We start from the raw sequence: 922,746 nt of genomic DNA on the forward strand, positions 1-922,746 counted from the left end.
AAGATTGCCGAAATTAAAGATGAAACTATTTAAGTTTGGTGGGAAAGAATCTAAAAGTAAAATGCCAGAAAAGATCCATGAGTATAAGTACGAAGAACCAGTTGCAACATATGAAATGACAGAGCAAATAGATCCATACAAAGAAAATGCAGTTCAAGGTCAAACAAGGATGGAACGCCGAAGAAATAGGTATAATGCATAATGAGGTTTAATAACCCCGTAATGACTTATCTTAATATTGATAAATCATTACGGTTTTTTTTATGTAATTAAATGAAGGTTGCTAATGAAAGGGGAATAGCATATTTTATAGATGAGAAGTTAAATAAAATAAGGGGAGGATAAAATGCTTATTATTACATATATATCTGTTTGTATATTATTCTTAGTTAGCTTTTTACATGTATATTGGGCTTTCGGAGGTAATTGGGGGACAAATAGTGTTATTCCAACTACAGCAGGGGAAAAGGCGTTTACACCTCGTGCCGGAATGACATTGGTCATTGCATTATTATTAAGTATGGCAGCAATAATTTTGTTGCAACAAGCAAAAATTGTTCATTTTGCAGTTCCTAATGTTATTATTCAAGTCGGTTCCTGGATTTGTATGATCGTCTTTTCTATTAGAGTAATTGGTGAGTTCAATTATTTTGGTATCTTTAAACGACAAAAAGATACGCACTTTGCTAGAATGGATAACGGTTTATATATTCCACTTTGTGCATTGTTATCTTTAACTTTCTTATTAACAATAATTTTGTGAGTAAATAATAGTAGTTTCTTTTCTCAAAATACATGTAAACGTGAGAAATCTAAGAGTAAATAAAAAGGATGTAAGCGCATTCTTGTCGAAATGTAAATTATTATGAAAGGCGGTGACACTATGAAGTATGTAAAAGTTAGTATGAATGGTGGAAGTGAACACAAATTCTCAATGACTTTAGATCGATTTGAAAAACTTATTACTACAGAGAATGGGATGTTAGAAAATAAATTAGTATGTATTGAAAATGTAATGATTAATCCTACTAATATATCTTCTGTAGTTGAAAAAATTGGTGTACCGGCTAAGTTTATGGAAGCTTAAAATCGTTAGATAAAAAACATCCATTGGGGATGTTTTTTAATTTATAAATATGATAATCGTACAGTAAATATTTGAGTAAATTTTATAGCAATGACTATGCATATATTAAGTACCTGAACATGGTGCTTAATACATGCACGAAATAATAAGTACAAGCATATATTATGTAGTAGGACAAGATCTTCGTGTCCTACTTAATACTCAGAAAAAACCTCTAATCACATAAGAGCATCCAATTGCAGGGTGCTCTTATTTTTTATGAAAATCTACTACGAGCCTTATTTTATAGTAGGATGCAATAATAAAGGGCTATTTTGAAATAGTGTTTTTTAGCCTTTAATTTTAAATTTATCTTTAACGTTAATAAATATTAAAAATAATATGATAGCAGAAATTAAGTTAGATAAGTAGAAATCTTGATGAAACAGTAGTTCGAAGATGACATAGAAAGTAACGAATAAGGCGATAGCAGGTAGTATGCAAATAAATATAAATCTCCAATTTTTTAAGTAATGTTTATAATTTGTAAGTACTTTATCCATAAATATAGCTCCTATATTTTTGTTTTTATATAATTATACATTTAGATACAAGGATTTTAAAAGTAAAAATATTTAGCAATTGAAAAATATAAGAAGAGCTTTTGTTAAAAATCCAGATTGCTGTAGTAATCTGGATTTGACTTTAAAGAACTATACTAAAATGATACACTATAATCTACGTTATTTTTGAAATGAATAGAGGGATTTGTGTGATAGATAAAATTAAAAATGCTGTAGAGGATATGTACGAAGATGAGGCTAAAGGTTTACTTCAAAGTATTCTCATACAGTTAAACTTATTAGAAGAAAACTATAGTGAAGATACAATTAAAAATTTGATGGATATTCCGAAACAATTAACAATTAATCCTACTTATAAAAGGAATGTAAAAGAAAGTACGCACGTACATATTGCTTTTGATGATTCAACGGCTGGTTGCTTGAAATATATGTTAAGTCAAGAAGAATTATTTGAAGAGAGTGTTGTTGCTTTTTCGGAATTCTTTTCAATTGGACCGATATATAAGTTGCATACGAATAAGGGGCAACTAGCAAGACAGAAGTGGTTAATAAATAACTTAACTGCATATGATAGTTATTTTGAAGAAGAATATTTATTAAGATTTATAGCAACTATAGAAGAACTACATACTATTCCTGTTGAAACGCCTATTACAATTTGGAGGGCTGATAATGCACATGAACATGTAGGTCTAAGTTTTGTAATAGCACAATTAAAGGATAAGAAAAACATTCGAATAATTAATACGTCTGAAGCAAGCAGAGAAATATTAAAACAAGAGTATGATATTCGTGGAACGGGAGAATTACCACCTGAAAGTTTAGCTCTATTCCAAAAAAGTTTTATAAAGTTACCTTATTTAACTGAAGAGAAGCGCATGAAGTTTGAACATGAGTGGAATAGATTATCGGAAAGCATAGAATGTTTAAGAGTGTGGAAAGAAAATGAAGTGCATTCTGTACAGGAAGATTATTTTGATCAATTTATAATTGAATGCGCGAAAAGTGTGGGTGCTGATCGAGAGTTCCTCAAAGCTCCTAGAGTAATTGGTGAAGCACTTGGTCTTGTTGAACAATTGGTTGGAGATACTTTCTTAGAATATCGCTTGAAACAATTAATTAAACAAGAAGTATTTGAATTTGAAGGTTCGTTAGATGAAATGCGTTTTTATAGTGTGAAGTTAAGGAGATGATAAAAATATTCTATTTTTGAAAAACTCGTATTTTTAATAATACGAGTTTTTTAAGTTGAATTTGGGCTATACATAAGCTTCCCAGAGAGGGCATATCACATATGAATGATAAAGGTAATGAATGAAAAGAAGGTGATTTGTTAATATGTATAACCAACAAAATTATCCATATGATCAAGCGATGTATTATAATCCACAAAACTACGGGTATGAACCTACAAATGAAGTGAGAGATATTGAACAAGAAGACTATAGACCAGATGATGCGGAGGATGCTCCAACGTCACCACCACCGTCACAAGCGCCGTCGTTACCGTCTACATTTGCTTCTCCGGCACAACCAAGCAATATGAAATCATGGATGTGTAACTGTTTAGGAAGATGGGGCTATTTACGTTTACATCGTCCTGGGCCTTTTGGAAGAGATTTATGGTTCTTTCCGACTGAAGTGAGAAGAAACGGAGTATCAGGTTACACTTGGCAAGGTGGTCGTCGTCGTAAAGTAAGTTATCGCTATCAACAAATTAGTAATTTTATGTGCTTCGCATAAAGAGAAGTGGGAGAGTAAAACGATTGTACTCTCTCACTTTTTTATTTTTCAATATACGAAGTAAGATTTCGATTAAAAATTTACAATTTTCACGTTTTTATTAGAGTATAATGCATATGTTGGTTGGTTTTCAAAAACAAATGAGAGTGAGGGAATACAATGTCAATGAAAAACAAAGTTGGACTAAAAATAGAGGATGGCATTAATTTAGCTTCAGCTCAATTTAAAGAAGATGCGTATGAAATTTATAAAGAATCGCGAAGAAAACAACCTATATTATTTGTAAACCAAGTTGAAATCGGTAAAGAATGGCTCATTACTAGATATGAAGATGCTCTGCCACTTTTAAAAGATAATCGTTTAAAAAAAGATTGGACAAATGTGTTTTCTCAAGATACAAAGAACATGTATCTTTCCGTTGATAATAGTGACCACTTAACAACACATATGCTAAATTCAGATCCACCTAACCACAGTCGTTTACGATCTTTAGTTCAAAAAGCATTTACACCGAAGATGATTGCACAATTAGACGGAAGAATTCAGAGAATAGCAGATGATTTGATAAGTGATATAGAGCGAAAAGGTACATTAAATCTTGTGGATGATTATTCATTTCCATTACCAATCATTGTGATAAGTGAGATGCTTGGTATTCCAAAAGAAGATCAAGCGAAATTTAGAATTTGGTCTCATGCTGTTATTGCATCACCAGAAACACCTGAAGAAATAAAAGAGACCGAAAAACAACTATCTGAATTTATTACATATCTTCAATATTTAGTTGATATTAAACGAAAAGAGCCAAAAGAAGACTTGGTGAGTGCTTTAATACTTGCAGAGAGTGAAGGGCATAAACTTAGCGCTCGGGAACTATATTCAATGATAATGCTATTAATTGTCGCAGGACATGAGACGACAGTGAATTTAATTACAAATACGGTATTAGCACTTCTTGAAAATCCAAATCAATTACAGTTATTAAAAGATAATCCAAAACTAATTGATTCGGCTATTGAGGAAGGATTGCGTTATTATTCTCCAGTTGAGGTTACAACTGCAAGATGGGCAGCGGAACCTTTTCAAATTCACCATCAAACAATACAGAAAGGAGATATGGTTATTATTGCATTGGCTTCAGCGAACCGTGATGAAACAGTATTTGAAAATCCAGAAATATTTGATATTACACGGGAGAACAACCGTCACATTGCCTTTGGTCATGGTAGCCATTTCTGCTTAGGAGCTCCACTTGCGAGGTTAGAAGCAAAGATTGCTATTACTACTTTGTTTAATCGAATGCCTGAACTAAAAATAAAAGGGAATCGTGAAGAAATTAAATGGCAAGGTAATTATTTAATGCGTTCTTTAGAGGAATTGCCTTTAACTTTCTAGAATAGTTAAAAGTAGACATGCATACATCGAAAATGATTTACATAGAGTATGTATGTGTTATTTAAATTCGAAACGGAAGGGTGAAGACATCCCAATGATCAACTAATTCTATTTGTAAGAGATCTTCGTTAAAAAACGAAATATTCTTCTGAATAGGGTTAGTCTGTACATTTATAGAAAAGGGATGTATTTCGCTCTGCGAATATATAGTCTTTTTATATGATTTGTGCTGCCTCCTGTTCAGAACATGAAATAGGAGGCTTTTTTATGTCGACAAATGTAGTAACGAAACAAAACAATGGGGTATCACAAGTATTAAAAAATCGGTTTGTACAAGGGATTTTAGCATCAGCATTATTTTTACAAATAGGAATATGGGTTCGAAACTTTGCGGTATTACTATATGTAATGGAAATGACAAAAGGTGATGCTTTTGCTATTTCCATGATTTCAGTTGCTGAATTCGCTCCAATTTTTATTTTTTCATTTATTGGCGGTACCTTTGCTGATAGGTGGAAGCCAAAGAAGACAATGATATGGTGTGAAACGTTAAGTTCCATTTCAGTATTCGCTGTCTTAATTACGCTTATGTTTGGAACGTGGAAAATTGTGTTTTTTGTGACACTCATCTCTGCAATCCTTTCACAGTTTTCACAACCATCTGGAATGAAGTTGTTTAAACAACATTTATCAACGGAACAAATTCAATTAGCGATGTCTATATATCAAACGATATTTGCAATATTTATGGTATTAGGACCAATTCTAGGGACATTTATCTTTCATAGTTTTGGAATTTATATTTCAATCATCATAACAGGTATCTCGTTTTTACTTGCGGCAGTTGTATTGTTATTTCTTCCGAAAGATCTTGAAAACGACGTAGAAAAGAAAGATATCACTCTGCTGCAGGAGATGAAGGATGGTATTAAGTATGTCAAAAAGAAAAAAGCATTAACTTTGCTAGGGCTTTGCTTTATGGCTGCAGGACTAGGTATAGGATTAATTCAACCATTAGGTATATTTATTGTGACTGAGCAGCTAGGATTATCAAAAGAGAGTTTACAGTGGCTACTAACAGTAAATGGTGCGGGAATGATTGTTGGCGGAGCATTAGCAATGGTATTTGCGAAAAACGTTGCTCCGCAAAAGATGTTAATTATCGGTATGCTTGGTCAAGCAATTGGTATTGGCATTATAGGATATTCTACAAATTTATGGGTGACACTTACAGCGCAGCTTTTTAGTGGTTTAGCTCTTCCTTGTATCCAAATTGGTATTAATACGCTTATTATTCAAAATAGCGATACCGATTTTATAGGTCGTGTAAATGGTATTTTAAGTCCGCTATTTACCGGTTCAATGGTAGTAACGATGAGTATAGCTGGCTCATTAAAAGATATGTTTTCATTAAGTATGATGTATGAAGGGACGGCTTTACTTTTTATAATTGGATTATTGTTTATTTTACCTATATACAATTTAAAGCCAGTAATAGCGGTAGAAAGTGAAATAAGTGGTAAAGGAAGTGCTGTACAAAATGAATCCTAATCCAAATGTTAAATACCCTATTGAAGGAAATCAAAACGTTCAATTTATAAAAAATACAATAACAAAGCCTAATATAATTGTTGGTGACTATTCTTATTATGATGCGAAAGATGGAGAAACATTTGAAAATCGAGTATTACATCATTATGAATTTCTTGGGGATCGCCTTACTATTGGAAAGTTTTGTTGTATTGCATCTGGAGTTAACTTTATTATGAACGGAGCGAATCATCGGATGGATGGATTTTCGGCATATCCATTTAATATCTTTGGAAATGGGTGGGAGAAGTATACACCTAGTTTGTCTGATTTACCTTACAAAGGCGATACGGTTATAGGAAATGACGTTTGGATTGGTATGGACACAACTATTATGCCCGGAATAAAAATAGGAGATGGTGCAATTATTGCAGCTAAATCTGTTGTGACTAGAGACGTCGCACCATATACAATTGTTGGTGGAAATCCAGCAAATAAAATAAAAGAGAGATTTTCAAATGAAATAATAGAAGAATTATTACAAATTCAATGGTGGCATTTTGACATTGAAAAAATAACTGAAAATATAGATGTGATTGTACGAGGAGATATTGAACCATTAAGAAAGCTAAAAAGGGAATAAAAATGCATGACAAAGAGTATCATACCTCCGAATTTTGTTAATGATAATAGAACAAGGAGGTGTGATACTATGGCACAAGACGTTTTATGTGAAGTAAATAACTGTAAATTTTGGGCGAACGGTAATAAATGTAGTGCAGAGGCAATTTACGTAGTAAGTCATAAAGGTAAACATGCATCTACAACGGAAGAAACAGATTGCAAAACTTTCGATCCAGAAGTGTAAATGTTTGAAGGGTAGCCAAATCGTGGTTGCCCTTTTATTAATTATAGTATTGATAATAAATATCATTTTCATTCATTGTTTTTAACTTTTCTTGTTATTTTTTCATATTTTTTTCATAAGTGATGTAATCCAACTCAATTCATGTTCAATTCGTGATTTACTAAATTCAATGACTTCAGTAATAAAAGATGAGGTAACATCTAGAGACTGAATAGCAGTAAGCTGATTATGTAGTACGTTTTGACGTACAGTCAAAATCTCTTTTCTATCCTCATAGTCAAGTTTTTCAAATAGCGCAATACGAACAAGAAATTCTGTATTGTTTGTCGCAAGTTTTTCGGGAAACTCTCGTAACATTTCAGAAAAAATTTCTTCTCCTGTTTCTGTTATATCGTACATATTTCGGTTTGGTTTTCCGACTTGTTTATGTATTTTTTTCGTTATAGCACCCATATTTTCAAAGCGCCGAAGGGCTGGATAAAGCATGTTGTGATTTAATTCGAAATTTTCACCTAAACGATTTTGAACATTTTTTTTAATTTCATATCCATGTTTTGGTCCTGTCGTTAATTCTGCTAGTAGTAAAATGTCAACGTACATAAAAATCCCCCTTATATATTTCTCAAGTTCTCTAATGAAAAATTCCCTTTGGTATATGTTAAAATAACATATGATAGTTTATACAACTTTGGACTGCCGACCTATCACTTTTATTGTAAAAGAAAAGGGAGGAAAGAACTATGGCTTCACCTGAAAATGTTATTTTAGTTCATGAAATTTCAAAGCTAAAAACAAAAGAAGAATTATGGAATCCATATGAATGGTATCGTTTGATGAGGGATAACCACCCAGTTCATTATGATGAAGAGCAGGATGTATGGAATGTTTTTTTATATGATGATGTAAATCGTGTTTTATCAGATTATCGCTTATTTTCAAGTAGAAGGGAGCGCAGACAATTCTCAATCCCTCCTTTAGAAACTAGAATAAATATAAACTCTACAGATCCACCAGAACATCGTAATGTACGTTCCATTGTTTCTAAGGCATTTACTCCAAGAAGTTTAGAACAGTGGAAACCTCGAATACAGGCTATCGCAGATGAACTTGTACAACATATCGAAAAATGTAGTGAAGTTAATATCGTTGAACAGTTTGCTGCACCTTTACCTGTTACCGTTATTTCCGATTTATTAGGAGTCCCAACAACAGATCGTAAAAAAATTAAAGAATGGTCTGATATTTTATTTATGCCGTATAGTAAAGAAAAGTTTAATGATCTGGATGCCGAGAAAGGGATAGCATTACATGAATTCAAAGCATACCTTTTACCGATTGTTCAGGAAAAGAGATATCATTTAACCGATGATATCATTTCTGATTTAATTCGAGCTGAATATGAAGGCGAAAGATTAACCGATGAAGAAATTGTAACCTTTTCATTAGGTTTACTAGCGGCTGGGAATGAAACCACTACAAATTTAATTATTAATAGCTTTTATTGCTTTTTAGTAGATTCACCTGGAATTTATGAAGAGTTAAGAAAAGAACCTAACTTAATTTTAAAAGCGATTGAGGAAGTATTACGCTATCGCTTTCCTGTTACATTGGCCCGGAGGATTACAGAGGATACAAATATATTTGGTCCTTTCATGAAAAAGAATCAGATGATTGTTGCGTGGGTTAGTGCAGCGAATTTAGATGAGAAAAAATTTTCACAAGCCTCTCAATTTAATGTACATCGAACAGGAAATGAAAAGCATTTAACCTTTGGGAAAGGTCCTCACTTTTGCTTAGGAGCACCACTTGCACGTTTAGAAGCTGAGATTGCATTAACTACCTTTATAAATGCTTTTGAAAAAATAGAGCTATCTCCATCTTTCTGTTTAGAAAAATGTATATTGGAAAATGAACAAACATTAAAATACTTACCTATTCGATTGAAAGTCAAATAAAAATCTTAACAAGGTGCATACATTTGCATCTTGTTTTTTTTGTTTCTCAATTGTGAGTTTTCGGCAATTACCTTAATATGGAATTGTATAAAACGTAGAGGAGGATTCTTATGTTGACTTGTAATGGAAGTAAATCATTTCAAAAGTTTATTAAAGGTGTTACAGATCTTATGGAAAACGGTTTATTTGAAGAAGAAATAGTGTGTGGCATTGAAAAATTACTAGAAGAACTTTTAGAAAAGAAAACATGGCTTCCGTTAGAAAAACAGAAGGCCAATTTGACCCAATATGCAAGACATTTATTGTATGAAGATCCGCTCAAACGTTTTGAAGTACTAGCTCTCGTATGGAAAGATGGACAATCTACACCTTTACATGATCATGACGGCACATGGGGAGTAGAAGGCGTTTTTTCAGGAAGGATAATGGTGCAGAACTTTATACAAACGAAACAACTTGGAAATTCACTTGTTTATTTAACACATACAGGAAATCTTTATTTGGGAGAAGGAGAAACTGATAAAGTAATTCCACCAGCAGATTGTCATATTCTTGAAATTAGCAAAAATGAAAGCGTTATTACGATTCATATCTATGGAAAACGATTAGAAAAGTTTAAAGTATATATCCCAACTGAAGAAAAAAACGTGTACATGTGTGAGACAAAATACATTAGTTATAATTCATAGTTTAAAATCCAAAGCTTTTTTAAAAAGAAAAGCTTTGGATTTTATTTTTAATTATTTCTTGACCTGAAACGCTTTTCATAAATTATAAATAAGAAGTACCTCACGAGGATTGTATGGAAACGATACCTAATAATTAGTTAGAACTCGTGTATTTATAGAAAGTGGTGAAGAAATAATGAAATTAATCGCAATTGATTTAGATGGAACTCTTCTTTCGGGGAATAAAATGATAAGTAAAGAAAATGCAGAAGCAATTCGAACATGTCAAGAAGCTGGCCATGTTGTAGCAATTTGTACAGGACGTTCTATTGTTGACATTGAGCGATTATTGTTAGAAGTTAATTTAGAGTGTCCAATCATTGCGGAAAATGGGGCTCTTATATATAAAGATAAAAAAATGATGAAGAGATATCCAATTCAAAATATGCAGGCACTTGAAATTGTAGAATATCTTGAAGAGAATGGTTTATATTATCAGCTTTATACTGATAAAGGTGTGTATGTACCAGATTATGGAGTAGAGAGTGTACGTAATGAAATTGAGTATGTGAAGAATTCAAAAGAAAATTTCGACTTGAAAGAGTTAGAAACAATCGCAGCATTATATCTTGAGCATACAGCGTTTCATAGTGCGGAAAGTTGTAAACCAATTGTAGAAACAGATATACATGTGCATAAACTATTACCATTTTCTTATGATATTGAGAAATTAAAAAAACTAAAAGGAACATTTCTTCATAATACAGATTTAGCAATTACATCTTCATATTGGCACAATTTAGAGATTAATCATCGAGATGCTCAAAAAGGGAATGGATTATATACTTTAGCAGAACATCTTAATATTCCGGTTGAAAACACTGTAGCGATAGGTGATGGACTAAACGATGTTTCTATGATGGAAAAAGCGAATATATCAATTGCAATGGGAAATGCAGTTGAAGAAATAAAAGCAATGTGTAAATACGAAACGTTATCAAATGAAGAACATGGTGTGGCACATGCTTTATATAAATATGTAATGTAATTAAAAAAAGAAAAAAGAATCCAAATGGATTCTTTTTTCTTTTTTATTAGGGGTAAGGTATTCTATGAGATTCATAGAAGCCTTATTACATTTTATTATATAGAATATATTGGAATAAATGTGTATATTTTTCATAAAAATTGTGAATATTTTATGAACTTTATACTTATTGCATGTTTATACCGCTATTAGTGACGCGTATGACTCTCAAGTGAAAATTCAGTGAATGTAAGGAGGAATTCAAGTTAGCTAGACAATAAATGAGGAATGGACGAAATATATTCTTTTCTTGTTTTAATTGAAAAATAAAATTTGTTCGAATAATTATTCTACAGCTATATACCTACACTAGCTTTCTTCGTATAATGGAGAAGTATGAATTTTAGATTTGTATTAATTTTACATATTGAGGTGAACAAAGAATGAATTCGCGGCTAATGGAACTTATTGATGTGAGTACAATAGAAACCATGGCAGAACAATTTTATAAATTAACTAACATATCACATCAACTTCTTGATGCTGAAAAAGAGTGTGTTTTTTCATTCGGAATGAATGAAATAAAAAAGAGTAAACTTCCAAAGATTGAAATCCCCATTTTCTTATACAATCAACATTTAGGATCTTTTGTTGTATGGTCCAAAAAAAGTGAAATTTTCAGTTGTCAAAAATACTTTGAAATGCTCTCAAGTTTAATTTTAGATGGTGCAATAAAAGTATTTCAAAGTAAAAATACAACGTTGCTTTCTCGGAAAGAGGAGGAACTACATACGATTTTACAAAACATGCCTGTTATGGTCGATGCGCTTGATTATAATGGAGATTTTGTTTTGTGGAACCGAGAATGCGAAATCGTAACAGGTTATACCGCTGAAGAAATAATTGGAAATCCAAATGCACTGCAATTATTGTATCCTGATCATAATTATCGCCATCAAATACAAAAGAAATTTTTAACTTGTGGAAAAAATTTCAGAGATTGGGAAATGCACTTAACATGTAAAAATGGTGAAATCAAAACAATAATGTGGTCGAATATATCAGAACAGTTTCCTGTAACAGGATATAGTTATTGGGCTGTTGGTGTAGATATTACGCATTTAAAAGCGATAGAAGAGCAGTTAAAACAACAAACATCTGAACTGGAATTAATTTTTAAAGCTTTACCAGATTTATGTTTCTTAACAGAAGATGATGGCACGATTATTGATTACAAGGCAGGATCTCCTACGAAGTTTTACGTACCCGCAGAAGCTTTTATGGGAAAAAAGTTTTACGAAGTATTACCATCTTCAGTAGCACAGCAGTTTCAGGAAGCCATTAATCAAGTGAAGGAAAAAGGAACGAATGTAATTGTAGAATATCCACTCACACTTAATGGAAGTATTGATTTCTTTGAAGCTAGGTGCTTACCATTGTTACGTGATAAAATTATGATTATTGTACGCGACATTACAGAGCGAAAAAAGACAGAAGAATTGTTAAACAAATCAGATACGCTTGCAGCAATTGGTCAATTAGCAGCTGGCGTGGCTCATGAAGTAAGAAATCCTTTAACTGTAATTAAAGGTTTTATACAGTTATTCCAAATTAATAAAGAAGATCAAGAAAGATATTTTGATCTTATGCTTTCTGAAATTGAAAGGATAGAAGCAATCCTACAAGAATTTCTATCAATCGCTAAAACAGATGAGATAAATACAGAAAAGAAAAATATTTATCAAATTTTTAAAAATGTCGTATCGTTAATGAATACAAAAGCAATTATGACAAATATTCAAGTTGAACTTTTTACGGGTGACAAAGATATAATTATTGAATGCTCAGAAAATCAATTGAAACAAGTATTTATTAATATTTTGCAAAATTCAATCGAAGCTATGCCAAATGGTGGGGGAATTTCAATTCACATAAAAGAAATAAATGATGATGGTGTCATTATTCATGTAATAGATGAAGGAATAGGAATACCTGAAGAAAGAATTAAGAGATTAGGTGAACCTTTTTATAGTACGAAAGAAAAAGGGACTGGTATTGGATTAATGTTAAGTTATAAAATTATTGAAAGTCATCAAGGGACAATTAGTATCATGAGCGAGGTTGGGGTCGGGACAACAGTAACTATTTACTTACCGAAAGTACTAAATAAACAATCTCTTTCTAATTGTGACGACAAATGTATAGCGATACGCACTAGTAGTAATTCTTAAATCAATTAATACCCAATAACAAAGCGATTAGTGAAAACTAAGCTTTTTGTTATTGGGTATTTTTTATATTTAATTTAGTAAACTTTACCTTTTCTTTACCTTTGTTTTAATTTCTATTAAGTTTTAAACATTATATTAATATTTGTACAAAGCAATGTATAGAAATTGTACATTACTTTTAATATAGAAATGTGATTATTATTTGGAATATTGTAAGGAGGAGATTATGACAAGGTGAAAAAGCAAGAGAAGAAAAGTGGTAGAGTAGTACCTCTCCGGTTAAATATTTTATTCCTTTGTGTATTTTTATTATTTTCTGGCATTATTATTCAGTTAGGGAAAGTGCAAATTTTTGATGGAGAAACATATAAAAATGAAGTAGAGAAGAGAGAAAATGCAACCGTGGGCCTTTCTGTACCACGTGGGAAAATATTTGATCGTGAAGGAAATCCAGTAGTTGATAATAAGTCTTTACGTACGATTACATATACAAAGGTGAAAGGTGTAAAACAAGAAGAAATATTAAAATCAGCAAGACAACTTGCAGACATTATTGAAATGCCACAAGAAGATATTGATAAGTTAACTGAGACTGATAAGAAAGACTTTTGGATGCAATTAAATCCAGAACTTGCTCAAGACTTAGTATCCAAAAAAGAAATAGATAAGTTCCGAAATAAGGATATTACCGGAAAAGAGCTAGACAAGAAAATAGAAGATTTAAAAAGAAAGCGCGTTACAGATAAAAATCTTCAAGAACTAACAGCTAAAGATATAGAAGTGTTAGCTATTAAAAGTAAAATGACCTCAGGTTTTCAAATGGCACCTCAAATTATTAAAAAGGACGTTAGTGAACAGGAATATGCGGTGATTAGTGAAAATTTAGCGAACCTCCCAGGGGTAGATGCATCAGTTGATTGGGAGAGAATCTATGTAAATGATGGTCTATTCCGTTCTGTCCTTGGTAACGTTTCAAATGCTGATGAAGGATTGCCACGTGAAAGATTAGATTATTATTTAGTGCGTGATTATAGTCGAAATGATAGGGTCGGCAAAAGTTATATCGAACAGCAATACGAAGATGTACTTCATGGTACAAAAAAAGAAGTAAGAAGCATTGCTGATAAACAAGGAAATACTATTAGAACGGAAACTGTTACTGAAGGGAAAAGCGGTAAAAATTTAACTTTAACAATAGATATGGAATTGCAAAAAAAAGTAGAGGAGAGCATAGAAAAAATATTAAAACAATATAAAGGATCAGAATCAATGTTAGACCGTGCTTTCGTAGTAATGATGAATCCCAAAAATGGTCAAGTATTATCAATGGCTGGGAAAAAGCTTGTAGAAAAAGATGGGAAAATGGAAGTAGAAGATTACGCTTTAGGCACGCTGACTAGTTCTTATGAGCTTGGATCAACGGTTAAAGGTGCGACAGTGTTAACAGGGTTTGAAACAAATGCAATAACTCCTGGAACACATTTTTATGATGCACCTATGAAGTTTAAAGGAACTAAGGAGAAGAAGTCTTGGAAAAATTTTGGTGATATAGACGATCTAAGAGCGTTACAAGTATCTTCAAACGTTTATATGTTTAATATAGCATTAAAAATTGCTGGAGTGGATTATGTGAAAAATAGTTCACTAGATATTAAACAAGAATATTTTGATAAAATGAGGTATTATTTCAGGCAATTTGGATTAGGCGTACAAACTGGTATTGATTTACCAAATGAAACTGCAGGACAAATTGGAAGAAAAGATAATCAGCCTGGTTTCTTATTAGATTATTCTATTGGACAATATGATACGTATACACCACTTCAGCTTGCACAATATATTTCGACTATCGCAAATGGAGGGTATCGAATGAAACCGCAAATTGTTCAAGAAATTAGAGAACAAACCGTTCAAAAAGATGAGGTTGGTAAAGTAGTACAATCAATAGAACCCGTTGTTTTAAATAGAATCGATATGAAACAAGAATATATTAATCAAGTAAAAGAAGGATTTAGAAAAGTATTTCAAGAAGGAGATGGAACGGGAGTAAGAGCGTTCCAAAAAGCACCATATAAACCAGCTGGTAAAACAGGGACCGCACAAACTGTATATGGTGGAGAAAATGAAGTTGGGCGAAATGCGAAAGGTGATCGTAGAGAATGTTATAACTTAACATTGGCTGGATATGCGCCATATGATGATCCAGAAGTAGCATTTTCTGTTGTAGTACCGTGGGTTGAAAATGATAAATCGGGCATTAACTCCGATATTGGAAAAGAAGTTTTAGATGCTTATTTTGATTTGAAAAATAAGCGATTAACTGGTGAAGCGCCAAAAACAGATAACTCTAAAGAGAATTAAAATGGACGAAACGTCTCTAGCATTCATGTGAACTAGAGGCGTTTTTATCTGGGAATAGATTGGAAATGAGGTATATATGAAGCTGTTTATTCTAAAATATTGGAGGAACATATGTAGCTACATCTTAATTATAATAGGGGTTATTTTTATTAATAAGTCATTTTTATTTTGTATGGTAGAAGGAATTTCGATGCAACCTACTTTAAATGAAAAAGATTATATACTTGTTAATAAGGTAAACGTCTGTTTATCGTCTTTTCATCATGGGGATGTTGTCATCATAAAAAAAGAAGACGAGCCTACTTACTATGTGAAACGAATTATTGGATTATCGGGGGATAATATACAATTAAAAGAGGCTGAGGTATATATTAACGGTAAAAAGCGTGATGAGTCGTATATACATTTAGATATGTTACAAGTATCCAATCGTTTTTCAAATTTTAGAGAAATAAAAGTTCCTACGCATAAATTATTTGTGTTAGGTGATAATAGTAATCATAGTAAAGATAGTAGGAATACACTTGGACTTATTGATGAGTCAAATATAATAGGTAAGGTAGAAATGGTATTTTATCCATTTGATCATATAAAATGGATAAAATAATTCTATTAACGATTCACATTTTATAAAATAAATCATATATTGATAGCATAGGACAAGCAGAAAAGCTTGTTCTAACCTCACAGAACACTCCTTATCACGGTTAGGCATCTACATAGGTAGATGCTTTTTTTATGTTGATGACTGAAAATTATTTATCAACATAATGTAACAAGCACTTTAGGACTATTAGGGGACGATTACATGTACAAATAACAGTATGCTTAATTAAAACAGTGAAATATAAGGAGTGAGGAATAAGTGCTAAATATTTTAGTGGTTAATTTTCCAGCAGAGGGACATGTAAACCCTACATTAAATTTAGTAAAAGCCTTTACTGAACGAGGGGATCACGTACATTATATTACAACGGCAAACTTTAAGGATAGAATTGAAGATTTAGGAGCTACTGTACATACTCATCCAGATCTATTAAAGGAGATTTCTATTGATGCTGAAACTTCATCTGGATTAAATGCTTTCTTTCATGTGCATGTTCAAACTTCTTTATATATATTAGAAATTACGAAACAATTATGTGAAAGTATAAATTTTGATTTCGTAATTTATGATATATTTGGCGCAGGAGAGTTAGTAAAGGAGTATTTACAAGTTCCAGGTGTAGTGTCCTCACCTATATTTTTAATTCCGCCAGAATTTTTGAAGACATTACCTTTTCATCCAAATGCAGATATGCCATTCCAACCAGAGGAAATCTCTGAAAAATTACTAAATCAGATGGAACATAAATTTGGAGTAAAACCAAAGAATAATCTTCAATTTATGAATAATAAGGGTGATGTTTGTCTCGTATACACAAGTCGTTATTTTCAACCTAATAGCGAATCGTTCGGGGAAAATAACATTTTTATTGGACCGAGTATTTCAAAGCGTAAAACAAATATAAAGTTTCCACTGGAATCACTTAAAGAAAAGAAAGTTATTTACATTTCAATGGGAACACTGCTTGAAGGACTCGAACCATTCTTTAATACTTGTATTGATACTTTTTCAGATTTTGATGGGATAGTTGTAATGGCAATTGGTGATAGAAATGATATTTCTAAAATTAAGAAAGCACCAGATAATTTTATAATTGCTCCATACGTACCTCAATCAGAAATATTAAATGAAGCAGATGTTTTTATTACACATGGCGGTATGAATAGCGTACACGATGCAATTCATTATAATGTCCCATTTGTAATAATACCGCATGATAAAGACCAGCCAATGATAGCGCAAAGATTAACTGAGCTTGAAGCGGCACATAGACTATTGAAAGAGCATGTTAATGTACACACTTTAAAAGAGGCCGTAACAGATGTTCTTTCAAATGAAAAGTATAAACATGGTATAAGAAAACTGAATGATAGCTTTTTAGAATGTGGTGGTTCAAAAGAAGCAATTGCAGTTATTGAATCTCTTTTAAATAAAGTAAAACTTTAATCGGAAGGGGTTTTACTGCCCATAAATAGTGGGATAAATAGTCGTAACTGTATACAAGCATAGAGGTTCTCACCTTTATGCTTGTATATTCTTATCCAGCAAATTGCACAGCAGTATTTGCATGTAAAAAAGCAGTATCAAAAACGGGAACAGTAAGATCATTTTGGGAGATGAGTAAAGGTATTTCAGTGCAGCCTAATAATATACCTTCAGCACCATTTTGAATTAATGATTTTGTAATTTGTAATAACTCTTCTTTAGATGTTTCTGAAATGATCCCTCTACTTAATTCATCTAATATGACATGGTGGATAAAAGTTCTTTCCTCGTCATTGGGGATAATTGTCTCAATGTTATATTTCGCTAATCGTGATTTATAGAAATCTTGCTCCATCGTTTGTTTTGTTCCTAATAGTCCGATACGTTTTATATTCTGTTCTACCATTTTTTTAGCACTTACATCACCAATGTGAAGAAGCGGGATAGATATTGCTTGTTCTACCTCCTCAGCAAATAGATGTACAGTATTTGAACACATTAATAAACATTCAGCCCCAGATTTTTCAACTTTCTTTGCAACTGTAACTAGTTCATTTTTCACTTCTTCATATTGATGGTTTTGTAATAAAGTAGTTACTTCACCAAAGTCCATACTATATAAAATTAGCTTCGCATTTTGATCGTATTGAGAGAGTGTAAGCGTATTAATATGTTTATAGTATAATGATGTAGATTCCCAACTTAATCCTCCAATCAAACCAATCACTTTCATAATGCATTCCTCCCGAAACGATTTTGAATTCATTATTTCACAATTCCGATAAGAATACAATGATTTAAATGCGCCATTTAACAAAAAATAAAAATAGTAAGAAAAGTGTTGAAATTTACATTCTTTAGTGCCATAATACGAATTACAAATTAATACTTATCCAGAGAGGTGGAGGGAACGGCCCTAAGAAACCTCAGCAACCCCTATGTAATTTTATAGGAAGGTGCTAATTCCGCAGAGGACACGTTGTGTTTTTTGAAAGATAAGAGGATTCTTGAACGTGAAAGAAAATGACCTCTTATATAAGAGGTCATTTTTTGTTGTATAGAAAGGGAGTGTAGATGCATAATTCATTTTTAAATTAAATATAGAGTAATAAAAGTTGACTAATATGAGAGGGGAATTGTAATGAACAAATTATCAACAAAGTTAGTAGTAGCAATCGGTATTGGAGCAGCATTATACGGGATATTAGGACTTTGGGGATTTTCTATTGCACCGAATACATTTATTAAACCAGCATTAGCTATATTAACTGTTTTTGGAGCATTATTTGGTCCAGTGGCAGGACTCTTAATCGGACTTATCGGTCATACCGTAACAGATACGATTGCTGGATGGGGGATTTGGTGGGGCTGGGTTATTAGTTCAGGGATTATTGGTTTTTCGATGGGTCTTATTCAAAAAAGAGTTGGTTTTAGTGTGAAAAACGGGTCGTTTAACAAGGGGCATATTTCTTATTTAGCAATTACTGGGTTAGTTGGTATTGTCATTGCTATTATATTTGCTGGGGCATTTGATATTATTGTGATGGGAGAACCATTTGACAAAATTGTTATACAAGTATTAGGAGCAACAATTTCCGATGTTATCGTTTTCTTAGTAGTTGGATTGCCACTTACAATTGGCTTGACAAAATCTAATAAGAAACATACACATTTAAAAATTGAAAAGTAGGGATGTTAACATGAAACCAATTATTTCGTTTGAACAATTCACCTTTCAATATGGGCATGCTGCGCAGCCTACTTTAAGTGATATTACCTTTCATATATACCCTGGGGAAAAAGTACTAATTGCTGGACGAAGTGGTTCAGGAAAGTCGACATTAGCTCATTGTATAAATGGGCTAATCCCATTTTCTTACGAAGGGACTAGTACAGGTAACGTTTTAATTGCCGGTAAAGACCCGAGGGAAGGAAGTATTTTTGAACAAAGTAAGCAGGTAGGAACAATTTTGCAAGATCAAGATGCTCAATTTATTGGTCTGACAGTAGAAGAAGATGTAGCTTTTTATTTAGAAAATGAATGTGTAAAGCAAGATGATATGAAAAAGATTGTTTCGGACTCATTAAGAAAGGTGAAGATGCATACGTTTCATAAACAAAGTCCACATGAATTATCAGGAGGTCAAAAGCAAACAGTTTCTCTAGCTGGTTTATTAACAACAAATGCGGATATATTATTGTTCGATGAACCGTTAGCGAACTTAGATCCACTAAGCGCCGTACATACGATAGAACTTATGAAAGATATACATGAGCAATATAATAAAACGATTGTTATTATCGAACATAGGATAGAAGAAATTTTAAAGCTGGATTTAGACAAAGTTATATTAATTGATGAAGGTAAAGTCATTGCAATAGGAACACCAAAAGAAATCTTAGCGTCAAATATATTGCCACGTATTGGCTTAAGAGAGCCTATTTACATCGAAGCATTAAAGAGATTACATTTTGATCGTAATAATGACGTAATATATCCAATGGAAAACCTTCAAAAAGAAAAGGTAGGTAACGTTCTAAAAGAGTGGATGGAGAAACAAGTCATATTAAAAGGTAATACTAAAAACAAGGAATTACTTAAAGTGGAGAATTTATCATTTTCATACCCTAATAAACAAAAAGTATTAGAAAATGTAAACCTTTCAATATATGAAGGAGAAATTGTGGCACTGTTGGGACATAATGGAGCAGGGAAATCCACATTAGCTCATAGTCTTATAGGCATAAACAAAATGAAAAATGGGAAAATCTTGTTAGAAGGTGAAAATATTAGTTCTTGGTCTATTCGTAAACGTGGGGAAATCATATCTTACGTGATGCAAAATCCAAATCATATGATTACACAGCCTACTGTTTTTGAAGAAGTTTCATTTACATTAACATTACATAATTTTTCTAAGGAAGAAATTAAGAATAGAGTAGAAGGAACTTTAAAAATTTGTGGTTTATATCCATTTCGTAATTGGCCAATTCAAGCACTAAGCTATGGGCAAAAAAAGAGATTAACAATCGCATCTGTATTAACAACAAATCCTAAGCTTATCATATTAGATGAACCGACAGCGGGACAAGATTATTATCATTATAAACAATTTATGTCGTTTATTAAAAAACTAGCTAAGAAGGGTATTTCATTTATTTTTATCACTCACGATATGAATCTCGCACTAGAATATGCAGACCGTGCAGTAGTTCTACATGAAGGGAAAATTATTGCGGATAATACAGTGTCTAATGTATTTGGTGATCAAGAAACGTTACAAATAGCTAACTTAAGAGAGAGTTCTTTAACCAAGCTTGTTAAATTTAGTGGGATTGCATGTCCGGAAAAATTTATGGAACTTTATTTAGATAGTAATAGGAGGGAGGAAGGTGCATAGTACATATTTTCAACGTATGGATGGGGTAGTGAAATTGTTTTTATTTATTTTTTGTATGACGCTTACTTTTTTGTTTTTTGATTTTCGGGTGTTGCTAATACTATTTATCATCGGGTGTATCGGACTCAGCATTGCTAAAATTCCATTTCATAAAATTTTAATTGTTTTTAGTGTCATATTTACATTTAGTTTATTAAACTCTGTCATGATTTTATTTATTACACCAACTCATGGATCTGAATTAACTGAATCATATACCTCGTTTTTACATATTGGATATGCAACGATTACATATGAAACATTATTTTATGCAGCTACACTTTCATTAAAGTATTTTACGTTATTACCATTTACACTTCTTTTTATATACACGACAGATCCAAGCGAATTTGTAAGTAGTTTAAGTAAACTTGGTATCCATTATAAGATTACATATGCAATAAATATTGCACTACGTTATATTCCTGACATCCAGTCTGAGTATAAAATTATTAAACACGCGCAAGAAGCGAGAGGAGTGGCTTTTGAAAAAGGAGAAGCAAGTTTATGGGTTCGTATGAAGAACCGTGTTTTAATTTTCTGGCCACTAATCATTCATTCTCTAGAAAGAATAGATACGGTTTCAAATGCAATGGATTTAAGAGGATTTGGAAAGAAGGATAAACGTACATGGTTTTATACAAGTAAGGCGAAACGTGAAGATTTCATCGCTTTATTTGCCGGTGTTTTCATATTCATTGTTGCGGTATATTTAAAATTAAACGTATTTCAAAACTTTTGGTATCCATTTTAAAGCACTCTTTAAACGAGTGCTTTTACTTATTTTTATGTAGACATGCTCAAAAAAGGGATATACACATAATGTATAATACGAACCAGTTAAAATGATCAACTACCTATTAGTTTTCAAACCAAAAGGAGGAGAAAATATGAGTTACGGTGGTTCTTGTGGTTTTGGTGGAGGTTTCGCTTTATTAGTTGTGTTATTCATTCTATTAATAATTGTAGGATGCAGCTGCTGGGGCGGAGGATACTAATTTTTAATTAGTCTTAACAAATGTAAACTAAAAAAACATTGAAGATACTTATGTATCGAAACAAATAAAAAAGGAGCAACTATGCTCCTTTTTTATTTGTTTAAATGCGTATGCTTACTATATTTCGGGAACGTAATCGTTAAAGTCGTTCCTTTACTAACGATACTTCGGATTTTTAAACTTCCATGCATCGTCTCAATAATCTTAACAGCAACCATCGTACCTAAACCAGTTCCTTTTGTTTTTGTACTAAAATACGGTTCACCGAATCGATGTATTTGCTCCTGTGACATTCCAACTCCGCTATCTTCAATTCGTATTTCAACTTTACTATTATTGATAGATGAGGAAATATTTAAGGTACCACCATTAGGCATTGCTTCAATACTGTTTTTTATTAAGTTTAAAAAACATTGTTGAAAGTGCTGTTTATTACCAACAATGGTTGCCTCAGAAAAATCCTGTGTAATATGTATCGTATTCATATTACACAATGGCAATATCATATTAATAACTCGATTTAACTCTTGTTTTACTGAAATTTGATCTGATTTTTCTGGAGCAGGTTTGGCAAACGTTAAGTAATCATCGATAATTTCTTGGGCACGATTTAACTCTTCAAGTATATGTTTAATATATTCGTCTCTTGATTCAGGAGTTAAATTTGGTGTTTTTAAAAGCTGTGTAAATCCTTTTACAACCGTTAAAGGATTCCTTACTTCGTGCGATATACTTGCAGCGAGTTGGCTAACAATCTCCATTTTTTCCATTTTAATTAATTTTGAGCGCATTAATACAGCATCTTTTATAACTTCATTTATATAAACAATAAATAACATTAAAGTAGTCGGTAATACCATGAAATAAATAATATACAAATTATTCACTTCAAAATCTGATAAAGTTAATACAATTACAGTTGTAAATATTGCTAGGAAAAAGGTTAAAAACATGGAAAAAGCTACTTTAAGCTTTCTATTATATGTATTAAATTTTGAAGATGCGAGTGCTGTAATGATGAACATTATTCCGTAAACAACGACTGTCAGCATATTAAAGCCATAAAATATAAATCTTGTAATTAATAAAATTGTAAACAATATGATACCGACAGGGAATCCACCATAAAGCGTACCTATTATGACCGGAATTTGTCTTAAATCATGAATACAACTTTCATCCATATAGATAGGGTATCGCATACATAAAATAAGCGGGATACTAGAACAAAGGGTAATCAGTAATATTTTGTATTTTTTCAAATAATGCCTGCTATCATATATGAAATAAAAAACAAATATACTACATAAAATGTATAGAAGATTATTTAATACGTTTTGATTAATATAAACAAAGTCCATAATATTTGCCTCGTTATTCAAAATTTACTTAACATATGTATTATACATGATAACATATGTTAAAGTGAATAAACCTTGTTAATACAAGATTTGTTTGGCTTTTTGTTATAAAATACAAACAGTTTGCAAACGTTAACTATCCAATGATACTTTTACCAAAATTTTTTACTCCTTCTTCCTGTATGTTCGGTAAAACATGAGAATAAATACTAAGAGTTAATGAAATGTCAGTATGACCTAATCTCTCACTGATAATTTTAGGGTTAACTCCTTGTTTCAATAGTATAGTTGCGTGTGTATGTCTTAAATTATGAGTTTTAATTTTTTTCACTGCTGCATTTTTTATTTCCTTATAAAATTTTTCCTTGAAAGCATTTCTGCATAACCCCCCACCTGATTTATTACAATTAATTAAATCTAAATCTTGATAAGCAGAACTGATTGGTAATAAGAAACGTTTGCATGAGATTCTAAATAAATATAAAAATACTAAAGGAAAGTAAGGTATGAAAAAACAGGTGTTTCAAGAAAAGTGGACGAGCTAGGTCGTGTAGTAATTCCAGTAAGAGTTTATTTGGGAAGTGGCTTTTAAAACTGATGTTGTTGAGTACATGTGGTAGTAAAAGGTAGATGGACATATGAAAAAAGTAGAAATTGATGTTAGTAGCAACAAACTTTTAATAGTTTAGGACGAAAATGTAACAGTAGTCAATCCACCAATGAGCGGATTTGGTGAGCAAGTCGCGGTTTAGATAAACGGTAAGGTTGATCGTGTAGATACTAAGTTTACTGAAAAGATAAAATGATTATTTTTAGAAAGATACCCAGACGGATTTAGTCGAGAAGCTAGTCAAAATCGCGTAGATGTGAAGTGAAAATCGTAAAAAAAAGAGTCATGAGTGGAAGGGCTCATAGCTCTTTGTATAAGGGTAATGGTTTTATAGGTGAATATTATTATTATTAAATTCTAAAAAATTCAATGTTAGTAAATTAATTGGTATGTGATTTGGGTTTTATAGAAAGAGATCAGCTAACAACAGCTAGCACTTCTTTATTTTATTCACAAATAGTTCCAGTAGCTATTCCGGTTGGAGCGACACCTACTGGGACATTAGTGATAACAGTATTCGTAGCAATATCAATAACAGAAACAGTATTACTAGCTTGATTTGTAACATATGCTCGAGTGCCATCAGGTATGATGGTTACTTGATCAGGGGATAAACCAACAGAAATTGTATCAATCACAGTATTTGTCGCCACATTTATTACAGATACATTATTGCTAACTTTATTTACAACGTAAATAAGGTTTCCACCCGGTGTAATATCTATGCCAACAGGTTCGGTACCTACGTTAATTGTATTAATAACTGCATTGGTAGCGGTGTTAATAACAGAAACCGTATTGCTGTTTTGATTTGTGACATACGCACGAGTACCATCTAGTGTAAACACGATTATTCTAGGACGAATACCAACAGGGATGGTAGCAATAACTGTGTTGGTAGCAGTATTAATGACAGAAATTGTGTTGCTTAATTCGTTTGCAACATATGCAAAGGCACCATTTGGGGAAACAGTAATCCCTTGTGGAGCGATGCCAACAGGAATAGTATTAATAACTGTGTTTGTTGCCGCATTAATGACAGAAACCGTATTATTACCATGATTTCCAACATAAACAGTTGTGTTATTTGGAGAAACAGCTACACCTATTGGATTAGTTCCAACAGGAATGGTAGCGATAACAGTATTCGTAGCAGTATCAATAACGGAAACGGTATTAGAAAAAATATTAGTAACATAAGCACGAGCTCCATTTGGTGAAACTGTTACTTCAAGTGGTGCATTACCTACAGTAATTGTATCAACTACTATATTTGTTCCGGTGTTAATTACAGATACTGTATCATTTGTAGGGTCATCTATGAGTCCTGCATTTGTAGCATATACTAGGAAATTACATGCAGGTCCGGTTGGCCCGGTCGGTCCGGTCGGTCCAGTAGGTCCAGTAGGTCCCGGTGGACAATCACAATCTCCAGTAGGTCCTGGTGGTCCTTCAGGTCCTTGAATACCTTGCACACCTTGAGGTCCAGTAGGTCCCGGTGGTCCTTCCGGCCCTTGAATTCCTGGCACACCCTGAAGTCCAGTGGCTCCTTCCGGTCCTTCCGGCCCTTGAATTCCTTGTACACCCTGAGGTCCAGTGGGCCCTTCCGGTCCTGGTGGTCCTTGAATCCCTTGGATACCCTGAGGCCCAGTAGGTCCCGGTGGTCCAGGAATTCCCATTCCGGTCCCTGAACCAGTAGGCCCAGGTGGTCCTGGTGGTCCTTGAATCCCTTGTACACCTTGAGGTCCTTCCGGTCCTTCTGGTCCTTCAGGCCCCTGAATTCCTTCTACACCTTGAGGTCCTTGAGGCCCTTCAGGCCCTTCCGGTCCCTGAATCCCTTGCACACCTTGAGGTCCTTCCGGTCCTTCTGGTCCTTCAGGCCCCTGAATTCCTTGCACACCTTGAGAACCCTGAGCGCCTCTAGGTCCAGGAAATCCTCTAGGTCCAGTGGCTCCAGTCGGCCCCGGTGTTCCGATGTTACTTAATAGCGAACTATTTAAGATTCCTTGTAAAATTAAGTTGAATGTTTGCTGTAATAAGGGGTCCGATATATTTGAACAACTTATAAGTGAAGACAAGCTTTGGAATAGAAATTGGAATAATGCTGAGATTTGAGTGAGAGATGCGGTAGGTAAAGAATTAATTAATTGATTTATAGTTCTTATAACTAAATTTCTATTTGGTGTATTTGGTTGTACTGCTATTAATAAATCATTTAATGCCTGTAATGCTGATTGGAGTATTTGTATAGTTGTTGGATTTGGTGTTGTGAAAAAAGAAAGGATGGCTTGATTTAATTGATTTATTATTTGCAATAATTCTTGTTGTTGAGCATTCGAGAAAAAAACAGGTGTACAGCAATTACTTTGATCACAAGGGGATATAGAAACAAAGCAGGGTTGCTGAAATTTATCACACGAATTTGATTTTCGATTATATCTCATAAATACCTCCTTTAAAAAATTAAATGTTAAGTAATTTTTGGTAAATTATTAGCAACTGAATTTGTAGGTATATGTTTAATTGAAATGTTTTTTCCTTCAAAGTATATGCCAATAAAATTGAGGTGTTCATATGGGGGATATAGCCAATACTTGGTTGCTAGGAGGAAATTGTAATCATAGGAAAGGAAATGAAGGTTACAAAGTTTATAGAAAAACGATTGTATTTTAAAAAAGCGTTATTGTAATAAAAGTTGAAGTTTATTAAAAAGAAGGAATGAAGGAAGTTGTAAAAGATTTTGAAAGATCCATAAAAAAAGAATTCAGTGAAACTCTGAATTCTTCTACACGTATTTTTATTTGTTAATCCATTTAGAAATAATAGGATAATGAAAGTCTTTTTCTTGTAGCACATATAAAATTCCTTTTATAGGTCCAAAAATTAACAAGAGAAACAGTATTAGATATAAAGGAGCTACCCCGAAAATAATTAAAGTGTTATTTGAAGCCAAGTCTAAATTAGACCAAAATAGCATTAAGATTCTTATTATGAAAAGATTCCAAATTACTGTAATTATCCAAATGAATAGTTGGTAAAAAACAGCTTCAACGATATTTTTCCGAATGTTTTGTGATTTGCATACAAAATAGAAAACCAAAGGTATATAAAAAATTGTGACACTAAAGAAAATAAGAATAAAAAAAGATAATAATGTAAGAAAATGCATAATTAATTTTATGTTCTTTTCTTGAGTTAGGATCATTAAGGTCCTCCTATATTTATGAGATTTGTTGTGCCTATTAAAATATGTACTGTTGGTAATTATAACATGAAAATGGATTGTAATAGAATAATGCATAAAAAAGAACAAGTAATAAATTAAACAAAAGCTTTATTTTATTATAGATAAATAGGTGACTCAGCAATTGTGCTAGCCGAGTCACCTAGTACTATGGAACCAAATAATGTTCTTTTTCTGTATGTAGTTATGTGGAGTTCTTAGAGGCTAGCCCAATAGACAGTTAAGGGATAAATAAAATCATTTTAGAGAGTTTTCCATTTTATTATGTTAATGCTACAACAGCAAGAGTTAAGCCCAATGTATTTAATGTATTAGAATATGGTCCTACATTAACAGTAAGAGTACTTGTTATACCTAAAGGTGTAGTGAAAATAGCGGGTGCTGATACAGAAGTGAATCCTGCAGTATATCCCAGAGAAGTACCAGAGCCAATGATTGGATTATTATTAAGATACATAGTGATACCTGCCGAATTACCTCCTGGTTGAATGATAACTTGCACTTCATAGATTGCCAAATAGGTTCTTCCACCTTCAAGTAAAACAGTTGTTGGTGGTGTAAATGAGATTGCCGTACCATTAGAATTTACCACGGTATCTAGTGGAATCGCAGAATTTACCGAGACTATTGATGGGGTAGTTTGAACAACATTTAAACTGTTAGCCGTGGGGGATGGACAAGTGCAAGGTTTGTGAATGTTAGAGTTATTATCATTTTGGTAATTCACAAATAATCAAGCTCCTTTGCGTAAGATAATTTTTTATCCTATATAAAACGTAGCTTTTTTGTATCTAAGTGATTTTTAATAAGTTTTTAAAGATAAGTCGAATATTGTTGGTCAGTTAACTTTTAAAAGTATTTGATACTCTGGAATTTAAAAGTGCATCTGATAAATATATATGAATGTTTTTTAAGGACATTACTGTAAGTTAGGAAACATAATAAAATAGTTATTTTGTTAAATAAAAAAACATGCACAAAAATTGTGCATGTTTAAAAAAGTTATGTCTTGTCTATGTAAATATATGCTTAACTAATATATACCGTGTGTATGTTTGAACAAAATGGTTATTTATTAACAAATATAAAGAGCGCTTTTTAAGATGCTCCATGACCAAGATGTGTATCGAGAAGGATACCAAAAGATTAATAATGAGATGATCATGATTATTGTATGTACATTTCTAATGAATGTGAAATCTTTAAATGCAATCAAAAAGAGCACGCATATAAGCATGCTCTTGGACAAGAAAGGTAGATTTCTATGAGTGGATATCTCCATACAATACTATATGCTTGTCCAGTTAAAAGGTGAAAAGTTTTAATGAAATCTTTATTTTATTAATTTGTAGGTTGATACAGTTCCCCAAACGAAAAGAACCAAGTAAAAAAGTCTTTGTAGTAGACCTGCAGGTAAGGGGAAAAGAAAAACAAGTGAGATAATGATTGTTATTACTATTAAGTTTAGTAAGCAGAAATATGTCCATTTTCTAGTTTTTTTAAGATTCTTTGCAAAAATAAATAGTCCTGGAAATACAGTAAGCATACCTATCCAAACTAGAATAGAATGTCCAATTAGGTTTACATCTGCAGGAATTAATCCTGAGACTATAGTGGAAACTCCTATTATAATTATAAAAATGTTGCTATTTTATTAATTTTTGTTTTTTCTAGATGTTGTGAAATATATAGTACTCCAATACAAAATGTTATTCCATTAAGAATAAAGAGTAAATTCATCCAAAAGTGATTAGGGGAGCATATTTCATAAGGAGCTATTTCGTAGGTGAATTCTCCACAGGTTGTTACACCTAGATCACTCATTGCATGATGCAAATAGTTATAAGATGCTGTAGAAGTGAAAATAAAGAAAGGTTCAATTAAAAAGTATAGGCAAGTTGCAATCCAACTAAATAAGCCAATCCTATTTGATATATACATTAGATGCCTCCTTTGAAAAAGGTATATTTCCGTTGTAGGTGGTTGCATTATCAAAAGTGAAAAATTTCAAGTTGAGAGTCGATAACCATTTTTAATAATATAGGGTTTTCTAGACAAATGTGTTTAGCGGAAAGACGTATGAAAAATGGATGGGGTATAACTTAACAAAATCGTTATTTGAGAAAAAGGGATTAGTTTAGTTTTGATGCTGCTAATCCTCAACCAATTATAAAAAGCAGGCCGAATATGAGAGGGTAAAAAATACACGAAATTATTATACTAGTTATAACGACTTTTTTTGATGTACCTTTTGGAGCGAAAATAATTAAAACCAGTGATACAAATATTAAATAAATTAAATTACTATCACTATAAAAGGTAAAAAATACGATAATAGTTAACAAATTTGAAATGAAACCGAATTATTTTCTCATTACTTTAGCCTTTCTTGGAAAAATAAATAATCCAGATTATACCATGAATGAATAAGGTTTAAGTAAAATTTTAACAAAAACGTTATTTAAATAAAAAGAAGTTAGATAAGGATGAAGAATAGTCATCTCTTATGCTGGGGAGCTTAACGGATATCTAAATGAATTAAGGATGAGTATATGTTGAAAAGAAAAGTGGTTAGTTTGTTTTTGGGAATTATTATGGTAGTTTTATTTTTAAATCCGTTAGATACCAAAGCGTTTAATATTGATAATCAAGAGTTTTATGATTCTTATAATACTTTATTAGCACCATATGCAAGTCAAGTTATCAGAAGGAAGCTTGGACCAGATCATCAGTATAGTTTGACGGACACAAAAATTATAAAAATTGAACGTTTCCCAGAAGAAAACTTTAATTTTATTGTTACAGTTCAATATAAAACTTATATAGGAGCTCATAACCCTCCGAATGGCATAGAAACTATTACTTTTAATATAAATCCAAGTGGAGTAAAGGTTATAAATTTTGTTCATAAAGATGCTTAAAGAAGAAGTAATATTGTTCGTACATTGATGGAAAGGATATTTGAACTAAAAAATGTTATAAAAATTTCATTTTGTAGAAATAAAGAAATTAAAAAAAGAGCACCATGCATCAGTGCCCTTTCAGATAGGAGGTAACACTTTGAGTTGGATACTTAAAAAGTATATGGTATAGAAGAGAAATACGACCTAAAATTTATTATCAACTTAATACAAAAGAGCAGTTAACGAAGGTTAACCGCTCAGTCCTCAGAGAAAGGAAAAAGAACATTACAGATGTCAATGTGAATTCAAGCTGTATCAGCCCATTTATAGTATCGTACATAATTAAAAATTTTATTTGGATAAACTAAAAAAAGACAGCTAGCAAAAGCTAACTATCCTGGTGAATAAGAAGAACGAAATGGTCATTCGTATTCAACCTTGGTGTACTTATATTGTTAACACTTTTTAGAAATTTATTCAATAAAAGAGCGGTTAGCCCAGCCTAACTGCTCCATACAGAGGTAATAATCTAGATGCATAGATATTATATGCCAAATTATTTATTTTATTCGAGACGGATTAAAGAATTTGTCCTTATTAGTTAAATATAGTTAAAGAATCTCTTTAAGAAACAGAAGCAGTAACCAAATAAAAGAGCAGCTAGCAAGAGCCAACTGCTCAACCCTCGACCAAGAGAGCTAGAGTGGGAAGAATTTAAAGCTGACTTTTTACAGTCCTATATAGTATCGGTGAAATATAGAATTTTATTCGTGTGAAACATAAAAAGAGCAGCTAGTAAAAACTAGCTACTCAGCCTTCGGGTATGAAGGGAAATCAGAAACTGTATATACATTATTAACGGAATATTGGGTTTTATTCAAGAGTTAGAGGAAAATGAATAAATTTAGACTGTTCCAACTTGGTTTTGGTCTGCAACATCAGAATCAAATGTGTTTGTTGCACTAACACCGTTAAATGTATTGAGAACAAAAGCAACGTTAGATGAACCTGAACCATTATAAGCTTTTGTATTTTCTTTTGGAGAAACGTTATAAAAATCACCTAAGTTGAAAGAACCGTTACTATTTTGCACAACCATATTTCCGACAATAGATGGCATAGCTTTCACCTTCTTTCCTAGGAAGCATTTAAATTAGTATATGGTGTATGCGTCTAGTGGTTCATCTGAAACTGAGAATTTTGAAATGAGGTTTAATTGAAAATCTAATAAAATAATCCTTTTGAAATTATATAGGTACAATTCACATTTGAGCCGCTTTTTGAATGTAAGAAGGTATTAAATTAATGAAAACGCCTGGAATGGAAAAAACTGTTTTATAAGAAGGAGTGAGAGGATTGGATAATTTAAAGAAAAAGAAACTAAAAAAAGCAATTGCTCGTTGGACAAAGGTTATACAAAAATATGAGAAAGACAGAATAGATAAAGCTTGGAGGAATCTTTTTATACAGACAAGTATAATGAAATAAATATAGTCCGGCTAGAAAACTAGAGGACACCAATTCATTAAAGCAGCAATTCAAGTTGTTTTAATGAATTGGTGTCCTTTTTATTTTGGAAGGGGGAGATAGGAAAATATGAGGGCACTACAAGACTAATTACGTGAGTGGCAAAAGCAATTGAATCAAACAAGAAAGAAAAAAAGATATAGAGTTCAAGTAATTGTGAGATAAATTGAAAATAGAAATTGATAAGTAAAAAGATAAATAATTAAACATACGGATGTATTGAATGCAAATGAAATAAAAATTAAATAGGTATATTTTTAATTTTTAAGTTAAGTATAGAGAAGAAATGAATTATCTAGATATTAAGAAAGGATGGATTTTTACAATGAGTTCAAATGAATCAAATTTCAGTTTTACCAGTAACAAAGATATTGTAAAGTACCTTAATGTAAGAAAAGACCCTGTTGATTTAAGAGACAAAATGTTTCGGAGTTACTTGTTTAGTAATGAGGCGGATTTGCCAACGCAAGTCGATCTTCGTCCTAAAATGTCAGGTATAGTAAACCAATGGAATATAGGTTCTTGTACGGCAAATGCAATTGTTTCAGGGTTACGAGAATATCTATTATTACAATCAGGTCGTCCATTTACTTGCTTATCTCGTTTGTTTTTATATTATCATGAACGAGAAATAGAAGGACATATTCAGGAAGATAGTGGAGCGAATGTTCGTGATGGTATGGGGGTTCTTAAAAATATTGGAGTATGCCCTGAAGAGGATTTTCCTTATACCGAGAATTTTAGAGATAAGCCATCACCAAAGGCTGAATCAGATGCTGCACTTTATAAAATTGGAACCTACCATCGTATTCAAGATTTATCGGGATTAAAGGCTGCACTTGCTCATGGATTAGTTGCTGTACTTGGATTTGCTGTACCAAAATCTTTTATGTCAGAAGAAGTGAAAAAGACTGGTATAGTTCCAGTATCAGGAACAGATGATGTAATTGTTGAAGATGGTCAGCCAGCAGGACATGCTGTTTGTGCTGTTGGATATGATGATGATAAGCAAACGGTTATTATTCGCAACAGCTGGGGAGAAGACTGGGGAGATAAAGGATATTGTTATTTCCCATATGAATTATTTAAAAATGGAATTGTGCAAGATATGTGGACAGGTCGTTAATTAGAAAAGCGATGGAAGTATGGAAACTACAAAACACGTTATACGTGTTACGGGTAGCATAAAAGAGCGTGAAAAAGATGTAGAAATAAAAGATGTAATGCATTATCATCTATTAATTAATGATATATCAGTTTTACATACAAGTGGTGTAGAGGTATCGTATAAAGGTTATGTACAAGCTATGAAGCAGCATGTGATTTCTTTTGGTAAATATGCATTCCGTCGTTTCTGAAAATGATGCACGCGTAGAAGCCCGTGATTTTTGGAACTGTGGTGACAAGAGTGCAACAGTTTGGGTGGCTGATGTAGAAGTGAAAATAATGGATGATATGCGAGCAGGTACACAGGCTTTTATCGATGAATTATGTCAATTATGTGCTAAGAAAGTCGGTTTATATGGTGATTATCATATGTATGCACCTTTTGGGTGTGAAATATTTAAACAAAAAAGTGTTAGCAAGTTTGCAAACGAACTTGCTAACACTTATACAAAATAGACATAAATTATCACTAATATGTCTTCCTCAATAATAGCCATAATCAATTAGAACACACTAGTACGAAACGCTCATAAAACTATTTTTAATATACATGACAATAGTATAAACTCTTTATTTCTTTTAATAATTTAGGGTTATATCTTTTCTGCATTAGCCGCTTTTAACCACGCTTCGTAGAATTCTGTAACTGATGCATATCGTTCTGCTCGATTGTTATTTACAGCACGATACGCTACCTCATATAATTCCTTACTTGCTTCCCATTTTATAAAGGAACGATCTTTTTCACCGCCTAAAAGTGAGAAAGCCATTGCTCCCATATTAAATACATTTGTTCTTTCATCAATTGTTGCATTTAGTTCAAATTCCTCTGGTGACATAAAACGGGAGGAACCCCATAGCCGGCCCATTTTATTTATGTAAGGTTTCTTACTGTATAAATCTATATCACAAATTTTTGTTTCGTTTGTATTAAAATTATATAAAATACTACCGTCATAAAAATCTATCGCTACATAGTTTTTCTTTTCTACATAAGTATGGAAAGAAAAAAGGGAATGTAAGGAATGAATTCGTTCTATAGCAGATAAATGCCTAAATTTATAAAATGGTGAGTTTGGATTTTTATATTTTTCAGGAGGTGGGAAACTCCAATGCGAATGAAGACATTCACCATCAAACCAATCGAAAATTAATACATATCCAGATTGAACTGGAAAATGATCAATTAGTCTTATGAGCGATTCATGCTTTAAATCTTTATAGATAGTAACTGAATTTTTTAGCCTTTTAATAGCATCACCCGTTGTTCCTTCAAATGCAATTGTTTGTGCTCCTGCGTATTTGATAAATTTCTTATGCCCATCTTTTTCTACACCAAAACTTATATTACCTGAGTCTTGCTGGTCAAAAACTGCAAATACGGTCCCTAATTTAATAAGCCAATCAAAATTATGATATTCTTTTAATTGGAATGTTACGTTATTTAACTGAATTTCCACGGAATTATCTTTCATAGATTACCTCACATTTAATATAATTAAGTTGTACATTCCACTATTCGACATATTTTATAGAAATCCTATGCTAATAATATAAAATTTTATAAATATAATGATAAACACTTATAAAGAGGTGAATACTATGGACAAACAAATTGTTATTAAAGCATATCAAAAAGACTGGGTTGCAGAGTATATAAAAGAACAAGAGAAATTCTGTTCCTTGTTAGGACAAGAAATAATTGCTGTTGAACATATAGGAAGCACTGCAGTAGAAGGATTAGGAGCTAAACCTCTTATTGATATGATGATTGGCGTAACAGACTTGCAAATTACTGAAAACTGGATTGAAATTCTATCGGAAATTGGATATGAGTTTGTTCCAAAAGAAGCTACGAATTGGCGTTTTTTTAGAAAGGGAAAATGGAGAGCGGGTACTCATCATTTGCATGTTTATATTTATAATAGTGACGAATGGAGAAACAATATTTTATTTCGTGACTTTCTAATAAGCCATGAATGGGCACGTAAAGAATATAGAGAATTAAAAGAGATGCTTGCTATTACATATGCTTTTGATCGTGTCTCATATACAAAGGCGAAAGCGCCGTTTATTCAAAATATAATAAAGTTAGCTAAAAAAAATCAATAGTAATTGATATTCTCATTTTATTTTAATCTTTTTCTCATGTTCTTTTCTTTTTTATTTGATAGACTGCTTGTTACAAAGCCTTTATTAGTAAGGGGATTAAATAAAATGGAGAAGATATTAAGAAATAAATATTTGCATGTGTGTGTTAAAATTATAAGCATTACTATTATTATTTGTAGTGTAGAATTGCTATTTATTAATGTTATGTACGGCAATGCACTGAATGTAAAAGGATTAAATAAAAAATTAGGCTCTTTTGGTGAATATGGGGCGATTATCGCTGCTTCACTATGGTTTTTACGGCATATATGGTTGTTTTTAAAGAATAAAAATATACAAGGATTTAAAAAAGTTAAAGAAATATATCTATTCGCCAAAAAGTTTCATGTATTAATTGGTTACGCTGTAATAGCTGTTACGATTACTCACGGTGTTTATTTTTTAATAAAAGGGAGTCGTCATATTTTACTCATATACAGTGGTATATTTTCTCTATTAGCTATAATTGTACTAGGGATTGTTGGGTTTTATTTACAGCGAATAAATAATAAAGAAAAATTTGTGATGTATAAAAAAGTGCATCAAATCATTGTAATTATTTTTGGAATAGGATTATTTATTCATTTAATCGTCTAGGAGGAACTACTGTTGCAACACATTTTAATTATTGAGGATGAGGAAAGTTTAGCAGATTTTTTAGAATTAGAACTAAAATATGAAGGGTATCAAGTAGATATACAACTTGATGGGAGAAAAGGATTAAGCGCAGCACTTGAAAAGGATTACGATCTCATATTGCTGGATTTAATGCTGCCTGGATTAAATGGACTAGAGGTATGTCGTCGACTAAGAGCTACTAAAAATACACCTATTATTATGCTGACTGCTCGTGATAGTATTATGGACCGTGTGACAGGTTTAGATAGTGGAGCTGATGATTATCTTCCGAAACCATTTGCAATTGAAGAACTGTTAGCACGTATGAGAGTGATATTTAGACGAGAAGAACATAATGAAAACAAGCAGGTTTCATTTCTTACATTCAAAGATTTGCAACTTCAGATTGAATCTCGAACTATAACTAAAGGAAATGAAGAAATTGAACTTACAAATAAAGAATTCGAGTTATTGCTTATGTTTATGAAAAATATTAATCGCGTACTTACTCGTGATATTTTATTGGACCAAGTATGGGGATATGGTGCAATTGTTGAGACAAATATCGTTGATGTATATGTTCGTTATTTGCGAAACAAGTTACATAGTGTAGATAAGGAGGAGTATATCCAAACAGTCCGTGGTGCGGGATATATAATGAAATGATAAAAAATATTGTGTTTCGAATTCGAAATCTACCTATAAAGTGGAAACTAACACTTTGGTCCACTACACTAGTATTTATTTTATTCATTTTATATAGTGCATTGCAGTTTATTGTAATTAATAAGTGGACTATAGATTATGAACAGAAACAAATAAATAGGCAAGTGACGGAAATAGCGGCATATTTCCAAGATAAAAATGATACCCTTTCGAGTAAAACATTTGAAAATAGTAAAGAGTTTCTAAACAATATGATTGATAAGCATCAAATGATTCGTATTATTGACATGAATGGGGAGCCGATTATTACTGTTTCACGAGATTTTAATGAAACGTGGGTAAAACCGAAGCAGGTTATAAAAGATGAGTCATTTATAAAAAGGCATTTAGAAGATCGAATATTAGTTAAGCGCATACCAATTAAAACGAAAGACTTTACTGGCACTATTGAACTTACGAAAAACCTAGAGATATTTGATCATTTATTAAAAATTATTTTAGTGGTAATGGTTATTGCTGGAATATTCGGATTGATATTTAGTTTTTTAGGCGGGATACTTATAACGAAGAAACTATTATCAAGTGTCCAAAGTATAACAGATACGATGAAACGTATTAAGAAAAATGGACTAAATGAACGAGTTCCAGTACGAGAAAATAACGATGAGCTTGCAAAATTAGCACTTCTTTTTAACGAGATGATGGATGAAGTAGAAACTTCTTTTACACAACAGAAACAGTTTGTTGAAGACGCATCTCATGAATTAAGAACACCGTTAACAATTATTCATGGGCACTTAGCGATGTTAAATCGATGGGGGAAAAGTGATCCAGCAGTATTAGATAAATCTCTTCAATCTAGTTTAAAGGAAGTAGATCGTTTAAATAAATTAGTTTCAGAATTGCTAGAACTATCAAGAGCTGAATCTGAACAATTGCATCCAATAGCAGCTGAGCCAGTACATGTAAATAGCGTATTAAAACATGTTACACAAAACTTTGTAGTACTTCAAAGTGATTTTCAATTTGATATGAAATTTGGGGATGATGCAGCTTTTGTGTCAATGCCATCATCTTACTTAGAACAAATTATTATTATCATAATGGATAATGCAGTTAAGTATACAAAAGAGATTAATAAATATATTTGCATAGAATCTAGTTTACAATCAGGGAAAGTTAAAATTTGTGTAATAGATCATGGAGCCGGAATACCTGAATCCGATTTACCATTTGTTCTTAATCGGTTTTACCGAGTTGACAAAGCGAGAAGTCGAAAACAAGGTGGTAACGGGCTAGGCTTGTCTATTGCCAAACGACTTGTAGAAAAATATAACGGAGCTATTCAAATAGAGAGTAAAGAAAATGAAGGAACAATCGTTACGATTACATTACCGTGTATAATAAAATAAGTAATCAAAGAAGGGATGCTTTTTGCATTCCTTCTTTTTTTACGATCAAATCATTTTGTTTATTTCGAAATTTCTAGTACATTAAAATTATTAAGGGGGAATAATAATGAAAGCTATCGTACATCAATATAAAACTGGATTTGACGGTGTAGAATATAAAATATCACCTGGGAGAACACTTAATGATGGGGAAGTTAAAGTAAAATTAAAATCAGCAGGTTTAAATCATCGGGATTTATTTATTATGAATAATAGAAAAGAAATGCAATTACCTTTAATCTTAGGATCAGATGGTGCAGGTATTGTTACGGAAATTGGAAATGGTGTTTCTGATAACATACTACATACAGAAGTTATTATTAATCCTAGTATTGGATGGGAACATGCTACTGAAGTACCGGAGTTACCGGAAGTGCTAGGTGGACCAAAAGATGGAACGTTTGCTGAATATGTAATTGTACCAGCTGAAAATGTAGTAGAAAAGCCTTCATATCTTACTTGGGAAGAATCAGGTGTTTTATCTTTATCCGCATTAACTGCATATAGAGCGCTTTTTACAAAAGGTAGATTGAAGTGCGGCGAACACGTTTTAATTCCGGGAATAGGCGGTGGTGTTGCTACTTTTTCCATGTTATTCGCGAAAGCAATCGGCGCAAAAGTGAGTGTTACTTCAAGGGTAGAGAATAAAATGGAACTTGCTGAAAAATATGGTGCAGATATTTCGTTTCATAGTGCCGGAAATTGGGGAGAGAGCTTACAAGGTGAAAAAGTAGATTTAATAATAGATAGTATAGGTCCGGCAACTTTTTTGAAATATTTTGATGTATTAAAACCAAATGGAAGAATCGTGAATTTTGGTGCAAGCTCAGGAGATAAAATTGAATTACCATTACGCGCATTATTTTATAATCAAATTGATATTATGGGAACATCCATGGGTAGCCGTGAGGAATTTAATGAGATGATAAAGTTTATAGAAAAACATCAAATTAAACCAATTATTGATAAAGTTTACTCGTTAGAAGAAGCAATTATTGCGCTAAGCCGTATGGAGATTGGAGAACAATTCGGAAATATTGTACTTCAAATGAATTAAAAAATATGATTTTGCAATTAGTATATTTAAATGAATATGTTATGTATCCAAAACAAGAAAAAATACGAACCGCCTTATTATAAAGGCTTACCGGCTTTATACATAAATAGCGTATAAAATTTGTTTTATAATTGTCACATGAGTAATAGTAAAATGAGAATTAGATGAAAAAAGTTTAAGCCTATTTTCATAATGGTATTGTATACTGTGTAAATCAAGAACACTTGTATGTAAGGAGAGAGTTTAATGAATTACACAGTATTTCAGTGGTTTAATAATTTTGCTGGTTCATCCAAACTATTAGATACGCTAATGGTTGCTATTACAAATAGCGCTGCATACGTAGCCATTCTATTTATGCTTATCTTATGGTTTAATAATGGAAAGAAAGAGAAAGCAATTAGAAAACAATATACAGTTTTATATACGACGCTTTCGGTTATTATTGCATTATTAGTAAATGTTCTTATACACGTGGTATATTACCATCCGCGTCCGTTCGTATCACATGATGTACATCAATTAGTACCACATGCAGCAGATTCATCATTCGTTAGTGATCATTCTGTACTTGTATTTTCAATCGCCTTCGTATTTATTCTTAGAGGAGAAAAACTGAAATACATCGCGCTATTATGGGCAGTGTTAGTCGGTATATCACGTATGTACGTAGGTGTTCATTATCCTTTAGATATACTTGGTGCAGCATTCTTAACACTTATTACGAGCGCTTTAGTAATGCAAAGTACACGTATGTTTGAACCAATAGCGAAACTTGTATTCAAAATGTATGCATTAGTAGCGAGACGAATTCCTTTCTTAGCGAAATATAATCATATCGCGTAATTTTCTTATAAAAAGTTCCCCTTTGGACATCCGGAGGGGAACTTTTTTATAGTAAATACGAAAAGAGTGTAGAGTGCTATACATTCAAGTTTCATTGATGAATATTCAGAAATTTCACGCACCGTATTTTAAATAAAAAAATAAAGACACAAAATAACAATAGTCAGTTTCGCATTGTTTTAAAGGAATTAAAAAGAAAACTTCGAAACATATAGTATTGCAAACAAAAACTACAAATTTCAAACCATATCTTCGTATAAATCAATCCAAAAAGAAAGGAGATAAATATGCAAAAACTTCAAACGAATAAAGGCGCTCGATATATGATGATTGCTTTTATTGTTTTGTTTCTTATTATGATTTTGCGTATATTCTATATCCAGGCAGTAGGAGTCGTGCATAATGTGAATGTAAAGGATCTTGCGGATGAACAACATAATAAAAAAGGTGTTTTAGAAGCGAATCGTGGCACTATCTATGATCAAACCGGAAAGGTGTTAGTACAAGATTCTACAACGTATCGAGTTGTTGTGAATTTAAAAGGAAAAGATAAAGTGAAAAATAAAGATGAAACCGCACAACAATTAGCCGATGCGCTTGAAATTGATAAAGAAGAAGTATTAAAAAACTTTCATGAAGGACGTACGCAAGTTGAAATTGGAAAAATCGGTCGGAACTTATCTAGGGAAATGAAAGAAAAAATTAATAATTTAAAAATACCAGGTGTATCTTTTATGTCGGAAAAAGCAAGAGTGTATCCAAATGAAGACTTTGCATCCTATATACTTGGTTTTGCTAGACCAGATGATAAAGGGAATACGGAAGGGAAATTTGGACTTGAAAAGAGTTTGGATAAATATTTGCGCTCTACAAACGGGAAAATAGAATATGTGGGTACACGAAGGGGGATTCCGCTTACGAATGATATAGGTAAAGTAGAACCTGCTAAAAATGGGAATAACGTATATTTAACGCTTGATAAACAAATTAATAGCTTTTTAGAAGAAGCGATGAACAAAACACAAGAGCATTATGATCCTTCTATGTTAATTGGAATTATTGCTGATCCAAAAACAGGAAAGGTTTTAGCGATGTCTAGTAAACCTAGTTACAATCCTAATGTAGGTGATATCGAATACTTTTTAAATGATCCGATTGCAAATGCATATGAACCAGGTTCAACAATGAAAGTTTTTACGTTAGCAGCTGCCATTAATGAAGGTGTATATAACGGAAAAGAATATTTTCAATCTGGAAAATATTCCGTTGGTTCATCTGATATAAAAGACCATAATGGTGGATTTGGATGGGGATCAATTACATTTGATGAAGGTTTTGAAAGGTCATCAAACGTAGCTTTTTCTATTTTAGAAGATCAGTTACTGAAACCAAATAAATTTAAGCAATATATAAATAAATTTGGATTCAATCAAAAAACAGGAATAGATTTACCTGGTGAAAGTAAAAATACTTTATTATTAAATACACAAATTCAACAAGTTACAACTTCTTTCGGTCAAGGTTCTACAGTTACTCCGATTCAATTAGTCCAAGCGGCTACTGCTATAGCAAATGACGGGAAAATGATGCAACCATATATCGTTGATAAAGTTGTAAATCCAACAAACAAAGAAGTTATTATGGAAAATCAACCGAAAGAAATTGGGAATCCGATAAAAAAAGAAACAGCGGACAAAGTTAGAAGCTTAATGGAGCGTGTCATAACATCTTCAAAAGGAACTGGTACAATGTATAAAGTGGATGGTTATCCAATTGGAGGTAAAACAGGAACAGCACAAATCCCGAATCCTGAAAACGGCCGATATATGGAAGGGAAAGAGAATTACATTTTCTCCTTTTTAGGAATGGCTCCAATTGATGATCCGGAGTTAATCGTATACTTAGCTATTAAGCAGCCAAAGTTAAAAGGAGATGAGTATGGAGCTCAGCCTCTTGCTGAAATATTTAAACCTGTTATAAAAAACAGCCTTGAATATTTAAAGGTGAAACCGTATACAGAAAAACAAATAGCTGATGCAACGAAGCAATCTCAATTAAAAGTACAAAATTATGTAAATCAATCGATGGGTACAGCAGAGAAAAGTGTAGAAAAAGAGAAGCTACAGCCAATAATTTTAGGAGAAGGAAAAATAATAAAACAATATCCACAGTCTGGCGAGGTCATGAGTGAAGGGAATCGTATATTTTTATTAGGGAATAACGCACAAATGCCAAATATAAAAGGTTGGTCCATGCGTGATGTTATGTATTTCTCTAAGCTTTTGAAATTAGATTTGAAAACTTCTGGTACAGGTTATGTAACGAGCCAAAGTATTGAAAAAGGACAAAATTTACAAGAAGGAGATACACTGGAACTAGAATTAGAACCGCCGTTACAACCGTTAACAGAGGCGAATACGAATTAATCCAGGCATTTGGAAGGAGCTATATGCAAATAGCTCTTTCTTTAGAGTTGCGAGTAATTTCACGCACCGTAATTTTTAGAAAAAATAATAAATAAAATACTTAACAGTTACTAAAACAAAAAAACTTACATATATTGAAATTAGAACGATTGTTCAATTTTTGTATTAAACGATGGAAGGAGTCTACATTGAATAAAAGACGATATGATAGTGATTTAGCCAAAGAAATAATAGGAGAAAAAGCGATAGAGTTATTTTCCTTAAAAGGGTATACAAGAACCTCCATTGATAACATTGCTAAAGCCTCTGGTTATAGTAAAGGACATATATATTATCATTATAAAAATAAAGAAGAATTATTTGTTTATTTAGCTAAAGACAGTATGAAAAACTGGCATGATAAATGGAAAATGGCAGAAAAAAAGTATACAAACGCAACTGAAAAATTATATGGAATGGCTAAATTTGTACTTTATAATTACAAAACGCCGTTATTAAGAGCGGGGCAAGAACTTGCCTCTGATCCGAGCACGAATCCTTCTACAGTTCAACAACTTTATGGTTTAGCTGTTGTCCCTTTAAAGGTGTATCAACAAATTTTAGATGAAGGTATAAAAAGTGGTGAGTTTTATATGAAAAATGTTGAGGGTTCATGCCTTTTATTAGGTTCATGGCTAGGTGGATTATGTCAATTCATTCATTCAATTGAAATGGAGAAATTAGAAGTTTTATTTGAAGAAGCTATTAAAATTTTTTTACTCTCTATTTCAAACAAATATATGTAGCGTGACAAGCGAATTAGAACGATTGTTCAAATCCTTACACTCGTCCGTTTTCATTATATGTATAAACAACAGGAGGTTATTTATATGGATGAGCAAAGAGTCGCAATTATAACTGGCGGCGCTTCTGGTATTGGTAAAGCTTTAGCCATTCAATTAGCAAATAAAGATATATTTGTAATTATCGCTGATATTAATGAAACTTGTGGCCAAGACCTTGTGGATAATATAAAAAATAATAATCAACTAGCTAGGTTCGAATATTTAGATGTTACTAACGCTGGATCCGTAGAAGAACTTATTATAAAAATAGTTAATGAGTTTGGTAGAATTGATTATATGTTTAATAATGCAGGAATTGCTATGTATGGAGAAGTATTCGATATGTCTTTGGATGATTGGAAACATATTATTGAAATAAATTTATTAGGAGTAATTTACGGAACACAATTGGCTTACCAATTCATGAAAAAACAAGGATTTGGTCATATCATTAATACTGCTTCTGCAACTGGTTTAGGACCAGCTCCCCTTTGTACCGCGTATGCAACAACCAAACATGCTATCGTAGGTTTAACAACTTCATTACATTATGAGGCGGAAGAATACGGTGTAAATGTAAGTGTGCTTTGTCCAACTTTTGTAGATACACCCATATTTGAAAAATCAATTGCAATTAATATGAATAAGAATCAAATTATAAAACAACTAAAAACAAATAAGCCAATTTCAGCTGACAAGTTTGCTGAAATTGCACTGAAAGCTATTCATAAAAATAAATTAGTAATTTGTCCAATGCCATTAAAAAAAACGATGGACGTATTCTTTACTTTATTTCCTTATCTTCATAAAAAGCTAATGCGTTTCGTATGTCGAATTGGTCGTAAAGCAAAAATGACGAAAATATAAATGTCTGATTATTTTTTATTTACAGTTAAATGGATATGTGATAATATGGAAAAAATTAAATGCAGTGAAGAGAAGAGTAAATAAAATGAATTTTTCACAGAGAGCTCCATTTAGCTGAAAAGGAGTAAAAATTTTTTATTGAACCAAGCCTCTGAGCAGCGCATCGGAACCTATTATTAGGGGATGGTGTGACGGGAGCTCCCGTTATAGAGCTATGGTATAAGCATGAATGAGAATGCAGTACCTGATAAGGTTAGTATGGTGACATATTAACAAACTAGGGTGGCACCGCGATGATAAATTTCGTCCCTAAGATTAAAAGTCTTGGGGGTGGGATTTTTTTATTGTTGTAAAACAATTTGGAAAGCGGGGGCCAAAAAATGAAAAACTTACTTAAAGATTGGAAATATCCTTTATTACTATTGTCCGGAGTTGGTATTGCGAATTTAGGGGCATGGATTTACTTAATAGCACTGAATGTACTTGTCTATAATATGGGTGGCTCAGCCTTAGCGGTTGCTACTTTATATGTAATAAAACCATTAGCCACTTTATTTACAAACGCTTGGTCTGGGAGTATGATTGATCGTTTAAATAAACGGAAATTAATGATTCACCTCGATATATATCGTGCGTTATTTATCGCTATTTTACCTTTACTTCCGTCACTTTGGATTGTTTATGTATTCGTATTCTTTATAAGTGTGGCCAGTGCAATTTATGAGCCAACTGCTATGACGTATATGACGAAATTAATTCCAGTAGAGCAAAGACAACGTTTCAACTCATTACGTACTTTAATAGGATCTGGTGCATCATTAATTGGACCAGCAGTAGCGGGGGGATTATTAATTGCAGGTACACCAGAGTTTGCTATATATATGAATGCTATAGCATTTCTCTTATCAGGATTCATTACATTACTTTTACCTAATCTTGATAAGAAAGAAGCTTCGGATACAACAAGTAATACATTATCTCTTACAGTATTAAAAAAAGATTGGAACACTGTTATAAATTTTAGTAGAAAACATGTGTATGTCGTATGCGTGTACTTCTTATTTCAAAGTATGTTCGTATTAGCAACCGCTACTGATTCACTTGAACTATCGTTTGCGAAAGAGGTATTACTACTAACAGATAGTGAATATGGTTTTCTAGTTAGTATAGCTGGTGCAGGATTTATTTTAGGTGCCATAACAAATACAATTTTGTCAAAGAAATTAGCACCTTCACTTCTAATTGGAATAGGATCATTATTCATTGCAATTGGTTATTTAATTTATGCTTTTTCAAATGTATTTTTAATAGCTGCTATTGGATTCTTTATTTTATCTTTCTCTATGGCATATGCAAATACAGGATTTTATACGTTTTACCAAAATAACGTTCCCGTTCATATAATGGGACGGATCGGAAGTATATATGGACTTGTTATTGCGTTAGTAACAATCTTTATTACAATATTATCTGGTGTTGCGACTCAGTTCATTTCTATACAACTTGTAGTTATTGTAGGTTCATTGATCATGTTATTTATTACTATCGTCTTGTGTGTGTTTACGTTATTCCCATCACAATCTAAGTTGTATTCTACTGAGTCAATAAATTCGAAATGAACTTTGTGTTCTCATTAACAATTTATCGTATTCAATAAGAGGTTTCTTTCCCCTTTATATGGAAAATTTAATAAGGGGAAAGAACAATACCGAAAGACAAGGGTGGTTGTCGCGATAAAAACAAAAGATTAAATTGATGAAATTGTAAAAAAATACAAAAGAAAATAGATTTCTCTGGAGTAGTTTTAGTAAAAAAAGAAAAAGACTTAGTCTATGAAAAAGCATTGGGTTACGCAAACCAGATTGTTTCTGTTTTGAAAAATATTTTAGTTAACGAGGAACCCTTTATTTATTAAATAAGGGTTTGTTTTCCATCTTACACTTGAAAGTAGCTAACGTATTTCAAGTATGGAATGAAAAGGGGAGAATATAATTTTTAAAGATAAACAAGTTTATGGGAGGATTCTAAATGGATATTTTACTTGTTACTCTTATTATTGTTTTGATGCAAAGTAAAGAACGAAAAGTGAAAATAAACCGTATTTGGCTCATTCCGGCTTTGTTGTGCTTTGTAACAATCCAGTCCATTATTCATGCGGGACAAATAACTTTGTTGCAAGGACTACTGTTTGTTGTAATGCTTGGAATCGGTTTAGGTCTTGGAATTATACGAGGAAGAGCTTTAACATTTCGAGTAGATAGTGAAACAGGTCATGTACTACGAAAAGGAAATTGGGTAAGTACAATAATCCTTCTTGTTATTTTAGGAGCAAAAATTATAATTAAACAAAGTATGTTTTCTGGTAGTACACACCATACATTAATGGTTGTAACAAACGCCTTTTTATCTATTACATTAGGCACCATGATTAGTAGACGTTATTATATTTGGAAAAAATATAATGAATTAACACAAAAAGCGTAAATACATGCATCCCTTGTTTAACATTGCTAAGAACGGTAATACTAATTAACATTGAACTTTTATAACAAGGGATGATAACATGATATACATTTACACAGACTTCGGCGGCACACATACAACTTCACTAGCTGCAGCGTATCATTTAAATAAATTACCAACGGATCGTAAGTTAACGAAAGAAGAAATTTTGAATGTAGATTACTTTAATAAATTGAAAACAGAAGATATGGGGAAAATTATTTTTCATGGAATTGATGAACATGGTCATCCTGTATATACGATTGGATGTGGCGCATCAAAAGTTGTTGTACCTGCGATGAAGCATTTAGGAGAAATCTTGCAAAAACATTATCAAAGTCATGAAAAAATTATTTTTTCTAATACATCACCAACCGTACCTTTACCAATGACTTTTGGTGGGCTGTTTTCTAGAAGGTTCCATATCGATTTTATTGGCGTACCGTTACTCGTATGGGGAGCAAAAATTTGCTGTGATAATATACAAAGGCTTGTTAGTTATACAAAAGAAGCTGGCCGATTAACGAATGATTATGTTGTAATTTTAGATAATGAAACTTTTAAATAGTATATGATAAGAAGAAAATCGAGCAAATTCCTTGATTTTCTTTTTTATTTGTGAAATAGACAAGAAATAGTCACATTTAATATGCATCTACTATAGCCAAAACAATAAAGTCCTGTTACTATTACAGGGATATTCTCTTTTCATAACATAAATATATAGAAAAATTAGAAAAGAGGAATTGAATTAAGGGAGGAACAACATGAAGCGTGTTGCTTGGATTACTGATAGTACAACTGCGGATTTTAAAACAGAAGGAGATAACTTTGTTATCCCAATCGAAGTTATTATTGATGGAATGTCGTACAAAGATTGTGAAGAAGGTGTACGTGAACGTGTTTATAATGCGTTAAACGAAGGTAAAACAGTCACTACTTCACAACCTAATATTGGGGAAATGGTAGAGTTATTTACGAAATGCAAAGAAGAATATGAAGAAGGATTTGCAGTTGCTATTAGCGGAAAAGTAAGTGGAACCTATCAAAATATGAAGCTAGCTGCAGAAATGGCAGGTTTTCCATTAACGGTATTAGACAGTGAAACAACAAGTTATCCAATGGATGAACTAATTAGAAAAGCGAAATCGTTATACAATGATGGTATGACTTTACAAGATATACACAAAACATTAGTAGATGAAAAAAGAAGACCTTTCCACGTATTCCCGAAAAGTTTAAAAGGCCTTTATGCAAGTGGTCGTGTAAAGGGCATTCAATTTTTACTTGGAAGTTTATTAAGTGTTAACTTAATATTAGAAGTAAAAGGTGGAGAGCTTTTACTTGAAAAGAAAGTTCGTAAAATCCAAAAATGTCGAGAATATATTAAAAATGAACTTGAAAAAGAATTACCAAAAGTACTTCACATGTTCCATGCTAATGATAAAGATGGAGCCGAGGAATGGATTGCAGATATTAGACAAGCATTCCCTGAAATGGATTTCAAATTATATCCATTACCAATTTCATTTGCGGTTCATGCAGGTGAAGGTACAATAGCAATTAGTTATTAAAGTAAAACCCGTGAATTATTCACGGGTTTTTTATTTAATTAAAACAAAATGGGATCTCGACATATCTCCATCGAACTTAGTAATATTGCATTTTTAAACCATTGCTCAGCTAACCCTATGCAAATTTACAATTTTTAATGTCAACACTTCAAACTTGACATACTTATTGAGAAAGAGTGAGAATGAAAATATAACACTTATTCGATACATTCAGGGGTTATTAGTATTGGATTTATTTTTAAGGGGGATGTTTAATGAAACCAGAAATAATTATCAGAAATTTCTTTAAAGAAGTGCGTTCAGGGAGTAATCCGGATTTTTCAAATCGATATATGGCAGATAAAGTATTGGCACATCAAGTTATATCTGAAGAGGAACAAACAGTATATAGATCGCCAAAAGATTACGCTGAGCATGTAAGAGAGATGGTTGAAGTATATGGGAATTTCTCTTTAGAAATTCAAGAATTATTAGTACAAGATAGTAAAGTATATGTACGCTGGAAACAAGTAGGTACACACATAGGAGAAATAGATGGGTATGAACCTACAGGTCTCCCTATAATTCAAATAGCAAGTGCAGTGTATAGAATAGAAAACGGGAAAATTTCAGAGTATTGGATTCAAATTGATAGATCAGGAATTCAAAATCAATTAGAATCCAATAAAAATATTCAATAAATTATCTTTAAGAATAATAGGAAAAAGCATAAAAACAAGATTTTTAAAATGATTATTTCTGTTACATAAAGGATACAAATCAATGTACTTTTTTACTGAAAGATTCATTCAAATTAATAAAAAGAGAGCTTGTTTTAATAAATCTTTTAAAATATGCTCTCTTTTATTGTTTCTATGTGTACTGACATCAGTTTGATGTAACATTATTATACAGTAACAAGAAATATAGGCATCTGTTTATGAACCAAAAAAAATAGCGACAATGGTTCATATGGTTTAAATTCGGTATACGCTAGTTAATAATGAAAATAATAGAATCAATTTGTAATGTCTATTTCGTTTTGCACTGTAAATCATTCATATTGAGTAATAGAATTGTAGAAATATATAATAGAATATTCGCACTAATATTTATACAGCTACAATCTATTTACATATAAGGTTATTAGGATTATATTGAAAATGAAAGAGAAAACAATAGATGGAAGGGGATGTTTTTTATGTTTAAAAAAGCAGCACTAGGGATTTCATCGTTAGCAATCACAGCGTTCGTCGGATTAGGAATGGCAACAGAAGCTTCAGCTGGACCAGCAGCACCACTTACTTCACTAAACGTCGTACAAGTAGAGTCTGAGCTAGGCGGGGTAGAAACAATTAATCAGAACAGCTTCAGCACATCGCGTAACCACGGGGGAAAATACTTATATATTACAACGAAAGAAATGGGCTATGGCCAAAACCCATTTGCTAAAATGAATGGTTCTAATGTAAAAAGTATTGATTCCACTATAATTGGCGGAAGACCAATCGTTGGCTGGTATTATAAATGGGATGCTTCTGGACACCAACAAGGAACTTTTGAGTACCAAAAGACATCTATAAATGCACCATTTAATACAATGCGTACATCAATTTATATCCAATAATTTTGAAAGCGTTCGCACATATAGAATAGTAAAAAAGGTACTTCTAGGAGTACCTTTTTTGATTTGAATCACGTTCATCTATATTTACAATCCTGATTTCACAGCAAGAATACTATCCATAAAACAAAATCCTTAAACGTCTATAAAATTAATATGAACGCGTAGTACAAGTCCACTACAGTTAAAGTACGTAACTTTACATATTTCAACTCAATGAAGAAGGAAGAAACTGTAGTACTTACGCCGCAGTTTTTAAGTCACCCATGAACTCACAGTTTTTAGATATATAAACATAAACGTACTACCTGCTCCTCTTTTTTAAATTTAAAATTAAAAAAGAGGAGCTAAACTTATATAAGCTTAGCTTGATGGGTATGTGGCGTAACTTTAAAATTAATTACATCTTTTTCATAGCATAAATAATTTTGTATAGGGAGATGAAAGGATTTTTTAAAGTAATAAAGAAGTATGTATAAACAAATATATAAATGGTAGTGATTAGGATGAAAATCAGTAAGTTTGCAGAAGTAAATAATGTAAGTGTAGATACGATTAGACATTATATGGATCTCGGACTCGTTATTCCCGAGAAAAAAGGAAGTCACTATTTTTTTGACGAGTATTGTCAAAAGGATATAGAACTTATATTAGAGTACAAATGGCTAGGGTTTAGCCTGTATGAAATTAAAGAACTGTTTCTTTATAAAAATTTAGGGAAATCCTTAGACTATGAAAAGGATAATTTTTATCAATCTTTATTTAAAGTAAAATATGAAAAGATTGAACAAGAAATAAAAACCTTAGAGGAACGAAAATACAAATTAAAGGAAGCGTTACATAATTTATCTATAGAAACTGAAATTTCGAGTTCAAATTTAGGAATAGATTTAAAAGTACTTCGTTTATTTAAATGTGTTAAGTGTAACGGAAATTTAATTCTTGAAGATGGCATTATTAATAAGAATCAAATTATTGAGGGAAAGTTAATTTGTAATTGTGATGAAGAATACGCGATTATTTCAGGGGTTTTAACAGCGGGTAACTCATTGAAAGCGTATGAAAAGAAATCACTTGAAGATTCTATTTCGGATTATATTCATGAAACTGATACTGCTTTTTTGGAAAATGTTCAAAGAGGAGGGGAATGGGCGAAAAAGAAACTAATGCAATTAGATTTAAATGAAAAAATACTACTTGATTTAGGGTCTGGTATTGGGTTCTTTTTACGAAATATTTATGAAGAACTACCGGAAGAGTGTTTATATATTGCTGTTGATCGAGATTTGAATAAACTTTTACTTTTAAAAGATGTAATTGAGAGAAGAAATGTGAAAAGAAATATGTTATTTATCTGTGCCGACTTTCTAAACATACCTATTCAGAATAATTCTGTTGATATTGTAATCGATCAATCAGGTACAAGTAATTATAGTTTTGAACATGAGGAGTTCTTATTGTGCGAATTAAATTCCCTTTTTAAACACAATTGTTATTTATTAAGTTCATTTATTTTATTTAATAAATTTAGTATAAATAGCCAAATTGCACCTAGACTCAGAGAAAATTTTACATCTGCAAAAGTAACAAAAGAAATCGAAAATTTACAGTTTCAATCTATTGATGAAAGTACTTCAAATTATTTGATACGAGGGGGAAGGTACGAAGATTTCTTTGTTCAAGGAGAAGAAATTTATACATATTCATTTTTCGGAAAAAGATGGGGTTAACCCCATCTTTTATTTATTTCCCCTTAAAAATTTTCAAATAGTACATATTGCTATTGGGTTGACCCAAGAACTTACAATGTACGTAACACAAAGTTAGGTAGGGGGAAAAGTGATGGGAAGTTTACGATTACATATAGAAAATAAAAAAAGAAACCAAGAACTAAGAAATATTTGTTTATATTCAATTGCAAAAACAGTATCACTATTTGGTAGCTCTATTTATAGTTTTGCATTAGGATTGTATGTTTTACAAATAACCGGATCTGCGTTAAATTTTGCAATTTCGCTCATATTAGGAACGATTCCAATGATTGTTATGAATCCATTTGCCGGTGTCATTGCTGATAAGGTTGATAAAAAGAAACTGGTTATTTGTATGGATTTACTAAGCGGATGCTTATTAATAACTGTTTATATATTAAGCAGCTATTATGGATTAAACTTATTCATCATTTATACTACTACCTTTCTTATGACAGTATTTACAACTTTTTTTGGAATAGGTTTAGAGGCCGTAAAACCGAATATGGTCACTAAAGAGCGGTTAATGAGTATTAATTCTATAAGTAAAATTATCGATTCTATATCTTTAATTCTAGGGCCTATGTTAGGGGGGATTGTTTTTGCAGTCTTTGATATTAAAATTTTTATAATTATAAATGGTATTTCATTTATCCTTTCGGCTATTTCCATATTGTTTATTAACTTTAAATTGTTTGAGCAAAACATAAATGAGGAATGTTCAATTGGAGAAATCAATTTTATTGAAGATATAAAGGAGGGATACTCTTATTTATTGGAGCGGAAAAGCTTAAAAAATACTTTTAGTATTTTAATTTCTCTTAATTTCTTTTTAGGCTTTGCTGTAACTGTTCCGTTGCCATACATTATTAACACAGTTCTCAATCTTAGTTCTAAGCAATTTGGTATGGTTCAAGGGACTTTCCCGATAGGTATGATAGTTGGTGCAATACTAGTAAAAAAGATAACTGATTGTTTTTCTTATTCTTATCTATTGAAAAAAATAAGTTTTATGTTGGCGATTTTTATGATAGTTTCAGGAATACCTGTTTTATTTAAACCTATTGTAGTAAATAATTTGGTATATGTTACTACGTATTGCATGATTATGTTCTTTTTAGGATTTATGATAGCACAAATTGATATTCCTTTAATGTATTTCATGCAAAATGAGATTCCTGAAGAATATAGAGGAAGAGTTCTTAGTATTGGATTAAGCTTAGGTAAAATAATGCAGCCAATAGCACTTGCAATATCAGGACTATTATTAAATTTCATTCCAGCCTACACGCTTCCCATTGCAGGGGGGATTGTATTTTTTACTTTGAATAAAATTTTAGCAAATAAGTTAAATTTAGAAATTCATTCAAAAGATTATAGTGTTTAACGTAACTTAAAAAGCGCAGGATCAGCATCCTGCGCTTTTTTATCGTAATTCAGCGGTTTTTCTAATGACAATCTTATCAATATCATCTTCTTCATCACCAATAAATAATCCGCGTTCTTTTAAATATGCTTCAAAATATAAATCTGCTTCAGCGCGTTCGTCATATGGCTTTACAGAGAGAACGAAACCTAATTTGTTTTGTTCTTCTAAGTGAGAAGTGGAGATGTAAGCCGGTACATTATGGCGTAAAAAGAGTTCTTTAACTGGAATAATCATATCTTTCATTAATTTCGTTAGCATACCCATTTCAAACTCGAAATTAAAGCGATCTATACTAGATAAATCAGCGAATACTACACCGATAAAACCTGTATTAAATACTTCTTGATATTCTACATCTTCATCATGGCCGCCATAAAAATTCTTTTCGATTAAATAATTTACAAAATAAGCAATGCCATCACTTTGTTCAAATGGTTTCGTTGAAAGAACAAAACCAATTTTCTTTTGTTTATGTAAATACACACATGACATGTATGCTGAAATGTTATGTTCTTTAAATAAAGCACTTGTTGCTCCAGAGAGACCATCTAGTACGTGATGAACAATTTGAAGTTTTTTACGAGCGAAATAATAGGATTTCTTTTGTAACTCCAATGTATCAATAAAGACAGAGCCGATAAAGCCTGTATTTGAAATAATAGGTGCTTGCTTTTTTCTTCCTCTGCGCTTTAATGGAGCCATTGTTAAAATCATCCCTTCATGTACGTTTAAAATAAAAAAGAACGTTTGTTCGTATATTTATATTTTACTATTAAAACGCTATAAAGTAAAGGGTTTTTGATGAAAATATAACAAAAAAGACACCTTATAAAAGGTGCCTTAAACGCTGTAAGGGATAGGGTTTACCCTAACTATTTATATTATGATACAGAAACAATCTCTTCTGTATCTTCTACATCTAAATGACAGTCCATAGTACGAACATCTTGATCTTCATGACTTCCGAAATAAATAGTAATTTTCATATGTATCGCTCCTTTATTCTAGGAATACCTAAAATAATTACTAGTAATGTTAATATTTATTATATACCACTTTTTTCATTCCGACAACGTTATATCATTTTTAATTATTTTAAACTATAGAGCACAATTTAAAGAGGTACTTTTTATAGAAAATGGTAAATTTCTAATATGTTATATTTAATATAGAAAAATTCGAGTGTTACTTTTTATGAAAAGGAGAACAATTGATGAATTATAAACAACTACTACTAGATAACTTTGCATTTAAAACTTCATATGTTGCACAATTTGTGCCCGGAATGAGTATAAAAAAAACGAAAGATTATATTGCTGTTGATTGTGGATTACCTGCCGATACATTTAATATCATCACTCTACTAAACAATAATTTAACGGAAGGGATCGAGAAATTATATAAAGAGGTAGAATACTATTATCAAAGAAATTTTCCAATGAGTGTTTGGTTATGGGATGAGGAGCAAGAGCGGGATATAAAAAGTGAGTTAATTAAAATCGGTTTAAAAGAAGTGGAACAGAATATTGCGATGGTAGCAGACTTAAAAACAATTTCCCCAACAATAAACATGCCAGTAAGTTTTACTATTCAACAAGCATCTTCACCTGGACAAATAAATAAATTTGGAGAAACGTTAGCTGATCTATTCGGCACATCAGAAGAAGGTATACATGTACAAGCATTCTATAATCAAATTTCTAATCTTGATATATGTAACAGTGAGAATATGAAATTATTTTTAGGGTTTTATGAAGGTGAAATCGTAACTGTTGGTTCATTGATATGTTCAAAAGATAGTATTGGTATTTATGACATAGCAACGAAAGAAGGAATGAGAGGACGAGGGTTCGGATCTGCTATGTTCAATTTCCTGCTGCAAGAAGCACATAAATTTAAAAATACGTATTGTGTATTACAAGCTTCACCCGATGGAATCAATATTTATAAAAAATCGGGATTTCAAGCTATCGGCAAAATGACTGTATTGGAAAATCGACATTTAATTGAGTAAATCATTCAAGTTAAATCGTCTTTATATAGGAGCTTATAAATCGTTATGAAAAAGATATATCTCGTTACAATATTTTGTGCCTTTATAGTAATAAGTATCTTTGTTTTTCAGAAAATAAATGAACATAAGTATACTAAAGCTATTAATCAATCAAATCATATAAAAAATATCGCACATAGAGGTGCTTCTGCATATGCGCCAGAACATACAATAGCAGCATATCAATTAGGACAAAAAATAAATGGAGATTATATAGAAATTGATCTCCAAATGACAAAAGATGGGCATTTAGTGGCAATGCATGACGAAACCTTAAACCGTACAACAAATGGTACTGGGCTAGTGAAAGAGCATACATTAGAAGAAATAAAGCAACTAAATGCTGGTTCTTTTTTTAATGAAAAATATCCGAACTTAGCAAAGAAAGAATTTGAAAATGTTAAAGTCCCAACATTAACAGAAATTATTAAAACGTTTGGGCATAATGCGAACTATTATATTGAAACAAAATCACCTAATGAATATTCAGGAATGGAAGAAAAATTATTAGAAATTATTAATCATTATGAAATACAGGATAAAGTTATTATTCAATCGTTTAGTGAAGAAAGTCTACAAAAGATTCATGGCTTAAATAGTAATATATCCTTAGTACAATTATTACCTTATAAAAAAGCAGTTCAATTAACAGAATTAGAGATAGAAAAGTATAAAACGTACTGCATAGGTCTTGGTATGAATTACAAATATATTGATTCAGATTATGTAAAGAAAATAAAGAAAAGCGGATTAGAAGTTCATCCATTTACAGTAGATAATGAAAAAGATATGAAAAAGTTACTTTTATGGGGAGTCGATGGGATGTTTACTAATTATCCGGATCGTTTACATTCAATATTATTGGATTTGAAAAGTCATGAATAAGAAGTGTTATTCATAAAGGAAAAATTTACAAAACCTGCATATTAGGATTATCAATGCAAGAAGGCATGTAGCATATAAAAAGAAAATACCAAAAACCGCAACTTGAAGACTTAGGTTGTGGTTTTTTTATTGCTTCGATTTCAACTTACAAAGTTTGAAGCTAGAAGTGAAAACCTTTTTAGCTGAATTGGCTTCCTATGTATTTGTACTTCGTATCGTTCTAGGTATATGTACAACCCGTGAGACGAGTTTTGCATATGATAATAGAAAAGGAGATGTTGCATATTGAAATACCACAATAGAAATGTAAGTAATCTGAATAAATTAGCGGATAATACGAAAGCTGCAGCTTTTAAGTGGTATCAGTACTGTATCGACAATGGAATTGAAGTATTAATTTATGAAACAATCCGTACAGTCGAGCAACAACGTGAATATGTTCGTAAAGGAGCATCACAAACGATGCGCTCATATCACTTAGTAGGACAGGCATTAGATTTTGTTCCAATTCAGTCGAATGGTACAGAAGATTGGAATGGCTATAATAAAGAACCGTGGGCTTCAGCAATTCGTTATGCTAAACAAATTGGTTTCGAATGGGGCGGTGACTGGAAAGGATTTGTGGATAGCCCGCATTTGCAATATAACTACAAAGGGTATGGAACGGATACTTTTGGAAAAGGTGCTCAAAACGTAGTGACTCCTCCCACGTCGAATGATAATGTAGGGGTTGCTTATATTAACGGTAGTAATGTAAATTTACGAAAAGGACCTGGTACTGGATATGGCGTTATTCGTCAATTAGGGAAAGGAGAGTCCTACAAAGTATTTGGACAAACAAATGGTTGGTTAAATCTAGGTGGCGATCAGTGGGTTTATAACGATCCATCATACATCCGTTATACGGGAGGAAATGTACCAGCAACTTCACAATCATCAAACGATGGTGTAGGTGTAGTTACTATAATCGCTGATGTATTGCGTGTTCGTACCGGCCCTGGAACAAATTACGGCATTGTGAAAAACGTGTATCAAGGTGAAAAATATCAATCGTTTGGATATAAAGATGGTTGGTATAATGTTGGTGGAAATCAATGGGTTTCTGGTGAATATGTTACGTTTGTAAAGTAAAAATAAGAGCCGTCCTGTTGGGCGGCATTTTATTTTAAATATTCATAGGACGAGCATTCATAATATTATTTGTAATACATAGAGTATAATTTTTCATTCTAATAATCAGAAAGTAATCAAAATGTAATTAATTTCAACTACGCTTTTTATATTTTTTTGATACACTGGCTACGAGGGGGATACCAATTAAAGTGGGTAAAAACCAAAACCATATTGGCGGAAGTAAATTTAAAATGGGAATATGGATGCCGATATTTACTAAAAGTGCGGTGACTGCACCAATATAAGAACCTAGCATACCTCTAATGTGGTGATGGAGCCAATTTTTCCAACGTTTTTTTCGTGCAAGGTATCCATAAATCGCAAATGAATAAGAGAAGATTGCTACATAAAATAAATATGCGATTTTATCCCAGTTGATAATGGATAATATTATTGCCGTAAGGGTAATGACAACATAGGATGCATGATATATTTCGCCCCATTCGGTATGTTTTCCTTTCTTCTTTTGGGCAACCATCGCTACAATACCAGTGATTAAGCATATTGTTCCAAATAGGATGTGTATGGTTAAAAGAATGTTAAAAATGCTCATAATAATTCCTCCTTTTTTATTTTTATAGTATTGCAGTATAGGAGAAAAGTTGAAAAATATAGTTAGTTCGGCTTAATATATTGAAATAAAGGTATTCCTAGAACAAAACCCAATGATTTAAATATTTAGTGAGATGATTATTATGTTAAATGAAGGAGAGACTTCTATGTTTACATCTATTACATATTTACAATCAGGCAATGACAAGCAACAAAAAATATATGATGTTTTGAATAGCCTAAACATAATGGAGGATTTAGCTTTATATAATCCCGTTCTTTGCGGGACAATCCCTATAAGAATTGATACTCCTCAATCTGACTTAGATATTGTAATGGAAGTATATAACTTTGATGTTTTTGAGCAGGAAATGAGATCTTTATATGGCTCTTATGGAGGGTTCAACATAAAAAAGAAAAAAATTAAAGGTACTGAATCGATAAAGGTGAATTTTAAATTCGAAGGTTTTGAATTTGAATTATTTGCTCAACCGAAGCCAGTGCGTAATCAAAATGCATATAGACATATGATAGTGGAACACATGTTATTAATGCAACATCCCCATATAAGGGAAGAAGTTATTCGCTTAAAGGAACAAGGTTTAAAAACAGAACCTGCTTTTGCTCAAGTATTAAATATTGACGGAGATCCTTATGAAAAACTTATTTTATTAGGGCAGGAAATGAAATTGTGGTAAATAAGATACGTAAAAAAATCCTCCAAAAACAAAAGAGGATTTTTTTATGCCGTTAACTTTCGAATTAATTCACTGAGCAATTTAATCCCGTAAGTCATTTGTTCTGGTGAAGCATATCCATATGATAAACGAATGTACTGATCTGATTCTTCTTCATAAATACGTCCTGGGTTTAAAAGAATTCCTTTTGATAGAGCCTCTGAAAATAGTTTTTTCATCGGAATGTTATGTACAACCTTTAGCCATATAAAAAATCCACCACTAGGAATATCCCACGATGCAATATCTGTACAATATTTATTTAAAGCTCGTATCATTATTTGTCTTCGCTCTTTCAGGTGCATTCTTACGTTTGCTACATGTTCTTCATAAAAACCTTCATTTATCCATTCAGCAGCTACTCTTTGAGATAAAGAGCTGGATCCATAGTCTGTTTGCATTTTTATATCTGACAATCTATCAATAACAGGTTCTGGTCCGATTATCCATCCAATTCTAAGTCCTGGGCTAAGTGTTTTAGAGAGACTACCAATATATAATACATGTCCATGTTTATCCATCGACTTTAAAGGAGCTGGAGGTGATTCATCAATCCATAACTCTCGGTAAATATCATCCTCGATGATAGGCAACTGCTCTTTTTCACATATTTTTAATATTTCTTTTCTTCGCTCTTTGGACATCAATATCCCCGTTGGATTTTGAAAACAAGGGATTGAATATAAAATATTATTCTTTTGACTATATTTAATTCGTTTTAATAAGTCGTTAGGTAAAATACCGTGATGGTCCATTGATATACCGGATAAATTTATATTTGCTGATTGAAAAACATGAAGTGAATATAAGTAAGAAGGTTGTTCAAGTAAAACAGTTGATTTTCTATGTAAAAGACCAATCGATATTAATTGTAATGCTTGGAGTGCACCAGAGACTATTAATATAGAATCCGGTGATGCATGTATTCCAAATGATCTTACATATTTGCTTATTGCTTCACGTAACGGATAAAAACCTTTTTGTTCTTCGTATCCGAAATAATCTAATTCCTCACTGACGTTTTTTATTATAGATTGCATAGTTTCGAGCGGGAAAAGATGAGGTGCAAGTTCACCTTTACTAAGATGGATAAGCGTTTTATTTGCTTCTGCTTCATTTATTTCTCGCACCATTAACTTACTTGGTTTATGAATACCGGCTTTTACATATTCACTCCAATCGGGCGGAGGATTAGTTGCTAATAATGACCATGTATTATTCATTACAATTGTTCCTGCTCCGATTTGTCCTTGAATTAAACCATCTGCTATAAGTTCATCTAGCGCAGTAATTACAGTACTTCGATTTACATGAAATAATTTTGCTAACTGCCGCTGACTAGGGATTTTACTTCCAATTGGCCATTCTCCGTTTTCAATTTTTTCTTTCATATAGTCTATTATCTGCTGATATTTGGGCACTTTTTTATCGGTCGTCATATAAAAAACTCCTTCGTTTATTTAAAAGATTCAAAGTGGTTGGTTTTTCCGATAAATAACTGGTTGAAGACATTGTATCAACTATTAAATATGATGAAAAGAAATAATTGGTAATTTAAAAATGGTTGGTTTTTTAGGGAAGGAGAGAAAATATGCATAATAAAAAATGGGATTTACGCATTATATGTGCTCACGCTTTTACAATTCTTATATGGGGAACTGCCTTTCCAGCAATTCGTATGGGGCTTGAATCTTATACGCCTGAACACCTTACTTTACTACGCTTATTAATCGCCTCATTTATACTTTTGTTATTTTCATTTATATACAAACTACGACTACCGGATTTAAAGGATATCCCAGCAATTTTTATATTTGGTGCTCTAGGATTTACTATTTATCACATCGCATTAAACTACGGCGAAAAAACAGTAAATGCTGGATCTGCAAGTTTAATCATTTCAGTCACTCCAATAGTAACGGCAATTCTTGCTTCTGTTTTTTTGAATGAAAAAATGAAATTAAATGGCTGGATCGGTGGTGTAATGAGTTTTGCAGGAATTGCCTTAATTTCATTTAGCCAAGGCGACGCTATTCAATTGAATAGCGGGGGATTATTTATATTATTAGCGGCGATTTCAGAAAGTCTATTTTTCGTTTTCCAAACATCTTACTTAAAAAAATACGGCTTCTTACCATTTACCATATATACAATTTTGTCTAGTACTGTATGTATGCTTATTTTCTTACCCGGAGTTTATCAAAAAATACTAGCAGCTCCTCTTGAAGTTAACTTGAGCGTTATATATTTAGGTGTCTTTCCAACAGTACTCCCGTATATTGCATTGGCCTATATTATATCTCGTGCTGGTGCTTCTGAAGCAACAAGTTCTCTATATTTAACGCCAATAACTGCGTGTTTCATTGCTTGGATATGGTTAGGAGAAGTGCCAACTTTAGTTTCGATAATTGGCGGAGGAATTACTATACTTGGAATTGTGATTGCTCATATACCAGTATTAAGAAAAGAAAAACATAGGAATTTAGCAAATAATCAATCCGTATAATGTAATTCAATAATGATTTTATGATACTTTTTTATATAGTTTCTTTCTTATGTTGATAAATATAATATTTTGTATTTCAGTTAAATATTGTATGTTACATTTTATGTAGTAAGCAATTTAAAAGGAGCTGACAACATAATGAATGGAAAAAGAAAAATTTTCACATGTATTTCTATTGTAGGAATCGGACTAGCTAGTTTTTCTAATTCTAGTTTCGCAGCAAGTGTAACGGACAATTCAATACAAAATTCTATTCCCGTAGTTAATCAACAAGTAGCTGCTGCAAAGGAAATGAAACCATTTCCCCAGCAAGTTAATTATGCAGGTGTTATAAAACCGAATCATGTTACACAGGAAAGTTTAAATGCTTCTGTAAGAAGTTACTACGATAATTGGAAAAAGAAATATTTGAAAAATGATTTATCTTCTTTACCTGGTGGTTATTACGTAAAAGGAGAGATTACAGGTGATGCGGATGGGTTTAAGCCACTTGGAACTTCAGAAGGTCAAGGGTATGGGATGATAATTACAGTATTAATGGCTGGTTATGATTCGAATGCTCAAAAAATCTATGACGGTTTATTTAAAACAGCAAGAACTTTTAAAAGCTCTCAAAATCCTAATTTAATGGGATGGGTTGTCGCAGATAGTAAAAAAGCACAAGGTCATTTTGATTCTGCTACTGATGGAGATTTAGATATTGCGTATTCTCTTCTTCTTGCTCATAAGCAGTGGGGATCTAATGGAACAGTTAATTATTTGAAAGAAGCACAAGACATGATTACAAAAGGTATTAAAGCTAGTAATGTTACAAATAATAACCGACTAAATTTAGGAGATTGGGATTCTAAAAGTTCACTTGATACGAGACCATCTGATTGGATGATGTCACACCTTAGAGCATTTTATGAATTTACAGGTGATAAAACTTGGCTTACTGTTATTAATAATTTGTACGATGTTTATACGCAATTTAGTAATAAGTACTCTCCAAATACAGGACTTATTTCAGATTTCGTTGTAAAAAACCCACCACAACCTGCACCTAAAGACTTCTTAGATGAGTCAGAATATACAAATGCCTATTATTACAATGCTAGTCGGGTACCATTGAGAATTGTAATGGACTATGCGATGTACGGTGAGAAAAGAAGTAAAGTCATTTCTGATAAAGTCTCTTCATGGATTCAAAATAAAACGAATGGAAATCCTTCTAAAATTGTGGATGGTTATCAATTAAACGGATCCAATATTGGGAGTTATCCAACTGCTGTATTCGTTTCACCATTTATTGCTGCAAGTATAACGGATAGCGATAATCAAAAGTGGGTAAATAGCGGTTGGGATTGGATGAAGAATAAGAGAGAAAGTTATTTTAGCGATAGTTATAATTTATTAACTATGTTATTTATTACAGGAAACTGGTGGAAGCCTGTACCTGATGATAAAAAAACACAAAATCTAATAAATGATGGAATTTATGAAGGATACGATAATTAATTAAATTTGAGAATGGTTACTGAAGAAAGGAATTAGCATACGCTAGTTCCTTTTTAATATTTTGTAAAACATTATCCATTCTAAAATTCGCATAGATATACTTGCTTTTTTCATATACATAGTTATTGATGACTCTATGTTTTTATGAGGGGAGAGTATTTCTTGGAAAAAGTATTATTTTTCGGAGACCCAGGTATTGATGACTCATTTGCCATTATGTATGGTTTACTGCATCCCGAAATTGAAATTGTCGGTATTGTAACCGGATACGGAAATGTTGAGCATATACATGCTGCACATAATGCAGCGTATATTTTACAGTTAGCAAATAGACAAGACATTCCTGTCATTAGTGGTGCAACAAAACCACTGACAGAAGAAATCACTACGTACTATCCTGAAATTCACGGAGCAGAAGGATTAGGGCCCATCCATGTTCCGGAAAATGTATTATCTATTCCAATATACAATTTTGGTAGTATTGCTGCGATTCTTATAAAGCACGGAAAAGATTTAACGATTGTTGATGTAGGAAGATCTACCTCGTTAGCAATTGCGTTTAATTTATGGAATGATTTAATGCTAAATGTAAAAGGAATCTATTTCATGGGTGGTGTTTTTTTAGAAGTCGGAAACGTTACGCCATTAGCGGAGGCAAACGTGTATGGGGATCCTATAGCAAGTAAAATTGTTTTCCATCAAGCAAAGAATTTATTCATATTCCCTTTAAATGTAACAAACAAAGCTGTGTTAACACCAAATGTATTTAACTATATTCAAGCTAATACAAAGAATCCATTTCATATGATAATGAAACCAATGTATGATTACTATCTATCCGCATACCAAAAACTTAATCCATCTATGGAAGGGCCTTTGCTACATGATGTGGTTGCAATAAGTGGATTAGTAAATCCAAGTTTTTTTGAATTTGTGCATCGTACAGTAAATGTAGATACATACGGAGATACGAAAGGACAAACATTTGCTGATTTTCGCCCTAGCTCTATATCTGAAGGAGCCCATATAGCACTAGAAATAGATGAACAAAAATTCATTCAAGATTTTATAAAAATCATGTTATAAGTTGCTGTCGAAAAAGGGAATTATTTCAATGCGTTGAATATAAAAATACATCCTCTAGATAAAGGAGCTTACAATATTGAATGTCCAGTTAAAGGTTGTTACGAGAGACAATTGGGAAGATGCATTAAAGTTACAAGTTAAAAAAGATCAAAGAAAATTTGTCCCCGCTGTATCAGTTTCACTTGCTAAAGTATATATAAAACCAGATGGTGACAATGTAGAGTACATACCATTCGCTATATACGATGGTGACCTTATGGTTGGTTTTGTTATGCATGCTGTTGTAATAGAGACATCGGATATGTATTGGATTAACGGATTTATTATTGATCAATCGCAGCAAGGTAATGGTTATGGAAAAGCAGCATTACAAGAAAGTATTGATATAATAAAAAATACTTTTAAATCGTGTAAAGAAATAAGATTAACCGTACATAAAGATAATGTCTCTGCAAAGAAATTATATGAACGATATGGTTTCATATCATTAGGACAGGAGTATGATGGTGAGCAAGTATACCGTTTATTTGTTTAACTATTAAAAAGTAAAGGTGTGAAATGAAATATGCAATTTACTGAAGTGAAAATGGTCAAATATGCGAAGGGCAAGAATGTAAAGTTGAAATAAAGTGTAAACGAGAACTTGTAAAAAGTGCTCTTGAAGTTATTAATGAAATTCATCCATATGAAACACCAATGATTTATATAATCCCGATATTAAATGATTATTTTGAACAAGTGTAGATTGAATGACTAGGAGGAATATCAATTGAAAAGTAAATTCCATCATATTGTACGAGCAGTCATGATAAAAGATGAAAAATTATTAGTTGCTGAATATATCGGCCATCATTATTTTTTACCTGGTGGCCATGTTGAAATTGGAGAATCAGCAGAGAATGCATTAAAAAGAGAATTAAGAGAAGAACTTGGAGTAAACTGCAGTATAAAACGATTTTTAGGAGTTATAGAAAATCAATGGCAAGATAAAGAAGTGCTTCATCATGAAATTAATCACATTTTTGAAGTAGAGTCACAAGATTTACATACGGACTTAACACCGAAATCTAGCGAGTCTCATTTAGCATTTCACTGGATAGATTATAATAAAGAAGCCTTAAATCATTATGAAATCATGCCAATGCCTTTAGTAAAGGAATTACTAGAAAGAAAGTTAAATGATGAACTACTAAATTGTTGGATTAGTAATTTTTAAATCACTTTATTTATAGTAAATACGTCCATCGAATGAATATAAAGAAAATAGGCTGAAAAACAAGGTACATCACCTAGTGTAAGTTCATATTTTGTTGATGTACGCATTTAGTCTATAGTCTTGTTTCTACTTTGTTTAAAAGAATTTATTAACTTTAATATTTGGACGGAATTTACATTTATAAATGGAGGGTTTCATAATGAATCAGTTTCAACAAGAACTACAATCATTAAACCTTAATGATTATCAAACGGGCAATGTTGTGTATTGGGATCAACAACAAAGTCAATATCCATACTTTTACATTCAAGACGATGCACGTCGTTGCGGCGGTTGTGGAGGTTGTGGTGGACGTTGCGGCGGATGCGGCGGTAGATGTGGAGGTTGTGCAGGTCGTTGCGGCGGATGCATAGGATGCGCAGGATGTTTCAGTTGCTTTAATTGCTGGAACTGGTGGATTATTTAAGTGTAGAAAATCCAAGCTATTTTATATGAAAGAAAGGTGTAAAAACTATTTTGCACTTTTCTTTCATGTTGTAATTCCCGAACGTATTAAGGAGGATTCATTTGTATACATATGATAAGTTGATTTCTTGGGTAGAGAATATAAAAGAAAAAAATCATAGTTCTGCTACAGCACTTTGTATTATAAAAGATAATAAAATCGTACTAGAGCATTATAGTGGTTATCACTCAAATACATCTACAACCAAGAGAGTAACAGCATCTTCACAATTTAACGTTGCTTCTGCTAGAAAAAGTTATTTAGGATTAATGATAGCGTATGCGCTTTACGAGGGGAAAATAAACTCTATCGATGATGAAGCGATAAAATATTTTAAAGACTTTGATCCTGTATTGCTTGGTAAAACGACGATAAGACATTTAGTAACACATTCGCACGGATTAGAAGAAACGAATGACGGGACAATTTTTCGTGAATTTGAACCGGGACAATCATGGGCGTATAGAGATATTAATGTAAGAATGATCACACGTCTTATTTATCAGCTATATAACAAAAGTTTTCCTGAATTGTTAAAGGAGCGTGTGTTTAAACCTGCTAATTTTCAAGAAACAGGTTGGAGAGTTCAACGAGATGAAAATTTAGTTGACGTTGTTAATAATCCAAATGAAGACGCAATTAGTGAAATTGGTACGGTAGATGACGGTACTGAAAAAAATTTATTTGTCTCAGCTAGAGAATTTGTGCAGTGGGGGAATCTTCATTTAAATCAAGGTATGATAGATGATAAACAAATTGTTCCAAAAGAAGTTATAAAAATCGCTACGAGTTTGCAGAGCCCAACATTTATAAACAAAGAGCTACCACAAAATGGGGTGTTTTGGTTCATCCAAAATGAGCCTGCACAATTAAGCGAACTTGGTGAACGTATTCCAAAAGGATCGTATCAAATATTAGGGATTACTGGACCGACTATTTTAGTAATACCTGAATATAATGTAGTTGTTGCAAAAATGTATAACAAAAGATATAACTACGGCGGTGATAATTACTTATATTATTTACGTGAATTTAGTAATTTAGTCGCTGATACATTTAGTAACGGTAATAGGGCATAATTACTCCTATAACAAAAAGGAGTGATTGAAAGTGAAAGATAAAGTGAACAAAAATAAAAAACAAAATATAAAAGATGTAAATACAGAGCAAAATGCGATTTATAGCGATCCTAAAGATGCAGCTAATATGCAAACTGTACCGCAGCCGAAGGATTTTGATGAAATCGAATATTAATTTTTCATCCGACTATATGATGAATGAAAAATACGTCTTAAGTCTCATCACATATAAGAAATTATTTGATAACATATATACATAAGCATTTGAAAATGGCTTATCTTAACAAAGCTTTCTTTAGAAACATCTGATATAACCTGCAAAAGACACTTCTTTATGAAGTGTCTTTTTGTGTATATGAACTTAATTACCATTTTCCGTACAGTATCTTGCAATTTATGATGGATATACTAACTGTGAAAATTCATGTCAAGATAAAAGAAGGGGACAGTTAGTATGAAGCAAACTTCTATAAATCCGTTACTAATTGTTCTAGGTACAATCATTGTTCAAATTGGACTTGGAACAATTTATACATGGAGTTTATTTAATCAACCCCTTGTAAGTAAGTTTGGATGGAATCTTAATGCAGTAGCGATAACTTTCTCTATAACAAGTTTTTCTTTATCATTCTCAACTTTATTTGCAGCAAAGTTACAGAAAAAATTAGGACTTCGGAAACTTATTGCTACTGCAGGAATTGTTTTAGGACTCGGCTTAATACTTAGTTCACAAGTTTCTTCCTTACCACTATTATATTTATTAGCTGGTGTCGTTGTTGGTTATGCGGATGGAACAGCTTATATTACATCACTATCTAATTTAATTAAATGGTTTCCAAATCGGAAAGGGCTTATTTCAGGTATATCTGTATCAGCGTATGGAATGGGCAGCTTAATCTTTAGATATATAAACGGAAATCTTATCGATAACCTTGGTGTATCACAAGCATTCTTATATTGGGGTATTATCGTGTTACTTTTAGTATTAATCGGATCGTTCTTCTTACGTGAGGCAATTGTAAGTAATACTGTAACTGAAACATTACACAATGACTATACTCCGCGTGAAATGATGCGAACGAAACAAGTATATCTGCTATTTTTTATGTTATTCACCTCGTGTATGGGTGGTTTGTATTTAATCAGTATGGTAAAAGATATCGGCGTACAACTTGTTGGACTTAGCGCAGCAACCGCTGCAAACGCCGTTGCTATGATTGCAATCTTTAATACAGTAGGTAGAATCATTCTTGGGACGTTATCAGATAAAATTGGGCGAATGAAAATTGTCTCTGCAACGTTTATTATTATAGGATTGTCAGTCTTTACTTTAAGTTTTATTCCGCTAAATTACGGAATCTATTTTGCTTGTGTAGCAAGTGTCGCCTTTTGCTTCGGCGGTAATATAACTATATTCCCAGCTATTGTCGGAGATTTCTTTGGATTAAAAAACCATAGTACAAATTACGGGATTGTCTACCAAGGTTTCGGATTTGGTGCGCTTGCAGGATCATTCATTGGAGCGATACTTGGAGGATTTCAACCAACTTTCATTATAATTGGTGTTTTAAGTGTTATTTCCTTCATTATTTCAATATTAATCCGTCCACCAAATGTAGAAAAGAAAAAGGAACTAAAACATCTACATCGGAAAGTAGCTTAATTTTAAAAAGAGTCCTCATACTAGGGCTCTTTTTTATTCCATTAACTTTGCTTCTTTACTAACTCATTAAAGACAGGACAATATCATTTTAAAATTGAATAGATAAGTAAAAAGGAGCGTGATACTTAAAATGAAAATAGTACAGCAGTGGGTACAAGAAGATAGTGATTACATAAGAGAGAAAGTAATTGAATATAATCAAAAATATCGCGCAGATAAAGAAAAAACACCTTCAGAAAAGGTTAGTTTCATAGTAAGAAATGAAAAAGAAGAAATAGTAGGTGGGGTAACAGCGATAACTTTTTGGCACCATATACACGTTGACTTTCTATGGGTTTCTGAAGAATATAGACATGAAGGTTACGGAACCAAGTTAATAAAACTTATTGAAGAATTTGCAATTGAAAAAGAGTGCAGGTTAATCAATTTAGATACTTTTAGTTTTCAGGCACCTGATTTTTATAAGAAGCATGGATATAAAGTAATCGGAGTAAGTGAAGATCATCCGAAAGGACATAATCATTATTATTTAGAAAAACGGCTAAAAAGTATATAGAATTTGTTAACATTAGTATTTGGAATACAAATGCAATAAGGGCGAGGTTATTATTAATTTCAGTATTAATTGAATCAATTTTCATACTAAAACTGTAAGAACGTACTTTGGATAATCTTCCTAAGGTACGTTCTTTTTTATATCAGTAGCCTATTTTTATTAACTCCATCAATAGCGGTAAAGGCAAGACTTTACTAACTTATATATATTAAAAGGAGTTAATGGTAGAATGGATAGAAGACAGAAAATTCCTTTTATTAAAAATAGAGGAGGTACATATGAAAAAAGTTAATGTTACATACGCGATTTTGTACGATAAAACAAACGAAAAGATCTTAATGGTAAAAAACAAAGGGGAAAATGGTTCTTATTATACATTACCAGGTGGCGCAGTTAAATTAGGAGAAACGTTAGAAGAAGCAGTAATTCGAGAAGTAAAAGAAGAAACAGGGTTACATATAAATGTAAACGGGATTTGTTCTATCAGCGAAGCCTTTTTTGAGGAAAGAGATCATCATGCAATTTTCTTTAATTTTCTAGGCGAAATAATCGGCGGGGAGACATATATATCAAGGCCAAAAGAAATCGAAGAGATTACTTGGATGGAATTACATATAGCAGCACCGTATTTACGCATACCAGAACATTTACTAGATTTATTACAAAGGAAAGAAACAGTACCGTACTTTTTTAACGGAACAATCGTTCATCAATCTTCATAAAAATATTATCTCATGTAAGGCGGGGAAAACATGGAGTTCATCGTTAATCACAAACAATTTATTCAAGCACTTTCAGAAGTTAACAAAGCGATATCAACAAAATCTTTAATTCCTATATTATCTGGTATAAAAATAACTGCAGATCAATCTGGAATTACTTTAATCGCAAGTAACTCGAATATTTTTATCGAAAAATTCATTCCTGTTTCAATTGAAGACGAAAAGATTGCAACTATTTTAAAGGCAGGAACTATTGTTGTACCTGCAAAGTATTTCATTGAAATAATAAAGAAAATGCCAAGTGATATAGCAATAAAAAGTAAGAATGAGCAATTAATTACGATACAATCAGAAGAAATCACATTAAGTTTAAATGGATTTCCTGCAGATGAGTTTCCGAATGTACCGCTTATAGACAATCATGCAGAAATCAAAGTAGAGACAGAGCAATTGATTGAAGTATTTAAACAAACAGTCTTTGCGGTAGCGAAAAATGAATCTAGACCTGTTCTTACTGGGGTGCATATAGAGTTATCTAATAATAAGTTAATTTGTGCTGCAACTGACTCACATAGACTAGCGATACGTGAAACATTGCTTTCCTCAGATGTAAAAGCAAATTGTATTGTACCAAGCGCAACCATTAGTGAACTTCTAAAATTAATGAACAGCAATTCAGAATTCGTATATATCTATCTTTCAGAGAGTCATATTATATTTACGCTCGGAACAACTACATTATATTCAAGACTAATCGAAGGGAAATATCCTAATATTTCCAATCTTATTCCGAACGACTTTAAAACAATTATTAACATAGATAGAAAAAAGATATTACAAGGTGTAGACCGATCAAGTTTATTAGCAAGTGAATGGGCCAATAACAATGTTAACTTAGAAATCATAAACGAATCTACAATTAAAATTTCTTCAAACGCTTCTCAAATTGGGCAAATATCCGAAACGCAACAAATAGATGCGATTCAAGGCGAAAAACAATTAAATATATCTTTCGATGGGCGTTTTATGGTTGATGCTTTAAGAGCAATAAAAGAAGAAACGATTACTTTAAGCTTTGGCGGTTCTATGAGACCGATATTGATTGAAGCAGGAAAGCAATCTGCAGCAGTACATCTTATATCACCAGTAAGAGCTTATTAGGGATAGAGGAAGGAATTACATTATGTACAAGCAGACTTTTGTTTTATGAAATCATAAATTAATACATTATAAGAATGATGTATTAGTATAGCAAACAGTTTACTAATTCCTACATAATATAATTCATAGACAAAGCAGCAATGGTAATCTGAAATACAAAGCAAAATAATAATAACCTAAATATAAAAGCATAGATTAATCGATATGGGGTGAGTACGATGAAGAAAGTAATTGTTTTACTCATTGGTATAGTTTTAATTATTTTTGCTTTTTATCAATACAACAAAAAAGACTATGCAGCTAAAAATACTAACTTGTATGTAGAAGACTTTAAAGGGGCAAATGATTCAATAAAAATACAATCTGCTATTAATAAAGCAGCGTCTAGTAAAATAAAAACCGTATTGCTTGATGATAAAAAGTATAAAATCACGTCACCAATCACTGTTAAAAAAGGTGTGAAATTATTATTTGGTTATGGATCACAATTTGTGGTTGAGGGAAACTTTAGAGTTCTAGAACTAGAGAAAAACGCATCCATTGAAGGAGCGTATATAGCTATTGACGATCCTAAATTTAACTCTGAAGTTATTTATTTAGACGGTAAAAATAAATATTATAACACTTGGAACAAAACGCAAATAAAAGATATAAATATTATTAATTGGACGGAAATGAATAAAGGTACCGGAATTTCTTTATACTCTGCTGGAAAAGAAAATGAAATTTCGTTTGTTAACTTCGAAAACATTAAAATTGTAGGAATGGAAACCGGACTAAAATTAGTAGCAAAAAAACCGAGCACCGGACAAGCTTGGATAAATGCCAATCGTTTTATGAACTTTTCTTTAGAAGACTGTGTAAATATGATTTATATGGATAGTCAAGTAACTACGCCAAATGAAATTAGTGGGAATCAATTTACAAATCTTCAAATACAGCCTTCAAATAAAACAAAAAGCATTATACAGGTAAGTGGTCAGCATAATGAATTTCATGGGATGGTGTGGGATTTAAATAAAATAAAACATGAAAACGAACTCATTGAACTGACTGATAAGAGTATGAATACAGTGGTTGAAATGTCCAGTGTACCAGCCAATAGAGTTTTAGATAGTGGGAAATCCAATATTGTGAAATAAGTTTAAATACAGAAAAAAGAGCGAATTCTTTATAAGAGGATTCGCTCTTTTTATATTTTAAAATTAAATTTCCTTCCACCAAGCGGATGAAGGATAATTTGTAGATTTCAACGTAATAGATTCGCCAATTTGAGGCGTTGTAATTTTAACTCCTAAACGGTTAGCTTCTTTCGTAACACGTTCTATCGGGTCACTCCATTCGTGTAATGCTAACGTAAAGGCACCCCAATGAATCGGAAGAAGTAATTCTCCTTTAACATCAATATGAGCTTGTACCGTTTCTTCAGGCAACATATGAATAGCAGACCACCTCGGATCATATTGCCCGCATTCCATTAATGTAAGATCGAATGGACCGTATTTCTCACCAATTTCCTTAAAGTGAGGGGCATAACCGCTATCACCACTAAAGAAAATTTTAGTCTCTTGACCAAGAATAAGCCATGAACACCATAATGAACGATCTCTATCTGTCATACCACGTCCCGAGAAATGCCTTGCAGGCGCACATACTAACTTAATATTATCAAACGTAATTTCGTCCCACCAATTATGTTCACTAATTTTACTAGACGAAACACCCCATTTAATAAGATATTGTGCAACTCCAGTTGGAACATAAAAGTGCTTTGCGCGATCTTTTAACTGCATAATACTTTTGTAATTCAAATGATCATAGTGATTATGAGAAATGATAATCGCATCAATTTCTTGAAGGTCATCACGTTCTAAAGAAAAAGTACCACTATAGCGTTTACTATTAAACAAAGGAAATGGGGAAGAGGCATCTCCAAACATAGGGTCTAATAATAGTTTTTTACCTTCTATTTTCAAAAGAGAAGCAGAATGGCCAAACCATGTAACACTCTCTAACGATTCATTATCTTTATTTGATAAAACGATAGGCAAATCCTTTATAGGACGCAGCTTTGATTTTATTTTAAAGTAATCCGTCATTAAACTTATAATATCTTTCGGTTTAAAACTCATATCAGTATGAATTTGATTTGTATATTTCTTATTCATTCGTTCTCCTTTTTACGATTAACAATTTACGTATGTTGTTTTTGTAGCTATTTGTAGTTTAAACTATATTATTTTACCTTTCATCTAAAATGCCTTGTATTTCATAAATCCGTCAAATTCATTATTTGTATCTATAAAGTACAAATCGCACAGCAGCAGCTAAGACAAATATTAAGTACATGTAAATTGTTTTTATTTAGTAAATTCCTTCTTATACGCAACAAAGAACATATGTTCCGTTGTATGTTATAGAAGAAAATATGTCTCTAATAAAAGAAAGGAAGGAGAGGATGTAAGTGCACATAGAACGAAAAAAGAAATCAAAATGTAAACTATCAAAATCTGAAATAACGCAGCTATATGCAGAGGGGAAGAGTACCTCAGAGATCGCTACACTTGCTAATGTATCTGCAAGGTATATTCGTATGGTTTTATCAGACAGCAACGTTCCAAGGCGCGCTATAGGGAGTTGGAAGAGAAAGTATGACATAACAGAAAATTATTTTAAAACGTGGTCAAATAACATGGCTTATATTTTAGGGTTTATAGCAGCAGACGGTGCTATACCAAAAGAAAATCAATGTGTCAGTATATCACAAAAAGAAAGTTATATTTTAGAAAATATAAAAAAAGAACTAAAAACAAACCAGCCACTTTATCAAAACAAAAAAACAGGCGTATACATGCTAAATATTAATAGCAAAACAATAAAAGACGACCTTATGAACATACATGGAATTATGCCATGTAAATCATTTAACATCGAATTTCCTTTTGTACCAGAAGAATATTTGCATCATTTTGTTCGTGGATATTTTGATGGGGATGGTTACGTCAAGTATGAAACTTATACAGTAAGCTTTGTAGGAGGATCATATAACTTTATGAATTCTTTACATCAAATTCTTCAAAATCGCAATTTACGAGCCGATTTACTAAATCAAAACAAACATTATCGCGTTATTTTATCTGGAAGGAAATCAATACAACTATTTTCAAATTGGATTTATAAAGACAAAGATATTTATTTGCATAGAAAATATGAAGTGTTTCAGAAAGAAAGTCTGAGTTTAGATCAATTACAAGATCGAAAATTAAAACAAACTCAAACTGCCGTTAAACAAAGAAAACAAAATTTCCTTGAAGAATATATGAAAAATAAATGTAATGCTACAACTTGTTCAAATTTAGAAATAAGCGAATCGGCTTTCAAACGTTGGCTAAAAAATGATAATCAATTTAAAAGAGATTATGAAAAGATTAATTTAACAATATCCACTAGCGATAACTAAATATAAAATCCTAAAAAACCTTAGAATAGGTATGAAGATAGCTATTCTAAGGTTTTTTATTTTTAAATCATAAAGGATTCTTAATTTTGTTGATTGAATATAGTAAATACATAGATTTTACAATTGTCTTGATAAAAGCCACCTTGCAAAAGAAATTTATCAATCCAGAAACGATGCCACCAACTTTTGGATATTCACATGTAGTGGAAGTTAGTAACGCTAAACGAACAATTTACATATCTGGACAAGTAGCGATTAACACTGATGGTCAAATAGTTGGCATTGGTGATTTAGCTACACAAACGCGACAAGTTTTCGAAAATATTAAAAGTGCATTAGAAACTTCGGAATTAAGATTTAATGATGTAGTAAAATTAACATTTTTCCTAACAGATATTTCTCAAATGGCCATTGTTAGAGATATACGAGATCAATACGTTGACACTAACAATCCACCAGCAAGTTCAGCTGTCGAAGTTGGAAAGTTAATTAACGATAACTTATTAATTGAAATTGAAGCAATTGCTGTAGCAAACTAATTTTAAGAACTTATTCGTAATCATATCAATGCAATTCGTTTAATGCGTTCAGTTAAAACGAATTGCATTTTTTATTGTCTTAAATATAATTTATATCTGGAGACATTTCCATCAACAACTTATAAAACAAACAACTAAACAATCCATCACACAGAATGATTAAAAAGAACGAGGGGAGGATAATCACAAAAACTAACTTATCTATAATAAGTTTATTATTTAAAGTTAGTTAACATAATATATATTATAGGCAGTTATAGAAACAAAGCAATATCAGGTATCAAAACCCAAGTAAACTATACTTAATGAGACAAAGCAGAGATTTTTAGTGAGATTCACATGAAATCTTATCTAAACAAATTTTTTCAGTTTTTATCGTTTTTATTTGTTATAAATTCATCACAGCAAATCTTAATCAATAATCGCTTAAGATTTAACGAATTAAAAACATTTTTGATTGGCAAGAAATTTTTATACAGAAAAATTATTTCTATACAAAATATAAATTAGTAATTTTATTTTATGTTTTACTTAATGAATTTATTGCTATTTGCACATGTTTTACAACTTTACATTATTTGTTGTTATTTCTGTTATTTAGGCTTGACTTTCATTACACTCATTGTTTTTTATTCTAGTTAACATAACGCTTATTTTTAACATAAAAAAATCCTCCTCACCTTCAGGAAGATTTTTTGTTTGCTATTATTTTATTTGTATCTTCTAGTAACAATCCCAATTGTAAAGGACGTTGGAAAAATCTAGATTTAACAGCTCTTCCTTACGTATAAAGAAATTAGCAACCCCAGAATCGCCCCACATAATATTTAATGAATCGTCTGTATCGATTTGCAACAATAATATGTCATGTTGCTGGTATTTTTCTTCCCATTCTCTCGGATCTGTCTGTGTGAAAAATGGATATCCACCAATTTTATGTCCTTGATCTTTACATAAATCATCATACAGTTCGCCTAATTCTGTATTATTTTCTTCATCAACAATTTCTTCCCAATCAATGTTATCACTAAAAATCATTTCAAATCGATAATCTCTTGGTGTTACTGGTTGATATGCCAACTCAAACTTTAGTTTTGCTGCTTTGGGTATGATAAAATTCTCTAAATCTAAAGTGTTTAAATAACTAAAATCAGTAATCACCTTAGTTAAATCCGCTGTGATTGTAGAATGATAAACAATTCGAAAGTCTTTTTGGCTTGTGGGATGATCAAAATCTGCTCCAAAAAGATCTTCTTCAGCACTTATGAAAAACTGTAACATTCCATGTTGAGGCATATGTTCAATGTTTGGTATTTCTTCAAGGTTTAACTGCGCAAGTAGCATCATAGGTTGTCCGTTTGAGTCTTTAGGATGCTCTTGATCTATAGGTAAATACGGATATCCACCAAACTTACTTTCAAAAAGCGTTGTCTCTGCTAATGTTCCAGACACTTTAACATACGGTTTCACACTTTCTTCTAAAATACTACGATACTGTTCTAGTTCTTTCGGAATTTGAAGTTGATACGTATTCTTCACTACATTTGCCTCCTTTTAGTAATGAATTGAAAATGCCTAACTTAATTATATAGTAAGCGATAGCTTAATTGAAAATCGTTAAAAATCCATTTTCACCCTCATTTTTTGCGCGCTTGGTGGACAAAGTAGATTATGTTCTAAAACCTTTTTATTAATAGTTCGAATTAAATCCGCTGCTTCTGCAGTATTTGTATTTTCTTTTAGCTTTTCTTTTAAATCATCAATTTCTTTTGAAAGCTCAATCCACCTAGGTAAAACATGATTATTTGCTAAAGTTCTATAAAGTTGCTTTTCAGGATTGTAAGAAAGATCTTTATCAAGATTAAGAGGTTTCCCTTTACCAGGTAAATTATCAAAAGCTCCTTTTTGTTCTGCTTGTTTAACGATAGAACTAATATGATCCTCATACGTATAGGACCAAACTTTCTCATCTTTTACTAAAATCTCTTGTTTTTTTAGTTTTTTATCTAGTTCTTCTTGATTCATAGATTTTCTCTCCTTTTTATTTTATAGTGTGGTTTTTATCTATTTCAAAGCTTTCAATCCATCTAACAACTTTTTTCACCCTCACACGCTATCATGACCGTCTCGAAACTCTTCATAAGTGGTTTTGTACCCTTTATCTTTTAAAGCTCTATACAAGTGATTATTGGCCGTTAAAAGAGGTTTGTTTTCAAGTTGTCCTGCTACCATATAAAAGTGAAGTTGAGTTGCAATAGAATTTATAGATGAAATTTGATTTTCAATCCAAGGAATATCGTTTTCAAAAGTTAGTTCTTCTAGCTGATTAACATGATCTACAGCAATACATGGCGGTATTCCATTTTCGTAAATTAAATAATTGAGTGTTTTTGCGGTTGAAGATTACTTAATGCATGGATTTTTATTAAAGACAATGAAATGTTCTTGAAGATGTGAAGTTTGAGAATAATTATGAGGTAGATCAAGATGTTTTGCCCTTGCTGCAATGTGGCAGTAAGGATATTTAATTTTGATAGAATGATATAAGAGCCTTGCTACACTTTTGTAATAAGACTCTTTAAATGAGTTATTTACTAGAATAATTGTCTATTGCTTGAATAGAAAGTTCCAACGATTTTATTCTTCTTTCTAAAAGCGTTCTTTGAGGACTCCCAAGCTTTGGCTTAACGTAAATCTTTTCAATTGATGGAAGCAAACCAATCAGAACATTACGAGCTTCTGCTAAATCTTCCTGAGTATAATGATGAGTTTCTTGCTTCCAAACACTTTCTAACATAGCTAAGCCGATAATAGCTGCTTTGAGTCTTTTTTTCACTAAAGTAGTATTTGATCCTTTTTGAGTCATCTGTGATAAGGCATTTTCAAGTTTACTAATTGTTGACTGTAAAGATTTTATTGATTCTACTTTATCTATATTTGATACGTTTTTCATGTTAATGTTATCCCTTCTACGTTGCTAACTTGTTTTGTTTAATGTTTAATGAAATCCTTAAAAGCTTGATTTCACTCGAAATATTTTAACATAAATAACTAACTGTATTCGAGTTGGACAATAACTTAAAGTAAAACAGCTATTCCTCTCTCCTCCCCTGTAGCATTCTATTATATGTACTTCTTTCTTCTCATTAGAATTCCTATATAAACTAGTTGTTAATATTGAATGTTTTATGAACAAAAAAACGTACAAGTAATGTAACCTGTACGTTTTCGCTTTTATTCAGTAAGGTAATAAAGTAATAGCTTCCTGGTCTTCTCATAACTTATGAAATCTCTATACAAAATGGGATAATTCACAATTTCTGTTTCTAGAAAACGATATTGCGGAAACCACTCGAAAAACGATTTTCTTAACCACTTTATTTGTTGAAACGTAATGTTCTGTTCGTTTCCATTTAGTACAGAATTTAAAGTAGCTGCTGTATGCATCCAATAATGATTAAAATCAGCGTTTATACAGTCATCTTCGGTAAATTTACTTTTTAAGTCTCGCTGCAATTTTGCAGTAGCACGATAAGGAAACGGTTTATGAAGTGGACTATGCATTTTCTGCAATTCCTTAAAAATAATTCGTTTTCCTAACTTCAACTTTCCACCACTTTATTTCTCTATCCAATTTAATAAGTTTTCATAATGATATTGAGCATCGATATACCCAAGATTATATAGATTAACGAGCTTTTCCTTATTTCTTTCTATTCCGCTTATAGGAAGCTGTACACTTGGTTGAATTACATAAAAATTATCTTTTTGTTCTTCTCGATTCATATAAGATATCGTCTCATTATAAAAACGATAATGGTCTACTAAATTCTCTGCGATTTTCGGATATTTTCTATATAAAATTTTAGCCAGGCCTGAAAATTTATTTCGCTGCTTCTCATATCCTTCTGGCTTTGTCATAATGACAACGTTCTTTTCATAACCATCCTTTTGGGCTTTCAAAACTGGTATAGGGTCTATAATCCCTCCATCTAATAATTTTCGATTATTATATTCTACAGCAGGTGCTATAAACGGTACAGAGCTTGAGGCGCGAATGATTTTTAAAATATCATTTCCGTGTTCTGCTTTATTATAATAAATGGCTTGTCCTGATTCGCAATCAGTCGTCCCTATAACAAACTGTTCATTACATTTTAAGAAAGTTTGAAAATCAAATGGTACAATTTTATTAGGTACTTCATCAAATAAAAAATCCATTCCGAATAATTCACGTTTTCGAATTAAGTTTCGATAAGATATATACCTGTAATCTGATACTAGCTCTGTATTTACTTTCTTATTTCTACCTTTTTGACGTGACAAATAGGTTGCTCCCATACAGGCTCCAGCTGATACGCCGACTACATACGGAAAGAATAAGTTCTTTTCCATGAAATATTCGAGTACACCTGCAGTATATAAACCTTTCATTCCTCCGCCCTCTAATACTAAACCAATATTCTTCATGCTATATCCCTCTGCTTCTTTTTTCTTAATTTCATATTAGCATAAGATTTTAAGATGAGGTTATATAAACTAATTACAACAATAACCAGAAACTACTAAAGTAATGTCATAATATCTTTGTGAGTAACATGTTACAATATAAGTAATTCATTCCACATATATTAAAGGAGGAATTTAATATGGGTTTATTTAGCGGTATTTTAGGAAATGCATCAAATACGAGTTCTGAAAGTGTAGAACGTGATTTAGAGAAGATTATGCTAGACGATGAAAAAGTAGAGCATGCTTATAAATTAATTCGTGATCTAATCGTATTTACAAATCGTCGTCTTATTTTAGTAGATAAACAAGGAGTAACTGGCAAAAAAACAGAATACCATTCTATTCCTTATAAAAGTATTACACAATATAGCATCGAAACGGCTGGGCATTTTGATTTAGATGCAGAACTTAAAATTTGGGTGTCTAGTATGGAGGATCCAATTACGAAAGAATTTAAAGGTGACGATAGTATTTTAAGCATTCAAAAAGCGTTAGTAACCTTTACGACTAAGTAGTTGTTTTTGTATTTTTATTCATTTTTAAAATTACTAACCCGAGTATTTTGGAAGAAAATACATTATTTTTGTATATTTAATCTAAAATAACATAAAAAGGTAAAGCGTATTTTATATGCTTTACCTTTCTTTTTTGTAATAAATAAGTGTAGTTTCATCATTTAATTTCTTTATAACTTCTGTTCTTTTATAACCCATCTTTTCGTATAAAAAGCAATTTTTCTCTTCTTCTAAAATAGTAGCAAGTTCCCAGCTCGTTGCTTCAGGAAACATTTCCTCAATTAATGTAAGTACCTTTTGGGCAATTCCTTTTCCTTGATAACTCGGGTGAATAAACATTGGACTGATCCAAAATTTAGAGGGTGTTTCTTTTGGTGAAATGCATATCGCTCCAACAAGATTCATTGCCACTATTATTTTATAGAAGCCACCGTCTACATGATTTATTCTACAAATAGTTTTTTCGATAGTTTCATTTGCTGGATTTGTTTCATAGTCTTTATATTTATGTAATAAAGGGCTAAATGAGTCTATTTGCATTTGAAATATAACTTCTGCATCACTTTCTGTCGCCTTCTCTAATGTAATCTCCATGTTACCAATTAAGTCGCTTTCTTAACGAGGTAATATGAGCGGTATGATGACGACCATGCCATGCGTATAGTCCTATTGCAACAGCAAGTTTTGTTTCACCAGTTTCAGGATGGTTAAATGTCTTTTCTAAATCTTCAATTTCTAGAGAATATAAAAGGTTAACCCATCTTTTATGTAATGAATCTAGCATTACTAGTGAAACATCTACCGGTAATTTTGAATCGGGTAACTCTGCCCACTTCTCTTCTTTATACGGCTTAATAGTGGGATTCTTTTCTGTCAGTGCTAATTTAAAGCGTATGTAGCTATTCATATGACTATCAACGACGTGATGAACTACTTGACGTACAGTCCAACCTCCAACGCGATATGGTGTATCTAACTGCTTCTGATCTAAATCTTTAATTGCCTTTGTTAGTTCATTTGGTAAATCTTCAATTTCTTGAATCCATGTATCAATCATTTCTTCAGTTATAGGACGTTTGTATGTAAATTGGCCAATTGGATAACGTAAATCATTCATGAATAAGTCCTCCTTATTATAAGCGTGAAGTATTTCTCCAAATATAGTGTACAAACTTCACATGTTCTCCATTTAATTCTACAGAAGTTGTATCTGATTCGTTTTGATAAGAAGAAAATCCGCTTTTTTCTAGTACAATTTGTGATGCGAGATTATTAGTAGTTGTTTTAGCATGAACTTCAGTAATTTCATTATTTTTCGCTACATCTAAAATTAATTTTACGGCTGCTGTAGCAACTCCTTTTTTAGTAAATTTTTCTCCGACCCGATACCCTAGCGAACTAATTTGAGTTTCCGTATCTATATCTACTAAATTAATTCGCCCTACAATTTCTTTTTCTTCATTACGAATTAAATAAAAATAAGAATCTCCATCTGCTTGTTCTATTAATAAATCGTCTAGTAGTTTTTGGAAATATTCAAATTCAAAATATTTTGAGCCACGATTTGGCACCATTGTTTCAAAAAAAGATTTATTCGTAAGTTCAAACGTAAATAAATCCTTAGCATCTTGTTTCTTTAGTTGCTCTATGTATATTTCCATCCCGTATTCTCCTTCTAGATTTACTAACTGTTATACATTCTTTTTTAATCAATTATATTCCTGCTATTACTTTCGATTAAGTAATACAGATAGTAGTACTTTCGGATGAAAAAGATGAAATGGACTACGAATTAAATTCATCACTCGTACTAACCGAATATAAACATCAGAATTACTTGCGGATAGTCGATATATTTGTTTCGTATACCATAGCTGAAATTTTTGTTTTGTAGTTAATTCTCTCTTTAGTTGCGGATGACGTGATATTTCCGTTGTTGTCATATCCCATGGGGTTTCTATTATATTAGCTGCCTTTTTATAAAATTGTTGTGTAAATGTTTTATCAAGTTGTTTTCTACCTTGCAGAAGTAATTGCAACTGGTGAGCCTCCATAGCAGCAACTGATACGCCTTGGCCGAAAACGGGATCAAAACGACATTGCGCATCTCCAACAACTAATAAGCCTTCTGGTACATTATTCACTAAATCAAATCGCCGGCGTACTTGATAGGGAATTTTGTATGTCTTTATATCAGTAATTCCCTCAGCCTTGTTTAGGAAGTCTGTAACATTAGAAATTGATAGGTTTTCAGCAAAATCATAAAACTCATCATCTGTTTGTGGTGCTTTCTCGTTTGCGTATCCACTGAAAGTAACAAAATAACGATTATCTTCTATCGTTTGAATAAGAACGCCATAAGGGTTATCAGGGAAACTCGGAGACATTAGCACATTGCAACAGTCTAATTTCTCATTTTCTTTAAGTTTGAACATTTTCGTTGCGTAAAATAAATCAATACGAACTTTCTCTTCTTGTACTTCAATTTCGTATTCTCGTAACCACTCTATACTTTTTGAGCCAAATCCACTCGCATCAACTACAAGGTCTGCATGAACTTCTTCTTGTATGTCTGTCTCTAAATATTTAACTTTTACTCCACACACTTTGTTAAGCTTTTCATCTACCAATAACCCTTTAACCAATGTTTCATATTTAATAGTAATATTTGAAATCTGATGTATTCGTTTTTGAATATGCCATTCTAGTAAAGGACGACTTTGTTGAATCATATGTACTTCCCCTACGAACGGTTGTTTCCATAGACCGAATTGATGCCATTTTAAATCACGTGTAAAGTTGTTTATAATACTACCCGCTTCTATTAATTCATTCGTAATAGTAGGAAACAATTCTTCAATTGCTTTTTCTCCACCTTTTAATAACACGTGAGGATGATTACTTTGTGGAACTCTTTTTCTTGAAGCTTTTCCATCCCATTTTTCACCGACTTCTAAAATGATTACTTCTTTAAAAAAAGTTGATAAAGCTTTTGCTGCAAACTTTCCTGCCATACTTCCACCAATAACGATAGCCTTATTAAACATATTTTCCCCCTTAATAAAAAGAGATCCTGCCTTGTATGAATGAAACAGGATCTTAAACTAATTAACTTCTTTATCATTATACTTAAAATACATCAGTAAATTGCAACGTTAAAATTAAAATACCTAATCCCCATACGTAATACGCGAATACTTTTAAGGAGTGACGTTTTAAATATTGAATCATCCATGAAACGGCTATGTATCCAAAAAACGCTGCTGATAACGTTCCGACAATTAAAGATGTACTAGAAATAGATTCTGCTTTCCCTTGAAAAACGTCTGCAAATTGCAAAATGATAGCTCCAACAATAGCTGGTGTCGACAGTAAAAAAGAAAAGTAAGCAGCAGTTTCACGGTCTAATTTTCTCCATAATGCAGCGACAATTGTCATTCCAGAACGGGAAATGGCTGGAAAAATAGCAGCAGCTTGAAATGAACCGATAATTAATGCGTCTTTATATGTTATGTCATCCATTTTTTTACGACCATTCTTTTGTTTATCTGCCATGTAGAGAAAGAATCCGGTCACTAAAAACTCCCAACCGATCGTGATTCCTGTTTTTGAAATATCTTCAAAGAAGTCTTTAAACAATAAACCAATAACAACTGCAGGTATCGTCCCAACAATAAGTAATAACATGAGCTTTGAAAATGGGTTTTTAATTAAATATATAAATTCTTTTTTGTAATAAATAAACACTGCAAGTAAAGTCCCAATATGCAACATCGTATCTAAAAATAAGCCTGCTTCATCTAATTGAAATAAATGCCTTCCTAAATAAAGATGTCCGGTACTACTGATTGGTAAAAATTCTGTTAAACCTTGAATTATACCTAATATGAAAGCTTCTAACCAATTCATGATGGTCTCCTTTCTCTTTTGCTTGTACCAATATATGAGGGTTAAATTTTTGATATGAAAAAAACTATATTTCTCTATGAATTTACTTTTAGTTTATGGATATATATGTAAAGAGAATTAAGGAGGGTTATTATGTGGAAGTACACAAAATTCGGTAATGTATTACTTTGGATGGGCCCTATCCTTGTATTTTTAGGACTATGTATGACAAATGTTATTTCAGATATTCCTTTCTTTGAGGGAAACCATAAAACGCTTGGTATTGTACTTATATTTATAGGGATATTCTGTTTTATTGTGGCTAATCATTTGAAAAAAGGAGAAAGATATGAAGAATAAATCTAAATAAAAAACAATCCTGGCATATTAGCTAGGATTGTTTTTTTATTAATGTTGATTATTTGTAGAATACTTTATCAACGTTATATTTCGCTTTGTATTCATTAATGATATATGTTTCGTAAATTTCTCTTTCTGTTGGATCTTCTACGATACATGCATCAATGCGGTATACTTCATCACGGTGATTTTTAATTGGTGAAACATTATCTTCAAAATGCTTCTTAATACGTTGTCTAATTTTACGAGCTTTACCTACGAAAAGTAGTTCGTCATTAATATTGTAAAACATAAAAATGCCGCCTTTATCTCTAGGGAACAAGTGGAAATCGATAAATCCATTAATTGGAGTAATGATTGGCTCGTCTCCTTTAATAACTTGTTTACGTTCAGTAATTGTAACATCAACTTCAGGGATACTAATTTTAATCAAGTTCATTCACGTCCTCTTTTATTATAAAGATAAATAATAGCATACATATGTAAGAAAAGCTACGTTCATAGGTATATTTCATTTTATAATTCAAATATTATAGGTGTATCATGTAAACTCTTCTTCCAAATCATATGATCACTTGATTCTCCCCAATAATCTTTCAGTACATAACTAGGCTCTCCAAACTTCTTTGTCCATATACTTTGCGCTTTTCTGTATCCACTATCTAAACAGAATTCTGTTATTCCTCTGCTAAGTAACGTAAGAAACATTGTATGTAGCAGTAAACTCCCGATACCCTTTCTTTGATACTCTGGAAGTATAAATACAGTTCCTATTTCATACAAATCCTTAAGTACACCACCTGTACAACTATTAATCAATGTACTTGCTGGACCAACTTCAATTGTTCCAATGATTTTATTGTTATTTGTATCAATTGCTAATAAAAAGTAACGTTTTTCTCCATTACTATCAAAATCTGTTTTCAAATATTGCTTTTTCATGTTAATTTCATTTTCTATGTCATCCAATAGTTGTGATAATCCTTCATTTTTATATGTATTCGTAATAACGATACGGAAAAATAAATATAGTTCATCTACATCATTCAAATTCGGTCTTCTAACTGCAACGTTAGTCATGAATACATTCTCCAATCTTCATTATGCCATTGTCAATACAACACTTTACATAATCTATTCATCATTATTCTGCAAAAACCTGCATAAATCCAGCAATATAGAAAGCTCAGTATAAATATTAATAAAATAATTTTCATGTCCATAGTTGTATGAACAGTAGGACCAAGTACCGGAAAACGGAAAACATCGAGAACGATCATAATACCTATAAGTAGACACGTTGCTGAAAAAGAAACTATCCAAATTCTCCTCTTAAATTTTAAAAAGGCTAGTCCTAAGGCTAGACCTAATAAGCCTGTAGTAAAAGGAAAGATAATTAGTTCACTTGGCTCAATAATAAATAATAGAAAAATAGTAAGAATATAAGAAAGTATTCCCTCACGAATAGAATAGAAAATAGCAAAAAAAATCGGTAATGTCGAAAATGGACTAATGAGCAAACCTATACCAGGAACTAAGTTACCCGCTGCTTGAAACATGGTGGCTAATGCACTCATCAAAGCTGTAAGTACTAACTTATTCGCAAGGGACAATTTTCTTTTATGAACAAAGCTTATATCATGCTCTATCATCAGTTGATACCAATAACGTACAAACCGATTCATTAAAATCCCCCCTAAAGACACCTCATTCATTACTTTCTATATTATTCGTACACATACGGTTTATGAGTTACTTTCTGCAAGTTAATAGATGCTCATACATTGAAGATTTTTAGGGGGATAAGTTAAGTCGTGCGTTTTGGGAACAGAATGAATTCCTTATATTATATTTTTAGACTGATAATTTGTATCGTATTAAGGGATAATTTCAAAAATGGTACCTTTATTAAAATCAGTTACTTTCATAGAACCGTAAACTCCTAAATATAATTTAGTTTGATTCAAATTTGTTCCTAAACTCATATAATAAGCTGCTTGCGTACCAAAATCATAATTGGTTTCAATAGCATGAAAGTCAGCATGTTTACCGTCTGTACCTGCTCTAGTATAGGCTAAAACACCTTTAACTGGCGGTCGAGAATCTTCTTTCTTAGCAAGGTCAGTAAACACTACGCTACCTGTTAAATTTGGAATTGCATTTCCCATATATGGCTGAACTCCTGTAAGGGAAGTTCCTCCAAACTTATCTGTTCTAGAATCTTTATGAAAATAACTAAGTAGAGGTAGAATGCGCTTCACTGAAGTTTGTATTGTTTCATCATAATAAGTCATTGTTCTTTCATCCAAAGTCTGATTTTCGGAACAATGCCGTATAAAAGAAGTAGGTAAATCCCCTTCCCATCCTCTCCAACCAAAATTGATAAACCCATCTTGATTGGGAGTGAGCCTCATAAAATGCATTTGAACAAGTTCTGTAACCGGTATAGGTTTATATTGAACAAATGAAAAAATAGACTCTACAATATCTTGTCCGACATTTCCGGCGTATTTGATATATTGATTATAAAACCTTTGAAATGAAATGCCGGTTATATTACGTACTCCTTTTGCAATTACTGTAAGTGTTTCTTGTATAGAGAAAGGGAGTTCATTAAAGCGTGTAACTACAGGAGGGTTATTTATAAATGTATTTTTACTTACATCGATTTCAATTATTTTACCTGCTATTTCTAAATCATCTTGGCTTAAATTAAATGGATCATAACCTGATCCGCCATCTCCATTTGTAAAAACAAGTTTTCCAGTCTCAGGTGAAAAGTTTAAACTATTGACTCCGTTATGATTAAAAAATGGTCTTCTTACATTCAGTAATGTTCGTCGCTTTTGAGCTTGACCATTAGGTTGTAAAGTCCATTCTTCCACAGTATCAATGTGATCATATTGCGTATTTCTATTAACCCACTTTAAATTTAATGTTTTAGGGTCACAAGGATTCGGTTTAAATTGTTCAGAAAGTGCACCTGGCCCTTGAGTTCCGGCTACTGAATAATGTAGATAAAATAACCTATTTTGATAAAATTGTGGATGGAACGCAAGTCCTAGCAATCCGCGTTCATCATAACCGCTACTAGAAACACCTTCTTCAAATGTACCTAATTTAATAATTAGGTGACGAATATCTAAAAATATCTTTATAACTCCATTCCCTATGTAAAAAATCTCTCCTAATTGGGTTGCGATAAATAGTCTTTCGGTCGATTCGCCTGGAAGTATTGTTGTTTTCAATACGGTTGGTAAATTTATATTATGAACAATGGGTCGTAAACTAACTTTAACTTTTGTCAATTAACTGTACACCCCTTTTTCTTCTTTTTATAGAAGAATATGATTAGAGTAGTTCTGTTAGTATCAAATAAGTCGCATTCCTTTTTATTACAATTTTGTATATAATATAATTATAAATAATATGGGGGACGAACTATGATAATCGTACTACAAATCATCTTACCACTAATTTTCGCAGTCTATTTATTTACCCTCTATCATAACGGGACGTATGGATCAGCTTCATTCATTTTAGCAGTCATGATAGGAATTTTCGGTTTAGAGAATATTTTTCAATATGCTAGTCTAACAGATCATGCTATTTATCCATATTGGGGAAGTTTGAAGGCTGTTGTTATCGTTTTATCAGTCGTATTTCTATTTAAAAAAGGTGGTTTAACAGGAAAATATTGATTTGTAATGCGTTACATATTTTCTTGTTAAATTGCTTTTATTTTATAAAAGAAGAAATATTTATGTGAAAACAAGAAGGGATGTGTTACATATGTCTATAGATATTATTTCAATAATCTCTATCATAATATGGATTGTGTTAATTACAGAACTTATAAAACCTTCAAAAGAACAGAATGGACGAAAAATAGTAACTTTAGTAACTGCTGGTTCCGTATCAACACTTATTTTGACGGTTTCATTTATTCAAAATATCCCGTTTTGGAATTGATAGTGATATTCATAACAAAAATATGTATAAATAAAAAGATTAGGATTCACTCCTAATCTTTTTATATTTTGAGGTAGCACCATATGCCCAGCAAGCTAAGGTCTTGAAGTAGCCCCTAAACAAAATTTTAAATTTTTCTAAAGTTATTTATGTGAATTCAAATCGTTTTCAGGAACATATGTGATCCTTTTATAATTTGAAGTTCTTTTTAAGCTTCTTATATTTTCTGTACGAACGTCTAACAATGTTTAACATAAAATACGGTATTTTAACGGGGAAAGGCAATTTATAAATGAAAGGAAAATAAAAGGTGAAATATGCCTTTTCTAGGTCTCTCCACTTACTATCTTCTTTTGTTTTTAAGAAATCAGATACATCGACTACATATCCCCTTCCTTTTTCCATCATCACATTTTTCCCGTGAACATCACAAGGAGTTAACCCTTGCTCCCTCGCATACTCTAAAGCCTCATTAATATCAAGTATTACTTGCTTAGGAATTTTAATCCCCTTATGAATAGCATCGTATAAGGTAATTTCTTTTAAACGTTTCAATACTATGAAATTTTCTCCTTTATATATAAGCTTTGAATAAGAAGGATGATCTCCAATTCTTCGGTATACTTCTGACTCTTTTTCAATTCCTTCTCCTTCTCGCACGTAAACTTTCACTACCCAATCTTTGTATTCTTTGTGCATGAATACTGCGGCATAATTACCTGTTCCTAAACACTTCCAAAGTCTAGGAATATCTTTAACTACTACAGGCTCGAATTCATCCTCACTTCTTATACTTACCTCTTTTAATAATTCGTCCTTTATCAATCCCACAAAACTATTTATACTCATCATTCCCACTCCGGTTTTGCTAAAAGGGGGCCCACCCACATTTTAACGAAAATATACACTAAGCGAATTTTAGCATAAAACGAGTCATCTTTCTTCTTAAAATAAAAAGCTAACTCATTTTATTTAAACTGTTGAATACTTAATATTTATTCCGTTATTCATAGCCAAAAACCGTACGATATAAAAATATTTCTAACTATTTTCATTTTTTCAGAGTCAACTGTATAGGGCTTTTCTTAGTACAAGTTCTCTTAGTAAATTACCTATACAAAATCTATATTACTCTATTTTATAATCTAAAACATTGTTTAGAAGTGTAGCAAAGGTTTGTTAATGGTTCAATTCTTGTTCCACTACTATCTTTGTTAGCTAAAACTTTTATTGTTTTAATAGTCTTTTGTTTAATTCCCACAATGCTGTTTTGTTGCTATCCCATTTCAAAAACGTTACTGCTTCCTCAAAGCATAACCATTTATAATTGAAGTGTTCTTTAGATAATGATATGTTTTTTGTAGGGACTTTAACTCCAAAAGAAAATTCTTTTATTACATAAACCTCTTCTCCCCAAAGGAATCCTCCAACTACATCTTCTACTGATAGTGAAGACACAGAATCTAATTGTATATATGGACATTCTCTTGTAATACCAGCCTCTTCAAATGCTTCCCGTTTTGCTGATTCAATAGGAATCTCACCGTCTTCTCCGCCACCAGCTATTCCTTGCCAATAACCATAATCACTTCGGTTAAAAATGGCATATTGAATAGAATCGGCAGTTTTTATATAAGGAAATATCAATACTTGATATGGCGCTCTCATTACTTAACCTCCTCTCGAAAATAAGTTTTAAATCAATATGAATAAAGAGCCGACATCACAATTCTACATTATTAATGCAGGTTTATAATGTCGGCCCTCTATTTTTAAATAATTTTATTTTTCATAAACAGGCTTACTCTTAACAGAGGAAAAACTACTTATTCTCTGTCGAATTTGTTTAGCATGGTTTTTCATAAATGTTAGCAGTACTCCATATTATTCAATTGCGCCAGCAACGTCATAATCATTTAAATCTAATTCAATCGGTTGTCCGAGCGCTAGTTTAGCAAGTTCCGCTCCTAAGTATGGACCAGCTGTTAAACCCGAAGCCCCTAATCCATTCGCAACGAGAATTCCTTCAAAGTTAGGTAGTGGCCCGATAACAGGTAAGAATCCTGGTGTGAATGGTCTGAATCCAACTCTCGTTTCAAGCATTGTAGCATTTTCTAAGCCAGGTGCAACTGCTAATGCCTTATGGAATACTTCATGTAAACCACCTGCTGTTACACGATGATCGAAACCAGTATCATTCTCATGTGTTGCACCAATTACGACATGACCATTGTCAAACGTTAAAATATATTGATCGTTCGGTGGCATAACAACTGGCATATTTTCTGTTGCTGTATTTTCAATATGCAGATGAACAATTTGTCCTTTTTGGAATGTAACTAAGAAATTAATTCCTAATGGGTTCAAGATTTCATTCGCCCATGCGCCTGCAGTTACAATAACCTTTTCTGCTAAAATTGTTTCATCGTTTACTGTAACTCCAGTAATATGATTTCCTTCACGGACTAATATGGCATCGCCTTTTATAAAAGTTGCACCATGTTTTTTCGCAGCACTTATTAATGCATTGCGTAATAATCTTCCATTCACTCGTGCAGCACCACTAATATGAACAGAACTATATTCGTCTGATAATGCTGGGAATAATTTTTTTGTTTCTTCAGCTGATAAGCGAGTTATTTCACCAATCTCTGGGGCATCTTCACGTCGTTTATAAGCTCGCTCTTCCATTTGATCTAACTTTTTCTCGTCAGTATGTAAACTAATTGCACCTACACGATTATATCCTGTGTCAGTTTCACCGTCTTCTTCTAATTGCTGAATTAACGAAGAATAGTAACGTGCACCGCCTTTAACGATTTTATACCATGCTTTATTACGACGCTGTGATAGCCATGGACATACAATACCTGCTCCTGCATCAGTTGCTTGCCCTAATTGTTGGCGATCCACGATAGTAACATTCGCACCTGCCTTAGCAAGATGATAAGCAGTAGACGCTCCTAAAATTCCAGATCCAACTACAATATACGATTTCATTTCAAACACCTTTTCTCTTTTGCTAATTATATAAATATACGAACATTCCTTAGTATAATGGAAGGAATGCTTTTTTCAATGTACTCATCACAATTAATTGTTGCAGCATTGTGACTTTCTTAATCATTATTTTTTCTTCTTACGGAATAATTCAATTGTTTTATAGCCTTGTGAAAGGATCTCTATCATTTTCTCTAGACGTTTTTCACGTGTTTTTTCTTGTTTTACAGAAAAAAGATTACGTGCCCAATCTTTCTGATATCCAGGCGTTAAACTTTGATAAAACTTAAGTTCATTCGGATGATTAGCTAATAATGCTTCAACATCTTTAATTCGATCTGCATAATCGGCAACACATTGACTCATAGCAGATGTTTTTGTTGTTTTTTTCTTTTCACGTTTTAAACCAACAACAGTAAAGACTTCATCCATACTTACCATTCGTGCAAATTTAATATCGCTTTCTCCCACATAACCATCTTCTCCAACGTTTAATGCCGGAAACATCTCATCACGGTGAATAAACGTACTATAACGAGCATTACCTTTTTTCGGATATGCGAAGAATACGTAACCTTTTTCAATTAGTAATTCTTCATTACTAATAATAAAATTCGTTTGTTTCACCATTTCATCAAGCGTTTCTACAAATATAAAGATAGCATCGTGTTCTTTTGAGAATGCAGTTTCTTTACCTGTAAAAATGTCATAATCACTTGGTTCGTTAATAACGACCATATTTGTATACTTATTAAGTTTCAATTTATCAATAACTGACATAATAATCTTCCTTTACATTCAAAATTCATTGTACATACTTTTTCGTACTGTTCTAGTGTATTATATGTATTAAGAAAATCAAACTTTAAATCGTATTATTCTGCTGCAAAAGAACATAATTCTTTACTAGATGGGGTGGTTTTATGCCATATGTAATCCGAGATGAAGGGCTAGTTTTACAAGGGGATGATGGAAAAGAACCAATTTTTCATACATATGAAGAAGCTGAGGAAACATTAAAAACATTAACTATACCGCAGTTTCCGAAACATATTAGAAGAAAACCATTTACACCAAAAATAATAAAGATAGCCGCTTCTGAATAAGAACCGGCTATCTTTATTATTCATAACTTAATAGCAAATAAAGTATATAAAAACTCTTTATATTGATCTTCTGTAATTTCACGCTTAGTTTTTTCCCCATGAATAATTTCGGTTAAACTTGTATTCGTTAATGAAATATGGCCAGAGTTCGTCAACTTTACTGCAATTGGTCCTTTATTAAAAATAGACTTCTCATCTTCTATCACTCTTCTTTGAACATCATTTACTACTATCTCATCAATATTATGTTTATAAAAAGCATGACAAACTTTCCATTCTCCATCAGTATCTATTCTTTCTAAAACATAATTTCCTTTACTCGTATCTTTTCGTCTCACCCGGTACGAACCATTTTTTGAAGAAACAGACTTACCAGTAAAAGGTACAGGAACAAGAGGTACTAACGAAGCTATACCTACATCAATTAAATACTGTACATTATCATAAGTTAAAATAATTGTTATATGGCCATCCTCAAGTGCCCATGCATTTATATCGTTTTTATAAACCGTACCTAATGCCAGTTGTACATCATAGCCACAGTCTCTTAAAAAATAGTAAAAAAGAGTGTTTAATTCGTAGCAAAGTCCACCACGGGAACTAGTTAAAATTTTCTCTCGCAAGTTTTCCGGAGAGATTTGATTCGTATTACACGCTATAACATCTAAATTCTCAAATGGTATAGTCTGTGCAAACGAAAAGAGTATGGTAGGTAATTCTTCAAACGTTACATCATTACGTTTTTTAAGATTTAATCTTGTGAAAAGCTGATCTTGTAAACTTGTCATATTTAGCACCCCTTAAAAATTTATAAGTTAAAATAATATATGCTGATTGTAAATTTTAAGGGGCACTGTAACAATGTACATTTCATTTAACTGTACCGGTACAAAAATTACGATTCACGAGGTAAATTAATAGAAGGCGTCATTACAAATGTCTTTTCTGTAATTACTTCTTTTTGGGGCAAATCAAAAGCTACGAATATAAATTTAATAGTTTATCTATATGCAAATTATTAATATCACTTAAATCAACAAAATATTGAAGTTGCCACGTTTGGCTCTTTTTAGCTTGATTGCTAACAGTGGTATCCCAAACAGGATAAATTCTCATTGCCATTTTCCCTGTTTGACTTTGTGTTCTCAATATTTTTTCTTTAAGAAGAATCTCTTTAGGAAAAATGAATTGCCCTAGTTTATTATCAGCAATACAAGTGATTACTAATAAATCAGGAGCAGCTTCATAAGAGAAAGCTCTATTTCGCATATTTTCATCTTTCTCCCAAAAAGAAACAAATTGCCCAATTTTATTAGGAGTAACTTTTGATTTTCTAAAACGAATGGTTTTGTTATTTAAGTGGAATAAACATCCTGCATATTCTGCGTTTTGCTTTTCTTCTTTTAGATTCGTAATCATTAAATTGTTAGGTTTGTAAACTATATTGTTTAAATTTCGGATCGTATCATTAAAATTGTTCAAAAAAACTCCCCCTTTATTCATCTCTTAGTTTACCACAAACATCAGTTCTTCTATATCGTATATAATTATGAACTAAGTGAAATGGGGGAATTTAGCAGGATATAATTATTACTTTAATGTACTTAGTTTTTCAATTGCTTGTTGTTCAGTTGCTAAGTAAAAAATGTCATTCCCTTTATTACATTCATAAATAAAATCCTTTAAGCTTTTACTAGTATACATAGAGAAATCTCCAACAATAGCAATCTTTACCTTGTAGTTTATAAACTTTTGAAGGATATCACCCGCAAGCCGTGTTTTTAGGTCAAAGAAATCTTCACTTATTAAAGATTTATGGATAATAATATGTTTCGCATCTACCTCATATTGAACTGTTGCCATAGTATCTAATGCAGACTGAACATCCGATATTAATACCTTATCGTTTCTAATGACCGCAATATTGATTCCATCGATTACTACTTTCTTTATTTCCATAGTCCCACCCCTTTATAATTTACACAGTATGAGTAAAATTGTTTTACAAAACTTTGTATTAATCATAGATTAAATTAGCCACAGCTATTAAAATCGCCCCTATTTTTTATTGTAAGTATATATTTTTTATTGTAAGTATATATTTTTTATTACTAATACGGTCAATGAAATTAATGATAGTTTCTCTTTTTTTATATTTTTGAATATATATATGGAATTGCCTTTACTTGTTATAAAAATATTGTGGAGTAACATAACTTAACAAACTATCCAAAGTGTTAATCTCGGCATACGGTTGTATTTTGGTAGTATTCTTGATCTTCTGAGGGTTAAACCACACACCTTTTATATTTACATTTTGAGGACCAGCAATATCCTTTTCTAAGTCATCACCAACAAATAAAGTATTTTCCGGCTGTAAATTTAGCTTATTTAATGCTAGTTCGAATATACGTTTATCAGGTTTACTAAATCCCACTTCTTCAGAAATAATGATTGTTTCAAAATACCTATTTAAATTCGTGTTAAATATTTTAGCTTTTTGCCTCTGAGTTGAGCCATTTGTTATAATTCCAACTTTAAAGTGCTTCTTTATTTGATTTAAGAAATGAATAGTATTTTGGTCTATTGAAAAACATCTAGGGAAATTATTATTCCAAAAATCTTGGATGTAATTGCGTGGCAATCTATACTTCGGCGTGAATTCATCAAACAATGATTCTAAAACTGTCGTTTTATTACTTATGCCATATTCTCTTTTATCGTATTCTTTGAATTTCTGTAACATGTTGCTTTTAGCCGCACCATCTACATTTTCATAACACTTTTCTAAAACAATTAAAAATAATGCCTCTACTGCTTTATCCCTATCAAGTAATGTATCATCTAAATCAAACAGCATCGCTTTATAACCCATCAAATCATTTCACAACCTTTCTAGCATTATATAAATCTTTCCAAGTTTGTACCTTTAAACTTTTGGTTTAGCAAGAACATTGTTATGTAGTGAGTAACGATTAAATAAAAACTAGATGAAAGAAATCCATAGTTCTTGGCACACACTCTAGTATTACAGTAGCTTCTTCTATATTGAAATTCCTTTTCCTCTTTTGGTAAAGAAGCAAAAGTATATTTTCGAGAATTTTAAGAAACTACATACAATTCACGTTATTATACATTAGTTTTTCGTAAATATTAATCGTACATCAATTCATACGATAAGTTTTTTTAAGCAATTATTTCTCCATAAAAAAGGAATATAGCTAATAATACTTTTTGGTAGTAAACGTCCTATGAAGTTTACTACTGTATCTCCACATAAACTCCAGATTGTACGGCTATAATGACTACCAGAGGTGATATTATGAAAAATTATCATATCCTCGTGGTTGAGGACGATCAAGAAATTCAGGAATTAATTAAACAATTTTTAATGACACAGCATTATACAGTGGTAGTCGCTTCAGATGGACTAGAGGGTATGACACAATTTAATAAGCAATCCTTTGATTTAATTCTTCTAGATGTCATGATGCCCAATCTTAATGGATTTGAAGTTTCTAAAATGATCCGAAGTCAGTCGAACGTACCAATTATTATGCTAACTGCGTTGGAAGAAGAGGAAGATCAAATGAAAGGATTCGATCTTGGGATCGATGATTATATAACAAAACCCTTTTCATTTCATGTTTTGATTAGACGAGTCGAAGCTGTACTTAGAAGAAGTTATGATAAAAATGTAAATAATCATTTGATATTTAAAGAAGTTCGTATCGATGTGGATGCATATAGAGTGTATGTAAATGACGTTGAAATTATATTAACGACAAAAGAGTTTGAAATTCTACAACTACTATTTCAAAATGAGAGAAAAGTACTTACAAGAGAAAATATCGTAGAGAAAGTTTGGGGGTACGATTATTTTGGAGAAACACGAATAATTGATACACATATTAAAAATCTACGTAAAAAATTAGCTATCCCTTATATTAAAACAATAAAGGGTATTGGTTATAAAATTGATGAATAGTATTGTGAAACTTATGAAGATGAAGCAAATTACTTATAAACTCTTTATGACTACATCTCTCATTTTGTTATCCTTTGCAGTATTGATTTATTTAACTTTATACTTCTTTCTCCCTACATTTTATGAGCAATACAAAACAGATCAACTTCAAACAGGCATAAAAGAAATCATTGATAAGTCTAAAGATCTTACGTTTCAAGATGCGATACCACTTTTTGATGAATATGGAAAAAAAAATAATGCGATGCTTTATCTTCAAAATAATGAGGGAATAATTAAATACTCTCCTTCATTTTCTTTTACTCAAAGTGGTTCGCAAACAACAGTAGTTACTAGAGCAACACGGTTCGAGAATGTAGGTACCCTTAGCAATTCATATAACGTTACGAAACCAATTCAATTCCAAGATGGTAGTTTAACGCTTATAGTCTTTGCTACATTTCAACCGATTGATGAAGCTTCACAGGTTTTAGTACGCTTTCTCCCCTATATTAGTATCATTGTACTCGTAATTGGTATAGGGAGTGCTTATTTTTATTCCAGGTTTATTACAAAGCCACTTATTTATATTAATGAAGGTGCACAAAAGATGGCAAATTTAGATTTCTCCGAAAAAATTGAGGTTCGCTCTACAGATGAGTTGGGAGAATTGTCTAATAGTTTGAATGACATGTCTATTAACTTACAACAAGCTATGTTTGATTTAAAAAAAGCAAATGAACAATTAAAAAATGATATTGAAAAAGAAAGAGAAATAGAAACAAAACGCAGAGAGTTTTTTGCGATTGTAGCACATGAATTAAAGTCCCCTCTTACTGTAATGAAAGGCTACTTAGAAGGGATGATTTATAATATTGGCCCTTATCAAAATCGCGATCAATATTTAAAGAAAAATCATCAAATTATTGAAAGTATGGAACAATTAGTTCGTGAAATTTTAAGCGTATCGAAATTAGAACAACACACCTTCAAACTAAAAGTAGAGAAAGTTAATCCTTCAAAGTTAATAGGTACAATCACAAAAGATCTCGAATTTTTTGCTTCTCAAAAGAGCATCGAAATAATAAAAGAAATTGATTCTGATCTTTCTATTTATACAGATTGTGCTCTTTTAGAAAAAGCATGTAAAAATATTATTCACAATGCGGTTATGTATTCACCACATAATGAAAAAGTCTATATAAAGTTAAGTGAGGATTCGAAACAAGGTCAAATCGAAATGCAAATTATAAATACAGGTGTCAATATTAAAGATGAAGATTTACAACAAATTTTCAAACCATTTTATCGAATTGAAAAATCAAGAAATCGAAATACTGGAGGAAGTGGTTTGGGGTTATATATTGTTAAACAAATTCTTGAAACGCTAGATATAAAGTATTCAATAAAAAATATGGAACATAGTGTGCAATTTCGCATGAGGATTCCATTATTTAAACACAAAAACAAACAAACTCTCCTTTAAATAGGACGAGTTTGTTTGTTTTTGTAGTAAATATAAACTTATTAACAGGTTTTTCACTTAATGGACAAATGCTGCTTCTTAAATGGCGATTATCATAAGTAGTGACAAACTGTATTCAATTTACATATTTATCTTCTACTTTTCAGATTAATTTGGAATTCTTTTATGATAAGCTATATGTAACGATTAAACATAAAACAAAAAGGATGATTCGTATGCAAATAAGACCAAAGGTAAGTGAATATAACTCCTATTATGCAACGTATACCAACTTAGTATTAGACGGAAATATCATACATATTCTAGAACAACAAATGAAGGAAACGAATCTTTTATTAAAGGGAATTTCTAATAGTGAGGGGCTTTTCCGGTATGCTCCTACTAAATGGAGTATAAAAGAAGTAATCGGTCATATAACAGATACAGAACGGATTATGGCGTATCGATTGCTATCAATCGCTCGAGGCGAGACAGCAGAACTTCCAGGCTATAATGATGATATGTATGTTCTTAGAGCTGCTTTTGATAAGCAATCTATGCAAGATCTTCTTGAGAATTTAATAGTTGTTCGCCAATCTACCCTGTATTTACTTAGAAGCTTAGATAAAGAAGCTTGGTCACAAAGAGGAAATGCGAATAATTCTGAAGTTACAGTTCGTGCATTAGCATACATCATTGCTGGTCATGAACTTCATCATCTTCAAATTATAAAAGAACGTTACCTTGGTTCTGATTTATATCCAGCAACTTAACATTTGAAGAAAATGAGTCCTATTTATGTAGGGCTCTTTTTCAGTATTTATAACGGATTAGTGCTTAGAACCATGGTGATTAAATGCATTTATTTATAAAGTCCACCACATAATATATATGCTATCCCCTTTTATTCTGTACATGAATTTCTTTAGGTTGATATACTACAAACTCAATATATCTGGAAAGGTGATGATATTATGTATGAACAGCAAAATAATAGAGATAGAGATCAAAAAATGATGTTTTCTATGCAGGGAGTTCCCTCAAATAAAATTAACATGAATCAATTACCTAAATGGATTAGAATTTTTGGCTATTGTGCGTTTGGTTGGATAATAGTAGTTAGTTTAATTATGATTGTAGGTTTAATTCTGCAATAACTATGTGTGATTATCCCATGATATAGGTAACCAATTATAATAAAAAGAACTTGTAGAATATCATACAAGTTCTTTTTCAAATATTATTAAAACGGGAACAACAAACTATTTTAACATTCAGTACAGGGAGACCATTTTGGTTATGGCTTGATATTATTATAAATCAAATATAAACTTTTGAAAGGAATGGATTTTGAAAATTATGTGAATTTAATAACTACGATATTTATATTAAATTTCATTTACGACCAACTTCTTCTTACTTAAATACACCGCACGATCTGATTTTTTTGCAACCTCCTGTGAGTGAGTCACAACAATAATGCATTTATTCTCTTTATGTGCAAGTTCTTGAAACAGTTCTATTATATCCATTGCGGTTTCTTCGTCGAGGTTTCCTGTCGGCTCATCTGCAATTAGTAAATCAACATTACAAGATAGTGCTCGAGCGATTGCTACACGCTGTTGTTGCCCGCCACTTAGTTGCAATACGTTTCGTTTCGCTTCAAGTTCTGTGAGTCCTACCCTCTCTAATAATTCTAATGCTCTTGCTGTTTTATTTTGCACTTTAACACCTGTAATTTCCATTGCTGTTAAGACGTTTTGAAGAGCGGTCATATAGGTAATTAAGTTATAAGATTGGAAAATTACAGATACATTTTGATTACGGTATCGATCCAAACCAATTTTTCTAATATCTTTGCCATTATACAGTACATAACCATTTTTAGGGACATCTAGTCCACAACCTAAGCTCAGAGTTGTAGTTTTACCAGATCCAGATGGTCCTAAAATCGTGTAGAAATGTCCTTTTTGAAAAGAAAAGTTAACATTATCTAGTATCGCTACATTTTTTCCGTTACTTTCATAATAATAATCCAAATTTTTAAACTGTAAAATCGTCTCCATATCGAGCCTCCTCATTCATCTTTTAAAAGAATTTGTTTTGGGTTTAAACGTAGAATAGATAATGCTGGAAGAAGCGTTGCTATTATAGCAATAGCTAGTCCAATCCCACCCATTTTTCCTACATCTTCTCCTGTTACACTTACATCAATTTTATCAATTGGATCTTCTTTTTGATTTTGTAGAGTACCACCGGGTCCAGCCATCATTACAGTACCATGTTGCGAGGTATCTGTTTCTTCGCTTGCAGTAGCAATTTCATTCGAAAGTAAATTATCCCCGATATATTGAGAAACTTTAGCTCCTGTTGTTATGGATAATCCAAATGCTAAAATAGCGACACACACTACTTCTACTACGAATTGCGCCATCAGTTTCCACTTTTTCTCTCCAATAGACAATAGAATTCCCATTTCTTTACGACGCCCTTTAATTGATAGCATAATGATTAATCCTAAAATGATCGCACCTGCAATCGATACAATATAAATGATCATTTGAGAAGTCGAAGAGATATTTTCGATAGGACCAATCATTTGCTTGTACAATGAATCATGCGCATCTAATTTATAATAATTAAAATCAATATTAGATTTTTTTGCTTCTTTTTTAAATGCATCAATATATTGTGGATCATTCAAGAAATACACGACTTGAACACTACTTATACCTTGGTCTACTTCTAATTTTTTCATAGTTGAATGCGGCATATATAGTTTATTAGCTGGATCCATAATAGGAGGAGCCTGTTGACCCATTGCTTGCTCATTTGTTTCGTAAATACCGATAATTTCAACCTCAAGGGTTTCCTTCTTATCCCCTGATTGCACTTTAACTTTGTCTCCTACTTTCAAATTGTTTAATTCCGCTAATCGTTTTTCCATTAAAGCTACATTCTGATCCTTCATTTGCTCTGTAATTGGTTTTCCATCAATGATTTTACTTTTTCCGTTTTTAAAGCTTTCTTGTAATGCAGTCTTGCGAACTCCCTCAATCATAAAAGAAGCATTCATATCTATTTCTGTACCAGAGCTTGAACCGCCTCGCACAGCCGCCATTCCGGCTTTACCTTTTCCTTCTTCTTCTGAAGCTCCTACTAGTTTAAGTCCATCAGAAATACCAAAAGTGTTAGCTATGTAATTATAGTCTTTTACATACTTGGATTTCGCTAATTGATCTGTTTCTTTTGTATCGAGCTGCGGTGGATTTGGCATTTCTCCAGTTTCCTTAGCTTTTTGACCTAATTTGTCGAAATCAAGACCTAAAGTAACATCTGCACCAAGTTTTTTTCTCGCAGCATCCGCTGCTTTTTTTGACGCATTTTGGATTGTGAAACCTGAAAGAACCAAATTTGTAACAATCAGAAAAACTGCCATCAAAATTAATGATGTTCCTATCCTTTTTTTCATACTGAGAATTGCTCGTTTCATAAAATTCATTTTTTCTTACCTCCTTGATATCTTGTATTCTATATAGGTTATCTAGAGTTTATATGGAGCTAATCGGTAGTTTAACTAGAGAAATAAGGAGTTTATGTGTAGTTATTTACCTGTTCCAAAAAAGCTAGAACACAAATTCAAAAACGCAGCCGTTTTTGAATATTGGTAAGGAGTTATTCCGTTTAATAAATTTATATAAAGGTTAAGATTAATTTAATGTATGTAGCACAAAAAATATTTACTGTGTAATTTCTATACAATAAATATAGAGAAACTTATTTGGATATCTATAATATAGGGATTTTAATATAGTTACTGTATCTCATACAAATCACGTCGCTTTAAAAGGTGCATCTTTTAATACGAAAATAAGCAAGTTAATATTCTCTTATATGAATAAGAATATTAACTTACTTTTTAGATTTTAGTATAATTTATTTATAGTTTTATTTTATTGCAAGCTTTATAATATGATATACAAATTTATCACCTACTATTAGGAAAAGAGAATATTTTATAATTAATTTACAACATAAATTTTGTCCATGTTTTAAACAATATGTATTTTGGAGGAGGTTAATTTGATTTTTTCAAAACTCATTGATCGTTACACCTTATATGATTTACACAAAAAAAGAAGTGTAGCGTTTCAGTATACTTCCCTTTCTAACACTTCATTAAATATAAAGGACATAGAATCTTTTTATAAAGTAAAACCATCCTATATTCATTTTGACATTAAGCATTCAAAACAGGAAAAGGAATACATGGTTGGGCAATTCAAATATAAAAGCTCGGTTCAATCCGGTGATTCACGCAACGACTCTGTAACTGGGGAATTATTCTTACATAAAAATGAAAATGCACCTCATGTTATCTTTGTTCACGGTTGGAGAATGGATTCTAACGAACGTGTGAAAAAAATATTCCACGATCATATGACCAGCCTGAAGTGGAATATGTATTATTTCACTCTACCCTATCATTTTGAAAGAAAACCCGATCAATCCTTTTTCAGTGGAGAGTATATGGTAAGTGCAAATATTGAACGAACAGTACAAGCAACTAGACAAGCGGTAGCTGATTTACGAGCTTTGATTAAATGGATTAAAGCAAATAAAAATGGTCCCCTGATTCTAATAGGAATTAGTTTAGGTGGATTTATTACTAACTTAACCTCTCTTGTTGAAGAAGAAATTGATGTGTTAGCATCCATTTTCTATGCAAATCGAATCTCTTATTCAATTTGGAATACAACTCCAGGTAAATTTATTAGAGAAGACTTGGAACATCATGGTGTAACGTATGATGATTTAATAGATTATTGGAAAATCACTGAACCGAGTCAAGCATTACCAAAAGTAAAAAAAGAAAATATTTTATTAATTTCAGGTAAGCATGATCTATATGTGCATTCTGAGGATACAGACTACTTGTGGGAATCTTGGGAAAGGCCTACACGATATATTTATACATGTGGGCATGCCGGGATAGTTCTTAAACGTAAAAAAATTGCAACTGATACTATCAATTTTATTCAAAATCGATTGAACTCCCTGCACTTATCCAATGACAGGTCTTAAATTGTGAGATTACTAAGTAGGGGTAGTACCAACATTCGTACACTAAGATTCTTTCAACATAAAGATTGTTGATAACTTGTACGTGTCAGTAATGCTGGTGTTACTTTAAATACAAAGAGCATGTTTTAAAAAATGATAATAACATGCTCTAAACTTATCTATTTATTTTTATTCCTTACAGATATCTATAGATAATATTGAAACATCCCATGTATTAAAACGTGTTCCCTGCAGTGCATTTATGTATCGATCTGCTGACTTCTGAACAGCAAGGTCCACATGCTTTGACACGACTCGATGAAAAGCATTATAAATACGGTTGAATGGTAGCCCTTTTACTATATCCGTCAGCAATTTTACTTTACTAGCAGTGGATGTAGATAACTGTACATGAAACTCACTCACTGACAGTTGGCAATCACTTGAAAAATATCACCTGTTAGCAAAATGCCTTAATATAATTTCCAACTTTCCAGTGTAAAACAGTTCTTCCTTTAAAATGACCTCCAAGACGATTTAATGTAATGCCATTTGGTTATTCAAAAGACTCACATACTTGTATACTCAAAATCCCTTTGATTTGTTTTTTGATGGTAAAACATGTTTCTCTACTCTTCCATATAGAGTAAGCAACTTGTTGATAAAAGAAAATTTCGGTATAAACCAATACGAAAATAACGCTGAAACACATCCTATTAAAGCCCCTATTACTACATCAAAAGGATAATGAACTCCTACCCAAATACGAGAGATTGCCACACAAAATGCAAGTATAAGCCATAACCATCCAGTCTTCTTACGAACAAGCCAAAATGAAAAACAAATCGAAAAAAAGAGAATCGTATGGTCGCTAGGAAATGAATTATCTATAGCATGATTGACAAGTTTATTAACATCAGGTAATACTGCAAACGGTTGATAATTCAAATGAAATTTCCCTGCTATTTTCCCGATTACCTCGGCAATTACAAAAGCAACCAGCGCTTGAATAACCATCATTCTACTTTTTCTGGACCCAGTAAACCAATAAGCTAAAATAATTAAAGCAAAAATATATACCATATATTCTGCCAAAAATACCATGGCTGAGTTTAGGAATGAATATTGTTTACCTAAATCATTAATTGCTCGAAAAACATCAATATTGAATTGAGAAAAAGACATTTCAAATCCCTCCTTTTTAGTAAGGTGTTTTACTGATTTCCATATACTTTCATTACATAAATAGTTTTGGTTATTGTATCTATCTAAAAATATCAACCTCTTATGACATCACTTTCTTCTTTTTCACTTTAATAAAAAAAGAAAAAGGAAAACATCGAACTTTCTTACAAACATTCATGCATTCTTACAGTTTTGTCATTTTCTTGTCATTTTGTAAATAGGTTCATCGTCTTGCCTTTTGATATTTTCAAGAACTCTTATATCTACAATTATGGAAACCCTAATTTCACATGAAAAAGAGAAGAACCTTGGTGAGTTCTTCTCTTTTTGTTTATTAAATTGTAATATAATTACAGTATGTGAAATTATATTATTTTAACTTTAAAACAAATGAACTTAATGCAGGAACTTTAATTTTATTGTCATGGACAACATAAAGTGGTTTACTTCCCGCCTGCTTCCCGTCTACTAGTACTTTCCAAGGCCCTTTCGATGGAAGTGTTATTTCAACCGCTTCTCTATTTGCATTGTGAGCCACCGTAAAGTATTCATTTTTATTCCCCTCTATTGTATAAGCTACCGTATTTTTCGGGGCACCTATAAATGAAACTTGTGTTTTTATTTGCTCTGCAGATGTCATTCGAAAAGCTGAGTACTTTTTGCGTAATTCTATTAAGCCCTTCATATAATCTACTTCATTATTAAACGTTGCACGGCGCAGCCAATCCATCTGGTTAATTGAATCTGGAGATTTGTAACTATTATGATCACCATATTTCGTCCGCATAAACTCTTGCCCTGCATGTAAAAATGGAATTCCTTGTGATGTTAATAAAATCGAAGAAGACAATTTGTGCATTTGTTTTCGCACTTCATCGTTGTCACCTGGATTAGTTAACTCAAGTTTATCCCATAATGTATGATTGTCATGTGCTTCCACATAAGTTAGCACCTGCTCTGGATCTTGATAGGTAGACGAATTTGTATCGTAGTCAATACCTGCCGTAATACCTTTTTTAATACGATCTTCCATGTTTTCCTTTCCATTTATAAAACCATTTTCCTTCTCTTCAAATACACTACCTTTCAATCCATCACGTATATTATCATTAAAATGAGCAATCCCTTTCATTTTCTCTGCATTTTTTTGATTTGCTTTCAGCTCAGCTGCAAGAGGTGTATTTAAATCCCATCCTTCTCCGTGTAGTATAATAGAAGGGTCAATTTGATTAACAGCTTTACGTATTTCATTCATCGTTTCATAATCATGAATACCCATTAAATCAAAACGGAATCCATCTAAATTGTATTCTTTTGCCCAATATGTGACGGAATCCATCATAAATTTCCTCATCATTTTTCTTTCTGAAGCAGTATCGTTTCCTACTCCAGTTCCATTTGCAAATGTTCCATCTTCATTGTAACGATAATAATAACCTGGAACTAACTTATGAAAATTAGACTCAGCAGCGTTATACATATGGTTATATACTACATCCATCACCACACGAAGATTATTATCATGCAGTGTTTGAACCATTTGCTTTAATTCAGTTATTCGAACAGTCGGCTCATAAGGATTTGTAGAATAGGAGCCTTCTGGAACGTTGAAATTTTTAGGATCATATCCCCAGTTATATTGCGGTTCATTTAAAGTCTCTTCATTTACAGAAGCATAATCAAATATTGGTAAAAACTGAACGTGAGTAACACCAAGATCCTTTATATGATCAAGTCCTGTTTTTACACCTTCTGGCCCTTTTGTTCCTTTTTCTGTTACACCTAAATACTTCCCTTTCTGTTTAATACCACTTTCAGATTGGATGGAAAGATCGCGTACATGTAACTCATAAATAATAGCATCTTCCGGATTTTTAAATTTTGGCTTTTTGTTTGCTTTCCATTTTTTCGGATTTGTTTCTTCTAAATTAACGACTGCACCTTTATCCCCATTTACAGAAGCAGCACGCACATATGGATCAACTGCTTCAGTCCACTTATCACCAATTTTGACCTTATACGTATAAAAGAGCCCTTTTTGGTTCCCTTTTAGTTCTGCAGTCCAAGTTCCTTTTACACTTTGCTGCATGTTTATTTCAGTACCTATTTTATCGTTCCATTTTTTATATGTAACTAACTTCGCTTCACTTGCAGTAGGAGCCCATACACGGAACTTTGTATGTTGCGCGGTATATGTATTCCCTAAATCGTTACCACTATAATAAAATAAATTATCAAATTCCTCGCTACGAATGACTTTACCAATTTCAGTATTCGTATCAGCTAAGTTTTCTATTTTAAGTTTGTATGTTTGTTTTAAATCAATTTTCTGTTCCGTAATTATTTTAACCTTATTAGTAATATCTCCACTGTTTATATCATAAGGACTAATATTCTTAATTTTAATGCCTTCAATTTCAATTTTCTTTTCCCTAATATTAAAGGGGACATTAGTCGTTACAGTAATTTCATGGAAACTATCAATAGTTGCTTTTTGAATTGAGAGATCCGATGAAGGCTTAGAGTTATATACTTTTTCATCACCCGAAAGAATCCATACTTCAGCACGACCGTCCTTTATATTTTCAATCCAACGATCTCCACCATCTTTTTCCCATTCATTTGTTCGAACTATAAATCCTACACGATTATAGTCACCGTCTATTTTTATCTTAGCGTATTTTCCAAATTCATCTTCACCAGTAAATTCATAAGATGTACCATTTGCATTTTCACCCCATAACCAAAGATTCCAGTCTTTTGTATTTCCAAGCTTCTCTTTGTAATGAATGATAATTTCAGTTGTTTTCGAATTTGAAATTGCCTTCACACTCTGAAAGGAGAAAACAGATGATAACATAACGATTATGGTAAGTAATAAGAATGATTTGTTAATTAACCTTTTTGTAATTTGCACCACATACACCCTTTCTTCAAATATTACTAGCGATTTATTATGCTTACACTGAATAACACTGCTTAAATTAATCTAGAAATCTCTTTTAATTCACCTCCATATTGGCTATTTTCACGTATGTATTTCAATGACCTTTTAATACGAAAACGTTTGCATTAATTGCTTAAAAAAATAGATTTGTGTATGCCCTCATATATTTGTAAATGCTAAAAGGTCAGGGAAATCATTTTAAAGCAATCGTTTGTTATCGCTTTCATTTTATAGACTTTCTATCAAGAGGTCAATATATTATTAATTTTCTGTTTTTACACACTTTAAACCTTATTTATTTGTCGCAACTTCTTACAGATAACGCACCTAATTATTGCTTAGTCAGTTTATTTCCAACAATACATTGCTAAGTAAAAAAACAGCTAATATCCTTAAAATGATATTAGCTGTTTTTCATAATGTATTAATATATGAATGATAACTATATTTCTAAATTACTTAATTTTTGCTGCATCAAATGCCTTTTGAACTGCTTGAACTTCAGCTGTATTTGCACCATATTTATTAGTTGCCACTCGAATACATGCTGATCTCAATTCTTTGAAATTAGAAGTCATGTTTAACTCATCAGTATTTGCATAATAGAAAATATCAAACATTTTATCTTCACCAATTCCTTTAACAGTCACTCCGTTATGAGTTCCGCCTTTTGCAATGAGATACGCAACTTTATTAATAATACTTGAATTAAAATGAACACCGCCTTGATCCCATCCATTAAAATCGTTAAATTCACTGTAATCATCTGGATAAGGTACTCCAAGTGAAGATGGAACAGAAGCTGGGTTTTCCATATCACGGAAAACAGATCCCGTTTGTTCTCCCATTGTCCAGTTAAAGTTGCCATTATTTACGTATTTCTCAATAGATGTTCCCATTATATCAGATAGTGCCTCATTAATTGCACCGGATTCCCCGTAATATTCAAGATTAGATTCGCTAGAAGTAACAGCATGTGTAAATTCATGTCCAGCTACGTCATATGCTTTAACAATAGGATCACCATATACAAGCATACTTCCATTATTAGCACTTAATGCATTCTGCCAATTCTTCGGATCATTCGTCTCTTCAGAATCCCAAGCGTGTACAACTGAAACTACCTTTTGTCCCTTATTATCAAAGCTATTACGCTTGTATTTATCTTTATAAAAATCAAATACTTTTGTTGCTAAGTAATGAGCACTTACTGCTTTTGGATCGTTAAATGTTGCCGAAGTACTAGTCGCTAATGTACCAGGATAATAGCTTTCTTCTTTAGTAATATCTCTGTAATTCACATCATATGTTTCAATTCCTTGCCCTCTTGTATAATCAGCAAGAGCATATTTGCCATTACTTTGTTTAGAGATACCAAATGAACGATTAATACCTAAATCATCTTTTCCTGTTCCGGTTAATGATGTAAGACTGCTTTGTTTACTTTTCTTTAAAGCGCCAACTAGTTTGTCACTGGCTTTTAAGTTAGATTCTTGTACCATATTTTTTAACATATCACCATTTTGTGCATTTACTAAATAAGTACCAGAAACATAGTTTGGTGTTGCAGCTTCAAATTTAACTTGGTATGCATTTTTAGCTTGTCCATTATTTTCATCAACAAAAATAACCTCTTTAACTTCTGGCTCAGTAATAAACTTGATATCGTTCCCGTACTTCGTATAAATAAATTGTTTTGCTTCATCTTTTGATAGATTAATAGGTTTTTTCAATTCTTCTTGTTTTAAATTTTGCGCGCTATCACCTGAAACACTTTTAATAACACCATTATTATCTACGTGTGCAGTTAATTGATGACCATATACTTCTTTTCCTTCGTATGTTTGCTGCATACGTACAAGTGTAGTTCCATCATACGAACCACGTTTTTGAAGGACTTTATAATCTACTCCTGCTTCTCCATTGACTTGTTTTTGGGAGAGAGCTTGCTCTGTTTTCTCCTTAAGTGCATCCTTTACTACATTTTCTGGTGTCTTTTGTGACGGTTGTGTCAGTTCACCCGAACGGAACGATTCTTCCTGAATTTGAACTTGTAGTTGATCTGTTTCCTCTGCATGACCTACCCCATATGGTGCCACAGCTGTTAAAGCTAATCCTGTTGTTAATGCTACCTTAGTTAATGTCTTTTTGTTTTTCATTATTTCACCTCGTATAATTTTTGAAATAGAAAGCTTGTACAAAGTATACTGTCTATTCCTGTCGGAAAAAAGAGAAAATACAAAATTTATGTAACATTATGCAAAATTACATAAATTGTGGTCAATATTATAAATAATGAACGGAACACATATGTACATTAATTTGAATAAAAGAGAGTCCTTATAGGCGCTCATCCAATTGGTTAGCTATTAATTATCTATATTCATTGTAATAAAAGTATACTTACCTCTAAATAACAACATAAAAACCCACTCTTTACTATTTTAAGAGTGGGTTTAATGTTATTAAAATAACAATTACTATAAGAAACCTTATAATTTATATTTTTTTAGTAATCCTACTAAGTTTTTTGTAAAATTCACCTTTCGTTTTTATATGCTTAAACTGATTTGGATTAATATTTGCTTTTTGTGAGAGTGCTACAATCTCTTCTTTTGAAATTGAGTCTTTCGTATTTATAGATGCTATATTTGTGTATTTTCCGTCTTCTGTTTTTGGAATTTCTAAAATCCCTTTATTCACAAGATCAACTACAGCCTTATGCTCTGAAGAATGTAAATCTACACCAGTAATTTTCCAATTACGCATAACTTTTGGTGTGTATACACCGTTCTTTACCTCTTTTAAATATGTAATAGCAAGGTTACGAATGGTTCCACCTGTTTCTCCAAATGCATTCTCTTGTTTAGATGACCAAATTTGTTCAAACTTACGCCCCTCTAAAGCTCCTCCTTTTGCCTGAAGAGCCTCCATTCTATATGCATTCATTCCCAGCGTCATAACATCGCTCATTTTGATTGGTTTGTTTGTACGAATAGAGCGTAAATTTGTAATTCTACTTCCGTATGGTTTTGTTAAGTCAATTTCGTATTTTACGCCTCCAAAGAAATCGTTCGTACTGTATTTAGATGCACGGCGGGTTTTATCAAAGCTAACGGTTACATCTCCGGCACGAGATGAGTTAAAATATCCTGCTGCCCATTCCATATAGTCTTTTAAATCTTTTCCAGAAATCTTATATACTGTAATTTCTCCCAAGGCATATTGGTAATTATACGCAATATCTTTTTTCTTAATAGGACCTGTATCCAAACGGGCATAATCATTATCAATTTGATGGGCTACTACATCTGCTTTACTGTAGTAGAGCATGACTTCATGAAAGAAATCTGATAAAGGTGTTTCTTGAACCTGAACACTTGGGATACCCTTTATTTCATTTTCAGGAACAAGATTTCTACCCTTTAATTGAGCGACTACAACATTTGCATCTCCTCTCGCATATTCGTGAAAAGGTGTTAGTGTTTCTTCAAGTGTAGGATCAGATAATATCGTTGTTCCATCAGCATTTTTTACAGGTATAGCGGTAGCAGTTTTATCTTTTAAAACCAACTTCCCATCTTGCTTTGTAAAAGTAAGGTCAATACGTGAAATATGTGTTCCATATTTATCTGGTTCTGTAATAATTACGCCATTTACAACTTCTTTTTTTACAAGTTTATGCATATGAGCCGCAAAAATAGCACTTAGTTCCGGACAAGCATTTGCAATATCTTGAACACCAGTACCAGGGATACCATTCTCATTTTCTAGTCCCATATGCATAACTCCTACCATTACATCTACTTTACCTTCTAATTCCTTAATTGCCTTTTTCGTCTCTTCTACCGGATTTTTCACCACTAAACCATTTAAGTGATCTGTCCCTTTTTCAAAATCACTAATCATTGGTGTATTCATACCAATAATCCCAACTTTAATTCCACCTTTCTCTACAATTGTATATGCAGGAAGAAAGCTCTCTCCATTTTCCTTGTAAATATTTCCTGCTAACGTTTTTCCCTTATATTGCTCACTAACTTTTTTCAATGTATCTAATCCAAAGTTGAATTCATGATTTCCAAATGCCCAGGCGTCATATCCCATTGTATTCATCGCTACCATCATTGGCGATTGTGGCTTATCGTTGAATAATTCTACTGAGTTTCCTTGAATTGTATCCCCGGCATCTACTAATATGGTATTTGGATTTTCTTGACGGACCTTCTTTATAACCGTATAAAGCTGCGTCAAACTTCCACTCATATTTGCTCCATCAAGCGCATAATCCCAAGGCATAAATCTACCATGAATATCTGCAGTACCTAACAATGTGATATTAACTTCAGATTCCTCAGCCTTAGAGATAGATGGTTTGACTATTACTGCCGTTCCAAGCAGTAATAGAATTACAAAGTAACATACATAGTTCTTCCATTTCATTTTTTGCATAATAATAATAATATTTCTCCCCTTTTTGTACTTTCATAAAGTTGCTTGAACTTTAAAAATGTAACTTATTATTCAGGAAACTTCAACTACAAAAGATAATTTTGAAGGTGGTTCTGTTGCAAAAATAAAGAGAATAAATTGCATACATCCCTAACAGAATTGTATTTTATCGTTTTCTGACAGAATCCCCCTTCCTTAAGGGTGTGAAGTGTACTTTCAAAATAAGGACATATCATTTATCATCATTTCAATTTATTAAAACGGGCATATACAATATGTTATGATGATTAATTTTTTGAGTTTCGTTGCTGATTTATCTCCTTCTAAATAAATACATTTTCAAAAAAATAACCCCGCTCTTCATTTAAGACGGGGTTACACTTATACAGAAAATCGGATAGTTTCATATTTTCTTAAGCTTATTGGTCACTTTCAACTAATTTCATTATATTTTTGTTTTCTTCTGAATCAATATGAATCAACCGTTTCCCCTGTTTATAATACGTATCAATAAATAGGGAATAATTTTTACTTTTCAATTTCACAAAGCAATTTTATTTCTTTAATTTGTGAAATATGACGCTGTTCATGCAAATAGATCAGTTCTATCCACTGATCAAGGGGCAATTCTCCAAGAGCTGGATGCATCACTGATTTTTTCGCTAATACAGACTCATCTTCTATTGTACTCAGGAAATGCATCAATTCTTTTCTTGATTTGCTTAGCATATTGAGCATTTGCTGCACTTCAAATGGTTCTATACTCGGTTCAATCATTTCTGGAGCTATAAACTTTTTCGTTCTATCTAATAATATAGTGTGAATTTCTTTACGCTCATTTTGGGCACTATCTAACTTTTTTAATCCTGACAAAATAACTGTTATCACTCTCTCATCTAATAAAACTAAATGATGACAAACTTGTGCAATACTCCATTTATCCTTTTCTGGTTTCCTATTAAATTGAGTATCACTCAACAAAGAAATTTCCTCAACTAATTGATTTCTCGTTTCATAAAACTTGTTATTTACAAATTTGTCCATGCGGATTCTCCTTTCATTGCAACTTACATACTTAAATTTCTACGCTAAAAATATTATTTTCGAAAAAAGATTTTCTTTCACTACTATTCCAATTTCATTTTAAAGCCACAAATGAAGTTATTTGTTTTTTTTGGTATGTTTTTAATTGGCACAAATAAATCAACCTTTAACTTTCCTTCTAGATCTTCAGCAACATTATTTAAGCAAAACTCTAAATTATCTCTATCATAATCTGCATCATACTCACTATTTGGTAGCCACTCCGCATACATGTATTGATACGCTTCACTTAATTTATAAGGTTCATCATAAAACTGGTATAGACCATATGTACCTCCATCTAATCTTTTAAATTGCACATCATGATACTTTGCTTTATCGAAGTTTTCAGGAATCGTAACACATGCATCATGCCGGCACTTATGACTTGCAACAAGTTCAGGATTATCTAATGATATTCCGATAAATGATTGCTCTGGTGGATACAGTTTATTTTCAATTGACCAGTTCAGTAACTTTCCCCAATGATCTTGCGGTTCAAAGTAGCTACCAGTTCGTCTTATATACGCTACTTCTAATGGTGGTAATTTTTTTATAACAACTTTCATTTACATCTTCTCCTCTATAAATACGTACACTGTTTATTTAGCTTTCTTTAATATTTATTCCTTCTTAAACAAAAAGAATTTTCTAATCACATAAAGTGAAACTTTAATCAGCGATGGTTTTGTTCATCCCCACTGATTATTAGTTGAACCAATTGGGCTACCAGTTAATGCGGGATAAACTTTAATTGATAACATGTATAACAATCTTGAATAATAATCTCCTATCAATTTATCATTAAATAAATGTAAAAAATGGCCCTATTTATTCATTTTTAATGCGTATGTATGTACATTTGTTAATTTATTCGATATATTATGGGTATTGAATGATTACGTAAAGTGTAAAGGTCGCTTATATAACACCTTATATTTTTATATCCGTGAAAACTACAAAGTGTATGAAAATCCATTTGTCAAATGAATTTAGTGCGGAAGGAGGTTTGTGGTTACTTCATAGGGTATAATAATCAGTTTTTTACTGATAAAAATATAGGAGGCGACATAATGTTTCGTACGATTTCAAATTTCATGAGAGTAGCTGAGATAAGAAGGAAAATCCTTTTTACACTAGCGATGTTAATCGTTTTTCGAATTGGCACGTTTATTCCAGTTCCTCATACTAACGCAGAGGTATTAAAAGTACAAGATCAAGCTAACGTTCTAGGTATGTTAAACGTATTTGGTGGAGGAGCATTGCAACATTTCTCAATCTTTGCTGTAGGTATTACACCATATATTACAGCTTCCATCATAGTACAATTACTACAAATGGATGTTATACCTAAGTTTTCGGAATGGGCAAAGCAAGGAGAAATGGGCCGTAAGAAATCAGCTCAATTCACTCGATACTTTACAAACATTCTCGCATTCATACAGGCCATCGGAATGTCTTATGGCTTTAATAATATAGCAGGTGGACAATTAATAACAGATCAAAGCTGGACTACATACTTATTTATTGCGACAGTTTTAACTGCAGGTACTGCATTTTTACTTTGGTTAGGCGAACAAATTACCGCTAACGGAGTTGGTAATGGTATTTCGATGATTATCTTCGCAGGTCTCGTTGCCGCGATTCCAAATGTTGCAAATCAAATTTATTTACAACAATTCCAAAATGCTGGCGATCAGCTATTTATGCACATAATAAAAATTGTTTTAATTGGACTCGTAATTTTAGCGATAGTTGTTGGTGTTATTTACATTCAACAAGCTGTACGTAAAATACCGATCCAATATGCAAAAGCTGTTTCAGGAAACAATCAATATCAAGGAGCAAAAAACACTCATTTACCGCTTAAAGTAAATAGTGCTGGTGTTATACCAGTTATCTTTGCTTCTGCATTTTTAATGACGCCGCGTACAATTGCGCAGCTCTTCCCTGATTCAAGCGTATCAAAATGGTTAGTTGCAAATCTTGATTTCGCACATCCAATTGGAATGACACTTTATGTCGGTCTTATCGTTGCTTTCACATACTTCTACGCATTTATTCAAGTAAATCCTGAACAAATGGCTGAGAATTTGAAAAAGCAAAATGGATATGTTCCTGGTATTCGTCCTGGTAAAGCAACTGAACAATATGTAACTAAAATTTTATACCGTTTAACATTTATTGGTGCAATTTTCTTAGGTGCAATTTCTATATTACCGCTCGTATTCACGAAAATTGCTACGTTACCACCTTCTGCTCAAATTGGTGGTACAAGCTTACTTATCATTGTCGGTGTAGCACTAGAAACTATGAAGACGTTAGAAAGCCAGCTTGTAAAACGTCATTATAAAGGCTTTATTAAAAAAGTGAATTAATTATAAAAAACACACTATATTTTAAAGACATAGTGTGTTTTTTATTTTATATAAATATCGCCATTAATTCTCGATTTTAAAATCCTTATTATTGTGCATGTAAAATACCTTGAAGTACAACTTCTAATCCCCAGCGGAACCTTTCTTCTCCACCAGACAACATATCATCTTTTAAGCTTACAATCATCGGATACTTTACTACATCTAATGTTTCGTACGAAGCACGAATTGCGTCAAGTGTAGTTCCCTTTTCTTTACGTGCTGTTTGTTCAAAGGCGACTGAAGCAGCATATAACAGTAGAATATCTACTCCCCATGCTGATGATTTCGCATTTACTCCTCCTAGGTGTAATTGGTGCAAAATCTGTTCGGTAAGAGCTAACGAATTTGGTCCAATTGGAATTGTCATTAAAGCCAATTCTGCCATTCCAGGGGAATTGAACAAAATTCTGAAATATGAATATACAAGTTCAAATAATTCTTTTTTCCATGTTTCATTTTTGACATCTATTTCTTCAATCTTTCCTAGACCATAATCTAATACAAACGCTCTTAATTCATCAGCATTTTTAACATAAACATATAAAGAAGATGGTCCTGTATCTAGCACTTTTGCAATTTTTCTCATACTAAGACCTGATATTCCTTCAGACTCCAGGAGGTTATATGCGGTTTTCACAATGATTTCTTTACTCAATGGTTCTTTTGCTGGTCGCGAACGACGGCTATTCGTTGTATTTGTTTTCTCTTCCATAGTTCTCCTTCATTACATCCAGTTTTATTGTTGTCCATGAAGTTGATTCATAAGATTGTACATTTTAATAGCAGCATCTTCTGAAAAACAAATTTCAAGGTTATCATTTGAGATAGCAGCAGATTGTGAAGAATAATCGTACATTTTTCCTTCATAAGTTTTGATTGCTTCGTTCAAATCGTCATACTTTACAATAGCTAGTGCAAGTTCTGCTGCATCACGCATAGCTAGGTTCACACCTTCTCCAGCAAATGGAGACATTAAATGAGCAGCATCACCAATTAAAGTAACACCAGGTGTACTATTCCAAGTTAGCCCCACAGGTAACATATAAATTCGTCTAGGAAAAATTGCACCATCTGCACATCTAATATAATTTTTAAGAGTTTCATCCCAGTCCTCAAAATATTGTAGAAGTTGACTCTTTGCTTCTTCTACATTTTCAAATGGAATCCCACAATTATCAAGCCATTCTTTATTAGTTCTAAAACTTAAGTATACTCGAATACTGTCATCTCCATTTAACTGTGCCAAAATACCTTTTTGATCCGAAAGTGCAAAGACTTTACCACGTCGATTAAACTCCGCTATTCCCGGATGATTTTCCGTGACATTTTGCAAATTCAATTCAATCATACTAATTCCAGTATATTGCGGTGCCGAATCTGTGACAAGTTGGCGAATTTGTGAAAAAGCACCATCTGCCGCTACAACTAAATCCACAATATCTACATGTCCATTTTCAAAATGAAGTTTATGCATACCATTTTCTAGAGAAACGGCTTTTATTAAATTATATCCCCAATGTATACATTCTGAATCAACAGAGTTTAAAAGCAACTCACGCAAAGTACCACGATCAATTTCAGGACGATCTCCGCCAGCTGAATCTGCTTCTTCATCTAAATATATTTTTCCACTTTTATCAAATAAGCGAAAATCTTCTCCCTCATATCTAGCAAATTCATAAAATTTCTCTAACAATCCTGCTTCTTTTAGCGCTTCTTGACCAGAATCATGATGGATATCTAATGAACCTCCTTGTTGACGACTCATTGGGGATGTTTCTCTTTCATACACCACACTTTTTAAACCATGTTGTTGTAATATACGAGCTAATGTTAATCCTCCTGGTCCAGCGCCTATAATGGCAATTCTTTTTTTCGTATTTTTCGTTCTTTCCATCATTAATCACACCTTACATGTTTTTGAATTACTTGTTCTATTTATAACACAACGAACACTGTTCGTAAAGTACAGTGTTCGTTATTATCCAGGAAAATTACGGTAACGGCTCCAATAAGAAAAACATGCTACAAATTAGTAATAGCATGTTTTTTGTGTCATCTATTTATTTAAGTTCTCAAAACACTTTAGTCGTTTCTATTTAAAGCTCCTTCTTTAATAGCTTCCCTTGCTTAAAATAAGCTCCAATTGTTGTACGGTTTGCTAAAAATACACCTATCAAAATGAAACAAGCCCCCATTCCCATTTTAGGATTTAAGGGTTCTCCTAATACGATATACCCTACGATAATTGCTATTAATGGTGATACATACAACCACGTCGATGGAAATACTGGGTTTGTTTTTGATAAGAGCCAGTAATATAATCCGTGTCCACCGATCGATCCGATAAATATGAGATATAAAATAGGCCATTGTACACTCCATGAAGTTAATACAGTTACATTTGGTTGTTCTACAATAATAGATGCGATTAGTAGTAAAATCCCTCCATAAAACATTTGAATTCCGTTAATAAGAAATGGTGATACATTTGATAAATCTGAAAGTATTTCTTTTGAACGAATAGAGCCTATTCCGTAAAATAACTCTCCTATAACTAAAACAATACAAGCAATACTCCATATGAAACTTACTTGTTGATGCATTCCTGGTAAAGAAACAAATATAACACCTATTAGTGCAATAACTAAAGCAACGAGTTGTTCCTTTTGTAATTTCTCCCTATTCCTCTTTGCTTGTATTAATAAAATCATCATTGGTCCCGTAGCAGAAAGAACAGCAGCTAATCCCGAAGAAATATATTGTTCTGACCAATATAAACTTGCGAATGTCATAAATGTTAAACAAAATCCAGCATACATAATGCGTTTTGAAAATATATGTGGCATAATTTCTTTTCGCTTGAATTTAAAAAGAATCATAAGGATTATGCCCGCTAAAAAGAAACGAATTCCTGCTGAAAACAACGGTGGCGCCCCTGCTTCAATTCCAATTTTTATCGTTAAAAATGTTGTCCCGAAAATAATACATACTAAAATGTAATTAAAAATGACCATTTTGCTTCCTCCTTTTTACTCTTAAAATGAGTATAGAGGCTATGGTGTATAACAGTGTATCGGTACATATAACAGTTACTTCAAGTTGTAGTTGATTCCCTATATATTTTTCGCTTTAATTAAGTTAAAAAGAAAAATAGGTGAACCTATGAAAATTGTATTGCGTAAAGAAACAAACATACCGTATTACAAGCAAATATATATGCAAATTGTTGACAGAATACAAAGTGGTATGCTTTCACATGGTGAATCTCTTCCTTCTTTACGTTGTATGGCCACAGATTTACAAATCAATGTATTAACAGTTCGTAAAGCGTATAAACAATTAGAAACGAAAGGGTATATACGCATCGAACAAGGAAAAGGTGCTTACATATATAAACGGGTAAAGAAAGATTTCAAACCAATTCCGTATAAATGGCAACAAACGAAAACGATTAATGTTATGCGTTCTCAATATGCAATGAATAAGCACCGTAAATATTATAATTTTTCACAAGCAATTCTGTATCCTCGTCTGTTACCAAATCCATTTTTGGCAGATGAAATGCATAAATCGCTGGATAAAAATCCGATGTTGTTAGCAACTTATGGGCCAGTTCAAGGCGATTATGAATTGCGAGTTGAAATAGCAAATTACTTAAATGAACACCAGAAATTAGTGACGGACCCATCTCAATTATTAATTACAAGCGGAGCACAACAAGCAATTGATTTAATTGCTCAAACATTATTAAAACCTGGAGATACTGTATTAGTAGAAAGTCCATGTTACAGTGCCGCGCTTGATGTTTTCATCAATAAAGGTGTTCAAATCATTCCCGTTTCTCTTGATAATCATGGAGTTCGCTCCGACTTAATTGATGATATTTGTCAAAGTAAAAATCCCGTTTTATTGTATACGAATCCGACCTTCCAAAACCCGACAGGTACAGTAATGAGTAAAGAACGAAGAATGGAACTTATAGAACTAGCGGAGCTATATCAATTTTTTATCATTGAAGATGATTCTTTCGGAGAAATATATTTTGAGGATGCTATAGTCCCGCCCCCAATCAAAAATTTTGATAAAGATGGTCACGTAATATATATAAAAGGATTTAGTAAAACGTTAGCACCAGGACTGCGTATCGCAGCACTTATTGCCGATGGCCCTATTTTTGAATGGCTATATGCAGTGAAAGGTTCAATGGATATCGGTAGTCCTTTATTAACACAAAAGGCACTTCTACCGTTTTTACGTGCAGAGCGTATGAAAAACCATTTAGAAAAATTACGTACAGCTTTACAAATGAGACGTGATTTAACAATTGATATATTATCGCCATTAAAAGAACTACACTTTGAAATACCAAATGGAGGTTTTAATTTATGGGTGACACTACCTGATTCGATAGATCCCTTTACCTTATTACAAAAAGCAAATGAAGTAGATGTCTCTTTTTTACCAGGAACAGCTTGTCTATTAAACTACGAAACAAATGATAACCAATTAAGAATTAGCTATTCAATGTTAAACGAGAAAGATATGGAAATTGGATTAGAGAAATTACATGATACAATACGAAAAAGTATTTGTTAGAAGCAATATCACATTAGCCAACAATAAATAATACCTGCAAATGAAAATGTATAGTATGGGATATTATTTATTGTTGAGCTTTTTCGTTATTCAAATCTAGTTACTCTATAAGCTGTAATCTTTATTATCATTCCACTTTAACTACAATCTTTCCTCTAACATGTTGTCCTTCACTCAAAATATGAGCTTCTCGAACTCCTGCTTCATTAAATGGCACCACTTTACTTATGATTGGTTTGATTTTTCCGTTTACAATTAAAGCTGATAATTCTTCTAATTGTTTTCCATTTGGTTTTAGCCATAAAAATCCTGATTTTATTCCTTCTACTTTTTGTAGTGGTTCATGAACAATGGAAATTAGAACACCACCAGGTTTAATAATTCGAAAACTTTTTTCTTGCACTTCGCCACCTATTGTATCTAACACAATATCAAAATCTGATACTAGTTCTTCAAATTTATCTTTTTTATAATCAATAACGAGATCCGCTCCTAAAGACTGTAAAAATTCTTTATTTTTTCTACTAGCAGTCGTTGCAACAAAAGCTCCAAATGATTTTGCGATTTGGATTGCCAAACTTCCAACGCCACCAGCTCCGGCATGAATGAATACACGGTCATTTTCTTTTATTTTTGCGTAATCTACAAGACTTTGCCACGCTGTAAGTCCTGCAAGAGGAATAGAAGCTGCTTCTTCGTAACTAATATTATTAGGCATATGTGATACTAAATCTAATTGTACTGCAATGAATTCAGCATAAGAGCCGCTTCCTATATTTTCAGGTTTCGTAAACACTTTATCTCCTATATTGAAACACTCTACATCTTCTCCAACTTCTTCAATAACTCCAGCTACATCTAATCCTAAAGTGATTGGAAATGAAAAGCGTAACTGTTCTTGTAAGTCACCTTTTCTTATTTTCCAATCAACTGGATTAACAGATGTTGCATGAATACGTATTAATACCTCATTATTCTTAACAACCGGTTTTAAAACTTGTCTTTCTTTTAATTCTTCAACACTGCCATATCGATCAATAACAATTGCTTTCATTTCCTCTCCTCCTTACTGTTTATTTTAATAACATACAATTATTTCTCAAAATTTTTTGCCTTGAATTACCATATACTTATTTTTGGGGGTAATTATGCAAAAAGCATTATAAAGTAAAACTTTAATCATTCCTCACCAATCGGGCTCTTACTGCCCGGCAAATAGCGGGATGAATTTCAAAAAGAATCTTACACACATCTTAGAATTATTCAAAACTGTATTATTAATTAAATTCAAAAGAAATGGGGCTAACTTTATGAGTGAAAAGATATTTAAAATAAACGGTATTGATATATGTACAGAAAGCTTCGGTAACTCTAATGATCCCGCTATTTTATTAATTATGGGAGCTACTTGTTCAATGATATATTGGGATGAAGAATTTTGTGAACAGTTGGCGAACACAGGAAAATTTGTTATTCGCTTTGATAATCGCGATGTTGGACGCTCTGTTACATATGAACCTGGCACTTCAAATTATTCAGTAACAGATATGGCTGAAGATGCAATCGGGGTATTAGACGCTTATCATATTGATAAAGCCCATTTTTTTGGTATGTCATTAGGTGGTATGATTGCTCAAATTGCCGCTGTAAAACATCCCGAAAGAATTTTGACGCTATCTTTACTAGCGACTAGTGTAATAGGATCTGATAATAATACTCGCGATTTACCCCCAATGGATGAAAGGATTTTAACACATCATGTAAAGAGCGCAAGTATTGATTGGACAAATAAAAATGATGTGGCAGAGTATTTAGTTTCAGGATCTCGTCTATTATGTGGATCAGAACGAATATTTGATGAAAATAGAGTTTATACACAAGTAAAACAAGAAATAGAACGCGCAAACAATTTATTAAGTATGTTTAATCACGCTTTACTTCAAGGTGATGATGCATATGAAGGTGTACTTCACTCCATACAAGCACCAACATTGGTTATTCATGGAACAGACGATACAGCACTCCCATTTGAACATGGCCTCGCACTAATTGATGAAATTCCAAGCTCAGTACTATTAACTCTTAAAGGGGCAGGTCATGAAAATCATCCAAATGATTGGGAAAGCATAATTACTGCGGTTTCTAAACATACATCTGAAATTTAGACAAACAAATAATTAACAGAAGGGGGCACAAATTGTATTGTGCCCCCTTCCATTTACAAACAAAAACCCATCACTGTATTCGTATGTATAGTGATGGGACTTCTTATATTTTTCTATGTTTAAAAAAATGGACAATCTAATTGATCAACAGATTCCCATAATTTTTTTTTTGCATTTTCGGTGGATGTATTTGCTTCTAGTGTCATGTTTTTAAAAGGGTTTACTTCGACTTTTAATAAGGATGAAGGCTCCACATATAATGAGAAAACATGGCTACTTGGTAAAGCTTTTGAAACGTCAATATCTCCTACTTGTTTAAATAATTGCTGCGCAGCAAAAAAGAAGAAATTAGTTGGATTTGATTGTTTATTCAGCCACGCAAGCATTTCAGGTGATACCGATTTATGAATATTGATTTTTACTCGATCACCACGTTTATATCGCCTAGATCGCATACTTCCACCAACTAACTTATCGTTAAGTTTGTAAATCCTAACTCTTTTTGCTTATGCTCTCTATATTTTGGCGAACAAGTATAAACTAATAATCCTCGTGCATTTGTAAATAACGGATTATCTACAAAGATTACATTTTTGAGTCGTCCTTTTTGCTTTAAAATCATTTTTAAACTGTTTTTAATAATTACTGCACCCCCGCCATAAATAAACACGTATGGATCGTCTTTCATATCATCAATTTTATTTATAATATCTGTTGCAACACGTGCTGCTAAACCTAATAGCGCTGGCTGTGATTCCTCAACTAATAAGGTATTTCTCGGATGCTTATCATTTAAATAAATTTGATTGAATTCTGTAATACTATCAATCGTCTTAGTTGGATACTTCCGGTTCCATCTCGTAATGATTTGTAGTAACGTCTCTTTTACACCATAAGATAAACCTTTACTTAGTTGCGGACGGAAATTTACCCCTAATGAAACGACTTCTTCTGTCGTCCCTGCACCAATATCAAAAGAGAGTAGAGTTTTATCTACAAAATCAATTTCAGAAACTTGATTTTGCTCACATTCTATTTTATGTTTCACAACATTTCCTTCTTCATCGTATACAATGCCCCACGTCCCAGAAGCACCCTCAGGCAGGCATTTACAATACTCAATTGAAACATTAATTGTCACATCGCGTCCGTTCGGATAATGGAAAATAACCTTATGATTTCCCATATAACGTTTTGCATTTTCAGCAGCTATTTCTTGTGTAATAAGCTGCATAGGAAGAGCGACAGATAAATCATATCGAATATTAATATGGCTAGAAGTTGGACTTTGACGCATAGCGCTTACCGCCAAACCTGATAGTATTGTAATAACCATTAACTCATCCGTTGACTTATTCGATTTCTTCTCTACCTCAGTACCTTTTAATTGATCTTGAATGACTTTTTCTCCAACGATGTATCGTACATTATTTAGCATTAACGATGGCGAACTTATAGTCACATCAATGTGGTTTTCTAATTCAGATAATGAAACATCTACCTCATCTAAGAGTCCTGTCGGCTCACCTATATATAAAGAATAAATACTCGGAATAAAAATAGGGTCTTGCCCTTTCACCATTAACTTCAAACCGTTGTTTCCTGCATCTGCACCAGCTTTTAAAAGTATAGACATAACTACCCCCTAAATTAATCTGACATCCCTTCCAAATATATGCGAGCCCATTCTTTTACATTCAAATGTATTGTAATTTTTTATTTATCATAAAACCAAAATATTACATACTTACATATTATATGTAAAAAGTATTTGACATGATACTTTTCCAATTTTATACTTATATTTGTAAAGAGTTTTTTACAATCGAGGGGGGCAATTATTTATTGAATACTAAAAAAACTATTTTTATAATCATTGTTTTAGCATTAATTGCAATACTAGTACATGGCACATATAAATACATCACTGAAGGTTCTATTTTGGGTGGTACGATTTTTGCTATCTCGTTAATACTTAGTAATTTAATTAATCACATTACTTGGGGAGATCCCCACGGTGTATCAGAAGAAAGTCAAGATGAAATGGGCCAACAAATTACATATAAAAGCTTTAAAATTGCGTATTTTGTGCTTGTAGTTGTAATGTTCCTTTTATTAATCTTCTCCGAAGGATTTTCTATGGGGGCTAATTTAGATGGCGTTAAAAACCTCCCTCTGTTCATCGCAATTTGCTCTTCATTCTTTATTTATCCTATTGTCGAACTCATAGTTGCAAAACAATATAAGTAAAAAGATGAGGTTTTCTACATGTAGAAAACCTCATCTTTTTATATTTACATACTCTCTACAATTGCTTTTAATTTATTCACAGTACGCCAATTCCTAACTGTAGCTGGTGTATGTAACTTCTGAAACTGGTTCATTAATTTAGAATTTCGAATGCTATTTTTGAAAAACAAATATGCAACCTTCTCATCTATATAGCAATCTTCAAGTTCACTTTTAAATGTAAGCAATTGACTACTTTCCTCTTCAGAAAGTACATTAGCTAAAAAAGCAACATGAACACTTTCTCCTTCTAACAATGAATGAACTTCATACGGACATTGTTTAATAATATTTATAAATTCACCATATGTTCTTAGCATGACTGGAACATCGAAATCAAATTCTTTTTTTAGTTCAGATTGTATTCGGTCCTTTAGAAAGTTTATACCTTCCTCAGATTCGAACACGATATTACCACTTTGTATATATGTTTTCACTTGTTTTAACCCTATTGATTCAAACACTCGTTTTAAATCAGCCATTTTGATTATTTTATGGCCACCGACATTGATTCCTCTTAGTAATGCAATATAAAGTGTCATATTATCCCCCCCACAGTAAAATGAACTTATCAATTGAATCGATTTTCCAACTCATATTTCTCGGATATTTGTTTTAATTCTTCTAACATATCATGAATAGATAATACCTCAAATAAAATAATAGATTCACTTAAAAAATGGTGATGATAATGATTTGGTTTATAATCTTTTAAATCATTTTTATAACTCCAAAATTGCTTATCTAATTCAGCAATAAGTTTGAAATGTTCCTCATCAATTTCATTACAATGGTTTCTCAATATAGCAATTATAGAATGAATTGTTCGTTGTAATATTTCTCTTTCACTTTGTGACCAGTCACAAGTCTCAATTGATACCCGAGCTAAATTATCTATATGGTAAATGATTTGCTGTAATATATGAAGTTGCTTCTGCATCATTAAAAAGCTTCTCATTTCCTTCTTTGTATGTTGATGATATTTCCAATCTTTCTGCTCATATTGAACAAATTGTATCGCCTTATGCAATAATACAGTCAATTTAGATAAATCCTGAGCAGTCTCCTTTTTCATACCTTTTCCTGCAACTAATGCATAAGAAATTGCTTGGTGACCTAGGAAAAATGTGAAAGTCATAGCATATGCCGATCCAATTGTTGAGGCCGGAAAGCGAATAAGTCCTTTTTTTATTGAGTCTGTTGCAGTTGGTTCAATTGTAACAATTGCTGTTATTACAGCAAAAATAGTTGGGATGTCGAAAAATTCACAAACTAACACTGTAAGAAAAACTGCAATCCCAGTTTTAATTACTCTTCCCCCAACGATATTCCATTTTCTATCTTGATTCATTTTTTATATCCTTCATTTCTATTTCATTTTATATACATATATTATATATTGTTAAAATAAAAAAACCTACTACATGAATATTCAAGAGTAAGTTTTCTATCTCATTATTTCATTATAGGTAAATGCATTATTATTTGTTGGCCAATTGGTCCCATTCTTCTAAAACCTTTATCTTCGAAGCCCACTTTTGCATATAAATTTTGTGCAGGAATATTTCTTTCATTCACAGCAAGTACAACTTCATTTTTTATTGGAAAATAGAATTTTACAAAATCTTCTAATAATAACAATGACTTTTTAGCGAATCCTTTTCTTTGTCTATTGTGATTAATAGAAAATGACGTTAAAAGTAAAGCATCCTCATTATCTGTGAATTCCTTTACTCTATCTCCCGTTTCCAATGCGAAAAGACCCACCGGTACCCCATTGTAATCTAAAATAACAATCACATTTTTTGTACGATCACTTTTTGCTTTTTCCAGTAATGCGCTTGGATCTGCTGTAAACTGAACTTGTTCACTTGGTAAAGTAAATGTTTGTATAAGTTCTTTATATTTCTCCTTATACGGAACTAATTGAATTTCCCCTATGTGTATGTTCATGCTAAACTCTCCCATTTTTTAGCTTATTAACTTATACCTTGCTGTGCTTTTGAATGCACTCTTCCATCTAAAAAGGTAATTTCAACAAATGAATTTGGATCGTTTCCTTTCCAAGCAAAAATTTGTTTAATTTGTGTAGAATGTTCTACCCCTTCTTCTATAAGTAAATCCCCTTCAAAACCAATTAAATCTTTCACTTCTGTATAAGTCATTCCTTCATTTATGTTCGAGAAATGATTTATATTGATAGATTCTTTTTGTTGCCTTTCCATCACAGTAGAAGAAGTTGCTGTTTGATTTTTCACTTCTTTTCTCTTTTCACACGCTGTCATACTGAAACCTAAGCATAAACTAAACAATATACATGCGCTTTTTTTCATCATAACAGTTGTCCCTCCCATCATAATTAAACCATATATTCCCTTAAAAATAAACTGAATATTTAATATTATACTTAAAAACCTCGCACAATTAAGTACGAGGCTAATTTCATTTATTCAAATGATTATTTGATTGATCATCCTGTTCTTTTCTTAACTCTTGTTCTTCATCTTTTGGTAATTGTTTATCATTATCTTTAATTGGATTCGTTTCTCGATTTTCAATCATATCATGTGGAACTTGTGGCATTACTCGTCCCACAATAGCCGCTAATTCATCTAGTATACCTTCACCTGTTTTTCCTTTTTTAATTTGCTTTCCGATTTGTTTGAGGCGTTCATACGTATCAACATCTGCTACAACGACTGCATTAGCACCGTCAGGGTCATTTTTTAAACTTTCTGCAACAGAATATTTAATTGATTCAACACGAGTTCGATCAAGTTTTGCTTTTACGTCTATACCTACAATAGCATATTTTCCAACAACGACCGCTGTCGCATCATTCACACCTGGCACACTTGCTGCTAAAGATGCTAAATGATCTGCCGCTTTTTCATTTGGCTTATTGGATTTATTCGTATAATTAACATTTTTCATTGAAACATTTTTTTGTTCCGGCTTTTCGTTTGGGTTTTCTTTTGTTCCAATACTGCATCCAGTTATAACGAAGCAAAGCATTAATATATATATTAGAGTTTTCATTATTTTCACCACTTCACTTTTAAGGTTTAATCATAAATTTTTTCAACAGCTTGCATTTTCTTTACCTTTTCCTCGACCCCGCTATTAGCATTAATGAATATTTGGTACGTATCTTTTCCTAAAGTACCTACAAATTCATAGCAAAGTACTTCATTATGCAAATCATTAACTACTACAGCTTTACGTTCTTCCATTACTTTTACATCCGGATTGATTTTCTTTCTTGCTTCTGCTGCAGTTAGCTTTGCCGATGGAACTGTTCGTTTTTGATGTGACGCTAAATATTCTTTTGCGGAGAACCCTACGATAGAACCGTCATCTAAAGCAATTTTCATTTGGATTGCTTCTGGATAAATTCGTACTCCATTTTCATTTACTACATACGTAAATACACCAACATTATCATATTGTGAGCTATCATAAAGCTCCATATTATTAAACTTATGGTCCTTTAAAAATTTTAAACCTTTACTACCTGCATCGTTTAAACTAACTTTCTGTTCTTTAATTTCGCGGTTATTCATAACCCAAATTGGATATCCGCCTTTTCCGGTAATATCCATATAGAACTCATTGTTCGTTGCTTCATCTTTAATTTTCACACTATAGAAGGATTCTTTCGCACCTTTTCCACTTTTCTCTACATCTACTTTTTCATTTCCTTTTAAATTCAAAAACGATTTGGCAATTTTCGCCGCTTCATCTTTAGAAATTGCCTTTCCTTCCGCTTCAAATCCGCCTTTTTTATTTTTTTGCGCACTTGTAAAGGTCGGTCCGAAGTTTGTAGAAGAATATGATGTTACGTTTTTCTCTACAGTTTTCAATCCATCAATAATTGTGTTATCTGCTGGATCACGATTTGATGCAAGTGCCATTTCTACATCCATCCAGCGTAAATTATTTTTCAAAACAAGATGTTGTACTTTTCTTAGCTCATCTTGTATATTTCCTGCATTTGAATATAAAGTTTGTAGCGTTTTATATTCTTGCTCATTTAACGGCTCTTTTTCTAAATCACGAATGGCTGCACGGTAACTGAAATCACCGATATTCGCTAAAAATTCTTCCGTTTTATTAAATGGCATTAATGTTAAAGGAAGTTGTCCTACATCTGAGCGAGCTTCAGATGTTAAACGCCATACATCCGCTAATGCAGGTGATAAAGATGATCGTGAATTCATCGCAAGTGTTGTGCCAATTTTATCGTGTAATAAATCGACTTCGTATGCTAAATCATGGAATGCACGTTGATAGCTATTTTCCGCTCGAATTAAAACCGCATTTTTCTCTTGGTGCTCTTTATAGCCCCAATAGCCTGTTCCTACTACACCGACTGTTAATAATACAATGATAATACCTCGTAACATTGTCCCACCTCCGCTCTATTTACAGAAAATATGTTTACCGATTTTTTTAATTTGTGGACGAGTCCAAATCCATTTACTAGTCGCAGTATCTGGATTGAAATAATATAAAGCATTTCCTGTTGGATCCCATCCGTTAATCGCATCTAAAACTGCTTTTTTTGCTGTTTCATTTGGCGTTAAATATATTTGTCCATCGGCTACTGCTGTAAATGCTCTAGGCTCAAAGATTACACCTGAAACAGTATTTGGGAATGACGCACTTGTAACACGATTCAAAATAACGGCAGCTACCGCAACTTGTCCTAAATACGGTTCACCACGTGATTCTCCGTATACTGCGTTTGCCATAAGCTGAATATCATTTTGAGAATAACCGTTCGGAACATTTGTCCCTTTATTTTGAGGTGGTTTATTCTCTTGTGCAGTTCCGCCGCTATTTCCTTTATTCGTTGTTGTCCCTTTATTAGCAGTTGACTTGTCATACTTCGTTGCCTTCACGAGCATTTGCTTCGTTTTAGCTCCAGCTAAACCATCAACGGGTAATCCGAATTTCTCTTGAAAATTCCGAAGTGCCCAGTATGTACCCCATCCGAAAACACCATCCACTTTTCCCGTATAAAATCCGTTATATTTCAAACGAGATTGCAGTTCAATGACATCTTCGCCAGATGCTCCTCTTTGAATAACTTGATTAGAAAAAGCTTCTACATTCTTTAGTTGTATACTACTGACCATTAAAGACAGTCCTATGAACGCAAGTAAAACTGCTATTTTAAAAATAGCTTTTTGGCGCATAATTTTCCCTCCTTAATTACGGAAATGATTTCTTGGTTATGTTTTGTAAAAGCCTCGCTTTTATGTAAAGAAGACAAAAAAATCCAAACTAATATCGTTGAAAAAATATGTAAACAATATAAAAAAAGGATGAAAGGAGTTCATCATGAAGAAATCGTTAAAACGTGTCGCACTCGTCATTCTGTTCCTAACAACATGTTCAAATATATATACAGGCTCATCAATTGTTCATGCGCAGCCGCCGTATGCCAAATGGGGTAAACTTGCCGTAGAAAAGACGAAAGAACAATACCCAAAAGCAGAAATTATTGACTATCTTCATATAGGTAGAAAACCAAAAACAGTTCAAATAACTGTTGAAAAATTTAAATTGTGGTTACGTGAAGATGGAAAAGAATATGGTGTTTTTGTTGATGTAGAATTTGAAACGAAGACGGAGAAATTTATAAAGTTGTCGTTTCAGAAGACGAGTAGATAAAGTGAAACTTTAATCAGCCCTCACCAATCGGGCTGCCCGTTAATGGGGGATAAAATGAAACCCCACTGTTAAAAATGGAAACAGTGGGGTTCCTTGCATTTCTAAAATTTTTCCCTAAAGTTTCGATTCCCTAAAAATCTTACCAATATACAAATAGCGCCAATTACTACAGCTATCCCTATGCTATATAAAAGTACTTTACCATATCCACCTATTCTCGGATCTAAAAACGGATATGGATACCAATTCACGATTGGACCACGTATTAAGCTATATACAACGTAAAAACACGGGAATAAGAGCCAACTTGCAGCTTGTTTCCAAGTGATTTTCTTAATAGGTGGATTTAAAATCCAATCTAAAAGCATTGCAATCGGCATGATATAATGTAGCACAGTATTTACCCATGGTATTGCCGTTTGAAGTGACTCTTCTAACCCTCTTAGTAACAAAAAATAAACGAGTCCTGTCGTAAGTATGTATACCGTTGCCGCACCACGAAGTATACTAAACTGTTCTGAGCGACCAAATGTAGCTGTTCCGATACTGCTTAAAAGGAGAATACATGCAACTAAAATGTTACTTTCAATGGTGAAGAAACTAAAAAAGTTAACTGGATTAAACGGCTTCACTTGTGCCCTAATTATGAATTGCGTAACAATGGCGCTACACACTAGAAGACTTAAACATAATCTAAATAAAGATAAAATTTTTTCATCCTTCATACATTCCCTCCTTTTCTTATATATAATTAGAATTTCCCTGTACATGCTCAATAAATAGTTTTAATGGAACAAGCCCACGTTTTGGCATATGACTACTTATAATTGCTACTATTTCTAACTGAGGAATGATAACGATGTATTGTCCGCCGTATCCCATAGCAAAATATATACAATACGGTATGTGAAATCTTCCGTTATGTAATACCCACCAGTGATATCCATATGCACCGACATGTTCATATGTTTCAAATAGAGCCCTACTTGACTCTTCTAACCATTTCGCTGATACAATTTCTTTTTCATTCCAATATCCATTTTGCAAACATAACTTTCCTAATTTTAATAAATCGGTAGATTTCATTTTCATACCGAAGCCGCCGACATATATACCTTGCGGATCTTGTTGCCACTCGTATTCGTTAATTTCTAATGGATCAAATAAATATTTCTTTGCAAACCGCTCTGTCGACATTCCAGTAGCTTCTTGAATAATATAGCTCAGTAAATGAGAAGAACCTGAATTATAATTCATTTTTGTAGCGGGTTCTTCAATTATTGGCTTTTCTAATATGTACTGCACCCAGTTCTCTGATTCTACAAAGTCATTTGGGAATACTACTCCATTTCCAAACTCTTTCCAATCCTCACCAGTAGTCATTGTTAATAAGTGATAAAGCGTCAAATCATGTTTTTCTCCAGGTACATTTTCAATCCACTCTGTAATCGGTGTATGTATATCATTTATATAGCTCTTATCAAGAGCAATACCAATTAATAAAGATACAATACTTTTTGTAATCGAATTTATTTTATATAAGTTATTTGCACATTCAGGTGTTTTATAGTACTCAGTTGTTAATTCCCCTTTTTGATAAACAAGAAATGTATTCACTTTTTTCTTTTCGAATTTATTTTCTAGTTGCTTGAAATCCAAAAACTTTACCTCCATTTAAATAGTTACTCCATTTATTATATCTTGTTCCTTCATTTTAAACATAATTGTGCTCAAATAAAAATAAACCTGTCAGCCATAATGAACTGACAGGTTTATTTTTATAATTTCGTACGAACATTCCAAAGCTCTGGGAAGAATTGTTGATCAAGTACTCGTTTTAAATAAGAAACACCGGAGGATCCACCTGTTCCCATTTTATGTCCAATAATTCTTTCTACTGTTTTCATATGACGGAAACGCCATTGTTGTAGCCAGTCTTCAATATCAATCAATTTTTCAGCAAGCTGATATAAATTCCAATATTTTTTCACATCCGCATACACTTCCAACCATGCTGCTTCTACTGTTGCATCTTCTTCATAAGGTTGCGTAATATCACGGTTTAACACATCTTTATGAATAGGGAATCCTTCTTTTACTAATGCTTGAATCGCGACATCATATAGACTTGGTGCATGTAGCGCTTTATGAAGTCGTGCATGTAATTCTGGATCCTTTTCATAAATTTTTAATGCGTGTGGCGTTTTATAGCCAAGTGCATACTCAATCATACGATATTGATACGATTGAAAACCTGAAGCTTGACCGAGTGAATCACGAAACTCAATATATTCTGATGGTGTTAATGTCGCAAGAATATCCCAAGATTGAATAATTTGAGACTGAATTTTTGATACACGTGCTAACATTTTAAAAGCTGGTTGTAATTTATCTTGTTTAATAGATTCAATCGCCGCATTTAGCTCATGTAAAATGAGCTTCATCCAAAGCTCACTTGCTTGGTGAATAACGATAAATAACATTTCATCATGATGGTCCGATAATCTTTTTTGAGAAGATAGTAAACTATCTAATTGTAAATACTCCCCATACGTCATATTCTCTTTAAAATCCGTATGAATCCCTTTTTCCATAATTACTTTTTCATTTTCTTTCATATTAGCCAAACGCCCCTTTTATATGATTCTACTTATATTGGTCTAATAACGGCTCGAACTGGACTTCCATCTGCATCAGTTAATGCAAGTGGTAATGCAATAAGTTCATAATCACCGTCTGCTACATGATCTAGTACGACATTTTCTAAAATATGAATTCCATGTTTAAATAATTGATGATGCGCTGCTAATTCTTTATCATCTAGCGGATCAACTGATGGTACATCTACTCCGATTAAACGAATACCTTTCTCTGAAAGAAACGACGCTATGTCTGCACGTAAATGAGGGATCACCTCTGGAAATTCTTCAGCTTTTCCATGTGAAGATGTACGTAATAATAATCGTTCTACACCTTCTAAATGAAAGCTTTCTAATTCCTTTTTCCCGATGCTTTCAAGATTAGAAACGTCAATAATCCGTGCTGGGCCAACATAAACTTGAACATCTAAATCTAATACTTTCTTTCCATCATTATCAAAATGAAATGGTGCATCAATATGAGTGCCTGTATGAATACTCATCGTTAACTTTCCGACATTTACTGAGCCACTTTCTTCTTTTGACCATGAAACTTCATACGAGAACGGTGTGTCTCCTGGCCACGTTGCAATATTATTATTTAGCGGTTGTGAAATATCAATCCACTCTGATGTTTTCATATTTATGCCACAACCTCTCGCTTATTTTCAAACTGCTTATACTCTTCATTTTTCATAATTTTCTTTAATATTTGTACAGATTTCCACACTTCTTCGTATGTGTTATATAAAGCGACCGGCGCAAGTCTCACCCCATTTGGCGCCCTAAAATCTGGAATTACTCCATTTGCTTTTAGTGCTTTACATATACGTGCTGCTTCTGCATGCTCTAAATAAATGTGCCCACCTCGTTTTTCATCCTCTAATGGATTTCCAATTGTAAATTCGAAATCTTTTAATTCATGTCCAATTAAATTCAGCATGTATCTCGTAATATGTAAAGATTTCTCACGTAAACGTTCAATACCAGCATCTTTGAAAATTTCAAGTGAACCAATTAATGGTGCTGTACTTAATACGTGCGGTGTACCAATTTGATAAGCACCTGCATGATCAGCAGCTGTTAATGTATGCTCCATATCAAACTGTTTATCTTTTCTAGAACTAAACCATCCAGACAATCCTGGCAGTCTATTAAAATGTTTACTATTTACATAAAGGCCTGCAACACTACCTGGTCCTGCATTTAAATATTTATAATTGCACCAAACAGCAAAATCGACATCCCAATCTTTGAAATGATGCGGAATAGATCCTATTGAATGGCATAAATCAAATCCGATATGAATGCCGCGTTTATGAGCTTCCGTTGTTAAACGTTTCATATCCAGAATTTGACCACTTCTATATAAAACAGAAGGTAATAAAATTAAAGCGATATCATCTTCCATCGCATAAATAATATCTTCTTCAGAAAGTGTTCTACCATCTCGGCTTTTCACTCTTACTAGATGTTCATTTGGGTCTAATCCTTTTAGACGAATTTGACTTTGAAGTGCATAAATATCTGACGGGAAAGTTAATTCATCCGCAAGTATTTTTGTACGTATTCCTTTTGGTTCATAAAACGTCGCAATAACTTGGTGTATATTCGTAGTCGTAGAACCGGTTACAATAGTTTCTTCGGGTAAAGCTCCAATAAGAGGGGCTGTAAGTTTACCTAATTTCTCTGAAAGGAAAAACCACGGGTGCTCACCTTCTGTCCAGCCGTCAATGCCATACTCTTTCCAAGATTCTAGCAACGTAAGTAATGATTTCTCTGCTCTTTTTGAAAGTAGCCCTAATGAGTTTCCATCTAAATATATAGTACCTTCTTTTTTATAGAATTCAGTTTGAAAATCTTTCAGTTCATCATGTTTATCACATTCAAGCGCATACTCATAAGTTGGTTGAAATGGTTCTTTATACATGGTGTCACCTTCTCTTAATTTTCTTTTTATTCTAACTAATTGAAATATATCACCTTAATTGATACAACGTCAATGATATTGTGTCAGTTGACTTTATATATGAACTTCTTTTACAATACAGTTATATTTTCAGATATTTCAGTATAAAGAGGTGGTTCTTTGAAAAACTCTTCTCTTTCATCAAGAAAACACCGCTCCTTAGAAACGAAGAAGAAACTATTACACTCTGGTTACACTATTTTTATAAATAATGGATTTCAAAAAACGACAATTACACAAATTATTAAACATGCAGAAACTGGTTATGGAACAGCATATGTATACTTCAAAAACAAAGATGATCTCCTAATTAGTTTAATGGAAGATGTTATGAATCAATTTTATAATATTGCTGAGCGCTCTTTTTCTCCACAAACAAAAGAGGAAGCACGTATAATGATCCAAAATCAAGTTAGAGCATTCCTGCAATTAGCAGATGAAGAACGCGCTATTTTGCAAGTTGTAGAGGAAGCGATAGGATTATCAAGAGAAATACGGCAAAAATGGGATGAGATTCGGGAACGTTTTATAACAAGTATTAAACAAGATATTACTTACTCTCAAGAAAGTGGATTAGCACAACCTAATTTAAATAAAGAGATTGTAGCACGCGGTTGGTTCGCGATGAATGAATCGTTTCTTTGGACTATTACGCAAAATGATAAAAAGATTAACTTAGAGGAAATTGTGTATACGTTAACGGAGATGTATACGACCGGGTTATATAAATAACACACCTTCAATAAGTAAGGTGTGTTATTTTACATCTATAAAAATATATTATCTGGGTATGGTAGCGCTAAAGTAGGCTTTTCAGAAAATGAGAAATATTGTAGTTTTAAAGATTCACCATCTATCGATTTCAGTTTTCCACTAGTAATTTCACATTCAAACACAACAACAATATATTCTACTTGATCGCCATTCGGATATATATGACGGAACCTTTCCCCTCCAAATACCCCTTTTTGTTTTTTTACTTGCACTTTCAAACCCGTTTCTTCCCACACTTCACGAACTACCGCTTCTTCTGGAGTTTCTCCAGGCTCAATTGCTCCAGCTGGCAAACTCCAGTATTCTCCACCAGGATATTGAAATAAGATTTTCCCTTGCTCATTTTTAATAACAGCAGCTACACTCGGTATTAGAATTAGTTCACGGCCTAATTGCTCACGGATTTTTTTATAATATAGCGACATCGACATATAATTCTCTCCCACTCCAATAATAAACAACTGTATTTTCTGACACCTATTGTATAATAATACCAATAGCAATTTCTATATAGAAAGGATAAGAAAATGACCCAAGTACAACTAGTAAATAGCTTTCTATCATTTTTAGGTACGACAAAACAGCCTACTAGCTTAAAGTTTTTAAATGAGCTTATTAAAGCTCATCAAGAAAAAATAAAATGGGAAACCCTTACTAAAATAATTGACTGGGAAAAGGGTAATGAAACAGGTAATTATTTTCCTTCCATTGAGACATACATAAACCGTATTACAACAAAAGGTCTCGGGGGTACTTGTTGGACGCACTCAATTGGATTCCATTGGTTATTATCAAATCTTGGTTTTAATGTTCATTATATGTATATGGATCCCGGACATTTATGCTTACGGGTTAACTTAGACCAACCTTATTATGTTGATGTTGGTTATTGTGCACCTTTATTCCAAGCTTACCCACTTTATGAATCATTTCAAGTAAGTAATGTAAGAGAAACTTTCACTTATGAAGTCTCAAATAATAGGATTAAAATTGCTAGAAATCCAGGTCCAGCAAAAATCTTACATACAGATCCAATACATTTATCAAGTATGAAAGAACTCATTAAAAAGTCTAACGATTGGCATACATCTCCTGTATTAAAGAAAATTCAGATTTTCGGTTATATCGATGGTATTCCAACTTCTATTAATGATAATGTTTTAAAACGATATTTCCAAGGTAAGAAAATAGAACAAAGCCTTACATCTTCTGAACTTAATTATTGGATAACAGAAAGATTTTGTATTAATCAAGAAATATGTGAAAGAGCTATTGAGATTTTCAATGAAAAATCTTCAAATAGAATGTGGCCATAAAGCATACTCCTTATGATCTACATAACTAACAACACCCCATTTTAACTTTTCATTAATTTCACTCATAAGTTCGGGTATTACTACTTCACCATATTTTTTAAAACATTCATGAGTTTCTTCGTAATTTTAAAATAAAGTTTGATTAAAAATATCGTGTTAACCCGTATTCTATGGTAAATAAAAAGAATCCATTTTGAAAAAGATTGATCAAAATGGATTCTTATCCAGCAGGTTTATGTTTTGGTTTTATAAAAAAGTTTGATCATTTTCTATCAATGAAAACAATTAATTGACTATTTTTATTATGAAAAGGTCGGAGCAGGAAATTCATCAATTTTGATACGAAGTAAACTATAAGGTTTCTGTCGTAAGTCTTTTCCATAATGAAATCTAGGCTGTCGATGTAATTGGTTCACAATGACATACAAATATTGATCCGGACCAATTGAAAAAGTATCCGGCCACAAAATTCTCGGATCATGTGCAATAGTTTCCATTATGCCATTTGGAAATATCTTACGGATACTGTTATTTTCATAATCTCCAGCATAAACAGTTCCTTTTGCATCAGTGATCATTCCATCAGACGCACCTTTTTCTCCCCAATACTCCACATGATAAGGTAAATTCATGTCCGATATCGTTCTGTCTCTCAGGGCTTCTGTTGAGATCGAGAACAAATGCCGACTGGTTAGTGGAGCAAAAAATAATATCTTTCCATCAGGAGAAATCGCAAGACTATCAGACGCCAATCTAAATGGAGAAGTTGAACCGTCTTTGTTTCGATTCATTAAAATTTGACCTTCTACTTTCGGTAAAAAATAGGGATCGGGTGAAGTTGAATTTGCTCCATTTAACCGTCTAAACGCGTTTCCATTTGATAAATCTACGACGATAATAGCTCCTGGTCCTCTTGAAGAAGAATCCGTTATATAGGCATAACCTGCTTTTCCAACACGAAAATCAAAACGGACATCATTCAGATAAGTTGTAGGCAGGACAACATCTTCTGTAAAGGTATATACTTTTCTTATTGTATTGGTTTCTAAATCAACAGCGACTAATTTTGCCCCCCCTTTAATAGGTTCAGAAAAATTTGGTGCCGCTGTATCTAATATCCAAAGCGTTCCCCTTCCATCAGCAACTACACTTTGGACACTGATGAAAGTCATTGGGATATTCTCGGGGTTAACCAAATTGGTTTGTAAATTAGGATAAGGCTGCAATTTATCCTCAAAAATTTCCGCCACAGTAAATTTAACATCGTCTCCCCATTTCGGAAAGCAAATGAAAATACGACCGGTTTCTGAAACAGTAACACCTGTAGGCATAGCCCCATAAAATGCATAAACTAGTTCTAAATTACCGAAATATTTTTCACTAGGTAACATAGGTTTCATAATATCCTCCTCAAGCATTCAAACGGGATATCTCCTATATATGATTTATATTTTTTCTAGTGCATGTTTCTTAATAAGTTTTTCTATACGAAAAGATGATTGAATTGATTGTTTTCGAAATTTAATAAGTCTGTCAGAAGAAAGGAAACATTTTAATTTAAAGGTCTCCAGATGAAGTAGAATTCAATTAGCAGGTAGCGAAGTTCAATATTCCCGAATCAACGTTAAGCTGGTATAAAAAATGGGGAAATTTCCCCCTTTAAATTTGTGAAAAAATGTACTTAAGCTAAACTGCCCGTTAGTTTAAGTGTAACACTTCACAAACAATCTTTTGAGTATTCTTATTATTCCTGTTTCCTCAACAATCTGGCCCTTTAATTGAACAATACAACTGAAATTTAAGGGGCAAAAAAAAACCTTATATTAATACAGGGTTTTATCAATCTTTTTTATAAATTATCAAACTTTATTTTAAATCAATACCACACTTTATTCCATGTTCCATGAGTGACTAACGGGTGCTTTGAACAAGAAAATAAAGGTGAGTACATATTATACATGACTAATATGCGCTCACCTTTATTTTTAAAAGATTTTTAGCTTTTAGGTCTTGATAATAATTTTTAGTGGTTGTATTAACAATTTATATTTAGTAAAATTGCTTTTTATGAATTTGATATAAGTCAAAAGAATTTCCTGTCCAATATAACTACGCATGTTAGCCCACTTCTTCTTTATCCAGTCTACTTACAATTCCAACTATAAATTTATATTCAATCCTCCTCTTCTTAACCTTTTTAAACCTTTCTTTCGTATCAAAAATTAAACACGTTTTCCGAAACCACACTCGTACATATAAAGACTCAAAATAAATAGGTTTTATAATTCCTCGTTCTTCAAATTCAGTTCCATCTTTATTTTCAGTTTCTGTTCGAACGAACCACCTATTTCCGAAGCCAATTTCAATATACTTCACACACTAACCCCCATTAGGAAATTTCCTTTCTAACAATTCTATTATTTCCCCGGTAAGCGCACATTCCGACAGAACATGAGCCCACAAAGAAAAAGTAGATTACAAAAATCTACTTTATAACTTATATTTTTGCATTCGTTTATAAAATGTACTACGGGGTACATCTAATAGTTTTGCAGCTAATGAAACATTTCCGTTTGTCTTTTGTAATGCTTCAATCATGCTATCACGCTGTATTTTTTCGCGAAAATTCAATGTATGTTCGGTTTTATTTTCAACTTGTAACTCAAGTTGTTGTTGATTTCCCATCATTGTTTGTATCAAAAAAGCGACTTGTTTTTCGCATATTTCCCGTCCTTGCGACAAAATGTAAATGCGTTCTAATGCATTTACTAGTTCTCGAATATTTCCGGGCCATGTATGTTGTAAAAATTGATTACAAATACTCTTCGGAAATACAACATTCCAATTCTTCCGTTCGCAAAAGTGTTGTATAAAATATGGAATATCCTCTTTTCTTTCTATTAACGATGGAACATATAGTGGATAAACATGTAAACGATAATATAAATCTTGACGGAATTTCCCTTCTTCTACTAACCTTAGTAAATCTTTATGTGTGGCAGTAATAATACGAATATTTACTGGTACCTCTTTTGAACTTCCTATTGGAGTTATTGTGCGTTCTTGTAAAACACGCAATAAGGCTACTTGCATCTCTGGTGGTACTTCACCAATTTCATCTAAAAATAATGTTCCTCCATTCGCTTGTTCAAATTTCCCTTTATACCCTTGACGTCGCGCACCTGTAAACGCACCTTCAGCATAACCGAACAATTCACTTTCCATTAATTCTTTAGGCAAAGAACCACAATTAACAGCTATAAAGGGCCCGTCTTTTCTTGGACTATTTTCATGAATCGCTCTCGCGACATATTCCTTTCCTACTCCTGTCTCACCACATACATACACACTAGCATCAGTCGGTGAAACAAGCTTAATTTCTTCTAGTGTGTGTTGAAATGCTTTGCTTGTCCCGGTAACTCCTGGAAAAGTAATTCCTTTTATAAATGTGAAAGCAGAATATGTATTCATTTGTTTGTTTTCCTTTAAATACATACATTTCCCGATCATTCTTTCATTACTATATACCGGTATCTCTAATTTAGTTTCCAATCCATGGTGCACTAAATCTTCAAGTTTCATTCTTGACCAATTAGTTACTCGTTCCCGAACGCTCTTACTCGCAGAAACGATAACATCACGATGATTACAAATAACTACTTGTTCATCACTATCAATGACATCTAAAAAACGATGGATTAAGTGTAATTCATTTTGATGAACTCTTATGCTACATTCACGTTCAATCGCATGTGCAATTGAAGTTACCATACCGAGCATATATGGATGTGAAAATTCAATTGGACAGGAGAAATCTAGAATACCAATTAATTTCCCGTCATCGTTATGAATGGGAGCAGCCGCACAACTCCAGCTATGAGATGCCACGGAGTAATGTTCAGTACCACTTATCATAATAGCTTCTTCAATTTCTAGCGCTGTTCCTATTGCGTTTGTCCCCACAGCTGCTTCCGTCCATTTTACACCTTCAATAAAATTAATATGTTTCGCTCGCTTTAACGTTTGTTTATTTCCACTTAAGGATAGAACATAACCATCTGGATCGATTAATAATGCCATCATTTGTAGTTCATCAATGGTTTTTCTCAAATTTTGTATTTGGGGTAATGCTATATCAAGGAAAATTTCACTCTTTTTCTTTTGTTCTCGAAAAATATTAGAAGACAAAACTTTCTGACCTTTATTCATGTGAGGATTAACATTAGCCTGTTTACATCGATGCCACGATTCTGAAATTCTTTGATTTATGCGATTTGAATCAAGAACACCTTCATTAACAAACTTTTTCCATGCATGTAAGTAAAACGGTGAAGCTAACATTGTATCATCTCCCTTTTAATTGTTTTGGAGATTTATAAAACATACTTTTATTATAAAACTGAATAAAAGCGTTTTCAATACAACTAGCAATACGACACAAATATGTTAATAATTTGAATATCCTAATGCACTTCTTTATTCTTTTTTAGTAGCACTATATTTTGTATAATGGACGCAAACAAAATACATAACCAAAACCACTTTTGTGGATTACCATTTATAAAGAAAACAATCACGGCTATTGCAAATAAAATAGCGGATGCTAAACTAAAATATAATTTTGTTTTAATTTCTATTATCCCTCACCCCTCTGTTACTTTACAGTACATACTAACTCTTCATTTTTCATCTCTACTATGTACTCCTGTAAAACATATTCTTTCCCGCCATGGTTTTCATACCATTCATGTATTCCTTTAATATGCCTCTCGTCACTTCTAATTTTCGATTCTATTTCATTATACTGTTCATAACTATCATATTCCCATATGGCAAATACTTCAGACGTACCATTCTTATTATCTTTCATCCAGCGTCCTATTAGCCTAGAACCATGCTTTAATTGATTAGGTAAGTTCGTATTATTGAAATGATCATTAAATACTTCTATGAATTCATTTTTCACTACATAGTACTTCCTTCTGTAAAACATACTTCTTCACCTCTTTCATGAAAAGTATTAGTAAATCTTCCCATCAATACCGTATTATAATACTTTCCATCCGATAGTCTTTTGTCATTTTTCAAAATGCCTTCTACTTCAAAACCTAATTTTTTATACAGATGAATAGCTTTCTCGTTTGTCTCTAATACTTGTAAAGATATTTTATTTACTGCATTTTCGTCAGCCCATTTAATAGATTGTTGTAATAGGCTCTTACCCATTTTATATCCCCAAAACTCTTTTAAAATGCAAACGCCAAACTCCACTTTATGAGATAATCTCTTAAAATTTGATCCTTCACACCTTGAAAATCCAACGATTCGATTGTGCACTTCTGCAACTAAAAAGAGATTCTTCGTCTCTTCACTATCTGTTTTTATTATTTTTTGAAATCCTAGATTATCTATAAATCCCTCTCCAGCATCTCTATCCATATTTTCAGTTTCTCCATCAATCTGAACTCTAATTTTCGATAACTGGTCAGCATCTTTCTCAGCTGCAGAACGAATTGTATAAGTTAATCCATTTATATGAAACTCTTGCTCTTTTACAATCATGTCAAACTCCTTTCAAATGAATATAATGGCGCTATTACAACTTGTTTACCTTGTTTCTCAAAGTCCTGAACAGTTTCTTTACTAGCCTCTTCGTCAGTTATAATAATGTCAATTTTTTTTAGAGACTCTCCTCTTATAAAACAATCTATTCCAAGTTTATTATGCGGAACTAAACAAATATTTCTTCTAGCAATTTCACTTACTCTTTTACTAAAATAAGCAACTTCAGGTGTTGCGGTACTAATACCTTGTAATGAAATACCTCCACCCGTAGAGAAATACAGATCAATAGAAAATCTACTTATCAATTCAGAGGCAAGTGTATCAGTAATATTCCCTGAAGGTTTTACTTTTCCGCCAATTAAATACGTATCAATATTCTTATATTCTCGTAGATAGCCAGCTATTTCTATAGAATTCGTAATAACCGTAAATGATACTTCCGGTAAATATTTCAGCATCGCATTATGAACGGGAGCCCCACCAATAAAAATTGAATCACCTTCTTGTATATAAGATGCTGCAACTCTTGCAATTGTGTCCTCATATATTGAGCTATCACTATAACGTTTAGTTGGTTCCGCAGCTAAGTTTCTCACTCGCGTAAGTTCAATTGCACCTCCGTGCGTTCTTTTTAATAAACCATCCTTTTCCATAATAGACAAATCTCTTCTTATAGAATCAATAGACATATCAAATCTTTCCGCAAGATCCTTTGCTATTACTCTTCCATCTGTATTGAGTAGTTCTAAAATTTTCTCTCGACGTTCTTCAGTAAACATGTTATCACCACCGTTATTGAAGGTTCAGAAACTTAAACTTTATTTTAATTATATGCATGCCTCTTCCGTTTTACAATATTTTCAATTCTTATTTATTCCGTTTTATACAGTCTTCTCCCTCTTTCTATCCTGTTAACTTGACAACCAAATAAATGTATATCTGTATATTACGCAAAAATACTTCCATTTACCTTCCTATTGATGTAAAATTATTCCTATGTTTTACTTTTTAATACAGAAAGGGATTACTATGAAATCATTAATCAAAACGACATGTACAGCATTATTATTTACTGGAATATTAACAGGATGTAATAGCAATACTACATCAAAACAAGAAAAGAGCGCTCTCGAAAAGAATGCAATGCACTATGGAGAAATAGTTAAAAATGAATACTATAGAGCGACAGTTGAGAATGCAAAGTTTGAAAAAATAGACAAAGAGCGGCGCCTTACTACTCGTGTTATGATTAATAATGTTCGAGACGATGGACAAACTATTGATCTTTCGGAAATAAAATATTTCATACAAGATGAAAAAACTGGTGAGAAATATGAAGGTGAAGCTCATCCGATAGATGACGAGCACTATAAAAATGTTCCACACGAATTCTCTTTAACTACTGACGTTGTATTTGAACTGAAAACTTCACCAAAAGATTTAAATAATATGTATTTATACATAGATAGCAAAGCTGCGCCGTTAACAAATACATATTGGAAGCTTGATAATTTAGTATCTAAATAGAAAGACCAGTCTTATACGACTGGTCTTTTTACATTCATACATTTAACACTTTCATTAACACTTATATTAATTTTCTAATAACAACTTGAATAACATCAGCTAAACCAGTGTGCCCTTTCCCTTCAACTCGCTCTTGTTCTCCATTAAAGAAATGAATTACCTTATGTTCTTCACACCAAGTAAGGATATCAATTGGATCATACAGCATATCAACATCTTTTGGTCCACCAGTACAATTGTTTATTTGTTTTTTTTGAGTAAACTTCAAACATAATTAATCCACCAGGTTTTATCGTTTGTATCATTTTATCTAATATCATTTTTTTATAATCATCATGAAAATGTCCAAATACCATAATTGCCGCATCATATTCATTTTCTGGCAAACTATCAGCTAATAAATCTACTTTTTTTGTATGCACGTTTACGTTATGCTTCTCTGCCAATTTTTTTGTCTTTTCTAATCCATCTTCCGAATAATCAATAGCTGTTACTTCGTTCCCTTGTCTTGCTAGAAATACAGCATTTCTACCTTCTCCCTCCGCAAATGCTATTACTTTATTGTGATTTGCTAAACGAAATGCTTGTTCTTTAATAAATGTATTAGGTTCTTCCCCGTAAAAATATTCATCTGATTTATATCGATCATTCCAAAAATTATTCATCATCTTCTCTCCTTCTTCATATCATTTTCTAACTACAATCAAAGATATTAAAGAGCCTTTTTATCCTTAATTAATTTAAAAATAAAAGCAGATTAAAAATCCACTTTTATTTTTTTCGCAAGATCTACGATTTTTTGATTTCTTAACTCTTCTTCCATTTTCTCTTCTGCTGCGAGCATTGCCTCATTAATTAAACATCCAGGTTTGTCATGTAAACAACAGTCAAACAATGATGTTTTGCCTTCAATTGCATGTATAATATCTAAAAATGAAATATCTTCCCAATTCTTACTAAGCGAGTAACCGCCCTTTGGACCAGATGATGAGTGTATCATCCCTTCCTTCGTCAACTTAGTTAGTATTTTAGACAAGTACGTTGGTGAAACATTTTGCATTTCTGCTAATTGGTGAACACTAACTAACTTATTTGGTGTGGCCTTTGCCAGAAAAAGCATTGTATGAAGAGCATAATTTGTAGCTTTAGAATATTTCATAGTACAGCTCCTATTGTAGACTTCATGTATCTACAATAACTTTATTTTTTTATTATGTCAAACGTTTGTAATACTCCATACAACATTATTTCTTCACAAGTAATACATCTGCTGCGCAAATCGTCACTTCTCTAAACGGAGAGTCAAATAAAACGCCAAGTTCAAAACCATCTTCAGTAAGAGCTATTTCATGATATAACCACCAAGCATTTTCAAAGTTTTCCGGCATAGAACACTTTGTTACTCCTATAAAGGTTACTTCAAGTTTATCAAATTCACTAAAAGTACCACTGCAATCTAATACGATAGACAAAGTATCTTCTGATTCTCTCTTTATTACTTTAATTACACTATCGTGTAGTGATGTCTTGTGTAACTGAGCGACATTTGACGGAAGTTTTTTCTCAATGGAATTAAAATATTCTACGTATGATTGATCTAATTGTGCCATTCTTTTCTCATAATCTGTTGTCCACTCTTGCATAAGTTTTTTCAGTTCACCTGATGGGTATTCTGAATTAATTGTTATGTTTTGTATAATTAAGTATATCGATTCAGGAAGGAATTTTAATAAATCTATTTTCCTTTCCTCTATTTCTTCCTTTAAACTTTGTATATCCATTTCCGACCATTCTTTTATAGACTCTATAAAACTTATAAATTCTAAAACTTGCATTTTTTTATACCATTCTCTTGTAAAATATTTCAATGACACCTCTCCTAAAATATCTTTACATCCAGTAAAAGCAATACATCCACTTATTATATCATTCCAATAACCATTTTTTCTAAAGAAATAATGTAAAAATGTAAATATTCCGCCTATTATTTCTAAAACTTCAGAATATTTACAAAAATATAAAATTAGAATACATTTTAGCTGTACAAGATTCACCTGTACAAAAATTCAAACAAAAAGGGATGGTTATATGTTGAAGAAATTAGTAGCAGGGACATTAGTAGCAGGTTTTGCATTAACTGGAGGACTAGGTGCAGTAAGTGCTGAGGAAAAAAGTAACACAATTAAGTCATTTGATTATTTAAAAGTGGATGAACAAAATGTTAATTCATTTGCAAAATTAAGTGATCAGGATAAGAAAGATATCCAAATTACTATGGTATTACCAGAGCAAAATGAAAATGGAGATTGGCTAGCTTATGGTTTTACTAACCGTGAAACATTGGATGCGTATATTGCAAAGGATAAAAAAGCAATTAAAAATAATATTAATCCTTTAGGTAGCGGTGCTGGTAGTACTGATTTTTACGAACATAAAGATAAAGGTGGTCAATATATTTACTGGAGCAGCGGCTTTAAAAACTTACCATCTAGCTGGAATGACAGAATTTCTTCTGTAAGTACAGCCTCACCTTCTGCAAGTTATTCAACGACACTTTGGGAGCACACTTCAACACAAGGATATGGAAAAGGTGTTATATTTAAACACGCTGATTGGTATGGTAAAACTGCTAATTTAGCTCCTGATTGGAACGATATTACTTCAGCGATTGAAATTAAAAAATAATAAGATATTCTATTAATAAAAAATCAAACCACTATTCTCTTATTTGTTTAGAGAATAGTGGTTTATTATATTTCCATTTAAGCATGTACAGCATGTCCTACCGCTTGCATTAACGCTTCATGAATTGCTTCTGATAAAGTAGGGTGTGCTGCAATATAATCTCTCATTATATCAGCGGTAACTTCTGTATGAATCATTATGGTTCCTTGACCAATAAGTTCAGTTGCATGAGGACCGATAATAGAAATCCCTACAATTTCTTGGTATTTAGGTTCTACAATGACTTTTACTTTACCTACTTGTTCTCCTAAAATAAGAGCTTTTCCGTTCGCTGTAAAAGGAAATTCTCCGATGAGAATATCACCATATTGTACTCTTGCACCTTTTTCACTTAACCCGACACTAGCTATTTCTGGAGCTGTGTATATACAACGGGGCACAGCGTGATAATTTACTTTCACGTCTTCTCCGCTTGCGTGTAATGCTGCTGTCGTTCCTTCATGGAAGGCAACATGAGCAAGCTGAATTCCACCGATCACATCACCAGCTGCGTAAATATGCGATACGTTCGTTTGCATATGTTCATTCACAGCAATCCCTTTATTTGAAAACTGAACCCCTGCCTTTTCTAATCCTAATTGTTGCACTCGTGGTTTTCTTCCTACAGAAACAAGAACAAATTCTGGAGTTACTTCATGAGTAATTCCCTCGTATTCAAATGAAGCTTGCTTCTTATAGTTATTTAAACCTTTTAAAACTGCTCCCGTAAAAATTTTCACCCCATCTTTTTCTAATTTCTCTCTTAAAGTATTCGCGATATCTTCATCTTCACCAGGTATTAATTGCGGTGCCATTTCAACTATCGATACTTTTGTGCCAAGTCTACTATAAATGCTTGCAAACTCGCATCCTATTACACCACCACCAACGATTAACAATGAAGATGGTACACTCTCAAGAGACATGGCATGGCTACTATTTAAAATCCATTTTCCATCAAACGGAGCGAATGGTAATTCTGTAGGTTCGGAACCAGCTGCGATAATAAAGCTCTCTCCATCAACTACTTCTTCTTTATTTCCTTGTACAACTCGCATACGATGATCCGTTTCGAATTTCGCTTTTCCTTTTACAACTTTAATTTTATTTTTCTTCATTAAATATTGTATTCCTTGGACGAGTTGCATTACGATTTGTGATTTCCTCCCCTGTATTTGATCCCAATCAATTGATATACTTCCCGTATTAAGCGTAACCCCATAATCATTCGCTTTTCTCACAATGTCATGTACTTCAGCACTTTCTAACAGTGATTTCGTCGGCATACACCCAACATTTAAACATGTTCCGCCAAGGTCAGCTTCATCAATAAGAGTGACATCTTTGCCCTTTTGAGCCGCGGTAATTGCTGCTACATAGCCAGCAGGTCCGCCCCCAATAACAACTAATTTACTCATTCTCTCACCTTCTCTTTATAAAAGAATTGTTATAGGTTCTTCTAAATAATGTTTAATTGTGCGTAAAAATGCAGCTGCTGGTGCACCGTCTAATACACGATGATCGAATGTCAAACTTAAAGGTAACATACTTCCTTTTCTTAATTTTTTCCCTTTAAATACAGGAACATGTTCAATTGCACCTACACCTAAAATACCAGTTTCAGGTGTATTTAATACCGGTGTGAAATATTCAATACCAAAGCTACCTAAATTACTAATTGTAAATGTCGTTCCGTGCATATCATCACTACTTAAGCTACCTGCTCGTGCCTTTTGTGCCACATTCTTAATCTCTTTAGACAACTCTACTAAAGATAAATTATTTGCAAAGCGAATAGCTGGAACGACTAACCCTTTTTCTAATGCGACTGCCATGCCTAAATGCACATGTTCAAATTGATGAATTGCATCATCTATATAAGCGCTGTTCATTTCTTTATGCTCTCCAAGTGCTAATACAACAGCATGCGAGACGAAATCCGTAATAGTTAATTTATTATCATATCTTTTTTGTACAACTTCCGCTATTTCTTTATGTAAAGCAACTAAATCTGTTACATCTACTTTCATCGTTAACGTTAATTGTGCGCTATTTTGTAAGCTTGCGTGCATACGATTTGCGATTGCTTTACGCATACCAGTAACAGGAATCGCTTTACTTTTTTCTCGTTCAGATATTTCCGGAACGTTTACTCTTACCTCAAGTACTTTTAATACATCTGCCTTTGTAATCCTTCCTCCAGGACCTGTACCAACTAATGCCTTGATATCCAGATTTTCAGACTTTGCAATTTTCTTGGCTACAGGTGAAATTTTAATTCTTTGCTTCGATACTTCTTTCCCATTTGCTTCTTGATTTTGTACATTTTGTACTTCTATATTAGATGTTTTTTCTTCTACAACATGTGTGCTTTCCTGCATTTCTACCTTTTCATTCGGTTTACCGATGTAGCAAATTACAGTACCAGGCGGCACTCCTTCATCTTCACTTACAGCTATATCAAGTACCGTACCATCAGCTGGCGCTTCAATTTCCGTTTCAATTTTTTCTGAATTAATACTAGCAATTAGTTCTCCTTTTGCTACATTATCGCCTGCTTTAATATTCCAGCTCGTAATAATACCTTCTTTCATCGCCATACCTAACTTCGGCATTACAACTTCTACAGCCATGTCTCTCTCTCCCTTCTCATCGTTTTATTACACATGTAATAAAGATTGGTCTCCGATCATTTCTGATACAGTTTCAATTACTTTTTCTGGTGTTGGCAAATACAACTTTTCAAGTGGTGGTGAGAACGGAACAGGTGTATGTGGTGCTGTAATTCGTTTAATAGGTGCATCTAACAAATCAAAACCTTTATCCGCTACAATTGCCGCAATATCTGTTGCAATACTACATCTAGGATTCGCTTCGTCAATGACGATAAGACGATTTGTTTTTTCAACAGATGATAAAATAGTATCTTCATCAAGTGGTGATAAAGATCGTGGATCAATTACTTCTACTTCAAGCCCCTTTTTCGATAATTGCTTTGCAGCTGCAAGCGCTGTATGAACTTGCTTTCCGATTGCGACAATTGTTACATCAGAACCTTCCCGTTTAATATCTGCTTTTCCTAATGGAATTGTATAGTATCCTTCTGGCACTTCACCTTTCATATTGTAAAGTGTTTTATCCTCAAAGAAGATTACTGGATCATCATCTTCAATTGCCGCTAATAATAAGCCTTTTGCATCATACGGTGTGGAAGGAACAACAACTTTAATACCTGGTATGCTCGTAAATAATGCGTACAAACTTTGTGAATGTTGAGCTGCTGCACTAAAACCAGCGCCATGCATCGTACGTACTGTAACGGGTACTTTTGCTTTACCTCCAAACATATAACGGAATTTCGCACCTTGGTTTAATACTTGGTCAAGACAACTACCGATAAAATCATTAAACATTAACTCAGCTATCGGACGTAACCCAGTTGCAGCAGCGGCCATCGCAGCTCCCATATAACACGCTTCAGAAATTGGTGTATCCAATATACGATTTCGGCCAAACTCTTGTACAAGTCCTTTCGTAACACCAAGCACACCGCCCCAAGCTTCATCATCTTGCAGGTGATCAACTTGTGCACCGCCTGCAACGTCTTCACCTATTAAAATTACATTTTCATCACGACGCATTGAGATTTTCATTGCTTCATTAATTGCAGTTGACATACTTACTGTTCTAGTCATAATTTTTCACCCTCCTCTTATTTGTAAGAAACGTATACATCTTTTAATAATTCTTCATCGTCTGGGTATGGACTATTTTCACTAAATTCAATGGATCTTTGTACTGCATCATCTACTGCTTTTTCCATATCAACAAGTTCAGATTCCGTTAATAAACCTTCATGAATTAAATGCTTACGGAAATTCACAATTGCATCTCTTTCGTTTAAATGTTCTTCTTTTTCTTCTGATGTTTTATATGTTTGTGCTTCACCTTCGAAATGACCATAATTACGATATGTCATACATTCAATAATTGTTGGACCATCACCATTACGTGCACGTTCCACTGCTTCTGCAGCAGCTTTATATACAGCTAGAAGATCTTTTCCATCTACTTGAACACCTGGAATATTATAAGCTTTTGCACGATCAGCAATAGAATCACAACTTGAAGCATATTCAAATGTAGTTGCTTCACCGTAACCGTTATTTTCTGCGATAAAAATAACTGGTAACTTCCAAATCGCCGCTAAATTAACCCCTTCATGAAATGTCCCTTCATTATTTGCTCCGTCACCGAAGAAGCAAACACTTACATCTTTTGTTCCTTTATATTTAGCTGTTAATGCTGAACCGCAAGCAAGTGGGAAACCGCCGCCTACAATGCCATTCGCACCTAGCATTCCTTTATCTAAATCGGCAATATGCATGGAACCGCCTTTTCCTTTACATAATCCTGTCGCTTTCCCGAAAAGTTCAGCCATCATACCATTTAAATCACAACCTTTTGCGATACAATGTCCATGACCTCTATGTGTACTTGTAATACTGTCACTATCCGTTAAGTGGGCACATACACCAACTGCTACCGCTTCTTCACCTGCGTATAAATGAACGAAACCTGGCAAAACGCCTTGCGCGAACAATTCATGCACCTTATCTTCAAACTTACGAATTTCTAACATTTTTTCGTACATCCAACGAGCTTGTTCTTTCGTAATTTCATTCCCTTTACTTTCAGTTGTTTTTAACATGTCCAGCCCTCCTATTTTCTTGTTCGTCTTTTATATTGCAAGTATTGCGCCAATTTCGAATCCTTGTTTTAATAGGTTTTCTCTATCTTTAAACAATAAAAAAGTGGACAAAATGAGACGTTTGTCTCGTTTTGTCCACTTTTGTTCCCTTAATAAGAGAATTGTTACTTTATTCATTATCAAAGCTCTTCTGTAATTTTCGGATGTAAATAATTTGACCAATATGATATGCATTATGAGTTGTTACATTCGCTAGCACTTCCCACCACTTTGCAGAAACAGGAAATCCCACTACATCACTTTCAACCTTTTCTTCATTTATGAGATTTTGCCATTGTAACAGTTTTTCTAGTAGTTTTTCCCGTAATTCATCGAAAGTTTGATTATCTGAGAGCATAAAACTTTTGTTATTATCTCCTATAGCGGGTACTGCATTCACATTTGATTCTTTATACCTAGTTTGCCACGTAGAGTTCCAATACAGTAAATGTTGTACGATTTCAGCTATACTATTACTCTCTTCATTCGGTTTCCAGAAAGCTTCCCTCTCAGATAAATCCTTAACTGCATCTGAAAATGGCATATACCAACTGGGATCATTTGCATTCGCTAATAGCTGATCTGCTAATACAGCTTTTACATGGACCATTTTTCTTCCCTCATTTCATTATCATATTAATATACACTACTCTATATACGCTGATTCCCTATAATCTCCTTTTTTACATACAAATTCATTTCATACTGAATGTAAGAATAATAGATTTTCTTATCATAACTCGTTATGATAAAAGAAAAAGAAAGCTGGCGAAAAATGAATAAAAAAATCGCAATAATTACTGGAGCCTCAAGTGGATTTGGACTATTAACTACACTCGAACTCGCAAAAAAAGATTATTTAGTTATCGCTACAATGCGAAACCTTGAAAAACAAGGAACCTTACTATCCCAAGTTACTCAACTTAACTTACAGCACAATATAAAAGTTCAACAATTAGATGTAACAGATCAAAATTCTATACATAATTTCCAATTGTTTTTAAAAGAAATTAATAGAATAGATCTCCTTATAAATAATGCAGGATATGCAAATGGGGGCTTTGTAGAAGAAATCCCAGTAGACGAATATCGAAAGCAATTTGAAACGAACCTTTTTGGAGCTATATCAATCACTCAGCTTGTTTTACCATATATGAGAGAACAAAGAAGCGGAAAAATCATTAATATAAGCAGCATTAGCGGCCAAGTTGGATTTCCTGGTTTATCTCCTTATGTATCTTCAAAATATGCATTAGAAGGCTGGAGTGAATCGCTTCGCTTAGAATTAAAACCTTTCGGAATAGATGTCGCTTTAATTGAACCTGGTTCTTACAACACAAATATATGGGAGGTTGGTAAACAACTAGCTGAAAACCAATCTGATACAACATCTCCTTACAAAGAATATATGGATAAAATACAAAAACATATTAATAGCGGTAGTGATACATTTGGTAATCCGATAGATGTTGCTAATAAAATCGTTGAAATTGCTGAAAAAAAGCGTACTACTTTACGATATCCTATTGGAAAAGGTGTAAAATTTATGATCTTTACGAAGAAGATTCTTCCTTGGAGATTGTGGGAATACCTTGTTTTGAGAAGCTTTAAGAAGATGTAATAAACTTTTTGAAAACTATTTTGAAAGAGGTGCTAATTAAATGTTAGGTTTACCGTATGGGGAAGTGTTTTTAGTGCCGTGGACTGAAGAATGGGAAATTGAGTTTATGAAAGAGAAACAAATCATTGAGGAACAAATTGGCGAACATATTTTAGCGATACACCATATTGGTAGTACTTCTATTCCATATTTAAGTGCAAAGCCAATTATTGATATAGCAATTGAATTAGAAAATTATACGGACGGTATACATTGTATTAAAAAGTTAGAACTACTAAACTATAAATATAGAAAAGAAGTATTACCCGAAAGATACTATTTTAATAAAGGTGAACCAAGAACTCATCAAATTCATATGTATGAACAAGGGAATACATATTTAATAGAACAATTACAATTTCGTGATTACTTAATAGACAATAAAACTGCACGCATGCAGTATGAACAGTTAAAGATTCAACTTTCACAAGCTAATCCTACTGATAAACATAAGTATGCAGAAGATAAAACTAATTTCATTACATCTATATTAACTAAAATAAATGCTTAAATAAACAAGAAACCATTTAGTAGTAAATGGTTTCTTGCTTATTAGTTATTTCATTATTTGCACTATCAAATTTTTATTATACAGCAGGTGGAAAGAAGTAAAATAGTATCGAAGTCATAAAAATAAACGTGAATACCCCAATTACCGAAAATATATATTCTTTCGATTCTTTATCATACTTCCATTCCATCAATGCTCTTAAGATTAACGTCCCACCTAAATAAGAAAAAATGACATAAGCGATATTAACACTTTCAAATTTAAAGATAAATATAAAGCTAGTTATTAAATAAATAAAAAGTAGTCCTATTCCCAATTTTTTATGTAAACTATTTACATGTTTCTTATATCCCCAAAAACCACCCTTGGGCATATTCAATTTTTTTCTTAAAAACTTATCGAGAAAGTAGACAGCTATACAAAAAACAATAGTTATAATCCAAAAAGTAGAAGCTCCCATTTTCACCCCTCCTATTATTTCATTTAATTACTTGAAATAAATTGGACTATATTACGGTTATCCCCTTCTAAATAACTAATGATGCCTTCAGGATATGTCGGCTTCTCCTGTAATTCCTCTAGACTTTTCCAAATTAATATAATATCCTCATGCTCTTTATGCCTTATTTCATTTGTAATGATTTTTTCAACAGTCCCCCAATGTATCAATGTACAATGATGACCATTTTCGTTGCCCCACTCAAAAATATGTTCATTTACAATTGCTAACTCTTGAACATCAACTTTCAAATCGTATTCTTCTATTAACTCTCGAATTATTGCTTCTTTTGACGTTTCACCAAATTCAATAGAGCCACCTGGAAAACGATAAAATGATTCATTCTCATCACATTGTACTAGTACTTTTGAATGTTCGTCGTTTACAATCATTACTTCAGCACGTAATTTAGGTATTTTCATTTTGTCACTCCGTTCATTCCACATATGATTAAATCCAATAACTATAAAAGAAGAGATTAAACATAATTCCTGTTATTATTAATAATGGAACTGTCCCTAAAGAAATGACATATTCCCTCGATTCTTTATTAAATTTCCACTCCATAAATGATTGAAAGCAGTATAAAGTTATTAAAAATAAAATGGGTAAATTACTAATATAAACGGGATTTAAAGTAGCACATATCATCGTAACAATTATATAAGAAATAATAAGAGCCCTAGTGCCCCATTTATGAAAGTTGTTTACATATTTACTATTCCAGGCAGTTTGTTTCGGTATATTTAATTTTTTTCTCACTACTTTTTCCAAAATAACTACAAATATGATCCATAATACTAATAAAATTACTTTAACTAAAAACAGTGATGTCTCCTCCTTTACCTTTTATCCGGCTGATCACTCGGATACGTAGCATTCTCTTTGTTTTCAACGTCCCAACTAATAATTGTTGCACTATCCCGTCCGAATTGATGATGAACGTGCTCTAATACATGATGAACACTTTCTTCAAGCTCTATTATATTTCTATTCATATCATTATACAGATTTAATGGTGTTTCATAGTGTCGTTCCCCGCACTCTAATATTCCATCTGTAACCATTACAATTCGGTTCTTTCCAGTACGTAATTCACGAATACCTGATGAATAACAAGGAACAGGTAAATCAAATGTGTTTACATTTCCAATCCATTCGTAAAAATGACGTTGATTTAATGCATATTGTCCTAACTTATGTAACTCTTCGTGAAATACATAAACTAAACAATCACCAATAGAAAGCCACCATATATAATTTTCTTTTCTTACACATAGTAAGCAAGCTGTTTCACCTTGTATTCTTTTGCACTTTTCCTTAAATGAAGATGACTGAAAAATTGTAAGTATATGATTTTCAACAGACTGAAATACTGTATCAATTGGTTCATTCAAAATTACGCTTATATTTTCATATTCTTTTTCGATTGTATTTACTACTAAATCAACACTTTCTGCACTATTATGTCCATCTAATATAGCTGCAAATTCCCATTCACCATTTGACCAAACTAATGCACCATCTTCATTCTTTTTCGCTCCAGCACTTATATTCCCGCCATATTTACCAAGTACAATATCACCATATTGCTTAACTGAAATTTCTCCTAAACACATTTCTATATTTCCAACCCATGAATATTGTGTATTATTTGTTGTATGCATACTCATTTACCATATACTTACGTATTCTTTCGCATAGTTTTTTTATTTTCTCTTCATCACCATATGGTGCACCAGTCCATTTCGCTACTTCGGTTGGTGACCAAAATTCTTTTGGTGTATTGGGATAACGTGGAATAATGTGCATATGCATATGTGGTACACCATTTCCTGAAACAAAAGTGTAAATATGCTCTGCACCTTCGCTTTCTTTTAGCGCTTTACTTACTCTACTTGTTATAAGTCCGAACGCTTTCGCTTCTTCATCTGTTAGTTCAGCAAGTCCAGGTACATGTCTTTTTATATCTATCATTACATAACCTAGGTATGTTTCTTCACTATCCCAGTGGACATGTCCAACGTAAACGAGTTCATCTTCGTAAATAGCTCCACCTGGAACTATAATATTTCCTTTATGTTTTTTGCAAATGAAACAGTTTTGTTCTATTTGATTGTTTGTTGACATATCTATCACCTTCCTTTTCATATATAATATCACAAAAAAAGGAAAAACAGGTTTCGTATTCCGAATCTTCATTCTTTTAATACAATAATTTTTGAAATGAATTTACATCATTATTTCTTCAAAAACGCAATCCCAATTATAATCCCAATCACAATTCCGATTACTAAATTATTTGTAAAGTGCCCTTGAAATACACCGATTACAACCCCTATACCGACACCTATTGCCAAAGCATCATTTCTTTTTTTATTTTTAGCCAAAATTGCATCTCCTCCTACCATTTCTCGCTAAATAACATACATTTACATGAATGTATTAATATACGAACTATCTCGCTTAAATATTTCTAAAAAATGTACTGTAACTTCACATATAATATTTTCCATTTTCTGTACATACTCCTTTTATATTGAAAAATTTTCAAGTAACCATTAATTATACATAGGCATTTACTATAAGAAAGCTTCGTAATTTATTGAAGGAGGAACGATTCAAATGTATCCTCATTGGAATCCAAATATAAATCAACAGTATGTTTATTCCCCCCATCCCGCAAGGAATACATTGCATCATGATTCACAATATATGATGCAATGTATCGCAAGTCTTGAAAATCAATTAACTAAATTAATCTCATTAATCGAGGAAAATAATCAATTCATTAAATCAATGGAACAACAATAAAACCAAGTTTGCGCACCAGCTGGAGGTTCTGTTATCGTTCGTATGTAAACTGGATGCAATAAAAAACACACTTTGTAGTATAAAAGTGTGTTTTTTGGTCATTATTTTCTTTTCGTATGGAACCCTTGTGTAATTCGGTCTAATATAATTGCGATTACTACGATAGCTAATCCAGCTTCAAATCCCATTCCGATATTAACTTGTGTTACCGAGCGATATACATCAACTCCAAGTCCAGGAGCTCCTACAAGTGATGCTGTTACAACCATCGATAACGAAAGCATAATACTTTGGTTCACACCAGCCATAATCGTTCCGGTTGCAAGTGGTAATTGTACTTTAAATAGTTTTTGTGATGCAGTGGATCCAAATGCATTCGCTGCTTCAATTAAATCTTCTGGAACTTGTCTAATTCCTAAGTCAGTAAAACGAATTGTCGGTGGCATTGCAAAGATTACTGATGCAATAATTCCAGGTACTACACCTACTCCGAAAAATGTGATCGCTGGAATAAGGTATACGAATGCAGGCATTGTTTGCATAAAATCTAATGTTGGTTTTAAAAATTTTGAGAAACGTTCATTTTGAGATGCTAATATACCAATTGGAATTCCGACAATAATTGAAATAATAACTGACGTAAGTACGAGTGCCAATGTTTGCATCGTTTGTGCCCAGTAGTTAATATTCAAAATAAATAATAATCCAATAAGCGTAAAAATGACTAAAGATAGTTTTCTCGTTGTGTACCAAATGAGGAAACATAAGATAATAATCATCAATATGGCAGGAATTATTATTAAAAAATTAGTGAGTAAATCAACGAATCCACCAATAATATAAGAGAATCCTCGGAATAAGCCTTCAAAGTGCTCATATAAACTTGCAACAAATGAGTCTACCCATTCCCCTAATGGAATACGCGGTATACTATTCATCGTCTTTCACCTCTTCCTCAATGTTTCCTGCAAGAGCTTGAATGACACTTTCACGTTTAATAATTCCTCTTAGCCTTTTCTTCTCATCGATTACTGGTAACGGATATTTCATCTCCGCCATTTTTGCATACGTCTCTTCCAGTAAAGTATCTAAATACACATGCGGAATATCATTAAGTAATAAATCAGCAATCGGCCACTGTTTTTGTACTGCCTTACTCGCATCATCCGCAGTTAATATACCTAAAAACTCATACTTTTTGTTTACAACATATACAGTTGAAACACCAGCATTCCTCATAATTTGAAGGGCTACACGAGGTCCACGATCAATTAATAAAGTTTCTGGTCGTTTTAAAATAGACTCCGCCGTAATTACTTTTCCTAAATTCACGTCCGCAACAAACTTTTCTACAAATTCATTAGCGGGGCTCATCATAATTTCTTCTGGCGTTCCAATTTGAACGATTTCTCCATCTTTCATTAATGCGATACGATCTCCAATTCGAAGCGCTTCATCTAAATCATGCGTAATAAATATAATCGTTTTTTCCATTTTATCTTGCAACTCTAACAATTCATCTTGCATTTCTTTTCGAATAAGTGGATCTAATGCACTGAATGACTCGTCCATTAGTAATACATCTGGATTATTCGTTAGCGCCCTTGCGATTCCAACGCGCTGCTGCATACCACCACTAAGTTGACTTGGATAATTATCTTTATGATGATCGAGTCCTACTAACTGTAGCGATTCTAACGCTTTTTTCTCTCGCTCTTCAACTGGAACTCCTTGTATTTCTAAACCATATGCAACATTTTGTATAACTGTACGATGCGGAAATAGAGCGAATTTCTGAAATACCATACTCATTTTCGTTCTTCTTACTCTCCGTAACTCTTCTTTTCCCATCGTTGCGATGTCTTCACCATCTATGTATATATGACCTGCAGTTGGTTTAATCAATTGATTTAACATACGAACTAGCGTAGATTTCCCGCTACCAGACAAACCCATAATAACGAAAATTTCTCCAGAATATACTTCAAACGTTGCTTTTTTCACCCCAACGTTCATTCCTGTCTCTGTTAAAATTTCCGATTTACTTTTTCCTTCTTTTAATAAGGAAAGGGCTCTTTGCGGATGTTTCCCGAATACTTTTGTTACGTTTTCAACACGCACCTTTGTATTATCCATGTCACTACTCCTTTTCTACCCATCTATTCACATAGTGTTGCGATTTTACAAAGAAATATTACATAAAAATGACATTCATAAGATTTCTTTAAAATTCTCTTTTCCGTTCATAATAAGAATGCTTACTTATACATTTATTTTATAAGGCAAACGTTACTTAGGAGGTTTTCGATGCGAAAGAAAATTTGGTTTATATGCCTTGCATTATTTATTACTATGATTTTCACTTCATGTAATGCAACAAATGCAAATTCGAAAGGAAAAATTAAACTTGGTGTAACAAGTTGGAAAGAAAATATTGCAACTGCAAACATGTGGAAAGTTTTATTAGAAGAAAAAGGCTACAAAGTTGAGCTCATGTATTTAGAAAAAGCCGCAATTTGGACTGGTGTTGCTCGTGGCGATGTTGATGCGAATTTAGAAGTATGGCTACCAGTTACAGATAAACCGCTAAACGATCGTTATAAAGATGATATTGTCTTAAAATCAAAATGGTACGAAGGTACTGGACTAGGTTTAGTCGTCCCTTCTTATATGAAAAACATAAACAGTATCGAAGATTTAAATGCTCATAAAGATGAACTAGATAATAAAATTGTCGGTATCGAACCCGGTAGTAGTCTTATGAATTTAACGAATAAAGCAATGAAAGAATATGATATAAAACTAAAACTTGTCCAATCCTCTGAAGCTGCGATGATGAGTGAACTAAAGAAAGCATATACAAAAAAGAAACCAATCGCTGTTACGCTTTGGAATCCGCATTGGGGTTTTTCAGAATTTGACTTAAAATATTTAAAAGACCCTAAGAAAGTATATGGTGAAAAAGATGACATTTATTACTCCGTTCGTAAAGGTTTCGAAAAAGATCACCCAGATGTTATAAAATACTTTGATAAATGGAAAATGAACGATGAACAGCTCGGTACGTTAATGGTCATGTTAAATAAAACAAAAGATCCTGAAGAAGCTGCGCGAAAATGGATTAAAAAAAATCAAGCATTAGTTGATGAATGGGTAAAGGATTAATAAAAAGGCTAGAGAATTAATATATCCTCTAGCCTTTTTCATCTTATTTTTTCGTAACAACATCATCTACAATCCCATATTCCTTCGCTTCTTCTGCAGTCATAAAATAATCTCTTTCTGTATCATGTGCTACTCTTTCAATCGGTTGGCCTGTTTTTTCTGCAATCATTTTATTAATATCATGCTTTAACTTTAATATTCTTTTCGCAGTTATTTCAATTTCTGTTGCTTGCCCTTGTGCACCACCAAGCGGCTGATGAATCATAATTTCACTGTTAGGGAGCGCAAACCGTTTTCCTTTTGCTCCAGATAATAATAGCAATGCACCAAATGATGCCGCAAAGCCCATGCACAGCGTTTGCACATCTGGTTTAATTAAATTCATCGTATCTAATATTGCAAAACCTGCTGTCGTTGAACCGCCGGGGCTATTGATGTATAAGAATATATCTTTCTCTGCATCTTCTGCTTCTAAAAATAATAATTGAGCTACGACACTACTCGCTACTTGATCATTAATTTCTGAACCGATAATAATAATGCGGTCTTTTAATAACCTTGAATATATATCATAGGAACGTTCTCCTAATTTTGTTTGTTCTACTACATATGGAATTGCATTCATTTTAAATCCCTCCAATACTTGTTATGCTGCGCAAAGCATACAACTGTAGGAAGAAGGTTGTTTCACATTAAATAATAAGACTGGCTGTTTAGATGGTAACTTAGTAAAATCTATTGACGGAAGCAGTTTCGTTAATAATTCCGGTCTCTCTTCTCGAATAGACGTTACTACAACTTCCATATCATCTGTGAATTCGACTATCTCGACCCCTTCTTCACTTACAGTTTTCAGCCTATTTCTACTCCGAAATAAAGAAGCTTTCACTGCACCTTCTGATACAGAACACACTTTAGCAATATCAGCGATACTATATTGAAAAACATCTTTTAATAATAAAATTGCGGATTGCTGTACATTTAATGAAGACAATACTTTCCCTACCATTTCATGCAAATCTGCAATGTTCTCATGTGGTTCTTCAAAAGTGATTTGTTCTCTTATTTTTTCATGAACAGACTTAGACTTCATCTGATCTAACCAACGATTTCTTGCTATTTTATAGACGAGTGTCATACAAATATCTTTACTTCTATATTTTTGAAGCACTTTACACACTGTTTCTTGGGCGAGATCTTCCCCATCCCATTTGTTTTTCGTTAAAAAAGTACAATATCTTTTTAACTCTCCATATTGTTCAATTAAAAAGTTTATATTTGAATGATTCATATCGATACGGTTCTTTAAAACATGAGTTACTTTTGTGCACAAAATAACCACTCCTTTTCAGCGCTTACTTAATAAACGATTCAACATAAAAAAAAGTTACGGGGATATAAAAAAATAATGTTTATGTTCAATAATTCGCGGTCATAAATATGTTATGTACAATTTTACGTGAGGAGGAACAAATTTGCCAAAATTAACAATTGAAGGTGCGGGAACATTTGATGTAAAAGAAGGAACGAAGTTAGTATTAGCAATTGAAGATAGCGGTGTCAACATTCTTCATCGTTGTGGCGGGAATGCACGTTGCACAACTTGTAGAGTAGAAATACTAGCAGGTGATTTCTGTGAAGCGAGTGCGAATGAGAAACATGCAATGACGGAAAAAGGGATTGAAGACCATTTACGATTATCTTGTCAAATGCGTGTACATAAAGATATAGTCGTTCGTCCGGTACTTACAGTTGAAAATTCAGGTCTTGATGCCGGACCGCGTCCGGCGGAGTAAAACGATGAATTTAAAACAGCTCGCTGGCGAATATGCCGCTAACTTTGTAAATGATGGCATGAAGATTGGGCTTGGTACAGGTTCTACTGTATATTGGACAATACAAAAATTAGGTGAGCGTGTAAAAGAAGGATTATCATTTCAAGCTGTACCGACATCAAAAGAAACTGAAGCATTAGCACATCAACTAAATATCCCCCTAATTTCGTTAAACGACGTACAAAGTCTTGATCTTACAATTGATGGAGCGGATGAAATTGATTCAAATTTACAACTTATAAAAGGCGGTGGCGGTGCATTACTTCGCGAAAAAATCGTTGCCTCTTCCTCTAAAGAACTAATTATCATTGCTGATGAATCGAAACTTGTAACACATTTAGGTACTTTTCCATTACCTATTGAAATCATCCCTTTTTCATGGAAACAAACCGAAAATAAAATTCAGTCTTTAGGATGTCAAACAACATTACGTTTGAAAAATAATGAAACCTATATAACCGATAACAATAACATGATTATCGATTGTATATTCCCTAATCATATTTCTAATCCTGCCCATTTACACACTCAATTAAAAATGATTACTGGTGTAGTTGAAACAGGGTTGTTTATAAGTATGACGAGTAAAGTAATTATCGGCGCTAAAAATGGGATAAAGGAATTGTAATAAAAGCTAACTTTTTAAAGTTGGCTTTTTAGTATGTTCTCCTCTTAATAGCGCTTTATTATGATATACTATGAAAACACAAGCTGATTACACTAGAAAGGACTGAACATTTTGCAATCCAAACTTATAACAGAACTTGCTGATTTAGAAACTGCCTTTCATATTCGAAAAGAAGTATTTGTAAAAGAACAAGGTGTCCCTCTTTCAGATGAATTCGATACATTCGATGAAATCGGAGAGCAATGTAAACATATTTTAGTTTATTATAATGAGCTTCCTGTAGGTACAGGGCGTATACGATTTGTTGATGGCGTCGGAAAATTAGAACGTATTTGCATTTTAAAAGATTATCGTACATACGGATTAGGTAAAGTTATCATTCAAACGTTAGAAGAAATTGCTCGTAACGAACAAGCTACAAAAGTGAAACTACACGGGCAAACACAAGCTGAAGGATTTTATAAAAAATTAGGTTATGAAACTTCTTCTGATATATTTATGGAAGATGGCATTCCGCATATACTTATGACGAAAATGTTATCATAATAAAAAGGGTAGTGTATGAATCTTATGTATTCATACACTACCCTTTTTTATTAATAGAAAAGTGAATTCTCAAGATTCCCTTTTTCATCAAAGCCCATCATCTCTTAGTTCATATCTAGGTAAAGCTTACACTGTTTTCCATAATGATAATGCATAAATCCAGTTCGGATCACCATTTCCTTGATAACTCTGGACTGCTTCATATACTTTTCCTTCGTGTAGAACTCTATCTCCCTTTTTATATGCTTTTTTTGCATCCCACGCTTCATATGAAGCGCTTTCGGTTTTTGTAGTAATTGTGAATATATCACTCTGTACGGATTCATTTCCAGCTACATCAACAGCTTTTACTACATATTTATAAGTAGTATTAGCGAGCAGATTTTTATCCATATAAGAAGTTGTATTGGATGTTGCAATCTTTTTCATTGATCCTTCTGTTTCTCTATAAATATCGTAATGGTCTACACCAATATTATCGTCAGATGGACTCCACATTAAATCCACACTTGACGCTGTCGTTCCCATACTATGTAATCCTTTTGGTTGTGTTGGTGCTTCTGTATCAGGAATCTCATCTGTTGTTTTTACTGTAAGCGCTGTACTTTCTTTCGATACATTTCCAGCTGAGTCAATTGCTTTTACAGTATAAGAGTATTCTGTGCTTGGTTGTAATTTCTTATCAATAAAATGAGTGCCTAGTACTGTATCAATCATCTCTCCGTTACGGAAGATTTGATATCCTTTTACCCCTACATTATCCGTAGAAGCGTTCCATGTTAGTTCTACACTATTTGCTGTTACTTTTTGCGTCTGAAGTCCATTTGGAATACTTGGCGCTTCTATGTCTGGTTTCACATCATTAATAAGATTAACATCAATTACATTATAGAATGCATTTGCTGTATCAGCTACATCCCATACTGCTAAAATCACATGATATCCACTACGATCAGTAGGTACATTGATTTTATGAGTTAAATTATTTGAAGCTGCAGAACCATCATGTTGTACAGTTCCAATTGGTTCAAAATCTGCTCTTGTTAGCGCTTTATTTGGATTCCATCCTTTTTTGGTAATATAGTAATGCCACTTACTCGTTAAGTGAGGCGCAGTATACTTCCAAGTAAATGTATTTTCCCCACCAGTAATTGTATTTTTAAACCAACGATTTGCTGTTTGTTGATCTAAAATACCACCAAATTTTCCGCCTGCTGAAGCAATTTGTCCATCTACTGGACCACCTTGTGGGAAACCTTTTGGAGCTTCTAAACTTTGTGGTTCATACATAACACTTCCACAGTTTACATTTAGCGCACCATAAGTTGAACTACATAAAGCGGATCGGCTACCGGGCTTTTCAACAAAACCGTGCGCATAAGCATTTTGAGGAATAAGTGTCGTACTAATAATTCCAGCTGTTAATGCTACAGCTCCTAAACTTTTTTTGTTCATTTTCATATTTTGTAGTTGTTTTAAAAATCGATTATTCATGTTCATGTCTCCTTCTTGTTATACTTTGTAGTGGAATGTGGGCTTTGATGTAAAAGAATAACAAGAGACAAACTTGTACCGATGTATGTGTTAATTATGCATACACCGCAGTAAAATTATATTTTTCTTGTGAAATATTTCACTTTATGGATATATCATGACATAGAAATTACCTGAGTATGTGCAGAAGTTGTGCAGAAACAGTGAAATTATTACTAACATGTAAAACTAAGTCCTAATATTTTAAAATAAAATTTGAATATATTTATCTATCATCTTTACTTCATAATTGAAAATACATTTAACTGGTTAACTTTTATTCTTATACTTATATCTCTCAGTTCCTTAGTTTTAACCATACTAGATATTAAAAATAAGAATTATAAAGTTAAATAAAAAGCATCCTATTTAGATGCTTTTTCTAATGTATAATTTCATTTTTTTCACTGACCTACAAATAAAAAAATTTCATCAACAGCTTCCTTATATCCACCTGATTTTTGGAAAGATTCCTTCAAATTCAAAGCAACTTCTTTAAATGAACGATTATTTAATACTATTTCTACACTTTCACTTAGTTGATCCACAGTTAATCCTTGCATTTGTAATTTTACTCCTGCTCCAAGACTCTCCACTTGCTTTGCGACTACTGGCTGATCTGCACTTTGCGGTATTACAACGAGCGGAACCCCGTTATACAGTCCTTCATGCGCACTGTTCATCCCGCCGTGTGTAATAAATAGTTTCGTATATGTAAGCAGCTCAGTTTGGGGTACATAGTTTTTCACAATGAAGTTTTTAGGAATTTCGCCTAGATCACTTATTTTTGTTTTACTACCAATAGACATAACAATTGTATGCTCACTATTCTCAAAGGCCTTCATACACAGTTTATAAAAGTCAATCGCTTCATTAAAAACAGTACCTAATGAAATATAAATCGGACTTTTTTCTTCAATTGAAGTAAAATCAACGTCTCTGTTTTTCATTTGTGCAGAGATAGATGGTCCTACAAATTTATATGTTTCATCAAACGTATCACCAAAAGGCTGGAACTCCTTAATTGTATATACAATAGTAAGGGGTGCAGGATTACAGAAAACTTCATACGATGATTTTATTTCAACACCATATTTTTCAGCAATTCCCTTCGTTAAGTTTTGAAAATCATTCTGTATTTTATCATAAATTTCTACTGGGATATTTTTTGATAGATGACCTAACATTTGCTCAAAGGATTTTTCATCCTGCGCAAAAGATGTGCATGAATTTATGGCTGGAAGTTTAAGGATTTGAGCAATTAAATGGCCACAGCCAAACATAGAATCATGAATTATGTAATCAAAATGTTCACCTTCAATTTGTTCTAAAACGCTAGGTATTACAATATCCGCTGTATGTAGAAGGCCATTTATTCTTTCCTGTAAATAATTTCTGCCTCCAGATAGAAACGCTTTTATAAATTTTTGATCATCAATCGTTCGTACAGTAGCACCTGTCTTCTCAATCCGCTCCCTGAAAGCTTCTATTGAAAAATAAACGACCTCTTCACCACGAGAAATCAATTCATCTACAACTTGTAAAGTTGGATTTATATGCCCTTCTGATCCAGCATTAATAAATAAAACACGCGCCATAATAAACACTCCTTACGTTAAATCATTTCTATGTTGGCAAGAGTACGGATTCTCTCCATACTCTTTTCCTAGCTGTTCGTATCATGTTCCTACTAAATTGACCTAGCGAGTCTAAAACCGAGATCATCTATATGAAATGTAGGATGGCTTCGACGACGACAAGTAGCGCCGCACCCTCTCGCTGTTTCAGCCCAACTACCACCACGAAAAATGCGGTATGATCCGTACACTGTTTCATCATACAAATCATAACACCATTCCCAAACGTTCCCTAGCATATCATAAAGTCCCCATGCATTCGGTTCTTTTTGGCCAACGTCATGAATATGTCCATTTGAATTTTCATTATACCACGCTATATCATGAAGTTTCCCGTATGTATATCCGGTTGTACTTGCTTTACATGCATATTGCCACTCCGCCTCAGATGGTAATCGGTAGCCATTTGAATCTAAATTACATTTCACAATTTGACCACCATCACTAATAGAATAATATTCTTTTAATCCCGCTTTTTTTGAAAGTACATTACAAAACGCAATGGCATCGTTCCATGAAATATTGACAACTGGTTTATGATTTTTATCAAAATTATTTAATGTACTATTTGTAATAGCATCATATAGTTCCATTGTTACAGCATACTTTGCAAGAAGAAATGGTTGAATTTGTACTAGCCATTCTTTTTTTATTCGATCATCTCTTAATACTACCTCTCCAGTTGGAATATTGACCATTAATGAATCGATTAGTTGAATTAAATCGTTAGTCATTTTCTATTCCTCCAAACGTTCATTTTATATGAAATTAAAGTCATATACTCATTACAAAATACAATTTTCAAAAAGCGTTAAATTTTTCATAATAAAAAACGATTAGTTTTATTAAACTAATCGGTAAGATTCACAAAGAATTTTTGTGTTACATTCTATAATTATATGTGCTCTAAAAATTTCCGAACCTCATTTGGAGATTTTAAAACAATAACCTTTTTCTCTTCCGGCAATTGCTCTAACCCTTTTAAAATTGTAGGTCGTTTAGCATTAGGATATTCCCATATCCATTTAAAAAATTGCAAATCAAATCTTTCTTCACATCCCGCGCCCATATCTGGTCTTGTTTTATTTCGGTATTTTACAATTCTTTTAAAAGCCCTATAAACACAAATTGTTCTATGAATATCAAGGAAGATAATTGTATCAGCTGCATTCAGTCTTATACCCATCGTCCCGCCGTAATTCCCATCAATAATCCATTTCTCATCTTTAATTAAGTTATTTTGAACTGTTATTTGTTCTTCTCTCGGAACACCTTCCCAATTCGGTTTCCAAAATAATGCATCAAGATGATGCACCTTAATATTTAATTTATTCCCTAACTGCCTTGCTAATGTAGATTTTCCTGAACCACCAGAACCTATTAATATTATTTTTTTCATACCTTTACGATACCTTCTATAACTTCTTCAATAGCTTCCTTATTAGCGAAAATCCAGAAGAACATTTCTTCATTTAACTTTAATAAATCTGGTAACTGGACAAAATAAGCAATAAAGATAATTTGAATTGAAAGCATAACATACCAAATGGCTTTTAGTTCTTCTTTCGTTAAATCATTTTGTTTATAATAACCTTCAAAGACTTTGCTAACGATATGTAACCATTTCCCTCTTAATCTTTCATCACTAAATAGCTCGCTTAATATACTTGTACAGCAATAACATAAATCGAATATTTTTACATTATTTTCTAAAATCTCAAAATCTATAAACCCTTCCAGTTTATCATCTTTAAAGATTACATTTGATAGATGCATATCACGATGAATAATTTGTCTCGGTAATGGATGGACCGTTTCCTTGAAAGCTGCGTGCATTCGCTCCATCTTTTGAATTACCTCTTGATGAACATACTCATTCTTTTCTAAAATCGGTATAGCCCATTCAAATACCATCCTATATAAATCTCTTTTTATTAACTCATGGTCACTATTCACCGAATGTAATGCTTTGTGCAGATTAGCTATTTCTTCTCCAATTGTACTTGCTAGCCTTTCCAGCTTATTCGTATCTTTTATTTCTAAAACACTTCCGGCAACATACTCATATAAGCAATAATATTTTTCTTTATATAATACATATTGTTCATCATTTTCTGTCTTTACTACTCTCTGTACTTTAATTCCCTTTTCATACAGTTGCTTCAAAACATCGAATTCAACTAGAAGTTGCTTTATTGATCCTGTTTTCTTTAAAATATACTCTTTATTCTTGCATATAACCTTCGCTACTTTTTGTTGAATTACAGTAGCTGTGACATGTTCATTTTGAAACCAAAACTTTGCAATTTCCAGTGCTTGTTCCATTTACAAATACCCCTTTTACAATTCTTATGTCTTCCGAAAAATAACCTCACACAGTACTCCCACTCCAACACCAATTGTATAAGCCACCAAATCACTCCACAAAAAACCGTATCCCAACACGAGTCCGCCCAAAGTCGTTGTACGAATGCTATCTATCCATTCCGCATGATACAATTGGCTCACTTCAATCCCGTAGCAAAACATTAAACTAATAAAAGCCAACTTCTTCGTCTCTGTTTTAGGAAACAAAAATCCAAAGCCAGTGAAAATCATTAATGCCCATAAAGCATCGCCTAAGTAATCATTTAATAGATGTGGTAGTGCAAAAGAAAACTTTCTTGAGCTAAGACCTAAAATAATAACAACTATAGTAAATAGTGCATATAATACTCTATTTCGTTTCGTATTCATTTTAAAGTCTCCTAATATATAATGTATAACTGTAAATAGCTAGTAAAATAAAGTTATTTTACTAGCTATTTATTAGTTGCTTTTATGATAAGAAAATGTGGATTCGTATTTAAATAATAATATGATTTTTCGTCTACTTCTTTCATCTTTTCAACTGCCTTCGGTTCCACTATCTCTTCTAATACAAAATAATTTGTAGTTTCATTTATTATGTCTTGTAGTGACCTTCTGAAAAATTCGACTTCAATAGTAATATTCGGTTTAACCCAAGTATCTATTAATAGCTGTTTTTCAAAATAACTTTCACATGGAAACTTTGTGAAATCCATAAAAGGATGATGGATAGAATATATAAGTTCTCCACCCGGCTTCAATACGCGACGAAATTCTTGAAATACTTGATTCCAATTTTCTAAGTAATGAAGAGTTAACGAACTTACAATCACATCATACGTATTATCTTCAAATGGCAATGTTTCTTGCAGATCATGACAAAGGAACGTTGCTTCTTCTCCTATATATTCTTTTGCTGCTTTTACCATTTCAGGACTTACGTCAATTGCTGTAACATTTGCTCCTCTTCCTATGAATTGAGAAGTATACCATCCAGCTGCACATCCAGCATCTAGTATCTTTTTTCCTTCTAGTTCCTTTGAAATAAGCTCCATCATCGCCGGTCTTTCATAATAACTGTTATATGGATTTGCGAAATCTAGATTTTCTTTATATGTACTCGCTAATTTATCATACGTATCTTTAATCGAATCTTTCATTACACACACTCCTAATACATATTAATTCATTAACTCCTGCTGCTTTTTCTTTGAAAATGATTGTAGTACTAAATCATACGACCAATCAATCATTTTATTTATTTGCTCCTGTTCTATACCCTTATGAATATAAACGGTATTCCAATGTTTTTTATTCATATGATACCCTGGAATAATTGTTTCTGGATAATCTTCTCTTATCCTTAATGCGACTTCTGGATCACACTTCAATGTAATCGCAGCTTTTTCACCTTCTTCATGATTTACTATCGCAAATATTTTATTATTAAGTCTCATACATGTTGCACTCCAACCATCTGGAGAATCTTCTGTCGCTTTTCTTTTCGATAAACAGTACGCTCTTGTTGCATTCATTTTAATTGGCACCTCTTATTCTTTCCCTGTTTAATTACGATGCATCACAATTTGCTTCGTTGCTTGAAATTGTTGCTCACCATAAAACTTTATTAGCTTCTCTCCGCAAAATAGACTAACAATATCAATATGAGATATTTCTCGAAGTAATATTGTTAGCATCTTCTCTCCAATACCTTTATTTCTTACACTCTCATGTACGACAACATCTTCAATGTATGCTCGAAAAACACCATCAGAAACGACTCTAGCAAATCCAACTAATTCATTTTCTTCCCATACTCCAATGGCTATGCTATTCTTTAATATTTTTTCAATATCGACTTCTTTTCTTTCTGGCCACCAACCGACAGAATCATAAAGTTTTTTTATTTTTTCTGCACAGATTGGTTGTTCTTGTTGCAATTTATACGTGTACATATTCTTTCTCCTATCAAACAGTATACATAATATTATTATAATCTCTTTTCAAAAAAGTGCTGACTATGACCTTTCGGGTGATCTTCAACAATACCATACTCCCTGTAACCGTGCTTTTTATAAAATTCTGGTGCTTGAAAACTAAATGAATCTAGCAATATTAATCTACACCCTTTTTCCTTCGCAATCCCTTCAATTTCATGTAAAAGTTGGCTGCCATAACCGTCATGACGAACTGATTCATCAACCCACAAAAAGTCGATATGAAGATGATAAAAATACATCGTACCTGTTACGCCACCAAAAATTTTTCCTTCTTCATTTTTTACTACGAGGCGTACTTCTTCCATCGGCTGTCTTGCCTCATCTGTTAAGATGGACATATTATATTGAATGACTTTATTTTTAATATATTCTCCTTCAGTGCGTGTACCGTTCTTTATATGTTTCATTTATATTGCTTCCTTTCAGCTTAGTAATCTACATTTTATTTTTTCTCTTTAAAATACTAATACATACGAATCCACCATATGTAACAAAGCATGAAAAGCCAATTATCCCTGGTACAGAGACATATCCTACCCTTATGTAACTTATAACCGCAAAACAAACAATAGACAATAAAATAGATGGCCAAAATATAAGAGCTGTTTTTCTTCTTCCTCGTTTCGATGTACTTTCTTTCTCTCCAGAAACACGTGTGCCAAAAAGCAATACAATACAAATAAGGATCGCTGTAAAGTAAATTGTATCTAATGACAAATCGTGATCATATAGTGCGATTCCAACTTCAAGAGCAATAATCGTTAAAATTAAAATAATGATTGTTGAAGTCTTTAAGTTTCTTTTCAACCGCTCACTCCTAGCATGTTTTCACTATATTCTTTGTATATGTACTTTAAAACTACTGCAAAAGCTTCATCTACCTCTATATTTTCACGGCGATTCGGTAAATCTTTTCCCCCAATCACATAAAGAAGCGGAAATTCGTTAAACATTCCCATTATACCAATATTTATTGTAGCTGTGAGCAATCCACCTGTCATATGGGCTAAATGATAATATGGGATTTCTTCATACTCCCCTTGTTGTCTTACCATACCACTAATAATTGGTTCCCATAATTCTGGTTCTGATTTATAACCTTGAAAGGTTTGTATGAAAAGGGCAAGAACTTCATTTAAGTCTCCAATATTTTTCTCATCTCTAGCATTCTCTTGTATATGAATTTTTGAAAAGTACGTTTGTACATACATTTTCACAGCATCCCATCCACCACAGTGCATTACAACTGACTGTGCAACATAACTATCATGACAAGCTATCATTACCTCGACCGCTTGACTAAGTGTTAAAGAAGTTCTTCCTTGTAAGTGCGGATATAACTGCGTACTATCTTCATGCGGATTAAATTTAATGTGATGAAGTATATCATTCCAATTATGTTTATTTTCCTTCACCATTTGTGCTACTACAAATCCAATAACTAATTTTGCTGCTGATGCTAACGGAATATTTAATTCACTATTATATGAAGCAACTATAGGATTGTTTTTTGTAGAATAAATTTCCATTCCCACATAATTAGATTGTACCTCTTTTATTTTATTTATGACAGTTTCCATTTCTATCCCTCTTTTCATATCGTTATATTAACTTCTAATAATTCCATATTAAATATAAAATACCTTTTCATCAGCTATTAAAATAAGAAAAAGGTAGCATGAATTTTTTCTTGCTACCGAAAAATATTTATTCTTCTATAGGATTTTCAGGACCGTTAAGTTCCAGCTGATAAAAAGCTAAATCTAGCCATTTATTAAACTTATAACCAGCTTTTTTTATTGTCCCTGCATGAACAAATCCATAGTTTTGATGCAAGGCAATACTTTTTTCATTCTCTGCATCAATTCCAGCAATTAAGGTCATATACTCTCTTTCCTTCGCAATTTTGATTAATTCTTTCATTAATGAAGACCCAATGCCATTTTTTCTATATGCCTTATCTACATACACAGAATGTTCAACTGAATATTTATAAGCAGGCCACGCTCTAAATGGGCCGAATGTCGCAAACCCTACTACTTTATTATCTAATTCATATACGAAAATGGGATACCCTTCAGCCTTTTTTTGTTCATACCAATCTATTCTATTTTCAAGGGTTACAGGTTTATACGCATATACAGCTGTTGTATAAAGTATCGCATCGTTATAAATATCTAAAATGTATGCTAAATCTCTTTTCGTTGCTTCCCTGATCATTATTTTCTTCCTTTCATCATGTTCATCTTATTTCACTATTTTTTTAATAGTTTTATTTTATCGAAATTTCCGTTTTTATCTACATACGAATACTAGCTTTTCGGAAACCATCAAATATATTTATTGCAGCAGATAACATATAAAAGAAAATTCCTCCCCCAATGAGCCACGTTTTAAACTCCTCTGGGGAAGTAGTAAATGCATTTGCCAAATACGTAATGAATCCTTCGTTTAATAAATGTGGATTTACTACAATTACAATGAATATGATTGTTCCGACTACTTGAAGAATAGCATTTCCAATTGCCAACCTTTTCGTCCATTGTCCCTGTACTAACTTATAAAGTGATATAGCTACTTCGAAAACGATCATAACCAAAATTAGGGGCCAGTATTGAAGCAAAACATCTTGATTAAACGTTGGCGCGACAAACTTCAATCCGTTTTCTGTACCATGATATACGCCTACAAGATGATTCGCATAAAAGTAAAGTGTAGCCCATATTGCTGTCCACATTAAACCTCCAAAAACTTCAAACTTTGAAATCGCCTTTTTCTTCGGGATATACGAAACATTTTTCAAGTCATCTGGTGTCCATTTTTTTAAGCTTGTTGTTAATGGGTGTGGATCCTTTTCTTTATCAGTTCTTTCTAAAATAGCAAATACAAGTGTTAACCAGAAAAATACATGGAGACCCACTTCAAAAATTTCCCCTATACCTTTACCTATCAATTGTAAAATAACATGTAATACCGCTTGATCATCATTATAGCCTATAAAATTTTCTGCAACCATTGAAATGAGCGCAATAACAGCTGCAATTGGTATAATCATTTTTAATAGCGTCGTATATACATCAAAATAACGTGGTCCAATTAAATGCATTGGTCTATCCAAGTACCCATTAGCCAATGAAACTGGACTTCCCAATTTTTCGAGTACACTCTTCACATCTTCCTCATTATAATCGTCTGGTAACATATCCTCTATTGTTGACCGTAGTTCAAGTGTAATATCTTCACGATTTTGTTCAGGCAATCTCTTCGCAACTTCATGGACATACATATCAATCAAACTCATTTTCGTCCTCCTCCTTTAATAAGTTATAAAGTTCTTTCGAATCCTTTATCCATTCCTTTTTTAACTGCAAAAATATTTCTAATCCATATTCACTTAAAACATAATATTTACGAGGTCTACTCTCCGTTTTATCCCAACTACTCGTTACTAGCTCCTGCTTTTCTAATCTGCGAAGTAGTGGATATAAAGTACTTTGATCAATTGTAATCCCTGATTGCTCCAATAACTGGACAAGTGAATATCCGTACTGCGGCGTTCTTAATTGACTTAAAACAGCTAACGTTAATGTCCCTCTTCTTAACTCAGTAATTAACGAGTTTAATAAAGTATCCATTCACTCACCTCATTTCCATTACTATATGTCATACAGTATGTGTTTTATACTATGTATCGTACAGTATTAATGTGACAAAAACTATAATCATTTACCAAAAAACGGATAATAAAAAGCGCAAATTATATGATTTTTGCTTTTTTAGCTAAGTTATATATCTATAGCACTCTAAAAGGTAGCACCTTAACTACTAATTTTGAAGTTCTAGTAATGCTATGTTACAAATATCGTATACATATGATGTGAACATAACATCTCACTATAGGAAGCTATTAAAACGGCAAATTACCATGGTTGAATGATTCCCGTTTTCAGCACCTAATCAACGTTATTTCCTTCATAAACTTCATCTTGTTCAAAATCTCTATTTTTATTTGGTTTATTAAAGTAAAATAAAAAAACAATTAAATTAGGTTAATTGTTTTTCAAATGCAAAATCTTTATTTTTTTAAATAACCTATGATATTCGAAAAGACAAACTCTCCAAATGCAAGTGGTATATAAATAAACCATAACTTTAATATTGCCTTTGTTTCTTTGTGATCAGAATCCCCCATTAAAACCAATCCAATCCTTTTTCTTCTAATATTTTCATTTTAATTCCAATAACAAGGAAATTATACCATTTATCAATGTTATAGTCTATGTTTTCTAAAAATTAGATAAATAAAACTTTTGTATTCCCTCAATATTCAGATAAACATAATAATTTTTTTACGTTTCATCTTCAAAGTCTATAATGAGTCCTGTTAGAACTGCTTCATTACCAATCGATTGGATCCCGTGGCCAATAAAAATTCTTCCCACTCTAACTTCTGCTTTTAATAGGGCTGGATCAATTGTAAGTAATAAAACATCTTCTTCATGCTTGAAATATTTTTCTGCAACTCTTAAAGCTTGATCTACTAATGAACAATGAATAAATCCCTCTTCTATAAGGGAATCTTCATTAATTTTTCCAATTATTTTTGCGATTTCCCAATTACTTTTGTAATCATAGTAACTCTCCCTTTTTAATTTATGTAATGATATAATAACACTAAATTTTCAACACGTTCTTAATAGATTGGGGACTTATAATGGATAAACCTCTCACTACATTACAAACTATTATTATACATATGAATACAAATGAGCATTGGCATGATTTTATTTGTTACTGTCAGCATCGCGAAGCGGGACTTCGAAAATTAGCTTATAAACATTTAGAGACATTTATTTCAAATGCAAAGAAATGGGAATCAAAAGATCAAGAAGAGTTTGCCATTTCACTGTTTACTATTTTAGATGCATTAAACGAAAAAGATGAGGTCTTAACTTTCGCACTAAATAGTTTTCTAATAGACATTCTATATAGATGGACAGAAAACACCCCATTTGATTCAAGACCTTTTAGATGGATAGGAATTTATATGGACTCTAGCAATAAAGATGACGATTTAGAAAAATTCCTTCGAAAAGCGATTGAATTAGGTGGTGATACCGAACAAGAAGCTATGATATACCTAGTTTCTAATTACATCCATACTTTAGAATTTGGTACACATGAATTCCCTTCAGGTTATTGCGGAGATTTAAGCGAATGTATAGAAAAACTTCCCTATATGCTTCAATTAATTAATAGAATTCAGAATAAGAACATAAAGGAGCAAAACATTGGTCAAATACAAGAACAACTACACCTTATTCTAGATTGGTTAAAACATACACAAACTCCAGTAGATGCTGTTCGTACATGGGAAAAAGAACAAACTAAGGAATTAGAAAAAAGCATCGTATATCATTTAAACAACAGCTCAAGTCATTAATTCGTCTACCATTTTAATATAAAAAAGAGGATCTTCATACTGTACTAGAAAATCCTCTTTTTATATTTATCCCACATTAGCTTGCAGTAAAACTCCCCACTGATTATAGTTTTACTTTATTTTAATCCTTTAATTAAAGGTGACGCTTCCCCACTATGGAAAATCCATAAGTCATGAAGTGATCTCGTACATCCAACATATAGTAACTTTGCATCATGTTTTGTATTTTTGTAATGTTCCTCATCCACATCAATTAAAAGCACCGCATCAAATTCTAAACCTTTCGCTAAATAGACAGGTACTACTGATATACCACCTTCATATTTACTTTGGTTTGCTTCAATTACGTTTACCGTTAATTCTGCATTTGTTAATTTCACATATATATCACGGCATTCACCTTCTGTTCTTCCGATTACCGCAATTGTTTTCACATCTGCATTTTGCAAATGTTTTACCGTCTTCACAATTTCAGTAAATTGATTTTCTGCACGAATTACTTTCACATCTTCTCCACTGCGGAAGACTGGTGTTGCGAGTCCTACTGGGATGTCTGCATTTTTAATTATTTCATTTGCAAATTCAATAATTTCTTTTGTAGAACGATAACTTCTTGTCAATTCATAATAACCGGTTTCTTGGAATACTTCCTTAAAAGCATTCCAATCTTCAATTCCTTGGTAATCATAAATCGCTTGCGATAAATCACCTAATATAGTGAAAGAATTACCTAATGTAATTTCTTTTAATACATAAACTTGGAAAGGCGAAAAATCTTGCGCTTCATCAATAACAACGTGATGAAACTTCTGCCCGATTTCAATCCCTGTTATACGATGATGTATGTATATTAAAGCTGGTAAATCTTCTACATACACTTCTTTTTTACTACAACTCTTTTCTGTTTCTTGAACAAGTTCTTCAGGTAATACTTCGAGTATTTCTTTGCTTTTCAACATTGAACTGTATAGTGAAAGTGGGCTCATTTTTGGCCAAAAATTCATATAGGTGTTCAATCTCTTTGTTGCTTCTTTTTTTAGTAACTTTTTCTCGTTTGTTTCTCCATACTTTTTAAGTTCAATTTCAATCCAACGTTTCATACGGCCGACTAAACGTTCTCTTCTCTTCTTTAATGGATAATGTTTATATTCCACTTGCATCCATTTTTTAACGTCTTCCACTGGAATAACAGCTTTATCCCATGCCTCAAAATCTTTTGTTGGCACTAAATCATTTTCAAATTGAGTCATTCTTTCTTCTATAAACGCCTTAAATTCTAGCGTACCTTTTAATTTACCGATCATAAGCTTTCTTTCATCGCGATTAATTGAAAAGGCTTCTTTCAATTTTTCTTCTGTCTGCTTTAGTTTCACTGAATCATCTAACGTACGTAATGCCCAATCCGGAAACGTTGTTTGACTAATATTCCCTACACCTAATTCAGGAAGTACACTCGAAATATAGTCTAAAAACAGACTATTCGGCGCAAATACGATCATTCTTTCTGCTTCTAGTTGTTCACGATATTCATAAATTAAAAAAGCAAGGCGATGTAAAGCAATTGTTGTCTTTCCGCTCCCTGCAACCCCTTGAATAAGTAATGGTAAATTTCTTTCCGCTCGAATAATATCATTTTGTTCTGATTGAATCGTTGAAACAATATCCTTTAGCTTATTATCTTTATTCTCACCTAATCGATATAGAAGAAAATCATCGGCATGCGATACATCTTCATTTCCTTTTACATATGTATCAACAACACGTTCAAGTTCTCTTTTTCGAATGGAAATGTTTCGTTTTAAATACACATCACCTTCTACTAACCCATCTGGTGATTGATAAAATGCTAACGCTTCTCCACCGGTAAATGAATAAAACATACTTGCGACAGGTGCTCTCCAATCAATAATAATTGGTTTCATCGTGTCCATATCCGAAACCCCTACTTTTCCAATATAAATCGGCATAACTGCTTCTTTACCATCTTCCTGAAAATCTAACCTTCCAAAGTACGGCTCTTGCACACCAATACGTAAATTTTGTCTATTAGACTCTCTCATACTTTCAAGAATTTGCTCTTTAAAATCTTCTCCATAATAAACTGGGATTTTTTCAAGCTTATCCAATTGCTCATCCATCGTGTGTAAAGTATCCTTCATTTTTTGTAACTCATCTTCAAATATGTTGCTCATTTCGACGATTCCCTCCTGTCCGTTCTAATTTTTCAGTCGAAATACCATTGTATTAAAAATTCAATCGTAAAGTCAATAGTTTCCAATTAAATTTTCCGAAAAAACTTACTTTTTATCTTTCTAATTTTAAAGATATATACAACATCTAAATCACATCACTACACATATAGTATAGTGATGCATACAAAAGATACCTCTTTCTATTTATGACCTATTTAATTTATATATTGACAAACAATGTAAAAATCAAAGATACATAAAGTGAAAATTTTATAAGGGGGGTTTTACTGCCCACAAATAGTAGGCTAAATAAAAGTAAAGGAGTCTATTCAAATGAAATTCGCGAAAAAGAAACCGCTAAAGTTATATTTACTTATTTTTGTATTCATTGTTTTGGCCAGTGGATGGATTGGGGTATTTCTAGATTTTCTTCTAACAGATCAACCTGAAGGAAACACTTTAGGTATGGGATTATGGCTAATATTCCCTTTCCTCGTAAGCATTTTCCTTAGAGTTATTAGCCGAGATTGGAATGATTTTGGCATCAAGCCAAATTTGAAAGGAAACTTTATATGGTATTTCACTGCATTACTTATTTATCCATTCGTTACAGTAATAACGATAAGCATATCGCTCATTTTTGGAGTAGTTCATATTTCTAGTTTTGATATATCCACGTTATTGTCACTCATAGTCATGTCTACTATTGGTAACTTTATTAAAAATATTTTTGAAGAGTTTTCTTGGCGTGGTTATTTAACTCCAAAGTTGATTGAACTAAATCTAAACGATTGGTACATTTATATTATTTCTGGTTTAATTTGGGCACTTTGGCATGCTGCATATTATATAGTCTTTTTGCCAAATGAATATTTTGAATCTATCTCAAGATTAAATATGCTTTTATCTGGCTGTATCCTTATGGTTTGTTGGTCAATTATGTATGTTGAAATATATAGACTTACAAAATCTGTCTGGCCATGCGTTATCATGCATGCGATCGAGGATGCTGTTCCTACTGTTTTAGTTACAATAACAGGGATTATTACTCTTACAAACAGTAGTGATTTTTGGTTAAATCCTATTAGCGGGGTCGCTGCTACTGTTTTATTTCTCGGAATTGGAATCGTACTAAGAACTATAAGAATTAAAAGAGAACGACATTTATTCACACAATAAAAGTAAAAAGAGTAAGGATTTAATCCCTACTCTTTTTCACTTTTACTCGATATGATAAACATTCATTTAAAGATGATTGCTCTTCATATTTCCCAGCTTCAAAATCATACGCTCCTCCTGGGAAAATCCCAACTATACTTAAATGAGCCTCGGCACATAAATTACTAATCTCATCTACAGCATAGCAGCGTAAAGATTGTGTCACGATATCATTTGAAGAATCTATTTCCCACCAATGGTCTAGCATTCTTGCATTTTCACTATCATATTCATACTTTCGCATTGCAGAACCTATCAGCATTTCTTGTCCATTGGCTTTTTCCCAATATAACGGTTGATAAATATCAATAAGTGCACATCCATCATCTTTCAACCAGTTATTTATACGCTTTAATAAAAATAATTGTTCCTCATCTGTTCCTACACCAAATCCATCTAAATAACTAACAACATCAAACTTTTCTTTAAAGTTAATTTTATAAAAATCGGCGCAATAAACCTCAATGTCATTAGTAGAATGTTCTTTTGCAAACATAGCTAACTCCGGTACAAGCTCAACAGTAGTCATTTTTACATTCAAATTAGACATCGCCCTTGCGAATCCGCCATTTCCAGCTCCTAATTCTAACATCGTCTGAATTGGATATCCAACTTGTTCTTGCACTTCTTTAGCAACTTCCTGTAACCAATTTTCATTATTTATATCATAGCTCATTAGTTCAAATTGTTTTTTATAAAATTCTTTTACATTTAATTCGTTCATTATTATTCTCCTCCTGCAAATTATTTTTCTGTTACAGGTGAGAAACTAAATTTCTAATCCCCATGAAAAATCCTCCTTTTGATTTCCCTATATTTACAATTTATCAAAATAATAAGAATTTTGAAAGTGAAAGTATAAAAAATAGATAATGGATTATTCCACTATCTACTCTTTAGCTACTCTTATTTTTCTTTTTGATACTCCACCCAGTCACCAGAATCAATAACTTTCAATATCATCTTTTTATCTTGAGCGATATACACATATGCCTCTATTTTCCTATCAGCAACATATACTGTTTGCGTGATTCGATCATATAAATCAGTCTCCGCATTACCTGTATATTCTTCTAGTTCATCTAACTTACACAATATCTCATCATTTACTACATAAACTTCTCCATACACCTTTTCTTCAATCGAATAAGTCATGGCCGGATATCCTTCGTTCGTATCAAATAATTTTCCATATGTCCAAGCTCTGTCTGCAATGCATGTTGCACCTAGCATATAATGAGCATTCGTTTGTCCTCTTCTTAACGTGCCATAAACGAAAACATGATACATAAATTCTTATCCCCTTTATATGTCTCTACTTTCTTATTTGTAAATAAGCACGAATCATAAAGTAACTCACTTCATTCGGAAGCTGTTCTTTAATAGATTTCAGACCACCCTCTGCATTTTGAACGGCAATTTCAATAAGAGATTCATACTCTGATGGAACAAAACTTTGCCACTCTACTTCCATTCCATCCTCGTAGCAGCGAATTAAATGGTTTTCGATTGTTTGTCTTGATAAGTTGCGTTCTTTTGCAATCTCATTCAAATCAATACCTTGTTTATACATTTCATACGTTTCTAAATGAGAATTTGCGGACGCTTTTCCTGACTTTTTACGCTCTGAAACTACTTCTGTCTTAATCGTTTCAGTATAATTTGGATTTTCTTCAATAAAATGCTGAACTGCTTGTAAGAAGTGCGAGCCATATTTCACAAGTTTGTGTTCTCCGATACCTTTTACCGTCAACAATTCGGAATCACTTTGCGGCATTTTCACGCACATATCTTTCAATGTTTGGTCAGAGAAAATAACGAACGGAGGTACACCTTCTCCTTGTGCAATTTCTTTACGTACTTCACGAAGCACTTCAAATAAAGGATGGTCTTGAACAATTTGTCTTGTCTCTACTCGTTCTTTTCGTAAAACATTCTCTTTACCAAGTAATACTTCTTTCCCTTTTTCTGTTACTTTTAATGTCGGATAAGTGCCATGTTCAACTGCAATTAACTCATCTGAAATTAAAAACTCAATAAACTCACTGACCTCTTTTACACTACGGTTCGATAAAAGCCCATACGTTGGTAAAGTATGAAAATTAAATTCAATAACTTTCTTATTTTTCGACCCCGTTAATACTTGCGCTATCATTTGCTTTCCAAAGCGTTGGTTCGTTCTAATCATGCATGATAAAACCATTTGTGATTCCCTTGTCACATCGATGCTCTCGCGATTGTCTGTACAATTACCACAGCGTCCACAATCTTCTTTCGGTTCTTCTCCAAAGTATTGCAAAATGAATGATTGTAAACATTGTTCTGTATGACAGTAATCGGTCATATTTTGCAATTTTTCAAGTTCATTTGAAAAACGTGATTCTCCAGTTGATTGATCAATTAAAAAACGCTGTACTTGTACATCTTGAGAAGAATATAACAATATACATGTGCTATCTAATCCGTCACGACCAGCACGTCCTGCTTCTTGATAGTAACTTTCCATATTTTTTGGAAGCTGATAATGAATTACGTAACGAATATTCGATTTATCAATACCCATCCCGAATGCAGATGTTGCTACCATTACACTTACTTCATCTCGTAAAAAGAGTTCTTGTTGCTCATTTCGATCACTATCACTCATACCAGCGTGATATTTTGATACAGAAACTCCTGCCTTCATTAAATCTTCATATAACTGATCGACTACTTTTCTAGTAGCTGCATATATAATCCCAGATTCCTTTTGATTTTGACGAATATAATCCGCCAAATATGCATTTCGATCTTGCCCTTTAATAACAGAAAACGATAAGTTCTCACGCTCAAATGTTGTCATAATTGTATTTTCTTGATTAATTTCAAGTGTATTACAAATATCATCACGTACTTGCGGTGTTGCTGTTGCTGTTAATGCTAATACGAGCGGCTTTTCTGGAAGATAATCTAATATGCGATGTATATGTAAATAACTTGGACGGAAATCATGTCCCCACTGTGAAATACAGTGTGCTTCATCAATCGCAATCATAGGGATTTTCATATCGATAAGTTGGTCAACAAACTCCATCGAATCAAGACGCTCAGGCGCGACATAAAGTAATTTGTAATGTCCTTGTTTCGCTAATTGAATTCGCTGATTTGCTTCAGCAATAGAAATAGAACTATTAATATATGTAGCTGAAATGCCATTCTGTACCAATGTATCTACTTGATCCTTCATAAGTGATATTAAAGGAGATATAACCAACGTCGTTCCTTCAAATACTAATGCCGGAATTTGATAACAAATTGACTTACCGCCCCCCGTTGGCATAATACAAACTGTATCTTTCCCATCTAGTACATTTTTAATTGTTTCATCTTGTCCTCTTCGAAACGAAGAATAACCAAAGTAGGACGCTAAAAGTTCTTGTGCTTTAGTAAACAAAAAAGAGTCACCTGCTTTTCTTTATCTTTCATCTACTTCTATTATATCAATCACTTATGCGACTTGAAAGGGATGGATAAACGCTTATTGTTTTTTCATTATTCTATATTTAATATGAATTAGCATCCGTGTTTTATATGTTTTACAACATTTATAACGTAAATCCAGTACACATGAAGAAAGAGTTTCAATTTAAATATTCATTTTATTTCCCTTTCTTGAATACTACTAATCGTATACATATAAATTCAGGAGGTTTCTATATGAAACATCGTAATATGAGTTCCATCACAACAAAAAAGAAAACAACACAACTCCAATTCTCTAATAATGATGCGTGGAAATATGAATCATACTATAAGTACCAGCCATTATTCTCTTATAAAAAGCTTTTACATTTTCTTTCTCAACTTTTTAGAAGTTAATATATGCGCAAAAAATGTATCATTCACAGAAGTTTTCTCAATATTAAACGTATAGACTTACTACAATTCAGTTGTTACCATATATAATAATCTGTTGGATAAACCCCTTAAGTTGACCTGCTTATATTAGCAGGTCTTTTTCATGATTACATACTTCTGTGCACTTCAATCCCACTTCCAAGTCTTTTCTCCATTTTATAACTATATTTAAATCCCAACAATTAATGATAATCATAAATTGTTGGGATTTAAATTGTTCACATATAATTATTCATTTCTTCTTTCTCAATACACAAAATACATTTTACTTGTTACTATAAAAGTACTCCAGATGAGTTTTTGCTCATCGACATTATCTAGTTAATGGGGCCTGCCGCGGGAAGCAGGTCCCTTTGACTTTATGAAGGTACCAATTTCATTTGGACACATTTACCAGGTTTTTTCAAAAGAATTTTATGATAACATTACGTAGTCGAGTCCGACATCTCGGCAATACCCTTTTGAGGGTCTGCAACTTCCCTTGCAGACCCTCTTTTACTTTATATTCATTTTATTCATATATACCACAACATCATTCGTTGAATTTCTCCATTTCAAATTCCCTAAAAATAATCTAGGACACGTAACTAAAAATAAATATTTATCATACTTTGAGTTATACATGTTCAAAGGAGTGTTACTATTTATGTATTCTTATTTGCAATCGTATTACTCCCCCTACCATAACCCTTATGTAAACTATGATTTATCCGTACGTAACTACCGAATTAGTAAAAACGAGAATTTTTTAAAAGGGTATATGCGTTCTTTATGGGAACAACACGTCGCTTGGACGAGATTGGCTATTATAAGTATTGTATTTAATTTACCAGATGTTAACGTTACTGTTGGACGGCTTCTACAAAACGCAACACATATGGGTCTATCACTTGAACCATTTTACGGTGAGGATGCAGTGAAAAAATATAGTGCATTAATTAAAAATCACTTAGTAATTGCAGCGGATCTTGTTAAAGCCGCAAAAGCTGGTAATCAAAATGCTGCGGCCGCTATAGAGAAAAAATGGTACGCTAATGGTGATGAAATTATTGAATTTCTTAACAGTATCAACCCATATATAGATAAAGAAGAATTTAGAAAAATGTTTTATGAACATTTAGCACTAACGAAAGCAGAAGCACTTGCCTTCCTAAATAAAGATTATGAAGCAGGAGTAAAACTTTACGATAAAATTGAAAAAGAAGCATTAGAAATGGCCGATATGATAACAAACGCAATCGTAAAACAATTCCCGCAAGTATTTCAATAAAGTAAAACTTTAATCAGAGTAGGTATTACTACTAAGTAATACTTGATAAAAATAAGTCGATTTCCAAACATAAATCGGCTTATTTAGTTTTCTCTCCATGATATTTCACCTCTCCTCTTTACATTTAGCTTATATCGATATATTTTATTAATATCCGTTTTTTATAGGAGGAAATAGTTTGATTAACGCGATTGGTCTCGTTTTTATACTTACAAATAAACACGAGAAAAAAAAGAAAGTTTACTTAAATGAAAAATTTGCACTAATAGATATTATTGATTCTAAAGAAGTATTTGATGATGAAGGGAATCCTTTAGTAGAACTAACATGTAAATACAGTATATATTTAGATGAAAAATATTACTGTAAATCTCTCGATGATTATACCGGACAAGTATTTCCTTTCTTAAGTGCAAAAATAGGAAAAGGTCTTCTAAGAAACTTAAACTACTACTTTTCTTACGTTGATGCCTATGATAAGAAACCACCAGTTAAAGAAATAAGACCACTTATGAAACAAGTAACGAACAGATAGCGAAAAATACAAAAAAAGAAAGCATCTAACTCTAGATGTTTTCTTTTTTATTGAAAACTCATTAACTTTCATCCTCTTCTAAAAGTATGTATCCAAGCATATTTTAAATTAAAAACATTGGAGGATTAGACTGAATGAAATACTCAGAAACAATTATAAGCAAACGACTTCGAATACTTAAACTGACGGGTATGTTTTTCATGCTAGTGTTAATAGCATGGATTGGCTATACAAAATTACTTTATGAAAACGGCTTTCTTCAAGAAAAAAAGAATTCAGTAGAAGTAATGAACACTAGCATTACAGGAGAAATAGAGCAGCTTTTTCATATAAACTTGCAAGGTTATCGAAAAACAAGCCTTGATGCTGTTATAGAAGCAAGTAAAACCGATCCAAGCGAACTATCCCTAATTGAACTGGTCAACAAATCCTGCTCGCGAGATTGCATAGGCGAACCAGTAACATATGTAAACTCAAACAATGGATATATCTTTTATAAGGAATCTAATGGAACTAATGTAGCTATAACGGTTAAAAAGAAAGACACATGGGTAATTGTAAAGAAATCTGTTCAAGATGGATTATAATTCCCCCCAAAAAAAGAGTACGTATCGTACTCTTTTTTATTATTAATCCCCTTCCTCTTCATCCCTACAATGGCATTTCGGTTTTGTTTTACAATGACATTTTTCACACTCACATTTCGGTTTCTCTTTGCAACAACATTCGTGAAAATCTCTGCGTTTACATCTACATCTCCCAAACATTAAATCATCCCAAAATTTATTACAATTTCGGGAATGCGCACAATGACAAGTATTCCCCATGAATATACTTCCTCCTAAATAGAATTCATCATATTCTATGTTTAAAGTATACAAAGGCTTGTATATTAGTCTATTTTCTCCGTATCATAAGTAGAGTTAGAAGATTACAAAAAAATAAGTCTTATCTCACATTTCACAAATCGGATTTTTTATTCTCTAAATTGTATTAACTTGAATGGTAACACGAACAAAAAAGCATCACCTTTTTGGCGATGCTTAAAAACTCTATTTTACTTTTAGTTCTCTAAATAAAGTTTAAGATCATGGTGACCGAAACTATACCTATATTTCCGCCTCCTCCTTCACTGCCTCTTTTAACCTCTGCAACATATACCCAATTCCTTTACACCCCTCTAGCGGATATGTAATCATTTCTTCTGGATATAACTTTGTCACTACTTTTTTATGCTTCTTCCCTGCTAGTAAGACGATTTCGTCAAACTGTAGTAAACTTTTATCTACCATCTGTTTTTGTAATTTCTCTATACTTATTACCTCATCGTTTTTTGAATCAAATGCAAGATCATAGTTTTTTAATACAATATCATTTGGCCTTAAAAATCCATGTTTCGCTGATAATATAACCCAGTTTTCGAAAAACATGGATGCGTACGCCTGACATGCTTTTCCGAACGGACTAATATATACATCTTTTGCTTCCATCGGTCCGTAGTTTGAATGCTTATCCCAAATTTTCTTTTTTCCACATGGAATTATACATAGCCTTTTCATATATATTTCTACTCCCTTTACTTCAATAAATAAAATCCATTATTTTGTACATTTTTCTCTCGAAATACTATATAATAATTCTGAAAGTTAAAATTACACATTTTACCATATAAGTACTATAGATCACTCTCAATGCAAATATTATAATACCATAAAAATTTTTTCTTTTTTTCTTCAAAATAATAAAAATAAATTGTAATATTATGATGTATTAATAAAAATTAAAAAGGAGGTTCGTAAAAATGAAAAATATTATCCCTGCACTATTAGTCTATTTTATCGTTTGCGTTATTTCCGTTATCATCCCAGCATCTGAAGGCTACAATTATGTCGGCTGGAAGTTATTTGTTGGGCAAGTGTATGCGATACCTATTTTCTTCATTACTGCGATAATCACATTTTATATAAACAAGAAAAAATCTTACGAATAAACAATTATAAGGATAGCTAACGCTATCCTTATTTTAATTCGTTAATCAAATCTAAAATATCCCTTGCAGTACTTTGTATCCTTTCTTCCGAAAAGTCAAACGCAACACCTGTATTTTTATATATTTCCTGTATAGATAAATTCCAATCTGAACTCGCTCCCTCTTTAAAGAAAGTAATCGCTTGTTCCGGATTCTCTCGATAAATTTGAAATAATTGAATCGCTCCTATTTGCGCAATTGCATATTCAATTTTATAAAAAGGAAACTGAACAAAGTAAAATGACTCGAACCAACTAGAACCAATTTCATTCTCTACTCCTGCAATATCAACTGATGAATATTGATACCTTTTACATAGTTCAATATATTTCTCATCTCGCTCTTCTGGTGAATGATTTGGATTTGTATAAAGCCAGTGCTGGAATACATCTCCTGAAACTGACGATATTAATAACGATAAAGTACGATATAATTGAACTCGCTGTACTTCTTTATAATCATCCTCTTGCGTATAAAAAATAGTAAGCTTATCCATTAATAATAACTCCAGGCTAAGGGAATAAAGTTCCGCCACCTCTTCACGAAGGTATCTTTCCTGCATACTACTTTCATTGTTAAATTGTTTATAAAAATGTAATGCATGCCCCAATTCATGTATTAATGCATGAATTGCATAAAATGAAGGACTAAAATTAGAATAAATAAAAACGTCTTTACTATGAGGTAAGGTAAAGCAAGCAGCTCCTGATGCTTTATTTTTCCGTTCTTGTACGTCAATTAATCCCGCTTCCCTTATATGAGTAAATTCCTCATGAAAACATGAATCTGTCTTCCGAAACATTTCTTCAACCCCATCCAATAAATCAATGTAATTTTCAAATGAAGATTTTTGCAAATTACAAGGAGCAAGATCCCAAGGACGATACGTTTTTACATCAAGATTCTTTTTAAAAAGACTTCCTAACTGTTTCCAAATTGGTACAACACACTTTTCTATCGACTCATGAAACTTATAACAATCTTCAGTACTGTAATCTCTATTTTTTTGTTTAAAGGCATACTCACTATAATTATTAAACCCTGCATTTAAAGCCATCTGATTCCGCAATTGTACGAGTTCCTTCATAATACAATCTATTTCTATTTTTACTATACTTCTTGCTTCGCATAAAGCGTACCAAGCTTTTTCACGAATAGCTCTATTTGGGTTATCTATCCTTGCTTTTACGTATGCATACGTCTTTTGCTCGCCTTCCCAATTAATAGATATGTTAGACATTATTTCTCTATATTTCGTAATAAGTTCTTGCTCTTTAACGGAAAGCGCTATGTTCTTTTCATTAAACATTTCACTCTTCACAAATCTTGCTTTTTTCATAAATCCATATTTCTGCTCATCTAATAAATCAGAAAACGGACAATCTCTAAATTTCTGGTCAAATTTTGCATTGTATCTTTTTAAAAGTGGCTGAATTTCATTTTGGTTATACATATGTATATCACGTATATTACTATCTTTTGTATCTCTATACATAGCGATTAAATTGATCGTTAACTCTTCTTCTATTTCTGCGTTTAAACGCAGCTCCTCCGAAAGCCAGCTCTCTAATTCTGAAACCGAAGTAATATTTCGCTCTAAAAGTGACTGTAATTTACTCTCCAAATCATTCAACATACACAATCCTCCCGTTTTTAATTTTCTGTTTTTTGGAGATAAAAAAGGACAAGTAGCCAATCTGACTACTTGTCCTTGCTGTTTATGTGTACTCAATAAAATTAAGCTTGGAATGCTTCTGTTAATACTGGTACGATTTGTTTTTTACGAGATACAACACCTTTTAAAGTAGCTGTGTTGTTTTCTAGTGATACGTTGTATGCTTTCTCAACAACGTTTGCTGCTTTACCGATCGCAAGACCGACAGAATCGTTAGTTAAGATATCAGTTACAACGAATAAGAATAGGTCTAAACCTTTCTCTTCTACTACTGCAGAGATTACTTTTTCAAGTTCCGCTTGGTGTACAAGAACGTCGTTTGTATCAACAGCGTTTACTTGTGCGATTTCAACTTTCGCATTACCCATTTGGAATTCTTTAGCGTCAAGAGAGATTAATTGCTCCATTGTTTTTCCGCTTAAGTCAGCACCAGCTTTTAACATTTCTAAGCCGTAGCTATCAGCATCTACACCAGCGATTTCCGCTAATTCACGAGCAGCTGCTACGTCTTGTTCTGTGCAAGTTGGAGATTTGAATAGTAAAGAATCTGAAATAATTGCAGATAACATTAAACCTGCAACTTCTTTACGAATTGTAACGCCATTTTCTTTGTACATTTTGTTTAAGATTGTAGCTGTACATCCAACTGGCTCACAACGATAGTATATAGGATCGCTTGTTTCAAAGTTAGCAATACGGTGATGGTCAATAACTTCTAACACACGAACTGATTCGATATCGTTAGCACTTTGTTGACGCTCGTTATGGTCAACTAAAATAACGTTGTCCACTTCGCTTGCTACTGTCTCAACAAAACGCGGTCCTTCTACTTTAAAATAGTCTAACGCAAATTGAGTTTCACCGCTGATTTCGCCTAAACGTACAGGCTCAGCATTCATTCCTAATTCTTTTTTCAATTCTGCATAAGCAATTGCAGAACAAATTGCATCTGTATCTGGGTTTTTATGCCCGAAAACTAGTACTTTTTCCATGTTTTCCACCTCTTCATGAAAAGGATATCTTAAAGAAGCAAATATGACAATATTTAAAGCATATTTTTTTATAAATAATTGCACTTTCTTCTATATTTTTCATCATTTTCATAAAAAAAATCATCTAAAATGAATTAGATGATCGAAATATATGTTTCAATTAAAATAGTGTAGGAGTTTGCACTACGTTGTTAAAAGCGAAATTTGAAGCTAAGCCATTATTCACAAGGTTTACATCTATAACTTGATAAAACGCATTTCCAGTGTCTGCAATTTCCCAAACAGCTAAAATAAGATGGTATCCACTACGGTCAGTTGGTACATTTGCTTCGTGCATTACTGTTGTCCCTGGTCTAGCTCCACCGTCATTTTTCACATAGAATGGCACTAAATCTAAATCTGATCGCGTTAAAGGTTTATTTGGATTCCAACCTTTTTTCGTAATATAATATTTCCACTCTTTTGTACTATGAGGAGCCGTTAGTTTCCACTTGAATGTATTCGTTCCGCCATTTAACGTAACTTTCTTCCACCTATCTACAGTTTGAACATCTAAAGCGGGAAAATGACCAGCCCCTGCAATTTGTCCATCAGAAGGTCCGAGTTGAGGAAATCCACCTATCCCTTCTACACTTTGTGGTTCATATTGAATCGGTCCACAATTTACATTTACCCCTTGCTTACATAAATAAGATCGGCTCGCTGGTGATTCTACATATCCATGAGCTGAAGCCTTTTCTGAAAATCCAAATGTTAATAATCCCGTAAGTAATACGCCACCACTTAAAATAACTTTCTTCATCTTTTGTAAACTATTCTTTTTCATTCTTTCATCCCCTTCCAATAATAAAGCGAAAATAACTATAGTTGCCTAGTCATCTTCTCTACATTTATTATAAGACGAGAATCATTACTAAAAGAACCCTCTAAAAACTTTCTCAAATTCATTTAGTGCGGTAAATGGATTATATCAATAAATTTATTTAACACCGCCAAAAAAATATAGACGGTGTTAAAATAGTTTCTTATTATTCAGTATGATAACCTTTTAATCACAATTTATATGCATTTATAATAAAGAACCGTAGCATCTAACTTTCCATTCGGAGAAATTGCATACCCTGGTATTGTTCCAACTTCTTGGTAGTCTAGTGATTTGTACAATTTATTGGAAGGATCTCCTTCTCTAGTATCTAATACTAAAAGAGACCTGTTTTCTTGCTTTGCTCGTTCCTCTGCTTTTTGCATAAGCGATCGTCCAATACCGTTACGTCTAAAGTTTGGGTGAGTCATTAATTTACAAATCTCGGCTCTATGAATTCCGTTAGGCTTTGTAACTAATTGTAATTGAATACTCCCTGCTACTTCGTTGTTTATTTTAGCCACATACAATATCACTTCTGGCGCTAATACTGTTTGCCAATACTTTGTTGCGTCTTTTTGTTCCAGTGGAGGCAAAAAACCAATTGATGCCCCATCATTTACAACCATTTTCAAAAGTTTCGAAAGTTCTTCCATATCATTTTCTAGTTTCTTAATTTCTTCAATTACTAAATTTCGCATTACTTTTCCCCCTTTTGTTTCATTGTAACAATTTTTAAAGAAGGAATAATGAAATAATAAGATGAATTTATATTAAGATATGATTTTTTTTGAAAGGATAACGATATGAAATATATATTAGATAGAACGTACGCAAAAGAATTACTCGAATGGGCATATGAACAAAACCCGGGCCCTTGGTTTGAACATTCACTACATGTTGCTCAAGCAACTGAAAACATAATTATAGAACTTATAAAAAAAGGGTACAAGCTAGATGCTGACATAGCATATAATGCTGCCCTTTTGCATGATATCGGAAGATACAAAGGTTTTACCAAATCGGTCATTCATTCCTATGATGGTTATATGTATATGAATGATTTAGGGTATACAGGAAACGCTGTTATTTGTGTGACACACTCATTCCCATGCAAAAATGAACATATAGATATCGCAGCGGAGTGGAGTCTCGTTCCTCACCATATGAGAAGCCGGTTAGTTGAAATATTAAATGAACATTGTAACTACGACTTATACAATAAAGTAATTACTCTTTGTGACGCTCTTGCTGACGCAGATGGCTTTACTACGCTGGAAAGAAGATTAATTTCCGTTGGTTTGCGTCATGGTACAACATCTCATACATCTTTACATTGGAAAGGGTTTTATGCGATTAAGAAAGAATTAGAAGCTTTAATCGGTAAGAGTATATACACAGTTCTTCCTGATGTAGAAAAATCTATTTATGAAGATATAGAATATTAAATTGAATACAAATTGAAAACGATAAAAATTGAACCCATCCTAGATAATTTTTATACTCAAATTTAATTTCACATAAAAAACGTTTTAAACATAAAGTTTAAAACGTTTTTTATTCAATGCTTTTGATTTTTCAGTTCTGTTAAACACTCTTGCACTAAAGTTACCGCTTGACTCATCGCAGCTCCGCCAGCAAATGCTGCTGAAACACCACATGCTTCCAGAATCTCTTTATCCGAACATCCTTGATCAAGACAACCTTTTGTATGATAAATTGTACAATACTCATCTTGCGTTGCTAAACTAATTCCTAATGCAATAAGTTGTTTTTCTCTTTTTGTTAAAGCACCCTCTTGAAAACAAGCTTGCGTGAACGCATTATATGTCTCAGCGATTTCAGGAATTTGATTTGTAAAACTACCTATACCTTCTTTATAATGATGTAGAATATCATTTATCGAACTATGTTGCTCATGTTCCATCTTATTCCCTCCAGTCATATTATCCATACCTATTGTAGTATGCGATGAAATGGAGGCAATATACCTTCTTTTAAATTAAGAATTTTCAGTTAATTTACGTTATAATTTTAAATTATCATCTACAATAACTTTTCCTCTAGAACTTTTTCTTTCAACCTCTTTACTTCTTTCTTCCCAAAATGTTAATCCTTCAATCCCCACATTTTTAGGATTAAATACTGGATCTTTCCCTTCTTTTTTCTGCGTTTCATAGTCTTTTAACACTTTTAATGCGATTTTACTTAATAATAGAATCGCGATTAAGTTTAACCATGCCATACTACCGATTCCTAAATCTCCGAGATTCCATAAAAGCGACGCTGATTCAACACTACCGATGTAAACCATAATTAAAAATCCAAATTTTAAAACTGGTTTTAACCAGCCATACTTCAATTGACGATCTAAATAAGTAAGTGTCGTTTCAGCAATATAGTAATAAGCGAGTAACGTTGTAAATGCAAAAAAGAAAATTGCAATTGAAATAAATATTGGACCAAACCCTGTCATCACAGTTTCAACTGCTTGTTGCGTATAAATTGGACCTGCTTCCACATTTCCTATGTTTTTTACAATAGCGCTTTTCCCTTCAGGTATAACATTATACATACCTGTAATTAATATCATAAGAGCTGTCGCTGTACATACGACAATTGTATCGATATATACGGAAAACGCTTGAACTAATCCTTGTTTTGCAGGATGCGATACTTCAGCAGCAGCCGAACTATACGTCGCTTCTCCGACACCAGCAACGTTTGAAAATACAGCGCGTTTTACACCCCATGCAATAGCTGCACCAACAATTCCACCAAACATTTCATTTACACCAAATGCGCTAGAGAAAATTAAAGCAAACATACTTGGAATCTCCGTTACATTCGCAATTAATATGATACATGTAACAATTACATAACCAATTGCCATAAATGGAACAAGCATTTGAGAAACGCCAGCAATTCTCTTTACACCACCAAAAATAATTGCTGCTAGTAACACGACTAAAAATATACCAGTTATATATTTGTTAATACCATTAGAGTTTTCGAATCCAACTGCGATACTACTAGATTGAATACCTGGTAATAACATGCCATATGAAAGTGTTACAACTACCGCTACAATGACTGCAAACCATTTCATTTTTAAACCTTTCTCAATGAAATATGGAGTACCGCCGCGATATTCATTCCCTACTTTACTTTTGTATACTTGAGATAATGTTGATTCAACAAACGCACTCGCTGCCCCTAACAAAGCCATTACCCACATCCAAAATACAGCTCCAGGCCCGCCGAAAGCGATCGCTGTCGCTACCCCTGCGATATTACCAATTCCAACTCTTCCTGATAAGGCTAAACAAAATGCCTGAAAAGATGATATTCCCGTCTCGGAACTCTTTCCTTCAAATAATAGTTTAATCATCTCTTTAAAATAACGAATTTGCAAAAAGCGTGTTGCAATCGTGAAATATACGCCTGCCCCTAATGCAAAAACAACTAAACCGATACTCCACACTTGCCCTACTAACCATTCTACTAAATTCTCCATCCAAATCCCCCTTATCATTCTTTGGAAAAGCAATTTTATATATAAGAAAACGGACAACTATTATCAAACTTTCTAGTTGTCCGCATCTTTCATTATTTCATCCCTCAATTTTTGTCAGTAAAACACCCTATTACTTTATATTTACCCAAACACTTTTCACTTCTGTATAATTATCAAGCGCATATGAACCTAATTCGCGGCCAATACCAGATTGTTTGTATCCACCAAATGGTGCAGCTGCATTTTCTAAGTTATAATCATTAATCCACACTGTTCCTGCTTTTAATTTATTTGCCACTTGATGACCCGTTTTGATATTTTGCGTCCATACACCCGCAGCAAGGCCATAGGATGAGTTGTTTGCTCGTTCAATTACTTCTTCTGTCGAATCAAATGGAAGTACAACAACAACTGGTCCAAATATTTCTTCCTTAACGATTGTCATATCGTCTGTAACATCTGTGAATACAGTTGGTTTAACGAAATAACCTTTTTCAAGCGCACGTTCGCCACCAGCCGCAACTGTAGCACCTTCTTTCTTCCCTTGCTCAATATAATTTAACACACGCTCTTGTTGTTTCTTAGATACGAGTGGACCCATTTCCGTTCCTTTCTCCATACCTGCTCCAAGTTTTACGTTGTTCGCCATTTTCACAAGTGCATCTACTACAGTTTCATAATGTTTACGATGAACAAATACACGTGATCCTGCGCTACAATTTTGACCGTGATTATACATAATACCTTGGAATGCACCATTAATTGCTTCTTCCAAGTCCGCATCTTCTAAAATGATATTTGGTGATTTGCCGCCAAGCTCTAACGTTACATGCTTAATCATTTCTGCAGACTGACGCATAATATACTTTCCTGTAACAGTAGATCCTGTAAAAGCAACTTTATCAATGTCATGATGATTTACAATTGCTGCTCCTGCTTCAGGACCAAAGCCTGGTACAAAGTTTACAACACCGTTTGGAAATCCAGCCTCTTTAAAGAGTTTTGCTGTATATAGTAAGGATAAAGGTGTTTGCTCTGCTGGTTTTAATACGATCGTACAACCTGTCGCCAGTGCAGCTCCCATTTTCCAAGAAGACATAACGAGCGGAAAGTTCCACGGAATAATCTGACCTACAACACCTACAGGTTCATGTCTCGTGTAATTTAAGTAATCTTTTGAAATTGGGATTGTTTGCCCAATAATTTTTGTAGCCCATCCTGCGTAATAACGATAATTTTCTACAGTCGCTGAAATATCATCATCAAGTGCTACTTGATATGGCTTTCCATTATCTAAAGCTTCTAGTTGCGCTAATTCTTCTCTATGTTCTTCAATTAAATCTGCTAACTTATAAATAAGATGCGCTCTTTCAGCAGTAGTCATTTCTGCCCACGGACCAGATTTAAATGCAGATCTTGCTGCTTTTACTGCAGCATCAATATCCTCTTCTTGCGCTTCACATACAACTGCTAGAACATCTTCTGTTGCTGGATTGTATGTTTCAAACGTCTTTCCGCCTATAGCAGAAACAAATTCGCCATTAATAAACATTTTAATTTCTTCATTTAAAAACGCTTCCACTTTTGGTTTCAGCTCAATATTTGTCTTTAACATTATGTTCTCCTCCTTATTTAAACAGCTGCATGAGCTGCAATATTTGATAAAATCGTTTGAAGCTTTTGATCTTCGTCAACAGTTAATCCTAGTCTTGGATAGCGAGAAGGTCCTCCCGCTTGCCCATGTAATTCCATGGAACGTTTAACGATTTGAACATATTTCCCTGATCCTTCAAGAAACTCGCAAAGTGGTAAAATAGCATCGTTTATTTCCCACGCCTTTTCTAATTCACCATTTTGAAAATGCTCATACATTTTTGTAACGAGACCGGGAACGATATTTCCTGCTACTGAAACCCATCCCGAAGCACCAACTAAATATGATTCCATAACTAAATCTTCAGAACCACAGAAGACTTGGAAAGCCCCTTCACTTTGTCTTACTAAATCTCTCGCTTTTCGAATATCTCCGCTAGATTCTTTAATATGTGTAACATTTTCACACTCTTTTCCAATACGGAGCATTAGCTCTGTACTCATATCGACACCAGAAGTAAATGGGTTATTGTATAGCATAATTGGTATATTTACAGAGTTTGAGATTTCTTTAAAATGAAAATAAATCTCCTCTTCCTTCGGTTTACAATAGTAAGAGTTTATAATTAATGCACAATCCGCTCCGTGCGCTTCTGCATGTTTCGTATATTCAATTGTTTCTTTTGTGGTCTCTGCTGCAGTTCCAACAATGACTGGAATACGGCCATCAATTTCTTTCAACACAGTTTCTACCATTTTAAATCGTTCTTCTTTTGATAAACTTACAAACTCTCCTGTACTTCCATTAATGATAATACCTGCAACCTTTTGTTCGATAAAGTAATTTACATTTTGTTTTACCCCATCCCAATTAATTTCCTGAAATTCATCCATCGGTGTTATTAATACTGGAAATGCCCCTTTAATTTTTTGCATATTTATCTCTCCCTATCACATTTTATTTTAATAAGAATCCTGCCGGAAACGGATCCGTAGGGTCTAATAGAAACGTCTGCATCCCTGTAATAAATCCTCTACTTTCAAAACGGAAAATGTATCCTAGTTCCTCCTTCTTCACTTTTTCCACAGTTATAAAACTATTAAATATACTTTCATTTTTAAAAGGTTTATCCGCCATATAATCATTTTTAAATAATGCATGAACATAGGAAACGATAGTAGAAACAAAACCTGGCGAACGTACGATAAAGTTATCTTCATGAAATGTAATCGACTTTATATGGTTCTTTTCTTTTTGCGAAGGATCTACTAAAATAAGCCTTTTTATTAGCGACTGTTTTTGTATAGCCTGAAGTGTAGCTTCTCCCCATCTTTTCAATTCTGAAATGTTTTCAACACGAATTTCTGGCGAATACGCACCTTTTTCTACAACTGCATATACTTTATCTGCTTGTATGAGAGAATAACTTACATTACCAACCTGTAAATTTTCCTCAATCAAATAGCAAAGTTTGCTTTCAAACGAAACAGATATAACTTCATCATTCTCTACATACGCATGAACTAAAAATATTCCAGATAACGTTTCAATTTTGTATTGATTGGACTCTCTCTTTTTTAAATACCCACTTTCGAGTAACATCGTTATTACCGCAACAATGCCCCCATAATGAAGCGGAATCGAACCTTCATAATTAAAAAATAATACAGCTGCATCCACTTCATTATGGATAGATGGAACAACAATACACCCATTCAAACCAATAAAACCACGTGGTTCATTTAATAAAAGCTTCATCTCTTCTGCTAATTCACCTGAAAATTGTTCATTTAATTGCTCCAAACTGTAGTAGTATTTGCATGGTACGTCTTTCATTACACGAAATGCCTCGCCATTTACATGTACGTCTACTGCTGTATACATTTTTTGAATGTTCATTTTATATCCTCCGTTTCATGTTCCATCGGCGGAATTAGCAAAAATCCTTCTTTGAGTGGATCCATTTCATTGTAAAAAAATTTATGCATACCCATAAGCCAAGCTGATCCCGTAATTTTCGTTATGACAGCTTCAATATTTTCAACATGTGTCGTATTCACGACATTTCCTTTAAATAAAGAACCAACGATACTCTCATGAATGAACTCTTCACCAATTTTGATTTCTTTCTGAGCGTATAACACAGCTAGCTTCGCAGATGTTCCTGTACCGCATGGGGATCGATCTATTCCGCCTGGTGGTACAACAACTGTATTTTTCACATGCGCACATTCATGAGTAGCATCTGTATAAAATTCAACATGTGTTAATCCTCTAATAAACGAATACTCTGGATGAATGATTTCAAACTTCTCATTAATTGTGTTTCTTATATGAATCGCCTTATCGATGATTGTAGATGCATTTTCTGGTACTAATTCTAGGCCTACTGACTTCGCATCAATAATGGCATAAAAATTCCCTCCATACGCAATATCAGCCTCTACAGTTCCAATGTCTTTGACTTGTACAGTAATATTTTTCAATAAAAAAGCTGGTATGTTACAGAAAGATACCTCTTTTGCTTTTCCATCTTGAACAGCAATATCTACTTCCACTAAGCCAGCCGGGGTATCTAGTTTTAAAGAAGTAATCGGTTCAACTACTGGAATTAAACCTGATTCAACTAACGCTGTACATACACCGATTGTATCGTGACCGCACATCGGTAAGTATCCACCTGTCTCTATGTATATAACACCTATATCAGCCTCAGGATTACATGGGTCTGTTAATAATGCCCCTGACATTACATCATGACCACGCGGTTCATTCATTAACAATTTTCGAATCCAATCATATTCCTTTTTCATATGTAACATCTTCTCTGCCATCGTCTCTCCAATCAACTTTGGAAGTCCGCTAATTAATGTCCTCGTTGGATTCCCGCCCGTATGTGTATCAATAGTCGTAAAGACTCTTTGTGACCTCATCCGTTTAACACCCTTTCTGTAAAACGACTCAAACGAAGTGGTTCAATAGGAATAATTGTCTCTTTTTCATTTAATAACTCTTCAATTACTTTCCCAGTAACTGCTGCAAGACTAATCCCATCCCCTTCATGTCCAGCGGCAATGAAATAATTCGGAATATGTTCCACTCGTGAAATAATCGGCAAATGATCTTCTGTCCACGGACGTAAACCAGCGTAAGAACGAATTACCATCATATCTGCCATTTTCGGATAAAAGCGAATCGCTCTATTTGCGATACATTTAATGACTTCATTGTTTATTCTCGTATGAAACCCTACAAATTCACGACTACTTCCAATTAAGAAATTTTGACTTTCAGTAGGCTCAAATACGAGCGCAACCCCGTATTTTTCAGTTAAAGCATCTACTTTTCTTTTTCCGCCAAATTTAGAAATTAAATAACCGAATTCCATTACTTTACGGCATCCTACATGTTGTTGCCTTGATGCTACTATAATATGCCCTTTTCTCGGTTCAATTGGTATATTTACATTTAACATCTGACCAATCTTAGGAGCCCACACACCGGCTGCATTTACAACTTGTTTTGCTGTAAAAGTACCATTCGTAGTTTCTACAACAAATGAACCATTCGTCTCTATTTTCATACTCTTTACTTCGGTCTGCTTAAAGGCTTTTGCGCCAAACTTTTCTGCCTCTGACAGAAGCGAGAAAGCAAGGAGATATGGATTCACAGTTGAATCCGTCGCACATTCTAAACCGCCTAATAAATCATCAGCAAAAAAAGTCGACTCTTCTCTTATATCTTGCCTATCAAGCATTCGAAACGGTAATCCAGCTTTTTTTTGCCGATTTACCCATTGCTGTGCAGCCTCCATCTCTTCGTCTGACTCACATACGAGAATACTTCCTGGTGCCCTATATTCAAATGAATGCTCTAATTCTTCACTTAAATCAGTTACTAATTTTTGACTTACTAAAGACATTTGACTATCAAACCCTGGGTCTTTATCAATGGCCAAAATATTCCCATCACACCGTGAAGACGTCCCGCTGACAAATTCTCCTTTTTCAATGATTGTTACGTCTCTTCCGTATTTTGAAGTGTAATAAGCGATAGAACACCCTATTATTCCACCACCTATAATTAAAACGTCGCAGTGCCTCACAATATACTCCTCCTTTCCCTAAACCTCTCACTTTCTTTTATGCAATTGACGTGCCAATTCTGCACATATACAATTTCCATAAACAATATTTTTATTTGTAAAAATAATTCAAATTTATAGTAAATAGGTGTATTATTTTTTTATCACTGTCAAAATTTTTATACATAACGGGAGGATATTATGGCATTTTCATTTCCGACTATACAAGAGTTTTTGGAAAGTATTTTAATCGATCATACATGTAGCCTTAATCACATTAAGCAAGTAAACGAAAGGTTTTATTATCTCCCTTCTACTACAGAAGAATATAATTGCGCCATTATTTATGTAGATGACTCATTCGCTGCATTAATTGACGCTTTTTCTTATGAATTAGCTGTTATCATCCTTAACGAAAACGATGAGCCGATATGCTGTATAACTTCTCAGCAAATCATTCCATTTCTTTATAAGTCCTACAATGAACTACAGGCATTTTATGACACCGTAATACTAACAACTGACTCTTCTGTTACAGTCATTGATAGTAAAGAATGCGTTCGAACTTGGACAGATGGTGCTGAAAAAATATTTTCAGTCAACCATAATGAAATTATTGGGCAACCGATTACTCGTTTTTTTGATTATAAAGACTTGGAAATTTTACAATCTTTACATGATGGAAAAAGCATAGTCGCTCAGTTCCATCAGCCTCGTCCCGATTTATTCGTATTAATTAATTCAAATCCAGTTTATTGTAATGATGAAATTATAGGAGCAGTCGTTTCAGAAACAGATGTTACAAATCAAGTCGCTTTAAATGAAAAACTATTTAATATGTCACATGAAATGCACCGTTTAGAACAAGAAGTGGCAAAGTATAAAGATGAATCTGATCCTTTCCTTGCGATGAATGGAAAAAGTCCTGTTATACAAAGAACGATACAATTAGCTAGAAAAGTTTGTTCGGTGAAATCAACTGTTTTAATACTTGGGGAAAGCGGAGTTGGAAAAGAAGTATTTGCGAAAGCAATTCATGAAGCAAGTGAAGCAGCGAAGGCGCCTTTTATTTCGATTAACTGCGGGGCAATTCCAGAAGCGTTATTTGAAAGTGAATTATTCGGTTACGAGCGTGGGGCGTTTTCTGGAGCTAATAGTAAAGGGAAAAAAGGTAAAATTGAACTCGCACAAGGCGGTACTTTATTCCTCGATGAGATTGGCGAAATGCCGCTCGATATGCAAGTAAAACTGTTACGTGTACTACAAGAACGAAAGTATTACCGAGTTGGCGGAGAAAAAGAAATTAATATTGATTTCCGCATTATCGCTGCTACAAATCGGGATTTACAAGAAGAAATGAGAAAAGGAACTTTCCGAGAAGATTTATATTATCGTTTAAATGTAGTTAGCCTGCATATTCCACCGCTGCGTGAAAGACGAGAGGATATTATCGAACTCACATACTCATTCTTAAACGATTTTTCAATCAACTATAACAGACCAATTCGTGACTTACCTTCAAGCATTATGCATGAACTGCTTCATTACAATTGGCCAGGTAATATTCGCGAACTTCGAAACGTTGTTGAACGACTTGTGGTATTTGCGACAGACGGAATTATAAAACAAGAATATTTACCATTTCATACAACCGAAAATTTAGACAATCATACAGCTCATTCCCTATTACTCAGCAACAATAATACAATCCTTTCTTTACAAGAAGAGATGGATGAGCATGAGAAAAAAGTTATTGAAAGGGCTTTACGAATTTTAAATGGGAATAAATTAGAATGTGCAAAACAACTTGGCGTAACAAGGGCTACTTTATATAACCGTTTAAAAAAACTTGGACTTCAATAAAGAAGCAGTATGCACCGATTAGGCGTTTACAGGTAGCTCTCTCTCCCTCCTCTATATTGGCATGATTTTTGCATATATAATTTGTGCAAACCGAACTAGAGGAGGAATACACATGACCAATAAAAACAACTTAATTGTTTGTCGTTGTGAAGAGGTTACATACGGACAACTTCAATCGACAATTGCTGAATATAACTGCTCGGCAAGAGAATTAAAACTAAGGACACGTGCTGGCATGGGATTTTGCGGTGGTCGTACATGCAGAATAATGATAGATCGAATGATTGAAAATGTGAATCCTGACGTAACTCTTAATGAACTACCGTTAAAATATCAACCACCAATACGTGCAGTTACTTTTGGATCGGTAGGTGAAAGTAAATGAGTAGAATTACACATCACCCTATTTTAGGTACTTTACAAAGTAGTGAGCGTATTACTTTTCAATTTAACGGTCATCAATACGAAGCATATGAACATGAAACGATAGCTGCTGCCCTGTTAGCAAATGAAATACGGACATTAAGAGTTCATGAAGATAGCGGGACACCGCGAGGTATTTATTGTAATATCGGGCACTGTTCTGAATGCCGCGTAACAGTAAATAATCAAACAAATGTACGTGCATGCTTAACTGTTGTAGAAGAAAACATGGTTGTTGAAAGCGGGAAACAGCATCCGAATATCGTGAGAGAGATGGTGAAAAAACGATGAGTGATGTAATTATCATTGGTGCAGGACCAGCGGGATTATCTGCTTCTATCTCTTGTGCTCGTTTCGGACTAAAAGTGCTCGTTATTGATGAATTTATGAAGCCGGGTGGGAGATTGTTAGGACAGTTGCATCAAGAGCCTACTGGAGAATGGTGGAACGGAATAGAAGAATCGAAGCGACTTCATGAAGAAGCAGAATCACTTTCAGTACATATTAGGTGCGGTGTTTCGGTCTATAATTTAGATAAAGATGAAAACAATTGGTTTGTACATACTAATATCGGTACGTTAGAAGCACCGTTCGTACTACTTGCTACTGGTGCTGCGGAATATTCTATTCCCCTTCCAGGCTGGACACTTCCAGGAGTGATGTCAATTGGAGCAGCTCAAGTTATGACAAATGTTCATCGCGTGCAAGTTGGAAAAAAAGGAATCATTATTGGTGCTAACATTTTGTCTTTCGCCATTTTAAGTGAATTGCAATTAGCGGGAATTAAAGTAGATCATATTGTACTCCCTGAAAAAAGCGAGTTAAGTCAAAAAGCTGGTGAACCTGAAGAAGTTTTAAACTCTCTTTTAAATGCAGCACATCTCGCTCCTTCTGCTATTTTACGAATAGGTAGCCACTTTATGAAATATGATTGGATTCGAAAAGCTGGATTAACATTATATCCAAACAGCGGAATGAAAATAAACGGAACGCCACTTCACCTTCGGAAAGCAGCTCTTGAAATTATCGGAACAGATCAAGTTGAAGGTGTACGTATTGCTAATATTGACTCTAAAGGAAATGTTATTAATGGATCAGAGAAAATATATGAAGCAGATTTTGTTTGTATTGCTGGGGGATTATACCCACTTGCCGAACTTGCAGCTGTAGCTGGTTGTCCCTTCCATTACATTTCAGAATTAGGTGGACACGTTCCTCTCCATTCCGAAACAATGGAAACCCCTCTTCCTGGTTTATTTGTAGCTGGCAATATTACAGGCATTGAAAGCGGAAAAATTGCGATGGCGCAAGGAACTGTTGCAGGTCTATCTATTGCTAAATATGCAAGTAAAAAACGTGATATAGTCGACCAACATTTATCTCACGCCATTCAAAACGTTCACTTTGTTCGTCAGAAAGCTACAATTCAGTTTAATCCGATGGTAGATATCGGTAGACGAAAAATGAATGATTTATGGCATAAATTCCAAACAAATGATAAAGATTTCTATAAACAACAAGAAATTATTTAATAAGACTTATTTTTCAAAAAGCTCCCCTTATCAAAAACATAAGGAGAGCTTTTCAAATTATTTCACTTCAATTGTCCAATCACCATCAGCTTGAATAGTAAATATATGTATACCGTTTTCTTTTACAGGCATTTTTTTTGTAGTATCAGCGTTTCCGATTTCGTTAAATAAAGTGTTATCATTTAGATGAACGATAAAATTACTTTTCCCATTATTATGTACCCCATGAAATTCTTTTAAACCTTTTTCTAATTTTACAAATATAACATCACTACCATGCCCACTTACTACCCCTGGAGTCGTCACTACTTTATCCATCGGAATAGATTGAGACATATTAGCACTCCAGTGTCCGTCTGCTAGTGCATCAATGAAATACTTTCCACTCTCTTTTATAACAACTAATTTTTTTTGTTTACCATTTCCAATAAAGTTAGAAAGTGTTCCCGCATCATTTCCCTGTTCATCTTTCAAATGAAGGATTGCATTACTTTTCCCTGTATGTTCTACATCAGCAATTACAAAACCAGATTTCAACTCAAAGAAATCAGATGAATTTTTACCATCTCCTTCTATTGACACATTATGGTCTTGTGATAACTGTTCTACTGTACTTGCTGATTTTACTTCCTTAACTTTTTGATTTGCTGTGTCAGTTTTTTGTTCTACACTCTTCTCCGTTTGCTCTTTCGCCTTTACATTCTTTGTTTCTTCTGTTGAATTACAAGCAGTTAAAGATAAACATACCGCAGCAATTGTTGCTAATAATTTCTTTTTCATAATATCCTCCTATTAATATAAAACATTCTTAATAAGAATAACATATTTTTACCAATTTATCAGTTTATTAAAAATTGAATTTTATCCTAAAATAGGAAACATACTAAAAATAGAAATTAAAATAAAAAACTGCTAGAGCATAAAGCCCTAACAGTCTTATTGTTCATCACTATTAAATTTCGCTAATGCGTAAATACCTTCTTCATCATCTAATTCAAGTTGTAATCTCGCTGCGAATGAATTGACATTATATTCTCTGTCAAGCAACAAGCGTAATGCTTCGATTAAGTTTGCTTGAATTAAAATTTGCTGGCGACCATTTACCTCTACTTCCGCAGAGAAACCGTAGTCATCGTCATACATGAGTTCAACTAACACTTCTTCTGGACCCACTTGTCTTTTTTCAGCTATATATACGCAAAGCGCATTTATTAATTCTTGTTCAGAAATTCTTATTGTTTCCATGCTACTTCATCTGCCTTCTTTTTACGTTGGTCTTTGAAGTATTTAAATGCACGAACTGCTAACATTACGATACCAGCCATTACTAACATATTTACCATAAACGCTAATACAGAACCAAGAGCTCCCATATTTGCAAATAAGCTACCCATTAGTAAACCACCAAGACCACCTAGTAATAAACCTTTCATAAAGCTTCCTTTATTACTTTTTGGTGCTGTGTTTGTTGCTTTCGTTTTTGAATCTGGAGTCGTTTTTTGAGAATTTACATTTGAGTCTTTTTTGTTTAAATCAACTTTTGATTTTTGACCTGAACTTGGTGTAAATGATTTTTTACCAGATTTGTAACTTTTCGCTGCCGCATGATCTACGAACATAAAGCTGCTAGCCCCAAAGATAACCATAAATGCTGTCATTACTGCTACAAGTTTTTTCAACATATTATATCCATTCTCCTTTTATATAGATATATGTGAAATCTATCTTTCTAGTAAATTCAGAATGATAGATTTGTTTTTAAGAACATTTTAAAGGTTCTTATGAACTTATTATATGAACTTTTGTCGAAATATGCAAGTATTATTTACTTCCGACAGTTTGGTGACAAAGGAAAATTTAAGCAAAACAGAATTGACTTTAAATGAAACAAAACATATTATAAGTTCATAAGAACTTTTTATTATTTTGGAGGTGAAAAGATGGAAACATTTCATCTCACACGAAACGAAATGGCTACCCTTCTTCTATCACTAAGAGGATGGAATACGAAAAAGCCTCTCGGTATTTTACAAGAAGCTTGGGCAAAGTCACATAAAAAAGATATTGAAAGCGGACAAAGCGTTACAGCTTTTATTACTACCGCACTTTCACCTATTTTTGAAAAGCTGATTAAAATTGACGATACTGATGTCGGTTTTTCTTTAAATGAAATAGTTGCGCTTGGCAATCAGATTGAAAACACAAGTTTCTCTGTAACTGCTATGCAAAACTGGGTGAAACGAGATATAAAAGAAATGATTGGCTCTCCTCAAAAAGGGAAAAAATATTCAATTGAACAAGCAGCCTTACTATTTATTGTCGAAGATTTAAAAACAGCACTTGATTTTGAATCCATTCGTAAGCTATTACGCCTTATTGTAAATGACCCAGCCGATCGAAGTGATGATTTAATCAATCCTGTTCATTTATATGTAGCATACTCTTCTCTATTTGAAGAACTCAATCAAGGGAATTGCTTACAATTAAATGCAACAGATACCGTTCATACAATTGAAAACATCGTAAAAGAAAAAGCTGATAAAATCGCAAGCAAGTTCGATCAAATTAATAACGAACAACGCGAAGCAATTCGTAACGCTATTATTATTGCGACCCTTTCTGTACATACCGCTTATGTACAAATGTTAGCAAAGCGTTACGTAACAGCAACTTTATTTTTACAGAACTTAGATGTGAAGCCTTAAAAAATAGGAGCAGAAATGCTTCTATTTTTTTATGAGAAATTTTTAATAATCTTTTCATTAACCCTTCATGAAAACGCGGCTTATATCCTTTACTATAATACTTATAAGAGACATAAAAGAATTGAAATAGCAATCCCCTATGTAAATAAGGTATAATCTACATATAGTGAACCTTTTATGTCATTAAATAAATGGTTCTTATACTCAAAAATTCATAAACTAGAAGGTGCAACAATGTTAAGTAGTTTTATTCATTCAGTATTAACGTTTTTTGAAGGATTAGGTTATTGGGGCATTATGCTTGGACTTATGATTGAGATTATCCCAAGTGAAATTGTCCTTGCTTATGCAGGATACTTAGTATTCAATGGAAGTATCTCATTTATAGGTGCTGTTGTATTCGGTACAATTGGCGGTGTTATTGCCCAAATCTTTATTTATTGGCTTGGACGATACGGCGGACGACCTATATTAGAACGTTATGGAAAATATATTTTCATACATAAAAAACAAATAGATGCTGCAGAAGATTGGTTTAATCGTTACGGAACTGGCGTCATTTTTACAGCACGCTTCATTCCAGTAGTGCGTCATGCGATTTCAATTCCTGCTGGTATTACAAAAATGCCTTTACTACGTTTCACTACATTAACAGCACTCGCAATCATCCCTTGGTCCATCATTTTCATTTATCTAGGTGAAAAACTAGGCGAAAACTGGGAGAATATAAACGATATTGCTGGTCCGTATGTGAAATCATTTGCAATTGGTGGCGTCGTACTTATACTTTTATACTTCGTTATAAAAAAATGGACAAAAAAGCGCAAAAATCTTGCTTAAGAATATAATAAAAACCGCTATAAATTCATTCGGAATTATAGCGGTTTTCTATTTATATATGAATTAATCTCCAGGAATTATATAACACCTTTCCATCTACATTTACATGGATAAGCAACCATTCGATCATTCCTTTCGTATATTATCTCAAAAAGGAGTGATTCCCCTATGCATTGGCAGCAAAAAATACCATACTTAATCGGACGCCCTATCGGTATTTCCTTCATAAATGGGCAAGGAACTTCAGGTGTATTATGTTCAGCGCATGATGGGCAATTATATGTGTATGAATACCTTTATCAAGCCCAGTTCGCAATGAAACATTATGATTATAGACAGGTTCAAGATATACATGCATTCCCAAATTGTCCTCACCAAAATCCTCTATACTAAAAAAATCGGAACGGCTCATAGCCATTCCGATTTCTATACTTTATTTCTCAGAATAAAATTTCTGCACTGCTTCATCAAAATAAATCCAACCTTTCCAGCCTAAATGAATCGTATCTTTTAAGAAATACTTATCATATTCATGACCAGAGAAATCAACTACTGGATATCCTGCTTTCTCAACCTGTTCTCGAACTTTATTATAATACACTTCACGGCGTTCTTTCGGGAAGCCAGTATAATCATACCAAGGCCCATTTACAGGTACAGAAATAAAGAGTGGTTTGACATTTTTCTCTTTAAATAAATCTAAAATAATTTGTAAATCATCATATTCTGGTGATTCATCATATGTTTCATTTGCTCTAAAGTTTTTTAAACCTTTTAGTTTTTTCTTCAGATTATTCTTATGATAATACGGATTTTCAATTCCGAATGTATTTGTAGTAGACTCAGCTTTCCCTTCTTGTTCTGCGTGTTTACGTGCGTCTTCCCAAGAAATTGAACGAAGCCCGCTATTGGTTTTCTCTTTCATCGGTTCGATTTTAAATAAAGAGTTAAATAAATCTCTATGATCTAAAATATTTCGATACATATAAGCAAGTGGTTTAACTAAACCTGCTTTTATGTTATGTTTCGTATCATTATATACAATACCTTCTAATGAATTTTTTAATATATCATCTTCTTGAACAACTTTATAATCTAATAGCCGTTTCGCGATTTGCTTCTTCATTTCTGGATTTATCTCATCATTAAAAATAAAATGATATGCTTGTTGTTTGGAGAAATTATTAGTGAAATCCCCTTGTGAAACACCAGTCTTTGTAAACCATTGTGGTGAAAGAACAAAGACTACTTTTTTACCTTCTAATTCATCCATAGTAGATGTCATATTTAAAATATGAGCTAAACTTTGTGTACCGCCAGTTCCAATTAAAAACGGTGTAAAACCAGCTGGATTTACTTTGAAATAATTAGACGGATGATATGCATCCATTCGTAAAAATTCTGATGAACCGTACATCGGTAAATACTGTGAATTATCTAACATTTTTTGCTGTAAGAAAGCACTTTGTAATTTCTCTTTTTGTAAAGAAGTTGCCGCATCTTCTACCTTCTTATCACTAATAAGCGATACCAAACTTTTCGATGGGATTAGAATGATAATGAAAAACAGCACACACGCTAAAATTATAGGACCAAAAGCATGCTTCATTTTCATCTTCTGTCCCTCTTTCTATCGTTATTAACTTGTAACCCTTGTTTTTGACACGTCATCTTTTCTCTCCTTTTTCTCTATACATGTTCCATTCTATTTATCTATTATATACATGTATGTATTTCCTTCCTTGTTCTATTAAGCCCTATATAAATAGCGCCAGAAAATGTTTCCATAGAAACACGTTAATTATACAAGATTCTACATAAATTTCACACTGGAATTTTAGTAATAATTTTATTTTTAAGTCGTGAAAAAACATATGAAATGTCTATATTTCATTCGGAACTGTACAAAAAACAGACTATCACACACGTGAAGTCTGTTTCCCCATTCTTTTATTTTTGTACATCTGCCCATTTTAAACTTGTAGATGGACCAAATTGATGTACATATAAATCTTTCACATATGGTTTTTGTAAGTAAGATAATCCACGCTGGAATACCGGTGCAATTACTGCATCATCAAGTAGCATTTTTTCAGCATCTTGCATTGCTTTCCAGCGAGCCTTTTCATCATTACCTAATTCTGTTTTAATCTTCTTAATTAACGCATCATATTCTGGGTTTGCATATTCTGTATTATTAACACTGCTTCCAGAAAGGAATACTTCTAAGTAAGTCATTGGATCTGGATAATCCGGTAACCAGCGTGATAACGACATTTCATATTCTTTCTTCTTCTCAAGTGCTAATTTTTGCGTATGTGGCTGTAATTTCACATTCACTTTTAATCCAGGTAAATTTTTCTCAAGCTGCTCTTTAATGTACTCTCCGACTTTTTTAAAGTTTTCTAAGTCATAATTTAATAGTTCTAACGTCACTTCATTTGTACCTGTCTCTTGTTTTGCTTTCTCCCAATATTCCTTCGCCTGTTTTACATTCGTCTTATTAAACTCACCAGCCGTACTTCTAAAATCTTTCTTATCTGGGCCTTTTAAGAATCCTTTTGGTACGTAATAATTTGCAGCAACCGAACCATCATTTAAAAATGAATCTGCGAGTCCTTTCTTATCAAAAACTGTACTTAGCGCAAGCCTTGCATTTTTATTTTTAAGAATCGGTACATTTTCATTAAATCGGAAGAAGTACATAACTGGATCTGTGTATTGTTTTAGCTCTTTATTATTTTTATATTTATCTACGAATTCTGTAGAAATAACAGCTCTATCAACTTTATCTGTTTCATATAAATTTACCGCAGTTGAAATTTCTTTTACAATTTGATAGTTTACTTCATCTAACTTCACTTCTTTTTTATCCCAATACTTATCGTTTTTCTTCATTGTAAAGCTAGCTTCATGCTTCCACTCTGATAATGTAAATGGTCCATTATATACCGCTTTATTTGCTTCTAATCCGTATTTATCACCTTGCTCTTTCGCATATTTTTCGTTAATTGGATAGAAGGATGGTAAAATTAATAATTTCGTAAAATACGGTACAGGATGTTCTAGCTCTACGACGAACGTTTTATCATCCTTCGCTTTTACTCCTAATTCATCTAGACCTAGTTGTTTTTTATTTATCTTCTCAGCGTTTTTCACATCGTACGCAATGTATGCATATTGAGAAGCGGTATCTGGATTAATCAATTGCTTCCAAGCGTATACGTAATCATGAGCGGTTACTGGATCTCCGTTTGACCATTTCGCATCACGCAATTGGAATGTATATGTCTTTCCATCTTTACTCACTTCATATTTTTGTACGCCTGCCTCAATTACTTCATCATTTTTCGATAAACGGAATAGTCCTTCCATTACGTTATTTAAAACGTTAAACGAGACTGCATCTGTTACTTTTCCTGAATTTAACGACGGAATTTCACCCGTTTCTAGTAACTGTAATACTTTCTTTTCATCTTTCGGCTTTGTTGTAGTTTTTTCTTTTGCGCAGCCAACTAAAAATGAAGAAACTAATAGAGTACTAACTAATGAGTAACGAACAATTTTTTTCATTTGAAAACCCCCTCTATTTTTAAGGTAAGTAACGACGTGCACTAGCGTATTCTTCTATATATCCTGGTGTATTTAGCGGTATAATCTCTACCGACCTTTCAGCTCTTGGTGAGTGAATCATATTGCCATCACCAATATACATTGCAACGTGATGGACACTACCTTTCCCTTGATCATGTGCAAAGAAGATTAAATCTCCCTTTTGTAAGTTTTCTTTATCAACTGCAATTCCTGCTCTTGATTGCGGTCCAGAATCTCGCGGAATTGTAATGCCGTGCGATTTATAGATCGTATGCGTGAAGCCAGAGCAATCAAATCCAAAACCACTTGTACCAGCCCATATATACGGTAAACCTAAAAACATTTTCCCTGTGTTAATTAAATCATCAGCTGTCGGTTTTGGAATATCAGTTTGAGAACGGTAAACTGTTCCATCATTTTTTCGTAGCCATGCTTTCTGACCATTTGGCAACAATACACGGTATGAAATTGTGTCTTCACTTAATAGCGGCAGTCTTGTATTATAACTGACTTCAAGTGATTTATGTTTTTCAGAAGGATTTATATATAAAATCGCTGTTGGCTTTGTTATTAACACAAAAGGTTCATTTGTTTTATCTGCAAATTCTTGATTATATGTTAATTGCTTTTCAGGCATCCAGCCCGGATAACCTTCTTCATTTCGTGGTGTTGGCTGTCCATGCACTAATACCTTCACCCACTCGCCTTTCTTATCAATAACAGTTACTTCTTGACCGAGTAACGCTTGTGTTTCTAATTTATTTGCATTTGTTAACCATAGTTTCTCGTCAAGTGTCATTGATTTCGTCCATTTCCAAAGATCCACTGGATTTGTTGCACTCGGTGTATCGATTGACCTTAATGAATCAGGTGCTGTCCATAACGTTGCAGCAGATACATCTATAAATGCTTTATTATCCTTCTTTTCTTCAGCATTTGCCGATGTAAACGATGAAAATATAAATAAAGTTGTTAAAAATGCAGTTCCTACTTTTTTCATATATATCCCCCTTAAAAAAATAGTTTACTAGTCTCTTCTCCTAAGACTTACTATTCACTGTTGATTGAAGGTTTACCATTGATCCAGAATAAGTCATTCCTTCTGGCTCTTCCATTAACCAAAGCGGTGCATCAAGATCAAAATAATGTATATTAGGATGTGCTGCCGCTAAATGTGCAACAGCGCTAACGGAAAGTGAAGATTCCATCATGCTTCCCACCATACACTTCACACCAGCCGTTTCTGCGATATCTGCAATACGCCATGCTTCACGTATGCCACCACATTTCATTAATTTAATATTAATTAAGTCTGCGTATCTTCCTTGAACGAGCTTTAATGCATCACTTGCTGAAAATATACTTTCATCGGCCATAATTGGCGTTTGCACACGATCTTTGACGTACTTTAACCCATCCCAATCTTTCGCGTGTACTGGTTGTTCAATAAATTCTATATTTAAATTACGATTTTCCATCTCTTGAATAATAGAGATCGCTTCTTTTGGACTCCAACCTTGATTCGCATCTAAACGTAATGTCGTATTTCTTGGTACTACATTTCGAATTGCCTCAATACGTTCCAAATCTAAATGCGCCTCTTTACCCACTTTAATCTTTAATGTTTGAAATCCTTTTTCTATATGTTTCTTCGCTTCTTTTGCCATTAATACAGGCTCATCCACACTCACTGTAATATCGGTATAAATTTCTTTCTTCCCGCCTAACAATGCATATAACGGCACATTTTGATATTGGCAATATACATCATATAGAGCGATATCTACCGCTGCTTTCGCACTTGAATTTCCAATACAACTCATTTGAATGCGCTGTAGTAACTGCTGAAACTGAATGATATCTTGACCAATTAAACATGAACGCATCGGTCCTAAAATCGCATCTTCCATTCCACTGGTGAAATCACCCGTAATAACTGGCGTTGCGGCTGCAGCCCCCTTACCAATCACTCCTTCGTCTGTATGAATATAAACATCTATACTTTCAATTTCTGTTACAGTACGAAGCGCGGTTTTAAACGGTGTATGAAGTTTTACACGTCTACGATTTACTTTTACATCTGTAATTTTCATTTTGTTCATCCTTTCGTTCTCCAATGAAGTGAAATCTTAATCCACCGGAGATTTATACCCACGAATTATTAGGTAAACTCATTGGGCATTTACTCTTCTATCACTCTACTTTGTTTTCGTTTACTTTTGATGTAGAACGATAATGTGAAATAAAAAAATCCAGCCATAAGAATGATTCTTACGGCTGGATTTTGTCTATGATTGAGTAGACAAAGCAGCAATCTGATTATATTTTTTCTGTGCATCTTTTAGCGCTACAAGTAACGCTTTTTGAGAAGAGCCGAAATATCGGTTCTTTACTTCCATTACTAACGCCGGGTCATTTATATTTTTATGTAGAAATAAATATTTAACAAATTGAGATGTTAATGCAATTGTCGCTGAGCAGTCTGCATCTACAATTTCCCCTGTATCCTTAACAAGTACAAATGCTACGAAATAGCTTTTAAACTTTTCAGTAATGGGATTATTTTGAGGTGCTTTCGCATCCCCTACGATATAAATTGTATTTGAAGCGTACACAGCTATCTTCCTTTCTTATACGAGGATAACGGGTTTCTTAATAGTCGTATGAGCGAGGAACTCAACGTTGATTAAAAAATGTATCCGCTTACCTTGTATTATAATATAATTGACAGAATTTTAACAACATTTATTTTAGTGCATATTCCATATTTATGCAAATAGCTTAAACTCTTCATTTTTACAATATGTGATTGTTCCTTGTACCATGACATTCATACATAAAAAACTGCACCTCCAATTGTTAGACGGTGTCTAACAATTGGAGGTGCAGTTCAATGGCTAACTGTTTTTTTATTACTTTGGCATCACAAATATAGTTTCATTTGACTTAGAAAATTGATACTCTTTTCTCGCAAACTTCAAAATTTCTTCTTCATCGTCTGTTAAATTTTCTATGTTAGTCTTTAAAGAACCTTTATCTTTCTTTAAAGATACTAATTGTTTCTTTTGATCCGTAATCGTATCTTTCTTTTTATCAATTACTTCTTGTTGTTTCGTTAAAATATATTGAACGTACAGAGTAGTTGCCGCAATAAAAAGGACCATTAAAATAAGACGCCTTAACTTCTTTTTATTTATCTTACGCTTGTCACTAGGTTGTGATGATTGTTCTGGTATATTAGGAACATTTACTCGTTTGAGTTTCCTCATTCAAATCCCCCTAACCCATATTTTTCACTACCATCGGCACATTTTCTTACTAAACTAAATTCTATTCTTATAAAATAAACTCCTTCACAAAAATATCCCATAAATTTACCAATTAAAGATAGCATTCGACGACATTTCTACATTTACACCGTTTTTTTTTATACATGCTGCTATAAAATAGTAGTTTCTGTAATTCTTTTTCTACTATTGTAGAAGAATTTTTTCACACAAAAAATTCTTACCCCACATATCCATGTTATAACATGCTTACAAGGAGGGGAAATATGCATTACCGCACATTAGGTAAAACTGGAATAACTGTTTCTGAAATAGGTTTTGGGGCATGGGCAATCGGTGGTGATGAATGGGGACCTGTTAACGATAAACAATCTATAACTGCTATAAAAAAAGCAATTGAGTGTGGTGTGAATTTTATTGATACTGCGGATGTGTATGGTTTAGGACATAGTGAAAAGTTGGTGGCCACCGCGATTAAAGGACATCGTAATGATATTATCCTATCAACGAAAGGTGGTTTAATCGGACACCACTACGACCCTAATGGAGTTCCTGTATATGATACTCCCGAAAAAATCATCGCCGTATTTGAAACAAGTTTACAACGTCTTCAAACAGATTATATTGATCTTTATTTTTGTCATATTTGGTGGCATAATCGTAGAGAAACAGAAGCATTTCTACGTGCATTTGACATATTAAAACGTGATGGAAAAGTAAGGGCAGTCGGTGTTTCGACTCATGATTTACAATACATTCATCATTTCAATAACAACAACGAAATTGATATCGTACAACTTGATTACAATATATTAAATCGAAAACCTGAAAAAGATATTTTACCATTCTTACAAGAGGAAAATCTAGGAGCTATTATTCGTGGTCCATTAAAAATGGGCATTTTAACTGGAAAATTCACAAATAAAACAATTTTTCCAGATGGAGATTTACGCAAAGATTGGCCAAATGAAACTTGGTTTCAAGAAGACTTACAAACCGTAGAGAAACTTCGGTTGCTCTCAAATAAAAATCAGACCCTAGGGCAACTTGCACTTCGCTATGTACTCTCTCATCCGGCAGTAAGTGTTGTAATTCCTGGTGCCAAAACCGGAATGCAAGCACAAGAAAATGCAAATGCATCTGTTCGCCCTATTTTGAGTGATGAAGAGCTTAACTATATTCATTCAATATAAAAAGCCCAATTCGGGCTTTTTAATTTGGCAAACTAATATCATACTCCATTCGCTTCGCTGTGTCCTCCGCAACATGCATACCTAACAAGTTTTTCACAATATGAAATGCCATATTAATTCCAGCTGAAATTCCAGCAGATGTTATAATATGTCCTTCATCTACAAACTTTACCTTTTCTATAACTTCAACATTTTGAAACTCATTTTGAAACTTTTCAATACTAGCCCAATGTGTTGTTGCTTTTAAACCTTCCAGTAAACCTGCTTTCGCCAGTAATAGCGCTCCTGTACAAACTGAAGTCATCAGCGTTACTTCTTTCATTTGTTGGCGAATCCATTTTATTACTATTTCATTTTTTATTTCATATTCTCTAGCACCTAGCCCACCCGGAATTATTAAAATATCCACTGGTGGTAAATTTTCAATACTATAATCTGGCTGTACCTTCAATCCGTTCCTTGCTGTAATCATTTCCCCATTCTCGCTAACTGTATAAACAGTAAATGGTTTTTCTTCATTCACCTCAGTTACAGAAAAAACTTCAAATGGCCCTGCAAAGTCTAACACTTCTACTTCATTAAATAAAAATATACCAACACTCCATTTATTCATCATAAGTTCACTTCCTGTTTCAAATGATGTAATAGATGATCATATCCTTTTTCTAATGCAATATCATACGCTGTTTTCCCATCATTTTTCTTTATCATCTTATTAGCTCCATTTTTAAGGAGTAACATAATTATTTCTTCATTTCCTAATAATGCCGCTTCGTGAAGTCCTGTCCAGCCACCACTTTGCATAATATTTACATCTGATCCTTTTTCAATTAAGAAAGCAACAAGTTCACTTTGCTTGTTCGCAATTGCTGCTTGCAAAGGCGTATTTTCATTTTCGTTTTTCGCTCTACTATGTATATCTGCACCGCTTTCTAAAAGAAAACTCGCTATTTCTTTCTGTCCAAAATAAGCTGCTAAATGAAGTGGTGTCCATCCATCTTCACTACATTCGTTAACAATACTTGGACTCGCCTTTATAAACTCCACTACTTTTTCCTTATGACCACTTAAAACAGCTTGTGCTATTGATTGTAAATGCTCCATAATAATCTCCTATCCTTCAAAATATTTAAGCATCCCCTTCTACATGTTCTATTAATTATTACATTTTCCTTTTAAAAACTTAAGTTTACATAATAATATTATAAATCACTTTTGTACTAATGTTGAATAGCAATAATGTTAAAAATAATACCTTTAAACAATAAAGACTATGATTTCATTAGAGTTACTGAAAAAAGCAATTAAAAAAACTATACACATAGTTTTCATCATATTCGTTCAGTTGCATAAACTAAAACAGGTAATGTTTATTCTGCTATTCATGCTTTCAACATATGAAATAATATTATTCCAATAAAAAAACAATCCATTTTAAAAATGGATTGTTTTTTTATTTCTGTTTTATGCGGTTTTATTTTATTTTTGTATTTTCAATGACGAAATAATTACGTTTACAAAATTGAAACGCCACTATCTTTGTCCCTCTTATAGTGAGCTTTTCGTTTGAAAACAAAAAACTTATTTTCGCCTTACGATTGAAAAAACATATGTAAAAATCTCTAAAACAGCTGCCTTATCATACTAATCTATAGCAATTCTGTCTTCTTCCCTTACCTGTTTCCTTTAACACATACGATTTTAAAACAAGCGCCGTTAATGAATCTGTTAATGTTTTATATGATAAATTTGATAATGCCAATAGATCGTTTGTATATAACATTCTATGCTTCTCTAATAATAATAGTACTAATCGTTCAGACGGTTTTAATGCCTCATCACTTTCTAGTATAAAGTCTATATTTTTCATTTCCTAATTACTACTCCTTATATAAAAAAATACTTTATGTGCTAATTTAATATAAAAATAATACATAACAAAATTTGAAATATATTAAAATAACATTGTTTTAAAACACTATTATACTATAACATATAAAAAGCATTTCCCGAAATAGGAAATGCTTTTTATATTGGTTATATAATTCTTCAAAAACTACATTTAAAGACGGTTAGTCATTCTCTAAAAATGAATGACTAACCGTCTTCCAGCTTCTTCTCAATTAACATGTTTTACCTTAAATATTTCTTGCAATATGTGGCTTACTGTAATGACTTGTTCCACCGCCACCTACTACCACTTTACCGCCTTTTTCGAAAATTAATAATTTACTTGAACCATCTGCAAGAAGTACTATTACTTCAGCATTATTACTTGTTGCTACATAAATTACATAACCACTCTTTGATATACAAGTTTCCCAATTCGCATCAAATTCTGATCTTACTACACGATTTGAATACACTTGATTTTCAATTCTACCTTGTTCTTCGTTTTCCAAATTTATTCTCCCCTCTTCCCTGAATAGTTATATATATTAAAATAGCAGTCCTGTTTAAAATAGTGACTGATTTTAACATAAATAGTATATGTAGTTAGTAGGAGAATGCTTGGACAATGGAAACAAGACAGTCGATTTTGTATTGACTGCCTTGTTTCCATAGATAGTTCTCTATTTTTCGTTTCGCAGAGCTTCAAAAGTAATCATTTGATTTGCATTTGACGGTTCTTTTTCATAAACATATTCAGCAGAGCAAGTAATGTTAGAGAAACCTATACTTTCTAAAAGGAGTTTAAACTCTACTATTCCATACCAGCGCAGCGCAAAACGTTGTAACTCTGTTTGTACTAGATGTCCTTTACTCCACTTTTCATATTTCAAATATGATACAGTAACTTGGTTCAGCCAATCTATTTCAATTGATTTATTTTCTAATGTGATTCCGTCTCCGCTCGGCAAAGAAAAAGTCGATGTATGAATTTCCCCAGTCTTCCAGTCATGCGGAAGCATAATATCTACGATTAATCGTCCGCCTGGATTAAGATGTTCATAAAAACATTTCAATGCGTTTATAGAATCCACACGATTTTCAATTAAACAAAAAGATCCAGTAGGAATGATAATTGCCTCATATTTATGCGGAATTGAAAATTGTTGCAAGCTTCCTTCATACAAATTAGGATGTAAGCCTCTCTCTTTACACCGCTTACGGCAAGAATCAAGCATTTCAGGTGAATAATCTATCCCATCCACTTTAAAACCGGCCTCTAGAAGCGGAATGATGACACGCCCTGAACCTACTGCAGCTTCGAGAATTCTACCTCTACAATCTTTTAAACGTTCTTTGTAATACTCAATATCACCATTTAAAGAATAACCGACTGGTTTTGTGTAATCATACAGTTCCGTACAAAGTGTACTATAAAAACTAAACATTTATTTTCTCCTCCGTTTTTACGTACGGAAGATTCCAATTCAACTAATCTTCTCGTACCTCTAATTTTAATGAGATTTCGAAAGAGCTGACTGTCATATTATATCACTCACTTTCCATAGAATATAATGATATTGTATTACATAACCTTCCAATTTGGAATATAAAATTAAAAATTCAGACTATAAAACAAAAAGCTTACTTTAGTAAGCTCTTTTGAAAAAATATTTATTTCACAATCGGCAATGTCACTTCACTTAATTTCACTGTAAGTTTCGTGCCCGCTTTCGGTCTAATTGTATAATCATAGTCGCTAGCAATTAAAACGACCCCTATTTGATGTCCAGCTTTAAAGACATAATCATCTGGCTGCATGTCCCATGTAAAAGTATAATCTTTGCCCGGTTGAATCGCTGTTGAATCTTCTATATTATTTAAGTTTTGTGGATCCATCCAGCCCCTCGTTACGATTTCCGGCTTCGCTCCTCCATAGTCAACAAGTAATGCTGTTAAATTTGATACAGATCGATCAATATTTCCTGTAATTGAAATCTTTGGTGTACCACTTATGCGTGTATCTTTTTGAAGTACAGGCATTGTATATACTAATCGATTGGCTACTTCTAATTCTGGGTTTGCTACTAATTGATTTGATTTCATTTGTGCATCATCTAAGAATGAGAAAACTTTATTAGCCGATCCCATACTTAGTGGAAAATTGACTGATTTATTACTTAAATACATACGGATTTTTGAAGGTACAGCCGCTGGATCTGGCCAATTTTTTATCTTTTGCCACGATTTATTTTCTCTTTGCACATCAACCATTGGTTCATCCATAATTCCATTTTCAATTCCGTACAACCAATAATCTAACCATTTATTTTGTGTTTGCTGCCAGTTATTACTTGATGTCCCACCATGACCACCTTGGTGTAGCCACATTTTACGAGGAACATTATTTTCTCCGAGTGCATCCCACCATTGCGCGAACTGCTTCGTCTTAACATTCCAATCATTTAAACCATGAACAACAAATACGCTTGCTTTTACATTTTTAGCATCTTTTACATAATTGCGTTTATCCCAAAAATCATTATAATTACCTGTTTTTCGGTCTTGTCCAGCCGTTAACTCTTTTATAACTTGTCCGCAAACTTCAGGATTTTCCCTTGTCAGTACTGCTTCTGCCATATTATCTGTATCTTCTCCTTGATATCCGCCTGGCGCAATTACTGCACCATTTGCACGATAATAATCATACCAACTACTAATTGCTGCGATTGGAATAATTGTTTTTAAACCTTCAACTCCAGTAGTCGCAACAGCATTTGGTAGTGTACCATTATAAGAAACTCCAGTCATACCTACATTTCCTGTAGACCAATTTGCCTGAACTTCCTCACCCTGTTCTGTAAATGCTTTCGCGCGACCGTTTACCCAATCAATAACAGACTTTGTACCGAGTATTTCTTGTTCATCTCCAGTTGTAGGGCATCCATCTGATTTTCCAGTACCGATACTTTCGCCTAGAATAACTGCATAACCTCTTGGCACGTAATAGTTCCCATACGAACCAAGATTAACCGCTCCATACGGTTTTCCTTCATACGCATACAATTCTTCATCTACATTATATACAGGAACATCTTTTAATCCAGATCGATATGGACTCATTTCATAAATAACAGGAACCTTCACATTCGGATCTGTCTTTGGACGCATAACTTTTATCGATACTCTGTCTTTCTTACCGTCGCGATCACTATCAACTTCTGTCTCTACATATAAATTTTCGATAATGGCTTCATCGAGTGAATAAATCGGTTTTGTCATCCCATTTTCTAATTCAATTTTCGTATTTTTAGTCAATTCCTTCTTCTCTGCATGCACATCCATAGTAAAGCTAGGTATAATTGTTGCAGATAGCATTGCTGACAGTGTAATTGCCATTTTCTTTTTACTCAAAATGTTCCCTCCCCTTATTCGTTCTCTTTTACTATATAACAAAATAACTGAAAATTCAGTTTTATTTTTATATAATAGTTGAGAAACTCAAAGATTTCTTATTAAGTAAAATTCAATACAGGTGTGAAAGTATTTTCCCACTCCCAGCTTCTATATAAAGTGAGCCCTCACCAATCGGGCGTTTACGGACAGCGGGGCCCCACCTAACTTCTTTGCTTCCGCTGAATTTTGAGTTTTGGGGTCTTACTGCCCGGCAAATAGCCGGAAAAATAGAGAAAAAGACAACCGATATTTCTATTGATTGTCTTACATTCCATTTATTATTTTTCTAACTCTTTAAAGGTATCTTTCAAGTCTTTATCAGATACTTTTATATCTGCATTTTTAAGCAGATCTCTAGTAACTTGTTGATGGAATTGAGGATCTTGTATACGTTGCTGTTCTAATTCTTTACGAATATTCTCTTTCTCTTCCTCATACGGTTTAAGCTCTTTTTTATCCGTTAACTTAATAATATGATATCCGAAAGAAGATTTAACAGGTTCACTCAATTGACCAACTTCTAACTTATATGCAGCATCCTCAAATTCTTTCACCATCATACCTGGTCCAAATTCAGATAGTTCTCCACCTTTTTCTTTAGAACCTGGATCCTCTGAATATTGTTTAGCCAATGCCGCGAAATCTTCGCCACTATTTAATTTTTCTTTAATTTCTTTTGCTGTCTTTTCATCTTTCACTAAAATATGGCTAACTTGAAGCTTTGGCTTATAGTGATCTTTAATATCTTTTTCCGTTACGGTTGCTTTAATAGCTTTTTCAAAAGCGAAAGTAAGCTTTAATTTCTCTTTCAACTGATCTTCATTTTTCACACCATTAGATTCCATATATGTATTAAAATTATCGCCCATCTTGTCTTTTAATTCTTTCAGTTGTTTCGTTACCTCTTCATCCGTAACTTTATATTTATCATTTAATACTTTCTCTACTACCATTTCAGATAAATTCTGTTTACCATAGTTTTCTTTTAATTTTTTGTTAAAATCACTTTCTGAAATGCTTCCTGATTTTGTAGTTACAATATTATCTGATGAACCACATGCAGATAAAGATAACGTCATCCCCATTAAAATGCTACCAATTACTAATTTCTTTCTTTTCAAATCCGAATACCTCACTTCATTAAATTCAAATGTAACTATGTAAATATAACGTTTCCCTGTGAACTTCACGTGAATTTAATGAAAGTAGAACATTTGCTAATTCTCCATTTAATACATCAATTTTGAAAATTATGGTGATTCATCCTGTATCGCTAACCTCTAAAGCTGCAAAAAGGACTAAATTTTCATTTGTCCTTTTTCACATTTATATAAAATTGAATTTCTCCATTTATAGAGGAAACTCCATATTCAAAACCATGTCTTTCTAAAATACTTTTCACTATCGCTAGTCCTAATCCTGTACCTGATTTTTCTTTACTACGAGAAGATTCTAGTACGTAAAAAGGCTCCCAAATTTTCTCGATATCTTTAATTTTATCCGTATGAATGCCATTTTTTATTTGAAAATATATACTTTTATTTCTATCTTCTAAAGTAATTATTATGCTTTGATTTGCTGTATATTTTATTGCATTAGAAATTAAATTTTGAAATACCATTCTCATTTTATTTAAATCTGCATAAACGATTGTATCAACCGTATTACAGTTTACTTGTAAGTCAATTACTTTCGAATCCAGGTCAATCTGATGCTTATCTAATATACTCTGAACCAGTGGTTCAATGGGGAATTCTTCTTTTTGTAAAATATCTCTTTCTAGTTTAGAAAATCGTAATAGTTCTTCAATTAAGTTTGATATTTGATCTGTTTGTTTAATAATTGTATCTACATAAGTCCCATCATCTAATCCATCTTTAATCCCCATAGAGTATGCTTTTACTAATGCGATCGGTGTCTTTAATTCATGCGTTACATCACCCATAAATCGTTTTAAATGTTCATTACGATCAGTTAAGTCTTGATGTGCTTCATGTAGTTTTTCACTCATGATATTAATACTATTGGCCAACTCTCCTATTTCATCATTCGTTTTCACTTTCGTTCTTTTAAACTGCAAATGTGAAATATCCTGAGCCACATCACTTAGCTCCTTCAGTGGCGTCGTTATTATTTTTGAAAGTATCCACACAAGTAAAATAATAAGAAGGAGCGAGAAGCATACGATGTATAAGTAAAATGTATTTAACGTATTTATAATTTCATTTGAATTCGCAATGGAAGTCCCAATTAAAATTATCGTATCATCTTTCGCAATATATTTAGCAAAAAAACTCGCTTTTACCTTTCCTTGATCATACAGTTTATTCGATTGCCCTTCCGTCTTCACTTTCATAACTTCGTCTTTCGTAATCCAAAGCTTATTTAAAGTTACTTTCTTTTTCGTAAGTTGCATGCGTAACGCTTCGTTCATAGCATCTTCTGACTGATTAATTGGCGTATACGCAATTGTAACGTTATTTTCACTTTCAATTGTATGAATAACATCCTCTATATTTTCCACTGTTGTATTTTGTATCTGTGTTGTAAATTTATTTAAGTTTTCACGTGTTTTATAAATATTATAGTTCGGTAAGAGATTGTTAATGAATAATAATGAAATCATAAAGATGAGAATAACAGTTGCAGAAATACTTAAAAATAACTTTTTCCCAAGTTTATTCACTTTGTTCCTCCAAACTATAGCCCAGCCCGCGATGCGTCTTAATAATATTTTCTCCAATTTTTTTACGCAGCCTTCTTACATGTGTATCAACCGTTCTCTCTTCTCCAAAATAGTCAAATCCCCATACAATATCTAGCAATTTTTTACGAGTTAAAATCGTTCCTTTATGATTTAAAAAGCATTTTATTAATTCGAGCTCTGTTTTTGTAATTTCTAACTCTATATCATTTTTATATACTTTATTTTTGGCGAAATTTATTTTTACATCTTGTACTTGAATAATATCATCATGCTGAATAAGTTTTTTCGCTCGCGTAATTAGTACTCCTGGATGAAATGGTTTTTTCACGTACTCATCTGCCCCGCTTTGAAGTGCTGCTAATTCATCTTCACTTTCACTTTTCGCCGTAAGCATTAATACTTTTACGCTTGAATTCTTTTTTATTTCCTGACAGACAGTAATACCACTATGTTTTGGCATCATCCAATCCAAAATAGCTAAATCAATTTTTTCATCATAAAATATTTGAAGTGCTTCCTCTCCGTCTTTTGCTAATAAAACTTCGAAGCCTTCTTTTTCAAAATAAGCTTTTAAAATTCTTAACATATCTTGTTCGTCATCTGCAATTAAAACTTTCATATTTTTTCCTCCATTGCTTTTAAACAAAAACCAATTGTATCATACAACATCTTTGTTACATGAATGTGACAGAAAAATATTTAAAGCTTTTGAGGGGATAGTAATGGTGAGGTGTTGTATTATGATAAAAAAAATCGGGGTCATTTCTCTTCTTTTATTTCTATTATCAACAAATGCATTAGCAAATACAAATCAACAAATTGAAGTGTTTGATTGTCAAAAAGAAATGGTCATTCAAAAACAATCTTTAGATCCAATAGTCCAAAAAGAAGCAGTTCAATACGCTAAAGCAATTACTGGTCCATTTAAAAACTTAAATGTCGTTCCAAAAGATGGCTATATGATAAAAATCCCATTATCTAAGCCGGTTTCTATTACTAATCAATGGTTACACACTACAATAGACGAAGTACTTATACTGCTCCCACTAAATGAAAAGCCTTATATTATGCTTTATGATGATGAAAATAATCCGCATTTTTATTATGTAAAAGGTAAACCAGGATTATTATTGAAAAAACTGAAGGTTAAAACGTAATTGACTGAAAAGGAGTCACCTTATAAGCTAAATTTTAAAAGCTAAGGTGCTCTTTTTTATAATAACAATTCAGTAAATGAAATTATAAAAGTTGGTTTTTAATATAAGGATCGCAACTTCATATATCAGCGATTTTTAAGATATATCGATTTACCAACAAAAACCCTGTTCGTAGCTATTCTTTGGATAGCACTCTCTATAATAGTTTGTAGTGACTCGATCCCTTATATACTCCCCCTTTTACAAATCCATTTGCAGTATAAAACACATCCCCTTGCTTTGTGTCAGCATATAATACAATCACTTCAAAATACTTTTCCGCATGACATAATAGCTGGTTTAATAATAAGTTCCCTACCCCTATACGCCGAGAATCCTTTGAAATATAAAATCTCCTTAGCCGCCCAATTTTATTGTCTTTTGTGTACGGATCCGCATTTAAACCTCCAACTCCAATTAACATATCACCTTGGAAAACACCATATAAACATTCTCCAGTTTTATTGAATACATTTATTTTGTTTTTATATTCATTTATTAGCCTTATAAGGAAATTAAAACCTTCTTCTTCACTGTCTTGAACGAGATGACTGAATTCATATTCCATTAAATTTTCTATTTGTTGAATATGTATATCTTTCAAGTCCATTCCCCCTAAGTATGAAAATACATAAAAACGCTCGAGAATCATTTATTCTGAGCATTTTTATGGTTGTTAACTTATTTAATTCATAGCGTGCGTATTCTTCACTTCAGATAATATTCCCTTCAACCCCATTAAATCATCTATTACTATATCAGCCTGAGCAAGTTCATCTTCTTGCGCAAAATCAAAACTGCACCCAATTGCCAGTAAACCGTTGTCTTTCGCTGCATTTATATCAGATAGCCGGTCACCAACTACGGCTGCCTCTTTTATATCATATTTGTTCATAATACTTTTAACTAAGTCACCTTTATTTAGCGATTGTATTTGTTCAATACTAAACGTTTCAGTCACCCACTTGTCTAAAGCATAATAAGTTACGATTGCTCGTAAATATTCTTTCAAACCATTACTAGCAATGTAAATGGAACAATTATTTTCTTTTATATATGTAAATATTTCTTTTACATTTGGATATAAAGCGCCTTTTCCGCTTTTTATGTTTTCAATAAGTCTATCTAAAAAATATGCATCTGTTTGTTCTCTTACTTCAATAGAATGGTCCGGTAATAAAGCTTCCCAAACTTTCGGTAACGGCACACCCATAATTTCTCTATATTTATCAATTGGAGTTACTGTATCCCATAATTGTAGTGATCTTAAGTGATCAAAAGTATCATCTAACGATAATTCTAAAATTTTATCTGTTTGAAATAACGTTCCGTCCATATCAAAAATTAATGCTTGTAACATCTCATTCTCTCCTTTTGAACTATAGTACAGTTTTACTCTTTATATTTTTAAGCATCTCAATAATAATTTCTGAGCAATAATTCGCAGCAGTTTGCGCGAAGTCATCATAAGAAATTTGAGCTTCATCATCTGCGCTGTCAGAAATACATCTTATAATGAGAAACGGTATATCATTTATATAGGCAACATGTCCAATTGCTGCCCCTTCCATTTCTGTACAATGAGGTGCGTATTCGTCTATTAATTTCGCCTTTAACTTTGAATCTTCAACAAAACATTCACCGCTGACAATTCTTCCTTCATGAACTGCAATCTGTAAACTACTACTAATACAAGCTTTACGTGCTAACTCTACCAATTCCTTACTTGCAATAAATTCCTCTTGGAACGGAAATAAGTTTTTCATTTGAGTTTTACTTACATCATGATGAGTAACATTCGTTGAAATAACTATATCGCCGACTTTTACATCTGAATGTAATCCGCCAGCAACGCCCGTATTAATGATAGAGTCTACATCAAATTTATGAATTAATGTTTGCACGCATGCAGCTGCATTTACTTTCCCTACACCAGAACGTGTAATAATTACTTCTATTCCCATGAATTCTCCGATATAAAAAGGCATTCCCGCTATTGTCTGTTCCTCTTGTATAACTAGTTTTTCTAAAAGTAAATCTATTTCAATTTGCATTGCTCCAATAATGCCGATTCTGTTCATGTATGTAGTCTCCTCTTTATTTATAAGTCGGCCAATATATTATGTAATACACCATAATTTTCAGCTATCCAATTCATTTCATCTGCAAAGCGTGAAGGTGGTACACTATGCTGATCCATATTGGCATGGATCCACCAAGTACTCTCCATGTACCAAAGCATTTGAATTGCCTGAACAATATTCCCTACTGGAAAGTCTACTTCATTGCGGTACCCTTCTAAAAATGATGCAACAAGACTCTTATTTAATACTCCGTCACTTAATGCGCACGATATAACTACACGGCCAATATCTAACTCTACATAATCGTAATCCATGCGATCAAAATCAAGAATCGCTGATACTTTATCATTATGAAACAAGAAATTATCTACCCATAAATCACGGTGCACCCATCCCCGTTGGCTATTATGAAATTGTTCTGTATTTACCAATTGTGTTGCTTCTTGCTGTAATTTTATATAAGGGAGAATGTGCTCTTTTCCTAGCTTCTCTACTTCTCTCATTTTTTCTTCCCAATGTTTCAATCTCGCCTCTTTAGTAGGTGGAACAAATTTAGGATTTTCTCCTTTTATTAAAGAGCCATCATTTAACAAGTTATGCATATAACCTAACGTCTGACCAAGAGAGTGAATTTCCTTTTGATTCACTTTTCCTGGTGAAACTAAGCTACCTTCCTTATGTTCTAATACTATAAATCTTTCATCACTTTTTGATATATGCATTACATTATTTTTATAAATTAATACCCTTGGACAACTTACACCATTATTATGTAATCTTTGCTGTTGTTGTAATGCTTGTATTAAAAGGTCTGAGTTATACATTTTGTACCGTTCTTGATTATATTGCTTTAATACAAAATCCCCTGCATCCGTTTCGAGTTTCCACTTCAAATTTAGCCAACCACGATGAATAGGTATTGCATTTCGAATTTTAAATTCAAATAAAGTTTCACATTCTACTTTCAGCTCTTGAAAAATCATTGTAGCTTTTTCATTAGATAACGGCTCTATCATCTTACTTGTCCTTTCTTAGCTTGGCATTCCTTTCACTCTCTCTAACATAACCGACAATAAAAATTTCGGAAGTACAAGTTGCCTCTTCAATCTTTTCGGCTGTGAGAGTAACCTATACAGCCATTCAGTTCCAGTATCCCTCATCATTTTCGGTGCTCTTTTTACAGTACCAGATATTATATCAATCATGCCTCCGATACCAATAGATAGCGGAACGTTTAATGTTTGTATGTTTTCATAGATGAACTCTTCTTGTTTTGGTGAACCTAGTCCTACGAGTAGTAAATGCGGCTTGAATTGCTTAATTTTTATTTTTATTTTTTCTATTTCTTCACCATTTACAAATCCATGCTGTCCTTTAAACTGTGCTCCTGGGAACTGCTCATTTAATTTTTCTAATGCCTTTTTATTACTTTCTGGAGCGGCTCCAAAAAGAAAGACACGATATTCATTGTCGTTACAATATTTTATTAAATCGTAAGTTAAATCCGCCCCAGTAACACGTTCTTTCAAAGTTCCTTTTAATATTTTCGAGCCAATTATGACACCAATCCCGTCCGCTGTTATTAAATCCGCAGATAGTAACATCTTTTTAAACTGCTTTGATTTTTCCGTATTTTCCTTTGCAGACATAACAATTTCAGGATTTGCAGTTACTACAAACCTTGGTTTCTCTTGTTGTTCATGTATCCAACCTTTTAATAAACTTATAGCTTTTGCATATTCTAAAGTTGAAAAAGGTATACCTTTTATAAACTGTTGATCCACTATACTCTCCCCTTACATAAGCTGCAAATATTCATCAATGTCTTTAGAAATTTGAATAAAAGCCTTATTCCAAAATTCATAATTTCTTATATCTATTTCAAAATATTTTTTCATAAGCTCCTCTACTGGAGCCTTTCCTGTTTCTCTTAAAAACTCTTTATATTTCGGATGAAAAGTACTTTTACTTTCTTGAGCTATTTCTAATAAACTAAAACTTACTAAATATCCAAATGTGTATGGATAATTGTAAAAAGGAACATCTGCTATATAAAATTGAATATATTTCATCCATACAAACGGCTGGTATTCACTTAAAGAATTTCCATATGCTTCTTTTTGTGCCATTATAGATAATTTCTCAATTTCATCACCACTTAATGGACCCTCTTTACATTTTTCATAAAATGTTTTTTCAAACTGATACGATGCTCGTATTGCCATTACATAATTAAAACTATTTCTTATTTTCCAGCTAAGCAATGCCTTTTTCATATCTTTACTATCAGTTGTTTCAATTAGATAATTTAAGAGTACCGTTTCAAAGAAAATAGATGCTGATTCAGCCGTACTCATCGGCAAATAATCATCTAAAAAAGATGTAGATTGTTCAAAACTCATATTATAAAAATGCCAAGCATGTCCTAATTCATGAGCGAGCACTCTTACACTATCTATACTCCCATCATAACGCATGGAGATTCTCGATTCTTTCTCACTGAAAAATGGAGCACAAAACCCACCTGGTGGTTTATTCTCTCCCGGTTCAGCATCTACCCATCCACTTTCTATCGCATTACGTGCAAATTCTGCTAATTCTTCGTCAATATTCTTACATGCATCATAAACGTTTTGTACTGCGACTGAAAAAGGAATAGTAACCTCATTACTTTCCTTTACTGTCATAAGTTCATGCCATGTAATCGAAGCTTTCCCTTTCTTATACACGTTTAAAGCACTTACTAATTTATCAAGGTTTTCTTCTGTCACATTCCACATTTGTAATAATACAGTTTCTGAAATGCCATTCGCATGAAAAGATTGTGTTAAAATCTCTCTATCTTCTATTTCATTACTCTTTATATTACGTAATCTCCCTATTTGATTTAATACAGTAGCAAAGATTTCTTTTTCCTTATGTAAAGTACTTGTAAGTAACTCGAATACTTCTAATCTTTCCTTTTCATTATCACTATTCATTGCAATGTTATTTGCTTGTCCAAATGATAATTGTTTGTTATTGTGCGCTATTTCTATCCTATCCCGTAATTGTATGTACATATTTTCCCACGCATTAAGTTCATCTTTTATTAACTTAGTATTATCTGAAGTTTCCACTTCATTATGTTTTATTACTTGCTGTACTTCACTTTTTAGTTCCTTCACTTTCACAGTCAATTTAGTAAGGTCAGATGAAACACTTTCTTCAACCGATTGACAGTACAAATAGTATTCTGCTTTTTCAATAGCTTGTATAAGCTTTGAAAGAATCTCTACATCTTTTGTTACAAAATATTGCTCTTTCAACTCCAAAATCGGAAATAGAATATCCTCATTCAAATACAATCGATTTAAATCCCATCTAGCAATTTCTTGCATTTTTATAGCCGCCTCCTATTTTTACAAATAGTTACAGATATTTCTCCCTACACAATTATATATGAAATGAAAAAATTTCGATATCATTAAATATTCAGATTCCTATAAATGCATTCTTATTTATACTCTTTTCTTCTACCATTAAGTATCATTCCACATATAAAAAATACTCCCTCTACAAGATTGCATTTGATATAGGAAAACTTCAAAGATTTTATCTTCATCAATACCATATCGACCGATTTTCACAGATTAAAAAATAAAAAAGGATTGATCAAAAGATCAATCCTTTACTCTACTTCATTTAAGAAAAATAACGTTATAACGCCAGGACCTGTATGTGCTCCGATTGCTGCACCAATTGTATTTACGATAAATACTTCACAGCCAAATCTTTCCGTAATTAATGCTTTTAATGCTTCAGCTGTTTCTAAATCGTCACCGTGAGTCATACCGATTGTTTGACCTTTAAGGTCTTTACCACGCTCTTCCATAATATCAACAATACGGCTTAATACTTTCTTTTTCCCTCGTACCTTTTCAAGTGGTACAAGTTTTCCTTCTTCCACGTTTAAGATCGGCTTAATGTTTAGTAAACCACCGATAAAACCAGCTACTTTACTTAAACGTCCACCTCTAACAAGGTACTGTAAGTCAGCTACAGTGAAGATGTGCTCCATATGGTTCATTAGAAAAGCGACACGGTTTAAAATCTCTTCTTTTGATGCGCCGTCTTTTGCCATTTTAGCAGCTTCTAAAACGACAAGACCTTGACCAAGCGAAGCACATTTCGTATCAATAATTTCTAAATCTAAATCTGCATATGTTTCTTTTACTTCCTCTTTAATGACAACTGATGATTGATATGTACCAGATAGTTCAGATGAAAAAGCTAAATATATACAAGGATTACCTTCTTTTGCATAAGAAACAAATTTTTCTTGGAAAGTTTCAAGTGAAGGCAATGACGTTCTATAAACAGCGCCTTCTCTCATTTTTTGCAATAATGTAACTGACTCTAATGTTACTCCATCTAAATACTCTGTTTCTGCTTCATCATATACACGGAGTGGAATTAAATCAATATCATATGCTTGCAGCAATTCTACTGGTAAATCCGCCGCACTATCCGTAATGATTTTAACACCCATTTTTAAACCTCTATTCTGTTATAAATATAAAATAATAAAATAAAAATAGTACTTTTAAATTATATACGTAAAACTTAAATGAAGAAAGGAAAACACTTTATATTGTATGCACTATTCTTCAAAACTTGAACTATTAATGAAAATGATTCTATTTTAAACACCTTTTTCTTATTATTTTTCTAAAACACGAATAATTTTATAAGTATTTTGTATCATTATATTTTAATTCTTTATCTTAATATAATCTTTTCAAATTCATACTTTTTAAAATTTAAAAGCCAAATCCAATAAAAGAAATGGCTTTTAAATTTTCATAAAATAACCAAACTTCATTTTCCATCACATTGCTCTCATTATTATTTTGGCGATGTTAAATATTAGTCCAGTTATGATTAATATTTATAGCCTGTACTATACTTAAAACAGTAAATATTCACCTGTAAGAATCACTAGATAAAAAGCAAGTTAAACATTTTATAAAATATTTAATTTTACTAGTAAAGCTAATAAAATTTGGAGAAGAATTTGAACATTTACTGCTATATCTGTATCTGTTGTCGTAACTGTAACATTTCTAGAGTTTCTAATAACAGTTTCTTGTTTATTAATTTGTTTAATAGATGATTTTTGAAACAATTCTTGTGCTACACGGTCAGCTTTTTCACTATCTGCTATAGAAATACTTATTATAACCACGATAGCTGCTTGTAATGCTGCTTGAATAGATAAAGCGGCTTTTGTATCTGTAGTCGTAACTTCTACATCTGCTGAATCTACAATTGTAATAGATTCTTCAGAAATTTGGTAAGTTTTACTTTCTTGCGCAGCTACTTCTGAAACGCTAGCATTTTTAAAAGACGGATGAGGATTTGAGGAATCTAATGCACTCCACTTTTTATTTTCATCTGAATGACATTTTTTGTCCATACGTTCACCCCCTTTCAATCTAAATAATTATTAACTTGTGATTGTATTTCAGAAACAATACTTTTAATTTGCTGCTTTTTTTCTGGTGATAAATTTTTTAATTTTTCTTCATTTATCCCATGCCTATTAAAAATATCTGAGAGTAAAAGGTCTATAATTATATTCTTTTGATCCTTATCAAACTTAAAGGAAGAAAATTTATTTAAATCATCCATTTACAATGTTCACTCCTATCAGTTTTCTATAAAAATTTCAAATAACTACCAGCATTATATGCATTTAAATAAAAATTGCTTGGACAAGTAACTTAATCTTCTATTTTCACTTTTTTACTAATAAAATCAAAAAGCTGTCTTCTAATACGAAGACAGCCCTCCTTTACTTCACATATATAAGTTTTATTCACTGTTAAATAATAAGTTCACCTTTGTTATTGTGTAATTTTCCACACTTAATTTCCCAGCAATCTTGAATATTAATTCAGTCATAATGAGAAGTCCAAGCTTGTACCACATATTACAACAAAAAAATATTTACTTAGAGTGAACCCTTATAGCTAAATATAAATGGGATAGACACTTTATAAAATGTTTAGTTTAACTAGTAACGCTAATAAAATTTGAAGGAGAATTTGAATATTCACTGCAATATCTGTATCAGTAGTTGTTACGGTTACGTTTCTGGAATTTTTAATAAATGTTTTTTGTCTATTAATTTGTTTAATAGATGATTTTTGAAACAATTCTTGTGTTATTTTATCTGCCTTTTCACTATCTGCTATAGAAATACTTACTACAACTACGATAGCTGCTTGTAATGCCGCTTGGATAGATAGCGCAGCTTTTGTATCTGTAGTAGTAACTTGTACATCTGCTGAATCAACTATTTCAATATATTCCTCAGAAACTTGATCGATTTCACCTGCTTGGATAGCTTCCTCTAACAAATTTGCATTTTTACTAAATGAATAAGAATTTACTGATTCGGAATCCTGATTTATTGGCTCAGAAACCTGTTTTTTTGGTTCAGAACCCCGATTTAATGGATCACGTTTTTTCTTTCTTCTACAAACTTCACAATCACACATAAAATCACCCCTTTTAGTCTTAAAAATTAGCAATATTAAAATATTGACTAACTAATAGCATTTTATGTATTTTTTAAAAATTTGTTTGGACAAGTAACCTAATCTTCTACTTCTTTTTCTAATAAAAGAAAGCTGCCTTCTAATAAGAAGACAACCTTCTTTGTGACTACTCTAGAATAGATTTCATACAATATAATTGTTCCTTTCTTATAACCTGAGTTCGTCACTTTAGTTATAAAAATGTGGGTATATCCTATAACCTTTTCCAGGAATCATCCATAATTTATATCAGAAAAAGTGCTTTGTTTTACTGAAAGGTGGTTACGGAAACAACCGCCTTTTTATTTGTAACAAAATAAAATTTTTATACAAAAGACACATAATTAAATACACTTAACTTCATATGATATATTGCATCCTTTCTTTTTAAAGTGGATAGTCGTTACAGAAGAGCACTTTCCGAAGTGCTCTTATATTTATGTCCCTTTTCCTTTTTCAAGAGGATTTTTCTCACTCAGGCTGGTGATTACCACATTTCCTTAATAGTTCCAATTAATACAGTAACTACCAATTCAAATAAGCCTATAAACTCTATACGCATAAACTAATTTTCATTTTGACTATGTAACACTAAATTCACAAGATTATTATCCTCCGTTTGGTGAAGCCATTATTTCAATACCAGCAAACCCACACCTTCAACTAATAAATTTAACAAATGTGCTATATCAAGGTTCTTTTGATATAGCATCTTATGTTCTATATAATGAAGATAGCGCTAGTATTCCGAAGGAGGATGTCTATGAGTATTCAAATGGCTACATCTAGTGATTTAGAATGGATTAATAATCAATATGAATCAATAGGATTTGTACGGAGTGATTTAAAACGAGATAAAGTTGTAATCATTACATACAACAACGAGTATGCAGGTGTGGGACGATTAGTCCAAATAGATGAAGATACTATAGAAATGGGTGGAATTTTTATTCTTCCTCAATTTCGAGGGCTACAATTAGCTGGGGAACTTGTATCATTTTTAGTAGAAACTGCGAAAAAATTACAAATAAAAAATGTATATTGTCTTCCTTTTAAGGAATTAGAAAACTTTTATAAGAAATATGGCTTTACTGAAGTTGATGCTACAAAAGAAGTTATTCATCCAATTATTCTAAAAAAATATAACTGGTGTTTGGATACTTATGATAAACATGTTTTACTATTTAAGTTGTGAGTTTCTAAATTAGGATTTAACACCTTGTATTTCACCACATGTAAAAAAATATTTATCACGTTTCACCTAGTTAATTAACGTATTGTTAATTACTACATTAGCAGTATTTCACTTCTAATACATGTTAGCTAGCTTGTTTGCAGACTTGCTAGCACTTTTTGTGTTTCTCTATTACAAACTCTTAAAAAAATTCAACTGATTGATAGAGATATAATCATTTATGTAATTCGCACACGAACTTCCTGTTCTTGTAATAATTGGACGTTCAGTTCCAATATAATATTTTGCATTAACTGGTAGATCTTATCATGATGTTCACTTTGGTCTGATGTAAATTCAATACACTGAAATATATAGCCTTCTACATGTAAGCTTCCTTTTTCGATTATAGATGGATTATTTCCTTTCTTTATTATTTTTGGCAATAAAAATTCTTTGTTTGTTACAATAATTTCCTGTGATACTTCTTTTATTTCTATAACTGTTTCTTTAAAAACAATCTTTTCTATTAAACTAATTTCACCTTTATACCTCCCTATTTCTATTGGTAATTTCGCAGTTATATAATTATTTACATCTGCTTCAACTTCCTTCTCTAATATTATACCGTGGATAGGGATCCATGAAGATGAGCCTACCCAACTCTCTTCAATATTCCCTTTTGCTTTTTGATTAGAAAGTTCTAAAAGTACCCTCTTTTCATGCAGGTTTGAAGAAACTAAATTACAATCAATTTCTCCATGATAATATTCCATTGTAGTTAGTAACGTAGAATCCAGCTCACGTCCTCTTGCATCTTCTTCATTACGAAATACATATACTTCTTGATTTTTCACATTCATATTAGGGGATTTTTTAAAACTAGTAACATCTGAAATAATAGAAAATGGGGTTTTCACTTCTATTGAACGTTCTGAATTTGCTATTTTTGATTCAGAATCTATACTTTTGCCCTCTAATCCACTCGTTTTATGTTCTTTTCCTAGGACAATTTTTTTCTCAGATTCATTTGCTTTTTCTTCTTTTTGGGGCTCTGGTTCTTTATTTTCCTTTTCTGCTTGTATTGCTTTTTCTTCTTTTTTTGACTTTGGTTCTTTACTTTCTTTCTCTGCTTGTATTGCTTTTTCTTCTTTTTGGGGCTCTGGTTCTTTATTTTCCTTTTCTGCTTGTATTGCTTTTTCTTCTTTTTTTGACTTTGGTTCTTTACTTTCTTTCTCTGCTTTTATTGCTTTTTCTTCTTTTTTTGACTCTGGTTCTTTATTTTCCTTTTCTGCTTGTATTGCTTTTTCTTCTTTTTTTGACTTTGGTTCTTTACTTTCTTTCACTGCTTTTATTGCTTTTTCTTCTTTTTTTGACTCTGGTTCTTTATTTTCCTTTTCTGCTTGTATTGCCTTTACCTTACGTTCTGGTCCTTTACCTTCTTTCTCTACTTGTATTGCTTTCTCTTTTTTCTCTGAATCTGTTTGTTTACTTTTCTTATTTTCTCTTATTTCATGAGATTGCTCTAGAGCAATCAGTATTTCCCCTTTGTAAACTTTGTTCCATATTTTCTTACCAACCCATGGATTTTTCATCACCATCCCCCCCACTAATGAAACTCATAAAAATATATTTTTGTACACGACCATTTCATTATTATATGTTTTATAAAACTAAAAAAAACATTGTCTTTTTATCAAAGACAATGCTTTTTTAGTTTTACACTTGTACTTGTTGCACTTGTAAAACTTTCACAGTAAGATCCAGTACAATTTTCTCACGAAGAGTCTCAAATGATTCGTTTAATTCTGTTGGACAAGGAGAAAAGTCTAATTCAAAAAATTGAGCGCTAACTAATTCGCAATATGGTTGTTCGTTATAAAAAACAGTATTTTCAAAGAAGTATTTGTCTAAACGTGGTAAGTCACCGTTATTAGGATTAATAAAGTGAGATGTAGTATCTGAGGAAGAAGCTACTATTGCTAGTGATAGAAAATCTGTTTCTGTTAAATCAGCAAAACCAGAAAATGGAACATTTGCGATACGATCAAATAGTACTGAATTACATCCACTACCTGCATATTCAATGTTTTTACGAATATATCCTTGTACAAATAATTTTGCTCTTGTAACTCGGCGGTAATTTGTACCTGGTACTGGAGTGAATGCTACTGGAACTAACTTACACTGTGTTAAAAATACGTTTTTTAACACACGTTTAATTTCGGATGCTGCAGGTGCTAATGGAACATCTGATTCTACAACAATTTGAATTGTTCTTTCGGCTAATACCACTGGAATTTTTACAATCGGTGCTCCTGGTGTAAGAATTGGTGCTGCTGCCTCATCACTTAATGGTGTTTGGGTTTGTCCTACTACCTGACATGGTACATTAATTGGACATTGTTCACTCATAATATATAATCTCCTTTATAAAAAAAAATTAGAGTTTTTCAACTCTCTATACTGTATATGTACTTTTTCTATTAATGCGTGGGTTTGTATCATAGTCACTTTTATCATTTGCAAAATAAGAGATTTATTTCCACTTGATAGTTAAAAACACATAAATTATTAAAAGGAGCCTATACTGATATCTACCTATATAAAATAGAATTTCTCGACTTTTTTTCTGTTAGAGCTAATAGGTGTTCCAAAATTAATTTTTCAAGAGTCTTTTATTCCATCTAACAAAGGATAATATTTAATAAGAACCATTTACCGACTTTTTAATATCCACAAAATAGAAGATCACGACTAATTTATCTTTTTATAAAAAATAAAAACGGACTAAAAAAGCCAGTTTTTGCACTCAATATATTATAAAATCTTCTTATTATTGAACTAATTATTTTATTTTCTAATGTTTTGGTAGAGTTTTTAAAAACTCTATCAAAACATTCTAGTCATCTGTCTTTCCCTTTAAACTCTTTACTTTGTACACACCTTACACTCTCTGCCCATTCATCTATTATCCACAAAATACGTATCATACGCCTTATCAAAAACATATCCTAACTTTTCTGCTAGTTTCGCAGATGTAGTATTTGCTGCATCCCAGTTTGGATATATCCCTTTTTCTAAACAATCCAAGATTAACGCCGCACTAACTATAGTTGCCAACCCTTTTCTTCTATGGTTGTGATCAGTCGCCACTTCGATTTCAATCCCATTATCATAAATGCTATATGATGATGCACCACATACAACTTCTCCGTTGTATAAAATACTATACCCTATACCTCGGTTTATATAATCTTCTACCGATTGAAATTGACTTGTAAAATCTTCAGAGACCTTATGTAATGTAGGGATATTTACGATATATTCATCAATTCTTCGTAACTCGTACCCTTTTGGAAGCACTGATATAAAAGATTGCAATTTTGAACGGTTAAAAACTTCCGCATTACGTGTGAATTTATAGCGTAAAAACTTATCTATTTTTCTTTTGTAACATGTTTCTAAACGCTTTTTCCACTCTTCACTATTTACGATTACTAACATTCTATCAGGAATGTTACGTACTAATTCTTCAGTTTCTTTCGCATTCGAATCACCAGCGTAAAATGTAAAGATCCCTACCGTAACTTGCGCTACTGTTGGATTTTCAAGATCATTTACCCAAGCGTTACCCATATGCCCTTGTAAATAAGAAAGTAAAACAACGTTATTGAAATCTTCGAACATAGTAACTAATTTTTCTCTTGTATGTATATTCGCTTCATATATCATTTACATTCCTGCTTTCTTTAGAATCAATGTACTTCTACTCTTTTCTACATATAAGCAAACATCTAATAAAGTCCATATAATTATAAATTATTATAACATCTAATCAAAAAAGTAAAATTCACTTTTGCAATTTCAAAACATACATCTTTACATCTAAATAAAGCCTATTTATTGAAAAACTTTTTCACGTATACCAACCCCCTCTAAATAACTGTAAGATTAATTTGTAAATAAACTTTTTAAGGGGGATTATAAAATGTCTGATTTCTATTCTCGTCTTTCAAAAAGTGATGCCGCTGTTCTTCTTGTGGATCATCAAACTGGTCTAATTTCTAGCCTAGTCCGTGACTATGGCACTGATGAGTTTAAAAACAATGTTTTAGCTCTTGCAAATACCGCTAAGTTTTTTGATCTACCGGTTATTTTAACAACTAGCTTTGAAGATGGTCCCAATGGCCCACTTATGCAAGAATTAATTGAACTTTTTCCAAATGCGCCTAAAATAGCGCGTCCTGGACAAATAAACGCATGGGACAATGATGAATTTGTAAAAGCTATTGAAGCAACCGGTAAAAAACAGCTAATTATCGCAGGCGTCGTTACTGATGTTTGTGTTGCATTCCCAGCGCTATCTGCTGTAAATGCAGGATATGAAGTGTTTGTGGTAACTGATGCATCTGGAACTTTTAATAAACAAGTCACTGATGCTGCCCTTATGCGTATGGCCCATGGGGGAGTTCAACTAATAAATTGGTTTAGTGTTGCAGCTGAATTACAACGTGACTGGCGAAATGATGTTGAAGGATTTGGAGCATTACTTGCTAAACATCTTCCAAGTTATCAAAATATTATCGGAAGCTATATGGGAGCGCAAAAAGAATTTAGTAAATAATTTAATTCTTGATTAAAATTAATATCAATTTCAGATAAACTTATAAACACAATACATACTATCAATAGCTTTTTACATAATAAAGAAAAGGGCTACTGGGGTAGCCCTTTTCTAATTGCTTTACTAATATTGTATGATCCTCAACGCTTAAATACTATTTTTCTAGTATTTCTTTCATAATTTGTTTCAAGTGACAGCACTATTTTAGTGAATTACACATAACAATAATTCGTACAACTATCCATTCTATTTAATTTTAACATTCATATTAACAAAATAAATTTTGTTAATACAATCCACCTATATATACCCCTCTTAAGTTTTAAGAGGGGTAATGAATGGCTACGTTATAACTCATTCTTATAAATATAAGATTCTGTTACTCCGTTTTTATATACTTTAGTCAATTTAACAACTGATTTGTACGTATTATCGTCATCCATTATCATTTTTTTCATCTCTTCTATTTCGGCATTACCAGTTCCACCCTCTATTTTTAAGCAGTTCGAAATGGAAAGAAATCCGCTTGATGCCAATATAAAAATAAAAATTGTATCAGGGAAATTAATAAATAATAATCCGTAGTTTAAAGGATCTCCAGCTGGATGCGACAAAAGCAGTCGAAAACCTACTAGTTCAGGCACTTGAACAAAATCTCTAGAAACAATCCCCTCACCTACTATAGTAATTTGCTTTACTAGATTCCCAAGTTCATCTGTAAATTCAGTACATCTAGGTGGATTAATCGTTGTTGCCTGTAAAGATACATTTACTTCAGAATTATTAAAATCAAAAAAGATTGTACTACCCTCCGTTAAACATTGTGGGCAAACATTTCCTAGCAAGCTAAAGTCCTCTTCGATATATTTAACTTTCGTTTTGCAGCTACAAACTTTCCCTATTCGAATTGCATCAATCTTTGAACAATCTACAAAGATAACCTCATTGTCCTCTTGTACGAAGGATACGATTCCATTCCTCTTATTAAATGAAAGAAAATAAGATACAACTATTTCGTTTCCGGCGATTACAATACTCTCAACTTTTGTAGAAGGCTCTAAATTTCGCAAAAATTCACAAATACTATTTTGGCAACATCGATAATTTCGTTTCGGCTCACAACCCACTTACACTCCATCCCTTCTCTATATATTTTATCTAATACATATAATATGAACGGCGTATAAAAAAGCTTGGACAAAATAACTTTAAGCTAGGAATATAATTACTTACTCATCACGTTAATAATGAAATTACGCCAATAATGAGTAATAGCACATAAATTTCCCTATAAATACATATAACAATTTCATCTTTCATGAAAAAAACGTTATAATAAGGTGTAGCCTCTACGATTACGTTATAAAGGAGAATAAAACAATGGCTAAAATTAAAGTATACCAAGCAAAAGAAGAAAATATGGAAGCAGTAAAAAACATCATCGATGTTGAGGAACAAAACCCAACTGCTGAAAACTTACAAAATCTATATGCATGTGTATTAGAAACAGAAGATATGGCATTGCCTGAATCATACATTGAAGAAGATATCTTAATTGATTCTATGGAAGTTATGGTTAACGCTTCTCAAAGCAAGCTAAGAGACTTAGGTGCATACGATGTAATCGAAGTTCAAAACAAAGGTAAGAAAACACAAGTTTTATTATTAGCAGACGAAGAATACGAAATTATCGAAGGCTAATCTAAATCCGTACATACGAAAAAGCTCCCTTCCAATTGGAAAGGAGCTTTTTCATTACGCTTTTGATGTTTCGCTCTTTTTATTCGTTTGCTTTTTCTTAATTACCATGCGCTCATTTCCCATAAAGAAAATAAATATGAACGCTAAACCAGCTGGTACTAATGCCCACATAAATGTTTGAACAATTGAACTAGAAAGAGCGTCAATAATTTTATCTAATATTTGCGGCGGGATTTGAGATCTTGCCGATTCTGATAGAATAGCTCTTGAATCTCCTAAAGCTTTTGTATTCATTCCTCCGCTCATCCCTTTAAATGCTTCTTCTAATTGATCTTGGAAACCTGTTCTTTGGATCATTCCGAAGATTGTAATACCAAGTGTCATTCCTAATGAACGAATGAAATTACTCGTTGAAGTTGCAGATCCGCGCTGTTCCATACCGAAGTTGTGAATAGCTGCCATACTTAGTACAGAGAATGAGAAACCTACTCCCAACCCAATGATAATCATATAAACCGTTAATAATATACGACTTGTTTCTGGCGTTAATGTGCTTAATAAGAATAATCCAATTAGCATAATAACCGCAGAAATAATCATAATGTTTCGGTAGCTAAGCTTCGTCGTTAAAAATCCACCTAACTGCGCTGTTACGACTGATCCTAACATCATCGGTAAAAGTAATAATCCCGAATTTGTTGCAGTGCCACCGTATACACCTTGAATGAATAATGGAATGTATACAGTTGCTGACATAAATGCAGCTCCGTAACATAAAGCAATAATTGTACTCATTCCGAACAAACGTTGTTTAAACATCTCAAATGAAATGATCGGTTCTTCTACTTTACGTTCAATAAAAATGAATGCAATAATTAAAATAACGAATCCACCAAATAAACTTAAAATAAAGTTAGAATCCCAATCATACTTTTGTCCGCCAAGTTCAAGCGCAAACATTAAAGAAACTACTGCACCAACTAAAGTAATTGCGCCAAACCAATCAATTTTTTGCTTTCTATGAACTCGTGACTCTTTATAAAAGAATGTAATAAAAATAAGTGCTAAAACGCCAAGCGGTAAGTTAATATAAAATACCCAGTGCCAGCTTATGTAATCTGTAATATACGCACCAAGCAACGGACCAAAAATACTTGATAAACCAAATACTGCTCCGAATAAACCACCCATTTTCCCGCGCTTTTCAGGAGGGAAAATATCAAAAACGATAGTAAACGCGATCGGCACTAATGCCCCGCCGCCAATACCTTGAATGGCACGATAAATCCCTAACTGTGTAATATTTTCAGCAGTACCACAAAGCGCCGAACCAATCATAAAGACGATTAAACCGAAAATAAAGAACCTCTTTCTACCATACATATCTGATAGTTTTCCGAATATCGGCATACCTGCCATTTCTGCGACCATATAGGCAGAAACGACCCATACAAAGTTTTCAAGGCCTCCTAAATCACCAACGATTGTTCCCATCGCTGTTACGACAATGGTATTATCCATTGATGCCATTAAAATACCTAGCAATAAGCCCGCTACAACAAAGCCGAGCTTATTATTCTTTTCAACCATAAACTTGCTCTCCCTCGTACTACTTATATTTGTTTATGTTCCTTTACGACTGCATTACCTTTTTGATTAAAACTAGTATGATATTCTACAACACTAATTTCACATCCGGGACCAATTGTAACATTATTTCCTCTTACTACTTCAGCAATCGTATGCTCTAAATAAATCTCATCTCCTTCAATGATAGACGTTTGGAGGCTTCCAGCATGATTTGTAAATGGAATAAATCTCGCTTTTTTACGAACGGTAATCTTCTTACCGCCAATTTCTCTTACTTTGCTACCTTCATAACGAAGTGAAATTTCAATATTTTCAGCATTAAGTAATCCATCACTTTCAAGGCCACCAGTTAGTGACAGTTCTTCAACTTCAATATCTCCTTTTACATTTAAAGCGCCTTTCACATCTACGAAATCACCAGTTAATTTCCCCTTAACTTCTATCATACCTCTTACTTTTATTTTTTCAATATGAGCATCACTATGCATTTGTGTATTTCCGTATACTTTTACATATTCCGCATCTACATTTCCTTGTACTTCACTATCTCCATACACGACATAACTTTTCACTTTCATATTACCGCACACTTCACTCGTGCCGTACGTTTTAAATTCATTACAGCTCATGTCATTAGAAATCGTTCCTTCACCGCGAATCTTCACTTTATTATAATCTCCGCCTGCTGAACTACCAGAACCATTAACAGTAAGACTATGTTGATGTTCCATATCATTTTCTCCCTTCCATTAAATCTGCTTCATTTCTTTTACATTTGCGCTTTTATCAACAGTAAGAACACCCGTATATTCGATCAGTTCAATCTCACAGTTCGGTCCTACCGTAACATTATTTCCTCTTACCGTTCTTATGTGAGCATAATCAATATCGATATTGTCACCTTCTAATAGTTCAGCCTCTAATTGCATACCAAATACTGATTTAAACAGCCTACTAAAAGTACTTAGTCTATGTTTTACTTTAATCGTTTGACCACCAATTTCTTTCGCTCGACATGTACCGTGAATATTAATATTTATTTCATCAGCGCTTAGTAATCCACCAATTGTAAATTGTCCTTCTGAAGAAAACGTATCCACTTCACAATTACCATCAATTGTCGCTTGACCATTGACTTTAAATTCTTCACCAGTGACATTTCCACCTACCGTACCTTTTCCTGCAATTTTCAAACTGTTTGCCTTCACATCTTGCGTAATTGTTGCTTTTCCATCAATTCGCATCGTTTCAGCATGAACTGTACCGTCGATTTTACCTGATCCACTAATTCTTGCATTGCTACTTTTCAAATTTCCAGTAACGGCACCGTAACCGTTACATTCAAATTGGTCACATTCAACATTTCCATTCACAGTACCTTTTCCGTTTAATTGCACTTTATGAAACTCGCCACCATTCGATGAACCGTAACCATTTATAATCAAATTATCTGTACGCATACTTTCTCCTCCACTACAACAATTTCGTTTTTAATGCTTCGGTATATTTCATAATCGCTTCGCGTAAAACGATTTTAGTGCCTTTTTCAAAAATTAAATCTTCCACGTTTGAAACTAATAAACATGTAGAAATCCCTAACTTTCGTACAATGATTAAATCACAAGTTTTATGTTTAATTGCTTCATAATTTTCACGTAAAACTTGCAAGACCATTTTTCCTTCTTCTAAACTAATATCTCCCGATTGTAATAATTCTTCTAACATGTACACATAAAGAATATCTACAAATTGAAACTCTGCTGTTTTATTCGTTTGTTCTATGAAAAATTGTAAAACTGGTTCTGATGCAATCCCCTTACGTAAAATGTCTTCCTTTGTTAAAAGAATTTCTCTTACACTCGGTGAAAACATATTCGCTAGTTCATCAAGTGATAAATCCTCTTTCATCGTTTGGATTTTATCAATACGCTCTAATATCTTTTCTTTCGGAAAAAATGTCTCTTGACCCGTGAATGTTGACTTTCGTACAAACCAATCTTCCGGTATTAAATTTTTTCTTTTCCACCTATATAACTGTCCGTATGAAATGCCAGTTAGCTCTAATAAATCTTTTTTTGAAATCAAATCTGTACTCAACTGTATAACACTCCTTCCTGATATCAATGTAACATAACACTGTTACGCTGTAAATAGACTTTTATCACAAGTAGCGTAACAATGTGTAAAACAAACCTATTCCTACATACAAAAAAGGCCCTTACACATCTTATGAAAATGCGCAAAAGCCCTTATATATCAAGATTTAAACCAAATATTATAAAAATCAATCCAACCTTGTGAATTAATCATTATATTTTGGACTTTTTCATGTGTACTTACCTCTTGTTTATTACGATACAAAGGAATAATATGAATTTGACGTAACAAAGTATCCTCAATATCGCGTAACAATGTAACTCTTTTCTCTAATTCTTCTTGTTTAAAATAAATAGACAACTTTTCATAAAAGTCCATGTTGCTTTGTCCATGAATAAAACTATTTTTTGTAAGAAACATATATAATAGACTATCTTCTATTCGTTCGCTTATTGTGGCACTATCATGCATCATATCAGCCTTTTGTATCGTACTTACTTCCAATAGCTCTTCTATATCAAGAAAATTATTTTCTACACGAATCCCGTACTTCGCACACTCTTTTTGTATCCATTGTGCATCTTCAACATGATCTCGTCCTGTAAATGTGTAGAGCTGTAGCACTTCATTATGATAAGTACTCCTTTTAATTAAACTTTCTACATCTTCCTCAATCTCTACAATGCTTTCACCTGCTAATATTAGTTTCTTTGCCACTTCTCCACGTTCTCCGCCGAGTTCTTGAACGATTGTATAACCATGAATGATTTTATATAACGCTTTCCGAAATAACTCATCTTGCATTGGTCCTTCTTTCGTAAGATTACATGTTAGATATGTCACGTTCGACTCAAGCCGAGACAATTCTTTATTATGTTTTTCTTTATCTTTATACTGCGCCTTTACTAAAACATCGTATGTACTTACACCTTGTTCTACATTCCACAACTCAACACGATCTAAAAAAGGTCTTTCACGAAAATATAAAGGATGACCTTCTAAAATGAACAGATTTTCATTACTTTTATATAATTGAAAAGACCCTGTTCCAATTAGCTCTCCTGCTTCATCTTCATTCACGATAGAACACTGTTCTGCACTTATCATATGTAAAAACATTTTATTTTCCGTATGTAATTGAATTTCGACAACGTAGTCATCCACTGAACGGATACTTTCAACGTGTTGTAACATCCAAGCGTGTGCATTATTTTCCAGCTTCATAAATCGATTCAATGAGTATATAACATCATGTGCAGTAAGTTGTTTTCCATTATGAAAGTGAACTCCTTTTCGTAAATAAAACGTCCATATTTTTTCAGCGTCATTATATTCCCAGTGAAATGCAAGTCTTGGCTCTATAATGTTTGTATTACCGTCTACATACACGAGTGTGTCGAATATATGTTTTACCATATGACATTCTGAACGCATTGTAGCGTATACAGGATCTAATGTGATATCTAAATTCATTTGTACTTGCAACCGGAGTACATCTCTTCTCCCTTCAGATGTCATTTCAATCTTATGACCAAATATTGAATCTACCCAGCAGTGATATTCTCCCTTTACTGACGGAAAATGTGAGCTATAGCGTTCCACAAATATGCTTCCGCTTTTCACATCCCCTTTTTTCGTTATTTCTTTTCCTCTATCTAAAATTAAAGACATCGGGTGCTTTTGAAATATTAACTTAGAACGATTTCCCCTGCCGCGACCTGGAAACCACTTGATCCAATTTAACTCATCTAATTTTTTTATAATTAATTTACTATTACGCTCTGTACAAAATAATGTTTCAGATATATTTTGCACTGTTACTTCCAATCGTTCTCCCTCTTTTTTCCCTTTTCCATAAGCAATCCATAGTTCAATATATTGATCTAAAATAAACATCATAATCCCCCTAAAAGGTGAAAAATACTCCCTATTGTTTCTACCCTTTTTCCAATTCTTCTTTCATCTTATCATTTCAATATAGAAAGGAGGAATTAATATTGAATTATCTCTTACTTCGTTACAATAAACCTATTTTTATTAGACTGTGTGGTGAATTATTAACCCGAACGACTGAATCTATGTTAGCTATCATTATGATTATTTACGTTAATAAAATGTTAAACGGCAATGTAATAATAACTATGCTGATTTTCGGATTACAGCCACTTTCAGACATTTTATTTACACTTATTGCTGGAGGAATTACTGATAAATATGGCCGAAAAAAGATTATGTTACTCGGCTTATTGCTACAAAGTGTTGCAATCGGTAGTTTCGTTTTCGCTCAATCCATTTTTATATTTGCACTGTTATATGTCATTAATGGCATTGGCCGTTCCTTATATATTCCGGCTCAACGTGCACAAATTGCTGATTTAACAAAAAAAGAGCAGCAAGCAGAAATTTTTGCTCTTCTACAAACGATGGGAGCAATTGGATCCGTAATCGGCCCTTTAATCGGTGCAAGTTTTTATAATACTCACCCAGAATATTTATTTATCGTGCAAAGTGTAACCCTTACGATATATGCCGTTGTTGTTTGGACCCAGCTCCCAGAAACCGTTCCGACTATAAGTAAGACGAAACAAACAATTGAGGCAAGTTCACCAAAGCAATTTGTTTTTAAACATTACGCCATATTCGGTCTTATGTTGTCTACACTTCCTATTAGCTTTTTTTATGCACAAACTGAGACGAATTATCGTATTTTTGCAGAACATGTATTTCCTAATCTCGTATTCATACTCGCATTTATTTCAACATGCAAAGCCATTTTGGAAATCATTCTACAAATCTTCCTCGTAAAATGGTCTGAACGATTTTCTATGGCGAAAATCATCCTTATTTCTTATACCTGCTTTACAATAGCTGCAGTTGGCTTTAGTTATTCAACGACGATATTGTCGTTATTCTTCACCTTACTCTTTTTAGTCATTGGAGAAAGTATTGCTCTAAACCATTTATTACGATTCGTTTCAGAAATTGCACCTCATGATAAACGTGGTTTATATTTTTCAATTTACGGTATACATTGGGATATATCTCGAACGTGTGGACCAGTTATTGGTGCAGTTTTATTAAGTAAACTAAGTGGTAGTATGCTTTTTTATATTTGCGCTTGCTTCTTATTAGTTGGGGGCATCGTTCAAGCACTGTTCGTTCAACATTTGGAACGTAAAAAAATCGTGAACCATCCTACACACAATTTATAAGTTACTACTTTTTCAGTAGATCAACATTTCTTATTGGATGCATGCTAAAAAATAAAAGTGAAGTATTTCACATATGAAAGGAAACGTTCCTTGTTTACAACTAAAAACACCTCACTTAAAGAAAGTGAGGTGTTTTTGAAATCACTTAATTTCTTATCCTGCCATTTTATTAATACTATCCTCTGGTGAAAACACGGAAATATGATCTACCTTACCAGTCGATTTTGGAATGACAAATTTTAACTCATACTGGTTATTTACTTTGTATACATATATTTTGTCTTCACCATTCCCTTTAACTGAAGATGGTTTTCCTAACGCTTTTTCAATTTCTTGTAATGTAATCGATTTTAGTTCTGCATGATATGAGCGTACATCAAAAACTTGTGACCCTTTATTAAATCCGAAAACAACATTTTTATTTGTAAAAGTTGCATATATTCCATTCCCTGCATATTCGATTTTATTTGCTTTCCCCCACGCTTTTTCAATTTCTTCAATATCCCCTGTATGGGCTCCAAATGGTATATTAGGTACTTTTCCTTCTTTTGCTAGTTCAAACAAATCTTTAACGTGGTTAATTGATTTTTGATTAAGTGTTCTATCTTTCGAATCTGGCTCAGGTGATGGTTTTCTTGTTTTTTCATTACTTGGTTTTGCTTCAGGATTTTTCTGTTCTTCTGAAGAATTGCTTTGTTCATTTTTATTATTTTCCAAGGTTGGATTTGTTTCCTTTTTTTCGTCTGTCCCATTACATGCTGCTAGCGCAAACATACATGCTAAAGCCAAAAACAACATGACTATTTTCAAATACCCTTTCATCATTTCCCCCCTATTGCATCTTATTCATTTCGATAACCAACCCATTACACTACTTTTCAAATTATGTTTGTTCCAAAAAGTCAGTGCTTCATTCTCTCCAAAGGCTTGTACAAAATATGTTACAAAAGCTGTTCCTAAAAAGTAACCAAGTCTGTTATATCCGAAGTAACTACCACCTGATAAACGGAACCATTCTTTCTCTTTTTCATCTGTCCATCCTTCAACATAATCTTTTAAAAAACGTTTCTTTATTTTCTCTTCATTTTCTTTATAATATTGTAGCCATGGATCACCGTCACTATTATATGAGTAGTAAACAGACTCATTTAAATCTTTAACGATTTTTTTTGATAAATAAGTTGCAACACCTTCACGATACAAACTTACCGACGCATCGATCCATTCAGCCCTAGTCCAATCCATTCCAGTATTTTGTAGCATAACATTATGATATATATGACCTATTTCGTGAGCAGCAATAACACGAAGATGATTCAAATCTGGAGATAATTTTTCTACCGCAAAAAATATGTCTCCAATGATTTCCCTTTCTACAAATGCATTTGAACCAAATCCTCCAACCAATAAATGGAATTTTATATTTACATCAAAGTTATATTTATTACGATATTCATTTGTTACCTCTTGAATAATGATTGGTAATGATTCTGCAATAATACGAATATCTTCTATTTTTGCGGGATATTGTTTAATGGCATTAGAAAGACGTTCTTTCGTTTTAGGACAATGATACTTAAAGTATTCTTCAAATATCTCTGAATGCGAAGTAAAGTATTGATTAAGGAGTTCTAATTCTAAATCGTCACTTTCCCATAATTTTAAAAAACTTGAAATTATATTGTTAATCACTGTATTCATCTCCTTATTTAAACCTTCTCTTCTCAATGATAATATCCTCTATCTATAGCTGAAAATATGCCGTCACAACAGCTCCTTGAAACAGAAAAAAACCAGTAGGAAGTGATTGCTCTTTTCCTACTGGTTGAAATGAAATTAAACGGTAAATCTTAGTTTCTTAAAAAATGTAGCGATAGTGCTTTTTACAGTTTCAAAATTATAAGCAAATGTATTATCTCCACTTAATGATGAAATACATGTTAAACCTGCAGCTTTAATAAAAGCTTTTACATCTACAAGCATAGAATTAGCCTCCATGAATTTAATTACAATCATTATAACAGGTGTTTTACGATACTAACATGAAAGTAATAAATAATCCTACTTAATAAATAAATTTCTATTATTAATTTATCCCGCTATTTGCCGGGCAGTAAGATCCCCACGTCGAAGCAAAGAAGTTAGATGGGGGTAAGGGCTGCCCGTAAAAGCCCGATTGGTAGGGCTAATAATCAGCGGGGATGAACCCCCCACTGATTAAAGCTTCACTTTATTTAGCTCAAAGTACACCATTTCAATGTCATATAAAAAAGCTGCCCCAAAAGGACAGCTTTAAATATGTATATTACACTTCGATTGACTTACCGTCTTCAACAATATGATAAAGTAAGTGAGCTAAATGATGAATTGGACCATATTCTTCCTCTTCCTCATCTGTTTCACCTTGGTATTCCAGATCATTTAAGTATAGTGCTAAAAATTGATAGTATAGTTTTAAATCAAATCCATAACACGCAGTTGGTTCTTCATGATCTCCTTCATATTGTAACATTAAGTATTGATCATTTCCTTCTGCATCTTCTGCATCAAAGAATACGAAGAAGCCAACGTTTGTGTCTAAATCAAATAAATGACGAGTACCTTTTTCAGTTGCTTTATTGAAGTCCTCTTCACTTAATTTATGTACTGTTGTCGCTTTTGCATTATCTTCTTGATGGAAATTTACTGTAAATGATTTCAATGCTGACACCTCCTGATTGTATAATACTAGCATAACATATAAAAAGGACTGCTTACAAATGTAAACAGTCCTGCTACATTCATTTCCGCATTGCTCGTAGTAAAAAACTCACAATGAAGATCAAAATAACCGCACCAATTAAAGCAGGAATGATTGCAAATCCGCCTATTACAGGACCGAAACTACCAAGTAATTTCGTACCAATCCAAGAACCGATAATACCAGCAATAATATTACCAATTACACCACCTGGTACATCCCTTCCAGTAATTAAGCTTGCAAACCATCCTAATAAACCACCAACAATTAAAGACCAAATCATATAATAACCTCCTTTATATTTAACCAATCAAAATATAATTAGAAACAATTGCTTACCATTAGTTATGTGACATTTTTCATAAGTTATTCATGCTGCTCAACTATAAGATTTTTGAGAATAATACACACCGATAAACTATTTTTCGAACTAACGATTTATCCGACTTGTTATTACACACATTAAGGACAATCTGGCTTCAATATTGTTCGCATAAACTCTTCTTTAAAAGCAGGATAGTTAAAACCAACAGCAATTCTCTGAATCGGCCGATCATCAAACCTTGTTGGTTCAGCTATTTTTCTAAAGTCAGCTACACTTTGGCCCCTAGTAACATCATTTGTCGTACTAATCCACACTGCCGATTTTTTATATTCGAAAATACTATCGTTTATAAACGAGACAAACGGTAGTAAATCGTGTATGGGACTTCCACCAATACCTGGATATTCTTTTTTATAAAAATTCTCATAATAAAAATCAATCATTGGTTTAATGAGTTTCGCCTGTCCAGTTCCTTGTTTATCTATTATATTGGCCATTTCAGGCGTAATAAGCGCACCCTGTGTTACATTTAACGGGTATATAGTAGCGTTTTTCGCATATTTCATAACAATATTTGCTGCAATTGGATCACCATAAAAATTCGCTTCAGATACTGGTGTAACATTACCTGGAAATAGGAAAGCACCGCCCATTATATAATACGAACAAATACGATCCATTATATTTGGATACAATAAAAATAACGTAGCAAGCGTCGTTAGTCTTCCTGTCGCCACAATTATAATATCTTCTGGACAAGGTTCGATTAATTTGATTAATTCACAAAAATTTTCTCGTTTACAAATTCTCATTTCAGGTGGAATAATAGGACCTAAACCGTGATCCCCATGGATTTCAGGGAAAAACAAAGGTTCTTCAGCTGTCATCGGCCTACTCGCACCTTCAATAATTTTCACTTGTGTAGCATAGTACCTTTCTAAAAAATAAACATTTTCCGTAACGATATCTCGTGATACATTCCCGTACTCTGCAACAATACCTAGAATATCTAATTTACATGTTTTATTTGCATAAATTAACGCTACGGCGTCATCAATACCAAAGTCTCCAAAAAAGATGATTTTCTTATTAACTATTCTCACCCCTCTTCAGAATAATCTACTATTATTATTATGTGAAAAAGACAAGGCGGTGAAACAGCGCAAACTAAAAAAGCCGCCTATTTATTGGCGACTTCAATCTTTTTATAAGACAAATATGCTAGTACATTTTTACTTGAATCGTATTTCGGGTTATTTCCTTTTCTTGGCTCTCTCATATGTGTCTTTTCAAATCCAGGAATGTCTGGCATTTTCCCCATAAATTCAAGCATTTCTTCCTCAGTACCTTCAATGCGTACACGAATCATAATAACTATTCCTCAATTCACAGTTTCTCTGTACTAAGTATATCGTACTTCAGAAAGACTGCAACACATTTATCTTTTTAATGTTGTACTTTTTTTACATATAAACATAGCCATTTCAGTATAGAACGAATCTACTTTATTATTTTTAAGTTGAATATTAAAATATTCCTTCATTTCGTTTGGTGCTTTCATCATACATTCTGTTAATTTTTCACGCTTTTGTACAGGGACATCCATCATATTACACCACCAGTCAAAATCAAACTTCTTATCAAAAGTAAGACATGACTGCATTTGCAAACCGTTTTTTTCTAATAAAGTAAGCCATTCTGTCTTTTTTAGAGCTCGTTCATGACTTGGGTCCCGCTTCTTTTCTATAAAATTATAAAATGTATCATATTCATTATTTTCTGGCGAAACATTATCTATTAAGATGAATAATCCATTATCCTCCAACGTACGATTTACTTCATAAATAAATTGAGCCGGATTCGTAAAATGATGGGCTGCAATCCGGCATGTAATTGTATCAAAAAAATGATCTGCAAATGGTAAATCCTCTGCGTTTCCTGCTACAAAAGACACATTTTCATGACCATTCTGCTTTATAAAACTTTTTGCTTTTTCTAACATTTGTTCTGTTAAATCAAGTGCAACTACTTCTTCAAACATAGGTGCTAACATATTCGCAACATGTCCTCCACCAGTAGCAACATCAAGAAGACGATTATTATGGCGAGATTCAACTTGTTGAACTACATGCTGTAAGTCCTGTCCTTTAGCATGTATTTTACTATTCACATACTTATCTGCATTACTGCCAAACTGTTTTTTCACAAGCTCCTCTTTACTCATTTTATCATCTTCTTTCTATTGTAATTTACATATACGATTCATATAATTATTACAATTCTCTTCATGTATTTTCAAATCCTCTTTTCATCTCACTTCTTATCGTGCTGTCCTATCATCAACATAATATAAATTTTACTTTTACTATTAAATAAAAAAGGCTACGGGAACTTCTCCCCTAACCTGATTAAATATTTATTACATTTTTATTTCTTCATATACGTCTATATAATATAAATCCTCTTTCAACTTCATAATAACATCTACTTCGTTATAAGTAGCCTCACGAGCATGTAATCCAAATTGATCCATACCAATCCATATCCATCCAGGTGTATGATATAAAACATCTATGTTAAAATAATCTAATTTAGTAAGCTCCGATGTAATAAATTTATCTTTATTAGCGATTTGTTTATCTAGTAAACCATATTCTTTTCCATTTTCAAATAGCGATATAAATTTCCCTACAATCGGATGTTCACGAACAATAAAATGATATTCCTTTTCCTCTACATTTGCCACAATCAAACGAGAAACAGATAAATCAGCCCCCGAATTCGACATATTTGTTTATTCACCTCCTTATATAGGTTTCTTCAATATAATAACAAATGAATATTCAAATCAGATTAATATAATGTAAAAAATAAAAAAGCTGACTTCCCTTTAGAAATCAGCCTTTATAATTTGATCAACTTTATACTTTTACAAATTATTATAATGTTTCTTTTTCCTCATCATTTCCGGAAACTAAACTTCCTATAGCATCTGCTGTTACTTCCACTACAAATTCACAAATACCTGCTACAACTTCTCCAATTACTTCATCCATCTTTTTACCCCCTTATTTTATGTAACTTATTTGTAGTATAGAAGAAATTGGTGAATGTAAACTATCGAAAAAGGTGACATAAACCTTACAGAATTGTAAGCTCTTTCATCACTTTACGTACCCCCTTTTGAAACTCCAAGTATTTTTAGCAGACATATAGGCCATCATAATATGAAGCAAGTAATAATCAAGTGTCAGGAGGCGTTTAATATGTATTACGTAAAATTAATTAAAGGTCAATCGTTCTACGCTTTTGATCATCGTTTCTTAGTGTCTGAAGAAGAAAAGGTTTCAGAGAAAATCTATAATTACTTACGACGTAATGAATTTTTTGAAGTACGTAAAGAAGAATATTCTGCTTAATTACAAAAAGCATTAAGAAAAATATCATCTTATTGTGATATATTCTTGATGCTTTTATGTGAATTTCTTCTTTCAATAATTGTTGTTGACTCTATTAAATAATCTAGTATTTGTCCAAGCTAATTCTTCACTATTTTCATATTCTAGTATATGAGGAGGTGAAGAATATGACTCATATCATTGATTACCAAGCTACTCAACCTATAAGTAAAACTGGTGAAACAACTTTTGCAATCCCAGCTTCTCCAAATAAAGCAATTTTAGCAAATTTGAAATTGAGAATTTCAAGTAGAGATTCACGTAATAATCGAGTAGAATTAATCGCTACAATTGGTGTAGAAGGTATAACTGGGACTTCACAAGTTTTATTCCGAATTTTTCGTGATAATATTGAAATTTTTAATGCACAAGTAGGTATTGAATCTACAGATTCTGAACAATTCTACGTACAAACATTTCAAGCTATAGATCAAAACGTTAGCAGTGGAACACACGAATATTCATTAACTGTAGAAAACCTTACTAGTGGTGCAAGCGCAGAAGTTGTTGGCCCACTATCTTTTAGCGCTTTAGCTATTGGACAAGAGCGTAGATGTTGCTAAGTGAAATTAATTTTTAATTTTGTACTTTGTAAAAGCAAGACGTAGTTATACGTTCTTGCTTTTTTATTTTCCCTATTTTTAACCATATGTCTTTTACATTTCAATTGCTTATTTCATCAATTAACGAATCAAATTTTCGGCAAATCAAAAAGATTGAAATCCAATTATGAAACACGTAATATAGACTCTGACTCTAAAAAAGTTCGTATGAAAATAATACATAAATAAGGAGGTTTTATATACGAGTTTTTCATTTTAAAAGACGGAGAGGTTTTATGTTATGTGGCGTAATAAAAACGTTTGGATTGTTTTAATTGGGGAGTTTATTGCAGGTCTAGGCTTATGGCTTGGTATTCTTGGCAACCTTGAATTTATGCAAAAATATGTCCCTTCTGATTTCATGAAATCAGTTATATTATTTATCGGACTATTAGCCGGTGTTCTAGTTGGACCTATGGCTGGCCGTGTCATCGATCAGTATGAGAAGAAAAAAGTTCTTCTTTACGCTGGGTTTGGTCGAGTTTTAAGTGTTATCTTTATGTTTTTCGCTATTCAATTTGAAAGTATCGCATTTATGATTGCATTTATGGTTGCTCTTCAAATTTCAGCAGCATTTTATTTCCCTGCATTACAATCTGTGATTCCACTCATCGTAAGTGAGCATGAGTTATTACAAATGAACGGTGTACATATGAATGTTGGTACAATCGCTCGTATTGCAGGTACTTCACTAGGTGGAATTCTTTTAGTTGTGATGAGTTTACAGTACATGTATGCCTTCTCAATGGCAGCATACGCCTTATTATTCCTCTCGACTTTCTTCCTGCAATTCGAAGATAAGAAATCAACAACACCAAGTAAACAAGCTGCAAAAGATAATAGCTTTATGGAAGTATTTCGTATTTTAAAAGGAATTCCTATTGCTTTTACAGCACTTATATTAAGTATTATCCCTCTTTTATTTATAGCTGGGTTTAATTTAATGGTTATTAACATTAGCGAAATGCAACATGATCCTACGATTAAAGGGTTCATATATACAATTGAAGGAGTCGCATTTATGTTAGGTGCCTTCGTAATTAAACGTCTATCTGATCATTTCAAACCTGAAAAATTACTATATTTCTTCGCAGTTTGTACTGCTTTTGCACACCTATCATTGTTCTTTAGCGATATAAAATGGATGGCTCTTACATCATTTGGTTTGTTTGGGTTTAGTGTTGGCTGCTTCTTCCCTATTATGTCGACGATTTTCCAAACGAAAGTTGAAAAAAGTTATCACGGTCGCCTCTTCTCATTCCGTAATATGTTTGAGAGGGTTATGTTCCAAATCGTCTTACTTGGCACAGGGTTCTTCTTAGATACAATTGGGTTACAATATATGGTTCTCATCTTCGGGGTCGTTTCATTATTGATTATTTCTATTTCCCTTTCTAAGCAGAAACATTATGAAAAACAACATTCGCAATCTGCGAATTTATAAAATAAACAAAGAAGTATGGATATAATATTGAATCCATACTTCTTTGTTTTATAATACGCCTATTTATTACGTTTATTGAAATTATCTAAAGGAGTATCCCTCTTTTATTTCGAATAGATTATAAAGAGTACTCTTTATAAAAGGAGTGGTAAAATGTCTGATGGCATCCAAGTATTTATTGTCCTGCTCTTTGCAATTGCGCTGTTTAGCATCCTAAACTTTTTAGCCATTTCCTTATCTCGACATAGTTTAAAAAAAAGAATCGTGGCAGGTTTCATATTTTTACTACTGACTCCCATTATCTTTTTGACTATCGCAACATTTGCTTCTATATTCGATAAAGCAGGATTTGGCGCAGGTACGTTAGCCTTTATGATCGCAAGCGTATATATATTAAATGGAATAGTGCTTCTGCTTTCCTCTTTATTTATCCTCAAAAAAGACATAACATAGGCTATGGTACTAGCATGAATCTGACTTTACACTAGATTCATGCTTATTTAATTTCTCCTAAATTTTTATATGAAATTAAATAATTCTTTAAAAAAATTTAAACTTTATTTATTATAATATCCCTATCGTATTCGCACGTTTATTCAAATTTAAAAGAAAGGAGCACAAAATGAAAAAGGTTCTACTTACAATTCCTATACTAATCATCCTACTGAGTGGATGCAGCAATAACGATATATACGGTTCTTGGGAAGTCGTTGACAATAAAAATGGTGAATGCCCTGTATATTATAAATTTGAAACAGTTGTCAAAAAAGAAAATAAAGAGGAAATTGTGCAAAATTTAGTAGAAATGCAAACCACAAAGAATAAAGACGATTTATATAAAGGCTCATTTGTCAAAAATTCTAATGTATATCACATTGATTATGGTAATTCATTTACATCAGAGCAAACTTTAAAAGTTGCCGACGGTACATTAAATGTATACTTTTTGACAGTTGAAAAATTATGCACATATAAAAAGAAATGATTACATTTCAGAGGAAACGCAGAAAATATTTTCTGCGTTATTTCACTTTAGAAATCTTCCACAAATACTTAATAAAAACTATAAAATAACTTAAGTTATATAAAATGAATCCTATAATAGACATTTCAATTAACACGTCTACGCTATTTACATTGATACTTTTCAAAATAGGCTAATCCTTCCTCTAAATTTGTCAATCGTTTTAATTTTCATAAAAAAATGATAAAATATAAACATGTGTTTTCAGAATAATTAAAAACGCAGAATGAAAGCACTGTTTTAGGAGGGGTTTTGATGACTTACACGTTAGCAACTAGAATGAAAGCATTCCAATCTTCTATATTTAGTGAATTAGGAGCCTATAAAAAAGAAAAAATTGCAGCAGGTCATAACATGATTGATTTGAGCATCGGAAATCCTGATATGCCGCCCGCTGATTTTGTAAGAGAAACAATGGTACATACAGCGAGTGAGAAAGAGAGCTACGGGTATACATTATCAGGTATTCAAGAATTTCACGAAGCTGTAACTGAATATTACAACAACACTCATAACGTTTTATTAAATGCGGATAAAGAAGTTTTATTATTAATGGGTTCACAAGACGGGCTCGTTCATTTACCTATGGTTTATGCAAATCCAGGTGATATTATATTAGTTCCTGATCCAGGATATACAGCTTATGAAACAGGTATTCAAATGGCTGGTGCAACATCTTACTACATGCCTTTAAAGAAAGAGAATGATTTCTTACCAGAATTAGGAGTCATCCCTGAAGAAATTGCCGATCAAGCGAAGATGATGATTTTAAACTTCCCAGGGAATCCCGTTCCAGCAATGGCTCATGAAGATTTCTTTAAAGAAGTAATCGCATTCGCGAAAAAGCATAATATTATCGTTGTCCATGATTTTGCTTATGCTGAATTTTATTTCGATGGTAATAAGCCAATTAGCTTCCTCTCTGTACATGGTGCTAAAGAAGTTGGTGTAGAAATCAATTCTTTGTCAAAAAGTTATAGTTTAGCAGGTAGCCGTATTGGATATATGATTGGAAACGAAGAAATTGTTCGTGCACTTACTCAATTTAAATCTAATACCGATTACGGTGTATTTTTACCAATTCAAAAAGCGGCATCTGCAGCACTAAGAAATGGCGCTGTATTTTGTGAGAAAAACCGCGATATTTATCAAGAACGGAGAGATACTTTAGTTGATGGATTCCGAACATTTGGCTGGAATGTCGATAAGCCAGCTGGTAGTATGTTTGTCTGGGCTGAAATTCCACAAGGATGGACTTCTCTAGACTTCGCTTATGCATTAATGGATCGTGCGAATGTCGTTGTTACACCTGGTCATGCATTTGGACCTCACGGAGAAGGCTTCGTACGTATTGCACTCGTTCAAGATAAAGAAGTGTTGCAACAAGTTGTTGAAAACATTAGAAATAGCGGCATTTTCACTCTTGAAAAAGTAAATGAATTAGTTAAAAATTAGTTCCCACTCCCCTGCTTAAATTTAGCAGGGGTATTATTAATTGGAGGTACTTTCATATGCATATTAAAGACACTCTTCCCCATCGTTATCCATTTTTAATGACTGATAAAGTAACAAATGTAAAACAAGGTGAATCCGTTACAGGATATAAACTCATTACAAATAACGAATGGTTTATAAATGATAGTCAAAAACATATGCCTCATATGTTAATTGTAGAAGCACTTGCTCAGCTTAGTGCATTTGTACATACAAGTGATTCTGAAGGACTAGGATTCCTCTCCTCTTTAGATGGAGTTGAATTCCAAGGAAAAGCATATCCCGGTGATAAACTTGATTTACATTATGAACTAACGCGCAATCGCCGAGGTTTTGTTCTTGGTAAAGGTATTGCAACTGTAAACGACCAGCCTATTGTAACTATAGAAAAACTATTAATATATCAAGCAGATTAAATTGTTCCTTATATCAGTTGGGAATATCTATTCTCAACCAATTAAAAATAAATAGGAAAACATATTACATAGTTAGGAGCAGGAAAATGGAACGTACTATCGGTATCGATGCTGGAGGCACATTAACGAAAATAGCTTATTTTAACGAAAAAAGGCTATTAACTTTTGAAAAATTTTATTCGCATGAACAACATAAAATAATAGATTGGATTAAAAGCAACAATGGCATAAAACAAATATGTATTACGGGTGGTAAATCGAAACTATTACAGCAACTGCTTACAGGTTCATATAAAATAATAGAGCTAAACGAATTTGAAGCTACTCTTGCAGGTGTCCAATACATATTAAAAGAAGAAAAACATGCTATACGCAATTTTATTTTAACCAATATCGGTACAGGTACTTCTATCCATTACGTTTATAATGAACAATATATTCGCGCTGGTGGAACCGGAGTTGGCGGTGGGACTATTATGGGACTTTCAAAATTGTTAACAAATATAGATCATTTTGAAGATGTAATCCCTCTAACAAAAGTAGGATCTAGAAAAGAACTAGATATTACGGTTGGAGATATTTATGGTGGTATTCTTTCCCCTATCGATAATAACTTAACTGCTAGTAACTTCGGAAAAACAGCCATTACAGAATCAAATAATAGTAGCTCCGATATACTAGCTACTGTACAAGGACTTGTCGGTGAAGTCGTTACTGCATTAAGCCTTCAATTCGCTGAAACAAAAAACATTGAACATATTATTTATATTGGTTCGACTTTATGTAATAACGTACAACTTCAACATATTATTAGTAGCTACACCGAATATCAAAATAAAACACCAATCTTTTTACAAGATGGTGGTAATAGCGGTGCAATTGGTGCATTACTTCATGCTACGAAATAAAAAGCTGACTTTTGTCAGCTTTTTAGAAATGGCACTTCAAATTCAATAATTGATTCCCCGTTCTCTCCAATTCGCTCCACGCTTATTCTATCAATCACACAATTTAACTTCCCATGAAAACTAGCAATCTCCTTCACTACTTCAGCAGCTAATTCGGCACTCTCTTTTCTTCCGACTGTTACATGCGGGATGTACGGAATGTCTTCTTTCAAAAATTGTAATAACGGTCCTGTATATAGAATATTATGTAGTTCCTCTATTTGTTCTTTCCCCTTTTCAACTCGTAAAAACAAATATTCTCTTTCACTTGTAATTTGATTCTTAAATTCAATTTCTATATTCTGTATCGGTTTTGATACATTTATAATATGTAATTTCAGCTCATCATTTGAAATCGAACTTTCAAATGGGAATACAATTGTAATATGCGGTGGAATTAATCCAAATAAAGGATCATGTTTTTGCCTAATGTCCTCGATTTCGCTAATGAACATGTTGTTTAGAAAAAGTAAAATTGTACGCATTTTTATCCCCTCAACTTTTCCTCATTATAATATGTATCATATTCTATGACAGCCTGCCCTTCAACAACTTGTTTTGCTTACCTGTAAAAATAAAAAAACTTCTCAAATGAGAAGTTTTCATATAGCATGATTATTATTTTCCCGCCAAACTTTTCTAAACTTTATATAACAGGCAATTCTCCAAGGAAAAATATACGATACTGCAACAACATAAAATAATAAACCTATTGTTTGCTGATCTAAGTCAACAATATATTTTCTTGAACCGTATCTCAAAACGACAATTGCAATAAAAGTAATTAAAAAAGCTGCACTTTTTTTCGTATAAATATTCCCATCATCTCTTCGTTCATAATTTGTTAATACTATAAGCGGCACAGCAAAAAGTACACCAATGAATACCGCTATAATTACTTGCAATATAGCTGGATGTACGGGACCTAAAAACCATACAATACCTGGTGTTAAAAATAGTAATGGCCATAAAATACGTTTTCCCGATCCCTTTATTGGCTTATGCATGGAGCGATAACGACGCCAAAATATTAGTAGTGCAATGCATAAAAAGACGGTTATTAGTGAGGACGTGTCTCCCATATATTTTCCTTCTCCCTAAAAAAATAATCTATCACTATTTTAAACTGTTCGTTCAAATGATACTTTACGAATAAATATACTACTAGTTATGATATAAAGAATTGTTAATCCAATTGAAATAACAATAAAATAAGGGATATCTCTTAAAATGTCTCTCTTTCTAAAAATTCGAAGTTTCAACTCTTGTTCTCAAATTCTTTTCATTTATACCATTTTGACAAAAGTTAAATTGTAGTCCCTTTATTGACTTTGTACGATCTACTATTTGCCCTAAATGATAACTTGTATGCTCAACCAAATGTAATAGACTTTGAAGATCAATATGCGTTTTTCTTCCCAGACCTGTATATATGCTTTGCCCCACTATTTCAACTGGTTCACTGGATATTTAGCAAATAAAGATTTCCGAAAATCTTTATCTTCCACAAGCATTTTAATTTTTTCTTCATTGCTGTTAAAGAACTTTATAACTTTATTTTTATCCCATATATCTTTTTCTTTTGGAAAATCATCGAATATCCTATGCAAAATTGATAACATTTCTTCCCTCGTTATCTTAAAGTTTTTATTCTCTACCTGAAACTCATAACTTTTTGCATTTGGCACTAAAATCACTAAATATATAGCATTAAAGAAAAAATTCTTCTTCATCGTATCCTTCTCATCAAACCAATACGTCTCAATCATTTCTTCTGTAAGAGCCCCACTTTCTTTTGTGCCATAGTTCACTTTTATATTTTCATTTTCTAAACTTATACTTTGAACTGTTCCACCACCGGGTAAATGATTAACAATTGCAACCACATCTGAATTATTACCAACGTATGTCCCAGTATATTTCTTAAAATCATCTGACCTAACATCATATATATCTTTTATTCTTTCTCCATTAGAACAAGCCGTAATGAATAAAAAAATTGTTAGCATAACGATCATGTTATGATGCATATATTTCATTTAGCATCCCCCATTTTTATCGGTATTTCGTTAATTACAATATTTATTTTCAAATCCCTTTTTAAATATACGCATTTTAATCAAAATTAAAAATTTTCATTTTTTATGTTTACAATTATCCATTAATTGTATATACTTACTAACGTAAGAAAAAAATTCTAAAAGGAGGTCGAAGGAAATGATGAAATTACAATTACATGCATTAACTTTAGCGTTAACTGCACCTGTGTTTTCTGGACAATTAAATATGAATTCGACCACCCTAATGGAGAATTGAAAATCGTACTTTATTTCATTTAATTCATAAATTCGCCACAGGAGGTCGTATACTTTCCTGTGGCTTTTTCACGCCCAGCCATAGGAGAACTGTATCTTCCTGTGGTTTTTTTGCGCGATTTTTTAGTCTCTTACATTATTTTTCTAAGAAAGGAGCAACATTCAATGACTATTAGCGTATTGTTTTTAAGTATTACGATTCAAAGAAATACAATTTCTAAAGATGAAATTCTTCATAATGAGCAAATTGAAAAAGCTATGAATGATGTTAAGGAGCGCCAAGCACTTTACTGTGATCACCTGTAATTCCTTTTCGAAAGGAGGAATTCATTTATGACTTTTCATATTTTCTTTTTTACGACTGTGCTTCAAAAAAATACTTTATCTGAAACTGAAATCAATTGTAAACAACAGTTAAAACAACTGACTGATAAAATAACTGACATTAAAAGTTCATACTACACTCAAATGTATTAAAAATATATTTTAAAGGGGTAATATATTCATGAAATTTAAAGCATTCTTTTTAACAATCACCATTCAAAAACGTAAGCTTTCACAAAAAGAGATTTTACGTGAGCAACACATTCAAAACATTATGGACGAAGTAAAAGAGCGCCAATCTTCTTATTACACTCGTCTTTTCTAAATCACTTATAAAGGGGGCATTATCCAATGAAATTTAAAGTATTCTTTTTAACCATTACCATTCAAAAAAATACATTTTCCAAGTCTGAAATGTTTCATGAGCGACAAATTAATCAGGCTATGGATCATGTAAAAGAAAGACAAAGTCATTACTGTAGTCATCTGTAATTTCTTATTACACTCGTTTTTTCTAAATCACTTATAAAGGGGCAATTATCTAATGAAATTTAAAGTATTCTTTTTAACCATTACCATTCAAAAAAATAAATTTTCTGAGTCTGAAATGTTTCATGAACGACAAATTAATCAGGCTATAGATCATGTAAAAGAAAGACAAAGTCATTACTGTAGTCATCTGTAATTCCAATTCGAAAGGAGGAATTCACATATGAAGTTTCACCTTTTCTTTTTAACGATTACAATTCAAAAAGAAACAATATCTCAAAATGAATTAAAACAAGAAAGACAATATAAACAAGTTATTGATGAAATTCGAGATCGTAGAAGCAAATACTACACTCACCTTTAATCGTTTAACTATATAGAATTGAAAGGAGTCGATTATGATGTTGATAGCACGCTGTAAGGAAATGATTTGGATAGTTCAGAGGGATTCCACATAGTTTTATAGAGCTTATATCACACAAGTTTATCACTGAATTTGATGTATAAAAAATATATAATAAAATCAAATCAACCCGCTTTTAATTATTTATTTATAAACAAAAGATACACCACTTAAAAAGCGGTGTATCTTTCTCAGGTTTCACTATTTCCGATTACTTCTCTTTGTCTTAAACAATCTCACTAAGTTCGAAACAACAGTTTTTGTTACTGCATAAACTGGTACTGCTAAAATCATTCCGATGATTCCAGCAAAGTTACCTACCCCTAAAATTAGGATAATAATTGTTAATGGGTGAATGTTTAATTTCGAGCTCATAATACGCGGTGAAATAATATTACTTTCAAACTGTTGTACAATTGTTACGATAATAATTACGTATAAGGCTTGCATCGGAGAAACGAACAGTCCTACAATAACAGCTGGTGCTGCCCCAATAAATGGCCCTAAGTTAGGAATGATGTTTGTAAATGCTGCAATAATTCCTAAAACGAAAGCGTACGGTAAATCGATAATTAAATAACCGATAAAAGTAAACGCACCTACAAATATACAAACGAGTGCTTGCCCTTGAATATATGCAGATAATGTTTCGTTCGTTTCCTTAATGATACGAAGCCCCTCTTCACGGTAAGACTCAGGTAATAAACTTACCGCTTTTCCCGGAAAGGCATGTCCATCTTTAAACATGTAAAATAAAATGAACGGTACAGTAAATACAACTAATGCAACGTTCGTGATAATACCAAATAAAGCCGTTGCACTCGACGTAATTGTATTTGGTATATCTTTTAAGTATTCAATCGCATTTTTTTCAATTGTTTCAATGGAAACGTAGTTTTGTGTAGATAACCATTCAAACAACCTATGATGTGATAATTCTTGTATGTATACTTTCCCCTCTTTTATGTAGCTTGGCATATTTTTTACTAAGTCCATTAGCTGTTGTGAAATCGTAGGAACAACTACTCCAACGCCAACCGCAGTTAATGTTATGATAAAAAGATATAACAGTAATATCGCTAAATTTCTAGGTACTTTTTTATTCTCCAAAAAGATTAATACAGGATTAAATATGAAGTATAAAAAAAGCGCGATTAAGATTGGGAAAAACAATGTTGATATGAAGATACCAATCGGTTGAAATAAAAATGATATTTTTGTGCAAATAAATATGATTCCTACAACCATTAGCACTTCTAATGTCCAAAAGTGCACTTTTGATTTCAAAAAAACGGCCTCCTTTAAACTAGCACTTCTCTTCATTGTACCAAAATAAGCATGAATTTCACATAATATTTTCGTTTACAATATTCCAAAATACCGATAAATACACTACAATGAGATTACATACAAATTTGCAGGTAAAGGTGATAAAAATGACACAATGCATCATTTGCAGAAAAGATACGAAAGAACTTAGTGAACAATATGTCATTCCAGAAATATTATGTGGGTATTATTTCACAAACTCAATTTGTGATACTTGTCATGAACAAATGACAACAAATATTGATCGTCCTTTAATTAGGCATAAATTGAGTCAATTTAAGATTGAACAAATGAAAAGACAAATTGATTCCCCACTCTATACGAATGAGCACGGTGAGGAACTTGCGGCTGCTGAGACTGATGTTGTCGAAGTAAGCGACGAGATTCTTTATTCTAATGCATTAATTATGAAACTATGTAAAAAGCACGATATTTCCTTACATAATGAAATTTGGAAAGAGGAACGTGTAACGAAAGTAGCGAGTTCTATTCAACGTGAATTACTATTAGATAACCGTAAATATAAAATGAGTGTATTAAAAATGGCTTATACATTCGCTGTACAAGCAGTTGATGGCTACTTTGAAGATCAAGATGCAATTGATATTTCTACCATTCTCTCAAATGCAGATTTCGTGGAACTAAAAGAAAAAAGCATTGTACGTGATTTAAGCAAAAGTTCTTTATGGAATACGCTAAATACAAGTAGTGAAAATCATTACTTTATTTTACTTAGCGATAAAGACGGCCTGTTTTGCTTCATTCGTTTGTTTGACATCTTTGATGTTGTCGTTCATTTATCAGAAAAAAGATTTGACCTTCCATCGCCGATTGTCGGTGTAAATAATGTGAATACGCAGAAATTTTATGTCCAAAGTTTAAAACAGTATATGGATGGGCTGTTTAAAGAAAAAGCACCTACTATATAACAGAAACCAGAACATACGGTCTCCTTTCTTGATGAAAAGACACTGTGTTATAATGAGTATGAAAAGAACAATACAATCACATAAACCAATTATAAATTGTATATAAATAAAAAAGACTAGTGTGCGGCTACACACTAGTCCACGTAACTTAGCAGATTGGATTGTTCATTTATCCTATTTGTTTCTTACAAACAAAACAACCCACATTCTATAAGCATAGGTGGGTTGTTATTTTTTGAGCTTGTCTATTAAAACGACGACGAACGTTAACAATGCAACGAGAAACAGTCCACCTTGCAGTAGCAACGCTATTTCACTCACGTATTATCACCCCCCTCCTACTCGGAGAAGTGATAATTGAACAACCAACCGCACCTTAAGTTACCCTTTAATTTTACCATATTTTCTAATAATTTACGATGAAAACCCGCAAGCGAATAACTTGCGGGTTTTTTATCCCGTATTAACAGGCAGTAAACAAAATAAAGCAATAAATATGTGCAACTTTATTTCTCACTATTTTTTTAATGCATATGCATCAGCAATCATTTCACCAACAATTTTATTTTCTTCTTTCTTCTCGTCTTTCAATAATGGGAATAACAATTCTGCGACCTCATACGCTTCTTCTAAATGCGGATATCCTGATAAAACAAACGTATCAATTCCTAACGATTCATATTCTTTTATCCTTTCTGCTACTGCATGTGGATTGCCTACAAGTGCAGTACCTGCCCCACCTCTTACAAGTCCGATTCCAGCCCATAAATTAGGGCTTATCTCTAACGACTCTCTCGTACCTTTATTTAAATGTGTCATCCTCTTTTGACCAACCGAATCATATCTTGCAAATGTCTTTTGAGCAAGCTCAATTGTTTCATTATCCACATATTGAATTAAACGTTCTGCCTCTTCCCACGCTTCTTCTTCTGTTTCTCTTACAATTACGTGTAATCTAATGCCAAATCGTACTGTACGCCCCTTCTCTTCTGCAAGTTTTCTTACTTCTTCTATTTTCTCTTTCACTTGCTCTGGTGGCTCTCCCCACGTTAAATATACATCACTATGTTCAGCTGCTACTTCTTTTCCAGCAGCTGATGATCCTCCGAAATATATAGGAGGATATGGTGTTTGAACTGGCGGGAATACAACTTTACTATCTGTAACTTGAATATGTTTTCCTTCTAAAGAGATCGTTTCACCTTGCAATGTCGATTTCCAAACCTTTAAAAATTCATCCGCTGCTTCATATCTTTCATCATGCTCAAGATATAATCCATCTCCTTGTAGTTCAACTGGATCTCCTCCAGCTACTACATTAATAAGTAGTCTCCCATCTGAAATTCTATCAAATGTAGATGCCATCCTCGCTGCAACTGTAGGTGACATTAGTCCTGGTCTCACTGCTACTAAAAATTTTAGTTTTTCTGTTTCAGCAGCAAGAGCTGAAGCTAACACCCAAGGGTCTTCACATCCTTGACCAGTTGGAAGTAAAACACCCGTATATCCTAAATAATCAGCTGCCGCAGCAACTTGCTTATAATAACCATATTCAGCTGCTCTTCCTCGTTTTGTCGTTCCTAAATATCGACCATCTCCATAAGCCGGAATAAACCATAATAATTCCATACCTTTACACACCCCTTATTTATTTTGAAACGTATACTAACAAATTCTATATAAATTACCCCTAATAATTTATATGTTAATTCCCAGTCTCACCTTTAAAATTATCTCGCCATCTTAAAAACTTCACTTCTAGTAAACGTACTAGAGAGTCAGAAAACTTCCCAACAAATGCAAAGATAATTATGCCGACAAATACGATATCTGTATTTGAAAATTGCCTTGCATCCATAATCATATAACCAATACCTTCTGTAGATCCCATAAGTTCTGCTACTACTAAACTCACCCATGCAACACCTAACGATAACCTTGCTCCTAGTAAAAGGTTAGGCAATGCAGATGGTAAAATTAGTTTCGTAATTAGTTTTCTTTTGCTAAACTCTAACACTCTCGCAACATCAAATAACTTTGAATCCACACCTCTAATACCTAAAAATGCGTTTACGTATAAAGGAAAAAATGCACCATCTGCAATTAATAACACTTTCGATGTTTCACCAAAACCGAACCATAATACGAAAAGCGGCGCAACAGCTAAATGAGGTACAGTTCTTAACATTTGCACAGATGGGTCTAAATATTGCTCACTTCTCGTTGAAAATCCAACAATTGTTCCTAAAATGATTCCTAAGCCCCCACCAATAAAGAAACCAGCCGCAGCCCTGAATACACTAATACTTAAATGGCCGAATAACTCTCCTGTTTTAATAAGCTCTTGGAAAGCTAGAAAAATATCTAATGGTGTTGGTAAAACTGTTTTAGAAACAAGACCGAATACGCCAGCCAACTGCCAAATTATTAATATAATAACCGGTATAGTAATCGCCCTTACTAAAACTTTTACATTTAACTTTCGTACCTTCTTTATGCCATTTTTCTTAATCGTTATACTCGCTGGTTTCATAACAGCTTTCGTATTTTCCACTTTACAAAACCTCTTTTCACTTCGCTTTCAATGCTTTTTCTACGAAAGAATTATCTACAACTTTTCCCGTCTTAATTTCTTTCTTTATAGAACCGATCTTATATTGAAAATCCGCTGTCTTTTGTTGTTCTGCTATTATTTCCTTCGTTACCGGAACTAAAATTGGTTTGTCGTGATTAAACACTTCTTTTACAATCTCTGCATCTATCTTTTTTACAGAAGTGTACACTTTTATTGCTTCATCTAAGTTAGCCTCTTGCCATACACGTGCTTTCTCATAAACTTTGAGGAATTTCTCAACTAATTCTGGATGTTCTTTCGCAAATTTTGTCCTCGTAATTAAAAATTCTGGTGAAGAGACATTTAATGTTTCACCGTCTGCAATCACCTTCGCACCTTTATTTAACGTATGTAATGATATGAAAGGGTCCCAAATCGCCCATGCATCTACTGATCCTGATTCGAATGCAGGCTGCGCTTCATCTGGTTGTAATTGAATGACATTTACATCTTTTGCATCAATACCTTCTTTATCAAGCGCTCGATATAATAAATTAAAGGCACTACTTCCTTTTGCTACTGCAATTTTTTTACCTTTTAAATCTTTTACACTCGCAATCTTGCTATCTTTTTGAACGAGAATTCCAGTTCCTTTTCTCGCATAACTTGTATTGGCGATTTCGGTAAATCCAATACCTGCTGCTTGCGCTGAAATGACTGGAGAATTCCCTACTTCACCAAAGTCTAACCGGTTTGATGCGATTGCTTCAAAATAAGGAGGTCCACTTTGGAACTCTGTCCATTTCACTTTAACTCCTTCTTTTTTAAACTCCTCTTCAAACCATCCCTTTTTCTTTGCTAGTAATAGTGGGCTTAATCCTTGCTGTATACCAATTTGTATTGTTACATCTTCTTTCTTACTACTTACTGTACTTTTTTCACATCCTAATAAAAATACTGATATAGCTAAAGCAAAAGAAAGAATTTTAAATTTTTTATACATATAAAATCACCCTTTTCCTATATACTTGTTTGAATCAACCCTCCATATTCAAACTGCTGTAATACTTTCGTTCGAAGTTGTTGGAACGATTGAGAAGTTTTATTTCGCGGATAAGGCAAATTATTTTCAATCACTTTATGTATTTTCCCTGGTTTTGCACTCATAATGATAATTCGGTTTGAAAGATATATCGCTTCATCTATATCATGTGTAACGAATATCATTGTTGTTTTCTTCTGCTCCCAAATATTCAGCAATACTTCTTGTAAATGACTTCGAGTAAAAGCATCCAGCGCTCCAAAAGGTTCATCAAGTAATAATACATTCGGATCTCTTAATAACGCTCTCGCTATCGCAACACGTTGTGACATCCCGCCTGAAATTTCTTTCGGATACGATTTTTCAAAGCCATCTAACCGAACGATTTCAACCCATTCTCTCACCTTATCTTTCACATACTTATCTTTTAACGACAAATCTGCCGCTATATTTTCTTCAACTGTTAACCATGGAAAAAGCCTATGCTCTTGAAAAATAAAACCTTGTTTCTTGCTCGTTTTTAAGATAGGCTCCCCGTCAATAATAACTTCACCTTCAAAATCATTATCTAGACCTGCAACAATTTTTAGTAATGTACTTTTTCCGCACCCACTCGGACCAATTACTGTAACAAAATCCCCTTTCTCTAATTGAAAATTAATATTCTCTAGCACTTGAACCGTACCAGTTTGTTTCAAAAAATATTTTGATACCCCATCAATTGAAACAGTCATTTCTTTCCCTCCTTAAAATGATTCATATAAATGAACAGATTCAGTATTTGTGCAATAAAAAAACCAAAGGCATTTTATCTGTTGATAAAATGCCTTTGGTTTCTCCAATCAGCAATACGTTATGGAATTAAGTACATATTATACAAATATTTCCGATAAGTCAACTAGGTTTTATTAAAACATACATATGATTTGTTTGAACATTTTACTTTTGTTTATTTAAACGATATCGTTTACTTACTATTTTTTCTGATCTTTAATCCACTGTAACCAATAAGAAAACTCACACGCTAAATGCATTTGATGGGATTTAATTAGACTATTAGGACAAAGGGCTGGGAACTCAACAACTAGACTTACTTCTATCCCTGTATCAGTATCTTTAAATTGATGTCGAACTCCACCAATAGTAGTACCATCTTTCATACGTGCAACACCTGTTGATTGGTATTGATAAGATTTATCTCTTGGTGTTTTCAATCCAGTTTCGTCACCAAAAACAATGAAAAATTGAACTGGAAACGGAGAATTACCAGTAGTTTCGATAACCTCTAATTCATTTTCCCCAAAGGGCCTTAGTACATAGTGATCAGGACAAGCAGATAAATTCACTTTGTTATTTTCACGTGATTGTTCAAGCATCAAACTATCAATTCCATGTATGGCTTCTTCTGCTGTAATCCCGTCTAAATAAATACTAGTTTTTGAAAATTTTCGTCTATCGCCAGATAAAAGAGTACAGATACGCATACCTATTGCACTTAATCTAAGTTTTGATTTCAACTTTTCGTACATTTCATTGTATGTATATCGCAACTTTATTTCCGTTAGCTGTTTTATCATGACGTCTGTATCATTTATTTCAGGCTCTTTATGTCCTAATATATATAATACTTTTTTTACCCGTTCTCTTTTCCATTTTATAAGTTGCTCTTGTGAGATATTATTTCCATTGATAATAATTTTCATAAACTTTCTCCTTCCTTTTGATTGTATCGTAGTGTAGTTAATACTAAATTAACCATTTCATGTTTTGTATCTAGATTCAATTTTACTTCTGAATGAGCAATACTGCTAAGACCGTATAGAATAAACCCAGAAGCTAATAATGAGTTATCAGTATAAAAAACCCCTATGTTTACTCCCTCTTCAATTACTTGTCTAATTAACGGTTGCATACGTGTGAATAATTTCTGTTCCAGTTGAAAATGTTGTTCCGTCTGAAACGAGCTCACATTTTTATAGGGTGCTAACTTTTCAATAAATGTCCAAAATATATCTAGTGAATCTTTCATCTTTTGCATGACAGACCGTTCATTTGAAACAAGTATTTCTTCAATTAACTCCATATTTTTCACAATACAGTCATTTAAAACTTCATCAACAAAATTCTCTTTAGACTTGAAGTAATAATAAAATAAGCCCGTTGCTACACCTGCATGATTCACAACATCTTTTATGCCAAATCCTTTCATACCATTTTTCATATATAGTTCAAAACCAATATCCATTAACTCTTGGCGTCTTACATCTGGTTCTTTTGATATTCTTTTCATACGTCATCTCCTACAATGTTTTCACCACGACTGAATCTGATTCAATCATAAACGACTGAACTTGATTCAGTCAATATTATTTCATAAATTTTAAATCCATTTAATAACTAAGCAACAAAATTTCTACCAAAAAAAAGTAATCTCAAGAAATATGCTACTAACCTTAGATTTATCAAAAAAGTTAGACCATATAACTTGAGACTACTCATTTCCATTCAAAATATTTATGTAATTAAATTTTAGTTCTTCTGCACCCTGGCTGTCTCCAAAACTATTTGTGGAAGCTCTTTTTGAATGATTTCTTTCAGTCCATAAAGAGCTTTCTTCACATAACCATCTTCGAAATTCCCTAATGATTCTGGTAATTCATCCTCATCTAATATGAAGTATTCTCCATTAGGAAGTACCATAATATCGATGATTAAATCTTCGAAGGAAACCACTTCGTCTTTTATTTGTGTATTTTTTACGATATTAAAATAGGAACCTAAATACTTCCCTTTTATATCTCTCCATACGTATAAATTGTACGGACGATCTTTCCAATAATATGCGATTGTATAACTTCCTTTTGGGATTGTTAACTTAGTATCTTTTGCATTCATTGTAAATGAATACTGCACCTCGTGAAATAAAACGATACTTTGTGATTGCTTTTCAAGTAATAAACAATTGTGATCTACTATTGTTGAGTTATACCGGATTTTTCTTTCTATAATTTCACTTTTCGATGTAAGTAACTTATTCATTATTTTGTTTCCCCTTATACTAGTTCTATCCTCAATTATATCCACTTATCTAACGATAAAGAAGTATATAGTTTTTTATATAATGATTTATACAAGTACACAAGAAAAACTCCTTCTTATTTAGAAAGAGTTTTTCACTATCCATGTTTCATATTTTTTCACTTCTAACGGAAGCTTATTTGTTTTTATGTAACTAACAGCACTATTACTCATGTTTTAACTTTTCCTTAACCGCATCATAAAATTTTCGTTCTTCATCAACATTTAAGTGCACACGACTTACTGTTTTAGAAAATCCATATAACAACTGTGCTTTCACTGGCTCTTTTAATGTTATTTCAAAAGTAGCAGGTTCTTTTATGAACTCCATAACAGTTGCATCCAATACCTGTTTCCCTTCTTTTGCCGTTAGCAATTCATCACCCTTGTAGAACGCAATATTATCAATTTGTGTAAATGGTATAACAATTTTCTTTCCTAATCCAATTTGAATGATTACTTGTTCTTCTGTTACGTTAAGTGGATTTTTACGCATCGCTTGTATTTCAGCTATAAAATAAATCATCGCGTATACATTTAAAATAAGTAAAATCCATGCTATTACTGGATTCCACTGGTGTAGCAAATAATGAAAACCAATACTTTCTATTAAGGTCGCATGGATGATCATGATATATACACCTATTGCACCAGTCTTTTTGTGATATGAGTATACGTATTCACCTTCTGGTACTTTTTCACGCCACGATAAAAATGCATAATAGATTAACTTACACTCCGTTACAATGATATCTATTAATTTATTTCTTTTCATAGTAGCGTCAAACGCAGCATCAATTGCATAAGAAAATGAAGAGTACTCACTTTTATATTCTTTATATTTTTTTATTATGGTAGGAAGCTTTCTAACAATTTTATATAGAAGGAATAACTCTAAACATACAAAAGCAATTTCTCCTGCAATTATAATATAAGAAACGTATGAAAAATCTTGTAAATAGTCACTTGGAATAATAAATCTTGCAAAAATATAACCAGCTATTACAACAGGAACTATATACGTTAACGAGTACCTTTTTCGAATAATGAAGAAATACGTGATGATTGGAATGACAAACATGCAATCTAATAATGACCCAAGTACAACTTCTTTCGGCGCAGCTGGTACTATTGGAAGAGCATACAATAAATAGTTTGATAGCATAATTAAAGAGACGAGTCCAATCCAAATACCCTTTCGCCTTCGCGATAGTGTAACATTCATACGTTCACTCCTTTATTTAAAAACCTCATTTAAGTGGTCTTTATAAAATGAAATGGCACGTTCAAATTCTTTTACTTCCTCTACTTTCACGACAGTTTCAAGTAATAATTTCATCGCTGACTCGTGATCGTTTACGTTATATTTTGCTAATGATAAAAATACTTTCATCGGATCGTTCTCTGGGAATTTTTTCACCCCAGCTTCTAATACTGTAATTGCCTTTTCATATTCCCCTATACAACGATATGTACTTCCTAGACCAATATAAGCACCGCAAAGGGATTCGCCATCAAGTCCATTTGCGATTGCCTGCTCATAATACGGAACTGCTTCTGTTTCTAGCCCCATTACATCATGTATCCACGCACACTGATACAGTACTTCTGCATCCTTTGTAAAGTTTGTTAATCCTATAAGCATCTCTTTAGACTGCGCATATTTCTTTTCGTTTCTAAGTTTAATAGCTTGCTTTAATAAATGTTCCATAGAATCCACTCCTCACCAATTATTCTGTGTATAGCTCTTGATTGATATACGCTTCACATTCGTGTAAAAGTAAAATTCCCACCAATTAAAGTTTCGCTTACTTATTACTATGCGGATTCATTCTTATCTAAAAACTTAATTTTAAAAAGCAGTGACACGATTACATAATACCTCTAAGCTTTTGACAATTTCTTTCGCTGTTTCATCTTTCCCATTACACAACTTCCCTTTACCATCTTGTCCAATTACATAATGCACAGCTCCGCGCGAATATAAAGAATGTGGTGAATTCGCAATCATTACATTCGCCCTTGCTTCTTTCATTCTATTTTTCGCTCTTTCAAACAGTTCTTCTTCATTTAAATCACTTTCAAGTTTAAAACCAACAAGTACTGTTTCTGGGTCCCATTCTTTTATTTGTTTTAATACTTTTGGAGCCTTTTGAAAGTGAATAATCGGTGCTATATCACTTGAAATTTTTCCGTCCATATTAAGAACATTACCATCTTGATCACAAATTTTCTCCACAATCCAATCTGATCCAGCCGCTGCCATAATGACTGCATCAACCTTTTCATGTGTGACGATACTTTTCATTTTATCTTGTAAATCAACAATTCCTTCAAATGGATGTAATTCTAACCCTCTATGTACATCGCTAGGTTTCTCCGCAAAATAACCGTGCAAATATATAACATGTGCCCCTTTAGCTATAAGTTCTTCTGCGATTATCCTTCCGATTGTACCTTTAGCCATATTCGTATGCCCACGTACTTGATCCCATTTTTCTAGACAACCACCGCTCGTAATTAATACCTTTTTCCCCTTCATTGTAACCATCCCTTACTAATTTTTCTTACGAAACCATTCTGTTCCAAAGTCAACTATATCACGCTGTTTCATTAGACGACACGTTGCATTCCCTATCTTCCCGTTTTTTACAGTTCCTTTTCGCTCAAACTCCACACCAATTTCTACAAACTTCTCAGATTCGTAATCCATTTCAACAAACTCTTTCCACACTCTTTCACCGTTTTCTATAATAGGTGCTCCTACTTGTATTAACTCACATGCACCAGTACGCACCTCGGATAAATGAACAGACGTATTTGAATCATATCCAACACCAATTAATAATACGTACCCGTCTAAATCGTATATTTTTCTTAATGGAGATTCTTCTCCAAAGCTCATTGATAATGAATGGTTCATTGTTATTTCTACTGCATGTTTTCCCCATGCAGCAAAACTTCCTAGCGGATGATTACTACGTACTACATTCGGATATGTACGAAAACATTCAACTATTTCACCCATTCCCCTTGTTGGGGTTATACGTGAATCAAATGCAGGGACGTTATCTCGGATAATTTGCCACCAGTCTTCCGGTACAGGTGGTCTTGACCAATGTTTCGGATCGGACAAATCCGAAGATTGCGTTGGCATTATTATCGTTCCTTCTTCCGTAACAACTTTCATTAATGCTTCTACTACGGCAACCGCACCACCAGATATCCATCCGATAGAACTTAGTGATGAATGAACGATAATTGTCATTCCTTTTTCGATTCCTAATGCTTTTAAATCTTTTGTTATTGTTTCGATTGTATTTGGAAATTGTGTGCTTGCTACTATTTCATTCATTTTCATATTGGTTCCCTCACTAGCCACGTAAATTTAAACTTTTATATAAATATATTATCATATTTTTCTTAATTTTTAACTTAATCATATTCATTACTACAAAAATATGTATATGGGGGTACTGAAGCCTCAAAACTCTATTAAAATCGTAGATAATGATGAGCGAGAGTTTTTTCAAATGAAGAAAAATGTAAATCTTATTTTTTCAAGCTATACTCCATATGCATATTTTTATACTATTTTTCCAAATAACAATGAAATCTTTCGATTCCCGTATATTTTTCTCCTAAACTTTTAACTTGAAAACCAATTCTTTTATAAAATTCTACCGCCCCATCATCTGTCTCTGCTTCTATATAAGTCAATTGATATATCCTTACCACTTCTTTAATCATTTGCAGTGCAATTCCTTTTTGACGATAATCTGAATCCACTGCTATATGGCATACTCGTGCTTTAGTTGCTCCGATTACTTCAATACCTATACAAGCTTTTTCTTCATATTTGTACAAAGTCCCTTTATTACTTTGATAAAATAATACTGCCTTCTTTAAGCTTATTTCATTTGGACCGACGGCATATTGTAGCACATTTAATATTGAATCTTTTTCAATTTGTTCAACACGCTGTAAATTCATATTTTCATCCCTTTCTATGAAAAAAGACTAGCTCTTAATAAAAAGAGCTAATCTCATTACGCCGTTATTTTTTCTTCTTTCTTTACAACGACAGCCACATAACTATGAAGTACCATTCCAATAATAACGAGACTCATACCAATCCAAGATAATGATGACGGAATTGGTGCAGATAACCAGATCAGCTCTCCTACTAGCGCAAATAAAACTTCACCAGACTGCGTCGCTTCCACTGTTGCTAGTTTTTGTGGATCATCTTTTACAAGATCTGTTGCAAAGAAAAATAATATTGTCGCGATTAACCCAGAACTAACTGCTACAATAAAACATTGAAAAACTTGGTTACTTGACGGTAATCCGCCAGTTGATACTTCGTAACCAGATAATAAAAACCAAAATGGTAAACTTGCTAATGTCATACCGAGTACTCGCTGAAATACATCTAATTCCCCTTTACAAACTTGCATCATTTTTCGATTTCCAAGAGGATACGCAAATGCTGCAATAAGTACAGGAACTACACATAAAACGGTTTCACGAATACCTAATGAAGAAGCATGTTCTACTTGCATGAGAACAACACCGAATAAAATAATGCCCGACATAACTAATTCCTTCATCGGAAGTTTTTTATGTAGTGGATCCACCGCAAAAAATGGTGTTAACAAAATCCCTGCAACGATTGTAATTTGCCATGTTGATGCAACGAGCCAACCTGGTCCGAACGCTCCAGCAAAACTAAGCGGTGCATAAAAGAGACCAAATCCAACGATACTCCATACTAACCATTCTTTCGGATTGTTTTTCATATATTGAAAGAGTTGCTTTAAGTTCCCTCTATACATAACAATAAGTAATAGCATTGGAACCATAAAATAATACCGTAATGATGCACTCCAAATCCAGCTTCCACCTTCTAAGTCCATTGCCCGGTTTAAAACAAAGGTAAAGGCAAAGAAAAATGATGCCAGTATCCCTATAACAATTGCTTTCATTGTAAAACCCCTTGTATTTAATTTTTAATCTTTATAACATATATTTTAGTATACGCGATGAAAAATCTACATTCAAACTTACATTTCACTTTCCATTCACTTGCAATGAAAAAGATAATAATACATTCATTTATTATACTTAATATAAAAACATTAAACAGAAATAATTTTAAAAATAAGTTACTTCTATGGATGTGATAACACTGAAAATATACAGAGCCTCTATACAATCTATTTTATTTGTACTTTCTTTCAGAGTTGTTTTCCTTCTAATAAGTGTTTTATCTTTAATGGAAGAATTTGATTTACTAGGAATTATTTCAATATTTTTCTCCTTATGGCTACTAAAGTATGCCCTAACCTTATGGAAAACACGTGCAAACGATATAGGTTCCTATTGGGATGATGAAGGAATTGTAGTAGATTTGCATGGGAATAAAGTGTATTGGTATGAAATCAAGGATATTACATACCAAAATTTTCAAGGGTCAAAATCTACCTTAATCTCGACCCATTATACTCACCATGAAAATATACGAATCCGCCATAAAAGATGGCTACCAACTATTGCACATTCAATTTACTGGTTTTCTATTGAAAAACCAAAAGATTATCATAAAAATTTAATGATAGCTTGGGAAGAAAAGCACACAAATAAAAATAAACGCCTCCTTTAATTATTATTTAGGGGCGTTTGTTCATTCAAAAATTAAAGAATATGTAGTTTATATTCTCTATATAATTTCCTCAATCGACTTATATGTGCTTGATGATACCGATTATGATCTGCTATATGCCAAATTCCCCATCTTATAGTCGCATTTTCCCCTTTTTCATACAAAACTTCCCGCGTTAAATCAGTTTCTGTTAGTTTCATACATTCTTCATAAAACAATTTTTGCACTGCTTCATAATCTTGCATTAACTCTTGCAACGTGTATTTTCTTAAACTCGGTATTTCTCCTACTTCATTCAACATAGGACCATATTTATTTTCAAATGCTGTTGGAACATCTTCTCCCTTGAAACGATACACCCAATGTAAATCGACAACTGCTAAATGCTGAAGTAACTGCCCAATACTATTTTCATTATTTTCAGACCCTTTATAGGATAGTTCGTTCTCTTCAGTACCTTCTACTAACCTTTGCAATCTATTAAACGTATCAGCAACCGTCGCATACAAAATCGCTACTTGAGGGTCCAGATTTCTTTCTAAATGGAGATCTTTCATACAAAACTTCCTCTCTTAAAAGAACAACACCATATGTTCATCATCACTATACACACCATTCATTTTTATAGCCCTTTTTTCAATTCCGTACGTTTTAAATCCCATTGATTCATATAATCGTTTGGCTGGTTCGTTCGTTGACACAACCCCTAAATTCAATTGCTCTAGCTTCATCTCTTTTGCCCTTTCAATTGCTTTACGTATTAAATCACGTGCAAGACCACTTCTTCGATTTTCAGTATCTACATACATTGCAACGATATGCCCTTTATGCTTATATGCGTCCTTTTCTTCTGTTAATAAAGTAACAACCCCAACTAAACGATTTTCATTATTAAAAGCACCAAATGTAAAACTACTGTTGGATGAAAGATTACTAGCAACGCGTTCAAGAGGGTTTTCTTGACGTACTGCTTCTTCATAAGTCGTTACAAATGCTTCTGGATTTACTTGTAGTGCTTGTAAACGTAACTCCCAATATTGTTTTGCATCCGCTTTTGTAAGTAATCGAATCATTTTATCTTCCCCTTTTTAATTGACATAATATTTTTATAGGTTATTATTTTTTGATTCATACTCTTCTTTTAATATACTGTAACGATAGCGATGAATGAACTTTCCCTGTCTCAATCGATCATTTCTCATTAACCCTTCGCATACAAATCCGGCATTTTCATAACTCTTTTTAGCTTGTGTATTATCTTCATCTACACGTAACCAAATTTTCTCCAATTCAAACTGGGAAAAACCTATTTGTAACATGCTGTTTAGAGCTGCCATTCCAAATCCTTTACCCCAATAGTCTTTATTTCCAATCGCAATTCCTAGTTCTGCATTTTTATTTGTTTTATCAAAATTTTTAAGGTCTACCCATCCAATATGTATACCTTTCTCAGTAACGATCGCCCTTTGTTCATAACCATTTTTTCGGCTTATACAAGCTTCAATCCAGATTCTCGTATCTCCACGAGTGAACGGAGGATATTGGTCTGGTACGACTAAATGCTTTGTTACATCGCTATCTAACGACCATTGATAGCGATTTTCTACATCATCTAGTGTCAATTCTCTTAATTGAACATATGGTACATTCATTTTTCTCTCCCCTTTTTATTTACCAATAGAAAATCCTTCGAACACTCTTCCACCATACTGTTCTAACGTCATTTCTATAAAATGAATTAATTCATTTTTCTCTCCCGTTTTATAAAAATGATCAAAAGCCGCTACAAATTTGTTTGCATATTGCTCATCATATCTTCTTAGCACTCTAATAAACCATTTTGAACTCCCAAGCCACCTACCATTTACTCTTAATACATATTCATGTACTAAATCCGCTAATAAATTAGCGATAAACAATTCTTCTTCTCTTTTTGTTGCACCAATAAAGTCATCTAAAGTATCCGTAATAAAATATCTCTTCTGCTTAATCGTTTCTTCGGTCCATTTAGCTGGTCCTTTATGTAGTAAATCATTCGCTTCTTTTTTTAATTTCTCAACAATTTCCTTTTCCCCTTTTAATGCAACCCCTTCTGAAACTAATTGTGGTAACGACGGTCTCCCTCGATCACAATCCATTTTGAAAAAGGTTTTATATGTTGTAAAATTATGAACAAACACCTCAACAGGCCATCCATTACTATAGAAAGATTCTCTATAACAAGAAGTTAAACTTTGGTCAACTATTACAATATCAAGGTCAGATGTTTTCATCGCTTCTCCTCGTGCAACGCTTCCACCGAGTAAAGCTACATCACAATTCGGAAATTGTGATGTAATTATGCTTTGTGCTGCTTCAATTGGTTTCATAGCCGTTCCTCTTTTCTTATTTCACTTTCTTTTTTTGAGCTCTTTCTCTCGCTTTTTTTATATAGCTTTCTGCATCTGGTGTTTTACATGATGTTGCACCGTGATCAACCTCTACTTTTCCAATTTCACGTGCAATTTCAATCGCTTGTCGCTCTAAGTCTTCATTACGAATTCCTATTGCGATTAAAGCACTATTCATCGCTTCTTTTTTTCTATTTTTTTCATTATGTATATTTTCTTTAATCTCTTCTAAGTATGGAGAGAAGAAATCATCATGTAACGCTTTATTTTTAATCGATATATTTGCTAATAAAGACCAGCCAGCTCTTCCAATCCATTCATCATTAGACTTTGTCCACTCTTCCATTCTTTCTATTGCAATTGGCGAAGTACATATAGATGTCATAAAAACATCCATTAAACAATAATAATCAACATCCTGAACCCAACTATTAAGCTGTTCTGCTGTTATATTCTTCGGGTCTAAAATATAAGTTGCTAATGTCATCGCGTCCATATTTTTTGTTTCCCACAATTCAACTGCTAAATCGTGATCTTTTTTTATTTTCTTTTTTAACAATTTTAAATTTGCAAAACTAACTCCGAATAGTGGCTCTTTCGCTCCGTGGTTTTTATACGTTTTACGATTTTGTTCTGTTCCATATTCCTCTAGTTGCTGCATTACTTCCTCAAGTAACATATACCCACCTCTTTACCTTTTATGTTGACTGTATATATGTACGATATATTCTACATTACTTTTCGGTTTTCTTATATTTATTTTTAAAATACGGTATGTGAAATTTCTAAACATTGCACAGCTACACCATTAAAAAACTGTACATGTTAAACATACAGTTTTTTAATGGTATCAATTTTGCGTAGAATAAGATATAAACTACAATAGAACTTTTAATGATCCTCTCTATCATTTGGTCTATTCCCTATTTTCAACTAAATTTTTTACATCTGACCACTCTTCTATTGATCCTGCGTCCGGAAAAACTGTAACTACATTAAAATTCGCACCTTTTTCTTTCCCAATTTGTTTAGCTGCTAATAAATTCGCTGCCGCAGAAGTTCCTATTTTTATACCAGTATCTTTGTAAAAACGTGCCATTTCATACAGGGTATCTTCATATGAATAAGTCCATTGTTTTTCTATCAAATTTTCTTCCTGTTCTATGAAATGTTGTTTCCTTCCTAAGCCGAACCCACCTGATCCAGCATATTTCTTTAAATCATTTGGTGGTTGTTCCGAACCATAAGGCAATTCAGCAGGCATTACTAAATGTAGTTCAACATTTTTTGTATAATTCTTTATTGCTGTATAGACTCCCATTAGAGTTCCACCAGTACCAGCAGATGCTACCCATGCATGTATTGGTTTTCCAATCATTTGTGCAATAATTTCTCGCCCTGTACCTTCTATATGACTTACTAGATTTGCATTATTATAATGTTGGAATAAAAAGTATAATTCTGGATTTTGTTTACTAATCTCTACTGTTTTCTCAATTACTGCGTAGAACCCTTTACATTTATCAACTAAGATTACGTTAGCACCATAACGATCAAGTTCATTTAATAGAGATTTACCGGTTCCAGAACTTAAAACTAACATGCATTGAATCCCTAAATAATTACAAATACACCCAATTGACCTCGCTAAGCTTCCACCACTATACTCTAAAATATTTTGTTTTTTGTCCGCTTCTTGTAAATATTTATTAATCATTCCAAGTGCTGCCCTATCCTTAATCGATCCTGTAGGATTGTGCCATTCACATTTAGCATAGATAGAAAGGTCCTTCGTTTCTTCGCATTTTAATTTCATGAGAGGTGTATTTCCAACATGTTTAGAAAACTCTTCAAAATAGTTTACTATCATACTTTTATACCTCCTTCATAAATTATGTTTATTACATTTGTTCTCAGCCAAAATACTTTCTACATTTTAATAACTCTCTCAATAAGATCTTCTTATATAAAAATCCCTACAAACACTGTAGGGATTTATGTCTAAATCATTTTGTTACACTCTATTTCATATGAAAATAGTTTCCTTATTCAGATGCATTCATAAGCACAATTCTCCAACCATCTGGATCCTCTATTGTGGTTCCTTTCTCTATCCAATACGGGTTTTCTGGTTCCACCTCATGATAGCCCATATTACTTAATCGATTCACTATCTTTTCAATTTCATCTTTATTAGGCATATAAAAAACTAGTAAATTATCTTTTGTCGGTGCCGGACATGGACTTCCATTAACATGTGTAGTAAACTCCAAATGATACTCTTCATCTGGTAAGCCAAACATAACCCCATCATATCCTTCATGATTGTGAAATTCCCCTATACGTTTTAAACCTAATCCTGTTTCATAAAAACTTATCACTTCTTCAAATTTATCTGTTGGTCTTGCAATTCGAAATTGAACCCAATTCTTCATGCAAATCTCCTCCTTTTCATTTTCCAAAGCTTTATAGTAATTAGTATAGGTTACATATATTCCCTTTAACATCCCTCATTAGTGTGAACTTCCTAAGTTGAAAGACCTATTAGTTAATAAACAATAGGACTTTAGTATAAAATTCATATAAAATTAGTTATATAAATGTAGAGATGAATTACAAGCTATTACGTATGAAATAGTTCTCCTTGCAGGGCCTTTATGTACCGATCAGCAGATCTTTGTACAGCTTTATTCGCATCTTCCACCACACCATGAAATGCATTATATAGTCGACTAAATTGGATATCTTTTACCTTCTCTGCCATATCTCTAACTTTATTCGCTGGTAATGGAATGAGATTGGGATAACTATACATAAAACTTACCCATTTTCGATCCGAAACTACTTGTATAATATCACCTGATAACAAAATACCTTTCCCTTCATTACCGTCTTTCCAATGTATAACAGTTCCACCCTTAAAATGGCCTCCTAAGCGATGCAATGTAAGTTCTTCCGATAATATCAGATGCTCCCCAGACCAAAATTTAATTTGCTTACTCGGACGAACCACCCACTCTTTATCATCTTCATGAATATAAATAGGTACATTGAATGTTTCCGCCCATTTAACTTGTGTAGAGTAATAATGTGGATGAGAAAGTGCTATTGCTTGAATACCACCTAAATCATATATACGTTTTATCGTTTTATCATCTAAATAACTAATGCAATCCCACATAACATTTAGAGTTTTACTTTGTATTAAAAATGCTGTTTGTCCAATCGCAAATTTAGGTTTAGTAGTAATGCTATACAAACCGCTTTCTTCTTTTATTATTTCGTTTTTGTATAAATTGCTATTTTGCATCGTTTCTAATGTTGTCCATGACTGCCCAATTGGATTAACATATTGTCTTTCCTCATTACAAATTTTACAGCGAGAAGGTGCTTCTTCATTTTCGGGATACTGTACTCCACATGTAGTGCAAATATAATTATCCATATTCCCACTCCTTTTTTCATGTAATTGTTTCTTTACCAATATTTTAATAAAAAGCAAAAATATTCGAATCAATAATTGGAATGAAAATGAAATGATACGAAAGTATGATTAGTCTCCTTTCGTTTTAAGACTTTAGCCTAAGTACTATATTTTTCATTTCTTCTTTCTGTGAAAGTTGCATATCGTTTTTAATAGAAATTCCAAGTAAATTAAACTTTTACCCATTAAATAAGTGAATACATCTTTTCAAAATAAATGAACCTATTCATAGATTTCGTCACACCTTTGACATAGTTGCACTAAGCGATACACATTAGAGGTATAGTATATTTAAAGTAACGATAAAAGAATATTCAATAATTTTATCTTCCTTATCGTTACTAGATTCAATTCGTAACAAATAAAGGAGAGGTTTTAATGGAAATCGTTATTATGCTCTATGATGGAATTACTGCATTAGATGCTATTGGTCCATACGAAGTATTTGCTGCAGAAAGCAACAACAACATAAAATTTGTTGCTAAAACGAAGGGATTAATAAAATTAGATTCGAAAATGGGCTATTTACATGCTGATTACAATTTTAATGAAATTACTTCAGCAGATATTCTTATTATTCCCGGATGTCGTCCACCAAACTTTACACAACTTATGAAGGATGAAGAAACTCTTAATTGGATTCTCCAAATACATAAAACGACAAAGTGGACTACAACTGTATGTACGGGCTCCTTAATCTTAGGTGCTACTGGTCTACTAAATGGTGTTAATGCTACTAGTCATTGGAGCTGTTTTAACTTACTTCGTTCTCTCGGAGCTATTCCAACTGAAGAGAGATTCGTGCGCCATGAAAAAATTATAACAGCTGCTGGTGTATCTGCAGGTATTGATATGGCCCTTCAGTTAATAGCTTGGGAATTTGGAGATGAAAAAAGCAAAGCAGTTCAACTCATGTTAGAATACGACCCTCAGCCTCCCTTTGATACAGGTTCTCCTAAAAAAGCGCATGCATCCTTATTAGAAGATTTAAATTTGATGATTGAAAGTTTAAATAATAAAGTTTAAATTCATCCTATTTTTCAAAACTGCAATTGATATAAAATCTTGCATACTTTTGAGTAAACTTTTTTACACTTGTAAAAAAGTTTTTTTGCATTTCCCTACCTATAATTGCTAATATAGTAGAGTAGAACTTTTATAGAGAGAAGGAAAATTATGCACAATGGAATTCGAATGACAACTTTAGTAAAAAGGGCTATGCTAGTTTGTGCGGGGGTATTATTCACATACGAAGCGGCTTTTGGATCAGTACATACTGCTCTAGCTAGTACAGAGGATGAAGCAAAATCTGTTCAACTTGTAAGTGAGATTCAAACATCTCTTGCTCCGAAAGAAGCTCCTAAACATTATAACGGGCAAGTTAGAAAAGTCGCTTATTTAACATTTGATGATGGTCCTGGAAAATACACAGCTGAGCTTTTAGATATGTTAAAGAAAGAAAATGCAAAAGCAACATTCTTCCTAATTGGTTCAAACGTAAAAGCTTTCCCTGATCTTGTAAAACGCGAAGATGCTGAAGGCCACTACGTTGGGATGCACAGTATGACTCATAACTACAAGAAACTTTACACAGAAGGTCATTACGTAGATGAAATGAAGGAAGACCAAGGCTTAATCGCTGGTGTTTTAGGTAAATCACCAGTATTAACTCGTCCATCTTACGGCTCTATGCCAGGATTAAACGAAGCTCTTCGCAACAAAGTTGTAGAAAATGGCTTAAAAGTTTGGGATTGGACAATTGATTCTTTAGACTGGAAATACAACAAAATGCAAGTTGATGCTGCATCTGCTAAAATTGTAGAGAACGTGTTACATGGTGCTACAAATCCAACAGAAGTTATCCTTATGCATGATATTCATCCACAATCAGTAAAAGCAGTACCTGGAATTATTAAAGGACTGAAAGAAAAAGGATATGAATTAGAAGCATATAATGAGAACGAACATTTCCCATTAAACTTCTGGCATGATAATCGTATGTAATGAAAAGACTTGATTCCCTTTAGCTGGGAATCAAGTCTTTTTGTCGTTTTGGGAATTACTCTTCGTATATTCGACTCAAATTCCCCCTTCTCTAATATCAATAAAAATTCAAAATCACATGTTATACTAAAATTTAGTTTAAATAAGTAGGTGCCATATGATCGTATATACAGTACAAACTGAAGAAGCTTGGAAACAATTTAAGAAACTTGGTTATTTAGAAGGTAATAAAGAATTCATCGATCCAGACGATTTATATTCATATGACTGGATGGTGCGCGTTGCTAAAACAAGATTGCCTCATTACGAAGGTAACTATCCTATTTGGGTCTGGGAAGCAAATAATTACCCAAATCGAAATCATAAAGCTTGGGGTAGAACAAATTCAAAAATGGTAATTTTAACACTAGATGTACCGAAAGAATGGGTACTATGGAGCTATTTTGACTATTGGTGCTGTGCTATGACTGATGGATCAATATATTTACATACAAAAAATAAGTGTACTTTAGATGAATGGTATACATATATGGATAAAAAATACGAGATAATATTTGATTTCGATTATTTATTATCTCATCCTGATTGGTGTCTAGATAAAGAGGATTCGTTAGAAAAACAAGGTGTTATCGGCAACATTCCCCTTTCCTTCGTAAAAAAAGTAAGGCGTTTTCGCGCTAAGGAAGATACATCTATTAATGAAATCAGAAGTGATAACTGGGATAGTAGAAAAGAAAACCGTATTAAAAAGATGAATCGAAAATTAAGAAAAAGAATCGAAAAACAAAAAAGATTGCAAAAGCGATTTATACGAAATTAAAACAGATTTATCAAAATATAGTAAGAAATTATGGATTGAATATAAAATTTCAACCCTTTTTATATTATCAACACTTTAGCACATATTAACCATAAGGAGTGATATGTATATGGAGTTTCTCTCATCTGAATATTTGTCTGCCTTGCTTGCCATCATTGTAATCGATTTAGTGTTAGCCGGAGATAATGCCATCGTAATTGGATTAGCAGCAAGAAGATTACCGAAAGACCAACAAAAAAAAGTTATTATATGGGGTACTGTCGGGGCAATCGCTATTAGAGCCCTCGCTACCTTAGTTGTCGTTTGGTTATTAAAAATACCTGGTTTACTCCTAATTGGCGGTATACTTCTTATATGGATCGCTTACAAGTTGATTGCTGAGGGTAAAAATCATGATATTAAAGCCGAAGAAGGATTTTGGTCTGCTATTAAAACCATTATTATCGCTGATGCGTTAATGGGCATTGATAATGTACTCGCTGTTGCAGGAGCTGCCCATGGTAACTTTTCTTTAGTAATCATTGGTCTATTAGTTTCTATTCCTGTAGTCGTATGGGGCAGTACATTGATTTTAAAATGGGTGGATCGTTTTCCTGTCATCATTACGATTGGAGCAGCGGTTTTAGCTTATACTGCTGCAAAAATGATTGTAGATGAGAAATGGTTTGCTGGATTTTTTGAAAGTAACCCTTTCATTAAATGGACATTTATCATTATTATCATTGTTGGTGTAGTTTTCTTCGGAAAAGCAAAACAAAAAGCAACAGCTAGTTCTGTCTAATAATGATGGTATATTTACAAATAAAAAGCGCTATTCATATGAATAGCGCTTTTTATTATTTAGCTTCCCCTTCCGGAGTCGTTTTTACCTTCGTTTTGTTTTTATCACGATTGTTATAGTTATACTTCGAACGATCTACTGGAGTGAATCCTTCCGGTGTGTAGAATCGTAATAAGTCACCATTTACGACTTGGTCAGAGTATTTTAGTGAGTTTTGAACCATTTGTTCATTTTTCTTTATTTCATCTGTAAATTCTACAGGTTTTCCAGTTGTTGTATCATAGTATTTGCCGTTTAGTGCAGTAACAGTTGGGCTTACGTAGTTACCGTTACGGAACGCAACGACTTGTTTATGCTCTGGTGATAATAAATCTGAACCGAATTGAACATAGTTTTTCGTATCTGTACCTAGTAAGTGTAATAACGTAGGAAGAACGTCAATTTCACCGCCATATTGATGTTGTACGCCACCTTTCACTCCTGGTACACGAACGATTAAAGGTACACGTTGTAACTGTGCATTTTCAAATGAGTTCATTTCTTTACCCATTACTTTTGACATTGCTGCGTTATGATTATCTGAAATACCGTAATGGTCTCCGTACATAACGATAATTGAGTTATCATATAAACCAGATTGTTTCAAGTAATCGATGAAGCCTTTTACAGATTCATCTAAATAGCGTGCTGTTTGGAAGTACGTATCTACTGATGAATCACCTGTTGTTGCTGGTTCAATCGTTGCTTCTGCCTTATCAATTGGATAAGGGAAATGGTTCGATAACGTAATAAACTTCGTATAGAAAGGTTGTTTCAACGTTTGTAATAACGGAATAGATTCATTAAAGAACGGTTTATCTTTTAATCCGTAGTTTACTACGTCTTTTTCATTCATATCGTAGTATGACGCATCAAAGAATTTATTAAAACCAAATGATTTATAAATATCGTCACGGTTCCAGAATGTTTTGTAGTTACCGTGGAATACTGCTGATGTGTATCCTTGTTGTCCTAAAATAGCTGGTGCTGATTGATACGTATTATGAGATTTCGTTGTAAAGACAGAACCTTGCGGTAAACCAAACATTGAATTCTCTAACATAAACTCCGCATCAGATGTTTTCCCTTGTCCTGTTTGATGGAAGAAGTTATCAAAGTATAGTGTATTCGCATCTTTTGTAAATGAGTTTAAGAACGGTGTAACTTCTTGACCATTTAATTTGTAATCAATTAAGAAGTTTTGGAATGACTCTAAATGAATATAAATTACGTTCATTCCCTTTCCTTTACCGAAATACTCAGGATTTGGACTTGCATAAGTTGATGTTAAATAATTTCGTACTTCTGTCATATTATCGCCATCAGCTAATGCTCGTTCTGTCGATGCTTTCGCACTTTGAATTCCATCATAAATTGTGTAGTTGTATGCCCCTAAATATTTCACAATATAATTACGGTCAAACGTTCTTGTTAATAATTCAGGACGGTCAGACTCTGCAAGACCTAAGTTAACACTGAATAATAAAATACCTGCTACAAATACTAGAGATAATTTATGCTTCGCAACACGAATTGGTTTTGGATTTGCAAATTTTGTTGCGACTAACACAATTAATATAATCGTGTCTAAAAAGTATAGTGGATCATAAAGATGTAGCAACGCAAGAATACTACCACCTAAATCTCCAAAGTTATTCGTTTGTGTTAATGTCGGGAACGTAATAAAGTCACTGAAAAAGCGATAGTATACTACGTTTGCGTATAAAAGAATCGACAATAACAAGTTGATAACGATTAACCAAATATAAGATCGTTTCCCTTTTGCAAATAATGCAAGTCCTAAAAATAGAACTGCTGAACTAAGCGGGTTGAAAAACAGCAAGAATTTTTGGATTGTGTTTGAAATTCCTAAATTAAATTCCGTTACATACGCGGCATATGTTTTGAGCCAAAATAAAATAACGGCAAACAGAAAGAATCCAAAATGATTGCTTAACACACTTTTGCTCTTTAATAAGAACTGTTTCATTTCTCCACCTCTTTTAATCATCCAAGGCTTATTTTTTATAAGTCTGTCTCTCTATTCAAATTTTCTTCTTCAAATAGATTATCTTTATTTAACTATATGAAGAATATTAGTAATTATAATTTGAAGCTAGTATTTATTCAACTATTTCTTTTTAAACATTTTGACCTTGGTTTCTATTTAACAAAATAAATTTGTAACATTTCCTGTTTTCTCCCAAGATTCATCCACTAATTATGACATCCCATACTATATACCTTTATAAACTCATTCGCAAACTATTCTATCTCCAATTTTGGTACATATTTCACATGACAAAATAATGTTATTTAATTATATCGCTCATCTTACATTTCCCTACTTCAACTAAATCTTAAATTCATTACCTCTCTTCCATACATGAAAAACCCTCATGTTCACTAATGTTATATTTGAATAATTATTCATTTACCCTACCAGTGGTGTTATGTTTTCTCGACAAAAAAACTCGCTCTAAAAAGAGCGAGTTTTTTCATGATATATTATTGACCTTTGTACATTGCATCTACTTGTTTTTGAAGTTCTTCATTTTCTAAGTACTCATCGTAAGTTGCCTCTTTATCGATTACACCGTTTGGTGTTACTTCGATAATGCGGTTTGCAATTGTTTGTACGAACTGATGGTCATGAGATGTGAATAACATTGTACCTTTGAAAGCAATTAAACCGTTGTTTAATGCAGTGATAGACTCAAGATCTAAGTGGTTCGTTGGATCGTCAAGTGTGATTACGTTCGCACCACTTAACATCATTTTAGATAACATACAACGAACTTTTTCGCCTCCAGATAATACAGAAACGTTCTTCTTAACTTCTTCACCTGAGAATAACATACGGCCTAAGAAACCACGTAAGAAGCTTTCTGACTCATCTTGTGGAGAGAATTGGCGTAACCAATCAACTAAGTTATAGTCACTGTTCTCAAAGTACTTAGAGTTATCTCTTGGGAAGTAAGATTGAGATGTTGTAACACCCCATTTGAATGAACCGCTATCTGGCTCCATTTCACCCATAAGGATTTTAAATAATGTTGTCATCGCGATATCGTTACGACCGATAAATGCAACTTTATCACCTTTATTTAAAGTGAAGTACACATTATCTAACACTTTTTCGCCATCAATTGTTTTAGAAAGGCCTTCAACAGTTAATAAGTCATTTCCTATTTCACGCTCAGGTGTGAAGCCAACGAATGGGTAACGACGTGATGATGGTCTAATATCATCTAATGTAATTTTATCTAATAATTTTTTACGAGAAGTTGCTTGTTTCGCTTTAGATGCGTTTGAGCTAAAGCGTGCAATGAAGTTTTGTAACTCTTTTACTTTCTCTTCTTTTTTCTTATTAGCATCTTGTGTTAATTTTAAAGCTAATTGGCTTGACTCATACCAGAAGTCATAGTTACCAACATAAAGTTGAATTTTACCGAAATCAAGATCAGCCATGTGCGTACATACTTTATTTAAGAAGTGACGGTCATGGGATACAACGATTACTGTATTTTCAAAGTTCATTAAGAAGTTTTCTAACCATTGAATCGCTTTTAAGTCCAAGTGGTTGGTAGGCTCATCTAGTAATAGAATATCAGGTTTACCGAATAATGCTTGAGCAAGTAATACTTTTACTTTCTCTGCACCAGTCAATTCTGATAATTTTTTGTCATGAAGATCTTCACCAATACCAAGACCTTTTAGAAGGATTGCAGCTTCTGACTCAGCTTCCCAACCGTTAAGCTCAGCGAACTCACCTTCAAGTTCTGCAGCACGCATTCCATCTTCATCACTAAAGTCTTCTTTCATGTAAATAGCATTTTTCTCTTGCATTACTTTGTAAAGTTGCGTGTGACCCATAATTACTGTTTCTAATACTGGGAACTCTTCATATTCGAAGTGGTTCTGTTTTAATACTGCTAGACGCTCACCTGGCGTAATATGTATATCACCTGTTGATGGTTCAATTTCTCCAGATAAAATCTTTAGAAATGTTGATTTACCAGCACCGTTTGCTCCGATTAAACCGTAGCAGTTACCTGGCGTGAATTTTATGTTAACATCTTCAAATAATTTGCGATCCGCGAAACGCAAACTAACGTTACTTACTGTAATCATTTGTGTCCTCCTACTAATACCGCTTATTTCAGCGTTTTCTCACCGATTGTCTTAAAAAATCGCATATTACGACTCAATTATTGTAGACTATAGCTATTATATAGTAGAAGCTGGATGAATAGCAACGGTTGATTACCTTTCTATAATGAAATCGGATAGTTTTTATCCATTCCCCTAGCTATTGTATGTATATCATTGACCTCTTTCTCATATAACCATTCACTTCTCATTCTGTAATACATTGGATTCATTTTTTATTTGAAATTTTATATATAGAAAAACTGTAGAGAAATCATCCCCTACAGTCTTCACTTATTTCGTATTTATTATCTTTTCTTTATAACTCTTCAATTTACTCGTTAACCCCATTAAAGCAGGTAACAATATCGGTATCACGATTAAAGCTAATAGTAATAGTGCAACGCCAACAACTGATGCTACTTGTATAAGTGTTAATACACCTGAAGGGATTAATGCTGCAAATGTCCCTACTAAAATTAGCGCCGCTGATAATACAACTCCTCCTATATGACGAGATGCAGTTATAATTTTCGTTACCGAATCCCCTTCTACCTCGTTATAGCGCATCATTACGAAAATACTATAATCCACTCCTAAAGCGACAATCATAATGAAGCTAAAGAATGGAACATTCCAGCTTAATGACTCTACATGTAATACATGTGCACTAATTTGTTCGCTTATACCAAGCGATGCAAAGTACGCTAATAGTAATGAGCCAATAATATATATTGTATTTAATAATGAACGTGTAATTACCATTAATACAATCGCAATTCCAAATAACATAATCGTAGCTGTACGTAAGAAATCTTGCCCCGTTACTTCTTTTAAATCAACGTTTCTAGCTGTTGTTCCGCCAATTGCTGTTTTCGCATCCTTTAATTCCGTTCCCTTTACAGTGCCTTCGATTGTTTTATTGATTTCTTGAATAATCGGCATTGCTTCTTTTGAATACGGATTTACATCTAAAATGATGGTCATTTTAGCAATCTTTCTATCTTGTGACATGTACGTGTTCAATGCTTTTTGGAAATCTTCTCCCTCTAACACTTCTTTTGGAATATAAAACTTCTCAGAGCTTTTCGATTCATTGAGCTCCCCTAAATATTTCTGCGCGTCATGCAGGCCATTGCTTACTTTTCCAAGCCCTTCTGTACTTTTAGATAAACCGGATTGTAATTGCCCCATCTTTTCCTGCAGGTCTTTAAGGCCCGTTAAAAGTTGCCCTTGCCCATCGTTTATTTTCGTTAATCCAGATTGTAACTCAGCTGATTTATTCGCAATTTGTTTTGAACCTGCAGAACCTTCATTTAATCCATTTTTAAGATCCGCTGCTCCCTTTTGTAACTTATTAATTCCATTGTTCATTTCTTTTAAGCCGTTATCCACTTTCAGTAACGATTGATTCGCTTCTTTAAATGAACTCATCGCTGCTTTATGTTGCGTTGCTAATTGATTTAATTCTTTTGAAAGTACATTTAAATGTTTTTGAGCTTCTTTAGCAATCCCTATCGTTTGTTGTATGTTTGAATCATTCGCTAGTTCTGGTTTCGTTTGAACGAAATTGGTCATTAACATTTCAATTTGTTCATATCCCTTTTTCGCACCATCAATTGCTTGAGAAATGCTTCCGAAGTACTGATCGTAAGAGCTTAAACCTTTTTCTAACTGTGCATAGCCAGCATGCAGCTGCGACGTTGCATTAGATAGAACATTTATATTTTCGTTTACTGAAGCTAAGCCACTCTCAATTTGCTGTGCCCCTTGTGCACCGTCGTTTATGCCATTTGATAATTGATGTAAAGCTGTTCCTAATGCTGATACCCCGTTTTTCGCCTCGTTCGTTCCATCAATTAATTTTTGAACATTCGCAAGACTATTTGAATCATTACTTCCCATTTTATTTTTCGCATCCGTTAATCCATCATTAATTTCCTTTATGCCACCATCGGCATCCCCTAATCCTGTATTCAATTCTCCCGCTTGCTTATTTAAATATAATTCTTTTATCTTCTCACCAGTTGGACGTGTTGGTGCATATACTTCTGATACACCTTTAACTTTCAAAATTTTATCAGTTAATTCGTCTAAAATTTGTAGAGAAGTTCCTTCATCCAGCTTTTTATCAAATTGAATGACTAATGTACTCGGTGAAGAGAAACCAGGCGGAAAATGATCCTCTATTACGTTAATACCCATCTTTGATTCATACTTATTATCTACTTCAAATAAATCATTGTAATTTAGTGTATTAGAGTATTTTAATATGAAAGGAATCGATATTACAAATACGATGATTAAAGCGACAAATGGCCTTACTACTGAGTTTTTCGCAAAGAATCCCCATAAGCGACTATCCTCATGACCTTTAAATGTTTTAACTGGATAAAACATTCCTTTTCCTAAAAGCACCATGAAAAATGGATTTAAAGTCGTTAATACGAGTAGTAATACTAAAACACCAATTGCTACCGCTGAAGTAGATTGATATAATTTAAAATTTGCTAACGCAAGTGATGCAAAACCAATTAGCACCGCTATACCGCTATATAATACGGTTTTACCTGCCGATTTAAATGTTTCTTTCGTGGCCCAAAATGCATTTTCTTGTTTACTTAATTCTTCTTTAAACCTCGTATATAATAAAATATTATAATCTGTTCCTACTCCAAAGAGGACGACGACTACGAACACTTGTGTAAAGTTTGAAAATGGGAAATTAAATTGATCTACAAGCTGAGCAATAATCCCCATTGAAACTAAATACGACACACCGACTGTAAGAAGAGAAACAATCGGAACAACTGGTGAACGAAATACGAGGATTAATACTACAAGAATGAAAATGATTGAAATAACTTCTGTCTTTTTCACTCCCTCTTGAGAGGATTTAAGAAAATCACCCGCTATTAAGTCACTTCCTGTTAAATACGTTTTTACTCCTTTCGTTTGCACCTTTTCATGCAGATTATTTGAAACCCTTGATATTTCACCATGTTTTTTATCTATCGATATTTGCGTTAAAATAGTCGTATTATCTTTAGAAACTAATTGTTTCTCCAAGTCTTTATTATCTAAATGCGAAACAACTTCCTTAATTCCTAATTGCACTTTTTCATTTTGCAGGGCGTTGATCGTTTTTGTTATTTCCTTCTTTTGTTCATCTGTTAAAGCTGCCTTATTGCCACTATTAAAAACGGCTATAATTTCATACTTTTCAACCCCTTCTTTATCCATCTCTTTAATCATCTTGTCAGCAATGCTGCTTTGTTCTGTATTAGGGATTGTAATTTTCCCTTTTTCCTTCACTAATTTATCCATATTAGGCATCGTTACGACCATTGTAATAGTAATAACTATCCATAATAGAAAAGATAAACTTCTCCAACTTTTTAACTTGCTCATTTGAATCATCTCCCATTATAAAATTCACATGTGGAATGAATATTCATTCCTAATCTTTTGAAAACACTTTCCGGAATGAACGTTCATTCCTATCATTCTATTAATTTATTAATTAACTTTATTAAACTAGGTGAATCGGAATGAATATTCATTCCTTTAGTTATAAAGAGTTATCATCTCCTGTTATTCTTTTTCATACCTCTCTCGGAATGAATGTTCATTCCTATCCTTATAACGCTATAGAATCAAATGATTCTAATAGCATTCCAACAACTTTCTTCCAATTCCTTTACCAATTCATCTGTATATTCTAACTGCCCTGTTTCCATTACTTTAATTAATTTTTCAATTGGTTGATATACAATAATAATTAAAGCAATTGGTGGTAATGGACGAAGCAAACCTTTTTCGATTCCATCTTCAATCAAGTTCATGAAGAAACCCATGAAGTCCTCGAATATTTCATTGCTATGTTCATCTAGAAAATAACTATCACAGTGAGAATTTGTAAAAAGAAAAGCATCTGCATTTTGTCTCGCAAATTCAAATAAACGGTTGTATGTATGGCTAAACTGTTCACGAATATTTGCATCGACCGGGAAATCATTTTTTATTAATTCTGATAGTTGTAAAACACTTTTCGTAAATAAAGAATTAACAAGCGCTTCTTTATTTTCAAAATAACGGTAGATCGTACCTGCGCCTACTTTTGCTTTTTCAGCAATCATCGGAATTGTTGTACCATCATAACCTCGTTCTGCAAAAAGTTGTATTGCAGCATCAAAAATATCCTCTTGTTTGTTTTTAGCCATTTTTCCACCTCAATTTCCAGGAATGAAAATTCATTCCGTTTTTAATTATAAATTACATGAATTAAAAGTCAAGTGCGTGACAAAGTATAACTGTGATTTTTTATCCTCTATTTGTGAATGAAATTATATGAGTGACTTTCTGGATATATTGGCGCAACTTAAAATTATATCAGCGATTCTCATGATATATTGACTTACCGACAAAAATTCACAATATAAGAGGAAGCTATCCCGAAATTTCACTTAGGATAGCCCACCTTCATACATACAAATTAAAAGAAATCATAAATAAATGGCTTACGCACTGGTACTAGATTCTCAATTGACCGTATTGCCTCGTCACTTCCACTAATTAATTCAAGTTCATTTAGTTCTAATGGGCGTTTATAACCAAACATTATTGCCGATAGTGCATTTATATCCAGTTTTATTCCTTTTTCCGTTGTTTCTTCTACAATTGTTATTTCATGATTTGCAAGTCTCACTGTTACGTTATTCCACGGAGCAAATGCGTCTGTAATGTGTAGGATCACTTCTTGCTGTACATTGTTCCAATTCAACTCATATTGTTTTAAGAACTGCTCTACATCTACAATTCTTCCCATAAAATATGGTTTTATTTCTGTCTTCACGCGTGGCTCTTGCAATGAATATAACAACGTTTCGTTTTCACTTACTGTCATTTCAAGTTCTTTAATCATAGAATCATGCTGGCAAATAAAGTTCCACAGACCATTTCGTGCTTCATTATGTAGTGGTACAAATTCTTCTACTGTCATTTTATAGTTTTCTATTTTGTATAACATGTAACCTGCTGCCCTTTTATTTTCATCATAGTAAATCGCTAATGTTAAATCATCATAAACCGCTTGTAACCACCAGTTCTTCTCTCGAACTAGCATACCTGAAAAACGTTCTGCAAATACTTCATAGAGCTTTTCGACCTCTTCTGGATGATTTTCTTTATTAAAACGTTTCACAGTGCCATTTACTTGTTTTTTCATCACTAAATCGCTCTTAGTCATATGACATGTGACTAAATTCGCACAAAGTTCCCAGCCGTATTTACGGTAAAATGAAACCGCAAATGGATGTAACATAGAGACTGTATAGCCATCTTTTTTCATCGTTTGAAGTGAATCTTGAAGTAGCTCTTTTACATACCCACTTCTTCTATACTCAGGATACGTCGCTACCCCTGCAACGCCACCCATTTTAAATTTTTCTTTACCTATGTAAATATGAAACGGAATAAGATGTAGTTTTGCTGCTAAGTCTTCCCCTTCCATAATGCCGTATATTTCATGACTTTCCTTCATCTTTGTAAGTTGCTGCTGTAATCGTTCCTCATCTACTTTATATTGAAAAGCGTATTCTGATAAACGTAATGCTTCTCTGAACTTATCTTCTTTTAATTGTATGACATTCATATAATTCTCCTCCATTCCCTGTTTGAATTGTATCACAATTCTTTCTATTATAGTTCGGTAAGTGAAATTAGAAAGACGTTTTAACAAAAAAAGCAGATACATCACGTATCTGCTTTCCATCCTTATTATTTAGCTAACTTTTGAAGTTCATCAAAGAATGTAGGATATGATACACCTACTGCTTCTGCATCTTCAATAATTGTTTTTCCTTCTGCCAGGCAGCCAGCAATCGCAAGCACCATTCCGATGCGATGATCACCATAACTATTTACTGTATTGCCTTTTAGAGCTGATTTTCCGTAAATGATCATGCCGTCATCAGTTGCTTCTATGCGAGCTCCTAGTTTCGTTAACTCAGCAACGACTGTATCAATACGATTTGTTTCTTTTACTTTTAATTCGTGTGCATCTTTAATTACTGTAATTCCTTCCGCTTGCGTTGCCGCTAATGCGATTACAGGAATCTCATCGATTAATCTAGGGATAATATCTCCGCCAATTTCAATTCCTTTTAATGAAGATGTTTCAATTGTAATATTTGCAGCTGGTTCTGATGCCCCTTCGTTAATTATATCTACAGTGAACGTAGCACCCATTTTCTCTAAAACATCAATAATACCTGTACGAGTTGGATTCATTCCTACATTTTGTAATACTAGTTTACTATTTGGGATGATTGCACCTGCTACTAAGAAAAATGCTGCTGATGATACGTCACCTGGCACTTGAATGTCTGTTGCTGTTAATTTTTGTCCACCTGACAGCTTCACTGTTTTCCCTTCGCGATTTACTTTAACACCAAATGCTTCAAGCATTCTTTCCGTATGGTCGCGTGAAATATGTGGTTCTGTAACAGCTGTTACACCTTCTGCACGAAGACCTGCAAGTAAAATAGCTGACTTTACTTGTGCACTTGCAACAGGAGAAATATATTCAATTGCTTTTAAATCTCCGCCACGTATTGTTAGCGGTGTAAATGTTCCTTCTTCTCTGCCGTCAATGTTTGCACCCATTTGTTTTAATGGGTTTGTTACACGCTTCATCGGTCTTTTTGCGATAGACTCATCACCTTGTACGCAAGAGAAAAATGGTGTGTTAGCTAATATACCTGACATTAATCGAATTGTTGTACCAGAATTACCAACATCTAATACAACTTTCGGTTCTTGTAAACCTTCTAATCCTTTACCAACTACAGTAACTTCATCACCGTTTTGCGTAATTTCTACTCCCATTTCTTTAAAACATGAAATAGTACTTAAACAGTCTGCACCGGGCAAGAAACCTTTAATTGTTGTTTTCCCTTCTGCAATCGAACCGAACATAACAGCACGGTGTGAAATGGATTTATCACCTGGGATTGTAATATTGCCATTCAATCCGTTATTAACAGGTTGTATTGTTCTTTCTTTCACGTTTTTCACCTTCTCATTTAAATTGTTTCATAAGTTTGGTATTCTTCTTCTCCAAGCGCTAGCTTCGCTTTCATACGATCTTCTTCCCTTTGGAAACTAATACGTAATACCCCAAGCAGTCCTTCACGCGCTTCTAATATTTGCAAGTTCGTAATACTAATTTCCTCGCGCGCTAAAATACTCGTAATATGAGCCAATGCCCCCACCTTATCTAATACATCAACGTATAAGTCGTGATAGGCAGGAATTGCACCACTCTTTCTTACTGGTAAAGAATCACGGTATTCCTTCGCATCTGCAAAATAGTTTTGAATCTCGCCTGCATCTCCGGTAGAAACTGTCTTATATAAACCTTCCATTTCAGAGATCCACTCTTTTAATAATACCATTAAATGCTCTCGATTTTGCTTTACAATATCACTCCACATTTTCGGACTACTAGATGCGATACGTGTAATGTCTTTGAAACCTCCAGCAGCGAGTTGATGAATGAGCGGATTATCTCCTGCATGTTTCTCAACTTGCTTTACTAAACCTGCTGCGATAAGATGCGGGAAATGACTAACAATCCCTGTTACATAATCATGTTCTTCTGTATTTAAAACAAGAAAATGAGATCCTGTTCCTTTTAACCATACTTTAAGGTCTTCCACTTGTTCATTTGGTACATGATTCATCGGTGTTAAAATGTAAAATGCATTTTCAAATAAATGCGCCTTTGCGCTTTCAACTCCCGTTTTATGAGAACCCGCCATCGGATGTCCCCCAATGAAAGAAACTTCCTTTGAAAATAAAGCTTCCGCTTCGTTCATAATAGACCCTTTTGTACTACCAACATCAGTCACTATAACATCTTCTCGTAAACGGAATGACGCAAGTTTGTGTAATAGCTTCTTCGTTTCTTCAACTGGAGAAGCAAAAATAATTAAATGTGCCTCTTCACATGCATGCTGTAAATCAACTGCTACTTCATCTACTACGTGTAATTCTTTTGCACGCTCTACTTGCTCTTTAAATATATCGTAACCTGTTATCGTTACATCGTGCTCTTTCTTAATCGCTAATGCGAGAGAGCCTCCTATTAAACCTGTTCCAATTAATACTACCTTTTTACGCATTTGCCTCATCTCGAGACTTACTTTTTTTGTTTTCAAAGTGTTGTTTTAACACTGAAATCACTCCTTCATTTTGCTCCCTTGTTCCAACTGTAATACGGACACCATTTGGGAATGGACGAATAATAAACCCTGCATGTGCACAAGCTTCATAAATCTCTCCTGCATTCTCAACTGGCAAGAAGATGAAATTTGTTTGTGATGGATAAAATGGAATTTCATTTTCCTTACAAAAGCTTTCGTATTGTTGTAATCCCTCTGTATTCACACGAACTATTTCTTCAATAAACTCGTTATCACCAAAAGCAATCGTAGCTGCTTTTTGCGCTAATGAAGATACGTTAAATGGTAAACGTACGACATTTAATTTCTCAATTAGCTCTTCCTGTCCGATCGCATATCCAACGCGGAAAGAAGCTAATCCGTATGCTTTAGAAAACGTTCTAAGTACAAGAATGTTTTTATGTTTTTCTAAAAGCAGTAATGTCTCAGGGAAATCTTTTGCTGTTACGTATTCATAGTACGCTTCATCAATGACAATTAACGTATTTTCACTAATGCCTTCAATAAATTGAGTTAATTTTTGCTCATTCACATATGTGCCCGTCGGGTTGTTCGGATTACAAATCCATACGATTTTCGTATTATTATTTACCGCTGACAAAATTTCGTCTAAATCGTATACACCGTTATTTAAAGGAATTTCTTTCACTTCACAGCCTTCAATAATCGCATGATGACGGTATTGCGGGAATGTTGCACCTGCTGTTACAATGTTATCTCCCGCTCGTAATACGGCGCGGCTTATTATTTGAATGATTTCATCTAAACCACTACCACAAAGTACTTGTTCCATTTGCACATGCAACTTATCCGCGATTGTTTGACGGAGCGTCGTAGCACCTCCGTCAGGATATAAAGCATGTTCCAACCAAGATTTTTGCAACTCTTCTAAAACTCTCGGTGAACAACCGAATGGATTTTCATTCGATGCTAATTTCACAAACGAATGATCTCCGTACACTTCTTTCATTTGTTCTGGTGATTTACCTGGTTTATATGGTTGTAATGATGATAGTTGATCTTTTACTTGCACGTTAAACCCACCTTTTTATTAAAATTCTTTTGCGTAGTTATTGTGTTGCATAATGTTTTGTTTTAATAATTCCATACGATCTTTTCCGAATTGTTCGACTAGTGCATCTGCAAGTTCCCATGCTACAACAGATTCAGCTACTACACCCGCTGCTGGCACTGCGCAACTATCAGATCTTTCAATACTCGCTTGGAATGCTTCCTTCGTATCAATATCAACGCTTGCTAACGGTTTGTATAATGTAGGAATTGGCTTCATAACGCCTCTTACGACAATTGGCATACCTGTTGTCATACCGCCTTCTAAACCGCCGGCATTATTCGTTTTTCTCGTGTATCCTTTTTCTTCATCCCACAGAATTTCATCATGCACTTTACTTCCTGGTTGTCTTGCCGCTTCAAAACCTACGCCAATTTCAGCACCTTTAAATGCATTTATACTCATAATTGCACCAGCAAGTTTTGCATCTAATTTACGATCGTAATGAACGTAACTACCAACGCCAATAGGCATACCTTCTGCAATAACTTCCACAATACCACCGATTGAATCTCCGGTACTTTTTGCGTTGTCAATCGCATCCATCATTTCTTGCTCTACTTCTTTATCTAAACATCGAACTGGTGAGTTTTCAGTTATCGTTTGAATTTCTTCAATCGGTAAGTTTGAAATATGTTTTGCTTTTACTCCACCAATTTCAAGAACATGTCCTGCAATTTTTACGCCTAATTCGCTTAAAATTTGTTTTGCAACTGCACCAGCAGCTACACGAACTGTCGTTTCTCTTGCAGATGAGCGCTCTAATACGTTTCTTATATCACGATGACCATATTTAATTGCTCCATTTAAATCCGCATGTCCTGGACGTGGTTTTGTAATTGTACGTTTCATGTCTTTACTTTCTTTTTCAGAAATTGGCTCAGCACCCATTACTTTCGTCCAATGTTTGAAATCATCATTTTTTACGATTAACGTAATCGGTGATCCAAGTGTCATCCCGTGACGAACACCACTTACAATTTCAACTGTATCTGTTTCAATTTGCATGCGTCTTCCGCGTCCATGACCTTTTTGTCTTCTTAATAATTCTTTATTAATATGTTCCGCCGTAAGTGTCAAACCTGCTGGTACACCTTCTAAAATAACTGTTAACTGCGGTCCATGTGATTCTCCAGCTGTAATGTATCTCATTTCTCTTACCCCTTTACTATTTTTTTGTACAAAAAAGTCCCTACTGAGCGCTCAGTAGGGACGATGTTTATCGCGGTACCACCCTAGTTGTAGACAACTGTCGTCTACCTCTCTTCTTCTTTAACGATCGTTTGACCGTCTTCCCCTCCATAAGTTGTCGAGAAAGATGCTCCAAGGCTGTAATTCATGCTTACCTTTGTACTGATTCACACCAGCCATCAGCTCTCTTTAACAGTGAGATAAGCACTACTGTTTCCTCTTCAACGCATATATGATATGGAATTAAGATAATTTATTTTTGAAACCTTTTAACTCATCCATGAATCTATGGAATTCTGGAATGTCCATTTGTTGTGCAGAATCTGACAATGCAACTGCTGGATCTGGATGAACTTCAGCCATTACTGCATCTGCGCCAATTGCAAGTGCCGCTTTCGCTGTTGGTAATAATAAATCTCTGCGTCCAGTTGAATGTGTTACATCAACGATAACTGGTAAATGTGTTTCTTTCTTTAAAATTGGTACTGCAGAAATGTCTAATGTGTTACGTGTTGCTCTTTCGTATGTGCGGATACCGCGCTCACAAAGAATAATTTGATCGTTACCTTGCGCAATGATGTATTCCGCTGCGTTAATGAACTCATCAATTGTTGCTGCTAATCCACGTTTTAATAATACTGGTTTGTTAACTTTACCTACAGCTCGTAATAAATCGAAGTTTTGCATGTTACGTGCGCCAACTTGAATTACATCAACGTAGTCTAATGCCATTTCAACATCGTTCGGATTTAAAATTTCACTAATAATTGCTAAGTCGAACTCGTCTGCTACTTGACGTAAAATTTGAAGTCCTTCTACTCCTAAACCTTGGAAATCGTATGGAGATGTTCTCGGTTTGAATGCACCACCGCGCATTAATTTTAAGCCTTGGTCTTTCATCGCTTGCCCTACTTGACGAACTTGCTCTAAGCTTTCTACTGCACAAGGTCCCATGATGAACGTTTGTGTTCCGTTTCCAATCAATTCACCTTTTACATCAACGATTGTATTTTCTTGTTTCTTTTTACGTGATACTAGTAACGCTTTACGGTTATCATCTTCTTGTAACTCTAAGCTTGCTTTGAAAATCGTTTTGAAAATATGTTGAACTGTTGATGTTTCGAATGGTCCTTCGTTATGCTCTGCAATCATATCAAGTACTTCACGCTCACGTACTGGATCAAAGCGTTTCGTACCTTGTACTTGCTTTTGCTCTCCAATTTTTTGAACGATTTCACCACGTTTGTTTAAAAGGTGTAATAGTTGTAAGTTAATTTCATCTACCTGTTTACGTAATTGATCTAATTCATGATTTGCCATTTGGAAATCCTCCTCTAATGTTTTAAAAGTATAGTAAGAGAATAAAAGATTCTCTATTTTCTGAACTGGCTAATTATACAAATTTATAGTGGAATCGATACCTCTTCTTATTTTAAACTAATAATTCGTACAAAGACATGAACTACTAGTTAAAAAGCCACTTTTTTGTACAAAAAAGCCCTACTGATCCAATCAGTAGGGACGATATTTATCGCGGTACCACCCTAGTTGTAGACTTCTGTCGTCTACCTCTCTTCATTGTTAACGATCATCTGACCGTCTTTCCCTTCATAAAGACAATACTATCTTTACTACGAAAAAGATGCTCCAGGACTGTAATTCGCTCTTGTTTTTGTACTGGTTCGCACCAACCACCAGCTCTCTGTTACAGGGAAACAACAACTACTGCTTTTCCTTTCAATGCATGACTATTTTATTTTCAAGTTGGACCACTAAAATACAAAAAGTCCCTACTGAATAAATCAGTAGGGACGATATTTATCGCGGTACCACCCTAGTTGTAGACTAACTTTCTGTCTACCTCTCTTCACTGTTAACGATCAATTGACCGCTTTTTCCTCATAAAGACAAACTATCTTTATTACGAAAAAGATGCTCCAAGACTGTAATTCATGATTATCCCTGTACTGGTTCACACCAACCACCAGCTCTCTGTTACAGTAAGACTAACCACTACTGTGATCTCTTCATTGCACTTTGTTTATTCAAATGTTTTTGAAATTGAATAAGTATGATTCGTATTATAGAACGCTTTTCAAAACACTGTCAACAACTTTTTATATATTTTTTAAAATTCCACTTTCGTCCTATAATTCTTCTTGTAAATCACCCATTACAATTCCTATGCGAATTATTTCATTTTCTAGTAAATGTAAAACATATTCCTCTACTCCATACTGAACTAATAATTCTTTTATTTTTATGATTTCTTTTTCAAATAAAACGGCTTCTTGACATGTTTGTAGTAAAATAAAAAACACATTTGCAAACATTTCTTTATGCGCTTTCATACTTTCTTTCTTATGAAGCATTTCAATCAATAACTGCTTCATTTCCTCACCTGTACATTTACCATTTACACTTGAAAATGCACGAGACATAATACATAATCCTTTTTCTAATATTTCATCCATGTATAAAATAATACGTAAAAGCATTACATATTCTCTCGCTGTTATCTCACCCATTTTTGGTCGTTCTCGCAAAAATACACTGAGCCAAGCTGTCCAAAATTTTTGTTGTTCTTTTACACTTAATGTTTTGACGTAATAGCATAAAAACTGCATAAATTTAATTTTATTTTCTTCATTTTCTAATACGAGTAAAGGGTATAACCAATCTGTTTTTTGCTCCCAATATAGTACACATTTAATAAATACAAAGCTAAGCCACTTCAAGAAAGCTTCCCTCGTATGCGGATGTAATACTTCCAAATGTTCTATCGCATACTTAATAAAACGCTTCATTTCTGTAAATAAAGGTAAATTTATTTGCGTGTAACATAAACCAGCCCATGCATATTCCGTAATTTCATTTTGTTTTTTTAAATCTAAGTATGGTAACAAATATTTTCGGCACCATTGCTTTTCAATATGATATAGAAATGTAATATCTGCTATTAAACGAGCAAACATAAAGTTTGTTCGTACTGAATTAACTCTTACTTGTTCTTCAAATAAAAATAAATATTCATATACATTACGATCGTATAAATGATCATATGATAACAACTTTAATAATACAGCCGTCATTTTTCCAACAGGATGCTGAATTGATTCATTGTAAAAATCTTGTTTTCCAAGCTTAAAATCCGTATCACTCTTCATAACTTGAGGAAACACTGAAAAAGCAAAGCGTTTTACAACACGTATACTATTCTCTTCTAACTCTTCTAGTCGATTACTAATTTCATATAGAAAACTACTAATTAACCAATGAAAAGCAGTATTTCTAACAAATTTCTGCAATAACGGAATAATTTTTTGGATTTGATCATTTGTCAATCCTCTGTTATTTCGCCATTCTCTAATACAAACAAACCATACTTCATTACTTATTTCTTGCACTCCTACTAATTGATATGCGAATGAAATACTCCACTCTGTATTCAATTTACATGCTTTTGATAACATCTCTAAAAAATGGCGTTGTTCAAAAACACCATCTTGCGAAAATTGCCGAACTTGCTTCATAATTTCAACATCTTTCAGCTGCAATAATCCGTCAGCTGTTACATTACAAGTAATGCTTTGCGCTGTATCCTCTTTCTTTTGTACACTGTATCGTTCAGAATGAAAATGAGGATGCTTTTGCTTCATTAACTCATACCCATTTGCCGTAGATGGACTATTTGAATCACACTTGAATAATAAGTCTAATACGAGACATGCATCAAATACTCTCTCTTCTGTAAGACGCTTTATTACAGTTCGAGTGACTTCTTCTTTTGTTTTTTCCAAACAATTTGCATAATGACTTTTTAAAAGTTGGAAAACTTCATGTTTATAAGTGAAATCTAAAAGAAGTCCTTCCTGTAACAACCATTTCATTTTGTCATCTACACGAACAAAAATATTTTTATTCATCGCATCAATTGCAATTCGCTTTTGAAGTACACTATTCGCTTCTATCATTTCTGTAATATAATAATCCGCTTTTTTCTCATTGTTTTCACATAAATAAGTTAGACACTCTTTTACAATTTGTATTAAAAATGCAAGATCATTTTGATGAAACTCTTTTTCTACATCTTCCGTATTTCTTTTTTTCAGTGCCGTTTGTCTTAATGACAACATTCTCAATTTTTCTAATCCAATCATCATAATTGGAACAGCATAATAGGCGATATATGGCCTCATCTTTTCATTCCAAATTTGCTCCACATGAGAAAATGTTGATACTGGTAAGCGACTCGATTCCTCGAGTTCTATTGCTTCTTGCGTATCATTTCCCCATTTTCTTACACGTTTCAACTTCAGCTTTCCGTCTAAAATAAAAGTTAGTAACAATAACGCAATTTCCTTATGCTCAGGAAAAGAACATTTTTGCAGTAACTTAGAAATCTTTTCTATAGAGCTACTATCTTTTTCAGCAGTTTCTAATAAAAGGAGTGTCCACCTGGCAAACAACAATGGGTCCATCTTACTCTTCGTTTCGTTTAAGTAGTTACAAATTGTTCTCCATAATAACGGTGATATTTTAGAATAGTTTTTATAAATTAATTGAAATAATTCTATCTGATGACTAAAAAGAAATTGTTCCACTAACCATTCTGCAAGTAATTCATCTACTTCATTATAGTTTGGCGTAAGCATAAACAAATTTTGTAATTTACCTTCTGCTTCTAACCATTCGACCCATTTATAATCGTGAGCAAATTCCACAAAGTAACGAACTGTTTCAATTTTTTTAATTGATTGCTTTATGTATGATAATTGTTCCTGTTCTACTGACGGGGGAACCGTTACAATATCCCGAATACGCATTCTTTTCGTAATATAATTATCACCCATTAATTCCGCCCAGCGTTTTACCGCTTTTACGAGGGATTGATGATTATTCACTTTATTCGGATACACAATCGGTCTTATCCCCAAATGTTCCCAGTGGTACGTATTTTCTCCTTGTGCGACGAAAGCAAATCGTCTTGTACTTGGTGGTAAACCAGTTGCTAAATATTTCATTACTGGGTCATTATGACTATATCCAACGAATAAAACGGTGTAATTTGAGAATAGATCGACTAAAAATCTTCTCGCCCACCCTTCCGTTAAGTAAGCCCTTCCAAAATCACCGTCTGTTAAAATTAAAGCCTCTTTCTCCTGTTCTACATTACCATGTATATAAGCAAGACCTTTAAAAGCTCTCCCAGTCGGTAAAGCTGGAGCGTAATAAACATTGATATCTCTATTTATTTCTTTAATTGCAGTTGTAAAATGTTGATCAAAATTTGTTGTTACAATGCGGATATCTGTATCTAAAGGAAATAACCTTGGAATTGCATAATGTAATGGATTCGGTTTTGATTTCTCTATATGAACAAGATCTCTTGCGACTTGATGTACATCTTTTGTTTTCGCAATTTTACCAAGATAATAATCATGTGGTTCTGTTATTTCACGCTTTTCGACATATAACGTTTTTGCAATTTCATCAACTAAATCATCAAAATTTGGTAAGTTTGATTTCCCTTTCATAGAAACTCCCGCTCCAACAAATAACACTAACTTTCCTTGCTCAATGTGATCAATTAACTCATCTGGAATTTCTACTTCTGAAGTAATCCACATCCTGGATTCCCCCTTACCTAAAAATGTCATACACTCTCATTTTACTATAACATTTTTTCGTTATTTTTATAATATTTAGACTAAATTCCGAACATGAAAAAGTTTTATGTAAATAAATCCGTTACAATGTATGAACTCCAGAATTTATTGCAAAACTATGTATAAATCGGAGGTGTAAATTTTGAATGATTTCACAGTAGTGCTTATCAAGTTTATATCGTGCATTATCGCATTTAGCATTGGGCTTGCTTTATTTTTCCCTGCAACGTTTGTTCAAATTATTTCATTCAGTCTCTTTGTTACAATCGTATCCTACATGTTCGTTGATAAAATTATTTTAAATCGAATTGGCAATACTGGTGCCATTATGTCGGATTTCTTATTAACATATTTAAGCGTATGGATTTTCGGTAATATTTTATTAGACAACTATATGCAAATTGCATGGGGCAGTATCCTTTCTGCCATCGTCTTCACTTTATCTGAAGTAATCGTTCATCGCTTCTCTAACTCTCATACAAGGCACAACAATGATAACATTCGTATTAATCGCCGCTTTGCATATGGTACGGAGTTTGCTGAAGAACAAAATATATTGGATAAAGACAAGAAAAAGTAACATTTTAATGCAGGAGCACCCTTTTTAATTATGTGGTGCTCCTTTTTTGTATTTTTTCATTATGGTACGTGAAATTATATAAACGATTATTTCAAAATATCGACTTACCGACAATATTTGACGCTATTTTTCTAATAAAAAAACTGCCTCTTATTTAGAGGCAGCCACTTTCAAGTCTTTTAATGCAACAACATCCGCAAACGCTCCCAATACTGCGTTATGATGTTTCACAATATCTTCAGCACGTAACACTTCTGCATCAAATGTACTATGCGCATCACTAACTAACGTTACTTTATATCCTTCACTACATGCTCTGCGCGTTGTCGTATCTACACAATACTCTGTTTGCATTCCCGAAAGAATAACGTGTTCAATTCCTTTCTCTTGTAACACTTCGCTTAAGTTTGTCTTATGGAATGAATCTGGCGTCGTCTTTTCAACAATATCATCCCCTTCTTGCGGAGCGATTGTTGCATGGATTCGCCATCCATCCGTACCTTTTTCTAACGGATGGTCTTTAGGACCGTTATGTTGGACATAAATAACTGGAATATCATTTGTACGACATTCCCCAATAAGCTCTTGCAATGTTTGTAAAAACTTTTCCCCATTATGTACTGGCATTCCAGCTGTATACATACCCGCTTGCACATCAATTACGATTAATGCTTTTTTCATTTCACACAGCTCCCTTCGTTTATATAAGCCATTGCATATTCATTATAATTGTTTGTATTCCATCATCCAACAATCTTCTAGTTCCCCCTCATGTAGCTCATGTTCCTTTAAAATCTTTACTTTTTTAAATCCGCATTTTTCATAACACTTTATCGCTCGTTCATTATTTACTTTCGGATCCATTGCGATTGCTTCTGCTCCCATTTCACCCATAATGTATGTAATTGCTGCCTGAACGAGTTTTTGTCCAATTCCTTTTCCCCAATAGACTGGTTCACCGATAAATTGATCCATTCCCCATACATTTTGTGATTCTTTATAGCCATATATCGCTTTCCACTCTGAATCAACTGGGTACATTTGTATGTAACCAATCGGAACGGTATCAAATTCTATTAAACATCTATTTTCATTACTGTTTGGATTATGCATAAAATGATCAAGCACCTTTTCTACAGATTGCGGATTATCTCGCCCTTCGTAATACCGCAGGACTGCTGGGTCCGTTAACCATTTAGAAATGATAGATACATCATTTTCCATTACGTATCTAATCAATAAACCTTCTTTTTGAAAAAGCATATTATACCTCTATTATTCTTTTATATTTTTTCTTGATATTATATCTTTCATTGCACCTACTAATGCATATGGTAGTAATGTTATCGTAAAAAATGCTGTAAATACGTTAAATTGCGGGATTGTATAGAGTGTGAACCATTCTGTGAAAAATTGAGAATTTAATATTCTATTAAAAAACTCTCCGCCTGGTCTAAAGTTTGGTGCCCACGCAGTTATTTCACACAAAATAAAGTGAAACTTTAATCAGTGGGGGTTTTGTTCATCCCCCACTGATTATTAGTTGAACCAATCGGGCTTTTACGGGCAGTTGATCCCCCACCTAACTTCTTCGCTTTCGCTGAATTTTGAGGTGGGGGTCTTACTGCCCGTTAATGCGGGATAAACAGTAACTGAACAATAAAAAATGCCCCTAGATAACGAAACCAAGTCCGTTTCCATATAGGTTGTGCATTTTTTAATATATCCCCCATCTAATCCCCTCCTTAAATATTCATCATATTAATTATACACTTTCCTCACTTTATTTGTTAAAATTTTCTATATAATTAATACCGTTGGGGGAATACATTATGTCTAAACCTATACTTACATCCACTTTAATCATTCTTAGAGGAAACTCCGCAAGTGGTAAAACAACGATCGCAAAGCAACTACAAGAACATTTCGGACAAGGGACACTTTTAGTCTCTCAAGACGTCGTACGTAGAGATATGTTAAGAGTACACGACACGATGGGGAACTTATCTCATGATCTACTATTTGAAATTACGAAGTACGGAAAAGGAAAATGTAAGTTTGTTATTTTAGAAGGTATTTTAAACAATCGTAGATACGGTGATATGTTGAAAGAATTAATTCGTTATTTTGATGGAAATGCATATACATATTACTTTGATTTATCACTCGAGGAAACCATTAGACGACATAACACAAGGGACAAACGACATGAATTTGGTGAATATTCCCTTCAAAAATGGTATAATCCGCACGATACAATTGAAGTTGCTAGTGAAACTATTTTTACAGATAATTTTACACAAAAAGATATATTTGATGCGATTCTTAACGATGTTGCGATACAAAAACAAGACTAATATAATATGTTAGTCTTGTTATGTACTTTGTGTTTCCGTTTTTATAATTGAACAATCTTTACATAAATAAAAATAGATATTCATTTCCCCAAACTGGAAATCAACTACTGAAATAAGTTCACGTTCCTCGATATCTTGTGTAATTGTAGCAGCATACTTCATCTCTTTAGAACAAGTTGGACACGCCAAATCCTCTGGAAGATCATCATATAATGGTGCCCCTAACAATCTACATACATATTCCGAACCGAACAAGTCGAAAGCTTCCCAGTACCTATCTTCATCTGTAGGTATATCTTCATTTTTCATATTTATAAGCTTTACCGTTGTTTTTGGTAATGAAACTGGTAACTTATCTTCCTCTTCCATTATCCATTCTTCTGTATTTTGCTGCTGTATGATTTGAACTGTTTTACCTCCATCACTTAACTGAAAATATTGCGGTTCCCACACCATCGCGCAGTTCAAGCATGAAACGAATGGTAAAATATTTAGTTCACTACTTTTAAGTTCAGCAAGTCTCTCATCTTTTAAATCAAAACAGAGAATTTGGTGCATCTTCTCACCGCATAACTTACATACTGGCAAATTGCAATCTTGACCGCCAAAGTAATGATTATATGAACCTCTTCCTTCAATTACTCTATACCCTTTCCGCTCATTACAATGTGCGCCATATAATTCTATTGTCATATTCTATCCTCGCCTTTTATAAGAATGATTCACAAAATGATAATAATTAAGACTAAAAAACATCGTCTTCCTGAATAGTTTCCATAATAAATTCTTTTAAACTCGGAGATATTTCTTCCATTTCGTCATCCGCGTGATACCAAATATATATTTTATCATCCATTTTTCCATTATTTATTTTAAAGCACAATTTATCCCCTGAACCATCGTCACCAATTATGATAAGATTTTCTGGTATAAACTCATCTCTCATGTCAATGTTTTTTCTAACAATATCATCCAAAGTTTTCGTTACATTTCTATTATCTTTAATCGGATATAGTATCCATTCCCCTATTTCAGCATTATTAACTAATTTAATAAGATCCCTATATTGATTTGGGAAAGCAGCACCTAGCTTTTCTTCCGTTTCTTTTATTTGCAACTCCAATACACCTTGTTTCTTTGTTTCAATATATTCTCTTACTTCTTTCATGAAATACACCTATCCTTTGAACTTAATTACACTATTATGAGTGAAAGTGTTTAGTAAACGATTTGATCCGATTTATATATTTCATTATACGTTAACCCTTCGTTTTCAACATACTATTCTTCTCTACTTCTCAATAACCTTCTGTTCTACTTCCTTACCTCATTCTTAATAGTTTTTCTAAACATGAGACAATTTTTATGTTTTATTACAGGTTTATTAATAAGTCATTTAAAAATCCTATTATACTTCCACTAAAAAAATAAAAGCCAGCCTCAATAAGGAGAACTGACTTCTATTTGGATCATTATAGTTACTATAAAATTTTTACTTTAACAGTTTTTCTTCCCCAATTCATAGCTTTACTTTTTGACCCCATTAATACATCAATACGATTACCTTTAATTGCGCTTCCAGTATCACCAGCGATAGCTTCTCCATAACCTTCTACCCATACTTTAGATCCTAATGGGATTACTTTCGGGTCAACTGCGATAATTCTCATATTCGGATTTGCCGTTAAATCATGCCCCATCGCAGTTAAAACGCGTCCACCATATGTACCATTTTCACTTGGATCAGCAGTATACGCTGTCGCTACTACCGTTAATTCACGTTTAGCAGACTGTATGTTGTTTTTTGATACTTCTTTCGCTCTCTCTTCTTCTTTAGCTTTTGCTTTTGCTATTTCTCTTGCTTTTTCTTCTTCTTTTGCTTTTGCTATTTCTCTTGCTCTCTCTTCTTCTTTAGCTTTTGCTTTTGCTATTTCTTTTGCTTTCTCTTCTTCTTTAGCTCTTGCTATTTCTCTTGCTTTCTCTTCTTCTTTAGCTTTTGCTATTTCTTGCGCTTTTTCTTCTTCTTTAGCTTTTACTTCTTCTTTAGGCTTTACCATTTCTTGCGCTTTCGGTTCTTCTTTAACTTTTACTTCTTCTTTGACTTTTGCCTCTTCTTTAGGCTTTACTATTTCTTGCGCTTTCGGTTCTTCTTTAACTTTTACTTCTTCTTTGACTTTTGCCTCTTCTTTAGGCTTTACTATTTCTTGCGCTTTCGGTTCTTCTTTAACTTTTACTTCTTCTTTGACTTTTGCCTCTTCTTTAGGCTTTACTATTTCTTGTGCTTTTACTTCTTCTTTAACTTTTACTTCTTCTTTAACTTTTACTTCTTCTTTGACTTTTGCCTCTTCTTTAGGCTTTACTATTTCTTGTGCTTTCGGTTCTTCTTTAACTTTTACTTCTTCTTTAGGCTTTACTATTTCTTGTGCTTTCGTTGTTTCTTTCGCTTTTGCTACTTTCTGCGTCTTTACTTCTTTCTTTTCTTTAACTGATTTTTGTACTTTCGCTACTTGCTTCGTTTTCTCTTCAGTTTTCTTTTCAGTTGGTGCTGTACTTGATAGGAAAGAAACGTTTGCATAAGCAATTTTTCCTTTATACTCAAATTCCAACCATCCGTCTTTTACTTGATGCGTTGATTCAATTACATCATCTTTTTTTAGTCTGCCAAGAATTTCTGAATCTGTGTTTGCTTCGGTACGTACATTTAACAAATTCGCCGTTACATGATACACATCTTTTGTAAACTCCGAACTTACAAACACTTCTTTACCGTTCAATTCAATTTTTGACCAGCCATCTTCGGTATTGATGACTTTTAACTCTTGCCCATTCTTTACTTTTTCGACCACTTTTGATTCTGTAGTCGGTTTTTCACGTACGTTAAGTACATCTGCTGTTACGATTGTTTCTGCGGTAGCAGTTGTGGTAAACGCCCCCAATCCAAAAATAGTTGCTGTTGCTGCGCCAATTACTTTTTTCATATTAGCCTCCATTATATTTTTTTGAATTTTATCAAATGTCTCTGTAAAATTGTATAATTTTACATAATATCAAAACATTTGCAACAGTATATTAATACGGCTTAATATACTGTTATTAAAACTCCTCACTTCAATACTAACAAATTCTTATTTCTAATTCTATATATTATAAATCTCATTATCTTTTATAAAAGCTTCATGCCCTTCTTCACACTAAATAGTTGTTGCAATTCCCGCCAAAAATAAACTTACAATTGCTAAAAATTGAGTAGCGACTATAGCCCCTCTTAAATGAAACTTATAATCTTTATATCCCTTCATTCCTTCCGTACTAGGAATCACAACAAACCTTGGAGTAATCCAGCAAAAAATTAGCCAATCAATTATAAGTAAATCTACTAAATTGAAAATCATTAAAATACCAAAAGTGTGTAAATAAGCATCCATATACAATAATTTTTCATGCTTATGTAATATATATGTAGAAACGAAAGGACAACCGAAAAGAATAGCATTATATACAATATTAAAGTAAATGGTTTGCTTTTTTTCATGAATCGATTTTGGAAAAACTACTTTTTGAATATCTTTCGGATAATCAGTTAATGAAAGTCGAGGATTATAATATAAGGACCCTAAAATCATTACGGATAGTACAGTAGACATGATGACACCAACGTACATCATTTGCTCAAATTGATTCATACGCTTCATTCACCCTTTCTGTAATTACTATGTTGATCATTCACTTAATTACACATTGCATGTACGTACATAATCAAAAATTAACAACTAGCTTTAATAGCGAAGCAAACAGATGTAAACGTACTAAAAGCAATGATTGATCCAAATAATATCCCTTCTCGCAAAATTTTACTAAGCGTAGGTTTTACATCAGAGAAAGTTTGTGAGATTGATGGATTACCTGGGGAGATTTTGAGCACATACATATAATTACAAAAAGGCAGTGCTACTTATGTAGCACTGCCTTTTTCTTTATTGGAATAATCCTCTTCCTTTATTCATTTACTTATAAAGTATTGTCAGTTCTTCTTTATGTTCTGTATTTCCACATTATAAATATTTCACGTCAAGGAGAGATGACTGAAATGAATAATCAAAAAATTGAACTTACTGGTCGTATCGTTACACCTAATGATCCTGATTATAATTCAGCGCGTGAAGAATTCAATACATTCTTCAACAAATTTCCGTTAATCATTGTTTTTGCTCAAAATACACAGGATGTAGTAAACGCCGTTCGCTGGTCAAGGCTACATAACGTTCCTATACGCATGCGCTCTGGACGTCATAATTATGAGGCATTATCCGTCAGTAATGCTGGTCTTGTAATTGATGTAAGTGAAATGAAACAATTAGAAATAGATCACAATAATGGAACTGTAACTATTGGGACTGGATGGAGAAATATTTCTTTAATTGAAACACTTGCTTCTGAAGGATTAGTTGTACCGAGTGGTGTTTGTCCTACTCCCGGGATTGCAGGTGTTACTTTAGGTGGCGGACATAGTATTCTCTCTCGTCCGTTTGGATTAACTCTCGATCATTTACTTGAATTAGAAATGGTAGACGCGAATGGTTGTATAATACGTGCTAACGCCAAGTGTAACTCCGATCTCTATTGGGCTTCGCGCGGTGCTGGTGGTGGTAACTTTGGAATATGTACTTCGTTTAAGTTTCGAACACATAAAATTAATACGGTAGGATTTGCAGAAATAAGCTGGGGGATATCAGATTTAAAACCCGTATTAACCTCTTGGCAAGAATATACGCTACCTTGCGCTAATAAACGCCTTACAACTACTCTTTTTATGTCTGCAGGATTAGAACCATCATTATTAATGCAAGGTGTATTTCTCGGTTCTGTTCAAGAATTGCAGACGCTACTACAGCCATTATTAGAAGCCGGTTCACCCATGCAAGTAACTATCGAAGAAATACCATGGGCAGAAGCAGCAACGAAAATAGCTGAGAAGCAACCTGCAACACCTTTACCATTTAAAAGTGTTGGTCCATATGTGTATGAACTATTACCAGAAGAAGGACTATCCATTATCGATCACTTTATTAATAATCCACCTCCCTTTTCCACTACCTCTGTATTTTTCCACGGATTAGGCGGTGCTGTTGCTGAGGTGCCAAATGAGGCGACTGCTTACTTTTACCGAAAAGCACTATCAAACATGTCAATATTCGCTACTTGGGAGCAACCAGAAGGTGCTGGTGGAAGTATTCGATGGGTTGAAGACTTCCGTTTGGCAATGCTTCCATTTACAAAAGGTGTCTATGTTAATACTCCTGACCTATCCATTAAAAATTGGCCAGATGCATACTTCAGTTGCAACTTTGACCGATTAATGGAAGTAAAAGCAAAATATGATCCGAAAAATGTCTTTAACTTTCCGCAAAGTATTCCGCTTTTTTAAACTATATATTCCACCTAATATATCAAAATATAAAACATCCATTTTTTAAATGGGTGTTTTATAAACTAAGTTTACATAATATAATTATTAGTTACTTTTTTTGCTAAATATCTATTCAACAATCCAAAGTAATACTTTCTCAAACTCTTTTTTGGGCAACATACTTTCTTTTATATAGCCATTCTTTTAATTGTACTTCATCCAAAGTTTCGTTCCCCTCTCGTAATCTTTCACACTATATTCGCTCGTTTTTCACAAAAGGTTCATTTTACATGAAAATTTATTTATTACAATAAAAATATAAGGTATATTTTTAAGAAAAGGAGGATTTCAAGAATGAATCAAGAGGATAAAATTTACGCTGAAAAGTGTTGAAAAATCTATTCATCGGATCACAAGTTGATGGATTACAATTTGGTATTTCTCCAGCCGCTATAAAGATTCATTTCACAAACTTTCACGACTTCGTTGATTATGATGGGCAATTATATATCAATATCGAATCACAATGGTGTTTATTTAATAAACCTCAAAAAAGATACCCATTAAATGAAGATGAATTTGAAGCTTATTCTGAGGAAGAAGAATATGAAAGAATATTTAAGATAAGAAGACAAAAAGTTACCGATATACGACTCGGCTTAGAAAGCCCTCATTTAATTATTACATTAGAGAGTGGACAAATTATTTTTGTAAATGGTTTTCATGATTATTATGAATGTTGGCAATCTGGTGTTCTATGTGAGCAATGGCTTGTAGTCGCTGCACCTGGGAATGAAATCGCCACTTGGGCTCCCGATGAGTTTATCGATAAATAAACTGTCTTCACGAAGAAGAACCGAAGATATTTTATGAACTACATAACTATTTCTATTACACTTAAACGAATGACCATTTTACTTTAATAGAACTCACTTTATTAAAGCTGAAAGGATGATAATGATGGCATGTGTCCATGATTTTGGAATAATTGACGATTTTACTTCTCAAAAAAATTACGAAGATTATACACCAGAGAAATATCATTGTATTTCTGTTGATGATGATATTATCAGTAGCTTAAATCGAAATTTATCAATTATGAAAACCTACTTTCATACAATCAAAAATCAAGAACACGGTTTAGCTCATTACGGTATTACAATTATCCCGCCTGAATCATTAGCAATTTTCTATGAAACAGTTACATCTTCAAAGTTCTTCAGAAAATATGATGAGCTGAATGAGTTAGCTTCAAAAATTGTGCAAGCCGCAGCAGAACAGAAGTACATGATCCATTATGGGGTTTAAATGTAATTCAAAAAAAGCTTAGGATTTCTCCGAAGCATTTTTTGTATGTTACTAATAAATTTATTTCCTTAACCATTTAGTCCATGATTGAGCCTATGGCCCCACCTTTTACAAGTGAGGGCGCCCCTATTAATCTAAATAGGCGTCTCATTTCCAATCTTCCAGCTAAACCATTTCCCATGCCCTTCTGTTTCTCCAACCGTTTCACGATATTCGTTTCCGTTAATATAATAATCAATATGAAGGTCACGATCCCACATGTTGTTATAAAGGTGGAATACATCACGTTTTGCGCCAATTTCTTGTATTTGTTTTTCTAACTTGTGTTTTACTTGTTCTGGTATTTGATTTGCGACGTGTGTATGGAAAATACAAATAACAGCTTCTTCACTTATTTGTTCAATAATAGATGATAATAGCTCTACACCGTCTCCTTCTATGAATTGGACAGATTCATTTTTCACTAAAGATGCAGCTTGATCAAACATCTCAAGCCTTTCTTTATGTTCTGGCCAAATTAAAGCGCGTAACCATAAATAATCTTCCTCATTATGTAAATCATTCACATGTAAGTCCAGTCCGATTCTTTCTACGACAGATGGGCTTTCTTTTAGAAAATGCGGTACATTCTCCCCTCTTATTTCAGAAGTTACATGCACATTTGAATTTATATTTCCGTACATTTCATCCGTCCCGTACGAATAACTATATTGGTCCCAGAACAGTTGCAACCCAGAACTTGTCCCAATTTCAATTAACGCTAACGGCTTCTTCACTTTGTTAAATATGTAGCAGAAAATTGGGTATAAGTATGCACACCGTCTTACTTCATTCGTTTGAACGAGCTTCGTTTGTAACAATGTAATGATTTCTTCTCGGTACTCTTTACAGAAATCTTTAAAATGATCAAAAGCTTTATTTAAATTTGTATCGGCATTTTCAACTAAACTACTATAATACGTTTTTAAATGATGTTCTTTCCCTGCTAACAATAAATAATGTACTGCACCTAATAGTAAGTTTGGGACTGGTTGACCTACCTGAGCACAGGACGATAGTGTAAGTACTTCCTCATCTTCAGCAATTTTCATTGATAAATATTCATATAAATCACTTGACCCTTTACATTCCTTTATTGAAAAGTTTCGAAATAAGTTTGAAATTTGTTCTTTTGTACACATTAGAGTCCCTCCTTTTTATTTTTCAGAATAATCTTACCATTGCAGAAAGAATAATCCCATAAAAAGGTACTCGATTTAGTCACTTAAGGATACGTAAGCTTTTTCGAGATAATTTCAAACTGTAATTTTTTTCTATTTATCACCTTAAAAGAGCTTGTTAAATAAGATTTTTAGCGAATAAAACGTTAAATAGTTTAAAATTATCAGATAACACTAGATATTTTAGTCTATTAATTATTATAATAGAGTATGAGATGGTTATATAATTGAGACAAAAAAGGTATACACCTAGGTGGGGCCTAGGCGGTGTTTCTCTTTTACGGCTTAGACATAGAAAACACCTACACTTTTTTGCCAATATAGGGGATGGAGAGATTATCATGAGCAACATGCAGCAAAAAACAGACGTTATCTTAATTGGTGCAGGAATTATGAGTGCAACGTTAGGCTCATTACTAAAAGAATTAGCACCAGAATGGGAAATTAAAGTTTTTGAAAAACTCGCAAGTGCCGGGGAAGAAAGCTCTAACGAATGGAATAATGCAGGTACAGGGCATTCTGCGCTATGCGAACTGAACTATACTTCCGAAAAATCTGACGGATCTATAGATATTAGTAAGGCTGTAAAAGTGAATGAGCAATTCCAGCTTTCAAGACAATTTTGGGCATATCTTGTAAAGAGCAAATTAATTCGTAATCCACAAGATTTTATTATGCCACTACCTCATATGAGTTTAGTACAAGGGGAAAAAAATGTTGAATTTCTAAAAAACCGTTTTGAAGCGCTTTCAAAAAATCCACTGTTTCAAGGAATGGAATTTTCTGATGCTCCTGAAACATTAAAAAAATGGCTTCCACTCATTATGGAAGGCCGCACATCTAATGAACCGATGGCGGCAACGAAGATTGACTCTGGAACAGATGTTAACTTCGGTGCATTAACACGTATGTTGTTTGATTACTTAAAAACAAAAAATGTCGAGCTAAACTACAAGCATAGTGTCGAAAATATTAAGCGCACGAAAAATGGTTTGTGGGAAGTAAAAGTACACGATATGAATAGTGGTAAAATTGAGCATCATACTGCTAAATTCGTCTTTATTGGCGGTGGTGGCGGTAGTCTACCTCTACTTCAAAAGACTGGTATCCCTGAATCAAAGCATATCGGAGGATTCCCGGTAAGTGGACTATTTATGGTATGTAAAAACCAAAAAGTTGTAGAGCAACATCATGCGAAAGTATACGGTAAAGCTAAAGTTGGCGCTCCGCCAATGTCTGTACCTCATCTAGATACGAGATATATAGACAATAAAAAAGCTTTACTGTTTGGACCATTCGCAGGCTTCTCACCTAAATTCTTAAAAACTGGCTCAAACCTTGACTTAATCGGTTCTGTAAAACCGAATAACGTCTTAACGATGTTAGCTGCTGGTGTAAAAGAAATGGGACTTACAAAATACTTAATTCAGCAAGTTATGTTATCGCACGAAAAACGTATGGAAGAATTACGCGAATTCATTCCGAACGCGAAAAGTGAAGATTGGGATATTGTAGTTGCTGGACAACGTGTACAAGTAATTAAAGATACTGATGCTGGCGGTAAAGGAACACTTCAATTTGGTACAGAAGTAGTAAGTGCAGCTGACGGCTCAATCGCCGCATTACTAGGTGCATCACCAGGTGCTTCTACTGCTGTTCACGTCATGCTTGAAGTATTAGAAAAATGTTTCCCAAGCCGCATGGTAGAATGGGAAGAAAAAATAAAAGAAATGATTCCTTCATATGGCATTTCACTAACTGAAAATCCAAGATTGTTCCAAGATCTTCACACTTCGACTGGTCGTACACTTGGATTAAACGAAAAAGAAACTGTTCATAATTAATGAAGAAATAAAAAAAACGTCCGATATATTCGGACGTTTTTTTGTCTACTAAAAATTATACTTATCAATATTATCTTTCGTAAATACAACTCGTTCTGGCAATACGATAATTCCGTTTCCTTCTGCCTCATAATCATATCCTTGAATGGAGTTTGGCTCTACTTTCACTTTTCCGATTCCTTTTACTTCAAAGCTATCCCCTACTTTTAACTTCTTTCCTTTTACAACAATCTCATTTGCTACATAAGTTGCCAACGCACCTTGCTGTTTGACATCCCATAATCCGAATTGTTGTACTGTTCCTCGTTTTACATAATCACGCATAACGTTCGGTGTAGAAAATCCAGTTACCACTACTTTTTTATCCATTTTTAAGTTTTCAGCTGCTTGCGCCATGGCTGGGAGTGCTGTTGCATCTGGACAAATAACTGCGTTAATATCTGGATACGTTTTTAATATGTTCTCCCCTACGGATAAAGATTTTTGTGCATTATTTTCACCGTACTGCGTCGTTACAATTTCCCAGTTCGGATATTTCTTTTTAATAATTTCTTTCGCTTTCGTTACCCATTGGTTTTGATCCGTTACTGTTGGACTAGAATAAAAGAACGCTACTTTCCCTTTATCTCCAATTTGCTTGGAAGTCATTTCAATTAATAAGTTAGCAAGTTGGTCTGGTGTCCCTTGACTTATATAAAAAGAACGGTCTTTGGGATTCACATCAGAATCCCACGTTAAGACAGTCATTCCTTTTTTCTTAGCACGTTGCAATGATTGCGATAAACCATCAACTGATGTAGAGGAAACCATAAGTGCATCATAATTTTGGTTAATAAAATTATTTATATACTTTACTTGCCCTGATACACTCGCTTCAGACGGCCCATCATATTTCACTTGTACGCCTAGCTTATCTCCCATCTCCTTTGCTCCTTCACCGCCCGATGTAAAGAAGCCAACTCCAGTTAATTTCGGGATAAATGCAAATTTCACATCATCCGCTTTTTTCTTATCTGCCGTTTGACTGGAACAAGCGATTAAACCTATTAAACAAATACATACAATCAATACAATCCCCAGTTTTCTCTTCATGACATTTCCCCCTTATGCCAACTCTGTCTTTTCCCCGCTAAAAATTGATGTAATTTGAAATGTCTCATAATAACTGAAAGAATAAGGATAATACCTATTACGACATTTGATTGTTCATTTGTTAAGCCTGTCATTTGTAGGCCATATTGCATAAGGCCTATAAAAATACTTGCAAGTACAGTACCGAAAATACTTCCTTTTCCACCTGTAATAAGTGTCCCGCCTAATACGACTGCTGTAATGATTGGTAATATTGTTTCACTTCCTATATCAGCACGTGCAGAACCGAAATATGCAGTTAAGAAAACTCCCCCTAATCCACCTCCTAACCCAGAAAGTATGTAAGCAATGATTACTACTTTCTTCGTCTTAATCCCGGTGTATTTTGCTGTATTTTCATTCGCACCTGTTAATTTTACGTAGCGTCCATATATCGTTCGGTGAAACAAAATTGTGTATACAATTGTTAATGAAATAAGTAACCATAATAAATTGGGTATTCCTATAAAACTACCATTTGCTAGTTGTACATAAGTATCAGGTAAACCGCTTATCCCTTCATATCCAGAAGCACCCGCCCCTCCTGAAATGACAAGCGCAATTCCTCCGTATAAAAACATCGTTCCGAGTGTAACGACTAGTGGTTCTACATCTGTCATTTTTATAATGAGTCCATTTAAAGCTCCTGCTAAACAACTAATTATTAGGGCGATTATGACAGCAAACAAAATAGGTATTCCGTTCATCCAAAGTACACCAATCAAGATCGAAGTGAGCCCCATTATTGATCCGACCGATACATCAATTCCTCCTGTTACAATAACGAAAGTCATTGGTATCGCCGCAATTGCGATAAATAGGAAATCATTTGTACTAAAAAGGAGATTACTAATATTTAAGAAATCACTATTTATAAAACTAAAAAGGATGAATTCTATAAGAAGTATTACAATTAGAACCCCTTCCCATCTATATAAATACTTCATAGATTCATCCTCCTTTTTGCCTTCCACTTTCTCATAACACTATCTAATATGATGATGAGTAATAATAAAAAGCCTGAAATGGCATTATTCCAAAATGCTGGTATTTTTAAAAAGACGAGTGAGCTGCTTATCACTTCTAGAAACAATGCTCCTAATGCGGCTCCAAATATAGAACCTGTTCCTCCTTTTAAATGAATTCCTCCTAGTACAGCGGCTGCGATTACTTGTAATTCTAATCCTGTACCTGTTTGATTTGGGACGAACCCGATATTCATAACAAATATGCAACCAGCGAGCGCAGCGCTTATGCCTGAAATCATAAACGCATATATCTTCACTTTATTAACAGGTATACCAATAAGCCTCGCGCCATCTTCATTATCACCTACCGCATAAAAGTATCTTCCCAATGGCACTTTTCTTAAAAAGAAGTATAGTAGTAGTAAAATAATAAAAACGAACCATACAGTTATAGGTAAACCAAGAATGATGATAGATGACAGCTGCTTAAAATCGTTTGGAATATCTTCAATCCACTTCCCGCCTGTGAAGATTAACATTGCACCTCTAACAATTCCTAGCATCCCTAATGTCATAATAATGGCTGGTACCCGAAACTTTGCAACGCCAATCCCGTTTATGAAACCGATAATAGCACCAAGCATTATCGCAGCAAGAATTGACATGAATGCATTATACCCGTTCGTTAACAACATCCCGCAAACTGCCGCGCTTAATCCCATAATTGAGCCAACTGATACGTCTATATTTTTCGTAAATAAAACGAACGATTGGCCAATTGCTAGAACGACTAAAATAACGCTTGATTTCATCAGTAAAGATAACGAGTTAAATTGAATAAAACTAGGGTTTATCATTCCTACAATAGCTATATAAATTAGTAGTAACAGTATGATAGACGTTTCATGCATTTTTAACATATGTTTCATTCCGCTACACCTCCGTATGCAAGGCGTGTAACTTCATTCACACTCAGTTGTTCTTTTTCCATATGAGAAACAAATCGCCCATTTCTCATTACATATACACGGTTTACTAATTGGACAATTTCTTCAACATCTGAAGAGATTAATAAAATTGCGAGTCCTTCCCTTTTCATTTTTTTTATCGTCTCATACACTTCAAGCCTTGCTTTCGCATCAATTCCGCGAGTCGGCTCATCAAGAATAATAATTTTAGGATTACATGCAAGATACTTCGCAAGCACGACCTTCTGCTGATTACCTCCTGATAAAGATGCCAGTTCTTTATTCATATTCTGTACAACAATTCGGAACTGTTCTATAAACGAATTAACTAAAGCGCTTTCTTTTTCTTGATTTATAAAAAAGCGATTATTTTGATATAAACTTGTTGCTGCTGCAATATTTTCTTTAACAGAAGCAATTGAGAAAATTCCATTTCTCGCCCTATCTTCCGGCACATAAACGAGCCCTTCACTTAGTCTTTTATGCAAAGAACATGTATCAATTGATTTTCCTTCTAATAAAATAGAACCTGATTTTATAGCTTTCAATCCGAATATCGCTTCCGCTAATTCCGTTCTGCCAGATCCTATAATGCCAGCAACACCAACAACCTCACCCGCATGTACAGTGAATGATATATTTTCGAATGCGTGACCATTTATATCAACCACTTCTAATATTTTTTTCGTCTTTGCTGTCTCTTGAACTACTTCTATTTTCTCTTTCTGTTTATATCCTTTTGGCAATAGTCCCTCCATCAGCATGTCATATGTATAGTCACATACATCACCTTGGCTTACAACCATTCCATCACGTAGTATTGCTACTTTGTTGGCAATTTCAAAGATTTCTGGAAAACGATGCGTAATATAAATCATCCCAATTCCTTTTTCTTGTAAACTTTTCATCAACACAAAAAGACTCTTAATTTCGTGTGTTGTTAATGTCGATGTTGGCTCATCTAGAATAAGAATCTCAGCTTCTCTTATTAATCCTCTAACGATTTCTACTAACTGTTGTTGCGCAATCGATAATGTTCCTCCTAGTTTATTAAGGGCAATATCCCATCCTAAGCTGCTAATCAATTGCTGAATCTGTACTTTTAGTTTCTTTTTCTTTTCTTTTAACCCGATACATATATTTTCTTCAATGGTCATATGCGGAAAAATGAGCGGTTCTTGTGGTATTAAATAAATCCCTTCTTGGTGTGCTTCTTTTGGATTTACAAACTGCTGTCTCTTTCCTTTCACATACATTTCTCCACTATCATACGAATATAACCCCGTTAATATTTTCATTAATGTCGATTTCCCGGCGCCATTGCCACCAACTAAAGCGTATATATCACCATGCTCTACTTGTAAGTTCACTTCCTTTAGCACAAGTTGATTCGAAAACGCCTTACTCATTTTCTTCACTTGTAATAAGGGCACATTCTCCACATGATGTCACCTGCCTCTATCCAGAACATTTTTTGAGAAAATGATTATTTGTTCTACTTGTTTTGTAGCATTGTATATTCCTTTTTTCATATCTAGAACACTTTTTTCAATGTGCTATTAATCGTTTCAACTGGAATAAACAAAATATATGCTACATATGTTTAAGCATTGGTCAATTGTTGAAAGGGATGAAGAGTATGTCACAGCTGAACTTTGAAGAAAATTTATTAACTAAAGTAGCCTGGTACTATTATAAAGATCAATTAACACAACAAGAGATTGCTTCACTTCTTCATATTTCAAGAAATAAAGTCGTCCGGTTATTAGATAAGGCACGCAGTGAAGGTATCGTTACATTTCACGTAAAAGGAACCGGTTTGCATTGCTTGAGCATTGAACGTGACTTAATGAAAAAGTTCCACTTGAAAGATGCCTTTATTATCCCTACTCCAATAGACAATTATGCTACTTCTCTCGGAAAAGCCGCTGCACAATATTTAGAGACTCATCTCCAACAAGGTGATTTACTCGGCATCGGCTGGGGTGAAACAATAAGTAAAATGCTAGAAAACATTCATTTGGAAAGTTCTATTAATCTTTCATTCGTAACGCTAACAGGCGGAGTAAACCACTATCTTCCAAGAAAACAAAACTATTTACACTACATGCAAGGTGATCTTCATATTATTCCTACTCCTTTTCTAGCATCTTCTACTGAAATGGCACAAAGTATTTTATCAGAACCAAGTGTGAAAGATATGCTTCATGTCGCTTCACTTGCACATACGGCAGTTGTCGGTATTGGCGGGTTATCTCAAGACGCTACGATTGTAAAAAAAGAAAAATTAACGCTACGTGAAATGACATATATTCGAAGTCAAAACGGGGCGGGCGATATTTTAGGACAGTTTTATAATACGAATGGTGATTTATTAGAGCTCTCGCATCATAATCGTCTAATTGGCACACCACTTACGATTCTTCGCAGCATGAAGCATGTCATTGGTGTGGCTGGAGGTACTCAAAAGATAGATGCCATTTATGGGGCTTTAAAAGGGAAATTTATTCATACATTAATTACTGATGAAGAAACTGCGCTCTCCTTATTAAGAAAGGAAGGTGATTCTTAATGTCTACTTTATTAGCTTTCGATGCTGGTACAGGAAGCATTCGAGCTGTTCTCTTTGATTTACATGGCAATCAAATTGCAGTAAGCCAAAAAGAATGGGTTCATAAAACTGATCCTCGTTACCCCGGTTCTATGAATTTTGATGAAAAAGAAAACTGGCAACTTGTACAACAGTGTACGAAAGAAGTTCTGCAAAAAAGTAATATACTTCCCTCTTCTATTCAAGCTATTAGCGCTACAAGTATGCGAGAAGGTTTTGTTTTATATGATAAAAATGGGCAAGAAATATGGGCATGTGCAAATGTTGATGGCCGTGCATCCGCTGAAGTTAGTGAGCTAAAAGAAATCCGCTCACATCTTGAAGAAGATTTATACAGAAAATCTGGGCAAACTTTTTCATTGGGTGCTTTACCACGTCTACTTTGGATTAAAAAACATGAACCAGACATCTACAACAATATTCAATCCTTTTCGATGTTAAATGATTGGATTTTGTATAAATTAAGCGGCGTACTGCAAATCGATCCTTCCAACGGTTGTACGTCCGGAATCTTTGATTTACAAAATAGAAATTGGGATAACGAAGTCGCTAAAGAATGTGGTATAACGTTGCCATTTTCACCAAAAGTAAATGAAGCTGGCACTGTAATTGGTAATGTTACAAAAGAGTGTGCAGCACTAACTGGTTTACTTGAAGGGATTCCTGTCGTCGCTGGTGGCGGTGATGCTCAAATGGCAGCACTCGGGACTGGAGTCGTAAAGCCAAATCAAACTTTAATATGCGGCGGCAGCTTTTGGCAACAGGAAGTGAATATTACAGAGTCAACAACGGATCCAAATGCTGCAATTCGAGTAAATTGTCACGTCGTTCCGAACCTTTGGCAATATGAAACGATTGCCTTTTTCCCTGGCCTCGTTATGCGTTGGTTTCGAGACGCTTTTTGCCAAGAAGAAAAAAAGTTCGCTGAAAAACTCGGTGTAGACGCTTATGAATTATTAGAAGAACAAGCGAAAGACGTACCTGTCGGTTCATATGGTATTATCCCTACTTTTTCAAACATTATGAACTACATTTCTTGGCGTCATGCCGCACCTTCATTCTTAAATTTAAGTTTAGACGCTGACAAATGCGGAAAAAAGGAAATGTTCCGTGCTATTGAAGAAAATGCGGCCTTCGTTACACTTGGAAACTTAAAACTAATTGAAAATCTTACTGGTACATTCCCTTCTGAAGTTGTTTTTGCTGGCGGTGCCGCTAAAGGGAAACTATGGCCACAAATTCTATCAGACGTACTCGGCATTCCTGTAAAAGTACCAGTTGTGAAAGAAGCGGCTGCTTTAGGAACTGCAATTGCTGCTGGAGTTGGCGCTGGCATATATTCATCTATGGAAGAGACTGCCGAACAATTTGTACAGTGGGAAAATACATTTGAACCAGTCACTGAAAATCACGAGCTATACAAAGAATTCTATGAAACATGGAAAACCGTGTATAGCAGTCAGCTCGCTTTAGCTGATAAAGGACTTACAACACATATGTGGATTGCACCTGGTGCACTGTAACACATTACATAAAGGAGTGAACTGTATGTTAAAAGCGAATGAAAATGACTTCTCCTATCGCTTCGGTGATAACGGGCCGAAATATTTAATACAAGGTCCAAATATTGATCTTGGCCTTGTTGTCATTCAGCCTGGGCAAGAATTTCAAAATCATTACCATACAACGTGTGAAGAAGTTTTTTATGCGTTAGAAGGTGAAATAGACTTCTATGTAAATAACGAAAGAGTTCCGATTAAACAAGGTGATGTCCTGCAAGTTCGCCCTCATGAATCTCACTATCTGATTAACCATTCTGACAAACCTTTTAAAGCTGTTTTTATAAAGTCACCACATTTACCAAATAAAGATACGGTACAAACGGAAAATCCAACATTAACGAAGGAGTGATTTTGAATGACTTGGGGATTTAAAAATCGATTAAATACAATTTTACCTGATGGTAGAGCGGTTATGTTAGCAATAGATCACGGCTACTTTTTAGGGCCAATTCACGGGCTAGAACAACCACTTGAAACAGTTAAAAACTTACTTCCTTATACAGACTCCCTCTTTTTAACACGCGGTGTACTTAGCTCCTGCATTCCTGAAAACTGCAGCACACCGATGGTTATGCGTGTATCCGGTGGCGCTACTGTCGTCGGTAAAGATTTAGCGAATGAAACAATTGTTACACCTGTGAAGGAAGCAGTGAAGCAAAACGCAATTGGCGTTGGCGTTTCTGTTTTTGTCGGATCAGACTATGAAACACAAACTGTTACAAATCTCGCAAATGTAGTTTCTGAAGCTCATGATTACGGCCTACCAGTACTCGGCATTACCGCAGTCGCAAAGGAATTACAAAAACGTGAAGCTCGCTTTCTAGCACTTGCTTCCCGCGTATGTGTTGAAATGGGTGCTGATATTATTAAAACGTATTACTGCGAAGAATTCGAAAAAATAACGAGCACATGCCCTGCCCCAGTCGTCATCGCGGGCGGCCCAAAACTAGATTCAATTGAAGACGCATTAAACATTACGTACAATGCATTGCAAGAAGGCGCTATCGGAGTAGACATGGGCCGAAACATATGGCAATCGGAGCACCCAGCTGCGATGATTCAAGCAATACATGGTATTGTGAAGAATAGATTGAATGTGAAAGAGGCGCTTGAACTTTATGATGATGTGAAGAATTAATGTAAAAAGACAGACTATTTATTAGTCTGTCTTTTTTACTTTACAGTGAAACTTTCTTAATTCGTCTTCTAATATGATACATACTTAAATTTTATACACCTTCAAATGATTACTCTTGGTGATTACTATTAAGCTTTGAAACTTTCTTACCTTCTCTATAATCAAGACAAGACACTTCAATTAATAAGCCATTAAATACTGTAAAATAAAAACCATAACTACTACCTCGCATCGAATAAGGTTCCTTATCTATTTCAATGCCGCCTGCTACTAAACGATTATACGCTTGATCAACTTCATTTGAAGTATCCACTAAAAAACCAATATGAAAAGCTTCCGGATACGTAACTTCCTTATTCCCTTTAAATGCTTTTGGATCACTTAGCACAAGTATAAATCCACTCTCATCACTCATAACTACAAGTGCTTTCCCTTTTTGTTCCAAAAATTGAAAATCAAAAAATGTTTCAAAGAAATGTCTCGCTTCTGATAAGTCATCAACACATAAATTTAAATGATTCAGCTTCATGTACTCATCTCCTTTTAAACAGAAGGTATATAGACTCATTTTCATAACACTTAAATATGTAAGGCAAGATATTCAAGCGTTCCATCTAAGACTATGCTTTATAAGTCTAATATTTTTTTCTATAGCCTAGAACGTTTTTTAAATGAATGAAAGATTTTCTATCATTCCCATCCCCCCAGTAATAAAAAAAGAGGATACATGTTTGCTTTTACAACATGTATCCTCTACTTATATATTACGACTGCTGATAAGCCGCTTTCGATGATTTTACATAATAAACTGCATGATCCACATTAATAATATGATCTGGTTTTGGTTTACCACGGCCTGCTCTATGTCCAGCTAAATGTTCTTCACTTGTTTCCCAGTTTTTCCATGCTTCTTCAGATTCCCAGCGAATCATTACGACAACTTCTTCGTCGCCGCGTCTTACTTTTTTCACAAGAACACTTAAATCGATGAAGCCTTCAAATTTTTCAATAATACCTTCTCCAGTGAAACGTTCTACAACTATATTTGATGTACCTTCTTTTACTGTAAATGTTTTCGTTTCGATAAACATATATCCCACTCCCTCTTTGTTATACGAATACTAGTATTCTTCTATTATAATTGATTATGATAATTATTTTCAATTGTAAAGTTTTAATTTTTTGAATTATGCTGATTTCTTTTCTATCGCCTCATCTAAAAATTTGAAATATGGAAGTAACATCCCTATTAAAGATGTAACACATATAATTGCACCGATGATTACATATAGCGCTCTTACTCCCCACATTTCACTCAATATTCCCCCTACTAACACACCTAATGGCATAGCGGATCGTATAAAAAATAAACGCACTGAAAATACTTGTCCTATCATATTATTTGGGACGGTTTGTTGGCATATTGTCGTGTTATGAACATTGAAAAATGCAATACAAATCCCTGCTATTACTTCAATTATTATTGCAATGATAATACTATGATTGAATCCTAATGAAATGTATGTGAGTCCCCCTATAAACAATCCTCCGAGCATAAGTATACGCCGGATTTTATATGTTACTTTTCCGACTAGTATAGATCCAACTACATAGCCAAGTGGGAATCCGGCCATAAAATAACCATATTCCGCATATCCCGCTGATAGCTCGTCTTTTATATAAGGAAGATTTGTGACCATCGTTACCCCAACTCCAAATTGCACGAAAGTAAGAAATATACCGAGCCAAACGATGATTGGTTTTGTGAAAAAATATGTAAAACCGTGAAGAAATTGTTCTAGCCACGTTTTCCGAATAGGTTGCGACGTTCTATTTTCTTTTATATAAAATAAGAAAGCACCACTAACAAATAGACAAATACATACGAAAGATAATGTAAGTTCTGTTCCAATCAAATGAATGACTACTCCGCCTAATACTGGCGCAAGAAACATCATAAGGCGAGTCATTCCATCAATGTACGCATTTGCATCTTGAAGTTGTTCTTTCCCTACAATGCTCGGTGTAATTGCTTGACTTGCAGGTGTATAAAGTGGTGTAATAAGTCCCACTACAATTTGAACAACATAAATGTGCCAAACTTCTATACTACCTGTAACTAGCATCACCAAAGGTAATAAAAATACAGACGCTCGTATCCATTGTGAAAATATCATAATCCACTTCCGGCTCCATTTATCAATAAATGGGCCACTTATTAATTGCAATATGAGTGATGGGATGAAATATAATAGCCACATACTACTTAAAGCCATTTCCGATCCTGTTAATTCATATACTAGAATTGAATTACATAACGTTCCGAAAGCCCCTCCTAATTCTGAGATTGCACTACCAATCCACATAAAAAAGAAAGAACGATTTTTCAATACACTCTTCACTATAGCTCACCAACTTTTCTCTTAAATTCCTCCCTTTATGTACATTCTTGTTGCATATTATCTATTCAAAAACGCTTCTAATTCTTTTGCTAACGACTGTACTGCTTTCTTCCTTAATACATATTTTCCGTCATGTATATCAACTAACTTCGCTGCACGTAACAATTTCAAATGATGGTGTACTGTCGATTTACCAAGCTGCAATCTTTCCGTTATTTCCTGTAAAGTACGTTCTTTTTCAAACAACATTTTTACAATTCGCAATCTCGCTTCATCCCCAAGAGCCTTATGTTTTTGAACTAAAAAATAATTCGGTTCATACGAATCTTCAGGATGAATGCTTTCATTCGCAACTGGATAATGAAATACTTTCGTATCTTCAATATCTGCTTCAATATTCCACGGTCTGTACGTCATTTGCGGAATAAGAAGTACGTGATGAACACTTGGCTCTGGCATATAGTTCACTCCGCCAGTTGCCCACTCGACAAACTCTTCCGGTTTCATCTTTTTATTCATTTCATTTTTTGCTTCATAATCTCGTTTTAATATAGAAAGTATTTCTTCTTCCTCATTCTTAATTATGCTCTCATACCAACCTTTCATTACAGTGATTATATGAGATTTCAGCACTTGTACATCTACATCACATATAAAGCTAATATAAGTAGAAAAAAACGGATGATCCTGCGTTAACTCCTTTAGTTCATGTATTGCAGTTACATCTCTACTTGCGGCTAAACGTCTTTTCTCTTCATACTTCTCCCCTAAAAACGGTAAACATATAAATTTCAAATCTTCTTCTGAAAGTAAATCAATTTTAAAATTAAACTGCGATAAATCTTGAAAATCCTCTTCATACAATAACTGAAGCAATGCTTTCCACGTATTATGTTCTTCTACAAACTGTAAGTGTTCTTCCATCTCATCTGTTAATGATTGTCTAATTCCTTTCCATTCACTTTCAGTCTTTTCAAGAGTATCAATTAACCTTTTATGAGTAATTGCTGCAATGCCAAGTGCACATTCGAAAAGTATCGAATATTTCACCTGAACGTTGTATGTTTCCCTCTTTTTACTCTTTATGTGATAGACCTCCATTTTTATCCCCTCCTTGTTTGCTATGTATTAAATTCTATTTTTATCGAATTTTACCTTCTATTCTTTTAGAATTTACAAAAATATAAATTAAACCACATTCATTCTAAATTAAGAAGAATAAGAGCTTTTTTATATACAAATAATAAAGCTCAAGGAGTGGTTGACATGCATTTCATATTAAATATGTTAGGGATTTTCGTTGTCATATTAATCGTTTTCTTATGTTCGCCTAATAAAAAACATATAAAATGGAGACCAATTGTAATCCTCATCATATTGGAGCTTTTTATTACGTGGTTTATGTTGGGCACAAAGCTAGGCAGTATTATCATTAATAAAATTGCGTCATTTTTCAGTTGGCTACTGGCATGTGCGAATGAAGGAATTCGATTTGCATTTCCTTCCGCTATGGACAGTCCACACATTGATTTCTTCTTTAGCGCGTTACTTCCTATCATTTTTGTTATCACGTTCTTTGATATTCTTTCTTATTTTGGAATCTTAACTTGGATTATTGATAAAGTAGGTGCAGTTATTTCAAAGATTTCTCGTTTACCAAAGTTAGAAAGTTTCTTTTCGATTCAAATGATGTTTTTAGGAAACACCGAAGCACTTGCGGTTGTTCGTGATCAATTATCTGTTTTAAAAGAAAATCGATTATTAACTTTTGGAATTATGAGTATGAGTAGCGTTAGCGGATCCATTCTTGGTGCTTATTTATCAATGGTTCCAGCAACATATATTTTCAGCGCAATCCCATTAAACTGTATTAACGCATTAATTTTAGCCAATGTATTAAATCCTGTGGAAGTTTCGAAAGAAGAAGACGTTGTTTACACACCTTCAAAACATGAAAAAAAGGATTTCTTTTCTACTATTTCAAACAGTATGTTAGTTGGGATGAATATGGTTATCGTTATTTTAGCTATGGTAATTGGTTATGTAGCTTTAACAGCATGTTTAAATGGGATTTTAGGATTTTTTGTAACGGGGTTAACAATTCAAAAAATCTTCTCCATTATCTTTAGTCCTTTTGCATTTTTACTCGGTTTATCAGGCAGTGATGCTATGTATGTAGCTGAATTAATGGGGATCAAAATAACGACGAATGAATTTGTTGCAATGATGGATTTAAAATCAAACTTAAAGTCGCTACAACCGCATACGGTTGCGGTTGCAACGACATTTCTAGCTTCTTTTGCTAACTTTAGTACAGTAGGTATGATTTACGGAACTTACAATTCATTATTTGGCGGAGAAAAATCATCAGTCATCGGTAAAAATGTTTGGAAGCTTCTTGTTAGCGGGATGGCTGTTTCTTTATTAAGTGCTATGCTCGTTGGGCTATTTGTATGGTAAATAATTTTTATAATAAAAGACACCCAAGCCAATTGAGTGTCTTTTATTATTATTTTCGAATTTGTCCATTTCCACGAATCACATATTTTGTAGAAGTTAATGCTGGAAGCCCCATTGGGCCTCTTACGTGTAACTTTTGTGTACTGATACCAATTTCCGCTCCGAATCCAAATTCGGATCCATCTGTAAAACGAGTCGATGCATTATGATAAAGTGCCGCGGCATCTACAGAAGTAAAAAACTTGCTGACGTTTTCCTCGTTTTCAGTAATAATTGCTTCAGAATGCATAGATCCATACGTATTTATATGATGAATCGCTTCTTCAACAGTGGAAACCACTTTCACTGCTAGTGTAAGAGATAAAAATTCTGTCCCCCAGTCTTCTTCTGAAGCAAGTACAATTGAAGAATCCATTGCAAATGCTTTTTGATCACCACGTAGCTCCACACCTCTACCCTTCAAAGAAGAAAACAACTCGCTACCATATTTCTCTGCCCACTTCTCATGAAGAACAATCGTTTCAATCGCATTACATACAGATGGACGCTGCGTTTTTGCATTTATAATAATATCCAATGCCATTTGTTTATCCGCTGTTTCATCAATGAAAATATGACAATTTCCCGCACCTGTTTCAAGTACTGGAACAGACGCTTCTCTCACAACAGTATCGATTAATTGTTTGCCACCTCTTGGAATAAGAACGTCTAGATAATCCTTCATTGTAAACAACTGCTTTGCGCTATCTCGCGTTGTATCTTCTATAAGCTGGACGCTTTCTTGAGGTAAGCTTGTTTGTTTGAGCGCCCTGTGAATAACGGCAACGATCGCTTTATTAGAATGAATAGCAGAAGAACTACCACGTAATATGACTGCGTTTCCTGTTTTCAAACAAATTGTAGCAGCATCCACTGTTACATTCGGTCTTGCCTCATAAATCATCCCAACAACACCAAGTGGTACGCGCATTTCCTGAATAGATAGTCCATTTGGCCTTTCCCATGCACTTACACATTCTCCTACAGGATCACGTAATTCAATTAGCTGCTTAATCCCTTCTGTCATATCAACAATACGCTGTTCATTCAGCATAAGGCGATCAATGAGAGAATCAGAAAACCCTTTTGCCTTACCTTCTTCTATATCCCGTTTGTTTTCCTCTAAAATATAAGCTGTTTCACTTATTAATTGATTTGCAATTGCAGCAAGTGCTTCGTTTTTTTGATTTGTAGATTTTAGTACAAGTTCCCTAACAACCTCTTTTGCTTTTATCCCCTTTGCCAACACTTCATTCATTTTTATTTCCTCCTTTTTAAAGTGAAACCCAATGATCCCTATGGATGACTTCATAACTATGTCTCTCGCCTCTTACTTGAATATCTTGGCTTTGCATACCTTTTACATCTCTTAGTTCCTCTGCACTATATGTGCATTGTCCTTTTCCTATTACGCGCCCTTGTTGCGTTACAACCTCTACAACTTCACCCACTTGGAAAAATCCTGATACATTCGTAACACCAGCTGGAAGTAAACTCTTACCATGCTGAATGATGGCAGTAGCTGCCCCAGCATCTACTTCAATTTGTCCGCTAACAAGCGAATGCAAGGCAATCCATTGCTTGTTCATCTTCATTTCTTTTTGAGGAGCATTACCGACATACGTTCCATCACCCTTACCCTTCAAAACATCTACAAACTTTTCCTGTCCACGTCCTGTTCCGATAAATACACTCACACCAAGAGAGAGTGCTGTCTTTGCAGCATCGATTTTTGATTTCATACCGCCAGTCCCAAGTTTTGAGCCAGCATCTCCTGCAAGAGAAGAAATTTCTTCCGTAACTTCAGGAAGAAAATAATATTTTTTTGCATCCGCATTTTTCTGAGGATTTTTGTCATATAACCCGTTCACATCTGTAAAGATCATAAGCATATCCGCCGAAACAAGCCCGCTTACTAAAGCTGACAGCATATCATTATCACCGAACGTCAGCTCCTCTAAAGAGATGGAATCATTTTCATTAATAATTGGAAGAGCGGAACGGTTTAATAATTCTCCTAACGTAGCGTAAGCATTACTATACTGTTCTTTTCTAGAAAAATCACTTCTCGTCAACAAAAGTTGCGCAGTAACGATGCCATATTTACGGAATTCCTCCGTGTACGCCTGCATTAACAAACTTTGTCCGACAGCTGCTGCAGCCTGTTTCCCTTTAATCGTTACAGGTCTGCTAGGATATCCTAGCGCTGAAAAACCTGCAGCGACAGCTCCAGATGTAATTAACACAACCTCGTGCCCATCTTCTTTCAACCGAGCCAATGCGGCAACGTGATCTGAAAGCTGTTCTGTAGAGATGCCTCCATGACTATCTGCCAAGGAACTACTTCCAATCTTTACAACAATTCGTTGTTTTTTCACTTTTTTATCCCCCAAGTCTAAAATCAAAGTTTTTATAATTTACACTTCATCCACTTTGCAACTATATCTATTCTCATCAATGCAGCACTGAAGTATTTAAGAGCAAAATAAAAATGACCGCTTCGCCCTTAATAAAATAAAAAGGACGAAACGGTCATTGTTCCGCGGTACCACCTTAATTGATATACATAGATATCCACTTGGTGCCTATAACGCAGGCGAACGCCTAAACTTTCATTTAAGACTCAGGGATAGGTTCGATACATTCTATACGAGGAATCTTTCAGCCGGTGAATTCCACTCTCTTTCGCAAGAAGACATATGTACTAATTCCCTTCAACGATTTTCGATCTAATTTTTTTATATTATGCGATATAGTTCGATTCGGTGTCAAGAGGTATTTTTAAAAATAAATAGAGCCACAAGTTACTTGTATGAAATTATTGCCCTACTGAATGAAAATACAAATTGATATAAGTTTAACTCATATTCATAAACATAAAACCTTAAATTATAGTGTATATATTTACATAATGTCGAATATAATTAATTTTTATCTTTTAGTGTTGCAAAAAGGAATATATTCTCTTAGAATGTTTCTTTATATTGCACAGGGATGTTATTCTTATTCTAAGAAAATAATATCAAACCGATATAATTGATTATAAAAGGAGCAAGATTGAGTTATTATGGATAAACAAATTGGATTCATCGGTTGCGGAAATATGGGAATGGCTATGATTGGCGGAATGATAAACAAAAATATAGTGTCTTCAAATCAAATTATTTGTTCAGATTTAAACACTGCTAATTTAAAAAATGCTAGTGAAAAATATGGGCTAACTACAACTACCGACAACAATGAAGTAGCTAAAAATGCTGATATTTTAATTTTATCAATCAAACCAGACCTATACGCGTCAATAATTAATGAAATAAAAGAAGTAATCAAAAACGATGCTATCATCGTTACGATCGCTGCTGGGAAAAGTATTGAAAGTACTGAAAATGCATTTAATAAAAAAGTAAAGGTTGTAAGGGTAATGCCTAATACTCCTGCTCTTGTTGGAGAAGGAATGTCTGCATTATGCCCGAATGAAATGGTGACAGAAAAAGATTTAGAAGATGTACTAAACATTTTCAATAGTTTTGGTCAAACAGAGATCGTAAGTGAAAAATTAATGGATGTTGTCACATCCGTAAGTGGTTCTTCACCAGCTTATGTATATATGATTATAGAAGCGATGGCAGATGCTGCTGTACTAGATGGTATGCCAAGAAATCAAGCATATAAATTCGCTGCTCAAGCTGTGTTAGGCTCTGCAAAAATGGTACTAGAAACAGGAATACATCCAGGTGAATTGAAAGATATGGTTTGTTCTCCTGGTGGAACGACAATAGAAGCTGTAGCAACATTAGAGGAAAAAGGATTACGAACAGCGATTATTTCAGCTATGCAACGTTGTACGCAAAAGTCTGTTGAACTATCTGGTCAAACTAAAAAATAAAACTATAAAAGAGATTACGTTAGCTATGAATTCACATAATTTTAATTAAAAATTCACTACATGATAAACGGCCAAACTCATATAAAATTGAGCTTGGCCGTTCCGCTTTTTAATTATATTAAAATAATTTAATTCAAATCTTCTTTAAAGGTTCTATTTTATCCCTTACCTATTCCCTACTATGATTGTGTAATTTTATTAGAAACTAATAATTTTTCAATGCATTTCGGTAACATATCTATTAGTGTTTCAAATGCGTAGTTTACATCTAGACGTTCTGTCCATTGATGTGCATCTTTTCCTACCGGCCCCATATTTAATACTGGAACATCAAACTCTTCTAATTCCTGAAGCGGAATTGAATAACCTTTATCCCATAATGGCATATTGTCTACAAGCGAACTCATTGAATCCAGTGGATACTGCAAGCCTACATAGCTTAAATCTGAAATCCCCCCAAAATAATTTTGGTTTTCAAATGTAATCTTATGATTGTAGTGTGCATACTTTTCCATTTCTACAACTACCTCTTTTATTAAAGGATTGTTGCGTGAACTCACAGCTGGATAGTACGGCGGAGCGAAGAAAAGTACAATCATCGGTGCCTTTTCTTTACATAAAATCGCTAATTTATCTACTAAATCAATCGTTACCGCACGATCATCTTTATCTTCTCTATTTTTTATAATATTAGATTGAATATGATTTATTTTTTCTTGTCCATGTTGCTCAATTGCATATGTGATAAGCTCTTCATAAGTTAATACATTTACTTTGAGATTAGGTGGTATAAATGGATTATATTTAGAAAAACGATATGCATGTTTTTCATACGACTCTTCTATTTTCTCTGCTACTTTCGTTACTTTTTGACGTAACAATGAAACTACATCTGTCATTGATTTTTCTAATAAAAACAAATTAAATAATGTAACTGCACGATGCGGAATTTGTACAGAATAATCCTCTTTTAAGTCCCTTTGAAGTAAGTTAGTTGGCGGAGGACTCGCTTCCCCTTCTACAATGTCACAAAGGTCTGTGTTTAACTCTAATTCTGCTGTTATTAATGAAGCCATATAACTCCCATTTAAGCCTGCAAAAGGTTCACCTACATGTGTCTCTTTTCCATAGCAAAGAAAACCAGGTAATACTTTACCAATAGAGCCAGTGTAAATATACTTATTTTGGTCACCAGGATGTCTTGAAAACATAGGCTCTGAGTTTAAGACCGTTTTATAATCTAAGTTATGCTCTCTAGCTAAATCTAACAGTCTTGGAACAGCGGCCCTCATCCCTACAGAATTCACTTCTTCATCTGGTACAGCCAATAAAAGAACATTCCCATCGAATCTTCCTTCACATGCTTGTTCAATCATTGCCATTTGTAATGCGAGGCCGCATTTCATATCCATTGTTCCTCTACCAAACAGCCATTCCCCATGTTCTATATCTTCACGTACATGGTCTGGAAGTTCATCTTTATGAGAATAAAACATAGATGTTAACTTTTTAGGATTAAATGCATCTTCTTTCCACACTCCGTAATCTTGTACATCTACAACATCAAAGTGACTTACTAGAATTACAGTATTTTTTGTACTATCGCTTTTCTTTACTAGTGCTGTAACAAAATATCGTCCGTCCCCTGTCGGATTTTTTTGTAAATGATGCGGGTTTTCTTTGAAGTACTGTAAATCAGATAACTGTTCCACAACAAAGTCTGGCAATATTACTTCAGCTTCTGAACCGGTAATACTAGGAATTTCAACAAGACCGCTTAATAATTGAATCAATTGTTCTTTTGATTGCCACTTTGACATATAAATCCCCCTATTTTTCCGCATTATGAAAACTAATTCCATTATATGAATAAAAAAATGACGACAGCTATCAAAATTATAGTTCTGATGTACTGCCGATTTTTATTGATATTTCATGAGCCGCTTGTTTTACCTTGCTAATAAGAAAAGATAGTCGATCATCATTAATACGATGACTAATTAACCCAACACTTAATGCTCCTACTACTTTATGATTAAATCCGATAATAGGTGCAGCTACTGAAGCTGTCCCTTCTGTTTTTTCACCATAACTGACAGCATATCCTTCATTTTTTATTTGCTTTATTTGATTAAGAAGAATTTGCTTTTGTTCTGGTAATGAAGAAAGTAAATTTTCTACAATATGTTCCATTTCATTCGTTTTCATATTGGCAAGCATCGTTTTATTTGCGGCACCAATTGAAAGTGGAATTTGTTCCCCTAGATTATCGATAACTCGAATTTTTAAAGGACTATCAATTCTTTCAATGATAATAGAATGTGTTCCGTTTGGAATATTTAAATAGACACTTTCCTCCACTTCAGCAGCTAAACGTTTCATCACTTCTCTTGCAACAGATCTGTAGTCTACCTTCTCCAATTGACGTAACCCTATTTCCATCCACATTGGTCCAATTTTGTACTGTTTTGTCTCTGAAATTTGTGTAACTAACCCATGCTCCATTAAAGAGTTAAGTAATCTATGTACTGTACTAACCGGGAGATGTGTTCCATCAGCTATATCAGAAATAGCCCAATACTCTTTTTCATTTGTAGAATTCAATAATTTAATAATACTTATCGCTCGATCAATGGACTGTACCATAACTCGCCTCAACTTTACTCGTAATATGTTAGTATGCTTAATTAACTATCAATTTAGCAAACATTCGAAATGAAATCAATCTATTTATTTAATTTTCTAACAATAAAAACATATCACTAACAAAGAATTGAAAACGCAAACAAAAAAATATTGACTTTTCTTTTTAATTATCTGAAAATTATAACAAGATTTCACATCACGGAATACATTCCATAATACGGAAAAACATCAAACTTTATTCTATCACCTATGAAAGTGAGGAAAACAATGGCGCAAGTAAGCAATACAAACAATGAATTAAAACGGACGATGAAAAGTAGACACTTATTCATGATTGCACTCGGTGGTGTGATTGGAACGGGGTTATTTAACGGATCTGGCTTTATTATAAGTCAAGCTGGACCTGGCGGATCCGTACTTGCCTTTATGGCCGGTGGATTATTAATGTATTTCGTTATGCTATGTCTTGGTGAACTTGCTGTAGCCATGCCTGTTTCAGGTTCTTTCCAAGAATATGCCACTAAGTTCATCAATCCTGCAACTGGCTTTACAATCGGATGGTTGTATTGGTTAAGCTGGGCGAATACGACCGGTCTTGAATTTACAACTGCCGGCATTACAATGCAGCGCTGGTTTCCTGATATTCCTGTTTGGTTTTGGTGTTTAATATTTGGCGTTACAATCTTCACTATTAACGCATTATCTGCTCGTAGTTATGCAGAAACAGAATTTTGGTTTTCAAGTATAAAAGTATCTGCCATTATCGCTTTCATTATTCTTGGCGGCGCCGCTATGTTCGGTTTTATTGATTTAAAAGGTGACGAACCCGCTCCGCTATTATCAAATTTCGTAAATCATGGTGGTTTATTCCCAAATGGACTTGCCGCTATTCTTTTAACAATGGTTACAGTCAACTATTCCTTCCAAGGTACAGAACTTGTTGGAATCGCAGCAGGTGAAAGTGAAGATCCAGCAAAAACTTTACCTCGTTCTATTAGAAATATTATATGGCGCACAATGTTTTTCTTCGTCTTAGCAATCTTTGTTCTTGTTGCTTTAATTCCTTGGGAAGAAGCTGGATTAACAAAGAGCCCATTCGTTGCTGTTTTTGATAATATCGGTATTCCATATGCAGCTGATATTATGAACTTTGTTATTCTTACTGCTGTTCTTTCTGTTGCAAACTCAGGACTATACGCTGCTACTCGAATGCTTTGGTCTTTATCAAAAAACGAAATGGCTCCAGCCTTTTTAAAGAAATTATCATCACGTGGGATTCCTCTCAACGCTTTAATCATGACGATAGCTATTTCTGCTTTTTCTCTTTTGACAAGCGTAGTAGCTGCTGAAACGGTTTACTTATGGCTCATTTCAATTTCCGGAGTCATTACCATTATTGTTTGGATGTCAATTTGTGTTTCTCAATTCTTTTTCCGCAAACATTATTTAGCAGACGGTGGAAAATTAGAAGACTTAAAATTTAAAACACCACTTTATCCACTCGTACCAATTCTTGGTTTTGGATTGTATGGCATTATATTAATCAGTCTTATTTTTATCCCAGAACAACGACTTGGAATCTATTGCACTGTACCATTTATCATCTTTTGCTATACCTACTATCACTTTAAAGTTAAGAAAAGAATATCTACTAACACTCATAGTGAAAGTAAAATTAGCGAGACTTCGTAATATTTGACGATACATAAAAGACCACACGTGGCGTTTCACTTCATGTGTGGTCTTTTATCGTTCCTTCTCTCATTTCCCCCTACTATTGAAAGAATTATTTATAACACTTTAAGTTCTGGATTGCTCAGGTGAACTTTTGGTTGAAAAATGAGCATTTCTATACCTTTCCCAAAATTTCAAGTTCTGCTAATGATGTTGTAGAAAGTGTTAATGTAGTAAATACTATAATACTAGCAATTACTATTTTTACTATTCATAAGTTGATGATTCTGCTTACTATTACTGTTTTGTTTTGATATATTTAATATATATTTAAAGACAGACAGGAGTTAGATACGATGATAAAAGGTTTTGGAGGAATATTTTGGAGAACTAAGAATCTTGATGTTATAAAAAAATGGTACAGTGAAGTGTTGAAACTTGATATAGAAGATTGGAATGGAACTGTGATTAAACCCCAGTTAGGAAATGAGACCATCTTTTCTTTCTTTACAGAGAATGACAATTATTTTCCAAAAGAACAACAAGTGATGTTAAATTTCGAAGTACATAATCTAAACGAGACTATAAAGCATCTTGAGAATATTGGTGTACCTCTTGAGAAGAAAGAAGAAATCAGTGAATTTGGAAAGTTTATTTGGATTAAGGATCCTGAAGGTCGATTGATCGAACTTTGGGAGAAATAGTGGATTCTACTTATTTACTATTAAGTTAACAGCTGCGTTAATACATCAAGGTAAATAAAAAAGTCGATTCCTTTAACTCCACAGGAAATCGATTTTTTTGTGGAGTTAAACTTCTTAGCTTTGTAAATCCTCATTTTTCAAATTCTACCCTATGGCCACCAACTTAAAAACATAAAAAAACGCTATTCTTACGAAAAGAATAGCGTTTTTCATTATTTAAATATGATTTCATCTGAATTTAATAGATATATCCCCTCTCCTACAAAAGTAGTAGAGTGTTCATTTAAACACTTACTACTTCAGTGGGATTTATCACATTCCAATTTCAATATAATAGTAAATAGGTATATCGGATATAGATGTACATTACTAGGCTTATACATATTTCAACTTTAGAATTACATTCACTATTTAATTGGTAGTTACAAATAAAGAAAGGAATGATCATAATAATACAGAACATATACGAAACTCATTTACATGTAAGAAATTTAGAAAACGCAATAAATTTCTATCAAAACAAGCTAGGATTAACGTTAGCAAGAAAGTTCTCCAAAAGAAGAGTGGCTTTCTTTTGGGTCGGAGAAAATAAACAACAAATGCTTGGACTATGGGAAGTACAAAACATTGAAGACTTTGAGCCGAGACATTTTGCTTTTGGTGTAAATTTAGAGTTTTTAATGACTTCTAAAGCGTGGTTAGAGGAACGTGGAATAGCAGTGATAGGAAGTCAAGGAAAAGGAAATCAAAAGCCAATTGTCCAAAGGTGGATGCCTGCTGCAAGTGTATACTTTCTAGATTGTGATGGAAATAAATTAGAATTCATTTCTATGTTACATGAGAATCCAGATGAATTAGAATATGCGTCCTATTTAAGTGTATGGAATGAGGAACACCAAGAAAAATGAATGGAATTTCCGTTCAAGTCTTTTCTTATTTTTGGATATAATGTTGTACGATTCCCATGCCCATCAACTTAAGAATTTAGAATTCCCCCCCCAAAAACGAAATTTCGTCACAAGTTGTCACAAAATTTCGTTTTTGGGGGTAGTTTTATTTTCTTAGCTTGATTTCGATGAGCGGTACCCCATAAAGGCCCCTGATACATAATTGATGTTCTGCTATTTGTAGAAAACAATCCACTTATACCATTTTAACAAGAAGAAATATCTCGTCCATGTTGTAATATTGGCTTACGTTAAGCTTGTGAAAAAATCATATTCATGTATAATACAATTGATGTATGATACAATAGTTGTAGGAGGGTGACCTTTTTGAAAAGAGAAGATGCCTTAAAACTAAGAAAAGATATTAAGAAAATGATTATAATAACTGGGGTTTTTGAATCTCAAAAATTGCCCAATGGACCATTTGAAAAACCTTTACCAACTTCTCAAATGATGGCATTAGAAGAACTAGAGGTGGAAAAATTAACTGTTTGGCAACTATCCAATAAACTTAGATTAGAGACTTCAACTGTAAGTAGATTGGTAGATAAGTTAGTAAAAAAGGGGCTTATTTATCGTGAAGTAAATGAAAAAAATAGAAGAGAACTTTTTCTGCACCTCACAGAAAAAGGTCACATAACTGTTAATTGCTTAAGAGAGCAATCCATTACATTTTATCAAAGTATTCTCAATAATTTATCAGAATCAGAACAAAAAATAGTTGTGGATGGTTTTGAATTATTTATTGATTCTATTTCTAAGCCTTTTGATTAGAGTGAGGTAAATCATAACATTTGGAGGATAAAATGAGTTTGCATTTTGAACGTCCTATTATTGAATTAAAAGAGAAATTTGATGAATTAAAGAAAATTATGAAAGAAAATAATGTAGATTTATCGTCAGAAATTCATGAATTAGAAAAACGTTTAAATAAAATGCAAGATAAAATTTATTCTAATATTACACCTTTTCAACGAGTTCAAATTGCAAGGCTACGTAATCGACCCACGACATTGGACTATATACCTTTATTGTTTACAAACTTTCTCGAACTTCATGGTGATCGATTATATGGTGATGATAAAGCAATGATAGGTGGTATTGCAAAATTTAAAGGAATGCCCGTTACGGTTATTGGTCATCAAAGAGGTAGAAATACAAAGGAAAGTATAGAAAGAAATTTTGGAATGGCACATCCAGAAGGTTATAGAAAAGCGCTAAGACTTATGAAACAAGCTGATAAATTTAATCGCCCTATTATTACATTTATTGATACAATAGGCGCCTATCCAGGGATAGGGTCTGAAGAACGTGGAATTTCTGAAGCGATAGCTCGGAATCTATTTGAAATGGCTACACTTAAAGTGCCAATTGTTTGTATTGTAATTGGAGAGGCATCAAGTGGTGGGGCTCTTGGCATTAGTGTCGGTAACCATATCCATATGTTAGAGTATTCATGGTACTCGGTAATTTCGCCAGAAGGAGCAGCATCTATCCTATGGAAGGACGCTAAGTATGCTCCAGAAGCTGCTGAACATATGAAAATTTCAGCAAAAGATTTAAAACATTTAGGAATTATTGATGAAATCATTCCTGAAATTAAAGGTGGAGCACAAAATGATATACAATCACAGGCAAAAATGATTGAATCTGTAATCGAATCATCTCTAAAAAAATTGATAATATTATCCTCGGAAGAGCTTATACAACAGCGATATGAAAAGTATAGACAAATAGAGAATTATAAATGAAAGTATTTAAAGTCCGTATTACATTTCGGAGGATTATCGCAAAAAAAATTCTAAATATTTTTGCAAGTAACCTCTTAAACTGGGATATGCTGATACTATCATTCTACAAAAGATGTGTGATCGGTATGGAAAAGGATAATTTGTTCTAATGGATCAACGTGGTGTGTACTATATACCGCGACTCAAATTAAACAATAGGATATATGTCAAAAATGAATTTCCTGAATACTTTCGAAACGGAACAATAAAAAAACAATATCAGTACATCAAAGTTGATTTAGAGCACATCATGGATACCTTAAAATCAGGACAGTCCTATGAAATAAAAGAAGCTTATATTGGAAAGGATAAAAAACTATTCACTCGGGTGATTATGTATCGATTTACAGAAAAACAACTTCGTGAGCGTATGAAAAAACAAGTGTACACAGAAAGTACACTTTGTTTTCATTTTTAAGTTGATAGGCATGTGTACCCCCCTTTTTGCTATTAATTTTCGTCGGATTTATGAACAATTATCATAACGGAAAATTCATGACAACTCCATTTGTTAACATAATGTATTTACTGTCAACTTACATTTGTACTTACATACAAGCAATTTTCTAATCTGCTTCAATTATAATTTGAATCATTTAATTTTTCTTCTTATCTGGCATCTACTCTTTAAACAAAAACTCCCCTTAAATCGAAAATGATTAAGGGGAGTTTTATATACGATGCAATTATAGTTCAGATTTCACTCGAACAGAAACATTATTTTTAATTATATTTTTGACATCTTTAAAGCTAACAAAATTGTTACTTTTCTCATCCCAAAGACGGAAACGTAGTGATTGTAAGCTTGTAGCAAGCGTAATCGTTGGTACATTTTTTAACGGAAGCGTATTATTGTGTGCCTCTTCTAGTTTATAGTTAGGTACTCTTGGGCTTAAATGGTGAACATGATGGAATCCAATATTACCAGTTAAGAATTGCAAAATTTTAGGAAGCTTATAAAAAGAACTTCCTTCCACTGCCGCTTTCACATATTCCCAATCTTTATCCTCTTCAAAATAAGAATCCTCAAATGTGTGCTGTACGTAAAACAACCAAATACCTATTGAACCTGCTATTAAAAATATAGAACCATGTACTAAAAGAAACGATTGCCATCCAATTGCCCAGCAAAGCATTCCTATAATAGCAACGATTAAAATATTCGTTAAATAAGTGTTCATACGTTCTTTTTTTCTAGCACCTTTTCGGTTAAATCTATTTTTAAGCAGGAAAACATAAATCGGGCCTAACCCAAACATAACGAATGGATTGCGATATAAACGATATGCTAAACGAAGTCTAAATGGTGCTGCTACATATTCATCTACTGTAAGCGTCCAAATATCTCCTGTACCCCTTTTATCCAAATTACCACTCGTAGCGTGGTGAATAGAATGCTCATGCCCCCACTGATCAAATGGGAATAATGTTAAAACACCCATACACGTTCCAACTATTCTATTTGCACGTCGACTTTTAAAAAACGAATAATGGGTGCAATCATGAAAAATAATGAAAATCCTTGTCATAAATCCAGCGGCTAACAATGCTGGAACTAATGTTAACCAATAAGAAACTGACAAACTTTTATAAGCAAGGTACCATAAAATAATAAATGGCACGATTGTGTTGATCAGTTGCCAAACACTTTTTTTAATCGTTGATTTTTCAAAAGGAGCAACTTGTTTTTTTAAATTTTTAGTATTTTCTAAGGTCATTGTTCTAATTCCTTTCCTTTTTGTTGCTAATTCATATTATAGCACACTATTAGTATCAGGTGTTAAAAGTAGCTATAATAAATATTTTATACTATAAAAATCTCTTTTTTCTTACTCATTACTTACAAATTTCTTACGTCCAAAATAGCTTCTATAATTGGACAAACGGAGCATTATATATATCAAAGAAACTTCGAATTTTTCCAATAAGTACATAAAAAAACAGAGAGTTTTTTCACAAGAAGAAAAGAGCTACCATAAGTCAATTTCACCGACTTATGGCAGCTCCTCTTCTTTTCACCTTATTTTATCGATGAAGCCAAACTGCACCTGCAGACTTGTCTTCAGCTTGGCCTACCACTTCAAACTTCAGTCCTAATTTTGGTAACTTACGTCCTGCATCAGGAATAATGCTGTTGATGTATTGCTTAGAATCATCAAATTTCGCCACTCCTGGTAATCCTTTATAATCAAAGATACCGCGAGTTGGTGAATTTACTTTCCATGCTGGCGTTTGATCAAATGAGAATGCCGCATCGGCAATTTGATAACGCGTACTGCTCTTCACAGTAGGTTGTCCGTTTAATGTCCCTACAATTGCCTCTGGATGAGAATCTACAACTCCTAAGAACCCTTCACCTGGATGAACGCCTACCCAGTTATCTGTAAAGCTTTGATCCGCATACCATACAACCATTCCTGTATTAAATACTGGGCCACGTGCATGTTGTAACGCAGTGTCAGAACCAGCGTAATTTCTCCACTCTACATAGTAATTATGTTTTTTCTGTTCAAATCCGTTAGACACAGTAAAGCCTTTTAACGTCATTGCTGGCTGACCTTCTGCATCATCAGAGAAAACAACTTTTCCATCTACAGTTAAGGCTGCATTATCTAACGCAAATCCTTTATAAGCTACTGCAATATCTGTTAAGTACTCAAATTGCAGTTTTACTTTTTTTCCTTTGAATTGGCTTAAATCGTATGATTTATCAACCCATTTACCATCAGTTGTATCCGCGCCGCCTTTTACATCTTTTTCGCCCATTCTATCAATGCGTGTCTTCGTTCCATCTTCTGCAATCGCATATACGTCAAGGAAATCATACTTCGCTTCAAGTTCGTAAAATGCCTTATAATCGAACTTAGCATCCTTTGCATTTGTTAAGTCAAATACTGGCGTCTCAAGTGTTGTATGAATGTCATTTCCTTTTGTACTATAATAGAACTTCTTACCAAACGCCGATTCGATATTTTTTATATCTTTGTCCGGCAAGTTAACACGAACGATTCCAGGTCGTTTAGATTTTGTAGTACTTTGATCTACATATGTCGCAACACCGATGCCTTTGCTAAGTTTGTCATAATCTACTTCAAGGATATTCGCCCAATTCCCCTTCATATTCTTTTGGAAAAACTCTTTATTTTGTGGTGAGAAACTCGTTGGCTCTGTTCCTGCAATTTTTCCAGCCCAGCTACCACCACTCATAATAGACCATGACTCAACAGGTTCACCTTGTCCTGAGTACTTTGTATCATATTCATCTGGTAAGCCTAAATCATGGCCATACTCATGTGCAAACACACCAACCGCTCCGTCTTCAGGCTCGATTGTATAATCGTATGCAGCCATCTTTCCGCCCCAGTTCGAAACAGAAGATTTCGTGCCATCAATTGCATATGGTTTTGAACCGAGTTTTGAACGATGTGACCAAATCGCATCATCTTTCAATTTACCGCCGCCAGCTTCTTGACCAACGCCAGCATGTACAACCATTAAATGATCAATAATTCCATCTGGCTCATTTTTATTTCCATCACCATCTTGATCGTATTGATCAAATTGGTCATAGTCTGCTAAATTGATTCCTTTTGCTACCGCTGCTTTTAATGCTTCTTTCACAAAATCTTTTGGTCCTAAAGGCCCCTTGTTATCATGACCAGTACCCGCATCAGCACCATAATCTGATGCTTTTCCTGGAACAGTAAGCCATTCTGTTACAGTCCCATCAACTGTATAGCTACCACCAGATTGTTCTTCATAATATTGCTTAAATGTGTTAATCTTCGATCCATCAAATAAAGTGAATGGTTCATCACCAAATAACATTTTTTGATAATGTTCACGATTAAAGTCCTTAGAATACATGTATCCTGGCTCTTGATCAATATTGTTATGCTTAAAATCGCTAAATTCTACAAGTAAAACAAGTACTTTATCTTTTCGAACAGCTCCATTGTATTCTTCTTGCTTCGCTGATGTAGTAGGTACTTTTCCATTTAATTTCCCTGGATTTAATGCTGCACCTTGTCCAGCTACTGGGCCTACTTCAGGCTGCTGTGCCTGTTCATTTTCCTTCATTTTTGCATCTTTTACTTTTTTCATAAAATCAGAAGCTTCTTGTGTAAGACTATCTCCTGTTAAGATTTCTTTCCCAGGGTTTTCCCCTTTCTTTTTCTCAACATATTTTTCGACAGCTTTTGACGTCTCAGCTTGTGATGCAGATTGATCAATTACCCCCCGTTGTTTTAGCGCTTCTGCCAAACGCTCCTCCGGTATTAAGTGCTCATCTATTGGTAGAGATGATGTTGGTGTCTCAGCATACGCTGCGTGACCTCCAAAAGCAAACGTACTACTTAGTACCGCTGCTGTTGTTAATACCGCTAATGGTTTTAATTTCTTTTTCTTTTTCAATGTATTTCCTCCCCAGTGTCTGCAAATTATCGTTTTTTGCCGATAACAACATAATATTCGTTATAATACGAATATTCAATCTTTTTCAACAAATAAAATGTTGAGAAATATTTTTTATGCAGAGTGAAATACAAAAGATAGAAAAACAAACAGGCTCTCCAATAAATAACAGTGAACTTTTATATGTTCTTAGTTACAATCAAAATCCAGTAAATCTGAGATTTATATTTTTTTAATAAAAATAAGAATTAAATATTTTCTATACTATTTAATCTATGGATTATCATATTACTCACTATTCTCATTATTACAAGCTAATAGTGGTTCATACATCATTATAGCGTGATTCTCCGTTACATATTGATCTTCTATTAACTGTTTCTGTTGATTATATACTTTACGTTGAATCACATTATGTCGTATATAACCGCCCCAGTATGCAGGTTGAATTGAGTGTTCTTTCTCATACACTTCATATTGATAAAGTTGCGGATAGACTGTTCTCCATTCACCAACTAAATGTTCATCTGTCATATAAAGGTGAAGTTGATACGGTTGGTCCGTTTCATTTTTAATTTGTAAATCCAAATAGTTATAGGAACAAGTCGCTCCACTCCCAAACGGTTGAGTTCGCCTCGAATCAGGAAAGACATCAAAGCTATGACGATATCGTTCTGTTACTGTCAGTGGTGTATGTAAAGTCATCCAATATATTAAATTCGAAAGCTGACAAAGACCTCCTCCAATACCTGTTTGAAAAGATCCGTAGTGTAATACCATACCTTCTACATATCCTTTTTTCCTCGTAGGCTTACCTATTAAACGCCAGTAAGAAAATGTTTCTCCTGGTCTAATGACGATACCATTTAGTTTTTTTACAGCAATTTTCAAATTAACAACCTTATTCTGTTGATACCACATATCTACATCTTTGAGCTTACGAAGTAATATCGTTCGGTGCTGAATTGCTGTACAAGGTAGCTTTTCTTGTTGGAGCCTTTTTGCATATGTTTTTCCGTCTACTAACCACTGAATGTATCTCTTTGTAGAGTAATACCACGTCCCTAGCATAATGCGATACTTAGACCGCTGTTTAGGACGTAAGTGCACTATATTCATTTTATTCCCTCTCTCTTTCTTCAACTAAATTCTAATATACCTCTAATTCAATGAACTACAGTTTTCTTAGCTGCATAATAATTTTCGTAAATAAAGTGAAACTTTAATCAGCCCTCACCAATCGGGCTTTTACAGGCAGCCCGATCCCCACCTAACTTCTTTGCTTTCGCTGAATTTTGAGGTGGGGGTCTTACTGCCCAGCAAATAGCGGGATAAAAAAGACGCAAAAAAATAATAAATTTACTCTAGTGGAGATTTTATTTTGATGATTGCTTTATAATTATATGAAACTGCGCTACAATACGATAAATTGAAATAAACATATTATAAATATAACGAATAATATTAAATAAAAAATAATGAAAATTAAAGAAATTCTAAAGTATTAATATATTTTTCATAAATATTAATTGATAATACATTAGACTTTACTATATGTATAAATTCTCTATTCTACAAAACGAAATTTTTTAATGTAAGAAAAAAATATAATTCCCCTTTCACATTTATACAAGTCTCATCTGGAAAACTTTCCAAAACAATCCGAACCCTTATATTTAGAATAAACACAAAAAAATTGCCACCAGTTAGCTTAACTGGTTGGCAATTTTTTAACGAGAATGCTTTACAAATAGTTGAATTGCTTCTTCTGGTACATAGCACTTTCCATTACTCTCTACAATAATACTTCCTAATTCATACCCTTTACCATTGATACGAATTATATTTTTGTTACCAAATAATTGTGCTTCTACTTTATTATGTTTTACTACGAGTAACGGGTTTGCTCCTTCGGTTTTGTCGGCTGTTACAGTTGCACCGATTTTCTTAAAGGCTTGTTCACTCTCTAAAAATATTTTATTCGTTACTTCTTCTAAGTTAAAGCCCATCGCTTTCGCCATCGTCTTCGCAATGTCTGTATTTTGGATTAAGCCTTCTGGTTTTTGAGGTCCATAAGAATGTAAAAATACATCCTCACCTGTATGTCCTCCTGTCGTAAAGCCAATATTTGCACGATTAGCCAATAATGTAGTAAGAATTCGTCCTACATCCATTTTCTTTTTTGCCGCTTTTAATTTTTCTTTTTCATCATGAGTTAGATTATCCAAACCGTATAGTTTAGCTACATCTTCTACATTTGATAAATCAGATTTCAGTTTATTTATAGTTCCTTCAAGTGTCATTTTCGCCTTTTTCAATGAATCAATGTATGCAGAAACCGGTGTAGTATTGTATCCTTTTGTCGTATTTCTATTCCCTATAGAGATACCGCTGTTACCATGATCAGTTAAAGCGATGAGCATCGTATCCCCATCTTTCTTCGCAAATTGTAACGCCTTTGCTACCGCTTCATCAAATGCCAATACATCACTAATCATCCCAATTGGATCATTAGCATGAGCTGCCCAATCAGGCTTACTACCTTCTACGAATAAAAAGAAACCATCTTTGTCTTTTGATAATGTTTGAATTGCTTTTTCTGTCATTTGAGAAAGTGTTGGTTGTTCTGGATTTGTTGCTATACGATCTATATCAAACGCAAGAGCATGATTTGAGAAAGAGCCCCAAATTTTATTAGATTTGGAGTTCAATAACGCATCTTTCGTTTCAACAAAATCGTATCCTTTGTCTTGAATCACCTTTACTAAATTTTCACCATCTTTTCGGACTCCATTACTTTTCATAGGTAGCAGCGCCGCTTTTCCCCCGCCTAATACGACATCTATATTTTGATATACTTGCTGCTTCGCAATTACGTCAAATTGCTTGCGATTGACATGGTGAGCCGAGAATCCCGCCGGAGTAGCATGCTGAATTTCAGATGTAGCAACAATTCCAGTTGCACGTCCAGTACGTTTTGCACCTTCCAATACGTTTGCGACCGGCCGTAACTTGTCCTCTTCTTTTATTGGCTTTAAGTTAGGTGAATTTACAATAGAAGGTAGTACGCCTACATATCCTGAATTCGATTTATTTCCAGTTGCTAATGCTGTTGCTGCTGGCGCTGAGTCTGTAATAGCTGATTCTGCAGAATATGTACGAACACCTCCTGTTACAATTTGATCTAACGTAAGCGGTGCCCCTTTATACCAGCGAGCCAATGTTGTCGCCGTTGAACTTGTTCCGTCCATAACCATCATAATTATATTTTTAGGCTGGTGTTCTACTTTTTTCACCTTAGCTTTGGCCGCATGATAATTCATCATACTTTCCGTACTTAATACGCTTACTATTATAGCTCCCACTAATAGTAACTTTTTCATCTTCACACCATAATTCAACATGATTGTTCCTCCATAAACTTTGCATTCATTTCAATACACCTTATTTCCTTTCTCATTCCACAACCTACATATGTTTTATTAGTTCCCAATTCTCATAAAGCTAACAATAGTTACTTTCTATTTCTTTCCTTAATTAAATATCGGTATGTGTCATCTATCTTATAAAAAAGATTTAGCATCCTTTTCATTAATTACTTGTTTAACAATAAATCCTCGATTAAAAGAAATAAAATTTTATTGTTTAACAATAAATTTCATGTTAAATTAATAAGATATTAAATAAATGAGGTGCTTTTTATGAAACAAGGATCCACACTCTTTTTAAAGACCGTTGTGATTCTGATCGGAATCCCCGTTCTTGCTATGTGCATTTTTTTAGTTCCTAAAATAGGAAACTTCGCCGCAGAATTATATCCGGATATTGCATATATTAAATACCTTGTATTTATCAATTTATACGCAACAGCAATACCTTATTACTTCGCTTTGTACCAAACATTTAAACTTTTAAACTATATTGATACAAACAACGCATTCTCTGAGTTATCTGTTAAAGCTTTAAAAAATATTAAGTACAGCGCATTGGCAATTAGTGTATTATATGTATTAGGTATGCCACTTTTCTATCTCGTGGCAGAGAGAGATGACGCCCCTGGCATTATTATTATCGGAATGATTATGATTTTTGCTTCAATGGTAATCGCGGTCTTTGCTGCCGTTCTCCAAAGACTATTAAAAGATGCTATAGATATAAAATCAGAAAATGATTTAACGGTCTGAGGTGAATAATATGGCAATTATTATTAATATTGATGTAATGTTAGCAAAAAGAAAAATGAGTGTAACAGAACTTTCAGAGAAGGTTGGAATTACAATGGCTAACCTTTCTATCTTGAAAAATGGAAAAGCAAAAGCAGTCCGTTTTTCAACTTTAGAAGCAATATGTAAAGCATTAGAATGCCAACCGGGGGATATTTTAGAATATCAACCTGAAGATACCGAATAAATAGAGTCCTTCATACGAGTAATGGGTTCAGTTTAGGAAGAGAAAAATGCTAATAAACATTAGAAATAACAAACTAAAACGCTCAGAAAATATTCTGAGCGTTTTTTATTTCCCTCTTCAACTAAAGCACCAGTTAGTGTAAAAAGCTATTTCACCATTTGTATGGCTAACTTATCTTTTAACATTGACCTATATGAGTCAATTTCATATTTTGTATTATTGATCGTTTCTTTTTTCATTTTTAACATATCGAATATTTCTAATTCTAAATTCCTTCTAGCTTCAAGAACTTTTATCGCTCCTTCTACACCTGAATGGTGATGTTCTTTCCCATAGCCTTGGTTAGTGTAATAGTCGATAATTCCTGTGGACCATTCTGGAGTTCTTTCTTTTAACGCCTTCCTAAATGAAAATTCAAGATTATCTTGTTCTACATACAATAACATTGGGTTTAAATTCTCTATGATTTTTGCAACTTTCATTACATAATTTATTATTTTTTCTTTTTGTTCACCATATTTAATCATCCCAATAGTTAATGGATTTTGTATGAAACAACATTCAAAGATATAAACCTTATTGTCTTCTAGAGCGATTTCAGCAAAGTCATTCCATTTGTCAGCAATTAATTCAACATTTTTATCGAATGGTAATTCGTATATATCATTTTTTAAAATAACGTTAAATAATTCGTCCGAAAACTGGTCACCAAACTCATTTTTCATCTTTCTGTATGGTAATAAATAATTGCTTCCTTTTTTTAGAACTTTCTTAAGGAGCACTTCTTTAAAATCTCCACTGTTAGATAATAATCTATTGAACTCAAATTTATTAAAACAAGATACACCATCATAGTCGGCTGGGTGGTTCAAATTTCCCTCTAAAAATAGTTCAACTTCAATTTTATTTTGGCTTAGAATTTCATTTATTAGCTTTGCAGTGGTTGATTTTCCAAATCCAGGTAACCCTTCTACTATTATTAGTTTTGTATTCATAGTTATAAACCCCTATCTTCAAAGTATTTAACCAAGATTAAAAAAATCACTTAATCCACTACAATCACCCCTTCTATATAGCTATGAGTTTATATTAGCATGAATAACCATAATTTGGTTATGATAAAAAGCAGATAAAACGGACACTATCACTTTATCTGTCAGTTTATTTCTATCTAACAACTAACCTGACTATTTCTTTACTAAAGATATACAATCATTCTTTAATCCACGGCAATTGGTATATAATAGCTCTAAAAAATAAAGACTGTACCTTTAAAATGAAAGATACAGTCTTTATTAATAACTTTTTTTATAAAGAAAACTCTCTATCACTCACTACCTTAAAAAACTCCGAGTAATGTGATAAAGAATAATCCGCTACATCACAATTACCTTGAAACATACATGTTGAAATACCTAATTCTTTTGCAGGTAATAAATCTAATTCTCTATCTCCAATAGCTAAATCAATATTGTATTTTTTATGCAGATGATTATAAGCTAAAGAGTTTGGCTTTCGAGGAAAGCCATCGTTAATTGTAACCATATCTACGAAGTATTTTTCCCAGCCGTAATATTTTAAAATGCCCATAACCCCTTCCCTATGTTTATGGGTCATAATCACATTTTTATTTGCAAATTTCAAAACCTCTTCGACACCTGCAAAAGGTTTCATATCTTTTGACGTGAATTTTCCCTTCAAAACTTTAATCTTTTCTTCCTGCTCGCATGAAATATTATAATACTAAATTGCATGAGAGTATGATATTTTTAAGTTTTTGTATATTTCTTGTTTTTCTACTGAATCACCTAATATTTCAGAAAACAACATTGTATATGCAGGATACGTATCAAATAACGTCCCATCAAAATCCCATAAAATATTCATTCTATTCACCTGCTATGTTCAAATCATTTAATGACTAAATCCGCCCTATCCCTCGGCGATTCCATTTCTAAGTAATAATCCTCTGCTTTCCAATACCTATTTTCAAACTTTGAAAGGTTTTTCTGTGTCTCCTCACTCTCACGTAGAAACCTTGTCTCTCTTGGACAGTCCAAATAGACCATATAATGAAAGAAATCTCTCCATTCTTTTCGCTGCAGAAAAACTCCTTCAATAACAATTACGCCTACAATAGGAATCTGCACTTTTTTCATTTCACATGAGTCTGTTTCCTCTTGATAAAAAGGCAAAGTTAATTTTGTCTCATGTTGTAACTTCTGAAAAAACTTCTGCCTCAAGTATGTAATATCCCACTGTAAACAATAATACTCATACCATTCTTCATGGTTTGTATAATAGCGTCGATTACGCTCTACTATATGATCATCAATATGGAAAATATGAAACGGAATGCCTTCTTGTTTCATATTTTCTTTTAAATTTGCTACGAATGTTGTTTTTCCTGAACGACTTAAACCATCTATACCTAAAATGAATCTATTTTCCCTATGATTCTTCATAATCGTTATAAGTTCGTTTGTACTCATTACTTCTTCCACTCTTCTTTTAATAAAGAATATAAAATGGTATCATGAGCAACTCCATTTTGAATCATATGTTTTCGAAGTAATCCTTCTTCTTGAAATCCTGCTTTTATTAACAACTTTTGAGAAGCTTTATTTTCTACATATACAACCGCTGCGATTCTTATCAGTTGCAGCATTTCAAATCCGTAAGCTAAAATCGCTTGTAATGCTTCCGATGCATATCCTTGTCCCCAATATGTATCATCTAATTCATAACCAATTTCAGCTCGTTTATGAATATTATTAATTAAATGAAATCCGCACGTTCCGATTAATTGGCCCGTCCCTTTTTTCTCGATTCCCCAGCGAAATACACTGCCCTCTTCATAACGATTGTTAAACGTTTGAATCGTTGTTTTCGCTTGCTCAATATTTTCAAAAGAATCCATTCCGAAATAACGTATAACTGATTCTTTCGAAAAATATTGGAACATCGTTTCTGCATCTAATAGTGTAAGTTCTCTTAAGAGTAAACGTTCTGTTTCTAGTTTTGGAAATCCCATCTCTCTTTCTCCCTCTATTCTAATGAACTGCAAATTTCAATATAATTTCCATCTGGATCAGCAATGTAAGCAATTGTTTGTCCCCACGGTTTTACAATAGGTTCAACTAAAATCTTGATTCCTTGTTCTCTAAATTGCTCAATCGTTTTTTGTACATTCTCAACAACGAATCCTAATTCAAAATGAGAAGACTGTAATTCACCTTCTGTAAGCGGTAGTCCTGTTAATTCTTTCACATCTTGCCGCGTATTCATCGCTAAAATGGTAGTTCCAGTATTAAATTCAATATATGTACCGTGCTCTGCTTTTATAGGTAACTGTAAAATATCTTTATAGAATTTTAAACATTCTTCAAACTTTTCTACATATAAAATGATGTACTTCATTTTCAAATCCATTTTACATCCCCCTTTATATCTATCCCTAAAATTTCGACAAAAGTCTCATAAAAACCTTGTTCTTTGTTGTAATGAGCAAAAAAAATGAGGCCGATTTCTCGGCCCCCCAGCTTATTGGCATAAAACAGGAGATTTGGTTTGGACATAACCAGTTCGTACTTTTATTATATTTTATTTTTTCTGAATTTTAAATACATTAAACACCTATTTATATTGAGAAAGTTTTTTGCTTGCATAAAATTAAAGATTTTAAGAAATGATACAAATGGAGGTGTATACATATGGAACCAATGCTATGTCCAAGCTGTAAAACGAACCGTACTCGCTTTAATATTCTTGAACAACAAGTAAAACCAGTCAAATTAAATCCACAAACTGGTCAAGTAGAAGAAGAATACACAAATGAAACGATGAATGCTTTTCATATGGCCTATCAAGGACCTACATACCGCGTCCAGTGTGCTGTATGCGGACTTGTTGAAAACCCAGAACAATTTATTAAACCTGCGCAAAATCAGTCTTTCTAACAATGTCATTACTATCCCTTTTAGAAATAGATTTTTTCTATAAGGGATTTTTTCGTTTAATACGGTAAAAAAAATGTATTTCTTCCTTATTGTATGTTAAACTTCGCACCCTTTTTTTAATATTCAAAAAAGGACAATACATCAAGCAATATTAATATTTAGGATTTTCGATTATTTTAACTAGTGGTTTATTATTAAGAATCATTTCTTATTCATTTATGATTTTTATTTGGTTATAAGGTTATAAATACTTAACTAGTAGTTCTACAACTTAATTGTATAGTTTTTATTATATAAAAAAGAGTGAACAAATTACGTTTATATAGAAACAAAAGAAGTTGATCCCGGTTTTACTCTCATCAACTTCTTTTAAACTCCACTTTTTATTATAATATTTCACTTTTTAATTTTTTGATTTTCCAAGAGAGTCTTATAAAGAAGTACATCCACATACACCCTGAAAGACCTGTCGTAACTTTCGCCCACATTGGCACTCTTGATTCCATCGGGCTTAAAAATAGGTTATACATTGATGGTAATATACTTGCTGATATAATAACAAGGAATAGCAATAATTCATTTAGTTTTTGTATCCTCGTCTCCTTTTCTGAGTAAATATCAGGCAATTCATTAACCTCTTCTACTTCTTTACAAAAATAATTCCATCTTGTGAAACTTGTTACGCGTTTCCAACCTGACATTTCGTATATTTCGAAATACTCTTGTTGTTGTTCTTTCGAATCTCTATAAACCAATCTAAAATCAGCTTTGTATATTACATCTTTTGGCTCAGTTTTTTGAAACGTATACATTAAATTATATTTTTGTAATGCCCAACCTTGCTGATGCATCTTTCGTAAAAAAGCTTCTTCTTTTTCTAAATTCCATGCCGTAAAAAACTTAAATACCCTTTTTGTCTCCATCTTCCATTCACTCCCCTAATATACTATTTCCATTCTTTACAGACCGCTGTAATCTGTTGTACTCCAGTTCCAGTACTTCTCTCCCAAACGGCGTTAACTCATAGCACTTCTTTCTATCTGTAGAGGCAACTTCAACAATTAATTTTTCTTTTAGTAATTTCGTCGTATTCCCGTATAACGTACCAGGACCGAGTTTTACTTCTCCATTTGTCATCTCTTCTACCATTTGCATAATTCCATAACCATGCATTGGCTTTACAAGTGACAATAATATGTAGTATGTCGCCTCAGTTAACGGAATATATTTTTGCGCCTTCGCATTCATTATAACTACCTCCGATACATCGTCTTATGATATATCGACTTACGATACATCGTATACCGATATTGTATAATCATATTCCAAAATATGCAAGCTTAATTTAATAATTAAATATCTATTTCTTTGAATTAAAAAATCATACTAATTTTCTGAATAATTTGTTAAAATATAGAAATATTAGCTCTTTTATACTGAAAGGAATGGTACATATGATAAATAAATTGAAAGAAAACATAGGATCTGTGTTTGTTGGTAAAGAAAATGTTATTGATCTACTGCTTGTTTCACTGCTTGCTGATGGACATGTACTACTCGAAGACGTGCCTGGTACTGGGAAAACGTTACTGGCGAAAACCATTTCAAAAAGTATTGGCGGTAGTTTTTCTCGTGTTCAATTTACCCCTGATGTACTTCCAAGTGATGTAACAGGTATTGAATACTTTAACCCAAAAACAAGTGAATTTGAGTTAAGAATTGGACCCGTTATGACAAACATTTTGCTAGCAGATGAAATTAACCGTGCAATGCCGAGAACACAATCTAGTTTGTTAGAAGCGATGGAAGAGAGACAAGTGACGCTTGAAAAACAGTCTACTCCTCTCCCAAAACCGTTCTTTGTTATTGCAACACAAAACCCAATTGAATCACAAGGGACTTTCCCTCTTCCAGATGCACAGCTTGATCGCTTTTTAATGACGATTTCAATCGGTTATCCAACTCCTGAAGATGAGTTACAAATGATGCGACGTTTTCGTAACGATATACCGCTAGAACGTGTCACACCTGTTATCTCTTTAGAAGATATATTAGAATCACAGAAACGAATAAAAGAAATTTTCATATCAGAACCGTTAGAACATTACATAATTAAACTTGCACAAGCTACTCGAAATCACGATTACATCGCTAACGGTGTAAGCCCACGTGCCACACTTTCTTTAGTGCGCGCAGTTCAAGCATTAGCCTTCTTACGCGGGAGAGAATATTGCACCCCTGAAGATATACAATTTTTAACTCCTTCTGTTTGGAATCACCGTATTGTCTTATCAATGGAAGGTGCACTGCGCACGACTAAAAATGATATAATGCAAAGTATTTTAAAAGAAGTTGACGTACCTGTGGAGATTGAGCAAGTATGAATGGACAGCGTGTTGTAACTGTACCTTTATTTTTTCAACTCCATATTATTCAACTAACTGTGCCAGGCGCTATACTATTTACGTTTTTTATGCCGCAACGAATTATAATGTTTCTCTTTTTCTCCTATTATTTATTTGCGATTTTCATTTATAAATATGTCGCTTACATAGAGAAAAAATTTGAAGTTATAAACGAGAGACAAACCACTCGGCTTTTCCCTGATGAATCTGGAAAGTTTTTTATTCATTTGAAAAACGGTGCACATATCCCTCTCGTTAATGGTGTTTGTTATTTTCATTTAGATTCGTCTCTTATACAGCATAAAGATCAAGGAATTGAACGAATGTCAAAAACTTTATTCTCTTTTCCATTTTCACAACCTGCACATTCGGCGCAAAAATGGGATTTAACATTAACCGCAACGAAACGTGGTGTGTTTCAAATTGAACAGTTCGAATGCGTTTTAAAAGATCCTTTTCATTTATTAAATGTACACTTACCTGTTTTCGATAAGTTAAAAACTGAAATTATTGTGTATCCTTCTCCTAAAGAAGTAGCAGGTTTGCAAGAACTTCAGCAACTTCTAACTGGTTCTTATCGAACTAATTTTTCTTTTTACAATGATGAAACATCTATTATCGGTGTAAAGCGATATGAGCGTGAGTCTTTCCGCTCTATTCATTGGAAGGCATCTGCTAAAATGCAGGAATTACAAGCGAAGCAATTTGAACCTGTAAAAAATTATAGTTGGACGATTTGTCTTTCTTTAGCTGCCGATCGTGGATTTGGTTGGAAAGATAATGTTGAAGATTTAATTTCATTCGCAACATACATTTGCCAATATGCAACGAAGCATCACATACCGTTTGAATTATTTATTAGTGTATTAGCAGAAGGTGGTGCATTACATTTATCGTTACATGAAGGGCAAACACAATATGCAAAAGCTTTAGAAGAATTAGCACGTATTTCAGATGATAGTACGTTACTTCCGAAACAAGGATTCCTTCATTATGTAACGAGAAAGAGAGAACGTTCGTCTACAATGATATACATTGGTTTACAGAAAAATGAACTCCCTCTTCTCTCACAGCCAACGTTCCTCATTAATAGCGAAGGGATGGTGGAATCGGTTGAAAACTTGGCTCTATCACGTTAATGACTTTATTTTGCTTCTCCTCCTTTCATTATTAACAGAAAGGGATGACCTTGTTGCTATTGCCATATTTTTAGCAACAGGCTATATAGGCGTATTTCTTATTCATAAATTTATGAATAAAAAAACAAACGGATTTGTCATACTGTTCATTACTCAAATAATTGGTTGTTCTTTCCTTCTCCCACTCTCTCTATTCGGCACAATTATGTTACCGCTTTTCTTCTTTATCGTACATGTAGTCGGACCAGGATATCCAGTTCAAAAATCGTTAGGCGGTATTGTTTGGTTTAGTATTTCAGCCATATTTTATGCGCCCTTTCCACCTTTGTGGAAGCTGTTACTATTAGTTATACACATTATGATTACATTTTGGTTAACTGGGGCAAATCGGAATCAACAGTTATTACGTTTCATTTCTATCATTACGATTGGTGTAATGAGTATAGTACTTGTTTTAGTTTTTCCTTTTATTCGTCTTATTTTTAGCTTTATCACAGAAGTAGTTGCGTTAGGAGTCGGTTATGTTATAAATCCATTTCTCATAGCAGCTGAATTGAAAGATACTGAAGGGGTTTGGGCAAGTAAAGGGCATCTCTTAAAACCTAAAATTGAAGACAATGGGGAAAAACTTCCTGATTTTGACCCCACACTCATAAATAGCATTACCATAATAGCATGTACAGCTATCGCTATTTACGTCGTTTGGAAAATAGTAAAAAAACGAAAACAATTCAGTTTACCAAATATGCCCGCCTTCGAATCTACTATCATTACTAATAAAGAAGGAACGAACCAAAATCGTTTTAAACGAAATAAACCGCCGCATAACGAAATTCGGAAGGAAATTTTCAAGCTAGAGAGTAAGTTAACCCCTCCTTTAAATAGAAAACGGGGAGAAACTGTTGAAGCTTGGCTAGAAAGAATAAATGATGAAGAAGATGTAAATATTCAAAGTGATATTATTATAGATGCTTATAATACGGTGCGCTATTCAAATGGTAAAAGCATTGTACTTCTGCATGAATTTAAGGAAGAGATTCATAAGCTTTATGCCTATCAGAAAAGTTTGAAGAAACGAAAGAAATAACGTAACAAAAAGACTCCTATATTCATAGGAGTCTTTTTATACTTCTACGTTGCTTTTTAAATGGAAGCATTCTTACCTGCTTCAATTTCTAATGACTCTTCATGCCACCAAAGTGTTTCTTCAGGGTCTTCTTTAGCGATTAGGTGTGCTTCTTTTTTCGTTTCTACTGTAGGATATGAACCTTTTAGCGCACGCCCTGAAGTCGTAACAAATAATACACTAAATACAACTAATCCAATAATACTTACACCCGTCAAATAAAATGCTGGCGCAAGCGGGTTACCAGTTGCATGAACTAAGTATGAACATACGAGCGGTGTTGTTCCACCGAATATCGATACAGAAATATTAAATGAAATCGAAAGTGCTCGATAACGTACATCAGTGAAAAAGAGTGATGGTAATAATGAAGGTAATGTTCCTTCATATACACTTAAGAAGAAACCTAGTACGAAAATACCTGCAAATATAGCTGCAATATGTCCGTTACCTATTAGTAAAAATGCTGGAATTGCAAATACAGTTAAACCAAGTAAACCAATTTGCACGACGCGTTTATTACCAATTTTATCACTTAATTTACCGAAATATAGTGCTAGTGGAATCATAAGTGCCATCGTAATAGAAATAATTAATAAGCCCGTTGTTTCTTTGACTTTAAGTACTTGAGTTAGATAAGAAGGAATATACGAAAGAATCATATAATTCGTAATATTAAAGAAGGCGACAATTACTGTGCTTAATAAGAAGTCTTTTTTGTGATATTTAATAATATCCATAAATGAAAATTGTTCATTGTCTTCAGATTCCTCTTGTGCTTTTTCCATCTCTTCAAAGATTGGAGATTCATCTAGATGACGGCGTAAGTATAAACCGACCAAACCAATTGGTGCAGCTACTAAGAACGGAATACGCCATCCCCAGCTGAGCATTTGCTCATCTGTTAACAATAACGTCAAAATGGTAACAATTACCGATGCAGCAATGTAACCTGAGAGTGTTCCAATTTCAAGACCACTACCGAGTATACCACGCTTTTTATCTGGAGAAGATTCTGCGATATAAACCATTGCTCCTGAATATTCGCCGCCTGTAGAGAAGCCTTGAATCATTCGGGCAACTAAAAGTAGTATTGGTGCCCATACACCAATTTGTTCATAGGTTGGTAGTAATGCGATGAATAATGTAGAAAGTGCCATTAAAATAATAGTAGTACTTAACACGATTTTTCGGCCGTACTTATCTCCTATTCTACCAAAGAATACACCTCCGATTGGTCGAACGAGAAAGGCTGCTGCAAATGTACCGAATGTAAGTACAAGTTGCAATCCACTATTATCAACACCTGAGAAGAATAATTGACTTAAGATAACCGCTAAATACGCGTATAATCCGAAGTCAAACCACTCCATTGCGTTTCCTATACCAGTAGCAATTACTGCTTTCCTGGCTTGTTTAGGATTGACAATATTAACGTCTTGAGGTTCAAAATTTAAATCATTATTTTGTTGCATATAATAAAACAGCTCCTTTTTAATTTAACTTCTTTAAGCACACCTTCTCTTATTGAATAAAATTAATTCGAAGCACTTAAGGAAAATTAACGTCTCCTTATCTGTTATTATTGTTTCATATAATTAATTATTTGTCCAATGAGATGCTCTCTAGGTTAAGTAATTTACTATTTTAAAAAGCTGAAGAAGCCGCTAAAATAGCGCCTTCTTCAGCTTTTTATATTTTTTTATATTTTTTTAAATACTTGCTGTAGCAGCTATGTTATGAATACAGGAAATAAACTCATAAGTGAATGCGTCAATTTCCTCTTTCGTAATAATATACGGCGGAAGTAATCGAATAATATTCCCTTGTGTTACATCGACTAACATCCCTTTATTCATTAACTCAATCTGTAATTTCTTCACATTTTCTTTCGTGTCATTCACACTTATCCCAAACATCATCCCCGCATGACGTACTTCCTGAATATAATAAGCATTTTCTTTCTGAATATCTTGCAGTTTGTCATTCAAATATAGTGACGTTTCATAAGCTTCTTGCATTAACCCATCATCAAGTAATGTATTTAATACAGTTAAACCTAAAGCTGTTCCCATTGATGAATGAGCAAATGTTGTCCCGTGATCTCCTGGTGAAAATACATCACATAACCTTTCACCTACAATAATTCCTCCTAGCGGTATCCCGCCTCCTGCTCCTTTACCAATTTGAATAATGTCCGGTGTGATATTAAAATTTTGATAAGCAAATAATTTTCCCGTTCGACCCATACCACTTTGAACTTCATCAACGACAAGAAGTACATTATATTTTTCACATAAATTTTGAACACCACGTAAATATTCATTTGATAAAGGATAAATCCCCCCGCTACCTAAAACAGGCTCTAGCATAATTGCAATTGGATTTTCTTTAATAATGGTTTCTTCTAATTGGTCTATATTCTCGCGCTCTACTTCATATACAGGAATAGATGTTTTAGGGAAATTTTGATATACCTTTTCTTGTCTCGTAAAATGCAGTGCCCCTAACGTCCTCCCGTGAAAACTATCTTTTAACACAACTACTCCATCACGCTCTTCATTCGCAATAAATCTATATTTATCAATTAATTTTAATGTCGTTTCTGTCGCTTCCGTACCAGAGTTTGTAAAAAAGACTTTTCCGCTTTTTAAAGTACAATCTACTAATTTCTTTGCATACTCAATTGCAACTGGGTTTAAAAAATGAAACGGTAAATGCAACGATTTCGCAACTTGCTCCATTGTCATTTGTACAATTTTAGGATGATTGTATCCTAATACATTTACTCCTACGCCAGAAAATAAATCTAAATACTCTTTACCATCTACATCATACAGTTTACACCCTTCTCCTTTTTCCATTGCAACCTCTGTACGACAATATGTAGACATCATATATTCTTTATCTAATTGAAACCAATCCGACATATTAAATTCCTCCTAGTTATTTTCCCTTTTTTAACGTTCATTCTCTATATAATCGTTTATAAATTAAGTTTTAAGATTGAAATTTTAATAGTGGTTTTCTTCCACCTTTTTAGTAAAACGTGTGCTTTCTCTTCCCGATATTCATTTTTCCATAATTTCTTCTATTTCAACAGGTCCACTACATATGTGTTTTTTTCATCTAGCGGTATGTTACTGCTTTGAACTGTGCGTGTCATACATAATTAAGGCTATAGAATCATATTTAGTAACAATGGACAAAAAAGATTTGGAGGCTATATCGATGGATGAAAACTATGATAAACAGGGGCAATCTATACTAGGGAAAGACTTTAATGAAAATGACGAACGTAATGAACAAGCTAAACTTCACTCTCAAACAGTTGGTTCACGTGGACCCGTACTAGAGCAAGATAGTGTACTGCATGAGTCATTACAAGAATTTATTCATGAAAAAATTTTAGAAAGACCTGTTCATGTAAAAGGATTTGGTGCGTTCGGTTATTTTCAAACGATATATTCGATGTCTGAACATACTAAATTAAGTTTTTTACAAAATTCTAATGAGAAAGTTCCTGTTATGGTGCGATTTTCGTTAGCTGTTAGTACAAAAGGAACACCGGATACTGCTAGAAATGTACGCGGTTTTTCTACAAAATTTTATACAAAAGAAGGAATTTTTGACCTTTTATGTAATCACATTCCTGTTTTTTCTGTTCGTGACCCAATGCGTTTCCCTGAAACGATTCAAGCATTATTGCCTTCACCTAAAAATAACTTAATAGACCCTAATAGATTTTGGAATTTTGTCGCTAAAGCACCTGAATCTATTCATTTTGTTGTCCGTTTATACTCTAATAATGGTACGGCCAAAAGTCTTCGCCACATTCCAGGACATAGTGTTAATACATATGTATGGAGAAATGCGGAAGGTAATCGAAAGTATGTAAAGTATCATTGGTACCCATTTGAAGGTGTACAGTACATTACTAATAAAGAAGCAATTAAACTAGCTGCTGAAAATCCTGATTATAGCGGGAAAGATTTATATGATGCTATTGAAAATGGTAAACCAGTGGAGTATGGTTTATACGTCCAGCTCATGGATCCGAAAGATGAAGCTTACCTATCTTATGATCCTTTAGATGACACAAAAGTATGGGATGAACAGGCGTATCCTCTCATACCAGTCGGGAAAATGGTATTAAATAAAAATCCTGAAAATTTTATGGAACAAGTAGAGAAAGTCGCATTCTCCCCTTCTAATTTACTGGATGGTGCAGAACTATCAGATGATAAAATGCTGCAAGGGCGCGCTAACATTTACAGTGATTCACAAAGAAGAAGAATTGGTCCCGAATTTCGCAAATTAACGATTAACCAACAGCAAGATTGGACACCCGCTAATCAAATTACAAGCGGTGATGGAAGGTACGTTGAAGGTAAACTTGAAAGAACTTCTATAACAAAACAGAATGACTTTACGCAGGCTGGTGAATTTTATACGAAGTTAAAACCGATAGAAAAAGAACATCTCGCTGAGAACTTAGCTAGTGATTTGAAAGTTATATCCGATGATATTAGGGAGATCGTTTTGGGGTATTTCAATCAAGTATCAACTGATTTGAAAACAAGCATTGAGACAGAAATGAAAGAGCATTAAGAAGATTAAAGTATTCTTTACGAATGAGAATTCAAATCTATATTAATTATTTTCTTGTCAAAATCCAATGAGATTATTTAATTTAAAAATATAAAGCCAATATATCCCTGTTCTATAATTAGAACAGGGATATATTGATATAGTTTAATTTTTAACATTACATACTTTATTTTGCTAAAAAATGCAATAAGTTTCCTTTCAAAATAAATTATAGTAAACTATTTTACTTGTACCGTATAATTCCCTGTTCCACCACCATACTTATATACACTTAAGTAATATTTCCCTGGCTTTGCATTATAATTTCCAAGCAATTTGTTTCCATCACGTTTTGTTGCATAAGCTACATAATTATTTAGATCTGATTCAGAATATAATACCCAGTTCAGTCCAAGATTTTGTTCGTTCGTAACAGAAATTTGTAAATCTTTTTGATCCTTTACATCAATAACAAATTTATCCCCCTGATCTTGATCACTCAAGGTTCCTCTTAACAAAATATTCAAAGATAGTGGGTTTGCTGTTTCAAATGAATTATTTGGTTCTTTTTCTACAGCCGTACCTTCTTCCGTATTCACTCCGCTAAACACAACATCATATTCATATTGCCCAGCATTATTTACACGGTAATTTACAAAATAAGCAGTCAATGTTTTATATCCAGTCCACTCTTTTCCTGAAAGACGTTTCAACATATCATTTGTTGCTTCATTCATCACTTTCCAGTCCTCAACTTCTCCTTTAGCCGCACTTCCTGTATATGTCCCCTGTAGTGTAAATGTATTAAAGAATTGTGATTTATTTTTTGTTACTTTCACATCTTTTAATTTCGCTTCATTTGTAATATCTGAAGTAATGTCGGAAAGCGATTTTGGATCATGCTGAGTTAAATACTCATCTGATACTTGTGGAATTGTATACTTATCGCGATTATCAATAAGCATTTGCATATAAGATTGATATTCTTCATTTAACTTATTATCTTTGCTTAATGTAGCACGGTATGCATCGTAACTTGAAACATCATTTGCGCGAATCAAATCATGCACTTTATCGAACATTTCAGGGCGCTTATTATACATATATGATTGCAGCGCAAACGAATAATTATAAAAATCCCACGTTCCATATTTCGCATTTAATGTTTGTGATGCTGTATAACGTTTTGCAGGATCATTAGATAACCCACCAATTATACTTTTTCGCGGTACTACACTATCTAATCGCGTTGCACCTGCAAAGAACTCTGCGTTTCCTTCTTCAAACCATGTTAAACGTTCATTTTGATACATTTCTCCTTGTCCCCATAATCCCTGAACTTCGTACCTTCCCTGTAAGTAGTGCGTAAATTCATGGCGGAATAATTCTTCCAAACTATAAATACTTTGCTCTGGTGTACGTTCATATGTAAAGAAAGTCCCTGTCCCTTCAATATAAATCCCACCATTATTCGTTTCATATCCGTACAGTTGACGATTAAATTGATACTCATCTGGGCTATTATAAATAACCATCGTTAACACATCATCAGCATGTCCACTTTCAAGTGGTTTATCGCTACCAACTGTACGATAAAATTGAGAACGCACTTCTTTTGCCGCCCAGTATAGACGTTTAATTTTCTCTTCGCTAACTTTATCCCCAGCTTTAAAGACAATTGCTCCATCATCAAACGTATACGTTTTCGGTAAATATTTCTTTTTACCCTCTTCTCGAATTTGATCTAAATTTACAGTTTTTCCGTTCGCATCTATTCCTCCATAATTTGTAGTAATTTGTTCTGCCGCAACAAAGTATTGCTCTCCTAAATATGGATAAATTCGCATTGCATCTGTAACAACTTGTTGTCCTTTTGTCGGCGTGCTATGAAGCTTGCCCAATCGTCCAGCATAGTAAATCCCATTATTAATTAACCATCCGTTTTTATTTGTTACTGTACCAAGTAGTGCAAAACGATTTACTTCATTAATAAAGTTATCAATATTTCGAAACCACATCGTATCTTTTGGCTCTTTTCCAGTCGTGTACATATCCGTCTGAATATCAAAGTCAATTCCCTTCATCAACTCATATATAGCGTCTCCTTTTGTTCTGTCTTCAATGAAAGTTGCAAGATTATCATTATATTGTTTAAAAATTTCACCTGCATATAAAACCGTTTCAACATCTGCTGATGCATTTCCAATTAATTTTCCATATGATGCAATTACTTTATTTTGTTCTGATGTACCAAGTTTGAAATTTGGATTTTTTGCAATTGTTTTTAAAGCTGGTAAACATTTATCATGGTAGCTACGCTCATTTAGTTTGCTTAATTCATCATGGTAAAAACCTAAATAAAATGCTGCACGTAGAGCTTCTACTAATGTTTCAATCCCTTTTGAATCATCTTTCGTATAAGCTTGTCCTTGTTCTGCTAGTTTATTAATAATTGCTTGCATTCGACTATCATCTTGATAGAATTTAAGACTATCACTATTAAACTGAAATAATTCTGGAATTTGATACCATTTAATTGTCACAAGAAGATCAGTTAATTGTTTATTATTTAATTGATTTAACTCAGCCATTGAATACTTTTTTTCTTCAGCTAACGGTTTAATATTATCGTTTAGTGCTAGTGGACGCTGCGATAAATCCGCTAATTTTAACCGTTTTGTAAAAGATGCATTTTCTTGTACTTTTGAAGGGTGCGCCAATTCATCAACAGATTTCTGTATTCCTACCGGCTCCATTTGTAATACGTTCTTCACATTTTTCTCTTTTGTCTCTGCTTGAATTTGCAAACCATTACATGTTATTGTCACTAGTCCAACACCAAGAATCCACTTAGAAATTTTCGAATATTTAACCATACCATTGCCCCCTAATAATTTAAAAGAAAATTCAGAATTTTTAAACCGAAAACCTACTTATTTGTATGTATTTACAGTTCCGCTATAAATACAACTATGATTAATAATGCAATAGTAGCTTGTTTTATACTATTACGAGTACAGATTCCTTACATACAATCTCCCTTCCTTACATGTAATACAAGCAAAAACTGTGCCAATCATATTTCTTATGCATGGCCAATATTCTTTTATAAATACTGTAGAATAAAATATACATAGGTGGTTCGGCAATGTATAAATCATTTGACACAAAATCTAATGTTTATGAAGAACAAATTCATTGAATGTTATAAGTTCATTAGCCAGTACATAATTTCCAACTAAAAACATCCCCAATTTTTAAATCTCTCAAAAAAAGGTAAACAATCATATTCCATAAAGCTAATATGTTCGTTTACCTTTTTCTATTTCAAATCAACAGCAAAATATCATTGAATAAAAACAGCATGAATACGTATTTTGTTATTCATTTCTCTTTTTCATATAATCTTTTTCACATTGCAAAGGCTTGAATTTCACTTTTTTCCCTTTCTTCTTTTTCGTTTTTATAACGAGCCATTCCCCTTTTTCAACGTCTAGTTTTAGGCGTTTCATTACATTGATAATATCTTTTTCTTTATAAAGTAAAAATGCTTCTCGCGCCCTCACAAATAAGCTGGGCTGTTCGCTAAATCCACCACTATCATAAATTTTAGTTAGCGAATTATAATAAGAATCATTTTCCTTTCCACCATACATCAAATGGGCAGCCTCCAGATCTCTTTTACTTACTTCCCAAAAACTATGTTCATCAATATTTAAATTAAATGTGGATTTAATGTCCTGTATTTTATTCTTCACATACTTTTCATCTCGAACTTTTCTTTCTTCGAGACAATCCGAAGATAACCTTGGTGCATCTGATTGGGAATGTACAACGTGTTGTATCGATACACACAGAATAAATATGCTTAAAATGTAAAATATTTTTTTCATATTTACATATCACCTCAAATGATTTAGATACTATATCATTTGAGGCTTACAATATTCTTATACTAATAATATAAAAGGCCTTATAATTTAGACTATTATAGGGCCTTTCCTTTTAATATTGCTTTATTAAATTCACCGGCGAAGCCAGTACCTTACTACTTTTTACATCATATAATCCTATAGGTGTTACTCGTATAAAAGGCAAGTGCGTCGCAGAAAAGAATAAAATTGTAAATGCTGGATCATCATACGCGTAGCCACGCTCTTGTAGTAATTTCACCATCTGTTTCTCTTCCTGTATTAATTCACTCATTTTTAAATTAGACATAATCCCGAGCAATGGTAATGCTATTTCGTGTAACACTTCATTGTTTTCTGCTACGACCATTCCACCACCGAGCTCTTTTACTCTACGAAAAGCTGTAAGCATATCTTCTTTACTTTTTCCAATGAGAATCATATCACCTGTGCCGGAATAAGAACTAGCAAGACCACCTAATTCTTTCGCAAAACCTTTTACAACTGTATTTACTCGCCAAGTACCATCACGAGCAATCATCATGAGGAAGCATTCATCATGATCTGTGGATAATTCATCACAGTCTATATTGATTTCACTAGTATATGGTTTTGTAATAACGTTATTTAACAAGTGTATCCCCGTTTTATTAGAGAAAATCATATCCTCTTTTTCTATTGACCAATCTAATGATAATGGAGTTACTTTATATTTACTCCAGTCTATATGTAATGCTTCATGCGTATTTACACCGTCACGCTTCACCCATTTCCCCTTTGCAAGGACACTAATTGGTACTGGGTTTTCTTTACTTTCTAAAATATTGATATTAGCAATTCTACCTGTCGCAATCGAACCATGTACATGTTCCATATTATAATAGCGAGCAATATTATAACTTGCCATATGGTATGCATCTATTACTGGCACTCCTTGTTTTATCGCGGTAGAAATCATTACGTTTGTCATTCCATTTTCATAAAACGAAGGATGTGAGCCGTCTGTAGTAAGTATAAATCTATCAAACTGTTTCACGCCTAATTCCAACAATTCTTTTAATAAAACTTCTAAATCCGGTCTAATGGAAGAATTTCTAAGAGAAACGGTGTAACCTTGCATAAGACGAGTGAAAGCTTCCTGCCCTGTCATCGCTTCATGATCACAATCTGTACCTAACAGTTTTAACTTCGCTAAAGTCGTTTCAGATGCACCCGGAAAATGGCCTTCTACTTTCTTCTGCAATCGCTTCGTTTCCTGCACCCAAGTTAACATTTCATCATCACCATGTAATAATTTTGGCCATGCTGTTAACTCCCCACCTTGAAGAACAGCTTCTTGTTTCAGCCATTCTATTATTTCTTTACTATTAAACAAAGATTCCCCGTTTTGCAATTCAGTCTGTCCATCAAAACGGCACCACCAATACATAGTAGCTGGAATCTTTTTAAATTCCTCTAATAAACGAAATGATTCTTCACGTTTTAATGTGAAAAATAGAGTTAAATTATCATTAATAAAAGTCGTTGTCCCAAATTGCATCGCATGATTTGCTAGCGTCTCTGGGTTATACAACTGATATGGATGTGCATGCGGTTCTATGTAACTGGGAACGACATACTTTCCATCACAATCAATGACTTCACATTTATATAGTTGCTCTGGCAACTTTTCTCCTACATATATAATACGGTCATCATAAATCCAAATATTTGCTTGCATCCATTCACGTATATAGGAATTTAAGTATGTTGCATTCTTTAATAATTTGTGTGGACTTCTTGTACCGTCTATTATTTCTACATGTTCTCGTAATTGCTTGTTACTCCATCTAAACTGATTTTGTCCCAATGTATTTCACTCCAAATCAATTTACTTTTTTATTAAAACAAAATAATTAACAAACTAAAGTATTATCCATTCATAACTCCCCTGTATAGCCCCTATACCTCTCATTATATGGAATACTCTCAAAAATAACAATTTTCAAAACAAACAACACCTCTTTGTCCCACAACAAAAAGGATGTCATACAACTGACATCCTTTTTATACTAAACTATAAGATTGAATTGCACTTTGAAATACACTTGTATCATATTTATGTTCTACATATACTTAATACCATATTATGAATGTTAATACTGTCCTTATTTGTGAAATTTAAAAAGCATCTCTTTTATTTACAGCTATTGCAGAAACCTATTCGCTTTTTCTTCATCTATTTATTAAATTCAACTTGCATCATTTTATCAAACTGTGTAAGAATATCAACCGGACCTAAAGAATTAACATTGACAGCAAATGTATGCTTGCCTCCAATTACTCCACCAGCAAAAGTCATAAACCCAGGAATTGATCCTCCGTGCCCCCATACTGAGACACCATTTGGAAGTTTAGTCTCATAGATTCCAAGACCATATCCATCCCCAACCCCTTTTCCTTCTACAGGAACTGTAGTAAGCATTTCTTTTAGCTCGCGTTCCTTCAGTAACTTACCACCGAGTAAAGATGAAAAGAATTTGTTTAAATCATCCGCATTAGAAATCATATCTCCAGCTGCATTAGCTAAACTCGGATTATAATACGTAATGTCTTTCAACTCGCCTGTTCCTTCCATTTTCACATATCCACGAGCATGATTCTTTCCTGGGATGACGGGTGAATTTCCTGGTAAAAACGTATTTGGCAAGTCCAGAGGTTCAATAATTCGCTTTTCAATTTCTTCCGCATAACTATTACCAGTTATTTTTTCAATAAGCATTCCCAATATTACATATCCTGTGTTTGAATACAACCAGTCTTTGCCCGGCGAGAAATCTGGAGGCAGAGAAAGACCTATTTTCACTATTTCTTCTGCTGTATACGTTTTTTTCGAATTCATTACGTCAGCGTCTTTTGACTTTAAATATTCAGCGATACCACTCGTATGATTCAAAAGTTGTCGTATCGTAATTTGATTTCCATCATACCCATTTCCTTGCACGAGACCCGGCAGCCACTTTTCAATTGGATCGTCAAGTTGTACGCGATTTTCTCCTACTAATTGAAGAACAGTCGTGGCGGTAAAAGTTTTCGTCACACTACCAATCCGAAAGCGAAAATCCGATTTCACCGGTTTCTTTGTAATTAAATCCGCCACGCCAGCAATATAACTATTAACTTTCCCTTTATTAGACGTCTTAGCTAATACCCCTGGTGCCCCAATTTGTATTGTTTCCTGCATTACTTGTTTCCATCCATTCCGATTCTTTTGATTAGGTTCTTGTGACGAATTAGAAATATTTTGAGTAGACTCTGCTTTCACAGTAAAACCAGGTGTAAATAGAGTAGTACCCGCTAATAAAATTGCTAAACTTGCCAACTTAATTTGATTACGTGTTTTCATAAGGCTTTCTCTCCTCTATTAATATCGTATTGATTCAAGCTATACTTTCATCCTATACGATAAACCTCTCTTTTTTCTTATTCATTCCTTACAAAATACTTACGTTTAAATTTAAATAGGGTAAACTGAGGTAGAGTTATGCATGCAAATAAAAAGAGAACATGTTTTCACTTTTTATGTAAACATGTTCTCATAAACATTTAAAATTCTATATCAGCTTTTCATCCTATTCTTTACACAACTAATCTAAATTCCTTTTTACCAGCCTGCACTAGCATTCATACCATTTCCAATAATAGAAAGTAATAACGGCCATAATACTGGTCCTAATGTAAGAAATACATTTAGAAGTATGAGCATTCTATATCCAACGGTGAAATTGTGATTTTTACGATTAACAAATACTAAACTGATTAATGATATTATAGTCGTTAAAAATAATACTAACATTAGCAACCAATACCACACCATTAAACTAAGACTCCATGGTGTTAATAGCTCATGTATGATGCAAAATGAGATTCCTAATACTGCAAAACTAAAGCTAGTCACCGCTGTTTTTATAAGCCATTTATTTAATTTTTTATCGTATGTATTTTTACAGTATAAATCTATTAAAGTATATAAAGATAAATATGACATTAATACGCCTATCCAAGATAATAACCAATCACCGTCCCCTTGAAATAATAAGAACAGCAACCAACACATACCTACTGCTGAAAAAACAAAGGAAATAAGTATGCTTTTTAATACCGATTTCATTACATTTTCACACCCTTAAAAAATCAAAAATTAATTATAATTTATAAAAATTAAGTATAGGTTAACATGTAATGAAGTATAAGTAAATAAAGTTAATTTACAGTTAATTTCATTTTCTTATTTGAAGGCAGTTTTATATTTGAAAATGATTCATGATAATCAAATTTCTATACTAAAAAGTAAAGGTGGATATTTACATATCCACCTTCCCATCTCCCTCTACCCACTTCATTATTTTTTCCACATCTAACTCCGTATACGTCTTTTCACCATAACGAACAGACTCATATAGCGAAGTAATATTTCTCGTTCTACTAATTCTTTTTAACCACTGTTGCATCGTTTCATAGGATCTTCTCTGTTCATGAAATGGTAATGTTCTTTCCCATTCAACTAACGTTTTTCTTATCGTATCTGTCGGTAACGGCTGTTCAAACTGATGCTTCACTTTCTTGTTCTTTTCAGTTCTATCCGTGTTTTCTTTTGTTATCGATTGTTTATCCTGTTGTATTTCTGATTTCGTTACCTTTTTCCTCATTAATTTATAAAAAACATATAGAATAACCACTGCAATAATTACATAAAAAACGACACTAATCCATGAATTTGAAAGAACAGAAAACACATCAGTCCATGAATTTTTTCGTACAAAAAGTGGAATTTTCCTATCTATTTTTGTTCTTGTATCTACAACTCCTGTTTCTTCATCTATAATTCTTTCAGGTTCATCAAACTGTGAGTCTACACTAGTAAAATCATAATTTCTTTCTGATATTGTCTCCGTCTTACTAGAAAAAAGCCCTTTTACTATGTCTTGTACATGCACAACACCTTGTGAAAACGTTATCGCACTAACCGTAAAGAAAAGTAGTATTAATACTCTAACACTCCACAACTTTACTTCCATATGTCTCTCTTTATTAACCATGACATAAACCCCTTCTTATTCTTTAATTACAACCCATTTATTCGTTCTGGTGTATTTCCTTGGGGAAGTACCAAGAATTAAAGGAACTGCATCCAATTCTTTTCGACGAAAGCCTGCTGTGTAAAAATAAGTGGAAGATACAGGAGTATCTTGGTCCGATATTGAGGCAAGTACTTTTAATATATTTTGCAAATGTTTCCGATTATCCCCATTTTTTATATGTAGCAAACCGTTATCTTTTACACTATTGATCCATACTTCAAACGAACAGTTTTGCATAAGAAGTTGTTTGCATATACCTGCTGTTAATTCAATTAGTTCCTCTGTATCATTTCGCAAAGAAATACCGCTTTTATTTTGCAAGTTGAGGTAAATCGCGTATTTATCTGATTGCGTTCGCTCGTACTTTTTCGCAGTTATCGTCCCTGTTTTCGCTGTTGCACTCCAGTGGATAGAACGAAAATCTTCATTTTTATAAGACTTTACTCCCATTACTTTCGTTTCATCATATAAGGGTGATGACATCGCTTTTCGAAATCCTCGTGACCATTCTTGTAATTCAGGAACTTGTATTTTCGGAACAGCTGGTAAGACTAAATAGGAGGGCGTATCAACTTGTTTATATGTGATATGGTTCGTTATAAATCCAAAGAGATCAGTAATAACAATTTCAACCTCTTCCCATTTCGCAATGCCTCTTTTTAATGCCACAGCTTGTAAATCAAATGAAACTGACTCTCTTCCTTTTAAATTAAAATTCATATAATAATTTGAACCTGTACTATTATTTTTATTTATTTCATCATGATTCCAAGTTATCTTATTTTCACATTTAAATCGGAATACAACATTAAAAATAGGGAAAATTGATTTGTTTGAAATTTTTATTTTGCACCTGTTCGTTTCACCGATAAAAACATTCGAATTTCCTTGATCGTATTCCCAGTTAACACGAGATACTTTACGTATATAAACATGCATAGCACCTATTAAAATTACATATAAAAATACGAGAGATAATATGAGTAGATTACTTGAAAATACACTTAAAATAACGGCTACAACTGACATAACTCCTATTACGAAAGGCTCCGCTAAAGGTGTATACACAAGTTGTTGATTCATCGTACATTCTCCACCGGCACATTAATCGTATGAAGAATTTCTTTCATGATTTGTTCTTTTGTTGTTTTCATCTCCCCTTCAATTGTCAACGTTAAACGATGAGCGCATATAGATGCAGCAAGTATCTTTATATCATCTGGCGTACAGTAATCTCTTTCATTTAATATAGCCCGTGCTTGAATCGCTCTCATAAATGCCAACGTCCCCCGCGGACTTACACCAATTTCAATTAGCTCATGCTTACGCGTTGCCTCAATAATTTCAAGAAGATAATCTTGCACATCATTTCCTACTAACACTTCTCTTGCACGTTTTTGCATCATAATAATTTCTTCACTTGAAATAATAGAGTGTAATGTTTCTAACGGATCATTCGTTTGAAACCGATTCATCATTTCCTTTTCAGCTTCTCTCGTAGGATAACCTTGGCGAATCGTAAGTAAAAATCGGTCTAATTGAGCATCAGGTAAAGGAAATGTACCAGCAGATTCAAGAGGATTTTGCGTTGCAATTACTAAAAAAGGTTCTGGTAATGAATGCGTCTGTTTCGCAATTGTAACAGTACGCTCTTCCATAACTTCGAGTAACGAAGATTGTGTTCTCGGTACAGCCCGATTAATTTCATCCACTAATACTATATTTGCAAAAATAGGACCTAACCTCGTTTTAAAATCCGATTCCTTCACATTAAAATATTCAAGACCAATAACATCTCCGGGCAAAGTATCCGCTGTAAATTGTATTCTTTGAAATTTTGCGTCCACGCTTTTAGCCAAACTTTTCGCTAGTGTTGTTTTTCCTGTCCCCGGTACATCTTCTAATAAAATATGTCCTTTTGCTATTAGAGCAATGGCTGCAAGTTCTATGGATTCATCTTTTCCTATAATAACTTTCGAAATATTATTAGTGATTTTCTTTAAAATGTTCATATATTTATCCCCCGTCTTCGCTTATTCAGAAAATTAAGAATTATTATTTTCCAAATTATAACACATACTGATAAAAGTAAATATATTCCTGTAAAAATAAAAAAGATGACCTTAGCACTATAAGCTAAAGTCATCTTTTTCTATCTCATTATTTTACTAACTCTCCATTATAAGCTTTTATATTAAGCGGAGCAGTTAAAAATTGTGCTGCTTTACTAACGAAAGATGTGAAGTGTTCACTCGTATTATGGCTCGCAACTGCTGCTTCATCTTTCCACACTTCTACCATCGTATAAACACTTTCTTTTTCTGTATCTTTATATAAGTCATAAGATACATTTCCACTTTCTTCTCTTGAACCGTGAATGAGTGGCTGAATTTCTTCTAAAAATGCTTGTTGTTTTGCTGGATCTACTTGAAATATTGCGTGAATAATAATCATGGTGTTTCCCCTTTCATATTCCACTTATTTCTTTAAAATTACTTCCACTCTGCAACTTTTTCAATTGGAAGACGTACTGATTGGTAACCACTGTCAGCAGCTTTTCCGATTGAAATTAACATAACTGGTACGTGACGGTCTTTATCTAGTCCGAAAGCTTCTGCGATTTGATCTTTCTCAAATCCACCAATTGGACAAGTGTCATAGCCGTGAGCACGTGCTGCTAACATAAATTGCATCGCTACAAGACCACCGTCAATTAATACAGTGTCTTTCATTACTTCTGGTGTAACCATTGAAAAGTAACCTGAAAGTTTTTTCATTTGATCTTCTTTTACTTCAGCTGGCATAAGTCCGCGCTCTACTGCTGTACCATAAATTTCTTCTGCGTTATCAAAGTTGTTTAAGTCACCGAATACAGCGATCATTGCTGAAGATGTTTCTACTTGAGATTGATTGAATTTCGCAAGTGGTGCAAGTGTTGCTTTTGCTTCGTCACTTTCAATCACAAGGAATCTCCATGGTTGCATGTTTACTGAAGATGGTGCAAGTGTTGCTTCTGTAAGAATTTCTGTCATTTCTTCTTTGCTAATTTTCACTGAAGGGTCGTACTTACGAATTGAACGACGTCCTGTTAAAATTTCGTTAAAATCATTTGTTTTTACTGAGTTAGTCATAGTTGTATTCTCCCTTTTTTATAATTCTTTTATATTTTCTTGAATGTGGTTTAACATATTTAAAAGATTGTCGCGTTCTTCTTCACTTAATCCTTTAAATGCAGATGCTGCAAAACGTTCTTTTTCCTCTTGAAACGCTTGAATTTTATTTCGTCCCTCTTCAGTAAGAGAAACTAACGTAATTCTGTTATCATCTGGATTTTTACGTCTTACAATCATTTCATTGGCCTCAAGCTGCTTTAAATGCCTCGTTATCGCAGCATTATCAATATTCACTTCTTGCTGAAGTGCTTTTTGACTAATTTCACCTACTTCATATAACTGAAGTATAAGCTCTAATCGAGACTGGCTCATACCCGTACACCCTTCAAATTTCGAACTTACTTCTTTATTTAGAAAGTGTAATTTATATAAAATAATCGCTTCTTTTGAGCATGAACTTGTCAAATTACCCCTCCTTTACAATCAAAATGAAAACATTTGATGTATCAATAGTTGATATGTCAATTAATATAATCTATATCGATTTAGAATGCAAGCATTTTGTTTTCATTTTATTTTTTCCAAATTAAGGCGCTTTGTAGCGTTACAAATAATGTTAATTGCACTATAATAATACTAATTTAAAGAACTGGAGAGTGATTGATAATGCGGCAATACACAAATAGAAATGAGGAAATGAAAATGGAAAATGAAATGAGGATATTGATATATGACAACAATAAATATAGGGATTGTCGCGCACGTAGACGCTGGCAAGACGAGTTTGACTGAGCGTATTCTTTATGAAACGAATGTGATTAAAGAAATTGGCCGAGTAGATAGTGGTAATACACAAACTGACTCAATGGAATTAGAAAGACAACGCGGAATTACGATTAAAGCATCTGTCGTTTCTTTCTTTATTGATGATGTAAAAATAAATGTCATTGATACACCTGGACACGCTGATTTTATCGCTGAAGTGGAGCGATCATTCCGCGTTCTAGACGGTGCGATTTTAGTTATCTCTGCCGTTGAAGGTGTGCAAGCACAAACAAAAATTTTAATGCGAACATTACAGAAACTAAACATACCGACAATTTTATTCGTTAATAAAATTGATCGTAGTGGAGCAAACACTGAAAAAGTTATGAAACAAATAAAAGAGGTTCTTTCAAATGAAGCATTCCCCTTCTACTCTGTTCTAAACGAAGGAGCGAAAGAAGCCCGGATCATTGAATATAAATCATATGACGATTGTATGGAACTGTTAGCACCATTTAATGAATCATTACTTGAGTCATATGTAAATAACGAAATAATACCGGACGCACTATTAAGAGAAAAACTAGAACAGCAAATACAGCAAGCAAGTGTGTATCCAATCTTTTTCGGTTCAGCAATGACAGGTATAGGAGTAACAGAACTACTTGACAAACTTCCGGCCCTAATGCCGGCTCTTACATCGGCACAAGAGGAACCATTATCCGGTGTTGTTTTTAAAATTGAACGTGAACCTTCTGGAGAAAAGGTTGCTTATATAAGAGTTTTTTCAGGTAGCTTACATGTTAGAAAATATGTTGATATACAGCGCGATGAGTCTCTACCACATAAAGAAAAGATTAAAAAAATGTGTATGTTTCATAGCGGAAATGCTGTTCAATCTACTATCGTTCCTAGCGGAGAATTTTGCAAAGTGTGGGGACTGAATGATATAAAAATTGGTGATATTATTGGTGAACGTACGGATTATATAAAAGATATTCACTTTGCCGAACCACAAATGGAAGCTTCCATTGATGCAGTATCAAAAGAAAGAATTCATGATTTATACGCTGCACTTATGGAGCTATGTGAAGAAGATCCACTTATTAAAGTGTGGAAAGATGATGTTCATAATGAACTATACATTCGCCTTTTCGGTGAGGTACAAAAAGAAGTAATTGAAACAACACTTTATGAGAAATATAATTTGCAAGTTACTTTTTCAAATACGCGAGTTGTATGTATCGAGAAACCAATTGGCTTAGGCAATTCTGTTGAAGTAATGGGTGAAAAAGAGAATCCATTTTACGCAACAGTCGGATTCAAAGTTGAACGTGGTGAACTTAACTCTGGCGTAACATATCACTTAGGGGTTGAACTCGGATCACTACCTTTAGCATTCCATAAAGCAATTGAAGATACGGTATTTCAAACGTTAAAACAAGGATTATATGGATGGGAAGTTACAGATATTATCGTCACGTTAACACATACTGGTTATGCTAGTCCTGTTACAACAGCAAGTGACTTTAGAAATTTGACACCGATCGTATTAATGGATGCTTTAAAGCAAGCTGAAACATATGTATATGAACCAGTAAATGAGTTTGAATTAACTGTACCGGAGCACGCAATTAGTACTGCAATGTATAAACTCGCTGCCGTTCCAGCAACTTTTGCAGAGCCTATATTCCATTACAATTCTTATCAGTTAACAGGATCATTACCTGTTGCGAAAACAGAGAGTTTCAAACGAATACTACATTCATTTACAGAAGGAGAAGGCATATTTACAACGAAGCCAGCTGGTTTCACAAAGCTTATGGCTCCCTTCCCTACTCGAAAACGTGTTGATTATAATCCGCTGAACCGAAAAGATTATTTGCTTCATGTGTTGAAGGCTTATTAAAAGTAAAAGAGGTGCAATTCGCACCTCTTTTTGCATGTATTGATAAGTTATTTTTTCCTAACAACTTCTTTAAGCTTTTCTATTATATTTGCTATCGCTTCAATTGAATTCTCTGTTTCATATTCCCCAACATTTACAGAATGATTTGCATTTTTGAAAACGTCGATCGTTAAATTCGTTTTATATAACTGATCAATTTGATTTGCATTATAATGGTGATCTTTATCCCCAATAACTAAAAGCCCTTCGTGACTACTATGTAAAATAGAATCAAAAATAGATTCAAAAGTTAGTAAAGGTGTAAGTACTATCATTTTTGACTGTAAAAAATCGTCTCTCCTCATTAAATCATTTGCAATCGGAATTGTTCCGAGTGATTTCCCTAAAAACAAAGTCTCGTTGTATTGCTCATCTTTTAATACTTCTTTCATTATAGGATGAATATCATCCATCATTACTTTCGTTACTTCTTCCATTGGTTTATTCATTAATTGTCCATCAAAGGAATAATGAATATGTATAACATCTATTTTATGTTCAAGCATTAACATCGTTGCATAATAAAATAACGGTTTATCGTAATTGTATCCTGAACCTGAGAACATAAAGCAAATCCTACTAGAACCTTTTTCGATATGTGTGTAACGAATTACTTTATCATCTATATGTATTTCTTTTTTAGTCCCCTTCACCCTTTTCCCCTCCGAATACATTTAATTTTGTAAAACGATATGTTCTGTATGAACTGCTATATCCTTTACTTTCTCTTTTATAAATGCAGGCTGTAAGTTATATGCATCTAACTCTTCTACCGGCACCCACTTAAACAAATACGTTCTACCCTCTTCTTCCAAAATATATTGATCCGCTCCATTCGCAGGTAATTCATGTAGCTCTACTTCATAATAAAAACTAATCTCATGAAACTTTCGCTCAGAAAGTGTAAAGAAATTTTCTACTGTCCATATTAATCTCTTCTCTTTCATAGGAACAGCTAGTTCTTCTGCAAGTTCTCGTTTTAACGCAGCTTCACTATTTTCTAGCATTTTCACTCTTCCGCCTGGTACGTACCAAAAATCTTCACCGTCACCTTGCAGAATAAGTATTTTATTATCCTGTTTACAAATTGCTCCGACTCGGTAGTTAAAACATGTTACCTCTACTTTGAACGTAAGATCCACAACGATTGCCTCCTATACTTTATTTAAAAATCGCTATAAAACTATTATGTATGTATCGTACAAATAAGATTACTAAATTTTTCTAGTTCGTTCAATAATTTTCGAACTTTCCAAAAATAATACACATCATTTGCCATCACAAGTATAAATACATATGTCACAATTACTGCGCACACTTTTGAAGCATTATGGGGGATGAATGCATCTATCTCAACCAATATACAAAACTGAAAAATCAAATATTTTTTAAGAAATCATTGTAAAAGATAAAGTGAAACATCAGTAAGTGGAGTTTTTATCCTTTTCCTGTTATTTTTAAATATAGTTAAGACATTATTAAAAAGACGCAAGGTCAACTTATGTGCTAATTAATTCTTTTTCTAGAAAAAGCGTCTTTTATTGCACTTGTTACTACATTTAGGAATAATAAAATAGCCATAACTGCCGTTAGTACATTAAATTGCTTTGTTTTATAAGGAGCGAACCATTCCGTAAAGAACTCTGAATTAACGAGACGATCCCCAACTCCTCCTTCCTTGAAGTTCGGTATCCACGAATTCATGTCAAGGATGATAAAAATTAGTTGCATAACGAAAAATGCTCCAATAGTTTTCAGCCAATTTCGTATTCGACTAGGACGCTCTTTTTTTGATGTCATTTAAACCATCCTCCTTTTAGAACTTGCTATTAAAGAGCCTTGTTCTGATAGATACGAATAGATAATATCCATGAACCCCCATAGCACCCCACTGCTATGACAGCAAATAAAAGAAATAATTTCAAATCTGAAATCTCCTTTAAAAAGGTCAGTACGCCATTAGCATATTTATTTAATAAATATGGAGTATTTCGCATTAAATATATAACTCCAATAGATAAAAATATAAAAACTGGTACAAGTGTTTTCACTTTAAATGCAACAAAAAATGGGATGTAAAATGCTGTTATCAGCATGACTGCCAAGAAGCCTAGTATGTAACTTTCTAAGGAAAGTTGAAATTCCATGCTGTCTAAAATAAAATATTTTCCAACTAAACAAAATGGGGTGATTACTATTGTAAAAAGCAAGGTTCCAACGTATTTTGAACTTATAATTTCCTTCCTAGTATACGGTAATGAGTTTACTAAAATATTAGCATTATCTTTATCATCAGATTGATATGTGTTAATTACAAAAACGGCACTACAAATGATTATGACATATGCTACATCCATGCCGGCCCACAAATAGGTAACTAGAAATAAGAGATAAGCAGGCAAGAAAGTTTTTTGTAAAATCAAATCCTTTTTAATTAAATTAAGCATCTTGATTCCCCCTTTTTCATGAAATACATAATATCCTCTAAACTTGGTTTTTCAATCACCACATCCTTATCAAATAAGTTTTCGATAGAATGTGCATTTTCAATCAATCCCTCGAAACCTGTATTTGCCTTACGTACAGAAATAAATTCACGCTCAGTATCAAACTTTAACAAATCTAGTGGTCCTTTGACTAAAACATAATCCTCTGCAATGGCATAAATATCTTTTGTGAAAATATGCTTCCCATTTTGAATAAATGTAATATAATCGGCAATGCGGTCTAAATCTGTTGTAATATGTGATGAGAAAAAGATAGTTTTCTCTCCATCCTGCATAATATTTTGTAGAACATCCAATAATTCTCTTCTGAATACAGGATCAAGTCCAGATGTAGGTTCATCCATAATAATTAGTTCAGCATGATGTGAAAGGGCAATTGCGAGAGAGGCTTTCATTTTCATTCCTTTGGAGAATGTTTTCATTTTTTTATTTAATGGTAATTCGAACAGATCTTTATAATATGTAAATTGGTTATAATCCCATTTTTTATAAGCAGGCGCAATAATTTTAGTAATTTCCTTTAATGTGAGTTCATCATAAAACACATTATCGTCATAAACGAAGCCAATTCTTTCTTTAATTCGTTTCGCATCAGTCGAATAGTTCATGCCAAATAAGGAGACGTTTCCACTATCCGGGTTTATTAGATTCATAATCATTTTAATCGTTGTAGATTTACCTGATCCATTTCCTCCAATAAAACCCGTAACAAATCCTTTTTTTACTTCCATCGAAAAATTGTTTATTTGAAACCCTTTAAAAGATTTACTGACATTTTGAAGTTCTATTACGTTTTCCAAAAGTTTTCCTCCTCGTATAAAATTGTAAGCATTTCTTTTAGCTCATTTAAAGAAACATCCATTTGCTTAGCATTTTGAATCGCTTCACATAACTTTTCTTCAACTGTTTTTAATTTTTCTTCTTTCATAGTTTCAATGTTTTGTTCTGCTACAAAGGACCCTCTTCCGACAATTGAATTAATAAAACCGTCTTTTTCCAGTTCTTCATATGCTCTTTTCGTTGTAATAATACTTACTCGTAAATCTTTTGCTAACTGACGCATTGAAGGAAGAGCATCTCCTTGTTTTAAATCACCTAGTAAAATAAGCTTTTTTATTTGGGCACTAATTTGTTCATAAATAGGTTCCTTTGAAGTGTTCGTAATAGTGATTTGCATGCAAATACCTCTTTTTAAATATATTGTATATATACTTTATATACAATATATACTATCGCACATTTTAAATCAACAGAAAATTTCCAAAATATAGTTACAAACACATTCTAATAATGTAATTAATACAACTTATTTATACAGGCCTTCCTTGTATTAGCCGGATTTTGAGGCGGCGGTCTTGCTACTAGCTAATACACGATAAAGACTTCGTTGTGTTTTACAGAAAAATTGGCACAACTGATAGTTTGAAAAAGAAAGAGTTTGAAATAGAAGAAAAATTTGAGGAAGTTGATATCAAGTTAGACTAGGATGAGGATGACGAAGAAGGACTGAAAAATATGTTTTCTAAGCTGTGGGAAATGTACGGAGAAGAACCAATTGAGTTATAAATTCACATACGAAAAACACCTTGTTTCTTTAGTAACAAGGCGTTTTTTCTTAGTACTATGTTTAAATTGTTATCTTTCCGCTCTTCCACCACTCCATAAAAATTTCTAACGAAGGAGCAACCCACGTTCTACTATCATTTTCATGGTTCCATACATATATATCATCTCTTTGCACTATTCCATTCAAAATGGAATAACCAAACAAATCACCATCTCCGCCATCAGCAAAAAATAATAAACAGTCAAAAGGCATATATAGATCCTTAAAATCAGCTATATTTCTCATATTCATATTTTCAGTTTTAATTTTTGAAGCAGACCATATAAAGTCCCCATATTCACCTTCTATACCGTTTGTTTCCTTTAATAATTGATATAAATCATTCGTTAACTCCACCTGCAAATTTTTTTAAACTTCAGCTAGTGCATCCTTTGTAGCTGGATTTTTTAAACTTAAGTTTGAGGAAATACTGCGAATGGTGTTTTTCCACATAATCTTTTCTCCTCCTATAATTCTTCATGTTCAATCAAGTTTATACCAATAATCAAATTGGGTATGTACTTGTATGACGAATCACTTGGTTGCTTTCTTTTCAGTAGAATATTCACCTACAAAACGAATTTCCCATTTTTTCTATTCTGTCGTTTCCCCCCTTAAATAAACAAGGGGCTCCGCTAAATTTATTGATACCATCTTTCTAACAATTCCTTCTCCCTCTCGCCTGAAATACCTGCTTTTAATTCCCATTCGTCCGTACTCTCCATCCACTCATACACATCTGTAACTGTCTCTTCTATTCTTCTAAAAGTAAGTCCTTCTTTAACAGCATTCTCGATACTTATAGAAAACCCGCCTCTCCACGGCTTCGTCTCACCATCTAATGGGAAAGTTTCTGGAATCCACAAAGGCATTTCTGTCCAAGGCTGCACATTATGTTCACTCATAAACGATTCGTCTACCCAAATGAATTCAGCATCGCTATTCGTAACCTTTTTACACGTATTTAGTAGCTCTTCCATCGTCAATTCATCATTCGGACCTGTTATATTAAATGTTCCTGCTTTATTATGTTCTGCCATATCGAGTCCAAATCTCGCGACATCTTTTATGTCAACTAATTGCACTGGACGATTTTTTCTTCCTGGTACTAACACTTTTCCGCCCTTTGCTACACGCTGAACCCAGTATGGAAGTCGATCTGTATAATCAAACATTCCTGAAAGAAGTCCTGCTCTTACGTGTAAAACACGCCCCGGCCAATACTTCTCTGCTTCTTTTTCGCATAATACTTTCAGTGCACCATAATGCTCATAAGGAGATATTTCACCATTTTCTACAGTCTTTATTTGCTCAGCCGTCGGTTCAGGTTGTAATATATAGTCTTCTTTTATGTCATGCGGAATCCAATCTTTATATACGGAAAGGCTTGAGATGAATATATAGTGTTCAATATTATCTTTAAGTACTTCTCCAACATTTCTAATGTGATGTGGAGAAAACCCACATGTATCCACGACAACATCCCATTTTCGATTTTCTAAACTGGATACATCACCATTTCTGTCCCCGATAAGCTGCTCCACTTCAGGAGAATTTTCTTTATTTGTTCCGCGGTTAAATAATGTAACTTCATGCCCTCTCTGTAAAGCCTCTTCTACGAAAGCTCTTCCTAAAAATCGTGTACCACCTAGAATTAATATCTTCATAGTTCTCCCCCATTCATGATTGAAAATCCTTTCTTTTGTTAAACGATTTTTTGTTGTGGAAAGTTACGGGGAAAGCTTAATTTTTTCTACAAGTTCAATATATGTAATTTCGACACTTTTTCTATGTTAAAAACAATAATATAGAAATATTCATTCTGTCGATTTCCATTTCATATATAATTAAAATATCGGATATTCGATTAACCACTTATACATACTTAGGCAGGTGAAAAATATTAATAAACACATAGTTTATCATTCAACATTATGTATTTATTTTCTCCCATCACTTGTATATATCATCTTGCTGAACATAGAAAATGGTCGTAATTATTTGGGGTTTACCATGGTTGTTCCACTTTTAGCTGTTATTTTATTTCAAAAATTATTTAAGAAACAAAACTTAGTTCACACATTTGGATTTTCACGTCCCAAAATAAAAACACTAATTTTCTCCATATTATTGCCACTACTTCTAGGACTATGTCTCCATTTCTATTTTTATAATGATGATATAAAGTTCTTATATCATCATTGGAATGAATTAGGATTTCTCTTGCTCGTTGGTCTTACAGTCGGATTTTTATCTGCATTATTAGAAGAGATTATATGGCGTGGGAATTTTCATTACTATTTACGAAAAAAATATTCATTCAAACAAACAGCTATTATTATAGCTTTTCTCTGGTCTTTATGGCATATTCCAGTATCAATCTTTTATAAAAACTATGAGTTTTGGTTTGTAGGAATATTAAGTTATCTTGCTTTATTATTTATATTATCTATCATTTTGACGTACACAAGGGAATATGGTGGTTCCGTAATATCACCAGCAATTTTACATGGTATGTTTAATGTATTTTATTTAACAGATGTAGTACAAAACAAGTGGGATGCCAGCCTAATAGAATTAATTAAATTTACCTTACTAGCAATTGTGCTGGGCACGATGTATCTTATACTGCACAAAGTTAAAAAATAGTTAAACAGCTAAGAAAAAAGATGTTTCTTCTTTTAGTTGAAAGCAGCCTTAATAGATTAAAAAGTACTTCAACACCTTGCAATTATTTAATAATCGTATAGGTGTTGAAGTTTTATAATCTTAGTTACATAACTTTGTTAACACCACACTTTTTTCTATCATGAAGTACAAAACAAGTTTAACTAAACCTTTCATTCTTATTTTCATAAAAATACCCATATTAATCTTTTAAATAAGGAAGTATGTATCCTTTAACTAACTCCCATCTATCCCGTGCATTCGGCATAATTTCAGAAGCAATTACTACAACCAAATCCAGCTTCGGAATACAACAAATCACATTCCCACCATCGCCCATTGCACAGTATGAAAAGATTCCAGCCTCTTCTCGTAACCACCATAAGTAACCATATTGATTTTGGTTCATTTCTGTCGATTCTTTTATCCATGATTTTGATAGTATTTGCTTTCCATTATGAATACCTTCATTCAAATACAGCTGTCCAAACTTAGCCATATCTTTAACTGTTAACGTTAGTCCCCAGCCACCTGTCGAAATACCACTTGGATCGTGAACCCATCCCTTTACATCTTTTCCAAATAAGTCATCAAATCCAAATGCTTTCATATTGTAGTTTGGAATTTCTCTCATGCCGAGTAGCTGAAATAAGTGTTCATTCGCAAATTCACGCGCACTTTTTCCTGTTGCACTCGTTATAATCGCTGATAGTAAATGAGCTCCTGCAGATGAATATTTAAAAGCTTCAATTTCTCCACCTTGTCCAATCCTATTCAAGGTATACTGTACCCAATCTCGTTGCGTACATAGCTCTTCTAGCGGTTCCTGCCAGTCTACGAAAGGATGTGGAGCCGTCATCGTAAGAAGATGTCGCACTGTTATTTCAGATGAATGAACGTTATATTCTGGGAAAAACTCTATTACTTTTTGATCAACGCTTTTTATATAACCTTTATTTACACATATCCCAATTAACGCAGAAATAATCGCTTTTGTGACTGACGCTATATGAAATGCATCATCTGGACCGTGACCATTATAATAATTTTCAAAAACAACATTGCCTCTCTGTACTACTAACATCCCATTAATATTTTTATATTCTTCTTTTATAATCAGATCTAACTTTTCAGCAGTTTTCATTATTCATTCCCCTTTAACCCATGATTAAAAAGGTTCGATAGGTACATATATATCAACTATATGTTTATTTTCTGGGTGCTGCCTTGGGTCATTTTTATACATTTCAAAAGGGTACGAATCTCTCGGTTTATATCCGCTATTGGGAAGCCACTCACCGTATAAGAAATCCCATGCTCCTTTATATTCATCTTGGAATATTTCAAAATGTCCTACTGCATATTTTCCAGAAGGTATTACCATTATTCCAACGTCGTTCGTTTCTACTGTGGATTCATCTGAAATTGTTACACATAGACTTGTTCTTAAATGATAGTCCTCAGTAAATTCATGATGATCGTGGTAAATGGTTAATACTTTCGTATCCTCAAATACATGATAGTTTTCCTCTGCTGCGTAATGAAATAATTTCTCTATCATGTTTGGAAAAGCTAGCGTTAACTCTTCATATGTACCGATATGTCTTATGTATGCGACGTTTATATCGTCCGCTGTTACAATTTCAACATTTCCTCGAACCTTCTTACATTCATTGTATTGAGGAATTCCCCTTACGTCTTTGCAATTCTTGCTATTGTCATTTCGATATTGAGACGGACTTACACCGTAATAATTTTTAAATGTTCGGGAGAAAACTGCTGAATCTGTGAAACCAAAATGGTAAGCGATATCCGTAATCGTCATATCCAATCGATATGTAAGAAGGTTTGTTGCCCTTTCTAACTTCAATCGATTTACATATCGTGATAACGGCTCGTCTACTATTCCTTTAAAAATTCTATGAAAATGAAACTTCGAAAATCCTGCTATATCCGCTAGCTTTTCAATGGATAGTGAACTGTCTATGTTTGATTCTATATAATCTTGAACCTTATGTATGCGTCTTAAATACTCATTTCTACTTTGTTTACTCTCCATATTTCTAGCTCCTCACAACAAAAAGGCTAACTTTGTGCTAGCCTACTTTTACACATTTTTCAAAAATAACACTCTACTCCCGCCGTTCCCATCATAATTTGTATGTACCGATACACCCTCTATCTCATCATCCCCAGCCTCAATTTGAAAGCCAATCTCCCTATGAAACTGTATTGATTTTTTATTTACTGGTGACGTGATTGCTTTTACAACTTTACGGTTATTTGCACGAGCGATATCAAAGAAATAAGAATACAATGTCGATGCAATTCCTCTTCTTCTATACTTCGGATTCACACCGATAAAATGAACGTATGCTTCATCTTTATATGTTTGTGAAAAAAAACCGCATAAGAAACCTAACGTTTCTCCCTCTTCTTCAATAATAAAACTCGTTTCTTGAAAGTGAATGAAGAACAATTTTGGCAACATGGCAGCCATGTCTCTCCCGCCCCACCAATCATTTAAAACAGAATGAATCTTTACATAATCTTCCCCTTGGATGTTTCTTACTCGCATATGTTTCTCCCTCTCACTCACTTCATTTTTTCATAAATTTTAATGACTGTTTCTACTAATAGGATGAATACCCATATCCCGCAAAATACGAGAACTGACTGAAATATAGAACCTAGCATAACAATACTTATTAAACCTAATTCTGATCCTGAAATGGACATTTCATCAAACCCCAGGTTATGTATAAATGGACCAGTTGAAAAAGCCATTAAAATAGATCCTATTAAATAAATCACACTCATTATTTTTAATATTTTTATAGAAAGATACGAAGTTTGTTTTTCTTCCACTTGTGATAATTCGATTTCTCCACTCGCAATTCCTTTTTGCAAACAGTCCTCACATAGAAATTCTTCCTTAATTTTTTTACCACCGTGCAATGTACCTGTAATTTCTTTACAGCGCGAACACTTTCGATTTATCATTTTGTTATCACTCCAATCTCGTAAGATTATACTTATACAATTCTATTTTTACCTTATTATTCCTTTTGTGTATTTTATAGAGAGGTGACGTGTTTTATGATATCTAAACTTATTTTTGGTTATAAAAAGCCTACTGAGCAATATGTATTACGGCCTAGTTGTTATGCAATTATTTTTAACTCAACTTCTTCAAACATTGCTATTATCCAAAAAGGAGACCGTTATTTTTTACCTGGTGGCGGTATGGAAGGTACCGAAACAAAAGATGAATGCTTACATCGTGAACTACTAGAGGAATTAGGATGGGTAATTGAAATTAATCAATATATCGGTAATGCAATGCGATATTTTTATGCGGAAAAAGAAGATACTTATTATTTAAACGATGGGTTCTTTTATATTGTGAACATGGTGCAGACACAAACTGAAAACTGTAAGGAAGATCATGTTTTGCGGTGGATGTCTCCTTTACTTGCTGTAGAGCTTCTCATTCATGATCATCAAAAATGGGCTGTTGAACAAGCGCTTTTATTACAAAAACCAAAAGGATCTCCTTCTATATGAAAGAGATCCTTTTTATTGTTAACTTACTTTTTTCAAATTGAGAGCTGGCTTTTGAATTCCACCCTTTTTTACAACATATAAACCGATAAAGATTATAAGTCCGCCAACGAGTTGCATCATGTTGATTTGCTCTCCGATAGTTACTGCCGCGAAGATAACTGCGAACAATGGTACAAGATACATATAAACCATTACTTTCGTTGAGCCTATTTTACTAATACCGACATACCACATTGCAAGTCCGAAGATTGTCGCGAAGACGATTGAATATGCTAGAGACCCCCAGCTTGGCATGTCTACTGGCCACGTTAATGTATTTACGTTGAATAAACAATATACAACGAGAGGTACAATTCCAATTAAAGTTGACCAAGATGTGACTCTCATTGCGGAATATTTTGTTATAAGAGGTTGCGCTAATATTGGGTACCATCCCCACGCAATCGCTGCGACTAATCCAATTATGTTTCCGAGCCACGCATATTCGTAAGTAGCTCCTCCTGTATGCCCTGTTAATAAAACGAATGCTGCACCAACAAAGGCCACTATTGAACCAATTTGTACTTTCATCGAAAAACGTTCTTGTTTGTGCAATACTGCTAATATCCCTGTAAAAATAGGTGACATTGCAATTAATAATGAGGCGTTTGTTGCTGAAGTATATTTCACAGATAGCATAAACATCGTTTGATACATTGTTGTACCAACGATACCGACTGCTACTAATCGTAACCAATCTTTTCTTTCAATACGTAATGAGCGTTCCATCATAAAAGTGATAAGTAATAATACCGGTGATGCTACTAAAAATCGTAAACTATTAAATTGAATGGATGACATAAATGCCACTCCATACTTTCCTATTGTATAATTTGCTCCCCATACTAATGCAACTGATACTAGGAGCCATTCCATTTGCCATCGTTTCATCCGAATCTCCCCTTCCCTATTTAGCATAGTAAAATTGGCTGGATATAACACCGTCCAATTGGCTGTTTTTTTACCCAGCCAATTTGCTATACTTGATGTATATAAGAGATACGGAGGCGTTTTTTATGGAATGGAAACTAGATAGTGACAGTAAAATCCCTATTTATCAGCAAGTTGTTGACTTTATTGAAAAACGTATTACATATGGAGAACTTCCTCCAGGAAGCTTCCTCCCTTCAGAACGGAAATTAGCTACGCAGTTAAATGTAAACAGAAGTACAGTAACGACTGCTTATAATGAACTACGTGCTATGGGAATTGTAGAGAGTACGACTGGTAAAGGAACACGAGTGAGTACACATATGTGGGGTGTTTCTCCAACATTAACGCCGAACTGGAGAAATTTCGTAGAAGGTGGTACTTTTTTACCAAACTTACCACTACTTCGCCATATTCGGGCAGAAGTACAACAAAATGAAAATATTATTGATTTTGCAAACGGAGAGCTCGGTTGTAATCTTTATCCCCACGATCAACTACAAGCGATTTTACGTGAACAACCGTTAACGCATTCATTAAGTTACGATCATCCGCAAGGCTATCTCCCGCTAAGACAAGCGGTCGTAAAATATATGAAGGAATATTTAAAAGTTGAGGCGACTGAACAATCCATTATGATTACATCTGGCGCACAGCAAGCACTTCACCTTATCGTGCAATGTTTATTAAATCCAGGTGATGCCGTTGCTTTCGAAAGTCCTTCACACTGTTATTCCTTGCCGTTATTCCAATCAGCAGGTATTCGTATTTTCCCGTTACCTGTCGATGAACATGGTATTAATCCAAATGATGTACAGGAGTTATATAGAAAACACCGTATTAAAATGATCTTTTTAAATCCAAACTTCCAAAATCCTACGGGGACGATGCTTCATCCAAACCGTAGAAAAAAACTATTATCACTTTGCGCAGATTTACGAATTGCAATCGTTGAAGATGATCCCTCTAGTTTGCTGACGCTAGAAAAGAAACAACCTTGTCCTACTTTGAAATCAATAGATGAAAACGGAACTGTCATTTATGTACATTCTTTATCAAAAATGATTGCGCCAGGATTACGAGTCGGTTGGCTTGTCGCCCCACAGTCTGTCGTAGAGCGATTGTCAGACGCACGGCACCAAATGGAATTAGGAATGAGTATTTTCCCGCAGTGGCTTATGCAGCAATTTTTCGAAACCGTACCATTTCAGTCTCATATCGTACCGTTACGAAAACAATTAGCAGAAAAAAGAGACGTTATCGTTCGTGCCCTAAACGAGCAACTTCATGATAAAATCTCTTTTTCAAACCCTACTGGTGGTATATACATTTGGGGGAAATTAAAAGAACCTATAAACGAAAAACAACTCATTATGCAAAGTTTAAAACAAGAAATTGCTTTTATGCCAGGTAGTATTTTCGGTGCGAAAGATGGTTATATACGTTTATCTTATGGAAAAGTGGATATTGATCAAATTGCGGAAGGTATTTCTCGTTTACGCCAGGCTATTTTGGTATGTGAAAATAACTTTAAATAAAGCTTTCTCGTTTGACAAAACCTAAATCTACCATTATTATCAACTCGAACCTATTTATAGGAGTGATAAAATGAAGATTTACGTTGATGCAGATGCTTGTCCTGTAAAAGATGTGATTATTTTTGAGGCTACGAATGTGGAAATTCCTGTTACCCTCGTTACTAGTTTTTCACATTATTCTAATGCAGAGCAGCCAAAAGGTGTCGAAACAATTTATGTTGATTCTGGAGCAGATGCTGCAGATTACCGAATTATGCAGTTAGCAAAAAAAGAAGATTTAATCGTAACACAAGATTACGGTCTTGCTTCGCTCGCTTTAGCAAAAGGCTGTATCGTACTACACCATAAAGGCTATAAGTATACGAATGATAACATTGAACAATTGTTACAAACACGATATTTAAGTGCAATGGTTCGAAAAAGTGGTAAGCGTACAAAAGGACCGAAACCATTTACAGCAGAAGATAAAGAGAAATTTAGAGCGCTCTTTAAAAGTATGATCGCACTTTAAAAATGAATCGTCTATTTGCTAGGAAAACTTCGCAAAACAAAGAAGAGAATATCGTAATGAACATTCTCTTCTTGAGGTTTACCCGTTTAAAATGAAGGTAAATTATCTAAGTTATTTTCTTTTATTCCATCCGGTTCACTACGTATAATATCTCTGCCATACTTATGAAATACGTCCACATGAGCTAACTTCCCTGATTTCGCTTCATTAAGAGCAGTCATATAATCTAACTCTCTCCCGCTACTTGTTTTAAAAGCAATCAAATCACCTTCATCATTTTTACGAACAGCAACAATTTGTTCTGCTCCTGAAGTAACTTCCTGAGCTATTTCAAATTGAGCTTGCTCTTCCCCTTGATGTAAATAATCATTATATACTTTTTCAAAGTCTTTTTTGTCCATTAAACTCACCTCCAAAACATTTTATTAGTATGGTTGGGAGGTGTTGGTTTTATGTACTTTTCTGTTAGAAAAACGAATTTTTAATACCTACGCAACCCTTTCAAAGTCTCCAATACATCATCTGTAAAGGCTGTATTACCCTCTGTCTCTAAAACTCTAAAATATAAACTTCTTAAGAAAGCTCTAATATTTTGTACTAAAATAGCATGCTGCGGATGTCGGATGTCCTCAACAGTTGCTATACTATGTAGCCAATTGCTCCACTCTTCTTCAGTTAAAAGCTTTTGGTTATGTAACGACATAATTGGCTTTACTAATCTCTCATCCTCAAAGTGTACATATACGTAATCACTCAATCGAACCTTCTGACGAACAGCCGCAAGAATCGCATATGAAAACTCACGATTTTGAATTGTACGTGCTAACGCATCGAGCGCATCTGCTGCATGTGCAGTAGAGTGTGCCCAGCCTTTTCCTTCTACGTAGCCCCTTACATCTTCTTCTAAATATACATATTCCAACACTTGTTCTGCCACACTGTACAATTGTTCTTCCGATAACAACGGTTCTCTTTCATGAACAGATAAAATAAGTGGTGGAATTAATACGGAGAATGCACGTTTAAATACAGAGTCTGTTCCCTTTTCACCAATTTTATAAAATAAATAATCAGGACTAATTGCTTGTAACATTAATCCTCTTAACTCTTTTTGTCTAAATACATCATTTGTAATCCATGTGTGAAGCGTACTATAAATTAAATCATCACGTAATTCAGCATCAGGTGATCCGATATAATCTAGCATCCATTGCGCATATGGATATGCATCTACGTCTTCTGGTACAGCATAATTGTTATTTTTAATTTGTAGTAGTTCTTCTTTTAGTTCGAGTACTTCATTCATTATATTTCTTGTCCCCTTTTTGCGTTTTTTATTGTCTTATCCCCTTTTATTTGCTTCATAAAATTAATTTAATTATAACAATAAACAAAAGGCTATACATATATTTCTGATTATGTATTACGCTCTTTCATGAAATATAACTTCTGGATTTCCTAAATCACTATTCTTAAATATAACATTCGCACACTCTTTTGGATTATGCTCATCTATATACATCTTACAGGCCGCATGATATCTGTTCAAAAACATCTTCTCTGCTTCTTCATAACTTCCAAAAGCTTCAGTTTCCCGCTTCGCACCACGTTTTCTCGCAATCTCAAAATTTGTATCTACAAAGATTTTGTAATCAAATAAATACGCAACGTCTTTTTTCAATAGAAACGTTCCATCTACTATTAATATCATATTTTGCGTGGCCAATAGCGGCTCATTATGTACAGACATATCCGTTATTAAGTTATGAGAAATCGTTTCATACTGTAAAGTCCCGTTAGGTCCTAAAGGCATTAATAATCTTTCTTTGAAAGCTGTATAATCGTGTGCATCTTCATAATACCCTCTTGCAGATTCTTTTCCTTTTGCATAGCGAATCACTCTTGGATTATGAAAATCATCAATGCTTGCGCGTGTTACTGGTAATCCTCGTTTTTTTATTTCTTCCGCTAATTCGTTTGCAAATGTTGTTTTTCCTGATGCTGTAATACCACTTACTCCAACTCTTGTTGGATAGGTTAAGTTTAGCTTTACAATATGATCTGCAATTTCTTTGATTCGTTGTTTTCGGTTCATGATATCTCCCTTTATAATTAGTTTACATAATATAATTATAAGTAACAATCCATGTCACTATTTGACGGTAAATTGATATCCTTTGTCGAATCGTTGATATATTTTAAGTTATGATAGATATATTTGAAAAATTGTTGATATATTATTAGCTTACTTCCCCTTAAACCCCCGATATAAGGCCGTCCGTAACTCTTGCTTATACTCTTCAATTTCTGGCATTTCGAGTTCTTCTGCTAATCTGATAGCTAATTCAATATCATACGGTACTCGTACAAGTTGAATAGAAAAGCTCGCCGCTTCTTTTTCATTATATGTTCCTTCAAATATTAAATAGGAAGCTTGCGTTATTTCAAGTGGGTTTCCTACGCTACCGGCATTACATAACGTTTTCCCTCTGAAATTTTGAACGAACGCTTGGTGAACGTCACCGTAACAAACGACATCTGGTTTTCTTTCCCCTTCTATATTTTCAGTCAAATCACTATTTTCGAACATACTAATACGCTCTTCTCTTGAAGCGTGTGGTTGAATTCTTTCATATAAACTTCTCGGTGAGGCGTGGAACATACGAATGAGTTTGCCGCTCATAAAAAATTCGATTGAAAATGGTAAACTTCTTAAATAGTCGTTTTGTTCTTCTGATAATTGTTTTTGATGCCATTTTAATGCTTCAAATTCAGTCGGCTTTGTAATAAAATCATCCCAGTTTCCCATTACGACTACTTCACATTCTTTACGAATGATTTCAATTGCTTCACTGGAATGAGGTCCTTTTCCTACTAAATCTCCAAGACAAATAATGCGCTCGATTCCTCTTAATTTAATATCATTTAACACGGATTCTAATGCTTGAATATTACCGTGAATATCTGAAATTACTGCTATTTTATCCATATAAATTACTCCTTTATTTATTAAATTCACTTGATTGATACCATTTTGGAATATAAGATGAAAAATGATTATGATCTTCTAAAATTCCATTTAATCTTTCCTTCATATCATCTAATAAATATGGTGTGCTTCGGTTTGTCCATACGATATCAGCCGGGAATATCATTGCTGCATATAATGAGTACAGTTTCCAAAAATGTAGATCAGGTTCTCCTCCGCAATAACCGTGAACTTGTCCAACCGCAAATGGTTTGCTTATATTCGTTGTAAATAGTGCTACTTTATAAAAATCATGAATAGGATCACCAATATCGAATCTAGCAAAATCAATGACAGCCCGAAACTCATTTTGGTCAATCATTATATTAGCCGGATGAAAATCGTCATGTAAAAATACGATGGGACGATTTTTTAATAAATCTTTATGATTTCCTACAAAATCTATCACTGTATTTAAACGAAAAAAGTCTACTTCATATTCTTTCAACGCTTCTAAGTATCTCTCATATTTACTCCATATAGACATTTCCCATGAATTACTTTTATCTTCTTTTTCAACTAAATGAATCTTTTTTAGTACTTCTCCAGCCTTTTTTCCAGCCCTATACTGCTCTTCTGTAGACAACGTTCTTAATATATCTTCACCATCTAATCCATCAATCCATTCAAAAACTTGTACACATTTATTGAATTTAGTAAGACTAATAAAATGAATTAATTTTGGCATAGGAATATGTAAAGAATCTAGCTGCTGCATATATTCATATTCTTCCTGCTTCCGTTCAAAATATGATGAATCGCATACTTTAATAAAATACGAGGCCCCACTCTCTAATTCAATTTTATATTTCTCATCGAATGAAAAGCCTTTTGAAATAACAGTCGCTTTTAACATACGAGGCCATTCTAGTTTTCTCTCTATCTCTCTAAGCATTTCTTCCACAACATTCACCTCTATTAATATATGTACAAACTACCTAGCACTTCATGCTCTCGTTTATTTCCACCTGTAAACTCTACTGCAAATGGATTTTCGCCATTCTTATTCAAATGTTCTAGCACTAGCCCTTCTTCAATCGGTTCACAAAACTGTACATGAATATCTCCAAACACTACACTTTGACACTCAGCATTCCATTTTTCATTTTTCACAACTGAGCTTGTAGATAGTCCCATTACTTCTTTCCATTTCCGCACCGTTTCTCGAACGTTTTTCACTGCATAATGGATCGTTTCAATTTGTTGTACTTTGTTTTTATGTTCCGTAATCGTTCCAATGTTACGTAGATCATTTCTTCTTTCTTCGTCCGTTTCATTCCACTGTATAAAGAAAGGTAATTTCAGTCCTTTCTCTTCTTGCTTAACAAATAACATTTTCCATTCTAAAAGCCGGCCATCTTTTCTCATGCGTTTCCCTTCAAATGGCCCTATCGTATGTAAGCCGTGCTTCTTAAAGTTAACTACTAGCTCCTCAATTGCATCTGTTCGGATTGCGATTTGTAGCATTCCTTCTCCATTTTGTAGTTTCACCACTGTTTCTTGTACTAATGGATTTTCTGCTTCTTTCGCTTTTTCTTCATGTTGAACTGCTAAAAATTCTATGTATGATAAGTCAAAATAACTTAAACTATTCCAAGTACCCCAGTTCGTATGCTCTCCGCCTAATACAGTATGAAATCCAAGTTCCTGCATTTGTTTTGCCGCTTCCTCCGGTGTACCATGAACTGTGTGAACGAGATGATCAAATCGTAACATGTCTTTCTCCCCTTTCTCTCCATCCTTTTATTGTATATTTTATTTTTCTTTCATTCAATTCAAAAACTTTAAAACCTAGTTGATTTATACGATTAATATGTATTATAATGAAACAAATTTAATTATTGCTGATTGGAAAAACCAAAGGCACTTTTCTCATACGGGAAAAGTGTCTTTTTCATTTATTATTACAGGGGGATTATTTATGCAGAAATTAATTGTCTTTGCTATTATCGGATTTTTCGCTCAATTGATCGATGGAGCACTTGGAATGGCGTATGGGGTAACGTCTACTTCACTATTATTAATGTTTGGTATTGCACCGGCTGTAGCTTCCGCGTCCGTTCATTTAGCTGAAGTGGTTACAACTGCAGCTTCTGGCGCATCTCATATCAAATTTGGAAACGTTGATAAATATACAGTTTCCAGGCTTACATTACCTGGGGCAATCGGCGCATTTGTTGGGGCATGTTTTTTAAGTAATTTGCCTGGCGATGTAATCAAACCGTACATTTCCGTATTTTTATTTACTTTAGGGGTTTATATTTTATTACGATTCATCATTCAAAAACAAATTGTCACTTCAAATAAGCGTATGTCTGCAAAACAACTTGTGCCGCTTGGTTTATTCGCTGGATTCGTTGATTCAACTGGTGGCGGTGGTTGGGGGCCGATTACGACGCCTGTTCTTCTAGCAAGAGGAAATGAAGCTAGAAAAGTTATTGGATCTGTAGATACGAGTGAATTTCCTGTTTCACTCGCTGCAACAATTGGCTTCTTCATCTCACTTGGCTGGGAACAAGTAAGCTGGGTTTGGGTATTTGCGTTAATGCTTGGCGGTATTGTCGCAGCTCCAATTGCTGCATGGTTAGTTCGTATCGTTCCAGCACATTTACTTGGGGTATTAGTTGGCGGTCTTATTATCTTTACGAATATACGTACACTGCTTACTACATTTAAAGTGGATCCAACTATTATTTCAATTTCTTACGTTGCAGTTGGTCTTGTCGTTATTATTTCTATTTTCATCGCTGTTCGAAATCATTCCAATCGTCCTAACGCATCAACCGCTGAGTATCCAAATGATCAGAAGCAAATGCTACCATAACTATAAAAAATACCGCCCAATTTAGAGCGGTATTTTTTATTTTTCTATTTTCCAATTAATCATCGTTTCTGTAGCATTTACTCTCTTCATATGTAACTTTTCTAAAACACGAATCGAACTATAATTATCTAGAAGTGTCTCTGCAATTATTGTTTCTACCTCTCCTGTTTTGAAAGCCCAATCGATTAGTTCTCTTACAGCTTCTGTTGCATAGCCCATATTCCAATATTTCTCAATAAATCCATAGCCAATTTCCACTGTTTGATTCTCGTTTGGTTTCCCTTTAAACCCAATATCACCTAAAACGCTATCATCTTCTTTCCGAAGAACATACCACGCCCCCCATGGTAATAAAGCCACATCTTGTTTTACATTCTTTACATGCCCTACAATATGCGGGCCGCTATTGTATCCTTGCTCGTTAGCGACTTGAATCCTCTCTTCTGTACACGGCACTATATAGAGCCTTTCTGTTTCTAATTTCATTTTGATTTCCCCTTTTTGCTTAAACGTTACTCTAATTATAACAAATAATATGGCTTTATTATGAATGTCGAATTATATTTTTCTGAATTTTCTTTTAATTTAGAGGGTTTTTCAATATTTTTTGCGAAACATTTGTATAACAATTTTTTCTTTGCTTATTGCTACATAATAGTAGGTTCGGGTGGAGTTTTGCAAGCGTTTCCTATACAATAACCGATATTTTTTGACTTTTCCTAACAAAATATCTTGCAATATATTCAGAAAGTCATTACAATTGCCATATATTAAAAATCTTAGCAATATATAAATCCTCATCAATCCGATGAGGTAGAGGTTGCGACTTTTAATAGTAAAACGGACGAGACACAGAGAATGTCAGCTGACTCCGTTTGAAAGGAAAAGTTGCCGAAGTTTATATTTCTTCTCTGGAAATATGAGCTGGGGCTGTCTCCGAAAGGAACAGAACTGTCACGTTTACAAAATTACCGTGTAAACGTGGGGTGCTATCTTAACGGAAGGGTATGATGGGGTGGTTATTTGTGAAACGTTCCGCCAAATTCCTTTGGCGGTTTTTTGTATTTTTCTCCCCCGCTCCTTCCTAACCTACAAGAAAAGGAGTGTTGAACATGAATAGCGCAACAAATCAATCTACCTCTAAAACGCAAACTACACAAGGACAAGGTGAATTAAAACGCGGATTAAAATCTCGTCACCTTACGATGATTTCTCTCGGTGGTACAATTGGTACCGGACTATTTCTTGCCAGCGGTGGTGTCATCCATACAGCTGGACCTGGTGGCGCATTAATTGCATACGCCGCAATTGGAATTATGGTTTATTTTTTAATGACAAGCTTAGCTGAACTTGCAGCTTACATGCCTGTTACTGGATCTTTTAGCACGTATGCAACAAAATTTGTTGATCCATCACTTGGCTTTGCACTTGGATGGAACTATTGGTATAACTGGGCAATTACGATTGCTGCTGAACTTGCAGCCGTAACATTAATTATGAAATTTTGGTTCCCAGATACCCCTTCTCTTATTTGGAGCGGATTATGTTTAGCTATTATTTTCCTTTTAAACTATTTATCTGTTAAAGGGTTTGGTGAATCTGAATATTGGTTCGCACTTATTAAAGTAGTTACGATTATTATCTTTTTAATTGTTGGTTTCATGATGATTTTTGGAATTATGGGCGGTGAAACGGTTGGATTTAAAAACTTCACTGTTGCAGATGCACCATTTAACGGCGGTATCATGGCAATTATCGGTGTGTTTATGGCAGCTGGTTTCTCATTCCAAGGTACTGAACTATTAGGAGTAGCTGCTGGTGAAACGTCTGATCCAGAACGTAATATCCCAAAAGCAATTCGTTCAATCTTTTGGCGTATTCTTTTATTCTATATCCTTGCGATTCTCGTTATCGGTTTATTAATTCCTTATACAACTGAAAGCCTTGCTGCAAGTGATGTTACAGTAAGTCCGTTTACACTTATTTTTGAAAAAGCGGGCGTTGCCTTTGCTGCTTCTGTTATGAACGCTGTTATTTTAACTGCTGTACTATCTGCTGGTAACTCTGGTATGTATGCATCAACTCGTATGCTTTGGGATTTAGCACGCCAAGGAAAAGCACCAAAGTTTCTTGGTAAATTAGATAGCCGCGGTGTACCTGTTAACGCGTTAATCGTAACGTCAATTGTTGGTAGTATTGCTTTCATTGCTTCTTTATTCGGTGATGGTGTTGTATACATTTGGTTATTAAACGCATCCGGAATGTCTGGTTTTATCGCATGGGTTGGAATTGCAATTAGTCATTACCGTTTCCGTAAAGCATATATCGCACAAGGAAAAGATTTAAATGACTTACCATATAGAGCAAAATGGTTCCCATTCGGTCCAATCTTCGCATTTACACTTTGTATCATCGTAATTTTAGGACAAAACTACGGCGCATTTATGGGTGAAGCAATTGATTGGAACGGTGTACTCGTTTCTTACATCGGTTTACCACTCTTCTTAGTACTATGGTTAGGTTATAAATTTACGAAAAAAACAAAAGTGATTCCACTTGATAAATGTGAACTAAAATAAAGTGAAACGAGCAAACAAATTTGTTTGCTCGTTTTTTGTTGCAAACCTCTTTACTTCCCTATTGCTCCTGTTTTTGCAATAATAAAGGAAATATAAATAAAGGTTGGGATATAATGAACATTCGCATTACTGATGAAGCGAAAGCAGCTATACATAGATTAGAACGTGAAGATAAAAAAATCGTTCGCATTAGAGGAACAATGACGAACTCTTGTAGTATTTTCGTTGATGTCGATTTAATTTGGGATACATATAACGCAGATGATGTTGTATATGAAGATGCAGAGCTTATCGTACAAATGGATTCATTCACGAAAGACTACACTGGTGATACGGTGAAACTTGATTATAAGACGACAGGTTTTAGTGTTACGACTCCGAGTGAGACTTTGGTTTATGGATTGTCGATTAAAAAATAAAAATTGTTTTCATTTGACCACCGAGGTGAAAAAATGGGTAAATATGTTCCGTTAAAATTTTTATTTAATGAAGAATTAGCAGAAAAAATAGCTGATTCTATTTGTAAACACGATCCTTGTTTCTCTAAAAGCATCTTTGTAGATTCTGTAGCTTGTAAAGTTGAAAATTTAGAGTTAAAACAGCGTATTGAAGTAATTGCAGATGAATTACACAATGCTTTACAAAAAGATTTTAATGCCGCAATACATATATTACTGAAAACATTAGGACCAGAAAATACAACAGAAGTAGGCACATTTACAAATGGATATATGTACATGCCTATTGCAAAATACGTTGAAAAATATGGGCTTAACGATTTTAAAATCTCGTTTAATGCAATGTATGAAATAACGAAAAGGAATACTGCTGAATATGCCATTCGGCCCTTTCTTGAAACATACCATGAAGATACACTAAACATATTACAACAGTGGATTCATGACGAAAACAGCCACATTAGGAGATTAGTTTCTGAAGGTACAAGACCAAGGCTTCCTTGGGCTAAAAAAATAGGAGCTCTAAAAGGTGATTTTAAGTACAATTTACAACTTCTTGAACCATTAATGAATGACCCTTCTAAATATGTTCAAAAATCTGTAGCCAATCATATTAACGATATTACGAAAGAAGATAAAGAACTCGTTTTTCAGTGGTTACAGCAATTACGTGATAAACAGCATCCTATTAACTCTTGGATTATAAAGCATGGGTTACGAACGGTGATTAAAAATGGTACTTTACCAAAAGATTTTTGTTTTTGAGTATATTAAATAAAAACGCTATCTTTTCCTATGATTCTAGAAAAAGAATAGCGTTTTTTTACTCGTCCAGCATTTAGTAGGTATAACTTTTTATATTTCAAAAGACTTTTCTCTCTAAAAATATTTTTCATACAAATTTTCACATTCTAAAAAATCTATAAATTTCTTATAATGTGTCACTGTTCTTTCTAAAGCAATCATTAAAACAAAAATAAAATAAATTGCTTGGATTCCATTCATATAATTAAAGAGTGATTCAAATATATATACAATACTTGCAATCATAGAACAAAACCATAAATAAAACTTCATTTTCAGCTTTTTAATTTTTTGCTTAGTTGTCTTACAATACTGGCCATGAACTCTTATAAACAAATAAATTGCTGTATGTAAAATAATAATTGAAAATTGAAAACTTCGATTGTCCTCCGAACTAAATTCAGAAAAATCTATTTCTAATGAATGTAATACTATCCAAATAGAAAATAAAGATAGCAGAAATACATATAAAAAACCAATTAATAATTCAAAAATAAAGAGCCAAGGTTTATTTATGATTGAGTAAAATGGATTTAGATATTTTATGGTTAATAAAAATTTTCTCACTAAATCAGTAATAATAATTGATGTATTAGTTATATTCATATAGAAAAGTAATGTTATTGGAACTAATAACATTATAGTGATGCCCCAAACAGTAATCTTAATGCCTGATAAAAAGAAAACAGCTCCATAAATTATAACTGAAAAAATAAAAGTTGATACTGGAACAAACATTAAAAATGTAAAAGTTCTTATTATGATTAAATCCCCTAAAAAATCTTTTATTATGGAAACGTGTATTTTTTCCTCCTTGTATTTTTTCACAGTATCAACTATTTCTTTCTCAGATAAAAGAAAACACTTCAATCTATTAAACATAAAAAAACCCCTTTATATTAAAAAGATTAAAATATATACCAAACTGTTATTAAAATTTCATAAAAATAATTGTAAATTTTGTATAAGCATTTTTTTCACTTTCAACTGTAATTAAGGCGTGATGTGCCTCTATAATAGCTTTGACAAGTGCCAATCCAATTCCGGTCGATCCGTGCTTTTTAGAACTACTTGATTTATAGAATCGTTCAAAAATATGAGGTAATTCTTCAGCTGAAATTCCCTCTCCAAAGTCTTGGATTACTAGTTCTGTATAGATTGGAGAATTTTTGGCCTGAATCATTATTTTACCACCGGGTTTAGAATGTTCGATTGCATTCTTCAACAGGTTTAACAAAGCTTCCTGCATCCATAATTTGTCGTGAATAACGACTATTTCTCTTGGTGCATTCCAATCAATCAAAATATTTTTATCACTTATCATGCTTTGCAAGCGATTTAGTACTTCCTCAGTCGTATCTACTAAATTCCCTGGCTCTTTATCAAACGAAATCGCTTTTGCATCAATTTTTGCTACTTTTAACAAATTCTGAATTAAGACATTCATTCTAGAAATCTGAATATCATTATTTTGTAGTAATTGAGCTTGTTGCTCTCGGGATAGTTTCTCATTTAACAACATTTCATTATAGATAGAAATAGTTGAAAGCGGCGTTTTTAACTGATGAGATATATCCTGCAACATTTCTCCTAAAAACCGTTTCTCTTCAAGCAAATCATGCATATTTTTTCTAATGATATCCCTCATTGAACGAAATGAAATCGCCAGTTTCGCGAAATCCCCCTCTTTATTTTCATTGATGACAACCGAGTAATCTCCCTCGATTATCTTTTTTGCAGCTCTAGTAAGCTGGCTAATCTTATTGAAAATAATTTTTTGTTGCATGTAGTTTGCAACAAAAAGTAAAAATCCAAAAGCAATCAATCCCCACATCATAAATTGATTGTGATTAATAATTAGATTATTTAAGTGAGGAAAAAATTTTGAATCCAAGTCTTCATATAATCCATATTGCTTTAGGATCTCTGTCCCTTTTTCCTGATATTTACTTGAGTGAGACGAATGACTTGATAAGACTTTCATAATTTCCGCTTCATTTTCTGGATTCTGCTCTACCAACCTAGCTGTAATTTCCCCCCATGTTGCAATAGAGTCTCTTTTCAAATGATCATAAAATAATTGTTGAATAATAAATTGGTAAATCACAAATATAGATAAAAGGACGGCTAGTATCGTCATATAGCTTTTTAACTCGGTATTTTTCATTATCTTGCTCACCCAATCACGTCCTTGCTCCAACGATAACCATATCCTCTTTCGGTAACGATAAACTGTGGTTTTTGAGGATTGTCTTCAACTTTAGCTCTTAAACGCTTTATGTATACAGATAACGTGTTTTCATCAAAAAAAACATTTTCTCCTTCTGTTATTTGTTGTAGGAGTTCATCTCTTTTTAATGCTTTGTGAGAATTCTTCATGAAATTCAATAGCAGCTTGTATTCTAAATTCGTCAATGTAATACTTTCACAATTTTTATAAACCTTGACTAGGTTCGTATCGATTCTTATATTCTCAGATCTTAAAATTTGAGATGGCGTTTCTAGCGACGCTTGTTTACGCAATTGTACTTTCACTCTGGCCATGAGTTCCCTAACCCGAAAAGGTTTGGTTATATAATCATCACCGCCTATATCCAGCCCCATTACCACATTTGCTTCTTCATCTAGTGCAGTTAAGAAAATAATAATCGAATTCTCGTTTTTCTTTTTAAAATACAAACATAAGTCATAACCATTACCATCTGGTAGGCCGATATCAAGGATGGACAAATCAAATGTATTGTGAACAAACTGGTGTTTAGCTTCTTTTACACTGGACGCTCTAATCACCTCATAACCTTCATTTCTCAATGAAAATTCGATGGCTATGCCAAGAGCTTCATCATCTTCAACTAGTAATATTTTTTTATTCAAGTATGCCCTCTCCTTTTTTTCCCCTAGCTTATACTCCAATTACAATAGCCTGGCTATAATCTAGCCAGGCTTATAATATTATTGTTCTCTGATATTATCAATAATATTATCTTGTTGAATTTTTTTCAATGGATTTAAGACTGCTAAATAACTAATTATTAAAGCTGAAACAAACGTAATGATACAAGCCTCATAGGGAATCGTCCATGTCATTTTCAACATATCAGATATAGCTAAATATATAATATAAGACAATATACAGCCAAAAAAGATTCCTTGTAAACTTCCAGAAAAACCGTAAATCAAAGCTTCATAGGTAATCATTTTTTTCAAATCCTTTTGTGACATACCAATGGATTTCAAAGCGGCCAATTCTTTTCGTCTAGTCATGATACTTATAGTTATAGTATTGAGGATATTAACGCTACTAATTAAAGAAATGACTGTGATGAAACCATATGCAAGCACTTGTAAAGTAAGTTTTTCTTCTTTTTTTGTTTTATTTTCTTGATAATTATTTACGATTGTAATGGAATAGCTTTTTCCAATCGTGTTTTCTATTTCCTTTACTGTCGCGGAAGATTGAGTTACATCCTTTAATTTAGTTTCAAAGCTATTCTCCTTTTTTTCGTATACTTTAGATATATTTTCAAGTGATTTCAATTGATACAAAACTTGTTCACCTTCAGCTAAATGAGCTGGATTATTATCCACTATCTTAATTGTAATATCCGATTTAATAGATAACTTATCAACAGATTTAGATGCAAATGCAACACTCATTAAATACGAGAAAGTAATAAATAACACACTACTTATAATAATTGATAAGATTGTAATGGTATAGCGATTTTTATTTCGCTTAACATTTTTCATAGCCATGCTCAAAGGAATAGATAAAGGTTTTTTCACCATGGAATTCTTTTGTTTTTTGATTTGTTCCTTTTTAATTGACAACCTGCTACTAATTGCCAACAAAGGGGAGATTTTCCCTGCAAAATAAGCTGGGTACAAACTTGACGCTATTACAGAAAGCAAGGTAATAATCGAACTTACTAGTAAAATATTCCAATCAACATAAAATATCGAGACCGCTTTACTATTTTCCATTAAAAGTGAAAAAGTGAACTGCAGAGAGGCAAGTGCTATTAGGCTACATATAATTCCAATTGGTATAGCGATAACAGCCAGAAAAGTAGCTTCTCTCAGAACGATTTGTCTAATTTGCTTTCGTGTTGCACCAATGCTTCTCAACAAGCCAAACTGCCTCGTTCGTTCTACGACACTGATTTGAAAAGCGTTGTAAATCACAACAATTGTCGCTATCACAACAATGCTGATTGTAATAATTAGCGTAGCCATAATCGAATTATTGTAACCTGGTTTCTCTAATTGAATTAATTCATTACTTATATTAATATTATTTTCTCCGGAAATGGTCTTGAGTCCCTCTAAAACCTCATTAAAGTTTGCTTTTGAGCTAATTCCAACTAATATTTTTCCTTCACCAGCGCTAAACTTACTCTTATAGGTTAGTAACCGTCCCACCTTATTTTCCTGTGTATATGTACTATCACTTAGAAAACCAACCAATTTGTATTTTTTTTCATTTAATTCGAATGAATCACCTATTTGAATATTTTCTTTTATATAAGGTAATACCCAGGGATCAACAGCAACTTCTTGATCATTAGATGGCAATCTGCCCTTAATAATACTGTATTTTAAAAATTCCAAGGCGTTATCATCAGCAAAATTCATTTTTACAGCAGCCTCTCCAACTTGGACTGTTTCTCCCTGTGACATTAAACCAAATGATTCAATTTGCGGGTTATATTTAATTTTTTTCAATATCGATTCATCGTAATTTAATACAACGGCATGAAAAGAATACCCTTGCCTCTTTTTCGTATTCTCGATTTGAGAAATCTGAGTACCGTTCATAAATAGGCCGATTGTAGAAATTAACGATACAGAGAGTACGATTCCTATCAAAGTTAAAATTGTTCGTTTCTTATTTCCCTTTAAGTATCTCCTGCTTAATTGTTTATAATTACCAATCAAGATTAGTTTCCTCCCGTCTTAGGCTTATTCGTGGATAGCCACTGATCGGAAATGATTTGGCCATCTTCAATTGTAATAATACGGTCAGAAGTTGATGCAATTTTTAAATCGTGAGTAATCAATACAATAGTTTGATTATATTTTTTTGCTGTCAATCTTAATAAATCCATGACTTCTTTTGTGTTTTGAGTATCCAGATTTCCTGTAGGTTCATCAGCTAAGATTAAATGTGGGCGATTTATAAGTGCCCTCCCAATCGAAACCCGTTGTTGCTGACCTCCTGATAATTCAGATGGTAAATGATTTCGTCTTTCATGAAGTCCCAGAATTTCAATAATTTCGTCCATATAAGGATTATCTACAGGTTCATTATCTAGTAAAGTGGGCAAAGCTATATTCTCTTGCACATTCAATACAGGAATTAAATTAAAGAACTGAAATATAAAACCAACTTTTCTTCTTCTAAATATCGAAAGTTCATTATCTGAATAATTATAAATATTGTTCTCTCCAATAAATACTTGTCCTGAACTCGGACGGTCCAACCCTCCCAAAATATGCAACAATGTACTTTTACCTGAGCCAGAAGCTCCTACGATTGAAACAAATTCCCCTTGCTGTATAGAAAGATTTATGCCCTTCAAAGCATCTACCCTACTATTTCCTTCACCATAACTTTTGACTACATTTTCTATTCTTACGATTTCCATTTATATCACCTTATTTTCATTTTAATTTAGTCTTGTACCTCTACAAAGTTTATTTTATTCTGATTATTCGAAGAGAGCTTATCAATCTGTTGTAAAACTTTGTCTACTTCTTGTTTGTTTTTATAATCAAAATTACGTTTTTGAAATTGAATCAATTTCATTATTGACTCTGATTCAGAAATTGTATTATAGTCTTGGTCGTTTAGAATAACAAGGTTCATTGGAACATACCCAATCCAAATTTGCTGTTTAACATACTGGGCAGATACCATCTTACCGTTCAAATTCAACTGGTTATTTTCAAAATTATCAACCATAGAATCCTTAGCCGCATAAGAAAATAATAGATTCTGATCACTAGATACTTTATTTTTATCTTTCACCCTCTCAGAAATAATAGATGCTAAATTTGGATCTTTTCTAGCTCTTAGAAGTCCCTTATTAAATAATTTTACCGCGGTAGAACTATTAATAACTGCATATTCTGTAGTGTTGATTTCAAATTCTTCATTTGTATCATTTTGTTTCTTATCTTCTTCTGATAATGGAATCCTTTTTGTTGTTGTGACGTACTTTACCTTATAGTCTATTGATTGTTTAGTGTCATCTTTAAACTCTTGTTTAACTTTTTCTACGTCAGTTGCAGTACCACTAACTAGAATCCCATCGACTGGTTGTCCTGGACCTTGCACATAACGTTTTACTCCTAATCCTATTCCTATAAAAATAGCAATAACAACCGTATAACTTATAATTTTTTTCATTAGAATACTCCTTTAGTAAATGATTTATATCTGGATTATAGATGAGTTTTTTTCATAAGTTAATGACTTCTATCTAACTATGTGACTTCTAATCTTACAATTTTGTAAGATTAGTATTCCCCATGCTCAACAAGCTAAATTTATATAATAATAATCTTATACGTTATTATTCTCTTTTTTATTGAAACGGGTCGAATCACAGGCAATAACCCGACCTATAATGATTAATGTTACAGATAATAACTTAAGGCCCGTCTTATATATAATCTAAATCTTTAAAATAAACAAAGGATATTACTCCTAATACAGCACCAACTATCCCTAGCATCAAACCCTTATACTTTTGTATAAACATCTTATTCCTCTTTTCGTACAAATAAATTATTCCATATATAACAATACTAAATTATGGAATGTTTCCAAAGAATTAAAACGTTTTTATATTCCGTTTATATGTCTACTTCTTTACTTATCCCATAGATAAGTAAATCCAAAGGGATACAAAAACGTCACTTCTTTTATAAACAGTACGACTTTATTGTTACTTAATAGTAGTGAGAAATATCACATATCTCATAAAAGGGCTGGGCGGAAATTTAAGTTTACTAAATACCTTTTCTAAAGTTTGAGTGCACCCTTTTTCTGTACACTCCATCCAATCTTTCATCAAACAACTACCTTCTCCTATAATTTCAAAGGATTCCCACTCGATTATCCCGAATATATAAATTACTATTCTCACAAGGAGCGAATTTATATGAATCTATTCGAACACGAAACGTAAAACCGTTCCCCTTTCATAAGAGGTCCTCCTTTTTTCTTTTCTCACCATATCATTTACTTACAAAATAGGAGGATACAATTATGAAACGTGATCCATTATTTTTAACTTTATTAGAAAGTGCAAATACACATTTTAGCGGCTGGGATTTTTCTTTCATTTCAGAAGCGGGTCGAATGAAGAGTGAGCCTTTATCGTGGTCGTACGGCAGTACTGCTTTCCAGCTTATGCAACATGCAGAATCAATGCTCGATATGGGTACTGGCGGCGGAGAGTTTTTATCTATGTTACAACCGTTCCCGTCAACTATTTATGCTACTGAGGGCTACACTCCAAACGTGCCAATTTCTCGAAAGAAATTAGAGCCTTTAGGGGTTACTGTTGTAGAGGTGAACGATGATACTGCATTGCCATTTCAAGATGGTCAGTTTAATCTAATCCTAAACCAACATGAATCATATGCTGCTTCTGAAGTAAAAAGAATCCTTTCTCCAAATGGAACATTTCTTACACAACAAGTTGGCGGTCTCGATTGCGCGGAACTTAATGACCAATTTGACACACCACTAAATAGTGAATTTGCAAGTTGGTCGCTTGAAGCGGCATGTAATGAACTACAGGAAAACGGATTTACTATCTTAGAAACAAAAGAAGAATTCCCTTTCCAACGCTTTTATGATATTGGCGCTATCGTCTATTATTTAAAAGCAATTCCGTGGCAAATTCCTGATTTCACTGTCGAAAGGTATTATGAGGAGTTATATCGTATACATGAGATTATCTTGCAAAAAGGATATTTTGATGTGAAGCAACATCGCTTTATCATTAAGGCCATTCGAGGCTGGTAATATAAAATACTAAATACAAAAAGAGTGCTTTTCTTCAAAGCACTCTTCCTAAAAAATTTACCACTCTTTACGTTCATCACAATCACAGTCACGATCATGATTACGTTTACGTCGACATTTATCACAATCGCAATCACGGTCACGTTTACAACGACATTCATCACAGTCTCTATGTCTACATCTACAAAACATTAAATCATCCCAAAATCTATTACAATTTCGGAAATGTCTAAAATTACAATTACACCCCATAACTACCAGACCCTCCTCTTTTTAATAAGACTCATCCTATTCTATGTTTAAATTTCAAATACGGCTTGTTTACTAGTCTATTTTTTCTACCTATCTTTCCTTAACAACAAATAAGACGCTAACCAAATAAAGGTTGCGCCTACAAGCATTAATATTGTTTTAATCAAATTAAAAACATCGCTTTAATTTTGTCCATATATTTGATAATAGCTTGAGTCATAACTTTCCCTTCATAATAATATTCAACTGTATCATCCTTGCCAGTAAACTTAACTAATACTATATTCTTGTTTCCCATTACCTTCACTTTCCTCCAAAATAAAAAGCATCCTCCCTGGATACTATGTAATTACTTATTATATTGTAATTCAAATAAGGTACATGAAATTTCATTTTTCTTTCAGCTACCTAATGTTGTTAAATCTATCTTCATTACATACTTTATTAAATAGTTAGAAGAAGAGCAAAAGCCCTTCTCCGTATACACAACGTGAATTGCAATTGAATGTGAAATTGCAATTCAACTATTCATTCACTCTGCAACCATCGCCATCGGTTATGACGATCCATTTTCAGTTATAAGGAATTGTATGAGCAATGTTTTCTGCCGCCGCTCACAATACAAATATATCACGTTGATTCTAAAACAACTGGCACATTTACTGCCAAAAGGCGGTTACGACTCTGCCAATTATTATAAAATAGCAAGTTCTTTTAGTTAAATTACCTTATTAAAACTAACCCAAAAACGCAATCGCATTTTTCGTTTTTCTCGCAAATGCAATTGGATCTTCTATCGATTCCCAGTGAACATATATTAAATGAGGATTATCATCTAGCCAATGATTGTGAAATGCCGATACTTTAAAGCCAAATCTCAGAAGTTGTGAAATTAGTTGATCAGTCTGATCTTGAGTCGTTGCCGTTTCACCTAAACAAAGTGCAACTTCGGATGGATCGAGGGATTCGAACGAAAAAAGTTGATGCCCCACAAGAGGTGAATTTGCAGGTCTTCCAAAGATAGTCGCTCCAAAATTCACATTCCGCATAACAAAACATACAGGCCCTGGTTCAATTTCACCTTCACCACCTAATGTAGCAGTAAATTCATCACATAATGCTTGAAATTCTGGAGATACTACAGGTGGTGGCAAATCTGGTGGTAATACTGGACCTAAGAAATCAATAGATTCTCTTGATTTTCTCGCAAATGCAATCGGATCATCTATCGATTCCCAGTGAATATAAAATAAACGTGGATTTTCATTTATCCAGTGATTGTGCAAACCTGATACGATAATACCGCGATCACGAAGATTAGTAAGGACTTGTTCAACCTGATTTTCAAAAGCTGCAGTTTCCCCTAAACAAAGTGCATTTCCTGATTCATCAAGAGATTCAAACGAAAAAAATTGATAATTAACCAAAGGTGAATTTGATTTTCTTCCTAATACTGTTTCATCAAATATTCTAGTTCGAGTTACAGTACATACAGGTCCTGGATCAATTGAATGATCAGTACCACCTAGAATATCAAAAAAGCGTTGACATAGATTTTCAAATACTGGATCTACTTGTCGATTTTCTATTTCCATAGTATATTCCTCCTAAAATTTTATAGGATTATCTTCCTAAAATTGCAGAAGACAATATATTCTATGCTAGCAATCTAGTAACTGCTTAGACAATTATGAAAGATTAATAGAGAACCATAGCAAGTTATTCAATGTACATACTATATTTCAAATTATGTTACACGATAAAGTTATAGACATATAATAAGGAGCACTTTAAACATGTCTTTTTCTCAGTTAAATAATGAGAGCAATCAACTTATAAATGTCGATTGCTCTATTAAAATATTCTCTACTAGATTATAAGATTGATTGTTTTCGTATTCTTTCTATTGAGAAACAAGTTGTTTTTCATATCGCTTGTTCGCATCATCTTCTTTCAAACATACAGTTGTGTAATTAATAATATTCCGGTTATCGTACGTGAATATATGTTTTAACTTATTTTCTTCTGTTAATACTGTCGGTAAGTATTTTGGTAAATTGCTAACTACACCTCTATTATCACCATCTAATATCCAATCAATTTCTTTCCATTCTAATAAGCCTTCAGCCGTACGTAATGGTGTATTCATTTGCATTCCATCTGGCAAATCAGCAACGAACACATACATTCCTTCACTAGCCTGGGGCTGATCTTTACCTTTAAAACCAACAGTCCCTTTATACGTTACACTTGAAAGTTCTATGCCCGTTTCCTCAAACGTTTCTCTAATTATTCCTTCGTATGGCGTTTCATTCTCTTCTATTTTTCCTCCAACACCATTCCACATCCCCATATTCGGCTTTTTATTTCTATTTAATAGCAGTATTTTATCGCTTTTTCTAATAAAGCAAATTGTGTATTTGTACATACGATCATTTCCTTTCATTTTCCACATGAGTTATTTGGCTTATTTTCAATTAAAAACACTCGCCTTATAATTCCTTACTACATAATATATAGTACAACTTTCATGCGTAAACACTTTACGTCAAACGAGAGAATCCTTTTTAGAAAGGAGAATTTAAAATCGATAATATAAGTAATGAATTTTTAAACCAATATTACAACGGCATCGTGTGGTTAAACGATACACACTGGTTCGGGGTTCCAATCTGTAAACTTCCCTCTGATCTCTTTTTGTATCAAGAAATTATTTATGAATTAAAGCCCGATTTAATTATTGAATGCGGGACTTTTCACGGTGGTAGTGCACTGTATTTAACTTCTATGTTAGATTTAATTGGAAAAGGTCACGTACTTACTATCGATATAACTCCGCAGCCAAATCGGCCATCACATAATCGGATTACGTATTTAACAGCATCTTCTGTTTCTGTGCAGGCCATCCAAACAATAGTAAGTATGCGCAAACCTGATGATGTGATTTTAGTTATTTTAGATTCTGATCATAGTAAAGAGCATGTTTCCAAAGAACTCTTGCTATATAAATCTATCGTCACTACTGGCAGTTATATAATTGTAGAAGATACCTCCATTAACGGAAATCCGCTTCTTCCCGATTGGGGTCCTGGCCCAATGGAAGCTGTGGAAGAGTTTTTAACTAAAAACAATAACTTCATAATCGACGAGTCTAAACATAAATTTTTCATATCATTTAATCCAAAAGGTTTTTTAAAGAAAATAAAGTGAAACTTTAATAAGTGGGGTTTTGCTCATCCCCCACTTATTCTATCATTTTCATTTTTGAAAAAGGATAATATACGAATTCCACCTTGCCAATTATGTTATCTTCTTCAATATATCCTAAGCCATTGCGACTATCTCTACTTACTTCGCGGTTATCTCCCATTACAAATAACTTATTTGGCGGAATTTTTGTCTTTTGAAAGTTATAAAACACTTGTGTGTTGTTAAATAAATCTTTGTTCGTATATGGTTCTTCTTGCTTTTTATCGTTCACATATACCTTTCCGTTCGTTATGTTAATTACATCACCAGGAAGCCCTATTACACGTTTCACATAATATTTCGATTCATCCTCTTCTTTTATAATGACAATTTCTCCGTGTTGTAAATTAGAAAGACGTACTACCGCTTTATTTACAAATACGTAGTCTTCTTCATATAAAGTCGGCTGCATCGATTCCCCTTCCACCTTACATAAAGTAAAAGAATGGTAGCCTATGACTATCACCAATATAAATAGCATGTACTTTCCCCAGCCTCTCTTAATCTCCTTTTTCATATCCATTCCCACCTTATAAAGCGCTTTTTAACTCAAAAAATATATCACTGCACAATATGTTTCCATGCAGTGATACTATTTTTACTGTGCCTTGTTCGGTTGTTCTACTGGAATTGAATTTGTATTTGATCTATTTGTTTTTAATTCAAAATACGCATCCAAAATCTCTTTACCAATCGCAGAATTAATTCCTGATTTATCATCATTCACCCATGGTACAACAACTGAAAAAGCTACTTCCGGATCCGCATCATATGGTGCATAACCGGCAAGAGTTAAATTATAACATTTTTTTCGGTTGTTGTTCTCATCTCTTCCAATATCACTTTCTCCACCATATACTGTCTCAGCTGTTCCTGTTTTTCCCGCTGGTTTATATGGTAGACCTTTAAATGTTCCGGTTCCGGTTCCGTCAGCTTCTTGAAAAACTCTTCTAAATCCTTCTTTTACATGATTAATGTACGAAGTTTCCATATCCACTCTATTTAATACAACTGGTTCAATCGACCGAACAACTTTTCCTGCATCCTCTGGTCTATTCGGTTGCTCTCTAACTTCTTGTACAATTTGTGGTTTCATTCGGTAACCGCCATTTGCAATGGTTGAAATATATTGCGCAAGCTGAAGCGGCGTATATGTATCATACTGTCCAATCGCGTAATCAAGTAAAAATCCGGGTATGTTATCAGTTCTACCTATTTGACCGATTGATTCATTTGGCAGGTCAATACCAGTGGACACACCTAGGCCAAATTGTCTAAAATAGTAGCGCATTTTATTAAATGTTTCTTGTTTAATATCTAATGGATTGTTTGGAACATAATTAATGCCTGCCATTTTTAAAGCTGTATTAAACATATAAACGTTCGATGACACTTGCAAAGCTCTTAAATCATCAATATCCCCAAATTCTTTCCACGATTTCTTCGGCTTAGAACTTCCTTTAAAATACATTGGCGCATCAAAGAAGTGTGTATACGGCTTAATCGCTTCTGTTTGATATCCAGTTAATAAAGTAGCCCCTTTTACAGTTGACCCTAACTCATAAGAACTTGTCATCGTTCCTAATGCATAATCTTCTATTTGCATACCGCCATCTTTATTTACAATTTTCTTTCCTGCCATTGATAAAATTTGACCGTTTTTCGGATTCATCATTACTACGAACGCACGATCCATCATCGGCTCTGCAGCATGAAAGGCTCGTAAATTCTTTTCAAGGCTTCCCTCTACTCTTTTCTGTAAATCCATATCGACTGTTAACATCAAGTTATTTCCACTTTTTCCTTCAGTCACTTTTTCTGTTCGAACAATCTTCCCTGCTTTATCCATAATATTTTTAGACTGTTCTTTCGTTCCATGTAGTGCATCTTCGTATTGTTTTTCGATGTAACTTTTACCAATACGGTCGTTTCGATTATAATCACGAACTAAATAATAATCTAATTGTTCTCTTGGTAACCCTTCATTTTCATTAGAAACGCTACCTAGTATAGAGCGCAGTATTTTATCATTTGGGTATTCACGTTCCCAATCTACTGTTGTATCTACCCCCGGTAAACTTGCCAACCTTTCACTAACGACAGCATATTCATTTTCACTTACATCTTTTTTTACGATTTGCGGCGTCATTTTATATCCCGCATTCATTTTGCTTTTAATTACTAATACTTCTATATCTTCCTTTGAAAGCTCATTTAATTCTTCTTGTGTAATTCTTTCCCGGCGCAGTTCTTCTACTTTTTTATCTAACTCTTTTCCTTCTATTTCTTGCTTTCTAAATTTACTCTCATCTTCTTTCGTTACTTTCGCTGCTGCCCGCTTTTCATTTAACTGCATCCAAAAATCTTTTTTATCTGTCTCTGTTAACTTATCCATGTCCTCTTGCGACATTTCAATTAGCTTAGCTAAATCTCTTGCTACTTGTAAAACTTCTTTCGAGTCCACTCCTCTCATTTTCGTATATGTAACGGTTCGTAATGGTTTATTATTTACAATAACGTGACCTTGTCGATCAAACATTTTCCCTCTAGGAACGGGAGTACTTACCGTTACATCTTCCTTTTTGTTTACTTCATTTCTATACGTTTCTCCATCAATGATTTGTACTTTACCTAATTGAATTATAATAGCTGAAAATAAAAGAAAGACAATAAAAAATAGTACATTTAACCGAAATGGAATATGAGTCTTTTTCTTTTTCGATTGTTTTTTCTGCTCCTTTTTCTGTCTCATTTCGCTCCCTCGCTTCGTTCTATTAACATTTCTACGCAAAATCATTATGTATCAAATTTATTTATATGATATATATAGAATTTTATATTAATTACTAAAGAAATAAAAGATTTAATTTTCAGTTTTTTAATTTTATAACCTATTTATTACCATTCCCCTTCATACGTCATAACATGAATTTTATTCAAACAAAAAACTGAGGTGTTCTCTATACACCTCAGTTTTTCATAAATATAATAACTTATTTAACCGACGATAACCCTTCAACAAACTCACCAATCTTATTTTGAAAAACAAAATCAAAGTTATATTCCTGTCCTGTTAACTCTTCATTTACTAAAATAGTTGTTGCTCCTACTTCCCTCTTTGCAATTTGCGGGAATGAAGCGACAGGCTGTACTTTTAGTGACGTTCCCATAACGATAAGCACATCTGTTTCATATAAACGTTTGATTGCATTTTGATATTGCGGCAATGTATCTCCGTATAAAACAACGTCTGGATTTAAAATGAAATTACACTTCTGACAGCGCGGCACTTCATTATTAATCATATACTGTAAATCATAGCCTGATTTACATTTTGGACAATGTGCTGTTTGAAGTGTTCCATGTAAATCAATGACATGCTTACTGCCACCTAATTGATGTAAACCGTCAATATTTTGCGTTAAAATCGTAATATCTTTCCCTTGTTCTTCTAGCGCAGCTAAAAAGCGATGTCCACGATTTGGTTTATATTGATGGAACGTATTAATTTGAAAGATTTCTTTATAATGCTTCCAAAATTCTTTCGGACTTCGGTTATAATACCCTCTTGATAAGTACATCTCCACATTCGCATCAGCATACAATCCATTTGCTGAACGAAAATCTGGAATACCACTCTCCGTACTTGCACCAGCGCCTGTTAATACTGTAATTTTCTTCGCTTTTTCTAAAATTGAACGTACTTCTTCAAATTGTTGCACAAAAATCACCTCTATGTATTTTCCTATTCTTATTATACCAGTTGTTTACATGAGGTGTTGTACAATTCATTTTACTTAATGCGTTGCGCCCCCAACCTCTACAATATCTACTTCAACTGTCGTCGTTACCTCAATCGTCAATTCTATCCCCTTACGAATAGTAGAAAGTGACATACTCGGTTGTCCTGGATAATTACTCGCTTGTTCTGGTAAAAACGGAATATGAATGAATCCTCCTTTTATTTTCTTATCATGTTTCTCTAGTTCATGCATAAGTCCATAGAATAAGTGATTACAAACGAATGTACCTGCCGTTTGTGAAATAGATGACGGTATGCCTTCTTCGCGAAGTTTTTTTACAATTGCTTTCATCGGGAGTGTGGACCAATACGCAATCGCTCCTTCTTCTACAACCGGTACATCTACCGGCCGATTCCCTTCATTGTCAGCAATTCTTGCATCATCAATATTAATTGCGACACGTTCTATCGTAATATCTGGTCTGCCCCCAGCTTGTCCAATGCATATAATAATTTCCGGCGCTAGTTCTTCTATATACTCTTTTAATACGCTTATTGATTTATGAAATACAGTTGGTACTTGTTTGCTTATTATCTTGTATTCTCCAATTGTTTTTTCATGCAAACCTTTTGCTACTTCCCAAGCTGGATTGATATTTTCTCCGCCAAACGGATCAAACCCTGTTAATAATACTGTTTTCATAGTTTTATCCTCCTAATTAGAAACGATATACAAGGCCGTACATAATAAACATATTTATGATAAAAATTGAAAGAGCAATTGGTACTTGTGCTTTAATAACCGCATTTTTATCCTTTAGCTCTAAAAGCATCGCAGGTACGATATTAAAGTTTGCTGCCATTGGAGTAAGTAGCGTTCCACAATATCCAGCAAACATACCGAGTGCTGCCATAATTGCTGGGTTTCCGCCGTGCATTTGAACTATTAAAGGTAAGCCAATTCCGCCAGTAATAACAGCAAACGCTGCGAATGCATTTCCCATTACGACTGTAAATAGCATCATGCCTAAACAGTACGCCATAACAGCAACGAACGGATACTCTGTCGGTAGCACTTGTCCAACTAAGTCTGAAACAACTTGTCCAACGCCAGACTTCGCGAATATACCGCCAAGTGCTGCTAACATTTGTGGCAAAATAACAGCCCAGCCGACAGCTTGTAATAGTCTGCTTCCTTCTTGTACAGGCGTTGTTATTTTTGATTTTGTAATACGCATCGCCGCAACGAATGCGAGTAATGCACCAAGCGCTAATGCAACTAATGTTACTTTATCTGGATCAACAAGAGAGACATTTCCCCATTTAATTTTCCCTAACGTCAACGTACCGATAATTGTAAAAATAGGAATTAATAGTGCAGGCATAAAAATTTTATTTTTTAATTTCTCAGCATGTTTCACACGTTCTTGTACTGGAACTTCTTTTTCCTCTGATTTTGTTACTTTATTTAGTGAAGCTAAAACGACCATAGCGAGCACTATACAGCCAACGTAAAACGAAGGAATTACATTTCCGAATAAAAATGTAACTGCAAACAATGCCCAAAATAAACTAGAACCGAATCTGTTTGGATGTTCACGATCGAATGCGATACGAACAGCGATAAAAGCAACGATTATCCCTAATACATAATAGATTGTATCCATTGTGATGATGTTCATATTAAATTGCCTCCTTCTCTTCTTTTCCTTCTGCCTTCATTGTTTTCTCTATATATTTATCAAACTTTCTAAATCTAATCCAGCTTACAATAAGTGCAGATATTGCTGTCGGAATGCCCCAAAGTGCCATATCCCATACTCCGACATGCATACCTACTGAATCGAAGAATCCTTTCATTAATAAAATAGCTCCAGTTGCGATGAAAATATCTTCTCCGAAAAACCAAGCTGTATTTTCAGCAGCTGCTGCGTTTGCTTTAATCTTTTCTCTTAATTTTTCAGGAAGTTTACCATATTTACCTTGCGCGGCCCCTTCTGCCATCGGTGCAACGAGCGGCCTTACTGTTTGCGCATGCCCACCAATATTAAGCCCTAGTGCTGCTGATGATTCTCTTATCGTAAAATATGACATTAATACTCTTCCAGTTGTTGCTCCTTTTGATTTCGTTATAAGTGCTTCTGCTCTTTCTTTTAAACCGTAACGCTCTAAAATTCCGATTACCGGTAAAGTTAATATAATTGGCATAGACATATATCTATTTTCTATGAAAAATTTACCGAACATGCTGATCACATCATAAAAACTTAATCCTGAAACCATACCAGTAACAATACCTGCAACCATAACTACTAAAAGTGTATTTAATCTAAATAAAAAGCCCACTGCAACAAGTAGTATTCCGATTAATTTAATCATCCCAGCACTTCCCCCTATTTTTTATTTCGGTGCACAAATAGAAATATCATTAAGTTTGAATGTTCTGTATATTCTTTCTGCAAATTGCACTGCTTTTTCCCCATCACCGTGTAAACAAATTGTTTGCGCCTGAACTGCTACTTTCTCTCCATTGACCGCATTTACATGGCCTTCTTTCACCATTTGAAGTACTTGCTTTATCGCTTCGTCTTCATCTTTTATAAGCGCATTTTCTTCTGTACGGCTCGTTAATGTACCATCTTGCTTATATGTACGATCCGCAAAAGCCTCTTGTACAAGAGTTACTTTGTATTTTTCTGCAGCCTGTATAAACGCCTCGCTATTTGCTAATCCATAAAGTAATAGACTTGGATTTATATGATAAATTGCCTTTGCAATTGCATCTGCAATTTCCGGATTAGACGCCGCCATATTATATAAGGCACCGTGCGGCTTTACATGCTGCATTTTCCCGCCTGCCGCTTTCACAAATGCGTCTAATGCGCCTGTTTGATATAGAACATAATCGTATACTTCACTTGCTGAAACATTCATGTTTCTTCTACCAAATCCAATTAAATCAGGAAATCCAGGATGCGCCCCTATTGCTACGTTATGCTCCAAAGCTTTTTCAACAGTTTGACGCATAATAGACGGATCACCCGCATGAAAACCGCAAGCAACGTTTATAGAGGAAACGAACGGAAGAATCTCATCATCATTCCCCATTTTATAAGCGCCAAAACTTTCTCCTAAATCACAGTTTAAATCGATTGTAGTCATAATGTATTCCTCCTAATTTCAGCTTCGTAAAGCGATGAATTTCTTTAATAAATTCATATTTACTTCTTGTTCTATGTACAATTGTTCCGCTTCTTCAAGCGTAATTTTCTCAAAAGAAACATAGTCCCCCGGCTTTAGCTGGGCAAGAAGAGGTAAATCTACTGAAATGATATTTCCCATTCTCGGATAGCCACCTGTCGTTTGCCTATCTGCCATTAATATAATCGGCTGTCCACCATTAGGAACTTGAATGGTTCCAAATGTAACAGGACTCGATAAAATCTCTTTTTCTTCATTCCTATTTAAAACTTCTCCCTCAACCCTATAGCCCATACGGTCAGCATAATTAGATACCTTATACTCTTTCGTAAAAAATGCCTTTCTACTTTCTTCTGTAAATTGATTATATTCAAAGTCAGCTATGACACGAAGCTTAGGATGTTTCTTATACTTTGGTAGTACGCTGTTGCTAATTGCCCACTTCGTTTTTATACACTCATCTTTTTGTAAGTCTTGAATGAAACGATTCGCCATTTCTGGTTGTGCACCAATTTGGAAGTAGTCACCCTTTTTCAGCATTCTTCCTTCTATACCACCAATCGCAGCACGTATGTACGTACTTTTGCTTCCCATTGTACGCTCAATATGTATACCACCCGCAAAAGTTACATACGCTCTGCAACCACTTTTCACTTTTCCAAAACAAAGCATACTACCTTCTTCCGCTAAAATGGGACGCCATAACGGGATACGTTCTCCATTCAATAACGGTTCCATATCTGCTCCGCCAATCGCAAGTAAAGTCGTTTTCTTTATTAACAATTTAGGTCCCATAATCGTCATTTCGAGTCCCGCTTCATTCTCCTCATTACCAACTAACATATTGATCATCCGAAGTGCACTTTGATCCATAGTCCCGCCAACTGGTACACCGTATTGTTGATAATGAGATCGCCCTAAATCTTGGACTGTTGTAAACATTCCTGCATGCAAAACCTCTACATCCATTCTTTAGCCCCCTCAAGTGATACGTACTCTTCCTTCGTTATTGGGATAAATCGTAAATACATACCGCTTTGAATAAAGGTTGGTGTTTCTTCTTCCGGATTAAATAAGGAGATTGGTGTTCGACCAATAATATTCCATCCACCCGGTGTTTCAAGTGGATAAATACCTGTTTGATTTCCGCCGATTCCTACCGAACCAGGTGAGATTTGTAACCGCGGTATTTCTTTTCTAGGTGTTTCTAATTCTTTTGATAGTCCTCCTAAATACGGGAACCCTGGTGTAAAACCTAACATATATACAAAATATGTAGTTTCACTATGTATTCGAATCACATCTTCTACTTGTAAACCTTTATAATGTGCAACCTCTTCTAAATCAGGTCCATATTCTCCCCCGTAGCACACTGGTATAGAAATATGTTTCACATCCTGTTTTACTTCTTCTTTATAAGAATCACACAGCTCCTTTATATACTGGCGAACGTAATCATATGACCTTTCACTTCTCTCATTTCTCTTCCATACTTCGTATACATTGTAGTAAACAGCTAATGAAGTAAACGACGGAACGCACTCAATCATTCCTGCAAACGGATGTTGCTGCAGTGCTTGAAATAACCGCTGTACTTTCTCATATATATCCATCTTAATTTCTTCACCAAATGTAACAATAATTGCTTGATTCCCTAACGCAGAAAATTTCATCCTACTCCCTCTTTCTATACCAAAAAGCCGAGTTCTTTCGAAATGCGATGTGCTGTTTCTTTCACCTTAGCGATAAAATATGAAATGTTACTTTCGCTGTACTCAATTGCTAATCCCGAAATACTCATACCTGCTACAACCGTTCCATCACTTGCGTAAATGGGCGCTGCTATTGCGGCTGTATGATTTTCTAACTCAGAATAACTAATTGTGTAGCCTTCCTTTTTTGCCATTTGCAACACTTCTAGCAATTGTTCCTTATCCACAATTGTTCCATCTGCAAACTGTTTTAAATCCACTTCCTCTATGTATCTCCGTTTCTCTTCCTCAGAAAAATACGATAGTAAAATTCTCGGACATGCACCAGCATAAAGCGGTGCTCTTCTTCCAACCGCCGTATACACGCGTACTGGCTGAACACCTTCCATCTTTTCAACATAAATTGCGTCATTACCATCTTGAATTATTAAATTAACTGCCTGTCCTAAACTATCTCTAAGCTCTTTCATATAAGGAATTGCTATATTCCTTACTGATAATCGTTGTGAAACAAGTTGACCGAACCGTAAAAATACGACCCCTAAACGATATTTCCCCTTTTCGTTTTTTTGTAAAAACTCCATCTCTTCTAACGAGCCAATTAAACGATAAACAGATGTTTTCGGCATATTTGTAAGCTGAACCATCTCAGTTAAACTTAACTCTTCATGCGCATAAAACAACTCTAAAATATCCATTGTCTTAACTGCCGTTTTATTTATACTCATTCTATCTCCCTTTCGTTCCGAATTACGGAACTTAAATTCCATTTTTCGAAACAAACATATAATTTAAAATTATAAAATATTCTTTCAATTCTATCAATAGATTTTAAGCAAATAAAAAAGTATGGAAGAATATCTCTCCCATACTTCACCACACTTTATAACGCTCTTACTTGTTTTAACGGCCAGAAAACAGCTTGTCCTTTTCCGACAATTTCATCTTCTGAAATAAAGCCAAACATGCGACCATCCTTAGAAACTTCACGATTATCCCCTAAAACAAATACTTGGCCTTCTGGCACTTTCGTTTTCCCTGTGATTTGTTCTAACGTAAAGTCTGGAGTTAATACACGGCCTACTGCTTTTTCTTTAAACTGTTTTAAATATGGTTCTTCCATCGCTTTTCCGTTTACATATAAAACATCATTTTTATACTCAACTGTATCGCCTGGCAAACCAATTACTCGTTTTACTAAATCGTATCCTTCTTTTCCGTGGAAGACGATAATATCAAAGCGATCTAATCCACTTATACTATAACCAATCTTATTCACGAGAACTCGTTCGTTATTTTCTAAAGTGGGCATCATTGATTCACCTTGTACTAAAGAAGGTGTAAATAAAACACCGCGAATAATAGCAATTAATACAAGGGTAAACCCTATTGTTTTAGCCCAAGAGAATAATTCTTTCTTCGTATTTTCCTTCATCGTTTCTCCTCTTTCTTAAGCACTTATTTTATTATTTCAACTAATTCTTGTACTAAATTAGGATCTATTTCAGAAAAACATGATTTTCCTTCTCTTACCGCTGTACCGACATGCGCCTGCGTGATTCCAGTTTCATCTAGCAATCGCTTTATATTTTCTTTCGTCACGCCAGCTCCAGCTACAAGCTGAATTTGACCATCACTTACCTTTTGCATTTCTGTAAGCACCGGAATATTCTCTACTATATTTCCTTGTCCACCTGAAGTTAAAACGTGAGTCACTTTATGAAACTTCTTTAAAGTGCTCATCGCTTCTACTGGATTTTTTATATCATCTATCGCACGGTGGTACGTTACATTTATTCCATCTACAACAGATAGTAAATCCGCTAATTTCTCTTCATCCACTTCATTTCGTTCGTTTAATACGCCTAATACTACACCAGCTGCTCCTAACTTCTGTGCAACTATAATATCTTCTTTCATCATTTCAATTTCTTCTTCCGTATATGTAAAAGACTTCGCATGCGGACGAATCATAACATGAATTGGTATACTTACCACTTCTACCGCTTTTTTTATAAAAGCATAACTCGGTGTTAAACCACCTTCTGTATAAGATGAAATTAATTCAATCCGCTTCCCGCCAGCACTTTCAATTCGTTTTACATCTTCTAAACATGTTGCAATAACCTCTAGCATGAGATGACCTCTTTTCGTGCTTTTTTCTTATTATAACATTAGTAAAAATAAGAAGCCTAGCTTTCTCCTTTAAAACTTAAAAAAGAAGAATGAAAAGAAAGATTTTTTATTGGCAACGATTATTGGTAACATCCTATTATTCATGTACACTCCTACCATAATGAAAAAAGCCCTTCATTTTGACGGATTTTTCTAATTTCAAGCTTTTCTTTCCTCAGTTTTCAGATCAATGCCTAATTGATCTTCCAATAACTTTACACCTTTCTTTGTAAGATGGACAGCTCGGTTCTTATCCGTTTTCGTAATCCATCCCTGTTCAAAAAGCAGTTTTGCAATTGCAGACCCTAACCAACCAGAAATATGGTAACGCCGTTCACTCCAATCAAGGCAAGGTTTTGCAAATACCCTCCTTTTTGTATCTGCCTCATCAACATTTATTCCAAAATTCAGAAACCATTTCTTACCTTGTTCCGTTACAATGTATTCTCCATCCTCTAAAATTATAAATTGCCTATCTAGTAATTTTTCAGTTATCTCTACACCGAGTTTGCCTGCAAGATGATCATAACAAGTTCGAGCATAACGAATTTGTTTTAGTTGGCTTGATTGTTTTAAAGAGCGAACTTGAACTGTTGGTGCAATTGTCCCTAACTTTTCAAGCACTTCTGCAACTTCTTGATTAGCAAGTCGATAGTAACGATGTCTACCATGTTGTTCAACTGTAAGTAAATTCCCTTCTACTAATTTAGAAAGATGCGAACTAATTGTTGGATGTGACACTTTTGCCATATAAGCCAATTCACTAGCAGGTAGTGCCTGATTATTCATTAGACAATCTAAGATGATTGCTCTTGTAGGTTCAGCAATTAGTTTAGCTATATATGAGATATTCGGATATACATTCATATTTCGATGATACCCTAACTATTAAATTGATACAATTATTTTAAGTTTAATAGTAAAGGAGAATGTATTATGAATGCAATTGATCTTAGTATATTAAATTTAAAAGAAACGAGAGGCGCTCAGAAAAATTATGGAATTCTCTTCCCGATAATTTTCTTAATTGGAAGCCTGATCCTGAGGCTATGTCCTTAGGTGAAATGATTCGTCACGTATGGAGCTCAACTTTTTACTATCATATGATTATAAAAAACAACGGTTCAATAAACGACATACGTACCCCGTATGATGACGAGCCAATTACTTGTGTAAAAAAAGAAATTGAATTGGCACAATCACACTTTACTGACTTCATAGAATATGTTCAATCAATAAGCATAGCCGAGCTAGATTCAAGACTTATTGATAGAAGTGATGTTGGCTATCAACGATATTTAGGTGATATGCTATTACGAATTGCCTATCATGATGCGGTCCATGCGGGTCAATTTTTACAATATTTGCGAATGGTTAACTTGGAAAGACCTTTAATTTGGGATTAAATACGAAAAATGTTTATACAGCCTCCAAACTGGCATTACAATAAGAATTTTTCAACAAGAAACAATCACAACACCATGATAATCATTTATATTAAAAACCTACATCTCCATTAAGTACTTCATACACATAAAAAGCACGGGTTTGATTACTAATCAAACCCGTGCTTTCAAAACAACTATAATATCCATAAACAATAAAATGTAAACTTCAAAAATCACGACCGAAACGCCGCATCCGCCAGCATAGACAATGTTGCATCATCCATCGGTGGATTGTGTAATCCTGCTCTGACATTTAAATAGTAACGATGAAGCGGATTTTTTTCTGATAAACTTTTTGCTCCTACGATGCGCATTGATTTATCCACTATGGATATCGCCGCATTTGTTACGGCGTATTTCACTGCCGCTAATTCTGCTTGCAGTGACAGTTTATCTTCTGCCTCATCGTATTTTTTCGCAATTTGATATAAAAAGACGCGAGCTTGCATAAGCTCGAGTTCTAATTCTCCAACTAATTTTCTAACATTCGGTAATAAACTAATAGAATGGTTTAAACTATTTGGCTTGTATGATCCCGCAAATTGAACTGCATAATTTCTTGCTGATTGTGCGATTCCTAAATAACATGCTGGTATATGTAGCAACCAGCCAATACCCTTTTGTTTCACTTTCCCGCCTTTTACATCCGTAAAAAAGCGGTTGTCTATCTCTACATTTTGTAAGACAAGGTCGTGGCTAGCAGTCCCTCGCATTGCAACGCTATCCCACGTTTCTTCAATAGATACACCGAGTGTATTTCTTGGAATAACAAACTCACCAACTTCTTCTTGGCCTTCCATACTTGCTGAAATAATAAAATAATCAAGTACTGGCGCCATCGTTGTAAAAGTTTTCCTTCCATTTATAACCCACTTCTCGCCTTGTTGAACCGCTATTGTTTCTGGTTTGCCGCCACGCGTCGGACTCCCTGTTTTCGGTTCTGTTGCTGCCCTGTTAAAGAGCGCACCATTGCTTACTTCTTCGCAAAACCATTTGAACATCTCATCATTCCAAGAGCGATTTTCCGCTAGCTCTTTCACAATGCCAAGATGCCAGCCAATCGATAATGCAGTAGCTCCGCAGCCTTCCGCGATTTTCTCTTGAAATAAAACGAAGTCATATAAAGAAATCGCACTACCACCAAATTCCTTCGGTAACGTTAATTTCGTATATCCGATATCTTTCAAATCATTTATATTTTCATACGGAAATGATCCTAATTCACTTAGCTGATGCTCCCTTTCCATGAACTTCGGAATCAATTTATTTATTTTCTCAATAATTAAAGACTGTTCTTCTGTTTCAACAAATGAGAGTGCCATACTATAATCTCCTTTATGCTCGATTCATAAACCGTTCATTTTGTCATTATGATTATATGAAGCTACCTCTCTATTGTTTCACTATTCCGATAAAAATACAATGTTTTTGACTAATAAGAAAAGTTCCTATTTAAGGATAGATCCTTTTCTTATATTAGTCCCCCTTCAATGCTTTTAACGGCAAAGAGGTTACATATCCAATATACGAGAATAATTCTTTAAAGAAGAATGGTATTTCTGTATCTAACGTTTTATATGCTGATGTCGGCGTTGGTGAAGCATACGCTTCAATATTAATATGTTTTGCGATTCTCATTGCGCGTTTCATATGAAGTGGATCACTTACAATCGTGTATGTTTGTATGCCGTTCTCTATTCCAACTTGCTTCGCATTTTTTAAATTTTCTTCAGTGAAAAGGGATTTAGTTTCAATTAAAATATCTTCCTCTTTTACACCTTGTTTCATTGCATATACTCTTGCAGTACGTGCTTCCTCAAGTTCTGCCTCGAACTTTGTACCACCTGTAAAAATAATCTTTTTAATATTTCCGTTCCTATATAAAGAAATCGCATGATTAATTCTTTCTTTAAATACAGGAGATGGTTTTCCGTTCCATGAAGCTGCGCCTAGTACGATACCAGCATCCGTTTTCACGTCATCATTTGCTTTAAAACGATAACTCCAAATATCGTAAGCTGCATAACTTACATATAAAATAGCAGAACAAATCATTAGTAAAAATACTTGAAAGATTCGTCTTTTCTTACTCTTCTTATTTTCTTTCATTTGTAATTGCCTCCGTACATCATCCATACTTCTATAAAAAACATTTATATCAAATCGTTTTGTTTGAGTTTATTTAAAAGAAGGAACTTTACTTGTTATTTATGTATAAAAGGGTTTTCATTTAAAATTGAGGATTATCAATTCATTTTCATTTGCGGTTTTCATTACATTTTTTAAATTCATAAGTTTATTACCATACAACTACATTGTAACGAATTTTTTCTCAGAAGGGAACGATGAAACAAAAGGAATTAAAATAAAGTAGCATTTTGTAAGAAAAAAGGTATATTTTTCATGCCTCACGAACAATATACCTTTCAAAACACGAATTATAACTTTTCTTTATACAACTCTGATTTTTCTAACATTTTCTCTTTTACGCCTGGCCATTCACTCGAGATAATACTGTACACCACCGCATCTCTCACATAACCATTCGGTAATTTTCTTTCATTTCTAAGCACACCCTCTTTTACTGCGCCTAACCTTTCAATTGCTCGTTGTGCTTTTTCATTTCTTGCATCCGTCTTAATTTGCACTCTCAGCATATGCAATTTTTCAAAAGCATACTGAAGAAGCATATACTTACACTCTGTATTTATACTCGTACGTTGCACACTCGGATGATACCACGTTTGCCCTAACTCAACTGTCTTATCTTCTACTGAAATATTATATAAACGTGTACTTCCTACAATCTTATTCGTCTGTTGATCTACGACTACGAAAGGTATTTGAGTACCTCTTCCGTAACCCTTTATCGCTTTTTGAACGTATTGTTGCATATCTTGCACACTATCCATTTTAGAGATTAAATACGCCCAAATATCCCGATTTCCTTCTACAATCGAAAACAAAGTTTCGACATCAGTATTATCCATTAACCGCAACTTTGCTCTTTCGTGAATAATTTCCATTTTTAAGCCCCCTTTGTTGTTACTATAACATATCATTAACATCGTTTTATTAATATATAAAATAAATTCACACCATAAATATATAGTACATCTAAAAATAAAAAATGCGATGCCTTTATTCAAGCATCGCACTTATAATTTCGCACTACCTACGATTTTAAGATAAATATTTATTTACACAAGTTAGTAAACGCCATATATTTAGAACTTACATTATAGTTCAAAGCAACAAATAAGCAATCGGCGTAATGATAAGCAACGTTAAAATCGTTCTCTGCACATACAGAATAATAAGTTCAGATACTTTTAACGGAATATCTGTTGATAATATACAAGGAATGGAAGCGGAGAAAAACAAAATAGATGATACGGAAACAACTGCAATAACAAACTTTGTCACGAGTGGTGCACTTACTACTAATAATGACGGTAAAAACATTTCTGCAATACCAACTGATGCGGCTTTAGCAGCTAAGTCTGCTTCCGGTAATTGTAATAGCCATGTAAATGGATAGAAAATATAACTGATCCAATCAAATATTGGCGTGAACTTCGCTAAGACGATACCAATTAATCCTACTGACATAATGGATGGTAAAATTCCCATCGTCATAATAAATCCATCTTTTAAATTCACTGCAATATTTTTCATAATGCTCGGTGCAGACTTTGATACTTCTAACGCATCTTCCCAAGCACGTTCTAACATTTTCTCTTTATAAACAGGCTCTGGGAACCCTTCTTCTGTTACATATGTATCTGGTTTTCTACTGAGGGGCGGGATTCTTACGGTGATAGCAGTCACGATGAATGTTACAACAAGCGTAGTCCAAAAATAAACATTCCATAAATGCATAATATCTAATGTTTTTGCGATGATGATCATAAATGTAGCGGATACTGTAGAAAATCCTGTAGCGATAATCGCCGCTTCTTTTGTCGTATACTTTCCTTCTTTATACACGCGGTTCGTAATAAGAAGGGCAAGCGAATAACTTCCAACGAAGGACGCAACTGCATCAATCGCCGATCTCCCAGGCGTATTCCATAATGGCCTCATAATCGGACGACAAAATGTACCGATAAATTCAAGCAATCCATATCCGACTAATAACGCTAAAAACGCCGAGCCAATTGGAACGAGCAAACTTACTGATATGACTAGCTTCTCATACAAAAACGGCCCAACATCTGGCGCAAAGAACCAAGCTGGTCCTACTTTTAAACAATATAATATGCCGAAAACAACGCCAACTACTTTTAAAATAGAAAAACAAATGTCTACGATAGATGCATTCCATTTCTTCGTATAAAATGGATAAATCGCACCAATCGCCATAACAAATAATGCATAATAAGGTACTACGCCTGGAACTGAAGCCCTAATCCACGATACGATATGATCAATCATAATAGACGATTCACCGTTTATCGTAACAGGAACGAAAAACATAAACACCCCAACGAGACTAGCAAGTATAAACCGAAGAATAATCCCCTTCTCTCGCCCTGTCTTAATTACATTACTCTTTAATTCAATTTCACTCAAAATTCGACACCTCCTATTATCTAAATATTCTGTATAATAATGTTGTATTCCTTCTTTCCATTTCTACTATTTAATCATATGAAAAAGCCTATTTTAAAATAGGCTTTTCTATTACCCTTTATAATCATCCACAATCACTTGAATGACACGATAAGATTCTTCTGCCACCTTCTCATTACTATCCCTATTCGCGTCATATGTAATTAACGCCTTCCAAAGTGCCCATCCTCTCGCTCTATTCCACGTTTCTTCATCCATGCGTAATACTTCTTTAAATACATTTCTACTATTTTCATCAAAAAACGTCCAAGCCATCGCTGCATCACAAGCAGGATCTCCTACGCCTAAAATACCAAAATCAATTACAGCACAAAGTTTTCCATCTTTAACGAGTAAATTCCCCGGTGCTACATCTCCATGAATCCAAACTGGCTTACGGTCCCATATTGAACTAAGTGCTAAATTCCAAAGGTGCTTTAATAATGCCTCGTCAAAAACATCCTTATTATTTTCAATAGCAACTCTCGCCTCTTCATCATATACCGATATAAGTCCGCCCCGGTAAAAATTATGCGGTCCAGCTAAAGGGCCTTTACTCGCATTAATAGATTGCAATTCTACTAAAAAAGATCCTAAGTCCGCTGCAAATTCATTTAAATCACGAACGTTTTGTTTCGTAACTGTTTCTCCCTCTATCCACTTATTAATAGACCAAGGCAATGGATACGCTTCAGACGGATTTCCTTTCGCAATTGGTGTAGAAATTGGTAAAGAAAGTCCCTTACTTAATATAGGGAGCCAACTATTTTCTTTCTCTACTTGCGGTGCATATGCCACATCACTTGGCAATCTTACACTCATCTCATCCCCTAAGTGAAACGTCCTATTATCATGCCCACTAAACTTTACAGGTTTCACTTCTAAATGGGCCCATTCAGGAAACTGTTCCTGTATTAACTTTTCAACTAAACTTACGTTAATTGGATGCATTCACATTCTCCTTTTCTTTTGAAACTTACTAAGCCCATCCGTACTCCCAACATATTCAAACTCATTTTTCTTATAAAAATCATTCAACGTACGATTATGCCCCACGCAATCTAACTTCAAATACTCTTTGTCATGTTGTACATTCTCTTCTATCCACTGTAAAATCCATTCTCCAATTCCGTTCCCCTTATACTTCCGTTTCACCGCAAATCTATGAATATATAATGAATTAGAAACTTCCTCTTTACCAAAAATATGTTCATCCCATTCATTTTGTTTAGGAGAAACTGTAACCGTACCAACTATTTCATCTTCTTTCAGAACAACATATGTATATTTCTCTCTTATACATTCTAGTATTTCAGCCGTAGCTTCCTCTCCTAAAAGATACTGCCACTGATCCACTTCTTTATATTGTAGCCATTGTGCTACCTCTTTTAATAGAGTTTTAATACTATCACTCTCATTTTCGGTAGCAATTCGAATTGTATATTCTTTACTTAGATTTCTCTCCATATTGCTGTTCCCCTTTCACATTACTACCATACTGACATACGAGTCCTTCCATCATTTTCATCTGTAATATATTCTACATACAATCCTTGATTCCGTGCGTTTTCATACATCATTTCAATCTCTTCTTGGTTTTTCACATAAATTTGTATGTAATCACCATCCGCTACTAATACGACTACTTCACACTTACTCTCCTTAAATTCTTCATATGTTTCAATTTCTCCTAGTACTTCCCCTTTTGGATATGCTTTTAAGTCTACAAATAAAAGATAATATATGTTGTCTTTTATTAGCTTTTTTAAAGCTGAACCTGCCATGATCTCGTTATCTTCTGAAAATAATTCTGGACCTAATTCATTCCCTACTATTATATAAGCTTCCTCCCTTCCCATGGCTTGCCAATCAAATGCAGTAATATCAATTGGCTTTAACACTTTCCAAAGTAAATTATCATATCCATCTAGAATATCTACTGTAATCCCTCTTTTCATATGCTTGCTCCTAACTTCTTCATTTTCATACATTATATATGAAATGTAATTACTATATTTTGTCGATACATATGTACATCATAAAAAACCGCTCCACTACTAGCGAAACGGTTTCCTTTTGCTTACATTTAAATATTTCATTCAATTGTTGGACTACGTTTTAAAATATTTTTTAATATATGCACCACATCATTCGTTCATTCTTAATGCTCACTTCGACTTCACGAAATAATATAAAAACCATACTGCATGATTTTGTTCATCCGCAGCTATTCTCCGTAACAACTCTTTCAGATGTGCATCCGATGTCTCATCTGAAATTTCCAAATAAAAATCTACTGTTTTTTGTTCATCTTGTATAGCGAACTCTAATCCTTGTAAATACGTATTTGGGCAGTCTTCAGTAATTTGTGGTTTTGGCTGCCTACCAGTTAAATTCGTATAAATTTGTACAAAGTTGTGGAAATGCTTTATTTCATCATTACGGATTTCAAGAATTTGTTTTTGTTCTACTTGATTTGGAGCCATATTCGCTAATTTTGCATAGCAGCTTATAGCGCTATACTCTCCATTTATAGCTTTTTCAATATCACTAATCAACTTATCATTCTGCCTATACCAATCATAATAATTCGAATTATACATCGTATCCCTCCATACTTTCGCTTAACATTTTATGCATTTAGAAATAGTAGGAGCCTGTGTATATAACAGGACAGCTTTAGAATGAAAGAAAAGTTTGAGAAAAGGGTCTATTTTGCAAAGGAATTGCTTATTCATAAAGTGAAACTATATTCAGTGGGGATTTTACTACACGACAAATAGCGGATAAAATATCACTATTTTTTTGTACGCTGTGGCTATAAATTCGCGAATGAATCAGGTTTCCAACCAGATGTGGTGTTGAGATGCGAAGCTATTATGAATCCAATCATATAACTAGGAGGTACCACTATGCCATCTTTATTTAAACCTATGGCCTTCCAGCTGAAAACCGAAAGACTTGAGCTTAGTATGTGGGAGGAATCCGATTCAGTTTGGATGAGAAAATTAATTGGCGAACGTGGTGTGGACATGCCAACCCTCGACTCCGTTCGTAGCCGGCTTATTGAGATGCGCAAAAAGGCAGACGAAAATGGCATTTCCCTTCTCACTATTCGGAGGAGAGACGAAGGCGATTTCATCGGATACTGCGGCTTAATTATCGGTCGTTCCACACTTGAAGAGCCGGAGATTGCATACGAGTTGTTTCGCAGCACCCATGGTAAAGGTTATGCAACTGAGGCGGCATCCGTTGTACTGGACGCTGCGATTGCTACTGGGCGCCATAGACTTTGGTCGACTGTAGGCGCTTGGAATATCGCTTCCCTCCGGGTACTAGAAAAGATAGGATTTAAGCGTCATCACAGTACGTGGGATGATGAACGTGGTGAGATTGTTTGGAACGTACGCGATCTTTAAAGATTCCGACTTAATTCTAAACACTACACTTTTCAACAATCAGGCATTTACATTGAGAAAAAATCACAAACAAGCCGTTTCACTAATTAGTGAAACGGCTTGTTTTTAAGCGTTCAATTCTGTTTTATGCCCTTTTACTACACTACGTTTGAATGTAGTTGCTAATATAGTAACCATACTTACTATACCAATCCAAACGAGTACAGTAACAGGTGTATTCCAGCTTAACCCTTTTCCGAAGAAGAAGATTTCTCTTAGGCCTTCAATCATAAATTTCATTGGTAACCATGAGTAAACCCAGTCTTGATAAAACGGAGACAACATCTCAGGTGCTAATGATAATAACGGCGCCCCGAAGAATAGTAATAAAGCGAATAAACCGATTCCTTTTAGCCCAACTAATGAAAGTACCGCAGATATCATTAAGAAGAAACTAAAAGAAGTAATGGATAAGAATAGAGCTGTATCCGTGAAGTTCGAAATATTTAATCCTACCATCCCATCTGCAATCCATGTAAGACCAAATCCAATTACAAGTGCCGCAATAGCTCCTGTTACGATTTGTTTTACTTTCAATATAAAGTTTTCTTTTCGTGAACTTACCGGTATTTTACTAATCGCAATAAAAATAATCGCTGCGCTCGCTAAACCTGCAATCCATAACGGCTGGAACAATGATATTGGTGAATTACCGTTCGCACTATTTTTGCCGACCTCATTCACATTTTTCACGTTCTTTACAATAGGTGTTACTAATTTCTCAGCTTGATCTGTTGTTACAGTAGCTCCTTTTGTTTTCAACCCTTCTAATATTTGTGTACGAACATTATTGTTCATATTATCAAACACGCCATTTAATATTTGTCCTGCCATAGTTGATGCAGCCGTATTCATTCCTTGATTAATATATATTTCTATCTCAGGTGAAGATGGCTGTGGTGTGCGTAACGATGCTTGTTTTGCACTAAATTCTTTCGAAATGACTAACGCTGCATAATACTCTTTATTATTTAACCCTTTTTGAACTGCTTCCTTATTCTTCACTTCTACCCACTTTACCGCAGGTTCTCCATCTGATTCCGATGATTTTTTCACCATATCAACAATTGTTTGCCCCATATTCATTTTCGGTTGATTTGGAATTTCTACACCTTGATCCTCATTTACAATTGCAATTGGCAAGTTTTTCGGCTGCGGTTGAACAGTTGGAAATAACGTTAATGAAAAAATAAAAACAACAAGTAGTGCAATAACTGGTGATAACAATAAAAGTTTATTTTTAAACATCTTCTTTTCTCCTCCTTTAATTTGATTTATAATAATCAACAACGTGTTGTTTATTTATATTTTGAATTATATGTTCGAGTTGAACCTTATACAATAATCAAAAATCGTGAATGTGTCGGTTATAAGACACATTTTCTAAATGTGTTGAGTAAAATTAAGGAGGGACATGCTTTGCGCGATAGTAATTTAGATTTGCGTGTTATTCGTACGAAAACTGCCATACGAAATGCATTGGTGGAGCTAATTGAAGAAAAGGGTTTTGACGCCATTACAGTGAAAGATATTACAACTAAAGCAAACATTAATCGCGGTACTTTCTATGCGCACTATCAAGATAAATTTGATTTAATGACAAAATGCCAAGAAGACATTATGTACGAGTTTTCTAACATTGCTAAACAGAAATTCCCGGAAGTTATTGCTGACCTTGGAACAAATCCTTCCCCAACAATGCCATTTATACTTATCACTTCTATTCTTGAATTTCTAAATGAAAATAGTGATTTTATGAGAGCTGTACTAAGTCCGAAAGGAGATTTATCTTTCCAAACAAAACTGAAAGACTTTATGTGGAAAACATTATTTGAAGATACGAATGGTCCTCTCATTAATAAGGAGAATTTACTTGTTCCAAGCGAATACTTAACTTCTTATATGGCATCTGCACATATAGGTGTCATCCAACAATGGTTAAATAATGGACAAAAAGAAACACCTGAGGAGATTGCTCGCTTTTTATCAACTATTGCAGTTCATGGACCTTTTTATGCAGCTGGTTTAAAAAAATAAGCCAGCTTGCTTAGTAATTTCTATTATTTTATTAATAACTTGAAATTTATGTTTCTGTAAAAAAAACTGTTGAAAGGACTTCCCCTTCAACAGCTTCTACATTATTAACGATATAAACGAACTGCACCTGCAGAATTATCATCTGCTTGTCCAACTACTTCAAATTTCAATCCGAATTTTGGTAATTTACGTCCTGCATCTGGGATTAAATCATTTATATACAATTTAGAGTCATCAAACTTCGTTACACCTGGTAATCCTTTGTAATCATATGTTCCACGTGTTGGAGATACGACTTTCCATGCTGGTGTTTGGTTAAGGGAGAACGCAGCATCTGCGATTTGGAATCGTGTACTATTTTTAACAGTTGGTTTTCCGTTTAGCGTTCCAATAATTGCCTCTGGGTGAGAGTCAACAACTCCTAAGAAACCTTCACCTGGATGTAAACCAACCCAATTATCTGTAAAGCTAGAGTCTGCATACCATACTAGAAGACCTGTATTATACGGTACACCACTGCTATATTTTAACGCTTGATCAGCACCAGCATAGTTTCTCCACTCTAAATAGTAGTTATGCTTTTTCTTATCAAAACCGTCTGCTACAACGAAACCATTTAATTTAAATTTCGTTTCGCCTTCTGCATCATCAGAGAACACAACATTTCCATCTACAGTTAATGTAGCATTATCAAAAGTAAAACCGGTCGGCGCTAAACCACCATCTGTAATGTATTCGAATACTAATTTTACTTTTTGACCTTTGAATTTGCTTAAATCATAAGACTTATCTACCCATTTACCATCTGTTGTGTCTAGACCATTTTTCACATTCTTTTCACCAATTCGATCCACTAACGTTTTCGTGCCATCTTCTTTCACTGCATGTACTTCAAGGAAATCATAATCCGTTTCGATTTCATACATTGATTTGTAATCAAACTTCGCGTTTGTTGCATTTGTTAAATCAAACACTGGCGTTTCTAATGTTGTATGAAGGTTATCACCTTTTGTACTATAGTAGTACTTCTTACCGAATGCAGGCTGAATACCTTTCACCTCTTTATCTGGTAAGTTAACGCGAATCAGTCCAGGACGATTTGATTTCGTTACACTTTGATCTAAATACGTCGCATAGCCAATACCACGATTTAATTTATTATAGTCAACCTCTACAATATTGGCCCAGTTTCCACCTATGTTCTTTTGAAAGAACTCTTTGTTTTGCGGAGAGAAACTCGGTGGCGTTGTTCCTGCAATCTTACCAGCCCAGCTACCGCCACTCATAACAGACCAGGAGTTAATTGGCTCACCTGCTCCTGTGTACTTCGTATCATACTCATCTGGAAGACCTAAATCATGACCAAATTCATGTGCGAATACACCAACCGCTCCGTCTTCTGGCTCAATTGTGTAGTCGTATGCTGCCATCTTACCGCCCCAGTTATCAACTTTTGCTTTTGTTCCTTCAATTGGATATGGTGTTCCAAGGTGCCAACGATGTGACCAAATTGCATCATCACCTAGTCTACCACCACCTCCATCTTGCCCAACTCCAGCGTGAATGACCATTAAGTGATCGATTAGACCATCTGGTTCATTTTTATTGCCATTACCATTATTGTCATATTGATCGTATTCGTCAAATTCAGATAAATCAATACCGCTTTCTACAGCCGCATTTAATGCCTCTTTTACAAAATCACGAGGTCCTTTCGGTCCCAGATTATCATGACCGCCATCTCCTGCATCTGCGCCATAATCTGCCGCATTACCAGGAACTGTCAACCACTTTGTTACTGTGCCATCTACTGTATAACTACCACCAGATTGCTCTTCATAATATTGTTTAAATGTTGGTACTTTTGAACCGTCAAAGAGTGTAAATGGCTCATTACCAAATAACATTTTTTGATAATGTTCTGGATTAAAATCATTTGAATACATATAACCTGGTACTTGATCAATATTGTTATGCTTAAAGTCAGCAAACTCTACTAGCAATACGAGAACTTTATCTTTACGAACATCACCGTTATATTGTTTTTGCTTCGCTGAAGTAGTTGGTACTTTGCCGTTTAATCCCCCTTTAATCGGCTCTTGTCCCGCTACTGGACCACTAGCAGGTTGATCTGCTTTTTCTTTCTCATCTGCTTTTGCATCTTTAACTTTTTTCAAAAAGTCAGCAGCTTCTCTCGTAACACTATCCCCCGCTGCTGGTTCTTTTCCCGCATTTTCTCCTTTTTTCTTCTCTACGTATTTTTCAACAGCTTTTAATGTGTCTTCTTTCGACGTAGATTCACTAATTACACCGCGTTTCTTGAGCGCATCTGCTAAACGCTCCTCTTGAATTAAATTTTCATCAATCGGACTTAAAGTTCCTCCATTAGACGACGTTGCCGCATAAACAGATTGACCCCCATACCCAAATGTGCAACTAAGCACAGCTGCCGCCGCAAGCGTAGACAGCACTTTAAAAGGCTTTTTCTTCATCCCTATTCCTCCCCAATATTAAATACGATACAACGTTTATATATTACGGAAAATTCAGATAATTATCAATGCATTGTCTGAATTTGTAATATTTTTGAAAAAATCCTTTGTTTTAGATGAACATACATTCTGATTCATCAATATTTCAGAAAATATTGATGAAAGTTGATAAAACTATTAAAATCTCTGTATATCATATGCTCCTTTTTATTTCATTCTTCCGTTTCAATTAAAATCATAAAGAAATCGTCCACTATATTTAGTGGACGATTTCTTTATTTATCTAAAATACAACTATAGCACTTCAATATATCCTTCTGTTCCATGTACCCGAATTCGTTGCCCATCTTTTATTAGTTTCGTAGCGTTCTCTACTCCAACAACTGCTGGCAGGCCATACTCACGTGCAATCACTGCTCCGTGCGTCATAAGCCCGCCGACTTCAGTGACTAACCCTTTTATAGAAACAAACAACGGTGTCCAGCCAGGATCAGTAAATGCCGTAACTAATATATCTCCATCTTCCAAATTCGCGTCTTCCATATTTAAAATAACGCGTGCTCTCCCCTCAACCACTCCAGAAGAAACAGGCAAACCTACAATTGCTTCAGCCGGGAGATTTTCACGTTTGTACTTACCTGTAATGATTTCTCCATCAGACGTGATAACACGCGGGGGTGTTAGTTTTCCATATAATTTGTACTCATTTTTTTGTTTATGAATAATCTTGTAATCTAGTTTATTTGTGCGGACGACTTCGTAAAGTTCTTCAAAAGTTAGATAGTATATATCTTCTATTTCATCCAGAACATTATTTTGCTCAAGTTTCTCTGCTTCTTTCAGTAATGCCTGCTTATATATGAAATAACGATGGATCATGCCGTATTTCGGATATTCACGATAACCGATGGAATTGCGGAGGTTACAAATCATTCTCTTCGTCTCTTCTACTTTTTGTTCCCCATCCGGCAAGTGCTGCAATCGCTCTAACAGCTCTGCTTCTTTTTTCAAAGCTTCCTGCAGCCCTTCTTCAAACTTCCGTTTACTAGCACCATATTCAAAGTCCCTTATATGATTTAAAATCATCGGTATAATTGTAGCTGGCTGTTCACTCCAGCGAGTTTTCGTAATGTCGATTTCTCCGCTGCATCTCATTCCATATTTATTTAGAAAGGCATCGATTGCATCCCGAACTTTTTTCCCGCCTTTAAACTGAATTAATTCATCTAAAAAGCTGTCATCTTCTACATGCTGTAAATACATAATGACTTCCGGATACGGCCGGATCACATCTGCCACATCCAATAAAGCTAGCCCCATTTCTGACGTAATATTATGTTGTACAGATTGTGAAAGTACATCTGCTGCATTCTTTTCCCCTAGCCATTGTTCCATCTTTTCATTAATCCATGATGAAGCATTCATACCTGCCATAATAATAGCTATACTTTGCGAGTTAAATAATACTTCCTTTAATTGCTGAATGTCTTCTAAAATAAAATCAAGTACATCCACCCCTGATTTCGTTTGCATGTTTCGTTTTAACTCTTCTATTGATGATTGACTATTCTTTATTAAATTCGTAACGATTTCCGGATCGTTTTCAGGTTGTTGTTGCGAACTTGCAGGTGGCACATTTTTACTAAGATTCTTTTCTTTTTCATCATCCGATAACAATTTAATAAAATTCTCTCGCTCAATTACAGTCGTTAATGCATCTCGTATGAGCGGATCCGATTTACCTAAAGTGTTTATTAAGTAATCTCTGCTAGCAGGTGAAGCTAGTCTTTGCGTAGCATCAACAAATAGTCTTCCTCCAGCTTTACACATAGGTGCACTAGTCGTTAACAGGAAAAAAGATAAACCTAATGGTTTCATCGCATCCGTCATCATTTGCTGGTGACCAACTGATATATACACGTGATTTTCTCCATCATTTACTTCTGGAATTGGATATAAAGTCGTAATCGGCCTACTTTGGACTATATAAAATGTATCATCAACTAAGCACCATTCAATATCTTGTGGACAACCAAAATAAGCTTCGATTTGTCTTCCGATGCGTGCTAGTTGTAAAATTTGTTGTTCAGTAAGTGTTTGAACTTTTTGCTGATTAGGAGCAATTTTCTTTGTCACTGTTCCGCCTTCTTTTCGTCCATAGATGGCTAATTTTTTCGTTGCGATGACCTTTTCGACGATTTCGTCTTCTTTTACCCTATAATTATCGGCAGAAACCAATCCAGATACTAGCGCCTCGCCAAGTCCAAAGCTGGCATCGATTGATAACACCTTCCTATTCGAAGTAATCGGATCCGCAGTAAATAAAATCCCTGAAGCCTCAGGGAAAACCATTTTTTGAACGACAACACATATAGAAACTTGATTATGATCAAAACCATTTTGCATTCGATATATAACCGCTCGATCTGTAAATAAAGAAGCCCAGCATTTTTTAATATGCTGCAAAATGTTTTCTTTTCCAATAATATTTAAATACGTATCTTGTTGACCAGCAAACGAGGCATACGGTAAATCTTCAGCAGTAGCACTCGAACGCACTGCATACGCATGTTCATCGCCAAAGTGCGAAAGATAATGCACTACTGATTCCACTACATCAACTGGAATTTCCACCGCCATAATGACTTCTCTAATCTGCTTACTAATTTCACCAATTTGATCTCGTTCCTCAATTTTTAGCATTGCTAATTGATTCAATAAAATTTGAAACGCTCCATTTTTTCCGATGGCCTGTTCATATCCTACCGTTGTAACACAAAATCCTTCTGGCACTTGTATCCCTTGAATATTGGATAACTCCCCTAAATTCAATCCTTTTCCACCAACGAGAAAAAGCTGCGTTTTTTCTATTTCCTGAAAATTGAGAACAAAAGAACTCATTTGGCACCTCTCCTTACTATTCATGTGTTCTTGATTGTAACAGTAGTAAATGAGAAGAAACAGTCTATTTCGAACGTAAATTACATGATATAATTAAGTTAGGAAGAGATCATCACTTCTATTTCTCCTCTAATTCACTTCAATTACATCACCAAACTTAAACATTCTTTTATTATGAAAAGCAATCATTAGACATAATGGATTTCTATCGACCTTTGTTATTTATTTTTTATATAAACCCACATTTTAATATCCTTATATACCTTTTATTAAGCCATAAATTCGCCTCAAAAAATAGTAGAATCTGTGACTTTAAAAGCAATATTTTTTGTTTGCACTTTATATAAATTGATATGAATCCCTCTTAATTCTAGGACTAAATTATTGTTTTTTAATCCCGCATTACTTCTTTTCTCAAATTCACCAAAATGAATTTTCAAGATTAGGGAACTATAATGTCGTATTAAAATATATTAAGGGGGAGAAGAATTGGACAATGAAATGAATTATGGAAGTGATTACAAGTTTATTCCAGCAACTTCAATTGAAAGTGGTCACGGCATCGAAGTATTACGTGATTTATTTTGTTACACGATTCAAATCGTCAATATATGCTTTGTTGGAAATCCTGAGACCAATGAATTTGTTTTAGTTGATGCTGGAATGCCTAAATGTGCAAATGAAATTATCTCTATCACTGAGGATCGATTTGGTACCAATAGCCGCCCAAAAGCAATCATTTTAACTCACGGCCATTTTGATCATGTTGGGGGAATAATTGAACTCATCAAATATTGGGATGTTCCCGTCTATGCACATCAAATGGAGCTACCGTTCCTGACTGGACAACAAAGCTATCTAGAACCAGACCCTACAGTTGAAGGTGGTATGGTAGCGAAAATGTCTCCTCTGTTCCCAAACGAACCAATTGACTTAGGAAATAACGTAAAAGCGCTACCTACCGATGGAAGTGTTCCCCATATGCCAGAGTTTAGATGGATTCATACACCAGGACATACTCCAGGGCATATTTCATTATTCCGAGAAAAAGACCAAACTTTAATTGCTGGGGACGCTTTTGTTACAGTGAAACAGGAGTATCTGTATAAAGTAATAACTCAAAAACAGGAAATAAGCGGTCCGCCTCGTTATTTAACAACAGACTGGAAAGCCGCTAAAGAGTCAGTTATTAAGCTAGAGAAGTTAAAACCTCTAACCGCTGTTACTGGACATGGGATACCGATGTCGGGTGAATTGCTATCAACAAGCCTCAAAACACTCGTTCAAGAATTTGATAAAATTGCTGTACCTGATTACGGAAAATATATAGATAAAAAGATGCATTAAACGCGGAAATACTTTGTTTATTTTTATATTAATGAATCAAAATATAATGCAAAATCAAAACATCAAAAAATATTAAGTTTAATAAAAAAAACACTGTACTTAGGCAACATCTCTATTATAAGAATGGAACTCCCCTTTATGAATAAAGCTCGGTATTCCACAAATACTATCCATAGTATAAGCCTGCTTCTTACCCAGGTTGTACTTCTTACCGTTAAGGGGTAATTAAAACGGGTTACGCTATATAAAAGCATAATCCGTTTTTAATGAAATATTGTGTTCCATATACGTTTAAACAATGGAGGAAAATGATGAAACATATTGTTGCCTTATTAATTAAATACACAGCAATAACTGCAGTATTGCTAATCATGCTCAGTATCTTTCAAGGCATTTCAATTCCTAGAGTATTACTAATTTCTCTTTTTCTGACAGGAGCTGCCTATTTAATCGGAGACCTCTTCATTTTACCTAAATACGGAAATATGATTGCTACAATGGCAGATTTCGGCTTAAGCTTTTTCGGAACTTGGTTACTAACATCTTTGTTTACTAATTTAGATGCTACTCGTAACATTGGACTTTCTTCATTTATAGCCGCTTTAATTATTGGTGGAACAGAAGTTTTCTTCCATATTTATATGAAGAGGCTAGTGCTACGTAACGAAGATGAATTAACAAATCACAATCATATTCAACATGATAAATATGCTATGGAAATGTCAGATGAATATATAAATTCTTCCACAATAAATAAATCCAAGCTTGAGGATACATCTAAAAAATAAAAAAGTGGCCAACGCCACTTTTTTATTTTTGTTTATTACGCTTGATCAGAATTTCTTACATGTAATGGAGGTGGAACTACCCATCCCTTTTTCTTACTTAAACGTAGCAGAGTTACACCTGCCTGCGCTTTTTTCATATGAAATTGTCCAAATAACATGCCTACATCTTCTCGAAGGCATTTTCCCATTACTTGACTACATGTCACAAGTCCAGCTGCTAGCCCTGCAGAAACAGCAGCAGCAATTTCAGCATCATTAATACGTGCTCCAGGAGGAATGTCTTCGATAGATGCAACTGGTCGTTCTGGAGGAGCAGGCGGTAAAGCGACCCCATTAATCTTTAAAAGAGCTTTTAATTCTTCTATTTCCGAATTTATATCATTTTCAATTAAGCCTTCTAAAAACTTCTTCAAATCTTCATCACCTGTGTGATTCATAAATACTTGATGACTTGCAATTGCACCCTGTGCAGCAAGAAGATAACTCCAAATGTCAAATACTTCTCCGTAATGTAAAGGTTCATTTTGAGGATTTCCACTTAATATACCCATTTTTAAATTCCTACCTTTCGAAAATATCAAAATAAATATTGATTTCAATATTGAAATCAAATTTTTAAGTATGCTTTTTCCTGCAAAGGATTTTCTACTATGCATGGAAAACACCTTTCCAACACTGCGTGTTTATTGTTTAGGAAAGTAGTTTACAAATTAAATACTCAAAGATTATGAAAGAAGATTATCAATAATCTTTGAGTGAGAATCTGTTTAATATAAGGTTTTTTATTTTTATGAATACACAAAAGAAATTGATTTACATATTTGCTATATTTTATGCCAATTTACTTAGCGGTTAGCTCTACCACCAAGTTGTTGTTCTGCCAATGCTACTAAACGTTTTGTAATTTCACCACCAACAGATCCGTTTGAACGAGCTTTTGTATCTGCACCAAGTTGTACACCAAACTCTTGTGCAATTTCATATTTCATTTGATCAAGAGCTTGTTCAGCGCCTCGAACTAATAATTCATTACGACTTCCACTATTATTGTTTGCCATATTGTTTCACCTCCGATGTTGTTAATATGCTACAAATTATGAAAAAACAATTATCCTTTTTCTGGTAATTGTATTGTGAATAAAAATTGATTTTTTTCTTAAAGTAGGGCAAAACATATAAGAAAGAATAACTGATATAACATACTTTCATAACAACACTATGTATACTTTCTAATTCCCTTCAGTAAATAAAAGAAAGATTTCTATTTCACCAAGAGATTAAATAAAATTATGTTTTGAGACATAATTCAAAAGGAGATATGAGATGAAAGCTGTAACCTATCAAGGACCAAACCAAGTACAGGTTAAACAAGTGGATGATGCAAAATTAGAAAAAAAAGATGATATTATAGTAAGAATTACTTCAACCGCTATTTGTGGTTCTGATTTACATTTATATCAAGGCAACATGCCCTTACCTCAAGGATACATTATCGGCCATGAACCAATGGGAATCGTTGAAGAAGTCGGGCCAGATGTCACTAGAGTGAAAAAAGGCGATCGTGTTGTCATCCCCTTCAACGTTTCTTGTGGACATTGTTTCTATTGCCAACATGAAATGGAAAGTCAATGTGATAACTCAAACCCTCATTACGATTCTGGTGGATACTTTGGTTATACAGAGAAATTTGGTAATCATCCAGGAGGACAAGCAGAATATTTAAAAGTTCCATTTGGTAATTTCACTCCATTTGTTATACCGGAATCATGCGAACTTGAAGATGAATCCCTACTATTTTTATCAGATGTTTTACCAACAGCCTATTGGAGTGTAATAAACGCAGGCGTTAAGCCAGGTGATACTGTTATCGTCCTTGGTTGTGGACCTGTTGGATTAATGACACAAAAATTCGCTTGGATGCAAGGTGCTAAACGTGTAATTGCAGTGGATTACTTAGATTATCGGATGAATTATGCAAAAAAGATTAACAATGTTGAGGTATTTGAGTTTACAAAATTCCCCGATATGGGAGAACATTTAAAGGAAATTACACATGGCGGTGCTGATGTAGTTATTGATTGTGTGGGGATGGATGGAAAAAAATCGCCTCTAGAATTTCTGGAACAAAAATTGAAATTACAAGGTGGAACTCTCGGTCCTATTCAAATCGCTACGAAAGCCGTAAGGAAATATGGAACGGTTCAAATGACCGGCGTTTATGGTGGCAATTATAACGCCTTTCCACTTGGGGCATTTTGGGTTAGAAATATTAATCTTAAAATGGGACAAGCACCTGTCATTCATTTTATGCCGGAACTATTTGAAAAAATAACAAATAAAGAATTTGATCCAAAAGAGATTATTACACACAAAATTCCCCTTGAAGAAGCGAGCTACGGTTATCAGATTTTTAATAATCGTGAAGATGATTGTATTAAAGTTATTTTAAAACCTTGAAAATTGTTATGTGACTGAACCTTTTATTTTTCTATGCAGTAGACTGCTAAAAATAAACCTACTGCATAGAAAAGTATTCTAATCAACCTCAATTACATCACCAAACTTTAACATTCTTTGATTATGAAAAGCATCGGTACAAGTAATCGTCTCCATTAATGGATTAATATCCACTACTGTTATGTAATTTTTATATAAATAACCATCTTTATAATATGTAAGTAAAACCTCTTCCTCACCTAAAAATGAAGTTAATAGCTTATTTTCAATCATTTCTTTTGCATCTTGTGTTACAATTGGACGCGAGGCTTTCGTTTGCTCCTTTATCATTTCTTTAATAACTGCGAACTGCTCCGGCATACTGGCAAACGGTTGCCACTTTACCATACCTCTTCCTTTTGGCATATTAGCATTCTTCACGATTTGTGCCCTCCTAATAATGTGTTTCTATATCTTGCTGTTGCGACGCTTGTGTAAGAAATCCCACGTAAAATACTGTTCTTACCAAATCGTGTTCGAATTTCGTCCATAACTTTCGTTAATCGTATTTCTTTTTCTCTTTGTATAATGTTATCGAAAAGCGAAATTTGCTCTTCCCCTTCATTAATAAGGTTTGTTAATGAAACACTTACTGATCGAATCGGCTCTCCTGTATGGCGCTCATATAAAAAATATGTACAAACATTATAAATATCCATCGTTAAGTTTGTTGCTCTATTTAACGTATGTGCCTTTTTTATTCCCCCACCGTATTTCTTGCTATATCCAACTGAAAAATGAATTGTTTGCGCGCATTTCTTTTCTCATCTCAACCTATAACAAACCTCTTCTATATGCTCTAATAAAATAACTATGAACTCTTCTACCGAATAATCACGCAATAATATTTGGCTTTTCGCTATAGATGTTGTCACTGGAACGTATTTTTCTGCTATTCTACTAAAATCAATTCCGTTACTATGTAGATGTAATTCTTCGCCTATTACACCGAATGATTGCTTTAAATATTTCAAAGGATACTGAGCTAATTCTCCAATGGTATGTATATCTTTTCGATTCAATTTCATTTCTGTTTTATACGATATACCCCAAAATTTACTGAGCGGTCTAATACTCCATAACTTCTCGGGTATATCGTCATACGTCCACTGCGCTATTCCATCCCTATTCTTTTTCGCTTCCACATCCATCGCTACTTTACTTAATAATAAATTAGGCCCAATACCAATCGTACTTTCAATCCTTGTACGTTCATATATTTCTCGCTTAAACTTTAATGCGAATTCGCGCGGATTACTGGCAAACAAATGAATACTTGCAGTCATATCCATAAAAAATTCATCGATACTATATTGATGAAAATCTTCCGGTGCGACATATTGCAAAGCCAAACCCGTTATGAAAGTTGAACACTTCATATACGTATGCATAATTGGATTCACAATAATAATATCTGGTCGCTTCGGTATTTCGTACAAACGAGCCATCTTCTTTATTCCTAACGCTTTTAATGGCGGTGTTGCTGCTAATACAATTGATCCGCTCTGATTCACATCCCCTACGACAGCCAATTTTGTATATCTTGGATCAAGTCCTTTTTTAATACATGATACGCTTGCATAAAAGCTACGAAGGTCTACACAAAGAATAATACGATTCGGTAAAAGAGAATAATCATACAAGGTTATCACTCCTAACAAAAAGAACATTTGTTCTTATTATATACGAACTAACGTTCTTTTTAAAGGTATTTCTATGAAAATTTTGGTTAAAATGACCGTTACTAAATTCTAAGAAAACCTTAAAGAATTTCCCTCTGTATTCATAGGAATTGTTTTCTATACCGAAAAATATAAATAGATACAGGGAGAAACAACTAAATTCTTCGTGAATAGGTACGGTATTTTGGAACTCATTTTTTAGTAGTGTTTTTTTATAGAAAATAAAATATTATTGGTTATTTTCTCAACGTTGTTTTTCTAGTTTTATCATTCAAATTTAAATATATATTTATTTAATCTACATAAACTAAAAACATATAAGTGCATACTTTGTGAATTTTTTATAATAACATCTCGAACAGACTATCATAAATCGTAAGTTTAATAACTCGGATACATTAATCAGCTCCAACAAAGTTCCGAATATCCAAGTACTATAGCTTGTATTTCTTTTAAAATAAACATTCAAATCTCCAATTATACAATTTTGTACGAGAAAGGGATTGAATTTATGCACAATCTTAATTTCATTTGTGAACAATTTGCTACAATACTTAAAGGAAAAAGTAAAATAAGTCAAAGTGGTTGTTCGGTGTCTTTTCACCGCGATTTTAGCGTGCTTGTTCAAGGAAAACGGAGTACCAATGTAGTACCCGTCGGAGTAAGTTTTGAATCATTGGATCAAAATGGTAATGCATTAAATTTAGGTGAAATCGCTGTTCTACAAGAAGAGATTCCTGCATTTATGAGATCAATTATACAACAAGGAATTATTGTCAGTGCTTTACATAATCACTGGCTGTACATGGATCCCTTAATTATGTATATTCATATCCAATCTGTAGAGCCCCCATTACATTTTGCACAAAAGTTGGCGAATTCTTTTTTATCCTTAAGTAACTATCCTATTGCTAATAATGAGGGACAATGATTGGTGTTTGGAATAATTACCTTTTCTATATGTATAAACATGATAAAATCATTTCACTTTGTGCCAAAAAGTAAAAAAACTGCCTATCAAATTTTTAGATAGGCAGTTTTTGCATCTATTAAAATAAAGTACCCTACTATTTTATAAAATACTATTCCCTAAACAAAAAATACAGATTTTTAATTCACTGTGGCTTTCTTATCTCATATATTCCTCTAAAGTTAGTTTTTCCTTATATATTTTTTAGCAATATCTCCTACATAGCGAATATGCCAAGGCTCATACGCATAAACAGTCATATTTCTTTATTCTTTTGGATAACAAATGATATATCCTGCACGATGCGTATTTTCTTTCGGCCACTTCCCTTCCTTCGTCTTAGCACACCATAACTCTAATTCATTATTTGCATCTTTAGCATCCATCGTTAAGCCTATTTGATGTTCGCTATTTCCCGTTTTTTCAAAAAAGCCCCCCCTATACGTTCAGGATATCGACTTTTGTTTACTTCACTTTTTTTCGGCACTCTGTATCTATACAGTATATTCATTGACCACGGTAAGATTTATTTCAAAGCCACAAAAAATAGATTACCTGCACATTAAGAAGTATAGCGTACAGGTAATCTATTTGTTTTTGAGATTAATAAAAAACTAATTTATTTTTTGAATTCTTCCATCAATAATAGACTGAATTGGTTCTTTTGATTTTTTTATATAATCTACTAATGCTTCAAAATCAGTTGGTCCTGTTTCAGCATCTTTACCGTTTTTAAAGGATACAAATCCATCTCCACCTGACGCTAGAAATGCGTTCGCAACGACGCTGTAAGTTTTAGAAGGATTAATTTCTTCTCCATTTGTTAGGCGAATACTTGTTACTTTTTCTCCATTAGGCTTGTTCGCATCCCAAGTGTATTGGATCCCTGAAATTTGAAGCATTCTTGTTATATCTTTTTGCCATTGTTGATTTAAAATATCACGAATGTCTTGACCTGTTAAATTTACTTTTATTAATTGATTTCCGAATGGTTGAATACCATATATCTCTCCCCATGTAATATCACCAGCATCTAAGTCATTACGAATACCACCAGGATTCATAAGTGCAATTTGGGATTGCATTGTTGTACGCTGGGCATCAGCAACCAAATTTCCCAGAGTAGATTCACCAGCCGTATTGAGTTTGCGATCTAGTGGAGCAATAGACTTACCTACAACTTCATTAACAAGAGGTGCGATTTTTGCTTGATATTTCTCCATCTTCTTCTTTATTTTTTTATCAGGCTCCATGCCTTCATGGTAAGTTGTAACAATTTCTGCTTTTTTTTCAACAATGTCTTGTGTCTTACGATCAATCTTTACATCAACATCAGCAAAAGCCATACCATATGAATTTGCTTGTACGACAAGTTTATTATTAACAGTTCCATTTACATAGGTGTGGCTATGGCCACCAAAAATAACATCGACTTCTGGATCAGTCTCATTTGCTAATCGGACGATATCACCATTTGTTACGCCGTTCCCATCTGTTATACCTCCGTTATGTGCAAGAACAACGATAGATTTAACGCCTAGTTTTTTTAATTGCTTTACGGATTTGTTAATAGCTTCAACTTCATCTGTAATTTCTACATTCTTTAGCATAGTAGGCATAACAAGGTTAGGAACATCCGTTGTTACGACTCCGATAAATCCAACAGGAACTCCTTGTACCTTTTTTATAGTGAATGGTGGTAAAAATAAACGACCGGTGGATTTATTATAGAAATTTGCAGCAACATATGGGAATTTTGCTCCTTTAAAATTTCCTGTTTTCTCATGGTATCCACCATAAATAAGGCGGTTCATTTCTTCAACACCTTCATCAAATTCATGATTTCCTATCGTTCCAACATCGAATTTCAAATCATTTAGAAATTCAATCGTAGGTTCGTCTTGTAATAATGCTGAAACAGGAGTACTTGCTCCAACAACATCGCCAGCATGTACTTTTAATGTATTCGGATTTTGTTTTTCACGATCACGTAAATAAGCCCCTAAGTACTCAATTCCCCCTGCATCTTTATTGTTAATTTTTTTTACTGTGTCTAGTTGCCCATGAAAATCGTTAATACCGAGCATTTGTACATCTATGTAACGGTTTTGTTCTGTACTTGCTTGGATTGAAGGTGCAGCAAATACACTAGTAAAAGTAACTGTACTTAATGCTAAAGCAACTGGAATGATTTTTTTCAACATAAAATTTCTCTCCCCTAATTAAAATCTGACATAATACGATGTTATTTTAATATATTAAGAGAATTATTTCCACAAAAATTCTACCAATTATAAAAATTAATAAGATTTTATTGTTTTCTGACAAGATATTTCTTCCTCAAAAAAATGTATATTTCTTTGTTTTGAGGATTATTCAAAATATTATCTTGATAGTAATATAACAATACTTCTAAGAAATCTAAAAAACTCTAATCAATATATTTTAGCTGTTAAGAAGAGTATTCAATCCAAAATTAATAGGGATTTATCAACCTAACATCTCAATATCACCATTTAAAAAGATGCTCCTGGATTTATCCAAGAGCATCTTTTATAAAGCTTTATTTTTTACTTGTTTATAATTTATCAATTAACAATTATATAGTTGTAATCAGTCATTTAAAAATAATAGGAGTGCTTCATTAAATTCTTTAGCATGCGTTGCATTTAGCCCATGTGGACCACCCTTTATTAAGGCTACTTTAGAATTAGGAATTGCTTCATGTGTTAATTTCCCACTATATTCATATGGTACAGTTGCATCAGAATCACCGTGAATAATAAGAGTAGGTATATTAAACTTCTCCAAGTCTTTTCTAAAATCTGTCTTACTAAAGGCGGTAATACAATCAAGTGTTCCTTTAGGTGATGCACTGGCTGCAATATCCCAATTATATAAACGGAATGGCTCACTAACTAAATCTGTTCGATTACCAGCCGCGAAAAATCCCTTAGTAAATTCATCAAGAAATGCAAGGCGGTCATTTATCACACCACTTTTGAATGCTTCAATTGTTGCATCATCTAATGCCCCTTCAGGATGATCCTCTGATTTGTATAAATATGGAGGTACTGCTCCAGCAAAAACAGCCTTTTCAATACGATCTGTTCCATACGTACTAATATACCGGGCTACTTCGCCTCCACCCATAGAAAAACCAACAAGTGTGACATTTTGAAGCTCTAAATGTTCTAATAGTTGATGTAAATCAGAAGTAAAGGTATCATATTCATACCCTTCCCACGGCTGAGATGATTGTCCAAATCCTCGACGATCATATGTTATAACTCTGTATCCAGCCTCAACAAGAGCGGGAACTTGGTATTCCCAAGATCGACCACTTAACGGCCAACCATGAATTAGTACAACTGGTTTTCCTGTGCCATAATCCTCATAATATATCTCAATTGGTTCTTGATTTTCGGTTCCTACAGTAATTTTAGCCATGCTTCTACCTCCAAAAAATATTCTAATATGTATCCTTTTCTTCAATAATCCGGATGAATCTCATAACCTATTCATGCACGTTTATGTTGTGAACTCTAAGTATGAAACTCTATTGTTCCAATGCATTCATTTTCTCCTTTTGGAACAATCCCCCCTCTAATACCTTTTTCATCATAAAATAATTACTGAACATTACTCCTATTCAATTGTAATAACAAAAATAGGTGACTATCAATATTGTTCTATCTATAGGATGTATAGGTAAAACCAATCTATTTTATAGTGAAAACAACTATAGTTACGACCTATATGAATTATAGATAATTTAGAATTGATTAACGAATCAGTTTTCAAATACTATAAATTTGTATAGCACTTCATGTTCTGTGAATGCTGCTATAACCAATATTATTGGTCAGCTTAGTTATAAACGAAGAAACTTATGATAGTATTCGACTATTTAAACTTTCTTCGATTACTTAATTTTTAGGAGGAATACATAATGACTGATCTCTATTCTCGTATTAACAAAGATGATGCTGTTGTGCTTTTAGTAGATCATCAAACTGGTCTTATGTCCGGACTAGTACGTGACTATGGTGTTGATGAATTCAAGAACAATGTTTTAGCTCTTGCTCATACTGCTAAGTTTTTTGATTTACCAGTTATTTTAACAACAAGTTTCGAAAACGGGCCTAATGGACCTTTAATGCAAGAATTGGTTGATCTCTTTCCTCATGCACCAAAAATAGCTCGACCTGGACAAATTAACGCATGGGATAATGATGATTTTGTAAAAGCAATCGAAGGAACTGGAAAAAAGCAACTTATCATCGCGGGCGTAGTTACGGACGTTTGTGTTGCTTTCCCTGCACTTTCCGCTTTAAAAGCTGGATATGAAGTATTTGCTGTTACTGATGCTTCAGGAACTTTCAGTAAACAAGTTGCAGATGCTGCAAATACTCGTATGGCACATAGTGGTGTGCAACTTATGAACTGGTTTAGCGTAGCTTGCGAATTACAACGCGATTGGCGCAACGATGTCGAAGGTTTTGGCAATTTGCTTGCTAGCAATCTTCCAGGCTATCAAAATATAATTGGAAGCTATATGGGCGCGCAGCGAGATCTTAGTAAACAAAATGCATAGATGTATCTCAAGGAAATAGCTTTAAATCACCTTTTTTAAAGTAGATAGTATAAATTTAGTGCTGATTAAATCAGCACTAAATTTAAATTAAAAAGTATAGCAGAGCTTTAATTGACAGAAGATACATTACTTTCAATAAACAATTGAAAAAGGAGCGTTTTATTATGAGTAATTTAGAATTGTTAAATCCGGAGAACAGTGCCTTAATTTTAATTGATTTTCAACCTCAAATGACTTTTGGAGTTGCAAGTATTGATAGACAAACATTGATTAATAACGTTATGCTGCTTGCTAAATCAGCAAAAACTTTTAACGTACCTACTATTCTTACTACAGTTGAAACACGCAGCTTTTCTGGTTATTTTTGGCCACAAATTCTTGATATATTCCCAAACCATGAAATTATAGAACGTAGTTCAATGAACTCTTGGGAAGATCCGAAATTTGTTGAGGCAGTTAAAGCAACCGGTAGAAAGAAATTAATATTTGCAGCACTTTGGACTGAAGTTTGCCTTGCATTCCCTGTGCTTGAAGCAATTAAAGCTGGCTATGAGGTATATGCAGTTGATGATGCTTCAGGTGGTACTAGTTTGACAGCACATAACGCTGCTATGCGTCGTGTAGAACAAGCTGGTGCAATTCCAGTGACAGCAATTCAAGTTTTACTTGAATACCAACGTGACTGGGCACACAAGGACACTTATGATGCTGTAATGGAGATTGTAAAGGAACACACTGGTGCTTATGGTCAAGGTGTAGAATACGCATATACTATGGTGCATGGCGCGCTTCCAAGCAGGAAGATATGAAACAAGAAGGAGTAGCTGTCGAAGAGACTTATACAGGGAACACGATGGATGCTGGCAATCCAGTAACAACGATTGTTACATGGGAAATTCAAGAAGGTAGAGAAAAACAGTTTGAAACATGGAGACATGAAATTGAGGCTGCGGCTACTAAATTCCCAGGACATTTAGGTGTAAATCTAATAGTCCCAAGTAACGAATCCAGAGAGTATACTGTTATTTTTCGCTTTGATACGTATGAGCATCTACGTGCTTGGCAAGAATCAGATGTTCGCCGGGATTTGTTAAAAACGGCCGAGCAATTTCAAGCCACTAATCCAACTTATAAAACTGAAAGCAGTTTGGCTTATTGGTTTGTTACTCCGAAAACGCCAGTTCCACCTCCAAAATGGAAAATGTCTATCGTTACCCTTCTGGGTGTATGGCCTCTTAGCATGTTAGTTCCTAAAGTGATAGGACCTATTATAAAACATATGAATCCTATTATGTCAGCTTTTTTTGTTTCTGTATGTATAGTGTCCTTGCTATCATGGGTAGTCATGCCGATTTTCGGTAAATTATTTCATCCATGGTTACAAAATAATAGAAAGTAGACGAGGTGTGAACATGAATTTACCGAATATGATCTTATATAACGGAAAAATTACTACCCTTGACCCTTCTCAGCCTGAGGTATCTGCTATCGCCATAACTGATGGTTTAGTCACTGCAGTAGGTGGAGATGAGATTCTTAATAGTGCCACGGAAAAAACAAAAAAAATAGACCTAAAAAGAAAGAGAGCTATTCCAGGCCTGAATGACTCTCATATACACGTTATTCGTGGTGGTCTGCATTATAATATGGAATTACGTTGGGAAGGCGTGCCATCACTTTTTATTGCTCTAGAAATGCTCAAAGAACAGGCAAGGCGTACACCTGCTCCTCAGTGGGTAAGAGTAGTTGGAGGTTGGTCTGAATTTCAATTTAAAGAGAGACGGATGCCAACATTAGAAGAGATTAATGCTGTTTCTGAAGACACGCCTGTCTTTGTGCTACATCTTTACGATAGAGCACTTGTAAATCGTGCAGGGCTACGTGCATTGGGATACACGAAAGATACCCCAGACCCTCCAGGCTGTTTAATTCAGCGGGATAAAAGAGGTAATCCAACGGGCCTTTTAATTGCTAACCCTAACGCTTCTATTCTTTATTCAAGTTTGGGTAAAGCTCCAGTACTTAATCTTGACGACCAGATTAACTCAACTCGCCATTTTATGCGTGAATTAAATAGATTAGGTATTACAAGCGCCATCGACGCAGGTGGTGGTTTCCAAAATTACCCTGATGACTACAAAGTTGTTGAACATTTAGCCGAGAAGGAACAATTAACTTTGCGTATTGCTTATAATCTATTTACGCAAAATCCTAATCATGAATATGAAGACTTTGCTTCATGGGCAAAAATTGTTTCTCCTGGTCAAGGAAATGATAAGTATAAAATGAATGGTGCCGGAGAAATGTTAGTATTCTCGGCAGCCGATTTTGAAAAATTTCAAATGCCACGGCCCGAACTAGCTACAGTAATGGAAGCCGACTTAAAGAAAGTAATTTCTCTCTTGGTGGAAAACCGTTGGCCATTCCGTTTACATGCAACTTATGACGAGTCAATCACACGTTTCTTAAATGTATTTGAGGAAGTTAACAGAGAAATTCCTTTTAATGGGCTACGCTGGTGGTTTGATCATGCAGAAACAATCTCAGATCGTAGTATGGAACGTGTTAAGGCTTTAAATGGCGGTATTGCCATCCAAGACCGCATGGCTTTTCAAGGTGAATACTTTGTTGACTTATACGGAAAGGAAGCTGCAAAGCATACTCCTCCGATTTATCGTATGTTAGACCTTGGTATACCTGTTGGTGCCGGTAGTGATGCAACCAGGGTTTCCAGCTATAACCCTTGGGTCGCCCTTTACTGGATGGTTGCCGGAAAAACCATTGGTGGGCTTTCCATATACGATGAAAAAAATAAACTTGATAGAAAAGTAGCCCTGGAATTATATTCAAAAGGAAGTGCGTGGTTCTCTGGTGATGAAGGTAAAAAGGGAACCCTGACAGTAGGTCAGTTTGCTGATATTGCTGTATTATCTGCTGACTACTTTACTGTGCCAGAAGAAGAAATCAAAGACCTTGAATCATTACTCACCATTATGGGCGGGCAGGTTGTTTATGGAAATGATGAATTTAAAAACTTATCACCTGAATTGCCGCCAGCATCACCTGATTGGTCACCGACGGGCGTTTATGGTTATGGTGGTGCTAACCTAGCCAACACTATACTTTCTCACGATTCCCATGATAACAAGTTACATAGTTGTAGTAACCCTCTCCATCAACACACTCATACCGTAATAGGAAAAGATGGAACTAAATGGGGGATTGGTTGTACTTGCTTTGCTTTCTAAATCAAAACCACCGGTATAATGCCGGTGGTTTTCTTTCTACAATAAGGATATGTAGATTCAAAATAGCAGTGTATATCCCTACATGGAATCTGTTACTATGCGATAAGACCAAAGAATTGATTGATTAACTTAACTTGTTTTTGATAGCCTTCTCTCCTTGCAAACTCTGTCTTTTTTCCTTAATTAAAAGTCAATGGTATCCCCCTTTTTGATCGACTACACCACACATATAACCCCACTGTCCTTTGACTTTAATATAGATTTTAATTTTTTCAATTGTTACACTAGAATCATTATTATTTCTATTACACTGATACTTTTTGAGAACCATTTAACTTCTGCATAAAGATGCGTGCTGCAAAACTTAAAAATTTATCATCAAAGTGTATAAGATTAATATCTTGACTTGGTGTTGGATCAGTAATACGAACTATGCTCAAAGTATCATTATTAACAAAGTTAACCAGTGAAAGAGGTATTATGGCAACCCCATGTCCATTGTATACAAGGCTCAATAGAGAAATAGAAGATTTTGTTTCTATATTTGCTTCAGATAAAGATAACCCTAAACTCTCACAATATATCTTAATAGATTCACGACAACTACATGAAACCATTACTCTACTGAGCCCCACTAATTCTCGAAAAGAAACAAATGATTTATCATTCAAAGGATGATTTTTTGGAATGACAAGGACGAGCTCTTCACTATACAAAAGGGTGTTTGTTAATGTGTCTGGAATTTGAGCACTACGTGTAATCCCGAAATCAATATTTTTGTCAACGATTTGATTTACAGCAACTTCGGATTCTATGATCTTTACTACAATGTTGGGATAATGTTGTTGAAACTTCATAATATAAGGTGTTAAATAAGTGAGATCCTCTAATAGACCTCCTATAGTAATCACACCTCTTTTTACACCCTTTAATTCAAAAATTTCATTATAAACGTCATCAAATTGTTGCATGATAAATTTTCCTTTATCAAATAGCAGCTTACCCGCTTCTGTCATTTTGATACCTCTTCCAACTCGATGAAACAAGGGTGTATCAAGTTCACCTTCTAAAACTCGTATTTGTTGACTTAAAGTCGGCTGTGAAATACCTAGAACTTCCGCAGCTTTAGTGAAACTATTATTATTACAAACTTGAATAAAATACTCTAAATGACGTAATTCCATTCTTGATACCCACTCTCCGCTTTATGAAAGATTTATAATTTAAAGGACGATATGTATACGTTAACATAACAACTTTATTTCATATTATACCGATTGAAATTACACGCTTTATTCATTTTGTATTATAATAAATTTACTACCATTTATTAATTTTTCCTCCTATTTATTTAAATTATATTTAATTAGGACATTACTAATTCGAGATATATTTCTAAAGATTTATAGTTCTAGTGCATAATACCCTATTTTTTTCAACTTTTCGATTATTATTTTTTTCTCAATATAGTCCAAACCACCAAATATTTGCTGAATCGCCTCTTTATGCTGAGGAAAAATAATATCCATTAGTTCAATACCTTCTGAAGTAATTGACGCATACGTGACACGGCGGTCTTTAGGACATGGTTTTCGTATTAAGAACCTCTTCTTTTCCAACTTATCCACTACATACGTGATACTACTACTTGCAAGTAATATTTTGTCTCCAATTTTTTGTATAGGCTGATCGCCTTTACTATACAGTAGCTCAAGCACTGCAAATTCTGTTGGATTAAGTCCATAACTTTTTATATCCTCTTCAATACGCTTAGTAATTGACTGTATTGCCCTAGATAATATAACAAATAACTTTAAAGATAAGCTCTCATCGTTAATCACGCTCATAATTACCAATCCTTTACAAGTTATCTTGAATTCGAGATTCATTATATTATCGTCAAAATATTATGTCAATCATTCATTTTAGCTTTATCAATCCATTTATAATTTATTTCTCAACATATGACATATGGAATTAGAAGAAAACAATTGTTAATATATAAGTATCTCAATTACGTTATTTCTTTTAAAGAGAGCTTGTTTTTAATCACAAGTTCTCTTTTGCCATATTCTAAATTGAATTCGGACAAATTTCAGATGATGAGTCTGCCCCCCCAAGTATATGATATAGTTTTTTTAACAAAGATTAGAGCCCTCCTACAAGAAGGAGGGCTCTAATCTTTCATATAAATATTCACCATTTTTATCATTGCGAGGACATCAAAACTTTAACTTGATGGGGATATGGTGCTATCTCAATTAACAAATATTACAAACCATATATCTATCATATTTTTTATAAACAGGATTAATTAGATTTAAAAAAAGATTTCTTTTTCTTTACTCGTAATAAGTCACCTGTCCATCCTTTGAATCGCATATACATATACATACCCGCTGTTGTGAAAATAATAAATAAGAGAGCGATTAAATAGCTATATTTCCATTCTAGTTCAGGCATGTATTTAAAATTCATACCCCATAATGCTCCTAAGGCTGTCAAAGGCGTACTTACAGCAGTTAATACAGTAAGAGCTTTCATAATTTCATTCCCACGATGAGAAGAAACAACTTCTTGTAAATGAATTATCGTGTCTAATTCTTCTTGGTACTCTTTAACGAGTTGTAATCCACGCTCTAATTTTACGTGTGTTTGTTTATAACAAAGGGTGTTTGTTAGGTTTTCTAGCCAAGCTTCCTCCAAGCCTTGTAACACTTCTTGTATTAAGCGAAACACATGTGTGTTCATAAATAATTCATGACGAATATGATAAATTCTTTCTAAAACTGCTATGTTATTATGATGATAAAAATCCCATAATACATTTCTGAAATTGTTTTCAAAATAGTCAACCTTTCGTAAATAGTGAGATATAAACATTGATAAGATGGCACATAATCCTTCAGCGGAACTATTACAATTTTTTATACCTATAGGGAAATTATGTAGTAATTTTTGTAAATCCTCTTCCTCTTTTTCCTGGACCGTTATCAGTATTCCATGCGCTACGAAATAATGAAGAAACTTTTGGATTTTGGCGTCCTTTTTATCTTGATCATATAAAAACGAACCATATACACAAGTTTGACTTGGTGAAAACGTATAAACATATAATCCATTTTCACAAGGAGAACTTATTTTTTTTACAAATTGAGAGAAATAAGATGTTACATCAGGAGGGATTATAGAAGAAAGTTTTTCAAGTTCACTAGTTTTCACATGATACCAATTCCATTTCGGCATTTTTATGCATTCCATCTTATTCTTCCTTTCTGAATAGTTTAATGTTTGATCGAATAATATCCGTAATATGAAATTTATATGTAGGTATTCATGTCTTGGAGGAAAAATTTTTAGATCCTCTAAATTACAAACTAAATGGCATAGGAGGTCTTCTTCTATTACAAGGAAGACCCCCTATATATTAGTTATTTGGATTCTAAATTTTAAACATTTCCTCTATACAAGCACTTGTCATCTTTTCTTATTTATATGTGGAAAAGAAGCCACATACTTTGGCAAGTCAATTCAACGAACTTCATTTCGGTCGTTATTATAATTTGGATTCATATGCAGATTGATTGGTGATGTCGTCAAATACTTGACTTCCAATCATATAGTATCCATGAAGTGCAGCCTCTTTCGAAGCGTCTACCATACGGAAAGAAGAAATTTCACCTTGCATTTTTTCAATTCGTTTTTTGTGGATATCTACTATTCCTCCTGTCCAAATAATAGTGTCATACTGGTCTAACTTAAATTGTTCTTGTAATACACGCATAACGTCTTGGAAATGTGTATCCAACTCTTTTTGAATCAAAGTATTAACCTGACTCGTCTGATGATTTTCTTCTTGACCTCCATATCCTTTTTCTAATACTTTTGGTATGTCGTTAATATGCAAGTGATCACTTTCCCCTGCATGATTCTGCAGGATATTTTTAATATTTTTCAAAGGCTTGCTACATCCTAGTTCCGTCTCATAATGATTTAAAATGACATTCTGTTTCATATCTGTCATTTCTAATGTACGAAATCCACCATCAATAATTAAGATACGATCTTGTTCCTGAATGATTCCCTCTTTTAAGAAATAGGCATGTAAAGCGACCGGTTGCTGAAGAATCAAAGTATTTTCCACCGTAATATTAATAAATTTCCCATCAATTTGCACAGAAGTTTCTTTTTTTAGTGCACGTTGTAATTGCTCATGCTGACTACCAAAACAAGTAACGGGAAGCCCGGTAACAACTAAAGGTAACACAACATTTTCTTTATAATCCTTTGCAATGCAACCAAATATTTGTTGTTTAAACTGTTCGCTTTCATAATAATTTTCTATTTCTTCGTCAAATGGAGGAAGAAATGAAGCGTCAGATTGATGTGCTTCATTTCCCATGTAGTATGCAAAGTCTAAGTCTATAAAACTTACCTTTGTTAAATCTTCACTTTCAACATGATTAGGTACAGGGGCTAGTGTGGAAGCTTCACTCTTAATCGTCACCTCAGAATCTACATCCTGTCGATATGCCCGCTTAGTAAAACCAATTCCTACATCAATTGCATACAGAGATTTCATACTTTTTTCCTCACTTTCTATTTTTAGAGTTAAATCTAGGCACTCTCTTCTTTCCCTTCTTTCACATATTTCTTTTCATTTTTCGTTTTTTCCCCGTCTAAGTTCTTACTATTTTCATTTATTTCGTAATCCTTTTCACCTGTTTTCTTTTTATTATTTTCGTTTTCTGTTAAGTCTTTAATGGTAGAAATGACAACTGGTGTGGCTGTAAGCAGTTGTGGTAATGTTTGTTTTGCAACATTAGCTGCAGTTACAGAAAATTGTTTACTTGTCTCAGTTACCTTCTCCAATGTTTCCTTTATGTTTCCTTCTTGTAGTTTTTCTTTTACGCTTTTTCCTTTTGTTTGTATAGCTTTCCGATTTTCTTTTTTTAATAGGGAGACTATGACTCCGGTCGTAATTCCAATCACAGTATATTTAAATATTGTATGTTTCATTTTTCTCATCCTTTTCTATTTTTATTTTCTTCCATGCTACAACCTAAAATAATTACCTTACCTATTTATCAGATATTGCAATCTATTAGAGAGAATGATAGTTTTGCAGCTGCCTATCAGTCGCCGTTGGTGTTTCAGCTGTTACTAGAAGTAAAATTCTCCCTTGATCTAGTTTTTCTTCATATAAATTAGCTTCCGCCTTCGACAACCCCATTTCCTCCATTTGATTTCGGAGCTCGTCCCCTTTTTTGGAGAAAAAGTTGATAATACTTGTTCCTAATCCTTGTTCTTTTACTCCAATCGTATTTATGTTTGTATCATCCGCAATCTTTTTTGTTAGATGTTTTTCATGTGCTAAGACGTAAATGTCATCTTGGTGAATCCCTTGCAATTCTAGCTCTTTTACTTTCATAACTACTTCATGTTCATTTTCATATTCATGAACCACCGGTTTTCTTTCATTCTTATGCATTGTATATTTCCTCCTTTAGATTTTTTATTTTTTTATTTAGTTGTTATGTAATATGTAATACACCTATTTTAAAGATGTTAAACCTAAATTTTCGAAAAATTTCATACAATAGGTTATTAATGTTTTTGAATATCAAAGCGATGTCACGAGAACTTTGCTTTGATAACAGTGTTACAAATAACGATTTGTTCGGAAGGCAAGCCCCTTATTTTATAGAAAATTTCTATTTAGAAAAAGTTACAAAAGGAGTACAAGATACTTTTTTCGTTAATTAAATCAAAAGAAAAATAAAAAAGCACTCCTTTTCAAAGAGTGCTTTTAAAAAACATATAACCTAATAAAGATGTTTCTATTTTGATTACAGAAAGAAAGTCGTTATTAAAACATATGGTTGCTAATTTTATTTCGTTCTTCCTTGCACCCAAGCAGCAATATCATTTATAACATACTCAGGGATATTAGCAGGATTATAATATTCATCCGGTTTACTTATTTCTCCATAACCTTCTGTAAATAAGGGATTTAACTTTGGATATAGTCGATAATCAACGTTATCTCGTTCTTTTAATTGTTCTTTCCAAAGAGGGATTTCGATTTTCGATTGAACTTGATAGTCTCGTTCTCCTTGAATAATAAAAAGCGGTGTCTTTTGTTCTTTTGACATTTCCACTGCTTTAATTTTATGGATAGAATCCTTACTTCACAGGATTTTTTTGCTGTTTTCACTATATCCTTACTATACAAATGAAAATATACAACGATACTAAATATACAAACTTTGCATAAAAAAATGATTTTATAGTATCTTTTTAATATCCATGTCCGCCTTGCCAACCACCATGTCCGCCCGGCCAACCACCATGTCCACCTTGCCAGCCACCATGTCCGCCTTGCCAACCACCATGTCCACCTTGCCAACCACCGTGTCCGCCTTGCCAACCACCGTGTCCACCTTGCCAACCACCGTGTCCACCTTGCCAACCACCGTGTCCGCCCGGCCAACCACCGTGTCCACCTTGCCAACCGCCTTGCCAACCACCGTGTCCACCCGGCCAACCACCGTGTCCGCCTTGCCACCAGCCTGCATAGCCTTGTCTCTGTGAGTTCATTCCTTCGCATCCCTTCTTATTAAAAATTCAAATACTGTAACTGGGTATTCTCTAAATATAATTATGTATCCCAAAAATAAATGTATCCGCAAACATCCCGATTATTGGTAAAGTAATTATCTAATGAAAAAAACATTTATTATTGCAAATCTAAGCTCTATTATTTTTTGCTTTTCCAAAATTTTTTCGCTATTTTATTAGCGTAATACTTTTGAGATTCAATTTCATCATAGTTACTTAGTATTAGAACAGACCAATCATTACTTGCGATCCTTTTTCAACATTACATCAGAATCCATAGTTGGGCTTTAGTTATACAAAGAAAACGATACTTCACTATTGAAGTATCGCAAAAAAACTATTTACTTACATTATTATGACTATAACCCTATCCGGTATTAGTTACTCACCTAAAATTGCAAATGGGCTAAATGATTCATAATGAATCAATTCCTTTTCTATACTGTGTTCTTTTAATACTGGAGCCGTTGACTGCACAATTTGTATTGTTTTCTCGTCAATCATAAATGGTACATCCCTTCGTATACAATGTTTTTATAAAACATTAGCATTATTTGAAATTTACCTTTCATAATTTCATTTTTTACTTTTAACTTCAGAATATCGAATCTTTTTTTATTATGGATCTAAACTGATCCAATAGTGATTCTGACGCAATTGCTCTGAAGTTTTTACACTAGAACCTTCTTATTTACGCATTGAAAAATGTTACCTATAACGGAAAAGCCCAGATAGCGATGTGGCGGCACTATTATTAAAGGCATTTCTCCTTCTAAAACAGACAGTACTTGCAATCTTAGTACGAATCACAGTTGAATTCATGTTACTTAATCGTACCCATTCCGGCAATTTTAATCTTAACCTTGACGTTTACATCGCCTTTTGCTAATTCGTTACCCCAATTTTTTTGTATTTTTTTCCATTTAGGATATGTGTATGTTCTTGCATATCCTCCAAGCCCAATAGGATCAATTTTGGCGGTTTGTATTTTTTGTATTAATTGCTTGAAATCAGCTTCTAGCTTAGTTTCAATCGCCTTTTGTAATTTTGCTGCATCCTTTCTAGTGTTAAACGAAAAAAGTCGTTCTGTAATACCGATTCTCATCTTTACATCTACATTAAATATAAAATGATCATCATATCTTGCCTTTGTCTTTACTTTAATACCATAGGCAGTAAAACTTATCAAATCTTTATCTTGACTATCTGAATTTAACTTAATTGGAACTGTAAATGGTAACTCCCCTGCAGTCCCTTGTTGCAAAATGCGTAAGAGTTTGTTTTCATCAGGTTTCAGTGTTAATTTATACTTTCCTTTTTCATCCAATAAGGCTGTACCTGTCACCCAAATTTTATTCTTTTTTTTCAGTTCAGTAATATTTGCTGTTAGCCCTTTGTCTGCTCTTTGTTCATATAATTCTTGAAGTGTTGTTTTCACCGTGATATTTCTTAAAAAAGCGGTATCAACTAGTTTTGTTAAATATATAGGAAGCCTTGGTTTATCTTTTGGACTATAGAAGATGACGTCTGAAACAGGTCCATCTACAGCGACAACCCTTGCGGTAACAGTATTTTTGGGATCACGGTAAAATGGATCAAGGTAAATTTCCCAGTTTTTTTGTTTCAGTAGCCTTTTTCCAACTAAAATAACCTGTGTTTTACTTCCGGCGGTAAGTGCCATAACCGTAGCATCAAATTGGTCTCTTGCTTTTCGAACCGTAGCAGATTTCACACCAGTAGTTTCTTCTTTTATTTTTGCTTCTTTATTGAAAACAGGGCTTGATATATACACTAATAAATTATCATTAGGATCTAAATCGATACCAAGAATAAGAGTAAGAGAAACATCTTCAACATTTCTTTGATCGAAGCATCCAGTCATCAAGAACACCAATAACAAAATACAACATAGTACTTTTCTTTTCAATGTATTCTCCTCCGGCGAAACTTCTCATATAGACAGCAATACAGCCATAAAATAATAGGTAATATATATGTTACTCCTAATCCAGTATTCGATAATACCTGTTGCCAAATTTCAGATTCATTCCAACTAGGATGAGTCCAAAATGTGAATCCGATAATAAGCAATAAGAGAACAACTACATGAGAGCTGTGATCTTGTTTTCCAAGTAATTGGCTTGAACAAAATACAGAACAGTATAGGGCAGGGATCCATGATGTGGAAACAATGGTTAAGTAAACAGCCAATAAAATCATGTCAAAACGTTCTAAAAAACGAAATTCAATTACTTTCAGTAAATTTATTACCGGTTGATTATATTGCGTAATGCTATCAGGGCTAAAATAGGCAAAGCAAACAATAGTAGCAAATAAATAAAATAACATCGTTAAGGTGTTTGCTATAACCATTCCATGGACTGCATACTGTTTTTTTTGTAAAAATGGATATAAAAAGAAAGCAATATCAAACCCTAAATAAGCATAAACAGTGCTTGGTACAGCGGTTAATATCGGTTTCCACCCTTCTTTTAAAAGCGGAAAGAAAGGCATCCAGCTTCCATTCCCTATAAGAGGGATTAAAAAAAATATCGGAATCCAAAGCGCCATATAAAAAAAAAGTTCGGCGTATCGTCCTAAAATACTAGGACCGTTACGTGCAACAAAATAGGTAGGAATCGAAAACAAAAAGATAACGATATAGTCAGGCGTTTTCGGGAGAAGCCATCCCTTAAGGTAAAGCATAGCGTTTATAAGAACGATACAAGAATAAAAAGCGAAGTATATCATGTAAATAACAACGAATGCTTTCCCTACTATTTTTCCAAACAATCGTATAAGAATATCATAAATCGTATCCTCAGGATATCTCGCAGCTGTTTTCACTATAAACACACCTGATATTGTGGAGAAAATCCAACCAATCAATATAGCTATCCATCCATCTGTTCCAGCCTTTTCTGCAAGCACACGTGGAAGCGATAAAACGCCAGTGCCCACCTGCACTCCATTAATTAAAATAATATACTGCATAAGAGTGATTTCATTATAGGCATACTTTTTCATAATTTCACCTTTTATTACGATTCTTTCCTTGTCGAATAGTTTGATCGGTTCCATTCCCCTTAGGACGCCTTCTTATTGTCCATAAAGGAAAGCGTACAAAAACATCTTTCATATCTGCAAAACGAAAGGGTGCTAATGGTGTTCCGTAAGAAGTACCTAGCGATTTAAGACTACTTAGATGCCCAATTAAAGTCATCCACCCGATAACAAGTCCTACAATTCCAAATAAGGCAGCTGCTAGCATCATTGGAAAGCGTAAAAGTCTTACTGCCGCTCCCATATCATAGTTAGGGATAACAAAAGAAGAGATGGCGGTAACAGCAACAACAATAATCATAATATTGCTTACAATTCCCGCCTGAACAGCCGCCTGGCCGATGACAATACCACCTACAATTCCAACTGTCTGACCAATCGGAGTAGGTATCCGTAAAGCCCCTTCTCTCATCGTTTCCAATGTTATTTCCATAAGTAACGCTTCCATAACTGGGGAAAAGGGTACGCGCGTTCTTGATTCAGCAATAGATAAATATAGCTCTACAGGAATAACTTCAAAATTAAAGGAAATAAACGCAACATAACTCGCAGGCAGAAATAAAGCAACCATAAAGGCGACAAAACGAAGCAACCGAATAGACGAAGCAACTAACCACCTTGTACCGTAGTCATCGACTCCTTGAAAAAAGGAAATAAAATTTGTTGGAGTAATTAACACATTAGGTGAATGATCCATTACAGTTACAAATCTACCCTGTAGAATGTGAGATACAGCCAAATCAGGTCTTTCAGTTAATATAAATTGCGGAAACGGTGAGTAAGGGTGATCTTCAATGAATTCTATAAGTTCGCCATTACTAGCAACAGCGTCGATTGTAATATTTTGAATTCGTGTTTCTAATTCCTTCAGCACATCTTCAGAAGCTACATCTTTCAAATATAAAATAGAAATTTTGGTTTTGCTCCGTACACCAATTATTATTTCTTTTATCGCTAATTCACGATGAGGAATATATCTTCGAATCATTGCGATATTTTGACTTCCAGTTTCTATGAAAGCTTGATGTGCTCCTTTTAGAGCTATTTCGTTATGTGCGTCCTCAACACTTCTTTGTGGCCACCCTTTTGTATCCAATTGATGTGCTGTTGTTCGACTGTGAATTAATAAAACACTATCTCCCCCAAAAATAGCATTTTCAATCTGACTTAATGTATTAATAATCTTAATTTGTCCTAACGGAATTGGAAGTTCTCTATTAGTATCAAAATCAATATTCATCAAAGGACTGAGAACATGATTTTGAATCAATTCTTTATCTGTTAATCCAGATAAGTATACTAAGGCTGCTTCTAATCCACCTACTGTTATTTGAAACTGCCGAATTACTAAATCAGGCGCTTGACGAAATATATTCTGAATATGAGCTATGTTTTTGGATAAATCAGCGTCTAAGAGGGAGTCTTCAATATTTTTTTCCTGAAAATGAGTATTGTCTCGTATTGAACATGACTTAGGGTTGTCTCTATATTTTAAACGCCTCAAAAATTTAGCCATGATTCCCTCACTTTCTATGTACCTTTTATAGTATGTTTAGTATGCATATATTAAGGAAAAATATCCTAATAGTTCCTACAATTACACTTTTAAGACATTAGATACATTTCTTGCTGTCTTTTTTACTCATGTATTCCTTTTTGTTGTTGATGTAACTTTTCAATTGTAACTGACACACATTTGAAACTCTAAACCCTCTCTCTTCCCTAACAACTACTAATTTTAAAATTTCAGAATCTAAATTGTGTAAATTCCCCAATACTCGCTACCCTATAAAGATACATGTTTAACATGTTGATGATAGTTTTTCTTTTCTCTTCTATATGTTCTAGTGACATAATGTTTGGTTAAAATAACCTTTAAACTCTTTTAAGAAAAACTTAAGAAAATCTCCCTTTATTCATAAGAATTTTTTTCTATACTGAAGCATGTAAATGAACAAGAGGAGAAACGATAATGAGAAAATTTGTAATTTGCATATTAGGAATAGGCCTTCCTATATACTTACTACCTTTCATATTACGCGGGGATTTAGACAGATTTAATCCGATTGCTGAAGAAAAAAATGTATATGCCGTTGCGAAAGGATATGGTGTTCCGGATTATCATCAAAAAGGAAAAGCTATGTACTCACTAAAAGCTGTTGATGAATTAAGCAATGAAAAAGAATATAATGTTGGAACGAACACGCCTAATGATTTTATAAGAAAAACTTACTTAAAAATTCATGTAAAAGGAAAGTATGTGTATTCTTACGATATTATTTCTAAAGAGGATATTCCGGAGAAAATAAGGGGACAATTGGAGATAGCAAATAAATAAAAGAGCCAATTCATACGAGTTGGCTCTTTATTCTCTCTTCCATCTACCGCTGGGAGAATTCTTTCGGTAGATTTATTAAATTCGTTATCATTGTTTCAATAACCATTCTTCAATTACTTTCACTGTTTCATCTCGTTGTGCTTTTGGCGTAATTAAACTCGCATTATCACTTTTTTGCTCACCGTACATGCCAAAATTAGCATGATTCCCCCCTTTTATCATGTGCATAGTTGTATTTTTTGACATAAACTTTTTATTGTTCTCTATTTTTTCTACAGTTGCTAAAGCATCTACTTCCCCGTAAATTGATAACATTGGAATCGACTTAGTAGAGAAGTCATCTGCAGGATACGAACCTAAGAAAATAATCCCGTCTACCTTTTCTTCATGTTGAAAGGCATACCTAGAAATCATAGCTCCACCCATTGAATGCCCAGCAACATACCATTTTTGAACTTCAGGATACTGTTCAATTACACTATCTACCTCATTTATTCCAAATATCGCTAAGTTTAATGGTAACTTAGGCATTACTACAAAATGCCCATCTTTTGCAAGTGCTTCTCCTAAGTAACTATAAGCCTCCGCTTCTACTTTAGCTCCTTGATAAAAAATAACTCCTATTTTTGCATCTTTCTCTCCAAAAACTATATAATCTTCATCTTTTTTATCATCTACTAAAGACAAAGCCTCTTTCGTTGGTTTATAAGTAAACTGAGACCAAGTTAAAAAAGTAATACTTCCGATGAGTAAAATACCTAGTAAAGAGTACAGAACAATTTTTATCCATTTCTTCACATATATGACCTCCCTAAGATGTGTATATTCTATACTTTAGATTATCATTAATAAACATAAAAACTCGAGCATTTTCATTGTGCTCAAGTTTTCATTTACGTCTTTAATTTATACTATAAATTGTCCAAGATAAATATGTAGCAAATGTAGCCCATAAAAAATATGGGATTAGCAACCATGCCGATACTTTAGATAAATTGGAAGAAAACATAATGAGAAGTAACGTAGTAATAGCGACTAGTAAACAATCTACTGTTGCTAAAAACAAATTCTTTTGGCTAAATTGAAAGTAGCTGAACGCTTGATTGAATATATAATTTAAAAGGAATAAAAACCAAAATGTTTTTGGCTTGAATCCATAGTTGTTGTAAATAATTGCAACTGATAATGCAATAAGTCCAAATAATACAGCCCATATCATTCCGATTGTCATACCAGGAGGTGTCCAAGACGGCTTTTCTAACGCATCATACCAAGTACGATCAATAGGGAATAAAACACTAGAAACATAAAACAAACCATATGTTAGTAAAAATACTATAATACTAGATTTTTTCATAAACATTCTCCTTTTTACTAGAAGATTATAGAAACTTTATATGATTAGTATGTCCTTGTAATGGATAAAATCCTAATATTTAAATTCCAAATACATATTGTTTAACCTATTTCATACAAATTCTTTCATACTTTTATATGCACAAAGGGCTCTCTCTCGTGCTGCCTTATGATCAACAATCGGATAAGGATATGTATCCCCAAGTTTTATATTGGATTTTTGTAAAATACGCTCAGGTGCTTCCCAAGGTTTATGTATATATTTGTTTGGGATATCTCTTAATTCTGGTACCCATCTTCTTATATACTCTCCATTTTTATCAAACTTTTCTCCTTGTGTGATGGGGTTAAAAATACGAAAGTACGGTGATGCATCTGCTCCGCTTCCAGCAACCCATTGCCATCCCATTGTATTATTTGCAATATCAGCATCTAGTAGTGTATCCATAAACCATTTTGCTCCTTTTTGCCACGGAATTAACAAATGCTTTACAAGAAAAGAGGCTACAGCCATTCTTGCCCGGTTATGCATAAAACCTGTTTGCCATAGTTCTCGCATTCCCGCATCAATAAACGGATAACCCGTTTTCCCCTTTTGCCATACTCTTAATAACTCCTCTTCCTTATCCCACGGGAAATTTTCAAAGCTCTTATTAAGAGGTCTATATACTGTAAATGGATAATGATATAGTAAATAATAAGAAAACTCTCGCCAAATTAATTGACGTATAAAGCTATTAACTTGTTTTTCAAAAAGACTACATTGTCTTTCGGTACTTTTATTTATTAAGTAATGAAACATTAGCTTTACTGATATTTGACCAAATGAAAGATACGGTGCCAACATCGAATGGACATTTTGATCTGGAAAATCTCTTCCTTCACTATAAGAGACTAATTTGCTAGAGAAAAATTTCTTGAATGTTTTATATGCCCCTTCTTCTGTCGGATCCCATATTACTTCCATATGAGATGTCCACGGTATAGTCGGCAACAAGTGTAATTCTGAAACAGATAAGCTTGCTGGTAAAGAGTTTCCCCACTTTATACTCTGCACTCTGCTAATAGGTTTAAGTATTACCTGCTTTTGAAATGCATTGTAAAAAGGCGTAAACACCTTATATTCAGTGTTATCTTTCTTTTTAATAATCCACGGTTCTAATAATAAATGCGAATTAAATTCTTTACAGATAATACCTTTATCCTCTAACATCATTTTCATTTTTTGATTAGATTGTAATCTGTCCGGATCGTAACAAATATTCCAATATACAGCTGTTATATCTAATTGTTCTATGAGAGAAAGTATTTCTTCCTCCGTACGTCCTTTACGAATTATTAAAGTAGAGCCCAATGCCTCAAGTTGCTTCTTTACATCTATTACAGCATGGTGCAACCACCACTTTGCCGCACTTCCTATTGAAAAAGTTTCATCTTGTATATATACAGGAAGAACCTCACCAGACTGAACAGCCTCAAATAGAGCTGGGTTATCATATAAACGAAAATCTTTTTGGAACATAACAATAATTTTATTTTGCATGGCTATCCTTTCTAATTCTTAAAGCACAATTCATTCTTTATTAGAACAAATACTTCTGTTATTTTTAAATGATTATAAGAATCATTTTTTGTAATTGCAAACAAACTCTTCTATCTTTAATGGATTTTTCCAACTCTTAATAAAGATAAAAATATAATGCACTTTGTACTTATCTTAAACTCTTATAAAATAAAAAAGAAAATGGAGAGAAAGATGAAAAAACAATTTTATAAACAATCAAACTTAAATACATCTATAGATTCAACAATCCTATGGACTTTTCAAAACCAAAATGCCATAAATACACTTTTGAATGAAGGTAAGCTTATAGCCGATCCTATTTTTGTTAGTAAAGAAGATTGCACAGCATATAAATACATTGTAAGACACATGAAACAGAAAGGTATTGACTTTATTATAGATTTACCCATTTGGGCATGGCATTCATGCAATGGTTACCAAAAGAAGCCTACTTATGAGACTGCAAGAGAATTACTATCAGATATTCAATTAGAGAAAGAAATATACCTCATCGAATTCACATGTCCTAATTTTTTATTCATGTTAACAAACTATAGCGGATGGTGCGACATTTATTTTAAACTTACTGGCAATCCTAAAGCAAGTGTAACAAATGATGAAGAAAAATACTTATTTAATCTTTACCCTACCATTGAGGAAGAATGGGAATATCATCATATCCAAGCAACTCTACCCTACCTAAAAAAAGAATGGATTATACAAATAACTGAACTTAGTAAAATGAATGGATTTAACAAATAATATTGTTTATGAATGCTTTATTTAAGCATTCATAAACATAACAAATAGTCACATGAAACTAATACATTTAAAATAGCGTTTTTTTATAATGGAACCCTAAATAAGCTCCTTACTACTATGATTTTGTATACATGCAGTTTACTCATTTAGTTTTGGTCTAGTTTGTAAATATAAATTCAAATCTGGACTTGAACCGTTAATAATTATATCTCGAACAATTTTAGAAAGTACCATACTATAAACTAATCCATTATCTCCATACGCATAGATAAAGTGACAATTTGGAAACTCTTCATACATTCCAATTATAGGTAAACCATCATGAGTACCACCATAAAAAGCACTTAAATAAAATTCAGGTTCAACTGTTATATTGGGAAAGAGCTTATTAAATTCATTCACTAATTTCTCTTTTTTATGGATTAATTTTGAATCTCTTTCTTGAGCAATGTTTGTATCTTCATCTAATCCACCTATAATAATCCTATTATCTGCAGTAGTTCTCATATAAATATATGGTCTCGCAGTTTCCCAAATGAGAGTGCGTTTATACCAAGAAGATAAATCTTCCACAGGATTAGTAACAATTGCATATGAGCTAATCAGTGTAGCGTTCTTTTCCTTTTTAAATTCCAATCCTTCATATCCTGCAGCCACAATTACTTTATTGGCAGTAATAGAATTGCCCTCCTTTGTATAAAAGATAGCACATTCTTTCTCTAACTTTTTGCCAACAATCTCTGTATCTTCATAAATGTGAACTCCTTTATTAGAGGCTTGTTCTAATAAACTATGTGTAAATTTATAAGGATTTATTTCACCATCATTATACGTATAAATAGCTGCACGTTTTTTAAATGGATATCTCTTTCCAATTTGTTTTTCTGATAACCAAGCCGCTTTAAAATCATGCTTATGTAAGTAATACAGTTCCTTTTCTAATTTCTTTATATCCTCTTCATAACTTGCATAATATAAGCTGTCACGTCGTTTAAAGTCAGAGCAATAAGGCAAGTTTTGATCAGCATATTCAATATCATTAATAGCTTGTTCACATAATTTCATATGCTTAACTGCATACTCTTCCCCAAATGTATTTACAAGTTCAAAAAACATCTTATCACCTAAATATTGAATAAGTGCTGTATTTGTAAGGTTACTTCCATGTCCTACCTTTCTTTTATCAACGATAACAATATTTAAATCTGATTCACTCAAATAGTATGCTGATTGAGCACCCGAACTTCCTGCTCCTATTATTAGTACGTCACATTTTATATCTTCGTCCAAACGAGGATAAGAAGGTGTATTAGAAAAAGTCGTGTTCCAATATAATTTCCCTTTCTGTAAATCCATTTTAATTGCACCGTCCTAAATAAAATAGTTATATCCCCATCGGTATCTCCAAATCATTCTTACTATATACTTCTTATCAAAATTATCTTGCTATCATGAATAAAGGTTTTCATAAACCTAAAAGCCTTGTCTTAAAAATTTTTTCGAAAAAACGTCAAATAATTTTTTATTTTTATTATAAAAAGAGCAAAAGATCTCTATTTATAGAAGATTTCTTTTACTCTTTTTAAAGGAAATAACTCCAAATATTTAACATATTATAGTATCTACCAAATAAAAGTTGCTTATCTATTGATAACTTACACATAAGAATGCATTTGTTTCACTACTTTATTAACAGAAACTTTAACAACCGTTTCTTTTTCCCCTGTTCTATCAATCTTGAAACCATGAACTTTAACATCAGACGGTACTAGTGGATGATGACAAATCATATCTATACTCTTCTCAATATTTTCACTAACATTTTCTTTTCCACTTAGCCATTCATCAAGGCTACCACTTGAAAATTCAGGCATGCAATTTTCAAAGAGATAGTCTAGTTCCCTGTTATTTTTTATGGAATCACGTTGAATTTGTAGATTAACTACATCAGTTTCTTTATCCTCTATTCCTACAACAAAAATTTCTTCAACATTTTCTTGATAAATAGCAATAATAATAGATCTCATTATATCTCCATAAGGATGTACAATTACAGAATCGTAGCTGTGTATAGTCAACATGTTTTCTTGTTGAATGTTAGTTACTTGTTGGATAATAGGCTCTATTCCATGTTTAATGTCTGTTAACAATAAAACTTTTTTATTCTTTGAATTCATATGGAGCACTCCTTCTTCATTATTGTATTTATGAAACTTTTAAGCTAGTAACAATAGTTGATTATGCATTGCATGATTGTTACCAGTTTTTCCAGCGTCCCTCTGGATTAACACTTGCAAGTCTAACCCATCCATTTTGAACTTTTTCTCGAAATGTGAAATCATTATTTAGCAAACGTTCTATATATTGAATAGGCGCTTGAATTACAATTAGTAAACGAAGTGGTGAATGATACGTCTCACTATCTGACTGCATAACGGATTGCCAAGGTAAGCCTGGCAACAAATCACTTGCATTTCCCTGCATAACACCGAGACCCGCCGTTACGGTTTGGGTTGTTTTGTTTCCACTACCATAATAATGAGGAGCTACAGTTGAAGCGTAGTATTGTAGATTTATCCACTGAGCTACTGTTCCTGGTCCTGCAATAATGTTAGCTAATATATCGCCACTTTCATCCTGTTTCCAATCATAATTATGGAGGAAAGCCCTACCTTCTAAGTCACAATCCTGAGTTAATTCTCGTTGCCCTATAATAAAAGATGCATTACGAGCTAATCCCCATTCTGGACGTATTTCACTCCAATCTTCTGCAAATCGATGTGCCTCTTTACTCGCATTTTTTATTTTCGTTTTAAAATTTGGTAATTGCGTTAAACGCTCTCTATTTGCATGTTGGCTCACATTTGGCATAATCGACTCGATACAATCAAATGCTTCTTGCGCAGTTTCCGAAAGTTCTGGGACGTAAATCCATTCCAATTCATCCACTGTTGTTTTATGTTCAGCTGCTGCAAAAATGGTGTCCTCAGGAATTTTAATACCTTCAGCAAACAACGCCTCTCTCACTTCTGGAAGATTACATAAAGTAGCGAAAACTCTTGCATTAAACCCTCCCGCTGCTCCGCCACACGCACCACACTCAAGCGCTGCAGCATAAGGATTGTTCGTACTTTGACTACTGTGGCCGCACATGACAACTAAAGGAGCGAAACCTTCTGTTAATCCCACCATTTTTAAAGCTTGACGCACATAGTTCACTTTTTCTTCTTTCGTAAAACCGATAGGTATCTCACCCTTTGTGTCATGAACATGATTAAGCGAGAATGTTGTATCAGGTTTTTGTAACATAGTTTTACGAAGGTTACGAATGAAACCACCAACTCCTCTTGGGACAAAACTTCTTGTCACCATCTGTAGACCAAGTAAAGGACCACTTAACTCAGGTAGCGCCATACTTGTCAGTACGTTCTGTTTCATCGTTTTAAATGTATAACGTACCGAACTGCCTACCCTCTTACGTTGCTCATAAGATTTAAGTTCATTTTCATTTGTGAGCTCTTTTATTTGATGTTTCGGTTTGAGTATAACTGGCAAAGAAGGATGGTTGTTATTGCTACCTAGTTCACTAGTTGCAATTGGTAATCCAAAGAAACCAGCTATCCCAAATGTTTCAAACGGACCTAATTTTTCAAGATGGCGACGAAACGGTTCTGAACGTACATCAATACAGAATGCTAATTGAGCTAATACACGCTTTTTATCATCGGTTGCACGTTGTGTAGAAGCAATCTTCTCCCTTAATTGCTCTGCATGCGTTTGTTCCCAAGCTTCCATCCAAAGTTTCCTGCGAATATTTTCATCAAAACGATAAGCGAATACTAATAATTCACTTTGCTCAGCAGCAGGCATTTGTAACCATTCCCGTGTTGAAATATTCCCCCAATAGATCCAAGAAGCTATAAGTGGGACGATCGAAACTTTTTTCTCAACCTTTTGATGTTTTAAAGGTAAATAAGGTTTTGCAATAGCCAGCTCCATAGAAATTCGAACTGCTAAATATTCTATGAGAAGTTCCTGTTCCTGAATTGATTGTTGTGAGCGCCATCGTATCATTCCTGCCCACCCAGGCAAAGAAAGCAAGTGCCCTTCAAGGTAAGATTGTATGTTAGATTCAGAAATTCCTAGTTCAGATAATGCTCTCGCTAAAGCTACTTCGGCATCTTCTGGCCAATCTTTTAAAACTTTACGCTCATTTTTACTGAGCGCTGGATCAAATTTAATAAGGTGTTGCCATGCACGATAAAAACCTTTCTCTCGATTTGGCATCGTCCAACTTGATCCAGAGTCATCAAGATATAATTTACACCATTTAATGATATGATAATTAAGAACATCAGATAGGTTTTCACTATTTTGATTCTCTATAAGCGAACTTATTGGCTGCATAACAGACGCTTTCATACTTGCTGTATTTATATAACTCATTTCTTCTGCCAATTTATTTACTTCTGGCGATGATAATAGACTAGAAGGTAATTTTTCTAACTTTAAAGCTGCTTGGCAAAATCGCTCTGCTTTCTCTCGCGGAATATTAAAAGATTGTGAATCCAGCCAACGAGACAAACTCATTTGTAAAAATGATTCCTCAATCTCACCTTTTGCTTTTGCCGAATGAATCATGGAGGCACTAGGATAAATATCCACATTACGAGCTTCTTTTAACCAATTTGCGACTTGTTCAAATGATTGCTTTTCAAGTCCCATCCAAGGGTGGTGAGCTGCAAACGTCGAGATAGGCCAAAGTGGTGCAATAACTCGGCTAGCAGATGCAACTAAATCATTTATATTATTTTCTTGCATATCAATGTTTGTATCTTTCTTTAATATTGACGGTATGCTCATCACGAATTACCTCCCTTTGATACATAATGTTTCAGATAGCTTGGGTGACTTTCTACTGACTTTCTTCTCGCCTCACCTACTCGAACTAACCAAAGATAAAGTACAGCGAATAAAGCAGAAGATTGATGACGAGTAACGAAAGTACTAATAATACTACTAAATAGTAAAATACATATAACAAAGATAACGGCTGGAGCTGAAGGTTGAACACTTTGATAAATATCAGTATGCAACCATTTATAAAGAGAATTATGAACAGTAAAGTAAATGAGAGAAAATCCAATCAAAACAATTAAGCCAGCAATTCGTCCCATTCTTCCCTCTCCAAAAACAACAAGCTGTTTCCATGAAAAGTATAGTGACCATCCTAAGATTAACGCACTAACTAGTTGATACCCCTCTCCAGAAGTCATAAACCAGAAAGTAATTGCTATAAATGATCCTAAAACACGTCCAACTATACTCCACAAATTGGACATCTTTTCATTAGACTGATTCACTACCCCAAAACGTTGCACGGAAGAACCAGCTTGTAAAAATAGTGTAGCTTTAAACAAACCATGTAAAATTAAATGAATAACAGCTGCTAAATAGGCGCCTAATGCACATTGAATAAGCATAAATCCCATTTGTGCAATAGTTGAACCTACTAGCTGACGTTTATAATCAACTTGGACTAAACTAATTCCTGTACCTATTAAGACAGAAATACTAGAGAAAATTAGTAAAATTATTTGTGCAATATCATCATGAAAAAGAGGTGAAAATCTAGTTAACATGATACCGCCAGCATTTACTAAACCCGCATGCATAATAGCAGAAACAGGAGTTGGAGCAACAGCAGACTCAATTAACCATCTTTGAAAAGGCCATTGTGCTGCTGGAATCATCACAGCTAATATAATTAATAAGTTAATTCCTGTTCTCTCCAATGTTCCATGTAGCGCTACATTTTCATTCGTTAAAACTGATGTTAACTGCCACTGTCCTGTTACTTGAAAAAGCCAAATGATAGCTGATAGTAAGGCAATCCAACTTATTGTAAATAAATAGCCAGAGATTTTAGTTGCTTCACTAACTACTTTCCAACCTTTATTTAGCCCTATGAGTAGAACCAATCCTATAAGCGTTGCTCCCCAACAAATGAGCATTAAACGAAGATCATCACTTAACCATGCAACCGAAGATACACCTGTAGTAAATGTAAAAAGTGCAAAGTATTTTCGATATGAGTGATCCCCCATTAAGTAACGTACAGAGAAACGCTGAATGATTAAACCAATTGTAAGAACAAAGAAAGCCATTAACCAAGCTAAAGTATCTAGATGCCAAGGCCCCACAACTCTATCTCCATTGTTATTAACAAGTGCGAGTAAAGAAACCAATGAAGGTAAAGCAGCGATACCAATATGGATATGAACAAAACGTAAAGGTACCCTTGCATGTAAAAACAATAATCCACTTAGCCAAGAAGCACTAAGCGCCATAAAAAATAAAGTTAACAGTGTTGATGAACTCAGCGAAATTAACATGTTAAATACTCCCTTCTAAGCGAAAATAGCCTATAAAAATTCCTTTTAATTACGATAGTTTTTTAAATTTCAATTTTCATTCACTCTTTTTCGTGCATCGTTTTTTCCCATAAAAAAAACCGACAACTTCCATAATTCAATGATTTTATATCATCATTGAATTATGGAGATTGTCGGTTTCACTTCAACTAACTTCAATAAAGTTTTTTGAAGAGCTCCCATTTTATAGAGGATAGTAATGTATGTATTACTCCTATTAAAAATAACAGTATATCTCTGATCTCCTAGATTATGCAATCAATATATCAATTTATGTTATGCGCTATCTTTCAATTAAGAAACTTTTTCATTTAGTCAATATTACATATTAAAAAAATGCTAAAGCCTTAATTATAGCAAACAGTTAAAATAAGCATCTATTAATTTTTTAAAACAATTATAAGATAAACTATATTAAGCAGTTTGTCAATTTATTTATCAGTTTTTTTGAGCGTTATTCCAATTAAAATTCAGTATACGTAAATAATTTCAAGTTTTTAATTATTATCATGTTAATAAATTTAAATAAAGCGCAAAACTTTTAGGTTTCTTAATTATCTCCCACTAACCCTACGGTGGTTTTAATTTTTAAAATTTTTCCTCAAGATTATGAAACAATTTAAAAATCATTACTCGTTCACCAGTGCGGGAGCTTATATCCGTATGAAAGCTTTTCACTTTTTCTTCAGTTAATTCTAGTATAATCTCTTTCAAATCTTCAATTCCAGATTCAACTAGCTCCGAACGATTTTTCTTTATCGTTAGCATACCGTCTTTCGTTTCGCAAACCGTATATTCAGCCGGCGTTAAAATACCTTGTAAATTTACGATAATCATATCCCGTAATATATCTGTCTTAACGGATATAGACCCGCGTCCTAGGTAGTCCTTTTCCCAGTGAGTAATTGCTTTGCTTATCTCTGATTCAATAGAGCCTTTTGAGTTTTTCATCTTTGTATCCTCCTTCAATAAAATGTAATTACATTTATAATTACAATAACAATATAATAATCTGGATTGATTTTATTTTCAATTATTGAGAAGAATTTATAGGAATCGTTGTCATGTATCCTTTAATATTAAAGTGAATTTTCATATTGTAATATACGTTTTTTACTATCCCAAACAAAATACTCTTACTATAAAAACTCTGTTGCATACATTTCTAAAAAGGACATTCCGAAGAAAATAAAGAAACTCTTGTAACGTAATATACAAACAAAAAATCCTACACTTATGAATAGGATTTTTCTCTTTTTATATTAGTCAAAAAACTAAAAGTATACCTGCCCTCCAAACATATTACCGATTGGGTTTATGCATATTTCCTTCGAATTTTGCCAACCACCAATAACAGTAAAGGAATCCCTAGCTCATAAACGGGAAATGCAATTGGAATTACGAAAAATATGTAGTAATAATGGGTAAACGTTTGGATATTTTTAACTGACACAGCTATGATGAACGAAATAGGAGCAAGAACTAACGCTACTTTTCGCCAATCCTTCAAATGAAATATTTGCGCTGTTCCATAACAAGCGATAAACATGTATAACGCCAATTTCACAAAAATACTAAAAAACCAAATAATAACTATCAAAATATCCACATTTTGAATGAACTCCATGACAGATATGTATCGGCTCAAATCGTAAACCGGATACAAAAAACTTGAAGACAAATTCGGACCGAATGTTAAAATGACCGCTAATGTTCCGATCGTTACCATGAAAACGGCTAATCCTACCCCCAACATCGCCCTTGATGACGCTTGCTCTGGTTTATCCATAAAGAAAACGAACATCATCATCATAACAGCCTCTCCAAAAAATGCGGCTACAGGAGTATAGGAACCTTTAAGGATGGGAAGCCAGCCAGAATCGTGATAAATAGGCCGCATATAATCCCAATTCATATTGCCAACATTCAAAATGATTACAAACGTTATCATTAAAAGTACAATTGGCCCTATGATTTCACTTAAACGTCCAATACCTTCCACCCCTCCTTGGTAAATGATAAAAATGAGCAATAACATCGCAGTAAAGACAATGACCCACAAAGGTGTATTATGAAACAAAGCGATAATAATGAACTCACCAAATTCACGGACGGTTATCCAAATTATCATGTACCACCCAAAGAAGTAAGGAATCATCAGTAGCTTTCCTAGCCATTTACCAAGAATAGTTTGACTAAATTCAATGAGAGTTTGTTTCGGATAAAGCGAACCAAGTGTAGTTGCCAAAAAAGTAAGAGCAACCCCTATCACTCCTGCAATCAAAATCGAGATCCACGCATCTTGTTTGACAGTACGAATCGTCGCTGGAATAACTAGAAGGAGTGATTGTCCCACTTCAAATGTGAACATCATCCAAAAGATTTGCCTGCCAGATATTTTCATCGAATTTCTCACACTCTATATTCCTCCTTATTTTTTCATTTCATTTTTCTTCAACTGCAACGGTGGTCCAGTCAGTCCTACTCGCCGAATAGTGAGCTGTGTATGAACAGAAACCTCCACTTTTCGAAATTGTTTACTCCAATTCTTTTTTAACCCTTTCCATTCGGATGGATATTTTTGATGAATGGCTTCTCCAAATCCAAAGATATCGGTTCCGTATTGTTTTTGAACCTTTTTAATAGTTTGGAGAGCTTCCTTTTCGGACTGTTTTTCCAATACATGTTCTAAAAGAGTAAGATTTTTTGGCTGCGAAAGATCTAAATTCGTATTGTTCTCCTGAATTGTTCCTTCACCAGAAAAAACAATGTCACACTTAATTGTGTCCCCTTGTATAGTAGGTATGATTTTTCTATTGATCTTTGTCATATATAAACTTGCACTACCATTTCCTTTAGAGGCCGTTGCTGTAACTGTCTGTTTACTTAAACGATTCACTATCCAAAGAGTAGTTAACCATTCCTGCATGTTCAAGTATCCTACCAATTTGAAATCGTTGTTAAATATAGCACCGCCTACAATTTGAAACCCTTTGACCACGGTTTTACCTTTTTTATGAGACACATTTAGTTTAATAACGGGCAAAATCGGGGTGATTCCATCACTCGTACCAGCAATAAGAAAATTTAATAAAGACATATCTCCCGCTGCCTCTATTTGCATATGCTCTTTAAGTGCCCCAAGTGCCGGGATAGACTCTAAAGGGATGGATGCTTTCAGAAAATCTTTTGCAGTATTCCCTTTTATGACAAACACACCTGCTCGTAATCGAATATCAGGATCGCGGCTATATGCATCTAAAACTGGAGCAAGACCACTTTTAGCCATTTTTTCTCCAATCAATATTACACGCTGGTGCCCTCGAAAAATTTCTCTCGACATTTTTGTTTGCATCATTTGTATAGCTTCATGTGTATCCCTTCCCGTTCCCGATTCTGTAAAAAACGCTTTTCCTGCATTACTTCTTCCGCTCTGTCCCATTCCCATTTTTGATGGAATAATAAACTGAGCACTAATTTCAATCTTATTATTCTTCGCTTGATCAAGTCCCCATCCTAATTCTATTGCCAAATCATTTAATTCTGTCCGATCCCAACATCCCGTCAAGAAGCATAAAGAAATGACCAGTATCATACAGAGTGCCTTGTGCAGGCTCATTCTGTTTCCCCTCCCCGTTTCTCATCTGGCTTTTGTCCACCTGGAAAACGGACTTTCTCTTCACCAGATACCATTATTGGGCGGTGGGTCATATTCCAACGAGGTGTTCGGAGAAAAACATCCTTTAAATCACGAGGAGTTTGTGGTGCAACTGGACTTAAATAGGGAATGCCAAAAGAACGAATGTTAGTTAAATGAATCAAAATCGCAAGGGTACTTATTGCAACACCGTATAGCCCGAGCATCCCTGCCAATAACAGCATCGGAAAGCGTAACATCCGGTAAGCTGTTCCTAAGTTGTAGCGCGGGAACGCAAATGACGCAATACCAGTCGTCGCCACAACAATGACCAAAGGTGCGGAAATAATACCTGCTTGCACAGCAGCTTGCCCGATAACAAGTGCTCCGACAATACTAACTGCTGATCCAACAGGTTTTGGTAACCGAACCCCCGCTTCCCTCAAGCCTTCAAATAAAAACTCCATCATTAGCGCTTCTATGACAGCCGGGAACGGAATGCCTTCTCGCGCAGCTGCAATACTAATAAGCAAATTTGTCGGAATTAATTTAGGATGAAAGGTTGTAATAGCAACATAGAGAGAAGGAAGAAATAATGAAATATTAATTAATATTAAACGTATCCATCGAACAAAAGTTATGTAGATGGAGCGTTCATAATAATCCTCCGCTGCTTGTAGACCAGTCCAAAATGTCATAGGAACAATCAAAACGAAAGGTGTGTTATCTACTAAAATGGCGACTTTTCCCTCTAATAAACTTGCACAAACCGCATCTGGCCGCTCAGTATTTTGAATTTGTGGAAAGGGCGAAAAGGGTTGGTCCTCAATAAACTCTTCAATGAAAGCTGACTCCAATACTCCATCAATTTGAATTCGCTTTACCCTTTGGCGAACTTCATCCAAAACCGAATCAGGTGCAATTCCCTCAATATAGGCAATTACCACATCTGTCTGTGACAATTCCCCAATCGAATAAGGTTCCATTTTTAGTTTTTGGCTTCGAATTCTTCGGCGAATCAGGCTCGTATTGACCCTTATCGTTTCCGTAAACCCGTCCCGAGGGCCACGAACAGAGATCTCGGCAGCCGGCTCTTCAATGCCTCGTTTTTCAAAACCTTTTAAATCAGCGACTAGAGCTTGACTCTCTCCTTCTGTTAAAATGACGATATTCGCTTTCAATACTGCTTCTATAACCTCACGAACTTTAGAGATTGTCTTTACTTGAGAAACCGCAATTAGCTGATTTTGTATAATTTCTCCTACCGAATCCACACTCTTTACTCCACTAGGCAGACCTTCAAACATCATTGGTTTCAAAACAACTTGTTCCACAACTTTAGTGTCAATTAATCCATCTATATAAATAAAGAGAATTTCATTTTGACTATCTATGATTATTGGACGAAAAACAATATCGGAACAATTTTCAAAAACTTGTCTCAAAACTTCTTCATTCGCAGATACACTCTGCTTGAGTTCGCACTCTTGATCATTTTGGAGCAGCATACTTGCACTCTCAAGTTCCTGAATATCTTTTCTCAAACGCTTTCTACTAAGTTTTTTCATCATACTACCCCATTTATCGAGTGGTTATGTTTTGAACCCAATTGTTAATAATATCTTGACAGAATAGCTTTAAAAAACAGTTCCACTAAATGTTTTTTGTAAGTAATCATTTATCTAGAAAACAACAGGAAAATATCCCCTCTATATCCTTCTTAAAATCTCCTTACACATGAAAATTATTCAATTTTTTCTATAAGTTAGTTATTCTAAAATGAGTTATCCATAAAGTAACTTGTAAATGATGCTTTGTTAAATTGGTAGTAATAAGCTTATAGAAACGAGCAAAAAAAGCATGTCCTGAAGAAAGATAAATCAGAACATGCTCTTAATTTATTTATTTATTTATTTGATACTATAGACGTTGATCTTTCTGGAAGTTTAGTTGAAAATGATCCGCTTCATTGTATACCCCGAATTCATATCCTTTTTCCTTATAAAATTTAATAATTTCCGGAAGCGCTTGTAATGTCTGTGGTTTTTCATGCATTAGAACTACTTCCACATCTTCTGTTGTTGTACGCTTTACATTTTCTATAATTTGCTGTGGGTTACCTTTTAATTTCCAATCATTTGAATCTATCGTCCAATCCCAAACTTTTATTCCTGCTTCTACAATTTTGTTACGAATGTCCTGCCCCTTTAATCCTGGTGCAGATCCGTATGGGGGACGGACTAGTTTAGGAGTTGTACCTGTAATATTATGAATAAGAGCTAACGTTTCTTTCATCTCCGTTACAAATTGTCCTTTTTTGTATAGCTTATCACTATTATGTGTCATACTATGTGCACCAATATAATGTCCTTCTTTTACTGCTCGTTTTACATTTTCCTGAAAACCAGTATTCTGTAAATTGCTACCTTGCATAAAAAATGTCGAAGCAACATGTTGCTCTTTTAGTACATCTAAAAATTTGCCAGTTAATTCGCTAGGACCGTCATCAAATGTTAAATAAACAACCTTTCCTACTGGTTTTCCATCAGCTCTTTTCTGTTTTGCCAGCGATGTGTCCTCTTTCTTTCCTTGTTGTTGCGTATTAGCTAGCTTAATACTTTCATTAGCTACCCCTTTCGCTGGGATAGAGTTCCATTTCCCTATTAAAAAGAACGTGAAAAAGGTCGTTGCTAAAACAATTCCTAGAGATAGTATTGCCTTAGTTACTACACTTGTTTTTTTCTTATTTTGTGATTCTTTCATTATGTTTCGATCCTTTCCCTACTCATTTTCATATTCATTATTTATGCAGCTAAACATTAACTTCAGCTGATATTTACAATAAATAGATTAATAGAGGAAGGTGAAGATAAAATGCAGATAATGTCGAAATTAGTTAAAGAATAGCCTATTACATCCACTCTTTAAAAAAATATTTGTTTCTCTACTACAGTTAAATTTGAAAACTGCATATACATCCAAAATAAAAAATACTACTCTTTCTAAATAACATTTTCACATCAAGATAATAGCATACCGGTATAAAGATAAAATACAGAGATGGCCGTACTATTGAAATTCTATTATAATTTTGTAATTGGAATTCATTTGAACCAAATGAAGAACTAGAAGAAATATTATTATGTGGAGGTACTCCGATGAACCTTGTAATTAGAGAGTTAGAAACAAATGATTTAGATAATCTCCCGGAGATTGATGACAGTTTTATAGTGAATGCTCGGTTAATTCTTTCTCTTTCCAAAGGAAATAGACGCATAGAATATACAGTAGAAGACGTTCCAAGTTATGAAAAAAGTTATTTACAAAATCAAGATGATAATGAAGAACTGGCTTACAATGAATATATAAATAAACCTAATCAAGTCATTTACATAGCTCTGTTACATAACCAAATCATTGGATTAATGGTATTGAAAAAGAATTGGAACCACTATGCTTACATAGAGGATATAACGGTAGATAAAAAATATCGTACAATCGGAGTTGGCAAAAAATTAGTTGATCAAGCAAAGCAGTGGGCAAAAAAAGGAAATATGCCAGGTATCATGCTTGAAACGCAAAATAATAATGTCGCAGCATGTAAATTTTATGAAAAATGTGGATTTGTAATTGGTGGGTTTGATTTTCTTGTTTATAAAGGTTTGGATAAGACAAGTGATGAAGTTGCAATTTATTGGTATATACATTTCAAATGCTAATAGTTTATAACGTAAAAAACTCAAAATAAAACCCCAATTTCTCTATATTAAAATCGAGAAATTGGGGTTAAGTTATTTAAAACAAATAACTAATTAATAATCCTGCTGACAACAAGAAGCCGAAAATCGTATTTGTCATCGCTGTTGATTTCATTGCGATGCGCATATATCCAGGATCCTTTGCCCCTTTTTGGAAACTTTGAATCGCAGAAATTGGCTTTCTCAAACCTAAGAACATAACTAATGCCCAAGGGCTTATATAACCCATTAATACAATTACGGCAATCCATAAATACGCAATGAAAAAGGCTACCGCTAGTGTTACCACAGCTTTTTCTCTCCCAAGGAGGATTACTAATGTCTTTCTTCCACCTTTAATATCTTCTTCGATATCTCGGATGTTATTTGACATATTGATTGCACCTACTAAAATTCCAATTGGAATGGAAATCAATACACTTTCAATCGTTACAGTATTCGTTTGAATAAAGAAAGCAATGAGTACAAAACATGTTCCCATTAACAATCCAGAAACTAATTCTCCAAACGGAGTGTACGCAATTGGTAATGGACCGCCTGTATATAAATAGCCAACTGCCATCCCAATTAAACCAATAACGACTAACCACCAACTACTATTCATACAAATATAAATGCCAATAAAAGCTGCTACGACATATAATAAAAGCGCAACTGCTAACACATTTTTTGGCTTCAATCCATGACGGACAATTCCGCCACCGATGCCAACGGATTCAGCGGTATCTAATCCACGTTTGAAATCATAGTACTCATTAAATAAGTTCGTTGCTATTTGCAGCGCTAAACATGCAAGCATCATCGCAATAAATAAAAGCCAATCAATTTTGGCAACATAAAGTGATGCCACTGTCCCTAAAATTACAGGAGAAAACGTCGCCGTTAATGTATGCGGGCGCGTCATCTTCCATATTAATTTAGCGGAACTAATTTCTTTTTCTGTCCCCATAACTCTGTTCAATCTCCCTACATTTTAAGTATAAATTACTAGCAGTATCTTTCTATCTATTTCCTGCCACGCATCCATTCATTATATCAATAAATGATTATCCTTTCTAACAAATCAACTTTTAATAAAATAAATATTATAAAATGAAACTTTAATCAGTAGGAGTTTTGTCATACCGACCGATTATTAGTACATATGAATTGGGCTTTTATAGGCAGCCCCCTCCCATTTAAAATAGGATAAAAAAGAAAGCAAATTACTTCCAAACAATACCTCGCCTCTCATATTCCATTCTGTATTCAACGGCAGCCGCAATTTTAGGGCTTGCGAATCTTTCCATGATCCAAAGTCCCAAATCAACTCCTGAAGTGACTCCTCTTGCAGTGATAACATCCCCTTGATCCACAATTCTGTAATGAAAAAGCTCTGCCCCGTATTCACTCATTTCATCCTGTGCCAAATAGTGCATCGTGGCCTTTCGACCGTTCAATATACCAGAGGCAGCTAATAGCATACCTCCTGTACACACACCAGCAACGATTGTTCCTGCATTGTGCATCTCGCTAATCATTTTAGTCAAAGTTCCAAGCTCTGCTTGCTTTCGTGCCCCATGCTCTGCTTTATGATTCCAGCCACCACCAGGTACAATTAACAAATCTGGACGGTTATCCATTCGTAAAAAATCATGTAGTTTAACCGTAACTCCAAATGAAGTAGTAACTTCTTGTTTTTGTTCACTTGAAACGAATTCAACCGTAAATGGAGCCCCTTCTTCTATTGCTCTTTTGAGTACCTCAAACGGCGCAAAAGAGACAAGTTCTCCGAATCCATCAAACAATACTATTTGTATTTTCATTTTTAGAACACCTCATATCGTTTCTGTTTTGAACCCCCAATTAAGAGAATAACTGTTATCTACAAATTAACAAGGAAGATAATCTTTCTCCCCTCACTCTATAAACTTCCAAATGTTCTTCTAATTTCCTCTCATCACTTATTACACTTAGCGTTTTCTTCACAAAATTCCAATTCAAACTACCAGATAACCATAATAATGAAGACAGTCTTTTATAATCATTTGAGGTTACAATATTATTAGCCTTATATCCTTCTAAAAATGAACTAGCAACAATTGAACATACTTCATGCGAATGTATTCCTTCTGTTCGAGAATACCACTTTATTAAAAAGGCTAACCCTTCAATGCGGTCAACATAACTAATAGATTCAAAATCCACAATTCCTTTTACCTTTTGACTTGAATCCCATAAAACATTCAAAGGATTTAAATCTGTTTGTACGATAAACTCTAAATTACTCGTATATGCACACGCTATATGATATTTAGCAAGATCTATGTACTCCCGTAATTCCTTACATGCGCTTGCCTTACTTTCTAACATATTAATAAATTCAACATACCCATCCAAATGCGATTTCTTTTGAAAAGTCGAGCTTTGAAATGTACTAGAAATATCATGAATCTTTCTTGCCTTCTTTCCAAACGATTCTGCAATAGCTTCTGTGCAGTGTGTAAGATGCTCTCCTTCAATCCAATTAGACAATACAAATCGGTACTGTTCATCATTACAAGTGACTAATGTAAATGACTCCCCTGACGTATTCTTATTAATTTGCATAAAAGGAATTCCATGCTTGCGTAAATAATACGTAAACCGCACTTGCTCTATCAGTTGTTCGTTTAATAACGTCCCAAAGGCAGGATTGATTGTTCGCTTGCTATTTATAAACCTTGCGGAATATAGTTTTCCATTCAACATAATTTTATAGTGTAAATCTGTATTCCAACTATTATTATGTAATTCTTCTTCCACCATTAGTGTATGGATTTCTTTAAAATAATTTATTAATACGTCTTTTATTATGTGTTTCATCCTTTTTTCCTTTCATCTGAAAATTTTTTATTACACACTACTTTTATGATTACTATCTCGATTACTCTAAAGACCAAAATTTTATTCATTTTTAATGATTAGTATTGTTTTATACATATTTAATAGAGGCATACTACCATTTTAACTATATCATTCTCACATAATATTCTGCATTCGTTGAGATAGTTGTTTTAAGCCAATGCAATAGTGACTATATATAGAAAAAAGAGCCAATCCCCTATGCAATAGAAGATTGGCTCTTTCCCTTATTTACTCCCCTGTTTCAGAAAATCGCTTTATACGTTCACCAATTTCATCACGAACACGTTGAAATTCAGACCACTCTTTTCCTGCTGGATCATCAAATCCCCAGTGAACACGATTCACATGCGGCGGAGTAGATGGACAAACAGAATCCGCATGACTACAAAGTGTAACGACTAAGTCAGCACTATTTAAAATGTTTGCATCAATTATATCTGATGTTTGATTTGTTATATCGATATTCACTTCATTCATTGCTTTAATCGCATTTGGATTCACTCCATGTGCTTCAATACCTGCAGAATACACATTCCACTTATCCCCTAAATATTGTTTGCCCCATGCTTCTGCCATTTGGCTTCGGCATGAATTTCCTGTGCATAAAAAGTAAATTGTCTTTTTGTTTGCCATGTTGTTTTCCACCTTTGTTTTTAAGTTGATTGATCATTAAAATATTTACGTTTAAACCAAAAAGCGACATTTACAAGTGCAATCATGACAGGTACTTCGACTAACGGTCCAATGACAGCTGCGAATGCTGCGCCCGAATGAATACCAAACACACCAACCGCTACCGCAATCGCTAACTCAAAGTTATTACTACCTGCTGTAAATGCTAACGTTGTTGTTACCGGATAGTTTGCACCAATTTTTCTTCCCATAAAGAAAGAAACGAAAAACATTACAATAAAATAGATTAATAACGGAATCGCTATTCTTACTACATCAAGTGGTACACTAACAATCATCTCCCCTTTTAAAGAGAACATAACGATGATCGTAAATAGCAATGCAAGTAATGTAAGTGGACTAATTTTAGGTATAAACACCTTTTCATACCACTGTCTTCCTTTTAACTTAACTAGTACAAAGCGTGTCAACATACCTGCTATAAAAGGAATTCCCAAATAGATAAATACTGATTTTGCTACTTCTATCATTGTAATATCGACAATAGCACCTTCAATCCCTAACCATTCTGGAATTACAGTTACAAATACGTATGCATAAACTGAGAAAAAGAGCATTTGGAATACCGAATTAAAAGCAACTAAACCTGCCGCATACTCTTTATCCCCATCAGCAAGATCGTTCCAAACAATTACCATTGCAATACAACGTGCTAACCCAATCATAATGAGACCAACCATGTATTCTGGTTTATCAGGAAGAAAAATAATTGCTAACACAAACATAAGTACCGGACCAATAATCCAATTTTGTACTAAAGATAGCACTAACACTTTTACATCTTTAAATACTCGGCCCATTTCCTCATAGCGAACTTTCGCTAACGGTGGATACATCATTATAATTAATCCAACAGCAAGCGGAATAGACGTCGTTCCAACCTGTAATGTATTCAGTCCGTCTACTACACTAGGGAACACAAACCCTAAACCAATCCCAACAGCCATCGCTAGAAAGATCCATAGTGTTAAATATCGGTCTAGAAAAGATAAACGTTTCATTTTATTTTCCATCTCCTATTAACAGCAAGAATTTTTAACTATCTCATTTGAAGTCGTGCAACAAGATGGATCTTCTATTTTATGAACATCACTATGTGCTTTTGTATAAAAGAACTCCCACTCATTACCATCGGGATCCGTTACCCAAAACTTATCTTGTACTGCATAGCAACAAGTCGTATCCATCTCATCACGCGCAAAGAAACCTTCTTTTTCTAATCGTTCTTTATGTAATGTAATTTCTTCAGCTGTATCCACTTGGAAACCGAAATGATTTACTTGATTTCCATTCACCTCATCTCGTACGTTCAGCGTAAAATTAAGTTCTGGCGTCTCTAATAAAAATTTTGCATAATCCGTTTTCACTTTAACTGGTGAAACACCAAATACCTTTTCGTAAAATTCAATAGACTTCTCTAAATTCGTAACGTTTATACCGACGTGAACATATCTCATACCTTATTCCTCCTCTTTATATATCATTAATCAAGTTTTTTTGATTAATAAATTAAAATTTTAACAGCAGCTACCTTTTCCTGTTTTTCTAAAGATACAGCACAATTCTTCTGATAATAAATTATTCACTTCCGCATCATTTAAATCATAATAACTCCACGTACCTTTTGTTTCTTTTACAATTAAACCTGCGTCTAATAAAATCTTTAAATGATAGGACAACTTAGATTGTGTCATTTCAAAAACTTCTGTTAAATCACATACACATGTTTGGCCTCGCTGACAAAGTTCATACATGATTTCTAAACGTTTCTGATCCGCCAACGCTTTAAACTTTTTCTCATAGAGCTGAAAATCTTGTACCACTGTAGTTCACTTCCCTTCATCAACTTTTTTTGATATTTATAGTATATACGTTGGTGAGTTCTTTATGCAAACAATTAATCAAGTTTTTTTGATTAATCTAAAAACCTTCCTCGCATCATAACTTTGCTACAACTAAAAAGGACCATCGCCTTTTCAAAAATGAAAAACTACGGTTCTTTTACAACTTAATAGTTGCAATATTTCCGAGTAATGGAGTCTCTGTAACTATTTAAATTTTAATTTGATCATTATAGAGTAGTGCCCCATCACCACCAATCTAAGAAAAACAAATACCCCCAAATGAGAAAAATCGATATAACTCTTCCGCAAATAAAGATAACTCTTGTTTTTGGTACATATTCATAAAAAGCACGTCACCCTTTCTCATTAACATAAGAGAATAGTAACGTGCTTTTAATTTCAAAAATAGTCTAAGATGGTTGTGGGGCGGGACCCCCATAAGAACGTTATCTAAGATTGTATGAGAGGTGTTAGTTCCATTCCAATGGCCTCAGCCGGCGATTAACTCAAATACCGATTTCGGATGACCCCCATGTGATGAAGTTCGTGTCCTGCGACGCCGTACGCGAGGGCGCGCGCCGTAATGCTTAGGTTGTTGGCTGTGCCCTTACGATTCCATGCCTCAGCCGGTAGCCCGCGCAGTAATGTAACCGTTGATTGCCGTACGGCCCGGTAGTCTTCGGCCAATTGCGCGGTTGTCCAGCTTCCGAAAGGAGGTATGAATAATTCCTGATTGAAACCGGTCAGAGGCGTCTGGTCCCCTCTTGCGAACCGGAGCAGGCGGTAGGTCATGACGCGTTCCGCGTCTGTAATGTGGCCCACGACTTCTTTCAGCGTCCATTTTCCTTCCGCATACCGATATGCGGCCTGGCTTTCGGTCAACGATGCCAGGAGCTCGGTCATTCGCTTTTCCTGGGCGAGCAGAATGTCGATGATGTTACCGTCCGGCACCAAACGGATATATTCGCCGGAGCTCCCGGCATATTCTACTTCTGACGGTCTTTGATTCATGCGTAGTCACCTCTTTATGTAGATATAGAAAATTATAGCACTCGTCTATGTCTAATAAATTCGCGAAATGATAGAACTTCCCTTCTAAATAAATGAGGATAAGCAACTATTTAGTCGGTCGCCACACTATCCTGATTCGTTAGCACAATAAACAATGCTAATCAATAATGCATAAAAATTATCTGTTATACAATATTTCGAAGTTATTAATATATATTGAGTTATTCCGAAACATACATAAATACATTTTGTCGAAACTATTAAAAAAGAAGAATTTCTCTAACTGAAGAATTAATAATTGTGTTACCAATATGTAAAAATCTCAATTTAAAACTAAAGGAGAACAAAATGGACAAATAATTGTATCAATGTACCTCTCACTAGATGGTGTCATGGAGGAACCAGCTTGGACTGCTCCATACTTCAATGAAGAAGTAGCAAAGTTTCAATCCGATTTACTGTTTGAAAGTGAAGCGCTTCTACTAGGGCGAGTAACTTATCAAGGTTTTGCAGCTGCTTGGCCTTCTATGATTGATGAAGAGGGTTTTGCTAATAAGATGAACAGCATGCCTAAATTTGTTGCTTCAACAACTTTGGAAAAAACCGAATGGAATGCAAATCTTATCAAGGGCAATATTGTAGAAGAAATATCGAAACTGAAGGAACAGCCCGGTCAGAACCTTTTAATTTATGGTAGTGGTGAACTTATACAAACATTGATGCAACACGACCTCATTGATGAATATCATTTTATGGTCAATCCCGTTATCGTGGGAAGCGGAAAGCATCTCTTTAAAAACGGAAACGATACAAAGGCTTTAAAACTGATCGAAACAAGAACGACCAGTTCAGGTGTCGTTATTCTTTCCTATCAGCCGGAGAAAAAAGAATAATTATTGATAAATTATATAAACAAAAAAACTCATCAGAATAAATCCTGTTGAGTTTTTTTATAAGATAATACATATATTAATTTATAAAAATTAGATGTCATATTAACTAGACATGTATAGAATATACAACCAAAATCAAACAATATATCAATCCTTTTAAAGGGTAAAATAGGGAAAAAGGAGATTCTAAATAATACCTTTAGAAAACTCTATTTATTACATAGGAGTTGCTATTATTTTAGCAATCATCGGTGCAATGTTCGGGGGAATTATACTTATAATTCGAAATATTAACAATCGTAAAAAGCAAGATTCAGTTGAACAAAAATTAGATAAGGTTATTCAACTGTTAGAAGAACAAAACAAAGATTGACTCTTTCGGATCAGGAAAAGTTAAAAGTAACTTCCAATAACGAGAATAATGTAAATAAGCTGTCCATGTAGACAGCTTATTGTTTTTTGGCTTAGCGTACAAAATTCGCGTCTTGTTGGCGGTACCCCATTGCCATCAACTTAAGAACTCAAAATTACCCCAAAACAAAAAAAATGAGTTCAATTCTCATGGACACCCATGAAAATATGAATTTTTCATTTTGGGGTGCTACAAAATCTTTAAGTCGATGGGCATAGGGCTACCATATTATTTCGGGAAAATTGTACGTTTAGACACAAATTAACCGGTACCTTGTACGTTAAGGAACCGGTTATTGACTTACTGCTTAATGGTTGTAATTTAGTTTCTTCCTAATCCCAATTGATATCTCCAGTAGTTATAGCTCCTTTACCTTTACAATAACCCTGACCAATACATTCTAGTATTAGACTATAGTTACCTCGACCTAGTTGTTCGTTTCTTGCAAACATGTCACCTGGTTGCAATATCTTTTCATACTTGACCTCATGATATTTATATAATGTGACCTTAATAGGAACTTTGCTTTCTGAATAATTTGATACATAAAAGAAAGGACTGTAGGTTTTTGTATTTATTTCTCGTGTTTGTTGAAGTCTTGTGTCTATTAAACTTACCATGCTGATACGAGAATCTTTTTGTTTTTCATACTGTTGCAATTGATTCCAAATTGCTTCATGCCCCTCTGGTACATGGGTAGTCAACAAAAACGTGTCAACTTCTTTAAAATTGATTGAATTTTTAACGGCTTGTTTATGAATCTTATCTTGACCAATTGATATTAAACCTTTATTGGTGAGAAAAAGTCCTAGTCCTCCTAATCCCAAAACAATACCTATACCGATAGTGGAAAATCTAAGGGACTTGCGTTTGAATCCATTCATCCCCTATATCCTCCTATTTTTAAGCGACTTCTTCCAGTCAATAGAAGAGGTAAAAGGATAGCCAGACTAATCAAAATAGATACCATGAATAAGACTAGTGCAACAAGTTCTAGTGGAAGTGAGTAAACTATAATCGATATACACAAACCATACAGAAAAGTTCCGATTGCTAAAATATGACGTCTAGCACGAGTTTTATTCATTGCATAACGTTTACGTGTCTCTTTTATTAATAAACTATAAATAATCAACAACATACCTGGAACAGTGAAAAGACAAGAGGTAACCCAAAACAATTGCGATCCAAGTAAATGAGTTGCTATTGAGGATGCGAATATCCCAAAAAGAAATAATAATATTCCACCAATCAATCCTTTTGTTGAAATATGCATTGCTTCTTTAGAGTCAATAGATTGTTTCATTTCATCTTGACCATACAATTGCATTTCTTCCACTAAGTCACTTAAATCCCCGATTGAAATGACTCCTTTTTTAAATGCGTCTTCTTCTGTATAACCCTCTTTAATCATATCTGAAATTCGTTCTTTTAGATTTATAAATAATTCTTCCTTCATATCAAAAAGTTGTTGTGTTCCTTTTACATCTATAAACTGTTTATCGATGTAATCCTGTATTCTTTCATCTAATTTTCTAGTTCTCATTAACATCTGTAATCTCTCCTTTAATTAGACGATCTATAATCTCTTTCGCAATGTTCCACTCTTTTTTACCATTTTTGTAAAAATCTATACCGGATTCTGTTATGTGGTAATATTTTCGTCTTCCCCCTTGAGTTTCGTCTCCCCAATAGGAAGAGATGTGACCTTCTTTCTCTAATCGACGAAAAGCTGTATATAAAGTAGCTTCCTTTAATTCGTATTGATTGTCACTTAATTCAATAATCCTTTTGTATATTTCATATCCATAACTATCACCTTGACGAAGAACATTTAAGATGATCATGTCCGTATGCCCACGGATTAAGTCTGTAGATATAACACTCATTATATATCACCTCTTATAGTATATAATACGAAATATTACTTTGTCTGTCAAAGTAATATTTTACAAATAGTAGAATGTGTTTATAAAGGAGCCATGCCACATCTCTATCAAACTAAAGCGGATTTGTATTCACAAAGTGAAAAAAACGCTATTCTTTTTGTAGAAATATACAGAAAGGATGGCGTTCTTTTATGAATCTATCGATTCAAAATGGGTTTCATTTATTCGCTGAAGAACTACAGCAATACCTATCTCCATATGTTCTTCAACAACTCGCACAGGAGACAGGATTTGTAAAACGTAAAAGTAAGTATGGCGCACGCGATTTGGCTGCTTTATGTATTTGGATTAGTCAACATGTAGCAAGTGATTCTCTCACTCAATTATGTAGTCAGCTTTATGCAAATACAGCTACACTCATAAGTCCAGAAGGACTGAATCAACGCTTTAATCCAGCAGCTGTCGCATTTCTTCGAGAAGTTTTTACTTCTCTTCTCACACAAAAACTCTGTTCAAATCACTCACTTTCTGCACATATAATCTCTACTTTCAATCGTATCCGTATTCTAGATGCAACAGTGTTTCAACTGCCTGATCAATTCGCCACTGACTATCAAGGTTCAGGTGGGAGTAGTAATAAGGCAGGCGTGAAAATCCAATTGGAATATGATTTACTTAATGGCCAATTCCTTAACGTGCAGCTTGGACCAGGAAAAAATAATGATAAAACATATGGTACCATCTGTCTTAAAACCGTAGAAGCAGGCGATTTGTGTTTACGTGATCTTGGTTACTTCGATTTAGGAGACTTACAAGCCATTCATGATAAAGAGGCTTACTATATCTCGCGGTTGAAGTTGAATACACGCATTTATATCAAGAACCCTGAACCAGAATACTTCAATAATGGTACGTTAAAAAAGCAAACAGAATACATCCAGCTTGATATGACACAAATGCTGTCTGGTCTAATCCCTGGTGAAACGATGGAAATCCCCGAGGCATACATTGGCCAAAATCAGAAACTTCCAGCACGTGTCATTATCCATCGTTTAACCGATGATCAAACACAAACACGTCTGAAAAACCAAGCGATACGTGAAAAGAAAAAAGGCATTATCATGAAGGATAAAAGTAAACGTTTAATGTGCATGAATGTATATATCACGAATACGTCACTAGAAGAAGTACCGACGAACTACGTGCATTCATTATATTCACTTCGTTGGCAGATTGAAATTTTGTTTAAAACGTGGAAATCATTCTTTGAAATTAATGAATGTCAAAATATAAAAAGAGAACGCCTAGAGTGCCATTTATATGGACAACTCATCGGCATTCTCCTCTGTTCTTCTACGATGTTTCAAATGCGTCAGTTTCTGTTTGAAAAGAAAAAGCAGGAGCTGAGTGAATACAAAGCGATTTATATGATTAAAGATTACTTTCCATTACTGTTTCAAGCGATAGCCGTTGGCACAGAAGAACTTTTAAAAATTCTGCATCGCCTTTATCAACTGCTCAAAAAGAACGGTCGTAAATGTCATCGGTATAAAAAGATGACCGTCTTTGATATTCTAGGGATTGTGTATAAAACGACAGTGAAGCATAGACAAGCTGCCTAGCGAAAAAATCGCGTTTTAATAGGCTTCTTTAGCATGCCTACTTTTTTATCACTTGCTAGTTTTGAAACAAGGATCAATTCGTACCTAGTAATTTATTTAGTTAGCTTGATGGGCATGTGGCGGTACCCCATATCTATCAAACTAATAATTCGAGAACCCCAAAAAACAAAAAATTTACCTTTTCACAGTTATTTATGAGATTTCATCTCACTTTTTTCGTTTTGGGGAACAATTAATTTCTTAAGTTGATGGGCATGGGGTATCAACAGCATTTCGGAAAAAAACCACGTTAAGTAAAAAATAAGCTGTCCATATGGACAGCTTATTTACATAAAATTCGTTATTGGAAGTTGATTAATATCGGTTCATTTGTTTTTCGAAAGAAGTTATTTTGTTCGTTCAAAGATAATATCAAAGTAATTCGCGTACCCCATAGTTGGTGGCGCAAATAGTTGATTTTATAGGGGGGAACCTGTAACTGAATCCTAATATAGGTGTTTTTGTTTAAATTTTGCTTAATTCTCACCGGTAATTAACTAAAAATTTAGAAATTGTTATATAATGAATTTAATTTAAAATTAGGAGTGTTAGGGGTATTGGAAAGGTGTTAAAACTTCTAATAGAAAGCATATTCGATTAAGAAAGAAGGGATAGTTATGAAAACTAGTGAAGAAACGCATTGGCAAAGGTTTAAACGTAAGAGTAAATCCCCGAAAGAGTGGTTAAAGAAAGTATATGAATTTTTTATTAATGAACACGTATGGGATGCTATCTTTAAAGTGTTCCTTAAACTAGTATGGGCAGTAAAAGGTATGGGAAAAAGCTTGAAACGGGTAATAGAAAACATATTCAATTAAATTAAGAAAGATAGGGTATTGCAATGGAAATGAAACAGATTGGTAGTAAAGGGCAACCAATTGTTCCATTTCACATTAGGGGTAGCACCACATACCCATCAAGCTAAGATTTTATCGTATCCCCTAAACGGGAATTTTGTTTTTTTATAACACCGAAGTTCATTTTTATCGTTTTGGGGGTAAGCTGTTTTGTTAGGTTGATAGGCATGTGGCGGTACCCCTAATCCTTTAACGTACAGGGTGTTCCATATATCATTGTAAAAGATCATGAAAATAACACTCAAAAATCAATTCTTGGATTCAGCACTCAATCATTAGAAGAAGCTATTTTATAATAATCATCCAACACCATGAAAAAGAAACGAACAAAAATATTCGTTTCTTTTTCATGGTGTTTAATGCTCAAGAAAACTTATAACCGCATAAGTATATAGAACGACTAGAGCAAAGGCACATATTCCCATAATTATAATCGCTAGTGTGCTTTTCTCTTGTCTAAACCCTATAATTCCAAGAATAAATGCACTCAACATTGTTACCTTAAGCATTGTAGAAAGGTTGGGGATTGAATATCCACTCAACCAGGTAGAGAAACTTACAATTACGGAAAAAGAGAACAAAGTTAAAACAATAGATAATATATTAATGTGCTTCCCATACTTCAGTTGCATTTCGCTACCCCCTTTTCTTTTCATCAGTGAATAATAGGTAGATGGCCATATTTTCATTTTATTCTAAATTTTCTCGGAAATCTACAACAATAAGAAGAGGTTGTCCCAAAAGTCGCTGCATAGTTACTTTTAGGCAACCTCTTTTCTTTATTTTTTACTTTCCTCTAGTTTAGAGATATTTGCTTCTTTTTCAGGTAACGTATCAACAAAATCCTTTTGAGATTTTAATAGATCAGATTGTTGTATCCAAGCCATAAGATCATCTAAAGATTTACGAGCTTCTTTTACATCGCCAGTAATATCATTCATGTTCAACTTATTAAATGTAGCTAAAAATTCTTGTTGAATCTCACCTTGCAATGCATTGGCTTGCTTTGTTAATTCTTTATTTTCATCACTTTTTGCCTTTTGAATATTATTCATAGCTTTCCCGATTTCATGTTTATCAAAAGCATCTTGCGCTTTCTTTAAATTTTCGGTTTGTTCTAACTTACTTTTAATCTTCTTATCATCCTTCAACTTCAAAGCCTCTTGATAATTCTTTATAGCTTCGCTATATTTTTTATCCTTAATGTTCTTATCAGCTTTTGATGTATAATCTTCAAAGGAATTACTACTACAAGCTGCCAGTAGCAAGATGAATGCTAGAATCAACCCATAAAATTTAACATTTTTCATAGAAACTATGCCTCCTCTTCTATATGCATACACTTATGATATTACAATTTCTGTAAAAAAAGAAAGGGATACATATGTTATCAATTTGATAAATATTCTATTCGAGGCATTATGTATCATTTATTATCTTTTTCGGTAGACTGAATATATTCAAAGAAATCCGGTGGTTCTTTCATTGCTTCTTTTTTTTATTTTTTCAAGTTCTTCACGTTCACGCGGAGACAATCTTTCTAGTAGGGGTACCCCCCATCACCATCAAGCTAAGAAATGCAAATACCTCAAAACGAAAAAATGAGCAATTTGTTACAGGTTAGTACAAAATTCCGTTCTGGGGGGTACTATAAAATTTTAGCTTGATGGGTATGTGGCGGGACCCCATGCCCATCAACTTAAGAATTTTATAACAACCCAAAACAAAAAGTCATGAGCTAACTTTCAGGGGGCACCTCAAACGAGCCCATGACTTTTTATATGCTATATCACAAATAATCTGGGAATACTTTACAGCCCTTTTCTTGCTCCATATCATGTCCAAAGAAAATAATCGGATTTTCTTTCTTAACAACATCTTTTAAACGTTTTATTGAAGATAAAGCTAAATCCGAATCAAATCCAGCAAACGGTACTTCATTTTCAAAGTTTTCTTTCGTATATGATGCATCAATAGTTAGCAACACTGGACCTGATTTTTCCGTCTCAATTAATAATGACTGATGCCCTGGCGTATGTCCCGGTGTATATATTAATTGCACACCTGGCACTACTTCATAATCCCCTTCAATGATTTTATAGTTTAAATTCGGCAATATACATTCTTTCAAATATTCCTCTCTGTGGAGTGCTACCTCATATTCAGCACGCTGTACAATAATTGGTGTATTTGTAAAAACGCCATTTCCTCCTGCATGATCAAAATGCAAGTGAGAACTAATGATATAAAGAAGATCATCTGGCTCATATCCGGCACGCTTTAAAATATTTATGATCCTATCGTTCTCATTCATTTTAGGTAAAACTTGTCCTTCAACAAATGTACCTTTAAAAAGATTCTCATTATTAAGAGCACTTTCTGGCATACCTGTATCTACTAAAATAAGTCCCTCTTCTGTGTCCAAAAGATAGCACCAAACAGGTAAGTTTAGTAGTTTACCCGGTGTAAGTGTACTATTAACTGAAGAATGATCCAACATACAACGACCTGCTGGGAGGAAATAAAGCTTCTTTACTGTCATTATGTATCCACCTTTACAAATAATTTAGGATAAAACATTACAATATAATATTTCGCTTATTAGAAATAAACTCCTTCTCACCTTTCATTATTTCAACCATTATTTTTTCAATTGTTCACAACTTTTCTTTACAAATTCAGTGATACTGGAAAGCCTATGCAGGAATTCAATCCGCCTTTAGGCATAGGATAAAAGTGTCAACTTTCCGTAGAAAAGTAAACGTCAAGTAACTCCAAAATATACAATAAAGGTTGATTTTAGAGTTACTTTTCCACATTGGAATATCTTGTCTTATTCCCCTTTTTCGGTGGATGGGCACAAACACCCTAATTCTAGAAATTCATCAGTTTCCATAAAACCAAACTTTTTATACACTGGTCTACCCATTTTTGAAGCCCCAAGCCATATTTGTGAGATACCTGAAATCTTAACTTCATCAACTAATTTAGTTAACAGCTTTGTTGCGATTCCTTGCCCACGATAATTTTCATTAGTATACATATTTGTGATATAAGCCTTTTTTCCAGTCTTATTGGTGTAACAAGGTGGAAATTCATAAAAAATTACTGCACCACAAGCTATAGTTTCTTCATTATCTTCCACTAGCCATTGAATTAAAGTACCTTCACTTAGTTTATTTTTAAAGAAAGCATATAGTTCTCTACCAATATCTATATTAGGTTCTATCCCCTCATCAACTAATTGCTTTTTTCTTAACTCGACCAATTTATCAATATCATCGATATTTGCTTTGCGATATTTCAACTTTTCACAACTCCTTTATAAAATTACAACTGACCAGCCCCATAGCATAATTAATTCTCATCATTTTACCATTGGTTCTTATTAAACTAAACTGCCATTAAGTTATTCGGGGTATTTGCTCTTCTTTGCTTGATAGCCATATGTGTACTACCACGAATAGAACGATACCTTTTATATATTTTCTTTCGTAATATTAACCCCATATTCCCTATAAAAATCTAAAATTACAGATGCATTCATACCCAAATCTAATAAATTTTCCGGAAAGTAAATTTTAGCATCCGGAACCACAATATCAGATGTTTGTAAAATATTCTCTGCTTGGACAGCTGCTCCTAAAGCAGTAAGATGTGTCTGTCCTAACGGATCTGATATGTTCACACATCGTCTATGCAATACACCATTAGCATCATAACCTTTAAGGTGAATAACTATGTTATGTGCACTTCCACTTCCGGGTTTATAAAGAATATTTTTTCGTAAGTCATTAAATTTTTCTCCACTGATCAGTTTCCAAATTCCTGTATTCACCAGAGAAACCAGTCCATATGTAGATATTTTACTATCAAAAGCAATCCGGAAGTTAGCCGAAACAGCATGAATTGATTCTAGCAGGGTTACGTGATCAGGAGTATCCAAACGATAACATTTGGTTATATAACCGTTTGGAAAGCGGACTTTGATTGGATCAGTCATTGGATAAGCCTGTCGCATTCCCTCTCGAGCTTTGACTTCAAATGGAATCGTTAACCGGTCCATATATGCTGTTGAATTTGGTCCCGCTTTGTCTTGAAGAGAATATAGTGCGTTGATATCAACCGTAACCTCTTGAAGTTCTTTTGAATACATTTTAGCAAAAAGAGCTGCTGTCCCTCCCATCCACCCTGAAGCTAATACAACAGGGGATTGGACCTCAACATTTTTTAATCGATCAATAGAACTCTTAAAACGTTCAGTCCAACGAGTAATGTCAACCAATGGAATTTTTTTTTGAACTGCAGATAGAAGTAGTCTATCTTGCGGGTCATTAACCGCATTAACAACTAATGTGAAATTATCATCCAAATTTCTTAACGGATCATCTAATGTGTTGTCTACAGTGACTATTTTTACTCTATCTGATTCAAAAGGTAACGCTTTCCCTAAAGTTCTTCCTCCTAATCTAATTTCCAAATCAGGATGTCGATCATGTAAAATTTGAGCAATTTGACTACCAACAACACCATACCCACCAACAATTAATACTGTTTTCTTATTCATCTGAAACCTCCATTTTAATTAGTGTGAGATCATATGTTTAAATGATTAAAAACTTAAACCTTTTAACATAATGTCGCTAAAAAAAGGGACAAAAGCTGTCCCTAAACTATAAATGAGTACCTAATTCTTACATTCATCTTCAACTAAAGAAACAAGTTCTTTTAAAAGATTTATTGTTTCATAAAATTCAAGACAATAATACATTTCAGTGCCTTTTTTCTGAACTCGAAGTAACCCTGATTGTTTCAATATTTTCAAATGATGAGATACAGTAGGTCTTGACATGGGAATATGCTCCGCAATTTGTGTCACATTCAAGCTATCTTTATCAATTAAAAGCGATACAATTTGCTGACGAGTTGGATCTCCCAACCCTTGGAAACATGGTCTTAAATTTTCTAAAATATGCATTACTTTATCATTACAGTTCATTTCGCTAACATTACCTTCCGTTTAATAATTTAATCATTTAAACGTATTATAAATTACATTGCTATCTAATGCAATAAAGAAGTAGCACCAACTTTAATTATAAATATTGAAAGTTTCATAAACAGCCATTATCAATTTTCCAGATTTGTAAGAATGTCAGTTCTTTTTTCTGTAACAATTGTCAAATTCATTCCAGCTATAACCAGGACAAACCCACGAAATTTACGAAGCTTATATCGGATTGTATCAAGAGCTTTCAACTCAAGTAATCCTGCTTCGCCTGTTTATCCTCCTACAGAAAAACGGCGAAAGTTCCACTGTTATGAAAAAAAGAAAGTCTTTAATATTTTAGATGTTGCCTATAATTGTACTCTGTGTCACAAGAAAACAGCATAGCAATAAATAAAATGGCCTAACTTCTCATAAATGACTGTTGTAGTGATATAAAATTTTCGTTATGGGGGTAATTTAAAATATTAACTTGATAGCTATGTGGCGGGACCCCAAACAGTAAGATTTTATTTCAAAGACACAACGATCTTACTACACACTTTTTATTTATCCCACACTCTCATCTGCTAATATTACTATTTTTTATTACTAATGTTGCCGTTTCACTCGGATGGCTAAGAGGAAAATGATGGCCATATGGAACAAAATCAACCTTACCAAGATGCGATGGAGCAGAATAGCCTCTGTCATACTCCCCCCAAATAATGTGAAGATTATACTTTGTTACTTCATTGAAATCACCTTGATCATTTTTTAGTAGTAAACTGTTAAGCTGAACCGTAGTATTTAAAATTCTAGGAGAAGTAAAACTTTTTCTTATTTTTTCAATATAATATCCAGGGATGCTCTCCATACTTTCAAACAAACCATTACTTAATAAATATCGCCCTATCAAATTAGTAGTTGCCAGTTTTAATGTCCATTTGTTCATAAATTGAGGAACATTTAGCGATTTAGCATTTTTTTTAACAACAGGTGGCTGAAGTAAAGTGATTGAATACTTCTTATCTATGTACTCTTGTACCAATGCTTCCAGAAGAATAAACGCACCGAATGAATGGCCAATTAGATGTGCACCATTCGTAGCTTTCTCCAATAATTTTTTCACTACATTCAAATAGATATCTAGAAGATTTTTCTCCAGTTTAAAAGGAGAGCGTCCCAAACCTGGAAGATCCAAGATCCATACAGGTTGACCAGTTTTTTCATGAAGCTCTTGTGCTAAAGGAAATAAATCCTCTCCATCACTCAATAAACCATGTAATAATATAAACGGTTTACCCTCTCCTTGTAATTGGTAAAGGGTAGTGTTATCGCATAATGTTCGTTTAAATAATTGATTATGTTGGCCATTTTGATACATCATTCGATAATCCAGATCAGCTACTACGGCAGGGAAAAATTTCATTACATTCGTCTCCTTAAACCAATCTCCTCCCATAATCTTCTTCGCTGAAACATTTGAAAATTTTCGTTTTGTAATAAAATTCAGTCCATCAGAAGGAATTTTTGTTATTTTACTTCCTCCACTATTCATAATTGCTTTCATAAGTGGCATTGGGACAGAGATTTTTGGTGCCCTCATATTCATACTTTCCGACATAATACTTAATAATTCAGCAATGTTCTGATCGTGCTGTTTGTCTTCAACAAGTGTATATGTTTGAATAGTCGGTTGCTCCAATCTGAAAACCTGCACAATAAACTTCGCAAGCTCATCGTTTGAAATAAGTGGTAACCTATATCCCTTACCTCCAGGAATCACTGGCATGAGCCCTCTTCGCATACTCATCACAAGCAAACCTAATCCTGCTATCTGCTCTGTACTCCCTGTTTTACTACTACCGACTACAGTTGGCGGATTAATTACAGAAAGCGGATAACCTACTGCCGCTGCCTGGTGACGGATATAAAGATCTGCTAAAAATTTTGTTCTCTCATATGGATTTTTTATTTTCAAATAATTGTTTCCTTCTTTAAACACATCAATTGCAATCTTGCTATTTTTATCATCAAAGGGACTCATATAACCTACAACATGAATAAATTGTTGCAAGCCCTTCAATTGATGAATACTTTTAGCTAATTCACTAATATGTTTGGCACCATTTAAAAATACGGAAGCTGCCTCTTTACTTGTCGCTTGAATATCCATGGGGCCTCCTGCGTGAATAATCACATCCGTTTTCAATACCCTCTCCTTATCTTCAGCACTTAGACCTAAATCTATTTTCGTCAAATCACCTTCAATAAAGTGCATAACTTCCTTTTTTAAGATGCCTCTTTCTTGAAAAAGGCGTATTGCTTTACTTTTCGACCTCACTAAAAGAAGAATTTTAACATCCTCTTTGGCTAATTCTTTCACTAATTGCTTTCCAATAAAGCCTGTTCCACCAATTAAAAATAGTGTTCTCATATAAGATCTCCTTTTTAGTACTAATCAGTACTAATTTGATGTAAAAAAAATGCTTCTTTTATCGAAGCAATTTTAAAAAATGATCTGCTGTTTTCGTGATTACAGTTGCATCCTTCAATGTTTCTGAAATAAATAACGCTCCTTCAAGATTTGTAATAAAAAGTGATGCAACCTCATCAATATTAATCGTATTTCTAAATTCTCCATTCTCTACCCCTTGTTTAAGTAATAGAGAAACTTTCTTTTGTAATCCTGTAAAAAAAAGACCTATTTTTTCTTTTATTTGCGTGGCCTGTTTAGGACTTTGAATATAAAGAGTAATAAATGGACAGCTCCCCTTATACTCTCTCGACTGAACTCCTTGTGATAATTGCTTTAAAAACAGTTGGATACGATCTTCAACTAAAAATTGGTTCTGAGAAAGTATGTCATCAATTGCAGATTGATACATTTCAATCCAATAATCAACGACCCCTTCTAATAATACTTCCTTATTAGAAAAGTGATAATACACATTAGACTTTGAAACTTTGCTTACACGTACTAATTCATCCATACTTGTATAAGCAAACCCTTTTTCTAAAAATAATGTTGCAGCTACTTCAATCACACGTTTTTGATTCATTAATTTTATCTTTGTCATAACTAGAACTATACAGTACTAATTTAAATATTGCAAGTATTTATGTTAATTTTTAAAAAAGTTTGATTAAAAAAGTTCCACTAACATTAATTTTACTGCAAAAAAATCTTATTTTGAATAAAGTTGAACTGAACCCCGAAATTGTTCATTCACTATCGTCTAATAGAGGTCACCATACCTGCCCATCAACTTAAGAAAAAGAAATGCCTCAAAAACGAAAAAATGAGCGGCTTCTCAGAATAGCTATCTGTAGAGAAAGAAAATTTTAATTTAGGGGAATATGGAAGTATTAGCTTGATGGTGATGCGGCGGTACCCCATATAAAGAAATTTTAAACATCTTAATCTGCCTTGCTTTTATGTAAATATGGGAATAACGAAATTACCCCAAGGATAGCTAAACAAGCTCCAATCCATAGCGGAGATACAAAACCATATCCTTTACTGATCCCAATACCACCTAGTGACGAACCAATAACAATACCTAGCGTAATAAAAGAACTATGAACGGTATTTATCATTATGCCATTACTAGCTGTCTTCATCACCCTCGCAACCATAGCTGGATTCAATGCTACACCAGTTAAACCAATAAAAATCGTAGAAATCACTGCAATGTATTTATTCTCTGCACTTAAAGCAAATAAAGACAACGCTATGATTAATATAATTAATCCACCCGTAAGTATTTTCATTGTAAATTTATCAGCAAACTTGCCAATTATTATATTCCCAATTACCGTCGCACTACCATAGAGAGCAAGTAAATATGGAATACTTGCACTTGAAAACCCTGTAACATTTGTAAAGATAGGAGTGAAATAACTAAATGCTGCAAACGTACCACCAATAATGAACATACTTGTTATATACGCTGCCCAAAGATGAATATTCTTAAATCGCAGAAGTTCGTCTTTCCAATTTAATTGCTCTTTATTTGAAGAGGATGGTAACAACCGTTGAATCATAATCCCTGATACTAGCACAAGAACAGAAACAGCCCCAAAACTAATACGCCAGCCAAAATATTGCGAAATAACGGTCGTTATAGGTAAACCTAATACAGTTGCGAACATTAAACCTGCAAGTACAATTGATGCAGCTTTTCCCCTTGAATCAGAGTGAACCAATGTCGCAGAAAAGGAAATCGCAACTCCAAAAGCTGAAGCTGAAGCAATACCAGTTATAATACGTGAAATCATCATAATATCATAGTTCCAAGCGATAGCTCCGAGCGATTGACCAATTAAAAATATGAACATTAAAAACAATAATGCTTGTTTGCTGCGCATTCGTAAGAGGATTGCAGTTAAAATGGGGCCTCCTATTACCATTGCTCCTGCATAAGCTGAAATTAAATACCCAATAGATGATACAGGAACCTGGAATGCAAGAGCAAGTTCATTCATCATACCTGCAACCATAAATTCTGATGTAGTCATACAAAAGATTGCTAAAGCTAATAAATAAATAATCGATGGCATAAAAACACTCCTTATTCATTATTGTAATGATCGGTACAAAAATAGTGCGAAAAAAGAGCGCACTAAGCGCCACAAATAGACTCTATTGTTCCTTTGATAACTTGTTCAGACAACATCCGATTTTGCATCGATACATTAAGAACACGGAATCCGTAATAACTGCTTAAAAGCAGACTAGCTAATTCCTCAGCTGATTGCTTCTTTGAAATTTCACCTGTTTGCAATCCTTCCTCCATCACTGTTTCAATAGCTTGTTTAAGAAGTTCAACATGCTTCGAGAAAATTTCTTGTACCATTAAATCGTTTTTAGCACGTTCTATACTGGCATTAATCAATAAACATCCTTTTTGATCCATATTCTCAAAGTCTTCTTTCAATGCCCATTCAAAAAAATTACTTAATCGTTCTTTAACTGGAATTGAAGTATGTAACAATTTCCTTTGTTCCCTAATCCCAATTTCATGGTAGCGTTCTAATACTTGTTTATACAGTTCATGTTTACTACCGAAAGTATTGTATAAACTTCCTTTTCCAAGTCCTGTATCACTGCATAAATCTTGTGTAGAACACCCTTCATATCCTCTTAACCAAAATGTTTTCATTGCAACATCTACAATTGAGGAATAATCAAACTCTCGAGGTCTGCCGCGTTTATTCAATCGTATCCTCCTCTCATTTTAAAGATAACATGAATAGAATACCCTTTTTGTACCATGCGGTCAATAATTTTGTTTTATTGTTACTGTAAAATAAAATTTGATTATTTTAGATTACGAATAATGAAAAATAGCCCCCTTATTCAAATTGCCTAGCGAAAAAATCACGTTTTAATAGACTTCTTTATCATCCCTACCTTTCTATAAATTACTAGTTATGAAACAAGGATCGTTTCATAACTAGTAATTTACTTGATTATCTTGATAGGTATGGAGTAGTGCCCCTATAAACAAAACCCACCAGAAACATCTAAAATCTGCCCCGTTACCCAGCGGCTATCAGAAGAAGCAAGGAATGCTACTGCATCTGCAATATCTTCAACTTGCCCTATTCGTCCGAACACAGATGAGTTTGTAGCAAAATTTCGTATTTCTGGATTATCTAGCAATTTTGCATTGATATCTGTCTTCGTATATCCAGGCATAATTGTATTCACTGTTATACCTCTTTCTCCAAGGTGTTTAGCTAGAGGCAGTGTCATCGTATTAAGCGCACCTTTACTTAAGCCGTATGCAATTGAGCCTGTAAAACCAAGCCTTACTTCAGCTGATGAAATGTTAATAATGCGGCCCTCTGCTCGTATTAATGGTAATGTTTGCTGGATTAAAAAGAATGGTGCTTTCATATTTACAGACATAATTTCATCAAAAACTTCTTCTGTCGTATTTTCAATCGTTCCTTGTGTACCTATCCCTGCATTGTTTACTAAAATATCAATCTCTGATGTACCAACTTTTATTTGTAATTCATTCTTTAACTGTTTTACTAGCTTTTTGACACCATCAATTGAATTGAGTTCAGCTTCAATTAAGAACGCTTTTCCTCCATTAGATTCAATCTCACTAATCGTTTCATCTGCAGCTGCCTTATTTCGACCGTAGTGAATCGCAACTAATGCTCCATCTTTCGCCAATCTCATCGCAATCGCACGGCCAATTCCGCGACTCGCTCCTGTTACTAACGCTACTTTTCCATCAAGATTCTTCATTTTTTCCATCCTTCCTAAATTTCCGTTTGATAAAAACCTATACTTATATTTTCATGTAAACACCAATCATTTTAAATATAGATTTATAGGGAATTTAGTCCATTCGCTTATGATATTATAGTTATAATTCGTAATTTACTTTAGAAAACAAAAATAAGGAGGCTACACAATGCAAAACGCCGTAAAACTGGATGAAATCGATCATAAAATTATGAACTTGTTGTATGAAAATGCGAGAATTTCTGTTTCAGAAATAGGACGAATTATATCCATGACGCAACCTGCTGTAAAAGAACGTATTAACAAGCTTGAAGATCAAGGAGTTATAGCGGCTTATCGAACGAAATTTGAGCCTGCAAAAATTAATAAAAACATTCAAGCATTCATCATGTTTAAAACGAGCCAATGCTCTGATTTTATCCAGTATTGTAATGCAGCTCCTGAAGTAACAGATTTATTTCGAATTAGTGGGGAATTTAATTATATGATGAAGGTCATGAGCGATTCGATGGATTCCCTCGCTGCATTTTTAGACTCCTTAATGCAATTTGGCTTGTCATCTCCTTTAATAGTATTAAAGAGTGAATTTGAGGAGAAATTGTCGTTTTGATAAAGGGATACGTATTATCCTCACTAACAGTAAAAGTTTCTCTTTCTTGAGAAAAACCAACAAAATCAATGACTAGTAAACAAAAAAGAACATTGATATTTCAATGTTCTTTTTGTATCTCTACTTATTAATTAGATTACTCTTTGAAAAGAGCACTTTAATCCCCTTACCCTTGATTCCTCTGCGCCTCTCTAAACTCCTCCTTCACCTTCTTTAACAACCCTTCTTCCGTAATTAATCGATACGCCGTATTTGCTAATGCTTTTGCCGATGTAATTAATGCTTTATCTCCAAGTTCTGAACGTGCTGCTTCTCTAAATTCATTCGTATGTGCAATTAAATCATCTGGTCCGATTTTAATGTACGGATGAATTGTCGGTACGACTTGACTTACGTTTCCTGCGTCGGTTGAACCGATCCCTACTCTTTCTTTACGATTTACATCTTCACCTAATAGTTCTAGTTCTTCCGCTACGATATCGTTATATGTTTTTGTTACGAGTAATTCATCGATTTCATTTTGGAATTGATGAATTTTTACTTTTGTACCTGTTGCTAACGCTGCTCCCTCAGCAATGTTTTTTACTTTTTCTGTTACTTCTGCACATCTTTTTCGCGTTGCTGCGCGGATGAAGAATCTTGCTGCGGCATAGTCAGGAATAATATTAGGTGCTTTTCCTCCCTCTGTAATGACGCCATGAATTCTCACGTCTGACGGAAGTTGTTGGCGAAGTGCATTAATACCGTTATAAAGCTGAATAACCGCATCTAATGCGTTAATCCCTTCTTCTGGCGAAGCTGCAGCGTGAGCTGTTTTTCCGTAAAAATGAAAATCAAGTGGATCGACTGCTAGTGAAGGACTCGTTGTCGCTGTTTTTCCGCTCGGATGAATCATAAGCGCCGCATCAATGTCTTTAAATAAACCTGCCTTTACATAACTTGATTTCGCGCTACCATTTGGCCCGCCTTCTTCTGCTGGCGTACCAAACACAACAACTTCCCCGCCAATTTCTTCAAGCGTTTCTGATAATGCAATTGCTGCTGCAACACTAATTGTGCCGATTAAATTGTGACCACACGCATGGCCTAGTCCTGGTAAAGCGTCGTACTCCGCTAAAAATGCGATTGCTGGCCCTTGTTTTCCAGAGCTTTTTCGCGCGATAAATCCCGTTTCATGTCCGGCTATATTGTGCTGCAACTGAAATCCTGCACTGCCTAGCAATAAACTTAACGTTCTAGATGCATAAAACTCTTGGTTACCAATCTCTGGATTCGCATGAATATCATGACTTGTTTCTATGTACTTTTCCTTATTTCTTTCGATACTCTCTTCAATTGTTTTTCTTTGTGACGTTACTCCTGTCGCTCCCATTGTTCTTCCTCCTTTTATTTTCACGTAAAAAAGCCTCTTTCTAAAAGATAGAAAGAGGCTTCTGTATATACAGTCAAAATGAGCTTCTTTCTTATCTTTCAAGTTACCTTGCTGGAATTGGCACAGTATTCATAACGAATCCGCTGCCGAGGTATCATAGGGCCAGTCCCTCCACCTCTCGTGATAAGAATTTTCATAAAATTATATTAAATTATTTTTTATTCTAAGTTCATTCCAAGTAAAAGTCAAGGAATTCCTATCCGAATTTACCGATTATCTAAAAATCCTTTTAATACACCAATTGTTTCTGGTGCTTGCAGTCTTGCACATACGTACGGAAATTCCGTACTACCTTCAAATATCATTTGAGATGTGAGCGGTGCGCCTGCCCAGAAGATTTCATCATCAATTACGATAAACGGGAATGCTTTATTTTGTCTTTGTAACTTTACATTTTTCAGTGGAACTGGTCCATCACTATAAACTGTTATCTGTGCATTTGTACGCATTAACGCTTGCCATACTCGCTTATCCACTTGTTTTGTACTTGGAAGTGAAATAATAATTTTTCGTTTTGCGGCTAGAATATCTTTTAATAGCCCTTTCGGCTCTTCAAGATTCATTTCCATAAACCAGCGTAAACGTTTCGAAATTTTCCGTTCCCACAATTGTCTCGATGTCGTGCGATCATACACATCTCCATGACGTTCTATATGAGCTGTTAATTGCGATAACGCTTGTTTTCTAGAAAGATTTTTACGCATATAATGGCAATCTGATAATTGAATGAACTTCCCTCTCGCCCTTGTCACTGCTACATTGACGAGGCGATGGTTTTTGTGATCAAAGAATAATACGCCAGGTCGTTCCTGCGGATAACTGTCAACTGTATCAAAGATCATCATATCTCTTTCAGAACCTTGGAACTTATGAACTGTCGCCGCTAAAACTGGTATGTTTTGATATTTCGTTCTCTGCAACATTTCTCTAATACACGTCGATAAAAAGCGTGACTGCGCCCTGTAAGGTGTCACAACACCAATCGACTGAACACCGTCTAACAATCCGATTAACATCATTTGCATCGCTACTAAACCAGACATAATGTTAAAACGTGAACCAGAAGCAGCATCTTTTAACGAAAAAGCTCCCATTTGGCTCGTATCAAATAAAACACTCGCTTCATTTGCGAACGGCTGCAATTGCGCAAGTTCTTTACGCTCTGAAACAGACGGATGATCATATACTCTGTTTTTATAAATAAATGAATTCGTAAACTTCGATATATCCGCATGCATACGTCTTTGTTCCTGCAACATAAATAGGTTCGGATGCGCTTCTGATTTATTTACAGAATCAACAATCCCAGCGTGGTAAAACATATCTTCCCCAAGCCATTTGCGAACGAGTTCATGGTTTGCCATCGCAATTGGAGGTAATTGTAAAAAATCACCGCAAACGACGATACGTTTTCCAAGTGAAGCAGCTAATGCGATTTGCGGAACGAACGCCATACTCACTTCATCTACGACAACTAAATCGAATGTACGCTCATAAATAAGTGAATCAATGGCACATTTCGATAAAGTTGCACCAATTACTTTCGCATTTTCAATATACTCTTTTTCTACTTCTTTAATTTTAGCCTTTTGCTTTCGAAGATCACTTTCAATCTCTTGTATACGCTTCTTATCAGCAGATGTTGCTTTATACGATAAGATTTTTTCACGAAGATCTTGGCGTGACTCTTCTAAGTAGAGTCTTTCCTCACCCCATGATCCGTTCGTCGTTTCAACTAACTTAGATGCAAGTAACGTTTCATGATTTCGTATATGTTCATGCTGACTATAACCGTAACGAACAATTTCGCCAGGCGTCCATTTCTTTTTCTTTTCAATTTGCTTCGTTACTTCACTCATTAATACGTCTACTGCCGCGTTACTATGAGCTAACACAAGTACCGATTTTCCTTTTTGATAATGAGCCGAAATAATACGTGATAAATTGTAAGACTTCCCTGTTCCCGGCGGTCCCCATACGTACGTTGTCGGATTATAAAACGAACGATATGCCAGTTCATTTTTTGGATTTTTCATCTTCTCAATATGTTTCGGACTGCTCGTCCCATCAACAAGACGCTTTATACGATTACGTTTCAGCTTATCTTTACGTGCTTCTTTCAATCGCTCTTGCAGTTGCTCTAAAAGTTGCCACGGTTCACTGTATAAAACCGCTTCTCTTATTTCACCTTGTATATAATCATTTAATTTCAGTTCTATTTCTAATCCATGTACAGATAATACTTCTCCTGTCGCTTCCTCACCATCGAACTCAATTCGAATTGGTGAACCTTCAGGTAAGCTTACTTCCGAAATAAGCTGAAATATATACACTGTATTCTCATAATCTGTATATAAAAAACGACCGTTCATGATAGAAATTTTACTACCACCTATCGTTTTCCAATGTTTAATTTCATATGCTAATGCATAATGCCACTCTTTCATCGTTTCTGATAATGAAGGAGTTTGAGTAGTTGTATTCATCGTATAATCTCCTTCCTTCTCCCCAAACATACTTTCTCACTATACCATACAACACGCTAAAATTTGTAAGGTTTTTATCTTGCTTATTTTCTTAATTTTCAATAATATATTGTATATAATTTTCAGAAAGAAGGAATCTACATGCCAGTTAGAAGAATTGAACACGTAGGACTTATGGTTGCAAACTTAGAAGCATCTATCTCATTTTATGAAGAAGTAGTCGGCTTACAGCTCCTTAAACGTATGGGGCACCCGAATCCAGATTTAAAACTCGCTTTTTTAGGTGTGGAAGAATCGAAAGAAACGATACTCGAACTCATTGAAGGCTACAATTCTTCCTTGCCAGCAGAAGGAAAAGTACATCACATTTGCTTTAAGGTAGATTCATTAGAGGATGAAATTGAAAGAATACTAAAACACGGCGTAACCTTTTTACTAGGAGAAGAAATCGAAACATTACCAGATGGAACACGTTACATATTCTTCGCTGGTCCTGATGGGGAGTGGATTGAGTTTTTTGAGACGGAGAGATAAAGGGAAACTTTAGTCAGCCCACAATAAACGGGATAATAACTTTATGATCCACATAAGGAGTAGAAACTGATGAAGACAGTTTTTATTATCGTTTTTTGGTACTTATACTATTGATGTCATGGGGGTATTTTGCAATTCAAAAATGCTGTTTACTTATAGCAGTATCTTTTACGAATGCAAAAATAGCCAAAATACGCAAGCAGTTCCGCATAAAAACTTGCATATTTTAGGCTGTTTAATTGTACTCCTTATTTTGTTAAAGTTACCCGTCAATTCAATTCCAAAGACCTCAGCTGACAATTAACTCAAGTACCGATTTCGGATGACCCTCATGTGATGAAGTTCGTGTTCTGTATCCGCTACACTATCTGTAGCAAAAGTTGCTATCTCATTTTCTTCAACACTTGACAAAGTAACACCTTCTTTTCAAATTCAAAGAAAAGTTTTTATTTTTCAGCATAAAGCATTATAACTCAACTGTTTTCATACAAAATTTTATGAAAAAAAGAAAAGCGAGGATCCCTCATATCCCCGCTATATCAATGATGTATAAAATCCTATATAAGAGATACATAGACAAAAAACAAGAACCCCTGTACATACAAGGATTCTATGAAATTATTTGCTACCGATAATGGGGCGTTGTGTTAACTATATACGAATATCATATTCATCCAAAATTGCCCTTATTGATGGTACAATTAAAGTCTTGGAGGGGGATTATGGGAATTTTTTTATATTTTGCATTTTATTTTGGAGTACTGTTTCTTATAATTGTTACTGCATTAGTTTTATTTATTATGGCTGCATTACCAAAAATCTGGAGTAAAAATCTATCATTCGTAATGATCGGTTTAGGGATAAATATACTTACTATTCCGTTGTCTTTTTTTATAGGTGGGATGGCAACAGATTCTCCTGATAGTACTAGGTTAGATTTTTGGAAAGGATTTTTCTTTATTCAAAAAATACCGCTCTTTTTACTGAGCTTTTTATTATTTTTAACTGTGGTGTTGTGGTTTATTCGTAAGAACAAGAAAAAAGTAAACATATAGAATTTCAAAACGACTTCCAATAACAAGAATTATGTAAATAAGCTGTCCATATGGACAGCTTATTGTTTTTTTGCTTAGCGTGCAAAATTCGAGTCTTGTTGGCGATACCCCATCGCTATCAAGCTAAGCTCATACAACATCAAATTCATTACAGCTCCATGAGTGCCTAATACTATTTTCTGTCCTCGATAGGTGTTTAATAATTCTTTTAAGACTTTTGTCGCACGTTTCTGACAGTCGACATTAGACTCTCCTCACGTTAAAGCAAATTCGGGGTCTAAGTTTGGTTTTTTACTTCCAAAAATATCTTAGCGTATAAGGGGATAGGAGACGATTCCCAGTATTAGGTTAGGGGCCACTCTGGGATTTGATTACAAATAAAAAAGAACTTTATTCAAGTCCCTTTAATCTACGATAAAGATCGACCTAACTTACACATGTAATTTGTCATATTTGTTTAAAAATCAAATATATATTCTCTACACTCCCCAGTTATCAGTAGGTCATGTATTTAAAAATCTAAAAAGGTCCTTTTAGATTTTCTGAAGAGACTTTTTACTTCAATAAAGTATAATAAAAGCCGTAGGAGTTTAATGCCTACAACTTTGTAAAAGGATCTTGATTCACTATAAAATATCCTCTATAGATTTATCCTTAAAATTTACTTTTAACTTGATGTTAATGTGACGTAACCTTAAATATTTAGAAATTCAAAAAGCCCCCTAATATTGTTAAAGGGGCTTTACTCATACGAATGATAATTTTTATAAATAATTGCTAAATAGTGAATTTACATAAATGCTTTTAGAAGCTCTTGAACTAATGGGATTGCTCCACCTATAAATTTTAAAACTGCCATTGCGATTTCCATATTATTTCCTCCTCTTTTGTTAATACTGGGATGTGATTAAACTTTATACCCTTATTATAGTAAACGCTTACATTTGTAACAATACATTTCTGTATGCAATATTGCATATTTATACATTTTGACAATATTTAACCTCTATTAGTCATTCTTTAATGGTACCATAACGAAGTGAGAGTCTTTAAGGGTTCTCCTTAATAGGAGGAAATATGGAAAAAGTTCAAGGTATTTACAGTAATGTAAAATTTAAAAGTTGGTTTAAACAAGTATTAGCTGTAGGAGGAATATTAGGATTCTGCTACTTGGTGTTATATGGTTTTTGTTTTTTAGTTGATATGTAAATATTATACAACGATACTAGTGGAGTCTTGCCTACAGAGGTAAGACTCTTTTATTGTACTTGAGATGAACAAACTACATACAATAGCTTTCAGGTTCTTCAGATTACTCTGTATGGTTCTTTGTTCCTCTATGTTCTAGACCCACTATTTCCTATCATTGAATATAAATGAACTTCCATTTATATTGAAAATACAATTTTATTGATAAAAAATGTCTTTTTACTAGATACATATTAAAAGGAAAAGTATAAGTTGTATTCCATTTCGGTACAATCTTTTTATCTTTGAAAAGGACTTAAATCTTATTAATAGATTTGAGTCTTTTTTGTATACATCAATCTCTATATAACCATATAAATATAATATATTAAAAATAATTTAAATGCAAGAATACTTGTAGAGGAACCGCCAGCACTTCGAAAAAAACAAGCTAAGCCAAAAAATACAATAAGCTGCCCATATGGACAGCTTATTTACATAATTTTCTTTATGGGAAGTACACTTAAGGCCAATTTTAACTTAATAGGAGTCTAATATCTCAAGTTTCTTAGCTAATACCCAGCTATTTAGGCCTAAAGATGCATAAATATTGTAATAAAAATAATTCCCGTTTATCAATGTTTCCTATAATTCTTTAGTATCTTCATAGAACATAGGCCAACCTTGCATTAAGATATTATATATATATTTCTTACTACAAATATGGACGGTATTATCCTTGTTGCAGTTTTAATTTTAATCAAGTCTATTGTAATTACACAGATTGAAATATCTATTCAATTTTAAAAATAGTAAAGGAAATGTATATAAAAAGATCACTTGTCTTAGAAACAAGTGATCTTTTTATTAGATAAACTGCAACTTGCTAACAGCAGGTAATTGTTATCCTATTCATATGTTCAATAGATATCATAATACATTTTTTAGTTATATAGACGGAATTGTTTCTAATGAAATGAGACCAAAAATATTTCAAAAGGTACCATTAATTATTTAATGCTTTAAAAATGCAATTTTGAACCTTTCGAAGCACTAAATTAGATAGATTTTAATAAACTTCGAACTTTGTCTGCATCAAGATCTCACAATTGAGCCTGAGTAATTAATCCTGTCAACATAGCAAAAAGGTCCTGATTGAAACAAACTCTTTTATGAGTTTTACAAGAGTAAACTTTTAAACATATAATTACATTTCTACTATTTATTTTACCACTTGTACAGATGCTGGTTTCCACCCCTGATTCTCTACCCAATCAATATTAACCTTATATTTTTTATTACTTTGTTTATCTCGTACATTACCGTAGGCTTTATTATTACCATTATTTCCAATAAAATCGAAAATCAATTGGCTCTCTGGAACATCAACAGCATAAGAGATTGCTTTTTTCATCTCACTCCAATCTACTGTTCCTTCTTTAAATTTCATATCAGGTTTTGCTCCTTGCTCTGTACCAATTGGCTTCCATGAAGGATTAGTTTGAGGATCCTTTTCTTGAGATACCGTTTTTTCTTCCTCTTTATTTTCAGTTCCGTTCGTTTTTACCGATTTTTCTAATTTTTGTTTCCCTTCTAACTGTGCTGCTTCTTTATCTTCAGTTTTCTTCTCTTCTATCTTTGCTATTTCTTTATCTTCAGTTTTCTTCTCTTCTATCTTTGCTGTTTCTTTATCTTCAGTTTTCTTCTCTTTTATCTTTGCTGTTTCTTTATCTTCAGTTTTCTTCTCTTCTATCTTTGCTGTTTCTTTATCTTTAGTTTTCTTCTCTTCTATCTTTGTTACTTTCTTTTCTTGAGCAATTGCTTTCTTTGATGTATTAGAAGGGGTAAACAACTGGTATGTCACTATACCAACTGTCACTAATACCAAAGTAAATGCAATATTAAAAATTGCCTTTTGACGACGATTCTGTTGTTTTTCTTGAAATCTGCTTACTTGTCCCATTCTTCAAACCTCCGTTTTTACTTTCTCCTCTACTCTTTATGTATTATCCCTAAAATTCTTAATATTTTTATTAAACAATAGAAATAAACTACACTTTCCATACAGGATTTCATATCATAATATAATTTGTGTTTTTTCAAGTATCTGACATATGTTATTCAAAATAGTTTAATACATTAAAAATTGATAAGCTTCTGCACTTAAGAAACCTTCAATTTTATTCAAAGGTGATTCCAATTACGTCCACATTAGATCTCCTGTAGAAAGCTTTTTAACAATTAAGCCTCTTCTTCCCTTATTTATAATTTTTAAATTAAATTTCCCTCTATAGTATAATAAAGATGTTTCGTTTTCTAATGGGGTATGTCGTAAAATCAAAAGAGATTTTATCTCTTTTACCTTCTTTTCAGAGTAAATTTCACCACTAGGAAATTCTATTATTCCTAATGTAATCTTTAATTCGCTCTCATCAAAAGTCCACTCTTTATTAAGTTCTCTTATCTTTTGTATAAAGCTTCTTTTGGTTTGTCCTATATAGAGCAATGTTACATTCTTAGCAAATACTCTAGAGATTGCAAATATCCCCTTCTTAGAAGCTTCTTCCCTATTATAAAAGTCATTTATACTATACATGCCATACCACTTAATATGTACTGTTTCTATGAATCTCACCTCGTTTTTAGACAATATTATAATTTCTGAATGTTCAAATTATTATGGGTACATATGCTTGATTACTTGAATTATAAATTGTGCTTTTCAATAATACATTTTATTATTACTAATTTCAATAATGAAAAAAAATACAATACTATAGTTTAATTACAAAGCTGTATAAAAAACAAAGTGATGTCGTGCCACATATTTTCTTTTTTTACAATATCAAACTATCGTGAACAAAATTTTAAAAGTTATGGAATAAAAATACAATGTGTATGTACATACATTTCTATTAATTGAAGAAACCTTCTTAATTGAGGTCGTACCCCAATTAAGAAGAAAAAGAGTAGAAATTTTATCTCTCTACGCTGTTAAAATTATTCAACTCCCAAAAAACTGTACATCTTCTAGAGATACTAATTTTCTAGTTTTGATGTTTTTATAGTGCTTGAGAGTGATATTATTCAAGCTTTTTCATTGAGAATGCATAAATACAAACAAAACCAGTAATACATCTTTTCTGTACCGTACTGGTTTTGTTTAAGATCATCTTAAATTATAGCTAGTTCACCGAGATTGCAAATTCCGATTTCGGTGCCCCAGCGAATACGATTGTTCCATTCTTCGGAAGTTCCACCTTGTTATTGCCACTCACAATGGTGAAGTTGACGCAAACTCCCTTCTCATCATACACCGCAAATGAACCATTTGATGGCAGCGTCACGGTCATCCTTTTGTCTGTTGCCGCTTGTGGAATTGTAAACCATTTCGCATGCCCATTTGCATCCAACGTAACTTTGGATGATTGGCCTACATCAATTGGTTTTACATTAGATTCACTTACGTATAACAATCCAGCCATCTCCATATATTCATTGCCGCCTTCTGTATAGAAATGCGTTTCCGTTGTATCACGACCATTCATCACGGGTACTTGGATCTGATGCACCGCGGTGTTCGGACCTGTAATTTTTCTGCCATCCCAATAGCCTGCTGGGCCTTCCTTGCGAGTAATTTGAGTACTAAGATGTTTCGACTGAACAAGATATTGAATAGAACTAAATTTCTCGTTTACACGATAAAACTTGACACCTTCCCTCTTTGCCCATGCAGCAGCGGTTTTCTTCGAAAGCACGTTATCTTCTAGTTTCTCAGCTAAATAGTGGGTCATCACACTTTGCCCTAAACCTGGATGAGATTTATATGCGCTCTCCTTCAAATAAGTTCTTCCATTCTTCTCGGTTACGAAGTTGAGCTTGGAAGTACCCCCCTCATTAATAAAGCTTCCATCAGCAGTATATACATATTTTTCTTCTGGATTAGATGGTAAGAATAGTTCACCGTTCTTCGTAATTTCAATCTTGAAATGAGTTTCGCTATTACCATAAAATCCAGCTTTCTTTGCTACGCCTTGAGGCATTTTGACTTTGACCGGCTTACCAAAGGATTTGTTCGGCTTGATTTCCTTAATAATACCTTTTTCTTTAAGCGTAGCGAGCAGCAATTCAGTTGCCATTAGCTGATTTGTAGAGCTCCGTCCACCAGATGTCAATACAGCCGCTGCTATTTTCTGTTCCGGAAGCACGACTAATATAGCATGTTGCAATGCCGTATCGCCGCCCTTAGCCAAAGCTTTGATCCCATATTCACTGAATGGGTATAGTTTCACACTATCCCAGCCAAGACCATAGTTAAAAATATTCTCGCCAGCCCCCGGCCACATTCCTTTTTTATATTCCTCTTGCTCCATTGCCTTAACTACCTTATCAGAGAGGATTCCTTTTCCCTGTCCCATAAATAGTTGTGAGAATCGCACCATATCTTCTGCCGTGGAAGATATACCTCCCGTACCAATAACATTCACCGATTCAATTGGAAGTTGCCCTTGGTACGCCGGGTAATATAGTCCAGCCCGATTTTCATCCCTCCATTTGTCCTGCGGCGTTTTCGTATGATTCATTTTTAAAGGCCCTGTAAAGTTTTGATGTAGAAATTCAGTAAAGCTCATACCACTAACTCTTTCCACCAAAATTTCGGCCAGCGTAAAACCATCGTTACAGTATACCGAGAAAGCACCAGGGTCCGCCTTCAAGTTTTGATTTGACAATTGCTGTAACAAAGTATCATGGGCATAGGTATCATTATCGTTAAATAAAAATGCATTACCTAACGTAGAACCTTGCAATCCAGAGGAGTGATTCAATAACATACGCGGTGTAATACGTTTGTATCGACCGTCTTTCATCTTAAAATCAGGAACATAGCGGACAACAGGAGCATCCAAATCGACTTTCCCTTCATCGACCAATTTCATTACAGCCGCTGTTGCATACATTTTACTAACTGAACCAATCCCATATAAAGTATCTTTGGTTAGCGGCTTTTCCCCTTCCATATCGTTCTTGCCAGCCTGACCCGACAAAATAAGTTTTCCATTATCAATTAGTGCATACTGCACGCTAGCTGCCCCATGGGACTTCGTAAGTAGCTCCGCCTTCTCTGCTGCAATCTTCTTCAGTTCCTGACTAGCTACTTCTTCACCAGTTACAACAGTAGTCTTACTTTCAGAAAATGCTTTCGCTCCTGTTGGTAGAATCATAGTTACCACTAATGCAGTGGCTAACACACCAGTTAGCTTATTTTTCATCACGGATACCTCCTTAAATAATGGATCGTTTTCATCATTAATTTGTTTAACTATGAAACTATGATAAATTTTACCCGTTTTTACTTTTAGACTACTTGCTAAATTCAGCAAGTAAAATATTTTTAAAAGGATCAGGAGTATCAGCTTTAAGGCTGTTCAAATTGATTGCCAATGTATGCTTGCCTCCAAGTGTGCCTCCAGCAAAAGTTAAAAAGCCAGGAATGGTTCCTCCATGCCCCCATATCGATTCACCGTTTGAAAGCTTCATTTTGAAAATTCCAAGCCCGGAATCACCAAGCTCATCTACTCCTGTAGGGACTGTTGTAAGCATTTGCTTTAGTTGCTGTTCTTTCAATAACTTGCCCCCAAGTAAATAAGAAAAGAATTTGTTTAAATCATCAGCTGTAGAAATCATATCTCCGGCCGAGCTCCCCATACTTGGGTTATAATAAGTAACATCTTTTGGCTCACTTGCTCCGTCTAATTGGATATATCCACGGGCATGCTTGGTTCCTGGAATGACGCTTGAATTTCCAGGTAAGAATGTATTCGCTAATTCAAGTGGTTCAATAATTCGATTTTCAATCTCTTCCGCATAGCTGTTCCCAGTTACTTTTTCAATAAGAATTCCTAGTAATACATATCCTGTATTTGAATACGACCAGCTCTTTCCTGGAGCAAAATCTGGAGGCATGGATATTCCCATCTTTACTAATCCTTCAGCAGTATAAGATTTTTTTGTATCCATCATATTAAAATCCTTTGACCTTGTGTAATTAGCGATACCACTTGTGTGATTCAATAATTGCCGGATAGTAATCAGTTTATCATCATATCCATTTCCTTGAATGACACCAGGCAACCATTTTTCAATAGAATCGTCTAGATTTAGGCGGTTTTCTCCTGCTAATTGAAGTACAACTGTTGCAGTGAACGTCTTTGTCACGCTGCCAATCCGAAAACGAAAATCTGTTTTCATTGCTTTCTTGGTACTCAGATTAGCTACACCAGCCGCATAACTCCATGTTTTTCCACCCTCAGAAGTTTTAGCAAGTATCCCTGGATATCCTAGTTTCAATGTATCCCGCATTGCCTCTTTGACGGAATTACGATCTCTTTGGGTGCTTGTTTGTAACGAACTAGATACATTTTGAATGGACTCCGCTTTTACATTTGAGGTTAGAGGTGTATAAAACAGGGAACCTCCAATTATTAATAGAGCTAAGCCTGTACATGTAATTTGACTATGCTTTTTCATCAAAATAATCCTCTCCCCTATTCATATTGTATAAATGGTTATTTGCTGTTTGGAACTAATCACACAGCTTTCTTCTTAACCCACTGCAAAAGGACGACATTGAATTTGTAATGTCTCTTTTCCTCCAAACAAGTCTTATTAATTGATTTGTTTTTTATAGAAATATATAGTATTTTTCTCCTCTCACTCTTCTTTACATTTTCATCTTACACAATGAAAATCTCTTTTTTCTTACCTCTTCCTTACAAATTCCTTACGTTCAAAATCACTTTTATAATTGATTGTTTTTTATGCGAGCCCCCTCACCATCAATTTAAGAATTAAAAAAGAGGGGATTATCCCCCTCCTTTTTACGCTTGCTCCGACTGTCGGAATTATTTAATAAAACCACGATTCAACTTAGTTAACTTTTCATTGATGTTAAAAATTCTTACTCTAATATCTTTAACACCAGCTGCTTCAAGTCTGCTGTTGTGCATTTCCGCGTATTTTTCAGCATCTTGTTTTTCTTCAAATATATAAATGCCTCCAGCTTCTTTTGTTTCTTCATTCTCAGTCCATATTTTCCAGTGGAATCCTTCTTCTTCGTTAATACTATTTGCTAAATCCCAAAATCCTTTTTCCATTTCTTCACCAAAAGGACCTTCAAACGGAAAATCAACTTGTAATAAATATGCCATTTTCACTCACTCCTATTTTTAATATAAAATTCTTGCCATTCTTTTACTGATTATGATCCGAATGATCGTAATGTCTAAATTCGTATTGCTATTATTATTCAAGCACTAATTGGAGAATCCCCCCTATTTGTAACATAATCACAAAACGATAGTAACTTGAACGCATAAAGTGAAAGTTTAATAGTTTTCAGTTATGTTTAAAAAATATGATACAAACTTACCCCTAAACTAAGGACAAACAAAACAAGCGCAGGTATTGCTTTCTTAAAAGGATCTCTCGCTAATACAATTAGAGTTAATGCGGCTGCAAGCATCGTACCGCCTAATAACAATCCTGCCCATAAAGCTACTACTGGAATCCAGATTCCTATCAACATTCCAATCGCTCCTACAATCTCAAAAGCTCCAGTTAAGAAATTAAAAAACGAAGGTAAACCAAATCGTTTGAACTCATCTGCCATTTTCCCGGATATAATTTTCATTCCTGTCATTAAAAAGAACAGAAACAACACTACTTTTACAATATTGATGAAAATTAAAATAGTAATCACACCTTTCTTATTATTTGATAAAAACTCAGTATTGTTCAGGTAGTAGTCACTACCTTTACCCTATTTCCTGAGATCACCCGTATGGAAGTCGCTTCCATTTACATTACCCTTCTCAATATTAAAGGGCCGAAAATTATGTGCTATAGCATATATAATCCAAAAATTTGACTGGTACTAAGCAAAAAAATGAACCTGAATCAGATATGATACAAAATAAAGTTATCTTCCCATTCGTCCAAACGAAAAATATATGCTATAGCATATATAATATCTAAAACAAAGTTTGTTCCTTATGAATAGCATAGCATCAATAAGGAACAAATATTAATAGTGTGTATCATACAATTTGTTTAATAGCGATTGTAATACTTTAATTTCTTCCTCGCTCAAATTACTCGTAACGAAATGGTGAGCGTCTTTCACTACAGGCAAGATTGTTTTCTTTAACTCGTCACCTTTTTCAGTTAAAAAAAGGTTATGTGAACGCCTATCTTGGTCATTCAAAGCCTTCTTTACAATCCCTTTTCTCTCCATTGACTGTATCATTCTAACAACAGTAGTTTGATCTTTATCAATAGCTTCCGCCAACTCTTTTTGAGTAGTGCTCCTTTGGCTACAAAGAACACTAATAATCCCCCACTGCTCTGGCGTAACTCCATAAGGCTTTAATTTCTTCGTAAAATAATTGGTCATTTTCACATCAGTACGATGAACAAGATAGCCTATTAAATCATGTAAGTTCATATATCACCTCTATAAATTAAGATATAAAAGGATATAGCATACCAGTCAATCATTCACAATGAATGTATTTGTTTCACCATATATATGCTATGGCACATATATTAAAGTAGATTATTTTAATTGTCAAATGATTTACCTATTATTTTTCGAAAACAAAATCGCACCCTTAGATTATAGCAGGAATAACTAATCTGACGTATTTCTCTGGCGATTTCTCCCCTGTCGTTTTATGATATTCTAATAAAATTTGATAAAATATGGTATCTACAGACTGTCAAACACCTTTCAAGATACCTCATCCAGTTCTTGCTGTTGCAAGATAAACAGCATATAATCCGTTAACCACCCACATTAGCAACGAAAACATAAAGAAAAGGCATTCCAAATATGAAACACCTTCTTTCGTTTTATAAAACCATCCACTTAAATCTATTTTACAAATATAACATTCAACACGCTGAAATCTTCTATTTAACGTAATCACTCATTTAACTAAAAAACTTAGTTAATTGCACAATGCTCTTCTCACTTTTCTTGCAAAATTTAGTGGATCATCAACGTCTTCGATATTAACGTAAATCAAATTTGGATCATCACATAACCACTCATTGTGTATAGACGAAACAATTATTCCTTGTTTAATAATTGTCGCCACAAATTCAGTGACTTCTTTTTGTAAGAGTGCTACTCGGCCTAGGCATAATGCCCGTCCAGTTTTATTGTCTCGTGATTCGAATGAAAAGGAAGTTGTTACTCTAAAACGTTTTCCTAAGATTGTTGCTCGTATTTCATCTCGGTTTATTGTTGCCACGCATTTCCCACCGGCGAATCCTTCTTGCCCGCCGATAATTCTTGCAAACTGTTGACAAATTAATTCATCATTAAACGCCATACCTTTAATCATCCCCCCTTTTACTGTTAGGTTATGAATGAATACATAGGTCTGAAACGGTAATGAATCTAATCTATAAAAAAATGATGGCAATCTACCGAGAGCTATTAGCTCAATTATTCTTGATCGTATGAATTGTTATCAGAGTTTAAATGGTGCAGAATTTTCATTTTATGTTTAATGGGCATTGGAGACTGAAAGCAAAACTCAGCTATTATATGGTAAGACATTTTTAAAAAGCATAAAAAAGACACCCTAAGGTGCTATCCTCCGACTTGAGAATCGTATCTATGTATGGAGAAATTTTGAAAAGACAAATACAAAAGAGAAGATTCTAACTATAATTTATAGAACTCTTATGCCATGAATTACTTACATATTTCCTTATTTACCAGAAGAAGAATCTCAGTTACATTATTTTCTGAACAGTCTCGTTAAAGCCATCCCAAGAAATCCAATGCCCATTCCTATTAGCCATCCAGTTTGGGCATTACCTAACATAGATCCCACTCCTCCACCAAGAAACATACAGCCAACGAATACTAATCCTCCAATTCCCCAATTTGGCCGTTCCATAATTCAATCACATCCTTTCAATAAAACATATGCGATTAGCTCCCTCAACTTTCTTCTATAGGATAGTTCATTATTTTGCTTAGGTTTAGCGCTATCAGGGAATTCGAAAATTTCTCTTTTTTATATAGACCATTTATTTGCCACATTTCTGTTTACTTATATTTTTTAAAAGAAGGTTTCCATTCTGTTAAATCCTGATAAACAAACGTTATATTGTTACATATTTCCTCTACAACTTCGTACATACGTTTCATATCACTAGTCGTAAATAATATAGATCCTTTGCGTTGAGTGCTATCTACAATAGGTGGTATGATGTCTCCCTCTTTTAGTAATAGATCAATTAATACGACCTCGGATATGTTACTTAACTCCTTATACTTGATTTCTTTTAAGCAACCTGGTTTTGGAATCAAGCTTAAAGACATAGCATGACATTTTGAAGATACACATCTAAATTCATCTATAGTCTCAGTAGCTAACGCATCATAATAGTATCCAAATTGGGATATGCCGGTTGTTAGTTCCACCATCTTCCAGATATTACCACCACCTATTCTAACTTGAGATTCTATAATTATCGGCTTATTTTTTTTGTCTATCTTTACTTCTGTATGAGTAATGCCGTTTTCCATTTGCATGTCGTCCAAAAATAGCATTACTTTTTCCATAATTAATTGTTTTTGAGATTCATCTATAGGTGCTGGCATAATAGTATAGTTTATTATAAACGTACCTTCTTTAAATACTTCAGCTGATATCGCTAGTATAGAATGTTTTTTGTTATAAGAAACGGCTTCGACCGTATAAACTACATCACCTTCAATGTACTCTTCCACTAAAACAGGTAGTTGAATACCATTTTCTTCAAAAAATACCTCTACGTCATCTCCCGTGTCTAGCTTAGATACACCTTTACCACCTGCGCCAATCGGGGGCTTTATTATAAGACTATCTTTTTTGTTCAAAAATTCATTAATATCTTTAATGTTATTGCAAACTGTCGAATCTATCGAAAAGTCTTTACCTGCTAGCATTTCACGCATCATGTCTTTATTGCGGGTTATCATATTAGCATTGTAAGAAGGCCCTTTAACATTAAAAATCTTTGCAATTATGCAAGCCGTATCTAATGCTGTTTCGTTGAAAGATACAACCACATCAAATGGTTTCTCTTTGAATAATTCTTCAGCATAGTATATAGACAAGGGTATATTTGTCGTGTCTAATTCTTTTTTATAGAAACATTTTTCTAAGATAGTCCCATCAAAATATATGTGTTTAGCGTACGATCCTATGTACGAAACAATATAGCCACTGTCTAATGCATCTTGTATAGGCTTTGTCCATCCCCCTATAAATAAAATGTGGGGTTTATTTTCTATGTCAGTTCCTTTTAATACCTTATGCATCACAATCATCTCCTCTAAAATGAACTCGTATATTCAATATCATTTCCTTTTGATACGCCACGTCTTAACAACGCCACTAAACACAATGTTGTTCCGAATCCCCCTATGAATAACGTAGTTTGAAGCCCAAATATAGAAACTAAAAATGCACTAGCAAAACTTCCTAATGCCCAAGCCCCCCAATTCAGCGTACGTTGTACAGCATTTACTCGGCCTAGCATGTGACTTGGTGAGGCAAGTTGTCGTATGGTTGCAGCGTAAGGGCCAAATACACCTTCTCCCATGCCATGTATGATACTTGCAGCTACTATACCGATAATGGTTCCCATATATCCCATTATCGGTATAAAGGCCAAACCAGTAACTGATACAGTAGCGCTATAAATAAGCATTTTTGTATTATTAATTTGTTGACTTTTTTTCATGAGTATCGTGTTACCTATTAAAAATCCCACCGCTGCTGAGCCTACAACAAACCCTATTTCAAGTTCAGATAGACCCATTACCTTATACAGGAATATTACTAAAATACTATTTAGTATGTATTTAAAAAAACCGTAAACAGCGCCACAGGTTACAATTGGTTCTAATACAGGGTGTTTTTTAAAATATACCAAGCCTTCATATATGTTTTGGTATATGGATTTTATATTTACGTCTTTTAAAGAGCCCTCTGTATGCGGTTTAAACTTGGAAATAAATAATACAAATGCAAAACAAACAAAATACGTTACTGCGTCAATAGTAAAAGAGCCTGTTAATCCAAATAGAGTAATGATGATTCCTGCTAGCATAGGACCAATTACTACAGAAAGAGACTCCGAAAGTGCTAGTTGAGCATTTCCTTTTTTTAACTTGTCTTTATCTGTTACTATTTCCGGTAAGAAAGAAGGAACAGCAATGTTATAAAATGTAGTAAATATTCCATTTAAAAACATGATAAACACTAATAAAGGGAACGTTAAAATATTTGTTACAGTCAGTATGAATACTGATAAAAATAATACTCCTTGACATATACTACAAATTAGCAAAACATTTTTCCTATGAAAGATGTCTATCAAAGCACCGGCTACTAACCCGAAAATTAGGTAGGGTACAAATATAATCCCACGAAGCATGGCAGCATTTGCCTCGCTTGTTTGTAGCACCTCTAATGCAAAAAGAGGCAAAGCTACCATTGTAAGCTGGGTACCTAACAAACTTATAGACTGTCCTAGCCAAAGCTTGTGAAAATTAAAACGTTTGCTATCTTTCATAATATCCCCCCACTAAATTCATATTTATAAATTATCAAGTTAACGATATAAATAAGAACAGGAAAAGCCTATCTTTCAACTAATGTCTGTACCACATAAAAATTCGAAGCCTAATATAAAAGCGATTTTAGTTTCAAAATGAAGACTTGATCTTTAAAGCTCTCTTGGCTATTAAAAAGCTCATTTTCCGATTTTATGTCACTTTGAATCACCTCCAGCATCAGTATAACCTTGAAGGCACGCTGTTGTATGCATTTTGGAATGTAACAGCAAGATATCAAAGTTACGATGACAAGTTTTTATGTAATTATACGTAATCAAATCTGCACGATTTGAGGAAAAGAACAATCTGTGAATCTAAGGTATCAAGTTTGAATTCAACTCGTCACAAATATACACTTGGATTGGAACGATACTTTTATAGCGGTGATATATCAAGTTACCCTTTCCTAGGATTCTTCAGAAAGAACAGCGTATTTTTTCATATTAGGTGTTATTTTGTTTTGTTAGTTTAATAGCGATGTAGCACTCCCCTTTCAAAATAGTAAAGTATAAACATGAAAAAACTCCTAACAAATTTTGTTCGGAGTTTTTTCAAATACGCGATATTTATTTAATCTTCATTATTGAGTTCTATTGTACCTGTTCTAGCACTAACTTTTAAAATATTTAACAGATTATCAGGTGTCTTGATTTCCACTTCATATTCAAATTTTGATTGTGCTAAGTTGTCATCTTCTAATTCGAATTCTTTTTTCACATTAATAATTTCTCCATTTGTATGAGCTAAAGAAATTTCACGAACTTGTTTCTCTGTGTAGTTTTCATTCTTTTTTGCATAATTGTAACCCATGCCATAATATCCACCAACAATAGCAATACCACTTACTAAAATAGCAATTACACTTATAATTATTTTCTTTTTATGTTTTAACATTTTCATCCACTCCTTAATGATTAATCATCTATTCCAAATCTTGCTTCAAGTGCATTTTCTGCTTGCTCTAATTGATCTTCCAGTATATCGTGTTCTTTTTCTTGCGTTTGATATTGCTCAACAGTTATCGTTCCAGCGTGATAATCTGCTTCTAGCTGATTATCAGATAGATCTATCTTGTCATCCAATTGGTCAATTTCTTTTTTTGCTGCTAAGTACGTATTTAAGTTATCTTCTTTTGCTCCAACTGGTTTCGTGTTATTTGCCTTTTCTACAATAGATGAGACTTCGTTTTTGAAATCTTGTATTTGTTTCTTATCATTTGTAGCAGCTTGTGTTTTGTTTGGTTCTTGTTGTAGTTGAGCGACTTCTTTTTGTAATTTATCATTTTCCACTTTCAGTTGTTGTACTTCTGTATTGTTATCAACTTGAGTAGAACAAGCTGTTAAAAATAAACAGGACATTGCTCCCATCAGCATCCATTTTCCCATTCTGTTTTCCTCCCTTTACATGTGCACCTTATCCTTGCCTTTATATTACCGAACAAACATTAAAGGAAGATTAATGTACAAAAAAATAAAGTGAAGGCTTTTACAGGCAGTTAATCCCTACCTAACTCCCTCGCATTCACTGAATTTTGAGGGAGTAGTCTTACTGCCCGTTAATGCGGGATAAAATGATATAATTAACTAGTTTCTAATCTTTCTTTAATGTTTTGGAATTATAGTGATACATATTAATAAGAAGAAAAGGAGAATGTTAATGCGAGTTCTTATTGTCGAAGATGAACAAGACTTACAAAATATATTGGTGAAACGATTAAATGCAGAACATTATAGTGTCGATGCATGTGGGAATGGAGAAGATGCCCTGGATTATATAAACATGGCTACCTACGATTTGATTGTCCTTGACATTATGATTCCCGGAATAGATGGTTTACGCGTATTACAAAGATTACGCGCGGACAATAATGCAACTCCTGTCTTGCTTCTTACAGCTAAAGATACAATTGATGATCGTGTAACAGGACTCGACTTAGGTGCGGATGATTATTTAGTAAAGCCGTTTGCTTTTGATGAACTGTTAGCAAGAATTCGAGTGTTAATGCGAAGAAAAACAGGAAATACATCTAATGTGTTTGAAATCGCTGACCTAGTGGTAGATTGCAATATGCATAAAGTAACACGAGGAGACCAAGTTATCACTCTTTCCAGTAAAGAATTTGCTATTTTAGAATATATGATTCGTAATAAAGAAGTTGTGCTGACACGAGATAAAATTGAGCAACATGTGTGGAATTACGACTATGACGGCGGCTCGAATATTATTGATGTTTACGTCCGCTATCTTCGTAAAAAAATTGATAGCCAGTTTGAAACGAAGTTAATTCATACAGTGCGCGGAACTGGTTACGTATTGCGAGTAGAATCATGAAAAGACTATCAATAAAAATGAGAGTGACCCTGTGGTATACGGGGCTAATTGTAATTATTATGGCACTCGTGTTAGCTTTTATTTTAACTTCTTCAGATAAAGTTTTGCTTTTTAATATGAAAGATCAATTAAAGAGCACAGTAAAAGAAAGCATGGAAGATATCGAATATAAGCATGGGCAGTTAAAGATTGACGATGATTTTGAAACCTTAGAAGATGGAGTAAATATAAGCATTTATAGTAAACAAGGTGAGCTGTTGGTAGGACATAGTCCAACAAGCTTTAATAAAAAGATATCGCTTAAATCCGATGAAATACAAACCATTAAAGACGGCAATAAAGAATGGATAGTATATGATTTTCTCCATAATGCAGGCGGCGATGAGCAAGTCTGGGTTCGTGGAATAATGACTATGAACCAATTATCCTCAACGATGAATACGCTTATCGTGGTAACAATCATCTCATTCCCATTACTTATTCTTATTGCGGCATTCGGAGGATATTTTATTACGCAAAGGGCGTTTCGACCTGTGCAACAAATGAGTGATTCAGCCAGTAAAATTGGTGATGGTAAAGACCTTTCGAAGAGAATTAATTTACAAGGTTCACCGAAAGACGAAATGTATCATTTAGCACAAACCTTTGACAAAATGTTTGAGCGATTGGAGACATCATTCGAAAGTGAAAAACAATTTACATCTGACGCATCTCATGAATTAAGAACACCAACATCTGTTATTATTTCGCAATGCGAATACGCTTTATCGCAGAGAAATAATCCGAAAGAAATGGAAGAATCGTTAGAAGTAATTTTAAAACAATCACGTAAAATGTCCGCTCTAATCTCACAACTCTTATTATTAGCACGAGCTGACCAAGGAAACCATAATACTTTCCAATTTGAATGTATCAATATGAGTGAATTAACGGAAATCGTTGTAGAAGAGCTTTCATTAATGGTTCAAGAAGCTTCGATTGATATAACAACTAATATAGAGGAAGACCTATTTATTAAAGCAGATCAAACATTGATGATGCGTTTATTAATGAATTTACTAACGAATGCGATTGCTTATAGTAAAGCGAGCGGAACTGTGCATATGCAACTATTCCGTGATGAAACCAACATAATAGGTAAAGTCTCCGATAATGGCATCGGCATCAGCGAGCAACATATTACTAAAATATGGGACCGCTTCTATCGAGTTGACGCAGCACGAACATCTTCAAACATCGGAAACACAGGTTTAGGATTGTCGATGGTAAAATGGATTGTCGAACTACATGGAGGAGAAATTACGGTTGAAAGTAAATTAGGAGAAGGCAGTACTTTTACATTTAAACTACCAATTGAAAAAAGAGCATAATTTATACGTGTCTGTCGCTTCAGAATAAAGATTGATTCAAAGGCTCTCTACAATCCTTATGTAAAAATAACTGACGCATTTTAAACATCATCGATTTTATCATTTTGGACAACCTATTCTGTTAAATTAATATACATGCGAAAAAACTATCAAAATAAAACCCCAGAAATCCATTGGTCTCTGGGGCTTCATTATATATTTAGCTCTTTTTGCTTTTTGTTTTGTTTATGTCTATACAGTAACTTTCGACTTATTAGAGAAATCACTAATAAGGTCAGAATTAATAAGATAAGTTGCATAAATGATAAATCAAAATATTTAGCACCTGTAACGATTAAAAGTGTAGAAATCGTGCCTTTTACAACGAAAAAAATAATAACCCATAACCCGCCTTTTTTCCAGTTCATTTTATATTACCCTTTCCTACGTTTAAATTCTTAAAATATTTAATGATAGTTCGTAAATATGACAACTTAATAGAAATCTATTATATTAACAAAAAATTCATGTCTAATTAAATGCGACGATTCTATATTAAGTGAAAATGATATTCATTGTCAATTTTATTGATTATTTGAATACTTATTCTTAATCTCTTTCTACTTTGTTTCTTATAAGCAATACACTTTTATATTCAAACAAAAACACCTCCATTACATTTGCACACTTAGTATGCGAATGCAAGAGGTGTTTTTTCATATACCATCAGGTAAGATTTCCTACTTTGTTTATTTCTAGATACGTAGCTATTTTTTAGTACACAATTACTGGATCATACGTGTTCAAACTATCATATACAGTTTTTGCAACATTAGGAAGAAGGTTCACACACCCACCTGATCCTCCTGTTAAATAAGCATTATTTCCCCAGTCTTTTCGCCAGCCGGCATCGTGGAATCCTTGACCGCTATTGGTGAATGGAACCCAGTAATCTACTTTAACTGCATAATCAGCTTTCCCTACTGCGCTACCTCTTAGCGTGTATGGTGTTCGTTTGTATAGGACGTACCACACACCTGGTGATGTATCTTCACCCGTGCTATGTTTACCCGTTACTACATTTGTTGTAACGACTAATTTTCCATCTTTATAAATCCAAATTTGTTGCTCTGCAATTGAAACTTCCGCATACGTGTCTCCGATGCCATTATTCGCTGTTGTTTTATAACCGATACCTTCCTTCTCCCAACCATTTCCGTGAATATTAGAAGCAGAAAGCGCCTTTTCGCCTTTCTCAAAGGCTTGTTGAACTTGTTTAGTTTCTTTTTCAACATCTAGTGCCCAGCCGTAGCCTTGCCCTTTTACTGATATAACTGAACCGGAATGCGTTTTAAATGAGAAATCTTTATTTAATGTTGATTTGGCATTATTAATTTCAGTAATTTTATTCTTAATGTCACTCGCATCAATTGTAACTTTCATATCCTTTGACATAGAGGCATTTTGAATTAAATCTTTCGCTTTTAAAGGATAAACTTCATCCTGCACTTTATACTCAACAGACTGCCCAAGAAGATTCTGTAGTGCTTTCTCCTCTTTTTTGACAATCGGATCGTCTTCTTTAATAGGTTTTATGTATGCAGACTTCAGATGAATTTCGCTTTTATATTTTTGCTTATCGTAATCTTTCAGTAGACTAGTAACGTCATACTGTTTTCCTTCAACACTTTTCGAAATAACAATTTTCCCTTGTTCTAGCTTCGCCATAGCATCTTGAGGCGCTTTTAATTTTTCATTCATAGAGATGAGCGTTTCTTCTACAAGTTTTTTCATCGTTTCACTACGATACTGATCTGCCTTCTCTGGTAGTAATGAATAATTTTCTCCCTTTGAGGAAGGGAAAAATGTCCACTGACTTTTTAATAGTTTCTTAACTTGAGGCAAATCTTTTTCCGTAAGTTCCGTTTTTGTATCTTTTTCATCTAAAATTTGTTGTTGATCAACATAGACTTTGTTTGCTAGTCCAGATGTCTTTAATTTTTGTATTGCCTGATCAGCGCTCAGACCACCAACTTTTGTGTCATTAATTGTAACATTCGAATTGAAGTGAGTTGCCTGATAATAACTCATTCCCCCAATAAGAAGTGCAATTACACCAATACCCGCTGCGATAAACTTCCAATTTGTATAACGTTTTTTTGATCTTACTCGTTTTTGATCAATTTCTTCAACTGATTCATTTGTTGTATTGTTGTTCATCAATCTTTCCCCCGTATGCATTAACGTCAAACGATTTTCAACTAAAATCATAGACTAGTGTACCTTATTTTTCCTAAAATTTCATTATTTCCGACCACATTTTATCGCAATTTAATAATTAAATTTAGATTTTTTAATAGTACGATGCATTGAACAGCCCTTTACAAGTCATAAAGTGAAACTTAAATCAACCGTCACACCAAGAGATTTAGCTTAATATTCTAGGGGGAAATTTTTCTCTTTACGTAAAATACGAATTATATTATCCATTTTTATGAACATCAACCCCTAATTTTGTCAAAAAAATAAACGATAGTCCTTCTACATTTTTGATAAAAGGACTATCGTTTTTACAGTTAGAGTATTTGTATAATCGTTTAACTTTTTATTTCCTGAAGGTCAAACGTGATGAAGATGATGAAATTTCATCTCATAGCCTTTAAATGAAAAACATTATGTTTTTTATGACAATCAAGTTTATTTTTATAAATTAAACCCTTAGCTTGATGTCCCCCATATATCCAGCAGCCTAAGATTAAGTAAGAGTCCGTTCAACTAGATTTTTCTAATATTTTTAGGAGCGTTTTATTTCAGTATCTTCATATTACACTAATGGAATCCAAAACACATCCGTATGCTATTTAGTAAAATTTACGATTCGAGACATAATTATTGCAGTAGCCAAGATAATAATAGCGGTTATCAAACCAGATTCTCCAATCCAAATCTCAGTTTGATCTCCTGTACTTGCACGTGCGAAAGGTCCTTGAATAATGGCATTCCAAGTAGTATGAATGATAACCGAAGGCCAAACGCTACCTGTGATAAGTCGTAAATAAGCTGTAATATAACTGAATGGCACAATACAAAAATAGATGCCAAGTACTGAAAGTAGGGCAGATGTTCCCTCTACATATAGACCAGCAATAACAATTGGAACATGCCACGTTGCCCAAATCAATCCGCTAATAAGGATCGGGCGTGAAAACTCTGCATCGATTAGCCTTGTGAGCATATAACCTCGCCAACCCATTTCTTCCCCCATAACTGGGATTAAGTTAAGCAAGCTTCCTAAAACTCCGCTCAGTACTACTATAAAAATGAAACTTAATGGTATCGGTAGATATTGAAATCCAAGTATATTGTAAATAGGTTCTAGCATACCACCTTGCGGGGGCTGAAACTTCGCAATTCCGCTCAACCAGGCGATAGAATAAGTAATTCCACATATAATCATAGGTATTAACAGAGCAAAACCAATCCCCTTCCATATCTTTAAGTTACCGAGACTAAAAGATACATCTTTAAACCCTTCTTTCAATATTATGCGAGTCAAAATAGAAGAAAATGCTGGGGTAAACATATATACCACAATAAGCGGCATACTTTTAGTAATCATTACTACTACATTTAGAATAATAGAAGTAATGGTTAAGATACTTAGAAAAAGTTGAAGTCCTATTTTAGCACGATGGATTTTATCTTTATTGTGGAATGCTTCTCCGTGTAATAACATTGTAATCCGCCCTTCCCCTTTTATTCATTTGTTTATCAAATTTACTTCCTGTCATTTCAACAGCTACAACTTAGAATAAAAATATTTTGACATACAGATCATTCATCTTTAAAACCCCTCCCAAATTCATAATCTAGTCTTACTTGCGATTCAACAATTTAATTATTATTTATAAACTGTCATAGCCGATAGTACAAAAGTGTAATGATTAACCTATGACTTGTGTCAATTAATCTTATGACAATATGTTACTAGAAAATATGATATGGAATAAATAACAATTAAATTAAGGCAATTGATTCGTGCAAGTACATGAATCAATCTTGTTTATAAAAATAATTCAATTGAGGTGGGCAAAAATGAATAAGAAAAGAATGATTGCAATGGTTAGTACAGCTTTATTAGTCACAGGATGCGCGGAAGTAGGAAACGCTCAAACTGTAGCAGTCGAAAATTCAGGTCAATCAGTCCAAAAAAATATAGTTAAATCAATACAATCACAGGCTAACCCATTAAAAACGATAGAGCCGTCAAAACCATTTGAAGATTTAAAACCACTTAAGAAAATGATTGGGAACGCGCAATATGTAGGATTAGGAGAGAATACTCATGGAAGCTCTGAAATTTTTACTATGAAGTTTCGCCTTGTGAAATATTTGGTTACTGAAATGGGTTTTACGAATTTTGCAATGGAAGAAGATTGGGGAAACGGCTTAAAACTAAATGAATATATCCAAACAGGAAAAGGAAACCCTAGGGAATTTTTAAAATTGTTATATCCTACTGATGAAATTATAGCCATGATTGAGTGGATGAAAGATTATAATGCTGATCCATCCAATAAAAAAAAGATCCAATTTATTGGGCTCGACTTAAAGGCGTTGGACCAAGGTAGCTTTAATAAAGTAATTGATTATGTAAGGCTGCATCGACCAGATTTGCTGGCAGAAGTAGAAGAAAATTATAAAGAATTGTCTTCTTTTACTGGAAGTATACAGGAATATATGAAACTTGCTCCTGAAAGGAAAGAGAAGTTTAAAGCAAACGCTGAGAGAGTAGCCCGATTACTAAAAGATGAGAATGAACAAGCCAACACAGAAATAATTCCATCCGAGTACATCTGGGCGAAAGCAACGGCAAGTGCAATAGAGAAATTTACCACAATGCTACTCCCTAACGACTATCCAAGTATAATAAAACTACATGAACAATACTTGGCCGATCATGCAATGTGGGCACAAGAGACATTTGGTGGTAAAACGATGGTATGGGCACACAATATTCATATAGCTAAAGGAATTATCGATGAGAAATTATACCCTTATGTTGCGGGGCAGTTTTTGAAGGAACGTTTAGACAATAATTATGTCACAATTGGTAGTACAACTACGGAGGGGAATTTTACCTTATACAGCGAATATGATCCTTCCACTGGAGGTAAGATTACAACCGACACTATTCCACAAGATGTAAAAAGTTTCAATTATACTCTCGGAAAAGTGCCATATAAAATGTTTTTATTGGATAACCGTCACCTTAAAGGACAAGCAGAAAAATGGGTTAAAGCAAAAAGACCATTACTAAGTATAGGGGGACAAATCCTCCCGAACAGTTCGGTGTATTTTGATACTTCATTGCTTGAGCAATTTGATATTATTTTTCATATTCGAAAAACAAGTCCATCTCATATTAAATAAAAGTACAAAGCAATCCCGTTCTTGCAGATGTAAGAACGGGATTGCTTTGTGGAGGATTAATAAAGTGAAACTTTAATCAGCAGGTTTTTGTTCATCCCCCACTGATTATTAGCCTTCACCAATCGTGCGTTTACCGGCAGCCCGCCCCCACCTAACGCTGAATTTTGAGGTGGGAGTCTTACTGCCCAGTAAATAGCGGGATAAAAGCATCTTTTTTAACCAGAAGTAAGCTGCTCTCCCCTTTTTAACATCATTTAGAACTGTCATATGACACTTTTACACTAGTGAGAATGACAAAAAAAGCAGTATGATTCGGTTATTACACAGATAGGAGCGATGAACTTTATGAAATCAAGATTCATCCATAATGGTTATTTTTTATTGCTAACTTTCGGTACAGGATTGTTTTATTTTTGTTTTTACCTAATAGCTCTGCTATTTAGTTTAACCCTTTCATTTACTGTTGTTGGGATTCCATTAATTATGCGCGTACTACAGACTACCACACCCTTTATCCAATTCGAGCGCATACAGACGAAAATTTATACAGATATTTCAACAGACTCTTACGATAGAAGTATAACAATGGATACATCGAACTGGTCTCAGGTGAAATTAGTGCTAACAGATCGTCGCACTTGGTGTGCTGTCTATTGGCTAATGCAGAAATTTACGATTGGCATTTTCAGTCTCATTAGTGCAATCATTTTTTACGTAATGCCACTTATGTTCCTGTTGGCACCACTACTGTATCGATACATCGATATGAATATTATATTTATACAAATAGATACTTTTGCCAAGTCACTCTTTGTAATGTTTATGGGTATAGTATTTACCGCCATAAGTATTAGAATAGTCGATGGTTTGACAAAGAAAATTGGGGGCTATACACGTAGTATGATTCGGCAACTAAATCAATAGAAGTTTGCAGTCTGTGAGTAGTATCGTAGTTTTAAATTAAAAAGTATAATAAGGCAGGAAGGATTAAATTATTATATAGGAAGTAAAATGGTAGGCTATTTAGGGGGTAAAGGACTTGTTAGATATGGTTAAGTATTGGTTTTGGTATGATTGGATTATGTTAGGAGTACGCCTACTTGCTAGTGTGTCTATCATTCTAGCTACATTAAATTTTCAGGATGGTTTAACATTACCACTTTGGATTATTATTCTTTGGGAAATTATTGCCTTCTCTGTTCCATGGGTAGCCTTACTATTCAATTATAAATATTATTTGTTCACAGAAATACTGCTGTATGGTGGACTATGTATATATTTAACCTCATTATTTCCAGGGGCTTACAACACATTTCTTATATCAGTGTTTCTAATTGCTGCGAATAGTAAGCATTTGTCCTATTATTGGACAGCTCCAATAACGGTTTTTATAACAACTGGAATTTTCTATGCGGTTGCGCCAAGTAATAGCTATTGGGTTATGGTCACCTATTATGGATTCGCATATGTAATGGGCTTCGCTTTTCATTTATTAATCGTCAATCATAAGCAAAATGAATCAATTCGTAAACAAAACGCGGTACTTGAGCAATATATGTCTCAGATTGAACGCATTACACTGGCGGAAGAACGAAACCGACTGTCAAGTGAGCTTCATGATACAGTTGGTCACGCTTATACTTCTATTATTATGGGGATGGAAACGTTGCGCACCGAACTTGCTACTGAAATGGGTATACAGAGGCTAGATTCTCTGCTTGAAATGGGACGTAAAAGCATCGAGGACGTGAGAGGTTACCTACATCAAATGGAGTCTCCGTGTCAATCGCCTTCCTTAATTCAATCTCTACAAAATCTTGGAGCCGAATTTCAGGAGCACGCTCAGGTTAATGTAAGTTTTCGGGTATACGGAGAGGAATATGAATTGTCTCGGCAAGCGAAGATAGCGTTCATTCGTTGCTTACAAGAGTCCCTTACGAATGCAGTACGTCATGGTCAAGGAACTGAAATTATAGTTTCATTGCAGTTTGAACAACAATATACGAGATTAGAAGTTCAAGATAATGGAAAAGGAAATGTAGAATGGCAAGAAGGCTTTGGTATGAATGCAATGAAAGAACGAGCAATGAATTTGCAAGGCCAATTGTCTGTATATACAAAGCCAGATGAAGGAATGCTTGTTACATGTACCATACCGCGCCAAACTGAAATAAAAGATGGACTTATTCGTTTGTTAATTGTAGACGACCAGCCGTTTGTTCGGGAAAGTTTGAGGACACTACTCGATAGATATGAAGATTTAAATGTAATCGGTTTGGCCGAGGATGGCAATGAAGCCATCGATTTGTGTGGGCGCCTTCAACCCCATGTTATACTTATGGATTTAGATATGCAGCACATGGATGGAGTCGAAGCAACCAAAAAGATTAAGCAACAATGGCCACATATCCGCATATTGATTTTTACCACTTTTCAGGATACCGAACAGGCGTTGGAATCGCTTCGCAACGGTGCGGATGGCTTTTTACTCAAATCCATTGAAACATTGGAGCTAGCTAATACGATCCGACTTATTCACAAAGGTGGGACACTGATTGATCAGGGAATGTCTCACAAAATATTTGAGAAATTTGATGAGCAAAAAGAGACACCACAATCAAAAGCAACCGCTTATGAGCTAACAGCTAGGGAGATAGAAATATTGCAGCTAGTAGCAAAGGGACTTCGATACACTACCATAGCATCAAGGTTATATTTATCGAATGGTACGGTCAGAAATTATGCTTCCACAGCTTATACAAAGCTGGGAGTCCGCAACAAAGAAGAAGCTGTTCAAAAGGCTCTAGAAATTGGAATTATTGAATAAGAAAAATGTTTTTTTGTTTCTCTACAGCAAGGCAAAATGTAGTTACAAGGTACAGTAAAAGATAAAGTGAAACTTTAATCAGTGGGGTTTGTTCATCCCCCACTGATTATGAGCCCTCACCAATCGTGCTGCCCGTTAATGCGGGATAAACAACATCATTACATTAATCTTTTTTAGGGAGTACAATTCCTTTAAATAATTGAACAGTAATCCAGTAATACATCGAGTAAATTACTACAAAAATAACAAGTGGTAACCAAATGCGAGAGTACGGATCGATTACAAGAGGGCTAAACATGTTCATACCAACTAATATATGAGTAATCCCTACAATTGCTGGGAATAAGAATATGAAGAATAACTCTTTATAAATTGATTTTGTTAATAACTCTCGGCGAACACCAATTTTATGAAGCATTTGATAACGTGTTACATCTTTTGATGCTCCCGACAGAACTTTAAACATTAAGCAGCTTGCCATCATTGCTAAAAATGCAATTCCAACGAAGAAACCCATAAACATTAGTCCGCTGGCAAAATCATGACTCATAATATATGTTTGATACTTACTACCCAATTCTTCCGCTTTCACATTTTTATATTTTGCTATCTGTAATTCATCAAGTTTTTTCCATTCTTTTATGTATGATCCAAAATCATCTGTTTTCCCCATAAACACAATACTTTCTTTACCCTTCAATCCATTGTATATGTTATAGTCTACAATTTTCATTTCATAATCAGGATATAAATAATTTGGCTGGATTGTTCTGAAAGCCTGAATCCATTGTTTTGTGTCTGTCTCTCCTTCAGCCCGTTTTATTGAAAATGCACCAATTGGTATTTCCTCTGAAGCTTTCTCTATTTTCATACCTTGCAAGAAAGGGCGATTTTTCTCTACATCTTCTTTAAGATAATAAACATATCTATCATCAACTTTGTAATGATATTCAAGTTTTTCTTGAAATAAGATACTACCCAAAATTGTCTTTTCTTCCGCTGTTGGATTATGAATAACTGAATCGTAAATTTGTATTTGATCTGTAATTTTTAGGATGTTGTTTTTAAATGCCATACCACAAGCAATTCCACCAGCACCAAGAGCCACTAAAATTGCTACTGTTGCAAGCACATTTGTTAGACTATTAATGCGGAAATTTAATTGTGCAAAAGTAAAAGCATTAAGGCCTTTTTCACTACGTTTTTTATTACTCTTTAACTTGTTAATCATAACTGGAAGAAGTGATCCAAATATAAGGTAAGTACCAACGGTTGCTGAGATTAATCCAACAGCCATTAATCCCAAAACAATTAGCGAATTTGCATATGATATATAAATAAGTGATGCATAACCAATACCCAATAAAAGAATACCAAGGAATGCAACTACAACTGTCATTTTTCCTTTTATGGCAACACGTTCTGTTTGTTCATCAGCATGTACAAGTTGCAGTACAGAAATACGAGATAATTTAATACTATTCATAATTGCAGATAATACAAAGAGTGCAAAGAAAAAGATGCAAGTAATAGCTATAGATGGCAGATAAAATGCTTTATAACCTTCGCCAGCAAACTCGAGTTGTTTCATTAATAGCTGACCGATACCTTCTGCAAGTCCTACACCAATTGTAATTCCAATCAAAAGAGAGGTGGCACCTAATATGATTGTTTCAATGAACATAAGTAAGGTAACTTTATGCTTTTTTGCTCCTAACATCATATACATACCAAATTCTTTTTGACGAAGAGCTGATAAGAAAGAGTTTGCATATAAAATATAGAAAAATGTGATAATCGCTAACAAAACGGAACCAATTTTAAAGACAGCCACAATATCCCTAATAGAAGAGTTAGATTCAAGGAACGTTTTATTGGATGCTAGCGTTTGAAACATATAAAAAGTTGAAATAGAGACAATAAGACCAACAAGTAAAACAATGTAATCTTGCAACTTACTTTTTAGGCCTGACATAGAAAGCTTAAATAACATGATTGAACTTCCTTCCTTACGCTTTTTGTGTGCCTAAGTTTGCAAGCACATCTAAAATTTCTTTATAGAATTCTTCACGGGTACTACCGCGATGAATTTCTTTATATAACTCACCATCTTGAATGAATAAAATACGTTGACAGTAACTTGCGCTGTAAGGATCATGCGTAACCATCATAATGGATACACCTTGCTCTTTATTTAAGCTTGTCATGGCATTAAGTAAACTCGTTGCATTTTTAGAATCTAGAGCTCCAGTCGGCTCATCTCCCAAAATAATTGCTGGTTCATGAACTAACGCACGTGCTGCTGCGGAACGTTGCTTTTGTCCACCAGATACTTCAGAAGGATATTTTTGAAGTATCGCTGTAATGCCTAACATATCAGCTACTTTTTCTACTTTCTTTCCAATATTACGAGATGAAACACCTTGAAGTGAAAGTGGGAGTGCGATATTTTCATAGATAGATAAATTCTCCAATAAGTTAAAGTCTTGGAAAATGAATCCTAACTTTTGTGAACGAAAATCAGAAAGTTCACCCTGCTTCATCCTCGTAATATCCGTTCCTGCAATTTCAACAACGCCGCCTGTCGCTTTATCTAACGTTGAAATTACATTTAATAATGTTGTTTTACCAGAACCAGAAGGCCCCATAATACCAACAAACTCTCCCTCTTGAATTGAGAATGATACACCTTTTAATGCGTGTGATTGATTCTCACCTTTTTTACCGTACAATTTTTGAATGTTTTTTACATCTACAACTGGCTTTATCATTTATATCCTCCTACATTTTTTTATTTCATTACAATAAGCTACTAAATTTGTTTACTACTAACAAAATAGACATGTTACCTCCACACTTAAGCTACAATGAAATCTTTCCTTTTATCTTCTTTGCTCACCTCATCACTTTGAATACACCCATGATAAACTATGAAAATTAGGAAACACCCCGTAAAATCCTTAAGATTTCTTAAGTTTTAAAAAAAGCTCATGGAACCTGTAGTTCCATAAGCTTTCTATCTAATTGGATGTTCAACAATAAAAGACATCCAACCATCTTTATATTCTGCATGTATATTACCATGATGAAGTTCAACAATTCTTTTTGCGATAGCAAGTCCAAGTCCATTTCCCTGGTCATCTTTTCTTGCCTTGTCCCCTCTGAAAAACCTTTCAAACAATTTATTTGGATCGCTAACAGGCGGTCTCTCGACTTTATTTGATACTTTCAACATTGCCTTGTTACCTATTAGTTCAAGACATATAGATAATTCGGATGGTTTCATGCTGTACTTTATCGCATTCATAAAAAGATTTTCATAAACACGTACCATTTTTTCTACATCTATGAAGATAGGTATTGTTTCTTGCGTGATTGATTTTTGAACGATTAAGCTTTCCTTTTCAAATATAGGAATGTATTCTCCAACTATTTGCTCCAACAAACCCGATAAATCAACTTCATTAAGATTTAACTTAGCATCTATGCCTGATAAACGAGTATATTCAAACAACTCATCAATTAGATATTTCAATCTCTTTGATTTTAAATAAGTGGTTTCAAGGTATTCCTGTAATTGTATTTTACTGTTGTATTGCCCTCTTTTTAATAAATCTATATAGCCAATAATAGATGTTAACGGTGTGCGTAAGTCATGAGATACATTGGTTATAAGTTCATTTTTTGTACGTTCTAATCGTCTTTCTTGTTCAAATGTATTCTCCAATTCCTTGGACATATAGTTGATATTTTGAGCAAGTTGGGTCAATTCGTCCTTCCCCTTAATCCCAATTGTTAAACCCAGTTTTCCATTTGCAATATCATTCACATTTTCCGAAATGAGCTTCAAATATACTATTTTCTTTCGAACCAATAGCAAAAAGATTACTATAAAGTTTAAGATTGCGAACGTAAATAAGAACAACATTGCGAGTCTCACTTCAAACATGCCAAAATCTTCGTGTTTTATAAAAAATGGATCTATGACGTATTGCACAATGAGGATTGTTAAACCAAATGAAATAAAAAAACTAATTGCAACAGCACCAAGAAGTTTTATAATAATCTTATTTCTGAAACTAACATTCTTCATATTTTATACCCAATTCCCCAAACAGTTTTAATATAAATGGGATGTTTAGAATCTTCTTCAATTTTGTCTCTTATTTTTGTAATATGCACCATGACGGTATTATCTGATTTATAAAAAACCTCTTTCCAAACTGCTTCATATATTTTTGCTACACTCAGGACAATCCCTTTGTTGCGGGCGAGTAGTTCGAGAATAGCAAACTCTTTTGGAGTTAACCTTGTTTCTTTTCCCCTTACCCATACTTGACGAGTATCTGTATTCACGGTTAAGTCACCAATTTCTAGAATACTTTTATTATGTTCTATGGACGTATTGTATTTTTTAAACCTTCTTAATTGGGATTTTACCCTAGCAATTAATTCTAGTGGGTTAAACGGTTTTGATAAATAATCGTCTGCACCAGAGGCTAGGCCCTGAATTTTGTCTATATCCTCAGATTTTGCAGATAGCATAATGATAGGTATATTGCGATCTTCCCTAATTTTCATACATGCTTCAATGCCATCCATATTCGGCATCATAATATCTAAAATAATCAAATCAAAGTCCTTTTCTTCTAACAGTTGTAAAGCTTGTATAGCATCTTCTGCCTTTTGAGTTTTTAGGCCTTCATTTTCCAGATATACCGAGATAAGATTTCTAATCTCTTTATCATCATCAACAATAAGAATTTTCGACTCCATTTTATTCCTCCACATTAAATGCAATAAGTATTCAATAAAGCATATATTTGTTGTTACTTAGTTAATAAACTTAATAGAGATGGTTTCTATCTTCTTTCTTTACTTAAGACGATCTTTTGTAAAATACACAAAAAGACCGTCACAGTATTGTGACGAAAAAACAAGAAAATTTCAATAACTAATACTATTATTATTTATTTTTAGCTTTTAAGACACCCAGCGCTATTTTGGTTGCTTCTGCAATAAGCTTATCATCGTATTTAGCATCCTCTTTATCATGATTAGAAAGTATCGCAAGAACAATTGGCTTTTTATTTGGTGGCCAAATAATTGCGATATCATTTCTGGTTCCATAAGATCCCGAGCCCGTCTTATCAGCTACTTCCCATCCTCCTGGAACTCCAGCACGAATTAAGTTGTCTCCCGTAGTATTCCTTTTCATCCAATCTATTAATAAATCCCGTTTCTCAGTTGAAAGTACATCTCCTAGCGTGAAAGCCTGAAGACTAGTAGCTAATGCCTTTGGGGTACTAGTATCATGTACGTCTCCTGGATGCACTTCGTTTAACTCTGGTTCAAAACGTTCAGGATTTGTAACGGTATCTCCTATTTCTCTCAGTGATTTTTTGAATTCACTAGGTCCACCTAATTGTTTAAGAATAAGATTTTGCGCAGTATTATCACTATATCGAAGGGAAGCATCTGCAAGCTCTTTCAGAGTCATACCCCTATCAACATACTTTTCTGTAATTGGATTGTAATTAACAAGATCTTCACGAGTATACAAAACTCTTTGATTTAGATCTTCTATTGATTTCTTTTGTAAAAGTACTCCCACAGCTAAAGCTTTGTGGGTAGATGCGTATGCAAACCGTTTATCTGATTGATACGTAACAGTTTGATTCGTATCAGTGTCCAATGCATAAATACCGAGTTTAGCATCAAATTCTTTTTCAAGTTTAGCAAAAGAATCATTACCAGTAGTTTCTTGTTTGGTTTGATTTGTTTGTTTTGTTTGTTTAGGTAATTCAGACTGAGTATTGCCATCGGAACAGCCTATAAGCGTTGCACATGAAAGAAATACTACAGGTACCATCTTTTTGTAATGTAAAAAGTTAAAAAACTTGTTTAAGACTATCATACATTTTCAACCTCTTTCAAGAATATATAGTTTTTCTAGGTGTTATACATATCGATACAATTAAAGAGTGTATCGGATATCACTCTTCTTGCATCTCACTTTTCATCAAATGATTGAACTATCATGAACACCTGTTTTATACGTATACTTAATAGACAACCTAAGTAACAAGTTTGTTCCATTTTTATCAGTAGTCGTATCTAGAAACCTAAAAGAATCCATTTAGAAGATTTAAATGGACTCTTTCACTCATATAATACTATCTATAGTTAAACAAATAAGATTAAATACATTTAAATTTTCTTGTTTTATCTACTAAACTGTTTAGGCATTTCTTTAACGTGCTTATCATCATCACGCCAATCATAGGTTTCTTTCTGCGAAACATCTAAAGTTTGATCTCCAATTCTAACAATATTCTTATTTACCCATTCAATATATGGATCGGTATCTGGATAATTCCAATATATATTTTTCTCTGAATCTGTATCAAGGTTAACTAATTCACCCCTAACAGCATCCGCACTTAATGATCCTGCATTATGAAAATAAGTCTTGATGAGATATTTTCCATCTGGAGATTTCACTGTTCGAATTAATTCCCCTTTTGGAACACCTTGCAAACTAAAAAGTTTCCAATATCCAAATCCAATTATAATTACTAACATAGTAAGTATAGTTAGTAATACTTTTCTTTTTGTTTTTTTAATTTCACCTTTTGTATTTATAATACTCATTCAACTCCATTCCATAATATATCAAAAATAAAAATCCTCTGTTAATACGGGATAAACATGAAAATTCCCATTTAGGAAAACTTTAAAAAATCAGACAGTATACTTGAATTGCTCTCCGCAAGAGAATATACTAATAAAGCAGGCTATGACGTTCCTTCCTTCTAACTTCTTTGGCGAAATAGGGATGTTACTTTCCTGCTAAACACATAGGCTATGACAATTCTTCCTTCTTTGTAGAAATTTCAAATTGTTTTAGAGTTGTCAATTTCCTATGAAAATAATTAGACTATAAAACCTCTTTCTTCTTTGGGATTGGATAAACTTTAGTTTATCAACCATTGATGTAGAGGTTTTCTTTTCTTAATTAACAAATTACCACTTAACAACTAAATGTTATACCCCTAATTTTTCACTAAAAAATAGCTTTATACCCTCAGTGCATTTCTCTACAATTAGTGTGTTTATGCATGTAAAAATAAAAATCTACCACTGAAAGGAGGACAGTCAGACTATTCCCCTCTTTTATAAGGAGTGAATAGCTGGCGTTCTCATGAAAAATTCTATTTACATAAGAAGAAGTTTGAAAGTAATTATAAAAAGAGAAGAAAATAAACTACCGAACATGTATTTAGCCACTGTTTTAAAAAACTTGGAAAGTTTAGGATTTACTTTTTCCGAGCCTTTAATAGAAGAGTTGCAAACACTTTCGGTTGATGCATTCACATCGTTTTACAAAGAGTTGGTGAAACATTTAAAAGAAATGGTTGGTGCACATATTCAGTTTACTCCTATGTATCCAAACTTTCCGCAACAAATGATGGATTTAAGTGACGCTGATTTATACATCAATGCCGTTATTCATTATGTGACGTTGCGCCTACCTGTATCAAAAGTAGAAGAACGACTCCCTCTTTTAGATAGCGTTGATTTGAAAGTTATTGACTTAGGAAGTGAAGAAGATTTCAATCAAATGATTTCTCAATTGATTAGTGCAAACAGCTCTATTTCCTCAACTGATAAGACAGATGTAGAATGGGCTATTACACACACTGAAGATGTTTCCTGTTTTCTACCTAATGTAATTCCTCATAAGGAAAATATGTCTTTTATAATTGGGGTTTTATTAATAAACAGAAAAATATCAGCCGATGCTGCTGCAAAGTATTTTAAAACAGCAACTGATGTTCTTCGCCTTGCAGTTGCTTTATCTGAAGGTGATGTGAGTTTAGCATCCTCCGTTCGATTCAAGAAGTTTAACCGAGCCGAAAGACGCTTCCTTTTAGGATTGTTAGAGCAATGCGGAAACATTACCGAAGATATGATTCGATACAAAAAACGTTGGATTCGTTTAGGTGAAATTCTTCATCCAGCAGAATATCATACTCGTTTCCCAAAAACCCACCGAGCATTTGAGATGCTTCGCAACAACATTAAAGTTGAAACATTTAATGGAAAAATAGAAGCAGCTTTGTTGAATCATGATATCATGACAGCGAAAAATCTTTTAAAAACTCGCCCGGGGGAATTTGCCAGACGTTTGGATCATTTAATCCGTTTATGTAGTAATAAGTCAACAGATGTTTTCAATATTCTCGAAGATTTTCTAAGTATAATAGGAAACGTTTCTACTCCTGTATTACTTCAACTCACGGCTCATTTTAAGCATCGAAATGATAAAAATGAATTTCGTACCTTTTTTCCAAAGGGCAATGTAGCAAAAGCTATAGGTATTGAAAATACACTTCCATTTATCTCAGAGGATATTTGTTTAATGATTGTAAAAATGTGTGAAGATACTTTAAAAAATCGCTTCACGGAACTTCCAAGTCTTGGAAAAGTATTTTTGGATGAACAGTTAAAAAATCACTTAGTTCCCTTCTCTCAACGTTCAGCCAGCAAAGCGCTTCGCACATTATCTCGAGGAAGTAAAGTAGATTTGCCGGAAGGAGATACGATTCGTTTTTTCCTATGGTGGAAAGAAGGCTATGTGAATGGACAACATACAGGACGCGTTGACATTGATTTGTCTGCTGCCATGTACGACGAAGATTGGCAATACAAAGAACATGTATCCTTCACGAACTTACGTTCAAAAAATTTCAAAGCCTACCATAGCGGAGATATTACTTCTGCACCAAAGGGAGCATCTGAATTCATTGATTTCGATATTCCGTCTGTGCTGAAATATGGTGGACGCTATGTAGTTATGACTTTGCTTTCTTACACAGACCAACCATATAAAGATTTACCAGAATGCTTTACTGGTTGGATGGTTCGTCAATATCCTGGTTCAGGTGAAGTATTTGAACCTTCTACTGTTCAAGATAAAGTGGATATTACTGCCGACACCCAAATCTCTATTCCAGTTATTTTAGACTTAAAGGAACGAAAATTGATTTGGACAGATTTGTCTCTTACAAGAGATCTAACTTATGATAATACCATCGAAGCTAATCAAAAAGGTATGATACTAGTTGGAAAGGCTTTAACTAATTTAGTTAAACCGAATTTATATGACTTGTTCCGATTACATATTGAAGCTAGAGGTGAACTCGTTCAAGAAATCGAAGAAGCAGAAAGCATTTTTTCTTTGGATAAAGGGATTACTCCTTTCGATATCGAAAAAATAATATCTGATTTTATTGCTGACCCACAAGACTAACTACATTACAAACATTGATAATGTGTGGAAAATATCCATGTATAATGTCTATGTGAAACAGGACCTGATAGATGCATATCAGGTCCTGTTTTTTATTTAGTAGATACTAAATAGTCCGGTTAATCACTATCCATCTAAATACACTATACTAATAAAGTGAAATTTATTCGAAAGAAATTCATTAGTTAATACGTAACTAATTAAGAAACATTCATATACCAGCCCAAACATCTTTTCCATATCGCCCTTCATCTTGCACACGATCCAACCAATTTCTTGCTTCTTGTTCACTGACTTCATGAATTTCTTGATATGCTTGACAAAGGGTATCTTCTACATCCGGAGCCATTTTACTTCCATCACCACATATATAAAGATGAGCTCCAGTATCTAATAACGAAATTAAATTGATTCTATCTTGTTTTATTAAATGCTGTACATATGTTTTTGGATGTCCCTCTAGACGAGAAAAAGCTGTGTGTAAAGAGATTAATCCATCTCTTTCATCATTTTCTAATTCTGTACGATAGAGATAATCTTTTTCAGGATGACGACAACCAAAATATAGATGCGCTTGTCCTAAGTTAATACCTTTTTGCTTTTGAACACGACGCGCTTGCAAGAATCCACGGAATGGTGCAATTCCAGTACCTGGCCCAACCATAATAATTGGTGTTTCTGGATCTTTAGGTAATTCAAAGTTTGATTGTGGCGTTCGAATGAAACAGATAATCTCATCTTTATTATGACGCTGAGCTAAGTAATTAGAAGCGACTCCTTCATATGTCCCTTCCCCACTCCATGCAGGCGCATTAACAACACCGACCGTAATGCTCAGACGATTGTGTGCAACGAGTGGAGAGCTTGAAATAGAATAGTAACGCGGTTTGAGCGCAGGAAGAAGTTCTAAAAAGCGTTCAAATCGGATTTCACAAGCCTCATACTTTTCAAGAAGGTCCAACATTGAAATCCGTTTCTTTAGTATTTGTTCATGGTAAACTCCTTCTTCTAATAATGCTTCCAATTCTTTTTTATGAGGAGGACATGCTGTGAATGTTACCATTTCTCGTATTTGTGCTCGAGTGGCAGCTTCTTGAACTTCAACACTATAACTAAGAAGGTCCAATAAACTAACAGGACTGTCTAAAGGTATGTGATTTATACTTCGTCCACTTGCACTCAGTATAACTTGATCCTTCCCATTTAACCCAAAACGTTTTAAAATTCGGTTGATATTTTTCTCGCTATTAACTGGCAACACTCCAAGGTGGTCTCCTTCTTTATATGTAGCGCCTTCTGGCAAAGATACCTCGATATGTCGTGTACTTCTATCACTGCTGGGTGATTGGAGTTCACGATTTTCTAGTATAGATGCATAAACTGCTTCATATGTTCGTGCAAGAGGAGATCCTCCAAGACGACTGACAAATTGTAGACTCAAAGTACTGCGCTCTTTTTCCATATTTTTGTTGAGTTCCAATCCAAATGCCTTCATCGCATCAGACCACATACTTTGTTTCCATTGCTCAAGCTGTTCCTCGAAATCACCACTTGCATCTGCTTCTCCGCGTTTAGAAAATCTTGTTGCTCCTTTTTGAGCCATCTGCTCATCAATGTATCTTGGAATCCGTTGGTAGGTACTAGCCCAATTATGATCTCCACAACCAAAAACTGCGTATTGAACCCCTTTTAGCTCATCTGGTTTTAGTTCCTCCAACCATTGCACAAACTGCCCTGCATTACTTGGCGGTTTTCCATTATAAGAAGAAGTCACAATAAGTACCGCTCCTTCTTTTGGCAAACTTCCAATTCGATCGTTAAGAGCTCCCACTTCCGTTTGAACTCCTTCTAAACTAGCTGTATCTGCTAATTCTCTTGCAATACCTTCTGCTACACCTGTATCCGAGCCATACAGAACAAGAAGTGAAAGATTATCGGCCCCAATAATAGAAGGTGTCTTCTGGACGTGTTGCTTAATTTCATCGTTTTTCAGCTTGTCCTCTGTAGGTGCAAGAACAGTAGGATGACTAATAGTTTGTTTTCGGGGTAGAATCCTAATCTTAAAATCACCGGGCTTTAGCGTTAATGTTTGTTTTACGTCCAGCTGATAGTTTTGATAATCGATTAATTCAAAATGTTGAAGAAGCATTCCCATTACAAGAGTGGCTTCATGAAGTGCAAATTGCATACCGATACATGCTCTCTGGCCATTTCCAAATGGCTTATAAGCATGATGAGGAACCTTATCCAGCTCTTCAAATCGTTCAGGTTGGAATTCTTCCACATTGTCTCCCCATGCATCTTTATCCCTATGTAGCTGTGGAATAAGAACAGAAATACGATCTTCTCCTTTCTTAATTGGGTATTTCCCGCCAATAACTGTATCTTCTTTTGCATAGAGACTGAATGCTGGAGCGGTAGGCCATAGACGTAGCGATTCATTTAAAATCATCCGTATATACTTCAGTTTCATAACTTGTTGGTATGTTGGAGTAGGATCTGTCAAAACACGGTCTACTTCTTCATAGGCTTTTTTCAACTTATCCGGATTCTTTAATAAAAAGTAAATTGCAAAAGATAACAACCCACTTGTTGTCTCATGCCCAGCTATTAAAAAAGTGATAATTTGGAAACGAATGTTTTCATCATCTAGTTTTTCACCAGTTTCCGGATCTTGTACATTTAACATACGGGAAAGTAAATCATTTTCTTCCTGTTCTCCACTATTTTTACGTTCAGCAATAATATTATCTACTAAAGAAAACATAGATTGGATATCATGCTGAAATTGACGTTTCGTTCTCCACATGAGTTTATCTTCTATATCCAGTCGCTGTAATTGATGCATCGCCTCATCTAGAGCACGGGTCATGCTAGTAATAAAAGGATGAGAAGTCTCACGATAAAAGCTATTAAATCGGTAATTAAAACCACATAGACCAATTGTATCTAACGTAAGACGAGTCATATCCTCCGGAACATCTACGTTTTCATTCGGATTAAGCCGTGCCCATTTTTGAACGAGTTGTACAGCAATATCAACCATCATGGCATGGTAATCTTTCATTGCCCGTTGGCTAAATGTAGGCATCAAAATATTATGAGCTTTTTTCCAGTTAGGCTCGTGAGTCTCGCTAGTAAATAATCCGTCTCCAGCAAAGGCACGAACTTTTGCTAAAGCACCCTCTATACTTTTATCGAACCGTGTTTCGTCACAAACTTCTGCTACCAATTCATGTCCAGAAACGACAATGATGGTATCACTTAAAGTTTGAATTTGAAAAATGGGACCATACTCTTCCGCTATCTTGATAAAGGATAGGGTCGGTTTATCTTTATCGATTAATGGGAGATTACCCAGCGGTCCATATGTTTTCGGCTGAGGAATGGCAGATACTTTTTTTTCCATTTAAAACACCCTTTCAAAAAAGCATGAAATAAAGTGAAACTTTAATCAGTGGGGGTTTTGTTCATCCCCCACTGATTATTAGTTGAACCAATCGGGCTTTTACAGGCAGTTGGTCCCCCACCTAACTTCTTTGCTTCCGCTAAATTTTGAGGTGGGGGTCTTACTGCCCGTTAATTCGGGATAACATATCCCATTTAATAAAGAAGAAATAGCAACTAATCGCCTGGGATAAAGATATGTAATTGATTACCTTATTTTATCTTTTCCCTAACTATTCATGATTATGATATTGCGTATAAGCTTGGCAATTAGATTTATAACTTGTAGAAAAATAATAAATTAAAATGAAGCGAATAAATATAATTGGAGCCTTTTGATGTTGGTGTTAAAAGATAATCTAAACTTGTAATGTTTATGAGAAATTGCAAACGGATCTCATCTCTTGTATTTGTTTATAAAAACGATTATTTTGATTCATTTTCTTCTAAAACACCCCAAAATAGAGAAGTTGACGAGCTTAAGATTGTAGTATTCGAAAAATCAGTAGTTTAGTTAAACCAATACGATAAGCAAGTATACCGTGTTACTAATGAAAGAGGACCTGATATGAACATCAGGTCCTCTTTTACTATATAATTATTTCCCTGCTTCTTTTAGTTCTTTTCCAGCTTTAAATACCGGCACCTTAGCAGCAAAAAACTTGTAGGAATCATTATCAAGCGTTTTATTCTTCTCTACCGATTTAACTTCTCGACAGCTTCCGCACTTGTATCTACACGTTTAACGAAAAAAACTAATAGTAGTGCAACAACATTCATGCCAAGCGCTACATAGAATGAATATTGAATTCCAGATAATAAAGCCTTTTGAGTTACTATTGCCTTCGTAGTTTCTGTAAAGGTTGTTGGATCTATATGAGACATTAAACTTTCAGCTTTTGTTTTTGTTACAGAGTTCATAATCGTAACAAGAATAGCAGTACCAATCGAACCGGACACTTGTTGAGCCGTATTATTAACAGCTGTACCGTGCGGATTTAAGCGAGTTGGTAATTGATTAAGACCATTTGTCATAAGTGGCATCATAACCATCGCCATCCCAAACATCCGCAGTGTGTAGATAAGAATAATATGTGTGTGACTAGAGTCAATTTGCAGACTTGCCAACATATAAGTTGAAACAGCTGTAATGGAAAGCCCCACTATGCCAAGAATCCGAGGACCATATTTATCAAATAGTTTACCTGTAATTGGTGACATAATCCCCATTATAACCGCACCTGGAAGCATCATCAGCCCAGAGCTCAGCGGCGAAATACCACGGACGTTTTGTACATAAGCTGGTGTTAAAATCATACCCGAAAACATGGCTACCGCGTTAACAATTGCAATTACAGACGCAAGTGCAAACATTGGATACTTGTAAACACGTAAATCCAATAACGGCTCATCCATTTTTAATTGACGAATAATGAAAGCAATTAGGGCAATAGCGCCTATGATTAAGGTTGTTAAGACAACTTTATTTGTCCAACCATCGGAGCTTGCAGAACTGAATCCATATAACAAACCGCCAAAACCGACAGAAGATAATAGTAATGAGAGATAATCAAGTTTTGCATTTTTGTTTTGTTTCATGACATTCTCAGATTTCCAAATCCCTAACAGTAAGCTAATGATTGCTAACGGTAAAATCATTTCAAAAAGCAAACGCCAGTCATAATACTCTACAATATAACCTGATAGTGTCGGCCCAATTGCTGGAGCTGTAATCATAACTAGTCCAAAAATCCCCATTGCTGTTCCCCTTTTTTCTCTTGGAAAGCTTACTAGCATAATATTCATTAACAAAGGTCCCATAACTGAAGAGCCTGCCGCTTGAACCATCCGACCAGTAAGTAATAAACCAAAGTTAGGTGCTACAGCCGCTAAGGCAGTACCAAGAATAAAAATCACCATAGATGTAATAAATAGGCTCCTATTCGAGAAACGCGTTATTAAAAATGCTGAGGCCGGAATTAATATACCACTTACAAGCATATACCCTGTAGAAAGCCACTGGATCGTTGAATAATCTTGAATGTTTAAATCTTTCATTATTGATGGCAAGGCTACATTTAAAAGGGAGTTATTTAGAAATGAAACAAATGCCCCAATAAAAAGGATTACAAGCATTACATATGGTGGTTTTCTTTTATGTAATGTTTCACTCATATATTTAATTGCCCCTTCATTATAAATTTCATTGATTCGTTTAAATCGTTTACATATTTGCACAAGAAAACATTACCCTTACAGTATTTTGCCAAACTCTTCGAATGGATATTCTCTTTTTAACAATTCCACTTGCTCAACATACCATTTTAAAATCTTTTTGTTGATGAAACCTTTATAAAAATATTTGTTAACGGAATTTAAATTAGGCTGAAATACAAAAAAGAAGCAACTGAAAATCCCCTTCTAAAATAAAGTGAAACTTTACATCAATGGGAATTTTACAGGCAGCGAGAAAAATCAAAAAGACTACGCACCCATTCCTTTAAATACAGGCTTGTAGATCTAGTTATGTAACCATCCATAAAAAGGAATATTACATAGGCTAAGTCTAACATTACATTTTTAAAGTGAGGAGAATAAGCGTATGGACCAATATTGGTATTTGAATTCAAAGGGAAATGGGCAACAATATAATAACCAAATTTCATTATATTCACAGCCCGAAATAACTACATCTGAGGTAATGAATGATTTGAAGATTCCTGAGAATTGGAGTTACCGAGTCTATCCAGTTAGTTGGGATTCATCAGCCAATTATACGGGGTTCAATCCCCATCCCCCTCTCTTCTCTTGGGGGCAGCCAATTAATTATGCAGGGATAATGCCCCAAGGTCATCCTGCTAATTGGACTCCATTACCAAGTCATGCAGGTTTTAATTTTCAAAAACCTCCCTTCCCCTGGGCGCAACCATTCAATCATACAGGGATGTTCGCACAAGGTCATCTTGCAGCTTTACTATCGCCGCCAGCCAAGCCTTTTCATTTCAATACCAATAACTCGGGTATTTTTGGAAACCCTCCAGGATGGGGTGGTCCGTGGGCCCCAATGGGATGGGGAAATAACGGAGGTAACGGTCAGCTAGGAATGCTTGGAAACTTACTTACAGCAGGAAAAGGCACCATGAGTGGAATAGGAATGATCAGTAGTCTAATCGGGATGGGGAAGTTCTTCTTTTAGTTAATTAAAGTGATAGAATTGGTCCGCAGCTCAGACATTCCAACAAAATATTTCATTTTCCATTGATTTAATGTTTTCAAACATGTACTCCTCAATATATTTATTGTGTGCTTCCAATACTCCATCCAAGTTCGTCTCCTTGTCTTTCAATTTATAAAAAAATCTGTTGCAACTCTTTAGACAACAATTCCAGTTCATAAAAAATTGATAAGTTCATAACAAAAACGCCATCTCTTCCTTTGATTCTAGGGAAAGAATAGCGTTTTTGTTACGTAACAATTAAGTTGTTTCATTCTTATTTATTCAATAATTTCATTGTCATTTCTCTGCATTTTTAGCCTGATAGCGATATGATCATAACCCGTAAAATGCCATTTCTTTTACTTATGCTTTGCTAAAAATTCTGTTATGCGACGATATACATATATTTCATTTTCTTTTTTGGAAAATCCATGCCCTTCATCGTCTAATACTAGGTATTCTACATCTACTCCTTGTTCTTGCAACGCTTGAAAAATTTGATCCGATTCTTCCTTTACAACTCGTGGATCATTTGCCCCTTGGATGATAAGGAGTGGTTTATTCATTTGATTTAAGTAAGTAATTGGTGAATCTTGTATAAGCTTATCTTTATCATTATTAATATCACCTATTAAATTAACTGCGAGCGGTTTCCAATTTTCAGGCATAGATTCGATAAAACTAAATAAATTGCTAGGTCCAAAAATGTCAATGGCTGCACGGAAATACTCTGAATGACGCCCGTGAAGCAATAAGGTCATATATCCTCCATAACTACCGCCCATAACAAATAATTTATCAGGAGTTGATATCCCCTGTTCAAATAACCATTCGATCCCTGCTACACAATCTAAACGCGGCGCTTCTCCCCAATCACCTTCAATCATTTTTGTAAACGTTGAACCATATCTTGTACTACCTCTAAAGTTTGGCGCAAAAATATTATATCCCTGCCTTAATAAATATTGAAATAATGCTCTGAAATCTTTCGTCTCAGCACTTTGTGGACCACCATGAGGCCAAAATATTGTATATCCGTTTTGTACTTCTCCTTTCGCCCGGAATAATAATGCTTCTATGTTTAACCCATCAAAAGAGGCATATGTTATAACATCCGGTTCAACAAAAGAAGATTCAGATAGACCAATAACATAGTTTTTTGTTAATGCTGCCCACTCTGTATCTCTATTCTTCTTGTAATAGATGTTTGCTGTTTTCGTCGCACTTTCACCTAGTAAATATAAATTTTCCGATTTTGTAATTTCAATTTGACTTATCGTATCTACCGGAGAATTCAATAGAATTAACTCTTTTTTATCCCATACAAATTTATATAACCTATCTGTAACACCTTTCGACGAAACAATGTAGCCATTTTTTGTTTCAGCATGCCATTTTATATCGGATATATCTTCCTTCTCTATTTTACAGATTGGTTTGAATTCCTGTTTATTTAAATCAAAAGAAGCTACATAGGAAAACTCTTCTTCATAATTTGTAACGAAAATCACTGTATTTTCATCAATATAAGAAATGGAGCCTACAGTATGTTCTTTCTCACTGGAAGGTACTAAACAAATAAGTTCTTCTCCTTTTTTTACATATCCTACATTATATGTATTACTATATGACTTTAAAACAATGTAACTTGATTCATTCGGACTTACTGCCTCTACATATGTAGGTGTCTCCACACCAGTTAACAACAGCGTATCTTCTTTTGTGCGTATATTATAACAACGAGAGTTTAAGAACATTGGGTTATCTTTACTTGTGACATAGTATAATCGTTCCCCATCCTCTGTTAAATGCACAAAGTAATCCTTTTCTGTCTCTCCTGCTGGAATCAATTCAAGCAATCCACCACCCTCTGGTTTTAATGCATAAATATGATAATTTTCATCCCCATCTTTATCAAATCCAGCTAAAATAAATCGATTTAAAGAATCCATTTTAATAAAATTGCTTGATTGATTACAATATGTTAAGGGATAAGGGGATAAATTAGGTAAATTCATCGCCCATAAATTAGAATGACCATTTAAGTTTGTACTAAAAATTAATTTCCCTTCATCTTCACTAACTGTAAACCTACCAATACTATAGGATCTAAAAAATTGTTCAGCATCTTCCATAGGAAATTGAATCATCTTTCTTCCTCCACTCTACCTTATATCTAAAAATTCAGAACATCTTATATATAAAGATTCTACATTTTCCTATTTATCCCTTTTGGGTTTTATTTAGATTTACTTCTACCTTCTACTTCTTCTTATTAACATTACATAACGATGCGGAGAGTTTTTTAAACAACTCTTCTTTTAGCAGTGAATATATTCTTTACTATTTCACGATTACTTCTCATTCGATATTTCTCACTAATTATCCCTCAAAGCGAAAAATAAGTGGGGAATTAGAGAGCAAAATCTACCATATACTTTTATTCAGCTAACTTCTCACCAGTAACAATCTTCATAAAAGCAGCTGCGTCTTTCTCTGCTAATTGAGCGTACTGATTGTCCCCCGCCATTATTTCTACTTTATCCTTATTAGGACTAATCCACATTTGATATAAAACAGCTTTCGCTTCTATTTTCGGATTTTTAAACTGAAAAACAAACTGATAATCAGCTGAACGAGACATTTCCACCTTTTTATTTTCAAAGTTAGTATCATTTAATATTTTCTTTACTTGCAATACTTTATTCTTGTCTGTAATTACCTTCAAATCCTCATAATGATTATCACCAGCATGTTTTTGCACTTCGATTGTTTGATTATGATTTCCTATATTATTTGAACAGCTGGTTACTACAAATAAACAAATCACGCTGAAGACTAAATACAAATTTCTAATTTGCATAGCGCTCTCCGCCTTTAGTGTATATAATAGTTCACTTCCATTACGCTTTTAAAATGTAAAATAAGAATACACCCCATAAGCCACAAATAAGATTAATAGAATAGAAATGCCGAGTACCGTATATATGATCCATTTTAAATTTGAGTTCATATAATCCTCCTCCTACTTCCCGACAATTCCAGTATATAACAAAAAAGCATTGGTTACCCAATGCTTTTTACACTTACGCAAATAGAGACGTATTCGCATATAAAGCTGGTGAACCACCTGAATGTACGAATAAAATATTGTCTTCCTTATTAAAATTACCTTTTCTAATTAAGTCGATTAATCCCGCTACTGCCTTACCTGTATACACTGGATCAAGTAAAATACCTTCTGTTTTCGCAAGTAACTGAACTGCCTCTACCATTTCTGGCGTTGGTAACGCATAGCCTGGCCCTACATATTCATCAAAGCACGTAACAGCGTCGCGCGGGATAAAGTTTGGAATACCAACGTGTGCTGAAGTTTCATCTACAAGTTTTGCTACTTTCTCTTCTTGCTCAGCTTTTCCTCTACTTACATTAATTCCAATTACAGGAATATGACTTTGCGTTCCAGAAAAACCAGTAATTAAACCAGCATGCATACCGCCGCTACCACTTACACAAATAACTGAACTGAAATCAATTCCTTGCTCAAATGATTGCGCCATAATTTCTTGCGCACAAGCAACGTATCCCATTGCGCCTGTAGGGTTTGATCCACCAACTGGAATTACATATGGTGTATTTCCTTTTTCACTTACTTCTTTTGCTACTTTATGCATTTCTTCCATCAGGTCTGCTCCGTTCGGTACAACAATTACATTTTCAGCACCTAATAAGTGATATAAGAAATAGTTTCCGTTAAAGTCTCTCTTCTCTTCTGGCTCAAGCCCTTCCTCTAATACAAGAATACATTTCATTTTTTCTTTTACCGCAGCAGCAAGTGTCAGGCGGCAATGATTTGACTGAATACCACCAGCTGTAATTAACGTATCTGCACCATTTTCCTGTGCATCTGCAACTAAAAATTCTAATTTTCTCGTCTTATTGCCACCGGCTGTTAAACCAAGTAAATCATCTCGTTTAAAATAAATAGTCGGACCACCAAGTGCTTCAGAAAAATTGTTTAACTTTTCAATTGGTGTATATGATTCTGTATATTTTTTTCTCGGGAATTTAGCTAAATTCATTGTAACGCTCCTTTTGTACTTCTTTCGCAATATATGTAACGTTACTATTATTACACGTAAAAATGGTGAAGTCATCTTTCTCGGTTAAAAATGTATTAGAATTTCATTTTGATAAGTAAAACCGTATTAATGATTTTAACTTAATTACGGTACATGAAATTTATATCAACGATTTTTTAAATATATCGTTCATTACTTACAATATATCAACGATTTTTCAAATATATCGATCGTAACTTGCAGTATATCAACGATTTTCTTAATATATCGATCTATCGACAAAAAACGACAGACAGGCAACCCCTTTCTCATCAACAAAAAAAGAGCCCACACATTCAAATGCAGACTCCCTCCAATCACTTATTTACCGAAAAACGAAGTAACTGCGTTAATCCCGGCTCTAAATTCATTTCACCTTTATGGCGTACGTATACGACTTTATCTCCATCAAATTTCGGAGGATTTGCTTGACTATACGTATGCCACTCATTGGTTCCTTCTATAGAATACTCCATATATTCATTTGCACCGACAATTATATTTTTACTATCATCTGCCGTTACATTTGGTGCCATCTGCGCAATTTTTGAATCACTAATTAATAACTTCTTTATATCCTTATCACGTTTGTAATCGTAAGCTGTCACAATTACATCGTTACCATATGCTTTCACTTGTAACCCTTGTTTAAATGAATAGCCATCTGGAGCAGTTTTCTCTCCTCCATTTGGTCCTGCTGACATCCAACCTGTTTCAATCCCGCCCGTATTTACAACAGTGAAACCTTTTTCATCTCCGCCTTTAATTTTCTTTTTACCAGCCCAGTCAGGTAAGTTTAAATCCCAATGCGTATGACTCGTGAAGAAAACAACTTGCGGATAGTCTTTTAATATATCGTACAATTTATCCACGTTTAAATAATCTTGTAAGTACGGCGATTGCCTTGATCCAGATACTGTATCAGGTAAAACGTGATGAGAGAAAATAAAGATTGGCTTATTTTTATCTTTTTGACTGTACTCTTCTAAATTTTGTTTTAACCAACCTAATTGCTCATCACTCATATATACTTCGTCCCACATTTTTGAATCGTGGTATTTCATATATTTTTCAGTTCCTAAAAATAGAAGCGGATAACCGTCTAATTCTTTTTTATGATATACCTTTTCTTGTCCACTAAATTTCAGATAGCGGTTAAATAAAGTTTCCTCATTTACACCATTTGGCCATGTACTTTGAGAGAGTTTCCCATCCGCTGTCCATTTACCAGCATAAAACTCATGATTCCCAACAGTAGACCATACATTTTCTGGATGCTTATTTTTATTTAACACACGCTTTACATCATCATATTGTGACTGTTGTCCAGTTGGAGTTATATCTCCATTCATAATAAGCGCTCTAGAAAGTGGCGTCACTTTGTTCATATCTTTTAGCACATGATCAAAATCCCCTAAATCCCCTTGAATATCACTAATAACGTTAAAAGTTGTAGCTGATTTTCGGACTTGCTCTTTCCCTTCCGCATGCACTGAAAACGTCGGTAATAATGCAGTCATAACTGCTAACGAAGCAACCGTCTTTTTCATACAAATTCTCCCCCTAATAATAGAATGTACAAACTGACATGTTCTGCTTTCTCTTAGGTGCTTGTCCAATTCACATTATAGGGGGCGATTGTAAAGATTAATGGAATAAAAAATTAAGTGTTTTTTAAGAGATTTTGTCTTTTTTTCACACTCCACAATTAGTAATTCGCGCCAATCTAGCTTTCTAGTCTTTAACATTACATAAATGTAAATGAATATGATGAATCTCTTCGTTTGATATGTTGTCTTTTTAATCTTTGTTATATAACCGCCACAAAATACGCTCTCTTTTCAAGTTCTCTTCATTTAATAAACGTTACTCCTCTTTTAATTAGCCTTAAAATTATAAATCGGCTTAATAATATGTTTAATATCAATTGTGTCCTTTGTATTCTCAACAATCTCATCCATTGGCTTATATACCATTGGTGCTTCATCTAAAGTACTTTCTGCAACAGATGTAGTCCAAACCTCTGTCATTGTATTTTGAAAATCCTCTAAGTTAAGTACTTCTTTCGCCTTCTTACGGCTCATAATACGTCCTGCTCCATGAGGGCCAGAAAAGTTCCAATCTGGATTTCCTTTACCAAATGCAATGATAGAACCGTCTCTCATATTAATTGGAATGATTACTCGTTCATCTTTCTGAGCTGAAATAGCACCTTTTCTTAGAATCATATTGTCCATATCGATGTAGTTATGGATTGTAGTGAATTGATCTGTTACTTTCCAATCCATTTTAGTGACGATTTCATCAATCATTGCTTTACGATTTAACTCCGCATATTTTTGAGCAATTTTCATATCATTCATGTAATCTTTAAATCCTTGTCCTTCTAAATAAGCTAATTCTTTGCGAATCACCGGTTTCTTAATTTCACGTAAAGCTTCATGTATCTCTTGTTGTCTACCTTCTTTCGTTAAACGTTCAATGATTTCTTCTTTAATAGATTTAACGTTTATAAGTTGCTCGTAAGCAAAGTTTTGATAATACTCTGCTACCTGTTTCCCTAAATTACGCGAACCACTATGAATGACAATGTATACATTTCCTTTATCATCCTCATTCAGTTCGACAAAATGATTGCCCCCGCCAAGTGTACCAATACTTTTTTGAGCACGTTGCAATGCAAACGGGGCTCTTACACTATCAAAATCAATCATTTTTGAAAATCTATGTTCCTTATCTCGAATACGAAAACCACTTGGGACAAATTTGCGTATCGTTTCGTCTAAGTGATCGAAGTTGATTTCCTCTTTTTTCTTATTAATCATAACAACTTCCATGCCACAACCAATATCGTACTTACCTCTCAGTTTCCTGAAAGAGTGGACTATACCTTCTCTACATTCATCGAGATATGCAGTCTCTACTGTAGGCTCACCGTATTAATTATTCCTCTTCAATTCAAAATGGATGAGGAATAATTCTGTACCTTAGTCTGCTAACATAGTACAAGTCTCTGAACCATTCGATTATGTCACCATAACCACTGGCTGCTGATTGCCCTCGCCTTTTATCGTTAGGGTTTCCAGTCAATTGAGTGAGTAGTTTAAAGTCTGAGCCGATTAGTTAACCCCGACTAAATTAGGAACAATCTTATCTTGAATTGTCATTGTTGTCCCAATTGTACAACCTGCGCCCGCATGTGTATCTGGCATAATACGGATCTTGCTATCCTTTACGAATTGTTGGTTACAAAGATCAATAATTTGACCTGCTGCAGTTTTTTCTACATTCGTAGTAAACACTTTTGCTTCATTGTATTTCCCTTGTAATTTCAACATCTTCTATTTCCCCTTTCCTTTAGTTTCTACAAAACATTAATTTATAGATATTATATATTTATAATTATATTTTCCACCACTACAGCTCATTTCCTTTTTTATAAAAAAAGACACAGAGATTCCTCCCTATGCCTACTAATTTCCTACCTTTTCACCGCATGTACATAATGCACTGTCTCAAAAGCTTCTAAATAATCGTTTCGTCCTTCAAAATATAATACATCAATATCCTCTGGTGATAAATGCTCATAAATGAGTAAGCCCGCCTTCTCTAACAGTGCTTCCATTTCAGCATAAGAATAACATGATTTCATCGGTTCTCCGCCTACCGCAGCCATTTTCACCATATTTTCAACTCGATTGGACAGTCCCTTTTCTGTAAACAAGTTTTCATCCGGATAATCGAAAACGATAGAACTCCCTTCTGGAACCATCTCAAACAAGCACTCTATTAAACTAGCAAGTTCCTCTTTCGTTAAATAGTACGTAACACCTAAAAGGCTAAAGAAAGTCTTTTTATGTTCAAATCCTTCATTGCGTAACTGTTCATAGGAAAATCCTTTCGTAAAATCCATTGAAACAAAATGAAGGTTATTTGGAACTTCAAGTTCTACTTCTTTTATTCTTTCCTTCTTAAACGCCTGTGTAGAAGGATGATCCACTTCAAATATTTCTATTTTATTTTCTAATTCTCGGTGTCTAAAACTGAACGTATCTAAGCCTGCACCGAGTATGGCGTATTGTTTTGCTCCTAATGTAATTTCATGTAGTAATACTCTTTCACAATATGCGGCACGTGCTAAAGGTGTTGGTGATAACTGAACTTGCGTAATCCATTTTAATATTTCTTTTGGATTGTCTTGAAACTGCTCTGCAATTTCTTTATTGAAAAAGTGAATCCCTTGAACCATGTTCGTTTCAATATTGTTACGTTCTTTTTGTGAAATGAAATCTTTAGCTACATAATCATCAAAGATTTTAGGATTATCAAATTCACTAGTAAATGTATTATTAACCCCAAAAAAGAGTCTTCATTATGAAGACTCTTTTTCTTTTATTTAAATGATCCCCAATAATCTACACGCTTTCCGTTTGCGCTCTTACCAGTTGCCATGTAACCATATGTTCCGTTTGCTCGTGGTTGTCTAATCCAAACGTGACCATCTTGCTCAATGCCATAGCCATCATATGAAACTGATTGACCCTTTGAAAGAGTCGCGATTAATGGCGCGTTACTGAATGGAGCTGTACGTAAATTGATAGTTGTATTCAAGGTGAATGCTCCGCGCTCTCTAGCAAACCAACTAGAATCATATTGTCCAGAAGGTAATTGTGGTTGAGGTTGTGGTGTTGGTTCAGGTGGTACATAATCGCCAGAAACTAACTGTTGTTTAAACCACTCCACACGACCCTCAGCCAACATACGATGAGGACAATATTTTCCGTTTCGTTCCTGGTGTGTTTTAACGCGGTCGATTGGAATATTGAACTGATCCATTAACTGTCTAATGACAATGATCGCGTTTTTTACAGCCTGTTCATAGCGTGAGCCACCAGATTTAGAATAACATATCTCAACTCCAATAGAATGGCGGTTACCACGTCCGTTTGCGCCGTCTCCAGCGTGCCACGCGTTGCGATTGAATGGAATTAATTGAATTGCTTCTTTATCGTCTACAGCAATGTGAAAACTTGTTCCGGTTGAGTTGTTAGCGACATTGTTTCGCTCATTAATTGCTGGGGCGTCATTATAAGTATTATGGAAAGTAATTTCCGTTGGCGTCATAGGATTAGGACATAAAGTAGGGTAACGGCTTTCTGGTACTAACATTTGTTTGATTTGCATGTAATCAACCTCTCTAATTTTGTTTAATAGAATTGGATTTAAGTGCGCTGATATTAAATCAATGCACTTCGTCCACTTCTTTTTCTTTCGTTTTAATTTGTAATATATGTTTAATCTCGCCAATATCTCGAATTGATTCAGCTTGTTGTTTCATAATGTCTTGATTGTCTCTAATGACTGTTACATATTCTTTTTCTCGTTCGACACCTCTTTCGATAGTGTTTTCTAGCTTCTCTTCCCTTATCTCGTTACGCTTTAAGACATAACGGAAAAGCCAAGCAAACCCACCGATACATAAACCGACAACGCCGCCACTTGCAAGTTGCTCCATGATGAAATTTTCCATTTTAGTTTCTCATTCCTTTCCTAATAATTCTAACACCTGGTTTAACTTTGTTTCTAGAGTGGAAATTGTATCACTTTGATTTTTCATAGTAATTTCTAAATCTTTCATTCTAGTTTCTTGATCATTTAAACGTTTGTCTTTATCTTGTATATCTTTGTGATTCTCCTGTATTCCTTTCCAACCTAGTGAAATCATCGCGTAAAGATCGACAGCAGAACCATCTTCATTAGCAATTAATTTTGGCGCGAATTCGGAAATAACACCTACACGAACAGGGCCGTATGCTTCGCCGATTTCTTGATCTGATTCAATCACATTCCCTTCCACATCAACAAACTGGGCTGACTCAATGTTCTTGTAACGGTAAGTCATGATGTCAGTTTCTAGAATTATTTCTAATGCTGATCCTTCAAAGTTGCTAATGTCTTTTTTCCAAACTAGTGAAGACGCGTTTTGGAATGATCCCGCCGTAGCGTTAGACCAACCGCCGTCGTCACCTGTACGGAATTCAAAACGTCTTGCATTATTTTGCCATTTGAAAATGGCGTGTGTTCCAAATTGTTGCATCCAGTTAGCGCCTTGAATCCACATTGCACAAAGGCGTGTTCCGTTGTGGTTAAACGCATGACCGCCACCATATGAAGAGTATTCCGTTGTTTGCGATGATCCGACACCGACGCCCGTTATATATTTAAGTCTACCTTGTGCGTCTTTGATAGACCATGTAGACCAATCCTTTGCATATTTACCGCCTACGATATTTCCGAATCCATCAAAGTAAATGGCTTCTGGAGGGTTGAATTGGATTGTTGGACGCGTTGATCCTTGCGTTGCTTGTACCATGATTCCCTCTGGAGCAGTTAAACGCAACCCGTAACCATCAGTTGCAAGCGGTACTTCACCTAATGCGATTGTTGCCAGGTTATTCGGGGCCCAGATTCTAAACTCACTAGGCTCTATAGCTGAAGACCAGCGATCACTAGTAACATTTAAACGGCCCGGCAATGCTTCAACATGCTTCCCGCCATAAGGTGAACCGTTCGGCGCTACTTCGTAAACCTGTAGGCCACCTTCTTTTAACTCGGCATAGTTTTGAGCGTTTCTAGATTTGTCCAACGGGCCAAAACTTTTAATGATACTGTTGAATATTTCAACTCTGTTTGTTGCGTCTTTAGCGTTATGACTTTCATATTTAACACCCTTGATAGTGTTAGCCTGGAAATGTTGGGCCGTAATTGCACCGATAAGGTTTATCTTACTTGCCTGGATCGTTGCTGTTTCTTTTGTCAAGTTAATACTTGCGATTAGGTTGTTTTCTTTTACTGATAGATTGATATTTTTTTCGTTAACCTGGATTCTACCCTCTAACGTTTTTACATGTGCGTCCTTCGCAAAAGTTCCGTCAGCTTGTACCCTTGTGTAAACTTCTGTTTTCGTTGCCCTTAGATCAATGCCGTCTTTATTTGCTTTGATTGATCTTTCTAACTCTGTGACCTTCTGGTTGTATTGTTCTGTTGCGATACGTTTTGCAAGTTCTTCACGCAGATAGTCAACGTCGGTAATGTCTTTTGGGTTTTCCATAAACTCACTTGCAACTTTACCACGTTGCAACATAGGGCACGCCATCCAAAAACGGCCGTTACGCTCATTGTAAACACGGAATCTTATGAAGCCTGTATTAGCTGGCGCTTTCGTTGTTATTTCGAACCTTCTCCAAATGTGATTAGTAAGCTCAACCCTAGTTCTATTTGTCGCTATTCTAGTTTTCTTGTCAGCGCTCCACCATTCTATTTCAATAAAACAACCTGTTCCAGCGTCGAAAGCTGGTGGTTTTCCGTCAGTAATGAAATATGCAGAAGAAACAAAGTCTTCGCCAGATTGACAAGGTATAAACTCACCAGTAATGCCGAACCACCTGTTTTGTGTTAGCCCTGTAGAAGTGAATAAGAACGACGCATTCCCTTTGTATGTTAGATTTTTATCTATACTAGATGTTGCGCCTTCTGTTTTATTGAATATCCAATACTTTTCGTTTTGTGAAAATGATGCATTTCGCAATTCGTTTGTAGAGCCAACGCCCGCAACGTAGTCTTCAACCTGTTTAGATGTCATTTTTGCGCTCAATTCATCTGACAATTGTTTCATTTGAGTTTCTGAACTTGTGATCTGTTGACCCTGTTTCGTTGTTAGTTCAGTCAAGTTTTTCACGTTCGTTTTGATCCCGTCAGCGTCCTTCGTGATCTCCGTTACTTTTTCGTTGAACAATGTCTCTTTCACTCCGTCTTCTGGTGAGGGCGCGAACGTTTTCGGCATTGATCCTTTTAATACAGATACATTTTTGAAATAGCACTCACTACCATCATTTGAACGATCACCGTAAACATATAAATTAAACGCCTTCGACATGTCTGTTCTGGCTTCTAATTTTCCTGTAAAATGAATTCTAACCCACTTTTTAACAGGGTTAATCATTAGTTCTGGACAACCACTGTAGAAACTTTGTGTGTTATTTCCAGTAATAAAGTGATGGAAGCCTATTGCCAGTTTATTGTTTGCTGTTTCTGTCCATACATCTACAGCGATTGTAAATGTATCACCTGGCTGGAAATCGTTGACGAAACTTTTTGGCATGCCTTGAGATAACCCAAGCCACCTTTTACCGCCTACGATCGGGCCATTCTTATTAATTACAGCAACTACAGGATAACCAAACTTTTTATCATTTACGTGCATGTGATAACCCTTTGTAGGGTCTGTAGTACCGTTGTTATAACCTGTAGACCAGTTTCCAGAGCGCAAATTGCCGTTTAGGGCTTTGTCCCAACCTAAATCATTGTCAGCCCAATAGTGCGTGAAATCCCCGTTTCGTACATAGTTACGATCACCAGCGTCATTAACGACAGACTCTGTTTTTGTTATACGCTCTGTTACACCGTCAACACTTTGTTCTAACTCATAAGTTGACTTACTAAAGTCCGTCGGTACTGATCCCTTTTCCAGTTTAGGACGTTTAAAGCCGAACTTCTTACCTTTAGACGCTTCTGATCTCGCAAACCTTAAACGCATACCCCAACCCGTGGCGCGTCCGTCTATCTGGAATGTAAATGATCTTCTTGACCAACCGCCAGCAGGGAAGCCAGTTTGAAGGTTTTCTGTCCATGATCCATTGATAAATTGGAATACAAGAAAATCAACATGAACATCATTCTGTAGATCGACACTAAATGTCATATCTTTCCCTTTTTCATAGTCTCCCATTTTCGTATTATCTAAATGGAATTGATAGAAAGAGTCGGTTTGATCTGTACATTCGACAATCATGTAATCCTCGTGGAACGAGTGGCCAGCCTTATTAAGCATTGCACCGCCGACCATTCCGATTGTTTGTGGTCTTTGATTTCGACCTGTATTAATAATCCAGTTTTCACCGCCGACCGTGCGCGCTTCAACTTTTTCTAACTTTGTAGAAATTCTTCCCGCTTCTTCTTTGATCTCTGTTGTAACGCTTGTGAATTTCCCCTCACTTACTGTATCTTCTGGCGCTTGTCTCCACGGGTACGCCTTTTTAGTTACTGATAACATAGGACTAGACTGTTGATAAACCCACCCTTTAGCGTGCGAACTTTCCCAGGCTTCAACACGAATAACATTATCTTTAGAGTCAAGGTGTTTTTGTTCAATCTTAAATGATCCACTAACCTGTTTCCATTGGTTTGTGGCGCTCTCTACCTCTGGGCCGAAACCTAAACCATCATACATGCTTTGTTGCATTCTCTCGCCATCTTTAGCGCCTTTTATCCTAACCCAAACGGAATATGTTACCGTGTCGCCTAAATTCAATTTACCTTCATTTTTAAGGATTGTGAAGTGATAGGCCAGGCCGTGCCATGCTCCCAAAATATCGACTACAGCATTATCATTAAAACGATCTTTAGAAAGGGCAACTGATTCACCTTTAAAATAAGTTGGTGGTATTAATTCCTTTGTACCTCTCATAAGGTTAATTACATCAGTGTCCATGTTCTTGACGTCTGTTTCAACTTTCTGGATCAACTTTTTATTTCCGTCAACTGTACTTTCTAGCGTGTTTATTTTTTGCGACTGACCACTAATGTTTTTGTTAACTTCAACAATAGAATTAGAAATACCCTTGATCGACTGTTCTTGTTTTACGGTGATTTCTTTTAGTTCTCCGTCAGTTTTCTTTAACTGGCTGATCTCATTTGTGAACCCGTTTAAAGATTGCTGGTGTTTAACTAACGTTTCGTTAATTTCTCCATCTTTCTTTTTTAACTGGCTGATCTCATTTGTAAAACCATTTAAAGATTGTTGCTGTTTAACTAATGTTTCATTGATCGTTTTATCAGTGGTTTCTAGTTTCTGAATAGACTGACTAAAGCCGCTTATTGTTTGTTGCTGTTCCGCTACTGTTTTGCTAGTCGTTTCCGCGTCTTTCTTAATCTGACTAATAGAAGTGTTGAAACCTTCTAAAGACTTTCCGATCTGTACAATTGTTTGATCAACTTTTTGGCCGTTAACCTTCAATTCCTTCAATGTTTCTTGTGTACCGCGTTCCGTTTCTTTTATCTCTTTTGTGATCTGATCTAAAGACTGTACACCACCCTTTAAACCTTCTATTTCTTTGTTTAGATCGTTAGCTTTAGTTTCTAATGATTCAGCTTTCTTTTCGACTTCTCCAGCGCGTTTTTCCATATCTGATACACTTTTGTTTAATTGATTTGTCTTTTCTTGCACATCTTTTGCAACCTGGTCACGGATTTCCTTCTCCAGTCCAGAAAAATCTTCTGTTACATCTTCCCACTTACCACCACGCCAGATTTTCAGAATGCCAGGTTTTCCGTTTGAAGTGTCCAACCATAATGATTTCCCTTCTTTTAATCCTTCTGTTGGCGCGTTTGGGCCGTCGTGGATCGTAACTGAATTATTTGTAACCATTTCATTTAACTTCTCTGTAATCTCTGTTACACGCTTGTTAGTTTCAATAACTTCATTCATTTTGCTTTCTTGTTCCTGGACAAGTTTGTTGAGCTGATCCAGCATAGGTTTACCAGCTTTATTTTCAAGTAATCCTTGAACACGGTTATACATTCTTCTCATTTCCGCGTCATAATCAACGATTTCATGATATTCACCGAAAGTATATTTGTTTCTATCTGGATTAGTATTAGACTCTTTCCCACCGATCGCTCGCGCTTCTAAATACAAGGCAGGTGTAAACGCCGTGTCTTTAATTCCGATCGTATCACCTTTCATGATCAATTCATGACGTAGGCCGAACACTTCAGCAATATCTAACGCGTCCACCTCATAACCGACTGAAGAATTCTTTCTTTTCTCCATTTCAGTTTTCATAAGAGTCATTAAACGTTTTGCGTCAATTTCTCCTTCTGTTTCTGGTTGATAGAAACCGTATTTATGTTGGCCGTTCTCACTCCAGCGCTGAAATGCTTCATTATCAACAATGTAAGGTGATCCGTTGTTGATCTTTTCTATTGTGATAACTTCATTATCCTCACCACGCGCGAAACCAAGCAGGGCCGTACAAATATTTTTAGTGTGTTCAATACGTGTTACATTGATCAAGTCTTTTCCTAGTTCGATTTCTTTTCGTGTAACGCGTCCAATCTTTTCGACTAGATCAACGAACCAACCTGTTATAGTGTTTCCGTCTACTTCTACACGATAATTCAATTCTAAGTTAAATAAAGTTGCTGTTTTCTTTAATAGAGTTAGAGGGTCTGTGAATTCGTCTAGTGTCATTGTTCTAAAGGAAGCATAAGCAATATTCCCTGGTTGCCACTTAGTACCAGCAGTTGCAAGCGCTACATATTGATGTGCTGTTAACCCTTCTAACTTTTGTGGACGAATAAAGTTGGCCTTTCTTAATCCTGTCCATGATCCGACCGCCCTAACTGTAATAGAACGATCACTTGCCGTTTTTTCAACTTCGTCTTCAATAGTGTATGGAATTACATTTCCTTCACGATCCTGGCGCAACACTAAGTTTTGTTGCTGTAATGCTATAGCCTGGCGCGTTCCGTCAAAGACTTTGAATTCTAGAATGTCAACATTGTTTTTTAATTCCCACTCACGCATATCATCCCAATAATCTTGATCCTGGAATGTTGCCACGATTGATTGTGTTTTAAAATCTATTATGTGAAGTTCGGTATTTTGCATTTATTATCTGTACCTCTCTCTATATGTTACTTTTGCCTTTATATCTGGTGGCATAATTGAAAGTCTGTTCTCCCCTCTTATGATCTTAGGGAATGAACTAAAAATATCTTTAGCGGAAATAGCGTCCTTTCCATTGATCGTAACAAGCGAACGCTCTGTATCTATTATAATTTTGTCGCCAGTGTCTAGCAAATAAGGCTTGCCACCTGTTCCGACCTTATTAACCTTCCAAATTTTCAGATCATCAATTCTCATATCATTGACAAACCTGTGATCTTGCCAGCGTTGAATACCAATAGCGATTTGGGCCACTCTTCGGCCTGTTACCGTCATAGGGTTGTTTTCATCGTCTGTAAAGAATTGCACCGCGCTTGCGTCGTCTATTTCCGTTCCTGTTCTAAACCTAGCAAAATATACAGACCACGTTTTCCCGCGTCTAGCTAAAGAGATACGGCCATAAAAGTTATTGAATGCTGTATTTCCACCACCAGCAGAATCATACATTTTTCTAGTGTTGTTCGGTTGCATACTATTTCCGATCCTTGCATATCCGTGCGCGCGTTCTACAGTCCAATAAAGATCATTCATGTTAATATCGGCCACTAAATCACCTTGTTCATCCAATAAGAATAGTGATACACGGCCCATTTCTCCAGGGTCTTTACATTTTAGGGTTACGTATGCTTCAACTTTAAAGTCTGTTAACGGCCCGCCTGGAATTGATCGTTTTAAAATAGGGCCTGTGAACGCTCCCTGTTTAGGCGTCCCAAAATCTTCAACTTCAAATGCATATCTACCAGAATTAACTCTAAATTTACCCGTACTTTCCATTCCTGGTACTGTCTTCCCCGCGTCAGTCCATCCGACCAGGTTGTTCATTTCGTCCCACAATACGCGTTCATTCTCCTGGACAGGTTTGTCATTGATCGACATAGGTTGACCGATACGGAAATACTGGCGTTCTTGTGGATATTTACCAAACCATACATCAAGATTTGTCGCGGGCTTAGTCATTTCTAATTCGATAATAGGCTTAGCTTCTATTGTACCTTTATTGCGAAAATATGCGTTTTGTTCCGTCGTCCAGTCCTGTTTAAAATCAATGGTTTGTACAGCGCCTAATTTATAAGGCATAGGACATATGAACTTCAACGTACCTTGTCCAATATCGACTAATTGATCTGGATCAAGTTCATCGTCAATAACAGCTAAATAAGTACGATCTTTTTCGTCATCGAAAATTAATTCGGCTGGCTGATCCGTATAAAGCCAATCGGCCAATTCTTCTTTTAACTTTTCACCTTGTTCCGATGTTTCATACATAAATGCTACTGGTATTAAAATTTCTCTCATTTTCGTTTCTGTACGCAATAAGCGCCCGCCAGGATAATGTGGTACTTCTAAGAACGATCGTTCAATAGGCGCCCATGCAGGACGTTTAACGCCCTGTAATGGAATCACCTTATCATTTCTTTTTCCATTAAAACTAAAGAATGCTAATTTATCAAAACACTTCATTCTTTCACCTCTTAAAATAGTTTTCTAGTTTCTTTCTTTCTAGTGTTTACACGTTCTACAGTGTCGGCCACCAATTCACCTACAGCCTTTCCATCCATTTCTACAGTTGCTCGCAAATGAATTTCCTTGTCTTTGTCGCTAACACCGCCTAACGATTCCGCTACACCGTTTCCGATCTTCTGGAATACATCGTCATTTAATGGCATGATCGCTTCATCGTAGCCTTTAGCGTCACCGATTTTAACCATACGTTCCATACCTGGTTTAAATACACCACCGTTTGCGAAACCGCCAACACTAGCGGATACAGCCATACTACGGCCACCACCAGATGCAGGAGCAGGAGCAGAAAAACCTAGAGCGCCAGCGACAGCACCGCCAACAGCCTTTGCAGAATCTGCTATACCACTTATGAAACCTTTCACTTTATCTACAGCTTTTCCAATCCATCCGACAACTTTATCAACAATCTTCCAAGCGTCTTCAAATGGCCCGCCTATAGCTTTTGTTACAACTTTGAACACTGTACCTATTGTGTTAACAGTACCCTGAAAAAATGATAACAGGCCGTTTAAAACACCGTCAGCAACATTCACTATCGTATCCCATGTTTGTTGGAAGAATGTAACTATTGAATTCCAGACACCTTCCCAATTTCCAGTGATCAAGTTTAAAACAAGTGATATTACTAATTGTATCGCGTTCATTACCGTTTCGATAATACCACGAACTACAGGAAAAACAGTTGTTATAATGCCCAGGATAACGTTTAGTGCTGTTTGGAATACTACCGAAATTACACCCCAAATAACTTCAGTTATCTGTTTTATTGCCTGGTTGTTATTATCCCAGAATGATTTCACACGGCCGATTACCGATGTTACAACAGAATTCACCTGGTTTACTATAGTTGTTACATATGGAGAAATGGCACCCCAAACAGCATTAGTAACCTGTAAAATGCCATCCCAGCACATAGATATGAACGATCCAATAGGGCCGATAAGAGACATTACACCGCTAGCTAAGTTTGTTACAATACTGATAACGCCTGTTACAACGTCAGCTATTGTTTGTTGAGTTTGTGGCGTTAGTCCGATCTTTTCCGCTATCTTGCTAGCTTCTCCCCAATCACCCGTAACCAGGGCCATGATCAAATCAACACCCTGTTTAACACCTTCAATAACAGCCATTGCCATTTCTTGCGCTTCTGGAGATAGCCCCATTTGTGTGAAAATCTCTTTTGCACTATTCGGGACACCTTCACCAGACTTTGCATTCCATAAATCAACAAAGGCAGTACCTAAAGTTTGTAAAGGCCCCATGATTCCCTCAATTACAGCGGACCATTGTGCTTCCTTTTCCTGGGCTAAACGTACAGCTTCGGCGCGTTGTTCCATGACAACTTTCGCTTCTCGCATTTGTGCGTCATATTGCTCTTGTGTGATCAATCCCGCATCAAGTTGTTGAGCCAATTCTTGTTCTTTAGTCGCTAACATACCTTTTGCAGTTAGGTTTTCTTCCATAACTTGTTTCGCTTGTCTCTTTTTCTCCGTGTATTGATCTTCGTTTATAATCCCTTGTTTCAGTTCATTCTGTAAAATCAATTCTTCCATTGCTAACTGGTTTTTCGTACCCGCCAGCAATTGCGTTGCTTCTACAGCTTGTCCAGTTGGATCAAGATAGTTCGTGATGCCTTCTATAAGCCCAGTTGTTCCATTTGTTGCACTCATTAAGGCTGGTGTCATTTTGTCGTATAAAACCAACCCCAGGTTTGACGCACTTGACATCATGTTTTTAGTTGCCCCATCAAGGTTGTTAGACATGACTTTGGCCATCATATCAGCAGACCCGCTCGACATATCCATGTAGCGTTTTAATCTATCAAATTCCGCTGTACCGCCTTTAATAACTGGCAACCATGCAGAAAAGGCTTCTTGTCCAAAAATAGCTTTTGCGGAAACAATTTGTTGTTCTTGTGATAAATTACTGAAACCTTTTGATAAATCGCCGACAATATCGCGTATATTTCTCATTGATCCATCAGTGTTAGTTGTCGAAACTCCCAACGCGTCAAGGGCTTTACTCGCTTCTTTAGGTGGCCCAGCTAAACGAGATAGACCAGCACGCAAAGCAGTACCCGCCATTGATCCTTTTGTACCAGCATTTGCGAATTCACCCAGGATAACGTTTGTGTCTGATAAGTTCATACCAAACGAGTTTGCAACTGGCGCAACATATTTCATTGCTTCCCCTAATTGATCAATACTTGTATTTGTTTTTGACTGTGTAACCGCGAATAAATCAGACGCTTTTCCAGCTTCATTCGCTTGCATCCCAAAACCAGTCATCGTATCGGTTACAATGTCGGTTGCCCGTCCTAAGTCCATATTACCAGCTGTGGCCATACTTAATAGCGGGCCAATCGCGCTAATTTGCTGGCTAGCATTCCAACCAGCTAAAGACATAAATTCGAAACCTTCAGCAACTTCAGTGGAACTATAGCGGGTTGACTTACCTAATTCACGAGCTTTTGCGGTTAATTCTCCCATTTCATGGCCAGATGATCCGCTAATAGACTGTACTTTACTCATTTGTTTTTCAAATGACATACCTTCTTTTACAGCGCCGACCAATCCAGTTGCTAAACCTAAAGAAGCGCCAGCAACTCCAGCAAGGCCAATCCCCATTGCTACAGTGCTAGCGCCTACCATGCCAAATGTTTTATTAACAGGATTAAAGCCATTAGAGATAGATTGAGAGGCTTTTCGCCCCTCGTTCTCACTCCTTCTTAGGCCGTTCCTGTATTCAGTATCTTTTAAACCTAGTGTTCCAAATATCTTGAATACTTCCAACCTTATTCCCTCCTAAACTGTTTACTTAACTCACGCGCGTTTTTCATGACTTGTTCAACAGGGATTGTTTCTTTTTTGTATTTGTTACCCCTATCGCGGTAACCTGTTTCAATTAAGTAATCACTAAATGACTTATCACGGAAAGGATTATTTATATAAGCGTCCCAGCGCATATCGTATTCAATAGCCTTGTCCGTTACAGTCATATATAAATCTATTAAGAAACTCCAGGGAAGTTCTAACACATCTTTTAACGATCCGTAACGTTTGGCCATGCGATCAATAATAGTACCTATTACATGCTTAGGTTCGTCACGGATTTCATAAAAGCCGAAATACCACCAACACGCTTAAATGCATTGAATACAATGTCAAAATCTGATCCACATAACTCTTTCATTTCACCTTTAGGAAGGTCTGACATACCCGCCATAAGGTTGAACATTGCTTCAGCATCTTCACCCATCATCATCAGAATTTTGTTGTTTAACAGCATTGCAAAGTTGAACATACTTGAATTCTCTTTATCAGTTAGCTTTTTCCCTTCAGCTTGCTTTCGCGCACTTTTAAAGAAGTTATCAACGTCACTCGCAGGTACGTCACCTAATAATTGATGTTTACCAGCTAAACCAGCAATAACCATACGTTGCATTGCGTTAGGCTCTTTCATATTGTATTTATTACCGTTTAATAGTTCGAATTGTACTGATTCCATTTATATAACACCCTTCTGAGATAAGTATTTTAATATTTAGAAAGAGGGCCTAAACCCTCTGTTATTTATTCTTCGATCTTTTCAGCGTCTATAAATACGCGCGCATGATTTTTTTCAAAGTCTGGCCCGCACTTACCGTCTGGCTCAAAGATTTCAATTTCAAATGGTGGTGTCATTGGATCGTTTGGATCGTTATGTCCTGTGAATTCCACCTCTGGAGCAACTTCAGCTTCACTGAATACAGCTTCAAAACCAGATGTAGGTAACGCGTTAAACATCGTGATTCGATAAACATTACCGTCATTACTTCGACCAATTACAGTAATGTCATCAATGTAAACATCATCCCCACAAGCGTTCATAAGGTTTTCATTTCCACGAATGATTACGCCTTTACCTTTTACTTTTCCTGGCCCCGTTCCATCTTGTGTGTACTCTTGAATTTGGGCATTTAACAAGAAGTGTTTGATTAAATCTTTTCTGATCCACTCCAGGAAGCCCGCTTTCATTTTTGTTTCTGATTCAGATACATATTGTAGGCCTTTCACCTTACCGCGCACACCGCGTGCTTTAATAGCTTCTAAAGAAGGTGCGTAAGTAAATGACAAGTCACCTTGTGTAGCGCCTACGTCGATCATTTTTTCTTCGCCTTGTTTCCAGTTAAAGAAAATGCCTGTACCAGATCCCAATACAATGTTTTCTGGCGTGAATTTATTAAATTGTGCAATCATGCTTTGTCACCTCGTGAGTTATTTTGTGTCGTGTCCCGACGTTCTATATTTAACTAGGCTGAATCTAACTTCTTTACACCTCATTTCGAGATCATCGACAGGAAGATTCATTCTAGATATAAAATCAGTTTGGATCGTTAGCGATTTACATGCATTGATCAATGTACGATTTACAACCGCGTCATAGATTTCCTGGCTCGCAACGTCCAGTTTGTTGAAGTGTTCTGAAACACCCCATATATTTACGGTTACCGTAAACTTTTCACTGTACTTACTCATAGTAGCGTCACTTTGCAGATCAAATACCATGTAAGGTAGTTGTATATTTTCGTCTACAGCTTCCTCATAATGCACATCAATTCCGAGTGGATCAGCAATGTCCCACAACAATTCATTGACGTACTCAACAACCTGGATCATTTATCCATACCACCCTTCATTGTTTGCGCAATAATTTGTTTTACTTGGCCTTTTGAACTCTCTCCAGCTTTACGCATGGCCCGTGTTCCTTTTTTACCGCGTGTAACGTACCATTTACCTGTGGTTTTATCCTTGTACTTCCACGGTGTTTTTCGGCCATTTTTTTCGGAATAAATACCCGTTCCGAATTCTTCGTATATTAAATTGTCATCGTTCCCGCCCACAATCGCCTGTAAGTTTTGACCTTCACCAGTTACTTTGCTTGTAATTGTTCTGGCTGTTGCGCCACTCTTTTTCCTGGTGTTTATCTTCGCTTGCGCTTCAATATGTTTGATCGCTCTTTGAAGGGCCACTTTTTGCAATTGCGCCGTTCTTCTTTCACATTCAGCGCGCCTTGATATGAATTCGCCCATTATGACCACACATCCAGCGCGACCTCTATATGATCGTTAGAGTTATAAGGGTTTGACGCTTTAGTTGCACGGTACTCTTTCCCATCTTGTATAACTTTATCGCCAGCCCTTACATCAATAACGGAACAATACATAATAGCGTCAGTTGAGTTAACAATGCGATCCTGTTTAAAGCCCGCTGGTGATCCTGTTACCAATTCATCAACAATGGCTACAACCTCATTAATCTTCTTAAATTCGCCTTTGTCATACGGGTTTTTCTTGTCCCGTTCGCCTTTACGCTGTATTTCCGTAGGTTTGCCGTGTTTGGCCAGTAATCCCGCGATACGCATTTGTTACCTTCCTTCTGGCCTACGTCCGCGAATACGCACACTTGGTGTTCTCATTCGCCTTGATAGCCCTGTTAATAATGTTTTGGGATAAATCCCTTCTGGCCCATATTGAACGCGATACGATCCCATTTGTTCACTTACAACGTCAGCACCTTCGCCAGATAAGTGATAAGTTATTAATCTAAACGCTACAACCTCATAAGATTTAGGGAATTCACGCCCTTCAGCTTCAAAATCAACGCCAGTATAACCAACGATAAACTCTGTCACTACAGGGATAAGAATGTCTTCAATGTATTCCTTTTGCATGGCCGTATACTCTTTTTGAGTAGATTTAGCGTAACGATCAAAAGTAGTTATCATTTTCATGTGTTAATCTCTAAAAAAGGGAGAGCCAAAACCCTCTTAATTTTTAGCAGTAGCCTTTTCAACTTTTCCAGCGTGTGCATAGATTGCGTTTTTCTTCATGTCTAACACGAATGCATCATAGTAGAAACGGCCCTCTACTAACGTTCCAGAAATTCCTGGTGGATCAAGGTGTACTTTTGTTTCAGCCAATTTAACAGGCGCAACAGTTGCCGACTTATGAGTGATAATGAATTCTTGACCATTCATAAATGACTTTGGTGTTTTGATGATAGCAACGCCGTCAACCTCACCGACTTGACCTTTTAAAAGGATTGTTCCTTGTGCTAAATCACTAGCTTTCGTGTAGTTATCGTCTAGCTTTAATTTATTGATATATGCAGGTGTTGCATGACACACGCGGTTTTCTGGTACAAAGTGATCATCCAACGTTTCTTGGCCAGCTAGGAAGGATTCATAAGCATTTGTCTTAGTGATAGCACCGTCTACTTTTGTTCCAGCACCTTCAGACATAACTTTTAAGCGGTATGTTTCAATTTCTGGAATAACAACTTCACGCATTTGACGCGCGATCGCTGGTGCAACCTTTACTTCACTTTCTTCTTCGTTCATTTTGTCCATTGTGAATGTGAATGAGCGGTCTTTTTTCATGATTTCTTCCTGTAGATCGTTGCCTAATTCATCAGCTTGACCGTATCGACCTTGACCAGAACGCTTATAATCATTCATTTCTACAGTTTGAACAGATGTAATTTTGATTCCTTTTGCTCCAGTGAATTCATAATCCTGGTTTGTTGAAGCAGTTGTAACAGCAGACGGCGCGAAACGCTCATCTACTAAAGGTGAAAACTTATGTGTTAGATTTAATGTAGTCATTCTATAAATCCTCTCTCTTTGTTTAATAGTTTTGGAATAGCTTTTATAGTGACGTCAATTCCGTTGGTCATGATCCTTATTGCCACTCTTTCATGAAAGCGTCACGAATCGGATCACTACCGCCTTTGTCACCAGCGCCTTTTGATTCACCTGGTGTTTTATCAGCTAAACTCGTTTTAACACGCTTAGTTAATTCACTGTCAAGATTTGCTTTGAATGCTTCTACATTCTTTGCAATCTCTTCTTCAGTGTCGCCGATCACGTTCATAGCAAAGCCAGCACCAAAACCAGCTCCTGCTAACTTAGCAACGGCAACGTCTTTCATTTTAAGATTGTGGGCCGTTTGCTTCTCCTGGTCACGCTCTGTTTTGATCTGGCGCATTTCGTCCATTAATGTTTCCACTTCTGTTTTATTCTTTTCACCGAATTCCTTTTCGGCACTTTCGCGGGCTTTTCGTTGTTCCTCTTTTCGGATTTTACCCGCAACGCGATTTACTTCAGCTTGAATTTGCGCTTCCACTTGCTCTTTAGTAAATGTTTCTGGTGTTCCTCCACCATCTCCAGCAGGGTCATCACCTTCGCCACCTTCAGAAAAGAATTGTAGGCTGTTCTTAAGATCAGATAATCGAATTGCAGGTTTTACAATCCCCGTACTAACTAAAAATTTTTTCATGATATTACCTCCACATTTTAAGTCGGTGTGTGACTATGTTTGCCTCGGTTTTTCGCGTCCGTTTCCACACTTATTATATAAAAATTATATAGTTATAGACTTTCTAATAAGTTAGTCGTAACTTTTTTAATAGTTTCTCTACGTTGTTTCGGTGTTGTTTCGTCTGTCATTTCGTTTAACACAACAACTTTGTCATTAAATAAATCTTGATCAATTTCTTCCTGGTGTTTTCCTAGCACTCCTAAAAGTACACTAATCAATGCCACCTTCTCTTTTTGATCTAAGTTTTTCATGTTATCACCCCTTTTTTCGGCTGGAATAACTTGTCATATTGCTGATAAGTCATTTCCACATCGTTTGTTTCGACGCTCTTTCCGTTCTTATCTCGTACCATACGTATATTTGCGTATCGTATGCCCTCAAGGTATGGAATAGCTAGCGTTCGACAGCGTGCATGTAATGGAGGGTAGTTGCTTCCTGGGCTTGCATCAGCCGTTATATAAATCTTTCCAGTGTCTAACGATCTACAGCGGGTAGAAGTCCTAGCATCGAATATTACATGTAGTTTGTATTTATCAATGTCAGCTTCTTCATAACTGTCTAACGTGGCCTTTCCGTAGAAATAGGCTTGTTCTGTATAGATCATAGTAATGGCATTACGCAACGGCGCTTTCATCTTCTCCGCAAACCGTACAGCTATTTCATCAGCGTGTAGGCCCTGTAAAACACCTTGTGTCATTTCGCCTCGTAAATGGAATAATAGTGTTCTCTTATTCTCCCATAAACGATCACTGAATTGGTTACCACTCCAAGGGTGACTTAACACATTTTCAATCATCTTGTCATTAATTTCATAGACCTTACTTTGTATACCATGTCTGTAAAAGTCGTATTTATTACTGATCAAAGTGTCCTTAAACGTTGTTGTAAATAGGCTGCAAAGGCTTTTTTCTTCTGTCAACGCTCTTTTTCCTAACTTGATTAGCATTTCACTTTGTACGGCTTCTAATCTACTAAGTTTTTTCATGTCCAGATGGGCTTTCACATCCTGGGCAATGTTCGGCGCTATGATCTGATCACTATTCTGTAATTCATTCAGAAACTCTACTAAACTAATACGCCTGTCATGTTTCTCACGCTTATTAAGAGCCTTGACCAATTCGCTATAGTCAAAACCCTTTCGCGATAGATAGGCCCTCATTTCGGCCGTTACTTCCTTTTCAGCGCGTGCGAATGATTGACGCATACGCTTTTCTAGTTTCTCGGCTTCAATGTATCCTTTCGCTTCCTGGGCTTCAGCACGTTTGGCCCAATATGCTTCACTGTTCATAGGCCACCAGCACCAGCAAGGGCAATAATAGAATCAATCTCTTTTTCTGTAGGTTCGTAGCCTAAACTATTTCTGATTGATCTTTTTACTGTCTCCCTGTCCTTTTCCTGGCGTTTGATATTTGTCACCGTCAGATAGTTGTCGCTCTTGTGTAGCATCGTTCTTTCCTTGTTCTTCCACGTTATCATTTTCCCCACTGAAAGCATCTTTGTACGAGTCATACTCTTCTTCCTCCTGTTCTTTCTTCATTTCTATTAAGTGTTCAATGTCTTGTACAGCAGATAGATATTGATAGATAAACTTATCTGGCAGTCCAGCTTGACGCAATTTCACAACAAGATCAGCTTCTTCTAAATAGTTAGCTGGTAAGTTAGGTGTAAATTGGATTTTAACGTCTTTTAATCCAAACTCTTTTGATCCTGGTAATTTATCAAGGTATCCTTTGATGATCCCTAATTGATCTGTTAGCGCACGATTAAACATACGCTCTTTTTGCCCGCGTACTTGCTCCAGGGCCAACAATTTATATTTAATAGCGATCCCAGACAGGTTACCGCCGAATTCCTTGTCATTCATGTTCGGAACGAATGTATATTTGTGTATATCGTTTTCTACACGGGTTTTCATGTTTTCGTTGAACGTGTCATTGATCTGTTTTACAAGCCATTCAGCATCCCCATTTTCATCTAACAGCATTACTTTATCTTCTTTTAGGCTGTTTATATCATCCTGGTTTGTTTCGTTCATGTTAACTAACTTTAGGATCGCGTCAGTGAAGTCAGATAAGTCTTCCATTGATCCAGATTGCAGATCATTATACGCGTCAATAATCGGAAGAATATCTTCATAGTCTCCTAATTCAAACTTATTGTTCTGTATCTTAATAACTGGAATACGTGGGTTTCCGTCTTCATCTACAATGTTGTGTGCCTGTTCTTCTTCTTGGCTCATGTTCTCAATGGAAATGTCCAGGATTTCGTTTAATGGTTGTCCTAAAATCTTTCCTTCATACACAAACGAGTATTTAATGTATTGCACTTTGTCATAGATCGTCATTTCTACCTTGATTTCATTATCTTTCGTTACTGTCTCACTAAAACGAATAACGTCTGTAATCTTAGGTTTGATAGAGTCATCATAGACAGCAATCGTATGACGCGGATCAATGTCTTTATAATTCAATTCGCCTTCTTCATCGTGATAGAACAAGCGGAATGCACGGCCATAAATAGACATATCAAGGGCATTATCATAATCTACTGTCTGTCCGTCGTTTTCATCCATTATGTCAAGCGCTGGCTCTAACGCTTCAGTTTCCGTTGTATTATACGTTACAGGCATTCCCATGAAATAACCCGTGCTGATCGTTGCTGTGTACTTAGGGAAGTTGTGAACGATCCTAAACGTCTTGTTACCGTTCTTCCTATCCTTCTTATTCTTTATTTCATGATGTCCCATGTAGTATTTGTATAGTTTTTGCAGGGCCAAATACCCCTTACTATTCCCAACTCCTTCTTTGATACGAAAATCAAAGTAAAATTCTTTTGCTTCTTCAAATGTAAGCATCTTATCTTCCTTTCTAGAATCCTAATTGTAATCTGGACATACTTCTTACTTTTCCTTGTTTCTTCATGTCCTTTTCCATTGCATAACGCACCATATCAATTGTGTGATTATCTTTATCTTGTAATCGTGGTCGCGGGTTTCCGTCTTTGTCCGTTTCCCAATCAGCATTTTCAAACTCTTTTAACGTGTTAGGGCAACGTTTCGGATCAATAACGATTGCGTATAGATCGCCTAGCCATTCTGTGCCGTACTCAACGCTATCTGGCCCTTTTTTAGCGCCTTTAACCTTTCGTATGTCATGTTCATTCTTTAACTCGGCTATAGACTTCGGCTCGGCGCTATCACATGTTATTTCAATTTCCTGGTATCCCTTTTTCTTGATCCATTCAGCCAGCTTTCTATTAGATATTTGAACGCCGTATAATTCATCGAATATGTATAACGTGTTCTTCTTTTTATCAAAGTGCATACGGCCAAAAGCTAGCGGATCGGTTGCATAACCAAAATCGACACCTTGACGAATGTTATCAAACTGACTAATCTGTTCGTCTGTTATTTCAGCGCTAACAATATTATCGAATGGTACAACGCCAGACCCTATTGCTTCACCGAGATATTCCCAGCGATATTTTAGCGGGTTCATTTCCTTTTCAATTTCAGCTTCTTCATAGAATGCCTTTGTTAAATGCTTGTTATCTAAATACGTTGAATGATTTACGTGTGTGTTATCTGGTATGAAAGAACTGTTATATTTCTTGTTCAGCCAGTGCGCACGGCGTTTAGGTGGGTTGTAGCTGTAGAAGAATGTATATTCATAGTTTGGTAACTCTGGTCTATGCTCTGGATTGATTTCGAATTCACCACGTAGCACCGACTTTTCAATGATAGATATTTCTTCTTCCGTTCTAAACTCGCCAATTTCTTCCACCCATAAGCCCATGATAGGGAATTTAGCGTCTTTAATAGACTTGATCCTTTCTGGTTCTTCACATCCGAGAAAATATATCTTATTTCCTCTGGGCTTGTATTCGATCACCAGGCGTGACGGAATGCAACGGAATAGATGACTAATGTTTAATATCTCCATTGCTTCTTTTAGCTGTTCAAATACCGATCTAACAACTGTATTCTGTACTTTACGTAATACCAGCCAACTAATCGGATATTCCATAATGTCCATCAATATGCGGAATGGTATGAAGTAACTCTTACCTGAAGCACGACCACCTTTCAATACATACCGCAGGTGTTTCTTCATTTCTGATAGATAATAGACTTTCTTGAAACGCGGTGAAATAACGTTTCTCATGTCAATATGATCAACGTTTTCGTTCATGCTCTTCCCGCGCTTTCTTTTCGTATTTGTCTATTAGCGCCATCGGTACAGTTACTATCAATAACGCAGAGAGAGTTAGTAGCAAGCCTTGATAGTTTTCAATCATTAGCATTCACACTCTTCATAATGTTTTCCGCACTCTTCGCACGTATTACCAATAGAACCGTTGATAATAACTTGTGCAACACCTTCAATTTCGTGTTTTTCAGTCCATAGTCGATAACGTTTACCCAATTGGACAGCAGCATCTTTCCGTTCTCCAATTGACGGCTCTATATCACTGATAACTTGTTCACCCATGCCCACACCCCGTAACGTCTTTCCTGTTGCTTCTCCGCGCATTACCGATGTAAGAAACTCTAAAACTTCATTTGCATCAGCAATACGTTTAGAATCCACGCCAGCCATGTGAGAATCAATATATACTGAAACATTAACATTCGCTAACAGACGAGAAGAACCAGCGGTAATAACCTTTTTATTATCGCTCTTGTATCCCGCCCGCATGTAAGCTTCTGAAGCGTTCCCTGTTTCAATGTAATAATCCGCGAAACGTTTTTGACGTTCGTTTAATTCATGCATGTTACCACCTCTCAATATTTAGTTATACGTTCTTCTTTTCAATATAACTCATATCGTTTAATAAAATTGAATATTTTCCATCATTGTTAAATAGATTTAAAATAGGTTACACATTAAGTGCAACCTATTTCTTTTTATATCCTCCTTCTGATAAAGAAAAGAAACAGAAATGGCGAAATCTCTGCTTCTCAACTTGTAACTATAAAAGATAAAAGCCCACGACTGGAATCGAACCAGTATAACTATAATCATTGACGCTTCCCAGACATTGCCCCAGGTGTTTAATTATTCGCGTTACCAAGTTGCGTACATAGGCACGATAAAGGGTAATTAGCCCCTTCAATCGGTTTATAGTCCGTAGACTCGCAATTCATACCGTTATCGTACTTCATGCAATTTAAGTGATGTTATATTCGCTTAGTTATCATATTTTGCAGCTTCATTGCTGCTCTTTTATGATATTTAACTACCAATTGTTTGATAATAACCTTTGATAGTTATTTCACTTTTAAGGGAAGTGATTACCCGTTTTGTGTTTATAAGTCAGTAATCAGGTATCTGAAAACAGCTTAAAAGGCTTCCACGCCTCATTAAACGCATAAGAGAAAAAGGAGGACGGCTCTATGCCCAAAGCCGCTGTTCACCGTTCCGCACAGCAAACATAAAAAACTCTTATACGCTTAATGAGAAGAAGAAGAACTTCTCATATATGTGTTGGATTCAATAAATGCAGAAACTCTACATCAAGTAATAAAAACTACCTTTACTAACTTTTACAAGTAGATATTCAATAGTTTTATTTGAAGTTATTCACTTCTTTGAAAGTAGGAAGGATTTTAACCTTCTATGCATTGCAATGCTCATTTTTATTCTACTCTCAAAGAAGGGAAGAACCCTTCTCACAATTTAAAGGAGTTTTTACAATGTTTAAAACAAGTATTGAAGTAAGCAAGTTTATCAAAACAGATAGATTGGAAAGGTGTTATAATCCCCCTGGAAGGTACAAGTACGGTTATGTGTGAGCAAAGTAGGTACTTGAAAGATTAACGTTCTTTTGGAGGTGAACAAGTTTTCAGTACGCCTTATACCTTCCAGGCAGCTTACAGACTGCCTTTTTTGTCAGTTCATTCAATCAGCGTGTCCACTGCTCAAACTAATGACGACCCATTGTGATAAAGACCTGTTAGTTAAAACAAGAAATCAAGACTATTTACATAAACTTAGAACATTTCAGAACAAAGGATAATTTATGTATCTACACTAGTAAGAATGTGAGTAATTACCATGTATCAATAAGAGCAAGGAACCACGTTTATAAAGAAATAGAATAATTTGTATGATACAAAATTTATTTTTATTTACGCGTTTTCCGACGCTTGTAAGATATCCTCATGTCTTACAGTTACTATTGTATAACGTTCCAAATCTATTTAACAAAGATTGTCTAATGATATCTATTGCGTTTTTCAGAATAGGTTGAAAAGCTTTTTGAAAATAAAAAAGAGTCCTCAGACTCCCCCGTTGCTTTCGCCTTCTTTATATTCAGTATAAGTAGGTAAATGAAAATATAGGATAGACTCTATTCTCGCTATATCTTCATTATACTTTTTGCAATAAGCCATCATTATTTTCATCATATCGAACTCACTTAATTTATCTTCATAAATGTAAACATTATATGTATGTTGCAATTGTTTAAAATCTTTTTTTTGTCCATTATTTTCTCCTTTTCCTCTTAAACCTTGATATCATGCATTTGTTCACTGTTTTTAATTGTTTTCTTAAAAGAATAGAGTTGTCCTTAAACCGTTAAAATATATGATGGTTTCACCTCGTTCTAAAAAACTTAAAACATTTAAGGTCAAAAGAACGAGGAAAGCACAATATTAAGACTTTCCTCTAAACCATTATACATAAGAATCTAGGAACTCATTTACTATTTTGTATCGTTGAAAATAGACAACATTTGTTAAATAGAATTGGATTGCGTAAAATTATACATCTTATTTTAATAAGTTAGCCCATAAAGTCTATTTCCACAATGAACATCACAAAAGCCATACTTCACTTGATACCCGTTTCTCGATCCCATTCGTTCCCTGCATTGCTCACAAAATATAGGTATCTTAGTAAACATATAACGTTTGTTTTTATATTGGCTCCAATCACTATCACTCATAATCATTTTTTTACCCATTCTCTCATTTCCTTGATATCTTTCATACTAGGTTTATTTGTTCTTTTCGGCAACTCTACTTTAATTTATCTCATTAAAAACACCCCTCATGCACTTCAAATATAGAATAAATACTAATCTCTTTATCTCGTTTATCTAGTGGTTTCCCACACTCTAAACAAGGATATTGTTTACCTTTCGTGAAATAACGTTTAATTCTCGTTCTTCTATTCATCCTATCTCCTCCATATAGCCTTTTGTGCTAACTCACGTTGTTTAGCTGTTGTTTTTTTATCTAATCCACCATGATAAACATAACGGAACATTACGAACGTTTTAGTTAGGTCCCAGTCTTCTATTTCTTCACGGCGCTCCCATCCTAATTTATCTGTTAAATAGACTTTCATGTGATACATATACCTTTCATCCTGATAACTCAATGGAATTTCCACCCTTCCTTTTTATCAGGTGTAACAATAACTAACTGTATTCCGTATTTAGATTCAAATAAGTGCCTTCTTAATGACAGGTCACGCGGTATAGATTTGATAGAACCTTTAACTTCAAATGCAATTTCTTCACCTGCCATTAAACATACGAAATCAGGCGTATAACGTTTTTCTCTGACTTTCCTAACACCTTTCTTATTAACGATGCTAGGTATTTCATAACCGTCTAACAGGTGGTATCTGTTATGAATTTCTATGCGCTCGGCTAATTTATTGTTTTGTAGATAGATATAAAAATCACGTTCTGTAATAGAATCAAATTCTTTTCCGTCATACTCTACTTTTGTAGACATTACACGCCTACGTGGTAACTTTTTAATCTTAAATTGACCTTCTATATCAAAATGCTTCTTTAACTCTTTCCGCGCCTGTTCCTTGCTTGTGAAACCATCCACAACGCTGTTCTCATTACCGTTTGCCGCTATAATAACCGCATACTCGTAATGTAAAACGTTTTTATCCCTCCTTTCCCTTATCTCGAATGTTAATTGACCTGTAGCATTGGTCCACGTTTTATTCAGTTTCAATTTTCATTCTCTCCCCTATAAATCTAGCTACGTCCACAGTTAGACCATTCCCAGCCTGTTTGTATAATTGATTGCTAGATGTAACTTTTTTCGCTCGATTGAAATACTCATCAGGTATCCCTTGTAATCTCCACGACTCTCTTTCTGTGAGCCACCTCATACGCCCGTCCTGGATTACGATTTGCTCACGAGAAGTAAGTAATGTTTGTGCTACCCCTTTCTCTACATGCCCACGCCGTGTCTTCGATTTAGGGTTTGATACGTTTATTGCATCACCTTCACGTCCGATATCCCATCATTCATTGTTTTGTAGCCTGTCTGACTTTCACTTCTTTTCCATTAAACTCAAGAATGCAATCGTGACCGCTTGTTCGAGTCCGATTCGCATCATGCCTACACCTCCAAAGAAATCCATAAACCTCATTTGATTTTTCCCTCGCATCTAAACACTGTTACAAATGGATCGTATTGCATAAATTTAGCCCAGGCATTAAACATATCTAATGCTTCTTTACCTGTTGGTGCATTTACCTTTACTGTTTTAAATTCGCTGCTTGCATCATTTTTGTTTACTCTAAAATTAATATGCCAATTCTTCATTTTTTTCACCTTAGTTAAATAGATTTGGATATATGTCTAAAATTTTATCTCGTCTTTTTTTAAGAACCCTAACTTCTCTAAGTTCGCGTTCAGTTTGTTCTTTGTAGAACTTATGCGCTCTATCATGTTTTATAATCTTATCAGTTAACTGATTTACTTCAACTTGTAACTGTACCTTTGTTTCTTCCTTCATGCTGCAATACCTCTCTTTCTCATTTCATTTATTATAATCCTGTTCCATTTCTCTTTATTTGTACTCATATAGAACATTAAAAGCCCCGAATCATCTTTCCACTTTATCTTTCCATGCTGTAATAGTAAGTCTATGATAACGATTAAAGACATAAGTTTATCTTCCTTCGCGCTCATATAGACTTCTTTAACCGTCACCACAAATGTTTTACTCCTTATCTATAAATATATTTGTCACGGTGTCAAACGTTTGAATAAATGTTCCAGCGCGTCCGTTTCTGTACTTATCAACGATTATCTCCATTTCTTGGTATCGTTCACCTTTTGTTTCGTTGTCGTAATAGTTCTCTCTGTGTGGCATTATAATCATGTCAGCAACCTGTTCAATTTCTCCACACGCTCTTATGTCTGCCATTGTCGGGCGCTTGTCTTCTCTGTTTGTATTCGCTCTGCTCAACTGCACTAGTAGAATGATAGGCACTCCTAATTGTACCGCTGTATGCTTCAACTCGCGTACGATGTGAGCGAACTTGATAATATCCTCTTTCACTCCATCTACGTTAATATGCGAAATATGGTCAATCATAAATACGTGTTTCTTGTCAGGATTATTTTTTACTTCTTTTCTCATATCCGCTTTTATCATGCGTAAATCTTTTTCTTCACTAATATCTAAAGGCATTTGACTTAAATTACCTACAGCCATTTGATACTTAGCAAAAGCCGTTCCTGGTTCGCTGTTCGTATTCTTATCGAATATTGGTAGAAATCTATTAGGATTCTTCATACAAGCTACAGGAAGTTGCGACTGTCCCGCTATCCACCTATCAATACACTGACCTTCAGGCATTTCGGCGGAATAATATTTCCCTTTGTAAATACCTTTTTGGTCCCGTTCGGCGGCTCTGCGCATACTATCCAGGGTCCACGCTGTTTTACCCATACCAGGACGACCGCCAACTATAATCAAGTCGCCTTCTTGCCAGCCATCTGTAAAGTTGTTGAATTTATCCCACCCTGTATCGACTCCTGACAAACCATCTACTTTCATTTGCGCATGTTTGTCTACACGTATAGACAGCTTTTCCATGAACGTTTCCTTACTTACTACCTTTTCTTCACTCGTTTTCATAACACTGTTTATAAAGCGTTCTGAAGCTTCTAAAACATTTCTTTCTTCAGTGTCGCTCAAAAATGTTGCTGCCAGCTTTCTAATCTCTTCTATTTCGATGAAATCAAACATTTTTCGTTGGTAAAATTCAAAGTTAGAAGTCAGAGAGCCATTTGACATAACCCTCATAACATCTTTAATTTCTAATTCACTATGACTTATAATCATTTGCGGGTTGATATCAATCTCTTTATCATTTAATTCGCAAATTGTTTTATAAAGTTCTTTGTTCTTACTGTCCAGGAAATGCTTTTGATTCAAACGACATTCGTCAATCAAAGTATTATCCTCTAGCATTGCTTCCAGGACGCTTATTTCCATTTCCTCATGATTTGAGTATTTAGTTGCGATCATTCCATCACACCTTTCATCATTCTAGCTTGTTGGATTGCTCTGAAGTTCGCCGCGTCTACATCATTGTTAATACTAAATATATCAATGAATAGCCCTATAAAAAAACAGTTAGCTGTAAATAATTTTGTAATCGCGCTAATAAAGTTCCCTGTATAGAACTTGTACGCTCCGAACACTCCTAAGAATAACCATAATAACCAAGCTGTACTTTTTTGTTTCAATGTAATTCCCTCGGATGTATGTAACAGTCATCGGCTTATAGGTTAACGATTGCCCAACTTAATGCATAACCTGCCGCCCATAAAACTGCTAACATACCTGAACTGACAAATAAAGCTTCTTTAAAGTCTTCTTTAATCATTATCAATTACCTCTTGCATATCTATCGTTCTCTCGTAATCACATTCTATAAGTTCGCATTCAAAATGTGCTTCTTCTCCATCAAAATGAATGTATAAGCTGTTGCTACATTTAGGACAAGATAAAGCTGTTGGTTCCCACATAATCAATTCCCCTTTCCGTTCACAATGCTGTATTCTATTTTGAATCCACGGTCAAAATCTATTGATTTACACCAGACAATAAAGTCATTCATTGACTCGACACTTTCGTTTTCTTGTGTATCATAGTATTGAATCTTTCCGCTTTCTAAATCGACTTGTTTAATAAATTGCGCCATTATGCTAACCACCAATCAGTGTTTAAATCTTCAATAATGTCAAACAACGTATTCTTGCACACACGATTGTTAGCCCTTTCAAAATCTTTAGAAAATACATCTTCTGCAAGAGCTACAGCCTTACGCGGCTGCACCCCAACTCTTATTCCAGCGCCCATTAATACCTGAATAAATTGCGCCCTAGTTTCCACTACTTCACTAACTGCTTTACGGATAGCTTTTATAATTTCGTGTTTTCTCATTGTATATTTCTCCTTTTAAGTTAAATAGAATTAGATTTATTCGGTTAACTTGCTATGTATCATTTCTAAACGCGGCTGATCAGTGCCGCCGATACTTCTAAAACGCCTTGCATACTTTCCTGAAACCGAATAAATCTCAAAGTGTAGTTTCTTTTATTACTTCGTTAACTCACTTCTGTGATACGCCATAAAATACCGCTATATCTTTCACACTTACCATCATATCCACTCGAAACCAATCAGGTTGTAATTCCATTACGTTCGGTCCTTCAAGTTCAATATAGTTAAATAGATTTGGTTATTCAGCCAATTCAAGTTGATCAGGTTCAAATGGAGCCTTTTCTTTTTCCTTGATTTCCTTGTGTGGACCCCCAGCCTTTTGTAGAACATCTACTTTCCAATAGTCCTGTTCAATTGTTGTAATGTGTTTAAAGCCTTCATTACCTAACTTTAAAACCAATGAACCGCGTTCTTCTCTATGTTTACAATCATACATGTTGTATTTAATCGTTGTTACCGTTGTTAATTCATCTATATGTTTTGTTTGCACTTCTACCTTCATTTTCGTTTCCTTCCAATTAAGTGAGTGGCTTTTCTTGTCCATAACCACCCAGGCATTTAATTACCTTGTCCTTTTGACAAGATTTATCTTACACCACTTTTTTAAACATGTAAACCAATATATTAAACTTCTTACCCAATTAGTTAAATAAATTTGGAATTGACTGTATCTTAGCCTAATCCGAAATCTATTATATTTTATTTAAAACAAACTAGGACGCCACGCCTTAGCGTAATTAATGGCTTCTTCAAAGTCTTTTGCTGCAATATCTCTGTAACTAGAAACAGCGAATGCGTTCTTTAAATCTTTACCAAACTTAGCATACATTTTCCTTTTTGTATCATAGACACGAATCCCTCCGAACTCTTCCCACATCTTTTCAACTCGTTGCATTTTAATATTGTTTAAAACTTGCTGCTGTCCATAATCAATAGTCATAGTGTTCCGTAATATTGCAACGTTACTTTCTACAGTAGATAGACGTTCTTCAGTATCTAGTGAGTTCGCCATTAATAATTTAATCTGATCAATTGGTTTTAGTTGTTGTGGTTGTTTAATGTGTTCTTCCATACGGTTAAACTCTTCTATATAAGCCATTTTAAATTGAAGTGCTTCTTTGCCATTGAATCCCATAACAAGCAAAGTGAAGCCGTCTTTTGTTAAGTCGTATTTCAGTTGCTCTCTATTGAAACTATCTTTGTAAGAGGTCGGCTGAAAAATCAGCTTACCTTTTTCTCCTAACTCGGAATGTAAATTATGTATTGATTGGATAACATTTTTATGCTGTTTTCCGAATACTTCAGCCACCATTAAAGAGTCTGTTACCGCTTCATTGTTGTTGTTTAAGAATACTAAGTTTGTCATTTTGCTTACCGCCTTTTTATTTATTTTTATTTTAATTTCGTTTAATAAATTTGGATTTGTAGAGACTACTCATCCATTGAATAACCTACCATAATGTTATTTCAGCTCCTTGTTTAGCTTCTGCTACTTTTTGTTTCACTTCGTCCATACGTTTATATTCTAAGTATCTTTCATCATTTAGGAAGCCTTCTAACATCTTTATATACTGCATATCTTTATTCGTGCATTCTTCAGCGTATTTAGTTACACCATATAGAATTACCTCATGACTATGATGTTTTGCTCTAACTTCATTATATCTCTGATAAGCTTTAGGTTTGTTTCTTTTTTTAGGATATACAGACCATACTTCTTCAAATTCAGGAGAATAAGTTTTCTTGTTTCTTTTCGTTTTAACATCTTTAACGTTTATATTAGAAGTAGTTTCTGTTATTCTCTGTGTAGTCTCTGGTAATGGTTTAATCATATTGAGCATATCCAATTGTTCATTTTGATTAGTTGCCATTTTATCATTTTGATTAGATGGATTACTCAATCTTTTATAGTCGATAGAATACCATTTTGTACGGTCGATTTTTAATTTATTATAGTTTCCCACCAGCAATAGCCCACTGTTTTCTAACTTTGTGAATGTGCGTCTTATAGTTGCGATTCCCCAAAAAGGAAATTGTTTCTTCCATTCTTCTGCTGAATTGTAAATCCATTTACGCCCATCATATTCATGATTAGATTTCTGAAGCCAGTAATGTATTTGCTGCACTATAATAGCTTCATTTAATCCAATCTCCACCGCTAAAGACGGTAATACAATTAATGGATGTTCATTTAATAAGTTGCTCATTGTGATTCTCCTTACTTGCTTTTAATCTCTTTGTAAACTTTGTACCCTACCTGGTCTTTGTAAACTACGCCTTTGTTACTTCCCATTTCAAAGGTTAAATAACCGTCACTAACTAACGCGCTTAAAGCTTTTCTTACACCCTGTTCCGAAATAATATCCTGGGATTCTTCTATTAAAATTCTAACTAAAGCCGCTTCGTGTAGTTCTATTTCTTTAGGGTAAAGATCACACAAAAGATTATGAACGTAATTACGTTTAATCCCCTTATTAGAAAGGTATTCAACATGAATGTTATTGTCAGGATTCACACGCTCTTTTGTGAGTTTGAAAGAAGGTTTCCTATGTTGACCTGCTCCTTTTTTTAAAACTCCATATCCAGTGTCATGAAGCTTCTCAACAGTATTCTTAAAATGTATTCTGTTGTCCATGTATTCAGGTATTCCAGGTAGAATACTTTCTTTGTAATCAATCACGATTTCAGGACCTTCAACCTTCGAACGTTCATGAAACCTTTCTAATAATATTGCTGCATGTACAGAAAGTGTTTCCTGTGCTACTACTGAACTGAACCATATATATTTACTCATGCTGTTACCTCTGCAATTTTGAACTCAATTCTTTTACCACTTATTCCACTTCCCTTTTTCATTTTTGTTGCATCACGTTTTAACAACTCGCCTTTTCTAAACATGCTGTTTAGTGCCGCATTAGCTGCGTCTTTTGTAAAAATACCTTCAGATGCATCGCCTACTTCAACAGAATTCATCCAACCACCATGTTCATGAAGGATTGTCAGTATCAGCATTCTTTTGGGTGAAAATTGACACTTTAAAGGAAACTTCAACAAATTATTATCAGCTTGAGGAGTTTTTTTGCACATTCTAAAACAGAACTGATTTTTATTAGGATGTGAAGAATATGTAAACAAGCCCGTGTCCCTAACTTTTCTCAATGCCCTTTCAGTTGCTAGTGGTTTAATCCCCATTGCTTCCTCAAATTCTGCACCGGTAATTGTTACCTTCTTTTTCCCTTCTAACTCACAAATATCCCTAATGTATTCCGCTAATAAAGCCGTTGTTAAACTCGCTTCTTTTGCTAATTCAGTGTTAAAATATAGTTCATTCATTGTATTTCCTCCTTTTTAGTTGAATAGAATTGGATTAATTAACTTTAATCATCATGCATTCATAATACATAAGTTCTTTTAACATTCTTGTTCTTATTCCAACATCGCTATTATGTCTAGAAGACTGGTTAAAACGTCTTCTATTTAAACCAACGTTTTCGTTACGTCTAGTTTCAATAACTTGATAGAATTGTGTTTTAAAATCATACCCGCGTTCTAGAAGTGCATTAGTTTTCTTAATCAGTTCCGGAACTGTCGCACCCGTTACAGCAAACGGCAAACCTTTATCATTCGCTGGATTCGATTTACCTCTATTAGAATAGTTTCTTACAACTGTCTTCATTGTTTACACTCCCCAGGATTGTAATAAGTCTTTAGCTTGCTGTAATAATGAAGGGTCTTTAGTATACGGAACCCAACCTACAATATTTTGTGCTAATACTTCATTAACTTCTGTTTCTGTTTTTCCGTGTTTCTGTTCTAATGCTTTTCGTTTTGCATAAACTATTTTCCCTAACTTCTCCTTATCATCATTACGAGAACCTACATTAGCCTTTTCGCTAATAGTCTTTTTGCCGCCTTCTGTATCTTCAGGTAAGTCTTCGCCCGCGTATATATAAAGACCTAAACCGTGTAACGCGATAGCTTTAACCAGGCAACGTTTCTGATTTTTATTTAGTTCAAACGCGTTAGGATTTGCAATAGGTTTATTTCTGTGATCAAGTACAGGTAACATTTCTGTTTCTGTATGTCCATGAATAGTAACCGATACTTGAACAAAATAACCATTAGGCGTTTTAAGATAAGGTACTTGAATATCATGATTTCCTTCATACGGGAACCAGTGAATTTTTTGTACTGCAAACTGATCAATTTTTTTGGTTTCAGCCCATGCCCACGCCCATGAAAGATAAGTTAAATTTTGTTTCTTTTCTACTACATCATTTACATTGATTCCAAACATTCTTTTGAAGCTATAAAGTTCTTCATCTGTTACCCCCACTTCATCAGGTTTGACTTCTTCAACCGCATTTTTTTCTTTAGTCATTTTCATTTCCTCCAATTATTTAATTTGTAATGTTTTAGTTCGTTTTGTTGTTACACCTTCTATTTGAATACCTTTTTTAACCGCATCTAGCAATTGCTTTCTATCTAATGAGGGTTCAACTGACTTGTAATACATTTGCGGTATTTGAGCACCTTCAGCTATGTCTAATGACGGTGCGTTAGTTCTGAATTTAAGTGTGAGAGTTTCGTTTTTCACTTCATCCATTTCAGCCGCTTTTAATGATTGTTCTAAGAATGAATGTAAGTTTTTCGCATTATTTTCTAAAGTTCTTCTTCTTGCCGCTAAACGTTTTTCTTCTATTTTAATAGTTTCTACGTTTCCCTCAATAGATTTGATGATGTAAGCCGTGTTTAAAGCCTTTTGTTCAATAGCTTCTTCAACCGCTTCTAATGTATCTTGAATCACTTCAGGGTCTACTCCGTCAGTAATCATGTTTTGAATGTTTAAAAATTGACCAGTTAAATTATATAAGTTCATTTTATTTCCTCCTAGAATTCAATATATTTGTTTGGTTTACCAGTGATAGTTGATAGAAGTAAATGTAGTTGCACTGCTTCAGCCTTAACTTGAAAGTTACTTCCGAATAACTTTTCGTTTTTAGCTATTGTTTCAAGACGTATATTTATTTGACGTTCAGCTAAATCAAGACGTGCTTGCATGCATTCTTTTTCGAAATTTTTCATTACCTAATCAAATCCTTTTTGTAATTTTCAGATGATACAACTAACTTTTTAGCTCCCATACCGCCACTATGTAGCACTATGTCACCTGTTCTATGACCTTGCACAGCGACACAATCAACAAACCACGTTATTTCCCTGTTTCTATATTCAACCGCTAGGTGATCACAACCCACATCCCAAGCTTCTTGTAATGTGGGTTGTTTATGAATTTCAATTACCTTTTCAACTACTTTAACTTCAGGTTGTTTAGTGCAGTGACGTTTCTTCTTAGCCATTAATAACACGCTCCATTTTTCTTAATTGTAATGTTACTTGCTTCAACTCTTCATTGACTTCTCTTTCTTTGTCCAGCCAGTGAAGCATTGATTTAGCATAACCTCGCGTAACCTCTAAAGGTTCGTTTCTCGCCTTCCTTGCTTGCATTTGCACTAAACGTTGATTAGCAATGTAACTGTTTTTAGCTTGCTTTAACTCTATTACTCGTTCCCTTAATCTTTCGACTCCCATCGTCTTCTCCACCTTCGTTAAATAAATTTGGATTATCTTGTATGAACTTTATGATCGGTTTCAAAAATTGTTGCTGCTGTTCGGTTGTTAAAATTAATTTTTTCATTCAGTGTACCTAACTCCTTACATAACTTTTAGTTTGGTAGAATAATTGTGATTAGTATATAAATTATTATATCCTAATTTGTTAAATAAAAATGGATTTCAAACTAACATAAGTTGTCGCACACTAACAGCAAGTGCAAGTGTTACCTTGCTAAAAACTCGCTTTTCACTTGTTTTATGTAATCTTCCTCTTTGCCATAATAAAGCTTGAATGGATCAATATAATAAATGTCAGCCAGCTTCTTAGCAATTTCCATTTTAATTTTAGAAGTATCGCCTTCTAACTTTTGTAAGGTATTATAGCCAATACCAGCCGCTTTTGCTGCTTCTCTTAATGATAAACCTACGCGCTGACGCGCCAATCTAAAAGTTAACTCCATGGAACTTCCCCCACTATTCTATTATTTTTGTAACATAGTGATGTTCAAATATCCCAATATCAGATATGCAAACAGACCTCGCTCGATACGAACACTTGTTCACCTCTGCTACATGAGTAATCTTACCATGCAAAAAAATCAAATGCAATACTTTTTTGTCCAAATTTATTTAATTTTTTGGGTAAAAAGTTCATTTTTATGAGTGAAAAGTATAGATTTTATTGTTCTTTCTATTATATAATGAATTAAGTAATACTGAGGTAATAACAATAGATGCCAAAAGGAGAAATTTACTATGCCTAGAAATTTCAAGACCGCCAATGATGATATGATGGCTAAAAAAATGAGTGAAAACATTAAAACCTTAATGAAAAGGAAAGGTTTAAGACAAATTGACTTATCTGATAAGACTGGTATAAAACGTTCTACTATAAGTAATTATGTTAATGGAAAAACAATAATACCGATGGTTGCCCTACAACGTATAGCAAATGCATTAGGAGTTACTAAGTCTGAAATCGTTGAATTAGATGAATCCAAAACTATTGAAGTAATTGGGATTAAAAAGGTTCCTGTATATGATGCTATAAAGAGTGAATTTGGATCCACTTCATTTAGTGACCCTATTGAATATATTGATACTCCTTTCAGTTGGATTAGTGAAGGTGACTTCTTCTATATAAATGTAAAAGATAATTCTATGCCTGGTATATTTGAAGGTCATAAAGTTTTAGTAATGCAAACATCAAGTTTAGAAAATGGGGATATGGCTCTTGTTTCTGTAAATAATGAAATTATAATAAGAAGAATTTATAAAGATGGTAATTCAATAACATTAGATTCAATTTATAAAAAAGATATTATAGATGATAGGAAAACACTATTTTCGATAATTGGACGTGTAAAGAAAGTTATTGGTGATTTCTAATGAGATGCGCTATATATAGAAGGGTCTCTACAGATGAACAAGCGGAAAAAGGATTCTCTTTAGAGAATCAGAAATTAAGACTTGAATCCTTTGCAACTTCTCAAGGTTGGGAAGTTGTTGAGGATTATGTTGATGATGGTTTTAGCGGAAAAGATACAAATCGACCTGCATTACAAAGAATGTTCAGTAATGTTGATAAATTCGATGTAATACTTGTATACAAATTAGATAGATTTACTAGATCAGTTAAAGATTTAAACGAGATGTTAGAAACAATAAAAAAAAATGAAATAGCTTTCAAAAGCGCTACAGAATCTATAGATACCACTACCGCAACAGGACGAATGATATTGAATATGATGGGAACAACCGCACAATGGGAACGTGAGACGATTTCAGAAAGAATAAAAGATGTATTTGGAAAGTTGAGAGAAAACGGCATTTTTTCAACAGGTCATCCACCATACGGTTATAGATGCAGTGGTAATAAATCAATTGAAATAGTTGAAGAACAAGCGGAAATGGTACGCTATATATATGAGCTATCCAAGACCATGGGACTATTTAAGATTTCCGTGGAATTAAACAGGAAAGGTATTAAAACAAGGCGGAATAATAAGTTTGGGCAGTCGGCGGTAAAAAGAATACTGCACAACCCTTTCTATTGCGGATATATGGAGGTTGATAACAAATGGGTTCCGATTAAGAATGAAGGTTACACGCCTATAATAAGTGAAGAAGAATTTAAGACGACTCAAAAAATATTAACGAAACGTACTAAGGCACAGACAAGATCGAGAAGCGTTTCTTATTATCCGTTTAGTGGAATTGTACTTTGTCCTGAATGTCAACGGGCAATGAGGGGCGATAGAGCTAAATACGGCGATTATTATTATCGTTACTATCGCTGTGTATACGGACGAGAAAATATTAATTGCACTAACAGAAAGCGAATTAGAGCCGAACAAGTTGACAAAGCTTTTGCTGAATACATTTCAAGGTCTTTTGAGAATACTACAATAAAACTAGATTCCAGAGATATTAAAAGCGATATAGAGTATGAACTGAAACACTTAGATAGTAAGATAGAAAGATTGAGTGATATCTATATAGAAGGAGATATCACTAAAAGTAAATACAATGAAAAAATGAACTCCCTTCTAAATGAAAAAGAGAAATTAAAAAAAGATTTGACATCATGTAAGGAACATGTTGACGCCGAATTTGTTCGGAATCAAATAAACAAACTGGAAATTATTTGGAACTTAATAGACGATAAAACCAAATCCGAATCTATAAGAAGTATTTTTGATACTATAAAAATAAAACAAGACAAGAATACGGTGACTATTATGGATCATACCCTACTTTAATTTTAGGTTAATGGTCCATTTCCTCTATGATACGCCCTTCCGAAAGCTGATACTAACGACGTTACACTTGCTTCACCTTGTTTCACGCACATACACTCTCCTTCATGTTCACAACAAAAATAGGGTTCCCCTGGCCAGGAGAACCCTATTATACACCTTATTTTTACATTGGTAAATTATAGCATAAATAAGTTTTTTTGTCAAGTTTTCAGCCTACTACGCTCCAACAATTTGTGTAATCTCTAGCAGGAAGATTTCGATCTACACCGAATATTCCAGTTCATAACAATACAAATGGAGGGCGTCATGAAAAGATTAGTCATCATTACAGTAGGAAAAACACACAGTGGAAAAACTACATTTGCAAAAGAGCTAGAAAAAGAGTTACCTAATTCTTTTATTATGGACCAAGACAACCAAGCTGAATTTATTAACACACATTATGAAAAATTACAGCCGACAGAAGGATCAAATACACTAAAGCACAGTCTTTCAAAATTCATTGTTGATTATGCGAAAGAACATACAAATTTACACCTTATTATTTGTAACTCCAATCGCAGTAAAAACGGAAGGTTCTATTTACTAAACGAATTATTTCCACAGAATGAATATGTACGCATATTAGTTCACTTTGACATCCCAGATGATGTACTTTACGAAAGAGTGGCTAGAAGCACGCGAAGTACGAATATTTTTAGAGGTGGATATTCTAGTTTCAAAGAAGTACTTGATCGACAACAAACTGAATCACTTCACGATGATGTGGTAGATCCTATAGAAAACGAGGCTGATTATTTGTTTGTTATTCGTAACAGTAAGGATGTAAACTCTACTATATTAAAAATTGTCCATCTTGCTAAAGAGTTCTCCCCTACTCCAAAATAAGAGACTATAAAAATTACATAATCATAGATTATTATGCAAATACTTCCTCTAGACGGCGCAGATGGTATATAATGATGGAAGAATCTACTTCTATATGCTCAATTTTACACAAAACAGCTCATGCATATGAAAGAAAAGAGGTACAAAAATATGAAAACAAAACAAACAATTGCTGCGTCTACACTAGCTTTAGCAATGATTGCTGGCGCGAACTCTGCTCATGCAGAAGTAAATGATGCTACTCCTCAGCAAAGTACGGGAGATCGATTAGCTGAAATTAAGCAACATAAACAAGAGTTAGATGCGAAATTACAGCAACACAAAGAAAACGTGGATCAAACATTAAATGAACTTAACAAAGTTAAGGAAAATGTTGATACTAAGGTGAATGAACTACATGAACGTAAACAAGTTGCTGATGAAAAAATTAACGAGGTTAAACAGCATAAACAAGAACTAGATGCAAAACTTCAGCAAGACAAACAAATCGCCGAAGATAAAATCGCTGAAATTAAAGAGCATAAAAAACAAGTAGATGATAAAGTTGCTGAAGTAAAAGAGCATAAGCAAAATATCGATAACAAAGTGAATGAGATTAAAGAACATAAACAAACTGTCGATGAAAAAGTGAATGAAATCAAGCAACATAAAGAGAACATTGATCAAAAGGTTAATGAACTTAAGGAAGTTAAAAAACAAGTAGATGAAAAATTAACTGAGTTAAAAAAAGCGAAACAAACTGCTGAGGACAAACTCGCTGAACTAAAAGAAAACAAGCCGAATACTGGTAACACGTTAGAGGAACTTAAGAAAATTAAAGGCAATTTAGACAGTCTTTCCGCTAACTTAGAACTAGCTAAACAAGATGTAAAAAACAAACTAGCTGAATTACAAAAGGCTAGAGAAGATTTACTAAATAAAATTAACGAAATTAAACAATCGAAACAAACTGTTTCAGACGATTTAACAAAGAAAAAACAAGACTTAGATATTAAAATCAACGACTTTAAGCATACTGAGAAAAAAATTGACGACAAATTAGCTGAGTTACATACAACGAAGCAAAATGTTGATAACAAGATTAATGAAGTATCACAGTCTAAACAAACGCAAGCAGATAATGGTACTAAAAACAATAACGCTAAAGAACTTCCTAACGCTGGTAGCGAGCAATCAAACAATATGGCTCTAGGAATGCTATCTGTATTAGGCGGGATTTTATTACTTACTCGTAATAAAATTAAAACGTTATTCTCTAAATAAATCCATTAAAAAAAGGAAAACCGCACATACATGTACGGTTTTCCTTTTTTTATATTAACTGTCCATCTCTCAGCGTCAATATACGATCACATACATCAAGCATTCTTTCATCATGTGTAATCATAATCGCTGCTTTTTGGCTCTCTTTCACTTCACGTTTCATCATTTCAACAACTTCACGTGCGCGTTTTGAGTCTAAGCTCGCCGTTGGCTCATCCGCTAATATTAAATCCGGATTGTTCATGAACGCACGAGCGATTGCTACCCTTTGTTTTTCCCCACCAGATAGTTGATTTGGATAATGATTTTTTCTTTCTCCTAATCCAAATGCTGCTAGTAAATGATCCGCACGCTTTTCCGATTCTTGTTTGTTTTCTTTTTTAAGCTTTGCAATATAAAGCAATTGTTCTTTCACATTTAAATATGGAACAAGATTTGCGAACTGGAAAATGAAGCCGATTTTTTTCAAACGAATGTCTGTCATTTCCTTTTCTGATAGCTTCGTAATATTTTGCTCACGAATGTAAATATCCCCTTTTGACGGTGATAATAGTGCACCCGCGATTGATAATAATGTACTTTTCCCTGATCCAGAAGGACCGACGATGCCGATAAACTCTCCAGCTTTCACATCAAGCGACATCGGATGAAGGGCTGTTACTTCCGTATTCCCTTCTCCGTACACTTTACTTACTTTGTCTAATTTCAATAATGAAGTCATTACATCCCGCCTCCAATTGCTTCTAATGCATCAACTTTTAATACTTGGTATAACGAAATAAGTGTTCCTAAAATACTAATTACGATAAAGATTGCTGCATATTGTGCAATCATCGGTGTTGTTAATAAGAACGGCATACCTGCTGGTAAAATTTGTTCTAACCCTTGTACAAGAACGATACTGATTACCATCGCAACGACTGATAAGAATAACGCTTGCACGACTAAGCTATTTGCTAAATACGAGTTCTTCGTACCAATTGCTTTTAATACACCTAGTTGCTGTGTTTTTTGCAGTGTAATGACGTAGAAGAATACACCAATTAGTAATGCAGCGATTACAAGTAAGAACGCAATAATCATCGTTAACGTTCCTTGCTCTTCTTTAAATCCTGGAATACTTTGCAGCACTTCTTTTTTGTCAATTACGTGTGCATTTTTTACTTCTTTATCTGTATTAAGTGCGATTGCACTATAATCTTTTTGGTTTGGTTGTGAAATAGCGCCCCATACGTCTTCATTTACATAAACGACTGGTGTATGGCTAAACATTTGATCTTTCGTAAATCCGACGATTTTAAATTCTTTCTTTGAAACAGGATCGATAATTGTATCCCCAATATCGATTCCTTTTTCTTTAATTGATTCATCAGCAACCATTTCGTTGTTTGCTGTACCTAACTTCTCACCTTTTACAATGTTCGGTTCTAAAAATGTATCGCGTTCACTTGAGAAAATAGCGATATCAACCTTTTTCGAACTATCTTTCTTTTCATACGTTGAAACTTTCACCCGAAATGGAACTGCCTCTTTCTCGCCCACTTGATTTACTACGTTATCTACATCGTCTTTCTTAATTTGTGAACGAAGTAATTTATTTTCCGCATCATCTGCTAAAACGAACTTATTTGCCTCCATATTTTGAATCGATGAAGCATTATCATATGATAATCCATTTGCTAATCCTGAAATAACAAGGACTAAAAATGATAGTAACACCATAATGAGTCCGATTAATCCGTATCTTAATTTTGATTGTTTTAATTCACGCAGAGCTAAAAACATTTCGCTCGCTCCTTCCTCTTTCTTTCTATGCACTAATCATAAAAAAGAAATATGAACGGAATATGAACAGAAGATTACAGAGTAAAAAAATAAATTTTCTGAAAGTATTGAAAATAAATAGAATCCTTGATACAATTCAGTCAAATAATATTGACCGAGTAATTTAATTCAAGGAGTTGATCATGTTGAAGCCCGTATTAACACTAACTACTTATAGCCAACTAAAAGCATTAAGCGATCCACTACGTGCCGAAATGATGATACGTCTATGCGAACGTCCTTATACTGGACAATTACTATCTGAGAAATTCGGCATTTCAAGGGCGAAAATTCATTATCATTTAAAAGAATTAGAAAAGAATGGTCTTATAGAGATCGTTTATACAGAAGAAAAGAATGGGATTATTCAAAAGTTTTATCAATCTGTCGCGAAAGGCTTCACCCCTGCTGCAGATCTATTACCTCATTTAGAAATATTAAGCGAATCAGGTCGCCAAATCTTTTTACAAATGATAGAAAGAACGAAAAGCCAAATTCTCGCTGCACCAGAAGAAGCTTTTACATTACGAAATGCAAGTGAAGATCCAGCTAAGTGGAATTACGTTTCATCCTGCTGGGAATTTGATGCTACGCCAGAACAATTTCAAGTGTGGGTAAAAAAGTTTTATGAATTAATGGCTGAATTAAACGAAATCACAAAAGGTGCAGATAAAGATCCGAATAGTAAACCTTATTATATTTCTACTACTGCACTTCAAATCGCTGAGAGAACAATGCAGCAATTTATTAAAAAAGAAGAAAAATCGTAATACGATTTTTTTTACATAAACGGTCAAATTTATTTTACCGAATAAATTTATTATAAAGGAGTAGATAAAGTGGACATATTAAAAAACCGGAATTTCCTCTTATTATTTTTAGGAAGAATTTTCACCAACATAGGAGATAGTTTGTATTATGTAGCCGCGATGTGGCTCGTATACAAATTAAGTGGTAATCCTTTTTATTCTGGATTGGCTGGTTCCCTTACGTTATTACCTTCTGCATTACAATTTCTTACTGGTCCATTCGTTGATAGATGGTCAATAAAAAACACCCTCGTCATCACACAAGTTTTGCAATGCATTCTTATTTTAATCATTCCTATTACACACTACTTCGACCTACTAACAGTCCACCTACTACTCATCATCATGCCAATCGTAGCCTTTATTGAACAATTCGCCTATCCCGCACAATCAAAAGCTTTACCACTTCTACTGCATAAAACACAATTATTAAAAGGAAATTCACTCTTCTTATTTGCATATCAAGGCATTGATTTAATTTGTACGACTCTTTCTGGAATATTAGTAGCACTATTTGGCGCCATTACTTTATATGTAATCGACTCCTTTACATTCGCGATTACTGCCCTTTTGTTCTTTTCATTAAAAATGCCAAAACAAACTGAACCAGACACAACACTTTCAACTAAACAATATTTTACTGATTTAAAAGAAGGGTTTTCAATCGTATTTCGTTCCTTAATGGGCGTCTTCTTAATTGGTTCCGTTGTCGCTAATTTTTCAATCGGTATGACGATGGCAATACTCCCTTCTTTCGCTGATTCTTTAGGCGGTGTAAAATTATATGGTTTCTTTTTAGCCGCTATATCCGCCGGTTGTTTAATTGGAGCACTATTCAGTTCATGGGTTGGTAAACATAATGTTGGCCGTGTCTCCATTATTAGCTTTGCGACTGGCGCTTTCTTTTGGTTTCTCTCAACGGTTGTACCGTTTCAATGGCTATCCATTTTTTTATTCGGCTTAGCTTGGATACCAATTGGTGCGACCAACATATTATTTGCGACTATTGGTCAAATTGTAATTCCAAACCAATATCTTGGGCGTATCAATTCAGTCACACGAAGCATGGGCACAATTGCTATGCCGCTCGGCTCTTTAATTGGCGGATACACTGCGAATGTATATAGTAGCCAACTCATTTTCGCGCTTGCTAGCATTGGGATTTTATTCATTTCCCTCGTATGGCTACTTCATCCGAAATTACGGGCTTTTCCAAAAGCTGATGAAATTACAGCGGATACTTTTGAGCTTCGGTTTAAGGAAGAACGCGGGAAAGGTGCGGCTTTATAGCAACCAAACATAACCCCGTTCTAAATTGGGGACGGGGTTAAAAATATAGTTATTTCATTTTGGATGTAAAATACTTCACTAAAAATATAACAATAAAGTCGTTTGAATATCTAAAATTTATTCAACAATAGCACCAACTAAAAGGTTCCGTTAACGCTTTGATGGCCATGCCCTCTGCATTTTCCTTAATTGAATAATTTGGCCTGTATGATAAGCATCATGAAGCATGATGTCCAGTAATTTACCTTCAAGTGAATTTTGTTCAAGCTCTCTTTCAGAAATTGCACTTAACACCTGTCTTAAATTACGCTGAGCATTTTCAGAGCGTTCAACGACTTCCTTCCATTCCGTATCATTATTAGATTGCTTAGTAAGATAAAAGGTGTCATTACCGTCAAGATTATGTGTCCATTCACGTCCTTCCAAGTTTGCAGTAAGTCTTTCTTTGTAATAAGTGAGATGATTAACATTCTCCCAAATGGTATTTGTTGTCTCTCCAGCTGGTTTCCACATAGCCTGTTCAGCTGTAAGTCCTTCTATAGCATGTTTAAACGGTGCATACCAACTCTCTTTATCGAATGTTGAATCTAGTACGTTTAATAACAAGTCAATTCGTTTCAAAGTAATTTCCTCCCTAAATAGCTAAATTTTCAATAAAATCCTTATAACTCTGTAGAGATTCTACATTTTCAAATAAACTTCCTCCTAATCTTATTCTACAAACAAGTCCAATTATGGATTAGGATTACTCACATCTTTAAAACAACTCTTTTCACTTTACACATAGACTAACGAACAAAAAAGAGGCCGTTCCGAAACAGCCTCTTTCATCTATTTAGGAAGCTCCACCCGAACAGTCGTCCCTTCCCCTTTCGTGCTATATACCAAAACGGTCCCTTTATGTAGTTCAACAATCTTCTGCACAATCGACAATCCTAAACCGCTACCTTCTACGTTTCTTGCCCTTGCTGTATCCACCTTGTAAAAACGATCAAAAATACGATCCATTTCTTCTTGCTCCATACCGATTCCGTTGTCTGATATAGAAATTATAACGTTAGACTCTAACTCTTCCACGAAAAACTCAATCGTTCCACCATCGTTCGAAAACTTAATGCTATTCGTGAAAATGTTACTCCATACTTGATGAAGTAAGTTTTCATCACCTTTTATAGTGATATCTGGCACATCAAATTCAACGGCGATATCTTTTTCCCGCCATTTCCATTCAAGCATAAAAATGACGTCTTTAATTTGTTTTTGTAAGGAAAAGTCTTTTATTTGTAAAACCTTTTCCTCCTTATCTAATGAAGCGAGTGTAAGTAACTGTTTACATAAACTAGACATTCGCTTACTTTCGCCTTCAATAATTTGTAAGTAATGATTTCTTTCTTCCTCACTCATCTTTTCTGTTTGCAACGTCTTTGAAAAACCTTGTATAGAAGAAAGCGGCGACTGAAATTCATGTGAAACGTTCGAAACGAATTCTTGTCTCATTTCATCTAGTTCTTTTATACTTTTCGTCATCTTTTGGAAGCTTGTAGATAACGTTCCTATTTCATCTTTTCGTTTTACATCTAATTCAATTTCATATTCCCCACTCGCAATTTTTTGCGTAGCCTTCGTAAATTTACGGATTGGGCGAACGATATAACCTGCTGCAATCGCTATAAAGATAATGCTTAATAGTACGATAAACCCAAGTAATACCGCTAAGAAAATTCGCATTTCGCCAAATTGGTTCTGAATGTCGGGGCGAATAAATAATGCGTACTGTTTATCACCGTGCTTTACCGGTACACCAACACTATTTATTAATTCATTATCGAAAAATCCTGTAATAAAAAGACGCGTTGGATACGTAGAAACACCATTAAACGTTTCTCCTTGCAATACTTTATGAACAGTAGCATCGCTAATAGACGTCTTACGAAACGCATTGCCGATACGCTTTCCATTCTTTTGATCATCGACAATATAAATTTCATACCCTAACTTTGCGATAGAATGTAAGTACGCCTCTTGATTTTCTTCACTTTGCTTTTCATATAACGATTTAACTTCTTCAGCATACTTTAAAATCTTTTCACTGTTATACGGTTTTAACTTCACTTGATAATATACGTTCGTTAATAAAAAGCCGATAATACTACTAAGTAGCATAATGCCGACCGTCATAAATACAAATCTAGAATATAGTGATTTCATCTTATTTCAACTCCAACTTATACCCAAGGCCGCGCACTGTCGTAATTTGAAAATCATCCGTTCGTTTTGAGAAACGATCTCTCAGCCGCTTCACATGAACGTCAACCGTTCGTTCGTCCCCTTCAAAATCCATTCCCCATACTAATTCAATTAGCTCTTCTCTTGAAAATGTTCTTCCAGGATAACTAGCAAGTTGTGATAATAGCTCAAATTCCTTTAAAGGAAGCAAAATTGTTTGACCGTTACACTTTACTTCCACACCTTTTCGATCAATTGTCGTTCCGTGCAACGTAATAATATCTGCACTCAGCATTTGATAACGACGTAATAAAGCTTTCATACGGAAAATCACTTCAGCTGGTTCAAATGGTTTCACAATATAATCGTCTGTACCAGAAATGAAGCCTTTTTCTTTATCCACTAACTGGTCTTTCGCAGTTAATAAAATAACAGGAATATCATGATACTTCCGTATTTCTTCACATAACGTATAGCCATCAACAAATGGCATCATAATGTCTACGATCGCAAGATGAATATTTTCCTTCTCTAATACGTCTTGCGCTACCTTTCCATCTTCCGCCTCAAAAACTTGAAATCCCTCTTTTTGTAAATGATAATGCAACAACTCTCTAATATGTTTATCGTCATCAGCTAATAAAATATGTATCATCTTCATTAAACCCTCTCTCGTTCATCCTTCTACATCACTACATTAAGAAACAATTAGATTTTTTGCAAGAAAAAGAAAAAGAATCTATTTTGAAAAAAGATTATTCAAAATAGATTCTCACGTTTTAGTATTAAGATTATTTTAATCAAAAACAATTTTTAAGCCTTCGAAATATCAACAAATCCTTCTCCGAACACATCACGAACATCGTGTATAGCGATGAACGCCGCCGGATCCGTAGTTTGAACAATCCGCTTTAGCTTCACTACTTCTTGCTTATTAATAACAACATAAAGAATTTCCTTCGGAGTTTTCGTGTAATAGCCATGACCTGAGTACACAGTAACCCCTCTGCCCATTAAGGTAGTTACCTTCCCGGCAATTTCATTGGGATTATCAGAAATAATCGTAATGGCTTTCTTCGGATTTAAACCTTCAATTACAAACTCCATCACTTTCGTTGCTACATATAACATAATAATTGTTATCATCAGTTTTTCTGCACCAATGATGAAATAAGATGAAAACGCAACGATTAAATCGAAGAACAGTAGACCGTAGCTAATGCTCCATCCTAAATATTTATGTGTCATCCTTGCTAAGATGGTAGTACCTGCAGTTGTTCCGCCAACGCGAATAATTAGACCAATCCCGCATCCAATAAATATTCCTCCGAAAATGGCATTTACGAGCATTTCATCCGAAGCGATCGTCCAACCTTCTGTCAAATGAAGAAATAGTGAGTTTGTAACTACAGCAATGATTGTATAAATTGTTGTAATCTTATTTAAAAATTTATAACCGGCTATTAACAAAATCGCATTTAAAATTAAGTTAACTAAACCCGGTGACCATTCAAATAAATAGTACGTAATAATCGTGATACCTGTTACTCCACCCTCACCAAACTCGTTCGGGATAACAAATAAATTGACACCTAACGCAAAAAGAAATGCACCGATAATAATAAAAATAATGTCTGTCGTTCTTTTTTTCATACAGTACCTCACTTCTTATGTAAATATTTATTCTGTCATAAACTCTCACCATTATATCGTGGAATATTCAAATCGAACAGTGGTTTATTTTTATTTTAATATAGGATGATAAGTCAACTTTATCCTATATCCACTTGTAATTAAGAAAGTAAAATAACTGTATTTATTATGTACTACAACTAAAGTTTTGATTTCACATGCAATTCAGCCTAAAAAATGAATATAAACACTCTCACTCGCACAAATTTCAAATACAAAGCAAATAAGCGAAGCTATAGAATAGACTTCGCATCAAGCGTGTGATCATAGAAATTCATATGGGATTTTATATTCATACGTTTCAGAAATAAATTCACTTATCTTTCTCCATATATTCTTTAATCTTTCGTTCTTCCCACTCTTTCCCAAATATCCCAACTGGAAAAGTTGTCAAACCGTGTATAACGATACCTATCCCCCAGCCTGCAAGTGGATATAAAAACCATAATTTACTTGAATCAGAACTTATATTTATAATAAAAAGCATTAAGTTCACTAGTATATAAACCGTTAAATGAATGTAAAAAGCTTTTAAATTCTCTACCCTTTTTTTAGCTCGTAAATAAACCTCATCTTGTTCCACCCTTAAACACCTCTTTCAATCTTGTATTTTTTCACCTTCGCTCTAGTGTTAACATCATATTCTTATTGGAAATCCGTTATTCTCAAAAAAACACAAAACAAAAAGTACCCATCAAATTGTTATACACATAATAATTTGATGGGTACTGCATGATACATTTAGTTTTTACATGTATTGTTTGGAGAAAATTGCAAATAACGACTTATACTCGCCTTATTAAGACCAAATCCATACATCATCATTATTTTCAGCGTTCGTCTTTGCTTCATGAACTTTTTCAATATGATCAACTGTGTTCCAATTAATAGAAATACCCCCCCAGCCCACATACTCCATATCAATTTTCACTTTCTCACCCACATTAAATACTTGTCCCTTTGTTAAGAAAACATCAATAATATCTTTCTTCCCATTTAGCGATGGATACTCAACTACAACATATTTAGTAGCACCGTCTCCCTCACCTTCCATCGTTCCTACTTTTGATACTTCTCCAATTACATAATTAGGTGAGCCATCTTCTTTCATGTGCATACCTAACTTGTTTGTTGTATTTTCAACTGCAGTTGCAACCATATATTCTGTAAAATTACGCATCATAGATCCAGTAGCTTTTACTTCATCTCCTACTTTCACGTTTGAAAGTGAATCAATATACACACTAACAGGTTCCTCATATTGCTTAGATTTTACAACAATCACACCGTTATCTACTTCTACTACTCGTCCTTCTAACGTCGAGAAATTCGATTCAATAGAAGCTGCACTCGCTTTTGTTAGTTCTAATCCTGGTACATTTGTTCCTGATAATGCTGCGATCCCTAAAGCACCTGCTAAAATTATTTTTTTCATACCCATATGTAACATCTCCATTCATGATGATTTTATTTTTTTGATTGGTATCGACCAACCTGTAATCATTATAGTTACAGTTTATAAAAATAACAACCGTTTTCCTCATGCAATGATGCATACTGTGATTTTCAAATATAAATTTTAGCAAAAATATTTGTAGATTATTCCTATATTCAGCACTAATACTAAATTCTCAAATTACAGCAGGTGAACTTATTGAAGACGGAGAAACTAATGTCATGTACAATGTTCTTCAACTCTACGGTTTGTATAGCCGTAGTTCATTAAATTATATAGGAGCGGGATTCATATGTTAATAAAGCCAAAGAGATTACAGCCAGGAGATATCGTAGCGACAGTAAGTGCTTCATGGGGAGGAGCGGGTGATTCTGAAATAAGATGGCGATATGACAGGGCTCAAATAAATAAAAACACTCCTATAAGATATGACTGTGAATTAGTACTTTTCAAATGATAAAGGGGGATTTACGTGTATGGAAGTAACATTTACAGTAAGTAAGTGGGATGAAAAACCAATCGATGATAATAAAAAAGATTTCCCTATTAATATTGCTCATGTCGAATATGATATTGATGGGGAATTAAAAGGAAAGGCTTTTATTGAATACTTATTATATTATTTAGACTCAAATATAAATGATGGTCACTTAGCTACTGCTAAAATTTCTGGATTTTTACACTTTGAAGGGATTTATAAGGGGCAACAAGGAACATTTACAGCTCTAGAGCAAGGAATATTTGATAAAGGAAATTTAGATTCCCCAGGAACAATTATTAAAGCTACCGGTAACTTAGAAAACCTGAGAGGATCCTATAATTATCAGTTTACAGGTCAAACTAGTAAACTAATTTTAGAGTTTGAATTTCAGCAAAACACCTTATAATTTAGTGGAAAGGACATTTCTTGTAATACTAGGAATGTCCTTTTTGTTGACGAGTTTATTCAAGTTAAAAATGAACAGAGTATATTATCAGTATTCAGCAATGCATAAAATTTTCTTCATGGGGGAATTAAAAATCTACGCCCTAGAGACATCATGCCCCCACCTATTCATTTCTTTTTTTACTAATTAAAGAATAATCCCCGAAAAACTCCCCTTCATAACTTCCTTTTCAAGTTGATTCCTACATATAAACGTCGCAATAATTTTTGTACGATTTTTTTCATCAGGCTCAAATTGTTCAATAGTTACGTCACAACGAATCGTATCGCCGCTAAAAACAGGACGTAAAAATTCAAAATCCATTTTGCGAGCTAATACGTTATAATCACCGCCAATTTTTGTAGGCAATGTTGATGTTAATAGCCCTTGTACAACAAATCTTCCCTGCTCATCTGGTGTAACATGATGAACGCCTTCATCTTTCGATACTTCTGTAAATAACGCAACATCCTCTTTCGTAAAAGTTCGTTCAAAGGTGATTTTTTCGCCTACTTGCAATTTCATTCATACCCCTCCTCAAAAACACTTGTAAAATAAGAAAAACCGAAACTAAAAATCATTTCGGTTTTTCTAACTAAAGAAGTCTATTTATTTTAAAGAATGAACAAACAACCCACTACGCAGTTTCGGTTCAAACCACGTTGATTTCGGTGGCATGACTTCTCCGGCATCTGCGATTGCTAATAAATCTTCCATAGATGTCGGATATAATGCGAATGCTGCTTTGTATTCGCCGCTGTTCACAAGGCGTTCTAATTCTTCTAGCCCCCGTATTCCGCCAACAAAATCAATGCGTGAATCAGAACGCGGATCATGTATTTCAAGCACTTGGCTTAATAAATGGTCTTGCAGAATAGATACATCTAAACCTCTAACAAGATCATTCGCATCAAACGTTTCCTCTTTCACTGTGAGCTTATACCACTTCTCATTTACATACATACCAAATGTTTTTGGCTCATTTGGTTTATACGGAGAAACAAGTGCTTCTTCTACATAAAAGTACTGCGTAATTTGATTTAAAAACTGTTCCTCTGATAAGCCATTTAAATCTTTCACAACTCGGTTATAGTCCCAAATCGATAATTCATCATGAGGGAATAGAACGGATAAGAAGAAATTAAATTCCTCTTCTCCTGTGTAATTTGGATATTGTTCTCTTCGCATAAGTCCTACTTTTGCAGCTGATGCAGAACGGTGATGCCCATCTGCAATATAAAGATTAGGAATATCTTCAAATGCGTTTACTAAAGTCGTAATTACATCTTCATCTGCAATCTTCCACGCAACATGCTTAACACCATCTTCTGCTGTAAATGTATAAATTGGCGCATGTTCTTCTTTCCAGCTCCTAATTAAATGCTTTACTTCACCTTTTGTACGGTACGTTAAAAAGATCGGACCTGTATTTGCGTCACACACATCTACGTGGCGAATACGATCTAGCTCTTTTTCATGACGTGTTCTTTCATGTTTTTTAATTGTATCATCTTCGTATTCATCAATAGATGTACAAACGACAAGGCCTGACTGCGTTCTTCCTTGCATCGTCAGTTCATAAATATATAGCGCTGGCTCTTCATCTTGTATGAACACTTCTTCTCGTATAAATTGCTTTAAATTGTCGCCCGCTTTTTCATACACCCGATCATCATACGGTGACAGTTCAGGATCTAAATCAATTTCTGCTTTATCAACATGCAAGAAAGAATATGGATTCCCTTTTACAACTTCCCTTGCCTCTTCACTATTTAATACGTCATACGGTAAAGCTGCAACTTGTGCTGCTTTTTCCTCTACTGGACGAATGGCCCGAAACGGTCGTATTTTTGCCACATTCCTCTCTCCTTTACACAATCATTCGAACGGCTACAACACCTGTAATTTTGCTTATATTTTCTACAATATTCTCTTTTATTATATCATCAATTCCGTTATCGATATCAATCATTGTGTATGCCCAAGAATGTTTACTACGATTAATCATATCAGCAATATTTATATGATGTTCTGCTAAACATCCTGTAATTTGTCCTACCATGTTTGGAACGTTTTGATGCATAATTGTAATACGTTTCTTTCCGATATACGGAAGCTCGACGTTTGGATAGTTTACTGAATTACGAATATTTCCTGTCTCTAAATATTCACGTAATTGACGTGCTGCCATTACTGCACAATTTTCTTCTGATTCAGACGTAGATGCACCAAGGTGAGGCGTCGCTGTTACATTTTTCATCTTTATTACATTTTCATTCGGGAAGTCCGTTACGTAATGTGTAATAATATCTTCTTCTAATGCTTTTTGAAGAACCTTTTCATCTACAAGTTCTCCTCTAGAGAAATTAAATAGACGCATCCCTCTTTTCATCTTCTCTACAGCATGTTCCCCAATAATCCCCTTCGTTTGATTCGTAAGAGGAATATGCAGTGTAATATAATCACACGTTGCAAAAATTTCATCAAGGCTAAACGCTCTTTGCACATGTGTAGAAAGACGCCAAGCTGTTTCAACTGAAATATAAGGATCATATCCGATAACATCCATCCCTAACGCTAACGCATCGTTCGCAACTAAAGCACCGATTGCGCCAAGTCCGATAACACCTAGACGTTTCCCTGCAATTTCTGATCCAACAAATTGTTTTTTTCCTGATTCAACAAGCTGTGGTACTTCTTCACCTTCTAAGTTTTTCGTCCAACTTACACCATTAATAATGTTACGTGAAGACATAATAAGACTGGCAATAATGAGTTCCTTTACGGCGTTTGCATTTGCCCCCGGCGTGTTAAATACTACAATTCCTTTTTCTGTACATCGCTCGACAGGAATATTATTTACACCAGCGCCAGCTCTTGCAATCGCCTTTAAGTCTTTTGAAAACTCTTCTTGATGTAAAGAGTAGCTACGAAGCAAAATCCCATCTGGGTGATTGATTTTATCCCCTACTTCATAACGTTCTTCAGTAAAAACTTGTAAACCTTTTTCTGCAATTTGATTTAACGTTTGAACACGAAACATATTCCCATCTCCCTATCTATTCTCAAGCTCAAATTCCTTCATATAATCTACTAATTGTTTTACACCTTCCACTGGCATCGCATTGTAAATACTTGCACGCATACCGCCGACTGAGCGATGTCCTTTTAGCGTAACGAAACCGCGTTCCTTCGCCTTTTGTAAAAACTCATTGTTAAGTTCTTCTGACGGTGTTGTAAATGGAATGTTCATAAGTGATCGATACGCAGGATCAACTGGTGAAGTAAACAATTTAGATTCATCTAAAAAATGATAAAGAAGTGAAGATTTCATTCTATTTTGTTCTTCAATCGCAGATACTCCGCCTTGCTCTTTCAACCACTCTAGTACAAGTTTTGTTACGTAAATACTAAAGGATGGCGGTGTATTATATAAGGAGTTATTTTTACTGTAAGTTTCATAATTTAACATTGTCGGACAAGAGCGATCTGCTCCCCCAATTAAATCTCTTTTTATAATAGCAATCGTTAAGCCCGCAGGTCCTAAATTCTTTTGCGCCCCCGCATATATAAGACCAAACTTCGAAACATCATATCTCTCTGATAAAATATTTGAGGACATATCCGCAACGAGCGGCACTCTTTCTACATGTGGAATTTCCACATATTTTGTCCCTTCAATTGTATTATTCGTTGTAATATGTACATAATCTAGTTTTTCATCACTTAATAAACCGTCCAGTTTAGGAATCGTAGTAAACTTCTCTTGCTCGGAAGAAGCAATCACTTGTACTTCCCCAACTTTTTCGGCTTCTTGTAGTGCCTTTTTAGACCATGAGCCAGTTAGTACGTATCCAGCTTTTTTATACGTATTCATTAAGTTCAGTGGTATCATAGAGAATTGTAATGACGCACCGCCTTGTAAAAATAAAACTTCATACTCATCAGGGATGCTCATTAATTCACGAATTAAGTTACTCGCTTCCTCTATAATACTTTGAAAATAAGAAGATCGATGACTCATTTCCATAATAGACATGCCTGTCCCGTTATAATTTAAAAGCTCCTTTTGCACTTTCTCTAAAACTGGCAAAGGGAGTATTGATGGTCCTGCTGAAAAATTATAGACTCTCTCCATTACCCTCATAACCTCCCTATTTCTCATTTGATTTTTTTAAACTTTCTGAATTATAACCTAAAATATAATATACGGTCAATTTGTTTTCTATTATTACGGCGCAAGACGCGATGGAATCGCTTGCAAGTGCAGACTTTTTTATGGACATATAAAAAAGTGTTAAGTACATAATCGTACTTAACACTCTAATAATGAAAGAATAATAGCTAGTCGTTCGTAAAGAACCGATCAAAAATTTGATAAATAGCAGAAAGACCAATGAGCCAATAAATAGTGTCCACAAGCGCCGGCATAGAACCAAACCATTTCTCAACTACATTGTAATCTAACGCTACCAATAACCAATTCAAACCGCCAAGAATCACCAAAATTACTGTAAGGTAAGACAAAAATTTCATTATGATTGCCCCCTAGGTGATAAGATGGTGAAAGGCCTTTCACTAGAAATATATGTAGTAAACTTTAAAACTTACCTATTTTATAAAAATTATTTTCGGTACCACCCGCTAATAACTGCCTCTGCTTCTTTACTATGTATTTGATACGCATGTGTACTATCATTAGAGCCAATAAACCAAATTGAAAAACCTTTAAAATATGGTTTCGGTTCTAATACATCTCGGTAAGCACGCCATCCATTTAATTGTACATCTTTCGAAAACACATTTGAAACATCTGGATTCCATGGATTTTGTAATCCAAGTTCACGCGCTGGAACGTTAAATCCACCGAAGTAAACTGGCTTTCCTGTTGCATTATGTAATTGTTCCAATTGCTGAACAACATTTTGCCCACGATTATATACTGTTGTCGCAAATAAACTTTGTTTCACTTCTTCATATGTTGGATTCCTTTTTCCTGAAACTTCAAACCAACTATCAATACTAACAATATCCACCTTTTTTAAATACGGGCGATTGATTTTTTCTTTAAACTTAGCTTCATAAGAAGGGTCCCAGCTTGCTGTTAACCACCAGTTCATTTGATACAAAACATTTCCTTTATACTGATTACGAACAAAATCAATTGTATCGCTCCAGTATCCTTCTGCATACTCCATATTCACGAAATTAGAAGCAATCTTCAGTCCATACACATTGTATTTACTTGTAATGGAATTAAAAATATCTTGCAGAATAACCGTCTTCCAATTCCAGAAGAAATCATTAATGTTACTTGGGTTCCATTCTGTCTCTCCAACATTCCCCTGCTGAATATACGGGAACGGTTCCACTATAACTTGAATATTACGCTTTAATAATTCTTGAATTAAAATAATAGCTTGTTGCTTTTGCGCTTGATTAATTACCATGTTAGTAGAAGTCACATTTGGGATATCTACTTGAATCGGTACATTTACTGTATTTAAATTTAAGCGCTCCACATCCGCTAATACTTTCGCTACATTTCCAACTTCCCATACTGTTACGTTTCCTGATTTGATTTTTCCAGATTGAACAGTATTTACATCTGCCTGTACATTTCCTTGAAAACAAAAAGAAAACAACATAATAAACACTCCTAAAAAACTTATTAAACTCTTATTTTTCTTCACAACTTTCCCCCTATAATTTTTGGCTTTCTTGATTATTTTATACAACGTTTCATATATATTCCACAAAAAATCCAATAAATTTTTATTGATAAAAATTCTATTCATCCTTTATTCACATCTTACTCATACTAAGCTCCTAAAAATAGTAAGATAAATAAAAAAGGAACGGATTTCCGCTCCTTTTTTATCTTTTTACGATTATCAATCCATTTCCCTTTTAGGCTCTACCAACATGATGTGGGATTCCTTTTCAGTGAAAGGTTTATGCTCAACGCCTCTCGGGACAATAAACATCTCGCCCTTAGAAATTTTCACCTGTCCATCACGGAAATCGATGAACATCTCCCCTTCAAGCACAATAAATAGCTTATCCGTATTAGGATGCTCATGCCATATAAAATCTCCATTAGCTTTAAAAAGCTGAATTTGATCATCATTCATTTCACCAATCACTCGTGGATACCAATAATCGTTAATTTTAGATAACTCGTCATTTAGTTTAATAGGTTGGTAATGGATAATAATCCCTCCTCATCTTTAACTTCCACTATATTACAATAATCTAAGTAAAAAAGTCGTCATTACGCTTAAAAAGAAAATGCTCCGGCCAGAACTTTTCATTCAGATAGTACAAAGGAGTGATTTCAATGAAAGTTCTTTCAATCCAATGTTTCCTTTAACTCTCCATAAGTATAGAACAGTGATTTTCAAATAAGAATGGACCCCTGTTGACATTAGTATGGATTATTGATGAACTTCTCGCGATATTTAGTAGGCGAAATGCCAACTCGCTTCTTGAAAACTCTACTAAAATAAAAAAGGTCTGCGATTCCAACAGCCTGCGCAATTTGTTGTACAGGCACACCACTTGTACATAACATTTTTTGAGCCATCTTTATACGATAGTTCAATAAATATTCTGCTGGCCCCATACCTGCATACTTTCTAAACACGTAAGAAAGACGATTTCGATTAACATTATTTTGTTCTGTAAGCATATGTATTGTAATATCTTTATAATAGCATTTGCGAACGTAACTAGATATTCGTTCGAATAAAGTATGCGACTCATAGTTGTTTTCTCTATTGACAACACTTAATAAAGCTTCATTCAACGCTTCGCGAAACAGCATTTCGGTCTGAAGCATCGAAATGCCTCCACGCTGATTATACACATCCCAAAGACGCATAAGTAATTCGACAAGACGAGGAGATTGTCCTGTTAATAATTCAAAATGCTGATGAGTAAAGCAAGAGTCTTCTCGTTCTGAATTGCTTATCTGATATAAAACAAGAATATATTCCCAGTTTATTTCACCAAGCATTTTATGGGCTAATGTCATTTTTGCACCCCCATGTATAACTTTTCCTGGGGAAAGGATATACGGCGTACCATTAAATTGAAATTGCGTCTTCCCTGTAAGTGGAAATACAAATCCTGGGAAAGAATCTGTAGACTCAGCACAAGGCACACCTGGATTTTTAGCATAACGATATACTCCTTCTACTCGGAAAGGATTATTGGCAAGATACTCTGCTAACTCATTCACGTCCAACTTCACAATGCACGCCTCATTTCAATAATAGTTTTCTTGTAATTCGCGAGATTAATTGGTGTACATTCTGGGCAACGCTAAACTAAAAATAGTACATACGACTTAACAAGATCTGGTTATTAACCTATAAATATATTGTTTTTCATTTATTGACAAAAGTATCCTCCCTATATTATTGATAATGATTTTCATTGTAGTTTGATAAAAAAACATTTGTCAAGTTGGATGGCGTAGAAAAATGACGAAACAAGGGGTACAGAGGGACCGTTCTGTTGCAAATAATACCTGGTCTTTGTTAACTAATTCCCCTCAAAACTGGAATAATCATGTTAATAGTTGTAATGGCTTTATTTGTTACAGCACTTGCAGCATGTGGAAATAATCGTAATCCTGAAGAAGTTGCTACAGCGTATTTCGAAGATGGAAACAGCCTACTATCAAATTAAATGATAGTAGGCTGGCTGTTAAAATTATTTAAGCACTGGGTTATGTTCTAAATGATAAGCTTTCATTATCAAAAAGATTATTACTAGTCCCTCCACAAACAAAAACACCCTATCACTTCGGTTCTAAATTTAGCACCTTCCCCTCTATTCCCTCCGTATTCAATGTAGTCGTATGATACGTTCCACTTACCCAATCATCTATTTGATCATGATACCAATCGCTTCTAAAATGTCCCGATTGTCCTGGCCCTACGATATGATAACCGTTTGACATATCTTTCGTATCAATAACAAATCGCCAAGAAGCCCCGTGATTTACAATGCCGTTATCGCCGTAACTCGCTGCTTGAACGGTAACTTGACTTCCGCCAATTGGAACTGGTTTCTCACGATTAAAAGCGAGTAACGCTAACATACTAGATGATTTCGAAATTGGATGTGTAAAAGCGAGTTGATGATAATCGCCCCACTTCCAGGCCCCAACATCGGGTCCATATTCCTTCTGCAATTTCTTCATTACATTCTCGTACGATGTATGCACAACTTTTGTGAAACCTCCGTACTTAGAAAACCATGCACTATTTTCTCCTGCTACTTGTTTCCGGATTAATTCATCCACAACTTGTGACTTCCCTTTAAATAACTCCATTACATCTTTCGGTATTTCTTTTGAAAATAACGTATTTGAAATCTCTTTCATTAATAAATGGAATATTAATGGTGCCGCTTCATCTTTACTATCGTAAAAATTCCACTTTGTTAATTGGTTTACACCTTCTTTCTCTACCTCATTTAAAGATGCTTTATTTAACTCTTTTAAAAATATAGGAGTAAACTCTTTCCCGTATAAATTCTTTTGATCCATCTGTAACTCTTCTAAATCTTTCACCGTATACTTTTCCTTCTCTTGCAAAAATTCTTGAATACGCATTTGCCTATATGGCTGTGCCCACGTATTGCTAATATGGTACGGATAATCATCATCAACAATTTTATTATTCGCAGTTGAAATAAAACCTTCTTTCGGATTTATAACTTTCGGCAGCTGATCAAATGGAATATATCCTTCCCATTCATATTCATCTGTCCATCCTGGAACAGGCAAGCTACCATCGCCTTTTTTACGCACTGGTATATTTCCATTCGCTTTATAAGCAATCGTGCCATCGTTTGATGCAAACACAAAGTTTTGCGTTGGTGTATGGAAATCTTGAAGAGCGGTTTCAAACTCCGTCCAGTCTTTTGCTTTGTTCATATTTAATACAGCTTTTAGCTCAGCTGACGGTTCTAAAGCAGTCCACTTTAAAGAGAAGACGGTTTTCGTTTTCTCCTTCCCCTTATCCGCAAACTCTGAAATTACTGGCCCATGCCTCGTAATCGTAACGTTATAAGGAATTGTCTTCCCGCCTTTTACTTTAATCGATTCATCAACTACCGTAGCTTTCTCCCATTTATCGTTATACAGAAATTCATTTTCATTATTAGGATTTCTCTTCTCAATATATAAATCTTGCACATCAGGCCCCGTATTCGTAACGCCCCACGCTATTTTGTCATTGTGGCCTAATATAACACCTGGTACTCCAGCGAAAATAACGCCACTCACATTTAAACCTTTCATTTCAAGTCTCGTTTGATACCAAATAGAAGGCGTCGCAAGAGATAAATGAGGATCATCTGCTAAAATTGGCTTACCTGACGCACTCTTCTCACCGCTCACAACCCAGTTATTACTACCGTTAAACTCCGGCGGAATTATCGTTTTTGAAAAACTTTGTGCTACGTCCACATTTGTATTTTTCAGTTCAGCTAGCAATCTAGGAGCATCTTTCGGATATGCAGGAAATAGCTCATTCGCTTGCTCTTTCGGAAGATTTTTCAGCGCCCAATATCGAAATGCCTGTCCGTGCCAATGTCCTCCTAAGTCAAACGCCATATACTTCCCAATCGTTAAAGTATCAACAATTGACCACTCAGCAGGTTCATAACCTAATATAGTAAACTCAACTGGTAATTTCTTTTCCTTTTTCGCCTCACGTATAAAAGCGTTCACCCCATCAGCAAATGACTGCAGGGCATCTTTCGCTTCTCCATTATATTGACTAACTGAAGCTTCGGCCGCTCGCCGTAAACCGAGTGTTCGAAACAATTTATCTCGGTCAACAGCTGCTTCCCCAACAACTTCACTTAACATACCAGAAGCTTGTCTTCTACTTAAATCCATTTGAAACAACCGATCTTGCGCTTGTACATATCCTTGTGAAAAATATAAATCATGTGCATTTTCCGATTTAATATGCGGGACACCTTTACTATCCCGCTTCACCGTAACAGCGTGTTGTAAATCCTCTAGCTTTATCGTTCCATCTATCTTTGGCATAGATTTCAGCGTATATATGTTCAAAAAAATCGCAGCGGAAATAACTAACAAAAGAACGATACTACTAGCCCAAATAAAAATTCTTTTTCCCCTTTTTCGTTTCTTCTTTATAACGACTTCCATATAACCACCCCTTTCTCACACTATTCGCTTCTTTTTGAGAAAGAACCTTTTAAAGACATTGAAAAACCCCCTTCATTTTCCTACCAATGAAGGGGGTTTTTCTTATCGTTCGCTACGCCAACTTTCATTATGCCCAAGATTTGAATCTGTCGCTACTTGGACATCATATAACATTTCACTAAAGAAGCGTTTATCTACTTCTTTTGGTACAATGCGTCTTTCATCATCAATCTCATCGTATTCATATGAACCACGCTTCACTGTACCTGCTTTATAAAATTGAATGTCAAATACACATACATCTTCTTCATCTTCATAACCAATCGGCGCTCCGCTAAATGAAAGCTCTGCCCCTAATCCAGTACGAGTATCTTCTTTATAAAACGTATAATACACACCGCCATCTTGAACAGATCCACGGATCCATCCAAGCTTCGTCATCTTACCGAATAACGAACGACCATTTAGTAAAATACCACCAAATCTCTCAATAGCACTCTCATCATTCTCTTCTACTACAAACACTGGACGCTCAATTTGTAGGAACGGCTGAACAATTCCCGCACTTTCTAATTGCTCTTTCCATAATTCCTTCTCCGCCCCAGACAATTCTAACGGATGAACGAAACCAATAACAGTGCCAAATGAAAGTTCATAACTCTTCCCGTCAATTGTACAGAACACGCCACCTTCTGCATAACGGAATGCGTTCAGCAACTTCCCTTCCTTATACTCACCCCAAATGAGTGAAATAGAAAATTGCTTCATAATTGGATTATCCATAAATACAGACTTCCATGCATTATGTGACCAATAACGCTTTAACGAAAGTGCCGCTTCTAATCGTTGTTTTTGCATTGAAAGAGTAGTTCGGAGTTCCTTCTTTAAAGAGGCTAATTCTTTTTTAGCCTCTTCAGCCTTTTCTACATCATCTTTTGCATTCGGCTTTGGAAGTGACTTCATACGTTTTCCTTCCTCTGTCTCTAATTCAATTTTTGACTCTGTAGTTAAAATGACAGTAAAACTTCGATTCCCGAAATCAATTATCTTTTCACCATGTATAGTAAAGCCAAGGTCTGGCACCAATTGATCTTCCAGCTCTTCCTCTGTTATACCACGTGTTTTCGCAGCAAGACTTAGCGCTTCTTTTGCTGCATTACGTACTTGCTTATGTTTATATTTAAATGCTATTGCATGAATAGACATAAGTGCAAACTTAGATGAAGACAAACCTAAAGCACGAACGGCATCCGCTGCTATCTTTCCTCTCATTTGAAGCACCCATTCATCAATTTGCTTTATAAGTATGTCGACCATTTGGTCGTCACTATACATTCCGTATAACGAAAGAATTCCACGCTTCTTCACATCTGCGTCTTGAGAAATCCATATTTGATATATCGTTTGCACATATTCTTTTAAGTCCTCTTCATTTAAAGCTCTACCAATTACTTCTGCCGTTTCTTTCTTCTCAATAACAGCATCTGAGATATACTGTTGTAAATAGGCTAACGGAATTGCAGCATCAGCAATTTCATTAGAGTCACGTAAACGGATTTGTGGCTCATCCCCAATCAATTGCAGAAGTGAATTTCTGGTTTGTTCCGTTAAAATACGTGCGCATATTTCTTCGAGCTTTTCTTCCTCCGTTTGAAATAAAAACGAGAATTTTCCTGCGAAAGATTCATTTTTACTTTCTTGCAAAGCTTCCTGTACAAGTTTCGTATATTTTTCAAGCTTATACTCTATTAGTATTTTCATCACATTTTCACGAACAATCTTCTTTTTATTATGAAGTTCAACTGCTACATCTGCTGCAGCTTCTACATCTTTTGAAAGCAGTTTAACTACAGACTCACGCATTTTTTTAGATGAATCTCCTAAGCTTTTAATTAAAATCGGACGCATTTTAACCATGTTATCCTTTGCTAACTCTTCTAAAATATATGCTTTTGCCATAGCAGAATACTCATCAAACCGTTCAATTATATATGCTTGTTCTTTTACAATTACACAAACAAGCGCTTCCTTCGCCTTATTTCTCTCTTCACTGTAGCATGCAGCTTCTTCAACTGCATAAGCGATAAGTTTTTCCTTACTTAACCCATACGAAAGCAGATCTTCTAATACTTGTTTCGGCTCTACTCCTCTGACAGAACATTCGTAAAGAAGTTCGTATAAATTAACACTATCATCATCTCCAAACTGTAGTGTAAGTACAGCTTCCCTTTTCGCTACATCATCTATATCCCAAAGAAGCGCAACCTCTAACACCGGCATACCCCAATACATACTTCTATATTTCTGATTTTTAAGTATTTGCTTTATATCCTCAAGTGACAACTTCCCTAGTAAATAATCACAATATGTATCCCGCAATGTAGACAATTTAATTTGCAAAGCAGCAACAAAAAATTCTTCTCGCATTTTCCCTCTATTTAGCTCATATCCTTTTTCGGCTAGCGTTCGTGCGATGATGAGATAATTCATTTTACTTACATATTGCAAAGTTTGTTGAATAAATTCAGGATTTTCCTCCAACATAAAGCATAGCAATTCATATTCATACGTCTTACAAAAATCCTCACTATTCAAATCATGTTGCCTTAGACGATGCGCAAAAAATCTTTCCTTAGAAATCCAAAACTGTGTACAAAAACTTTGAATTTCTTCATACGTTTCTCTATTTACACTACCAGTTTTTTTGTGGTTTTGAGACTGACCAAGAGTGTGACACATATAACGTGTTGCATAGTTTATAAAACCCCAAACATTTTTCTTCGCCAATATTTCAATATATCGCCTCGCAACATTCGAATGTTTATGAACACAAAATAATAGCCGCCAAATATGTTCCGGTAAATTCCCACCTATAAATACTTCACTATCATCTTCACCTTTTAAATACCGTTTAACTGCTTCAACCTTTTCCTTTTCCCCTAGCAGTTTCAATATAAATTCTGTATGTTCTTCTAACCTCTCATTCAATAAAGAACTATATGTACGAAACTTTTCATACTCTACATCAAACATTACGAGAAGTAATGTTAATTGCTGTTTAGTTGGTAAAGTATGTAATTGTTCCTCTATATAGTTCGGTTTCTCTTTTGTTAACTCTCTAAGAAAAACATCTGCTTCATTGACGTAACTTGAAATACTAGATAAATACCTACATGCAATTGCTACAAGTTTGTCCAAAGGTAGTGCACTTTTTTCTAAATAAACCTTCATTTTAGAAAAACTGACATGCGCAAAACGGACTACAAGAACATTTAATAATTGCTCCTCGAGTATATGATAAAATAACCGAAAGAAACCCGGATCTTGTTTATGTACTTTCCTAAAATCGTTTATAAATCGCTCCGCAAAATCGCTTCTTTTTTGATCACGAATCGTCGTTAGTTCAATATCTTTTAAAATCTCTTCTTCTTTTGTCTGTAAATATCGTAGTGATAATTGTTCCTGTTCTTCTGTCATATTAATATATTGAAACAACTCAGATGTACTAGTAGTCAAACTTTGTACCCCCCGCATCTTTTTATCTATTATAAAAATACCCTTATTTAATGGTAGTATAGCATAAAACCCACAAAAACGAACGTATATTCTACATTAAATTAATGTAAATTAAAATACACTACTCAACATACATTTCCTTCTCTCTAAACTTCCCATTACACACTTCTCCCCACTAAAATCCTTTAACTTTTTGCTACACCAATTCCTCAAAATCCCCTTCACATAAGCTAACGTTTTCTTATTATTTTCAAACGCAATTTTAAGTGCCTCTAACACTTTCTCTCCAGAAAGTCTTTGTATCCAATTCTTCAATTCTTTCACAATATATGGGGATAAACTACTAATATTTTGTTCATAAAACTTATAAACTTCACTATTTGGAACGTCCTCTTCTATACGTTCTACCTCTTCCGCTTCTTCTTTCTCTTCAATAACTACTTGTGAACTACTATTATCCTCTTCTTTTGGCATACCAAAATGCTGCAATAATAATGGAATCGTGTATTCTTCTTCAAGGCATTTACGTAAAAAGATATGTATGAACTCATTACTTTTTACAGTCTTTAACTCACGTAATACGCACTTTTCTACATTCGTATTTGAAATAGGGTTATAGTGTAACCAGTTTATTATGAATACCTCTTTCGTTTCCGTATCATATAAAATCTTTCCATACTCAACAAACCTGTTTAGCAACTTCTCAACAGTCTCCATACTATAACCTGTTTCAAGCTCTGCCACACGCTTCGGTAATATGTAAATACCACATTGCTTCGTTTTCGTACCAGTTAACAAATATATGTAAAAATAACGCTCCTCTGGCGTTAAATCTAATATGAATTCATCTTGCCAAAAGTTCACCTGCACATTACGGTATACCGCCATATGTTTCCCTCCACTCTTTGCTAGTAAATAAGAAGATTTTAATCCTTCATTATAAAAATAGGAATGCGGGAATGGTTTTGGCATTCGAATTACAATTTTTTTTACTACTACAACGCCGGTTTCATTTTTTCGTGCTTGTTTTGTTCTTGTAGTTGTTTTTGTGTTTGTTTTTGTTTTTTCTGAGTGATTTATTACTTGGTAGGGGCTTATGAGGGGCTTGGAAGGGCATTCTGCATTACAATCTATGAAATACAATTTGTTCTTCCTACTAAATAGGAGCTATTCCAAATTATTATTTTGGATAGCTCCTTTCAAATTCTTCTTATTTTTTACTTCTACCAATGTCAGCTTCTACATACAATTTATTCTGCTATTTGCAGGCAGTAAAACTCTCATTTCAAAATTCGGTGAATAAACTGCTCGATTGCAACGCGAGTGGCCCCACTGATTAAAGTTTTATTTTATTTTTGCATTGAATCTAACATCTTCACAATAAAGGCAGCTGCCTGTCCACGAGTTGCTGTGCCTCGAGGATCAAACTCATTATTTCCAATACCATTAACTACCTTTAGACTGTATAATCGTTGAACCGATTCTTTGTATGTTATTAAATGCTTATCTGTAAATGGTAATGCTACTAACTCACCTGTAATTCCTTTGTATCGTAATGCTTTGTCAATCATAATAGATACTTCTTCACGAGTAATTGGTGAGTTAGGATCAAAAATCCCTTCACCACGACCATTAATAATTCCTGCACTTGCACAACGTTTAATACCGTCATGAAGTGATGGATGTGCCTCATTAATATCTACAAATGATTTATTTCCCTCTGGTAGTTTAAGAGCATTCGAGATTAATTTCGCAAACTCGGCTCTCGTTACATTTCGATATGGCGCAAATACACCATTGCCTTCGCCTTGCATAATACCTAGACTGTTTAATTTACGAATATGCCCTTCAAACCAGCCACCTGTAATATCATCTTTTGGTTTTTGTACTTCTTCCTTAGGTTTTTGTACTTCTTCCTTAGGCTTTTGTACTTCTTCCTTAGGTACATTGTAGTTAATTTTAATCCAACTTGGGTCATAGAAAATCCATTCTCCATTACCTACTTTATACCAACCATTTTTAACCGCTAATACTTTGTAACGATCTCCGTTTGAAGCTTTACGTACAACACGATGTTCAATACCCGCATCACTACGTACATTGATGCCACTACCATTTACCACTAGTTCCATGCTAGGTTCAGCTGGATTATTTTCATTTGGATCAAATGATTCATTTTTATCTTGTAAAGGCGTATCAATCTGCGCATTTATATTTGCATACCATTGAATTCCTTGTACGAAACCAGCCCAATTACCACGTGAAATTAAAATGTCAGGACATTTTTTCCCGCTCCATTGTTGATGCTTGTAAATATGATCTGCACCAATTCCTTCTTTGTTCATTAAATAACCTGCAAGTCGTTTTGCGTTTTCTAAAGCTTTATTGTAATCACCGTCTTGGTTAACCGCAATCTCGATACCGATAGACTCCCTGTTTCCTGATCCATCTCCATCTCCTGCATGCCAACCGTTTTCATTTGTTGGTAAGTGCTGATAGATTTGTTTATCGTCTACTGTAAAATGCCATGAAGCTGTTCGGAACGTCCCCTCTGTTGCTTGTTTATACAAATATTTCGCATGATTTTCAGCATTAGCACCAGCGGCCGTATTTGCCGTCTCATGGATTGTAATGTAACGTGCTTTCATCGGATTTGCAGGACGAATATCAGAGTTTCCTGCTGGAACAATCCACTCTACAAATGGAACTCCTGCAAGTGTTCCATATTTCTTCGTACTCGGTGCACTATATTGAATACCTCTTGGCTTTGCAACAGGTTTCATTTGACGATCAGATCCATCATTTCGACCATCTACAGATTCAAATGCCTTTTCAATATTTGAAATAGCTTCCTTTTCTGCTACTTGCCCCTTCTTTGCATCTTTCATTTTGTTTAATTCTTCTGTTTCATCATGTTTATGCTTATATTCTTCTAAAAGCATTTTTTCATTTTCAGATACTTCTGCTTCGTTAACTTGTACATGATCAGGAACTTCCAACTTGAAATTAGAATAATTTAATCCGCTCGTTCCATGTTCTCCTTGGGCAATATTTAGTTGATCAGTTTGAGATTTGTTTATCTCTTCTGCTGATGCTGATAAAGGTACACTCCCTAAAATCACTAGACTTGTTGATAGTGCGATTACTTGTTGTTTGATTGTCTTATTCATTATTATAAATAGATATACACACATTTTCGCCGTGTATATATCTCAACCTCCTTTTGTTGTCATATTAATTTTAAAAATACGAATCTACTATGTACTCCTAATATATTTTCTTTTTATTTATATATTTAAATTATATTATTTTATGCCCATTAAGAAAATATTTATATGTCATCCCTACAAATGAATTTCATCTAACATACTTTTTACAAAATCCGTCAACAAAAATTATTTTACAACTAATTACCAATACCGTCAAAAGCATTTTCAACGATCCACACTTTAATAGCTATAGTAAATGCTATTTCTTTCACATTATATACTATTACAAATTACCTTTAACTTGTCCGACAATTTCGTTTATCGTATTTCGATCAAACTTATCACTAATTTCGTATGGCTCACGATCTCCTACGAATTGCACGCCTACAATATCATTGCGATCCTTACCGTATTGCACTTCAATAATAGATCCACGCTCTATTTGTTTCCAAATGAGACCTACTTCATCTTTATTATCTAAAATAATGCAGTCTTCAATATTTTCATCAATCCCAATTAACTTGTTATCATCTATATATCCAATCTCGTATTGTTGCCGTTCTTTCGCTTTTCCGCTTACTAGTATACCTTTGCTACCATATGAGTAATCCGTATAGTCCTTTTTCTCCTTTTGTACCCCTTTCGGCTTTTGTGCTTCAGTTTTTTCAGCAGCTCCACAACCTGTAATAAGACTGATTGGCATAACCATAGTTAATACTACTCTAGTAAATTTCTTTATCATTTATAACTAACCTCACATACTTAATTTAAAATGCTATTTATTTCCTTATTATAAAATAACATGATAATACAGAGAAAGAGCCAAAGATAAAATATTATTTACATCCGTATTGTCCCTCCCTTTACATTAATATAGTATCCTCATAAGTATGAATAGCTAGGCTTTCAAAATTAATACGGGAATATTATAGAAAGTAGACATCCTACTCACATACGATTAGTATTAGAATTGAAAATATATACACTAGATGATTACTTATATTAAGGAAGGAAGTGCACAGCTATGGATTTTAAAACAGTCATGCAAGAGCTTGAAGCCCTTGGTAAGGAAAGAACGAAAAAAACATACATCTCTAACGGTGCACACGAGCCGGTTTTTGGCGTAGCTACAGGTGCTATGAAACCAATCGCTAAGAAAATAAAAGTAAATCAAGAGTTAGCTGAGGAACTTTATGCTACAGGTAACTACGATGCTATGTACTTTGCAGGCATTATTGCAGATCCAAAAGCTATGAATGAGTCTGATTTTGATCGCTGGATGGACGGGGCATATTTTTATATGCTATCTGATTATGTGGTAGCAGTAACTTTATCGGAGTCAACTATCGCCCAAGACGTTGCGGATAAATGGATTGCAAGTGGGGATGAGCTACGAATGTCAGCGGGCTGGAGTTGCTACTGCTGGCTTTTAGGAAATCGCAAAGACAATGAATTTGCCGAAAGCAAAATTTCCGATATGCTTGAAATTGTAAAAAATACAATTCATGCTGCGCCAGAACGAACAAAATCTGCTATGAATAATTTTATAAATACTGTAGCAATTTCATATGTGCCACTACACGAAAAAGCAGTCGAGACTGCAAAAGAAGTTGGTATAGTTGAAGTAAAACGTGATAATAAAAAAAGCAGTTTGTTAAATGCTTCCGAAAGTATTCAGAAAGAAGTCAATAGAGGAAGAGTTGGTTTCAAACGTAAATACGTTAGATGTTAGATTATTAAAAAAGGTGTCAATCAAGAAAGATTGGCACCTTTTTTAATGTAGAAGTAGAAAATGAACTACCTCCCTAAAAATCATTCATTTCCCTCTTTACAACTTATATGTTAGAAATTTCTTCTTTCACTTTATACACCCTATCTCTTTTCTCATCGTTTTTAACAAAAGTAAGCTTTCCTTCTGTAACAAAACCTTCCAATGCTAAGCATACTTGTCCATATGCTTTTGGCTTATTCGTTGTAAATCTTTCATCTGATATTTTACCAGATCGTATTAATTGTTCGCATAACTCCAGTGCACTTATTTCTTCAGAATCCATTAATTCCAATATATCTTTTTGCAATGCTGATAAAGGTGCAGGTATTTCGGCTACCTCTACCTTTTCTTTTTTATCTTCTTTTTCGTCTTCAAATAAATCTTCAAATGAAATTTGATTCATTACATCTTTTCCTTTCTCATAACGAATTTGCTTAACATGAACTGAACCCTATATGTACTAGAACTTTTACATTTAGTTATTGTTATGTAGTCCTTACCTCTTTACATAGATTTTATAACTCATGTACATTATTTTAAGTAGTATATTTCCATTATACCAAATATACGTTCTGTCATCTATTGTAGAATTCGTTATTACTGAACTGAAATCAATAGTGAATATCCGGTGCACAAATCATGCAAACAAAAAAATGCTAATCGCATTGTTTGAACTACTTCCACATGTCTATCAAGCTAAGAAAAACGAACATCCAAAATAAAAAAGCGAGGTTACTATTGTAGTACCTGAAAAGCAGGCAGTCTTTAAGGCTTAGTTAAGTAAGTATTCTATGTTGTGAATGAAAAAGGATCTGATATGAATATCAGATCCTTTTTCATTGCTTCTTTTATAAATGTAACTTTTTTATACATACATCGTTTCACACGATAACTGGTTCATACGTGCTTACATTATCATACACTGTTTTCGCAATTCTAGGAGGAAGATTAACACACCCTCCAAATCTGACTTTTTAATAGAATCAAAGTGTATTTTTACTTACCAGACTTAATTTTTTCGTTATATTCTTCTAAAGTTAACCCTTTTTCTTTTAGATAAACAGCAACTTCTTTCCCTACATAACGATAGTGCCATGGCTCATACTTAATGCCAGTAATATTCTCTTTATCTTTTGGATAGCGGAGAGTAAATCCATACTCTGCAGCATTCTTATCTAACCATTTGAATGCATCGGTAGTTTCAAATTTTGCATTTAAATCTTCTACAGTATTCTGCCATTCAACTGAAATAATGTCTAACGCTAATCCAGTATGATGTTCACTTGCACCAGGATACTGAAGATATTCCAATGCTTTAGCACTAGCTTCTTTGTCCGACAAACCTTGAGATTTATAGCTTTTAACTGAAGCATCATAATACGTTTGTTGTAATTTTATAGCTCGATAACCTGATCTTAAATAAAGATTGATTCCCTCTTTTTTTGCAGCTGCTACCATATCCTGATAGGAAGTTGCAATTCTACTATCTATTTTCATATTCGGCTTAGCATTTTGGGTAATACTTGTTAATTCAATTCCTAGTTCCTTTGATAACATATGCTCTCTATTTACAAGAATAATTCTCCAATCATTAGGATCAGAGATAGGTAAAACATCTTTTTTATTCGCATGTATCTCTTTTTTATTTTTATCGTTATTATTAGTAGTTTCCTGAGATGTTTGCTTTCCACTACAAGCAGCAAGACTCCATCCCATTGCCAATACCAATGCTAAAATTATAAATTTTTTAATTGTATCTCATTCCCTTTTTGTTTATTAGTCTTTATACCAATTTCCCAACACGTCTCTAGGAATCTCCTTGAAATCCTTCAAAGAAACGGGGCCGACAAATTTTTTAATTCCATGTTTTTTAGAACCTTCATCCGAATAATCTTTTAAAAATTGAATTTTAAATTGTTTCTTACCATCAGCGTAGTCAGTTACTGTCGGTACGATTGCCGCTTGTCGTATACCAAAAGTTTTATCTTCATACTTAACAAATTGTACATAAGATAATCCTCCAACCAATGTTTCTAATTTTTCTTGCGCAGAGATAAGATTTCCAAGAGAATAATAGATTAGCGTTTCATGTCCATCTTTATTTTGTTTCCACTCAATTGGTTGAATTACATGTGGATGATTTCCAATTACTACATCTACACCTAAATCTGTTAAATATTGAGCAACTTCTTTTTGTTGCTTTGAAGGTGTAGATGTATATTCTACTCCCCAATGCACCATAACAATCACCATATCAGAGCTACTCTTTGCCTTTTCCACATCATTTTGTATCGCTTTTTTATCAATTAAATTTAAAGCCCAAGACTTATCAGCCGGAATTTTAATTCCATTCGTACCATATGTATAATTTAGTAACGCAAAGCGAATACCATTTTTTGTAATCGTTTTTATTTCATTACGCTCGTTTTGACTCTCATTAATGCCTACTGGGATAACATCCGGATATTTCTTCCAGTATTCTCTTGTATTCGCAACACCTTTAATACCCATATCCATAGCATGATTTGTCGCTTGAGTCACTATATTGAATCCAGTGTCCACTAAAGATTGGCCTACTTCTTCAGGTGTATTGAAAGTCGGATATCCCTGTACTTTTAGATTATTTCCTGCAATTGGAGTCTCCTGGTTCACGATAGCAAGATCACTTGATTTAACAGCTTTTTTGATATTTTCATAAATATAGTTATAATCATATGAACCGTCTTTTTGTTTGCCATCTTTAATTACTGCGTCATGATATAAATTATCACCCGTTGCTATTAAATTCACAACCGATTTTACTTTTTTATCTTCCGTAAAATTAGGAGACTGTTGGATAGGACTCTTCTCTACCCAATTTGGTGCTTTTAATGATGTATCTATATTAGATTCAGCCGGTGGTAATGAAGCTTTAGATGTCTTAACATCTGTATTACCACAAGCAGTTAAAAGCACTAAAAAAATAAGACATAATAAAAAAAACTTTTTACTTCTCTGTAAAGTATCTAACATGTGATCCTCTTTTCTGTTTTATTACTTATAACCAGTTCTAACAAATCATTCTTTAAAACAACGTATTTTGGTTTTACCCTTAATTATGGACGGACACTCTGTTACATCTGCTTCGGAATATACAGATAATCATTTTCCATTCTCTAGCAATCTATCAATTCCATCAGAATTGATAGATTGCTAGAAAAACATGATCCATCAGGATGTCGACTAGTTTCATATACCTGTTCCAATTGCAGTAACTCGTTTAATCTAAACAAGATAGAAGAATAGTTCATATAGCCTCTTCTCTTGCTTTACGTTTGTGAGTGGCTCCAAAAAGAGGGAATCGTTGCTGTACCCCCTTTAAATATTATGGAATCTTTGTAACTAATTTCTTTACGTTAAGCGACAAACATTATACCGATAACAATAAGTAAGACCCAAGAACTTATTTTACCAATATACGAAAAAAGTAGCAATCTTTTGACCCATATAAAGAAGCCAATTAGGAGAAATGAAAGGGAGATTCATTTTAATTAATTCCTTCATTGATTAATAAAAAAACAAGCCACCCAGCTATTGGATGGCTCTATACGATAAAGAGAATTTGTTATTGGATTACTTCAATTTCCCTTCAAAAACAATCTTCCTACCGCACGGCTCAACTACTGTTTTGCCGTCTTTCTTTACTTCATGAAAGATCGGCTCTTCCATACGACGAGACGGAGCGTAGCCTTCTTGTTCCATACGTGCTAAGCAGTCTGTAATTGTTTCATTTTCAAGTACTTCAAATTTCTTTTTATTAGGTTGTTTTGTCATGCCCTAACCTACTTTCTATTTTTCTTGATGCGAATTGATTCTTCATGTAGACCATGTATAACATTGCTAGAATTCCCATTATAATCATAACCGCAATAAAAAAGCTTGTATACTGTATTTTTTCTATAAATACGCCGCCTAATACAGGCCCCATAATACTTCCTAAACTAAAAGCGATTCCGGATAATATATTACCTGCCGGTAGTAAGTGTCTCGGTAATAAATCAGTCATAAATCCAAGCCCTAAAGAGAAACACGATCCAATAACCATACCCGCTAAAAGCATGCAGGCAAAGACGATCCAGTAATATTGATCAAATACGGCGGCAAGTAGAAAAATGCCCGTACTTATGCTAAACGTCCACGTTAATATACGATCCCTTCCGTATTTATCACTCAATATACCGAGTGGAATCTGTGTAATAATACCCCCAACTGCAAATGCTGGTAATAAGAAGGATACATCTGAAACAGACCACCCTTTACGAAGTGCGTATACTGGTAAGTTACTATTTAACATGGCCTCAAGTACACCGTATGCAAGTGGTCCTAGTAACGCAATCCACCCTAATCCAACAACTTGTTTATAACGAGAAAATGATGATTCACTCTTCACTTCTCTTTCATCTTGCGCTGGGAATGCATTTTTTGTTGGAAGTAGTAAAAGCCAACCTATTAAACAAAGTATAGTAGATATAATAAATGGTGTTGCAAGACCGTACTGCACAGTGCTTGCTAAATACGGACCAACAGCAAAACCAATTCCGAAGAATACACCGTATATCGATACTTGTCTCCCTATTTTACTTGGATCTGATGTTGTCGTGATCCACGTTTGTGTTCCGACATGAAGCATATGATCTCCAACTCCAACTAGAAATCTAAGGATAAACCATACCCAAAACGAAAATGTTTGTGTAAAAAAGAATAATGAAATAATAACGAGAAAACCACCTATAACAATAATTGGCTTCATTCCAAACCTTTGCATCGGTTTTTCAAGAAACGGCGAAATAACTAATATCCCGATGTACAATGCCGTCGCATGAATACCGTTAATACTTGAACTAACCCCTTCTTGTTCAAAAATCATTGCAATGGCAGGTAAGAGCATTCCTTGTGATAAACCAGAAATTGCTACAATCCCAACCATAATCCAAAATGTAAAACGCATTGACATCCTTTGTCCCTCTCCTTCTCACGCTTCCACTTTTCATTATAAACTGTTTTTTCAAATGCGTGTACGAATATTCACAATAAAAAAGAAGCTAAAAGAATGAACCTTTTAGCTTCCTACCCTTCCCAAACTTGCGCTTTCACATTGTTATGAAATTGCTTGAAATACGGATTCTTATAAAATGCAGTTCCATATAAGTATTGCTGTGCGTTAGCGATTGGTGGCTGCGGATATTGCATTTGTAAAGGAACTACAGCTGGCGAAACTTGCATATACAGCGGGTTTATCATCATTTTTGTATATGCGTAATGATTATATGGCGCATAAGCGATGAAAAATGGTTGATGCATTGATAATCTCCCCTTTAACATACAAATGTTATAGTATATGCAATACTGTTCATTTCGGGGATTATTTCTATTCTAACCAATCCTCTACATGTTTTATAAATACATCTAAACAATCAATAAACGGCGAGTGACCGCAATCTTCTAATACCTTCAACTCTGCATTTGGCAAATGTTTCGCTAATTCCTCACCGACTACTTGCGGTACGACATAATCTCTATCACCTTGTATGACGAGTGTCGGCGCTTTAATACGATGAATTTGTTTACTTCCCTCTACAACCCCATTATGTTCATCTGAAATATTAAATGTAATGAGCGCATAATTCACATCTACGAAATTACGTTGCGTTAACATATCATCTAAATACTTTTCATAACGGTCCGGTTCAGGTTGATTATGTGTATATATTAATAGATTCCATACTGTACGGTAATATAGTTTGTTCATATTTTTTATCGCATCTAATACTGGAGCGATTTGTACTGGATCTTGCGCAATTTCTTCTTTCGTCTTTACTAAACTTGATACAATCGGCTGCCCATTCGTATCTTTTTTAAAAATTGGGTATCCTTTCATTCCTACTGATTCTACTAAAATTAACTTTTCTACAAAAGTTGGGTGATTCGCTGTAAATTGCATCGCAACGCCACCGCCCATTGACCAGCCCATTAATGAGAATTTCTCTAGCTTTAACTCGTCGATAAATAATTTTACATCGTCTGCAAAGTCTTGTAATGAATCTATGGACTGATTATACGTTGATTGTCCAAACCCTCTTAAATCAAGAGCGTAAATATGGTATTGATCTTGCAACTTTTCAATAACTAAATCCCAGTGTTGTGACGATGTCATGTTCCCGTGAATGAGTACAAGAATATCTGTATTTCGCCTTCCAACTTCCTGATATGCAATCGTTTCTCCGTTCGATAGTGAAACAAACTCCATTGTTGCAGGCTTAATCATCACAAGTTCCCCCATTCTATTTAATAGAAAGAAAATTCTTTACTTAATTAAAGAATAGCACGTAGAATATACGTTCGCAACATAAAACCTATAAGAATTTTTTACATAAATCAACATGTCTATTACTAGACAATTATTATAAAAAAGTATATAGTTAGCTAGGTAACTAATTTGAAAGGATCAAAATACATGGACGAAAAACAACATTTTTTTCATATCGTCAGCCAGACTTCTCGAAAGTTTACGAAGAAATTTAATGAACGTGTATCTCCAACTGGGTTATTTAGTGCGCAGTGGGCTGTTATTTTCCGCATTAATCAAACTGGTTCTTGTACGCAAACAGAATTATGCCAATATTTAAATGTTGAATCACCAACGATGACTCGTACGTTAACACGTATGGAAACGATGGGATGGATTATTCGTACAGAAGGTAAAGATCGCCGCGAGAAGCTCATTTCTTTATCCGAAACAGCGATAAAGATGATTCCAGTATGGCAAGAAGAAGTTGATACTTTCGAAGAAAAAACGCTAGAAGGTATTAATGAAGATGATTTACATCAAGCATTTCAAGTGTTACAACAAATTATTAAAAATTTAGATTAAATTGGAGGGATGACGATGCAAAGTGAGAAACTTTGGACGAAGGATTTCCTCGGAACTTGTTTTAGTAGTCTATTTCTCTTCTTAACATTTTACATGCTTATGACTACTCTGCCTGTCTATGTAATAGACGGCCTAAAAGGAAAACCTGAGGAAATTGGTTTAGTTGCAACTGTGTTTCTTATTTCTTCTGTTTTATGTAGACCATTCACAGGAAAATGGCTCGATGATTTAGGAAGAAAGAAAATATTATTTATTTCACTTTCATTATTTTTAGCCGCTACTGTTATGTATTTCGGTGCGCAAAGTTTATTCTTATTACTTGCCCTTCGCTTCTTACACGGTATTGGGTTCGGGATGGCAACGACAGCTACTGGTACGATTGTAACTGATGTTGCGCCAGCTCATAGACGAGGCGAAGCACTTGCATATTTCGGCGTATTTATGAGTCTGCCGATGGTAATTGGTCCTTTTTTAGGTTTAACAATTATTTCTCATTTTTCGTTTACTGTGTTATTTATCGTTTGTTCCGTATTTTCATTACTTGCATTTTTATTAGGACTACTTGTAAATATTCCGCATGAAGCACCTGTGAGCAAACAAAAACGTGAAAAAATGAAATGGAAAGACTTAATCGAACCATCTTCTATTCCGATTGCACTTACAGGATTTGTTTTAGCCTTTTCTTATAGTGGTATTTTATCCTTTATTCCTATTTATGCGAAAGAACTCGGGTTAAGTGAAATTGCAAGTTATTTCTTCATTGTATATGCACTTGTCGTTGTCATTTCTCGTCCATTTACAGGAAAGATTTTTGATCGCTTCGGTGAAAATGTACTTGTTTACCCTGCTATCATTATTTTCACAATCGGAATGTTCATATTAAGCCAAGCACAAACTTCATTTTGGTTCCTTGGCGCAGGTATGCTAATCGGTTTAGGTTACGGAACATTAATTCCGAGTTTCCAAACGATTGCGATTTCTGCTGCTCCAAACCATAGACGTGGTTCTGCGACAGCTACGTATTTCTCATTCTTTGATAGTGGTATTGGCTTTGGTTCTTTCATTTTAGGTATTGTCGCAGCGAAATCTAGTTATCATAATATGTATTTTATCGCAGCTATTATCGTTGCTTTCACTTTACTTTTATATTATGGATTACACGGACGAAAACAAAAATTCAAAAAACAACCTACAGACGGAAAAATTTCCGCTTAACGTTAATAAGGAAAGTAAACTTCCCCGTTTACTTTCCTTATTTTGTATTTCCTTCAAGACGAGCGTATACTTATAGTAGAAATAAAAAGGAGGGCCATATATGAAACTAAAAAAATCTCCCCTACTCTTACTTTTACTAACATTCATATTTGTAATTACAGGGCTTGGGTTTACTTACTTCAAACAAAATAAAACGACCCCATCAAAACATAATGTGACAAAAGAAAACTGGTTAAATGACCCTTACTTACGTTGGTCGTATACACATATGAAAGAATTCACTTTAGTTAATAACGTAAAAAACAATCCTGACCAAATTGCTCACTTCCCTTCCGCATTGCAAAACTTAGACGATTTTGCTGTAGAGCGTAGATTCGGAAATACAACTCCTCTAAAAAAACTTTTAGACGATAACAAAACGGATGCTTTTGTCGTTGTACATAATGGACAACTTGTTTATGAACGATATTTCAATGGGTATAAACAGAATGAACCTCATGGTATGGCATCATTAGCAAAAGTCTTTACCGGGGCAATTATACAATCTCTTGCTGAAGAAAATCGTATCGATTTAGAGAAAACAGCTGACACTTACATAAAAGAATTAAAAAACACACCGTTCGGAAAAGCGACACTTCAGCAATTAATGGACATGCAAGTTTCAGCAGAATACCCGACCCACGGATATGAGCAGCCTGGGCTAGAAAATCAAGATGCACAATTATATTTAGCTAGCAATATTTTACCCCGCGGCAAAAATTACGACGGTCCGATGAAAATTTATGATATGTTACAAGAAGCAGAAGAAACTGCACCGCCTGGTTCTGCCTTTTCTTACAATAACGGATCAACAGAAACGCTCGCTTGGGTTATTCGAACTATTACTGGTAAATCATTAGCTGAAAATGTTAGCGAACGAATTTGGTCTCAAATTGGTATGGAAGAAAACGCGTATTACGTTACAGATGAAACGAAAATAGAACAAGCAAGCGCTGGCTTAAATGCAACTGCTAGAGATATGGCGAGATTCGGGCAATTACTATTAAACAACGGGGAATATAACGGAAAACAAATTCTCCCTTCTTCTATTACTGAAGATATAAAAAATGTCCAAGAAGGTGAACTTGCAATTAGCCCTGGAGCTTCCATTTCTTATCATAATCAATGGTGGATTCCCCACAATGAACAGGGTGCTTTTGAAGTGTTAGGTAGTTACGGACAAACACTTTACATCGATCCGAAAGCAAATATGGTAATTGTCCACTTCTCTTCTAACGCTACGCCAAGTAATGAAATACATTCAGTTTACTCAAATATGTATATTGATATTTCACATCATTTAGAAAAGCTTCCACAGTAGTGGAAGCTTTTTCTTATTTCGGTGTTATATTTGAATCCATTATATTATTCCAGGTTTAAAAGCATTCGTAAATCTACTATCCTCATCATGGTTATTCATAATTAAACTTTTTATTAGCAATCCAATAAAAAGTTACGAAGAGTGTCAATAAAATCCAAATAATCGTTAGTAACACATTGGCTATTATGTTTGAATTTACTAATCACGTAATGAATGTTTCCATCATAAAAGAGTTTGATTATTTTTGTGACCTCTCCTCCATTAAAGCGCTCATTTGCTACAGTTTAATTTTCATTATGCTGTTTTGCCGAGTCCAATGCTTTTTTTAGTTCGTCCGGTTTTTGAGTACCTATTACAACTGAATTATATATCAACTTTAACTCTATGCCTTTCTTTCCATTCATGTTATAGACTTTTTCACCATTAAAATTAAAACGAATTCCCCATCCTCCAAATCTTTTTAACGGACTGTAAGTAATACTTTCATAGTGACGTATATCTTTGAGGAGATACTCCCTATATTGAAAATGAAAAGGTACAAAACGAACATAAAGACCTTTTCCACGAACCTCAATGATTAGCTTCAATACCCCAAGCATTAATATAGGAGAAGCAATCCCAAAAACTAACCACAAGACAATTAATGCACCATTAGGAGCTGGTTTATCTCCAAACGGAATATCAAAGATAATTTGTTGAATAAATCCATACCACATCAGTATGGCGATCCCTAATATGAGTATCCATATCCAAATTTGTTGTGGCCGCTGAACCTCACGAAAGATAACTTGTTCTTGTTGTTTCATTAGCAATTCCACCTCCTAAGTGGCTTATTTATTTGATTTCAACACATTTTATTCAACAATCTGGACTGATTGCTAAACAACAAAAAAATTGTACAAAAATTCCGTTCTGGGGTTGGTATAAGGTTTTAACTTGATAGGCATGGAGATACTACCATTACTTCAACAATTCGAGTATCCAAAATTCAAATTAAATCTGAATTAACTAAAGCCGACAGCAATTGGATAATATTCATACTCTCACTGGCTGTCGGCTTTCATTTTAAAATTTAATTTAAAAATTTTTTCTTATTATTTTTGATGTAGTGTACGACTATTACAAAGTAAATAACAGCTATGAGATTAATTATGCTTAATGTTAGACCGGATAAATTGGACCAAGGCAGTACAAAAAGCCAAAATACTACTAAAATTGAACTCACTACATATAACCATTTGAATTGATCTGTCATTTTTAATTCCCCCATTTTTCCTTCTTTAATGATTTTGTCTTTCAAGAAATCATCTCCTTTAATTAATTCGTCAATGCTAATATTGAATAAATCACTTAATGCAATAAGTGTTTCAATATTTGGATAGCCTTTTTCAAGCTCCCATTTAGAAATTGATTGTCTGCTAATGTTTAATTTAAGAGCTAGTTCTTCTTGTGATAAGTTATGCTTTAAACGTTCTTCTTTTAGCTTTTTATAGAACTCCATAATTTCAACTCCTATAACTTTATTTTTACTATAGATTATAAAAATCCGTAAGAATCGAGAAGTAGCATGATGTAACTTAAGAGTAGCAATGTTTGAAACAGATGGTTGCACTATACTTCAACACACAATGAAATAACGGTTCAACAAATAAAAACAACCGGAATAAATATCTGAATTTTCTATATATTAAAGGGTATTATTCAAACAACCTCGAATAATTGTAATACATATACATAAGGAGGTTGATCTATTTTGTTTCGTTCCTTTACAAATGGTTGCGTCGCCTTAGTGCAGCGCTTCTTGCCAGAACCGTTTATTTTATCATGTTTACTAACTGTTTTCGTTATCTTCTTTGGTATGTTTGCGACTCACCAAACACCTGTAGAAATGATTAATCACTGGGGTAATGGAATTTGGGGACTCCTCGCCTTTTCTATGCAAATGGCACTTGTACTCGTGACTGGATCTGCTTTAGCAAATGCTCCTCTTATTAAAAAAGGATTAACGAAAGCTGCCAGACTACCGAAAACGAATGGACAAGGTATTATTGCCATTTCCATTGTAAGTTTACTTGGTGCATACATAAACTGGGGCTTTGGAATTGTTGTATCTGTTTTATACGCAAAAGAAGTAGCAAGACAATTAGAAGGATTAGATTATAGACTAGCAATTGCCTCTTCTTACTCTGGATTTCTCATTTGGCATGCCGGTCTTTCTGCCTCTATTCCTCTTACGTTAGCAACAGGCGGCGAAACGTTAATTAAAACGACTGCTGGAAGTATTAAAGAGGCGATTCCGATAACAGAAACGTTATTCTCACCATACGCTCTCGTTCCAGTTATTATTTTTCTCGTTACGATGCCTCTCATTAATAAAGCGATGCATCCAGATGAAAAACATACGATAACTGTAGATCCTAGCGTGTTCCATGAAGAAGCTGCTGCTCAAGAAGTAGAAAAAAATACATTCGCTGAAAAAATGGAAAATAGCATCATTATTACACTTTGTGTTGGATTGTTAGGTCTCATTTATATTTTCAATTACTTTTATACGAAAGGATTTAATCTTACTCTCGATATCGTGATTTTTATGTTATTAATTGCTGGACTTATTTTCCACCGCACTCCGATTCAGTATATTCGCGCTTTTTCAGACTCTACGAAAAGTGCTTCTGGCATTTTACTTCAATTTCCGTTTTACGCAGGAATTATGGGCATGATGATTGGAGCAAATAGTGAAGGACTTTCACTTGGAGGAGCTATTTCTAATTTCTTTATTAGCATTTCAAACGAATCAACTTTCCCGCTCTTTACTTTTTTAAGTGCTGGCATCGTTAATATTTTCGTTCCATCTGGTGGCGGTCAATGGGCCGTGCAAGCACCAATTATGATTCCAGCTGGCGCTGAACTTGGTGTACCTGCTGCAAAAACTGCAATGGCCATTGCGTGGGGCGATGCTTGGACGAATTTAATTCAACCTTTCTGGGCATTACCAGCATTAGCGATAGCTGGTTTAGGTGCTCGTGACATTATGGGATTTTGTGTTGTGAACTTACTATATGCGGGTTTTATCATTAGTCTATGCTTCTTATTTATTTAAACGAAAAGCTAGTTTTATACTAGCTTTTTTACATAATAAATCATTTATTTCCCATGCAATTTATAACTGTCTTCCACTCTATGTCCGTAAGGTGTAATGACTCAAATGCAAAAAAATCTTCGCAAATTTTTCCGATCAAGTGTGGATGTTCCCTCAAAAAATTCCACTGTAACGCTTTAGGAAGAAAATATGTTTCATATTCTTTACTTCCCCTTACTACCTCATCTACTTCTCTTTCACAAATTCCTCTTATTAAATAATCATTTCTTAACTCTATTTGAATTTGTTGAAATGTATCGCTGCATTTTTTCAATTGAAGTAAACACGTAATATACTTTCGAAAAAGTTCGTTATCATACTGACAACAGTTTATAATACGATCGACTTCATTCATAATGTACGAGCCTTTTCTTCTATTTGTAATAACCATTTTTCGCGCTTTGATACTTTACTCCTTTTCACAGATTGAAACACTGACCGTTTTATATCACGAATGCCACAAAAACGTAAAACACCTCTCTTCATCACAATCCAATCTGCTGATCGATATAACAATGCGACGTACCATAGAGGCGAGTCTAACGTATTAATAACCCACGCTTTTTTCCCTTGCAATAATCCTTTCGGCAGAGCCCCTTCATATTTATAAGCAAATCCAGCTACGAAAATACGGTCAATAAAACCTTTTAAAATAGCTGGCATCCCCCACCACCATATTGGATAGATGAATAGAATTGTATCTGCTTCTTCTACTAACGTTCTGTATCGAGCTGTTTCTTCTTCATTTACTAAATCACGTCTTTTCTTCTCATCATTAAATACGAGGACTGGATCAAATTGTTCTTTGTATAAATCAAGTACGGTAACTGAATGATTTGTTTCCTGTAGTCCTTTTTGCACATGATTTAAAATCGCCGCATTAAAACTTGAAGGACTAGGATGAGCGTATACAATTAGTACGTTCACTACATAACAACTCCCTCTATAAGTTAAAGTTTCCCCTTCTTTAACATCTTCTCTACAATTTGCATGTTTTTCGAACTTTGTAATAAACGATTTAATACAGTAAGTAACTCTTCCTTTTCTAAACCTTTCAGTTTCTCTTTCACCTTACTCTCACCAGCACCTTGAATATCATAAACAACTGCCGCCATATGTTTACAATAATTTTCATACGGACATTCGCAACTACTTTTTGAAAAATCTTCGAGATCGATAACTACTTCATAATTCCCTGCATTTCCAGTAACGAAAGCAAACACTTTGTTATCTTGTATTTCAACATCTTCTACATGTCCATCTTCATAATATTCATTTCCCTTATCTACAACGTACTTTGGGATCCATTTCGTTATATCTTTTAATAAGTAAGCGTACATAATTGTACCCCTTCCTTTAATTCCCTTTTGACTTCCAAAACCCTGCATGTTATTCTAAGAACTGTTAAATAGCAAGTCTATTTTGCAAAACGACTGACACCTATTCGGCGAAGGTGTCTCTTTTCATTTGCAGCCGATACGAATTGCCTCTTTCAGGCACATTCAATTTTTGACACTACACACTCAACACCATTCCCTGTATCAGGCTGCTTAAGCAGTCTTTTACTCTACATACTCCGTTATTTTAAAAAAAAGAGAGCTTAGCTCCCTTTTCTCGCCTTATAAAATACCCCTTTTTCAGTATAGAGATATTCATCAGCTAATGTAATTTTCCCATCCAGTTTCAGTTCATCTAATAGTCTTGATAAATAAAATTGATGTAACATCTTTTTCGTGAATTTTCCTTCATGATGCGAAACGATATGTTCTTGAATATCTAACAATGATATTGGCTTATCTTGCTCTATCATATATTCATAAACTGTACTACGCAGTTTTACGTATTTTTCGAGTGTCACAGCAATGCGCAACCCCTTTCTTCTTAATATAAATTTTCGTAATCGGTTTTTTTGCAACAAAAAAACCTCTCCGATAAGAAGAAGTTACGTATATATCTTCGTCTTATCTCCCAGAACAAATATGTTCTGCTGGAATTAGCACCTGCATCGCGGTTGCTGGGTTTCATCGGGCCAGTCCCTCCACCTCTCTGGATAAGAAAATATTCACTTAATTCTTACTATACGTAATTTCATTTTAATTGTCAAACAAATATAACAAATAATATTTTCTTCTTTACTGTTCATACTATACATATATGAATATGCAAGGAGGATTATGAAATGCATCAAAATGCTCGCGGATATGTACAAGATTCTTTTCAATCATTACAAGAAGCAAAACATTGTTTAGAAGAAGCACTACAGACTGTTGAAAAAGATTTTAATCGCGCTCGTATTGAGCAATCCCTTTATGCGATCGAACAAGCTATTCAACGCTGCGATTACACCGTTCACATTTTAGAACAAGATTGAAAAAACTTCCCATCATAAGGTGGGAAGTTTTTTCAAATGGCATACTTCATAATTATTGCCGTTATGATTAAAAAATATACAGAATTCACAATTTCTAAAACCCCTACTTTTATAATAGAAATTTTTTTGCCATACAATATAATGGCTCGAATGACACTTGGTATAAAAATAAGTGAGCACCACTGATTAATTGCAAATACAATGATTGTTAATAGAATATGATAACCCCAAGATATAAAACGATACTTCGGATTATTTTTCTCACGTATCATCGTTTTCACATAAAACGTACTACCTAAAAAGTATAAGAATGAAATAAGTGCAATGAATAATGCTGTATGATCGATTTGTTTCATTGAAAAATAATAACTAATTAACCCACCAACACAAAACACAATGATCGCACAAATATCATTTAATAGTGCCCTTTCATTTTTTTGACGAGCATAATGCATATTTACTATAAATAGTGGAATCATGACTATTACGAATAAAAGAATGCGCCATTCATATAATAGAGAAATCATCCCAAATACGAACGCAATAATAAAATATACAATTGAAGCATGTAAATACTCTTTTTTTCGTTTTTGTTTTATGTACATAAGGAATGGATACGTAGCTAAATAGATAAAGAACCAAGCTATAAACAATGGAATGTGATATATAGTAGGTTTTCCAAGTATGACACTTAATAGAAATGGTATAGCAAGCATCGCCCATGCACCATGTTGCTTCGGAATAACTAACTTCATTAACTATACACCTCCCTTTTGAAAATAGTTCTCACCTATTATTATACGAATAATTTTATATAGTAACGGATATATATTGGACTATTTTTTGACAATAAAAAATGCTCCTTACAATATGTAAGAAGCATGAAAGAGGCAAACGAATATGTAAGTCGCGACCCTACCTTATATGAGTATGCTTTTCTATGCTATGTTATGCTTATCTAATATACCGTATTTCTTTTTAAATCTTGTGAGAATCGTAATCCAAGAAGTACTAAATAATAGTAAGAAGACAACATTCGAAATTGCATGGCTCAAATCGAAATAAAAACTTGCGATGTAATACGAAATGACTGTTTCCCACGTTGCCTCTCGTATAAAACCGAGAAGTCCCCAGAAATTCATAATCCAGCCAAATAAAAATCCAACAAACAATCCGTACAGGAGTCTTCCCCATAGCTTTTTCATTAAAAATGTATTACGCAATAATCCAGCTATAAAACCAATCATACCCCATGAAAACATTTGCCACGGCGTCCACGGACCTTGCCCTAAAAAGATGTTAGACACAATCGCTGCTGTTGCACCGATCATAAAACCCGCTTCACTTCCAAACACAATTGCAGAAACGATAATAACAAAAGAAGTTGGTTGTACACTCGGTAAAATAGAAAATGGTACGCGGCTAACTGCTGCAATTGCCGCTAATACAGCAACGAGAACAATTTCACGTGAAACAAACGCCTTCCTTTCAAAACGGATATAGAAAGGTAACATAATAACAACTAATAAAAACAAACTACTTAACATGTAATAACCGTCCATAATAAGTGTAGTAAAGAGTAATGTGCCTATTATTACTGCAAAAATACATATTATGAATGCAACATATCGTTTGGACACGCTTCGTACACATCCTCCCACGTTAATGCATATGGCAATTCTTTTCGAATGAATCGGTTAATAGATGTTGTATAAAAGAAGTTACCACTAAAAAATTCTTTCGGTGCATCATTCATAATGACTGCTCCATCAAATAACATCATACATCGATCCACGTATTTCGCTGCAAACTCAATGTCATGCGTTGCCATTACAATTGTTGTACCTTCTTTTTGCAGCTCCCTAAATAGTTCTCCTACTCTTTCTTTCTTCCATGGATCTAACCCCTTTGTCGGTTCATCAAGTAATAATAGCGTTGGCTTTGATAATAACGTTGTACATAATGCAAGAAGTTGTTGCTCTCCTCCGCTACAATCATGCGGATGGCGTTCTTTAAGCGAATACAACCAAAACTGTTTTAGCGTATCTTCTGCTATTTCTTTTCCTTGTTCTCCATATAATTCACGTGCACGTTCATACACCTCATCCCACACTGTATCAAATGTAAAATGATAATATGGATGCTGCGATACATACCCAATACTTTTAAACCGTTCTTTCGAATCAATTTTATGTATCACTTTTCCGTTCCACTTTACTTTCCCTCTTCTCGCTTTTTGTAATCCTGCTAAAATCGTTAACAGTGTAGACTTACCTGTACCGTTCTTCCCAACGAGCGCTACCCATTTTCCTTTTTCAATCGAAACTGATAAATCACGTAAAATAAGCGGACTATTTTTTTCGTACTGGAACGAAATATGCCCTGCGCTTAAAATTACCTCTTGCTTTTCACTTTGTGCTATTGGCTCATTTACATATGATATCGCTGAAAAATTATTCATTTTCATTTGCGCCTCTCGCACCGTAAACGGAATATCTCTCACATTCCACTCTAAAAATAGCCTTGGAATTTGCGGAATAAATGGACGGAATGTTTCTACTCCCCACATATTCGTAATAACAGTTTTAGGACTACCATCATACATAATACAGCCATTATCCATACAAACAACGCGTGTTGCAAGCGGGATAACTTCATCTAAACGATGTTCACTTAAAATAATCGTAATTCCAAGTTCTTCATTAATCCGTTTTAATAATCCTAAAAACTCTTTTGCAGCAATTGGATCTAACTGCGCTGTCGGTTCATCTAATAATAGCAATTTCGGCTGCATAACTAATACCGCAGCTAAATTAACAAGTTGCTTTTGCCCACCAGATAACGTGTGAACAGATTGATGCAATAAATCTTGAAATCCTAAAAAGCTAATAAGCTCTGCTATTCGTTTTTGAATAATATGTGATGGTAACCCAATATTTTCTAAAGAAAATGCTAATTCTTGAATAACTGTATCCATTACGAGTTGATTTTCTGGATTTTGAAATACCATACCAATTTCTTGAGCAGATAACAAATCAGGTACATTTTCTAATAAAGTACCATCATAATATGTATCCCCAGTACGCTTACCAATTGGAAGTAATTCTTTTTTAAAATGTTTTAATAAAGTCGTCTTCCCGGATCCTGATCCGCCGGCAAGTGCAATAAACTCTCCTTTTTGAACAGAAAGAGAAATATGCTGTAACGCTTTTTCGTTTTCATCAGCATATACAAATGATAAATTGTTTATTTCTGCATGCGCCACCATAACCATTCCCTTCCTTCCATTATAATTGGTAAACTAATAAACATCGTAAATACGATAAACATCATCCCATCGTATTGCTGAAATAAAATAGATTCGACTTTCGGATAAATGATTAACTTTCCTCCGCCATACGTACTACATATGATAGCAATTATAAATAGAATACTTAAATAACTGAGCGTATACCAATCTCGTTTTTCCATTCTATAGCGAATATATGTCGTACGTTTCGTTACACCAAATCCACGAGCTTGCATAGAATCTGCCGTTTGCAGTGCATCTTCCAATGAACAAATTAATAATACTTGCAGCAATTGCATACCATTTTTGACGCGTTCAATTATCGAACCTGAATCTACCTGCACACCTTTCGTCTTTTGAATGAGTGTGATTTTCTTTAATCGCCTTATAAACAAAGGAACAAATCTCACTGTAATCATCGTTAACAATGCAACTTTCGGTGAAATTCTTGAAAACAGATATAAAAATTTATGACTGGAAATAATATCATTGTATGACGCAAACGTAAACATAACTGCAACTAGTAATAACCCCATTACTATTCCAAACATAATCGCCTCAAGCTTAATACGGCTATCACCTAACCAAAACAACGTAGTTCGACCTCTATGCGTTAATAACGAATTAAATAAAATTACCATAAAAAAGAAAACAATTGTGCTCGGTAGCATCTTTCTTATCTTTTCGCTATTTCCTTGCATCACATTTAACATAATAATTAATACTATTGCTCCAATTAAAAAAAGAGGATGAAGACACATCGTACATAGTATCATCACCCCGATATAATAGAAAAAATTCACAAAAGGATGTAAAGAAGAAAAACTTATTTTCATAGCCCTTTACCGAATGCCTTTCTTATTGTAATACGTATACCCACTCAATTGTATCTCCTGGTTTTACCGTAGCTACACCAGCACTATGGTTTGGAAAAGCACCGTTCACACGATATTTCCATCCACTAGTATCCGCAATATCTTTTTCATATAAATCATTAATACCTTTTACATAAATACTATCTCTAGATCCGCTTGCATCAACATCTAATCCTGTACGTTGTAATACTTTATACACAGTATCGCCATCTTGTACATCCATCTTTTTCGCACCCATTATATATCCGTTATTTCCTTTTACCGAGATTGTTACTTGTTTTGCTTGTGGTTTCGGTACTGATACTGGATCTGTTTTTGGTTTTGGTGGTTCAGGTTTTGGTACTGCCGGAGTCGGTATCATTTTCTCCGCTTTATTCGGATCAACTTTTTGCTCCTGCTTCGGTGTTTCTTTCGGCTGATTCACAACCTTTGCTTCTTCTTTTACTTCTGGTGCTTTCGGTTGTTGTTTCTCTTCTTGTGCTTGTTGCTGCTCTGGTTGCTTATTTACAGCCGGCTGTTCTTTCGGTTGTTCCTGTTGTTTCTCTTCTTTCTTTACCTCTGGTTGTGCCTGCGGCTTTTCCTCTTTCGGCTTCTCATCTACTTTTTGTTCTTGTTTCTCTTTCTGCTCTTCTTGCTGCTTTTGCTCTGATTCAGCTTGCTTTTCTTCTGTTTTTTCTTCCGGCTTCGCTTCATCTTTTTGTTCTTCTTGTTTCGCTACCTCTTCTTGCTTCGGTTCTACCTTCTTCTCAGGCTTTACAGCTGCCTCTTCACATCCGGCAAGTAGCCCAAGCGAAAGCAGTAAAGAAATGAACCATTTCACCTTACTCATCCTATCTCTCACCTTTCATACGAAAATTAGGAGCAAATAATTGCTCCTAATTTTTTGTTAAGCTGCTTTACGTCTCCATAATACATATGCAGAAGCAATACATAATACACCCATACCTACTTCTGTTGCTGCACTATGAGAAGATGCTCCTGTTTTTGGTAGACTGTTACCGTTTCCGATTTTTTTCTTCTTAACCGGTTCGTTATCTACAACTACTTTTAGATTTTCATCTTTTGTTTCTTGTTGTACTTGGTTTTGTTCTTTCGGTTCTTCAGTAACTTCTTTTTCTACTACATTATTTTCTGGTTCAACGACCTTTTCTGGCTCTTCAATCGGTTTTGGCTTAATTACATCACCAGCGTCTACATTAGACCAATCATAAATAGATTTTCCCATTTCCTTAAATTGAAGTAATGCTAAAAGAGCCTGTTCTGTAGCCATTCCGTTACCATTTTGATCACTTGGTAACCATTTAAATTCACCATTTGAAAGTTGATATGATAATAGGTTTTGCATTGCCTTATGAAGACGATTTTGATCTACATCTTTAACAAGTGATAATCCAATAATTGCTTGCGCAGTACTATTTGAATTTTCTTGTCCATCAGCTGAAAAACCGCCATTTTGCAGCTGTTCGTTATATAAATACGCAACAGCTTTTTGTATAGCTGGTTTCACATCTGATCGCTCTTGATAAGGAGCTAATGCTGATAAAACCATACCTGTTACATCAACGCTACTAGCACTATCTTTACTACCTGAACTATTATAAGTCCATCCACCGTCTGTATGCTGATTATTTAACAGTGCTTCCACTAGAGCAACTCTGTTCCATTTTGATTCAACTGGAATCTCATACTTCTTCGTATCAAATGCAAGTAAAGCAAATGCATAACCTGTAACAGAATTCACTTTATCTGACTCATACAATTTTTGAACTAAATTATGTCCACCTACATTTTTAGGGTCTGCACTCATTGCATTCATCATTATAATTGTTCTAGCTAAATCTGTCGCTGAAAAACGATTAATGCGCTTTTCTACTTTTTCAGTTACTGACTTAACATAATTTAATTTTGCGTCAATTGGCACATTCTTTCCAGAACGAGAAAGCGCTACAGCTACCCAATCACTTTCGATTCCATCTTGTAACATCTTGTCAGATGTTTTTGAGATTGCTTCCTCTAATTGCTTCGCTGGAATTTGAACATTCTCTTGCTTTGGTTGTTCTGGTTTTTTCCCATCTGGCGTTTTACCGTCTTGATCACCTTGGTTTTTCTCATCTGGCGTTTTACTGTCTTGATCACCTTGGTTTTTCCCATCTGGTTTTTCACCGTCTTGATCACCTTGGTTTTTCCCATCTGGTTTTTCACCGTCTTGATTACCTTGGTTTTTCCCATCTGGCGTTTTACCGTCTTGGTCACCTTGATTTTTCCCATCTGGTGTTTTACCGTCTTGACCTTCTGGTTTTAGTTCTTCTGTTTTACACGTTCCGAACTTATCTAACGTTTCTTTCAATGTTTCCTGACTCATATTGCTCCAGTCTGAAACAAAGCGAAAGACAACAACATCTCCAGATTTTAATTTATAACTATCTGCTCCGACTTCTGCAGACTTATCATTTACATCATACAGCCAAGCACTTGTAGCCCCGGCCATTAAACCATCGATTCCTTTTACATATGTTCCAAACGACATCGTTTCAGATTCTACTTTGTCCCCCATGACCTTTTGCAGCAAACTTAAAGCTGTTTCCCCATCTTTAATTTGCTCTTCTTTCGGACATAACATAATGCCTTTTTGTGATTCCCCAATAATTGCAAGTTTTGCTGTATTTCCTTCAGCAAACGTAATATGTACTGTATTCGCAAAAGAAACAAATACAAGTGTCACTGCCATTAAAGACGTAAGCAGCCATTTTTTCAACATTGCCATCCCAAAATTTCCTCCCTTACTACCATTTACACAAAAAAAGGCCCTTCAAGGGCGTGCGATTGACACTCTCTTTTTGTAAGTGTCGAACAAAAATGTACAACACCTCCTACCCGCATTATTCGCGGCTATATTTGTATAGGAAAAATAATTTTGTTTATGAACGTATCATTGTGATAACATTCACTTTTCTTGGCACAACTTACTTCCATTTAAGTTATCGTAAAACGATAAACCTATACATTCTGTAAATTTTAAATTTCTGTATTATTTTACTATTGACAAAGAATTTTGTCCATGCTTTATCGGATTTATTTTCTAAGAATAATAACTTATTAACTCTTAACTATGTAAACTCTTTTCACTAATAATGACGCCATCTTCATCCGCATAGACATATTCATTTGGATTCCATTCTACTTGTCCAAAGTGCAATGAAATATTTCGTTCTCCTTTTCCTTCTTTCACACTTCTATTTGGCATCGTTCCTAATGCTAAAATACCAATATTAATATTCTTTAGTTCACTAGAATCACGAACATACCCATTCACAATAATTCCTGCTAGCTTTCTTTCTTCCGCAATAGCTGCCAAATTATCACCGAGTAACGCACAATTCGTAGACGCTCCGCCATCAACAACTAATACTGTTCCTTCTGGTAATGTTTGCAATCCTTCCTTCACTAGTACATTATCATCTTTCACTTTTACAGTTGCAATTTTTCCGTAGAATTGTTCTTTCTTCCCAAAAGACCGAAAAGACTGTCGACATATTTGTAATTCCTTTTCAAATTCATCACATAAATCAGTAGTTTTCCACATCTTGTTCCCTCTTTTCCTTTTTCTTTCTACATAACATATTCTTGGCTTATTATCGTTTCCCTGTCTAATATTGTAATAATTTGTATGTGCGGGAAAAGGATACAAAAAATATTGCCTTAAGAAGCTACCTTTATTATAATCTATTTCACAGATTAAATTCAGAATATTAAAAATTAATCAAGTGAAGAAGGAGGGATTTTATGCAAATACAAACTGAGGCAAAAAAACAACCTAGTAAACAAAAGTTTAAAATGCCTGATGCGTACGTACTACTATTTTTTATTGCCTTACTTTGCGCCATTGCTACGTACTTCGTTCCTGCTGGAGAATTTAAAAGGGTTACAAACGGAACCGTTACAACGACAATACCAGGTAGCTACCATTCTGTTCCGCAATCACCCGTAGGATTTGTTTCTTTTTTTACCGCTATTGAAAAAGGAATGACACTTGCTGCTCCTATTATCTTTCTAATTTTATTTACAGGTGGAGCTATTGCAATTCTTGAAAAAACAGGTGCTCTTGACGGTTTAATCTATCATGTTATTAACAAATTTCGGAATCAGCAATTACTTTTCATTTGTATAGTTGCTGCGCTCTTTTCTATTCTTGGAACGACTGGTATTATCGTTAACTCAGTTATCGGTTTTATCCCCATCGGTATCATCGTTGCACGCACGTTAAAATGGGACGCTATCGTCGGTGTAGCAATTATTTATTTAGGCACTTATGCTGGTTTTAATGCTACTATTTTATCTCCCTCACCTTTAGGCATTTCACAAAAGATCGCAGAACTTCCGATGTTTTCCGGGATTGGTTTACGCACCGCAATCTATATATCTTTTTTACTTGCCACTATCCTTTATATTAATTGGTATGTAAAGCGCTTGAAAAAATCGAATAAAGGAAGCATTCTTGGCGACAACTGGTTTCCAAGTAACGCTCTTTCAAGCGAAAAAGAAGCGGAGAAAAAAGAAGTTCCTTGGACGATACGTCATAAATTAATTTTACTCGTTTCAGCTTTATCGTTAATTGTATTTTTAATAGGCGCTTTTCGTCTACATTGGACGGACGCAGAAATGACCGCTACTTTTATTTTCATAGCAATTACAGCCGGAATAATAGGTGGTATGAAAGCAAACGATATCGCATCTACTTTTCTAACTGGCTGCCAAAATCTTATCTACGGTGCTCTAATCGTTGGAATGGCTCGTTGTATTTCAGTCATTTTAGAACAAGGCAAATTACTTGATACAATCGTTAACCAACTCGCACAAGCTCTTGAAGGACAAAGCCCTGTATTTGGCGTTATCGGTATGTACGTAAGTAGTGCCGCATTACATTTCCTTATTTCATCCGGGACAGGAGAATCGGTTATTTTTATTCCGATATTAGCTCCATTAGCTGATTTCATGCACATTACACGCCAAGTTACAGTACAGGCTGTTATGCTTGGGGAAGGTGTAGTAAACTGCTTAAATCCAACTTCTGGTGTTTTAATGGGCGTTCTCGCAGCGAGCGGGATTTCTTATGGAAAATGGATTCGTTTCATGGCTCCACTTGCACTCATTTGGTTTATCATTGGACTTGTTTTTCTTATTGTTGGGGTGAATATTGAGTGGGGACCGTACTAAAATACCCATATATAATTAACTTGATAAAATATCTATCCTATTCTCCTCTTCAATCCTATAAAAATCATTTATTCTAGTAAAAATATAAGAAGGGATTGATCATAATGATCAATCCCTTCTATCAAAATATAATACCTTTAAAAATCTTAGTTCCAAATTTTATTTACCCATTCAGGATGATCAATAAAAGGATTGCGGTTATGTTGATATTTTGTAAAAATCACTTCATTACGCTTTCGCTCTAAATCATCGACCGGGTCTTGTTCATTCCATTTTAATAAAACCGATAGTTTCCCCATGTATGGATCTTTATTGTTATTCACTTTTTCATTTAGTTCTAAATCTATTTCGCCGTTGTCCCCCTCATAACGAACAGCCATATAAAACAGCATTCTAGCAATATCTCCTTTTACACTATCACGAGGTTCCCAAGAATCACTATCATATTTACATTCTGTCGCTTCAGAATGATTCACACCACCATTATCAAAATCTAAATTTCCACGTGAACTATTTACAGATACATCCGTCGCTCTTAAATGATGTAGATCTGTTCCAGGTCCTGCAGTCGTTCCAAAGTCACCGTGAGATTTTGCCCAAACATGCTCACGGTTCCAGTTATTTACTCCTGATCCATTCGTAAGCTTCCCTTGCGAACGACCAGTATATAAGAGTATCACATTATTTTTATTATTTGGATCTTCATCAGTATCTCTTAGTGCTTCCCAAACCGCACTGTATGATAACTTTGTATGATTATCAATAATATTATGCAGTTCCTTCTTTAATTCTAAGCCCGTTTTTCCTATTGCGTTATTATAATATGTATCGTCATAACTTTTTACAATAATCTCTTGTGCTGATGCAGGAGCTACTTCACCGTGTATAGTATCTGTGAATGATAGAGATGCAGAACCTAAAATAAAAAATGAAGATAGCGTAATCATAGCAATCTTTGTATTTCGAAACTTCATATACCCATTCCCCTTTAAAATATAATTTGAAGCTACTAACTAAAAAATGCTTTCTCCCCCCAAAACTTTTAGAAACCCATACCCACCCTTTTCTTTTTATTTAATACAAAACTCTATTGAGTTTATATCATTTCCAAACTTTTTGTTTATCTACTTTCCAAACAATTTTACTTTTCACAAGAAATATCCTTCTCCCGTAAAGATTATTAAAATATTCTTTACAATTAAAAAGTAGTTTAATATTAACTTATAAATTTAAATTTATTTATGCAATAATGCATATTTGATAAATACTTAAAAAAACAGTTTGAATAAAAAGCATTCAAAGAAAACCGTGCCACAAAATAGATACGGTCTAAGACAGAAATAATAAAAATCTAGATGATAGCTCGACTTTTCCTTTTTCCATAACTGTCTTTATTTTTGTGTAAAACCTTTCTTTCTCTGAATAATACGTACAAAAATAGATTGGATACCATGTAGGCACCAATCTATTTTAATTAAAGAAACTGTGTCAATTCTGAGTTCACAATACGTTGTGCAGTAATGATAACACTGTCAGCTGTTAGTCCATAAACACTATATAGTCCACCAGGTTGATTAGGAACAATTTGAACTTCATATTCAAATGCTTGTCCAAGAGCAGGATGAACTAAACTTAGAGTTGCAAAAGTAGAAGCATTAGAATTTACATTGAAGTTTACCTGTTCAATTAATACTAATGAACCGTCAAGTCTAAAAACTCTAGCTACTCCAGTAAGCGGGCCCGCAGTACGGTTAAGGATTTTTACCCTAACTCTATTTGCATTAGCAGGTTGATTTCCTACGTTTTCAATTGGTCCTGTAGTAAGAGCCATATAACATCACCTCCATTATATTATTATGATATTCAACGATACACATTGATGTTATAGTTTAATTATCCAATTTATTTAAAATAAAAAAATGTTCGTTTTTATCGCGTTAATTAATAAAAACGAACATTTTATAATGAATGAATTCGCAAAAAAATAAATTCATATACTAAACTAAATCAACCTACAACAGCCGTTTTTTTTTACAGACAATTACTCTCCCTTCCGACTTCCTCACTTTCGCCTAATATTGAACCGGAAATCTTTCTACCCGCATGTTGCGAGATAAAATGCGCATCCATCCAATTCACAATTATTTCTTCCAACTCTGGATGAAGTGGCTTTCCTGCCCCTTCTTCATAATTCTTTTTAAACTCTAATGCTTTAAATTCACCTTCAAAACTTTTTAAACTATGATCCATATTTTTTACTACACGTACTTCAGAATCACCCTTCACATACTCACCGATCCGCTTCGCTCTTTCAGGGTCAGCCTGAATATCTTTATCACCAGCAATAGCTAGTACTGGACATGTTACTTGTTGTAAGTCTTTATAGATGTCATGCTGAAAATGCTCTCTAAACCACTTTGCATTCATCGGTTTAAAACCAACTTTAATCGTATCTTTTTCTGTGTTCATCATTTTCTCTTTTATTTTTTCCATCTGTTTTTCTCCGCGTTTCTCTACATTAAGAAGACGCATTAGTTTTCCTTTTATTCCTTTCTGCTCTTTTAGTTCTTTATAAGCAATTTCTCTTTGTCTTTTTGTAGCTTCTTCTAATGATTCTGCAGCTCCTGTAATAAGTATGAGTCCATTAACTGGTGTTCTTGCGTTTACTACAGTGGCTAACATACACCCTTCACTATGACCAGCTAAAATGATATTTTCTGGATCAACAAATGGTTGTTCTTTTAAATACGTTATCATGGCCTCTATATCACTAACTAAATCCCACATTCCAGTCTTCAGAATTTCTCCGTTACTCTTTCCTACTCCGCGCTTATCGAAACGGAGCGTCACTACTCCAAGTTGCGCCATTACATGTGCTAAATCTTTATATATGTTCGACTCAAGCTTTAGCGGTACTATCGTTCCATCACGATCAACTTCTCCAGATCCAGCGATAATTACAACAGCAGCATACTTCCCACCAGGTTTTGGCTTTGTAATCGTACCTTGCAAAGTTAATTCACTTTTTACCGCTACTTCATATTCATCAAAGATCATTATATTAATCCTCCTTCTATTCCGTTATATCTAATTTGAATTTCAAACTCGCTATTATATTTTTGTACTCTCTTACATCTTTCATCGGAACGAAAACCGGGTTCTCTGCAATGCTTTGTAGCATGCTTCGCTTTATAATCTCTTCATTTCTAACTGTTTTAGCACCAAGTGGAAATTCTGCAAACCATCCATCAATCGCATCAAAATAGGAATCGCCGTGTAAATGCAGGCTATTTACTGTGAAGCTATTCGTACAAACCGCTGCATATTTCCGTAGCATTTCTAATGAACCTTCAAAATTCCCTTGCATGCAATATACTTGTGCAGCAGCATAGTATACTTTTAAAGTCATATTGGGATGTAACGTTTCTAATTCATATATATCTATTAACATAAAAGCTCTATTTAAAATTACCTCTACTTTTTCAGCGCTTGAAGCATTTACTACTACATAATTCGGTATTGTCCCAACGAGTTGTATTAAATGTTGATACATACTAATTTGCATCACTTCATTTGCCTTCTCAGCATTTCCAAGCATTTGATACGCCTGTGCGATTAGATCTTCCTCTGGAAAGTTAGGACGTATCGTTTCGCCAAGTAATTGAAGCACCTCATTTGGTCTATTGAGTATAAGATAGCAAGTTGCTTGAAACGATGCCGCCTCTTTCACAAGAGAAACATCGTCACTTTCTTCCTGCACTCTGCTAAAGAGATTCATTGCCTCTTCTAAAATTTCAATTCCTCTATCCGTGTCCTCTGTTAACATGTGATGATTAATAAAAAGTATTCCTATTTGAATTAATAACGGAAAACAAGAATAATATTTTTTGATTATTCCCCTGCACTCCATCATTACTTCATCAAACGGTTCTTCACTAAAAGCTTCGGCTAGTCGATGATATAAATTTTTAATATCTTCCTGCTCCATTTGTGGTGTATAACTAATTAGTTCATCAATACTTATGTTAAAGTACGATGCTAATAGTGGTAAAAATGTAATATCCGGATAACTCTGCCCCGTCTCCCATTTGGAAACAGATGCCTTCGTAATACCGATATACGCCGCTAACTCTTCCTGCGTAATTCCCTTTTCTTTTCTCTTATTCGCAATGATTTTATGAATATGAATCTCTCTCACTGTATCACCTCATACTTTTATTATATGTTTTATATTTCACACAAAATATGGATTTAAATTCGACTTTCATTTACAAAATCAACTGTTAGGAAACATCTGTCTAAAATCAAAGGCAGGAACATATTTGATATGTTCCTGCCTTTTTAATGTCGGTACCGATACATAGCCATCTAGCTAAGATTTTGAAGTGCTTCAAAATCAAACATTTCATCTCATCACAGTTTTCTATGGGAATCCAGTGAACAACTTATTTACATAATTTTCGATATTGGAAGTAAATTTAAGTTGTTTTTAAAGTAGGTATACCTAGTAGAAATTGTTGAATTGTGCCCGTTTGTTAAAGTTTAATTTTCATTATACTTTTTGTACTGAGTCCAGTGCTTTTTTTAATTCATCTGATTTTTGAGTGCCGATTACTACTGTGTTATATTGCAACTTTAACTCTATACCTTTATTTCCATTCATGTTATAGGCCTTTTCATTCTTAAGGTTAAAACGAATTCCCCATCCTCCAAATCGTTTTATTGGACTGTAAGTAATGCATTCATAATGGTGTATATCTTTGAAAAGGTACTGCTTATATTGAAAATGAAAAGGAACAAAGCGGACATAAAGACCTTTTTCACGGACCTCAATGATCAGTTTCAATACTCCAAGCATTAATACAGGAAAGGCAATCCCGAACAACAACCACATAACAATTAAGACACCATTAGAAGCTGGTTTATCTCCAAACGGGATATCAAGAATAATTTGTTGAATAAATCCATACCACATCAGCATGGAGATCCCTAATATGAGTATCCATACCCAAATTGGGGATCGCTGAACCTCACGAAAGATTACTTGTTCTTGTTGTTTCATTAATGATTATAACCTCCTAAAAGGTTTATTTTTTCTCACTCATTTTAAGCCGTTTTGCACTTCCAAAAAATGCGCTCCCAATTATGAATATAACGGAAGAAAGATACATTGTTATCCCTGAGTATTTATTATCAAAAATTGTGAAATTAAGTAAATTAATGAACATCATCAATATAAGTGCTATGTACAATCCATTAATATATTTCATTTATCCCCCCCTTTACTTTTTTGAAAACCCCTATGTGATAAATAGTGGTTTCTAAAGGTATTATTCAGAATGCCCTTTTCCCTATTTTACCATTTTATAGAGTTGATATGTTGTTTGTTTTCGGTTGAATATTGTATACACACTCGGTTAACATAACGTCTCATGATCAGTAGCAAGAAAAAAGGATAATCCGTCCTCATAATGGACTAATTATCCTATAAATCTTTATCTAAATTTAATAAAACAAGAACTTCTTTTCCTATGTATATTTACTTCGTTACCTCTCCAAACTGCGCTCTCGTCACTTTCGCCAAGTCATCTACTTTAAGCTCAATTTGTATACCAATTTTCCCGCCACTTACTATCATCGTTTCAAGTGATTGGGCACTTTCATCAATACATGTAGAAAATAACTTCTTCATTCCGACTGGTGAACAACCACCACGAATATATCCTGACACTTTCGTAATATCTTTCACAGCAATCATTTCAATCTTCTTTTCACTTACTGCTTTTGCGGCAGCTTTTAAATTTAGTTCCTCATCTACCGGAATAATAAACACATGATAATTTTTACTATTCCCTTGAGCGATTAACGTTTTATATACTTCTCTCACTTCTCGTCCAATTTTCTCGGCTACTGATACGCCATCAATTTTCCCATCGTCTGGATCATATGACATCATCGAATATTCAATTTTTTCTTTGTCTAATATTCGCATCGCATTTGTTTTATCTTTTTTCATAACGTTCTCCTTAAAAGGTTATTTCATATTATTAAGTTTTATTATACACCCTTTTCCATTTCTCCTACATAACTTCACGTATATTTCAAAACTAAAAATATTGATAATTCAAAAATCATCTGATATAATTTGGAAAAACTTATGTTAAGGAGAGATTTGTAATGCGAAATTTTAATACTTCTTTCCAACTTCATCATCATACGTAACGCCGTGTATCCGAAGAAAAATTTTTCTTCGTGGGTACAGGGCTTTTCCTGTTGACCCACGAAGCGTTCATAAAGCTATGTGGGTATTTTTATACCCGCATAGCTTTTTTTAATTTTAAAATAGGAGTGATTACAATGGAAATGAAAAATGTAAAAGGCACAAAAGACTATTTACCAGAGGAGCAAGTGCTGCGAAATAAAATTAAAAGGGCTTGTGAAGATACGTTTGAACGATACGGATGCAAACCGTTAGAGACACCAACGTTAAATATGTATGAGCTTATGTCTTACAAGTACGGCGGTGGCGATGAAATATTAAAAGAAATATATACGCTAAAGGATCAAGGAAAACGCGACCTTGCCTTACGATACGATTTAACCATTCCATTCGCAAAAGTCGTGGCGATGAATCCGAATATTCGCCTCCCTTTTAAACGTTATGAAATTGGGAAAGTATTTCGAGATGGGCCAATTAAACAAGGGAGATTCCGTGAATTTATACAATGCGACGTTGATATAGTCGGTGTAGAATCCGTCATGGCAGAAGCTGATCTTATGAGCATGGCGTTTGAACTATTCCGAACGTTAAACTTAGAAGTAACGATTCAATATAATAACCGAAAATTATTAAACGGTATTCTCGAGTCCATTAACATCCCTACTGAACTAACGAGTGACGTCATTTTATCATTAGACAAAATCGAAAAGATTGGGATTGATGGTGTACGAAAAGATGTATTAGAGCGCGGAATTTCTGAAGAAATGGCTGATACAATATGTAATACTGTATTATCTTGTCTAAAGCTTACAATTGCTGACTTTAAAGAATCTTTCAATAACCAACTCGTTGCCGATGGCGTAAACGAATTACAACAATTACAGCAATATTTAATCGCTCTCGGAATAAATGAAAATACGATATTCAATCCGTTTTTAGCAAGAGGACTCACAATGTATACAGGGACTGTATATGAAATCTTCCTAAAAGATGGCTCAATTACATCTAGCATAGGTAGTGGCGGCCGTTACGATAACATTATCGGAGCATTCCGTGGTGATAATATGAACTATCCAACAGTCGGTATTTCATTCGGTTTAGACGTTATTTATACAGCACTATCGCAGAAAGAAACAATCTCATCTACAGCGGATCTATTTATCATCCCACTCGGGACAGAATTACAATGCTTACAAATTGCCCAGCAATTACGTTCTACCACTTCCTTAAAAGTTGAACTTGAACTAGCAGGACGCAAATTAAAACGTGCCCTTAATTATGCCAATAAAGAGAATATCCCTTATGTGCTTATCATTGGTGAAGACGAACTTAGTACAGAAACCGTTATGCTGCGAAATATGAAGGAAGGTAGTGAGGTGAAGGTCTCCCTTTCTTCTTTAAGTAGTTATTTATAATACGAACCACCCTCGTTTGGGTGGTTTTTCTATTTTATAGAACAAGAAACAATTAGTTAACATAAAAAGATTATATTCAACTAAAAACCACAAGTATTTAATATCCAATCACCTATTATTTTTGGTAATATATAGATATGGATTATTTTAGGAGGGTTCACTTTGAAAACTTACATACAAGCACTAAAGTGGATCACAGGAATCTATCATCTTTTATTAATTCCTTGTTATTATTTATTTCCAAGTCTTGTTAACCTAGATGGATTACCTTTACTACTATTGATTGCTTTACATATCACTACTATTTTATTAGCTAAAAAAGCAGGGATGAATACGTACGCTCATTATATAGGTATTATCGTTACTCTAGTTGCCTTCTTTCCTTATATAGAAATCCTTCTACATATTATAGCGGCCATTTTTCTTTTATTAGATGCTGTTTCTATGAATGCAAAAGAAGTGTATGATTCATAGATGGATAAAATGAAACTTTAATCCATAGAGTTTTGAGATAGGTCGGCAAAAAGGATTTACTTTTTAAGTAAACCTTTTTTTCATTTTTAATTACTTTCCTTACTCAAGACTAATAAAAGAATATTCTGTTTAATTTTTATAAATTTCTAAATATTTATAATACATTCGAATTAACATACATTTTAGTTATGTAAAAAATCTAAGTTTTAAGGAGATGAATCCATGCTTAAAAAGTTGGTAGCAGGTGCATTATTAACTGTTTCGTCGTTAACTGGAGGAATGGGATTAGTATCAGCTAGTACCGAAAAAGATTATACGATTTCCTCTTTCGAATATGTAACTGTAGATGAAAAGAATGTTGATTCATTTAACAAATTGAGTGCTCCATTAAAGGAAGACGTAAAAATAACGTTAGTTCTACCGAAACAAAATCAAAATGGTGACTGGTTATCTTATGGATTTTCGAGCAAAGAAAGTTTAGAGGCTTTTATTGAAAAAGATAAACAAAGGTTGAATAATTCAATCACTCCCCTTGGTGTTGGAGGAAGCGGACCTGGTAGTACAGACTTCTATAAACGCACAAATCAAGGTAGCGAGTATTTTTCTGTAAGTAGCGGTTATAAAAACTTGTCTGCTAGTTGGCAAAATCAAATTGTTTCTGTACGTACAGCATCCCCTACCGCTAGCTATTCAACAACACTATGGGAACGTACTTCAACTGAAGGATATGGAAAAGGTGTTGTTTTTAAACATGCTGATTGGTATGGTCAAATTGCAAACTTAAATAACTTTCCAACTTCAGCAGTTGAAGTTAAAAAGTAAAAATATAGAAATAAAAGGTGTTTTCACGTATGGAAACACCTTTTATTTCTACAACTATTTCACATATCTCATCTATACCAATTTCAACTCTTAATTATTATCTTTCGTATTCCTACTCTCCAAAACCTTCTCCATATTATGAGTTGCCCACTCCATCATTAATAAAATCATTGGACGAAGAGATTCACCAAGCTCAGTTAATGAATATTCTACTTTTGGCGGCACTTCACGGTATACTTCGCGATGTATGATGCCATCTGCTTCAAGTTCTCTCAGCTGCAGTGTTAACATTCTTTGTGTGATATTTGGTTTTAATCTTTTTAATTCATTAAACCGCTTTGTACCATCTAATAAATGATACAAAATTACCCCTTTCCATTTCCCTCCAATCACCTCAACCATAGCTTCAACTGGACAAGAATATTTATTTAAAAATGGGTAATTTATATTATTTTCGTTTGGACAATCCATAATAAATCCCTTCCCTTATCAATAGTATCTTTTTTGATACTATACCACATAAATGTGCGTACTTGTATCTGTGTTACTTTAAAAATATAATTTACTTACAAAAATAAATTCATGAAAAGAGGAACTTTTATGACAAATACAAATGAAATTACAAAAGAAAAGATTATGGAGGCTTTTCATTTCAGACATGCATGTAAAGAATTCGATCCTATGCACAAAATTTCAGAAGAGGATTTTAAATTTATTTTAGAAACAGGCAGATTATCTCCTTCTTCTTTTGGATATGAGCCTTGGAAATTTATTGTCGTACAAAATAAAGAATTAAGAGAAAAACTACAACCGTATTCATGGGGCGCTGGTGGGCAACTTGCAACAGCTAGTCATTTTGTTATTGTTCTTTCAAGAAACATTAAAGATATGCATTATGATGCAGAGTATATTAAATATATGATGAACGATATTATTGGATTGCCTGAAGACACTCAAAAAATTAGATATGAATTCTTCAAAAAGTTCCAGGAAACAGATTTTAACTTATTACAATCCGATCGTGCTGTATTTGATTGGGCATCCAAGCAATCTTATATCGCTTTAGGTAATATGATGACGAGCGCAGCTCAAATCGGTATTGATTCTTGTCCAATAGAAGGATTTGATAAAGAGGAAGTAGATTCTTTACTTCGTCAAGAAGGCATTATACAAGGCGATAATCTTGAAGTATCAGTTATGGTTGCCTTTGGTTACCGTAAAGAAGAGCCAAAGCGTGATAAAACAAGACAGACTATGGATACAATTGTTGAATGGATTAAGTAATATAGCACAGACAAATAATGCTCCTAATAGCTGTATACTCATACTAAAGAAGAATGAATTGTTTTCTTACGTATGAATTTGGTTTTTCATGGAAAGATATGTTAGTATGTATACAGTTTGAGTGCTCTATTTTTTAGAGTCGAACAGGAGGAGAATGAATATGTCTGATATTGAAGTTGGCGAAGTGTTTACTCTTAGTGATGAGAATAACGAAGAGCAAGAAGTAGAAGTACTTGGAGCGATGGATGTCGAAGGTGCAGAATATATTGCAGTTGCCTTTGTTGAAGATATCCAAACAGAAACTGAGGAAGACATTGATATTTTCTTTTTAAAAGTAGAAGAAGATAATGAGTTTTCATACATTGAAAATGATGAAGAGTTTGATAAAGTATCTGCTGCTTTTGATAAGATTTTAGATGAACAAGAACAAGAGTAAACACGAGGGGGGATGCATATCCACCCTCTTTTTTTATTCATCACTCATTCAGTGATTTATGCAGTAACTCCAGTACATCTTTCATCGCAAAAGGTCCATCTTTTTTAACATGCTCTGCAAATTCTGAAACGAGACGTAATGTTCTCACACTTTCGATTGGATGTTCTCCTGATGCACTTTCAGCTGAAAGCATAACTGCATTCGTCCCGTCCAGTACAGCTTGAAACACATCAGTCGCCTCTGCTCTTGTTGGAATAGAATGATCTACCATAGATTGAAGCATTTGTGTTGCTGTAATGACATATGTATTCGTTCGATTACATTCCTGAATCATCATTTTCTGTAAAAGCGGAATGCATTGATACGGTAACTCTACTCCTAAATCACCCCTTGCAATCATAATTCCATCTGCTTCTTTACATATATCTTGAAAATTCTCGATTGCTTCCATCGTTTCTATTTTTGCAATTACATTAGGTGACGTTTCTTTATACTGTTGTATAAAATCTCGTATTTCTTTTATATGACTAGGTTTTCTTACGAAAGAACACGCGATAAAATCAACATTCTCTTCTAAAAGAAACTGAATATCTTTTTTATCTTTCTCTGTAATAGCTGGTAAACGAACAGCCGCATCTGGTAAATTAACTCCTTTATGAGATGAGATATTGCCACCTGTTTTTACCTTCGTTTCTATTTTATCCGTACTTATCTTTTCAACAATTAATTCAACTTCTCCATCATTAATTAAAATTCTACTGCCTACTTTCACATCATTCGCAATTCCTTCATAATCAACGCTTGCTTCTGTATTACTCCCTGTAACTGGTTGTGTATGTAAAATAAAAGAATCTCCTGCCTGAAGTGTAATTTGCTCTCCCTTCACTTCACCTAATCTTATTTTAGGACCTTGTACATCACCCAAAAATTTAATAGAGTCATCTAATGATTTCACTAAACGAATGATGTCTTTATGACTTTCATGCGTGCCATGCGATAAATTCAGTCGAACAATTTTCATACCATTCTTTATTAACTGTGCTAACGTTTCTTTATTATTACTTGCGGGTCCAATTGTACAAATTCGATCGATTGTCATTTTTGTCACCATCCTTTTTTTAATAAGTTTCCCATATGAACTTAAAAATAACAGAGATTCTGACATGAATAGATTTAAATTTACATGAATTTCATAAAATTAAACCTGTATCCCTTGCTGGCTAAGCATTAGAAGATATATTCGCTTTTTTGCAAATGAAGACATGTTGAATCGAAAGTAAAAGAAAAGTTAAGTATGGAATAAACCATTGAGAGTTTCGAAATTTTCATATATTGTATGAATTGAGTTCGAACTCAAAAATTTAAAAAGGTGGGAAAATTAGTGAATATGAAAAAATCTTTATCGGTGACAACTTTAGGGTTAGCGGTTTTAGGTTTTGGTATTACTAATAACGCAAGTGCTTCAGAGGTCGATACTGTAGACAAGCAGCCCGTTTTAGTTGACTTTGATACAATTCAATCAACAAAAACATCTAGTGTTCCTAGTTTGACTGTTGCAGCTGCACCTAAGAATGACTCTAACATTAGCGTATATACTCCCTTTTTTGGTAACCCATATGCAGTTGCGAAATCGAAATCAACTACGACCGAAGACTATGTTTATGCAAAAGCAAGAACTTTCAATGGCGATGGCTCATTAGTAAATACGAAAAGTAATAGTGCAAAAAAATCATCCTTTGTAAGTGCTACAGCGACCAACACAAGCATTTATTATGGAGATGATTACGCTATCGGTAATCATACCTATAAATTAAGTGGTTATAATGATGTGAATCACGAAACAAAAGCCTTCTGGTAAGAAAGAGAAAAAAGATATGCATCTTGCATATCTTTTTTCTCTAATACTTTACATATATTGAGGTGCTATTTATGAAACAAATATATATTATTATCGGTGTTTTACTCATTTCATTACTTACAATTTATATTTTGTTCAATACTTCAATCATACAACCTCATCCACCTTCTAAAGAAAATAAGAGAGAGCAACAAACCAATACTATTTCTTACGGATTGAAGGATAATCAAGGCCAACATATTAACAACGGTAGCACAATTACTAGTGAGGATAATAAAATTAATGTATCATTATCATTCGTACATACTATTAACGAAAACCGAAAATATGGATTGATTGTTCTAGAAGATTACGAACAAAAACCTTTTAAAATAGAAGATACTACTAATGAAATATCACACTATTTTTTTGATATGAAGCCCAACAGTTCAATGACTACGAAAATCTCTTTACACACTTCTCCTAATGCAAGTGAATTAACCTTTTTAATAATTAAAAAACCTGAATACAAATTAAAAGATAATAACTTAAATAAAGCAGCCATTTTAGAAGATATTCTAAGTATGCGATACTCAATGCATCCTCCTCAGAAAGAAAGCGAAAAAATAAAACTCTCCCATATAGATCCAGATGCTATTTTAAAAGATGGTCTTTACGAACCATTATTTGTTACGAACCGTGAAGAGAACTTACAAACTGTCTTCTTTGAAAAGGAAGGCAAGCAATTAACCTTATCAAACGGTAATGAAACGAATGATGAAATGACTTACGCAATCGTGGCTTTTAAAGATTGGAAACAAGTTGAAATATTTAACAATAGAAAAGTCGTTTATACTAAAGTTGCACCTGAAACGAGGCAAATCTTTAATTTCATATTGCCTTCAGTGGATCAGGAAAGTAATTTTCAACTCGTCGCTTTTCCATTTCCTTTTAAAGTTAGCGAAGAAGATTATGTCAGTCAACAAGCATTCAGTTCTTTTCGCATCGTAATTGAAAATGAAAATAAATAAGTTATACTATGCACAGTATAACAACCAAAAAAGGCCTACTCACACGAGTAGGCTTTTGAAACTACGAAAGTTTCGTCAATAACTGATTTAAATCTTTTTTCGTTTTCGTCGTTAAAGATTTCATTTTATTAATATCGATTTTTTCTTTCTCCGCTCCTACAATTAACGGATACATACTTTGACCGATTGTTTTAGAATCTGTCGGATGTGATGCCTCTAGCTCTTTTTCAATTACATCCCACTTTTCATTAATTTGTTTGCCAAGCTTATTCACTGTTTCCAATTTCGGATTAGCAGCTAACTGCTTGTCCAAGCTATCAATTAATGCTACAACTTCTTTAACATTCGTTTTCACAGCAACACTTTTCTTCGGATCTTTCGTTGTCTTTCCATTATTGTTTGTACTTGTGCTTGTATCTGTTGTTTTCCCGCTAGTCGTTTGATCATTCGTTTTTCCTGTCGTCTCTTTTTCTTTTGTTTTTACATTCTCGTTTTGAGTTGACGTTTTGCCATTACTTTCTGTTCCTGATGATTCTTTCGTATTTTTTGCATCCTTATCTGTTTTTTCATTTGAAGAAGTATTTGTTTCTTTTTCAGTATCTTTCGTTGTTTTTGACGCTTCATCTGCACTTGTCGTTTTTGCTTCTCCATCATTTTGCGCAGTTACTTGCTCTTTCTTTTCCGTTTCTTTATCTGCTGAAGGACTACAAGCTGCCATAGTAAGCATTGTACCAATTGTTATCGATGCGATAGCGACCTTTTTCATTTTCATATAAATCCCCCTATGTTTTACATAATTTATCCTCCCCTTTACGATTCGATTCCCCCTTAAAAAATCCCTTTTCATACGAATTATCATCTTTCCGACAGTAATCTTCATAATAATACGTACAAAAACTGATAAACTCATTTTAATATTCGAGTTTCTTCTACTTCATTTTTCTACTTGCAAGTAAAAGAAAAAGAGTATATTGTCACATTAAGAATTACTATCTTCATATGACGATATACTCTTCTATCAAATTTTTATCTTTCTTGACATTTTATTTATACAAAAAAATAAAATTTTCTTTCGTTTTTTGTTTCTCAACATTTGTTAACATAATATTTTTATGAATAACCACCATTCGAGTGAATGACTTGCCCAGTAACCCATTTCGCTTCTTCACTTACTAAAAAAGAAATTAAGCGCGCAGCATCCACCGGTTCTCCTACTTTACCTTGCGGGAACTTCCATACTAAATGACGCTTCAGCTCCTCTGTAATCCATCCTGTATTCGTCGGTCCTGGATCTACAGCATTCACTGTAATCCCCTTCTCCATCGCAACTGGTGCTACTGACTTTGTAAATGCTTCAATTGCCCCTTTCGTTGCTGCATATGCTAGTTCATCTGGCATTGGACCTACTGACTGTCCTGAAGTAAGATTAATAATACTCCCGCCCGTTTTAAGTGAATAATGTTTTATAAACAATGAACTTAATAGCATAGTAGCCCGAACATTAACTGTATAATGTTTATCCAACTGCTCTACATCTAATTCCTCAATTCTCGTATGAGTAGAATATACTGCATTATTAACTAGAATAGATGGATCACCTAACCGTTCTGATACCATATAAAACAAACGATTTGGCGAATAAGACTGCGATAAATTGATTTCTGCCATTTCACATCGAACATCGTAACTTTCAATTTCCTTTTTCAGCAAAAAGGGTTCTTGATCACTCATTCCCCATGGCATCGCTTTATCATACTTTGGCCAGTACGTGAAAAAAATGTCTATCCCCTTTTGAGCAAGCACCTTGCATACAGCTGCACCAATTCCATTCAGACGAGTTGCCCCTGTTACAATTGCTATTTTCTTCACCTTTTTCTCCTCCATCTATACACAGATCCCCTGCATGAATACAGAGGATCTATCTTCTTATTGAATATTTGACAGTATACGTTCAGCACCTAATTTTAACATTTTAATAAAGATATAATTTACAATCGTAAACATTACAAATAAAACGATAAACATAACCCACAGTCCGACATGAAGGAAGAAGTATAATACACTTACTCCCCCCACAATAATTAAAGCTATTAAAATATTAGCTAAAAAATTCCATAAAGTTGTATATCGACTTTTAAATAATTTCTGCTCTGTATCCCAATGAATATCTGCAGTTTGTGCGTCCCAGCGTGTTCCGATTAAATTAATTAACAGTAACCCATTCGCACTTAGTAAAAACCACAGTATCATGAAGACTGGAGAAATCCCAGCTACAACTGCCATCGTAATACCGAATACTGCTAAAATGATTACATTAATTAACCAAGCAGTGATTGCTTTCGCAAAAAAGATATCCGAAGCCTTTACTGGTAAATAACGATTCACAAACCAAGAGCTTCCATCTCGCGAAAATGACGTTGTTGCAATGACGTTACTACCCATTAAAAATAACGATGCACAAAGACCAACACCAATTGCAAATCCTGTTGTCTCTGGATTGTTAATATACTCTGTAATAAACTTTAAGTTTCCATCTTGCACAAATAAAATAAAGAACAACATAATTGGCATAACGAAAGTTTGTACAATGCAATTTAAGAAAAATTGTGGTGTACGGAATAACGTTTTAAATTCTTTTTTCACATACGCTTTTAAATGCGAACTTTGTACTGTTGATTTCTGTAAACCTTCCGCCGAAATAACTTGTTTCTTTGCTGTACTCGTTGAAAGTCCAATAACCCCTTTTAAATATGTACGCTCTGCTATGTAATAAAACAACACAAAGAAGACAAATGAAATAACTGCAAAGATTATTACATATAAAGGTCCCTTCCAATTTGCATTTTCTACTAATGCCACTGCTCCAAAATATGTAGTTGGAAAATAATTTGTCATTTGTACTAAAAGAGAAGATTGATTATTTACAAGGTATTCCGCAGCCCCATCTCCAGAAAACGCACTTTTATTTCTCCACTGCATAAATACGTTAATTCCTACAATAAATAATATACTTACGATTCCAATAAATATATTTCCTCGATCTTTATTTTTCGCTATATTTGTATACCTCATAATAATTGTCATCAGTAACGAAGCTAATACTAACGGCACGATTGGGAAGAGTAAGTAAATAAAAATCATATATATGTAATATGTAATAAATGCGCCACTTTTTAAACCGTACGTAATGAAGATTGGTAATAAAATAAATGAACTCATTACGTATTGTGTAATTAATACCGTTAAAAATTTTGCCGAAATAATTTGCGCTGGTTTTAATGGTAACGGCAGTAACATTTCAATATCATTGCTGTAGTAAAATACAGTTAAAATGTTCGTTATACTCATTAAAAATACCCATATACTCGCAATCGCAAGTCCCATTGCAATAATCATTCCCGGCCCTTGCCCTAATTGTTTCAGACCTTCATACATTCCGTGCGTCATCGAACCAAATATTAAAAATCCAACAAATAAAATAGCTGCAAATGAAAATAAATACGCCCATCGCTTCTTCTTATCTGCTATAAAATCTGCGTAATTTAACTTTAATAGTACCTTCGTTAACGTCCAAATTTTACTCATTGCCCGTCATCTCCAAGAACATTTTTTCAAGTGATTCATTGGATTTAAAATGATCTCTCATTTCATCTAAATTTCCTTTAAACTGCAAATTCCCCTTATTAATAATAGCAACCCGGTCACATATTTTTTCCGCTACTTCTAATACGTGTGTAGAGAAAAATACAATCTTTCCTTTATCCGCATGTTCTCTCATCATTTCTTTTAAAATATATGCAGATTTCGGATCAAGCCCTGTTAACGGTTCATCTAAAATCCATACATCTGGCTCATGCACGAGCACACCAATAATAACGATTTTTTGTCTCATACCGTGCGAATAACTTTGAATTTGATCAGATAATGCATTATAAAGATCAAACTTCTTCGCTAAAGACTCTATTCGTTCTTGTCTTACTTCTTTCGGCACTTCATACATATCAGCCATAAAGTTTAAATATTCAATTCCTTTTAAACGTAAAAACATATCTGGGCTATCCGGCACATAACCAAACGTCTTCTTCGCTTCCATCGGCTCTTCCATAATATTTTTTCCGTTAATCGTAATAGTCCCTTTGTCCACCCCGTGAATGCCAGTAATCATCTTAATTGTCGTGGATTTACCCGCACCATTCGGTCCTAAAAATCCAAAGATTTCGCCGCTAGGTACAGATAAACTTAAATCTTTTACTGCATAGGTAGACCCATTATAACTTTTTGACACATTCTTAATTTCAATCATTCCATCCAATCCTTTCCTTAATTACCAAATAACTATATTGATATTATAGCATACTTCTATTTTAAGATTTTTACATTTTTCAGTTTATTTAACCTTTAAAATAAATATACACCCCTAATCCAACAACTAAAACGACAGCTAGTATAATATAAATCATTGTTAATCGTTTAATATTCCCCTTTGTCGCTTTGCTATAATTTGCATCACCATTCCGCCCAATTAACACCGTCGCAATGACAGTAATCACTACAAGTAATACAACGATCATGATCCAAGTTAGCATTTCTTCCTCCCCCTCCTTACAATCATTTTACAATATTATCCTCTTTATTTCGCAGCATATTTCCTCTTTTTACTATTATTATGAAGCAAACTGGAAAACTATTATTACCATTCCTATCCAATTGTGATATATTTGTAACATAACGTGACTTATTTCTAACAACGTAAGGAGGACCTATCATGAAAACAACTTGGATAAAATATTTAGGATTTCTCGGTTTCTTCGGTTTCCTCGGATTTTTTTATGAAAAAGGATTGTTTACTATGTTCTGTTTCTTCTCCTTTTTCACATCGTATAGAACAGTTCAACACGATGAACTGTTTGAACAAATTGTCAATAAATCGTGTCGCAATGCATTTATCGTTACATTACTAACTACCGCTATCATTATATTTATTGAAATGTTATTTCCAAACCCGGCGCTACAAGAAATTGATATCGCTCTTATTTTCGGCACACTCATTCTTACGTTCGGTTTTTCTATGTTCTTTTATGATAAACCTGTTGATGAAATGGAAGATGCACCATGGCGTTCGTAACGAGGATAAAAGAATACCGCGCCAAATTGAACATGACACAAGAAGATTTAGCAAAGAGCGTTGGTGTGCGACGTGAAACAATTAGTCATCTCGAAAAAGGTAAATACAATCCTTCCTTACAACTTGCTCACGATATAGCGAAGGCACTACATAGTACGATTGATGAGATTTTTATTTTCGAGGATTAATTAAAGGCGTCTAGTCACAAGAATCACATAAAAAAATACCGTCATTCTTTCCAAGAAGAATGACGGTATTTCTCATTGATTATCCATATAAAACCGCATGAAATACGCCTAATAGTAAGTATTGATCCTGCATGTAATCATCATCATATACATTCATCTCAATGTAATACATATCTTCCTCAAGACGAATATTCCAATCTGCAATTACATAGCCCTTTCGTAATAACTTTCCCATTCCAAATGAAGTTTTATGAACAACATATTCTTCTGCCTTATATGTAAAGGTAAATAAGAAATTTGCATCCAATAACTTTCCGTCACATACAAGTATTTCATGCTCTGCATCATTATTATCGATGTACGTTACTAAAATCTTTCTTTGGCGCTGCCTACTTACATCCTTTGCAATGACGCGAATATTGCCCTTACTATCCTTTATTTCATAAATGATATTACTACCAATTTTCGGAATGAAGTCCAGCACTCTCATCAACGTATTTTTATAATAACCCCGTACTACGCCTACTTGCTCACTTCCATTATAAAACTCTATCGGCGTCGTATCTGCTTTGCTATCACACGGTCGTTTGTAAGAGAGCTGCATCATTCGCTCTCCTCTTAAGTACTGATCAAACGTCACAAGATATTCTATCACGCGCAGTTCCTTATTTAACTCATATAAATAGCGTTGAACGCTCTCTATTAATGTTGTAGTAGCTATACGCTCTTGAAGTTCAAATTCTTGCCAGCTGGAAAAAACATTCCATTGATTATGATCCTCTTCATAGAAGAAACCAAGAATTACCTCTTCACGGTCAGCCGTTTCATATTTCATAGGCACGTTCTGCCCATGTTGCACTTGTTCCATCCACTGTCCTAAATAAATCCCCAGCTCTGCAACCTTCATACATGATTTTTGAAAAAATACGCTGTCACTCGCGCAAATCGTTACATCTCCTTCGATAAAGCCCTTTGAATAAGCATCATACCGTGGCTCATCCTTCTGCGGGAGATTCTTGTCTAACTCAAATAAAAACTTTAACATTCTTTATTCACCTCTAGTTGTTACACTAATCATACATGACATCGCATCACGCTAGGAAACTATTTATATACGCATATTTAATTCACGCATTATAACACGTGAATGACCTTGTATAGTAGCTCTATTTTTTTGTTCTATATCTTAGTATATGAATTTATATGAGCGATTTTTCAAATATATCTATCGCAACTTACAATATATCAACGATTTTTCAAATATATCTATCACAACTTACAATATATCAACGATTTTTTCAATATATCTATCACAACTTACAATATATCAACGATTTTTTCAATATATCGATTTTTCGACAAATATCAGCATGATTAAAATGAAGCTACCTTTTCTTCCGCCACTTCTACAATTTCTAAAATTTGTAGCAGACTCTCCACTTCATAAGTCGGGTTAACATCTGTCCCGTTTTCTTTCAAACTCGGATTATACCAACACGTATCAATGCCGTAATCTTCTCCGCCTTTCATATCAGAAGTTAACGAATCTCCAACCATTAGTACGCTTGATTTATCAGTAATCCCAAACTTCTCAAGCGCATAATCAAAAATCTCACGTGCTGGTTTTTGATGACCAACTTCTTCAGAAATAATAATGTGATCAAAGAAATTACATAAAGGCGAATTTCCGATTCTTGATTGTTGCACCTTCGTATATCCATTCGTAATAATACCTAACTTGCAATCTTGTAGATTTTCACATAATTGTACTGCGCCTTCTATAAGATGTACTTCCTTCCCTAAATTTTCAAGGTATACATCACTAAATTGCTGCGCATCTACGTCTATATTATGAATTGCAAATAATTGTCTAAATCGCTCTACGGCTAATTCACTTAGCGTAATCATTTTATTTTCTAAATCTCTCCATAATCCATTACTAATCTCTTTATAACTTGCAAGATAATCATTATACCCTGTAGACATACCAAACTGTACAAACGCATTATGTAATGCGTGTCTTTCCGTTTTTGGGAAATCTAATAATGTATCATCTACGTCGAATAATATAACTTTGTATTTCATGATGTTTTTCTCAACTCCTATATTCTCATAGCTTAATTATAACAACAATAAGAAAGGGAGGCTAATTAAAACCAGCCTCCCTTCTTTTTACTTTTCTTCCAGCAATAACACTTTCATTTCCTCTAACGACTCTTTCGTAAAGCCAAGGGCCCTTTCAGCGTATGCTTCAACTGATCCGTATTGCTTTTGAATTTCACCAATCGCAGCTTGCAAGTATTCAGCACGTGCTTCAAACATCGCACCTAATATCGCTCTACTCTCATCGTTTTGTAGTTTTGCACCTAAAAAGGCCATCATTTTCTCGTTTAACTTTTCACGGAAACCGTTACTTAATAAGTAATCTTCCATTACTGTTTTTTCCGGTACACCTAGTAAAAGTAATAATAATGCTGATCCAAATCCAGTACGGTCTTTTCCAGCTGTGCAGTGGTTTACTAATGGTAAGTTTTCCGGGTTTTGCGCTAAGTTTAAGAAGCTCACGAATGCCTCGTTACCACTTACGAAATCTTGATTCATTTTCACAAGATACTCACCTGGTTTTCCTAACATAGAAAGGTCACCAACTTGGAAAAACTCATTTATATTTAAGTCTTTCGCTAAGTCTTGCATAACTGGTAAGCACACTTGACGAGCACCTGTAATTTCTGGATTCGGCTTATGCTTCACTTCAAAGTCTGTACGGTAATCACAAATTAACTTTAAGCCAGACTTTTGTAAATACGCAATATCCCATTCTGTTAGTCCTGCTAATTCTTCAGAACGGTATAATTTGCCCCATTTCACTTTACGGCCTTCTGTCGTTTCATATCCTCCCATATCACGGAAGTTAAACGCGCCTTGTAATGGCAGTCTACGCTCAGCTACTGTTACTGCTTGTCCATTACTTCCTACTAATCTAAAATATGGACGTTCATTTTCACTCGGGTTTTCAATTGTATATGATAATTCTCCATTTACCGTTGCAAGTAATTCTCCAGTTTCTTCAACATGTTCTGGTGAAGTACTCCAATAAATACGAACTTCTTCTGTATTATTTTCCCATTTTATTTGTAACGTATTATCTTCATTTCTCTCTACAGTTGCTTGTAGCCAATTTCTTTGCTGCTCCATTCTTTCACCAACGCTTTCTCTTATAGTCAAATCTTACTCTATTGTATTATAGGAATAACTACTTTGTCGTTCTCATTTTTCTTTTTATCTTACAAACAGGCGAAAAGTTCTTTTACTTGTTCAAAATTTGTACACGGGTTCCCACTAGATGTGTCCCAGGGTATATCTTAAAACTCCCTCACATACCGCTCAGTACAACTCAGCAGCTGACATCCATTCTTTTCAAAAACATCCTTCATCCACTCATTTTGCATATTTGTCTCACCAATATAATAAGATGCACCTATTTCCTTTAAGACAAACATCGCACCTGCAAATAGTGCAGCTTCATATCCCTTGTTACGCATATTTGGAGTAACTGCGAAGTACATAAGTTTCCCTTCTTCTAACGTACCTCTTTCAATATGCGGGATAACAATTCCTATCGGCTCTTCATCGACACTCGCTGTTAAGCAATGTTCTTTCCATTGCTCACCAATTTCTTGTAGCATCATATGCACAAATTGATCATGAGCGACTGGTTCTCCCGTCGCTTCATTCCACAGTGAATAAAAAGCCTCTTCCCCTACTTCTTCAATTAACTTAAAATCAACTTCACTTTCTACATCTTCTACTTCGTATATATCTTTAAATACAATCATGTTTTCAGTAATATATTCAAATGCATACGTTTCAAAACATTTTTTATACACATCATAATTTGGACTTTTTGAAGAGATTTCAAAATGTAGTTTTTCTAATCCATCTTTTTCAGCTTCAGCAACGCAATATTGCAACATCTCTTCTAATTGCTCTTCTGTAAAAACCTCTGCATTATTTTCTTTTATCATAATAGAAGAAGCACTTCTTCTTATTTTAAAATGTTTTTCTAACTGTTCTATCGTCGTCATATTCTTCCCTCATCTATATCATACTCGAATTTCTAATCGTTCTCCTTGCATGAGCAGGATTGTCCTTGAATATATAGAATACTAGAAAAGATCGCATCTTTAAAGTGCGGAGGAGGTTCTCCATTGGATATTACAGCATTGCAACAACAGTTAGAGCTTATACAACAAAATGACTATACGCAACTGCAACATATAGACGTAAATGAGTTAACTTTGAACATGCTTCAGTATATCGGAACGACTGATAGCTACGTTCGTTACCAACTTATATATAAATGTTTTGCGCATTTCATTCATCATGAATTCCTTATGGACGATCAGCTGAAATTACTTCTGCAAACTTGTTTAAGTGATGAGTATTTATATTGTGACATTTACTCCCCACATACAGATGGGGTTTTCACACGTTCTTACACTGTTTCGTTAATTGCGTTAATACTCCAATTCGCTAATTCGCACTACTTTTGTACAGAGGAGGATATCGAAGAAATAAAAAATAAACTCATTACATACACAAACTTAGAAACGGATTTTCGGGGCTATATCGAAAATAAAGGATGGGCTCATTGTCTTGCTCACATATCTGATGCTTTTACCGAAATTGTTCATAATACGTATACGACCTTTGAGTGGTACGAAGAATTAATTCATTGTTTATTAAATAAAATCTTTATTCCATCTGACCTTTTTCATAATAACGAAGATGAACGCATTGTTACTCCATTACTAGCAATGCTGTATCATGATTTTCCTCAAAACGAGTTAATTTCTATTATTCATAAAAAAATAAAAAGGCTTCCTCAAATTAGAAAACGCCTTTCGCTTAATGAGTATTGTATTTTATGTGCCAACATTAAAACCTTTTTACGCACATTATTTTTCAGAACGAAAGATGATCATAACTTAGCCTTTACAGCACGTAAAACAGAAAGAATGTTAAAAGAACTTCCTAATTACTATTAAAAACAAGGAGTCAAAACATGGGTTATATTGAAGACATGAGAAATTTAGTAGGAAATCATCCACTTATTTTAATAGGTTCGCACGCCATTATAGTAAATGAAAAAGGTGAAGTATTACTGCAGCTCCGTACAGACTTTAACCGCTGGGGCATTATTGGCGGCGCTTTAGAATATAACGAAACATTAGAAGACGCTTTAAAGCGAGAAGTATATGAAGAAACTGGACTTATTATTAAAAATCCAGAACTATTCCGTACATACTCAGGGCCAGATTTCTTTCAAATCTATCCAAATGGCGATCAAGTACACGGTGTACTCGTTGTTTATATTTGCCGAGAATTTTATGGGGAGCTTGTATGTGATAAAACTGAGTCAAAAGAATTACGTTTCTTTCCGCTTGATGAGTTACCTAGTACTCTTCATCCAGTCATTGAGAAGATTCTTCGCGATTTTCATCACTCCAATAAAAAATAGAAATCAAACAACCTCATTTCCCGTCATTACAACGTGAAATGAGGTTGTTATCGTTCACCGTAAATCCCTATTTTCCCAAAATGATATTAACGCTCTCTTTTTACAACTTTATATCCCTTTATAAAAAGGATAGTTATATAAGAAACAATAAATGAAAGAATAGTATAAATGCCCACCCAAAAGAAAAATGCTGGATCGTGCACTGTAACATTTAACATAAGAAAAATAAGAAATGTTACTATTGGCATCACATAAAATGTACCTACTTTATATGCTCCAGCTATTGAAACAATACAAACAAGCAATGGATATATACAGAAAATAAAAATGATTTCACTCAACATTATGTCCCCCTTTCTGCAGAAATAATAGGTTTCTCGTACACATTTTGGGGAACAACAATATTTTATTTTTTATCAATTATTAGTAAATATAATGTTAGATTGTTATCTCAATCTGATTTCCTTCAGGATCACTTACTACACTTTCATAATAACCATCCCCTGTAGTACGCGGCCCGTTTAACACTGAGTATCCTGCTTCTCTTAAAGTATTAGTTAATTCGTTCACTTTTTCTTTACTATCTACTGAAAAAGCAATATGCGCATATCCTATTGTTTGTGTTTGTACTTTCTCGTCTATCCCTACCTGCTTCATAAGTTCTAGACGCGCACCGCCTTCAAAAGTTATGAAATAAGATTCAAACTGCTTTTTCGGATTGTGATATAAGCTATTTTCTTCACCACCGAAGTACTGTTTATAAAAATCACGCATTCTTTCTAAATCATTCACCCAAATTGCTACATGTTCAATTTTCATAATCGACACCTTTTCTTTTATGTTATTCAACTGGCAATTGGATGCTTCATTGCCAGTACATTTAATTTTCTTTATTTGTTCTCGTAATCATAAGATCAAGTCCAAGGCTTTTTAACCCATATAAATAATCTTCTTTCCAGTTGCTCACTGTTATTTTCGGAATATGTTCTGCCGGAATGTACTGCGGACAACTTTTTACAATCTGATCTATTACAATTTGGTTCACTTCATCATCACAGAAGATGAATCCATGAGGGTTAATAATAGCTATACATGTAGCTATTAAACGAGTAATAGCATCTATATTATATTCCTCTGGATTATTCGAATCTTCACTTCTCAAAGCTTGCAAGAAATTTTTATTATCGTACTGCGGGACGAAAGATATCTCTCCTGAGAAAAATGTGCTTCCGCGTACGACATCTCCATTTACCATAATCCCCGCACCTGGGCCATTTTGACCTGAATACAAATATACAAGAGAGGAATTTTCATTGTTTCCAGTATTTTTATGATAGCCGAGTACTGCAGCATTCATATCGTTTTCTATTACTACTGGTATAGAAAACAGTTCCTCCAAGTGACTTTTCAAATTAAAATTTTGGAACTTTTCATATCCAGGAATATAGAAAATACGCCCATTATCGACAGCACCAGGAACACCAATTGAGATTGAACTTATCTTTGGAAACGTAGCTATAAGACTTTCTATATGTTCTGTCAATACACTTAGACCCGTATCGATTAATGCACTTGAAGTACTGCCTTGTTCTTTTACTTCCCCTAAACAGTTAAAAATTGTATAGTTCGTCTCATTTTTTTCTAAAAATATCGCTAAACCTAACATATATTCTGGATTATATTCATATCGTTTTGCTCTTCTTCCACCACTTGAATCATCTAAACCGGCTAAAGTGACTTCACCGTCTTGTTTCATTTTTTCTATAAATTTACTTATCGTTGGAAAACTGATTTCTAATGTATTACTAAGTTCAACTTTCGTTGCACTACCTCGCTCTAGAAGAGCTGTACGAATGCCGCGAAGGATCGTCTCTTTAATCGATTTTTGAGTAACAAATTGTTCACTCAAATCGCTCACCACCTTAATCAACATACTTATTAAACACTTTTAATAAGTTGCGTTGACAATATATCATACATCATTTTCTAAAGCAATGAACACTCCCCCACTTAGCAAAGCTTGAAGTGGGGGTTTCTAACGTTTCGACCTAACGGACGATTAACGTCAGGGGAGTTAACACATTAGCGAGCTGTTTCACGCTTAACCCCTCTATCCCATTTGTCCATGCATTTGGGATTACTTTTCGTAAAATGTTAGCCGCAGCATTTACATCTGCATGAATTAAAGTTTTATTTGCTGAACGATATATGCCGCGCTTTATTCGTTTTCCTGAAAAAGTTGTATTTTGGTCATTTTCTCCATACGTTGGAATGAAGTCGTTATCCAGAAAACTTGCTTTCGATGTATATGATTCTTCAGTTACAACAACTTGAATGCCTACAGCATTTGCTTTGTATGTAATCATTTGAATCAGTAAATTATGCGGGATATGACAAAACGATTGGTTATTTCTTTTTCCCATATTCGTTTCTTGTTTCCAACTTTTGTTTTGACCAATAACGATTTTACAAACTTCTTCTTGAGCTAGTTTTACGATATGGTGACTAACTTTATGGAAGACGTCTTTTATTTTCAAGTAACGTTTTTGATGAAGTTTTTCTATCCTTTTAGAAGTAAAAGGTCCTTCATTCGTTTGTTTTCTATTTCTAAGAATGCTTGTAAAATGACTCTTCATTTTGTTGTAATATTGATTTATGCTTTTGATATGTTTGCCCTTAACAAGGACAGGTTTCATACCTGTGTTTGTTACGATGGTTGCAAGGTTATCAATCCCTAAATCAATACTCATATAACGAGCATTCTCTTCAATCATTTGTTGTTCAGAAGGAACATCAATTACCAATTCCACTACATATTCATTGTATTTTGGAATCACACGAACTTGTTTCAGTTTACCCTCAGTGAAACCTAGTTTCCCAATATTTAATTGCAATTTCGTCTTTGGAAACTTTAAAAATCTACCGTTTTTAATGATGCAATCTTGGTTTGTATACAGAATCTCTTTTTCAGAAGAACGAATATACTTTGGAATCCTAGGCGTTCCAGCATATTTGTTTGGATTCTTTTTATAGTCTTTTAAACTAGCAAAAAAAGATTTCCAATTTTGGAACAAACCCTTCATGATTGACTGGCTACATTGCGTAGGCAAAGCTCGATAATCATTTTGAATCATAGCCTTAAATAGTGCATCTAGAAAGTTGTAATCTACATAAGGTTTTTCAAAATTAGGTTCTGAAAACAAATTACATGTAATCTCTTTCTGTTCTTCTTTAGGCTTTAATTTCTCTTTTTCCAATTTCTTCTGATAGGCAAGAAGTTGTGTGTCATTCATCTTATCAATATTTTTATGAATATTATCCAAAACTTCTTTTTGCAAAGGCTGCAACTCTTTTTCTTGTGTTAATCCAGTGTACACCTGGCGTATATAAAAGTTTGTGGTGTTGTACATGTTCTTAGCGTTATGACAACATTCTTGAAAATAAGAATACATACGATGCCCTTTTTTAATCCAAATTTGAAGAGTTTTATAGTTTGACGGATTTTCCTTTGTCATTTTATTCACCTCCTTGTTAAGGATATTACAGCAAAACAGAACGTATGTTTCTATTGTTTTCTTGAAAATAAAATATTTCTTTCGATTCACCTCACCACCTTCACTTACGTTTAGAGGTGGGAGTCCTCTCGAAAGGCATGATAGAAACTTACAGCAAACGAGAAAACCGGCAAAACAAATACGAAAAAGAGCGTTTCAAGAAGTAAGTAATGTCTTCGTACGATTTTCCGTACTATTTTTCTTTATATGAAACATCTTTCACCTTTTCTATACGATACGACATCTGTTTATTCATGCACTCATAAAAAACGATTTCTATAAGTCTATCGTTTTAATAACTTTAGCTGGGTTTCCACCAACAACTACATTATTAGGTACATCTTTTGTCACAACTGCCCCTGAAGCAATTACAACATTATCTCCAATTGAAATACCAGGGTTAATAATAGCGCCTCCGCCAACCCAGACATTGTTACCTATCTTTACCGGTTTTCCATATTCTTTGCCAGAGTTTCGTTCCACCGGATGTAATGGATGAGTAGCAGTATAAATGTGAACACCAGGTGCAAACATACAATTATCACCGATTCGAACTTCACAAACGTCCAAAATCACACAATTGAAATTTGCGAAAAAGCTCTTTCCAACATGAATATTGTAGCCGTAATCACAACGAAAATCAGGATTAATTTGTGCTTTCCCATCAGTTGAAGAACCTAAAAGCTGATTTAATAACGTAAAACGCCTCTCATCTCCTGTCTCCATCGCCTCGTTATAAAGGCGTGTTAAACGTTTTGCCTCCACCCTATCAGCCACCAATTCTTCGTCATCCGCAATATACATTTCTCCTGCCACCATCTTTTCTTTCTCCGTTTTCATACATTCATCTCCTTTTTTATTGAATGAGATTCACTTATTAAACACCTTTAATAAGTGCCTTTAATTAAACTTATTAAACAAGTTTAATAAGTAACCTTATATTAGCATACTTTTTCATATATGCAACTAATAAGTTCGGAAAAGAAGTGCGAACTCCTTGCTCTATGTATCGATATGAAGAATAATTGATATCGAAAAACGAGGGAACGCTCAGCGCCCCCTCTTAAATCCAATCCGTTTTTTAATTTCCACTAAATTTATCTTCGCGATTTTTCTTGCTCGCTCAGCACCTTTTTCTAAAGCTTCGTATAATAAATTCGGCTCATTCATATACATAGTATATTTCTCCCGAGGTCCAGCTAACTCACGATCTACAACGCGAAATAACTCTTTTTTCACATCGCCCCATCCGATTCCAGTCTCATACTTTTCACGCATCGACTGTATTTCATCTTCCATCGCAAACTCTTTATATATCATAAATAATGTTTCTAATTCTTTCGGTTCATTTGGAAGTGAAGAATCTGTTTTGATTTTAAATATTAACTTTCGTAGTTTTTCTTTCTCTGCAAATAATGGGATCACATTCCCGTAACTTTTACTCATCTTTCTTCCATCAAGTCCTGGTAATATTGCTCCTTCTTCTTGCACTACATACTCCGGAAGTGTAAATGTCGTGCCTAATGTATGATTAAAATACGTCGCAATATCACGTACAATTTCAATATGCTGAATTTGATCTTTCCCAACTGGTACATGAGTAGCTTGAAATAGTAATATATCCGCCGCCATTAAAATCGGATACGTATATAATCCCATATTCACTCCTGCATCTACCTCTAAACCCGCTTCTTTATTTTGCTCCACCTTCGCTTTATACGCATGAGCACGGTTCATAAGACCTTTCGGAGTTAGGCAAGCTAAAATCCAAGCTAATTCTAGAATCTCCGATACTTCTGTTTGCCGATAAAAAACAACATCTTCCCCAAGTCCAAGCGATAACCAAGTAGCTGCTACCTCTTTCGTATAACTGCTGAACTTCTCTGGATCATGAACAGCATTTAATGCATGATAATCAGCTATAAAGTACAATGCTTTTCCTTCATTATTCTTTGACATTTGTAATGCAGGTTTAATCGCACCAATATAATTTCCTAAATGCGGATAACCTGTCGGCTTAATTCCTGTTAACATTATTTTTTCACTCACACTAACTCCTCCTTTCTCAAAATAAAAAGAGCCTCTCATCCTTAAAAAGGACGAGAGGCTCCCGCGGTACCACCTTAATTAGCTATCATTAGCTCACTTCATACTTCAATAACGTGAAGTAACCGTCTTTACCTACTCATTTCAGTTAGCAGCTCCAGAGCCCATTCCATATTCATCCCTTACTGATTTCCACCACACATCAGCTCTCTAAAAAGTTTCGAATATGTACTCTTCTCTTTCATTGCTTTTTCGTTATTTTTTACAGTTTATCACATTTCACTTCCAAACAAACCCTAATTTTCTATTTTATATAGCAGGAATTTCCACTTCAATTGTCTAATGTTATATAGGTTTGCAGAAATATTCGAAACAACTTTGGAGGTTTTTTCATGGTAAAATATATATCAATTTTAGGTTCAACAGGATCCATCGGCACATCTGCATTAGATGTCGTTTCAGCTCATCCTGAACATTTTAAAATCGTCGGTTTAACCGCAAATTATAATATCGATCTTCTTGAGCAACAAATCAAAACGTTTCAACCTCGTATTGTAAGCGTTGCGACAAAAGACTTAGCAGACAAGCTTCGTACGCGTATTTCAGCAAATACAAAAATCACACACGGGACTGATGGCTTAATTGCAGTAGCTACTCACCCTGATTCAAATCTTGTATTAAGCTCTGTTGTAGGTGTTTCAGGATTACTCCCAACAATTGAGGCATTAAAAGCGAAGAAAGATATCGCTATTGCTAATAAAGAAACTTTGGTTGCAGCTGGACATATCGTAACTGAACTAGCGCAACAAAACGGATGTCGCTTAATTCCAGTAGATAGTGAGCATTCAGCTATTTTCCAATGTTTAAACGGCGAAAATAATAAAGAGATTGAGAAGTTAATTGTAACAGCTTCCGGTGGTGCTTTTCGTGATAAAACACGTGAAGAAATGCAAACATTACAAGCTAAGGACGCTTTAAAACATCCAAACTGGTTAATGGGTGCAAAACTAACGATTGATTCTGCCACATTAATGAATAAAGGCTTTGAAGTAATGGAAGCGAGATGGCTATTTGATATTCCGTATGAAAAAATTGATGTAATGATTCATAAAGAAAGTATCATTCATTCTTTAGTAGAATTTATTGATGGATCAGTTATGGCACAGCTCGGTGCTCCTGATATGAGAATGCCGATTCAATATGCGTTTCACTATCCTACTCGGCTACCTTCTTCCTATGAAAAATTAAATTTATTAGAAATCGGTAGTTTACATTTTGAAAAACCAGATTTAGAGAAGTTCCCTTGTCTACAATACGCATATGAATGTGGCAAAATCGGTGGTACTACTCCCGCTGTATTAAATGCAGCAAATGAAATTGCGAATGCACTATACTTAAAAAATGAAATTGCCTTTTTCGATATTGAAAAAACAATTTACAAAACAGTTGAAGCTCATCATAATGTAAAAGATCCTTCACTTGATGCTATATTGGAAGCGGATCAATGGGCGCGCCAATATGCAAATGAATTGTTAATAAAAAAGAGCTAAAACAGTTCCCACTGTTTTAGCTCTTTTTTTCATGTATTCAACTTAACAAATCTATAACCGTGTGTAACTAACACTTTTAATATCGCATATCCTGGAATGGCTAAAATAATGCCCATAATCCCGAATAAGTTTCCGGCAGTTAAAATGATAAATATGATTGTAATTGGGTGAATATCTAACTTCTTACCCATAACTTGCGGAGAAATAAATTTACCTTCTGCTAATTGTACAACCATCATTACAATAATTACCTTTAAAACCATCCCTGGCGAATCAATAAACGCAATAATTAACGCTGGTGTAATTGCGATAATTGGTCCTACGTACGGAACGATATTTACAATCATCGCTAAAATAGCGAGTAGTACTGCATATTTAATACCGATAATAAGGTAACCGATTAATAGCATAATACCGATAAACAAGCTAACTATAATTTGCCCTCTAATGTACGAACTAATCGCATAATGCATATCATCTAATATTCTCATTGCTGCTGGTTGTCTTTGCTCTGAAATAAACTTTAAAAAGTGATTCGGCAATTGCTCACCATCTTTTAAAAGATAGAACAATATAAATGGAACCATTACAAATGTTAAAACAACCTCTGTAACAGTACTCAAAAATCCAGTTACATTCCCAGTTACTGATGATAATGACTTTGTAAAATCAACTGTGTAGTCTTTTACCATATTCGCAACATTAATATTTAAATTCTCCTGAATTTTACCGAGTAAATTACTTTCCCCGAATCTACGTGCTGCTTGTTCAATCTCATGGCCAAAATACGGTAAGTTATCAATTAATGCATCAATTTGATCTTTAATAATAGGGATAACCGTTACAACTAAAAATACAAATAACCCTAGTACGATTAAATATATGGAAGCTATCGATACGATTCTTGAAACACCTTTCTTTTCTAAAAGCGAAACGAATGGATGCAAAATATAAAATAGCACGCCTGCTAATAGTACTGGGAAGAAAATTGTTTTTAAAAATACGATAAACGGTGTAAAAACAAATGATATTTTTGTTAGCAATAAAATATTAATGAACAATAACGCAAATCCAAGTAATACCGCCAAATAATTTTGTTCTCTAAAAAACTTTCTTAACTTATCTCTTTTTCTTATATTTATTTTCTCCAATGAAACCACCTCTTCGAATGATGAAAAGCCCTTATTCAGGGCTCTTCATCATAATCTATATCTCTATTTCCTTGCAGCTTTCACTACAAATGATACAATAATAATTAACACGATTGCACCTAATAATGCCGGCACGACATGAATCCCACCAAATGATGGCCCAAAGGATCCAAATAATCTACCACCTAACGAAGCACCTAATAAACCTGCGATAATATTTCCGAACATACCACCTGGGAAATTTTTACCCGTTATAGAACTAGCAATTGCACCTATAATAGCACCAACTATTAATGTGATAATCCATCCCATTTTTAGTCCTCCATTTCTATTATAGTTTGTATGATTCAATACAAACATATGTATTTATCATTGCTAATCATATTTCACTATAGAAATATATTTACTACTATTTTACATATGGAGATACATATATTATATGCAAAAAAGAAAAATATTGTCAAACTCACCCATAAAGCAATTATATTCATATACCATATTTAAAGGAGGCTTCATTATCTATGATTCTTAAGTTAAATTCCACTTCTTTTGAAGTAGCAACATCCATTTTACAGGTTCAAATTCCAGCTTATAAAGTTGAAGCAGACTATTTAAATAGTACTGCCATACCTCGTTTATATGATACTGTAAACGATATTCAAAGTTGTGTTGAAACATTCTATGGATATTTTTCTGAAAATAAACTTGTCGGTTTTATTTCTTTTGTACAAGAAGAAAAATTAATCGATATCCACAGGTTAGTTGTATCGCCCGATTTTTTCCAAAAAGGAATCGCAACGAAACTCCTAATTTATATATTTAACATGTTCCCTTCTTCTATGACATATATTGTACAAACGGGTAAAGCGAATACCCCTGCTATTACTTTATATAAAAAACACGGATTCATTACAGTATCAGATACAATACTTCCTGACGGTATGATTCTTACGCAATTAAAAAAGACAGAATACACAAAATAATTTGACTTGTTCGCTCCTTTATGTTATTTTTTACTTTATAAAACCTTTTGCTGAGTCCAAATTTTGGAGCGGGGGAACCATTTTTGTAGCTATGCTACTTGGGGCGAATCTTTTTTAAGTAGGGAAACTCTCACTTCCCGAGTCCGACAGCTAACCTCGTAAGCGTAATGGGAGAGGAAGGTGCTTTTTGCCTATGTTACACATTTTGCCTCCTTAATTATAAATATGGGATCGATATCAAATAGTCACCTATATTTATAGAAAAGGAGAATGTATTATGTTACGTTTATCTGATCACGCAATAAAAATGATGGAGCAAAGACTCCGAATTGAAAAACAACGCACATATCAAGCAAATAAAGTTGTAGATAACTTACATCACAAATACTTCTTTCAGCATATTTTTCAACCGAAAAGATGAAGAAAATGTTTATTTAATATTAAAAAACACAAGGTGTGTCTTACAAAGACATTCCTTGTGTTTTTTATATTCTTTATAAAATTCTCACTACATTTAAGCTTGCTGTAATCGCACCTGCTATAGTAGTCACATGCCCTACACCTAACGGGCCATTTTGTAATATTAATGTTGAATTGGCACTCGTCACATTCACAAGAAGTGTATTTGAAATGGCTGGTTCGATTACTACAGTTGATGTCGTTACGTTTTGTATAAAACTCCCTGTTAGTTGCGTTCCATTTAATAGCAATCTAACAGATACTGTCTCATTCCCCCCATTTGCATCCCCTTGAAAATAGTAGCTTACTAAATATATTCCTGGCGTCGCTACTGTGACTGTCGTAGCACTAGTTAAAGATACACCAGTGCCATATACAGTGGACCCTGAATTAATTGGAATGTTGGCATTTGCAGCAATTGTACTTGTTGATGTAGAAAAGAAATATCCGCCACCTGTCGATATAGCAGATGATCCGGTTGCTCCTGTCAAGCCAGTTGGACCCGTGGCACCTGTTGGACCCGTTTCCCCCGTTCCCCCTGTTGCTCCAGTTATTCCTTGTATGCCTTGTATTCCGGTCGGTCCAGTTGCACCAGTCACTCCCGTCTGACCTGTTGCTCCCGCCTGACCCGTTACACCTTGTGGACCTTGGATTCCCTGTGGACCTTGTGGACCAGTTGCTCCAGTCGGGCCGGTTGCTCCAGTCGGACCCGTTATCCCCTGTGGACCTTGGATTCCTTGTGGACCTTGTGAGCCCGTTGCTCCTGTCTCTCCAGTTGCTCCCGTCTGCCCTGTTACTCCTTGTGGTCCTTGAATTCCTTGGGGACCTTGAGGACCCGTTACTCCAGTTGGACCTGTTGCTCCAGTTGCTCCGGTTGGTCCCGTCGAACCGGTTACCCCTTGAATTCCTTGCGGTCCAGTTGGGCCGGTTGGACCTATAGGCCCTTGGATTCCTTGGATTCCTTGAATGCCTTGTGGACCGGTTGGGCCTTGTAGACCTTGTATGCCTTGAATTCCTTGTGGTCCTGTTGCCCCTGTTGGACCAGTTGGCCCCTCTGGACCTTGCACTCCTTGAATTCCAGTCGAACCGGTTGGACCTATATTTCCTTGAGGTCCCTGTATGCCTTGAATTCCTTGTGGACCGGTTGGGCCTGTTATGCCGCTCAGCCCTTGTACTCCTTGGATTCCTTGGGGTCCAGTTGGTCCCTGTATGCCTTGAATCCCTTGTAACCCCTGTAAACCAGTTGGACCCGTTGCTCCCCTTACGCCTTGCTCACCTTGTATGCCTTGAATTCCTTGTGGGCCGGTTGGACCGATTGGCCCCTGTACCCCTTGCACACCTTGCGGACCGGTTGGGCCTGTTGCCCCTACCGGTCCCTGTATCCCTTGTAAACCTTGTAGACCGGTTGGGCCTGTTACTCCCATTACACCTTGAGGTCCTTGAATACCTTGATCACCCGTTGGACCAGTTGCCCCAATTGGTCCCTGCACTCCTTGCAAACCTGTTAAACCTGTTGCTCCAGTTGGTCCCTGTACTCCTTGCACTCCTTGAATTCCAGTCGCTCCCGTTGCTCCGGTCGCCCCTGTTGCCCCTGTTGCTCCCGTCGGACCTGTTGGGCCTCCTGGTGATCCTGCTGGACCTGTTGGACCTGTCGGGCCTCCCGGTGGCCCCGTTGGACCTGTTGCTCCCGTCGGACCTGTTGCAGAACCAGTCGGACCAGTTATCCCAGTTGCTCCTGTCGGGCCTGTTGGACCGGGATCACCTTGTAAACCAGTTGGGCCTGTTGGACCGATTTCACCTTGCACTCCTTGAATTCCTTGAGATCCTGTTGGACCGACCTGCCCCATCTCACCTTGTGGACCTTGTAAACCTTGGACCCCAGTTACCCCTGTTGGTCCCATTGGACCTTGTTCTCCTTGAATTCCTTGAGATCCTGTTGGACCTGTCGGGCCAATTGGTCCCTGAATACCTTGTATACCTATTACCCCTTGTAAACCACTACTCCCTAAATTCCCTTGAACACCTTGTATACCCGTATTTCCAGTTGGTCCCGTTGGACCGATTTCACCTTGTACTCCTTGTATACCTTGTATTCCTGTTGGACCTGTTAACCCGATTTCACCTTGCATTCCTTGTATACCTTGTATTCCTGTTGGGCCTGTTGGACCTATTGGGCCAGGAATTCCTTGTATCCCTTGAATACCAGTTGGACCAGTCGGACCTCTTTCACCTTGAATTCCTTGAACACCTTGTATTCCCTGTGGCCCTCGTTCTCCCATAGGTCCTTGATTACCTTGAGAACCTTGTGGTCCAGTTAAACCCGTTGGGCCTGTTGGACCATTTTCTCCCTGCACCCCTTGCACTCCTTGTATTCCTTGAGGACCAGTTGGACCGATTGGACCTTGTACGCCTTGTATTCCTTGTGGTCCAGTCGGTCCACCTAAAGCACCGGTTGGACCGGTTGGTCCAGTGGGCCCCGTAATACCTGGCGGTGGAAAAGGAATAGGTGCTTGAAACTTACTACACTTATCTTGATTCTTCACAAGCATCTCCTCCCGTTTGTAACGCATCAAACTATTTGTAATATGTTTAAGCTAGCTGTTATTACTCCTGCTAATGTCGTTACATGCCCAATAGCTAATGGACCATTTTGTAATGACAAGGTGGAATTTGAAGAAGTAACTTGAATTATCATCGTATTAGAAATCGCTGGTTCCAATAAAAAACCTGCTGTAACATAAAAAATAAAACTCCCTGCGACTTGTGTTCCGTTTAACGTCAGCCTTACTGAAATCGTTTCATTCCCACTAGTTGGATCACCTTGAAAATAATAACTTACTAAATATATTCCCGGCGTACTCAACGTTACAGTTGTTGCACTTGTTAAACTAATTCCTGATCCAAAAATTGTAGAACCAGAATTGATTGGTATTAGCGCATTCGCTGCAATTGCACTCGTTGCAGTGGAAAAGAAATAACCGCCCCCACTAGGTAAACCAGTCGCTCCAGTCGCTCCTACTATTCCCGAGAAGCCTATTGCTCCTACGCTACCAGTTGCACCTGTAGGTCCAACCGCTCCGTTTTGCCCCTGACTACCTTGCGCTCCAACTGGTCCTATACTACCACTAGCACCTGTCACTCCACTTGCTCCAGTTGGGCCTTGCAAACCTTGAACTCCTTGTATACCTTGTATTCCTTGCGGACCCGTTGCACCTGTATTGCCTGTCGTTCCCGTTATTCCTTGTATTCCCGTAATCCCTTGCTCTCCTTGCACTCCTTGTGGTCCAGTTGCCCCGGTTGCTCCAGTAGCCCCAGTTTCACCCGTTGCACCTGTAATTCCAACATTTCCTTGTGGACCTTGGGGCCCTTGACTACCTTGTGCCCCTTGGACTCCTTGAAGTCCTGTTATACCAATTTCCCCTGTATTTCCTTGGGGGCCTCTAATTCCTTGTGCTCCTGTTGGACCGATAATTCCTTGCACACCTTGTATTCCTTGCACTCCTTGAGCTCCTGTTGGACCCGTTATTCCTTGTATTCCTTGAGGACCTTGCAAACCAATAGCTCCAGTCGGTCCTATTATTCCTTGCACTCCTTGAGAACCTTGGGCACCTTGTGTACCTGTCAATCCGGTAGTCCCTTGTATTCCTTGAACCCCTTGAGGACCTTGTGTTCCAGCTGCTCCTGTCTCCCCTTGAATTCCTTGAACTCCTTGTATACCTTGTGCTCCTGCAGGACCGGTTACTCCTCGGATTCCTTGTGCACCTTGAGTTCCTTCCACTCCTGTAACACCAACTGGACCGGATACGCCTTGTATTCCCACCATTCCTTGTGCTCCTGTTGGACCTATTACACCTTGAATACCTTGAATACCTTTAGGACCTTCTGCACCTGTTGGACCAGTTACTCCCAGCGGACCTTGTATTCCTTGAGAACCTTCTGCACCTGTTGGACCTGTTATACCTTGGTTACCTTGAGGACCTTGTGCACCTTGTACTCCAACTGCTCCAACTACACCTTGGGAACCTTGCGCTCCCCTTACACCTTGATGACCTGTTGGACCGGTTATACCTTGCACTCCTTGCGCTCCAATTGGTCCTATCTCTCCGCTTACACCTGTTGAACCAGTCGCTCCCGTTGGACCTGGTGGACCTCCTGGTGGACCTGGTGGACCTGATGGACCAGTCACTCCACTAGATGGACCAATTGGACCGGTTGTTCCCGTCGGACCGCCCGGTGGTCCTTCTAAGCCTTGAATACCAATACTACCCGTCGCTCCCGTTATACCTCTTATTCCCTTTATCCCTTGAAAGCCTGTTGCTCCCGTTATACCTTGTATTCCTTGCACACCTTGTGGGCCTTGTAAACCTATTGCACCTGTTATCCCCTTTATTCCACTTATCCCTTGAGCACCTTGTATTCCAGTAGAACCAGTTGGACCCACTTCACCTTGTATTCCTTGAGCTCCTTGTGGCCCTTCCTCTCCAGTAATTCCTTGTATCCCTTGGAGGCCGTCTTCTCCTTGTATACCAATAGCCCCTTGCTCTCCTTGTATTCCTTGAACACCTTGAGGACCTTGTGGACCAGTTACACCCGAGACTCCAGTTATGCCTCTCTCTCCCTGCATTCCTTGTGCTCCCGTTTGTCCTCGCTCACCTATTTCCCCTTGTATTCCTTGTGTGCCTTGTATACCTTGACTACCAGCAGGACCCGTAGCTCCTTGTATTCCTTCTAATCCTTGTACTCCAATATCACCAATTAAACCTTGGTTTCCAATTAATCCTTGAGCACCTTGGAGACCAGTTGGGCCAGTTATACCTTGCTCTCCTGTATCACCAATAGCTCCTTGTATTCCTTGTGCTCCTGTTGTCCCTCGGGGACCTTGTATCCCCCTGATACCTTGAGGACCTTGGGGCCCAGTTGCTCCCGTCGGTCCAGTCACCCCTGTAGGACCAACAGGACCTTCATGCCCTCCAGTTGGACCGATTGGACCACTATTACCTGTCGGACCAGTTGCTCCTATAAGTGGAAGAGGCAGTGCCACTCCGAATTTTTTGCAATTTCTATGATGACGCACAACAATCCCCCTCCCCAAAAATAATTACACTTTTTATATGAAATGCATTTTTATAACAAAAGTACACATTTAACCTCAATTTTATTAAAATAAAGAAGCCTATCATTTGTTTGAAATGATAGGCTTCTTTTATAAAAACAGTTTACTTTCTAGCTTTCATAATAAAAGTAGTTGGCACCATCCTAGCTTTATATAAAGAATAATATTTCGTAGACAGCTCAGTTAGTTCTTCATCAAACGAGCTCGATGGTTCAGGCTCTTCTATTAATAAAAAGATTCGACCATCATATGTGACAGTCGAATCTTTTTATTTTTCATATTCAAGGTGATTATGTCTTTTACAACCAAATAAATAGCAAGCCCCTATATAATCAGTTTCAAACTCTAATCCTGGAACGTATCCAGATTTGATACGTTCTACCATTGTTTTATAACAATTATTCTCTTCTGTATATTCCTCAATTAACTCTTTCTTATCATTTTCTGTCCAGTTTTCTTCTACTTCTTCATTCTGAACATCTTCTATTTCTGCTGTTTTCGCTTCGATAGATTCCCGTATAACTTCATTTATATGGGAGAAATTATTCGTTTTATATAGAGCATACACAAACCTACCAATCCAATTAGGACTTTTCCAGCATTCTTTATATCCCTTTTCGAACCATTCAATTGCTTCTTTATAGCAATTCAACTCAACATATAAATCTGCTACATTAATTTCCCCTAAAAAATTATCAGATTCCCTGTTAAAAGTATCTAACTTCTCTTTTGCTTCTGTCGTTCGTTCTAAATCAATTAAACATTTTACATAGCTATACATGATATAGTCCGAATCCCCTGCAACTCGCAAGAAAAATTCTGAAGCTTTTTCCAACTCTCCAAGGTTATAATGCGCTACAGCTACATTATGATATGCTTCATCTGATGGTTGAATCGAAATAGACTTTTGTAATGCTTCTTTCGCTTCTGTCCATTTTTCTTGTTTCATGTAAATGTCCCCTAAGATGTTATAAGGAAAGTATGAAGAAGGATTCAACTTAACAACTTCTCTTATTAATTCAAGAGCTTTATCATCATTCTCTTCCTCATAAAAGTACATCCAGGCAAGATTATTGAGAGATTGTACGTCTCTAGATTCATGTACTGCTTGTTGAAACAGTTCCATTGCTTCCTCATATTTATTTTGTTCAAACATTTCAATTGCCTTCTCATTAATGTTCAAATAACTACCTCCGAAGTAAATGAATTCATCTATTCCCTATCATTATAGTAAAATGTAAAAATTATAATTTCTATAAAAAAATTTCTTTTTCTCGTCTACATTTCGATTGAAATAGCAGCTAAAACACACGAATTTACAATAATAAGTAAACTTTCAATCTCCCTTAAATTGGATATACAGCCTGTATCATTTTACATATTATGGTACAATCGAAAGGGATGCTCACTAAACGTTTACATAAAACACTAGCAGTCTAACAATACCAAAATCAAAAATCACATAGAATCGGAGGGTATGTCATGAAAAAGAAATTACTTGTTCTTCTATTCACTGGAATCATATTATCAGGATGCTCAACTATAGCAGAGAATTCTTTAGAAAGCGGGAAAGGCAGTATGGAATTATTAACACCAACGATCACAGCAAAAGACAATGAATTAGAAATTAAAACTAAAGGCATTGATGAAAATAAAGTAACTTTTATTTATGTTGCTAATAAAAAAGTGTTGGAACAAAAACTAAAAAATGGTGAATCCTACAAACTTAACATTAAAGATATCGAACACGCTCATAGGACGGACTACAAACCAAAAGTTCAACTTTTACAAACGAAAGACGATGATGATGATGGAGAAATAGTAACCTTCAAACAAGTTAGATATACAGTTAAAAACTGATTTTAAAGTTGTTTCATTATAAATGTAACAAAAGAAAATATACTTTTAACAGTAGATAAATGTAGGGGTGCTAACATGAAAAAACGATGGATTTCTTGGTGGATTGGTAACATATTTTGGATTATCGTTTTTGGAATATGGGCCGCTATTATTTGGCTACGAGATGTTGATGGTGCTGGTGTTATTCAAACACCTGAAATTAAATCAATATCACTTATCGTTTTATTAATCACGTTTATCATACCGGTATTTTTTCAAATTATATGGCTAATCATTAATTTGAGAATGAGTAAAAAACATAATTATACGATTTAGTTTTTTTGAATTAACAGATGAATATTTTTCATAAAAAAAGAGAGGAATCTACATCAAAATAGATTCCTCTCTTTTACATTTAGACTTATACTGCGCTTTTAATGCAGCACTACTCCTCTTTTTTACGATGCATGTTCATCTTTCTTCTTCATTAACGCTCTTTTCTTCATCGCCTTCGTTAAATATCCACCTTTAAACGAACGAATTTCATACGAAGACATAAACGCTTTCGGTGCAATTTCATTAATGATTTCTAAAAGCTCTTTCTCTCTAGAACGCTTTGCGACGATATCTAAGCGATAACGTATAGAATTAATACCTTCGCCTTCAAATACTGTAACGCCAAATCCAGAGTGACGTAACTCATCTACTAATTCATTACAACGGTCTAGTAAACTAACTTGATACGTAATATAACCAATTGCTAATTTATTCTCTATATAACCGCCTAATAACAGTCCCGCACTAAAGCCAATGACATAGGCAACGATGTTCATCCAATTTGATAAATCTTGAAACACAATACCTAAACTGACAATGTAAATAGCTCCTTCTAACAATCCAACACCAGCAGCGGATCTTGTTTGATTCTTTACAAGCAAAATCGTACGGATTGTTAAAATTGGAACGTAAATAATTTGAAGCACAAAAATAAGTAGCGCTTGTAACATTGGTATCCACCTCTTTCAAAAAGTCTTTTGTCATAATAACATACATAACCTTTAGAAATCGATGGGTTTTTTAAAATTTTTTTATTATTTTTCATACTATTGAAAAACGAAAAAAAGAAGCGTATTATATTTGTCGTTAATTTGATTACTTGTATATTATCGCTAAACTAAAAAAGGAACCCGATTAGGTCCCTTTCATCATAGCTCTATATTTTTCGAAGCATGTTCCCTTTGCTTCTCTTCTTCTTTCACTAATTGCATATTTGCATAAGCTAAATTTGCAATCATTAAAAAGTGACCACCTAAAATACCTGTACCGAATGCCCACATTTCCATTTCATGCTCAATTTCATACATGATGATAGCTCCTAAAATAGCAGCTGCAAATCGGTTTAAAACTCCTAATCCAGGAGCCTTTTCCTTCATTACGATACTTTTCCCGAGTTCCTCCACTCTGCGAGCTAATAACCAAAGACAATAGGCGCTTACTGCTAATCCAATACCGAACCCTGTCACTTGTTTTCCAAACGGAGTAATCGTCCACATAAGTAGTAAACCACTAAAGATCACATACAATTGTAATCGATATACACGTAAGGCTTCTTGAATCAAAATATCCGCTCCTAAGTTCTCATTTTTGTACTTTAGAAGAAAAGCAGCAACTTACACAGTTGCTGCTTTCTCTTCTTCTTGTTCTTGTTCCATCTTACGAATTTCAACACGTTTAATTTGGTAAGCGTCTTTTTCTAACACTTTAAATTCATAACCTTCTGCCTCAACGTGTTGTCCTTCTTCGATTTCATGATTTTGCATCATAATCCATCCACCGATTGTATCCACATCATCTTCTTCGATGTGTAATCCAAATAAATCTTTCACTTCTGAGATAAGCACTTTTCCATCAACAATGATATGTTGCTCGTTCACATGTTGAATTGGCGGTGCTTCATCTTCATCATATTCGTCACGAATTTCGCCGACGATTTCCTCCAAGATATCTTCAAGCGTTACAATTCCGGCTGTTCCTCCGTACTCATCATATAAAACAGCCATCGGAATTCGCTTCTTCTGCATTTGAAGTAATAAATCGTGAATTGGAGTCGTTTCCATCACTTCAATAATCGGACGCATATACGAGCGAATAGATGATAAATCTTTTTGATCCTCGGTCATATATCGAATAAAGAAATCTTTTACGTTGACCATACCGATAATATCATCTTTATCTTCTCCAAAAATCGGATAACGTGTGTATCGCTCATTTTGGATTACTTTCATGTGTTCTTCTACTGAATCTTCCAGGTAGAAACCAACGATTTCTGTTCGCGGTACCATAATCTCTTTTGCAATACGATTATCAAATTCAAAAATGTTATTTACATACTTGTATTCAGCTTGATTAATTTCGCCACTTTCATAGCTATCTGAAAGGATAAGACGTAATTCTTCTTCTGTATGAGCTACTTCATGTTCTGAAGCTGGCTTTAAACCAAATAAACCAGTTATCACACGAGCTGAACCGTTCAATACCCAAATAAATGGATACATTACTTTATAGAACATCATTAATGGGCCTGCCAATAATAACGTTACCCTTTCAGCCTTTTGAATTGCCATCGTTTTTGGAGCTAATTCTCCTACTACAACGTGTAAATACGTCATAATCATAAAAGCAAGACCAAATGTTAATACTGATGAAATGGAAGGATTTAAGTTCCATTTCTCAAATAACGGGTGTAATAACTTTTCAATTGTCGGTTCACCTAACCAACCTAATCCCATAGCTGTAACTGTAATACCTAATTGACAAGCAGATAAATATTCATCTAAATTTGTTGTTACCTTTTTCGCTGCTAAAGCACCGCGTTTTCCTTCCGCAACAAGCTGGTCGATACGACTTGAACGTATCTTTACAATCGCAAACTCTGCTGCTACGAAAAATCCAGTAAATGCGATTAAAATCGCAACCATGACTAAATTAAATATTTCCAATGAATCCCCTTAGTTAAAAAACTAAGGTGTCCACCTCCTGTATACTATAATGTTTTCTTATTTGTTTGTTAGAAAACATAGCCCGATACAAAAATTAAAGAGGTCGGATTTCACTTATTCTATAATAATAGAGCAAGTGTCTGTATTAAAGCTGTCGTTTGACCTGATAAAGATTTCGATATTTTTTCACGTTGTGAATCAGTCAATTCATCTAAAAGCGGTTTTAACTCAGTAAGCTCCACTTCTAATCGATGAATATGGTCTGTCACTTCATTCACTTGTTTCGAAACGTGTTCATTGATACCGAGCAGCTTCTTCTTCTCCTCGATTTTCTCTTTAATCTCACAAAGCGGCATATGCATTTCTTTGCACTTCTCAATAAATTGTAATGTCTCAAATGCTGTTTCGTCGTAATAGCGATAATTAGATTGAGATCGCTCCGCTTTTAAGATACCTAGATTCGTATAATAATCAATCGTTCGTTTCGACACGTGAGCCATGAGAGCCAACTGTCCGATTCGATACACCTTCCCAACGATCTTCCCCCCTTGTTTATATTACTTACATCATACAACACATAAACTGTACAGTCAAACGTGACGGTTTATTATTCACAATTTATACAAAATTTCAATCTCATCCTATGATTATTCAATACGAGTAATCTACACTTATGCAATAAAATCACTAAACTATTACCTAATCACTACATTGTCTGCCCTTTTTAACCTTTCTTATTTAAAAGCATATCCTACTAATAACGATTGCTTGTATAGGAGGGAATTAACATGAAAAAGACAATCATTTCTCATTTTTATAATGAAGAATACCTACTTCCATGGTGGCTTATGCATCACACGAAAATATTCGATCACGGCATTTTAATTAATAGAGGGTCTACAGATCGTTCCGTAGAGATTTGTAAACTATTAGCACCCCACTGGGAAGTACGAAATTCAAGATTTCTTGAGTTTGATCCAACTAATACTGATATTGAAGTGATGGAAATTGAAAGAGAAGTTTCAGGTTGGAAAATCGTTTTAAATACTACTGAATTCTTTTGTTGTAATAATACTGAAGAATTTTTTTCATCTCTTCATACACTAGGCCAAAACATGTATGCGATTAGAATGATTTTAATGATAGATAATCATAATTATAATTATTCAAAGCCTAGATATTCTATCCCCTTAGTAGAACAGCGATACCACGGTGTCTTCCCTTATAACCCAAATCTAGGATGTGCTTGGAGATTTATTCACAATCATCTAGACGGTGCATATTTACCTGGTAGACATCATTCGCGGCACGGATATATAATTTATGACTATCCTTCATTTATTTTAAAATTCTATTTTAGCCCTTGGAATGAACAATCAAAAGCAAGAAAATTACAAATTACACCTACCCTTTCAAAAAGGGGTATTCAAATGGGGCTTCAAACACATTACGGTCAATCTCCTGAAGTACTGGACATACGTTTTTTAGAGCTTAGTAACCTAACACAAGACCTCCGTCATAACCCTGAATATCAAGAATTATTCCCAAAATTCAAACCGTAATATTTTCTGCATCGTCATCACCTCAAACATTTTCATTCGCTTAATCAAAAACAATCTCATTTGCATAAAACATGAATACTGTATAAATAATAAATTTTTATTTTAGGAGGAAAAAATGAAAGCTGTTATTCTTGCTGGTGGGTACGGTACAAGAATTGGGGAAGAAACACATTTAAAACCGAAACCTATGATTGAAATTGGAACAAAACCCATTCTATGGCACATTATGAGTTTGTATAGTCATTACGGGATTACTGAGTTTATTATTTGCTTAGGCTATAAAGGATATGCAATTAAAGAGTTCTTTCTAAATTACAACTTACACATGTCTGATTTCACAATACAGTTAAACGATAATACAATTACTAGCCATTCTCATCGTGTAGAGCCATGGAAAGTTACACTAATCGATACTGGTGTAAATACCGAAACGGGTGGCCGAGTGAAAAAGATTCAAAATTATGTCGGAGACGAACCTTTCTGCCTCACTTATGGTGATGGATTAAGTAATGTAAATATAAAAGAACTTATTACATTCCATAAAAAACATGGGAAAATGGCTACTGTTACTGCCGTACAACCTCCTGGTAGATTTGGTTCTCTCATATTAGATAAACAGTCTGTAACATCTTTTCAAGAAAAACCATTAGGTGATGGCGGATGGGTTAACGGTGGATTTTTCGTTTTAAATCCTGAAGTTTTCAATTACATTAGTGGAGATAAGTCTGTTTTTGAAACAGACACTTTAGTTCAGTTAGTAAACAAAAATGAATTGGCCGCATATCAACATTCTGGTTTTTGGCATCCGATGGATACATTGCGCGATAAAAATAAATTAGTCGAGCTATGGGAAAGTAATAACGCTCCATGGAAGGTTTGGTAATATGGCTTCATCATCTTTTTGGAATAAGAAAAAAGTATTTATTACGGGACATACTGGATTTAAAGGCTCATGGCTCACCCTTTTCTTAACTTCTTTAGGTGCAGAAGTAGTAGGCTTTTCTTCTCATCCCCCATCCATTCCTAACCTTTTTGAACAAGGTAACGTAGCAAAAGAGTGCACGACAATGAAAGGCGATATTACAGATTACCATTCTTTATTTCATGCCATGAAACAGCATAAACCTGACATAATATTTCATTTAGCAGCTCAGCCAATCGTAACCGCTTCATACAAAAATCCTATCGATACATTCAAAACGAATGTTTTAGGTACTGTTCACGTATTAGAAGCGGCAAAACATATAGAAAGTATACGTGGCATCATTAATGTTACAAGTGATAAATGTTATGAAAATGACGGAAGCGGTAACCGGGCATTCGTGGAAAGTGACCGGCTAGGAGGTTTCGACCCTTATAGTGCTAGTAAGGCTTGCACTGAAATAGTGGCAACATCCTATCAAAAATCATTCTTCCGCACTAATACTCAGAAACTCGCCTCAGTAAGAGCAGGTAACGTCATCGGCGGTGGTGATTGGGCAGAAGACCGATTATTCCCAGATATCATTCGTGCATATTTACAAGATGGTACATTAACTATTAGAAACAAAAACGCTATTCGCCCGTGGCAACACGTATTAGACCCTTTACACGGCTATATTCTTTTAGCTGAAAATCTTTGGCAAGACGCCGAATATGCAACAGCGTGGAATTTCGGCCCGTTGAACGAACCTAACAGAACAGTTTATGATGTCATTCAATCTGTAATAAAATTATGGAATAAACAACTAACAATCCTTTTCCCCTCTACAAATACTCCTTATGAATCACCTATCTTAACACTGGACAGTACAAAAGCAGTAAACAAACTCGACTGGACTCCTAAGTTATCAACAGATGATTCTATCGCTTGGACTGTTGATTGGTATAAAAAATATGCATCCGGTGAAAATATAGAATCTTTCACGCGACAACAAATCGATGCATTCAAAAATTTATAAGGGGGCTATAAAATGGAACAGAAAAAATGCCGTTTTTGCCACTCATTACTAACCAACACTTTTTTAGATTTGGGCGTTTCCCCTCTTGCTAATTCATTTGTAGCTCCTGAAACTTCATATAAAATGGAACCTTTTTATCCGCTGCACACATTTATTTGTCACTCTTGTTTACTCGTACAGCTAGATGAATTTGAATCCCCGCAAAATATTTTCCATAACTATTTATACTTCAGCTCTTACTCCTCAAGTTGGCTACTACACGCTAAACAATACGTAGAAATGGCGATTAAGCGTTTCAACTTAACGAAACATTCAAAAGTAATTGAAATTGCAAGTAACGATGGGTACTTATTACAATACTTTCAAAAAGAAAATATCGAGACATTAGGAATTGAACCCGCAAAAAACGTAGCAGAAATTGCTGTCCAAAAAGGAATTCCTACTGAAGTAAATTTTTTCAGTAATGACTTAGCAAAAAAATTGCCACAAGCTGATTTAATCGTCGCAAATAACGTATTAGCACATGTTCCGAACTTGCATGATTTTGTCGCTGGTTTAAAAACACTATTAAAACGTGATGGCACGATAACGATTGAATTCCCGCACTTATTAAACCTTATATCCTTTAACCAATTTGATACGATCTACCATGAGCACTTCTCCTATTTCTCACTTATAAGCCTACAAAAAATTTTAGCTCATCATCATTTACAAATTGTTGATGTAGAAGAACTTTCAACGCATGGTGGTTCAATACGTATTTTTGTAAACCATCTAAGTGCCCAATCAACTATCCATTCCAATGTTACAAAATTAATTCAAAAAGAAGTCGACCACGGGTTAGATACTTTAGATTGCTATCTCCTTTTTTCTAAACGCATCGAACAATTGAAAATAAATATTTTAAAGTTTTTTATTGAAGCGAAAGCTTTAAACAAACAAATTATCGGTTACGGTGCTCCAGCTAAAGGAAACACCCTTTTGAATTATTGCGGGATAGGTAAAGAATTTCTAGCTTATACAGTAGATAAAAATCCTCACAAACAAAATCTCCTTTTACCAGGAACTCGTATTCCAATAAAATCTCCAGCAGAAATTAAACGTACAAAACCGGATTACATTTTCATACTTCCTTGGAATTTGAAAGACGAAATTATGAAAGAATGCTCTTTCATTCGTGAATGGGGCGGTAAATTTTTAGTGACGGTTCCAGAAGTTGAGGTGATCGAGCCATGAAGAAAGTTGTTGTAACAGGTGGTAGTGGCTGGATAGGTAAATATGTTGTACATTCACTTATACAAAAGGGATATGAAGTGCACGCCACGTATAATAAAAATAAACCCTCTCACCTCCCTTGCCATTGGCATAAAGTAAACTTGCTTCGCGATGACGAAGTAAAACAATTCATTTCCGACGTTCAGCCTAGCCATCTCATCCACCTTGCTTGGGAAGCAGTGCCACCAGCATGCTATGTATCTATTAATAATTACTATTGGCTAAATTCTAGTATTTCATTGATTCAACACTTCACAACATGCGGCGGAAAGCGTGTTGTCGTTGCAGGTACTGGCGCAGAATACGAATGGTTTAACGGCGTATTATTTGAAGATTCGCCGCTTCTTTCTTATAAAACCCCGTATTCATTATGTAAAAACGCACTGCACTCCTGGTTAGCAACGTATGCACAACAAACAGGCCTCAGCATGTGTTGGGGCCGCATTTTTCATATGTATGGACCTTACGAACAAGGGAATCGGCTCGTTTCTAACATTATCACTTCCTTATTAAAAAATGAGGAAGCACTATGTACACATGGAAAACAATCGAGAGATTTCCTCCATGTGAGTGACGTCGCTGACGCTCTCGTAACAATATTAGAACATGGCGTTACAGGCACCATTAATATCGCTTCAGGTCAATCTGTACAAATTAAAGAACTAGCTTCTATCATCTCTAAAAAAATAGGAAAAGAACATTTAATTAAACTAGACGCGATTCCTTTCTCTAAGGATGAACCTTTATTCGTCGGCGTTAGTGTAGAACGTTTAAAAACTGAAGTAAACTGGAAACCAACATACGATTTAAATACAGGAATTGAAGAAACAATTTTATGGTGGAAATCATTTATACAAAAACATAACGATATGCATCATTAAAACGTAAATCCTTCGTTCCTCTCGCTAATTCCTTATACCATTCTTCTAATCTTTCCGGCGTAACAATATGATGCGTACCCATTCCCCCATGCTTACTAGCTTCAGAAAGAGTCGGACCAATTTGTAACTTTCTCTTTCTCATCGCATCGTTCCACGGACTAAACCCAAACCATAATATACAGGCAAGAGGTGGATAAATCATCGATTCATGCGCAGATAAATGTCTTCCAACCGTATAACTTCCATGCTCATGATTATGAATAAATCTGCCCCTTCTCCATAGTCTCCACTCCTCTGGTAAATAACCATGAAATCGCTGTTTCATTAAAGGTATTCCAAAGTTAAGTCCCGGATAATTATAGTTAGGATCATCAACCATAATAAGCCCTTCCAGCCAATACATCCTCCCCCCCAATTCATTTAGCGATTTCCAAAACTGATTTTTATCTTGCACACAAAGAAACTCAGTCGTATTTAAAATCATTTTCCATCCTTGTACTTCTTGTTCTATTCTCATCACTTCATGATCTGTCGCATATGCATCAAACTCTGGATTTACAGAATCTCGCACCTCCCAATGCGGTGCGAATTTTTTACAAATCTCAACGGAACGATCTGTTGAACCTTTATTAATTAAAATACCATGATCAAAAAGTTTTGTATGATGCATAAGCCACCATGGCAATAAATACTCTTCATTGTAAAAATGCGAAATAACGGTTGTAGTTATAATAATCTCCTCCTCTTTCTCTATTAATCTACTTTTTATCCTACAACCAATATACTCATAAGCAAAAATATGTTTCCTAATTATTGATCAAATATTATTATTAATATTTTTGTAAGTTTTCCTTTGGTGTCCAGCCCTTCTCATCATCTGTTCCTTCTCACCAAACCCATCCTTTCCAGTTATACTTCTCTTCGTGATAAAACATCCAGTTTTCCCAGTCTTCTGGACCAACGTAACTCTCTATCATTTTCACTACACCCCTCTCTTCTAAGCGAATTGGATTAGGATAATTGCTAACATGTGATTTTATAACGATATATTTCATAAGAACCTCCAATAAACTGAAAATTAAGTTATAATATCATTATAAAATTATGAAGGAGGAATGCACTCATGTACTACAACACTTCATTCGAAAACGATCAACCTGTAGGCCGTCTATAAACTAAGACGGGCATTCATTTAGCACATACACTATGCCTCGTCTTAGGGAGCTCATATTACCCTAAAAATAGACGGAGGTATTTCAAATGAAACAAACAATTTTAGGAGCTATATACTTATCACTAGCAGCAAGTATATGGGGCGGTATGTATGTTGTTAGCAAATACGTACTCGATTTTATCCCACCACTAACACTCGTTTGGCTACGCTTTATTATCGCTTTTGTTGTTTTATATGGCATTTTGAAACTAGCTGAGAAAAAACAAAAGAAAAAAGTAACCATTCGCAAAAAAGATTGGCTCCTATTCGCTTGGATTGGATTTATCGGCTATTTCATTTCGATCACATGCCAATTTATCGGAACAAAATTATCCGACGCTCATACAGGCTCGTTAGTTACATCAGCTACACCTGCATTTATGGTTATATTTGCAGCGCTCATTTTGAAAGAAAAACTAACTGCTCGTAGACTTTTATCTACTATAATAGCGACAATCGGTGTCATTATCGTAATCGGATGGGATATTGAAATTGGCTCCTATTTTATCGGAACAATCATTTTAGTTGGAGCCGCTATCACGTGGGCTTTACTATCTATTTATGTAAAAATCGCTTCAATCCAATTTTCATCCTTAGTTATTACAACGTACGCAATTTTCTTTTCACTCTTTTTTATTACACCTTTTATGATATGGGAGCTACAAGCGGCCTCTATCGGAACAGTAAATACGTACGTAATATTAGGCGTATTATACTTAGGAATCGTCTCAACAGCAGGTGCCTTTTTCCTTTGGAATAAAGGATTAGAATTACTGGATGCAAGCATAGGTTCCTTATTTTTCTTCTTCCAACCTATCGTTGGATCGTTACTTGGTTGGTTGCTCTTAAATGAAACATTAAATAGTAACTTTTTTATTGGTGGTATTCTTATTATATGTAGCGTTTTAATTACTACTTTTGAAAAGAAATAAAAAGCAGGCAGAGATTCTTAGTCTCTGCCTGTTCGCATTATTGGATCTTGATCGTGAAAACCAATACAAATCGGTATATTATTTTGCACTTCACTACGTACACTTATAAAACTACACAGCGTTTTAGCAATTAAATATAAAGTGATACCGATTGCTTTTTCACTTGTGTCAAAGCCATTTTCATTATACATATCCGCTAATTCTACAGACCCCGGTCCCTCAACATCATATGTCCATTCAGAAGCCCAATCATCATCCTCTTCTTCAAGTGGAGCATACTCCTCACAAATATAAAACTGACTAGTCCACTCGTTATCAAGGTCATACTCAAAATAAATCGCTTTTGCTTCTTCATTAGTAGCCATTTCTACAGCTGCATCCAAACCTACTCGAATACTTTCCTTATATGACTCTACATCAATTACTTTAATTCGTTCTGCATATTCTGTAGACGCCAACATGCAACAAATATCATAATACTTCGCTTCTATTTGCTCTACTGCTAACGAAAAGACATCCTCTTGCATCTCTTCTAAATACTGAAATATATCCACACTAAATACTCCTCACTCTTTACGCACTCCAATGCGATGGACGAGACAATAATTTCGGTAATTTCGTATGTTTGTCCCCTCTAGCAGCATTAACTTGAACTTGCGTCAGAAAAATACTATTAGTAAAATCAGCCCCGCGAATATCTGCATCTCGCAAATCTGCTCCGATGAGATCTGCTCCTCTTAAATCTGCACCATTTAAGTTAGCCGCAATTAAGTAAGCTCCTCTTAAATTTGCACCTTGTAAATTTTTCTTTTTCAGATTCGCTCCCATAAGGTCTGCTCCGCGGTGTATGATTCGTTTCTTACGCGCAGTATTCATTTCCTTCCATACTAATTCGCTCGTTTCTAAAAGAAGAATGTTCACCTCTGCCCTATGCATTGGAACATTTATTTTCATTAACTCATCTGGATTTAAATTCGAAAGTCGCTCTGTCTCCTCAATTGCGGTCTCCAGCTCTTTATGAATTGGCTGTGTTGCCTTTAAAATAATCGCCTCATTCAAATACCAAAGCATTTCATGAAGCTGATGCATAATTGGAAAAGCATCATACATTTTTCTCGCATGCTTAGCATCTTTCCGCCAATCAATTCCTTTAAACGTAACTTGAGAGATTTTCTGCCCAGCACCGAAACATTCAAATACTGTACAACCTTTATAACCTTTTCCTCTAAGATTTTTATGTATACTACATTTATAATCTGATTGTAAGTTAGAACATGGCTTCCCACCATCTTTATTCACCGCAAAATCTACCGATGCTGCGAACGGTAATGCAACGCAACATAGACCGAAGCATGTTTCGCAGTTTGCTTTTAAATGATCGTTATGATTAGTCAAAATCTATACCCCCTGTTGTCTTTTGACTATTTCATAATATTCCAACTGTAATAAATAATCAATTTTAAAATAAACCAGCATCTTTCATTTCAATTCATAACTTTATCATTCGATTTCCTTTCAATTGAAAAGGACTATTTCTATTCAATGAATTATAATTAAATTATAAATTTTCAAACTTAAAGGAGACTTATTATGGCACTAGAAATGAAAACAAACTGTCAAATTTGCGATCAATCGCTCGAACAAGATTCTGAAGCATACATTTGTGTATATGAATGTACATTTTGCGCACCATGTACAGAAGAAAGACATAACGTTTGTCCAAACTGCGGCGGCGAATTAGTACGTAGACCGAAAAAGAAATAATAAAAAGCAAAGCGATATCGCTTTGCTTTTTATTATTTTCTAAGTTTATGAAATTATATCGAACACAACTTAAACATTTACAAACTTCACACAAACAGGCTCTGGCACAGCAACATCAGATTGTAAAAGTGTTAACTTACCTGTAGATTCATCTCTTGAAAATAACACAAGATTATGTGACTTTTCATTTGTAGCAACAAGGAACTTTTCAGTAGGATCTAATACAAAGTCTCTTGGCCAATTTCCTTCTGTAGATATGTGTTCAACAAATGTAAGCTGACCTGAATTTTGATCTACGCTATAAACAGCGATACTATTATGACCACGATTACCTGCATATACAAAACGGCCGTCAGAAGAAATATGAATCGCACTTCCTTGACTATTTTCATCAAATTGTTCTGGAAGAGTAGAAATATACTGTTCTTCTGTAAAGGATCCTTCTTGCGAGTTATATGTTAACACAATAACCTCTGAACTCAGCTCAGTCATCACATAAGCGTATTTTCCATTCGGATGAAAAGTAATGTGTCTTGGACCACTTCCTGGTTTTACAGATAAACGATTCACTTCTGTTAATGTACTATCTTTTACTTCATACGTAATTATTTTATCTATTCCTAAATCAACGCCCACTACATATTTTTCATCAGGAGTGTACCCCGCGTAATGTGCATGTGGTTTTTCTTGTCTTTCTTTATTCGGACCTGAACCTTCATGTGCCATAATAGATGAAGCAGGATTTACAGTTCCATTTTCTTCATTTATTTCAAAAGACTCAATCGTTCCTTTATGGTAATTCGCTGTAACTACTGTATGATTTCCACTATCAACACTAATATGACAAGGAGAAGCACCTTCTACTACTTGTCTATTTTTCGCTTTTAGTTCTCCAGTATGACTATCAATGGAATAAGCAGCTACACCGCCAGATTCGCCTTCCTTAACAACGGAATAGAGATATTCATTATTTCGGTTAATCGTTACATATGTAGGGTTATCCAGCTTAGCGGCAAGTGTTACATTACTAATTTTTTTTGCTTCTACATCTAGCGTAAATTTATATATTCCTTCGCTATTTTCTTTCGTGTAAGTTCCAACATATCCAATAAACTCTTTGTTATCCTTCATTTTCATAACCCTCTCTCCCTATATTTTTCGTTCATCATGCTTCTTAAAATATTTTATGTTGAAAGAGTATCCTAAAAAATCGGAGTACCTCTTTATACGTTACCATATTTTCTTGGTAAATAGCTTTTAAACCCACTTTTTTTGATACGCTGCTATACTTTCATATTCTTCTTCCAATTGACGGGACAGACGGATATAGATTGGCGTTAAATCTTTATATTTTTCCACACTTTCCATGTTTGGCTCATGATGGAAATCTGCACCTACCATTTCAGAAACTACAGATAATGTATCTATTTCACCTAAACTATATAAACCGAGGATTGCAGCTCCTAAGCAAGAGCTTTCGAAACTTTCCGGAACATATACGTCTTGATGGAAGATGTCCGCCATCATCTGTCTCCAAAGTTCCGACCTTGCAAAGCCGCCTGTCGCTTGAATTTTTTTCGGTTCGCCAATTAACTCTTTTAAAGCGAGAAGAACCGTATATAAATTATAAATTACTCCTTCTAAAACAGCACGGATAAGATGTTCTTTCTTATGATGCAATCCGAGTCCAAAGAAAGATCCTCGTGCATTTGCATTCCATAAAGGAGCTCTTTCCCCTGCTAAATACGGGTGAAATAATAAACCGTCAGATCCAGGATTCACTTTTGCTGCTATTTCAGTAAGTACTTCATATGGATCTTTTCCTAAACGCTTCGCAAGTTCAATCTCTGAAGTACCCAATTGGTCACGAGCCCATCTGAAAATCATACCACCGTTATTCACTGGTCCACCAATTACCCAATGGTCTTCAGTTAACGCATAACAAAAAATTCTACCTTTTGGATCTGTTACAGGACGATCTGTTACAGCACGTATCGCACCGCTTGTACCAATTGTAACAGCCACAACGCCAGGATCTATTGCATTTACACCTAAATTAGATAGTACTCCATCACTCGCTCCTACTACAAAAGGCGTAGAAACAAGTACATTCATCTCTTTGGCAAGCTCTTCATCTAATCCTGTTAAACTGTGCGTTGTTGGAACAAGCTTTGAAAGCTTTTCATCTGTAATTCCCGCAACATGTAAAGCCTCTTCATCCCATTTTAAAGATTTTAAATTAAACATCCCTGTTGCTGACGCTATAGAATAATCAATTACATACTCTTTATAAAACTTGTAAAAAACATATTCTTTAATAGAAATGAATTTATAACTTTTTGCGAATAACTCTGCCTGCTCATTCTGTAGCCAAACTAATTTCGAAAGTGGTGACATCGGATGAATTGGTGTCCCAGTACGAAGGTAAATTTCATGACCATTCATATCATTCTTTATTTTCTCCGCCCAGCTTGCACTTCTATTATCTGCCCAAGTGATACATCTCGTTAACGGCTCTCCCTTTTCATCTACGGCAATGATACTATGCATTGCCGAGCTAAAAGAGACACAAAGAATATCACTTGGCTGTACACTACTTGATTGTATAGTTTCTTTAATCGTATTTATTACTGCACGAAAAATTTCTTCTGGGTCTTGTTCTGCTGTTTCAGGCGTAGGAGAATATAAAGGATATTCAATTCCATGACTAGCAATAACAGATCCATCAGTAGAAAATAGAACTGATTTTGTACTAGTTGTCCCAATGTCTACACCAATCATATATTTTGAGCTCACCATTTCTTCCTCCTAACAAAAAATCCCTACAGTATCCTAATAATATAAGAACCATAAAAATACATTTATTTTATCTATTCATAACGTTATGTGCTAAAGTTATCTCTCTACATTCATATAAAAATATCCTTATTTTAAACAAACATATCGAGTATTAAAACTCCTCCAAAAGCGATAAATGAAAGTAACGTTTCTAATACAGTCCATGTTTTAAATGTTTCTTTCACTGTTAACCCTAGGTATTCTTTTACCATCCAAAAACCAGCATCGTTTACGTGTGAAAACATTAATGCTCCTGCACCTGTTGCAATAACGAGTAACTCTAAGTTCACACCTGTTGTATTTTCAACGATTGGCGAAACGATACCCGCTGCTGTTGTTAAAGCAACTGTCGCTGACCCTGTCGCAATTCGAATTAATCCTGCTACTATAAATGCTAATACAATTGGGGATAGAGCTAAATGCTCAGACATTTGAGCAATAGCATTGCCTACACCACTATCGATAAGAATTTGCTTAAATCCCCCGCCGGCACCAATAATCGCAACAATTGAACCGATTGGTAATAAGCTATCTTCTGTTATCTTCTTAATAGCTTTTTTATCGATACCTTGACGAAATCCAAGAAAATAGAACGCCGCAAAACATGCAATCAATAGTGCAATTATAGGACTACCGATTAATGTGACAATCTTCATCAAAGTATTAGAAAGAGGCACATAAGGAGCTGCTGCAGCTAAAACCATTAACATAACAGGTAACAAAATAACTAAAAATGAAACTCCTATTCCTGGTAATTTCGTTGATTTTGTATTTACACGAATCAATTCTGGCTCATTTTCAGGAATTACACGTTTGTGAATCCATTTCGCAAATATAGGACCTGCAATAATCGCTGCAAAAAATGTAATAATGAGTGAATACAATAGTACCTTCCCAAGATTCGCTTTATAAATACCAATTGCTACAATTGCCCCTGGATGCGGAGGAACAAGGCCGTGTACGACAGATAGCCCAGCAATTGCTGGTAATGCTATCAATAAAATATTTTGTTTCGTTGTTTTATGAATTGAAATTACTAACGGCAGTAATATTAAAATACCTACTTCAAAAAACACCGGAATTCCAATAATAAAACCTGCAATTAACATAGCCCATGGTAAGTTTTTTATCCCAAAGGATTTAATAAAGAACTCTGCCACTTGCATTCCAGCACCTGACTCTGCCATCATTTTCCCTAAAATTGTACCTAATACTAAAATACCTACTAAATGCCCGAGAACACTTCCGACTCCCGTTTCATAAGCACTCACTATTTTATCCATTGGCATTCCAGACATAATTGCTAAAAACAAACTTGCAACCGTTAAACTAATAAACGCATGCCATCTCCACCACGATACCCCTAAAATAACAATTACGATTGATAATAATGTAATCATTAAAAGGTACATATTCATACTCAGTTCCACCCCTTTATGTAAACCCTTTCAAAATTACTATACAATTAAGAGAACCTATATAGTTCTTTCTGGAGTAAGAGATATTTTCACATAATAATGATTTATATAAAAAGAATCTCCCTTATCAGAGACATACGTTAACTACTCTCTCTGATAAGGGGATTTCTCTTTAATAATTATAATGTTATTGTAATACATGCTTCATGCGAGCGAATTTTCCTTCTTTAAAAGTGAATGACACTTTCTTCTCTTACTGTTTTCACGTAGTAGGACTACAAACTCGGGATCCAGTTTAAACGATGAAGTTACTTAAGATCTGTCCTCTCATGAAAAGCAATTTTCAGAAAGCCTCCTTCACTTTCATTCATTATAATTTAGGTGCTTTCGCCCAATCCGCAGCAAACTTTTCAATCCCTTGGTCTGTTAATGGATGCATAGCAAGTTGTTCAATTACTTTATAAGGAATTGTTGCAATGTGAGCACCTGCCATCGCTACACGAGTTACATGATCTGGGTGTCTGACAGAAGCCGCAATAATTTGTGTATCTAATTGATGAATCTCGAATAATTCAGCAATTTTAGCAACTAATAGTACACCATCTTCAGAAATATCATCTAAACGTCCTAAAAATGGAGAAACGTATGTTGCGCCTGCTCGGGCTGCTAAAAGAGCTTGGTTTACAGTGAAAATAAGTGTAACGTTCGTTTTCACACCTTTTTCAGTAAGATAGCGACAAGCTTCTAATCCTGCTAACGTCATCGGAAGTTTTATCGTAACGTTTTTATCGCCACCGTTAATTTTAATTAACTCTTCTGCTTGAGCAATCATTTCTTCAGCTGTAACAGCATCTGGCGTTACCTCTGCCGAAACAGACTCAACTTTAGGTACTGCCTGACAAATTTCTGCGATACGGTCTTCAAACTTAACGCCCTCTTTTGCTACTAAAGAAGGATTCGTTGTAACACCAGCTAAAACTCCAAGTTTATATGCTTTTTTTATGTCCTCAAGATTTGCAGTATCAATAAAAAATTTCATGATTAATTCCCTCCAGTTTTTAAACGTTGATGAGTTACATGTTTAGGATGCTTATCCCGCTATTTGCCGGGCAGTAAGACCCCCACCCAAAAATTCAGCGAAGCAAAGAAATTAGATTGGGATCGGGCTTCCCGTAAAATCCGATTGGTAAAGGCTAATAATCAGCGGGGGATGAAGAACCCCCATTGATTAAAGTTTCACGTTATTTCTTTTCTACTGCATGTCCGCCAAATTCATTGCGCAGAGCTGCTACAACTTTTCCTGTAAATGTATCATTGTCTAATGAGCGGTAGCGCATTAATAGAGACATTGCGATAACAGGAGTTGCTGTTTGAAGGTCTAATGCTGTTTCTACTGTCCATTTTCCTTCACCAGAAGAATGCATAACACCCTTAATTTCATCCAGTTTTGCATCTTTAGAAAATGCATTTTCTGTTAATTCCATTAACCAAGAACGAATGACTGAACCGTTGTTCCATACTCTTGATACTTTTTCATAATCGTAGTCAAATTCACTTTTCTCTAGAATCTCAAATCCTTCACCAATAGCAGCCATCATACCGTATTCAATTCCGTTATGAACCATTTTTAAGAAGTGACCACTACCAGCTTTTCCAGCATATAAGAATCCATTTTCTACAGCAGTATCGCGGAAGATAGGTTCAACGATGTCCCAAGCTTCTTGATCTCCTCCGATCATGTAACAAGCACCATTACGAGCGCCTTCCATTCCGCCAGAAGTTCCTGCATCCATAAAGTGAATGCCATCTTTCTTTAATTGCTCATATCGGCGGATAGACTCTTTATAATGTGAATTACCAGCTTCAATTAAAATATCTCCTTTTGATAAAAGTGGTGTAACCTCATCAATAACAGAATCAACAACAGCGTGTGGTACCATTACCCAAAGAATTCTTGGTGATTGTAATGACTGAACAAGTTCACTTAAACTAGATGTACCCGTTGCCCCGTACTCTTTCATTTCTTCTACTGCGCTCGTATTTAAATCAAATGCTGCTACTTCATGTTTATGATCCATTAAATTTTTCCCTAAATTTAATCCCATTTTACCTAACCCAATTAATCCTACTTGCATAATATAATTCCTCCTCAAATTATCTTTTATTAAAAATTCATATCACTACAATCTGGAATACCTTTCAGCACTGATATGTTAGTATGTACAGAAAGGTATTCACAGTCATAGCTTAAGAATTCAACACATTTTTTGTAATTTGAACAACATTTTCTGTCGTAAATCCAAATAGATTCATGACTTCAGCTCCAGTGCCTGAAGCTCCAAATGTTTCAATTGATAGTACTTTTCCTTCTTGTCCTACATAACGCTCCCACCCGAGAGATACACCCATCTCAAGAGATACTCGTTTCGTTACAGAAGACGGAAGAACGGATTCTTTATATTCATTCGATTGACGATCGAATAACTCCCAGCTTGGCATTGCAACGATACGAACAGAAACTTGATCTTCTTCTAATTTCGCTTTTGCACTAGCAGCTAAGGATACTTCAGAACCTGTCGCAATTAAAATTACATCCGGATTTTCATTTGTTTGTGTTAATACGTAAGCTCCTTTAGAGAGATTCTCTATGTTCGCTTTCGTTTCATTAAACACCGGTAAATTTTGACGGCTCAGTACTAAAACGACTGGACCATCCGTTTGCTGTAAAGCATACGCCCAAGCACTTGCTGTTTCATTTGCATCTGACGGACGGATAACTGTTAAACCAGGAATTGCTCGAAGCGCTGCCAATTGTTCAATTGGTTCATGCGTTGGACCATCTTCTCCTACAGCAATCGAATCATGTGTAAATACGTAAGTAACAGGTAACTTTTGCAGTGCAGCCAGTCGAATCGATGGACGAAGGTAATCATTAAATACAAAGAATGTACTTACGAAAGGTTTTACTCCTCCGTGGAGAGCCAGTCCATTCGCTGCCGCGCCCATTGCATGTTCACGTACACCGAAGTATATATTTCGTCCAGCATATGATTCTACTGCATATACTGCTTCACCTTTTATATCTGTCATAGTGGAATGAGAAAGATCTGCACTTCCACCGAAAATAGAAGGAATCGATTTCACATAATGATTAATAGCTTCCCCACTTGCAACACGAGTGGAAATCGTTTTTTCAATATCAAAGGATAGAATGTCTTTCGCTTCAATTAAAACATCACCTGTAATCGCTTTTTCTAATTCATCTGCTAGTGCAGGGTTCGACTCTCTGTATGAATTGAACTGCTCATTCCAGTCATTTTCTTTTTCAATACCTTTTTGTTTCAGTTCATTAAAATGAGCTTTTACTTCTTCAGGTACAAAGAAATCTTCCTCATAACCCCAACCATACACTTGTTTTGTCGCTGTTGCCTCTTCTACTCCAAGCGGATTACCATGTGCTTTGTTCGTTCCAGCAACTTTTGGACTTCCATAACCTATAATAGTTCTAATTTCTATAAGAGTAGGTTGATCCGTATTTTCTTTCGCTGATTGAATAGCTTTTGTAATAGCATCGACATCGTTTCCATCTTCAACTCTTACATATTGCCAATGTACAGATTCTGCCCTTTTCTGAATATCTTCAGAGAAAGCAATGCCTAATTCACCATCAAGTGAAATTTCATTTGAATCATACAGTACAATTAACTTGCCAAGTTTCATATGTCCTGCCATTGACATCGCTTCATAAGCGACACCCTCCATTAAGTCACCATCTCCGACTAAAGCGTACGTATTGTGATCTATAATAGAGTGACCATCCTTATTGAACTTCGCTGCTAAATGCGCTTCTGCCATTGCCATTCCGACAGCATTGGCAATTCCTTGTCCTAACGGGCCTGTCGTCGCTTCGACTCCAGAAGTATGACCAAACTCAGGATGTCCTGGTGTTTTACTATTTAACTTTCTGAAGTTTTTCAAGTCATCAATTGAAACATCATATCCAGCTAAATGAAGCAGGCTATATAACAGACTAGATCCATGTCCCGCCGATAAAACGAAACGATCACGGTTAAACCATTCTGGGTGATTAGGATTGTAATTTAAATGATTCGCCCATAATGCATAAGCCATTGGTGCTGCTCCCATCGGAAGACCTGGATGACCTGAGTTTGCCGCATTAATAGCATCAATCGATAACGTACGAAGTGTATTCACTGCTAATTGATTTATGTTTTGTGTCATAGTAATCGTCCCCCTAAATGCTTTCATGAAAGAAAGTACTTATTTTTCCATCTCTTGATCTAACCACCATTTAAATCCACTTTCTTGCAACAGTTCATTAGACGCTTCTGGACCATATGAACCAGACTCATATTCATGAAGCGGTAATAAGTTTTCCTCGAACGCTTCAAGAATTGGTTGTACCCATTCCCATGACAATTCAACTTCTCTCCAATGTGCAAAGAATGTAGCGTCTCCACTCACAGCATCATGAATGAGTCTTTCATACGCTTCAGGTACTCCCACATCCGCTTGCTCACAAGTAAAGTTAATACGCATCGGTTCAATTTCTCCATTTTTCAATGGATTTTTACTATTTAACTGTAATGAAACGTTCTCACCTGGGCTAATTTCAATTATTAATAAGTTAGGTTCTGCATTTGGATTATTATCTTGATATTGCTGTTTTAACGTATTTTTAAATTCGATTACAATACGAGTAGACTTTTCTTTCATTCGTTTTCCTGTTCGTATATAAAATGGAACGCCAGTCCAAAACGGATTATCGATCCACAAGCGAGCAGCAACAAATGTGTCTATGTTAGAAGAAGGATTTACTCCTGGTTCCTCTTTATATGCTACAACTTGCCCACCTTTTATCTCTCCTGAAGCGTATTGACCGCGAACGATATGGTTTTGAACGTCTTCTTTTTTCACTTTACGAAGCGTCTCCATTACCTTTCGTTTTTCCTCTCGAATTTCACACGCATTAACCTTTTCCGGCAGATTCATAGCAGTCATCATTAATATTTGTAACATATGATTTTGAACCATATCTCGAATGGCTCCTGCCTGGTCATAATATCCAGCCCTTTCTTCAACCCCAACTGTTTCACTAGCTGTAATTTGTACATTCGCTATATGTTCTTTATTCCAAATCGACTGGAGAACAGGATTTGCAAATTCTAGCGCTTCAAGATTTTGAATCATCGGTTTACCTAAATAATGATCGATACGGTATATCTCGTCTTCTTCAAACGTGCGACTAAGCTTATCATTCAGCTCACGAGCAGATGTAAGGTCGTGCCCAAACGGTTTCTCAATCATCAGGCGTTTCCATCCATCCGTTTTATCAAGTCCGCTTTCCTTAATATTTAAAGCAATCGTCTCGAAAAATTCAGGAGCAACTGAAAGATAGAACATTCTATTACCTTTTATATGTAGTTCTTCTTCCCTTTCACGAACGACTTGTAATAATCTCTCATAGTCTTCCGGCTTACTCACATCTAATGGACAATAGCGAAAATTATCTAAAAAACCTTCCAGTTCCGGAGTACCTTCTTCCCTCTGACGAGAAAACGTCTCTATTGATTCTTTTATTCTTTCTTGAAAATCTTCATGAGATACTTGACGTCTTCCAAGCCCGATAACAGATATTTGCTTTGGAAGCTTTTGATCTCTATATAAGTTATATAGCGCGGGGTAAATTTTGCGTTTCGCTAAGTCCCCTGTCGCTCCAAATAAAACAAAGGTCATTGATTCCAAGTTCAGTCCCCCTCTTGTTGTATAATCCTCTTCAATATACTAAAAATGAATTGTACAGAAGCTCATACTCTTATACTTCTTGTTTTTATAAAAAACAAAGAGTTATCTAATTCCAATTCTTTTTATACCTTTCGCTCTCTCATTGTCCCCAATATTAATAGTGGCAATTCAAAGCATTTCTACTGCAACTTACTTATTTATAGAGCTTAACGAAATATTTTATATCTAATTACTTTTAGTAATTAAGTAATCCTATGTCTAGTATATTAACCACATAAATTATTATCGTCAATAAAAATGTCTTGAATTAAATACTATTTATTTTGTAATACTTTTCTAAGTGTATTCCTAGTTACCATTCATTTTCAAAGATAATGATCAATATAATAAATATCAGTTTCGTCAAAATCTTCAATTAATTTTCGGTTAAACTCGCGAGCAGACGTTACATTATAATCAAAAGGCTTCTCTATAATAAGACGGTTTAATCCTTTTGTAGTCCACAATCCACTCTCTTTAATATTTAAAGCAATCACATCAAATACTTCTGGTACAACAGATAGATAAAACATACGGTTTTCAGAAATATTTAATTCTGTTTCACGCTTTTTTACAAGGCTCAGTAAATCTTGATAGCCCACTATATTCGCTGTATCTAATTGACAATAACGAAATGTGCTAATAAATTCTTCTACTCCTGATTCGTCATCAGAAGATATTCTAGAAAATGTAGCAAGGGATTGTTCTATCTTTGTTTGAAATTCCACATCTGACATTGCCCTTCTGCCAATACCGATAATCGAAATAGATTGTGGTATATTTTGATTACTAAATAGTTTATATAAAGCAGGGTAAATTTTGCGTTTCGCTAAATCCCCTGTCGCTCCGAATAAAAGAAATGTCATTGAATCCATTTGTTCTCTCCCTTTTAAAACAATTGCTAGAATAGAATATATAAGCTCATTCGCTACTTAGCAAAATATTGTCTCTAAAACCTCATACTTTACTAATGTTTCTTCAATACAATTTTGCCAAGAGCACGTTCTGACTCACTTATGTGGTGTGCTTTTTTTACGCCTTCTACATGTAAAGGCAACACATGTGTTACAACAGGTTTAATCTTCCCGCCCTCAATTAATTCTGTAATAAGAGAAAGTTCATATCCGTTAGGTTCAGTAAATATATGGTCACTCTGAATATGTTTCTCTCTTGCTATTTCAGTTTGCGGAATTTCCATACCTTTCGGACCATAGATAGACGCTAACTTTCCATTTGGTGCAAGTACTTTATAACTATCCTTTAGTACATCCTCGCCTAACACATCAAATACAATATTGTAATTATGCAAAAGCAAAGAAAAATCTTCTGTTTTGTAATCAATGACAGTATCAGCGCCTAAATCCTTTACAAACTGTATGTTTTTCGTACTAGTCGTAGTTGCAACATGTGCACCGAAGCTTTTTGCTAGCTGAATAGCAAACGTACCAATCCCGCCAGATCCAGCATGAATTAAAACCTTATTACCCTTTTGAACATTAGCGAATTTCACTAAACTTTGCCAACTTGTCAAACCTACTAGAGGGATTGATGCTGCTTCCTCAAAAGATAGATTTCTCGGTTTTTTCGCTACATACTTCTCATCTACAGCCACGTACTCTGCATAAGTACCATTTCGTTCAATATCTGGACGACTATATACTTCATCCCCCACTTTAAATGCTGTTACGTTTTTTCCTATAGCAGCAACTACACCTGCAACATCCCATCCTAAAACGAGCGGGAAGTCATAGGAAATTACGTCTTGAAGTAAACCCTCACGTATTTTCCAATCCACAGGATTTACACCAGCTGCATATACTTCAATCAGTATATCGTTGTCTCCCAATAGCGGTTTCTGCATTTCAATCTCTTGTAGTACACTTTTATCTCCATATTGCATAAGTCCTATTGCTTTCATTCTTTACACTCCTTTACAATGCTGGGAAATGAGGTAGTACTTCTTCTCCTAGCTCATCCAATACTTCGTCAGCTGGACGTTGACCATCAAATAGAGCAAGGAATAAATGATTCACACCAATATTTATATATATATCAAGTAATTCAATTAGTGCCTTACGCCCTGTACGGTAACCTAAACGGATCGGTGTAGGACGTTCATTTGGATCTTCAGATAAATCTAAATGCATCGGTTGTATAAATGGTTTGAATACATCTGGATGATAATCCTCTACTAGTTCTCTCCATTGTCCAATTGCTCCCGCTTGATGTACTGGACTACGTGGATAATACATCCATCCATCTCCATGTTCAGCGAACCAGTCCATATTTTGCTGACTAAAACCTGTAATAAAGGTTGGAATATGCTTAGACGGTTTTGGAACTAAATTCGCACCATGAACTTCTCCTAGTGTCGACTGGATAGACGGGAAGTTTTTATACAAAATTTCTTCCAAGTAAGCAAACGCTTCTCTAAACTTTTCACCTCGTGTTTCATGACTAACACCTAACGCCTTGAAATCAGCACGTCTGTCACCGGATGAAATGCCAAGCATAATTCTTTCTGGAAATAGTTGATCCAATGTAGCAATTTCTTTCGCCACACGCAATGGATGACGAAGTGACAATACAGTTGCCGACGTTCCAAATGCGATTTTCTCTGTTTTGCTTGCTAAATACGTCAAATAAATCATCATATCGTAAATTTGACCTGTTGCAGGATCACCAAAATCAGGGTCTTGCAGCAATACATCGCGAAGCCATACACCTGTAAAACCGTATTGTTCCGCTTTTTGTACTAACTCTACTTGTTTTTCCATCGTTGGAGCATGAAACTGATAATTTTCAATCGGAATGTGAACTCCTAATGTAAGTTGATCTTTCGCAAACATACGATTATATCCAAAATGATTCGCAAACTTTTCCATGTGTTTCACTCACTTTCCTTCATTCATATAAATCTATACTTTTCATATTTCTTCTCAAAATTCATAAGCAACACTGCAACACCACATTGTTGCCGATTGTAATCGTTATAACTTTCTTTGTGCTACGAGTGTTATTATAAATCGGCCATAACATGAATAACAGTACGTACTTTAAAGTGATGTAGGCACTTTAAAGTACCTATACTAAGTGAGTAATAATAAATCATGCTGCAAAAATAACATCTATCCTTTCTTCAAAAAGCTGTACCGTTGCTTTTGCAAGTACGTTACATTATTTCACGTACTTTCCCCTTCTTTATGTAAAATTCTCACTAACCAAATTCAAAATATTATACTTATTTTTCGCACTTTGCTATGCTATAACCACAAACAGGAGGTATAAACTATGAAAGCACAAATTATCCATTCTTTTGGGGATTCATCTGTATTTCAATTAGAAGAAGTTTCAAAACCAAAACTTTTACCAGGTCATGTTCTAATCGATGTAAAAGCAACAAGTGTAAATCCAATCGATACAAAAATGCGTAGTGGTGCCGTTTCAGCAGTCGCTCCTGAGTTTCCAGCTATATTACACGGCGATGTAGCTGGTATTGTTATTGAAGTAGGAGAAGGTGTTTCGAAATTCAAATCAGGGGATGAAGTATACGGATGTGCCGGAGGTTTTAAAGAAACTGGAGGTGCACTTGCAGAATTTATGCTTGCTGATGCGCGATTAATTGCTCACAAACCTAAAAATTTAACAATGGAAGAAGCAGCTGCTCTACCATTAGTTGCAATTACAGCTTGGGAATCTTTATTTGATCGTGCAAATATTAAACCTGGTCAAAATGTTCTCATTCATGGAGCTACTGGTGGCGTAGGACACGTAGCCATTCAACTAGCTAAATGGGCAGGCGCTAAAGTTTTTACAACCGCTTCTCAGCAAAGCAAAATAGACATCGCCCATCGTCTAGGAGCCGACATAGCTATTAATTATAAAGAAGAATCTGTTCAAGAATATGTAAAAAAACATACGAACGGAAACGGATTTGAAGTTATATTTGATACAGTAGGCGGCAAGAATCTCGATCATTCTTTTGAAGCTGCTGCGGTCAATGGAACCGTCGTAACAATCGCTGCTCGTTCAACCCATGACCTCTCTCCTTTACACGCAAAAGGACTCTCTCTGCACGTTACTTTTATGGCGTTAAAAATATTACATACAGATAAACGTGACGCTTGCGGGGAAATTTTAACTAAACTAACGCAAATAGTAGAAGAAGGACACCTTCGACCATTGCTAGATTCTAAACCTTTTACGTTTGATGAAGTTGCTCAAGCACATGAATATTTGGAGTCAAATAAAGCAATTGGGAAAATAGTGTTGAAAAATGTTTGGTAACTTTCACTAAGTAATACAAATAACAAATGTTTGTTGTTGGAAAATAACAGCGGGATCGCTTCGTCTTATCTTTTTCTTAAGAGATGCCACAACGCTAAATGCTCTCACTCCTTTACAACAAGTAAAAAAATAACAGCCGAATTTTTCTTATAGTAGAAAATTCGGCTGTTTGCATGTCGCAATTTGCTTTTTGTATATTTCCATTAATAGATAAAATACAACTCATTTGCCTTACCATCTTTACCTTCAACAGAATATTATTTTGTTTTTAATTTTTTAAAACACACTACGTACTAATCCCCCGTCTATTCGCAGCGCGGAACCATTAATTGCTGAAGAAAGTGGGCTGCTTAAGAAAGTGACAAGATTGGCAATTTCTTCTGGTCGAATAAGTCTTTGAATAATAGAGGTTGGTCGATTCTCTTTCATAAATCGCTTCTCAGCTTCTTCTATTGTCAATTGCTCATTAGGATAAAGACTATTTAACATAGTCTCCACTCCTTCCGTTAAAGTCGAACCAGGCATTATAGTATTAACAGTCACATTCGTTCCTGTCGTCAGCTCAGCTAAACTGCGAGAAAGTGAGAGTTGCATCGTTTTAGTCGCACTATAGTGAGCCATTTCTTGAGATGGCATAATAGCTGCTTCGCTAGCAATAAAGATGACTCTTCCTTCTTTTCTTTCAATCATTTGTTTTAAATACGAGCGAGTAAGTCGAACACCACTCATAATATTGACTTCAAACAATTTAAACCAATCTTCATCAGGAATATCAAAATATTCTACAGGTTCAAAAATTCCTAAGTTATTAATAAGAATGTCTACTTCAGGGTACTTTTCAATCACATTTTGGCACCCTTTTTCTGTTCCTAAATCAGCTACTACGGGTTGAAGGATAGCATCCGGATACTGCGCTTGAATTTCGTTTATCGTTTGATTAACATTTTCTTCACGGCGTCCATTAATAAGTACAGTAGCTCCTTCCGCTACTAATGAAGTGGCAATTGCTTTTCCAATCCCTGCCGTAGATCCAGTAACCAGTGCTGTTTTTCCTTTTAATTGCATATGCATATAGATCCCTCCAAATTCATGTGCTAAATGATTGACTTACGTTGGAATAAATAATTACGTTTATATTGTGGTTCACTTCTCTTATCTTTAACAGAAAATAAGCAGATCCACCCTTTTTTCGAAAGAGTATAAAGTGAAACTTTAATCAGTGGGGGTCTTACTGCCCGGCAAATAGCGGGATAAACGAAAATTATGTAGCTACTGGACTCTGTACTGAATTAAAAATCGAAATTATCATCATTTAGATCTACTCGATAATTCTGATTCTAATCATTGTAATGTTAAAAAATCACATCAACAACAGAGTAACGCTAAAACCAACTAATAAATACCATTATGATATATATTAACGATAAAGAAAATTACGCACTTTAAAGTTCCATAGGAACAAAAAAGTAACCCATAAACCATAATTTCTAACCCTTTACATTTACTAACGTAGTATCCTTTTCTATCATAGAAAAGGTTGTAAAATCACACATTCTTACATACAGTTATAAGATTATTTTTATTCTAATTAACTAAAAACCATTATACTCCTTTATCACTTTCAAAAATGAATCAAAAAAACACGAAGACTTAAATGTCTTCGTGTTTTTTTAATGTATATCGTTACACTTGTGATTGAATTCATAACTAGAATCTTTTTACTCATTCCTTATGAATAATGTTTATTATTTATGAAACTTCACACGCTCTTCAAGTGGTTGGAATTCTTTTTCTCCTGGTGCAGCCGTTGGATTACCAAATGGCATTTGCGCAATCAGTTTCCAATTAGCAGGAACATTCCATTCTGTTTTTACTTCATCATCAATTAATGGATTATAATGTTGTAAAGATGCCCCTAATCCCTCTGCTTCTAAACCTGTCCACACGACTAATTGGTGCATACCTGATGCTTGGTGTGACCAAATTGGGAAGTTTTCAGCATATGCAGCAAATTTTTCTTGAAGCGATTTAACGATAGCCTCATCTTCAAAGAATAGTACTGTTCCATAACCAGCTTTAAAAGAATCCATTTTTTGTTGCGTTCCTGAGAAATCTCCATCTCCAACTACTTTTCTTAATGTTTCAGTTGTAATATCCCATAATTTATTATGAGCTTCACCAAATAATACAACTAATCGCGCAGTTTGAGAATTGAAAGCTGATGGAGTATATTTCACAGCAAACTCCACGATTTCTTTAATTTTTTCATCTGATACTTGTACCTCTTTATTAATTCCGTAGTAAGTACGTCTTTCTTTCAGTGCAGTATAGAAATCTTTTGTCATAATTCATTTCCTCCTAAGTTTTAATATTCTTCAAAATGATACATTGCGAAGAGAATATGAGTTGAAATGAGTTCATTTTTGAACCATCGAACACCATAACACCAATTGCTAGTCATTCTGAATCTAAACCACTGCTTCTTGCTTCAGTTTACCTAAAAAAACTCTTATAGCATCATTGATACAATCTAGTGATCATTCGGTATTATTTTACCCATTCTCTATTCATGTATCCTGCTTGTTTCATATTTACACAAATATGAAATGTAGCTACTTTAATCACCAAATTTCACATTAATTTAGAGCAGGTTCAATTACAGCAATTTCGCTTACTCGAACAAAACGATGCAATTCAAAGAACAGTGCACAATTAAGTACTACCTGTAAAAGAATCCCCTTAGCCTCACTATAAGAAAAAATAATAAAAAGCCAAAAACGAACAATAATATGTTCATTTTTGGCTTTACTTAACCATCACATTTACTTTTACTATTGCTTCAAATGATTTTTAACTGCTCTTACTACCAATTCGTGATCTTCTTCTGGTGGTAATCCTGAAACTGTTATCATTCCAATAACCCCTACGTTTTTTATCCTGATAGGAAAGCATCCACCAAACGCAGCATATTCCGAAGTATCTAAAAGATATTTTTCATTATATGAAATTCCAGTTATTTCACTTTGTATCTGCATATAATACGAGCTACGATCATGCAGGGAAACGACTCGTTTTTTACGCTCAATCCATTTCGTATTTTCCGCATTTGTCCCTGTCATCTTGAAATGAAATAATTGCACACCATTTTTCGTTATATCAACAGCAATCAATTTCCCCTCTCGCTTTGCTGTTTCAACGATAAATAAACCTAGTTGCAAGGCATCTTCATTTGTAAAAGAGGAAAATTGAAGCGTTTCCTCCTCTTTTAAAATTTGTTTACTTATTTCATTCAAATTTGAAGTACTCATATCTTTAACCTCCATAATTGTTTTATGCCACACCGACATTTTCCCGAAATTATTAGGCCATATAGTACAACCTTTCAATCAATCTGACTCTAAATAAACTGCTGTAACATCGTTGGTAACTAGTACCGTAAATCTTGTTTTCTTCTTACTGGTGTTATTATGAATGATATTCAAAGTTATAAAAAGTACGCACTTTAAAGTGCTATAGGTACTTTAAAGTACTATTCTACTTATCCCTATCTTACAGAGACTATTATGAAATATATTTAACATCTTAAAAATGTATGTACTAAAGAATAATATTTTTAATCACTAACTTTTTTGCTCAATGGTTGTAATTCATCAGATACAGAAATAGACATACAAAAACGCCATCCTTTCCTATAATTCTACAGAAAGAATAGCGTATTTTTCAAAAATGAGTTCTTTTATTGAGAAACTTTGATTCTATATCATACATAAAAGGGCAACCAGTGCTAAAACAGCTGGAAGTCCTTGTTTCACAATAATTGATTTATTAGATGTGAAACCTCCGAAAATAGCTGCTACCACCACACAAATCACGAAAAATAATTGGACCATATAACCAATTGGATTGAGTCCAAGTACAAGTCCCCAAATGAGACCAGCCGCTAAAAATCCATTATATAAACCTTGGTTTGCAAACATAATGGCTACGTTTCGATCTCCTTCTAAATGCTTCGGTAATTTGAAAGCACGTTTCGCTACTTTTGAATCAATAAAAAACATTTCAAGGATCATGATAAACAAATGTTCTAATGCTACGATCCCGACTAAAATAGCTGCGATTATTTCCACACTATTCTGCCCCCTACACTCTCTATTCTTTAATATTCTCTACATTTTTTTGCATCTGTAATAGAACATGAATAAGTATTTTGCGTTCTTCTCCACTGATATTTACGAACATTTCCTTCATAAAATGTTCCTTTTCTTTCTTGTCAAAATATTAATTGATATATCAATTATTGATACATCAATTAATATACATCTCTCTTTTTATTTTTGCAAGTTTTTTTGCTCAATTGGTTTTATTTTGTTCTAGCAACTTTAAACCAATTCAAAACATCAGTTCGCATTTCTAGAAATCATAATTACTTTAAGTTCATTCTGACAATCATATTTAACTAAATATATAAAAGAATTGAGTTATATCTCCATCAATTTATAAAAATTAATTTTTTCTAAAAACAGATACTTTACGTTTTTTATAGTAATAAAAATCATTTTTTTGTTTCAGAGGCAATCCATTTTGTTAGCCTGATGGGCATAAGATAGCACCCATATGGAGAACCAATTATCTTTCAAGAAAACGGCTTGAAATCTGGATTTGGTACAGGAGTTGCCTACTTCCGTAATCCAGATGGTACTAATTTAGAGCTAATTGCTCCAAAAGGGCCATTTAGACGTGACTAATTAAAATATATTAATACTGAAAAACCACCTTTATGAGAGGTGGTTTTTGTTACTAATGGTCAAGATTAATATTGAGCTCTGATTGACACCTATTCCTTTTCCATATCTTTCATCATACCATCGAAAGAATAGTCTTATAGCTATTTCAAATATTTCGGCTGTACTATATTGCTAGCCAGCTAAAATTTCATGGTACTCCCCAAAAAAATCTGCTGAATCATAACCAAAAGTTCATTTTATCATTTCAAGGTAATTCGAAATTCTTAAGTTGTTGGGCACGGGGTACAGCTGAAAAACAGTGTATATTCATTAACTTCAAACTAATTTTGATGTAACAAAATTGTATTTATACCTTTTTAACAAATTCAGATTTTAATTTCATAGCTCCAAAACCATCAATTTTACAATCAATATCATGATCTCCATCAACTAATCGGATACTCTTTACTTTTGTACCAATTTTTACAACTGATGAAGTTCCTTTTACTTTAAGATCTTTAATTACTGTTACAGAATCACCATCGTTTAAAATATTTCCATTTGCATCTTTAATTACTTTTGTATCTTCACTATTTTCAGCTTCTAATTCTAAAGTCCACTCATGAGCACATTCTGGACAAACAAAAAGATTCCCATCTTCGTAAGTGTATTCTGAATTACATTTTGGACAATTTGGTAAATTAGACATATTTTTATTTCCTCCACTCGTTTTCGTGTATTCTATTAAATAAATATTATTTTTAATTTCCCTTTTCCGTTTAAATATACGGAAAATATTCTCTTCTTACTGTTTGATACTTATTTGTTGAATGTATAAAAAAACTACTTGTTCACACCTTGTAAAAAATCTTCTCCACATTCTCCAAAGCAAACTTTCTTCTTCTCTATTTTTTAATAAAATGATGAAAAAGTAGATTAAATCAAACAAACTTTGTATGTGAAGTGAAATTTTTAAAAATCTAATGCATTTACTTTATTCTTTATTGTATTGATTTCCTGCGATTGCTGAGAAAGCCCTGTACACTCATGAAAAGCAAAATGCTTACACCCTATACATTTTTTTGTATTCAGATGTCCTAAAGCACAATTAATTGCTTCCCCTGTATGATCAAAAAAGTTTTCTTTCCCAATCTCAGCGTACAATCCATTCTTATCTAGATTGGCTTTTAGCTCTGATTGAATTCCAGAAATAAGAAGTACGCCACCTTGTTTTTTGAAGTGCTGAACAATATTCCTAAAGTAAGACTCTCCTGTGGTATCAATAAAAGGAACTTTTCCCATACGTAAAATTAAAACTTTAGGTTTATAATGAATAGTCGCTAAAATATTTTGTTCAAATGTTTGAGCAGCCCCAAAGAATAATGGGCCTTCTATTGTATAAATACTAATTTGTGGACAATCATGAGCTTTATTTACCACATGCGATAACAATTTTTCATTCTTTTTTGTATGATCAGGAAGCACTTTAGATATAACAAGCATATTACTCATACGTTTTGTAAACAAAATAACAGCTAAAATAAGACCGATCTCCACAGCTGTTGTTAAACTAGTAAATACAGTAAGTAAAAATGTTACTAGTAATACAAGGGAATCTCCTGTCTTCATTTTGAGTATGTGATAAAAATGTTTTTGTTCGCTCATATTCCAAGCTACCACCATTAAAATGGGAGCCATACTAGCAAGAGGAATATGTGAAGCATATGGAGCTAACAGTAAAAGTGTCAATAACACAAATCCCCCATGAATAATACCCGACATCGGAGATACAGCCCCACTCTTAATATTAGTCGCTGTACGAGCAATTGCTCCAGTCGCTGGAATTCCGCCAAATAACGGGGTAACAATATTTGCAATCCCCTGACCGACAAGCTCTTTGTTACTGTTGTGTTTACTATTTGTCATACCATCTGCCACGACAGCGGATAAAAGCGACTCAATTCCACCGAGCATCGCAATAACAAATGCAGGACCAATTAACTGTTTTATACGTTCTAATGTGATTTCTGGTATATCAAACTGAGGAAGTGTATTTGTAATCGTGCCATATGCTGTACCAATAGTAGGTACATGACCTGAGAAAAATACAGTTGCAATTACAGTTGAAATAACAACACCTACTAATGAACCAGGTACTTTTGGTAAAATCTTTGGTGTTATGAGTATAACAAAAAAGCAAATCAAAGCAGTTATAACACTATAAAAATTGGTAGTACTGATATGAGTGAAGAGTTCCTTCAAATTTGCTAGAAATTCCTCATGCTTTTTTATACCTGTTAAACCTAAAAAACTAGCAATTTGTCCCGTAAAGATAATAACAGCAATACCTGAAGTAAAACCAATTGTTACAGGACGTGGAATAAACTTAATTAAAGAGCCTAGTTTGAAGATTCCCATAAGACATAAAATAATTCCAGCTAACAAACCCGCGAGTAGTAAATTTTCGTATCCATAGGTAATTACAACTCCTAAAAGAATCGGAACAAAAGCACCTGTAGGTCCTCCAATTTGATACTTCGAACCACCAAACAGTGAAATGAGTATTCCAGCAATACAGGTTGTATAAATCCCATACTCTGGCTTAACACCAGAGGCTATAGCAAAAGACATAGCAAGTGGAATCGCAACAACTCCAACAATCATTCCTGAAAGAAGATCCTTTTGAAAATGTGCTAATGAATATCCTTCAAACCTTCCTGTAAATAACTTTCTCATTACAAACCCTTCTTTTCTATTTTTAATAGATCTGGATTACAAATGTATTTCTCGGTCCCTTATACAGAAAATTGTCCTTTTCACAAAAATAAAAAACACCCTAATATTTACTATATGTTTTACTTAAATGACACTCCAATTCACCTATATCTCCACCTTGTTGTACATAGGATTTCAATCTTTCTGCTAGACGTTCTCCGGCTCGACTATCTAGCTTCTTTGTATCAATAAACGATCTAATCCTTACCTTATCTGGAGTAATATCTCTACGAAACATTTGTCCTGGAATTTCATTCCAAAAACGATTCCATTCATCCAGTAATCCTATTTGATCAAATAAAAAACCTTGAATTCCACATAACCAAGCTGTACAAGCAGTATTTCTTTTTTGACATCCAACTCCATCTTGTAAATGTTGGCATGAAAAACAACAAGAATTTCCACTTTTTATACAAACTTCACAAACGTAATGAGCTCCTAATGAGCGAAATGTTTCAATCCCATGTTGGATGATATCTTCTTTCTTAACCTCAATACTCAACCTATCCCTCCTTGGACATCATTTCACTTTCTGCTTCATCTAGCTCTTCTAACATTGAAATCGTATCGATTAAATGGTTGTTAAAAATCTTCCGTGCAACCACCAATAAATCCACAATAATAGGGTCTCGTAAAGAATATAAAACTCTTTTTCCATCTTTTCTACCAACAACAATGTTTTTTGAACGTAGTACACTTAATTGCTGAGAAACAGCTGAACCTTCCTTATTTAGAATATCTTGAATTTCGTTTACGCTTTTTTCACCTTCTGACAATAATTCTAAGATACCTATTCGCAAAGGATGTGCTAAGGCTTTAAAGAAATCTGCTTTAAATTGTTGCATTTCGTTTCCCATTGAAATCCCTCCGTTACTTTTCCTCAATTTCAAAAAGTATCATATACATCTTCAAATGTTTGAATATGTATATAATACTTTTAAAACCTCGAATTTTCAATACAAATTTTACAATATTAAATAAGTATCAAATAGAGAAATATACTATTCAAATTTAGGTTCAAAATTTATTATCCAAAATAAAAGCGCCTAACATATTAGGGATATATAATACGTTAGGCGCTTGATATTTAAAATTTTTCGATTTAGGTCTTGATAATATTGGATGAGTATATGACCAAAACGCTAGATGACTAATATGAATAAACTTATTTGTAAAATTAATTCCTTAGAATATTTTAAGAGCAAGTTTTGAAAAAAACTATTCAAAACTTGCTCCTTATTTTCTCAGATCCAATTATTTTGATACTAAAACCAACAGTAGTGAATTAGAATAATGACTTAATACTTGCTAAAACTGTGAGTACACCTACAATAATAACAAATACGTTACTCATTTTCCCTTTGTATTTAGCTAGTACTGGTACTTTTTGAATCGCATACATCGGTAATAGACATAAGATAGCAGCAACTAAAGGACCGCTTAGAGAATCAATAAGTCCAAGAATACTTGGATTTGTATAAGCAACAAACCAGCATGATAATACAACAAAAGTAAGGATTATTGTCTTAATTGTTTTTTCTTCAATATCTTTTCCACGTGATTTACCGAACTTAATAATCATGTCACGCATTACTTCAAATGCTCCTATATAATGGCCAAGGAAAGACTTTGTAATAGCCACAAAAGCAATAATTGGAGCTGCAATAGTGATTACAGGCGAATTAAGCTCATTAGCAAGATATGAAAGAATTGATAAGTTTTGTTCTTTTGCCATTTTTATATCATCTGGAGTCAAGCTCAATGCGCTACTCCAAACGAAGAACATAACAACAGCGAATGTCATGATATAACAAACCTTTTGTATTTGCGCACATTTAGCATCAGTGGCTTCGATTCCATACGTAGCTCTCTGTTTCACAACAAATGATGAAATCATAGGTGAATGATTAAATGAGAATACGATAATTGGTAGAATCATCAATATCGTCCCAAAATAGCCTGTTCCTGTTGAAGCAGTTGAAACAGCTGAAAAACTAAGCATTGACGTATTCCACTGTGGAATTAAAGATATTGCGATAAAAAGTAGAGAAACTATGAAAGGATACACTAACATACTCATTACCTTTACAGTAATATCTTGACCAAAATTTAGTATAGCGATAAGACCAAGAACTAATACAAGTGATAAAATAGCCCTTGGAGGTTCTGCCATGTGCAATTGATGCACGATAAAACTACTTGCAGTATTTGTAAGCGCAACCGAATACATTAGTACGATTGTATAAATTGAACCGAAATATACGATGTTAAAAATGATACTCGCTTTATTTCCGAAATACTCTCTAATTGTACCTGTGATCCCCTCATCAGCAGAATTAGAAGCGTATATCATTTTAGCAAGTGCCCTATGTGAGTAGTACATAACTGGATATGCAAGCAATGTAATTAGTAGTAAAGATAATAAACCACCTGAACCTGCATTAATCGGTAAAAAGAGCACCCCTGCTCCAATTGCAGTTCCAAATAGACTGAGTGCCCATGTAGTATCCTGCTTATGCCACTTTTTCGGATCTGCATATTGCTCATTTTTTAGTGCGGTATTTTCAGCTTGAACTTCTATTTTCTTTGCAGTATTCCCGTTCATATAATAACTCCCCCTTGTATCTATTCCTACATCTCTCTTTGCATCTAACAAATATTCCCTTTTCGGAAAATGAATTCCTTACAAGTTGCCCCACATTGTATGTCCTTCATCATAATGAATCCAAATTGAAACATTCGCTAGTTAGCGTCCTAATATAATTGTTAGCGTTCACAAAAAAGTTTACTCAAAGTATCCGCTCTTTATATAAAGACCCCTTAAGAGAACAATATAGAATAGACTTCATAAATACGTTGCAACATTTCTAATAACAGTGTATTACTTTAATGGTTTCTCTTTTTTACTTTTAACAGTAATTTTAGCTAAACCGGCCTCTCTTCATTTGCGAGGCATTTCTTTCTCAATTCTATACATTACTTTCATAACTTCGGTAGCACTGATGATATTGCTTACACAAGCCACTGAAGCACATTACATACATTTCGCCTCTAATCACACACCTTTCTTACTAAGAATCGCATTTTTTATATTTTCTCCAGAGATAATAAAATTTCTCTCGACGCCCTCATTATAACGTGTATATTTATAAAATTAATATTTTTATATTTTCAGAAATATTAAAGCAGAATAATTTTATATGGATAATATTTTACAGTTAGCATGTAGCCATTGTTTTTATCGCGTAAAGCTGAATTAGTTAGTAAAAATATACAATTATATATTGTCCTTCTAGGTGACTCATTCTAAAAATACTTATATCCCCTTTTATCAAAAAAAATTATTTTAAACACAAAAGATATTCTAATAAATAATTAATGTAGACAAAAAGAAGAGATTCACAAAATACAAAAACCAATTTTTAGGATATATATTATCAATATTGAATTCATATACATTTTTTTAAAAATACACTGAGCAAAAAACAAAAAAACTGCCCCATATGGACAGCTCATTTACATAATTATCGTTATCAAGGATTCACAAACAAATCACTTCAATGTCATTTTAATTCTAGTTTGTTCGACTCTTCTTCAGAGATATCTCTATGTTTGTAATGAATCGTTTTTAGATCATTTCCTTTTATGCGAAAAGTAATTGTGTCCTCTCCATAAGGCGGATTGTGTGCACCCTCAAAAGTTTGAATTTGAACAGTTACATAAAAAGTATAGTTTGTTGTATCTTTTCTTATTTCAAGTATTTTTTCAGAACCTCGATACCAAAGTTTTGGTTCCTTATAATAGTTTTCAACCTCTTTGCTTATCGGCTCCAATAAGAGCTCAATTACTACTTCTTTTAAAAGTTTTTTGGGTACAGGTATTCTGTTGATTTTCTTTCTTTTTACATCTATAATCCTCCAAAAATCCCCGCTCTTTTCAACGGTATAAAGAACATTCGTACCGTCCGCTTTCAAAAGATGAAAATAACCTTTATTTCCCTTAATATATAATCGTGGTTCATTAATCCACTCACCTTCTGTTTGCACTATCCCTAAAAACAACTGAGTAAGTGGCGTTATCTTATAATCTAATTGGTTAAAGTCTCCAAACGAATAAAGTTCATAACCGGTTAAATCTATGCCAAAATTTCTGTTTATATCATTTTCCTTTTCTACAATTGCTTGAGCAGAAATGCATGGTAATAAAAAACTAAACAGACATATGATGCTAACCATTGTTAATCTTATTTTCATAACATCAATCCTCTTTTTTATTAAGATGCAACAAAAGAGAGGATATTATTGATTAGGGCATAAGCTAAAAAATTAAACTCCCCCATTAACTAGCTCGTTTATCGAGTTTAATTTTGAAGAAAGCTCGATAAACCATTCTTCATCCCCTGTTAATAATGCAAGATCTATAAGATAAAGGATTTGTTCCTTATTTATTACCTTTGATTCAGGGAGTTTGTTAACGTGTTTACTAAAGAGTAAAATCGCTTCGTTTATTGTGTACTGGCCGTCACGTTTCACAATACTAACTGTAACTATATCCTCTACATCATCAAGTGATACAATATAACCAACTATTAATTCACCTTCATTTGATATTCCACGAACCCAATCTCCTACTTTTAAAACATGATTATTATTTGACATCATACCGTTTCACCTTCCTATAAATATTTTTTGTGACGATAAAAAAGATATAAAAACAAATTATACTGTAATATTTTTCATTACATTTAAGTATTAAGAACTCACGGCTATATAATAATTAAGCCGCTTAACGCTCTTGATTGATAAGGTCAACAACTTCTTTCATTGTATAATTCTTTAAGTATTCACCTAGATGTTCTTCAGCACCTAAGAAAATAGCGAAAAGAACTTTTCGCATGTTCGAACCTACAACACACTGATTGTTTGATTCCGGACACTTCGGCTGCAAAGCACCTTCAGAGGTTATCTGATAAATATGCCAAAGATTAATTTCATCTAAATCGCGAGCGAAAATAAAACCGCCACCAGTCCCCTCCTTCGATTGTATAAACTTATGTTTTTTTAACAAACTTAGTACTTTGCGAATGCGTACTGGATGAACACCTGCACTTTCTGAAATAGCATTACTTGTTGACATCCGGTCTGGCTGTAAAGCTAAATAAGTTAAACTGTGAATGGCCAAGGTAAAGTCGCTGTTCATGATTTTCCTCCTACGATTAAAAATATTGTTTCTCATATATTAACATACTGTAGCCATAAATATTACAGATTGGTTAGAACGTTAAAACATGTGGAATGCTTCTTGCCATAAAAAATTAATTCCCTTATATTCTATCCCGTCCCACCTATATCTGATAACTTCATTTAGCTTTTTAAGTTAAAAAGAAAATTAAACACTCCACTGTTTCTTCACTTGTTCTTCTGCCAACTGTTCAATTTTTTTCCAAATCGTATCTTTACTCACAATAACATTTGTTTGATAATTTCTATCATTATAATTAACTGTAACACATACTTCAATCATCTTCTGCTTCCTCCTTTCAAGAAAATTTCTTATTTATATTTAATACCTGAAAAATTTTGAATTTAGTTATAATCTCTAGCATATAACTTCATTTGTTTAAATAATTAAGTTTAAAAACCCCACTGTTTCTTCACTTGTTCTTCTGCCAACTGTTCAATTTTTGTCCAAATCGTATCTTTGTTCACAATGACATTTGTTTGATAGTTTCTGTCTTTATAATTAACTGTAACGCATACTTCTATCACCTTCAGTTTCCTCCTTTCAAAAAATTTCTCTTTCATACTATTACTTATTAATTAGCCAACTTTTGCAGTTCAATGTTTAAAAATGTTCGGACACTACGTGGTAAAAATTTGCGAATTTCTTCTTCGTTAAAACCAATTTGCAATCTTTTTTCATCCAGCATAATCGGGCGACGCAACATTAGTGGATGCTCAATTATTAATGTATAAAATTCATTTAGCGAGAGCTCATCAATATTTATATTTAAGTCCTGAAAAGTTTTGGATCTAGTTGAAATAATTTCAGTAGCCCCCTCTTCAGTTAAACGAAGAATCGATTTAAGCTCATCAACTGTCATAGAATTTGATACGATGTTTTTTTCAATATAATCAATTTGATGCTCTTCAAGCCATGCTTTCGCTTTTCGGCATGAAGCACAGCTTGCTGTTGTATATAGAATTACCATATTTAACTCACTCCTTTAATGTTATTAAACGTACATTTTAAATATCGCTTATTGAAATGTATTAAAAAAAATTACAGTTTAGAATCAAATTCACATAATGTTAATTATTCAGCAATGTTTCATTTATCTCTATTATTCATGCCACATTTTACAGACGTTAACAACTCACTTTTAAAAATCTTACTGTAATTTTAAACTTTACAGTTCAATTAATCAACTGTTAAGTCTTGGATTAATTTTAATAACACAACAAATTATTCTCATGTAAAATTCCCCATAGCATGATGGCTCCTTCAAAGCACATTTCACGCATTTCTTGCTTACAAGTGCTATTATGGATTATATTCATCCTAATAAAAAGTACGTACTTTAAAGTGTTATAGGTACTAAAAAGTAACATATGCATTTTCAAGTGCCATTCTGCTTATTTCTCTCTTACATCGGTTATTATGACCGATATTTAGCACAATAAATAGTACACACTTTAAAGTGTTATAGGTACTAAAAAGAAATAATTTTAGTATTGCAACGGATGTAGGCTCACAACTGTAATCTAAATTCATCAAAGGAGTTTTTTTATGAAGACATACAATATTCCTGTAGAAGCGACTTTAGAAGTTATTGGCGGAAAGTGGAAAGTTGTTATCCTTTGTCACTTAAAAAAAGGAACAAAAAGAACGAGTGAATTAAAACGTTTAATGCCTGGTATTACGCAAAAAATGTTAACCCAACAATTACGGGAACTAGAAGAAGATGGTGTAATCCAAAGGAAAGTATATGACCAAGTACCACCAAAAGTAGAGTACTCTTTAACGGATTACGGTTCGTCTTTAGGAGCTATACTCGATTCCCTCTGTTCCTGGGGAGAAGTTCATCTTGAAAAAACCGGGAACACATCCATGCTGATTACAGCAGATGAATAATAACTGTAGAAGACATAAAATAGGTTGAGACAATACTTGCCTCAACCAGTTTTTATGTCTCTTTATAATTTTTTGCCGTAATGACTGTTTCAAACTCAAAGGTTTCCGGTAGATGATCTGCATAAGAATATTCAAAAGTTCGTCCATCCGTTAAGTAAGCTACTTGTTCAACTCGCATGAGGAAATCCTGATTTGTTAAGTTCATAAACTGCTTTTCCCTATCATCTGGGCGAATTCCTTTAACCCTGACAACAGATGTCCCTACTTCAAGACCAAGTTTATTTTGAATATGTGAGTATATCGACTCCTCTAAAACAGAAGCCTTAACACCTGGGATAACCGAAATTGGCATCCATGTATGCTCCATAATCGTCGGAATGCTGTGAATGATGCGGAGGCGAATGATTTTATAGACGAAATCACCGATTGAAACTCCCAATTTCTCAGCAACTACTTCATCAGCACCAACAATCGCAAACTCGATAATTTTACTTTCTACCTCACTGCCGTAAACAGCTTTCGTACCTGTTAAAGTTTGAATCATTCGTGCCTTTTCCTGCTGACGCCAATCTTGCACCACTGTTCCACTTCCGCGCCGGCGGATGATGTAGCCGTCTCTTACTAACAGATCCAGCGCTTTTTTAATAGTAAGTGCTGAAACATCAAATTCTTCAGCAAGGACGGGGCTACTCGGAATTTTTTCATTGATTTTATATTCACCGTCTAAAATTTGCTGTTTAATCTTTTGATAAATGCCGAGGTATTTTACTTGTGTTGATCCGCTTGCCATTTCCATACCTCCTTTATACTGCATACTCGCTTCTATTCATTCAAATGTAAAGCCTCAAGTTTGTAGACTGAAGGTGATGGGGCAGCAAATCCGTTTTCCAAGATTTCAATATTCGTTACCGCTTCTTCGTCTTTCACAAGTTTTGGTGCACCATTTACAATTGTGTCATAAGCTGCATCATAGAAACGACCATAATCACCAAGCGGTGTTTTAATTTGTTTTTCAATCCAGTCACCATTTGCATTACGATACTTAGCAACTCCATAGTACATCGGTGAATCTTCACCAAACCCTGCACTCTCAGGCATAATCCCCGCTTTCAAATCATTTTCTTGCTGATCTTCACCGTATTTAATAAATGATCCATTTGTTCCATGAACGATAAAGCGTGGATAATCTTTCGCTACGATATGGTTCGTTTTCAGCTTAATCTTCAACTGATTTCCATAATGTAGACCAACATCGAAATAGTTATCAACCGCACCTTCCACTTCATTATTACGAATATCGTATGTCACTGTATTTGGACGGCCGAATAGTGAAATCATGCGGTCCATCGTATGAATACCTAAACTGTAAAATGAACCTTCTTCTTTTGGAGCTTCATGAGTGATTGAACCAGGACGGAAATAATCAATATGTGATTCAATCTCAATAATATCACCAAGGAATCCTTGTTCAACTACTTGCTTTACAGCTAAAAAATCACCATCAAAACGACGGTTTTGATAAGGCATAACGACTACACCTTTCTCTCGTCCTAAAGCTAATAATTCTTTCGCATGTTCTACTGTATCGCAAAATGGTTTTTCAACGATAACTGATTTTCCGGCTAGTATAACTTTTTTTGCTAATTCATAATGCGTATGTGCTGGCGTACAGATCGTCACGACTTGAATTTCTTTGTCATTCAACAATTCGTCCAAATCAGTAGTGAAGTAAACACCTCTTTCCTCATATGGAGCCGCTAATTCTTCATTTATTTGACGTACAAAAATCGTTTTTACTTTTATATTATTACGTGTCTTTAGATAAGGTAGGTGATAACGGTTAGCTGATTTTCCAAATCCAATAAAGCCCATTGTTAATGTCATGTTCTTCAACTTCCTTGCTCATAAATTTTCGTTTCTACATTTATTATATATTTTTATCTTTAAAAGTATATAGTTTTGATTTTAAAATTATATATTAAAAAATCGAGATAGAAATCCTTTTCTGATCCCCATCTCGACTTTACGTTATAGACTTATGTCCTATCATCATTTTATTTATACTCAATGACTTGAGAGCTACTTAGTTATATACTCTTATTCATACATATACGAACGTGTCATCGGAATTGTATCATTAATCCCTTTTGTAAATACAAATTGATGTAAATCAATATTACCTGTAAAGAACGAAGCTGCACATGCATTTAAATATAAACGCCACATGCGGATAAATCGCTCATCTTTCGTTTTGCGAACTTCCTCTAGTACGTTTTCAAAATTTCGAGCCCAATGTTGTAATGTATTCCCGTAATGTCTACGTAAGCTTTCCACATCAACAATGAAAAATTGTTCGTTTGTCATGTTCGTGATTAATTCGTTAACAGCAGGAACATACCCACCAGGGAATATATATTTTTCAATCCAACCATTCGTAGCACCACCATTAGCCGGAGAAGTAATGCAATGCAGCAGAGAAATCCCGCCATCATTTAGTAGTTTGTTAACTGTTTCAAAGTATTGCGTAATGTTGTCTTTTCCTACATGTTCGATCATACCTACACTAACAATTTTATCAAATTTACGATTCTTAATATCGCGGTAATCAAGTAAAGATACTTCAACTAAATCCGTAAGTCCCTCTTGTTTAATTCGCTCGGAAGTCTTTGCAAATTGTTCCTCACTTAACGTTACTCCCATCGCTTTCACACCGTACTGCTTAGCGGCAGCTGTAATGAGCTCACCCCACCCGCAACCGATGTCTAATAGCGTATCACCTTTTTGAAGGTTCAACTTTTTCAAAATATGATTTACTTTATTATGTTGAGCTGTCGTTAAAGAATCTTGCTCATTTTGGAAATATGCACAAGAATATGTCATTGTTTCATCAAGCCATAATTTATAGAAATCGTTCCCAATATCATAATGATGAGCAATATCATCTTTATTTTTTTGTTTTGAGAAATTCCATTTACTTTTGAAATATTGCAACTTACTATCACCTAAAAAGCTATCCTGCCTTTTATAAATAGATTGAATTGCTTTTTCAAGGTTACCCTCTATTTCAAGGTCTCCATTCATATATGCTTCACCGAATGCAATAGAAGGATCCTTAGCAATTTCTTTTTTTGAGAGCGGCTTATGGAATGTTATATGAAATTGAGGTTCCCCTTCGCCATATTGTATTGTTTCTCCATTCCAAAGTGTAATTTGAACTGGATCTGAAAACAGATTTTTAAGTATTTTTTTATAAAAAAGTTCTTCAACCATAAAAACATCTCCTACTAAAAAATTGAACAAAAAACTATACTAGTTAATAAGTCTTTTTGAACATAGCTTAAAATCTTTATGACTTCTTGCTACGAGTGTCATTATAAAACGGTTATATTATGAAGAATAGTACGTACTTTAAAGTGATGTAGGCACTTTTAAGTACCCATGACTGAAACAGGTCCTCAAAAATTTTACTTTTCATCATAACAACTTTCTAAAGTTTTAAAACGAAAAACACCACCTCTTCATTAGGTGGTGTTTTCAATATTACATATAGAGATTTCACTTAACTTCTGTGTTTTTTCTATCTATGCATCGTTCTCCCCATGCGGTTAATTGATTTAATACATTTTGTAAAGACCACCCATAATCGGTTAGGGAGTATTCTACTCGAGGGGGAATTTCTTTGTAAATTTCACGTGTAATCACACCATCTTCTTCCAGCTCACGTAGTTGCTGCGTTAACATTCTCACAGAAATTTCAGGAATTAGACGTTGCAACTCACTCGTTCTCTTCGTCCCTTTCGTTAAGTGACATAAAATGACGACCTTCCACTTTCCACCGATAATTTCTAAAGTTGCTTCTATAGGTATATTATATTGTTTCACGCGATCTCCTCTCCTTTTTTATAAATTCCTTATCTATTGTTACGTAAAAATAAATAATTTTCTATACGGCACATTTTAGTTCCTACAGCACAAAAAAGTACCTATATTACAAAAAAGTAATTATGCTGCTTAAAAATCTCCCTCTATACAAAAAGAAAAAACGAACGTATTCTCGTTCGTTTTTTCTTTCTTTATTCAGCTGCGGTTATAAGCATAGACGTGTTACCATTCTTTTCAAGATGATTTTCTCCCCAGTTACAAAGAGTATCGAGTATAGAATCTAAAGAATGACCGTAATCAGTTAAAGAGTATTCTACTTTTGGTGGCACTTGGTTATACACTTTTCTCTCGATTACACCATCTTCTTCTAATTCACGTAATTGTTGCGTTAACATCTTTTGTGTAATACCAGACATTAATTGTTTTAATTCGCACGTTCTCTTTTTGTCTTTCTTTAAATGACAAAGGATAACTACTTTCCACTTTCCACCGATAACCTCTAAAGTTGCCTCTACAGGAATATTGTATGTTTTCATATAAAAATCTCCTTTAATAATTTTATAAGACAAATAAGCTAAAATATTTAAATATTACTTTTAAGTATCTATAGCACCTTAAAGTACGTACTTTTTATTGTGTTAAACATGTTTCATAATAGCATACGTAAACAGCAGATGAGTAGTACGGCACCAAAAAGTACCTGTATTACTTTTTAGTATCTATATCACTTTAAAGTACGTACTTTTCATTATGTAAAATACATTTCATAATAGCATTTGTAAGAGTTGAGTGAGTCATGCAGTGTTAGAAATTACCTGTTAGTACCTGTACTTTAAAGTGAGTATTTTTATCATACATTTTGTCAGACGATGAAATGACATGTTTTCATTTTCACATCCATTCACAATGAATAAATAATTTTCAAATACATTTTAGGAGGATATCTATAATGAGTAAATTACTAAAAGAAAAAATCGGGTTTGGTACAGCACCACTAGGAAATATGTACCGTAATATCCCAGAGGAAGAAGCAATCGCTACAGTGGATGCTGCTTGGGAGAATGGCGTTCGTTACTTTGATACAGCTCCACTTTATGGATCTGGATTAGCGGAAATCCGTCTTGGTGAAGCACTGTCAAAAAGAAATCGTGATGATTACTTTTTAAGCACCAAAGTAGGTCGAACGATTTCAGATGAACTAGAAGATCCATCTGCACGTGATTTAGGTGAAAAAGGCGGACTTTTCGAATTTGGTCGCAAAAATAAAATGATCAATGACTATAGCGCAGATGCAACACTTCGTTCTATCGAGCAAAGTTTGAAACGTTTAAAAACAGATCGTCTAGACTTTGTTTTCATTCATGATTTAGCACAAGACTTTTATGGTGATGAGTGGATTTCACAATTTGAAACAGCTCGAACAGGAGCATTCCGTGCGCTAACACGTTTACGTGAAGAAGGAGTTATTAAGGGCTGGGGGCTTGGAGTAAACAAAGTAGAATCAATTGAACTTATGCTTGATTTAGAAGAAGCGAAACCAAATATATCCTTACTAGCTGGTCGCTATTCATTATTAGACCACGAACGTGCATTACAACGAGTAATGCCTGCAGCTGTAAAGCATAATATGGATATTGTTGTTGGTGGCCCATATAGCTCAGGTATTCTTGCTGGAGGCGCTCACTTCGAATATCAAAAAGCATCGCCAGAAATTATTGCAAAGGTTGAGAAAATCAAAGCTCTTGCAGATCGTCACGACATCAGCATCAAAGCTGCTGCATTACAATTTTCACTAGCAAATCCAGCAGTTGCTGCCGTTGTTCCTGGTGCAAGTAAACCGGAACGAATTGTAGAAGACCAAAACGCCTTAAATACAGTAATTCCAGCAGCATTCTGGGAAGAAATGCGCGAACAAAAACTAGTAGCACCTAATGCACCACTACCAATCAACGTAAAATAATAATGAAACTTTAATCAGTGGGAGCATCCCCCACTGATTATTTACCCGTAAATACCGGGATGAAAAGGAGCGTAATGAATATGGCACATACTACTACATCTATGGAAATTTTCGGTTCACCTGAACAAGTATGGCAATTAATCGGAGGTTTCAACTCCCTTCCAGACTGGTTACCTTATATACCTAGCAGTAAATTAACGGAAGGCGGTCGTGTACGTCATCTAGCTAATCCAGATGGTGATACAATTATAGAACGCTTAGAAATATTCAATGCTAAAGAACGCTACTACACGTATTCAATCATGAATGCACCGTTCCCAGTCACTAATTATTTATCTACAATCCAGGTGAAAGAAGGTACTGAAAGTAATACATCGTTAGTAGAGTGGTCTGGTACATTCACTCCTGTTGAGGTTAGTGATGAAGAGGCAATAAATCTGTTTCATGGTATTTACAGCGATGGACTGAAAGCATTACAGCAAGCATTTCTAGATTAATTCATGTAATTGATTGAGACGAAAAAGTAAATTAACAGTCAAATATTCGATTTTTTTAGTTAAATTCATTATGAAAGATAAACAAATACAAATTTCATGCCTGCTTGTTATTGACAAGAAATAAAAAATACTACCTCCAAATGGAAGGTAGTATTTTTTTATTAATCAGGAAAAACAATTAATCCCTCTTCTTTTTCCTCCTGTTTTAAATCTTCTTCTGGAAAGGTTACAGTTGAATTTTTATCACCTGTTCTTTTTGTTTCTTCACCTGGAAATACGAAAGTTGAATTTTCTTTTCCTTCATTTTTTTCTACGTTATCTGGAAATACCATAGGATCATTGGTAGTCAAATCATTATGAAATCCAAGGTTAGACAAAATCGCTTTTAAATCTGGTAAAACCCCTATTTTATCAGATGATGGGTTATTAGTCTTTGTGCCTGTATTAGGATTACTTAAAATTGCTCTCAATTCTTTTGGTGTATATGCCTTACCTAAATGTTCTTTAGCAATCCCTTGAATCGATACAGCAGCCCCAGCAATTATAGGCGAAGCGCTAGAAGTACCACGAAAATTAGAAGTATAACGATTAATTATGTTCTGATCTGTAACTTTTTGTCCTTTACTATTTTGATTTTGATATGTATCTAATGTATCAACATATTCTCCCCAACCATATACATCAATTCTACTACCATAGTTAGAGAAAGCTAAACGTTTATGAGGAACTCTTGCAGTAGATGCTCCAACTATAATAGCTCCTGAATCTTTAAAGTCTCGACTATTTCGATTTAAAATCTGCTTACCATTACGGTCTTTAAATTCATCTAAATCAATCCCACCATTACCAGCTGCTTCTACAATAATAATGCCTTTATCTGTACCTTTGCGAATTGCGTTAAATATACTCGGGTATACTTCTACTGGTAAAGGGTCATCTCCATATCCATCATATTTAAAGGATTCTTCTATTAATAAAACATCTCCAGCCTGTAAAGAATCTACGGCACTTAAAATAGCATCTCTTACATCGATTCTCCCATTATCTCGGATCACTGAAATTACTTTTGCCTTTGCTTTTGGTGCAATCCCAATGTTCCCAATCCCATTGTCAGCTGCAGAAACAACACCTAGAACTGAAGTACCGTGAGAAAGATCATTACTCATTTTTCCAGACATAAATTCAATATTTTGACCGACTAAATCTTCATGATTTAATAACCAACCTTCTTCCAAATCTACAAAAGTTGCTCCCTGGCCATTTCCTCCTTTAATTCCCCAAGCATAAGGAGCATTAATTCCTAAAGGTGCCTCTTCAAGATATCCCTGTCTTGAAAATCTAGGTTCATCATAAGGATTGACTGATAATACAGGCAATCTCGAGCCAGTTGTTGTGTTTATACTCTTATTAGAACGAACTTGTATTTTACTAGAATCGTCATTAGCAGCATGTACTGTATTTGTTACAAATGTCGTACCTACCCCAGCAAAAGCTGTAATTGCAAGTGATGATATTAACATACCTTTAAAATTTTTCATTTTTCCACCTCTAGTTTTCTATTAGAAATAACATATTTAATAATGTGTATGAACCAAAAGCATTTTATCTTATTATAAAAATTAATGGATTTTATAGCTTTTTGATTTACATAAAAACTCCCTTCATTCTTGTAATTCAATATGTACATCTCAAAACAACAAACTTACTGTAACTATTATAGTTACACCTTTATTAATTTTCAACTACGAAATATAAATTTTTAAAAATAAATTTATATTACTTTAAAACAGCACTAACCTTTTACCCACATAAAGTGAAACTTTAATCAGTGGTTTTTTTGCTCATCCCCCACTGATTATTAGCCCTCACCAATCGGGCATTTACGGGCAGTTAATGCGGGATAAAAATGCAAAATATCTATCCAAATTACAGCAATCAATAAGTTTATGGACTACGAAAGAAATACGAAAAAGCAAAGCACTAAGTGCTTTGCTCCTTATAAAATCCCTTTTAACTTTTCACCAATTAACTTCGCTACATACTCATAACCTTCTGGCCCAAAGTGTAATCCATCTTTTTCATCATTTTCTACAAATCTTTTATAATCCCGTTCTTGAATCATTTCAGCGAATACGTTTAGAAAATAACTTCCTGTTTCCCTCGCCACTTTCTCCACCACGTCTGCATACTGACTAAGCACTCTATTTGTTCTATTATGCTGTCTTTCTTCATCAACTGGTGCAGGACTAATCAGTAGTACTTTATCTGATGAAACTTGGTTCACAATCTTCTCTAAGTTTTCTTTATATGCTTGTAATGACACTTGAGAAAAAGAAACTGCATCATTCGTACCAAGAAAAACTGTTACGAAATCTGGTTTATATGATATTACATCTTCTTCAATCCTATTTAACGCATCGAATGTATTATCACCTGGAACACCTGCATTCACTACTTTCCAGTTCGGAAACATCTCTTGCAAACGTGGTGTTAATCTCGGCATTCCATCAAAAAATGTTTCATCAGCTGTAATACTATCTCCAAAACATACTAACGTTTTCATTAAGCTACTCTCCTTTTACGTATGAAACAACTTTCCTTCTATTGCTTTTATATATCTGTCAGCAGAACGTTCAACTGCCTCATTTGCATTTTCTTTTACTACTCGATGAAAAGCGTTGTATAAACGATTAAACTGTAACGGCTTCACTCGATTCACCATTTCTTCCACTTTTCTCGCTGGTAGTGGAATTAAGTTTGGATAGCTGTACATGAAGCTTACCCACCGCTCATCTGCTACAACTTGAATAATATCACCTGTTAACAAAATTCCTTTTCCGTCATTACCTTCTTCCCAATGTAAGACAGATCCACCTTTAAAATGTCCCCCTAAACGATGAATGACTAATCCATCAGCTAATTGTAAAGACTCACCAGACCAATAAATAATACGACTACTCGGACGCATCACCCACTCTTTATCATCTTCGTGTATATAAATTGGTACATCAAATGTCTCTGCCCATTCTACTTGCGTTGAATAATAATGAGGATGAGACAATGCAATCGCATCTAATCCGCCAAGCTCTTTTATTTTCGTAATTGTCGTTTCATCTAAATACGTAATACAGTCCCACAGTAAACGATATGACTCTGTTTTCACTACAAATGCCGTTTGACCGATCGCAAATCCTGGTTTTGTCGTAATACTATAAAGTCCATTTTCCTCTTTAATTATTTCATTTTTATATGTATCATCTGTTTGCAAATTTTCTAAAGTCGTCCAAGACTGCCCTTTCGGATTCACATACTGCCTTTCTTCATCACAAATATGACAACTCACTGGTTCTTCTACACTCGCTGCATACTGCACGCCACACGTTGTACAAACGAAATTTTTCATCATAATTTCCCCTATCCCTATATTTTTATTAAGCTGACTTTTGTTGATAATGATCTGCTTTTTTATTTTCAATTATTAAACTTATAAAAGTAAGTAAATAGACAACTGTAACCGATAATGGAATTACAGTAAATCCTTTTTCTGCAAAAAGAATCCCGCAAACTGACGTTACAAATACAGTCCCTACTGATAATAAACCATAACTTTTACTTTCATAAATCCATACGTACGGAATAAAATGAACACCTATTAACATCGCTACTACAAAAGGTAACCATTCTGGAAATTGAAAATAGGCAAGTAATACAAGTGGAATATTCAATACATTTATTCCACCAATTAAGCCTGCCAAAACCCCTAACGGATTTCCTTTCGCAAACATATCAATCTTCAATATAGCAGCTATCATTAAGCCAAAAGGAAACACACAGCCCATACCGATTAAATATACCCACACCACTTGTTTTTCAGAAAGAACAAATCCCGTTATACTCATAACTACCCAAAATAAAACGCCGGCTAATATAATCGGTAAGCCTCTCTTCGTTTTTATTGCTAAATCCTTTTTCGCTTCTGCAACATTCATCTCACTATCTCCCCAAAAATATTTGTACTATAAAGTCACCTCAACCTCACCCATCCAATAACGCCAAGCTTCTAAATAATCTTCTAAATCTTTCGGGTGGTGCCGTAAACATGTATCTATACGCAAATATAATCCTATGACTATTTCTTCATATAAATCACGGTCATTTTTATGAAATACACATTGTTTCATCGCATAACCAATCGTTTCTTTTGTTAAATCTTCCGGAGTTGAACAGAACGCATAAATTAAATCATATATAGGATCTCCTAACACTGGTAAAGGATCAATTACACCGTGCAGCTCATTCTCTTTAAATATAAAGTTATGAAATCCAAGATCACCATGCAATAAAAACGGCTGATTTATTCCAGCGTCCCTATTCGCTAACTTAAGAACCGTTCTATACCCTTCTTCACTTATGTAACGCCTTACATTTTCATGAGCTTCTATCACATTTGTTGTTAAAAATCCACTCCAAGATTGAACCGGATTTTCTTTCCATCCCCAGCCATCAACCTCTGTAGCTACTTCATACTCATTGATAACTTCTTTTACAAGTTTACAAAGAACACTCCGTTTATAGCCTAGTTTGCAAGAATTTGTGCCCTCAAGGAATGAGTAAACAATATAGCGATTTAAAGGTTCCTTATATAAAAGCTTTGGAAATAATTCGTCCTTTTTATAAAACTGAAGAAAATAAGCTTCTTCACGTATGACATCCGATTCATTCAACTTTACAACGTATTGTTCATCTAACAAATATATAGTACTTGTCGTACCCCCGTTTAATGCTTTTACGCTATTTGGATAATGTGAAATAACTTTTTCCTTAACTAGTTGTGCAGTGATTATTGAAATGTCCATTCTCTCACCCTTTAACTCCGAATATTCCCTCAATTCAAAAGGCAGCTTTACTATTATTTGACAAACGCAAGGGAAATCCTCTCATCCATCCTAATATAACAAACAATAATTTTATTTTATTACAATGGCTTTCTTCAATATTCCATTTATGGTAATGTGATTTTATCACTCTAAATGCTCTTCATATACTCTAATAATTTCTATTGCAGGGTCTCTGTCTTGTAATTTATGAGCCAAACTTTCTACACCAAACACTTCTGTAAACGTATGACTGCCTACAATTAAATTAATCCCTTTAAATTTCGCATGTTGAACTGTATATAATGTTTTTTCACCTGTTATGTACGTGTCACACCCTTTTTCTAATGCACGTTCAATCAAATTTGTATTGTTTCCTGCACCGGTTAAAATCGCAATCCGTTTTACTGGTTTATCGTGATTTTTCCAGCTCTTCACTTTCTCTTCCATTTTTTCTTCAAGTTTTCCAACTAAGTTTGAAAAAGGAATCGCTTCTTTATATTCTCCTATTCCCGGTAGTTCTTCTTCCTCATACGTGGAATATTCCAGTATTGTATCTATCCCAATTCCGTTAAATAACGATGTACATGTGCCAAACTTTACAAAATCTAACGGCAAATGAACCCAAAAATGATTCATTTCATATTGCTTCAATTTCTCAATACAAGCCTCTTCCATACCAAATAAAAAACTCCACGGCGCATGATGTGTAACTATCATATCGACTCCATTTCTATACGCTTCTTCAATAGTTTCTAACGTTAAATTTGTTGTGTAACCGATTTTGTGAAATTCATCTTTACTTATATGAGTAAAACCATATTCATCATCGCCGTATTTATGAAGATGCTCTCCAAATAATGATGTTATATGTTCGTTAAACTGCTTTATATTCATTTTATTTCTCCTTTCATTTACTTTTATATTTCAAAAATAAGGAAATACTAACAACAACGTTACATACATATAGGAGGACAATATGAAACCTGAATTTTTAAAAGCTGTACATGATGCCATCGGAAATGTCGAACACATTCATATAGAAGAAAGCGGTGCTGACAGCTTACTTATCCATCATGATGATGCACAGCAATTACAACAAGTCGCTAAAACGCTAGAAAATAACAATTTTCGCTCTGCTTTAAGAACAACTGGAAATGCTTCGTATATTGAAGTATTGAACAGATAGTGAAAGTCCGGATGTATGCCGGGCTTTCTTTTTTTATATTAAAACTTCAAACTCTTTCACATATACCGCTGTTCCAGCAATATCTATTTGTAACTTCTCGTTTTCTATCCCTTTCGTTACATAAACAGTTACACGACCATCTTTATTTATTTCCTGTCCTTGCTCAACGATTAAATCCAATTCATGTTCAAAATCTTTCTCTAAATACTCCGCATAATACGCTCCCATTACACCTGAAGCTGTTCCTGTCACTGGATCTTCAATCGTTCCAGCGTAAGCTGATGAAAAATGACGGCCGTGCATTTGTGCTAGTTCATCATAAGTTTCTAGACAAATTGGGTGAATGGAAGCATTAGGTATTTCTTTTAATACTGACGGAAATGCATCAGTATTAGGTTTCATTCTCTCACACGCATCAAGATTTTTAATCGGTACAATTACAGTCCAATTCCCCGTACTTCCATATACAATCGGTAAACTTTCATCTAAATCATTTACTTCTAAACCAATACTATGAGCTAATTCTTCTTTTGAACCTGCAAAATCTTTAAACTGGGGTGCTGTCTGCCTCATTTTAATAAAGGTTTCTCCCTTTTCATTTACACCTATTTGTATTGGTAAAATCCCTGCCTTCGTTTCAATCGTAAGGTTACTTTTCTCTTCTAATAAACCTTTTTCGCGCAAGGCATATATCGTCCCTACTGTCCCATGACCACATAAATCCATTTCAAAACCAGGTGTAAAATAGCGCATTCTTATATCTCCTACTTCTGAGGAAAGAACAAAAGTTGTTTCGTTATATCCAACTTTTTCAGCAATAATTTGCATTTCCTCTTCCGTTAATCCATCTGCTTCTAATACAATACCTGCTGGATTTCCCTTATTTGGTTTATTCGTAAATGCGTCGTAATGAAATACGTTTATAGTCTTCATTTTCTTTTCTCCTAATCTACTTTAAAAATTTTATAATAAAGCTCTGTCTCCGTTTTCACCGAACAATAATTTCTCCAAAATATCTTCTGCATCTTTTCATTTGAAGTATGTGTACTTCCGATGTAATAAGTAGCCCCCATTTCCTTTAACATATGCAACGATTGAAGATGCATATGAGAAGCAATTCCTCTCCCGCGATAATAAGGCATTACTCCAAAGTAAAATAATCGTCCTTCACTTTCTGTTCCAGTTTCTATATGCGGTATGGACATACCAATTGGCTCAGTTTTATCATAAAAAACAATACATGACTTTTCCCAACCCTTACCTAACTCTGTTTGCACGGAATAAAAATGCTCATCGATAGTTAAAATTGAAGTTTGATTTCCTGAGTTCAACATACATTGCTCCCAAATGTATTTAAATTCTTTTTCCGATAACGTTCCTTCTGCTATTGATCGATATGTATATTGTCTTTCAAGCTCTTCTACATTGTTCAATTCTCTACATACTTCTATCTTTGCGGCATACAAAGAAAAACCGACATCAAGTAACACTTTCACACTTGAGTTATAACTACTAAACCTTTTGTTTAATACAATACTTGCTCTTTTTAACTCCCAATTAAAACAAACCTCTTCAAATCTACTTATCTTTTCTTTATATGTTTGTACGTTATACAAAACATCTTCTTCTATTTCTTCAATCGTTACTGCATTTGGTAAGCCATTTAATACTTTTTTAGAAGGGCCAAATAGATTCTGAATGATTGCAAGATCGTATATCACCACTTCAATTCCCCTACACCAGGCTCAATAAACTTCCCTGAAATATCCTCATTTGAATCTATTACCCAATCATATATATTTTTTGCTCCTTCAGCCGGAGTCATATTCGCATCAAAGGCACCAATATCAGTTTTTAATTTTCCTGGGTGAATGGCAGTTACACGAATTCTTTTATTCTCAAACTCTTGTTGTAAGCAGAGTGTTAACATATTTTGTGCAGCTTTAGCAATTCGATATGAATATGAGAACTGACCTTGCGGAAACTCTTTGTTCGCCATTTTATGTAATGATCCTAATCGAGAGGACACATTTATTATTCTCGGATGATCCGATTTAGCTAACGCCACATATGTACCTTTTACAGCCCGAATTACACCTAAGCAATGAATATTAAATAAGTCTGTTAATTCTTCTGAATTTGTATGTAAAATCTCAGTCTCCTTCCCAGTAATGCCAGCGTTATTTATAACTAGATCAACATATTCTGTATATTCCTCAAGCTGCTTCTTAATTTGCTCCGTACTCTCATCAGCCGATAAGTCTGCCAATATAGGAAAACATCTACCACTAAACATTTGCTTCAATTGCGTTACCGCAACCTCAGTTCTAACTAACGGATAAACGATATGCCCCTTTTCATGAAATACTTTTACTAACTGTAACCCTAATCCCCGATTTCCACCTGTAATAACCACTCTCATATACTCATCTCCTTATTTTTAAAATAAATAAGAAAATCCATCCACTTACCATTCTCTAATGAAAATGCCTCTCTCTTGCATTCAAATGAAAAGCCTGCGCTTTCCGCAAGACGCACTGATGGCTCATTATCAACATGTATATGTAATTCGATTCTATGAAAATTAAGGCTATTAAAAAATAACGATAACGTAGCGTTTACACTTTCTACCCCATATCCATTTTTCCAATATTGATTATGAATAGAGTAGCCCATCATTGCCCACTGATAATCCATACGTAAAATTTTTATTAGCTCTAGCTTTCCAATATTAGCTCCGTCTTCTTTACGAAAAATACCTAATACATACATCTCATCTCGATGTGCTGCTTCATCAAAGCCTCTTATCCATTCCGTGAACCATTCTTTTGTTGACGATGCCATAACTTGATAGCCATCGTCATATTTATACTGCGATGGCAGTCTCTTATTAAATCCATCTAACCAACTTTCGTAATCATCTTTTTGAAATGGACGGATAATGAGTCTATCCGTCTCTACTTCTAATAACGGTAGCTTCATTTAATTTCATCCCTCGAATTATTAATTGAATATTCTTTATTATCTTACACAAAATACAAAATCTAGTAAATTATTATGTTTTTGATACATAAAAACCCAGTCATGCTTTATACATAACTGGGTTCTCCATCGTTTCATAATTTTCTATTTCACAAGAACTACATCTCGTAATTCCCTCTTCAACACTTTTCCTAAAGCATTTTTCGGTAACTCATCTATGAATACCACTTCTGGTATTTTGTAACTGGCTAATTTCTGTTTACAATACTGAGTAATACTTTCTTCTGTTAATATTGTTTCGCTATCCTTCACAATGAAAGCTCTTGGAACCTCTCCCCAAAAGTCATCTAGAACTCCAACTACTGCAACTTCTAAAACACCATGTATTTCATGAATAACATCTTCTACTTGATCTGGATATACATTGTCACCACCGCGTATAATAACGTCTTTATATCTTCCCATAATATGCAGGAATCCATCGTCATCTATCATGCCAGCATCACCCATGTTAAACCAGTTATCTTTTACTACCTTCTTTGTCGCCTTTTCATTATTCCAATACCCTTTAAACATGTATGGACTTTTCACATGAATCTCTCCAACTTCATTTGTTGTTAGTTCATGTCCTGTTTCCGGATGAACAATTTTCACCTCTACATTTTTCAAGGTTTTTCCTACAGAAGACATCTTTTCTTTTCCCATCATTGGATGCCATGAGGTTACAACCCAACCTTCTGTACTACCATAACCTTGCACCATATATATTCCTTTTTCCATATATTTTTGAATGAGTGTTTCTGGCACTTTTGTACCACCGCTTTGTGCTACTTTAAAGGTTGAAATATTACGTTCTTTTTTATTTAATTCATCAAGCATGTAACTATAAACAGCAGGGAACGCAAGCATCGTAGTAATTTTCTCTTCTTCAATCTTATCCCAAATAAGAGTAGGATTCGAATCAGCTAAGAAAATCATCGTAACGCCATGATAAATACAATTTAAAATAGAAAGCACGCCACTCATATGGAACAATGGATGCACAGATAAAAAGCGTTCACCTGCTGGGATTTCTCTTTGTCCCGCAATTTCAGCAAAATAGTGATGTAAGTTTTTATGTCCAATTACACATGCTTTCGCCTGTCCAGTCGTTCCTGAAGTAAATAAGTAAATGGCGTCGTCTTCTTCATGAACTTCTACGTTCGGTTCTGTCGTTGGCTGTTTTTGCAGCTCTAATTCAAATGAACCAAAACCTTCTTTTATCGTTTGAATTACATAAGGAATTTCTTTAACAGCATCAACATTTAATAACACTTCACTAAATTCTTCATCAATAACTAACACTTTTAATTTCGCTTCTTTTACAATCGTTTCTAATTCATATACAGTAAGCTGATGATTTAGCGGAATAAATACCGCTCCAATTTTTAAACTTGCCATCATAACACTTGGAAATGGGTGATTATTTTTGCATAGTATTCCTATACGATCTCCTCTTTGCACACCATTATGTAACAAATAATGTGCAAGCTGATTTACTCGTTCATTATATTGCTGAAACGAATATCTTTTCTTCCCTCCTACAAGCGCTTCCAAATTTGGTGACTGCATTGCTCTCTTTTGTAATAATTGTCGCATCGTTCTCAAGTAAAACTCCCCTTTATATATGTTAGGTTTTTTATTTTACCAGATTAACTATTAATTTACTAAAGATTACACTTAGTGAATATAAGAAGAATATAAAATAGCCATTTACTTCACAAGTAAATGGCTATTTTTCATTATATATTAGAATACTTCTTGTTCATTACATATTGCACATACTCAGGTGCACTTTTATCAATCTCTTCATCACTTAGTTTATATTCTGCACCATATAAATAAAAGGAAGGTATAAATTCCATACCTGTATATAGGCATGTAGCTTGGAATGGTTTCGTCAACTCATCCATTGTAATCCCACTATTTTCATAGTCTTTTTCTAATCCACCTATAGAAATAGCTACACCAAATTCTTTCCCCTTCACTTTATCTCCTTGTGATCCGTACGCAAATCCATATGTTAATACATCATCGAACCATTTTTTTAATAATGGTGGTGTGCTGTACCAGTAAAGCGGAAATTGAAATATATATCTGTCATGTTCTACTAATAACTTTTGCTCTTGTTCAATATTAAACTCCCAATTTGGTGCCACCTTATATAATTCATGCACCGTAATTTCATCTGAATGTTTCTCAAGTTCTTCTATCCATCTTTTATTAATTTTTGATTTTTCAATATGAGGGTGTGCTACAATTACAAGTGTTCTCATCATTTTCCAGCCCCTTTATAAATTAATCAATCCTTTACGTATTAGTATGAATGAGTTACATATAATTGAAAAGTACGTACTTTCAGGTACTATAGGAACCTTGAAGTACCTTTGGAGGTGTTATATGAATCAAAATGATGATTGCCCAATTGCAACAACACTCGATGTAATCGGTGGAAAATGGAAAGTTCATATTTTATGTATTTTGTCGGATGGAAAAATGCGAACAAATGAAATTAAACGAGAAATCCCAAACATTACACAAAAGGTTCTTACACAACAACTTCGGCAACTTGAAGCTGATGGGATTATCTATCGTACCGTATATCAAGAAGTACCACCAAAGGTTGAGTACACCATAAGTGAATACGGAAAATCTTTAATGCAAATAATGAATGATCTGTTTGAATGGGGAAAAGATCATCAGATTAAAAGATTACATGACTAAAAAAGCACTATATACTTTGTTTAATCCTCTACGTTCATATTTTTTATTTCTATAAAGTTTATTTTCATCATTTTTTAGCTAACTTGTTTTCTTAGATTGATGGACGTGACCCCACATCCATCAATCTAAAAAGATACAATTAGAAAAATGAGATTTCTATAAAGTTTCGCATATAAACACTACTTCCGCCTCATTAAACGCTCGCTCTACTTTTTCTAATCTCAATTGTACGTAAGCTATAAAGAAGCACCCCTAAACCGAGAATTTTTTCATTATTAGACGCATTAGAACCTAAGGTAATAGTAGGTACATTTAAACCCATAAACCTTCCACTCCATTCTATAGGCATATAAAAAGATACTCCTTAAAAATAAAAAACGCTATTCTCTCTTTAAAATCATAGAAAAGAATAGCGTTTTTTATTTTGAAATAGAAGTCTGTATTTAAACTAAACATGCTAATATTGATTTTGTACGATTGTCAGTTACTTCATAATAAATTTCTAATCCTTTCCGAGTACCTGTAACCATTTTAGCAGCTTTTAATTTAGATAAATGTTGACTAATTGTACTTTGAGGCATTTGTAAATCCCCATACATTGTTGTTACATTAGTAGGACCTTTTGCAAGCATTATTTTTACTAAAGATAGACGAACTGGATGCGCCAATACCTTTAACACCTCAGCGATTTCTTGAAACATTTCTTTTTTTTCTTTCATCCTATTTCTCCCCTTTTATATACATATTTATGTTATCCATATATATAATTCGAAGGTATATGCGTTTTTGTGTCCGTCATTTTAAAAAAATATAAAAAAACTTTAATCCGAAACTAAAGGATTAGCTTAACATAATGTCTCACTATTCATAATGAATAGGAATCTCGTTATAGAAGCAGTAGTTTTTATGCTACAACTCTACATTCAACTAACTAAAATCAATGAAAAAAAGAGCAGATAGTCCGCTCTTTTATGATGCCTCCTTATGTTCCGTGGAATGTTTAACACTCCCCAGTCTCTTTAGTTTATTCCACCCTACCGCTACTCCTCGAAGCGATGAGAATATAGATTTAATGACAACATAAGTCATAAATTGACGATAAATAAAACGTTGTAAAATTAACCATACTAATGGTTTCGGATTTTCTTCCTCTAATTTAAATGCGAACAGAGAAGCGAGAAGATCCATTAAAAAGAATACAAAATAAAATCCTAAAACTTTTAGCGGATTACTACTAAATAGTCCTATAATCATTAATATATCTGCAAAAGGAGCAATGAATTGCAGAACATATTGGAATAACCACATGTTAGGCAGTGCAATAAACCCTAACGTTTTATGTTTTGAATTACACAACGCTTTTCGATGTTTCCAAAGACATTGAAGTGTACCATATGACCAACGATATCGCTGTTTAATGAGACTTTTCACATCCTCAGGTGATTCCGTAAAAGCATGCGCTTTTTCTTCATATACAATTCTATGCCCTTGACGTAAAAATGTAATAGTAAGATCGGTATCTTCTGCTAATGTATCTTCGCTTAAATATCCAGATTCAACTACATTCTTTTTGCGCCACGCCCCAATAGCTCCTGGAACTACTGTAATACAATTTAACTCATCAAAAGCTCTACGTTCTAAATTAAACCCTGTAATGTACTCAACATGTTGCCAAGTAGTTAACAAATTCCGTCTATTCCCCACTTTGACATTACCTGAAACTGCAGCTACATTCTGATCTTCAAAGTGTCTAACCATTAGAGAAATGGCGTCTTGCGCAATAATAGTATCCGCATCTAAAGTGACAATGATTTCTCCTCGCGATTGTTGAAACCCTAGGTTCATTGCCGATGATTTCCCGCCGTTTTCTTTCTGAATGAAACGAACTTTAGGGTGTTTATAAAATGTTTCTTTCATTACTTTTGACGTAGCATCTGTCGATCCGTCATCCACAACAATAACTTCAAATTCTCTATAATTACTATCCAAAATTGAGTGAATTGTCTTGGCTATCACCTTTTCTTCATTATATGCTGCTATGACAACACTAACAAAAGGTTGATAGGACGAATTAATATAGCGAGATAACGTTTTTCTTTTCTGCTTCCATGCAAAATAAATTAAGAATAAAAATCGAAAAATCCCTAATCCAATAGCAATATAAAAAATAGTAGTTAATATATGCTTAAAATATCCAGCTCCTGAAAAGACAGCTTTATTGTAAAGTAAATATTGCTTCCCCTCAGAAGAAACAGGAGGCATAATTTCATCTCGTTCTTTATTCATTAAATCTGAAATTGTTACAAAACTATATCCATGCTTTTTTAGGTCTTTAATAATGATCGGGAGTGCCTCTACTGTATGGGTACGATTCCCTCCCGCATCATGGAGAAGAATAATATTTCCCTCTCCCTTATAAATGGGATTAAGAGCACGTCTTACTAATTCATTTGTTGATGGTGTTGCCCAGTCTTCGGGATCAACTTTTTCCGCTACCATTGTATAGTTCATATTTTGTGCACGTAAAATAGGCAATATTTCATTTGATGAATCCGGGTTAGCATCCGCTTCATATGGCGGTCTAAATAAAACCGTAGAATGTCCAGTTACTTCCTGAATTAAACGTTGCGTCGTATTAAGTTCTACTTTCGTTCGTAATAAAGACGTATCAGCTATGTTAGGATGCTTGAAAGTATGATTGCCAATTTCATGCCCCTCATCGTATATTCTTTTTACAATACTAGTATTTAGTTGCGCGTTTTCACCAAGTACAAAAAAAGCAGCTTTTATTTGATTCTCTTTTAATATATCTAAAATTTCTGGCGTATATTTCGGGTCTGGTCCATCATCAAATGTTAATACTACTTGTTTCCCATTTGGTTTTCCATATCGTTGCACTTCATATGCAGATGGTAAGGATTGATATACTTCATCTGTAAGGTAACCATCTTTGCCTACTTTAAAATCTCTCAATCCATTTTTTCTTTCATTCTCAATCTGTAAAATTTCACCTTGTCCAGAATAATTTACTTCATCTAAACTATTGATTTTATGTAATACATTAGGATTTTTTTTTACCTCAATAGGATTTTTTAAAACTTTCCATATTGTAGGATCTTCTGCTCCTAGTCTCCATAATGCAAAGCCCTTTGCATTGTTCTCCATTGCGATTTTCACTTGATTATAGAGAGTAACACCGTCTAAGAACCAAGCAGTATGTTCTTTCTCTCCTGTTTTATATCTAAAATAAGGGTTTCCACTCATCTTATCCCATTGAATTTTCATATTTGAATCATGAGCCATTGCCATAACTTCTGAGAAAGTTAAAGACTTCGCAGCTTCTTTACTATTCACTTCCCAATCATATCCATAGTTACCGAAAGCAACTATAAGCTTATTAGACGGAATATTCAGTTCTTTCAATGTATGTTGGAACCATTCATTTGAAGCAATTGGTCCTGGTTCCCCGGCTCCATAGTGCTCATCGTACATCATTACAATCATTCGATCTATTATTTTTGCTAACGCACTATAATCAAAAGCCTTATCATTAGCTGGAACATCTTGTGTAACGAGCAAATCATGTTCATGAAATTCCGTAGTAAGTTCTTTCATAAAATTTGTTAAGTTTTCTCTATCACTTTCAGGTACGGCCTCAAAGTCAATATTAATACCTGAAAACTGATTCTTTTTAACTTGGCTTACTAAATCATTAATAAACTTTGTCTTTACATCATTTGAGGAATTCAGTAACTTATGAATTAGCCCATTATCAGGACCAGAAGCTTCCTCAGTATAGTTAGTAAGCAAAGGCATAATCTTCACTTGATTTTTTTCTGCCAACTTTACTATCTCAGGTTTGATCTCACTTCTAATCGTTAAATCTGCTTTTAAATGATACCACTCTGGTACTAACGTAGTTAAGGAATCGATATTTTCTTTTAAAGAAGCGGTACTATTTTCATCCCAGTTTACATAAAAACCATACACTTCTTTACGTTGTTTACTATCCTTCGGCGAATTCACCAAATTTTTATTATCCTTCGTTTCGGTATTTGGGTTAAATTCTTCCTTCTTTAACTGCTGATCACTAAGTTTTTGATTAATTGGTACAAGTTTAGTATCTTGTTGTACAGCGGTATTCATATTTGGAATTTCTGGTGTTGAAAAAATACTTTGAAAGAAAAAATAAAATACAACACTTACACTAACTATTGAGATACATAGAAACCAAATAAAGGCTATGTTTCTCCTTCCTTTCGGATCATAAAAAACAGGTTTTTCTTTATCTTTCTCTTGTTGAATGTTTTTCTCCATTATATTTTTCACATACTCCTTCTTAATAGAACTATAAAATAATAAAGTGCAACTTTAATCCGTGAGGGCTTTGTTCATCCCCCACGGATTATCAGCCCGACCCCCACCTAACTTCTTTGCTTCCGCTGAATTTTGAGATGGAGGTCTTACTGCCCGACAAATAGCGGGATACATCCTTTTAGCTTTGAAATGAATCTCTCACTTCCATATTCTATTGATTCTTCTTTTCATTCCCTTGCTGGTGGCCTCTATTTTCTTGTTGAGACCCCCTACCATTGTTCCCTTGCTCGTTTCCGTCATTTTCTTTCTGGGATCCTCTTCCATTGTTCCCTTGCTGATTCCCATTATTTCCTTTTTGAGATTCTCTATCGTTGTTCTCTTGCTGATTCCCATTATTCCCTTGTTGAGACCCTCTTCCGTTGTTCCCTTGCTCGTTCCCATTATTTCCTTGTTGTGATCCTCTTCCGTTGTTCCCTTGCCCATTTCCATTATTCCCTTGTTGTGATCCTCTTCCGTTGTTCCCTTGCCCATTTCCATTATTTCCTTGTTGTGATCCTCTTCCGTTGCTTCCTTGCCCATTTCCATTATTCCCTTGTTGTGATCCTCTTCCGTTGTTCCCTTGCTGATTCCCATTATTTCCTTTTTGAGATTCTCTACTTTTATTCTCCTGTTGATTCCCTCTATTTTCTTGCTGAGATCCTCTTCCATTGTTTTCTTTTATTTGCTTCGATGGCTGTTCCTCTGTTTTCTTTTGTTCTTTCTGCTCTTGCTTTTCATATTTTTTTTCGTCTACAGGAGATAAATCCATTGATGCATCAGGAGATGACTCCGGCTGTGATTGCACCTCTTCTTCATTTTCCACCGGATTAGGCGGCGTGGCAGGAGGAGTAAGCGATTTGTTTTTCTCATTCTCTTGCTTTATATAGACACCTGTGCCAATTCCAGCTTTTCTAGCATTCTCTCGTACTTGCATCGTGCTACTTTGATATTCAACTGTAATATGTTTTAACTCATATTCTTTCTTCAATTCTTTCATTGCCTTTTCTAACTGTGGTTCTAGCGCCTTGTCCTTTGCAACTGCTGTTAGCATAACTTGCTTATCATTCGTTAAATACTTATCCTCTTGACTTTGCTTTATAATAGTACGTATTACTTCTTGTAATTGTTTATTTTCCCATTGCTTCAATTCTTTTAAAATACGCCTTCCATCATCATTACAAGCCTGTAAATCTATAACACGAAAATCCTTTGTTACGCTCACCTCTAAACTTGGATTTATATCAACTGAGACGTAAGCAAATACTTTTTCTTCTGGTTGGTTGTAGAAAAACAGCACTGCAAATAGAAAACAAGCAACAAGTATTGATGCAGGTTTTAAAAAGGAAGGGATCGAAAAATGCGATGCTTTTTGTTCTTGCTCATCAAATGAGATTTCCTCCCCGATCATGCAAGAATCCCCTTTTCTTTTACACTTAATAAACTCTCCATTTGGTGTTAAAACAACTACGCTATGCTTTTTTATATCCATCACAATTCCTTTATTCATCATGCTTTTCCCCTCTTATGTAATCCAGAATATATGTATAGTTGTTTGCAAAAATAATACACATTGCAATAATGTATTTTCTATGTCGTTCCAACGTTTTACGACTTACCCTAACACGCGGTTCAATATGTTTAAGCGGTAACTTTTTCTTTCGGAACAGCTCTTCCATCATTTCCTCTTCTTTTATAATAATTTTTACAATTTCTATTAAGTGCTCACGCGTATCACGATGCTTAGGAGATTCTTTAGCAAGCTCTGAGAATGTGATTTTAAACTCAGCTAGCACACTTTGAAAATGAAGAATTTCCTCCTTACGGTTACTATTTTCCATCTCTTTCATATACTCCGTAAGCGACACTTGCATTTCTAACATTTCCTCTTGCTCATCTTCTTTTAAAAAGACAAAGTTATGTTTAGACTCCTTACGTATATAGTCAATTACATCTCTTTTTATAAGAAGATCAGCAAACGCTAAAAAGGATTTTCCTTTTGTATAGGAATACTGTTCAATTGCTTCGTTAAACGCAAACAATCCAATGCTATATTCATCATCCTGTTCTGTAATATATCGGCGGCAGACTGATGAAATTGATTTTCTAATAAAAGGCTGATACTGTACGATAAACGCTTCTTTATCTTCTTCGTTGTTTTGTATGTTACATACGATATCTTCTATTTTCGGTTTTCTTAAGATCTTCATTACTAAACTCAACACTTGTAATCTCCCAGCCTCCTTCAAATAGCAAAATGGCCACTACACAAGTGACCATTTAACCAGATTTTCTTGGTACTTTTCTTCGGTCTTGTTTTCTTGCTGTTAGTTATATTTTTAGAGTCCAACGTTTTCTTAATGATTTTCCTTTTCTCTCGGCACTACAGTTAAGTTTGTATTTTTATCTACTTTCTTATTTTCTACCGTTCGTTTTGCTTATTCTTTTTCTATTTTATCTGCAATCCTTGAATAACTCTCCTCTATACCATTGGTAATTTCATCCTTTTATTTTGGATGCCCACCTAATCTAGTAATTTTATTAATGCTTCTATATTCTTTCATAGTCATTTTTCTTCTATTTATTTTCTTCACTATACATATTCGGAGGAATACATAGTTTTATGGGGGTCAAAAAATATTTTTATAAAAAAATACATATTTATTTCAAAAATAAAAACCACCAATTTGAAAAAGGATAATCAAATTGGTGGTTTTCTTATAATATCTATTAAATTAAGTTGGATTCTCATTATATCTAAAAAAGTACTAGCTATCCTCTTCTGATTTTCTCCATTTTTATCTTTCTTGGTTATCATAATATGTCTTATCTGCGTATTTTCTATCATTTCCTTTTAGATAAGCTAAAATTACTTTTGGATTTTTAAGTAAAGTCCAGTCTCCATATGTATCAAATCTTCTGCATGAAGTTATCATTCCATTTTTAATAGTACCGAATTTCTTATTATTTTTCTTTCCCCACTCTTTTAAACGTTTAGCGAAATCTGCATCTTCTGCCATAAGCATGTTTTCATTAAATCCGTTGATTGCCATAAAGTCTTTTCTATAGCACCAAAAAATCCCTACAGATATAGCTCCGTACTTAAAAAGTAAGGGGATTATGATTAACATTGCGGAGAGAAATATTCCTAAAGATATTCTTTCAAACTTACCATTCACCCCACCACCAATGTATGTACCTGAAGCTAAATATTTATCCACATTAAACAACATAGACTCTGTCATTATGGTATCAGCGTCTATAGTAACGATTATTTCTCCACTAGCTATTTTAGCCCCTGCATTTCGAATTTTAGATAAGTTTTTATCGTTATTTTTCAATGTAATACAATTATAAGATTTTGCTATTTCCTCTGTTTTATCTGTACAACGATTTAAAACAACTATAACTTCCGTTTGCTCTTTATATGCCTCTGATGCCTTTGCAATTGAATCTAAACATTTTCTAATGTACTTTTCTTCATTGTGTGCAGGAATTATAATAGAAAACTTCACATCTTTTTTCAAATTAACTCCTGAAGATTCGTTTGTCTCAGTCATAATATTCCCCCCTTATTTTATAAGGTAAATATCTACTATACATAAATTATATTAATATTTATTAGGTTATATTATAGAAACTGACGGTAAAGAAGCTCTTACTGTCGACGTTCAAAAGCAAGACGTACAGCAAGCCCCGTTAAAACACTTGCCATAAGCCAACGCTGTACTCGTAGCCACGTCGGGCGTGTGCCAAACCATTTTGCAATTTTACTTGCTGTACATACAATTACAAGGTTAACTATAAAGCTAACAGTGATTTGCGTAAGCCCCAAAACTGCACCTTGAAAAAGCAACGATCCCTTCTCTGGATCTTCAAATTGAGGTAGAAGTGATACATACAAAATAGCAATCTTTGGATTCAGAAGATTCGTCATGAGTCCCATCAGAAATAATTTCCTTGGTGGCTCATTAGAAATCATACGAGGTTCCATAATAGATGTAGCACCCGGTTTAATCGAATTCCAGGCGAGCCAGAGCAAGTAAGCAGCACCTGCCCACTTTACTGCTTCATATACAGCGGGAACAGCAACGAATAGAACTGTAAGTCCAAACATAGTTGCGATTATATAGATTACAAATCCGAGCATGATGCCCAATAAAGAAATAAATCCCGCCATACGTCCTTGCGTAATGGAACGGGAAATGAGGTAAATCATATTAGGCCCAGGTGAACAAACCATGCTAAGCGAAACAATTGCAAAAGCTACCAATGTACTCAAGCTGACCATAAACCTTCCCCCTTTATTTTACATAAAATTTCCTATTGTACATTTTATCATAATTGAGGAGAGAAAAGATTAATATAAAACGATGCAGCTAAGTAATATTATCGGATCGAATGTATTGTAATCACATACTTCTCATTCTCTTAAGTAAGGATCTAAGAGTACCCTATCCATAGAGCTACTAAAACCACTACAAATAAAGCTAAACAACATGTGATATTTCGAATCCACTTTTGTATATCACCAAAATACCTTTCTATATATAGCGTTGATAGTAAGCATAAGAAATAAAACAAAGAAAGGCAGCGAGGTATAGGTCCATTTTTATCTTCATGGCTGGAATTATACCCCTTACCAAACTTCTAAATAAAATGTATAGCTGAGTAGTTACCTTATTTTTCAAAAAAAATTCTAATTATTTCTTTTTCACTTCTTCTACAAATTCCCATGTCTCTCCGTTATCTTTTGATTGATAAAGTGCACTACTATCGCCATTGTAGTCTCCATCTGCCCCTTGTCCAACTAACATATTAAAAACCCCATCTTTCTCATATGGCATACTAGGTGAATCAAAAGGACTTATTGTGGACTGTGTATGATCTAATTTCACTTCATGCGGCGGATATTCTACCTTTTTAAAAGATACTCCCCCATCATCTGTGCGATATAACTCTCCTTCATTACCAGAAGGCCTAATTGCTCCTAAAAACCCAAGTTTATCATTTATAAAAGTGATTCCTGATACACTACCAATCCCCCCATTAAATGGGTCTGGATTGATAACCTCCCATGTTTTCCCTTCATCACTAGTCTTGCTTAATGAATAAAAGGCGCTCCCTAATGCTTTATCTGTCATATTTAGTTTATAACCAACTTCTTTCGATAGGAAAAACTGTTCTTTTTCATTCTTTAAATCTTGTTGTTTCTTCTCTTTAAGCATATCTTCTTTTGGAGGCGTCTTTGATTTACTCCAACTTGCGTCACTTATTAAATTATATCTAGCAGGGACTAGCTCTTGCTCTTTTCCAGGGACAAATATAGATACAGTATATCCAATGATATCAGAAGCTGCTTTTTTAAGACTCTGCCCCTTACCATCCTCAGTAATATTAATAATTCCCTCTGTATTGGATCCCCAATTCCTTTTTCCATAATAAATCAACCCATACTTACTTTCATTCCATTTTTTGACCGTTTGCTTAACTGGGATCGCCTTAACCGTTTTAATTAAAGGTTCTACTAATTTATCATCATTATAATCAGGCTTTGCATATCCATCTCGTATTATAGTAATATCTTCTGATTTCTTCTTATTATAAGAGATTAAATAAGTTTCTTCTTTCCCATCATCATTTTTCCCATAAACAAATGTATCAAACGCTGTGATTGTTCCATCTGAATGAAATGTAAGATCAAAATCAGTTGCCAAATACAATTTCTTTGGCAAAGGATATTTTTTATTTATATCTTCAAAAATACCTTCTACTCCAGATTTATATATATTATTATGTTTAAGTTTAACTGACCTTTCATGTTTTAATTTTTCTATAAACCATGCCAATTTACCATTGTAATTTATTGCACTTTTATAAATCTGCATCCCATAAAATGATGTAATTACAACAATAATGATAATAGAAATGGATCTCCATACTATTGAATTAGTTAATTTTTTAGATTCATATTCTCTATTTTTTATCACCCGTATTGTAGTAAATGTAGTTATGGATATAAAAAGTACTATACATAATAACAAAATGTAAATATTATAATTCATTCTTCCGTACTTACAGTATAAGGCCAACTCATAACAAAAAATCCCGTATACAATTATTAGTATTGGATTCGTTACTAATGACAGAAGTATCCTTTTTGTATTTTCTCTAAATATAGAAACCACCCCTAATTACATGAATTACTGATATTAAGTATATTTTATTGTAAAGTAACAAAAAAGCTATTTAATCTTGCCGCAAAAAATACAATAGACATCTTTCTATTAAAGCCGTTTACAAATCTAGTTGTTTCATAAACAACGGATTTTTGAGTGAATACTAAAGTTGCTTCATTTATATGAATTACAAATCCAAGCATGATGCTTAATAAAAAAATAAATCCTGCCATACGCCCCTGTGTAATGGAACGAGAAATAAGATAAATCAAAATAGGCCCAGGTGAACAAACCATACTAAGTAAAACAAGCGCAAAAGCTAGCAAAGTACTCAGGCTCACCATAAACCTTCCTTCTTTATCTTACATAAAATTTCCTATTGTACATTTTATCATGATTGAGGAGAGAAAAAATTAATATAAACTGATGCAGCTAAGTAATAGTATCGGATCGAATGTAGTGTAATCACATATTTCTCATTCTCTTAAGTAAGGACTAAAAATAACCTATCCATAGAGCTAATAAAACCACTACGAATAAAGCAAAGCAACATGTAATATTTCGAATCCACTTTTGTATATCATCAAAATACTTTTCTATAAATGCAGTGTAAATAGAAAGCATAAGAAGTAGCACAATGAAAGTAAAAGATCCCAATTTATCGTTAAATTTTTCATTAGTAAATGTACTTACATGAAGGAATAGAAAAACAAACGTTACTATGAATAGCTCAAATAATCTTTTTTTATTCAATCTGCCACCACCTTACAACAATTCCCTTTTATTCCATTTTATCAGAACATACTGTGTAGCAGTATATGAATATTATATTCATTTCAAAAAGGCCAACAATACAAGATCGTTAGCCTCTAATTTCCATATTCGCACCTTTTATCACTTTACTTCCTAACAACCGGAATCCACATTTCACCAAATACTAAGCCATTTCTCTGCCCCATCTCAACCGTTGTATTCGGTCCACCAACATAGGCAAAATCCTTTGCTTCTGGTAAAGCTTGACCGAAGGCGATGCCAGTAAGCTTATTACTTAGCTCTTCAGCCGTTTGGTCTTCCCCTTTCACTACTAAGTATTCTCCCCTCGGAAACTGAATCACTCTAGATTCTTCTTCTATTTGTGCTTCTGTCATGACCCCCGCATAATACATCATTTTGTTATTCACCGCTTCGCTCACGGAAAAAATGTATTCATTTGTAGCTAAAGCTTTTAAAGTGTCCAGCCTTCCATCTTCTTTAACAGCCGACCAAAAGTCTTCCTTTTCTTTATTTATTCCAGCAAAGTCTGTGTATTCACTCTTAATTTCAGTTCCAATACCTAACACAATAAAGCTATCTTTTTCTTCTATAGTATAATTTTTCATGTTCAAAACCTGCCTCTTTTTTTATTAATCAAACGATTTATCTTTTCATCTGATACGTTTATAATACCTTTAAACCATGTCAAAAAATGATACTGTTTAGGAGACTAAAATGAAAAAAGTTGAACGGATTAATACAATTATGCGGTATATCAACAACCGCTCTCACTTTACAATTTCTGAAATTATACAAGAATTTAACATATCACGGTCGACAGCTATTAGAGACATTAGAGAAATTGAAGCTATGGGAATGCCACTTGTCACTGAAGTTGGGAGGACTGGGGGATATTTTGTTATGCACAACTCTATCCTGCCCGTTGTTCGCTTTACTGATAATGAAGTGAAAGCTCTTTTTATTGCCTTTATGGCTACGAGGAATCAACAACTTCCCTACCTAAAGAGTCGTCAATCTTTAGCCGAAAAACTACTAGGACTCATCTCAGAAACCCAGCAAGATGATCTCGTTCTTTTAAATCAACTCTTGCTTTTCCAAGGGACTAACCCTCATAATCCCGATCTACTTGAGCTTTCTGATCTCCCCCATCCTATGTTAGAAAAACTCATTCAAATCCTTCTTTTGGATAACCATTTATTGATTACTATGAAAGAAGATGAAGAAATCAAGTCTTATCCAATTTATCTATTGCACCTTTATCAAGAAAAAAGCCATTGGATCATTGAAGGATTTGACTTAAAAAAAGAAAAGAAGATGATGTTTCCTGTCGATGATCTCATTAATATTGAACCATACACGACGAACAAAAGGCTAAATAAGAAAAAGATTTTAGAAAAACTAAGTAAGAAGGACGAAATAATCAACTTGGTACTTGAACTTGGACCAAAAGCAATTGCCCAGTTCAAAAAATACCATCCTTTAAAAATTTCAATATCTTATACTAATCCTTACCAATCTACAGCCATTTTAAAAACTTTTATCAATGTTAACAATCCCGATGAAGTGACGGAAATAATAAATTGGCTGCTTTTTCTAGGGAAGGATATTAAAATCAAAGAAATACCCGATGAAGTATTAGCAGATTTACAAAAACGAGTGTGCTTATACATTCCATAAGCAGTGAGCCTCAAATATTAAGCTTTATCACTGGATAATTATCCTATTTTTAAATACCATTTCATTTACTACAATGAGAGCATGATAAATAATAAAAGCACGGAAAATCTCCCGTGCTTTTCTAAATATATATTATTCCTGAAGGTTTCGTTTATCACGTTTCTTACCCTAACTGACGTTTAAATGCTTTACTGGCGAAAAAGTAAGAGATGACCATTATACCTACGCACCAAGCGAGCGCAATCCAAATATCGTTACCAACAGTTCCTTCATATAAAAGAGCACGAATCGCATTCACGATTGAAGTTACAGGCTGATTCTCCGCAAACACACGAACAATTTTTGGCATCGTTTCGGTAGGCACAAAGGCCGAACTAATAAATGGAAGAAAAACTAGCGGGTACGAGTAAGCAGTCGCCCCTTCCATAGACCTCGCTTTCAATCCTGGAATGATAGCTAGCCATGTTAGCGCCAGCGTAAACATCCCTAGTATCCCAGCTACTGCAAGCCAATCTAGAATATTAGCGCTGGAACGAAAGCCCATTAAGAGTGCAACAAGAATAACCACCACGATAGTAAGTACATTAGCAACAAGAGAGGTTAAAACGTGAGCCCACAATATCGATGAGCGCTTAATAGGCATCGTAATGAAACGTGCCATCAGCCCACTCTTTACATCCGTAAAGAGTCGCACGGAAGTGTAAGCTACACCGGATGCGATAGCCATTAGCAAAATTCCCGGCAATAAATAATTGACGTAATTTTCCGTTCCAGTTTTTATTGCGCCGCCAAACACGTAGACAAATAATAGCATCATCATAATCGGTGTAATCGCTACTGTAATAATTGTATCCGGACTGCGCATAATGTTACGCATTAAACGACCTAGTAATACACCTGTTTTACTTTTCATTTACATCTCCTCCTTTTTGCCAATGATCGCAAGGAATATTTCTTCCAATGTCGGTTGCTTCTCGATATACTCCACTTTTGCTGGCGGGAACATCTCTTTTAGTTCAGCAAGAGTACCTGTCGTAATAATTTTTCCGCCATGCAAAATAGCGATACGGTCTGCCAGTTGTTCTGCTTCCTCCAAGTACTGAGTCGTAAGCAAAATAGTTGTACCGCTACCAGCAAGTTCCTTGACTGTATCCCACATTTCGCTTCGCGCTTCAGGATCAAGTCCAGTCGTTGGTTCGTCAAGAAAAATAACTGCTGGCGCCCCAATCAAACTCATCGCGATATCAAGCCGGCGCTTCATCCCGCCTGAATACTGATCTGCCCTTTGGTTTGCCGCATCAGTCAGGCTAAATCTTGCAAGTAGATTGTCAGCAACTTGAGCGGGATTGGAAACACCACGTAATTTGGCGATCATTATCAAGTTTTCCCTCCCTGTCAGCATACCGTCTAAAGCTGCGAACTGCCCTGTCAAACTGATACTTTGATGAACATGGTCTGGTTGACGCTGTACATCAAATCCGCAAATACTTACTTCACCGTTATCTTGCTTCATTAGCGTCGAAAGGATGTTAACTGTTGTCGTCTTTCCAGCTCCATTTGAGCCTAGCAGCGCGAAAATTTCTCCACGCTGCACCTCAAAATCTACCCCTTTTAAAACTTCCTTGTCTTTAAAGGATTTTTTCAAGCCTTTTACAGAAATCGCTGCATGACTCATACTTTTTTCCTCCCTATAAAAATGTTTTGCGAAGACTATTTATTTACCTCTATCTATTTAGTATCACTGATATTCTGTATTACTTAGTACCGAGTTAAAAATATAACTGAATAGCTATGATGGCAATTCATATGTGTAACCAGCTAATCAGTCGGTACTACTTATTCCATTTATTTTTTTCTCAATTTCTTCATAATACTTTCATTCAAATCTTCACGATACTTGGAGACGTAAGTTTTAGCATTTGCCACTAGTTCGTCAGCAAAGGAAGCCACGTCATCCCCAGTAATGTCAAGCACTTGTCTTCCTTCCGCTGCACCCGCTTCGAACAAATCGATTAATTCATACTGTATGTGTAACATATCCATCCCGTTACCCGCTGAAAAATTCCACATGTAGTTTTGAATTTTCTTAAATACAAATTGGTAGTCCTCTGGCAGAGCCTCAACTCGTGCCATCATCATTTTGTACTCTTTTTTATCACCAATTAACTTTTTGAACATTTCTAACATCTTATTTTCCTCCTTTTTTATAAAACCGAACAAGAAATTCTCAAAATATCGGCCGGAACATTTTATCTTATGAACCTATTTTGACTTCAAGACGTTAATTTTTGACGATACAAAATCCCATTTTTTCCAAAACAATTCAAGCTCCTGGCGGCCTTCTTCATTTAATGAATAAAACTTACGAGGCGGTCCCATATCTGATGGTTTCTTTTCAATATTCACAAGCTTTTTCTTCTCTAATCGTACGAGGATGGTATACACCGTACCTTCCACAACTTCGGTAAACCCAAGATCATTCAGGTGGCGGGTAATCTCATAGCCATACGTTTCACGGCGACTAATGATTTCCAGTACACACCCTTCCAGTGAACCTTTCAGCATTTCAGTTAAATTTTCCATGTCCTGATCCTCCTTTACCCCCTATTCTGTCTGACTTATATTCAGTATCACAGAGTACTAAGGCGAATTTTTTACTGAACAGTTTTTGTGAATCCGAACTATTCAGTATCACTTATTACATCTACATTGTATGACTAAGTAGCGATGGATGTCAACTGATTTTCAAATTTTTTCTATAATCCGCTATTACCTATTGTCTACTGAAAATATTTTGAGAAACAACACTACTCAGTATTGCTTATTACAACTACATTGTATGACTAAGTAGCGATGAATGTCAACTCGATTTTATATTTTTTTCTAAAATCAACTATTACCTATTCGATACAGCCTGTTTTCTTTTTTTAAATTTCCCCATACCTATCCCACTAAGAAAAGAAACTACCCCAAAATAAAAATTCTACATTTTTGTTTTGGGGCACTATACTATACCAAAGTTAATGAATATGGCTAGCTCTTCTTATTAATAAGACAGATCATTTTTTTGTTACGATAACATCATACCTATGTCTTCTGCTGCATTTGTAATTAGTTTTAAACCAAATGTTTCTTGTAATACATCAAGCACGCCAGGTGAAATAAATTCAGGAGCCTTTGGACCGATGCGAATATCTTGAATCCCAAGACTAAATAGCCCTAGTAAAATGGCAACCGCTTTTTGTTCAAACCATGATAGTACAATACTTACTGGCAATTCATTCACTTCACATTGAAAAGCATCAGCTAAAGCAGCCGCTATTTTCACTGTAGAAATTGAATTATTGCACTGTCCTAAATCAATGTAACGCGGAATTTCCGTACCAGGTACAACACCGTAATCCACATCATTAAAGCGGAATTTCCCGCAAGAAGTTGTTAAAATAACCGTTTCTGGCGGAAGCGACGTTGCTAATTCACGATAATATTCTCCGCCTTTTCCCGGTGCATCACAACCGGCGATAACAAAGAAACGCTTTATCTTCCCCTCTTTTACTGCATTAATAATTTCCGGAGCTAATGATAATACTGTATTATGATGAAACCCTGTTACTAACTGTTCATCCGACTCCATATGTACTTCTGAAAGTTCTAGTGCTTTTTGAATCAATGGTGTAAAATCATCATTTTCAATTTTTTGTACACCCTCTAAACCTGCAATGTCATATGAAAAGAATCGATCAGAGTATGATCCTTTAATTGGCATAACACAGTTCGTTGTAGCTAATATGGCACCAGTAAATTTTTCAAAAAGGCGTCTTTGATCATACCATGCCTTACCGATGTTTCCTTTTAAATGTTTATATTTTTTCAGTTGCGGGTATCCGTGTGCTGGTAGCATTTCAGAATGCGTATAAATATTAATGTCTTTTCCTTCTGTTTGCTTTAATAGTTCTTCTAATGCAAATAAATTATGGCCCGTAACTACAATTGCTTTACCTTCTACACGATTTTGTGTAATTTGTACAGGTTCTGGCACACCAAAATGATTCGTATGTGCCTCATCTAATAATTCCATCACCCGTAAAGCTGATTTCCCCACTTTCATAGCCATATCAATATGCTCTTGTTCGTTAAAATTAGAATTTGTTAATGTCATATATAAAGCTTCTTGTGTTGTAGCATCTACAAATGCATCCGTATACCCTAGCTGAGCAGCATGTGTGCGATAAGCTGCAATTCCTTTTAGCCCAAACACAATCGTATCTTGTAAACTCGCAATCGTTTCATTCTTGCCACAAACACCCATTACTTTACATCCGCCTGTTGGCGTTTGTTCACATTGATAACAAAACATATCATCCCACCCTCTCCCAATCATTCATTACACCTTAAGCATAATACCCATTGAAAAAAAGTGATGTGATATCAATCACAATAATATATAAATATTTGTGACAGTTCATATTGTTGACATAATACTTTTATTGACATCCAAAAAATATACATTAGTGTGCACACATCTTTCGATACTTTTAAATAGCTAAATAATTAATTTGGAGAAATATATACAACGAAAAAATTTTTTTGAATCCCTTATACAAATAATTGCAATTCATCTCATATGAAAATAGCGTATTTTTTATTTTAAGGAACTATCATTTTTTTATTAAAGCCTTCATTGTAAACCTCTTTATTTACAATACATTTACACTATCTTAACATTACTTACATTATTTATATGATATATTTATATAGAAGCTATTTAAGAAATTTCATATACATTTTATCTTTATGATCTCTAATCTAATCAATAAAAAGATCATGTTATATTTTTATAACAGGGGTGAATTACGATGACTGAAACTTTAAAAACACTTATAATGCTTGATGCTACTTACGTTGTTATTGCAATTATGACAGTACTAGTATTTGTATACTTGGAATTAAAATCTCAGTAATATATGCTGACGTAATCGACAAATTCAGCATTTAAATATAGTTAGAAGAAAGAGAGGAGAAAATTATTTCTCCTTTCTTTTGTATTTCTACAATTTCTTATTTTAATAAATCCAATGTATGTAAAAGTAATCCCTTTTCTCCTACTTCTCCATGACCAGGTACTACCGAATTTATATTTCCATATCGCTTCAGCACATTCTCAATCGATGTAGACCATTCATTTACATACGCATCCGCAACATTTCCTAAATCTTTAGCTTCCGCAGATTTTACTAAACAGCCTCCAGCTAAAATTTGATATTGTGGCAACCAAACAACAATATTATCTTCTGTATGTCCTTTCCCTGGATAGAACGTTTCTACTTTTGTATTGCCAAACTTCAAACTCGTAATTGTTTGTAAATCTCCAAGCGGCTCTTCATATCCACTGTTCTTTGCTAGTTCTGCGGTTAATGCTGTACTATGCGCTTTAATGCCTCTTTCTTTCAACGTTTTTATTCCGCCAATTCGATCAGCGTGCGCATGTGTAATAACGACATCTGTTACGCGCTTCTGAAATTTCTTTTCTACCATTTCTATTAGTTCCTTCGTTAATTTATCATCCCAAGAAGAATCAACAAGTACTAACCCTTTAGAAGTATTAAGAACTAGACCGTTCGAAGGAACTGCTTCTCCATTAAAATAACCTAACTCCGTATGAACCCATACATTCTTGTTTAACTGAGATATTGAAATGGTTCCCGTCTCATTTTTAATTACTGTTTGCTCTACCTTTTGTGATGCTTGTGCAGAAGAAATCGTGCTAACAAATTGAGTTGTTCCTAGTAAACTTACACATAATCCTACTTTTAACAACGTATTCTTTTTCATGTTATCAACCCTTTCTTTCAAGCTAAATAGTTATTACCTATATTAGACAATTCATCTCAAATGTTTGTTCCATCTTCATTTGCATACTTTTATGTAATTAACAAAAAAGCGTACACAATTTTGTACGCTTTAAAACTTAATCTTCCATTCCATAATTCTCAAACTCTTCCTCATTCCCATAAAATACATTCAAATCAATATACTTTTCTTTTCCATTATAACCGCTTAATCTCCCGCGGTTCGTGTATTGCCAAAACGTCCATTTTCTCTCATCAGATAAACTCGGTTTTGTAAGAACACTACGAATCCATATATTACATTTTGGATACGCATCCTTTATATATAAATCATACGCCTCTTGCGTTGCATACAATATTACTTTCTTATCGTAATGTTTTTCTAGCATTTCAATCATGACCGCCAACTTTTTCGTAACATCTTCACGCTTAGGCGGATTATCTTTTTTGTTAGCGTAAAACTCAACATCAATCACGGGTGGCAGTGCTTGTTTATATTTTGGAACAGTTCGTATAAATTGCTTTGCTTGTGTTTCACCCTTACTATCGAAACTAAAAAAATGGTACGCTCCGATGCGCATATCTGTCTTATTCGCATTCGTCCAATTTTTTGAAAAGTACTTATCTACAAACGAGCTTCCTTCAGTAGCCTTTATAAACGCAAACTTCATATTTTGCTTTTCCAACTCTCTCCAATCTATATCTCCTTGATACGATGCGACATCTACACCTTTTATTTCATACTTATCAGCACTTATTTGATTCGGAATGAATATGCCTTGAAAAATTAAGTAAACGATAACACTTATTACACTAATTAAAGTAAAGATTCCTCCTATAATAAGCTTCTTTTTCATTCATATCACCCATCTTTACAAATTAAAATTCTACTTACCATTCGCGCTTTTTATTAATTTTCATTTTTTCTTCAAACGCCTTCTCTAAATCAATATTTAATTTATTTGCTAAATCACATACATTCCAAATTACATCAAACATTTCTAAACCGATTTCTCTTTTCGCATCTTGTATTGTATCACGCTTTAATATGACTTCCGCTAATTCACCTAATTCCGCCATCGTATATATCGTACGCTCTTCAATTGTTGTATCTTGAAATCCTTTTTCTTTACTGAAATTTGATACATACCTCTGAAACTCCACAATATTCATACTTAATCTCCCCTCATTACCAATACTCCATTTTTCTATTACACTTAAAACTAAAATTATATTTTGTTAAATTATAACATTCGGACTATAATTTATTTATAGCCCATTAACGGAGGTGTTTGCAATGACTCTCTTCGCTTCACCAACATTATTTATAGTAGCAATCATTTCATTTGCACTAGCTTATTTCATCGGAGTAAAGCAGTACACTTGGCTCTTATCAGGATTCAACGAACGCCGCGTGCCTGATAAAGTGAAACTATCAAAAATAGTAGGTCTTTATAATTTAATTGCTGGTGTCATTGCGACAATCGGTAGTGTCTTCACTACGCCTAATGTCACAATCGTTATTCCTATCACTCTAATTGGACACTTTATAATCGCGGCTTATGTAAATACACGCATGGTGCAGTAAAAAAGATCACCCAAATGGATGATCTTTTTTATAATCTATCAACATATTGCTTCGCTTCTAGTAAGGAAAAACCAAAAGCTTCTCTTACTCTCTTAACTGCTGTAATTTTTTTGCCTTCTTCTACAAGCTGGCGTAGTTCTTTATTAATTTCAGGTTCTCTTTCTATAATTCCCATTTCTTTCGTAATTAATTGTAATCTATCTTCAATTCTCTTTAAACGCGCATCATTTTTCTTTTCAATTGTAGTTAATTTTTCAGCGATATAAATGAAACCAACAGCTACTATCAGTATAACCATCCAGAATTCCATGAATGTTCCCCCTTACTAACTTTCATTTGTTTTATTTCACTAACTTATGTAAATTTTACCACATCAAACATTTAATGTATAATACTACTATATCAAACTGTTAAAACCTATTATTTTAGGGGGACACTTTATGAAAAGATTTTTAAATACATTACTTCAATTTGTAGTTCTTTCAATCGTGCTACATTTATTATTTGATATAGTTGGTTGGCTTGTTTTCAATGCACCAATTAAAAACAAACAAATCATTATTTCTTTAATAACAATCTCATGGGTTATGTACATGTACCGAGACAAATTTTTTCAAAAGTTCACTTCAAACTAACTAAAAAAGAAAACACTTCATTGGTGAATGACGAAGTGTTTTCTTTTTTTTACTACTGTATAATAAAAATAATATTCTGTCTTTAAAGAAAGGAGTCACCATGAACTTAAAAAGTAGCAATATATACGAGAAAATGAACCAATATTCCGTTGCAGGTTTAAGCCTCGCTGTTATATGTAATGGCAAACTAGATGAAGCGACTGCCTTTGGAACACTTGAAGCTGGAACAACTAGAGCTGTTACTACAAATTCTCTCTTTAATTCTTGTTCTATCAGCAAATTCATCACTACAATGCTCGTACTAATGTTATCAGATCAAGAAATCTTGCATTTAGACGAAGACGTAAATGATAAACTCACATCTTGGAACATTCCTACTAATCTATTTACTTCACAAAAAAGCATCACTTTGAGAAACTTATTAAGCCATCAATCTGGACTCATTGATCCACCTAATAGTTTTGAACATTATACACCTGCAAAAGGCTTACCTAATATGTCTGAGCTCCTTTCCGGTAAAACACTATATTGCCCCGTACCTATAGAGGTAACTTATAAACCAGAAAGTGAATTTCACTACTCAGACGCAAACTTTTGTATAATCGAACTACTACTAGAAGATATTACAGGAAGATCATTTAGTCAGTTATTAGAAGAACACATCTTCCAGCCATTACAAATGAAAAATAGTACACTTTTTTCTCCAAAAGACATAGATAAAACCGATGTTTTTGCTTGCGGACATAATAAAGATAGAACTGTAACAAATGAGAAGTATCCATTTTATCCATTCGCAGCTGCTTCAGGTATTTGGACAACACCAACTGACTTATCAGCTTTAGTTATTGAAATCATTCATTCCTTACAAGGAAAGGGCAAACTAAAAATTTCTCAAAAATTAGTAATAGACATGATTTCTCCTCAAGGTTGCTCAAAATGGACTGGATTAGGTGTTTTTCTAGATGATTCTAATGAAGAATTACAGATTTATTCACTCGGATGGGGCGTTGGATTTCAATGTATGATGGTTTGTTATCCATACTGCGGGAATGGTGCTGTTATTATGACCAATTCCGATTTAGGTGTTCATCAAATGGAAGGGATCATTGGTGAGGTTGTAAAAACGTTACCCTTATAATGAAAATAAAGAAGCTGTTCCTTCCAGCTTCTTTATCTATATAACATTTTTCGCAACAATTTTTATATGTTCTGGTGCGATAATCTCCGTTATACTTTCTTGGAAATCTTCCCGCAACATTTCTTCCAAATGTTCTAACTGCACTTCAACATGAGTGCATTCTAAATTATGTATATTTAACAGTGCATAATGATCTTTCTTCTTAATTACTAAATATTGATTTTCCTCTGTCACAAGTACAGAACCTAATCGGACTCCTAGTAAGCGTTGATCATCAAACTTCATAATTACTTCTCCTTTCTGCTTTAAAAATGTAATGACTACAAAAACCAATTTAAGGAAATAAATCCTATATTGACTATATCACACTTTAGTAAAATATAAATATCATATTTCCTTTTACTAAAAACCCCCTATTCTTTCATATATTTCGATACAAAAAACTTTCTCAACATTAAATTTGAATTTTCAGTTTTTAATTCTATGAAAATCTATTATAATAAAGTTAATAAATGTTTGACCTCTCCTAATTCATGTACATATGGATGATCAGTAGTTATTGCTACTGATCTATTTTTTTGATTTCAGAAAGTACATACTCTGCATCCTTTCCTACACCACAAATAAGTGCGGAACCCCTTTGAGATTGCCATGGTAAACCGATATAATACAATCCTTTTACTGGACTGATTCCCTTTATATGATTAGGAAATCCTTTCTCATTCACTGCCTGTTCAATTTCAATCCAATTATAATTTTGAACAAAACCAGTTGACCATATAATGCTTTCTGCACTATAAGTATCACCATTCTGAAACATAATGTTATTTCCTGATGCACTTACTACTTTTTCTTGCAGTTTGATTGCTCCATTACGAATAAGTTTCTTACCTTCAAAACCGAAAATAGGGTCCTTTCTCTTCTGAAACCATCTTCCCCTCTTTGTATTTATTTCAGCGTACAATAAACCCACTTTTTCTAGCAGATTAAAAATACTTTTTCCAAAAAGTTGTAACGGTAAAAACGTTAAAGGATGACTAATAGACACCGTAACTTCATGAGTCTTTGCCAGTTCTACTGCAATTTGCATTCCTGAATTCCCACCACCTACTACTAGTACTTTTCCCTTAGGAATTTGTGATGGTGATTTATATTGTGATGAATGTATTTGAAAAATATGTGATGATAGATTTGCTGAAACTGAGGGAATAAACGGTTGCTGAAAAGCACCTGATGCGATAATAACTTTTTTCGTTTGTAAAATTTCTGTAGGAGTATGTAATTCAACTATTTCTTTTTCTTTCTTTATTTTTAGAACTTCCGTTTGTAATTGTACCGGTAATTGAAAATGTCTTGCATATTCTTCTAAATAAGTTGCAATTTCATCTTTATATGGAAATTCATTTTTTTCACCTATTAACGCCATACCCAGCAAGCTACTGTAGGACCTTGGGGTAAAAAGCTGCAAAGAATCATATCGATTTCTCCATGAATCACCAACTCGTTTTCCTGCCTCAAGTAATAAAAAATTATACCCTTCTTGCTTCAAGTAATATCCCATTGTTAATCCAGCTTGACCCGCCCCAATAATAATTAGATCTTTCATTCTAATCCCTCCTCTTCTTAAACGTATGAATACTTGTTCATATATTCATACGTTTCCATAATCATAACATTTTCTTTTTATATGATTCAATATCTACTCAAAATAAAAAAGAGCAGTTCACTGCTCTATGAACTACTCTTCATTCCATTTCTACAATTTTTCCTCGTATAGTGTAATTCTATTTGAAAACGGATCAATCACAGTTAATTCAATTGTACCCCAAGATGTTTTTTCTATATTTGGTTTCGAATAAGCATATTCTTGACTTAATAATACAGAATGATAATCCTTTACATCATCTATTTTGATCCGAATCGCACCACCTGGTGAGGCATCACCATGATGTTCTGATAAATGTATCACAGCATCCTGTAACGAAATTTGCAAATATAATGGCATATTTTCCTCATACCGATGTTCCCAATCCAGTTTAAATCCTAAAAAACCTAAGTAAAATAGTTTTGCTTTTTCAATATCAAAAATTCTAAATATAGGTGTTATCATTTATACTCTCCTCCTATTTATAAACATCTGCTGCCAATTCTCTCAAAACATCCACGTTTACTACTTCATAGCATCCATCGTTCTTCTTTATTATCTCTTTATCACAAAAAATATTTAATGTTCGCAACAAATGCCGATAGCTCGTTCCTAACAATTCCGCTATTTCCGTTAAATTCCCACTAAATACAATTCTATTTTCATGCTGAACTGCTCGTTCCCCTGCTGCTAACATGTAACTCGCCAGTCTATTTTCAAGTGGATACAATAAATTAATTGTACTGTTTTTGGAAAGTCGGTTTAATTTATGTGCTAATGATCCGCAAATACATCTTAAAAATTTCGCATCATGAAATAGCTTATTTCTCACTTTTCCTAAAGGTAACCCCACACAATACGAATCTGCCATCACTTGTACGTTTGAAGTGATTCTTTGAGAATGAATTAACTCCACATCTCCAAGTAACTGCAAACTATCGTAAAAACATAATAATACCGATTTTCCGTTACTTAATGTGTTAAACGCTTTCGCTTTTCCTTCAACAAAGAAATATAAATAATCTATCTCTTCATTTTCTCTACAAATAAACTCATTCTTTTTAAAAAATATAAGCTCCATATATGGTTTCATATTATTAGTAAAAAATGAATCAATGTTATTTTGCTTTATATACTCTGCTAATTTAATTGAATTACATATTTTCTTCATAGTCCCCCACCTTTACAACTCATCCCCATTGTAATCAAAATTTTCTTCTTCCACTATGACATATGTCATAACAATACACAATTTCAGCATGATACAGTCATTACAAATATGAATTACAAAGGGGATATTACATTGTATAACTTTCTTTCTGTCTTTATTGGTGTGCTCATCGCCGTTATGCTTCCACTGAATGGGATTTTATCTGAGTTAATTGGCAAGTACACAGCAAGCGTGGTCATTCACCTTGTCGGTTTAATTGCAGTTATCTTCATTTTAATCATAAACAAAAACAAAATTCGTTTCGATAAAAGTATTCCACTTTTTTTATATAGCGCTGGAGCGATTGGAGTATTCACTGTTCTTTTTAACAATATAAGTTTCTCCGTCCTTGGTGCTTCTATTACGATCGCATTAAGTTTACTCGGTCAATCCATTGCTTCCATAGTTATTGATCATTTCGGTTTATTAGGAATGAAAGTTGCAAAGTTTGAAAAGAAAAAACTAGTTGGATTAGCATTCATCTCTTCTGGGATTATTATCATGACAATATATTAATGGGGGCAAAAATATGTTATATATTACGATCGCTATTTTAGCTGGTGTTTCTATCGTCGTTGCTAGAATTATTAACGCGAATTTAGCAAAGGAAATTGGAAACTGGGAAGGCACGTTTTTCAATTATATTACTGGATTATTTTTCTCTATGTTATTTTTAATTTTCAGTTCAGATTCATTGTATATCCCTATTCATAAGTTGCAATCTATTCCTATCGCCGTATACTTAGGCGGATTAGTAGGCGTTATCGTTATTTCATTATCCAACTATATTACTCCTAAAATATCAGCCTTTTATTTAACATTACTCATCTTTATCGGACAATTATTTGCGGGGACTATTATTGATTTCTTCCTGACAAATGAACTCTCAATTGGTAAAGTTATCGGTGGCATTTTCGTATTAATTGGGCTCACTTACAATTTACTCATAGATCGCCCGATAAAAACTGTGAAGCATAACCAAGTTCAACTATAATACTTTACGCTTACCTATCATATATTAATAGAAAAGCTCTTCACACGAAGTAATAGAGAGGAGAAAATCCTATTAAAAAAATTATTTTATTGCTAGGTAGCGTATTAATTATTTCTGGAATTGCATGGTTTATAAACTCGGGAAAATCTATTCAAGATCTCTATACTGCAAATAAACCGAAAAAGAAAGCTACTATTATTTCAAGCTCGCGAGATCCAAATGAGCCCCCTGTTTTTTTAGGAAAACAGGAAATAAAAGATATACATGTAGAATCAATTAAAACAAAACAGGATATCTTTCTCACAAAAACAGATGAATTAAAAACGTTTATTAACAGTATGAATACCGCAAAAAAAGGTAAATTAACATTAGATGAAGAAGGATCAGACTTAATAGATTGTGATATGTGGATTACTTTCGAGGATGGAACTTATAAAAAATATTTCATATGGGTAGTTGATCATCACAGCAGCGAAGTGATGATTGCTCAGCAAGATACTCCTGATGATGTAAACCTCAAGTACTATCAATTAAATGAAGATAGCTCAAAAAAGGTTTATAACTTATTCAAAAAAATTATTTAAACGAAAAAGTCATGAGCACGTAAGCTCATGACTTTTTGCATTATATATATTCAGGGAACACTTTACATCCCTTTTCCTGTTCTATATCATGACCAAAGAAAATAATTGGCTTCTCTTTCATCACAACTTCTTTTAAACGTTTAATTGAAGATAAAGCTAATTCCGAATCAAATCCCGCGAACGGCACTTCATCTTCAAAATTTTCTTTCGTGTACGATGCATCAATTGTTAATAAAACTGAACCGGATTGCTCCGTCTCAATGAATAACGACTGATGGCCTGGAGAATGACCTGGCGTATACAATAATTGAACACCTGGTACCACTTCATAATCCCCTTCAATAATTTTGTAGTTCAAATGCGGTAATATACATTCTTTCATATATTCTTCTCTATGAAGTGCTGCCTCATATTCCTTTCGCTGCACAATAATCGGTGTATTTGTAAAAACACCGTTTCCTCCTGCATGATCAAAATGTAAGTGAGAACTAATAATATATAAAAGGTCGTCCGGCTCATACCCTACACGCTTTAATATATTCACGATTCTATCTTCTTCAGTCATTTTCGGTAAAATCTGTCCTTCAACAAATGTACCGTTAAAAAGCCCTTCATTATTAACTGCACTTTCTGGCATACCTGTGTCTACTAAAATAGGACCTTCTTCCGTCTCCAAAAGATAACACCAAACCGGCAAGTCTAATAGTTTCCCTGGAGTTAAAGTACTGTTAACAGACGAATGATCCAACATACAACGACCTGCTGGGATGAAATAAAGTTTCTTTACTGTCATTATGTATCCACCTTTACATTTAGTTTTGGATAAAGTAATACAGTAAAAAATTCTTCTTTTTAGAAATAAACTCCTTCTAGACTATCAGTACAGCTTACATAAAAATGAAACATTAACACCGATTAACGCTGAAAACTTAAAGAAAGCACATGCACTACTTGAAAGCGGGCACACCATTGGAAAAATCGTATTAGAGAAATTTTAATCATGATAGTGACAGATAGTATGTAAAATTATATTAACGATTTTTCGAATATATCTATCATAACGTACAATATATCAACGATTTTTCAAATATATCTATCACAAATCAAATTATATCAACGATTCGACAAGGTATATTGATTTATCGACAAATAACAACAATAAGAAAAGGCTGTTCCAGATGAACAGCCTTTTCTTTATTTACTTGAAATCTCTTTATTATTTTGAACGTCTAACGGAGCTCGCTTTCCTATTCCAAAAGCATAGAAACTAATTGTAACGATAGCTAAGAAAATAATACCTACAACTAATGAAATACGAGTATCATCGTTAAACCACATTCCGATTAATACCATAATTAAAAAGGCAATCGTTAAATAGTTTGTTACAGGAGCAAATGGCATTTTGAACGGATGATCTTTCATCTCTGCTCCCTTTTCTTTTCTAAAATTAATTTGACTAATTAAAATGACAAACCATGGTACCATACCAGGGAGTACACTCGCGCTATATACATATACGAATAAATTTTTCGGTGCGATGTAACTTAAAACAACACCAATCGCCAGACCGATAATTACGCCAACTGTACCGAATAAAGGTACACCATTTCCAGAAAGTTTCGTGAAATATTTCGGTGCTTGTCCATTTACACCTAACGTATAAAGCATACGTCCAGCACTATAAATACCACTATTACAACCAGACATTGCCGCTGTAATTACAACGAAGTTAATAAGTCCAGCTGCTGCCGTAATACCAACTTTCGCAAAAGTCGCTACGAACGGGCTACCAATTGTACTTAATTGATCCCACGGATATACAGTTACAATAACAAAAATAGCACCAATATAGAATATTAAAATACGCCAAATTGTACTTTGAATCGCTCTTGTAAGTGTCTTCTTCGGATTTTTCGCTTCGCCAGCAGTAATTCCGATTAATTCCACACCTTGATACGCTCCAACTACAAGTGATAATGCAAAGAAGAATCCTGAAAAACCACCTGTAAAGAAACCGCCATTTGACCAAAGATTAGATATGCCAATCGCTTCTCCGCCGTTACCAATTCCGAAGCAAATAAGACCAAATCCCGCAATAATCATTAATAGAATCGTAACGATTTTAATCATCGCAAACCAAAATTCAAATTCACCAAATGACTTAACAGAAATTAAGTTAGCTGCGCCAAGAATGACCATTGCGATTATACCTGGTATCCAAGCTGGTAAGTCCGGGAACCAATATTGCATATACGCTCCAACCGCGATAATTTCTGACATCCCAACGATAACCCACTGGAACCAGTTACTCCAAGCTGTCATATAACCAGCTAGCGGATGAATATACTTATGACCGAACGTCGCAAATGAGCCTGTACTTGGCTCCATATACAACATTTCTCCCATGGCACGCATGATGAAGAAGATGAAAATACCTGCAATGGCATAAGCAAGCATTACTGACGGACCTGTCCATTTAATTGTGCTGGCTGACCCCATAAACAAACCAACACCAATCGTTCCGCCTAAAGCAATCATTTGAATATGACGTGCTTCTAAACCTCTTTTCAATTCTTTGTTTGCCACTTCACTTCCCCCTCTTAGATGATTCATAGCCGCATTTTAAAACAAGATGCTTTCCCCTAATTCCTTTCGGCTCTGAAAATGATGAAGCAAACGTCATTTTACACTAGCTTTAAAGCTATCCTAAAATCGTTTTGTGCTCCTAATAAAATTCTCAAAACCTTTCATCTTCCAATATTCTATAAATCTTAAAATTACTTACCTTATATTAATTCATTAATCTGAAAAATTCAATTATTTTTTCAATAAATTATTATACATAAGTCTGATTAATTTTTAACTAAATTAACAATAAAATACATCTATTCAATATGATTCCGGCATGTATATTATTACAATATACATAACAGAGGAGAGCATTTCTTCCTCGGCTTCATATGTCAAATACTTCAACCTTTATAGTTGATAACGTAATTTCCCACACATTCGATTTATATACCAATGAGAAATTTAATATATTAATAAACTACTAACTTCTTTACCCCAGCCAAAATATAAAAGAGTCTCATTTAAAAATGAGACTCTTTTACGATTTCATATTTAAACCGATTTCAAAGTTTGCTTACCAAATATAAACACCCTAGTAAACACTGCCATTATAACTACAATAACTAGAAAATAAAGTGGCATCACTAGTAACGAGCCCGTATGCAGTTGACTCATTCCCCAAATTGTCATCGTTACAATTACATAGTACCCTAAGCTAAACAACGCTCCAGCTGTACCAATGACATCTTGAAAATCTACTAATGCTAAACTTAAACAATTAGGTAACGCTACTCCAATCCCTAATAACAATATAAACATCGCTATTAAAAATCCAATCATATATATTATGTTTTGGTTTGATCCCAATGCTGTAATAACAGTTAAAAGGATAGCTCCCACTGTCATTACAAGACAACCAATATATATAATTTTCTCTGGTCTATACGTGGCAAGCAATCGTTTTGAAACTTTCGCCCCAATAATAGAAGCAGACGCAACAACAATTCCTAAAAACCCGTACATACTAGGCGATAACTGAAAGTATTCAATAAAGATAAACGGGGCTTCTGCATAATAGCTAAATAAAACACCATTTGCTCCTCCAATTAATAGCCCATACGTTACTACTTTCGGATTTGTAATTAACTTCTTAAAGACTGAAAACACATTTATTTTATTCGTTACTGAGTCCGTCTTTGTTTCAGGAAGAGAAACAAACGTATACAGAAAAATACCGATACTCATAACTACTAAACTTAAAAATACTATTTTAAATCCAAACATTTGATCAAGAAAGCCACCAATTAACGGTCCTATCGCTGGTGTAAAAGCAATGACTGCCGAGATTTGAGCAAACATAACATGCCTCTTATGCCCTTCTACACTTTCACGAAGAATCGTTTGTGTAACCACGGATCCTGCACTTGCTCCAAACGCTTGAATAAAACGACTTACCAATAAAACTTCAATGGAATTTGCAATAAAGCATAAGAAACTCCCAGCGCCATATATTACAATTCCAAATAACATTGCTGGGCGACGGCCAATTATATCTGATAGCCATCCAATAAAAAATACACCTAAAGCAAATCCAGCAAAATACACACTAAGCGTTAACTGCACCTCATTATTACTTACATGTAACGCCTTTGAAATGTCCGGTAAAGACGGTGTGTAAATCGTTTCACTAATTTGCGGAAATGCGACAAGAACAATCATTAACAAAAGTGATGGTACTGAGACTTTTTTCATTTTTCATACCCTCCTATAACTTTGAAAATCCCAGAAATAAAAAGACTTTCCTTAGCTACGGAACAGGAGGGGCCATTATAGAAATCCGGTCATAAAACAACAAAGAAAACACCTCAATTACGTATGTTAATACTTATAGGAGGGTAATATTAACATCGATTTTTAAATATACTTTTTCAATTATATTACATATTACTTTTATTTTTCTAGTATTAACGTTCAAATGTTCTTTTTATATTAGTGAACAACTAATACACGCCATAGAAGATAACTACTTGATATAACCACCTTATTATGGAATAATTAGAAATAGTTTGAATCTATAAACCTAATTATAAAATGATATACTCATATATTCCTAATGTCATAAAGCTGAACAAGTAGGAGGACTTTCGTAATGATTGAAATTTTAAGGACAGTAGTAAACTTTCTAATTTCTCTATTCTCAGGAGAATTACCATTTGTATATTATGTATGGATTATTACCCTATTCCTAATTCAAATAACCCAATCTACTCTAAACTATAAACTCTTTAACAAGAAAGACAATTTCAGCACTTATATATTGGAAGGATTACTTGCTTTTATTATTTTATTGTTTGGAGGAATATTAGTATCTAAGTTACTTGCTTACATAATAGACGATCCTACTATTAATATGACGAATTTAACACATTATTTTGTTTCTCTTATCATATTAACTATATTTGTCGTAATAACCTGTGTTAAAGACTTTATAGAGACATCTATAAAGAATAAAAATATATCCCTTTTGAGCTTTTTAGTAATTTCCTTCATAACAAGTATACTTTCATTCAAGTTTTTATCACCTTTAATTGAAGGTTCTTTTTCTCTTTCTAAATCTTTTATCACCACTTTAATCATTCTTGTAACTATATCAATCCCTCTATTAATTTCCTTAGAGGATAAGTATGCAGACGAAAAGGAAACGGAAAATTTATAGTTTCTCATTTACATAAAAGAAAGAGGGAGCTCCCCTCTTTCTTTTAAATCATCCCTTTTAATATCAATCCTAAAACTGACATTATTATCGCACTAATAATAATTCGCAAAATCCAAGTAGTGTTTGTACTTATTTTTTCTAATTGCTTATTGATTGTTGCTATATCTTTCTCATTAATAGTAGTACGCGTTTCTAAATTTCGAATGTCTCTCATCATTTCTTTTTGCTCCGCCTTGAGACTGTCAATTTTAGCGTAAACATCTTCCATATATTCACACCCTCTGTTCATCTTAATAGAAAAATCTATATATATTATGAGACAACCCTCTTACCTGTGAATACATTGCGTATATCCGCGTACCAAATTTTTTGTACAATCTAATTGAATTACTCACATGTTTCCATTCTTCTATTTATAAATTAGCGTTAAGATAGATTAAAATTTAAAAAGGGACCCCTTGCTTATTTAACAACAAACAAAGTGCAATCCAACATTCGGGAGCACATACGATAATTTCTATTGTTTTCATCACCATTTTCATATTTACAACGCAATATAAATCCACTTTTTGAACTGTTTAAAGTATACTAATATGAATATGAAATAGCTGTATTGATAAACTCTCTAGAACAATAAATATACTGGCTGAAACAGATCTATATCCGATATTTTTTCCAGTAACATGTATGGTTATTTCTGATAAATGCGTTTGTACATCATTGTTTTCAAAAATTTCATCCTCAACCTTTACAATATCTGCTTCACAATCTACTTCTTTAAAAGTTTTCAATAATTTTGTTTCCAATAAACTACAATCAAAATTCTCATCTTTTATTACGGCAAATTTAACCTTCATATCGATTTCCCCATTTTTAACAAACTAAAATCATTAAATCAATATAAATATATATTATTCTATTAAATAATTCAAAATATACGCTTCTCATATACATTATTAAAAATCAGTTCTAAAGAATTAAATGCAAAAAGAAATTACATATACAAATCCCCTATTTCAACTTAACTTTGTGTAATAATGCATATTTCAAATACATTATTTCCTTTCACTCATACTTTTATCATTGAGTTTTTATTCACAAATTCGTAACACATATATATGAGTTATTATGCTAAAATTAGTTTATTCACAAGAAGAAGTTATTCTTAATAAATCAATCATTTTTAATACCCTGTTTAAAGCCTTGCCCCCCTGCAAGGCTTTTTCCTATTTAACTAGAGTAGTAGTTTTCGGTATGCATCTCTCCCCTTTGTTCCTTACCCTACAAATAATACTGAATGTTTATTTTACTTTTTCAACATCCTTACTCGCTCTGTTCCAGAGCTCTTTACCAAATATTCAATCTAATGATAAAATTGACCAAATTAATATTTTCGTCCATAACTGTATCAAAAAGTACACTAAAGAAAAAATAGCACTCTCACGATTAAGTAAACGCGAGCTTTTTTCTTCTATCTACTTACTATTTAAGGTTAATAGTTTAGTAACAAGATTTAAAAATTCGACTTAAATTCATTAATGAATGGAGAGGTTTATATGAAATTAAAAGACAAAGTAGCAATCATAACTGGTGGTGCAAGTGGAATTGGCGAATCTACTGTTCGTCTTTTTATCGAAGAAGGTGCAAAAGTAGTTATTGCTGACTTTTCTGAACGTGGAAAAGAACTATCAGATGAATTGAATGCACATGGATATAATACGTTATTTATTAAAACCGATGTAACAAAAGAGGCAGATATTAAACAGCTAATTCATGAGACAGTAAGTACATACGGTAAATTAGATATTATGTATGCCAATGCCGGCGTTGCTGATGATGCACCGGCAAACGAATTATCCTATGAAAAGTGGAAAAGAACTATTGATATTAATTTGTCTGGGGTATTCCTTTCTGATAAATATTCGATTGAACAATTTCTTAAACAAGGTACAGGTGGTGTCATCGTTAACGCTGGTTCGATTCATAGTTTTGTTTCATTACCTACACCAACAGCATACTCCTCTGCAAAAGGTGGTGTGAAACTATTAACTCAAAATTTATGTACTGCCTACGCTAAATATGGAATACGTATTAACGCGGTGTGCCCTGGTTATATTGACACCCCTTTACTAGGTAGTGTTAATCCTCAACAGAAAGAATATTTAGCTTCACTTCATCCACAAGGCAGACTTGGAACACCAGAAGAAGTCGCTAAAGCTGTCTTATTTTTAGCAAGTGATGATGCTAGTTTTGTTAACGGCACAACACTTCTTGTTGATGGAGGCTATACTGCACGTTAATTTAAAAATTTTGAAGCACCCTAAAAAATATATAGTCTTCAACAAGAAAAAGCGCCATCACAAGTGACGGCGCTTTTTCTATGTAAGAGCAACTAGAAGATATCCTTCTAGCCTACTCCCATTTATAAGTCCAAAACTGTTCAAGTTGCAGCCATTTTAATGTTGCTGCATCTTTGTTTTTTATTTTTGCATGCGTGTCTTCAAGCATTGCTTCTGTTTGTGAACGGTGCGCACCTAATGCAGTTAATTTATGATCAAATACTTCACTAATGTTATTTACAACATCCGGTTCTCCTAATACTGCTTCACGATTTTTCGTAATCGCAACAGCATGAATAACTGGGCGCTCTTCTTTTGGCATACGTGATACAGCGCGAACGACAGCGCGGCCAAATGCATTATGATCTGGATGTACACCGTGCTCTGGATAAAATGTAATAATTCGAGATGGATTTACTTCTTGAATGATTGCTTCAATTTTGTCAGCAACGAAATCAACATCTTCAAATTCTAACGTTTTATCATGGAAGCCAAGCATTCTTAAATCTTTAATACCCATCGCTTCACAAGCATCTTTCAATTCTTTCTTACGGATATGTGGAATCGTTTCACGGTTAGCGAATACGTTCTTACCCATGTTACGTCCCATTTGTCCTAGAGTACCACATGCATATGTTACAGGTACTCCTTGATCTGTTAATAAGCGAATTGTCCCTCCCGCAGCATATGCTTCATCATCTGGATGCGGAAATACAACAAGTACATGTCTCTCCATAAGTTTCCCTCCTTCTTACTTAAATGGTGTTAAGCTTAACTCAAGTGCAACTGCTAGACGACCTAAATTATCATGTCCAGCTAATAATAAACGCTCTTGATCGTCTACTTCCCAGTGCGTAATACCTTCAGCATATACCCAACCGTGATCCATTTTCAGACCAACTCGGTATGGATTTGTTCCAGTTATCTTCCCGCGTTCAAAACGGATAATCGCATTTCGAATGAAAGCACCAACTGTCATCATCTTTTCATTTATGTGTGATGCATACGCTCCGTTTGTCGTTTCTAAATGAATATATACATCTTTATTTACAAAACGTTCAATTTCATTTTGAATAAGAGAACTATCTTTTACTATTTCCATCGGAATTCACCTCTTTAAACCATTTTACGCAAAAATAATGTAAATTGCTATCTCTATATTAGAGGACAACGCTCACTTTTCCTAATAATTTGCACTGTGTTTTTTATATTTTTTATATGATATGTAAAAAATACATTTTTTCCTTCACTTTGTTAAATAGTTTTCTTTCTTTTTTGAATTTGCTACAATATATTTTATCCCGTATTATTGTAGCGAGATACATTTCGACAATTGAATACATAATTTAAAGAAGGTGACATGATTGGAACAGTCAGCACATGAAGTAGCAAATTGGCAATATTATTTTGCAATTGCCGTATTTTTAATCACGTACGGATTTATTATTTCTGAGAAATTGAATCGTGCTGTAATCGCACTATTCGGTGCTGCTATTATGATTATTTTTGGAGTTGTAGATTTACATACTGCTTTCACATCACATATTCAATGGGAAACGATTACCCTTTTAATTGGGATGATGATTCTCGTACATATTACGAGTCAATCAGGCGTCTTTGAATTTGTGGCCATTAAAGCGGCAAAAGCAGCTGGCGGAAAACCGATTCGCATTTTATTATTACTATCCCTATTAACTGCTGTCGGATCAGCATTTTTGGACAATGTAACGACTGTTTTATTAATCGTTCCTGTTACATTATCCATTACACGTATTTTAAAAGTAAATCCTGTGCCTTATTTGATTTCAGAAGTGCTGTTTTCAAATATAGGCGGAACAGCAACATTAATCGGTGATCCACCTAATATTATGATTGGATCAGCAAACAAGCATTTAGACTTTAACGCCTTTTTACTTAACTTAGCTCCAATCGTAATTATTATTTCTATTGTGACACTTGGCATTATTTACTTCATGTACCGTAACAAACTAAAAACAACACCTGAACAAATCGAAAAACTAATGGCATTAAATGAAAAAGATTATATTAAGGATCAAAGCCTCCTTTTAAAATCTATTTCGATTTTAGGACTAACTATTTTATGCTTCGTACTTCATTCGATTATTCATGTAGACGCTGCCGTTATAGCGATGACAGGCGCTACACTTCTTATGTTAATCGGCGTGAAAGAACATGATATTGAAGATGTATTTGCCCACGTTGAATGGGTAACCATTTTCTTCTTCGCCGGACTATTCGTTCTCGTTGGCGGGTTAATTGATATCGGACTTATCTCTTCACTTGCAAAAGAAGTAATCGGCGTAACAAATGGTGACATCGGATTCGCAGCTATACTTATTTTATGGGTATCTGGCATCGCATCTGCGACAATCGACAACATCCCTTTTGTCGCTACGATGATTCCTCTTATTCAAGACTTAGCTACAGGACTCGGACTATCTGTCGATTCTCCGCAAATCGAAGTACTATGGTGGGCGTTATCTCTTGGAGCTTGCTTAGGAGGAAATGGAACGCTAATCGGAGCATCTGCAAACGTAGTCGTTGCTGGTATTGCAAAACGTGAAGGACATGCTTTCTCTTATATGGACTTCTTAAAAATTGGTTTACCATTAACTATTGTTGCACTCTTGTTATCACATGCTTATATATATTTACGTTATTTAATGTAAAAGTTGTATTGCATGAAATTATATCGTCAAATCCAAAAGGTTTGCAGCATCGTGCTGCAAACCTTTTTTCATCACCAAAATATACCGATAATTGCTAACCCACCTAAAATCATACCACCAATTTGTCCGACAATTGTTGGTGATAATTGAACACCTTTTCTCACTTCAACAACTGGTCTTTCGTGCCTTAGTTGCTGCACTTCGCTTTGCAGTTGATGTACACTTCCGTGTAACTCTTTAATTAGTTCCTTTAATTCAGCGACCTCTTCATTTACTGGTTTTGCTTTTTCTAAATTCATTTTACATAACTCCTTATAAATTCAATCAGTTCACTGTAAATTTTCGCCAATTATCATTATTTCTCCTGCATACTACATATATAATATTGAATGTATTCGCTAATCTTGCAACCCTATCCATTCATCCCGCAATATCCCCATAATGATACGATCAAAACACTTCCCATCTCTTTGAACCGCTTCTCTCATACACCCTTCCATCTAAAAACCTATCTTTTTATACAACGCAATGGCTGCTTTATTATAAGAAATCACATCCAGACCGACGCGGTGTAAATTCAATTCATAGAAAGCATACTTTAAAATAAGATGTATTGCTTCTTTCCCATATCCTTTTCCTCTATCATTCGCATCTCCTATACCAATGGCTAATAAACCTGTTCTGTTATTCCACTCTATACCATGAATCGCCACAAAACCAATTAAGCGATCTTCTTGAACTGTCCTTACCATGAAAGAAACACTATTCGATCTTCGTCCTTTTAATAACCCATCACTTGCTATTTCATTTAAAGATTGCGGGAATGCTACATCTGTATCAACATTTCTTAAATACTCACTATCTTCTTGCCACATAGCCATTACTTCAGCATCTGTTTCTCTCATAGCTGATAATTTAATCGTTTTATTTCGAAAAAGATTCATTGTCATTTCAAACTCCCCCTTTATTAAATAACGGGGATAATTATTCAAGCCTATTTACCCCCTCGTTTCATAAACTGTTTCATAAACGGGATACTTACAATAAGCGCTGACATTGGCACATCTCCTCCATATCGAATTAACTTCATTGTATAATTTTTCGTTTATTCAAACAATAATAAAAAGCCCTCCAAATTTAGAGGGCCTTTCCTAATAGCGAAACTATATTATTTCGTAAACATTTTCTCCGCTTCATCCATTGCCATTTTGTTACCTAAAGCAGAATAGTCAAGCCATGGTTGGTCATTAATAATGTATACGTGCTTACCTTTAACAGCTTTTAAGTCTTTCCAAATTGGTGTTTCTTGAAGTTGTTTAAATGCAGCTTTCGCTTTATCATCTCTGTTAACGACAACGAAAATAGCATCTGCATCAAAGTCAGGTAATACTTCTTGTGAAATGACTTCGAAAGGACGGTTTCCATCAATTTTCTCTACACCATTTGCAGGCTGTAACCCTAAGTCTTGGAATAAAATTGGTCCCATCGGTCTTTTTGTACTAAATACACGTAATTCTTTTGCAGTAACGCGAATTGCCATTACTTTTTCGTTATTACCTAATTCTTTATCTATTAAACTTTTTACTCGTTTTGATTGCTCTTCGTAATCTTGAATATATTTATCCGCTTCTTTCTCACGGTTTACAAGTTTACCAACTTGTTGTAACTGATCTCTCCACGTGCCTTCATCTAAGTTGAAAGAATGTGTTTTTGCAATTTTTTCGTATTTCGCTAAATCTTTACCAGCATATTTTTCATCAACATAAATGTCCGTTGGCTTTAATTGAAGTAACGCTTCCATATTCGGATCTGTTACAACACCAAGCTTCTTCGTATCTTTCAACTTCTCTTTAGCGTGCGGTAAGAAATCTTTTAAATCTCCACCAATAACAGAACCTACTGGTGTAATTCCTAATGCAAGTAAATCATTCGTTAAATGAATAGACATTGAAGCAATTTTTGGGTCATTATTTTTTTCCGTTTTTTTCGTTGCCTCTTCATTAGCTTTCGTTTGACCACATGCTGCTAATACTAAAATACACATCATGCTAAATAAAATAGTAAGTTTCTTTTTCATATGTTCTCCTCTTTGAAGTATTTATTTTGTTTTTGTAAGTAAATAAAGAAAATACGGTGCTCCTAATGCCGCCACTACTACACCAGCTGGAATAGAGTTTGGCTCAAATATAGAACGACCTATCGTATCTGCTAGCACTAAAATAATCATTCCGATAATGCCAGCTAAAGGAAGAAAGTGTTGATATGTAGTACCTACTAACTTTCTTGCGATATGCGGAGCAACTAAACCGATAAAACCAATTCCTCCTGCCATCGATACACTCGCGCAAGATAATCCAACCGCTGTAGCTAAAAGTAGTAACCGTTCTTTTTGAACAGAAACACCAAGCCCTGCTGCCACACTATCACCTAGTGACAATGCATTTAACGTTTTAGATTTTATCCATGTATACGGGATTAGTATGAAAATCCAAGGTAATAATGCAAGGACATGAATCCAATCCCTTCCCCACACGTTACCAACTAACCATCTAGAAGCGAATGTATACGTCTCATCATTTAACTTGAGAGAGAAAAATAACGAAATCGCACTAAATCCAGCTGAAACAGCAATACCAACGAGAATAAGTCTAATAGGAAGTAAACCTTTTGACCGATCACTCGCCAGTATAATAATTAAAAATGCAGCTAGTACTCCCCCGCCAAATGTAAATAACGGTATTAAAATCGATGCATTCTCATTAATAGAATGAAAGAAAGTAACGAATATAATTAGCCCGAAAGATGCACCTGCATGTAATCCTAAAATACCAGGGTCTGCAAGTGCATTACGTGATAACCCTTGCAAAATCGCACCGGAAATCCCAAGGCCAATACCAGCTAACATTGTGATTATAATTCTTGGCATACGATAATCGTATAGCACGGTCTCGCTCTCAAAATCACCATAACCAAAAAGTGTTTCAATTACTTTAAGTGGCTCTATACTCAGTGTCCCTGTATTTAGACTAATTAAAATTACAGCGATACTTACACATCCAAATATTGTAGTTACAGTAATAGCTCTCTTTTTATCCGTGTTAAAAAGATCTTTCACTTATAGCTCCCTCCCAACTTTACGTGCTATATAGAGGAAAAACGGAACTCCAACAAGAGCTACCATAATCCCTATCGCAAGTTCCTTAGGAGGATTTACTGTTCTTGCCCCTAAGTCAGCTAAAACTAATAACATAGCTCCTAAAAATGCTGACATAGGAATAATGAGTCGATAATTCACACCAACTAATTTTCTAGCAATATGCGGGATAACTAGTCCTACAAACCCAATAGAGCCAACAGCTGAAACAGATACACCTGCAAGAATGACTACTATAATCATCCCTAGTATTCTCGTTCGGTTCGTTTTTACTCCTAAATTCGTAGCAACATCATCCCCCATTGATATGAGTGAAATAGATCGCCCTAACACTATTGCAAAAATAATCGTTATAAGAATAATAGGGACTAAAAATTTCAAGTGTTCCCACTTAACCCCTGCAACACCACCAGCATACCAAAACGCTAAATCCTGGCTTAAATCATAATAAATCGCAACACCTGAACTTAATGAATGTAAAAGCGCTGCCATAACCGCTCCAGCAATCGTTAACCTCATTGGTGTTAACCCGCCTGATGTTGCTGATCCAATAACAAAAATAAGTACTGTACTTAAGACTGCTCCAATAAAGGAAACAATCATTAAATAGGAATACAGCATATGCGGAAAAAAAGCAAAACTAAGTGCTACTACAAACATCGCTCCTGCATTTATGCCAAGTACACCTGCATCAGCTAAAGGATTTCGTGTTACACCTTGCATAACAGCACCAGCAACCGCAAAAGCTGCCCCTACAACTGCTGCTCCAATTACTCTCGGGAGCCTTAATTCATAAATAATTTGGTGCTGTGTTAATTTCGGATCGTAATCCAAAACCGCTGCCCACACCGTTTGTAAATGAATATCTTTTGCACCAAATGAAATGGCTAAAAATATAGATCCAATTAAACATAAAATTGTTAAGCTCATGAAACATATGAACTTAATATGTATCCAGCGGTTATTACCAGCATGTACAGTAGACTTATGTAACATGTTTCATTTCATCCTTTATATTCAGTTGTTTTTTATAATTATTTTTTATTTGTAATTATTATTGATAATAATTATCATTTTCATTTAGATATTATATCCCCACTTTTTTTAAATAGCAAACTATTTTTTTACTTTTCTACAATATTAAAATACTCATTACAATTCCCTTCTAAAACTTACAAATACATGCAAAATAGACTACTGGATTATTTTTTAAATTGTAGTATAATTATTGGATTATTTTGATTTTTCCGATAAAAAATATCGAAGGTGACACAATGTTCTATATAAAACAACTACTACATTTCACTTACGAACAAGCATTATCTTGCTTATTCCCAGTCATTATTTTCTTAACACTAGCCCTTTCAAAAATTGTTTCAATCCCAGAGTTATACCGCTATGATTTCATACTCATCGTATGCCTTCTTATGCAGTGGATTATGTACAAGACTGGTCTTGAAACAAAAGACGAACTAAAAGTAATTACCATCTTTCACCTCATCGGCCTTTTACTAGAAATATATAAAGTACATTTCGGTTCATGGAGTTATCCCGAAGAGGGATATTCGAAGGTTTTTGGAGTTCCGCTTTACAGCGGTTTTATGTACGCAAGTGTCGCGAGTTACATATGTCAAGCGTGGAGAAGGTTGCATTTAAAAATGCATCATTGGCCGAAAGCCATTTTTGCCGTGCCGTTAGGAGCTATGATTTACTTCAATTTTTTCACGCATCATTTTCTATACGATTTTAGATGGATATTAACTTTACTACTATTCATCGTTTTCTTTCGGACATTTGTGGAATTTTCATTACGAGGCGTTCCATATAAAATGCCACTCGTTCTCTCCTTTTTCCTTATCGGTTTCTTCATTTGGGTTGCAGAGAACATCGCAACATTTTTCGGAGCATGGCAATATCCAAATCAACGGGAAGCATGGAGTCTCGTTCACTTAAGCAAAATTAGTTCATGGTTTTTACTCGTTGTTATTAGCATTATGATTGTCACACAGCTCAAACATTTGAAGGAATCAAAAAGATAATGCTGATTATGTAAAAACAGTTAGCCCATCACTCATTAGAGAGTGATGGGCTAACTGTTTTTAGTAATATTTTTTAAACCTTCCTTATCAAGGGAGTTATAATTTACAAGAGTATAAGCAATTAAACATTATGAACTGCTACTAGCAGAAGATGTTGCTGCAGATGAAGCGGCAATCGTTGCCATCATGGCTGCCTGTTGTGCTTGTATGAGGACTTCTATCATTGTTTGTAAACCTGTGTTAGTAGCTTTACTTTCCTCACCTTTCTGACTTACGAACAGTTGAATAGCAATAAGAATATTTGTATCTGTATGCCAACGGAACAATTTATCCCCCTGCAATTTTTCAATAAATGCTCGAATAGAATGAATCTCTTTTTCTCCGTCCTCGAGTAACGCTAGTAGCCCGATAGCTGGGTAATGCATCTGTTTTACTTTTACCTTTTCTTGCTTTAACAAATTCCATATATTTGTACATTTTGCAACTAATAGTTCTTCCCTGACATCCTTCTTTAGTGAAAGAATATGACTCAAAAATTGAAGATCATTCCCTTTACGCAAACCAGCTGTCGCTAGTTTCTGATAAAGACGTTCCACTCGATCCATAAGTGTTTCTACATGCTCTGATTGTCCTGCTAATAAAACTGCGAGCGGATAATCATTTGTACTTGTAAGAAAGAGGTGATCCTTTTTCATGCGTTTATATACTTGCATCGAACGCTGAATATGTGTGCCATGCTGTTCATTTTCTTCTGTTAAAAGCACAGCTGCTGCGAGATAAGTAAATATACTCCGGCTAAAGCCACCAGTGACCAATTGTTCATATAAATCTAAAAACGTCCGAAAAGCTTCCTTGTAATCTGTAAAGTGAATATCTAATGTTGCGGCCACTACAAAACGATGATAAGACTTTAAGTATGAAAACATCCCTACCTGATTCTTAATATAACTACTAATTTCTAAAAAACGTCCGAGATCAAACAATTTATCACTACCTGCATACATAGCAGCAATCATCATTCCTGTTCGAGAATCACTCGTTTTCCATTTTAGTTCTCCCTTTAACTGTACATATGTATGTTTATATTGCTCCAACTTTTGTTCTAATGTAATCATAGTATTCACCCCTATTTCTAGTTCTTCTCTATTATTATACGTATATTCCATATTTAGGAATACTATAATTAATAATCACACCATAAAAATTATAAAATTCTCTTATCCTTCTTCATCAGCACCACGATGATAATCCCTAATCCTTCAAGAAGTTATACAAAAAAGGTAGATAATAATTTATCTACCTTTTTTGTATATATTATTTAACATTACAACTGTATTGCTTGTTATATGCAATTAAGACTAAAGAGCTTTAATAATACGTTCCATCGCTTTCATTTGCCCAATATGATCAGCTTCATGATAAAGCATCATACCGTAAAGCTCCCCTACTGTTTCCAATCCTAGGAATGGCTCTGGCAGTTTATTTTCAAATGCTTCTGCTGGAATTTCGTTAATACGTTTTGCTTGTTCTTTTAATTGAGCCGTTAACACTTCTAACGATGGTCCTTCTGTTTTCCATTTAGATGGTCGTGATCCATACCCAAACATACCTGGATATTCAGTTGGTAATTGTTTAAATTCTTTTCCAAACATGAAAACTTCTGCTGCTGTTAACACGTGACCGATATGCCAACGAATTGTATTGTTAAAACCCTCTGGCTGCGTATCTGCAGTTTTATCATCTAACGTTTCCATAAATTTAAGTAACGCCCCGCGCGTTATTTCAAATTGTTTTAAACCCACTAGTCTATTCATTTTATCGTTCCCCTTCTTGATGTACAATTTATTATGAACTAAGAATGTTCAACTTATTAAAGTTTCACCTTGTTTAATCTATCAGAAACAAATAAGAAATACATCTAATATGCTTATTAAAAATAATAAAAAGGTTCACTCCTCGTAAATATAGAATTACTTACTATGTAAATAAAAGAGGAGTGTACTTGCATGTTACATATTTTAAAACAGCAATATAATCTTATTAGCTCTACAAGAGAAACTCTATTCACATTTTTAGAAGAAATCCCATTAGAAAAATTACATAGCACTGTTCCGAATTTCGGGAGCGGTAGCATTATAAAGACACATATTCATGTAGCCGATTGCTATCGATACTGGCTTGAATCATTCGCATTCAAGCAAAAAAGAGCAGATTTTTCATTTGCTAGCGATTACGAAATTGAGCATGCAGATGTCGCGAAAGTCCGTGCTAGATTTAAATTAGTAGATGAGACTGTACAAAGTTTTTTAGATGAATACAATGATCGTTGGCTTGAAAACATAGCAAATGAAGTGAAATGGCAAAAAGAACCTTGGAGCACAACTCCGCTATGGCTTTTAACTCATACAGAGACTCATGAGTTTCATCATAAAGGACAAATTGTATCAATGGCTCGTCACCTTGGATACAATCCTCCTGATACAGACCTTAGTTAATTCAATGGTCCATGATTACCGAAAAAATTAGAATGAATACAAAACAAGCATGTTTTGAAATCCAATCAAAACATGCTCTTAAAATATTCTATCTTACAATCTCCATATCCTCATCAATACCAAATAGTCTCCGCATAATTATAAGCATCACTATTTGGTATTGCATGTTTTCCCTGCGCTTGCGCTTTTCTTGGATCTAAATCATATACCATTGGCGTATAGCATGATGTTTGACCTTTATTTACAACACCATTTCCTCCAGCACTTCCGCAAGTGTATGCCTTTCCATCTGTTTTTCTAACAATCCTTGCATCAGCTTCATTATTATAAACTGCCAGGCGAGTTACAGTAACTTTTGCCCATGCTGTCTTACACGTCGTGCTAAATTTTAATTCCACATAAGAATTTGAATCAATCCACTTCTTTTCTTTCGTTACTGCGGATTGATCACAGCTATTATAATAAGGACTTTTCCCATCATATGAATGGTCTTCCGCGTATGCTTTATCATTATTGGTCGTACTAAACACACTAGTTACGATGAGCAATGCCAGACAAAGACATGCGCTTACCTTTTTAAAAAACTTCATAGAATTCCACTCCTTTATTAATAACGTGCTGTTTTCCCGTAACCATTATTAATCGTCACCGCTTCGGCATCAGCTGTATAACCAAAATCAGCAGTTAAATCAAACACCATTCCTGTATACGTACTCGTTTGTCCTGTTTTAATTGCCCCATTGCCACTATTAGAGTCTACTGATTTTTGGAATACACCATTTTTATATTTATTAATAACAGCGTAAGCATATACCCCTCCAGAAACAGAAGGAGCTGGTTGATCTAAAACAAGCTTAGACCACGCTGCATGACATTTATTACTGTAACGTAAATACACTGTCCCTACTTTTTTACTACCTTCATAAACTGCTGTAGACTTTGCATTAAATCCATCTGCATCACACGTTGTACTTCCCCCGTATACTTTCGTTGTTGCTGGATTTTTCCCGTCATAATAACTACTTAAATCAGTAGCTGCAAATGTACTTCCTTGAAAACTAAATAATACACCTATACTTGCCGCACTTAACACGCATACTTTCATTAACTTTTTAAACATTTTAAATTCCTCCTCACAATAAGTACGTATACTAAAGACAAGCTATACTGCTATGTAAGTCCTCCTTTCACGCTTCCTAGAGGCATCTTACAGAAACGAATAAACGTTGTAAATTCCCTTATGATTATTGGAATATACGAAGAATTTTACTTATCCTTGTAAGAAAAAAAGTTGAGAAATACACATTTTATAGCATTCTATATTTAAAACATAAAAGAACCAATACTTGTTATATTCAAGCATCGGTTCTTTATACAAAATTGCCATTTTTTCTTTTATATAAAATAAATATTTCTCCACTTAATCCGTTACAAAAAACTCCCTCGTTACATCAATAAATTGTCGCAGTGGCACTGTCATCCATTTGTCTTTATGCCAAGCGATTTGTGTATAAATTGGAGATATTGTTTCGTTTAACATTAACTCCTTTAACGTCCCTTCCCGTATATCTTTTTCTACTACTATCGCTGGTAAAACGGCTATACCTAAATCTGCAATAACACATTGTTTAATTGCTTCAACACTAACAAATTCAATTTTATTTGCTGGATATACATCTTCCCAGCGAAATAGCTCTTCAAATAAAGTCCGATACGAGCAGCCTAATTCTGTTAGTAAAAGTGTTTCACTCTCTAAATCTTTTATAGAAACTGAAGGTTGTTCAAGTAAACGATGCATAGGAGCAGCTACTACTTTTAATTCTTCTTTCATAAGTGGTTCCACATGTAAAACATCTTCTGTTTTACATTCGTCCAAAATAAATGCAAGATCTACTTTCCCCTCCATCAATTGTTCCTTCGCATCTTTATTGGAGTGTGCTGGTTTAAATATAAGTTTTATTTGAGGAAATTGTGCTTTAAACTTCTTTAATATAGAAGGCAGTCTGTATGTACATTGACTTTCTTGTGCACCAATTATTAACGTACCTGCTATTTCTTCATCATCTTTCACAGCCATTTTCGCTTCGTTACTGAGTGCAATCATCTTGTCGGCATATAGTTGAAACTTCCTACCTGCTTCAGTTAAGAAAAGACGTTTCCCTAATCTCTCAAATAGTGGTGTACCGAGCTCAGCCTCTAATGTTTTAATTTGTGCTGTAACGCTCGATTGGGCAAAGTTTAATTTCTTCGCAGTTTGTGTAAAGTTCAAAGTATGTGCCGCTACTTTAAATGTAATTAACTGTTTTATTTCCATTTATCATCCCTCTTTTCAATCGATATTTTCGATTGATTCCATCGAAATAATCCTCTTTGTCTATTGATATTTGTATTGTATGATAAAGAACATCTATAAACAATATAAATGGAGGTATTCCATATGAAAGCACTTTGTTTCGAAACATTCGGAGACGCTAATGTTCTACACTATAAAGAAATACACGATCCAATCATAAGTCCAAATGAAATTCTTGTCCGCACGAAAGCAATCGGATTAAACTTCGCTGATATTTATAGACGCCGCGGCGATTATCATCTTGCTGGCAATCCGCCTTATGTATTAGGTTATGAAGGAGCTGGAATTGTTGAAAAAGTAGGGGCTGACGTTACTACTATCAACCTAGGAGACCGTATTGCATTTGCGGACGTCCCATTTGCAAATGCAGAACTAGTTGCCGTTCCATCTGAAAAAGTAATCCCACTACCAGATTCTATTTCTTTTGAAACAGCCGCTTCTGTCTTATTACAAGGATTAACTGCACATTATTTAACGCACGATAGCTATCAACTAAAACAAGGTGATATAGCTTTAGTACACGCTGCAGCTGGTGGCGTCGGTCAACTTCTTATTCAAATGATTAAACTACAGGGCGGAACAGTAATTGGTCTTACATCATCAAAAGAAAAAGCAAAGATAGCTACATTAGCTGGTGCCGATCACGTATTTTTATATAACGAAGAATGGCATACGAAAGTACTTGAAATGACTAATGGAACTGGAGTAAATCTTGTATATGAATCAGTAGGTTCTACATTAGAGGAAAGTTTTAACGCTACTAAAATTGGCGGTACTGTCGTATTTTACGGAATGGCTGGTGGTAATCCTGCTCCAGTTGATCCACGTATGCTTATGGATACTTCAAAAACTTTAACTGGCGGAGACCTTTGGAACGTTCTTACCACTTATGAAGAACGTAAAAAACGATCTACTCAATTATTCGATTGGATCGCAACTGGAAAATTAAACATTTCAAATCCTACTACATTCTCTTTACAAGACGGTGCTCTTGCTCATGAATTATTAGAGAGCAGAAAAAGTACAGGAAAGATTTTATTAATTCCATAATCACTCCAATTAAAAAAGAAGCTTTATCAAGACCTAAATTGAAAAAAATTGATAAATGAAAGGAGATAACATATTTTATATGACTAATATGTTATCTCCTTTCTTCTTCAAATAACGGGCCAGTATAGCTTTTGAATAAATTTTGATAATTTTTGAGCTCCTTGCGCAATTAAACCGCCCTTTAATTGAATATGGATTTTTTTATTTGTACATTGCTAGGAAATTATCATTTCATTTTTGAGTAAGACTACGTACGGATTTATGCTAAAAACTAGAATTCGATCCTATAACGACTGTAGCGTCTAGTTCCTCGTCTCTAGCCACTCTCGCAGTAAGCCCAGCATCAGCAAAGATTTCAACGGTCTGAGTTGCCTGCATTTCACTAGTCTCTATTAAAAGACGCCCTCCCGGTGCGAGCCAGAGAAATGCTTCTTTTGCTACTCTTCGCTGAATGTCGAGTCCATCCTCTCCTCCGTCTAGCGCTATTTTCGGTTCATGTAGGCGGGCTTCCTGTGGAAGCAGCTTTATTGCCTCGGTAGGAACATAAGGTACGTTTGCAACTAGGGTGTTCACATGGCCTTTAAGTGTGTGAGGCAAAGCTTTATACAAGTCACCTTCAAAAACATGGCCACCGAAATTTGTTACGTTGCGGCTAGCACATCGTACTGCGACAGGATCAATGTCAACCGAATACAATTCAACTCTTCCTAAAGCTGCCGCCAGAGCTACACCCACAGCACCTGAACCGCAACATAGATCAACGACGATATCACCAAAGCATAACAGAGCTTCTGCTTGGTGAACAAGAAACTCGGTACGTTGACGAGGTACGAAAACACCCCGGTCCACTTCTATCCGCAACCCACAAAATTCTGCGTATCCAATAACATATTCAAGTGGCAAACCATCGGCTCGCATTTCCACCATTCTCTTGAGGTCCTCTGGAGTTCGGGCTGCTGAAATAAGTAACCGGGTCTCTTCTTCTGCAAAAACACAACCCGAGCTCTGAAGCCTGTTAATTATACATTTTTCTGTTTTATTGTCCAAAAAGGAATTACATTCTTTTCCTATTTACCTCACCACTTTTTCTTATTTATAACCCTGTATTCGCTAAAAATTGGATGTATCCTTTTTAACAAAGTGGTCCTATTCAAAAAAATACGCCCTTATTCAATTAAATGACCCAATTGTTGAACAAAGAAACATTCTACACAATAGAAAAAATCATCATAATATCCCATATAACCTTATAAATGATGCACTAAAAAATAAAAAGGAAGCTAGATTTTACTAACTTCCTTTTCTTATATCTATTTGAGATAGTATTATATTTCAACACTTTCTTTCCCTTTTGCAACATAACTCATATCTCCAACCGACTCGACTGTATATGTTCCATCTTGGTATACAATCTTCGTCACACTAGCATTTTCCACCCCAAGTTTTGTTTTGCTACTGTCTAACATTTCTATTAAGGTAGTAATCAAAAGCCCATGAACGACAACTAAAACGTTACCGCCACCATTTCCAGCAGCTTCTTCACTAATTTTATCTATCTCAGCTTTTATACGAGTAGAAAATAATTCCCAATCTTCCGCCTGTTTTGTAGGATCTGCTACTCTAATAAGATTAATCACTTCTTGAATAGAAAACTTCATAAGTTCTTCTGGTGATGCAACGCCTGCAGCTTTTCCAACCACATCCCACATATTCTCAAGTTTTTCACCTTCAAAAATACCGAAATTTAATTCTCGCAAATCTTTTCTTTGCTCAAGTTTTAATTTTGATTGCTCACTATATTTTAATACTAAATTAGCAGTTTCAATCGCTCGGCCGCTATCACTACTATACGCATTCATAAAATGAATATCTTTTAATCCTGTTCCTAAATTTGTGGCAACTTCAACACCTTTTTCTACTAATGGAGAATCAGCCCAACCTTGCGCGCGATGATTCGTATTTAATATTGTTTTACCGTGTCTTGTAACATATAACGTAACTGCATTCTCATTGCTATCTGTTTCTCGCTTATTCATTTCATTCTCTCCCTTTACGTTTCTATATCAATTTTACCACCTCAATTATTCATTGAGCAAAATATACGTCAGTAGATCCGCTTAATAAAAAAAAGCTATCTTTCTGTATATCCATACAAAAAGATAGCATCTTTTATGATTACATTTCTTAACCGTTACTCCTACTCAGCAAAAGCACTCGAATATTGTACAATTCCTTCTACACCTCGAAGAGAATTTTCTGTTAATTCCATTATCATAAATACCTCTTCAGGCACTTCAAACGGTGCTTTTATATTCCACTCACTTGCTTTCTTAAAACCAAATTTCGGGTAGTACTCTGGATGTCCCAATACTACAACTGATCCGTATCCAAGTTCTTTCGCTTTTTCTAATGCAGCTACAATCAGTTTTCCACCAATTCCTTTTTTCTGATGACCCCTAGCAACTGAAACTGGTGCAAGTGCTAACGATTCTACAGAAGTTCCATCTTGTTCTATTGTAATTTTCGATAACATAATGTGACCAACTATATCTTCATCTACCGCAACAATTGATAACTCTGGAACAAACGCGTCACATTCTCTAATACGTTTTACAAGTTCATGTTCTGTTTTATCACTAAATTCTTCCTTTAAAAATGCTTCTTTTACGACTTCTTCTGTTTTTCTATAATCATTTTTTTGTTCTTGTCTAATCGTTACCATTTTAACTTATCCTCTATTCTTTCTTATTTCTTTTTGAATTTTACTCAGTGCTTTTTTCGATCCGCGCTCAATATCGTGTTGCATTTTTCTTTCTTTATAATCAACAAATAGTGTATTTAAATCGTATTCTTCTGGATATAACTCCTTCGCTGCTACTTCTAAAGTAATACGTTTTACATTTACTTCAACGAATTCACCGTTATAATATACAACAACGTTATAAGAATTATCTTTTTCCTTATAGATGATACCAAAATCATCATGATCCAATAAATTAACACGATCGCCTATTTTGTACTCATAATGAGATTCTCTTTTTTCTTGTACAAATTTCGGTTTTCTAATTTTACTTTCATTCACTTTTTCTAAAGCGTACTCTTTATTTCCCATATACTCTTTCGCTCTTTTCAGTACATGTTCTTTTACGCTCATTTTATTCGCAATCCAAAGTGCATTACTTTCTCCTGATTTTCCGATAACTAATTTATAAAGCGGCTCTAGCGTTTCACTATTAAACTGCATCGCTGCATTCATAAAGTCATCATGCATTTCTGAGAATCGTTTAATTTCTCCGTAATGCGTACTCGCAACGGTAATACATCCCGCAAAGTACAACTCTTCTAAAATAGAAATTGCAAGTGCTGCACCTTCATTTGGTTCTGTACCGCTCCCTATTTCATCAAATAAAAGTAACGTATTATTATTTGACATCCTCATAATCTCAGAAAGATTTTTCATATGAGACGAAAATGTACTTAGTGCATTTTCAATACTTTGATTATCACCAATATCTACGAATACATTTTCGAAAATAGCGATTTCTGTACCTTTATCTCCTGCAATATGAAGACCTGACATTGTAGCTAATGTTAACAATCCAATCGTTTTTAACACAATTGTCTTTCCGCCCGCATTCGGCCCTGTAATAATTAAACTACGATACTCTTGACCAATTTTAAAATGTAACGGTACAACTTGCCCTGTTAAAAGCGGATGCTTACAATTCACTAAATGAATGTAGCCATGATCGTTTAACTTCGGTTCTATTCCATCAATCGATTTACTAAACTTCGCTTTCGCAAATACCATATCATACTGACTAATTAGCTCCATGTTAATCTTTATACTATAAATGTTTTCTAACACCATTCCTGATAAAGTTGCTAAAATCTGATACTCTTCAACCGCTTCTTCTGCTTTCAAACCTGCTAATTCTGCATTCAATTTCGTAACCGTATGTGGTTCTATAAATACAGTAGAACCTTTTGCCGAGGCTTCAATAATACTTCCAGCAACTTGATTTTTATAGGAAGATTTAATTGGAATCGTATAACGGTCATCCTTTTTACTAATAAAGAATTCCTGAATGAATTTCTTATTTGCACTACTATTTAAAAACTTCGTTAAACGTTCTTTTATTTTCCCATCTACAGAATCGATATTATTTCGAATTCGCTTTAGCTCTTTACTTGCAGCTACATCAATACTATTTCCTTTAATTGAAAAGTTAATTTCCTCTTCAATACTTTTATATTCAGTCATTGAATTTGCATAAGAAGCTAATACTGGTGCAAAAAATTCTTTATCTAACATAAACTTTTTAATCTTTCTACACCCACGTAAAAAGTCTGAAACACTTACTAATTCTTCTGGGTCTAAAATCATCCCTTTTTCTAATTTTTGAATTGTACTAGCAATATTAGAAATGCCGAAGAAAGGAACATGCCCCTCTGCATCTAATATAGCTCGTGCTTCCGTCGTTTCATTCAAGCGATTTCTCACTACTTTTAGACTCGTACTCGGCTCTAATTTGTTTAATAATTCCTTACCTAATCCACTTACACAATAAGATTTCACTATATCCTTTAATTCGTTATATTGTAACTTTTCAAAAGTCATCGTATTCATTTTGTTTCTCCTCACTATGATTGATTTTTATCATAAATGAAGATACCTACTCATTAGATTCCAATGAGCTCTACATTATTCAATTACCATTTTTATACATTAAAAATATATACAAAAAAGCTGCGGGGATACCGCAGCTTTTACATTTACAAGGCATGTGCAATAACATATGAGGAAATAAACCATAAAAAACGGATGGCAATCCCCTTATTACACGCTTTATAAAGTGTTGTAGGTATCTTCATAGGTATCGAAATAAATCCATGACAAATTTAGGGGTATGATACACATAAAAATCCCCTGATTTTATCCGATTTATTTCATTAAATTTTTCCTATTTAGTACCTACCGCACTCACAAAAAAGCACCTCTCATTAATTTATATTATAGTCATTGAAATCTAATTTACTGAAATCATCATACTATATGTTAAGTGAGAAGTAAAGGTGTCATACCTTTATAACTATGCAGCATGTAAAAAAGAAGGGGGAAACCTACCGCTGAACATATATGGAAACTGATCCTCCACTTACTTGGAACTGTCCCCAACCATCCTTATTAATTGTTACAGTATTTGTTTGATTACCCGTAATATCGTACCATACTTCCCCTGCGTTATTCTTCCCAACATCCATCCACTTTGACCCTCCTGGTCCATCAGAGATTAATGTTGCTAAACCAGAATTAGCATGTACACTATCACCTTCTCTTGTCCAGCCAATCACATCTGGATGATCAAAATAATCACGCTGCGTACCGTATGCAAAGTTTTTTCGTGCCGTCAAAATCGGATCAATTTTGTCCTTTAACGCTGGAATTTCATAATTACTATTTCCTTTTGTACCATAGTAATCACCATAGAAAACAGAAGGATATCCCTCTGCACGCGTTAAAATAAATGCATATGCCAACGGTTTGAACCAAGGGCTCACTACAGATTCCAATGACTGACCAGGCTGTGAATCATGATTTTCAACTAGAGTAACCGCAAGTGTAGGATGATTCGCAACTACCGTTCCTTTTAAAATATTTCTCATATCATAATTCCCATTTCCTGTTGAAGCATAATGAAAATTATAATGCAGTGGTGCATCGAACACAGATTGATTATAATTGACCTTCGCTAAATAATTATTTAAAGTCTGGATATCATTTTGCCAATATTCAGCTACTGTAAACATTTCTTTCCCCGTTTGCTGTCTAACATGATTTACCCAATCGCGCAAATATTCATGATCAATATGTTTAACAGCATCTAAACGAAAGCCATCTAAATTTAATTCCTTCGCATACCACGTTCCCCATTTTTTCATTTCATTCGCAACATCTGGATGATCAAAATCAAGATCCGCGTACATCAAATAATCATAATTCCCATTCTCGCTAGACACTTCCCAGTCCCACGCTTTACCTATGCCCCTAAATTTATAAATTCGGTTTAATTTCTTTCCTTCATCCCAATCTGTTCCGTCAAAATGATACCATTTCCATTTGAAATTAGAATAAGAATCTCCACGCCCTGGAAAGTTAAATCCTGTCCAAGCACTAATTTCATAATCACCTGATACTTCAACATTTCGATTGCTTGGGTCTACCTCAACTGCTGTGACAGTTTCTGTATAATCAGCCCCACCTTTATGATTCATAACTACATCACCGTATACATCGATGTTTTTCTTATGTAAAGCGTCAATTGCAGACTTCAATTGTGCTTTCGTCCCATATTTCGTCCGCACTGTTCCCTTTTGATTGAATTCCCCCAAATCATATAAATCATATGCTCCATATCCTACGTCATTTTGCGTAGTTCCTTTATATGCAGGTGGTATCCAAACAGATGTAATTCCCTTTTGCGCTAAATTTTCAGCATCAGTACGCAAACGATTCCAATGATTCCCATCATTCGGAGCATACCACTCAAAATACTGCATTAACGTTCCATTGTTAACTGTATCTGCATATGCTTTACTCCCCTCATATATACTAGGTAAAAACAAAACAACTGACAATCCGACTATTGTTATTCTTTTAAACATCTGTACACCATCCCCTTCTAAGAAAGCGTTTGCATGGTTTATCAGAATTATTATAATATTCGTCCCACCGTTAGTAAAGTAGCAATCTCTCACTCTCCCACATTATTTTTAATCTCACTTCAAATATTCAACGTAGTTTTAATTTCACATCCTATTCAAGATTGTTTACAATTTACCTATAAAAACATAACGGAGGGATTTCTATGACAGACTTTCAAAAACAATTTTTCGCACGATTACATGTAGAAGAAAAAGACACAGTTTCATTTGAAGATTTATCTAACATTATGTACGCAATGGCACAAACTGTTCCTTTTGAAAACTTAAATATTCTCGAAAAGAATTTTAAAGAAATATCAAAAGAAAATTTGAAAGAGAAAATTTTAGTAAATAACCGTGGCGGTCTTTGTTATGAACTCAATCCTACTATGTATTACTTCCTGAAAGATTTTGGATTCGATGTTCATCTCGTTTCAGGAACAGTTTATAACGCTGCAAACTCCATATGGGCTGTTGATTCTGGCCATATCGCAACCGTTTTAACACATCATAATGAACTTTATTTAATTGAAGTAGGATTCGGATCATACTTACCTCTTGCCCCTGTCCCTTTCTCAGGTGAAGTCATTCACTCTGTTACAGGAGATTATCGTATTCGTAAAGAAATGACCGAAAAGGGAAACTACATTTTAGAGATGCGGAAAAACAATGAGTTCTTGGATCAATCTTCTGCTGATGATTGGACGTTAGGCTATGCATTTTATATAGAAGAAGTGGATGAAGAAAAAGCAAATACAGCACAAAAAATTATCGTTGAACATGAAGGGTCACCCTTTAATAAACTACCTCTTATTGTAAAACTAACTGAAGATGGACATGCCTCTTTAACGAAAGATAGCCTTACAGTAGCGAAAAATGGTAAAAAAACGAAAGAAACCGTTACAGACATGCAATTTACAAACCTTTTACATTCAAAATTTGGAATTACACTATAAGTATGTAAGCCTTGTTATTTTAGCAAAGCTTTTCAATTTTCAGCAGGGATTTTTTGCAATTTGTTGTATTTCATAGTTATATAGAAATATAACTACATGTTTAGAAAGGAAATGATTATGACAGAACTTAAAGATCGATTACAAGTAGCTGATATAGAAAAATGGGATTTAACAGACATTTACCATACAATTGAAGATTGGGAAAGTGATTTTCATAAAATTGAAGTATTAACGAAGGAATTACACGAGTTTAATGGCAATATTCACGATGGCAATAGTTTATTAGCTTATTTAACGAAGAGTGAAGAAATTTCTAGCATAATATCTTTAATGTTCGCTTATGCACGATTACAATCTGACCTTGATACACGCGATACTGACGCGCAATCTCTTGTCGATAAAGTATCACAATTACACGTGAAAGTAAGTGCAGCTAAATCTTTCTTTTCCCCCTTCTTACTTAGCATAGACGAAAGCACATTACATTCTTACATAGAAGAAACAGAAGGCTTACAATATTATAAAGAAGACTTATTTGAATTATACCGTTATAAAAAACACGTATTGAATAAGGACCAAGAAGAAATTTTATCACAGATGGGTGAAGCTCTTTCTTCTCCACAGCACACATTTGGTATGTTAAACAATGCAGATATATTATTTGGTGAAGTGACGACTGACGATGGAGAAAAAGTGAACTTAACACGCGGAATGTATGCAAAGTTAATAGAAGATACGAATCGTGAAAAGCGTAAAGAAGCTTATAAAGCATATTACAAACCATATGTTCAGTTAAAGAATTCCATCGCATCTACTTTATCCGCTGCTATTAAAAATAATGTTACCGTTTCGAAGCTAAGAAACTATCCATCAGCGCTAGAGAAATCATTATTTGGCGATATGGTTCCGAAAGAAGTATATGAAAACCTTATTGATACAACGAAAAAAAACATTCAAACATTACATACATACAATGAAATTCGAAAAGAAAAATTAAACGTAGATGAACTAAGACAATACGACTTAGGCGTCGATTTAGTAGAAGGTGCAAAACAAGACATTCCATATAGTGAAGCATTTGACATTATGATTGCATCACTAGCTCCTTTAGGAGAAGAATATATTGAAACATTAAAAAGTTTTAAAGATAAACGATATATAGACGTAAGAGAAACACCAGGAAAACGTTCTGGTGCTTATAACTTTGGTGTATATGGTGTTCATCCTTTCATTCTTTTAAATCATCACGATGATTTAAATAGCCTGTTCACTCTTACTCATGAATGCGGGCACGGTATGCATACGCACTATTCACATGGATACCAACCAAGAATTTCTGCACATTATTCTATCTTTGTGGCAGAAGTCGCTTCTACAGTAAATGAAGTGTTATTAATTCACTATTTATTAAAAGAAGCAAAAGAAACGAACGTGCGTAACCATTTAGTTAACCATTTTATTGAAAAATTCAAAGGTACTTTCTTTACACAAATTATGTTTGCAGAATTTGAAAAAATCACACATGAAATGGCGGAACAAGGTAAACCATTAAATGCACAAGTCTTCAGTGAAATTTATGAAAAACTATTTAAAGAATATAACGGTGATTCACTTGTATTTGATGAAGAAGTAAAATACGGATGGGCTAGAATCCCTCATTTCTACCGCCCGTTTTACGTATACAAATATGCAACTGGATTCGCATCTGCCATTCAAATCGCTGATAAACTATTAAGCGGTGATCCGAATGCTCAGAAAAATTATATTGAATTCCTGAAAGGTGGAAGTTCTGATTATCCACTAAACCTATTGAAAAAAGCTGGTGTTGATTTAACTACGCCAGAACCGATTGAAAGTGCATTGAAACAATTCACTCAACTTGTTGAGGAGTTTTCAGCATTATAAAAAGCATGCAGAGTATATGCTCTGCATGCTTTTTCATTTGAATTACTCTATTCTATATGCTGCTGCGTCACACAGTGAATCATACCACCATACGCATACAATTCATTCACATAAATACCGACAATTCTTCTTCCTGGAAACTGCCCTTCAATAATTTGCAGCCCTAACTTGTCATGTTCATCACCATATACAGGAACTAATACAACTTCATTACCAATATAAAAATTCAAATATGAACCCTTACAGTCTGCTTCTTTTACCACTTTTCTTGTTACTGGTACTGGAATGAGCTGAAATGGCTTTCCATCTATATTTTTCGCTTGTCGTAATTCTTGATAATGCTTTTCGTACGCCTCCAAAAGGTATGGCTCTCCTTCACCGAAAGGATCATATTCATACAGTATCGTATTTTCATTTACAAACCGTGCCGCGCCATCAATATGATAATCCGTATCTTCATCATAATTATCTTCTCCGCGTATACCAGTTATCCATATAAAATTCGTTACTCCTAAATATTTCGTTAATTCCATTTCAATTTCTTTCTGACTTAGTGTGGGATTTCGATTTTCATTTATAATAGACGTTTTCGCCGCCATTAAGGTCCCGTTTCCGTTTATCTCAATTCCCCCGCCCTCTAGACAGACACTAGATTCAACTTTTGGAATGCGATACATTTCACTTATTTTATTCGGAATATTAGCGTCTTTTTCGTACGGATATTTATTTCCCCAACCATTAAATATCCAGTGTGTTAGGCAGCGATTCCCTTCCTTATCCGTTACAAAGATTGGTCCGTTATCTCTTATCCAAATATCATCAGTTTCTTGAATTAAGAAATCAATTTTATCCATATTTACATTAGCTTCCATTAACTTCGATTGGACATGTATTTTCTCTTCTTCATCACATACAACAATATGGACATTTTCTCCATAGTGAAGCTCCTTTGCCATCGATATCCAAATATCATCTAACTTAGCTCTATAACCTTCACCTCTATGTGCTTTATCATGTGGCCATTGGAGCCATGTACCTTCATGTTTCTCCCATTCCGCAGGCATATAAAACAAACTATTTTCTATATTTCTCATACGTGTTCACCCCTTATATGAATGTACGTACAGTCTATACTTTGACATCGTGTTAAGGTCAACAGGAATATCTTCATTTACTTGTAGCAACTTTATAAGGTGACTCTTTATTTCACCTTTTTATTATGATAAATTGCTTTCGTACATAGAATAAGGATTGACATAATGTTAATGTCAATCCTTATTCTCATTCTATTTTCGTAACTAAAAAACAAATTTGTGTCACATACTCTTCTGCTAAACAATCACATTCAGGTCCCTTTATATAAACCTCATATGGCGAATTAACTATTACATACCCATTTTTTTCAACCCATTCTTCTAACGCTATATAAGCGTAACCTATATAGTCGTAACTTCCATAATGCATAGTAGTAACGATTTGATGTGGACTTAGTTTTTTCATTTCATATTCTTGTACTACATCTTCATCATTCCCCTGCATAACCGGGATTCTTAATTCAATATCACTGTTACTTGGAATATATTCTTCATCATAAAAGACTGCAGATGGCGAACCGACTATTTGAAAGTTATTTTTTTGTACCTCTTCATATAAGTCATAAAAATAATCATCTATATCATCTATATCTATTTTTACTCTTTGAGTAATTATCGTTACTTCGTTCCTCATTCCCATTAATATATCGTAACTTCTATGGCGAGCAATATTTAGACTACTATTCACCATTACCATTTCATTCATTTCTGAAATAACCTGTAAATTTTGCTTCACTTCATGAGACAACTCGATAATTTGTGATTGTATATGTTGAACAAACGAATCTTGATCCGATGACTGCAAAACAATTTTAATTTTTGGAAGAGGAAATTTATACTCCCTTAGCTTTTTTATTTTCAATGCTACTTCCAGCTGCTCTTGTTCATAATACCTATACCCATTAACCGGATTCACATATGCCGGTTTTAATATCTCCTCTTTGTCATAATGTCTTAACATCCGCGTACTCATTTTACAAATCCGAGAAAACTCAGCGATGGTATACATATCAATACTCCTTGAATATATTTTCTTTTCATTACTTATTTATTAAAACCAATCAAAAATCTTCTTCATTGAAAAATCTTCATTCTGATTTTTCAATCTTCTCATTTTCGAAGGTAACAAATGGCTTGGACAATACCACGTTAAACAATTCATTGCGCCTCCCATTGTTGATATTTCTCCTACATGAATTTGAATAACTTGCTTCTCCGTATACTGTTGAATATATCGTAAAACTTCCTCATCTTTGGCTAGTCCAAACTTAGGAACATAAAGAGCATCACATGATTCTAACATATTTATATACAACCCTTTTGCTGATGCTATCTCTTGATCATATTGTCCTTTCTCTGTATATGATGAAGGAACAACTATAAATTCAGCTTCTGGCATTTGTTCTTGAATAATCTCTTGAACACTATATCTAAATTCATGATCTCCTAAAAAATCACTAATAAACATTGTATGTTCATCAATAAATTTAACCATTCCGTCTGCGTGTGCTAGTACATCCCCTTCTTCAGCAGGAATAATAATAACTCGACTCACATCTAAATCCCATTCTAACTGCTCAATAATTTCCTCTTCTGTCCAATCATCGTTATCATCAAATATACGTTCTGTTAATATTACGGTATCTTTTTTATTCCAAATAAGATTACCACCATCTAATATTAATGGGGATTTCACATATTCAAAGTCATTCTTTTTCAACCATTTATTAAACTGTTGATCTAAATATCGCCCTTGATCATCTGGCAAATAATTTGGTCGATATTTAAATTTAACTAGATGATTTGTGACAACCGGTGCAACATCTCTTAGCCAAATATCATCATACTCAAAACAGCTCGTATGAAAGTCTTGTTCTTCAACAGATAAAGATATAAGTTGATCCGCAATTGATTTCTTTTCATTTAAACATTCATTAAAGTAAATCAAGTCTTCATAAAATGGTTGATAATATTCATTCGATTCGTCTGGTATTGCAGTAAAAATAATCCCATTATGTTTTTGTTCCATATTATTTACCTCGCTTTTTAATAGTAGTTACATAACTGATTTCACAAAGCCAACTATTCCTCAATTCATTTCTCTTTTCATTACAACTCATGAACCGCGTATATTTCATGAATGGATTATAGCATGGAGAAATATTATATATTTATATAAAAAATATAAAGCTGACGTTAAGCCTTAAATTGACTCTTGACAAGTTTTTTAAATAACCTATTTTAAAACAACAATAAATGATTAAATGATTTTTGTATCAAGATTCAAACCCATTACTTCTAATAGATCGTTTTGATTATATAAATTCACTAAATGCGCTTCTACTCCTATACAAATTCCTTCTAGCGGAAGATCATTTGGATCCTGACCAAAGGGATCTTCAATTTCAACCCCTATTGCTTCAATACCTATGAATGCAAAACTTATAAACGTAGTCGCAAGTACTGTAAACCATCCGAGACTATCAACAAGACCAATCGGTAAAGTCGCACAAAATATAATCAATAAAATTTTTATATGAGCAAAATATGCAAAAGGAATAGGTGTTGTTTTGATACGATCACATCCACCCACAGATGTAAGTAACGTATTCAAATCCATTTCCATACTAATTATCGCATTTGGATGAATTTGCCCCGTTTTCAAACCTTTTGATAGTATAGTTTTCAACATAAAAACTATACTAATCGGTAAATGATTGGACTCAACCAAAAGTGCTTTTTCCTTCTCAGAACAGACAGCGAGCAATGATTTCACTTCAGATAGATTTTTTTCCTCTCTCAAGTGTCCTTTCGCTAACTTTGGAAATGCAATTAATAAATGTAAAAATTTTATTTTTTCCTGCTCCATACTCTTCCCTTTAGAATCCCAATGACATAAAAAACTAATTGCTAAATTTCTAGTACAAGCACCAATCGTGCCAAAGAGCTTTCTACCTTCCCAGTACCGATCATAGGCAGTATTCGTACGAAACACTAATAGTAATCCTAAAGCTCCTCCTACGATTACCCAAGGAGTCTGATTTATATTTATTTCTGCATAGTAATAATTAATTACAGCTACTATAGTTGAAATACACGTATATAATACGATTTGCGGGAAAATATCTCTTATAATTGTCCCTTTTAATGTAAATATTTGATGTAAACTATTTTGATTATTGTACTGAACCATATTTACAAAAACCTCTTTCTCTATTAACCTTTTATTCTTTTAAATTATGAAAGTATACAATTAAATAATAGAATCATAAACCCTATCATTATGAGGCTGGTTAAGATTATTTCTTTCAATACCGTTACTCCTTTTTTCAAAAAGATAAAATATCTTATTTAATTCAACAACAAATGTTCACTATTCTAAATCACGACGCATCATTTTAGAATTCGCAATGAACAACGCACTAATTAATACAAAGATTGCACAGGCATATAACAATAAATCTAACGGACTATCGTGATCTATAATAATAAGACGAACAATAGCTGTTATACCTATATATATAAAATATCGTAATGGAAAATGAAAATTCATTTGAAAATACTTTATAATCATTACGATGAATTCAAAGTACAAAAAGAATACGACGATACTATCAATTAAATGATAACTAGATTCATTACCATCCAATTTCAGTTCTTGTATAAACTGAATGACTTCTTTCATAAGAAACACACTTAGAACAACCCCTAAGCAAATTAAAGCTACATTTAAAATGTACTGTAAAACGATAGGGAAATACGAAAACACTATTTTAAAATTCTTTAACACAAACATTTTTCTCCTTTACCATATAAAACGAAAAGCGAACATACACTACAATTCAATTATCATTATATTTAAATTTTATTTTTACAAATAATAAGGAACGACAAAATAGGTAAAGATAAGATTTCACCTATTTTGTCTATATAAGCAGCACAACGAAATTACAATCAATTACTTCAATGCAATTGGTTGTTGTTGTGTCACACAATGAATCATACCACCGTTTTTATACAACTCTCTCACATCAATACCGACTACTTTACGATCTGGGTATAACTTCTGAATCGTATCGTTTGCGATTTTATCATTCGGATCATTATAATTAGGCACTAATACAACTGTATTCCCAATATAATAATTGATATACGATCCCTTATAATCGAGAGTTTTTCCATTCTCTAAAGCAACCTTTTCTTTACTAAGCGGCAAGTATTCATACTTATATTTCTGTCCTGAAGCATTTTTGGCATCTAACAATGTATCCATATCTTTATTAGATAAACCCCATTCAGCTAGGTCATCTTCTTTCATCGTTACAATGGTAGATTTATTATGGAATTTAGCAAATCCATCAATATGAAAGTCCGTAATATCTAAATTAGGTACTCCGTCTAACCAAATAAAGTTTGATACCCCAAGGTCACTTATATATTTTTCAATTTCCTTTTCTGATAAATCAGGATTTCTATTTTTATTCGTTACCGCACTTCGAGTTAATAAAGCAGTCCCATTGCTGTCTAATTCAATTGCGCCGCCTTCAAGGACAAATTTCCCCCAATCAATTCTTTCAATTCCTGATTGTTTACTAACATTCTTACGTATTTGAGCATCATTTTTATAAGGTGTCTTCTTCCCCCAACCATTAAATGCTGGATCTAATATTTTGAGATTTTTGTTGCTGTCATAAACAAAAATTGGTCCACTATCCCTTGCCCATACATCATCAGTAGGCGCGATAAAGAAATCAATCTTCTCCATATTTAACCCTTCATCTGTTAAAAGCTTATTGATTCTCTCCTTTTCTTCCTGGTCATATGCAACAATGTGAACTTTCTCACCCTCAGTTAAAGCACTTGCCATCTTAACCCAAATAGGTTCAACTTCCTGCTTATACTCTTCACCATATGTGTATTCATGTGGCCATTGCAGCCATGTACCTTCATGTTTATCTTTTTCATCTGGCATCGTATATTTCCCAGCGTTTTTCTGTACCTCTACTTTTTCTCCTTCTTTCCCTTTAACATTTTCATTGTTACCCTCAAAAGAGCATCCACTAATAATCGTTGTAGATAATGTAGCTATTAAACAAAACTTTATTGCTTTTTTCATTTTTCCAACCTCCTGTTCTTGTCTCCAATACTGTAAAGCTTCACATAGTGTGAAGCTCAAGCTTTTTTATCAATGTAAAAATTACCAATTGTTCTTTGCATTACTTATCATTTAACTACCTATTTAGATTTATTCAAATGCCAATCACCTTTTTTACCTATTTATCCCGCCATTTGTGGGCAGTAAGACCCCCACCTCAAAATTCAGCGAAAGCAAAGAAGTTAGGTGGGGCCCTGCTGATTAAAGTTTCACTTTATTCAGTAAGTAAAACTTTACAAAATAAAAAAATCGGTATTGATAATTACATATCAATACCGATTTTTTTATAATTACTTTCCTTCTATTAAATCATTCGCCATTTTCCTAAATTCTTGATTAAATGCATCATTCATACCATTTTGGACGTTAGAAAATAATATGACAAACGTTCGTTTATCCCAGTTAAAATTATTAAAAGTGTTCCAGCCAGCTAATACACCGTGGTTATGATAATAATCTGGGTAAATATAGAAACTAAATCCATATTTTCTTGCAGGTGATGCAGAAAACATATCTGATACACTTTGTTTGGAAAGTAGTTTACCATCCATAATAGCTTCATCTAACTTTTTCATATCTTCAACAGTCGTATACATTTCACCACAACCATACAGCCAGTTCATTTTTAAGCGAGGCGTGGCTATTAACTTATTATCTTTTTTCGTATACCCTTCTGCTAAGAAAATATCTTCTGGGAGTGTTGCGCCCATTCCAGATTCATTCATTTCAACAGGAGTCAAAATATTTTCTTTCACATATTCAGCAAGTGGTTTATTCGATATTTTTTCTACAATATATGCAAGCACCATATAATTATAATCTGTATATTTCCATCCTGTCCCTGCTGGAAATTGTAACGTTTGTGCCCCAATCCACGTTACTAATTTTAACCGTGATGCTGCGTCAACACTACCTTGTCCCTGTTCTGGTAATCCAGACGTATGTGTTAACAAGTTTCGTAACGTAATGTTTTTATCTGCCGGAAACGATGGGATATATTTATTTACATTGTCTTCAATGTTCAACTTCCCTTTTTCTTTTAGTTGCATAATAGATATTGCAACTACTGTTTTCGTAATAGACCCAATGCGATATTTCGTTCTTGGCGTTGTTAATACTTGATCTTTCACATTCGCATAACCGTAGCCTTTTCGTAAAATGACATGATCTTTACTTGCTACAAGAACACTCCCATTAAATCCTTTATCTTTTAAGTACTGATCTAGTTTTCCAGCTGCAATTTCATAACGCTTTTTCTCATTCGCATCAACTTCCTGCTTAACATCTTTTTGCTTACTATTTACATTAGAAAATGCCTTTGTATCATATTTTTTTCCTTTATTTGCATGTATTAGTGTAACAACACTTCCACAAAAAACAGCAAAAATAAAGAAAACGATTAACCATTTCTTTAACATACTAGGAACCCTCTTTTATCTAGTTTCACTTAACGTACATCCATTCTATTTTATATCTTTTAATTATCAAGTATATTATAATATTATTTAATATTCACTCTGTTAAAACTAGATTCCTTTTTCTCATTTTCAATTTTTACTACTCTCTATTGTATTTCTTTCTTGCAAAATTTCCAACATACAATCGGATGCATTAAACTATAATTTCAAATTCTTTTGTAACATTTGTTACATACTAAAAAGAATGGAGATGTAATATGAAAAATACCGATAAACGCAATCGTTTAGATGATAAGATGTTTCATTATCGGATAATAAAAAACAACATGGAATTAATTGAATATTACGGAAAACGAATTAAAATATTAAAAGGGAATGATGCTGAAAAATTTTTAAATAAAATAAATCATGCAAATAACGATAAAGAAAAACAGCTAATTATAGCTAAAATTACAGGTAATTTCAAAAGAGGTAATGAACGAAATTGAAAACGAATCTCATTTACATTTTGATTATACAACAAATAAAAAAAGAAATGTCGCTCATTCAACATTTCTTTAGACTTTCTTCATAAAAAATTCACATTGCTAACATTCCTTCATTTTCTATACTTCCTATATAAGCTAACCGCTGAAATAGTTAGTAATACAACTATGCATAACCACGCGTACGTATATCCCTTCTTATCTACAATATAACCAAATAAAGCAGGCGCAACAATAATAGCAATTTGATTTAATGTAAGTGCAAAACTCACTGTCATCCCTACCGATTCTTCACTTGCTGATTCCGTAACTTCAGTTATAAAAAGACTAAACCATCCAATTGAAAAGAACCCTAACAATGCACTTACGCCATACAATACATTCGTTATTGTATGTATGCTCATTACTAATATTAGAATGAAGAAAATAGAAATACAAACAGTTATAAATAAGGGGGTACGCCTATTCCCCTTATAAAATAAATCACTAGTAGCTGCTAATATAACCCTACCAACCATTCCAGAAAAGAACATAACGGAAAATACTTTTCCAGCTAAAATTGGCGTGATTGATTGTTCCAATACTAAAAATTTTATAAAGTGTGCAACTAACACCATTTGCAATGAAATCATACAAATGCCAGTTATATAAATTGCATACAACTCTTTTTTACACATCACTTCTTTTAACTGCATCCAAAAAGAAAGTTTACTACGTTCTTGTTTAACTTTCTCTTGAATATATGGTTCCTTATAAAATATAAAAAATAAAAACCCTCCAATTATACAAATGCATGCAATGCTATTTACCGCATAGGCCATATTATATTTTATTGTAAGAAACGGGATCAATACTCCCGCTAATGTACCACCAATCGGTATACCGGCTTGTCTAATCCCCATCGCTAACCCGCGATTTTCTTTTGAGAACCACTTCATTATCACCTTACTTCCTCCTGGCTGCGAAACACTATAAAACGTTCCTACTAATAAAAGTACAAAGAGTAACCCATTAAATCCATTGACCATATTAGTCAGTAAAAACGAACCCCCTAGTAAAAATGAACTTATCGAAATTAACAACTTTTCATTGTATTGATCAAGTAGCCGCCCGACAAAAAGCATACAAAATAGCGGTCCTATATTTACAACACTTACTAACAATCCAATCTCCGTATTCGTAAGTGCATATTCTTCTTTCCAAAATAAAGCAAATGCTCCAACACCATACGTTATAAGTGTCGCTGTTGTTTGAGCAACTGTCGCAAAAATTAACATAACCCACTTATAAGTACCATTCATCCTTTCTTCCATTAACACAATAATCCCTCCATCCCCTTCCATTGTATGAAAGTTCTGATATCATATAAAATAAAGATTTATCATGTAATCCATCAAAAAAAATGATACCTTTTATGGAGGGATGATACTTGGATATAAAAGATTTAACTGTATTTTACGAAGTTGCGAAAGAAAAAAACATATCTCACGCAGCTAAAAATTTAAACTATGTACAGTCTGGCGTAACAATGCGTATGAAACAACTAGAAAACGAACTAGGTGTACCTTTATTTTACCGAAACGGAAAAGGTGTAACTTTAACTTCTAACGGTGAGATTTTATTAACATACGCTAAACAAATTATCCACTTAATGGATCAATCTATTAAAGCAGTTCAAAGTAATGGGATCGAACCAAGGGGCACTTTAAAAATTGGATGTACAGAATCTACAACCGCTGTAAGACTTCCATCTATATTAACGGCCTATTATGAGGAATACCCAAAAGTCGAATTGATTTTAGAATCAAATACGACGGAACAATTGATTAGACTTGTATTAGAACGAAAACTAGACGGGGCGTTTATCGCTGGAACCACTCAGCATGCTGAACTTCATACAAATATATTTCATGAAGAAGAATTAGTTCTCATTAGCAAAAAGCCTTTATCTTCCTTTAAAGACATAGGAGACATGAATTTACTTGCATTTAGTCACGGGTGCTATTATAGAAATTTATTAGAAGATTGGCTTCAAGAAGAAGGAATTTCACCTAAACGAGTATTAGAGTTTGGAACAATTGAAGCGATACTCGCATGTGTAAAATCAGGTATGGGCGTAGCAATTATGATGAAGTCTATTTTAAATGGTCATAAACATGACATATCATTCAATCCTTTGCCAAATAGCTTCAAAAAAGTTCCTACTACTTTTATTACTAGAAAAGATATATATCACTCTGCTGCATTACAAAAATTTATGGAGATGACTCTCAATGCGTGAAAAGAAAATACGTGGTATGAAACGAAAAACAAACACTATGATAAAGCGAATTGAGGAACATACAAAAACATTCCCTTCTACTTTCTATAACGATAAATATTGGAATATGCTATTGCCAGTTTCGCAAGCTTTTATTGCCTCTCGTAAAACACCTAGAAAAGTAAAACGATTGTGTATTCAAACCTTATTAAATCAAGCAAATCATTTAATAAATATGAAACCGAGCGATACACATACATATCGAGTTGTTGTTTTGATTTCTATAAATAATTTGTGGGATTCGCAAATCATTATATTTAAAAATGAGGACTATTTTCATAATTTCTTTAATAGAAATAGTGAATGTCAAAAATGGATCCTTCTTTCAAATGAAATTGATTTTTGGGAGACATGGGAAATTTCAGTTTATCATTCCTTCCAAACACTTCGCTTTCAAGAAATTATTTATGATGAAGATGAATGCTATGAAAAAGAGATTCTGTTTATCGGGGAGTTAAATTAAAAAGGGTATACCTAAAACACTGGTATACCCTTTTCCACTTATTTTTCCTTCAATACACTATGTAATCGATCCGGATAATTTGTAAACATTCCTGTAGCACCCCATTTGATTAACAGTCTCATATCAGGTTTCTCGTTAATTGTATAAGGGTGAATTAACAGTCCATTTTTCCTAGCCATTTTCATATATGACTCATCAATAATTAGTTCTCCGTTATCATTACGTAAGTTTGGTCCAATACCAGCTGCATACTTTTTAATTTCTTGAAAATCATCATTCGTTACACTTTTCGGTTCATGTGTAATGCCAGACCATTCGACAATTTCATTGTTTTCATTTGGATAATACCAAAGCAATTGAACTAACGGAATATTTTCATTCATACTATGAATCTTTTTCAAACTATCTTTACTAAATGATTGAATCATAACACGGCTAGAAGACATGTTTTGACCTACTAAATTATATTTTTGTAACAACGCCAACAATTTCTCTTCCATTCCTGGGTACACATCTGGTGATTTTGTTTCAATATAATACTTCATACTTCTTCCATACTTTTGAAAAATTTCTTCAAGAGTTGGAACTTTTTGCCCAACATACTCTTGCTTAGCCTTTTCTGGATACGCTTTATTAAACCATGATCCTGCATCTAAACTCTTTATTTCGCTTAACGTTTTATCACGTACTTCGCCTGTTCCATTTGTAGTGCGATCAACTGCTGTATCATGCATTGCAATTAATTGGCCATCCTTTGTTAATTGAATATCTAACTCTAAATAATCCGCTTTCATTTTTTTCACTAGATCATAAGAAGCAAAAGTATGTTCAGGTGCATGTCCACTTGCTCCGCGATGTGCAATATTTAAAAACTTATTCGTATTCCATTCATGCTTTCCTTCTGCTTTCGCATGAACAGCTCCCCCAGCAAAGATGCTCCCCGTCATAAAGAAAATAACTAAAACGCTAATAATCTTTCTCATCCTTCTAACCCTTCCTACGTTGCAAATTTCAACAAGCTAATGAGATTTACACGAAATAGAAGACACACTTTCAATATTTTTATAAACCTATATTAAAATTCCAATCTTACAAATATACTTTCTCTATATTATTAATATAGAAAACTAGTATTATCCTATTTAATTCCTATAGCCCTCCTTTTCACATGTAACTCCCTATTTTGTACGGTTCATTCAATAAAAAAAGCCATAAATTATTTAGGCTACACTCCTGTATCCCTAAATAAATTTATGGCTTTTCTCAAATATCTCCGGCCTCTATTAACTTGTCGAATTTAATCATATCAAACCTATTGAAATTTGTGAATATTTTTTTCAGTACAGTGAAGCACATAAAACAATATTTCTGTAGTTACTTAAAAATCACATAATAAATTTCTCATTACCTCTTCCAATACTATATCTGGATTTACTACTGTTTTTTCCGAACGCCATCCGATAAAGCCATCTGGTCTAATTAATACAGCACCTCCATTCTCTATACCATATAATTTGCTAAAAATATCTTCTGGAGCAACAAAGTCTCCACTTAAGCCAACACGATACCCTTTTATATTTATTCCTAATTTAGCTGAAACAGCATGTGCTGCCTCAGCCCAAGAACTATTTTCTACTCTTGTAAGTAATACAAAACTGTTACCGAATAAGTCTAATATAGAAACTTCCTTTCCTTCATACGTTCCCCATAAATGTGGCGCTCGCGTTCCAGGTCTTCCGTTCAACTCTATGCTATCCATTCTATGTGGAGTGACTGAATTATCTATAATCGCCTCTGAACAATACTGATATCCAACTGTAACAGCTAAACCATCCATATTATTCAAACTGCCTTCCTCTCTCTTCGCAGCACGAAACAGTAAACTACTTGCATAAGCTGTCGTTAATTTTGCAACAGAGTGTCTCTCTTCATGATATGTTTCTAACAATTTTGGTTTTGCCTTCCCTTTTATAACAGCCGCTAATTTCCAAGCTAAGTTATGCGCATCTTGTATTCCTGTATTTGAACCAAATCCTCCTGTTGGCGGCATAATATGTGCTGAATCTCCAACTAAAAAAATTCGATTTTCTTGAAATTTCACCGCTGTACTTTCGGCCGCTTCCCACGGTAAAACACTTAATATTTTTGATTCAACATTTGTACTTCCAATTGCTATTTGAATAATTTGTTTACAACGTTCTATAGTGAAGTCCTCTAGCCCCTCTCCTTTTAATGGATCGTAGGCTACATGATAAATCCATTTTTTTACGTTATCAACCGGGATAAGTGCACCAAGAACCTCCGGATGAAGTACCATCGAAAAACCGAATGCGTCTCCTTGTATAAGCTCTCTTAAATCAGCTTCAAAATAAATATTCATATAATAGCCACCAATGGTTCCACGACCCTCAGTTTTAATCCCTAACTGCTCACGTATTTTACTTTTCGCTCCATCCGCTGCAATTACATAGTCACAATGTATGACACTTTCTTTTTCTGTTTCACGATTTCGAATCGTTGCTTTTACCCCGTTTTCATTTTGTTCAAATGAAACTAATTCATGATAAAAAGATAGTTGCCCGCCTAATATTTTCGCTTCTTGTAACATCATCTCTTCTAAAATAATTTGATAACACGCAGTTTGTTTTGATGGACTAATCTTTTCTATTTTTTGAAGTAACTCTTCATCGTTTCCGTATTGCGTCGCTCTCATTTGTTCCAATTCTTCTTTATTCGCCTCAGCTATTGTATGAACCGCTATTCTTCCTCTGCAGTTCTCTAATGCTTTACCTGCCAATTTAATTCTTTTTTCCAAGCCTAATTCTCGAAATAACTCCATTGTACGTAAAGTAAGACCGCCTGCTTTCGGATGAATGGCAGTAGACGGATGCCTTTCAATAAGTAAGTACTCAATGTTATGTTTTGCAAGAAATAACGCAGACGCTAACCCAGATAATCCCCCTCCAACAATTAAAACTGGTACATAATTGGATTTCATATATTTACCCTCCACATCATTGTTCTGAGCTCAGTGACATAAATATAATCAAAAAAAACATTAAAATATAGACTTATATTTCATTTTGAATTATCATATGGATAGATTATGCCCCAAAATTCCTTTTACCTTTTCATACATCTATAATCCACCTGAATTGTGTCTGTATGAAAGTGTAAAACAAAAGAATGTACTTTACGTTGAACCATGTTCTATCGTAAAAATCAAAAATAATACAAACATTATAAGCGGTCGTAACCTTATGGATTATACAAGGTTACGACCGCTTATTTTATTGTTACATCATTTTTTGTTTTTAAAACTTCATCTATTGTGTTATGTAATCCTTCCAATCCCTTTTCTATCTCCCTATAATTTTCAACAATAAAAAATTCATTCGTCTCGATTTTCTTTCTCAATATTGCACCTCGTACAACAATCATGTAGCATTACCGTATCGAAGTAATGGTTCATCATCTTAAACCTTTCGACTAATTACCTGGAGGCAAAGTGATTGAAATGAATAAACAAGAACAATTAAATATTATAAAAAAAGATTTTATTGATTCTCAAAAAGTATTATTGGCAATTGGTGATGAAACACGTCAAGCTATTTTATTAGTGCTAATGGAAACAGAATGTCAAACAGGATTACGTGTAGGAGAAATTACGAAGCAAACACACCTTTCCCGTCCAGCAGTATCACATCACCTTAAGATTTTACGAGAAGCTGGCATTATTTTAATGAGAAAAGAAGGTACAAAGAATTTTTATTATATTGATATACGTACAAAATTAGGTTTATTAAAAAATCTTGTATTAGATATTGAGAAGCTATTGCAAAACTTTTATTAAAACTTGGAGGTATAAGAAATGAAAGCAATGATAATTGATAAGTACGGAAAAGTCCCAATGCGTATGGCAGAGGTACCTACTCCTGAAATTAATGAGTATGAAGTGCTCGCAGAAATTCATGCAGCTAGTATTAATCCAATTGATTTTAAAATACGCGATGGAAAAGTGAAGATGTTGCTTAAATATGAGATGCCCCTAATCCTTGGTAATGACTTTTCCGGTGTCATCGTAAAGGTTGGGGCAAAAGTGACTAACTTTAAAGTCGGTGATGAAATATATGCTCGTCCAAGAAAAAATAAGATTGGTACTTTCGCGGAGTATATAGCCATTCATGAAGATGATATTGCTTTAAAACCGAAAAATTTAAGTTTTGAGGAAGCGGCTTCGATTCCACTCGTTGGCTTAACATCATATCAAGCATTACATGACATCATGCAATTACAAAAAGGACAAAAGATTTTAATTCACGCTGGATCCGGTGGTGTTGGTACTTTCGCTATTCAGCTAGCAAAAATAATGGGTGCCATTGTTACAACGACTGCTAGTGAAGCTGGTGCGAATTTAGTAACGTCTCTTGGCGCAGATGAAATTATTAATTACAAAACAGAGAAATTTGAAGATATACTAAAAAATTATGATGCCGTATTTGATACAATCGGCGGTGCAACACTTGAAAAATCATTCAATATTATAAAAAGCGGAGGAAACATTGTTTCCGTTTCAGGCATGCCGAACGCTCGCTTCGGTAAAGAATTTGGTTCAGGATTCTTTAAAACTCTCTTATTTTCATTAGCCAGCAAAAAACTTACTGCACTTGAAAAAAAGCATAATGCTCAATATTCATTTTTATTTATGAAGCCAAGCGGGGATCAATTACGTACTATTGCAAACTATATTGAAGCTGGACAAATCAAACCTGTAATCGATCGAGTTTTTCCTTTTGAAGATGCGCAAAAAGCAATGGAATATTCAGAGTCTGGAAGAGCAAAAGGCAAAATAATTGTAAAAATTAAATAATAATAAAACCTCCATTTTAAAAAATGGAGGTTTTAAATTTGCTGTTAAATAGACATAGTGCAATGAAGTCCTTACAATAGATTGCAAGGGGAAATATTATATTATACTTTTAGTTAACTTTACAAAGAATATATACGTACAAATACATAATTTAAAATACAAAAAGGAGGAGATACAATGACTAAAAATAATGAAACAGGTTGGAATTTAGATAATAGTTATACGACTTTACCACAATCATTTTATACAGAAATCCCCCCTACTCCCGTAAGTTCACCGGAGTTAGTTAAACTAAACCATTCATTAGCGATATCTCTTGGCTTAACCCCTGAAGAACTGAAAAAGGAAGCTGAAATTGCCATTTTCGCTGGCAATGGACTTCCAGAAGGAGCTCATCCATTAGCTCAAGCATATGCTGGTCATCAATTCGGACATTTTAATATGTTAGGCGACGGTCGTGCTCTTTTAATTGGCGAACAAATTACTCCTTCAGGTGAGCGTTTCGATATTCAACTGAAAGGTTCTGGCCCTACTCCCTATTCACGCCGAGGAGATGGCCGTGCTGCACTCGGTCCGATGCTACGTGAATATATTATTAGTGAAGCAATGTATGCACTTGATATTCCGACTACTCGCAGTTTAGCAGTTGTTACAACCGGGGAACCAACATATCGTGAAACAAAATTACCTGGAGCAATTTTAACTAGAGTCGCTAGTAGTCATATACGGGTTGGTACATTTCAATATGCTGCAGCTCGTGGTTCAATAGAGGACCTTAAATCGCTAGCTGACTATACGATAAAAAGACATTACCCAGAAAGTGAATCCCATGAAAACCGATATACTGCATTACTACAAGAAGTCATTAAAAAACAAGCAAGTCTTATCGCAAAATGGCAACTTGTTGGATTTATTCACGGCGTAATGAACACTGACAATATAACGATCAGTGGCGAAACAATTGATTACGGTCCTTGTGCATTTATGGACAATTACGACCAAGGAACCGTATTTAGCTCTATTGACACACAAGGCCGTTATGCATATGGAAATCAACCATATATGGCCGCATGGGACCTCGCCCGATTAGCAGAATCTTTAATACCAATTCTGCACGAAGATGAAGAAGAAGCACTAAAAATCGCCCAAGACGAAATCTCGAAATTTAGCGTACAGTATGAAAACCATTGGTTCCTTGGAATGAAAAAGAAATTAGGACTATTTAGCAACGAAGAACAAGATCAATCACTTATTGAGCAACTTTTAAAAATGATGGAGAAATATAAAGCGGATTACACAAATACATTCCGTTCATTAACTCTTGATGCTATCGAAAATACAGCTCTATTTGAAAGTCCTGAATTTAAAGAATGGTACAAACTGTGGCAATCTCGATTAGACAGACAAGAACAATCGAAAGAAAACGCCTACGAGATGATGAAAAATAATAACCCATCAATCATCCCGAGGAACCACCGTGTAGAAGAAGCACTAGAAGCAGCTGTTACAAATGACGACTATAGCGTAATGGAGAAACTTCTTGAAGCTTTATCAAACCCTTATGCGTATTCTACAGATCAAGAAGAATACTGCATTCCACCTGCACCGACGAATCGCCCTTATCGTACTTTTTGTGGGACTTGATTGTTTAATATGTAAAAAGATGCGTTCATATAAATTGTGTGAACGCACCTTTTTTATATCCCCCCCACTCAACTAAAACTTTAAAATGCACATCCCCCGATGCCATTTCTTTAGTTCAAAACAAATTCCACACTATTCCCATATACTTACTCGGAAGCTTGTTAAACAAATATTGAGAAATATAAAACATCATTTCTAAATATTTTTATTTTTGATACTATATTTTATAAGAATATTCAAAAAGTGAGGGGATTTCATGAACGTTCAACTACAAGGTAATGAACAAATTACAAAATTATTTAATGACTGGTATAGAGCTATGTTACAACATCAAACTACCCATGCAACAAAAATAAAAAAAGATATTGAAAATATCATCTCTAATTCAGAAGAAGATACAAACCTACAATTGTATTATTCACTTTTTAATTTCAGATACAAAATTTTAACAGATGGTTTAAATATTAATAAAGATGATTTTAATAAAATTGATTCTTTCCCACTTCCAGAGAATGGGCTATTTTCTTATTATTATCATTTTTTTAAGGCTATTCACAATACAATTATTGGAAACTACAATACAGCAAAACACCTTTTCGAGAACGCTAAAAAGCTGCTAATACACGTATCTGACGAACTAGAGAATGCTGAATTTAACTACCGCTTAGCTTCCTATTATTATCAAACATATCAACCACTAGTAGCAATCCAATCTGCAAATGAAGCTAAAGCGATTTTTTCAAAACATATAAACTGCGAAATTAATGTTGCTTTGTGTGATAACATCTTTGGTTTATCTTGTATTGATTTAAAACAGTTTGAACAAGCTGAAATTAGACTTGATTCAGCATTAAATATTCTACAGAAGTATTCAGAGGAGACTTTATCATTAAGAGTACGACATAATTTAGCTTGGCTATATGCAAGTCAAAACCTTTCAGAGTTAGCAATGCGTCATATTTCAGAGGTTACAACTAAGCAACCAAATCACTTTAAAGCACTTTTTGTTGAAGCACGTGAATACTACAAGCTTGGAGAATATACCCAGGCTAAAGAACTTATAAAAAAAGGATTAAACATCTCAAATAAACTAGAAAACAAAGAGTTTCAATATCGTTTCATGATTTTAAGAGAACTAAATAATAAAACTTCTATAAATGATTTAGAAATGATAATTTTGGAAGGAATTTCTTACTTTAAAACAGAAAACCTTTGGGAATGTATACAAGAGTACACTGATGTTCTAGCAAATATGTTTTATGAAAAAGAAGACCATATAAAAGCTAGTCAATACTTTTACATGGCCAATCAAGCAAGAAAAAAACATGAAGAAAAGGGAGCTTTGATATAATGAAAAAGATTAAATTGAGCATCATTGGCTTAGCTGTTATTAGCATCACAACTCTTGGATTAAGCTTCACCTCAGAAACACCGAAAACACAGTTAGGATATGTAGCATTAAACATTGGGGACACCCCTGCACCACAAAGACCTGACCTTGTTCAATCCGTTGACGTAAGTAAAGACTACAACTCAACAACAACTGAAAAAGCACTTTAAAAAATGAAAGACCTTCAATTAAGAAGGTCTTTTTAAATACGCTTATTTAGAATAAACTCTATTTTCTCATGAACCCTGCAATCCCTCTACTCCCCTCACTACCAACTTTCTCAAGTTTCTCCACAACTAAATTCTGTCTCTTTACAGAATGATTTTGACTTAACTTCGCTTTTCCTTCTATTTTATTTATCTTTATTTTGAATCCAACTATCCCCTTACCTAATCCTCCCATATAATTCGGATCTACATCATTAAGTGAGTAGGTGCTCTCTGGATCTTCATATTTACTTACTAAATCTTGAAGAGAATCTACTAATTTCTTCTCATCTTCAACAATTTCTAATTCACCATATACATGCACTGCAACGTAATTCCATGTTGGTACTGCATTGTTTGTTTCATACCATGACGGAGAGATGTAACTATGTGGTCCTTGAAATATAGCTAGTACTTGCTGAGTCCCAATATCTTTCCACTGTTCATTCGGCCGTGCGAAGTGACCATGTAAAGTAAGGGTCTCCCTATTTAATAACAACGGCAAGTGCGTTGCATATGGTTCTCCGTTATGTTGAGAAAATAATGTCGCAAAGCTATTTTGTTCCATTATTTCGTACTTCATCTCTTCATCTTGTATTGCGAAATATTTTGGTATGTACATAAGCTCCCTCTTTTCCGCTCTTTTCTATTTTGTTTCCTATTATATTTAGTAACCGCATCAATCAACAGGGCCAGTTTGTATTTGTTTTATAATGGCAGCTTTCTATTTCAAAACAATAGGCAGCATGTATTCCATGCTGCTTTAGTTTATTTTTTCTAATATATTTGTAATAAATACGGTCTTACCCTCAATATAACTAGATCGATTTTTCGACTCTCTTGCTAACTCTTCCTTCAAGTTTCCATACTCATTAGCTACTTCAGTATGTTCACGAAGGTAATCTCGAAACACTATATGCCTTCTCAACTCTTCACTATTTTTATCACACACATATAAATGATGTTCCATCCAAACTGTATTTCCCTCGTTCCATGGAACGAACGTATCCTTTCTTCCAAACGCCTCTCTTCCTTTAAAGCTCCATTCTAACTGATGATAGTACCCTATCTTCTCAAGTTTTTTTACTACCTCATGAAAAATTTCGTACTCTTCTATTACAATATCGATATCTAGTATTGGTTTTGATGCAAGCCCTTTAACAGATGTACTCCCAACATGTTCAATGGATAAAATGCTGTCTTCCATCACATCGTTAATGAGAGTTTGTAGCTTATTAAATTCACTTTCCCATTTGATGTTATATTCTTCGATAGTAATTCTCTGTTTCAACGTATCCCTCTCCTCAAAAGCAATTATAATCTTTGAATATGGGTATCCTTAAAATCCGTCTCATATTTCAACCCATATCCAAACATTCGATCCATTCCAATATGTGCTGTCCATATTAAGCCAATCACTATAACGGTATCTATCTTAAAATAGACACCTATTAGAACAATTAATATGGATATAATATATGTGTGACATACGTTATATATTTTCGCACCAACGTGATTATTGATCCCATACGCTAACATGGATAAATCCGGCGCTAAAAGGAATACAAAAAATATAATCCAATTAAACTCATATATTGAATACATATAAATCGTGGCTAAAAATACAACCATTCCTTCAAAATGTACAATACGTTTTTGCATTATTTATCATTCCTATTTTTCTATATTTATTAATACATTTTCATCGCTGAAAGTATTCTTTGCATTTTTTGACCAGATGGTTGCTAATATTGGCCCTGCAATGTTATGCCATACTGCCGCTAATACACTTGGGAGTGCAGCAGCCGGTCCAAAATGCAAAATACTTTCCAGCTATATTACTTATCGCTTCTAGTACTTTCATCCACTCAGCCCCTATCTTTTAATTGAAACACCTTATTCGGATTCAAAATATTTTGCGGATCAAGAGCTTTCTTTATTTTCTCCATTACAAATAATGCCGCCCCATGTTCTTCTTCTTGATACTTTCGTTTTCCGATTCCAACGCCATGTTCTCCTGTACACGTTCCTCCTAGTTTAAGAGCATACAAAACGATACTTTCGTTTATTTCGTCTGCCTTCTTCACTTCCTCTTTATCATTTGCGTCAATCATTAAGAGTACATGGAAATTCCCATCCCCAACATGACCGAGAATACCACCAATAAGGCCTACTTTATCTAATACCTCTTTCGCATGTTGAATTGCGCCAGCTAATTCCGAAATTGGCACACATACGTCTGTACTCATTAGCTTTTTACCAGGATAACTATGCACGTAAGAGTACGCTAAGTTATGTCTTGCATCCCACAGTTTATTTCTCGCTGCTGTTTCCGTCTCAAATGCAATTTCTATACATTTATGATCAAGAACGATTTCTTTCGTAAATTCAATATCTTGCTTTAACCCTGCTTCATTGCCGTGAAACTCTAAAAACAGTGTCGGTTCTTCTCTGTAACTTGTTTCATTGTAATGATTTACTTGTTTCATAGATAATTCATCAACGAGTTCAATTCTCGCGATTGGAATACCTGCTTGTAATATGTTAATTACAGCTTCTACTGCATCATTTATAGTTGGAAACGATGCCCTCGCAGCCATAACATGTTCTGGTATACCGTATACTTTTAAAGTTAACTCCGTGAAACATCCAAGTGTTCCTTCTGAGCCTACGAAAATACCATTTAAATGATAACCTGATGATGACTTCGCCGCTAAATTCCCGGTATGTATTACTCCTCCATCAGCAAGAACGACTTTTAAATCTCGAACTTGATCACGCATTACCCCATACTTTACCGCTGTCGTTCCGCTCGCATTTGTAGCAGCCATTCCTCCTAACGTTGCATCAGCTCCTGGGTCTACACTAAAAAATAATCCATACTTTTTCAATTCTTTATTAAGCTGAGAGCGCGTCACCCCTGGCTGTACTCTCACAAGAAAATCCTTTTCTCTTATTTCAAGTATTTTATTCATAAGAGAAAAGTCCATTGTAATTCCTTTTTCGTAAGGAATTACATGTCCCTCTAAACTGGACCCTACTCCAAATGGAACGACAGCTGTCCCATGCTGACTCGCTATTTTCATTATCGCGCTAACTTCTTCGGTCGTTTTTGGAAAAACAACTACATCAGGTAAACTACTAACATGGTAAGATTCATCTTTACTATGTAACTCTCTTACTGTCATATTTATTACTACTCGATCTTCAGGAAGTATGCCTTTTAATTCATTTACTACATGTTCAATTGTTATTTCCATAATCAACTCTCCTTTTTAAGTTTAAAATTAGTATACCATTTTTATACAAAATAATTAGAAAAATAAGATTATTTAGCGTGAACATAGAAAAAAGAACCTGCAGCACACGCTACAAGTTCTTTTTCACTACATTTTAAACGATTTCTTTATTAACAACATAAACCAAATTAAAGTAACTGCCATCAACGAATGAGAAAACCCTACAATATAAGTTAACCCTTTAAAGTCAGCTCCATTTAACTGAAGAAGCCCTCTCGCTGCTAGCGAACCTAACATTAATGTTAATGCAATGTTATGTAAAACAAACCACTTATTAAACCCTTTCACTTCATGAAACGCGAATACTTTTGCTAATCCTAAAGCAATTAAAAAGAAGAAAAAGCCAAGTACAAGTGTATGTGTATGCAAAAGATTTAACAAAGTAGATCCTAAAATCCCTTTATACTTACCATACTCCCTAGCGAAAATCCCTGATAATAAACCGATAATCAAATACGTAAACGATGCATTATATAATTTCTTCATTATGTACCTCCTTGAGTAGAATGTGTAGTGTGTCATATTTAGTAATAATGATAGTTATATAGTAAAAACTCCTAGTCACCTAGGAGTCATTGTATAAGCATCTCACTCTTTACAATCAATCTTAATTATAAAATATCTCTCTATACAAAACAAACGAACTTTATGTGAACAAACAAAGCCCCACTAAAATATGTTGCACTTTTGTTTTACACAATCCATACTAATTGTTATAACTTTTTAAAGGTGGTGTAATCATTGATAGTTCTTGAAACCGAACGTCTTAACCTTCGTTGGCTTGATATAAAAGACGCTCCTTTTATTCTTGAGTTAGTAAACGATTCTGCATGGATTCAGTTTATCGGTGACAAAGGAGTTAGAAACTTAGAAGATGCAAAAAATTATATTGTAAACGGTCCCATCGATATGTATAACAAACTCGGATTTGGCCTTTACTTAGTAGAATGCAAAGAAGATCTCACTCCACTTGGTATGTGTGGCCTTATTAAAAGAGATTCATTAGAAGACGTTGATATCGGATTTGCCTTTTTAGAAACATTCCGTTCAAAAGGATATGGCTACGAGTCAGCTTCTGCGATAATCGAATACGGTGTACAAAAGCTCGGCATGAAACGAATTGTAGCAATTACTTCTATAGATAACATCGCCTCAGGAAAGCTTTTAGAAAAAGTAGGATTACGATTTGAGAAAATCATTTCAGATTCAGGAGAAGATTTAAAATTATTTGGGTATAACGCATAGTAAAGAAGGTCGCCTTGAATGGCGACCTTCTTTACTACTTTACTGATCTCGTAATAATACTTTTAGTTACATTATAGTTTTGCAGTAATTCTTGTGATTACCACTATTCCTTTCATATCACATTTTTGGAAATTTACAGAAATAAAACTTTCACTTCTAAAGAAAATATATTAATATATTAAATAAAGGAAGTGAAAATAAATGGAACAACCGCTATTTTTATTAGTTCTTCAATTCATTGCATTTATATTAATTATTTGTATCGTATATGGAATCTTGTACAATACCGTATTGAAATTAAATATGCCTAAATGGACTGCACATATAGTAGCTACGGTATTTTCACTTGGTATCGCCTATCAAGCTTTTATAAATTTCATTTGAATAACCTTTGTAGCAATTACTTCTATTGTTGATGCAGTAAAGCTTTTAGAAAAGCAGAATTGCAATTTAAGAGGATTATTTCAAAATCAGGAAACGTAGCCATTTTTTATAAAGTCTGTCCTGCGCAAAATAGTAAAGAAGTTAGTTTCGCTGAAAATGTGTTTGCATAACAAGAAATGAATTTAATTGATCCTGCAAAAATTTTATTTTAATTCTAGTTCTATTGTTTGAAATCGTTCTAGGGTACCATTTGTGTGGACTTTAAAATTTTTCATTTGCGCACCAAAATGTTGCGTTAAGTAAAATGTATCACCAGTTATTAAATTTCCAATCTTCCAATGAGGTTGATATGTACTTTCCATGGAACTTTCTAAATTCCTATTCATTACTAAATTGATATATAATGATGATAAACTATTCGACATTTTCGTTAAAGATAGTCTCTAACTACCTAATGAACTCAAGTAAACGCATCTTCAGTCATTTTAAGAGATACAAAAGGCACCCTTTCGGGTGCTTTTTGTATAAAAACCCCATTTTATATTCGATACCAACCACGAAACTTTTTAGAATAATAGTATCATTATGTCTCCTTTTTAGAGATTATTTTTAATTACCTTGAATTTTTTGCACCAGAACCGGAAAATCCCTAACTACTCGAAATATCAACTATCAAGTGCTAATATTCAATAACGCGTACTGAAAATGATTAAACATTTTTATAAACCAGTGGAACATTTAAGAAATCAATTTTTCTCTTATCGAAATTTAATTAGCTTACAGTAATACAGTGGTCATATATTTTTAAGAATAACGGAAGAATATATAGAAATTGCTACAGAAATGTGAAGTTTAATTAATTTAGGAGGAACAAACTTGTTTAATCAGCTTGTAAAAATTATACCGAATTTATTTACGATTGGAAATTTATTGTGCGGTGTTTTCTCAATTACCTTGAATATGAGTGAATATTTAGGAACAGCCTCCATTCTCATTTTCTTTTCAGCTGTTTTAGATTTTCTTGATGGAAGAATTGCGAGAAAATTAAAAGTGAACAGTGAGTTTGGCGTAGAATTGGATTCCTTAGCTGATATTGTTAGTTTCGGCGTCGCTCCTGCGCTTTTATTTCATACGATAGCAACACCTTCTATTTTAACTTCTTTGGCATTTATCCTATTCCCAACAATGGGTGCTTTAAGATTAGCTAAATTTAGTATTAAACCAACTATTGGATATTTTAAGGGATTACCTATTCCAGCTGCAGGATTATCATTGGCTGGTATGGCATTGTTTTCATATAGTAATGCATGGATTACTTTAATCCTCGCCCTCTTAATGGTAAGTCCCATTAGGTTTAAAAAATTTTAATTAAGGTCACGCCCAACGCCATTAAGGAGCATCTCAAATAGATTTAACGCGTCAATAAGTATAAAAAAGCGGGACAATAATATTAAATTAGGTGCCCTTCGTAAAAATTAAAACCTTGTATTTATGGCTATTGGGTTAATCCATCGATATGTTATTGTGAAACGTCAATCCACTTTTAACAGGAGCTCCCTTTATCAAGAGAGCTCCTGTTCTTATTTCTTCTTCTTTTCTGTCGGTTGGCTTTGTTTAGCAAAATTAGATGAATCATCAAAATTCGGTTGCTTTTTACCAGCATTATTACTTCTACCTTTTCCCATATGTAATGCACCTCCCCTCCCCCTTACTATTCCCAATAAAAAAATTCTCTTGCATCCAAGAGAATTTTAAATTGGGTTCTTATTGATAATACCTAAGTACTTCCAACACTGCCATTCCATAAAAGATGGATCCAATGTTAAATTATTTAATGCTAAAACAAATATTACATTTTCATATTTAACTGGATAATCAATTAATAATCCTAATGTATTTCCTGAAGCTGCAACAATTATGATTTCCTTGTCTAACACGTCATCTATAACTTCTTTTAATTATCCTTACCTATCATATAATATTTTCCTACACATTGAGATTGCATGTTGTATAAGGAAGCCCTTCTTTTTTCCATGCAAGAAATCCTCCCTTTAAATTCACTACTTCCTTTATACCAGCTCTTTGTAAAATACTAGCTGCTATAGCGGAACGTAGTCCGGTTCGACATTGCAAAACTATTGGACAATCTTTCGGTATATAATCTATCTGTTCAATTAGATTACCTAAAGTGATATGTATTGCATCATGAAGGTGTCCTTCCTCCCACTCTTTTTTACTACGCACATCGATAACCTTAACGCTTTCACCTTTTATATGCGGATATAATTCAATCGATGTTTTTTCTTTATAACTTTCAAATCTATCAAGTCTTTGTATTACTTTTAAGGGTGCAAAAGCAATAATATTATCTAACCCAATGGATTCAAATTCTCTAATAACTGCCTCCACTTTAACTTTTTCTTCATCTAGAATTATTAAAGTTTCTTTTTTATAATCTAATAACCATCCACACCAAGTTGTGAATGAATTGTTATAAGGTATGTTAATTGATTTCTCAATATGACCTGCAGCAAAACTCTCTACATCCCTTATATCAACTATTTGATGAACGCTCCTCAAAATTTCTTGAAGTTCTTCTACTGTATTAATAGCAGTACCTTTTCTCTTCTTACGAATTGGCGGACCATACTTATTTAAATTCTTCATTAATGAAAAATACTTTGGAGGCTCTGGCTGTCCCGTCAATAAAGTCGATACAAAATCACTTTCTTCAGTACACTGAAATGCCCAATTGAACATCTTTTCATAACCTAATGTAGAAGTTGGAATTGCTCCTAATGCTTTTCCACATGCGCTTCCTGCACCATGTGAAGGCCATATTTGCAAATAATCAGGGAGTATTTTTATTTTTTGTATAGAATCAAATAATTGTTTCGCTCCTATTTTTGCAGTATCTTTCATGCCGACAGCAGTTTCTAATAAATCCGGTCTTCCTATATCCCCTACAAATATAAAATCACCTGTGAATATTCCTATCGGCTTATCATTGGTATAGTTATTTTGACTTGTATCAGTTACTAAAAAAGAAATACTTTCAGGCGTATGCCCTGGGGTGTGAATTACATTAAATTTTATATGGCCTACTTTAAACTCTGTGCCCTCTCTAACCAATTTGTATCGACCTTCGTTAAGATATTGATATTTCCAATCACAATCTCCTTCATCAGATACATATAAATTTGCATGATAAAGATTAGAAAGTTCTCTAGATCCAGAAAGAAAATCTGCATGAATGTGAGTCTCAGCTGCAGCAATTACTTCCATCCCCTCTTTCTTAGCAAACTCTATATATTGTTCTATATAGCGACCTGGATCAATTACAATTGCTACACCTTCCTTCTGACAACCGACTAAATAGGAAGCATGTGCTAATTTTTCATCATAAAAATATTTTAAAAGCATAGTTATTCCCTCCAAATAGTTATTTCAAATTGTTTTTCAATTTTTATAACCACTTTTTATCTTCTCCTATAAGGTCCCTTTCAACATTAAATTCCAATACATATAGGGCAACATATATCTTTTAAGTAAAAACATACTATACCGTTCTTTCGCTTGATTAAATGGAAACGTTTCTTGGGGCTCATGTTCATAATTAAATTCAGCGAGTATAAGACTTTTATATCCTGTAACAATCGGACAGGATGTATATCCATCATATTTAGCATGCAAGTCTCTTCCGTTAATTACGTCCATAATATTTTGTTTTAAGACAGGTATTTGTTTTCGAATTGCCGCTCCAGTTTTAGAGGTGGGTAAATTGGTACAATCTCCAAGTCCAAAAATATTCTTATACTGTATATGCTGTAAAGTATAAGGGCTTATATCTACCCACCCCTGAGAATCACTTATCTCACTCTCTTTAATAAAATTAGGTGGCCCCATTGGTGGAACAACATGGATCATACTGTATGGTACAGTTTCTCTTTTCAGTGTTTGCGTATCTTCAAAAATTGCTTCTTTCTTTTCGGCAATAATTTCTACTAAGTTTTTATTATAATTTGTTATAATTTGCTTTCTTTCTAGCACTTGTTCTAAAGTATTTGCATAACGTGGAACCTGAAATATGTTAGCGTTCGCAGTATAAAACATTACTTCACTTTTGTTTCTTACACCGCTATTAGAAAAATACTCTTCTGCTAAATACATAATCTTTTGTGGAGCACCACCGCATTTAATAGGAGTATTGGGGTGGGTAAAAACCGCATTTCCTCCTTTAAATTTTTCAATTTCTCTCCAAGTTGAATCAACATATTTATAAGAGTAATTACTACAAACCCCATTATTCCCAATAGACTCTTTTAAGCCTTTAATACCTTCCCAATTTATTTGTATTCCGGCTGCTACAATAAGAATTTCATACTCAAGCAACAGTCCATCATCTAAAAGTATCTTATTTTCAGATGGACATAACTTAACAACACTTTTAGGGATCCACGTTGCCCCTTTTGGAATAAGTGATTCTTGATCACGCATCGTACTTTCCTTTGAAACAATTCCTCCCCCCACTAAACTCCATAGTGGCTGAAAATAATGTTTTTTTGACGGATCAATAATCGCTATACTTTCTTTCAATAGGGGGACATTTCGTAATAAATGTGCAGTAGAAGATAGTCCTGCAGTCCCGGCACCAATGACAATAATTTTATAACTATCTCTAGTCTTCATTATCCTCTTCCTATCTAAAATTGATTTTTAAATTAACTAATTAGTAGCCATATTTTCATCGTAGTAACATTATTATAAGTTAAAAACACCATAGTTTTATCATATTTAAGTGAAAATTCCGTTAATTACACCATTACCATTACTATATGCGTAAATCCCCTATGTTACTTCCATATTTTATTTTAAATAACAAAACCATATATTGTTACATCGAATAAAACTAATATCTTAAAATACTTTTCATGAATCCGGATAAGTAATGTTTAAAAAAAACAAGATCTAATATCTTAGCTGTTACAATAAGTAGATTCACATAATTCACAACTAAGACAAGCATTAAATATCACTTAAGTTTCTTTACCTTTTTCTGTATATAATGATAAAAAATTGTGAAATTTTATCGCATTATACAAGACATTTAATATCAAATATATTACTTTTACTATGAACTAAATGTGTTTATAGGACTTTTTTAAATAAACAAGGTGCTAAATTAATTCTCAAGAAGTCATTACTATTACATTTATCTAAAAATTGAAAAAATATGTGTAGATGGATATCATCTTAAATACATATATGATTTTTAATTTTCTGACACGATTTCACATAATTCTTAAACTGATTTTTTGCGTACATTATGAAAAAAAATGCACCGTGTCAGTCTTTAAAAGATTATATATCAAAACTTTTAGAGAGGAAGAAAAACTATGAAGATGAAAAGGAAAATCATGATGACAACAGCACTTGCAGCTACGTTAGCTACAGGTGCACTACCTACTACCTCAGTGTTTGCTGCAGAAAAGGAGGCTCCCATTCAACCAAAAGAGGCACAATTAAGTATTCAACCTTTTGCACAAAACAATTTGGAAACAGCCGTTCAAGCTGCCTTAAATGGTCCAGAAGTCAAAAAAATCAAAGTATTTGAACATGAATTTAATGTAAAAGAAATAGAAGTAGTAAATCTAGGTGCAGGAAAAAAATATGTTAAGGGGCAAATCTCTCATCATTTAAGTTTTCGTCCAGATGATCAATTTTATTATGAGTTTACAGTACAAGATGGAAAGGTACTAGATAAACCTGTATTTAATATTGATAGAGGTGGTTGGACACCATTTGCTGCTCCACTTTTATCAATTCTTGCTGCGTATAATGGAATTCCAGTTAATCCAAATGATTTAAATGCACTTGGTCAGCAGATTGGTAAAGTTATAGATGGAAGCTGGGAACATGCAGCCCAATCAATTGCAACTGTAGTTAGTCTCAGTTTTAATGAGTAGAATTTTTCAATTTTTATTAGCAGTGTAGAGATCTGCTTTTTGTAATCAGCCTTGTTATAAGAGATTCTAAAACAGCTATTAATAAATTTTTACCACTCAATCACATTATCTTGACTTGTTTACCACCTTATCATTCATTATATGTCACAAAATAGAAGTCTTTTTTAGGACTTCTGTTTTGTTTGTATTCAATACGATAAACAGTTGTTTTTTGGAGGCTATACTTCGAGTTTTCAAGAATCTGTTTAGCTATTAGGGACAATTTATAATAAAAAATTATTAAAGTCTCAAATAACTTACTCCCCCTATTGTTAATTATTTTTAAATACAAAAATTTATTATCTTAAGAATGAAAAACAATAAATATAGTAAAAAATCATCTAACAATTGTTTAAAGGTCAGGAGAGAAAAAATGAACAAAATAAAAATGAGAAATTTCTTTAAAATTAGCATCCTTACTTGTATTACACTAGCAAGTTTAAGTACACCATCTACTATTTTAGCTGATAGTCATCCAGGTTACTCCTACGAATCCAATATAGGGTATCAAAATCCATCGTGGATGTCGAAAATAGAAGGTTCAACAAAAATAAGTGAAATATCTATTCCAGGGACTCACGGTACGATGGCTTTACATGGAGCGAGTTTTCTTGATGAAAATTTGACAAGAAATCAAACTATGAGTTTATCCCAACAATTAAATTCCGGAATTCGATATGTAGATATGCGTGTTAAACGTGTAAAAGATTCTTTTGCAATGTATCATGGCGTTGTAAATCAAAAAGCTGTGTTTGAAGATGTATTAAAAGAGACCATTCAATTTTTAAAAGATCACCCAACAGAAACAATATTAATGCGCTTAAAAGAAGAAACTACTCCTGAAAGTGGATCTCTATCATTTGAGGAGATATTTTTAAAATATAAAAACGTTAATGCTTCATATTTTTGGGATCCTAATTCCGTACCAACTTCAGATAGAAATAACCCTACTTTAGGAGATACCCGCGGGAAAATTGTAATCTTACAAAACTTTACATCCACTCAATTGTACGGGATTGATTACGAAGGTTTGAATATACAAGATAAATTTGAAATTGGAAGCGGACCAGACGAAATATATACAAAATGGATTGCGATAAAAAACCATCTACAAAATACAAATACTAATTTTAATAATGGAAAAATTTATCTCAACCATTTTAGTGGTACGGGGGGCGCAGCCGCATTTTTAAATAATGTATATCCTTGGTTTGTTGCAAGCGGAAAAGAGAGCAGAAATACTGACAGTAGTCCTAAATTGATTCAAACGAATTCCACTAATGCGTGGAGTGATTTCCCTCGCGATAGAAACGGACAAGTATACTATGGGGGGATGAATACACTTGGGACCGAACTCTTACAACAAGGCGCAATTAAACATTCTGGTATCATCGCAGCTGATTTTCCCGGTCCAGGTTTAATTAATAGTATCATTAAATTAAATGGTATACATTCAAATGAAAAGGAAATATTAATTTCACAAATATCATCTGAATCTAGTCCTTTATCAGGGCAACAAAATCGATCCAGCCAAAACTTTAAAATTGATAGTTTACCTGTAGGTACCAAAGAATTAAAATGGGTTATTGTGCCTTCAGAAAAAGATTATCCTTCTACTATTTCTTTCAATGTAATGATTGATGTTTCCCTAGGAATAGATTCCACTCGTTGGAAAAATATTTCACATGAATCTAGGACTGAAGCTTACACAAATACTAAATATTATATTGCAAGTCCAATTGGTGCCACTAGCAAATTCACAGTGAAAATATACGCTATTACAAATTAGAAAAAAAGAATCCCAATGGAATTCCATTGGGATTCTTTTTTAATTTCATTTCGTAAACATTAGGATGGCGTTTAAATTTTATCCCGCATTAACGGGCGCCCGTAAAAGCCCGATTGGTGAGGGATGATAATCAGTGGGGGATGAACAAAACCTTCACTGATTAAAGTTTCACTTTATTAACATATCATTTAATCCATTAGATAATTATATTTGAAACAGCCCTTAATTTTTAAAGAGCAATCCAAAATTGTTAACTACCTTTTTCAGCTTATCATTTATTCAAAACTGGCTTCCAAAGCGATAAAGCAAAAATCCAATTTGAGTCGCCATTTCCTTGATGATTTTGAACTGCTTCATACACTTTCCCCTCATGTACTACTCTATCACCTTTAGTATATGCTTTTCTTGCATCCCATTTTTCATATACGGAATCCTCTGACTTTGTTGTTACATTCAAAACATCACTTCTACTAGATTCATTTCCAGCTAAATCAACCGCCGTCACTACATATTTATACGATGTATTAGCCTTCAAATCTTTATCCATAAAGGATGAATTAGCCGCGGTCCCAATTTTATTCATAACCCCAGCGCTTTCTCTATATACAATATAATGGTCAACACCTACATTATCTTCTGACGGACTCCACATCAAATCAACAGTTGTCGCTGTTGTACCCATAATATGTAATCCTTTTGGTTGACTTGGAGCCTCTATATCTGGGATTGCATGTGTTGTCTTAACCTTTAGTTTTTCGCTTTCTTTTGATATGTTTCCAGCAGAGTCTAATGCCTTTATTGTATAGGTATATTCCGTATCTGCTTTTAACTTTTTATCAATAAAAGTTGTACCTGGTACCGTATCAATTACTTCTCCATTACGTAACACTTGATATTCTTTTACACCTATATTATCAGTAGAAGCCTTCCATGTTATTTCAACACTATTGGCAGAAACTTTAGAGGCATTTAATTCAGTTGGTTGACTTGGAGCTACTGTATCAGGTGTTTCATTATTTACTAAATTTACATCAATTACATTATAAAAGGCATTTGACGTATCTGCTACATCCCATACAGCTAAAATAACATGATAACCATTACGATCAGTTGGTACATTAATTGTATGTGTTAAATTATTTGATGCAGCCGAACCGTCATGTTTCACAGTACCAATTGGTTCTAATTCAGCACGTGTTAACGGTTTGTTAGGATCCCATCCCTTTTTTGTAATGTAATAATGCCATTTACTTGTAGAATGTGCTGCTGTATATTTCCATGTAAATGTATTTTCTCCACCCTTAATTGTGTTTTTGAACCAACGATTTGTTGTTTGTTGGTCAAGAGTTCCTCCAAATAATCCTCCTGCCGAAGCGATTTTCCCATCAATCGGTCCACCATCTGGAAACCCTTTAGGTGCTTCTAGACTTTGAGGTTCATACATTACATTTCCACAATTTAAATTTAATGCCCCATAATTCTGACTACATAAAGCAGCACGACTACTCGGTTTTTCAACAAACCCATGTGCATACGCACTTTGAGGAATCATTGTAATTGCCGTCACCCCTGCAGCCAGAACACAAGCACCAATTCCTTTTTTACTTTTTCTTAATCTTTCCAATTTAGATGTTAATTTCAAATTCATTCTTGTCCCCCCAATATATTGTTCTCGCTAATATAATAGCAATATAGGGATAAACGAACAAATCACCAATTAATATATTAATATCTCTCATAAATTGGTACATTTATTATTATTTTTAATCTCCTATAAAAATAAAGTAAATACAATTACGCTATTTTGTAACATTATGTATTTAAAGAAGACTAAAAACTCCGTTTGATTTCACAAAAAATTCAAATATTAAAACAGATAATTAAATCATGTAGGAAAAATAAATTTTTTATATTACAAAAAAAGCAAAAAAAGTCTGGAAGAAACCGATTATATCCGTTTCTTCCAGACTTTCACTTCTTTTATACCACCACAAATCCTTTAACCTTAAACATATACACTTGAGGTTAAAACCCACATAACTAATATTATCTATATATTGACTAGCTTCTAGATGTTAAAATTCATAAATTAATAGTAACAAATCAAATAAAACAAGCCTTTTAACAAACACATATAATACTCCTACTAATTCAAACTAACGCTTAATTACTCATAAAATAACTTAAGGTATCTAGCTTAACTATATTTTCTTTATTAATAGCCATTTTCTATCCTGTATTTCCTTACTTTAAACAGATTATCAAGAGATTATTAATGTCCAAGAAAAGAGAAATGATTTAAAAATCTAATTTTAATTATCGTATTTTAATAATTTGTTGTGTTATTTTTATCTAATAAGGTACAGAAACAAAGGATGAACTTCAGTGTGCTTGAGAAACGTTCTTAGGGTGGAACGTTTAAAGGGTACTTTAGTACTGAGTTTTTATTAAATGTTCCTGTACCTAATATTTAAATTAACGTATGTCAAAATATTTTACAATACGAGTATTAAACGTTACATATTTTTATATAAAATGATACATTTCATCAACAGGCCTCTTCTAATCTTTATGATAAATATAGAAAATTCAGCTCTTTAGGATTTAATTTTAGAATTCTCATAAAAGTATATAATAGATTAGGCACATAATTGTCACAAATTAATAGTTTATCTACTTTTTGATTAGCTATGAAAACTTTATTACCACTTCAATATTTACCGCTAAACTAAAGCACCTCTGTACCTACAATTTCTTAAAATTCTTTTAAATAATCTTTCAAAAGAGTCAATAGTTTTATATTTTTTATTTTTTTATTGTACATTTGTACATTTGATGTTAGGATTATGCCTATTAAAATTGAATCCTAACGATTCTTCTTTATAATTTCCATGTTTTAATTGTTAAATAAAAATATTGATTCTGATATATATTTAAAATCAGAATGAAAATGTCGTTATTTTACAATGATGTCGTGGCATACCTTTAGAATGGAAAGATATATGCAACAACGTGTTAAGGGGTTACAGGGGGAACAAAAATGAGAGACTTTTTTGATGATAAGTATAAAAATATTGAATTGAAAAGGAGGTTAATAAATTTAATAAGTGAAATTAGCGAATTCAAAGGAAAATTAGCTGCTTATCAGGAACAAAACCCGGACATATTTAATAGCTTAGAAAAAACTATACCACTACATTACATAAAAAATTTCACAACTATTTACGAGGATATAAAAGTTCCTAATAAAAGATTAAAAGAACTTATTTTAGATGATATCGTACCTCAAAATATTTCGGAAGATGCTATTTTTTGCTATTATCAAACACTTTCTTTTGTACATAAAAACTCCTGTACTTTATTAATCAATCCAGCAACTATACAGGAATTACATTTTCAACTAATACATTACATTACCTCTGACAGTGCCAAATGGCGTGAAAAACCTTTTATTATTCCAGGAATTCCAGAACATGGAATGCACTTGAATAGTTACCGCATTCTTCCGCATGAACTTATTCCACAGTTTATGGAGCAATTATGTGATCAATACAACTCATTAAATACTAGTAAGGGGCTTCATTCACTTTTATTAATAGCTCGTTTTATATTAAATTTTTATTGCATAGTCCCTTTCAATCAAGGTAATAACAGGTTGGCATTTATGTTAATGCAATTGCTGTTAATTAGGAGTGGACACACATTTGTAAAATATGTATGTTTGGATAAATATATTAAGAAACATGAATCTGATTATTACAATTCGATTTATAAATCTTCGGTGAATTGGTACTGCGAGGAACATAATAATAGCTTTTGGTTAAAAACGTTTTTAACAATTATATTAGAGGCTTACAAAGATCTTCATAACACAGTTCTAGATTCTATATGTAAACATACTAAAGTTGAGAGAATTCAGAATTTTATACTTAAACAAAAACAACCCTTTACTAAGGAAAGTATTCGTAACACTTATCCAGACATTGCAGAGAGCACAATCAGTAAGGCTTTAAATTCCTTGCAACTGTTTGGCCATATTAAGCTAGTTACAAAAGGAAGAAACGCAAAGTGGATTAAAATTTGACCATACTTTCAAGATACCTGAGGTTCACAAATTCAATAATAACTTTATCATTGAATTTCATTTTCCTTTTAAGCTATTATTACTTTTTTAGTTATTTCTAATTCCAACAAAACAGTTTATAGGAAAAGGTCCGCTTCCCTCCGCCTTTTCCTATAATAAAATTAAATATAAACATAGAATAATTGTCGAAAAAAGTCGTATTTTAATATTTTTTCTTTATTTTCTGGTTGTAAACGTTTCACTTTCATGTTACCATCTTAATCAAACAATAGATGGTAATAAAAATGAAAGTATTTCTTTCCCTTAGAAACATATAAACGTACGGTAATATCAAGAAAATAAGGCCAAAGAAATATTTGATACCTACCAAAATAATGAATAGGAATTTTGTTGCGCTGTTTTTTCTGATAATTAAGAAAATGCATTTTGTCCCTAAACAAAATTTGTTGGTGCGCAAAATTCAAATACACTAGAACATCCAAATAAATGAAATATCCTTTTTCATTGAGTATTAAGGTATGAAAAAAGAATTCTTCCTACAAAATTTAGCTGATTAACATAAAGACATCTAAATTACTACCTTTATCGCCATCTATTGTTGACAACATATTTACCAAATAAAAAGAACCTATCGAGGGTTCTTTTTATTATAATCATTCAAATTTCAATTCTATCTTAATACTTACATTTCCACACAAATTACATCTACTTTTTGCTCTCAATTATTGAATTAATAATATAGCACATCAAATTTATTAATTCTTATCTTCAATTAGTTTAAATTAGTGAATAAAATTCAATCATATAAAAATAATAAATACAACTAATCGTTATATATTAAAGAGGTGTCAATTTTGTCCTTAAATGAAGAGACCTTAGAAACTAAGACAGATAAAACCATTGAAAAGATCCAAACAAGTAACTTAAAACAACTTAAAAATACACTAGATAATATCTTTGATATTAGTGCAGATTTAATTGAACATCCTTTGCAATTAAAAACAAACACGAATATTTTACTATATTATTTTGAAGGCCTTACAGATGGTGTTGCATTAAAAACCAATGTTGTTACACCATTATTACAAGAAGTAAATGAAGACAGTCAAATATTTAATTCTAATATTATTGCTACTCATACCAAAATAGTATATACATGGAATGAAATTAAAGAAGGATTACTTGAGGGGCAATGTGTACTGTTTATGGAGAAAGAAAAGCGGTCACTTCTAATAAATACAAAAGGCTGGGCAGAGAGAGCAATTCAAGAGCCAATTTCAGAAGTTACTATTAAAGGATCCCATGATGGATTTATTGAAAATGCCACAAAAAATATAGGTCTTATCCGTCGATATATTCCTTCTACAGAGTTAAAAATCAAAAAGCTGACGATTGGAGAACGAGCCACTTCTTTAGTCTATTTAATTTACTTAGGTGATGTAGCAAACGCAGATGTAGTCCAAGAAATTGAAACTAGAATCTGTAAAATCAAAACAGATGCGGTATTAAGTATTGGAGAGCTATCTAATTATACAAAAGATCAAAATTGGACTCCTTTTCCACAGGCTTATTTAAGCGAGCGCCCAGACGCCATTTCAAATCATATACTTGATGGGAAAGTAGCAGTATTAATGGATAGATCTCCTGGTGCAATGGTTGTTCCTATGAATTTGATTGGATTTTTTCAAACCCCAGATGACTATAATATTCATTGGCTCATCGCATCATTTTTTCGCTTATTACGATTTGCAGGATTTATTATAGCTATTTTTTTACCCGCATTTTATATTGCTATAGTCTCTTTTCACTTTGAAATTATTCCTATAGACTTATACACTTCTATTGCAACATCAAGAGTCAAAGTCCCTTTCTCCCCCTTATTGGAAGCTTTTATAATGGAAATTACACTAGAAATGCTACGTGAAGCTGGTATTCGCTTACCACAACCAATTGGACAAACTATTGGGATCGTTGGAGGGATTGTAATTGGGCAGGCAGCTGTTCAAGCTGGTCTTGTTAGTAACGTTATGGTTATTATCGTATCTATTACAGCCATTGCTTCATTTATTGTTTCTAATTATGATTTATCAAGTTCTATACGCCTTATCCGTTTTCCAATGATGTTATTGGCCTACTTTTATGGGATTGTCGGTATTGTTAGTGGATTAATGCTCTTATTTGCTCATTTTGTTTCACTAACTTCCTATGGTTCACCATACGGCATGCCAATCGCACCATTTCGTCTCCAAGAGCTAAAAGATTCTTTTGTAAGATTTCCTATTTCGATGATTACCACCCGCTCGAGTACAGGACAGCCGAAACAAAGAAAGAAAAAAGAAGGTGGTTAACATGGGGTATCTTAAGTTCCCAAAAGTAACTTTATTCGAATTTATTATTTTCATTCATTCGCTGCAACTTGCATCTGGTATGTTAATTATGCCAAGCCCACTTGCTACTACTGCTGGTACAGATGGCTGGATTTCGATCATTCTCGGATGGATAGTTACTTCTATAATCGGTGTATTTATTATATTAATGTTACAAAAAAATCCTAACAAAAATTTCTCACAAATCTTAAAAACATACTTTGGTAAATGGATAGGGACAATTCTTTTTCTTGCATATGCCTTTTATCTATTTTTTGCTGGATTTAATACTTTATTAAAGGCAACTGATATTGTAAAAGTGTGGATATTCCCTTCCACTCCTGCTTATCAAATCACCATATTATTACTATTACCTTTCATTATTTTAGCCCTGAGTGGGTTAAGGGCTCTTACTAGTTATTCTATGCTTGTTTTCTTCTTCACGACTTGGATGCCACTATTTCTTCTTTTTTCACTAAAGACTAACTACAATCCTTTACACCTACTACCTATATTTAAAGAAGGATTATACCCTATTGTAAAAGCAACAAAAGAAACCATTACTCCTTATGCTGGGCTAGAAATTGCATATTATATATACCCATTCTTACAAAAAAAACAAAAAGCCATAAAAGGACTACTAATAGCGAATACTGGAACCATGTTTTTCTATCTATATGTTACTATTCTTTCTTATATATACTTTAGTCCAGAGGGGATAAAAGACGTAATCTGGCCAGTATTTCATCTGTTAAAAGGGGTTCGTTTTTCTTTCATGGAACGATTAGAAATTATATATATCGCTTACTATTTAATTGTATTTTCCACTACGATATATCCGTATTTATTTTTCAGTTTTGAATCTGTGACCATTTCACTTCAAAAAAACGCCCGCAATTGGGTGCTGCTTGCTTTTATGTTATTTATAGTTGGCCTATTTATTTTCCTAAATCCTGATGTGGATCAATATTTGTTTATATATTCTCTTATGGATATCTTAAATGTCGTTTTCTTTATTCTATTACCAATCTTATTTTTCACTTACAGTATTCTTTTTACTTGGATTACTAGGAGGAAACAACTTTGATTCGAAAATGGATATGGATTGTAATTTGTTGTGTATATATAATTGGTTGTAGTCAGAGAATTCCTCTTGAGAAGGTTTCATTAATCCTGTTAATTGGCTTGGATAGAACCCCTAATGGAGATATAAAAGTTGGAACAAGCATACCACTCTTTCATCATAAACAGCAAAAAAGTACTATAGAACATTGGACACAAGCATCAACTGTATATACTGGATTCAGTAAGATAGATACGAAGTTAACGGGCTTTATGACAGCTTCCAAAGCTGAAATCATTTTAATTGGGAAAAAATTAGCGCAAGAAGCAAATTGGTTGCAGGAGCTTGATTCTTCTTACCGTGATCCTTACGCTACCATTAATGCTAAAGTAGTACTTGTAGATGGACCTGCAGAAGAAATTTTTAAAATTCATAAGCCTAGTAAACCATCACTTTCATCTTATATAAATGGTGTAATTGAATCGTCAATTCAAAATAACCAATCCGTCTCTTCTACAATTCAACAATTAATGAGAGAACAAAATGAAGAAGGAATGACGCAAGCTGTTCCAATTATCAAAAAAACAAAGAATGAAATCGACACAGTAGGAATTGCATTTTTAAATCGAAAAGGGAAATATTTAACTCATATCCCTAAAAAAGATGTTAAATTTTTCAATCTTATAAATAAGCAAAAAAGTAGCGGGCGAATGATACTACACCTTGCGCTTCCTCCTAAAAAGTCGAACAAAAAAACAAACACTTCTATCTTCGTGCAGAACGCGACAAGGAAGGTAGTTGTTAATTTTCAAAACGGAAAGTTTGTATTTAATCTCGATATATATGCTAATGTAGCTTTAATAGAAAAAACCAATGCGAATTTAATTAAGGGACACTATGATAATAAAAAAAATATAAATAATTTAAAAAGGGCTATTCAAAAAGAAATTAATAATAATTTACAAAATATGTTGTATGAAATACAGCAGAATAAAATTGATCCAATCGGATTATCCCTATATGCTAGAGCATTTCAATATAAAGAGTGGAAAAAAGTAAAAGGTGATTGGTTGCAAGCGTTAGCAGAGGCTAAAATAAATGTAAAGACGCACGTCAAAATAAAAGATACTGGGACCATTAGAAATTAGACTGGGATTTAATAGCATTACTCAGTAGTATTTTTTCTCTTAAATAATTATTATGTAAAAAATGCTAACGTAAAAAATCTTTCCGTTCTTTTAAAAGAGAAATAATTCAACTACGGTAATCAAACACCAGTTTCTAATTTAGTGAGCTGAAGAAATTATAACTCTGTTGTAGTAGATATGCCCGATTCCATTCCGATTGTAATCCATGACATAGCGTCAAAGCCTAAATTCCTAAATTAAGGAATTTAGGAATTTAGGAATTTAGGCTTTTTGAGTTCGCAAGAATATCTTGGTTTTAGTTCTATGTACCTTACTACAATAATTACAGGGTCTTTGTTTATTTTATTTGCTTTTAGATAATACACACCCAATTTCAGTTAAAATTGTTTAAATGTTAATTAATTTTTAAAATGATATATCTATAAGCTCTTTTAGCAAATATAATATATGTATAATATAATATTATACATATATAACCAACTTGGGGACTATTATTAGTTTTCTAAATACAGACTTAATTAACACTATACAAATAGTGTTAATTATCTTAATTGAATATTAGTAATAGTAAGTATAAACATTATCAATTTACTATATATTACATTTATGTAAAAATAGATGTATGTTAAGCTTATTCAAAATCTTTCCCCTAATAAAGATTTGAAGTAGCATTTCATGATTCTCCTTACTGTTAATATGCCTTGAAAAAGAACCCTATAGGGTTCTTTTTCTTTTCATTATAACCTCAGTAAGTCCTTATTTAACATGTAAAAAGGACTGCTAATTACTTGCAGCCCTTTTACACGTTAATATACACTTGTATTAAATACTTAATACTTTATTGTATTAAGGCGTTTATAAAAACTAAACATGCCATTATCATTTAAATATATAACACTTCAAAGTTTAGAAGTATACAATAACAAATCTTTCCCAGCTTCCAGCTACATAACTAGTAGCTGTTAATTCTCTACCACCATTTGCTGATATATATCTACCATTACTTAATGCTTGTAATACATATATCCTATTGTCTCCACCATTATATAAGATAAACTTTTCCCATGCCCCAATTGATGTACGATCTGCTACTACTCTACCATTTGGCTCAAACGAAACATACTTCCCATTACTTTTAGCTTTTAAAGCGTACGTATATAATTCCCCAGTCGGAATTAATTCGAATTTCTCCCATTCATTAACTGCATTACGATTTGCTATTACATTTCCAAAAGGCTCAGCGGAAACATATTGTAAATTTGCTGCCTGGATAGCAACTGTCCAACTTCCATTAAATAAATTCACGCCTTTTAGTGAACCTGCTTTTGATAGGTTGGCTGCCGATACATCATTCGATGGGGTAATCATCAATATCATTAAAACCATCGACAACACCATTAAAACTAACTTTTTTGAGATTGCACTACCACTTGCACGTGTTATGAACCTTTTCATTCCCATTCCTCCCTTAATATACAGAACTCATATACATCATACTAAATATGTAAAATATTGTAATATAAAAGTTGATTTATCAACAAATACCTTACTATTCTGTTTCTTTTTTCTCAAATCTATAGCACTTAAACATGTATCAATTCTCAAGCACATTTTTTAAATTATTTTCTCCTGATAAAAGAATGTAGCAGTTGATAGCAACGAGAGTATATATAAAAGAGAGAATATTTTCATTTCACTTCTCTTTAAATAAAAGCCAAATAGCCGTTCATAATGAACGACTATTTGCATCTAACTAATAATTAGAATGTTTTTCATGTTACTCTATTTTGTTTAATCCCGTTGAAGTTACTTGATAGGTTCTTTTTTTGCCCATATATTCTTGTTTATTATTCTCAAGATTAATAAGTATAGCGCGTGTTTTTTCTTTTACTGCTTCCCCTTCTATATGGGTAAACTCAATGTAATCCCCCACTTTTACGGGTACGGTTTGGCTTTCAGCAGTTTGCTGTCTATTTCCCACTATTCCCTTATTGTACAAAATACTACCGGTTGAATTCTTTACTGTAATACTTGCATACGTATTATTAAAGTAAGAATGTGGTACGCCCGCTTCTAAATTCACCTGCATTTTCTCTGTTGTCTTATTATAATCTACTTTTGCGATTTCTCTATCACTATATCCTTTTAAAGACCACCCAAAATGATTTCCATCTAAAACCGTTGTTTCTGGCATTTTTTCTACTTTCTTCAAGCCTTCTTTTGTAACTTGATATCTTGCTGTTTTTCCAATGGTTTCATTTTTGTTATTTTCAAGGTTAATTAAAGTTGCTCGCGTTTTTTCCTTTGTTGCTTCTCCTTCTATATGGGTAAATTCAATGTAATCCCCTACCTTGACGGGCACAGTTTGGCTTTCGGCATTTCGTTGTTTATTTCCCACGATTTCCTTATTGTACAGAACGTTACCAGAAGAATTCTGGACCTTAATACTCGCATACGTACTAGCAAAATAGGAATGTGGTACACCTGCTTCTAGTTTTACCTTCATCTCTTCTACCGTTTTATCATAATCTACTTTTGCAATTTCTCTATCACTATATCCTTTTAATGACCAGGCAAACTTGTTTCCTTCTAAAATTGTTGCTTCTGGCATTTTTTCTACTTTCTTCAGACCCTCCTTTGTAACTTCGTATATGGCTTTTTTTCCAAAGCTCTCTTGTTTACTATTATCTACATTTGTAAGAGTAGCTCTATGTACACCTTCTAGATGTGTTAACTCTATATAATCGCCTACTTTGACTGGAACTTTTTGCGATTCAGCATTTTGCTGCTTGTTTCCATAAATCTCTTTGTTATAGACCACTTTACCTGATGTGTTTTGCACTTTAATACTTGCATATGTACTATCAAAGTAGTCATGTGGTACACCTGCTTTTAGATCAATTTGCATTTCTTCTGTTGATTTATTTAAATTTACTTTCGCAAATTCAAAATCTCCAATCCCTTTCAGCGACCATGCAAATTCATTACCTTCAAAAATGTTTGGAGACTCATTTTTGATTTGTACCTTTTTCTCAACAGTTTGATCAAATATATCCGTTAATACAATCTTTGCATAAGCATTTGTTGGTAATGATATAGATTGACTGATTACATTTTGATAGGATTTAATATCATTAATTACGTTAATAGGTTGGCCCGTCATATTTTCATTGTTATAAATTTCAATTTTCCCCTTAAATTGCGGTGTACTATTTTCTTTTAGTTTCCAAGATACATTTAATTTTTCATTTTCATAATATATAGATTGGATATCAAAATCTAGTTTTCCTATTTCAGGTTGAGTAGGTTGATTTAGCGTGAATATTTTTCCTGCCCCAATAGTAGACTGCGTATTACCTCCTGCTTTGACCCATACATATTCTGAAGTAGATCCTCCATCATATTGATAAGTATTATCATGCGTTCCAGAAATACTTTGATTATTCCAAGAACTCCATTGTTTATCAACTAATTTTCGGCTATAACCATTTTTTAGGCGCGCTTCTCGAACATTCTGTCCACTATCAGCCCAGTCTTCTTGAAACATTCCTAATCCATGATTAAATGCAACATTAGCAACCGGAAAGTCCATAATTGCAATTTGATGCCATTTATTCTTTGTTACATCTTTCATCCATTGTCCAAATTTAGTATGACCATTTTCTTGCCATGAACGCATTGTCATTGTGTACCAATTGTAGTCTTTCCAACCATAAGTTGTTTGAACCTTCATTCCTGTTCCTTCTCCTCCAAAGGGTCCAGCTTGCGAATTCGGAGATAAGTATTCGGCCTTTATTGCTTCTTTAGAGGAAATTGGATCCCATAAGGCAAAATGTAAAGTACGTTTTCCATTTTCATCAAACCCACTTTGTTGTTGAAAACCAGCATATCCTCCAGCTTCACCACCTGCATTCCAGTTGTGTACAGCCCAGTACGTATAAGGTGGAGTCTGAACTGGTGACCAGTCTATACTAATAATATCTGAGGCAGGTATATTTTGGGGACTCACATAAACTGCTGGAGCAGCTGAATGTGTTGCAGCTTTAGTGTGCCAAATAGACGTTCCAAACATAGAAAACATGCTACATGTTGCGGTCATTATAATAACTTTATTAAATCTTTTCTTCGTTTTCTGACTAATCACTAATCTACATCCTTTTCTAATTTTTATTATTGAATAATAACTTAGTAGAGAAATCTATCAAAATTCAAACAACATCCAGTAAATCTTTAAAATACTGCCCCAATTTTATGTTGTTCTATCTTCACATCTGATTCTTACATGTTATTTGATTGTAAGTGGTTTCCATAAAGATAACGCAAATATCCAATTCGGGTCACCATTTCCTTGATGATTTTGAACCGCTTCATACACTATCCCTTGATGTTCTACTTTATCGCCCTTTGTATATGCCTTCTTTGGATCCCATTTTTCATAAGATACATTTTGATCTTTGGTTTTTACCGGAAGAATTTCACTTTGAATTGATGTATTTCCAGCTGCATCTACAGCCTTCACTGCATATTTATATTCCTTATTAGCTGTTAAGTTTTGATCAATAAATGTCGTTCCTTGTACGGTTTGAATCAATTGTCCATCACGTAATACCTGATATTCTTTTACACCTATATTATCTGTAGAAGGATTCCATTTTAGCTCTACACTGTTAGAAGTAAGATTGTTTGCATATAATCCTTGTGGCTGTGTGGGAGCTTCTGTATCTGGTTTCGGATTAACAATTTGATTTACTTTTTTCAGGCCATCCTTTGTAACTTCATACATTACTTTTTTATCAAGACTTTCACGTTTATTATTATCTAAATTTATTAATGTTGCCCTCTCTCCGCCTTCTAAATGTGTAAGCTCAATAAAATCGCCGGTCTTTACTGAAACTTTTTGTGTTCCAGCATTTTGCTGTTTATTCCCATAAAACTCCTTGTTATATACTACTTTACCTGATGTGTTTTGCACTTTAATACTTGCATATGTACTATTAAAGTAGTTATGTGGTACACCTGCTTTTAGATCAATTTGCATTTCTTCTGTTGATTTATTTAAATTTACTTTTGCGAATTCAAAATCTCCAATCCCTTTCAGCGACCATGCAAACTGGTTTCCTTCTAATATATTATTTACATTAGGCATATCTGGTTTAATTGGATTAGCATCCGTACCCTTCCAAATCTCTGCTGTTAAAATTGGATATCCTAATGCAGCTACTTTTTGAATGGTATCGTTATTTGGACGTAATCCCCACTTCTCAAAGAAAGGAATCAAATTTTGTTTGGCTACTTTTGATGCTGAAATCATAAATAATTGTTTTTTATTTTCATCAGTTTGTGGAAGTTCACTTGAAGGCATGTCTCTATACAATTGATGCAATTTAGGATAGAAATCCTCTCCATACGCTAACTGTAGTTGCCAAAGCATAACAAGCTTTACAAAAACATCGCTAATTTCATCATAATTTTTATTCACTTGCTCTAGATATTGAAATGCTTTTGGATAAATTCCACTTTTCTCTAAGTTGGATGGTTGATTAAATGCTTTTTCTACAGAAAGGCTGTATATATTATTTTGTACTTCTGTCATATTATAAAACTTCCAGGGCGATTGTTGTCTCAAATGTCCTGCCTCATGCCAAGGGCCCCAGCCATCTGTTATAAATTTATTAATATCTAACACGTATTGGATTGCATCTCCTACATATGCTGTTCGATAAGAAGTTGCATACATATAATAATCAGGAGAATGATTTTCTTCTACGTAATGAACATAATGTTTATCTACTTGTTCTTCAGATAATCCAGCTACTTTGTCTTGAATTCGAGTAGCTTCATCCATCTTTTTTAAGAGTTGTACAGGATCTGTATTAGAACCCAACAAATATTTCTTAACACGTGCAGGGCTGGCCGTAATTAATACACGTTCTCCTTTTAACTCCACTGCATGTGCATTAGGATACTGGTCCAGCATGTTTATTAAATCTTGTTTCGTATGCTTTCCTAGTTCAAAGAAAGGCGTAGTCGTTCCACCTGTTGTAATTGTTGTTCGAATGCTATCTCCTTGTTGTTTATTATAAAAATAAATCATCCCCCCATTTGGAGATTGGATTGTGTTTATACCAGGTTTTAATGTAAATGATTTTATCTTAGAATCTTCTCTCCAAGAAGCATCATACGAATACGTTCCAATATATACCTGAATATCTTGATTACCTTCTACATTAATCGTTATTTGTTCATTTGGCTTTGCATATAAACCAGTTGGTTCATACGGACTAAATGCCATACTTTTTCTTTCCTGTTGTTTTAATACCTCAACATCCCCTTTTCCTGGGACTGTAAATGTTCTATTTTCTGATTTAACTGACTTTTCACTTTGCAGTGATGTCGATAATTTTTTTTGCTGCTCCTTTTTCTCTGCAAAGACATCTGATGAAGACATCATTCCAGTCGCAAGCATAGTTACTGTAGCAGTAGCTGCAAGTATTTTTCTAGTTTTGTGTTTTGAATTATTCCCCATATTATCTCCTCATTTTTCCTTAATACTTTTAAGAATTTTTTTATTTTCTTCTTCATGTTTTTACACTCTAAACTATTCATACTATTTAAGTTGTGTCTATTACTCTATATTTTTTCATAAATATCTCCTTTTCTTTATTTATTATTGTATATAAATGTTATTTGATGACACATTAAATAACAACTTTACGATAAACTCATCGATAACAGCTTATTATGTTTTGATTCTGTATTCTAAACTTCCATCCGATTGGAGAAATATACCCAATTGGAGAAATAAGTAAATAATTTTCAGCATATAAGGATTGAAATCTCACGAAAAATTCATAAAACTTTTTTACTTTAAAGGTTAATACAATTGCAACCACATTTGTTTAAGTCTCCACCTTTTTTGAAAAAAAAGCATCTAATTCCATTTGAATTAGATGCTTACTTTTAGTCCTTAGGACAAATATTCTAAACTATTTATGTGCTTGTAAATCGTTTTTTATTACTTCCCAGAGTGAATTATCTTGAGGCATCGGTTTACCCTCTTCATCCCATTTTATTTTTCCGGTTCCCAATTCATAATTCATCCCTGTCCATGTGTCTTCACGGAATGCATAGAATGATTTATGCCAACCTTTTTGGTTGAAGATAGAAATAAGATCTTGCATGTATTGGGTAGCTCCTGGAACAGTACGGTTAATTCCAAACTCCTCTGCAATAATTCGATTAGATGATACATGATTTTTCTTAGACCATTGTTGGATTGGCTTCAAAAATTTCTCTAATCCCTGCTTATTCCACATTACAGGTTTCTCTAAATCTCCTACTTTTACTAATCCTGGATATTGATACTCCTTGTTTTGTTTTTCACCTTGACTCGTTAATTCATATGGTTCATACATATGAAATGCATATAGTGTTTTTTTATCATTTACTGGTTTTAAATATTTAAAGGCCCATGGAGTAGCATATAAACCTGAATCTAAAATAATCGGCGTTTCCTGGTCTACTTCACGAATGGAATTGATCACTTTTTGATACAATCTGTTTAAATCGGCTGTCGTTCCCTTCACTTTTGAATACCATTTCTCATAATCTTCCGTCCAAAAATCATTATATCTATTATTTTTAGCTGTTTCTGGATGTGGTTCATTTATAATATTATAACCAACCACCGCAGGGTGATCTTTTAATTCCAGAGCAAGATCCTTCCAAAATTGACTTGCTTGTTCTTGATACTTCTCTTCTTCCCATATTCTGTCGTCATTCTTGTTATTATTAAATTGGCGCCATCGATCACCAGGTAAGGATAACATTGTAAGAACAACTTTCATTCCTTGTGATTGTGCGGCATCTAAATCCGCCTTTAATTTTTCTAAATCCTCCTTTACTAATCCCTGATAGTTATCTGCATTACCTATCAGAAAATCCTTTCCATAAGTATCTGGTTTATCCTCAAATAGAAAACCTTTATCTTTTGCCCATTTATCAGGTGCTAAACGTACATATTCAATATTAGCTTCTTTTGCACTTTTATAGTTTTCAGGTAATGACGTACTATTCATGAAATTAGTACCCTTTCTTTTCGAATCCCAAAAACTAATTTTTGAATCGCCCTTGTGGTATGTATCAGCTCTTACATTCATTTCCTGTACTCCAAAACTCATCATGCCTAATAACGCAACAATTGGCAAAAATTTTTTCACAACTTTTCCTTCTTTCTCTTTATATTTAACACACATAACATACCTTTGTTTTGTTACAGGAATATGGCAATTCCCCAAAAATTCCTTTTTAGTTTATAAGATCGCAGCGCATTCATAAAAATGAAAGAGATAATTAGAACATTGCTTCATTTTCAAAGAAACAAAAAAGGAATCCTTTACGGATTCCTTTTTGCAATTCACTCTTTTTCAAATGGTACATTTTGCACCTATTTTTAGTATACCTTATAATTCCTATAAAATAAATAAGATTAAATGAAATTCACTTCAAATTGTGATAGAAAACATAATTAAGAAGCGCAGATAACTAAATATTATCCCTTTTATTAAATAAAAAAGATTAAATAATTCTCCCTCCAAACTAGGACCCCTTTACACTTTTTACAAATATTGTTATAATTAGATAAACCAGAGCATTACCCCATTAACAAAGGGACTCCATAATTGGAGTCCCTTTGTTAATTAGCTATTAAAAATGATAGCATGTGATTATTGTATAATTTCTTCCTTTTTTAGATCTGCATATTCTTCTACGAAATCCCCTAAACCTTGCTTTTCGAAGTAAGAAATACTTTTTTCACTTCTTCTAAGAGTTTAATTGCTTCATCTTCATTAAGAGAACGTAAAATATTGAAATGATATACATACTCTTCATTTCCTAATTCCATACAAACTGCTAATCCTTTTTCAAATTGCTTTAAGAATATACAAGCTGTCCCTAATGAGTTTTCACAAGAAGCAATTTTCACCTCATATCCCATTAGCCCAAAATACCAGGAATATAGATACTTATTTTACTTTCAAAGGCTGAAACCTTGCTGCATAACTACTGAAAATAAACATAAGAAAGACGTTCAAATCCATATGGATAGAACGTCTTTTCACTTTACTTTATACAGATACTGATTTTTCACTTATTCATTTTGCATTGTACTTAAAAAATCGATAAATTCATCTTCATTTACAGGTTTACTGTAGTAATAGCCTTGAATTAGATAACATGCATTACGTTGCAACACTGTTAATTGTTCTTTCGTTTCTACCCCTTCTGCTATCACTTTCATGTTTAAAGTATGAGCAAGTGAAATAATGGTTTGTATAATTTCATCTCCATCAGTAAAAGTTCCGATCCTATTAACAAATTCTTTTGGAATTTTCAAAGTATCAATTGGATAAAGAGGCAAATACGCTAGTGAAGAATAACCTGTACCAAAATCGTCAATTGATAAATGTACACCATATGATTTTAATACTTTTAACTTCGATAAGGTTTCTTTTTCATCTACCATTGCTATTCGCTCTGTTAATTCCAAATCAATTGAATTAGCAGGTACTCCTATCTCTTCTATGGTAGATATCATTGTTTGAACAAAATCTTTCTGTTCAAACTCTATAGCTGATAAATTTATCCCCATCTTTAGATTTGAATAGCCCGCAGAATACCATTCTTTCAGTTGTCGACACGCTTTCTGTAACGTCCACTTCCCAATTGAAATAATCTGCGCCGTTTCTTCTGCGATAGGTATAAACTCAAAAGGAGAAATCAGCCCAAGCTCTGGATGTTGCCAGCGTATTAAAGCCTCTGCACCAATAACCTTACCTGCCTTACTATCAATTTGTGGTTGATACAATAAAAACAACTCATTATTTTCAATTGCATTTGGTAAATCCTGTTCTAATCGTAATCGACGAGTTACTTTTTGTGATAATGTCTCGTCATACATACAAACAGCATTGTTACCTTTTTCCTTTGCGCTATACATAGCGATATCAGCGTGTTGTAAAAGTGTAGTAGTATTTATTCCTCCAAATGGATACACTGCTATTCCTATACTAAGAGATAAGTAAAAACTATGCTGATTTACTACAAATGGTTCTTCAGTTATACGAAATAGAGTTTTACACAAATCCAATAGCTGTTGCTCCGTTTGGTTATGGACAATGATTGCAAACTCATCTCCACCTATTCTTGCTAGAGGAATAGTCGGTGACAGACATGTCCTAAAACGTTTGGCAACTTCTTTTAAAACTCTGTCACCAATCGAATGACCCAATGTATCATTAATGGTCTTAAAGCGATTTAAATCAATATACAGGAGCCCGAACTTATCCTGTGTTTTTTGTGCACGCTTAATGGATCTATCTAATTCTTGTTGGAAGAATATACGATTTCCAATCTCCGTCACCGTATCATGGAATGCAAGATAATTTATCTCATCCTGTTGTTGTTTCATCCTCGTTATGTCTTTTACCATTACATAACTCCCAAAGGTTTGTCCTTCTATCATAATAGGAACTATAGTGACATACCAAAAGAGGATATCCTTCTCATTGTTATTTTTCACACGTAACTGTAACGAAGATGAACTACATCGTTTCCCTTTCTTTATAGCCGATTCCAATTCAGATTTATCTTCATCTAAAAAAATAGAGAAGCACTCTTTCCCTATTAATGCAGCACTTTCTTTTCCTAATAACATACTTCCAGCCTGGTTTATATTTAATACGATACCATTTGAATCAATCGTTAAAATAGGATCTGGATGATACTCATATAAAGACTTAAATCTCTCTTGATTTTTTACCAAATCATTAGATTTGTTTATTAAATCCCGTGTTCTTTGAGTTACTGTTCGTTCTAATTGATTATTAAACACTTTTAAGGCCTCGGTTAAATCCTTGTTTTGCATTCGTACAATTGTATGACGAATCAGTACAAATACAAAAGCAATACAATTTCCCGTAATCAATGTAGCTGAAGAAGTTTGTTCTTTCAAAGTAAAGCCAATTAAGACTGCAACTGCAAGATAAGGAAATATGACAAGAAGTTTCTCTCCAAATGTTGGATTGACAATAAAATAATTTCTTTTAGAAGAAGTATTCTTTGGAATTGTAGCAGCAATAGCGATAAATAATAGGAAAACTCTATACAAACACCTTAATAATATAACTGAACGATCTGACAAATCATCTTGTAAGTAAAAATATAAGTAGTCCGTAATAGCCAATCCAGTTAATACTAGGATAAAAATAAACAATTTACTTTTTGCATTGAAAATAGCAGGTCGAAAGATTAGTGTAACTCCAAGTAATAGAAGCAATAAATCTATAATCGGAAAAATAAATGAAAGAAAAACATCTCCAATTGAAAAGAATAAGATATTTGCAGAAGGTTTATTAAATAGGTACCACTCTAATGTAAAAATAGCAGTAACAACAATGCATAAATCACAAAGTAAATACGCTTTCTCCCATTTGTTACATTCCATCATAATTTTATAAAAAAACGCAAAGAGAAAGAAAAATAAGAAAAACAACAAAAATACATCAGAGATACTAAAATTTTGTATTGGTAATTCTACATTAAGTACTTGAAAAGCAGATATGAAATTTCCTATCAGGAAACACCCTATCGCAATAATTATGCAAATCCAGAATACTCCTAACTTAATTTTTCTGGATAATATAGAATACAGTAATGAAATAAATACAGTAGTTTCAACAACTAAAGATGATAGCCGGATATTAAAATCTGATACGAAATAATGATTCGGAAGAACAAATAAAAATATACAGCAAAAGCTTATATAAGCTATTAAAGCCAATATCAATACATAAAATTGCACATATGCATGTTTACGCAATGGACTCACCTTCTTGAGTTTTTTCTATACTTTTATTAAGAAATGTCTTGATAGTGGCACAACTCCTACTAATTAAAATGTGTGCTACCTATTATCCATATTATGACCTTTTTAAAAGATTTTTTTCTACATACAACAGTCTTATTAACTTTTTGTAGATTTTTACAATTTCCAATACTGAGGATTCCAAAAAGGATCAGTTAAAAAATGTAGTTTTTCAAGTATTTGTGCATCGTAAATTTGGATTGTACAACTTATCTACTCTTTAAATATGAGATAAAATCTAATCCTCTATTGAATTATAGTTAGTTGCTAACTGTCACACTTAAAAAGGAATGAAAATATACTATCTTTAACATAGAAATTCGAATTAGTTTTCGAAACTAACTGTAACAATTATAGTTACAACTTAGATTGATGTCAATTTCATCTTTCCTCCTTACTCAAAGAATTATAAATAATCTAGGATTAGGTGAAGCTGAAGCTGATATTGCATCTCTCTAAAAAGAATGTTACTCTAAAAATAGAATTATGAAAGGAATGATGGATGAATAATGATTAACTAATTTATATTTTAAGTTGAATTTTATAACTTCAAACTACAAAATATAGGGTTAGTCTATCCATTTTTAAAATTCAGTTCATACTTTATTTGTCATGATTCAAATGATTAATAAGTACTTATTAAGTATAGACGAAAGACTAATCCTTCCGATTACAATTGGGGGATTTTTTTATTCCCGTTTATGTTAGTTGGAACTTATTAATTGTTAAATGTACCTAACAAATAAAGGAGCGAGAAAAATGAGTACTTCAGACACTATTGTTACACATGTAATGCTCTATATAAGTCGTTAATATCCATCAAACTTATATAGAGCAATTAAAAAATGGATGGATGTTCCGACTTTATACGAAACGTTTCGATATATAAAGGAGGAATTATTATGTCAATGATAAAAGTCCAAGATTTAACTTTTTCATACCCAGGTAGCTTTGATAATATTTTTGAAAGTGTAAACTTCCAAATAGATACGGATTGGAAGCTAGGATTTATCGGTAGAAACGGACGAGGTAAAACGACATTCTTTAATTTATTGTTAGGGAATTATGAGTATGGTGGGAAAATCCTTGCTTCGGTAGAATTCAATTACTTCCCCTACTCTGTTGCAGATAAGAACAAATTCACTCATGAAATCCTTGAAGAAATTTGTCCCCAAGCAGAAGATTGGGAATTTCTGCGTGAGATATCCTATTTAAATGTTGATGCTGAGGTCATATACAGACCATTTAAAACATTATCAAATGGGGAACAAACAAAGGTGTTGCTTGCTGCACTGTTTTTAAATGAGGGCCAATTCCTATTAATTGATGAACCAACAAATCATTTAGATACTGATGCACGAAAGATAGTCTCTGATTATCTAAGGAAGAAAAAAGGATTTATTTTAATTTCACATGACAGAATCTTTTTAGATGGGTGCGTTGACCATATCCTATCTATAAATAGAGCAAATATTGAAGTTCAGAGTGGTAACTATTCTTCTTGGAAGTTAAATTTTGATAGACAGCAAGAGCACGAAGAGGCTACAAATGAGCGTCTACAAAAAGACATAGGGAGATTAAAACAGTCTTCCAAGCGTTCAGCAAGTTGGTCTCATGATGTGGAAGCTTCAAAAAATGGAACGAGGAATTCAGGCTCTAAGTTGGATAAGGGGTTTGTAGGTCATAAAGCAGCCAAGATGATGAAAAGAGCAAAAAACCTTGAATCAAGACAACAAAAAGCTATTGAAGAAAAGTCAAAATTACTAAAAAATGTGGAGAAAACTGAGTCCTTAAAATTGGAACAATTACAATTTAAATCAAATGAATTGATTACTTTGGTTGATGTTTCCGTTAAGTACGATGATCAAATTGTGAATGATCCGATTAGCTTCATAGTTGAACAAGGTGACCGAATTGTACTTGATGGAACGAATGGGAGCGGAAAAAGTAGTATCCTAAAACTAATTTTAGGACATCCGATACAGCATACAGGCTTAGTTATTTTAGGTACAGGACTCATCATTTCCTATGTCCAACAAGATACTTCTCATTTAAGGGGATCGCTATCAGACTTTATTGAACAGCACAAGATTGATGAGACCTTATTTAAATCCATCCTACGTAAGATGGACTTTGACCGAATTCAATTTGAGAAAGATATATCTCATTATTCTGGTGGACAAAAGAAAAAACTGCTTATCGCTAAAAGCTTATGTGAAAAAGCTCATATATATATATGGGATGAACCACTAAATTTTATAGATATCTATTCCCGTATGCAAATCGAAGAGCTTATTCAACAATTTAATCCCACAATGGTTATTGTTGAGCATGATAAAGCATTTCAACAAACAGTTGCAACAAAAACTATATCTATGTAGCTCAAAACGAATACTTGAAAATATAATCAGCAAATTGAGTCATTGAATTATAAATATTTTAATGACGTGTTGAAAAAAGCCTAATTTCTCTACAATACATTGAGAAATTAGGCTTTAAATAGTAATAATAGAATTCATATACACTGAATAATTTACACGTTAGGTTTATCTGTTAATGCAGTAACAATTCTGTCCACTAAGTCTTCTGGCATCCATTCATGATTTGTATCATTCGTTTCATTTGGCCCTAAAGAATCAATAAACTTTTTAAACTTTGGAAATAAAACAATAGAAGTGATCCAATGTATCGTATGATTTATGGAGAAGAAATGAAAAACTTCTTGCTTTTCACCCTCCTGTAATATTTCTTTTAACTGTTCAAAATTACCTATGAAATACGGTTTAATCTTTTCTAATCGTGCACTTTCCTTAATAATCTCCTCATATGCCAACGATCCAATTTCAGGGTTCTCTTTTATATGTATAGTAAAAACCGTTAAATATTCTCTAAGGGCATCGATAGGATCAAATTGATTCTTCTCAAGAAAATTGGGTAGCTCATTAGCAAGGCCATATTTCTTAAATACCTCATAATATAGGTTTTCTTTCCCATTAAAATAGTAAGAAGCCATAGCAACATTCACTTTCGCTTCTTTTGCAATTTCTTGTATGCTCGTACCTTCGTAGCCACGCTCTCCAAATTTTTTCTTAGCAGCCTTTAAGATATTTTCCATCGTCTGCTCTCGAGATTTCCCCATTTCACACACCTCAAATAGTATATATTTCACTTCAAAAACCCAATAAGGACTTTGAATAGAGTATCTTTTTAATGAAATTTAATTATATATTTAAAGTGATAACTTAACAACCGATGAGGTTCTGATTACTTTAAACAATATCCCCTTGCGTAGCATCAATAGCTTTCAACTACTTTACGCTCTTTTCTAATTGAGTAAAAGAATAGACAAAAAACATCTAATTTCATCTTAATTTCGTGCGCGAATAAAAACATAATAAGGACCAAAGTTTATTTATTTTATAGATAAACTTTGGTCCTTTCGTTACATTATACAGATTTAAAATAAAGTGAAACTTTAATCAGTGGGGGTTTTGTTCATCCACCACTGATTATTAGGTGAACCAATCGGGCTGCCCGTTAATGCGGGATAAACTAGTATACTCGTATCTTGATGAGATAATTATCCATCAATCGTCCATCATTTTCTGACTAAATCTGTTTAATCTCGATATAAGGTCCTTTAATGTTTAATTTGTTAATATCATTAGATATATTGCCTACAGTTGATTTTTCATTAAAAGTATAGACCTTTTCACCATTTACAAAGATACCCCAATTTTTATCTTCGTAACTGATACCATAACCAGCATTGCTAGACGTAGCTTTGAGTTGATTTCCATTCATTGAAAGAGATAATTTCCCTTTTCCTTTGTTAAGTTTATCATTCACGCTGTTGATACTATTCATTTGTTCTTCAAGGGCTTTTTGATTATCAAGAGTAACTTGATGATTTTTCCAGTCTAATTTATAGTGGTTCGTAAAGAATTCATTATATGTATCTTTATTATTTGTTCCCCACCATTTTGAACTTACCCATTCGATATTGTACTGATCTGAAATTCTACGATTTGTTATTTTTAAATCTGATGTAGTTTCTGTTTTATCAGCAGTAATAACCGCTACTACGTTTGGAGAAAAACCATATCCTGTTAAAGCTGGTACTGTATCTTTTGAAACAAAATTATTCGTTCCTTCATTATAACTACGTGATTTCATAAATAGTTGATTACCATAGAAAGTATTGAATGAATCACGATTATAAATTCCCCACTCTGGGAAATTAAATGATTGGAATCCTACTTTCCAATTTAATTTTTTATCTGTGTGAGTCTCTAATACCGTTTTATAATCTACTTGATCATAAGATACACTTTCTTTCCAAGCAAAGCTACCTGTGATACTTGCATCGGCATTTGGCCCTTTATCATTTACTCCTACTTTAACACTTCCACCAAGTGTATACCCTACCTCAGAAGTGACCTTTGCTGAAGTCATTGTATTAACTGGGGCAGCTTTATGGAATTGAGCACTATCACCACTTGTTATTTCTGCTTCAGTATGATAGGCTGATGGCCATTTTAAACCTGCGTTATAGTATCCGCTATTAATTGTATATTTAGCATCTATATTACTACCATCAGTGGTAACAATTGCAATCTTTTTATCTGCGTAAGGATCCTCAATAAAAGAAACTTTTATTGAATTTTTGATATTCTGCTTCATGTCATAAGTAGTTTTAAAACTATTATAGACCTTCCCACCATTTTGAAGATTTTCCACAGTTCCTTTAGAATCTGCAAATGCAGATGTTGCTTGTAAACCAAATGATCCAGACATAATAACGGACACTACCGCAACGCATTTAGCTATTTCTTTTGCTTTTTTCATACAGACAGCCACTCCTTCTTAAACATTTAAAAGATATAAATATATTATTTCTAGTTCACAAAAATAGAGATAGATTCATAGCCATACAATATAGAAATTCATTAACTTTTATGACACTAACTAAAAACACATGTTTCACTAATCTTCCTCTCACTATTATTGAGAACTATTATCAACATTATTAAAACATAAAATAACGATTTAAACAACAATTTTAAATACAAATTTAAAATTGTTGTTTAAAAAACTGCAAAAAAATTATAGAATTCTTCATTTCGAGAATTACTATATTTTCAATTACTTATTACAGCCTATATTCAGATACATTATTTCCTTTCCATTCATAATAATCTAAAATTCCTTCATAAATGGCTTCTGCTGCAATTTTTCTGCCATTTTCCGTAGATAATTTACTGTAATCAATACCATTATCTATAAACGCCAGTTCCGTCAACACAGCTGGCATGTCATTTTCTCTTATAACATGAAGGTCTCCATGTTTAACTCCTCTATCTCGTGTTTGAAGTGCCTCTACTAAACGTGTTTGAATTTTTTCCGCTAAAACACGACTTTCTTCCACATGAGGATTTGTTTTTTCGGATTTAGAAGATTTATAGTAATATGTTTCTGTCCCTTTTGCATTACCATTAAAAGCATTTGCATGTACGCTTATAAAGATATCACCCTGATTTTTCTTAGCAAATTTAACACGTTCCTGTAAAGAACTTTTTTGATCATGTCCTGGTCTATTATCAGATTGACGAGTTAATAAAACTGTAAATGGTGTATGCTTTTCAAGTAATTGTTGTAGACGTAAAGAAGTGTCTAGTACAATCTTACTTTCAGGTAATCCCTTTGTGGATTTCCCAGGATCTTCGCCACCATGTCCAGGATCAATAATGATTATTTTGCTTTCTAATGGGTTTTTTGGACGATGTTGCATCATATCTGTTTTTGCAGTAAGTTGAGCAGCTTCAGCACGTGTTATAAATCTATTTGGTTGCCAACCGTTCTCAGTACCATTAGAAATTTTCAAACCGATTAAAATATTGGCATATTTTTCTCCCCAATGGCCTTTTAAATCTTCAAATTTAACCTGCTCGTTATGATTTGGTGTGCTTTGTAGTTTATATGCATTTACTAGCATCGTAGCCATAGCAGCGCGAGTTACTTTTCCGGATGGATTGAAGATTCCATTACCCTCACCTTTAACAATACCAGCTTTTTCAGCAGCAGCAATATACGGAGTAGCCCAGTGGTTTTGTGAATCTGTAAATGATGGTTTTGCATTAGAGTCAATTTGTATACCTAAAACTTTTGTCATAATTTTTGTAGCTGAAGCTCTGTCTAATGAGTCATTTGAACCGAAAGTTCCGTCTGGATAGCCATTCAATACCTGTTTATCAACTAAATAATTAACGGATTTGTCCGCCCATGCAGGAACATCTGGGAACTTATGAGTATTTGCAAATGTATTAGATGAGTAGGATAATAAACTTCCAGCAAGAATTCCTGTAGCAATTAATTTGTATTTCAAAATGAACACCTCTATCAAGTTATTACAATTTGGTAAATATATCATTTATAATTAATCTTTAAATAATACGACCTTGAATAAAGAATAGATTAATCCGTTTATATTAACATATAACGGATAATGAATTTAAAATCGAACTATTACTCTAAAAATAATCCTCGGACATACACTTATAGATAGAGATTATTAAATATACTCACCAACATCGTGTAACCAGTATAGTTACTTATACATACGAGTGTCAATTAAAATAACCTTACATTTTTGTAAGATAACCACCTTAATAGTAAATCAAGTAATTATTAAATATTATAAATAGTTACTAGATATAATAAAATAACAATCTTAAATTTTGAACAAAGACTAATTATTTTAATAGGAAAATAACTTATAACAACCGCATTTTCAACAATGCTTTTGAATCCTACTTTACTCTATAATTCTCTGTTATATCCCAACGTGAATGCTCCTATAATATAGGCGATTGCTGCAATGAATACTAGTATTTCCTCAAAAAACATCTCTAGAAGCCACCTAAAGTAGCCTTTATTAATACACTCACACAATCCATCTTTTCACTCCCTTAAGACATCCTCAAATTTTACAAGGACTGAAAAAAGAAGAGGGATACCTTCCCTCTTCACCAAAAAAATTAAAAAACACCTTAATTTATATCCCCTGCCTTTTACAATCTCACGTCTATTGATAGCCAGTTTAATTCTTCAATTCTATTTTCATAGATTCATGTATTCTTCTAAAGTCTGCTTTTGTTTATATATATTTTCAGCAATATCTCCTACATAGCGAATATGCCAAGGTTCATATGCATAACCTGTAATACTTTCCTTTCCCTTAGGATAACGAATGATAAACCCTGCGCGATGCGCGTTTTCTTTCAGCCATTTTCCTTCCTTCGTATTAGCAAAGGATAACTCTAGTTCATTGTTCGCACTTTTAGAAGAAACGTCCATTGTTAGCCCTGTTTGATGTTCGCTATGTCCTGGTTTTGCCGAGAAGCGATCCGTATGCTCTTGTCCTTTTCTTTTCACATTGTTTGCATACAGTCGTTGTTGATAGTCATAGGAACGAAATCCCGAAACAGCATTTAACTGAATCCCCTCCTGCTTTGCTAAATCAAATAACTTTTCCAGTGCTTCTGCCGCCTCTTTACGGAGGTGGCTCTTTTCTACCGTTCCACTAAATGAGAATGGTACATTTGGTACAACTAAATCCTCTGGTTTATAGTCTTCGGGTAATCCATATTCCTTATTAACTACAGCCTGTATACTAGCAAAAGAACTTTCATTGTATTTTGATTGCCCTTTTCCTCTACTATCTTTCTCTTTATTTATGGAGTTTTCACGAGATTCATAGTTCGTCTTATCTGGTTCTTTACCAATAGATTGATTGGTGTAAATTATAAAGATACCTAACATCATAATTACACAAATGAAAATCCCTATTAATTTAAGTCTCATTATTCATTTCCTTCCTGCAACTCTTACTATTTCTCGTTCATAATATCTCAACCATATCAAATTCATACTAATTTGAAGTGAACTTTTGTTCTTACCATATTTCTTAATAGAAAGACTGTATATCCTTCTATTTGTTTGACATCATTAAGATGCTCGCAAATATAAATAAATTCTATTCCTACATATAGATAAAAAATCTAAAAATTTATATAATAAGATTAGAAGTGTAGCGTATTATTATTGAAGGGTCTTGGTATAATGCTAGGCATTAATGTAAAAAAAACAAATGAAGAGTTAATTATTTCATGGCAATTGGCGGAGATTACAATTCCATTACGTGATGTGATTGAGATTACCGAAGATGCTACCTATGCTGGTGTTGAAGAAGTAGATGTCATACGTATTGGAACAGCTTATGGGACAACAGACCGTATTTTAATTAAAACAGTAAAACAAAATTATGTATTATTTACTACAAATAAATTTGCTATTTTAAATGCCATTCACGCTTAAATATAGGAGTCTTCTTGGCTAAAATGATAAAAATAAGCACATCTTGTTATAAAAACAGATGTGCTTATTTTTTAATTTCTATGCATTTTTACGTTTTAAGAAAATCACTCCACCAACAATTAACAGTAATGCGCCTGCAGCCATAGAGATCCAACTTGTAAGATTAGTACCTGTTTGCGGTAACCATCCAATTTTAGATTGAATTTCTTGCTTAGGTTGTGGTTGTTCTTTTACTTGCTCGTTAGGCTGCTCTGGTGTTGGAGTATTTTTATCTGAATTTGGCTGTTCTGGTTTAGGTTGTTCCGGCTTTACCTCTTTAAATTTCACTGTTTGTCCCTTATCTTCAATTTCAGCGTGAATAGCTACTAATATATTATCTTGATACAGTTCTTCAAACACTACTACTTCTTTATCTTGTAATGCAGAAGCATTAAATGTGAAATCTAGTGTGATAGAACCATTCTTCTCTTTAGCAATAAACTTAGATTCTACTGTTACTTCTTTACCATCAACTAATAATGGCTTGTTTGTTGCTTTATCCATCAGTTTACCTTTTACAACATACTCTTTACCCACGACTAAGTCTTTGTATTCCACTTTATCTTGGATTGTTACAGATTTAGAAGCGTCTAACTCTTTAGAACCATCAGCTTTGTTTATAGCTGTCGTTTTAATAGAAGGTTCTACAAATCGAACTGTTTGACCTACATCGTTAATGTCAGCATGTGTTGCAATTACTTGACCTTCATGTAATAAGTCTTCAAACACGACTACTTCTCTTCCTTGCTGTTCAGCACCAACAAAAGTAAAGTCTAGTGTTACAAGACCGTTCTTTTCTTTTGCAGTAAACTTCGTTTCAGCTGTTACTTCTTTTCCATCAATTAATAATGGTTTGTTAATAGCTTTGTTCATTAGTTTACCTTTTACAGTGTACTCTTTACCTACAACTAAGTTAGTATACTCCACTTTGTCTTGAATAGTGATAGAATCCTTTGAATGAATCTCTTTTCCACCATCAGCTTTGTTTGTTGCTGTCGTTTTTACTGATGGCTTAACGAACTTAACTGTTTGACCTTTATCATTGATATCAGCATGTGTTGTAACAATTTTTCCTTCTTTCAATAACTCTTCGAATACTACTACCTCTTTTTCTTCTAAACCAGTTGCATCAAATGTGAAGTCTAATGTAATAGAGCCATTTGCTTCTTTTGGTGTAAACTTCGTTTCAGCTGTTACTTCTTTACCATTTACAACTAATGGTTTATTAGTCTCTTTATTCATTAATTTACCTTTTAAAGTGTATTCTTTACCTACTTGTAGGTCTTTGTATTCCACTTTATCTTGGATTGTTACAGACTTAGACGTGTGCATTTCTTTTGTACCATCTGTTTTATCAGTAGCTGTTGTTTTTATTGAAGGAATCTTTTCATCTTTGACAATGTGTTTAATGATTTGACCATTCTCTTTAATTTCAAAAGAGAACGTTTCTTCATTTAATACATAACCTTTTGGTGCAACAGTTTCTTTATATGTGTATTTTCCAAATGGTAATTTTTCAAATTTAGCGATTCCTTTATCGTCTGTTTTTCCTTTTACTACTTCTTTTCCTGCTTCGTTATAAATCGTAAATTCTGCATTTGGAAGCTTGTTATTTCCATCAGCTACATCTACCTTTGTAATTTCTAGATCACCTTTGATAAGATGATTAACTGCCAATAACTCAATAATCTTCCCATGTTCCTTTATTTCGAACATAATTTGTTCTTTAACAAGAACGTAACCATGTGGAGAAGCCTTTTCTACAAATGAATATTTACCATACGCTAAATCTTTGACGTTAATCTCGCCATTTTTATCTGTCTTATATTCCCCAACTACTTTTCCACTCTCATCTTTCAATTCAAATACTGCACCTTCTAATTTTTTGCTAATATCTTCATTATCTACTTTTAGTAATTTTACACTACCTTTCACTTCGGTATTTTCCACTGTAAAAGTAAGTGTTTTATTGTGCTCTTTAATTTCAAAAGGATACTTTGTTTTATTTCCAATATATCCATTAGGTGTTTTTGTCTCTAAGAAATAATACTTACCATACGTAAGACCTTCAACGTTTGCAATTCCATTTTCTTTTGTTACTACTTTTTGCACTTCTTTTCCATCTTCAGTAAAGACTGTGAATTCAACATTTGGTAAAACCTTTCCTGAATCACTGAGCTTTTTAATTTCGATGTTACCTTTTACTTTGTTATTTACTATTTGGACAGCTCCTGTTTCTCCTGTCTTAACTTCAATAGTTTGTGGTTTATCATCTGAAACGTAGCCTGTTGGTGCTTTAATTTCTTTTAATGTGTAAGTACCAATTGGTAAGTTGTTTAATTCTGCCATACCATCAGCACCAGTCGTGATTTTTCCAACTGATTCATTATTTGCATTAAAGACCTCAAATACTGCGCCAGCTAAAACTTCTCCATTTTCTCCAACCTTTTTAATTTTTAAAGAACCAGCTGCTTCCCAATTTACTGCAAGATCACTACTAAGCTTTTCTTCATTTCTTTCTAATAGTACTGTAGCATTCTGAACAGTATCCGTACCACGGTAAGCAATTGCTTGAACTTTAGTTAAATTAGCAGCAACACTTAAATTAAATTCACCCGTTTTTGTATTCTTAGGAATTTGGATACGAAATTTTTCTCCAACTGAAAGCTGATCTTTCACTTCTCCATTTTCACTTACAATTCTAACTCCATTAGGTGCATTTTTCGCTACTACCTTATAAGAACCACTCTTAGCATTTGTTTGTACTGAATATAGATTTGTTTCGAAGAATTCACCCTTTAATTCTGCTTTTTGCTTTTCAGCAGGAATCACATTCATAAAAACATCTTGAGTCTCTTCACTATTATTAGCATTACTAATAATAGCCTTAGCTGCTTTTTCAACATTTTTATTCTCATGTTTTAATTCATTTACATCGAGTTGACCTAATGCATTCCAAACCGCAAGTTGCGTTGCATAATGCGCTTCATTCTTATTAGCTACTCCCAGCTGTTCAGCACTTTTTTGCGGGAAACCATTTAATAAGACTCTATATACTACATTATCTGTTTTCCCCATTTCAGGAAGATCTTCACCATTTGGTGATTTTAATCCAAGGGTTAAGCAATAAGCAATTTGACCACTTGAATTTTTAATCATTTCAGTGCGAATGTACTTACCTAGACTATTACTATAACTCCAGTCCATTGAATATTTCTCATGCGTCATAACCTCTGCACTAGCCCTAGGTAAAAATACATTAAGGAATAATGCCAGTACTGATAATAATGTAAAAACTCTTATAATGACTCTCTTACCCAATTTTGTAACCTCCCTAGAATAAATTAATCCGAGTATATATCGCAATATCTAAAACATTCACGACCGACCCGATTATCATTATAAAACAATAAATTACAAATATTAAATAATTTTAATGAAATAGTCAAAAAATTTACACATTTTATTATTTATCAAGTTTTTTAACGAATTTACTATATACAAATTCTAAAATGCGCCTACAATTTAAAAAACAAATATGTATGTTAAATATATAAATAGCAATTCCTTTACTCCAGTTATTAAGCTTTCCCCCTATTAAAAATATCCTCTACATTTTCTTGTTAACCTGAGTAACTTATACACCTCTTTTAATCTATTAATTCTCTATTACGCTCCTTCATTGAGATATAAGGGTGACTTCTCATTTAAAGAATAAAGTAAAACTTTATTCAGCTCGATCCCCATCTAACTTCTTTGCTTTCATTGAATTTGTGGGCGTGATTCTTACTGCCCACAAATAGCGGGATACATTATGCAATATTGCATTTGATAATCATTTTCAATGTAACTATAATGATTACAGGGTTACTGTTAATCCAATATTCTACATGGAGGTTTTATTATGTTTAAAAAAATTATTGTATCTTCTATGGCGCTTACTATGTTCGGTGGAGCTGCAACTATGCTAGAGGTACCTACTGCTCAAGCAGCTTCTTATAACTCAACATCATCCTCTTACTTTGACGTTACTCCTGAAGAGGCCGTGGCTTTCTATCAATCTCAAGACTATAAAAAATTAAAAGTATTTTTGGATGACTTTGAAGCTAGAAACCCTTATACTCCTGGTGGAGGCTACGCTCAAGGTAGTGTACGTATGCAAAAATTCAACGATGCTCTTAGAGATGCCAAATTAACAAATGTCTACCAAGAATTTATTAGAATCTCATACTACAATCATTATCCAGAACCAAAATAATAACAACGGATTAAATGTTTATTATTTCTATAACTTAGCCTAATTTTAAATGTATAACCTAAAAATAATTACTAAAACCACTCATATAAGGGTGGTTTTTCTATTTCCCCATATAATTTAGCGGAATGTTACATCACCTTTATTTTAATATATTTTATAGTAGACATTCTCTAGTTGACACAATCTAGTAGGTTAGCAATGGGAATATCAAAATATATTTATAATTATTTTCTGTTTAATAGCAAAAAACGAACACCCTCTCCCAATTAGATAAGGTGCTCGTTTTCATTTTTATCGGTAATTCTCAATTCAATTTAGCTTCTTTCCAATAAGTAAAGATTAAATTAACTTAAAAGCAAAGCGTTTTAAATTTAATTCATAGATCTTACTGAAACTTGGAATTGCCCCTTAGAACCATCATCATTTGAAACGTAAATTTTATATGTTCCATTCGGTAATGGAGATAAAGCATTCCGTACATTTGTAACATTAATTTGTTGTTCTCCAGGTTTTATATAACCACCAACAATTAGCTCTGTATTTGGACCTTTTACACTATATCCCATTGTATTTTGACCATTATTTTTCATAGAGAAGCTTAAGTCAGTACTCCCATCATATACGAAAGAAGTTTCAGCCTCGCCACTATAATCCATTGTTTGGGTTAATAATAAGTCTGCAGAAACATGTTCAACTACATGAATTGGATCATTCGTTTTGTGTACTTCTTCAGCATAAGTATTATTCCCTAACACACCAAGTGTTAATGCTGAAACTACTCCACAACTAAGCACTAGTTTATTTAACTTCATTTTAAGTTCCCCCTTGATGTTTGTATTCTATTACCATCATACATCCTTTTCCAAGTGCGTTTTTATGTAATAATTCATATCTATAAACCTATATATCTTAACTCTTCACCTTAATAGTTATTGAGAAACCCACATAGATAAAGTTACAATATTACGCTTCATAAAAAACATTTAAATTTTGAAGTCTTTTTCTAACAAAGTTTTATACGAGTAAGTACCAAAATACTCAAATAAATAGCATTTCTATTTCAGATAAAATGTACTAATAAAATTTTTCTAAAATTTCACTTTGTAATTTGATATATTCCATGTTAATATAACGAAGGCTACAAACAGGAGTCACCACGCATATCATTTTCACAGAATATTCATACTTAAAAACCTTATTTTATCAGTAACTTAATCCAAATTTTACCTATACAAAAGTTAGTTTATAATTTCATATGTACATAAATTTAAATAGATTTTTTCTATTTTCCTTATCAATTTTAATACGAGTAATATAACAGCACTTTTCAAGTACCCTTCCTTTTTTGATAAAAAGTCTACTAATACTAAACATCTTTGTCCAACTCATACATAATTCTACTTACAAACTATTGGAGATGCAAAACTATGGGAATTTCTACTCTTTTATTAAATACCTTTATTATAATAATTTGTATCCTTAGCTATCACGTATTCTGGCTAGAGTTTAAAGAAAAAATAACATGTAATAATATGTTATTTTCTATCCTTTCCTCCATTGCTATTATTTTTTGTATGACTTTTCCTTTTCATTTACATGTGGGATTTATTTATGATTTACGTTTTATTCCTATAATATTAGTTTTTCTATATGGAAATACAAAAAACATTGTTTTTATAGGAATTTTATATCTTTCTTATCGGTTTTACTTAGGCGGAAATGGCGTTCTTCCATCATTTATTATCTTCACTATTATTTTTGGTATAACAATGCTCTTTCGTTACTTATTACCTATGTATGTTAAAGAAAAAAAAGTATTATTAAGCTTACTCCTTATTTTAGTATGTACAACTTCACTTTCTATTTGCGGTATTATAACTCAAATACATACAGGAGGGAAAATAGACTCTACTCTCATAGAATTTTTATTAAATTACATAATCATTAATATTTTCACAGTATTATTATCAGTTTATTTAATAGAGGGAATGATCGAGAAATATAAAATGAAAGAAAAGCTACAACGGGCTGAAAAATTTTATATAGCTAGCGAACTAGCAGCGTCAATTGCACACGAAATCCACAATCCACTAACCACGGTACATGGATTCACTCAATTATTAAATGAAAAACATGCCTCTAAGCTATCTCAGGATCAATACTTAGAAATCATGTTAATTGAAATGCAGCAAATACAATCTACTATTAATAACTATTTATCTTTAACCAAACCACAGAACACCCTAAAAGAGAAAATAGATATTAATCACATTTTAAATCAGGTGAAAGATACTATTTCACCACTCGCTCTATCATACAAAATTGAAATCAAACAAAATAGTACAGATTCCTTTTATATAAATGGGGACCCCGAAAAATTCAAACTCTGTCTAAACAACATCATCCAAAACGGAATTGAGGCTATGAAAAATGGTGGATTATTACAAATAAATATACAAAAAGTAAAAGGAAATATCATAATTGATATTATTGATTCAGGAATTGGGATGTCATCTCAACAAATAAAACGAATTGCTTTGCCATTCTATTCAACAACAGAAAAAGGAACTGGGCTTGGTACTATGATTGCTTATAGTATTATTAGAGAATTAAACGGAGATATAGAGATAGAGAGTGAATTGGGTAAAGGGACACGCTTTTCTATTAGTATCCCTTGCTAATGTGATACAAATTTTCTGTTTAGTTAATTACATAAGCACATTTTAAGAATCCTGCTAGCTAACTTACTTATTAATTATCTTAAATTTATGTGCGTTAATTAAAAACAATAAGGATCAGAGCTTATCTATTGTTACAGATACACTCTAATCCTTTAGTTTAATTACATTAAACGCACTTAATATTTATAACTATTCTTACATCGTGATGAAAGAATAGTTCATCGACTTTATCTCATTTACTGATTAGATTTGTTTAATGTAAATATAACATCTCTCGGCACTTAATTTGTTATTATCATTATAGACATTTCCTACAATTGTTTTTCCATTAAAGTACAGACCTTGTGCCATTCATTGAAAAAGACAACTCCCTTTTTACTACTTTACTTCCACCGTATAATTCCCTGTTCCACCACTATACTGATACACATGTAAATAATACTTCCCTGGATACGTGTAGTAACTACCTACTAGTTTATTCCCTTGTTGCTGAGCATACGTAACATAATTATTTAAATCTGCTTCAGAATAAAGTACCCAGTTCATTCCGATATTATTTTCATTCGTTACGTTAATTTGAAGGTTTTTAGCAGTCTCCACATTAATTTCAAAGAAATCACTTGTATCGCCATCTCCTAAACTAGCACGTAAGACTTGATTTAACTGCAGTTTGTTTGCTGTTTGGAATGAGTTATTCGGTTCTTTTTCTACACTGTTATCTTCTTTCTTTTGAACAGTTACAGTCGCTATAGCAGTATTAGTTGCTCCTTTATCGTCTGTTACCGTTAATTTCGTTGTATACGTTCCTTCTTTTGTATATACGTGAGTTGGATTTTGCTCATTACTTACTGCTCCATCACCAAACTCCCATTTATACGAAGTAATTTTCCCGTCTTCATCTTTTGATCCGTCGCTTTTAAATGAAATTGCTTCATTTACATTTCCACTATACGGACCGTTTATAACTGCAACTGGTGCTTTATTCTCTGCACCTTCTTCTGTATTAATACCGTGGAACACAACATCATATTCAAATTGTCCTGATGCATTCACGCGATAATTTACGAAGTATGCTGTTACTGTTTTATAGCCTGTCCATTCCTTTGCACTTAAACGTTTTAACGTATCATTAACGTTTTGTGTAATTGTTTTCCAATCTTCATATTCTCCTTTTGCTGCGGTTCCTGTATATGTTCCTTGTAGTGTGAATGTATTAAAGAACTGTGATTTATTTTTCTTCACTGATACATTTTTCAATTTTGCTTCCGCTGTAATTTCTGCCGCAATATCTGAAACTGGCTTTGATGCATGATTCGCTAAATAATCGTCTGATACTAATGGCACATTATATTTCTCACGATTATCAACTAGCATTTGCATATAGTCTTGATATTCTTTATTTAAATTCACATCTTTACTTAATGTAGAGCGATATGCATCATATGCTGTTACATCATTTTTCCTAATAAGATCATGTATTTTATCGAACATATCATATCTCTTATTGTACATATAAGATTGTAAAGCAAAGGAATAATTATAGAAATCCCACGTTCCATACTTTGCATTTAACGTTCGCTCTGCCGTATAACGCTCCGCTGGGTTTGAAGATAATCCTCCTATAATACTCTTTCTCGGTACAACATTATCCGTTCTCGTTGCCCCTGCAAAAAATTCAGCATTCCCTTCTTCAAACCAAGATAATCTTTCATTTTCATATATTTTCCCTTGTCCCCATAACCCTGGTACTTCATATCTACCTTGTAAATAATGCGTGAACTCGTGTCTGAATAATTCTTCTAAACTATAAATACTTTCTTCTGGCGTACGCTCATAAGTAAAGAACGTACCTGTTCCTTCTATATAAAGACCACCGTTATTCGTTTCATAACCGTACAATTGACGATTAAATTGATATTCTGCTGGGCTATTATAAATAACCATCGTTAGTACATCATCAGGATTTCCTTTTTCTAAAGGTTGATCACTTTCAACCGTACGATGGAATTGTGCCTTGACTTCTTTTGCCGCCCAATATAAACGTTTTACTTTTTCTTCTGTCACTTTATCTCCAGCTTTTAAAACAATTGCCCCATCATCAAACGTATACGTTTTTGGCAAATATTTTTTCTTTCCATCTTCTCTTATTTGATCTAAATTCACCACTTTACCATTTGCATCTTTTCCGCCATAATTCGTTGCGATTTGCTCAGCAGCTACGAAATATTGCTCCCCTAAATACGGATAAATTTTCATCGCATCTGTTACAACTTGTAACCCTTTCGTTCCTGTACTATGGAACGTACCGAGTCTACCTGTATAATAAATGCCATTATTAATAAGCCAACCGTTTTTTGCTGTAATCGTTCCCATTAATGCAAAACGACTTAGTTCATTAATATAACTATCTATTTTCTGATACCATACTGTATCTTTCGGTGCTTTCCTCGTATCGTACAAATACGATTGAATGTCGTAATCAACACCTTGCATAATATCGTAAATAGCATTTCCAGCTGAAAGATTATCTACTAATGTAGAAAAATTATCATTATATTGTTTAAAAATTTTTGCAGCTGATGTTATCGTTTCCACATCACTCGAAGCGTTTCCTATTAACTTTCCGTATGATGATACCACTCTATTTTGCTCTAATGTACCCAGCTTGAAATTTGAATTGTTAGCTATCGCTTTTAATGCAGGTAAGCATTTATCATGATAACTCCGTTCATTTAATTTACTAAGTTCCGAATTATAAAATCCTAAATAAAATCCTGAACGTAATACCTCCACTAATGTCTCAATCCCTTTTGAATCATCCTTCGTATAGGCTTGTCCTTGCTGCTTCAATTTATCAATAATCGCCTGCATCCTACTATCATTTTGATAGAATGCTAGACTGTCTGTATTAAACTGAAATAGCCCCGTAATTTGCTCCCAATCAATTGTTACAAGTAAATCTACTAACTGCTGATTGCTTAATTGATTTAATTCAGCAATTGTATAAGTTTTCGCTACAGCTAATTGCTTACTTTCTTTTTTCACCTCAGGTGGTCTTTGTGATAAATCGGCAAATTGTAGCCTCTTCTCAAAAGACTTGCTTTCGAGCACTTTCGATGAATGAGCTAATTCTTGTACTGGTAGTTGTACACCGACTGGCTCCATTTTGAGCACATTTCGATAAGAAACTTGCTCTCCCTTAGTATCTTCTGCCAAACTGCCCCCTTGAAAACTCCCTAACATTAAACTAGCAAAACTTACCCCTACTAACATTTTCTTTGAATAGCCTTTCATACTCTCCCCTACCTTACATTTTTAGTGTCCCGCTCCATTATTTTACTATTTTTACTTTTTGTCCTGTATTGAGAAAAAATAAGGTAACGTTCACACATATATTCATTTCATGTAAAATTAACGCTTGACTTTCCGTGCATTTTAGATCAAAAAAGATAGATAATAGCAAAATTCCTGCTACATCTATCCTCGTTTTCAACACTATGATTTTAACTTTATAAACGTAACTTCCGGTAATGTTTGCATATGCTGAATAAACTCATTCTTTTCTTCTGACGATATATTTTTCAGTTGCATCCCTACCTTATAAACAGTTTCTGTACCTTGCTGTGAAGCTTCCACCTCATATGAGAGTATTGGGATGCCTTTCACTTGTAGTGTTTCTAATATTTGTTGTATCGCTTCATGTTTATTTACAAACATTTGCACTGTTATATTTTGTGGAAATAAAAATTGCACCTTAAAAATACGACTTACAATTTCTAAACCAATTAAAACGAGAATCGTCGCTCCAATGCCTACTACATACATTCCCGCTCCAATCGCTAATCCTATGCCGGCAGTAGCCCATAAACCAGCCGCGGTCGTTAATCCTTTCACCGCCTGTTTTTGAATAATAATTGTGCCTGCACCTAAAAAGCCAACTCCACTAACGACTTGTGCTGCAATACGACTTGGGTCTAGAGACATATGCTCTTCAAACACAATATCTGAAAAGGCATATTTCGAAACAACCATTATTAACGCACTTCCTACCGCTACGAGGAAATGAGTCTTTAATCCAGCTTCTTTCGATCGAATTTCTCTTTCAATACCAATCATTGCTCCTAACAAGCCAGCAACACCGATTCGTATAATAAAATCAAAATCTACACTCACGGGCACTTCCTCCTTTCATTCATTATAGATAGATAAAACAAAAATTATCACAAACATCCATTTATCGATACGAAAGAATACCACTAAAATAAACTTAATACTCCGACCGTTTTATGTTAATATTTTAAATATTAACATAAAATAAATAACTTCTAATTTTAAACCTCCACTAATTTTCTAAAAAAACAAAGGTGAATTACATGAAATTAGGTTGAGAAATTTTTAGAAAACGCTTTCATTTTGTGTCATAATTTTTTATAAAAACTACATAACTAAAGGAGCTTACTAACAATGAACGTCTCGTTACTTACACCTACTACTGATTAACAAGAAGAATACTTAGATTTCTATAACGAATGGAAAGATAGCGATGAAACAATGATCCCGTGGGTTATCTCAAAAAATCCTGCCAACTTCCCAGCTATGGTTCAAGAACTTCTCGATGCGCATAACGGAATAAATATCCCTGAAACTTGGGTACCAGATTCTACATATTGGCTCGTTACAGATAATAATAGAATTGTCGGAGCTGTTAATATACGTCATCGTTTAACTGAACATCTATTTAACGCTGGCGGTCATATTGGTTATGGCATTCGCCCTTCTGAAAGAAGAAAAGGTTATGCTACGAAATTACTAGCATTATCATTAGAAAAAACGAAGGAATTAAACATCACGAAAGTACTTGTCGTTTGCGACGCAGTGAATACCGCTTCTGAAAAAACGATTTTACATAACGGCGGGCTTCGTGATGATGATTTCACTGAGGAAGATGGGATTATAGTAAGAAGATATTGGATTGAGCTATGAATGATCATAAAGAAGCGAGAAAGTGATTATACACTTTCTCGCTTCTTTTACACTGTTTCTATTTCAAACTGCACTGTAATACCACTTGGATCTACCACCGCAAACCCATTTGTAGTTTCATTTATTTCATGTTGTTTTTCTATTAATCTTTCTTTCACTTCATCTAACGCTTCTTTATGCGGTAGTACAATCGCATATACCTTTAGTCCAGTTGCATGTACTGGTGGGTGTGGATTTTTTACTCCGTTCCACGTATTTGCACCAATATGGTGATGATATCCCCCTGCTGAAATAAATAAGCAATCCTCTTCACGCTGTTGTACTTCAAAACCTACTGTTTCCACATAAAATTCATGTGATTTCTCTACATCAGCTATTCGTAAATGTACGTGCCCAACGACAGTATTAGCAGGCAAACCAGCAAACTCATAATCAACGAGTGTTGCCAATTCTTTTAAATCAAGTGGTGCACTTCCTCCTGGCCCTTCTCCCCATTGATCGCGCGGACGGTCTGCATAAATTTCAATACCATTCCCCTCTAAATCTTGCAAATAAAAAGCTTCGCTATATGTATGATCACTTGCACTATTAAACCTTGAAATTGGTAAAATTTCATTTGAATATGTATAACGCCCTTCTTGCTCAGCCGGGCTGTCAATTACATTCTTATTACGAAGAACCCCAAATAGCGCAGAAGCAAAAGCTTCACGAGTCGGAACTAAAAAGGCTACATGATATATACCAGTCGTACGCGGTTCTTGCAGTACCCCGTCCTCTAATTTTTCAAGAACAAGTAACGCGTTCTTTCCACCTTTTCCAGATAAATATGCTTTATTTCCCTCTTGCTTAATTACCTCTAAGCCTACAACATTTTCATAAAAAGCAATTTGACGCTCTAAATCTTTCACTTTAAATTCAACATGACCAATACGTGTTTTCCGATGAATTTGTACCATGAATAACTTCCTCTCTAGTTTCCTTTAATTTTTTATATCAGTTGATAGGCGATAACTCCATTCAACGAATACACCTTAATTTTGTTTTTTCGTAGCATCAACTTTTAGCCATTTTTTTGATATATCACTTAATGTGCCATCTTGCTCTAATTCTTTCAACGCTTTATTTATATCTTCTAACTTTTCACTCTTTTTTGCAAATGGAAATGCAATCTCTCCCCATTCAAGTGGACCAAATCCTATTTTGACGTTGTCCAATTTCGCCTTTGTTATAGTTGTTTCTACTTGAACTTTATCATTATAATAGGCATCGACGCGTCCAAGTCCTACTTCATTCAATTCCGCTGTCGGATCCTCTGAGAACGTTTTAATTGTAAAAGCATTATTTTTATTTAATGCTTTTAATTCTTGCTCTCCAGCTGTACCAAGCCCGACACCTACAGTCTTACCTTTTAAATCTTCTAGCGATTTAATGGTATGATTATCTTTCTTCACCGCGAATACAGAACCAGAATACACGTACGGAATTGAAAAATCATATTTCTTTTTTCTTTCCGGAGAAACTGATAGTTCATTTGCAATTGTATCAATTCGTCCTGAATCTAATAAGCCAAATAATCCCTCAAAATCAGAAACATTCCATTCTACTTTATACCCAGCCTTTTTAGCAGCCGCTTCAATAATTTCAGCATCAAAGCCTTTTACTTTCTCACCCTCTTTAAAAATAAATGGACTACGACCTGCAGATGTCCCAACTTTTACTACTTTTTCATTTGTTGTTTCGCTTGCTGTATTTGAACCACAAGCTGATAAAACTCCAACTGATACTGTTAATGCTAATGTTAGTAATAATGATGATTTCCTCACAATTCTTCCTCCTAAATAACGAAATGATTGCCTTCTTCTGAAGCATTCAATTGTCGTAAAAACTTTTTCGTACGTTCATTTTGTGGGTTTCGGAAAATTTCTTCTGGTGTTCCCTGCTCTACAATAATGCCATCAGCCATAAATATAACGCGATCCGCCACCTCTTTTGCAAAATTCATTTCATGTGTAACAACAACCATCGTTATGTGCTGTCTTGCCAAGTCTTTAATAACTTGCAATACCTCATTCACCAATTCTGGATCAAGTGCGGAAGTCGGTTCATCAAACAATAATACTGCGGGATTTAAAGCCATTGCCCTAGCAATCCCTATCCTTTGCTGTTGCCCTCCTGATAACATTGTTGGATAAAAATCTTCTTTATCAGCTAAGCCTACTTGTTTTAATATTTTTCTCGATATTCCCTTTCCCTCTTCTTCACTTTTTTTCTGTACAACCGTTAATGCCGTTGTAATATTTTGCAATGCTGTTTTATTTTTAAATAAATTATAATTTTGAAAAACCATTGCCGTTTTTTGACGCAATTGTATTATTTCTTTTTTATAAAGTCTCTTCGCATGAATCTCTAAATCTTCAATTCTAATACTGCCATCATTCGGTTGTTCTAATAAGTTTAAACACCTTAATAATGTCGATTTACCCGAACCAGAAGGTCCAATAATGACTACTACTTCTCCCTTATTTACAGTAAGTGAAATCCCTTTTAGTACTTCATTATGTTTGTAAGACTTATACAAATCTCTTATCTCAATCATATATATCACCTCATTTCTGTTACAAATATGGTGCATCAAGTTTCTTTTCTAACTTTTTCTGTCCCCAGCTAATTACGATTGTAATAATCCAATATACTATCGCTACCGCTAAATAACTTTCCATATAACGATATGATTGTGCCGCTAGCATTTTCGCTTGTGCTAAAATTTCAGCCACCCCAAGTGCAAAAGATAACGAAGATTCTTTTAACAATCCAACAAAATTATTTCCAAGTGACGGTACTGCGACACGAATAGCTTGCGGAAAAATAATTTGTCGCATCGCTTGCGCCTTTGTCATTCCAACTGATAAACAGGCATCCATTTGCCCTGATTCCACAGCATTTAATGAACCTCGAATAATCTCTGATAAATAAGCAGCATTATTTAAACTTAGGCCAATTAAAGTTGCTTGCATAGCTGTAAGCACTGTAAATGTCGGAAAGATTTGTGGTAATCCGAAATATAAAACAAACAATTGAACTAATAACGGGGTTCCTCTAAAGAAAGAGATATACACTCTTGCAATTGAATATAAATATTTCGTTTTATTTTTCGTTATGATCGCCAAGCCGATCCCTATAACGAAGGAAATAATCATTGAAACTACAGTAATCCCTAAAGTTATGTATACATATTTAAATAATTGCGGAAAACTTTCTAAAAAATACGTTACATCAAACTTCACTCTATCCCCCCTCTCTAAACAAAAAACTCTTCTTACGCATATAAGAAGAGTTAAATGTGAATCCATTTCTCCTCATCTTTCAAACGCCTATTGCGTTCGCTGGAGTTAGCACAGTACTTTGATACAGCCTGTTGCTGAGATTTCATCGGGCCAGTCCCTCCATCTCTCTTGATAAGAAAACCAATAAATTTTTCCATTTATTTAGTTGTTATTATGAAGAATACACCCCATTACTAATAATGTCAATAAGAAAACTATGAATTAAATTTAATGCTTTTTTAGACTGTCTTACTCCTATTAAATTTCCTCCTGTTCATTATATCTTGAGGTGTAATATTGATTGCACAAAAAAGCCATTAATTCTATCAAACTTAGAAATAATGGCTTTTTTATAAAGGTATTATACTTATCTCATTTTATGTACTTCAGCAACTAGCTTTCCACCCTGAATGCCCATATAAAGCTTCACAGGTGCATCATTCGTATTTTCAAATACTAAATCTAAATATGGATATGCAATTGTAGCATCTCTTCCTTGTGGAACATAACCTACCGTTTTAGAATGTGTAGTTCTCTCCACCATTTTCAGGCCAGCTTGATCTGCTGCATTGTATAAAGTTGAAGATGTTTGACAAACACCACCGCCATATCCATCTACTAATTTACCATCAACTATTTCTTTCCCTAATTGATATCCTTTATCTGGTGTTGTATCACCGATTAATGAATTAAAAGAGAAACGGTCTCCTTTTGCTAACACAACTCCATTTATGCTCGCTGCTGACAAACGAATATTCTCAATACGGCCACCTGTTGAACCACCTAAGTTCGTTTCATATCTACCAATTACCGTACCATTTCCTTGCGCATCACTTAATGTTGCGACTGGTTTTTTCTCCACGATCGGCAACTGATACGTAGCATCCCACATACCAACATTTAACAATTTATCTACTAATTCTTTTTCCATTAATTCATAAGAAGGTTTTCCTTCTTGCCAACTTCCATCAGGTGCTATACGTGAAGGAACCATTTTTTTGTCGACGCTTTTTCCAACCTCACCAACAACCTTTGTTACAGACTTTTTAAATTTCGCTTCATCTTCAAAATAGCCTAAACCAGATAAATCTAATTTTTTCACTTCAGTACCAGTTCGACCATCAACTAAACTAATAGTATCTTGCACTTCTGCTTTAGCCTCTACAGTGTGCCCACCAATATCACTTACCAATGCAACATCACTTACTTTTGCACCACAGCCACTCACTACAGCTACACATAACACCCCAACTAATATACCCTTTACTTTACGGAACAATATACTCTCTCCCTTTCCCCAACATCACTATTATGTATTTATTTCATTTTTATGTATGTTTTGTTACAATCATTTTACAATATGTTTATAAAATGTTACAAGTTATTTTTCACTCTATATAAATTACTCTTTTCTTTTATAAATGTCTATACATATTTACATAAAAGTTTGAGTTTGATAGAATTGTAACTTTTATGTAAACTCTCTCTTTTATCCAGTATATACCATCAGGCAAAAGAAATACAAATCAAAAACCCTCAAGCTATTTTTTATAAAGTGAAACTTTAATCAGTGGGGTCTTACTGCCCGTTAATGCGGGATAAAGAAAAATCCCGTCAACATAAATAGGTATTTGCCGTGCCACCGCTCCGCTTTTGCACATACATTATGGTGAATTCAACCTATTTTAAAGAAATGGAGGATGTTATTATGTATCCCTACAATCCATATGATCCATATAATCAATATGCGTACCAACAACCACAGTATGACTTACAAGCACAATATCAATCTTATATAGATCAAGCAGAGCAAACGAATCCATATGACCAAAATAGACAATTCCAACTTCCAATCTCTTTTCCTGGCACTGGAAATCGTCAATTAGAAAGACGCGTAAATGAGCTTGAACAAAGAGTACGTCAACTAGAAAATACAGTTGAGCGCCATACACGTAGACTAAACCGCTTAAACCAACGTTTACGTACAGTAGAAAACAGACTAAACATTCCATTCGCAGCATTAGAAGACGGATTTTAATCGAGAAAATAAAAATTATATAAGGAAGGGGCTCCCCCTTCCTTATATAAATTGACGAAAGTTTTTTCCATCTCTATACTGATAAGAGTTAATGAAATGAAACAAGGTGATAAATATGGATTTTGAAATAAATTATCTTTCCTTTTATGTTGTACAAGTAGAAGGAAAAGGTGAAGCAGTTGATAAACGCTACAAACATTTTCAAACTTTAGACGCTGAAGAATATGAAGATAGCTCCTTAAAAGAATTTTTGAATGGTGAATTATTAAAAATATCGAAGCGAAAAGTAGAACGTCATGCAAAAACAGAACAAGCCCCAACAAAAATTGGTCGCTTTATTGTAGAGGAAGGGCACGAACTTGATTCAAACCCTCATTACAACCTTTTTAATCGTATTCGCTTTGCAGAAACAAAGGACAACTTTAAAGATATGAGCGAACCTCTCGTTTATACATATCTTGACACAAGCGCTGTACGCGGTGGTGTATTTTTAATTGCTCAGGCAAAACTACGCAAATACTTTGATGACCCATTCGTATTCGTAATGAAATGCGACTTCGAACCAAAGGTTGCTTCTATTTCTGATGAATCCACACTGATTCGTAACGTTGAAATGGCCATCACAACAAAGAATATGAAATCTATCCAATACCCATACATGCCTGAAGAAGGTATGGTTGAAGTAGGCGAACTAAAAATACACCAAGCATCACATGCCCGCTACTTTGAAGACTTCTTAAAATTCGTCGAATATGAACGCTCTATGCCTGAAATTATGAAAACACAAGTAATGGACATGGTATACGACCAAATTGAAGATGTATTTGAAGAAGGTACGGAAGAACGCGAACAATTCGACCAAGCGATGGAAGTATGGGCTGCCAGTCCGAAACGCGAAATTATGGAACAATTTTCAACCGAAGAAGTAATGGAAGCTACCGCTCAAATCGTCGAGCACGCTCCTGAAGTGGAATTAAAACTAAAAGCAGATCATATCTCTGTGAAGGCTTTGCTTGCTGATTTCGGGGATCAAATACATATTGCGAAGGTAAATGATCGATACGTATTAATGATTGAGGCTGATACACTTACATTTGAGAAGGGCTTCTCTCCAATTGAGTTTCTGAAGCCAGATGAGCTGCAAGATGTGATTGAGCGGATTGAGAATAAGCAACAGTATTCGTATGATCCGAGCGGTATTGAATAAATACTTCCATATAATTATTTTTTACTGAGCGCTTTTAACAAGCGCTCTTTTATTTTGAGCTTAGTTGATGTTTATATTAAAAAACGATTCTTAATAGAATCGTTTTTCCTGATTTATAACAAAAATATGCTTATTTTTAAAAATTATTATTGATCCAAGATATCAATTGTCGCAGAATCAAGTAAATTCCTTCCTTGTTGTACAAGCGTATTTCCATTAGAGTAGTCACTATGTATGTTGGTAAAATGAAAACTTCACTTCACTACCTCAAATTTATTATACTCGTAAAAAGATAATTGAAAACGATATTCCGGATGCTCTCTCACCCAATCGTAGGCTTCTTCTAAAATTTCTATTTTGTTTTGTAGGTCATTAAGTTCACTACATTTGTCCTTTTTCTGTTTGCACAGAGGGCAGAATCCATTTAATATGTCGGCACTTGTCGCCCTAATAGTTTTACTTTTTAAGTCAACTACTAAACGAAGAAGAAGAGAATGCTCAGCTTTTGTAGTCACCGTCATTTCAGCAACCCCATCCTCATTCCAAAAGACACCGTTTAATTCCATCTGTACGGTGACGTCTTTAATATCCAAGTCTATCACTATCACACCTCCCTTGTATAAAACTCATATTTTACTCTTCGATTTTAATCTTTAATACACCACGCTTTAAAGATATATTAAGCTTTTTCCAATTCTTATTCTTTGCTATGAAAGGAAGTATAATTACTGCTGATAGCGTGGCAAATATTATCCCCAAAACTAAAACTGTTACAATGTTAAAGATTGCTTCCATTTAACTCTACCCTCTTTCATTTCTATGGGCTCTAATTTTATGAATGTATTTAAAAATTCTTACCACCCCTTAATTTTCAAAGCAATTATAATGGCCCAATCACAACAAATCAATTCCTATTTAATATAAATACTTTATTCATCCATCAGTATAATGATGTTAAATTTATGTAGCTAGAAATAGAGGAGAATATCATTTAACCTCTACATTCTCCTCCATCTCAGCCAAATACCTAATCTGTCGTTCCGCTTTTCTCACTGCTGTACGAAAATGTTTTTTCAGGAGTTCTACTGTATTTTCACTTATATAATATCTTTCCGTTATACTTTCCCACGTGTCACTACTTTCAAATGTACTCCATTCAAAAGGGCGTTCCGTATCTTTCTTTAGTTCTTTAAACACCCATTTTCGCATCTTTTTTTTCGCTTTTTCCGTTAGTTTCCCGTTCTTTACAAGTTCAAGTTCACCATGTCTTTTGTATCGCTTATTAATATCTCTCTCGCTATACACTTTAAGAAGTATATTTGCTGTATTTTCGGCATCTGCTAAAGCACGGTGCTGTTTCCCTTCCCACGTTAAAGCGAGCTGTTCTACCGCAAATTGCAAACTTGGCGTATGTTCAAACAATTCCTCATATGCTTGGAAAACAAATTTTTGCAAATCAATTCTACTTTCTTTTTCTATAATGGGGCATTCAACACCATGTAATGTACAATCATGAGATAGAAAGCGATAATCTTCTTTTCCCCATGAAACAAATATAGAATCTTCTCCGATAAACTGAATAAATTTCTCTATAATTTGAGGGAATTTTTCTACATCCATTAAATCTTTCTTCGTAATACCGGTTAATTTTGTTGTATGACGAGTTAATCGTGCACTTGGTTTTACTAACTCCGAAAATTCTTCAATTATCTTCATTGTACCTATTTCTATTTTTACAGCTCCGATATCAACTATTTCTGACGGATCTTCTGATTTATACGGTCTGAAATTCCTCTCAATGTCAAACACAATGAAATGTGTAGCGTTTTTCAATTTATTTACCTCTTTCTAAATTCCTTTTCACACAAACACTTTATTTTCAGTATTTATTTATTCATGTACTTTATACAAAAATACTACGAATAAATAAATGAAAATTTAGTCTTGTTATGATATGTAAGTAGGAGGATATCTATAAAAATGCAAAAAAAAAGAAGGGCGAGCCCTTCTTTTTTCAAAAATTACTTCTTGTTTACGTTAGTAGCTTGAGGTCCACGGTTACCTTGTTCTACTTCGAAAGTAACTTCTTGACCTTCTTCTAAAGTTTTGAAGCCTTCGCCTTGGATAGCTGAGAAATGAACGAATACGTCTTCTCCGCCTTCAACTTCGATGAAACCGAAACCTTTTTCTGAGTTAAACCATTTTACTTTACCGTTTTGCATGAAAAAAATCCTCCTACAATGTACCTATATGTACATATTCATTTTCAACCACCTTACAATAATAAGCCAGATATTAAAAAACTGCAACCCCTGAGGAGATTTAACATTGCTATCCTCCTCGGAAGTTACAGCTCATTTAAATCTCTATATTATTAAAAGTAAAATGGTTTAAACAAACTATATCATATCAATATAATAAAAGTAAAGTTTTTTCTTAAATTATTTTTTGTTCCCACTGCATTGCTTTTAATTCACCTGATCCAGCTACTACATAACCATCTTTTTGATTAACAATGCGCCATCCGTGCCCTTTAACTGAATCACATACTGTAACAATACCTTCGTCAAGAAGTACACGGCACACACTACTAATACCCGCCTTATTTTGTGTTGAAGTTGTATATAAGACATGTTGGTCTACACTTAAGTCTAAATAACTACTTGCTTTCTGCTCACTTTGACATGTATGCCAATATATTTTTTCACTCGCAATACTGTCATCTATTTTACAATAAGAAATATTCCCGCTAACTCCCTTGCACGATCCACTTGCCGCTACTAAATAAGAATTGTGTAAAGTCAACGCAGAAATCATTTGATTCATCGTAATTTTAATCCTCTTTAATTTACGTGTCTTCAAATCAAAGAGCCAAACACCACCATACTTAGCATGTATTTTCATACCAATAAATAAGTAATGTTTATATAAAAATAATGATCGAATAGACGGCGCCGCACTGCCATACTCAAGAAACGGATGAATAGTCTCCCATGTCGAACCGAAATTATTAGAAAGATACAGCGTTTTTTCTCCATGAGCAACAACAGTTCCTTGTACATTGCTACATACATTCCAACTTGTTGCTTTTGTTGGAAAACGCTGAATTGTCCAGTTCTCTCCACCATTCATACTACGAATAAAAATCCCTTCGTCACCTACACCATAAACTACATTATCTTCGCTATGTAAATCCCTAATTCGTTTTTGAAAACCATTTAAAATTCGTTTCCATTCTCCGTCTTGTTCAACAAATAAGCCATTATATGTAGTAGCTAACAACAGTTTTCCATCTCTTAACTTTGTAATAGCAGTTGCACTTAACATCGTCTCCACGTTGACACTCCCATTCTTAGAACTTCTCAGCAAATGCAATTGCAAAATTACTGCATTTTTCAACATCCTCTTGATCTTCTGGAGCTAATTCAATTTTCAGCCCTTCTTGTACAAGCTCTGCACCTCGTTCTACAAGGCGTTCTTCAAATATCGTTACCGCTTCACAAAACAGTTCATACGCCGTATCACCTGATCCGAATACCGCTACCTTTTTCCCAGCTAAATCTATATTTTCTAAGTCCTCATGAAAATCTTCCGCTTCAAATGGTAATTCACCATCGCCCCACGTATAAGATCCTAAAATGATTCCATCATAAGCTAATAATTCTTCAGCATCCATGCCTTCCATCTCTTGCAATACTACTTCATGATCAAAAGCATCTAAACTAACTTTAATTAAATCAGCAATACTCTCTGTATTTCCTGACATACTTGCATAAGCTATTAAAATTTTTGCCACTTTGGCATCCCCCTCTAACAATAAATGATTCTCATTCTCATTATATTAATAATGAGAATCAATTTCAATTGATTTTTTTTCTACTTTTATTTACATTTCACATTACTTATTTCAAATAAAGTGAAACTTTAATGAGTCCTCACCAATCAGGATTTTTCAGACAGCCCACAAATAGAGGAATAAAAAAAGCACAGATGACTATACAATCATCTGTGCTTTTTTATTACTTTTTAAAAATACCAAAAGGCTTTCCTACTGGTAAAACAACTTTTCCGAAGTGTGTGTTTAACACTGCTGCTGCTGAACCATAGAAAGATAATAATGAAATAAGAAGTTCAGAATATGCTGCTAAATTATGCATTGCGTGCGGCATAACACCTAAAGTACTTAATGAAAGACCAATAAATAAGAAATCAATAAGGACGAAGATCATAAATAATACTTTATGTGTTTCCATTGCACCAATCGTCATAAAGATTGTGAAAATCAAATATCCGATAAAGGCTACACCAAGCTGTTTTGAATCTGCAGCTTGTGCTAATTTTTCGCCAAATACTCCAAGTTGAATTAACCAAGTCATTCCAACACCTAACCAAAATAGGCCGTACGCACCAAATGCTGTCGTACCGAATGTATTGTTATGCTTTGCATCGTGAATGCAAGCAAAGATTTGTGCAAATCCTCCTAAAAAGATTGCCCATGGTAATACAAGTGAAACGCCATCTGTTAAGCCTAACTTTTGAGATGATGCTACAAGTGTTACCATCGCTAATCCAAATAGACCAATTCCAGATGGATCCGCTGTTGTCATTTTCACATGATGTGTAGTAGTTTGATTGCTCATATAAACCTCCTGATTATAAACATACTCGAATACAATACTTAAATCAGAAGCCTATGTCAATGGTTTTTTTTGTATGTTGTCAGACGTTATATTTTATAATAATTAAATATATTTCCGACCACTTCATAAGGTTTTATATTCACTTTTTCCAACTCGTTTATCGGTAGCCATAACGGAATATAACTTCCTCTACCTTCCCGCTGAAATTCCTCACCTGTTCCGCTTCCGAACACTCCGCCTGTAATATAGGCGCCATAATAATATTCATTTCCTTTATATTTTAACTTTGCAATAAAGTGCTCCACTTGTATATATACCCCTAATTCTTCGTATACCTCTCTTTTCGTTGCTTCTTCAGGCGTTTCACCTTCCTCAATCCCTCCGCCAGGAAAAACATAATATGTTTCCTCTTCTCGAATACGTTTTATAAGAGCGATTTTTCCTTCCTGTACAATGATGGCCGCCCCGCGATTTCTTATCATTTTATTACCTCAATACGAATCGCAACTGTTCCCCACTCTTTTTCTTGTTCTTTCGTATATATTTTGTATGTACTTTCTAACATTTCCTCTAAACTATCATTTTCACAATCCAATAATTTTTTATCAATTTGTTCATACATAGATTTAAAGCTCTCGTATCGCTTTATTTCCGTTACTTTTACCGTCATCATTTCTGTTGTCGTAAGATTCGTAAATACGATTTCATCGTCTTTGTTTATTGGTTGACGTTTTTTATCGTATAGGCGTACTTCATATACTTTTTTCCCTGATTGAATTGACTGAAACGGTTTATTATATAAACCCATTTCGTATTGCATACATCCCACTCCCTTTTGTTCATTTCACCTATTAATACAGTTCACATTACTACATCTTGCATATAATATTCCATACGTATCGCTTAATTGAGAAAGGAGGCTGAAGAAGCATGTTATATTTAAATCAAAAACCTGAATATAATAAATATGATATTGGTGATTATACTTATAGTAAAGTAGGGCCAACCATTTTTTCTTGGAACGATGAAACAAAATTAAAAATAGGTAAGTTTTGTTCATTAGCAGAAGAAGTCGTTTTCATACTTGGCGGTGAACATCGTGCAGACTGGATAACAACTTATCCATTTAATGCACTTTTTGATGAAGGAGCACATATTACTGGTCACCCTTCTTCAAAAGGTGATATCGTAGTCGGCAATGATGTATGGATTGGTTATCAATCCTGTATTTTATCTGGTGTTACAATTGGTAACGGGGCCATTATCGGCGCCAGGAGCGTTGTTACAAAAGACGTACCCCCGTATGCAATTGTAGCTGGTAATCCTACAAAATTTGTTCGATATCGTTTCCCACAAGAAACGATTGACAAACTAGAGAATCTCGCATGGTGGGACTGGGACATTTCTGTTATAAAAGGAGCCATTCCATTACTACTCTCCGACAAAATCGACGAATTTTTCACCTCGCCCGAAAATGAATCTATATGATTAAAACAGAAAGAGCATCCAATTATTTTTCAGGATGCTCTTTCTGTTTTTATTTTTTATGTCCATGCAAATGATTACACGGAGAACATTGAAATGGAATCTTATCTAAGCAATTAAAGTTTGTTTCGCAAATTTGTTCAATCGTTGGAACAAATGGAATGACAACTATGTTACTTTCTACTATTTGTGTAACAGGTGGCAATACTGTGCCTACTTGATGTTCAAAACGAATACTCGCTTGATTTATATAATTTCCTGAACCATTTGGCGCGCTCTGTACTGCTACTTGGAACGAAACTGTCCTTGCTTCACCAGGATTTAAACTTCCGATAAGAAACCCTACTGCCGGGCTTACATTCGGCACTGGCGTATTATCAACCGTTACACTTCCAGAAACAAATCGAACACTACTATCTAACATATCTTGAAAACGAATATTTTGCATTACAGTATCACCCGTATTTGTGATGACTGTCGTAAACGTAATGACATCTCCAATTGTTGCTACCTGTAAATCTGCCGTTTTTACGACTGTCGTTGAGACATTTTGAGGAATAAAGGGGATAACAACTGTATTACTATCACCTTCAACTACTACTGGCGGCTCATTCGGATTTACAGTTGCAAGCCCATTCGCTGTAGCAGTATTTGTAACTAAATTATTTACTTGCCCTCCTATTATTACAACTTGGAAATTAATAATTGCTGCATCATTTGGCTGAAAATCACCTAACGGAATACCAGTATTCGGATTAGCAAATGGAAGAGGTACATCATTTACCGTTACCGTACCATTTATAAATAGCGTATTCGGATCAATGATATCTGTTAACACAATATTGGTCACAGGAACTGTACTATCATTTATAACAGCGATTCCGTAAGTGACAACATCCCCTATCATTGCTACTTCAAAGTTTGCTCCTTTTGCAACAAATAAGATTGCAGTATTTACCGTCACTATAACTGTATTGCTTGTATCCATCACTGTAACTGGCGGCTCCCCTGGTACTAAAATATATTCTGCTAACGCCCCAGCAACGTTCACTACTGTACCACCATCCGGAAAACTTGTAATCGTAGCTTCATATGTTACAAGTGCCGTCTCACCAACTGGTATATCAGGTATCGTAAATCCAATCTGCGGATTTAACCCCGGTTGCGGAACCCCATTTATCGTTACACTATTTGGAACGAAATCAGCTTCCTGAGATAGCACATCGATAAATTGAACATTCATTGCATCAGCAGTACCAGTATTTAATATACGAACAGTATACGTTACCGTTTCTCCTACACCAACAACTGAATGGTCTACTTCTTTTAGCATATCTAAGCTGCCTCTATTTACCGGCGTAACCGTCGTATTACTTGAATTTGTAATTGTAGACGGAGGTTCTCCTGGAATCAATTCGAAATCACCCGTTACTCTTGCTGTATTCATAATGCTACTAGAAGGCGGAACTGCGATTACATTTACTTCAAATGTAATTAATACGCTATCCCCTACTGTAAGATCAGGCAATGTAAAGCCTACAAATGGATCTAAACCTACTTGCGGAACCCCATTTATTTGTACACTTCCAGGAACGAATTCTAAACTTGGTGATGGCAAATCGATAAATTGAACATTCGTTGCTGTTACCGTTCCCGTATTTGTAACTTGCACACTATACGTTAACGTATCTCCTAATCGTGTCGCTTCTTTATTTACAGATTTTATAACGCTGAAGCGCCCTCTATTCACTCTAGTTATCGTCGTATTACTCGGCTCTGTTACTACAACTGGTGGTTCTCCTGGCACTAAAGTAAAGCTTCCTGTTATATTTGCAACGTTCGTAATTGTTCCTGATGACGGGATGTTTGTAACTGTCGCTTGAAACGTCACTATAACGGTTTCACCAACTGGGATATCTCCAACTCCAAATCCAGTAATCGGATTTAAGTTTGGTTGCGGGGCTCCATTTATCGTTACACTATTTGGTACAAATGACGCACCTGTTGAAATGGTATCAATAAACTGAACATTATTAGCTGTTACTGTTCCTGTATTCGTTATTTGCACTGTATACGTCAATACATCTCCAACTAGAGTAGCAGCTCTATTTACTTGTTTAATAACATTAAAGCGTCCTCTATTTACAGTTGTAAGTGTTGTATTACTTGGCTGATTTACTATAACTGGTGGTTCTCCTGGTACTAAAATAAAGCTTCCAGTAACATTTGCCGTATTGGCAATTGTTCCGTTTGACGGAACGCTAACAACTGTTACTTGGAATGTGACTTCTACACTTTCACCTGAAGTTATATCCGGAAGAGAGAAGCCAGTATTAGGGTCTAATCCAGGCTGTAACACACCGTTTATCGTTACACTATTCGGTACGAATGTTATAGAGGATGGTAATACATCACTATATTGAACATTTGTCGCTATCACTGTTCCCGTATTTTGAACTACTGTTGTATATGTGATTGTATCGCCTACTGCAACAACCGGCTGACTCACTGATTTTAAAACATTCAAACCAGGCTCATTGATTTCTGTTAATGTCGTATTACTTGTCGTTGTTTCCGTAATAGGGGGTTCTGTTTCACTTACAGCAAATGTAGCTGTAACGTCTACAAAATTAACAATCGTTCCACCTTCTGGTATGCTTGTAACCACTTCCTGATATGTGACAAGTACAAAATCATCGACAGGTATATCTGGAACTGTAAAACCAATGAAAGGATCTAGTCCTGGTGCTGGTACCCCGTTTATGCTCACACTTCCTGGTACAAATGCTACACCCGCGGAAGTAGTATCGATAAATTGAACATTCGTCGCTGGCACTGTTCCGAAATTAAAAATCAATACATCATACGTTAATATTTCTCCTACCGTCGCTACTTCTTTATCTACTAGTTTCAATGGAAAAATAAACGCTATATTAATTGTCGTAACGACTAAATTTGTTAATATCGTTTCCGTAATCGGTGGTTCCTGCGGATTTGGTTGTGAAGTAAATGTAACATCTGCATCATTTAATATGACGTCATTATCTGGAATTTCTGTAATCGTCACTTGGAATGTGACCTCAATACTTCCACCAGCGATTAATAATGGAGTAACTGTAAATCCTATTTCTGGATTTAAACCAAGTTGCTGCACTCCACCTATCGTTACACTATTGTCAACAAACGTCGTTCCTTCTGGTATGACATCTTGGAAGAACACATCTGTAACAGGGATAATTCCTACGTTTGAAATGAGCACAGTATACGTTAATACATCCCCAACGGCCCCAGTTGCAACATCAACTGTTTTTGTTGCAGTTACTTCACCAGGAGGAGGTAACGGTATTGTAACTACCGTTGTATTACTTGAATTCGTTGTTGTTACAGGTGGCTGTAAAGGATTTAATAAGAAAGTGGCTGTAGCAGATGCTGTATTTAATACTGCTCCACGTGTAGACGGTGCAACTACCGTAACTTGGAACGTTACTGTCAATGATGTTCCAGCTGCAATATTAGGAAGCGGGAAACCAACATTTGGGTCAAATCCAGGTTGTGGCGTTCCATTTATCGTTACACTATTTGCTACAAAAGTTGTTTCTAAAGCAATTGGATCAAGGAAAGAGACATTCGTTGCTGTTACTGTACCGTTATTTCGAATGACAACAGAATACGTGTAAGTTTCTCCAAGTGCTGCTTGTTGTACAGATGAAGATTTTTGTATATTTAACTGTGCTGTGTTTACTTGCGTCACTACAAAATTACTATTTGTAACAGTCGTTACAGGAGGTCCTGCCGGATTTATAAGGAAACTTGCAGTAACATTCGATTGATTTCTTATATTTCCACCAGTAGGAACGCTTGTCACCGTCACTTGGAACGTAATTGTAGCAGTTTGCCCAACTGGAATATTTGTAACAGGAAAACCTACTATAGGATTCGCACCTTGCTGAACGACTCCATTAATCGTTACACTATTCCCTACAAATGTAGCTCCAGATGGGATTGGATCTTGAAAAATAATATTCGTTGCGGGGACAGTTCCTGTATTTTGAATAAGAATCGTATACGTTAACGTATCTCCTACACCTGCTTGTGGTGTATTTACACTTTTTATTACATTAATTGATCCTACATTCACTCGTGTCACAACGATATTACTAATTGTTACAATTGTAATTGGTGGCTGCAACGGGCTTACTTGAAAATCAGCAGTGACATTTGCATTATTCGGAAGCGCCCTATTTGGTGGTACACTCGTGATTGTCACTTGAAAAGTGACCGTCACCATACCTCCTACTGGAATATTAGCAAGTGGAAATCCAGTTGTCGGGTTTAAACCTGGTTGAGGTGTCCCGTTTATCGTTACACTATTCGCTACAAAAGTGGTTCCAACTGGAATCGGATCAAGGAATGATACATTTGTCGCTACTACCGTTCCACTATTTTGTATAGCAACTGTATATGTTAGTGTATCTCCTACACCTGCTTCAGTAGCGCTTACACTCTTCATTACATTTAACCCTGAGGAATTCACAACTGTCATAACAGTATTACTTGGAACCGTCACAGTAATTGGTGGCTCTGTTGGATTTACAAGAAAATCTCCAGTTACATTCGCGTTATTTACAACATTATTCCCTGGCGGAATTTCATCAATTAATACCTCAAATGAAATAATTACACTCGCGCCAGTAGGTAAATCATTTAATGGGAATCCTAGTCCTGGATCTGCCCCCTCTTGTAAAACACCATTAACCAATACACTATTTTCAATAAATAATGTCCCTTGTGGAATTGAATCTTGGAAAAATACATTTGTAGCTGGTACACTACCTGCATTTATGATTTCGATTGTATATACTAAAACATCCCCTACGGTTGCAACATTCGTATTCACTGCTTTCACAACTTCAAAGTTCCCTGATTGTACTGTCGTATTCACAACGTTACTCGGAACATTGATTGTTACTGGTGGTTCACTTGGATTCACTTGAAAGCTTGCTGTTACATTTGCTTGATTTAAAATGTCTTCATTTTCTGGATCCTGTACAATTACTACGTCAAATGTGACTACAACTGTTTGAGCTGCAGGAATATTCGGAAGAGAAAACCCTGCATTCGGATTCAATCCACTTTGGGATACTCCATTAATTGTTACAGAATTTGCAACAAATGAAACAGCAGAAGAAATAGAGTCTTGGAAAAATACATTTGTTAACGGAACGTTTCCTGTATTTTGGACGGCAATTGTGTATGTTAAAGTATCCCCTACCGCCGCTTGCGTTGTATTTACTTCTTTTATTACATTTAAACCGCCTGTATTAACTTGTGTCACAACTGTATTCGTTTGTCTATTAATTGTTATCGGTGGCTGATTCGGAATAACGACGAAATTAGCAGATACATTTCCGCGATTCGCAATCGTACCTCCCGATGGTGTAGATGTTACTCGTACTTGAAATGTAACAGTCCTACTTCCGCCAGGAGATATATTAGCTACTGTAAACCCAGTCGCTGGATTTACCCCAGGTTGTGAAACCCCATCCACAGTCACACTATTTGCGATAAATGTCGTTCCAATTGGGATTGGATCTTGAAAAATAACGTTCGTTGCAAGTACATTTCCTGTATTTTGAATTGTTACCGTGTACGTAAGAACGTCGTTAACCGTTGCAAAAGCTTTATCCACTGTTTTTCTCGTTGTTATATCAGCTATATTAATTGTCGTAACTACAGTATTACTTGTCGCTTGCCCTGAAACTGGTTGTTGACCAGGCACTGGAGTAAAGTTAAATGTTACACTCGCACGGTTTGGAATTGGATTGACAAGAGGGTTCGATGTCACTCGAACTTGAAAGCGCACTACAGTCGTTTGCGATGCATTAATACTTCCAAGATTAATACTACTTGCTGGATTCGCCCCTGGACGTGCTACCCCGTTTACCGTAACGCTATTTGCGACAAATGTTGTTCCAGCAGGGATACTATCAACAAAAATAACATTGTTCGCAGTAACGTTTCCATTATTTGTAACATTAACCGTGTACGTTAATACATCATTAAGCGTTGCCGTCTGTAAATCTACAGATTTTTGCATACTTATAGTTGCTTGATTCACTATCGTTTGTACTGTATTTGAAGTAGATGTACTTGTAACGAGTGGACTTCCTACAAAAGGACGGAATTGATAAGATACCATTGCACGATTTGGAATAGGATTTGGGTTCGGAAACGATGTTATTCGTACTTGAAATGTAACAACTCTTTGCGTGTTATTTGGAATTGTGCCTAAATTAATTCCATTAGCAGGGTTTGCACTCGGCTGTGTTACTCCACCTACTGTTACACTACCTGCTATAAACGTCGTTCCGTTCGGAATACTATCTCGTAATACAACGTTTTCTGCACTCCCTGTTCCTGTATTTGGGACCGTAATCGTATAAGTGAGAGTATCCCCTACCCCTGCGACTGTTCTATTAACCGATTTAACAGGATTAATAATTGGACCTGTTGCATCAATTTGAACACCAAAACCAGCTGCAGCGTATCCATCTCCATTTGTAACGAAGCGAACAGTTGCTGACGTCTGATTGTTTACTAAAGATGAGGAGGCATCTACATTCGTAATATCCCAACCTTGTCTTCGGATCGCTAAAGCAATTCCTAACGGCTGATTCAGATTTCCAAATGTGCCGCTCGTATCTAAATTTCCATTGTCATTACAAATTTGTGACTGAAAGAAATTATTCGCAGGGTTTCTCGGTCCGAATAACGCAACTGTAGCATTTGCATTCGGTCCAAATCGAAGTTGATCTCCAACAATGTTAGAATCACCTTCTTGGGCAGTTACAAGTACTCTTCCTGTAACAATTCCCGTAGACGGCGTTGCAAAACCTGAAATAATAGCATCAACTGGCGGGGATGAAGCCTCAATAATTTCTTGTCCTGCATACACTGATAAATTCCTTAGTGGTAAACTCGCATTTTGATAAACTACCTCAAGCGTCCAGCCAACTGAACGACTAATTGTTGAATCAGCTGATGTTCTTGCAGCTGGCACAGCACCTGTTGTATATGTGCCGGCCCCAGCCGCACTAACAAGGTTCGTTACATTAGCAGAGCGACTATAATAAAACTGCTTCCCTACTGAACCTTGCTGCGCAGTTGCTGGGTCAGGTGCAACAGAAAATGTTCCCACTGGTGTTGTAAAGGTGATATCATCATTTAAAAACGCAGTAACATCCTCAGTATCAGTCCGGTACGTGCCAGCCCACACAAGTTCTGCGTATAAGACGCTACTCCCTGCTGGAAGGTTTAAAATTGCACTCGAAGAATTTAATGGCCAATCATTCGTCGTTCCTGCTGGGAATCCAGGTACTTGAAGTGATGTATTCACCGTTGTGAATACATCAATCGTACCAAAATTATTACCTGGTGCAGGTGATGTCGGACTTAGTCCTAACGTGTTCCCAGTGAACGTGACGGCACCAGTTACTGTTGTAGTAAAGCGATTCATAAAAGGCACACAATCATCTCATTTCATTTATAGTAAAAAGTGCTCTATACTATAAAATGTAGACAAACTATATAATGTACGTTGTCCAACAAAATTCCACATATATGGAGAGGGGTTTATTACACTATGCGCTACGTTATCATAACAGGAACTTCACAAGGCTTAGGTGAGGCAATCGCTACGCAATTGTTAGAAGAAAATACAACTGTCATCTCTATTTCTAGAAGAGAAAATAAAGAGCTTACTAAACTTGCAGAACAATATAATAGCAATTGCATTTTTCATTCCCTAGATCTTCAAGATGTACATAACTTAGAAACTAACTTCAAAGAGATCATTTCATCTATTAAAAAAGACAATGTATCCTCTATTCATTTAATTAATAATGCGGGTACAGTTGCACCTATGAAGCCAATTGAAAAAGCTGAAAGCGAACAATTCATTACGAACGTTCACATTAATTTACTTGCACCTATGATTCTTACATCTACATTTATGAAACATACGAAAGACTGGAAAGTAGATAAACGCGTTATTAACATTTCATCTGGTGCAGGAAAAAATCCTTACTTTGGCTGGGGCGCTTATTGTACAACAAAAGCTGGTGTAAATATGTTTACACAGTGCGTAGCAACTGAAGAAGTAGAAAAAGAATATCCAGTAAAAATCGTCGCTTTTGCACCTGGTGTTGTTGATACTAATATGCAATCACAAATTCGTGAAACAAATAAAGAAGATTTCATAAATTTGGACCGCTTCATTGCATTAAAAGAAGAAGGAAAACTATTATCACCTGAATATGTTGCGAAATCTATTCGTAACTTACTAGAAACTGAGGACTTCCCTCAAGGCGAGATTATTAGAATTGATGAATAACAAAAAGGTGTGCTAAAATTGCACACCTTTTTGTTTTACTTCTCTAAAAATATAAGCACAGACTCCGCAATTTGCTCATAACCAATTTCTTGATAAATTTTATTCGATATCGGATTCGCTAAATCAGTATATAACGTAGTCGTCTTGTACCCTTCATCTAACATACGTTGACTAAGTGCCGCTACACAATTAGATGCGTATCCCTTTTTCCTTGCTTCTTTCGGCGTGTATACGAAATTAACTGTTATATTATTTTTCGTTGGTCTCGTTTTTGCAGCTACAGAAACAAGTTTCCTATCTACTTCCAAACCAAACAGTCGATTTGTAGTTATTAATGTATGCGCAGTTTGTTTTGCTTCTTCTTTCGTAGTAGGAAGCTTTACGTCTTCACAAAATTGATATATCCACTGTTCTATTAATGGTAATTCATCATTATTTACCGCCCGGAAAAGTCCGTTCGCATTACACTTCTTCTTTACTCTGTTCAGCTCATACACACCTTGCTCCATTGCAACATTCATTTTCTTATTTTCTAATACCGCAATCTCTTCCGCTAATTTCTGTACAATTTTCTTATTACCGATCAATCCAGGAATATCCGGATATACTTTCGTTAACTCTTTTGCAAGTTCCTCAATAGCTACTCCCGAAATTTTAGAAGTTGCAACAATGATTTGTTTCTTCTCTTCTGTTTGCAGAAATACAACCGCAATGTCTTCTCCTTGTTTCGCTATCCCCATAAATATCGGTTCTTGAACCATTTGTAATACACCTAATATGAGATTGTTTTCCTGCTCATTCTTTTCTAGAAATGGTGTAACATCTTCTTTAAAATGAAAAATCTCTTCATATACATGTAATTGAATCATCGACAATCTCTTCTCTCTATTTATATTTTAATTAAGTATTGGCGATTAATTCATTAAATCCCTCTTTTACGATTCAATAATATTCAAAGCTAATGTATTCAAGGCATTTTCAGCTTGTAAAATTCTCTGTTTTTCCTTTTCAAATACATCTTCTTCTTTTCGAAAGGACTCTTTTCGATTTTTAATCATACGCTTCATTTCTTTTTTACTCGGTCCACCGTATACATTTCTTTTTTGAATAAAAGCTTCTGGCGATATAATTTCTTTCCACTCTTTTTCTAATAAATTTATTTTAAAATGTTCTTGCAAATACATATTTACATCTTTGAAGTGTAATTCATGTAGTTCTTTTTTCTGCTCCAATGACATATTTGCAATAGCACTTGCTGTATGATGAGCATGCCGAAATGGAATTTCATAGTTTTTTGTTAAAACATCGGCGAAATCCGTTATCGTTATTGCATGTTTATAGGAACGACTTTTTAACGTTTCTTCTTCTACTTTCATCGTTCGGATCACTGCATTCATCATACAAAAAACACGAATTGCCTTTTCAATTCCTTTATATAAATATGGCTGCAAGTCATCTTCCGTATCGACAATATCACCAAATGGTGTATTATGAATCATTTGAAATACTGTAAATGATTCTCCTAAAGCACTACTCGTAATTGCACGAGCGTGTTCAATTGAAACCGGATTTCGTTTTTGCGGCATTATACTACTGATTTGTACATATGGCTTTGCAACAGTAATACCGTCATATTCTTTCGTTGCTAACAACAAAAAGTCATGAATCCATCTACTCGTATTCGTCATCATTACCATAAGTAGCGAGCTAACTTCTAATAAATAATCCGCTCCGGCAACAGCATCATATGAGTTCTCAATTACAGTTGTAAATCCAAGTAGATGAGCAACTCGTTCTCGTTTAATCGGGAAACTTGTTGTAGAGAGTGCAGCTGCCCCCATTGGAGACTGATTTAAAAGCTGGTACGTTTTTTTCATTCGTTCTAAATCTCTTTGCATCGTATCATAAATTGCTAAAGTATAATGACCAAATGTTGTTGGCTGTGCCGGTTGTGTATGTGTATAAGCTGGCATGATCGTTTCCTTATGATCATCAGCAAGTTGCAGTACACTTTCTTGCAATAGCAAATAATGTTCCATTAATCGTAATATATACCGCCTTAAACTCATGCGATACATCGTTACACCCATATCATTTCTACTTCTACCAATATGCATATTACTTACAAAATCGCATTTCGCTTCTTGAGAAATTAAATGTTCGATTAAAAAAAAGAGGTCTTCATGCTGCTCTGTATATACCAATTTATCTTTTGGTATTCGCTCTACTTTTCTAAGTGCGTTTAATATAACTTTAGCTTCTTCTATTTTCATTAAACTTTCTTCAGTCAGCATCGTAATATGTGCTTTATGCACTTGAAACATATCTTTCAATAAGTAATTTCGTTGAAAATCAAATACATGTTGTAATACACAATCCACATATGTTTTTCCAGGGAAATCAGCGCCTTCACTCTTTATAAACTCTTCCTTACTCTGTTTCATCACCTTTTCCCCTCTCACCTAAGTATTACTACCCATCATACCCATTGATAGAAAAAAAGTGCCTGTACATAAAAATAAACTCGGTGCTCTCTGCACCGAGTTTATTTAATAAAAGTCGCATCATACTTATCACTTTGCAACACTTGGAAATGTAAGTTTGCTAAATGTTTCCGTATTTCTGCACTATCGTCTTCATTTAAATTATTCGCCAAAAACACAATTTCTGTACAGTTTCCACGTTTATCCATAGCGTAAACCGCTTTTGTAACCGTCCATGGTGTGTAACCATTCTTTTGTCCAGCATGTCTAAATGTTTTACGGTATTTCTTAGCACTCATGTCTGTTTCAACGATATTTGCCCACACTTTTTCTTCAGCTTCTGTCAAGCCACCTTTATGGTTTGCCTTTTGAAGTAATACCATATAATCATTTGCAGAAGCTGCTGGTAATCTATCTGACCATATTTTGTCGTAACGTTCCTCTAAATAAAGCGGAATTTCCTTCTGTAATAATGGTCCCTTCTTCTTTAAGCGTTCATGAATAATCATCGAATATTCACGATATTGCTCTTGAGACATTTCTTTTAACTTTTTCTCTATTTTATATTTTGGAACATGTAATTCTTTATGCAAATATCCCGGGATATACAAAGATGAAACGATTGGAAATAGTGGTTGATGTGCAGGAAGTGATAAACTTTGTAAATTTCGATTGATGTTATCTAATCCTAACAATTCCATTAAGTATTCAGCATTTGCATTCGAACTAAACTTAACCATTCCTTTTGCCACTTCTTCTAAAGAAACCGCTCCTTCAGTTATCTTGCCCGTCTTCTCCAAATACTTTTGCCATCTATCTTGTGCACCACCATCTGTATTCGGCACATAATAGCGATTCACATCGTTAATCGACACGAAACTAGACGAATCAATTTTCCCTTCAGTAACTTGTTTCGTATATTCAAGCGCCACAATTAATTTCATCGTACTAGCAACTGGCAATACAACATTTGGGTTTACAGAATAAACAACTTTATCATTTCTCTTTACTAGAAGCGCACTATTTTTTTCATCTTTATGTTCTTCAATAAAAGATGCAATATACTGTGCATCATCATTATTTGAACTCCACACTTTTTTCACTAAAAAGTTACCCGATATTAGCAAAACAAAAATACCCACAATTACTGCGCATACTATAGTTTTTTTCAAGTAAAATTCCTCTCCTATTGTGTAACTCTTCTCTATTTATCATTAAAAAACAGAATAATGGAGATGGTCATTTAAATAACCATCTCCATTATTTTAACTTGTATGCTCCTATTATGTCTACGTCATAAATTTCACAAAATCCTCAAGAAACTTTTTATAATGTAACGACCAACCAATTCGCACCCAATTTTTTAATGCTTTTGCATCAGGTTGAGGCCGAAAATCAGCAATACTCTCTCCTTTTGCAATTCCAGCTGTATCTACATCGACACGACGATATACATAGTCTAAAAGGGATGGATTTGCCGCAACCATCATTGTAACGACGTCATGTACTGGGCTTCCTTTTATTTTCGGATTTAACTTTCTATAAGCTTTATAATAATACGTAAATATCGGCTCGATTAACTTATTAAAACTCGTTTTAGAGTGTTTCGTAATATATTTTACCATTTCCGGCGTAATAATTGCTTCAGATGTAACGTTAAGTGGTACTAATGTCACATTTTTAGCATTTTGCATAACTAATTGCGACGCAATCGGATCACCATGAAAATTCGCCTCTGCGACTGGTGTTACATTGCCAGGCATTAAGAAAGCACCGCCCATTATATAATATTCTTTCACATACTTCATCATCGGCTTTTCTAAAATAAATGCCGTCGCTAGTGTTGTTGATCTACCAGCATCGACTATTATTAATTCCCCTTTATATTTTTCAAGAAGATCAAAAAATGCACAAAAAGGCTTTATATTTGGCGAAAAAGTTTTTGGAGGTTTAATTGGCCCTAAACCGTCTGCCCCATGAATTTCTGGATAATACGTTGTAACATCTCCGGATAAAGGAATTTTCGCACCATTAATAACAGGTATATCTTCCCGTCCTGCCATTTGCAATAAATATGCGGCATTACTTGTCGCCTTTTCTTGTGTCACATTTCCATATCCCGTTACTACCCCAACAATATCAATATCAGGATGCAACAATCCATACATAATTGCTAAAGAGTCATCAATGCCTGGGTCTCCTAAAAATAACACTTTTTTCATCGACCTCAACTCCATCCCCTCAGTTGTTATTAATTTATGAATAAACGTGGATATACAGAATAAAAAAGAACAAATTCATACGAAAAAACGCAGTCTTATAAGGACTACGTTCTTCAGCTAACCTATACTGTTTTTTTTACAGCACTCATACTTCCAATAACATAAGCGATAAACGCAAAACAAATTGGGAAGACAACTGTATGTATACCGAACGGATTTGGATAGAAAAGATGAATACACATATATGAACCTACTCCAACGAAAATGGAAGCAAGCGCTCCTGTAGCATTTCCTTTTCTCCAATATAACCCTAATACGATTGGCCAAATGAATGCTGCTTCTAATCCACCGAAAGAAAATAAATTTAGCCATATTAAAAAATCTGGTGGTTTAATCGCCGCTGCATAAACGAGTAGCCCTACAATACCAGTAATCCACAAACTTCCTTTTTTTATCGTACTGTCTGCTGCATCTTTATTTATGTAATTTACGTATATATCTTTAATAATTGACGAGCTTACAAGTAATAATAAAGAGTTTACTGTAGACATAATCGCCGCCATTGGTGCAGCTAAGAAAACTCCAGCTAACCAAGGTGGCAACACTTCCATCGCGAGTAGCGGCATTACTTTATCTGGTACCGTTATACCTGGAAGTACTACTCTTGCAAATACACCTGTTAAATGCATACCAATCATAATTGTACCAACGACAACTGTTCCAATTATTAAAGCTTGGTGCATAGCTTTTGAATTTTTATAAGACATGGCACGCACACTAATTTGCGGTAAACCTACAACGCCAATTCCAATTAAAATCCAAAATGATGTAACATATGATTTCGTTAAACTGCCATCTGCTCCGAATGGTGTAATTAAATTTGGATTAATTTGAACAAGTTCCTGCATAATCTTTTCAATTCCACCACCAGCAATGACAGTAGCAATTAAAATGATTGTCGTTCCAACTAACATAATGATTCCTAATAATGTATCTGATAGCGCGACTGCACGAAATCCACCAATTAATACGTACACAAGTACAGAAAAAGTAAATAAAAATAGTGCTGTTGTATACGATAGACCCGTTAGTGACTCGATTAATCGTCCACCGCCGACCCACTGGGCTACTGTCGCTGAAAATAAAAAGATAATAATACATAATGCAGAGAGTATAACAACTGCTTTATTATTGTATCTCCCTTTTAAATAATCGATAAGAGTAATTGCTTCCATCTTCCTAGCAATAATTGCAAACTTTTTACCGATAACCGTTAAAACGATATATCCTGTTACAACTTGAATCGCAGATAATAGTACCCATCCAAGCCCCATATTGTAAGCAATACCGGGACCACCAATAAAGCTACTTGCACTACCGTACGTAGCAATCATTGTCATCGCTAATAATAAACCGCCTAACTCACGCCCACCAAGAAAATATTCTTGTAAAAATTTATTATGTGCTGTTGCTTGCACGCGTCTTGAAGCATATACACCAATTAAAAATACAACGATAAACGAAATTATCATTGGAATGATTACATACCAATTCATCTATTATTCCTCACTTTTTTCTTCCTCATCGAGTGAAATATCTTGAAATACAAAACGAACAACTAAACTAAGTAAAATAACCATAACGATAAATCCAACGATACAGCTATAAAAAAACCATGCGGGAAAACCTAATACATATGTATATTCACTCGGATCTTTACTACCAAGCCCATAAGCAAATCCGTACCATATTATAAAATTAATAATAGCAAGTCCAAGACCAATTAACGCTTCTCTATGGGCTATTCGAAAGCGTGGATCATCATGATAATCTTTCATTTTTCCCCCTCCTCTCACGATGTATTATTGTACCATTGTTCTTCTAGTTTTTCCTACTAGAAAGCAAAAACAAGCAGGATTTTTTATAATCATATAGAAGCTTCTCTTACATTACATATTTTTTACAATTGTAACATAAATGAAATTTGAATTTTCAGTATTTATTAATTATGATTTTAATTAGAGGCTTTCCATCTAGTTTCCACATCCTTGATTTCGGAATAAGCGCCGTCTCGTACTGCGTTTACATTATATTTTCAAGGGGGTTATACAATGAGTCAACTAGCTGTAAATCTTCATGAAAAGGTAGAAAAGTTTCTTCAAGGTACAAAAAAGTTATATGTGAATGGATCTTTCATTGAAAGCGCTTCCGGTAAAACATTTAAAACACCTAACCCAGCAACTGGTGAAACACTTGCCGTCGTTTCTGAAGCTGGTCGCGAAGATATTCATAAAGCAGTAGTCGCAGCTCGTATGGCTTTTGACGAAGGTCCTTGGTCTCGTATGAGCACTGCTGAGCGAAGCCGTCTCATGTACAAGTTAGCTGATCTAATGGAAGAACATAAAGAAGAGCTTGCACAGCTCGAAACATTAGATAACGGAAAACCAATCCGTGAAACAATGGCAGCAGACATACCACTTGCAATTGAGCATATGCGCTATTACGCTGGATGGGCTACGAAAATCGTTGGTCAAACAATTCCTGTTTCCGGTGATTACTTTAACTATACACGCCATGAAGCTGTTGGTGTCGTTGGTCAAATTATCCCTTGGAACTTCCCGCTTCTTATGGCAATGTGGAAAATGGGAGCAGCGCTTGCTACAGGATGTACAATCGTTTTAAAACCTGCAGAACAAACTCCACTATCTGCTCTATACTTAGCTGAATTAATTGAAGAAGCTGGATTCCCGAAAGGTGTTATTAATATCGTACCTGGATTCGGTGAATCAGCTGGACAAGCTCTCGTTAATCATCCACTCGTTGATAAAATTGCATTTACCGGTTCTACTCCTGTCGGTAAACAAATTATGCGACAAGCATCCGAATCATTAAAACGCGTTACACTTGAATTAGGCGGTAAATCACCAAATATCATCTTGCCAGATGCTGATTTATCTCGCGCGATTCCTGGTGCACTTTCTGGTGTTATGTTTAACCAAGGACAAGTATGCTCTGCTGGGTCACGCTTATTTGTTCCGAAGAAAATGTATGATAATGTCATGGCTGATCTCGTCCTCTATTCTAAAAAACTAAATCAAGGTGTCGGTCTTAACCCTGAAACAACAATTGGTCCTCTCGTTTCTGAAGAACAACAAAAACGTGTAATGGGCTACATTGAAAAAGGGATTGAAGAAGGAGCTGAAGTACTATGCGGAGGAAGTAATCCATTCGATCAAGGCTACTTCGTTTCTCCTACAGTATTCGCTGACGTAAATGATGAAATGACGATCGCAAAAGAAGAAATTTTCGGTCCAGTTATTTCTGCAATACCGTTTAACGATATTGATGAAGTAATTGAACGTGCAAATAAATCACAATTCGGCTTAGCGGCTGGTGTGTGGACAGAAAATGTTAAAACAGCACACTATGTTGCAAGTAAAGTACGTGCAGGTACAGTATGGGTAAACTGTTATAACGTCTTTGATGCAGCATCTCCATTTGGAGGATTTAAACAATCTGGTCTTGGCCGTGAAATGGGATCTTACGCATTAAATAACTATACAGAAGTAAAGAGCGTTTGGCTTAACTTAAATTAATGAGAAAGAACCTGACCTACCTGGTCAGGTTCTTTTCATTATGTATTCCTTTAAACTTGCAGTCCTCCGCTCACATTTAATACTTCACCTGTAATATAAGATGCGTATTCTGATGCTAAAAAAGCTGCTGCATTCGCAATATCTTCTGGCGTTCCAATTCTACCAACTGGAATAGCACCAACCATCTTTTCTTTCACTTTATCTGGTATCGTTTTTGTCATATCTGTATCCATAAAACCCGGACAAATCGCATTACAAGTAATACCGAAGCTTCCAACTTCTTTTGCTGCTGTTTTCGTTAAACCGACAACTCCTGCCTTTGTAGCCGCATAATTTGCTTGACCTATGTTTCCTTCTCTACTAATTGAAGATATATTAATAATGCGTCCATACCCTTGTTGTCTCATGTAAAGAAGCGCTGGTTGCATACAATAAAAAACTCCAGTTAAGTTCACTTGTAATACTTGTTCCCAAGCAGACTTCTCCATTTTATGTAACATTGCGTCTCTTGTAATTCCAGCATTATTCACCAAAATATGTAATGTACCAAATTTTTGAACCGCATATTCAATTAATGACTTTGCTTCATTTTGATTACTCACATCACATCGATATGAGCACACTTCATATCCTTCATCTGATAACTCACGTGTCGTTTTTTGTAGATTCTCTTCATTTACATCGCTAATTAATACTTTCGCCCCTAGTTTTGCATAAACCCTTGCAATCTCTTTTCCAATTCCCTGTGCAGCTCCTGTTACAACAGCTGTTTTCCCATTTAAAAACTCCATTCCTATCCCCCATTTCTATTACTTATACTGTATATTTCGGCTTTTTGCTTTCCAATTCCTCTTTGTATAAAAAAGTCTATTTGTGTCAAACTAACTTTGCAACGTCGCATAAAGTGCAAGGAGATTGTGTCGAATGAACAAAAAGAATTTCAAACAAAGCAAAGCAACTGATGGCATTGATGTTGAGTTCTCTCGCGAACTCGCTGACCACAATGACTTAGAAGCAAACGCACGTGCAAATGCCGCTGATGCACGTCAAAAACGCCCATCAACCGAAAAATAAGGTACATCACAACCTTATTCTTTTCAAAAGGGACCTACTACCCAACAAAATAAACCGAGAGACATCTCTCGGTTTATTTTCTATATTTTTTTGCATAATGAGCCAAAGTAAGCAACGGATATATATGAGCATAACTATGATAACGAATATAAAACCCACCTGGTAAACCTGTTCCAGTAGGATATTTTTCATTTACATAAGGGTTGGAGAGCAAATATGAAATACCTTTGCGAATGACTGGCGTTTCTTTATCATAGTAAGAAATGAGGGCATCTAACGCCCATGCTGTTTGGGATGGTGTACTAAATGGCAAAGTAACAAATCTTTTTTCCACACTACTTTGGCAAGATTCTCCCCAGCCACCATCTTCATGCTGTATATGTTCAAGCCATAAAGCTGCTCGTTTCAATGATGGATCGCTAGATGGTATTCCGAGTGACCGTAAACCCGTCAACACTGCCCACGTACCATATATATAACAAATTCCCCATTTCCCATACCACGATCCATTTTCCTCTTGTACATTCATTAACCAATTTATCGCACTTTGTTTTTGTTTCTCGGGCAATTCATTTTGCGTATACGTCCCGAAAAATTCTAACACTCTTCCTGTAATATCTGGTGTAGAAGGATCTGTAATCATATCACTTGCATTTTCGATTGGTAACTTTGCTAATATACGGCTCGTTACCCCTTTTTCAAAAGCCCCCCAACCACCATCATTATTTTGCAATCCTTTAACCCAATTAACCGCTCGCTTCCAAGCATTGTCTACATTTTCGTTCCCTCTACTTCGCGCCAATGCTCTTAACGCAGCAGTTGTATCATCAATATCTGGAATCGTCGTATTCACATCCGAAAAGCCCCAACCACCTGGGAAGAGATCCGGTGCATGTACACTCCAATCTACTTTCTTCGTTTGCTGTTTTCTTAGTATATACGCTGATGCATTTTGAATCACTTTACTTGCTTTCGGAACTTGAGCTTCTTGCAAAGCATAACTGAGTAAAGCTGTATCCCATACAGTTGACGGAGAGTTTTGCAAATGGCTCCCTCTCTCCATCTTCCATATATAAGATGTGATTCCCGTTATAGCCTTCTGAATAATTGGTGATTGAATAGAATGTCCTAATGCAAGTAAAGCATAAATCATATAAAACGAGGCAGTTGCGTAACTATATAATGTTCCATTTTCATCAATACGCTCTTTCATAAAACGTTCTACTTCCTCATATCCTTTATGATGCAAAGAAAGTGGATACGTTATAATTTTCTTCACGTCACTTAATAAGGTTTGAAAAACCGGAGATCGGTCCTCCCGAAACCATCCTCCGCCCCCGCCTGCAATATGATTTAAATTTGGCAATAACTTTTTCTCTACTCGAAATCTTTTATTTAAACACAACATCATCGGAATTAAATGAATACGTGCTGAGCTACTCAATTCAAATATACTGAGAGGGGAATCATTCTGCAGAAACATAATTGGTGTTGGCAAATGAAAGAGAGAAGGGTATTCATATTCTCCATGAATTGCTAATAAAAACTTCGTCATAAAATGAGCACGCGCTACCCCCCCGCGCTCATTTATAAACATTTCCGCTCGCTTCATATTCGCATCTTCTTTTGTATATTTTTCCGATGCAAGTAAGGCAGCATAAGATTGAATTGTAGCAGATAAATTACCACCCACTTCATCTTCATGCAATTTCCATATTCCTTCATTTGTTTGAAGTGATGCTAACCTTTTTACAAACGGTTCTATCTCTTTATCTCTACCTAATAATTTTAATAAAAAAATCATATGACAATCTGTTAGTGGCGCTCCTTCAAAACAAAACTGCCACGTACCATCTTGCCGTTGCATTGTTTGAAGTGCAGTTGTTCTTCTCGCTATTTCTTCATGCACTTTTTCATATAATAACAAGTTACTCACCC

918 protein-coding genes, 36 pseudogenes, 6 riboswitches and 6 other annotated features (1 of these 966 only partly in view) are annotated in these 922,746 nt (G+C 34.1%); of the genes and pseudogenes, 286 read left to right on the top strand and 668 right to left on the bottom strand.

The window, feature by feature from the left end:
* The 3 genes from ACUXVC_RS13150 to ACUXVC_RS13160 form a co-directional block, all read left to right on the top strand.
* On the top strand, window positions 1-202 hold the end of the coding sequence (locus tag ACUXVC_RS13150) for a DUF3959 family protein (RefSeq protein ID WP_048535392.1). Its footprint begins 563 nt before the window's first position; 202 of the gene's 765 nt are visible here — the last part of the coding sequence; the start codon falls outside the window, past its left edge; its stop codon occupies window positions 200-202.
* Between the two features lie 144 nt (window positions 203-346).
* A complete protein-coding gene (locus tag ACUXVC_RS13155; protein WP_446026127.1) occupies window positions 347-763 on the top strand; it encodes a DUF3995 domain-containing protein in 417 nt (138 codons plus the stop codon).
* 120 nt (window positions 764-883) lie between these two features.
* On the top strand, window positions 884-1,087 hold the full coding sequence (locus tag ACUXVC_RS13160) for a hypothetical protein (RefSeq protein ID WP_144465197.1): 204 nt from the start codon (window positions 884-886) through the stop codon (window positions 1,085-1,087).
* 329 nt (window positions 1,088-1,416) lie between these two features.
* Here the strand turns inward: ACUXVC_RS13160 and ACUXVC_RS13165 are convergent, their stop codons facing one another.
* Window positions 1,417-1,629 (bottom strand): hypothetical protein, encoded by a 213-nt coding sequence (locus tag ACUXVC_RS13165; RefSeq protein ID WP_000362069.1) that lies wholly within the window; start codon window positions 1,627-1,629, stop codon window positions 1,417-1,419.
* Window positions 1,630-1,838: 209 nt separating this feature from the next.
* Here ACUXVC_RS13165 and ACUXVC_RS13170 point away from each other — a divergent pair, with 209 nt between their 5' ends.
* From ACUXVC_RS13170 to ACUXVC_RS13195, 6 genes are all read left to right on the top strand, one after another.
* Complete coding sequence (locus tag ACUXVC_RS13170) at window positions 1,839-2,843, top strand: DUF1835 domain-containing protein (protein ID WP_446026128.1); 1,005 nt, start codon at window positions 1,839-1,841, stop codon at window positions 2,841-2,843.
* Between the two features lie 145 nt (window positions 2,844-2,988).
* Window positions 2,989-3,393 carry a hypothetical protein gene (locus tag ACUXVC_RS13175; RefSeq protein WP_000282690.1) on the top strand — a complete coding sequence of 135 codons (405 nt, stop codon included), beginning with the start codon at window positions 2,989-2,991 and terminating at the stop codon, window positions 3,391-3,393.
* 159 nt (window positions 3,394-3,552) lie between these two features.
* Window positions 3,553-4,788: a cytochrome P450 family protein gene (locus ACUXVC_RS13180; RefSeq protein ID WP_446026129.1), complete on the top strand. Its 1,236-nt coding sequence runs from the start codon at window positions 3,553-3,555 to the stop codon at window positions 4,786-4,788.
* Between the two features lie 267 nt (window positions 4,789-5,055).
* Window positions 5,056-6,339 (top strand): MFS transporter, encoded by a 1,284-nt coding sequence (locus ACUXVC_RS13185; protein ID WP_446026130.1) that lies wholly within the window; start codon window positions 5,056-5,058, stop codon window positions 6,337-6,339.
* Window positions 6,329-6,961, top strand: a complete 633-nt coding sequence (locus tag ACUXVC_RS13190; protein WP_446026131.1) for a Vat family streptogramin A O-acetyltransferase — start codon at window positions 6,329-6,331, stop codon at window positions 6,959-6,961. The genes ACUXVC_RS13185 and ACUXVC_RS13190 overlap by 11 nt, the downstream gene beginning before the upstream one ends.
* A gap of 69 nt (window positions 6,962-7,030) precedes the next feature.
* Window positions 7,031-7,186 carry a DUF1540 domain-containing protein gene (locus ACUXVC_RS13195; protein ID WP_000046095.1) on the top strand — a complete coding sequence of 52 codons (156 nt, stop codon included), beginning with the start codon at window positions 7,031-7,033 and terminating at the stop codon, window positions 7,184-7,186.
* A gap of 102 nt (window positions 7,187-7,288) precedes the next feature.
* On the opposite strand, the gene ACUXVC_RS13200 is transcribed toward ACUXVC_RS13195, so the two are convergent.
* On the bottom strand, window positions 7,289-7,786 hold the full coding sequence (locus ACUXVC_RS13200; RefSeq protein WP_000289124.1) for a PadR family transcriptional regulator: 498 nt from the start codon (window positions 7,784-7,786) through the stop codon (window positions 7,289-7,291).
* A gap of 140 nt (window positions 7,787-7,926) precedes the next feature.
* Here ACUXVC_RS13200 and ACUXVC_RS13205 point away from each other — a divergent pair, with 140 nt between their 5' ends.
* From ACUXVC_RS13205 to ACUXVC_RS13235, 7 genes are all read left to right on the top strand, one after another.
* Complete coding sequence (locus ACUXVC_RS13205) at window positions 7,927-9,141, top strand: cytochrome P450 (RefSeq protein ID WP_446026132.1); 1,215 nt, start codon at window positions 7,927-7,929, stop codon at window positions 9,139-9,141.
* A 110-nt stretch (window positions 9,142-9,251) separates the two neighbouring features.
* Window positions 9,252-9,830, top strand: coding sequence for a cysteine dioxygenase (locus ACUXVC_RS13210; RefSeq protein WP_446026133.1), 579 nt, complete (start codon window positions 9,252-9,254; stop codon window positions 9,828-9,830).
* Window positions 9,831-10,005: 175 nt separating this feature from the next.
* Window positions 10,006-10,857 (top strand): Cof-type HAD-IIB family hydrolase, encoded by an 852-nt coding sequence (locus ACUXVC_RS13215; protein WP_089171129.1) that lies wholly within the window; start codon window positions 10,006-10,008, stop codon window positions 10,855-10,857.
* 422 nt (window positions 10,858-11,279) lie between these two features.
* The gene (locus ACUXVC_RS13220; RefSeq protein WP_053564341.1) at window positions 11,280-13,067 is read left to right on the top strand and encodes a PAS domain-containing sensor histidine kinase; all 1,788 of its coding nucleotides are present in this window, start codon (window positions 11,280-11,282) and stop codon (window positions 13,065-13,067) included.
* Between the two features lie 234 nt (window positions 13,068-13,301).
* A complete protein-coding gene (locus ACUXVC_RS13225) occupies window positions 13,302-15,428 on the top strand; it encodes a peptidoglycan D,D-transpeptidase FtsI family protein (RefSeq protein WP_446026134.1) in 2,127 nt (708 codons plus the stop codon).
* Window positions 15,429-15,504: 76 nt separating this feature from the next.
* Window positions 15,505-16,035, top strand: coding sequence for a signal peptidase I (gene lepB / locus ACUXVC_RS13230; RefSeq protein WP_446026135.1), 531 nt, complete (start codon window positions 15,505-15,507; stop codon window positions 16,033-16,035).
* Between the two features lie 258 nt (window positions 16,036-16,293).
* Window positions 16,294-17,481, top strand: coding sequence for a macrolide family glycosyltransferase (locus ACUXVC_RS13235; protein WP_446026136.1), 1,188 nt, complete (start codon window positions 16,294-16,296; stop codon window positions 17,479-17,481).
* 91 nt (window positions 17,482-17,572) lie between these two features.
* Here the strand turns inward: ACUXVC_RS13235 and ACUXVC_RS13240 are convergent, their stop codons facing one another.
* A complete protein-coding gene (locus tag ACUXVC_RS13240) occupies window positions 17,573-18,253 on the bottom strand; it encodes an aspartate/glutamate racemase family protein (RefSeq protein ID WP_089171132.1) in 681 nt (226 codons plus the stop codon).
* A 153-nt stretch (window positions 18,254-18,406) separates the two neighbouring features.
* A riboswitch (SAM riboswitch) is annotated at window positions 18,407-18,522 on the top strand.
* Between the two features lie 139 nt (window positions 18,523-18,661).
* On the opposite strand from ACUXVC_RS13240, the gene ACUXVC_RS13245 reads away from it, so the two are divergent.
* From ACUXVC_RS13245 to ACUXVC_RS13260, 4 genes are all read left to right on the top strand, one after another.
* The gene (locus ACUXVC_RS13245; protein WP_095690805.1) at window positions 18,662-19,210 is read left to right on the top strand and encodes an ECF-type riboflavin transporter substrate-binding protein; all 549 of its coding nucleotides are present in this window, start codon (window positions 18,662-18,664) and stop codon (window positions 19,208-19,210) included.
* Window positions 19,211-19,220: 10 nt separating this feature from the next.
* Window positions 19,221-20,921 (top strand): ABC transporter ATP-binding protein, encoded by a 1,701-nt coding sequence (locus ACUXVC_RS13250; RefSeq protein WP_446026137.1) that lies wholly within the window; start codon window positions 19,221-19,223, stop codon window positions 20,919-20,921.
* Window positions 20,914-21,714 carry an energy-coupling factor transporter transmembrane component T family protein gene (locus tag ACUXVC_RS13255; RefSeq protein ID WP_446026138.1) on the top strand — a complete coding sequence of 267 codons (801 nt, stop codon included), beginning with the start codon at window positions 20,914-20,916 and terminating at the stop codon, window positions 21,712-21,714. Before ACUXVC_RS13250 ends, ACUXVC_RS13255 begins: the two co-directional genes overlap by 8 nt.
* Window positions 21,715-21,850: 136 nt before the next feature.
* On the top strand, window positions 21,851-21,958 hold the full coding sequence (locus tag ACUXVC_RS13260; RefSeq protein WP_000120182.1) for a YjcZ family sporulation protein: 108 nt from the start codon (window positions 21,851-21,853) through the stop codon (window positions 21,956-21,958).
* Between the two features lie 92 nt (window positions 21,959-22,050).
* Here ACUXVC_RS13260 and ACUXVC_RS13265 read toward each other — a convergent pair whose 3' ends face one another.
* Window positions 22,051-23,319, bottom strand: coding sequence for a LytS/YhcK type 5TM receptor domain-containing protein (locus ACUXVC_RS13265; protein ID WP_446026139.1), 1,269 nt, complete (start codon window positions 23,317-23,319; stop codon window positions 22,051-22,053).
* 136 nt (window positions 23,320-23,455) lie between these two features.
* Window positions 23,456-23,761, bottom strand: a pseudogene (locus ACUXVC_RS13270) (tyrosine-type recombinase/integrase); the annotation flags it as partial.
* 196 nt (window positions 23,762-23,957) lie between these two features.
* On the opposite strand from ACUXVC_RS13270, the pseudogene ACUXVC_RS13275 reads away from it, so the two are divergent.
* A pseudogene (locus ACUXVC_RS13275) lies at window positions 23,958-24,071 on the top strand (DUF3954 domain-containing protein).
* A gap of 304 nt (window positions 24,072-24,375) precedes the next feature.
* Here the strand turns inward: ACUXVC_RS13275 and ACUXVC_RS13280 are convergent.
* The 4 genes and pseudogenes from ACUXVC_RS13280 to ACUXVC_RS13295 form a co-directional block, all read right to left on the bottom strand.
* Complete coding sequence (locus tag ACUXVC_RS13280) at window positions 24,376-26,373, bottom strand: YVTN family beta-propeller repeat protein (RefSeq protein ID WP_446026140.1); 1,998 nt, start codon at window positions 26,371-26,373, stop codon at window positions 24,376-24,378.
* Between the two features lie 353 nt (window positions 26,374-26,726).
* On the bottom strand, window positions 26,727-27,134 hold the full coding sequence (locus ACUXVC_RS13285) for a DUF4870 domain-containing protein (RefSeq protein WP_144465208.1): 408 nt from the start codon (window positions 27,132-27,134) through the stop codon (window positions 26,727-26,729).
* A 301-nt stretch (window positions 27,135-27,435) separates the two neighbouring features.
* Window positions 27,436-27,900: a hypothetical protein gene (locus ACUXVC_RS13290; RefSeq protein WP_001109248.1), complete on the bottom strand. Its 465-nt coding sequence runs from the start codon at window positions 27,898-27,900 to the stop codon at window positions 27,436-27,438.
* A gap of 606 nt (window positions 27,901-28,506) precedes the next feature.
* Window positions 28,507-29,114: pseudogene (locus tag ACUXVC_RS13295) on the bottom strand (DUF998 domain-containing protein).
* Between the two features lie 611 nt (window positions 29,115-29,725).
* On the opposite strand from ACUXVC_RS13295, the gene ACUXVC_RS13300 reads away from it, so the two are divergent.
* Window positions 29,726-30,094 carry a DUF3888 domain-containing protein gene (locus ACUXVC_RS13300; protein WP_089171139.1) on the top strand — a complete coding sequence of 123 codons (369 nt, stop codon included), beginning with the start codon at window positions 29,726-29,728 and terminating at the stop codon, window positions 30,092-30,094.
* An 886-nt stretch (window positions 30,095-30,980) separates the two neighbouring features.
* Here ACUXVC_RS13300 and ACUXVC_RS13305 read toward each other — a convergent pair.
* Entirely contained in the window at window positions 30,981-31,196 is a 216-nt protein-coding gene (locus tag ACUXVC_RS13305) for a spore germination protein (protein ID WP_001139345.1), read from the bottom strand.
* Between the two features lie 236 nt (window positions 31,197-31,432).
* Between ACUXVC_RS13305 and ACUXVC_RS13310 the strand changes: the two genes are divergently transcribed.
* The 3 genes and pseudogenes from ACUXVC_RS13310 to ACUXVC_RS13320 all read left to right on the top strand — a co-directional run.
* Entirely contained in the window at window positions 31,433-31,564 is a 132-nt protein-coding gene (locus tag ACUXVC_RS13310; protein ID WP_114556335.1) for a DUF3983 domain-containing protein, read from the top strand.
* Window positions 31,565-31,928: 364 nt separating this feature from the next.
* Window positions 31,929-32,729 carry a C1 family peptidase gene (locus ACUXVC_RS13315; protein ID WP_000097509.1) on the top strand — a complete coding sequence of 267 codons (801 nt, stop codon included), beginning with the start codon at window positions 31,929-31,931 and terminating at the stop codon, window positions 32,727-32,729.
* Window positions 32,730-32,877: 148 nt separating this feature from the next.
* A pseudogene (locus ACUXVC_RS13320) lies at window positions 32,878-33,157 on the top strand (GH25 family lysozyme); the annotation flags it as partial.
* Window positions 33,158-33,363: 206 nt separating this feature from the next.
* Here the strand turns inward: ACUXVC_RS13320 and ACUXVC_RS13325 are convergent.
* Entirely contained in the window at window positions 33,364-34,245 is an 882-nt protein-coding gene (locus ACUXVC_RS13325) for a protein kinase domain-containing protein (RefSeq protein ID WP_144465210.1), read from the bottom strand.
* A 127-nt stretch (window positions 34,246-34,372) separates the two neighbouring features.
* Here ACUXVC_RS13325 and ACUXVC_RS13330 point away from each other — a divergent pair, with 127 nt between their 5' ends.
* The 18 genes and pseudogenes from ACUXVC_RS13330 (at window position 34,373) to ACUXVC_RS13415 (ending at window position 52,493) form a co-directional block, all read left to right on the top strand.
* Window positions 34,373-34,882: a GrpB family protein gene (locus ACUXVC_RS13330; protein WP_144465211.1), complete on the top strand. Its 510-nt coding sequence runs from the start codon at window positions 34,373-34,375 to the stop codon at window positions 34,880-34,882.
* Window positions 34,883-34,987: 105 nt separating this feature from the next.
* Window positions 34,988-35,518, top strand: a complete 531-nt coding sequence (locus ACUXVC_RS13335; protein ID WP_144465212.1) for a hypothetical protein — start codon at window positions 34,988-34,990, stop codon at window positions 35,516-35,518.
* A 12-nt stretch (window positions 35,519-35,530) separates the two neighbouring features.
* Complete coding sequence (locus ACUXVC_RS13340) at window positions 35,531-36,205, top strand: response regulator transcription factor (protein ID WP_089171143.1); 675 nt, start codon at window positions 35,531-35,533, stop codon at window positions 36,203-36,205.
* Window positions 36,202-37,617 carry a HAMP domain-containing sensor histidine kinase gene (locus ACUXVC_RS13345; RefSeq protein WP_144465213.1) on the top strand — a complete coding sequence of 472 codons (1,416 nt, stop codon included), beginning with the start codon at window positions 36,202-36,204 and terminating at the stop codon, window positions 37,615-37,617. The genes ACUXVC_RS13340 and ACUXVC_RS13345 overlap by 4 nt, the downstream gene beginning before the upstream one ends.
* A 106-nt stretch (window positions 37,618-37,723) precedes the next feature.
* Complete coding sequence (locus tag ACUXVC_RS13350) at window positions 37,724-38,713, top strand: zinc-binding dehydrogenase (RefSeq protein ID WP_446026141.1); 990 nt, start codon at window positions 37,724-37,726, stop codon at window positions 38,711-38,713.
* Between the two features lie 246 nt (window positions 38,714-38,959).
* On the top strand, window positions 38,960-39,559 hold the full coding sequence (locus tag ACUXVC_RS13355; protein ID WP_144465214.1) for an undecaprenyl-diphosphatase: 600 nt from the start codon (window positions 38,960-38,962) through the stop codon (window positions 39,557-39,559).
* Window positions 39,560-39,846: 287 nt separating this feature from the next.
* Window positions 39,847-41,985 (top strand): penicillin-binding protein, encoded by a 2,139-nt coding sequence (locus ACUXVC_RS13360; RefSeq protein ID WP_446026142.1) that lies wholly within the window; start codon window positions 39,847-39,849, stop codon window positions 41,983-41,985.
* Window positions 41,986-42,173: 188 nt separating this feature from the next.
* Entirely contained in the window at window positions 42,174-42,770 is a 597-nt protein-coding gene (locus ACUXVC_RS13365; RefSeq protein ID WP_144465216.1) for a TetR family transcriptional regulator C-terminal domain-containing protein, read from the top strand.
* 84 nt (window positions 42,771-42,854) lie between these two features.
* Window positions 42,855-43,676 carry an SDR family NAD(P)-dependent oxidoreductase gene (locus ACUXVC_RS13370; RefSeq protein WP_098126306.1) on the top strand — a complete coding sequence of 274 codons (822 nt, stop codon included), beginning with the start codon at window positions 42,855-42,857 and terminating at the stop codon, window positions 43,674-43,676.
* A gap of 55 nt (window positions 43,677-43,731) precedes the next feature.
* Window positions 43,732-43,990: a binding site (T-box leader), on the top strand.
* A gap of 66 nt (window positions 43,991-44,056) precedes the next feature.
* On the top strand, window positions 44,057-45,295 hold the full coding sequence (locus ACUXVC_RS13375) for an MFS transporter (RefSeq protein WP_446026143.1): 1,239 nt from the start codon (window positions 44,057-44,059) through the stop codon (window positions 45,293-45,295).
* Between the two features lie 152 nt (window positions 45,296-45,447).
* A pseudogene (locus tag ACUXVC_RS13380) lies at window positions 45,448-45,537 on the top strand (penicillin-binding protein); the annotation flags it as partial.
* A 167-nt stretch (window positions 45,538-45,704) separates the two neighbouring features.
* On the top strand, window positions 45,705-46,160 hold the full coding sequence (locus ACUXVC_RS13385) for a DUF1453 domain-containing protein (RefSeq protein WP_446026144.1): 456 nt from the start codon (window positions 45,705-45,707) through the stop codon (window positions 46,158-46,160).
* 79 nt (window positions 46,161-46,239) lie between these two features.
* Window positions 46,240-46,746, top strand: a complete 507-nt coding sequence (locus ACUXVC_RS13390) for a DUF3189 family protein (RefSeq protein WP_000639421.1) — start codon at window positions 46,240-46,242, stop codon at window positions 46,744-46,746.
* Between the two features lie 199 nt (window positions 46,747-46,945).
* Complete coding sequence (locus ACUXVC_RS13395; RefSeq protein WP_095690789.1) at window positions 46,946-47,752, top strand: DegV family protein; 807 nt, start codon at window positions 46,946-46,948, stop codon at window positions 47,750-47,752.
* Window positions 47,753-48,006: 254 nt separating this feature from the next.
* A complete protein-coding gene (locus ACUXVC_RS13400; RefSeq protein WP_446026145.1) occupies window positions 48,007-48,432 on the top strand; it encodes an ester cyclase in 426 nt (141 codons plus the stop codon).
* A 500-nt stretch (window positions 48,433-48,932) separates the two neighbouring features.
* Window positions 48,933-49,358 carry a DUF4879 domain-containing protein gene (locus ACUXVC_RS13405; RefSeq protein ID WP_000472916.1) on the top strand — a complete coding sequence of 142 codons (426 nt, stop codon included), beginning with the start codon at window positions 48,933-48,935 and terminating at the stop codon, window positions 49,356-49,358.
* A 503-nt stretch (window positions 49,359-49,861) separates the two neighbouring features.
* A complete protein-coding gene (locus ACUXVC_RS13410; RefSeq protein ID WP_098976012.1) occupies window positions 49,862-51,085 on the top strand; it encodes a MerR family transcriptional regulator in 1,224 nt (407 codons plus the stop codon).
* Window positions 51,086-51,197: 112 nt separating this feature from the next.
* Window positions 51,198-52,493: an MFS transporter gene (locus ACUXVC_RS13415; RefSeq protein ID WP_098976013.1), complete on the top strand. Its 1,296-nt coding sequence runs from the start codon at window positions 51,198-51,200 to the stop codon at window positions 52,491-52,493.
* 39 nt (window positions 52,494-52,532) lie between these two features.
* Here the strand turns inward: ACUXVC_RS13415 and ACUXVC_RS13420 are convergent, their stop codons facing one another.
* Window positions 52,533-53,237 (bottom strand): hypothetical protein, encoded by a 705-nt coding sequence (locus ACUXVC_RS13420; protein ID WP_053564316.1) that lies wholly within the window; start codon window positions 53,235-53,237, stop codon window positions 52,533-52,535.
* 511 nt (window positions 53,238-53,748) lie between these two features.
* On the opposite strand from ACUXVC_RS13420, the gene ACUXVC_RS13425 reads away from it, so the two are divergent.
* The 3 genes from ACUXVC_RS13425 to ACUXVC_RS13435 all read left to right on the top strand — a co-directional run bounded on the left by ACUXVC_RS13425 (window position 53,749) and on the right by ACUXVC_RS13435 (window position 56,604).
* Window positions 53,749-54,549, top strand: coding sequence for a GNAT family N-acetyltransferase (locus tag ACUXVC_RS13425; protein WP_141241048.1), 801 nt, complete (start codon window positions 53,749-53,751; stop codon window positions 54,547-54,549).
* A 45-nt stretch (window positions 54,550-54,594) separates the two neighbouring features.
* Window positions 54,595-55,473, top strand: a complete 879-nt coding sequence (locus ACUXVC_RS13430; RefSeq protein WP_095690784.1) for a glycerophosphodiester phosphodiesterase — start codon at window positions 54,595-54,597, stop codon at window positions 55,471-55,473.
* Window positions 55,474-55,758: 285 nt separating this feature from the next.
* Entirely contained in the window at window positions 55,759-56,604 is an 846-nt protein-coding gene (locus tag ACUXVC_RS13435) for an SH3 domain-containing protein (protein WP_000873738.1), read from the top strand.
* A 133-nt stretch (window positions 56,605-56,737) separates the two neighbouring features.
* Here ACUXVC_RS13435 and ACUXVC_RS13440 read toward each other — a convergent pair whose 3' ends face one another.
* The gene (locus ACUXVC_RS13440; protein ID WP_053564312.1) at window positions 56,738-57,199 is read right to left on the bottom strand and encodes a DUF2306 domain-containing protein; all 462 of its coding nucleotides are present in this window, start codon (window positions 57,197-57,199) and stop codon (window positions 56,738-56,740) included.
* Window positions 57,200-57,365: 166 nt separating this feature from the next.
* Here ACUXVC_RS13440 and ACUXVC_RS13445 point away from each other — a divergent pair, with 166 nt between their 5' ends.
* On the top strand, window positions 57,366-57,896 hold the full coding sequence (locus ACUXVC_RS13445; protein WP_095690783.1) for a DUF4269 domain-containing protein: 531 nt from the start codon (window positions 57,366-57,368) through the stop codon (window positions 57,894-57,896).
* A 44-nt stretch (window positions 57,897-57,940) separates the two neighbouring features.
* Here the strand turns inward: ACUXVC_RS13445 and norG are convergent, their stop codons facing one another.
* Window positions 57,941-59,374 carry an efflux pump transcription regulator NorG gene (gene norG, locus ACUXVC_RS13450; protein WP_069355697.1) on the bottom strand — a complete coding sequence of 478 codons (1,434 nt, stop codon included), beginning with the start codon at window positions 59,372-59,374 and terminating at the stop codon, window positions 57,941-57,943.
* Between the two features lie 152 nt (window positions 59,375-59,526).
* Between norG and ACUXVC_RS13455 the strand changes: the two genes are divergently transcribed.
* From ACUXVC_RS13455 to ACUXVC_RS13520, 14 genes and pseudogenes are all read left to right on the top strand, one after another.
* Window positions 59,527-60,441: a DMT family transporter gene (locus ACUXVC_RS13455; protein WP_078993712.1), complete on the top strand. Its 915-nt coding sequence runs from the start codon at window positions 59,527-59,529 to the stop codon at window positions 60,439-60,441.
* Window positions 60,442-60,579: 138 nt separating this feature from the next.
* Complete coding sequence (locus tag ACUXVC_RS13460; protein ID WP_095690781.1) at window positions 60,580-61,941, top strand: glycosyl hydrolase family 8; 1,362 nt, start codon at window positions 60,580-60,582, stop codon at window positions 61,939-61,941.
* Between the two features lie 162 nt (window positions 61,942-62,103).
* A complete protein-coding gene (locus ACUXVC_RS13465; protein ID WP_095690780.1) occupies window positions 62,104-63,027 on the top strand; it encodes a nucleoside hydrolase in 924 nt (307 codons plus the stop codon).
* A gap of 76 nt (window positions 63,028-63,103) precedes the next feature.
* Window positions 63,104-63,562: a GNAT family N-acetyltransferase gene (locus ACUXVC_RS13470; protein ID WP_071739418.1), complete on the top strand. Its 459-nt coding sequence runs from the start codon at window positions 63,104-63,106 to the stop codon at window positions 63,560-63,562.
* 47 nt (window positions 63,563-63,609) lie between these two features.
* A pseudogene (cutA, locus tag ACUXVC_RS13475) lies at window positions 63,610-63,771 on the top strand (divalent cation tolerance protein CutA); the annotation flags it as partial.
* Between the two features lie 25 nt (window positions 63,772-63,796).
* Window positions 63,797-64,243: an NUDIX domain-containing protein gene (locus tag ACUXVC_RS13480; RefSeq protein WP_071739419.1), complete on the top strand. Its 447-nt coding sequence runs from the start codon at window positions 63,797-63,799 to the stop codon at window positions 64,241-64,243.
* Window positions 64,244-64,442: 199 nt separating this feature from the next.
* Window positions 64,443-64,709: a heterocycloanthracin/sonorensin family bacteriocin gene (locus ACUXVC_RS13485; protein WP_071739420.1), complete on the top strand. Its 267-nt coding sequence runs from the start codon at window positions 64,443-64,445 to the stop codon at window positions 64,707-64,709.
* Window positions 64,710-64,810: 101 nt separating this feature from the next.
* The gene (locus tag ACUXVC_RS13490; protein ID WP_095690779.1) at window positions 64,811-65,827 is read left to right on the top strand and encodes a serine hydrolase domain-containing protein; all 1,017 of its coding nucleotides are present in this window, start codon (window positions 64,811-64,813) and stop codon (window positions 65,825-65,827) included.
* A 31-nt stretch (window positions 65,828-65,858) separates the two neighbouring features.
* Complete coding sequence (locus ACUXVC_RS13495) at window positions 65,859-66,002, top strand: hypothetical protein (RefSeq protein ID WP_000653680.1); 144 nt, start codon at window positions 65,859-65,861, stop codon at window positions 66,000-66,002.
* A gap of 279 nt (window positions 66,003-66,281) precedes the next feature.
* The gene (locus tag ACUXVC_RS13500) at window positions 66,282-67,490 is read left to right on the top strand and encodes an L-lactate MFS transporter (RefSeq protein WP_095690778.1); all 1,209 of its coding nucleotides are present in this window, start codon (window positions 66,282-66,284) and stop codon (window positions 67,488-67,490) included.
* Window positions 67,491-67,620: 130 nt separating this feature from the next.
* The gene (locus ACUXVC_RS13505; RefSeq protein WP_095690777.1) at window positions 67,621-68,046 is read left to right on the top strand and encodes a GNAT family N-acetyltransferase; all 426 of its coding nucleotides are present in this window, start codon (window positions 67,621-67,623) and stop codon (window positions 68,044-68,046) included.
* Between the two features lie 278 nt (window positions 68,047-68,324).
* Window positions 68,325-68,768, top strand: coding sequence for an NUDIX hydrolase (locus ACUXVC_RS13510; RefSeq protein ID WP_016081388.1), 444 nt, complete (start codon window positions 68,325-68,327; stop codon window positions 68,766-68,768).
* 30 nt (window positions 68,769-68,798) lie between these two features.
* Window positions 68,799-69,929, top strand: coding sequence for a DNA polymerase III subunit beta (dnaN, locus tag ACUXVC_RS13515; protein WP_095690776.1), 1,131 nt, complete (start codon window positions 68,799-68,801; stop codon window positions 69,927-69,929).
* A 218-nt stretch (window positions 69,930-70,147) separates the two neighbouring features.
* Window positions 70,148-71,071 (top strand): hypothetical protein, encoded by a 924-nt coding sequence (locus tag ACUXVC_RS13520; protein WP_095690775.1) that lies wholly within the window; start codon window positions 70,148-70,150, stop codon window positions 71,069-71,071.
* A 63-nt stretch (window positions 71,072-71,134) separates the two neighbouring features.
* Here ACUXVC_RS13520 and ACUXVC_RS13525 read toward each other — a convergent pair whose 3' ends face one another.
* Complete coding sequence (locus tag ACUXVC_RS13525) at window positions 71,135-72,097, bottom strand: MBL fold metallo-hydrolase (protein ID WP_446026146.1); 963 nt, start codon at window positions 72,095-72,097, stop codon at window positions 71,135-71,137.
* A gap of 296 nt (window positions 72,098-72,393) precedes the next feature.
* On the opposite strand from ACUXVC_RS13525, the gene ACUXVC_RS13530 reads away from it, so the two are divergent.
* Entirely contained in the window at window positions 72,394-73,389 is a 996-nt protein-coding gene (locus ACUXVC_RS13530; RefSeq protein WP_144465225.1) for an LAGLIDADG family homing endonuclease, read from the top strand.
* A gap of 143 nt (window positions 73,390-73,532) precedes the next feature.
* Window positions 73,533-73,928 carry a RidA family protein gene (locus ACUXVC_RS13535; RefSeq protein WP_144465226.1) on the top strand — a complete coding sequence of 132 codons (396 nt, stop codon included), beginning with the start codon at window positions 73,533-73,535 and terminating at the stop codon, window positions 73,926-73,928.
* 723 nt (window positions 73,929-74,651) lie between these two features.
* Here ACUXVC_RS13535 and ACUXVC_RS13540 read toward each other — a convergent pair.
* From ACUXVC_RS13540 to ACUXVC_RS13565, 6 genes and pseudogenes are all read right to left on the bottom strand, one after another.
* On the bottom strand, window positions 74,652-75,467 hold the full coding sequence (locus tag ACUXVC_RS13540; RefSeq protein ID WP_144465227.1) for a YwqG family protein: 816 nt from the start codon (window positions 75,465-75,467) through the stop codon (window positions 74,652-74,654).
* 78 nt (window positions 75,468-75,545) lie between these two features.
* Entirely contained in the window at window positions 75,546-75,953 is a 408-nt protein-coding gene (locus tag ACUXVC_RS13545) for a DnaJ family domain-containing protein (protein WP_001987779.1), read from the bottom strand.
* A gap of 81 nt (window positions 75,954-76,034) precedes the next feature.
* Window positions 76,035-76,427, bottom strand: a pseudogene (locus ACUXVC_RS13550) (hypothetical protein); the annotation flags it as partial.
* An 88-nt stretch (window positions 76,428-76,515) separates the two neighbouring features.
* A complete protein-coding gene (locus ACUXVC_RS13555; RefSeq protein WP_144465228.1) occupies window positions 76,516-76,881 on the bottom strand; it encodes a hypothetical protein in 366 nt (121 codons plus the stop codon).
* A gap of 281 nt (window positions 76,882-77,162) precedes the next feature.
* Window positions 77,163-77,534: a YxiJ-like family protein gene (locus ACUXVC_RS13560; RefSeq protein WP_000765936.1), complete on the bottom strand. Its 372-nt coding sequence runs from the start codon at window positions 77,532-77,534 to the stop codon at window positions 77,163-77,165.
* A 12-nt stretch (window positions 77,535-77,546) separates the two neighbouring features.
* Entirely contained in the window at window positions 77,547-78,398 is an 852-nt protein-coding gene (locus ACUXVC_RS13565) for a patatin-like phospholipase family protein (RefSeq protein ID WP_000789277.1), read from the bottom strand.
* Window positions 78,399-78,577: 179 nt separating this feature from the next.
* Between ACUXVC_RS13565 and ACUXVC_RS13570 the strand changes: the two genes are divergently transcribed.
* Window positions 78,578-78,955, top strand: a complete 378-nt coding sequence (locus ACUXVC_RS13570) for a PH domain-containing protein (protein WP_000522472.1) — start codon at window positions 78,578-78,580, stop codon at window positions 78,953-78,955.
* A 120-nt stretch (window positions 78,956-79,075) separates the two neighbouring features.
* Here ACUXVC_RS13570 and ACUXVC_RS13575 read toward each other — a convergent pair whose 3' ends face one another.
* The 5 genes from ACUXVC_RS13575 to ACUXVC_RS13595 form a co-directional block, all read right to left on the bottom strand.
* Window positions 79,076-79,549, bottom strand: coding sequence for a GNAT family N-acetyltransferase (locus tag ACUXVC_RS13575; protein WP_088023940.1), 474 nt, complete (start codon window positions 79,547-79,549; stop codon window positions 79,076-79,078).
* Window position 79,550: 1 nt separating this feature from the next.
* On the bottom strand, window positions 79,551-80,072 hold the full coding sequence (locus ACUXVC_RS13580) for a YfiT family bacillithiol transferase (RefSeq protein ID WP_000999070.1): 522 nt from the start codon (window positions 80,070-80,072) through the stop codon (window positions 79,551-79,553).
* Between the two features lie 16 nt (window positions 80,073-80,088).
* A complete protein-coding gene (locus ACUXVC_RS13585) occupies window positions 80,089-80,616 on the bottom strand; it encodes a GNAT family N-acetyltransferase (RefSeq protein ID WP_000409236.1) in 528 nt (175 codons plus the stop codon).
* Window positions 80,617-80,682: 66 nt separating this feature from the next.
* Entirely contained in the window at window positions 80,683-82,002 is a 1,320-nt protein-coding gene (locus tag ACUXVC_RS13590) for an FAD-dependent monooxygenase (protein WP_078401727.1), read from the bottom strand.
* Between the two features lie 82 nt (window positions 82,003-82,084).
* Window positions 82,085-82,864 (bottom strand): undecaprenyl-diphosphate phosphatase, encoded by a 780-nt coding sequence (locus tag ACUXVC_RS13595; protein WP_053564291.1) that lies wholly within the window; start codon window positions 82,862-82,864, stop codon window positions 82,085-82,087.
* A 132-nt stretch (window positions 82,865-82,996) separates the two neighbouring features.
* Between ACUXVC_RS13595 and ACUXVC_RS13600 the strand changes: the two genes are divergently transcribed.
* Window positions 82,997-83,203: a hypothetical protein gene (locus ACUXVC_RS13600; RefSeq protein WP_144465229.1), complete on the top strand. Its 207-nt coding sequence runs from the start codon at window positions 82,997-82,999 to the stop codon at window positions 83,201-83,203.
* 58 nt (window positions 83,204-83,261) lie between these two features.
* On the opposite strand, the gene ACUXVC_RS13605 is transcribed toward ACUXVC_RS13600, so the two are convergent.
* The 4 genes from ACUXVC_RS13605 to ACUXVC_RS13620 all read right to left on the bottom strand — a co-directional run bounded on the left by ACUXVC_RS13605 (window position 83,262) and on the right by ACUXVC_RS13620 (window position 86,511).
* Entirely contained in the window at window positions 83,262-83,642 is a 381-nt protein-coding gene (locus ACUXVC_RS13605) for a nucleotide excision repair endonuclease (RefSeq protein WP_001048947.1), read from the bottom strand.
* 77 nt (window positions 83,643-83,719) lie between these two features.
* Entirely contained in the window at window positions 83,720-84,283 is a 564-nt protein-coding gene (locus ACUXVC_RS13610) for a GNAT family N-acetyltransferase (protein ID WP_000185959.1), read from the bottom strand.
* Window positions 84,284-84,315: 32 nt separating this feature from the next.
* Window positions 84,316-84,888 carry a hypothetical protein gene (locus tag ACUXVC_RS13615; RefSeq protein WP_053564289.1) on the bottom strand — a complete coding sequence of 191 codons (573 nt, stop codon included), beginning with the start codon at window positions 84,886-84,888 and terminating at the stop codon, window positions 84,316-84,318.
* A 192-nt stretch (window positions 84,889-85,080) separates the two neighbouring features.
* Window positions 85,081-86,511 carry a PQQ-dependent sugar dehydrogenase gene (locus ACUXVC_RS13620; RefSeq protein WP_340783698.1) on the bottom strand — a complete coding sequence of 477 codons (1,431 nt, stop codon included), beginning with the start codon at window positions 86,509-86,511 and terminating at the stop codon, window positions 85,081-85,083.
* A 135-nt stretch (window positions 86,512-86,646) separates the two neighbouring features.
* Here ACUXVC_RS13620 and ACUXVC_RS13625 point away from each other — a divergent pair, with 135 nt between their 5' ends.
* Together ACUXVC_RS13625 and ACUXVC_RS13630 are read left to right on the top strand one after the other, a co-directional pair.
* Window positions 86,647-86,904: a hypothetical protein gene (locus ACUXVC_RS13625; protein WP_000587696.1), complete on the top strand. Its 258-nt coding sequence runs from the start codon at window positions 86,647-86,649 to the stop codon at window positions 86,902-86,904.
* Window positions 86,905-86,995: 91 nt separating this feature from the next.
* On the top strand, window positions 86,996-87,175 hold the full coding sequence (locus ACUXVC_RS13630) for a hypothetical protein (RefSeq protein ID WP_063547452.1): 180 nt from the start codon (window positions 86,996-86,998) through the stop codon (window positions 87,173-87,175).
* A 189-nt stretch (window positions 87,176-87,364) separates the two neighbouring features.
* Here the strand turns inward: ACUXVC_RS13630 and ACUXVC_RS13635 are convergent, their stop codons facing one another.
* The 4 genes from ACUXVC_RS13635 to ACUXVC_RS13650 all read right to left on the bottom strand — a co-directional run bounded on the left by ACUXVC_RS13635 (window position 87,365) and on the right by ACUXVC_RS13650 (window position 90,955).
* Window positions 87,365-88,024: a serine/threonine protein kinase gene (locus ACUXVC_RS13635; RefSeq protein ID WP_000026522.1), complete on the bottom strand. Its 660-nt coding sequence runs from the start codon at window positions 88,022-88,024 to the stop codon at window positions 87,365-87,367.
* 378 nt (window positions 88,025-88,402) lie between these two features.
* Window positions 88,403-88,843, bottom strand: a complete 441-nt coding sequence (locus ACUXVC_RS13640; protein WP_001202588.1) for an NUDIX hydrolase — start codon at window positions 88,841-88,843, stop codon at window positions 88,403-88,405.
* A 216-nt stretch (window positions 88,844-89,059) separates the two neighbouring features.
* The gene (locus tag ACUXVC_RS13645; RefSeq protein WP_144465231.1) at window positions 89,060-90,175 is read right to left on the bottom strand and encodes an NAD(P)/FAD-dependent oxidoreductase; all 1,116 of its coding nucleotides are present in this window, start codon (window positions 90,173-90,175) and stop codon (window positions 89,060-89,062) included.
* A gap of 126 nt (window positions 90,176-90,301) precedes the next feature.
* Window positions 90,302-90,955: a YdeI/OmpD-associated family protein gene (locus ACUXVC_RS13650; RefSeq protein WP_000110844.1), complete on the bottom strand. Its 654-nt coding sequence runs from the start codon at window positions 90,953-90,955 to the stop codon at window positions 90,302-90,304.
* A 143-nt stretch (window positions 90,956-91,098) separates the two neighbouring features.
* On the opposite strand from ACUXVC_RS13650, the gene ACUXVC_RS13655 reads away from it, so the two are divergent.
* Window positions 91,099-91,281, top strand: coding sequence for a hypothetical protein (locus ACUXVC_RS13655; RefSeq protein WP_001147158.1), 183 nt, complete (start codon window positions 91,099-91,101; stop codon window positions 91,279-91,281).
* A gap of 20 nt (window positions 91,282-91,301) precedes the next feature.
* Here the strand turns inward: ACUXVC_RS13655 and ACUXVC_RS13660 are convergent, their stop codons facing one another.
* The 4 genes from ACUXVC_RS13660 to ACUXVC_RS13675 form a co-directional block, all read right to left on the bottom strand.
* The gene (locus ACUXVC_RS13660) at window positions 91,302-92,069 is read right to left on the bottom strand and encodes an arylamine N-acetyltransferase family protein (RefSeq protein WP_446026147.1); all 768 of its coding nucleotides are present in this window, start codon (window positions 92,067-92,069) and stop codon (window positions 91,302-91,304) included.
* Window positions 92,070-92,259: 190 nt separating this feature from the next.
* Complete coding sequence (locus ACUXVC_RS13665; RefSeq protein WP_144465233.1) at window positions 92,260-92,763, bottom strand: MepB family protein; 504 nt, start codon at window positions 92,761-92,763, stop codon at window positions 92,260-92,262.
* Window positions 92,764-92,871: 108 nt separating this feature from the next.
* Window positions 92,872-93,240, bottom strand: a complete 369-nt coding sequence (locus ACUXVC_RS13670) for a DUF4180 domain-containing protein (RefSeq protein ID WP_000403464.1) — start codon at window positions 93,238-93,240, stop codon at window positions 92,872-92,874.
* 223 nt (window positions 93,241-93,463) lie between these two features.
* Window positions 93,464-94,156, bottom strand: coding sequence for an HAD-IA family hydrolase (locus ACUXVC_RS13675; protein WP_000540709.1), 693 nt, complete (start codon window positions 94,154-94,156; stop codon window positions 93,464-93,466).
* A gap of 447 nt (window positions 94,157-94,603) precedes the next feature.
* On the opposite strand from ACUXVC_RS13675, the gene ACUXVC_RS13680 reads away from it, so the two are divergent.
* The 4 genes from ACUXVC_RS13680 (at window position 94,604) to ACUXVC_RS13695 (ending at window position 97,870) form a co-directional block, all read left to right on the top strand.
* Window positions 94,604-95,269: a response regulator transcription factor gene (locus tag ACUXVC_RS13680; protein ID WP_000800727.1), complete on the top strand. Its 666-nt coding sequence runs from the start codon at window positions 94,604-94,606 to the stop codon at window positions 95,267-95,269.
* Window positions 95,262-96,734 (top strand): ATP-binding protein, encoded by a 1,473-nt coding sequence (locus ACUXVC_RS13685; protein ID WP_446026148.1) that lies wholly within the window; start codon window positions 95,262-95,264, stop codon window positions 96,732-96,734. Before ACUXVC_RS13680 ends, ACUXVC_RS13685 begins: the two co-directional genes overlap by 8 nt.
* 215 nt (window positions 96,735-96,949) lie before the next feature.
* Window positions 96,950-97,486, top strand: a complete 537-nt coding sequence (locus ACUXVC_RS13690; RefSeq protein WP_446026149.1) for a DinB family protein — start codon at window positions 96,950-96,952, stop codon at window positions 97,484-97,486.
* A 201-nt stretch (window positions 97,487-97,687) separates the two neighbouring features.
* Window positions 97,688-97,870, top strand: a complete 183-nt coding sequence (locus tag ACUXVC_RS13695; protein ID WP_144465234.1) for a hypothetical protein — start codon at window positions 97,688-97,690, stop codon at window positions 97,868-97,870.
* Window positions 97,871-98,101: 231 nt separating this feature from the next.
* Here the strand turns inward: ACUXVC_RS13695 and ACUXVC_RS13700 are convergent, their stop codons facing one another.
* The gene (locus tag ACUXVC_RS13700; protein ID WP_000447853.1) at window positions 98,102-98,779 is read right to left on the bottom strand and encodes an ABC transporter ATP-binding protein; all 678 of its coding nucleotides are present in this window, start codon (window positions 98,777-98,779) and stop codon (window positions 98,102-98,104) included.
* A gap of 11 nt (window positions 98,780-98,790) precedes the next feature.
* The gene (locus ACUXVC_RS13705) at window positions 98,791-100,215 is read right to left on the bottom strand and encodes an ABC transporter permease (RefSeq protein ID WP_095690762.1); all 1,425 of its coding nucleotides are present in this window, start codon (window positions 100,213-100,215) and stop codon (window positions 98,791-98,793) included.
* 581 nt (window positions 100,216-100,796) lie between these two features.
* On the opposite strand from ACUXVC_RS13705, the gene ACUXVC_RS13710 reads away from it, so the two are divergent.
* Window positions 100,797-101,798, top strand: a complete 1,002-nt coding sequence (locus tag ACUXVC_RS13710; RefSeq protein WP_144465235.1) for an alpha/beta hydrolase — start codon at window positions 100,797-100,799, stop codon at window positions 101,796-101,798.
* Between the two features lie 168 nt (window positions 101,799-101,966).
* On the opposite strand, the pseudogene ACUXVC_RS13715 reads toward ACUXVC_RS13710, so the two are convergent.
* The 7 genes and pseudogenes from ACUXVC_RS13715 to ACUXVC_RS13745 form a co-directional block, all read right to left on the bottom strand.
* Window positions 101,967-102,324, bottom strand: a pseudogene (locus ACUXVC_RS13715) (hypothetical protein); the annotation flags it as partial.
* Between the two features lie 38 nt (window positions 102,325-102,362).
* A complete protein-coding gene (locus ACUXVC_RS13720; protein WP_088023967.1) occupies window positions 102,363-102,962 on the bottom strand; it encodes an undecaprenyl-diphosphatase in 600 nt (199 codons plus the stop codon).
* Between the two features lie 370 nt (window positions 102,963-103,332).
* Window positions 103,333-105,879, bottom strand: coding sequence for a type I pullulanase (pulA, locus tag ACUXVC_RS13725; protein WP_144465237.1), 2,547 nt, complete (start codon window positions 105,877-105,879; stop codon window positions 103,333-103,335).
* A gap of 485 nt (window positions 105,880-106,364) precedes the next feature.
* Window positions 106,365-108,068: a M4 family metallopeptidase gene (locus tag ACUXVC_RS13730; RefSeq protein ID WP_089171193.1), complete on the bottom strand. Its 1,704-nt coding sequence runs from the start codon at window positions 108,066-108,068 to the stop codon at window positions 106,365-106,367.
* 340 nt (window positions 108,069-108,408) lie between these two features.
* Complete coding sequence (locus tag ACUXVC_RS13735; protein ID WP_446025705.1) at window positions 108,409-110,361, bottom strand: bifunctional metallophosphatase/5'-nucleotidase; 1,953 nt, start codon at window positions 110,359-110,361, stop codon at window positions 108,409-108,411.
* Window positions 110,362-110,889: 528 nt separating this feature from the next.
* The gene (locus ACUXVC_RS13740) at window positions 110,890-111,405 is read right to left on the bottom strand and encodes a DinB family protein (RefSeq protein WP_023522123.1); all 516 of its coding nucleotides are present in this window, start codon (window positions 111,403-111,405) and stop codon (window positions 110,890-110,892) included.
* Between the two features lie 83 nt (window positions 111,406-111,488).
* Window positions 111,489-112,013: an AraC family transcriptional regulator gene (locus ACUXVC_RS13745; protein WP_098976491.1), complete on the bottom strand. Its 525-nt coding sequence runs from the start codon at window positions 112,011-112,013 to the stop codon at window positions 111,489-111,491.
* A gap of 504 nt (window positions 112,014-112,517) precedes the next feature.
* Here ACUXVC_RS13745 and secY point away from each other — a divergent pair.
* Complete coding sequence (gene secY, locus ACUXVC_RS13750; protein ID WP_446025706.1) at window positions 112,518-113,822, top strand: preprotein translocase subunit SecY; 1,305 nt, start codon at window positions 112,518-112,520, stop codon at window positions 113,820-113,822.
* Window positions 113,823-113,910: 88 nt separating this feature from the next.
* Here the strand turns inward: secY and ACUXVC_RS13755 are convergent, their stop codons facing one another.
* The 3 genes from ACUXVC_RS13755 to ACUXVC_RS13765 all read right to left on the bottom strand — a co-directional run bounded on the left by ACUXVC_RS13755 (window position 113,911) and on the right by ACUXVC_RS13765 (window position 116,881).
* On the bottom strand, window positions 113,911-114,576 hold the full coding sequence (locus ACUXVC_RS13755; protein WP_016081346.1) for a TetR/AcrR family transcriptional regulator: 666 nt from the start codon (window positions 114,574-114,576) through the stop codon (window positions 113,911-113,913).
* A gap of 24 nt (window positions 114,577-114,600) precedes the next feature.
* Window positions 114,601-115,764 (bottom strand): FAD-dependent oxidoreductase, encoded by a 1,164-nt coding sequence (locus tag ACUXVC_RS13760; protein ID WP_075718771.1) that lies wholly within the window; start codon window positions 115,762-115,764, stop codon window positions 114,601-114,603.
* A gap of 199 nt (window positions 115,765-115,963) precedes the next feature.
* A complete protein-coding gene (locus ACUXVC_RS13765; protein ID WP_089171197.1) occupies window positions 115,964-116,881 on the bottom strand; it encodes a DMT family transporter in 918 nt (305 codons plus the stop codon).
* A gap of 148 nt (window positions 116,882-117,029) precedes the next feature.
* Between ACUXVC_RS13765 and pdxR (ACUXVC_RS13770) the strand changes: the two genes are divergently transcribed.
* Window positions 117,030-118,463 (top strand): MocR-like pyridoxine biosynthesis transcription factor PdxR, encoded by a 1,434-nt coding sequence (gene pdxR, locus ACUXVC_RS13770; RefSeq protein WP_144465240.1) that lies wholly within the window; start codon window positions 117,030-117,032, stop codon window positions 118,461-118,463.
* A 127-nt stretch (window positions 118,464-118,590) separates the two neighbouring features.
* Here the strand turns inward: pdxR (ACUXVC_RS13770) and ACUXVC_RS13775 are convergent, their stop codons facing one another.
* Window positions 118,591-119,517 carry an NADP-dependent oxidoreductase gene (locus tag ACUXVC_RS13775; protein WP_095690755.1) on the bottom strand — a complete coding sequence of 309 codons (927 nt, stop codon included), beginning with the start codon at window positions 119,515-119,517 and terminating at the stop codon, window positions 118,591-118,593.
* Between the two features lie 256 nt (window positions 119,518-119,773).
* Here ACUXVC_RS13775 and ACUXVC_RS13780 point away from each other — a divergent pair, with 256 nt between their 5' ends.
* A complete protein-coding gene (locus ACUXVC_RS13780; protein WP_095690754.1) occupies window positions 119,774-120,628 on the top strand; it encodes an alpha/beta fold hydrolase in 855 nt (284 codons plus the stop codon).
* Window positions 120,629-120,747: 119 nt separating this feature from the next.
* On the opposite strand, the gene ACUXVC_RS13785 is transcribed toward ACUXVC_RS13780, so the two are convergent.
* Window positions 120,748-121,083 carry a hypothetical protein gene (locus ACUXVC_RS13785; protein ID WP_001257761.1) on the bottom strand — a complete coding sequence of 112 codons (336 nt, stop codon included), beginning with the start codon at window positions 121,081-121,083 and terminating at the stop codon, window positions 120,748-120,750.
* Between the two features lie 11 nt (window positions 121,084-121,094).
* Window positions 121,095-122,264, bottom strand: coding sequence for a ParM/StbA family protein (locus tag ACUXVC_RS13790; RefSeq protein ID WP_000025622.1), 1,170 nt, complete (start codon window positions 122,262-122,264; stop codon window positions 121,095-121,097).
* Window positions 122,265-122,473: 209 nt separating this feature from the next.
* Between ACUXVC_RS13790 and ACUXVC_RS13795 the strand changes: the two genes are divergently transcribed.
* The gene (locus ACUXVC_RS13795) at window positions 122,474-122,878 is read left to right on the top strand and encodes a hypothetical protein (protein WP_001093141.1); all 405 of its coding nucleotides are present in this window, start codon (window positions 122,474-122,476) and stop codon (window positions 122,876-122,878) included.
* Window positions 122,879-122,922: 44 nt separating this feature from the next.
* On the opposite strand, the gene ACUXVC_RS13800 is transcribed toward ACUXVC_RS13795, so the two are convergent.
* From ACUXVC_RS13800 to sleB, 7 genes are all read right to left on the bottom strand, one after another.
* The gene (locus tag ACUXVC_RS13800) at window positions 122,923-123,459 is read right to left on the bottom strand and encodes a DUF1697 domain-containing protein (RefSeq protein ID WP_095690753.1); all 537 of its coding nucleotides are present in this window, start codon (window positions 123,457-123,459) and stop codon (window positions 122,923-122,925) included.
* Between the two features lie 29 nt (window positions 123,460-123,488).
* Window positions 123,489-124,268 carry an aromatic acid exporter family protein gene (locus tag ACUXVC_RS13805; RefSeq protein WP_446025707.1) on the bottom strand — a complete coding sequence of 260 codons (780 nt, stop codon included), beginning with the start codon at window positions 124,266-124,268 and terminating at the stop codon, window positions 123,489-123,491.
* A 104-nt stretch (window positions 124,269-124,372) separates the two neighbouring features.
* On the bottom strand, window positions 124,373-124,885 hold the full coding sequence (locus ACUXVC_RS13810; RefSeq protein ID WP_144465242.1) for a GNAT family N-acetyltransferase: 513 nt from the start codon (window positions 124,883-124,885) through the stop codon (window positions 124,373-124,375).
* An 11-nt stretch (window positions 124,886-124,896) separates the two neighbouring features.
* On the bottom strand, window positions 124,897-125,253 hold the full coding sequence (locus tag ACUXVC_RS13815; RefSeq protein ID WP_050843873.1) for a hypothetical protein: 357 nt from the start codon (window positions 125,251-125,253) through the stop codon (window positions 124,897-124,899).
* 106 nt (window positions 125,254-125,359) lie between these two features.
* Entirely contained in the window at window positions 125,360-125,956 is a 597-nt protein-coding gene (locus ACUXVC_RS13820) for a YhcN/YlaJ family sporulation lipoprotein (RefSeq protein WP_095690750.1), read from the bottom strand.
* 26 nt (window positions 125,957-125,982) lie between these two features.
* A complete protein-coding gene (gene ypeB / locus ACUXVC_RS13825; RefSeq protein WP_000943728.1) occupies window positions 125,983-127,323 on the bottom strand; it encodes a germination protein YpeB in 1,341 nt (446 codons plus the stop codon).
* Window positions 127,324-127,338: 15 nt separating this feature from the next.
* Window positions 127,339-128,118: a spore cortex-lytic enzyme gene (gene sleB, locus ACUXVC_RS13830; protein ID WP_001249053.1), complete on the bottom strand. Its 780-nt coding sequence runs from the start codon at window positions 128,116-128,118 to the stop codon at window positions 127,339-127,341.
* 145 nt (window positions 128,119-128,263) lie between these two features.
* Here sleB and ACUXVC_RS13835 point away from each other — a divergent pair, with 145 nt between their 5' ends.
* Entirely contained in the window at window positions 128,264-128,596 is a 333-nt protein-coding gene (locus tag ACUXVC_RS13835) for a DUF3889 domain-containing protein (RefSeq protein WP_000749154.1), read from the top strand.
* A 101-nt stretch (window positions 128,597-128,697) separates the two neighbouring features.
* Here the strand turns inward: ACUXVC_RS13835 and ACUXVC_RS13840 are convergent, their stop codons facing one another.
* The 5 genes from ACUXVC_RS13840 to kynU all read right to left on the bottom strand — a co-directional run bounded on the left by ACUXVC_RS13840 (window position 128,698) and on the right by kynU (window position 133,165).
* On the bottom strand, window positions 128,698-129,321 hold the full coding sequence (locus ACUXVC_RS13840) for a Pr6Pr family membrane protein (protein WP_095690748.1): 624 nt from the start codon (window positions 129,319-129,321) through the stop codon (window positions 128,698-128,700).
* A gap of 16 nt (window positions 129,322-129,337) precedes the next feature.
* Window positions 129,338-130,255 carry a serine hydrolase domain-containing protein gene (locus tag ACUXVC_RS13845; RefSeq protein ID WP_029442518.1) on the bottom strand — a complete coding sequence of 306 codons (918 nt, stop codon included), beginning with the start codon at window positions 130,253-130,255 and terminating at the stop codon, window positions 129,338-129,340.
* 119 nt (window positions 130,256-130,374) lie between these two features.
* On the bottom strand, window positions 130,375-131,214 hold the full coding sequence (kynA, locus tag ACUXVC_RS13850; protein WP_000661957.1) for a tryptophan 2,3-dioxygenase: 840 nt from the start codon (window positions 131,212-131,214) through the stop codon (window positions 130,375-130,377).
* 32 nt (window positions 131,215-131,246) lie between these two features.
* Window positions 131,247-131,876 (bottom strand): arylformamidase, encoded by a 630-nt coding sequence (kynB, locus tag ACUXVC_RS13855; protein WP_000858074.1) that lies wholly within the window; start codon window positions 131,874-131,876, stop codon window positions 131,247-131,249.
* A gap of 2 nt (window positions 131,877-131,878) precedes the next feature.
* A complete protein-coding gene (gene kynU / locus ACUXVC_RS13860; RefSeq protein WP_029442519.1) occupies window positions 131,879-133,165 on the bottom strand; it encodes a kynureninase in 1,287 nt (428 codons plus the stop codon).
* A 159-nt stretch (window positions 133,166-133,324) separates the two neighbouring features.
* Here kynU and ACUXVC_RS13865 point away from each other — a divergent pair, with 159 nt between their 5' ends.
* Window positions 133,325-133,936: a TetR/AcrR family transcriptional regulator gene (locus ACUXVC_RS13865; protein WP_095690747.1), complete on the top strand. Its 612-nt coding sequence runs from the start codon at window positions 133,325-133,327 to the stop codon at window positions 133,934-133,936.
* Window positions 133,937-133,971: 35 nt separating this feature from the next.
* On the opposite strand, the gene ACUXVC_RS13870 is transcribed toward ACUXVC_RS13865, so the two are convergent.
* Window positions 133,972-134,409 carry an NUDIX hydrolase gene (locus ACUXVC_RS13870; RefSeq protein WP_075718747.1) on the bottom strand — a complete coding sequence of 146 codons (438 nt, stop codon included), beginning with the start codon at window positions 134,407-134,409 and terminating at the stop codon, window positions 133,972-133,974.
* A 96-nt stretch (window positions 134,410-134,505) separates the two neighbouring features.
* On the opposite strand from ACUXVC_RS13870, the gene ACUXVC_RS13875 reads away from it, so the two are divergent.
* Entirely contained in the window at window positions 134,506-135,294 is a 789-nt protein-coding gene (locus ACUXVC_RS13875) for an arylamine N-acetyltransferase (protein ID WP_095690746.1), read from the top strand.
* A gap of 302 nt (window positions 135,295-135,596) precedes the next feature.
* Here ACUXVC_RS13875 and ACUXVC_RS13880 read toward each other — a convergent pair whose 3' ends face one another.
* The 6 genes from ACUXVC_RS13880 to ACUXVC_RS13905 all read right to left on the bottom strand — a co-directional run bounded on the left by ACUXVC_RS13880 (window position 135,597) and on the right by ACUXVC_RS13905 (window position 141,638).
* Entirely contained in the window at window positions 135,597-136,694 is a 1,098-nt protein-coding gene (locus ACUXVC_RS13880; RefSeq protein ID WP_098126255.1) for an L-dopachrome tautomerase-related protein, read from the bottom strand.
* Between the two features lie 718 nt (window positions 136,695-137,412).
* Window positions 137,413-137,670 carry a DUF3977 family protein gene (locus ACUXVC_RS13885; RefSeq protein WP_000873830.1) on the bottom strand — a complete coding sequence of 86 codons (258 nt, stop codon included), beginning with the start codon at window positions 137,668-137,670 and terminating at the stop codon, window positions 137,413-137,415.
* Window positions 137,671-137,784: 114 nt separating this feature from the next.
* Window positions 137,785-139,635, bottom strand: a complete 1,851-nt coding sequence (locus ACUXVC_RS13890) for a sigma-54-dependent Fis family transcriptional regulator (protein WP_098679153.1) — start codon at window positions 139,633-139,635, stop codon at window positions 137,785-137,787.
* A 313-nt stretch (window positions 139,636-139,948) separates the two neighbouring features.
* On the bottom strand, window positions 139,949-140,287 hold the full coding sequence (locus tag ACUXVC_RS13895; RefSeq protein WP_000499992.1) for an NIPSNAP family protein: 339 nt from the start codon (window positions 140,285-140,287) through the stop codon (window positions 139,949-139,951).
* On the bottom strand, window positions 140,260-140,856 hold the full coding sequence (locus ACUXVC_RS13900) for a GNAT family N-acetyltransferase (RefSeq protein ID WP_000635671.1): 597 nt from the start codon (window positions 140,854-140,856) through the stop codon (window positions 140,260-140,262). The genes ACUXVC_RS13895 and ACUXVC_RS13900 overlap by 28 nt, the downstream gene beginning before the upstream one ends.
* Window positions 140,853-141,638: a DeoR/GlpR family DNA-binding transcription regulator gene (locus ACUXVC_RS13905; RefSeq protein WP_144465243.1), complete on the bottom strand. Its 786-nt coding sequence runs from the start codon at window positions 141,636-141,638 to the stop codon at window positions 140,853-140,855. The genes ACUXVC_RS13900 and ACUXVC_RS13905 overlap by 4 nt, the downstream gene beginning before the upstream one ends.
* A gap of 250 nt (window positions 141,639-141,888) precedes the next feature.
* On the opposite strand from ACUXVC_RS13905, the gene ACUXVC_RS13910 reads away from it, so the two are divergent.
* A complete protein-coding gene (locus ACUXVC_RS13910; protein WP_053564253.1) occupies window positions 141,889-142,386 on the top strand; it encodes a hypothetical protein in 498 nt (165 codons plus the stop codon).
* Between the two features lie 61 nt (window positions 142,387-142,447).
* Here the strand turns inward: ACUXVC_RS13910 and ACUXVC_RS13915 are convergent.
* From ACUXVC_RS13915 to ACUXVC_RS13925, 3 genes and pseudogenes are all read right to left on the bottom strand, one after another.
* Window positions 142,448-143,054, bottom strand: a pseudogene (locus tag ACUXVC_RS13915) (class I SAM-dependent methyltransferase).
* 89 nt (window positions 143,055-143,143) lie between these two features.
* The gene (locus tag ACUXVC_RS13920) at window positions 143,144-143,545 is read right to left on the bottom strand and encodes an Rrf2 family transcriptional regulator (RefSeq protein ID WP_000877649.1); all 402 of its coding nucleotides are present in this window, start codon (window positions 143,543-143,545) and stop codon (window positions 143,144-143,146) included.
* Window positions 143,546-143,630: 85 nt separating this feature from the next.
* Complete coding sequence (locus ACUXVC_RS13925) at window positions 143,631-144,254, bottom strand: DUF4085 domain-containing protein (RefSeq protein ID WP_141241044.1); 624 nt, start codon at window positions 144,252-144,254, stop codon at window positions 143,631-143,633.
* Window positions 144,255-144,474: 220 nt separating this feature from the next.
* On the opposite strand from ACUXVC_RS13925, the gene ACUXVC_RS13930 reads away from it, so the two are divergent.
* Window positions 144,475-145,071 (top strand): hypothetical protein, encoded by a 597-nt coding sequence (locus ACUXVC_RS13930; protein ID WP_446025708.1) that lies wholly within the window; start codon window positions 144,475-144,477, stop codon window positions 145,069-145,071.
* A 77-nt stretch (window positions 145,072-145,148) separates the two neighbouring features.
* On the opposite strand, the gene lpdA is transcribed toward ACUXVC_RS13930, so the two are convergent.
* The 6 genes from lpdA to ACUXVC_RS13960 are packed head-to-tail and all read right to left on the bottom strand — an operon-like array spanning window position 145,149 to window position 150,470.
* Complete coding sequence (gene lpdA, locus ACUXVC_RS13935) at window positions 145,149-146,528, bottom strand: dihydrolipoyl dehydrogenase (RefSeq protein WP_446025709.1); 1,380 nt, start codon at window positions 146,526-146,528, stop codon at window positions 145,149-145,151.
* A gap of 15 nt (window positions 146,529-146,543) precedes the next feature.
* Complete coding sequence (locus tag ACUXVC_RS13940) at window positions 146,544-147,743, bottom strand: dihydrolipoamide acetyltransferase family protein (protein WP_446025710.1); 1,200 nt, start codon at window positions 147,741-147,743, stop codon at window positions 146,544-146,546.
* A gap of 27 nt (window positions 147,744-147,770) precedes the next feature.
* Window positions 147,771-148,805, bottom strand: coding sequence for an acetoin:2,6-dichlorophenolindophenol oxidoreductase subunit beta (gene acoB / locus ACUXVC_RS13945; protein ID WP_446025711.1), 1,035 nt, complete (start codon window positions 148,803-148,805; stop codon window positions 147,771-147,773).
* A gap of 17 nt (window positions 148,806-148,822) precedes the next feature.
* A complete protein-coding gene (acoA, locus tag ACUXVC_RS13950; protein ID WP_000921277.1) occupies window positions 148,823-149,821 on the bottom strand; it encodes an acetoin:2,6-dichlorophenolindophenol oxidoreductase subunit alpha in 999 nt (332 codons plus the stop codon).
* Window positions 149,822-149,851: 30 nt separating this feature from the next.
* Window positions 149,852-149,998: a hypothetical protein gene (locus tag ACUXVC_RS13955; RefSeq protein ID WP_446025712.1), complete on the bottom strand. Its 147-nt coding sequence runs from the start codon at window positions 149,996-149,998 to the stop codon at window positions 149,852-149,854.
* Entirely contained in the window at window positions 149,991-150,470 is a 480-nt protein-coding gene (locus ACUXVC_RS13960) for a DinB family protein (RefSeq protein WP_000233778.1), read from the bottom strand. Before ACUXVC_RS13960 ends, ACUXVC_RS13955 begins: the two co-directional genes overlap by 8 nt.
* A 165-nt stretch (window positions 150,471-150,635) precedes the next feature.
* Between ACUXVC_RS13960 and ACUXVC_RS13965 the strand changes: the two genes are divergently transcribed.
* Window positions 150,636-151,481, top strand: coding sequence for an oxidoreductase (locus tag ACUXVC_RS13965; RefSeq protein ID WP_001034792.1), 846 nt, complete (start codon window positions 150,636-150,638; stop codon window positions 151,479-151,481).
* 40 nt (window positions 151,482-151,521) lie between these two features.
* Window positions 151,522-152,031: a GrpB family protein gene (locus tag ACUXVC_RS13970; RefSeq protein ID WP_000901177.1), complete on the top strand. Its 510-nt coding sequence runs from the start codon at window positions 151,522-151,524 to the stop codon at window positions 152,029-152,031.
* Window positions 152,032-152,107: 76 nt separating this feature from the next.
* Here ACUXVC_RS13970 and ACUXVC_RS13975 read toward each other — a convergent pair whose 3' ends face one another.
* The 6 genes from ACUXVC_RS13975 to ACUXVC_RS14000 form a co-directional block, all read right to left on the bottom strand.
* The gene (locus ACUXVC_RS13975; RefSeq protein WP_095690738.1) at window positions 152,108-152,491 is read right to left on the bottom strand and encodes a DUF4181 domain-containing protein; all 384 of its coding nucleotides are present in this window, start codon (window positions 152,489-152,491) and stop codon (window positions 152,108-152,110) included.
* A 23-nt stretch (window positions 152,492-152,514) separates the two neighbouring features.
* A complete protein-coding gene (locus ACUXVC_RS13980; RefSeq protein ID WP_095690737.1) occupies window positions 152,515-152,976 on the bottom strand; it encodes an NUDIX domain-containing protein in 462 nt (153 codons plus the stop codon).
* A gap of 4 nt (window positions 152,977-152,980) precedes the next feature.
* Entirely contained in the window at window positions 152,981-153,304 is a 324-nt protein-coding gene (locus ACUXVC_RS13985) for a DUF4181 domain-containing protein (protein ID WP_003274417.1), read from the bottom strand.
* 68 nt (window positions 153,305-153,372) lie between these two features.
* Window positions 153,373-154,203: a PP2C family serine/threonine-protein phosphatase gene (locus tag ACUXVC_RS13990; protein ID WP_015055144.1), complete on the bottom strand. Its 831-nt coding sequence runs from the start codon at window positions 154,201-154,203 to the stop codon at window positions 153,373-153,375.
* Window positions 154,181-154,681 (bottom strand): HIT family protein, encoded by a 501-nt coding sequence (locus ACUXVC_RS13995; protein WP_178389855.1) that lies wholly within the window; start codon window positions 154,679-154,681, stop codon window positions 154,181-154,183. Before ACUXVC_RS13995 ends, ACUXVC_RS13990 begins: the two co-directional genes overlap by 23 nt.
* A gap of 89 nt (window positions 154,682-154,770) precedes the next feature.
* Complete coding sequence (locus ACUXVC_RS14000; protein ID WP_033689096.1) at window positions 154,771-154,941, bottom strand: hypothetical protein; 171 nt, start codon at window positions 154,939-154,941, stop codon at window positions 154,771-154,773.
* A gap of 214 nt (window positions 154,942-155,155) precedes the next feature.
* On the opposite strand from ACUXVC_RS14000, the gene ACUXVC_RS14005 reads away from it, so the two are divergent.
* A complete protein-coding gene (locus tag ACUXVC_RS14005; RefSeq protein WP_144465250.1) occupies window positions 155,156-155,344 on the top strand; it encodes a hypothetical protein in 189 nt (62 codons plus the stop codon).
* Between the two features lie 101 nt (window positions 155,345-155,445).
* On the opposite strand, the gene ACUXVC_RS14010 is transcribed toward ACUXVC_RS14005, so the two are convergent.
* Both ACUXVC_RS14010 and ACUXVC_RS14015 read right to left on the bottom strand, forming a co-directional pair.
* On the bottom strand, window positions 155,446-156,282 hold the full coding sequence (locus tag ACUXVC_RS14010) for an ABC transporter permease (RefSeq protein ID WP_001084752.1): 837 nt from the start codon (window positions 156,280-156,282) through the stop codon (window positions 155,446-155,448).
* Entirely contained in the window at window positions 156,275-157,480 is a 1,206-nt protein-coding gene (locus ACUXVC_RS14015) for a quaternary amine ABC transporter ATP-binding protein (RefSeq protein ID WP_089171219.1), read from the bottom strand. Before ACUXVC_RS14015 ends, ACUXVC_RS14010 begins: the two co-directional genes overlap by 8 nt.
* 171 nt (window positions 157,481-157,651) lie before the next feature.
* Between ACUXVC_RS14015 and ACUXVC_RS14020 the strand changes: the two genes are divergently transcribed.
* Entirely contained in the window at window positions 157,652-158,509 is an 858-nt protein-coding gene (locus ACUXVC_RS14020) for a glycine betaine ABC transporter substrate-binding protein (RefSeq protein ID WP_001227615.1), read from the top strand.
* A 43-nt stretch (window positions 158,510-158,552) separates the two neighbouring features.
* On the opposite strand, the gene clpP is transcribed toward ACUXVC_RS14020, so the two are convergent.
* Together clpP and ACUXVC_RS14030 are read right to left on the bottom strand one after the other, a co-directional pair.
* A complete protein-coding gene (clpP, locus tag ACUXVC_RS14025; RefSeq protein WP_000991612.1) occupies window positions 158,553-159,134 on the bottom strand; it encodes an ATP-dependent Clp endopeptidase proteolytic subunit ClpP in 582 nt (193 codons plus the stop codon).
* Window positions 159,135-159,155: 21 nt separating this feature from the next.
* Entirely contained in the window at window positions 159,156-159,842 is a 687-nt protein-coding gene (locus ACUXVC_RS14030; RefSeq protein ID WP_168411599.1) for an RNA polymerase subunit sigma-70, read from the bottom strand.
* A 142-nt stretch (window positions 159,843-159,984) separates the two neighbouring features.
* On the opposite strand from ACUXVC_RS14030, the gene ACUXVC_RS14035 reads away from it, so the two are divergent.
* The 3 genes from ACUXVC_RS14035 to ACUXVC_RS14045 all read left to right on the top strand — a co-directional run bounded on the left by ACUXVC_RS14035 (window position 159,985) and on the right by ACUXVC_RS14045 (window position 161,518).
* Window positions 159,985-160,305: a 2Fe-2S iron-sulfur cluster-binding protein gene (locus tag ACUXVC_RS14035; protein ID WP_001125388.1), complete on the top strand. Its 321-nt coding sequence runs from the start codon at window positions 159,985-159,987 to the stop codon at window positions 160,303-160,305.
* Between the two features lie 4 nt (window positions 160,306-160,309).
* Complete coding sequence (rpiA, locus tag ACUXVC_RS14040; protein ID WP_001049982.1) at window positions 160,310-160,972, top strand: ribose 5-phosphate isomerase A; 663 nt, start codon at window positions 160,310-160,312, stop codon at window positions 160,970-160,972.
* A 111-nt stretch (window positions 160,973-161,083) separates the two neighbouring features.
* The gene (locus ACUXVC_RS14045) at window positions 161,084-161,518 is read left to right on the top strand and encodes a GNAT family N-acetyltransferase (RefSeq protein ID WP_001190870.1); all 435 of its coding nucleotides are present in this window, start codon (window positions 161,084-161,086) and stop codon (window positions 161,516-161,518) included.
* A 126-nt stretch (window positions 161,519-161,644) separates the two neighbouring features.
* Here the strand turns inward: ACUXVC_RS14045 and ACUXVC_RS14050 are convergent, their stop codons facing one another.
* From ACUXVC_RS14050 to ACUXVC_RS14125, 16 genes and pseudogenes are all read right to left on the bottom strand, one after another.
* Entirely contained in the window at window positions 161,645-163,012 is a 1,368-nt protein-coding gene (locus ACUXVC_RS14050) for a lytic polysaccharide monooxygenase (RefSeq protein ID WP_088023622.1), read from the bottom strand.
* Between the two features lie 443 nt (window positions 163,013-163,455).
* Entirely contained in the window at window positions 163,456-164,649 is a 1,194-nt protein-coding gene (locus tag ACUXVC_RS14055; protein WP_000124881.1) for a macrolide family glycosyltransferase, read from the bottom strand.
* A 92-nt stretch (window positions 164,650-164,741) separates the two neighbouring features.
* Window positions 164,742-165,422 (bottom strand): formylglycine-generating enzyme family protein, encoded by a 681-nt coding sequence (locus tag ACUXVC_RS14060; RefSeq protein WP_098128038.1) that lies wholly within the window; start codon window positions 165,420-165,422, stop codon window positions 164,742-164,744.
* A gap of 161 nt (window positions 165,423-165,583) precedes the next feature.
* Entirely contained in the window at window positions 165,584-166,087 is a 504-nt protein-coding gene (locus tag ACUXVC_RS14065; protein ID WP_000720562.1) for a DNA topology modulation protein, read from the bottom strand.
* The gene (locus tag ACUXVC_RS14070) at window positions 166,084-167,013 is read right to left on the bottom strand and encodes a phosphotransferase enzyme family protein (protein WP_446025713.1); all 930 of its coding nucleotides are present in this window, start codon (window positions 167,011-167,013) and stop codon (window positions 166,084-166,086) included. Before ACUXVC_RS14070 ends, ACUXVC_RS14065 begins: the two co-directional genes overlap by 4 nt.
* A gap of 24 nt (window positions 167,014-167,037) precedes the next feature.
* Window positions 167,038-167,424, bottom strand: a complete 387-nt coding sequence (locus ACUXVC_RS14075; protein WP_144465257.1) for a ribosomal maturation YjgA family protein — start codon at window positions 167,422-167,424, stop codon at window positions 167,038-167,040.
* Between the two features lie 65 nt (window positions 167,425-167,489).
* A complete protein-coding gene (locus tag ACUXVC_RS14080; protein WP_000655266.1) occupies window positions 167,490-168,197 on the bottom strand; it encodes a class I SAM-dependent methyltransferase in 708 nt (235 codons plus the stop codon).
* A gap of 21 nt (window positions 168,198-168,218) precedes the next feature.
* Window positions 168,219-168,572: an MmcQ/YjbR family DNA-binding protein gene (locus ACUXVC_RS14085; RefSeq protein WP_000994624.1), complete on the bottom strand. Its 354-nt coding sequence runs from the start codon at window positions 168,570-168,572 to the stop codon at window positions 168,219-168,221.
* Window positions 168,573-168,602: 30 nt separating this feature from the next.
* Window positions 168,603-168,992 (bottom strand): GNAT family N-acetyltransferase, encoded by a 390-nt coding sequence (locus ACUXVC_RS14090; RefSeq protein WP_000288963.1) that lies wholly within the window; start codon window positions 168,990-168,992, stop codon window positions 168,603-168,605.
* Window positions 168,993-169,027: 35 nt separating this feature from the next.
* Entirely contained in the window at window positions 169,028-169,444 is a 417-nt protein-coding gene (locus ACUXVC_RS14095) for a GNAT family N-acetyltransferase (protein ID WP_446025714.1), read from the bottom strand.
* A 28-nt stretch (window positions 169,445-169,472) separates the two neighbouring features.
* Window positions 169,473-169,844, bottom strand: coding sequence for a hypothetical protein (locus ACUXVC_RS14100; RefSeq protein WP_000827990.1), 372 nt, complete (start codon window positions 169,842-169,844; stop codon window positions 169,473-169,475).
* Complete coding sequence (locus tag ACUXVC_RS14105) at window positions 169,841-170,617, bottom strand: serine hydrolase (protein WP_446025715.1); 777 nt, start codon at window positions 170,615-170,617, stop codon at window positions 169,841-169,843. Before ACUXVC_RS14105 ends, ACUXVC_RS14100 begins: the two co-directional genes overlap by 4 nt.
* Before the next feature lie 127 nt (window positions 170,618-170,744).
* Complete coding sequence (locus ACUXVC_RS14110) at window positions 170,745-171,257, bottom strand: GNAT family N-acetyltransferase (RefSeq protein WP_000617523.1); 513 nt, start codon at window positions 171,255-171,257, stop codon at window positions 170,745-170,747.
* Window positions 171,258-171,336: 79 nt separating this feature from the next.
* Window positions 171,337-172,338 carry an HAAS signaling domain-containing protein gene (locus ACUXVC_RS14115; RefSeq protein WP_446025716.1) on the bottom strand — a complete coding sequence of 334 codons (1,002 nt, stop codon included), beginning with the start codon at window positions 172,336-172,338 and terminating at the stop codon, window positions 171,337-171,339.
* Window positions 172,325-172,672, bottom strand: a complete 348-nt coding sequence (locus ACUXVC_RS14120) for a PadR family transcriptional regulator (protein WP_144465260.1) — start codon at window positions 172,670-172,672, stop codon at window positions 172,325-172,327. The genes ACUXVC_RS14115 and ACUXVC_RS14120 overlap by 14 nt, the downstream gene beginning before the upstream one ends.
* An 807-nt stretch (window positions 172,673-173,479) precedes the next feature.
* A pseudogene (locus ACUXVC_RS14125) lies at window positions 173,480-173,704 on the bottom strand (DUF952 domain-containing protein); the annotation flags it as partial.
* 47 nt (window positions 173,705-173,751) lie between these two features.
* Between ACUXVC_RS14125 and ACUXVC_RS14130 the strand changes: the two are divergent.
* Window positions 173,752-174,480: a hypothetical protein gene (locus ACUXVC_RS14130; protein ID WP_144465261.1), complete on the top strand. Its 729-nt coding sequence runs from the start codon at window positions 173,752-173,754 to the stop codon at window positions 174,478-174,480.
* 116 nt (window positions 174,481-174,596) lie between these two features.
* Here the strand turns inward: ACUXVC_RS14130 and ACUXVC_RS14135 are convergent, their stop codons facing one another.
* Window positions 174,597-176,672: a HelD family protein gene (locus tag ACUXVC_RS14135; RefSeq protein ID WP_446025717.1), complete on the bottom strand. Its 2,076-nt coding sequence runs from the start codon at window positions 176,670-176,672 to the stop codon at window positions 174,597-174,599.
* A 333-nt stretch (window positions 176,673-177,005) separates the two neighbouring features.
* Here ACUXVC_RS14135 and ACUXVC_RS14140 point away from each other — a divergent pair, with 333 nt between their 5' ends.
* The gene (locus tag ACUXVC_RS14140) at window positions 177,006-177,851 is read left to right on the top strand and encodes a CPBP family glutamic-type intramembrane protease (protein WP_098128017.1); all 846 of its coding nucleotides are present in this window, start codon (window positions 177,006-177,008) and stop codon (window positions 177,849-177,851) included.
* Window positions 177,852-177,870: 19 nt separating this feature from the next.
* On the opposite strand, the gene ACUXVC_RS14145 is transcribed toward ACUXVC_RS14140, so the two are convergent.
* From ACUXVC_RS14145 to recQ, 3 genes are all read right to left on the bottom strand, one after another.
* On the bottom strand, window positions 177,871-178,614 hold the full coding sequence (locus ACUXVC_RS14145) for a class I SAM-dependent methyltransferase (RefSeq protein WP_095690721.1): 744 nt from the start codon (window positions 178,612-178,614) through the stop codon (window positions 177,871-177,873).
* 182 nt (window positions 178,615-178,796) lie between these two features.
* Window positions 178,797-179,180: a gamma-glutamylcyclotransferase family protein gene (locus tag ACUXVC_RS14150; protein ID WP_053564227.1), complete on the bottom strand. Its 384-nt coding sequence runs from the start codon at window positions 179,178-179,180 to the stop codon at window positions 178,797-178,799.
* Window positions 179,181-179,205: 25 nt separating this feature from the next.
* Window positions 179,206-181,323 carry a DNA helicase RecQ gene (gene recQ / locus ACUXVC_RS14155; RefSeq protein ID WP_098125771.1) on the bottom strand — a complete coding sequence of 706 codons (2,118 nt, stop codon included), beginning with the start codon at window positions 181,321-181,323 and terminating at the stop codon, window positions 179,206-179,208.
* Window positions 181,324-182,433: 1,110 nt separating this feature from the next.
* Here recQ and ACUXVC_RS14160 point away from each other — a divergent pair.
* From ACUXVC_RS14160 to ACUXVC_RS14170, 3 genes are all read left to right on the top strand, one after another.
* Window positions 182,434-183,057 carry an acetylglutamate kinase gene (locus ACUXVC_RS14160; RefSeq protein WP_141241040.1) on the top strand — a complete coding sequence of 208 codons (624 nt, stop codon included), beginning with the start codon at window positions 182,434-182,436 and terminating at the stop codon, window positions 183,055-183,057.
* Between the two features lie 178 nt (window positions 183,058-183,235).
* Window positions 183,236-183,592 (top strand): hypothetical protein, encoded by a 357-nt coding sequence (locus ACUXVC_RS14165; protein ID WP_000606231.1) that lies wholly within the window; start codon window positions 183,236-183,238, stop codon window positions 183,590-183,592.
* 134 nt (window positions 183,593-183,726) lie between these two features.
* Window positions 183,727-184,179, top strand: a complete 453-nt coding sequence (locus tag ACUXVC_RS14170) for a hypothetical protein (protein WP_000877567.1) — start codon at window positions 183,727-183,729, stop codon at window positions 184,177-184,179.
* Here ACUXVC_RS14170 and ACUXVC_RS14175 read toward each other — a convergent pair.
* Both ACUXVC_RS14175 and ACUXVC_RS14180 read right to left on the bottom strand, forming a co-directional pair.
* The gene (locus tag ACUXVC_RS14175) at window positions 184,164-184,355 is read right to left on the bottom strand and encodes a hypothetical protein (protein ID WP_000502998.1); all 192 of its coding nucleotides are present in this window, start codon (window positions 184,353-184,355) and stop codon (window positions 184,164-184,166) included. The genes ACUXVC_RS14170 and ACUXVC_RS14175 overlap by 16 nt on opposite strands.
* Window positions 184,356-184,701: 346 nt before the next feature.
* Window positions 184,702-185,151, bottom strand: a complete 450-nt coding sequence (locus ACUXVC_RS14180) for a DUF6884 domain-containing protein (RefSeq protein ID WP_144465264.1) — start codon at window positions 185,149-185,151, stop codon at window positions 184,702-184,704.
* Between the two features lie 242 nt (window positions 185,152-185,393).
* On the opposite strand from ACUXVC_RS14180, the gene ACUXVC_RS14185 reads away from it, so the two are divergent.
* On the top strand, window positions 185,394-185,582 hold the full coding sequence (locus tag ACUXVC_RS14185; RefSeq protein ID WP_000789485.1) for a DUF4017 family protein: 189 nt from the start codon (window positions 185,394-185,396) through the stop codon (window positions 185,580-185,582).
* Between the two features lie 28 nt (window positions 185,583-185,610).
* Here ACUXVC_RS14185 and ACUXVC_RS14190 read toward each other — a convergent pair whose 3' ends face one another.
* From ACUXVC_RS14190 to ACUXVC_RS14205, 4 genes are all read right to left on the bottom strand, one after another.
* A complete protein-coding gene (locus ACUXVC_RS14190) occupies window positions 185,611-187,257 on the bottom strand; it encodes a M3 family oligoendopeptidase (protein WP_144465355.1) in 1,647 nt (548 codons plus the stop codon).
* Between the two features lie 101 nt (window positions 187,258-187,358).
* On the bottom strand, window positions 187,359-188,288 hold the full coding sequence (ppaC, locus tag ACUXVC_RS14195; protein ID WP_000416871.1) for a manganese-dependent inorganic pyrophosphatase: 930 nt from the start codon (window positions 188,286-188,288) through the stop codon (window positions 187,359-187,361).
* A gap of 160 nt (window positions 188,289-188,448) precedes the next feature.
* Window positions 188,449-189,114, bottom strand: a complete 666-nt coding sequence (locus ACUXVC_RS14200) for a lytic polysaccharide monooxygenase (RefSeq protein WP_089171237.1) — start codon at window positions 189,112-189,114, stop codon at window positions 188,449-188,451.
* A 233-nt stretch (window positions 189,115-189,347) separates the two neighbouring features.
* On the bottom strand, window positions 189,348-189,851 hold the full coding sequence (locus ACUXVC_RS14205; RefSeq protein WP_023522191.1) for a GNAT family N-acetyltransferase: 504 nt from the start codon (window positions 189,849-189,851) through the stop codon (window positions 189,348-189,350).
* Between the two features lie 105 nt (window positions 189,852-189,956).
* On the opposite strand from ACUXVC_RS14205, the gene ACUXVC_RS14210 reads away from it, so the two are divergent.
* The gene (locus ACUXVC_RS14210) at window positions 189,957-190,598 is read left to right on the top strand and encodes an HD domain-containing protein (RefSeq protein ID WP_000875115.1); all 642 of its coding nucleotides are present in this window, start codon (window positions 189,957-189,959) and stop codon (window positions 190,596-190,598) included.
* Window positions 190,599-190,711: 113 nt separating this feature from the next.
* Here the strand turns inward: ACUXVC_RS14210 and ACUXVC_RS14215 are convergent, their stop codons facing one another.
* The 7 genes from ACUXVC_RS14215 to ACUXVC_RS14245 all read right to left on the bottom strand — a co-directional run bounded on the left by ACUXVC_RS14215 (window position 190,712) and on the right by ACUXVC_RS14245 (window position 198,366).
* Entirely contained in the window at window positions 190,712-191,104 is a 393-nt protein-coding gene (locus ACUXVC_RS14215) for a carboxymuconolactone decarboxylase family protein (protein WP_001999958.1), read from the bottom strand.
* A gap of 72 nt (window positions 191,105-191,176) precedes the next feature.
* A complete protein-coding gene (locus ACUXVC_RS14220; protein ID WP_088023681.1) occupies window positions 191,177-192,667 on the bottom strand; it encodes an alanine/glycine:cation symporter family protein in 1,491 nt (496 codons plus the stop codon).
* Between the two features lie 130 nt (window positions 192,668-192,797).
* Window positions 192,798-194,282 carry an aldehyde dehydrogenase family protein gene (locus tag ACUXVC_RS14225; protein WP_000920979.1) on the bottom strand — a complete coding sequence of 495 codons (1,485 nt, stop codon included), beginning with the start codon at window positions 194,280-194,282 and terminating at the stop codon, window positions 192,798-192,800.
* Window positions 194,283-194,299: 17 nt separating this feature from the next.
* Window positions 194,300-195,196: a 4-hydroxy-tetrahydrodipicolinate synthase gene (gene dapA / locus ACUXVC_RS14230; protein ID WP_001169449.1), complete on the bottom strand. Its 897-nt coding sequence runs from the start codon at window positions 195,194-195,196 to the stop codon at window positions 194,300-194,302.
* Window positions 195,197-195,218: 22 nt separating this feature from the next.
* Window positions 195,219-196,160, bottom strand: coding sequence for a proline racemase family protein (locus ACUXVC_RS14235; protein ID WP_098853081.1), 942 nt, complete (start codon window positions 196,158-196,160; stop codon window positions 195,219-195,221).
* Window positions 196,157-197,194 carry a proline racemase family protein gene (locus ACUXVC_RS14240; RefSeq protein ID WP_144465265.1) on the bottom strand — a complete coding sequence of 346 codons (1,038 nt, stop codon included), beginning with the start codon at window positions 197,192-197,194 and terminating at the stop codon, window positions 196,157-196,159. The genes ACUXVC_RS14235 and ACUXVC_RS14240 overlap by 4 nt, the downstream gene beginning before the upstream one ends.
* A complete protein-coding gene (locus ACUXVC_RS14245; RefSeq protein ID WP_089171242.1) occupies window positions 197,191-198,366 on the bottom strand; it encodes an NAD(P)/FAD-dependent oxidoreductase in 1,176 nt (391 codons plus the stop codon). Before ACUXVC_RS14245 ends, ACUXVC_RS14240 begins: the two co-directional genes overlap by 4 nt.
* A 180-nt stretch (window positions 198,367-198,546) precedes the next feature.
* Between ACUXVC_RS14245 and ACUXVC_RS14250 the strand changes: the two genes are divergently transcribed.
* The 4 genes from ACUXVC_RS14250 (at window position 198,547) to ACUXVC_RS14265 (ending at window position 202,163) form a co-directional block, all read left to right on the top strand.
* Window positions 198,547-200,208 (top strand): sigma-54 interaction domain-containing protein, encoded by a 1,662-nt coding sequence (locus ACUXVC_RS14250; protein ID WP_144465266.1) that lies wholly within the window; start codon window positions 198,547-198,549, stop codon window positions 200,206-200,208.
* A gap of 112 nt (window positions 200,209-200,320) precedes the next feature.
* Complete coding sequence (locus ACUXVC_RS14255; protein ID WP_000182620.1) at window positions 200,321-200,593, top strand: (2Fe-2S)-binding protein; 273 nt, start codon at window positions 200,321-200,323, stop codon at window positions 200,591-200,593.
* Window positions 200,590-200,922 (top strand): (2Fe-2S)-binding protein, encoded by a 333-nt coding sequence (locus tag ACUXVC_RS14260; protein ID WP_000087063.1) that lies wholly within the window; start codon window positions 200,590-200,592, stop codon window positions 200,920-200,922. The genes ACUXVC_RS14255 and ACUXVC_RS14260 overlap by 4 nt, the downstream gene beginning before the upstream one ends.
* The gene (locus ACUXVC_RS14265; protein ID WP_095690713.1) at window positions 200,919-202,163 is read left to right on the top strand and encodes an NAD(P)/FAD-dependent oxidoreductase; all 1,245 of its coding nucleotides are present in this window, start codon (window positions 200,919-200,921) and stop codon (window positions 202,161-202,163) included. Before ACUXVC_RS14260 ends, ACUXVC_RS14265 begins: the two co-directional genes overlap by 4 nt.
* 57 nt (window positions 202,164-202,220) lie before the next feature.
* Here ACUXVC_RS14265 and ACUXVC_RS14270 read toward each other — a convergent pair whose 3' ends face one another.
* From ACUXVC_RS14270 to ACUXVC_RS14280, 3 genes are all read right to left on the bottom strand, one after another.
* Complete coding sequence (locus tag ACUXVC_RS14270; protein WP_053564215.1) at window positions 202,221-202,943, bottom strand: hypothetical protein; 723 nt, start codon at window positions 202,941-202,943, stop codon at window positions 202,221-202,223.
* A 156-nt stretch (window positions 202,944-203,099) separates the two neighbouring features.
* Window positions 203,100-203,408 (bottom strand): YxcD family protein, encoded by a 309-nt coding sequence (locus tag ACUXVC_RS14275; protein WP_053564214.1) that lies wholly within the window; start codon window positions 203,406-203,408, stop codon window positions 203,100-203,102.
* Complete coding sequence (locus ACUXVC_RS14280; protein ID WP_000914478.1) at window positions 203,396-203,845, bottom strand: hypothetical protein; 450 nt, start codon at window positions 203,843-203,845, stop codon at window positions 203,396-203,398. The genes ACUXVC_RS14275 and ACUXVC_RS14280 overlap by 13 nt, the downstream gene beginning before the upstream one ends.
* A gap of 258 nt (window positions 203,846-204,103) precedes the next feature.
* Here ACUXVC_RS14280 and ACUXVC_RS14285 point away from each other — a divergent pair, with 258 nt between their 5' ends.
* The 3 genes from ACUXVC_RS14285 (at window position 204,104) to ACUXVC_RS14295 (ending at window position 206,101) form a co-directional block, all read left to right on the top strand.
* Window positions 204,104-204,868, top strand: coding sequence for a DUF1836 domain-containing protein (locus tag ACUXVC_RS14285; protein WP_000447231.1), 765 nt, complete (start codon window positions 204,104-204,106; stop codon window positions 204,866-204,868).
* 234 nt (window positions 204,869-205,102) lie between these two features.
* The gene (locus tag ACUXVC_RS14290) at window positions 205,103-205,708 is read left to right on the top strand and encodes a DedA family protein (protein WP_000952913.1); all 606 of its coding nucleotides are present in this window, start codon (window positions 205,103-205,105) and stop codon (window positions 205,706-205,708) included.
* A gap of 168 nt (window positions 205,709-205,876) precedes the next feature.
* Entirely contained in the window at window positions 205,877-206,101 is a 225-nt protein-coding gene (locus ACUXVC_RS14295) for a hypothetical protein (RefSeq protein WP_000558692.1), read from the top strand.
* A gap of 40 nt (window positions 206,102-206,141) precedes the next feature.
* On the opposite strand, the gene dltD is transcribed toward ACUXVC_RS14295, so the two are convergent.
* The 6 genes from dltD to ACUXVC_RS14325 form a co-directional block, all read right to left on the bottom strand.
* Window positions 206,142-207,323, bottom strand: coding sequence for a D-alanyl-lipoteichoic acid biosynthesis protein DltD (gene dltD / locus ACUXVC_RS14300; protein ID WP_098127586.1), 1,182 nt, complete (start codon window positions 207,321-207,323; stop codon window positions 206,142-206,144).
* A gap of 335 nt (window positions 207,324-207,658) precedes the next feature.
* Window positions 207,659-209,281, bottom strand: a complete 1,623-nt coding sequence (locus ACUXVC_RS14305) for a peptide ABC transporter substrate-binding protein (protein WP_446025718.1) — start codon at window positions 209,279-209,281, stop codon at window positions 207,659-207,661.
* 19 nt (window positions 209,282-209,300) lie between these two features.
* On the bottom strand, window positions 209,301-210,302 hold the full coding sequence (locus ACUXVC_RS14310; protein WP_000755423.1) for a C40 family peptidase: 1,002 nt from the start codon (window positions 210,300-210,302) through the stop codon (window positions 209,301-209,303).
* Between the two features lie 40 nt (window positions 210,303-210,342).
* Window positions 210,343-211,404 carry a dipeptide epimerase gene (locus ACUXVC_RS14315; RefSeq protein ID WP_446025719.1) on the bottom strand — a complete coding sequence of 354 codons (1,062 nt, stop codon included), beginning with the start codon at window positions 211,402-211,404 and terminating at the stop codon, window positions 210,343-210,345.
* A gap of 186 nt (window positions 211,405-211,590) precedes the next feature.
* Window positions 211,591-211,917: a DUF3870 domain-containing protein gene (locus tag ACUXVC_RS14320; RefSeq protein ID WP_000271314.1), complete on the bottom strand. Its 327-nt coding sequence runs from the start codon at window positions 211,915-211,917 to the stop codon at window positions 211,591-211,593.
* Window positions 211,918-212,214: 297 nt separating this feature from the next.
* Window positions 212,215-212,571, bottom strand: a complete 357-nt coding sequence (locus ACUXVC_RS14325; protein ID WP_001228739.1) for an FtsB family cell division protein — start codon at window positions 212,569-212,571, stop codon at window positions 212,215-212,217.
* A 284-nt stretch (window positions 212,572-212,855) separates the two neighbouring features.
* Between ACUXVC_RS14325 and ACUXVC_RS14330 the strand changes: the two genes are divergently transcribed.
* Window positions 212,856-213,782: an aldo/keto reductase gene (locus ACUXVC_RS14330; RefSeq protein WP_095690711.1), complete on the top strand. Its 927-nt coding sequence runs from the start codon at window positions 212,856-212,858 to the stop codon at window positions 213,780-213,782.
* Between the two features lie 19 nt (window positions 213,783-213,801).
* On the opposite strand, the gene ACUXVC_RS14335 is transcribed toward ACUXVC_RS14330, so the two are convergent.
* From ACUXVC_RS14335 to ACUXVC_RS14375, 9 genes are all read right to left on the bottom strand, one after another.
* Window positions 213,802-214,398 carry a DJ-1/PfpI family protein gene (locus ACUXVC_RS14335; RefSeq protein ID WP_446025720.1) on the bottom strand — a complete coding sequence of 199 codons (597 nt, stop codon included), beginning with the start codon at window positions 214,396-214,398 and terminating at the stop codon, window positions 213,802-213,804.
* Window positions 214,395-214,886, bottom strand: a complete 492-nt coding sequence (locus ACUXVC_RS14340; RefSeq protein WP_065484052.1) for an ankyrin repeat domain-containing protein — start codon at window positions 214,884-214,886, stop codon at window positions 214,395-214,397. The genes ACUXVC_RS14335 and ACUXVC_RS14340 overlap by 4 nt, the downstream gene beginning before the upstream one ends.
* Window positions 214,887-215,421: 535 nt before the next feature.
* Window positions 215,422-215,652: a hypothetical protein gene (locus ACUXVC_RS14345; RefSeq protein WP_000789031.1), complete on the bottom strand. Its 231-nt coding sequence runs from the start codon at window positions 215,650-215,652 to the stop codon at window positions 215,422-215,424.
* A 268-nt stretch (window positions 215,653-215,920) separates the two neighbouring features.
* Window positions 215,921-216,184 carry a hypothetical protein gene (locus tag ACUXVC_RS14350; protein ID WP_069355771.1) on the bottom strand — a complete coding sequence of 88 codons (264 nt, stop codon included), beginning with the start codon at window positions 216,182-216,184 and terminating at the stop codon, window positions 215,921-215,923.
* Window positions 216,185-216,355: 171 nt separating this feature from the next.
* Window positions 216,356-217,120, bottom strand: coding sequence for a methyltransferase domain-containing protein (locus ACUXVC_RS14355; RefSeq protein ID WP_168410540.1), 765 nt, complete (start codon window positions 217,118-217,120; stop codon window positions 216,356-216,358).
* Window positions 217,121-217,346: 226 nt separating this feature from the next.
* Entirely contained in the window at window positions 217,347-219,086 is a 1,740-nt protein-coding gene (locus tag ACUXVC_RS14360) for a Xaa-Pro dipeptidyl-peptidase (RefSeq protein WP_446025721.1), read from the bottom strand.
* 320 nt (window positions 219,087-219,406) lie between these two features.
* Window positions 219,407-220,249, bottom strand: a complete 843-nt coding sequence (locus tag ACUXVC_RS14365) for a peptidylprolyl isomerase PrsA (protein WP_001987511.1) — start codon at window positions 220,247-220,249, stop codon at window positions 219,407-219,409.
* A 185-nt stretch (window positions 220,250-220,434) separates the two neighbouring features.
* Window positions 220,435-221,814, bottom strand: coding sequence for a sensor histidine kinase (locus ACUXVC_RS14370; RefSeq protein ID WP_144465269.1), 1,380 nt, complete (start codon window positions 221,812-221,814; stop codon window positions 220,435-220,437).
* On the bottom strand, window positions 221,807-222,454 hold the full coding sequence (locus tag ACUXVC_RS14375; RefSeq protein ID WP_000865979.1) for a response regulator transcription factor: 648 nt from the start codon (window positions 222,452-222,454) through the stop codon (window positions 221,807-221,809). The genes ACUXVC_RS14370 and ACUXVC_RS14375 overlap by 8 nt, the downstream gene beginning before the upstream one ends.
* A 121-nt stretch (window positions 222,455-222,575) precedes the next feature.
* Between ACUXVC_RS14375 and ACUXVC_RS14380 the strand changes: the two genes are divergently transcribed.
* Window positions 222,576-222,992: a hypothetical protein gene (locus tag ACUXVC_RS14380; RefSeq protein WP_144465271.1), complete on the top strand. Its 417-nt coding sequence runs from the start codon at window positions 222,576-222,578 to the stop codon at window positions 222,990-222,992.
* Window positions 222,993-223,188: 196 nt separating this feature from the next.
* On the opposite strand, the gene ACUXVC_RS14385 is transcribed toward ACUXVC_RS14380, so the two are convergent.
* From ACUXVC_RS14385 to ACUXVC_RS14435, 11 genes are all read right to left on the bottom strand, one after another.
* Complete coding sequence (locus ACUXVC_RS14385) at window positions 223,189-223,683, bottom strand: GNAT family N-acetyltransferase (RefSeq protein WP_144465272.1); 495 nt, start codon at window positions 223,681-223,683, stop codon at window positions 223,189-223,191.
* A gap of 33 nt (window positions 223,684-223,716) precedes the next feature.
* Window positions 223,717-224,391 (bottom strand): HAD hydrolase-like protein, encoded by a 675-nt coding sequence (locus ACUXVC_RS14390; protein ID WP_144465273.1) that lies wholly within the window; start codon window positions 224,389-224,391, stop codon window positions 223,717-223,719.
* Between the two features lie 19 nt (window positions 224,392-224,410).
* Window positions 224,411-225,112, bottom strand: coding sequence for a 5'-methylthioadenosine/adenosylhomocysteine nucleosidase (locus ACUXVC_RS14395; protein WP_089171255.1), 702 nt, complete (start codon window positions 225,110-225,112; stop codon window positions 224,411-224,413).
* A gap of 20 nt (window positions 225,113-225,132) precedes the next feature.
* Window positions 225,133-226,131, bottom strand: coding sequence for a phosphotransferase (locus ACUXVC_RS14400; RefSeq protein ID WP_144465274.1), 999 nt, complete (start codon window positions 226,129-226,131; stop codon window positions 225,133-225,135).
* 15 nt (window positions 226,132-226,146) lie between these two features.
* Window positions 226,147-226,899: a WecB/TagA/CpsF family glycosyltransferase gene (locus tag ACUXVC_RS14405; RefSeq protein ID WP_144465275.1), complete on the bottom strand. Its 753-nt coding sequence runs from the start codon at window positions 226,897-226,899 to the stop codon at window positions 226,147-226,149.
* Between the two features lie 12 nt (window positions 226,900-226,911).
* Window positions 226,912-228,495, bottom strand: a complete 1,584-nt coding sequence (locus ACUXVC_RS14410) for a M3 family metallopeptidase (RefSeq protein WP_144465276.1) — start codon at window positions 228,493-228,495, stop codon at window positions 226,912-226,914.
* Between the two features lie 290 nt (window positions 228,496-228,785).
* Window positions 228,786-229,646 (bottom strand): DegV family protein, encoded by an 861-nt coding sequence (locus ACUXVC_RS14415; protein ID WP_089171258.1) that lies wholly within the window; start codon window positions 229,644-229,646, stop codon window positions 228,786-228,788.
* A gap of 474 nt (window positions 229,647-230,120) precedes the next feature.
* Complete coding sequence (locus tag ACUXVC_RS14420) at window positions 230,121-230,573, bottom strand: spore coat protein (protein ID WP_089171259.1); 453 nt, start codon at window positions 230,571-230,573, stop codon at window positions 230,121-230,123.
* A 14-nt stretch (window positions 230,574-230,587) separates the two neighbouring features.
* The gene (locus ACUXVC_RS14425) at window positions 230,588-230,788 is read right to left on the bottom strand and encodes a spore coat protein W (protein ID WP_000342253.1); all 201 of its coding nucleotides are present in this window, start codon (window positions 230,786-230,788) and stop codon (window positions 230,588-230,590) included.
* A 365-nt stretch (window positions 230,789-231,153) separates the two neighbouring features.
* Window positions 231,154-231,660 (bottom strand): spore coat protein, encoded by a 507-nt coding sequence (locus tag ACUXVC_RS14430; RefSeq protein ID WP_087953400.1) that lies wholly within the window; start codon window positions 231,658-231,660, stop codon window positions 231,154-231,156.
* A gap of 98 nt (window positions 231,661-231,758) precedes the next feature.
* A complete protein-coding gene (locus ACUXVC_RS14435; protein ID WP_000185066.1) occupies window positions 231,759-231,887 on the bottom strand; it encodes a hypothetical protein in 129 nt (42 codons plus the stop codon).
* 575 nt (window positions 231,888-232,462) lie between these two features.
* Here ACUXVC_RS14435 and ACUXVC_RS14440 point away from each other — a divergent pair.
* Window positions 232,463-232,894, top strand: a complete 432-nt coding sequence (locus tag ACUXVC_RS14440; protein ID WP_144465277.1) for a GNAT family N-acetyltransferase — start codon at window positions 232,463-232,465, stop codon at window positions 232,892-232,894.
* Window positions 232,895-233,112: 218 nt separating this feature from the next.
* On the opposite strand, the gene ACUXVC_RS14445 is transcribed toward ACUXVC_RS14440, so the two are convergent.
* From ACUXVC_RS14445 to ACUXVC_RS14455, 3 genes are all read right to left on the bottom strand, one after another.
* Window positions 233,113-234,468, bottom strand: coding sequence for a BC_2427 family protein (locus ACUXVC_RS14445; protein WP_446025722.1), 1,356 nt, complete (start codon window positions 234,466-234,468; stop codon window positions 233,113-233,115).
* A gap of 124 nt (window positions 234,469-234,592) precedes the next feature.
* Window positions 234,593-235,288, bottom strand: a complete 696-nt coding sequence (locus ACUXVC_RS14450; RefSeq protein ID WP_087953397.1) for a CsxC family protein — start codon at window positions 235,286-235,288, stop codon at window positions 234,593-234,595.
* A gap of 549 nt (window positions 235,289-235,837) precedes the next feature.
* A complete protein-coding gene (locus tag ACUXVC_RS14455) occupies window positions 235,838-236,608 on the bottom strand; it encodes a GNAT family N-acetyltransferase (RefSeq protein ID WP_144465280.1) in 771 nt (256 codons plus the stop codon).
* A gap of 256 nt (window positions 236,609-236,864) precedes the next feature.
* Between ACUXVC_RS14455 and ycaC (ACUXVC_RS14460) the strand changes: the two genes are divergently transcribed.
* Window positions 236,865-237,500, top strand: a complete 636-nt coding sequence (gene ycaC, locus ACUXVC_RS14460) for an isochorismate family cysteine hydrolase YcaC (protein ID WP_144465281.1) — start codon at window positions 236,865-236,867, stop codon at window positions 237,498-237,500.
* A 347-nt stretch (window positions 237,501-237,847) separates the two neighbouring features.
* Here the strand turns inward: ycaC (ACUXVC_RS14460) and ACUXVC_RS14465 are convergent, their stop codons facing one another.
* Window positions 237,848-238,627, bottom strand: a complete 780-nt coding sequence (locus ACUXVC_RS14465) for a BC_2878 family exosporium-associated protein (protein WP_144465282.1) — start codon at window positions 238,625-238,627, stop codon at window positions 237,848-237,850.
* Between the two features lie 253 nt (window positions 238,628-238,880).
* Here ACUXVC_RS14465 and ACUXVC_RS14470 point away from each other — a divergent pair, with 253 nt between their 5' ends.
* On the top strand, window positions 238,881-239,201 hold the full coding sequence (locus ACUXVC_RS14470) for a hypothetical protein (protein WP_001062734.1): 321 nt from the start codon (window positions 238,881-238,883) through the stop codon (window positions 239,199-239,201).
* Between the two features lie 54 nt (window positions 239,202-239,255).
* Here ACUXVC_RS14470 and ACUXVC_RS14475 read toward each other — a convergent pair whose 3' ends face one another.
* From ACUXVC_RS14475 to ACUXVC_RS14495, 5 genes are all read right to left on the bottom strand, one after another.
* Window positions 239,256-240,791: an MDR family MFS transporter gene (locus tag ACUXVC_RS14475; protein WP_144465283.1), complete on the bottom strand. Its 1,536-nt coding sequence runs from the start codon at window positions 240,789-240,791 to the stop codon at window positions 239,256-239,258.
* A 23-nt stretch (window positions 240,792-240,814) separates the two neighbouring features.
* On the bottom strand, window positions 240,815-241,522 hold the full coding sequence (locus tag ACUXVC_RS14480) for a polymer-forming cytoskeletal protein (protein WP_000401031.1): 708 nt from the start codon (window positions 241,520-241,522) through the stop codon (window positions 240,815-240,817).
* Between the two features lie 18 nt (window positions 241,523-241,540).
* Window positions 241,541-242,251, bottom strand: a complete 711-nt coding sequence (locus tag ACUXVC_RS14485) for a bactofilin family protein (protein WP_001258371.1) — start codon at window positions 242,249-242,251, stop codon at window positions 241,541-241,543.
* A gap of 13 nt (window positions 242,252-242,264) precedes the next feature.
* Complete coding sequence (locus ACUXVC_RS14490; RefSeq protein WP_000102246.1) at window positions 242,265-242,888, bottom strand: YhbD family protein; 624 nt, start codon at window positions 242,886-242,888, stop codon at window positions 242,265-242,267.
* 159 nt (window positions 242,889-243,047) lie between these two features.
* The gene (locus ACUXVC_RS14495; protein ID WP_095690697.1) at window positions 243,048-244,784 is read right to left on the bottom strand and encodes an ABC transporter substrate-binding protein; all 1,737 of its coding nucleotides are present in this window, start codon (window positions 244,782-244,784) and stop codon (window positions 243,048-243,050) included.
* A 101-nt stretch (window positions 244,785-244,885) separates the two neighbouring features.
* On the opposite strand from ACUXVC_RS14495, the gene ACUXVC_RS14500 reads away from it, so the two are divergent.
* The gene (locus ACUXVC_RS14500; protein WP_144465284.1) at window positions 244,886-246,100 is read left to right on the top strand and encodes an MDR family MFS transporter; all 1,215 of its coding nucleotides are present in this window, start codon (window positions 244,886-244,888) and stop codon (window positions 246,098-246,100) included.
* Window positions 246,101-246,253: 153 nt separating this feature from the next.
* On the opposite strand, the gene ACUXVC_RS14505 is transcribed toward ACUXVC_RS14500, so the two are convergent.
* The 9 genes from ACUXVC_RS14505 to ACUXVC_RS14545 form a co-directional block, all read right to left on the bottom strand.
* Window positions 246,254-246,925, bottom strand: a complete 672-nt coding sequence (locus tag ACUXVC_RS14505; protein ID WP_446025723.1) for a YjgB family protein — start codon at window positions 246,923-246,925, stop codon at window positions 246,254-246,256.
* A 21-nt stretch (window positions 246,926-246,946) separates the two neighbouring features.
* Window positions 246,947-247,801, bottom strand: coding sequence for an aminopeptidase (locus ACUXVC_RS14510; protein ID WP_446025724.1), 855 nt, complete (start codon window positions 247,799-247,801; stop codon window positions 246,947-246,949).
* Between the two features lie 135 nt (window positions 247,802-247,936).
* A complete protein-coding gene (locus ACUXVC_RS14515) occupies window positions 247,937-248,083 on the bottom strand; it encodes a hypothetical protein (RefSeq protein WP_000959551.1) in 147 nt (48 codons plus the stop codon).
* 322 nt (window positions 248,084-248,405) lie between these two features.
* Window positions 248,406-248,801, bottom strand: coding sequence for a hypothetical protein (locus ACUXVC_RS14520; protein WP_000834885.1), 396 nt, complete (start codon window positions 248,799-248,801; stop codon window positions 248,406-248,408).
* A gap of 79 nt (window positions 248,802-248,880) precedes the next feature.
* Window positions 248,881-249,123, bottom strand: a complete 243-nt coding sequence (locus ACUXVC_RS14525) for a GlsB/YeaQ/YmgE family stress response membrane protein (RefSeq protein WP_000638310.1) — start codon at window positions 249,121-249,123, stop codon at window positions 248,881-248,883.
* 179 nt (window positions 249,124-249,302) lie between these two features.
* The gene (locus ACUXVC_RS14530; RefSeq protein WP_001223685.1) at window positions 249,303-250,268 is read right to left on the bottom strand and encodes a nucleoside hydrolase; all 966 of its coding nucleotides are present in this window, start codon (window positions 250,266-250,268) and stop codon (window positions 249,303-249,305) included.
* A gap of 77 nt (window positions 250,269-250,345) precedes the next feature.
* Entirely contained in the window at window positions 250,346-250,534 is a 189-nt protein-coding gene (locus ACUXVC_RS14535; protein WP_000621885.1) for a DUF3970 family protein, read from the bottom strand.
* Between the two features lie 69 nt (window positions 250,535-250,603).
* The gene (locus tag ACUXVC_RS14540) at window positions 250,604-251,389 is read right to left on the bottom strand and encodes a class I SAM-dependent methyltransferase (RefSeq protein WP_000031312.1); all 786 of its coding nucleotides are present in this window, start codon (window positions 251,387-251,389) and stop codon (window positions 250,604-250,606) included.
* A gap of 195 nt (window positions 251,390-251,584) precedes the next feature.
* Window positions 251,585-251,953, bottom strand: a complete 369-nt coding sequence (locus tag ACUXVC_RS14545) for a hypothetical protein (protein WP_095690694.1) — start codon at window positions 251,951-251,953, stop codon at window positions 251,585-251,587.
* 478 nt (window positions 251,954-252,431) lie between these two features.
* On the opposite strand from ACUXVC_RS14545, the gene ACUXVC_RS14550 reads away from it, so the two are divergent.
* From ACUXVC_RS14550 to coaW, 8 genes are all read left to right on the top strand, one after another.
* Entirely contained in the window at window positions 252,432-252,584 is a 153-nt protein-coding gene (locus ACUXVC_RS14550; RefSeq protein WP_000291907.1) for a YqbF domain-containing protein, read from the top strand.
* A 167-nt stretch (window positions 252,585-252,751) separates the two neighbouring features.
* A complete protein-coding gene (gene exsC / locus ACUXVC_RS14555) occupies window positions 252,752-253,186 on the top strand; it encodes an exosporium protein ExsC (RefSeq protein WP_095690692.1) in 435 nt (144 codons plus the stop codon).
* 280 nt (window positions 253,187-253,466) lie between these two features.
* A complete protein-coding gene (locus ACUXVC_RS14560; protein WP_000269265.1) occupies window positions 253,467-254,669 on the top strand; it encodes an MFS transporter in 1,203 nt (400 codons plus the stop codon).
* Between the two features lie 153 nt (window positions 254,670-254,822).
* On the top strand, window positions 254,823-255,122 hold the full coding sequence (locus tag ACUXVC_RS14565) for a hypothetical protein (protein WP_095690691.1): 300 nt from the start codon (window positions 254,823-254,825) through the stop codon (window positions 255,120-255,122).
* Between the two features lie 169 nt (window positions 255,123-255,291).
* Entirely contained in the window at window positions 255,292-255,654 is a 363-nt protein-coding gene (locus ACUXVC_RS14570; protein ID WP_095690690.1) for a hypothetical protein, read from the top strand.
* A gap of 294 nt (window positions 255,655-255,948) precedes the next feature.
* Complete coding sequence (locus ACUXVC_RS14575; RefSeq protein ID WP_446025725.1) at window positions 255,949-257,148, top strand: LL-diaminopimelate aminotransferase; 1,200 nt, start codon at window positions 255,949-255,951, stop codon at window positions 257,146-257,148.
* A 56-nt stretch (window positions 257,149-257,204) separates the two neighbouring features.
* Window positions 257,205-257,603, top strand: a complete 399-nt coding sequence (locus ACUXVC_RS14580; RefSeq protein WP_065484095.1) for a 3-hydroxyacyl-ACP dehydratase FabZ family protein — start codon at window positions 257,205-257,207, stop codon at window positions 257,601-257,603.
* Between the two features lie 86 nt (window positions 257,604-257,689).
* Window positions 257,690-258,511 (top strand): type II pantothenate kinase, encoded by an 822-nt coding sequence (coaW, locus tag ACUXVC_RS14585; protein WP_095690689.1) that lies wholly within the window; start codon window positions 257,690-257,692, stop codon window positions 258,509-258,511.
* Window positions 258,512-258,525: 14 nt separating this feature from the next.
* Here the strand turns inward: coaW and ACUXVC_RS14590 are convergent, their stop codons facing one another.
* From ACUXVC_RS14590 to ACUXVC_RS14610, 5 genes and pseudogenes are all read right to left on the bottom strand, one after another.
* Window positions 258,526-259,035 carry a 2'-5' RNA ligase family protein gene (locus tag ACUXVC_RS14590; RefSeq protein ID WP_053564188.1) on the bottom strand — a complete coding sequence of 170 codons (510 nt, stop codon included), beginning with the start codon at window positions 259,033-259,035 and terminating at the stop codon, window positions 258,526-258,528.
* 117 nt (window positions 259,036-259,152) lie between these two features.
* Window positions 259,153-259,632 (bottom strand): CcdC family protein, encoded by a 480-nt coding sequence (locus tag ACUXVC_RS14595; RefSeq protein ID WP_089171274.1) that lies wholly within the window; start codon window positions 259,630-259,632, stop codon window positions 259,153-259,155.
* A 39-nt stretch (window positions 259,633-259,671) separates the two neighbouring features.
* A pseudogene (locus ACUXVC_RS14600) lies at window positions 259,672-259,779 on the bottom strand (DUF4052 family protein); the annotation flags it as partial.
* Window positions 259,780-259,792: 13 nt separating this feature from the next.
* Window positions 259,793-259,995 (bottom strand): annotated as a pseudogene (locus ACUXVC_RS14605) (hypothetical protein); the annotation flags it as partial.
* Complete coding sequence (locus tag ACUXVC_RS14610) at window positions 259,996-260,589, bottom strand: DUF4825 domain-containing protein (RefSeq protein ID WP_098976109.1); 594 nt, start codon at window positions 260,587-260,589, stop codon at window positions 259,996-259,998.
* A 441-nt stretch (window positions 260,590-261,030) separates the two neighbouring features.
* On the opposite strand from ACUXVC_RS14610, the gene ACUXVC_RS14615 reads away from it, so the two are divergent.
* The 6 genes from ACUXVC_RS14615 to ACUXVC_RS14640 are packed head-to-tail and all read left to right on the top strand — an operon-like array spanning window position 261,031 to window position 262,042.
* On the top strand, window positions 261,031-261,171 hold the full coding sequence (locus ACUXVC_RS14615; protein ID WP_000156193.1) for a YrzI family small protein: 141 nt from the start codon (window positions 261,031-261,033) through the stop codon (window positions 261,169-261,171).
* Window positions 261,172-261,198: 27 nt separating this feature from the next.
* Complete coding sequence (locus tag ACUXVC_RS14620; RefSeq protein WP_095690687.1) at window positions 261,199-261,342, top strand: YrzI family small protein; 144 nt, start codon at window positions 261,199-261,201, stop codon at window positions 261,340-261,342.
* Between the two features lie 28 nt (window positions 261,343-261,370).
* The gene (locus ACUXVC_RS14625; RefSeq protein WP_000668963.1) at window positions 261,371-261,514 is read left to right on the top strand and encodes a YrzI family small protein; all 144 of its coding nucleotides are present in this window, start codon (window positions 261,371-261,373) and stop codon (window positions 261,512-261,514) included.
* Between the two features lie 26 nt (window positions 261,515-261,540).
* Window positions 261,541-261,681: a YrzI family small protein gene (locus ACUXVC_RS14630; RefSeq protein ID WP_000669810.1), complete on the top strand. Its 141-nt coding sequence runs from the start codon at window positions 261,541-261,543 to the stop codon at window positions 261,679-261,681.
* Window positions 261,682-261,733: 52 nt separating this feature from the next.
* Complete coding sequence (locus ACUXVC_RS14635) at window positions 261,734-261,874, top strand: YrzI family small protein (RefSeq protein WP_000669802.1); 141 nt, start codon at window positions 261,734-261,736, stop codon at window positions 261,872-261,874.
* A gap of 27 nt (window positions 261,875-261,901) precedes the next feature.
* Window positions 261,902-262,042 (top strand): YrzI family small protein, encoded by a 141-nt coding sequence (locus tag ACUXVC_RS14640; RefSeq protein ID WP_000668497.1) that lies wholly within the window; start codon window positions 261,902-261,904, stop codon window positions 262,040-262,042.
* A gap of 240 nt (window positions 262,043-262,282) precedes the next feature.
* On the opposite strand, the gene ACUXVC_RS14645 is transcribed toward ACUXVC_RS14640, so the two are convergent.
* Window positions 262,283-263,368 carry an AI-2E family transporter gene (locus ACUXVC_RS14645; protein WP_000837894.1) on the bottom strand — a complete coding sequence of 362 codons (1,086 nt, stop codon included), beginning with the start codon at window positions 263,366-263,368 and terminating at the stop codon, window positions 262,283-262,285.
* Between the two features lie 149 nt (window positions 263,369-263,517).
* Between ACUXVC_RS14645 and ACUXVC_RS14650 the strand changes: the two genes are divergently transcribed.
* On the top strand, window positions 263,518-264,339 hold the full coding sequence (locus tag ACUXVC_RS14650; RefSeq protein ID WP_000189714.1) for an HNH endonuclease: 822 nt from the start codon (window positions 263,518-263,520) through the stop codon (window positions 264,337-264,339).
* Between the two features lie 228 nt (window positions 264,340-264,567).
* Here the strand turns inward: ACUXVC_RS14650 and ACUXVC_RS14655 are convergent, their stop codons facing one another.
* From ACUXVC_RS14655 to ACUXVC_RS14720, 14 genes are all read right to left on the bottom strand, one after another.
* Entirely contained in the window at window positions 264,568-264,660 is a 93-nt protein-coding gene (locus tag ACUXVC_RS14655; RefSeq protein WP_001289320.1) for a putative holin-like toxin, read from the bottom strand.
* 195 nt (window positions 264,661-264,855) lie between these two features.
* Window positions 264,856-265,968, bottom strand: a complete 1,113-nt coding sequence (gene ssuD / locus ACUXVC_RS14660; RefSeq protein WP_446025726.1) for an FMNH2-dependent alkanesulfonate monooxygenase — start codon at window positions 265,966-265,968, stop codon at window positions 264,856-264,858.
* A 76-nt stretch (window positions 265,969-266,044) separates the two neighbouring features.
* A complete protein-coding gene (locus ACUXVC_RS14665; RefSeq protein WP_000432135.1) occupies window positions 266,045-266,893 on the bottom strand; it encodes an ABC transporter permease in 849 nt (282 codons plus the stop codon).
* A gap of 16 nt (window positions 266,894-266,909) precedes the next feature.
* A complete protein-coding gene (locus ACUXVC_RS14670) occupies window positions 266,910-267,896 on the bottom strand; it encodes an aliphatic sulfonate ABC transporter substrate-binding protein (protein WP_078401537.1) in 987 nt (328 codons plus the stop codon).
* A 17-nt stretch (window positions 267,897-267,913) separates the two neighbouring features.
* Window positions 267,914-268,669 carry an ABC transporter ATP-binding protein gene (locus ACUXVC_RS14675; RefSeq protein WP_000218578.1) on the bottom strand — a complete coding sequence of 252 codons (756 nt, stop codon included), beginning with the start codon at window positions 268,667-268,669 and terminating at the stop codon, window positions 267,914-267,916.
* A 240-nt stretch (window positions 268,670-268,909) separates the two neighbouring features.
* Entirely contained in the window at window positions 268,910-269,638 is a 729-nt protein-coding gene (locus ACUXVC_RS14680; protein WP_446025727.1) for a hypothetical protein, read from the bottom strand.
* Window positions 269,635-270,225, bottom strand: a complete 591-nt coding sequence (locus ACUXVC_RS14685; protein WP_000822622.1) for a TetR/AcrR family transcriptional regulator — start codon at window positions 270,223-270,225, stop codon at window positions 269,635-269,637. Before ACUXVC_RS14685 ends, ACUXVC_RS14680 begins: the two co-directional genes overlap by 4 nt.
* Window positions 270,226-270,464: 239 nt before the next feature.
* Window positions 270,465-270,974 carry a DUF402 domain-containing protein gene (locus ACUXVC_RS14690; RefSeq protein ID WP_446025728.1) on the bottom strand — a complete coding sequence of 170 codons (510 nt, stop codon included), beginning with the start codon at window positions 270,972-270,974 and terminating at the stop codon, window positions 270,465-270,467.
* A 205-nt stretch (window positions 270,975-271,179) separates the two neighbouring features.
* Window positions 271,180-272,238 (bottom strand): hypothetical protein, encoded by a 1,059-nt coding sequence (locus ACUXVC_RS14695; RefSeq protein WP_097821870.1) that lies wholly within the window; start codon window positions 272,236-272,238, stop codon window positions 271,180-271,182.
* 12 nt (window positions 272,239-272,250) lie between these two features.
* A complete protein-coding gene (locus ACUXVC_RS14700) occupies window positions 272,251-272,724 on the bottom strand; it encodes a tetratricopeptide repeat protein (protein WP_000400637.1) in 474 nt (157 codons plus the stop codon).
* A gap of 141 nt (window positions 272,725-272,865) precedes the next feature.
* The gene (locus ACUXVC_RS14705; RefSeq protein WP_000676701.1) at window positions 272,866-273,555 is read right to left on the bottom strand and encodes a phosphopantothenoylcysteine decarboxylase domain-containing protein; all 690 of its coding nucleotides are present in this window, start codon (window positions 273,553-273,555) and stop codon (window positions 272,866-272,868) included.
* Between the two features lie 15 nt (window positions 273,556-273,570).
* A complete protein-coding gene (locus ACUXVC_RS14710; protein WP_000783341.1) occupies window positions 273,571-274,374 on the bottom strand; it encodes an aminoglycoside N(3)-acetyltransferase in 804 nt (267 codons plus the stop codon).
* Window positions 274,375-274,604: 230 nt separating this feature from the next.
* On the bottom strand, window positions 274,605-275,006 hold the full coding sequence (locus ACUXVC_RS14715; RefSeq protein WP_053564174.1) for a GNAT family N-acetyltransferase: 402 nt from the start codon (window positions 275,004-275,006) through the stop codon (window positions 274,605-274,607).
* Window positions 275,007-275,062: 56 nt separating this feature from the next.
* Entirely contained in the window at window positions 275,063-276,001 is a 939-nt protein-coding gene (locus ACUXVC_RS14720; RefSeq protein WP_053564173.1) for a DMT family transporter, read from the bottom strand.
* A gap of 290 nt (window positions 276,002-276,291) precedes the next feature.
* Here ACUXVC_RS14720 and ACUXVC_RS14725 point away from each other — a divergent pair, with 290 nt between their 5' ends.
* Entirely contained in the window at window positions 276,292-276,678 is a 387-nt protein-coding gene (locus tag ACUXVC_RS14725; protein WP_390210342.1) for a hypothetical protein, read from the top strand.
* A gap of 32 nt (window positions 276,679-276,710) precedes the next feature.
* Here the strand turns inward: ACUXVC_RS14725 and ACUXVC_RS14730 are convergent, their stop codons facing one another.
* The 8 genes from ACUXVC_RS14730 to ACUXVC_RS14765 all read right to left on the bottom strand — a co-directional run bounded on the left by ACUXVC_RS14730 (window position 276,711) and on the right by ACUXVC_RS14765 (window position 282,513).
* Window positions 276,711-277,235 (bottom strand): DinB family protein, encoded by a 525-nt coding sequence (locus ACUXVC_RS14730; protein ID WP_000653846.1) that lies wholly within the window; start codon window positions 277,233-277,235, stop codon window positions 276,711-276,713.
* A 15-nt stretch (window positions 277,236-277,250) separates the two neighbouring features.
* Entirely contained in the window at window positions 277,251-277,751 is a 501-nt protein-coding gene (locus ACUXVC_RS14735) for a GNAT family N-acetyltransferase (protein ID WP_000620322.1), read from the bottom strand.
* Window positions 277,752-277,784: 33 nt separating this feature from the next.
* Entirely contained in the window at window positions 277,785-278,330 is a 546-nt protein-coding gene (locus ACUXVC_RS14740) for a GNAT family N-acetyltransferase (protein WP_098126647.1), read from the bottom strand.
* Window positions 278,331-278,345: 15 nt separating this feature from the next.
* Entirely contained in the window at window positions 278,346-279,047 is a 702-nt protein-coding gene (locus ACUXVC_RS14745; RefSeq protein WP_446025729.1) for a nucleotidyltransferase domain-containing protein, read from the bottom strand.
* A gap of 16 nt (window positions 279,048-279,063) precedes the next feature.
* On the bottom strand, window positions 279,064-279,747 hold the full coding sequence (locus tag ACUXVC_RS14750; RefSeq protein WP_000923451.1) for a DNA alkylation repair protein: 684 nt from the start codon (window positions 279,745-279,747) through the stop codon (window positions 279,064-279,066).
* A gap of 237 nt (window positions 279,748-279,984) precedes the next feature.
* Window positions 279,985-280,938: a PLP-dependent cysteine synthase family protein gene (locus ACUXVC_RS14755; RefSeq protein WP_053564171.1), complete on the bottom strand. Its 954-nt coding sequence runs from the start codon at window positions 280,936-280,938 to the stop codon at window positions 279,985-279,987.
* Window positions 280,939-281,113: 175 nt separating this feature from the next.
* Window positions 281,114-281,503 (bottom strand): VOC family protein, encoded by a 390-nt coding sequence (locus ACUXVC_RS14760; RefSeq protein WP_000800670.1) that lies wholly within the window; start codon window positions 281,501-281,503, stop codon window positions 281,114-281,116.
* A gap of 188 nt (window positions 281,504-281,691) precedes the next feature.
* Entirely contained in the window at window positions 281,692-282,513 is an 822-nt protein-coding gene (locus ACUXVC_RS14765) for an MBL fold metallo-hydrolase (RefSeq protein ID WP_063547646.1), read from the bottom strand.
* 417 nt (window positions 282,514-282,930) lie between these two features.
* On the opposite strand from ACUXVC_RS14765, the gene ACUXVC_RS14770 reads away from it, so the two are divergent.
* From ACUXVC_RS14770 to ACUXVC_RS14785, 4 genes are all read left to right on the top strand, one after another.
* The gene (locus tag ACUXVC_RS14770; protein ID WP_000407025.1) at window positions 282,931-283,578 is read left to right on the top strand and encodes a DJ-1/PfpI family protein; all 648 of its coding nucleotides are present in this window, start codon (window positions 282,931-282,933) and stop codon (window positions 283,576-283,578) included.
* Window positions 283,579-283,728: 150 nt separating this feature from the next.
* A complete protein-coding gene (locus tag ACUXVC_RS14775) occupies window positions 283,729-284,556 on the top strand; it encodes a peptidoglycan-N-acetylglucosamine deacetylase (RefSeq protein WP_000551445.1) in 828 nt (275 codons plus the stop codon).
* A 157-nt stretch (window positions 284,557-284,713) separates the two neighbouring features.
* Window positions 284,714-285,376, top strand: a complete 663-nt coding sequence (locus ACUXVC_RS14780) for a DUF3841 domain-containing protein (protein WP_098126645.1) — start codon at window positions 284,714-284,716, stop codon at window positions 285,374-285,376.
* A gap of 109 nt (window positions 285,377-285,485) precedes the next feature.
* Window positions 285,486-286,157, top strand: a complete 672-nt coding sequence (locus ACUXVC_RS14785) for a TerC family protein (RefSeq protein WP_053564170.1) — start codon at window positions 285,486-285,488, stop codon at window positions 286,155-286,157.
* A gap of 55 nt (window positions 286,158-286,212) precedes the next feature.
* Here the strand turns inward: ACUXVC_RS14785 and ACUXVC_RS14790 are convergent, their stop codons facing one another.
* The 11 genes from ACUXVC_RS14790 to ACUXVC_RS14840 form a co-directional block, all read right to left on the bottom strand.
* Window positions 286,213-288,186 (bottom strand): LTA synthase family protein, encoded by a 1,974-nt coding sequence (locus ACUXVC_RS14790; protein WP_000808748.1) that lies wholly within the window; start codon window positions 288,184-288,186, stop codon window positions 286,213-286,215.
* A 518-nt stretch (window positions 288,187-288,704) separates the two neighbouring features.
* Window positions 288,705-290,330, bottom strand: coding sequence for an ABC-F family ATP-binding cassette domain-containing protein (locus ACUXVC_RS14795; protein WP_000633860.1), 1,626 nt, complete (start codon window positions 290,328-290,330; stop codon window positions 288,705-288,707).
* A gap of 312 nt (window positions 290,331-290,642) precedes the next feature.
* Window positions 290,643-293,759: an MMPL family transporter gene (locus ACUXVC_RS14800; protein ID WP_144465290.1), complete on the bottom strand. Its 3,117-nt coding sequence runs from the start codon at window positions 293,757-293,759 to the stop codon at window positions 290,643-290,645.
* Between the two features lie 245 nt (window positions 293,760-294,004).
* On the bottom strand, window positions 294,005-294,571 hold the full coding sequence (locus ACUXVC_RS14805) for a TetR/AcrR family transcriptional regulator (protein ID WP_001107290.1): 567 nt from the start codon (window positions 294,569-294,571) through the stop codon (window positions 294,005-294,007).
* A gap of 272 nt (window positions 294,572-294,843) precedes the next feature.
* A complete protein-coding gene (locus ACUXVC_RS14810) occupies window positions 294,844-296,001 on the bottom strand; it encodes a GNAT family N-acetyltransferase (protein WP_141241035.1) in 1,158 nt (385 codons plus the stop codon).
* 125 nt (window positions 296,002-296,126) lie between these two features.
* Window positions 296,127-297,416, bottom strand: coding sequence for a 3-phosphoshikimate 1-carboxyvinyltransferase (gene aroA / locus ACUXVC_RS14815; RefSeq protein WP_095690672.1), 1,290 nt, complete (start codon window positions 297,414-297,416; stop codon window positions 296,127-296,129).
* A 17-nt stretch (window positions 297,417-297,433) separates the two neighbouring features.
* Window positions 297,434-298,534, bottom strand: coding sequence for a prephenate dehydrogenase (gene tyrA / locus ACUXVC_RS14820; RefSeq protein WP_095690671.1), 1,101 nt, complete (start codon window positions 298,532-298,534; stop codon window positions 297,434-297,436).
* Window positions 298,527-299,627: a histidinol-phosphate transaminase gene (gene hisC / locus ACUXVC_RS14825; protein ID WP_446025730.1), complete on the bottom strand. Its 1,101-nt coding sequence runs from the start codon at window positions 299,625-299,627 to the stop codon at window positions 298,527-298,529. The genes tyrA and hisC overlap by 8 nt, the downstream gene beginning before the upstream one ends.
* Window positions 299,628-299,645: 18 nt before the next feature.
* Window positions 299,646-300,818 (bottom strand): chorismate synthase, encoded by a 1,173-nt coding sequence (gene aroC / locus ACUXVC_RS14830; protein ID WP_071732051.1) that lies wholly within the window; start codon window positions 300,816-300,818, stop codon window positions 299,646-299,648.
* A gap of 53 nt (window positions 300,819-300,871) precedes the next feature.
* Window positions 300,872-301,091 (bottom strand) — a binding site (T-box leader).
* A 9-nt stretch (window positions 301,092-301,100) separates the two neighbouring features.
* Window positions 301,101-302,177, bottom strand: a complete 1,077-nt coding sequence (locus tag ACUXVC_RS14835; RefSeq protein WP_001273575.1) for a bifunctional 3-deoxy-7-phosphoheptulonate synthase/chorismate mutase — start codon at window positions 302,175-302,177, stop codon at window positions 301,101-301,103.
* A 194-nt stretch (window positions 302,178-302,371) separates the two neighbouring features.
* Window positions 302,372-302,607: a binding site (T-box leader), on the bottom strand.
* 54 nt (window positions 302,608-302,661) lie between these two features.
* Window positions 302,662-302,897 (bottom strand) — a binding site (T-box leader).
* Between the two features lie 107 nt (window positions 302,898-303,004).
* Window positions 303,005-306,487 (bottom strand): DUF4020 domain-containing protein, encoded by a 3,483-nt coding sequence (locus tag ACUXVC_RS14840; protein WP_141241034.1) that lies wholly within the window; start codon window positions 306,485-306,487, stop codon window positions 303,005-303,007.
* A gap of 181 nt (window positions 306,488-306,668) precedes the next feature.
* Between ACUXVC_RS14840 and ACUXVC_RS14845 the strand changes: the two genes are divergently transcribed.
* The gene (locus ACUXVC_RS14845; RefSeq protein WP_000997702.1) at window positions 306,669-307,106 is read left to right on the top strand and encodes a YndM family protein; all 438 of its coding nucleotides are present in this window, start codon (window positions 306,669-306,671) and stop codon (window positions 307,104-307,106) included.
* Window positions 307,107-307,256: 150 nt separating this feature from the next.
* Here the strand turns inward: ACUXVC_RS14845 and ACUXVC_RS14850 are convergent, their stop codons facing one another.
* The 4 genes and pseudogenes from ACUXVC_RS14850 to ACUXVC_RS14865 all read right to left on the bottom strand — a co-directional run.
* On the bottom strand, window positions 307,257-307,787 hold the full coding sequence (locus tag ACUXVC_RS14850; protein WP_098126627.1) for a cysteine hydrolase family protein: 531 nt from the start codon (window positions 307,785-307,787) through the stop codon (window positions 307,257-307,259).
* 42 nt (window positions 307,788-307,829) lie between these two features.
* A complete protein-coding gene (locus ACUXVC_RS14855; protein ID WP_144465293.1) occupies window positions 307,830-308,369 on the bottom strand; it encodes a GNAT family N-acetyltransferase in 540 nt (179 codons plus the stop codon).
* Window positions 308,370-308,381: 12 nt separating this feature from the next.
* Window positions 308,382-308,600: pseudogene (locus ACUXVC_RS14860) on the bottom strand (YfzA family protein); the annotation flags it as partial.
* Window positions 308,601-308,755: 155 nt separating this feature from the next.
* A pseudogene (locus ACUXVC_RS14865) lies at window positions 308,756-308,839 on the bottom strand (YfzA family protein); the annotation flags it as partial.
* Window positions 308,840-308,938: 99 nt separating this feature from the next.
* Here ACUXVC_RS14865 and ACUXVC_RS14870 point away from each other — a divergent pair.
* Window positions 308,939-309,463: a kinase gene (locus ACUXVC_RS14870; protein ID WP_069355812.1), complete on the top strand. Its 525-nt coding sequence runs from the start codon at window positions 308,939-308,941 to the stop codon at window positions 309,461-309,463.
* 18 nt (window positions 309,464-309,481) lie between these two features.
* Here the strand turns inward: ACUXVC_RS14870 and ACUXVC_RS14875 are convergent, their stop codons facing one another.
* The 4 genes from ACUXVC_RS14875 to ACUXVC_RS14890 all read right to left on the bottom strand — a co-directional run bounded on the left by ACUXVC_RS14875 (window position 309,482) and on the right by ACUXVC_RS14890 (window position 313,146).
* Window positions 309,482-310,156: a hypothetical protein gene (locus ACUXVC_RS14875; protein ID WP_142947118.1), complete on the bottom strand. Its 675-nt coding sequence runs from the start codon at window positions 310,154-310,156 to the stop codon at window positions 309,482-309,484.
* 52 nt (window positions 310,157-310,208) lie between these two features.
* The gene (locus ACUXVC_RS14880) at window positions 310,209-310,631 is read right to left on the bottom strand and encodes an SMI1/KNR4 family protein (RefSeq protein WP_144465294.1); all 423 of its coding nucleotides are present in this window, start codon (window positions 310,629-310,631) and stop codon (window positions 310,209-310,211) included.
* A gap of 313 nt (window positions 310,632-310,944) precedes the next feature.
* On the bottom strand, window positions 310,945-312,441 hold the full coding sequence (gene entB / locus ACUXVC_RS14885) for a cell wall-binding protein EntB (protein ID WP_446025731.1): 1,497 nt from the start codon (window positions 312,439-312,441) through the stop codon (window positions 310,945-310,947).
* Between the two features lie 213 nt (window positions 312,442-312,654).
* A complete protein-coding gene (locus tag ACUXVC_RS14890; RefSeq protein ID WP_141558571.1) occupies window positions 312,655-313,146 on the bottom strand; it encodes a nitroreductase in 492 nt (163 codons plus the stop codon).
* Between the two features lie 84 nt (window positions 313,147-313,230).
* Here ACUXVC_RS14890 and ACUXVC_RS14895 point away from each other — a divergent pair.
* From ACUXVC_RS14895 to ACUXVC_RS14910, 4 genes and pseudogenes are all read left to right on the top strand, one after another.
* Window positions 313,231-313,395 (top strand): annotated as a pseudogene (locus tag ACUXVC_RS14895) (GNAT family N-acetyltransferase); the annotation flags it as partial.
* 155 nt (window positions 313,396-313,550) lie between these two features.
* Window positions 313,551-314,888, top strand: coding sequence for an FAD-binding oxidoreductase (locus tag ACUXVC_RS14900; RefSeq protein ID WP_446025732.1), 1,338 nt, complete (start codon window positions 313,551-313,553; stop codon window positions 314,886-314,888).
* A gap of 371 nt (window positions 314,889-315,259) precedes the next feature.
* Window positions 315,260-315,706, top strand: a complete 447-nt coding sequence (locus ACUXVC_RS14905; RefSeq protein WP_144465297.1) for a hypothetical protein — start codon at window positions 315,260-315,262, stop codon at window positions 315,704-315,706.
* Between the two features lie 121 nt (window positions 315,707-315,827).
* Window positions 315,828-316,178 (top strand): short-chain dehydrogenase, encoded by a 351-nt coding sequence (locus tag ACUXVC_RS14910; RefSeq protein WP_144465298.1) that lies wholly within the window; start codon window positions 315,828-315,830, stop codon window positions 316,176-316,178.
* Window positions 316,179-316,312: 134 nt separating this feature from the next.
* On the opposite strand, the gene ACUXVC_RS14915 is transcribed toward ACUXVC_RS14910, so the two are convergent.
* Window positions 316,313-317,359, bottom strand: a complete 1,047-nt coding sequence (locus ACUXVC_RS14915; protein WP_144465299.1) for a DUF2332 domain-containing protein — start codon at window positions 317,357-317,359, stop codon at window positions 316,313-316,315.
* A gap of 380 nt (window positions 317,360-317,739) precedes the next feature.
* On the opposite strand from ACUXVC_RS14915, the gene ACUXVC_RS14920 reads away from it, so the two are divergent.
* Window positions 317,740-319,242, top strand: coding sequence for a malate:quinone oxidoreductase (locus tag ACUXVC_RS14920; RefSeq protein ID WP_000069161.1), 1,503 nt, complete (start codon window positions 317,740-317,742; stop codon window positions 319,240-319,242).
* 48 nt (window positions 319,243-319,290) lie between these two features.
* Here ACUXVC_RS14920 and lsrB read toward each other — a convergent pair whose 3' ends face one another.
* Genes lsrB through ACUXVC_RS14940 form a run of 4 tightly spaced genes read right to left on the bottom strand, consistent with a single transcriptional unit; the run spans window position 319,291 to window position 323,751 of the window.
* Window positions 319,291-320,334 (bottom strand): autoinducer 2 ABC transporter substrate-binding protein LsrB, encoded by a 1,044-nt coding sequence (lsrB, locus tag ACUXVC_RS14925; RefSeq protein WP_000823652.1) that lies wholly within the window; start codon window positions 320,332-320,334, stop codon window positions 319,291-319,293.
* Window positions 320,331-321,320, bottom strand: coding sequence for an ABC transporter permease (locus tag ACUXVC_RS14930; RefSeq protein WP_144465300.1), 990 nt, complete (start codon window positions 321,318-321,320; stop codon window positions 320,331-320,333). The genes lsrB and ACUXVC_RS14930 overlap by 4 nt, the downstream gene beginning before the upstream one ends.
* Window positions 321,317-322,270: an ABC transporter permease subunit gene (locus ACUXVC_RS14935; RefSeq protein ID WP_000682140.1), complete on the bottom strand. Its 954-nt coding sequence runs from the start codon at window positions 322,268-322,270 to the stop codon at window positions 321,317-321,319. Before ACUXVC_RS14935 ends, ACUXVC_RS14930 begins: the two co-directional genes overlap by 4 nt.
* Window positions 322,267-323,751: a sugar ABC transporter ATP-binding protein gene (locus ACUXVC_RS14940; protein WP_141544810.1), complete on the bottom strand. Its 1,485-nt coding sequence runs from the start codon at window positions 323,749-323,751 to the stop codon at window positions 322,267-322,269. Before ACUXVC_RS14940 ends, ACUXVC_RS14935 begins: the two co-directional genes overlap by 4 nt.
* 179 nt (window positions 323,752-323,930) lie before the next feature.
* Here ACUXVC_RS14940 and ACUXVC_RS14945 point away from each other — a divergent pair, with 179 nt between their 5' ends.
* The 4 genes from ACUXVC_RS14945 to lsrF are packed head-to-tail and all read left to right on the top strand — an operon-like array spanning window position 323,931 to window position 327,620.
* The gene (locus ACUXVC_RS14945; protein ID WP_003270894.1) at window positions 323,931-324,881 is read left to right on the top strand and encodes a sugar-binding transcriptional regulator; all 951 of its coding nucleotides are present in this window, start codon (window positions 323,931-323,933) and stop codon (window positions 324,879-324,881) included.
* Entirely contained in the window at window positions 324,881-326,443 is a 1,563-nt protein-coding gene (gene lsrK, locus ACUXVC_RS14950) for an autoinducer-2 kinase (RefSeq protein ID WP_000105700.1), read from the top strand. The genes ACUXVC_RS14945 and lsrK overlap by 1 nt, the downstream gene beginning before the upstream one ends.
* Before the next feature lie 25 nt (window positions 326,444-326,468).
* Window positions 326,469-326,831, top strand: a complete 363-nt coding sequence (locus ACUXVC_RS14955) for a cupin domain-containing protein (RefSeq protein WP_000909986.1) — start codon at window positions 326,469-326,471, stop codon at window positions 326,829-326,831.
* Between the two features lie 6 nt (window positions 326,832-326,837).
* Window positions 326,838-327,620 carry a 3-hydroxy-5-phosphonooxypentane-2,4-dione thiolase gene (gene lsrF, locus ACUXVC_RS14960; protein WP_144465301.1) on the top strand — a complete coding sequence of 261 codons (783 nt, stop codon included), beginning with the start codon at window positions 326,838-326,840 and terminating at the stop codon, window positions 327,618-327,620.
* A 109-nt stretch (window positions 327,621-327,729) separates the two neighbouring features.
* On the opposite strand, the gene ACUXVC_RS14965 is transcribed toward lsrF, so the two are convergent.
* The 4 genes from ACUXVC_RS14965 to ACUXVC_RS14980 form a co-directional block, all read right to left on the bottom strand.
* A complete protein-coding gene (locus ACUXVC_RS14965) occupies window positions 327,730-328,149 on the bottom strand; it encodes a VOC family protein (protein WP_000773084.1) in 420 nt (139 codons plus the stop codon).
* Window positions 328,150-328,384: 235 nt separating this feature from the next.
* Window positions 328,385-328,711 (bottom strand): heme-degrading monooxygenase HmoA, encoded by a 327-nt coding sequence (hmoA, locus tag ACUXVC_RS14970; RefSeq protein ID WP_000469496.1) that lies wholly within the window; start codon window positions 328,709-328,711, stop codon window positions 328,385-328,387.
* A 96-nt stretch (window positions 328,712-328,807) separates the two neighbouring features.
* Complete coding sequence (locus ACUXVC_RS14975; protein ID WP_144465302.1) at window positions 328,808-330,022, bottom strand: MFS transporter; 1,215 nt, start codon at window positions 330,020-330,022, stop codon at window positions 328,808-328,810.
* A gap of 57 nt (window positions 330,023-330,079) precedes the next feature.
* Window positions 330,080-331,123: an ArsR/SmtB family transcription factor gene (locus ACUXVC_RS14980; RefSeq protein ID WP_095690654.1), complete on the bottom strand. Its 1,044-nt coding sequence runs from the start codon at window positions 331,121-331,123 to the stop codon at window positions 330,080-330,082.
* 165 nt (window positions 331,124-331,288) lie between these two features.
* Here ACUXVC_RS14980 and ACUXVC_RS14985 point away from each other — a divergent pair, with 165 nt between their 5' ends.
* Window positions 331,289-332,482, top strand: coding sequence for a NupC/NupG family nucleoside CNT transporter (locus ACUXVC_RS14985; RefSeq protein WP_000545482.1), 1,194 nt, complete (start codon window positions 331,289-331,291; stop codon window positions 332,480-332,482).
* Window positions 332,483-332,531: 49 nt separating this feature from the next.
* On the opposite strand, the gene ACUXVC_RS14990 is transcribed toward ACUXVC_RS14985, so the two are convergent.
* Window positions 332,532-333,779 carry a glutamate-5-semialdehyde dehydrogenase gene (locus ACUXVC_RS14990; protein ID WP_001006624.1) on the bottom strand — a complete coding sequence of 416 codons (1,248 nt, stop codon included), beginning with the start codon at window positions 333,777-333,779 and terminating at the stop codon, window positions 332,532-332,534.
* Window positions 333,780-333,795: 16 nt separating this feature from the next.
* On the bottom strand, window positions 333,796-334,899 hold the full coding sequence (proB, locus tag ACUXVC_RS14995) for a glutamate 5-kinase (protein ID WP_000744736.1): 1,104 nt from the start codon (window positions 334,897-334,899) through the stop codon (window positions 333,796-333,798).
* 138 nt (window positions 334,900-335,037) lie between these two features.
* Window positions 335,038-335,248: a binding site (T-box leader), on the bottom strand.
* Window positions 335,249-335,588: 340 nt separating this feature from the next.
* On the opposite strand from proB, the gene proC reads away from it, so the two are divergent.
* Window positions 335,589-336,407, top strand: coding sequence for a pyrroline-5-carboxylate reductase (proC, locus tag ACUXVC_RS15000; RefSeq protein WP_000360725.1), 819 nt, complete (start codon window positions 335,589-335,591; stop codon window positions 336,405-336,407).
* 179 nt (window positions 336,408-336,586) lie between these two features.
* Here proC and ACUXVC_RS15005 read toward each other — a convergent pair whose 3' ends face one another.
* Both ACUXVC_RS15005 and ACUXVC_RS15010 read right to left on the bottom strand, forming a co-directional pair.
* On the bottom strand, window positions 336,587-338,251 hold the full coding sequence (locus tag ACUXVC_RS15005; protein ID WP_140155489.1) for a M20/M25/M40 family metallo-hydrolase: 1,665 nt from the start codon (window positions 338,249-338,251) through the stop codon (window positions 336,587-336,589).
* 52 nt (window positions 338,252-338,303) lie between these two features.
* Window positions 338,304-339,053, bottom strand: coding sequence for an IclR family transcriptional regulator (locus ACUXVC_RS15010; protein WP_000250751.1), 750 nt, complete (start codon window positions 339,051-339,053; stop codon window positions 338,304-338,306).
* Window positions 339,054-339,320: 267 nt separating this feature from the next.
* Between ACUXVC_RS15010 and ACUXVC_RS15015 the strand changes: the two genes are divergently transcribed.
* The 6 genes and pseudogenes from ACUXVC_RS15015 to ACUXVC_RS15040 form a co-directional block, all read left to right on the top strand.
* Window positions 339,321-340,745 (top strand): amino acid permease, encoded by a 1,425-nt coding sequence (locus tag ACUXVC_RS15015; protein ID WP_446025733.1) that lies wholly within the window; start codon window positions 339,321-339,323, stop codon window positions 340,743-340,745.
* A 338-nt stretch (window positions 340,746-341,083) separates the two neighbouring features.
* Window positions 341,084-341,431, top strand: a complete 348-nt coding sequence (locus tag ACUXVC_RS15020; protein ID WP_016081144.1) for a VOC family protein — start codon at window positions 341,084-341,086, stop codon at window positions 341,429-341,431.
* Between the two features lie 449 nt (window positions 341,432-341,880).
* Window positions 341,881-342,339, top strand: coding sequence for a VOC family protein (locus ACUXVC_RS15025; protein WP_141241136.1), 459 nt, complete (start codon window positions 341,881-341,883; stop codon window positions 342,337-342,339).
* A gap of 366 nt (window positions 342,340-342,705) precedes the next feature.
* Entirely contained in the window at window positions 342,706-343,152 is a 447-nt protein-coding gene (locus ACUXVC_RS15030) for a MarR family winged helix-turn-helix transcriptional regulator (protein WP_095690649.1), read from the top strand.
* Between the two features lie 32 nt (window positions 343,153-343,184).
* The gene (locus tag ACUXVC_RS15035) at window positions 343,185-344,129 is read left to right on the top strand and encodes an acetyl-CoA carboxylase carboxyltransferase subunit alpha (RefSeq protein WP_144465304.1); all 945 of its coding nucleotides are present in this window, start codon (window positions 343,185-343,187) and stop codon (window positions 344,127-344,129) included.
* Window positions 344,130-344,277: 148 nt separating this feature from the next.
* Window positions 344,278-344,565: pseudogene (locus tag ACUXVC_RS15040) on the top strand (IS4 family transposase); the annotation flags it as partial.
* A gap of 289 nt (window positions 344,566-344,854) precedes the next feature.
* On the opposite strand, the gene ACUXVC_RS15045 reads toward ACUXVC_RS15040, so the two are convergent.
* The 4 genes from ACUXVC_RS15045 to ACUXVC_RS15060 all read right to left on the bottom strand — a co-directional run bounded on the left by ACUXVC_RS15045 (window position 344,855) and on the right by ACUXVC_RS15060 (window position 351,985).
* Window positions 344,855-345,886 (bottom strand): fatty acid desaturase, encoded by a 1,032-nt coding sequence (locus tag ACUXVC_RS15045; RefSeq protein ID WP_000171496.1) that lies wholly within the window; start codon window positions 345,884-345,886, stop codon window positions 344,855-344,857.
* 307 nt (window positions 345,887-346,193) lie between these two features.
* Entirely contained in the window at window positions 346,194-348,581 is a 2,388-nt protein-coding gene (locus ACUXVC_RS15050) for an immune inhibitor A domain-containing protein (protein WP_000727446.1), read from the bottom strand.
* A gap of 288 nt (window positions 348,582-348,869) precedes the next feature.
* On the bottom strand, window positions 348,870-349,700 hold the full coding sequence (locus ACUXVC_RS15055) for a VanW family protein (protein WP_088022222.1): 831 nt from the start codon (window positions 349,698-349,700) through the stop codon (window positions 348,870-348,872).
* Between the two features lie 611 nt (window positions 349,701-350,311).
* The gene (locus tag ACUXVC_RS15060) at window positions 350,312-351,985 is read right to left on the bottom strand and encodes an alkaline phosphatase (RefSeq protein ID WP_144465305.1); all 1,674 of its coding nucleotides are present in this window, start codon (window positions 351,983-351,985) and stop codon (window positions 350,312-350,314) included.
* Between the two features lie 297 nt (window positions 351,986-352,282).
* Here ACUXVC_RS15060 and ACUXVC_RS15065 point away from each other — a divergent pair, with 297 nt between their 5' ends.
* Entirely contained in the window at window positions 352,283-352,765 is a 483-nt protein-coding gene (locus tag ACUXVC_RS15065) for a DUF2975 domain-containing protein (RefSeq protein WP_053564140.1), read from the top strand.
* Window positions 352,766-352,775: 10 nt separating this feature from the next.
* A complete protein-coding gene (locus ACUXVC_RS15070) occupies window positions 352,776-352,991 on the top strand; it encodes a helix-turn-helix domain-containing protein (protein WP_000974619.1) in 216 nt (71 codons plus the stop codon).
* A gap of 146 nt (window positions 352,992-353,137) precedes the next feature.
* Here ACUXVC_RS15070 and ACUXVC_RS15075 read toward each other — a convergent pair whose 3' ends face one another.
* The 5 genes and pseudogenes from ACUXVC_RS15075 to ACUXVC_RS15095 all read right to left on the bottom strand — a co-directional run bounded on the left by ACUXVC_RS15075 (window position 353,138) and on the right by ACUXVC_RS15095 (window position 356,423).
* Window positions 353,138-353,986, bottom strand: a complete 849-nt coding sequence (locus ACUXVC_RS15075; RefSeq protein ID WP_050844076.1) for a PRK06761 family protein — start codon at window positions 353,984-353,986, stop codon at window positions 353,138-353,140.
* Window positions 353,987-354,299: 313 nt separating this feature from the next.
* Window positions 354,300-354,878, bottom strand: a pseudogene (locus ACUXVC_RS15080) (HAD-IA family hydrolase).
* A 23-nt stretch (window positions 354,879-354,901) separates the two neighbouring features.
* On the bottom strand, window positions 354,902-355,483 hold the full coding sequence (locus ACUXVC_RS15085; protein ID WP_000106123.1) for a kinase: 582 nt from the start codon (window positions 355,481-355,483) through the stop codon (window positions 354,902-354,904).
* Window positions 355,483-356,025, bottom strand: a complete 543-nt coding sequence (locus ACUXVC_RS15090; RefSeq protein WP_000506654.1) for a GNAT family N-acetyltransferase — start codon at window positions 356,023-356,025, stop codon at window positions 355,483-355,485. The genes ACUXVC_RS15085 and ACUXVC_RS15090 overlap by 1 nt, the downstream gene beginning before the upstream one ends.
* A gap of 14 nt (window positions 356,026-356,039) precedes the next feature.
* On the bottom strand, window positions 356,040-356,423 hold the full coding sequence (locus ACUXVC_RS15095) for a VOC family protein (RefSeq protein ID WP_000364502.1): 384 nt from the start codon (window positions 356,421-356,423) through the stop codon (window positions 356,040-356,042).
* Between the two features lie 281 nt (window positions 356,424-356,704).
* Here ACUXVC_RS15095 and ACUXVC_RS15100 point away from each other — a divergent pair, with 281 nt between their 5' ends.
* Window positions 356,705-356,950: a hypothetical protein gene (locus ACUXVC_RS15100; RefSeq protein WP_000433609.1), complete on the top strand. Its 246-nt coding sequence runs from the start codon at window positions 356,705-356,707 to the stop codon at window positions 356,948-356,950.
* Between the two features lie 386 nt (window positions 356,951-357,336).
* Here the strand turns inward: ACUXVC_RS15100 and ACUXVC_RS15105 are convergent, their stop codons facing one another.
* Window positions 357,337-357,873 carry a DUF2812 domain-containing protein gene (locus ACUXVC_RS15105; protein WP_088022737.1) on the bottom strand — a complete coding sequence of 179 codons (537 nt, stop codon included), beginning with the start codon at window positions 357,871-357,873 and terminating at the stop codon, window positions 357,337-357,339.
* A gap of 7 nt (window positions 357,874-357,880) precedes the next feature.
* Window positions 357,881-358,198, bottom strand: a complete 318-nt coding sequence (locus ACUXVC_RS15110; protein WP_000991890.1) for a PadR family transcriptional regulator — start codon at window positions 358,196-358,198, stop codon at window positions 357,881-357,883.
* A gap of 206 nt (window positions 358,199-358,404) precedes the next feature.
* Between ACUXVC_RS15110 and ACUXVC_RS15115 the strand changes: the two genes are divergently transcribed.
* From ACUXVC_RS15115 to ACUXVC_RS15125, 3 genes are read left to right on the top strand one after another with little or no spacing between them, the layout of a single operon-like run.
* Entirely contained in the window at window positions 358,405-359,334 is a 930-nt protein-coding gene (locus ACUXVC_RS15115; RefSeq protein ID WP_069355829.1) for an AAA family ATPase, read from the top strand.
* Window positions 359,331-360,494, top strand: coding sequence for a DUF58 domain-containing protein (locus tag ACUXVC_RS15120; protein WP_144465306.1), 1,164 nt, complete (start codon window positions 359,331-359,333; stop codon window positions 360,492-360,494). Before ACUXVC_RS15115 ends, ACUXVC_RS15120 begins: the two co-directional genes overlap by 4 nt.
* Window positions 360,469-361,581 (top strand): DUF4018 domain-containing protein, encoded by a 1,113-nt coding sequence (locus ACUXVC_RS15125; protein ID WP_144465307.1) that lies wholly within the window; start codon window positions 360,469-360,471, stop codon window positions 361,579-361,581. The genes ACUXVC_RS15120 and ACUXVC_RS15125 overlap by 26 nt, the downstream gene beginning before the upstream one ends.
* A 56-nt stretch (window positions 361,582-361,637) precedes the next feature.
* On the opposite strand, the gene ACUXVC_RS15130 is transcribed toward ACUXVC_RS15125, so the two are convergent.
* Both ACUXVC_RS15130 and ACUXVC_RS15135 read right to left on the bottom strand, forming a co-directional pair.
* Window positions 361,638-363,095 (bottom strand): MFS transporter, encoded by a 1,458-nt coding sequence (locus tag ACUXVC_RS15130; RefSeq protein WP_001186932.1) that lies wholly within the window; start codon window positions 363,093-363,095, stop codon window positions 361,638-361,640.
* A 237-nt stretch (window positions 363,096-363,332) separates the two neighbouring features.
* Entirely contained in the window at window positions 363,333-364,550 is a 1,218-nt protein-coding gene (locus ACUXVC_RS15135; RefSeq protein ID WP_001286459.1) for an aspartate aminotransferase family protein, read from the bottom strand.
* 301 nt (window positions 364,551-364,851) lie between these two features.
* Between ACUXVC_RS15135 and ACUXVC_RS15140 the strand changes: the two genes are divergently transcribed.
* The gene (locus ACUXVC_RS15140) at window positions 364,852-366,231 is read left to right on the top strand and encodes a catalase (protein ID WP_000344192.1); all 1,380 of its coding nucleotides are present in this window, start codon (window positions 364,852-364,854) and stop codon (window positions 366,229-366,231) included.
* 218 nt (window positions 366,232-366,449) lie between these two features.
* Here ACUXVC_RS15140 and colA (ACUXVC_RS15145) read toward each other — a convergent pair whose 3' ends face one another.
* The 11 genes from colA (ACUXVC_RS15145) to ACUXVC_RS15195 form a co-directional block, all read right to left on the bottom strand.
* Window positions 366,450-369,086 (bottom strand): collagenase ColA, encoded by a 2,637-nt coding sequence (gene colA / locus ACUXVC_RS15145; protein WP_095690646.1) that lies wholly within the window; start codon window positions 369,084-369,086, stop codon window positions 366,450-366,452.
* A 504-nt stretch (window positions 369,087-369,590) separates the two neighbouring features.
* On the bottom strand, window positions 369,591-370,103 hold the full coding sequence (locus tag ACUXVC_RS15150) for a hypothetical protein (RefSeq protein WP_446025734.1): 513 nt from the start codon (window positions 370,101-370,103) through the stop codon (window positions 369,591-369,593).
* Window positions 370,104-370,215: 112 nt separating this feature from the next.
* A complete protein-coding gene (locus ACUXVC_RS15155; RefSeq protein ID WP_053564129.1) occupies window positions 370,216-371,970 on the bottom strand; it encodes an adenine deaminase C-terminal domain-containing protein in 1,755 nt (584 codons plus the stop codon).
* Window positions 371,971-372,339: 369 nt separating this feature from the next.
* Window positions 372,340-373,506, bottom strand: coding sequence for a serine hydrolase domain-containing protein (locus tag ACUXVC_RS15160; protein WP_446025735.1), 1,167 nt, complete (start codon window positions 373,504-373,506; stop codon window positions 372,340-372,342).
* 258 nt (window positions 373,507-373,764) lie between these two features.
* Window positions 373,765-374,271 (bottom strand): DUF3902 family protein, encoded by a 507-nt coding sequence (locus tag ACUXVC_RS15165; protein WP_000843829.1) that lies wholly within the window; start codon window positions 374,269-374,271, stop codon window positions 373,765-373,767.
* A gap of 193 nt (window positions 374,272-374,464) precedes the next feature.
* Complete coding sequence (locus tag ACUXVC_RS15170) at window positions 374,465-375,199, bottom strand: signal peptidase II (RefSeq protein ID WP_141241026.1); 735 nt, start codon at window positions 375,197-375,199, stop codon at window positions 374,465-374,467.
* Window positions 375,200-375,214: 15 nt separating this feature from the next.
* Window positions 375,215-376,324, bottom strand: coding sequence for a DUF58 domain-containing protein (locus tag ACUXVC_RS15175; RefSeq protein ID WP_095690643.1), 1,110 nt, complete (start codon window positions 376,322-376,324; stop codon window positions 375,215-375,217).
* Window positions 376,321-377,253: an AAA family ATPase gene (locus tag ACUXVC_RS15180; RefSeq protein WP_095690642.1), complete on the bottom strand. Its 933-nt coding sequence runs from the start codon at window positions 377,251-377,253 to the stop codon at window positions 376,321-376,323. Before ACUXVC_RS15180 ends, ACUXVC_RS15175 begins: the two co-directional genes overlap by 4 nt.
* Window positions 377,254-377,401: 148 nt before the next feature.
* Complete coding sequence (locus tag ACUXVC_RS15185; RefSeq protein WP_000583805.1) at window positions 377,402-377,695, bottom strand: putative quinol monooxygenase; 294 nt, start codon at window positions 377,693-377,695, stop codon at window positions 377,402-377,404.
* 38 nt (window positions 377,696-377,733) lie between these two features.
* Window positions 377,734-378,372 carry a nitroreductase family protein gene (locus ACUXVC_RS15190; RefSeq protein ID WP_095690641.1) on the bottom strand — a complete coding sequence of 213 codons (639 nt, stop codon included), beginning with the start codon at window positions 378,370-378,372 and terminating at the stop codon, window positions 377,734-377,736.
* A gap of 18 nt (window positions 378,373-378,390) precedes the next feature.
* Entirely contained in the window at window positions 378,391-378,819 is a 429-nt protein-coding gene (locus ACUXVC_RS15195; protein WP_000204172.1) for a MarR family winged helix-turn-helix transcriptional regulator, read from the bottom strand.
* A gap of 265 nt (window positions 378,820-379,084) precedes the next feature.
* Between ACUXVC_RS15195 and ACUXVC_RS15200 the strand changes: the two genes are divergently transcribed.
* Window positions 379,085-381,028, top strand: a complete 1,944-nt coding sequence (locus ACUXVC_RS15200) for an elongation factor G (RefSeq protein ID WP_000207806.1) — start codon at window positions 379,085-379,087, stop codon at window positions 381,026-381,028.
* A gap of 47 nt (window positions 381,029-381,075) precedes the next feature.
* Here the strand turns inward: ACUXVC_RS15200 and ACUXVC_RS15205 are convergent, their stop codons facing one another.
* From ACUXVC_RS15205 to ACUXVC_RS15230, 6 genes are all read right to left on the bottom strand, one after another.
* Window positions 381,076-381,741, bottom strand: coding sequence for an alpha/beta hydrolase (locus ACUXVC_RS15205; RefSeq protein WP_141558569.1), 666 nt, complete (start codon window positions 381,739-381,741; stop codon window positions 381,076-381,078).
* Window positions 381,742-382,209 carry an NUDIX hydrolase gene (locus tag ACUXVC_RS15210; protein ID WP_446025736.1) on the bottom strand — a complete coding sequence of 156 codons (468 nt, stop codon included), beginning with the start codon at window positions 382,207-382,209 and terminating at the stop codon, window positions 381,742-381,744.
* A gap of 364 nt (window positions 382,210-382,573) precedes the next feature.
* On the bottom strand, window positions 382,574-382,867 hold the full coding sequence (locus ACUXVC_RS15215) for a YfzA family protein (protein ID WP_000202084.1): 294 nt from the start codon (window positions 382,865-382,867) through the stop codon (window positions 382,574-382,576).
* A 29-nt stretch (window positions 382,868-382,896) separates the two neighbouring features.
* A complete protein-coding gene (locus ACUXVC_RS15220) occupies window positions 382,897-383,514 on the bottom strand; it encodes an ABC-2 transporter permease (RefSeq protein ID WP_069355836.1) in 618 nt (205 codons plus the stop codon).
* Window positions 383,502-384,374: an ABC transporter ATP-binding protein gene (locus ACUXVC_RS15225; protein WP_069355837.1), complete on the bottom strand. Its 873-nt coding sequence runs from the start codon at window positions 384,372-384,374 to the stop codon at window positions 383,502-383,504. Before ACUXVC_RS15225 ends, ACUXVC_RS15220 begins: the two co-directional genes overlap by 13 nt.
* Window positions 384,362-384,751, bottom strand: coding sequence for a GntR family transcriptional regulator (locus tag ACUXVC_RS15230; RefSeq protein ID WP_001167462.1), 390 nt, complete (start codon window positions 384,749-384,751; stop codon window positions 384,362-384,364). The genes ACUXVC_RS15225 and ACUXVC_RS15230 overlap by 13 nt, the downstream gene beginning before the upstream one ends.
* A gap of 302 nt (window positions 384,752-385,053) precedes the next feature.
* Here ACUXVC_RS15230 and ACUXVC_RS15235 point away from each other — a divergent pair.
* Window positions 385,054-385,140, top strand: a pseudogene (locus ACUXVC_RS15235) (DUF4240 domain-containing protein); the annotation flags it as partial.
* A gap of 61 nt (window positions 385,141-385,201) precedes the next feature.
* Here the strand turns inward: ACUXVC_RS15235 and ACUXVC_RS15240 are convergent.
* Window positions 385,202-385,543: an SMI1/KNR4 family protein gene (locus ACUXVC_RS15240; RefSeq protein ID WP_206766296.1), complete on the bottom strand. Its 342-nt coding sequence runs from the start codon at window positions 385,541-385,543 to the stop codon at window positions 385,202-385,204.
* A 278-nt stretch (window positions 385,544-385,821) separates the two neighbouring features.
* Entirely contained in the window at window positions 385,822-386,847 is a 1,026-nt protein-coding gene (locus tag ACUXVC_RS15245; RefSeq protein ID WP_069355838.1) for an SDR family oxidoreductase, read from the bottom strand.
* A gap of 226 nt (window positions 386,848-387,073) precedes the next feature.
* Between ACUXVC_RS15245 and ACUXVC_RS15250 the strand changes: the two genes are divergently transcribed.
* Window positions 387,074-387,829, top strand: a complete 756-nt coding sequence (locus ACUXVC_RS15250) for a CPBP family intramembrane glutamic endopeptidase (RefSeq protein WP_446025737.1) — start codon at window positions 387,074-387,076, stop codon at window positions 387,827-387,829.
* A gap of 220 nt (window positions 387,830-388,049) precedes the next feature.
* Here the strand turns inward: ACUXVC_RS15250 and ACUXVC_RS15255 are convergent, their stop codons facing one another.
* The 4 genes from ACUXVC_RS15255 to ACUXVC_RS15270 are packed head-to-tail and all read right to left on the bottom strand — an operon-like array spanning window position 388,050 to window position 390,850.
* Window positions 388,050-388,991, bottom strand: a complete 942-nt coding sequence (locus tag ACUXVC_RS15255) for a serine hydrolase domain-containing protein (RefSeq protein ID WP_095690638.1) — start codon at window positions 388,989-388,991, stop codon at window positions 388,050-388,052.
* A gap of 24 nt (window positions 388,992-389,015) precedes the next feature.
* Window positions 389,016-389,906, bottom strand: coding sequence for an AraC family transcriptional regulator (locus ACUXVC_RS15260; protein ID WP_446025738.1), 891 nt, complete (start codon window positions 389,904-389,906; stop codon window positions 389,016-389,018).
* A 48-nt stretch (window positions 389,907-389,954) separates the two neighbouring features.
* A complete protein-coding gene (locus ACUXVC_RS15265; RefSeq protein WP_069355841.1) occupies window positions 389,955-390,425 on the bottom strand; it encodes a GNAT family N-acetyltransferase in 471 nt (156 codons plus the stop codon).
* A gap of 17 nt (window positions 390,426-390,442) precedes the next feature.
* A complete protein-coding gene (locus tag ACUXVC_RS15270; protein ID WP_000610492.1) occupies window positions 390,443-390,850 on the bottom strand; it encodes a DUF3980 domain-containing protein in 408 nt (135 codons plus the stop codon).
* A 96-nt stretch (window positions 390,851-390,946) separates the two neighbouring features.
* On the opposite strand from ACUXVC_RS15270, the gene ACUXVC_RS15275 reads away from it, so the two are divergent.
* A complete protein-coding gene (locus tag ACUXVC_RS15275) occupies window positions 390,947-391,414 on the top strand; it encodes an NUDIX hydrolase (protein ID WP_098125924.1) in 468 nt (155 codons plus the stop codon).
* A gap of 18 nt (window positions 391,415-391,432) precedes the next feature.
* Here the strand turns inward: ACUXVC_RS15275 and ACUXVC_RS15280 are convergent, their stop codons facing one another.
* Window positions 391,433-392,344, bottom strand: a complete 912-nt coding sequence (locus ACUXVC_RS15280) for a DMT family transporter (RefSeq protein WP_053564117.1) — start codon at window positions 392,342-392,344, stop codon at window positions 391,433-391,435.
* A 125-nt stretch (window positions 392,345-392,469) separates the two neighbouring features.
* On the opposite strand from ACUXVC_RS15280, the gene pdxR (ACUXVC_RS15285) reads away from it, so the two are divergent.
* Both pdxR (ACUXVC_RS15285) and ACUXVC_RS15290 read left to right on the top strand, forming a co-directional pair.
* Window positions 392,470-393,921, top strand: coding sequence for a MocR-like pyridoxine biosynthesis transcription factor PdxR (pdxR, locus tag ACUXVC_RS15285; protein ID WP_069355842.1), 1,452 nt, complete (start codon window positions 392,470-392,472; stop codon window positions 393,919-393,921).
* A 70-nt stretch (window positions 393,922-393,991) separates the two neighbouring features.
* On the top strand, window positions 393,992-394,432 hold the full coding sequence (locus ACUXVC_RS15290) for a YaiI/YqxD family protein (RefSeq protein ID WP_069355843.1): 441 nt from the start codon (window positions 393,992-393,994) through the stop codon (window positions 394,430-394,432).
* 86 nt (window positions 394,433-394,518) lie between these two features.
* Here the strand turns inward: ACUXVC_RS15290 and ACUXVC_RS15295 are convergent, their stop codons facing one another.
* The 6 genes from ACUXVC_RS15295 to ACUXVC_RS15320 all read right to left on the bottom strand — a co-directional run bounded on the left by ACUXVC_RS15295 (window position 394,519) and on the right by ACUXVC_RS15320 (window position 399,176).
* Complete coding sequence (locus tag ACUXVC_RS15295) at window positions 394,519-394,833, bottom strand: DUF3892 domain-containing protein (protein ID WP_000358161.1); 315 nt, start codon at window positions 394,831-394,833, stop codon at window positions 394,519-394,521.
* An 80-nt stretch (window positions 394,834-394,913) separates the two neighbouring features.
* Window positions 394,914-395,738, bottom strand: coding sequence for a DUF2785 domain-containing protein (locus ACUXVC_RS15300; RefSeq protein ID WP_001006685.1), 825 nt, complete (start codon window positions 395,736-395,738; stop codon window positions 394,914-394,916).
* 117 nt (window positions 395,739-395,855) lie between these two features.
* On the bottom strand, window positions 395,856-396,527 hold the full coding sequence (locus tag ACUXVC_RS15305) for a hypothetical protein (protein WP_446025739.1): 672 nt from the start codon (window positions 396,525-396,527) through the stop codon (window positions 395,856-395,858).
* A 150-nt stretch (window positions 396,528-396,677) separates the two neighbouring features.
* Complete coding sequence (locus ACUXVC_RS15310) at window positions 396,678-397,421, bottom strand: metallophosphoesterase family protein (protein ID WP_000357656.1); 744 nt, start codon at window positions 397,419-397,421, stop codon at window positions 396,678-396,680.
* A gap of 13 nt (window positions 397,422-397,434) precedes the next feature.
* Entirely contained in the window at window positions 397,435-398,364 is a 930-nt protein-coding gene (locus ACUXVC_RS15315) for an aminoglycoside phosphotransferase family protein (RefSeq protein ID WP_000392093.1), read from the bottom strand.
* A 14-nt stretch (window positions 398,365-398,378) separates the two neighbouring features.
* Window positions 398,379-399,176 carry a VOC family protein gene (locus ACUXVC_RS15320; protein WP_000943372.1) on the bottom strand — a complete coding sequence of 266 codons (798 nt, stop codon included), beginning with the start codon at window positions 399,174-399,176 and terminating at the stop codon, window positions 398,379-398,381.
* A 205-nt stretch (window positions 399,177-399,381) separates the two neighbouring features.
* Here ACUXVC_RS15320 and ACUXVC_RS15325 point away from each other — a divergent pair, with 205 nt between their 5' ends.
* Complete coding sequence (locus ACUXVC_RS15325; RefSeq protein ID WP_446025740.1) at window positions 399,382-400,284, top strand: sulfite exporter TauE/SafE family protein; 903 nt, start codon at window positions 399,382-399,384, stop codon at window positions 400,282-400,284.
* A gap of 36 nt (window positions 400,285-400,320) precedes the next feature.
* Here the strand turns inward: ACUXVC_RS15325 and ACUXVC_RS15330 are convergent, their stop codons facing one another.
* On the bottom strand, window positions 400,321-400,770 hold the full coding sequence (locus ACUXVC_RS15330; protein WP_446025741.1) for a GNAT family N-acetyltransferase: 450 nt from the start codon (window positions 400,768-400,770) through the stop codon (window positions 400,321-400,323).
* A 320-nt stretch (window positions 400,771-401,090) separates the two neighbouring features.
* Window positions 401,091-401,284, top strand: a riboswitch (Lysine riboswitch).
* 112 nt (window positions 401,285-401,396) lie between these two features.
* Between ACUXVC_RS15330 and ACUXVC_RS15335 the strand changes: the two genes are divergently transcribed.
* From ACUXVC_RS15335 to ACUXVC_RS15345, 3 genes are all read left to right on the top strand, one after another.
* Complete coding sequence (locus tag ACUXVC_RS15335) at window positions 401,397-402,863, top strand: amino acid permease (protein WP_001083396.1); 1,467 nt, start codon at window positions 401,397-401,399, stop codon at window positions 402,861-402,863.
* A gap of 113 nt (window positions 402,864-402,976) precedes the next feature.
* Window positions 402,977-403,282, top strand: coding sequence for an iron-sulfur cluster biosynthesis family protein (locus tag ACUXVC_RS15340; protein WP_141241025.1), 306 nt, complete (start codon window positions 402,977-402,979; stop codon window positions 403,280-403,282).
* Between the two features lie 33 nt (window positions 403,283-403,315).
* On the top strand, window positions 403,316-404,086 hold the full coding sequence (locus tag ACUXVC_RS15345; protein ID WP_446025742.1) for a DNA alkylation repair protein: 771 nt from the start codon (window positions 403,316-403,318) through the stop codon (window positions 404,084-404,086).
* 114 nt (window positions 404,087-404,200) lie between these two features.
* Here the strand turns inward: ACUXVC_RS15345 and ACUXVC_RS15350 are convergent, their stop codons facing one another.
* From ACUXVC_RS15350 to ACUXVC_RS15375, 6 genes are all read right to left on the bottom strand, one after another.
* The gene (locus ACUXVC_RS15350; RefSeq protein WP_053564107.1) at window positions 404,201-405,007 is read right to left on the bottom strand and encodes a hypothetical protein; all 807 of its coding nucleotides are present in this window, start codon (window positions 405,005-405,007) and stop codon (window positions 404,201-404,203) included.
* A 49-nt stretch (window positions 405,008-405,056) separates the two neighbouring features.
* Complete coding sequence (locus ACUXVC_RS15355; protein WP_000798888.1) at window positions 405,057-406,292, bottom strand: HAMP domain-containing sensor histidine kinase; 1,236 nt, start codon at window positions 406,290-406,292, stop codon at window positions 405,057-405,059.
* Window positions 406,293-406,300: 8 nt separating this feature from the next.
* The gene (locus ACUXVC_RS15360; protein ID WP_001035094.1) at window positions 406,301-406,999 is read right to left on the bottom strand and encodes a response regulator transcription factor; all 699 of its coding nucleotides are present in this window, start codon (window positions 406,997-406,999) and stop codon (window positions 406,301-406,303) included.
* Window positions 407,000-407,077: 78 nt separating this feature from the next.
* Window positions 407,078-409,063, bottom strand: a complete 1,986-nt coding sequence (locus ACUXVC_RS15365) for an ABC transporter permease (protein ID WP_098127719.1) — start codon at window positions 409,061-409,063, stop codon at window positions 407,078-407,080.
* A gap of 2 nt (window positions 409,064-409,065) precedes the next feature.
* Window positions 409,066-409,773 carry an ABC transporter ATP-binding protein gene (locus ACUXVC_RS15370; protein ID WP_000407086.1) on the bottom strand — a complete coding sequence of 236 codons (708 nt, stop codon included), beginning with the start codon at window positions 409,771-409,773 and terminating at the stop codon, window positions 409,066-409,068.
* Between the two features lie 26 nt (window positions 409,774-409,799).
* Window positions 409,800-410,537 carry a lipoprotein BA_5634 family protein gene (locus ACUXVC_RS15375; protein WP_089171351.1) on the bottom strand — a complete coding sequence of 246 codons (738 nt, stop codon included), beginning with the start codon at window positions 410,535-410,537 and terminating at the stop codon, window positions 409,800-409,802.
* 864 nt (window positions 410,538-411,401) lie between these two features.
* On the opposite strand from ACUXVC_RS15375, the gene ACUXVC_RS15380 reads away from it, so the two are divergent.
* Window positions 411,402-412,166: a class I SAM-dependent methyltransferase gene (locus tag ACUXVC_RS15380; protein WP_446025743.1), complete on the top strand. Its 765-nt coding sequence runs from the start codon at window positions 411,402-411,404 to the stop codon at window positions 412,164-412,166.
* Between the two features lie 57 nt (window positions 412,167-412,223).
* Here the strand turns inward: ACUXVC_RS15380 and ACUXVC_RS15385 are convergent, their stop codons facing one another.
* The 3 genes from ACUXVC_RS15385 to ACUXVC_RS15395 form a co-directional block, all read right to left on the bottom strand.
* Entirely contained in the window at window positions 412,224-412,418 is a 195-nt protein-coding gene (locus ACUXVC_RS15385; protein ID WP_089171353.1) for a hypothetical protein, read from the bottom strand.
* Window positions 412,419-413,155: 737 nt separating this feature from the next.
* On the bottom strand, window positions 413,156-414,013 hold the full coding sequence (locus tag ACUXVC_RS15390; protein ID WP_095690632.1) for a DUF1259 domain-containing protein: 858 nt from the start codon (window positions 414,011-414,013) through the stop codon (window positions 413,156-413,158).
* Window positions 414,014-414,321: 308 nt separating this feature from the next.
* Window positions 414,322-414,846, bottom strand: coding sequence for an NUDIX hydrolase (locus ACUXVC_RS15395; RefSeq protein ID WP_095690631.1), 525 nt, complete (start codon window positions 414,844-414,846; stop codon window positions 414,322-414,324).
* A gap of 158 nt (window positions 414,847-415,004) precedes the next feature.
* On the opposite strand from ACUXVC_RS15395, the gene ACUXVC_RS15400 reads away from it, so the two are divergent.
* Entirely contained in the window at window positions 415,005-415,628 is a 624-nt protein-coding gene (locus ACUXVC_RS15400; protein ID WP_276565494.1) for a cephalosporin hydroxylase family protein, read from the top strand.
* 34 nt (window positions 415,629-415,662) lie between these two features.
* Here the strand turns inward: ACUXVC_RS15400 and lepB (ACUXVC_RS15405) are convergent, their stop codons facing one another.
* The 13 genes from lepB (ACUXVC_RS15405) to ACUXVC_RS15465 form a co-directional block, all read right to left on the bottom strand.
* Window positions 415,663-416,184, bottom strand: a complete 522-nt coding sequence (gene lepB / locus ACUXVC_RS15405; protein WP_144465321.1) for a signal peptidase I — start codon at window positions 416,182-416,184, stop codon at window positions 415,663-415,665.
* An 81-nt stretch (window positions 416,185-416,265) separates the two neighbouring features.
* A complete protein-coding gene (locus tag ACUXVC_RS15410; protein ID WP_023522349.1) occupies window positions 416,266-418,419 on the bottom strand; it encodes a peptidoglycan D,D-transpeptidase FtsI family protein in 2,154 nt (717 codons plus the stop codon).
* Between the two features lie 241 nt (window positions 418,420-418,660).
* Window positions 418,661-419,389 (bottom strand): NAD-dependent protein deacylase, encoded by a 729-nt coding sequence (locus tag ACUXVC_RS15415; RefSeq protein WP_144465322.1) that lies wholly within the window; start codon window positions 419,387-419,389, stop codon window positions 418,661-418,663.
* A 75-nt stretch (window positions 419,390-419,464) separates the two neighbouring features.
* The gene (gene pcp, locus ACUXVC_RS15420) at window positions 419,465-420,112 is read right to left on the bottom strand and encodes a pyroglutamyl-peptidase I (protein WP_144465323.1); all 648 of its coding nucleotides are present in this window, start codon (window positions 420,110-420,112) and stop codon (window positions 419,465-419,467) included.
* 16 nt (window positions 420,113-420,128) lie between these two features.
* Window positions 420,129-421,091 (bottom strand): DUF979 domain-containing protein, encoded by a 963-nt coding sequence (locus ACUXVC_RS15425; protein WP_001021658.1) that lies wholly within the window; start codon window positions 421,089-421,091, stop codon window positions 420,129-420,131.
* Between the two features lies 1 nt (window position 421,092).
* Window positions 421,093-421,788: a DUF969 domain-containing protein gene (locus ACUXVC_RS15430; RefSeq protein WP_095690626.1), complete on the bottom strand. Its 696-nt coding sequence runs from the start codon at window positions 421,786-421,788 to the stop codon at window positions 421,093-421,095.
* Between the two features lie 21 nt (window positions 421,789-421,809).
* On the bottom strand, window positions 421,810-422,571 hold the full coding sequence (gene pxpA, locus ACUXVC_RS15435; protein ID WP_098679883.1) for a 5-oxoprolinase subunit PxpA: 762 nt from the start codon (window positions 422,569-422,571) through the stop codon (window positions 421,810-421,812).
* Between the two features lie 18 nt (window positions 422,572-422,589).
* Window positions 422,590-423,579 (bottom strand): 5-oxoprolinase subunit C family protein, encoded by a 990-nt coding sequence (locus ACUXVC_RS15440; protein ID WP_144465324.1) that lies wholly within the window; start codon window positions 423,577-423,579, stop codon window positions 422,590-422,592.
* Window positions 423,570-424,283, bottom strand: coding sequence for a 5-oxoprolinase subunit PxpB (pxpB, locus tag ACUXVC_RS15445; RefSeq protein WP_446025744.1), 714 nt, complete (start codon window positions 424,281-424,283; stop codon window positions 423,570-423,572). Before pxpB ends, ACUXVC_RS15440 begins: the two co-directional genes overlap by 10 nt.
* Window positions 424,284-424,297: 14 nt before the next feature.
* Window positions 424,298-425,050 carry an IclR family transcriptional regulator gene (locus ACUXVC_RS15450; protein ID WP_144465325.1) on the bottom strand — a complete coding sequence of 251 codons (753 nt, stop codon included), beginning with the start codon at window positions 425,048-425,050 and terminating at the stop codon, window positions 424,298-424,300.
* Between the two features lie 155 nt (window positions 425,051-425,205).
* Window positions 425,206-425,757 (bottom strand): signal peptidase I, encoded by a 552-nt coding sequence (gene lepB / locus ACUXVC_RS15455; protein WP_000662490.1) that lies wholly within the window; start codon window positions 425,755-425,757, stop codon window positions 425,206-425,208.
* A 23-nt stretch (window positions 425,758-425,780) separates the two neighbouring features.
* A complete protein-coding gene (locus ACUXVC_RS15460; protein WP_000895119.1) occupies window positions 425,781-426,458 on the bottom strand; it encodes a copper homeostasis protein CutC in 678 nt (225 codons plus the stop codon).
* Window positions 426,459-426,656: 198 nt separating this feature from the next.
* Window positions 426,657-427,364, bottom strand: coding sequence for an ArsR/SmtB family transcription factor (locus tag ACUXVC_RS15465; protein ID WP_001103806.1), 708 nt, complete (start codon window positions 427,362-427,364; stop codon window positions 426,657-426,659).
* A gap of 69 nt (window positions 427,365-427,433) precedes the next feature.
* Here ACUXVC_RS15465 and ACUXVC_RS15470 point away from each other — a divergent pair.
* Window positions 427,434-427,903 (top strand): annotated as a pseudogene (locus ACUXVC_RS15470) (DinB family protein).
* A gap of 215 nt (window positions 427,904-428,118) precedes the next feature.
* Here ACUXVC_RS15470 and ACUXVC_RS15475 read toward each other — a convergent pair.
* The 8 genes from ACUXVC_RS15475 to ACUXVC_RS15510 form a co-directional block, all read right to left on the bottom strand.
* A complete protein-coding gene (locus ACUXVC_RS15475) occupies window positions 428,119-429,267 on the bottom strand; it encodes an acyl-CoA dehydrogenase family protein (RefSeq protein ID WP_095690621.1) in 1,149 nt (382 codons plus the stop codon).
* 154 nt (window positions 429,268-429,421) lie between these two features.
* Window positions 429,422-430,054 (bottom strand): YdcF family protein, encoded by a 633-nt coding sequence (locus ACUXVC_RS15480; protein ID WP_000662218.1) that lies wholly within the window; start codon window positions 430,052-430,054, stop codon window positions 429,422-429,424.
* A 329-nt stretch (window positions 430,055-430,383) separates the two neighbouring features.
* Entirely contained in the window at window positions 430,384-430,971 is a 588-nt protein-coding gene (locus tag ACUXVC_RS15485) for a GNAT family N-acetyltransferase (protein ID WP_089171358.1), read from the bottom strand.
* 220 nt (window positions 430,972-431,191) lie between these two features.
* A complete protein-coding gene (locus tag ACUXVC_RS15490; protein WP_089171359.1) occupies window positions 431,192-432,520 on the bottom strand; it encodes a YjiH family protein in 1,329 nt (442 codons plus the stop codon).
* A gap of 111 nt (window positions 432,521-432,631) precedes the next feature.
* Window positions 432,632-433,510, bottom strand: a complete 879-nt coding sequence (locus ACUXVC_RS15495) for an aminoglycoside phosphotransferase family protein (RefSeq protein WP_098127578.1) — start codon at window positions 433,508-433,510, stop codon at window positions 432,632-432,634.
* Window positions 433,511-434,026 (bottom strand): GNAT family N-acetyltransferase, encoded by a 516-nt coding sequence (locus tag ACUXVC_RS15500; protein ID WP_089171361.1) that lies wholly within the window; start codon window positions 434,024-434,026, stop codon window positions 433,511-433,513. It lies immediately after the preceding gene.
* A 23-nt stretch (window positions 434,027-434,049) separates the two neighbouring features.
* Complete coding sequence (locus tag ACUXVC_RS15505; RefSeq protein ID WP_000820194.1) at window positions 434,050-434,517, bottom strand: DUF2691 family protein; 468 nt, start codon at window positions 434,515-434,517, stop codon at window positions 434,050-434,052.
* 210 nt (window positions 434,518-434,727) lie between these two features.
* Window positions 434,728-435,162: a ferritin-like domain-containing protein gene (locus ACUXVC_RS15510; protein WP_000282830.1), complete on the bottom strand. Its 435-nt coding sequence runs from the start codon at window positions 435,160-435,162 to the stop codon at window positions 434,728-434,730.
* 309 nt (window positions 435,163-435,471) lie between these two features.
* On the opposite strand from ACUXVC_RS15510, the gene ACUXVC_RS15515 reads away from it, so the two are divergent.
* Entirely contained in the window at window positions 435,472-435,978 is a 507-nt protein-coding gene (locus ACUXVC_RS15515; RefSeq protein ID WP_089171362.1) for a GNAT family N-acetyltransferase, read from the top strand.
* Between the two features lie 105 nt (window positions 435,979-436,083).
* Here the strand turns inward: ACUXVC_RS15515 and ACUXVC_RS15520 are convergent, their stop codons facing one another.
* Window positions 436,084-437,265, bottom strand: coding sequence for a YhgE/Pip domain-containing protein (locus tag ACUXVC_RS15520; RefSeq protein WP_446025745.1), 1,182 nt, complete (start codon window positions 437,263-437,265; stop codon window positions 436,084-436,086).
* 171 nt (window positions 437,266-437,436) lie between these two features.
* Between ACUXVC_RS15520 and ACUXVC_RS15525 the strand changes: the two genes are divergently transcribed.
* A complete protein-coding gene (locus ACUXVC_RS15525; protein WP_088021883.1) occupies window positions 437,437-438,054 on the top strand; it encodes a TetR/AcrR family transcriptional regulator in 618 nt (205 codons plus the stop codon).
* Between the two features lie 104 nt (window positions 438,055-438,158).
* On the opposite strand, the gene ACUXVC_RS15530 is transcribed toward ACUXVC_RS15525, so the two are convergent.
* Together ACUXVC_RS15530 and ppsA are read right to left on the bottom strand one after the other, a co-directional pair.
* Complete coding sequence (locus ACUXVC_RS15530; protein ID WP_095690618.1) at window positions 438,159-440,546, bottom strand: immune inhibitor A domain-containing protein; 2,388 nt, start codon at window positions 440,544-440,546, stop codon at window positions 438,159-438,161.
* 294 nt (window positions 440,547-440,840) lie between these two features.
* On the bottom strand, window positions 440,841-443,447 hold the full coding sequence (ppsA, locus tag ACUXVC_RS15535) for a phosphoenolpyruvate synthase (protein ID WP_446025746.1): 2,607 nt from the start codon (window positions 443,445-443,447) through the stop codon (window positions 440,841-440,843).
* Window positions 443,448-443,936: 489 nt separating this feature from the next.
* Here ppsA and ACUXVC_RS15540 point away from each other — a divergent pair, with 489 nt between their 5' ends.
* Window positions 443,937-444,794 carry an MBL fold metallo-hydrolase gene (locus tag ACUXVC_RS15540; RefSeq protein WP_095690616.1) on the top strand — a complete coding sequence of 286 codons (858 nt, stop codon included), beginning with the start codon at window positions 443,937-443,939 and terminating at the stop codon, window positions 444,792-444,794.
* A 311-nt stretch (window positions 444,795-445,105) separates the two neighbouring features.
* Window positions 445,106-445,582 carry a YndM family protein gene (locus ACUXVC_RS15545; protein ID WP_141241022.1) on the top strand — a complete coding sequence of 159 codons (477 nt, stop codon included), beginning with the start codon at window positions 445,106-445,108 and terminating at the stop codon, window positions 445,580-445,582.
* A 35-nt stretch (window positions 445,583-445,617) separates the two neighbouring features.
* Here ACUXVC_RS15545 and ACUXVC_RS15550 read toward each other — a convergent pair whose 3' ends face one another.
* Complete coding sequence (locus ACUXVC_RS15550) at window positions 445,618-446,133, bottom strand: DUF3231 family protein (protein ID WP_095690615.1); 516 nt, start codon at window positions 446,131-446,133, stop codon at window positions 445,618-445,620.
* Window positions 446,134-446,427: 294 nt separating this feature from the next.
* Entirely contained in the window at window positions 446,428-446,640 is a 213-nt protein-coding gene (sasP, locus tag ACUXVC_RS15555; RefSeq protein ID WP_095690614.1) for a small acid-soluble spore protein, SasP family, read from the bottom strand.
* A 265-nt stretch (window positions 446,641-446,905) separates the two neighbouring features.
* On the opposite strand from sasP, the gene ACUXVC_RS15560 reads away from it, so the two are divergent.
* On the top strand, window positions 446,906-448,039 hold the full coding sequence (locus ACUXVC_RS15560; RefSeq protein WP_071731980.1) for a zinc-dependent alcohol dehydrogenase: 1,134 nt from the start codon (window positions 446,906-446,908) through the stop codon (window positions 448,037-448,039).
* A 78-nt stretch (window positions 448,040-448,117) separates the two neighbouring features.
* Here ACUXVC_RS15560 and ACUXVC_RS15565 read toward each other — a convergent pair whose 3' ends face one another.
* Window positions 448,118-448,459 carry a YolD-like family protein gene (locus tag ACUXVC_RS15565; RefSeq protein ID WP_078400233.1) on the bottom strand — a complete coding sequence of 114 codons (342 nt, stop codon included), beginning with the start codon at window positions 448,457-448,459 and terminating at the stop codon, window positions 448,118-448,120.
* A pseudogene (locus ACUXVC_RS15570) lies at window positions 448,456-449,721 on the bottom strand (Y-family DNA polymerase). The gene ACUXVC_RS15565 and the pseudogene ACUXVC_RS15570 overlap by 4 nt, the downstream one beginning before the upstream one ends.
* A 550-nt stretch (window positions 449,722-450,271) precedes the next feature.
* Between ACUXVC_RS15570 and ACUXVC_RS15575 the strand changes: the two are divergent.
* A complete protein-coding gene (locus tag ACUXVC_RS15575) occupies window positions 450,272-450,691 on the top strand; it encodes a DUF1259 domain-containing protein (protein ID WP_095690612.1) in 420 nt (139 codons plus the stop codon).
* Window positions 450,692-450,889: 198 nt separating this feature from the next.
* On the opposite strand, the pseudogene ACUXVC_RS15580 reads toward ACUXVC_RS15575, so the two are convergent.
* The 3 genes and pseudogenes from ACUXVC_RS15580 to ACUXVC_RS15590 all read right to left on the bottom strand — a co-directional run.
* Window positions 450,890-451,161: pseudogene (locus ACUXVC_RS15580) on the bottom strand (M15 family metallopeptidase); the annotation flags it as partial.
* Window positions 451,162-451,344: 183 nt separating this feature from the next.
* Complete coding sequence (locus ACUXVC_RS15585) at window positions 451,345-452,934, bottom strand: bifunctional metallophosphatase/5'-nucleotidase (protein ID WP_446025747.1); 1,590 nt, start codon at window positions 452,932-452,934, stop codon at window positions 451,345-451,347.
* 409 nt (window positions 452,935-453,343) lie between these two features.
* Entirely contained in the window at window positions 453,344-454,180 is an 837-nt protein-coding gene (locus ACUXVC_RS15590) for a bromoperoxidase (protein ID WP_095690609.1), read from the bottom strand.
* A gap of 502 nt (window positions 454,181-454,682) precedes the next feature.
* On the opposite strand from ACUXVC_RS15590, the gene ycaC (ACUXVC_RS15595) reads away from it, so the two are divergent.
* From ycaC (ACUXVC_RS15595) to ACUXVC_RS15610, 4 genes are all read left to right on the top strand, one after another.
* Window positions 454,683-455,327, top strand: a complete 645-nt coding sequence (ycaC, locus tag ACUXVC_RS15595; RefSeq protein ID WP_095690608.1) for an isochorismate family cysteine hydrolase YcaC — start codon at window positions 454,683-454,685, stop codon at window positions 455,325-455,327.
* 164 nt (window positions 455,328-455,491) lie between these two features.
* Window positions 455,492-456,136 (top strand): hydrolase, encoded by a 645-nt coding sequence (locus tag ACUXVC_RS15600; protein ID WP_000067162.1) that lies wholly within the window; start codon window positions 455,492-455,494, stop codon window positions 456,134-456,136.
* Window positions 456,133-456,726: an antibiotic biosynthesis monooxygenase gene (locus ACUXVC_RS15605; RefSeq protein ID WP_000806856.1), complete on the top strand. Its 594-nt coding sequence runs from the start codon at window positions 456,133-456,135 to the stop codon at window positions 456,724-456,726. The genes ACUXVC_RS15600 and ACUXVC_RS15605 overlap by 4 nt, the downstream gene beginning before the upstream one ends.
* Before the next feature lie 13 nt (window positions 456,727-456,739).
* Window positions 456,740-458,575, top strand: a complete 1,836-nt coding sequence (locus tag ACUXVC_RS15610) for an amidohydrolase (RefSeq protein ID WP_141558568.1) — start codon at window positions 456,740-456,742, stop codon at window positions 458,573-458,575.
* Between the two features lie 305 nt (window positions 458,576-458,880).
* Here ACUXVC_RS15610 and ACUXVC_RS15615 read toward each other — a convergent pair whose 3' ends face one another.
* The 6 genes from ACUXVC_RS15615 to ACUXVC_RS15640 form a co-directional block, all read right to left on the bottom strand.
* Window positions 458,881-459,759: a LysR family transcriptional regulator gene (locus ACUXVC_RS15615; protein ID WP_095690606.1), complete on the bottom strand. Its 879-nt coding sequence runs from the start codon at window positions 459,757-459,759 to the stop codon at window positions 458,881-458,883.
* Between the two features lie 219 nt (window positions 459,760-459,978).
* Complete coding sequence (locus ACUXVC_RS15620; RefSeq protein ID WP_095690605.1) at window positions 459,979-460,422, bottom strand: MarR family winged helix-turn-helix transcriptional regulator; 444 nt, start codon at window positions 460,420-460,422, stop codon at window positions 459,979-459,981.
* 463 nt (window positions 460,423-460,885) lie between these two features.
* On the bottom strand, window positions 460,886-461,836 hold the full coding sequence (locus ACUXVC_RS15625) for a magnesium transporter CorA family protein (protein WP_095690604.1): 951 nt from the start codon (window positions 461,834-461,836) through the stop codon (window positions 460,886-460,888).
* A gap of 295 nt (window positions 461,837-462,131) precedes the next feature.
* Entirely contained in the window at window positions 462,132-463,157 is a 1,026-nt protein-coding gene (locus ACUXVC_RS15630; protein ID WP_095690603.1) for a ParM/StbA family protein, read from the bottom strand.
* Window positions 463,158-463,192: 35 nt separating this feature from the next.
* A complete protein-coding gene (locus tag ACUXVC_RS15635) occupies window positions 463,193-463,594 on the bottom strand; it encodes a hypothetical protein (RefSeq protein ID WP_000683238.1) in 402 nt (133 codons plus the stop codon).
* Between the two features lie 85 nt (window positions 463,595-463,679).
* The gene (locus ACUXVC_RS15640; protein WP_095690602.1) at window positions 463,680-464,066 is read right to left on the bottom strand and encodes a general stress protein; all 387 of its coding nucleotides are present in this window, start codon (window positions 464,064-464,066) and stop codon (window positions 463,680-463,682) included.
* Between the two features lie 119 nt (window positions 464,067-464,185).
* Between ACUXVC_RS15640 and ACUXVC_RS15645 the strand changes: the two genes are divergently transcribed.
* Window positions 464,186-464,341, top strand: coding sequence for an acyl dehydratase (locus ACUXVC_RS15645; RefSeq protein ID WP_095690601.1), 156 nt, complete (start codon window positions 464,186-464,188; stop codon window positions 464,339-464,341).
* Between the two features lie 125 nt (window positions 464,342-464,466).
* Here the strand turns inward: ACUXVC_RS15645 and ACUXVC_RS15650 are convergent.
* The 6 genes and pseudogenes from ACUXVC_RS15650 to ACUXVC_RS15675 all read right to left on the bottom strand — a co-directional run.
* Window positions 464,467-464,760, bottom strand: a pseudogene (locus tag ACUXVC_RS15650) (alpha/beta hydrolase); the annotation flags it as partial.
* 115 nt (window positions 464,761-464,875) lie between these two features.
* Window positions 464,876-465,175, bottom strand: coding sequence for a hypothetical protein (locus ACUXVC_RS15655; protein WP_200510080.1), 300 nt, complete (start codon window positions 465,173-465,175; stop codon window positions 464,876-464,878).
* A 402-nt stretch (window positions 465,176-465,577) separates the two neighbouring features.
* A complete protein-coding gene (locus tag ACUXVC_RS15660; RefSeq protein ID WP_000564622.1) occupies window positions 465,578-465,700 on the bottom strand; it encodes a flavoprotein in 123 nt (40 codons plus the stop codon).
* Between the two features lie 319 nt (window positions 465,701-466,019).
* Window positions 466,020-467,123 (bottom strand): Ger(x)C family spore germination protein, encoded by a 1,104-nt coding sequence (locus tag ACUXVC_RS15665; RefSeq protein ID WP_446025748.1) that lies wholly within the window; start codon window positions 467,121-467,123, stop codon window positions 466,020-466,022.
* Complete coding sequence (locus tag ACUXVC_RS15670; RefSeq protein ID WP_446026154.1) at window positions 467,120-468,223, bottom strand: GerAB/ArcD/ProY family transporter; 1,104 nt, start codon at window positions 468,221-468,223, stop codon at window positions 467,120-467,122. Before ACUXVC_RS15670 ends, ACUXVC_RS15665 begins: the two co-directional genes overlap by 4 nt.
* 4 nt (window positions 468,224-468,227) lie before the next feature.
* Window positions 468,228-469,775 carry a spore germination protein gene (locus ACUXVC_RS15675; protein ID WP_053564049.1) on the bottom strand — a complete coding sequence of 516 codons (1,548 nt, stop codon included), beginning with the start codon at window positions 469,773-469,775 and terminating at the stop codon, window positions 468,228-468,230.
* 456 nt (window positions 469,776-470,231) lie between these two features.
* On the opposite strand from ACUXVC_RS15675, the gene ACUXVC_RS15680 reads away from it, so the two are divergent.
* Window positions 470,232-470,597, top strand: coding sequence for a YxeA family protein (locus ACUXVC_RS15680; protein WP_001225224.1), 366 nt, complete (start codon window positions 470,232-470,234; stop codon window positions 470,595-470,597).
* A gap of 87 nt (window positions 470,598-470,684) precedes the next feature.
* Here ACUXVC_RS15680 and ACUXVC_RS15685 read toward each other — a convergent pair whose 3' ends face one another.
* The 3 genes from ACUXVC_RS15685 to ACUXVC_RS15695 all read right to left on the bottom strand — a co-directional run bounded on the left by ACUXVC_RS15685 (window position 470,685) and on the right by ACUXVC_RS15695 (window position 473,496).
* Entirely contained in the window at window positions 470,685-471,395 is a 711-nt protein-coding gene (locus ACUXVC_RS15685) for an alpha/beta hydrolase (protein WP_144465335.1), read from the bottom strand.
* A gap of 103 nt (window positions 471,396-471,498) precedes the next feature.
* The gene (locus tag ACUXVC_RS15690; RefSeq protein ID WP_000749744.1) at window positions 471,499-471,954 is read right to left on the bottom strand and encodes a TspO/MBR family protein; all 456 of its coding nucleotides are present in this window, start codon (window positions 471,952-471,954) and stop codon (window positions 471,499-471,501) included.
* A 111-nt stretch (window positions 471,955-472,065) separates the two neighbouring features.
* Window positions 472,066-473,496, bottom strand: coding sequence for a cryptochrome/photolyase family protein (locus ACUXVC_RS15695; protein WP_144465337.1), 1,431 nt, complete (start codon window positions 473,494-473,496; stop codon window positions 472,066-472,068).
* A 213-nt stretch (window positions 473,497-473,709) separates the two neighbouring features.
* Between ACUXVC_RS15695 and ACUXVC_RS15700 the strand changes: the two genes are divergently transcribed.
* Window positions 473,710-474,279, top strand: coding sequence for a DUF3841 domain-containing protein (locus ACUXVC_RS15700; protein WP_000743889.1), 570 nt, complete (start codon window positions 473,710-473,712; stop codon window positions 474,277-474,279).
* Between the two features lie 138 nt (window positions 474,280-474,417).
* On the opposite strand, the gene ACUXVC_RS15705 is transcribed toward ACUXVC_RS15700, so the two are convergent.
* The 9 genes from ACUXVC_RS15705 to ACUXVC_RS15745 all read right to left on the bottom strand — a co-directional run bounded on the left by ACUXVC_RS15705 (window position 474,418) and on the right by ACUXVC_RS15745 (window position 487,113).
* On the bottom strand, window positions 474,418-475,635 hold the full coding sequence (locus tag ACUXVC_RS15705) for an NAD(P)/FAD-dependent oxidoreductase (protein WP_095690595.1): 1,218 nt from the start codon (window positions 475,633-475,635) through the stop codon (window positions 474,418-474,420).
* Window positions 475,636-475,934: 299 nt separating this feature from the next.
* On the bottom strand, window positions 475,935-476,456 hold the full coding sequence (locus ACUXVC_RS15710) for a carbonic anhydrase (RefSeq protein WP_065484320.1): 522 nt from the start codon (window positions 476,454-476,456) through the stop codon (window positions 475,935-475,937).
* A 79-nt stretch (window positions 476,457-476,535) separates the two neighbouring features.
* Window positions 476,536-479,142 (bottom strand): DUF2309 domain-containing protein, encoded by a 2,607-nt coding sequence (locus ACUXVC_RS15715; protein ID WP_144465338.1) that lies wholly within the window; start codon window positions 479,140-479,142, stop codon window positions 476,536-476,538.
* Window positions 479,142-480,674 carry an NADH dehydrogenase subunit 5 gene (locus ACUXVC_RS15720; RefSeq protein WP_144465339.1) on the bottom strand — a complete coding sequence of 511 codons (1,533 nt, stop codon included), beginning with the start codon at window positions 480,672-480,674 and terminating at the stop codon, window positions 479,142-479,144. Before ACUXVC_RS15720 ends, ACUXVC_RS15715 begins: the two co-directional genes overlap by 1 nt.
* Window positions 480,675-481,301: 627 nt before the next feature.
* Entirely contained in the window at window positions 481,302-481,664 is a 363-nt protein-coding gene (locus ACUXVC_RS15725; protein ID WP_000798161.1) for a DUF2294 domain-containing protein, read from the bottom strand.
* Between the two features lie 364 nt (window positions 481,665-482,028).
* Window positions 482,029-483,117: a GerAB/ArcD/ProY family transporter gene (locus ACUXVC_RS15730; RefSeq protein ID WP_000703146.1), complete on the bottom strand. Its 1,089-nt coding sequence runs from the start codon at window positions 483,115-483,117 to the stop codon at window positions 482,029-482,031.
* A gap of 27 nt (window positions 483,118-483,144) precedes the next feature.
* A complete protein-coding gene (locus ACUXVC_RS15735; protein ID WP_071740790.1) occupies window positions 483,145-484,332 on the bottom strand; it encodes a Ger(x)C family spore germination protein in 1,188 nt (395 codons plus the stop codon).
* Window positions 484,329-485,921 (bottom strand): spore germination protein, encoded by a 1,593-nt coding sequence (locus ACUXVC_RS15740; protein WP_446025749.1) that lies wholly within the window; start codon window positions 485,919-485,921, stop codon window positions 484,329-484,331. The genes ACUXVC_RS15735 and ACUXVC_RS15740 overlap by 4 nt, the downstream gene beginning before the upstream one ends.
* Window positions 485,922-486,270: 349 nt before the next feature.
* Window positions 486,271-487,113, bottom strand: a complete 843-nt coding sequence (locus tag ACUXVC_RS15745; RefSeq protein ID WP_071731960.1) for a polysaccharide deacetylase family protein — start codon at window positions 487,111-487,113, stop codon at window positions 486,271-486,273.
* A 395-nt stretch (window positions 487,114-487,508) separates the two neighbouring features.
* Here ACUXVC_RS15745 and satA point away from each other — a divergent pair, with 395 nt between their 5' ends.
* Window positions 487,509-488,069, top strand: a complete 561-nt coding sequence (satA, locus tag ACUXVC_RS15750) for a streptothricin N-acetyltransferase SatA (protein ID WP_001054997.1) — start codon at window positions 487,509-487,511, stop codon at window positions 488,067-488,069.
* A gap of 76 nt (window positions 488,070-488,145) precedes the next feature.
* Here satA and menA read toward each other — a convergent pair whose 3' ends face one another.
* The 8 genes from menA to ACUXVC_RS15790 all read right to left on the bottom strand — a co-directional run bounded on the left by menA (window position 488,146) and on the right by ACUXVC_RS15790 (window position 494,542).
* Window positions 488,146-489,057 carry a 1,4-dihydroxy-2-naphthoate polyprenyltransferase gene (gene menA / locus ACUXVC_RS15755; RefSeq protein WP_340783353.1) on the bottom strand — a complete coding sequence of 304 codons (912 nt, stop codon included), beginning with the start codon at window positions 489,055-489,057 and terminating at the stop codon, window positions 488,146-488,148.
* Between the two features lie 256 nt (window positions 489,058-489,313).
* The gene (locus ACUXVC_RS15760) at window positions 489,314-489,913 is read right to left on the bottom strand and encodes a DJ-1/PfpI family protein (RefSeq protein ID WP_340783350.1); all 600 of its coding nucleotides are present in this window, start codon (window positions 489,911-489,913) and stop codon (window positions 489,314-489,316) included.
* Window positions 489,914-489,968: 55 nt separating this feature from the next.
* A complete protein-coding gene (locus tag ACUXVC_RS15765; RefSeq protein WP_340783348.1) occupies window positions 489,969-490,952 on the bottom strand; it encodes an aminoglycoside phosphotransferase family protein in 984 nt (327 codons plus the stop codon).
* Between the two features lie 270 nt (window positions 490,953-491,222).
* Entirely contained in the window at window positions 491,223-491,627 is a 405-nt protein-coding gene (arsC, locus tag ACUXVC_RS15770; RefSeq protein WP_043937137.1) for an arsenate reductase (thioredoxin), read from the bottom strand.
* Window positions 491,628-491,647: 20 nt separating this feature from the next.
* Window positions 491,648-492,688 (bottom strand): ACR3 family arsenite efflux transporter, encoded by a 1,041-nt coding sequence (gene arsB, locus ACUXVC_RS15775; protein WP_000826550.1) that lies wholly within the window; start codon window positions 492,686-492,688, stop codon window positions 491,648-491,650.
* A gap of 18 nt (window positions 492,689-492,706) precedes the next feature.
* Window positions 492,707-493,144, bottom strand: coding sequence for an ArsI/CadI family heavy metal resistance metalloenzyme (locus ACUXVC_RS15780; protein ID WP_340783345.1), 438 nt, complete (start codon window positions 493,142-493,144; stop codon window positions 492,707-492,709).
* A 60-nt stretch (window positions 493,145-493,204) separates the two neighbouring features.
* Window positions 493,205-493,510, bottom strand: a complete 306-nt coding sequence (gene arsR / locus ACUXVC_RS15785; protein ID WP_002182884.1) for an arsenical resistance operon transcriptional regulator ArsR — start codon at window positions 493,508-493,510, stop codon at window positions 493,205-493,207.
* Window positions 493,511-494,032: 522 nt separating this feature from the next.
* Entirely contained in the window at window positions 494,033-494,542 is a 510-nt protein-coding gene (locus ACUXVC_RS15790; protein ID WP_098128209.1) for a DinB family protein, read from the bottom strand.
* Window positions 494,543-494,934: 392 nt separating this feature from the next.
* Here ACUXVC_RS15790 and ACUXVC_RS15795 point away from each other — a divergent pair, with 392 nt between their 5' ends.
* Together ACUXVC_RS15795 and ACUXVC_RS15800 are read left to right on the top strand one after the other, a co-directional pair.
* Window positions 494,935-495,435: a dihydrofolate reductase family protein gene (locus ACUXVC_RS15795; protein WP_260859134.1), complete on the top strand. Its 501-nt coding sequence runs from the start codon at window positions 494,935-494,937 to the stop codon at window positions 495,433-495,435.
* Window positions 495,436-495,628: 193 nt separating this feature from the next.
* Window positions 495,629-495,808, top strand: coding sequence for a DUF4083 family protein (locus ACUXVC_RS15800; RefSeq protein ID WP_144465358.1), 180 nt, complete (start codon window positions 495,629-495,631; stop codon window positions 495,806-495,808).
* A 371-nt stretch (window positions 495,809-496,179) separates the two neighbouring features.
* Here the strand turns inward: ACUXVC_RS15800 and ACUXVC_RS15805 are convergent, their stop codons facing one another.
* From ACUXVC_RS15805 to ACUXVC_RS15815, 3 genes are read right to left on the bottom strand one after another with little or no spacing between them, the layout of a single operon-like run.
* Window positions 496,180-496,731, bottom strand: a complete 552-nt coding sequence (locus tag ACUXVC_RS15805; protein WP_144465343.1) for a hypothetical protein — start codon at window positions 496,729-496,731, stop codon at window positions 496,180-496,182.
* Window positions 496,728-497,399, bottom strand: coding sequence for a permease prefix domain 1-containing protein (locus tag ACUXVC_RS15810; RefSeq protein ID WP_186313191.1), 672 nt, complete (start codon window positions 497,397-497,399; stop codon window positions 496,728-496,730). The genes ACUXVC_RS15805 and ACUXVC_RS15810 overlap by 4 nt, the downstream gene beginning before the upstream one ends.
* Complete coding sequence (locus ACUXVC_RS15815; protein ID WP_144465344.1) at window positions 497,383-497,736, bottom strand: PadR family transcriptional regulator; 354 nt, start codon at window positions 497,734-497,736, stop codon at window positions 497,383-497,385. Before ACUXVC_RS15815 ends, ACUXVC_RS15810 begins: the two co-directional genes overlap by 17 nt.
* Window positions 497,737-497,927: 191 nt before the next feature.
* Between ACUXVC_RS15815 and ACUXVC_RS15820 the strand changes: the two genes are divergently transcribed.
* Both ACUXVC_RS15820 and ACUXVC_RS15825 read left to right on the top strand, forming a co-directional pair.
* A complete protein-coding gene (locus ACUXVC_RS15820; protein ID WP_446025750.1) occupies window positions 497,928-499,358 on the top strand; it encodes an IS4 family transposase in 1,431 nt (476 codons plus the stop codon).
* A 656-nt stretch (window positions 499,359-500,014) separates the two neighbouring features.
* Window positions 500,015-500,215 carry a hypothetical protein gene (locus ACUXVC_RS15825; RefSeq protein ID WP_000858032.1) on the top strand — a complete coding sequence of 67 codons (201 nt, stop codon included), beginning with the start codon at window positions 500,015-500,017 and terminating at the stop codon, window positions 500,213-500,215.
* Between the two features lie 395 nt (window positions 500,216-500,610).
* On the opposite strand, the gene ACUXVC_RS15830 is transcribed toward ACUXVC_RS15825, so the two are convergent.
* The 6 genes from ACUXVC_RS15830 to ACUXVC_RS15855 form a co-directional block, all read right to left on the bottom strand.
* Window positions 500,611-500,886 (bottom strand): hypothetical protein, encoded by a 276-nt coding sequence (locus tag ACUXVC_RS15830; protein WP_088021911.1) that lies wholly within the window; start codon window positions 500,884-500,886, stop codon window positions 500,611-500,613.
* A gap of 147 nt (window positions 500,887-501,033) precedes the next feature.
* Window positions 501,034-501,564: a hypothetical protein gene (locus ACUXVC_RS15835; protein WP_226640503.1), complete on the bottom strand. Its 531-nt coding sequence runs from the start codon at window positions 501,562-501,564 to the stop codon at window positions 501,034-501,036.
* Window positions 501,565-502,043: 479 nt separating this feature from the next.
* On the bottom strand, window positions 502,044-502,796 hold the full coding sequence (gene aiiA, locus ACUXVC_RS15840; protein ID WP_098128211.1) for a quorum-quenching N-acyl homoserine lactonase AiiA: 753 nt from the start codon (window positions 502,794-502,796) through the stop codon (window positions 502,044-502,046).
* Between the two features lie 291 nt (window positions 502,797-503,087).
* Window positions 503,088-503,561, bottom strand: coding sequence for a GNAT family N-acetyltransferase (locus ACUXVC_RS15845; protein ID WP_075717172.1), 474 nt, complete (start codon window positions 503,559-503,561; stop codon window positions 503,088-503,090).
* Window positions 503,562-503,732: 171 nt separating this feature from the next.
* A complete protein-coding gene (locus ACUXVC_RS15850) occupies window positions 503,733-504,821 on the bottom strand; it encodes a saccharopine dehydrogenase (protein ID WP_144465348.1) in 1,089 nt (362 codons plus the stop codon).
* A 120-nt stretch (window positions 504,822-504,941) separates the two neighbouring features.
* Entirely contained in the window at window positions 504,942-505,253 is a 312-nt protein-coding gene (locus ACUXVC_RS15855; RefSeq protein ID WP_050845349.1) for an ArsR/SmtB family transcription factor, read from the bottom strand.
* 247 nt (window positions 505,254-505,500) lie between these two features.
* Here ACUXVC_RS15855 and ACUXVC_RS15860 point away from each other — a divergent pair.
* Window positions 505,501-505,649: pseudogene (locus tag ACUXVC_RS15860) on the top strand (IS4 family transposase); the annotation flags it as partial.
* Window positions 505,650-505,824: 175 nt separating this feature from the next.
* Here the strand turns inward: ACUXVC_RS15860 and ACUXVC_RS15865 are convergent.
* From ACUXVC_RS15865 to ACUXVC_RS15885, 5 genes are all read right to left on the bottom strand, one after another.
* The gene (locus ACUXVC_RS15865) at window positions 505,825-507,681 is read right to left on the bottom strand and encodes an alpha/beta fold hydrolase (protein WP_098126753.1); all 1,857 of its coding nucleotides are present in this window, start codon (window positions 507,679-507,681) and stop codon (window positions 505,825-505,827) included.
* Window positions 507,682-507,739: 58 nt separating this feature from the next.
* On the bottom strand, window positions 507,740-508,306 hold the full coding sequence (locus ACUXVC_RS15870; protein WP_001072312.1) for a TetR/AcrR family transcriptional regulator: 567 nt from the start codon (window positions 508,304-508,306) through the stop codon (window positions 507,740-507,742).
* A 358-nt stretch (window positions 508,307-508,664) separates the two neighbouring features.
* The gene (locus tag ACUXVC_RS15875) at window positions 508,665-509,807 is read right to left on the bottom strand and encodes an MFS transporter (protein WP_098126755.1); all 1,143 of its coding nucleotides are present in this window, start codon (window positions 509,805-509,807) and stop codon (window positions 508,665-508,667) included.
* A gap of 62 nt (window positions 509,808-509,869) precedes the next feature.
* Complete coding sequence (locus ACUXVC_RS15880; RefSeq protein ID WP_001042196.1) at window positions 509,870-510,466, bottom strand: TetR/AcrR family transcriptional regulator; 597 nt, start codon at window positions 510,464-510,466, stop codon at window positions 509,870-509,872.
* Between the two features lie 281 nt (window positions 510,467-510,747).
* Entirely contained in the window at window positions 510,748-511,512 is a 765-nt protein-coding gene (locus tag ACUXVC_RS15885; protein ID WP_144465349.1) for an SDR family oxidoreductase, read from the bottom strand.
* A 169-nt stretch (window positions 511,513-511,681) separates the two neighbouring features.
* Between ACUXVC_RS15885 and ACUXVC_RS15890 the strand changes: the two genes are divergently transcribed.
* The gene (locus ACUXVC_RS15890; RefSeq protein ID WP_001178563.1) at window positions 511,682-512,122 is read left to right on the top strand and encodes an Lrp/AsnC family transcriptional regulator; all 441 of its coding nucleotides are present in this window, start codon (window positions 511,682-511,684) and stop codon (window positions 512,120-512,122) included.
* Between the two features lie 166 nt (window positions 512,123-512,288).
* Here the strand turns inward: ACUXVC_RS15890 and ACUXVC_RS15895 are convergent, their stop codons facing one another.
* Both ACUXVC_RS15895 and ACUXVC_RS15900 read right to left on the bottom strand, forming a co-directional pair.
* Window positions 512,289-513,494 carry a M20 family metallopeptidase gene (locus ACUXVC_RS15895; protein WP_095690583.1) on the bottom strand — a complete coding sequence of 402 codons (1,206 nt, stop codon included), beginning with the start codon at window positions 513,492-513,494 and terminating at the stop codon, window positions 512,289-512,291.
* An 88-nt stretch (window positions 513,495-513,582) separates the two neighbouring features.
* Window positions 513,583-513,684, bottom strand: a riboswitch (SAM riboswitch).
* A gap of 76 nt (window positions 513,685-513,760) precedes the next feature.
* Window positions 513,761-516,070, bottom strand: a complete 2,310-nt coding sequence (locus ACUXVC_RS15900) for an AAA domain-containing protein (RefSeq protein WP_446025751.1) — start codon at window positions 516,068-516,070, stop codon at window positions 513,761-513,763.
* 111 nt (window positions 516,071-516,181) lie between these two features.
* On the opposite strand from ACUXVC_RS15900, the gene ACUXVC_RS15905 reads away from it, so the two are divergent.
* Both ACUXVC_RS15905 and ACUXVC_RS15910 read left to right on the top strand, forming a co-directional pair.
* A complete protein-coding gene (locus ACUXVC_RS15905) occupies window positions 516,182-516,574 on the top strand; it encodes a VOC family protein (protein WP_095690581.1) in 393 nt (130 codons plus the stop codon).
* A gap of 722 nt (window positions 516,575-517,296) precedes the next feature.
* On the top strand, window positions 517,297-517,629 hold the full coding sequence (locus tag ACUXVC_RS15910; RefSeq protein WP_095690580.1) for a hypothetical protein: 333 nt from the start codon (window positions 517,297-517,299) through the stop codon (window positions 517,627-517,629).
* Window positions 517,630-517,763: 134 nt separating this feature from the next.
* Here ACUXVC_RS15910 and ACUXVC_RS15915 read toward each other — a convergent pair.
* Together ACUXVC_RS15915 and ACUXVC_RS15920 are read right to left on the bottom strand one after the other, a co-directional pair.
* Window positions 517,764-517,922: pseudogene (locus ACUXVC_RS15915) on the bottom strand (histidine phosphatase family protein); the annotation flags it as partial.
* A 497-nt stretch (window positions 517,923-518,419) separates the two neighbouring features.
* Window positions 518,420-518,607: pseudogene (locus ACUXVC_RS15920) on the bottom strand (hypothetical protein).
* A 99-nt stretch (window positions 518,608-518,706) separates the two neighbouring features.
* Here ACUXVC_RS15920 and ACUXVC_RS15925 point away from each other — a divergent pair.
* Entirely contained in the window at window positions 518,707-518,838 is a 132-nt protein-coding gene (locus tag ACUXVC_RS15925) for a hypothetical protein (protein ID WP_255255480.1), read from the top strand.
* Window positions 518,839-520,039: 1,201 nt separating this feature from the next.
* Here ACUXVC_RS15925 and ACUXVC_RS15930 read toward each other — a convergent pair.
* From ACUXVC_RS15930 to ACUXVC_RS15990, 13 genes are all read right to left on the bottom strand, one after another.
* Window positions 520,040-520,780 carry a YrrS family protein gene (locus ACUXVC_RS15930; protein WP_000532023.1) on the bottom strand — a complete coding sequence of 247 codons (741 nt, stop codon included), beginning with the start codon at window positions 520,778-520,780 and terminating at the stop codon, window positions 520,040-520,042.
* A 237-nt stretch (window positions 520,781-521,017) separates the two neighbouring features.
* Entirely contained in the window at window positions 521,018-521,452 is a 435-nt protein-coding gene (locus tag ACUXVC_RS15935; RefSeq protein WP_015055158.1) for a hypothetical protein, read from the bottom strand.
* A 550-nt stretch (window positions 521,453-522,002) separates the two neighbouring features.
* A complete protein-coding gene (locus tag ACUXVC_RS15940; protein WP_000791785.1) occupies window positions 522,003-524,087 on the bottom strand; it encodes a serine hydrolase domain-containing protein in 2,085 nt (694 codons plus the stop codon).
* A gap of 91 nt (window positions 524,088-524,178) precedes the next feature.
* A complete protein-coding gene (locus tag ACUXVC_RS15945; RefSeq protein ID WP_446026155.1) occupies window positions 524,179-525,345 on the bottom strand; it encodes a serine hydrolase domain-containing protein in 1,167 nt (388 codons plus the stop codon).
* A 374-nt stretch (window positions 525,346-525,719) separates the two neighbouring features.
* Entirely contained in the window at window positions 525,720-526,025 is a 306-nt protein-coding gene (locus tag ACUXVC_RS15950; RefSeq protein WP_144465640.1) for a monooxygenase, read from the bottom strand.
* Between the two features lie 197 nt (window positions 526,026-526,222).
* Entirely contained in the window at window positions 526,223-526,573 is a 351-nt protein-coding gene (locus ACUXVC_RS15955; protein WP_031312939.1) for a DoxX family protein, read from the bottom strand.
* Between the two features lie 327 nt (window positions 526,574-526,900).
* Window positions 526,901-527,320: a MarR family winged helix-turn-helix transcriptional regulator gene (locus tag ACUXVC_RS15960; protein ID WP_001048563.1), complete on the bottom strand. Its 420-nt coding sequence runs from the start codon at window positions 527,318-527,320 to the stop codon at window positions 526,901-526,903.
* 505 nt (window positions 527,321-527,825) lie between these two features.
* Complete coding sequence (locus tag ACUXVC_RS15965; RefSeq protein WP_000589729.1) at window positions 527,826-528,224, bottom strand: DUF1259 domain-containing protein; 399 nt, start codon at window positions 528,222-528,224, stop codon at window positions 527,826-527,828.
* A 402-nt stretch (window positions 528,225-528,626) separates the two neighbouring features.
* Window positions 528,627-528,788 (bottom strand): hypothetical protein, encoded by a 162-nt coding sequence (locus ACUXVC_RS15970; protein WP_000441009.1) that lies wholly within the window; start codon window positions 528,786-528,788, stop codon window positions 528,627-528,629.
* A 152-nt stretch (window positions 528,789-528,940) separates the two neighbouring features.
* Window positions 528,941-530,200, bottom strand: coding sequence for an ATP-grasp domain-containing protein (locus ACUXVC_RS15975; protein WP_144465641.1), 1,260 nt, complete (start codon window positions 530,198-530,200; stop codon window positions 528,941-528,943).
* Between the two features lie 14 nt (window positions 530,201-530,214).
* Window positions 530,215-531,459, bottom strand: a complete 1,245-nt coding sequence (locus ACUXVC_RS15980) for an MFS transporter (RefSeq protein WP_000655287.1) — start codon at window positions 531,457-531,459, stop codon at window positions 530,215-530,217.
* A 613-nt stretch (window positions 531,460-532,072) separates the two neighbouring features.
* Window positions 532,073-532,396 (bottom strand): PepSY domain-containing protein, encoded by a 324-nt coding sequence (locus tag ACUXVC_RS15985; RefSeq protein WP_000912131.1) that lies wholly within the window; start codon window positions 532,394-532,396, stop codon window positions 532,073-532,075.
* A gap of 20 nt (window positions 532,397-532,416) precedes the next feature.
* On the bottom strand, window positions 532,417-532,887 hold the full coding sequence (locus ACUXVC_RS15990) for a hypothetical protein (protein WP_088024236.1): 471 nt from the start codon (window positions 532,885-532,887) through the stop codon (window positions 532,417-532,419).
* 271 nt (window positions 532,888-533,158) lie between these two features.
* Between ACUXVC_RS15990 and ACUXVC_RS15995 the strand changes: the two genes are divergently transcribed.
* The gene (locus tag ACUXVC_RS15995) at window positions 533,159-533,833 is read left to right on the top strand and encodes a response regulator transcription factor (protein ID WP_033695812.1); all 675 of its coding nucleotides are present in this window, start codon (window positions 533,159-533,161) and stop codon (window positions 533,831-533,833) included.
* Entirely contained in the window at window positions 533,830-535,203 is a 1,374-nt protein-coding gene (locus ACUXVC_RS16000; RefSeq protein ID WP_095690576.1) for a sensor histidine kinase, read from the top strand. Before ACUXVC_RS15995 ends, ACUXVC_RS16000 begins: the two co-directional genes overlap by 4 nt.
* Before the next feature lie 191 nt (window positions 535,204-535,394).
* Here ACUXVC_RS16000 and ACUXVC_RS16005 read toward each other — a convergent pair whose 3' ends face one another.
* From ACUXVC_RS16005 to ACUXVC_RS16015, 3 genes are all read right to left on the bottom strand, one after another.
* A complete protein-coding gene (locus ACUXVC_RS16005) occupies window positions 535,395-535,610 on the bottom strand; it encodes a hypothetical protein (protein ID WP_001104104.1) in 216 nt (71 codons plus the stop codon).
* Window positions 535,611-535,956: 346 nt separating this feature from the next.
* Window positions 535,957-537,402, bottom strand: coding sequence for a L,D-transpeptidase family protein (locus ACUXVC_RS16010; protein ID WP_142947125.1), 1,446 nt, complete (start codon window positions 537,400-537,402; stop codon window positions 535,957-535,959).
* 637 nt (window positions 537,403-538,039) lie between these two features.
* Window positions 538,040-538,918, bottom strand: a complete 879-nt coding sequence (locus ACUXVC_RS16015) for a CPBP family intramembrane glutamic endopeptidase (protein ID WP_098126770.1) — start codon at window positions 538,916-538,918, stop codon at window positions 538,040-538,042.
* Between the two features lie 359 nt (window positions 538,919-539,277).
* On the opposite strand from ACUXVC_RS16015, the gene ACUXVC_RS16020 reads away from it, so the two are divergent.
* The 3 genes from ACUXVC_RS16020 (at window position 539,278) to ACUXVC_RS16030 (ending at window position 543,442) form a co-directional block, all read left to right on the top strand.
* Window positions 539,278-540,615, top strand: coding sequence for an erythromycin esterase family protein (locus ACUXVC_RS16020; protein WP_001036230.1), 1,338 nt, complete (start codon window positions 539,278-539,280; stop codon window positions 540,613-540,615).
* A 345-nt stretch (window positions 540,616-540,960) separates the two neighbouring features.
* Window positions 540,961-541,539 carry a sensor domain-containing protein gene (locus ACUXVC_RS16025; RefSeq protein ID WP_000842190.1) on the top strand — a complete coding sequence of 193 codons (579 nt, stop codon included), beginning with the start codon at window positions 540,961-540,963 and terminating at the stop codon, window positions 541,537-541,539.
* Window positions 541,540-541,654: 115 nt separating this feature from the next.
* Entirely contained in the window at window positions 541,655-543,442 is a 1,788-nt protein-coding gene (locus ACUXVC_RS16030) for a helix-turn-helix transcriptional regulator (RefSeq protein WP_089171405.1), read from the top strand.
* A gap of 163 nt (window positions 543,443-543,605) precedes the next feature.
* On the opposite strand, the gene ACUXVC_RS16035 is transcribed toward ACUXVC_RS16030, so the two are convergent.
* The 6 genes from ACUXVC_RS16035 to ACUXVC_RS16060 form a co-directional block, all read right to left on the bottom strand.
* On the bottom strand, window positions 543,606-545,435 hold the full coding sequence (locus ACUXVC_RS16035; RefSeq protein ID WP_089171406.1) for an FtsX-like permease family protein: 1,830 nt from the start codon (window positions 545,433-545,435) through the stop codon (window positions 543,606-543,608).
* A 16-nt stretch (window positions 545,436-545,451) separates the two neighbouring features.
* Window positions 545,452-546,213 (bottom strand): ABC transporter ATP-binding protein, encoded by a 762-nt coding sequence (locus ACUXVC_RS16040; protein ID WP_000595170.1) that lies wholly within the window; start codon window positions 546,211-546,213, stop codon window positions 545,452-545,454.
* Window positions 546,214-546,458: 245 nt separating this feature from the next.
* The gene (locus ACUXVC_RS16045; RefSeq protein ID WP_144465643.1) at window positions 546,459-547,535 is read right to left on the bottom strand and encodes a HAMP domain-containing sensor histidine kinase; all 1,077 of its coding nucleotides are present in this window, start codon (window positions 547,533-547,535) and stop codon (window positions 546,459-546,461) included.
* Entirely contained in the window at window positions 547,532-548,218 is a 687-nt protein-coding gene (locus ACUXVC_RS16050; protein WP_446025752.1) for a response regulator transcription factor, read from the bottom strand. The genes ACUXVC_RS16045 and ACUXVC_RS16050 overlap by 4 nt, the downstream gene beginning before the upstream one ends.
* 190 nt (window positions 548,219-548,408) lie before the next feature.
* The gene (bla, locus tag ACUXVC_RS16055) at window positions 548,409-549,359 is read right to left on the bottom strand and encodes a class A beta-lactamase (RefSeq protein WP_089171408.1); all 951 of its coding nucleotides are present in this window, start codon (window positions 549,357-549,359) and stop codon (window positions 548,409-548,411) included.
* A 308-nt stretch (window positions 549,360-549,667) separates the two neighbouring features.
* Entirely contained in the window at window positions 549,668-550,096 is a 429-nt protein-coding gene (locus ACUXVC_RS16060) for a DUF5412 domain-containing protein (protein ID WP_000022543.1), read from the bottom strand.
* Between the two features lie 550 nt (window positions 550,097-550,646).
* Here ACUXVC_RS16060 and ACUXVC_RS16065 point away from each other — a divergent pair.
* Complete coding sequence (locus ACUXVC_RS16065) at window positions 550,647-552,758, top strand: TerD family protein (protein ID WP_142947126.1); 2,112 nt, start codon at window positions 550,647-550,649, stop codon at window positions 552,756-552,758.
* Between the two features lie 211 nt (window positions 552,759-552,969).
* Here the strand turns inward: ACUXVC_RS16065 and cypD are convergent, their stop codons facing one another.
* Window positions 552,970-556,167 (bottom strand): bifunctional P-450/NADPH--P450 reductase, encoded by a 3,198-nt coding sequence (gene cypD / locus ACUXVC_RS16070; RefSeq protein WP_095690569.1) that lies wholly within the window; start codon window positions 556,165-556,167, stop codon window positions 552,970-552,972.
* A gap of 734 nt (window positions 556,168-556,901) precedes the next feature.
* Complete coding sequence (locus ACUXVC_RS16075) at window positions 556,902-558,380, bottom strand: DHA2 family efflux MFS transporter permease subunit (protein WP_000005138.1); 1,479 nt, start codon at window positions 558,378-558,380, stop codon at window positions 556,902-556,904.
* Between the two features lie 427 nt (window positions 558,381-558,807).
* On the opposite strand from ACUXVC_RS16075, the gene ACUXVC_RS16080 reads away from it, so the two are divergent.
* A complete protein-coding gene (locus ACUXVC_RS16080) occupies window positions 558,808-559,401 on the top strand; it encodes a hypothetical protein (RefSeq protein WP_113303928.1) in 594 nt (197 codons plus the stop codon).
* A 380-nt stretch (window positions 559,402-559,781) separates the two neighbouring features.
* On the opposite strand, the gene ACUXVC_RS16085 is transcribed toward ACUXVC_RS16080, so the two are convergent.
* From ACUXVC_RS16085 to ACUXVC_RS16340, 52 genes and pseudogenes are all read right to left on the bottom strand, one after another.
* Window positions 559,782-561,572 (bottom strand): S9 family peptidase, encoded by a 1,791-nt coding sequence (locus ACUXVC_RS16085; RefSeq protein ID WP_144465644.1) that lies wholly within the window; start codon window positions 561,570-561,572, stop codon window positions 559,782-559,784.
* Window positions 561,573-561,862: 290 nt separating this feature from the next.
* The gene (locus tag ACUXVC_RS16090; RefSeq protein WP_001167092.1) at window positions 561,863-562,285 is read right to left on the bottom strand and encodes a hypothetical protein; all 423 of its coding nucleotides are present in this window, start codon (window positions 562,283-562,285) and stop codon (window positions 561,863-561,865) included.
* Window positions 562,286-562,508: 223 nt separating this feature from the next.
* Entirely contained in the window at window positions 562,509-563,504 is a 996-nt protein-coding gene (locus ACUXVC_RS16095) for a D-cysteine desulfhydrase (RefSeq protein ID WP_095690566.1), read from the bottom strand.
* 356 nt (window positions 563,505-563,860) lie between these two features.
* Window positions 563,861-565,093 carry a DUF4073 domain-containing protein gene (locus ACUXVC_RS16100; protein ID WP_095690565.1) on the bottom strand — a complete coding sequence of 411 codons (1,233 nt, stop codon included), beginning with the start codon at window positions 565,091-565,093 and terminating at the stop codon, window positions 563,861-563,863.
* A gap of 327 nt (window positions 565,094-565,420) precedes the next feature.
* Window positions 565,421-566,380 carry an RtcB family protein gene (locus tag ACUXVC_RS16105; RefSeq protein WP_098126780.1) on the bottom strand — a complete coding sequence of 320 codons (960 nt, stop codon included), beginning with the start codon at window positions 566,378-566,380 and terminating at the stop codon, window positions 565,421-565,423.
* A 282-nt stretch (window positions 566,381-566,662) separates the two neighbouring features.
* A complete protein-coding gene (locus tag ACUXVC_RS16110) occupies window positions 566,663-566,881 on the bottom strand; it encodes an RtcB family protein (protein ID WP_000916241.1) in 219 nt (72 codons plus the stop codon).
* Between the two features lie 143 nt (window positions 566,882-567,024).
* Window positions 567,025-567,885 (bottom strand): annotated as a pseudogene (locus tag ACUXVC_RS16115) (class I SAM-dependent methyltransferase); the annotation flags it as partial.
* 50 nt (window positions 567,886-567,935) lie between these two features.
* Window positions 567,936-568,727, bottom strand: a complete 792-nt coding sequence (locus tag ACUXVC_RS16120) for an N-acetylmuramoyl-L-alanine amidase (RefSeq protein WP_098519417.1) — start codon at window positions 568,725-568,727, stop codon at window positions 567,936-567,938.
* Between the two features lie 58 nt (window positions 568,728-568,785).
* The gene (locus tag ACUXVC_RS16125; RefSeq protein WP_042598287.1) at window positions 568,786-569,073 is read right to left on the bottom strand and encodes a hypothetical protein; all 288 of its coding nucleotides are present in this window, start codon (window positions 569,071-569,073) and stop codon (window positions 568,786-568,788) included.
* A 9-nt stretch (window positions 569,074-569,082) separates the two neighbouring features.
* Window positions 569,083-575,274: a phage tail spike protein gene (locus ACUXVC_RS16130; protein ID WP_446025753.1), complete on the bottom strand. Its 6,192-nt coding sequence runs from the start codon at window positions 575,272-575,274 to the stop codon at window positions 569,083-569,085.
* 3 nt (window positions 575,275-575,277) lie between these two features.
* The gene (locus ACUXVC_RS16135; RefSeq protein ID WP_086385031.1) at window positions 575,278-576,792 is read right to left on the bottom strand and encodes a distal tail protein Dit; all 1,515 of its coding nucleotides are present in this window, start codon (window positions 576,790-576,792) and stop codon (window positions 575,278-575,280) included.
* 11 nt (window positions 576,793-576,803) lie between these two features.
* Window positions 576,804-579,647 carry a phage tail tape measure protein gene (locus tag ACUXVC_RS16140; RefSeq protein ID WP_086396853.1) on the bottom strand — a complete coding sequence of 948 codons (2,844 nt, stop codon included), beginning with the start codon at window positions 579,645-579,647 and terminating at the stop codon, window positions 576,804-576,806.
* Window positions 579,648-579,649: 2 nt separating this feature from the next.
* Entirely contained in the window at window positions 579,650-579,922 is a 273-nt protein-coding gene (locus ACUXVC_RS16145) for a hypothetical protein (protein WP_061660386.1), read from the bottom strand.
* Between the two features lie 20 nt (window positions 579,923-579,942).
* Window positions 579,943-580,362, bottom strand: a complete 420-nt coding sequence (locus ACUXVC_RS16150) for a hypothetical protein (protein ID WP_061660387.1) — start codon at window positions 580,360-580,362, stop codon at window positions 579,943-579,945.
* A 65-nt stretch (window positions 580,363-580,427) separates the two neighbouring features.
* Window positions 580,428-581,093, bottom strand: a complete 666-nt coding sequence (locus ACUXVC_RS16155) for a hypothetical protein (RefSeq protein ID WP_061660388.1) — start codon at window positions 581,091-581,093, stop codon at window positions 580,428-580,430.
* A gap of 18 nt (window positions 581,094-581,111) precedes the next feature.
* Window positions 581,112-581,513 carry a hypothetical protein gene (locus ACUXVC_RS16160; RefSeq protein WP_061660389.1) on the bottom strand — a complete coding sequence of 134 codons (402 nt, stop codon included), beginning with the start codon at window positions 581,511-581,513 and terminating at the stop codon, window positions 581,112-581,114.
* On the bottom strand, window positions 581,510-581,926 hold the full coding sequence (locus ACUXVC_RS16165; protein ID WP_061660390.1) for a hypothetical protein: 417 nt from the start codon (window positions 581,924-581,926) through the stop codon (window positions 581,510-581,512). The genes ACUXVC_RS16160 and ACUXVC_RS16165 overlap by 4 nt, the downstream gene beginning before the upstream one ends.
* On the bottom strand, window positions 581,926-582,258 hold the full coding sequence (locus tag ACUXVC_RS16170) for a hypothetical protein (RefSeq protein WP_061660391.1): 333 nt from the start codon (window positions 582,256-582,258) through the stop codon (window positions 581,926-581,928). Before ACUXVC_RS16170 ends, ACUXVC_RS16165 begins: the two co-directional genes overlap by 1 nt.
* A gap of 3 nt (window positions 582,259-582,261) precedes the next feature.
* Entirely contained in the window at window positions 582,262-582,627 is a 366-nt protein-coding gene (locus ACUXVC_RS16175) for a hypothetical protein (RefSeq protein WP_000782183.1), read from the bottom strand.
* 36 nt (window positions 582,628-582,663) lie between these two features.
* Window positions 582,664-583,500: a hypothetical protein gene (locus tag ACUXVC_RS16180; protein ID WP_061660392.1), complete on the bottom strand. Its 837-nt coding sequence runs from the start codon at window positions 583,498-583,500 to the stop codon at window positions 582,664-582,666.
* Window positions 583,501-583,576: 76 nt separating this feature from the next.
* Complete coding sequence (locus tag ACUXVC_RS16185) at window positions 583,577-584,173, bottom strand: DUF4355 domain-containing protein (protein ID WP_144465646.1); 597 nt, start codon at window positions 584,171-584,173, stop codon at window positions 583,577-583,579.
* A gap of 92 nt (window positions 584,174-584,265) precedes the next feature.
* Window positions 584,266-584,466 (bottom strand): hypothetical protein, encoded by a 201-nt coding sequence (locus tag ACUXVC_RS16190; protein ID WP_061660394.1) that lies wholly within the window; start codon window positions 584,464-584,466, stop codon window positions 584,266-584,268.
* Window positions 584,463-585,503: a minor capsid protein gene (locus tag ACUXVC_RS16195; protein ID WP_061660395.1), complete on the bottom strand. Its 1,041-nt coding sequence runs from the start codon at window positions 585,501-585,503 to the stop codon at window positions 584,463-584,465. The genes ACUXVC_RS16190 and ACUXVC_RS16195 overlap by 4 nt, the downstream gene beginning before the upstream one ends.
* A gap of 66 nt (window positions 585,504-585,569) precedes the next feature.
* Window positions 585,570-587,069, bottom strand: a complete 1,500-nt coding sequence (locus ACUXVC_RS16200; RefSeq protein WP_061660396.1) for a phage portal protein — start codon at window positions 587,067-587,069, stop codon at window positions 585,570-585,572.
* A 13-nt stretch (window positions 587,070-587,082) separates the two neighbouring features.
* The gene (locus ACUXVC_RS16205; RefSeq protein WP_144465647.1) at window positions 587,083-588,405 is read right to left on the bottom strand and encodes a PBSX family phage terminase large subunit; all 1,323 of its coding nucleotides are present in this window, start codon (window positions 588,403-588,405) and stop codon (window positions 587,083-587,085) included.
* A gap of 105 nt (window positions 588,406-588,510) precedes the next feature.
* Window positions 588,511-588,987, bottom strand: coding sequence for a terminase small subunit (locus ACUXVC_RS16210; protein WP_061660398.1), 477 nt, complete (start codon window positions 588,985-588,987; stop codon window positions 588,511-588,513).
* 213 nt (window positions 588,988-589,200) lie between these two features.
* A pseudogene (locus ACUXVC_RS16215) lies at window positions 589,201-589,303 on the bottom strand.
* A 1,192-nt stretch (window positions 589,304-590,495) separates the two neighbouring features.
* Window positions 590,496-590,678, bottom strand: coding sequence for a hypothetical protein (locus ACUXVC_RS16220; protein WP_446025754.1), 183 nt, complete (start codon window positions 590,676-590,678; stop codon window positions 590,496-590,498).
* A gap of 579 nt (window positions 590,679-591,257) precedes the next feature.
* Complete coding sequence (locus tag ACUXVC_RS16225; RefSeq protein WP_154698406.1) at window positions 591,258-591,398, bottom strand: hypothetical protein; 141 nt, start codon at window positions 591,396-591,398, stop codon at window positions 591,258-591,260.
* A 1-nt stretch (window position 591,399) separates the two neighbouring features.
* Window positions 591,400-591,579: a DUF4625 domain-containing protein gene (locus ACUXVC_RS16230; RefSeq protein ID WP_224980107.1), complete on the bottom strand. Its 180-nt coding sequence runs from the start codon at window positions 591,577-591,579 to the stop codon at window positions 591,400-591,402.
* 20 nt (window positions 591,580-591,599) lie between these two features.
* Complete coding sequence (locus ACUXVC_RS16235) at window positions 591,600-592,199, bottom strand: DUF1064 domain-containing protein (protein ID WP_061660402.1); 600 nt, start codon at window positions 592,197-592,199, stop codon at window positions 591,600-591,602.
* On the bottom strand, window positions 592,186-592,359 hold the full coding sequence (locus tag ACUXVC_RS16240) for a DNA cytosine methyltransferase (RefSeq protein ID WP_228496055.1): 174 nt from the start codon (window positions 592,357-592,359) through the stop codon (window positions 592,186-592,188). The genes ACUXVC_RS16235 and ACUXVC_RS16240 overlap by 14 nt, the downstream gene beginning before the upstream one ends.
* Before the next feature lie 260 nt (window positions 592,360-592,619).
* Window positions 592,620-592,799, bottom strand: coding sequence for a hypothetical protein (locus ACUXVC_RS16245; RefSeq protein WP_061660403.1), 180 nt, complete (start codon window positions 592,797-592,799; stop codon window positions 592,620-592,622).
* A 10-nt stretch (window positions 592,800-592,809) separates the two neighbouring features.
* Window positions 592,810-592,992: a hypothetical protein gene (locus tag ACUXVC_RS16250; protein WP_061660404.1), complete on the bottom strand. Its 183-nt coding sequence runs from the start codon at window positions 592,990-592,992 to the stop codon at window positions 592,810-592,812.
* A complete protein-coding gene (locus ACUXVC_RS16255; RefSeq protein WP_224980105.1) occupies window positions 592,989-593,192 on the bottom strand; it encodes a hypothetical protein in 204 nt (67 codons plus the stop codon). The genes ACUXVC_RS16250 and ACUXVC_RS16255 overlap by 4 nt, the downstream gene beginning before the upstream one ends.
* A 7-nt stretch (window positions 593,193-593,199) precedes the next feature.
* Window positions 593,200-594,516, bottom strand: a complete 1,317-nt coding sequence (locus ACUXVC_RS16260; RefSeq protein WP_061660405.1) for a replicative DNA helicase — start codon at window positions 594,514-594,516, stop codon at window positions 593,200-593,202.
* The gene (locus ACUXVC_RS16265) at window positions 594,513-594,737 is read right to left on the bottom strand and encodes an NINE protein (protein ID WP_061660406.1); all 225 of its coding nucleotides are present in this window, start codon (window positions 594,735-594,737) and stop codon (window positions 594,513-594,515) included. Before ACUXVC_RS16265 ends, ACUXVC_RS16260 begins: the two co-directional genes overlap by 4 nt.
* A gap of 132 nt (window positions 594,738-594,869) precedes the next feature.
* Complete coding sequence (locus ACUXVC_RS16270; protein WP_172794254.1) at window positions 594,870-595,019, bottom strand: hypothetical protein; 150 nt, start codon at window positions 595,017-595,019, stop codon at window positions 594,870-594,872.
* 2 nt (window positions 595,020-595,021) lie between these two features.
* The gene (locus ACUXVC_RS16275) at window positions 595,022-595,195 is read right to left on the bottom strand and encodes a hypothetical protein (RefSeq protein ID WP_153593040.1); all 174 of its coding nucleotides are present in this window, start codon (window positions 595,193-595,195) and stop codon (window positions 595,022-595,024) included.
* Window positions 595,195-595,437 (bottom strand): hypothetical protein, encoded by a 243-nt coding sequence (locus ACUXVC_RS16280; protein WP_061660407.1) that lies wholly within the window; start codon window positions 595,435-595,437, stop codon window positions 595,195-595,197. Before ACUXVC_RS16280 ends, ACUXVC_RS16275 begins: the two co-directional genes overlap by 1 nt.
* A gap of 298 nt (window positions 595,438-595,735) precedes the next feature.
* Window positions 595,736-596,041, bottom strand: coding sequence for a hypothetical protein (locus ACUXVC_RS16285; RefSeq protein WP_446025755.1), 306 nt, complete (start codon window positions 596,039-596,041; stop codon window positions 595,736-595,738).
* Between the two features lie 159 nt (window positions 596,042-596,200).
* Window positions 596,201-596,863 carry a Rha family transcriptional regulator gene (locus ACUXVC_RS16290; RefSeq protein WP_061660409.1) on the bottom strand — a complete coding sequence of 221 codons (663 nt, stop codon included), beginning with the start codon at window positions 596,861-596,863 and terminating at the stop codon, window positions 596,201-596,203.
* 85 nt (window positions 596,864-596,948) lie between these two features.
* Entirely contained in the window at window positions 596,949-597,704 is a 756-nt protein-coding gene (locus ACUXVC_RS16295) for a hypothetical protein (RefSeq protein WP_061660410.1), read from the bottom strand.
* 11 nt (window positions 597,705-597,715) lie between these two features.
* The gene (locus tag ACUXVC_RS16300; RefSeq protein ID WP_061660411.1) at window positions 597,716-598,291 is read right to left on the bottom strand and encodes a hypothetical protein; all 576 of its coding nucleotides are present in this window, start codon (window positions 598,289-598,291) and stop codon (window positions 597,716-597,718) included.
* The gene (locus ACUXVC_RS16305; RefSeq protein ID WP_061660412.1) at window positions 598,288-598,830 is read right to left on the bottom strand and encodes a hypothetical protein; all 543 of its coding nucleotides are present in this window, start codon (window positions 598,828-598,830) and stop codon (window positions 598,288-598,290) included. Before ACUXVC_RS16305 ends, ACUXVC_RS16300 begins: the two co-directional genes overlap by 4 nt.
* A gap of 34 nt (window positions 598,831-598,864) precedes the next feature.
* Complete coding sequence (locus ACUXVC_RS16310; RefSeq protein WP_061660413.1) at window positions 598,865-599,173, bottom strand: hypothetical protein; 309 nt, start codon at window positions 599,171-599,173, stop codon at window positions 598,865-598,867.
* A 3-nt stretch (window positions 599,174-599,176) separates the two neighbouring features.
* The gene (locus ACUXVC_RS16315) at window positions 599,177-599,878 is read right to left on the bottom strand and encodes a Sak single strand annealing protein (RefSeq protein WP_061660414.1); all 702 of its coding nucleotides are present in this window, start codon (window positions 599,876-599,878) and stop codon (window positions 599,177-599,179) included.
* A gap of 15 nt (window positions 599,879-599,893) precedes the next feature.
* A complete protein-coding gene (locus tag ACUXVC_RS16320; protein ID WP_061660415.1) occupies window positions 599,894-600,376 on the bottom strand; it encodes a siphovirus Gp157 family protein in 483 nt (160 codons plus the stop codon).
* Between the two features lie 11 nt (window positions 600,377-600,387).
* Complete coding sequence (locus ACUXVC_RS16325) at window positions 600,388-600,582, bottom strand: hypothetical protein (RefSeq protein ID WP_061660416.1); 195 nt, start codon at window positions 600,580-600,582, stop codon at window positions 600,388-600,390.
* On the bottom strand, window positions 600,582-600,857 hold the full coding sequence (locus ACUXVC_RS16330; protein ID WP_061660417.1) for a hypothetical protein: 276 nt from the start codon (window positions 600,855-600,857) through the stop codon (window positions 600,582-600,584). The genes ACUXVC_RS16325 and ACUXVC_RS16330 overlap by 1 nt, the downstream gene beginning before the upstream one ends.
* Window positions 600,850-601,089, bottom strand: coding sequence for a hypothetical protein (locus tag ACUXVC_RS16335; protein WP_061660418.1), 240 nt, complete (start codon window positions 601,087-601,089; stop codon window positions 600,850-600,852). Before ACUXVC_RS16335 ends, ACUXVC_RS16330 begins: the two co-directional genes overlap by 8 nt.
* A gap of 248 nt (window positions 601,090-601,337) precedes the next feature.
* The gene (locus ACUXVC_RS16340; protein WP_042598360.1) at window positions 601,338-601,574 is read right to left on the bottom strand and encodes a helix-turn-helix domain-containing protein; all 237 of its coding nucleotides are present in this window, start codon (window positions 601,572-601,574) and stop codon (window positions 601,338-601,340) included.
* Between the two features lie 295 nt (window positions 601,575-601,869).
* On the opposite strand from ACUXVC_RS16340, the gene ACUXVC_RS16345 reads away from it, so the two are divergent.
* Together ACUXVC_RS16345 and ACUXVC_RS16350 are read left to right on the top strand one after the other, a co-directional pair.
* Window positions 601,870-602,502: a LexA family protein gene (locus tag ACUXVC_RS16345; RefSeq protein WP_061660419.1), complete on the top strand. Its 633-nt coding sequence runs from the start codon at window positions 601,870-601,872 to the stop codon at window positions 602,500-602,502.
* The gene (locus ACUXVC_RS16350) at window positions 602,502-603,875 is read left to right on the top strand and encodes a recombinase family protein (protein WP_446025756.1); all 1,374 of its coding nucleotides are present in this window, start codon (window positions 602,502-602,504) and stop codon (window positions 603,873-603,875) included. Before ACUXVC_RS16345 ends, ACUXVC_RS16350 begins: the two co-directional genes overlap by 1 nt.
* A gap of 26 nt (window positions 603,876-603,901) precedes the next feature.
* Here ACUXVC_RS16350 and ACUXVC_RS16355 read toward each other — a convergent pair.
* A pseudogene (locus ACUXVC_RS16355) lies at window positions 603,902-603,967 on the bottom strand (methyltransferase); the annotation flags it as partial.
* Window positions 603,968-604,181: 214 nt separating this feature from the next.
* On the opposite strand from ACUXVC_RS16355, the gene ACUXVC_RS16360 reads away from it, so the two are divergent.
* A complete protein-coding gene (locus ACUXVC_RS16360) occupies window positions 604,182-604,763 on the top strand; it encodes an ATP-binding protein (protein WP_095690521.1) in 582 nt (193 codons plus the stop codon).
* A 150-nt stretch (window positions 604,764-604,913) separates the two neighbouring features.
* Entirely contained in the window at window positions 604,914-606,026 is a 1,113-nt protein-coding gene (locus ACUXVC_RS16365; protein ID WP_095690520.1) for an LPXTG cell wall anchor domain-containing protein, read from the top strand.
* 49 nt (window positions 606,027-606,075) lie between these two features.
* On the opposite strand, the gene ACUXVC_RS16370 is transcribed toward ACUXVC_RS16365, so the two are convergent.
* Complete coding sequence (locus ACUXVC_RS16370; protein WP_016512575.1) at window positions 606,076-606,747, bottom strand: ABC transporter ATP-binding protein; 672 nt, start codon at window positions 606,745-606,747, stop codon at window positions 606,076-606,078.
* Complete coding sequence (locus ACUXVC_RS16375; protein ID WP_089171419.1) at window positions 606,747-607,811, bottom strand: ABC transporter permease; 1,065 nt, start codon at window positions 607,809-607,811, stop codon at window positions 606,747-606,749. Before ACUXVC_RS16375 ends, ACUXVC_RS16370 begins: the two co-directional genes overlap by 1 nt.
* Before the next feature lie 185 nt (window positions 607,812-607,996).
* On the opposite strand from ACUXVC_RS16375, the gene ACUXVC_RS16380 reads away from it, so the two are divergent.
* The gene (locus tag ACUXVC_RS16380; protein ID WP_024927960.1) at window positions 607,997-608,620 is read left to right on the top strand and encodes an ArsR/SmtB family transcription factor; all 624 of its coding nucleotides are present in this window, start codon (window positions 607,997-607,999) and stop codon (window positions 608,618-608,620) included.
* A gap of 69 nt (window positions 608,621-608,689) precedes the next feature.
* On the top strand, window positions 608,690-609,949 hold the full coding sequence (locus ACUXVC_RS16385; protein WP_446025757.1) for an MFS transporter: 1,260 nt from the start codon (window positions 608,690-608,692) through the stop codon (window positions 609,947-609,949).
* Between the two features lie 150 nt (window positions 609,950-610,099).
* Here ACUXVC_RS16385 and ACUXVC_RS16390 read toward each other — a convergent pair whose 3' ends face one another.
* The 6 genes from ACUXVC_RS16390 to ACUXVC_RS16415 form a co-directional block, all read right to left on the bottom strand.
* Window positions 610,100-610,570 (bottom strand): DinB family protein, encoded by a 471-nt coding sequence (locus tag ACUXVC_RS16390; RefSeq protein WP_095690518.1) that lies wholly within the window; start codon window positions 610,568-610,570, stop codon window positions 610,100-610,102.
* 210 nt (window positions 610,571-610,780) lie between these two features.
* Window positions 610,781-612,157 carry a sensor histidine kinase gene (locus ACUXVC_RS16395; RefSeq protein WP_000839489.1) on the bottom strand — a complete coding sequence of 459 codons (1,377 nt, stop codon included), beginning with the start codon at window positions 612,155-612,157 and terminating at the stop codon, window positions 610,781-610,783.
* A gap of 1 nt (window position 612,158) precedes the next feature.
* Complete coding sequence (locus ACUXVC_RS16400) at window positions 612,159-612,836, bottom strand: response regulator transcription factor (protein ID WP_000781973.1); 678 nt, start codon at window positions 612,834-612,836, stop codon at window positions 612,159-612,161.
* A gap of 152 nt (window positions 612,837-612,988) precedes the next feature.
* Window positions 612,989-613,828, bottom strand: a complete 840-nt coding sequence (locus tag ACUXVC_RS16405) for a YitT family protein (RefSeq protein ID WP_000747488.1) — start codon at window positions 613,826-613,828, stop codon at window positions 612,989-612,991.
* 352 nt (window positions 613,829-614,180) lie between these two features.
* Window positions 614,181-614,450 carry a 2TM domain-containing protein gene (locus ACUXVC_RS16410; RefSeq protein ID WP_000434263.1) on the bottom strand — a complete coding sequence of 90 codons (270 nt, stop codon included), beginning with the start codon at window positions 614,448-614,450 and terminating at the stop codon, window positions 614,181-614,183.
* Window positions 614,451-614,666: 216 nt separating this feature from the next.
* The gene (locus ACUXVC_RS16415) at window positions 614,667-615,308 is read right to left on the bottom strand and encodes a hypothetical protein (protein ID WP_340783291.1); all 642 of its coding nucleotides are present in this window, start codon (window positions 615,306-615,308) and stop codon (window positions 614,667-614,669) included.
* 307 nt (window positions 615,309-615,615) lie between these two features.
* Here ACUXVC_RS16415 and ACUXVC_RS16420 point away from each other — a divergent pair.
* Both ACUXVC_RS16420 and ACUXVC_RS16425 read left to right on the top strand, forming a co-directional pair.
* Window positions 615,616-615,720: pseudogene (locus ACUXVC_RS16420) on the top strand (LD-carboxypeptidase); the annotation flags it as partial.
* 79 nt (window positions 615,721-615,799) lie between these two features.
* Window positions 615,800-616,210, top strand: a complete 411-nt coding sequence (locus ACUXVC_RS16425; protein ID WP_098126793.1) for a DUF3224 domain-containing protein — start codon at window positions 615,800-615,802, stop codon at window positions 616,208-616,210.
* A 186-nt stretch (window positions 616,211-616,396) separates the two neighbouring features.
* Here ACUXVC_RS16425 and ACUXVC_RS16430 read toward each other — a convergent pair whose 3' ends face one another.
* The 13 genes from ACUXVC_RS16430 to ACUXVC_RS16490 all read right to left on the bottom strand — a co-directional run bounded on the left by ACUXVC_RS16430 (window position 616,397) and on the right by ACUXVC_RS16490 (window position 633,914).
* The gene (locus ACUXVC_RS16430; RefSeq protein ID WP_000776360.1) at window positions 616,397-616,774 is read right to left on the bottom strand and encodes a MaoC family dehydratase; all 378 of its coding nucleotides are present in this window, start codon (window positions 616,772-616,774) and stop codon (window positions 616,397-616,399) included.
* Between the two features lie 84 nt (window positions 616,775-616,858).
* On the bottom strand, window positions 616,859-618,106 hold the full coding sequence (locus ACUXVC_RS16435; protein WP_095690515.1) for a DUF1015 domain-containing protein: 1,248 nt from the start codon (window positions 618,104-618,106) through the stop codon (window positions 616,859-616,861).
* Between the two features lie 13 nt (window positions 618,107-618,119).
* A complete protein-coding gene (locus ACUXVC_RS16440; protein ID WP_000490222.1) occupies window positions 618,120-619,292 on the bottom strand; it encodes a 3-phosphoglycerate dehydrogenase family protein in 1,173 nt (390 codons plus the stop codon).
* 12 nt (window positions 619,293-619,304) lie between these two features.
* Window positions 619,305-620,387, bottom strand: coding sequence for a 3-phosphoserine/phosphohydroxythreonine transaminase (serC, locus tag ACUXVC_RS16445; RefSeq protein ID WP_098126796.1), 1,083 nt, complete (start codon window positions 620,385-620,387; stop codon window positions 619,305-619,307).
* A gap of 206 nt (window positions 620,388-620,593) precedes the next feature.
* The gene (locus ACUXVC_RS16450) at window positions 620,594-620,785 is read right to left on the bottom strand and encodes a DUF378 domain-containing protein (RefSeq protein ID WP_000670805.1); all 192 of its coding nucleotides are present in this window, start codon (window positions 620,783-620,785) and stop codon (window positions 620,594-620,596) included.
* An 89-nt stretch (window positions 620,786-620,874) separates the two neighbouring features.
* Window positions 620,875-621,942, bottom strand: coding sequence for a glycoside hydrolase family 113 (locus ACUXVC_RS16455; protein ID WP_049108450.1), 1,068 nt, complete (start codon window positions 621,940-621,942; stop codon window positions 620,875-620,877).
* A gap of 201 nt (window positions 621,943-622,143) precedes the next feature.
* A complete protein-coding gene (locus tag ACUXVC_RS16460; RefSeq protein ID WP_000997182.1) occupies window positions 622,144-622,383 on the bottom strand; it encodes a cupin domain-containing protein in 240 nt (79 codons plus the stop codon).
* Window positions 622,384-622,676: 293 nt separating this feature from the next.
* Complete coding sequence (locus tag ACUXVC_RS16465; protein WP_446025758.1) at window positions 622,677-623,504, bottom strand: helix-turn-helix transcriptional regulator; 828 nt, start codon at window positions 623,502-623,504, stop codon at window positions 622,677-622,679.
* A 552-nt stretch (window positions 623,505-624,056) separates the two neighbouring features.
* A complete protein-coding gene (locus ACUXVC_RS16470) occupies window positions 624,057-626,447 on the bottom strand; it encodes a penicillin acylase family protein (protein WP_095690511.1) in 2,391 nt (796 codons plus the stop codon).
* A 102-nt stretch (window positions 626,448-626,549) separates the two neighbouring features.
* A complete protein-coding gene (locus ACUXVC_RS16475) occupies window positions 626,550-629,963 on the bottom strand; it encodes a DUF4132 domain-containing protein (protein WP_095690510.1) in 3,414 nt (1,137 codons plus the stop codon).
* 111 nt (window positions 629,964-630,074) lie between these two features.
* Window positions 630,075-630,851: a DnaD domain-containing protein gene (locus ACUXVC_RS16480; protein WP_098126809.1), complete on the bottom strand. Its 777-nt coding sequence runs from the start codon at window positions 630,849-630,851 to the stop codon at window positions 630,075-630,077.
* A 461-nt stretch (window positions 630,852-631,312) separates the two neighbouring features.
* Window positions 631,313-633,133, bottom strand: a complete 1,821-nt coding sequence (locus ACUXVC_RS16485; protein ID WP_095691544.1) for an S-layer homology domain-containing protein — start codon at window positions 633,131-633,133, stop codon at window positions 631,313-631,315.
* Between the two features lie 322 nt (window positions 633,134-633,455).
* Window positions 633,456-633,914, bottom strand: coding sequence for a hypothetical protein (locus ACUXVC_RS16490; protein ID WP_000591650.1), 459 nt, complete (start codon window positions 633,912-633,914; stop codon window positions 633,456-633,458).
* 282 nt (window positions 633,915-634,196) lie between these two features.
* Between ACUXVC_RS16490 and ACUXVC_RS16495 the strand changes: the two genes are divergently transcribed.
* The gene (locus ACUXVC_RS16495; protein ID WP_446025759.1) at window positions 634,197-634,904 is read left to right on the top strand and encodes a DNA alkylation repair protein; all 708 of its coding nucleotides are present in this window, start codon (window positions 634,197-634,199) and stop codon (window positions 634,902-634,904) included.
* 103 nt (window positions 634,905-635,007) lie between these two features.
* Here ACUXVC_RS16495 and ACUXVC_RS16500 read toward each other — a convergent pair whose 3' ends face one another.
* The 7 genes from ACUXVC_RS16500 to phaZ form a co-directional block, all read right to left on the bottom strand.
* Window positions 635,008-635,346 (bottom strand): DUF3895 domain-containing protein, encoded by a 339-nt coding sequence (locus tag ACUXVC_RS16500; protein ID WP_001071898.1) that lies wholly within the window; start codon window positions 635,344-635,346, stop codon window positions 635,008-635,010.
* A 593-nt stretch (window positions 635,347-635,939) separates the two neighbouring features.
* Window positions 635,940-636,671 carry a M15 family metallopeptidase gene (locus ACUXVC_RS16505; protein ID WP_000241993.1) on the bottom strand — a complete coding sequence of 244 codons (732 nt, stop codon included), beginning with the start codon at window positions 636,669-636,671 and terminating at the stop codon, window positions 635,940-635,942.
* Window positions 636,672-636,719: 48 nt separating this feature from the next.
* Entirely contained in the window at window positions 636,720-637,955 is a 1,236-nt protein-coding gene (locus ACUXVC_RS16510) for a CapA family protein (protein ID WP_446025760.1), read from the bottom strand.
* Window positions 637,956-638,555: 600 nt separating this feature from the next.
* Window positions 638,556-638,756 carry an NETI motif-containing protein gene (locus ACUXVC_RS16515; protein WP_000166303.1) on the bottom strand — a complete coding sequence of 67 codons (201 nt, stop codon included), beginning with the start codon at window positions 638,754-638,756 and terminating at the stop codon, window positions 638,556-638,558.
* Window positions 638,740-639,936 (bottom strand): MFS transporter, encoded by a 1,197-nt coding sequence (locus ACUXVC_RS16520; protein WP_000062798.1) that lies wholly within the window; start codon window positions 639,934-639,936, stop codon window positions 638,740-638,742. The genes ACUXVC_RS16515 and ACUXVC_RS16520 overlap by 17 nt, the downstream gene beginning before the upstream one ends.
* 113 nt (window positions 639,937-640,049) lie before the next feature.
* Window positions 640,050-640,283 (bottom strand): hypothetical protein, encoded by a 234-nt coding sequence (locus tag ACUXVC_RS16525; protein ID WP_141241014.1) that lies wholly within the window; start codon window positions 640,281-640,283, stop codon window positions 640,050-640,052.
* A gap of 67 nt (window positions 640,284-640,350) precedes the next feature.
* Window positions 640,351-641,247 (bottom strand): intracellular short-chain-length polyhydroxyalkanoate depolymerase, encoded by an 897-nt coding sequence (gene phaZ, locus ACUXVC_RS16530; RefSeq protein WP_095690506.1) that lies wholly within the window; start codon window positions 641,245-641,247, stop codon window positions 640,351-640,353.
* Window positions 641,248-641,436: 189 nt separating this feature from the next.
* Here phaZ and ACUXVC_RS16535 point away from each other — a divergent pair, with 189 nt between their 5' ends.
* The 3 genes from ACUXVC_RS16535 to ACUXVC_RS16545 all read left to right on the top strand — a co-directional run bounded on the left by ACUXVC_RS16535 (window position 641,437) and on the right by ACUXVC_RS16545 (window position 644,428).
* Window positions 641,437-641,853, top strand: a complete 417-nt coding sequence (locus ACUXVC_RS16535) for a MarR family winged helix-turn-helix transcriptional regulator (RefSeq protein WP_000343680.1) — start codon at window positions 641,437-641,439, stop codon at window positions 641,851-641,853.
* A 15-nt stretch (window positions 641,854-641,868) separates the two neighbouring features.
* On the top strand, window positions 641,869-643,068 hold the full coding sequence (locus tag ACUXVC_RS16540) for an MFS transporter (protein WP_001190333.1): 1,200 nt from the start codon (window positions 641,869-641,871) through the stop codon (window positions 643,066-643,068).
* A 100-nt stretch (window positions 643,069-643,168) separates the two neighbouring features.
* Window positions 643,169-644,428: a serine hydrolase domain-containing protein gene (locus tag ACUXVC_RS16545; RefSeq protein ID WP_095690505.1), complete on the top strand. Its 1,260-nt coding sequence runs from the start codon at window positions 643,169-643,171 to the stop codon at window positions 644,426-644,428.
* 284 nt (window positions 644,429-644,712) lie between these two features.
* Here ACUXVC_RS16545 and ACUXVC_RS16550 read toward each other — a convergent pair whose 3' ends face one another.
* Entirely contained in the window at window positions 644,713-645,234 is a 522-nt protein-coding gene (locus ACUXVC_RS16550) for a DUF6141 family protein (RefSeq protein WP_446025761.1), read from the bottom strand.
* A gap of 266 nt (window positions 645,235-645,500) precedes the next feature.
* Window positions 645,501-645,929, bottom strand: coding sequence for a helix-turn-helix domain-containing protein (locus ACUXVC_RS16555; RefSeq protein ID WP_327642349.1), 429 nt, complete (start codon window positions 645,927-645,929; stop codon window positions 645,501-645,503).
* Window positions 645,930-646,181: 252 nt separating this feature from the next.
* On the opposite strand from ACUXVC_RS16555, the gene ACUXVC_RS16560 reads away from it, so the two are divergent.
* The gene (locus tag ACUXVC_RS16560; protein ID WP_446025762.1) at window positions 646,182-647,528 is read left to right on the top strand and encodes a short-chain fatty acid transporter; all 1,347 of its coding nucleotides are present in this window, start codon (window positions 646,182-646,184) and stop codon (window positions 647,526-647,528) included.
* Between the two features lie 40 nt (window positions 647,529-647,568).
* Here the strand turns inward: ACUXVC_RS16560 and ACUXVC_RS16565 are convergent, their stop codons facing one another.
* The 4 genes from ACUXVC_RS16565 to ACUXVC_RS16580 all read right to left on the bottom strand — a co-directional run bounded on the left by ACUXVC_RS16565 (window position 647,569) and on the right by ACUXVC_RS16580 (window position 649,485).
* Window positions 647,569-647,922, bottom strand: a complete 354-nt coding sequence (locus tag ACUXVC_RS16565) for a type I restriction-modification system subunit M N-terminal domain-containing protein (protein WP_120460013.1) — start codon at window positions 647,920-647,922, stop codon at window positions 647,569-647,571.
* Window positions 647,919-648,494 (bottom strand): NAD(P)H-dependent oxidoreductase, encoded by a 576-nt coding sequence (locus ACUXVC_RS16570; RefSeq protein WP_446025763.1) that lies wholly within the window; start codon window positions 648,492-648,494, stop codon window positions 647,919-647,921. The genes ACUXVC_RS16565 and ACUXVC_RS16570 overlap by 4 nt, the downstream gene beginning before the upstream one ends.
* Window positions 648,495-648,517: 23 nt before the next feature.
* Window positions 648,518-648,907: an SWIM zinc finger family protein gene (locus ACUXVC_RS16575; RefSeq protein ID WP_446025764.1), complete on the bottom strand. Its 390-nt coding sequence runs from the start codon at window positions 648,905-648,907 to the stop codon at window positions 648,518-648,520.
* A gap of 260 nt (window positions 648,908-649,167) precedes the next feature.
* Window positions 649,168-649,485: a hypothetical protein gene (locus ACUXVC_RS16580; RefSeq protein WP_002094089.1), complete on the bottom strand. Its 318-nt coding sequence runs from the start codon at window positions 649,483-649,485 to the stop codon at window positions 649,168-649,170.
* Between the two features lie 40 nt (window positions 649,486-649,525).
* Window positions 649,526-649,624: riboswitch (SAM riboswitch) on the bottom strand.
* A 122-nt stretch (window positions 649,625-649,746) separates the two neighbouring features.
* Here ACUXVC_RS16580 and ACUXVC_RS16585 point away from each other — a divergent pair.
* Entirely contained in the window at window positions 649,747-649,938 is a 192-nt protein-coding gene (locus ACUXVC_RS16585) for a hypothetical protein (RefSeq protein ID WP_000554029.1), read from the top strand.
* Window positions 649,939-649,970: 32 nt separating this feature from the next.
* On the opposite strand, the gene ACUXVC_RS16590 is transcribed toward ACUXVC_RS16585, so the two are convergent.
* The 7 genes from ACUXVC_RS16590 to rraA all read right to left on the bottom strand — a co-directional run bounded on the left by ACUXVC_RS16590 (window position 649,971) and on the right by rraA (window position 657,685).
* Window positions 649,971-650,693 carry a YwiC-like family protein gene (locus ACUXVC_RS16590; RefSeq protein WP_446025765.1) on the bottom strand — a complete coding sequence of 241 codons (723 nt, stop codon included), beginning with the start codon at window positions 650,691-650,693 and terminating at the stop codon, window positions 649,971-649,973.
* Window positions 650,694-650,876: 183 nt separating this feature from the next.
* On the bottom strand, window positions 650,877-651,578 hold the full coding sequence (locus tag ACUXVC_RS16595; protein ID WP_023522507.1) for an ECF transporter S component: 702 nt from the start codon (window positions 651,576-651,578) through the stop codon (window positions 650,877-650,879).
* Window positions 651,551-653,212: an ABC transporter ATP-binding protein gene (locus ACUXVC_RS16600; RefSeq protein WP_446025766.1), complete on the bottom strand. Its 1,662-nt coding sequence runs from the start codon at window positions 653,210-653,212 to the stop codon at window positions 651,551-651,553. Before ACUXVC_RS16600 ends, ACUXVC_RS16595 begins: the two co-directional genes overlap by 28 nt.
* On the bottom strand, window positions 653,185-654,063 hold the full coding sequence (locus ACUXVC_RS16605; protein ID WP_446025767.1) for an energy-coupling factor transporter transmembrane component T: 879 nt from the start codon (window positions 654,061-654,063) through the stop codon (window positions 653,185-653,187). Before ACUXVC_RS16605 ends, ACUXVC_RS16600 begins: the two co-directional genes overlap by 28 nt.
* Before the next feature lie 22 nt (window positions 654,064-654,085).
* On the bottom strand, window positions 654,086-654,931 hold the full coding sequence (locus ACUXVC_RS16610) for a DUF4430 domain-containing protein (RefSeq protein ID WP_446025768.1): 846 nt from the start codon (window positions 654,929-654,931) through the stop codon (window positions 654,086-654,088).
* A 57-nt stretch (window positions 654,932-654,988) separates the two neighbouring features.
* Window positions 654,989-656,866, bottom strand: coding sequence for a DUF4430 domain-containing protein (locus ACUXVC_RS16615; protein WP_446025769.1), 1,878 nt, complete (start codon window positions 656,864-656,866; stop codon window positions 654,989-654,991).
* A 339-nt stretch (window positions 656,867-657,205) separates the two neighbouring features.
* On the bottom strand, window positions 657,206-657,685 hold the full coding sequence (gene rraA, locus ACUXVC_RS16620; RefSeq protein WP_000266049.1) for a ribonuclease E activity regulator RraA: 480 nt from the start codon (window positions 657,683-657,685) through the stop codon (window positions 657,206-657,208).
* 200 nt (window positions 657,686-657,885) lie between these two features.
* On the opposite strand from rraA, the gene ACUXVC_RS16625 reads away from it, so the two are divergent.
* A complete protein-coding gene (locus ACUXVC_RS16625) occupies window positions 657,886-659,316 on the top strand; it encodes a YfcC family protein (RefSeq protein WP_098126532.1) in 1,431 nt (476 codons plus the stop codon).
* Window positions 659,317-659,462: 146 nt separating this feature from the next.
* Here ACUXVC_RS16625 and ACUXVC_RS16630 read toward each other — a convergent pair whose 3' ends face one another.
* From ACUXVC_RS16630 to ybaK, 7 genes are all read right to left on the bottom strand, one after another.
* A complete protein-coding gene (locus ACUXVC_RS16630; protein WP_053563973.1) occupies window positions 659,463-660,290 on the bottom strand; it encodes an endonuclease I family protein in 828 nt (275 codons plus the stop codon).
* 500 nt (window positions 660,291-660,790) lie between these two features.
* A complete protein-coding gene (locus tag ACUXVC_RS16635; protein WP_001229424.1) occupies window positions 660,791-661,147 on the bottom strand; it encodes a hypothetical protein in 357 nt (118 codons plus the stop codon).
* A gap of 200 nt (window positions 661,148-661,347) precedes the next feature.
* The gene (locus tag ACUXVC_RS16640; RefSeq protein ID WP_446025770.1) at window positions 661,348-662,373 is read right to left on the bottom strand and encodes an alpha/beta hydrolase family protein; all 1,026 of its coding nucleotides are present in this window, start codon (window positions 662,371-662,373) and stop codon (window positions 661,348-661,350) included.
* Window positions 662,374-662,389: 16 nt separating this feature from the next.
* A complete protein-coding gene (locus ACUXVC_RS16645) occupies window positions 662,390-663,514 on the bottom strand; it encodes a helix-turn-helix domain-containing protein (RefSeq protein ID WP_213744355.1) in 1,125 nt (374 codons plus the stop codon).
* A gap of 354 nt (window positions 663,515-663,868) precedes the next feature.
* Complete coding sequence (locus ACUXVC_RS16650; protein WP_000813121.1) at window positions 663,869-664,378, bottom strand: DUF6141 family protein; 510 nt, start codon at window positions 664,376-664,378, stop codon at window positions 663,869-663,871.
* A gap of 25 nt (window positions 664,379-664,403) precedes the next feature.
* Complete coding sequence (locus ACUXVC_RS16655; protein WP_000875160.1) at window positions 664,404-664,586, bottom strand: hypothetical protein; 183 nt, start codon at window positions 664,584-664,586, stop codon at window positions 664,404-664,406.
* A 269-nt stretch (window positions 664,587-664,855) separates the two neighbouring features.
* Entirely contained in the window at window positions 664,856-665,332 is a 477-nt protein-coding gene (ybaK, locus tag ACUXVC_RS16660) for a Cys-tRNA(Pro) deacylase (protein ID WP_000710852.1), read from the bottom strand.
* A gap of 341 nt (window positions 665,333-665,673) precedes the next feature.
* Between ybaK and ACUXVC_RS16665 the strand changes: the two genes are divergently transcribed.
* The 3 genes from ACUXVC_RS16665 (at window position 665,674) to ACUXVC_RS16675 (ending at window position 668,247) form a co-directional block, all read left to right on the top strand.
* Complete coding sequence (locus ACUXVC_RS16665) at window positions 665,674-666,951, top strand: histidine--tRNA ligase (protein ID WP_446025771.1); 1,278 nt, start codon at window positions 665,674-665,676, stop codon at window positions 666,949-666,951.
* A gap of 162 nt (window positions 666,952-667,113) precedes the next feature.
* Window positions 667,114-667,425 carry a hypothetical protein gene (locus ACUXVC_RS16670; protein ID WP_000860701.1) on the top strand — a complete coding sequence of 104 codons (312 nt, stop codon included), beginning with the start codon at window positions 667,114-667,116 and terminating at the stop codon, window positions 667,423-667,425.
* Window positions 667,426-667,647: 222 nt separating this feature from the next.
* Complete coding sequence (locus ACUXVC_RS16675) at window positions 667,648-668,247, top strand: hypothetical protein (RefSeq protein ID WP_254488143.1); 600 nt, start codon at window positions 667,648-667,650, stop codon at window positions 668,245-668,247.
* A 90-nt stretch (window positions 668,248-668,337) separates the two neighbouring features.
* Here the strand turns inward: ACUXVC_RS16675 and ACUXVC_RS16680 are convergent, their stop codons facing one another.
* Entirely contained in the window at window positions 668,338-668,718 is a 381-nt protein-coding gene (locus ACUXVC_RS16680; protein ID WP_071731050.1) for a winged helix-turn-helix transcriptional regulator, read from the bottom strand.
* A gap of 129 nt (window positions 668,719-668,847) precedes the next feature.
* Here ACUXVC_RS16680 and ACUXVC_RS16685 point away from each other — a divergent pair, with 129 nt between their 5' ends.
* On the top strand, window positions 668,848-669,531 hold the full coding sequence (locus ACUXVC_RS16685; RefSeq protein WP_000185712.1) for an NAD(P)H-dependent oxidoreductase: 684 nt from the start codon (window positions 668,848-668,850) through the stop codon (window positions 669,529-669,531).
* A gap of 154 nt (window positions 669,532-669,685) precedes the next feature.
* Window positions 669,686-669,967 carry a DUF1292 domain-containing protein gene (locus tag ACUXVC_RS16690; protein ID WP_025118598.1) on the top strand — a complete coding sequence of 94 codons (282 nt, stop codon included), beginning with the start codon at window positions 669,686-669,688 and terminating at the stop codon, window positions 669,965-669,967.
* Window positions 669,968-670,007: 40 nt separating this feature from the next.
* Here the strand turns inward: ACUXVC_RS16690 and ACUXVC_RS16695 are convergent, their stop codons facing one another.
* Window positions 670,008-671,066 carry a pyruvate kinase gene (locus tag ACUXVC_RS16695; RefSeq protein WP_446025772.1) on the bottom strand — a complete coding sequence of 353 codons (1,059 nt, stop codon included), beginning with the start codon at window positions 671,064-671,066 and terminating at the stop codon, window positions 670,008-670,010.
* 282 nt (window positions 671,067-671,348) lie between these two features.
* On the opposite strand from ACUXVC_RS16695, the gene ACUXVC_RS16700 reads away from it, so the two are divergent.
* Together ACUXVC_RS16700 and ACUXVC_RS16705 are read left to right on the top strand one after the other, a co-directional pair.
* The gene (locus tag ACUXVC_RS16700) at window positions 671,349-671,825 is read left to right on the top strand and encodes a XoxI protein (RefSeq protein WP_069355958.1); all 477 of its coding nucleotides are present in this window, start codon (window positions 671,349-671,351) and stop codon (window positions 671,823-671,825) included.
* Window positions 671,826-671,896: 71 nt separating this feature from the next.
* Window positions 671,897-672,835 carry a hypothetical protein gene (locus ACUXVC_RS16705; RefSeq protein WP_446025773.1) on the top strand — a complete coding sequence of 313 codons (939 nt, stop codon included), beginning with the start codon at window positions 671,897-671,899 and terminating at the stop codon, window positions 672,833-672,835.
* A gap of 61 nt (window positions 672,836-672,896) precedes the next feature.
* Here ACUXVC_RS16705 and ACUXVC_RS16710 read toward each other — a convergent pair whose 3' ends face one another.
* The 5 genes from ACUXVC_RS16710 to ACUXVC_RS16730 form a co-directional block, all read right to left on the bottom strand.
* A complete protein-coding gene (locus ACUXVC_RS16710) occupies window positions 672,897-673,607 on the bottom strand; it encodes a hypothetical protein (protein WP_095690491.1) in 711 nt (236 codons plus the stop codon).
* Between the two features lie 338 nt (window positions 673,608-673,945).
* Entirely contained in the window at window positions 673,946-674,704 is a 759-nt protein-coding gene (locus tag ACUXVC_RS16715; RefSeq protein ID WP_446025774.1) for an SDR family oxidoreductase, read from the bottom strand.
* A 57-nt stretch (window positions 674,705-674,761) separates the two neighbouring features.
* On the bottom strand, window positions 674,762-676,420 hold the full coding sequence (locus ACUXVC_RS16720) for a putative ABC transporter permease subunit (RefSeq protein WP_095690490.1): 1,659 nt from the start codon (window positions 676,418-676,420) through the stop codon (window positions 674,762-674,764).
* The gene (locus ACUXVC_RS16725; protein ID WP_095690489.1) at window positions 676,413-677,138 is read right to left on the bottom strand and encodes an ABC transporter ATP-binding protein; all 726 of its coding nucleotides are present in this window, start codon (window positions 677,136-677,138) and stop codon (window positions 676,413-676,415) included. The genes ACUXVC_RS16720 and ACUXVC_RS16725 overlap by 8 nt, the downstream gene beginning before the upstream one ends.
* 88 nt (window positions 677,139-677,226) lie before the next feature.
* Window positions 677,227-677,421, bottom strand: coding sequence for a hypothetical protein (locus ACUXVC_RS16730; protein WP_000958863.1), 195 nt, complete (start codon window positions 677,419-677,421; stop codon window positions 677,227-677,229).
* Window positions 677,422-677,600: 179 nt separating this feature from the next.
* Here ACUXVC_RS16730 and ACUXVC_RS16735 point away from each other — a divergent pair, with 179 nt between their 5' ends.
* Window positions 677,601-677,960 carry a DUF3796 domain-containing protein gene (locus ACUXVC_RS16735; protein ID WP_000859208.1) on the top strand — a complete coding sequence of 120 codons (360 nt, stop codon included), beginning with the start codon at window positions 677,601-677,603 and terminating at the stop codon, window positions 677,958-677,960.
* Window positions 677,948-678,148 carry a helix-turn-helix transcriptional regulator gene (locus ACUXVC_RS16740; RefSeq protein ID WP_000896323.1) on the top strand — a complete coding sequence of 67 codons (201 nt, stop codon included), beginning with the start codon at window positions 677,948-677,950 and terminating at the stop codon, window positions 678,146-678,148. Before ACUXVC_RS16735 ends, ACUXVC_RS16740 begins: the two co-directional genes overlap by 13 nt.
* Before the next feature lie 79 nt (window positions 678,149-678,227).
* On the opposite strand, the gene ACUXVC_RS16745 is transcribed toward ACUXVC_RS16740, so the two are convergent.
* From ACUXVC_RS16745 to ACUXVC_RS16760, 4 genes are all read right to left on the bottom strand, one after another.
* Window positions 678,228-679,193 carry a tubby C-terminal domain-like protein gene (locus ACUXVC_RS16745; protein WP_446025775.1) on the bottom strand — a complete coding sequence of 322 codons (966 nt, stop codon included), beginning with the start codon at window positions 679,191-679,193 and terminating at the stop codon, window positions 678,228-678,230.
* 329 nt (window positions 679,194-679,522) lie between these two features.
* Window positions 679,523-680,233 (bottom strand): YjjG family noncanonical pyrimidine nucleotidase, encoded by a 711-nt coding sequence (locus ACUXVC_RS16750; protein ID WP_095690487.1) that lies wholly within the window; start codon window positions 680,231-680,233, stop codon window positions 679,523-679,525.
* A gap of 87 nt (window positions 680,234-680,320) precedes the next feature.
* A complete protein-coding gene (locus ACUXVC_RS16755) occupies window positions 680,321-681,343 on the bottom strand; it encodes a tyrosine-protein phosphatase (RefSeq protein ID WP_098125989.1) in 1,023 nt (340 codons plus the stop codon).
* A gap of 167 nt (window positions 681,344-681,510) precedes the next feature.
* Window positions 681,511-682,233: a GNAT family N-acetyltransferase gene (locus ACUXVC_RS16760; protein ID WP_098125988.1), complete on the bottom strand. Its 723-nt coding sequence runs from the start codon at window positions 682,231-682,233 to the stop codon at window positions 681,511-681,513.
* A gap of 123 nt (window positions 682,234-682,356) precedes the next feature.
* On the opposite strand from ACUXVC_RS16760, the gene ACUXVC_RS16765 reads away from it, so the two are divergent.
* Both ACUXVC_RS16765 and ACUXVC_RS16770 read left to right on the top strand, forming a co-directional pair.
* Window positions 682,357-683,196 carry a DUF2785 domain-containing protein gene (locus ACUXVC_RS16765; protein ID WP_000355450.1) on the top strand — a complete coding sequence of 280 codons (840 nt, stop codon included), beginning with the start codon at window positions 682,357-682,359 and terminating at the stop codon, window positions 683,194-683,196.
* A 17-nt stretch (window positions 683,197-683,213) separates the two neighbouring features.
* Window positions 683,214-683,669, top strand: coding sequence for an NUDIX hydrolase (locus tag ACUXVC_RS16770; RefSeq protein ID WP_063220409.1), 456 nt, complete (start codon window positions 683,214-683,216; stop codon window positions 683,667-683,669).
* An 86-nt stretch (window positions 683,670-683,755) separates the two neighbouring features.
* Here the strand turns inward: ACUXVC_RS16770 and ACUXVC_RS16775 are convergent, their stop codons facing one another.
* The 6 genes from ACUXVC_RS16775 to ACUXVC_RS16800 form a co-directional block, all read right to left on the bottom strand.
* Complete coding sequence (locus ACUXVC_RS16775; RefSeq protein ID WP_095691543.1) at window positions 683,756-684,010, bottom strand: YbeF family protein; 255 nt, start codon at window positions 684,008-684,010, stop codon at window positions 683,756-683,758.
* Window positions 684,011-684,107: 97 nt separating this feature from the next.
* Window positions 684,108-684,488: a VOC family protein gene (locus ACUXVC_RS16780; protein ID WP_000687573.1), complete on the bottom strand. Its 381-nt coding sequence runs from the start codon at window positions 684,486-684,488 to the stop codon at window positions 684,108-684,110.
* A gap of 61 nt (window positions 684,489-684,549) precedes the next feature.
* Window positions 684,550-685,578: an ROK family transcriptional regulator gene (locus ACUXVC_RS16785; RefSeq protein WP_000003038.1), complete on the bottom strand. Its 1,029-nt coding sequence runs from the start codon at window positions 685,576-685,578 to the stop codon at window positions 684,550-684,552.
* A 139-nt stretch (window positions 685,579-685,717) separates the two neighbouring features.
* A complete protein-coding gene (locus ACUXVC_RS16790) occupies window positions 685,718-687,184 on the bottom strand; it encodes an RNA-guided endonuclease InsQ/TnpB family protein (RefSeq protein WP_446025776.1) in 1,467 nt (488 codons plus the stop codon).
* Window positions 687,185-687,499: 315 nt separating this feature from the next.
* Window positions 687,500-688,063 (bottom strand): maltose O-acetyltransferase, encoded by a 564-nt coding sequence (locus ACUXVC_RS16795; protein WP_000845630.1) that lies wholly within the window; start codon window positions 688,061-688,063, stop codon window positions 687,500-687,502.
* 210 nt (window positions 688,064-688,273) lie between these two features.
* Window positions 688,274-689,272: a tryptophan--tRNA ligase gene (locus ACUXVC_RS16800; RefSeq protein WP_095690482.1), complete on the bottom strand. Its 999-nt coding sequence runs from the start codon at window positions 689,270-689,272 to the stop codon at window positions 688,274-688,276.
* A 43-nt stretch (window positions 689,273-689,315) separates the two neighbouring features.
* Window positions 689,316-689,523, bottom strand: a binding site (T-box leader).
* Between the two features lie 138 nt (window positions 689,524-689,661).
* Here ACUXVC_RS16800 and ACUXVC_RS16805 point away from each other — a divergent pair.
* Window positions 689,662-690,819, top strand: coding sequence for a 1-deoxy-D-xylulose-5-phosphate reductoisomerase (locus ACUXVC_RS16805; protein WP_000241788.1), 1,158 nt, complete (start codon window positions 689,662-689,664; stop codon window positions 690,817-690,819).
* A gap of 29 nt (window positions 690,820-690,848) precedes the next feature.
* Here the strand turns inward: ACUXVC_RS16805 and ACUXVC_RS16810 are convergent, their stop codons facing one another.
* Together ACUXVC_RS16810 and ACUXVC_RS16815 are read right to left on the bottom strand one after the other, a co-directional pair.
* Window positions 690,849-691,970 (bottom strand): AI-2E family transporter, encoded by a 1,122-nt coding sequence (locus ACUXVC_RS16810; protein ID WP_053563951.1) that lies wholly within the window; start codon window positions 691,968-691,970, stop codon window positions 690,849-690,851.
* Between the two features lie 63 nt (window positions 691,971-692,033).
* Window positions 692,034-692,282: a GlsB/YeaQ/YmgE family stress response membrane protein gene (locus ACUXVC_RS16815; protein WP_069355969.1), complete on the bottom strand. Its 249-nt coding sequence runs from the start codon at window positions 692,280-692,282 to the stop codon at window positions 692,034-692,036.
* Between the two features lie 209 nt (window positions 692,283-692,491).
* Between ACUXVC_RS16815 and ACUXVC_RS16820 the strand changes: the two genes are divergently transcribed.
* On the top strand, window positions 692,492-692,953 hold the full coding sequence (locus ACUXVC_RS16820) for a GNAT family N-acetyltransferase (RefSeq protein WP_000601232.1): 462 nt from the start codon (window positions 692,492-692,494) through the stop codon (window positions 692,951-692,953).
* A 38-nt stretch (window positions 692,954-692,991) separates the two neighbouring features.
* Window positions 692,992-693,134, top strand: a riboswitch (cyclic di-AMP (ydaO/yuaA leader).
* Window positions 693,135-693,230: 96 nt separating this feature from the next.
* Window positions 693,231-693,374 carry a hypothetical protein gene (locus ACUXVC_RS16825; protein ID WP_000945243.1) on the top strand — a complete coding sequence of 48 codons (144 nt, stop codon included), beginning with the start codon at window positions 693,231-693,233 and terminating at the stop codon, window positions 693,372-693,374.
* A 73-nt stretch (window positions 693,375-693,447) separates the two neighbouring features.
* On the opposite strand, the gene ACUXVC_RS16830 is transcribed toward ACUXVC_RS16825, so the two are convergent.
* The 4 genes and pseudogenes from ACUXVC_RS16830 to ACUXVC_RS16845 form a co-directional block, all read right to left on the bottom strand.
* Complete coding sequence (locus ACUXVC_RS16830) at window positions 693,448-695,961, bottom strand: BC_3345 family exosporium-associated protein (protein WP_340783238.1); 2,514 nt, start codon at window positions 695,959-695,961, stop codon at window positions 693,448-693,450.
* A 20-nt stretch (window positions 695,962-695,981) separates the two neighbouring features.
* A complete protein-coding gene (locus ACUXVC_RS16835; protein ID WP_446025777.1) occupies window positions 695,982-698,486 on the bottom strand; it encodes a collagen-like protein in 2,505 nt (834 codons plus the stop codon).
* 142 nt (window positions 698,487-698,628) lie between these two features.
* Window positions 698,629-698,751 (bottom strand): annotated as a pseudogene (locus tag ACUXVC_RS16840) (ubiquinone biosynthesis protein UbiE); the annotation flags it as partial.
* Between the two features lie 42 nt (window positions 698,752-698,793).
* Complete coding sequence (locus ACUXVC_RS16845) at window positions 698,794-699,708, bottom strand: tetratricopeptide repeat protein (protein ID WP_098126970.1); 915 nt, start codon at window positions 699,706-699,708, stop codon at window positions 698,794-698,796.
* Window positions 699,709-700,007: 299 nt separating this feature from the next.
* On the opposite strand from ACUXVC_RS16845, the gene ACUXVC_RS16850 reads away from it, so the two are divergent.
* The gene (locus tag ACUXVC_RS16850; protein ID WP_000728046.1) at window positions 700,008-700,385 is read left to right on the top strand and encodes a hypothetical protein; all 378 of its coding nucleotides are present in this window, start codon (window positions 700,008-700,010) and stop codon (window positions 700,383-700,385) included.
* A gap of 75 nt (window positions 700,386-700,460) precedes the next feature.
* A complete protein-coding gene (locus ACUXVC_RS16855; protein ID WP_000747681.1) occupies window positions 700,461-700,700 on the top strand; it encodes a DUF3923 family protein in 240 nt (79 codons plus the stop codon).
* Between the two features lie 122 nt (window positions 700,701-700,822).
* On the opposite strand, the gene ACUXVC_RS16860 is transcribed toward ACUXVC_RS16855, so the two are convergent.
* The 4 genes from ACUXVC_RS16860 to ACUXVC_RS16875 form a co-directional block, all read right to left on the bottom strand.
* Window positions 700,823-701,371 (bottom strand): DUF2179 domain-containing protein, encoded by a 549-nt coding sequence (locus tag ACUXVC_RS16860; protein WP_000938438.1) that lies wholly within the window; start codon window positions 701,369-701,371, stop codon window positions 700,823-700,825.
* A gap of 198 nt (window positions 701,372-701,569) precedes the next feature.
* Window positions 701,570-701,983, bottom strand: a complete 414-nt coding sequence (locus tag ACUXVC_RS16865) for an ATP synthase subunit I (protein ID WP_446025778.1) — start codon at window positions 701,981-701,983, stop codon at window positions 701,570-701,572.
* Window positions 701,984-702,034: 51 nt separating this feature from the next.
* Window positions 702,035-703,363, bottom strand: a complete 1,329-nt coding sequence (locus tag ACUXVC_RS16870) for a hemolysin family protein (RefSeq protein WP_000402258.1) — start codon at window positions 703,361-703,363, stop codon at window positions 702,035-702,037.
* A gap of 119 nt (window positions 703,364-703,482) precedes the next feature.
* Entirely contained in the window at window positions 703,483-703,890 is a 408-nt protein-coding gene (locus ACUXVC_RS16875; RefSeq protein ID WP_000285639.1) for a MerR family transcriptional regulator, read from the bottom strand.
* A 261-nt stretch (window positions 703,891-704,151) separates the two neighbouring features.
* Here ACUXVC_RS16875 and ACUXVC_RS16880 point away from each other — a divergent pair, with 261 nt between their 5' ends.
* The 5 genes from ACUXVC_RS16880 (at window position 704,152) to ACUXVC_RS16900 (ending at window position 709,021) form a co-directional block, all read left to right on the top strand.
* A complete protein-coding gene (locus ACUXVC_RS16880) occupies window positions 704,152-704,925 on the top strand; it encodes a glycosyltransferase family 2 protein (protein ID WP_000750972.1) in 774 nt (257 codons plus the stop codon).
* A 115-nt stretch (window positions 704,926-705,040) separates the two neighbouring features.
* Complete coding sequence (rfbF, locus tag ACUXVC_RS16885) at window positions 705,041-705,808, top strand: glucose-1-phosphate cytidylyltransferase (RefSeq protein WP_000648807.1); 768 nt, start codon at window positions 705,041-705,043, stop codon at window positions 705,806-705,808.
* A gap of 1 nt (window position 705,809) precedes the next feature.
* Window positions 705,810-706,865, top strand: a complete 1,056-nt coding sequence (gene rfbG, locus ACUXVC_RS16890; protein ID WP_446025779.1) for a CDP-glucose 4,6-dehydratase — start codon at window positions 705,810-705,812, stop codon at window positions 706,863-706,865.
* Between the two features lie 12 nt (window positions 706,866-706,877).
* A complete protein-coding gene (locus tag ACUXVC_RS16895) occupies window positions 706,878-708,101 on the top strand; it encodes a methyltransferase domain-containing protein (protein ID WP_446025780.1) in 1,224 nt (407 codons plus the stop codon).
* Window positions 708,098-709,021, top strand: a complete 924-nt coding sequence (locus ACUXVC_RS16900; protein WP_141241010.1) for an NAD-dependent epimerase/dehydratase family protein — start codon at window positions 708,098-708,100, stop codon at window positions 709,019-709,021. The genes ACUXVC_RS16895 and ACUXVC_RS16900 overlap by 4 nt, the downstream gene beginning before the upstream one ends.
* Here the strand turns inward: ACUXVC_RS16900 and ACUXVC_RS16905 are convergent.
* Both ACUXVC_RS16905 and ACUXVC_RS16910 read right to left on the bottom strand, forming a co-directional pair.
* Complete coding sequence (locus ACUXVC_RS16905; protein WP_089171474.1) at window positions 708,990-709,790, bottom strand: glycosyltransferase family 2 protein; 801 nt, start codon at window positions 709,788-709,790, stop codon at window positions 708,990-708,992. The two genes, ACUXVC_RS16900 and ACUXVC_RS16905, sit on opposite strands and share 32 nt — an antisense overlap.
* A gap of 118 nt (window positions 709,791-709,908) precedes the next feature.
* Entirely contained in the window at window positions 709,909-710,076 is a 168-nt protein-coding gene (locus tag ACUXVC_RS16910; RefSeq protein WP_000875292.1) for an SH3 domain-containing protein, read from the bottom strand.
* A gap of 205 nt (window positions 710,077-710,281) precedes the next feature.
* Here ACUXVC_RS16910 and ACUXVC_RS16915 point away from each other — a divergent pair, with 205 nt between their 5' ends.
* Entirely contained in the window at window positions 710,282-711,166 is an 885-nt protein-coding gene (locus ACUXVC_RS16915) for a DMT family transporter (protein ID WP_000814762.1), read from the top strand.
* 17 nt (window positions 711,167-711,183) lie between these two features.
* Here ACUXVC_RS16915 and ACUXVC_RS16920 read toward each other — a convergent pair whose 3' ends face one another.
* The gene (locus ACUXVC_RS16920; protein ID WP_043936689.1) at window positions 711,184-711,720 is read right to left on the bottom strand and encodes a hypothetical protein; all 537 of its coding nucleotides are present in this window, start codon (window positions 711,718-711,720) and stop codon (window positions 711,184-711,186) included.
* Between the two features lie 19 nt (window positions 711,721-711,739).
* On the bottom strand, window positions 711,740-712,561 hold the full coding sequence (locus tag ACUXVC_RS16925) for a pentapeptide repeat-containing protein (RefSeq protein WP_446025781.1): 822 nt from the start codon (window positions 712,559-712,561) through the stop codon (window positions 711,740-711,742).
* A gap of 195 nt (window positions 712,562-712,756) precedes the next feature.
* Between ACUXVC_RS16925 and ACUXVC_RS16930 the strand changes: the two genes are divergently transcribed.
* Window positions 712,757-712,930 (top strand): DUF1272 domain-containing protein, encoded by a 174-nt coding sequence (locus ACUXVC_RS16930; RefSeq protein ID WP_001162788.1) that lies wholly within the window; start codon window positions 712,757-712,759, stop codon window positions 712,928-712,930.
* A 69-nt stretch (window positions 712,931-712,999) separates the two neighbouring features.
* On the opposite strand, the gene ACUXVC_RS16935 is transcribed toward ACUXVC_RS16930, so the two are convergent.
* From ACUXVC_RS16935 to ACUXVC_RS16980, 10 genes are all read right to left on the bottom strand, one after another.
* Window positions 713,000-714,067 (bottom strand): lactonase family protein, encoded by a 1,068-nt coding sequence (locus tag ACUXVC_RS16935; protein ID WP_098126521.1) that lies wholly within the window; start codon window positions 714,065-714,067, stop codon window positions 713,000-713,002.
* A 120-nt stretch (window positions 714,068-714,187) separates the two neighbouring features.
* Window positions 714,188-715,729, bottom strand: coding sequence for a gluconokinase (gntK, locus tag ACUXVC_RS16940; protein ID WP_098126520.1), 1,542 nt, complete (start codon window positions 715,727-715,729; stop codon window positions 714,188-714,190).
* A gap of 131 nt (window positions 715,730-715,860) precedes the next feature.
* Window positions 715,861-717,186 carry a gluconate permease GntP gene (gene gntP / locus ACUXVC_RS16945; RefSeq protein WP_144465864.1) on the bottom strand — a complete coding sequence of 442 codons (1,326 nt, stop codon included), beginning with the start codon at window positions 717,184-717,186 and terminating at the stop codon, window positions 715,861-715,863.
* Window positions 717,187-717,556: 370 nt separating this feature from the next.
* The gene (fsa, locus tag ACUXVC_RS16950) at window positions 717,557-718,225 is read right to left on the bottom strand and encodes a fructose-6-phosphate aldolase (RefSeq protein WP_098611699.1); all 669 of its coding nucleotides are present in this window, start codon (window positions 718,223-718,225) and stop codon (window positions 717,557-717,559) included.
* Between the two features lie 202 nt (window positions 718,226-718,427).
* Window positions 718,428-719,321 carry a phosphogluconate dehydrogenase (NAD(+)-dependent, decarboxylating) gene (gnd, locus tag ACUXVC_RS16955; RefSeq protein ID WP_053563941.1) on the bottom strand — a complete coding sequence of 298 codons (894 nt, stop codon included), beginning with the start codon at window positions 719,319-719,321 and terminating at the stop codon, window positions 718,428-718,430.
* Between the two features lie 112 nt (window positions 719,322-719,433).
* Window positions 719,434-721,428, bottom strand: a complete 1,995-nt coding sequence (tkt, locus tag ACUXVC_RS16960) for a transketolase (RefSeq protein WP_098126518.1) — start codon at window positions 721,426-721,428, stop codon at window positions 719,434-719,436.
* Window positions 721,429-721,467: 39 nt separating this feature from the next.
* Entirely contained in the window at window positions 721,468-722,952 is a 1,485-nt protein-coding gene (zwf, locus tag ACUXVC_RS16965; protein WP_098126517.1) for a glucose-6-phosphate dehydrogenase, read from the bottom strand.
* 365 nt (window positions 722,953-723,317) lie between these two features.
* Window positions 723,318-723,866 (bottom strand): glucose-6-phosphate dehydrogenase, encoded by a 549-nt coding sequence (locus ACUXVC_RS16970; protein WP_098126516.1) that lies wholly within the window; start codon window positions 723,864-723,866, stop codon window positions 723,318-723,320.
* Between the two features lie 92 nt (window positions 723,867-723,958).
* Window positions 723,959-724,909 (bottom strand): NADP-dependent oxidoreductase, encoded by a 951-nt coding sequence (locus ACUXVC_RS16975; RefSeq protein WP_098126515.1) that lies wholly within the window; start codon window positions 724,907-724,909, stop codon window positions 723,959-723,961.
* A gap of 13 nt (window positions 724,910-724,922) precedes the next feature.
* A complete protein-coding gene (locus ACUXVC_RS16980) occupies window positions 724,923-725,876 on the bottom strand; it encodes an LLM class oxidoreductase (RefSeq protein ID WP_446025782.1) in 954 nt (317 codons plus the stop codon).
* Between the two features lie 406 nt (window positions 725,877-726,282).
* Here ACUXVC_RS16980 and ACUXVC_RS16985 point away from each other — a divergent pair, with 406 nt between their 5' ends.
* Entirely contained in the window at window positions 726,283-727,278 is a 996-nt protein-coding gene (locus ACUXVC_RS16985) for a zinc-dependent alcohol dehydrogenase family protein (protein WP_016080867.1), read from the top strand.
* A 276-nt stretch (window positions 727,279-727,554) separates the two neighbouring features.
* On the opposite strand, the gene ACUXVC_RS16990 is transcribed toward ACUXVC_RS16985, so the two are convergent.
* From ACUXVC_RS16990 to ACUXVC_RS17005, 4 genes are all read right to left on the bottom strand, one after another.
* Complete coding sequence (locus ACUXVC_RS16990; protein ID WP_000551091.1) at window positions 727,555-728,349, bottom strand: SDR family NAD(P)-dependent oxidoreductase; 795 nt, start codon at window positions 728,347-728,349, stop codon at window positions 727,555-727,557.
* Window positions 728,350-729,023: 674 nt separating this feature from the next.
* Window positions 729,024-729,623, bottom strand: a complete 600-nt coding sequence (locus tag ACUXVC_RS16995; protein ID WP_098126514.1) for a nitroreductase family protein — start codon at window positions 729,621-729,623, stop codon at window positions 729,024-729,026.
* A 486-nt stretch (window positions 729,624-730,109) separates the two neighbouring features.
* A complete protein-coding gene (locus ACUXVC_RS17000) occupies window positions 730,110-730,625 on the bottom strand; it encodes a heme-degrading domain-containing protein (protein WP_135277567.1) in 516 nt (171 codons plus the stop codon).
* A gap of 408 nt (window positions 730,626-731,033) precedes the next feature.
* Window positions 731,034-731,405, bottom strand: coding sequence for a DUF1304 domain-containing protein (locus ACUXVC_RS17005; protein ID WP_000402473.1), 372 nt, complete (start codon window positions 731,403-731,405; stop codon window positions 731,034-731,036).
* Between the two features lie 483 nt (window positions 731,406-731,888).
* On the opposite strand from ACUXVC_RS17005, the pseudogene ACUXVC_RS17010 reads away from it, so the two are divergent.
* A pseudogene (locus ACUXVC_RS17010) lies at window positions 731,889-732,023 on the top strand (VOC family protein); the annotation flags it as partial.
* A 346-nt stretch (window positions 732,024-732,369) separates the two neighbouring features.
* Here the strand turns inward: ACUXVC_RS17010 and ACUXVC_RS17015 are convergent.
* From ACUXVC_RS17015 to spxA, 11 genes are all read right to left on the bottom strand, one after another.
* Window positions 732,370-732,711, bottom strand: coding sequence for a zinc ribbon domain-containing protein YjdM (locus ACUXVC_RS17015; RefSeq protein WP_000067658.1), 342 nt, complete (start codon window positions 732,709-732,711; stop codon window positions 732,370-732,372).
* 263 nt (window positions 732,712-732,974) lie between these two features.
* Window positions 732,975-734,738: a SulP family inorganic anion transporter gene (locus tag ACUXVC_RS17020; RefSeq protein WP_029442866.1), complete on the bottom strand. Its 1,764-nt coding sequence runs from the start codon at window positions 734,736-734,738 to the stop codon at window positions 732,975-732,977.
* A gap of 100 nt (window positions 734,739-734,838) precedes the next feature.
* Window positions 734,839-735,279 carry a hypothetical protein gene (locus tag ACUXVC_RS17025; RefSeq protein ID WP_000021459.1) on the bottom strand — a complete coding sequence of 147 codons (441 nt, stop codon included), beginning with the start codon at window positions 735,277-735,279 and terminating at the stop codon, window positions 734,839-734,841.
* A gap of 1 nt (window position 735,280) precedes the next feature.
* On the bottom strand, window positions 735,281-735,634 hold the full coding sequence (locus ACUXVC_RS17030; RefSeq protein ID WP_000526188.1) for an ArsR/SmtB family transcription factor: 354 nt from the start codon (window positions 735,632-735,634) through the stop codon (window positions 735,281-735,283).
* 428 nt (window positions 735,635-736,062) lie between these two features.
* Window positions 736,063-737,382 carry an aromatic amino acid transport family protein gene (locus tag ACUXVC_RS17035; protein ID WP_001014163.1) on the bottom strand — a complete coding sequence of 440 codons (1,320 nt, stop codon included), beginning with the start codon at window positions 737,380-737,382 and terminating at the stop codon, window positions 736,063-736,065.
* A 958-nt stretch (window positions 737,383-738,340) separates the two neighbouring features.
* Window positions 738,341-739,030 carry a DUF3888 domain-containing protein gene (locus ACUXVC_RS17040; protein ID WP_446025783.1) on the bottom strand — a complete coding sequence of 230 codons (690 nt, stop codon included), beginning with the start codon at window positions 739,028-739,030 and terminating at the stop codon, window positions 738,341-738,343.
* A 72-nt stretch (window positions 739,031-739,102) separates the two neighbouring features.
* Window positions 739,103-739,438 (bottom strand): IDEAL domain-containing protein, encoded by a 336-nt coding sequence (locus ACUXVC_RS17045; RefSeq protein ID WP_000987464.1) that lies wholly within the window; start codon window positions 739,436-739,438, stop codon window positions 739,103-739,105.
* A gap of 124 nt (window positions 739,439-739,562) precedes the next feature.
* A complete protein-coding gene (gene saiR, locus ACUXVC_RS17050; protein WP_001083465.1) occupies window positions 739,563-739,976 on the bottom strand; it encodes an Rrf2-family transcriptional regulator SaiR in 414 nt (137 codons plus the stop codon).
* Window positions 739,977-740,165: 189 nt separating this feature from the next.
* A complete protein-coding gene (locus tag ACUXVC_RS17055) occupies window positions 740,166-740,300 on the bottom strand; it encodes a BA3454 family stress response protein (RefSeq protein WP_098127966.1) in 135 nt (44 codons plus the stop codon).
* A 110-nt stretch (window positions 740,301-740,410) separates the two neighbouring features.
* Window positions 740,411-740,545: a BA3454 family stress response protein gene (locus tag ACUXVC_RS17060; protein ID WP_000573515.1), complete on the bottom strand. Its 135-nt coding sequence runs from the start codon at window positions 740,543-740,545 to the stop codon at window positions 740,411-740,413.
* A gap of 47 nt (window positions 740,546-740,592) precedes the next feature.
* Window positions 740,593-740,988, bottom strand: coding sequence for a transcriptional regulator SpxA (gene spxA / locus ACUXVC_RS17065; protein ID WP_000236189.1), 396 nt, complete (start codon window positions 740,986-740,988; stop codon window positions 740,593-740,595).
* Between the two features lie 578 nt (window positions 740,989-741,566).
* Between spxA and ACUXVC_RS17070 the strand changes: the two genes are divergently transcribed.
* The gene (locus ACUXVC_RS17070) at window positions 741,567-741,911 is read left to right on the top strand and encodes a winged helix-turn-helix transcriptional regulator (protein WP_000860831.1); all 345 of its coding nucleotides are present in this window, start codon (window positions 741,567-741,569) and stop codon (window positions 741,909-741,911) included.
* Window positions 741,912-741,963: 52 nt separating this feature from the next.
* Here the strand turns inward: ACUXVC_RS17070 and ACUXVC_RS17075 are convergent, their stop codons facing one another.
* The 5 genes from ACUXVC_RS17075 to ACUXVC_RS17095 all read right to left on the bottom strand — a co-directional run bounded on the left by ACUXVC_RS17075 (window position 741,964) and on the right by ACUXVC_RS17095 (window position 746,329).
* Entirely contained in the window at window positions 741,964-742,701 is a 738-nt protein-coding gene (locus tag ACUXVC_RS17075; protein WP_000146276.1) for a GntR family transcriptional regulator, read from the bottom strand.
* Between the two features lie 32 nt (window positions 742,702-742,733).
* On the bottom strand, window positions 742,734-743,795 hold the full coding sequence (locus tag ACUXVC_RS17080) for an oxidoreductase (protein ID WP_144465778.1): 1,062 nt from the start codon (window positions 743,793-743,795) through the stop codon (window positions 742,734-742,736).
* A 213-nt stretch (window positions 743,796-744,008) separates the two neighbouring features.
* Entirely contained in the window at window positions 744,009-745,181 is a 1,173-nt protein-coding gene (locus ACUXVC_RS17085) for a cyclopropane-fatty-acyl-phospholipid synthase (protein WP_074554937.1), read from the bottom strand.
* A gap of 285 nt (window positions 745,182-745,466) precedes the next feature.
* Window positions 745,467-745,793, bottom strand: a complete 327-nt coding sequence (locus tag ACUXVC_RS17090) for a winged helix-turn-helix transcriptional regulator (RefSeq protein WP_000816339.1) — start codon at window positions 745,791-745,793, stop codon at window positions 745,467-745,469.
* Between the two features lie 191 nt (window positions 745,794-745,984).
* The gene (locus ACUXVC_RS17095) at window positions 745,985-746,329 is read right to left on the bottom strand and encodes a winged helix-turn-helix transcriptional regulator (RefSeq protein ID WP_000860820.1); all 345 of its coding nucleotides are present in this window, start codon (window positions 746,327-746,329) and stop codon (window positions 745,985-745,987) included.
* A 413-nt stretch (window positions 746,330-746,742) separates the two neighbouring features.
* On the opposite strand from ACUXVC_RS17095, the gene ACUXVC_RS17100 reads away from it, so the two are divergent.
* The gene (locus ACUXVC_RS17100) at window positions 746,743-747,753 is read left to right on the top strand and encodes an aldo/keto reductase (protein WP_000040529.1); all 1,011 of its coding nucleotides are present in this window, start codon (window positions 746,743-746,745) and stop codon (window positions 747,751-747,753) included.
* Between the two features lie 80 nt (window positions 747,754-747,833).
* The gene (locus tag ACUXVC_RS17105; RefSeq protein WP_088024547.1) at window positions 747,834-748,250 is read left to right on the top strand and encodes an SRPBCC family protein; all 417 of its coding nucleotides are present in this window, start codon (window positions 747,834-747,836) and stop codon (window positions 748,248-748,250) included.
* Window positions 748,251-748,411: 161 nt separating this feature from the next.
* On the opposite strand, the gene ACUXVC_RS17110 is transcribed toward ACUXVC_RS17105, so the two are convergent.
* The 6 genes from ACUXVC_RS17110 to ACUXVC_RS17135 form a co-directional block, all read right to left on the bottom strand.
* Complete coding sequence (locus ACUXVC_RS17110) at window positions 748,412-749,788, bottom strand: S8 family peptidase (protein ID WP_071731211.1); 1,377 nt, start codon at window positions 749,786-749,788, stop codon at window positions 748,412-748,414.
* A gap of 458 nt (window positions 749,789-750,246) precedes the next feature.
* Window positions 750,247-750,813 (bottom strand): SGNH/GDSL hydrolase family protein, encoded by a 567-nt coding sequence (locus tag ACUXVC_RS17115; RefSeq protein WP_029442875.1) that lies wholly within the window; start codon window positions 750,811-750,813, stop codon window positions 750,247-750,249.
* Window positions 750,814-750,828: 15 nt separating this feature from the next.
* Window positions 750,829-751,656 (bottom strand): MBL fold metallo-hydrolase, encoded by an 828-nt coding sequence (locus tag ACUXVC_RS17120; protein ID WP_081366351.1) that lies wholly within the window; start codon window positions 751,654-751,656, stop codon window positions 750,829-750,831.
* 25 nt (window positions 751,657-751,681) lie between these two features.
* Window positions 751,682-752,239: a DUF7010 family protein gene (locus tag ACUXVC_RS17125; protein ID WP_098127956.1), complete on the bottom strand. Its 558-nt coding sequence runs from the start codon at window positions 752,237-752,239 to the stop codon at window positions 751,682-751,684.
* A gap of 27 nt (window positions 752,240-752,266) precedes the next feature.
* Window positions 752,267-753,106, bottom strand: coding sequence for a phosphotransferase (locus ACUXVC_RS17130; protein ID WP_000355256.1), 840 nt, complete (start codon window positions 753,104-753,106; stop codon window positions 752,267-752,269).
* Between the two features lie 165 nt (window positions 753,107-753,271).
* Window positions 753,272-754,021 (bottom strand): Nif3-like dinuclear metal center hexameric protein, encoded by a 750-nt coding sequence (locus ACUXVC_RS17135; RefSeq protein WP_048564552.1) that lies wholly within the window; start codon window positions 754,019-754,021, stop codon window positions 753,272-753,274.
* A gap of 82 nt (window positions 754,022-754,103) precedes the next feature.
* Here ACUXVC_RS17135 and ACUXVC_RS17140 point away from each other — a divergent pair, with 82 nt between their 5' ends.
* A complete protein-coding gene (locus tag ACUXVC_RS17140) occupies window positions 754,104-754,313 on the top strand; it encodes a hypothetical protein (RefSeq protein ID WP_000801654.1) in 210 nt (69 codons plus the stop codon).
* Between the two features lie 33 nt (window positions 754,314-754,346).
* Here ACUXVC_RS17140 and ACUXVC_RS17145 read toward each other — a convergent pair whose 3' ends face one another.
* The 6 genes from ACUXVC_RS17145 to ACUXVC_RS17170 all read right to left on the bottom strand — a co-directional run bounded on the left by ACUXVC_RS17145 (window position 754,347) and on the right by ACUXVC_RS17170 (window position 759,610).
* Entirely contained in the window at window positions 754,347-755,246 is a 900-nt protein-coding gene (locus ACUXVC_RS17145) for a PhzF family phenazine biosynthesis isomerase (RefSeq protein WP_048564551.1), read from the bottom strand.
* An 11-nt stretch (window positions 755,247-755,257) separates the two neighbouring features.
* Window positions 755,258-756,034 carry a GNAT family N-acetyltransferase gene (locus tag ACUXVC_RS17150; protein ID WP_103597362.1) on the bottom strand — a complete coding sequence of 259 codons (777 nt, stop codon included), beginning with the start codon at window positions 756,032-756,034 and terminating at the stop codon, window positions 755,258-755,260.
* Complete coding sequence (locus tag ACUXVC_RS17155) at window positions 756,031-756,735, bottom strand: SDR family NAD(P)-dependent oxidoreductase (RefSeq protein ID WP_098127952.1); 705 nt, start codon at window positions 756,733-756,735, stop codon at window positions 756,031-756,033. Before ACUXVC_RS17155 ends, ACUXVC_RS17150 begins: the two co-directional genes overlap by 4 nt.
* Window positions 756,732-757,295, bottom strand: a complete 564-nt coding sequence (locus ACUXVC_RS17160) for a GNAT family N-acetyltransferase (RefSeq protein ID WP_089171498.1) — start codon at window positions 757,293-757,295, stop codon at window positions 756,732-756,734. The genes ACUXVC_RS17155 and ACUXVC_RS17160 overlap by 4 nt, the downstream gene beginning before the upstream one ends.
* A gap of 144 nt (window positions 757,296-757,439) precedes the next feature.
* Window positions 757,440-758,933: a class I adenylate-forming enzyme family protein gene (locus ACUXVC_RS17165; RefSeq protein ID WP_098127976.1), complete on the bottom strand. Its 1,494-nt coding sequence runs from the start codon at window positions 758,931-758,933 to the stop codon at window positions 757,440-757,442.
* A gap of 143 nt (window positions 758,934-759,076) precedes the next feature.
* Window positions 759,077-759,610, bottom strand: coding sequence for an NAD(P)H-dependent oxidoreductase (locus ACUXVC_RS17170; protein WP_048538105.1), 534 nt, complete (start codon window positions 759,608-759,610; stop codon window positions 759,077-759,079).
* Between the two features lie 124 nt (window positions 759,611-759,734).
* On the opposite strand from ACUXVC_RS17170, the gene ACUXVC_RS17175 reads away from it, so the two are divergent.
* On the top strand, window positions 759,735-760,058 hold the full coding sequence (locus ACUXVC_RS17175; protein WP_001072958.1) for a winged helix-turn-helix transcriptional regulator: 324 nt from the start codon (window positions 759,735-759,737) through the stop codon (window positions 760,056-760,058).
* A gap of 193 nt (window positions 760,059-760,251) precedes the next feature.
* Here the strand turns inward: ACUXVC_RS17175 and ACUXVC_RS17180 are convergent, their stop codons facing one another.
* From ACUXVC_RS17180 to ACUXVC_RS17235, 12 genes and pseudogenes are all read right to left on the bottom strand, one after another.
* Window positions 760,252-760,407, bottom strand: a complete 156-nt coding sequence (locus ACUXVC_RS17180) for a hypothetical protein (protein ID WP_016080830.1) — start codon at window positions 760,405-760,407, stop codon at window positions 760,252-760,254.
* Window positions 760,408-760,501: 94 nt separating this feature from the next.
* Entirely contained in the window at window positions 760,502-760,777 is a 276-nt protein-coding gene (locus ACUXVC_RS17185) for an ArsR/SmtB family transcription factor (RefSeq protein WP_000660066.1), read from the bottom strand.
* A 250-nt stretch (window positions 760,778-761,027) separates the two neighbouring features.
* Entirely contained in the window at window positions 761,028-764,375 is a 3,348-nt protein-coding gene (locus ACUXVC_RS17190; protein ID WP_144465798.1) for a glycosyltransferase, read from the bottom strand.
* Window positions 764,376-764,586: 211 nt separating this feature from the next.
* On the bottom strand, window positions 764,587-765,924 hold the full coding sequence (locus ACUXVC_RS17195) for an anti-sigma factor domain-containing protein (protein WP_144465782.1): 1,338 nt from the start codon (window positions 765,922-765,924) through the stop codon (window positions 764,587-764,589).
* Window positions 765,914-766,636: an RNA polymerase sigma factor SigI gene (gene sigI / locus ACUXVC_RS17200; protein WP_002082432.1), complete on the bottom strand. Its 723-nt coding sequence runs from the start codon at window positions 766,634-766,636 to the stop codon at window positions 765,914-765,916. The genes ACUXVC_RS17195 and sigI overlap by 11 nt, the downstream gene beginning before the upstream one ends.
* Window positions 766,637-767,209: 573 nt before the next feature.
* Window positions 767,210-767,971 (bottom strand): glycosyltransferase, encoded by a 762-nt coding sequence (locus tag ACUXVC_RS17205; RefSeq protein WP_086692925.1) that lies wholly within the window; start codon window positions 767,969-767,971, stop codon window positions 767,210-767,212.
* 98 nt (window positions 767,972-768,069) lie between these two features.
* Entirely contained in the window at window positions 768,070-768,702 is a 633-nt protein-coding gene (locus tag ACUXVC_RS17210) for a LysE family translocator (RefSeq protein ID WP_023522590.1), read from the bottom strand.
* A gap of 152 nt (window positions 768,703-768,854) precedes the next feature.
* Window positions 768,855-769,008, bottom strand: a pseudogene (locus tag ACUXVC_RS17215) (DUF3963 domain-containing protein); the annotation flags it as partial.
* 106 nt (window positions 769,009-769,114) lie between these two features.
* Window positions 769,115-770,599, bottom strand: coding sequence for a WD40/YVTN/BNR-like repeat-containing protein (locus tag ACUXVC_RS17220; protein ID WP_095690449.1), 1,485 nt, complete (start codon window positions 770,597-770,599; stop codon window positions 769,115-769,117).
* A 169-nt stretch (window positions 770,600-770,768) separates the two neighbouring features.
* A pseudogene (locus tag ACUXVC_RS17225) lies at window positions 770,769-770,934 on the bottom strand (LysE family translocator); the annotation flags it as partial.
* A gap of 151 nt (window positions 770,935-771,085) precedes the next feature.
* Window positions 771,086-771,343: a DUF3963 domain-containing protein gene (locus ACUXVC_RS17230; RefSeq protein WP_095690447.1), complete on the bottom strand. Its 258-nt coding sequence runs from the start codon at window positions 771,341-771,343 to the stop codon at window positions 771,086-771,088.
* A gap of 146 nt (window positions 771,344-771,489) precedes the next feature.
* The gene (locus ACUXVC_RS17235; protein WP_000801042.1) at window positions 771,490-771,969 is read right to left on the bottom strand and encodes a GyrI-like domain-containing protein; all 480 of its coding nucleotides are present in this window, start codon (window positions 771,967-771,969) and stop codon (window positions 771,490-771,492) included.
* A gap of 109 nt (window positions 771,970-772,078) precedes the next feature.
* Here ACUXVC_RS17235 and ACUXVC_RS17240 point away from each other — a divergent pair, with 109 nt between their 5' ends.
* A complete protein-coding gene (locus ACUXVC_RS17240; RefSeq protein ID WP_000755025.1) occupies window positions 772,079-773,041 on the top strand; it encodes a helix-turn-helix transcriptional regulator in 963 nt (320 codons plus the stop codon).
* Between the two features lie 163 nt (window positions 773,042-773,204).
* On the opposite strand, the gene ACUXVC_RS17245 is transcribed toward ACUXVC_RS17240, so the two are convergent.
* From ACUXVC_RS17245 to ACUXVC_RS17280, 8 genes are all read right to left on the bottom strand, one after another.
* Window positions 773,205-773,954 (bottom strand): ABC transporter permease, encoded by a 750-nt coding sequence (locus tag ACUXVC_RS17245; protein ID WP_000837818.1) that lies wholly within the window; start codon window positions 773,952-773,954, stop codon window positions 773,205-773,207.
* Window positions 773,955-774,716: an ABC transporter ATP-binding protein gene (locus ACUXVC_RS17250; RefSeq protein ID WP_144465783.1), complete on the bottom strand. Its 762-nt coding sequence runs from the start codon at window positions 774,714-774,716 to the stop codon at window positions 773,955-773,957.
* A 170-nt stretch (window positions 774,717-774,886) separates the two neighbouring features.
* A complete protein-coding gene (locus ACUXVC_RS17255; protein ID WP_000891986.1) occupies window positions 774,887-775,228 on the bottom strand; it encodes a DUF1048 domain-containing protein in 342 nt (113 codons plus the stop codon).
* A gap of 75 nt (window positions 775,229-775,303) precedes the next feature.
* Window positions 775,304-775,624 (bottom strand): PadR family transcriptional regulator, encoded by a 321-nt coding sequence (locus ACUXVC_RS17260; RefSeq protein WP_000429488.1) that lies wholly within the window; start codon window positions 775,622-775,624, stop codon window positions 775,304-775,306.
* Window positions 775,625-776,111: 487 nt separating this feature from the next.
* A complete protein-coding gene (gene hcp, locus ACUXVC_RS17265; protein ID WP_144465784.1) occupies window positions 776,112-777,398 on the bottom strand; it encodes a hydroxylamine reductase in 1,287 nt (428 codons plus the stop codon).
* 701 nt (window positions 777,399-778,099) lie between these two features.
* Window positions 778,100-778,873 (bottom strand): BcII family subclass B1 metallo-beta-lactamase, encoded by a 774-nt coding sequence (bla2, locus tag ACUXVC_RS17270; protein WP_144465785.1) that lies wholly within the window; start codon window positions 778,871-778,873, stop codon window positions 778,100-778,102.
* 136 nt (window positions 778,874-779,009) lie between these two features.
* Window positions 779,010-779,747 (bottom strand): glycoside hydrolase family 25 protein, encoded by a 738-nt coding sequence (locus ACUXVC_RS17275; protein ID WP_144465786.1) that lies wholly within the window; start codon window positions 779,745-779,747, stop codon window positions 779,010-779,012.
* 34 nt (window positions 779,748-779,781) lie between these two features.
* Complete coding sequence (locus ACUXVC_RS17280) at window positions 779,782-780,063, bottom strand: MazG nucleotide pyrophosphohydrolase domain-containing protein (protein ID WP_071731223.1); 282 nt, start codon at window positions 780,061-780,063, stop codon at window positions 779,782-779,784.
* Window positions 780,064-780,187: 124 nt separating this feature from the next.
* On the opposite strand from ACUXVC_RS17280, the gene ACUXVC_RS17285 reads away from it, so the two are divergent.
* The gene (locus ACUXVC_RS17285) at window positions 780,188-780,478 is read left to right on the top strand and encodes a DUF3784 domain-containing protein (RefSeq protein ID WP_000171773.1); all 291 of its coding nucleotides are present in this window, start codon (window positions 780,188-780,190) and stop codon (window positions 780,476-780,478) included.
* 28 nt (window positions 780,479-780,506) lie between these two features.
* Here the strand turns inward: ACUXVC_RS17285 and ACUXVC_RS17290 are convergent, their stop codons facing one another.
* Window positions 780,507-780,788, bottom strand: a complete 282-nt coding sequence (locus ACUXVC_RS17290; protein WP_144465787.1) for a hypothetical protein — start codon at window positions 780,786-780,788, stop codon at window positions 780,507-780,509.
* A 130-nt stretch (window positions 780,789-780,918) separates the two neighbouring features.
* On the opposite strand from ACUXVC_RS17290, the gene ACUXVC_RS17295 reads away from it, so the two are divergent.
* Together ACUXVC_RS17295 and ACUXVC_RS17300 are read left to right on the top strand one after the other, a co-directional pair.
* The gene (locus ACUXVC_RS17295; protein WP_000819660.1) at window positions 780,919-781,113 is read left to right on the top strand and encodes a hypothetical protein; all 195 of its coding nucleotides are present in this window, start codon (window positions 780,919-780,921) and stop codon (window positions 781,111-781,113) included.
* Window positions 781,114-781,213: 100 nt separating this feature from the next.
* Window positions 781,214-782,251, top strand: a complete 1,038-nt coding sequence (locus ACUXVC_RS17300) for a serine hydrolase domain-containing protein (protein ID WP_144465788.1) — start codon at window positions 781,214-781,216, stop codon at window positions 782,249-782,251.
* A 36-nt stretch (window positions 782,252-782,287) separates the two neighbouring features.
* Here ACUXVC_RS17300 and ACUXVC_RS17305 read toward each other — a convergent pair whose 3' ends face one another.
* From ACUXVC_RS17305 to ACUXVC_RS17320, 4 genes are all read right to left on the bottom strand, one after another.
* Window positions 782,288-782,536 carry a hypothetical protein gene (locus tag ACUXVC_RS17305; RefSeq protein ID WP_000666948.1) on the bottom strand — a complete coding sequence of 83 codons (249 nt, stop codon included), beginning with the start codon at window positions 782,534-782,536 and terminating at the stop codon, window positions 782,288-782,290.
* A 277-nt stretch (window positions 782,537-782,813) separates the two neighbouring features.
* Window positions 782,814-783,857, bottom strand: coding sequence for a flavin-containing monooxygenase (locus ACUXVC_RS17310; RefSeq protein WP_144465789.1), 1,044 nt, complete (start codon window positions 783,855-783,857; stop codon window positions 782,814-782,816).
* A 150-nt stretch (window positions 783,858-784,007) separates the two neighbouring features.
* Window positions 784,008-784,361, bottom strand: a complete 354-nt coding sequence (locus ACUXVC_RS17315; RefSeq protein WP_095690442.1) for a glyoxalase superfamily protein — start codon at window positions 784,359-784,361, stop codon at window positions 784,008-784,010.
* 13 nt (window positions 784,362-784,374) lie between these two features.
* Window positions 784,375-785,067 (bottom strand): cyclic nucleotide-binding domain-containing protein, encoded by a 693-nt coding sequence (locus ACUXVC_RS17320; RefSeq protein WP_088024314.1) that lies wholly within the window; start codon window positions 785,065-785,067, stop codon window positions 784,375-784,377.
* Between the two features lie 108 nt (window positions 785,068-785,175).
* Between ACUXVC_RS17320 and ACUXVC_RS17325 the strand changes: the two genes are divergently transcribed.
* The 3 genes from ACUXVC_RS17325 to ACUXVC_RS17335 all read left to right on the top strand — a co-directional run bounded on the left by ACUXVC_RS17325 (window position 785,176) and on the right by ACUXVC_RS17335 (window position 786,684).
* Entirely contained in the window at window positions 785,176-785,622 is a 447-nt protein-coding gene (locus tag ACUXVC_RS17325) for a DMT family transporter (protein ID WP_071739345.1), read from the top strand.
* A gap of 13 nt (window positions 785,623-785,635) precedes the next feature.
* Window positions 785,636-786,100 carry a DMT family transporter gene (locus ACUXVC_RS17330; RefSeq protein WP_000965811.1) on the top strand — a complete coding sequence of 155 codons (465 nt, stop codon included), beginning with the start codon at window positions 785,636-785,638 and terminating at the stop codon, window positions 786,098-786,100.
* An 89-nt stretch (window positions 786,101-786,189) separates the two neighbouring features.
* Window positions 786,190-786,684 (top strand): hypothetical protein, encoded by a 495-nt coding sequence (locus ACUXVC_RS17335; protein ID WP_098127940.1) that lies wholly within the window; start codon window positions 786,190-786,192, stop codon window positions 786,682-786,684.
* Between the two features lie 40 nt (window positions 786,685-786,724).
* Here the strand turns inward: ACUXVC_RS17335 and aiiA (ACUXVC_RS17340) are convergent, their stop codons facing one another.
* From aiiA (ACUXVC_RS17340) to ACUXVC_RS17350, 3 genes are all read right to left on the bottom strand, one after another.
* Window positions 786,725-787,477, bottom strand: a complete 753-nt coding sequence (gene aiiA, locus ACUXVC_RS17340) for a quorum-quenching N-acyl homoserine lactonase AiiA (protein ID WP_098127938.1) — start codon at window positions 787,475-787,477, stop codon at window positions 786,725-786,727.
* A 401-nt stretch (window positions 787,478-787,878) separates the two neighbouring features.
* Window positions 787,879-789,270, bottom strand: a complete 1,392-nt coding sequence (locus ACUXVC_RS17345) for an amino acid permease (protein WP_144465790.1) — start codon at window positions 789,268-789,270, stop codon at window positions 787,879-787,881.
* Between the two features lie 537 nt (window positions 789,271-789,807).
* Window positions 789,808-791,007: a multidrug effflux MFS transporter gene (locus ACUXVC_RS17350; protein WP_098127936.1), complete on the bottom strand. Its 1,200-nt coding sequence runs from the start codon at window positions 791,005-791,007 to the stop codon at window positions 789,808-789,810.
* Window positions 791,008-791,404: 397 nt separating this feature from the next.
* Between ACUXVC_RS17350 and ACUXVC_RS17355 the strand changes: the two genes are divergently transcribed.
* Window positions 791,405-791,971: a DUF5823 family protein gene (locus ACUXVC_RS17355; RefSeq protein ID WP_065484590.1), complete on the top strand. Its 567-nt coding sequence runs from the start codon at window positions 791,405-791,407 to the stop codon at window positions 791,969-791,971.
* A 43-nt stretch (window positions 791,972-792,014) separates the two neighbouring features.
* Here ACUXVC_RS17355 and ACUXVC_RS17360 read toward each other — a convergent pair whose 3' ends face one another.
* On the bottom strand, window positions 792,015-792,239 hold the full coding sequence (locus tag ACUXVC_RS17360; protein ID WP_000390469.1) for a hemolysin XhlA family protein: 225 nt from the start codon (window positions 792,237-792,239) through the stop codon (window positions 792,015-792,017).
* Window positions 792,240-792,549: 310 nt separating this feature from the next.
* Complete coding sequence (locus ACUXVC_RS17365) at window positions 792,550-792,828, bottom strand: hypothetical protein (RefSeq protein ID WP_078994393.1); 279 nt, start codon at window positions 792,826-792,828, stop codon at window positions 792,550-792,552.
* A 699-nt stretch (window positions 792,829-793,527) separates the two neighbouring features.
* On the opposite strand from ACUXVC_RS17365, the gene ACUXVC_RS17370 reads away from it, so the two are divergent.
* Window positions 793,528-794,271: an SDR family NAD(P)-dependent oxidoreductase gene (locus ACUXVC_RS17370; RefSeq protein ID WP_000768018.1), complete on the top strand. Its 744-nt coding sequence runs from the start codon at window positions 793,528-793,530 to the stop codon at window positions 794,269-794,271.
* A 112-nt stretch (window positions 794,272-794,383) separates the two neighbouring features.
* Here ACUXVC_RS17370 and bshB2 read toward each other — a convergent pair whose 3' ends face one another.
* Both bshB2 and ACUXVC_RS17380 read right to left on the bottom strand, forming a co-directional pair.
* Window positions 794,384-795,046, bottom strand: coding sequence for a bacillithiol biosynthesis deacetylase BshB2 (gene bshB2 / locus ACUXVC_RS17375; protein ID WP_000439483.1), 663 nt, complete (start codon window positions 795,044-795,046; stop codon window positions 794,384-794,386).
* Between the two features lie 15 nt (window positions 795,047-795,061).
* Window positions 795,062-795,412, bottom strand: coding sequence for a YojF family protein (locus ACUXVC_RS17380; RefSeq protein WP_000407045.1), 351 nt, complete (start codon window positions 795,410-795,412; stop codon window positions 795,062-795,064).
* A gap of 262 nt (window positions 795,413-795,674) precedes the next feature.
* Here ACUXVC_RS17380 and ACUXVC_RS17385 point away from each other — a divergent pair, with 262 nt between their 5' ends.
* Window positions 795,675-797,000, top strand: coding sequence for an ArsB/NhaD family transporter (locus ACUXVC_RS17385; RefSeq protein ID WP_144465791.1), 1,326 nt, complete (start codon window positions 795,675-795,677; stop codon window positions 796,998-797,000).
* A gap of 71 nt (window positions 797,001-797,071) precedes the next feature.
* Here ACUXVC_RS17385 and ACUXVC_RS17390 read toward each other — a convergent pair whose 3' ends face one another.
* From ACUXVC_RS17390 to ACUXVC_RS17410, 5 genes and pseudogenes are all read right to left on the bottom strand, one after another.
* Complete coding sequence (locus tag ACUXVC_RS17390) at window positions 797,072-797,299, bottom strand: hypothetical protein (protein WP_001047304.1); 228 nt, start codon at window positions 797,297-797,299, stop codon at window positions 797,072-797,074.
* 99 nt (window positions 797,300-797,398) lie between these two features.
* Window positions 797,399-797,950, bottom strand: a pseudogene (locus ACUXVC_RS17395) (GNAT family N-acetyltransferase).
* A 218-nt stretch (window positions 797,951-798,168) separates the two neighbouring features.
* A complete protein-coding gene (locus ACUXVC_RS17400; RefSeq protein WP_446025784.1) occupies window positions 798,169-799,077 on the bottom strand; it encodes an ABC transporter substrate-binding protein in 909 nt (302 codons plus the stop codon).
* A 21-nt stretch (window positions 799,078-799,098) separates the two neighbouring features.
* Window positions 799,099-800,115 carry a FecCD family ABC transporter permease gene (locus tag ACUXVC_RS17405; RefSeq protein WP_144465793.1) on the bottom strand — a complete coding sequence of 339 codons (1,017 nt, stop codon included), beginning with the start codon at window positions 800,113-800,115 and terminating at the stop codon, window positions 799,099-799,101.
* Window positions 800,116-801,150, bottom strand: a complete 1,035-nt coding sequence (locus ACUXVC_RS17410; protein WP_144465794.1) for a FecCD family ABC transporter permease — start codon at window positions 801,148-801,150, stop codon at window positions 800,116-800,118.
* Between the two features lie 278 nt (window positions 801,151-801,428).
* Here ACUXVC_RS17410 and ACUXVC_RS17415 point away from each other — a divergent pair, with 278 nt between their 5' ends.
* A complete protein-coding gene (locus ACUXVC_RS17415) occupies window positions 801,429-802,193 on the top strand; it encodes a DUF817 domain-containing protein (RefSeq protein WP_050844368.1) in 765 nt (254 codons plus the stop codon).
* Between the two features lie 128 nt (window positions 802,194-802,321).
* Here ACUXVC_RS17415 and ACUXVC_RS17420 read toward each other — a convergent pair whose 3' ends face one another.
* Together ACUXVC_RS17420 and ACUXVC_RS17425 are read right to left on the bottom strand one after the other, a co-directional pair.
* Window positions 802,322-803,359 carry a DUF4003 domain-containing protein gene (locus ACUXVC_RS17420; protein WP_144465795.1) on the bottom strand — a complete coding sequence of 346 codons (1,038 nt, stop codon included), beginning with the start codon at window positions 803,357-803,359 and terminating at the stop codon, window positions 802,322-802,324.
* 192 nt (window positions 803,360-803,551) lie between these two features.
* Window positions 803,552-804,007, bottom strand: coding sequence for a DinB family protein (locus ACUXVC_RS17425; protein ID WP_001081119.1), 456 nt, complete (start codon window positions 804,005-804,007; stop codon window positions 803,552-803,554).
* Between the two features lie 192 nt (window positions 804,008-804,199).
* Between ACUXVC_RS17425 and ACUXVC_RS17430 the strand changes: the two genes are divergently transcribed.
* Window positions 804,200-804,688: a DinB family protein gene (locus ACUXVC_RS17430; protein ID WP_089171514.1), complete on the top strand. Its 489-nt coding sequence runs from the start codon at window positions 804,200-804,202 to the stop codon at window positions 804,686-804,688.
* Between the two features lie 113 nt (window positions 804,689-804,801).
* On the opposite strand, the gene ACUXVC_RS17435 is transcribed toward ACUXVC_RS17430, so the two are convergent.
* From ACUXVC_RS17435 to ACUXVC_RS17445, 3 genes are all read right to left on the bottom strand, one after another.
* A complete protein-coding gene (locus ACUXVC_RS17435; protein WP_086395300.1) occupies window positions 804,802-805,278 on the bottom strand; it encodes a DUF2690 domain-containing protein in 477 nt (158 codons plus the stop codon).
* A 17-nt stretch (window positions 805,279-805,295) separates the two neighbouring features.
* Window positions 805,296-805,808 (bottom strand): DUF2690 domain-containing protein, encoded by a 513-nt coding sequence (locus ACUXVC_RS17440; RefSeq protein ID WP_000473735.1) that lies wholly within the window; start codon window positions 805,806-805,808, stop codon window positions 805,296-805,298.
* A gap of 300 nt (window positions 805,809-806,108) precedes the next feature.
* Complete coding sequence (locus ACUXVC_RS17445) at window positions 806,109-807,002, bottom strand: LysR family transcriptional regulator (RefSeq protein ID WP_000403893.1); 894 nt, start codon at window positions 807,000-807,002, stop codon at window positions 806,109-806,111.
* A gap of 123 nt (window positions 807,003-807,125) precedes the next feature.
* On the opposite strand from ACUXVC_RS17445, the gene ACUXVC_RS17450 reads away from it, so the two are divergent.
* Complete coding sequence (locus ACUXVC_RS17450; RefSeq protein ID WP_000645266.1) at window positions 807,126-808,091, top strand: quinone oxidoreductase family protein; 966 nt, start codon at window positions 807,126-807,128, stop codon at window positions 808,089-808,091.
* A gap of 264 nt (window positions 808,092-808,355) precedes the next feature.
* Here ACUXVC_RS17450 and ACUXVC_RS17455 read toward each other — a convergent pair whose 3' ends face one another.
* The 5 genes from ACUXVC_RS17455 to amyS all read right to left on the bottom strand — a co-directional run bounded on the left by ACUXVC_RS17455 (window position 808,356) and on the right by amyS (window position 814,757).
* On the bottom strand, window positions 808,356-809,138 hold the full coding sequence (locus ACUXVC_RS17455) for a putative protein N(5)-glutamine methyltransferase (protein WP_144465796.1): 783 nt from the start codon (window positions 809,136-809,138) through the stop codon (window positions 808,356-808,358).
* A 278-nt stretch (window positions 809,139-809,416) separates the two neighbouring features.
* A complete protein-coding gene (locus tag ACUXVC_RS17460) occupies window positions 809,417-810,127 on the bottom strand; it encodes a histidine phosphatase family protein (RefSeq protein WP_001042044.1) in 711 nt (236 codons plus the stop codon).
* Between the two features lie 161 nt (window positions 810,128-810,288).
* Window positions 810,289-810,813: a GNAT family N-acetyltransferase gene (locus ACUXVC_RS17465; protein WP_095690430.1), complete on the bottom strand. Its 525-nt coding sequence runs from the start codon at window positions 810,811-810,813 to the stop codon at window positions 810,289-810,291.
* Window positions 810,814-810,819: 6 nt separating this feature from the next.
* Window positions 810,820-812,721 carry an endonuclease MutS2 gene (locus ACUXVC_RS17470; RefSeq protein ID WP_446025785.1) on the bottom strand — a complete coding sequence of 634 codons (1,902 nt, stop codon included), beginning with the start codon at window positions 812,719-812,721 and terminating at the stop codon, window positions 810,820-810,822.
* A 494-nt stretch (window positions 812,722-813,215) separates the two neighbouring features.
* A complete protein-coding gene (gene amyS, locus ACUXVC_RS17475; RefSeq protein WP_017656311.1) occupies window positions 813,216-814,757 on the bottom strand; it encodes an alpha-amylase in 1,542 nt (513 codons plus the stop codon).
* A gap of 203 nt (window positions 814,758-814,960) precedes the next feature.
* Here amyS and ACUXVC_RS17480 point away from each other — a divergent pair, with 203 nt between their 5' ends.
* Complete coding sequence (locus ACUXVC_RS17480) at window positions 814,961-815,752, top strand: arylamine N-acetyltransferase family protein (RefSeq protein ID WP_095690428.1); 792 nt, start codon at window positions 814,961-814,963, stop codon at window positions 815,750-815,752.
* 117 nt (window positions 815,753-815,869) lie between these two features.
* The gene (gene pepF, locus ACUXVC_RS17485; RefSeq protein WP_029442916.1) at window positions 815,870-817,657 is read left to right on the top strand and encodes an oligoendopeptidase F; all 1,788 of its coding nucleotides are present in this window, start codon (window positions 815,870-815,872) and stop codon (window positions 817,655-817,657) included.
* A gap of 47 nt (window positions 817,658-817,704) precedes the next feature.
* Here pepF and ACUXVC_RS17490 read toward each other — a convergent pair whose 3' ends face one another.
* The 7 genes from ACUXVC_RS17490 to ACUXVC_RS17520 form a co-directional block, all read right to left on the bottom strand.
* Window positions 817,705-818,751 carry an agmatine deiminase family protein gene (locus tag ACUXVC_RS17490; protein WP_001244187.1) on the bottom strand — a complete coding sequence of 349 codons (1,047 nt, stop codon included), beginning with the start codon at window positions 818,749-818,751 and terminating at the stop codon, window positions 817,705-817,707.
* Between the two features lie 187 nt (window positions 818,752-818,938).
* Window positions 818,939-819,760: a MerR family transcriptional regulator gene (locus ACUXVC_RS17495; protein WP_000287980.1), complete on the bottom strand. Its 822-nt coding sequence runs from the start codon at window positions 819,758-819,760 to the stop codon at window positions 818,939-818,941.
* 42 nt (window positions 819,761-819,802) lie between these two features.
* Complete coding sequence (locus tag ACUXVC_RS17500; RefSeq protein WP_000435519.1) at window positions 819,803-820,780, bottom strand: agmatine deiminase family protein; 978 nt, start codon at window positions 820,778-820,780, stop codon at window positions 819,803-819,805.
* Between the two features lie 231 nt (window positions 820,781-821,011).
* Window positions 821,012-821,944 carry a bestrophin family protein gene (locus ACUXVC_RS17505; protein WP_071731252.1) on the bottom strand — a complete coding sequence of 311 codons (933 nt, stop codon included), beginning with the start codon at window positions 821,942-821,944 and terminating at the stop codon, window positions 821,012-821,014.
* A gap of 180 nt (window positions 821,945-822,124) precedes the next feature.
* A complete protein-coding gene (gene psiE / locus ACUXVC_RS17510) occupies window positions 822,125-822,541 on the bottom strand; it encodes a phosphate-starvation-inducible protein PsiE (protein WP_000916570.1) in 417 nt (138 codons plus the stop codon).
* 168 nt (window positions 822,542-822,709) lie between these two features.
* On the bottom strand, window positions 822,710-823,867 hold the full coding sequence (locus tag ACUXVC_RS17515) for an agmatine deiminase family protein (protein ID WP_016080772.1): 1,158 nt from the start codon (window positions 823,865-823,867) through the stop codon (window positions 822,710-822,712).
* Window positions 823,868-824,196: 329 nt separating this feature from the next.
* Window positions 824,197-825,324 (bottom strand): serine hydrolase domain-containing protein, encoded by a 1,128-nt coding sequence (locus ACUXVC_RS17520; protein WP_000915203.1) that lies wholly within the window; start codon window positions 825,322-825,324, stop codon window positions 824,197-824,199.
* A 257-nt stretch (window positions 825,325-825,581) separates the two neighbouring features.
* On the opposite strand from ACUXVC_RS17520, the gene ACUXVC_RS17525 reads away from it, so the two are divergent.
* Window positions 825,582-825,812: a hypothetical protein gene (locus tag ACUXVC_RS17525; protein ID WP_095690427.1), complete on the top strand. Its 231-nt coding sequence runs from the start codon at window positions 825,582-825,584 to the stop codon at window positions 825,810-825,812.
* A gap of 110 nt (window positions 825,813-825,922) precedes the next feature.
* Here the strand turns inward: ACUXVC_RS17525 and ACUXVC_RS17530 are convergent, their stop codons facing one another.
* Window positions 825,923-827,152, bottom strand: coding sequence for an MFS transporter (locus ACUXVC_RS17530; protein ID WP_446025786.1), 1,230 nt, complete (start codon window positions 827,150-827,152; stop codon window positions 825,923-825,925).
* Window positions 827,153-827,238: 86 nt separating this feature from the next.
* Here ACUXVC_RS17530 and ACUXVC_RS17535 point away from each other — a divergent pair, with 86 nt between their 5' ends.
* Window positions 827,239-828,090 carry a LysR family transcriptional regulator gene (locus ACUXVC_RS17535; RefSeq protein ID WP_016512498.1) on the top strand — a complete coding sequence of 284 codons (852 nt, stop codon included), beginning with the start codon at window positions 827,239-827,241 and terminating at the stop codon, window positions 828,088-828,090.
* Entirely contained in the window at window positions 828,083-828,592 is a 510-nt protein-coding gene (locus tag ACUXVC_RS17540) for a DUF3916 domain-containing protein (RefSeq protein ID WP_446025787.1), read from the top strand. The genes ACUXVC_RS17535 and ACUXVC_RS17540 overlap by 8 nt, the downstream gene beginning before the upstream one ends.
* 38 nt (window positions 828,593-828,630) lie before the next feature.
* Here ACUXVC_RS17540 and ACUXVC_RS17545 read toward each other — a convergent pair whose 3' ends face one another.
* From ACUXVC_RS17545 to ACUXVC_RS17555, 3 genes are all read right to left on the bottom strand, one after another.
* Complete coding sequence (locus ACUXVC_RS17545; RefSeq protein ID WP_001226340.1) at window positions 828,631-829,575, bottom strand: glycerophosphodiester phosphodiesterase; 945 nt, start codon at window positions 829,573-829,575, stop codon at window positions 828,631-828,633.
* 395 nt (window positions 829,576-829,970) lie between these two features.
* Window positions 829,971-831,590 carry an FAD-dependent oxidoreductase gene (locus tag ACUXVC_RS17550; RefSeq protein WP_095690425.1) on the bottom strand — a complete coding sequence of 540 codons (1,620 nt, stop codon included), beginning with the start codon at window positions 831,588-831,590 and terminating at the stop codon, window positions 829,971-829,973.
* A 287-nt stretch (window positions 831,591-831,877) separates the two neighbouring features.
* The gene (locus tag ACUXVC_RS17555) at window positions 831,878-832,033 is read right to left on the bottom strand and encodes a hypothetical protein (protein ID WP_003271153.1); all 156 of its coding nucleotides are present in this window, start codon (window positions 832,031-832,033) and stop codon (window positions 831,878-831,880) included.
* A 67-nt stretch (window positions 832,034-832,100) separates the two neighbouring features.
* Between ACUXVC_RS17555 and ACUXVC_RS17560 the strand changes: the two genes are divergently transcribed.
* The 5 genes from ACUXVC_RS17560 (at window position 832,101) to ACUXVC_RS17580 (ending at window position 836,666) form a co-directional block, all read left to right on the top strand.
* Entirely contained in the window at window positions 832,101-832,445 is a 345-nt protein-coding gene (locus ACUXVC_RS17560; RefSeq protein WP_000571870.1) for an ArsR/SmtB family transcription factor, read from the top strand.
* Between the two features lie 18 nt (window positions 832,446-832,463).
* Window positions 832,464-833,462 (top strand): NADP-dependent oxidoreductase, encoded by a 999-nt coding sequence (locus ACUXVC_RS17565; protein WP_446025788.1) that lies wholly within the window; start codon window positions 832,464-832,466, stop codon window positions 833,460-833,462.
* Window positions 833,463-833,639: 177 nt separating this feature from the next.
* Entirely contained in the window at window positions 833,640-835,106 is a 1,467-nt protein-coding gene (locus tag ACUXVC_RS17570) for a protein adenylyltransferase SelO (RefSeq protein ID WP_095690422.1), read from the top strand.
* 256 nt (window positions 835,107-835,362) lie between these two features.
* Window positions 835,363-836,457, top strand: coding sequence for a response regulator aspartate phosphatase (locus ACUXVC_RS17575; protein ID WP_089171529.1), 1,095 nt, complete (start codon window positions 835,363-835,365; stop codon window positions 836,455-836,457).
* The gene (locus tag ACUXVC_RS17580; protein ID WP_000721431.1) at window positions 836,457-836,666 is read left to right on the top strand and encodes a hypothetical protein; all 210 of its coding nucleotides are present in this window, start codon (window positions 836,457-836,459) and stop codon (window positions 836,664-836,666) included. Before ACUXVC_RS17575 ends, ACUXVC_RS17580 begins: the two co-directional genes overlap by 1 nt.
* A 58-nt stretch (window positions 836,667-836,724) precedes the next feature.
* On the opposite strand, the gene ACUXVC_RS17585 is transcribed toward ACUXVC_RS17580, so the two are convergent.
* The 6 genes and pseudogenes from ACUXVC_RS17585 to ACUXVC_RS17610 all read right to left on the bottom strand — a co-directional run bounded on the left by ACUXVC_RS17585 (window position 836,725) and on the right by ACUXVC_RS17610 (window position 840,487).
* Complete coding sequence (locus ACUXVC_RS17585; protein WP_446025789.1) at window positions 836,725-837,324, bottom strand: FMN-binding negative transcriptional regulator; 600 nt, start codon at window positions 837,322-837,324, stop codon at window positions 836,725-836,727.
* 141 nt (window positions 837,325-837,465) lie between these two features.
* Window positions 837,466-837,993, bottom strand: a complete 528-nt coding sequence (locus tag ACUXVC_RS17590; RefSeq protein ID WP_098127988.1) for a GrpB family protein — start codon at window positions 837,991-837,993, stop codon at window positions 837,466-837,468.
* 23 nt (window positions 837,994-838,016) lie between these two features.
* Window positions 838,017-838,364: a DUF4260 domain-containing protein gene (locus ACUXVC_RS17595; protein ID WP_446025790.1), complete on the bottom strand. Its 348-nt coding sequence runs from the start codon at window positions 838,362-838,364 to the stop codon at window positions 838,017-838,019.
* Between the two features lie 12 nt (window positions 838,365-838,376).
* A pseudogene (locus ACUXVC_RS17600) lies at window positions 838,377-838,520 on the bottom strand (bile acid:sodium symporter family protein); the annotation flags it as partial.
* A gap of 50 nt (window positions 838,521-838,570) precedes the next feature.
* Window positions 838,571-839,962 (bottom strand): FAD-binding oxidoreductase, encoded by a 1,392-nt coding sequence (locus ACUXVC_RS17605; RefSeq protein WP_446025791.1) that lies wholly within the window; start codon window positions 839,960-839,962, stop codon window positions 838,571-838,573.
* Window positions 839,963-840,088: 126 nt separating this feature from the next.
* On the bottom strand, window positions 840,089-840,487 hold the full coding sequence (locus tag ACUXVC_RS17610) for a DUF2871 family protein (protein ID WP_000737891.1): 399 nt from the start codon (window positions 840,485-840,487) through the stop codon (window positions 840,089-840,091).
* 255 nt (window positions 840,488-840,742) lie between these two features.
* On the opposite strand from ACUXVC_RS17610, the gene ACUXVC_RS17615 reads away from it, so the two are divergent.
* The 3 genes from ACUXVC_RS17615 to pssA all read left to right on the top strand — a co-directional run bounded on the left by ACUXVC_RS17615 (window position 840,743) and on the right by pssA (window position 842,998).
* Entirely contained in the window at window positions 840,743-841,246 is a 504-nt protein-coding gene (locus ACUXVC_RS17615; protein WP_098127981.1) for a GNAT family N-acetyltransferase, read from the top strand.
* Between the two features lie 201 nt (window positions 841,247-841,447).
* Entirely contained in the window at window positions 841,448-841,630 is a 183-nt protein-coding gene (locus ACUXVC_RS17620) for a hypothetical protein (RefSeq protein ID WP_078186891.1), read from the top strand.
* An 876-nt stretch (window positions 841,631-842,506) separates the two neighbouring features.
* Window positions 842,507-842,998: a CDP-diacylglycerol--serine O-phosphatidyltransferase gene (pssA, locus tag ACUXVC_RS17625; protein ID WP_000483075.1), complete on the top strand. Its 492-nt coding sequence runs from the start codon at window positions 842,507-842,509 to the stop codon at window positions 842,996-842,998.
* A gap of 383 nt (window positions 842,999-843,381) precedes the next feature.
* On the opposite strand, the gene ACUXVC_RS17630 is transcribed toward pssA, so the two are convergent.
* The 3 genes from ACUXVC_RS17630 to ACUXVC_RS17640 form a co-directional block, all read right to left on the bottom strand.
* On the bottom strand, window positions 843,382-843,567 hold the full coding sequence (locus ACUXVC_RS17630) for a hypothetical protein (RefSeq protein ID WP_089171534.1): 186 nt from the start codon (window positions 843,565-843,567) through the stop codon (window positions 843,382-843,384).
* A gap of 49 nt (window positions 843,568-843,616) precedes the next feature.
* Window positions 843,617-845,053: an MBL fold metallo-hydrolase gene (locus tag ACUXVC_RS17635; protein WP_089171535.1), complete on the bottom strand. Its 1,437-nt coding sequence runs from the start codon at window positions 845,051-845,053 to the stop codon at window positions 843,617-843,619.
* Window positions 845,054-845,119: 66 nt separating this feature from the next.
* A complete protein-coding gene (locus ACUXVC_RS17640) occupies window positions 845,120-846,319 on the bottom strand; it encodes an FAD/NAD(P)-binding oxidoreductase (RefSeq protein WP_089171536.1) in 1,200 nt (399 codons plus the stop codon).
* Between the two features lie 707 nt (window positions 846,320-847,026).
* Between ACUXVC_RS17640 and ACUXVC_RS17645 the strand changes: the two genes are divergently transcribed.
* Window positions 847,027-847,596: a methyltransferase gene (locus tag ACUXVC_RS17645; RefSeq protein WP_089171537.1), complete on the top strand. Its 570-nt coding sequence runs from the start codon at window positions 847,027-847,029 to the stop codon at window positions 847,594-847,596.
* Window positions 847,597-848,008: 412 nt separating this feature from the next.
* Window positions 848,009-849,424, top strand: coding sequence for a phosphatidylinositol-specific phospholipase C (locus tag ACUXVC_RS17650; protein WP_446025792.1), 1,416 nt, complete (start codon window positions 848,009-848,011; stop codon window positions 849,422-849,424).
* A 271-nt stretch (window positions 849,425-849,695) separates the two neighbouring features.
* On the opposite strand, the gene ACUXVC_RS17655 is transcribed toward ACUXVC_RS17650, so the two are convergent.
* A complete protein-coding gene (locus tag ACUXVC_RS17655; RefSeq protein ID WP_089171539.1) occupies window positions 849,696-851,072 on the bottom strand; it encodes a lytic polysaccharide monooxygenase in 1,377 nt (458 codons plus the stop codon).
* Between the two features lie 1,392 nt (window positions 851,073-852,464).
* Here ACUXVC_RS17655 and ACUXVC_RS17660 point away from each other — a divergent pair.
* The 4 genes from ACUXVC_RS17660 to ACUXVC_RS17675 all read left to right on the top strand — a co-directional run bounded on the left by ACUXVC_RS17660 (window position 852,465) and on the right by ACUXVC_RS17675 (window position 858,085).
* A complete protein-coding gene (locus ACUXVC_RS17660) occupies window positions 852,465-853,508 on the top strand; it encodes a Fic family protein (RefSeq protein WP_001204212.1) in 1,044 nt (347 codons plus the stop codon).
* An 854-nt stretch (window positions 853,509-854,362) separates the two neighbouring features.
* Window positions 854,363-855,856: a spore germination protein gene (locus ACUXVC_RS17665; RefSeq protein ID WP_016080747.1), complete on the top strand. Its 1,494-nt coding sequence runs from the start codon at window positions 854,363-854,365 to the stop codon at window positions 855,854-855,856.
* A gap of 1 nt (window position 855,857) precedes the next feature.
* Window positions 855,858-856,961, top strand: coding sequence for a GerAB/ArcD/ProY family transporter (locus ACUXVC_RS17670; RefSeq protein ID WP_075678058.1), 1,104 nt, complete (start codon window positions 855,858-855,860; stop codon window positions 856,959-856,961).
* Complete coding sequence (locus ACUXVC_RS17675; RefSeq protein ID WP_016080745.1) at window positions 856,958-858,085, top strand: Ger(x)C family spore germination protein; 1,128 nt, start codon at window positions 856,958-856,960, stop codon at window positions 858,083-858,085. The genes ACUXVC_RS17670 and ACUXVC_RS17675 overlap by 4 nt, the downstream gene beginning before the upstream one ends.
* Before the next feature lie 906 nt (window positions 858,086-858,991).
* Here ACUXVC_RS17675 and ACUXVC_RS17680 read toward each other — a convergent pair.
* From ACUXVC_RS17680 to ACUXVC_RS17705, 6 genes are all read right to left on the bottom strand, one after another.
* Window positions 858,992-859,540 carry a fascin domain-containing protein gene (locus tag ACUXVC_RS17680; RefSeq protein ID WP_095690417.1) on the bottom strand — a complete coding sequence of 183 codons (549 nt, stop codon included), beginning with the start codon at window positions 859,538-859,540 and terminating at the stop codon, window positions 858,992-858,994.
* Window positions 859,541-859,862: 322 nt separating this feature from the next.
* A complete protein-coding gene (locus tag ACUXVC_RS17685) occupies window positions 859,863-862,229 on the bottom strand; it encodes a putative mucin/carbohydrate-binding domain-containing protein (protein WP_095690416.1) in 2,367 nt (788 codons plus the stop codon).
* A gap of 141 nt (window positions 862,230-862,370) precedes the next feature.
* Complete coding sequence (locus ACUXVC_RS17690) at window positions 862,371-864,611, bottom strand: M60 family metallopeptidase (protein WP_095690415.1); 2,241 nt, start codon at window positions 864,609-864,611, stop codon at window positions 862,371-862,373.
* 460 nt (window positions 864,612-865,071) lie between these two features.
* Window positions 865,072-866,340, bottom strand: a complete 1,269-nt coding sequence (locus ACUXVC_RS17695; protein ID WP_089172143.1) for a glycoside hydrolase family 5 protein — start codon at window positions 866,338-866,340, stop codon at window positions 865,072-865,074.
* A 524-nt stretch (window positions 866,341-866,864) separates the two neighbouring features.
* Window positions 866,865-867,083: an aspartate phosphatase gene (locus ACUXVC_RS17700; protein WP_446025793.1), complete on the bottom strand. Its 219-nt coding sequence runs from the start codon at window positions 867,081-867,083 to the stop codon at window positions 866,865-866,867.
* 153 nt (window positions 867,084-867,236) lie between these two features.
* Window positions 867,237-869,966, bottom strand: a complete 2,730-nt coding sequence (locus ACUXVC_RS17705) for a sensor domain-containing protein (RefSeq protein WP_139310390.1) — start codon at window positions 869,964-869,966, stop codon at window positions 867,237-867,239.
* 947 nt (window positions 869,967-870,913) lie between these two features.
* Between ACUXVC_RS17705 and ACUXVC_RS17710 the strand changes: the two genes are divergently transcribed.
* Entirely contained in the window at window positions 870,914-872,392 is a 1,479-nt protein-coding gene (locus tag ACUXVC_RS17710) for an Lsa family ABC-F type ribosomal protection protein (protein ID WP_095690414.1), read from the top strand.
* A 152-nt stretch (window positions 872,393-872,544) separates the two neighbouring features.
* Here ACUXVC_RS17710 and hlyIIR read toward each other — a convergent pair whose 3' ends face one another.
* The 4 genes from hlyIIR to ACUXVC_RS17730 form a co-directional block, all read right to left on the bottom strand.
* Complete coding sequence (gene hlyIIR / locus ACUXVC_RS17715) at window positions 872,545-873,150, bottom strand: hemolysin II regulator HlyIIR (protein ID WP_000520481.1); 606 nt, start codon at window positions 873,148-873,150, stop codon at window positions 872,545-872,547.
* Window positions 873,151-873,620: 470 nt separating this feature from the next.
* Window positions 873,621-874,859 (bottom strand): hemolysin II HlyII, encoded by a 1,239-nt coding sequence (hlyII, locus tag ACUXVC_RS17720; RefSeq protein ID WP_043937930.1) that lies wholly within the window; start codon window positions 874,857-874,859, stop codon window positions 873,621-873,623.
* A gap of 304 nt (window positions 874,860-875,163) precedes the next feature.
* On the bottom strand, window positions 875,164-876,396 hold the full coding sequence (locus ACUXVC_RS17725; protein ID WP_095690413.1) for an N-acetylmuramoyl-L-alanine amidase: 1,233 nt from the start codon (window positions 876,394-876,396) through the stop codon (window positions 875,164-875,166).
* Between the two features lie 734 nt (window positions 876,397-877,130).
* A complete protein-coding gene (locus ACUXVC_RS17730; RefSeq protein WP_089171552.1) occupies window positions 877,131-877,874 on the bottom strand; it encodes a M15 family metallopeptidase in 744 nt (247 codons plus the stop codon).
* 258 nt (window positions 877,875-878,132) lie between these two features.
* On the opposite strand from ACUXVC_RS17730, the gene ACUXVC_RS17735 reads away from it, so the two are divergent.
* Entirely contained in the window at window positions 878,133-878,387 is a 255-nt protein-coding gene (locus tag ACUXVC_RS17735) for a SunI/YnzG family protein (RefSeq protein WP_000900689.1), read from the top strand.
* A 78-nt stretch (window positions 878,388-878,465) separates the two neighbouring features.
* On the opposite strand, the gene ACUXVC_RS17740 is transcribed toward ACUXVC_RS17735, so the two are convergent.
* Window positions 878,466-881,747, bottom strand: coding sequence for a VaFE repeat-containing surface-anchored protein (locus tag ACUXVC_RS17740; protein WP_446025794.1), 3,282 nt, complete (start codon window positions 881,745-881,747; stop codon window positions 878,466-878,468).
* Between the two features lie 583 nt (window positions 881,748-882,330).
* On the opposite strand from ACUXVC_RS17740, the gene ACUXVC_RS17745 reads away from it, so the two are divergent.
* A complete protein-coding gene (locus ACUXVC_RS17745) occupies window positions 882,331-882,684 on the top strand; it encodes a hypothetical protein (protein WP_016080730.1) in 354 nt (117 codons plus the stop codon).
* A gap of 371 nt (window positions 882,685-883,055) precedes the next feature.
* Here the strand turns inward: ACUXVC_RS17745 and ACUXVC_RS17750 are convergent, their stop codons facing one another.
* Entirely contained in the window at window positions 883,056-883,496 is a 441-nt protein-coding gene (locus tag ACUXVC_RS17750; RefSeq protein ID WP_000773517.1) for a hypothetical protein, read from the bottom strand.
* 615 nt (window positions 883,497-884,111) lie between these two features.
* Between ACUXVC_RS17750 and ACUXVC_RS17755 the strand changes: the two genes are divergently transcribed.
* Complete coding sequence (locus ACUXVC_RS17755; RefSeq protein WP_098976800.1) at window positions 884,112-885,365, top strand: sensor histidine kinase; 1,254 nt, start codon at window positions 884,112-884,114, stop codon at window positions 885,363-885,365.
* Window positions 885,366-885,743: 378 nt separating this feature from the next.
* Here the strand turns inward: ACUXVC_RS17755 and colA (ACUXVC_RS17760) are convergent, their stop codons facing one another.
* Window positions 885,744-888,659: a collagenase ColA gene (colA, locus tag ACUXVC_RS17760; RefSeq protein ID WP_446025795.1), complete on the bottom strand. Its 2,916-nt coding sequence runs from the start codon at window positions 888,657-888,659 to the stop codon at window positions 885,744-885,746.
* Window positions 888,660-888,860: 201 nt separating this feature from the next.
* On the bottom strand, window positions 888,861-889,538 hold the full coding sequence (locus ACUXVC_RS17765) for an MgtC/SapB family protein (RefSeq protein WP_000109719.1): 678 nt from the start codon (window positions 889,536-889,538) through the stop codon (window positions 888,861-888,863).
* Between the two features lie 291 nt (window positions 889,539-889,829).
* Here ACUXVC_RS17765 and ACUXVC_RS17770 point away from each other — a divergent pair.
* Window positions 889,830-890,348: pseudogene (locus tag ACUXVC_RS17770) on the top strand (GNAT family N-acetyltransferase).
* 47 nt (window positions 890,349-890,395) lie between these two features.
* On the opposite strand, the gene ACUXVC_RS17775 reads toward ACUXVC_RS17770, so the two are convergent.
* The 5 genes from ACUXVC_RS17775 to ACUXVC_RS17795 form a co-directional block, all read right to left on the bottom strand.
* Window positions 890,396-891,304 carry a VOC family protein gene (locus tag ACUXVC_RS17775; protein WP_446025796.1) on the bottom strand — a complete coding sequence of 303 codons (909 nt, stop codon included), beginning with the start codon at window positions 891,302-891,304 and terminating at the stop codon, window positions 890,396-890,398.
* 75 nt (window positions 891,305-891,379) lie between these two features.
* Window positions 891,380-892,171 carry an amino acid ABC transporter substrate-binding protein gene (locus tag ACUXVC_RS17780; protein WP_029442990.1) on the bottom strand — a complete coding sequence of 264 codons (792 nt, stop codon included), beginning with the start codon at window positions 892,169-892,171 and terminating at the stop codon, window positions 891,380-891,382.
* 11 nt (window positions 892,172-892,182) lie between these two features.
* Entirely contained in the window at window positions 892,183-892,944 is a 762-nt protein-coding gene (locus tag ACUXVC_RS17785) for an amino acid ABC transporter ATP-binding protein (protein ID WP_446025797.1), read from the bottom strand.
* 19 nt (window positions 892,945-892,963) lie between these two features.
* Window positions 892,964-893,632 carry an amino acid ABC transporter permease gene (locus tag ACUXVC_RS17790; protein WP_000667177.1) on the bottom strand — a complete coding sequence of 223 codons (669 nt, stop codon included), beginning with the start codon at window positions 893,630-893,632 and terminating at the stop codon, window positions 892,964-892,966.
* Window positions 893,633-893,701: 69 nt separating this feature from the next.
* Window positions 893,702-893,810: riboswitch (SAM riboswitch) on the bottom strand.
* A gap of 228 nt (window positions 893,811-894,038) precedes the next feature.
* The gene (locus ACUXVC_RS17795) at window positions 894,039-894,950 is read right to left on the bottom strand and encodes a VanW family protein (protein ID WP_000488980.1); all 912 of its coding nucleotides are present in this window, start codon (window positions 894,948-894,950) and stop codon (window positions 894,039-894,041) included.
* Between the two features lie 429 nt (window positions 894,951-895,379).
* Between ACUXVC_RS17795 and ACUXVC_RS17800 the strand changes: the two genes are divergently transcribed.
* Complete coding sequence (locus ACUXVC_RS17800) at window positions 895,380-895,709, top strand: hypothetical protein (RefSeq protein WP_000283711.1); 330 nt, start codon at window positions 895,380-895,382, stop codon at window positions 895,707-895,709.
* Window positions 895,710-895,824: 115 nt separating this feature from the next.
* Window positions 895,825-896,916 carry a DUF3900 domain-containing protein gene (locus ACUXVC_RS17805; RefSeq protein WP_088023553.1) on the top strand — a complete coding sequence of 364 codons (1,092 nt, stop codon included), beginning with the start codon at window positions 895,825-895,827 and terminating at the stop codon, window positions 896,914-896,916.
* A 254-nt stretch (window positions 896,917-897,170) separates the two neighbouring features.
* Here ACUXVC_RS17805 and ACUXVC_RS17810 read toward each other — a convergent pair whose 3' ends face one another.
* From ACUXVC_RS17810 to ACUXVC_RS17850, 9 genes are all read right to left on the bottom strand, one after another.
* Window positions 897,171-897,518: a hypothetical protein gene (locus ACUXVC_RS17810; RefSeq protein ID WP_142947156.1), complete on the bottom strand. Its 348-nt coding sequence runs from the start codon at window positions 897,516-897,518 to the stop codon at window positions 897,171-897,173.
* Between the two features lie 31 nt (window positions 897,519-897,549).
* Window positions 897,550-897,711, bottom strand: coding sequence for a hypothetical protein (locus ACUXVC_RS17815; RefSeq protein ID WP_098127216.1), 162 nt, complete (start codon window positions 897,709-897,711; stop codon window positions 897,550-897,552).
* 192 nt (window positions 897,712-897,903) lie between these two features.
* The gene (locus tag ACUXVC_RS17820) at window positions 897,904-898,749 is read right to left on the bottom strand and encodes an exonuclease (protein ID WP_098127217.1); all 846 of its coding nucleotides are present in this window, start codon (window positions 898,747-898,749) and stop codon (window positions 897,904-897,906) included.
* 188 nt (window positions 898,750-898,937) lie between these two features.
* Complete coding sequence (gene cspB / locus ACUXVC_RS17825; RefSeq protein ID WP_001179150.1) at window positions 898,938-899,138, bottom strand: cold shock-like protein CspB; 201 nt, start codon at window positions 899,136-899,138, stop codon at window positions 898,938-898,940.
* A gap of 214 nt (window positions 899,139-899,352) precedes the next feature.
* Window positions 899,353-900,252, bottom strand: coding sequence for a WD40/YVTN/BNR-like repeat-containing protein (locus ACUXVC_RS17830; protein WP_089171559.1), 900 nt, complete (start codon window positions 900,250-900,252; stop codon window positions 899,353-899,355).
* 16 nt (window positions 900,253-900,268) lie between these two features.
* On the bottom strand, window positions 900,269-900,712 hold the full coding sequence (locus ACUXVC_RS17835; RefSeq protein ID WP_001062759.1) for a flavodoxin: 444 nt from the start codon (window positions 900,710-900,712) through the stop codon (window positions 900,269-900,271).
* A 223-nt stretch (window positions 900,713-900,935) separates the two neighbouring features.
* The gene (locus ACUXVC_RS17840; protein ID WP_000070938.1) at window positions 900,936-901,556 is read right to left on the bottom strand and encodes an acetate uptake transporter; all 621 of its coding nucleotides are present in this window, start codon (window positions 901,554-901,556) and stop codon (window positions 900,936-900,938) included.
* Window positions 901,557-901,642: 86 nt separating this feature from the next.
* Window positions 901,643-902,038: an NUDIX hydrolase gene (locus tag ACUXVC_RS17845; protein ID WP_089171560.1), complete on the bottom strand. Its 396-nt coding sequence runs from the start codon at window positions 902,036-902,038 to the stop codon at window positions 901,643-901,645.
* Window positions 902,035-902,376 (bottom strand): ASCH domain-containing protein, encoded by a 342-nt coding sequence (locus ACUXVC_RS17850; RefSeq protein ID WP_089171561.1) that lies wholly within the window; start codon window positions 902,374-902,376, stop codon window positions 902,035-902,037. The genes ACUXVC_RS17845 and ACUXVC_RS17850 overlap by 4 nt, the downstream gene beginning before the upstream one ends.
* A 110-nt stretch (window positions 902,377-902,486) precedes the next feature.
* On the opposite strand from ACUXVC_RS17850, the gene ACUXVC_RS17855 reads away from it, so the two are divergent.
* Entirely contained in the window at window positions 902,487-903,044 is a 558-nt protein-coding gene (locus ACUXVC_RS17855; protein WP_089171562.1) for a CatB-related O-acetyltransferase, read from the top strand.
* 49 nt (window positions 903,045-903,093) lie between these two features.
* Here ACUXVC_RS17855 and ACUXVC_RS17860 read toward each other — a convergent pair whose 3' ends face one another.
* Complete coding sequence (locus ACUXVC_RS17860) at window positions 903,094-910,566, bottom strand: DUF7507 domain-containing protein (protein ID WP_446025798.1); 7,473 nt, start codon at window positions 910,564-910,566, stop codon at window positions 903,094-903,096.
* 117 nt (window positions 910,567-910,683) lie between these two features.
* On the opposite strand from ACUXVC_RS17860, the gene ACUXVC_RS17865 reads away from it, so the two are divergent.
* The gene (locus ACUXVC_RS17865; protein ID WP_048655745.1) at window positions 910,684-911,433 is read left to right on the top strand and encodes a (S)-benzoin forming benzil reductase; all 750 of its coding nucleotides are present in this window, start codon (window positions 910,684-910,686) and stop codon (window positions 911,431-911,433) included.
* A gap of 35 nt (window positions 911,434-911,468) precedes the next feature.
* On the opposite strand, the gene ACUXVC_RS17870 is transcribed toward ACUXVC_RS17865, so the two are convergent.
* The 6 genes from ACUXVC_RS17870 to ACUXVC_RS17895 all read right to left on the bottom strand — a co-directional run bounded on the left by ACUXVC_RS17870 (window position 911,469) and on the right by ACUXVC_RS17895 (window position 917,976).
* A complete protein-coding gene (locus ACUXVC_RS17870) occupies window positions 911,469-912,302 on the bottom strand; it encodes a GNAT family N-acetyltransferase (protein ID WP_048655746.1) in 834 nt (277 codons plus the stop codon).
* Window positions 912,303-912,368: 66 nt separating this feature from the next.
* On the bottom strand, window positions 912,369-913,877 hold the full coding sequence (gene argH / locus ACUXVC_RS17875) for an argininosuccinate lyase (RefSeq protein WP_048655747.1): 1,509 nt from the start codon (window positions 913,875-913,877) through the stop codon (window positions 912,369-912,371).
* Between the two features lie 101 nt (window positions 913,878-913,978).
* Window positions 913,979-915,088: a serine hydrolase gene (locus tag ACUXVC_RS17880; RefSeq protein ID WP_000751368.1), complete on the bottom strand. Its 1,110-nt coding sequence runs from the start codon at window positions 915,086-915,088 to the stop codon at window positions 913,979-913,981.
* 117 nt (window positions 915,089-915,205) lie between these two features.
* On the bottom strand, window positions 915,206-916,138 hold the full coding sequence (locus ACUXVC_RS17885; protein ID WP_000756465.1) for a nucleoside hydrolase: 933 nt from the start codon (window positions 916,136-916,138) through the stop codon (window positions 915,206-915,208).
* A 122-nt stretch (window positions 916,139-916,260) separates the two neighbouring features.
* Window positions 916,261-917,694, bottom strand: coding sequence for a sodium/pantothenate symporter (gene panF / locus ACUXVC_RS17890; RefSeq protein WP_001104824.1), 1,434 nt, complete (start codon window positions 917,692-917,694; stop codon window positions 916,261-916,263).
* A gap of 3 nt (window positions 917,695-917,697) precedes the next feature.
* Window positions 917,698-917,976: a YhdT family protein gene (locus tag ACUXVC_RS17895; protein ID WP_000656237.1), complete on the bottom strand. Its 279-nt coding sequence runs from the start codon at window positions 917,974-917,976 to the stop codon at window positions 917,698-917,700.
* A gap of 273 nt (window positions 917,977-918,249) precedes the next feature.
* On the opposite strand from ACUXVC_RS17895, the gene dhaS reads away from it, so the two are divergent.
* Window positions 918,250-919,734 (top strand): aldehyde dehydrogenase DhaS, encoded by a 1,485-nt coding sequence (dhaS, locus tag ACUXVC_RS17900; RefSeq protein ID WP_000080279.1) that lies wholly within the window; start codon window positions 918,250-918,252, stop codon window positions 919,732-919,734.
* A 50-nt stretch (window positions 919,735-919,784) separates the two neighbouring features.
* Here dhaS and fabG read toward each other — a convergent pair whose 3' ends face one another.
* Window positions 919,785-920,525: a 3-oxoacyl-ACP reductase FabG gene (gene fabG / locus ACUXVC_RS17905; RefSeq protein WP_000395038.1), complete on the bottom strand. Its 741-nt coding sequence runs from the start codon at window positions 920,523-920,525 to the stop codon at window positions 919,785-919,787.
* Window positions 920,526-920,658: 133 nt separating this feature from the next.
* Here fabG and ACUXVC_RS17910 point away from each other — a divergent pair, with 133 nt between their 5' ends.
* The gene (locus ACUXVC_RS17910) at window positions 920,659-920,808 is read left to right on the top strand and encodes a YfhD family protein (protein ID WP_141241001.1); all 150 of its coding nucleotides are present in this window, start codon (window positions 920,659-920,661) and stop codon (window positions 920,806-920,808) included.
* A gap of 73 nt (window positions 920,809-920,881) precedes the next feature.
* Here ACUXVC_RS17910 and ACUXVC_RS17915 read toward each other — a convergent pair whose 3' ends face one another.
* Entirely contained in the window at window positions 920,882-922,735 is a 1,854-nt protein-coding gene (locus ACUXVC_RS17915; protein WP_089171567.1) for a terpene cyclase/mutase family protein, read from the bottom strand.
* Window positions 922,736-922,746: the final 11 nt, after the last annotated feature.

It is taken from the genome of Bacillus sp. N6, from assembly GCF_052805735.1.

Excerpts from the sequence above, each read along its gene's own strand:
- ACUXVC_RS13155 (WP_446026127.1), top strand. The coding sequence starts at position 347 with ATGCTTATTATTACATATATATCTGTTTGTATATTATTCTTAGTTAGC.
- ACUXVC_RS13160 (WP_144465197.1), top strand. The coding sequence starts at position 884 with ATGAAGTATGTAAAAGTTAGTATGAATGGTGGAAGTGAACACAAATTC.
- ACUXVC_RS13165 (WP_000362069.1), bottom strand. The coding sequence starts at position 1,629 with ATGGATAAAGTACTTACAAATTATAAACATTACTTAAAAAATTGGAGA.
- ACUXVC_RS13175 (WP_000282690.1), top strand. The coding sequence starts at position 2,989 with ATGTATAACCAACAAAATTATCCATATGATCAAGCGATGTATTATAAT.
- ACUXVC_RS13180 (WP_446026129.1), top strand. The coding sequence starts at position 3,553 with ATGTCAATGAAAAACAAAGTTGGACTAAAAATAGAGGATGGCATTAAT.
- ACUXVC_RS13185 (WP_446026130.1), top strand. The coding sequence starts at position 5,056 with ATGTCGACAAATGTAGTAACGAAACAAAACAATGGGGTATCACAAGTA.
- ACUXVC_RS13190 (WP_446026131.1), top strand. The coding sequence starts at position 6,329 with ATGAATCCTAATCCAAATGTTAAATACCCTATTGAAGGAAATCAAAAC.
- ACUXVC_RS13195 (WP_000046095.1), top strand. The coding sequence starts at position 7,031 with ATGGCACAAGACGTTTTATGTGAAGTAAATAACTGTAAATTTTGGGCG.
- ACUXVC_RS13200 (WP_000289124.1), bottom strand. The coding sequence starts at position 7,786 with ATGTACGTTGACATTTTACTACTAGCAGAATTAACGACAGGACCAAAA.
- ACUXVC_RS13205 (WP_446026132.1), top strand. The coding sequence starts at position 7,927 with ATGGCTTCACCTGAAAATGTTATTTTAGTTCATGAAATTTCAAAGCTA.
- ACUXVC_RS13210 (WP_446026133.1), top strand. The coding sequence starts at position 9,252 with ATGTTGACTTGTAATGGAAGTAAATCATTTCAAAAGTTTATTAAAGGT.
- ACUXVC_RS13215 (WP_089171129.1), top strand. The coding sequence starts at position 10,006 with ATGAAATTAATCGCAATTGATTTAGATGGAACTCTTCTTTCGGGGAAT.
- ACUXVC_RS13220 (WP_053564341.1), top strand. The coding sequence starts at position 11,280 with ATGAATTCGCGGCTAATGGAACTTATTGATGTGAGTACAATAGAAACC.
- lepB (WP_446026135.1), top strand. The coding sequence starts at position 15,505 with ATGAAGCTGTTTATTCTAAAATATTGGAGGAACATATGTAGCTACATC.
- ACUXVC_RS13240 (WP_089171132.1), bottom strand. The coding sequence starts at position 18,253 with ATGAAAGTGATTGGTTTGATTGGAGGATTAAGTTGGGAATCTACATCA.
- ACUXVC_RS13245 (WP_095690805.1), top strand. The coding sequence starts at position 18,662 with ATGAACAAATTATCAACAAAGTTAGTAGTAGCAATCGGTATTGGAGCA.
- ACUXVC_RS13250 (WP_446026137.1), top strand. The coding sequence starts at position 19,221 with ATGAAACCAATTATTTCGTTTGAACAATTCACCTTTCAATATGGGCAT.
- ACUXVC_RS13260 (WP_000120182.1), top strand. The coding sequence starts at position 21,851 with ATGAGTTACGGTGGTTCTTGTGGTTTTGGTGGAGGTTTCGCTTTATTA.
- ACUXVC_RS13265 (WP_446026139.1), bottom strand. The coding sequence starts at position 23,319 with ATGGACTTTGTTTATATTAATCAAAACGTATTAAATAATCTTCTATAC.
- ACUXVC_RS13280 (WP_446026140.1), bottom strand. The coding sequence starts at position 26,373 with ATGAGATATAATCGAAAATCAAATTCGTGTGATAAATTTCAGCAACCC.
- ACUXVC_RS13285 (WP_144465208.1), bottom strand. The coding sequence starts at position 27,134 with ATGATCCTAACTCAAGAAAAGAACATAAAATTAATTATGCATTTTCTT.
- ACUXVC_RS13300 (WP_089171139.1), top strand. The coding sequence starts at position 29,726 with ATGTTGAAAAGAAAAGTGGTTAGTTTGTTTTTGGGAATTATTATGGTA.
- ACUXVC_RS13305 (WP_001139345.1), bottom strand. The coding sequence starts at position 31,196 with ATGCCATCTATTGTCGGAAATATGGTTGTGCAAAATAGTAACGGTTCT.
- ACUXVC_RS13315 (WP_000097509.1), top strand. The coding sequence starts at position 31,929 with ATGAGTTCAAATGAATCAAATTTCAGTTTTACCAGTAACAAAGATATT.
- ACUXVC_RS13325 (WP_144465210.1), bottom strand. The coding sequence starts at position 34,245 with ATGAAAGATAATTCCGTGGAAATTCAGTTAAATAACGTAACATTCCAA.
- ACUXVC_RS13330 (WP_144465211.1), top strand. The coding sequence starts at position 34,373 with ATGGACAAACAAATTGTTATTAAAGCATATCAAAAAGACTGGGTTGCA.
- ACUXVC_RS13335 (WP_144465212.1), top strand. The coding sequence starts at position 34,988 with ATGGAGAAGATATTAAGAAATAAATATTTGCATGTGTGTGTTAAAATT.
- ACUXVC_RS13345 (WP_144465213.1), top strand. The coding sequence starts at position 36,202 with ATGATAAAAAATATTGTGTTTCGAATTCGAAATCTACCTATAAAGTGG.
- ACUXVC_RS13350 (WP_446026141.1), top strand. The coding sequence starts at position 37,724 with ATGAAAGCTATCGTACATCAATATAAAACTGGATTTGACGGTGTAGAA.
- ACUXVC_RS13355 (WP_144465214.1), top strand. The coding sequence starts at position 38,960 with ATGAATTACACAGTATTTCAGTGGTTTAATAATTTTGCTGGTTCATCC.
- ACUXVC_RS13360 (WP_446026142.1), top strand. The coding sequence starts at position 39,847 with ATGCAAAAACTTCAAACGAATAAAGGCGCTCGATATATGATGATTGCT.
- ACUXVC_RS13370 (WP_098126306.1), top strand. The coding sequence starts at position 42,855 with ATGGATGAGCAAAGAGTCGCAATTATAACTGGCGGCGCTTCTGGTATT.
- ACUXVC_RS13375 (WP_446026143.1), top strand. The coding sequence starts at position 44,057 with ATGAAAAACTTACTTAAAGATTGGAAATATCCTTTATTACTATTGTCC.
- ACUXVC_RS13385 (WP_446026144.1), top strand. The coding sequence starts at position 45,705 with ATGGATATTTTACTTGTTACTCTTATTATTGTTTTGATGCAAAGTAAA.
- ACUXVC_RS13390 (WP_000639421.1), top strand. The coding sequence starts at position 46,240 with ATGATATACATTTACACAGACTTCGGCGGCACACATACAACTTCACTA.
- ACUXVC_RS13395 (WP_095690789.1), top strand. The coding sequence starts at position 46,946 with ATGAAGCGTGTTGCTTGGATTACTGATAGTACAACTGCGGATTTTAAA.
- ACUXVC_RS13400 (WP_446026145.1), top strand. The coding sequence starts at position 48,007 with ATGAAACCAGAAATAATTATCAGAAATTTCTTTAAAGAAGTGCGTTCA.
- ACUXVC_RS13405 (WP_000472916.1), top strand. The coding sequence starts at position 48,933 with ATGTTTAAAAAAGCAGCACTAGGGATTTCATCGTTAGCAATCACAGCG.
- ACUXVC_RS13410 (WP_098976012.1), top strand. The coding sequence starts at position 49,862 with ATGAAAATCAGTAAGTTTGCAGAAGTAAATAATGTAAGTGTAGATACG.
- ACUXVC_RS13415 (WP_098976013.1), top strand. The coding sequence starts at position 51,198 with ATGGGAAGTTTACGATTACATATAGAAAATAAAAAAAGAAACCAAGAA.
- ACUXVC_RS13420 (WP_053564316.1), bottom strand. The coding sequence starts at position 53,237 with ATGGCTCCATTAAAGCGCAGAGGAAGAAAAAAGCAAGCACCTATTATT.
- ACUXVC_RS13425 (WP_141241048.1), top strand. The coding sequence starts at position 53,749 with ATGAATTATAAACAACTACTACTAGATAACTTTGCATTTAAAACTTCA.
- ACUXVC_RS13430 (WP_095690784.1), top strand. The coding sequence starts at position 54,595 with ATGAAAAAGATATATCTCGTTACAATATTTTGTGCCTTTATAGTAATA.
- ACUXVC_RS13440 (WP_053564312.1), bottom strand. The coding sequence starts at position 57,199 with ATGAGCATTTTTAACATTCTTTTAACCATACACATCCTATTTGGAACA.
- ACUXVC_RS13445 (WP_095690783.1), top strand. The coding sequence starts at position 57,366 with ATGTTTACATCTATTACATATTTACAATCAGGCAATGACAAGCAACAA.
- norG (WP_069355697.1), bottom strand. The coding sequence starts at position 59,374 with ATGACGACCGATAAAAAAGTGCCCAAATATCAGCAGATAATAGACTAT.
- ACUXVC_RS13455 (WP_078993712.1), top strand. The coding sequence starts at position 59,527 with ATGCATAATAAAAAATGGGATTTACGCATTATATGTGCTCACGCTTTT.
- ACUXVC_RS13460 (WP_095690781.1), top strand. The coding sequence starts at position 60,580 with ATGAATGGAAAAAGAAAAATTTTCACATGTATTTCTATTGTAGGAATC.
- ACUXVC_RS13485 (WP_071739420.1), top strand. The coding sequence starts at position 64,443 with ATGAATCAGTTTCAACAAGAACTACAATCATTAAACCTTAATGATTAT.
- ACUXVC_RS13500 (WP_095690778.1), top strand. The coding sequence starts at position 66,282 with ATGAAGCAAACTTCTATAAATCCGTTACTAATTGTTCTAGGTACAATC.
- ACUXVC_RS13505 (WP_095690777.1), top strand. The coding sequence starts at position 67,621 with ATGAAAATAGTACAGCAGTGGGTACAAGAAGATAGTGATTACATAAGA.
- ACUXVC_RS13510 (WP_016081388.1), top strand. The coding sequence starts at position 68,325 with ATGAAAAAAGTTAATGTTACATACGCGATTTTGTACGATAAAACAAAC.
- dnaN (WP_095690776.1), top strand. The coding sequence starts at position 68,799 with ATGGAGTTCATCGTTAATCACAAACAATTTATTCAAGCACTTTCAGAA.
- ACUXVC_RS13520 (WP_095690775.1), top strand. The coding sequence starts at position 70,148 with ATGAAGAAAGTAATTGTTTTACTCATTGGTATAGTTTTAATTATTTTT.
- ACUXVC_RS13525 (WP_446026146.1), bottom strand. The coding sequence starts at position 72,097 with ATGAATAAGAAATATACAAATCAAATTCATACTGATATGAGTTTTAAA.
- ACUXVC_RS13545 (WP_001987779.1), bottom strand. The coding sequence starts at position 75,953 with ATGAATCAAGAAGAACTAGATAAAAAACTAAAAAAACAAGAGATTTTA.
- ACUXVC_RS13555 (WP_144465228.1), bottom strand. The coding sequence starts at position 76,881 with ATGAAAAACGTATCAAATATAGATAAAGTAGAATCAATAAAATCTTTA.
- ACUXVC_RS13565 (WP_000789277.1), bottom strand. The coding sequence starts at position 78,398 with ATGAAGAATATTGGTTTAGTATTAGAGGGCGGAGGAATGAAAGGTTTA.
- ACUXVC_RS13570 (WP_000522472.1), top strand. The coding sequence starts at position 78,578 with ATGGGTTTATTTAGCGGTATTTTAGGAAATGCATCAAATACGAGTTCT.
- ACUXVC_RS13575 (WP_088023940.1), bottom strand. The coding sequence starts at position 79,549 with ATGGAGATTACATTAGAGAAGGCGACAGAAAGTGATGCAGAAGTTATA.
- ACUXVC_RS13580 (WP_000999070.1), bottom strand. The coding sequence starts at position 80,072 with ATGAATGATTTACGTTATCCAATTGGCCAATTTACATACAAACGTCCT.
- ACUXVC_RS13585 (WP_000409236.1), bottom strand. The coding sequence starts at position 80,616 with ATGGAAATATACATAGAGCAACTAAAGAAACAAGATGCTAAGGATTTA.
- ACUXVC_RS13590 (WP_078401727.1), bottom strand. The coding sequence starts at position 82,002 with ATGTTTAATAAGGCTATCGTTATTGGTGGAAGTATGGCAGGAAAGTTT.
- ACUXVC_RS13595 (WP_053564291.1), bottom strand. The coding sequence starts at position 82,864 with ATGAATTGGTTAGAAGCTTTCATATTAGGTATAATTCAAGGTTTAACA.
- ACUXVC_RS13600 (WP_144465229.1), top strand. The coding sequence starts at position 82,997 with ATGTGGAAGTACACAAAATTCGGTAATGTATTACTTTGGATGGGCCCT.
- ACUXVC_RS13605 (WP_001048947.1), bottom strand. The coding sequence starts at position 83,642 with ATGAACTTGATTAAAATTAGTATCCCTGAAGTTGATGTTACAATTACT.
- ACUXVC_RS13610 (WP_000185959.1), bottom strand. The coding sequence starts at position 84,283 with ATGACTAACGTTGCAGTTAGAAGACCGAATTTGAATGATGTAGATGAA.
- ACUXVC_RS13615 (WP_053564289.1), bottom strand. The coding sequence starts at position 84,888 with ATGAATCGGTTTGTACGTTATTGGTATCAACTGATGATAGAGCATGAT.
- ACUXVC_RS13625 (WP_000587696.1), top strand. The coding sequence starts at position 86,647 with ATGATAATCGTACTACAAATCATCTTACCACTAATTTTCGCAGTCTAT.
- ACUXVC_RS13630 (WP_063547452.1), top strand. The coding sequence starts at position 86,996 with ATGTCTATAGATATTATTTCAATAATCTCTATCATAATATGGATTGTG.
- ACUXVC_RS13635 (WP_000026522.1), bottom strand. The coding sequence starts at position 88,024 with ATGAGTATAAATAGTTTTGTGGGATTGATAAAGGACGAATTATTAAAA.
- ACUXVC_RS13640 (WP_001202588.1), bottom strand. The coding sequence starts at position 88,843 with ATGAGAGCGCCATATCAAGTATTGATATTTCCTTATATAAAAACTGCC.
- ACUXVC_RS13645 (WP_144465231.1), bottom strand. The coding sequence starts at position 90,175 with ATGAAATCGTATATTGTAGTTGGATCTGGAATTTTAGGAGCGTCTACT.
- ACUXVC_RS13650 (WP_000110844.1), bottom strand. The coding sequence starts at position 90,955 with ATGTCAGTTATTGATAAATTGAAACTTAATAAGTATACAAATATGGTC.
- ACUXVC_RS13655 (WP_001147158.1), top strand. The coding sequence starts at position 91,099 with ATGCCATATGTAATCCGAGATGAAGGGCTAGTTTTACAAGGGGATGAT.
- ACUXVC_RS13660 (WP_446026147.1), bottom strand. The coding sequence starts at position 92,069 with ATGACAAGTTTACAAGATCAGCTTTTCACAAGATTAAATCTTAAAAAA.
- ACUXVC_RS13670 (WP_000403464.1), bottom strand. The coding sequence starts at position 93,240 with ATGGAAATAAAGAAAGTAGTAATCGATGGAATCAATATTGCGGTCATT.
- ACUXVC_RS13675 (WP_000540709.1), bottom strand. The coding sequence starts at position 94,156 with ATGGGTTATAAAGCGATGCTGTTTGATTTAGATGATACATTACTTGAT.
- ACUXVC_RS13680 (WP_000800727.1), top strand. The coding sequence starts at position 94,604 with ATGAAAAATTATCATATCCTCGTGGTTGAGGACGATCAAGAAATTCAG.
- ACUXVC_RS13685 (WP_446026148.1), top strand. The coding sequence starts at position 95,262 with ATGAATAGTATTGTGAAACTTATGAAGATGAAGCAAATTACTTATAAA.
- ACUXVC_RS13690 (WP_446026149.1), top strand. The coding sequence starts at position 96,950 with ATGCAAATAAGACCAAAGGTAAGTGAATATAACTCCTATTATGCAACG.
- ACUXVC_RS13695 (WP_144465234.1), top strand. The coding sequence starts at position 97,688 with ATGTATGAACAGCAAAATAATAGAGATAGAGATCAAAAAATGATGTTT.
- ACUXVC_RS13700 (WP_000447853.1), bottom strand. The coding sequence starts at position 98,779 with ATGGAGACGATTTTACAGTTTAAAAATTTGGATTATTATTATGAAAGT.
- ACUXVC_RS13705 (WP_095690762.1), bottom strand. The coding sequence starts at position 100,215 with ATGAATTTTATGAAACGAGCAATTCTCAGTATGAAAAAAAGGATAGGA.
- ACUXVC_RS13720 (WP_088023967.1), bottom strand. The coding sequence starts at position 102,962 with ATGTCTTTTTCTCAATTCAATATTGATGTTTTTCGAGCAATTAATGAT.
- ACUXVC_RS13730 (WP_089171193.1), bottom strand. The coding sequence starts at position 108,068 with ATGAAAAACAAAAAGACATTAACTAAGGTAGCATTAACAACAGGATTA.
- ACUXVC_RS13735 (WP_446025705.1), bottom strand. The coding sequence starts at position 110,361 with ATGCAAAAAATGAAATGGAAGAACTATGTATGTTACTTTGTAATTCTA.
- ACUXVC_RS13740 (WP_023522123.1), bottom strand. The coding sequence starts at position 111,405 with ATGGACAAATTTGTAAATAACAAGTTTTATGAAACGAGAAATCAATTA.
- ACUXVC_RS13745 (WP_098976491.1), bottom strand. The coding sequence starts at position 112,013 with ATGAAAGTTGTTATAAAAAAATTACCACCATTAGAAGTAGCGTATATA.
- secY (WP_446025706.1), top strand. The coding sequence starts at position 112,518 with ATGTTTCGTACGATTTCAAATTTCATGAGAGTAGCTGAGATAAGAAGG.
- ACUXVC_RS13755 (WP_016081346.1), bottom strand. The coding sequence starts at position 114,576 with ATGGAAGAGAAAACAAATACAACGAATAGCCGTCGTTCGCGACCAGCA.
- ACUXVC_RS13760 (WP_075718771.1), bottom strand. The coding sequence starts at position 115,764 with ATGATGGAAAGAACGAAAAATACGAAAAAAAGAATTGCCATTATAGGC.
- ACUXVC_RS13765 (WP_089171197.1), bottom strand. The coding sequence starts at position 116,881 with ATGGTCATTTTTAATTACATTTTAGTATGTATTATTTTCGGGACAACA.
- pdxR (WP_144465240.1), top strand. The coding sequence starts at position 117,030 with ATGAAAATTGTATTGCGTAAAGAAACAAACATACCGTATTACAAGCAA.
- ACUXVC_RS13775 (WP_095690755.1), bottom strand. The coding sequence starts at position 119,517 with ATGAAAGCAATTGTTATTGATCGATATGGCAGTGTTGAAGAATTAAAA.
- ACUXVC_RS13780 (WP_095690754.1), top strand. The coding sequence starts at position 119,774 with ATGAGTGAAAAGATATTTAAAATAAACGGTATTGATATATGTACAGAA.
- ACUXVC_RS13785 (WP_001257761.1), bottom strand. The coding sequence starts at position 121,083 with ATGCGATCTAGGCGATATAAACGTGGTGATCGAGTAAAAATCAATATT.
- ACUXVC_RS13790 (WP_000025622.1), bottom strand. The coding sequence starts at position 122,264 with ATGTCTATACTTTTAAAAGCTGGTGCAGATGCAGGAAACAACGGTTTG.
- ACUXVC_RS13800 (WP_095690753.1), bottom strand. The coding sequence starts at position 123,459 with ATGACACTTTATATTGCATTACTAAGAGGAATCAATGTCGGTGGCCAT.
- ACUXVC_RS13805 (WP_446025707.1), bottom strand. The coding sequence starts at position 124,268 with ATGAATCAAGATAGAAAATGGAATATCGTTGGGGGAAGAGTAATTAAA.
- ACUXVC_RS13810 (WP_144465242.1), bottom strand. The coding sequence starts at position 124,885 with ATGGGAGAGTTTAGCATGAACATACACATAGGGGAAATTCAATTAGTT.
- ACUXVC_RS13815 (WP_050843873.1), bottom strand. The coding sequence starts at position 125,253 with ATGATGAAAAAAAGCGCATGTATATTGTTTAGTTTATGCTTAGGTTTC.
- ACUXVC_RS13820 (WP_095690750.1), bottom strand. The coding sequence starts at position 125,956 with ATGAAAACTCTAATATATATATTAATGCTTTGCTTCGTTATAACTGGA.
- ypeB (WP_000943728.1), bottom strand. The coding sequence starts at position 127,323 with ATGTTACGAGGTATTATCATTGTATTATTAACAGTCGGTGTAGTAGGA.
- sleB (WP_001249053.1), bottom strand. The coding sequence starts at position 128,118 with ATGCGCCAAAAAGCTATTTTTAAAATAGCAGTTTTACTTGCGTTCATA.
- ACUXVC_RS13835 (WP_000749154.1), top strand. The coding sequence starts at position 128,264 with ATGAAGAAATCGTTAAAACGTGTCGCACTCGTCATTCTGTTCCTAACA.
- ACUXVC_RS13840 (WP_095690748.1), bottom strand. The coding sequence starts at position 129,321 with ATGAAGGATGAAAAAATTTTATCTTTATTTAGATTATGTTTAAGTCTT.
- kynA (WP_000661957.1), bottom strand. The coding sequence starts at position 131,214 with ATGAAAGAAAATGAAAAAGTAATTATGGAAAAAGGGATTCATACGGAT.
- kynB (WP_000858074.1), bottom strand. The coding sequence starts at position 131,876 with ATGAAAACATCAGAGTGGATTGATATTTCACAACCGCTAAATAATAAT.
- kynU (WP_029442519.1), bottom strand. The coding sequence starts at position 133,165 with ATGTATAAAGAACCATTTCAACCAACTTATGAGTATGCGCTTGAATGT.
- ACUXVC_RS13870 (WP_075718747.1), bottom strand. The coding sequence starts at position 134,409 with ATGTCGATGTCGCTATATTATAAAAAAATCCGTGAGCAATTAGGCCGT.
- ACUXVC_RS13875 (WP_095690746.1), top strand. The coding sequence starts at position 134,506 with ATGACCCAAGTACAACTAGTAAATAGCTTTCTATCATTTTTAGGTACG.
- ACUXVC_RS13880 (WP_098126255.1), bottom strand. The coding sequence starts at position 136,694 with ATGAAACCTATGTTACCTAGTGAAAAATATTTCGGTAATTTAGAACTA.
- ACUXVC_RS13890 (WP_098679153.1), bottom strand. The coding sequence starts at position 139,635 with ATGTTAGCTTCACCGTTTTACTTACATGCATGGAAAAAGTTTGTTAAT.
- ACUXVC_RS13895 (WP_000499992.1), bottom strand. The coding sequence starts at position 140,287 with ATGTTTTACAGAAGGAAGTACTATGTAGTGAAAAATGAATTCATAGAA.
- ACUXVC_RS13900 (WP_000635671.1), bottom strand. The coding sequence starts at position 140,856 with ATGATTGTAAAAGAGCAAGAGTTTCATATAAATGGATTAACTTATACA.
- ACUXVC_RS13905 (WP_144465243.1), bottom strand. The coding sequence starts at position 141,638 with ATGTTTACTGAAGAACGTCGAGAGAAAATTTTAGAACTACTCAATACA.
- ACUXVC_RS13910 (WP_053564253.1), top strand. The coding sequence starts at position 141,889 with ATGAAATCATTAATCAAAACGACATGTACAGCATTATTATTTACTGGA.
- ACUXVC_RS13920 (WP_000877649.1), bottom strand. The coding sequence starts at position 143,545 with ATGAAATATTCTAAAGCTACAAATTATGCTCTTCATACAATGCTTTTT.
- ACUXVC_RS13930 (WP_446025708.1), top strand. The coding sequence starts at position 144,475 with ATGTTGAAGAAATTAGTAGCAGGGACATTAGTAGCAGGTTTTGCATTA.
- lpdA (WP_446025709.1), bottom strand. The coding sequence starts at position 146,528 with ATGAGTAAATTAGTTGTTATTGGGGGCGGACCTGCTGGCTATGTAGCA.
- ACUXVC_RS13940 (WP_446025710.1), bottom strand. The coding sequence starts at position 147,743 with ATGGCTGTAGAAGTTGTAATGCCGAAGTTAGGTATGGCGATGAAAGAA.
- acoB (WP_446025711.1), bottom strand. The coding sequence starts at position 148,805 with ATGACTAGAACAGTAAGTATGTCAACTGCAATTAATGAAGCAATGAAA.
- acoA (WP_000921277.1), bottom strand. The coding sequence starts at position 149,821 with ATGTTAAAAACAACTGAAAGTAAAGGGAATGAAATTACGAAAGAACAA.
- ACUXVC_RS13955 (WP_446025712.1), bottom strand. The coding sequence starts at position 149,998 with ATGAATAAAGTAACAATTCTCTTATTAAGGGAACAAAAGTGGACAAAA.
- ACUXVC_RS13960 (WP_000233778.1), bottom strand. The coding sequence starts at position 150,470 with ATGGTCCATGTAAAAGCTGTATTAGCAGATCAGCTATTAGCGAATGCA.
- ACUXVC_RS13965 (WP_001034792.1), top strand. The coding sequence starts at position 150,636 with ATGAATAAAAAAATCGCAATAATTACTGGAGCCTCAAGTGGATTTGGA.
- ACUXVC_RS13970 (WP_000901177.1), top strand. The coding sequence starts at position 151,522 with ATGTTAGGTTTACCGTATGGGGAAGTGTTTTTAGTGCCGTGGACTGAA.
- ACUXVC_RS13975 (WP_095690738.1), bottom strand. The coding sequence starts at position 152,491 with ATGGGAGCTTCTACTTTTTGGATTATAACTATTGTTTTTTGTATAGCT.
- ACUXVC_RS13980 (WP_095690737.1), bottom strand. The coding sequence starts at position 152,976 with ATGTGGAATGAACGGAGTGACAAAATGAAAATACCTAAATTACGTGCT.
- ACUXVC_RS13990 (WP_015055144.1), bottom strand. The coding sequence starts at position 154,203 with ATGAGTATGCATACAACAAATAATACACAATATTCATGGGTTGGAAAT.
- ACUXVC_RS13995 (WP_178389855.1), bottom strand. The coding sequence starts at position 154,681 with ATGAAAAGGAAGGTGATAGATATGTCAACAAACAATCAAATAGAACAA.
- ACUXVC_RS14000 (WP_033689096.1), bottom strand. The coding sequence starts at position 154,941 with ATGGTAGGAGGAGATGCAATTTTGGCTAAAAATAAAAAAAGAAATGAT.
- ACUXVC_RS14005 (WP_144465250.1), top strand. The coding sequence starts at position 155,156 with ATGTATCCTCATTGGAATCCAAATATAAATCAACAGTATGTTTATTCC.
- ACUXVC_RS14010 (WP_001084752.1), bottom strand. The coding sequence starts at position 156,282 with ATGAATAGTATACCGCGTATTCCATTAGGGGAATGGGTAGACTCATTT.
- ACUXVC_RS14015 (WP_089171219.1), bottom strand. The coding sequence starts at position 157,480 with ATGGATAATACAAAGGTGCGTGTTGAAAACGTAACAAAAGTATTCGGG.
- ACUXVC_RS14020 (WP_001227615.1), top strand. The coding sequence starts at position 157,652 with ATGCGAAAGAAAATTTGGTTTATATGCCTTGCATTATTTATTACTATG.
- clpP (WP_000991612.1), bottom strand. The coding sequence starts at position 159,134 with ATGAATGCAATTCCATATGTAGTAGAACAAACAAAATTAGGAGAACGT.
- rpiA (WP_001049982.1), top strand. The coding sequence starts at position 160,310 with ATGAATTTAAAACAGCTCGCTGGCGAATATGCCGCTAACTTTGTAAAT.
- ACUXVC_RS14050 (WP_088023622.1), bottom strand. The coding sequence starts at position 163,012 with ATGAATAATCGATTTTTAAAACAACTACAAAATATGAAAATGAACAAA.
- ACUXVC_RS14055 (WP_000124881.1), bottom strand. The coding sequence starts at position 164,649 with ATGGCGCGTGTTTTATTTATTAATGCTGGATCAGAAGGGCATATAAAT.
- ACUXVC_RS14060 (WP_098128038.1), bottom strand. The coding sequence starts at position 165,422 with ATGACTAACGATTTAATTCAACTAATCGATTCATTAATGGTCAATATT.
- ACUXVC_RS14065 (WP_000720562.1), bottom strand. The coding sequence starts at position 166,087 with ATGAAAAAAATAATATTAATAGGTTCTGGTGGTTCAGGAAAATCTACA.
- ACUXVC_RS14070 (WP_446025713.1), bottom strand. The coding sequence starts at position 167,013 with ATGGAACAAGCACTGGAAATTGCAAAGTTTTGGTTTCAAAATGAACAT.
- ACUXVC_RS14075 (WP_144465257.1), bottom strand. The coding sequence starts at position 167,424 with ATGAATACGAAACGAAATAGAGTATTATATGCACTATTTACTATAGTT.
- ACUXVC_RS14080 (WP_000655266.1), bottom strand. The coding sequence starts at position 168,197 with ATGAAAGATTCGATTAAAGATACGTATGATAAATTAGCGAGTACATAT.
- ACUXVC_RS14085 (WP_000994624.1), bottom strand. The coding sequence starts at position 168,572 with ATGAATGCAACAAGAGCGTACTGTTTATCGAAAAGAAAAGCGACAGAA.
- ACUXVC_RS14090 (WP_000288963.1), bottom strand. The coding sequence starts at position 168,992 with ATGTACACGTATAAATTGCAACAAGAACAACCAATCTGTGCAGAAAAA.
- ACUXVC_RS14095 (WP_446025714.1), bottom strand. The coding sequence starts at position 169,444 with ATGAAACATATAAAGAACGGTACACGCACTGAAGGAGAATATATTAAA.
- ACUXVC_RS14105 (WP_446025715.1), bottom strand. The coding sequence starts at position 170,617 with ATGGAAACTGTCATAAATAAAATAAAAGAGGTACAATCTAATTATGTG.
- ACUXVC_RS14110 (WP_000617523.1), bottom strand. The coding sequence starts at position 171,257 with ATGATCAGGGAAGCAACGAAAAGAGATTTAGCATACATTTTAGATATT.
- ACUXVC_RS14115 (WP_446025716.1), bottom strand. The coding sequence starts at position 172,338 with ATGAGTTTGATTGATATGTATGTCCATGAAGTTGCGAAGAGATTGCCT.
- ACUXVC_RS14120 (WP_144465260.1), bottom strand. The coding sequence starts at position 172,672 with ATGGATACTTTATTAAACTCGTTAATTACTGAGTTAAGAAGAGGGACA.
- ACUXVC_RS14130 (WP_144465261.1), top strand. The coding sequence starts at position 173,752 with ATGGATAAACCTCTCACTACATTACAAACTATTATTATACATATGAAT.
- ACUXVC_RS14135 (WP_446025717.1), bottom strand. The coding sequence starts at position 176,672 with ATGAGCAACATATTTGAAGATGAGTTACAAAAAATGAAGGATACTTTA.
- ACUXVC_RS14140 (WP_098128017.1), top strand. The coding sequence starts at position 177,006 with ATGAAATTCGCGAAAAAGAAACCGCTAAAGTTATATTTACTTATTTTT.
- ACUXVC_RS14145 (WP_095690721.1), bottom strand. The coding sequence starts at position 178,614 with ATGAACGAATTAAATGTAAAAGAATTTTATAAAAAACAATTTGAACTA.
- ACUXVC_RS14150 (WP_053564227.1), bottom strand. The coding sequence starts at position 179,180 with ATGTATCATGTTTTCGTTTATGGCACGTTAAGAAGAGGACAAACGAAT.
- ACUXVC_RS14160 (WP_141241040.1), top strand. The coding sequence starts at position 182,434 with ATGTATTCTTATTTGCAATCGTATTACTCCCCCTACCATAACCCTTAT.
- ACUXVC_RS14170 (WP_000877567.1), top strand. The coding sequence starts at position 183,727 with ATGAAATACTCAGAAACAATTATAAGCAAACGACTTCGAATACTTAAA.
- ACUXVC_RS14180 (WP_144465264.1), bottom strand. The coding sequence starts at position 185,151 with ATGAAAAGGCTATGTATAATTCCATGTGGAAAAAAGAAAATTTGGGAT.
- ACUXVC_RS14185 (WP_000789485.1), top strand. The coding sequence starts at position 185,394 with ATGAAAAATATTATCCCTGCACTATTAGTCTATTTTATCGTTTGCGTT.
- ACUXVC_RS14190 (WP_144465355.1), bottom strand. The coding sequence starts at position 187,257 with ATGTTGAATGATTTGGAGAGTAAATTACAGTCACTTTTAGAGCGAAAT.
- ppaC (WP_000416871.1), bottom strand. The coding sequence starts at position 188,288 with ATGGAAAAAGTACTAGTTTTCGGGCATAAAAACCCAGATACAGATGCA.
- ACUXVC_RS14200 (WP_089171237.1), bottom strand. The coding sequence starts at position 189,114 with ATGAAAAAGAATAGTTTACAAAAGATGAAGAAAGTTATTTTAAGTGGT.
- ACUXVC_RS14205 (WP_023522191.1), bottom strand. The coding sequence starts at position 189,851 with ATGCGAAATTTAGTAATTGAAGAAATTAAGAAACTAGAAAATGATATG.
- ACUXVC_RS14210 (WP_000875115.1), top strand. The coding sequence starts at position 189,957 with ATGAAATATATATTAGATAGAACGTACGCAAAAGAATTACTCGAATGG.
- ACUXVC_RS14215 (WP_001999958.1), bottom strand. The coding sequence starts at position 191,104 with ATGGATAATATGACTGGAGGGAATAAGATGGAACATGAGCAACATAGT.
- ACUXVC_RS14220 (WP_088023681.1), bottom strand. The coding sequence starts at position 192,667 with ATGGAGAATTTAGTAGAATGGTTAGTAGGGCAAGTGTGGAGTATCGGT.
- ACUXVC_RS14225 (WP_000920979.1), bottom strand. The coding sequence starts at position 194,282 with ATGTTAAAGACAAATATTGAGCTGAAACCAAAAGTGGAAGCGTTTTTA.
- dapA (WP_001169449.1), bottom strand. The coding sequence starts at position 195,196 with ATGCAAAAAATTAAAGGGGCATTTCCAGTATTAATAACACCGATGGAT.
- ACUXVC_RS14235 (WP_098853081.1), bottom strand. The coding sequence starts at position 196,160 with ATGAACATTCAAAAAATGTATACAGCAGTAGACGTACATGTAAATGGC.
- ACUXVC_RS14240 (WP_144465265.1), bottom strand. The coding sequence starts at position 197,194 with ATGAGGTCACAAAGAGTCTTTACGACTATTGATACACATACGGGCGGG.
- ACUXVC_RS14250 (WP_144465266.1), top strand. The coding sequence starts at position 198,547 with ATGGCATTTTCATTTCCGACTATACAAGAGTTTTTGGAAAGTATTTTA.
- ACUXVC_RS14255 (WP_000182620.1), top strand. The coding sequence starts at position 200,321 with ATGACCAATAAAAACAACTTAATTGTTTGTCGTTGTGAAGAGGTTACA.
- ACUXVC_RS14260 (WP_000087063.1), top strand. The coding sequence starts at position 200,590 with ATGAGTAGAATTACACATCACCCTATTTTAGGTACTTTACAAAGTAGT.
- ACUXVC_RS14265 (WP_095690713.1), top strand. The coding sequence starts at position 200,919 with ATGAGTGATGTAATTATCATTGGTGCAGGACCAGCGGGATTATCTGCT.
- ACUXVC_RS14270 (WP_053564215.1), bottom strand. The coding sequence starts at position 202,943 with ATGAAAAAGAAATTATTAGCAACAATTGCTGCGGTATGTTTATCTTTA.
- ACUXVC_RS14275 (WP_053564214.1), bottom strand. The coding sequence starts at position 203,408 with ATGGAAACAATAAGAATTTCTGAACAAGAATTAATAAATGCGCTTTGC.
- ACUXVC_RS14280 (WP_000914478.1), bottom strand. The coding sequence starts at position 203,845 with ATGTTGAAAAAACTTGTAGCAGTAATGACAGCATTTATGGTTATCTTT.
- ACUXVC_RS14285 (WP_000447231.1), top strand. The coding sequence starts at position 204,104 with ATGGAAACATTTCATCTCACACGAAACGAAATGGCTACCCTTCTTCTA.
- ACUXVC_RS14290 (WP_000952913.1), top strand. The coding sequence starts at position 205,103 with ATGTTAAGTAGTTTTATTCATTCAGTATTAACGTTTTTTGAAGGATTA.
- ACUXVC_RS14295 (WP_000558692.1), top strand. The coding sequence starts at position 205,877 with ATGCATTGGCAGCAAAAAATACCATACTTAATCGGACGCCCTATCGGT.
- dltD (WP_098127586.1), bottom strand. The coding sequence starts at position 207,323 with ATGAAAATGAAGCATGCTTTTGGTCCTATAATTTTAGCGTGTGTGCTG.
- ACUXVC_RS14305 (WP_446025718.1), bottom strand. The coding sequence starts at position 209,281 with ATGAAAAAAATTGTTCGTTACTCATTAGTTAGTACTCTATTAGTTTCT.
- ACUXVC_RS14310 (WP_000755423.1), bottom strand. The coding sequence starts at position 210,302 with ATGAAAAAAGTAGGAACTGCATTTTTAACAACTTTATTTATATTTTCA.
- ACUXVC_RS14315 (WP_446025719.1), bottom strand. The coding sequence starts at position 211,404 with ATGAACAAAATGAAAATTACAGATGTAAAAGTAAATCGTAGACGTGTA.
- ACUXVC_RS14325 (WP_001228739.1), bottom strand. The coding sequence starts at position 212,571 with ATGAGGAAACTCAAACGAGTAAATGTTCCTAATATACCAGAACAATCA.
- ACUXVC_RS14330 (WP_095690711.1), top strand. The coding sequence starts at position 212,856 with ATGCATTACCGCACATTAGGTAAAACTGGAATAACTGTTTCTGAAATA.
- ACUXVC_RS14335 (WP_446025720.1), bottom strand. The coding sequence starts at position 214,398 with ATGATGAATAAATGGAGTGTTGGTATATTTTTATTTAATGAAGTAGAA.
- ACUXVC_RS14340 (WP_065484052.1), bottom strand. The coding sequence starts at position 214,886 with ATGGAGCATTTACAATCAATAGCACAAGCTGTTTTAAGTGGTCATAAG.
- ACUXVC_RS14345 (WP_000789031.1), bottom strand. The coding sequence starts at position 215,652 with ATGAAAAATATAGACTTTATACTAGAAAGTGATGAGGCATTAAAACCG.
- ACUXVC_RS14355 (WP_168410540.1), bottom strand. The coding sequence starts at position 217,120 with ATGTTTAGTTTTTATAGTACACTTTGTACGGAACTGTATGATTACACA.
- ACUXVC_RS14375 (WP_000865979.1), bottom strand. The coding sequence starts at position 222,454 with ATGAAAGTTTTAATTGCAGATGACGAACAAGATATGTTAAGAATTTTA.
- ACUXVC_RS14380 (WP_144465271.1), top strand. The coding sequence starts at position 222,576 with ATGATAAAAAAAATCGGGGTCATTTCTCTTCTTTTATTTCTATTATCA.
- ACUXVC_RS14385 (WP_144465272.1), bottom strand. The coding sequence starts at position 223,683 with ATGATTCTCGAGCGTTTTTATGTATTTTCATACTTAGGGGGAATGGAC.
- ACUXVC_RS14390 (WP_144465273.1), bottom strand. The coding sequence starts at position 224,391 with ATGTTACAAGCATTAATTTTTGATATGGACGGAACGTTATTTCAAACA.
- ACUXVC_RS14395 (WP_089171255.1), bottom strand. The coding sequence starts at position 225,112 with ATGAACAGAATCGGCATTATTGGAGCAATGCAAATTGAAATAGATTTA.
- ACUXVC_RS14400 (WP_144465274.1), bottom strand. The coding sequence starts at position 226,131 with ATGATAGAGCCGTTATCTAATGAAAAAGCTACAATGATTTTTCAAGAG.
- ACUXVC_RS14410 (WP_144465276.1), bottom strand. The coding sequence starts at position 228,495 with ATGCAAGAAATTGCTAGATGGGATTTAAATCGATTGTATTTGAATGAG.
- ACUXVC_RS14415 (WP_089171258.1), bottom strand. The coding sequence starts at position 229,646 with ATGGGTGTTAAAATCATTACGGATAGTGCGGCGGATTTACCAGTAGAA.
- ACUXVC_RS14420 (WP_089171259.1), bottom strand. The coding sequence starts at position 230,573 with ATGGACAAAAAATGTCATTCAGATGAAAATAAAAAGTGGAGTGCATTA.
- ACUXVC_RS14425 (WP_000342253.1), bottom strand. The coding sequence starts at position 230,788 with ATGGATGATTTAAATAAATTTTCTTCCTTTAAGTTTGATAAGGATCAA.
- ACUXVC_RS14430 (WP_087953400.1), bottom strand. The coding sequence starts at position 231,660 with ATGTGTGATTGTGAAGTTTGTAGAAGAAAGAAAAAACGTGATCCATTA.
- ACUXVC_RS14440 (WP_144465277.1), top strand. The coding sequence starts at position 232,463 with ATGAGTATTCAAATGGCTACATCTAGTGATTTAGAATGGATTAATAAT.
- ACUXVC_RS14445 (WP_446025722.1), bottom strand. The coding sequence starts at position 234,468 with ATGAAAAATCCATGGGTTGGTAAGAAAATATGGAACAAAGTTTACAAA.
- ACUXVC_RS14450 (WP_087953397.1), bottom strand. The coding sequence starts at position 235,288 with ATGAGTGAACAATGTCCAATTAATGTACCATGTCAGGTAGTAGGACAA.
- ACUXVC_RS14455 (WP_144465280.1), bottom strand. The coding sequence starts at position 236,608 with ATGATATATGAAGCGAATATACATACAAGAGAAAAATTAGTTACTATG.
- ycaC (WP_144465281.1), top strand. The coding sequence starts at position 236,865 with ATGTCTGATTTCTATTCTCGTCTTTCAAAAAGTGATGCCGCTGTTCTT.
- ACUXVC_RS14470 (WP_001062734.1), top strand. The coding sequence starts at position 238,881 with ATGGCTAAAATTAAAGTATACCAAGCAAAAGAAGAAAATATGGAAGCA.
- ACUXVC_RS14475 (WP_144465283.1), bottom strand. The coding sequence starts at position 240,791 with ATGGTTGAAAAGAATAATAAGCTCGGCTTTGTTGTAGCGGGCTTATTG.
- ACUXVC_RS14480 (WP_000401031.1), bottom strand. The coding sequence starts at position 241,522 with ATGGAACATCAACATAGTCTTACTGTTAATGGTTCTGGTAGTTCAGCA.
- ACUXVC_RS14485 (WP_001258371.1), bottom strand. The coding sequence starts at position 242,251 with ATGCGTACAGATAATTTGATTATAAATGGTTACGGTTCATCGAATGGT.
- ACUXVC_RS14495 (WP_095690697.1), bottom strand. The coding sequence starts at position 244,784 with ATGTTTATTTTAGATCAATATATTGAACTATGGATTGCTTATGGAAAA.
- ACUXVC_RS14505 (WP_446025723.1), bottom strand. The coding sequence starts at position 246,925 with ATGATGAAAGGGTATTTGAAAATAGTCATGTTGTTTTTGGCTTTAGCA.
- ACUXVC_RS14510 (WP_446025724.1), bottom strand. The coding sequence starts at position 247,801 with ATGAATACAGTGATTAACAATATAATTTCAAGTTTTTTAAAATTATGG.
- ACUXVC_RS14515 (WP_000959551.1), bottom strand. The coding sequence starts at position 248,083 with ATGCTTGTAGATGTAAAAGCTTTTATTAAAGCTGCAGGTTTAACATGT.
- ACUXVC_RS14525 (WP_000638310.1), bottom strand. The coding sequence starts at position 249,123 with ATGATTTGGTCTTTAATTGTTGGTGGTTTATTAGGATGGTTTGCAAGC.
- ACUXVC_RS14535 (WP_000621885.1), bottom strand. The coding sequence starts at position 250,534 with ATGATTCGTGTACGCATTGAAGGTACTGAGGAAGAAATGCTTGAATTT.
- ACUXVC_RS14540 (WP_000031312.1), bottom strand. The coding sequence starts at position 251,389 with ATGAGTAAAGAGGAGCTTGTGAAAAAACAGTTTGGCAGTAATGCAGAT.
- ACUXVC_RS14545 (WP_095690694.1), bottom strand. The coding sequence starts at position 251,953 with ATGTCGAATTCGGGGGCTGATTTATCTGTTTCTCGTTTGATTGTGGCA.
- ACUXVC_RS14550 (WP_000291907.1), top strand. The coding sequence starts at position 252,432 with ATGTATTACGTAAAATTAATTAAAGGTCAATCGTTCTACGCTTTTGAT.
- exsC (WP_095690692.1), top strand. The coding sequence starts at position 252,752 with ATGACTCATATCATTGATTACCAAGCTACTCAACCTATAAGTAAAACT.
- ACUXVC_RS14560 (WP_000269265.1), top strand. The coding sequence starts at position 253,467 with ATGTGGCGTAATAAAAACGTTTGGATTGTTTTAATTGGGGAGTTTATT.
- ACUXVC_RS14565 (WP_095690691.1), top strand. The coding sequence starts at position 254,823 with ATGTCTGATGGCATCCAAGTATTTATTGTCCTGCTCTTTGCAATTGCG.
- ACUXVC_RS14570 (WP_095690690.1), top strand. The coding sequence starts at position 255,292 with ATGAAAAAGGTTCTACTTACAATTCCTATACTAATCATCCTACTGAGT.
- ACUXVC_RS14575 (WP_446025725.1), top strand. The coding sequence starts at position 255,949 with ATGACTTACACGTTAGCAACTAGAATGAAAGCATTCCAATCTTCTATA.
- ACUXVC_RS14580 (WP_065484095.1), top strand. The coding sequence starts at position 257,205 with ATGCATATTAAAGACACTCTTCCCCATCGTTATCCATTTTTAATGACT.
- coaW (WP_095690689.1), top strand. The coding sequence starts at position 257,690 with ATGGAACGTACTATCGGTATCGATGCTGGAGGCACATTAACGAAAATA.
- ACUXVC_RS14590 (WP_053564188.1), bottom strand. The coding sequence starts at position 259,035 with ATGCGTACAATTTTACTTTTTCTAAACAACATGTTCATTAGCGAAATC.
- ACUXVC_RS14595 (WP_089171274.1), bottom strand. The coding sequence starts at position 259,632 with ATGGGAGACACGTCCTCACTAATAACCGTCTTTTTATGCATTGCACTA.
- ACUXVC_RS14610 (WP_098976109.1), bottom strand. The coding sequence starts at position 260,589 with ATGAAATATATGCATCATAACATGATCGTTATGCTAACAATTTTTTTA.
- ACUXVC_RS14615 (WP_000156193.1), top strand. The coding sequence starts at position 261,031 with ATGACTATTAGCGTATTGTTTTTAAGTATTACGATTCAAAGAAATACA.
- ACUXVC_RS14620 (WP_095690687.1), top strand. The coding sequence starts at position 261,199 with ATGACTTTTCATATTTTCTTTTTTACGACTGTGCTTCAAAAAAATACT.
- ACUXVC_RS14625 (WP_000668963.1), top strand. The coding sequence starts at position 261,371 with ATGAAATTTAAAGCATTCTTTTTAACAATCACCATTCAAAAACGTAAG.
- ACUXVC_RS14630 (WP_000669810.1), top strand. The coding sequence starts at position 261,541 with ATGAAATTTAAAGTATTCTTTTTAACCATTACCATTCAAAAAAATACA.
- ACUXVC_RS14635 (WP_000669802.1), top strand. The coding sequence starts at position 261,734 with ATGAAATTTAAAGTATTCTTTTTAACCATTACCATTCAAAAAAATAAA.
- ACUXVC_RS14640 (WP_000668497.1), top strand. The coding sequence starts at position 261,902 with ATGAAGTTTCACCTTTTCTTTTTAACGATTACAATTCAAAAAGAAACA.
- ACUXVC_RS14650 (WP_000189714.1), top strand. The coding sequence starts at position 263,518 with ATGACACAATGCATCATTTGCAGAAAAGATACGAAAGAACTTAGTGAA.
- ssuD (WP_446025726.1), bottom strand. The coding sequence starts at position 265,968 with ATGGAATTATTATGGTTTATTCCGGCTTATGGAGATGGTCGATATTTA.
- ACUXVC_RS14670 (WP_078401537.1), bottom strand. The coding sequence starts at position 267,896 with ATGTATAAAAAATTTAAAATTCTTTCTTTTGCTTTAGCTATATCAGTA.
- ACUXVC_RS14675 (WP_000218578.1), bottom strand. The coding sequence starts at position 268,669 with ATGACTGTTTCAATTGATGGGGTATCAAAATATTTTTTGAAACAAACT.
- ACUXVC_RS14680 (WP_446025727.1), bottom strand. The coding sequence starts at position 269,638 with ATGAAAATTATTATCAATGGAAATAATATCTCACAAGAGCAACTTATA.
- ACUXVC_RS14685 (WP_000822622.1), bottom strand. The coding sequence starts at position 270,225 with ATGAAAAGAATATCAAAAGAACCAGATGTAAGACGCCAAGAGTTAATG.
- ACUXVC_RS14690 (WP_446025728.1), bottom strand. The coding sequence starts at position 270,974 with ATGAATAAGTTACTTACATCGAAAAGTGAAATTATAGAAAGAAAAATC.
- ACUXVC_RS14695 (WP_097821870.1), bottom strand. The coding sequence starts at position 272,238 with ATGAATGTTACACTATCGCGAAGGCGAAAGGGTATTTGGATTGGACTC.
- ACUXVC_RS14700 (WP_000400637.1), bottom strand. The coding sequence starts at position 272,724 with ATGGAACATTTATTAAAGCAAGCTATTAAACTTAGAAACGAAAAGAAA.
- ACUXVC_RS14705 (WP_000676701.1), bottom strand. The coding sequence starts at position 273,555 with ATGAAGGGGAAAAAGGTATTAATTACGAGCGGTGGTTGTCTAGAAAAA.
- ACUXVC_RS14710 (WP_000783341.1), bottom strand. The coding sequence starts at position 274,374 with ATGAAAATGAATGAAATAGTAGCAAGCACACAATTTCCAAATACAATC.
- ACUXVC_RS14715 (WP_053564174.1), bottom strand. The coding sequence starts at position 275,006 with ATGAATTTACAGCGTGTTGAACAAATTGAAAAAGATTCAATATTAAAT.
- ACUXVC_RS14720 (WP_053564173.1), bottom strand. The coding sequence starts at position 276,001 with ATGAAAGCAATTGTTATAGGGATACTGGCATCATTTTTCTTTGCCTTT.
- ACUXVC_RS14725 (WP_390210342.1), top strand. The coding sequence starts at position 276,292 with ATGGAAGAATTTGATTTACTAGGAATTATTTCAATATTTTTCTCCTTA.
- ACUXVC_RS14730 (WP_000653846.1), bottom strand. The coding sequence starts at position 277,235 with ATGAAAGATCTCCATTTAGAAAGAAATCTGGACCCTCAAGTAGCGATT.
- ACUXVC_RS14735 (WP_000620322.1), bottom strand. The coding sequence starts at position 277,751 with ATGATTCGATTACTTACAAAAGCGGATGCAAAACAATATTGGGAGTTA.
- ACUXVC_RS14740 (WP_098126647.1), bottom strand. The coding sequence starts at position 278,330 with ATGAATGTACCATATGTTCAATTAAGAGAATTGACACTAGATGATGTA.
- ACUXVC_RS14745 (WP_446025729.1), bottom strand. The coding sequence starts at position 279,047 with ATGAAACCAATTGAAGCAGCACAAAGCATAATTACATCACAATTTCCG.
- ACUXVC_RS14750 (WP_000923451.1), bottom strand. The coding sequence starts at position 279,747 with ATGTTACTTGAGGAAGTAATGCAGCAACTAGAGGAATATGGAACAGAA.
- ACUXVC_RS14755 (WP_053564171.1), bottom strand. The coding sequence starts at position 280,938 with ATGATAGTAAACTATTTTGAAGAGTTTTCTAAACATGTTGGAAATACA.
- ACUXVC_RS14760 (WP_000800670.1), bottom strand. The coding sequence starts at position 281,503 with ATGAAGAATTGGGTTCAATTTCGAATTGCAAGACCAACAGATAAATTT.
- ACUXVC_RS14765 (WP_063547646.1), bottom strand. The coding sequence starts at position 282,513 with ATGGATAATTATATTTGCACTACATGTGGAGTACAGTATCCCGAAAAT.
- ACUXVC_RS14770 (WP_000407025.1), top strand. The coding sequence starts at position 282,931 with ATGGAAATCGTTATTATGCTCTATGATGGAATTACTGCATTAGATGCT.
- ACUXVC_RS14775 (WP_000551445.1), top strand. The coding sequence starts at position 283,729 with ATGCACAATGGAATTCGAATGACAACTTTAGTAAAAAGGGCTATGCTA.
- ACUXVC_RS14780 (WP_098126645.1), top strand. The coding sequence starts at position 284,714 with ATGATCGTATATACAGTACAAACTGAAGAAGCTTGGAAACAATTTAAG.
- ACUXVC_RS14785 (WP_053564170.1), top strand. The coding sequence starts at position 285,486 with ATGGAGTTTCTCTCATCTGAATATTTGTCTGCCTTGCTTGCCATCATT.
- ACUXVC_RS14790 (WP_000808748.1), bottom strand. The coding sequence starts at position 288,186 with ATGAAACAGTTCTTATTAAAGAGCAAAAGTGTGTTAAGCAATCATTTT.
- ACUXVC_RS14795 (WP_000633860.1), bottom strand. The coding sequence starts at position 290,330 with ATGATTACAGTAAGTAACGTTAGTTTGCGTTTCGCGGATCGCAAATTA.
- ACUXVC_RS14800 (WP_144465290.1), bottom strand. The coding sequence starts at position 293,759 with ATGAGCAAGTTAAAAAGTTGGAGAAGTTTATCTTTTCTATTATGGATA.
- ACUXVC_RS14805 (WP_001107290.1), bottom strand. The coding sequence starts at position 294,571 with ATGGCTAAAAACAAACAAGAGGATATTTTTGATGCTGCAATACAACTT.
- ACUXVC_RS14810 (WP_141241035.1), bottom strand. The coding sequence starts at position 296,001 with ATGAATGTCATACAATTAAAAGAAGATAAGTTCAGAGAAGCATTACGT.
- tyrA (WP_095690671.1), bottom strand. The coding sequence starts at position 298,534 with ATGCGTAAAAAGGTAGTATTAATTGGAACAGGTTTAATAGGAGGCTCT.
- aroC (WP_071732051.1), bottom strand. The coding sequence starts at position 300,818 with ATGAGATACATTACAGCTGGAGAATCACATGGACCGCAGTTAACAGTT.
- ACUXVC_RS14835 (WP_001273575.1), bottom strand. The coding sequence starts at position 302,177 with ATGGCAAATCATGAATTAGATCAATTACGTAAACAGGTAGATGAAATT.
- ACUXVC_RS14840 (WP_141241034.1), bottom strand. The coding sequence starts at position 306,487 with ATGTGGATTACTTCAGAAGTAGAAATTCCAGATGAGTTAATTGATCAC.
- ACUXVC_RS14850 (WP_098126627.1), bottom strand. The coding sequence starts at position 307,787 with ATGAAAAAAGCATTAATCGTAATTGATGTGCAAGCGGGTATGTATACA.
- ACUXVC_RS14855 (WP_144465293.1), bottom strand. The coding sequence starts at position 308,369 with ATGCTTTTTCAAAAAGAAGGTTTATTGATTAGATACGTAATGGAAAAT.
- ACUXVC_RS14870 (WP_069355812.1), top strand. The coding sequence starts at position 308,939 with ATGTCTAAACCTATACTTACATCCACTTTAATCATTCTTAGAGGAAAC.
- ACUXVC_RS14875 (WP_142947118.1), bottom strand. The coding sequence starts at position 310,156 with ATGACAATAGAATTATATGGCGCACATTGTAATGAGCGGAAAGGGTAT.
- ACUXVC_RS14880 (WP_144465294.1), bottom strand. The coding sequence starts at position 310,631 with ATGAAAGAAGTAAGAGAATATATTGAAACAAAGAAACAAGGTGTATTG.
- entB (WP_446025731.1), bottom strand. The coding sequence starts at position 312,441 with ATGAAAAAAGTAATTGGCGCAGCAACAGCAACTATTTTTGGATTGGGG.
- ACUXVC_RS14890 (WP_141558571.1), bottom strand. The coding sequence starts at position 313,146 with ATGAATCAATTTGAGCAAATGATGTACGTTGGTGTCATCATGTCTACT.
- ACUXVC_RS14900 (WP_446025732.1), top strand. The coding sequence starts at position 313,551 with ATGAATAATCAAAAAATTGAACTTACTGGTCGTATCGTTACACCTAAT.
- ACUXVC_RS14910 (WP_144465298.1), top strand. The coding sequence starts at position 315,828 with ATGATGGCATGTGTCCATGATTTTGGAATAATTGACGATTTTACTTCT.
- ACUXVC_RS14915 (WP_144465299.1), bottom strand. The coding sequence starts at position 317,359 with ATGTGTACAAAAGAACAAATTTCAAACTTATTTCGAAACTTTTCAATA.
- ACUXVC_RS14920 (WP_000069161.1), top strand. The coding sequence starts at position 317,740 with ATGAGCAACATGCAGCAAAAAACAGACGTTATCTTAATTGGTGCAGGA.
- lsrB (WP_000823652.1), bottom strand. The coding sequence starts at position 320,334 with ATGAAGAGAAAACTGGGGATTGTATTGATTGTATGTATTTGTTTAATA.
- ACUXVC_RS14930 (WP_144465300.1), bottom strand. The coding sequence starts at position 321,320 with ATGAAGTATTTATATAGATGGGAAGGGGTTCTAATTGTAATACTTCTT.
- ACUXVC_RS14935 (WP_000682140.1), bottom strand. The coding sequence starts at position 322,270 with ATGAAACATATGTTAAAAATGCATGAAACGTCTATCATACTGTTACTA.
- lsrK (WP_000105700.1), top strand. The coding sequence starts at position 324,881 with ATGTCTACTTTATTAGCTTTCGATGCTGGTACAGGAAGCATTCGAGCT.
- ACUXVC_RS14955 (WP_000909986.1), top strand. The coding sequence starts at position 326,469 with ATGTTAAAAGCGAATGAAAATGACTTCTCCTATCGCTTCGGTGATAAC.
- lsrF (WP_144465301.1), top strand. The coding sequence starts at position 326,838 with ATGACTTGGGGATTTAAAAATCGATTAAATACAATTTTACCTGATGGT.
- ACUXVC_RS14965 (WP_000773084.1), bottom strand. The coding sequence starts at position 328,149 with ATGAAGCTGAATCATTTAAATTTATGTGTTGATGACTTATCAGAAGCG.
- hmoA (WP_000469496.1), bottom strand. The coding sequence starts at position 328,711 with ATGTTTATCGAAACGAAAACATTTACAGTAAAAGAAGGTACATCAAAT.
- ACUXVC_RS14980 (WP_095690654.1), bottom strand. The coding sequence starts at position 331,123 with ATGGAGGTCTATCACATAAAGAGTAAAAAGAGGGAAACATACAACGTT.
- ACUXVC_RS14985 (WP_000545482.1), top strand. The coding sequence starts at position 331,289 with ATGCATTTCATATTAAATATGTTAGGGATTTTCGTTGTCATATTAATC.
- ACUXVC_RS14990 (WP_001006624.1), bottom strand. The coding sequence starts at position 333,779 with ATGAATGAAGTGTTGGCAAAGGGGATAAAAGCAAAAGAGGTTGTTAGG.
- proC (WP_000360725.1), top strand. The coding sequence starts at position 335,589 with ATGGATAAACAAATTGGATTCATCGGTTGCGGAAATATGGGAATGGCT.
- ACUXVC_RS15005 (WP_140155489.1), bottom strand. The coding sequence starts at position 338,251 with ATGCGGAAAAATAGGGGGATTTATATGTCAAAGTGGCAATCAAAAGAA.
- ACUXVC_RS15010 (WP_000250751.1), bottom strand. The coding sequence starts at position 339,053 with ATGGTACAGTCCATTGATCGAGCGATAAGTATTATTAAATTATTGAAT.
- ACUXVC_RS15015 (WP_446025733.1), top strand. The coding sequence starts at position 339,321 with ATGGCGCAAGTAAGCAATACAAACAATGAATTAAAACGGACGATGAAA.
- ACUXVC_RS15020 (WP_016081144.1), top strand. The coding sequence starts at position 341,084 with ATGATAAAAGGTTTTGGAGGAATATTTTGGAGAACTAAGAATCTTGAT.
- ACUXVC_RS15035 (WP_144465304.1), top strand. The coding sequence starts at position 343,185 with ATGAGTTTGCATTTTGAACGTCCTATTATTGAATTAAAAGAGAAATTT.
- ACUXVC_RS15045 (WP_000171496.1), bottom strand. The coding sequence starts at position 345,886 with ATGACCTTAGAAAATACTAAAAATTTAAAAAAACAAGTTGCTCCTTTT.
- ACUXVC_RS15055 (WP_088022222.1), bottom strand. The coding sequence starts at position 349,700 with ATGAATATAGTGCACTTACGTCCTAAACAGCGGTCTAAGTATCGCATT.
- ACUXVC_RS15060 (WP_144465305.1), bottom strand. The coding sequence starts at position 351,985 with ATGTTGAATTATGGTGTGAAGATGAAAAAGTTACTATTAGTGGGAGCT.
- ACUXVC_RS15065 (WP_053564140.1), top strand. The coding sequence starts at position 352,283 with ATGAAACAAGGATCCACACTCTTTTTAAAGACCGTTGTGATTCTGATC.
- ACUXVC_RS15070 (WP_000974619.1), top strand. The coding sequence starts at position 352,776 with ATGGCAATTATTATTAATATTGATGTAATGTTAGCAAAAAGAAAAATG.
- ACUXVC_RS15075 (WP_050844076.1), bottom strand. The coding sequence starts at position 353,986 with ATGAATACAAAACTAATAATAGTAGAAGGGTTACCTGGATTTGGAAAA.
- ACUXVC_RS15085 (WP_000106123.1), bottom strand. The coding sequence starts at position 355,483 with ATGAGTACAAACGAACTTATAACGATTATGAAGAATCATAGGGAAAAT.
- ACUXVC_RS15090 (WP_000506654.1), bottom strand. The coding sequence starts at position 356,025 with ATGGGATTTCCAAAACTAGAAACAGAACGTTTACTCTTAAGAGAACTT.
- ACUXVC_RS15095 (WP_000364502.1), bottom strand. The coding sequence starts at position 356,423 with ATGGATTTGAAAATGAAGTACATCATTTTATATGTAGAAAAGTTTGAA.
- ACUXVC_RS15100 (WP_000433609.1), top strand. The coding sequence starts at position 356,705 with ATGGAACCAATGCTATGTCCAAGCTGTAAAACGAACCGTACTCGCTTT.
- ACUXVC_RS15105 (WP_088022737.1), bottom strand. The coding sequence starts at position 357,873 with ATGGAGACAAAAAGGGTATTTAAGTTTTTTACGGCATGGAATTTAGAA.
- ACUXVC_RS15110 (WP_000991890.1), bottom strand. The coding sequence starts at position 358,198 with ATGAATGCGAAGGCGCAAAAATATATTCCGTTAACTGAGGCGACATAC.
- ACUXVC_RS15115 (WP_069355829.1), top strand. The coding sequence starts at position 358,405 with ATGATAAATAAATTGAAAGAAAACATAGGATCTGTGTTTGTTGGTAAA.
- ACUXVC_RS15120 (WP_144465306.1), top strand. The coding sequence starts at position 359,331 with ATGAATGGACAGCGTGTTGTAACTGTACCTTTATTTTTTCAACTCCAT.
- ACUXVC_RS15130 (WP_001186932.1), bottom strand. The coding sequence starts at position 363,095 with ATGCAACAAAATAATGATTTAAATTTTGAACCTCAAGACGTTAATATT.
- ACUXVC_RS15135 (WP_001286459.1), bottom strand. The coding sequence starts at position 364,550 with ATGTCGGATTGGTTTCAATTAGATAAAGAATATATGATGTCTACATAT.
- ACUXVC_RS15140 (WP_000344192.1), top strand. The coding sequence starts at position 364,852 with ATGGATGAAAACTATGATAAACAGGGGCAATCTATACTAGGGAAAGAC.
- colA (WP_095690646.1), bottom strand. The coding sequence starts at position 369,086 with ATGGTTAAATATTCGAAAATTTCTAAGTGGATTCTTGGTGTTGGACTA.
- ACUXVC_RS15150 (WP_446025734.1), bottom strand. The coding sequence starts at position 370,103 with ATGAAAAAAATATTTTACATTTTAAGCATATTTATTCTGTGTGTATCG.
- ACUXVC_RS15160 (WP_446025735.1), bottom strand. The coding sequence starts at position 373,506 with ATGAAAACACGTAATCAAATTAAGTTGGCAAGTTTAGCAATTTTATTA.
- ACUXVC_RS15165 (WP_000843829.1), bottom strand. The coding sequence starts at position 374,271 with ATGAAATCGGTATTAAAAAGCATACTTATTTCCTTTGTTTTTTCAGCA.
- ACUXVC_RS15170 (WP_141241026.1), bottom strand. The coding sequence starts at position 375,199 with ATGGTTAATAAAGAGAGACATATGGAAGTAAAGTTGTGGAGTGTTAGA.
- ACUXVC_RS15175 (WP_095690643.1), bottom strand. The coding sequence starts at position 376,324 with ATGAATCAACAACTTGTGTATACACCTTTAGCGGAGCCTTTCGTAATA.
- ACUXVC_RS15180 (WP_095690642.1), bottom strand. The coding sequence starts at position 377,253 with ATGAACATTTTAAAGAAAATCACTAATAATATTTCGAAAGTTATTATA.
- ACUXVC_RS15185 (WP_000583805.1), bottom strand. The coding sequence starts at position 377,695 with ATGATTATTATTCACGCAATATTTCAAGTAGATCCAGCAAAACAACAA.
- ACUXVC_RS15190 (WP_095690641.1), bottom strand. The coding sequence starts at position 378,372 with ATGACTAACTCAGTAAAAACAAATGATTTTAACGAAATTTTAACAGGA.
- ACUXVC_RS15200 (WP_000207806.1), top strand. The coding sequence starts at position 379,085 with ATGACAACAATAAATATAGGGATTGTCGCGCACGTAGACGCTGGCAAG.
- ACUXVC_RS15205 (WP_141558569.1), bottom strand. The coding sequence starts at position 381,741 with ATGTATTCGGAGGGGAAAAGGGTGAAGGGGACTAAAAAAGAAATACAT.
- ACUXVC_RS15215 (WP_000202084.1), bottom strand. The coding sequence starts at position 382,867 with ATGACATCAAAAAAAGAGCGTCCTAGTCGAATACGAAATTGGCTGAAA.
- ACUXVC_RS15220 (WP_069355836.1), bottom strand. The coding sequence starts at position 383,514 with ATGCTTAATTTAATTAAAAAGGATTTGATTTTACAAAAAACTTTCTTG.
- ACUXVC_RS15230 (WP_001167462.1), bottom strand. The coding sequence starts at position 384,751 with ATGCAAATCACTATTACGAACACTTCAAAGGAACCTATTTATGAACAA.
- ACUXVC_RS15245 (WP_069355838.1), bottom strand. The coding sequence starts at position 386,847 with ATGAAGATATTAATTCTAGGTGGTACACGATTTTTAGGAAGAGCTTTC.
- ACUXVC_RS15255 (WP_095690638.1), bottom strand. The coding sequence starts at position 388,991 with ATGAAAACTGCTGAAAAGTTAGATCTGATTATAAAAGAAGAATATAAA.
- ACUXVC_RS15260 (WP_446025738.1), bottom strand. The coding sequence starts at position 389,906 with ATGGAGAGTAAACAAAGTAGAAATGAGTATTTAAGACGCATACATAAG.
- ACUXVC_RS15265 (WP_069355841.1), bottom strand. The coding sequence starts at position 390,425 with ATGCGAGTAAGAAACATCCAAGGGGAAGATTATGTAAAGATTCATTCT.
- ACUXVC_RS15270 (WP_000610492.1), bottom strand. The coding sequence starts at position 390,850 with ATGATAAATCGAAAGTGTTCGCGCTGTAAAGAAATTACAGGTACATTG.
- ACUXVC_RS15275 (WP_098125924.1), top strand. The coding sequence starts at position 390,947 with ATGATATCTAAACTTATTTTTGGTTATAAAAAGCCTACTGAGCAATAT.
- ACUXVC_RS15280 (WP_053564117.1), bottom strand. The coding sequence starts at position 392,344 with ATGAAACGATGGCAAATGGAATGGCTCCTAGTATCAGTTGCATTAGTA.
- pdxR (WP_069355842.1), top strand. The coding sequence starts at position 392,470 with ATGGAATGGAAACTAGATAGTGACAGTAAAATCCCTATTTATCAGCAA.
- ACUXVC_RS15290 (WP_069355843.1), top strand. The coding sequence starts at position 393,992 with ATGAAGATTTACGTTGATGCAGATGCTTGTCCTGTAAAAGATGTGATT.
- ACUXVC_RS15295 (WP_000358161.1), bottom strand. The coding sequence starts at position 394,833 with ATGGACAAAAAAGACTTTGAAAAAGTATATAATGATTATTTACATCAA.
- ACUXVC_RS15300 (WP_001006685.1), bottom strand. The coding sequence starts at position 395,738 with ATGAATGAAGTACTCGAACTAAAAGAAGAACTACTACAAATTAAAAAT.
- ACUXVC_RS15305 (WP_446025739.1), bottom strand. The coding sequence starts at position 396,527 with ATGAACCGAAAACAACGAATCAAAGAAATTGCAGATCATATTGTAAAG.
- ACUXVC_RS15310 (WP_000357656.1), bottom strand. The coding sequence starts at position 397,421 with ATGGATAAAATAGCAGTAATTTCAGATATTCACGGTAATATTCAAGCA.
- ACUXVC_RS15320 (WP_000943372.1), bottom strand. The coding sequence starts at position 399,176 with ATGTTACGATTTGATCATCTCGTTCACACAGTTCATGGTACACCGGAG.
- ACUXVC_RS15325 (WP_446025740.1), top strand. The coding sequence starts at position 399,382 with ATGCAGAAATTAATTGTCTTTGCTATTATCGGATTTTTCGCTCAATTG.
- ACUXVC_RS15330 (WP_446025741.1), bottom strand. The coding sequence starts at position 400,770 with ATGAAATTAGAAACAGAAAGGCTCTATATAGTGCCGTGTACAGAAGAG.
- ACUXVC_RS15335 (WP_001083396.1), top strand. The coding sequence starts at position 401,397 with ATGAATAGCGCAACAAATCAATCTACCTCTAAAACGCAAACTACACAA.
- ACUXVC_RS15340 (WP_141241025.1), top strand. The coding sequence starts at position 402,977 with ATGAACATTCGCATTACTGATGAAGCGAAAGCAGCTATACATAGATTA.
- ACUXVC_RS15345 (WP_446025742.1), top strand. The coding sequence starts at position 403,316 with ATGGGTAAATATGTTCCGTTAAAATTTTTATTTAATGAAGAATTAGCA.
- ACUXVC_RS15350 (WP_053564107.1), bottom strand. The coding sequence starts at position 405,007 with ATGTTTAATAGATTGAAGTGTTTTCTTTTATCTGAGAAAGAAATAGTT.
- ACUXVC_RS15355 (WP_000798888.1), bottom strand. The coding sequence starts at position 406,292 with ATGAAAAATACCGAGTTAAAAAGCTATATGACGATACTAGCCGTCCTT.
- ACUXVC_RS15370 (WP_000407086.1), bottom strand. The coding sequence starts at position 409,773 with ATGGAAATCGTAAGAATAGAAAATGTAGTCAAAAGTTATGGTGAAGGA.
- ACUXVC_RS15375 (WP_089171351.1), bottom strand. The coding sequence starts at position 410,537 with ATGAAAAAAATTATAAGTTATACGGTTGTTATTGCTATTTTTATAGGA.
- ACUXVC_RS15380 (WP_446025743.1), top strand. The coding sequence starts at position 411,402 with ATGAAACGTGATCCATTATTTTTAACTTTATTAGAAAGTGCAAATACA.
- ACUXVC_RS15385 (WP_089171353.1), bottom strand. The coding sequence starts at position 412,418 with ATGGGGTGTAATTGTAATTTTAGACATTTCCGAAATTGTAATAGATTT.
- ACUXVC_RS15390 (WP_095690632.1), bottom strand. The coding sequence starts at position 414,013 with ATGGAAATAGAAAATCGACAAGTAGATCCAGTATTTGAAAATCTATGT.
- ACUXVC_RS15395 (WP_095690631.1), bottom strand. The coding sequence starts at position 414,846 with ATGTACAAATACACAATTTGCTTTATTAGAAAAAGCGATAAAATACTG.
- lepB (WP_144465321.1), bottom strand. The coding sequence starts at position 416,184 with ATGAAAAAGGAGATTAAGAGAGGCTGGGGAAAGTACATGCTATTTATA.
- ACUXVC_RS15410 (WP_023522349.1), bottom strand. The coding sequence starts at position 418,419 with ATGAGACAGAAAAAGGAGCAGAAAAAACAATCGAAAAAGAAAAAGACT.
- pcp (WP_144465323.1), bottom strand. The coding sequence starts at position 420,112 with ATGAAAACAGTATTATTAACAGGGTTTGATCCGTTTGGCGGAGAAAAT.
- ACUXVC_RS15425 (WP_001021658.1), bottom strand. The coding sequence starts at position 421,091 with ATGAACATCATCACAATGGATACAATCTATTATGTATTAGGGATAATC.
- ACUXVC_RS15430 (WP_095690626.1), bottom strand. The coding sequence starts at position 421,788 with ATGATTAAATTAATCGGAATACTACTTGTTGCAGTGGGCTTTTTATTT.
- pxpA (WP_098679883.1), bottom strand. The coding sequence starts at position 422,571 with ATGACTACAATCGATTTAAACTGTGATTTAGGAGAAAGTTTTGGCGCT.
- ACUXVC_RS15440 (WP_144465324.1), bottom strand. The coding sequence starts at position 423,579 with ATGGATGTAGAGGTTTTGCATGCAGGAATGTTTACAACAGTCCAAGAT.
- pxpB (WP_446025744.1), bottom strand. The coding sequence starts at position 424,283 with ATGAAATTTTCTGCGTTAGGGAATCAAGCAATTATTGTTACATTTGGT.
- ACUXVC_RS15450 (WP_144465325.1), bottom strand. The coding sequence starts at position 425,050 with ATGAGTATAAATAAAACGGCAGTTAAGACAATGGATATTTTAGAGTTG.
- lepB (WP_000662490.1), bottom strand. The coding sequence starts at position 425,757 with ATGAAGGAAAATACGAAGAAAGAATTATTCTCTTGGGCTAAAACAATA.
- ACUXVC_RS15460 (WP_000895119.1), bottom strand. The coding sequence starts at position 426,458 with ATGCTAGAGGTTATTGCAACATGTTTAGAAGATGTAAAACGAATTGAA.
- ACUXVC_RS15465 (WP_001103806.1), bottom strand. The coding sequence starts at position 427,364 with ATGAATGTATATCCGAATATCTCATATATAGCTAAACTAATTGCTGAA.
- ACUXVC_RS15475 (WP_095690621.1), bottom strand. The coding sequence starts at position 429,267 with ATGGCACTCTCATTTGTTGAAACAGAAGAACAGTCTTTAATTATTGAG.
- ACUXVC_RS15480 (WP_000662218.1), bottom strand. The coding sequence starts at position 430,054 with ATGAAAGAAAATAAGAAGAGTAAGAAAAGACGAATCTTTCAAGTATTT.
- ACUXVC_RS15485 (WP_089171358.1), bottom strand. The coding sequence starts at position 430,971 with ATGGAAATTATTCACGAAAGAGCAAAGTTGCGGTTAATGGATAATACT.
- ACUXVC_RS15495 (WP_098127578.1), bottom strand. The coding sequence starts at position 433,510 with ATGCATCCAATTAACGTAAGTTTAGTTGAAAAGTTAATACAGGAACAG.
- ACUXVC_RS15500 (WP_089171361.1), bottom strand. The coding sequence starts at position 434,026 with ATGGAGAGAAATCTAAGTAAAGAATATACAATTCGAATTGCTACCGAA.
- ACUXVC_RS15505 (WP_000820194.1), bottom strand. The coding sequence starts at position 434,517 with ATGAAAAGAGGGATTACAGTAGATATTCTAGATGGATATGATAATTTA.
- ACUXVC_RS15510 (WP_000282830.1), bottom strand. The coding sequence starts at position 435,162 with ATGTATAATTCGAATTATTATGATTGGTATAGGCAGAATGATAAGTTG.
- ACUXVC_RS15515 (WP_089171362.1), top strand. The coding sequence starts at position 435,472 with ATGCCATCTTTATTTAAACCTATGGCCTTCCAGCTGAAAACCGAAAGA.
- ACUXVC_RS15520 (WP_446025745.1), bottom strand. The coding sequence starts at position 437,265 with ATGTTTAAAAATAAACTTTTATTGTTATCACCAGTTATTGCACTACTT.
- ACUXVC_RS15530 (WP_095690618.1), bottom strand. The coding sequence starts at position 440,546 with ATGAAGAAAAAGCCTTTTAAAGTGCTGTCTACGCTTGCGGCGGCAGCT.
- ppsA (WP_446025746.1), bottom strand. The coding sequence starts at position 443,447 with ATGAGTTCTTTTGTTCTCAATTTTCAGGAAATAGAAAAAACGCAGCTT.
- ACUXVC_RS15545 (WP_141241022.1), top strand. The coding sequence starts at position 445,106 with ATGAAACATATTGTTGCCTTATTAATTAAATACACAGCAATAACTGCA.
- ACUXVC_RS15550 (WP_095690615.1), bottom strand. The coding sequence starts at position 446,133 with ATGGGTATATTAAGTGGAAATCCTCAAAATGAACCTTTACATTACGGA.
- sasP (WP_095690614.1), bottom strand. The coding sequence starts at position 446,640 with ATGGCAAACAATAATAGTGGAAGTCGTAATGAATTATTAGTTCGAGGC.
- ACUXVC_RS15560 (WP_071731980.1), top strand. The coding sequence starts at position 446,906 with ATGAAAGCTGTAACCTATCAAGGACCAAACCAAGTACAGGTTAAACAA.
- ACUXVC_RS15575 (WP_095690612.1), top strand. The coding sequence starts at position 450,272 with ATGCACAATCTTAATTTCATTTGTGAACAATTTGCTACAATACTTAAA.
- ACUXVC_RS15585 (WP_446025747.1), bottom strand. The coding sequence starts at position 452,934 with ATGTTGAAAAAAATCATTCCAGTTGCTTTAGCATTAAGTACAGTTACT.
- ACUXVC_RS15590 (WP_095690609.1), bottom strand. The coding sequence starts at position 454,180 with ATGGCTAAAATTACTGTAGGAACCGAAAATCAAGAACCAATTGAGATA.
- ycaC (WP_095690608.1), top strand. The coding sequence starts at position 454,683 with ATGACTGATCTCTATTCTCGTATTAACAAAGATGATGCTGTTGTGCTT.
- ACUXVC_RS15600 (WP_000067162.1), top strand. The coding sequence starts at position 455,492 with ATGAGTAATTTAGAATTGTTAAATCCGGAGAACAGTGCCTTAATTTTA.
- ACUXVC_RS15605 (WP_000806856.1), top strand. The coding sequence starts at position 456,133 with ATGAAACAAGAAGGAGTAGCTGTCGAAGAGACTTATACAGGGAACACG.
- ACUXVC_RS15610 (WP_141558568.1), top strand. The coding sequence starts at position 456,740 with ATGAATTTACCGAATATGATCTTATATAACGGAAAAATTACTACCCTT.
- ACUXVC_RS15615 (WP_095690606.1), bottom strand. The coding sequence starts at position 459,759 with ATGGAATTACGTCATTTAGAGTATTTTATTCAAGTTTGTAATAATAAT.
- ACUXVC_RS15620 (WP_095690605.1), bottom strand. The coding sequence starts at position 460,422 with ATGAGCGTGATTAACGATGAGAGCTTATCTTTAAAGTTATTTGTTATA.
- ACUXVC_RS15625 (WP_095690604.1), bottom strand. The coding sequence starts at position 461,836 with ATGGAATGCATAAAAATGCCGAAATGGAATTGGTATCATGTGAAAACT.
- ACUXVC_RS15630 (WP_095690603.1), bottom strand. The coding sequence starts at position 463,157 with ATGAAATCTCTGTATGCAATTGATGTAGGAATTGGTTTTACTAAGCGG.
- ACUXVC_RS15635 (WP_000683238.1), bottom strand. The coding sequence starts at position 463,594 with ATGAAACATACAATATTTAAATATACTGTGATTGGAATTACGACCGGA.
- ACUXVC_RS15640 (WP_095690602.1), bottom strand. The coding sequence starts at position 464,066 with ATGCATAAGAATGAAAGAAAACCGGTGGTTCATGAATATGAAAATGAA.
- ACUXVC_RS15645 (WP_095690601.1), top strand. The coding sequence starts at position 464,186 with ATGTTTTTGAATATCAAAGCGATGTCACGAGAACTTTGCTTTGATAAC.
- ACUXVC_RS15655 (WP_200510080.1), bottom strand. The coding sequence starts at position 465,175 with ATGAACTCACAGAGACAAGGCTATGCAGGCTGGTGGCAAGGCGGACAC.
- ACUXVC_RS15660 (WP_000564622.1), bottom strand. The coding sequence starts at position 465,700 with ATGATTGACGAGAAAACAATACAAATTGTGCAGTCAACGGCTCCAGTA.
- ACUXVC_RS15670 (WP_446026154.1), bottom strand. The coding sequence starts at position 468,223 with ATGAAAAAGTATGCCTATAATGAAATCACTCTTATGCAGTATATTATT.
- ACUXVC_RS15675 (WP_053564049.1), bottom strand. The coding sequence starts at position 469,775 with ATGGCTAAATTTTTGAGGCGTTTAAAATATAGAGACAACCCTAAGTCA.
- ACUXVC_RS15680 (WP_001225224.1), top strand. The coding sequence starts at position 470,232 with ATGAGAAAATTTGTAATTTGCATATTAGGAATAGGCCTTCCTATATAC.
- ACUXVC_RS15690 (WP_000749744.1), bottom strand. The coding sequence starts at position 471,954 with ATGAAAAAATCTAGTATTATAGTATTTTTACTAACATATGGTTTGTTT.
- ACUXVC_RS15695 (WP_144465337.1), bottom strand. The coding sequence starts at position 473,496 with ATGCAAAATAAAATTATTGTTATGTTCCAAAAAGATTTTCGTTTATAT.
- ACUXVC_RS15700 (WP_000743889.1), top strand. The coding sequence starts at position 473,710 with ATGAAAAAACAATTTTATAAACAATCAAACTTAAATACATCTATAGAT.
- ACUXVC_RS15705 (WP_095690595.1), bottom strand. The coding sequence starts at position 475,635 with ATGGATTTACAGAAAGGGAAATTATATTGGAACACGACTTTTTCTAAT.
- ACUXVC_RS15710 (WP_065484320.1), bottom strand. The coding sequence starts at position 476,456 with ATGAATTCAAAGAATAAAAAAGTTTTATTGTTAACAGACATTAAACAT.
- ACUXVC_RS15715 (WP_144465338.1), bottom strand. The coding sequence starts at position 479,142 with ATGAGCATACCGTCAATATTAAAGAAAGATACAAACATTGATATGCAA.
- ACUXVC_RS15720 (WP_144465339.1), bottom strand. The coding sequence starts at position 480,674 with ATGTTAATTTCGCTGAGTTCATCAACACTGTTAACTTTATTTTTTATG.
- ACUXVC_RS15725 (WP_000798161.1), bottom strand. The coding sequence starts at position 481,664 with ATGAAAAACTCAAAAGGCTCTATTGAATCAGAGATAAGCAAAGCAATT.
- ACUXVC_RS15730 (WP_000703146.1), bottom strand. The coding sequence starts at position 483,117 with ATGAAAATATCTGGCAGGCAAATCTTTTGGATGATGTTCACATTTGAA.
- ACUXVC_RS15735 (WP_071740790.1), bottom strand. The coding sequence starts at position 484,332 with ATGAGCCTGCACAAGGCACTCTGTATGATACTGGTCATTTCTTTATGC.
- ACUXVC_RS15740 (WP_446025749.1), bottom strand. The coding sequence starts at position 485,921 with ATGATGAAAAAACTTAGTAGAAAGCGTTTGAGAAAAGATATTCAGGAA.
- ACUXVC_RS15745 (WP_071731960.1), bottom strand. The coding sequence starts at position 487,113 with ATGAAAGAATCACAAAATAAGAAAAAAACAAGTGTAGTAACTAAGGCA.
- satA (WP_001054997.1), top strand. The coding sequence starts at position 487,509 with ATGAACCTTGTAATTAGAGAGTTAGAAACAAATGATTTAGATAATCTC.
- menA (WP_340783353.1), bottom strand. The coding sequence starts at position 489,057 with ATGGGGACAGAAAAAGAAATTAGTTCCGCTAAATTAATATGGAAGATG.
- ACUXVC_RS15760 (WP_340783350.1), bottom strand. The coding sequence starts at position 489,913 with ATGAAAATACAAATAGTATTGTTTGATGGATTCGGAGAACTTGTCTCT.
- ACUXVC_RS15765 (WP_340783348.1), bottom strand. The coding sequence starts at position 490,952 with ATGAAACACATAATAAAAGACGTATTAATAAATTATTTTAAAGAAATC.
- arsC (WP_043937137.1), bottom strand. The coding sequence starts at position 491,627 with ATGGCAAACAAAAAGACAATTTACTTTTTATGCACAGGAAATTCATGC.
- arsB (WP_000826550.1), bottom strand. The coding sequence starts at position 492,688 with ATGAAACGTTTATCTTTTCTAGACCGATATTTAACACTATGGATCTTT.
- ACUXVC_RS15780 (WP_340783345.1), bottom strand. The coding sequence starts at position 493,144 with ATGAGATATGTTCACGTCGGTATAAACGTTACGAATTTAGAGAAGTCT.
- ACUXVC_RS15790 (WP_098128209.1), bottom strand. The coding sequence starts at position 494,542 with ATGAATCAAAGACCGTCAGAAGTAGAATATGCCGGGAGCTCCGGCGAA.
- ACUXVC_RS15795 (WP_260859134.1), top strand. The coding sequence starts at position 494,935 with ATGGAGGAACCAGCTTGGACTGCTCCATACTTCAATGAAGAAGTAGCA.
- ACUXVC_RS15805 (WP_144465343.1), bottom strand. The coding sequence starts at position 496,731 with ATGAATGGATTCAAACGCAAGTCCCTTAGATTTTCCACTATCGGTATA.
- ACUXVC_RS15810 (WP_186313191.1), bottom strand. The coding sequence starts at position 497,399 with ATGTTAATGAGAACTAGAAAATTAGATGAAAGAATACAGGATTACATC.
- ACUXVC_RS15815 (WP_144465344.1), bottom strand. The coding sequence starts at position 497,736 with ATGAGTGTTATATCTACAGACTTAATCCGTGGGCATACGGACATGATC.
- ACUXVC_RS15820 (WP_446025750.1), top strand. The coding sequence starts at position 497,928 with ATGAATCTATCGATTCAAAATGGGTTTCATTTATTCGCTGAAGAACTA.
- ACUXVC_RS15825 (WP_000858032.1), top strand. The coding sequence starts at position 500,015 with ATGAAAACTAGTGAAGAAACGCATTGGCAAAGGTTTAAACGTAAGAGT.
- ACUXVC_RS15830 (WP_088021911.1), bottom strand. The coding sequence starts at position 500,886 with ATGCAACTGAAGTATGGGAAGCACATTAATATATTATCTATTGTTTTA.
- ACUXVC_RS15835 (WP_226640503.1), bottom strand. The coding sequence starts at position 501,564 with ATGAAAAATGTTAAATTTTATGGGTTGATTCTAGCATTCATCTTGCTA.
- aiiA (WP_098128211.1), bottom strand. The coding sequence starts at position 502,796 with ATGACAGTAAAGAAGCTTTATTTCCTCCCAGCAGGTCGTTGTATGTTG.
- ACUXVC_RS15850 (WP_144465348.1), bottom strand. The coding sequence starts at position 504,821 with ATGAATAAGAAAACAGTATTAATTGTTGGTGGGTATGGTGTTGTTGGT.
- ACUXVC_RS15855 (WP_050845349.1), bottom strand. The coding sequence starts at position 505,253 with ATGAACTGTAATGATAAAGTAATGCATATTTTAGAAAATTTAAGACCA.
- ACUXVC_RS15865 (WP_098126753.1), bottom strand. The coding sequence starts at position 507,681 with ATGAGAACACTATTTTTAATTGGTGGAACAGGCTTTATTGGAAAGCAA.
- ACUXVC_RS15870 (WP_001072312.1), bottom strand. The coding sequence starts at position 508,306 with ATGAATCAAAAACGTGTGATTGAAGTAGCTGCAACATTATTTTTAGAA.
- ACUXVC_RS15875 (WP_098126755.1), bottom strand. The coding sequence starts at position 509,807 with ATGCCATCGATTATTTATTTATTAGCTTTAGCAATCTTTTGTATGACT.
- ACUXVC_RS15885 (WP_144465349.1), bottom strand. The coding sequence starts at position 511,512 with ATGAAGAATCTTGATGGAAAAGTAGCGTTAGTAACAGGAGCGAGTCGC.
- ACUXVC_RS15890 (WP_001178563.1), top strand. The coding sequence starts at position 511,682 with ATGCAAAACGCCGTAAAACTGGATGAAATCGATCATAAAATTATGAAC.
- ACUXVC_RS15895 (WP_095690583.1), bottom strand. The coding sequence starts at position 513,494 with ATGGGAGCGACAGGAGTAACGTCACAAAGAAAAACAATTGAAGAGAGT.
- ACUXVC_RS15900 (WP_446025751.1), bottom strand. The coding sequence starts at position 516,070 with ATGTTTGGGGAGAAGGAAGGAGATTATACGATGAATACAACTACTCAA.
- ACUXVC_RS15905 (WP_095690581.1), top strand. The coding sequence starts at position 516,182 with ATGCCAGTTAGAAGAATTGAACACGTAGGACTTATGGTTGCAAACTTA.
- ACUXVC_RS15910 (WP_095690580.1), top strand. The coding sequence starts at position 517,297 with ATGGGAATTTTTTTATATTTTGCATTTTATTTTGGAGTACTGTTTCTT.
- ACUXVC_RS15925 (WP_255255480.1), top strand. The coding sequence starts at position 518,707 with ATGGAAAAAGTTCAAGGTATTTACAGTAATGTAAAATTTAAAAGTTGG.
- ACUXVC_RS15930 (WP_000532023.1), bottom strand. The coding sequence starts at position 520,780 with ATGGGACAAGTAAGCAGATTTCAAGAAAAACAACAGAATCGTCGTCAA.
- ACUXVC_RS15940 (WP_000791785.1), bottom strand. The coding sequence starts at position 524,087 with ATGAAAAATAAGCTAACTGGTGTGTTAGCCACTGCATTAGTGGTAACT.
- ACUXVC_RS15945 (WP_446026155.1), bottom strand. The coding sequence starts at position 525,345 with ATGAAAAAGCATAGTCAAATTACATGTACAGGCTTAGCTCTATTAATA.
- ACUXVC_RS15950 (WP_144465640.1), bottom strand. The coding sequence starts at position 526,025 with ATGGCATATTTATTACAAGTTGATTTTCCGTTTGAAGGTCCTTTTGGT.
- ACUXVC_RS15960 (WP_001048563.1), bottom strand. The coding sequence starts at position 527,320 with ATGAACTTACATGATTTAATAGGCTATCTTGTTCATCGTACTGATGTG.
- ACUXVC_RS15965 (WP_000589729.1), bottom strand. The coding sequence starts at position 528,224 with ATGATTAAAGGTATGGCGTTTAATGATGAATTAATTTGTCAACAGTTT.
- ACUXVC_RS15970 (WP_000441009.1), bottom strand. The coding sequence starts at position 528,788 with ATGGAACGGCCAAATTGGGGAATTGGAGGATTAGTATTCGTTGGCTGT.
- ACUXVC_RS15975 (WP_144465641.1), bottom strand. The coding sequence starts at position 530,200 with ATGCATAAGGTATTAAAAGGAACTGACATAGAAAATAAACCCCACATT.
- ACUXVC_RS15980 (WP_000655287.1), bottom strand. The coding sequence starts at position 531,459 with ATGAAAGATAGCAAACGTTTTAATTTTCACAAGCTTTGGCTAGGACAG.
- ACUXVC_RS15985 (WP_000912131.1), bottom strand. The coding sequence starts at position 532,396 with ATGTTAAAACATAAAAAGAAAATAATTATAAGTGTAATTGCTATTTTA.
- ACUXVC_RS15990 (WP_088024236.1), bottom strand. The coding sequence starts at position 532,887 with ATGGGAAAATGGATGCTGATGGGAGCAATGTCCTGTTTATTTTTAACA.
- ACUXVC_RS15995 (WP_033695812.1), top strand. The coding sequence starts at position 533,159 with ATGCGAGTTCTTATTGTCGAAGATGAACAAGACTTACAAAATATATTG.
- ACUXVC_RS16000 (WP_095690576.1), top strand. The coding sequence starts at position 533,830 with ATGAAAAGACTATCAATAAAAATGAGAGTGACCCTGTGGTATACGGGG.
- ACUXVC_RS16005 (WP_001104104.1), bottom strand. The coding sequence starts at position 535,610 with ATGAACTGGAAAAAAGGCGGGTTATGGGTTATTATTTTTTTCGTTGTA.
- ACUXVC_RS16010 (WP_142947125.1), bottom strand. The coding sequence starts at position 537,402 with ATGAACAACAATACAACAAATGAATCAGTTGAAGAAATTGATCAAAAA.
- ACUXVC_RS16015 (WP_098126770.1), bottom strand. The coding sequence starts at position 538,918 with ATGTTATTACACGGAGAAGCATTCCACAATAAAGATAAAATCCATCGT.
- ACUXVC_RS16020 (WP_001036230.1), top strand. The coding sequence starts at position 539,278 with ATGAATAAGAAAAGAATGATTGCAATGGTTAGTACAGCTTTATTAGTC.
- ACUXVC_RS16025 (WP_000842190.1), top strand. The coding sequence starts at position 540,961 with ATGAAATCAAGATTCATCCATAATGGTTATTTTTTATTGCTAACTTTC.
- ACUXVC_RS16035 (WP_089171406.1), bottom strand. The coding sequence starts at position 545,435 with ATGTTATTTAAGCTTTCTATGTCAGGCCTAAAAAGTAAGTTGCAAGAT.
- ACUXVC_RS16040 (WP_000595170.1), bottom strand. The coding sequence starts at position 546,213 with ATGATAAAGCCAGTTGTAGATGTAAAAAACATTCAAAAATTGTACGGT.
- ACUXVC_RS16045 (WP_144465643.1), bottom strand. The coding sequence starts at position 547,535 with ATGAAGAATGTTAGTTTCAGAAATAAGATTATTATAAAACTTCTTGGT.
- ACUXVC_RS16050 (WP_446025752.1), bottom strand. The coding sequence starts at position 548,218 with ATGGAGTCGAAAATTCTTATTGTTGATGATGATAAAGAGATTAGAAAT.
- bla (WP_089171408.1), bottom strand. The coding sequence starts at position 549,359 with ATGATAGTCTTAAACAAGTTTTTTAACTTTTTACATTACAAAAAGATG.
- ACUXVC_RS16060 (WP_000022543.1), bottom strand. The coding sequence starts at position 550,096 with ATGAGTATTATAAATACAAAAGGTGAAATTAAAAAAACAAAAAGAAAA.
- ACUXVC_RS16065 (WP_142947126.1), top strand. The coding sequence starts at position 550,647 with ATGAAAAATTCTATTTACATAAGAAGAAGTTTGAAAGTAATTATAAAA.
- cypD (WP_095690569.1), bottom strand. The coding sequence starts at position 556,167 with ATGGAAAAAAAAGTATCTGCCATTCCTCAGCCGAAAACATATGGACCG.
- ACUXVC_RS16075 (WP_000005138.1), bottom strand. The coding sequence starts at position 558,380 with ATGAGTGAAACATTACATAAAAGAAAACCACCATATGTAATGCTTGTA.
- ACUXVC_RS16080 (WP_113303928.1), top strand. The coding sequence starts at position 558,808 with ATGGACCAATATTGGTATTTGAATTCAAAGGGAAATGGGCAACAATAT.
- ACUXVC_RS16085 (WP_144465644.1), bottom strand. The coding sequence starts at position 561,572 with ATGATTCAATTTCCTATGGAAGATGCTGAACAATTTTTTAGATCCTAT.
- ACUXVC_RS16090 (WP_001167092.1), bottom strand. The coding sequence starts at position 562,285 with ATGCAAATTAGAAATTTGTATTTAGTCTTCAGCGTGATTTGTTTATTT.
- ACUXVC_RS16095 (WP_095690566.1), bottom strand. The coding sequence starts at position 563,504 with ATGAATTTAGCTAAATTCCCGAGAAAAAAATATACAGAATCATATACA.
- ACUXVC_RS16100 (WP_095690565.1), bottom strand. The coding sequence starts at position 565,093 with ATGAAAAAGACGGTTGCTTCGTTAGCAGTTATGACTGCATTATTACCG.
- ACUXVC_RS16105 (WP_098126780.1), bottom strand. The coding sequence starts at position 566,380 with ATGGAAGTTGTTATGATTAATAAGAAAAAAGAGGAAATCAACTTCGAT.
- ACUXVC_RS16110 (WP_000916241.1), bottom strand. The coding sequence starts at position 566,881 with ATGTTGAAATTACAAGGGAAATACAATGAAGCAAAAGTGTTTACTACG.
- ACUXVC_RS16120 (WP_098519417.1), bottom strand. The coding sequence starts at position 568,727 with ATGCAAATCAAACAAATGTTAGTACCAGAAAGCCGTTACCCTACTTTA.
- ACUXVC_RS16125 (WP_042598287.1), bottom strand. The coding sequence starts at position 569,073 with ATGGAAAATTTCATCATGGAGCAACTTGCAAGTGGCGGCGTTGTCGGT.
- ACUXVC_RS16130 (WP_446025753.1), bottom strand. The coding sequence starts at position 575,274 with ATGCAAAATACCGAACTTCACATAATAGATTTTAAAACACAATCAATC.
- ACUXVC_RS16135 (WP_086385031.1), bottom strand. The coding sequence starts at position 576,792 with ATGAAGTGTTTTGATAAATTAGCATTCTTTAGTTTTAATGGAAAAAGA.
- ACUXVC_RS16145 (WP_061660386.1), bottom strand. The coding sequence starts at position 579,922 with ATGGCCAAACGTTACGGATCGTTAAAAGATGTGTTAGAACTTCCCTGG.
- ACUXVC_RS16150 (WP_061660387.1), bottom strand. The coding sequence starts at position 580,362 with ATGGAATCAGTACAATTCGAACTATTAAACGGTAATAAATACAATATG.
- ACUXVC_RS16155 (WP_061660388.1), bottom strand. The coding sequence starts at position 581,093 with ATGATTGCACAATTTAATAAATTCACGCCAGAAAACATTGTATTGGGA.
- ACUXVC_RS16160 (WP_061660389.1), bottom strand. The coding sequence starts at position 581,513 with ATGATCCAGGTTGTTGAGTACGTCAATGAATTGTTGTGGGACATTGCT.
- ACUXVC_RS16165 (WP_061660390.1), bottom strand. The coding sequence starts at position 581,926 with ATGGGCGAATTCATATCAAGGCGCGCTGAATGTGAAAGAAGAACGGCG.
- ACUXVC_RS16170 (WP_061660391.1), bottom strand. The coding sequence starts at position 582,258 with ATGCGTATCGCGGGATTACTGGCCAAACACGGCAAACCTACGGAAATA.
- ACUXVC_RS16175 (WP_000782183.1), bottom strand. The coding sequence starts at position 582,627 with ATGAAAATGATAACTACTTTTGATCGTTACGCTAAATCTACTCAAAAA.
- ACUXVC_RS16180 (WP_061660392.1), bottom strand. The coding sequence starts at position 583,500 with ATGACTACATTAAATCTAACACATAAGTTTTCACCTTTAGTAGATGAG.
- ACUXVC_RS16185 (WP_144465646.1), bottom strand. The coding sequence starts at position 584,173 with ATGAAAAAATTTTTAGTTAGTACGGGGATTGTAAAACCTGCAATTCGA.
- ACUXVC_RS16190 (WP_061660394.1), bottom strand. The coding sequence starts at position 584,466 with ATGAAAAACTTAGATCAAAAAGAGAAGGTGGCATTGATTAGTGTACTT.
- ACUXVC_RS16195 (WP_061660395.1), bottom strand. The coding sequence starts at position 585,503 with ATGAACAGTGAAGCATATTGGGCCAAACGTGCTGAAGCCCAGGAAGCG.
- ACUXVC_RS16200 (WP_061660396.1), bottom strand. The coding sequence starts at position 587,069 with ATGCTTACATTTGAAGAAGCAAAAGAATTTTACTTTGATTTTCGTATC.
- ACUXVC_RS16205 (WP_144465647.1), bottom strand. The coding sequence starts at position 588,405 with ATGAACGAAAACGTTGATCATATTGACATGAGAAACGTTATTTCACCG.
- ACUXVC_RS16210 (WP_061660398.1), bottom strand. The coding sequence starts at position 588,987 with ATGCATGAATTAAACGAACGTCAAAAACGTTTCGCGGATTATTACATT.
- ACUXVC_RS16225 (WP_154698406.1), bottom strand. The coding sequence starts at position 591,398 with ATGAATAGAAGAACGAGAATTAAACGTTATTTCACGAAAGGTAAACAA.
- ACUXVC_RS16230 (WP_224980107.1), bottom strand. The coding sequence starts at position 591,579 with ATGTATCACATGAAAGTCTATTTAACAGATAAATTAGGATGGGAGCGC.
- ACUXVC_RS16240 (WP_228496055.1), bottom strand. The coding sequence starts at position 592,359 with ATGAGGTGGCTCACAGAAAGAGAGTCGTGGAGATTACAAGGGATACCT.
- ACUXVC_RS16245 (WP_061660403.1), bottom strand. The coding sequence starts at position 592,799 with ATGAAGAATTGGCATATTAATTTTAGAGTAAACAAAAATGATGCAAGC.
- ACUXVC_RS16250 (WP_061660404.1), bottom strand. The coding sequence starts at position 592,992 with ATGAAGGAAGAAACAAAGGTACAGTTACAAGTTGAAGTAAATCAGTTA.
- ACUXVC_RS16260 (WP_061660405.1), bottom strand. The coding sequence starts at position 594,516 with ATGATCGCAACTAAATACTCAAATCATGAGGAAATGGAAATAAGCGTC.
- ACUXVC_RS16270 (WP_172794254.1), bottom strand. The coding sequence starts at position 595,019 with ATGTGGGAACCAACAGCTTTATCTTGTCCTAAATGTAGCAACAGCTTA.
- ACUXVC_RS16275 (WP_153593040.1), bottom strand. The coding sequence starts at position 595,195 with ATGGCGCAATTTATTAAACAAGTCGATTTAGAAAGCGGAAAGATTCAA.
- ACUXVC_RS16280 (WP_061660407.1), bottom strand. The coding sequence starts at position 595,437 with ATGAGAAAACACGAAATTATAAAAGCTATCCGTAAAGCAGTTAGTGAA.
- ACUXVC_RS16285 (WP_446025755.1), bottom strand. The coding sequence starts at position 596,041 with ATGGACAAGAAAAGCCACTCACTTAATTGGAAGGAAACGAAAATGAAG.
- ACUXVC_RS16290 (WP_061660409.1), bottom strand. The coding sequence starts at position 596,863 with ATGACAAACTTAGTATTCTTAAACAACAACAATGAAGCGGTAACAGAC.
- ACUXVC_RS16295 (WP_061660410.1), bottom strand. The coding sequence starts at position 597,704 with ATGAGCAACTTATTAAATGAACATCCATTAATTGTATTACCGTCTTTA.
- ACUXVC_RS16300 (WP_061660411.1), bottom strand. The coding sequence starts at position 598,291 with ATGAGTAAATATATATGGTTCAGTTCAGTAGTAGCACAGGAAACACTT.
- ACUXVC_RS16305 (WP_061660412.1), bottom strand. The coding sequence starts at position 598,830 with ATGAATGAACTATATTTTAACACTGAATTAGCAAAAGAAGCGAGTTTA.
- ACUXVC_RS16310 (WP_061660413.1), bottom strand. The coding sequence starts at position 599,173 with ATGAAGACAGTTGTAAGAAACTATTCTAATAGAGGTAAATCGAATCCA.
- ACUXVC_RS16315 (WP_061660414.1), bottom strand. The coding sequence starts at position 599,878 with ATGACTAAAGAAAAAAATGCGGTTGAAGAAGTCAAACCTGATGAAGTG.
- ACUXVC_RS16320 (WP_061660415.1), bottom strand. The coding sequence starts at position 600,376 with ATGAACTTATATAATTTAACTGGTCAATTTTTAAACATTCAAAACATG.
- ACUXVC_RS16325 (WP_061660416.1), bottom strand. The coding sequence starts at position 600,582 with ATGAAAAATTTCGAAAAAGAATGCATGCAAGCACGTCTTGATTTAGCT.
- ACUXVC_RS16330 (WP_061660417.1), bottom strand. The coding sequence starts at position 600,857 with ATGGCTAAGAAGAAACGTCACTGCACTAAACAACCTGAAGTTAAAGTA.
- ACUXVC_RS16335 (WP_061660418.1), bottom strand. The coding sequence starts at position 601,089 with ATGGGAGTCGAAAGATTAAGGGAACGAGTAATAGAGTTAAAGCAAGCT.
- ACUXVC_RS16340 (WP_042598360.1), bottom strand. The coding sequence starts at position 601,574 with ATGGAGTTAACTTTTAGATTGGCGCGTCAGCGCGTAGGTTTATCATTA.
- ACUXVC_RS16345 (WP_061660419.1), top strand. The coding sequence starts at position 601,870 with ATGCCTAGAAATTTCAAGACCGCCAATGATGATATGATGGCTAAAAAA.
- ACUXVC_RS16350 (WP_446025756.1), top strand. The coding sequence starts at position 602,502 with ATGAGATGCGCTATATATAGAAGGGTCTCTACAGATGAACAAGCGGAA.
- ACUXVC_RS16360 (WP_095690521.1), top strand. The coding sequence starts at position 604,182 with ATGAAAAGATTAGTCATCATTACAGTAGGAAAAACACACAGTGGAAAA.
- ACUXVC_RS16365 (WP_095690520.1), top strand. The coding sequence starts at position 604,914 with ATGAAAACAAAACAAACAATTGCTGCGTCTACACTAGCTTTAGCAATG.
- ACUXVC_RS16370 (WP_016512575.1), bottom strand. The coding sequence starts at position 606,747 with ATGACTTCATTATTGAAATTAGACAAAGTAAGTAAAGTGTACGGAGAA.
- ACUXVC_RS16375 (WP_089171419.1), bottom strand. The coding sequence starts at position 607,811 with ATGTTTTTAGCTCTGCGTGAATTAAAACAATCAAAATTAAGATACGGA.
- ACUXVC_RS16395 (WP_000839489.1), bottom strand. The coding sequence starts at position 612,157 with ATGAAATCACTATATTCTAGATTTGTATTTATGACGGTCGGCATTATG.
- ACUXVC_RS16400 (WP_000781973.1), bottom strand. The coding sequence starts at position 612,836 with ATGAAGATGATACATATTTTATTAGCTGATGACGATAAACATATTAGA.
- ACUXVC_RS16405 (WP_000747488.1), bottom strand. The coding sequence starts at position 613,828 with ATGAAAAAAAGAACGACAGACATTATTTTTATTATTATCGGTGCATTT.
- ACUXVC_RS16415 (WP_340783291.1), bottom strand. The coding sequence starts at position 615,308 with ATGGGTATGAAAAAAATAATTTTAGCAGGTGCTTTAGGGATCGCAGCA.
- ACUXVC_RS16425 (WP_098126793.1), top strand. The coding sequence starts at position 615,800 with ATGGAAGTAACATTTACAGTAAGTAAGTGGGATGAAAAACCAATCGAT.
- ACUXVC_RS16430 (WP_000776360.1), bottom strand. The coding sequence starts at position 616,774 with ATGAAATTGCAAGTAGGCGAAAAAATCACCTTTGAACGAACTTTTACG.
- ACUXVC_RS16440 (WP_000490222.1), bottom strand. The coding sequence starts at position 619,292 with ATGTTTCGTGTTCAAACGTTAAATCAAATTGCAGAAAAAGGTTTACAA.
- serC (WP_098126796.1), bottom strand. The coding sequence starts at position 620,387 with ATGGAGAGAGTCTATAATTTTTCAGCAGGACCATCAATACTCCCTTTG.
- ACUXVC_RS16450 (WP_000670805.1), bottom strand. The coding sequence starts at position 620,785 with ATGAAATTTTTGTCTTACCTTACAGTAATTTTGGTGATTCTTGGCGGT.
- ACUXVC_RS16460 (WP_000997182.1), bottom strand. The coding sequence starts at position 622,383 with ATGAATGATGATCAAATTCAGCTTTTTAAAGCTAATGGAGATTTTATA.
- ACUXVC_RS16470 (WP_095690511.1), bottom strand. The coding sequence starts at position 626,447 with ATGGAAGTCGTTATAAAGAAGAAACGAAAAAGGGGAAAAAGAATTTTT.
- ACUXVC_RS16480 (WP_098126809.1), bottom strand. The coding sequence starts at position 630,851 with ATGGCGGTATACCGTAATGTGCAGGTGAACTTTTGGCAAGATGAATTC.
- ACUXVC_RS16485 (WP_095691544.1), bottom strand. The coding sequence starts at position 633,133 with ATGAATAAGACAATCAAACAACAAGTAATCGCACTATCAACAAGTCTA.
- ACUXVC_RS16490 (WP_000591650.1), bottom strand. The coding sequence starts at position 633,914 with ATGATAAAGAAATTTACTAGAGTAGTATTAACTATGGTTATGCCAATC.
- ACUXVC_RS16495 (WP_446025759.1), top strand. The coding sequence starts at position 634,197 with ATGGATTTTAAAACAGTCATGCAAGAGCTTGAAGCCCTTGGTAAGGAA.
- ACUXVC_RS16500 (WP_001071898.1), bottom strand. The coding sequence starts at position 635,346 with ATGAATCAAATTTCATTTGAAGATTTATTTGAAGACGAAAAAGAAGAT.
- ACUXVC_RS16510 (WP_446025760.1), bottom strand. The coding sequence starts at position 637,955 with ATGTTAGATACTTTACAGAGAAGTAAAAAGTTTTTTTTATTATGTCTT.
- ACUXVC_RS16515 (WP_000166303.1), bottom strand. The coding sequence starts at position 638,756 with ATGACAAAACAACCTAATAAAAAGAAATTTGAAGTACTTGAAAATGAA.
- ACUXVC_RS16520 (WP_000062798.1), bottom strand. The coding sequence starts at position 639,936 with ATGTCAATGCGTTTTACATTTTGGATTATGGTTGGGATTGTAGCAATT.
- ACUXVC_RS16525 (WP_141241014.1), bottom strand. The coding sequence starts at position 640,283 with ATGCATCAACCATTTTTCATCGCTTATGCGCCATATAATCATTACGCA.
- phaZ (WP_095690506.1), bottom strand. The coding sequence starts at position 641,247 with ATGATTAAGCCTGCAACAATGGAGTTTGTTTCACTATCGAACGGAGAA.
- ACUXVC_RS16535 (WP_000343680.1), top strand. The coding sequence starts at position 641,437 with ATGGACGAAAAACAACATTTTTTTCATATCGTCAGCCAGACTTCTCGA.
- ACUXVC_RS16540 (WP_001190333.1), top strand. The coding sequence starts at position 641,869 with ATGCAAAGTGAGAAACTTTGGACGAAGGATTTCCTCGGAACTTGTTTT.
- ACUXVC_RS16545 (WP_095690505.1), top strand. The coding sequence starts at position 643,169 with ATGAAACTAAAAAAATCTCCCCTACTCTTACTTTTACTAACATTCATA.
- ACUXVC_RS16550 (WP_446025761.1), bottom strand. The coding sequence starts at position 645,234 with ATGAAACAACAAGAACAAGTTATCTTTCGTGAGGTTCAGCGGCCACAA.
- ACUXVC_RS16555 (WP_327642349.1), bottom strand. The coding sequence starts at position 645,929 with ATGGAGTTCTATAAAAAGCTAAAAGAAGAACGTTTAAAGCATAACTTA.
- ACUXVC_RS16565 (WP_120460013.1), bottom strand. The coding sequence starts at position 647,922 with ATGAATGAAGTCGATCGTATTATAAACTGTTGTCAGTATGATAACGAA.
- ACUXVC_RS16575 (WP_446025764.1), bottom strand. The coding sequence starts at position 648,907 with ATGTACGCTTACTTATTAAAAGATATAACGAAATGGATCCCAAAGTAC.
- ACUXVC_RS16585 (WP_000554029.1), top strand. The coding sequence starts at position 649,747 with ATGCATCAAAATGCTCGCGGATATGTACAAGATTCTTTTCAATCATTA.
- ACUXVC_RS16590 (WP_446025765.1), bottom strand. The coding sequence starts at position 650,693 with ATGAAGTTAGTTATTCCGAAGCAACATGGTGCATGGGCGATGCTTGCT.
- ACUXVC_RS16600 (WP_446025766.1), bottom strand. The coding sequence starts at position 653,212 with ATGGTTATGGTGGCGCATGCAGAAATAAACAATTTATCATTTGTATAT.
- ACUXVC_RS16605 (WP_446025767.1), bottom strand. The coding sequence starts at position 654,063 with ATGAAAATAAGTTTTTCTTCTTTACATCCTTTTGTGAATTTTTTCTAT.
- ACUXVC_RS16610 (WP_446025768.1), bottom strand. The coding sequence starts at position 654,931 with ATGAGTAAGGTGAAATGGTTCATTTCTTTACTGCTTTCGCTTGGGCTA.
- ACUXVC_RS16615 (WP_446025769.1), bottom strand. The coding sequence starts at position 656,866 with ATGGCAATGTTGAAAAAATGGCTGCTTACGTCTTTAATGGCAGTGACA.
- rraA (WP_000266049.1), bottom strand. The coding sequence starts at position 657,685 with ATGTGGAAAACTACTGATTTATGTGATGAATTTGAAAAGGAATTACAA.
- ACUXVC_RS16625 (WP_098126532.1), top strand. The coding sequence starts at position 657,886 with ATGCAAATACAAACTGAGGCAAAAAAACAACCTAGTAAACAAAAGTTT.
- ACUXVC_RS16630 (WP_053563973.1), bottom strand. The coding sequence starts at position 660,290 with ATGAAGTTTCGAAATACAAAGATTGCTATGATTACGCTATCTTCATTT.
- ACUXVC_RS16635 (WP_001229424.1), bottom strand. The coding sequence starts at position 661,147 with ATGGCTCTTACTACAGGACCAATTGAAAACGTAGGAAATCAACCTGCT.
- ACUXVC_RS16640 (WP_446025770.1), bottom strand. The coding sequence starts at position 662,373 with ATGATCTTTGATGAATATGAAGTAGCGGTAAAAAGTGAATTAACTTTG.
- ACUXVC_RS16650 (WP_000813121.1), bottom strand. The coding sequence starts at position 664,378 with ATGAAACAACAAGAACAAGTAATCTTTCGTGAGGTTCAGCGATCCCCA.
- ACUXVC_RS16655 (WP_000875160.1), bottom strand. The coding sequence starts at position 664,586 with ATGAAATATATTAATGGATTGTACATAGCACTTATATTGATGATGTTC.
- ybaK (WP_000710852.1), bottom strand. The coding sequence starts at position 665,332 with ATGAAAAAAGATAAAACAAATGCGATGCGAATATTAGACAAAGAAAAA.
- ACUXVC_RS16665 (WP_446025771.1), top strand. The coding sequence starts at position 665,674 with ATGGAAATGAAAAATGTAAAAGGCACAAAAGACTATTTACCAGAGGAG.
- ACUXVC_RS16675 (WP_254488143.1), top strand. The coding sequence starts at position 667,648 with ATGCTTAAAAAGTTGGTAGCAGGTGCATTATTAACTGTTTCGTCGTTA.
- ACUXVC_RS16680 (WP_071731050.1), bottom strand. The coding sequence starts at position 668,718 with ATGGATTGTCCAAACGAAAATAATATAAATTACCCATTTTTAAATAAA.
- ACUXVC_RS16685 (WP_000185712.1), top strand. The coding sequence starts at position 668,848 with ATGACAAATACAAATGAAATTACAAAAGAAAAGATTATGGAGGCTTTT.
- ACUXVC_RS16690 (WP_025118598.1), top strand. The coding sequence starts at position 669,686 with ATGAATATGTCTGATATTGAAGTTGGCGAAGTGTTTACTCTTAGTGAT.
- ACUXVC_RS16695 (WP_446025772.1), bottom strand. The coding sequence starts at position 671,066 with ATGACAATCGATCGAATTTGTACAATTGGACCCGCAAGTAATAATAAA.
- ACUXVC_RS16705 (WP_446025773.1), top strand. The coding sequence starts at position 671,897 with ATGAAACAAATATATATTATTATCGGTGTTTTACTCATTTCATTACTT.
- ACUXVC_RS16710 (WP_095690491.1), bottom strand. The coding sequence starts at position 673,607 with ATGAAAATGAAAAAGGTCGCTATCGCATCGATAACAATTGGTACAATG.
- ACUXVC_RS16720 (WP_095690490.1), bottom strand. The coding sequence starts at position 676,420 with ATGAGTAAAATTTGGACGTTAACGAAGGTACTATTAAAGTTAAATTAC.
- ACUXVC_RS16725 (WP_095690489.1), bottom strand. The coding sequence starts at position 677,138 with ATGATTGAAATTAAGAATGTGTCAAAAAGTTATAATGGGTCTACCTAT.
- ACUXVC_RS16730 (WP_000958863.1), bottom strand. The coding sequence starts at position 677,421 with ATGCTAACTTGGATCATGATCGTTGTATTACTTGTAGTGATTACTGTC.
- ACUXVC_RS16735 (WP_000859208.1), top strand. The coding sequence starts at position 677,601 with ATGAAAACAACTTGGATAAAATATTTAGGATTTCTCGGTTTCTTCGGT.
- ACUXVC_RS16740 (WP_000896323.1), top strand. The coding sequence starts at position 677,948 with ATGGCGTTCGTAACGAGGATAAAAGAATACCGCGCCAAATTGAACATG.
- ACUXVC_RS16745 (WP_446025775.1), bottom strand. The coding sequence starts at position 679,193 with ATGTTAAAGTTTTTATTTGAGTTAGACAAGAATCTCCCGCAGAAGGAT.
- ACUXVC_RS16750 (WP_095690487.1), bottom strand. The coding sequence starts at position 680,233 with ATGAAATACAAAGTTATATTATTCGACGTAGATGATACATTATTAGAT.
- ACUXVC_RS16755 (WP_098125989.1), bottom strand. The coding sequence starts at position 681,343 with ATGGAGCAGCAAAGAAATTGGCTACAAGCAACTGTAGAGAGAAATGAA.
- ACUXVC_RS16760 (WP_098125988.1), bottom strand. The coding sequence starts at position 682,233 with ATGACGACGATAGAACAGTTAGAAAAACATTTTAAAATAAGAAGAAGT.
- ACUXVC_RS16770 (WP_063220409.1), top strand. The coding sequence starts at position 683,214 with ATGGGTTATATTGAAGACATGAGAAATTTAGTAGGAAATCATCCACTT.
- ACUXVC_RS16780 (WP_000687573.1), bottom strand. The coding sequence starts at position 684,488 with ATGAAAATTGAACATGTAGCAATTTGGGTGAATGATTTAGAAAGAATG.
- ACUXVC_RS16790 (WP_446025776.1), bottom strand. The coding sequence starts at position 687,184 with ATGACAAAGGAAAATCCGTCAAACTATAAAACTCTTCAAATTTGGATT.
- ACUXVC_RS16795 (WP_000845630.1), bottom strand. The coding sequence starts at position 688,063 with ATGAAAACGGAGAAAGAAAAGATGGTGGCAGGAGAAATGTATATTGCG.
- ACUXVC_RS16805 (WP_000241788.1), top strand. The coding sequence starts at position 689,662 with ATGGTAAAATATATATCAATTTTAGGTTCAACAGGATCCATCGGCACA.
- ACUXVC_RS16815 (WP_069355969.1), bottom strand. The coding sequence starts at position 692,282 with ATGGGATGGATTATCACATTAATAGTTGGTGCTATTATAGGTGCAATT.
- ACUXVC_RS16820 (WP_000601232.1), top strand. The coding sequence starts at position 692,492 with ATGATTCTTAAGTTAAATTCCACTTCTTTTGAAGTAGCAACATCCATT.
- ACUXVC_RS16825 (WP_000945243.1), top strand. The coding sequence starts at position 693,231 with ATGTTACGTTTATCTGATCACGCAATAAAAATGATGGAGCAAAGACTC.
- ACUXVC_RS16830 (WP_340783238.1), bottom strand. The coding sequence starts at position 695,961 with ATGCTTGTGAAGAATCAAGATAAGTGTAGTAAGTTTCAAGCACCTATT.
- ACUXVC_RS16850 (WP_000728046.1), top strand. The coding sequence starts at position 700,008 with ATGAAAAAGAAATTACTTGTTCTTCTATTCACTGGAATCATATTATCA.
- ACUXVC_RS16855 (WP_000747681.1), top strand. The coding sequence starts at position 700,461 with ATGAAAAAACGATGGATTTCTTGGTGGATTGGTAACATATTTTGGATT.
- ACUXVC_RS16860 (WP_000938438.1), bottom strand. The coding sequence starts at position 701,371 with ATGTTACAAGCGCTACTTATTTTTGTGCTTCAAATTATTTACGTTCCA.
- ACUXVC_RS16880 (WP_000750972.1), top strand. The coding sequence starts at position 704,152 with ATGAAAAAGACAATCATTTCTCATTTTTATAATGAAGAATACCTACTT.
- rfbF (WP_000648807.1), top strand. The coding sequence starts at position 705,041 with ATGAAAGCTGTTATTCTTGCTGGTGGGTACGGTACAAGAATTGGGGAA.
- rfbG (WP_446025779.1), top strand. The coding sequence starts at position 705,810 with ATGGCTTCATCATCTTTTTGGAATAAGAAAAAAGTATTTATTACGGGA.
- ACUXVC_RS16895 (WP_446025780.1), top strand. The coding sequence starts at position 706,878 with ATGGAACAGAAAAAATGCCGTTTTTGCCACTCATTACTAACCAACACT.
- ACUXVC_RS16900 (WP_141241010.1), top strand. The coding sequence starts at position 708,098 with ATGAAGAAAGTTGTTGTAACAGGTGGTAGTGGCTGGATAGGTAAATAT.
- ACUXVC_RS16910 (WP_000875292.1), bottom strand. The coding sequence starts at position 710,076 with ATGAAATATATCGTTATAAAATCACATGTTAGCAATTATCCTAATCCA.
- ACUXVC_RS16915 (WP_000814762.1), top strand. The coding sequence starts at position 710,282 with ATGAAACAAACAATTTTAGGAGCTATATACTTATCACTAGCAGCAAGT.
- ACUXVC_RS16930 (WP_001162788.1), top strand. The coding sequence starts at position 712,757 with ATGGCACTAGAAATGAAAACAAACTGTCAAATTTGCGATCAATCGCTC.
- ACUXVC_RS16935 (WP_098126521.1), bottom strand. The coding sequence starts at position 714,067 with ATGAAAATGAAGGATAACAAAGAGTTTATTGGATATGTTGGAACTTAC.
- gntK (WP_098126520.1), bottom strand. The coding sequence starts at position 715,729 with ATGGTGAGCTCAAAATATATGATTGGTGTAGACATTGGGACAACTAGT.
- gntP (WP_144465864.1), bottom strand. The coding sequence starts at position 717,186 with ATGAATATGTACCTTTTAATGATTACATTATTATCAATCGTAATTGTT.
- fsa (WP_098611699.1), bottom strand. The coding sequence starts at position 718,225 with ATGAAATTTTTTATTGATACTGCAAATCTTGAGGACATAAAAAAAGCA.
- gnd (WP_053563941.1), bottom strand. The coding sequence starts at position 719,321 with ATGCAAGTAGGATTAATTGGGTTAGGTAAAATGGGATTAAATTTAGGG.
- tkt (WP_098126518.1), bottom strand. The coding sequence starts at position 721,428 with ATGACACAAAACATAAATCAATTAGCAGTGAATACACTTCGTACGTTA.
- ACUXVC_RS16970 (WP_098126516.1), bottom strand. The coding sequence starts at position 723,866 with ATGGATTCAATGACATTTCTTTTATTCGGAGCGACAGGGGATTTAGCG.
- ACUXVC_RS16975 (WP_098126515.1), bottom strand. The coding sequence starts at position 724,909 with ATGAAAGCAATAGGACTTATGCAATATGGAGATAAAAGTGTACTACAA.
- ACUXVC_RS16980 (WP_446025782.1), bottom strand. The coding sequence starts at position 725,876 with ATGGAAAAGTTTGCGAATCATTTTGGATATAATCGTATGTTTGCGAAA.
- ACUXVC_RS16985 (WP_016080867.1), top strand. The coding sequence starts at position 726,283 with ATGAAAGCACAAATTATCCATTCTTTTGGGGATTCATCTGTATTTCAA.
- ACUXVC_RS16990 (WP_000551091.1), bottom strand. The coding sequence starts at position 728,349 with ATGCATATGCAATTAAAAGGAAAAACAGCACTGGTTACTGGATCTACG.
- ACUXVC_RS16995 (WP_098126514.1), bottom strand. The coding sequence starts at position 729,623 with ATGACAAAAGATTTCTATACTGCACTGAAAGAAAGACGTACTTACTAC.
- ACUXVC_RS17000 (WP_135277567.1), bottom strand. The coding sequence starts at position 730,625 with ATGTCGGTGTGGCATAAAACAATTATGGAGGTTAAAGATATGAGTACT.
- ACUXVC_RS17015 (WP_000067658.1), bottom strand. The coding sequence starts at position 732,711 with ATGTCTAATTTACCAAATTGTCCAAAATGTAATTCAGAATACACTTAC.
- ACUXVC_RS17020 (WP_029442866.1), bottom strand. The coding sequence starts at position 734,738 with ATGAGAAAGTTATTTACAGGAAGGTTTGAAGGATATTCATTAGCACAT.
- ACUXVC_RS17030 (WP_000526188.1), bottom strand. The coding sequence starts at position 735,634 with ATGGGAAACGAAATGCAACAATTTAAAGCAGATTTCTTTAAAGCCTTA.
- ACUXVC_RS17035 (WP_001014163.1), bottom strand. The coding sequence starts at position 737,382 with ATGAACGGGAATACTGCAAAGAAAATAGAAGTTCAAGCTGAAAATACC.
- ACUXVC_RS17040 (WP_446025783.1), bottom strand. The coding sequence starts at position 739,030 with ATGAAAATAAGATTAACAATGGTTAGCATCATATGTCTGTTTAGTTTT.
- ACUXVC_RS17045 (WP_000987464.1), bottom strand. The coding sequence starts at position 739,438 with ATGATGTCAAATAATAATCATGTTTTAAAAGTAGGAGATTGGGTTCGT.
- saiR (WP_001083465.1), bottom strand. The coding sequence starts at position 739,976 with ATGAACAGCGACTTTACCTTGGCCATTCACAGTTTAACTTATTTAGCT.
- ACUXVC_RS17055 (WP_098127966.1), bottom strand. The coding sequence starts at position 740,300 with ATGATTGAAGTATGTGTTACAGTTAATTATAATGATAGAAATTATCAA.
- spxA (WP_000236189.1), bottom strand. The coding sequence starts at position 740,988 with ATGGTAATTCTATATACAACAGCAAGCTGTGCTTCATGCCGAAAAGCG.
- ACUXVC_RS17070 (WP_000860831.1), top strand. The coding sequence starts at position 741,567 with ATGAAGACATACAATATTCCTGTAGAAGCGACTTTAGAAGTTATTGGC.
- ACUXVC_RS17075 (WP_000146276.1), bottom strand. The coding sequence starts at position 742,701 with ATGGCAAGCGGATCAACACAAGTAAAATACCTCGGCATTTATCAAAAG.
- ACUXVC_RS17080 (WP_144465778.1), bottom strand. The coding sequence starts at position 743,795 with ATGACATTAACAATGGGCTTTATTGGATTTGGAAAATCAGCTAACCGT.
- ACUXVC_RS17085 (WP_074554937.1), bottom strand. The coding sequence starts at position 745,181 with ATGGTTGAAGAACTTTTTTATAAAAAAATACTTAAAAATCTGTTTTCA.
- ACUXVC_RS17095 (WP_000860820.1), bottom strand. The coding sequence starts at position 746,329 with ATGAAAACATACAATATTCCTGTAGAGGCAACTTTAGAGGTTATCGGT.
- ACUXVC_RS17100 (WP_000040529.1), top strand. The coding sequence starts at position 746,743 with ATGAGTAAATTACTAAAAGAAAAAATCGGGTTTGGTACAGCACCACTA.
- ACUXVC_RS17105 (WP_088024547.1), top strand. The coding sequence starts at position 747,834 with ATGGCACATACTACTACATCTATGGAAATTTTCGGTTCACCTGAACAA.
- ACUXVC_RS17110 (WP_071731211.1), bottom strand. The coding sequence starts at position 749,788 with ATGAAAAATTTTAAAGGTATGTTAATATCATCACTTGCAATTACAGCT.
- ACUXVC_RS17115 (WP_029442875.1), bottom strand. The coding sequence starts at position 750,813 with ATGAAAACGTTAGTATGTTTTGGAGATAGTATTACAGCTGATGAAACA.
- ACUXVC_RS17120 (WP_081366351.1), bottom strand. The coding sequence starts at position 751,656 with ATGATGAAAAATTTCGTTTGTACAACGTGTGGCGTGCAGTATGCAGCG.
- ACUXVC_RS17125 (WP_098127956.1), bottom strand. The coding sequence starts at position 752,239 with ATGAATGTTGCAGAAGCGAAAAAGGATTTAGCAATAAAAACGAAGAGA.
- ACUXVC_RS17130 (WP_000355256.1), bottom strand. The coding sequence starts at position 753,106 with ATGGACATTTCAATAATCACTGCACAACTAGTTAAGGAAAAAGTTATT.
- ACUXVC_RS17135 (WP_048564552.1), bottom strand. The coding sequence starts at position 754,021 with ATGAATATAAAGCAGTTTAACGAACATATAACATCATTATTTGGAGAG.
- ACUXVC_RS17140 (WP_000801654.1), top strand. The coding sequence starts at position 754,104 with ATGAAACCTGAATTTTTAAAAGCTGTACATGATGCCATCGGAAATGTC.
- ACUXVC_RS17145 (WP_048564551.1), bottom strand. The coding sequence starts at position 755,246 with ATGAAGACTATAAACGTATTTCATTACGACGCATTTACGAATAAACCA.
- ACUXVC_RS17155 (WP_098127952.1), bottom strand. The coding sequence starts at position 756,735 with ATGAGAGTGGTTATTACAGGTGGAAATCGGGGATTAGGGTTACAGTTA.
- ACUXVC_RS17160 (WP_089171498.1), bottom strand. The coding sequence starts at position 757,295 with ATGAAGCTACCGTTATTAGAAGTAGAGACGGATAGACTCATTATCCGT.
- ACUXVC_RS17165 (WP_098127976.1), bottom strand. The coding sequence starts at position 758,933 with ATGCGACAATTATTACAAAAGAGAGCAATGCAGTCACCAAATTTGGAA.
- ACUXVC_RS17170 (WP_048538105.1), bottom strand. The coding sequence starts at position 759,610 with ATGAGAACACTTGTAATTGTAGCACACCCTCATATTGAAAAATCAAAA.
- ACUXVC_RS17175 (WP_001072958.1), top strand. The coding sequence starts at position 759,735 with ATGAATCAAAATGATGATTGCCCAATTGCAACAACACTCGATGTAATC.
- ACUXVC_RS17180 (WP_016080830.1), bottom strand. The coding sequence starts at position 760,407 with ATGCCTATAGAATGGAGTGGAAGGTTTATGGGTTTAAATGTACCTACT.
- ACUXVC_RS17185 (WP_000660066.1), bottom strand. The coding sequence starts at position 760,777 with ATGAAAGAAAAAAAAGAAATGTTTCAAGAAATCGCTGAGGTGTTAAAG.
- ACUXVC_RS17190 (WP_144465798.1), bottom strand. The coding sequence starts at position 764,375 with ATGGAGAAAAACATTCAACAAGAGAAAGATAAAGAAAAACCTGTTTTT.
- ACUXVC_RS17195 (WP_144465782.1), bottom strand. The coding sequence starts at position 765,924 with ATGATGAATAAAGGAATTGTGATGGATATAAAAAAGCATAGCGTAGTT.
- ACUXVC_RS17205 (WP_086692925.1), bottom strand. The coding sequence starts at position 767,971 with ATGACTGAGACAAACGAATCTTCAGGAGTTAATTTGAAAAAAGATGTG.
- ACUXVC_RS17210 (WP_023522590.1), bottom strand. The coding sequence starts at position 768,702 with ATGGTCAGCTTGAGTACATTGGTAGCTTTTGCAATTGTTTCGCTTAGC.
- ACUXVC_RS17235 (WP_000801042.1), bottom strand. The coding sequence starts at position 771,969 with ATGAAAAATTATACTATAGAAGAAAAAGATAGCTTTATTGTGTTAGGT.
- ACUXVC_RS17240 (WP_000755025.1), top strand. The coding sequence starts at position 772,079 with ATGAAAAAAGTTGAACGGATTAATACAATTATGCGGTATATCAACAAC.
- ACUXVC_RS17245 (WP_000837818.1), bottom strand. The coding sequence starts at position 773,954 with ATGAAAAGTAAAACAGGTGTATTACTAGGTCGTTTAATGCGTAACATT.
- ACUXVC_RS17250 (WP_144465783.1), bottom strand. The coding sequence starts at position 774,716 with ATGAGTCATGCAGCGATTTCTGTAAAAGGCTTGAAAAAATCCTTTAAA.
- ACUXVC_RS17255 (WP_000891986.1), bottom strand. The coding sequence starts at position 775,228 with ATGTTAGAAATGTTCAAAAAGTTAATTGGTGATAAAAAAGAGTACAAA.
- ACUXVC_RS17260 (WP_000429488.1), bottom strand. The coding sequence starts at position 775,624 with ATGGAAAATTTAACTGAAATGCTGAAAGGTTCACTGGAAGGGTGTGTA.
- hcp (WP_144465784.1), bottom strand. The coding sequence starts at position 777,398 with ATGTTTTGTTATCAATGTGAACAAACGCCAACAGGCGGATGTAAAGTA.
- bla2 (WP_144465785.1), bottom strand. The coding sequence starts at position 778,873 with ATGAAAAAGAATACGTTGTTAAAAGTAGGATTATGTGTAAGTTTACTA.
- ACUXVC_RS17275 (WP_144465786.1), bottom strand. The coding sequence starts at position 779,747 with ATGAAAAAGAAGCTTATTATAGGAGGAATCTTTACTTTAATTAGTGTA.
- ACUXVC_RS17280 (WP_071731223.1), bottom strand. The coding sequence starts at position 780,063 with ATGAATATTGTGGAGTTTCAGAGGTATGTATCAAATTTCAGTAAAGAA.
- ACUXVC_RS17285 (WP_000171773.1), top strand. The coding sequence starts at position 780,188 with ATGACTCTCTTCGCTTCACCAACATTATTTATAGTAGCAATCATTTCA.
- ACUXVC_RS17290 (WP_144465787.1), bottom strand. The coding sequence starts at position 780,788 with ATGGAATTCTGGATGGTTATACTGATAGTAGCTGTTGGTTTCATTTAT.
- ACUXVC_RS17295 (WP_000819660.1), top strand. The coding sequence starts at position 780,919 with ATGAAAAGATTTTTAAATACATTACTTCAATTTGTAGTTCTTTCAATC.
- ACUXVC_RS17300 (WP_144465788.1), top strand. The coding sequence starts at position 781,214 with ATGAACTTAAAAAGTAGCAATATATACGAGAAAATGAACCAATATTCC.
- ACUXVC_RS17305 (WP_000666948.1), bottom strand. The coding sequence starts at position 782,536 with ATGAAGTTTGATGATCAACGCTTACTAGGAGTCCGATTAGGTTCTGTA.
- ACUXVC_RS17310 (WP_144465789.1), bottom strand. The coding sequence starts at position 783,857 with ATGAAAGATCTAATTATTATTGGGGCGGGTCAAGCTGGATTAACAATG.
- ACUXVC_RS17315 (WP_095690442.1), bottom strand. The coding sequence starts at position 784,361 with ATGATAACACCTATATTTAGAATTTTTGATATTGAAAAAGCAAAACTA.
- ACUXVC_RS17320 (WP_088024314.1), bottom strand. The coding sequence starts at position 785,067 with ATGAAGAAAATATGTAATTCAATTAAATTAGCAGAGTATATAAAGCAA.
- ACUXVC_RS17325 (WP_071739345.1), top strand. The coding sequence starts at position 785,176 with ATGAATTACAAAGGGGATATTACATTGTATAACTTTCTTTCTGTCTTT.
- ACUXVC_RS17330 (WP_000965811.1), top strand. The coding sequence starts at position 785,636 with ATGTTATATATTACGATCGCTATTTTAGCTGGTGTTTCTATCGTCGTT.
- aiiA (WP_098127938.1), bottom strand. The coding sequence starts at position 787,477 with ATGACAGTAAAGAAACTTTATTTCATCCCAGCAGGTCGTTGTATGTTG.
- ACUXVC_RS17350 (WP_098127936.1), bottom strand. The coding sequence starts at position 791,007 with ATGAAAAAAGTCTCAGTACCATCACTTTTGTTAATGATTGTTCTTGTC.
- ACUXVC_RS17355 (WP_065484590.1), top strand. The coding sequence starts at position 791,405 with ATGATTGAAATTTTAAGGACAGTAGTAAACTTTCTAATTTCTCTATTC.
- ACUXVC_RS17360 (WP_000390469.1), bottom strand. The coding sequence starts at position 792,239 with ATGGAAGATGTTTACGCTAAAATTGACAGTCTCAAGGCGGAGCAAAAA.
- ACUXVC_RS17365 (WP_078994393.1), bottom strand. The coding sequence starts at position 792,828 with ATGAAGGTTAAATTTGCCGTAATAAAAGATGAGAATTTTGATTGTAGT.
- ACUXVC_RS17370 (WP_000768018.1), top strand. The coding sequence starts at position 793,528 with ATGAAATTAAAAGACAAAGTAGCAATCATAACTGGTGGTGCAAGTGGA.
- bshB2 (WP_000439483.1), bottom strand. The coding sequence starts at position 795,046 with ATGGAGAGACATGTACTTGTTGTATTTCCGCATCCAGATGATGAAGCA.
- ACUXVC_RS17380 (WP_000407045.1), bottom strand. The coding sequence starts at position 795,412 with ATGGAAATAGTAAAAGATAGTTCTCTTATTCAAAATGAAATTGAACGT.
- ACUXVC_RS17390 (WP_001047304.1), bottom strand. The coding sequence starts at position 797,299 with ATGAATTTAGAAAAAGCAAAACCAGTAAATGAAGAGGTCGCTGAATTA.
- ACUXVC_RS17400 (WP_446025784.1), bottom strand. The coding sequence starts at position 799,077 with ATGAAAAAGAAACTTACTATTTTATTTAGCATGATGTGTATTTTAGTA.
- ACUXVC_RS17410 (WP_144465794.1), bottom strand. The coding sequence starts at position 801,150 with ATGTTACATAAGTCTACTGTACATGCTGGTAATAACCGCTGGATACAT.
- ACUXVC_RS17415 (WP_050844368.1), top strand. The coding sequence starts at position 801,429 with ATGTTCTATATAAAACAACTACTACATTTCACTTACGAACAAGCATTA.
- ACUXVC_RS17420 (WP_144465795.1), bottom strand. The coding sequence starts at position 803,359 with ATGGAATATACGTATAATAATAGAGAAGAACTAGAAATAGGGGTGAAT.
- ACUXVC_RS17425 (WP_001081119.1), bottom strand. The coding sequence starts at position 804,007 with ATGAATAGACTAGTGGGTTTAAAACAATTTGAAATAACGCGCGGGGCG.
- ACUXVC_RS17430 (WP_089171514.1), top strand. The coding sequence starts at position 804,200 with ATGTTACATATTTTAAAACAGCAATATAATCTTATTAGCTCTACAAGA.
- ACUXVC_RS17435 (WP_086395300.1), bottom strand. The coding sequence starts at position 805,278 with ATGAAGTTTTTTAAAAAGGTAAGCGCATGTCTTTGTCTGGCATTGCTC.
- ACUXVC_RS17440 (WP_000473735.1), bottom strand. The coding sequence starts at position 805,808 with ATGTTTAAAAAGTTAATGAAAGTATGCGTGTTAAGTGCGGCAAGTATA.
- ACUXVC_RS17445 (WP_000403893.1), bottom strand. The coding sequence starts at position 807,002 with ATGGAAATAAAACAGTTAATTACATTTAAAGTAGCGGCACATACTTTG.
- ACUXVC_RS17450 (WP_000645266.1), top strand. The coding sequence starts at position 807,126 with ATGAAAGCACTTTGTTTCGAAACATTCGGAGACGCTAATGTTCTACAC.
- ACUXVC_RS17460 (WP_001042044.1), bottom strand. The coding sequence starts at position 810,127 with ATGAATAAGCGAGAAACAGATAGCAATGAGAATGCAGTTACGTTATAT.
- ACUXVC_RS17465 (WP_095690430.1), bottom strand. The coding sequence starts at position 810,813 with ATGGTAACGATTAGACAAGAACAAAAAAATGATTATAGAAAAACAGAA.
- ACUXVC_RS17470 (WP_446025785.1), bottom strand. The coding sequence starts at position 812,721 with ATGAATACGATGACTTTTGAAAAGTTACAATATAACGAATTAAAGGAT.
- amyS (WP_017656311.1), bottom strand. The coding sequence starts at position 814,757 with ATGTTTAAAAGAATAACAATAGTCGGATTGTCAGTTGTTTTGTTTTTA.
- ACUXVC_RS17480 (WP_095690428.1), top strand. The coding sequence starts at position 814,961 with ATGACAGACTTTCAAAAACAATTTTTCGCACGATTACATGTAGAAGAA.
- pepF (WP_029442916.1), top strand. The coding sequence starts at position 815,870 with ATGACAGAACTTAAAGATCGATTACAAGTAGCTGATATAGAAAAATGG.
- ACUXVC_RS17490 (WP_001244187.1), bottom strand. The coding sequence starts at position 818,751 with ATGAGAAATATAGAAAATAGTTTGTTTTATATGCCTGCGGAATGGGAG.
- ACUXVC_RS17495 (WP_000287980.1), bottom strand. The coding sequence starts at position 819,760 with ATGTATACCATCGCTGAGTTTTCTCGGATTTGTAAAATGAGTACGCGG.
- ACUXVC_RS17500 (WP_000435519.1), bottom strand. The coding sequence starts at position 820,780 with ATGGAACAAAAACATAATGGGATTATTTTTACTGCAATACCAGACGAA.
- ACUXVC_RS17505 (WP_071731252.1), bottom strand. The coding sequence starts at position 821,944 with ATGGTTCAGTACAATAATCAAAATAGTTTACATCAAATATTTACATTA.
- ACUXVC_RS17515 (WP_016080772.1), bottom strand. The coding sequence starts at position 823,867 with ATGAAAAAAGCAATAAAGTTTTGTTTAATAGCTACATTATCTACAACG.
- ACUXVC_RS17520 (WP_000915203.1), bottom strand. The coding sequence starts at position 825,324 with ATGTTAAAGAAATGGTTAATCGTTTTCTTTATTTTTGCTGTTTTTTGT.
- ACUXVC_RS17525 (WP_095690427.1), top strand. The coding sequence starts at position 825,582 with ATGAAAAATACCGATAAACGCAATCGTTTAGATGATAAGATGTTTCAT.
- ACUXVC_RS17530 (WP_446025786.1), bottom strand. The coding sequence starts at position 827,152 with ATGGAAGGGGATGGAGGGATTATTGTGTTAATGGAAGAAAGGATGAAT.
- ACUXVC_RS17540 (WP_446025787.1), top strand. The coding sequence starts at position 828,083 with ATGCGTGAAAAGAAAATACGTGGTATGAAACGAAAAACAAACACTATG.
- ACUXVC_RS17545 (WP_001226340.1), bottom strand. The coding sequence starts at position 829,575 with ATGAGAAAGATTATTAGCGTTTTAGTTATTTTCTTTATGACGGGGAGC.
- ACUXVC_RS17550 (WP_095690425.1), bottom strand. The coding sequence starts at position 831,590 with ATGAAATCCAATTATGTACCAGTTTTAATTGTTGGAGGGGGATTATCT.
- ACUXVC_RS17555 (WP_003271153.1), bottom strand. The coding sequence starts at position 832,033 with ATGATTGTTGTACGAGGTGCAATATTGAGAAAGAAAATCGAGACGAAT.
- ACUXVC_RS17565 (WP_446025788.1), top strand. The coding sequence starts at position 832,464 with ATGAAAGCAATGATAATTGATAAGTACGGAAAAGTCCCAATGCGTATG.
- ACUXVC_RS17570 (WP_095690422.1), top strand. The coding sequence starts at position 833,640 with ATGACTAAAAATAATGAAACAGGTTGGAATTTAGATAATAGTTATACG.
- ACUXVC_RS17575 (WP_089171529.1), top strand. The coding sequence starts at position 835,363 with ATGAACGTTCAACTACAAGGTAATGAACAAATTACAAAATTATTTAAT.
- ACUXVC_RS17580 (WP_000721431.1), top strand. The coding sequence starts at position 836,457 with ATGAAAAAGATTAAATTGAGCATCATTGGCTTAGCTGTTATTAGCATC.
- ACUXVC_RS17585 (WP_446025789.1), bottom strand. The coding sequence starts at position 837,324 with ATGTACATACCAAAATATTTCGCAATACAAGATGAAGAGATGAAGTAC.
- ACUXVC_RS17595 (WP_446025790.1), bottom strand. The coding sequence starts at position 838,364 with ATGCAAAAACGTATTGTACATTTTGAAGGAATGGTTGTATTTTTAGCC.
- ACUXVC_RS17605 (WP_446025791.1), bottom strand. The coding sequence starts at position 839,962 with ATGGAAATAACAATTGAACATGTAGTAAATGAATTAAAAGGCATACTT.
- ACUXVC_RS17610 (WP_000737891.1), bottom strand. The coding sequence starts at position 840,487 with ATGAAGAAATTATATAATGCATCGTTTACGTATTTGATTATCGGTTTA.
- ACUXVC_RS17620 (WP_078186891.1), top strand. The coding sequence starts at position 841,448 with ATGGAACAACCGCTATTTTTATTAGTTCTTCAATTCATTGCATTTATA.
- ACUXVC_RS17635 (WP_089171535.1), bottom strand. The coding sequence starts at position 845,053 with ATGCTTTTAAAATATTTTTATGATGAAAAATTAGCACATGCTTCCTAT.
- ACUXVC_RS17640 (WP_089171536.1), bottom strand. The coding sequence starts at position 846,319 with ATGAAGACTAGAGATAGTTATAAAATTATTGTCATTGGTGCCGGGACT.
- ACUXVC_RS17645 (WP_089171537.1), top strand. The coding sequence starts at position 847,027 with ATGAAGATGAAAAGGAAAATCATGATGACAACAGCACTTGCAGCTACG.
- ACUXVC_RS17650 (WP_446025792.1), top strand. The coding sequence starts at position 848,009 with ATGAACAAAATAAAAATGAGAAATTTCTTTAAAATTAGCATCCTTACT.
- ACUXVC_RS17655 (WP_089171539.1), bottom strand. The coding sequence starts at position 851,072 with ATGAATTTGAAATTAACATCTAAATTGGAAAGATTAAGAAAAAGTAAA.
- ACUXVC_RS17660 (WP_001204212.1), top strand. The coding sequence starts at position 852,465 with ATGAGAGACTTTTTTGATGATAAGTATAAAAATATTGAATTGAAAAGG.
- ACUXVC_RS17670 (WP_075678058.1), top strand. The coding sequence starts at position 855,858 with ATGGGGTATCTTAAGTTCCCAAAAGTAACTTTATTCGAATTTATTATT.
- ACUXVC_RS17680 (WP_095690417.1), bottom strand. The coding sequence starts at position 859,540 with ATGAAAAGGTTCATAACACGTGCAAGTGGTAGTGCAATCTCAAAAAAG.
- ACUXVC_RS17690 (WP_095690415.1), bottom strand. The coding sequence starts at position 864,611 with ATGGGGAATAATTCAAAACACAAAACTAGAAAAATACTTGCAGCTACT.
- ACUXVC_RS17695 (WP_089172143.1), bottom strand. The coding sequence starts at position 866,340 with ATGTGTGTTAAATATAAAGAGAAAGAAGGAAAAGTTGTGAAAAAATTT.
- ACUXVC_RS17700 (WP_446025793.1), bottom strand. The coding sequence starts at position 867,083 with ATGGGATATGAGGTGAAAATTGCTTCTTGTGAAAACTCATTAGGGACA.
- ACUXVC_RS17710 (WP_095690414.1), top strand. The coding sequence starts at position 870,914 with ATGTCAATGATAAAAGTCCAAGATTTAACTTTTTCATACCCAGGTAGC.
- hlyIIR (WP_000520481.1), bottom strand. The coding sequence starts at position 873,150 with ATGGGGAAATCTCGAGAGCAGACGATGGAAAATATCTTAAAGGCTGCT.
- hlyII (WP_043937930.1), bottom strand. The coding sequence starts at position 874,859 with ATGAAAAAAGCAAAAGAAATAGCTAAATGCGTTGCGGTAGTGTCCGTT.
- ACUXVC_RS17730 (WP_089171552.1), bottom strand. The coding sequence starts at position 877,874 with ATGAGACTTAAATTAATAGGGATTTTCATTTGTGTAATTATGATGTTA.
- ACUXVC_RS17735 (WP_000900689.1), top strand. The coding sequence starts at position 878,133 with ATGCTAGGCATTAATGTAAAAAAAACAAATGAAGAGTTAATTATTTCA.
- ACUXVC_RS17745 (WP_016080730.1), top strand. The coding sequence starts at position 882,331 with ATGTTTAAAAAAATTATTGTATCTTCTATGGCGCTTACTATGTTCGGT.
- ACUXVC_RS17750 (WP_000773517.1), bottom strand. The coding sequence starts at position 883,496 with ATGAAGTTAAATAAACTAGTGCTTAGTTGTGGAGTAGTTTCAGCATTA.
- ACUXVC_RS17755 (WP_098976800.1), top strand. The coding sequence starts at position 884,112 with ATGGGAATTTCTACTCTTTTATTAAATACCTTTATTATAATAATTTGT.
- colA (WP_446025795.1), bottom strand. The coding sequence starts at position 888,659 with ATGAAAGGCTATTCAAAGAAAATGTTAGTAGGGGTAAGTTTTGCTAGT.
- ACUXVC_RS17775 (WP_446025796.1), bottom strand. The coding sequence starts at position 891,304 with ATGGTACAAATTCATCGGAAAACACGTATTGGTCATGTTGAATTTAAA.
- ACUXVC_RS17785 (WP_446025797.1), bottom strand. The coding sequence starts at position 892,944 with ATGATTGAGATAAGAGATTTGTATAAGTCTTACAAACATAATGAAGTA.
- ACUXVC_RS17800 (WP_000283711.1), top strand. The coding sequence starts at position 895,380 with ATGTATCCCTACAATCCATATGATCCATATAATCAATATGCGTACCAA.
- ACUXVC_RS17805 (WP_088023553.1), top strand. The coding sequence starts at position 895,825 with ATGGATTTTGAAATAAATTATCTTTCCTTTTATGTTGTACAAGTAGAA.
- ACUXVC_RS17815 (WP_098127216.1), bottom strand. The coding sequence starts at position 897,711 with ATGGAAGCAATCTTTAACATTGTAACAGTTTTAGTTTTGGGGATAATA.
- cspB (WP_001179150.1), bottom strand. The coding sequence starts at position 899,138 with ATGCAAAACGGTAAAGTAAAATGGTTTAACTCAGAAAAAGGTTTCGGT.
- ACUXVC_RS17840 (WP_000070938.1), bottom strand. The coding sequence starts at position 901,556 with ATGAGCAATCAAACTACTACACATCATGTGAAAATGACAACAGCGGAT.
- ACUXVC_RS17845 (WP_089171560.1), bottom strand. The coding sequence starts at position 902,038 with ATGATAAGAAATCGCGGGGCGGCCATCATTGTACAGGAAGGAAAAATC.
- ACUXVC_RS17850 (WP_089171561.1), bottom strand. The coding sequence starts at position 902,376 with ATGCAATACGAAATGGGTTTATATAATAAACCGTTTCAGTCAATTCAA.
- ACUXVC_RS17855 (WP_089171562.1), top strand. The coding sequence starts at position 902,487 with ATGTTATATTTAAATCAAAAACCTGAATATAATAAATATGATATTGGT.
- ACUXVC_RS17865 (WP_048655745.1), top strand. The coding sequence starts at position 910,684 with ATGCGCTACGTTATCATAACAGGAACTTCACAAGGCTTAGGTGAGGCA.
- ACUXVC_RS17870 (WP_048655746.1), bottom strand. The coding sequence starts at position 912,302 with ATGATTCAATTACATGTATATGAAGAGATTTTTCATTTTAAAGAAGAT.
- argH (WP_048655747.1), bottom strand. The coding sequence starts at position 913,877 with ATGAAACAGAGTAAGGAAGAGTTTATAAAGAGTGAAGGCGCTGATTTC.
- ACUXVC_RS17885 (WP_000756465.1), bottom strand. The coding sequence starts at position 916,138 with ATGAAAAAAGTGTTATTTTTAGGAGACCCAGGCATTGATGACTCTTTA.
- panF (WP_001104824.1), bottom strand. The coding sequence starts at position 917,694 with ATGAATTGGTATGTAATCATTCCAATGATAATTTCGTTTATCGTTGTA.
- ACUXVC_RS17895 (WP_000656237.1), bottom strand. The coding sequence starts at position 917,976 with ATGAAAGATTATCATGATGATCCACGCTTTCGAATAGCCCATAGAGAA.
- dhaS (WP_000080279.1), top strand. The coding sequence starts at position 918,250 with ATGAGTCAACTAGCTGTAAATCTTCATGAAAAGGTAGAAAAGTTTCTT.
- fabG (WP_000395038.1), bottom strand. The coding sequence starts at position 920,525 with ATGGAGTTTTTAAATGGGAAAACAGCTGTTGTAACAGGAGCTGCACAG.
- ACUXVC_RS17910 (WP_141241001.1), top strand. The coding sequence starts at position 920,659 with ATGAACAAAAAGAATTTCAAACAAAGCAAAGCAACTGATGGCATTGAT.